The sequence below is a fragment of the Ramlibacter sp. genome (genome assembly GCA_019635435.1).
Taxonomy (GTDB): Bacteria; Pseudomonadota; Gammaproteobacteria; order Burkholderiales; family Burkholderiaceae_C; genus JAHBZM01.
In genome coordinates this window covers 2,872,630-3,773,520 of record JAHBZM010000001.1, presented here as the reverse complement: position 1 = coordinate 3,773,520, position 900,891 = coordinate 2,872,630, and the positions used below count along the sequence as shown (strand labels likewise).

General features: G+C 66.9%; 858 protein-coding genes, 17 tRNA genes, 1 other RNA gene, 4 pseudogenes and 3 riboswitches (1 of these 883 only partly in view). Of the genes and pseudogenes, 470 read left to right on the top strand and 410 right to left on the bottom strand.

Annotated elements, in window-relative coordinates:
* Window positions 1-261: 261 nt before the first annotated feature.
* Genes KF796_18240 through KF796_18200 form a run of 9 tightly spaced genes read right to left on the bottom strand, consistent with a single transcriptional unit; the run spans window position 262 to window position 8,584 of the window.
* Window positions 262-1,149 (bottom strand): UDP-3-O-(3-hydroxymyristoyl)glucosamine N-acyltransferase, encoded by an 888-nt coding sequence (locus tag KF796_18240; GenBank protein MBX3588573.1) that lies wholly within the window; start codon window positions 1,147-1,149, stop codon window positions 262-264.
* Window positions 1,134-1,766: a PIG-L family deacetylase gene (locus KF796_18235; protein ID MBX3588572.1), complete on the bottom strand. Its 633-nt coding sequence runs from the start codon at window positions 1,764-1,766 to the stop codon at window positions 1,134-1,136. Before KF796_18235 ends, KF796_18240 begins: the two co-directional genes overlap by 16 nt.
* Before the next feature lie 18 nt (window positions 1,767-1,784).
* Window positions 1,785-2,975, bottom strand: coding sequence for a glycosyltransferase family 4 protein (locus tag KF796_18230; GenBank protein ID MBX3588571.1), 1,191 nt, complete (start codon window positions 2,973-2,975; stop codon window positions 1,785-1,787).
* On the bottom strand, window positions 2,972-4,006 hold the full coding sequence (locus tag KF796_18225; GenBank protein MBX3588570.1) for a hypothetical protein: 1,035 nt from the start codon (window positions 4,004-4,006) through the stop codon (window positions 2,972-2,974). Before KF796_18225 ends, KF796_18230 begins: the two co-directional genes overlap by 4 nt.
* Window positions 4,007-4,055: 49 nt before the next feature.
* Window positions 4,056-5,159, bottom strand: a complete 1,104-nt coding sequence (locus KF796_18220) for a DegT/DnrJ/EryC1/StrS family aminotransferase (protein MBX3588569.1) — start codon at window positions 5,157-5,159, stop codon at window positions 4,056-4,058.
* 20 nt (window positions 5,160-5,179) lie between these two features.
* Complete coding sequence (locus tag KF796_18215) at window positions 5,180-5,785, bottom strand: N-acetyltransferase (protein MBX3588568.1); 606 nt, start codon at window positions 5,783-5,785, stop codon at window positions 5,180-5,182.
* 1 nt (window position 5,786) lies between these two features.
* Window positions 5,787-6,842, bottom strand: coding sequence for a Gfo/Idh/MocA family oxidoreductase (locus tag KF796_18210; GenBank protein MBX3588567.1), 1,056 nt, complete (start codon window positions 6,840-6,842; stop codon window positions 5,787-5,789).
* Between the two features lie 28 nt (window positions 6,843-6,870).
* Entirely contained in the window at window positions 6,871-8,175 is a 1,305-nt protein-coding gene (locus tag KF796_18205) for a nucleotide sugar dehydrogenase (GenBank protein ID MBX3588566.1), read from the bottom strand.
* Window positions 8,176-8,212: 37 nt separating this feature from the next.
* Window positions 8,213-8,584 (bottom strand): MarR family EPS-associated transcriptional regulator, encoded by a 372-nt coding sequence (locus KF796_18200; protein ID MBX3588565.1) that lies wholly within the window; start codon window positions 8,582-8,584, stop codon window positions 8,213-8,215.
* Window positions 8,585-8,711: 127 nt separating this feature from the next.
* Here KF796_18200 and KF796_18195 point away from each other — a divergent pair, with 127 nt between their 5' ends.
* The 6 genes from KF796_18195 to galE all read left to right on the top strand — a co-directional run bounded on the left by KF796_18195 (window position 8,712) and on the right by galE (window position 17,285).
* Window positions 8,712-11,084 carry an SLBB domain-containing protein gene (locus tag KF796_18195; protein ID MBX3588564.1) on the top strand — a complete coding sequence of 791 codons (2,373 nt, stop codon included), beginning with the start codon at window positions 8,712-8,714 and terminating at the stop codon, window positions 11,082-11,084.
* 9 nt (window positions 11,085-11,093) lie between these two features.
* Entirely contained in the window at window positions 11,094-12,284 is a 1,191-nt protein-coding gene (locus KF796_18190) for a lipopolysaccharide biosynthesis protein (GenBank protein MBX3588563.1), read from the top strand.
* 7 nt (window positions 12,285-12,291) lie between these two features.
* Window positions 12,292-13,383, top strand: coding sequence for a glycosyltransferase family 4 protein (locus KF796_18185; GenBank protein ID MBX3588562.1), 1,092 nt, complete (start codon window positions 12,292-12,294; stop codon window positions 13,381-13,383).
* Between the two features lie 4 nt (window positions 13,384-13,387).
* Window positions 13,388-15,481 (top strand): YjbH domain-containing protein, encoded by a 2,094-nt coding sequence (locus tag KF796_18180; protein MBX3588561.1) that lies wholly within the window; start codon window positions 13,388-13,390, stop codon window positions 15,479-15,481.
* A 108-nt stretch (window positions 15,482-15,589) separates the two neighbouring features.
* Window positions 15,590-16,210: a hypothetical protein gene (locus tag KF796_18175; protein MBX3588560.1), complete on the top strand. Its 621-nt coding sequence runs from the start codon at window positions 15,590-15,592 to the stop codon at window positions 16,208-16,210.
* A 73-nt stretch (window positions 16,211-16,283) separates the two neighbouring features.
* Window positions 16,284-17,285 carry a UDP-glucose 4-epimerase GalE gene (gene galE / locus KF796_18170; protein ID MBX3588559.1) on the top strand — a complete coding sequence of 334 codons (1,002 nt, stop codon included), beginning with the start codon at window positions 16,284-16,286 and terminating at the stop codon, window positions 17,283-17,285.
* Here galE and KF796_18165 read toward each other — a convergent pair.
* Together KF796_18165 and KF796_18160 are read right to left on the bottom strand one after the other, a co-directional pair.
* A complete protein-coding gene (locus KF796_18165) occupies window positions 17,279-18,745 on the bottom strand; it encodes a mannose-1-phosphate guanylyltransferase/mannose-6-phosphate isomerase (GenBank protein ID MBX3588558.1) in 1,467 nt (488 codons plus the stop codon). The genes galE and KF796_18165 overlap by 7 nt on opposite strands.
* Window positions 18,746-18,816: 71 nt before the next feature.
* Window positions 18,817-18,901, bottom strand: a tRNA-Leu gene (locus KF796_18160).
* Between the two features lie 41 nt (window positions 18,902-18,942).
* Here KF796_18160 and cysM point away from each other — a divergent pair.
* Genes cysM through KF796_18145 form a run of 3 tightly spaced genes read left to right on the top strand, consistent with a single transcriptional unit; the run spans window position 18,943 to window position 20,630 of the window.
* A complete protein-coding gene (gene cysM / locus KF796_18155) occupies window positions 18,943-19,845 on the top strand; it encodes a cysteine synthase CysM (protein MBX3588557.1) in 903 nt (300 codons plus the stop codon).
* On the top strand, window positions 19,842-20,372 hold the full coding sequence (locus KF796_18150) for an NUDIX domain-containing protein (GenBank protein MBX3588556.1): 531 nt from the start codon (window positions 19,842-19,844) through the stop codon (window positions 20,370-20,372). The genes cysM and KF796_18150 overlap by 4 nt, the downstream gene beginning before the upstream one ends.
* Before the next feature lie 30 nt (window positions 20,373-20,402).
* Window positions 20,403-20,630: a sulfurtransferase TusA family protein gene (locus KF796_18145; protein ID MBX3588555.1), complete on the top strand. Its 228-nt coding sequence runs from the start codon at window positions 20,403-20,405 to the stop codon at window positions 20,628-20,630.
* A gap of 33 nt (window positions 20,631-20,663) precedes the next feature.
* On the opposite strand, the gene galU is transcribed toward KF796_18145, so the two are convergent.
* On the bottom strand, window positions 20,664-21,557 hold the full coding sequence (gene galU / locus KF796_18140; protein MBX3588554.1) for a UTP--glucose-1-phosphate uridylyltransferase GalU: 894 nt from the start codon (window positions 21,555-21,557) through the stop codon (window positions 20,664-20,666).
* A gap of 111 nt (window positions 21,558-21,668) precedes the next feature.
* Between galU and KF796_18135 the strand changes: the two genes are divergently transcribed.
* Window positions 21,669-22,673, top strand: coding sequence for a hydroxyacid dehydrogenase (locus tag KF796_18135; protein ID MBX3588553.1), 1,005 nt, complete (start codon window positions 21,669-21,671; stop codon window positions 22,671-22,673).
* A gap of 77 nt (window positions 22,674-22,750) precedes the next feature.
* On the opposite strand, the gene KF796_18130 is transcribed toward KF796_18135, so the two are convergent.
* The 5 genes from KF796_18130 to KF796_18110 form a co-directional block, all read right to left on the bottom strand.
* Entirely contained in the window at window positions 22,751-25,699 is a 2,949-nt protein-coding gene (locus KF796_18130; protein MBX3588552.1) for a valine--tRNA ligase, read from the bottom strand.
* A 107-nt stretch (window positions 25,700-25,806) separates the two neighbouring features.
* Window positions 25,807-26,781, bottom strand: a complete 975-nt coding sequence (locus KF796_18125; GenBank protein MBX3588551.1) for an MBL fold metallo-hydrolase — start codon at window positions 26,779-26,781, stop codon at window positions 25,807-25,809.
* 413 nt (window positions 26,782-27,194) lie between these two features.
* Window positions 27,195-27,383 (bottom strand): DUF2783 domain-containing protein, encoded by a 189-nt coding sequence (locus tag KF796_18120; GenBank protein ID MBX3588550.1) that lies wholly within the window; start codon window positions 27,381-27,383, stop codon window positions 27,195-27,197.
* Window positions 27,380-29,092, bottom strand: a complete 1,713-nt coding sequence (locus KF796_18115) for an FAD-dependent monooxygenase (GenBank protein MBX3588549.1) — start codon at window positions 29,090-29,092, stop codon at window positions 27,380-27,382. The genes KF796_18120 and KF796_18115 overlap by 4 nt, the downstream gene beginning before the upstream one ends.
* A 6-nt stretch (window positions 29,093-29,098) precedes the next feature.
* A complete protein-coding gene (locus KF796_18110) occupies window positions 29,099-29,725 on the bottom strand; it encodes a VOC family protein (protein MBX3588548.1) in 627 nt (208 codons plus the stop codon).
* 259 nt (window positions 29,726-29,984) lie between these two features.
* Here KF796_18110 and KF796_18105 point away from each other — a divergent pair, with 259 nt between their 5' ends.
* From KF796_18105 to KF796_18090, 4 genes are all read left to right on the top strand, one after another.
* A complete protein-coding gene (locus KF796_18105; GenBank protein ID MBX3588547.1) occupies window positions 29,985-30,407 on the top strand; it encodes a rubrerythrin family protein in 423 nt (140 codons plus the stop codon).
* A 100-nt stretch (window positions 30,408-30,507) separates the two neighbouring features.
* Window positions 30,508-31,896 carry a Fe-S oxidoreductase gene (locus KF796_18100; GenBank protein ID MBX3588546.1) on the top strand — a complete coding sequence of 463 codons (1,389 nt, stop codon included), beginning with the start codon at window positions 30,508-30,510 and terminating at the stop codon, window positions 31,894-31,896.
* 2 nt (window positions 31,897-31,898) lie between these two features.
* The gene (locus tag KF796_18095) at window positions 31,899-32,489 is read left to right on the top strand and encodes a DUF3501 family protein (GenBank protein ID MBX3588545.1); all 591 of its coding nucleotides are present in this window, start codon (window positions 31,899-31,901) and stop codon (window positions 32,487-32,489) included.
* A gap of 415 nt (window positions 32,490-32,904) precedes the next feature.
* Window positions 32,905-33,711 carry a PhnD/SsuA/transferrin family substrate-binding protein gene (locus tag KF796_18090; GenBank protein MBX3588544.1) on the top strand — a complete coding sequence of 269 codons (807 nt, stop codon included), beginning with the start codon at window positions 32,905-32,907 and terminating at the stop codon, window positions 33,709-33,711.
* 73 nt (window positions 33,712-33,784) lie between these two features.
* On the opposite strand, the gene ugpQ is transcribed toward KF796_18090, so the two are convergent.
* The 5 genes from ugpQ to ugpB form a co-directional block, all read right to left on the bottom strand.
* On the bottom strand, window positions 33,785-34,522 hold the full coding sequence (gene ugpQ, locus KF796_18085; protein ID MBX3588543.1) for a glycerophosphodiester phosphodiesterase: 738 nt from the start codon (window positions 34,520-34,522) through the stop codon (window positions 33,785-33,787).
* Complete coding sequence (locus KF796_18080) at window positions 34,519-35,526, bottom strand: sn-glycerol-3-phosphate import ATP-binding protein UgpC (protein MBX3588542.1); 1,008 nt, start codon at window positions 35,524-35,526, stop codon at window positions 34,519-34,521. Before KF796_18080 ends, ugpQ begins: the two co-directional genes overlap by 4 nt.
* A 10-nt stretch (window positions 35,527-35,536) precedes the next feature.
* On the bottom strand, window positions 35,537-36,388 hold the full coding sequence (gene ugpE, locus KF796_18075; GenBank protein ID MBX3588541.1) for a sn-glycerol-3-phosphate ABC transporter permease UgpE: 852 nt from the start codon (window positions 36,386-36,388) through the stop codon (window positions 35,537-35,539).
* Window positions 36,389-36,466: 78 nt separating this feature from the next.
* Window positions 36,467-37,354 (bottom strand): sn-glycerol-3-phosphate ABC transporter permease UgpA, encoded by an 888-nt coding sequence (gene ugpA / locus KF796_18070; protein MBX3588540.1) that lies wholly within the window; start codon window positions 37,352-37,354, stop codon window positions 36,467-36,469.
* A 101-nt stretch (window positions 37,355-37,455) separates the two neighbouring features.
* Window positions 37,456-38,754, bottom strand: a complete 1,299-nt coding sequence (gene ugpB, locus KF796_18065; GenBank protein ID MBX3588539.1) for a sn-glycerol-3-phosphate ABC transporter substrate-binding protein UgpB — start codon at window positions 38,752-38,754, stop codon at window positions 37,456-37,458.
* Window positions 38,755-38,939: 185 nt separating this feature from the next.
* Between ugpB and KF796_18060 the strand changes: the two genes are divergently transcribed.
* The 24 genes from KF796_18060 (at window position 38,940) to KF796_17945 (ending at window position 64,629) form a co-directional block, all read left to right on the top strand.
* Window positions 38,940-42,848: an FAD/FMN-binding oxidoreductase gene (locus tag KF796_18060; protein ID MBX3588538.1), complete on the top strand. Its 3,909-nt coding sequence runs from the start codon at window positions 38,940-38,942 to the stop codon at window positions 42,846-42,848.
* 12 nt (window positions 42,849-42,860) lie between these two features.
* Entirely contained in the window at window positions 42,861-43,298 is a 438-nt protein-coding gene (locus KF796_18055) for an HIT family protein (protein MBX3588537.1), read from the top strand.
* 250 nt (window positions 43,299-43,548) lie between these two features.
* Window positions 43,549-44,868 carry a FecR domain-containing protein gene (locus KF796_18050; GenBank protein ID MBX3588536.1) on the top strand — a complete coding sequence of 440 codons (1,320 nt, stop codon included), beginning with the start codon at window positions 43,549-43,551 and terminating at the stop codon, window positions 44,866-44,868.
* A gap of 84 nt (window positions 44,869-44,952) precedes the next feature.
* The gene (locus KF796_18045) at window positions 44,953-46,560 is read left to right on the top strand and encodes a ShlB/FhaC/HecB family hemolysin secretion/activation protein (GenBank protein MBX3588535.1); all 1,608 of its coding nucleotides are present in this window, start codon (window positions 44,953-44,955) and stop codon (window positions 46,558-46,560) included.
* A gap of 14 nt (window positions 46,561-46,574) precedes the next feature.
* Window positions 46,575-46,988: a DUF971 domain-containing protein gene (locus KF796_18040; protein ID MBX3588534.1), complete on the top strand. Its 414-nt coding sequence runs from the start codon at window positions 46,575-46,577 to the stop codon at window positions 46,986-46,988.
* Window positions 46,989-47,166: 178 nt separating this feature from the next.
* On the top strand, window positions 47,167-47,898 hold the full coding sequence (gene ubiE, locus KF796_18035) for a bifunctional demethylmenaquinone methyltransferase/2-methoxy-6-polyprenyl-1,4-benzoquinol methylase UbiE (GenBank protein ID MBX3588533.1): 732 nt from the start codon (window positions 47,167-47,169) through the stop codon (window positions 47,896-47,898).
* Window positions 47,899-47,923: 25 nt separating this feature from the next.
* Window positions 47,924-48,913 carry a Tim44 domain-containing protein gene (locus KF796_18030; GenBank protein ID MBX3588532.1) on the top strand — a complete coding sequence of 330 codons (990 nt, stop codon included), beginning with the start codon at window positions 47,924-47,926 and terminating at the stop codon, window positions 48,911-48,913.
* Window positions 48,914-48,944: 31 nt separating this feature from the next.
* Complete coding sequence (locus KF796_18025; protein ID MBX3588531.1) at window positions 48,945-49,514, top strand: hypothetical protein; 570 nt, start codon at window positions 48,945-48,947, stop codon at window positions 49,512-49,514.
* Window positions 49,511-51,076, top strand: a complete 1,566-nt coding sequence (ubiB, locus tag KF796_18020) for a ubiquinone biosynthesis regulatory protein kinase UbiB (GenBank protein MBX3588530.1) — start codon at window positions 49,511-49,513, stop codon at window positions 51,074-51,076. The genes KF796_18025 and ubiB overlap by 4 nt, the downstream gene beginning before the upstream one ends.
* Window positions 51,077-51,148: 72 nt before the next feature.
* Entirely contained in the window at window positions 51,149-52,603 is a 1,455-nt protein-coding gene (locus tag KF796_18015; protein MBX3588529.1) for a sodium:solute symporter family protein, read from the top strand.
* A gap of 96 nt (window positions 52,604-52,699) precedes the next feature.
* On the top strand, window positions 52,700-53,008 hold the full coding sequence (locus tag KF796_18010) for a zinc ribbon domain-containing protein (GenBank protein ID MBX3588528.1): 309 nt from the start codon (window positions 52,700-52,702) through the stop codon (window positions 53,006-53,008).
* Between the two features lie 8 nt (window positions 53,009-53,016).
* Window positions 53,017-53,637 carry a DUF502 domain-containing protein gene (locus KF796_18005; GenBank protein MBX3588527.1) on the top strand — a complete coding sequence of 207 codons (621 nt, stop codon included), beginning with the start codon at window positions 53,017-53,019 and terminating at the stop codon, window positions 53,635-53,637.
* A 26-nt stretch (window positions 53,638-53,663) separates the two neighbouring features.
* Window positions 53,664-55,460 (top strand): aspartate--tRNA ligase, encoded by a 1,797-nt coding sequence (gene aspS, locus KF796_18000; GenBank protein MBX3588526.1) that lies wholly within the window; start codon window positions 53,664-53,666, stop codon window positions 55,458-55,460.
* Window positions 55,461-55,601: 141 nt separating this feature from the next.
* Window positions 55,602-55,871, top strand: a complete 270-nt coding sequence (locus KF796_17995; GenBank protein MBX3588525.1) for a type II toxin-antitoxin system prevent-host-death family antitoxin — start codon at window positions 55,602-55,604, stop codon at window positions 55,869-55,871.
* Window positions 55,872-55,877: 6 nt separating this feature from the next.
* Window positions 55,878-56,195, top strand: a complete 318-nt coding sequence (locus KF796_17990; protein ID MBX3588524.1) for a CcdB family protein — start codon at window positions 55,878-55,880, stop codon at window positions 56,193-56,195.
* Window positions 56,173-56,655, top strand: coding sequence for a dihydroneopterin triphosphate diphosphatase (gene nudB, locus KF796_17985; GenBank protein ID MBX3588523.1), 483 nt, complete (start codon window positions 56,173-56,175; stop codon window positions 56,653-56,655). Before KF796_17990 ends, nudB begins: the two co-directional genes overlap by 23 nt.
* A gap of 9 nt (window positions 56,656-56,664) precedes the next feature.
* Window positions 56,665-57,393, top strand: a complete 729-nt coding sequence (locus KF796_17980; GenBank protein ID MBX3588522.1) for an endonuclease/exonuclease/phosphatase family protein — start codon at window positions 56,665-56,667, stop codon at window positions 57,391-57,393.
* A 2-nt stretch (window positions 57,394-57,395) separates the two neighbouring features.
* A complete protein-coding gene (gene clsB, locus KF796_17975; GenBank protein ID MBX3588521.1) occupies window positions 57,396-58,610 on the top strand; it encodes a cardiolipin synthase ClsB in 1,215 nt (404 codons plus the stop codon).
* A complete protein-coding gene (locus KF796_17970) occupies window positions 58,610-59,644 on the top strand; it encodes a ligase-associated DNA damage response exonuclease (protein MBX3588520.1) in 1,035 nt (344 codons plus the stop codon). The genes clsB and KF796_17970 overlap by 1 nt, the downstream gene beginning before the upstream one ends.
* Window positions 59,641-61,383, top strand: a complete 1,743-nt coding sequence (locus KF796_17965) for an ATP-dependent DNA ligase (protein MBX3588519.1) — start codon at window positions 59,641-59,643, stop codon at window positions 61,381-61,383. Before KF796_17970 ends, KF796_17965 begins: the two co-directional genes overlap by 4 nt.
* Window positions 61,384-61,487: 104 nt before the next feature.
* A complete protein-coding gene (locus tag KF796_17960; GenBank protein ID MBX3588518.1) occupies window positions 61,488-62,213 on the top strand; it encodes a GTP cyclohydrolase I in 726 nt (241 codons plus the stop codon).
* 5 nt (window positions 62,214-62,218) lie between these two features.
* Entirely contained in the window at window positions 62,219-62,641 is a 423-nt protein-coding gene (locus KF796_17955) for a BLUF domain-containing protein (GenBank protein MBX3588517.1), read from the top strand.
* Window positions 62,642-62,722: 81 nt separating this feature from the next.
* Complete coding sequence (locus KF796_17950) at window positions 62,723-63,544, top strand: DUF429 domain-containing protein (protein ID MBX3588516.1); 822 nt, start codon at window positions 62,723-62,725, stop codon at window positions 63,542-63,544.
* A 107-nt stretch (window positions 63,545-63,651) separates the two neighbouring features.
* Window positions 63,652-64,629: a hypothetical protein gene (locus tag KF796_17945; GenBank protein ID MBX3588515.1), complete on the top strand. Its 978-nt coding sequence runs from the start codon at window positions 63,652-63,654 to the stop codon at window positions 64,627-64,629.
* 18 nt (window positions 64,630-64,647) lie between these two features.
* Here KF796_17945 and KF796_17940 read toward each other — a convergent pair whose 3' ends face one another.
* The 4 genes from KF796_17940 to KF796_17925 are packed head-to-tail and all read right to left on the bottom strand — an operon-like array spanning window position 64,648 to window position 69,663.
* The gene (locus KF796_17940; protein MBX3588514.1) at window positions 64,648-66,315 is read right to left on the bottom strand and encodes a SulP family inorganic anion transporter; all 1,668 of its coding nucleotides are present in this window, start codon (window positions 66,313-66,315) and stop codon (window positions 64,648-64,650) included.
* Between the two features lie 9 nt (window positions 66,316-66,324).
* Entirely contained in the window at window positions 66,325-67,638 is a 1,314-nt protein-coding gene (locus KF796_17935) for a sulfatase-like hydrolase/transferase (protein ID MBX3588513.1), read from the bottom strand.
* A 47-nt stretch (window positions 67,639-67,685) separates the two neighbouring features.
* Complete coding sequence (locus KF796_17930) at window positions 67,686-68,687, bottom strand: tripartite tricarboxylate transporter substrate binding protein (GenBank protein MBX3588512.1); 1,002 nt, start codon at window positions 68,685-68,687, stop codon at window positions 67,686-67,688.
* Window positions 68,688-68,703: 16 nt separating this feature from the next.
* Entirely contained in the window at window positions 68,704-69,663 is a 960-nt protein-coding gene (locus tag KF796_17925; protein ID MBX3588511.1) for a hypothetical protein, read from the bottom strand.
* A gap of 95 nt (window positions 69,664-69,758) precedes the next feature.
* Here KF796_17925 and KF796_17920 point away from each other — a divergent pair, with 95 nt between their 5' ends.
* The 4 genes from KF796_17920 to KF796_17905 all read left to right on the top strand — a co-directional run bounded on the left by KF796_17920 (window position 69,759) and on the right by KF796_17905 (window position 73,540).
* The gene (locus KF796_17920; GenBank protein ID MBX3588510.1) at window positions 69,759-70,286 is read left to right on the top strand and encodes a MarR family transcriptional regulator; all 528 of its coding nucleotides are present in this window, start codon (window positions 69,759-69,761) and stop codon (window positions 70,284-70,286) included.
* The gene (locus KF796_17915) at window positions 70,283-72,721 is read left to right on the top strand and encodes a ligase-associated DNA damage response DEXH box helicase (protein ID MBX3588509.1); all 2,439 of its coding nucleotides are present in this window, start codon (window positions 70,283-70,285) and stop codon (window positions 72,719-72,721) included. Before KF796_17920 ends, KF796_17915 begins: the two co-directional genes overlap by 4 nt.
* A gap of 126 nt (window positions 72,722-72,847) precedes the next feature.
* Window positions 72,848-73,045, top strand: a complete 198-nt coding sequence (locus KF796_17910) for a CsbD family protein (GenBank protein ID MBX3588508.1) — start codon at window positions 72,848-72,850, stop codon at window positions 73,043-73,045.
* A gap of 18 nt (window positions 73,046-73,063) precedes the next feature.
* Window positions 73,064-73,540, top strand: coding sequence for a BON domain-containing protein (locus KF796_17905; GenBank protein ID MBX3588507.1), 477 nt, complete (start codon window positions 73,064-73,066; stop codon window positions 73,538-73,540).
* A 48-nt stretch (window positions 73,541-73,588) separates the two neighbouring features.
* Here KF796_17905 and KF796_17900 read toward each other — a convergent pair whose 3' ends face one another.
* The 7 genes from KF796_17900 to KF796_17870 all read right to left on the bottom strand — a co-directional run bounded on the left by KF796_17900 (window position 73,589) and on the right by KF796_17870 (window position 78,169).
* Complete coding sequence (locus KF796_17900; GenBank protein MBX3588506.1) at window positions 73,589-74,692, bottom strand: putative zinc-binding peptidase; 1,104 nt, start codon at window positions 74,690-74,692, stop codon at window positions 73,589-73,591.
* A 9-nt stretch (window positions 74,693-74,701) separates the two neighbouring features.
* Entirely contained in the window at window positions 74,702-75,025 is a 324-nt protein-coding gene (locus tag KF796_17895) for a BON domain-containing protein (protein MBX3588505.1), read from the bottom strand.
* Window positions 75,026-75,151: 126 nt separating this feature from the next.
* Window positions 75,152-75,592, bottom strand: a complete 441-nt coding sequence (locus tag KF796_17890; GenBank protein MBX3588504.1) for a hypothetical protein — start codon at window positions 75,590-75,592, stop codon at window positions 75,152-75,154.
* Complete coding sequence (locus KF796_17885) at window positions 75,589-75,963, bottom strand: phage holin family protein (GenBank protein MBX3588503.1); 375 nt, start codon at window positions 75,961-75,963, stop codon at window positions 75,589-75,591. Before KF796_17885 ends, KF796_17890 begins: the two co-directional genes overlap by 4 nt.
* 31 nt (window positions 75,964-75,994) lie before the next feature.
* Window positions 75,995-76,327, bottom strand: coding sequence for a hypothetical protein (locus KF796_17880; GenBank protein MBX3588502.1), 333 nt, complete (start codon window positions 76,325-76,327; stop codon window positions 75,995-75,997).
* Window positions 76,328-76,471: 144 nt separating this feature from the next.
* Window positions 76,472-76,636 carry a DUF1328 domain-containing protein gene (locus KF796_17875; GenBank protein MBX3588501.1) on the bottom strand — a complete coding sequence of 55 codons (165 nt, stop codon included), beginning with the start codon at window positions 76,634-76,636 and terminating at the stop codon, window positions 76,472-76,474.
* Between the two features lie 189 nt (window positions 76,637-76,825).
* Window positions 76,826-78,169, bottom strand: a complete 1,344-nt coding sequence (locus KF796_17870; protein MBX3588500.1) for a CHASE3 domain-containing protein — start codon at window positions 78,167-78,169, stop codon at window positions 76,826-76,828.
* Window positions 78,170-78,329: 160 nt separating this feature from the next.
* Between KF796_17870 and KF796_17865 the strand changes: the two genes are divergently transcribed.
* Window positions 78,330-78,962 (top strand): response regulator transcription factor, encoded by a 633-nt coding sequence (locus KF796_17865; protein ID MBX3588499.1) that lies wholly within the window; start codon window positions 78,330-78,332, stop codon window positions 78,960-78,962.
* On the opposite strand, the gene KF796_17860 is transcribed toward KF796_17865, so the two are convergent.
* Complete coding sequence (locus KF796_17860; GenBank protein ID MBX3588498.1) at window positions 78,959-79,342, bottom strand: response regulator; 384 nt, start codon at window positions 79,340-79,342, stop codon at window positions 78,959-78,961. The two genes, KF796_17865 and KF796_17860, sit on opposite strands and share 4 nt — an antisense overlap.
* A gap of 300 nt (window positions 79,343-79,642) precedes the next feature.
* Here KF796_17860 and KF796_17855 point away from each other — a divergent pair, with 300 nt between their 5' ends.
* Both KF796_17855 and KF796_17850 read left to right on the top strand, forming a co-directional pair.
* Entirely contained in the window at window positions 79,643-79,825 is a 183-nt protein-coding gene (locus KF796_17855; GenBank protein MBX3588497.1) for a hypothetical protein, read from the top strand.
* A 74-nt stretch (window positions 79,826-79,899) separates the two neighbouring features.
* A pseudogene (locus KF796_17850) lies at window positions 79,900-81,834 on the top strand (AsmA family protein).
* Window positions 81,835-81,838: 4 nt separating this feature from the next.
* On the opposite strand, the gene moeB reads toward KF796_17850, so the two are convergent.
* From moeB to gpmA, 3 genes are all read right to left on the bottom strand, one after another.
* Window positions 81,839-82,594 (bottom strand): molybdopterin-synthase adenylyltransferase MoeB, encoded by a 756-nt coding sequence (moeB, locus tag KF796_17845; protein ID MBX3588496.1) that lies wholly within the window; start codon window positions 82,592-82,594, stop codon window positions 81,839-81,841.
* 73 nt (window positions 82,595-82,667) lie between these two features.
* The gene (locus tag KF796_17840; protein ID MBX3588495.1) at window positions 82,668-84,104 is read right to left on the bottom strand and encodes a PDZ domain-containing protein; all 1,437 of its coding nucleotides are present in this window, start codon (window positions 84,102-84,104) and stop codon (window positions 82,668-82,670) included.
* A gap of 170 nt (window positions 84,105-84,274) precedes the next feature.
* The gene (gpmA, locus tag KF796_17835; GenBank protein MBX3588494.1) at window positions 84,275-85,018 is read right to left on the bottom strand and encodes a 2,3-diphosphoglycerate-dependent phosphoglycerate mutase; all 744 of its coding nucleotides are present in this window, start codon (window positions 85,016-85,018) and stop codon (window positions 84,275-84,277) included.
* A gap of 103 nt (window positions 85,019-85,121) precedes the next feature.
* Between gpmA and KF796_17830 the strand changes: the two genes are divergently transcribed.
* The 4 genes from KF796_17830 to KF796_17815 all read left to right on the top strand — a co-directional run bounded on the left by KF796_17830 (window position 85,122) and on the right by KF796_17815 (window position 87,421).
* Window positions 85,122-85,532: a rhodanese-like domain-containing protein gene (locus tag KF796_17830; protein MBX3588493.1), complete on the top strand. Its 411-nt coding sequence runs from the start codon at window positions 85,122-85,124 to the stop codon at window positions 85,530-85,532.
* 18 nt (window positions 85,533-85,550) lie between these two features.
* On the top strand, window positions 85,551-85,808 hold the full coding sequence (gene grxC / locus KF796_17825; GenBank protein MBX3588492.1) for a glutaredoxin 3: 258 nt from the start codon (window positions 85,551-85,553) through the stop codon (window positions 85,806-85,808).
* An 86-nt stretch (window positions 85,809-85,894) separates the two neighbouring features.
* Window positions 85,895-86,365: a protein-export chaperone SecB gene (gene secB, locus KF796_17820; GenBank protein ID MBX3588491.1), complete on the top strand. Its 471-nt coding sequence runs from the start codon at window positions 85,895-85,897 to the stop codon at window positions 86,363-86,365.
* A 51-nt stretch (window positions 86,366-86,416) separates the two neighbouring features.
* The gene (locus KF796_17815; protein ID MBX3588490.1) at window positions 86,417-87,421 is read left to right on the top strand and encodes an NAD(P)-dependent glycerol-3-phosphate dehydrogenase; all 1,005 of its coding nucleotides are present in this window, start codon (window positions 86,417-86,419) and stop codon (window positions 87,419-87,421) included.
* A 9-nt stretch (window positions 87,422-87,430) separates the two neighbouring features.
* Here the strand turns inward: KF796_17815 and KF796_17810 are convergent, their stop codons facing one another.
* Window positions 87,431-91,726 (bottom strand): DUF11 domain-containing protein, encoded by a 4,296-nt coding sequence (locus KF796_17810; GenBank protein MBX3588489.1) that lies wholly within the window; start codon window positions 91,724-91,726, stop codon window positions 87,431-87,433.
* 208 nt (window positions 91,727-91,934) lie between these two features.
* Here KF796_17810 and KF796_17805 point away from each other — a divergent pair, with 208 nt between their 5' ends.
* From KF796_17805 to KF796_17795, 3 genes are all read left to right on the top strand, one after another.
* The gene (locus tag KF796_17805; GenBank protein MBX3588488.1) at window positions 91,935-92,801 is read left to right on the top strand and encodes a carboxylating nicotinate-nucleotide diphosphorylase; all 867 of its coding nucleotides are present in this window, start codon (window positions 91,935-91,937) and stop codon (window positions 92,799-92,801) included.
* Window positions 92,798-93,910, top strand: a complete 1,113-nt coding sequence (nadA, locus tag KF796_17800) for a quinolinate synthase NadA (protein MBX3588487.1) — start codon at window positions 92,798-92,800, stop codon at window positions 93,908-93,910. The genes KF796_17805 and nadA overlap by 4 nt, the downstream gene beginning before the upstream one ends.
* Before the next feature lie 149 nt (window positions 93,911-94,059).
* Window positions 94,060-94,677, top strand: coding sequence for a hypothetical protein (locus KF796_17795; GenBank protein ID MBX3588486.1), 618 nt, complete (start codon window positions 94,060-94,062; stop codon window positions 94,675-94,677).
* 5 nt (window positions 94,678-94,682) lie between these two features.
* Here the strand turns inward: KF796_17795 and panC are convergent, their stop codons facing one another.
* The 10 genes from panC to metG all read right to left on the bottom strand — a co-directional run bounded on the left by panC (window position 94,683) and on the right by metG (window position 105,630).
* A complete protein-coding gene (panC, locus tag KF796_17790; GenBank protein ID MBX3588485.1) occupies window positions 94,683-95,507 on the bottom strand; it encodes a pantoate--beta-alanine ligase in 825 nt (274 codons plus the stop codon).
* Between the two features lie 4 nt (window positions 95,508-95,511).
* Complete coding sequence (gene panB, locus KF796_17785) at window positions 95,512-96,330, bottom strand: 3-methyl-2-oxobutanoate hydroxymethyltransferase (GenBank protein MBX3588484.1); 819 nt, start codon at window positions 96,328-96,330, stop codon at window positions 95,512-95,514.
* The gene (gene bioB / locus KF796_17780) at window positions 96,327-97,328 is read right to left on the bottom strand and encodes a biotin synthase BioB (protein MBX3588483.1); all 1,002 of its coding nucleotides are present in this window, start codon (window positions 97,326-97,328) and stop codon (window positions 96,327-96,329) included. The genes panB and bioB overlap by 4 nt, the downstream gene beginning before the upstream one ends.
* 36 nt (window positions 97,329-97,364) lie before the next feature.
* The gene (locus KF796_17775) at window positions 97,365-97,745 is read right to left on the bottom strand and encodes an aspartate 1-decarboxylase (GenBank protein MBX3588482.1); all 381 of its coding nucleotides are present in this window, start codon (window positions 97,743-97,745) and stop codon (window positions 97,365-97,367) included.
* Between the two features lie 128 nt (window positions 97,746-97,873).
* A complete protein-coding gene (locus KF796_17770) occupies window positions 97,874-98,893 on the bottom strand; it encodes a hypothetical protein (GenBank protein ID MBX3588481.1) in 1,020 nt (339 codons plus the stop codon).
* A 129-nt stretch (window positions 98,894-99,022) separates the two neighbouring features.
* Window positions 99,023-100,612, bottom strand: a complete 1,590-nt coding sequence (gene nadB / locus KF796_17765; GenBank protein ID MBX3588480.1) for an L-aspartate oxidase — start codon at window positions 100,610-100,612, stop codon at window positions 99,023-99,025.
* Between the two features lie 2 nt (window positions 100,613-100,614).
* On the bottom strand, window positions 100,615-101,472 hold the full coding sequence (locus KF796_17760; protein MBX3588479.1) for a segregation/condensation protein A: 858 nt from the start codon (window positions 101,470-101,472) through the stop codon (window positions 100,615-100,617).
* A 65-nt stretch (window positions 101,473-101,537) separates the two neighbouring features.
* Window positions 101,538-101,753 carry a DUF3460 family protein gene (locus tag KF796_17755; protein ID MBX3588478.1) on the bottom strand — a complete coding sequence of 72 codons (216 nt, stop codon included), beginning with the start codon at window positions 101,751-101,753 and terminating at the stop codon, window positions 101,538-101,540.
* 49 nt (window positions 101,754-101,802) lie between these two features.
* Entirely contained in the window at window positions 101,803-103,488 is a 1,686-nt protein-coding gene (locus KF796_17750; protein MBX3588477.1) for an STAS domain-containing protein, read from the bottom strand.
* Between the two features lie 66 nt (window positions 103,489-103,554).
* On the bottom strand, window positions 103,555-105,630 hold the full coding sequence (gene metG / locus KF796_17745) for a methionine--tRNA ligase (protein ID MBX3588476.1): 2,076 nt from the start codon (window positions 105,628-105,630) through the stop codon (window positions 103,555-103,557).
* Between the two features lie 119 nt (window positions 105,631-105,749).
* Between metG and KF796_17740 the strand changes: the two genes are divergently transcribed.
* From KF796_17740 to KF796_17700, 9 genes and pseudogenes are all read left to right on the top strand, one after another.
* The gene (locus KF796_17740) at window positions 105,750-107,318 is read left to right on the top strand and encodes a hypothetical protein (GenBank protein MBX3588475.1); all 1,569 of its coding nucleotides are present in this window, start codon (window positions 105,750-105,752) and stop codon (window positions 107,316-107,318) included.
* Window positions 107,319-107,376: 58 nt separating this feature from the next.
* Entirely contained in the window at window positions 107,377-108,465 is a 1,089-nt protein-coding gene (gene apbC, locus KF796_17735; protein ID MBX3588474.1) for an iron-sulfur cluster carrier protein ApbC, read from the top strand.
* A gap of 3 nt (window positions 108,466-108,468) precedes the next feature.
* Complete coding sequence (locus tag KF796_17730; GenBank protein ID MBX3588473.1) at window positions 108,469-109,431, top strand: LysR family transcriptional regulator; 963 nt, start codon at window positions 108,469-108,471, stop codon at window positions 109,429-109,431.
* Between the two features lie 211 nt (window positions 109,432-109,642).
* Entirely contained in the window at window positions 109,643-111,271 is a 1,629-nt protein-coding gene (locus KF796_17725) for an OFA family MFS transporter (GenBank protein ID MBX3588472.1), read from the top strand.
* 51 nt (window positions 111,272-111,322) lie between these two features.
* Window positions 111,323-111,805, top strand: coding sequence for a formate dehydrogenase subunit gamma (locus KF796_17720; GenBank protein MBX3588471.1), 483 nt, complete (start codon window positions 111,323-111,325; stop codon window positions 111,803-111,805).
* Between the two features lie 89 nt (window positions 111,806-111,894).
* Window positions 111,895-113,430 (top strand): annotated as a pseudogene (locus KF796_17715) (formate dehydrogenase).
* A gap of 113 nt (window positions 113,431-113,543) precedes the next feature.
* Window positions 113,544-116,423 (top strand): formate dehydrogenase subunit alpha, encoded by a 2,880-nt coding sequence (gene fdhF / locus KF796_17710; GenBank protein ID MBX3588470.1) that lies wholly within the window; start codon window positions 113,544-113,546, stop codon window positions 116,421-116,423.
* A gap of 19 nt (window positions 116,424-116,442) precedes the next feature.
* Complete coding sequence (fdhD, locus tag KF796_17705; GenBank protein ID MBX3588469.1) at window positions 116,443-117,285, top strand: formate dehydrogenase accessory sulfurtransferase FdhD; 843 nt, start codon at window positions 116,443-116,445, stop codon at window positions 117,283-117,285.
* Entirely contained in the window at window positions 117,275-117,514 is a 240-nt protein-coding gene (locus KF796_17700; protein ID MBX3588468.1) for a formate dehydrogenase subunit delta, read from the top strand. The genes fdhD and KF796_17700 overlap by 11 nt, the downstream gene beginning before the upstream one ends.
* Window positions 117,515-117,609: 95 nt before the next feature.
* Here KF796_17700 and KF796_17695 read toward each other — a convergent pair whose 3' ends face one another.
* Window positions 117,610-124,173: a filamentous hemagglutinin N-terminal domain-containing protein gene (locus KF796_17695; GenBank protein ID MBX3588467.1), complete on the bottom strand. Its 6,564-nt coding sequence runs from the start codon at window positions 124,171-124,173 to the stop codon at window positions 117,610-117,612.
* 215 nt (window positions 124,174-124,388) lie between these two features.
* Between KF796_17695 and KF796_17690 the strand changes: the two genes are divergently transcribed.
* On the top strand, window positions 124,389-126,908 hold the full coding sequence (locus tag KF796_17690) for an FtsX-like permease family protein (protein ID MBX3588466.1): 2,520 nt from the start codon (window positions 124,389-124,391) through the stop codon (window positions 126,906-126,908).
* 72 nt (window positions 126,909-126,980) lie between these two features.
* A complete protein-coding gene (locus KF796_17685) occupies window positions 126,981-127,388 on the top strand; it encodes a group II truncated hemoglobin (GenBank protein MBX3588465.1) in 408 nt (135 codons plus the stop codon).
* Between the two features lie 11 nt (window positions 127,389-127,399).
* Here the strand turns inward: KF796_17685 and KF796_17680 are convergent, their stop codons facing one another.
* Complete coding sequence (locus KF796_17680; GenBank protein MBX3588464.1) at window positions 127,400-128,047, bottom strand: Smr/MutS family protein; 648 nt, start codon at window positions 128,045-128,047, stop codon at window positions 127,400-127,402.
* Complete coding sequence (radC, locus tag KF796_17675) at window positions 128,044-128,733, bottom strand: DNA repair protein RadC (protein MBX3588463.1); 690 nt, start codon at window positions 128,731-128,733, stop codon at window positions 128,044-128,046. The genes KF796_17680 and radC overlap by 4 nt, the downstream gene beginning before the upstream one ends.
* A 44-nt stretch (window positions 128,734-128,777) precedes the next feature.
* Here radC and KF796_17670 point away from each other — a divergent pair, with 44 nt between their 5' ends.
* Genes KF796_17670 through KF796_17660 form a run of 3 tightly spaced genes read left to right on the top strand, consistent with a single transcriptional unit; the run spans window position 128,778 to window position 131,184 of the window.
* Window positions 128,778-129,254: an FKBP-type peptidyl-prolyl cis-trans isomerase gene (locus KF796_17670; GenBank protein ID MBX3588462.1), complete on the top strand. Its 477-nt coding sequence runs from the start codon at window positions 128,778-128,780 to the stop codon at window positions 129,252-129,254.
* Window positions 129,251-130,240 carry a 4-hydroxy-3-methylbut-2-enyl diphosphate reductase gene (gene ispH / locus KF796_17665; GenBank protein ID MBX3588461.1) on the top strand — a complete coding sequence of 330 codons (990 nt, stop codon included), beginning with the start codon at window positions 129,251-129,253 and terminating at the stop codon, window positions 130,238-130,240. Before KF796_17670 ends, ispH begins: the two co-directional genes overlap by 4 nt.
* On the top strand, window positions 130,237-131,184 hold the full coding sequence (locus tag KF796_17660; GenBank protein MBX3588460.1) for a threonine/serine dehydratase: 948 nt from the start codon (window positions 130,237-130,239) through the stop codon (window positions 131,182-131,184). The genes ispH and KF796_17660 overlap by 4 nt, the downstream gene beginning before the upstream one ends.
* Window positions 131,185-131,188: 4 nt before the next feature.
* On the opposite strand, the gene KF796_17655 is transcribed toward KF796_17660, so the two are convergent.
* Window positions 131,189-131,605 (bottom strand): VOC family protein, encoded by a 417-nt coding sequence (locus tag KF796_17655; GenBank protein ID MBX3588459.1) that lies wholly within the window; start codon window positions 131,603-131,605, stop codon window positions 131,189-131,191.
* A gap of 94 nt (window positions 131,606-131,699) precedes the next feature.
* Between KF796_17655 and serS the strand changes: the two genes are divergently transcribed.
* Both serS and KF796_17645 read left to right on the top strand, forming a co-directional pair.
* Window positions 131,700-133,010, top strand: a complete 1,311-nt coding sequence (gene serS / locus KF796_17650) for a serine--tRNA ligase (protein ID MBX3588458.1) — start codon at window positions 131,700-131,702, stop codon at window positions 133,008-133,010.
* Window positions 133,011-133,049: 39 nt separating this feature from the next.
* Window positions 133,050-133,140 (top strand) — tRNA-Ser (locus KF796_17645).
* 45 nt (window positions 133,141-133,185) lie between these two features.
* On the opposite strand, the gene KF796_17640 is transcribed toward KF796_17645, so the two are convergent.
* Window positions 133,186-134,118, bottom strand: coding sequence for a transglutaminase family protein (locus KF796_17640; GenBank protein MBX3588457.1), 933 nt, complete (start codon window positions 134,116-134,118; stop codon window positions 133,186-133,188).
* Window positions 134,119-134,183: 65 nt separating this feature from the next.
* Here KF796_17640 and KF796_17635 point away from each other — a divergent pair, with 65 nt between their 5' ends.
* On the top strand, window positions 134,184-135,605 hold the full coding sequence (locus KF796_17635; protein MBX3588456.1) for a HAMP domain-containing histidine kinase: 1,422 nt from the start codon (window positions 134,184-134,186) through the stop codon (window positions 135,603-135,605).
* Here the strand turns inward: KF796_17635 and KF796_17630 are convergent.
* The 6 genes from KF796_17630 to KF796_17605 form a co-directional block, all read right to left on the bottom strand.
* Window positions 135,572-136,165 carry a response regulator transcription factor gene (locus tag KF796_17630; GenBank protein ID MBX3588455.1) on the bottom strand — a complete coding sequence of 198 codons (594 nt, stop codon included), beginning with the start codon at window positions 136,163-136,165 and terminating at the stop codon, window positions 135,572-135,574. The two genes, KF796_17635 and KF796_17630, sit on opposite strands and share 34 nt — an antisense overlap.
* Before the next feature lie 91 nt (window positions 136,166-136,256).
* Entirely contained in the window at window positions 136,257-137,549 is a 1,293-nt protein-coding gene (locus tag KF796_17625) for a tryptophan--tRNA ligase (protein MBX3588454.1), read from the bottom strand.
* Window positions 137,550-137,565: 16 nt separating this feature from the next.
* Window positions 137,566-138,234: a site-2 protease family protein gene (locus KF796_17620; GenBank protein ID MBX3588453.1), complete on the bottom strand. Its 669-nt coding sequence runs from the start codon at window positions 138,232-138,234 to the stop codon at window positions 137,566-137,568.
* Between the two features lie 38 nt (window positions 138,235-138,272).
* Complete coding sequence (locus KF796_17615; protein ID MBX3588452.1) at window positions 138,273-138,902, bottom strand: threonylcarbamoyl-AMP synthase; 630 nt, start codon at window positions 138,900-138,902, stop codon at window positions 138,273-138,275.
* Between the two features lie 9 nt (window positions 138,903-138,911).
* Window positions 138,912-139,811, bottom strand: coding sequence for a DMT family transporter (locus KF796_17610; GenBank protein MBX3588451.1), 900 nt, complete (start codon window positions 139,809-139,811; stop codon window positions 138,912-138,914).
* Window positions 139,808-140,659, bottom strand: coding sequence for a PHP domain-containing protein (locus tag KF796_17605; protein ID MBX3588450.1), 852 nt, complete (start codon window positions 140,657-140,659; stop codon window positions 139,808-139,810). Before KF796_17605 ends, KF796_17610 begins: the two co-directional genes overlap by 4 nt.
* A gap of 93 nt (window positions 140,660-140,752) precedes the next feature.
* On the opposite strand from KF796_17605, the gene KF796_17600 reads away from it, so the two are divergent.
* A complete protein-coding gene (locus KF796_17600) occupies window positions 140,753-141,424 on the top strand; it encodes a glutathione S-transferase (protein ID MBX3588449.1) in 672 nt (223 codons plus the stop codon).
* Window positions 141,425-141,439: 15 nt separating this feature from the next.
* Here KF796_17600 and pcp read toward each other — a convergent pair whose 3' ends face one another.
* Window positions 141,440-142,111 (bottom strand): pyroglutamyl-peptidase I, encoded by a 672-nt coding sequence (gene pcp, locus KF796_17595; protein ID MBX3588448.1) that lies wholly within the window; start codon window positions 142,109-142,111, stop codon window positions 141,440-141,442.
* Between the two features lie 28 nt (window positions 142,112-142,139).
* Here pcp and KF796_17590 point away from each other — a divergent pair, with 28 nt between their 5' ends.
* Window positions 142,140-143,021 carry a neutral zinc metallopeptidase gene (locus KF796_17590; GenBank protein MBX3588447.1) on the top strand — a complete coding sequence of 294 codons (882 nt, stop codon included), beginning with the start codon at window positions 142,140-142,142 and terminating at the stop codon, window positions 143,019-143,021.
* A 29-nt stretch (window positions 143,022-143,050) separates the two neighbouring features.
* On the opposite strand, the gene KF796_17585 is transcribed toward KF796_17590, so the two are convergent.
* On the bottom strand, window positions 143,051-144,199 hold the full coding sequence (locus KF796_17585) for a hypothetical protein (GenBank protein ID MBX3588446.1): 1,149 nt from the start codon (window positions 144,197-144,199) through the stop codon (window positions 143,051-143,053).
* Between the two features lie 154 nt (window positions 144,200-144,353).
* On the opposite strand from KF796_17585, the gene KF796_17580 reads away from it, so the two are divergent.
* A complete protein-coding gene (locus KF796_17580) occupies window positions 144,354-145,778 on the top strand; it encodes a DEAD/DEAH box helicase (protein ID MBX3588445.1) in 1,425 nt (474 codons plus the stop codon).
* Window positions 145,779-145,883: 105 nt separating this feature from the next.
* Here the strand turns inward: KF796_17580 and KF796_17575 are convergent, their stop codons facing one another.
* Entirely contained in the window at window positions 145,884-146,717 is an 834-nt protein-coding gene (locus tag KF796_17575) for a symmetrical bis(5'-nucleosyl)-tetraphosphatase (GenBank protein MBX3588444.1), read from the bottom strand.
* 23 nt (window positions 146,718-146,740) lie between these two features.
* Between KF796_17575 and KF796_17570 the strand changes: the two genes are divergently transcribed.
* Together KF796_17570 and KF796_17565 are read left to right on the top strand one after the other, a co-directional pair.
* Window positions 146,741-148,051, top strand: a complete 1,311-nt coding sequence (locus KF796_17570; GenBank protein ID MBX3588443.1) for an HlyC/CorC family transporter — start codon at window positions 146,741-146,743, stop codon at window positions 148,049-148,051.
* A 15-nt stretch (window positions 148,052-148,066) separates the two neighbouring features.
* Window positions 148,067-148,825 (top strand): SapC family protein, encoded by a 759-nt coding sequence (locus tag KF796_17565; protein MBX3588442.1) that lies wholly within the window; start codon window positions 148,067-148,069, stop codon window positions 148,823-148,825.
* Window positions 148,826-148,840: 15 nt separating this feature from the next.
* Here the strand turns inward: KF796_17565 and KF796_17560 are convergent, their stop codons facing one another.
* Window positions 148,841-149,182, bottom strand: coding sequence for a hypothetical protein (locus KF796_17560; GenBank protein ID MBX3588441.1), 342 nt, complete (start codon window positions 149,180-149,182; stop codon window positions 148,841-148,843).
* A gap of 188 nt (window positions 149,183-149,370) precedes the next feature.
* Here KF796_17560 and KF796_17555 point away from each other — a divergent pair, with 188 nt between their 5' ends.
* Entirely contained in the window at window positions 149,371-150,945 is a 1,575-nt protein-coding gene (locus KF796_17555) for a hypothetical protein (protein ID MBX3588440.1), read from the top strand.
* A gap of 41 nt (window positions 150,946-150,986) precedes the next feature.
* On the opposite strand, the gene KF796_17550 is transcribed toward KF796_17555, so the two are convergent.
* Both KF796_17550 and KF796_17545 read right to left on the bottom strand, forming a co-directional pair.
* On the bottom strand, window positions 150,987-151,925 hold the full coding sequence (locus KF796_17550) for a PHB depolymerase family esterase (GenBank protein MBX3588439.1): 939 nt from the start codon (window positions 151,923-151,925) through the stop codon (window positions 150,987-150,989).
* Between the two features lie 19 nt (window positions 151,926-151,944).
* Window positions 151,945-153,663, bottom strand: a complete 1,719-nt coding sequence (locus tag KF796_17545) for a tannase/feruloyl esterase family alpha/beta hydrolase (GenBank protein MBX3588438.1) — start codon at window positions 153,661-153,663, stop codon at window positions 151,945-151,947.
* A gap of 625 nt (window positions 153,664-154,288) precedes the next feature.
* On the opposite strand from KF796_17545, the gene KF796_17540 reads away from it, so the two are divergent.
* On the top strand, window positions 154,289-155,587 hold the full coding sequence (locus KF796_17540) for a hypothetical protein (GenBank protein MBX3588437.1): 1,299 nt from the start codon (window positions 154,289-154,291) through the stop codon (window positions 155,585-155,587).
* Window positions 155,588-155,876: 289 nt separating this feature from the next.
* On the opposite strand, the gene KF796_17535 is transcribed toward KF796_17540, so the two are convergent.
* The 7 genes from KF796_17535 to KF796_17505 form a co-directional block, all read right to left on the bottom strand.
* A tRNA-Thr gene (locus tag KF796_17535) sits at window positions 155,877-155,952 on the bottom strand.
* Between the two features lie 22 nt (window positions 155,953-155,974).
* Complete coding sequence (locus KF796_17530) at window positions 155,975-156,988, bottom strand: class 1 fructose-bisphosphatase (protein MBX3588436.1); 1,014 nt, start codon at window positions 156,986-156,988, stop codon at window positions 155,975-155,977.
* 4 nt (window positions 156,989-156,992) lie between these two features.
* Window positions 156,993-157,424 carry a hypothetical protein gene (locus tag KF796_17525; GenBank protein MBX3588435.1) on the bottom strand — a complete coding sequence of 144 codons (432 nt, stop codon included), beginning with the start codon at window positions 157,422-157,424 and terminating at the stop codon, window positions 156,993-156,995.
* On the bottom strand, window positions 157,424-158,590 hold the full coding sequence (locus KF796_17520) for an AAA family ATPase (protein ID MBX3588434.1): 1,167 nt from the start codon (window positions 158,588-158,590) through the stop codon (window positions 157,424-157,426). Before KF796_17520 ends, KF796_17525 begins: the two co-directional genes overlap by 1 nt.
* A gap of 36 nt (window positions 158,591-158,626) precedes the next feature.
* The gene (gene pepN, locus KF796_17515) at window positions 158,627-161,305 is read right to left on the bottom strand and encodes an aminopeptidase N (GenBank protein ID MBX3588433.1); all 2,679 of its coding nucleotides are present in this window, start codon (window positions 161,303-161,305) and stop codon (window positions 158,627-158,629) included.
* A gap of 10 nt (window positions 161,306-161,315) precedes the next feature.
* Window positions 161,316-162,420 (bottom strand): peptide chain release factor 2 gene (gene prfB, locus KF796_17510; GenBank protein ID MBX3588432.1). Its coding sequence is split into 2 segments (ribosomal slippage): window positions 161,316-162,338 and window positions 162,340-162,420, totalling 1,104 coding nucleotides; the frame shifts between segments, so codons are not numbered across the junction.
* A gap of 63 nt (window positions 162,421-162,483) precedes the next feature.
* Complete coding sequence (locus KF796_17505) at window positions 162,484-163,386, bottom strand: alpha/beta hydrolase (protein ID MBX3588431.1); 903 nt, start codon at window positions 163,384-163,386, stop codon at window positions 162,484-162,486.
* A 26-nt stretch (window positions 163,387-163,412) separates the two neighbouring features.
* Here KF796_17505 and KF796_17500 point away from each other — a divergent pair, with 26 nt between their 5' ends.
* The 5 genes from KF796_17500 to KF796_17480 are packed head-to-tail and all read left to right on the top strand — an operon-like array spanning window position 163,413 to window position 167,801.
* Window positions 163,413-165,197 carry an AMP-binding protein gene (locus KF796_17500; protein ID MBX3588430.1) on the top strand — a complete coding sequence of 595 codons (1,785 nt, stop codon included), beginning with the start codon at window positions 163,413-163,415 and terminating at the stop codon, window positions 165,195-165,197.
* Window positions 165,198-165,219: 22 nt separating this feature from the next.
* On the top strand, window positions 165,220-166,281 hold the full coding sequence (locus KF796_17495; GenBank protein MBX3588429.1) for an aldo/keto reductase: 1,062 nt from the start codon (window positions 165,220-165,222) through the stop codon (window positions 166,279-166,281).
* A 33-nt stretch (window positions 166,282-166,314) separates the two neighbouring features.
* A complete protein-coding gene (locus tag KF796_17490; protein ID MBX3588428.1) occupies window positions 166,315-166,806 on the top strand; it encodes an aminoacyl-tRNA deacylase in 492 nt (163 codons plus the stop codon).
* Between the two features lie 21 nt (window positions 166,807-166,827).
* The gene (gene plsY, locus KF796_17485) at window positions 166,828-167,454 is read left to right on the top strand and encodes a glycerol-3-phosphate 1-O-acyltransferase PlsY (GenBank protein MBX3588427.1); all 627 of its coding nucleotides are present in this window, start codon (window positions 166,828-166,830) and stop codon (window positions 167,452-167,454) included.
* Complete coding sequence (locus KF796_17480; GenBank protein ID MBX3588426.1) at window positions 167,451-167,801, top strand: RidA family protein; 351 nt, start codon at window positions 167,451-167,453, stop codon at window positions 167,799-167,801. Before plsY ends, KF796_17480 begins: the two co-directional genes overlap by 4 nt.
* A gap of 34 nt (window positions 167,802-167,835) precedes the next feature.
* Here KF796_17480 and KF796_17475 read toward each other — a convergent pair whose 3' ends face one another.
* From KF796_17475 to KF796_17460, 4 genes are all read right to left on the bottom strand, one after another.
* Window positions 167,836-168,336, bottom strand: a complete 501-nt coding sequence (locus KF796_17475; GenBank protein MBX3588425.1) for a low molecular weight phosphotyrosine protein phosphatase — start codon at window positions 168,334-168,336, stop codon at window positions 167,836-167,838.
* A complete protein-coding gene (locus KF796_17470) occupies window positions 168,333-169,856 on the bottom strand; it encodes an MFS transporter (GenBank protein MBX3588424.1) in 1,524 nt (507 codons plus the stop codon). Before KF796_17470 ends, KF796_17475 begins: the two co-directional genes overlap by 4 nt.
* 86 nt (window positions 169,857-169,942) lie before the next feature.
* Window positions 169,943-170,506 (bottom strand): TIGR02281 family clan AA aspartic protease, encoded by a 564-nt coding sequence (locus KF796_17465; protein MBX3588423.1) that lies wholly within the window; start codon window positions 170,504-170,506, stop codon window positions 169,943-169,945.
* Window positions 170,507-170,586: 80 nt separating this feature from the next.
* Window positions 170,587-171,072, bottom strand: a complete 486-nt coding sequence (locus KF796_17460) for a YajQ family cyclic di-GMP-binding protein (GenBank protein ID MBX3588422.1) — start codon at window positions 171,070-171,072, stop codon at window positions 170,587-170,589.
* 54 nt (window positions 171,073-171,126) lie between these two features.
* On the opposite strand from KF796_17460, the gene murB reads away from it, so the two are divergent.
* On the top strand, window positions 171,127-172,200 hold the full coding sequence (gene murB, locus KF796_17455) for a UDP-N-acetylmuramate dehydrogenase (protein MBX3588421.1): 1,074 nt from the start codon (window positions 171,127-171,129) through the stop codon (window positions 172,198-172,200).
* A gap of 23 nt (window positions 172,201-172,223) precedes the next feature.
* Here murB and KF796_17450 read toward each other — a convergent pair whose 3' ends face one another.
* Genes KF796_17450 through KF796_17435 form a run of 4 tightly spaced genes read right to left on the bottom strand, consistent with a single transcriptional unit; the run spans window position 172,224 to window position 173,359 of the window.
* Entirely contained in the window at window positions 172,224-172,622 is a 399-nt protein-coding gene (locus KF796_17450) for a RebB family R body protein (GenBank protein MBX3588420.1), read from the bottom strand.
* The gene (locus KF796_17445; protein MBX3588419.1) at window positions 172,619-172,849 is read right to left on the bottom strand and encodes a RebB family R body protein; all 231 of its coding nucleotides are present in this window, start codon (window positions 172,847-172,849) and stop codon (window positions 172,619-172,621) included. Before KF796_17445 ends, KF796_17450 begins: the two co-directional genes overlap by 4 nt.
* Before the next feature lie 4 nt (window positions 172,850-172,853).
* Window positions 172,854-173,093, bottom strand: a complete 240-nt coding sequence (locus tag KF796_17440; protein MBX3588418.1) for a RebB family R body protein — start codon at window positions 173,091-173,093, stop codon at window positions 172,854-172,856.
* Window positions 173,094-173,134: 41 nt separating this feature from the next.
* A complete protein-coding gene (locus KF796_17435; GenBank protein MBX3588417.1) occupies window positions 173,135-173,359 on the bottom strand; it encodes a hypothetical protein in 225 nt (74 codons plus the stop codon).
* 378 nt (window positions 173,360-173,737) lie between these two features.
* Here KF796_17435 and KF796_17430 point away from each other — a divergent pair, with 378 nt between their 5' ends.
* Window positions 173,738-174,859 (top strand): hypothetical protein, encoded by a 1,122-nt coding sequence (locus KF796_17430; protein ID MBX3588416.1) that lies wholly within the window; start codon window positions 173,738-173,740, stop codon window positions 174,857-174,859.
* A 33-nt stretch (window positions 174,860-174,892) separates the two neighbouring features.
* On the opposite strand, the gene argG is transcribed toward KF796_17430, so the two are convergent.
* Both argG and KF796_17420 read right to left on the bottom strand, forming a co-directional pair.
* The gene (gene argG, locus KF796_17425; protein ID MBX3588415.1) at window positions 174,893-176,233 is read right to left on the bottom strand and encodes an argininosuccinate synthase; all 1,341 of its coding nucleotides are present in this window, start codon (window positions 176,231-176,233) and stop codon (window positions 174,893-174,895) included.
* 14 nt (window positions 176,234-176,247) lie between these two features.
* Window positions 176,248-176,565 (bottom strand): pyrimidine/purine nucleoside phosphorylase, encoded by a 318-nt coding sequence (locus tag KF796_17420; protein MBX3588414.1) that lies wholly within the window; start codon window positions 176,563-176,565, stop codon window positions 176,248-176,250.
* A 174-nt stretch (window positions 176,566-176,739) separates the two neighbouring features.
* On the opposite strand from KF796_17420, the gene KF796_17415 reads away from it, so the two are divergent.
* Both KF796_17415 and KF796_17410 read left to right on the top strand, forming a co-directional pair.
* Complete coding sequence (locus tag KF796_17415) at window positions 176,740-177,348, top strand: sigma-70 family RNA polymerase sigma factor (GenBank protein ID MBX3588413.1); 609 nt, start codon at window positions 176,740-176,742, stop codon at window positions 177,346-177,348.
* Between the two features lie 11 nt (window positions 177,349-177,359).
* Complete coding sequence (locus KF796_17410; protein MBX3588412.1) at window positions 177,360-178,157, top strand: anti-sigma factor; 798 nt, start codon at window positions 177,360-177,362, stop codon at window positions 178,155-178,157.
* Window positions 178,158-178,184: 27 nt separating this feature from the next.
* Here KF796_17410 and KF796_17405 read toward each other — a convergent pair whose 3' ends face one another.
* Both KF796_17405 and KF796_17400 read right to left on the bottom strand, forming a co-directional pair.
* Complete coding sequence (locus KF796_17405) at window positions 178,185-178,886, bottom strand: glycine zipper 2TM domain-containing protein (protein ID MBX3588411.1); 702 nt, start codon at window positions 178,884-178,886, stop codon at window positions 178,185-178,187.
* 115 nt (window positions 178,887-179,001) lie between these two features.
* Window positions 179,002-179,367 carry an ArsC family reductase gene (locus KF796_17400; GenBank protein ID MBX3588410.1) on the bottom strand — a complete coding sequence of 122 codons (366 nt, stop codon included), beginning with the start codon at window positions 179,365-179,367 and terminating at the stop codon, window positions 179,002-179,004.
* Between the two features lie 59 nt (window positions 179,368-179,426).
* On the opposite strand from KF796_17400, the gene folC reads away from it, so the two are divergent.
* The 9 genes from folC to KF796_17355 all read left to right on the top strand — a co-directional run bounded on the left by folC (window position 179,427) and on the right by KF796_17355 (window position 186,594).
* Window positions 179,427-180,716 (top strand): bifunctional tetrahydrofolate synthase/dihydrofolate synthase, encoded by a 1,290-nt coding sequence (folC, locus tag KF796_17395; protein ID MBX3588409.1) that lies wholly within the window; start codon window positions 179,427-179,429, stop codon window positions 180,714-180,716.
* Window positions 180,717-180,739: 23 nt separating this feature from the next.
* A complete protein-coding gene (locus tag KF796_17390; protein ID MBX3588408.1) occupies window positions 180,740-181,552 on the top strand; it encodes an SPOR domain-containing protein in 813 nt (270 codons plus the stop codon).
* An 11-nt stretch (window positions 181,553-181,563) separates the two neighbouring features.
* A complete protein-coding gene (locus KF796_17385; protein ID MBX3588407.1) occupies window positions 181,564-182,052 on the top strand; it encodes a CvpA family protein in 489 nt (162 codons plus the stop codon).
* A 27-nt stretch (window positions 182,053-182,079) separates the two neighbouring features.
* Window positions 182,080-183,585, top strand: coding sequence for an amidophosphoribosyltransferase (gene purF, locus KF796_17380; protein ID MBX3588406.1), 1,506 nt, complete (start codon window positions 182,080-182,082; stop codon window positions 183,583-183,585).
* 4 nt (window positions 183,586-183,589) lie between these two features.
* Entirely contained in the window at window positions 183,590-184,801 is a 1,212-nt protein-coding gene (locus KF796_17375; GenBank protein MBX3588405.1) for an O-succinylhomoserine sulfhydrylase, read from the top strand.
* Window positions 184,802-184,806: 5 nt separating this feature from the next.
* On the top strand, window positions 184,807-186,204 hold the full coding sequence (locus tag KF796_17370) for a glutamate--tRNA ligase (protein MBX3588404.1): 1,398 nt from the start codon (window positions 184,807-184,809) through the stop codon (window positions 186,202-186,204).
* Between the two features lie 73 nt (window positions 186,205-186,277).
* A tRNA-Ala gene (locus tag KF796_17365) sits at window positions 186,278-186,353 on the top strand.
* An 18-nt stretch (window positions 186,354-186,371) separates the two neighbouring features.
* Window positions 186,372-186,447 (top strand) — tRNA-Glu (locus tag KF796_17360).
* A 70-nt stretch (window positions 186,448-186,517) separates the two neighbouring features.
* Window positions 186,518-186,594, top strand: a tRNA-Asp gene (locus KF796_17355).
* Between the two features lie 162 nt (window positions 186,595-186,756).
* Here the strand turns inward: KF796_17355 and KF796_17350 are convergent.
* The 7 genes from KF796_17350 to KF796_17320 form a co-directional block, all read right to left on the bottom strand.
* Entirely contained in the window at window positions 186,757-188,496 is a 1,740-nt protein-coding gene (locus tag KF796_17350; GenBank protein ID MBX3588403.1) for a carboxylesterase family protein, read from the bottom strand.
* A 223-nt stretch (window positions 188,497-188,719) separates the two neighbouring features.
* Complete coding sequence (locus KF796_17345; GenBank protein ID MBX3588402.1) at window positions 188,720-190,213, bottom strand: hypothetical protein; 1,494 nt, start codon at window positions 190,211-190,213, stop codon at window positions 188,720-188,722.
* Window positions 190,214-190,352: 139 nt separating this feature from the next.
* Window positions 190,353-190,535: a hypothetical protein gene (locus KF796_17340; GenBank protein MBX3588401.1), complete on the bottom strand. Its 183-nt coding sequence runs from the start codon at window positions 190,533-190,535 to the stop codon at window positions 190,353-190,355.
* Between the two features lie 114 nt (window positions 190,536-190,649).
* Complete coding sequence (locus KF796_17335; GenBank protein MBX3588400.1) at window positions 190,650-190,811, bottom strand: hypothetical protein; 162 nt, start codon at window positions 190,809-190,811, stop codon at window positions 190,650-190,652.
* The gene (locus tag KF796_17330) at window positions 190,808-191,689 is read right to left on the bottom strand and encodes a DMT family transporter (protein ID MBX3588399.1); all 882 of its coding nucleotides are present in this window, start codon (window positions 191,687-191,689) and stop codon (window positions 190,808-190,810) included. The genes KF796_17335 and KF796_17330 overlap by 4 nt, the downstream gene beginning before the upstream one ends.
* 126 nt (window positions 191,690-191,815) lie before the next feature.
* Window positions 191,816-192,313, bottom strand: coding sequence for a methylated-DNA--[protein]-cysteine S-methyltransferase (locus KF796_17325; protein ID MBX3588398.1), 498 nt, complete (start codon window positions 192,311-192,313; stop codon window positions 191,816-191,818).
* A 2-nt stretch (window positions 192,314-192,315) separates the two neighbouring features.
* The gene (locus KF796_17320) at window positions 192,316-193,827 is read right to left on the bottom strand and encodes a helix-turn-helix domain-containing protein (GenBank protein MBX3588397.1); all 1,512 of its coding nucleotides are present in this window, start codon (window positions 193,825-193,827) and stop codon (window positions 192,316-192,318) included.
* Window positions 193,828-193,875: 48 nt separating this feature from the next.
* Between KF796_17320 and KF796_17315 the strand changes: the two genes are divergently transcribed.
* The 3 genes from KF796_17315 to KF796_17305 are packed head-to-tail and all read left to right on the top strand — an operon-like array spanning window position 193,876 to window position 197,673.
* Window positions 193,876-195,357: a phosphomannomutase/phosphoglucomutase gene (locus tag KF796_17315; GenBank protein ID MBX3588396.1), complete on the top strand. Its 1,482-nt coding sequence runs from the start codon at window positions 193,876-193,878 to the stop codon at window positions 195,355-195,357.
* A gap of 13 nt (window positions 195,358-195,370) precedes the next feature.
* Complete coding sequence (gene waaC / locus KF796_17310) at window positions 195,371-196,369, top strand: lipopolysaccharide heptosyltransferase I (GenBank protein ID MBX3588395.1); 999 nt, start codon at window positions 195,371-195,373, stop codon at window positions 196,367-196,369.
* Window positions 196,369-197,673 carry a 3-deoxy-D-manno-octulosonic acid transferase gene (locus KF796_17305; GenBank protein MBX3588394.1) on the top strand — a complete coding sequence of 435 codons (1,305 nt, stop codon included), beginning with the start codon at window positions 196,369-196,371 and terminating at the stop codon, window positions 197,671-197,673. The genes waaC and KF796_17305 overlap by 1 nt, the downstream gene beginning before the upstream one ends.
* Window positions 197,674-197,706: 33 nt before the next feature.
* Here the strand turns inward: KF796_17305 and KF796_17300 are convergent, their stop codons facing one another.
* From KF796_17300 to KF796_17265, 8 genes are all read right to left on the bottom strand, one after another.
* Window positions 197,707-199,020 (bottom strand): TolC family outer membrane protein, encoded by a 1,314-nt coding sequence (locus tag KF796_17300; GenBank protein MBX3588393.1) that lies wholly within the window; start codon window positions 199,018-199,020, stop codon window positions 197,707-197,709.
* A gap of 33 nt (window positions 199,021-199,053) precedes the next feature.
* The gene (locus KF796_17295) at window positions 199,054-199,395 is read right to left on the bottom strand and encodes a sulfurtransferase (protein MBX3588392.1); all 342 of its coding nucleotides are present in this window, start codon (window positions 199,393-199,395) and stop codon (window positions 199,054-199,056) included.
* Window positions 199,396-199,412: 17 nt separating this feature from the next.
* Entirely contained in the window at window positions 199,413-200,102 is a 690-nt protein-coding gene (locus KF796_17290) for a protein-L-isoaspartate O-methyltransferase (GenBank protein MBX3588391.1), read from the bottom strand.
* A 22-nt stretch (window positions 200,103-200,124) separates the two neighbouring features.
* Window positions 200,125-203,373 (bottom strand): efflux RND transporter permease subunit, encoded by a 3,249-nt coding sequence (locus KF796_17285; GenBank protein MBX3588390.1) that lies wholly within the window; start codon window positions 203,371-203,373, stop codon window positions 200,125-200,127.
* Between the two features lie 7 nt (window positions 203,374-203,380).
* Window positions 203,381-204,517, bottom strand: coding sequence for an efflux RND transporter periplasmic adaptor subunit (locus tag KF796_17280; protein MBX3588389.1), 1,137 nt, complete (start codon window positions 204,515-204,517; stop codon window positions 203,381-203,383).
* A gap of 8 nt (window positions 204,518-204,525) precedes the next feature.
* Window positions 204,526-205,203 carry a TetR/AcrR family transcriptional regulator gene (locus KF796_17275; GenBank protein MBX3588388.1) on the bottom strand — a complete coding sequence of 226 codons (678 nt, stop codon included), beginning with the start codon at window positions 205,201-205,203 and terminating at the stop codon, window positions 204,526-204,528.
* Window positions 205,204-205,353: 150 nt separating this feature from the next.
* Window positions 205,354-206,118 carry a YdcF family protein gene (locus tag KF796_17270; protein MBX3588387.1) on the bottom strand — a complete coding sequence of 255 codons (765 nt, stop codon included), beginning with the start codon at window positions 206,116-206,118 and terminating at the stop codon, window positions 205,354-205,356.
* Between the two features lie 69 nt (window positions 206,119-206,187).
* On the bottom strand, window positions 206,188-207,384 hold the full coding sequence (locus KF796_17265) for an acyl-CoA dehydrogenase (GenBank protein MBX3588386.1): 1,197 nt from the start codon (window positions 207,382-207,384) through the stop codon (window positions 206,188-206,190).
* A 121-nt stretch (window positions 207,385-207,505) separates the two neighbouring features.
* Here KF796_17265 and KF796_17260 point away from each other — a divergent pair, with 121 nt between their 5' ends.
* The 5 genes from KF796_17260 (at window position 207,506) to KF796_17240 (ending at window position 211,795) form a co-directional block, all read left to right on the top strand.
* Entirely contained in the window at window positions 207,506-208,396 is an 891-nt protein-coding gene (locus tag KF796_17260) for a LysR family transcriptional regulator (GenBank protein MBX3588385.1), read from the top strand.
* Window positions 208,397-208,499: 103 nt separating this feature from the next.
* Window positions 208,500-208,781: a hypothetical protein gene (locus tag KF796_17255; protein ID MBX3588384.1), complete on the top strand. Its 282-nt coding sequence runs from the start codon at window positions 208,500-208,502 to the stop codon at window positions 208,779-208,781.
* Window positions 208,782-208,856: 75 nt separating this feature from the next.
* Complete coding sequence (gene msrA, locus KF796_17250) at window positions 208,857-209,399, top strand: peptide-methionine (S)-S-oxide reductase MsrA (protein MBX3588383.1); 543 nt, start codon at window positions 208,857-208,859, stop codon at window positions 209,397-209,399.
* A gap of 36 nt (window positions 209,400-209,435) precedes the next feature.
* Window positions 209,436-209,729 carry a hypothetical protein gene (locus KF796_17245; GenBank protein ID MBX3588382.1) on the top strand — a complete coding sequence of 98 codons (294 nt, stop codon included), beginning with the start codon at window positions 209,436-209,438 and terminating at the stop codon, window positions 209,727-209,729.
* Window positions 209,730-209,797: 68 nt separating this feature from the next.
* Complete coding sequence (locus KF796_17240; protein MBX3588381.1) at window positions 209,798-211,795, top strand: TonB-dependent receptor; 1,998 nt, start codon at window positions 209,798-209,800, stop codon at window positions 211,793-211,795.
* 77 nt (window positions 211,796-211,872) lie between these two features.
* Here the strand turns inward: KF796_17240 and KF796_17235 are convergent, their stop codons facing one another.
* Window positions 211,873-212,226: a hydroxyisourate hydrolase gene (locus KF796_17235; protein MBX3588380.1), complete on the bottom strand. Its 354-nt coding sequence runs from the start codon at window positions 212,224-212,226 to the stop codon at window positions 211,873-211,875.
* Between the two features lie 152 nt (window positions 212,227-212,378).
* Here KF796_17235 and KF796_17230 point away from each other — a divergent pair, with 152 nt between their 5' ends.
* The 5 genes from KF796_17230 to KF796_17210 all read left to right on the top strand — a co-directional run bounded on the left by KF796_17230 (window position 212,379) and on the right by KF796_17210 (window position 217,347).
* Window positions 212,379-213,326: an AEC family transporter gene (locus KF796_17230; GenBank protein ID MBX3588379.1), complete on the top strand. Its 948-nt coding sequence runs from the start codon at window positions 212,379-212,381 to the stop codon at window positions 213,324-213,326.
* Window positions 213,327-213,505: 179 nt separating this feature from the next.
* Window positions 213,506-213,763, top strand: a complete 258-nt coding sequence (locus KF796_17225) for a hypothetical protein (protein ID MBX3588378.1) — start codon at window positions 213,506-213,508, stop codon at window positions 213,761-213,763.
* Between the two features lie 77 nt (window positions 213,764-213,840).
* Window positions 213,841-214,695 (top strand): DUF692 domain-containing protein, encoded by an 855-nt coding sequence (locus KF796_17220; protein MBX3588377.1) that lies wholly within the window; start codon window positions 213,841-213,843, stop codon window positions 214,693-214,695.
* A complete protein-coding gene (locus KF796_17215) occupies window positions 214,692-215,510 on the top strand; it encodes a putative DNA-binding domain-containing protein (protein MBX3588376.1) in 819 nt (272 codons plus the stop codon). The genes KF796_17220 and KF796_17215 overlap by 4 nt, the downstream gene beginning before the upstream one ends.
* A 133-nt stretch (window positions 215,511-215,643) precedes the next feature.
* The gene (locus KF796_17210) at window positions 215,644-217,347 is read left to right on the top strand and encodes a hypothetical protein (GenBank protein ID MBX3588375.1); all 1,704 of its coding nucleotides are present in this window, start codon (window positions 215,644-215,646) and stop codon (window positions 217,345-217,347) included.
* Window positions 217,348-217,360: 13 nt separating this feature from the next.
* Here the strand turns inward: KF796_17210 and pdxH are convergent, their stop codons facing one another.
* A complete protein-coding gene (pdxH, locus tag KF796_17205; protein MBX3588374.1) occupies window positions 217,361-217,999 on the bottom strand; it encodes a pyridoxamine 5'-phosphate oxidase in 639 nt (212 codons plus the stop codon).
* 192 nt (window positions 218,000-218,191) lie between these two features.
* Between pdxH and KF796_17200 the strand changes: the two genes are divergently transcribed.
* Genes KF796_17200 through KF796_17190 form a run of 3 tightly spaced genes read left to right on the top strand, consistent with a single transcriptional unit; the run spans window position 218,192 to window position 221,345 of the window.
* Window positions 218,192-218,656, top strand: a complete 465-nt coding sequence (locus KF796_17200; GenBank protein ID MBX3588373.1) for a (2Fe-2S)-binding protein — start codon at window positions 218,192-218,194, stop codon at window positions 218,654-218,656.
* A gap of 11 nt (window positions 218,657-218,667) precedes the next feature.
* Window positions 218,668-220,812, top strand: coding sequence for a xanthine dehydrogenase family protein molybdopterin-binding subunit (locus KF796_17195; protein MBX3588372.1), 2,145 nt, complete (start codon window positions 218,668-218,670; stop codon window positions 220,810-220,812).
* On the top strand, window positions 220,812-221,345 hold the full coding sequence (locus KF796_17190; protein MBX3588371.1) for an NTP transferase domain-containing protein: 534 nt from the start codon (window positions 220,812-220,814) through the stop codon (window positions 221,343-221,345). The genes KF796_17195 and KF796_17190 overlap by 1 nt, the downstream gene beginning before the upstream one ends.
* Here the strand turns inward: KF796_17190 and KF796_17185 are convergent.
* Entirely contained in the window at window positions 221,334-221,882 is a 549-nt protein-coding gene (locus KF796_17185) for a gamma-glutamylcyclotransferase (protein MBX3588370.1), read from the bottom strand. The two genes, KF796_17190 and KF796_17185, sit on opposite strands and share 12 nt — an antisense overlap.
* A gap of 181 nt (window positions 221,883-222,063) precedes the next feature.
* Between KF796_17185 and edd the strand changes: the two genes are divergently transcribed.
* From edd to KF796_17170, 3 genes are all read left to right on the top strand, one after another.
* Window positions 222,064-223,881: a phosphogluconate dehydratase gene (edd, locus tag KF796_17180; GenBank protein ID MBX3588369.1), complete on the top strand. Its 1,818-nt coding sequence runs from the start codon at window positions 222,064-222,066 to the stop codon at window positions 223,879-223,881.
* A complete protein-coding gene (eda, locus tag KF796_17175; GenBank protein ID MBX3588368.1) occupies window positions 223,872-224,513 on the top strand; it encodes a bifunctional 4-hydroxy-2-oxoglutarate aldolase/2-dehydro-3-deoxy-phosphogluconate aldolase in 642 nt (213 codons plus the stop codon). The genes edd and eda overlap by 10 nt, the downstream gene beginning before the upstream one ends.
* Before the next feature lie 72 nt (window positions 224,514-224,585).
* A complete protein-coding gene (locus KF796_17170) occupies window positions 224,586-225,434 on the top strand; it encodes an alpha/beta hydrolase (protein MBX3588367.1) in 849 nt (282 codons plus the stop codon).
* A 9-nt stretch (window positions 225,435-225,443) separates the two neighbouring features.
* Here the strand turns inward: KF796_17170 and gloA are convergent, their stop codons facing one another.
* Window positions 225,444-225,854: a lactoylglutathione lyase gene (gene gloA / locus KF796_17165; protein ID MBX3588366.1), complete on the bottom strand. Its 411-nt coding sequence runs from the start codon at window positions 225,852-225,854 to the stop codon at window positions 225,444-225,446.
* Window positions 225,855-225,975: 121 nt separating this feature from the next.
* Between gloA and KF796_17160 the strand changes: the two genes are divergently transcribed.
* A complete protein-coding gene (locus KF796_17160; protein MBX3588365.1) occupies window positions 225,976-229,473 on the top strand; it encodes a hypothetical protein in 3,498 nt (1,165 codons plus the stop codon).
* A 13-nt stretch (window positions 229,474-229,486) separates the two neighbouring features.
* Here the strand turns inward: KF796_17160 and KF796_17155 are convergent, their stop codons facing one another.
* Window positions 229,487-230,056 (bottom strand): PaaI family thioesterase, encoded by a 570-nt coding sequence (locus KF796_17155; protein ID MBX3588364.1) that lies wholly within the window; start codon window positions 230,054-230,056, stop codon window positions 229,487-229,489.
* A gap of 39 nt (window positions 230,057-230,095) precedes the next feature.
* Between KF796_17155 and KF796_17150 the strand changes: the two genes are divergently transcribed.
* A complete protein-coding gene (locus tag KF796_17150; protein ID MBX3588363.1) occupies window positions 230,096-230,569 on the top strand; it encodes a winged helix-turn-helix transcriptional regulator in 474 nt (157 codons plus the stop codon).
* A complete protein-coding gene (locus KF796_17145; GenBank protein ID MBX3588362.1) occupies window positions 230,559-231,788 on the top strand; it encodes an MFS transporter in 1,230 nt (409 codons plus the stop codon). Before KF796_17150 ends, KF796_17145 begins: the two co-directional genes overlap by 11 nt.
* A 16-nt stretch (window positions 231,789-231,804) precedes the next feature.
* On the opposite strand, the gene KF796_17140 is transcribed toward KF796_17145, so the two are convergent.
* Window positions 231,805-232,356 (bottom strand): J domain-containing protein, encoded by a 552-nt coding sequence (locus tag KF796_17140; protein MBX3588361.1) that lies wholly within the window; start codon window positions 232,354-232,356, stop codon window positions 231,805-231,807.
* A 104-nt stretch (window positions 232,357-232,460) separates the two neighbouring features.
* Here KF796_17140 and KF796_17135 point away from each other — a divergent pair, with 104 nt between their 5' ends.
* Window positions 232,461-233,231 carry an SDR family oxidoreductase gene (locus tag KF796_17135; protein MBX3588360.1) on the top strand — a complete coding sequence of 257 codons (771 nt, stop codon included), beginning with the start codon at window positions 232,461-232,463 and terminating at the stop codon, window positions 233,229-233,231.
* A 47-nt stretch (window positions 233,232-233,278) separates the two neighbouring features.
* Here the strand turns inward: KF796_17135 and KF796_17130 are convergent, their stop codons facing one another.
* From KF796_17130 to KF796_17110, 5 genes are read right to left on the bottom strand one after another with little or no spacing between them, the layout of a single operon-like run.
* Window positions 233,279-234,112: an SDR family oxidoreductase gene (locus KF796_17130; protein MBX3588359.1), complete on the bottom strand. Its 834-nt coding sequence runs from the start codon at window positions 234,110-234,112 to the stop codon at window positions 233,279-233,281.
* A complete protein-coding gene (locus KF796_17125; GenBank protein ID MBX3588358.1) occupies window positions 234,109-234,747 on the bottom strand; it encodes a 2-dehydro-3-deoxy-6-phosphogalactonate aldolase in 639 nt (212 codons plus the stop codon). The genes KF796_17130 and KF796_17125 overlap by 4 nt, the downstream gene beginning before the upstream one ends.
* A complete protein-coding gene (locus KF796_17120) occupies window positions 234,744-235,655 on the bottom strand; it encodes a 2-dehydro-3-deoxygalactonokinase (GenBank protein MBX3588357.1) in 912 nt (303 codons plus the stop codon). The genes KF796_17125 and KF796_17120 overlap by 4 nt, the downstream gene beginning before the upstream one ends.
* Entirely contained in the window at window positions 235,652-236,590 is a 939-nt protein-coding gene (locus tag KF796_17115; protein ID MBX3588356.1) for a sugar kinase, read from the bottom strand. The genes KF796_17120 and KF796_17115 overlap by 4 nt, the downstream gene beginning before the upstream one ends.
* Window positions 236,591-238,333 (bottom strand): dihydroxy-acid dehydratase, encoded by a 1,743-nt coding sequence (locus KF796_17110; GenBank protein MBX3588355.1) that lies wholly within the window; start codon window positions 238,331-238,333, stop codon window positions 236,591-236,593. It abuts the gene before it with no gap.
* A 67-nt stretch (window positions 238,334-238,400) separates the two neighbouring features.
* On the opposite strand from KF796_17110, the gene KF796_17105 reads away from it, so the two are divergent.
* The 6 genes from KF796_17105 to KF796_17080 all read left to right on the top strand — a co-directional run bounded on the left by KF796_17105 (window position 238,401) and on the right by KF796_17080 (window position 244,231).
* Window positions 238,401-239,144 carry a FadR family transcriptional regulator gene (locus KF796_17105; protein ID MBX3588354.1) on the top strand — a complete coding sequence of 248 codons (744 nt, stop codon included), beginning with the start codon at window positions 238,401-238,403 and terminating at the stop codon, window positions 239,142-239,144.
* A gap of 22 nt (window positions 239,145-239,166) precedes the next feature.
* Window positions 239,167-239,715 (top strand): TRAP transporter small permease, encoded by a 549-nt coding sequence (locus tag KF796_17100; protein ID MBX3588353.1) that lies wholly within the window; start codon window positions 239,167-239,169, stop codon window positions 239,713-239,715.
* Window positions 239,712-241,010: a TRAP transporter large permease subunit gene (locus KF796_17095; protein MBX3588352.1), complete on the top strand. Its 1,299-nt coding sequence runs from the start codon at window positions 239,712-239,714 to the stop codon at window positions 241,008-241,010. The genes KF796_17100 and KF796_17095 overlap by 4 nt, the downstream gene beginning before the upstream one ends.
* A 45-nt stretch (window positions 241,011-241,055) precedes the next feature.
* Entirely contained in the window at window positions 241,056-242,066 is a 1,011-nt protein-coding gene (locus KF796_17090) for a TRAP transporter substrate-binding protein (GenBank protein MBX3588351.1), read from the top strand.
* Between the two features lie 147 nt (window positions 242,067-242,213).
* Window positions 242,214-242,999 (top strand): transglutaminase domain-containing protein, encoded by a 786-nt coding sequence (locus KF796_17085; protein MBX3588350.1) that lies wholly within the window; start codon window positions 242,214-242,216, stop codon window positions 242,997-242,999.
* Window positions 243,000-243,034: 35 nt separating this feature from the next.
* Complete coding sequence (locus tag KF796_17080; protein MBX3588349.1) at window positions 243,035-244,231, top strand: mandelate racemase/muconate lactonizing enzyme family protein; 1,197 nt, start codon at window positions 243,035-243,037, stop codon at window positions 244,229-244,231.
* Between the two features lies 1 nt (window position 244,232).
* On the opposite strand, the gene KF796_17075 is transcribed toward KF796_17080, so the two are convergent.
* Window positions 244,233-244,895 (bottom strand): NAD(P)H-binding protein, encoded by a 663-nt coding sequence (locus KF796_17075; protein MBX3588348.1) that lies wholly within the window; start codon window positions 244,893-244,895, stop codon window positions 244,233-244,235.
* Window positions 244,804-246,540 (bottom strand): DEAD/DEAH box helicase, encoded by a 1,737-nt coding sequence (locus KF796_17070; GenBank protein ID MBX3588347.1) that lies wholly within the window; start codon window positions 246,538-246,540, stop codon window positions 244,804-244,806. The genes KF796_17075 and KF796_17070 overlap by 92 nt, the downstream gene beginning before the upstream one ends.
* Before the next feature lie 283 nt (window positions 246,541-246,823).
* On the opposite strand from KF796_17070, the gene KF796_17065 reads away from it, so the two are divergent.
* From KF796_17065 to KF796_17055, 3 genes are read left to right on the top strand one after another with little or no spacing between them, the layout of a single operon-like run.
* Window positions 246,824-249,022, top strand: a complete 2,199-nt coding sequence (locus tag KF796_17065; GenBank protein MBX3588346.1) for a DUF1631 family protein — start codon at window positions 246,824-246,826, stop codon at window positions 249,020-249,022.
* 57 nt (window positions 249,023-249,079) lie between these two features.
* The gene (gene ettA, locus KF796_17060) at window positions 249,080-250,741 is read left to right on the top strand and encodes an energy-dependent translational throttle protein EttA (GenBank protein MBX3588345.1); all 1,662 of its coding nucleotides are present in this window, start codon (window positions 249,080-249,082) and stop codon (window positions 250,739-250,741) included.
* Window positions 250,742-250,753: 12 nt separating this feature from the next.
* The gene (locus KF796_17055; GenBank protein MBX3588344.1) at window positions 250,754-253,051 is read left to right on the top strand and encodes a DUF1631 family protein; all 2,298 of its coding nucleotides are present in this window, start codon (window positions 250,754-250,756) and stop codon (window positions 253,049-253,051) included.
* Here the strand turns inward: KF796_17055 and KF796_17050 are convergent.
* Both KF796_17050 and KF796_17045 read right to left on the bottom strand, forming a co-directional pair.
* Entirely contained in the window at window positions 253,041-254,396 is a 1,356-nt protein-coding gene (locus tag KF796_17050) for a C4-dicarboxylate ABC transporter substrate-binding protein (GenBank protein ID MBX3588343.1), read from the bottom strand. The genes KF796_17055 and KF796_17050 overlap by 11 nt on opposite strands.
* A gap of 46 nt (window positions 254,397-254,442) precedes the next feature.
* The gene (locus tag KF796_17045; GenBank protein ID MBX3588342.1) at window positions 254,443-255,459 is read right to left on the bottom strand and encodes a P1 family peptidase; all 1,017 of its coding nucleotides are present in this window, start codon (window positions 255,457-255,459) and stop codon (window positions 254,443-254,445) included.
* A gap of 176 nt (window positions 255,460-255,635) precedes the next feature.
* Between KF796_17045 and KF796_17040 the strand changes: the two genes are divergently transcribed.
* The gene (locus tag KF796_17040; GenBank protein ID MBX3588341.1) at window positions 255,636-256,193 is read left to right on the top strand and encodes a hypothetical protein; all 558 of its coding nucleotides are present in this window, start codon (window positions 255,636-255,638) and stop codon (window positions 256,191-256,193) included.
* 15 nt (window positions 256,194-256,208) lie between these two features.
* Entirely contained in the window at window positions 256,209-256,790 is a 582-nt protein-coding gene (locus KF796_17035; protein MBX3588340.1) for a hypothetical protein, read from the top strand.
* Between the two features lie 20 nt (window positions 256,791-256,810).
* Here KF796_17035 and KF796_17030 read toward each other — a convergent pair whose 3' ends face one another.
* From KF796_17030 to KF796_16990, 9 genes are all read right to left on the bottom strand, one after another.
* Complete coding sequence (locus tag KF796_17030) at window positions 256,811-257,104, bottom strand: copper-binding protein (GenBank protein MBX3588339.1); 294 nt, start codon at window positions 257,102-257,104, stop codon at window positions 256,811-256,813.
* A gap of 12 nt (window positions 257,105-257,116) precedes the next feature.
* On the bottom strand, window positions 257,117-257,566 hold the full coding sequence (locus tag KF796_17025) for a DUF411 domain-containing protein (protein MBX3588338.1): 450 nt from the start codon (window positions 257,564-257,566) through the stop codon (window positions 257,117-257,119).
* A 17-nt stretch (window positions 257,567-257,583) separates the two neighbouring features.
* A complete protein-coding gene (locus tag KF796_17020; protein MBX3588337.1) occupies window positions 257,584-258,078 on the bottom strand; it encodes a cupredoxin family protein in 495 nt (164 codons plus the stop codon).
* Between the two features lie 26 nt (window positions 258,079-258,104).
* Complete coding sequence (locus KF796_17015) at window positions 258,105-259,529, bottom strand: copper oxidase (protein MBX3588336.1); 1,425 nt, start codon at window positions 259,527-259,529, stop codon at window positions 258,105-258,107.
* A gap of 28 nt (window positions 259,530-259,557) precedes the next feature.
* On the bottom strand, window positions 259,558-260,979 hold the full coding sequence (locus tag KF796_17010) for a TolC family protein (protein MBX3588335.1): 1,422 nt from the start codon (window positions 260,977-260,979) through the stop codon (window positions 259,558-259,560).
* On the bottom strand, window positions 260,976-261,314 hold the full coding sequence (locus tag KF796_17005) for a hypothetical protein (protein MBX3588334.1): 339 nt from the start codon (window positions 261,312-261,314) through the stop codon (window positions 260,976-260,978). Before KF796_17005 ends, KF796_17010 begins: the two co-directional genes overlap by 4 nt.
* A gap of 123 nt (window positions 261,315-261,437) precedes the next feature.
* Window positions 261,438-261,842 carry a hypothetical protein gene (locus KF796_17000; protein MBX3588333.1) on the bottom strand — a complete coding sequence of 135 codons (405 nt, stop codon included), beginning with the start codon at window positions 261,840-261,842 and terminating at the stop codon, window positions 261,438-261,440.
* 37 nt (window positions 261,843-261,879) lie between these two features.
* Complete coding sequence (locus tag KF796_16995) at window positions 261,880-262,218, bottom strand: DUF3703 domain-containing protein (GenBank protein MBX3588332.1); 339 nt, start codon at window positions 262,216-262,218, stop codon at window positions 261,880-261,882.
* Between the two features lie 44 nt (window positions 262,219-262,262).
* Window positions 262,263-262,925 (bottom strand): cation transporter, encoded by a 663-nt coding sequence (locus tag KF796_16990; protein ID MBX3588331.1) that lies wholly within the window; start codon window positions 262,923-262,925, stop codon window positions 262,263-262,265.
* 35 nt (window positions 262,926-262,960) lie between these two features.
* On the opposite strand from KF796_16990, the gene KF796_16985 reads away from it, so the two are divergent.
* A complete protein-coding gene (locus KF796_16985; protein ID MBX3588330.1) occupies window positions 262,961-263,431 on the top strand; it encodes a Cd(II)/Pb(II)-responsive transcriptional regulator in 471 nt (156 codons plus the stop codon).
* 36 nt (window positions 263,432-263,467) lie between these two features.
* Here KF796_16985 and KF796_16980 read toward each other — a convergent pair whose 3' ends face one another.
* The 7 genes from KF796_16980 to KF796_16950 form a co-directional block, all read right to left on the bottom strand.
* The gene (locus KF796_16980; GenBank protein ID MBX3588329.1) at window positions 263,468-263,740 is read right to left on the bottom strand and encodes a hypothetical protein; all 273 of its coding nucleotides are present in this window, start codon (window positions 263,738-263,740) and stop codon (window positions 263,468-263,470) included.
* Window positions 263,741-263,753: 13 nt separating this feature from the next.
* On the bottom strand, window positions 263,754-264,698 hold the full coding sequence (locus tag KF796_16975) for a glycerophosphodiester phosphodiesterase (GenBank protein MBX3588328.1): 945 nt from the start codon (window positions 264,696-264,698) through the stop codon (window positions 263,754-263,756).
* 181 nt (window positions 264,699-264,879) lie between these two features.
* Window positions 264,880-265,608, bottom strand: coding sequence for an amino acid ABC transporter ATP-binding protein (locus KF796_16970; GenBank protein ID MBX3588327.1), 729 nt, complete (start codon window positions 265,606-265,608; stop codon window positions 264,880-264,882).
* A gap of 5 nt (window positions 265,609-265,613) precedes the next feature.
* Window positions 265,614-266,255 carry an amino acid ABC transporter permease gene (locus KF796_16965; protein ID MBX3588326.1) on the bottom strand — a complete coding sequence of 214 codons (642 nt, stop codon included), beginning with the start codon at window positions 266,253-266,255 and terminating at the stop codon, window positions 265,614-265,616.
* Window positions 266,256-266,267: 12 nt separating this feature from the next.
* Window positions 266,268-266,945 carry an amino acid ABC transporter permease gene (locus KF796_16960; GenBank protein MBX3588325.1) on the bottom strand — a complete coding sequence of 226 codons (678 nt, stop codon included), beginning with the start codon at window positions 266,943-266,945 and terminating at the stop codon, window positions 266,268-266,270.
* A 101-nt stretch (window positions 266,946-267,046) separates the two neighbouring features.
* Window positions 267,047-267,838, bottom strand: coding sequence for a transporter substrate-binding domain-containing protein (locus tag KF796_16955; GenBank protein MBX3588324.1), 792 nt, complete (start codon window positions 267,836-267,838; stop codon window positions 267,047-267,049).
* Complete coding sequence (locus tag KF796_16950) at window positions 267,835-268,632, bottom strand: GntR family transcriptional regulator (GenBank protein ID MBX3588323.1); 798 nt, start codon at window positions 268,630-268,632, stop codon at window positions 267,835-267,837. The genes KF796_16955 and KF796_16950 overlap by 4 nt, the downstream gene beginning before the upstream one ends.
* A gap of 210 nt (window positions 268,633-268,842) precedes the next feature.
* Between KF796_16950 and KF796_16945 the strand changes: the two genes are divergently transcribed.
* Both KF796_16945 and KF796_16940 read left to right on the top strand, forming a co-directional pair.
* Entirely contained in the window at window positions 268,843-270,537 is a 1,695-nt protein-coding gene (locus KF796_16945) for a long-chain fatty acid--CoA ligase (GenBank protein ID MBX3588322.1), read from the top strand.
* A complete protein-coding gene (locus KF796_16940) occupies window positions 270,534-271,529 on the top strand; it encodes a catalase (GenBank protein ID MBX3588321.1) in 996 nt (331 codons plus the stop codon). Before KF796_16945 ends, KF796_16940 begins: the two co-directional genes overlap by 4 nt.
* 11 nt (window positions 271,530-271,540) lie before the next feature.
* Here KF796_16940 and KF796_16935 read toward each other — a convergent pair whose 3' ends face one another.
* Entirely contained in the window at window positions 271,541-272,209 is a 669-nt protein-coding gene (locus KF796_16935; GenBank protein MBX3588320.1) for a DUF502 domain-containing protein, read from the bottom strand.
* A 62-nt stretch (window positions 272,210-272,271) separates the two neighbouring features.
* On the opposite strand from KF796_16935, the gene KF796_16930 reads away from it, so the two are divergent.
* From KF796_16930 to KF796_16915, 4 genes are all read left to right on the top strand, one after another.
* On the top strand, window positions 272,272-273,384 hold the full coding sequence (locus KF796_16930) for a mandelate racemase/muconate lactonizing enzyme family protein (protein MBX3588319.1): 1,113 nt from the start codon (window positions 272,272-272,274) through the stop codon (window positions 273,382-273,384).
* A 151-nt stretch (window positions 273,385-273,535) separates the two neighbouring features.
* The gene (locus KF796_16925; protein MBX3588318.1) at window positions 273,536-273,964 is read left to right on the top strand and encodes a hypothetical protein; all 429 of its coding nucleotides are present in this window, start codon (window positions 273,536-273,538) and stop codon (window positions 273,962-273,964) included.
* Between the two features lie 114 nt (window positions 273,965-274,078).
* On the top strand, window positions 274,079-274,327 hold the full coding sequence (locus tag KF796_16920; GenBank protein MBX3588317.1) for a hypothetical protein: 249 nt from the start codon (window positions 274,079-274,081) through the stop codon (window positions 274,325-274,327).
* 63 nt (window positions 274,328-274,390) lie between these two features.
* Complete coding sequence (locus KF796_16915; GenBank protein MBX3588316.1) at window positions 274,391-274,609, top strand: SlyX family protein; 219 nt, start codon at window positions 274,391-274,393, stop codon at window positions 274,607-274,609.
* Between the two features lie 7 nt (window positions 274,610-274,616).
* On the opposite strand, the gene KF796_16910 is transcribed toward KF796_16915, so the two are convergent.
* The gene (locus tag KF796_16910; protein MBX3588315.1) at window positions 274,617-275,981 is read right to left on the bottom strand and encodes an NAD(P)/FAD-dependent oxidoreductase; all 1,365 of its coding nucleotides are present in this window, start codon (window positions 275,979-275,981) and stop codon (window positions 274,617-274,619) included.
* A 151-nt stretch (window positions 275,982-276,132) separates the two neighbouring features.
* Here KF796_16910 and KF796_16905 point away from each other — a divergent pair, with 151 nt between their 5' ends.
* The gene (locus tag KF796_16905) at window positions 276,133-277,509 is read left to right on the top strand and encodes a hypothetical protein (protein ID MBX3588314.1); all 1,377 of its coding nucleotides are present in this window, start codon (window positions 276,133-276,135) and stop codon (window positions 277,507-277,509) included.
* A gap of 205 nt (window positions 277,510-277,714) precedes the next feature.
* Here KF796_16905 and KF796_16900 read toward each other — a convergent pair whose 3' ends face one another.
* On the bottom strand, window positions 277,715-279,082 hold the full coding sequence (locus KF796_16900) for a M20/M25/M40 family metallo-hydrolase (GenBank protein MBX3588313.1): 1,368 nt from the start codon (window positions 279,080-279,082) through the stop codon (window positions 277,715-277,717).
* 146 nt (window positions 279,083-279,228) lie between these two features.
* Between KF796_16900 and KF796_16895 the strand changes: the two genes are divergently transcribed.
* The 3 genes from KF796_16895 to KF796_16885 all read left to right on the top strand — a co-directional run bounded on the left by KF796_16895 (window position 279,229) and on the right by KF796_16885 (window position 282,499).
* Window positions 279,229-280,176 carry a LysR family transcriptional regulator gene (locus KF796_16895; protein MBX3588312.1) on the top strand — a complete coding sequence of 316 codons (948 nt, stop codon included), beginning with the start codon at window positions 279,229-279,231 and terminating at the stop codon, window positions 280,174-280,176.
* 104 nt (window positions 280,177-280,280) lie between these two features.
* The gene (locus tag KF796_16890) at window positions 280,281-281,303 is read left to right on the top strand and encodes a methionine synthase (GenBank protein ID MBX3588311.1); all 1,023 of its coding nucleotides are present in this window, start codon (window positions 280,281-280,283) and stop codon (window positions 281,301-281,303) included.
* Window positions 281,300-282,499 (top strand): serine hydrolase, encoded by a 1,200-nt coding sequence (locus KF796_16885; protein MBX3588310.1) that lies wholly within the window; start codon window positions 281,300-281,302, stop codon window positions 282,497-282,499. Before KF796_16890 ends, KF796_16885 begins: the two co-directional genes overlap by 4 nt.
* On the opposite strand, the gene KF796_16880 is transcribed toward KF796_16885, so the two are convergent.
* Complete coding sequence (locus KF796_16880) at window positions 282,475-283,146, bottom strand: TetR/AcrR family transcriptional regulator (GenBank protein MBX3588309.1); 672 nt, start codon at window positions 283,144-283,146, stop codon at window positions 282,475-282,477. The two genes, KF796_16885 and KF796_16880, sit on opposite strands and share 25 nt — an antisense overlap.
* An 84-nt stretch (window positions 283,147-283,230) precedes the next feature.
* On the opposite strand from KF796_16880, the gene KF796_16875 reads away from it, so the two are divergent.
* The 5 genes and pseudogenes from KF796_16875 to KF796_16855 all read left to right on the top strand — a co-directional run bounded on the left by KF796_16875 (window position 283,231) and on the right by KF796_16855 (window position 286,833).
* Window positions 283,231-284,325, top strand: a complete 1,095-nt coding sequence (locus KF796_16875) for a DUF2855 family protein (GenBank protein MBX3588308.1) — start codon at window positions 283,231-283,233, stop codon at window positions 284,323-284,325.
* Window positions 284,326-284,352: 27 nt separating this feature from the next.
* Window positions 284,353-284,889, top strand: a complete 537-nt coding sequence (locus KF796_16870) for a cupin domain-containing protein (protein MBX3588307.1) — start codon at window positions 284,353-284,355, stop codon at window positions 284,887-284,889.
* A 14-nt stretch (window positions 284,890-284,903) separates the two neighbouring features.
* Entirely contained in the window at window positions 284,904-285,668 is a 765-nt protein-coding gene (locus KF796_16865; protein ID MBX3588306.1) for an enoyl-CoA hydratase/isomerase family protein, read from the top strand.
* A gap of 202 nt (window positions 285,669-285,870) precedes the next feature.
* Complete coding sequence (locus tag KF796_16860) at window positions 285,871-286,518, top strand: glycine zipper 2TM domain-containing protein (protein MBX3588305.1); 648 nt, start codon at window positions 285,871-285,873, stop codon at window positions 286,516-286,518.
* A 72-nt stretch (window positions 286,519-286,590) separates the two neighbouring features.
* Window positions 286,591-286,833, top strand: a pseudogene (locus tag KF796_16855) (hypothetical protein).
* 65 nt (window positions 286,834-286,898) lie between these two features.
* Here KF796_16855 and KF796_16850 read toward each other — a convergent pair.
* Window positions 286,899-287,936 (bottom strand): NADP-dependent oxidoreductase, encoded by a 1,038-nt coding sequence (locus KF796_16850; GenBank protein ID MBX3588304.1) that lies wholly within the window; start codon window positions 287,934-287,936, stop codon window positions 286,899-286,901.
* A 140-nt stretch (window positions 287,937-288,076) separates the two neighbouring features.
* On the opposite strand from KF796_16850, the gene KF796_16845 reads away from it, so the two are divergent.
* The 6 genes from KF796_16845 (at window position 288,077) to KF796_16820 (ending at window position 293,008) form a co-directional block, all read left to right on the top strand.
* Window positions 288,077-288,877, top strand: coding sequence for an SDR family NAD(P)-dependent oxidoreductase (locus KF796_16845; protein ID MBX3588303.1), 801 nt, complete (start codon window positions 288,077-288,079; stop codon window positions 288,875-288,877).
* A 274-nt stretch (window positions 288,878-289,151) separates the two neighbouring features.
* Window positions 289,152-290,429 carry an ergothioneine biosynthesis protein EgtB gene (egtB, locus tag KF796_16840; GenBank protein MBX3588302.1) on the top strand — a complete coding sequence of 426 codons (1,278 nt, stop codon included), beginning with the start codon at window positions 289,152-289,154 and terminating at the stop codon, window positions 290,427-290,429.
* Window positions 290,423-291,415, top strand: a complete 993-nt coding sequence (gene egtD, locus KF796_16835) for an L-histidine N(alpha)-methyltransferase (GenBank protein MBX3588301.1) — start codon at window positions 290,423-290,425, stop codon at window positions 291,413-291,415. Before egtB ends, egtD begins: the two co-directional genes overlap by 7 nt.
* A 14-nt stretch (window positions 291,416-291,429) precedes the next feature.
* Window positions 291,430-291,711 (top strand): DUF427 domain-containing protein, encoded by a 282-nt coding sequence (locus KF796_16830; protein MBX3588300.1) that lies wholly within the window; start codon window positions 291,430-291,432, stop codon window positions 291,709-291,711.
* Window positions 291,712-291,736: 25 nt separating this feature from the next.
* On the top strand, window positions 291,737-292,465 hold the full coding sequence (locus KF796_16825; protein ID MBX3588299.1) for a 2OG-Fe dioxygenase family protein: 729 nt from the start codon (window positions 291,737-291,739) through the stop codon (window positions 292,463-292,465).
* Between the two features lie 105 nt (window positions 292,466-292,570).
* Window positions 292,571-293,008 carry a universal stress protein gene (locus KF796_16820; protein MBX3588298.1) on the top strand — a complete coding sequence of 146 codons (438 nt, stop codon included), beginning with the start codon at window positions 292,571-292,573 and terminating at the stop codon, window positions 293,006-293,008.
* Between the two features lie 12 nt (window positions 293,009-293,020).
* On the opposite strand, the gene KF796_16815 is transcribed toward KF796_16820, so the two are convergent.
* Window positions 293,021-294,232, bottom strand: coding sequence for a CoA transferase (locus KF796_16815; protein MBX3588297.1), 1,212 nt, complete (start codon window positions 294,230-294,232; stop codon window positions 293,021-293,023).
* A gap of 195 nt (window positions 294,233-294,427) precedes the next feature.
* Between KF796_16815 and ppk2 the strand changes: the two genes are divergently transcribed.
* Complete coding sequence (gene ppk2 / locus KF796_16810; GenBank protein MBX3588296.1) at window positions 294,428-295,336, top strand: polyphosphate kinase 2; 909 nt, start codon at window positions 294,428-294,430, stop codon at window positions 295,334-295,336.
* Here ppk2 and KF796_16805 read toward each other — a convergent pair.
* The 3 genes from KF796_16805 to KF796_16795 are packed head-to-tail and all read right to left on the bottom strand — an operon-like array spanning window position 295,330 to window position 297,459.
* A complete protein-coding gene (locus KF796_16805) occupies window positions 295,330-296,091 on the bottom strand; it encodes an SDR family NAD(P)-dependent oxidoreductase (protein MBX3588295.1) in 762 nt (253 codons plus the stop codon). The two genes, ppk2 and KF796_16805, sit on opposite strands and share 7 nt — an antisense overlap.
* 24 nt (window positions 296,092-296,115) lie before the next feature.
* Window positions 296,116-296,748 carry an intradiol ring-cleavage dioxygenase gene (locus tag KF796_16800; GenBank protein MBX3588294.1) on the bottom strand — a complete coding sequence of 211 codons (633 nt, stop codon included), beginning with the start codon at window positions 296,746-296,748 and terminating at the stop codon, window positions 296,116-296,118.
* 54 nt (window positions 296,749-296,802) lie between these two features.
* A complete protein-coding gene (locus KF796_16795; protein MBX3588293.1) occupies window positions 296,803-297,459 on the bottom strand; it encodes an RNA pseudouridine synthase in 657 nt (218 codons plus the stop codon).
* Here KF796_16795 and KF796_16790 point away from each other — a divergent pair.
* From KF796_16790 to KF796_16780, 3 genes are all read left to right on the top strand, one after another.
* Window positions 297,458-297,826, top strand: a complete 369-nt coding sequence (locus tag KF796_16790; protein ID MBX3588292.1) for a DMT family protein — start codon at window positions 297,458-297,460, stop codon at window positions 297,824-297,826. The genes KF796_16795 and KF796_16790 overlap by 2 nt on opposite strands.
* Window positions 297,827-297,931: 105 nt before the next feature.
* A complete protein-coding gene (locus tag KF796_16785) occupies window positions 297,932-298,579 on the top strand; it encodes a DUF47 domain-containing protein (GenBank protein MBX3588291.1) in 648 nt (215 codons plus the stop codon).
* Between the two features lie 18 nt (window positions 298,580-298,597).
* Complete coding sequence (locus tag KF796_16780; GenBank protein MBX3588290.1) at window positions 298,598-299,608, top strand: inorganic phosphate transporter; 1,011 nt, start codon at window positions 298,598-298,600, stop codon at window positions 299,606-299,608.
* Window positions 299,609-299,614: 6 nt separating this feature from the next.
* Here the strand turns inward: KF796_16780 and KF796_16775 are convergent, their stop codons facing one another.
* Both KF796_16775 and KF796_16770 read right to left on the bottom strand, forming a co-directional pair.
* On the bottom strand, window positions 299,615-300,061 hold the full coding sequence (locus tag KF796_16775) for a hypothetical protein (protein ID MBX3588289.1): 447 nt from the start codon (window positions 300,059-300,061) through the stop codon (window positions 299,615-299,617).
* Window positions 300,058-300,585, bottom strand: a complete 528-nt coding sequence (locus tag KF796_16770) for an N-acetyltransferase (GenBank protein ID MBX3588288.1) — start codon at window positions 300,583-300,585, stop codon at window positions 300,058-300,060. The genes KF796_16775 and KF796_16770 overlap by 4 nt, the downstream gene beginning before the upstream one ends.
* Before the next feature lie 122 nt (window positions 300,586-300,707).
* Here KF796_16770 and rpsP point away from each other — a divergent pair, with 122 nt between their 5' ends.
* The 7 genes from rpsP (at window position 300,708) to KF796_16735 (ending at window position 305,706) form a co-directional block, all read left to right on the top strand.
* On the top strand, window positions 300,708-300,959 hold the full coding sequence (gene rpsP / locus KF796_16765; protein MBX3588287.1) for a 30S ribosomal protein S16: 252 nt from the start codon (window positions 300,708-300,710) through the stop codon (window positions 300,957-300,959).
* Window positions 300,960-300,965: 6 nt separating this feature from the next.
* The gene (gene rimM, locus KF796_16760) at window positions 300,966-301,529 is read left to right on the top strand and encodes a ribosome maturation factor RimM (GenBank protein MBX3588286.1); all 564 of its coding nucleotides are present in this window, start codon (window positions 300,966-300,968) and stop codon (window positions 301,527-301,529) included.
* Between the two features lie 14 nt (window positions 301,530-301,543).
* Window positions 301,544-302,290 (top strand): tRNA (guanosine(37)-N1)-methyltransferase TrmD, encoded by a 747-nt coding sequence (gene trmD / locus KF796_16755; protein ID MBX3588285.1) that lies wholly within the window; start codon window positions 301,544-301,546, stop codon window positions 302,288-302,290.
* 111 nt (window positions 302,291-302,401) lie between these two features.
* A complete protein-coding gene (gene rplS, locus KF796_16750) occupies window positions 302,402-302,776 on the top strand; it encodes a 50S ribosomal protein L19 (GenBank protein ID MBX3588284.1) in 375 nt (124 codons plus the stop codon).
* Between the two features lie 72 nt (window positions 302,777-302,848).
* Complete coding sequence (locus tag KF796_16745; GenBank protein MBX3588283.1) at window positions 302,849-303,556, top strand: CoA pyrophosphatase; 708 nt, start codon at window positions 302,849-302,851, stop codon at window positions 303,554-303,556.
* 51 nt (window positions 303,557-303,607) lie between these two features.
* Window positions 303,608-304,603: a CobD/CbiB family protein gene (locus tag KF796_16740; GenBank protein ID MBX3588282.1), complete on the top strand. Its 996-nt coding sequence runs from the start codon at window positions 303,608-303,610 to the stop codon at window positions 304,601-304,603.
* A 5-nt stretch (window positions 304,604-304,608) separates the two neighbouring features.
* On the top strand, window positions 304,609-305,706 hold the full coding sequence (locus KF796_16735) for a histidinol-phosphate transaminase (protein ID MBX3588281.1): 1,098 nt from the start codon (window positions 304,609-304,611) through the stop codon (window positions 305,704-305,706).
* Here KF796_16735 and rsgA read toward each other — a convergent pair.
* The 3 genes from rsgA to KF796_16720 are packed head-to-tail and all read right to left on the bottom strand — an operon-like array spanning window position 305,700 to window position 308,230.
* Window positions 305,700-306,623, bottom strand: a complete 924-nt coding sequence (gene rsgA, locus KF796_16730; GenBank protein MBX3588280.1) for a ribosome small subunit-dependent GTPase A — start codon at window positions 306,621-306,623, stop codon at window positions 305,700-305,702. The genes KF796_16735 and rsgA overlap by 7 nt on opposite strands.
* An 18-nt stretch (window positions 306,624-306,641) precedes the next feature.
* A complete protein-coding gene (locus KF796_16725; protein MBX3588279.1) occupies window positions 306,642-306,977 on the bottom strand; it encodes a 4a-hydroxytetrahydrobiopterin dehydratase in 336 nt (111 codons plus the stop codon).
* A complete protein-coding gene (locus KF796_16720; GenBank protein ID MBX3588278.1) occupies window positions 306,974-308,230 on the bottom strand; it encodes a M48 family metallopeptidase in 1,257 nt (418 codons plus the stop codon). The genes KF796_16725 and KF796_16720 overlap by 4 nt, the downstream gene beginning before the upstream one ends.
* Before the next feature lie 37 nt (window positions 308,231-308,267).
* Here KF796_16720 and orn point away from each other — a divergent pair, with 37 nt between their 5' ends.
* The 3 genes from orn to KF796_16705 all read left to right on the top strand — a co-directional run bounded on the left by orn (window position 308,268) and on the right by KF796_16705 (window position 311,814).
* The gene (gene orn, locus KF796_16715) at window positions 308,268-308,864 is read left to right on the top strand and encodes an oligoribonuclease (GenBank protein ID MBX3588277.1); all 597 of its coding nucleotides are present in this window, start codon (window positions 308,268-308,270) and stop codon (window positions 308,862-308,864) included.
* 212 nt (window positions 308,865-309,076) lie between these two features.
* Window positions 309,077-310,915 carry a DEAD/DEAH box helicase gene (locus KF796_16710; protein MBX3588276.1) on the top strand — a complete coding sequence of 613 codons (1,839 nt, stop codon included), beginning with the start codon at window positions 309,077-309,079 and terminating at the stop codon, window positions 310,913-310,915.
* Between the two features lie 134 nt (window positions 310,916-311,049).
* On the top strand, window positions 311,050-311,814 hold the full coding sequence (locus tag KF796_16705) for a lipo-like protein (protein MBX3588275.1): 765 nt from the start codon (window positions 311,050-311,052) through the stop codon (window positions 311,812-311,814).
* 13 nt (window positions 311,815-311,827) lie between these two features.
* Here the strand turns inward: KF796_16705 and KF796_16700 are convergent, their stop codons facing one another.
* From KF796_16700 to KF796_16670, 7 genes are all read right to left on the bottom strand, one after another.
* Complete coding sequence (locus KF796_16700; protein ID MBX3588274.1) at window positions 311,828-313,057, bottom strand: multidrug effflux MFS transporter; 1,230 nt, start codon at window positions 313,055-313,057, stop codon at window positions 311,828-311,830.
* A gap of 53 nt (window positions 313,058-313,110) precedes the next feature.
* Window positions 313,111-313,186, bottom strand: a tRNA-Lys gene (locus KF796_16695).
* A 21-nt stretch (window positions 313,187-313,207) separates the two neighbouring features.
* Window positions 313,208-313,283: transfer RNA gene (locus tag KF796_16690), tRNA-Ala, on the bottom strand.
* A 77-nt stretch (window positions 313,284-313,360) separates the two neighbouring features.
* Complete coding sequence (locus tag KF796_16685; GenBank protein ID MBX3588273.1) at window positions 313,361-314,242, bottom strand: NAD(P)-dependent oxidoreductase; 882 nt, start codon at window positions 314,240-314,242, stop codon at window positions 313,361-313,363.
* A 56-nt stretch (window positions 314,243-314,298) separates the two neighbouring features.
* A complete protein-coding gene (locus KF796_16680; protein ID MBX3588272.1) occupies window positions 314,299-315,657 on the bottom strand; it encodes a Gfo/Idh/MocA family oxidoreductase in 1,359 nt (452 codons plus the stop codon).
* Entirely contained in the window at window positions 315,657-316,538 is an 882-nt protein-coding gene (locus KF796_16675) for a phytanoyl-CoA dioxygenase family protein (protein ID MBX3588271.1), read from the bottom strand. The genes KF796_16680 and KF796_16675 overlap by 1 nt, the downstream gene beginning before the upstream one ends.
* Window positions 316,535-317,218 (bottom strand): GntR family transcriptional regulator, encoded by a 684-nt coding sequence (locus KF796_16670; protein MBX3588270.1) that lies wholly within the window; start codon window positions 317,216-317,218, stop codon window positions 316,535-316,537. The genes KF796_16675 and KF796_16670 overlap by 4 nt, the downstream gene beginning before the upstream one ends.
* Before the next feature lie 124 nt (window positions 317,219-317,342).
* Here KF796_16670 and KF796_16665 point away from each other — a divergent pair, with 124 nt between their 5' ends.
* Window positions 317,343-318,218, top strand: a complete 876-nt coding sequence (locus tag KF796_16665; GenBank protein MBX3588269.1) for an alpha/beta hydrolase — start codon at window positions 317,343-317,345, stop codon at window positions 318,216-318,218.
* Between the two features lie 93 nt (window positions 318,219-318,311).
* On the opposite strand, the gene KF796_16660 is transcribed toward KF796_16665, so the two are convergent.
* Together KF796_16660 and KF796_16655 are read right to left on the bottom strand one after the other, a co-directional pair.
* Window positions 318,312-319,289, bottom strand: a complete 978-nt coding sequence (locus KF796_16660; GenBank protein MBX3588268.1) for a GMP reductase — start codon at window positions 319,287-319,289, stop codon at window positions 318,312-318,314.
* Window positions 319,290-319,418: 129 nt separating this feature from the next.
* Window positions 319,419-320,099 carry a hypothetical protein gene (locus KF796_16655; protein ID MBX3588267.1) on the bottom strand — a complete coding sequence of 227 codons (681 nt, stop codon included), beginning with the start codon at window positions 320,097-320,099 and terminating at the stop codon, window positions 319,419-319,421.
* A gap of 44 nt (window positions 320,100-320,143) precedes the next feature.
* Here KF796_16655 and KF796_16650 point away from each other — a divergent pair, with 44 nt between their 5' ends.
* Window positions 320,144-322,600, top strand: a complete 2,457-nt coding sequence (locus KF796_16650; protein ID MBX3588266.1) for a UvrD-helicase domain-containing protein — start codon at window positions 320,144-320,146, stop codon at window positions 322,598-322,600.
* Window positions 322,601-322,611: 11 nt separating this feature from the next.
* On the opposite strand, the gene KF796_16645 is transcribed toward KF796_16650, so the two are convergent.
* Window positions 322,612-322,980 (bottom strand): VOC family protein, encoded by a 369-nt coding sequence (locus KF796_16645; GenBank protein MBX3588265.1) that lies wholly within the window; start codon window positions 322,978-322,980, stop codon window positions 322,612-322,614.
* Between the two features lie 28 nt (window positions 322,981-323,008).
* Window positions 323,009-323,257, bottom strand: a complete 249-nt coding sequence (locus KF796_16640) for a DUF3297 family protein (protein ID MBX3588264.1) — start codon at window positions 323,255-323,257, stop codon at window positions 323,009-323,011.
* A 119-nt stretch (window positions 323,258-323,376) separates the two neighbouring features.
* Between KF796_16640 and KF796_16635 the strand changes: the two genes are divergently transcribed.
* Together KF796_16635 and KF796_16630 are read left to right on the top strand one after the other, a co-directional pair.
* Complete coding sequence (locus tag KF796_16635) at window positions 323,377-324,177, top strand: IclR family transcriptional regulator (GenBank protein MBX3588263.1); 801 nt, start codon at window positions 323,377-323,379, stop codon at window positions 324,175-324,177.
* A gap of 54 nt (window positions 324,178-324,231) precedes the next feature.
* Window positions 324,232-324,708, top strand: coding sequence for a tetratricopeptide repeat protein (locus KF796_16630; protein MBX3588262.1), 477 nt, complete (start codon window positions 324,232-324,234; stop codon window positions 324,706-324,708).
* Between the two features lie 68 nt (window positions 324,709-324,776).
* Here the strand turns inward: KF796_16630 and KF796_16625 are convergent, their stop codons facing one another.
* From KF796_16625 to KF796_16610, 4 genes are all read right to left on the bottom strand, one after another.
* Window positions 324,777-325,541: an iron dicitrate transport regulator FecR gene (locus KF796_16625; protein ID MBX3588261.1), complete on the bottom strand. Its 765-nt coding sequence runs from the start codon at window positions 325,539-325,541 to the stop codon at window positions 324,777-324,779.
* Window positions 325,538-326,332 (bottom strand): hypothetical protein, encoded by a 795-nt coding sequence (locus KF796_16620; GenBank protein ID MBX3588260.1) that lies wholly within the window; start codon window positions 326,330-326,332, stop codon window positions 325,538-325,540. Before KF796_16620 ends, KF796_16625 begins: the two co-directional genes overlap by 4 nt.
* Window positions 326,333-326,457: 125 nt before the next feature.
* Window positions 326,458-327,408 (bottom strand): homoserine kinase, encoded by a 951-nt coding sequence (locus KF796_16615; protein MBX3588259.1) that lies wholly within the window; start codon window positions 327,406-327,408, stop codon window positions 326,458-326,460.
* A gap of 14 nt (window positions 327,409-327,422) precedes the next feature.
* Complete coding sequence (locus KF796_16610; protein ID MBX3588258.1) at window positions 327,423-327,776, bottom strand: hypothetical protein; 354 nt, start codon at window positions 327,774-327,776, stop codon at window positions 327,423-327,425.
* A 167-nt stretch (window positions 327,777-327,943) separates the two neighbouring features.
* Between KF796_16610 and polA the strand changes: the two genes are divergently transcribed.
* On the top strand, window positions 327,944-330,739 hold the full coding sequence (gene polA, locus KF796_16605) for a DNA polymerase I (GenBank protein MBX3588257.1): 2,796 nt from the start codon (window positions 327,944-327,946) through the stop codon (window positions 330,737-330,739).
* 342 nt (window positions 330,740-331,081) lie between these two features.
* Here the strand turns inward: polA and KF796_16600 are convergent, their stop codons facing one another.
* The gene (locus KF796_16600; GenBank protein MBX3588256.1) at window positions 331,082-331,270 is read right to left on the bottom strand and encodes a 4-oxalocrotonate tautomerase; all 189 of its coding nucleotides are present in this window, start codon (window positions 331,268-331,270) and stop codon (window positions 331,082-331,084) included.
* A gap of 159 nt (window positions 331,271-331,429) precedes the next feature.
* Between KF796_16600 and KF796_16595 the strand changes: the two genes are divergently transcribed.
* Together KF796_16595 and KF796_16590 are read left to right on the top strand one after the other, a co-directional pair.
* Window positions 331,430-332,329 carry a dienelactone hydrolase family protein gene (locus KF796_16595; GenBank protein MBX3588255.1) on the top strand — a complete coding sequence of 300 codons (900 nt, stop codon included), beginning with the start codon at window positions 331,430-331,432 and terminating at the stop codon, window positions 332,327-332,329.
* Between the two features lie 122 nt (window positions 332,330-332,451).
* Entirely contained in the window at window positions 332,452-333,318 is an 867-nt protein-coding gene (locus KF796_16590) for a ZIP family metal transporter (protein ID MBX3588254.1), read from the top strand.
* Between the two features lie 24 nt (window positions 333,319-333,342).
* Here KF796_16590 and KF796_16585 read toward each other — a convergent pair whose 3' ends face one another.
* From KF796_16585 to KF796_16565, 5 genes are all read right to left on the bottom strand, one after another.
* A complete protein-coding gene (locus tag KF796_16585; protein ID MBX3588253.1) occupies window positions 333,343-333,876 on the bottom strand; it encodes a DUF4019 domain-containing protein in 534 nt (177 codons plus the stop codon).
* 70 nt (window positions 333,877-333,946) lie between these two features.
* A complete protein-coding gene (locus KF796_16580) occupies window positions 333,947-334,834 on the bottom strand; it encodes a sulfurtransferase (protein MBX3588252.1) in 888 nt (295 codons plus the stop codon).
* A gap of 10 nt (window positions 334,835-334,844) precedes the next feature.
* A complete protein-coding gene (locus tag KF796_16575; GenBank protein MBX3588251.1) occupies window positions 334,845-335,744 on the bottom strand; it encodes a DMT family transporter in 900 nt (299 codons plus the stop codon).
* Window positions 335,745-336,395, bottom strand: a complete 651-nt coding sequence (leuD, locus tag KF796_16570) for a 3-isopropylmalate dehydratase small subunit (protein MBX3588250.1) — start codon at window positions 336,393-336,395, stop codon at window positions 335,745-335,747.
* Window positions 336,395-337,540 (bottom strand): aromatic ring-hydroxylating dioxygenase subunit alpha, encoded by a 1,146-nt coding sequence (locus KF796_16565; GenBank protein MBX3588249.1) that lies wholly within the window; start codon window positions 337,538-337,540, stop codon window positions 336,395-336,397. The genes leuD and KF796_16565 overlap by 1 nt, the downstream gene beginning before the upstream one ends.
* A 256-nt stretch (window positions 337,541-337,796) precedes the next feature.
* Between KF796_16565 and xseB the strand changes: the two genes are divergently transcribed.
* The 5 genes from xseB (at window position 337,797) to KF796_16540 (ending at window position 343,388) form a co-directional block, all read left to right on the top strand.
* The gene (xseB, locus tag KF796_16560; GenBank protein MBX3588248.1) at window positions 337,797-338,039 is read left to right on the top strand and encodes an exodeoxyribonuclease VII small subunit; all 243 of its coding nucleotides are present in this window, start codon (window positions 337,797-337,799) and stop codon (window positions 338,037-338,039) included.
* An 8-nt stretch (window positions 338,040-338,047) separates the two neighbouring features.
* A complete protein-coding gene (locus tag KF796_16555) occupies window positions 338,048-338,932 on the top strand; it encodes a polyprenyl synthetase family protein (protein ID MBX3588247.1) in 885 nt (294 codons plus the stop codon).
* Between the two features lie 4 nt (window positions 338,933-338,936).
* Window positions 338,937-340,823: a 1-deoxy-D-xylulose-5-phosphate synthase gene (gene dxs, locus KF796_16550; protein ID MBX3588246.1), complete on the top strand. Its 1,887-nt coding sequence runs from the start codon at window positions 338,937-338,939 to the stop codon at window positions 340,821-340,823.
* 204 nt (window positions 340,824-341,027) lie between these two features.
* Window positions 341,028-342,107: a TRAP transporter substrate-binding protein DctP gene (dctP, locus tag KF796_16545; GenBank protein ID MBX3588245.1), complete on the top strand. Its 1,080-nt coding sequence runs from the start codon at window positions 341,028-341,030 to the stop codon at window positions 342,105-342,107.
* Between the two features lie 201 nt (window positions 342,108-342,308).
* The gene (locus KF796_16540; protein ID MBX3588244.1) at window positions 342,309-343,388 is read left to right on the top strand and encodes a TRAP transporter substrate-binding protein; all 1,080 of its coding nucleotides are present in this window, start codon (window positions 342,309-342,311) and stop codon (window positions 343,386-343,388) included.
* Window positions 343,389-343,516: 128 nt separating this feature from the next.
* Here KF796_16540 and KF796_16535 read toward each other — a convergent pair whose 3' ends face one another.
* Together KF796_16535 and KF796_16530 are read right to left on the bottom strand one after the other, a co-directional pair.
* Window positions 343,517-345,307, bottom strand: a complete 1,791-nt coding sequence (locus KF796_16535; GenBank protein MBX3588243.1) for a TRAP transporter large permease subunit — start codon at window positions 345,305-345,307, stop codon at window positions 343,517-343,519.
* Window positions 345,308-345,324: 17 nt separating this feature from the next.
* Window positions 345,325-345,924 carry a TRAP transporter small permease subunit gene (locus KF796_16530; GenBank protein ID MBX3588242.1) on the bottom strand — a complete coding sequence of 200 codons (600 nt, stop codon included), beginning with the start codon at window positions 345,922-345,924 and terminating at the stop codon, window positions 345,325-345,327.
* A gap of 288 nt (window positions 345,925-346,212) precedes the next feature.
* Between KF796_16530 and KF796_16525 the strand changes: the two genes are divergently transcribed.
* Window positions 346,213-347,427 (top strand): SUMF1/EgtB/PvdO family nonheme iron enzyme, encoded by a 1,215-nt coding sequence (locus KF796_16525; protein MBX3588241.1) that lies wholly within the window; start codon window positions 346,213-346,215, stop codon window positions 347,425-347,427.
* A 5-nt stretch (window positions 347,428-347,432) separates the two neighbouring features.
* On the opposite strand, the gene modC is transcribed toward KF796_16525, so the two are convergent.
* The 4 genes from modC to KF796_16505 all read right to left on the bottom strand — a co-directional run bounded on the left by modC (window position 347,433) and on the right by KF796_16505 (window position 350,915).
* Window positions 347,433-348,524: a molybdenum ABC transporter ATP-binding protein gene (gene modC / locus KF796_16520; GenBank protein MBX3588240.1), complete on the bottom strand. Its 1,092-nt coding sequence runs from the start codon at window positions 348,522-348,524 to the stop codon at window positions 347,433-347,435.
* Window positions 348,521-349,207, bottom strand: coding sequence for a molybdate ABC transporter permease subunit (gene modB, locus KF796_16515; protein MBX3588239.1), 687 nt, complete (start codon window positions 349,205-349,207; stop codon window positions 348,521-348,523). The genes modC and modB overlap by 4 nt, the downstream gene beginning before the upstream one ends.
* Before the next feature lie 2 nt (window positions 349,208-349,209).
* Window positions 349,210-349,962: a molybdate ABC transporter substrate-binding protein gene (gene modA, locus KF796_16510; GenBank protein MBX3588238.1), complete on the bottom strand. Its 753-nt coding sequence runs from the start codon at window positions 349,960-349,962 to the stop codon at window positions 349,210-349,212.
* A 149-nt stretch (window positions 349,963-350,111) separates the two neighbouring features.
* Window positions 350,112-350,915 carry a trypsin-like peptidase domain-containing protein gene (locus KF796_16505; protein ID MBX3588237.1) on the bottom strand — a complete coding sequence of 268 codons (804 nt, stop codon included), beginning with the start codon at window positions 350,913-350,915 and terminating at the stop codon, window positions 350,112-350,114.
* A 46-nt stretch (window positions 350,916-350,961) separates the two neighbouring features.
* Here KF796_16505 and KF796_16500 point away from each other — a divergent pair, with 46 nt between their 5' ends.
* The 3 genes from KF796_16500 to KF796_16490 all read left to right on the top strand — a co-directional run bounded on the left by KF796_16500 (window position 350,962) and on the right by KF796_16490 (window position 354,105).
* The gene (locus KF796_16500; GenBank protein ID MBX3588236.1) at window positions 350,962-351,756 is read left to right on the top strand and encodes a TOBE domain-containing protein; all 795 of its coding nucleotides are present in this window, start codon (window positions 350,962-350,964) and stop codon (window positions 351,754-351,756) included.
* A 173-nt stretch (window positions 351,757-351,929) separates the two neighbouring features.
* A complete protein-coding gene (locus KF796_16495; GenBank protein ID MBX3588235.1) occupies window positions 351,930-353,744 on the top strand; it encodes a hypothetical protein in 1,815 nt (604 codons plus the stop codon).
* Between the two features lie 25 nt (window positions 353,745-353,769).
* Entirely contained in the window at window positions 353,770-354,105 is a 336-nt protein-coding gene (locus KF796_16490; GenBank protein MBX3588234.1) for a hypothetical protein, read from the top strand.
* Here KF796_16490 and KF796_16485 read toward each other — a convergent pair.
* From KF796_16485 to KF796_16475, 3 genes are all read right to left on the bottom strand, one after another.
* A complete protein-coding gene (locus tag KF796_16485) occupies window positions 354,089-355,123 on the bottom strand; it encodes a helix-turn-helix domain-containing protein (protein ID MBX3588233.1) in 1,035 nt (344 codons plus the stop codon). The two genes, KF796_16490 and KF796_16485, sit on opposite strands and share 17 nt — an antisense overlap.
* An 81-nt stretch (window positions 355,124-355,204) precedes the next feature.
* Window positions 355,205-355,690 carry a hypothetical protein gene (locus KF796_16480; GenBank protein ID MBX3588232.1) on the bottom strand — a complete coding sequence of 162 codons (486 nt, stop codon included), beginning with the start codon at window positions 355,688-355,690 and terminating at the stop codon, window positions 355,205-355,207.
* Between the two features lie 187 nt (window positions 355,691-355,877).
* Window positions 355,878-357,011 (bottom strand): GAF domain-containing protein, encoded by a 1,134-nt coding sequence (locus KF796_16475; GenBank protein MBX3588231.1) that lies wholly within the window; start codon window positions 357,009-357,011, stop codon window positions 355,878-355,880.
* Between the two features lie 173 nt (window positions 357,012-357,184).
* Here KF796_16475 and KF796_16470 point away from each other — a divergent pair, with 173 nt between their 5' ends.
* The 7 genes from KF796_16470 to KF796_16440 all read left to right on the top strand — a co-directional run bounded on the left by KF796_16470 (window position 357,185) and on the right by KF796_16440 (window position 365,604).
* Window positions 357,185-357,655, top strand: a complete 471-nt coding sequence (locus KF796_16470; GenBank protein MBX3588230.1) for a (2Fe-2S)-binding protein — start codon at window positions 357,185-357,187, stop codon at window positions 357,653-357,655.
* Between the two features lie 18 nt (window positions 357,656-357,673).
* Window positions 357,674-360,046 carry a xanthine dehydrogenase family protein molybdopterin-binding subunit gene (locus KF796_16465; GenBank protein ID MBX3588229.1) on the top strand — a complete coding sequence of 791 codons (2,373 nt, stop codon included), beginning with the start codon at window positions 357,674-357,676 and terminating at the stop codon, window positions 360,044-360,046.
* A 12-nt stretch (window positions 360,047-360,058) separates the two neighbouring features.
* On the top strand, window positions 360,059-360,850 hold the full coding sequence (locus tag KF796_16460) for a xanthine dehydrogenase family protein subunit M (protein ID MBX3588228.1): 792 nt from the start codon (window positions 360,059-360,061) through the stop codon (window positions 360,848-360,850).
* A 142-nt stretch (window positions 360,851-360,992) separates the two neighbouring features.
* Complete coding sequence (locus tag KF796_16455; protein ID MBX3588227.1) at window positions 360,993-361,991, top strand: MoxR family ATPase; 999 nt, start codon at window positions 360,993-360,995, stop codon at window positions 361,989-361,991.
* A gap of 702 nt (window positions 361,992-362,693) precedes the next feature.
* Window positions 362,694-363,884, top strand: a complete 1,191-nt coding sequence (locus tag KF796_16450; protein ID MBX3588226.1) for a VWA domain-containing protein — start codon at window positions 362,694-362,696, stop codon at window positions 363,882-363,884.
* Window positions 363,885-363,914: 30 nt separating this feature from the next.
* Window positions 363,915-364,499, top strand: coding sequence for a carbon monoxide dehydrogenase subunit G (locus KF796_16445; protein MBX3588225.1), 585 nt, complete (start codon window positions 363,915-363,917; stop codon window positions 364,497-364,499).
* 34 nt (window positions 364,500-364,533) lie between these two features.
* Complete coding sequence (locus KF796_16440; GenBank protein MBX3588224.1) at window positions 364,534-365,604, top strand: XdhC family protein; 1,071 nt, start codon at window positions 364,534-364,536, stop codon at window positions 365,602-365,604.
* Window positions 365,605-365,717: 113 nt separating this feature from the next.
* On the opposite strand, the gene KF796_16435 is transcribed toward KF796_16440, so the two are convergent.
* The 5 genes from KF796_16435 to KF796_16415 form a co-directional block, all read right to left on the bottom strand.
* The gene (locus KF796_16435; protein ID MBX3588223.1) at window positions 365,718-366,131 is read right to left on the bottom strand and encodes a hypothetical protein; all 414 of its coding nucleotides are present in this window, start codon (window positions 366,129-366,131) and stop codon (window positions 365,718-365,720) included.
* 66 nt (window positions 366,132-366,197) lie between these two features.
* Window positions 366,198-366,584, bottom strand: a complete 387-nt coding sequence (gene crcB / locus KF796_16430) for a fluoride efflux transporter CrcB (GenBank protein MBX3588222.1) — start codon at window positions 366,582-366,584, stop codon at window positions 366,198-366,200.
* 21 nt (window positions 366,585-366,605) lie between these two features.
* On the bottom strand, window positions 366,606-367,907 hold the full coding sequence (locus KF796_16425; GenBank protein ID MBX3588221.1) for a TRAP transporter large permease subunit: 1,302 nt from the start codon (window positions 367,905-367,907) through the stop codon (window positions 366,606-366,608).
* Complete coding sequence (locus tag KF796_16420; GenBank protein ID MBX3588220.1) at window positions 367,900-368,409, bottom strand: TRAP transporter small permease; 510 nt, start codon at window positions 368,407-368,409, stop codon at window positions 367,900-367,902. Before KF796_16420 ends, KF796_16425 begins: the two co-directional genes overlap by 8 nt.
* Before the next feature lie 4 nt (window positions 368,410-368,413).
* Complete coding sequence (locus KF796_16415; protein MBX3588219.1) at window positions 368,414-369,379, bottom strand: TRAP transporter substrate-binding protein; 966 nt, start codon at window positions 369,377-369,379, stop codon at window positions 368,414-368,416.
* Window positions 369,380-369,403: 24 nt separating this feature from the next.
* Between KF796_16415 and KF796_16410 the strand changes: the two genes are divergently transcribed.
* From KF796_16410 to KF796_16360, 11 genes are all read left to right on the top strand, one after another.
* Window positions 369,404-370,192, top strand: coding sequence for an aspartate/glutamate racemase family protein (locus tag KF796_16410; GenBank protein MBX3588218.1), 789 nt, complete (start codon window positions 369,404-369,406; stop codon window positions 370,190-370,192).
* Complete coding sequence (locus tag KF796_16405) at window positions 370,189-371,145, top strand: LysR family transcriptional regulator (GenBank protein MBX3588217.1); 957 nt, start codon at window positions 370,189-370,191, stop codon at window positions 371,143-371,145. Before KF796_16410 ends, KF796_16405 begins: the two co-directional genes overlap by 4 nt.
* Window positions 371,146-371,284: 139 nt before the next feature.
* Complete coding sequence (locus KF796_16400) at window positions 371,285-372,061, top strand: putative hydro-lyase (protein MBX3588216.1); 777 nt, start codon at window positions 371,285-371,287, stop codon at window positions 372,059-372,061.
* A 15-nt stretch (window positions 372,062-372,076) separates the two neighbouring features.
* Window positions 372,077-373,042, top strand: coding sequence for a TRAP transporter substrate-binding protein (locus KF796_16395; GenBank protein MBX3588215.1), 966 nt, complete (start codon window positions 372,077-372,079; stop codon window positions 373,040-373,042).
* A gap of 46 nt (window positions 373,043-373,088) precedes the next feature.
* Entirely contained in the window at window positions 373,089-373,643 is a 555-nt protein-coding gene (locus KF796_16390) for a TRAP transporter small permease (protein ID MBX3588214.1), read from the top strand.
* A gap of 38 nt (window positions 373,644-373,681) precedes the next feature.
* On the top strand, window positions 373,682-374,974 hold the full coding sequence (locus KF796_16385) for a TRAP transporter large permease subunit (GenBank protein MBX3588213.1): 1,293 nt from the start codon (window positions 373,682-373,684) through the stop codon (window positions 374,972-374,974).
* Window positions 374,975-375,002: 28 nt separating this feature from the next.
* Entirely contained in the window at window positions 375,003-375,968 is a 966-nt protein-coding gene (locus KF796_16380) for a TRAP transporter substrate-binding protein (GenBank protein ID MBX3588212.1), read from the top strand.
* Window positions 375,969-376,037: 69 nt separating this feature from the next.
* Complete coding sequence (locus KF796_16375) at window positions 376,038-376,688, top strand: glutathione S-transferase family protein (protein ID MBX3588211.1); 651 nt, start codon at window positions 376,038-376,040, stop codon at window positions 376,686-376,688.
* A gap of 107 nt (window positions 376,689-376,795) precedes the next feature.
* A complete protein-coding gene (locus tag KF796_16370; GenBank protein ID MBX3588210.1) occupies window positions 376,796-380,404 on the top strand; it encodes a hydantoinase B/oxoprolinase family protein in 3,609 nt (1,202 codons plus the stop codon).
* A gap of 22 nt (window positions 380,405-380,426) precedes the next feature.
* The gene (locus tag KF796_16365) at window positions 380,427-380,801 is read left to right on the top strand and encodes a hypothetical protein (GenBank protein ID MBX3588209.1); all 375 of its coding nucleotides are present in this window, start codon (window positions 380,427-380,429) and stop codon (window positions 380,799-380,801) included.
* Window positions 380,782-381,315: a DinB family protein gene (locus tag KF796_16360; GenBank protein MBX3588208.1), complete on the top strand. Its 534-nt coding sequence runs from the start codon at window positions 380,782-380,784 to the stop codon at window positions 381,313-381,315. The genes KF796_16365 and KF796_16360 overlap by 20 nt, the downstream gene beginning before the upstream one ends.
* A gap of 120 nt (window positions 381,316-381,435) precedes the next feature.
* On the opposite strand, the gene KF796_16355 is transcribed toward KF796_16360, so the two are convergent.
* The 12 genes from KF796_16355 to gyrA form a co-directional block, all read right to left on the bottom strand.
* On the bottom strand, window positions 381,436-382,041 hold the full coding sequence (locus KF796_16355) for a helix-hairpin-helix domain-containing protein (protein MBX3588207.1): 606 nt from the start codon (window positions 382,039-382,041) through the stop codon (window positions 381,436-381,438).
* A 107-nt stretch (window positions 382,042-382,148) separates the two neighbouring features.
* Entirely contained in the window at window positions 382,149-383,159 is a 1,011-nt protein-coding gene (rfaD, locus tag KF796_16350; protein ID MBX3588206.1) for an ADP-glyceromanno-heptose 6-epimerase, read from the bottom strand.
* A complete protein-coding gene (gene rfaE1 / locus KF796_16345; GenBank protein MBX3588205.1) occupies window positions 383,156-384,085 on the bottom strand; it encodes a D-glycero-beta-D-manno-heptose-7-phosphate kinase in 930 nt (309 codons plus the stop codon). The genes rfaD and rfaE1 overlap by 4 nt, the downstream gene beginning before the upstream one ends.
* Window positions 384,082-385,215 carry a lipopolysaccharide assembly protein LapB gene (gene lapB, locus KF796_16340; protein MBX3588204.1) on the bottom strand — a complete coding sequence of 378 codons (1,134 nt, stop codon included), beginning with the start codon at window positions 385,213-385,215 and terminating at the stop codon, window positions 384,082-384,084. Before lapB ends, rfaE1 begins: the two co-directional genes overlap by 4 nt.
* Complete coding sequence (locus KF796_16335) at window positions 385,205-385,489, bottom strand: LapA family protein (GenBank protein ID MBX3588203.1); 285 nt, start codon at window positions 385,487-385,489, stop codon at window positions 385,205-385,207. Before KF796_16335 ends, lapB begins: the two co-directional genes overlap by 11 nt.
* Before the next feature lie 34 nt (window positions 385,490-385,523).
* The gene (locus KF796_16330; GenBank protein MBX3588202.1) at window positions 385,524-385,829 is read right to left on the bottom strand and encodes an integration host factor subunit beta; all 306 of its coding nucleotides are present in this window, start codon (window positions 385,827-385,829) and stop codon (window positions 385,524-385,526) included.
* Window positions 385,830-385,904: 75 nt separating this feature from the next.
* Window positions 385,905-387,593 carry a 30S ribosomal protein S1 gene (gene rpsA / locus KF796_16325; protein MBX3588201.1) on the bottom strand — a complete coding sequence of 563 codons (1,689 nt, stop codon included), beginning with the start codon at window positions 387,591-387,593 and terminating at the stop codon, window positions 385,905-385,907.
* 153 nt (window positions 387,594-387,746) lie between these two features.
* Window positions 387,747-389,777, bottom strand: coding sequence for a bifunctional 3-phosphoshikimate 1-carboxyvinyltransferase/cytidylate kinase (locus tag KF796_16320; protein ID MBX3588200.1), 2,031 nt, complete (start codon window positions 389,775-389,777; stop codon window positions 387,747-387,749).
* A 37-nt stretch (window positions 389,778-389,814) separates the two neighbouring features.
* Window positions 389,815-390,696: a prephenate dehydrogenase/arogenate dehydrogenase family protein gene (locus tag KF796_16315; protein ID MBX3588199.1), complete on the bottom strand. Its 882-nt coding sequence runs from the start codon at window positions 390,694-390,696 to the stop codon at window positions 389,815-389,817.
* 80 nt (window positions 390,697-390,776) lie between these two features.
* Window positions 390,777-391,859 carry a prephenate dehydratase gene (gene pheA / locus KF796_16310; GenBank protein ID MBX3588198.1) on the bottom strand — a complete coding sequence of 361 codons (1,083 nt, stop codon included), beginning with the start codon at window positions 391,857-391,859 and terminating at the stop codon, window positions 390,777-390,779.
* Between the two features lie 11 nt (window positions 391,860-391,870).
* Window positions 391,871-392,980, bottom strand: a complete 1,110-nt coding sequence (gene serC, locus KF796_16305) for a 3-phosphoserine/phosphohydroxythreonine transaminase (GenBank protein ID MBX3588197.1) — start codon at window positions 392,978-392,980, stop codon at window positions 391,871-391,873.
* Window positions 392,981-393,052: 72 nt separating this feature from the next.
* Window positions 393,053-395,692 (bottom strand): DNA gyrase subunit A, encoded by a 2,640-nt coding sequence (gene gyrA / locus KF796_16300; GenBank protein MBX3588196.1) that lies wholly within the window; start codon window positions 395,690-395,692, stop codon window positions 393,053-393,055.
* A gap of 223 nt (window positions 395,693-395,915) precedes the next feature.
* Between gyrA and KF796_16295 the strand changes: the two genes are divergently transcribed.
* From KF796_16295 to KF796_16270, 6 genes are all read left to right on the top strand, one after another.
* Window positions 395,916-396,584 (top strand): OmpA family protein, encoded by a 669-nt coding sequence (locus tag KF796_16295; protein MBX3588195.1) that lies wholly within the window; start codon window positions 395,916-395,918, stop codon window positions 396,582-396,584.
* Between the two features lie 69 nt (window positions 396,585-396,653).
* Window positions 396,654-397,367 carry a bifunctional 2-polyprenyl-6-hydroxyphenol methylase/3-demethylubiquinol 3-O-methyltransferase UbiG gene (gene ubiG, locus KF796_16290; protein MBX3588194.1) on the top strand — a complete coding sequence of 238 codons (714 nt, stop codon included), beginning with the start codon at window positions 396,654-396,656 and terminating at the stop codon, window positions 397,365-397,367.
* Entirely contained in the window at window positions 397,367-398,041 is a 675-nt protein-coding gene (locus KF796_16285) for an HAD-IA family hydrolase (GenBank protein MBX3588193.1), read from the top strand. Before ubiG ends, KF796_16285 begins: the two co-directional genes overlap by 1 nt.
* Window positions 398,042-398,054: 13 nt before the next feature.
* Window positions 398,055-398,440, top strand: a transfer-messenger RNA (tmRNA) gene (gene ssrA / locus KF796_16280).
* Window positions 398,441-398,515: 75 nt separating this feature from the next.
* Complete coding sequence (locus tag KF796_16275; protein MBX3588192.1) at window positions 398,516-399,241, top strand: ribonuclease activity regulator RraA; 726 nt, start codon at window positions 398,516-398,518, stop codon at window positions 399,239-399,241.
* A 4-nt stretch (window positions 399,242-399,245) separates the two neighbouring features.
* Complete coding sequence (locus tag KF796_16270) at window positions 399,246-399,968, top strand: 16S rRNA pseudouridine(516) synthase (protein ID MBX3588191.1); 723 nt, start codon at window positions 399,246-399,248, stop codon at window positions 399,966-399,968.
* On the opposite strand, the gene KF796_16265 is transcribed toward KF796_16270, so the two are convergent.
* Window positions 399,958-400,737 carry an alpha/beta hydrolase gene (locus tag KF796_16265; GenBank protein ID MBX3588190.1) on the bottom strand — a complete coding sequence of 260 codons (780 nt, stop codon included), beginning with the start codon at window positions 400,735-400,737 and terminating at the stop codon, window positions 399,958-399,960. The genes KF796_16270 and KF796_16265 overlap by 11 nt on opposite strands.
* 106 nt (window positions 400,738-400,843) lie before the next feature.
* Between KF796_16265 and KF796_16260 the strand changes: the two genes are divergently transcribed.
* From KF796_16260 to ntrC, 9 genes are all read left to right on the top strand, one after another.
* Window positions 400,844-401,800: a YncE family protein gene (locus tag KF796_16260; GenBank protein ID MBX3588189.1), complete on the top strand. Its 957-nt coding sequence runs from the start codon at window positions 400,844-400,846 to the stop codon at window positions 401,798-401,800.
* Window positions 401,766-402,608, top strand: coding sequence for a polysaccharide deacetylase family protein (locus KF796_16255; protein MBX3588188.1), 843 nt, complete (start codon window positions 401,766-401,768; stop codon window positions 402,606-402,608). The genes KF796_16260 and KF796_16255 overlap by 35 nt, the downstream gene beginning before the upstream one ends.
* Window positions 402,609-402,616: 8 nt before the next feature.
* Window positions 402,617-403,573, top strand: a complete 957-nt coding sequence (locus tag KF796_16250) for a sterol desaturase family protein (GenBank protein MBX3588187.1) — start codon at window positions 402,617-402,619, stop codon at window positions 403,571-403,573.
* Window positions 403,574-403,625: 52 nt separating this feature from the next.
* Window positions 403,626-404,522 (top strand): EI24 domain-containing protein, encoded by an 897-nt coding sequence (locus KF796_16245; GenBank protein ID MBX3588186.1) that lies wholly within the window; start codon window positions 403,626-403,628, stop codon window positions 404,520-404,522.
* A gap of 4 nt (window positions 404,523-404,526) precedes the next feature.
* Window positions 404,527-405,324 (top strand): competence/damage-inducible protein A, encoded by a 798-nt coding sequence (locus KF796_16240; protein ID MBX3588185.1) that lies wholly within the window; start codon window positions 404,527-404,529, stop codon window positions 405,322-405,324.
* 205 nt (window positions 405,325-405,529) lie between these two features.
* A complete protein-coding gene (glnA, locus tag KF796_16235; protein ID MBX3588184.1) occupies window positions 405,530-406,945 on the top strand; it encodes a type I glutamate--ammonia ligase in 1,416 nt (471 codons plus the stop codon).
* A 138-nt stretch (window positions 406,946-407,083) separates the two neighbouring features.
* Complete coding sequence (locus KF796_16230) at window positions 407,084-407,614, top strand: hypothetical protein (GenBank protein ID MBX3588183.1); 531 nt, start codon at window positions 407,084-407,086, stop codon at window positions 407,612-407,614.
* Window positions 407,615-407,619: 5 nt separating this feature from the next.
* A complete protein-coding gene (locus tag KF796_16225) occupies window positions 407,620-408,690 on the top strand; it encodes a PAS domain-containing sensor histidine kinase (GenBank protein MBX3588182.1) in 1,071 nt (356 codons plus the stop codon).
* A 38-nt stretch (window positions 408,691-408,728) separates the two neighbouring features.
* Window positions 408,729-410,240 (top strand): nitrogen regulation protein NR(I), encoded by a 1,512-nt coding sequence (ntrC, locus tag KF796_16220; protein MBX3588181.1) that lies wholly within the window; start codon window positions 408,729-408,731, stop codon window positions 410,238-410,240.
* 29 nt (window positions 410,241-410,269) lie between these two features.
* On the opposite strand, the gene xth is transcribed toward ntrC, so the two are convergent.
* The 8 genes from xth to KF796_16180 form a co-directional block, all read right to left on the bottom strand.
* Window positions 410,270-411,046, bottom strand: a complete 777-nt coding sequence (xth, locus tag KF796_16215; protein MBX3588180.1) for an exodeoxyribonuclease III — start codon at window positions 411,044-411,046, stop codon at window positions 410,270-410,272.
* 45 nt (window positions 411,047-411,091) lie between these two features.
* A complete protein-coding gene (locus KF796_16210; protein ID MBX3588179.1) occupies window positions 411,092-411,700 on the bottom strand; it encodes a DUF4337 domain-containing protein in 609 nt (202 codons plus the stop codon).
* A gap of 1 nt (window position 411,701) precedes the next feature.
* Window positions 411,702-412,202, bottom strand: coding sequence for a dihydrofolate reductase (locus KF796_16205; GenBank protein ID MBX3588178.1), 501 nt, complete (start codon window positions 412,200-412,202; stop codon window positions 411,702-411,704).
* Window positions 412,203-412,210: 8 nt separating this feature from the next.
* Window positions 412,211-413,044 (bottom strand): thymidylate synthase, encoded by an 834-nt coding sequence (locus KF796_16200; GenBank protein ID MBX3588177.1) that lies wholly within the window; start codon window positions 413,042-413,044, stop codon window positions 412,211-412,213.
* 16 nt (window positions 413,045-413,060) lie between these two features.
* Window positions 413,061-413,375 (bottom strand): CcdB family protein, encoded by a 315-nt coding sequence (locus KF796_16195; protein ID MBX3588176.1) that lies wholly within the window; start codon window positions 413,373-413,375, stop codon window positions 413,061-413,063.
* 2 nt (window positions 413,376-413,377) lie between these two features.
* Window positions 413,378-413,659 (bottom strand): type II toxin-antitoxin system CcdA family antitoxin, encoded by a 282-nt coding sequence (locus KF796_16190; GenBank protein MBX3588175.1) that lies wholly within the window; start codon window positions 413,657-413,659, stop codon window positions 413,378-413,380.
* 83 nt (window positions 413,660-413,742) lie between these two features.
* Window positions 413,743-415,194: an FAD-binding oxidoreductase gene (locus tag KF796_16185; GenBank protein MBX3588174.1), complete on the bottom strand. Its 1,452-nt coding sequence runs from the start codon at window positions 415,192-415,194 to the stop codon at window positions 413,743-413,745.
* The gene (locus KF796_16180) at window positions 415,191-415,592 is read right to left on the bottom strand and encodes a DUF2069 domain-containing protein (GenBank protein ID MBX3588173.1); all 402 of its coding nucleotides are present in this window, start codon (window positions 415,590-415,592) and stop codon (window positions 415,191-415,193) included. Before KF796_16180 ends, KF796_16185 begins: the two co-directional genes overlap by 4 nt.
* 21 nt (window positions 415,593-415,613) lie before the next feature.
* Between KF796_16180 and KF796_16175 the strand changes: the two genes are divergently transcribed.
* On the top strand, window positions 415,614-416,816 hold the full coding sequence (locus KF796_16175; protein MBX3588172.1) for a YihY family inner membrane protein: 1,203 nt from the start codon (window positions 415,614-415,616) through the stop codon (window positions 416,814-416,816).
* Between the two features lie 25 nt (window positions 416,817-416,841).
* Here KF796_16175 and KF796_16170 read toward each other — a convergent pair whose 3' ends face one another.
* Window positions 416,842-417,177 carry a DUF962 domain-containing protein gene (locus KF796_16170; protein ID MBX3588171.1) on the bottom strand — a complete coding sequence of 112 codons (336 nt, stop codon included), beginning with the start codon at window positions 417,175-417,177 and terminating at the stop codon, window positions 416,842-416,844.
* A gap of 25 nt (window positions 417,178-417,202) precedes the next feature.
* A complete protein-coding gene (locus KF796_16165; protein ID MBX3588170.1) occupies window positions 417,203-418,495 on the bottom strand; it encodes a cytochrome P450 in 1,293 nt (430 codons plus the stop codon).
* A gap of 482 nt (window positions 418,496-418,977) precedes the next feature.
* Here KF796_16165 and KF796_16160 point away from each other — a divergent pair, with 482 nt between their 5' ends.
* The 4 genes from KF796_16160 to KF796_16145 all read left to right on the top strand — a co-directional run bounded on the left by KF796_16160 (window position 418,978) and on the right by KF796_16145 (window position 421,553).
* A complete protein-coding gene (locus KF796_16160) occupies window positions 418,978-419,673 on the top strand; it encodes a hypothetical protein (GenBank protein MBX3588169.1) in 696 nt (231 codons plus the stop codon).
* Between the two features lie 495 nt (window positions 419,674-420,168).
* Complete coding sequence (locus KF796_16155) at window positions 420,169-420,429, top strand: hypothetical protein (protein MBX3588168.1); 261 nt, start codon at window positions 420,169-420,171, stop codon at window positions 420,427-420,429.
* Between the two features lie 177 nt (window positions 420,430-420,606).
* Window positions 420,607-420,768 (top strand): hypothetical protein, encoded by a 162-nt coding sequence (locus tag KF796_16150; GenBank protein MBX3588167.1) that lies wholly within the window; start codon window positions 420,607-420,609, stop codon window positions 420,766-420,768.
* An 80-nt stretch (window positions 420,769-420,848) separates the two neighbouring features.
* Window positions 420,849-421,553 carry a class I SAM-dependent methyltransferase gene (locus KF796_16145; GenBank protein MBX3588166.1) on the top strand — a complete coding sequence of 235 codons (705 nt, stop codon included), beginning with the start codon at window positions 420,849-420,851 and terminating at the stop codon, window positions 421,551-421,553.
* On the opposite strand, the gene KF796_16140 is transcribed toward KF796_16145, so the two are convergent.
* Window positions 421,539-423,674: an acetyl-CoA hydrolase gene (locus KF796_16140; GenBank protein MBX3588165.1), complete on the bottom strand. Its 2,136-nt coding sequence runs from the start codon at window positions 423,672-423,674 to the stop codon at window positions 421,539-421,541. The genes KF796_16145 and KF796_16140 overlap by 15 nt on opposite strands.
* Window positions 423,675-423,793: 119 nt before the next feature.
* Here KF796_16140 and KF796_16135 point away from each other — a divergent pair, with 119 nt between their 5' ends.
* Window positions 423,794-424,189 (top strand): nuclear transport factor 2 family protein, encoded by a 396-nt coding sequence (locus tag KF796_16135; GenBank protein MBX3588164.1) that lies wholly within the window; start codon window positions 423,794-423,796, stop codon window positions 424,187-424,189.
* A gap of 61 nt (window positions 424,190-424,250) precedes the next feature.
* Here KF796_16135 and KF796_16130 read toward each other — a convergent pair whose 3' ends face one another.
* A complete protein-coding gene (locus tag KF796_16130; GenBank protein ID MBX3588163.1) occupies window positions 424,251-425,075 on the bottom strand; it encodes an alpha/beta hydrolase in 825 nt (274 codons plus the stop codon).
* A gap of 75 nt (window positions 425,076-425,150) precedes the next feature.
* Entirely contained in the window at window positions 425,151-426,458 is a 1,308-nt protein-coding gene (locus KF796_16125) for an O-acetylhomoserine aminocarboxypropyltransferase (GenBank protein ID MBX3588162.1), read from the bottom strand.
* Between the two features lie 87 nt (window positions 426,459-426,545).
* On the opposite strand from KF796_16125, the gene KF796_16120 reads away from it, so the two are divergent.
* Complete coding sequence (locus tag KF796_16120) at window positions 426,546-427,001, top strand: CBS domain-containing protein (protein ID MBX3588161.1); 456 nt, start codon at window positions 426,546-426,548, stop codon at window positions 426,999-427,001.
* Window positions 427,002-427,009: 8 nt separating this feature from the next.
* Here the strand turns inward: KF796_16120 and KF796_16115 are convergent, their stop codons facing one another.
* Entirely contained in the window at window positions 427,010-427,225 is a 216-nt protein-coding gene (locus KF796_16115; protein MBX3588160.1) for a hypothetical protein, read from the bottom strand.
* A gap of 135 nt (window positions 427,226-427,360) precedes the next feature.
* The gene (phaZ, locus tag KF796_16110) at window positions 427,361-428,572 is read right to left on the bottom strand and encodes a polyhydroxyalkanoate depolymerase (GenBank protein MBX3588159.1); all 1,212 of its coding nucleotides are present in this window, start codon (window positions 428,570-428,572) and stop codon (window positions 427,361-427,363) included.
* A 166-nt stretch (window positions 428,573-428,738) separates the two neighbouring features.
* Between phaZ and KF796_16105 the strand changes: the two genes are divergently transcribed.
* Window positions 428,739-429,395 (top strand): glutathione S-transferase, encoded by a 657-nt coding sequence (locus tag KF796_16105; protein MBX3588158.1) that lies wholly within the window; start codon window positions 428,739-428,741, stop codon window positions 429,393-429,395.
* 96 nt (window positions 429,396-429,491) lie between these two features.
* Here KF796_16105 and KF796_16100 read toward each other — a convergent pair whose 3' ends face one another.
* Window positions 429,492-429,914 carry a cupin domain-containing protein gene (locus KF796_16100; protein MBX3588157.1) on the bottom strand — a complete coding sequence of 141 codons (423 nt, stop codon included), beginning with the start codon at window positions 429,912-429,914 and terminating at the stop codon, window positions 429,492-429,494.
* A 95-nt stretch (window positions 429,915-430,009) separates the two neighbouring features.
* Between KF796_16100 and KF796_16095 the strand changes: the two genes are divergently transcribed.
* The gene (locus KF796_16095) at window positions 430,010-430,612 is read left to right on the top strand and encodes a TetR/AcrR family transcriptional regulator (GenBank protein ID MBX3588156.1); all 603 of its coding nucleotides are present in this window, start codon (window positions 430,010-430,012) and stop codon (window positions 430,610-430,612) included.
* Window positions 430,613-430,621: 9 nt separating this feature from the next.
* On the opposite strand, the gene KF796_16090 is transcribed toward KF796_16095, so the two are convergent.
* Both KF796_16090 and KF796_16085 read right to left on the bottom strand, forming a co-directional pair.
* Window positions 430,622-431,011, bottom strand: a complete 390-nt coding sequence (locus tag KF796_16090) for a hypothetical protein (GenBank protein MBX3588155.1) — start codon at window positions 431,009-431,011, stop codon at window positions 430,622-430,624.
* Window positions 431,012-431,031: 20 nt separating this feature from the next.
* A complete protein-coding gene (locus KF796_16085) occupies window positions 431,032-432,183 on the bottom strand; it encodes an ABC transporter substrate-binding protein (protein MBX3588154.1) in 1,152 nt (383 codons plus the stop codon).
* 174 nt (window positions 432,184-432,357) lie between these two features.
* On the opposite strand from KF796_16085, the gene aroC reads away from it, so the two are divergent.
* Window positions 432,358-433,455 (top strand): chorismate synthase, encoded by a 1,098-nt coding sequence (gene aroC, locus KF796_16080; GenBank protein MBX3588153.1) that lies wholly within the window; start codon window positions 432,358-432,360, stop codon window positions 433,453-433,455.
* Between the two features lie 6 nt (window positions 433,456-433,461).
* On the top strand, window positions 433,462-434,640 hold the full coding sequence (locus KF796_16075) for an MFS transporter (protein ID MBX3588152.1): 1,179 nt from the start codon (window positions 433,462-433,464) through the stop codon (window positions 434,638-434,640).
* A gap of 22 nt (window positions 434,641-434,662) precedes the next feature.
* Here the strand turns inward: KF796_16075 and KF796_16070 are convergent, their stop codons facing one another.
* Complete coding sequence (locus KF796_16070; protein MBX3588151.1) at window positions 434,663-435,157, bottom strand: J domain-containing protein; 495 nt, start codon at window positions 435,155-435,157, stop codon at window positions 434,663-434,665.
* Window positions 435,158-435,247: 90 nt separating this feature from the next.
* Window positions 435,248-436,132, bottom strand: coding sequence for a DMT family transporter (locus KF796_16065; protein ID MBX3588150.1), 885 nt, complete (start codon window positions 436,130-436,132; stop codon window positions 435,248-435,250).
* Window positions 436,133-436,258: 126 nt separating this feature from the next.
* Here KF796_16065 and KF796_16060 point away from each other — a divergent pair, with 126 nt between their 5' ends.
* The 4 genes from KF796_16060 (at window position 436,259) to KF796_16045 (ending at window position 439,137) form a co-directional block, all read left to right on the top strand.
* On the top strand, window positions 436,259-437,035 hold the full coding sequence (locus KF796_16060; GenBank protein MBX3588149.1) for an alpha/beta fold hydrolase: 777 nt from the start codon (window positions 436,259-436,261) through the stop codon (window positions 437,033-437,035).
* Window positions 437,032-437,475 (top strand): 3-dehydroquinate dehydratase, encoded by a 444-nt coding sequence (locus tag KF796_16055; protein ID MBX3588148.1) that lies wholly within the window; start codon window positions 437,032-437,034, stop codon window positions 437,473-437,475. Before KF796_16060 ends, KF796_16055 begins: the two co-directional genes overlap by 4 nt.
* Before the next feature lie 146 nt (window positions 437,476-437,621).
* On the top strand, window positions 437,622-438,278 hold the full coding sequence (locus KF796_16050) for a DsbA family oxidoreductase (GenBank protein ID MBX3588147.1): 657 nt from the start codon (window positions 437,622-437,624) through the stop codon (window positions 438,276-438,278).
* A gap of 7 nt (window positions 438,279-438,285) precedes the next feature.
* Entirely contained in the window at window positions 438,286-439,137 is an 852-nt protein-coding gene (locus KF796_16045; protein ID MBX3588146.1) for an alpha/beta fold hydrolase, read from the top strand.
* Here the strand turns inward: KF796_16045 and gcvP are convergent.
* The 9 genes from gcvP to KF796_16000 form a co-directional block, all read right to left on the bottom strand.
* Entirely contained in the window at window positions 439,124-442,069 is a 2,946-nt protein-coding gene (gcvP, locus tag KF796_16040; protein ID MBX3588145.1) for an aminomethyl-transferring glycine dehydrogenase, read from the bottom strand. The two genes, KF796_16045 and gcvP, sit on opposite strands and share 14 nt — an antisense overlap.
* A 12-nt stretch (window positions 442,070-442,081) precedes the next feature.
* Window positions 442,082-442,459: a glycine cleavage system protein GcvH gene (gcvH, locus tag KF796_16035; protein ID MBX3588144.1), complete on the bottom strand. Its 378-nt coding sequence runs from the start codon at window positions 442,457-442,459 to the stop codon at window positions 442,082-442,084.
* 49 nt (window positions 442,460-442,508) lie between these two features.
* Window positions 442,509-443,648 (bottom strand): glycine cleavage system aminomethyltransferase GcvT, encoded by a 1,140-nt coding sequence (gene gcvT / locus KF796_16030; protein ID MBX3588143.1) that lies wholly within the window; start codon window positions 443,646-443,648, stop codon window positions 442,509-442,511.
* Between the two features lie 46 nt (window positions 443,649-443,694).
* Window positions 443,695-443,797, bottom strand: a riboswitch (glycine riboswitch).
* Between the two features lie 10 nt (window positions 443,798-443,807).
* Window positions 443,808-443,898, bottom strand: a riboswitch (glycine riboswitch).
* 20 nt (window positions 443,899-443,918) lie between these two features.
* Window positions 443,919-445,196, bottom strand: a complete 1,278-nt coding sequence (locus KF796_16025; GenBank protein ID MBX3588142.1) for a TRAP transporter large permease — start codon at window positions 445,194-445,196, stop codon at window positions 443,919-443,921.
* Window positions 445,193-445,687, bottom strand: a complete 495-nt coding sequence (locus tag KF796_16020; GenBank protein MBX3588141.1) for a TRAP transporter small permease — start codon at window positions 445,685-445,687, stop codon at window positions 445,193-445,195. The genes KF796_16025 and KF796_16020 overlap by 4 nt, the downstream gene beginning before the upstream one ends.
* Before the next feature lie 90 nt (window positions 445,688-445,777).
* A complete protein-coding gene (locus tag KF796_16015) occupies window positions 445,778-446,749 on the bottom strand; it encodes a TRAP transporter substrate-binding protein (protein ID MBX3588140.1) in 972 nt (323 codons plus the stop codon).
* 107 nt (window positions 446,750-446,856) lie between these two features.
* Window positions 446,857-448,167 (bottom strand): hypothetical protein, encoded by a 1,311-nt coding sequence (locus tag KF796_16010; GenBank protein MBX3588139.1) that lies wholly within the window; start codon window positions 448,165-448,167, stop codon window positions 446,857-446,859.
* The gene (locus tag KF796_16005; protein ID MBX3588138.1) at window positions 448,164-449,477 is read right to left on the bottom strand and encodes a hypothetical protein; all 1,314 of its coding nucleotides are present in this window, start codon (window positions 449,475-449,477) and stop codon (window positions 448,164-448,166) included. The genes KF796_16010 and KF796_16005 overlap by 4 nt, the downstream gene beginning before the upstream one ends.
* A gap of 94 nt (window positions 449,478-449,571) precedes the next feature.
* Complete coding sequence (locus KF796_16000) at window positions 449,572-451,263, bottom strand: electron transfer flavoprotein-ubiquinone oxidoreductase (GenBank protein ID MBX3588137.1); 1,692 nt, start codon at window positions 451,261-451,263, stop codon at window positions 449,572-449,574.
* Between the two features lie 133 nt (window positions 451,264-451,396).
* On the opposite strand from KF796_16000, the gene KF796_15995 reads away from it, so the two are divergent.
* From KF796_15995 to KF796_15985, 3 genes are read left to right on the top strand one after another with little or no spacing between them, the layout of a single operon-like run.
* Complete coding sequence (locus tag KF796_15995; protein MBX3588136.1) at window positions 451,397-452,179, top strand: SDR family oxidoreductase; 783 nt, start codon at window positions 451,397-451,399, stop codon at window positions 452,177-452,179.
* 57 nt (window positions 452,180-452,236) lie between these two features.
* Window positions 452,237-453,127, top strand: a complete 891-nt coding sequence (locus KF796_15990; protein ID MBX3588135.1) for a DMT family transporter — start codon at window positions 452,237-452,239, stop codon at window positions 453,125-453,127.
* A complete protein-coding gene (locus KF796_15985) occupies window positions 453,124-453,543 on the top strand; it encodes an acyl-CoA thioesterase (protein MBX3588134.1) in 420 nt (139 codons plus the stop codon). The genes KF796_15990 and KF796_15985 overlap by 4 nt, the downstream gene beginning before the upstream one ends.
* A 21-nt stretch (window positions 453,544-453,564) precedes the next feature.
* Here KF796_15985 and KF796_15980 read toward each other — a convergent pair whose 3' ends face one another.
* Both KF796_15980 and KF796_15975 read right to left on the bottom strand, forming a co-directional pair.
* On the bottom strand, window positions 453,565-454,455 hold the full coding sequence (locus KF796_15980; protein ID MBX3588133.1) for a transglutaminase domain-containing protein: 891 nt from the start codon (window positions 454,453-454,455) through the stop codon (window positions 453,565-453,567).
* A gap of 136 nt (window positions 454,456-454,591) precedes the next feature.
* On the bottom strand, window positions 454,592-455,176 hold the full coding sequence (locus KF796_15975; protein MBX3588132.1) for a peroxidase-related enzyme: 585 nt from the start codon (window positions 455,174-455,176) through the stop codon (window positions 454,592-454,594).
* 87 nt (window positions 455,177-455,263) lie between these two features.
* On the opposite strand from KF796_15975, the gene KF796_15970 reads away from it, so the two are divergent.
* Window positions 455,264-455,614 carry a carboxymuconolactone decarboxylase family protein gene (locus KF796_15970; GenBank protein ID MBX3588131.1) on the top strand — a complete coding sequence of 117 codons (351 nt, stop codon included), beginning with the start codon at window positions 455,264-455,266 and terminating at the stop codon, window positions 455,612-455,614.
* 82 nt (window positions 455,615-455,696) lie between these two features.
* Here the strand turns inward: KF796_15970 and KF796_15965 are convergent, their stop codons facing one another.
* Window positions 455,697-456,242, bottom strand: a complete 546-nt coding sequence (locus KF796_15965) for a PAS and helix-turn-helix domain-containing protein (GenBank protein ID MBX3588130.1) — start codon at window positions 456,240-456,242, stop codon at window positions 455,697-455,699.
* 77 nt (window positions 456,243-456,319) lie between these two features.
* On the opposite strand from KF796_15965, the gene KF796_15960 reads away from it, so the two are divergent.
* Both KF796_15960 and KF796_15955 read left to right on the top strand, forming a co-directional pair.
* Window positions 456,320-457,057, top strand: a complete 738-nt coding sequence (locus KF796_15960) for a CoA transferase subunit A (GenBank protein MBX3588129.1) — start codon at window positions 456,320-456,322, stop codon at window positions 457,055-457,057.
* A 1-nt stretch (window position 457,058) separates the two neighbouring features.
* A complete protein-coding gene (locus KF796_15955) occupies window positions 457,059-457,694 on the top strand; it encodes a CoA transferase subunit B (GenBank protein MBX3588128.1) in 636 nt (211 codons plus the stop codon).
* A gap of 51 nt (window positions 457,695-457,745) precedes the next feature.
* Here KF796_15955 and KF796_15950 read toward each other — a convergent pair whose 3' ends face one another.
* The gene (locus KF796_15950; GenBank protein ID MBX3588127.1) at window positions 457,746-458,489 is read right to left on the bottom strand and encodes a hypothetical protein; all 744 of its coding nucleotides are present in this window, start codon (window positions 458,487-458,489) and stop codon (window positions 457,746-457,748) included.
* 94 nt (window positions 458,490-458,583) lie between these two features.
* On the opposite strand from KF796_15950, the gene KF796_15945 reads away from it, so the two are divergent.
* Window positions 458,584-459,384, top strand: a complete 801-nt coding sequence (locus KF796_15945) for a 2OG-Fe(II) oxygenase (GenBank protein ID MBX3588126.1) — start codon at window positions 458,584-458,586, stop codon at window positions 459,382-459,384.
* Here KF796_15945 and KF796_15940 read toward each other — a convergent pair.
* The 4 genes from KF796_15940 to KF796_15925 form a co-directional block, all read right to left on the bottom strand.
* A complete protein-coding gene (locus KF796_15940) occupies window positions 459,381-460,850 on the bottom strand; it encodes an efflux transporter outer membrane subunit (GenBank protein ID MBX3588125.1) in 1,470 nt (489 codons plus the stop codon). The two genes, KF796_15945 and KF796_15940, sit on opposite strands and share 4 nt — an antisense overlap.
* A 26-nt stretch (window positions 460,851-460,876) precedes the next feature.
* Window positions 460,877-464,134 (bottom strand): efflux RND transporter permease subunit, encoded by a 3,258-nt coding sequence (locus tag KF796_15935; GenBank protein MBX3588124.1) that lies wholly within the window; start codon window positions 464,132-464,134, stop codon window positions 460,877-460,879.
* Between the two features lie 28 nt (window positions 464,135-464,162).
* A complete protein-coding gene (locus tag KF796_15930) occupies window positions 464,163-465,398 on the bottom strand; it encodes an efflux RND transporter periplasmic adaptor subunit (protein MBX3588123.1) in 1,236 nt (411 codons plus the stop codon).
* Window positions 465,399-465,480: 82 nt separating this feature from the next.
* Window positions 465,481-466,320: an alpha/beta hydrolase gene (locus KF796_15925; protein MBX3588122.1), complete on the bottom strand. Its 840-nt coding sequence runs from the start codon at window positions 466,318-466,320 to the stop codon at window positions 465,481-465,483.
* A 113-nt stretch (window positions 466,321-466,433) separates the two neighbouring features.
* On the opposite strand from KF796_15925, the gene KF796_15920 reads away from it, so the two are divergent.
* Window positions 466,434-467,348 carry a LysR family transcriptional regulator gene (locus KF796_15920; GenBank protein MBX3588121.1) on the top strand — a complete coding sequence of 305 codons (915 nt, stop codon included), beginning with the start codon at window positions 466,434-466,436 and terminating at the stop codon, window positions 467,346-467,348.
* 96 nt (window positions 467,349-467,444) lie between these two features.
* Here KF796_15920 and KF796_15915 read toward each other — a convergent pair whose 3' ends face one another.
* Window positions 467,445-469,289 (bottom strand): sulfatase-like hydrolase/transferase, encoded by a 1,845-nt coding sequence (locus tag KF796_15915; protein ID MBX3588120.1) that lies wholly within the window; start codon window positions 469,287-469,289, stop codon window positions 467,445-467,447.
* Between the two features lie 3 nt (window positions 469,290-469,292).
* Window positions 469,293-469,850, bottom strand: a complete 558-nt coding sequence (locus KF796_15910; GenBank protein ID MBX3588119.1) for a hypothetical protein — start codon at window positions 469,848-469,850, stop codon at window positions 469,293-469,295.
* Window positions 469,851-470,070: 220 nt separating this feature from the next.
* Here KF796_15910 and KF796_15905 point away from each other — a divergent pair.
* A pseudogene (locus KF796_15905) lies at window positions 470,071-470,253 on the top strand (hypothetical protein).
* Window positions 470,254-470,277: 24 nt separating this feature from the next.
* Here the strand turns inward: KF796_15905 and KF796_15900 are convergent.
* Window positions 470,278-471,204, bottom strand: a complete 927-nt coding sequence (locus KF796_15900; GenBank protein MBX3588118.1) for a LysR family transcriptional regulator — start codon at window positions 471,202-471,204, stop codon at window positions 470,278-470,280.
* A gap of 141 nt (window positions 471,205-471,345) precedes the next feature.
* Between KF796_15900 and KF796_15895 the strand changes: the two genes are divergently transcribed.
* Window positions 471,346-471,744 (top strand): RidA family protein, encoded by a 399-nt coding sequence (locus KF796_15895; GenBank protein MBX3588117.1) that lies wholly within the window; start codon window positions 471,346-471,348, stop codon window positions 471,742-471,744.
* A 159-nt stretch (window positions 471,745-471,903) separates the two neighbouring features.
* Here the strand turns inward: KF796_15895 and KF796_15890 are convergent, their stop codons facing one another.
* Entirely contained in the window at window positions 471,904-473,769 is a 1,866-nt protein-coding gene (locus tag KF796_15890; protein MBX3588116.1) for an ABC transporter ATP-binding protein, read from the bottom strand.
* Window positions 473,770-473,917: 148 nt separating this feature from the next.
* Here KF796_15890 and imuA point away from each other — a divergent pair, with 148 nt between their 5' ends.
* From imuA to KF796_15875, 3 genes are read left to right on the top strand one after another with little or no spacing between them, the layout of a single operon-like run.
* Window positions 473,918-474,697 carry a translesion DNA synthesis-associated protein ImuA gene (gene imuA, locus KF796_15885; GenBank protein MBX3588115.1) on the top strand — a complete coding sequence of 260 codons (780 nt, stop codon included), beginning with the start codon at window positions 473,918-473,920 and terminating at the stop codon, window positions 474,695-474,697.
* Window positions 474,669-475,982, top strand: coding sequence for a DNA polymerase Y family protein (locus tag KF796_15880; protein MBX3588114.1), 1,314 nt, complete (start codon window positions 474,669-474,671; stop codon window positions 475,980-475,982). The genes imuA and KF796_15880 overlap by 29 nt, the downstream gene beginning before the upstream one ends.
* On the top strand, window positions 475,975-479,298 hold the full coding sequence (locus tag KF796_15875; protein MBX3588113.1) for an error-prone DNA polymerase: 3,324 nt from the start codon (window positions 475,975-475,977) through the stop codon (window positions 479,296-479,298). Before KF796_15880 ends, KF796_15875 begins: the two co-directional genes overlap by 8 nt.
* 16 nt (window positions 479,299-479,314) lie before the next feature.
* On the opposite strand, the gene KF796_15870 is transcribed toward KF796_15875, so the two are convergent.
* The 3 genes from KF796_15870 to KF796_15860 form a co-directional block, all read right to left on the bottom strand.
* Window positions 479,315-482,065 (bottom strand): hypothetical protein, encoded by a 2,751-nt coding sequence (locus tag KF796_15870; GenBank protein MBX3588112.1) that lies wholly within the window; start codon window positions 482,063-482,065, stop codon window positions 479,315-479,317.
* Between the two features lie 121 nt (window positions 482,066-482,186).
* Complete coding sequence (locus KF796_15865; protein ID MBX3588111.1) at window positions 482,187-483,491, bottom strand: hypothetical protein; 1,305 nt, start codon at window positions 483,489-483,491, stop codon at window positions 482,187-482,189.
* Between the two features lie 105 nt (window positions 483,492-483,596).
* A complete protein-coding gene (locus tag KF796_15860; GenBank protein MBX3588110.1) occupies window positions 483,597-483,968 on the bottom strand; it encodes an STAS/SEC14 domain-containing protein in 372 nt (123 codons plus the stop codon).
* A 169-nt stretch (window positions 483,969-484,137) separates the two neighbouring features.
* On the opposite strand from KF796_15860, the gene KF796_15855 reads away from it, so the two are divergent.
* Complete coding sequence (locus KF796_15855; protein MBX3588109.1) at window positions 484,138-484,464, top strand: four-helix bundle copper-binding protein; 327 nt, start codon at window positions 484,138-484,140, stop codon at window positions 484,462-484,464.
* A gap of 19 nt (window positions 484,465-484,483) precedes the next feature.
* Here KF796_15855 and KF796_15850 read toward each other — a convergent pair whose 3' ends face one another.
* Window positions 484,484-484,858 carry an Hsp20/alpha crystallin family protein gene (locus KF796_15850; GenBank protein ID MBX3588108.1) on the bottom strand — a complete coding sequence of 125 codons (375 nt, stop codon included), beginning with the start codon at window positions 484,856-484,858 and terminating at the stop codon, window positions 484,484-484,486.
* Between the two features lie 26 nt (window positions 484,859-484,884).
* On the bottom strand, window positions 484,885-485,331 hold the full coding sequence (locus KF796_15845) for an Hsp20/alpha crystallin family protein (protein ID MBX3588107.1): 447 nt from the start codon (window positions 485,329-485,331) through the stop codon (window positions 484,885-484,887).
* A gap of 187 nt (window positions 485,332-485,518) precedes the next feature.
* Here KF796_15845 and KF796_15840 point away from each other — a divergent pair, with 187 nt between their 5' ends.
* Window positions 485,519-487,231 (top strand): hypothetical protein, encoded by a 1,713-nt coding sequence (locus KF796_15840; protein ID MBX3588106.1) that lies wholly within the window; start codon window positions 485,519-485,521, stop codon window positions 487,229-487,231.
* Between the two features lie 59 nt (window positions 487,232-487,290).
* Here KF796_15840 and KF796_15835 read toward each other — a convergent pair whose 3' ends face one another.
* Entirely contained in the window at window positions 487,291-488,052 is a 762-nt protein-coding gene (locus tag KF796_15835) for a hypothetical protein (protein MBX3588105.1), read from the bottom strand.
* A 288-nt stretch (window positions 488,053-488,340) separates the two neighbouring features.
* Here KF796_15835 and KF796_15830 point away from each other — a divergent pair.
* Window positions 488,341-488,414 (top strand) — tRNA-Gly (locus tag KF796_15830).
* 44 nt (window positions 488,415-488,458) lie between these two features.
* Here KF796_15830 and KF796_15825 read toward each other — a convergent pair.
* Genes KF796_15825 through KF796_15815 form a run of 3 tightly spaced genes read right to left on the bottom strand, consistent with a single transcriptional unit; the run spans window position 488,459 to window position 490,823 of the window.
* Window positions 488,459-488,902, bottom strand: a complete 444-nt coding sequence (locus KF796_15825; protein MBX3588104.1) for an SRPBCC family protein — start codon at window positions 488,900-488,902, stop codon at window positions 488,459-488,461.
* An 11-nt stretch (window positions 488,903-488,913) separates the two neighbouring features.
* Complete coding sequence (locus tag KF796_15820) at window positions 488,914-489,354, bottom strand: DsrE family protein (GenBank protein ID MBX3588103.1); 441 nt, start codon at window positions 489,352-489,354, stop codon at window positions 488,914-488,916.
* Window positions 489,351-490,823, bottom strand: a complete 1,473-nt coding sequence (locus tag KF796_15815) for an NAD-dependent succinate-semialdehyde dehydrogenase (GenBank protein ID MBX3588102.1) — start codon at window positions 490,821-490,823, stop codon at window positions 489,351-489,353. Before KF796_15815 ends, KF796_15820 begins: the two co-directional genes overlap by 4 nt.
* 183 nt (window positions 490,824-491,006) lie before the next feature.
* Between KF796_15815 and alaS the strand changes: the two genes are divergently transcribed.
* On the top strand, window positions 491,007-493,658 hold the full coding sequence (alaS, locus tag KF796_15810) for an alanine--tRNA ligase (protein MBX3588101.1): 2,652 nt from the start codon (window positions 491,007-491,009) through the stop codon (window positions 493,656-493,658).
* Between the two features lie 120 nt (window positions 493,659-493,778).
* A complete protein-coding gene (locus KF796_15805; GenBank protein MBX3588100.1) occupies window positions 493,779-494,585 on the top strand; it encodes a dienelactone hydrolase family protein in 807 nt (268 codons plus the stop codon).
* A gap of 93 nt (window positions 494,586-494,678) precedes the next feature.
* Here KF796_15805 and KF796_15800 read toward each other — a convergent pair whose 3' ends face one another.
* Window positions 494,679-495,353 (bottom strand): class I SAM-dependent methyltransferase, encoded by a 675-nt coding sequence (locus tag KF796_15800; GenBank protein ID MBX3588099.1) that lies wholly within the window; start codon window positions 495,351-495,353, stop codon window positions 494,679-494,681.
* Window positions 495,354-495,568: 215 nt separating this feature from the next.
* Here KF796_15800 and KF796_15795 point away from each other — a divergent pair, with 215 nt between their 5' ends.
* From KF796_15795 to KF796_15775, 5 genes are read left to right on the top strand one after another with little or no spacing between them, the layout of a single operon-like run.
* Entirely contained in the window at window positions 495,569-496,933 is a 1,365-nt protein-coding gene (locus KF796_15795; GenBank protein MBX3588098.1) for a tetratricopeptide repeat protein, read from the top strand.
* A gap of 10 nt (window positions 496,934-496,943) precedes the next feature.
* Window positions 496,944-497,753, top strand: coding sequence for a FecR domain-containing protein (locus KF796_15790; GenBank protein ID MBX3588097.1), 810 nt, complete (start codon window positions 496,944-496,946; stop codon window positions 497,751-497,753).
* Window positions 497,754-497,808: 55 nt separating this feature from the next.
* Window positions 497,809-498,834, top strand: a complete 1,026-nt coding sequence (locus KF796_15785; GenBank protein MBX3588096.1) for a glycosyltransferase — start codon at window positions 497,809-497,811, stop codon at window positions 498,832-498,834.
* An 8-nt stretch (window positions 498,835-498,842) separates the two neighbouring features.
* The gene (locus KF796_15780) at window positions 498,843-504,041 is read left to right on the top strand and encodes a tetratricopeptide repeat protein (GenBank protein ID MBX3588095.1); all 5,199 of its coding nucleotides are present in this window, start codon (window positions 498,843-498,845) and stop codon (window positions 504,039-504,041) included.
* On the top strand, window positions 504,038-504,892 hold the full coding sequence (locus tag KF796_15775; protein MBX3588094.1) for a class I SAM-dependent methyltransferase: 855 nt from the start codon (window positions 504,038-504,040) through the stop codon (window positions 504,890-504,892). Before KF796_15780 ends, KF796_15775 begins: the two co-directional genes overlap by 4 nt.
* On the opposite strand, the gene KF796_15770 is transcribed toward KF796_15775, so the two are convergent.
* Window positions 504,831-505,775: a class I SAM-dependent methyltransferase gene (locus KF796_15770; GenBank protein MBX3588093.1), complete on the bottom strand. Its 945-nt coding sequence runs from the start codon at window positions 505,773-505,775 to the stop codon at window positions 504,831-504,833. The genes KF796_15775 and KF796_15770 overlap by 62 nt on opposite strands.
* A 41-nt stretch (window positions 505,776-505,816) precedes the next feature.
* Between KF796_15770 and KF796_15765 the strand changes: the two genes are divergently transcribed.
* The gene (locus KF796_15765) at window positions 505,817-506,644 is read left to right on the top strand and encodes a class I SAM-dependent methyltransferase (protein ID MBX3588092.1); all 828 of its coding nucleotides are present in this window, start codon (window positions 505,817-505,819) and stop codon (window positions 506,642-506,644) included.
* Window positions 506,645-506,663: 19 nt separating this feature from the next.
* On the opposite strand, the gene KF796_15760 is transcribed toward KF796_15765, so the two are convergent.
* Both KF796_15760 and KF796_15755 read right to left on the bottom strand, forming a co-directional pair.
* Window positions 506,664-508,469, bottom strand: coding sequence for an HAD-IIIC family phosphatase (locus tag KF796_15760; protein ID MBX3588091.1), 1,806 nt, complete (start codon window positions 508,467-508,469; stop codon window positions 506,664-506,666).
* On the bottom strand, window positions 508,456-508,683 hold the full coding sequence (locus KF796_15755; GenBank protein ID MBX3588090.1) for an acyl carrier protein: 228 nt from the start codon (window positions 508,681-508,683) through the stop codon (window positions 508,456-508,458). The genes KF796_15760 and KF796_15755 overlap by 14 nt, the downstream gene beginning before the upstream one ends.
* 48 nt (window positions 508,684-508,731) lie before the next feature.
* On the opposite strand from KF796_15755, the gene KF796_15750 reads away from it, so the two are divergent.
* Entirely contained in the window at window positions 508,732-509,481 is a 750-nt protein-coding gene (locus tag KF796_15750) for a class I SAM-dependent methyltransferase (GenBank protein MBX3588089.1), read from the top strand.
* 10 nt (window positions 509,482-509,491) lie between these two features.
* On the opposite strand, the gene KF796_15745 is transcribed toward KF796_15750, so the two are convergent.
* Window positions 509,492-510,379, bottom strand: a complete 888-nt coding sequence (locus KF796_15745) for a hypothetical protein (GenBank protein MBX3588088.1) — start codon at window positions 510,377-510,379, stop codon at window positions 509,492-509,494.
* 67 nt (window positions 510,380-510,446) lie between these two features.
* On the opposite strand from KF796_15745, the gene KF796_15740 reads away from it, so the two are divergent.
* Complete coding sequence (locus tag KF796_15740) at window positions 510,447-511,133, top strand: methyltransferase domain-containing protein (protein ID MBX3588087.1); 687 nt, start codon at window positions 510,447-510,449, stop codon at window positions 511,131-511,133.
* 12 nt (window positions 511,134-511,145) lie between these two features.
* On the opposite strand, the gene KF796_15735 is transcribed toward KF796_15740, so the two are convergent.
* The 6 genes from KF796_15735 to KF796_15710 all read right to left on the bottom strand — a co-directional run bounded on the left by KF796_15735 (window position 511,146) and on the right by KF796_15710 (window position 519,378).
* Entirely contained in the window at window positions 511,146-512,294 is a 1,149-nt protein-coding gene (locus KF796_15735) for an ABC transporter substrate-binding protein (GenBank protein MBX3588086.1), read from the bottom strand.
* Between the two features lie 187 nt (window positions 512,295-512,481).
* The gene (gene trmB, locus KF796_15730) at window positions 512,482-513,177 is read right to left on the bottom strand and encodes a tRNA (guanosine(46)-N7)-methyltransferase TrmB (protein MBX3588085.1); all 696 of its coding nucleotides are present in this window, start codon (window positions 513,175-513,177) and stop codon (window positions 512,482-512,484) included.
* A 26-nt stretch (window positions 513,178-513,203) separates the two neighbouring features.
* Window positions 513,204-516,260: a DUF11 domain-containing protein gene (locus KF796_15725; GenBank protein MBX3588084.1), complete on the bottom strand. Its 3,057-nt coding sequence runs from the start codon at window positions 516,258-516,260 to the stop codon at window positions 513,204-513,206.
* Window positions 516,261-516,308: 48 nt separating this feature from the next.
* Window positions 516,309-517,268, bottom strand: coding sequence for a tRNA glutamyl-Q(34) synthetase GluQRS (gluQRS, locus tag KF796_15720; protein ID MBX3588083.1), 960 nt, complete (start codon window positions 517,266-517,268; stop codon window positions 516,309-516,311).
* Between the two features lie 10 nt (window positions 517,269-517,278).
* Complete coding sequence (locus KF796_15715) at window positions 517,279-518,334, bottom strand: FAD-dependent oxidoreductase (GenBank protein ID MBX3588082.1); 1,056 nt, start codon at window positions 518,332-518,334, stop codon at window positions 517,279-517,281.
* 87 nt (window positions 518,335-518,421) lie between these two features.
* On the bottom strand, window positions 518,422-519,378 hold the full coding sequence (locus KF796_15710) for a LysR family transcriptional regulator (GenBank protein MBX3588081.1): 957 nt from the start codon (window positions 519,376-519,378) through the stop codon (window positions 518,422-518,424).
* A 118-nt stretch (window positions 519,379-519,496) separates the two neighbouring features.
* On the opposite strand from KF796_15710, the gene KF796_15705 reads away from it, so the two are divergent.
* From KF796_15705 to KF796_15660, 10 genes are all read left to right on the top strand, one after another.
* Entirely contained in the window at window positions 519,497-520,198 is a 702-nt protein-coding gene (locus KF796_15705) for a pirin family protein (protein ID MBX3588080.1), read from the top strand.
* 35 nt (window positions 520,199-520,233) lie between these two features.
* Window positions 520,234-520,650, top strand: a complete 417-nt coding sequence (locus tag KF796_15700; protein MBX3588079.1) for a DoxX family protein — start codon at window positions 520,234-520,236, stop codon at window positions 520,648-520,650.
* Window positions 520,651-520,698: 48 nt separating this feature from the next.
* Window positions 520,699-521,253, top strand: a complete 555-nt coding sequence (locus KF796_15695; GenBank protein ID MBX3588078.1) for a flavodoxin family protein — start codon at window positions 520,699-520,701, stop codon at window positions 521,251-521,253.
* 31 nt (window positions 521,254-521,284) lie between these two features.
* Complete coding sequence (locus tag KF796_15690; GenBank protein ID MBX3588077.1) at window positions 521,285-521,692, top strand: OsmC family protein; 408 nt, start codon at window positions 521,285-521,287, stop codon at window positions 521,690-521,692.
* The gene (locus tag KF796_15685) at window positions 521,689-522,570 is read left to right on the top strand and encodes a pirin family protein (GenBank protein MBX3588076.1); all 882 of its coding nucleotides are present in this window, start codon (window positions 521,689-521,691) and stop codon (window positions 522,568-522,570) included. Before KF796_15690 ends, KF796_15685 begins: the two co-directional genes overlap by 4 nt.
* A 139-nt stretch (window positions 522,571-522,709) precedes the next feature.
* Window positions 522,710-524,449: a hypothetical protein gene (locus KF796_15680; GenBank protein MBX3588075.1), complete on the top strand. Its 1,740-nt coding sequence runs from the start codon at window positions 522,710-522,712 to the stop codon at window positions 524,447-524,449.
* Window positions 524,450-524,514: 65 nt separating this feature from the next.
* Window positions 524,515-527,985 carry a DNA polymerase III subunit alpha gene (gene dnaE, locus KF796_15675; protein ID MBX3588074.1) on the top strand — a complete coding sequence of 1,157 codons (3,471 nt, stop codon included), beginning with the start codon at window positions 524,515-524,517 and terminating at the stop codon, window positions 527,983-527,985.
* A gap of 62 nt (window positions 527,986-528,047) precedes the next feature.
* Window positions 528,048-529,109, top strand: a complete 1,062-nt coding sequence (locus KF796_15670; GenBank protein ID MBX3588073.1) for an aldo/keto reductase — start codon at window positions 528,048-528,050, stop codon at window positions 529,107-529,109.
* Window positions 529,110-529,377: 268 nt separating this feature from the next.
* Window positions 529,378-529,779, top strand: a complete 402-nt coding sequence (locus KF796_15665; protein ID MBX3588072.1) for a hypothetical protein — start codon at window positions 529,378-529,380, stop codon at window positions 529,777-529,779.
* Between the two features lie 509 nt (window positions 529,780-530,288).
* Complete coding sequence (locus KF796_15660) at window positions 530,289-530,846, top strand: dihydrofolate reductase family protein (GenBank protein ID MBX3588071.1); 558 nt, start codon at window positions 530,289-530,291, stop codon at window positions 530,844-530,846.
* Between the two features lie 171 nt (window positions 530,847-531,017).
* Here KF796_15660 and KF796_15655 read toward each other — a convergent pair whose 3' ends face one another.
* The 20 genes from KF796_15655 to KF796_15560 all read right to left on the bottom strand — a co-directional run bounded on the left by KF796_15655 (window position 531,018) and on the right by KF796_15560 (window position 550,171).
* On the bottom strand, window positions 531,018-531,635 hold the full coding sequence (locus KF796_15655; GenBank protein MBX3588070.1) for a class I SAM-dependent methyltransferase: 618 nt from the start codon (window positions 531,633-531,635) through the stop codon (window positions 531,018-531,020).
* 98 nt (window positions 531,636-531,733) lie between these two features.
* Window positions 531,734-532,606, bottom strand: coding sequence for a cell envelope integrity protein TolA (gene tolA / locus KF796_15650; protein ID MBX3588069.1), 873 nt, complete (start codon window positions 532,604-532,606; stop codon window positions 531,734-531,736).
* Window positions 532,607-532,614: 8 nt separating this feature from the next.
* Entirely contained in the window at window positions 532,615-533,040 is a 426-nt protein-coding gene (locus KF796_15645) for a biopolymer transporter ExbD (protein ID MBX3588068.1), read from the bottom strand.
* Between the two features lie 17 nt (window positions 533,041-533,057).
* Window positions 533,058-533,750, bottom strand: coding sequence for a protein TolQ (gene tolQ, locus KF796_15640; GenBank protein MBX3588067.1), 693 nt, complete (start codon window positions 533,748-533,750; stop codon window positions 533,058-533,060).
* The gene (ybgC, locus tag KF796_15635; GenBank protein MBX3588066.1) at window positions 533,747-534,151 is read right to left on the bottom strand and encodes a tol-pal system-associated acyl-CoA thioesterase; all 405 of its coding nucleotides are present in this window, start codon (window positions 534,149-534,151) and stop codon (window positions 533,747-533,749) included. Before ybgC ends, tolQ begins: the two co-directional genes overlap by 4 nt.
* Entirely contained in the window at window positions 534,148-535,332 is a 1,185-nt protein-coding gene (locus KF796_15630) for a pyridoxal phosphate-dependent aminotransferase (protein MBX3588065.1), read from the bottom strand. The genes ybgC and KF796_15630 overlap by 4 nt, the downstream gene beginning before the upstream one ends.
* On the bottom strand, window positions 535,329-535,865 hold the full coding sequence (nusB, locus tag KF796_15625; protein MBX3588064.1) for a transcription antitermination factor NusB: 537 nt from the start codon (window positions 535,863-535,865) through the stop codon (window positions 535,329-535,331). Before nusB ends, KF796_15630 begins: the two co-directional genes overlap by 4 nt.
* Entirely contained in the window at window positions 535,862-536,326 is a 465-nt protein-coding gene (locus tag KF796_15620) for a 6,7-dimethyl-8-ribityllumazine synthase (protein ID MBX3588063.1), read from the bottom strand. The genes nusB and KF796_15620 overlap by 4 nt, the downstream gene beginning before the upstream one ends.
* Window positions 536,327-536,358: 32 nt before the next feature.
* On the bottom strand, window positions 536,359-537,474 hold the full coding sequence (ribB, locus tag KF796_15615; protein MBX3588062.1) for a 3,4-dihydroxy-2-butanone-4-phosphate synthase: 1,116 nt from the start codon (window positions 537,472-537,474) through the stop codon (window positions 536,359-536,361).
* The gene (locus KF796_15610) at window positions 537,471-538,112 is read right to left on the bottom strand and encodes a riboflavin synthase (protein ID MBX3588061.1); all 642 of its coding nucleotides are present in this window, start codon (window positions 538,110-538,112) and stop codon (window positions 537,471-537,473) included. The genes ribB and KF796_15610 overlap by 4 nt, the downstream gene beginning before the upstream one ends.
* A gap of 45 nt (window positions 538,113-538,157) precedes the next feature.
* On the bottom strand, window positions 538,158-539,252 hold the full coding sequence (ribD, locus tag KF796_15605) for a bifunctional diaminohydroxyphosphoribosylaminopyrimidine deaminase/5-amino-6-(5-phosphoribosylamino)uracil reductase RibD (protein ID MBX3588060.1): 1,095 nt from the start codon (window positions 539,250-539,252) through the stop codon (window positions 538,158-538,160).
* A gap of 30 nt (window positions 539,253-539,282) precedes the next feature.
* Window positions 539,283-539,840, bottom strand: a complete 558-nt coding sequence (locus tag KF796_15600; protein ID MBX3588059.1) for a GspH/FimT family pseudopilin — start codon at window positions 539,838-539,840, stop codon at window positions 539,283-539,285.
* Complete coding sequence (locus KF796_15595; protein MBX3588058.1) at window positions 539,825-540,289, bottom strand: prepilin-type N-terminal cleavage/methylation domain-containing protein; 465 nt, start codon at window positions 540,287-540,289, stop codon at window positions 539,825-539,827. Before KF796_15595 ends, KF796_15600 begins: the two co-directional genes overlap by 16 nt.
* Window positions 540,290-540,293: 4 nt before the next feature.
* Window positions 540,294-545,042 (bottom strand): hypothetical protein, encoded by a 4,749-nt coding sequence (locus KF796_15590; protein MBX3588057.1) that lies wholly within the window; start codon window positions 545,040-545,042, stop codon window positions 540,294-540,296.
* Window positions 545,039-545,707, bottom strand: a complete 669-nt coding sequence (locus KF796_15585; protein ID MBX3588056.1) for a hypothetical protein — start codon at window positions 545,705-545,707, stop codon at window positions 545,039-545,041. Before KF796_15585 ends, KF796_15590 begins: the two co-directional genes overlap by 4 nt.
* 2 nt (window positions 545,708-545,709) lie before the next feature.
* Window positions 545,710-546,681, bottom strand: coding sequence for a PilW family protein (locus tag KF796_15580; protein MBX3588055.1), 972 nt, complete (start codon window positions 546,679-546,681; stop codon window positions 545,710-545,712).
* Entirely contained in the window at window positions 546,678-547,262 is a 585-nt protein-coding gene (gene pilV, locus KF796_15575) for a type IV pilus modification protein PilV (protein ID MBX3588054.1), read from the bottom strand. The genes KF796_15580 and pilV overlap by 4 nt, the downstream gene beginning before the upstream one ends.
* 140 nt (window positions 547,263-547,402) lie before the next feature.
* A complete protein-coding gene (gene nrdR, locus KF796_15570) occupies window positions 547,403-547,852 on the bottom strand; it encodes a transcriptional regulator NrdR (GenBank protein MBX3588053.1) in 450 nt (149 codons plus the stop codon).
* 7 nt (window positions 547,853-547,859) lie between these two features.
* Complete coding sequence (locus tag KF796_15565; GenBank protein ID MBX3588052.1) at window positions 547,860-549,104, bottom strand: serine hydroxymethyltransferase; 1,245 nt, start codon at window positions 549,102-549,104, stop codon at window positions 547,860-547,862.
* Between the two features lie 248 nt (window positions 549,105-549,352).
* A complete protein-coding gene (locus KF796_15560; protein MBX3588051.1) occupies window positions 549,353-550,171 on the bottom strand; it encodes a lytic transglycosylase domain-containing protein in 819 nt (272 codons plus the stop codon).
* An 881-nt stretch (window positions 550,172-551,052) separates the two neighbouring features.
* Between KF796_15560 and KF796_15555 the strand changes: the two genes are divergently transcribed.
* Window positions 551,053-553,833: a DUF349 domain-containing protein gene (locus KF796_15555; protein ID MBX3588050.1), complete on the top strand. Its 2,781-nt coding sequence runs from the start codon at window positions 551,053-551,055 to the stop codon at window positions 553,831-553,833.
* Window positions 553,834-553,854: 21 nt separating this feature from the next.
* Here KF796_15555 and KF796_15550 read toward each other — a convergent pair whose 3' ends face one another.
* From KF796_15550 to KF796_15525, 6 genes are all read right to left on the bottom strand, one after another.
* A complete protein-coding gene (locus KF796_15550; GenBank protein ID MBX3588049.1) occupies window positions 553,855-554,676 on the bottom strand; it encodes a zinc-dependent peptidase in 822 nt (273 codons plus the stop codon).
* On the bottom strand, window positions 554,676-555,458 hold the full coding sequence (locus tag KF796_15545; GenBank protein MBX3588048.1) for a UDP-2,3-diacylglucosamine diphosphatase: 783 nt from the start codon (window positions 555,456-555,458) through the stop codon (window positions 554,676-554,678). The genes KF796_15550 and KF796_15545 overlap by 1 nt, the downstream gene beginning before the upstream one ends.
* Window positions 555,459-555,466: 8 nt before the next feature.
* Window positions 555,467-555,973, bottom strand: a complete 507-nt coding sequence (locus tag KF796_15540; protein MBX3588047.1) for a peptidyl-prolyl cis-trans isomerase — start codon at window positions 555,971-555,973, stop codon at window positions 555,467-555,469.
* 18 nt (window positions 555,974-555,991) lie between these two features.
* Complete coding sequence (locus tag KF796_15535) at window positions 555,992-556,675, bottom strand: peptidylprolyl isomerase (GenBank protein MBX3588046.1); 684 nt, start codon at window positions 556,673-556,675, stop codon at window positions 555,992-555,994.
* Complete coding sequence (locus tag KF796_15530; protein MBX3588045.1) at window positions 556,672-557,964, bottom strand: L,D-transpeptidase family protein; 1,293 nt, start codon at window positions 557,962-557,964, stop codon at window positions 556,672-556,674. The genes KF796_15535 and KF796_15530 overlap by 4 nt, the downstream gene beginning before the upstream one ends.
* A 109-nt stretch (window positions 557,965-558,073) precedes the next feature.
* Window positions 558,074-559,117: a tetratricopeptide repeat protein gene (locus KF796_15525; protein MBX3588044.1), complete on the bottom strand. Its 1,044-nt coding sequence runs from the start codon at window positions 559,115-559,117 to the stop codon at window positions 558,074-558,076.
* 174 nt (window positions 559,118-559,291) lie between these two features.
* Here KF796_15525 and cysS point away from each other — a divergent pair, with 174 nt between their 5' ends.
* The 6 genes from cysS (at window position 559,292) to KF796_15495 (ending at window position 564,770) form a co-directional block, all read left to right on the top strand.
* Window positions 559,292-560,668 carry a cysteine--tRNA ligase gene (gene cysS, locus KF796_15520; protein ID MBX3588043.1) on the top strand — a complete coding sequence of 459 codons (1,377 nt, stop codon included), beginning with the start codon at window positions 559,292-559,294 and terminating at the stop codon, window positions 560,666-560,668.
* The gene (locus KF796_15515; protein ID MBX3588042.1) at window positions 560,665-561,327 is read left to right on the top strand and encodes a DNA-3-methyladenine glycosylase 2 family protein; all 663 of its coding nucleotides are present in this window, start codon (window positions 560,665-560,667) and stop codon (window positions 561,325-561,327) included. The genes cysS and KF796_15515 overlap by 4 nt, the downstream gene beginning before the upstream one ends.
* Before the next feature lie 49 nt (window positions 561,328-561,376).
* A complete protein-coding gene (locus KF796_15510; GenBank protein MBX3588041.1) occupies window positions 561,377-562,354 on the top strand; it encodes an acetyl-CoA carboxylase carboxyltransferase subunit alpha in 978 nt (325 codons plus the stop codon).
* Window positions 562,317-563,297 (top strand): tRNA lysidine(34) synthetase TilS, encoded by a 981-nt coding sequence (gene tilS / locus KF796_15505; protein MBX3588040.1) that lies wholly within the window; start codon window positions 562,317-562,319, stop codon window positions 563,295-563,297. The genes KF796_15510 and tilS overlap by 38 nt, the downstream gene beginning before the upstream one ends.
* A gap of 77 nt (window positions 563,298-563,374) precedes the next feature.
* Window positions 563,375-564,643: an aspartate kinase gene (locus KF796_15500; GenBank protein MBX3588039.1), complete on the top strand. Its 1,269-nt coding sequence runs from the start codon at window positions 563,375-563,377 to the stop codon at window positions 564,641-564,643.
* A 34-nt stretch (window positions 564,644-564,677) separates the two neighbouring features.
* Window positions 564,678-564,770: transfer RNA gene (locus KF796_15495), tRNA-Ser, on the top strand.
* 73 nt (window positions 564,771-564,843) lie between these two features.
* On the opposite strand, the gene KF796_15490 is transcribed toward KF796_15495, so the two are convergent.
* From KF796_15490 to KF796_15465, 6 genes are all read right to left on the bottom strand, one after another.
* Window positions 564,844-565,206 carry a hypothetical protein gene (locus tag KF796_15490; protein MBX3588038.1) on the bottom strand — a complete coding sequence of 121 codons (363 nt, stop codon included), beginning with the start codon at window positions 565,204-565,206 and terminating at the stop codon, window positions 564,844-564,846.
* A 165-nt stretch (window positions 565,207-565,371) separates the two neighbouring features.
* Window positions 565,372-565,530, bottom strand: coding sequence for a hypothetical protein (locus tag KF796_15485; GenBank protein ID MBX3588037.1), 159 nt, complete (start codon window positions 565,528-565,530; stop codon window positions 565,372-565,374).
* A gap of 36 nt (window positions 565,531-565,566) precedes the next feature.
* A complete protein-coding gene (locus KF796_15480) occupies window positions 565,567-566,898 on the bottom strand; it encodes an amidase (protein ID MBX3588036.1) in 1,332 nt (443 codons plus the stop codon).
* 42 nt (window positions 566,899-566,940) lie between these two features.
* Window positions 566,941-568,323: a TRAP transporter large permease subunit gene (locus KF796_15475; GenBank protein ID MBX3588035.1), complete on the bottom strand. Its 1,383-nt coding sequence runs from the start codon at window positions 568,321-568,323 to the stop codon at window positions 566,941-566,943.
* Window positions 568,324-568,346: 23 nt separating this feature from the next.
* Window positions 568,347-568,859, bottom strand: a complete 513-nt coding sequence (locus KF796_15470; GenBank protein ID MBX3588034.1) for a TRAP transporter small permease subunit — start codon at window positions 568,857-568,859, stop codon at window positions 568,347-568,349.
* A 127-nt stretch (window positions 568,860-568,986) separates the two neighbouring features.
* A complete protein-coding gene (locus tag KF796_15465; GenBank protein ID MBX3588033.1) occupies window positions 568,987-570,162 on the bottom strand; it encodes a TRAP transporter substrate-binding protein in 1,176 nt (391 codons plus the stop codon).
* 190 nt (window positions 570,163-570,352) lie between these two features.
* Between KF796_15465 and KF796_15460 the strand changes: the two genes are divergently transcribed.
* The 5 genes from KF796_15460 (at window position 570,353) to KF796_15440 (ending at window position 577,117) form a co-directional block, all read left to right on the top strand.
* The gene (locus KF796_15460) at window positions 570,353-571,276 is read left to right on the top strand and encodes a LysR family transcriptional regulator (protein ID MBX3588032.1); all 924 of its coding nucleotides are present in this window, start codon (window positions 570,353-570,355) and stop codon (window positions 571,274-571,276) included.
* A gap of 87 nt (window positions 571,277-571,363) precedes the next feature.
* Window positions 571,364-572,698: an aspartate aminotransferase family protein gene (locus KF796_15455; protein ID MBX3588031.1), complete on the top strand. Its 1,335-nt coding sequence runs from the start codon at window positions 571,364-571,366 to the stop codon at window positions 572,696-572,698.
* A gap of 32 nt (window positions 572,699-572,730) precedes the next feature.
* Window positions 572,731-573,708, top strand: coding sequence for a TAXI family TRAP transporter solute-binding subunit (locus KF796_15450; GenBank protein ID MBX3588030.1), 978 nt, complete (start codon window positions 572,731-572,733; stop codon window positions 573,706-573,708).
* Between the two features lie 126 nt (window positions 573,709-573,834).
* The gene (locus KF796_15445; GenBank protein MBX3588029.1) at window positions 573,835-576,438 is read left to right on the top strand and encodes a TRAP transporter permease; all 2,604 of its coding nucleotides are present in this window, start codon (window positions 573,835-573,837) and stop codon (window positions 576,436-576,438) included.
* Between the two features lie 19 nt (window positions 576,439-576,457).
* Entirely contained in the window at window positions 576,458-577,117 is a 660-nt protein-coding gene (locus KF796_15440; protein MBX3588028.1) for an arylsulfatase, read from the top strand.
* A 68-nt stretch (window positions 577,118-577,185) separates the two neighbouring features.
* Here the strand turns inward: KF796_15440 and KF796_15435 are convergent, their stop codons facing one another.
* From KF796_15435 to KF796_15425, 3 genes are read right to left on the bottom strand one after another with little or no spacing between them, the layout of a single operon-like run.
* Window positions 577,186-577,605, bottom strand: coding sequence for an RNA-binding S4 domain-containing protein (locus KF796_15435; GenBank protein MBX3588027.1), 420 nt, complete (start codon window positions 577,603-577,605; stop codon window positions 577,186-577,188).
* Window positions 577,605-579,035 carry a sensor histidine kinase gene (locus KF796_15430; protein MBX3588026.1) on the bottom strand — a complete coding sequence of 477 codons (1,431 nt, stop codon included), beginning with the start codon at window positions 579,033-579,035 and terminating at the stop codon, window positions 577,605-577,607. Before KF796_15430 ends, KF796_15435 begins: the two co-directional genes overlap by 1 nt.
* Entirely contained in the window at window positions 579,032-579,712 is a 681-nt protein-coding gene (locus KF796_15425; GenBank protein MBX3588025.1) for a response regulator transcription factor, read from the bottom strand. The genes KF796_15430 and KF796_15425 overlap by 4 nt, the downstream gene beginning before the upstream one ends.
* A gap of 145 nt (window positions 579,713-579,857) precedes the next feature.
* Here KF796_15425 and KF796_15420 point away from each other — a divergent pair, with 145 nt between their 5' ends.
* From KF796_15420 to KF796_15360, 13 genes are all read left to right on the top strand, one after another.
* Window positions 579,858-580,817 carry a tripartite tricarboxylate transporter substrate binding protein gene (locus KF796_15420; protein MBX3588024.1) on the top strand — a complete coding sequence of 320 codons (960 nt, stop codon included), beginning with the start codon at window positions 579,858-579,860 and terminating at the stop codon, window positions 580,815-580,817.
* A gap of 49 nt (window positions 580,818-580,866) precedes the next feature.
* Window positions 580,867-581,376 (top strand): tripartite tricarboxylate transporter TctB family protein, encoded by a 510-nt coding sequence (locus KF796_15415; protein ID MBX3588023.1) that lies wholly within the window; start codon window positions 580,867-580,869, stop codon window positions 581,374-581,376.
* Between the two features lies 1 nt (window position 581,377).
* Window positions 581,378-582,886, top strand: a complete 1,509-nt coding sequence (locus KF796_15410) for a tripartite tricarboxylate transporter permease (protein ID MBX3588022.1) — start codon at window positions 581,378-581,380, stop codon at window positions 582,884-582,886.
* A gap of 27 nt (window positions 582,887-582,913) precedes the next feature.
* Complete coding sequence (locus KF796_15405) at window positions 582,914-584,377, top strand: sigma 54-interacting transcriptional regulator (GenBank protein ID MBX3588021.1); 1,464 nt, start codon at window positions 582,914-582,916, stop codon at window positions 584,375-584,377.
* A 165-nt stretch (window positions 584,378-584,542) separates the two neighbouring features.
* Window positions 584,543-585,736, top strand: coding sequence for a substrate-binding domain-containing protein (locus KF796_15400; protein ID MBX3588020.1), 1,194 nt, complete (start codon window positions 584,543-584,545; stop codon window positions 585,734-585,736).
* Window positions 585,737-585,883: 147 nt separating this feature from the next.
* Window positions 585,884-587,404: a hypothetical protein gene (locus tag KF796_15395; protein ID MBX3588019.1), complete on the top strand. Its 1,521-nt coding sequence runs from the start codon at window positions 585,884-585,886 to the stop codon at window positions 587,402-587,404.
* A gap of 38 nt (window positions 587,405-587,442) precedes the next feature.
* Entirely contained in the window at window positions 587,443-588,213 is a 771-nt protein-coding gene (locus KF796_15390) for an ABC transporter ATP-binding protein (protein MBX3588018.1), read from the top strand.
* Window positions 588,210-588,935 (top strand): ABC transporter ATP-binding protein, encoded by a 726-nt coding sequence (locus KF796_15385; protein ID MBX3588017.1) that lies wholly within the window; start codon window positions 588,210-588,212, stop codon window positions 588,933-588,935. The genes KF796_15390 and KF796_15385 overlap by 4 nt, the downstream gene beginning before the upstream one ends.
* Window positions 588,932-589,909, top strand: coding sequence for a branched-chain amino acid ABC transporter permease (locus KF796_15380; protein ID MBX3588016.1), 978 nt, complete (start codon window positions 588,932-588,934; stop codon window positions 589,907-589,909). The genes KF796_15385 and KF796_15380 overlap by 4 nt, the downstream gene beginning before the upstream one ends.
* Window positions 589,910-589,918: 9 nt before the next feature.
* Window positions 589,919-590,992 (top strand): branched-chain amino acid ABC transporter permease, encoded by a 1,074-nt coding sequence (locus KF796_15375; protein MBX3588015.1) that lies wholly within the window; start codon window positions 589,919-589,921, stop codon window positions 590,990-590,992.
* Window positions 590,989-593,109 (top strand): D-(-)-3-hydroxybutyrate oligomer hydrolase, encoded by a 2,121-nt coding sequence (locus KF796_15370; GenBank protein MBX3588014.1) that lies wholly within the window; start codon window positions 590,989-590,991, stop codon window positions 593,107-593,109. Before KF796_15375 ends, KF796_15370 begins: the two co-directional genes overlap by 4 nt.
* Before the next feature lie 59 nt (window positions 593,110-593,168).
* The gene (locus tag KF796_15365) at window positions 593,169-594,314 is read left to right on the top strand and encodes an ABC transporter substrate-binding protein (GenBank protein MBX3588013.1); all 1,146 of its coding nucleotides are present in this window, start codon (window positions 593,169-593,171) and stop codon (window positions 594,312-594,314) included.
* Between the two features lie 41 nt (window positions 594,315-594,355).
* Window positions 594,356-595,246, top strand: a complete 891-nt coding sequence (locus tag KF796_15360; GenBank protein MBX3588012.1) for an alpha/beta hydrolase — start codon at window positions 594,356-594,358, stop codon at window positions 595,244-595,246.
* A gap of 67 nt (window positions 595,247-595,313) precedes the next feature.
* On the opposite strand, the gene KF796_15355 is transcribed toward KF796_15360, so the two are convergent.
* From KF796_15355 to hemH, 3 genes are all read right to left on the bottom strand, one after another.
* Entirely contained in the window at window positions 595,314-595,769 is a 456-nt protein-coding gene (locus tag KF796_15355; protein MBX3588011.1) for an SH3 domain-containing protein, read from the bottom strand.
* Window positions 595,770-595,843: 74 nt separating this feature from the next.
* Entirely contained in the window at window positions 595,844-596,638 is a 795-nt protein-coding gene (locus KF796_15350; GenBank protein ID MBX3588010.1) for a Fertility inhibition FinO, read from the bottom strand.
* An 80-nt stretch (window positions 596,639-596,718) separates the two neighbouring features.
* A complete protein-coding gene (gene hemH / locus KF796_15345) occupies window positions 596,719-597,810 on the bottom strand; it encodes a ferrochelatase (protein MBX3588009.1) in 1,092 nt (363 codons plus the stop codon).
* A gap of 18 nt (window positions 597,811-597,828) precedes the next feature.
* Between hemH and KF796_15340 the strand changes: the two genes are divergently transcribed.
* Complete coding sequence (locus tag KF796_15340; GenBank protein MBX3588008.1) at window positions 597,829-598,524, top strand: HAD-IA family hydrolase; 696 nt, start codon at window positions 597,829-597,831, stop codon at window positions 598,522-598,524.
* 27 nt (window positions 598,525-598,551) lie between these two features.
* Here the strand turns inward: KF796_15340 and hpnD are convergent, their stop codons facing one another.
* On the bottom strand, window positions 598,552-599,391 hold the full coding sequence (gene hpnD, locus KF796_15335; GenBank protein ID MBX3588007.1) for a presqualene diphosphate synthase HpnD: 840 nt from the start codon (window positions 599,389-599,391) through the stop codon (window positions 598,552-598,554).
* Window positions 599,388-600,443 carry a squalene/phytoene synthase family protein gene (locus KF796_15330; protein ID MBX3588006.1) on the bottom strand — a complete coding sequence of 352 codons (1,056 nt, stop codon included), beginning with the start codon at window positions 600,441-600,443 and terminating at the stop codon, window positions 599,388-599,390. Before KF796_15330 ends, hpnD begins: the two co-directional genes overlap by 4 nt.
* A 108-nt stretch (window positions 600,444-600,551) precedes the next feature.
* On the opposite strand from KF796_15330, the gene KF796_15325 reads away from it, so the two are divergent.
* The 12 genes from KF796_15325 (at window position 600,552) to KF796_15270 (ending at window position 613,598) form a co-directional block, all read left to right on the top strand.
* Window positions 600,552-601,736 (top strand): efflux RND transporter periplasmic adaptor subunit, encoded by a 1,185-nt coding sequence (locus tag KF796_15325; protein ID MBX3588005.1) that lies wholly within the window; start codon window positions 600,552-600,554, stop codon window positions 601,734-601,736.
* 7 nt (window positions 601,737-601,743) lie between these two features.
* Window positions 601,744-604,896, top strand: a complete 3,153-nt coding sequence (locus KF796_15320; protein ID MBX3588004.1) for an efflux RND transporter permease subunit — start codon at window positions 601,744-601,746, stop codon at window positions 604,894-604,896.
* Between the two features lie 78 nt (window positions 604,897-604,974).
* Window positions 604,975-605,061 (top strand) — tRNA-Leu (locus KF796_15315).
* An 82-nt stretch (window positions 605,062-605,143) separates the two neighbouring features.
* The gene (tig, locus tag KF796_15310; protein MBX3588003.1) at window positions 605,144-606,457 is read left to right on the top strand and encodes a trigger factor; all 1,314 of its coding nucleotides are present in this window, start codon (window positions 605,144-605,146) and stop codon (window positions 606,455-606,457) included.
* A 105-nt stretch (window positions 606,458-606,562) separates the two neighbouring features.
* On the top strand, window positions 606,563-607,171 hold the full coding sequence (gene clpP, locus KF796_15305; protein ID MBX3588002.1) for an ATP-dependent Clp endopeptidase proteolytic subunit ClpP: 609 nt from the start codon (window positions 606,563-606,565) through the stop codon (window positions 607,169-607,171).
* A 107-nt stretch (window positions 607,172-607,278) separates the two neighbouring features.
* Window positions 607,279-608,544, top strand: coding sequence for an ATP-dependent Clp protease ATP-binding subunit ClpX (clpX, locus tag KF796_15300; protein MBX3588001.1), 1,266 nt, complete (start codon window positions 607,279-607,281; stop codon window positions 608,542-608,544).
* A 130-nt stretch (window positions 608,545-608,674) separates the two neighbouring features.
* A complete protein-coding gene (gene lon, locus KF796_15295; protein MBX3588000.1) occupies window positions 608,675-611,092 on the top strand; it encodes an endopeptidase La in 2,418 nt (805 codons plus the stop codon).
* A 50-nt stretch (window positions 611,093-611,142) separates the two neighbouring features.
* Window positions 611,143-611,218: transfer RNA gene (locus KF796_15290), tRNA-Gly, on the top strand.
* Between the two features lie 89 nt (window positions 611,219-611,307).
* Window positions 611,308-611,381 (top strand) — tRNA-Cys (locus KF796_15285).
* Window positions 611,382-611,471: 90 nt separating this feature from the next.
* Window positions 611,472-611,563, top strand: a tRNA-Leu gene (locus KF796_15280).
* 14 nt (window positions 611,564-611,577) lie between these two features.
* On the top strand, window positions 611,578-612,210 hold the full coding sequence (locus KF796_15275; protein MBX3587999.1) for a hypothetical protein: 633 nt from the start codon (window positions 611,578-611,580) through the stop codon (window positions 612,208-612,210).
* A 77-nt stretch (window positions 612,211-612,287) separates the two neighbouring features.
* On the top strand, window positions 612,288-613,598 hold the full coding sequence (locus KF796_15270; protein ID MBX3587998.1) for an MFS transporter: 1,311 nt from the start codon (window positions 612,288-612,290) through the stop codon (window positions 613,596-613,598).
* On the opposite strand, the gene murI is transcribed toward KF796_15270, so the two are convergent.
* Window positions 613,595-614,380 carry a glutamate racemase gene (murI, locus tag KF796_15265; protein MBX3587997.1) on the bottom strand — a complete coding sequence of 262 codons (786 nt, stop codon included), beginning with the start codon at window positions 614,378-614,380 and terminating at the stop codon, window positions 613,595-613,597. The genes KF796_15270 and murI overlap by 4 nt on opposite strands.
* A gap of 21 nt (window positions 614,381-614,401) precedes the next feature.
* Window positions 614,402-615,967: a fumarate hydratase gene (locus KF796_15260; GenBank protein MBX3587996.1), complete on the bottom strand. Its 1,566-nt coding sequence runs from the start codon at window positions 615,965-615,967 to the stop codon at window positions 614,402-614,404.
* Window positions 615,968-616,086: 119 nt separating this feature from the next.
* On the opposite strand from KF796_15260, the gene fumC reads away from it, so the two are divergent.
* Together fumC and nhaA are read left to right on the top strand one after the other, a co-directional pair.
* A complete protein-coding gene (gene fumC / locus KF796_15255) occupies window positions 616,087-617,484 on the top strand; it encodes a class II fumarate hydratase (GenBank protein ID MBX3587995.1) in 1,398 nt (465 codons plus the stop codon).
* 12 nt (window positions 617,485-617,496) lie between these two features.
* Entirely contained in the window at window positions 617,497-618,675 is a 1,179-nt protein-coding gene (gene nhaA, locus KF796_15250; GenBank protein ID MBX3587994.1) for a Na+/H+ antiporter NhaA, read from the top strand.
* Window positions 618,676-618,700: 25 nt separating this feature from the next.
* On the opposite strand, the gene KF796_15245 is transcribed toward nhaA, so the two are convergent.
* The gene (locus tag KF796_15245) at window positions 618,701-619,300 is read right to left on the bottom strand and encodes a YqhA family protein (protein ID MBX3587993.1); all 600 of its coding nucleotides are present in this window, start codon (window positions 619,298-619,300) and stop codon (window positions 618,701-618,703) included.
* Between the two features lie 158 nt (window positions 619,301-619,458).
* Between KF796_15245 and acs the strand changes: the two genes are divergently transcribed.
* Entirely contained in the window at window positions 619,459-621,444 is a 1,986-nt protein-coding gene (gene acs, locus KF796_15240) for an acetate--CoA ligase (protein MBX3587992.1), read from the top strand.
* A 142-nt stretch (window positions 621,445-621,586) separates the two neighbouring features.
* Here acs and KF796_15235 read toward each other — a convergent pair whose 3' ends face one another.
* Window positions 621,587-621,892, bottom strand: coding sequence for a c-type cytochrome (locus KF796_15235; protein MBX3587991.1), 306 nt, complete (start codon window positions 621,890-621,892; stop codon window positions 621,587-621,589).
* A 115-nt stretch (window positions 621,893-622,007) separates the two neighbouring features.
* Between KF796_15235 and KF796_15230 the strand changes: the two genes are divergently transcribed.
* Window positions 622,008-622,250, top strand: a complete 243-nt coding sequence (locus KF796_15230) for a TIGR04438 family Trp-rich protein (GenBank protein MBX3587990.1) — start codon at window positions 622,008-622,010, stop codon at window positions 622,248-622,250.
* Between the two features lie 78 nt (window positions 622,251-622,328).
* On the opposite strand, the gene ilvD is transcribed toward KF796_15230, so the two are convergent.
* Window positions 622,329-624,023, bottom strand: a complete 1,695-nt coding sequence (ilvD, locus tag KF796_15225; GenBank protein MBX3587989.1) for a dihydroxy-acid dehydratase — start codon at window positions 624,021-624,023, stop codon at window positions 622,329-622,331.
* Between the two features lie 100 nt (window positions 624,024-624,123).
* On the opposite strand from ilvD, the gene KF796_15220 reads away from it, so the two are divergent.
* Both KF796_15220 and lgt read left to right on the top strand, forming a co-directional pair.
* Window positions 624,124-625,044, top strand: a complete 921-nt coding sequence (locus tag KF796_15220) for a LysR family transcriptional regulator (GenBank protein ID MBX3587988.1) — start codon at window positions 624,124-624,126, stop codon at window positions 625,042-625,044.
* Complete coding sequence (gene lgt / locus KF796_15215) at window positions 625,038-625,856, top strand: prolipoprotein diacylglyceryl transferase (protein ID MBX3587987.1); 819 nt, start codon at window positions 625,038-625,040, stop codon at window positions 625,854-625,856. Before KF796_15220 ends, lgt begins: the two co-directional genes overlap by 7 nt.
* 37 nt (window positions 625,857-625,893) lie before the next feature.
* Here lgt and KF796_15210 read toward each other — a convergent pair whose 3' ends face one another.
* A complete protein-coding gene (locus KF796_15210) occupies window positions 625,894-626,685 on the bottom strand; it encodes a ferritin-like domain-containing protein (protein MBX3587986.1) in 792 nt (263 codons plus the stop codon).
* 34 nt (window positions 626,686-626,719) lie between these two features.
* Between KF796_15210 and KF796_15205 the strand changes: the two genes are divergently transcribed.
* Window positions 626,720-627,244, top strand: coding sequence for a gamma carbonic anhydrase family protein (locus tag KF796_15205; GenBank protein MBX3587985.1), 525 nt, complete (start codon window positions 626,720-626,722; stop codon window positions 627,242-627,244).
* Window positions 627,245-627,269: 25 nt separating this feature from the next.
* Window positions 627,270-628,259 carry an Hsp33 family molecular chaperone HslO gene (locus KF796_15200; protein ID MBX3587984.1) on the top strand — a complete coding sequence of 330 codons (990 nt, stop codon included), beginning with the start codon at window positions 627,270-627,272 and terminating at the stop codon, window positions 628,257-628,259.
* Here KF796_15200 and KF796_15195 read toward each other — a convergent pair.
* From KF796_15195 to KF796_15165, 7 genes are all read right to left on the bottom strand, one after another.
* The gene (locus KF796_15195; GenBank protein MBX3587983.1) at window positions 628,213-628,875 is read right to left on the bottom strand and encodes an ATP-binding protein; all 663 of its coding nucleotides are present in this window, start codon (window positions 628,873-628,875) and stop codon (window positions 628,213-628,215) included. The two genes, KF796_15200 and KF796_15195, sit on opposite strands and share 47 nt — an antisense overlap.
* Before the next feature lie 16 nt (window positions 628,876-628,891).
* Complete coding sequence (pnuC, locus tag KF796_15190; protein MBX3587982.1) at window positions 628,892-629,509, bottom strand: nicotinamide riboside transporter PnuC; 618 nt, start codon at window positions 629,507-629,509, stop codon at window positions 628,892-628,894.
* A 24-nt stretch (window positions 629,510-629,533) separates the two neighbouring features.
* Window positions 629,534-629,809 carry a septum formation initiator family protein gene (locus KF796_15185; protein ID MBX3587981.1) on the bottom strand — a complete coding sequence of 92 codons (276 nt, stop codon included), beginning with the start codon at window positions 629,807-629,809 and terminating at the stop codon, window positions 629,534-629,536.
* Window positions 629,810-629,878: 69 nt separating this feature from the next.
* Window positions 629,879-631,162: a phosphopyruvate hydratase gene (gene eno, locus KF796_15180; GenBank protein ID MBX3587980.1), complete on the bottom strand. Its 1,284-nt coding sequence runs from the start codon at window positions 631,160-631,162 to the stop codon at window positions 629,879-629,881.
* A 33-nt stretch (window positions 631,163-631,195) separates the two neighbouring features.
* Window positions 631,196-631,486: a DUF1330 domain-containing protein gene (locus KF796_15175; GenBank protein MBX3587979.1), complete on the bottom strand. Its 291-nt coding sequence runs from the start codon at window positions 631,484-631,486 to the stop codon at window positions 631,196-631,198.
* Window positions 631,487-631,493: 7 nt separating this feature from the next.
* On the bottom strand, window positions 631,494-632,351 hold the full coding sequence (gene kdsA / locus KF796_15170; GenBank protein ID MBX3587978.1) for a 3-deoxy-8-phosphooctulonate synthase: 858 nt from the start codon (window positions 632,349-632,351) through the stop codon (window positions 631,494-631,496).
* Between the two features lie 19 nt (window positions 632,352-632,370).
* Window positions 632,371-634,041: a CTP synthase gene (locus KF796_15165; GenBank protein MBX3587977.1), complete on the bottom strand. Its 1,671-nt coding sequence runs from the start codon at window positions 634,039-634,041 to the stop codon at window positions 632,371-632,373.
* Window positions 634,042-634,146: 105 nt separating this feature from the next.
* Between KF796_15165 and coaBC the strand changes: the two genes are divergently transcribed.
* The 3 genes from coaBC to KF796_15150 all read left to right on the top strand — a co-directional run bounded on the left by coaBC (window position 634,147) and on the right by KF796_15150 (window position 636,468).
* Window positions 634,147-635,379 (top strand): bifunctional phosphopantothenoylcysteine decarboxylase/phosphopantothenate--cysteine ligase CoaBC, encoded by a 1,233-nt coding sequence (gene coaBC, locus KF796_15160; GenBank protein MBX3587976.1) that lies wholly within the window; start codon window positions 634,147-634,149, stop codon window positions 635,377-635,379.
* Window positions 635,380-635,395: 16 nt separating this feature from the next.
* Window positions 635,396-635,842: a dUTP diphosphatase gene (gene dut / locus KF796_15155; protein ID MBX3587975.1), complete on the top strand. Its 447-nt coding sequence runs from the start codon at window positions 635,396-635,398 to the stop codon at window positions 635,840-635,842.
* Between the two features lie 128 nt (window positions 635,843-635,970).
* Window positions 635,971-636,468: a glycine zipper 2TM domain-containing protein gene (locus KF796_15150; GenBank protein ID MBX3587974.1), complete on the top strand. Its 498-nt coding sequence runs from the start codon at window positions 635,971-635,973 to the stop codon at window positions 636,466-636,468.
* 40 nt (window positions 636,469-636,508) lie between these two features.
* Here the strand turns inward: KF796_15150 and KF796_15145 are convergent, their stop codons facing one another.
* Window positions 636,509-637,039, bottom strand: a complete 531-nt coding sequence (locus KF796_15145; protein ID MBX3587973.1) for a peptidylprolyl isomerase — start codon at window positions 637,037-637,039, stop codon at window positions 636,509-636,511.
* A 15-nt stretch (window positions 637,040-637,054) separates the two neighbouring features.
* Here KF796_15145 and KF796_15140 point away from each other — a divergent pair, with 15 nt between their 5' ends.
* Window positions 637,055-638,236 carry a cupin domain-containing protein gene (locus tag KF796_15140; protein ID MBX3587972.1) on the top strand — a complete coding sequence of 394 codons (1,182 nt, stop codon included), beginning with the start codon at window positions 637,055-637,057 and terminating at the stop codon, window positions 638,234-638,236.
* Window positions 638,237-638,242: 6 nt separating this feature from the next.
* Window positions 638,243-638,743, top strand: coding sequence for a hypothetical protein (locus KF796_15135; protein MBX3587971.1), 501 nt, complete (start codon window positions 638,243-638,245; stop codon window positions 638,741-638,743).
* 145 nt (window positions 638,744-638,888) lie between these two features.
* Here KF796_15135 and KF796_15130 read toward each other — a convergent pair whose 3' ends face one another.
* The 7 genes from KF796_15130 to KF796_15100 form a co-directional block, all read right to left on the bottom strand.
* Window positions 638,889-639,416, bottom strand: coding sequence for a hypothetical protein (locus KF796_15130; protein MBX3587970.1), 528 nt, complete (start codon window positions 639,414-639,416; stop codon window positions 638,889-638,891).
* A gap of 626 nt (window positions 639,417-640,042) precedes the next feature.
* Window positions 640,043-640,819 carry an MBL fold metallo-hydrolase gene (locus KF796_15125; GenBank protein MBX3587969.1) on the bottom strand — a complete coding sequence of 259 codons (777 nt, stop codon included), beginning with the start codon at window positions 640,817-640,819 and terminating at the stop codon, window positions 640,043-640,045.
* Window positions 640,820-640,841: 22 nt separating this feature from the next.
* The gene (gene bamC / locus KF796_15120) at window positions 640,842-641,921 is read right to left on the bottom strand and encodes an outer membrane protein assembly factor BamC (protein MBX3587968.1); all 1,080 of its coding nucleotides are present in this window, start codon (window positions 641,919-641,921) and stop codon (window positions 640,842-640,844) included.
* A 26-nt stretch (window positions 641,922-641,947) separates the two neighbouring features.
* Window positions 641,948-642,838, bottom strand: a complete 891-nt coding sequence (gene dapA, locus KF796_15115) for a 4-hydroxy-tetrahydrodipicolinate synthase (protein ID MBX3587967.1) — start codon at window positions 642,836-642,838, stop codon at window positions 641,948-641,950.
* A 34-nt stretch (window positions 642,839-642,872) separates the two neighbouring features.
* The gene (locus KF796_15110; GenBank protein MBX3587966.1) at window positions 642,873-643,409 is read right to left on the bottom strand and encodes a class I SAM-dependent methyltransferase; all 537 of its coding nucleotides are present in this window, start codon (window positions 643,407-643,409) and stop codon (window positions 642,873-642,875) included.
* Window positions 643,409-644,221 carry an SDR family oxidoreductase gene (locus tag KF796_15105; GenBank protein ID MBX3587965.1) on the bottom strand — a complete coding sequence of 271 codons (813 nt, stop codon included), beginning with the start codon at window positions 644,219-644,221 and terminating at the stop codon, window positions 643,409-643,411. The genes KF796_15110 and KF796_15105 overlap by 1 nt, the downstream gene beginning before the upstream one ends.
* A gap of 184 nt (window positions 644,222-644,405) precedes the next feature.
* Complete coding sequence (locus tag KF796_15100) at window positions 644,406-645,629, bottom strand: MFS transporter (GenBank protein MBX3587964.1); 1,224 nt, start codon at window positions 645,627-645,629, stop codon at window positions 644,406-644,408.
* Between the two features lie 150 nt (window positions 645,630-645,779).
* On the opposite strand from KF796_15100, the gene KF796_15095 reads away from it, so the two are divergent.
* Genes KF796_15095 through parC form a run of 5 tightly spaced genes read left to right on the top strand, consistent with a single transcriptional unit; the run spans window position 645,780 to window position 652,777 of the window.
* Complete coding sequence (locus KF796_15095; GenBank protein ID MBX3587963.1) at window positions 645,780-647,747, top strand: type IIA DNA topoisomerase subunit B; 1,968 nt, start codon at window positions 645,780-645,782, stop codon at window positions 647,745-647,747.
* 9 nt (window positions 647,748-647,756) lie between these two features.
* Entirely contained in the window at window positions 647,757-648,314 is a 558-nt protein-coding gene (locus tag KF796_15090; protein MBX3587962.1) for a GNAT family N-acetyltransferase, read from the top strand.
* Window positions 648,311-649,165: a lytic transglycosylase domain-containing protein gene (locus KF796_15085; GenBank protein MBX3587961.1), complete on the top strand. Its 855-nt coding sequence runs from the start codon at window positions 648,311-648,313 to the stop codon at window positions 649,163-649,165. The genes KF796_15090 and KF796_15085 overlap by 4 nt, the downstream gene beginning before the upstream one ends.
* Before the next feature lie 22 nt (window positions 649,166-649,187).
* On the top strand, window positions 649,188-650,384 hold the full coding sequence (locus KF796_15080) for a diguanylate cyclase (GenBank protein MBX3587960.1): 1,197 nt from the start codon (window positions 649,188-649,190) through the stop codon (window positions 650,382-650,384).
* Between the two features lie 44 nt (window positions 650,385-650,428).
* On the top strand, window positions 650,429-652,777 hold the full coding sequence (gene parC, locus KF796_15075; GenBank protein MBX3587959.1) for a DNA topoisomerase IV subunit A: 2,349 nt from the start codon (window positions 650,429-650,431) through the stop codon (window positions 652,775-652,777).
* A 71-nt stretch (window positions 652,778-652,848) separates the two neighbouring features.
* Here the strand turns inward: parC and KF796_15070 are convergent, their stop codons facing one another.
* The 8 genes from KF796_15070 to KF796_15035 all read right to left on the bottom strand — a co-directional run bounded on the left by KF796_15070 (window position 652,849) and on the right by KF796_15035 (window position 664,544).
* On the bottom strand, window positions 652,849-653,304 hold the full coding sequence (locus KF796_15070; GenBank protein MBX3587958.1) for a RidA family protein: 456 nt from the start codon (window positions 653,302-653,304) through the stop codon (window positions 652,849-652,851).
* Complete coding sequence (locus tag KF796_15065; protein MBX3587957.1) at window positions 653,301-654,212, bottom strand: transglutaminase family protein; 912 nt, start codon at window positions 654,210-654,212, stop codon at window positions 653,301-653,303. The genes KF796_15070 and KF796_15065 overlap by 4 nt, the downstream gene beginning before the upstream one ends.
* Before the next feature lie 17 nt (window positions 654,213-654,229).
* Entirely contained in the window at window positions 654,230-656,785 is a 2,556-nt protein-coding gene (locus KF796_15060) for a circularly permuted type 2 ATP-grasp protein (protein ID MBX3587956.1), read from the bottom strand.
* 205 nt (window positions 656,786-656,990) lie between these two features.
* A complete protein-coding gene (gene meaB, locus KF796_15055) occupies window positions 656,991-658,205 on the bottom strand; it encodes a methylmalonyl Co-A mutase-associated GTPase MeaB (protein MBX3587955.1) in 1,215 nt (404 codons plus the stop codon).
* A gap of 3 nt (window positions 658,206-658,208) precedes the next feature.
* Window positions 658,209-659,891: an acyl-CoA mutase large subunit family protein gene (locus tag KF796_15050; GenBank protein ID MBX3587954.1), complete on the bottom strand. Its 1,683-nt coding sequence runs from the start codon at window positions 659,889-659,891 to the stop codon at window positions 658,209-658,211.
* Entirely contained in the window at window positions 659,888-660,310 is a 423-nt protein-coding gene (locus tag KF796_15045; protein ID MBX3587953.1) for a cobalamin-dependent protein, read from the bottom strand. Before KF796_15045 ends, KF796_15050 begins: the two co-directional genes overlap by 4 nt.
* A complete protein-coding gene (locus KF796_15040; GenBank protein ID MBX3587952.1) occupies window positions 660,307-660,912 on the bottom strand; it encodes a TetR family transcriptional regulator in 606 nt (201 codons plus the stop codon). Before KF796_15040 ends, KF796_15045 begins: the two co-directional genes overlap by 4 nt.
* Before the next feature lie 113 nt (window positions 660,913-661,025).
* Window positions 661,026-664,544 (bottom strand): transglutaminase family protein, encoded by a 3,519-nt coding sequence (locus KF796_15035; protein MBX3587951.1) that lies wholly within the window; start codon window positions 664,542-664,544, stop codon window positions 661,026-661,028.
* 79 nt (window positions 664,545-664,623) lie between these two features.
* Between KF796_15035 and KF796_15030 the strand changes: the two genes are divergently transcribed.
* The 6 genes from KF796_15030 (at window position 664,624) to KF796_15005 (ending at window position 673,466) form a co-directional block, all read left to right on the top strand.
* Window positions 664,624-667,014 carry a DNA internalization-related competence protein ComEC/Rec2 gene (locus tag KF796_15030; GenBank protein ID MBX3587950.1) on the top strand — a complete coding sequence of 797 codons (2,391 nt, stop codon included), beginning with the start codon at window positions 664,624-664,626 and terminating at the stop codon, window positions 667,012-667,014.
* 60 nt (window positions 667,015-667,074) lie between these two features.
* Window positions 667,075-668,574: a circularly permuted type 2 ATP-grasp protein gene (locus KF796_15025; GenBank protein MBX3587949.1), complete on the top strand. Its 1,500-nt coding sequence runs from the start codon at window positions 667,075-667,077 to the stop codon at window positions 668,572-668,574.
* Between the two features lie 2 nt (window positions 668,575-668,576).
* A complete protein-coding gene (locus KF796_15020; protein ID MBX3587948.1) occupies window positions 668,577-669,536 on the top strand; it encodes an alpha-E domain-containing protein in 960 nt (319 codons plus the stop codon).
* Between the two features lie 14 nt (window positions 669,537-669,550).
* Window positions 669,551-671,155: a tetratricopeptide repeat protein gene (locus KF796_15015; GenBank protein MBX3587947.1), complete on the top strand. Its 1,605-nt coding sequence runs from the start codon at window positions 669,551-669,553 to the stop codon at window positions 671,153-671,155.
* Window positions 671,156-671,243: 88 nt separating this feature from the next.
* Window positions 671,244-672,608: a hypothetical protein gene (locus KF796_15010; protein MBX3587946.1), complete on the top strand. Its 1,365-nt coding sequence runs from the start codon at window positions 671,244-671,246 to the stop codon at window positions 672,606-672,608.
* Window positions 672,609-672,644: 36 nt separating this feature from the next.
* Window positions 672,645-673,466, top strand: coding sequence for a DUF4261 domain-containing protein (locus KF796_15005; GenBank protein ID MBX3587945.1), 822 nt, complete (start codon window positions 672,645-672,647; stop codon window positions 673,464-673,466).
* A 12-nt stretch (window positions 673,467-673,478) separates the two neighbouring features.
* On the opposite strand, the gene KF796_15000 is transcribed toward KF796_15005, so the two are convergent.
* The 5 genes from KF796_15000 to KF796_14980 all read right to left on the bottom strand — a co-directional run bounded on the left by KF796_15000 (window position 673,479) and on the right by KF796_14980 (window position 679,083).
* On the bottom strand, window positions 673,479-673,844 hold the full coding sequence (locus tag KF796_15000) for a nuclear transport factor 2 family protein (GenBank protein MBX3587944.1): 366 nt from the start codon (window positions 673,842-673,844) through the stop codon (window positions 673,479-673,481).
* A 95-nt stretch (window positions 673,845-673,939) separates the two neighbouring features.
* Window positions 673,940-675,061: a lytic murein transglycosylase B gene (mltB, locus tag KF796_14995; GenBank protein ID MBX3587943.1), complete on the bottom strand. Its 1,122-nt coding sequence runs from the start codon at window positions 675,059-675,061 to the stop codon at window positions 673,940-673,942.
* A complete protein-coding gene (locus KF796_14990; protein ID MBX3587942.1) occupies window positions 675,049-677,079 on the bottom strand; it encodes a DUF3488 domain-containing transglutaminase family protein in 2,031 nt (676 codons plus the stop codon). The genes mltB and KF796_14990 overlap by 13 nt, the downstream gene beginning before the upstream one ends.
* Window positions 677,073-678,071: a DUF58 domain-containing protein gene (locus KF796_14985; protein MBX3587941.1), complete on the bottom strand. Its 999-nt coding sequence runs from the start codon at window positions 678,069-678,071 to the stop codon at window positions 677,073-677,075. Before KF796_14985 ends, KF796_14990 begins: the two co-directional genes overlap by 7 nt.
* Before the next feature lie 91 nt (window positions 678,072-678,162).
* Complete coding sequence (locus tag KF796_14980) at window positions 678,163-679,083, bottom strand: MoxR family ATPase (protein MBX3587940.1); 921 nt, start codon at window positions 679,081-679,083, stop codon at window positions 678,163-678,165.
* 36 nt (window positions 679,084-679,119) lie between these two features.
* Between KF796_14980 and KF796_14975 the strand changes: the two genes are divergently transcribed.
* Genes KF796_14975 through KF796_14965 form a run of 3 tightly spaced genes read left to right on the top strand, consistent with a single transcriptional unit; the run spans window position 679,120 to window position 682,147 of the window.
* Window positions 679,120-680,082: a histone deacetylase family protein gene (locus KF796_14975; protein MBX3587939.1), complete on the top strand. Its 963-nt coding sequence runs from the start codon at window positions 679,120-679,122 to the stop codon at window positions 680,080-680,082.
* The gene (locus KF796_14970) at window positions 680,079-680,855 is read left to right on the top strand and encodes an enoyl-CoA hydratase (GenBank protein MBX3587938.1); all 777 of its coding nucleotides are present in this window, start codon (window positions 680,079-680,081) and stop codon (window positions 680,853-680,855) included. The genes KF796_14975 and KF796_14970 overlap by 4 nt, the downstream gene beginning before the upstream one ends.
* Window positions 680,856-680,860: 5 nt before the next feature.
* On the top strand, window positions 680,861-682,147 hold the full coding sequence (locus tag KF796_14965; protein ID MBX3587937.1) for a mechanosensitive ion channel: 1,287 nt from the start codon (window positions 680,861-680,863) through the stop codon (window positions 682,145-682,147).
* On the opposite strand, the gene KF796_14960 is transcribed toward KF796_14965, so the two are convergent.
* The 3 genes from KF796_14960 to KF796_14950 form a co-directional block, all read right to left on the bottom strand.
* Window positions 682,116-683,408 (bottom strand): TRAP transporter large permease, encoded by a 1,293-nt coding sequence (locus tag KF796_14960; protein ID MBX3587936.1) that lies wholly within the window; start codon window positions 683,406-683,408, stop codon window positions 682,116-682,118. The two genes, KF796_14965 and KF796_14960, sit on opposite strands and share 32 nt — an antisense overlap.
* The gene (locus tag KF796_14955; protein ID MBX3587935.1) at window positions 683,405-683,830 is read right to left on the bottom strand and encodes a TRAP transporter small permease; all 426 of its coding nucleotides are present in this window, start codon (window positions 683,828-683,830) and stop codon (window positions 683,405-683,407) included. The genes KF796_14960 and KF796_14955 overlap by 4 nt, the downstream gene beginning before the upstream one ends.
* A 139-nt stretch (window positions 683,831-683,969) precedes the next feature.
* Window positions 683,970-684,989 (bottom strand): TRAP transporter substrate-binding protein, encoded by a 1,020-nt coding sequence (locus KF796_14950; protein ID MBX3587934.1) that lies wholly within the window; start codon window positions 684,987-684,989, stop codon window positions 683,970-683,972.
* 301 nt (window positions 684,990-685,290) lie between these two features.
* Between KF796_14950 and KF796_14945 the strand changes: the two genes are divergently transcribed.
* The 4 genes from KF796_14945 (at window position 685,291) to KF796_14930 (ending at window position 689,982) form a co-directional block, all read left to right on the top strand.
* Window positions 685,291-686,040 (top strand): electron transfer flavoprotein subunit beta/FixA family protein, encoded by a 750-nt coding sequence (locus KF796_14945; protein MBX3587933.1) that lies wholly within the window; start codon window positions 685,291-685,293, stop codon window positions 686,038-686,040.
* A 2-nt stretch (window positions 686,041-686,042) separates the two neighbouring features.
* Window positions 686,043-686,975: an FAD-binding protein gene (locus tag KF796_14940; GenBank protein MBX3587932.1), complete on the top strand. Its 933-nt coding sequence runs from the start codon at window positions 686,043-686,045 to the stop codon at window positions 686,973-686,975.
* Window positions 686,976-687,115: 140 nt separating this feature from the next.
* Entirely contained in the window at window positions 687,116-688,906 is a 1,791-nt protein-coding gene (locus tag KF796_14935) for an acyl-CoA dehydrogenase (GenBank protein MBX3587931.1), read from the top strand.
* A 92-nt stretch (window positions 688,907-688,998) separates the two neighbouring features.
* The gene (locus KF796_14930; protein ID MBX3587930.1) at window positions 688,999-689,982 is read left to right on the top strand and encodes a nitronate monooxygenase; all 984 of its coding nucleotides are present in this window, start codon (window positions 688,999-689,001) and stop codon (window positions 689,980-689,982) included.
* Between the two features lie 45 nt (window positions 689,983-690,027).
* On the opposite strand, the gene KF796_14925 is transcribed toward KF796_14930, so the two are convergent.
* The 9 genes from KF796_14925 to KF796_14885 all read right to left on the bottom strand — a co-directional run bounded on the left by KF796_14925 (window position 690,028) and on the right by KF796_14885 (window position 696,511).
* Window positions 690,028-691,002, bottom strand: coding sequence for an amidohydrolase (locus KF796_14925; GenBank protein MBX3587929.1), 975 nt, complete (start codon window positions 691,000-691,002; stop codon window positions 690,028-690,030).
* Between the two features lie 11 nt (window positions 691,003-691,013).
* The gene (locus tag KF796_14920) at window positions 691,014-691,466 is read right to left on the bottom strand and encodes an SRPBCC family protein (GenBank protein MBX3587928.1); all 453 of its coding nucleotides are present in this window, start codon (window positions 691,464-691,466) and stop codon (window positions 691,014-691,016) included.
* 102 nt (window positions 691,467-691,568) lie between these two features.
* Window positions 691,569-691,907 (bottom strand): TfoX/Sxy family protein, encoded by a 339-nt coding sequence (locus KF796_14915; GenBank protein ID MBX3587927.1) that lies wholly within the window; start codon window positions 691,905-691,907, stop codon window positions 691,569-691,571.
* An 11-nt stretch (window positions 691,908-691,918) separates the two neighbouring features.
* Window positions 691,919-692,389, bottom strand: coding sequence for a group II truncated hemoglobin (locus KF796_14910; GenBank protein MBX3587926.1), 471 nt, complete (start codon window positions 692,387-692,389; stop codon window positions 691,919-691,921).
* Window positions 692,382-692,867 (bottom strand): ATP-binding protein, encoded by a 486-nt coding sequence (locus KF796_14905; GenBank protein ID MBX3587925.1) that lies wholly within the window; start codon window positions 692,865-692,867, stop codon window positions 692,382-692,384. The genes KF796_14910 and KF796_14905 overlap by 8 nt, the downstream gene beginning before the upstream one ends.
* A gap of 34 nt (window positions 692,868-692,901) precedes the next feature.
* Window positions 692,902-693,465, bottom strand: a complete 564-nt coding sequence (locus KF796_14900) for a DUF2867 domain-containing protein (GenBank protein ID MBX3587924.1) — start codon at window positions 693,463-693,465, stop codon at window positions 692,902-692,904.
* A 10-nt stretch (window positions 693,466-693,475) separates the two neighbouring features.
* The gene (locus tag KF796_14895; protein ID MBX3587923.1) at window positions 693,476-694,483 is read right to left on the bottom strand and encodes a cytochrome d ubiquinol oxidase subunit II; all 1,008 of its coding nucleotides are present in this window, start codon (window positions 694,481-694,483) and stop codon (window positions 693,476-693,478) included.
* A gap of 13 nt (window positions 694,484-694,496) precedes the next feature.
* Window positions 694,497-695,930, bottom strand: coding sequence for a cytochrome ubiquinol oxidase subunit I (locus KF796_14890; GenBank protein MBX3587922.1), 1,434 nt, complete (start codon window positions 695,928-695,930; stop codon window positions 694,497-694,499).
* Window positions 695,931-695,932: 2 nt separating this feature from the next.
* Window positions 695,933-696,511 carry a GbsR/MarR family transcriptional regulator gene (locus tag KF796_14885; protein ID MBX3587921.1) on the bottom strand — a complete coding sequence of 193 codons (579 nt, stop codon included), beginning with the start codon at window positions 696,509-696,511 and terminating at the stop codon, window positions 695,933-695,935.
* Window positions 696,512-696,787: 276 nt separating this feature from the next.
* Between KF796_14885 and KF796_14880 the strand changes: the two genes are divergently transcribed.
* Genes KF796_14880 through KF796_14870 form a run of 3 tightly spaced genes read left to right on the top strand, consistent with a single transcriptional unit; the run spans window position 696,788 to window position 700,510 of the window.
* Window positions 696,788-697,456: a GntR family transcriptional regulator gene (locus KF796_14880; GenBank protein MBX3587920.1), complete on the top strand. Its 669-nt coding sequence runs from the start codon at window positions 696,788-696,790 to the stop codon at window positions 697,454-697,456.
* Window positions 697,453-698,937: a malonyl-CoA decarboxylase gene (locus tag KF796_14875; GenBank protein MBX3587919.1), complete on the top strand. Its 1,485-nt coding sequence runs from the start codon at window positions 697,453-697,455 to the stop codon at window positions 698,935-698,937. Before KF796_14880 ends, KF796_14875 begins: the two co-directional genes overlap by 4 nt.
* A gap of 7 nt (window positions 698,938-698,944) precedes the next feature.
* Window positions 698,945-700,510 carry a malonyl-CoA synthase gene (locus tag KF796_14870; protein MBX3587918.1) on the top strand — a complete coding sequence of 522 codons (1,566 nt, stop codon included), beginning with the start codon at window positions 698,945-698,947 and terminating at the stop codon, window positions 700,508-700,510.
* 56 nt (window positions 700,511-700,566) lie between these two features.
* Here KF796_14870 and KF796_14865 read toward each other — a convergent pair whose 3' ends face one another.
* The 4 genes from KF796_14865 to KF796_14850 form a co-directional block, all read right to left on the bottom strand.
* The gene (locus KF796_14865) at window positions 700,567-703,515 is read right to left on the bottom strand and encodes a DUF11 domain-containing protein (GenBank protein ID MBX3587917.1); all 2,949 of its coding nucleotides are present in this window, start codon (window positions 703,513-703,515) and stop codon (window positions 700,567-700,569) included.
* A 78-nt stretch (window positions 703,516-703,593) separates the two neighbouring features.
* Complete coding sequence (locus KF796_14860; protein ID MBX3587916.1) at window positions 703,594-705,732, bottom strand: acyl-CoA dehydrogenase; 2,139 nt, start codon at window positions 705,730-705,732, stop codon at window positions 703,594-703,596.
* 103 nt (window positions 705,733-705,835) lie between these two features.
* Window positions 705,836-706,258 carry a universal stress protein gene (locus KF796_14855; GenBank protein MBX3587915.1) on the bottom strand — a complete coding sequence of 141 codons (423 nt, stop codon included), beginning with the start codon at window positions 706,256-706,258 and terminating at the stop codon, window positions 705,836-705,838.
* Window positions 706,259-706,281: 23 nt separating this feature from the next.
* Window positions 706,282-706,725, bottom strand: a complete 444-nt coding sequence (locus KF796_14850) for a universal stress protein (protein ID MBX3587914.1) — start codon at window positions 706,723-706,725, stop codon at window positions 706,282-706,284.
* Between the two features lie 102 nt (window positions 706,726-706,827).
* On the opposite strand from KF796_14850, the gene KF796_14845 reads away from it, so the two are divergent.
* The 8 genes from KF796_14845 to KF796_14810 all read left to right on the top strand — a co-directional run bounded on the left by KF796_14845 (window position 706,828) and on the right by KF796_14810 (window position 714,242).
* Entirely contained in the window at window positions 706,828-709,152 is a 2,325-nt protein-coding gene (locus tag KF796_14845) for a cation-translocating P-type ATPase (protein MBX3587913.1), read from the top strand.
* Window positions 709,153-709,166: 14 nt separating this feature from the next.
* Window positions 709,167-709,304, top strand: a complete 138-nt coding sequence (ccoS, locus tag KF796_14840; GenBank protein ID MBX3587912.1) for a cbb3-type cytochrome oxidase assembly protein CcoS — start codon at window positions 709,167-709,169, stop codon at window positions 709,302-709,304.
* 64 nt (window positions 709,305-709,368) lie between these two features.
* Complete coding sequence (gene ccoN, locus KF796_14835) at window positions 709,369-710,805, top strand: cytochrome-c oxidase, cbb3-type subunit I (protein ID MBX3587911.1); 1,437 nt, start codon at window positions 709,369-709,371, stop codon at window positions 710,803-710,805.
* A 13-nt stretch (window positions 710,806-710,818) separates the two neighbouring features.
* Window positions 710,819-711,442, top strand: coding sequence for a cytochrome-c oxidase, cbb3-type subunit II (gene ccoO / locus KF796_14830; GenBank protein ID MBX3587910.1), 624 nt, complete (start codon window positions 710,819-710,821; stop codon window positions 711,440-711,442).
* Between the two features lie 12 nt (window positions 711,443-711,454).
* Window positions 711,455-711,592, top strand: coding sequence for a cbb3-type cytochrome c oxidase subunit 3 (locus KF796_14825; GenBank protein MBX3587909.1), 138 nt, complete (start codon window positions 711,455-711,457; stop codon window positions 711,590-711,592).
* A 5-nt stretch (window positions 711,593-711,597) separates the two neighbouring features.
* A complete protein-coding gene (ccoP, locus tag KF796_14820; protein MBX3587908.1) occupies window positions 711,598-712,515 on the top strand; it encodes a cytochrome-c oxidase, cbb3-type subunit III in 918 nt (305 codons plus the stop codon).
* A gap of 10 nt (window positions 712,516-712,525) precedes the next feature.
* A complete protein-coding gene (ccoG, locus tag KF796_14815; GenBank protein MBX3587907.1) occupies window positions 712,526-713,944 on the top strand; it encodes a cytochrome c oxidase accessory protein CcoG in 1,419 nt (472 codons plus the stop codon).
* Between the two features lie 10 nt (window positions 713,945-713,954).
* Window positions 713,955-714,242 carry a FixH family protein gene (locus KF796_14810; GenBank protein MBX3587906.1) on the top strand — a complete coding sequence of 96 codons (288 nt, stop codon included), beginning with the start codon at window positions 713,955-713,957 and terminating at the stop codon, window positions 714,240-714,242.
* A gap of 177 nt (window positions 714,243-714,419) precedes the next feature.
* Here KF796_14810 and KF796_14805 read toward each other — a convergent pair whose 3' ends face one another.
* A complete protein-coding gene (locus KF796_14805) occupies window positions 714,420-715,769 on the bottom strand; it encodes a sodium:proton antiporter (GenBank protein ID MBX3587905.1) in 1,350 nt (449 codons plus the stop codon).
* A gap of 128 nt (window positions 715,770-715,897) precedes the next feature.
* Window positions 715,898-716,980, bottom strand: a complete 1,083-nt coding sequence (locus KF796_14800; protein ID MBX3587904.1) for a fatty acid desaturase — start codon at window positions 716,978-716,980, stop codon at window positions 715,898-715,900.
* A gap of 116 nt (window positions 716,981-717,096) precedes the next feature.
* Between KF796_14800 and KF796_14795 the strand changes: the two genes are divergently transcribed.
* From KF796_14795 to KF796_14775, 5 genes are all read left to right on the top strand, one after another.
* Window positions 717,097-718,170 carry a PAS domain S-box protein gene (locus KF796_14795; protein ID MBX3587903.1) on the top strand — a complete coding sequence of 358 codons (1,074 nt, stop codon included), beginning with the start codon at window positions 717,097-717,099 and terminating at the stop codon, window positions 718,168-718,170.
* Window positions 718,167-718,811, top strand: coding sequence for a response regulator transcription factor (locus KF796_14790; GenBank protein MBX3587902.1), 645 nt, complete (start codon window positions 718,167-718,169; stop codon window positions 718,809-718,811). The genes KF796_14795 and KF796_14790 overlap by 4 nt, the downstream gene beginning before the upstream one ends.
* Window positions 718,812-718,942: 131 nt before the next feature.
* Window positions 718,943-719,338, top strand: coding sequence for a response regulator transcription factor (locus tag KF796_14785; protein MBX3587901.1), 396 nt, complete (start codon window positions 718,943-718,945; stop codon window positions 719,336-719,338).
* The gene (locus KF796_14780; protein MBX3587900.1) at window positions 719,328-720,119 is read left to right on the top strand and encodes a helix-turn-helix domain-containing protein; all 792 of its coding nucleotides are present in this window, start codon (window positions 719,328-719,330) and stop codon (window positions 720,117-720,119) included. Before KF796_14785 ends, KF796_14780 begins: the two co-directional genes overlap by 11 nt.
* A gap of 9 nt (window positions 720,120-720,128) precedes the next feature.
* Window positions 720,129-722,804, top strand: coding sequence for a bifunctional acetate--CoA ligase family protein/GNAT family N-acetyltransferase (locus tag KF796_14775; GenBank protein ID MBX3587899.1), 2,676 nt, complete (start codon window positions 720,129-720,131; stop codon window positions 722,802-722,804).
* 48 nt (window positions 722,805-722,852) lie between these two features.
* Here KF796_14775 and KF796_14770 read toward each other — a convergent pair whose 3' ends face one another.
* The gene (locus tag KF796_14770) at window positions 722,853-723,629 is read right to left on the bottom strand and encodes a helix-turn-helix domain-containing protein (GenBank protein MBX3587898.1); all 777 of its coding nucleotides are present in this window, start codon (window positions 723,627-723,629) and stop codon (window positions 722,853-722,855) included.
* Window positions 723,630-723,732: 103 nt separating this feature from the next.
* On the opposite strand from KF796_14770, the gene hemN reads away from it, so the two are divergent.
* The 3 genes from hemN to KF796_14755 all read left to right on the top strand — a co-directional run bounded on the left by hemN (window position 723,733) and on the right by KF796_14755 (window position 726,342).
* Complete coding sequence (gene hemN / locus KF796_14765; GenBank protein MBX3587897.1) at window positions 723,733-725,115, top strand: oxygen-independent coproporphyrinogen III oxidase; 1,383 nt, start codon at window positions 723,733-723,735, stop codon at window positions 725,113-725,115.
* 11 nt (window positions 725,116-725,126) lie between these two features.
* Complete coding sequence (locus KF796_14760; GenBank protein ID MBX3587896.1) at window positions 725,127-725,855, top strand: sulfite exporter TauE/SafE family protein; 729 nt, start codon at window positions 725,127-725,129, stop codon at window positions 725,853-725,855.
* Between the two features lie 97 nt (window positions 725,856-725,952).
* A complete protein-coding gene (locus KF796_14755; protein ID MBX3587895.1) occupies window positions 725,953-726,342 on the top strand; it encodes a VOC family protein in 390 nt (129 codons plus the stop codon).
* A gap of 24 nt (window positions 726,343-726,366) precedes the next feature.
* Here the strand turns inward: KF796_14755 and KF796_14750 are convergent, their stop codons facing one another.
* Genes KF796_14750 through KF796_14740 form a run of 3 tightly spaced genes read right to left on the bottom strand, consistent with a single transcriptional unit; the run spans window position 726,367 to window position 730,590 of the window.
* Complete coding sequence (locus KF796_14750; protein ID MBX3587894.1) at window positions 726,367-726,810, bottom strand: GNAT family N-acetyltransferase; 444 nt, start codon at window positions 726,808-726,810, stop codon at window positions 726,367-726,369.
* Window positions 726,807-729,896, bottom strand: a complete 3,090-nt coding sequence (locus KF796_14745; GenBank protein ID MBX3587893.1) for an FAD-binding protein — start codon at window positions 729,894-729,896, stop codon at window positions 726,807-726,809. The genes KF796_14750 and KF796_14745 overlap by 4 nt, the downstream gene beginning before the upstream one ends.
* A gap of 1 nt (window position 729,897) precedes the next feature.
* Window positions 729,898-730,590 carry a GntR family transcriptional regulator gene (locus tag KF796_14740; GenBank protein ID MBX3587892.1) on the bottom strand — a complete coding sequence of 231 codons (693 nt, stop codon included), beginning with the start codon at window positions 730,588-730,590 and terminating at the stop codon, window positions 729,898-729,900.
* A gap of 158 nt (window positions 730,591-730,748) precedes the next feature.
* Between KF796_14740 and KF796_14735 the strand changes: the two genes are divergently transcribed.
* The 6 genes from KF796_14735 (at window position 730,749) to KF796_14710 (ending at window position 736,924) form a co-directional block, all read left to right on the top strand.
* On the top strand, window positions 730,749-731,990 hold the full coding sequence (locus tag KF796_14735; GenBank protein MBX3587891.1) for an aminotransferase class V-fold PLP-dependent enzyme: 1,242 nt from the start codon (window positions 730,749-730,751) through the stop codon (window positions 731,988-731,990).
* Between the two features lie 77 nt (window positions 731,991-732,067).
* Window positions 732,068-733,087: a TRAP transporter substrate-binding protein gene (locus tag KF796_14730; protein MBX3587890.1), complete on the top strand. Its 1,020-nt coding sequence runs from the start codon at window positions 732,068-732,070 to the stop codon at window positions 733,085-733,087.
* Between the two features lie 3 nt (window positions 733,088-733,090).
* Entirely contained in the window at window positions 733,091-733,597 is a 507-nt protein-coding gene (locus KF796_14725; GenBank protein ID MBX3587889.1) for a TRAP transporter small permease, read from the top strand.
* A 25-nt stretch (window positions 733,598-733,622) separates the two neighbouring features.
* On the top strand, window positions 733,623-734,900 hold the full coding sequence (locus tag KF796_14720) for a TRAP transporter large permease (GenBank protein ID MBX3587888.1): 1,278 nt from the start codon (window positions 733,623-733,625) through the stop codon (window positions 734,898-734,900).
* A 6-nt stretch (window positions 734,901-734,906) separates the two neighbouring features.
* Window positions 734,907-735,683, top strand: a complete 777-nt coding sequence (locus tag KF796_14715; protein MBX3587887.1) for an enoyl-CoA hydratase/isomerase family protein — start codon at window positions 734,907-734,909, stop codon at window positions 735,681-735,683.
* 56 nt (window positions 735,684-735,739) lie between these two features.
* The gene (locus tag KF796_14710) at window positions 735,740-736,924 is read left to right on the top strand and encodes a CoA transferase (GenBank protein MBX3587886.1); all 1,185 of its coding nucleotides are present in this window, start codon (window positions 735,740-735,742) and stop codon (window positions 736,922-736,924) included.
* 23 nt (window positions 736,925-736,947) lie between these two features.
* On the opposite strand, the gene KF796_14705 is transcribed toward KF796_14710, so the two are convergent.
* From KF796_14705 to zapB, 3 genes are all read right to left on the bottom strand, one after another.
* Window positions 736,948-737,763 (bottom strand): sulfite exporter TauE/SafE family protein, encoded by an 816-nt coding sequence (locus tag KF796_14705; protein ID MBX3587885.1) that lies wholly within the window; start codon window positions 737,761-737,763, stop codon window positions 736,948-736,950.
* Between the two features lie 281 nt (window positions 737,764-738,044).
* Window positions 738,045-738,392 carry a cell division protein ZapA gene (locus KF796_14700; protein MBX3587884.1) on the bottom strand — a complete coding sequence of 116 codons (348 nt, stop codon included), beginning with the start codon at window positions 738,390-738,392 and terminating at the stop codon, window positions 738,045-738,047.
* A complete protein-coding gene (gene zapB / locus KF796_14695; GenBank protein ID MBX3587883.1) occupies window positions 738,392-738,604 on the bottom strand; it encodes a cell division protein ZapB in 213 nt (70 codons plus the stop codon). Before zapB ends, KF796_14700 begins: the two co-directional genes overlap by 1 nt.
* Window positions 738,605-738,640: 36 nt before the next feature.
* A riboswitch (cobalamin riboswitch) is annotated at window positions 738,641-738,888 on the top strand.
* A 69-nt stretch (window positions 738,889-738,957) separates the two neighbouring features.
* Between zapB and KF796_14690 the strand changes: the two genes are divergently transcribed.
* From KF796_14690 to cobT, 11 genes are read left to right on the top strand one after another with little or no spacing between them, the layout of a single operon-like run.
* The gene (locus tag KF796_14690) at window positions 738,958-740,778 is read left to right on the top strand and encodes a TonB-dependent receptor (GenBank protein MBX3587882.1); all 1,821 of its coding nucleotides are present in this window, start codon (window positions 738,958-738,960) and stop codon (window positions 740,776-740,778) included.
* A 4-nt stretch (window positions 740,779-740,782) separates the two neighbouring features.
* Window positions 740,783-741,592, top strand: coding sequence for an ABC transporter substrate-binding protein (locus tag KF796_14685; GenBank protein MBX3587881.1), 810 nt, complete (start codon window positions 740,783-740,785; stop codon window positions 741,590-741,592).
* Window positions 741,585-742,169, top strand: coding sequence for a bifunctional adenosylcobinamide kinase/adenosylcobinamide-phosphate guanylyltransferase (gene cobU / locus KF796_14680; protein MBX3587880.1), 585 nt, complete (start codon window positions 741,585-741,587; stop codon window positions 742,167-742,169). Before KF796_14685 ends, cobU begins: the two co-directional genes overlap by 8 nt.
* Window positions 742,166-743,017: an ABC transporter substrate-binding protein gene (locus KF796_14675; GenBank protein ID MBX3587879.1), complete on the top strand. Its 852-nt coding sequence runs from the start codon at window positions 742,166-742,168 to the stop codon at window positions 743,015-743,017. The genes cobU and KF796_14675 overlap by 4 nt, the downstream gene beginning before the upstream one ends.
* A 14-nt stretch (window positions 743,018-743,031) precedes the next feature.
* Window positions 743,032-744,042: an iron ABC transporter permease gene (locus KF796_14670; protein MBX3587878.1), complete on the top strand. Its 1,011-nt coding sequence runs from the start codon at window positions 743,032-743,034 to the stop codon at window positions 744,040-744,042.
* Window positions 744,039-744,827 carry an ABC transporter ATP-binding protein gene (locus KF796_14665; GenBank protein ID MBX3587877.1) on the top strand — a complete coding sequence of 263 codons (789 nt, stop codon included), beginning with the start codon at window positions 744,039-744,041 and terminating at the stop codon, window positions 744,825-744,827. Before KF796_14670 ends, KF796_14665 begins: the two co-directional genes overlap by 4 nt.
* 21 nt (window positions 744,828-744,848) lie before the next feature.
* Window positions 744,849-745,418, top strand: coding sequence for a cob(I)yrinic acid a,c-diamide adenosyltransferase (gene cobO / locus KF796_14660; protein ID MBX3587876.1), 570 nt, complete (start codon window positions 744,849-744,851; stop codon window positions 745,416-745,418).
* A complete protein-coding gene (cobD, locus tag KF796_14655) occupies window positions 745,418-746,368 on the top strand; it encodes a cobalamin biosynthesis protein CobD (GenBank protein MBX3587875.1) in 951 nt (316 codons plus the stop codon). Before cobO ends, cobD begins: the two co-directional genes overlap by 1 nt.
* Window positions 746,368-747,360 carry an aminotransferase class I/II-fold pyridoxal phosphate-dependent enzyme gene (locus tag KF796_14650; GenBank protein MBX3587874.1) on the top strand — a complete coding sequence of 331 codons (993 nt, stop codon included), beginning with the start codon at window positions 746,368-746,370 and terminating at the stop codon, window positions 747,358-747,360. Before cobD ends, KF796_14650 begins: the two co-directional genes overlap by 1 nt.
* 25 nt (window positions 747,361-747,385) lie before the next feature.
* The gene (locus tag KF796_14645) at window positions 747,386-748,834 is read left to right on the top strand and encodes a cobyric acid synthase (protein MBX3587873.1); all 1,449 of its coding nucleotides are present in this window, start codon (window positions 747,386-747,388) and stop codon (window positions 748,832-748,834) included.
* Between the two features lie 14 nt (window positions 748,835-748,848).
* Window positions 748,849-749,898 carry a nicotinate-nucleotide--dimethylbenzimidazole phosphoribosyltransferase gene (cobT, locus tag KF796_14640; protein ID MBX3587872.1) on the top strand — a complete coding sequence of 350 codons (1,050 nt, stop codon included), beginning with the start codon at window positions 748,849-748,851 and terminating at the stop codon, window positions 749,896-749,898.
* A gap of 36 nt (window positions 749,899-749,934) precedes the next feature.
* Here cobT and KF796_14635 read toward each other — a convergent pair whose 3' ends face one another.
* Window positions 749,935-750,921, bottom strand: a complete 987-nt coding sequence (locus KF796_14635) for a tripartite tricarboxylate transporter substrate binding protein (GenBank protein MBX3587871.1) — start codon at window positions 750,919-750,921, stop codon at window positions 749,935-749,937.
* A 24-nt stretch (window positions 750,922-750,945) separates the two neighbouring features.
* A complete protein-coding gene (locus KF796_14630) occupies window positions 750,946-752,373 on the bottom strand; it encodes a M20 family metallopeptidase (protein MBX3587870.1) in 1,428 nt (475 codons plus the stop codon).
* Between the two features lie 87 nt (window positions 752,374-752,460).
* Between KF796_14630 and KF796_14625 the strand changes: the two genes are divergently transcribed.
* Complete coding sequence (locus tag KF796_14625; GenBank protein MBX3587869.1) at window positions 752,461-753,405, top strand: LysR family transcriptional regulator; 945 nt, start codon at window positions 752,461-752,463, stop codon at window positions 753,403-753,405.
* On the opposite strand, the gene KF796_14620 is transcribed toward KF796_14625, so the two are convergent.
* The gene (locus KF796_14620; GenBank protein ID MBX3587868.1) at window positions 753,305-754,312 is read right to left on the bottom strand and encodes a LysR family transcriptional regulator; all 1,008 of its coding nucleotides are present in this window, start codon (window positions 754,310-754,312) and stop codon (window positions 753,305-753,307) included. The genes KF796_14625 and KF796_14620 overlap by 101 nt on opposite strands.
* Window positions 754,313-754,404: 92 nt before the next feature.
* Between KF796_14620 and KF796_14615 the strand changes: the two genes are divergently transcribed.
* The 9 genes from KF796_14615 to KF796_14575 all read left to right on the top strand — a co-directional run bounded on the left by KF796_14615 (window position 754,405) and on the right by KF796_14575 (window position 770,144).
* A complete protein-coding gene (locus tag KF796_14615) occupies window positions 754,405-755,289 on the top strand; it encodes a MaoC family dehydratase N-terminal domain-containing protein (protein ID MBX3587867.1) in 885 nt (294 codons plus the stop codon).
* A 31-nt stretch (window positions 755,290-755,320) separates the two neighbouring features.
* Window positions 755,321-756,487: an acyl-CoA/acyl-ACP dehydrogenase gene (locus KF796_14610; GenBank protein ID MBX3587866.1), complete on the top strand. Its 1,167-nt coding sequence runs from the start codon at window positions 755,321-755,323 to the stop codon at window positions 756,485-756,487.
* Between the two features lie 558 nt (window positions 756,488-757,045).
* Window positions 757,046-758,227, top strand: a complete 1,182-nt coding sequence (locus KF796_14605; protein MBX3587865.1) for a CoA transferase — start codon at window positions 757,046-757,048, stop codon at window positions 758,225-758,227.
* Between the two features lie 38 nt (window positions 758,228-758,265).
* The gene (locus KF796_14600) at window positions 758,266-759,618 is read left to right on the top strand and encodes an MmgE/PrpD family protein (GenBank protein ID MBX3587864.1); all 1,353 of its coding nucleotides are present in this window, start codon (window positions 758,266-758,268) and stop codon (window positions 759,616-759,618) included.
* Entirely contained in the window at window positions 759,615-760,472 is an 858-nt protein-coding gene (locus KF796_14595) for a CoA ester lyase (GenBank protein MBX3587863.1), read from the top strand. The genes KF796_14600 and KF796_14595 overlap by 4 nt, the downstream gene beginning before the upstream one ends.
* 154 nt (window positions 760,473-760,626) lie before the next feature.
* Window positions 760,627-762,285: an efflux RND transporter periplasmic adaptor subunit gene (locus KF796_14590; GenBank protein ID MBX3587862.1), complete on the top strand. Its 1,659-nt coding sequence runs from the start codon at window positions 760,627-760,629 to the stop codon at window positions 762,283-762,285.
* 22 nt (window positions 762,286-762,307) lie between these two features.
* Window positions 762,308-765,457, top strand: coding sequence for an efflux RND transporter permease subunit (locus KF796_14585; GenBank protein ID MBX3587861.1), 3,150 nt, complete (start codon window positions 762,308-762,310; stop codon window positions 765,455-765,457).
* Window positions 765,454-768,666, top strand: coding sequence for an efflux RND transporter permease subunit (locus tag KF796_14580; protein ID MBX3587860.1), 3,213 nt, complete (start codon window positions 765,454-765,456; stop codon window positions 768,664-768,666). The genes KF796_14585 and KF796_14580 overlap by 4 nt, the downstream gene beginning before the upstream one ends.
* Before the next feature lie 5 nt (window positions 768,667-768,671).
* Window positions 768,672-770,144, top strand: a complete 1,473-nt coding sequence (locus KF796_14575; protein ID MBX3587859.1) for an efflux transporter outer membrane subunit — start codon at window positions 768,672-768,674, stop codon at window positions 770,142-770,144.
* A gap of 59 nt (window positions 770,145-770,203) precedes the next feature.
* Here KF796_14575 and KF796_14570 read toward each other — a convergent pair whose 3' ends face one another.
* A complete protein-coding gene (locus KF796_14570) occupies window positions 770,204-771,664 on the bottom strand; it encodes an MFS transporter (GenBank protein ID MBX3587858.1) in 1,461 nt (486 codons plus the stop codon).
* A 62-nt stretch (window positions 771,665-771,726) separates the two neighbouring features.
* Window positions 771,727-772,104 (bottom strand): nuclear transport factor 2 family protein, encoded by a 378-nt coding sequence (locus tag KF796_14565; GenBank protein MBX3587857.1) that lies wholly within the window; start codon window positions 772,102-772,104, stop codon window positions 771,727-771,729.
* A gap of 107 nt (window positions 772,105-772,211) precedes the next feature.
* On the opposite strand from KF796_14565, the gene KF796_14560 reads away from it, so the two are divergent.
* On the top strand, window positions 772,212-773,156 hold the full coding sequence (locus tag KF796_14560) for an AraC family transcriptional regulator (GenBank protein ID MBX3587856.1): 945 nt from the start codon (window positions 772,212-772,214) through the stop codon (window positions 773,154-773,156).
* Between the two features lie 56 nt (window positions 773,157-773,212).
* Here the strand turns inward: KF796_14560 and nth are convergent, their stop codons facing one another.
* On the bottom strand, window positions 773,213-773,851 hold the full coding sequence (gene nth, locus KF796_14555) for an endonuclease III (protein MBX3587855.1): 639 nt from the start codon (window positions 773,849-773,851) through the stop codon (window positions 773,213-773,215).
* Between the two features lie 89 nt (window positions 773,852-773,940).
* On the opposite strand from nth, the gene KF796_14550 reads away from it, so the two are divergent.
* Together KF796_14550 and KF796_14545 are read left to right on the top strand one after the other, a co-directional pair.
* Window positions 773,941-774,378, top strand: coding sequence for a universal stress protein (locus KF796_14550; GenBank protein MBX3587854.1), 438 nt, complete (start codon window positions 773,941-773,943; stop codon window positions 774,376-774,378).
* Window positions 774,379-774,585: 207 nt separating this feature from the next.
* Window positions 774,586-775,701, top strand: coding sequence for an ABC transporter substrate-binding protein (locus tag KF796_14545; protein ID MBX3587853.1), 1,116 nt, complete (start codon window positions 774,586-774,588; stop codon window positions 775,699-775,701).
* Between the two features lie 3 nt (window positions 775,702-775,704).
* Here KF796_14545 and KF796_14540 read toward each other — a convergent pair whose 3' ends face one another.
* Window positions 775,705-776,571, bottom strand: coding sequence for a LysR family transcriptional regulator (locus tag KF796_14540; protein MBX3587852.1), 867 nt, complete (start codon window positions 776,569-776,571; stop codon window positions 775,705-775,707).
* An 84-nt stretch (window positions 776,572-776,655) separates the two neighbouring features.
* Between KF796_14540 and KF796_14535 the strand changes: the two genes are divergently transcribed.
* Complete coding sequence (locus KF796_14535; GenBank protein ID MBX3587851.1) at window positions 776,656-778,278, top strand: gamma-glutamyltransferase family protein; 1,623 nt, start codon at window positions 776,656-776,658, stop codon at window positions 778,276-778,278.
* 10 nt (window positions 778,279-778,288) lie between these two features.
* On the opposite strand, the gene KF796_14530 is transcribed toward KF796_14535, so the two are convergent.
* From KF796_14530 to KF796_14515, 4 genes are all read right to left on the bottom strand, one after another.
* The gene (locus tag KF796_14530; GenBank protein MBX3587850.1) at window positions 778,289-779,314 is read right to left on the bottom strand and encodes a BLUF domain-containing protein; all 1,026 of its coding nucleotides are present in this window, start codon (window positions 779,312-779,314) and stop codon (window positions 778,289-778,291) included.
* A gap of 123 nt (window positions 779,315-779,437) precedes the next feature.
* Window positions 779,438-780,343, bottom strand: a complete 906-nt coding sequence (locus tag KF796_14525; GenBank protein MBX3587849.1) for an amino acid ABC transporter substrate-binding protein — start codon at window positions 780,341-780,343, stop codon at window positions 779,438-779,440.
* The gene (locus KF796_14520; GenBank protein MBX3587848.1) at window positions 780,340-781,614 is read right to left on the bottom strand and encodes a D-amino acid dehydrogenase; all 1,275 of its coding nucleotides are present in this window, start codon (window positions 781,612-781,614) and stop codon (window positions 780,340-780,342) included. The genes KF796_14525 and KF796_14520 overlap by 4 nt, the downstream gene beginning before the upstream one ends.
* A gap of 110 nt (window positions 781,615-781,724) precedes the next feature.
* The gene (locus tag KF796_14515) at window positions 781,725-782,624 is read right to left on the bottom strand and encodes a LysR family transcriptional regulator (protein MBX3587847.1); all 900 of its coding nucleotides are present in this window, start codon (window positions 782,622-782,624) and stop codon (window positions 781,725-781,727) included.
* Window positions 782,625-782,709: 85 nt separating this feature from the next.
* Between KF796_14515 and KF796_14510 the strand changes: the two genes are divergently transcribed.
* The 3 genes from KF796_14510 (at window position 782,710) to KF796_14500 (ending at window position 786,911) form a co-directional block, all read left to right on the top strand.
* The gene (locus tag KF796_14510; protein ID MBX3587846.1) at window positions 782,710-783,621 is read left to right on the top strand and encodes a prephenate dehydrogenase; all 912 of its coding nucleotides are present in this window, start codon (window positions 782,710-782,712) and stop codon (window positions 783,619-783,621) included.
* A gap of 52 nt (window positions 783,622-783,673) precedes the next feature.
* The gene (locus KF796_14505) at window positions 783,674-784,627 is read left to right on the top strand and encodes a TAXI family TRAP transporter solute-binding subunit (protein ID MBX3587845.1); all 954 of its coding nucleotides are present in this window, start codon (window positions 783,674-783,676) and stop codon (window positions 784,625-784,627) included.
* 67 nt (window positions 784,628-784,694) lie between these two features.
* Window positions 784,695-786,911 carry a TRAP transporter permease gene (locus tag KF796_14500; protein ID MBX3587844.1) on the top strand — a complete coding sequence of 739 codons (2,217 nt, stop codon included), beginning with the start codon at window positions 784,695-784,697 and terminating at the stop codon, window positions 786,909-786,911.
* 34 nt (window positions 786,912-786,945) lie between these two features.
* On the opposite strand, the gene KF796_14495 is transcribed toward KF796_14500, so the two are convergent.
* The 6 genes from KF796_14495 to KF796_14470 all read right to left on the bottom strand — a co-directional run bounded on the left by KF796_14495 (window position 786,946) and on the right by KF796_14470 (window position 790,989).
* Window positions 786,946-787,356 (bottom strand): PaaI family thioesterase, encoded by a 411-nt coding sequence (locus KF796_14495; protein ID MBX3587843.1) that lies wholly within the window; start codon window positions 787,354-787,356, stop codon window positions 786,946-786,948.
* Window positions 787,346-787,873, bottom strand: coding sequence for an SRPBCC family protein (locus tag KF796_14490; protein MBX3587842.1), 528 nt, complete (start codon window positions 787,871-787,873; stop codon window positions 787,346-787,348). Before KF796_14490 ends, KF796_14495 begins: the two co-directional genes overlap by 11 nt.
* Before the next feature lie 28 nt (window positions 787,874-787,901).
* A complete protein-coding gene (locus KF796_14485; GenBank protein ID MBX3587841.1) occupies window positions 787,902-788,465 on the bottom strand; it encodes a TetR/AcrR family transcriptional regulator in 564 nt (187 codons plus the stop codon).
* Window positions 788,466-788,529: 64 nt separating this feature from the next.
* On the bottom strand, window positions 788,530-789,846 hold the full coding sequence (locus KF796_14480; GenBank protein MBX3587840.1) for a type II toxin-antitoxin system HipA family toxin: 1,317 nt from the start codon (window positions 789,844-789,846) through the stop codon (window positions 788,530-788,532).
* A gap of 46 nt (window positions 789,847-789,892) precedes the next feature.
* The gene (locus KF796_14475; GenBank protein ID MBX3587839.1) at window positions 789,893-790,156 is read right to left on the bottom strand and encodes a helix-turn-helix transcriptional regulator; all 264 of its coding nucleotides are present in this window, start codon (window positions 790,154-790,156) and stop codon (window positions 789,893-789,895) included.
* Between the two features lie 101 nt (window positions 790,157-790,257).
* Complete coding sequence (locus KF796_14470) at window positions 790,258-790,989, bottom strand: dienelactone hydrolase family protein (protein MBX3587838.1); 732 nt, start codon at window positions 790,987-790,989, stop codon at window positions 790,258-790,260.
* A gap of 85 nt (window positions 790,990-791,074) precedes the next feature.
* Between KF796_14470 and KF796_14465 the strand changes: the two genes are divergently transcribed.
* The 8 genes from KF796_14465 to KF796_14430 all read left to right on the top strand — a co-directional run bounded on the left by KF796_14465 (window position 791,075) and on the right by KF796_14430 (window position 797,851).
* Window positions 791,075-791,575: a GFA family protein gene (locus KF796_14465; GenBank protein MBX3587837.1), complete on the top strand. Its 501-nt coding sequence runs from the start codon at window positions 791,075-791,077 to the stop codon at window positions 791,573-791,575.
* 93 nt (window positions 791,576-791,668) lie between these two features.
* Window positions 791,669-791,854 carry a hypothetical protein gene (locus KF796_14460; protein ID MBX3587836.1) on the top strand — a complete coding sequence of 62 codons (186 nt, stop codon included), beginning with the start codon at window positions 791,669-791,671 and terminating at the stop codon, window positions 791,852-791,854.
* Between the two features lie 73 nt (window positions 791,855-791,927).
* Window positions 791,928-793,124 carry a PLP-dependent aminotransferase family protein gene (locus tag KF796_14455; GenBank protein ID MBX3587835.1) on the top strand — a complete coding sequence of 399 codons (1,197 nt, stop codon included), beginning with the start codon at window positions 791,928-791,930 and terminating at the stop codon, window positions 793,122-793,124.
* The gene (locus KF796_14450) at window positions 793,121-794,068 is read left to right on the top strand and encodes a site-specific DNA-methyltransferase (GenBank protein ID MBX3587834.1); all 948 of its coding nucleotides are present in this window, start codon (window positions 793,121-793,123) and stop codon (window positions 794,066-794,068) included. The genes KF796_14455 and KF796_14450 overlap by 4 nt, the downstream gene beginning before the upstream one ends.
* Window positions 794,069-794,077: 9 nt before the next feature.
* Entirely contained in the window at window positions 794,078-795,952 is a 1,875-nt protein-coding gene (locus KF796_14445; protein ID MBX3587833.1) for an AAA family ATPase, read from the top strand.
* A gap of 140 nt (window positions 795,953-796,092) precedes the next feature.
* On the top strand, window positions 796,093-796,638 hold the full coding sequence (locus KF796_14440) for a hypothetical protein (protein MBX3587832.1): 546 nt from the start codon (window positions 796,093-796,095) through the stop codon (window positions 796,636-796,638).
* Between the two features lie 211 nt (window positions 796,639-796,849).
* The gene (locus tag KF796_14435; protein ID MBX3587831.1) at window positions 796,850-797,200 is read left to right on the top strand and encodes a DUF1428 domain-containing protein; all 351 of its coding nucleotides are present in this window, start codon (window positions 796,850-796,852) and stop codon (window positions 797,198-797,200) included.
* A 9-nt stretch (window positions 797,201-797,209) separates the two neighbouring features.
* Window positions 797,210-797,851 (top strand): glutathione S-transferase family protein, encoded by a 642-nt coding sequence (locus tag KF796_14430; protein ID MBX3587830.1) that lies wholly within the window; start codon window positions 797,210-797,212, stop codon window positions 797,849-797,851.
* 172 nt (window positions 797,852-798,023) lie between these two features.
* On the opposite strand, the gene KF796_14425 is transcribed toward KF796_14430, so the two are convergent.
* A complete protein-coding gene (locus tag KF796_14425; protein ID MBX3587829.1) occupies window positions 798,024-798,830 on the bottom strand; it encodes a hypothetical protein in 807 nt (268 codons plus the stop codon).
* Between the two features lie 71 nt (window positions 798,831-798,901).
* Window positions 798,902-799,180 (bottom strand): DUF4389 domain-containing protein, encoded by a 279-nt coding sequence (locus KF796_14420; protein MBX3587828.1) that lies wholly within the window; start codon window positions 799,178-799,180, stop codon window positions 798,902-798,904.
* 90 nt (window positions 799,181-799,270) lie between these two features.
* Here KF796_14420 and KF796_14415 point away from each other — a divergent pair, with 90 nt between their 5' ends.
* The 3 genes from KF796_14415 to KF796_14405 all read left to right on the top strand — a co-directional run bounded on the left by KF796_14415 (window position 799,271) and on the right by KF796_14405 (window position 800,465).
* The gene (locus KF796_14415) at window positions 799,271-799,525 is read left to right on the top strand and encodes a hypothetical protein (GenBank protein MBX3587827.1); all 255 of its coding nucleotides are present in this window, start codon (window positions 799,271-799,273) and stop codon (window positions 799,523-799,525) included.
* Between the two features lie 11 nt (window positions 799,526-799,536).
* Window positions 799,537-799,758 carry a DUF3820 family protein gene (locus KF796_14410; protein ID MBX3587826.1) on the top strand — a complete coding sequence of 74 codons (222 nt, stop codon included), beginning with the start codon at window positions 799,537-799,539 and terminating at the stop codon, window positions 799,756-799,758.
* Window positions 799,759-799,928: 170 nt separating this feature from the next.
* Window positions 799,929-800,465 (top strand): DUF1579 domain-containing protein, encoded by a 537-nt coding sequence (locus KF796_14405; GenBank protein MBX3587825.1) that lies wholly within the window; start codon window positions 799,929-799,931, stop codon window positions 800,463-800,465.
* Here the strand turns inward: KF796_14405 and KF796_14400 are convergent.
* Window positions 800,443-800,775: a hypothetical protein gene (locus tag KF796_14400; protein MBX3587824.1), complete on the bottom strand. Its 333-nt coding sequence runs from the start codon at window positions 800,773-800,775 to the stop codon at window positions 800,443-800,445. The two genes, KF796_14405 and KF796_14400, sit on opposite strands and share 23 nt — an antisense overlap.
* Window positions 800,776-800,972: 197 nt before the next feature.
* Between KF796_14400 and KF796_14395 the strand changes: the two genes are divergently transcribed.
* From KF796_14395 to KF796_14355, 9 genes are all read left to right on the top strand, one after another.
* Complete coding sequence (locus KF796_14395; protein ID MBX3587823.1) at window positions 800,973-801,644, top strand: response regulator transcription factor; 672 nt, start codon at window positions 800,973-800,975, stop codon at window positions 801,642-801,644.
* Between the two features lie 72 nt (window positions 801,645-801,716).
* Window positions 801,717-804,257 carry a hybrid sensor histidine kinase/response regulator gene (locus tag KF796_14390; protein MBX3587822.1) on the top strand — a complete coding sequence of 847 codons (2,541 nt, stop codon included), beginning with the start codon at window positions 801,717-801,719 and terminating at the stop codon, window positions 804,255-804,257.
* A 115-nt stretch (window positions 804,258-804,372) separates the two neighbouring features.
* Window positions 804,373-804,888, top strand: a complete 516-nt coding sequence (locus KF796_14385) for a glycine zipper 2TM domain-containing protein (GenBank protein ID MBX3587821.1) — start codon at window positions 804,373-804,375, stop codon at window positions 804,886-804,888.
* Between the two features lie 13 nt (window positions 804,889-804,901).
* On the top strand, window positions 804,902-805,177 hold the full coding sequence (locus KF796_14380; protein ID MBX3587820.1) for a PepSY domain-containing protein: 276 nt from the start codon (window positions 804,902-804,904) through the stop codon (window positions 805,175-805,177).
* 18 nt (window positions 805,178-805,195) lie between these two features.
* Window positions 805,196-805,867 carry a response regulator transcription factor gene (locus KF796_14375; GenBank protein MBX3587819.1) on the top strand — a complete coding sequence of 224 codons (672 nt, stop codon included), beginning with the start codon at window positions 805,196-805,198 and terminating at the stop codon, window positions 805,865-805,867.
* Window positions 805,864-807,201, top strand: a complete 1,338-nt coding sequence (locus KF796_14370) for a HAMP domain-containing protein (protein ID MBX3587818.1) — start codon at window positions 805,864-805,866, stop codon at window positions 807,199-807,201. The genes KF796_14375 and KF796_14370 overlap by 4 nt, the downstream gene beginning before the upstream one ends.
* Window positions 807,202-807,315: 114 nt before the next feature.
* Window positions 807,316-807,669, top strand: coding sequence for a hypothetical protein (locus KF796_14365; protein ID MBX3587817.1), 354 nt, complete (start codon window positions 807,316-807,318; stop codon window positions 807,667-807,669).
* A 48-nt stretch (window positions 807,670-807,717) separates the two neighbouring features.
* Window positions 807,718-808,575 carry a phytanoyl-CoA dioxygenase family protein gene (locus KF796_14360; protein ID MBX3587816.1) on the top strand — a complete coding sequence of 286 codons (858 nt, stop codon included), beginning with the start codon at window positions 807,718-807,720 and terminating at the stop codon, window positions 808,573-808,575.
* 78 nt (window positions 808,576-808,653) lie between these two features.
* Window positions 808,654-809,517 (top strand): SGNH/GDSL hydrolase family protein, encoded by an 864-nt coding sequence (locus tag KF796_14355; GenBank protein ID MBX3587815.1) that lies wholly within the window; start codon window positions 808,654-808,656, stop codon window positions 809,515-809,517.
* Between the two features lie 40 nt (window positions 809,518-809,557).
* Here the strand turns inward: KF796_14355 and KF796_14350 are convergent, their stop codons facing one another.
* A complete protein-coding gene (locus KF796_14350; GenBank protein MBX3587814.1) occupies window positions 809,558-810,019 on the bottom strand; it encodes a MarR family transcriptional regulator in 462 nt (153 codons plus the stop codon).
* Window positions 810,020-810,066: 47 nt separating this feature from the next.
* Between KF796_14350 and KF796_14345 the strand changes: the two genes are divergently transcribed.
* Window positions 810,067-810,807 (top strand): siderophore-interacting protein, encoded by a 741-nt coding sequence (locus tag KF796_14345; GenBank protein MBX3587813.1) that lies wholly within the window; start codon window positions 810,067-810,069, stop codon window positions 810,805-810,807.
* Between the two features lie 7 nt (window positions 810,808-810,814).
* Here the strand turns inward: KF796_14345 and KF796_14340 are convergent, their stop codons facing one another.
* Genes KF796_14340 through KF796_14325 form a run of 4 tightly spaced genes read right to left on the bottom strand, consistent with a single transcriptional unit; the run spans window position 810,815 to window position 813,283 of the window.
* Window positions 810,815-811,525: a Crp/Fnr family transcriptional regulator gene (locus KF796_14340; protein MBX3587812.1), complete on the bottom strand. Its 711-nt coding sequence runs from the start codon at window positions 811,523-811,525 to the stop codon at window positions 810,815-810,817.
* 29 nt (window positions 811,526-811,554) lie between these two features.
* On the bottom strand, window positions 811,555-812,241 hold the full coding sequence (locus KF796_14335) for a cupin domain-containing protein (protein ID MBX3587811.1): 687 nt from the start codon (window positions 812,239-812,241) through the stop codon (window positions 811,555-811,557).
* The gene (locus tag KF796_14330) at window positions 812,241-812,888 is read right to left on the bottom strand and encodes an SDR family NAD(P)-dependent oxidoreductase (protein ID MBX3587810.1); all 648 of its coding nucleotides are present in this window, start codon (window positions 812,886-812,888) and stop codon (window positions 812,241-812,243) included. The genes KF796_14335 and KF796_14330 overlap by 1 nt, the downstream gene beginning before the upstream one ends.
* Entirely contained in the window at window positions 812,885-813,283 is a 399-nt protein-coding gene (locus KF796_14325; GenBank protein ID MBX3587809.1) for an MAPEG family protein, read from the bottom strand. The genes KF796_14330 and KF796_14325 overlap by 4 nt, the downstream gene beginning before the upstream one ends.
* Before the next feature lie 184 nt (window positions 813,284-813,467).
* Between KF796_14325 and KF796_14320 the strand changes: the two genes are divergently transcribed.
* A complete protein-coding gene (locus KF796_14320; protein MBX3587808.1) occupies window positions 813,468-813,881 on the top strand; it encodes a nuclear transport factor 2 family protein in 414 nt (137 codons plus the stop codon).
* A gap of 10 nt (window positions 813,882-813,891) precedes the next feature.
* On the opposite strand, the gene KF796_14315 is transcribed toward KF796_14320, so the two are convergent.
* Window positions 813,892-814,305, bottom strand: a complete 414-nt coding sequence (locus KF796_14315; protein ID MBX3587807.1) for a MerR family transcriptional regulator — start codon at window positions 814,303-814,305, stop codon at window positions 813,892-813,894.
* Between the two features lie 74 nt (window positions 814,306-814,379).
* On the opposite strand from KF796_14315, the gene KF796_14310 reads away from it, so the two are divergent.
* The 3 genes from KF796_14310 (at window position 814,380) to KF796_14300 (ending at window position 816,229) form a co-directional block, all read left to right on the top strand.
* Window positions 814,380-814,745, top strand: a complete 366-nt coding sequence (locus tag KF796_14310; protein MBX3587806.1) for a translation initiation factor Sui1 — start codon at window positions 814,380-814,382, stop codon at window positions 814,743-814,745.
* Between the two features lie 77 nt (window positions 814,746-814,822).
* A complete protein-coding gene (locus tag KF796_14305; protein MBX3587805.1) occupies window positions 814,823-815,515 on the top strand; it encodes a glutathione S-transferase N-terminal domain-containing protein in 693 nt (230 codons plus the stop codon).
* A gap of 258 nt (window positions 815,516-815,773) precedes the next feature.
* Window positions 815,774-816,229, top strand: coding sequence for a helix-turn-helix domain-containing protein (locus KF796_14300; protein ID MBX3587804.1), 456 nt, complete (start codon window positions 815,774-815,776; stop codon window positions 816,227-816,229).
* A 58-nt stretch (window positions 816,230-816,287) separates the two neighbouring features.
* Here the strand turns inward: KF796_14300 and KF796_14295 are convergent, their stop codons facing one another.
* The gene (locus KF796_14295) at window positions 816,288-817,214 is read right to left on the bottom strand and encodes a LysR family transcriptional regulator (protein MBX3587803.1); all 927 of its coding nucleotides are present in this window, start codon (window positions 817,212-817,214) and stop codon (window positions 816,288-816,290) included.
* Between the two features lie 99 nt (window positions 817,215-817,313).
* Between KF796_14295 and KF796_14290 the strand changes: the two genes are divergently transcribed.
* Window positions 817,314-818,480, top strand: a complete 1,167-nt coding sequence (locus KF796_14290; protein MBX3587802.1) for a mandelate racemase/muconate lactonizing enzyme family protein — start codon at window positions 817,314-817,316, stop codon at window positions 818,478-818,480.
* 12 nt (window positions 818,481-818,492) lie between these two features.
* Here KF796_14290 and KF796_14285 read toward each other — a convergent pair whose 3' ends face one another.
* Window positions 818,493-818,978, bottom strand: coding sequence for a hypothetical protein (locus tag KF796_14285; protein MBX3587801.1), 486 nt, complete (start codon window positions 818,976-818,978; stop codon window positions 818,493-818,495).
* Between the two features lie 44 nt (window positions 818,979-819,022).
* Window positions 819,023-819,868 carry an aldo/keto reductase gene (locus KF796_14280; protein MBX3587800.1) on the bottom strand — a complete coding sequence of 282 codons (846 nt, stop codon included), beginning with the start codon at window positions 819,866-819,868 and terminating at the stop codon, window positions 819,023-819,025.
* A gap of 69 nt (window positions 819,869-819,937) precedes the next feature.
* On the opposite strand from KF796_14280, the gene KF796_14275 reads away from it, so the two are divergent.
* The 9 genes from KF796_14275 (at window position 819,938) to KF796_14235 (ending at window position 827,676) form a co-directional block, all read left to right on the top strand.
* Window positions 819,938-822,169 (top strand): transglycosylase domain-containing protein, encoded by a 2,232-nt coding sequence (locus KF796_14275; protein MBX3587799.1) that lies wholly within the window; start codon window positions 819,938-819,940, stop codon window positions 822,167-822,169.
* Window positions 822,170-822,284: 115 nt separating this feature from the next.
* On the top strand, window positions 822,285-822,845 hold the full coding sequence (locus KF796_14270) for a hypothetical protein (protein MBX3587798.1): 561 nt from the start codon (window positions 822,285-822,287) through the stop codon (window positions 822,843-822,845).
* A gap of 43 nt (window positions 822,846-822,888) precedes the next feature.
* A complete protein-coding gene (locus KF796_14265) occupies window positions 822,889-823,290 on the top strand; it encodes a hypothetical protein (GenBank protein MBX3587797.1) in 402 nt (133 codons plus the stop codon).
* A 96-nt stretch (window positions 823,291-823,386) separates the two neighbouring features.
* Window positions 823,387-824,283 carry a hypothetical protein gene (locus KF796_14260; GenBank protein MBX3587796.1) on the top strand — a complete coding sequence of 299 codons (897 nt, stop codon included), beginning with the start codon at window positions 823,387-823,389 and terminating at the stop codon, window positions 824,281-824,283.
* Between the two features lie 15 nt (window positions 824,284-824,298).
* Window positions 824,299-824,592: a hypothetical protein gene (locus KF796_14255; protein ID MBX3587795.1), complete on the top strand. Its 294-nt coding sequence runs from the start codon at window positions 824,299-824,301 to the stop codon at window positions 824,590-824,592.
* Between the two features lie 16 nt (window positions 824,593-824,608).
* Complete coding sequence (locus tag KF796_14250) at window positions 824,609-825,208, top strand: hypothetical protein (GenBank protein MBX3587794.1); 600 nt, start codon at window positions 824,609-824,611, stop codon at window positions 825,206-825,208.
* Between the two features lie 96 nt (window positions 825,209-825,304).
* Window positions 825,305-826,564 carry a sodium:proton antiporter gene (locus KF796_14245; GenBank protein ID MBX3587793.1) on the top strand — a complete coding sequence of 420 codons (1,260 nt, stop codon included), beginning with the start codon at window positions 825,305-825,307 and terminating at the stop codon, window positions 826,562-826,564.
* Window positions 826,565-826,589: 25 nt separating this feature from the next.
* Window positions 826,590-827,084, top strand: a complete 495-nt coding sequence (locus tag KF796_14240; protein ID MBX3587792.1) for an RDD family protein — start codon at window positions 826,590-826,592, stop codon at window positions 827,082-827,084.
* 82 nt (window positions 827,085-827,166) lie between these two features.
* Complete coding sequence (locus tag KF796_14235; GenBank protein ID MBX3587791.1) at window positions 827,167-827,676, top strand: DUF2721 domain-containing protein; 510 nt, start codon at window positions 827,167-827,169, stop codon at window positions 827,674-827,676.
* On the opposite strand, the gene msrA (KF796_14230) is transcribed toward KF796_14235, so the two are convergent.
* On the bottom strand, window positions 827,591-828,286 hold the full coding sequence (msrA, locus tag KF796_14230; GenBank protein MBX3587790.1) for a peptide-methionine (S)-S-oxide reductase MsrA: 696 nt from the start codon (window positions 828,284-828,286) through the stop codon (window positions 827,591-827,593). The two genes, KF796_14235 and msrA (KF796_14230), sit on opposite strands and share 86 nt — an antisense overlap.
* Window positions 828,287-828,473: 187 nt before the next feature.
* Here msrA (KF796_14230) and KF796_14225 point away from each other — a divergent pair, with 187 nt between their 5' ends.
* Window positions 828,474-828,854, top strand: a complete 381-nt coding sequence (locus tag KF796_14225; GenBank protein ID MBX3587789.1) for a glutaredoxin — start codon at window positions 828,474-828,476, stop codon at window positions 828,852-828,854.
* 93 nt (window positions 828,855-828,947) lie between these two features.
* Window positions 828,948-829,286: a hypothetical protein gene (locus KF796_14220; protein ID MBX3587788.1), complete on the top strand. Its 339-nt coding sequence runs from the start codon at window positions 828,948-828,950 to the stop codon at window positions 829,284-829,286.
* 6 nt (window positions 829,287-829,292) lie between these two features.
* On the opposite strand, the gene KF796_14215 is transcribed toward KF796_14220, so the two are convergent.
* Together KF796_14215 and KF796_14210 are read right to left on the bottom strand one after the other, a co-directional pair.
* Window positions 829,293-830,576 carry a DEAD/DEAH box helicase gene (locus tag KF796_14215; GenBank protein ID MBX3587787.1) on the bottom strand — a complete coding sequence of 428 codons (1,284 nt, stop codon included), beginning with the start codon at window positions 830,574-830,576 and terminating at the stop codon, window positions 829,293-829,295.
* A gap of 1 nt (window position 830,577) precedes the next feature.
* Window positions 830,578-830,805 carry a hypothetical protein gene (locus KF796_14210; GenBank protein ID MBX3587786.1) on the bottom strand — a complete coding sequence of 76 codons (228 nt, stop codon included), beginning with the start codon at window positions 830,803-830,805 and terminating at the stop codon, window positions 830,578-830,580.
* 123 nt (window positions 830,806-830,928) lie between these two features.
* Between KF796_14210 and KF796_14205 the strand changes: the two genes are divergently transcribed.
* From KF796_14205 to KF796_14190, 4 genes are all read left to right on the top strand, one after another.
* Complete coding sequence (locus tag KF796_14205; GenBank protein ID MBX3587785.1) at window positions 830,929-831,564, top strand: phosphatase PAP2 family protein; 636 nt, start codon at window positions 830,929-830,931, stop codon at window positions 831,562-831,564.
* Window positions 831,565-831,605: 41 nt separating this feature from the next.
* Entirely contained in the window at window positions 831,606-832,169 is a 564-nt protein-coding gene (locus KF796_14200; protein ID MBX3587784.1) for an NYN domain-containing protein, read from the top strand.
* A gap of 96 nt (window positions 832,170-832,265) precedes the next feature.
* Window positions 832,266-832,913 (top strand): glutathione S-transferase, encoded by a 648-nt coding sequence (locus KF796_14195; GenBank protein ID MBX3587783.1) that lies wholly within the window; start codon window positions 832,266-832,268, stop codon window positions 832,911-832,913.
* Complete coding sequence (locus KF796_14190; GenBank protein ID MBX3587782.1) at window positions 832,910-833,593, top strand: SDR family oxidoreductase; 684 nt, start codon at window positions 832,910-832,912, stop codon at window positions 833,591-833,593. The genes KF796_14195 and KF796_14190 overlap by 4 nt, the downstream gene beginning before the upstream one ends.
* Window positions 833,594-833,633: 40 nt before the next feature.
* Here KF796_14190 and KF796_14185 read toward each other — a convergent pair whose 3' ends face one another.
* Window positions 833,634-834,074, bottom strand: a complete 441-nt coding sequence (locus KF796_14185; protein MBX3587781.1) for a universal stress protein — start codon at window positions 834,072-834,074, stop codon at window positions 833,634-833,636.
* A gap of 136 nt (window positions 834,075-834,210) precedes the next feature.
* Here KF796_14185 and trxC point away from each other — a divergent pair, with 136 nt between their 5' ends.
* Window positions 834,211-834,660 (top strand): thioredoxin TrxC, encoded by a 450-nt coding sequence (gene trxC / locus KF796_14180; protein ID MBX3587780.1) that lies wholly within the window; start codon window positions 834,211-834,213, stop codon window positions 834,658-834,660.
* Complete coding sequence (locus tag KF796_14175) at window positions 834,657-835,010, top strand: DOPA 4,5-dioxygenase family protein (protein MBX3587779.1); 354 nt, start codon at window positions 834,657-834,659, stop codon at window positions 835,008-835,010. The genes trxC and KF796_14175 overlap by 4 nt, the downstream gene beginning before the upstream one ends.
* A 5-nt stretch (window positions 835,011-835,015) precedes the next feature.
* Here KF796_14175 and KF796_14170 read toward each other — a convergent pair whose 3' ends face one another.
* Together KF796_14170 and KF796_14165 are read right to left on the bottom strand one after the other, a co-directional pair.
* Window positions 835,016-835,621: a 3'-5' exonuclease domain-containing protein 2 gene (locus KF796_14170; protein ID MBX3587778.1), complete on the bottom strand. Its 606-nt coding sequence runs from the start codon at window positions 835,619-835,621 to the stop codon at window positions 835,016-835,018.
* The gene (locus KF796_14165) at window positions 835,621-836,865 is read right to left on the bottom strand and encodes a YbfB/YjiJ family MFS transporter (protein MBX3587777.1); all 1,245 of its coding nucleotides are present in this window, start codon (window positions 836,863-836,865) and stop codon (window positions 835,621-835,623) included. The genes KF796_14170 and KF796_14165 overlap by 1 nt, the downstream gene beginning before the upstream one ends.
* Window positions 836,866-836,957: 92 nt before the next feature.
* On the opposite strand from KF796_14165, the gene KF796_14160 reads away from it, so the two are divergent.
* The 3 genes from KF796_14160 to KF796_14150 all read left to right on the top strand — a co-directional run bounded on the left by KF796_14160 (window position 836,958) and on the right by KF796_14150 (window position 838,694).
* Window positions 836,958-837,587: an FHA domain-containing protein gene (locus KF796_14160; protein MBX3587776.1), complete on the top strand. Its 630-nt coding sequence runs from the start codon at window positions 836,958-836,960 to the stop codon at window positions 837,585-837,587.
* A 132-nt stretch (window positions 837,588-837,719) separates the two neighbouring features.
* Window positions 837,720-838,355 (top strand): hypothetical protein, encoded by a 636-nt coding sequence (locus KF796_14155; GenBank protein ID MBX3587775.1) that lies wholly within the window; start codon window positions 837,720-837,722, stop codon window positions 838,353-838,355.
* A gap of 6 nt (window positions 838,356-838,361) precedes the next feature.
* Window positions 838,362-838,694, top strand: coding sequence for a hypothetical protein (locus KF796_14150; protein ID MBX3587774.1), 333 nt, complete (start codon window positions 838,362-838,364; stop codon window positions 838,692-838,694).
* An 11-nt stretch (window positions 838,695-838,705) separates the two neighbouring features.
* On the opposite strand, the gene KF796_14145 is transcribed toward KF796_14150, so the two are convergent.
* Together KF796_14145 and KF796_14140 are read right to left on the bottom strand one after the other, a co-directional pair.
* Complete coding sequence (locus KF796_14145) at window positions 838,706-839,707, bottom strand: aldo/keto reductase (GenBank protein ID MBX3587773.1); 1,002 nt, start codon at window positions 839,705-839,707, stop codon at window positions 838,706-838,708.
* Between the two features lie 139 nt (window positions 839,708-839,846).
* Window positions 839,847-840,884 carry a hypothetical protein gene (locus KF796_14140; protein ID MBX3587772.1) on the bottom strand — a complete coding sequence of 346 codons (1,038 nt, stop codon included), beginning with the start codon at window positions 840,882-840,884 and terminating at the stop codon, window positions 839,847-839,849.
* A 71-nt stretch (window positions 840,885-840,955) separates the two neighbouring features.
* Here KF796_14140 and KF796_14135 point away from each other — a divergent pair, with 71 nt between their 5' ends.
* Entirely contained in the window at window positions 840,956-842,290 is a 1,335-nt protein-coding gene (locus tag KF796_14135; GenBank protein ID MBX3587771.1) for an SAM-dependent methyltransferase, read from the top strand.
* Here the strand turns inward: KF796_14135 and KF796_14130 are convergent.
* Genes KF796_14130 through KF796_14120 form a run of 3 tightly spaced genes read right to left on the bottom strand, consistent with a single transcriptional unit; the run spans window position 842,287 to window position 846,076 of the window.
* Window positions 842,287-843,369: a hypothetical protein gene (locus KF796_14130; protein ID MBX3587770.1), complete on the bottom strand. Its 1,083-nt coding sequence runs from the start codon at window positions 843,367-843,369 to the stop codon at window positions 842,287-842,289. The genes KF796_14135 and KF796_14130 overlap by 4 nt on opposite strands.
* A complete protein-coding gene (locus KF796_14125; GenBank protein ID MBX3587769.1) occupies window positions 843,366-844,016 on the bottom strand; it encodes a hypothetical protein in 651 nt (216 codons plus the stop codon). The genes KF796_14130 and KF796_14125 overlap by 4 nt, the downstream gene beginning before the upstream one ends.
* Entirely contained in the window at window positions 844,013-846,076 is a 2,064-nt protein-coding gene (locus KF796_14120; GenBank protein MBX3587768.1) for an AAA family ATPase, read from the bottom strand. Before KF796_14120 ends, KF796_14125 begins: the two co-directional genes overlap by 4 nt.
* A 345-nt stretch (window positions 846,077-846,421) precedes the next feature.
* On the opposite strand from KF796_14120, the gene KF796_14115 reads away from it, so the two are divergent.
* The 3 genes from KF796_14115 to KF796_14105 all read left to right on the top strand — a co-directional run bounded on the left by KF796_14115 (window position 846,422) and on the right by KF796_14105 (window position 847,892).
* Window positions 846,422-847,243: a hypothetical protein gene (locus tag KF796_14115; protein ID MBX3587767.1), complete on the top strand. Its 822-nt coding sequence runs from the start codon at window positions 846,422-846,424 to the stop codon at window positions 847,241-847,243.
* A 217-nt stretch (window positions 847,244-847,460) separates the two neighbouring features.
* Window positions 847,461-847,567, top strand: a tRNA-Ile gene (locus KF796_14110).
* A gap of 97 nt (window positions 847,568-847,664) precedes the next feature.
* Window positions 847,665-847,892, top strand: coding sequence for a hypothetical protein (locus tag KF796_14105; protein MBX3587766.1), 228 nt, complete (start codon window positions 847,665-847,667; stop codon window positions 847,890-847,892).
* Between the two features lie 72 nt (window positions 847,893-847,964).
* On the opposite strand, the gene KF796_14100 is transcribed toward KF796_14105, so the two are convergent.
* Window positions 847,965-848,597 (bottom strand): hypothetical protein, encoded by a 633-nt coding sequence (locus KF796_14100; GenBank protein ID MBX3587765.1) that lies wholly within the window; start codon window positions 848,595-848,597, stop codon window positions 847,965-847,967.
* A gap of 110 nt (window positions 848,598-848,707) precedes the next feature.
* Between KF796_14100 and KF796_14095 the strand changes: the two genes are divergently transcribed.
* Window positions 848,708-848,935: a helix-turn-helix transcriptional regulator gene (locus KF796_14095; protein MBX3587764.1), complete on the top strand. Its 228-nt coding sequence runs from the start codon at window positions 848,708-848,710 to the stop codon at window positions 848,933-848,935.
* 206 nt (window positions 848,936-849,141) lie between these two features.
* Here KF796_14095 and KF796_14090 read toward each other — a convergent pair whose 3' ends face one another.
* The gene (locus KF796_14090; protein ID MBX3587763.1) at window positions 849,142-849,888 is read right to left on the bottom strand and encodes a hypothetical protein; all 747 of its coding nucleotides are present in this window, start codon (window positions 849,886-849,888) and stop codon (window positions 849,142-849,144) included.
* Between the two features lie 636 nt (window positions 849,889-850,524).
* On the opposite strand from KF796_14090, the gene KF796_14085 reads away from it, so the two are divergent.
* Entirely contained in the window at window positions 850,525-851,619 is a 1,095-nt protein-coding gene (locus tag KF796_14085; protein ID MBX3587762.1) for an IS1595 family transposase, read from the top strand.
* Here the strand turns inward: KF796_14085 and KF796_14080 are convergent.
* From KF796_14080 to KF796_14060, 5 genes are all read right to left on the bottom strand, one after another.
* Complete coding sequence (locus tag KF796_14080; GenBank protein ID MBX3587761.1) at window positions 851,557-852,135, bottom strand: hypothetical protein; 579 nt, start codon at window positions 852,133-852,135, stop codon at window positions 851,557-851,559. The genes KF796_14085 and KF796_14080 overlap by 63 nt on opposite strands.
* A gap of 79 nt (window positions 852,136-852,214) precedes the next feature.
* On the bottom strand, window positions 852,215-852,502 hold the full coding sequence (locus KF796_14075; GenBank protein ID MBX3587760.1) for a hypothetical protein: 288 nt from the start codon (window positions 852,500-852,502) through the stop codon (window positions 852,215-852,217).
* A gap of 98 nt (window positions 852,503-852,600) precedes the next feature.
* Window positions 852,601-853,416 (bottom strand): helix-turn-helix transcriptional regulator, encoded by an 816-nt coding sequence (locus tag KF796_14070; GenBank protein ID MBX3587759.1) that lies wholly within the window; start codon window positions 853,414-853,416, stop codon window positions 852,601-852,603.
* A 50-nt stretch (window positions 853,417-853,466) separates the two neighbouring features.
* Window positions 853,467-854,369 carry an FYVE zinc finger domain-containing protein gene (locus KF796_14065; protein MBX3587758.1) on the bottom strand — a complete coding sequence of 301 codons (903 nt, stop codon included), beginning with the start codon at window positions 854,367-854,369 and terminating at the stop codon, window positions 853,467-853,469.
* A gap of 121 nt (window positions 854,370-854,490) precedes the next feature.
* Window positions 854,491-854,787, bottom strand: coding sequence for a DUF2917 domain-containing protein (locus KF796_14060; GenBank protein MBX3587757.1), 297 nt, complete (start codon window positions 854,785-854,787; stop codon window positions 854,491-854,493).
* A gap of 82 nt (window positions 854,788-854,869) precedes the next feature.
* Here KF796_14060 and KF796_14055 point away from each other — a divergent pair, with 82 nt between their 5' ends.
* The 3 genes from KF796_14055 (at window position 854,870) to KF796_14045 (ending at window position 860,227) form a co-directional block, all read left to right on the top strand.
* On the top strand, window positions 854,870-855,859 hold the full coding sequence (locus KF796_14055; protein MBX3587756.1) for a LysR family transcriptional regulator: 990 nt from the start codon (window positions 854,870-854,872) through the stop codon (window positions 855,857-855,859).
* A 92-nt stretch (window positions 855,860-855,951) separates the two neighbouring features.
* Window positions 855,952-857,496 (top strand): alkaline phosphatase D family protein, encoded by a 1,545-nt coding sequence (locus tag KF796_14050; GenBank protein MBX3587755.1) that lies wholly within the window; start codon window positions 855,952-855,954, stop codon window positions 857,494-857,496.
* A gap of 4 nt (window positions 857,497-857,500) precedes the next feature.
* The gene (locus tag KF796_14045; protein MBX3587754.1) at window positions 857,501-860,227 is read left to right on the top strand and encodes a PAS domain S-box protein; all 2,727 of its coding nucleotides are present in this window, start codon (window positions 857,501-857,503) and stop codon (window positions 860,225-860,227) included.
* A 6-nt stretch (window positions 860,228-860,233) separates the two neighbouring features.
* Here the strand turns inward: KF796_14045 and serB are convergent, their stop codons facing one another.
* The 4 genes from serB to mfd all read right to left on the bottom strand — a co-directional run bounded on the left by serB (window position 860,234) and on the right by mfd (window position 865,314).
* Window positions 860,234-860,965, bottom strand: coding sequence for a phosphoserine phosphatase SerB (gene serB, locus KF796_14040; protein MBX3587753.1), 732 nt, complete (start codon window positions 860,963-860,965; stop codon window positions 860,234-860,236).
* Window positions 860,966-861,006: 41 nt separating this feature from the next.
* The gene (locus tag KF796_14035; protein MBX3587752.1) at window positions 861,007-861,435 is read right to left on the bottom strand and encodes a type II toxin-antitoxin system VapC family toxin; all 429 of its coding nucleotides are present in this window, start codon (window positions 861,433-861,435) and stop codon (window positions 861,007-861,009) included.
* Window positions 861,435-861,764 carry an AbrB/MazE/SpoVT family DNA-binding domain-containing protein gene (locus tag KF796_14030; protein ID MBX3587751.1) on the bottom strand — a complete coding sequence of 110 codons (330 nt, stop codon included), beginning with the start codon at window positions 861,762-861,764 and terminating at the stop codon, window positions 861,435-861,437. Before KF796_14030 ends, KF796_14035 begins: the two co-directional genes overlap by 1 nt.
* A 79-nt stretch (window positions 861,765-861,843) precedes the next feature.
* Window positions 861,844-865,314 carry a transcription-repair coupling factor gene (gene mfd, locus KF796_14025; protein ID MBX3587750.1) on the bottom strand — a complete coding sequence of 1,157 codons (3,471 nt, stop codon included), beginning with the start codon at window positions 865,312-865,314 and terminating at the stop codon, window positions 861,844-861,846.
* A 73-nt stretch (window positions 865,315-865,387) separates the two neighbouring features.
* Here mfd and ispD point away from each other — a divergent pair, with 73 nt between their 5' ends.
* Both ispD and ispF read left to right on the top strand, forming a co-directional pair.
* Window positions 865,388-866,083 (top strand): 2-C-methyl-D-erythritol 4-phosphate cytidylyltransferase, encoded by a 696-nt coding sequence (gene ispD / locus KF796_14020; protein ID MBX3587749.1) that lies wholly within the window; start codon window positions 865,388-865,390, stop codon window positions 866,081-866,083.
* On the top strand, window positions 866,080-866,556 hold the full coding sequence (ispF, locus tag KF796_14015) for a 2-C-methyl-D-erythritol 2,4-cyclodiphosphate synthase (GenBank protein ID MBX3587748.1): 477 nt from the start codon (window positions 866,080-866,082) through the stop codon (window positions 866,554-866,556). Before ispD ends, ispF begins: the two co-directional genes overlap by 4 nt.
* 48 nt (window positions 866,557-866,604) lie before the next feature.
* On the opposite strand, the gene KF796_14010 is transcribed toward ispF, so the two are convergent.
* Both KF796_14010 and ompR read right to left on the bottom strand, forming a co-directional pair.
* A complete protein-coding gene (locus tag KF796_14010; protein MBX3587747.1) occupies window positions 866,605-867,942 on the bottom strand; it encodes a HAMP domain-containing protein in 1,338 nt (445 codons plus the stop codon).
* Window positions 867,943-868,075: 133 nt separating this feature from the next.
* Window positions 868,076-868,807, bottom strand: a complete 732-nt coding sequence (gene ompR, locus KF796_14005; protein MBX3587746.1) for a two-component system response regulator OmpR — start codon at window positions 868,805-868,807, stop codon at window positions 868,076-868,078.
* A 164-nt stretch (window positions 868,808-868,971) separates the two neighbouring features.
* Here ompR and KF796_14000 point away from each other — a divergent pair, with 164 nt between their 5' ends.
* Entirely contained in the window at window positions 868,972-869,247 is a 276-nt protein-coding gene (locus KF796_14000; GenBank protein MBX3587745.1) for a hypothetical protein, read from the top strand.
* Window positions 869,248-869,347: 100 nt separating this feature from the next.
* Window positions 869,348-870,055: an SIMPL domain-containing protein gene (locus KF796_13995; GenBank protein ID MBX3587744.1), complete on the top strand. Its 708-nt coding sequence runs from the start codon at window positions 869,348-869,350 to the stop codon at window positions 870,053-870,055.
* Window positions 870,056-870,067: 12 nt separating this feature from the next.
* Here the strand turns inward: KF796_13995 and KF796_13990 are convergent, their stop codons facing one another.
* On the bottom strand, window positions 870,068-870,838 hold the full coding sequence (locus tag KF796_13990) for a 3-hydroxybutyrate dehydrogenase (GenBank protein ID MBX3587743.1): 771 nt from the start codon (window positions 870,836-870,838) through the stop codon (window positions 870,068-870,070).
* Window positions 870,839-870,914: 76 nt separating this feature from the next.
* On the opposite strand from KF796_13990, the gene KF796_13985 reads away from it, so the two are divergent.
* From KF796_13985 to rimO, 5 genes are all read left to right on the top strand, one after another.
* Window positions 870,915-871,817: an alpha/beta hydrolase gene (locus KF796_13985; GenBank protein ID MBX3587742.1), complete on the top strand. Its 903-nt coding sequence runs from the start codon at window positions 870,915-870,917 to the stop codon at window positions 871,815-871,817.
* A gap of 18 nt (window positions 871,818-871,835) precedes the next feature.
* On the top strand, window positions 871,836-874,040 hold the full coding sequence (locus KF796_13980; protein ID MBX3587741.1) for a bifunctional (p)ppGpp synthetase/guanosine-3',5'-bis(diphosphate) 3'-pyrophosphohydrolase: 2,205 nt from the start codon (window positions 871,836-871,838) through the stop codon (window positions 874,038-874,040).
* A 44-nt stretch (window positions 874,041-874,084) separates the two neighbouring features.
* A tRNA-Val gene (locus KF796_13975) sits at window positions 874,085-874,161 on the top strand.
* Between the two features lie 133 nt (window positions 874,162-874,294).
* Window positions 874,295-874,828, top strand: a complete 534-nt coding sequence (phaR, locus tag KF796_13970; protein MBX3587740.1) for a polyhydroxyalkanoate synthesis repressor PhaR — start codon at window positions 874,295-874,297, stop codon at window positions 874,826-874,828.
* Between the two features lie 69 nt (window positions 874,829-874,897).
* The gene (gene rimO / locus KF796_13965; GenBank protein MBX3587739.1) at window positions 874,898-876,313 is read left to right on the top strand and encodes a 30S ribosomal protein S12 methylthiotransferase RimO; all 1,416 of its coding nucleotides are present in this window, start codon (window positions 874,898-874,900) and stop codon (window positions 876,311-876,313) included.
* A gap of 66 nt (window positions 876,314-876,379) precedes the next feature.
* Here rimO and KF796_13960 read toward each other — a convergent pair.
* Window positions 876,380-876,464, bottom strand: a tRNA-Leu gene (locus KF796_13960).
* Window positions 876,465-876,487: 23 nt separating this feature from the next.
* On the opposite strand from KF796_13960, the gene rnr reads away from it, so the two are divergent.
* Together rnr and KF796_13950 are read left to right on the top strand one after the other, a co-directional pair.
* Window positions 876,488-878,779, top strand: coding sequence for a ribonuclease R (gene rnr, locus KF796_13955; protein ID MBX3587738.1), 2,292 nt, complete (start codon window positions 876,488-876,490; stop codon window positions 878,777-878,779).
* 102 nt (window positions 878,780-878,881) lie between these two features.
* Window positions 878,882-879,637, top strand: coding sequence for an SDR family oxidoreductase (locus tag KF796_13950; GenBank protein MBX3587737.1), 756 nt, complete (start codon window positions 878,882-878,884; stop codon window positions 879,635-879,637).
* Window positions 879,638-879,741: 104 nt separating this feature from the next.
* Here KF796_13950 and KF796_13945 read toward each other — a convergent pair whose 3' ends face one another.
* The 3 genes from KF796_13945 to KF796_13935 are packed head-to-tail and all read right to left on the bottom strand — an operon-like array spanning window position 879,742 to window position 883,885.
* A complete protein-coding gene (locus KF796_13945; GenBank protein ID MBX3587736.1) occupies window positions 879,742-881,238 on the bottom strand; it encodes an NAD(P)H-hydrate dehydratase in 1,497 nt (498 codons plus the stop codon).
* 21 nt (window positions 881,239-881,259) lie between these two features.
* Window positions 881,260-882,522, bottom strand: coding sequence for a D-amino acid dehydrogenase (locus KF796_13940; protein MBX3587735.1), 1,263 nt, complete (start codon window positions 882,520-882,522; stop codon window positions 881,260-881,262).
* A gap of 13 nt (window positions 882,523-882,535) precedes the next feature.
* Entirely contained in the window at window positions 882,536-883,885 is a 1,350-nt protein-coding gene (locus tag KF796_13935) for an amidase (GenBank protein MBX3587734.1), read from the bottom strand.
* A gap of 206 nt (window positions 883,886-884,091) precedes the next feature.
* Between KF796_13935 and rpsB the strand changes: the two genes are divergently transcribed.
* From rpsB to carB, 18 genes are all read left to right on the top strand, one after another.
* Entirely contained in the window at window positions 884,092-884,847 is a 756-nt protein-coding gene (rpsB, locus tag KF796_13930; GenBank protein ID MBX3587733.1) for a 30S ribosomal protein S2, read from the top strand.
* A gap of 89 nt (window positions 884,848-884,936) precedes the next feature.
* The gene (locus tag KF796_13925) at window positions 884,937-885,860 is read left to right on the top strand and encodes an elongation factor Ts (GenBank protein MBX3587732.1); all 924 of its coding nucleotides are present in this window, start codon (window positions 884,937-884,939) and stop codon (window positions 885,858-885,860) included.
* A gap of 88 nt (window positions 885,861-885,948) precedes the next feature.
* Window positions 885,949-886,671: a UMP kinase gene (gene pyrH, locus KF796_13920; protein MBX3587731.1), complete on the top strand. Its 723-nt coding sequence runs from the start codon at window positions 885,949-885,951 to the stop codon at window positions 886,669-886,671.
* A gap of 36 nt (window positions 886,672-886,707) precedes the next feature.
* Complete coding sequence (frr, locus tag KF796_13915; protein ID MBX3587730.1) at window positions 886,708-887,268, top strand: ribosome recycling factor; 561 nt, start codon at window positions 886,708-886,710, stop codon at window positions 887,266-887,268.
* A gap of 34 nt (window positions 887,269-887,302) precedes the next feature.
* A complete protein-coding gene (gene uppS, locus KF796_13910; GenBank protein MBX3587729.1) occupies window positions 887,303-888,022 on the top strand; it encodes a di-trans,poly-cis-decaprenylcistransferase in 720 nt (239 codons plus the stop codon).
* A 2-nt stretch (window positions 888,023-888,024) separates the two neighbouring features.
* Window positions 888,025-888,879, top strand: a complete 855-nt coding sequence (locus tag KF796_13905; GenBank protein MBX3587728.1) for a phosphatidate cytidylyltransferase — start codon at window positions 888,025-888,027, stop codon at window positions 888,877-888,879.
* The gene (locus tag KF796_13900; protein MBX3587727.1) at window positions 888,879-890,066 is read left to right on the top strand and encodes a 1-deoxy-D-xylulose-5-phosphate reductoisomerase; all 1,188 of its coding nucleotides are present in this window, start codon (window positions 888,879-888,881) and stop codon (window positions 890,064-890,066) included. The genes KF796_13905 and KF796_13900 overlap by 1 nt, the downstream gene beginning before the upstream one ends.
* Before the next feature lie 20 nt (window positions 890,067-890,086).
* Window positions 890,087-891,460, top strand: a complete 1,374-nt coding sequence (rseP, locus tag KF796_13895) for an RIP metalloprotease RseP (protein ID MBX3587726.1) — start codon at window positions 890,087-890,089, stop codon at window positions 891,458-891,460.
* Window positions 891,461-891,514: 54 nt separating this feature from the next.
* A complete protein-coding gene (gene bamA, locus KF796_13890) occupies window positions 891,515-893,812 on the top strand; it encodes an outer membrane protein assembly factor BamA (protein MBX3587725.1) in 2,298 nt (765 codons plus the stop codon).
* On the top strand, window positions 893,812-894,327 hold the full coding sequence (locus KF796_13885; GenBank protein ID MBX3587724.1) for an OmpH family outer membrane protein: 516 nt from the start codon (window positions 893,812-893,814) through the stop codon (window positions 894,325-894,327). The genes bamA and KF796_13885 overlap by 1 nt, the downstream gene beginning before the upstream one ends.
* Before the next feature lie 21 nt (window positions 894,328-894,348).
* A complete protein-coding gene (gene lpxD, locus KF796_13880; GenBank protein MBX3587723.1) occupies window positions 894,349-895,323 on the top strand; it encodes a UDP-3-O-(3-hydroxymyristoyl)glucosamine N-acyltransferase in 975 nt (324 codons plus the stop codon).
* Entirely contained in the window at window positions 895,320-895,760 is a 441-nt protein-coding gene (gene fabZ / locus KF796_13875; protein ID MBX3587722.1) for a 3-hydroxyacyl-ACP dehydratase FabZ, read from the top strand. Before lpxD ends, fabZ begins: the two co-directional genes overlap by 4 nt.
* 22 nt (window positions 895,761-895,782) lie before the next feature.
* A complete protein-coding gene (lpxA, locus tag KF796_13870; protein ID MBX3587721.1) occupies window positions 895,783-896,577 on the top strand; it encodes an acyl-ACP--UDP-N-acetylglucosamine O-acyltransferase in 795 nt (264 codons plus the stop codon).
* 19 nt (window positions 896,578-896,596) lie between these two features.
* Window positions 896,597-897,715 carry a lipid-A-disaccharide synthase gene (gene lpxB / locus KF796_13865; GenBank protein ID MBX3587720.1) on the top strand — a complete coding sequence of 373 codons (1,119 nt, stop codon included), beginning with the start codon at window positions 896,597-896,599 and terminating at the stop codon, window positions 897,713-897,715.
* Complete coding sequence (gene rnhB / locus KF796_13860; GenBank protein ID MBX3587719.1) at window positions 897,687-898,304, top strand: ribonuclease HII; 618 nt, start codon at window positions 897,687-897,689, stop codon at window positions 898,302-898,304. Before lpxB ends, rnhB begins: the two co-directional genes overlap by 29 nt.
* A complete protein-coding gene (locus KF796_13855) occupies window positions 898,301-899,080 on the top strand; it encodes an RNA methyltransferase (protein MBX3587718.1) in 780 nt (259 codons plus the stop codon). Before rnhB ends, KF796_13855 begins: the two co-directional genes overlap by 4 nt.
* A gap of 188 nt (window positions 899,081-899,268) precedes the next feature.
* A complete protein-coding gene (gene carA / locus KF796_13850; protein MBX3587717.1) occupies window positions 899,269-900,432 on the top strand; it encodes a glutamine-hydrolyzing carbamoyl-phosphate synthase small subunit in 1,164 nt (387 codons plus the stop codon).
* 84 nt (window positions 900,433-900,516) lie between these two features.
* A protein-coding gene (gene carB, locus KF796_13845; protein ID MBX3587716.1) for a carbamoyl-phosphate synthase large subunit crosses the window boundary here: on the top strand, window positions 900,517-900,891 show its beginning. 2,874 nt of this gene lie beyond the right edge of the window; only the first 375 of its 3,249 coding nucleotides appear in the window; it begins with the start codon at window positions 900,517-900,519; its stop codon lies beyond the right edge, outside the window.

Below are 900,891 nucleotides of genomic sequence, written 5' to 3'. Positions count from 1 at the left end.
CTATTGACGGATACGTTTCACTATCTAGAGAATAGCCGAACCAGGGACGCTCCGTACAAGCACATCCAGTGCCCCGTGATGCGTTGACTTGATCAAAGGGGTCCAAGCGATCAGCCAGATCTGCATGACCGAGCCCCTCGCTCAGGCGCCCAAGGTAGTGATCAAAGCGTTTGGTCGCACTCGATGATCCTCCAACCCGAAGTCGAGAAGATCGCAGCATGTCATTTATGACACAGTAAGATTGACTTGAAGCGCCAGGTTCTAGTTTTTGCGTAGTGCCAATGGCTTGCCCGGATTCCCGACAATTGTCGAGTCGGGGTCGACGTCCTTGAGAACAACAGCGCCCAGGCCAATGACAGCGCGGTCCCCAATGCGCACCTGGTTCTTGACCGTGACGCAGGGTGCTATCCATGCGCCTTGCCCGATGATGACTCCGCCACTGATTTCGGCGCAGGCAATGACAAAAGCATCCGGGCCAACATCGACGTTGTGTGCAATGTGAACATGATCGTCGATCTTGGCGCCACGCCGAATCACGGTGTGTCCCAACGTGCCCCTGCAGACTGTCGTGAGCGATCCCACTTCCACGTCGTCCTCGATCAGTACGCCGCCAATGTGCGGCAGCCTGACCGCGGCCCCGTTGGCATCTCTTTCAAACCCAAAGCCTTCCTCCCCTATGATTGCCCCCGACTTGATCAGACAGCGCTCGCCTATGGCGACCTCGTCGCCGATCACGACGTTATGAAGCACCCGAGTGCCAGCGCCGATGTGAACACCTTTTCCCAGAACTACGTTGCAGCCTATCGTTGCTGTGGGGTGAATGGTTGGAGCGTCAACAGACCAAGTGAAGCCTGTGCAGCTCTCGAGATCGGCCAGCGCCCTCGCAAAATCGAGCCGAGGGGCGGGGCTGGGCACTGCGTGTGCACCTCGCGCTCGAACAGACTCCGCAAGTTGCTGAGGGCAGATAACGATGGCGCCTGGGGAGACATCGGCTACAAACTTCTCCGCCTTCACAAAGCAGAGCTGCCCAGCTTGTGACCCCGCAATTGCGCCGACATGCGTGACGTCGAGTGGAGAGCCCAATGGCTCCAACCCCAGGCGCCCCAAGGTGGCGTTGAGCGGCGCGGGGGATTTCAGTTGTCTTGCCATCTAAGGACCTCAAAGGCTTCAGCCAGGGGCACGCCGGCTTGGGCACCACGCACTGTGGCCAGCCCCTTCAGTAGTGCGCGTGTATCGGCAAGTCGCCAGCTCTGGGATTGGTAGCTCTCGAGTGCGGCGATCTTGGCGTCCATATTGGCTTCAGACACGGCCGAGAAGAACGCCGGGCTATAGCCCCTATTGTTGTGTGGGACTTCGTACCCCAGAATACTTTTCTTCTTGAAAGCCCGGAATGCTTCGCGGCTCAACGTTTCGTGGTCCTGATGGGTGTCTTCAGAACCATGAACCAGAATCAGGTCGGGGTTCAGCTCCCGGTTGAGGGCAACCAGTACCTCCAGAATTTCCTGGCGCATGGCAGGAAATTTGCGTACCGGAAAGTCAAGCACCCTTACGGCCGAAGCCTGAATGCCAATGAGTTTTGATGCAGCAAGGATTTCTTTGCGCAGAATGTCGCGAGGGAACTCGGGCTTCAATGATTCCTCTGCTGCTGAGAATGCGACATAGGTGACAGCCGCTCCCTCACTCGCCCACTTGTGGATACTCGCGCCGCAGCCCCATTCGCCATCATCAGTATGGGCTCCGAGAAGAAGAATTCTTTCTGGTGCGATTTTCATAGGTACGTGAGGTTAGTGATCAACAAGAGTGAGTTCTCCAATTCGGTCCCAGTCAAGCAGGTGATCGGCGGTGTACAGGGCGCCCTCCGACATAGCCTTGCGAAGGGCCGGGTCACCTGCCAATCGGTTGATCTCCGAAACGATCTGTGGCACCAGGGGTTGGCTACCATCGATCACATGAATATTCTCGCGCAGGTTAAGGTAGCTGACATCTTGCGCCCCCTTGCGCACGGCCGTTCTGTCGCCGATCAACGCGGGCAAACCCATGCTGATGGCTTGTTGCCAAAGAACGGACTGACTGGCGGGAAACACAGCGAAATCTGACATGGCCATGTGCTCCAAGAGTTGTTCTGCGCTTACCCACCCCGTAAAGAAGATATTTGGGATATCAATAGCCTGTTGGCGAAGTTGCACTCCGTACGATTTGTTGCCCGGCGGACTTTCGCCAACCACCACAAGAAACAGGTTCGGATGCTGACACTGCCGGAATGCCTCGATAAGTGCATCGGTTTGTTTGAGTGGGTCGAGTTTTCCGCCGGTAAAAATGACAATCCCTTCGGGCGGAATTCCCAACTGCAATCGAAGCCGATCGCGGGCATCGGATAGTCGAATCCGTCGTGCCATGTCCATGTCGACCCCAAGGGGTAGAAGTGTCATTTCTTCCGGTGTAACGCCATAGACTTCGGCAAGAAAATTTGCGCTGGCCGGGACAACGGGATAGATGCGATCCAGGCTAGGCCGGGCGCGATCAAGCACAGATTTTCGAATGACGCCGTGCAAAACCTTCAATGAAAGCCAGTTCTTGGCGGAGTTGCTGTAGTCAGCGTGATAGTCCATGACCAGACGCGTACCAGGATGTGCCAATTTATATTGCGTGGCCTCCGGCAGGTTCATGTGAATATCGTGCACGAAGATGAGATCTGGTTGAATCTCCTGCAGAAGCTCGGATATCGGCGGAAATATCCGCACACGATTCAGGATATTCCATCGGTAGGCTCGTTTGACGATTCTGATGCCATCGGCCACATAGTCGCGGTTGGGCCAGCTAGGGTCATATCGGTCGCTAACGAAATCAAACAGATTCTCAAATGTTGACGCCAGCACCGTAACTGCATGGCCATGTTTGACATAGAACCTTGCCAACATGTTTTCTTGGTAGGTCAGCGCTTCGTTGAAGAAGTTGCAAAGCATGACTATTTTCATAGTCGGTTCTCAGGGTGTGAATTCTTCAAAGAGCTAGGGGGGATTGCCAAAGGCTGTGATAAACATTGCGCCCCTTTTTTTCGCGCTGAATGCAATGAGACGATGATGCGAAGCCCACCTCCAGATTGAAGTGCAGTCGTCAATGGCGTATTCAAAAGCGCCATCCAGAAGCCAACCGACCACGGTGCAGTGAGTCTGGCCGGGTAGCCGGACGCGGCTCGATTGAATGCCAAAAGCACAGCCCCCAAAGCAAGAGTTACGATTGAAATGCCAAGCAGGCCCATAGCTGCAAAGCCGTCGCTGGCCCAAAAATTTGCATTGAAGTTGGCTTCTTCCGTGCCGGAGTAGTGCACTCCGATAGCCTGACCAAGCGACAGGTTGCCATATGGATATCCACCCACAATGGCCTTGACCGGCCCGATATGGAGGTAGTAGGTGTAGCCGTGCTCTGTGAAATAGTCGCTGTAGGTTGATAGAGTCCAGCCACCGACACCAAGTACGCGTACCAAGATCAAGAATTTTGCCCAGAGCGACACTCCTTCAGCAGGAAGGAACCAATGGACAATGCCGATGCACGCAATCAACGCAATCAGAAGTTGGATTTTTGCTGCGTATCGGTACTCCGCCGCACACGCGCGCAGTTGCAGAAAGCTTGAATACATCGCTGCGAATGCGATGCCCAGAGGTAGAAGAAAAAAGTGAGCACGTGGGGTTGTGCTTCTCCATAGGGCATAGGCGATCAGCACAAATATGACAAGCAGCGAGGAAAGCAGTGAAAGAGTGAGTGTTGCAAGTGTCAGATTGACAGCTCGGAGGTCTTGCTTGGGCAGCACAATGGCCGTGTCGTATTTGAGTGTTGATACACCAGCCACAAGCGCATTGGTGGCCATGAATATCGCCAGCGCACTGAATGCCCTTGGGGAGAACTGCCGCGCCAGCAGGGGCGTGGAGGCAATAAGCACCAACTGCCCTAACGCTGATCCGGTCGCAATACGGGCAATATTCCTTTCGAAGCGCGCGATAGGTTTCATAGGCGGAAGGCTTCGCGCGCCAAGCGAATTCGGACTGAATGCCGCATGCCTAGGAGCAGTTCCGCATCGCATTGGCAAATGCATCCACTACACGTTCAACATCCTCAAGTGCCAGGTCAGCACTCATGGGAAGGCTGAGGACTTGTGATGCTGCCTCGTCAGCGACGGGCGTGCACCCTGGGCAGCAATCGTGCTTGTAGGCAGGCTGTCGGTTCAACGGCGTGGGGTAATGCACTGCAGTGGGTATGTCCACTGCTTTCAGCGCGGCCTGCAATTCAGCCCGGTGGGCGCATTTCAGCGTGTACTGGGCAAAAACGGATGTGCGGTCCGGGCGCTGGGCAATCCGCGCGATGCCTGCCTCATCCAGCAACTGGTTGTAGCGCGTCCCGATGGCCATGCGTTGGGAAATTTCCCACTCAAAGCGGTCAAGCTTGCCCAGCACAACGGCGCATTGCAGTGTGTCCATTCTGCCGCCCACGCCCACTCTCGTGTGGGTATAGCGTTGGCTTTGCCCGTGCACACGGATCTCCCGGCAGGCCTGGGCCAGCGCGTCGTCGTTGGTAAAGATGGCCCCACCATCGCCATAGCAACCAAGGGGTTTGCTGGGGAAGAAGCTGGTGCAGCCAAAGGTGCTGAGGTTGCAGCTCTTGCGGCCTTTGTAGGTGGCGCCAAAGCTCTGGGCCGCGTCTTCAATCACTGGCAGGTTGCCATGCCGTGCCGCAATGGCGTTGATTTCGTCCATGTCGGCCACTTGCCCGTACAGGCTCACGGGCATGATGGCCCGGGTGCGGGGGGTGATGGCTGCTTCAATCTTGCGGGGGTCGATGTTGCAGGTGTCGGGCTCGATGTCCACAAACACGGGCTTACCGCCCAGCAGCACAATCATCTCTGCCGTGGCCGCAAATGTAAACGGCGTGGTGATCACTTCATCACCGGGCCGCATATCCAGCGCCATCAGCGTGATCAACAGTGCCTCGGTGCCGCTGGCCACGGTAATGCAGTGTTTGGCGCCGCAAAACTCTGCCAAGCGTTGTTCAAGTTCTTTGACTTCCGGCCCCATGATGTACTGTCCATGGTCCAGTACCGTTTGAATACGGGCGTTGATTTTGTCGCGCAGGGCAGCGTACTGCGCTTTGAGGTCGACAAACTCCATGGCGTGGCTTGTGTGCGTGGTTATCGGGGACTGGTCGGTTTGGGGTTGGCGGGCAGAAGGGTGACGCTACCGCCGACAAGTTGATAGTGGTCGCCGGTGTGGGGGCATTGCGCGGTGCCATGCCCCTCCAAGTCAAGCGCCAGGCGTTCGCCGTGCCGGCTCATCCACCCCAGCTGGCGCGCGGGCACACCCACCATAAGGGCGAAGTCAGGCACGTTGCGGTTAACCACGGCGCCAGCACCCACAAAGGCGTATTCACCAATGGTGGTGCCGCAAACAATGGTGCAGTTGGCGCCCAGCGTGGCCCCACGTTTGACAACTGTGCGGCGGTATTCCTCTTTGCGGGTCACCGCCGCGCGGGGGTTGTACACATTGGTGAAGACCATGCTGGGGCCGCAAAAAACATCGTCTTCCAGCGTCACAGCGTCATAGACCGAGACGTTATTCTGAATCTTCACGTTGTTCCCAATCCGCACGTCATTACCCACGTAGACGTTCTGGCCCAGGGAGCACCCGGCACCAATCACGGCGCCAGCGCTGACGTGCACAAAATGCCACACCCGTGTGCCTTCGCCCAGGGTGGCGCCGCTGTCAACAATGGCGCTGGGGTGGATGGTTGCAGGCATGTCAATGTTCAAGTGGCAGTGACACTGTTTTGCCATCGCGGGCCGAGAGGTAGGCCGCCACCAGCAGCTCTAGCGACTTCAGGCCTTCGCGGCCGTCCGTCTCCGGTTCCGCATCGCCGCGCATCACGTCCACCACGTTCTTGTAATACAGCGGGTGCCCCAGGCCATAGACCGATGTGGTCTGGTAGTTGGCCTGCTGGATGTTCTGGTCGTAATCCTTCTGGTCGGCAAACTGCCAGACCTGAATGTCGTTCACGGCCACCCCGCCAACACGGGCGGTCCCTTTTTCGCCAAGGATGGTGATGCTGCCTTCCAGGTTGTTGGGGTAGGTGAGCATGGTGACGCTCATGGACCCCAGGGCGCCATGGCGCCAGCGCACGTTCAACACGCCGGTGTCTTCGACTTCAATGTCTCTTGTGGTGCTCATCATGGCCTGCACTTTTTCAACCGGACCAATCAGCCAGTCAAGCAGGTCAACGTAGTGGCTGGCCTGGTTCATGAAAGCGCCGCCGTCAAACTCCCAGGTGCCGCGCCATTCGGCCTGGTCGTAATACGACTGCGGACGGGTCCAGAACACATTGAGGTGGACCATGTGGATCTTGCCAAAGCGCTTTTCTTCCACCGCACGCTTGAGCAATTGCAACGTGGTGTTGCGCCGGTTTTGTTTGACGACAAAAAGGCGCACACCCGCAGCGTCGCACGCCTTGACCATGCGCACGCCGTCTTGCCATCGGGTGGCCATGGGTTTCTCGGTCATCACATGCACGCCATGCCGGGCGGCCAGCACGGCCTGGTCTGCATGGGTGCCGCTGGGGGTGCACAGCACCACGATGTCGAGTTGCTCGTTGGCGAGCATGCCCTCCAGCTGAGGGTAGCCAGCGACCTTGTGCTTGTCGGCGTACAACTTGGCAGCTGCAGGGTCGATGTCGCATACCGCTACCATTTCCAGGTTGTCGGCATGCCTTTCGATGGATTCAAAATGATTTTTGGCAATGCGACCGCAACCGACCAGGCCGATCCGGATTTTTCTGCCCTTAATGGGGGTGTAACGATGCATGGGTTAGATTCCGTGTGGCGTAAGGCGCTCAGAGCCGAAAGACGGTGAAGCCAGCCGCCTTTGCGGCATGCTGGTCGTACAGTGATTTGATGTCTGCCAGCACTGGCTTGTCACCCCGGCAGAGTTTGCGCAGGCTAGGCAGCGCCAGCTCCCGGTAGGTTTTGTGCCCAACGGCGACCACCAATGCGTCGAGTGGCGCCTGATGGCTGGCAGGTGCCAGTTCCAGCCCGTATTCGTGCAACACCTCAGCAGGGTTGGCCCAGGGGTCGGTCACCACCACGTTGACGTTCCAGCTTTGCAGTTCCTTGATGAGGTCAACAACCTTGCTGTTTCGAATGTCAGGGCAGTTCTCTTTGAAGGTGATGCCCATCACACCCACGGTGCTTCGCGCTACATCAATGCCATTGCGCAGCATCAGCTTGATGACGTTGCGCGCCGCATAACGCGCCATGTTGTCGTTGATGCGCCGGCCGGCCAGGATGACCTGGGGGTGGTAGCCCACTTCTTCGGCCTTGTGGGTCAGGTAATAGGGGTCCACGCCAATGCAATGGCCCCCGACCATGCCGGGCCGGAAGGGCAAAAAATTCCATTTGCTGCCCGCCGCCTCCAGAACCTCCAGGGTGTCAATGCCCAGCCGGTTGAAGATGACAGACAGCTCATTGACCAGCGCAATGTTCAGGTCGCGTTGGGTGTTCTCGATCACCTTGGCGGCCTCGGCCACGCGTAGGCTGGTGGCCGGGAATGTGCCGGCGGTGATGATGCTGCCGTACAGCTGGTCAACCGCTTTTGCGGCTTGGGGTGTGGAGCCGCTGGTGATCTTCTTGATTTTGGTGAGCGTGTTGACCTTGTCCGCCGGCACGATGCGCTCGGGACTGTAGCCGCAAAAAAAGTCCTGGTTGAACTTCAATCCAGAGGCTCTCTCAAGGACCGGTACACAAACTTCTTCAGTGCAACCGGGGTAGACAGTCGACTCATAAATCACCAAGGCTCCGGCCTTCATGACCTTGCCAACGGTTTCGCTGGCCTTAAGCAGCAGGGTGAGGTCTGGTCGATTGACCCGATCAATCGGCGTGGGCACAGTGACGATAAATATGTCACATTCGTGTAGATCGGATGAGTCGCTACTGAAGCCGAGAAAAGCGGCGCTTGCCAGTTGGTCCGGGGTGACCTCCAACGTGTGGTCCTGGCCCGATTTAAGTTCGTCAATGCGGGCTGAGTTGATATCAAAGCCCAGAACAGGACGATGTTTTCCGAATTCAACGGCGAGCGGGAGCCCAACATAGCCCAGCCCCAGTATTGCGATACTCTTTTGGGTCTGATTTGGGTTGTTCATTCTTTCTCTCATAAACTTGGGCAGCGCTGTGTATTCATCATGAAATCCGATCAGACACATCACGCTTGCCCCGGGACTCAGACTCAGCCTTGAGTGCCTCAATTTCCGATCTCAGGGCGTCGTACTCTTCCATCTTCCTTTTGAGAAACCGATTCGTCAGAGCCGCCTTCTCGGCGATGCCGCTAGGGGTCAGCATATAAACGTAGCCGAACTTGTTTTTGCTGTGGCTGAAGTTCTGTATCTTCACCCATCCCTTCTGCACGAGAGCTTTCAGGCAATAGTTAAGTCCGCCGACGCTCACTCCCAACTGGTCTGCGAGTTCGCGTTGCGTGATGTCGGGGTTGTACTGCAGGATTCTCATGACGCGAAAATACGTGTCTTCCTGCAGCTTGCTTTGGCGGCTGTGCATGGCTCAAGTTTGTTCGAAGTCGAGCAGTCTAGCCAGAATCATGGATGTTGAAAAGCAGGGATGCGATGAGCCCTCATTCGCAGGGGCCAGCCGCTGTCCCGCAATGCGTATCGATTAACATCGTGCAATGGTCTGGGATTTTTTGCAGTTAAACAATGGAAATGGGTCGCTGGGCATGAAGACACCAAAGGGCACGGCGGTTTTTCGGTTTTTCGGCTTTCTCGCCTTCAGCGTGGGGCTCGCGATGGGCTCAACGGGGGTCTGGGCGCAGTCTTCGTCTGGCGGGGCTGCATCGGCTCCCTTGAGTCTGACGCCCTCGTTCGCATTGGGCTCTGGCGGCTCATTGGCCCCGGAGCGGCTCAATCAGCCCGGCAAGCAGGAGGTGGGTGGGGAGGGGCGCCTTGTAAGCAAACGGGAAACCGTTTCATTACCCAGGGAACGCGACGCCAGCCCCCCTTCGCTGGGCACCACCGAATACCAGCGGTTTGTGCAGGCAACCACTGGGCGCAGTCTTCCCCTGTTCGGCTACAACCTGTTCGCGACAGGTGCTTTTCCTGCATTGCAGAATGTACCGGTTCCAAGCGACTATGTCCTGGGGCCTGGAGACGAGGTTGATCTGAAGCTCTGGGGTGCGGTCGACGCCGATTTGCGTCTGGCGGTGGATCGTAATGGCCAGATCAGCATTCCGCGGGTGGGCACGGTCAATGTGGCGGGCGTCAAGGCCTCGCAACTCGAGCAAGCCTTGCGCGGCCAGATCAGCCGTGTCTACAACAACTTCCAGCTTAGCGCCACGCTGGGGCAGTTGCGTTCCATCCAGGTGTTCGTGGTGGGGCAGGCCCGCCGGCCGGGCGCCTACACCGTGTCCAGTCTCTCGACGCTCATCAGCGCGCTGTTCGAGAGCGGCGGCCCGTCAGCCACGGGCAGCATGCGCCACGTCCAGCTCAAGCGTGACGGCAAGACTGTCACGACCCTTGACCTCTACAAGTTCATCAACGAAGGCGACAAGTCTGCCGATGCCCGCCTGTTACCGGGTGATGTGATCGTATTGCCGCCGGCCGGCCCGCGCGTGGCGGTGACCGGCGCGTTGGACCAGCCCGCCATTTTTGAGTTGGCAACCGCAGAAGAGCCTCTTGGCAAGCTGTTGTCTTATGGGGGGCGCACGCAAGCCCTCACCACTCCGCACAAGGTTCTGGTGGAACGCATTGATGCGGGGCGTGCCAAGGCGCCGCGCAGCGTGGAAGAACGTGCCCTGGACGCCAAGGGTTTGCAGAGCACCGTACGCGATGGTGACGTGGTCACCCTGTTCCAGATCAGTCCCGAGTTTTCGAATGCAGTGACATTGCGGGGCAATGTAGCCGCGCCGTTGCGCTATGCCTATCAACCCGGCATGCGCGTGTCCGATCTCATCCCGGAGCGCGATGCACTGATCGTGCCGGACTACTACACCCGACGCAATCTGACGGTCCAGTATGAATCCGGACGACGCGTGAGCGATGGCCGTGTGGCGGACGAAATCAAGAACCTGCTTGAGGAAATCAACTGGGATTACGCCGTGGTCGAGCGACTGGATCCTAAGGAAATCCGCTCGCAGCTCATCCCGTTCAATCTGGGCAAGGCTGTCCGTGACAAGGACCCCACGGCGAACATCATCCTGCAGCCTGGTGACATCGTCACGGTCTTCGGCATAAACGACCTGCCCGTTCCCGTGAGCAAGCGCACACAGTATGTGCGCATCGGTGGCGAAGTGCAGGTGCCGGGCGTCTATCAGCTGTCGCCTGGAGAAACGCTTGACCAACTGATCCGGCGCGTGGGCGGCTTCACGGCCAATGCATACGCATATGGCACGGTATTTACCCGTGAAACCACACGCATCCAGCAACAGAAGAATCTGGATCAGGCCATACGCCGCATGGAGGCCGATATCAACGCCCAGGCCATCGCGTCTGTCCAGAGTGCCCGGCAAGGAGAAAAGGCAGACACTTTGCAAGCCAATCTAGCGGCACAGCGCAACATTGTGAGTCGTTTGCAGGGCTTGCGTGCCAGCGGCCGGATCGCGCTGGAGCTGGATCCGCGCAGCCAGAGCCTTCCCCATGTGGTGCTGGAGGACGGGGACGAGATCACCGTACCCACGACACCGAGCTTTGTCGGGATTTTTGGCGCGGTCACCGCAGAAACATCGTTTCTGCACCGCTTCAACTTCACCGCCCGGGATTACCTTGGCCGTGCTGGGCCCACGCGCGACGCGGACGACGATAATGTCGCCGTCATTCGCGCGGACGGCACAGTGGAGAGCAACTACCAGTTGACGGGAAGCGGCTTCATGGGGTTTCGTGAAAACGTGCTCGACAAGCGCCTGAATCCGGGCGACACGATTTTCGTGCCCGAGAAGTTCGACAAGCGCACGGCCTATACCCGCTTCATTGATGGTGCCAAGGACCTGACCACGATCTTCTATCAGTTTGGCCTCGGGGCGGCTGGCCTCAAGGTGCTGAAGAACTGAGGGCGCGAGATGAACGAGTTTGATGAACAAGCAGCGGCCGCTGAATCTGAGTTCGGTCTGATCGACGTCGTAACCGCTTTTGGGGAAGACAAGGTCCTGGTCGCTGGCTTGGCCGTGCTGGCCACGGTCGTAGGGCTGGCGGTCAGTCTCATGCTGACTCCCATCTTTACTGCCAGAACCACGTTATTGCCGCCTCAGCAGGGGCAAGGAGGGGCGTCTGCCGCCCTTGCTTCGCTTGGCGCCCTGGCAGCCACCACGGGTCTGGGGGCAGCTTTCAAGAATTCGGAGGAGCTGTATGTCGGGTTGCTGAAGACTGACTCAGTGGCCAATGCTGTCATCAAGCGTTTCAAGTTGCAGGACCGCTACGAACAGAAAACCTTGGTGAATACGCGCAAGGAATTGGCCGACAATGTTCGGGTTTCCGCAGATCGAAAATCCACGTTGATCTCAATTGAGGCCGATGACAAGGACCCTGACTTTGCTGCCCAGCTGGCCAATGCCTATGCTGAAGAGCTGCGCACATTGATGGGCCGTATTGCCGTCACCGAGGCGCAGCAGCGGCGCACCTTTTTTGAAGGGCAGATGGGCAAGGCCAAGGACGAATTCATCAAGGCGGAGCTGGCAGTCAAACAGGCGCAGGAAGCCGGTGGGCTGTTCAGTGTGGATGCTCAAACGCAGACCATGATTGGAGCCGCCGCCCAGATCAGGGCCCAGATCGTTGCGCGGGAGGTTCAGTTGCAGGCGATGCGGGCGTATGCCGGACCCGAGAACGCAGAGCTTCGCCGCTTGCTGGCCGAACTGGGCAGTTTGCGCACTCAGTTGACGAAAATGGAAGGTGGCCCGGTTGACGGCGCAGTCAAGTCGGTTGATAGCCGCGATGCGTTGGGCAATGTGCGCCTTTACCGCGAACTGAAATACCAGGAGGCCATTTACACGGCCATGCTGCAGCAGTTCCAGTTGGCCAAGGCTGATGAGGCGCGTGACGCGCCGCTGGTGCAGCAGATCGACGTGGCAATACCTCCTGATCGCAAGAGCAAGCCATCGCGCACCTTGATTGTTCTGGGCGCAGCTTTGCTTGGGCTGTCGTTGGGGTTGGCCCTGGCCTTTGTCCGGCGGGTGGCGCGCAAGGCTGCGAATGACCCGGCCACGGCGGATCAGTGGCGTGCATTGCGTGCTGCATGGTCCATGGGCCGGCGGTAGGGGCACCATGCAGTCGTTGTCCATGGCATTGATGGCTGGCGGTGCAACCAGCTTCCTGGTCAGCCTTGCCCTGGTGGTCACCAAATCAGCTCATGGTCATTTCAGTTTGGACAGCCCGATCGGGGTGCAAAAGGTGCACGGTGCACCCACACCGCGCATCGGCGGGGTCGCCATTGCGCTGGGCCTCATGGTTTGCGTTGCACTTGCGGCGCCGGGATCTCCGCTCTTGATGTTGATGTTGCTGGCCAGCGCGCCCGCCTTTGCCATGGGCCTGTGGGAGGACGTGACCAAGCGGGTGCCCGTTTATGTGCGCTTGCTGGCGACCATGGCGTCTGGTATTTTTGGCTGGTGGCTGACGGATACCAGCCTGAGCCGGGTTGATGTGCCGGGTCTCGATTGGCTGCTGAAGTTCGGTCCTGTGTCTGTCCTGTTCACGGCTTTTGCCGTTAGCGGAGCCGCCAATGCCGTCAATATCATCGACGGTTTCAATGGCTTGGCCGGTGGAGCGGTGCTGGTGGCGCTGGCAGCGCTGGGACTGATAGCCGCGCATGCCGGGGATACGGAACTGGTCCAGATCTGCCTGATACTCGGCGTGGTCATTGTCGGTTTCCTGGTCGTCAATTTCCCGTTTGGCAAGATTTTTCTGGGCGACGGTGGCGCCTATTTGCTCGGGTTCCTGATGGGCTGGATCGCAGTTCTGCTGCCCATGCGCAACCCGACTATTTCAGTCTGGGCGACCTTGCTGGCCTGTGCCTACCCCATTCTGGAAACCGTTTTCAGCATGGTGCGCCGCCGCCGCCACCGCCGAAGTCCGGGGGCGGCGGACAGGTTGCACCTGCACAGTCTGGTCAACCGCAGGCTGGTACGCGGCTGGATCCCACAGGCCAGCGGCCTGTGGGCCAATTCAGTGACTGGCGCATTGATGTGGAGTGGTGCTCTGATGCCAGCCTTGCTGGCCGTGCTTTGGCCGGAGAGCAGCTTGAAGCTCGCACTTTCATTTGTGCTGTGCGGGCTGGCGTATTCCGCCAGTTATGCCCGCCTGACCCAGTTTCGATGGTGCATCAGTCCTGCGACTCTCTCCGTAACCGAACTGGCGTGATGCAATGGCGATGATGGGCCGATCTCGATCATTGCAATTGATTGGGTTGTTGTTGGTTGTGGGAAAGGCCTTGTCCTGCGCTGCGGAGCCGATCGGTGTTTCGACCCAGGGGAACACGGGGGGCCTGGTCATCCCCTCCGCCCGCGTCTTGCCGGAAGGTGATGTGGCGCTCACGCGTGGCAATTACGCTGAACCACAACTGGGCGCCTTCAGTCAGCGGCGCAATTACAGCCTGGGTATTGGCCTTCTGCCCAACGTCGAGCTGTTTGGCCGGTTTGCCGACTTTCAAAATCCGTTGCCCGGTTCGACGATCAATGGGCCCAGGGATCTTTCGGCCAACATCAAGCTCAAACTCCCCTCATTCTGGCGCGGGCAACCGCACGTGGCACTGGGTTTGAATGACATCAGTGGCGGGGCGTCTTTCTTCAAGTCGAAATACGCGGTAGTCAGCGATGAGATAGGTCCTGTTCGCTGGTCTGCGGGCTACGCACGGGGTTCACATATTGTCGGCAATAGCGCCAATGGCTATGCATTCAATGGCGCGTTCGGCGGGGTGGAATGGTCGCTGGGGCAAAGCGGCGTTTCCCTGCTGGCTGAGTACGATGGGCAGCAGAAACACGCGGGGGTCCGGTACTCGTCGCCCGAGCTGGCTTTTCTGGGGCACGCCCGGCTGGTGGCGACGCTGCAGCGCTCCTCGGGGGCCAGTAGCAACGCCGGGCTCCCGGCCAACCGCACCAGCGCGGCGCTGAGTCTGGTGGTGCCATTGGAGGCCAATGCCAGGCGGCCTGCCAATTTCAACCCCGAGGTGGCCTTGGCACCGATGGAGATTGGGCCTGGCGCTGTGCCGGGCATGGTCCCCACGTCTGAAGACCGGCAAGAGTCCTTGCTGCGGGCCCTTGCGGCTGCGGGGTTCGAGCGGATCCGGGTGGGGGTGTGGGGCAGCAGCTTGTTGGTGGAGTACGAAAACCATCGCTACGAACAGACCGAGGCTGATGCGATTGGTCTGGTGCTGGGTCTGGCTGCCGAGAGCGCTCCATCCGGAGTGCGCCGGGTATCTGCGGTCACATTCAAGAGCGGACTTCGCCAATACGAGACGTCGGTCGATGTATCTGTTTATCGCGCTTTCCTGCGCGACGGCGACGCCAGCCAGGCGCGCACCAGCCTGGCAACAGACCGCTTCCCGGACTACCCCGAAGCGGAAGTCCGTTGGCTCAGCCCGCAACCCACGCGGCGTACGCCCGTGCGCGTGGAGATCAAGCCGGATATCAACTACACCGTGGGAACCGAGGTGGGGGCTTTTGACTATTCGCTGGCTGCCAATGTGCAGGGTATCGTGCCCTTGTGGCGCGGCGCCGAGCTGTATACAAGCTACATCCGCCGAGTATCGAACTCCGACAACTACGAGCCTGGATTTGCATTTTCCGGGTCTCGTCAGCGTAACGGCCTCAAGGTGGCCGCTGTCCAGCAGTCCTTCTGGCTGGGGCCGCAGGTGTTTGCCAATGTGGGGGCGGGCCGCTACAACTACGACGCCTATGGGGTGCAAGGTGAAGCGTCGCTCTTTGTGCCGGGGCGCGATGATGTGATTCGCGTCAGAGCCGGCGCCTACCAGCGCCAACCGGGCCAAACCAGCGCCCAGCGGTTGCAGGCTTCGGGCAGCTACCGCTGGGCTTATTCGCCAAGCACCTGGGTGGAAGCCGGCTTGCAACAATACAGCGATGGAACGCGAGGTCCTTCCTTCGTGCTGACCCGCTGGTTTGGCGACGTGGGCGCGCATTTGTTTTTCCGCAAGGGCGGCAACCGGCAGTTTGCCGGGCTGGAGATTTCGATTCCGCTGACGCCGCGCAGAGGAATGGAGCCGGGTCTTGTTCAGTTCACGGGCACACCGCAGTTCCAGCGTGGCATCCGGACCCGAATCACGGGCGGGAGCACGGCATCCAATAACGTTGAGCCCAATGCGGTGCGTGACATGCAGCTGGACTACAACGCTGAGCTGCGTCAGCTCAACGCTGGCCGCACCAGCCAGCGCTACTTCATCAGCCAACTGCACCGCATGCGTGAGGCTTTTTACCTGTACGGCCGTGATTTGTTGCCGCGGTGATACAAAACAATAGCGATCGGTGTGCCATGTTTAAAGGCAGAATTGCAAAAGGGTATTTACGAGCCACCGCCTTTCTTGTAACCTTTGGACACTATGGGCTGGTGAGCTTTGAAAAAGCTGTGGCTTCCTGAATCGATGAAAGGGTCAATCATGAAAAGCGTTAAGGTCATTTGGGCTTCGGTCTTGGGTTCTGTGGTGTTGGCGGCGGGCCTTGTGGCTTGCGGGGGGGGCAGCGACCCTGTGCTGGTGGCGACGTCCGACGTGAACGTCAAGCTTGCTTCCACCAACGGAGGCGCTTTCGTCGGCACCACCCTGAGCTTCCCAAGCGGTGTGCCGGACTTCGGTACGGCCGGCACCACAACGCTGAGCATCGGGGGCTCCACCACCAGCACCACCCAGACGGCCACCATTTCCGCGGACGGCAAGACGGCGTCTGGCGACATGGGTTACGGCTCCTGCTTCTTCGTTATCAAGACGTCCAATTTTGCTGACAACTCCGCGCTGGCTGTGGGCAAGACCGTGGTGGTGAATCCCTGCGAGATGAAGGTCACGACCGCTGGCCTGGTGGCCAATGGTGGCGAGCAGCTGACCCGGGTGTCCATGACGCTGGGCACACAGTTGGGCGCTGGGTCCATCAAAATCACCATCACGCCTGATGGCATTGTGAAATCCGGCAGCAGCCAGCTTGCCAACCTCAGTCTCACGCCTGCCACGGGTGCCGGTTCCTGATCCAGCCCCGGCTTTGTGCCAAACTCAAAACCCCGCTGGTTCCAGCGGGGTTTTTTGTTGATGGGGGTGTGTGGTGACGATTCTTTTGACGGGTGGGGCGGGCTACATCGGCACGCATGCGGCCGTGGTGCTGCTGGCCGCGGGGCACGAGGTGGTGTTGCTGGACAACCTGTGCAACAGCCACCGGGCTGTGCTGGAAAGGCTGCAACGCATCACCGGTCGGGCGATCCCGCTGGTGGAGGCCGATGTGCGCGACACCGCGCGTGTGGCACAGGTGCTGCGCGAGCATGCTTGCAGGGCTGTGGTTCACTTTGCAGGGCTCAAGGCCGTGGGCGAATCGGTGCGCAAGCCGGTGGACTACTACGCCAACAATGTGCAGGGCACGGTGAGCCTGCTGCAGGCCATGGGCGAGACAGGGGTGCGCGAACTGGTGTTCAGCTCCAGTGCCACGGTTTATGGGGCGCCGCAGTACCTGCCGCTGGACGAAAAGCACCCCACCTCGGCCACCAACCCTTACGGCCGCAGCAAGCTGCACATTGAAGAGATTCTGGCCGACTTGTGTGTGTCAGATCCCGCCTGGCGGGTGGCCTGCCTGCGCTACTTCAACCCGGTGGGTGCCCACGCGTCGGGCCTGATCGGCGAAGACCCGCAAGGCATCCCCAACAACCTCATGCCCTATGTGGCCAAGGTGGCCGCCGGCGAGCTGCCGCGCCTGGGTGTGTTTGGCAACGACTACGAAACGCCGGACGGCACCGGCGTGCGCGACTACATCCACGTGATGGATCTGGCTGAGGGCCACCTGGCGGCATTGCGTTTCCTGCAGGGTCATGCAGGCTGGCATGCATTCAACCTCGGGACCGGGCAGGGCTACAGCGTGCTGGACATGGTGCGGGCTTATGAACGGGCCAGCGGGCTGCCCGTGCCTTACGACATCAAGCCGCGCCGGGCAGGCGATGTGGCCAGTTGCTATGCCAATCCTGCCAAGGCAGCCCATCTGCTGGGCTGGCGCGCAACGCGCGGGCTCGAAGAGATGTGCGAAAGCACTTTCCGCTGGCAGTCGTCAGACCGCTACTGATGGGAGCCTCGACCATACTCGTCGCTGATTCGCACGATGTCATCCTCGCCCAGGTAGTCGCCTGATTGCACCTCGATGATTTCCAGGGGCTCATGGCCGGGGTTGCCCAGCCGGTGGGCTTCGCCGGGCGGAATGTAGGACGATTGATTCGCTGTCAAGGTGATCACATCGTCGTTGTGGGTGACCGTGGCGATGCCCTTGACCACGATCCAGTGTTCGGCGCGATGGTTGTGCTTCTGCAGGCTCAGGCTGGCGCCCGGCCGGACCCAAATCCGCTTGACCTTGAACCGGGGCCCGCTGTCGAGGATGTCGTACCAGCCCCAGGGCCGGTGGGTCTTGCGGTGGGACGCGGCCTCCTCGCGGTTCCGGTCAGCAAGCAGGTCAACGATGGACTTGATGCCTCCACATGACGACCGGTGTGCCACCATGACGGCATCGGCGGTCTCGACCACGATGAGGTCCTGAACACCCACGAGGCTGACCAGCCGGTTTGAGGCATGAACCAGTGTGTTCTCGCTGTCTGCCATCAGCACGTCGCCGTGGCTGGCATTGCCATGCTGGTCTTTGGGCAATTCCTGCCAGACGGCCTCCCAGGTTCCCAGGTCGCTCCAGCCCGCGTCAAGCGACGCCATCTTCAAGCTGAATTCGCTGCCAGCGCAATGCTCCATGACAGCGAAATCAATGGAGTCAGAGGGGACGGCGGCAAATTCTTCATGGCCGGGTCGTGTGAACTCGGCAGTGCCCGCGCGATCCGCATGACGGGCTGCCCATGCCGCGCGCGTGGCGTGGGCCATGTCCGGCCTGAAGCGTTCCAGCGCCGCCAGCCAGACCGACGCTTTCAGCACGAACACGCCTGCGTTCCAGAAATAGCCGCCTTCGGCGAGGTAGCGTTGCGCTGTTGGCAAGTCAGGTTTCTCGCGAAAAGCAATGACGTCTTCCACGGGGCTGTCGGGGGCGGAGGCGCGGCCTGTCTTGATGTACCCGAAGCCGGTTTCTGGCCGGCTGGGCGGGACGCCAAGAATCACGATGTTTCCCGAGCCAGCTTCCTGGATGGCATTTCGCGCTGCAGAAAGGAATCGGGGCAGGTCGGCAATCTCGTGGTCCGCCGGCGTGACTACCATGATGGGGTCGGCTCCCGCCGCTTGCGCTGCCAGTGCGGCCAGGGTGAGCGCGGGCGCTGTGTTGCGTGCCACCGGCTCCAGAAGCATGGGCCCGCACCCGATGCCGGTCTCCCTGAGTTGCTCGGTTACGAGGAAGCGGTGATCCTCGTTGGTCACGATCGCCGGCGGCGAGACCGAAAGGTCCTCGCTGCGCAGGGCCATCATTCTTCCCAGGGTTTTCTGGAACAGGCTTTGATGGCCGGTGAGGCAAAGAAACTGCTTGGGAAAACCCGACCGGGACAGTGGCCACAACCGGGTGCCGGAGCCCCCGCAAAGAATCACGGGAAGAATCGAAACCATGCGTTCGGGTTCCTTGATTTCCGCGGTGCGCGGGGCTGAATGCTGGGTGCCGCAGGGTCCTGCGAACCGCTTGGTGCCCGGGGCCGGAATCGAACCGGCACGGATTTCTCCGGGGGATTTTGAGTCCCCTGCGTCTACCAATTTCACCACCCGGGCAGGGAAGGAAGCAAGCCGGAAATTATGGCACAGTGATGCCCATGAACTACCCGACCATTGAAGACGCCATTGGCAAAACGCCATTGGTGGCGTTGCAGCGCATCGGCGCGGCGGACAATGCCAAACGCGGCAACGTGATCCTGGGCAAGCTGGAGGGCAACAACCCGGCCGGATCGGTCAAGGACCGGCCGGCGCTGTCGATGATCAAGCGCGCCGAGGAGCGCGGCGACATCAAGCCGGGCGACACCCTGATCGAGGCCACCTCGGGCAACACCGGCATTGCGCTGGCCATGGCGGCCGCCATCAAGGGCTACCGCATGGTGCTGATCATGCCGGAAGACCTGTCGGTGGAGCGGGCCCAGACCATGAAGGCGTTTGGCGCCGAGCTCATGCTCACGCCCAAGAGCGGCGGCATGGAATACGCGCGCGACCTGGCGGAAAACATGCAGCGCGAGGGCAAGGGCCGGGTGCTCGACCAGTTTGCCAATGCCGACAACCCGCGCATTCACTACGAAACCACGGGCCCCGAAATCTGGGCCGACACCAAGGGCAAGATCACGCATTTCGTGAGCGCCATGGGCACCACGGGCACCATCACGGGCGTCTCGCGCTACCTCAAGGAAAAGAACCCCGCCATCAGGATCATTGGCGCGCAGCCCAGCGAAGGCTCGCGCATTCCTGGCATCCGCAAGTGGCCCCAAGAATACCTGCCCAAGATCTACGACCCGCAGTACGTGGACGAGATGGTCTATGTGAGCCAGGACGAGGCCGAGGAAATGTGCCGCCGGCTGGCCCGCGAGGAGGGCATTTTTGCGGGCATCTCGGCGGCCGGCGCCTGCTGGGTGGCGCAGCAGATTGCCAGCCAGGTCGAGAAGGCCACGGTGGTGTTCATTGTGTGCGACCGGGGCGACCGCTACCTGTCCACGGGCGTGTTTCCAGCGTGAGCGCCGCCTACCAGTTCTGCCCCAGTTGCGCCACGCCGCTGCAACTGCTGGCCCAGATGGAAGATGGCGGCGAAAAGCAGCGCCTGCGCTGCCCGGCCTGTGGCTGGACCCACTGGAACAATCCCACGCCCGTGCTGGCAGCGGTGGTGCAGTACCGCGACCAGATTTTGCTGGCGCGCAATGCGGCCTGGCCGGGGCGCATGTTCGCGCTGATCACGGGTTTCATGGAAGCGGGCGAGACACCGCAAGAGGGCATTGCCCGCGAGATCAAGGAAGAAACCAACCTGGACGCGAGTGAGCTCAACCTGATCGGCGTTTACGATTTCCAGCGCATGAACCAGGTCATCATTGCCTACCACGCCGTGGCGGACGGCGAGGTCAACCTCTCGCCAGAACTGGTTGAGTACAAGCTGTACGACTATGACGCCGTCAAGTGCTGGCCTGCGGGCACGGGCTATGCGCTGGCCGACTGGCTGCGCTCCAGGGGGTATTCGCCCGAGTTTGTCGAGTTCCCCAAGCGGGGCTGATTAAAATCAGGGCAATCCCAAGGACTTCCGATGAACATCGACAAAGAACTCGATACCCGTGGCCTGAACTGCCCGTTGCCCATCCTCAAGGCCAAGAAGGCGCTGACCGACATGAGCACGGGCCAGTTGCTGCGGGTGGTGGCCACCGATGCGGGCTCGGTGCGCGATTTCCAGGCCTTTGCCAAGCAGACCGGCAATGAGCTGGTGGAGCAGCAGAACGCGGGCGCCGACTTCATCCACGTGCTGCGCCGGCGCTGAAGCGCCTCGGCGGCGCGGCCCCGGTTACTTGGGTTACTTGGGAAAGGGCAGGGCGTTGAGGTAAGCCCTGAAGTGCTCGCCCACCTCGGGATGCTTGAGCGCGAATTCCACCGTGGCTTCCAGAAACCCCTCCTTGCTGCCGCAGTCGTAGCGCTTGCCCTCGTAGAGCAGGGCGTGCACGCCTTCGGTTGCCATGAGTCCGGCAATCCCGTCGGTCAGTTGGATTTCGCCGCCTGCGCCGCGCGGCTGGTCACGGATCAGGTCAAACACCCCCGGTGTGAGGACGTAGCGGCCCGCCACGCCCATGCGCGAGGGCGCGGCCTCCGGTGCCGGCTTCTCCACCATCTGGCTCACCTTGATGAGGTTGGGGGCCACCTGCTCGCCGGCCACGATGCCGTAACGGCGCACCTGGTCCGCGGGCACTTCCTGCACAGCTAACAAAGATGTCCCCAGTTGTGCGAAGGCTGTGACCATTTGTGTCAGAACGCCGGGGCCATCCTCCACACCGGTCATCAGGTCATCGGCCAGCAGCACGGCAAAAGGGCTGTTGCCCACGAGATGCTCTGCGCACAGCACCGCATGACCCAGGCCCAGCGAACGCGGTTGCCGTACATAGGAACAGACCATGTCATCGGGGGAAAGCGTCTGCACAAGGTTCAGCAGTTCGTGCTTCTGGCTCGCTTCGAGCTCGGTCTCGAGCTCGTAGGCGGTGTCGAAATGGTCCTCAATGGCACGCTTATTGCGGCCCGTCACAAAGATCATGTGGCGAATTCCGGCGGCATACGCCTCTTCCACCGCATACTGAATCAAGGGCCGATCTACGATTGGTAACATTTCTTTCGGCTGGGCTTTGGTGGCCGGCAAAAAGCGGGTTCCGAGCCCTGCCACAGGGAAGACAGCCTTGTTGATTCTTGTGATTTTGTTCATGGACGGGGTTGGGGATTCTCGCTAAAGTGTGGCCTTATTGAAACAATCAGTAAGCAAACACTTCAGCTTCTGACAACACCAAGGGCCGAATGGAAAAAGGGACCGAACAGGGTGGACATCTTACTTCTTGAGCGACTGGTACCCGAAGCGCTGGCGTGGCTGGAGTCCCGCCACGCCGTCGAGTACCGTCCCGAGTTGGCCACCGACCCTTCGACGCTGCGCAAGATGGCTTACCGTGCCGAGGCGCTGGTCCTGCCGCGCAAGGTGGTGGTAACCAAGGAGTTCCTGGATTTCGCGCCGCGCCTGCGCGCCATCGCGCGCATGCACGTGAGCACCGACAACACCGACCTCGAGGCCTGCCGCGACCGCGGCGTCAAGGTCATCCAGGCCACCACGGCCAATGTCCGCTCCAATGCCGAGTACCTGCTGGCCAGCCTGCTGCTGCTGTACCGGCGCGGGATTGGTTCGGCGCTCATTGGCGACCGCCATGCCGACATCCGCCTGGGGCGCGAGCTCAACGGCAGTGTGGTCGGCATCTTTGGTCTGTCTTCCACCGCCCACGCGCTGGCGATGATGCTGCACTCGCTGGGCGCCAAGCTGATCGGCTACGACCCCGCGGTGCACCACACGGCACCGATCTGGCAGCGCCTGCAGGTCAAGCCGGTGAGCCTGTCCGACCTCATGGCGCAGGCCGATGCCATGGCCGTGCAGGTGATGTACGCGTCGCGCTACAAGGGCTTCATCAATGACAAGGTGCTGGCCCACTGCAAGCCGGGGCAGCTGTGGGTGGGCACCAGCCGCACCGCGCTGTTTGACGAAACCGCACTGGCCAATGCGCTGACCGATGGCCGGATCGAGGCCTGCGTGCTCGATGGGGCCGAGTCGGGCTTTGCCTCGCGCGGCACCCCGCTGCATGAGCTGGACAACCTGTTCCTCACCCCGCGCATCGGCTCCCACACCCGCGAGTCACGCCTGCGTGCCAGCTGGTATGTGGCGCACCGCATCCATGAAGCCCTGACCACGGTGCGGGGCAGCGGGCTCGACTCCCTGACCAGCGCACCCATGGCACTGGACTCCGCACCCGCGCCGATCGAGCCCGAATTCATCATTCGCTAGCCAAACAGGCCTGGAGTCCAGGCCGGGCGGCCACTACGCGCTATCAAACTCGTAGCAACCGGGTGTCTGGCGCCAGCTCAACCGAGTCGCTTCAGTTGCTCACGCAGTTTGGCCAGGGTGGCCGTGAAGTCCGCCACGCGTTTGCGCTCCTGCTCGATCACCGCGGGTGGTGCCTTGGCCACGAAGGCTTCGTTGCCGAGCTTGTTGTGGGCCTTGGCGATCTCGCCTTCCAGCCGGTCGGCTTCCTTGCCCAGGCGGGCCTTCTCGGCCGCCACGTCGATCTCCATGTGCAGGCACAGCCGGGCTTCGCCCACCACGGCAACCGGCGAGGCCTGCGCCGCCGTGGCCCAGGCGGCCTCGTCGTCAAACACCTTCACCTCATTGAGCTTGGCCAGCGCCTGCAGCACGGGGGCGGCAGCGCGCATGAAACCGGCGTCGCCCACCACATACAGCGGCAGGCGGGTGGCCGGTGACACGTTCATCTCGCCGCGCAGGTTGCGGCAGGCGTCCACCAGCGACTTGAGCCTGGCCACGTGGGCGATGGCCGCTTCGTCGATCTTCTGCGGCTGTGCCTCGGGGTAGCGCGCGATGCTGACCGATGCGCCCGGCAGGCCGGCCACCACCGACACCTTCTGCCAGAGTTCTTCGGTGATGAACGGGATGATGGGGTGCGCCAGCCGCAGGATGGCTTCCAGCGTGCGGATCAGCGTGCGGCGCGTGGCGCGCTGCTGGCTTTCAGTGCCGGTCTGGATCTGCACCTTGGCAATTTCCAGGTACCAGTCGCAGAACTCGTTCCAGACGAAGTCGTAAATGGCGTTGGCCACGTTGTCCAGGCGGTACTCGGCAAAGCCCCTGGCCACCTCGGCCTCCACCTTCTGCAGCACGGACGAGATCCAGCGGTCGGCCTGGCTGAACTGCATGTAGCCGTGGAACTCGCCGCCCGGCTGGCACTGCGCCTTGGTGTGCTCCGCCAGCCCGCAGTCCTGGCCCTCGCAGTTCATCAGCACAAAGCGCGTGGCGTTCCACAGCTTGTTGCAGAAGTTGCGGTAGCCCTCGCAGCGCTTGCTGTCGAAGTTGATGCTGCGGCCCAGCGAGGCCAGCGCCGCAAAGGTGAACCGCAGCGCATCGGCGCCATAGGCCGGGATGCCTTCGGGGAATTCCTTTTGCGTGTTCTTGCGCACCTGCGGCGCGGTCTCGGGCTTGCGCAGGCCGGTGGTGCGTTTTTCCAGCAGCGGGTCCAGCGCAATGCCGTCGATCAGGTCCACCGGGTCGAGCACATTGCCTTCGCTCTTGCTCATCTTCTTGCCCTGCGCGTCGCGCACCAGGCCGTGGATGTACACATGCCTGAACGGCACGCGGCCCGTGAAGTGCGTGGTCATCATGATCATCCGGGCCACCCAGAAGAAGATGATGTCGTAGCCCGTGACCAGCACCGATGAGGGCAGGTAAAGGTCATAGTCCGTCAACCCCGTGTCTCCCCGTTCGGGCTGAGCTTGTCGAAGCCCTTCGACAGGCTCAGGGCGAACGGAATTTTCTGCACCCACAGCACCCGGCCAACCCATGGTGCTGAACGGCACCAGGGCCGACGAGTACCAGGTGTCCAGCACGTCTTCGTCGCGGCGCAAGGTTTTGCCGGGTGCCCTGGCCTGGGCTTCGGCTTCGTTGCGGGCAACGATCACGTGGCCGTCTTCGTCGTACCAGGCCGGGATCTGGTGGCCCCACCACAACTGGCGCGAGATGCACCAGTCCTGGATGTTGTTCATCCACTGGTTGTAGGTGTTGACCCAGTTCTCGGGCACAAAGGTCACCTCGCCGCTGGCCACCGCGTCAATGGCCTTTTGCGCAATGCTTTTGCCGGTTGGGTCCTGCTCGCTCACCTTGCTCATGGCCACAAACCACTGGTCGGTCAACATGGGCTCGACCACCTGGCCGGTGCGGGTGCAGATGGGCACCATGAGCTTGTGCTTTTTGGTTTCGACCAGCGCGCCCGAAGCTTCCAGATCCGCCACGATGGCCTTGCGCGCCACGAAGCGGTCCATGCCCCGGTATTTTTCGGGCGCGTTGTCGTTGATGGCGGCCTGCAGCGTCAGCACCACGATCATCGGCAGCTGGTGGCGCTGGCCCACCGCGTAGTCATTGGGGTCGTGCGCGGGCGTGACCTTGACCACGCCGGTGCCAAAGGCCTTGTCCACATACTCGTCGGCAATCACCGGAATCTCGCGGCCCACCAGCGGCAGGGTCACGGTCTTGCCGATCAGGTGGGTGTAGCGCTCGTCCTCGGGGTGGACCATCAGCGCCACGTCGCCCAGCATGGTCTCGGGCCGGGTGGTGGCCACGGTGAGGCTGCCGCTGCCATCGGTCAAGGGGTAAGCGATGTGCCAGAGCGAGCCGTCTTTCTCTTCGCTCTCCACCTCGAGGTCCGACACGGCGGACTGCAGCTTCGGGTCCCAGTTGACCAGACGCTTGCCGCGGTAGATCAGGCCCTGCTCGTACAGCCGCACAAAGGTTTCGGTCACCACGGCGGACAGCTTCTCGTCCATGGTGAAGTACTCGTGGCCCCAGTCCACGCTGTCGCCCATGCGGCGCATCTGCGTGGTGATGGTGTTGCCCGACTTCTCCTTCCATTCCCACACGCGCGCCACAAAGTTCTTGCGGCCCAGGTCGTGCCGGTTCTGGCCCTGGTCCTGCAGCTGGCGCTCCACCACGATCTGGGTGGCGATGCCCGCGTGGTCGGTGCCGGGCACCCACAGGGTGTTGTGGCCGCGCATGCGGTGGTAGCGCGTCAGGCTGTCCATGATGGTCTGGTTGAACGCATGGCCCATGTGCAGCGTGCCCGTCACATTGGGCGGCGGCAGCTGGATCGAGAACGCGGGTTCTCCCGCCTTGGCCTGGCCCGTGCCGCGGTGGCCAGCGGCCGCATAGCCGCGCTTTTCCCATTCGGGGCCCCAGTGCGCCTCGATGGCGGCGGGCTCGAACGATTTGGACAGGCTTTCAAGGCCGGGCTGCTGGGGCGTGGGTGCGGTCATGTGGGTATCGGGATGAAAAACGGCACCCCGCAGGATGCCGTTTGGTCGTCAGGTGTGCTGGGCCGATTTTATTCGACGCCAGCCTGGCGGCGCGTGCGCCTGGCCGCTCAGGGCAGCGGCGCGTAGTTCACGGGCAGCCAGCGGTAGCCGCTGCCCTGCTTGCGCACATGGCCCAGGCCCGGGAACGACAGGTGGGCGCCCGCCACGAGGTAGCCGTGCTTGGCAGCTTCGGCGTAGGCCTTGGCGCGCTGTTTGGCGGCCTGCCTGGAGTCGGTGTCGAACTGGATGGTGACCGAGGGGTGCTCGAACTGCACGGCCGCCACATGCATCAGGTCGCCCCAGAGCACCAGCTTCTGGCCCTGGCTTTCGACCATGTACACGCTGTGGCCGGCCGTGTGGCCCGGCGTTGCGATGGACCGGATGCCGGGCACGAGTTCGGTGTTGCCCTCGAAAGGCTTGAACTTGCCGGCCTGCACATAGGGGTTGAGCGAGGCCATGGCGCCCTGGAAGAAGCCCTTGGCTTCCTTGGGTGCCTTGTCCATGTTCTCCTGGCTGAGCCAGAAGTCGGCGTCGTGCTTGTCGGCGCGCACCACGGCGTTGGGGAAGGCCGGCTTGTCGCCCGCCATGAGGCCGCCCACATGGTCGGGGTGCATGTGGGTGATGTAGACCTCGTCCACCTGCTCGGGCTGGTAGCCCGAGGCCTTGAGGTTGGCCAGCAGCTTGCCCAGCGTCGGACCGAACAGGCCGGCCGCGCCGGTGTCGATCAGCACCAGCTTGGCGCCGGTGTTGACCAGGTAGCCATTGACCGAGGTCTCCAGCGGCGTCTTGAGGTAGGAGCGCGCCAGGGCCTTTTCGACCTTGGCCGGGGTGGTGCGCGTGAGCAGCTTGTCCACCGGCAGGGCAACGGTGCCGTCCGACAGGGCCGTGACTTCAAATTCCCCGAGCATGACGCGGTAAAAGCCGGGCGCCGAGGTCTTGGCCATGGGCGCGGCGGCCTGGGCGGCGGGGCTGAACATCAGGCCGGCGGCGCCGCTGGTCAGCAGGGCCAGCGTGGTGGCGCGAAGCAGTCTTGAAACTTTCATGGCATCTCCTTGAAGGTGTCGGGTCCGGAAGAAGCCGCACTCTAAACCCATTCCTGAAAAGTTGCTTCTTGGGGCCATGAGACCTTGCGATGCTGGCATGGCTTCGGGATCAGGTGGGCCGGGCACTCTGCTCCGCGACTGTCCCCCGGGCCGGCTGCGCCGACCCTCCTCCTTGATGTCGCTGCGCAGAGCGCCCAACCCGCCTGATCCTGCTGACCATTTTGGAGTGCGACATCTTCAACGCGTCCGCGCTCCACGCGCAGCGGTTTGGCGGTGATGGGTACCCGCCGCAGCGAGGTCAAGGAGGAGGGCCGTGCGCAGCACGGACCGGGGGACACGAGCGGAGACGGGTACCCGTCGCCGCCAAACCGCGGACCGGAGACCAATGGCGGTCGCCGCCAACAGAGCCGAGACTAAGCCGCCCCGGACTTCGCTGCCGCAATGCAGTCAGACAGCACCCGCGCATCGCCTACCTGGTTGGCCAGCAACAGGATCAGCCGCGCATTGAGCAACTCGGACTGCTCACGCGTCAGGCCTTCATGGGCGTCCAGCAACTGCTCGTAGAACGTGTCGGCGTCCTGAAGATGAAGAGCGGTTCTCATGCGGCATCTCCTGTACCCAGGCATTGCGAAACGGCGTGCACCAGCGAGGCATCCATGCTCTCGCCCGTGGCGGCCACATAGCTGTCGGGCCGCACCAGGGCCCAGGCGTGGCCGAACACATGGCAGGCGCCCTGCAGGTGGCCTTGGGCGTCAATCACATGCTCCAGTGCGCCCGGTCGCCCGTCCTGGCCCACCACCTGGACGCAGCGCACGGGGGCCGTGCCCGCCAGCGCGCGCAGGCGCTGCAGGCCCTGCGCGTTGACGTCGCCGAACACCAGCACCAGTGGCCGGCCATGGGCCCAGCGCAGCAGGTCGTTGGTGGTGCCGGCGCTGCCATCGGCCCAGCGGAAGGCCACGTTCTGCACCGACAGGCCGCCATTGGCGCCGCAGGCACTGGAGGCGCTGTAGGGGTTGGCGATGGCCATGCGGCCGGTGTTGACGAACTGCCGGGCAAACGGGTATTGCTTGGCCAGGCCAATCGCGGCCGTGCGGAACAGGCGTTCCACGCCGTCGGCCGGGCGCAGGAAGCGCGCCGTGCGGTTGGTCACCTGCACGTTCTGGCGCGCGGCTTCGTGGCGCTCCTCGTGGTAGCTGTGCAGCAGGCCGGGCGCGGCGTGGCCGCGCATCACCGCGGCCAGCTTCCAGGCCAGGTTGTCGGCGTCGGCGATGCCGGTGTTGCCGCCGCGCGCGCCAAACGGGCTGACCACCTTGGCCGAATCGCCCATGAAAAAGACGCAGCCATGGCGCATGTGGTCAATGCATTCGCTGCGGTAGGCGTAGGGGCCGACCCAGACGATCTCGACCTCGCAGTCCGCCCCGAACTGGCGGGTCAGCCGCTCGCGCACCACGTCTTCGCGGCTCACGTAGTCGGGGTCGGCATGGGGCGCCATCTGGTAGTCGATGCGCCAGACGTTGTCACCCATCAGGTGCTGCCAGACCGCGCGGTTCTCGTTGAAGGGCGCCTCGATCCAGGTGTGGCGCTCGGTGGGCGGCTGCCTGGAAAAGCGCACGTCGGCAATGCACCAGCGGTCGTCGCCCTTTTTGGCGGTCACACTGGCACCACACCACTGGCGCAGCGGGCTGCGCGCGCCGGTGGCGTCGATCACGTGGTCGGCGCGCAGCTGGTAGTCGCCCGCCGGCGTGCTGACAGACAGTGTGGCGCCCTGGCCTTCTTGCCGGAAGGCGGTGACGCGGTTGCTCCAGCGCAGGTCCACATGGCCCAGCGCCTGGATCTGGTCGACCAGGTAGGCCTCGATGTAGAACTGCTGGATGTTGATGAACGGCGGCTGGGTCGAGAGGTTGTAGGCGCTTTGCTGGCGCAGGTCGAACGAATAGACCTCGTCATCGCCCGCGAAGGTGCGGCCCACGCTCCACTGGATGCCCTTGGCCGCGATGCGCTCGTAGATGCCCAGGCGCTGGAAGATTTCCAGCGACTTCTGCGTGTAGCAGATGCCGCGGGACGATGCGCCCTTGACGCCCACGGTGTTGTCCTCGTCCAGCAGCACCGCGGGCACGCCATAGTGCGCGAGCGCACAGGCCAGGGTGAGGCCGGTGATGCCGCCGCCCACGATCACGATGGGGTGGTGGCCGACCTGGCCGGATTGAATCTCCGGCGGTTCGACAAACGGGTATTCGGGCAGGACATAGCCCGAGCCCTGCGTGAATTCATAGCCGCCGGTGGCAGCCGTGGCGGTGTAGTTCGCGGGCATGGCGGGTCAGGACGGTGTTTTGGCGGTGAACTCCGGGCGGTCGTTCTGCTGGGGCTTGAGGGGCTCGGCGGCCTTGCCCTCGGCGCGGTCACGGCGCCACTGCTCCTTGCGCGCCGTCCATTCGTTCAGGCGCTGGTGCGCGGTCTTGCTCTCCTTGAGCATCTGGAACTCGTCAGCCAGCTGCGCGGTCAGCTCCAGACGTACCCCGTTGGGGTCGAAGAAATAGATGCTCTTGAAGATGTGGTGGTCGGTCACGCCGATCACATCCACGCCATGGGCCTGCAGCCGGGCCTTCATGTCTTCCAGGTGCCGCACCGAATCGACACGGAACGAGATGTGGTTGACCCAGGTCGGCGTGTTGGGCGAGGGCAGGGCCGCTTCGTCATTGCCCAGGTCAAAGAAGGCGATGAACGAGCCGTCCTGCAGGCGGAAGAAGAAGTGGGTGTAGGGGCAGTACTCGCCGGTGCTGGGCACCACGTCGCTCTGGATGATGTGGTACAGCGGCAGGCCCAGGATGTCTTCGTAGAAATGCCGGGTTTCCTCGGCGTCCTTGGCGCGGTAGGCGAAGTGGTGTAGCTGGTGGATGGGGGCGGGTGCCGGCAGAGCGGCAAGGTCTTTGAGGACGGCGGCCATGGGTGTCTCCTTGGGTCAAATGCAATTTACCATTGCGTAACGCGTTTACTATAACGTAATTGCTCCGGTCGGCCAATGGGGTTGGGCCGCGTTATTGAGAACTGTTATCAATACTATCGATCACATAGCCCTTTTCAATTCTGCGGATTGAGGCAGGCAATTAGACGCAGGCCTCTAACCGGGCTAATCTCTGTGGGTCTTTGACCCAACCTGAGCGCAGGCGGCCGAGTCATTTGTTCAACCCACGAAGGAGATTTCCATGGCAGCACTCAAAGGCTCCAAGACGGAAGAGAACCTGAAAGCCGCATTTGCGGGCGAGTCTCAGGCCAACCGCCGTTACCTGTATTTCGCAAACAAGGCCGACATCGAAGGCCAGAACGACGTGGCGGCCCTGTTCCGATCCACCGCGGAAGGCGAAACCGGCCATGCCCACGGTCACCTCGAGTGGCTGGAGCAGTGCGGCGACCCGGCCACCGGCCTGCCGATCGGCCCCACGCGCGACAACCTGAAGGCCGCCGTGGCCGGTGAAACGCATGAGTACACCGACATGTACCCGGGCATGGCCAAGACCGCGCGCGAGGAAGGCCACGACGAAGTGGCGGACTGGTTTGAAACGCTGGCCAAGGCCGAGCGCTCGCACGCCAACCGCTACCAGAAGGCCCTGAACGAGCTGGTGGATTAACTGACCCACCCCCGAGGCGCTGACGCGCCTCCCCCTCAAGGGGGCGCCACCTGTGGCCCGGCAAAGCCGGTTCCGCGGTGGCCCCCGCCAAAGGATTCCCATGACTGCGCGCGAAGGCAACCTCGAAGCCCCCACCCGACACCCCATCGCCTGGCAGGACGCCGAGTTCTGGAACGAGGACGCGGCGTTCAAGGAGATGGAACGCATCTTCGACATCTGCCATGGCTGCCGCCGCTGCGTGAGCCTGTGCGGCTCGTTCCCCACGCTGTTTGACCTGGTGGATGAGAGCGAGTCGATGGAGGTCGATGGCGTCAGGAAGGCCGACTACTGGAGGGTCGTCGACCAGTGCTACCTGTGCGACCTGTGCTACATGACCAAGTGCCCCTACGTGCCGCCGCACGAGTGGAACCTGGACTTCCCCCACACCATGCTGCGGGCCAAGGCCATCAAGTTCAAGAAGGGCGACGTGGGGCTGGGCGAGAAACTCCTGGCCTCCACCGATGTGCACGGCCAGTTTGCCGGCATCCCCATCGTGGTCCAGGCGGTCAATGCGGTCAACAAGACGGCCTTTGCGCGTGGCGCCATGGAAAACCTGCTGGGCGTCGACAAGGACGCCTGGCTGCCCGAACTGGCCACGCGCAAGTTCCGCTCGGGCGCCGCCGGCTCCACGCCCTTCCCCGTGAAAGACGGTGCCAGGACGCCCGGCAAGGTGGCCATCTATGCCACCTGCTACGTCAACTACAACGAACCCGGCATTGGCCACGACCTGCTCAAGGTGCTGGACCACAACGAGGTGCCGTATGTGCTGGTCAACAAGGAGCAGTGCTGCGGCATGCCCAAGCTCGAGCTGGGCGACCTGGACTCCGTCAACCGGGCCAAGGAAGCCAACATCCCCGTGCTGGCCCGGTACGCGAAAGAGGGCTACGCCATCCTGACCGCGGTCCCCAGCTGCACCCTGATGTTCAAGCAGGAGCTGCCGCTGATGTACCCGCAGGATGCCGATGTGCAGTTGGTCAAGGAAGCGATGTGGGACCCGTTCGAGTACCTGATGCAGCGCAAGCGCGACGGCCTGCTCAAGACCGAATTCACGCAGCCCCTTGGCAAGATCAGCTACCAGATCCCCTGCCACGGCCGGGTGCAGAACATCGGCAAGAAGACCGAGGAAATGCTCAAGATGATCCCCGACACCTGGGTGCAGACCAACGAGCGCTGCTCGGGGCACGCCGGCACCTTTGGCGTCAAGAAGGCCTACCACCAGCAGGCGCTGAAGATCGGCAAGCCGCTGTTCAAAAAGATGGCCGACCACCCCGGCTCGGGCAAGGCCGAAGACGGCTCGGTCAAGGCCGAGGGCGGCCTGCCCGACTACATCAGCTCCGACTGCCCGCTGGGCGGCCACCACATTGCGCAGGGCTTTGAGGTGAACAGCCTGGGCGCGCCCACCCTGCAGCACCCGCTCACGCTGGTACGCATGGCCTATGGATTGAAATAAACATGCAACTCACCGGAAAAATCACCCGCGACAGCCTCATGACGCTGGAGGCCTACGCCAGATTCCGCAAGGCGCACAAGGCCGAGATCATTGCCCACCGCAAGCTGCGCTCGGTGGCGCTGGGCGAGCACGTCACGCTGCAGTTCGAGAGCGAGACCAGCATCCGCTACCAGATCCAGGAGATGCTGCGCATCGAGAAGATCTTCGAGGAAGAGGGCATCGAGCAGGAGATCGAGGCCTACGTCCCGTTGATGCCCGACGGCGGCAACTGGAAGGCCACGATGATGATCGAGTACCCCGACGAGAACGAGCGCAAGCGCGAGCTGGCGCGCCTGATCGGGGTGGAAGACCGCATGTTCGTCGAGGTCGAGGGCCACGCCCGCGTGTATGCCATTGCCGACGAAGACCTGGACCGCGAGAACGACGAGAAGACTTCGGCCGTGCACTTTGTGCGCTTTGAGCTGACGCCGGCCATGCGGGCCGCCGTCAAGGCCGGCGCCAGCGTCAAGCTGGGCTGCGACCACACGCATTACCCGGCGCACACCCGCATTGCGCCGGAGACCCTGGCCTCGCTGGCCGGCGACCTGGCCTGAATTTGCTACACAAAAGATAGCGGCCAGTGGCCGCCCCGTCTGGACTCCAGGCCTTTTTGGCTTGAAAGTCGGGGGCGGCGATGCGGATGACCGTCCAACGCGGCTGTGCGTTGGGCACCACACGGCCCGCGCCATTTTGTATCCCCCTGTAAATCACAGGCCTGCCGCGGCCACGCCTTGCACGCGCTGATTTCTGGCGCGGCGCTGCCGTCTTTGAGAGAGGAAAGCGCGGGGCCTTGCGGGCCGTGGCGGCTGGCCCGCGTGCGATCGCATCGTCGCGCCGGTGACCGCGTTAAGCCTTTTGGGCGATCGATCGCAGCGCCCGTTTCTCCTATGCTTTTTGACGGGACGCAACACAAGCGCCCTGCAGTGTTGGAGCTGCAAACGAAGGTCAACAAGAGGGAGTTTCAATAGCATGAAAGCATTGATTGCAGGTTGGGTGCTCGCGGCCATGTCGGGGCTGTGCAGCGCAGAGGGATTGATTTTTGCCATCAGCGAGGGATCGTCCGGCGGCACCGACCACGCGCGTGTGATTGCCAAGTACAGCGGCCTGGCCGATGTGCTGGCCAAGACCATGAAGCAGAGCGTGCAGGTGGTGTTCATCCGCGAATTCAGCGCGCTGGAAAGCGGGCTCCAGGAGGGGCGTTTTGACTTTGCGATGGCCCGGCCCAGCGACTACCCGGCGCGCGGCATGCGCGACTACGGCTACAAGTACGTCGCCACGGCCCAGCCCGACGGGCAGTGCCTGATCGTGGTGCCCAAGGCGTCCACGCTCAAGACCGTGGCCGACATCAAGGGCCGCAAGGTGGTCACGCCCAACCCCGCGGCCTACATGACCAAGTTCTGCGAGGCCGAGCTGCGCCGCAACGGGGTGGACCTGTCGAAGGAGCAGGTGCAGCGCGTGCGCGAGCAGGGCGCGGTGATCTTTTATGTCAAGAGCGGGTTTGCGGAAGTCGGGGCCGTGGCCTCGTATTCCGGCGTGGCCAAGACGCTCGACGCCGACGGCATGCGCGTGCTGCACGCCAGCGTGAAGCAGCCCTATTTCCCGTTGATCGCGGGCAAGAAGGTCACGTCGCAGCAGGTGGCGTCGATCCAGAAGGACCTGGTCGGATTGGCCGGCAGCGATGCGGGTCAGGGCGTGCTCAAGCAGATTGGCGTCAAGGGCTTCGACACCACGACCGAGCCCAAGCTGCGCGAGCTGCTGGCCTGGCTGGGGCTCTAGTGGCCGGCCAGAATGCTACTGATTTGATAGCTGAAAGTGACCGCCGCTGCTGGACTCCAGCCACTTTTGATGCCTAAACCGGGCTGAAAAGGTCAACCCGGTCGGTGATGATGCCGTCGGTGCCCAGATCGATCAGGCGCTGCGCGGCCCATTCGTCGTTCACGGTGTAGCTCAGGGTGCGCAGGCCCGCGCTTTGGGCCTGGGTGACGCTGGAGCGGTCCCACAGCGCGTGGTTGCAGACGACGGCACTGCAGCCCAGCGTGAGCGCGGTTTCCAGCCAGCCTGTCCACAGCGTGTCCAGCAGCAGCCCGCGCGGCAGCTGCGGCGCGGTGGCCTGGGCGCCGGCCAGCGACTCGAGGCGAAACGAGGTCAGCAGCGGCGCCACGGCGGCCCCGGCCCACAGGCGCGCGGCCTCGCGCGCCACCACTTCACCGGTGAGCTGCTCCAGGCCCGGCGTGGGCTTGATTTCGATATTCAGGCAAAAGCCATTGGCCAGGCAGTAGCGCGCGGCGTTTTCCAGGGTGCACAGGGGCTCGCCCGCGTACGCGCGCGAATGCCAGCCGCCTGCGTCCAGCTGCGCCAGCGCCCCCCAGGGCTGTTCGCCGCCGATGCCGCGGCCGCTGGTGGTGCGCTCCAGCGTGGCGTCGTGCATGAGGAAGACCACGCCGTCGGCTGACAGCTTGGCGTCGCATTCGAACATGCGGTAGCCGTGCTGCGCGCCCAGGCGGAAGGCCGCCAGCGTGTTCTCGGGTGCGAGCCGGCCGGCGCCGCGATGGGCCACCCAGCGCGGGTAGGGCCAGGGCGCGCTCATGGCAGGCGCTTGCCGGTGGCGGCGTCGAACCAGTGGACCCGGTCCTCGCGCGGCGCCACGTGGATGGTGCTGTCGGGCTGCGGCGCGGGGTGCTGTTCGTCGGTGCGCACGATCAGCTGCTCGTCGCCCAGGCGGCAATACACCAGGCGCTCGGCGCCCAGCAGTTCGACGGTCTCGACCTTGATCTCCCAGCCCGCGCTGCCGATGTCCAGGTGCTCGGGGCGGATGCCCATGATGCTGCCTTCGCGCGCGCCGGGTGCGTGCTTGAGCAGGTTCATGGGCGGCGAGCCGATGAAGCTGGCCACGAAGGTGGAGGCCGGGCGGTGGTACACCTCTTCAGGCGTGCCGAACTGCTCCATCACGCCAGCGTTCATGACCATCATGCGCTGCGCCAGCGTCATGGCCTCGACCTGGTCGTGGGTCACGAACAGGCTGGTGATGCCCAGCTCGCGATGCAGCTTCTGGATCTCCAGCCGGGTCTGCGCGCGCAGCTTGGCGTCCAGGTTGCTCAGGGGCTCGTCAAACAAAAACACCTGGGGCTGGCGCACGATGGCGCGGCCCATGGCCACGCGCTGGCGCTGGCCGCCCGAGAGCTGGCGCGGCTTGCGGTCCAGCAGGTGGCCCAGCTCCAGGATCTTCGCGGCCTTGTCGACGCGGGTCTTGATCTCGTCCAGCGGCACCTTGGCGATCTTCAGGCCATAGGCCATGTTGTCGAACACGCTCATGTGCGGGTACAGCGCGTAGTTCTGGAACACCATGGCGATGTCGCGCTCGGCCGGCTCCAGGTCGTTGACCACGCGCCCGCCAATTGAAATTTCGCCGCCCGTGATCTCTTCCAGGCCGGCCACCATGCGCAGCAGCGTGGACTTGCCGCAGCCCGAGGGGCCGACGATGACGATGAATTCGCGGTCGGCGATGTCGGCGTTGACGCCGTGGATCACCTTGACCGTGTGCTTGCCGCTGCCGTAGTGCTTGACGACGTCTTTGAGTTGGATGGAAGCCATGATTTCTGATTTACTTTTCGGTGTCGACCAGGCCCTTGACGAACCAGCGCTGCATCAGCATGACCACCGCCGCGGGCGGGATCATGGCCAGCACGGCCGTGGCCATCACGATGTTCCAGTCGGTCGCGGCGTCGCCGCCGCTGATCATGCGCTTGATGCCGATGACCACCGGGTACATGGTCTCGTTGGTGGTCACCAGCAGCGGCCAGAGGTACTGGTTCCAGCCGTAGATGAACTGGATCACGAAGAGCGCGGCGATGCTGGTGGTCGATAGCGGCACCAGCACGTCCTTGAAGAAGCGCAGGGGCCCGGCACCGTCCATGCGCGCGGCCTCGACCAGTTCATCGGGCACGGTCAGGAAGAATTGCCGGAACAGGAAGGTGGCCGTGGCCGAGGCGATCAGCGGGATGGTCAGGCCGGCGTAGGTATTGAGCATGCCCAGGTCGGACACCACCTTGTAGGTCGGCCCGATGCGCACCTCCACCGGAAGCATGAGCGTGACGAAGATGGCCCAGAAAAAGAGCATGCGGAACGGAAAGCGGAAATAGACGATGGCAAACGCCGAGAGCAAGGAAATGGCGATCTTGCCAACCGCGATGACCAATGCGGTGATCAGGCTGACCATCATCATGCGACCGACCGGTGCGTTCGATGCCCCGCCCTTGCCCGTGCCACCGAGCGCGGCCGTGTAGTTCTCGATCAGGTGCGAACCGGGCACCATGGACATCGGCGCCTGCAGGATCTCATCGGCGGTTTGCGTGGAGGCGACGAAGGTCACGTAAAGCGGAAACGCCACGACGAACACGCCGGCGATCAGCACGAGGTGCGACAGGATGCGCAGGAAGGGGCTGCGTTCGACCATCAGCGGCCGCCCGGCCGCCCGAAGGACGCTGAGCGCCCCCTCGGGGGGCAGTGAACAAAGTGAACGTGGGGGCTCATGTCAGTATTGAACCTTCTTCTCGACAAACCGGAACTGGATGATGGTCAGGATGATGACGATGAACATCAGCACCACCGACTGGGCAGCCGAACCGCCCAGGTCCAGTGCCTTGAAACCGTCGTAGTAGACCTTGTAGACCAGAATGGCCGTGTCGCGCCCCGGGCCACCCTCGGTCGCCGCGTCAACAATCGCGAACGTGTCGAAGAAGGCGTAGACCATGTTGATCACGAAAAGGAAGAACGTGGTGGGCGACAGCAGCGGGAACTGGATCGACCAGAAGCGGCGCCACGGCCCGGCGCCGTCGATGGCGGCGGCCTCCACCAGCGACTTGGGGATGCTCTGCAGGCCGGCCAGGAAGAACAGGAAGTTGTAGGAAATCTGCTTCCAGACGGCGGCAATCACGATCAGCGTCATGGCGTGGTTGCTGTTGAGCAGGCTGTTCCATTCAAAGCCGAAGCGGCGCAGCGCATACGAGACGATGCCGATCGACGGCGCAAACATGAACAGCCACAGCACGCCGGCCACGGCGGGCGCCACGGCATAGGGCCAGATCAGCAGGGTGCGGTAGACCAGCGTGCCCTTGACCACGCGGTCGGCGAACACGGCCAGCACCAGCGAAAGGCCGATGCCGAGAAAGGCGACCAGCACCGAGAAGATGGCCGTGATCTTGAACGAGGCCAGGTAGGTGGCGTCGTGCATCAGGTTGGTGAAATTCTTGAACCCCACCCATTCGGTGGACAGCCCGAAGGCATCGGACTGCTGGAACGACTGCAGCAGGGCCTGGGCCGCAGGCCAGAAAAAGAAGATGGCAATGACGGCCACTTGCGGTGCCAGAAGCACCCAGGGCAGCCAGGCAGAACGGAAGACGACGCGTTTTTCAGAAGCCACAGTGTTTCAACCCGAAAGGGAGCCGCGCCCCGGTCGGGGCAGCGGCAGGCGGAGCCGGGAGTGTAGTGCGGGTGCGCACCTCCCCGGCCCGCGCGTCAGCCTCAGTTGGCTTTCTGGAAGCGTTCGAGTTGCTCGTTGCCGCGGCTCACGATGGCGTCCAGCGCTTCCTTGGCCGACTTCTTGCCAGCCCAGACCTGCTCGAGTTCCTCGTCCTCGATCGCGCGGATCTGGATGAAGTTGCCCAGACGGATGCCGCGTGACTTGTCGGTGGTCTTGCGGATCATCTGGTTGACCGCGACATCGGTACCAGGGTTGTTCTTGTAGAAGCCGGAATCTTCGGTGAGCTTGAACGAGGCCAGGGTGATCGGCAGGTAGCCGGTGCGCTGGTGGCTCTTGGACTGGATGTCGGCGTTGGTCAGGTAGTGGAAGAACTCGGCCACGCCCTTGTACTCGGCAGGCTTCTTGCCCCCCATCACCCACAGCGAGGCGCCGCCGATGATGGTGTTCTGTGGCGCGCCGGCCACGTCAGGGTAGTAGGGCAGGGGCGCAATGCCAAATTCGAACTTGGCGTTCTTCTTGATGCTGGCATAGGACGATGACGATGCCGTTTGCATCGCGCACTCACCCGCGTAGAAAGGGGCGTCGCCCTTGTTGCCACGTCCGCGGTAGACAAACAGGCCCTGCTTGGCCATGTTGGACAGGTTCTCGATGTGGCGCACGTGCAGCGGGCTGTTGGTGACCAGGCGGGCGCTGGTGCCGCCGAAGCCATTGTTTTGCGTGGCAAACAGCGTGTTGTGCCAGGTGGAGAAGCTCTCCAGCTGGGTCCAGCCCTGCCAGCTGGTGGTGAACGGGCAGCTCACGCCGGCGGCCTTGAGCTTGGCCGCGGCCAGCACCAGCTCAGGCCAGGTGGCCGGCGGGTGGTTGGGGTCCAGGCCGGCTTTCTTGAACAGGTCCTTGTTGTAGTTCAGCACGGTGGTCGAGCTGTTGAACGGGAAGCTCAGCATCTGGCCACTGGGCGCGGTGTAGTAGCCCACCACGGCCGGGATGTAGGCCTTGGGGTCGAACTTGTAACCGGCGTCGGTCAGCACCTTGCCCACCGGCACCACGGCGCCCTTGGCGGCCATCATGGTGGCGGTGCCCACTTCAAACACCTGCAGGATGTGCGGGGCGTTGCCGGCGCGGAAGGCCGCCACGGCGGCGGGCATGGTTTCGTCATACGTGCCCTTGTAGGTGGGCACGATCTTGTAGTCTTTCTGACTCTTGTTGAAGCCGTCGGCCAGGTCGGTGACCCAGTCGTTCAGGCCGCCGGTCATCGAATGCCACCACTGGATCTCAGTCTGGGCCTGGGCCGGAAAGGCGAGTACAGCCGCGAGTGCCGCGGCAGAAAGTTGCAGTTTCATGAAAACTCCTGAATTGGATGCTTCAGATTACGATGGAAATGTGACAGGCGATTTAACGCGCCGCGTCCCGCCCGCCACAAGCGGGATTTCCATGAGGCTGCCACCCCGGCGACAGGGGCATGCTGCGCTGCGGTAACATCCCTTTTCAGCCGGGTAGTCGCTTTGGCTGAGCACCCAACCACCCGATGAACGCCCCCACTACGCTCAATCACCTCATGGCCGCGGTCGATGACGCGCCGCGCTTGCGAGAGATACCTTATAACTACACCTCGTTCTCCGACCGCGAGATCGTGATCCGGCTGCTGGGCTCCCGGGCCTGGGATGTGCTCAGCCGCCTGCGCGACGAGCGCCGCACCGGCCGCTCGGCCCGCATGCTCTATGAAGTGCTCGGTGACATCTGGGTGGTGCAGCGCAACCCCTACCTGCAGGACGACCTGCTGGACAACCCCAGGCGCCGCCGGCTGCTGGTGGACGCGCTGCGGCACCGCCTGGGCGAGGTCGAAAAACGCCGCGAGCCCGACAAGGACCCCGAGCGCGATGCGCTGGTCGGCGAGCTGCTGATCGCCGCCAGCGCCGCCGTCCGGGCCTTTGATGACACCTTCGCGGCCACCGCCGACCTGCGCCGCAAGGCCCAGCGCGTGCTGGGGCGGCTCACGGCCAGGGACAACATCAAGTTTGACGGGCTGAGCCGCGTCTCGCACGTGACCGACGCGACCGACTGGCGCGTGGAGTACCCCTTTGTCGTGCTCACACCCGACACCGAGGCCGAGATGGCCGGCCTGGTCAAGGGTTGCATCGAACTGGGCCTGACCATCATTCCGCGCGGCGGCGGCACCGGCTACACCGGCGGCGCGATCCCGCTGACCTGGAACAGCGCGGTGATCAACACCGAAAAGCTCGAGGCCATGACCGAGGTCGAGATGATGGCCCTGCCCGGCCTGGACCAGCCGGTGCCCACCATCTGGTCCGAGGCCGGCGTGGTGACGCAGCGCGTGGCCGATGCGGCCGAGCGCGGCGGCTTTGTGTTCGCGGTGGACCCGACCTCGGCCGAGGCCTCGTGCATTGGCGGCAACATTGCCATGAATGCCGGTGGCAAGAAGGCCGTGCTCTGGGGCACGGCGCTGGACAACCTGGCTTCGTGGCGCATGGTCACGCCGCAGGCCCAGTGGCTGGAGGTCACGCGGCTGAACCACAACCTGGGCAAGATCCATGACGCCGAGATGGCCAGCTTCGAGCTCAAGACCTTCGAGGCCGACGGCAAGACGCTGGTGCGAACCGAGCGCCTGGACATTCCGGGCAGGACCTTCCGCAAGGAGGGCCTGGGCAAGGACGTGACCGACAAGTTCCTCAGCGGCCTGCCCGGCATCCAGAAAGAGGGCTGTGACGGCCTGATCACCAGCGGCCGCTGGATCGTGCACCGCATGCCGGCGCACACCCGCACGGTCTGCCTCGAGTTCTTCGGCAATGCCCGCGACGCGGTGCCCAGCATCGTGGAGATCAAGGACTTCATGTTCGCCGAGCAGAAGCGCTCGGGCGTGCTGCTGGCCGGGCTGGAGCACCTGGACGACCGCTACCTCAGGGCCGTGGGCTATGCCACCAAGAGCAAGCGCGGCGGCCTGCCCAAGATGGTGCTGGTGGGCGACATTGCGGGCGATGACGCCGACGCCGTGGCCCGGGCCACCTCCGAGGTGGTGCGCCTGGCCAATTCGCGCAGCGGCGAGGGCTTTGTGGCCATCAGCCCCGAGGCGCGCAAGAAGTTCTGGCTGGACCGCAAGCGCACCGCCGCCATCAGCAAGCACACCAACGCCTTCAAGATCAACGAGGACGTGGTGATCCCGCTGCCGCGCATGGCGGAGTACACCGACGGCATTGAACGCATCAACATCGAGCTGAGCCTGCGCAACAAGATTGCGCTGACCGACGCGCTCGAGGCCTTTTTCAGCCGCGGCAACCTGCCGCTGGGCAAGAGCGACGATGCCAGCGAGATTCCGTCGGCCGAGCTGCTCGAGGACCGGGTGGCCCAGGCCCTGGCGCTGCTTGGCGAGGTGCGGACCCTGTGGCAGGGCTGGCTGCGCGACGCCGATGCGCTGTTTGCGCAGTTGCAGGACCACTCGCTGCGCGCCAGCTGGAAAACCCAGATCCGCGCGCCGCTGGCCCACATCTTCGCCGGCGACGCCTTCCAGCCCATCCTGGACGAATGCAATGCCATCCACAAGCGCGTGCTCAAGGGCCGGGTCTGGGTGGCGCTGCACATGCACGCGGGCGACGGCAATGTGCACACCAACATTCCGGTCAACAGCGACAACTACGAAATGCTGCAGACGGCGCATGAGGCGGTCAAGCGCATCATGGTGCTGGCCCGCAGCCTGGACGGCGTGATCTCGGGCGAGCACGGCATTGGCATCACCAAGCTGGAGTTCCTGAGCGACGAGGAACTGCGTCCGTTCACCGAATACAAGCACCGGGTGGATCCGGAGGGGCGCTTCAACAAGGGCAAACTGCTACGAAATCAGGAGCACACTGTGCCCGACGGGCCTGGACTCCAGCCCGAAATGTCTTCAAAGGTGGGCCTGTTCGCCGATCTGACCAATGCCTACACGCCCAGCTTCGGCCTGATGGGGCATGAGTCGCTGATCATGCAGCAGTCCGACATCGGGGCCATTGCCAGCAGCGTGAAGGACTGCCTGCGCTGCGGCAAATGCAAACCGGTGTGCGCCACCCATGTGCCGCGCGCCAACCTGCTGTACAGCCCGCGCAACAAGATCCTGGCCACCTCGCTGCTGGTCGAGGCCTTCCTGTACGAGGAGCAGACCCGCCGCGGCGTGTCGATCAAGCACTGGGAAGAGTTCGAGGACGTGGCCGACCACTGCACCATCTGCCACAAGTGCCTGAGCCCGTGCCCGGTGGACATCGATTTTGGCGATGTCTCCATGAACATGCGCAACCTGCTGCGCAAGATGGGGCGCAAGAGCTTCCGGCCCGCGGCAGCGTTGCAGTCGGCCTTCATCGGCATCACCAGCCCGCGCGCGATCAACATCGGCCACACCCTGACCGACTGGAGCTTCAGGGCCCAGCGCCTGGCCAACGACCTGCTCAAGGCGGTGGCGCGCAAGCAGACCAAGGCGCCGCCAGCCACGGTGGGCACCGCGCCCATCAAGGAACAGGTCATCCATTTCATCAACAAGAAGATGCCGGGCGGCCTGCCCAAGAAGACCGCGCGCGCGCTGCTGGACATCGAGGACAAGGACTACGTCCCCATCATCCGCGACCCCAAGCTCACCACGGCCGAAACCGAGGCGGTGTTCTATTTCCCGGGCTGCGGCTCCGAGCGCCTGTTCAGCCAGGTGGGGCTCGCCACCCAGGCCATGCTCTGGCATGCCGGGGTGCAGACGGTGCTGCCGCCGGGCTACCTGTGCTGTGGCTACCCGCAGCGCGGCAGCGGCCAGTTCGACAAGGCCGAGAAAATCATCACCGACAACCGGGTGCTGTTCCACCGCGTCGCCAACACGCTGAACTACCTGGACATCAAGACGGTGGTGGTCAGCTGCGGCACCTGCTACGACCAGTTGCAGGGCTATGAATTCGAGAAGATTTTCCCTGGCTGCCGCATCGTGGACATCCACGAGTACCTGCTGGAGAAGAACATCACGCTGGACGACAGGAGCGGCGGCTACCTGTACCACGACCCCTGCCACAGCCCCATGAAGCTGCAGGACCCGATGAAGACCGTCAAGTCCCTGCTGGGCGACAACGTCCGCAAGAGCGACCGCTGCTGCGGCGAGAGCGGGGGGCTGGCCATGTCGCGCCCCGACGTGTCCTCGCAGGTGCGCTTTCGCAAGGAAGAAGAGATCCGCAAGGACGAAGCCGCCCTGCGCGCCACCGGCGCCGTCAGCGCCACCCAGAACATCAAGATGCTGACCTCCTGCCCCAGCTGCATGATGGGCCTGGGTCGCTACCAGGACGACCTGAAGAACGGCCTGCTCGAAGCCGACTACATCGTGGTCGAGATGGCCAACCAGATCCTGGGCGACGACTGGATGTCCCGCTATGTGGCCGCGGCCAACACCGGGGGCATCGAGCGCGTGCTGGTGTAAGGGCCAGATCGAGTGACCCACGAAGCCTGCAGCCTGTGTGAAGCCGATGGCGGCGAGGTGATCGTGCGCACCCCCCGCCTGCGCGTCATCCGGGCCGACGAGCCCGGCTTCCCGGCGTTCTACCGCGTGGTCTGGCAGGCCCATGTGGCCGAGTTTTCGCAGCTTGAACCCGCCGACCGGCAGCATTGCATGGAGGCGGTGGCGGCGGTGGAACAGGTGCTGCGCGAGCACCTGCGGCCCGTCAAGGTCAACCTGGCGGCGCTGGGCAACATGGTGCCCCATCTGCACTGGCACGTGATTGCGCGCTTCGAGTGGGACAGCCATTACCCCGCGCCCGTCTGGGCCGCCGCAAGGCGCGAGGTGTCGCCCGGCGACGTGGCCGGGGTGGTCTCGGCCCGGCGCGAGCTCGAAGCGGCCATGGTTCAGCGGCTGCTGGCGCTCGGCGTTTAAAACCACGGGATCGTGAAAATCGCACGCTTGGCAGGCTGTGCGGGCTTTTGCCGGTGAATTTTGTTGCTGGTCCTGAGAGCTAAAACCACCTACAGTTTGGGTATTAATTTGTAAGCGTGCGCGTACTGCCTTCGTCGGGAAGGGCCCGGACGCGATGGCGCGGACGGTCCGCACGGATTTTTTGGAGATTGCGATGCTTGCCCCACATGTTCACGCCAGGCCCCTGGCGCCCATTGCGATGGGTGTTTGCATGCTCCTGCTTTCTCTTGGCGCCCAGGCCCAGCAGGCCGGTGAGGTGGAGTTCTCGCGTGGCGTGGGGTTCGCCCAGTCGCCGGGGCAGTCGCCGCGCACGCTGGGCCGGGGCTTGCCGCTGCAGGAAGGCGACCGCCTGACCACGGCCGACGGGGCCTCGGCCATCATCAAGATGGCCGACGGCACCCGCATGACCGTCCGCCCCAATTCGGAGATCGTGGTCCAGCAGTACCGGTTCAAGGAAAACGCAAACGACAACAGCATGCTCATGCAACTGCTGCGGGGCGGCTTCCGGGCCGTCACGGGGCTGATTTCCAAGAGTTCGCCCAGCGCGGCCCGCGTGCAGACCAACACCGCCACCATCGGGATCCGCGGCACGGACTTCGACGCCCGCATCTGCGCCAAGGACTGCGGCGCCGAGTCGGCCAAGGTGCCCGAGAAGGCGCGGCCCAATGCCGTGCTGGCCAGCGCCAAGGTGGTCGCGGCCCAGGGCGTGATCAACGCGGTGGACAGCGAGGGCAAGCGCCGCCAGCTGGTCGACGGGGGCAGCGTCTATCCGGGGGACCTGGTCGAAACCGGCAGCGGCACCCGCGCGGTGCTGGCCTTCCGCGATGACAGCCGCATCACGCTGGGCGCCACCACCAAATTCCGCGTCGACAACTTTGTCTACGACGAAAAGAACGCGGGCGAGGGCCGCTTCCTGGTCTCGCTGCTGCGCGGCTCGGTGCGCGCGCTGACCGGCCTGATCGCCAAGGCCAACAACCGCAATGTGGGTTTCAGCACCGCCACGGCCACCATCGGCATCCGCGGTTCGGGGGGCGACATCAGCTGCACCGGGGCCTGCGCTGGCGAGCCCGGAGGCGACGACACCGGCCTCACCGTGTTCACCTGGCTGGGCTCCTTCACGGTCACGCAGTCGGGCCAGAGTGCCTTGCAGGTGCTCCAGGCCGGGCAGGGCCTGTTCATTTCGCCCTCGGGCATCCGGGCGATTGCGTCGCAGCCGCCGGCCGATGGCCCCCGGCCAGACCAGGTCACCGTTCCCGACAAGTTGTTTTCAAGCAACGATGTATCCGACAACGAGGAAGGCCTGTTCGTCTTCGTGCGCGACGGCCACATCGAGATCGCGACCAAGGACGAGGTCCTGCAACTGGGCCGCGGCGAGGCGGGCTTTGCCGGCAACGATGGCAACACCGCGCGACCCACCACCATCCCCAAGTTCCTGGACTTTGACAAGCTGCCCCTGCCCACCAGCAAGAACCCGTTGCTGGTCAGTGTGCTTGCCGACGCGGGCATCAAGCCCTCGAACCAGTGCAAATGACGCCGGTTACAGGGCGTGACAAAAGCGGCGCGGCGATGCGACAATCCCAGTCAGTGCTGACTGACTTGAGAGGGTGATAACAAGATGAACAAAGGCGCAAAGGTCCGTCAGACCCAGGTGGCGATGGCGGTGGTTCTCATGGGACTGGCCTCGGTCGCCCACTCGCAGGCCGCAACCCCCATGGCGCCCGCGCCTTCGCCGGTCTTTGCCATCAAGGGTTTCAAGATCACCGGGGACAACCCGCTGGGCGACGGCGACACCACCCGCATCCTGGCGCCGTTCCTGCGCACCGATGCCAGCATCGAGACGCTCCAGAAAGCCACCGCCGCGCTCGAGGCGGCCCTGCGCGACAAGGGCTTTGGCCTGCACCGGGTGGCGCTGCCGCCGCAGGAGGTGGGTGACACCGTCACGCTGGACATCGTCAAGTTCACCATCAGCAAGGTCACGGTCGACGGCAACAAGCTCAACGACGAAGTCAATGTGCGGCGCAGCGTGCCCGAACTGCGCGAGGGCCACACCCCCAACTTCAAGAAGATGGCCATCCAGACGGCCATTGCCAACGAGAATCCCAACAAGCAGATCCAGGTGGGCATCAAGGAGGGCGACGAACCCGACAAGATCGACGCCACCATCTCGGTCAAGGAAACGCGGCCCTGGACGTTCTCGCTGGGCCTGTCCAATGCGGGCTCGCAATCGTCCGGGCGTGACCGCTTCACGGTGGCCGGAGGCCATACCAACCTGTTCAACCGGGACCACCAGTTCACGGGCGCCTACACCACCTCGTTGCAGCGCACCAGCGATGTCAAGCAACTGGGCCTGTCCTACCGCATTCCCGTGTACGAGTGGGGCGGCGTCATTGGCGCCAGCTACACCCGCTCCGACGTGGTGGGTAATTTCGGCGCCTTCACCAGCACCGGCGCGGGCCACACGCTGGGTCTCAACTACACGGCCTACCTGCCGCCCAACGGGGGCCGCCGCAGCTACGTGACCCTGGGCTTTGACGACAAGGTCTTTGACCCCTCCAAGATCAACGACATTCCGGTGCCGGGCCAGCTCACGCGGCGCAGCCGCCCGGTCACGCTGGGCTACACCGCGCGCACCGAATCCGACAACGCCTTCTGGGGCTACAACGCCGAACTGGCGGTCAACACCAGCAGCGGGCGGGGCAACGACCTGGCTTCCTACCAGACCGAAGACCCGCGGATCACCACCACCCGCTGGAAAGCCCTGCGCGCCGGGCTCAACTATTCGGCCGGCTTTGCCGGCAACTGGATCTGGGGCGCTCGCGGCCAGTTCCAGTACAGCCCCGACGTGCTGATTTCGGGGGAGCAGTTCGGGATCGGCGGTGTTTCGTCGGTGCGCGGCTCGCGCAGCGAGCGCCCGGTCTCGGGCGACCGTGGCCTGTCGATGTCGGTCGAGGTCACCACGCCCGAACTCACGCCGGGCCTGCGCCTGGTGGGCTTTGTCGACGCGGGCTGGCTGGGCAACAACAACTCCAACGGCGCCAACAAGCCCTCGAGTGACCGGCTGGCCGGCATCGGGCTGGGGCTGCGCTATGGCAGCGGGCCGGTGTCCCTGACGGCCGATTACGGCCGCCTGGTGCGCGGCAGCGTCGTGCCCCTGAGCATCAACTCCGGCTCTCCGCAAAAGGGCGACGACAAGTTGTACGTCAACCTGTCGGTCCGCTTCTGAGCGGCGCCGCCCCCATGGCAGGTCTTCAGGCCGGGTCGCCGACCCCTGTATCACTGACCGTGCACCGCCAGTCGCGCGTGCTGGAGGTGGCTTTTTCTGACGGGGCGGCCTTCCGGATTCCGTTTGAACTGATGCGCGTGTACTCGCCCTCGGCCGAGGTCAAGGGGCATGGCCCGGGCCAGGAGACACTGCAGACCGGCAAGCGCGACGTGGACATCGTGGCACTCGAACCCGTGGGCCACTATGCGGTGCAGCCGACGTTCTCGGACGGGCACGACACGGGCATCTTTTCATGGGACTACCTGTACAGCCTGGGCCGGCAGGAGCGTGAACTCTGGGCCGACTATGAACGGCGCCTGGCGGCAGCTGGCGTGCAACGCGATGCGCCCATGCCCGTCAAGGGGGGTTCGGCCTGCGGCACGCACTGAGGCCGCTGGCTCGGCTCTTCACGGGTGCGCGGGATGCCCGATTGCTATGAATTTCAGAGCATCTGGAGTGGATTCCGGGCGGGCTGGCGGGCTTTTTTCGTCATAATCCCGACAGATTCCCCGCTTTGGTGCAGGGTTGTCGGCCGCTGCGAGCCCATTCACCCCTAGCATTTCACCCATGGCAACAACGCATTTTGGTTTCGAGTCCGTCGAGGAGCGCGACAAGGCGCGGCGTGTGCGCGGGGTTTTTGATTCGGTCGCCCCGCGTTATGACGTGATGAACGACCTGATGTCCATGGGCCTGCACCGCGCCTGGAAGGCCTACACCGTGATGGTGGCCAACCTGCGCGAAGGATCCCGCGTGCTGGACATTGCCGGTGGGACCGGAGACCTCGCCCTGGCCTTCGCGCGCAAGGTCGGGGCTTCGGGCCAGGTGGTGCACACCGACATCAACGAGGCCATGCTGCGCACCGGGCGCGACCGCCTGCTCGACGCGGGCGTGGCCCTGCCCACCCTGGTCTGCGATGCCGAGAAGCTGCCTTTTGACGAAGCGTCGTTCGATGTGGTCAGCGTGGCCTTTGGCCTGCGCAACATGACGGACAAGGACGCCGCGCTGGCCGAGATGAACCGCGTGCTCAAGCCCGGCGGCAAGCTGCTGGTGCTGGAGTTCTCGCGGGTGGCCAAGCCCCTGGAGAAAGCCTACGACTGGTATTCGTTCAACGTGCTGCCGCGTCTTGGCAAGCTGGTGGCCGGGGACGACGCCAGCTACCGCTACCTGGCCGAGTCCATCCGCATGCACCCCGGCCAGGCCGAGCTCAAGGCCATGATGAAGCGCGCCGGTTTCGGCCATGTGGACTGCCACAACCTCACGGCCGGCGTGGTGGCACTTCACGCGGGGATCAAATGTTGAAGCAGTGCATGACAAGGAAAGCGGGATGAAGCTGTTGACTCTCTTGCTGGCGGGCGCCCTGGTGCTGGCCAGTTTCCAGGTGGACGCCAAGCGGCTGGGCGGCGGCAAATCGATCGGGCGCCAGTCCGGCAACGTCACCCAGCGTGAGTCGGCGTCGCCGGCGCCGGGCGCGCCCACCCAGAACGCAGCCAACAGCGCCGCAAAGCCGGCGGCGGCCGGCGCCGCGCCGGCCGCGCCCCGCAAGCCCTGGGGCGGGCTGCTCGGAGGGCTGGCGGCGGGCCTGGGGCTGGCCTGGCTGGCCCACACGCTGGGCTTTGGCGAGGCATTCGGCCAGTTCATGCTGGTGGCCTTGCTCGGGCTGGCCGTGATGATGGTGGTGGGGCTGGTGATGCGTTCACGCCGGGCCGCGCCGCCCGTCGCTCGGCCGTATGCGTTCCAGGGAGCAAGCTCGGCCACGGAGGCGATCGCCCCGCCCCAGTACAGCCCGGACAAGGTGGGCAACGATGCCTCGGCCCGGCCCTGGGAGCGCAACAGCATGGCATTTGACGCCGGCAAGCATGGCGCGCCCGCGGGCGTCCCGGCGGGCGTGCGCATCGGCTCGGCGCTCATGGGTTCGCAGTCCTGGGGGGTGCCCGCGGGCTTTGATGCCGAGGGCTTTCTCGCGGCGGCCAAGCGCAACTTCGTGACCCTGCAGGATGCCTGGGACCGCGCCGACATGCCCACGCTGCGCTCGATGATGACCGATGCAATGGTTGGTGAAATCAGTGCCCAGCTCGCCGAACGTGAGAACCACATTGGCGCGCAGGTCAACAAGACCGATGTGGTCATGCTCGAGGCGCAGTTGCTCGGCATCGAGGACCTGGGTGATGACTACATGGCCAGCGTGGAGTTTTCCGGCATGATCCGAGAGGACCCGTCGGCCGGCCCGAGCCCGTTCCGCGAGGTCTGGAACATGACCAAGCCGCGCAGCGGCAGCTCCGGCTGGCTGGTGGGTGGCGTGCAGGCCCTGCAGTAGCGCGCACCATTCAGTGAATAATCGGGGGACTATGGCAACACAGTCCCCCTTTCCCTTTCTGGACGACCTGCTTGGCAAACTTCCGGCGGGCCTGCAACCGCCGGCCTGGGCCGTGGAGGAGATTCACCAGCGCGTGGTGCTGCTGATCAATCATGTGCTGCAGCAGGAGCCCGAGGCCCAGGCCCGGCTGGTGCGCCAGTCGGGGCGGGTGCTGCAGGCGCGCTGGCGCATGTTCACCATCCGGCTGGCCGCCACCCCTGCCGGCCTGCTCGAGGTGGCGCCCGAAGGCGGCCAGACCGACCTCAACCTGACCCTCACCGAGGAATCTCCCTGGCAACTGGCCCAGGCCGCGCTGCGCGGCGACAAGCCGCCCGTGCGCATCGAGGGTGACGTGCAGTTCGCCGCAGAGATCAACTGGCTGGCCGACCATGTGCGCTGGGACCTTGAAGAAGACCTGTCGCGCCTGATCGGCGACGCGCCCGCCCATGCCCTGGGCCAGGCCGCGCGTGGCATGGCCCAGGCGCTGCGCAGCTTCATTGGCACGCGCGGTCGCGGAACGGCCGTGGCGCCCGCGCCGGATGCCCCCCGGGCCGCTCCATGACCCGCATGTTCCGGGGCGCCTTCATCATCTGGGTGGCGCTGCGCTACGGCCTGGATGAGCTGGTGCTCACCAGCTTCCGCAAGCCCTGGTTGCGGGTGCTGGCGCGCGTGATGTCAGTGGGCCGCAACCTGCGGGCCCCGCGCGGCCAGCGCCTGCGCGAGGCGCTGGAGCGGCTGGGCCCCATCTTCGTGAAGTTTGGCCAGGTGCTGTCGACCCGGCGCGACCTGCTGCCGGCCGACATCGCGGACGAGCTCGCGCGCCTGCAGGACCGCGTGCCGCCGTTTGACTCGGCCGTGGCCATCGCCATCATCGAGCGGGCTTTCCGCCGCCCCGTGGGCGAGGTGTTCGTGAGCTTCGAGCGCGAGCCGGTGGCCAGCGCTTCCATTGCACAGGTCCACTTTGCCGTGGCCCGCGACCGCCATGGCCGCACGCGCGATGTGGCGGTCAAGGTGCTGCGACCGGGCATGCTGCCCGCGATCGAAAAAGACCTGAGCCTGATGCGCATGATGGCGGGCTGGGTCGGCAGCCTGTCGGCCGATGGCAAGCGCCTGAAGCCGCGCGAAGTGGTTGCCGAGTTCGACAAGTACCTGCACGACGAGCTCGACCTGGTGCGCGAGGCCGCCAACGCCGCGCAACTGCGCCGCAACATGTCCGGGCTGGACCTGGTGCTGATCCCCGAGATGCTCTGGGATTTCTGCCATCCCGAGGTCATGGTGATGGAGCGCATGACGGGCATCCCCATCAGCCAGATCGAGCGCCTGCGCGAGGCCGGCGTGGACATCCGCCAGCTCGCGCGCGATGGCGTGACCATCTTTTTCACCCAGGTGTTCCGCGACGGCTTTTTCCATGCCGACATGCACCCGGGCAACATCCAGGTGAGCGTGGCGCCGGCCACCTTCGGGCGCTATATCTCGCTGGACTTCGGCATCGTGGGCACGCTGACCGAGTTCGACAAGGAATACCTGGCGCAAAACTTCACGGCCTTTTTCCGGCGCGACTACAAGCGCGTGGCCGAGCTGCACATCGAGTCAGGCTGGGTGCCGCCCGGCACGCGGGTGGACGAGCTCGAGGCCGCGGTGCGCAGCGTCTGCGAGCCCTACTTTGACCGGCCACTCAAGGAAATCTCGCTGGGCATGGTGCTGATGCGCCTGTTCCAGACCTCGCGGCGCTTCCATGTGGAGATCCAGCCCCAGCTGGTGCTGCTGCAGAAGACCCTGCTGAACATCGAAGGCCTGGGCCGCCAGCTCGACCCCGATCTGGACCTGTGGAACACCGCCAAGCCGTTTCTTGAGAAGTGGATGCTCGAGCAGATCGGCCCGCAGAAGTTGCTGGATGAGCTCAAGGCCCAGGCGCCGCGCTACGCCAAGCTGTTGCCCGAGTTGCCGCGCCTGTTGCACCTGTACCTGCAGCAGCGGCCCGCCGACCAGCGCCATGCGCTGGAGGAACTGCTGACCGAGCAGCGGCGCACCAACAAGCTGCTTCAGGGCCTGATTTACGGCGGCATTGGTTTTGCATTGGGGTTGATCGCCATGCAAATCATCGTCCGGGTGCGGGTTTTCTAGGCATTTTTTTCCGATAATGCCCGGCAGTCCTTCCGGCCCTGCCGGGTTCATCAACCATTACGGAGCACTGTGATGCTGATCACCTTTGTCGTGTTGTACCTGCTGGGTTCTGTGGCCATCGGCCTGTATGCCGCCAAACGGGTCCATAACACCGCCGACTACGCGGTCGCCGGGCGTAGCCTGCCACTGGCCGTGGTCATTGCCACCACCTTTGCCACCTGGTTCGGCTCCGAGACCGTGCTGGGGGTGTCGGCGCGGTTCGTCTCCGGTGGCCTGGGTTCGGTGGTCGAGGACCCGTTCGGCGCCTCGATGTGCCTGATCCTCGTGGGCCTGTTTTTCGCTTTCAAGCTCTACCAGAAGAACCTGATCACCCTGGGCGACTACTACCGCCAGCGGTTTGGCCGCAGCATCGAGGTGATCTGCTCCGCCATCATCATCTTCAGCTACCTGGGCTGGGTGGCCGCCCAGATCACGGCGCTGGGCCTGGTGTTCAACCTGCTGTCGCAGGACAGCATCTCGGTGACCACGGGCATGCTCATCGGCATCAGCATCGTGCTGGTCTACACCCTGTACGGCGGCATGTGGTCGGTGGCGCTCACCGATTTCGTGCAGATGATCGTGATCGGCGTGGGCCTGATCGCCATTGCCTGGTTCGCGGCCGACCTGGCCGGCGGCGCCGACAAGGTCGTGGCCTATGCAGCCAGGGAGGGCAAGTTCCAGTTCTTTCCCACGGGCGACGGCAAGGAATGGCTGTTCTTCGGCGCCGCCGCAATCACCATGATGCTGGGCTCGATCCCGCAACAGGACGTGTTCCAGCGCGTGATGTCGTCAAAGAACGCCAAAACGGCGGTGCGCGGCCCGGTGATCGGTGGCTCGCTCTACTTCCTGTTCGCGCTGATCCCGATGTTCGTGGTCACCGCCGCGGTGCTGGTCATGCCCGAAACGGCGCAGGCGCTGCTCAAGGACGACCCGCAGAAGGTCCTGCCCACCCTGGTCATGCAGAAGATGCCCGTGATCCTGCAGGTGGCGTTTTTTGGCGCGCTGCTGTCGGCCATCATGTCCACCGCATCGGCCACGCTGCTGGCGCCCAGCACCACCTTTGTCGAGAACATCCTGCGCAACCTCAAGCCCGGCATGAGCGACGCCGCCACGCTCAAGGCCATGCGCATCAGCGTGCTGGTGTTCACCGCTTTCGTGCTGGTGTATGCCATCACCATGCAGGGCACGTCGATCTATGAGCTGGTTTCGGGCGCCTACCAGGTGCCGCTGGTGGGCGCGTTCGCGCCGCTGGCTTTCGGGCTGTACTGGAAGCGCGCCACCACGCAGGGGGCGCTGGTCTCGGTGGTCCTGGGCCTGGGAACCTGGCTGCTGTTCATCGCCATGCCGGGCTGGGCCGAGGCCTTTCCGCAGCAGCTCGCGGGCCTGCTCGCGGCCATTGCGGGCATGGTCGTGGGCTCGCTCGCGCCCCAGGTCCTGGCCGATCACAAGGGCCATGTGCACCATTTCGAGGGCAGCCCGCAGACCTGAGCCGGCGGGTGGCGCGCAGGCCGCGCCGGCGCGCAGGGTCTTGCAGCAGACCCTGCCGCCTATAATTGAGGGTTTTGCACTTTGGCCCTCCAATCCATGCCTATTTACGCCTACAAATGCGAATCCTGCGGGCACAGCAAGGATGTGCTGCAGAAAATCTCCGATGCGCCGCTCACCGAGTGCCCGGCCTGCGGCAAGGCCACCTTCACCAAGCAGGTGACGGCCGCTGGTTTCCAGCTCAAGGGCTCGGGCTGGTACGCCACGGATTTCCGTGGCGGCAATGCACCCGCGGCACCAGCCACCGGCGCCAAGACGGAGGGCAAGGCCGCTGACGCCAAGCCCGCCGAGTCCAAGGCAGAACCCGCCACGGCGGCGCCCGCGCCCGCCACCGGCAAGGCGGACTGAAGGACCCGATGGCTTCGTTGCGCAAATGGCTGTTCGCGGGCTTGCTGGTCATCGTGCCCGTGGGCATCACGGTGTGGGTGCTCCAGTGGATCATCGGCACGCTCGACCAGACGCTGCTGATCCTGCCGGCGTCATGGCGCCCCGACCAGCTGCTGGGGGTGCACATTCCCGGTTTTGGCGTGCTGCTGGCGCTGGGCATCCTGCTGGCCGTGGGCGCCGCGGCCAGCAACTTCTTCGGCCGCACGCTGCTCGAATGGTGGGACGCGCTGCTGGGCCGCATCCCCGTGGTGCGCTCGATCTACTCCAGCGTCAAGCAGGTGTCGGACACCCTGTTTTCCGAAAGCGGCAATGCCTTTCGCACCGCGGTGCTGGTGCAGTGGCCGCGCGAGAACATGTGGACCATCGGCTTCGTCACGGGCACGCCCGGCGGTGACGTGGCCAACTACCTCCAGGGCGACTACCTCAGCGTCTACGTGCCCACCACGCCCAACCCCACGGGCGGCTACTTCGTGATGCTGCGCAAGACCGACTGCATCGAACTCAGGATGAGCGTGGATGAAGCGCTCAAATACATCGTGTCGATGGGCGTCGTCGTTCCCGGCGGCCCCTTCAACCAGAACATCAAGTAACGCGCCCCTCCGGCGCCGGAAAAGCCATGTCTCAAATGCGTACGACCTATTGCGGTCTGGTCACCGAAGCCCTGATGGGGCAAACCGTCAGCCTGTGCGGCTGGGTCAACCGCCGCCGCGACCATGGCGGCGTGATCTTCGTCGACCTGCGTGACCGCGAGGGCTACGTGCAGGTGGTGTGCGACCCGGACCGCGCCGACATGTTCAAGGTGGCCGAGGGCCTGCGCAACGAATTCTGCGTCCAGGTCAAGGGCCTGGTGCGGGCCCGCCCCGAGGGCACCACCAACGACAACCTCAAGAGCGGCAAGATCGAAGTGCTGTGCCACGAACTGGTGGTGCTCAACCCGTCGGTCACGCCGCCGTTCCAGCTGGACGACGACAACCTCAGCGAGACCACCCGGCTCACGCACCGCGTGCTGGACCTGCGCCGCCCCTACATGCAGAACAACCTGATGCTGCGCTACCGCGTGGCCATGGAAGTGCGCAAGTTCCTCGACGCCCACGGCTTTGTCGACATCGAAACCCCGATGCTGGGCAAGTCCACGCCGGAAGGCGCGCGCGACTACCTGGTGCCCAGCCGCGTGCACGACGGCATGTTCTTCGCGCTGCCGCAGTCGCCGCAGCTGTTCAAGCAGCTGCTGATGGTGGCCGGCTACGACCGCTACTACCAGATCACCAAGTGCTTCCGCGACGAGGACCTGCGCGCTGACCGCCAGCCCGAGTTCACGCAGATCGACATCGAGACCTCGTTCCTGACCGAGGAGGAAATCCGCGACCTGTTCCAGGGCATGATCACCACGGTGTTCAGGAACACGCTGGGGGTGGACCTGGGCGAGTTCCCGGTGATGCCTTACTCCGAGGCCATGCACCGCTATGGCTCCGACAAGCCCGACCTGCGCGTGGCCATGGAGTTCACCGAACTCACCGACGTGATGGCCGACGTGGACTTCAAGGTGTTCTCGGCGCCCGCCACCATGAAGGGCGGCCGCGTGGTGGCCCTGCGCGTGCCCAAGGGTGGCGAGATGAGCCGCAGCGAGATCGACGCCTACACCGAGTTCGTCAAGATCTACGGTGCCAAGGGCCTGGCCTGGATCAAGGTCAACAAGCTCGCCGATGGCCGCGAAGGCCTGCAGTCCCCCATCGTCAAGAACCTGCACGACAAGGCCGTGGCCGAGATCCTCTCGCGCACCGGTGCGCAGGACGGCGACCTGATCTTCTTTGGCGCCGACAAGGCCAAGATCGTGAACGACGCGATTGGCGCGTTGCGCGTCAAGATCGGCCACAGCGAGCTCGGCAAGAAGGCGGGGCTGTTCGAGAAGGGCTGGCGCCCCATGTGGGTGGTGGACTTCCCGATGTTCGAGTTCGACGAGGACGAGCACCGCTACACCGCTGTTCACCATCCGTTCACCGCGCCCAAGGACGGGCATGAGGACTGGATGGCGACGGCACCCGAGAAATGCATCTCCAAGGGCTACGACATGGTGCTCAACGGCTGGGAGATGGGCGGCGGTTCCGTCCGTATCCACCGCGCCGACGTGCAGCAGAAGGTGTTTGACGCCCTCAAGATCACGCCCGAGGACGCCCAGCTCAAGTTCGGCTTCCTGCTGGATGCCCTGCAATATGGCGCGCCACCCCATGGCGGGCTGGCCTTTGGCCTGGACCGCATCGTGACCCTGATGACCGGCGCCGAGTCGATCCGCGACGTGATTGCCTTCCCCAAGACCCAGCGCGCCCAGGACCTGCTGACCCAGGCACCGGGCCCGGTCGACGAGAAGCAACTGCGCGAGCTGCACATCAGGCTGCGCAACGCCGAGCCGGCCTGACGCATTCCTGCGGCAGAACAAAATGGCGCCGGCACGGCGCCATTTTGTTTTGGGGAAGCGACGGCGGTTTCCGACTGCGGACGCAGTCGGGATAGCCTTGATTCATGGCTAAAATAGCCATCAACACATGAGGAGTCCTCGATGCAAATTTCCGCGACTGAAGCCAAAAACCGCTTCGGGCATTTTTGTGCCCAGGCAAAGATCGAGCCGGTCATCGTTGAAAAAGACGGGCGCCCCGATTCGGTGATTGTTTCCTATGAAAGCTACAGTGCGATGCGTGACGCATCGCAGGGCAGGACGCAGGCGCAACGCAAGCGACAGTTCTACGAGCAGCACAAGGAATGGTTCGATGAGCAGCACCGCATCGTCGAGGAGTTTGGTGTGTTTGGCGAAGAACATCGTCCCTGGTAGTCGCTCATGGCCCAATTCGACATTCACGAGAACCCATACGCTCACCAGCGCACCGTGTTTCCCTATGTGGTTGAGGTCCAGCATGATTTCTTTGACCAACTGCCCACGAGGCTGGTGATGCCGTTGCAGCGTGCGCGCATCAGCGTGGATGCATTTCCGCGCCGCCTCACGGAAACGATCCGGGTGCAGGGTGAGAATGTCTTCCCCGCCGCACACCTCATGGCACCGTTGCCGGCGAAGATTCTGCGAAAGGCTGTGGCCAGCGCCAAAGACCAGCAAAACCTGCTGCGTGATGCGATTGATGCATTGCAAAGCGGTGTCTGATTCCCGTCCTTACAAGATCCCCGAGTCCGTGCTGGTGGTGATCCACACCCCGGCGCTGGACGTGCTTCTGATCCGGCGCGCGGATGCGGGCACCTGGCAGTCGGTGACCGGCTCCAAGGATGCGGTGGACGAGCCCTTCAGGCTCACCGCCGTGCGCGAGGTGGCCGAGGAAACCGGCCTGGCCTGCGGGCCCGGCAGTGCCCTGCAACACGGCCTGCACGACTGGCAACTGGAGAATGTTTACGACATTTACCCGCGCTGGCTGCCGCGCTACGGGCCGGGCGTGACGCGCAACACCGAACATGTCTTTGGCCTGCAGGTGCCGGCCGGCACGGCCATCCGCCTCAATCCGCGCGAGCACACCGAGCTGCGCTGGCTGCCCTGGCGCGAGGCGGCCGACGCCTGTTTCTCGCCGTCCAACGCCGAGGCCATCCTGCTGCTGCCACGGTTTCTGCGGTAAGGTTTGCGCATGGACACATTGCGCATCGCCACCTACAACATCCACAAGGGCGTGCAGGGCATCGGGCCGGCGCGGCGGCTCGAGATCCACAACCTGGGCCACGCGGTGGAGCAGCTGGACGCCGATGTGGTCTGCCTGCAGGAGGTGCGCAAGCTGCACCGGCGCGAGGAGCGCTATTTCACCCGCTGGCCCGAGCTGCCCCAGGCCGAATTCCTGGCGCCCGAGGGCTACAAGGCCGTCTACCAGACCAACGCCGTGACCCGCCATGGCGAGCACGGCAATGCCCTGCTGTCGCGCTGGGAGGTGGTCTCGCACGGCCATGAAGACATGTCGGACCACCGCTTCGAGCAGCGCGGCCTGCTGCACGTGATCGTCCAGGCCCACGGGCACCCGGTGCATGTCGTGGTGCTGCACCTGGGCCTGATCGCATCGAGCCGGGTGCGCCAGGTGCAGCAGGTGCGCAATTTCATCGAGCGCGAGGTGCCGCGCGGCGAGCCCCTGGTGGTGGCCGGCGACTGCAACGACTGGGGCGCCAAGCTGCGTCCGGCCATGAACGCCATGGGCCTGTACGACATGGTGAGCGAGCGGCTGCGCACCTACCCGGCGCGCCTGCCGCTGGCCCAGCTCGACTATGTCTATGCGCGCGGCCTGCGCCCACTGTCGGCCGAGGTCCCCAAAGGCCGCATCTGGTGGCGCATGTCGGACCATCTGCCATTGATTGCCGAGTTCGCGCTCTAGCCATGTCGCGCAGCGCCTTGCCCCTGCTGGACGGCCACCAGGCCTGGCTGCTGGAAGGCACGCGCGCGCTGTACCCGGCGCTGATCGGGGCCATTGGCCAGGCGCGCGCCGAGATCCTGCTGGAAACCTACATCCTGGACTTCACCGGCAGCACCCAGGCCGTGGTGGAGGCGCTGATGGACGCGGCCCGCCGCGGCGTGCGCGTGCAGCTCACGGTCGACGGCGTGGGCACCGGGCCACTGCCCGATGAGTGGGCCCAGCGCCTGCTCGATGCCGGCGTGCAGTGGCATGTCTACTCGCCGCTGGGCGCGCTGGGCCTGCTGATTCCCAGCCGCTGGCGCCGCCTGCACCGCAAGCTGGTGGTGGTGGACCGCGAACTGGCGTTTTGTGGTGGCATCAACCTGCTGGATGATTTTCATGACCCCCACCACGGCGTGCTCACGGCGCCGCGGCTGGACTACGCCGTGCAGGTGACCGGCCCGCTGGTGGCGCAGGCGCATGACACCATGAGCCAGCTGTGGCAGCGCATGGAGGCGGTGCGCCAGATCCGCCAGCGCCAGCTCTCGGGCGCCATGGCCTCGTTGCGGGCGTCGCGCCGGCCGCCGCCACCGCCGCGGCCACCTCCGGCCGCGGCGCCGCAGCCCGTGCCCGCCGCGCTGCTGCTGCGCGACAACCTGCGCAACCGCAGCAGCATCGAGAAGGCCTACCGCAAGGCCATTGGCTCGGCGCGCCACGAGGTCATCATTGCCAACGCCTATTTCCTGCCCGGGCGCAAGCTGCGCAAGGCGCTGGTCACCGCGGCGCGGCGCGGTGTGAGCGTGCGCCTGCTGCTGCAGGGGCGCTACGAATACTTCATGCAGTACTACGCCTCACGCCCCGTGTACCTGGACCTGCTCAAGGCGGGCATCGAGGTCCATGAGTACGCCCCCAGCTTCCTGCACGCCAAGGTGGCGGTGGTGGACGGGCACTGGGCCACCGTGGGCTCGTCCAACCTCGACCCGCTGAGCCTGCTGCTGGCGCGCGAGGCCAACGTGGTGGTGGACGACCCCGCCTTCGCGGGCCAGCTGCGCGAGCGCCTGGTGCAGGCCATGCAGCAGCAGGGCCAGCGCATCGAGATGGACGGCTTCTCGCACCGCTCGCTGCGCGAGCGGGTGCGCGAGCGGCTGGCCCTGGGCCTGATGCGGCTGGCGCTGTTCGTGACGGGCAAGCACTACTGATGGCCGACCTGGTTGTCCAGCGCCCGCAGGGCCTGTACTGCCCGCCCGGGGACTTCTACATCGACCCCTGGCGGCCCGTGGACCGCGCCGTCATCACCCATGCCCACGCCGACCATGCGCGCGCCGGCCATGGGCACTACCTGGCGGCCGCGCCGGGCGAGGGCGTGCTGCGCGCGCGGCTGGGGCCGATCACGCTGCAGACCCTGGCCTATGGCCAGACGCTGACGCACCATGGCGTGACCGTTTCGCTGCACCCCGCGGGCCATGTGCTGGGCTCGGCCCAGGTGCGGCTGGCGCATGGCGGCCAGGTCTGGGTGGCCAGCGGCGACTACAAGGTGGCGCCCGACCGCACCTGCGCGCCGTTCGAGCCGGTGCGCTGCGATGTGTTCATCACCGAATCCACCTTTGGCCTGCCCATTTACCGCTGGCAGCCCGACGCCGCCGTGTTCGCCGAGGTCAACGCCTGGTGGCTGGGCAACGCGGCGGCGGGGCGCGCCAGCGTGCTGCTGTGCTACAGCTTTGGCAAGGCCCAGCGCCTGCTCAGTGGCCTGGATGCGTCCATCGGGCCGCTGGTGGTGCACGGCGCCGTGGAGCCGCTGAACCGCGCCTACCGCGAGGCCGGCGTGGTCCTGCCGCCCACCGTGGCCGCGGATCAACTGACCGACCCCGCCATGCTGGCGCGCGCGCTGGTGCTGTGCCCGCCGGGCGCGGCGGCCGGCCCGTGGCTCAGGCGCTTTGGTGATTACAGCGACGCTTTTGCGAGTGGCTGGATGCAGCTGCGCGGCGCGCGGCGGCGCGGTGGCTACGACCGGGGCTTCGTGCTCAGCGACCATGCCGACTGGCCGGGCCTGATGGGGGCCATTGACGCCACCGGCGCGCAGCGCGTCATCGTCACCCATGGCAGCGTGCCCGTGATGGTGCGCCACCTCGGTGAGCGCGGCCTGCAGGCCGGCTCGTTCGACACCGAATACGGCGATGAGGCCCTCGAGGCGCCAGCTGGCGCGCCACCCACCGCGGAGCCTGCCGCGCCATGAAGCGTTTTGCCCAGCTGTTTGCCGAGCTCGACGCCACCACCTCAACCAACGCCAAGGTGCAGGCGCTGCAGCGCTACTTTGCCCAGGTGCCCGCGCAGGACGCGGCCTGGGCCGTCTATTTTCTGGCCGGCGGCAAGCCGCGCCAGGTCGTGCCGACGGCGCAGCTGCGCGCGCTGGCGCAGCAGCTGGCCGGCATGCCGCCGTGGCTGTTCGAGGAGTGCTACCAGGTGGTGGGCGATCTGGCTGAAACCATCGCGCTGGTCCTGCCGCCGGGCGCCAGCACGTCGGACCGGGGGCTGGCGGAGTGGGTGGAGCAGCGGCTGCTGCCGCTGCGTGGGCTGGCCCAGGATGAGGTGGCGCAGCGCGTGGCCGGCTACTGGCAGGAGCTGGACCTCGCGGGCCGCTTTCTGTTCACCAAGCTGGTGGGCGGCGGCTTTCGCGTGGGCGTGAGCAAGCTGCTGGTGCAGCGCGCGCTGGCGGCGCACGCAGGCGTGGATGCCCGGCGCATCGCGCAGCGCATGATGGGCTACACCGACAGCCGCCAGGGCCCGACTGCTATCAAATTCGAAGCACTCATTGCCCGTGCGCAAAGGACTCCAGCCGGGTTTGATCCTGATCCGGGGCAACCGTACCCGTTTTTCCTCGCGCATGCGCTGCCGGGGCCGGCCGACACACTGGTGGCGCGGCTGGGCCCGCCCGCCGACTGGCAGGTGGAATGGAAGTACGACGGCATCCGCGGCCAGCTGGTCAGGCGCGCGGGGCAGGTCTGGCTCTGGTCGCGCGGCGAGGAACTGGTGACCGAGCGGTTTCCCGAGGTGCAGGCGCTGGGCCGGCAACTGCCCGACGGCACGGTGCTGGACGGTGAAATCCTCGCCTGGGACGCGGGCGCCGGCGATCCGGCCCCTGGCGATCCGGCCCCGAACGAGGAGGGCCGGCCCGCGCCGTTCGCGCTGCTGCAGCAGCGCATCGGGCGCAAGACGCTGGGCCGCCAGCTGCTGGCCAGCGCACCGGTGACCTTGATCGCCTATGACCTGCTGGAGCACGATGGCCAGGACATCCGTGCGCTGCCCCAGCAGGAACGGCGGCGCCGGCTGGAGGCCGTGCTGGCGCCCACGGGCTTCAGGCTCTCGCCGCTGGTGCGCGCCGCCACCTGGGACGCGTTCGCGCGGCTTCGCGCGCAGTCCCGCGCGCGCGGCGTCGAGGGGCTGATGCTCAAGCGGCTTGACGCCGCCTACGGCACCGGCCGCACCCGGGCCGAGGGCCTGTGGTGGAAGTGGAAGGTCGAGCCGATGACGGTGGACTGCGTGCTGATCTACGCGCAGGCCGGCCACGGACGCCGGGCCTCGGTCTATACCGACTACACCTTCGCCGTGTGGAGCCGCGCGCCCGCAAGCGCCGCCGAGGCCCAGGCCGTGCTCGACGCCATCGCGCGGCGCGAACCGGCGCAGCCCGGCGCGCTGCAGCTGGTGGCCTTTGCCAAGGCCTATTCGGGGCTGACCGATGACGAGTTCAAGCGCGTGGATGCCGTGATCCGCAAGACCACGCTCGAAAAATTCGGCCCGGTGCGCAGCGTGCGGCCCTCGCTGGTGTTTGAGCTGGGCTTCGAGGGCATCAGCCGCAGCCCGCGCCACAAGAGCGGCGTGGCCGTGCGCTTCCCGCGCATGCTGCGCATCCGCGACGACAAGCCGCTGGCCGAGGCCAACACCTTGCAGGACCTTGAATTGCTATTGAATTCGTAGCGCACAGTGGCCGCCAGGCAAGGACTCCAGCCTGATTGGTCTCGAACCGGGGGCCAGAAACCCCCGCGACGCGGTGGTGGGCACCCCGGTGTTAGCATGCCGGGATGTTGATGAAAGCTGAACCCTCCATGAACCCAGCCGACGACGAGGCTGGCACTCCGGTGTCGGTCAAGATCCGCGAGCGCATCCGGGCTGCCCGCAAGCGCTTCCATTCCAACGACAACATTGCGGATTTCATCGAACCCGGCGAGCTGGACAAGCTGCTGGACGAGGTGGAGTCCAAGATGAAGGGCGTGCTGGAAAGCATGGTCATCGACACCGAGAGTGACCACAACACCGGCGCCACGGCGCGGCGCGTGGCCAAGATGTACCTCAACGAGGTGTTCCGCGGCCGCTACGTCAAGGCGCCGGCCATCACCGAGTTCCCCAATGCCGAGCACCTGAACGAGCTCATGATCGTGGGCCCCATCACCGTGCGCTCGGCCTGCAGCCACCATTTCTGTCCGGTGATCGGCAAGGTCTGGATCGGCGTCATGCCCAACGAGCACACCAACGTGATCGGCCTGAGCAAGTACGCGCGGCTGGCCGAGTGGGTCATGGGCCGCCCGCAGATCCAGGAAGAGGCCGTGGTGCAACTGGCCGACCTGATCATGGAAAAGACCCAGCCCGACGGCCTGGCCATCGTCATGGAGGCCAGCCACTACTGCATGGCCTGGCGTGGCGTCAAGGACATGGACAGCAAGATGATCAACTCGGTCATGCGCGGCGTGTTCCTCAAGGACGCGGCGCTGCGCCGCGAGTTTCTCGCCCTCATTCCCCGTAAAGGTTGAACGCCATGCTCGTACGCCTTCTCTATGCCAGCCGCGCGGTGGACACCCGCCCCGAGGCCATTGAATCCATCCTCGCCCAGGCCCGCCAGCACAACCCGGTGTCGGGCATCACCGGCATTCTCTGCTATGGCGGGGGCATCTTCCTGCAGGCCATCGAGGGGGGCCGCATGGCGGTGAGCGACCTGTTCGGCCACATCCAGCGCGATGCGCGCCACAAGGACGTGGCCCTGCTGCACTACGAGGAAATCTCGGAGCGCCGCTTCGGCAGCTGGACCATGGGGCAGGTCAACCTGTCCAAGCTCAACCACTCCATCCTGCTCAAGTACTCCGAACGCGCGGAGCTCGACCCCTACTCGGTCTCGGGCAAGGTGTCGTTCGCGCTGCTCGAGGACCTGATGGCCACCGCCGCGATCTGCGGCAAGGTCTGACATGGCCCCCACGCTTGCCGCTGCGTGCGCTGCGCTGCCCCCCGGGGGGGCTTCAGCCGCCTTGGGGCGGCCCGGCGGCGTCTGAGCGCCTCCGTGCTCCTGCTGGGCTGCGATTTTTCCAGCGCGCCCACCCGCCGCAAACCCATTGTTCTTGCGCTTGGCCAGGCCACGGGCCCGCGCGTGCAGCTGCAGCGGCTGGAGCGCCTTGAGTCGCTGGCGGCCTTTGGCGAGTGGCTGGAGCGCCCCGGCCCCTGGGTCGGCGGGTTTGACCTGCCCTTCGGCCTGCCGCGCGAGCTGGTCGAGCACCTGGGCTGGCCCCTGCAATGGCGTGACTGCATGGCGCACTATGCGAGCCTGAGCCGCGCTGACATCCGCGACACCTTTGCCGCGTTCTGCGATGCACGGCCCGCGGGCGGCAAGTTTGCCCATCGCGCGACGGACCGGCCCGCGGGCTCCAGCCCGAGCATGAAGTGGGTCAACCCGCCGGTGGCCTGGATGCTGCATGCGGGCGTGCCCCTGCTGCTGGCCGCCGGTGTGCACCTGCCGGGCCTGCACGACGGTGACGCGACGCGCGTGGGCCTGGAGGCCTACCCCGGACTGCTCGCGCGCGAGCTGATCGGGGCGCGCAGCTACAAGAGTGATGACCGCGCCAGACAAACGCCCGAGCGCCTGATCGCGCGCAAGGACCTGATCACCGCGCTGGAACAGGGCCGCACGCGGCTGGGCCTGCGGCTCAAGCTCAGCCATGCGCAGCGCGACCTGCTGGCCGACGACGCGAGCGGTGATTCACTGGACGCGGTGCTGTGCCTCATGCAGGCCGCGTGGGCCCGGCAGCAAGGGGCGCCACGCTATGGCTTGCCAGAGGCGATGGACCCGCTGGAAGGCTGGATCGTCACGGCCTGAGTAAGAAAATTTCTTAGGAAATCCTCCTAGGCTCAACCGCCCAATTCACCTAATCGACCAAGCACTCGCTCAACCACACTGAATGCCATCACATTCAGGAGAGCGAGATGAGCCAGCACCACACACACCAGACCATTGCGCGTTGCGGTCATGCCGCATTGCTGGCCACTTGCCTTGCGGTTCTCGCGGCCTGTGGCGGCGGCGGAGGAGGCGGCACCAGCCCCGCGACCAGCGCACCGTCCGCGGTGCCGGCGCCGCTTGCCACGGCCGTGGTGGTGACGCCATCACCCGCCGCACCGGCCGGTGCCGAAGCGGATGCCGCCGCGGGCCATTTCGCGCAGCTCAATGCCATCCGTTCCCAGCTCGGCGTGCGCGCCCTGCGCTGGAATGGTTCACTCGCCGGCGCCGCCCAGGCCCATGCCGACTACCTCTTCATCAACCAGGCTTCGGGCCACGAAGAGCAGGCCGGACTCGCGGGCTTCACCGGCAGCTACATCGCGGACCGCGCCCGGGCCTTTGGCTACGGCGGCGCCCTGGTTCAGGAGGCCAAGACCGGCGGCCAGTCCTTCACCTTCGCGCAGGGCCAGGCCAAGATGCGCGAGCTGCTGCTGGCGCCTTTGCACCGCCTGCAGCTGATCGCGCCCGAGTTTGACGACGGCGGCGTGGGCATGGCATCGGCCGGCGGACCGCTGGTGACCAATGTGGGTTCCTCGGGGGGGCGCATCAATGTGTCGCAGCGCCGCTGGATGTTCCCGTTCGATGGCCAGGAGGGCATTGCGCCCTCGTTCATGCCGGGCTCCGAGGTGGGTCTGGCCGACGGGCTGCCGCAGACCACGGGCACCCCGCTGACCCTGAGCGGCTTCATGTTCTCGATGCTGGTGTATTCCGACGTCGGCCTGTTCGAGGCGCAAAGCGGTGAGCAGATTCCGCTGATCCCCATGGCCAAGGCCGGTGACGTCAGCGGCGCGCTGATCTTCTTTCCGGCCCGGCCGCTCAAGCCGCTGACCCGCTACACCTGGAAGATCACCGCGTCGGTGGACAAGCAGGCCGCGAGCAGCAGCGCCACGTTCACCACGGGCGCCTGACCCCCGGCCCCTTTCTGTTCATGTTTCGGGCGGCTGCGCGGTGGGCCGCCCGAAGGCTTGCAGGGCCTCGGCATCGGTGCGGTACAGCCGCAGCAACGGGTCTTCGTCCAGCGCCCCGGCCTTGCGCAGCACCCGCTCCACCGGCAGCTTGATGCCGCTGATGTGCAGCGTGATGCCGCGGTCCCGCAACGCGCTGCGCAACTGGCCGAACACCTCCACGCCGGTCGCGTCAATGCGGTTGATGGGCTGGGCAAACAGGCAGACCTCGCGGGTGTCCGGATGGGCCGCCAGATGCGCCAGCAGGTCGCGTTCCAGTGCGGTGGCCGAGGCAAAGTCCAGTTCCGCGTCCATGCGCAGCGCATACAGCCGTGGCGCCAGGGGAGCCAGTTGCCACAGGTGGCGGTCGCGCAGGCTGCCGTCGGGGTGCAGGCCCACTTCAATGATGCGCGGGTGCAGCCGCAGGTACAGGAAATGGGCCAGCCCCATCAGCACGCCCGTGAGCACCCCCCAGTAGATCCGCGGCGCCGTGAGCAGGGTCACGGCAAAGGTCACCAGTGCCGTGCTGGCCTCCACCCGGTCGATCTGCCACAGCCGCGCCAGCGAGCGCGGCTTGACCAGGCTGGCCACGGCGGCCACCACCACGGCCGCGAGCACCGCGCGTGGCACATGCGACAGCGCTGGCGTGAGAAACAGCAGCACCACCAGCACCACCACGGTGGCTGACACCGTGGCCCAGCCGGTGCGCGCGCCCGCGTACAGCGTGATGGCCGAGCGCGAGAACGAGGTGCTGGTTGGAAAACTGCCTGACAGGCCTGACACGATCTTGCCCAGGCCCTGGCCGATCAGGTCCTGGCTGGCGTCCCAGCGCCTGGCGTCGTGCTGGCTCTCGATCTTGGCGCTGGACGCCATTTCGAGCGAGCTCACCAGCGTGATCACGGCGGCGGGCACCACCAGCGTGCCCAGGGTCTCCCAGCCCGGCCAGCCCGGCCAGTAGGGAACCGGCAGGCCCACCGGCAAGGCGCCGATGACCGCGCCCGTGAGCGAGTAGCCGCTCCAATGGCTCAGCGCGGCCGCTGCAGCCACCACCACGAGCACGGTGGGCAGGCGCGGCGCCCAGCGCTTGCCGGCCACGAACAGCCCGAGGCTGCCCAGGCCAAAGGCCAGGGCCGCCAGGTCAAAGTGTGGCGCGCTCCACAGGCTGGCCAGCGGCCCCTGCAGGCCGATCAGGGCCGGCACCTGCGAGGCGATGATGAGCAGTGCCGCTGCCTGGCTGAAGCCCGTGAGCACCGGCGAGGTGACCAGGTTGAGCACCCACGACGCGCCGGTGGCGCCCAGCGCGAACTGGATGAACCCCGCCATCAGCGCCAGCCAGACCGCCAGCGACACCCACTGCGCGCTGGCCGGCGTGGCCAGCCCGATCAGCGAGGCGCCCACCAGCACGCTGGACAGCGCCGAGGGCCCGACCGACAGCCGCGTGGAGCTGCTGAACATCACGGCCACCAGCATCGGCAGGAAGGTGGCGTACAGCCCGGTGACCAGCGGCATGCCCGCAAGCGCGGCGTAGGCCACCGACTGCGGGATCATCACCACCGCCACGGTCAGGCTGGCGCCGACCTCGCCGCGCAGCAGCGCGGCGCCAGGGCGAGGCCACTTGAGAAAGGGGAACCAGCGGGAGAGGTCGCTCATCCGCCGAGCTTAACGCTGGGGCATGTCCTTGACCGAATAGCCCAGGCTGACCGTGGCATCGGCCGGTATCGCGGGCATGGTGTCGTTCCAGGCTTCCCAGTGCGCGCGCATCGCGTCCAGCCGCTCGGGCTGGTGGGCCGCCAGGTTGGCGCGCTCGCGCTCGTCGGCCGACAGGTCGAACAGGTAATCGTGGCCGTCCACGCGCAGGTACTTCCAGGGCCCCTCGCGCAGCGCGCGCTGGCCACGGTGGTTCATGCGCCAGTGCAGCGGGCGGTTGAACTGATGCGCCGGATCGCCGAGCACGGGCATCAGGGAAACCCCGTCCAGCGGGTAGTCGGGGTGGGGTGCCACGCCTGCGGCATCCAGCATCGTCGTAGACCAGTCCATGGTCATGCACAGTTGCGGGCTTTCACCGCCGGGCGCGATCGCGGCCGGCCAGTGCGCGATCCAGGGCACGCGGATGCCGCCTTCGGTCAGGTCCATCTTGCCGCCCACCAGAGGCCAGTTGTCGCTGAAGCGCTCGCCGCCGTTGTCACTGGTGAACACCACCAGCGTGTTGTCGGCCAGGCCGTGCTGCCTCAAGGCGTCCATCACCCAGCCAATGCCCTCGTCCATGTGCTGGATCATGCGGCGGTAGGTGTGGATGTTGCCGCCGTGCAGGTGGAACAGGTTGTTCTTCACCTCCTGCGCCAGGGCTTCGTCGTCGCGTGTCTCCCAGGGCCAGTGTGGCGCCGTGTAGTGCAGGCTCAGGAAGAAGGGCGTGCCCTCCCGGGCACCCGGCGCCACGCGGTTCACGTAGTCCACGGCGCGGTGCGAGAGCAGGTCGGTGAGGTAGCCTTGCTCCTGCTTTTCCTCTTCGCCAAACCACAGGTCATGGGCGCCGTTGGAGGAGCAGTGGGTGAAGTAGTCCACCCCGCCCGACATGGGGCCGAAGAACTCCTCATAGCCCGAGCGCAGCGGGCCAAAGCTGGGCGGGTAGCCCATGTGCCACTTGCCGACCAGCGCTGTGCGGTAGCCGCTGGCCTTGAGCAGCGAGGGCAGGGTGGGGTGCCCGGGCGGCAGGCCCAGCGTGGTGCTGCCGCGGCTTTTGCTGTTGATCGGCTCCTCGGCCGCGCCGCGCAGGCGGTACTGGTAGCGCGCGGTCATGAGCGCGAAGCGCGTGGGCGAACACACGGGCGAGTTGGCATAGCCTTGCGTGAACTTGATGCCGCGCGCCGCCAGCTGGTCCAGCACCGGCGACACCGGCACCCGGCCGCCGTAGCAGCCCAGGTCGGCGAAGCCGAGGTCGTCGGCCACGATGAAAACGATGTTGGGTCGGGTCATGGGGGGGTGAAGGATGGTCCGGTGGCGTCGCGGTGCCTGGGGTGGCGCTAGTTGGCTTTCAGGTCGAGCCGCTTGACCAGGGGCTCCCAGCGCGCCATCTCGGCCTGCAGGACCTGCTGGGCCTGGGCCATGCTACTGCCCTGGGCCGTCAGGTCGACGGCCAGCAGCCGGGTGCGCACGTCGGGGTCCCTCATGATGTCCATGATCGACTGCTCGATGGCGGCCAGCACGGGTGCGGGGGTGCCCCGGGCCACCTGCATGATGAGCCGGAAGCTCACGTCCAGGCCCGGCTGGTTCAGCGCCTTGGCCAGCGTGGGCACCTCGGGCGCCAGGGCCGACGGTGTGCCGGCCGACACGGCCAGCGCGCTGAGCTTGCCGGCCTTCACGTGCTGCACCACCGTGGGCGTGGCCAGGAAGCCGCAGTCCACCTCGCCCGACAGCACGGCGAGCGTCGCCGGCGCGGGGCCGCGGTAGGGCACATGCTCCATCCTGGCGCCCGTGCTCTGCAGGAACATCTCGGCGGCCAGGTGCCCGGGCACGCCCGGTCCGCCGGAGGCATAGGTGGCGCGGCTGGCCTTGGCCTTGGCGACCAGTTCGGCGGCCGTCTTCACGCCAAATGCCGGGTTGCACACCAGCATCTGGCTGAAGCTGTTCACGATGGACACCGTCACCAGGTCGGTGCGTCCGTCAAAGCCGCCCGAGGTGCCGTACACCAGCGGGTTCACGGTGAGCACGGTGTCGGGGCTGAGGACCAGCGTGTGGCCATCGGGCTCGGCCTTGGCCGCCAGGCCGGCCGCCAGGTTGTTGCCGGCACCGGGGCGGTTCTCGACCACGGCGGGCTTGCCGGTGCGCTTGGACAGCGCGTCGGCGAACAGCCGGGCCGTGATGTCGGAGGGGCCGCCCGGGGGCGAGCCCACCAGGATTTTGACGGGCTTGGTGGGCCAGACCGGGGAGGGCGTCTGGGCCAGGGCGGACAGGGCCGTGGTCTGCAGGGTGGTCAGGGCCAGGGTGGCGGCGAGCAGGCCGCGGCGGCGGGGCAGGAAGGGCATGTCGCGGTCTCCCGGGTCAGTCCAGGCTCACGCCCGTGGCCTTGATGGGCTTTTCCCAGCGCGCGAGGTCGGCGCGCTGCGCGGCGGCCAGCTCGGCCGAGGTCGAGCCGATGGGCTCGTAGCCCAGCTTGAGCAGGCGCTCCTTCATGCCCGGGGCCTGCACGGCGCGCTGCACGGCCTTCTGCAGGCGGGCGGTGACTTCAGGGCTCAGGCCGGCCGGGCCATACATGGCGAACCAGGCCACGGCCTCCATGTCGATGCCTGACTCCTTGAGCGTGGGCACCTCGGGCACCTGCGGGTCGCGCGCGGGGCCGGTCACGGCAATGATGCGGACCTTGCCGTTGCGGTGCAGTTCGGCCGTCTCGGACACCACATCGAACTTGTAGCCAATGTGCCCGCCCACCAGGGCCGTGTTGGCCGGCGCGCCGCCCTGAAAGGGGATGTGGGTGAACGGCACGCCGCTGCTTTGCTCCAGCAACACGCCCATGAAGTGAGGCAGCGTGCCCAGGCCCGGGGAGCCGTAGGTGTTGCTCTTGGGGTCGGCCTTGGCCTTGGCAATCATTTCGGCCACGGTCTTGACGTTGCTCGCGGGCCCCGACACCACGCCGAACTGGAAGCGCGCAATCTGCGAGATGGGCGTGAAGTCCTTGACCGGGTCGTAGTCCAGCTTCTTGTAGACATGCGGGAACAGCACCATCGGCCCGCTGGGCAGGATGATCACGCTCTGCCCGTCGGCCTTGGCGGCCTTGACCGCCGCCAGGGCGATGCGCCCGCCCGCGCCGGGCTTGTTCTCCACGATGACCTGGCTGAAATCGTTGTGCATGGCGTCGCCGATCAGGCGGGCCAGCACGTCGGCCGAGCCCCCGGGCGGGAAGCCCACGAAGATCTTGAGCGGTGGTTTGTCCTGCGCCTGAGCGGCCAGGGTCGCGAGCGCGGCAAACAGGGTGACGCCGAGGCGGCGCAGGGAGTGTGTCATGAGTGTCTCCGTTGTAGGGTGCAGCCAGATTGCCGGACAACTGTAGACGCCTGACAATTGATTGATCAAATCAACCATTGCCCTCGTTAACCCTGATGCCTGAGCCCAACCGCCTGAGCCAGCCTGAATCGCTGCACGACCTGCTGCTGTACCGGACCAACCGCATGGTGGGCCTGGCCGGCAGCCTGGTGATCCGGCTGTGCGAGGGCCGCTTCGGCATCACCCGCCGGGAATGGGCCCTGATGGCCCTGCTGGCCCCGGCCGAGGGGCAGCTGTCGTCCGAACTGGCCGGGCGTGCCCAGCTGGACCGGGCCCGCACTTCCAAGGCCGTGACCTCGCTGGTGGCCAAGGGGCTGGTCGCGCGCCAGTCCCGGCCCAGCGACCGGCGCCAGGCGCTGCTCACGCTGACCGCCGAAGGGCGCGGCCTGTATGAAGCCATGTTCCCGCTGGTGTGCGACCTCAACCGCGGCCTCATGCAGGACCTGTCGCCCGACGAGATCGCGCTGCTGGACCGCATGCTGGACACCATGCACCGGCGCGCCGAGGCCATGGTGTCGGGCGCGTCGGCCCTGCCCCGGGCGGACCGGCGGCGCGGTGGCCGTTTCCCCCGCAAGGCCGCATGAGCGCTGCGGCAGCCTGGCTGGCGGGCCGGGGCTGGCGAGCCTTCCCGTTCCAGCGCGAGGTCTGGCGGGCCATCGCCCAGGGCCGCAGCGGCTTGCTGCATGCCACCACCGGCGCGGGCAAGACCTACGCGGTGTGGCTGGGCATGCTGGACCCACTGTTGCAGCGCCACCCGCTGCGGGCCCGGGCCGAGCCGCTACGCCTGCTCTGGCTCACGCCCATGCGTGCGCTGGCGGCCGACACCACGCAGGCGTTGGCTGCGCCGCTGCGGGACCTGGCACCGGGCTGGACCGTGGGCGCGCGCACCGGCGACACCCCCACGGCTGAACGTGCTCGGCAGGACCGGCGCCTGCCCACCGTGCTGGTGACCACGCCCGAGTCGCTGAGCCTGCTGCTCAGCCGCGAATCGGCGCCCCAGGACCTGAGCGGCGTGGCCTATGTGGTCTGCGATGAATGGCATGAGTTGCTGGGCAGCAAGCGCGGGGTGCAGGTGCAGCTTGCGCTGGCCCGCCTGCGCCGTTTCAACCCCGCGCTGGTGACCTGGGGCCTGAGCGCCACGCTAGGAAATTCAGAGCAGGCCATGCACGCCCTGTGCGGACTCCAGCCCGATTCGCCACCAAAACTGGTGCGCGGGAAGATCGACAAGGCTCTGGTCATCGACACCCTGATCCCGGCGGACCCCGGCAGTTACTCCTGGGCCGGCCATCTGGGTTCGCGCATGCAGGATGCGGTAGTGGCCGAGATCGAGAAGTCCGGCACCACGCTGGTCTTCACCAACGTGCGCTCGCAGGCCGAGATCTGGTACCAGCTGCTGCTGGAGCGCCGGCCCGAATGGGCGGGCCAGATTGCCTTGCACCATGGCAGCCTGGACAGGTCGGTGCGCGAATGGGTGGAGCAGGGCCTGAAGGCCGGGACCCTGCGCGCGGTGGTGGCGACGTCGTCGCTGGACCTGGGCGTGGATTTCCTGCCGGTGGAGCGGGTGCTGCAGATCGGTTCGGCCAAGGGCGTGGCGCGCCTGTTGCAGCGCGCGGGGCGCAGTGGCCACGCGCCGGGCCGCGCCAGCCGCGTCACACTGGTGCCGACCCACACCATGGAGCTGGTCGAGGCCGCGGCGGCGCGCCGCGCGGCGCAGGCCGGGCAGATTGAAAAGCGCGAGTCGCCCGACAAGCCGCTGGACGTGCTGGTGCAGCACCTTGTCACGGTGGCGCTGGGCGGCGGCTTTGAGCCCGACGCGCTGTATGCCGAGGTGCGGGAGGCCTGGGCCTACCGGGCGCTCACGCGCGAGGAGTTCGACTGGGCGCTGGCGTTCTGTGAGCGCGGGGGCAGCAGCCTCACCGCCTACCCGGACTACCACCGCATCCAGCCCGACGGCGACGGGGTGTACCGGGTGCCTGACCGGGCCCTTGCGCGGCGCCACCGGCTGTCGATTGGCACCATCGTGAGCGATGCCTCGGTCCAGGTGAAATACCTCAACGGCGGCAGGATCGGGACCATGGAGGAGGGCTTTATCGCCCGCCTGCGCAAGGGCGACTGCTTTTTCTTCGCCGGACGGCTGCTGGAGTTCATCCGGGTCCAGGACATGGCGGCCTATGTCAGGCGCGCCACCCGGGCCCGGGGCATTGTCCCGGTCTGGAGCGGCAGCAGGATGCCCCTGTCCACCGAGATGGGCGAGGCGGTTCTGGCGCTGATGCAGCAGGTGGCGCAGGGCGACTTCAGCGAACCCGAGCTGGAGGCCGCGCGCCCCCTGCTGCAGACCCAGATGGCGATGTCGCGCCTGCCCACGCCCACCACCCTGCTCGTGGAGCATTTCGAATCACGCGAGGGCTGGCACCTCTTTTTCTACCCTTTTGCGGGGCGGCTGGTGCATATGGGCCTGGCCAGCCTGCTGGCCTGGCGCCTGTCGCGGGAGCAGCCCAACACCTTCAGCCTGTCGGTCAACGACTACGGCTTCGAACTGCTGGCCGCGGCGCCGCTGGATCCGGCGGACGTGCTCGACGCCCGCTTGCTGGACACCACTGACCTGCTGGCCGACGTGCTCGCGTCGCTCAACTCCTCGGAACTCGCGCAGCGCCGTTTCCGCGAGATCGCACGGATCGCCGGGCTGGTGTTTGGCGGCTTTCCGGGCGCGCCCAAAAGCCTGAGGCAGGTGCAGGCGTCCAGCAGCCTGTTCTTCGAAGTGTTCCGCAAGCACGATCCAGACAACCTGTTGCTCACGCAGGCGCAGCGGGAGGTGTTGAGCCAGGAGCTGGACATCACAAGGCTCACGGCAACGCTGCAGCGGATGGCGGCGCGGCGTCTTGATTTTGTCGGGATCAGGCACCCCAGCCCCATGAGCCTGCCGCTGATGGTGGAGCGCTTTCGCGAGAAGCTCAGCACCGAACAGCTGGCCGACCGGCTGGACCGCATCCTGCGGGATGCGGCGCGTGACCACAGGTAACTCCGCGCTGTCCTACAGCAGCATCGGCGCCGGCTGACGCCCTGGCCTGTCCAGGCAGCCTAGAGTGGAACCGTGACAGGCCGCTGCCGAGCGGTCCCTCCATCAACCAACCGGAAAGGGAACTGAATGAACAAGGATCAGATTGAAGGCCGCATCGACCAGGCCAAGGGTAAGGTCAAGGAAGTGGCCGGCAAGGTCGTGAAAAGTGACAGGCTGAAGGCCGAAGGCCAGGTCGATCAGGCCGCGGGCAAGGTGCAGGCGACCTATGGCGACGCCAAGCAGTCCGTCAAGGACACCGCTCAGCGCACCGTTGACCGGATTTGACTGAAGAAAGGAAACACCATGAAACCCCAATTGAGCAAACCCTTGCTGGCCGCCTCTGCCGTGGCCGTTGCCCTCGCGCTCGGCGCCTGCGGCAAGAAGGTGGACGATGAGACCGTGGGCCAGAAGCTCGACTCATCGGTGAACAAGACCGAACAGATGGCCCGGGACACCACGACGGATGTCAAGCAGGGCATGTCCTCCGCGGGCACGGCGATCAAGGATGCCGCCCAGGATGCCCAGGCCGCCGTGAAGGACACCGGCGACAAAATTGCCGAGAAGCTGGATGACGCGACCATCACGGCCGAAGTCAATGCCGGTCTGGCCAAGGACGCGACGCTCAGCGCCATCAAGATCAACGTGGACACCCGCGATGGCAAGGTGACGCTCAAGGGCCCTGCGCCCACCGCCAATGCGCGGGACCGCGCGACCGAGATTGCCAAGGCCGTCAAGGGCGTGCAGTCGGTGGACAACCAGCTCACGGTCCAGTCAAGCTGAGTCGGGCGCGCAGCCGAAGATCAGGCAGGCCTTGGGGCCTGCCTTTTTTCATGCCTGCGCAGGGCTGCTGCGCACCGTCCCGATCAGGTCATGGACAAATCGCAGCTTGTCCAGCGCGCCGGGGCTCAGCGCGAAGGGGTAGGCGTCGTTCTGCCCCAGGCTGCGGTTCAGGCTGTTGAGCAGCAAGGTCACCGGAATCCACTGCGACACCAGTTGGTCGAAGTCCGGCAGCCCCGCGCCGAAGGGGTTGCTCACGCAGGCAGGTGCATCATTGCCGGAACCGGGAACAGCGACCTGCACGCCGTAGGACGCCGCTGTTTCCAGCAGGTCCACCATGTGCAGGTAGTGGGCCCAGGTTTCGGCCCAGTCCTCCCAGGGGTGAGAGGTGGCATAGGCACTCACATGGTGATGCTGCCACTGCAGCGTCTGGCCGCCCGCATAGTGGTCACGCAGGGCCTGCGCGTAATCAAGCGACTCGTCGCCGAAGATATCCCGGAATGCGGGCACCTGGCCACCGGCCAGCACCAGCCGGTCCCAGTAGTAGTGACCGGACTCGTGGCGCAGGTGACCCAGCAGGGTGCGGTAGGGCTCGTGCAGCGCCACCCGTCGGCGCGCGCGCTCGTCATCGTCGGCCTCTGCCACATTGAGGGTGATCACGCCATGGTAGTGGCCGGTGAGCACCGGTGCGGCGCCGGGCTGGTCCGCTAGAAATTCGAAGACCGGGCCCTCCATGCCAGGTGAGTCGGCAGAGGGGGACACCAGCCCGAGCCGCGCCAGCGTGTAGTAGAGGCGTCGCTTGGCGACTTCGATGCGGTACCAGCGCTCATGGTTCGCCGGCACGGACAGGTCCGGCAACACGCGTGTGAGCCGACAGGACACGCACAGGCTGTTCGTGTCCGTGGCGTTGACGGCAAAGTTGCAGGCCTGCAGCGCGGCGTGGTTGTGGCACAGGCGGTAGCGGCTCCCGGTCGCGCCAGGAGCTGCGTCCTCGCCAGGTACCCGCCACAGACCTGGCTCCTCGCCGGCAGCCGGTTCAATGGCCGCGAGCGCCAGCCGGTCCGGCAGAAAGGCAAGCGCGCAGCCGCAATGCAGGCAGGCCACGTTTTCAAAGAAAACGGGCTGCCCGCAATGGTCACAAAGAAAGATCCTCACCCTGCAGGATCAGGGGCGCACTTCGATGTTGTTGCGCACTTCACGCACGCCCTTGGTGTTGCGCGCGATGTACTCGGCCTGCGACTTCTCGGCGGCGGACTTGGCGAAGCCCGAAAGAGCCACCGTGCCGTTGAGTGTTTCCACGCTGATGGAGGTGGCTGCGACCGTCTTGTCCTTGGCGAACTTGGCCTTCACCGCCGTGGTGATGGCCGCGTCATCGACGTAGGCGCCGGTGGTTTCCTGGCCACGGACCACGGCGCAGCCGGTTCCGACGATGGTGATGCCGGCAAGGGCTGCAAATGCCATGGCGCGAATGTATTGGCTGGATTTCATGTTCTTCTCCTTCGGGTTGATGGATGGTGCTGCTTCAATCAAGGCCAGGGCGCGGCACCGCGCGTCCTGGCCCGGGGATGGGTGAGTGGTCGGGCATGAGGGGGCCGCTGAATCGGGGCGCGTTGCTCATGGTGTGCGGTCAACCGCGGAAGGGGGGGCGTCCTGGGAAAACAGCGAGATCAGCAGGGTGCTGAGGTCGGATGTCTTGAGTGTGGCGGCCACCAGGGCACCCAGCGAGATCAGGCGCCAGGGCCGAAGGACCACGGCGGCTGCCCCGACACTGGCGGCGACGCCGATCAACTGCAGGGGCTTGTCCTGCGCATAGGCTTGCAGTGCAGGGCGTGCGACCTGTGCTGCGGCATGGGCCGGATGATGGCGCCACCAGATGGAGAGTGTGCGTCGGGCCAGTCGCCACCAGCCGCCACGTGACGGAGCGCCATGGGTGGACGCCTCCTCGTCGGGCACCTGACCGGCCTGCGAAGGCCGATGTGGTGGACCTGGACGCTCGCCGCGCAACTGGCGCGCGATGGCTTCGCGGCTGGCTGCCAGGCTCTGGGCGGGCGTCATGCCTGTCCTCCAGCCTGGCGCAGGGTCGCTGCGTCGGCGTCCAGCTGTGATTTGAGTTCATTGAAGTGGTCCGCCGAAAGCGGCCGCCGCGCCTGGCGCAGGGCCACCAGGGCCAGCGCGAGACTGACCACGGGCACGGCCAGCAGCACCCAGTGAAACTGGGACATCAGGGTGCCGAGCATGAGCGCCGTGCCAGCCAGTACGCCGAAGACCGAGAAGCACAGAGCCGTGATCCCCCAGGCGATGGCCCGGCGCGCAACCTCGGCGCCGGCCGTGGAAGCCTCCTGCCGGACCAGCGCGGCATAGGCCGCGGCATGCTCAACCACCAGGTCAGGACGGTTGATGAACAGGGAGAACAACGGGTGGATCATGAGGACGTTGAGCGGACGTGCGGCCAGGGAATCAGCAGCGGTTGTGGCGGTTGTTGCGCGCGGCCATGAGCAGCGCTGCCAGCGCGGCGCCGGCCGCAGCGGCGATCAGCACCGACTTGACGGGCTGATCCGCCACATAGCGGCCCGTGGCCTCTGCGTAGTGGTTGAGCTGCTTCTGGACCTTGGCGGAGGCATCGGACGCGGCGTTGGCGCCGCGGCTGGCCAATTGCTGGGCACGCGAAGCGATGTGCTCGATGGCCGGTTCGATGTGACTGCGCAGGTCGCGCACGCCTTCGGCGGCCTTGTCCATCTGGTGATTGGCGAAGGCGCGTGTGTTGCCGACGGCTTCTTCAGCGGTCTGCATTACCTCGCCTGACAGCCGGCGTGCATCGGCGGCCGTGTCGTGGTTTGTCTTGCTGGCGGTGGTGTTGGTGGAGGGCATGTCGGTTCCTTGCTGGGTTGGGGGAAAGCCATGGGCGGGGAGCCTTCTGGCCGTGTCGATGCCGGGCTATCCCCGTCGCACGAGACTGATGACGAAACTGACCACGGCCATGATGGCGAAGATGAAGAACAGGATCTTGGCGATCTCCACCGCGCCGGCGGCGATGCCGCCAAAGCCAAACACGGCGGCGATGAGGGCAATCACCAGGAACACAACGGAATAGTGCAGCATGTGAATCTCCTTGCGGGGCGGAACTCCCGGGGTTGTCTGGCGAAACGTCTGCCGATTCGCCTGCTGCTAGGTTAAGGAGTCGGGGCGGCGTTGTTGATCAGCAGGGGGCCTGTGCCCTTGTCGGCATGCACGAGGCCGCCCTGTAGGAAGAGGCCCACCCGCGCCGGGCAGGGCCGCATGCCGGAACGCTCAGGCGCCGCCGCTCCTGGCGAAGCTGGTGATGGGCAGCACGCCCGTGATGCGCGTGCCTCCGCCCGGAGCTGACTGGACGGACAGCCGGCCGCCCGCAGCCTCCACGCGATGGCGCATGCCGGCCAGCCCGTGGGTGGAGGCCTTGACCAGCTTGGGGTCGAAACCCTGGCCGTTGTCGCTGATGCTGATCTCGATGTGGCTTTCGTAGCGACGCAGGCTGATCTCGACCTGGTTCGCCTGCGCGTATTTGCCGATGTTGGTGAGCGATTCCTGCACCAGACGGTAGACAGTCAGCTGCGCCGATTCGTCCAGCGTCACCTCCTCGAGCGCGGTGGCCACTTCCATGCCCGAGCGCTCGGCAAATTCGCGTGAGAGGATTTCGAGCGAGGCGTGCAGGCCCAGATTGGTGAGCGACGATGGTCGCAGGTCCTCGATGATGCGGCGCTTCAGGGCGATCCCCCGGTTCAGCGTTTCAGTCAGATGCTGCAGGCGCTCCAGCAGGTCGGCCGAGCCGGTGCTGCTCGTCAGCTTGGACTTGATGCGCGCCACATCCAGCTTGGCGGCCGTGAGCAGCGCACCCAGTTCATCGTGCAATTCACGGGCCAGGTGGCCGCGTTCCTGTTCGCGCACCTGCTGCAGGTGGGTGGCGAGCTCCGCCAGACTCGCGGTGCGTTCGCGGACCTGCAACTCCAGCAGGTCGCGCTCCTTTTGCAGGGCTTCCTTGCTGTGCTCGTCCGCAAGTTTGAGCGCATTGGTCTGGCGCAGGTACAGGTAGAACGCGAGCAGGCCGGCCGCCGCCACCGCCGCGATGCCGATGCGTGACAGCTTCAACGACCGGATCACCTGCGCCTGGCCCACCTCCATGCGTTGCGCCGTCGAGTCGATCAGGTGGGTGGCTTCGCCGCGGATCGCGTCCATGTGCTCCTTGCCGACGTCGGTCATGAGCACGAACTTCCACGCGTCCTCATTGCCCTGCTTGCGCATGCGAACGCTCAGGTCCATCTCGGCGAGCTTGCGCTGCACATTGCGACCCAACTGGGCCATCCGGGCAAGTTCCTCGGGAACCGGTGTGTAGAACTCGCGCAATTCGTCCATGGTCTGGCCGATGTCGCCCAGCGCGACGTTGTAGGGCTCGAGGTACCGCGGATCACCGGTGAGCAGATAGCCGCGCTGCCCGGTCTCGGCGTCCAGCATGTGCTGCAGCAGCTTGTTGAGCGAGCTGCGCGCGTCCGAGGCCCTGGAGATCGCGTTCAGGGCCTGGGTTGACTGGTCATAGCCGGTCTCGTTGATGACGAGCAGGATGCAGGTGGCCAGCAGCGCCAGGGGCAGGCTGATGGCCATCTTGGGCAGCGTCAGGGGCCTCTTCAAGGAAAACCAGGACATGAGGCCCTCCGCAGGAACGGTACTGTGAATAGAATCATGGACAACTCGGGTTGGCCGGTCTCAGGGCCGCCGACATGCCGGCATCCCGCCGCGAAGCAAACCACGGAAACGAAAAGACATGATCAAAGTCGGAATTGTGGATGACCACGCCATTGTGCGGACCGGACTCAAGCAGTTTTTCTCCGAGCAGGTGGATCTGCGTGTCGTGGGCGAAGCCGCGAGCGGCCGTGAAGCGATCGACCTCGTCCGCACTACGGAGCTCGACGTGCTGGTCATGGACCTGTCCATGCCAGGGCAAAGCGGCATCGACGCACTGGGCATGATCCGGGCCAAGGCGCCGGACGTCGGCATCCTGATCCTCAGCGGTTATCCCGAGGAGCACTATGCAATGAACCTGATCCGTCAGGGCGCGAGCGGCTACCTCAACAAGGAATGCGATCCCATGGAAATCGTCAACGCGATCCGCACGATCTCGCTGGGTCGCCGCTACATCTCCCCATCGGTGGCCGAGCTGCTGGCCCAGCAGCTGAACCGCAAGGAGGGGGGGGCGCCTCACGAGCATCTGTCGGAGCGCGAGTTCCAGGTCTTCCTGAAGCTGGCCAAGGGAGAAACGGCTGGCGACATTGCCAAATCGCTTTCGTTGAGCGTCAAGACGGTCAGCACCTATCGCACGCGCCTGATGGAAAAAATGAGCCTGGCATCGAACAGTGACCTCACGTATTACGCGCTCAAGAACAAGCTGATCGATTAATCCGCGACGCGGCACTGGTCGATGCAGTAATCGACCAGCGCATCGATCTCGTTGGATTTGTCAAAGACCGCGTCGGCGCCAAGTTGCGCGCATCGCTTGCGCATGTCGGCAGTGGCGTAGTTGCTCAGCACCACCAGTTTCTGGCCCGGCTGGCGCGAGCGGCAGGCTTCCAGCACACCCAGCCCGCTGCCCTGCTTCAAGAAGAGGTCCACGATGGCCAGTTCCCAGGGCTGGCCACTGCGGGTCAGCCATTCGCGCCCCTCGTCTTCCGTTTCCGAGAAACCCACCGCCTTGATGCATGTCAGCTCTTCGAGCGTACCAATCAGGTTCTCGCGAATGGTCGCATTGTCCTCAACGATATAGGTTCTCAGTTGCGGCATGGGTTGTTGCTCGAGCCGCAGGACGAGGGGACATGTTGAAGGTGGGCGCAAGGCCGCACTGCTGCGTGGGGAAAAGCTGACATCTGTATCGCAATGTATCGTTTTTGCTTGCGAAATTGTGCCAGTCGGTTCGTCGCCTCCGCGTAGGACGTTGCCTACAGTTGCCCGGCTTTACGTCGTGGCTCGCCGTGCTGTAGGTGCAGGCTGACGGTGGCTGCCGTAGGCCGCTGATGGCCCGGACCGGGTCCCGGCGCGAGACTCAGTCTCGGAGGGCAAGTTCTTGTCCTCGGGGACATTGTGATGAAGCCGTTTCTCAATTCCATCCTGATGGTTGCCGCCACGCTGGCATCGGCGGCTGCGGTGGCGTTCGGCGAACCCGCGCGGGCTGACCTGTTGCTCGCCAGTGCGGCGACGCAGGTGGTGTCGGCGTCGGGTCTGTTGCTGCCCGAACCCACCCGCGGCGCTGAAGCGGCGGGCCGGTGACCGAAGGATCGCCCCCCGAACCGCTGCGCTCGCGCGGTGGGCCAGGCCGGTGGTGGGCACGGGGCCTGGGCATCGTGGCGGCTGGCCTGGCCTTGTTCGTCCTCGCGATCTGGCTGCTTCCCTGGGACTGGATGCGCGGCCCTCTCAATCATTTCGTCAGTGAGCGCACGGGCCGCCATTTCGAGATCGTGCGACGGCTTGAGGTGCGTCCGGGCTGGACAACCCATGTGAGGATGGATGGGGTGGTCTTTGCCAACCCTGCCTGGGCCAGCGACCGCTTCCTGATCCGTGCCGAATCGGCTGAATTCGAACTCAGGCTGCTGCCATTGCTGGCCGGGCGGCTGGAGTTGCCCTCGCTGGTGCTGCATCAACCCGAACTCGGGCTGCAGATCGAGGCCGACGGCCGGCGCACCTGGGCGCTGGGGCGAGAGACCTCTGACCCCGGCAACGTGCCCAGGATCGGCTCGCTCACCATCGACGGCGGCACCCTGCACTATGTGGCTGCCGAGCAGGGCGCCGACATCCGGGCCGCGTTCGAGGCGCAGGAGCCTGACTCGACACTGCCGTTTCACTTTCAGGCCAAGGGGCATTGGAAGGGCCAGGCGGTGGCGGCCACCGGGCGCACCGGCAGCGTTCTGGCGCTGGAGGCGCCGCTGAACCAGCCCTTCCCGGTGCAGGTCAACGCGACGGCCGGGTCCACCAGCCTGCGTGCGACGGGCACGATCGCCAGCCTGGTGAGCGCCGATGGCCTTGATGCCGCCTTTGAACTGCAGGGTGCCAGCCTGGCCGATCTGTACCGGCTCGTGGGCGTCGTGTTGCCCGAGACACCGCGCTACGCCGTGCGTGGCCGGCTGAGCCGGCAGGGCGATACCTGGAGCGTCGGGGACGTGCGCGGCAGTCTGGGCCGGTCGGACCTTTCGGGCGAGCTGAGCTACGACCTGTCGGCGACTGTGCCCTTGCTGACGGGCTCACTTCGCTCAGCCAGGCTGGACTTTGACGATCTCGCACCCTTGGTGGGCCTGCCTGTGCAGCCCCGCAGCGCGGCAGCGCCCCTGCCGGCGCCACCCCCCACCGAGGGCGCCACGCCTGACCGGTCGGCGCCCGCCCGTCCCCAGGGCCGGGTGCTGCCGGTGGCCACGCTGGACCTGGAGCGTTTGAAGGCGATGAACGCCGACGTCCGGTACCGGGCGCTTGACATCACCCACGCCCATGCGCTGCCGCTGCAACGCGCGGACCTTCATGTGCATCTTCGCGACGGTGTTCTGGAACTGGATCCGCTGCAGATCGGCATTGCGGGGGGCGGCGTCGCCGGGCGATTGCGGATCAACGGCGCCACCAGCCCGGCCAAGGTGGTGGTCAATCTGGAAATGGAGGGGCTGCACCTGAACCAGTTGTTTCCCGCGGTGGAATCCACCCGCAGCAGCCTGGGACAGTTCAATGGCCGGATTGACCTGGCGGGCGACGGCAACAACGTGGCGCGGATGCTGGCCACCTCGTCGGGCAACGTGGCGATGCTGATGGGTGAGGGCGAGATCAGCAACCTGCTGCTCGAATTCGTGGGGCTTGATGGTGGCGAGATCATCAAGTTCCTGGTGGGTGGTGACCGCAATGTCAGGTTGCGCTGTGCGGCGGCTGCATTCGATGTTCGCCAGGGCGTGATGAGCAGCCGCGCCCTGGTGCTCGACACGGTTGACACCGTGGTCCAGGGCACCGGACAGATCAGCTTCGCGGACGAAACCCTGAACCTCGTCCTGCGCCCCCAGCCCAAGGACGCGAGCATCCTGAGCCTGCGCTCTCCACTGAAAATCCAGGGGAGCTTCGCGGCGCCCACGGCAGGGCCGGACAAGGCCGCGCTCGCGGGACGTGCCGGCGCCGCGGTGGCACTGGCCGCCATCAATCCCCTGCTGGCGCTTGCCGCCACGCTGGAAACCGGGCCGGGCAAGGATGTCAATTGCCTGAATGTGCTCAACCGGGCGGCGACACCTGCCATCTCGCACCGCACGCGCTAGGGGCTCAGGCGCCGCCGTGGCCGCAGACCGGGCAGCCTGGCTGGCGCGGCACGCGCACTTCGCTGAATGCCATGCTGCGGCCGTCGAGCATGAGCAGGCGGCCTGCCAGCGGTTCCCCGGTGCCCACCAGCAGCTTGAGCGCCTCGGCGGCCTGGATCGCGCCCATGATGCCCACCAGTGGCGCGAACACGCCCAGGGTTGCGCAGCGGGTTTCCTCGAAAGAGGCATCCGCGGGAAAAACGCAGGCATAGCACGGAGAAAGCGGGTCGCGGGGGTCGTAGACCGACACCTGGCCGTCGAACCGGATGGCGGCACCCGACACCAGGGGCTTGCGGTGAGCCACGCAGGCCGCATTGACCCGTTGGCGGGTCAAAAAATTGTCGCTGCAGTCCAGCACCAGATCGACCCCGGGGAGCAGGTCATCCAGCAGTGCGGCGTCGGCACGCGCCACCACCGCGTCGACCACCACGTCGGGGTTGATGGCGGCAATCGCCGCCCTGGCCGAGCCGGCCTTGGGTTCACCGAGCCGGGACATGTCATGGGCGACCTGGCGCTGCAGGTTGGTGAGGTCCACCTCGTCATCGTCCACCAGCGTGATGTGGCCAACCCCGGCGCTGCCCAGGTACAGCGCCACGGGAGAGCCCAGCCCGCCGGCCCCGATCACCAGCACCCGCGCTTCCAGGATGCGCTGCTGGCCTTCGATTCCGATCTCGTCCAGCAGGATATGGCGCGAGTAGCGCAGCAGTTGGTCGTCGGTCATGGGGGTGATTGTGGCCGCAATGAAAAAGGCCGGATCCGCGCAGCGGATCCGGCCCTGGCCAGGGCGTGGAAGATCAGTTTTCCTTCTTTTCTTCCTTGCGCTCGACCATGGTCTTGCTGATCAGGACCGGACGGCCCTTGAGCTGGTTCAGCGCCTGGGCCAGCTGAAAGTCCTTGTCACCGCCGAACTCGGGAATCTTGCGCTCCTGGGGGGCCTTGCGGGCTTCTTCCTCGAGCTTCTTGCGGGCTTCCTCGCGCGCCTTTTCACGGGCCTCGTCCTTGACTTCGGCGCCCTGGCCGCTGTTGAGGTGCTTCTCGAGATCGGCCTCGCGGGTGCGCAACGCGGCGAAGAGGTTGCCCTCCTCGGTCTCATCAACCATCACGTCCGGCAGGATGCCCTTGGCCTGGATCGACTTGCCGCTGGGCGTGTAGTAACGGGCGGTGGTGAGCTTGAGGCCGGTGTCCGGGCCCAGCGGACGAACCGTCTGGACCGAGCCCTTGCCGAAGGTCTGGCTGCCCAGAATGGTCGCCCGCTTGTGGTCCTGAAGGGCCCCGGCCACGATCTCACTCGCCGATGCCGAGCCTTCATTGACCAGAACCACCAGGGGCACCGACTTGAGGGCCGCCGGCAGGCGCTTGAGCGGATCGACACCGTTGCCGCGCTGGTAGAACTCCGGCGAGGCCTTGTAGGTGAACTTGCTTTCGGCGAGCTGGCCGTTGGTGGAGACCACGGTCACGTTGTCAGGCAGGAACGCCGCGGACACCGCGACGGCGGCGTCCAGCAAGCCTCCGGGGTCGTTGCGCAGGTCCAGCACCAGGCCCTTGAGGTGGGGTTCCTTCTGGTAGATGTCGGTGAGCTTGCGCGCGAAATCCTCCACCGTGCGCTCCTGGAACTGGCTCAGGCGAATCCACGCATAGCCGGGTTCGATCACCTTGGCCTTGACGGATTGCGTCTTGATTTCCTCGCGGGTGATCGTGACCGGGAAGGTGCGGTTCTCGTCCTTGCGGTAGATGGTGAGGAGGACCTTGGTGTTGGCCTCGCCGCGCATGCGCTTGACCGCTTCGGTCAGCGAGAGGCCCTTGACCAGGGTCTCGTCAATCTTGGTGATCAGGTCATTGGGCTTGAGGCCGGCCCGGAAGGCAGGCGAGCCTTCGATCGGTGAAACCACCTTGACCAGGCCGTCTTCCTGCGAAATCTCGATGCCCACGCCCACGAAGCGGCCGGAGGTGCCCTCGCGGAATTCCTTGAAGGACTTTTTGTCGAAGTACTGAGAGTGCGGGTCCAGGCTCGACACCATGCCCGAAATGGCGTCCGAGATCAGCTTTTTCTCGTCCACGGGCTCGACGTAGTCGCTCTTGACCATGCCGAACACGGCGGCGAGTTGCTGAAGCTCTTCCAGCGGCAGTGGCGCCAGCGATCCGCGGGCGACCGTCTGCAGCGACACCGTGGTCAAGGCGCCCGCCAGCGCTCCGACCGTGATCCAACCCGCTATCTTGAGTTTGTGGCTCATAAAACTAAGTCCTCTTGACTTCAATATACACCGACCCAGACGGTGAGACGCCCAGGTTGGCCCGCAGTTCCAGAGGAGGGGGCGGAATTGAGGGAAAGTACCGGGATTTACCCGGCCTTTACGCCTTGATGCGCCGGTGGCTCAGGGCTTTTCCCTGGGCGTCCCGCGTCTCAGCCCCGGCCTTGGGAGGCCACGGCGGCGGCCGCCTTCGCCACGGCCTGTTCATCGCCCAGGTAGTCGTGGCGCAGGGGACGCAGATCGGCGTCGAGCTCATAGACCAGGGGCGTGCCGTTGGGAATGTTGAGCCCGACGATATCGTCATCCGAAATGCCGTCCAGGTACTTGACCAGCGCGCGGATGGAATTGCCATGCGCGGCAACCACCACGCGCTGGCCTGACCGGATGGCCGGCGCGATGGCTTCGTTCCAGAAAGGCAGCACGCGCGCCACGGTGTCTTTGAGGCATTCGGTCAGCGGGACCTGGCCGGGTGCCAGGTGCGCATAGCGGATGTCCGCGCGCTCGCAGCGTGGATCGGTGGGCTCGAGCGCGGGCGGCGGCGTGTCGTAGCTGCGGCGCCAGGCGAGCACCTGATCGTCACCGAATTTCTTTGCGGTTTCGGCCTTGTTCAACCCTTGCAGCGCCCCGTAGTGGCGCTCGTTGAGGCGCCAGCTGTTGACCACGGGCAGCCAGGTGCGGTCCATTTCGTCCAGGCAATGCCAGAGGGTGTGGGTGGCCCGCTTGAGCACGCTGGTGTAGGCCTGGTCGAACTCATACCCTTCGGCCCGCAGCAGCCGCCCCGCGCTTCTGGCCTGTTCGATGCCGGTGTCGGTCAGCGGCACATCGGTCCAGCCGGTAAAGCGGTTCTCGAGGTTCCAGGTGGATTCGCCGTGGCGGATGAGGACGAGTTTGTGCATGAAGGGTCGCAAAAACAGGGCGCAATGGCCGGTTGAAAGGAAGGGATGAGCCCTGCATTCTAAAATCCCTGCTTTTGCCGTTCGGTCACTGGAAAGGTTTGACGTGAAATTCATTGTGGACAACTGGACGCTGATTGCGGTGGCGCTGGCCTCCGGGACGATGCTGGCCTGGCCCCTGCTCGCGGGCGGGCTGGCTGGCGGCACCCTCACGGCCAATGGCGCCGTGCAGCTGATCAACCGTGAAAAGGCCGTGGTGGTCGACGTGAGCGAGGCCGAGGAATTTGCGGCGGGCCACGTGGGTGGCGCGAAGAACGTGCCGGTGGGGCAGTTCGAGCAGCGTCTGCCCGAGGTGGTCAAGAACAAGGGCCTGCCCGTGATCCTGGTCTGCGCGACGGGCGCGCGGGCCAACCGGGTGCTGGCCCAGGCCAGGAAGCTGGGCTATGAAAAAGCCCAGGTGCTGCAGGGCGGCCTCAAGACCTGGAAAGAGGCCAATCTCCCGCTCGAAAAAGCCTGAGGCCAACCGGACTCCACCATGCAGACTGTGAAGATGTACACCACGGCCGTTTGCCCCTACTGCATCCGCGCCAAGCAGATTCTCAAGGGCCGGGGGGTCGAGCAGATCGAGGAGATCCGTGTCGACATGCAGCCTGAAGAGCGCCTGAAGATGATGGAAATCACCGGGCGGCGCAGCGTGCCGCAGATTTTCGTGGGCGAGACCTATGTCGGGGGTTGCGACGATCTGATGGCCCTGGACAGCCGCGGCGCTCTGGTGCCGCTTTTGAACGGATAATCTCCGCATCGCGACAGGCCCGCGTGGGAGCATTTCCAGGCGGGCCTTGTCTTTCCGAATTTCGTTTTTTGAACTGAAAGAGTGCCATGGCCGAAGCGCAAGATCCCGTGTTCCAGATTCAACGTGTTTACCTCAAGGAAGCGTCGCTGGAGCAGCCCAATTCCCCGCAAATCCTGCTGGAGCAGGAAGCGCCCGTGGTCGACATCCAGCTGGGCGTGGACGCCGTGCCCGCCGCCGAAGGCATTTATGAAATTGCCGTGACGGCCACGGTGCAGGCCAAGATCAAGGACAAGACGGTGTTCCTGGTGGAGGTCAAGCAGGCTGGCATCTTCGAGATCCGCAACCTGCCCGAGGACCAGATGGGCCAGATCATCGGCATCGCCTGCCCGCAGATCGTTTACCCGTACCTGCGTGGCAATGTGTCCGACATCATCACCCGGGCTGGCTTTCCGCCCGTGCATCTGGCCGAAATCAACTTCCAGGCCATGCATGAACAACAGCAGGCGCAAGCCGCTGCCGCCGCCGAGGCCGATGCACCGCGCATCGTCACCCAGTAAGTTTTCAGACCCTTTGGGCCTGCAGTCCGCCAGCATCGGGCACTGCGTGCTATGAAAATCATAGTAATCGGCGCCGGTGCCTGGGGCACGGCGCTGGCCGTGAGTGCCGCTTCGCGGCACGCGGTCACGCTCTGGGCGCGTGATGCGGCGCAGGCGGCGGCCATGGCCGCGCAGCGCGAGAACGCGCGCTATCTCCCCGGTGTGCCCCTGCCCGCCGCGCTCGCGGTGACGGGTGAACCGGTCCAGGGGCTGTCTTCCCTGGTCCGCGAGCATGACCTGGTGGTCATTGCCACACCCATGTCCGGCCTGCGCGGCATGCTGGGCCTGTTGCGCGACTGCGGCCTGCCCGTGGCATGGCTGTGCAAGGGCTTTGAGAGTCCACAGGCCGGTCACGATGGGCTGCTGTCCCATGAAGTCCTGGCCCAGGTCGCGCCCGGGCTGGCGGCTGGCGCGCTCAGTGGACCCAGTTTTGCGCAGGAGGTGGCGCGCGGCCAGCCCTCCGCCCTGGTGGCGGCCAGCGAGCATGCGGCGGTTCGCCAGGCGCTGGTCGCGGCGTTTCACGGCCCTTCGTTGCGGGTGTATGCCAACGACGACCTGGTGGGCGTGGAAACGGGGGGCGCGGTCAAGAACGTGCTCGCCATCGCCACCGGACTGTGCGATGGCCTGGGGCTGGGGCTCAATGCCCGGGCCGCCCTGATTACGCGCGGACTGGCCGAAATGACACGGCTGGGTCTGGCCCTGGGAGCGCGCGCCGACACCTTCATGGGCCTGTCGGGCCTGGGCGACCTGGTGCTCACGGCCACCGGTGACCTGAGCCGCAACCGGCAGGTGGGTCTGCTGCTGGCCCGGGGCCAGACGCTGCAGCAGGCGGTGCAGTCGCTGGGCCATGTGGCTGAGGGTGTGTACTGCGCCCGCACCGTGGTGCAGCGGGCGCGGCATCTGGGCTTGCAGATGCCGATTGCGCAGTCGGTGGTGTCGCTGCTTGACGGCCAGCTGGACCCGCGCACGGCCGTGGCCGAATTGATGGGGCGTGACCCCGTCGCTGAATCCGCCTGAAGCCTCCCGCTACGAACCCGACGCCGACACATTGCAAACGACGGTGACGGTGACCTGCCCGCCCGCGGGCAGGGAGGGGATGGGGAAGCCGCTTTGCAGCGTGGCGACCGGGACCGTCGGACTTCCGCATGAGGCGCCACCGCTCGCCGTGCAACTGGCCGCGCTGGTACACGACAGGCCGGTCACGGCCGGGTCAGTGAGCACACTGTTGTCGGCCGGCGAAGGGCCCGCATTGCCCACCGTGATGGCGTAGGCCGTCGTGCTGCCCGAGGCCACCGTGGCCGTGCCATTGCTCTTGCCGATGGTCACATTGACCAGGCCCTTCACGTTGTCGATGTCCTGCGCGTTGTTGTTCGCGAGGTTGCTGTCGGTCAGCCCCGGGGGCAGCTGCAGCGCCACCGTGCTGGTCACCTGCCCCTGCAGCGCGGTGATGGAGGCGGTGATGGTGAAGGTCACCGTGGTGCCGGCCGGCAGCGCCGGGATGGTCAGGCCCGCGCCCTCGATGCCCCCCACGGTGGTGGACACCGGGCACAGCGCGCCCGTGCCCGTTGCCTGGCAGGCGATGTCCAGCTTGCTCAGTCCGGGCTCGACCGGGTCCTTGACGATCACGCCGTCGGCCGCGCCGGGGCCGTTGTTGGCCACGGTGAGGATGTAGCTGGTGGTCGAGAGCGTGACCACGGTGGTTGTGTTGTCGGTCTTGGTGACCACCGGGTCGGCATTGGGCGCGCACTCGCGCAGCGCGATCTGGGCGCTGGCAAAACTGTCGCCATTGGTGCCGGTGCGCGTGTCCCACAGGGCCAGCACCACCGAGGTCACGCTGGCGGTGAAGGTGCGCTGCTGCATGGACCACACATCGCCGCCACCCAGCGTTTCCAGCGGATAGCTGTCGGAACCTCCCAGGGTCTGGGTGGTCGGCCCCGATGTCAGCCGGAACTCGATGCGGGGCTGGGCCGTGGCCGTGGTGTTGCCCGGCACGATGGCGTTGGAGCCGTAGTACAGCCACGTGTAGGTGCGGCCCACGGTCAGGCCATTGACGGTCTGGGACCAGATCCGGTAGGCCGCGCCGGTGTTGTTGCCGTTGTTGTAGAGCCAGGTGGTGGCGCCCGCCACGCCGCGGCTCACGTCGCCGGGAAAGGGGTTCTGGACAATCAGGCCTCCGTAGTTGCGCGCGCCGGACTGGATGCCCACCCCCGTGTCGGGCACGTTGGTGTTCAGCGGGTACTGGCTCACCCCCGCGCCCAGGCCGGCTCCGGTGTCGGAGAAATCGCCGTTGGTCACCAGGTTGGCGGCCTGTTCGGTGGTGCCGGCCGGGCAGATGCCGGCGGCGGTCACCACCGTGGTGTTGGCCACGCCCACGGCGTCGCTGTCGCTGGCGCTGTTGTTGCCCGGGTTGGGGTCGGTCAGCCCGGCGGGCGGCGTGATCGTTGCCGTGTTGATCACCGACCCGCTGACGGCAGTCACCTGGGCGTTGAGGTCGAAGGTCACGGTGCTGCCGGCGGGCAGGGTGGGGATGGCGATGCCCGCTTCGAACGTGGCTGTGGTCAGGCCGCCGGGGCAGATGGCGCCGCCCGCGGCGAGGCAGCTCACGCCCAGCTTGGTCAGGCCTGCGGCCGCCGGGTCGGCGATGGTCGTGCCATCGGCCGCCGAGGGCCCCGGATTGGCGACCACGATCGCATAGCCGGTCACACCGCCCGAGGTCACGGTCGCCACACCGTTGGACTTGGTGACGGACACGTCGGCCACGGGCACCGAGATCACGGTGTCCGCCGTGGCCTGGTTGTTGGCCGGCGAGGGATCGGTGAAGCCGGGCGTGATCGTGGCCGTTGCGGTGTTGGTGACCGTGGCCGCGCTGGCGGCGGTGCCGTCAATCTGGATGCGCAGTTGCGCACCGCTGTCGATCTGGATGCGCGGCAGCGTGACGGTATTGCCGCTGCCCGCGGCGCCCGTGCCCGCACCCGCGGTGTCGCAGTCGGCGCTGCCGCTGGTCACGGTGCAGACCCAGGTCACGGTGCCGATTGCCGCGGGAACGAGGTCGCTCACGGTCACGCTGCCACCCAGGTTGGCGGGGCCTGCGCTGGTCAGCGTGAGCACATACTGCACGGCGTCACCCGTCTCAACCGCCGGCGGCCCGGTCTTGGTCAGCGCCAGGTCGGCCGAGGTCGCGGGGGCGCCGGCCACCACGATGTCCTCCTGCGTGCTCGACCCGGCCGCGTAGTTGCTGCCCCCCACCGTGTTGCCGGCAGCGTCGAGGCCGCCCGGGCTGACGCTGGCATTGATGCCGGCCAGCGCGGCCACGCCGCTGTTGCGCGTGGGGTCGGTGAATGCCACCGTGGCGGGGTTGTTGTAGGTGCCCGATGTTGCGCTGTTGAGGCTGACATTGAAGGTCAGCGTGAGGCTGCCGCCCGGGTCCAGCGTGAAGCCGTTGGCGGGATCTCCGGGCGAGCCCAGGGCGAGCGTGGAGGTGCCGCCGACCGCGAGCGGCGAGCCCGGCCCCGAGGCGCCTGCGCCGTAACTGACCACCGCCGTGGTGCCGCTGAGCGTGAAAGGCGGGGGCAGGGCGTCGGCCAGTGACACGCCATAGGCCGTGCCGGCCGTCGCGGCGTTGGACAGGCTGATGGCGTAGCTTGCGCTGGTGTCCGGCGGCACCGTTCGCGAGGGGGTGCTGGTGCGCTTGGCCACCGTCAGCAGAGGTTCGCATTCATAGCCGGGCCTGGCGCCATCGATGGCGGCCGACGATATCGAGGTCGCACTGTTGCCGGCATCCCCGGGCCGCGCCTGCATGTTGCCCGAAAAGCCCTGGGACAGGTCTTCGCGTGACTTTCCATTGGCGCCACCCGCCAGATCGAGCAGCCCCAGCGAGGCGTTGGAATACACCGCACCGCCGCCACCGCCGCCGCCTGGTCCTTCGCGCTCGCCGGTGCAGCAGCCGCCTGTCTGCACGCCATTGGGCGGTGCAAAGGGCAGGCTGTTGGTGTTGAGGTTGGAGTCCGCACCCTCGCCGCCGCGGGCCTGCACCGAGACACTGCCGTGGCCGCTCCCTGCGATCACCAGCACTGAGCCGCCGGCGCCGCCACCGCCGCCGGCGTCCTGCCCCACGTCGGAATCCCAGCCGCGCTGGCCGTCGCTGCGCAACAGGCCCGATCCGATGAAGCCGCCCGCGCGGACCACGATGATGCCGCCCCCGTTGCCGCCCGAGCCGCGCGGGCTGGTGCCATCGTTCAGGCTGCCGGAGCCACCGCCGCCGCCCATGAAGATGTGGGTGGGCAGCAGCACGCCATCCTGCGGCGAGCGGGCCCCGCCATAGCCGCCGGTGTCCAGCAGGCCGTCGCCATCGTAGGTCTGTCCGCCGTTGCCGCCTTGCCCGCCGTTGCCACCCCCGCCGCCGGCCGCGTTGTGGGAATTGCCGCCGCCGCCGGCATTGCCCGGCGCGCCGCGCAGGAAGTCTCCGTTGGGGTAGCCGCCCGCCGTGCCATTGTTGATGAAGGTGGGCGCGGCGTCGCTGAAGCGTGTGCCACTGTTGTAGCCGCCCGCGGTGGAGGTCTGCACGTACTGCGGCGTGCCGGCCATGCCCTCGCCCTTGCTGCCGCCGTCGGCCGTGTTGTTGCCGCGGTAGAGCAGGGTGCCTGACGGGAACGTGGAGTTGTTGTTGCCCTGCACGCCACCGCGGAACCCGCGGCTGGAGGCATCGATGTGGGGCCCGGCGCCGGTGAACGTCAGCTTGCCGGCCACGTCGATCGCGACCACACCGCCCACCAGCCCGTCCCACGGCAGGGGCACCACGGGGCTGGCTGCGTTGATGGTGGCGCTCGGGTACTGGGGCACGCGGATGACCTGGTAGGCCCGGCGGCGGGTGCTGCCCGTGTTTTGGGTGTAGTCGTTGGCAAGGGGCGGCGTGAAGGTGATGTTGTTGCCCGCCACCGCTGTCACCCGAAGGAACTGGTAGGCCCCGGCATTGTTGAGGTTGGTGTAGCCGTTGGCCTGCGACACCGAGCTGAATGGCCGGCTGTTGTTGGTGCCCACGCCGTCGCCGTAGCGCTCGTCGTTGCTGGTGTTGAGGCTGGCGCCCTGCATCTGGATGATCAGCAGCAGGTCGCCCACGGCCACGGCGCCGGCAGCTCCGGATGCGGCGCCGAGCGTGAGCGTGGTGTTGCCCGCGGCACGGTTGCCGTTGCCCTGGTGGTAACGGTTGACGATGCCCGAGAGCGTGCCGGGTGCGTCCTTGCCGGGGGCCGCACAGACCTGGGCCCGGGCCACCAGCGGAATTCCCAGGCCAAGCAGCCACAGGGCCAGCAGCAAGCGTTGCACGAGGCGGTGCGCCCGGTCTGGTCGCCGGGCTGACGCAAGGCCCCCACCGGCTGCACCGGTCACCTGCGGACCCGATGAAGAATCGGGGTAGTACATTCGGACAATAGTAACTGAATGAAACCGACTTGCCCACCTTCAAAGTCCTGTGCCGTGGGGACAAAGTTGACATCGGGGCGACCTGGTTGCCGATCTGGCTATGCTCGGGGCCATGACTTCTGTATTTGACTTTTCAGCCGCTGCCGTCAGGGAACTGGCCCGCGCCGATGCGGCGCGCGCGCTTGACGAGGACCTGGGCGGCGGGGACCTCACGGCGGGGCTGGTGGACCCTTCCCGCCGCGCCCGGGCCCGTGTGCTGGTGCGCGAGGCTGCCGTGATCTGTGGTGCGCCCTGGGCCGAAGCGGCGTTGCGGCAGCTTGCCCCCGATGCCCTTGTCACCTGGCATGTGGCAGAAGGCCAGCGCAGCCAGCCCGATCAGGTGGTGCTGGAGGTTGAGGCCCCGGCCCGGGCGCTGCTCAGCGCCGAGCGCACGGCACTCAATTTCATGCAGTTGCTCAGTGGCGTGGCCAGCAAGACCGCGGCTTACGTGGAAGCGGTCAAGGGAACGCGCGCGCAGATCGTGGACACCCGCAAGACGCTGCCCGGCCTGCGGCTGGCGCAGAAATACGCCGTCAAGACCGGCGGCGGCACCAACCACCGCATTGGCTTGTATGACGCGGTGCTGATCAAGGAGAACCACATTGCGGCAGCGGGTGGCGTCACGGCCGTGCTGGCGGCGGCCGAGAAGGTGGCGCAGCAGGCGCGCTTCGTCGAGATCGAGGTCGAAACCCTGGCCCAGCTCGAAGAGGCTCTGGGGTGTGGCGCCCGCATGGTGCTGCTCGACAACATGGACCTGCCCACGCTGCGCGAGGCGGTTCGCCTCAATGCCGGGCGCGCGGTGCTCGAGATTTCGGGCGGGGTGACCCTGGACGGCCTGCGCGCACTGGCCGAGACCGGGGTTGACCGCATCTCCATTGGCGCCCTCACCAAGGACGTGAAGGCCACCGACTTTTCCATGCGTTTGCAGGAGTTGCCATGAGCGCAGTGATTGATGTGGAATACGACCAGCCCGCCGGGGCAGGCTCGGTCTGCGATACCCGGCATGCCTGGGCCCGGGTGCCGGTGGAGCCGGGTCCGAAGCAGCGCGCCGAGCTGAAGGACAAAATCCGCCGGCTGCTCAAGGAGAAAAACGCGGTCATGGTGTCGCATTACTACGTGCACCCGGACCTGCAGGACCTGGCCGAAGAGACCGGCGGCATTGTCAGCGACTCGCTGGAGATGGCCCGCTTCGGCCGCGACCACGCGGCGCAGACCCTGGTGGTGTCGGGTGTGCGCTTCATGGGCGAAACCGCCAAGATCATCTCCCCCGAAAAGCGGGTGCTGATGCCCGACCTGGACGCCAACTGTTCGCTCGATCTGGGCTGCCCGATCGATGAGTTCAGCGCGTTCTGCGACCAGCATCCAGGCCGCACCGTGGTGGTCTATGCCAACACCAGCGCCGCCGTGAAAGCGCGCTCGGACTGGCTGGTCACTTCCAGCTGCGCACTGGACATCGTGCGCGCGCTCAAGGACAAGGGCCACAAGATCCTGTGGGCGCCCGACCGCCACCTGGGCGGCTACATCCAGCGCGAAACCGGCGCCGACATGGTGTTCTGGAACGGGGCCTGCATTGTGCACGACGAGTTCAAGGCCTTTGAGCTGGAGGCGCTCAAGAAGGAGCACCCCCTGGCCAAGGTGCTGGTGCACCCGGAGTCGCCTGCCGAAGTGGTGGCACTGGCCGATGCGGTGGGCTCCACCTCGGGCATCCTCAAGGCGGCCAGCGACATGGACGCCAGGGAGTTCATCGTTGCCACCGACAACGGCATGATGCACAAGCTGCGCGCGCTCAACCCCGGCAAGGTGTTTTACGAGGCTCCCACCGCCGGCAACAGTGCCACCTGCAAGAGCTGCGCCCATTGCCCCTGGATGGCCATGAACGGCCTGGCCGGCCTGGCGCATGTGCTGGAGACCGGTGCCAACGAGATTCAGGTCGATCCGGCGCTGGGCCTGCGCGCGCGCTTGCCCATCGACCGCATGCTGGCGTTCACCGCCGCGCTCAAGGGCGGGCAGAACGCCGGCGCGCTGGTGCCCGGCATTGGGGCGGCCTGACGCAACGCCACAGGCACGCCAGCTTCTCCTCTGATTGCAGGAGAAGGCCGGGCATCCGGGTACTTTGTCACCGGGGCTGGCGCGCTCCCGGCCCGACAATGCCTGCGAATCAGGGCATCGCATGTCGCGATGCACGAACCGGAGGACCCATGGACATCCAGCTGAACTTCATCAACGACTCGAACGACGCCAACAATTCCGAGATCGTGATCTTCCAGAAAAATGTCGCGACCGACTATGACGAGCTGGCGGTGGCCTGGCAGGTCATCCGGTACTGCGGCCAGGGCGACAACCATCCCTTCACCTACCCGAGTTCGATGACCGTCGGTGCCAGCGACAGCTATGGCAACTTCACGCCACAGCTCAATGCCCGGCATGGGGATTCATTCCAGATGGTCTTGACCCCCTCGGGCGACCAGCTGGTGGCCAATGGCAGCGCGACCAGCGCCAGTGAAGTTCAGGTGCTCAATGGCCTGTCCAAGGGCGCGATCAATGCGAATGTCTACAAGGACGGCAAGCTGCTGGCGACCAAGACCTCCGTCGCGCCCGGACAGAAGGCCGTGTTCCAGTTCAAGCCCACGCTGTGGATCGGCGTGGCCTCGCAGGTGGTCCAGGGCCAGGTGATGAACTCGGCCATCATCTCCAGCATCAACACAGAACTTTCGCTGCTGGGCATTGCCTCGGCCGACATTGTGATGACCGGCGGTGGCCCGGGAGCCGGTGCCGAGCCGTTCCGGTTCAACCTCCAGAACATCCAGATGGCCTGAATCCGTCAGACCTCGATGTTGTCGATCAGCCGCGTCTTGCGCATCCATGCCGCGCCCAGCACCACCAGGGGCTCGCCGCCCTGGGGCGGCAGCAGATCGCTGCGGCGGCGCACGGTCAGGTAGTCGGGCCGCCAGCCGCGCGTGGCCAGCGATGCCATGGCGTCGGCCTCGAGCGCCGCGAGGTCTGTTTCGCCGCCACGGGCCGCCTGCGCCATGCGCTTGAGGGTCAGCGACAGTTGCACCGCCTCGCTGCGCTCTGCGGGTGACAGGTAGCCGTTGCGCGACGACAGGGCCAGGCCGTCCTCGGCGCGTTCGGTTTCACCCGCCACGATCTCGATGGGCAGCGCGAACTGGCGCACCATGCGGCGAATCACCATCAGCTGCTGGTAGTCCTTCTTGCCGAACACCGCCACGCCGGGTTGCACGCAGGCAAACAGCTTCATCACCACGGTGCTCACGCCCGTGAAGAAACCGGGGCGGAAATGGCCTTCGAGGATGTCGGTCAGATCTCCCGGGGGCTGGACCTTGAACGTCTGTGGTTCGGGGTACAGCTCTTTCTCGGTCGGCGCGAAAAGCAGGTCACAACCCGTGGCCTGGAGCTTGGCGCAGTCGGACTCCCAGGTGCGTGGGTAGGTGTCAAAGTCCTCGTGCGGCAGAAACTGCAGGCGGTTCACGAAAATGCTGGCCACCGTGATGTCGCCCAGCGCCTTCGCCTGGCGCACCAGCGCCAGATGCCCCTCGTGCAGGTTGCCCATGGTGGGCACGAATGCCGGCCGGCGGCTGGAGGCCAGGAACTGGCGCAGGTCGTCAAGGGTGCGTGCAATGTGCATGGTGTCAGTAGGTATGCAGGGCGGGGTCAGGGAAGCTGCCGTCCTTCACCGCCGCCACGTAGCGAGCGACGGCGGCCTGGATGCTGGTGCTGCCTTCGAGGAAATTGCGCACGAAGCGCGGCGCCTTGCCAGGCGTGAGGCCCAGCAGGTCATGCAGCACCAGCACCTGGCCGCCGCAGTCCACGCCGGCACCGATGCCAATCACCGGAATGGGCAGTGCCTGGCTCACGGCGCGGGCCAGCGCCGAGGGCACGAGCTCCAGCACCAGCATGGCGGCGCCGGCCTGCGCCAGCTCGGTTGCCTGCCGCGCCAGGATGTCAGCGGCTTCGTCGGAGCGGCCCTGCACGCGCCAGCCGCCCAGCGCATGCACCGACTGCGGCGTGAGTCCGAGGTGGCCACACACCGGGATGCCGCGTTCCACCAGGAAGCGCACTGTGTCGGCGGTCCAGCCCCCGCCCTCGAGCTTGACCATCCGGGCGCCGGCCTGCATCAGGACGGTGGCGCTGTGCAGCGCCTGCTCGCGCGAGGCCTGGTAGCTGCCAAAGGGCAGGTCGCCGATGACCCAGGCCGTGCGCTGGCCCCGGGCCACGCAGCGTGTGTGGTAGGCCATGCTCTCGAGCGTGACCGGCACGGTGCTGGACTCGCCCTGCAGCACCATGCCCAGCGAGTCGCCCACGAGCAGGCAGTCCACGCCGGCGTCATCAAGCACCTGGGCGAACGTCGCGTCGTAGCAGGTCAGCATGGCGATCTTCTCGCCGGCCGCATGCATCTCGCGCAGCCGGTGCAGGGTCAGCGGCTTTCGGGGGGCGCTGCTCCCGCTCATGGCGCGCAGAGGGGGTCTGGCCGCCCCGCCTTCAGGCCCAGCCGGCCCAGCAGGGCCAGGTCGGCTTGCGTGTCGGGGTTGCCGGTGGTCAGCAGCTTGTCACCGTAGAAGATGGAATTGGCGCCGGCCAGGAAGCACAGGGCCTGCACCGCCTCGCCCATCTGCTGGCGGCCGGCTGACAGGCGCACGCGCGCGCGCGGCATCGTGATGCGCGCGACCGCGATGGTGCGCACGAACTCAAAGGGGTCCAGCGGTGCCTGGTCCGCCAGCGGCGTGCCCGGGACCCGCACCAGGTGGTTGACGGGCACCGATTCCGGATACGGATCGAGGTTGGCCAGCAGCGCCACCAGGCCGGCGCGCTGCAGCCGCGACTCGCCCATGCCCACGATGCCGCCGCAGCAGACCTTGACGCCGGCACTGCGCACGCGCTCCAGCGTGTCCAGCCGGTCCTGCAGGACGCGGGTGGTGATGATGTCGCCGTAGAAGTCCGGGGCGCTGTCCAGGTTGTGGTTGTAGTAGTCCAGGCCGGCATCGCGCAGCGCCTGCGCGTGGCCGTCTTCCAGCATGCCCAGCGTGGCGCAGGTCTCCAGGCCCAGCGCCTTCACGGTGGTGACCAGTTCGGCCACTTTTTCGATGTCGCGGTCCTTGGGGGCACGCCAGGCGGCGCCCATGCAGAAGCGGCTCGCGCCGGCGTCCCTGGCGCGCTGAGCGGCCCGCAGCACCTCGGCCGGCTCCATCAGCCTGGACGCCTCGACGCCCGTGTCGTAGCGCGCCGCCTGCGGGCAGTAACCGCAGTCCTCGGGGCAGCCCCCGGTCTTGATCGACAGCAGCGTGGCGAGCTCGACCAGGGTGGGGTCGAAATTCTCGCGATGCACGGTCTGCGCGCGATGCAGCAGTTCAGGCAGGGGCAGCTCGAACAGCGCCAGCACGTCGTCAACGCGCCAGCGATCCGTGCCAGCGGGCGCGGCCTGTGCGCGCGGCGCGCGATGCAGGGTCATGGGTTGCCCGGAACAGGAAGACATCGGGGGCTCCTGTCAGGCCTGCTGGGCCGGAACCTGCTGGCGCAGGTCCATCTGGCGGTTGGCCTCGTCCACAAACACCAGCCGCGGCCGGTGCGCCGCCACCTGCTCCTCGTGCACCTGGGCAAAGGCCGCAATGATGACCAGATCGCCCACAGCCGCGCGGCGGGCCGCCGAGCCATTGACTGAAATCATGCCGCTGCCGCGCTGCCCGCGGATGGCGTAGGTGGTGAACCGTTCGCCGTTGTTGATGTTCCACAGGTGGACCTGCTCGTTGTCGGCGATGCCGGCGGCATCCAGCAGGTCTTCGTCAATGGCACACGAGCCTTCATAGTGCAATTCGCAATGGGTCACGGCGACCCGGTGGATCTTGGATTTGAGCAGGGTGCGGAACATGGGTCTCCTGACGATCAAGGGCTACGAATGCTGCAGCGCAGCAGATTGTAGTTCTTGCGAGGGACATGTTCCTTGAAAATGGAACTTTGGTTTCTTTTTTTGTGACAATGACGAGATCGTGCCGGACGCTACAACGCGCCCTGGTAAAGCACCCGCATCACTTTGGCGCCGTTCTCGTATTTGCGGCAGACGGTCGCGGTCCGGGTGCCGGCGTCGTAGGTGTAGACGAACTTGCCGTATTTGGACACCATCCGGTTCGAGTCGGTCGTCAGGCGGGTCACGGTGGCCTTGACGGTGTTGTAGGCCTGAATGATGCGCTCGGGGTGGTTGCGTGGCTGCGCATGCGGCGTGTCCATGTGGCGGATCATCTCCCGCAGCTTGAGCCGGCCCTCCGGGCTCTGGCACATGAACTGCTGCAGCTGTTCAAAATCGCGCGCGGCCCGGGCCGTCTGCCCTGCGGCCTGAAGCTCGGCCAGATCGATCTCCGCGTTGACAGCCGCTTCCGTCTGCACCTCCGAGCGACCGGTATCCGAATTGAACCCCACGGAGCCGGTCCGCGCGGTCAGTGTCACGCTGACCCGGGCGCATAGCCGCTTGAAGAACTTGTAGGCAAAACTGCTCTTGATGTCGTCTTCGGACAGCACGCCATCGTGGTCCACCCGGTAGTTCTGCGAGCGGGCGCCGAAGCACACGATCAGTGCCACCTTGTAGTGCCTGCGAGGCAGAAGAAAGCTGGCAATCAGCTCGGCGAACTGGTTGACATTGCCCACCACACCGCTGCCACGTTCCCAGCCCAGGCCAGCAAAACCCTGGTCGGTGTCGTCGTAGCTGCCATGAACGCCCAGCATGATTTTGTCGGCCTGGGCGCATAGCAGCGAAATGGCAAACCGTTCGCGCGCGGTGTCTGGCAGGCACCACATGTGGGGCGTGAGCATGTTCATGGGAATGGGCGCTACACCGGATCGAGGGTTGGGGTCCCGATTCAGGAGCCCGAACAGGTCAATCTGGTGGCACTGATTCTGGCCCGCAAACAGCTCGTAGATAAAGCTGTAGCCCGGGTACTTGCGGCGAAGCGCCCGGACACTGGTGCGAGCCAGGCCGTTCTCGTGCATGTCCGCCAGGTTGAAAAACACGATGGTCTTGGCCATTCCCCCTCCTGGCCCTTGCGGGCCTCCATCCCTTGGTGCGGCGTTCCTGTTGCCGGGACGCCAGGGTGCAGCATAGTCCCTGCGCGGGAATCTTTCATCCCGATGCGCACCGACGCGGTGGGCGGACGATCAGCCGCCGGGGGTGAGTGTGGTGGGTCGTGTGTCCGCGGCCTGCTGCGGATAGTCCCGGCTGAAATGCAGGCCCCGGCTCTCATGCCGGGCCTGGGCCGAGCGCACGATCAGGCCGGCCACCTCGACGAGGTTGCGCAGCTCCAGCAGGTCGCGCGTGACGTGGAAGTTCGCGTAGAACTCCTGGATCTCGCTGCGCAGCAGGGCGATGCGGTGGGCCGCGCGCTCCAGCCGCTTGTTGGTGCGCACAATGCCCACGTAGTCCCACATGAAGCGGCGCAGCTCGTCCCAGTTGTGCGAGATCACCACGGCCTCGTCGGCGTCGGTCACGCGGCTGTCATCCCAGGGCGGCACCGCCGGCGGCTCGGGCAAGGCCGTGGCCCGGATGTCCTGGGCCGCGGCCCGCGCGAACACCATGCACTCCACCAGTGAATTGCTGGCCAGGCGGTTGGCGCCATGCAGGCCGGTGTAGGCGGTTTCGCCCACGGCATGCAGCCCGGCCAGGTCGGTGCGGCCGGACAGGTCGGTGTGGATGCCGCCGCAGGTGTAGTGGGCGGCGGGCACCACGGGAATGGGCTGCCGCGTGATGTCGATGCCCAGCTCCAGGCAGCGCGCGTGGATGTTGGGGAAGTGCTCGAGGATGAACTCGCGCGGCTGGTGCGAGATGTCCAGGTGCACGCAGTCCAGGCCGTGCTTCTTCATCTCGAAGTCGATGGCGCGGGCCACGATGTCGCGCGGCGCCAGTTCGGCGCGCGCATCGTGCTGCGGCATGAAGCGCGTGCCTCCGGCCGATTCCGGCAGCAGCAGCCGGCCGCCCTCGCCGCGCACGGCCTCGGTGATCAGGAAGCTCTTGGCATGCGGGTGGTACAGGCAGGTCGGGTGGAACTGGATGAACTCCATGTTGGTCACCCGGCAGCCCGCGCGCCAGGCCACCGCGATGCCGTCGCCCGTGGCGGTGTCGGGGTTGGTGGTGTACAGGTAGACCTTGCCGGCACCGCCGGTGGCCAGGATGGTGTGCGGCGCGCGGAAGGTCACCACGCGGTCGGTGGCCTCGTCCAGCGCATACAGGCCAAAGCAGCGGTTCAGCGGCAGGCCGCGCTTCTTGCCGGTGATCAGGTCCACCAGCGTGTGGTGCTCGAACAGCGTGATGTTGGGGGTCTGGCGGACCCGCTCGATCAGCGTTTTCTGCACGGCCGCGCCGGTGGCGTCGGTCACGTGGACGATGCGCCGGGCGCTGTGGCCGCCCTCGCGCGTCAGGTGCAGGTGGCCGTCTTCCAGCGAGAACGGCACGCCCAGCTCGCGCAGCCAGGCGATGCTCTCGGGCGCGTGCTCCACCACAAAGCGCGTGGCCGCAGGGTCCGACAGGCCGGCGCCGGCCACCAGGGTGTCGTCCACATGGGAATCAAAGGTGTCGCCCTCGGCCAGCACGGCGGCAATGCCGCCCTGGGCCCAGCCACTGGAGCCGTCGCTCATCGCGCGCTTGGTGAGGACCGCCACGCGGTGGGTGGGCGCCAGGTGCAGTGCCGCCGACAGGCCTGCCAGGCCGCTGCCGACGATCAGCACGTCAAAGTCGTGGGAGGTATCGTTCATGGTCAGGCCGGCGAGTAGGCCAGCCGCACGTAAATGGGAGCAAAAGCCTCGGCCTGCGTCACGTCGATCAGCAGTTCCTTGGCCAGCTCGAGCAGGGCGATGAAGGTGACGATCAGCACCGGGATGCCGCGCGAAACCTCGAACAGTTCTTCAAACTCGACGAACTTGCGCCCCTGCAGCCGGCGCAGCACGATGCTCATGTGCTCGCGCACCGACAGCTCCTCGCGCGTGATCCGGTGGTGCTGCACGAGCTTGGCGCGCTTGACGATGTCGCGCCAGGCCTCCTGCAGGTCCACCACGTTCACGTCTGGAAAGCGCGGCTGCAGCGACTGCTCGATGTAGACCTGGCCGCGCAGCACGTCGCGCCCGATCTGGGGCATTTCGTTCAGGCGCGCGGCCGCGAGCTTCATCTGCTCGTACTCCAGCAGGCGGCGGACCAGTTCGGCGCGCGGGTCCTCGGGCTCCTGGCCCTCGGCGGTCTTGCGCGGCGGCAGCAGCATGCGCGACTTGATCTCGATCAGCATGGCCGCCATCAGCAGGTACTCGGCCGCCAGTTCGAGGTTGCGGCTGCGAATCTCGTCCACGTACACCAGGTACTGGCGCGTGACGCCGGCCATCGGGATGTCCAGGATGTTGAAGTTCTGCTTGCGGATCAGGTACAGCAGCAGGTCCAGCGGGCCCTCGAAGGCCTCCAGGAACACCTCCAGCGCATCGGGCGGGATGTACAGGTCGGTGGGCATGGCGAAAAGCGGTTCGCCATACAGGCGCGCCAGCGCAACCTGGTCCACCACCTCGGGCATGCCGGGCACCGCCGGCAGGCCGGCCTCGGGCAGGCGCAGGGGTTGCGTCGGTTCGGTCATGAAATTGCTATGGATTCAATAGCGGCTGATGCACGCGCCATCTGGACTCCAGCCCTGTTTGACGCTTATTTGGCGTCGGTCTGGTAGACGTAGGGCTTCTGTGGCACTTCGGCCTCGCGGTACTCGCTCCAGGCGCTGCGGTCCACGTTCTTGTCCCACAGCAGGGCGCGGCCGGCACGTTGCTGGGCCTCCAGGTCGGGCCTGGCGGTCTTCATCTGCTCGATGAACTGGGTGACTTCCGACTGGTAGTCGGGGCGGCGGAAGAAATTGACGATGGGCATGGGTGGGACCTTTGGGGACTGATTTTACCGCCCGCCCCGCGGGCCGGGCTCAGCCCCCGACTTCGTCCGATGGGTGCCGGGCCGCCAGCTCGGCCGCGAAGCCGGTGCGCTCGATCAGGCCGCGCGGCTGCTCCTGCAGCCGGTCCAGCCGCATCGAGCCGCCGCGCATCAGCACGGCCTTGTGCAGCTGGCGCAGCGCGTCCAGGCCTGAGGTGTCCAGCGACACCAGCTGGTGCGCGTCCAGCACCACCCGCGGCGCCGGCGGGCCGGCTTCCACGGCCTGCACCACCAGGTCGATCTTGGCCACCGCGCCGAAGAACAGCGCGCCATACAGCTTGAAGGCCAGTTCGGGGCCCGTGCTGGCCACCGGCTCCACGCTGAACAGCGAGCTCATGCGCCGGATGAACAGCGCGCAGGCCAGCACCAGCCCCACCTGCACCGCCACCGTGAGGTCGAACACCACGGTCAGGAAGAAGGTGCCCAGCATCAGCAGCCGGTAGTGGTTGCTGTAGTGCTTGAGCCGCGCGAACTCGTGCCACTCGCCCATGTTCCAGGCCACGAACAGCAGGATGCCCGCCAGCACCGCGAGCGGCACGTGCAGCGCCAGCGGCGCCGCGATCAGCACCACGGCTGCCAGCGTCAGCGCATGCACCATGCCGGCCACCGGCGAGGTGGCCCCCGAGCGCACATTGGTCACGGTGCGGGCGATGGTGCCCGTGGCCGGCATGCCGCCAAAGAACGGCACCACGAAATTGGCCACGCCCTGGGCCATCAGCTCCTGGTTGGGGTCGTGCTTGGGCAGCGTGGTGAGCTGGTCGGACACGCGCGCGCACAGCAGCGACTCGATGGCACCAAGCAGCGCGATGGTCAGGGTGGGCGTGACCAGCAGCTTCACCGTTTCCCATGAAAAGTCGGGCAGCGCGAAGGCGGGAACGCCCTGCGGGATGCCGCCAAAGCGCTTGCCGATGGTTTCCACCGGCAGGCTGAACACCCAGGCGAACAGCGTGAGCGAGATCAGCGCCACGATGGGGCCGGGCACGCGCGCCGTGACCTTGGCCGCGCGCTTCATGCCGGGCAGCTCCAGCGCCGCGTGGATCGCATGGTGCACGGCCGATTGCTCGCTCCACAGCCGGGGCCACAGGAACAGGCCCAGCAGGCAGGCCAGGCCCAGGCCGAAGGCGTAGAAATTGAAGGTATGCAGATGCTGGCCAATGGTCTTGATCTGGGCGAAAAAGTCGGCCGGCATGTGGCCGATGTCCAGCCCCAGCCAGTCCTTGATCTGCGAGCTGGCAATCAGCACCGCGATGCCGTTGGTGAAGCCGATCACGATGCTCACCGGCACATAGCGCACCAGCGTGCCGAGCTTCAGCAGGCCCAGCAGGAACAGCAGCACGCCGGCGCAGGCCGTGGAGATCAGCAGGTTGGCCAGGCCGTAGCGCTCGACGATGCCGTAGACGATGACGATGAACGCCCCGGCTGGCCCGCCGATCTGCACGCTGGAGCCGCCCAGTGCCGAGATGATGAAGCCCGCGATGATGGCGGTCCACAGCCCGGCCTCGGGCTTCAGGCCCGAGGCAATGGCAAAGGCCATGGCCAGCGGCAGCGCCACGATGCCCACCGTCAGGCCGGCGCCAAGGTCGGTCAGGAACCGCTCGCGCCCGTAGCCTTTCAGCGCGTCCAGCAGGCGCGGTCGAAACCGGGCCAGCTGGATTCGGGAGACGCCTGGGACGTTCATGGGGGAGAAAGCATACACCTGCCTTCGCCGCCCACCGCCGCGGACCCGCCCGCCGCCGGGCGCCGCTCAGCGCACGCGCATGCCGGGCTGCGCGCCGGGCCAGGGGTTCATCACGTAGATGCCGGGGTGGGCCTTTTCATCGGCGTGGCTGGCGGCCAGCACCATGCCTTCGCTGACGCCAAACTTCATCTTGCGCGGCGCCAGGTTGGCCACCATCACCGTGAGCTTGCCCACGAGGTCGGCCGGCCGGTAGGCGCTGGCGATGCCGCTGAACACGTTGCGCGTCTTGCCCTCGCCCACATCGAGCGTGAGGCGCAGCAGCTTGGTCGAGCCCTCGACCGCTTCGCAGTTGACGATCAGCGCGATGCGCAGGTCGATCTTCACAAAATCATCAATGGAGATCACGGGCGCCAGATCCTCGCCACCCGGCGCTACTGTTTCCGTAGCGGATGGTGGCCGGTCTTCCTGGACTACAGGCTCAAAAAGTGCATCAAGCTGCTTGTCATCGACGCGCTGCATCAGGTGCTTGTAGCTGCCCACGCTGTGGCCCGCGCCCAGCGGTGTCGCGGCGTTGGCCCAGGTCAGCGGCGGGCACTGCAAAAAGGCCTCGGCCTGCGCGGCGAGCGCCGGCAGCACGGGCTTGAGGCAGGCCGTGAGCACCTTGAACATTTCAAGGCAATAACTGCCTACGTCGCCCGCTTCATCGGCCTTGCCCTCCTTGACGAGTTTCCAGGGCGCGGCGGCGTCGAAGGCGGTGTTCACCTGATCGGCCACTGCCATGATTTCGCGCAAGGCCCGCGCATAGTCGCGGCTTTCGTACAGCGACCGGACTTGCGCTGCCAGGGCCGCGCCGTCGAAACGGGCCCGGATGGCGTCCAGATCGCTTGTCAGTTTGCCGCCGGGCACGAACTTGACCGCCCGGCTCGCAATGTTCACGTACTTGCCGATCAGGTCGCTGTTGACCCGGGCCATGAAGTCCTCGGGGTTGAAGTCGATGTCCTCGTTGCGGCCATTGAGCTTGGCGGCCAGGTAGTAGCGCAGCCACTCGGGGTTCATGCCCAGGCTCAGGTACTTGAGCGGGTCCAGGCCGGTGCCGCGGCTCTTGCTCATCTTCTCGCCGTTGTTCACCGTGAGGAAGCCGTGCACAAACACCTTGTTGGGCACCTTGCGGCCGCTGAAGTGCAGCATGGCGGGCCAGAACAGCGTGTGGAAGGTGATGATGTCCTTGCCAATGAAGTGGTACTGCTCCACCCGCGGGTCAGCCATGAAGGCGTCATAGTCCACGCCGATCCTGCCCAGGTAGTTCTTGAGCGAGGCCAGGTAGCCCACGGGCGCGTCCAGCCACACATAGAAGTACTTGCCCGGCGCATCGGGGATCTCGATGCCGAAGTAGGGCGCATCGCGGCTGATGTCCCAGTCGCCCATGGCCGTCTTGCCGTTGTCGTCGGGCTTGAGCCATTCGCTGATCTTGTTGAGCACCTCGCTTTGCAGGCGCGGGTTGCCGTCGGCGTCGTTCTCCCGCGTCCACTGGTTGAGGAAGTCCAGGCAGCGCGGGTCCGACAGCTTGAAGAAAAAATGCTCCGAGCTCTTGAGCACGGGTGTGGCGCCCGACAAGGCCGAGTAGGGGTTGATCAGGTCGGTGGGGCTGTAGACCTTGCTGCAGACCTCGCAGTTGTCGCCGTACTGGTCCCTGGCGTGGCAGTTGGGGCACTCGCCCTTGATGAAGCGGTCGGGCAGGAACATGTTCTTCTCGGGGTCGAAGAACTGCTCGATCACCTTGCTGGAGATCAGTCCGTTGGCCTTGAGGTCGCGGTAGATCTGCCGGGCCAGCGCATGGTTCTCGGGCGCGTCGGTGCTGTGCCAGTTGTCAAAGCCGATGTGGAAGCCGTCCAGGTAGGGCTTGCGGCCCGCGGCGATCTCGGCCACGAACTGCTGGGGCGTCTTGCCGGCCTTCTCGGCCGCGATCATGATGGGCGCGCCGTGCGCATCGTCGGCGCAGACAAAGTGCACCTCGTGGCCCTGCATGCGCTGGAACCGCACCCAGATGTCGGCCTGGATGTACTCCATGATGTGGCCGATGTGGAACTTGCCGTTGGCGTAGGGCAGGGCGGTGGTGACGAAGAGTTGGCGCGGTACGGGCATGGGAGGGGATTCCGGGAGAGAACCGGCAATTTTAGGGGGCAGCCGCTGGTCGCGCTGCCTTGACCCTGCCGGGGTTTGAATCCATCATCGCCCGCCAGAGACGTGAGGGAGTGAAGCCAATGCCGAAATTGAGAGTGGTCGTGGGTCAGGGCACCGCCTCGGAAGTGTTCCAGGGCACCGTGGGCGCGGACGGGTACCACACCATTGCCATAGGCCCCACGGGGTTGTGGGCCGTGCTGCCCAACACCCATCGGATGGGGCAGCCCTCCCATCTGCTCACGCTGCCGGGCCAGCAGGTGCCCGCTTTCCAGGCCCCGACGGGCACATCCACCGTGGGGCTGTCGCGCTTCATGGATGTGCACAGCTACCAGTCCGGTCTGCAGGCGCTGGCACTCAAGACCAGCCAGGCGAGCGGACGGCTCCAGTTTCCGGGGGCCAAGGTGACCGATATCGAGCGTGACGAGGACACCGGCAATGTCCGGGTCCGTGTCACCGGTCTGCCCGAACCCACGGCAACGGGCTTTGTCGCCGAACAGGTCATCGTGGCCAGTGGCATCGGTCCGCAGAAGACGCCGGCCGACGCGGGCATCACCGTCACGGGGGTGCCCGACGATACGCTGGGCTTCAAGCAGATGGAAGAGGGCATCGACTACCTGACCCATCCGGACCAGCTGGGGCGCGTGACCATCGCCTATGGCGGGGGTGCCACCGGTGCCTGGGTTGCCCACGAACTCAGCGAGCGCTGGGATCAGGTGGACTGGTGCTGGATGGCGCGCATGGGGGGCGAGGGCTTTGCCCGGTCCACCCTGCCCGGTGACCGCAATGCACGCATCCTTTCCTTTACCGGCAAGCAGATCCGGCGCAACATCGTGGCCGCCGAGTATGTGGCGGCGGGCTCCGTCACACCAGCCACGCTGGACGCGCCGGCGGTGCCGCCGCGTTCGATGATCAAGCTGACCATCGAGCGCCAGGGCCAGCTCAGGGCCGATGTCTACGTGGACAAGCTGATCTACAGCATTGGCGGCCACCCCGGCGCGCGCGGCAGCGTGGCGTCCATGCTGGACGATGCGCTGGTCAGCGAGCTGGAGCCGGTGCGCGACCAGAACCGGATGGTCAGCGATGGCAGCGGCACCCTGGCCTGGGCCACGCCCAAGCGCGACCTGATCATCGTGGGCGCGTCCACCTACAACTTCACCGAGCCGTTCTTCAACAAGGCGAAGCAGCCGGCGCCCATGTCCACTCTGCCGACCAATGCCCAGGTGCCCGACGGCATTGCCGTGATCGTCTCGACCATCGAGGCGCTCAACCAGTACATGCCGGTCGAAGAGCGCCTGGAGGGTGGCCTGGACTGGACCATCAACTTCAATACCAGCAACCAGACCCAGATCGCGGCATTCCTGGCCTCCACCACCGATCTGGAGCCATACGCCGCCAATCTCGCGGTGGCGCTGATCATCCATTTCAGGAGCAACACCACCTTCGGCATCGAGGACCGGCATGTCCAATTCATCTGCCGTACCTGTGAGCGCGCCGTCGCGATGCTGCGCAGTACCGTGCCCAACTTCGAGACCTCGCGTCTGGCCGATGACAAGAGGCTGGGGGTCGAGGTCGCGCAGGCCGCGATGATTGCCAAGATGGTGAGCGAGCACTGGACGCCGGTGTGGCGGCGTGGGGGATTGCGGGCCTGAGCCCCGGCGTGGCGCGGTGGAAGGCTTAAACTGCGCCAGCTAAAAGGAACTCCGGCCCATGCCCACACAGGAACAGCTGCTCGCGGCGCTCAAGACCGTCACCGACCCCCACACCGGCCAGGACTTCGTGGCCACCCGGGCCCTGAAGAACCTCGTGATCGAGGATGGCAAGGTGTCCTTCGAGGTCGAACTGGGCTACCCCGCCCGCAGCGCCGAAGCCGGCCTGCGTGACGCGCTCGCGGCCGCCGCGCGCACCGTGGCCGGCGTGCAGGGGGTGGATGTCAGGGTGGTCACGCGCATCGCCGCCCACGCCGCGCAGCGCGGCGTGAGCCTGCTGCCCACGGTGCGCAACGTGATTGCGGTGGCCTCGGGCAAGGGCGGCGTGGGCAAGAGCACCACCGCCGTCAACCTGGCGCTGGCGCTGGTGGCCGAAGGCGCCTCGGTGGGCCTGCTGGATGCCGACATCTACGGCCCCAGCCAGCCCATGATGACCGGCACCAGCGGCAAGCCCGAGACGCTGGATGGCAAGACCATGGAGCCCAAGGTCAACCACGGGCTGCAGGTCAACTCCATCGGCTTTCTGGTCAGCGACGAGCAGGCCATGGTCTGGCGCGGCCCCATGGTCAGCCAGGCGCTGGAGCAGCTGATCACCCAGACCAACTGGAAAGACCTGGACTACCTGATCGTCGACATGCCACCGGGCACCGGCGACATCGCGCTCACGCTGTCGCAGAAGGTGCCGCTCACCGGCGCGGTGATCGTCACCACGCCGCAGGACATCGCGCTGATTGACGCCAAGAAGGGCATCCGCATGTTCGAGAAGGTCGGCGTGCCCATCCTGGGCCTTGTGGAGAACATGGCCGTGCACGTGTGCAGCCAGTGCGGCCACGCCGAGCACATCTTCGGCGAGGAGGGCGGCAAGAAGATGGCGGCCGAGCTGGGCATCGACTACCTGGGTGCGCTGCCGCTGTCCATGGACATCCGCGTGCAGGCCGACGGCGGCCGGCCCACGGTGGTGGCCGCGCCCGACAGCGAGGCGGCCCGCACCTACGGCGCCATTGCGCGCAAGGTGGCGGTCAAGGTCGCGCTCAAGGCCCGGGACTTTTCCTCCAAGTTCCCGACCATCACGATCTCCAAAGACACCTGAGCCATGAACCTGCTGGCCTCGCTGCGCTACCTGGTGGCCCTGCAGGAACACCGGCACTTTGGCCGCGCGGCGCAGTCCTGCCACATCACCCAGCCCGCGCTGTCCAACGCGCTGCGCGCGCTGGAGGAGGAGTTTGGCGCCGTCATCGTCAAGCGCGGGCGCACGTTCGCGGGCTTCACGCCCGAGGGCGACCGGGTGCTCGCGTCGGCGCGCGTCATGCTGCGCGAGCGCGAGCTGCTGCAGCAGGAGCTGGACAGCGAGGCCGGCCGCCCCCAGGGCAGCCTGTCGATCGGCGCGGTGCCCACGGCCGTGCCGCTGGCCGCGCGCTTCGCGGCCATGCTGCAGGCGCGGCACCCGGGCATCCTGCCGGTGGTCCGCTCCATGAGTTCGCCCGAGATCGAGGCCGGCCTGGACGAGATGACGCTGGACATGGGCCTGGGCTACACCGACCGGCTGGGCGAGCGCGGCATCAAGCTCAGCGTGGTGTCGCAGTACATCGAGCGCTATTTCCTCGTGCGCCGCGCGCCCAGGGCCGGCAAGGACGGCATCCAGCTGGGCGGCACCACCACCTGGAAGGACGCGGCGACCCAGCCGCTGTGCCTGCTCACGCCCGAAATGCACAACCGCACGATTGTGGACAGCGCCTTCGCCATGGCCGGCATGACGGTCAAGCCCGTGATCGAGACCAATTCCATCCTGACGCTCGCGCTCAGCGTGGTGGCCGGCGAGGTCAGCAGCATCCTGCCCGGGGCGCTGGTGTCGGCGGTGCGCGGCTATGGCGAGCTGGAGGCGATTGCGCTGATCCACCCCGAGCTGCAGACGCCCATCGGCTTCATGATGGCGCAGACCGAGCGCCCCTCGCGCACGCTGGACGCGGCCATGAGCCTGGCGCGCGACGCCATCTGGATCGAGCACGCGCGGCTGCACAGCGGCAGCCTGAGCGCGGCCGCCCCGGTGTCGGCCTGACGACCCGGCGGCGCGCGCCGTTGTGCGGCGCATCATTCAGGAACTGAATCGGTCCATAGCCGCCAGCGCGGCGCTGAATGGCCGCATGTCCATTTCCAATTTGACGTTCGCGCACCGTGCTCGCGACACTGCGCGGGCTGTTGCCGCTTCCGGGTGAGCTGCCCGCGGGGTGTCAAGGCCACGTGTGAAAACCAATACAACGGAGACAAACATGTCAGGAATCCTCGACAAGGAGCGCATCATCGCGGGCCCCGGTTTCAACCGGTGGCTGGTCCCCCCGGCGGCGCTGGCCATTCACCTGTGCATCGGCATGGCCTATGGCTTTTCGGTGTTCTGGCTGCCGCTGTCGCGGGCGCTGGGCATCAAGGAGCGCATGGCCTGCGGGCCCGATGTGGGCTTCTTCCAGCAGCTGTTCGTGACCGGCTGCGACTGGAACATCGCCACACTGGGCTGGATGTACACCCTGTTCTTCGTGTTCCTGGGGCTGGCGGCCGCCATCTGGGGCGGCTGGCTCGAGCATGCGGGCCCGCGCAAGGCCGGCTTCGTGGCCGCGCTGTGCTGGGGCGGCGGCATGCTGGTGTCGGCGCTGGGCATTTACCTGCACCAGTTCTGGCTCATGGTGCTGGGTTCGGGCGTGATCGGCGGCGTGGGCCTGGGGCTGGGTTACATCTCGCCGGTGTCCACGCTGATCAAGTGGTTCCCTGACCGGCGCGGCATGGCCACGGGCATGGCCATCATGGGTTTTGGCGGCGGCGCGATGATCGGCTCGCCGCTGGCGGCCGAGCTGATGAAGTATTTCTCGTCGCCCACCAGCGTGGGCGTGTGGCAGACCTTTGTGGTCATGGGCCTGCTCTACATGGTGGCCATGACGCTGGGCGCCTTTGGCTACCGCGTGCCCGCCACCGGCTGGAAGCCCGCGGGCTGGACGCCCCCCGCGCCCAACGCCGCCAAGAGCATGATCACCCAGCACCATGTGCATGTGAGCAAGGTCTGGGGCATTCCGCAGTTCTGGCTGGTGTGGATGGTGCTGACCATGAACGTGAGCGCGGGCATCGGCGTGATCGGCATGGCCAGCCCCATGCTGCAGGAGGTGTTTGGCGGCAACCTGATCGGCGTGGCCAGGAAGTTTGGCGAGCTCGACAAGACCCAGCTCACGGCCATCGCGGGCGTGGCCGCGGGCTTTGCAGCGCTGCTGAGCCTGTTCAACATCGTGGGCCGCTTCTTCTGGGCCAGCCTGTCGGACAAGCTGGGCCGCAAGCTCACCTACACCGTGTTCTTCATCCTGGGCGGCGTGCTGTATTTCAGCATTCCCGGCAGCGCGGCGGCCGGCTCCAAGCTGCTGTTCGTGGGCGCCTTCTGCATCATCCTGAGCATGTACGGTGGTGCCTTTGCCACGGTGCCGGCCTACCTGGCCGACCTGTTCGGCACGCAGATGGTGGGCGCCATCCACGGCCGGCTGCTCACGGCCTGGTCCACGGCCGGCATCATCGGGCCGGTGGTGGTGAACTACATGCGCGAGTACCAGCTGGGCCTTGGCATCCCGCGCGAGCAGGTCTATAACCAGACCATGTACATCCTGGTCGGCATGCTGGTGATCGGCCTGATCTGCAACCTGCTCATCAAGCCGCTGAACCCCAAGTGGTTCATGACCGAGGCCGAACTGGCGCACGAAAAGAAGCTGGCCCACGAGCGCGACCTGGCCAACCAGACCGGCGTGGCCGTGAACAACGGCGGCACCACCAGTTCCGCCACCGTGGCGCTGGCCTGGCTGGCCGTGGGCCTGCCGCTGGCCTGGGGCGTGTACCGCACGCTGGTCAGCGCGGCGAAGTTCTTCCAGTGAACTTCAGGGCCCTTTCACCTGTCCTACCTGAAGCATCCCGACCCTTGCACCATGACCGCTGCCCTTGACCCTGACTCCCTGGCCACCGTGAACCGGCTCGCCGACCAGCACCGTGACCAGCCCGGCGCGCTGCTGCCGTTGCTGCATGCGGTCCAGGAGGCGCTGGGCCATGTGCCGGGCGCGGCCGTGCCGGCCATTGCGCAGGCGCTGAACCTGTCGCGCGCCGAGGTCCATGGCGTCATCACCTACTACCACCACTTCCGCAGCCAGCCGCCGGGGCGGCAGGTGGTGCAGGTGTGCCAGGCCGAGTCGTGCAAGGCCATGGGCGCTGACGCGCTCATGGCCCATGCGCGGCAGGTGCTGGGGTGTGACGGGCATGGCACGCGCGCCGATGGCGCGGTGACGCTGGAGCCCGTGTACTGCCTGGGCCTGTGCGCCATGTCGCCGGCCATCATGGTGAACGACCGGTTGCATGCGCGCATGACGCCGCAAAAGTTTGACCGGCTCGCCGCCGTGCAGGAGGCTTCGGCATGAGCGCCGCGCCGGGCCGCCCCAAGCAAGCGAAGGCCCCCTCGGGGGGCAGCGCAGTACACGAAGTGACAAGCCTGGGGGTCAAGAACAACATGAATGCGGTGCGTGTTTTTGTGCCGCGTGATTCCGCGGCGCTGGCGGTGGGCGCCGACGAGGTGGCGCTGGCCCTGCAGGCCGAATGCGCGAAGCGTGGCGTGCAGATGGACCTGATTCGCAACGGTTCGCGCGGCCTGTTCTGGCTGGAGCCCATGGTCGAGGTGCAGACGCCGCAGGGCCGTGTGGCCTACGGGCCCGTCGCGCCCGACGACGTGGCGGGCCTGCTCGATGCGGGCCTGCTGAACGGCGCGCCGCATGCGCTGGGCCATGGCCTGACCGGGCAAATCCCTTTTCTGGCCAGGCAGGAGCGCCTGACCTTCGCGCGCATGGGCATCACCGACCCCTTGTCGCTGGCCGACTACGAGGCCCATGAGGGCTGGGCCGGCCTGCGCAAGGCCGCGGCCATGGACGGCGCGGCGGTGGTGGATGAAGTGCTGCAGTCGGGCCTGCGCGGGCGCGGCGGCGCGGCCTTTCCGGCCGGCATCAAATGGAAGACCGTGCGCGCGGCCCAGGCCGCGCAGAAATACGTGGTGTGCAACGCCGACGAGGGCGACTCGGGCACCTACTCCGACCGCATGACGCTGGAGGGCGACCCCTACATGCTGATCGAGGGCGTGGCGATCGCCGCGCTCGCGGTGGGAGCCACCCAGGGCTACATCTACATCCGCTCCGAATACCCGCACGCGGTGGCCACGATGCGCGAGGCGATCAGGCGCGCCACGGCCGCGGGCTTTCTGGGCGCCAATGTGTGTGGCAGCGGCAAGGCCTTGGCACTGGAGGTGCGCATGGCGGCCGGCTCCTATGTGTGCGGCGAAGAGACCGCGATGCTCGAAAGCATCGAGGGCAAGCGCGGCATCGTGCGCGCCAAGCCGCCACTGCCGGCCATCGAAGGCCTGTTTGGCCTGCCCACGGTGATCAACAACGTGATCACCCTGGCCAGCGTGCCGCTGATCCTGGCGCGCGGCGCCGCGTTCTACGCGGGCTATGGCATGGGCCGCTCCAAGGGCACGCTGCCGATCCAGCTGGCGGGCAACATCAAGCACGGCGGCCTGGTCGAGAAGGCCTTTGGCGTCACGCTGCGCGAACTGATGTTTGACTTTGGCGGCGGCACGGCGTCGGGCCGCCCGGTCAAGACGGCCCAGGTCGGCGGGCCGCTGGGCACCTACCTGCCCGAGTCGCAGTGGGACATTCCGCTGGACTACGAGGCCTACGCGGCCGTGGGCGCGGTCGTGGGGCATGGCGGCATCGTGGTGCATGACGACACCGCCAACCTCGCGGGCCTGGCGCGCTACGCCATGGAGTTCTGTGCGATTGAATCGTGCGGCAAATGCACGCCGTGCCGCATCGGCGCGGTGCGCGGCGTCGAGGTGATTGACCGCATCGTCGCCAATGAAGACCGGCCGCAGCAGATCAGCCTGCTGCGCGACCTGTGCGACACCATGGTCAACGGCTCCATGTGCGCCATGGGCGGCATGACGCCGTATCCCGTGCTGTCGGCCCTCAACCATTTTCCGCAGGACTTCGGGCAGGCCCAGACTGGCCCCCACGCTCCACCGCTTCGCGGGTCGCTGCCCCCTGAGGGGGCCGCAGTCGCCTTGGGGCGGCCCGGCGGCGACCGACCACTGCCACAACAGGAGGCATGACCATGCTGGAACATCTCAAGGAAACCGACTGGGGCACGCCCCGGCGGGAGTCGGCCGAAGAGGTCACGCTGGACATCGACGGCAAGCCCGTCACGGTGGCCAGGGGCACCTCGGTCATGCGCGCGGCCATGGAGGCGGGCGTCAAGGTGCCCAAGCTCTGCGCCACCGACAGCCTGGAGCCGTTTGGCTCGTGCCGCCTGTGCCTGGTGGAAGTGGAGGGCCGCAAGGGCTTCCCGGCCTCGTGCACCACGCCGGTCGAGGCCGGCATGAAGGTCGTGACCCAGTCGCCCCGCCTCGACCAGTTGCGCAAGGGCGTGATGGAGCTGTACCTGTCCGACATGCCGCCCAGCGTGCAGGTCAAGGTGGATGGTTTCCGCAATGAAATGCAGGACATGGTCGCCGAGATCGGCGTTGAGTCGGTGCGCTACGGCTTCAAGGGCGCCAACCACCTGGACGACGCCAAGGACGAGTCCAACCCCTACTTCACCTACGACCCGTCACAGTGCATCGTCTGCAACCGCTGCGTGCGCGCCTGCGAGGAAACCCAGGGCACGTTCGCGCTGACGATTGAGGGGCGCGGCTTTGAGTCGCGCGTGTCGGCCGGCCAGGGCGAGCCCTTCATGGCGTCCGACTGCGTGAGCTGCGGCGCCTGCGTGTCGGCCTGCCCGACCGATTCGCTCAAGGAAAAATCGCTGATCCAGCTCGGTGCCCCCGAGACCAGCACGGTCACCACCTGCGCCTACTGCGGCGTGGGCTGCGGCTTCAAGGCCGAAATGAAGGGCGAGCAGGTGGTCCGCATGGTGCCGTGGAAGGACGGCAAGGCCAACGAAGGCCATTCCTGCGTCAAGGGCCGCTTTGCCTGGGGCTATGCCACGCACCCGGACCGCATTACCACGCCGATGATCCGCAAGAAGATCACCGACCCGTGGCAGCCCGTGAGCTGGGACGAAGCCATCGGCTACGCCGCCAGCGAGTTCCGCCGCATCCAGGGCACGCATGGCACGGATTCGATCGGTGGCATCACGTCCAGCCGCTGCACCAACGAGGAAACCTACCTGGTGCAGAAGCTGGTGCGCGCCGCCTTTGGCAACAACAACGTGGACACCTGCGCCCGCGTCTGCCACTCGCCCACGGGCTACGGCCTGGGCCAGACCTATGGCACCTCGGCCGGCACGCAGACCTTCAAGTCCGTGGAAAAGTCTGACGTCATCATGGTGATTGGCGCCAACCCCAGCGCCGCGCACCCGGTGTTTGCCTCGCGCATGAAGCGCCGCCTGCGCCAGGGCGCCAAGCTGATCGTGGTGGACCCGCGCGAGATCGACCTGGTTGACTCGCCGCACGTCAAGGCCGACTACCACCTGCAGCTCAAGCCGGGCACCAACGTGGCCGTGATTACCGCGCTGGCGCACGTGGTGGTGACCGAGGGCCTGCTGGCCAGCGGCTACATCGGCGAGCGCTGCGACGAAAAGTCCTTCCTGCAGTGGAAGGAATTCGTGGCGCGTCCCGAGAACTCGCCCGAGGCCATGCAGGCCGTGAGCGGTGTGCCGGCCGAGCTGGTGCGCGGCGCGGCGCGCCTGTACGCCCGCAAGGGCAACTCGGCCATCTATTACGGCCTGGGTGTGACCGAGCATGCCCAGGGCTCCACCATGGTGATCGGCATTGCCAACCTGGCCATGGCCACGGGCAACGTGGGCCGCGAGGGCGTGGGCGTGAACCCGCTGCGCGGCCAGAACAATGTGCAGGGCAGCTGTGACATGGGCTCGTTCCCGCACGAGCTGCCGGGCTACCGCCACATTTCCGACAGCACGGTGCGCGGCCAGTTCGAGGGCGCCTGGGGCGTCACGCTCAATCCCGAGCCGGGCCTGCGCATCCCCAACATGTTTGACGCGGCGCTGTCGGGCAGCTTCAAGGGCCTGTACTGCGAGGGCGAGGACATCGTCCAGTCCGACCCCGACACCCAGCATGTGGCCAAGGCGCTGATGGCCATGGAATGCATCGTGGTGCAGGACATCTTCCTCAACGAGACGGCCAAGTACGCGCATGTGTTCCTGCCAGGCTCGTCGTTTCTTGAGAAGGACGGCACCTTCACCAATGCCGAGCGGCGCATCTCGCGCGTGCGCAAGGTCATGGCGCCGCTGGCGCAGTACGCCGACTGGGAGGTCACGCAACTGCTGTCCAATGCGCTGGGCTACCCCATGCACTACGGCCACCCCAGCGAAATCATGGCCGAGATTGCCGCGCTCACGCCCACCTTTGCCGGCGTGACCTACGACAAGATCGACCGGCTGGGCAGCGTGCAGTGGCCCTGCAACGACAGCACCGACGAGGCCGGCACGGCCATCATGCACGTGGACCACTTTGTGCGCGGCAAGGGCCGCTTCATCATCACGCAGTACGTGGCCAGCGACGAGAAGGTCACGCGCAAGTTCCCGCTGCTGCTCACCACGGGCCGCATCCTGAGCCAGTACAACGTGGGCGCGCAGACCCGGCGCACCCCCAACAGCCAGTGGCACAGCGAAGACCTGCTGGAGATCCACCCGCAGGACGCCGAGGACCGCGGCATCCACGATGGCGACTGGGTCGGCATCCAGAGCCGGGCTGGCGACACCGTGCTGCGCGCCACGGTGACCGAACGCATCCAGCCGGGCGTGGTCTACACCACCTTCCATTTCCCCGAATCGGGCGCCAACGTCATCACCACCGACAGCTCCGACTGGGCCACCAACTGCCCCGAGTACAAGGTGACCGCCGTGCAGGTGATGCCGGTGACGCAGCCCTCGGCCTGGCAGAAGTCGTACTCGCGCTTCAATGCCGCGCAGCAGCACCTGCTCGATGCGGCACGCCCGGCCGAGGCCGTGGCGACCACGGTTGCCGGAAAATAGCCGCGATCAGGCCTGTTCCATGCACCCCCACGACGCACCCCTGCAACCGCTGCCCGGCACGCGCAGCGTGCCCGTGCGCGGCCAGCGCGCGGGGCGGCGCTTTGATGCGCAGGATTGCGTGGCCGAGGAAGTGGCCGTGGCGCTGGAATACAACGGCGTCTCGCACGCCGTCATGCTGGCCTCGCCGGTGGACCTGGAAGACTTTGCCCTGGGCTTTTCGGTGACCGAGGGCCTGGTGCACAGCGCGGCCGAGGTGCATGACATGGAGGTCATCCCGTCCGCCCAGGGCATCACGGTGCAGCTCACGATTGCCTCGCAGTGCTTTGCCGCGCTGAAGGAGCGGCGCCGCACGCTGGCCGGGCGCACCGGTTGCGGCCTGTGTGGCACCGAGAGCCTGCCCGAGGCCGTGCGCCAGCCCGTGCCGCTCACCACGGGCCGGCAATTCGAGGTCAAGGCGGTGGTGGCGGCGCTGCAGGCCCTGCGCGCGCGCCAGGCGCTGCATGAAGCCACGGGCGCCACCCACGCGGCCGGCTGGGCCCGGCCCGATGGCGAACTGGTGCTGGTGCGCGAGGACGTGGGCCGGCACAACGCGCTGGACAAACTCGTGGGAGCGCTGCTGCGCGCGCGCCTGCCGGCGGGCGAAGGCTTCATCGTCATCACCAGCCGGGCCAGCTACGAGATGGTGGGCAAGACCGCGCGGGCCGGTGTGGCGCTGTTGGCGGCCGTCTCGGGCGTGACCGGCCTGGCCATTGACGTGGCGCAGCAGGCGGGCGTGGCGCTGGCCGGCTTTGCGCGCGGGCAAGACCTTTCGCTGTACGCACACCCCGAACGCATTCTCTGGAACCCCGACGATGGACAGTGACAACCTCATCCACATGGCCAACCGCATTGGCACCTTCTTTGAAGCCATGCCCGACCGGCCCGAGGCGCTCGAGGGCATTGCCATCCACCTCAAGAAGTTCTGGGACCCGCGCATGCGCCGGCAGTTCATCGCGTTGATTGATGCTGGCGGCAGCGGCGCCAGCGACATCGTGGTGCAGGCGGTGCAAAGCCACCGGCAGATGCTGATGCCGGCACCCGCGCCGGCCTGAGACCGGCCGCGCCGGCGAGCTGGCCTTGCCGGCCATTCGCTACCCTTTTGATAGCGAACAGTGGCCGCCAGTCCTGGACTACAGGCCTGAAAGACCTATTTGCACTGCTGGTCGGTGATCGCCGCGACGGTCTCGCCCTTGTCCTTCTTCTTGTCGGCGGCCTGCCGGTCCTCTTCGGTGATGAGCAGCTTCACGAAGCGGGTGACGGTGTTGTCCACTTCCTGGAGCACGTTCTGGATCTCCGCGCGTGAGGCGTCGTTGCGCAGGATGTCCGCGATGCGATCCACCACGGGTGTCGTGGAGGCAGGTGCCGGTGGCGGTGGCGGTGGCGGCGGGGGTGCCGGCTCGGGGGCCGGTGCAGGCGGCGGGGCCGAAGGGGGCGGTGGCGCAGGAGGGGGTTGCGGCGCGGGCGGTGGTGGTGGCGGTGGCGGTGGCGGTGGCGTGGGCGTCGGTGCAGGTGCCGGTGGTGGCGGAGGCGTGGGGACCGGCGTGGGCGCGGGTGCCGGCGCGGGCGCGGGGGGCGTGGGCGCCGCCACCGGCGTGCCATTGGCCGTGTACAGCACAGGCGTGCCCGTGCTGGTGGCCGAGGGGCCAAAGGTCACGGTGTTGCCCGCGGTGCCCGTGACGCCGGCGGGGCCGGACACCCCGGCGTTCTGCGTCAGGTCATTGGCGGCGTTCAGGACCACCGTGCCGGAGCTGGACGAGACATTGCCGTTCAGCGTCATGTTGCCGGTGCTGGTGAGGTTGGACGCGGTGAGCGTGATGTTGCCGGTGGCATTGATCCCCGCGGCGCCAACGGTCAACGGGCTGTTGGCGGTGATGCTCACATGGCCGCCGGCCGCGACGATCGCGCCCACGGTGTTGATGCCGCCGGTGTTGAGCACGGTGATGCCGCCGTTGGCCGTCGACACGCCCGCCAGGTCCAGCGCGCCGGTGTTGGTCAGGTCGATGTTGCCCGTGCTCGAGGTGCTGGCCAGGAAGGTGGCCACCTGGTTGCCGGCCAGGTTCAGTGCAATCCCCGACTGGGACTGGGCCGACAGCTGCCCGGGGGTGACCAGCGCGCCGCCCTGGGTGATGTCGCCGGCGGGGGCGGACAGGCTGATCGATGAGGCGCTGATGGGGCCCACCGCAAGGTTGCCGCTGGTTTGTGTGATGGTGACCGGGCCGCCCAGCGTGATGGCGCCGCTGGTCTGGCTGAAGCTGTTGCCGACATACAGGGAGCCCGCGCCGCTGAGCGCTCCGCCGCCCTGGCTGTAGTCCGCGGTGTTCAGGCTGCCCGCCATGATCAGGCTGCCGCTGTTCAGCGCCAGGCTGCCGTTGCTGGTCAGCGTCTGCAGGCTGGTGTTGCCCGGCAGGTCGTACACCACCGTGGCGCCAACCGGAATGCTCACCGCCTGCACGTTGGATGCGTCGGGCAGCGCGTCCCAGTTGCCGGCTGAACTCCAGAGCCCGTCTGATGCGGCGCCGCTCCAGGTGGACAGCGGGCGGACCAGGATGGTGCTGTTGGTGTTGGCAACGGGCGTGACCACGTAGTTGGCGCCGCCATTGCCGTCATTGACCGTGACGCTGGCCACGTTCACGGTCTTGCCCGTGCCCACGTTGCGGTCCGCGAAATTGAAGACACCGCCGGTCAGCGTGTCCGCGCCAAACAGGGTGCCGGCCGACACCACGGCGGTCCCGGCGGCGGCGGTGGTGCCGTCGTACACGCGCGAGACGTCGCTGGTGGTCACCGACAGCGGCGCCGGCGTGATGTTGCTGGTGGTGTTGGGCGCGTGGCTGACGGCGTAGTTGGCGCCGCCATTGCCGTCGTTGACGGTCACCCCGCCGACGTTGACGGTCAGGTTGCTGCCCGCGTTCCTGCTCACGAACGCAAAGCTGCCGCCGCTCAGGGTGTCGCCGCCAAACAGGGAGCCGCCGGTCACGGTGGCCGAACCCGCGGCGTTGGTCGTGCCGTCATACACGCGGTTGACATTGGTGGTGCTAACCGTGAGCGCCGCGGGGGTGATGGTGCCCGGGGCGGTGTTGGTGGTGACGGTGTAGTTGAGGCCCCCGTTGCCGTCGTTGAGCGTGTAGCCACCGTTGACCTGCAGGGTGCTGGCGTTGGCGCCCAGCACGTTCTTGCTGGTGAATGACTGGCTCAGGCCGGTGAGCGTGTCGCCACTGCCCAGGGTGCCAAAGGTGGGGATGGCCGCCGACGCGGTGCCGCCGTCAAAGGCACGGCTGTCGCCCACGGCCGAGATCGACAACGGCGCGGCCGTCACGCTCGCGTTGGCCGGCACATAGGTCAGGTTGTAGCCGCCGGGCGTCACCAGGGTGCCCAGGCCTATCGCATAGGTGCCCACATTGCGCCCGGGCGCGGTCACGGCGAGCGAACCGGTCAAGCCGTCCTGGGTGAAGACGTTGCCATAGGTTGCTGCGTTGACCAGGCCGCTGACCGAGTGGGTGGGCGAGGCGAAGCTGGCCGTTCCGTCATAGACCCGGCTCTGGGCGTTGGCGGTGACGGTCAGGCCGGGTTGCTGCGAGAAGACGTAGCGGTTGCCGGCCGCGATGGTGCCCGGCGCGTCGGTCGCGATGGTGGCGTTGTAGACCGCGTTGTTGCCCGAGAGCAGGCCACCAAAGGTGTTGCCCGCGGGCGATGTGGAGTACACCAGCCAGCGCCCGCCGCTGGCGGTCAATGCGGCGGCGCCGTTGGTGTTGATGTAGTTGCTCCCGGCGGCCAGCACGATGGCGTCGGCGCTGGCCGTGCTGCTGATGGCCTGGTTCTGCGTCAGCTGGCCGGCGGTGTGGACGAACACGCTGCCGCTGCCACCGGTGATCGCGCCGTCGATGTCCAGGTTGCCCGTGCTGTCGTACAGCGTGATGCCGCCCGACGCACTGGCCAGCGTGCCCACACTGTTGATCTGGTTGCCCGTGTTGGCCAGGTTGACGGCCCCGCCCAGGCTGTTGCCGCTGAGCTGCCCGACATTCAAGGATGTGGCGACTTGCTGCCCGATGGCGCCGCTGATGCTGGTGAGCGCCAGGGCGGTGCTGGCCGTGACATCGCCCAGGCTGGCCGATGTGGCGTTGGTCAGCGACACATTGGCACCCGCGACCGCGCCGTTGGCCAGTGCCAGGGCGCCGGTGCCCAGCGCATCCAGTGTCACCGTGGCCGAGCCCGAGGCGCTGGAGACTGTCTTGCCCGGTCCCAGGGTGATGCCATTGCCCTTGAGGGTGACGGGGCCGTTGACCGAGAACACGCTCTGGTTCACCGTCAGGGCGCCCGCACTCTCGATGTTGATCAGCCCGGTGGTGCTGCCCACCACGCCCGCGATGCCGTCGACCGTGCCGATCTGCAGGGCGCTGGTGCTCTTCATCTCGAACACCCCCGCATAGGCCCGGCCGCTGACCTGGCCGACCTGGTTGCCGGCGTTGTTGAGGCTGACGGTCACGGCATCGGCGTTCAGGTTGGCCACGGTGAGCGCCGCGCTCTGCGAGATGCCCGGGCCCGAGACGTTGCTGTTGATCAGGCTCAGTGCCGAGGTGCCCACCGGGTTGATGACGCCACCGGTGCTACCAATGGAGATGCCGCCGGTGTAGGTGCCCCCGCCCACCACCAGAACCGAGGCCGTGATGTTGTTCACCTCGGAAGCCGACAGGTTGAGCGCGGCGGTTTCGCTGCTGCCGCCCAGCGTGATGGACCGGTTGGTCGAGAAGGGCGTGATCACGGTGCGCCCGGCGCCCGAGTTGACGGTGCTCGCAATGGCAATGCGGTCGCCCACCAGCTTGATCTCGCCGCCCGCGGTGCTGAGCGTGGTGCCTGCCACGGACACGTCGTATGAGCTCGCCGGGGCCGGCGGCGGGGTGCCCGAGCCGGTCACGGTGAGGGTGGCGGCACCGCTGGCGCTCACGCTGCCCCCGGCCAGCTCGACCCCCTTGACGCCCGAAGCGCTGGGCGCCGACGCCGTGCCGTTGATGGCAATGTTGCCGCTGGAGGTCAAATTGCCTGCGATGGTGGTGGCCACGATCGCCGTGGCCGTGGTCGCGGAGGACACGCTGCCCGTGACCGTGAGCCCGCCCGGGCCGCCGATCAGTTGCCCCGTGGCCCCAATGTCCACGCCCGTGCCCGCGCTGCCGCCCACGGTGGCGCCGCCCGTGACCTGCAGCAGGCCGTTGGCCTGGACCTGGCCGTCGATCCGCACGGCGGCACCGTTGGCCGCCGAGGGGTTGTTGAAAGTGCCGTTCAGCGTGACGCTGCCGCCCGTGCTGACGATGGTGGAGCCGGTGTTGGACAGGATGCCCCGGCTGTTCACATAGGACGTCGATCCAGCGGTGCCGGTCACCGTGATGGGGCCGCTGCTGGAGACGACGGCGCCGCTGTCCAGCCGCACGCCCGCCGTGCCTTCCACATAGCCCGAGTTGCCGGTCACGCCGCTCAGCGTCAAGGCGCCGCCCGCCGAGGACACGGTGGCGTTGGCCAGCAGCAGGGCGCTGGGGGAGCCGAAGCTGGCCGTGTGGCTGGTGAGCTCGCCATCCAGGGCCACGGTGCCGGCACCGGTGTTCTGGATCAGGCTGGCCACGGCGCTGCTGTCCTTGATTGCCAGCGCGCTGGAGGTGGGCGCGGCGCCATCGCTGGTGCCCCGGCCCTTGACCAGCAGGTTGCCGCCCGAGGCCGTCAGGGTCGTGCCGGTCAGCAGCACGCGCGAGGTCAGGCTCTGCACCGTCAGGCCACTGGAGGCATTGACGGTGGCGCGGTCGATCAACACGCCCTGGGCCCCGGTGGCGGTGCTGCCGTCGATGGTGACCAGGCCCCCGGTGATCACGGGGGTCCCCGTGAACCTGAGGATCTGGGCGCCGATGCCGGCCGTGGACGTGCCCGCAATGTCCACCTGGCCGGCGCCTGCGTTCACCACGGCGTCGGTCAGGTCCACGCCGTTGCCGGCGTTGCCCCCCGTGCCCTTGAGGCTGATGCTGCCCCCGTTGGAGCCCAGCACGGCGCCGGTCATCAGCCTGACCGTGCCGCCGGTGCTCGAGGCCACGCTGCTGTCAAAGGAACGGCCCGACTGGAAGTCCAGGTTGAGCGCACCGGTGGAGGAGCTGAGGGTGACGCCGGAGTCAATCACCACATCGCCATGCGCCACGAGCTTGAGCGTGGCGGCGCTGCCGGCCGACTTGGTGATGTTTTCCGCCACGCGGATCTGCGATTCGTCGGGGGCGGGGGCCGTGGCCGGCCCGCTGGTCTTGATGGTGACGTTGCCGCCGGAATTCAGGGCGGTCTCGATGATGGAAGGGGCAATGTAGGACGACTGGGCCGTGCCCTCCCCGCCATAGGTGCCGGGGAAGGTGGGCGAGACAGCCGGCCCGCCCACGCTGGCGATCACGATTTCGTACGGGTCCAGCAGCCAGTTGCCGGCCAGGCCTGTGGCGGCCCGCGCGTTCACGGTGGCGGCCGACTGGACATCCAGCAGCGCCTTGCCCGAGGTTTCCACCTGCCCGCCATTGCCGCCATCCACGCCGCCACGGGCGCTGATGGCCGCGGCGGTGCGCGTGATGCCATCGCTCCACAGCACCACGGTCCCGCCATCGCCATGGTCCGTGGCGTCCGCGCGGAGGGTGCTGCCCGTCTCGGCCGTGGTCTGGCTCGCATTGGCCACGCGCGCATCCTGGCCCTGCCAGCCCCCGCCGATCAGCACCTCGCCGCCCCCGTGGGCGCCGCTGGCGTCGATCACCGCGCCGCTCCTGAGCATCACCTTGCTGGCGCTGGCCTGCACCTGCCCGCCCAGCGCGCCCTTGCTGGCCACGATCTGGCCGCTGATCTCGGCCTCCTGGCGGCCCTTGAGGATGACCTTGCCGCCCTCGGCGCTGACCGCGTTCGCGCTGATGTAGCCGCTGTGCTTCAGGGTGCCGGCGAACACGCCCACGGCGTCGCCCTTGAGGGTGCCCAGGTTCAGGGCCTGGTCTTCGGGGGCCTGCAACTCAAGCCGGATGCCTTCCAGCCCGCGCCCGGTGAGCTCGGCCTTCTGCCCGGCGGCCAGCACGGTGGCGCCGTTGGGCGATTCGACCAGGGCCTGGATGCCGGTGTTCACGCGCGGGGCGATCAGCACGATGTCGCCGCTGCGCGCCAGGATGCGGCCGTTGACGCTGAGCTCGCCGTTGGCGATGCCGTCGCCGCCAAAGACCAGTTGCCCGGCCAGCGCGTGGGCATCGCTCAGGCGCAGGGTGGAGGCGGTGAAGCCGGCGGTGTCCACGATGGCGCCGGCGCCCACGGCAATGCCCGCGGGGTTGACCAGCACCAGCTTGCCGTTGGAGCTGAGGGTGCCGAAGATGGCGCTGGGGTTGTTGCCCAGCACGCGGTTGATGCTGGTGCTGTCGGCGCCGGGCTGCAGGAAGCGGGTGGTGCTGCCCGCGGGGATGTTGAAGCTTTGCCAGTCCAGCGCGCTGTGGCTGGTGCCCGCGCCGTTGTGGGTGGTGATCAGGGTCTGGTGGCCCTGGGTGACCACGCTGGCGCTGCCGTGGATGGCTTGCAGGCCCACGGGCTGGGCCTGGGCCGCGCCGATGAAGGCCCCGGCAATCGCCAGGGCCGCCCCTGCCGGCCTGAAGCCCGCAACGGCAGGGCTGGCCACGCCCCGGGAGTGGCCGGGCAGCGGTCGCTGTCCGGCGGGGAGGAATCGTGTGGACAGCATGCTGGGCCCGGTTGTGTTGTTTACATTTTGCTACATCGACTTATAGCGGATCGCCTTGCCGGTGAACAGGGCTGGGCGTCTCATTCCCCCGGGAAGCGTGCAAAACCCCCCGAAATCACCGTCTGGCAACGGGCGGCGCGGGGCTTGGCCTTGACCGGGCTCATTCAGGGGTAAGCCAAATGCGTGAAACTCGGGCCCACAGGATTCACCCCGAGATGACCCCTTCCTTTCTTTCCCTGGGCTGGCGCACGCTGTGGCGCGATTTGCGCGCGGGCGAGCTGCGGCTGCTGATCGTGGCCGTGACGCTGGCGGTGGCGGCGCTGACGGCGGTCGGCTTTTTTGCCGACCGGCTGCAGGGGGGGCTGGCGCGTGACGCGCGTCAATTGCTGGGGGGCGATGCCATCGTGTCCAGCGACAACCCCACGCCGCCGGCCTTTGTGGACCGGGCCCGGGCGCTGGGCCTGCAGTCGGTCACCACACTGGGCTTTCCCACCATGGGCCGCGCCAGCGAGGCGCAAGGGGGCGCCAGCAAGCTGGTGGCGCTCAAGGTGGTCGGCGCAGGCTACCCGCTGCGCGGCAGCCTGCGCGTGGCGCCGGGGCCCGAGGCCGAGGGCGCGCCCACGCGCGAGGTGCCCGGCCCCGGCGAAGCCTGGATCGACGCGCCCCTGCTCGATGCGCTGGCGCTGAAGATGGGCGACGTGCTGTTGCTGGGCGACGCCAGCCTGCGCATTGCACGCGTCATCGTGACCGAGCCCGACCGGGGCGCCGGCTTCATGAGCTTTGCGCCGCGCGTCATGATCAACCAGGCCGACATTGGCGCGACCCGGCTGGTGCAGCCGGCCAGCCGCCTGACCTACCGCTTTGCCGTGGCCGGGCCCGACGCCGCCGTGCGCCAGTACCTCAACTGGGCCGAGGCCGAGGTCAAGAAGCCCGAGGTGCGCGGCCTGCGGCTGGAGTCGCTGGAGACCGGCCGCCCCGAGATGCGCCAGACGCTGGACCGCGCCAAGAAATTCCTCAACCTCGTGGCCCTGCTGTCGGCCCTGCTGTCGGCCGTGGCCGTGGCGCTGGCGGCGCGCGGCTTTGCCGCCAACCACCTGGACGACTGCGCCATGCTGCGCGTGCTCGGGCAGAGCCAGCGCACCATAGCGCTGGGCTATGCCGTGGAGTTCGCGCTGATCGGCGTGTTTGCCAGTGCGCTGGGCGTGGCGCTGGGCTACGGTGTGCACTACGTGTTTGTCTGGCTGCTGTCCGGGCTGATGGACGCGGCGCTGCCGGCGGCCAGCCTCTGGCCCGTGGTCTTTGGCCTGGGCATGGGGCTCACGCTGCTCGCGGCCTTCGGCCTGCCGCCCGTGCTGCAGCTGGCCCAGGTGCCGCCGCTGCGCGTGATCCGGCGTGACGTGGGCGGCCTCAAGCCGGCCTCGCTCGCGGTGCTGGGGCTGGGCGTGGCGGGCTTTGCCGCGCTGCTGCTGGCGGCCAGCTCCGACCTCAAGCTCGGCCTGATTGCCGTGGGCGGCTTTGCCGGCGCCGTGGCGGTGTTTGCCTCGCTGAGCTGGGTGGCCGTCAAGCTGCTGCGGCGCAGTGTGAATGAGGCCACGGCGCCGCGCTGGCTGGTGCTGGCCACGCGCCAGATCTCGGCGCGCCCGGCCTATGCGGTTGTGCAGGTCAGTGCGCTGGCCGTGGGCCTGCTGGCGCTCATCCTGCTGGTGCTGCTGCGCACCGACCTGATTGGCAGCTGGCGCAAGGCCACGCCGCCCGACGCCCCCAACCGCTTTGTGATCAATGTCATGCCCGAGCAGGGCGATGCCTTCCGGAAGGCGCTGCGCGACGCGGGCGTCAGCCAGTTTGACTGGTTTCCGATGATTCGCGGCCGCCTGGTGGCGGTCAACGGCAAGGCCGTGTCGCCGGACGACTACACCGACGAGCGGGCCAAGCGCCTGGTGGACCGCGAGTTCAACCTGTCGCACGCGAGCCGCAAGCCCGAGCACAACCAGATCGTGGCCGGCGCCTGGACCGAGGACGAGGCCGGCGCCATCAGCGTGGAAGAGGGCATTGCCCAGACCCTGGGCCTGAAGCTGGGCGACGAGCTGCGCTTTGACATTGGCGGCATTGACAGCAGCGCCCGCGTGACCTCGCTGCGCAAGGTGGACTGGGGCTCGATGCGCGCCAACTTCTTCGTGATGTACCCGGTGGCGCGCATGCCCGACCTGCCCGTGACCTACCTGAGCGCGTTCCGCGCGCCGGCCACCCGCGGCTTTGACAACGCGCTGGTGCGGGCCTTTCCCAACATCACCAACGTGGACATGACGGCCACGCTGAACCAGGTGCAGGGCGTGCTGGACAAGGTGATCCGCGCCATCGAGTTCCTGTTCGGCTTCACGCTGGCGGCCGGGCTGGTGGTGCTGTTCGCGGCCGTTACGGCCACCCGCGAGGAGCGCGCGCGAGAGTTCGCCATCATGCGGGCCGTGGGCGCGCGCGCCAGCCTGCTGCGCCACGTGCAGCGCGCCGAACTGGCCGGCGTGGGCCTGCTGGCCGGCTTTCTGGCCAGTGTGGTGGCGGCGGCCGTCGGCTGGGCGCTGGCGCGCTATGCGTTCGAGTTTGAGTGGACGGTGTCGCTGTGGGTGCCGCTGGTGGGCGCGCTGGCCGGCGCGGTGCTGGCGCTGGCGGCTGGCTGGTGGGGCCTGCGCGAGGTGCTGACCCGGCCGGTGGTGGACACGCTGCGGCGCGCGGCCGAATGAAGGGCCGCTGTTTTGCTACAAATTGGATAGCGCGCAGTGGCCGCCAGTCCTGGACTCCAAGCCTTTTTGACCATGAACATTGAAGAAAAACCCAAGTTTGCAACCCCGTTTGAATGGATTGGCGGCGAGGAGCGCATCCAGGCCATGGTCGAGCGCTTTTACGACCTGATGGACCTGGAACCCGGCTACGCCGCGCTGCGCGCCGCCCATGGCAGCGACCTGGCCAATGCGCGCCAGCGCCTGTTCTGGTTCCTGTGCGGCTGGATGGGCGGGCCCCAGCACTACACCGAGCGTTTTGGCCACCCCATGCTGCGCGCGCGCCACCTGCCGTTTCACATCGGCATCAAGGAGCGCGACCAGTGGCTGGCCTGCATGGACCAGGCCATGGGCGAGACCGGCGTGCCCGACGACCTGCGCGCGCGCCTGCGCAGCAGCTTTTTCCAGACGGCGGACTGGATGCGCAACGCGCCCGGCGGCTAGGCCCGCGTCGCTCAACCGGGCGACAGCAGCACCACCAGCGCACCCGCCCCGCCATCGGCCGGGCGGGCCTGCACAAAGGCCAGCACCTCGTTTTTCTGGATCAGCCAGCCCTGCACCTTGTTCTTGAGCACGGGCACCTTGCCGGGCGAGCCCAGGCCCTTGCCATGCACCACGCGCACGCAGCGGATGCCTTCGCGGTGGGCCGTGCGGATGAAGGCCGACAGGTCTTCGCGGGCTTCCTCGCGGCGCAGGCCGTGCAGGTCGATCTCGCGCTGGATGCTCCAGTCGCCCTTGCGCAGCTTGCGGGTCACGTCGGTGCCGATGCCCGGGCGGCGAAAGCTCAAGGCGTCATCCACGTCCAGCAGGGTGCTGGCGTCAAACTCGTCGCTCAGGCTCTCGTGCAGCACGCGCTGTTCGTCCAGTTGCTGCTGCACGGCAATCGGCGCGGGCGGCTCGGGCGCCAGCGGCACGCGCGGGGCCTGGCGGATCGGTTTGACCTCGCCGGCCGCGCGCTGGAACAGGTTCTGCTCGGCCTGCCGCCGGCGCTCGGCCGCCTCGCGCGCGGCCTGCCGCTGCGCATCGAGCTGGCGCTGTTCGTCCAGCTGCTTTTGCACCAGCTTGAGGTCCTGCAGCGAGCTGATCCGGTGGCCGGCCTTCACAGCAGCCCCCGTTCGGCCATCGACAGGGCCTCGCCCGTGCCGACGATGATGTGGTCGAGCACGCGCACATCCACCAGGGCCAGCGCGGCCTTGAGGCTTTGGGTGAGCGCCTCGTCGGCGCGGCTGGGCTGCACGCTGCCGCTGGGGTGGTTGTGGGCCAGCACCACACTCGCGGCCTGGTGGTGCAGGGCGCGCAGCACCACCTCGCGCGGGTAGACGCTGGTCTGCGTGAGCGTGCCGCGAAACAGCTCCTCCAGCGCCAGCAGGCGGTTCTGCGCATCCAGGAACAGCACGGCAAACACCTCATGCGCCTTGTGCGCCAGGTTCAGCTGCAGGTAGTGCTTGACGGCGCCCGGGGTGCTGAACACCTCGCGCTCCTTGAGGCGCTGGGCCACGGCGCGGCGCGCCAGCTCGAGCACGGCCACCAGCTGGGCCCGCTTGGCCGGCCCGCCCAGGCCCTTGATGCGCTTGAGGTCGTCGGCGCCGGCGTTGAGCAGGCCGGCCAGGCCGCCAAAGCCCGCGGGCGGCTCGCCCAGCAGCTCGTGCGCCAGGTGCAGCACGCTCTTGCCCGCAATGCCCGTGCGCAGGATCAGCGCCAGCAGTTCCGCGTCGCCCAGGGCGCCGGGGCCGCGTGCCAGCAGCTTTTCGCGCGGGCGCGCTTCGGCAGGAAGGTCTTTCAGGGCCATGGCGCTCGGGTTTCTACAATGGAGGCCAGTTTATCGAGAGTTTCATGACTTCCACGCTCCCCCGAATCCAGCCGGGTTCGTTCCTGACGCTGCACTACCGCCTGGCCGGGCCGGGCGGCGACATCATCAACACCTTCAACGACAAGGCCGCCACGCTGTCGCTGGGCACGGGTGAACTCTCGCCCGCCATGGAGCGCTGCCTGATCGGCCTGGAGGAGGGTGCGCGCGCCACCTTCGAGCTGGCCGCGGGCGAGGCCTTTGGCGAGCGCAACCCCGAGATGCAGCAGTGGGTCGCGCGCAAGCTGCTCAACCAGATGGGTGACCCCGACGAGCAATACCACGTGGGCGACGTGGTCCAGTTCCCCACGCCCGACGGCCTGGGCACCTACGCGGGCGCGGTGCAGAAGGTGGGCCAGGACGGCGATGGCGACGGCAAGGCCGACGCCGTGCTGTTCGACTTCAACCACCCGCTGGCTGGCCAGCCGGTGACGTTTGAAGTTCACGTGATTGGCGTGCTATGACTAGCGCCAAGGAAATCATCCTGGCCGAGCCGCGCGGCTTCTGCGCGGGCGTGGACCGCGCGATCGAGATCGTGGAACGCGCGCTGGCCAAGTTCGGCGCTCCCATCTATGTGCGCCACGAGATCGTGCACAACACCTACGTGGTGAATGACCTGAAAGCCAAGGGTGCGGTCTTCATCGAAGACCTGTCCGACGTGCCGCCCGGCGCCACGCTGGTGTTCAGCGCGCATGGCGTGAGCAAGGCCGTGCAGCAGGAGGCGCAAGCCCGCGGCTTCAGCATCTTCGACGCCACCTGCCCGTTGGTGACCAAGGTGCACGTCGAAGTGGCCAAGCTCGCGCGTGAAGGCTACGAGTTCATCATGATCGGCCACAAGGGCCACCCCGAGGTGGAGGGCACCATGGGCCAGCTCGACCACGGCATCCACCTGGTGGAAGACGTGGACGATGTGGCCCGGGTCCAGCCGGCGCAGACCGAGCGGCTGGCCGTGGTCACGCAGACCACGCTGAGCGTGGACGACGCGGCCGACATTGCCGCGGCCGTGCGCCGCCGCTTCCCCAAGGTGCGTGAGCCCAAGCAGCAGGACATCTGCTACGCCACGCAGAACCGGCAGGACGCCATCAAGATCATGTCGCCCCAGGTGGAGCTGATGATCGTGGTGGGCAGCCCCACCAGTTCCAACAGCAACCGCCTGGCCGAGCTGGCGCGCAAGCTCGGCGTTGAAAGCTACATGGTCGATTCCGCCGACGAGCTCCAGCCGGCCTGGCTGGAGGGCAAGGCCCGCGTGGGCCTGACCGCGGGCGCCTCGGCGCCTGAAATCCTGGTGTCCGAGGTGATTGACCGCATCAAGGCGCTCGGGGCCGTCGCGGTGCGCCGGATGGAAGGCATTGAAGAGACCATCAAGTTCCCGCTGCCCAAGGGGCTGCGCCTGGACGACTCGCAGGTCAACCCCGTGAGCCTGCTGCACGCGACCGGGCCACACGAATGAGCCGCTCTGAAATTGATAGCGCGTGGCGGCGGCTGCGCCTGGACTACAGCCACTTTTTGCTTGAAACCCCGCTGTGGAAGCTGCCCGCCGCGGCGCTCGGGCTGCCCGGCGCCGAGATCTGGCTCAAGCTGGAGCACCTGCAGGTGGGCGGCAGCTTCAAGGCCCGCGGCATGCTCAACCGCCTGCTCGCCAACCCGGTGCCGGCCAGCGGCGTGATCGTGGCCTCGGGCGGCAACGCCGGCATCGCCACGGCCGCCGCCGCGAAGGCCCTGGGCGTGAAATGCGAGGTGTTTGTGCCCACCGTGTCCAGCCAGGCCAAGCGCGAGCGCCTGCGCGAACTGGGCGCCGAGGTGGTGGTCACCGGCGCGGCCTATGCCGAGGCGTTGCAGGCCTGCCTGCAGCGCCAGCAGCAGACCGGCGCGCTGCTCACCCATGCCTATGACCAGCCCGAGGTGGTGGCCGGTGCCGGTACCCTGGCCCGGGAAATTGAAGCCGCGGGCGGCCTGCCCGACAGCGTGCTGGTGAGCGTGGGCGGCGGCGGGTTGATCGCGGGCGTGGCCAGCTGGTTTGGCCAGCGCGTGCGCGTGGTGGCGCTGGAGCCCGAACTGGCGCCCACGCTGTACCGGGCCCGCGAGGCCGGCCAGCCCGTGGATGTGACGGTGGGCGGCGTGGCCGCCGACTCCCTGGGCGCCAAGCGCATTGGCGCCATTGCCTGGGAGGTGACGCAGCGCGAAGTCAAGCATGCGCTGCTGCTGCCAGACGATGCGATCCGCGCGGCCCAGCTGCGGCTGTGGCGGCAACTGAAGCTTGCGGTGGAGCCGGCGGCGGCGCTGGGCCTCGCGGCGCTGCAGTCGGGGGCCTATGTGCCGCGCGCGGACGAAAAGGTCTGCCTGATCATCTGCGGCGCCAACGTGGACCCGGCGACGCTGGCGCAGGCCGCGTAGGCCATCAGGCTTCGGGCTGGGACTCGCAGTTGACCATCCAGCCCACGCCGAACTTGTCCACCAGCATGCCGAAATGCGCGCCCCAGAAGGTCTGCGCAAACGGCATGGTGATCATCCCGCCCGTGGCCAGGGCCTTGAACACGGCCTCGCCGCGGGTGGCATCCCCGGGCAGGTTGACCGACATCGAGAAGCCCGCATGCCCCGCGAACGGCTGGCCCGGCATGCGGTCGCTGGCCATGAAGCGGTGGCCGCCGGCCTCGAGCGTGGCGTGCATGACCTTGCTTTTCCAGTCGGCGGGCAACTGCTCTTCCATGGGCGAGCCCTCGTAGCGGTGCAGCGCGGTGATGTGGCCGCCCAGGCATTCGGCGTAGAAGCCCAGCGCGGTCTCGCAGTTGCCGTCGAAGAACAGGTAGGGTTCGATCCGCATCAGAAACTCCCGGTCGTGCTTTGGCAAATCCTACCGCCTAAATGACCGGGTGGGCAGAGGGAGTCCGCCCGCCCACTAAAATTCCGGCATGCTTGATATCACTCTGTTACGAAAAGACCTGCCTTCGGTCGTGGCCGCGCTCGAGACGCGCAAGACGCCGCAGGCCTTTCTCGACGTCGAGGCCTTCAAGGCCCTCGAAGCCGAACGCAAAACGATCCAGACCCGCACCGAGGAACTGCAGGCCAGCCGCAATGCGCTGTCCAGGCAGATCGGCCAGCTCAAGGCCAAGGGCGAGTCCGCCGACGCGGTCATGGCGCAGGTGAACGCGATCAAGGGTGAGCTGGACAGCTCGGCCGCGCGGCTGGAGCAGCTGCAGCCCGAGCTGCAGGCCTTGCTGCTGGCCGTGCCCAATCTGCCGCACGCCAGCGTGCCCGTGGGCGCCGACGAGCACGGCAATGTCGAGGTCCGGCGCTGGGGCACGCCGCGGGCTTTTGACTTTGCGGTACGCGACCATGTGGACATTGGCGAAACGCTGGGGCTGGACTTTGAAACCGGCGTCAAGCTCGCGGGCTCGCGCTTCACGGTGATGAAGGGCCCGGTGGCCCGGCTGCACCGCGCGCTGTCGCAGTTCATGCTCGACGTGCAGACCCAGCAGCACGGCTACACCGAGTGCTATGTGCCCTACATCGTCAATGCCGAAACCCTCCGTGGCACGGGCCAGTTGCCCAAGTTCGAGGGCGACCTGTTCGCCGCCAAGAAAGGCGGGCAGGACTGCGAGGCCGCGCCCGACAACGCCGCGCTGTACCTGATCCCCACCAGCGAGGTGCCGCTGACCAACTTTGTGCGCGACGAGATCGTGGCCGAGTCCGACCTGCCCATCAAGCTCACCGCCCACACGCCGTGCTTTCGCTCCGAGGCGGGCAGCGCCGGGCGCGACACGCGCGGCATGATCCGCCAGCACCAGTTCGACAAGGTGGAGATGGTGCAGATCACGCACCCCGACAAAAGCTACGAGGCGCTGGACGAGATGGTCGGGCATGCCGAGGCCGTGCTGCAGCAACTGGGCCTGCCCTACCGCGTGATGAGCCTGTGCACGGGTGACATGGGCTTTGGCGCGGCCAAGACCTTCGACCTGGAAGTCTGGCTGCCCGCGCAGGGCACCTACCGCGAGATCAGCTCGGTCTCCAACTGCGAGGCCTTCCAGGCCAGGCGCCTGCAGGCGCGCTTCAAGAATGCCGCGGGCAAGAACGAGCTGGTCCACACCCTCAATGGCTCGGGCCTGGCCGTGGGCCGCACGCTGGTGGCGGTGCTCGAGAATGGCCAGAATGCCGATGGCTCGGTGACCGTGCCGGCGGTGCTGCGGCCCTACCTGGGCGGGCTGGAAAGCCTGGTGCCTTGAGATAGAATAACGGGCTTCGCACCACGCGAAACCGAATCAGGAGCGGTGGCAGAGTGGTCGAATGCGCCGGACTCGAAATCCGGTGTACGGTTATGCCGTACCGTGGGTTCGAATCCCACCTGCTCCGCCACAGACCACGCCCGGTGGCCATCGATGAGATGGCCGCCGGGCGTTTTCATTGGTCCGCGCCCGCCGCGATCGCGGGCGCCAGGCCGTCGTCGGTGGACAGCGCTTCCATCGTGCGCTCGGGCTGCCGGCACAGGCCGTCGCGCCCGGGCAGGGCTTCGATAGCGAGCACGGGCTGGTGCATGCCCACGCCGCCAAAGATGGACGCAAACGCGCCATCGGCCGCGTCGCGGCCGGTGGCCAGCCGGATGAAGCCCATGGGAATGGCGGTGCCCGAGGGGTCAAACAGATACCAGCGGTGGCCGACATAGGCCTCCACATAGGCATGGAAGTCCTGCGGGCCCAGGGCCGGGTCGGCGCCGTAGTCGATGCCCGTGGTGAAGCGCGCGGGGATGTTCACCGCGCGGCACAGCGCGATCATCAGGTGGGCAAAGTCGCGGCACACACCCTGCTTGTCCATCAGGGTGTCGCAGGCCGTCGTGGTGCCGCCCGAGCTGTTGGAAAGAAAAACCACATGCTGGCCCACCCAGTCGCAGATCGCCTGCACCCGGCTGTAGCCCTGCCAGAGCACGCCGAACTGCGCCACCGCAAAGCGGTGCAGGCGGTCGGACTCGCAATACCGGCTCGGGTACAGGTAGGGCAGCACATGGCCCGGCAGGTTGGAGACCCAGACCTCGTCCAGGCTGGCGGGGCTGGCCCGGTGGTGGGTGATGTCAACCTGCGCGTCGTACTGCAGGCGCAGCGGGCCGGCCTGGGCGCGCAGCCGCAGGTAGCGCGCCCGCGTCACGGGATCGGTGTGGGACTGGGGCTGCACCGGCTGGCTCAGCGCCAGATGCTCCTGCAGCACCTCCTGGTTGCGGGTGCGTGCGGCCTGCACATTGAAGATGAAATCGGTGCCGTCGGTCAGCACGTCGTACTGAAGATCGACCGAGTACCGCAGCCGCAACGGGGCGGCCTGCTGGCTGGAGTGGGCTTGCTGCATCGGTCATGCTAGCACGCGTGCGCCCAGGGCGTGGGGGCGAGCCGGCGCGCGGCTAGACTCGTGCCATGAAGCCTGAACTGCCGCCGACCGTTGCAACCGCCGCCGAAAGCGAGTGGGTCAGCGGGGAACTGATCCGCAGCCTGATGCGCACCGCCCGCAGCACACGGCTGATCGGCCTGCTGCTCATCTTCCTGTTCGCCGGCGTGTTGTGGTCTGACGCCTCGGCGCTGGCGCTGGGCCTGTGGGGCGCGCTGGCCTTTGGCGTGGCCGCGCTGCGGCTGTGGATCATCCGGCTGTACGGGCAGCAGGTGCTGCACACCGGGGCCGCCGGACAGGCCGGGTTCTATGCGCGCTACGGCTGGATCTGGCCGCTCAGCGCGCTGGCCTGGGGGCTCTCGCCGGTGCTGCATTTCGACCGCGCGCCGCTGCAGGACCAGTTCATCTGCTGGCTCATCCTCGCGGGGCTGGGCATGTTCGCCATCAACAGCTTCTCGTTCCACCTGCGCACCATGCGGGCTTACCTGAATGTGCTGGCGCTGGTGCCGCTGGCGGTGATGCTCTGGCGCATTGGCGTGGACCTGCGCTTCCAGGGGCCGACCTACCACTACTGGCTGGTGGCCATGCTGGTGATGTTCTGGCTGCTGCTGCTGCAGGCCGGGCGCCGGCTGCACGTCACGCACCGCAAGAACTTCGAGCTGCAGTACCGCAACATGCAGCTGATCGAGTCGCTGACGCGGCAGACCCACGCCGCGCTGGACGCGGTCGAGATCAAGAACCGCTTCCTGGCCAGCGCCGCGCACGACCTGCGCCAGCCCGTGCATGCGCTGGGCCTGTACGCCGACTGGCTCAGCGGTGAGCCCGAACTGGTCAAGGAGATCGCGCCCAAGATCGTCGAGTCCACCAAGGCGGTCAATGCGCTGTTCGACTCGCTGTTTGACCTGGTGCGGCTGGACTCGGGCAAGATCAAGCTGACCATCGAGCCTGTGGACCTGGACAAGGTGCTGCACGACCTGGAGGTCCAGTACCGGCCGCTCGCGGAGGCCAAGGGCCTGCAGTTCCGCCTGCACGGCGTGCCGGGCTCCGTGATGTCGGACCCGATCCTGCTGCAGCGCGTGGTGGGCAACCTGGTGTCCAACGCCATCAAGTACACCGAACGTGGCGGCATCCTGGTGGCATCGCGCGTGACGCGGCGTGGCCGCCGCATTGAAGTCTGGGACACCGGAACCGGCATTGCGCCCGAGCACCAGCGCGAGATTTTCCGGGAGTTCTACAAGGTGCCGGCCCACGAAGGCACGCAGGACGGCTTCGGGCTCGGGCTGTACATCGTGGCGCGCCTGTCCAGCATCCTGGGGCACCCGCTGGACCTGGCCTCGCGGCCCGGGCGTGGCACCGTATTCCGGCTGGACCTGGACCCGACCGACCCGCGCCAGGCCGCGGAGCGGGCGGCTGCGGCTCAGCTGGTCAGCAGGCCGTGGGTGCGCGCGTAGTGGATGGTCTGGGTGCGGCTCTTGACGCCCAGGCGGCGGAACAGCCGCCACAGATGGACCTTGACCGTGTGCTCGCTGATGCCGAGTTCGTCGGCGATCTCGCGATTGGACAGGCCGCGGTCCAGCATCACGATGAGCTGCTTCTGGCGCTTGGACAGCTTGTTGTCAGCGGGCGTGAGTTCCTCGAAACCCCCGTCGGCGTTGAGCAGCGCGCGCAACGCAGCACCGATCTCGCTCGCGCCAGAGGATTTCTCGATGTAGATGTCGGCGCCGGCTTCAATGCATTGCTCCTCGGCGTCGGCCGCGGGCGAGGCTGACAGCACGGCCAGCGGCGTGGAAGGGTAGCGGCTCTTGAGCTCGTGGATGCCCGAGGTGCCCGTGGTGTCGGGCAGTTTCAGGTCCAGGCAGAACAGCTCGGGTTCGCCATGGGCCTTCACGGCTGCCTCGACGCCACCCAGGCGGTCCAGTTCCACCACATTGGCGCCGCCACGCAGGCGCCGCAGCAGCATGACCACGGCTTCACGCATCAGGGGATGGTCGTCGATGACAAAGAGGCTCATAAGCGGAAAGTATTTGGGTCTGAAGACAATTTAGTGATGAAGGATAACTCTTAATGCAGTTTTCTGCATACAGAATGCCAACAAAACCCGCTCAGGCGACGTCGGCGAACTGCTTCAACACGGTCAGCGGGTCTTCGCCGGATTGCCACCAGGCGCTGACCTGCTGCAACGCGTCAGGGTCCTGGCTCTTGAGCCGCGCAATCAGCTGGCCGGGTTCGCGGGGGCTGTCAAAGCCCGGGCTTTGCAGCATCAGCGCGCCACCGGCGTCCACCAGCTTGAAATAGAACTTGCCGTCGGCCTCGCGGTACTGCTTGAAGACCGGCAAGGCGGCCCTGGCGTTCTTGCTCGCTGCGCCGGCGGCCGCCTGGCTGCCCAGGTGGCGCAAGCCCACGGCCTGGCGCAGTTCGGCCATGAAGGGGCGCGACAGCGCGCGGGCCTTGTCGGCGCCGGCCAGCAGGATGCGCTCGACCTCGGCCGGGTTGGACACCATGGACTGGTACTTGTCGCGCATGGGCGCAATGTCGCGGTCAATGCGCTCGAACACCTGCTGCTTGGCGTCTCCCCAGGCAATGCCATCGGCATAGGCCTGGCGCAACGCGGCGGTTTCCTGGGGCGTGGCAAACGCCTGGTAGAGCTGGAACAGGGCCGAGCCCTCGGTGTCCTTGGGCTCGCCGGGCGCGCGGGAGTCGGTCACGATGCCCATGATGAGCTTGCGCATCTGCTCGCGCGGCACAAACAACGGGATGGTGTTGTCGTAGCTCTTGCTCATCTTGCGGCCGTCCAGGCCGGGCAAGGTGGCCACGGATTCATCAATCACCGCTTCGGGCGGCACCAGGTGCTCGCCATACAGGTGGTTGAAGCTGGCCGCCATGTCGCGGGCCATCTCGATGTGCTGGATCTGGTCGCGGCCGACGGGAATCTTGTGCGAGCGGAACATCAGGATGTCGGCCGCCATCAGCACCGGGTACATGAACAGGCCGGCCGTGACGTCGGCGTCGGCGTCGTTGCCGGCCGCGGTGTTCTTGTCCACCGAGGCCTTGTAGGCGTGGGCGCGGTTGAGCACGCCCTTGCCGGTCACGCAGGTCAGCAGCCAGGTCAGCTCGGGGATTTCAGGGATGTCGGACTGGCGGTAGAAAAACACCTTGTCTGGGTCCAGCCCGGCGGCCAGCCAGGTGGCGGCGATTTCCAGCGTGGAGCGCTGGATGCGCGCGGGCTCGTCGCACTTGATCAGCGCGTGGTAGTCGGCCAGGAAGTAGTAGCTCTCGATGCCGGGCGTCTTGCTGGCCGCCACGGCGGGGCGGATGGCGCCAACGAAATTGCCCAGGTGGGGCGTGCCGGTGGTGGTGATGCCGGTGAGGAAGCGGACGGGAGACGCGGAACTCATGGTGACGAACGGTGGTTTATCGGAACAGGGCCGTCAACGGCGTGAGCAGCAGGCCGATGGCGCCATAACCCAGGTCCATCAGCGGGCGCAACCAGTAGGTTCCCACCACACCCAGCAGCACCAGGCCCATGACGATGAAGAAGCCCCAGGGTTCGAGCCGGGACACGGCCTGCGCCTGCTTCCAGGGCAGGACCCCGACCAGGATGCGGCCACCGTCCAGCGGCGGCAGCGGGAACAGGTTGAAGGCCCACATCACCAGATTGACCAGCACGCCGGCGCGCGCCATCTCAAGGAAGAAGCGTTCCTGCACACCGCTGCCAGCCAGCAGCGTGAACACGACGGCCCAGGCAATGGCCTGGACGAAGTTGGAGGCGGGCCCGGCCAGGGCCACCCAGATCATGTCGCGCTTGGGGTTGCGCAACTGGCCGAAGTTGACCGGGACCGGCTTGGCGTAGCCAAACAGGAAGGCCCCCGAGGTGGCGAAGTACAGCATCAGCGGCATCAGGATCGTGCCCACCGGATCAATGTGCTTGACCGGATTGAGCGTGATGCGGCCCATCATCGCGGCGGTGTTGTCGCCGAAATGGCGCGCGGCATAGCCGTGCGCGGCTTCATGGATGGTGATGGCGAACAGCACGGGCAGTGCGTAGATCGCGATGGTTTGAATCAGGTTGGCTATGTCCACGGGGGGGATTGTCTCAGACGGCCCGCAGGCCACCCGTCTCAGAGTCCGAGCCGGGCGAGGTCGCCCCGGCCCTGGCGCACCACCACGGGTTCGCTGTCGCCGTCATGCATGTCGATCACGGTGGTGGGCTCGGACGGGCAGGCGCCCGCGTCGATGACGCCGGCGATCTGGTGTTCAAAGCGCTCGCGGATGTCATGGGCGTCGTTGAGCGGATCGGTTTCGCCCGGCGGGATGAGCGTGGTGGCCAGCAGCGGCGCGCCGTGCAGGGCCAGCAGTTCCTGCAACGCGCGGTGGTCGGGCACGCGCAGGCCAATGGTCTTGCGCTGCGGGTGGCTCAGGCGGCGCGGCACTTCGCGCGTGGCCTCCAGGATGAAGGTGTAGGCGCCCGGCGTGGCGGACTTGAGCAGGCGGTATTGCCTGTTGTCGACCCGCGCGTAGTTGGCCAGTTCACCGAGGTCGCGGCACAGCAGCGTGAGGTGGTGCTTGTCGTCCACCTGGCGGATCTGGCGCAGCCGGTCGGCCGCGGCCTTGTCGTCCAGGTGGCAGACCAGCGCGTAGCTGGAGTCGGTGGGAACGGCCACGATGCCGCCGCGTTCCAGCAGGCCCACGGCCTGCTTGAGCAGGCGGGTCTGCGGGTTCTCAGGATGGACTTCGAAATACTGGGCCATGATGGATTGTCATGATTCCACGGGTTCGACCACGATGCGGCTTTCCCGCACGGTCAGCCAGGCCCCCGCGGCACCGCACACCGCGACCAGCGCAATGCCCGCGAGCGAGGTGCGGTCGGGCACATGCTCGAACACCAGCCAGCCGCCCAGCATCGCAAAGCCGATCTGCGCATACAGGTAGGGCGTGAGCGTGGCGGCGGGCGCTTTCTTGTAGGCCAGGATCAGGAAGAAATGCCCCACAGTGCCCATGAACCCCATGAGGCACAGGCCGGCCCAGAGCGTCCACGAATCCAGCGACGCCCAGACAAAAGGCAAGGCCACCGAGGCCAGCAGCGTACCCACCCATCCGGTGTAGAAATGCATGGTGAGGGAGTCCTCGGTCTTGGCGAGCTTGCTGGTGAGCACCTGGAACCAGGCATTGGACGCCACCAGGCCCAGCGGCAGCAACAGCGTCCAGGTGAAGCTGCCGCCACCGGGGCGGATGATGATCATGGTGCCGGCAAAACCACCCGCCACCAGCACCCAGCGCAGCGACGAGACATGCTCCTTGAGCTGGGTGGCGGCCAGCAGGGTGATGACCAGCGGCGTGATCATCACGATGGCGGTGAACTCGCCCACCGGCATGTACTTGAGGCTGAAGAAGGCGAACAGGCTGGTGGTGAACAGCAGCGCGCCGCGCAGGCACTGGTAGCGGGGGTGGGCCGTGCGCAGCACCGACAGCCCGCGCAGGGGCAGCACGGCCACCGTGGTGGCCACGGCCTGGAACAGGTAGCGGAACCACAGCGCCATGAGCACCGGAACGCTCAGGCTCACGTACTTGGTGGTGGTGTCCAGCGTGGCAAAGCAGGCGACCGCGGCGGTTGCCAGCGCGATGCCGACCAGCGCGCGCTGCGAACGCGGGCCGCTCACTGGATGCGGTCCGCGAGCAATTCCCAGACCGGGGTGAGTTCACCAGGCAGGTAGGGCAGCTTGCCGAGGTCGGTGTGGCTTTCGTCGGGGCTGTGGAAGTCGCTGCCGCGCGAGGCGGCGAGGCCGAACTCGCGCGCCGTCTCGGCGTAGCGCACGGCCTCGGCGGCGGTGTGGCTGCCGGTCACCACCTCGACCGCCTGGCCGCCGTGGGCCTTGAACTCGGTGAACAGCGCGTATTCCTCGTTGGCGGTGAACTTGTAGCGCGCGGGGTGGGCAATCACGGCCGCGCCGCCGGCCTGCGTGATCCACTGCACCGCGTGCTGCAGCGAGGCCCAGCGGTGCGGCACATAGCCGGGCTTGCCTTCGGTCAGGTATTTGCGGAACACCTCGGCGGTTTCCTTGCAGACACCTGTTTCCACCAGGAAGCGCGCGAAATGGGTGCGGGAGATGAGCTCGGGGTTGCCCACGAATTTCAGGGCGCCTTCGTAGGCGCCGGGGATGCCGGCCTGGGCCAGCTGCTGCGCCATCTCGCGGGCCCGGCCCTCGCGTCCGCCGCGCGTGGCGGTCAGGCCTTGCCGCATGGCTGCGTTGTCGGGGTCAAAACCCAACCCCACGATGTGAACGGTTTCGCCGGCGAAGGTCACCGAGATTTCGGTGCCCGTGAGGTACTTCATGCCCTGCGCACGGGCCGCGGCTGCCGCCCGGTGCTGCCCGCCAATCTCGTCATGGTCGGTCAGGGCCCACAGTTCGACGCCATTGGCCGCCGCGCGCGCGGCCAGCTCTTCGGGCACGAGGGTGCCGTCGGAGACGACGGAGTGGCAGTGCAGGTCGGCGTTGAGAATGGACACGGACTGATTTTAGGCGCGATGGGCCTTGCAAGGTGTCAGCAGGGACATGGCGGTGGCTTAGGATGGACGCCAGTCAATCGAAAGGTTCCATCCATGATCGTCGTTCATCACCTCAACAACTCCCGTTCGCAGCGCGTGCTCTGGTTGCTCGAGGAGCTGGGTCTTGCCTATGAGATCAAGCGCTATGAGCGGGACCGCAAGACCATGCTCGCGCCGCCCGAGCTGCGCCAGGTCCATCCGCTGGGCAAATCCCCCGTGATCACCGACGGCGATTTCACGCTGGCCGAGTCGGGCGCCATCCTGGAATACCTGATCGACGGGCATGGGGCGGGCCGGCTGGCGCCGCTGCTGGGCACGCCCGAGCGCCTGCGCTACCGCTACTGGATGCATTACGCCGAAGGCTCGGCCATGCCGCCCCTGCTGCTCAAGCTGGTGTTTGACCAGATCGAGAAGGCGAAGATGCCGTTTTTCGCGAAGCCCATCGCCAGGGCCATCGCCGGCAAGGCCAAGAGCGGCTTCATCCTGCCCAACATCCGGCAGCACCTGGACTATCTGGAGGCCGAGCTGGGCAAGTCGCCCTGGTTTGCCGGCGCCGAATTCACTGGAGCCGACATCCAGATGAGCTTTCCGCTCGAGGCGGCCGCCGCGCGCGGCGGGCTTGACGCGAGCCGGCCGCGTCTCATGGACTTCCTGGCGCGCATCCACGCCCGCCCGGCCTACCAGCGCGCAGTGGAAAAGGGCGGGGCCTTCAGCATCATGGGCTGAGCCGCCGCGCCAGGCTTAGTGCAGCGCGCCGGCGCCCCTGGCAATGTCCACCGGGGTGAGCAGCGCCGCCCGCAGGGCGATGGCCAGGCCGCGCACCATGTCGTCCAGGGCCATGCCCGGTGTGCCCTGGCCGGGCAGCCAGGGCACGTGGATGAAACCGCCGCGCACCTTGCGCAGGCCGCGCCGCGTGGCCAGCACGTGCATCAGGCCGTAAAAGACATGGTTGCAGACAAAGGTACCCGCGGTTTGCGAGACCTCGCCCGCCACACCCTCGCGCTGCAGCGCCTGCCACATGGCCTTGACCGGCAGCCGCGTGAAATACGCCGCGGGGCCGCCCTCGATCACCGGCGTGTCCACGGGTTGGGCCTGGGCGTTGTCGGGGATGCGCGCGTCATTGACGTTGATGGCCACACGCTCCAGCGACAGCGCCGCGCGCCCGCCCGCCTGGCCCAGGCACACCACCAGCACCGGCCGGTGCTCGCGCAGCAGCGCGTCCAGCGCCTGAAGCGACTGGCCGAACACGGTGGGCAACTGTGCCCCCACCACGCGGTGGCCCGCGATGCGCCGGCCATGCAATGCCTGCGCGACGAGCCAGCTCGGGTTGAGCGCATCGCCGCCGAAAGGGTCAAAGCCCGTGACCAGCACAACGGGCAACGGGGTGCGGGCGGGGCGGGGGGCGGCTACCATTGGCTGACTTTAGCGCAGGAGACCGCTCGTGAAATGGGAAGGCAACCGTGAGTCGGACAACGTGGAAGACCGCCGGGGCGAATCGGGCGGCTCCGGGGGCGGTGGGTTGTTTGGCGGCCGCAGCATCGGCGTTGGCACCATCGTGATCGCGCTGGTGGGGGGCTGGATCTTTGGCATCAACCCGCTGACCCTCCTGAACCTGCTCAGCGGCGGCGGCGCGCCCACGGCCCAGGTGCAGCAGGCGCCGGCCCAGCGCCCGCCGGCCGACGACCGCCTGGCCAAATTTGTTTCCACCGTGCTGGCCGACACCGAAGACGTGTGGAAGCAGCAGTTCAGCCAGTCGGGCGCGACCTACCGCGAGCCGCGGCTGGTGCTGTTCCGCGGCGCCACTCGCACGGCCTGCGGCCAGGGCCACGCGGCCATGGGCCCGTTCTACTGCCCGGGTGACCAGAAGGTCTACATCGACCTGGGCTTCTATGAAACGCTCAAAAACCGCCTTGGCGCGCCGGGCGACTTTGCCCAGGCCTATGTGATCGCGCATGAAGTGGGCCACCATGTGCAGAACCTCATGGGCATCAGCCGCAAGATGGACGAGATGCGCGGCCGGCTCAGCCAGGTCGAATACAACGCGCTGAGCGTGCGGCTGGAGCTGCAGGCCGACTGTCTGGCCGGCGTCTGGGCCCACCATGCACAGAACGCGCGGCAGATCCTGGAGCAGGGCGATGTGGAAGAAGCCATGAATGCCGCCGCGAAGATTGGTGACGACGCCCTGCAGCGCGGCAGCGGCGGGGCCGTGGTGCCCGAGAGCTTTACCCACGGCACCAGCGCGCAGCGCCAGCGCTGGTTCTCGACCGGGCTGCGGACCGGGGCCGTCAAGGCCTGCGACACCTTCTCGGCGCGCAGCCTCTGAGCGCCTGAGCAGCCGGGCCGCCGGCGCCCTCAGTCGGTGGCGTTGGCGAGGTGGCTGAGCTCGAACACGATGGCCGCGAGCAGCTTGTCGCGCAGGCTGTTCGAGCTGACCCGGCCCACGCTGCGCGAGCCAAAGCCGCCCACGTCGAACACATTGGCAATGGGTGAAATTTCAATCACGGCCAGGCCGCGTCCGCGCACTTCATGGGCGGAGCGGCGCCAGTAGCGGAAGGCCTCGGTGTCCAGGAACTCGGGGACCGACACCAGGCAGTCGGGCACGGCGGTGGTGTCGGCCAGTGCCCGCAAGTCGCCCAGTGTGCGCAGGCGCTTCACATGCGGACGCAGCGTGTCGTAGGCCAGGGTGGCGAGGTTGCCGCGCGGCATGACGCACCACACCTCGGTCTGGTCGGGGTCAAACAGCGGTGCCCCGGACTCGCGGCCGGACTCGACCTCCAGCACCGCAAGGCCCGAGTGCTGGCTCATCACGCGGTCGAACTGAACCACCACGCGGATGCGGTCCGCCTCGATCTTGCGCTTGACCCGCACGCCCTTCAGGCGCGCCAGCTGCCAGAGCACGTACCAGTCCACCGAATTCAGGTGACGGTCCTGGTCGGCGTTGTGGTTGAGCTCGGTGATGCGGACCCAGACTTCGCCGCGCGGGCGGCCGGTTTCACGCGTGAGCTTGACGTTGATGTCCTGGCCCAGGTTGAGGCTCCAGCTCAGCAGCGAATCCATGGCGCTGGCCAGCGACTCGGGCTCGGCCAGCACATCCACCCGGGCCAGGTCGGCCACGATGCGGTGGCGCGGTGAGCGCTGCTGGTGGTGCGAGACCGCGTCGGCCACGACTTCATCAAGGGCGACGGCCTCGCCCGTGCGGGTGCTGGCCTGGTCGGCCAGGCGCGACAGGCGCTGGGCCGAAATGCCGGCCTGGTACAGGCGCTGCAGCGGCTCCTGCAGCCAGCGCGCCTCATGCGAGCCCAGCCGCCGCGAGCGCGTGAGTTCGGTCAGTCCGGCCAATGTCTGGCGGACCGATTCAGCCATGTCGGCGCCCATGCCGGCCACCAGCTCCTGCCACCGGCCGCCGGCCATGGCGTCCCCCAGCGACTGCTGGAAAACGGACTCGAACCCGGCGACGCTGTTCCTGAACACCGTGGTGCGCGGCGGCATGGTTGAACTCATGGATATCCTCCTTTGCGGGCCGGATAGGGCTTGTCGATATAGCGACTTATTATTACATTTTACGAATCGATTCGATGCGCCATCATGGCGCACCATGGCGCATGACGGGCCCTTCATGCGCGGGTCAAGCCAGCGTGCGACAATGGAAGGCTTGATGACCTCTTCCTTTTCCAATCTTTCGCTGGCCGAGCCGCTGGCGCGCGCCGTGGCCGACATGGGCTACGAGTCCATGACCCCGATACAGGCCCAGGCCATTCCCGTGGTGCTGACCGGCCAGGATGTGATGGGCGCGGCCCAGACGGGCACCGGAAAGACGGCGGCATTTTCGCTGCCGCTGCTGCAGCGCCTGCTCAAGCACGAGAACAGCTCCACCTCGCCCGCGCGCCACCCGGTGCGTGCGCTGGTGCTGCTGCCCACGCGCGAGCTGGCCGACCAGGTGGCGCAGCAGGTCAAGATGTACGCCAAGCACACCAACCTGCGCAGCGCGGTGGTGTTCGGCGGCATGGACATGAAGCCGCAGACGCTGGAACTGAAAAAAGGCGTTGAGGTGCTGGTGGCCACGCCAGGCCGCCTGCTGGACCACATCGAGGCCAAGAACGCCGTGCTCAACCAGGTGGAGTATGTGGTGCTCGACGAGGCCGACCGCATGCTGGACATCGGCTTCCTGCCGGACCTGCAGCGCATCCTGAGCTACCTGCCCAAGGAACGCACCACGCTGCTGTTCTCGGCCACCTTCTCGCCCGAGATCAAGCGGCTGGCCAACAGCTACCTCAAGGACCCCGTGACCATCGAGGTGGCGCGGCCCAACGAAACCGCCTCCACCGTCGAGCAGCATTTCTACAGCGTGGGCGACGATGACAAGCGCCGCGCCCTCAAGCAGATCGTGCGCCAGCGCGGCCTCACGCAGGCCTTTGTCTTCGTCAACAGCAAGCTCGGTTGTGCCCGCCTGGCGCGCTCGCTCGAGCGTGAAGGCCTCAAGACCACCGCGCTGCACGGCGACAAGAGCCAGGACGAGCGCCTCAAGGCGCTGGCCGCGTTCAAGGCCGGCGAGGTCGACCTGCTGGTGGCCACCGATGTGGCCGCGCGCGGCCTGGACATCAAGGACGTGCCGGCGGTGTTCAATTTCGACGTGCCCTTCAATGCCGAGGACTACGTCCACCGCATTGGCCGCACCGGCCGTGCCGGTGCCTCGGGCCTGGCCGTGACCTTTGTTTCCGGCAGCGATGGCCGGCTGGTGGCCGATCTCGAAAAGCTGCTCAAGAAGAAGCTCGAGCTCGAGGCCGTGGAATTTGAAGAAGACCGCCCGCGCGGACGCATTAACGATGGCCGCCGCCACTGGCGCGACGAAGGCGAAGTGGGCGACCCGCGCGACGCGCTGGACGCCCCGCGTGCCCCGCGCGTGCCCCGCGAGTCGCGGCCCGCCGCCGCGCCGCGTGACCCGTTCTTTGACCAGCCCTACCAGCCGCCGGCCAATGACGCCGCCCCGGCCTGGGAAGGTTCGGGCAAGCCGGCCGGTGGCCGCGTGTCGGCCAACATCAAGCCCAAGCGCAAGGTCGCGGCCCTGTTCAAGGCGGGCTGACCGCCCGGCGGGCCCGGTTTCAGGCCCATTTCAAGCTCAATTCAAGCCTGTTAGGGCTGGAGTCCATGCCGGGCGGGCACTTCGTGCTACAAAAAGGCTAGCAGTTCACTCGCCAGGCCGCTGCGCCTGCTCACACTTCACCTGGATCAGTTCGTGCTGCGCGGCGTCCGCGCCCAGGCGCAGCGCGCTCAGGCAACCGCCCCAGACACAACCCGTGTCCAGCGACATCACGTCAGGCCGCAACAGCAGGCCCAGCGTGGACCAGTGCCCGAATGCAATGGGGGTGCCCGCGGTCCGCCGCCCCGGCACGTCAAACCACGGCAGATAACCCGGCGGCGTGGCCTCCAGCCCACCGCTGGTCTTGAGGTCCATCACGCCCTGCGGGGTGCAAAAGCGCAGCCGGGTGAGCGCGTTGACGACCACGCGCAGCCGGTCCGCGCCCGTGAGGCCGTCGTCCCACTGCGCGGGCTGGTTACCATACATCTCGCGCAAAAAGTCGGGCAGGTCGGGCCCGCGCAGCACGGCCTCCAGCTCAGCCGCCAGCGCCAGCGTTTGCGCGAGCGTCCAGCCGGGCAACACGCCCCCGTGAACCATGAGCACGCCATGGGCGTGCAGCGCCATGGGCCGCTGCCGCAGCCAGTCGATCAGCGCTTCGCGGTCGGTTGCGAGCAGCACGCTGTCCATGGTGTCGTTGCGGTGCGGGGCGCGGGCGCCGTGGGCCACGGCCAGCAGGCTCAGGTCGTGGTTGCCCAGCAGGCAGTGGGCCGACGGGCCCAGCGCCATCAGGCGGCGCAGCACATCGGCCGAGGCTGGCCCGCGGTTCACGAGGTCGCCCAGCAGGTACAGCGTGTCGCGGCTCGGCGAGAAATCAAGGGTGCCCAGCAGCCGCCCCAGCGCCGCGTCGCAGCCCTGCACATCGCCGATCAGGTAAATTGCCATGGTTGTCTCTTCGTTTGCAATTCATGGATTTTCTGCTGATCGCGTTCCTGACCCTTCTCAACGGCGTGTTCGCCATGTCGGAACTGGCGCTGGCGTCCAGCCGCAAGGCCCGGCTCAACGCCATGGCGGAAGACGGCGACAAGGGCGCGCAGGCCTCGCTGGCGCTGCTGGACAACCCCACGCAGTTCCTCTCGTCGGTGCAGGTGGGCATCACCTCCATCGGCATGCTCAACGGCATCATTGGCGAGGCCGCGTTCAGCGCCGACCTGGCCGTGGAACTGATGACCCTGGGCATGCCGGACACGGCCGCTTCCATCACCGCCACCGCGCTGGTGGTCACGCTCATCACCTTCATCACCATCGTGTTTGGCGAACTGGTGCCCAAGCGCATTGGCCAGCTTTACCCCGAAACGGTGGCCCGCCTGGTGGCGCGACCCATGGTCTGGGTGGCGCGCGTGGCCAAGCCCTTTGTCTGGCTGCTGTCGTTCAGCACGCAGACCGTGCTCAAGCTGCTGCGCATCGACAATGCCGCGGGCCGCCTCATGACCGAGGAGGAGATCGTGGCCAGCCTGGAGGAGGGCGTGGACGCCGGCGTGATCGAGCGCCACGAGCGCCAGATGGTGCAGAACGTGTTCCACCTGGACGACCGGCCGCTGACCTCGCTGATGGTGCCGCGCTCCGACATCGAGTGGCTGGCCGCCGGCCTGAGCATTGCCGAGGGCCTGCGCCAGGCGGGCACGGGGGGCACCCACTCGTGGTACCCGGTGTGCCGCGGCTCGCTGGACGACGTGGTGGGCGTGGTCAGCGTGGCCATCCTGCTGCAGCTGGGGCCCGACCACCCGGGCACGGTGGAAGCCCATGCCCAGCCCGCGCTGTTCCTGCCCGAGACGCTGAGCGGGCTGGAGCTGCTGGAGCAGTTCCGCGCCAAGTCGGGCCGCATGGTGTTCGTGGTGGATGAATATGGCGTGGTGCAGGGCCTGATGACGCCGGGTGACCTGCTCGAGGCCATCACCGGCGAGCTGCAGCCCGATGCCCTGGCCGAGGCCTGGGCCACCCAGCGCGAGGATGGCTCCTGGCTGCTGGACGGCCTCATGCCCGTGGCCGAGCTGCGGGCCCGGCTTGACATCCGCGAGCTGCCCGATGAGGACCGCGGGCTGTACAACACCGTGGCCGGCCTGCTCATGGCCGTGTCGGGCCACCTGCCCGCCACGGGCGAGCGGATTGAATGCGCGGGCTGGATTTTTGAGGTGGTGGACCTTGACGGGCGGCGCATCGACAAGGTACTGGCCATGCCCGTGGCCCCGGGGGGGCCGCCCGCCGACGGATTCTCATGACACAGGAAACACAGCATGTCTGACGCGGTCTATTACGAAAAGCCGGTGCTGCTGCACCGCGACACGCACCGCCACCGCAAGGTCGCGCAGAGCACCAGTTTTGCGTTCGCGCGCAAGGCCAATTCGCTGTACCTCGCGGGCGTGGAGTTTGGCGAGGCCGGCAAGGAATACGCCATCGTGTTCACGCGCGCGGCGGGCCGCAAGGTGGTGCCGGTGGCCATGCTGGGCCTGCGCCCGCGCGAGAACCTGTATGTGGATGACGATGCGCGCTGGACAGCGGCCTACATCCCGGCCTTTGTGCGGCGCTACCCGTTTGTGCTGTCGGAGCTGGCGGACGGCCAGTTTGGCGTGTGCATTGACGAGGCCTACCCCGGCCTGGGCACCACGAAGGGCGAGGCCCTGTTCGACGCCGCGGGCGGCAACACGCCGTTCCTGCAGAACGCGCTGGACTTCCTCAACCGCTACCAGCAGGAATACCAGCGCACCGACGCCTTCTGCCAGCGCCTGGTCGAGATGGACCTGCTGATGGAAATGAACGCCAAGGCCGACCTGATCGATGGCCGCAGCTTCACCGTCAATGGCCTCATGGTGGTGGATGAGAAGAAGCTGCTGGCCCTGCCGGACGCGCGGGCACTGTCGCTGTTTCGCAGCGGCGAGCTGCACTGGATCTCCATGCACCTGAGCAGTTTGTCGAACATGCAGCGCCTGGTGGACCGCGTGGCCGCGCGCAAGGCGCAGATGGCGCCACCGCCCAAACCGGGCGGGGCGGGCTGAGCGGGCTGGGTGGGCTCAGGCGGCCGGGCGGCTGAACTGCGCGGGGTCGATGACTTCCAGGTCGCCTTCGTCAATCAGCGCCCGGATCAGTGCGTCGGCCTGCGCCTCGGGCAGCTCGGTGCTCATCAGGAACCAGCGCCGGTTGACCGGCCGCGCGCTCATGATCGACAGCGCGCGGTAGACGTTGGCCGTGCGGTGGTCCGAAGGCAGGGCCGGCCAGCGGCGCAGCCGGTAGATCAGCTCGCCGGCCACCGGGCCCGGGCCGGGCTCGTTGGCCGCCTCGCCGAGCACCCACAGGCCCGCGAAGGATGAAGACGTCTTCACGACCCAGTGGCGCAGGTTCTGGTAATTCAACATGGCCTGACCAGTGTCGCGCCTGGCCTTGCGCCGCCTCTAGGGCATTGCGGCGATCGCCTTAGGGATGTGGCTTAAGCCGGCCGCGTGCCCGCGGATTTCGTATCCATTTGTCACCTGAAACCCTATACTGGCGCGTGCGGCCACCAGAAGACCGCATGCAGGGGGCAACCGGAACCAGCTGGACCTGTATGGCCACCATCCCCTGGCACGAGACCTGGATGCGCGACACCTACTCGCGCTTCGACGCCCGCAGCGAGAAATTCAAGGCCATTGACCTGGCCATCTTCGTTTACGACAGCAACAAGTCCGAGGAATGCCGCCAGGCCATCAAGAAGGCGCTGGACGACTACATCTTCGAGCACAAGCGCCGGGGCAAGGACTGGACCCAGAGCGTGCGCAACAGGAAGGGCGCGGTCACCAACCTGTACCGAGCCGTCAACGACCTGGATGCGCGCGCGCTCACGCAGGCCGACCTGGACGCCATCGAGGCCGCCGTCGAATTGCAGCAGGCCGCGCTCAAGGCCATGTTCCAGGGCAAGAGCCTGAGCCTGCGCAGCTTCAACAAGAAGCGCCATGCCGATGGCGTGAAGAACCTGGTCAAGGGCGTGCAGGGCACGGCCGCCAACATCCGCGACCTGAGCCTGACCAAATCGAGCCAGCAGGCCACCACGGGCGTCAACGTGGTGGCGGGCACGGCGGTGACCGACAAGTTCAAGGAACTCGTCAAAACCGTGTGCGGCGCGCTGGAGCCCGAGATGGTGATGCGAGAACTGGGCCTGGGCAGCGTGACTGACTTTGCCAAGAGCATGGCGCCTGCGCTGGGAATCATTGCCTCGGCCAGCGACACGGCCGTGGGCCTGTGCAAGATCGCCTACCAGAGCTGGAGCGCCTCCAGCCTGCGCGAAGCCAGCACCTGGACGCTGGCCCCCGGCGACCCGCTGGCGGCCTTCCACGCGCTGGAGACGCTGCTGGACCGCGAGATCAACAGCACCATTGCCACCACCGCCATCTCGGGGGCGGCCTTCACGGCCAAGATGCTGTGCGGCGCGCTCGATCTGGGCGCAGCCAGCGGCCCGGCCATCGGCCTGGCCGAAACCATTGCCAAGGCCATCCAGAAGATCACCGAGTTCGTGCGCGACGCGCTGGAAGTGGAGAAGGGCAACGCCTTGCTGGCGCGCGGCGACTTCGGCATCGGCCTGTTCCAGACCTGCCCCATCCTGGGCTGCTACTTTCTGGTCGTGCAGGACCACAGCACCATCATCAACATGGCCGTGGCCGACTATGGCACCGCCAACTGGAAGATGGATGTGGAACGCATGATGGCCGCGGCGCGCCCGGTGCTGGCCAAGGCCGCCGAGTTTGTGCGCGCCTCGCCCTGGGAAATTGCGGGATTCGAAAACGCCAAGGGCATCAAGATGGCGGCCTGGGAGAAGATGACCACCACCGAGAAGGCCGCCAACCTGAAGCAGCATGTGATCGACGGCCTGGTGGACGCCGTGTCGTCCGACAAATCCACGCCCGCCCCGCAGGTGGACCGCTCGCGCATCGTGGGCTTTGGCAGCGAGAACCCGCCACCGCCCACGCTGCAGCGCTCGGGCGGGCGCATCGTGCCACCACCACTGCCGCCCCGGCCCATCCGCACCACGCCCACCGTGCAGCCGCCGCCGTTGCCGCCACCGCCTTCCCCCGCGCCGTCAGGCCCGATGTCGCTGGGCGACTTTGTGAATGCCAACAAGGGGGCGCTACCGACGCGGGTGGAATAAGCCCCCGGCGTGCGGGGCCATCGGGGATGCCGGGGGCAATGTCACTGGTCCAGCCCGAACCACTTGAAGATGTAATAGGACGAGCAGAGGTTGACATCCAGGATGTAGGCGGCCGCCGTGCCGCATTGCTGCGTCGCGCTGCCCGGATCGATGGCCGTGCCGTGGCCCATGCCGGTGATCATGACGGTCTCGACCTTGGCCACGCCGCTGGCATTCTTGTAGACCTTGTGGACCTGTCCGGCGATCGTGTCGGTCACGTCAGGCGTCTGGTCAATGCCGTGGACGTTGGTCCATTGCTTCATGATTTCAGCCAGGTAGCCAGGGTCCACGGTGGCATCCGAGCTCCCGTGCCAGATCGACACCCGGGGATAGGGGCCGGTGTAGCCGGCAGGCCCCGCGGCGCGCACCATGTCGCCCCACTGCTGGGGTGTCTTGACCTGGAGCGCCTGCGAGCAGCTCAGGTCGCACTTGGACGAGACTCCGGCAATCGGCGCGCCCGCCGCGAAGACATCCGGGTAGGTCGCCAGCATCATCGTGGTGAAGGCCGCGCCGGCGGACAGGCCCGTGATGTAGACGCGCGCCGGGTCGATCGAATGATCGGCCTTCATCTTGTCGATCATCTGTTTGGCCGACAGGGCCTCGCCCTGGCCGCGCGTGCTGTCCCCGGCGAGCCACCAGTTGAAGCACTTGCTCACCTGGTTCGGGACTTTCTGCTGCGGGAAGACGACGGCGAATTTCCACAGGTCCGCGTATTTGATGATGCCCGGCTCGGTGTCATAGGCCGCGGCCGACATCGTGCAGCCATGCACCGCCATCACCAGGGGCGCGTTGGCCGGAAGGTTGGCCGGAACGTACTTGTACATCGTCAGGTTGCCGGGATTCGAGCCGAAGTTCGAGACCAGGGTGAGCGCATGCGCGCCGGTGGCCATGAAGGCAAGGGCAAGAAAGAGGCCGACGAGTCTGCTTGAAAAGGTTTTCATCTGGATTCTCCTTGCGGGCTCAGGAACTGGCGCAGGTAAAGCTGGACGCGAGGTTGACATTCAGGCCACCCCCCTTGTATTTCGGGAAGGTCGGGTAGTCGCACAGCGGACGGGTGCGGCCCGGCACACCGGCGCCATCGGTGATGACCTGGTTGGCCGGGGCCGTGCCGTTTTCAACCCAGTTTTCCAGCGCCGTGACCGAATCCCAGCCAGGCTGGAATGCGGTGGAGACGGCATGCCCGAGGCCCGGAATCTCGTAGTACCTGGCGAAGTTGTCGACCTGCGCGGGGCCGAACTGCGACTGCAGCTTCTGGTAGTAGAACTCGGTCGCACGGGTGCTGACCAGCACGTCCTGCTTGCCGTGGGCCAGCAGCAGCTTGCCGCCGCGGGCGACGAAGGCCGAGATGTCGGTGCTGGTATCGAGCTGGGTGCTCAGGGCGCTCAGGCGGCCGGCCCAGGGGCCTGGATTCTCAGGGTCCACCAGCAGCGGGTTGGAGGAGGTGGTCGGGTTGCGCATCACCGCATAGTTCAGGAACTGGTCGAGAAACGGGGTGATGTAGGGCGTGCCCGCGGGCGTTGGCCACGAGGGCTGGACCGTTCCCAGGGCCAGGAAGTTGATGGTCGGCTGCAGCGGTGAGGCCGAGGCCATGCCCAGGTCGGCGCCCCAGACGTTGTAGCCAGGGTAGGACTGCAAGCCACTTGCCAGTGGGAAATTGAATGTGGCACCCCCGGTCAACGCGTCCCCGTTCATGACGTTCAGCGCCGTGATCTGCGCATCCGACAGGCAGGTGTCCCCGGTGTCCGCTCCGCCGGCGCAGCGCACGACGGCGGGGTTGAACGTGGCATTGCATGCGGTCTGGTTGCTGATCAGTCCGTCCACCACACCGTCCAGGCCGTCGCAGGCCGCCATGGCCGCGTCGTAGATCACCCGGCGCTTGGCCTGGTTGGGGTAGGCCCCCGGCGCCGCGAGGGCCCGGTTCACCTTGTGGCCGAAGAGGATGGCCCCCATGTCATTCCATGCCGGGTACAGCGCAATCGCGCCGTTCCAGTCATTGGGCCAGCGCTGGATGGCGGCCAGTGCCTCGCGCCCACCCGTCGATCCGCCCTGGAAATACGACCGGGTCGGCAGGGTGCCGTAGCGGGCATTGATGATCGCCATGGCCGCATCGCGCGTCTTCTTGATGGCGTCGCCACCGAAATTGCGCTCGGCTTCGTCGTTGAGGCCAAACTTGTGGTCCTGCGAGCCCAGCGTGCCGGCCTGGTGGCCGGAGTCGCTGCCGAAGACGGCATAGCCGCGCTGCAGGGGCGTCGGCTTGTCCGACGGGCCGATGCCCACGTTCCCGCCCACCGCGGGGATCGAGCCATCGAAGCCGCCGCCGCCGTACATCATTGCCTTGTTGTTCCAGGTTGCGGGCAGGTTGATCTGGAACTTGATGTTGGGTGCCGTGGGGTCCACCGGTTTGATGTCGGCGAGCACCTTGCAATACTCGCCAACCGCCGTCGCCCCGGTGCCGGTGGCCGTCACGACGGTCGAACTGGCGACGGTGGCGCCGGTCGTCGGCAAGCCGATCGACGTGGCCGGGATGGTCATTCCATTGAGTTCCGCGCAGGTCCTGGCCGCAATGGGGGCGGCCGCGTCGCCACCGCCACCTCCCCCGCCGCAGGCCGCCAGCCCCAGGCCCAGGATCGCCGCCGAGGCCAATGCCGCGGAGACGGACTTCTTGTTGAAGCTATTCATGTCTCACCTCTTTGTAGTCAAGTTTCAATCGGCCGAAATGCGCATGGCCGCCTGCGTTGCACCCAATGCCGGAATGACTGGCCGCACCCAGGCGTCGCGTCATGCGCAGGCCCTGCGGCCCGCGATGCTCATCATTCCCATGTGGTCTGTCTGGATGGCTTGGGGGCTCCCGGCAAATTCTGGGATTGCGGGATTGGGCGATCAATGGCGCGGCCGCACACTTGCGTCCGTTGGTTGATGTTCTCGATGGCCACCGTAGAAACCCCTAGGGGCGCCCAGGGGTTGGGGTCTTTCAGTCCGCTTTTACCGGCGTGATCGTCCGCCTCACTGAACAGACGGCGTTCAATGTCTACGGCGGGTTGTTCATTCGGCACTTCCTTGACGATCGACTACGGCCTAAAATCCAGCGCCGTTCAGATTTGCCGGGCCGCTTCTGTGCTGAACGACTCGATAACTCCTCTTGAACATGCCTTCGCTTCCCACTACCCCTGCCACTCCTGTCGCAATCTCCGCCGTCTTGCATGCCCGCCTCTTACGCGCTGCGCTCTGGTGTTCCACGCTATGCATTACGCTAACTGTGGTCGCCTGCGGTGGCGGGGGAGGCGATGGGACTGGGAACGCGCCCATGCCGGTACCCAATTCCCCTGTCAACGTTTCCTCGACAGGGTTTGCCATCATCAAGGTGCGCTCGGAGGCGCAGGGCTACGTCGTGCTGGAAGAACGTCTCTCCTCAATTTTCGAGCAGGGTCCGCAGCGACGTGTCAGTGTGGCACTCAACAACGGAACAGCCAGTGGCACCTTTGTCGCACCGACCGGCTGGTCGGTGATTGACTTCGCGCTGCATCCCTCCGGGGACATTACCGTTGCACTTGCGGAGCTGCGCAATTTGCGATTGGTGCGCCTGGATCGATTCGCCAAAATTCGTTACGAATTGGCTCTCACCGATCCCCAGGCGCCGCAGGACCCCTATTTCGATTACGACGGTGGCGTCAAGGACGACACCGCCATGGTGCCGGTGATCATGCGCGACGCGATACGCCTGGTGCCGCTGGGCGACGATCTGGGTGTGACGCTACGTACCGGGCGTAACGCCGTGGTGACCTACCGCTACAACAGCGGTGTTGACGGGTACACGCGGGCCTGGCGCACGCTGGTGGAACCAGGCACGTCCATGGCTCTTCGTGCGCTGCGTGACGGCAGCTTTGATACCTTCGGTCAGCTTGAGAGTCATTTCCGGGTCACCTTCGATGCGGACCCCAACGGCAACATGGCTGTTGGCGTGGTCGGTGCCACCAACCATTCGTCTCTCTTCGAAGCCCACGCGCATTATTTTGGCGAGCCCATCCATGCCGCTTATGGCATCTTGGTGACTCGCCTGTCCTCCTCGGGAACGCGCTTGGGTACTACCTTGGTAGACACTGGCCGTATCAGCGAAGTGCACAGCCTGCGGGCGGCTCACGGCAACTTTGCGATGGTGGGCCGCGTATTCAGCGAAAAAAGAGGTGACGGCAGTGGCTGGAATGCGTATGCAGCCATCGTTGACGGTGCCGGCGGCGCCTTGCGCTCGTACAAGGTACTCGACGTGGATCGCGGCGATGCGCTATTCGACATCGCACCGCTTGCGCTCAGGCGCTATGTCGTTGGTGGCACAACTGGTTATACGCAGAATCCGGACGGCACCAGTATTTCGGAAGACGGGCAACCGCTATTGGCCGTTTTGGAAGAAGATGGCAGCCTGCGCCAGCGCGTCACTTTCCCATCTGGTGCTCGTCAGAACCAGGTGCGCTCGCTATGGCTGCACACCAATGGCAACTGGCTCGTTGGAGGGCTTGTCAACGGACCCGGCACACATTCCGGTGACGCGGCGCGATCCCTTATCACTGCCGATGGTTTCGTGCGCGAAACGTCGGTGACTGTTCCGTGACCAAGCTCGAGTTTCGCCGACCGTTTACGTTGAACTGGTGAATGATTCCTCGCTGGCCCTCCACGGGGAGGCTGGCAATGGGGCATTGATGCCCCCTCAGGAGGCTTGGAGGACTTGTCCAGTCTTCGCATGGTGTTGCGGCAAACTGAAAGCTAACCGACTTGCCGCTGCGCGCTCGAGGCCTGCAAGAAGCGCAGCGTAATTGCCAAAAGTTGGCTGCGCAGTGGCTACGCGGCTCTAAAAGAACAAAGGCGCTAGCATTTTTTGCTAGCGCCTTTGCCTTTATCAATGGTGCCGGAGAGATGAATCGAACACCCGACCTTCTCATTACGAATGAGCTGCTCTACCGACTGAGCTACACCGGCTAAGCCTTCGATTATAGCCAAATCAGGCGGCGTTTTCGCCGTGGTAGGCGGTGACGCGTTCCACCTCGTTCTTCGAGCCCAGGATCACGCTCACGCGCTCGTGCAGCTTGCCGGGCTGGATGTCCAGGATGCGCTGCCGGCCATTGGTGGCGGCGCCGCCGGCCTGTTCGACCAGCCAGCCCATGGGGTTGGCCTCGTACATCAGGCGCAGCTTTCCGGGCTTGTCGGGCTCGCGCTTGTCCCAAGGGTACATGAAGACGCCGCCGCGCGTGAGGATGCGGTGCACGTCGGCCACCATGCTGGCGATCCAGCGCATGTTGAAGTCCTTGCCGCGCGGGCCTTCCTGGCCGGCCAGGCACTCGTCGATGTAGCGGCGCACCGGGGCATCCCAGTGGCGCATGTTGCTCATGTTGATGGCGAACTCCCTGGTGTCGGCCGGGATGCGCACGTTCTCCTGCACCAGCACGAACGAGCCCTGCTCGCGGTCCAGCGTGAACATGGCCACGCCGTCGCCCACGGTCAGCACCAGCGTGGTCTGCGGGCCGTAGATGCAGTAGCCCGCGGCCACCTGCTGGCTGCCGGCCTGCAGGAAGTCCTTCTCGGTCACGCCGGGGTGGTCGTCGGGCTTTTTCAGCACGCTGAAGATGGTGCCGATGCTCACGTTCACGTCGATGTTGCTGGAGCCGTCGAGCGGGTCGAACAGCAGCAGGTATTCGCCCTGCGGGTAGCGGTTGGGCACCACATAGATGCCCTCCATTTCCTCGCTGGCCATGGCGGCCAGGTGGCCGCCCCATTCGTTGGCCTCGATCAGCACTTCGTTGGCAATGATGTCCAGCTTTTTTTGGATCTCGCCCTGCACGTTCTCGCTCTCGGCCGTGCCCAGCACGCCGCCCAGCGCGCCCTTGTTCACGGCCTGGCTGATGCTCTTGCAGGCCCGGGCTACCACCTCCAGCAGCAGGCGCAGCTGAGAGGGGATGAGGCCATCGACGCGCTGCTGCTCGACAAGGTAGCGGGTGAGGGAAATTTTTTGCGCCATTTGATCAAATGTCCTCAATTTTCAGTTGCCGCCCAACGACGCGGATACCTGTTTGTGCGCTGAATCGCGCAGAAATATCGGCGCGTGGCATACGCCCCTCAATGGCGACAATCCATGTCCTGATAGTGCCGGCCTCGCCTGGACAACATTGCTCCAGAATTCTCAGGGTGTCCTTTTTCTTGGCGCGCAGATCGGACTCAACATACTGATGAAATTCGACAGCATGAGATACGTTGGGCTGTGTGCTAGCCTCAATGAAATAGTCCCAGCGCTTGTGATCAGGATACAGACCACTAATACAGGCTTCGAAGTTGAGGCTCCGCAGGCAACGCGCGCGGCGAGTATCCATCAAGCGTGGTCTGTGCTTGGCCTCTATGCCGCCTTTGCCCGGTTCGATCTCGGCTTGAAATTGCTCGCACTCGGAAAAGGGAAGCATCAGAGCACCTCCGCGGGCAGCCGTGTCACCGCTTCGGCGATGCGAACCGAGTAATCCAGCAGATGTCCCCAGGTGGATTCATCCGAATCCAAGGCCTCGGCACGCAGACCGGATATGTCCTTGGAGACTACTTTCGATCCGGAATAGCCCAAGTAGTATGTGCGAGCCGTCTTGCCCAATACAGAGCGGGCGAGGGGTGCGGACTCGTTGCCCATTCCAAAAGACTTCAGCAGAGCCGAAAACTCTTTGATCCCCTTGTCTCCACATTCGCGGAATCGATTCAATGCCCAGGCGAAATCGATCAGCACAGGCGAGTGCGTGGAGATCGCAACGCGGTAACCTCGACTCATGAGGAAGAGTACGGCAACGCACACGGCCACCAACGCCGCTGGATGCAGGCCAAGTTCAGGTTCCTCCAGCACCACAGTTTCTATTTGCCGTAGCCGCTGCGCTCCTCCCGCTGGCATCAGCTCATACAGTGCCAAAAGAAGCGGGACGAACTCGCGCTGGCCTGCGGTCCAGGACATGAAAGGAATGGCTGCAGCTCTTTGATTGGGGCGTAAAACCAACCGGGCCTGCGGCGTTTTCTTGTCTACTTGAACGGACGCGCCGTGAAAAATGCTTTCGTCGAAAAGTTGCTTCAAAGATGCGTGAAGGCGACGATCAATCGGATAGACGAAACCGCTTTCGTCACTGAGCCAACGCGCCAATCGCTCGCTTTGCAGCTTTGCTACGTATGGCGTTCCGATTCCATGCTGCTCGAATCGTTTGGGCCAACCGTCTCCAAGCAATAACGCTCGATGTGCTGGAATGAAGTAGGTTTTCTCGGCAGCGCCTGCAGTCGAACCTTTGGATCGGAACAGGTTTTTTAACGCCAGCTCGCGAGCACCTAGAAGAACATTGCTTCCTCTGCGCCACCCTGCACCAATGCCCTCGCCAAAGTATTGATGGAGCGGACGCAGATAGTCTGTGTCTGATCGCCAGTTCGTTCCATAGCGGACCCAATCTTCACGGATCGCCGCGGCATCCGTGGCTAGTTTCAGCCATTGCAGAACCAAACTCTTTCCTGTTGCTTGTTGCCCAACAAGAATGGTCAGATCGCCGGCCGAGCCGAAATCAATATCCGCTGCCCGTATCTGCGCAAAGTTCCGAACTTGTAGTTTCATTGCTGGATCAGAATGTTTGTGCTTCTGGGGTAGATACTAGTCTGCCAGGGCGCGCGTGACCACTTCGCGCACATCGTTGCTCAGGTCGGGCCGGGCGGCGACGCGGGCAATGGCCTCGCGGGCCGCGCTGCGGCAGGGCTCGGTGAGCTGGTTCCAGCGGTCCAGCGCGCGGGCCAGCCGGGCCGCCACCTGCGGGTTGATGGTGTCCAGCTCGATCACGCGCTCGCTCCAGAACACGTAGCCGGCGGCGTCGGTGCGGTGGAAGGCGCCGGGGTTGGCGCTGCAGTAGCTGAAGATCACGCTGCGCGCGCGGTTGGGGTTGCGGATGTTGAAGTCCGGGTGCTTGAGCAGCTGCTTCACGGCCGGCAGCACGTTGCCGCCGCGGTCGGGCGCGCCGGCCTGCAGCGCAAACCATTTGTCCAGCACCAGCGGCTCGTGGCGGAACATGCTATGGAAGCGCGCCAGCGCCTGCGCCGCCAGCGGGTGGCCGCTGGACACCAGGGCCGACAGCGCGTTGAAGCGGTCGGTCATGTTGCTGGCGTCCTTGAAGCGCTGGTAGGCCTTGCCGGGCCACACCTCATCGCGGCTGGCCATGGCCGCCAGGCACAGGTGCGTGAGCGCCATGCCGGCCAGCGCACGGCGGCCCGACGACACCGGGTCGGGCTGGTAGGCGCCGTTGTCGCGGTGGGCCTCATAGGCCCACTCCCAGTCGGCGGCCAGCGCGGTGGCCAGCTGGGCACGCATGCTTTCGCGCACCGCGTGGATGCGCTGCGGGTCCACGGCGTCGAGCTGCTCGGCGATGTAGGCTTCGGAGGGCAGGGTCAGCACCAGTTCCTTGAAGGCGGCGTCGAGCGTGGGGTGGCGCAGAATGCTGCGCAGCGCCTCGATGTACGGCAAATCAAGGTCAAATGAGGCTGGAGTCCCCGCCAGCTGGCCACTTGACGCTATGAAATGCATAGCGCGGCGGAGTGACAGGCGTTGCGCGGCCTCCCAGCGGTTGAACGGGTCGGCGTCATGGGCCAGCAGCGTGAGCAGCTGGGCGTCGGTGTAGTCAAACTCCAGGATCACCGGCGCGCTGAAGCCGCGCAGAAGGGACGGCACGGGCTCGGCGTCGAGGTCGCTGAAGCTCAGCGTCTCACTGGTTTCGGTCAGCACCTTCATGCCGGCGCTGAGCTCGCGGCCGTCCTGCGCCAGCAGGCCCCAGGCCACCGGAATCACAAATGGCTCCTTGGCGGCCTGGCCGGGCGTGGCCGGGCAGCGCTGGGTCAGGGTGAGGGTGTAGCTGCGCGCTTGCGCGTCATGGTGGCCGCTGGCCTTGACCCGGGGCGTGCCGGCCTGGCTGTACCAGCGCTTGAACTGCGGCAGCAGCTGCGCCAGCTGCGAGCCGGGGTTGGCATCGGCAATGGCCTGGGCAAAGTCATCGCAGGTCACGGCGTGGCCGTCGTGGCGCTCGAAATACAGGGTCATGCCTTTGGCAAAGCCCGCCTGGCCCACCAGGGTCTGCATCATGCGCACGACCTCGGCGCCTTTTTCGTAGATGGTGACGGTGTAGAAGTTGCTGATTTCCAGGTACTGGTCGGGCCGCACGGGGTGGGCCATGGGGCCGGCATCCTCGGGGAACTGCGCGGTGCGCAGCACGCGCACGTCCTCGATGCGCTTGACGGCGCGGGCGCTGGCCACGCCGGCCAGGTCCTGGCTGAACTCCTGGTCGCGGAACACCGTGAGGCCTTCCTTCAGGCTCAGCTGGAACCAGTCGCGGCAGGTCACGCGGTTGCCGGTCCAGTTGTGGAAGTACTCGTGGCCGACCACGCTCTCGATGTTGGCAAAGTCGGTGTCGGTGGCCGTGGCCTGGCTGGCCAGCACGTACTTGGTGTTGAAGACGTTCAGGCCCTTGTTCTCCATGGCACCCATGTTGAAGTCGCTGGTGGCGACGATCATGAAGCGCTCCAGGTCCAGGCTCAGGCCAAAGCGGGCCTCGTCCCAGGCCACGCTGGCCATGAGCGAGTTCATGGCGTGTTCGGTCTTGTCCAGGTCGCCGGGGCGCACGTAGACCTGTAGCAGGTGTTCGTTGCCCGCGCGCGAGGTGATGCGCTGCTCGCGGCACACCAGTTGCCCGGCCACCAGCGCGAACAGGTAGGCCGGCTTGCGGTGCGGGTCCACCCATTTGGCGAAGTGGCGCGCGCCATTGGGACCGTCGTCCAGCGGGCCCTGGTCGACCAGGTTGCCATTGCTCAGCAATACCGGGTAGCGGGCCTTGTCGGCGCGCAGGGTCACGGTGTAGCTGGCCATCACGTCAGGGCGGTCCAGGAAGTAAGTGATGCGCCGGAAGCCCTCGGCCTCGCACTGCGTGAAGAACGAGTCATTGCTCACGTACAGCCCCATGAGCTTGGTGTTCTTCGCGGGGTTGCAGGTGGTGAAGATCTCCAGGTCAAAGGGCTCGTGGCCCTCGGGCAGGTTCTCCAGGATGAGCTGGTCGCCCTCGAGCTTGAACGAGGTGCCCTGGCCGTTGACCAGCACCCGTGCGAGGTTGAGCTCCTCGCCGTCCAGCCGCAGCGGCTGGGCCGCCACGTCGGCATTGCGGCGCAGGCGCATCTTGTTGAGCACGCGGGTCTTGGCCGGGTCCAGGTCAAAGCAGAGCTCGACCGTGTCGATCCAGAACGCGGGCGGCTGGTAGTCGGCCCGCTGGATCACGGAGGATTGTCCTTCTCGCAGCATGTGTGTGTCCTTAAACGCCCTGTTTCAGGCTGGCCTCGATGAAGGCGTCGAGGTCGCCATCGAGCACCTTCTGGGTGGCGGAAATTTCAACGTTGGTGCGCAGGTCCTTGATGCGGCTGTTGTCCAGCACGTAGCTGCGGATCTGGTGGCCCCAGCCCACGTCGGTCTTGGTGTCCTCGAGCTTCTGCTGCTCTTCCTGGCGCTTGCGCATCTCGTGGTCGTACAGGCGCGAGCGCAGCCGCTTCCAGGCCACGTCGCGGTTGCTGTGCTGGCTGCGGCCGTCCTGGCACTGCACCACGATGCCCGTGGGCAGGTGGGTCAGGCGCACGGCCGAGTCGGTCTTGTTGATGTGCTGGCCGCCCGCGCCGCTGGCGCGGTAGGTGTCCACCCGCACGTCGGCCGGGTTGATCTCGATCTCGATCGAGTCGTCGATCTCGGGGTAGACGAACACGCTGGCAAAGCTGGTGTGGCGCCCGCCCGAGCTGTCGAACGGGCTCTTGCGCACCAGCCGGTGCACGCCGGTTTCGGTGCGCAGCAGGCCAAAGGCGTATTCGCCCTCGATCTTGATGGTGGCGCCCTTGATGCCGGCCGTGTCACCCGGGGATTCGTCCTCGACCGTGGTCTTGAAGCCCTTGCGCTCGGCGTACTTGAGGTACTGGCGCAGCAGCATGCTGGCCCAGTCGCAGGCCTCGGTGCCGCCGGCGCCGGCCTGGATGTCCAGGAAGGCGTTGAGCGGGTCGGCCGGGTTGTTGAACATGCGGCGGAATTCCAGGCCTTCCACCTCGGTGGCGAGCTTGGCGGCTTCGGCCTCGATGGTCTTCAGGCCGGCTTCATCGCCCTCATCCTTGCTCATCTCGTAGAGCTCGAGGTTGTCGGCGAGTTCGCGCGTGAGCTTGTCCAGCGTGAGCACCACGCCGTCCAGGGCCTTCTTTTCCTTGCCCAGTTCCTGGGCCTTGCGCGGGTCGTTCCAGACCGTGGGGTCTTCGAGCGATGCGTTGACGGTTCTCAGCCGCTCTGCCTTGGCATCGAAGTCAAAGATACCCCCGTAAGTCCTGGGTGCGCTCGCTCAGGTCGGTGAGGGCGGTGCCGATGGCATTGATGTGTTCTGCGTCCATGATCTTGTCCTGCTGTGCTGGGAGTAACCGGGCATTTTCTCATGCCCCACCGCCGCGCAGGGATCAGGCGAGAAAGTCCTCGATCAGCGCCGCGAGCTGCTCCGGCTGGTCATGGTGCAGCATGTGGGCCGCGTCGTCGATCACCGCCACCTTCACCTGGGGCACGGCCTTGAGCCGCTCGTGGTACTCGGCCAGCGTGAAGCGGCCCTGCCACCACTGCTCCAGGCTGTTGTGGCTGGCCTCCACGGCCAGCACCGGCGCGGTGATGGCCTGGTACAGCGCCAGCGCCTCCTCGACCCGTGACAGCTGGGCGTTGGTGATCTTGTGGGCCGGGTCGCCCAGGATGGCCCAGCGGCCCTGGGCATCGGGGCGGGCCCAGTGGCCGGCCAGCCACTGGGCCTTGTCCTGCGTGAGGCGGGGGTTGGTTTTCATGAGGCGGCGGGCCACGCCGTCCACGCTGTCATAGGTCTTGAGCGCGAGCTCGCCGCGGTGAAAGGCCTTGAGTTCGTCCATCCATTTGGCGTAGCGGCCCGGCGCCTGCGCGGGCCGGGTCTGCGGCATGCCAAAACCCTCGAGGTTGACCAGACGGCGGATGCGCGCGGGCCGGGCCCCGGCGTACATCATGGCCACGTTGCCGCCCATGCTGTGGCCCACCAGGTCCACCGCCGCATCGGGGCTGTAGTGGTCGATCAGGAAGTCCAGGTCCGCCAGGTAGTCGGGGAACCAGTAGTTGTCGGCGTCGGGTGACTGGGTTTCGCCATAGCCGCGCCAGTCGGGCGCGATCACCCAGCGGTCGGCCTCGAAGGCATCGACCACGAACTGGTAGGACGCCGCCACGTCCATCCAGCCATGCACCATGACCAGCGGCGGCGTGCCGGCTGCGGGTTCACCCCACAAACGAACGTGGTACTGCAGGCCGCGGATCGGGACATGCTCGCTGCGGGAGGCTCTTTTGACTTGGTACATTCAGCGCATTATTCAGGAGACAGCAGATGGCCGTCAGTCAAGTCCCGGACAACTACGCCGCGCTGCACGGCGGCTTTGGCTGGCAGGTGCCGCGCCACTTCAACATCGCGCAGGCCTGTTGCGGGCGCTGGGCGGAGCGCCCCGACGCTAGCAAAAGAATAGCAATACGTGTCCACGGGGCAAGGACTGGCAAGCGTTTTCATACCTATGCCGAGCTGCAGGCGGCGGCGCACCGGCTGTCGCGAATGCTGCGCGGCCTGGGCGTGGCGCGCGGCGACCGCGTGGCCATCGTCATGCCCCAGCGCTTCGAGACCGCGGTGGCCTACATGGCGGTGTTCCAGCTCGGCGCGGTGGCCATGCCGCTGTCCATGCTGTTCGGGCCCGAGGCGCTGGAGTACCGGCTGCAGGACAGCGAGGCCGTGGTGGCCCTGTGCGACGAAAGCTCCATCGACAACCTGCTGGCCGTGCGCGCCCAGTGCCCAGCACTGCGCACCGTGGTGGGCGTGGGCGCGGCCGGCGAGCAGGCCGACGTCGAATACGAAACGCAGCTGGCGCTGCACAAGCCGGCGTTCGCGCCCGTCAGGACCGGGGCCGACGAGGGCGCCGTGCTGATCTACACCAGCGGCACCACCGGGCCGCCCAAGGGCGCCTTGATTCCCCACCGCGCGCTGATCGGCAACCTCACGGGTTTTGTCTGCAGCCAGAACTGGTTTGGTTTTGACGGCAAGACCAACGCGGCGTCCAAAGCCGTGTTCTGGAGCCCGGCCGATTGGGCCTGGACCGGCGGCCTGATGGATGCGCTGCTGCCCACCCTGTACTTTGGCCGGCCCATCGTGGCCTTCAATGGCCGCTTCAGCCCGGAGCTGGCCTTCACGCTGATGCAGGAGCACGGGGTGACGCACAGCTTCCTGTTCCCCACCGCGCTCAAGGCCATGATGAAGGCCTGCCCCGAGCCCTCAAAACATTACCGCCTCAAGCTGCAGGCCCTGATGAGCGCGGGCGAGGCCGTGGGCGACGCGGTGTTTGCCTATTGCCAGGCGCAGCTGGGTGTGACCGTCAACGAGATGTTCGGCCAGACCGAGGTCAACTACATCGTGGGCAACTGCGCCATGGAGTGGGGCCCGCCCGGCCGCGGCCCCCGGGCCCACCGCGGCGGCGGGCTGGGCTGGCCCGCGCGCCCCGGCAGCATGGGCAAGGGCTACCCGGGCCACCGCGTGGCGGTGATCGATGACGACGGCAACGAATGCGCCGTGGGCGTGCCCGGTGACGTGGCGGTGAACCGCCTGGATGTGCATGGCCGGCCCGACCCGATCTTCTTCCTCGGCTACTGGAAAAACGAGGGCGCCACGCGCGGCAAATACACGGGCGACTGGTGCCGCACCGGCGACCTCGCCACGCGCGACGCCGACGGCTACCTCTGGTACCAGGGCCGCGCCGACGACGTGTTCAAGGCCGCGGGCTACCGCATCGGCCCCAGCGAGATCGAGAACTGCCTGGTCAAGCACGCCGCCGTGGCCAACGCCGCCGTGGTGCCCAAGCCCGACCGCGAGCGTGGCGCGCTGGTCAAGGCCTATGTCGTGCTTGCTCCTGATTTTGTAGCGCAACGTGCCCGCCAGCCGGGGACTCCAGGCCTTTTTGACCAGAAACTGATCGCTGAACTGCAGGCCCACGTCAAGGGCAAGCTCGCGCCATATGAATACCCCAAGGAAATCGAATTCATCGACAGCCTGCCCATGACCACCACCGGCAAGGTGCAGCGGCGGGTGCTGCGGCTGCAGGAAGAGGCGCGCGCCTCTAAACTCACAGGCTGACCCCCACTTTCCCCGCATGACCATGAAAACTGTCCAGCTCGGCCAGAGCGACCTGCACGTCACCCCCATCTGCCTGGGCACCATGACCTTTGGCGAGCAGGTGAACGAGGCCACGGCCCACACCCTCCTCAGCCGCTCCCTGGAGCGCGGCGTGAACTTCATCGACACGGCCGAGATGTACGCCGTGCCCGCCCGCGCCGAAACCTTTGGCGCCACCGAAACCATCATTGGCAACTGGTTTGCCAAGAACCCTGGCGCGCGCCAGAAGCTGGTGCTGGCCACCAAGGTCGCCGGCCCCTCGCGCGGCATGCCCTGGGTGCGCGAGGGCGCGGGCATGACGGCCGCCGACATCGTGGCCTCGTGCCATGCCTCGCTCAAGCGCCTGCAGACCGACGTGATCGACCTCTACCAGATCCACTGGCCCGAGCGCAACGTGCCGGCCTTTGGCATGGCCTATTACGACCCGGCCAAGGAGCGCTCGCAGACCTCCATCCACGAGCAGCTGGAGGCGCTGGCCGGCCTGGTCAAGGCCGGCAAGGTGCGCCACATCGGCCTGTCCAACGAAACGCCGTATGGCGTGCACGAGTTTGTGCGCCTGGCCGAGCAGCATGGCCTGCCGCGCGTGGCCACAGTGCAGAACGTCTACTGCCTGATCAGCCGCACGGTGGACAACGGGCTGGACGAAACCATGCACCGCCTGGGCGTGTCGCTGCTGGCCTATTCGCCATTGGGCTTTGGCCTGCTGACCGGCAAATACGACCAGGGCGGCACCGAGGGCCCTGACGCCCCCAAGGGCGCGCGCATCGCCAGCTATGAATCCGTGCGCAAGCAGCGCTGGGGCCGCCCCGAGGCCCTGGCCGCCGCGCGCCGCTACAACGCGCTGGCGCGCGACCACGGCCTCACGCCGGCGCAAATGGCGCTGGCCTTCTGCTACACCAACTGGCGCGTGGCCAGCACCATCATCGGCGTGACTTCGATGGCCCAGCTCGACGAAGACCTGGACGCCTGGGGCACCACGCTCCCGGCCGGCGTGCTGGCCGAGATCGACAAAATCCGCTGGGAACTGCGCGACCCCGCGCTGTGACCCGGCGGGCCCGCCCCGCCTGAGCGCTTGCCCATGGCCAGGAAAGACCACGTCAGCGAAACCCCCGCCACCGCGCTGCTGCGCCAGCACAAGGTGGCGTTCACCGAGCACCCGTACGAGTACCTGGAGCACGGCGGCGCGCAGCACAGCGCGCAGGTGCTGGGCCTGGACCCCTACACGGTGGTCAAGACCCTGGTCATGCAGGACCAGGACGCCAGGCCCCTGCTGGTCCTGATGCACGGCAACCGCAAGGTGTCCACCAAGAACCTGGCGCGCCAGATCGGCGCCAAGTCGGTCGAGCCCTGCCAGCCCGAGGTGGCCAACCGCCACAGCGGCTACCTGGTGGGCGGCACCTCGCCGTTCGGCACCCGCCGGGCCATGCCGGTCTACATCGAGCAGACCATCCTGGCGCTGCCGCGCATCGCCATCAACGGCGGGCGGCGCGGCTACCTGGTGGGCATCGACCCGCAAGTCTGCGTGCAACTGCTGGCGGCCCGGCCCGTGCAGTGCGCACTGGCAGAATGACGCTTCTTGCTGGAGACACGTTTGCAACCGATCTATCCTTTCCTCGCGGCGCTGGGGGCCTACCTGCTGGGCTCGTTGTCGTTCGCGGTCCTCGTGAGCCGGGCCATGGGCCTCAAAGACCCGCGCACCTTTGGCAGCGGCAACCCCGGCGCCACGAACGTGCTGCGCTCGGGCAGCAAGCCCGCGGCCATCGTCACGCTGCTGCTGGACGCCCTCAAGGGCTGGCTGCCGGTGGTGCTGGTGCAGATGTTCGGCAAGCCCCTGGGGCTGGAAGACGGCACCATCGCCATGGTGGGGCTGGCCGCGTTCCTGGGCCACCTGTGGCCGGTGTTCTTCCGCTTCAAGGGCGGCAAGGGCGTGGCCACCTTCATCGGCGTGGTGTTCGGCGTCCACCCGGTGCTGGGGCTGGCCACGGGCGCCACCTGGCTGATCATTGCCTTCTTTTTCCGCTACTCGTCGCTGGCCTCGCTGGTGGCGGCCGCGTTCGCGCCCATCTACTACCTGCTGGGTGACCGGGCGGCCTGGTACTCGGAAAAATCGATCCTGTTCGCTCTGTTCATGATGGGGCTGCTGCTGGCCTACCGGCACCGCGAAAACATCAACCGCCTGCTCGAAGGCAAGGAATCGAAACTCGGAGGCAAGAAATGAGCGACATCAAGCGCTTTCACGTGGGCAACCGGCTCAGCGAAATCGCCATCCACAACGGCACGGTGTACCTCGCGGGCCAGGTGCCCGACGACCCGACCGGCGACATCGCGGCCCAGATGACCGAGGTGCTGGCCAACATCGACCGCCTGCTGGCCGAGGCCGGCACCGACAAGTCGCGCATCCTCATGACGCAGATCTTCCTGGCCGACCTGGCCGATTTCCCCGGCATGAACGCCGTGTGGGACGCCTGGGTGGTGCCCGGCCAGACGCCGCCGCGCGCCACCGTGCAGGCCAAGCTGGCGCGGCCCGAGTGGCGGGTGGAGGCGGTGGTGACGGCGGCGGTTTAGGCTGTTGGGTCAACACCCCATTGAGGGTGCGCGGCTAGCCTTCCGGTGGCGCACCCAAGCGCCTGGCCACATGCCGCAGTAACCCGACCCCGGCGTCCTCCACCAGATCCAGCACCTGTTCAAAGCCCTGGGCGCCGCCGTAGTACGGGTCGGGCACCACGGGGCTGGTGTGGTGCTGGCAGAACTCGGTGAAGCGGCGCACCTTGTGCTGGTGCTGCGGCGGGCATTCTTCCTGCACCAGGGCCAGGTTGTCCCAGTCCATGACCAGGATCAGGTCGTGCGCTTCAAAATCTGAATCACGCAGCTGGCGCGCGCGCAGGTCTGACAGGTCATAGCCGCGCCGCGCGGCGTGGGCCTGCGAGCGTTCGTCGGGCGGCTCGCCGGGGTGGTAGTTGTGGGTGCCGGCGGAATCGACCCGCACCACCGCGGCCAGCCCTGCCTGCGCCACCTGGTGGCGGAACACACCGTGTGCCGTGGGGCTGCGGCAGATGTTGCCCATGCAGACAAACAGCACCGACACGGCCGGCCGCGTCATGGGGCCTCGATGACGCAGCGCGTGACCACCGGCGGTGCCGCGCCGATGTGGAAGGCCAGCTTGCGGTCGCGCAGCGACACGTCGTCGGCCGTCACGCGGTCAAAGCGGCGCAGGTGTTCGGTCCACGACTCGTCGACGATCTGCTCCACATAACGGCCCGGGTCGTACATGTCGTGCAGCAGTTCCCAGCCCAGCGCGCCCTGGCGCATTCGGCTGCGCCGGCTCTCCTGCATGAGCGCGCGGAATTCCGTAGCGCGCGCCGGGTCGATGCGGTACTCGATGTTGACCTGGATGCGCCCGGCCGCGGGCGGGGCCTCGGCCACCGGCGCCTTGAACACGCGCGAGGGCGTGAGGTCTTCCTCGATGTTGTGGGCCGGCATCAGGCGCTGCACCGCGTACATGGCGGCGGCGCCGGTGCAGGCGGCAATGCCCAGGCTCATGTGGATGGTGCTCAGCGTGGCGACCTGGCCCCACAGTGCCGCGCCCGCCGCGGTCGAGCCCATGATGGCCATCTGGTAGATCGACATGCCGCGCGCGCGCACCCAGTCGGGCAGGGCCATCTGGGCCGCCACGGTGAGGGTGTTGGCCACCGTGATCCAGGCCATGCCGGCAATCACCATGGCGGGCACGGCCACGTAGATGTTGGGCGCCCAGGCCACCACCAGCGTGCCGGCCGACTGCATGACCGCGCCGGTCAGCAGCAGGCGCTCGTGCGGGATCCACTGGCGCACCTGCTGCATCGACAGCGCGGCAATGATGGCGCCCACGCCCATCGAGGCCAGCAGCAGGGTGAAGGTGCCGGCGCCGCCACCCTTGAGCGCGCGCGCCACCAGCGGCAGCAGCGCCAGCAGGGCCGTGGAGTGCAGGAAGAACAGCGAGATGCGCACCAGCACGCCCTGCAGCCGGCTCGACTGCTTGACGAACTGCACACCCACGCGGATGGCGCTGGTCAGGCGCTCGCGGCCCAGCGGGCTCACGGTGTGCTCGCGGCGCCAGCGCATGATCACAAAGCCGGCCGCCAGCGAGAGCAGGGCGTTGAGGCCAAAGACATACTCGCTGCCGGCACTGGCGATCAGCGCGCCGGCCACCAGCGGCCCGATGATGCGCGAGGCATTCATGGCCACGCCGTTGAGCGCGAGCGCGGCGGGCAGCTGGATGCGCGGCACCAGCTCGGGCACGATGGCGGCAAACACCGGCCAGCGCATGGCCAGGCCAATGCCGTTGGCAAAGGTCAGGATGAGCAGCAGTGGTGCGTTGATCCAGCCCATGACGATGGTCACGCACAGCAGGATGGCGGTGCCGGCCACCCAGAACTGGGTCATCATGAAGTAGCGCCGCCGGTCCAGGATGTCGGCCAGGGCACCGCTGGGCAGGCCCAGCAGGAACACCGGCAGCGTGGAGGCCGACTGGACCAGTGCCACCCACAGTGGCGAGGGCGCCAGCGAGGTCATGAGCCAGGCCGCCGCCACATCGCTCATCCACATGCAGGTGTTGGCGGTGATCCAGGTGGCCCACAGCATGCGGAACACCGGCAGACGCAGTGGCGCGAAGGCCGATGGGGGGCTGGTGTCGGCCGGAGGGTGCTGGGGACTGTCGAGAGGCACTCTCAATACCGGCGCTCCAGGGTCAGCTGGTCGTTGTCGCGCTTCATCTGGAATCGCGTGAGGAAACTGTTGCCCAGCAATACAAAGGGCATGGACTCCTGGGCCACAAAGGCGTCCACGTCAAATACTTCCACGTCACCAATGCGCACGGAACCGAGCCTGATGCGCCACGCCGGGGCCACGCCATTGGCGGTGCTCACGCGCACCGGCTGGCCACTTTGGTAATTGAGCCCGATGCGCGTGGCGTCCGACACCCCCATGGCCACGGCGGTGGCGCCGGTATCGACCATGAACTGCACGGCCTTGCCGTTGATGGTGCCCTGCGTGAGGAAGTGGCCACCGCTGCCGGCCGTCAGCACGATCCGGTTGCCGCGGCTGCCGCCGCCGGCGTCGCCCACACTGGCTGGCGCGTCGCCCACGCGCAGGGTGTGGCGCTTGCCGTTGATTTCGACCACGGCCTGGTCGCCGGCCGTGGAGACCACCTTGACGCCCTTGTGGGTTTCGCCGGCGGCCACGCTGCGCGGCGGGCTGCCATCGACGATCAGCAGGGCCTTGCTGCCCAGCATGCCCTGCAGCGCCACTGACTGCGCGCCGGCAGTGCCCGCCAGTGCCAGCAGGCAGGCGCCGAGGAGGCGGCGAAGAGGCATCAATCGCGGAAGTTGTTGAAAGACAGCGGCATGTCCGCGATGTCCTTCTTGATCAGGGCCATGGCGGCCTGCAGGTCGTCGCGCTTGGCGCCCGTGACGCGCACCGCGTCCCCCTGGATCGCGGCCTGCACCTTGAGCTTGCTGTCCTTGATGACGCGGGTGATCTTCTTGGCCTGTTCGGTCTCGATGCCGTTGCGCACCTTGATCACCTGCTTGACCTTGTCGCCGCCGACCTTCTGCACGTCGCCCTTGTCAAGGTAGCGCACGTCCACGCTGCGCTTGGTGAGCTTGCTGGTCAGGATGTCCTCGACCTGGACGAGCTGGAACTCGGCGTCGCCGAACAGCGTGATTTCCTTGTCCTTGAGTTCAATGGCGGCGGAGGTGCCCTTGAAATCGAAACGCGTGCCGATTTCCTTGGCGGCGTTGTCCACGGCGTTGCGGACCTCGACCAGATTGGGTTCGCAGACGGTGTCAAAAGACGGCATGAAATCTCCCTCGGTTGCATGTCCCTGGATGCGGGCTGATGCGACAATTCTCCCATGATCGTGGCGCAAAACGTACCCCTGCAGCCGTATAACACCTTTGGCATCGTCGCCAAGGCCCGTGCACTGGTGCGCGTGAGCTCGGCGGCCGACGTTCAGGCGGTGCTGGCCGACCCGGTGCTCGCGCGCGAGCCCAAGTTCGTGCTGGGCGGTGGCAGCAACATCGTGCTCACGGGCGACGTCAAGCCCGTGGTCCTCAAGGTCGAGGTCATGGGCCGGCGGCTGGTGGCTGAAACGCCCCGGGCCTGGATCGTCGAAGCCGGCGCCGGCGAAAACTGGCATGACTTCGTCACCTGGACACTGGCGCAGGGCTACCCGGGCCTGGAAAACATGGCGCTGATCCCGGGCACCGTGGGCGCCTCGCCGGTGCAGAACGTGGGCGCCTACGGCGTGGAACTGCAGGACCGCTTTGACTCGCTCGACGCGGTGGACCTGGAGACCGGGCAGCCGTTCACGCTGGACGCGGCGCAATGCGCCTTTGGCTACCGCGACTCCGTGTTCAAGCACGTGGCCACGCCGGCTGCCCAGGCCGGGGGATCACCGCGTGGGTTGGGCCTGGCGGGGCGGGCGTTGATCACCCACGTGCGGTTTCGCCTGCCGCGGCCCTGGAAGCCGGTGCTGGGCTACATGGACCTGGAGCGCCGCATGCACGACAGTGGCGTCCGCGAACCCTCCGCGCAACAGATCTACGACTGGGTCTGTGCGATCCGCAGTGCCAAGCTGCCCGACCCGCGCGTGATCGGCAACGCCGGCAGCTTCTTCAAGAACCCCACCGTGACCCCCGAGCAGTGCAGCGACATCATCGCGCGCGAGCCCGGCATTGTTCACTACCCCATGCCCGACGGCAGCGTGAAGCTGGCCGCGGGCTGGCTGATCGACGCCTGCGGCTGGAAGGGCAAGTCGGTGGGCAATGCCGGCGTCTACGACAAGCAGGCGCTGGTGCTGGTCAACCGCGGGGGGGCGCAGCACCCGGCCACGGGCGGCGAGGTCATGACCCTGGCCAAGGCGATCCAGACCAGTGTCTATGAGCGCTTTGGCATCCGGCTCGAGCCCGAGCCCGTGGTGGTCTGATCGGGGCGCCCGCGGGCGCTGCCTCAGGACGTGGCCGTCTTGAGGACCTTGTCGATCTCTTCGCGCAGCTGCGCCACGGCAGACTGCAGTTGCCCCAGTTCCGTGCCGAGGCTGGGGTTGACCAGTGGCGACTCGGCCAGCTTGAGCACGGCCTCGGCCTGCTCGGTGCGGCCATCCAGCAGCGCGGTGGCCGCCGCGGTGGTCAGGGCGTTGCGCAGCATGTGGCTGTGCTGCTGGCGCGCCACGGCGTTGTGCAGGGCCAGTCCCAGCGCGTGGGCAATGGTCTGGTACGCCGCCGCCGCCGCAAACGGCGCCTGCATGCCGGCCAGCGTGGCCTGAACCTGCGTCACCGAGTCGGTGATCTGGTCATTGACGGCGCTGGCGTCGGCGGGCCCGGGGTCAGGCTTGGCGTCGTCACTCATGTCGCACTGCCCAGGAGCCTCGCGACCGACTGGTTGGTCGCTGTTTGCGCCACGACTTCGATGGCCTGCTGTTGGGCGACCGCGTTCTGCGCGGCCAGCCCCAGGGCCAGCCCTGCGGCCTGGTAGACCATGCCCATGGCCTGCGCCGGGGCCTCGCCGACCACCTTCACGTTGGACTGAGTGACGGCGTCGGTGATCTCGTCGTTGACGGAAGTCGGGAAGGCCATGGCGTCAGGCCTTGTCGCTGGCGCTGCCCAGCAGGGTCTGCACGCAGCGCGTGGTCACGGCCTGGGCCAGCACGCCGGCCTGTTGCTGGGCACTGGTGGCATTGTGGGCGGCGTTGGCCAGTGCCTGCGCCGTGGCCTGGTACAGGTTGCCCAGCGCCATGGCCGGCGCATCGCCAAGGACCTTGACATTGGCCTGGGTCACGGCATCGGTGATCTGACTGTTGACTGCGGTAGGAAAGGCCATGGGATGCTCCGTCTTTTGGGGTTGGTTTGGAAATTCGGGGTTCAGTTTTCGGGCAGGTCAGGGTCGGCCGGGCCCGCGTCGGCGCCATCGCTCATTCGCCGGACCGCCGCGCCGACGGCGTCCTCGGCGGCCTGCATGGCCGAGAGAAACGCGCTCAGGGTGGCCGGCTCCCCACCGAGGCGGCGGGTCGGCACGCCGTCGTTGGCGGAGGCGAGCTCCTCGGACGGGTTCGCGGGCGGGGTGTCGGTGGGGTCGGGTGTTTCCATAAGACGAGCAGTGTGCGCGCCGCGCCCGGGCCTTGCATCCCCAGAAGTGATGAGAAAAGGGGCCCAGACCAGTGAGCGGCGCTGGCTGTCACCCGGCATGGGTGCCTCCCTGGGGCCACCTGGGGAGCTGGTGAACCCGGACGCTGCCCGGCATCCAGTGCAGGGCCCTGGGAGGATGCGTCGACGCGTGGAGAAACCGGTACTGGATATCCGCCATGAAAGCTGCCTGGGGTGAACGGGTGCAATCTAGGCCATGCCCCGGCGCAGGGCAATCCTGTCAAGGTTGACAGGGTGGGCGGCCACTTCAGCCCCCTCAAAGCGGGGGTTGTGGACGTTGTCACAGCTTCTTACAGTGAAGTTTTTCAAGATCGGTGCCCCATGACCCCCCTGCCAAGTTTGCGAGTCCTTGTGCTGGCAGCGGCCATTGCCGGCTTCGCATTGCCGGCTTCGGCCCAGTTTCCGTCGTTTCTGGGCAAGGTTTTAGGGGGTGGCTCCACACCGGACGCCGCCACGCCCACGGTGGCGGGCACGGCGCCAGCGCCTGTGCCGCCAGCCACTGCGGCGCAGATCGAGGAAGCGCTGAAGACCCCGCTGGCGCTCCTGGACGCGAGCGGCTCGGCCAAGGGCACGGTCGAGAAGCTCAAGGGCCGGAGGTTCTACGTGTCCGAGTACCGCGTCATGTTTGAACAAAGCGGCAGCATCACGGCCAGCAGCCGCGCGGCGTACCTGGGCGGCACCAACTATGGCGGCACGCGCATGACGGTCAAGTACGCGGCCTCCAGCCCCGACCTGGCCGTGTTGCAGGCGGTCACTGACAAGGCCTATGCCGACTTCCTCGCGCGGCTGGAAGCGGCCGGGGCCAAGCCCGAGCCGGCCGAAGCCATCATCGGCGAGTACGGCGCTGTCTATGAGGCCACGGTGGACGCCAGCAAGCCCGGCGCGCCCGTGGTCGAGGAGATGAATTTTGGTTACGGCAAGCGCAGTTACCTGGTGCTGGCGCCCAGCGGCATGAAACTCAATCCGCGTGGCTTTGCGGGACTGGGAGCGGGCAACATCAGCAACCGCATCGCCTACGGCAAGGCCGGCGTGGACGCGATTTCCGTGGTGATGAGCATCAACATGGCGGCGCAGGAGAGCTCGGGCAGCGGTTCGTCGCTGTTCCGCCGGGGCTCCACGGCCAATGCCTCGGCGGCCATGGAGGTGGCGGCGGTGCCCACCATGGTGCTGCTGCAAAGCCATGCGGCCACCCACATGATGCGGCTCGAGTCGCCGCTGGCGGTGCCAGGCCAGTTCGCCAGTTTCCGGGAGACCGGCGGCTACGACACCCGCAAGGACGGCGTGATGCAGGGCCTGACCATGCTGGGCGCCATCACGGGCCACGCCGTGAACCAGAGCAAGTCGGTCGAGATGGCGGTGGACATCGACCCGCTCGCCATGGCGCCCCTGGCGCTGCAGGGGCTCATGAGCGTGAACCAGGCCATCGCCGCGGGCATCCGGTAGCGGGTGCCGCCGGGGTTGCCGGCGCCTGCGGGTCTACTTCTTTGATTCGCCGCCCAGTTGCGGCAGGGCCGAACCGGTGCCCAGCGACAGCAGGCCGCTGCGCGAGTAGATGCCCAGCTTGTCGCGGGTGTCCACGATGTCCAGGTTGCGCATGGTCAGCTGGCCAATGCGGTCGGCCGGGGAGAAGGGCGCGTCTTCCACCTTTTCCATGCTCAGGCGCTCGGGCTTGTAGGTGAGGTTGGGCGACTCGGTGTTGAGCAGCGAGTAGTCGTTGCCCCGACGCAGTTCCAGCGTCACCTCACCCGTGACGGCGCGTGCCACCCAGCGTTCGGCGGTCTCGCGCAGCATGATGGCCTGGGGGTCGAACCAGCGGCCCTGGTACAGCAGGCGGCCCAGGCGCAGGCCGTTCATGCGGTACTGCTCGATGGTGTCCTCGTTGTGGATGCCGGTCACCAGCCGCTCGTAGGCGATGTGCAGCAGCGCCAGGCCCGGCGCTTCGTAGATGCCACGGCTCTTGGCCTCGATGATGCGGTTCTCGATCTGGTCGCTCATGCCCAGGCCATGGCGGCCGCCGATGCGGTTGGCCTCCAGGATGAGCTCCACCGGGCTGTCAAAGGTCTTGCCGTTCAGCGCGACGGGCTGGCCTTCTTCAAAGCGCACCGTGACTTCCTCGGCCTTGACCGGCACGTCTTCCTTCCAGAAGGCCACGCCCATGATGGGGTTGACGATGCGGATGCCGCTGTTCAGGTGCTCCAGGTCCTTGGCTTCGTGGGTGGCGCCCAGCATGTTGCTGTCAGTGCTGTAGGCCTTCTCGGCGCTCATCTTGTAGCCGAAGCCGTGCTGTGTCATGAACGCCGACATTTCCGACCGGCCACCCAGTTCGTCAATGAACAGCTGGTCCAGCCAGGGCTTGTAGATCCTCAGGCTCGGGTTGGTCAGCAGGCCGTAGCGATAGAAGCGCTCGATGTCGTTGCCCTTGAAGGTGCTGCCGTCGCCCCAGATGTTGACGTCGTCCTCGCGCATGGCCGACACCAGCATGGTGCCCGTCACCGCGCGCCCCAGCGGCGTGGTGTTGAAGTAGGTGATGCCGCCCGTGGAAATGTGGAAGGCGCCGCACTGCAGGGCGGCAATGCCTTCATGCGCGAGTTGCAGGCGGCAGTCGATCAGGCGGGCTTTTTCCGCGCCGTATTCCATGGCCTTGCGCGGAATGGCGTCGTAATCGGGCTCGTCGGGCTGGCCCAGGTTGGCGGTGTAGGCATAGGGCACGGCGCCCTTGAGCTTCATCCAGAGCAGCGCGGCGCTGGTGTCCAGCCCGCCTGAAAACGCGATGCCGACCTTCTGGCCGATGGGGAGGTTCTGCAGAATGGTTGCCATGGTGGACTTTGCTTTCAGCCGAAATGGCAGATGTAGTGGTAGGCCTCGGCCACGCGGATGTCGAACTGCGACTTGCCCGGGACGCTGAAGCTTTGCCCCGCGGACGACTTGATCCAGGCATCGCTGCCGGCCAGCCGGTACTCGCAGGCACCGGCCACGCATTCCATGACCTCGGGCGCGCCGGTGTTGAAGGTCAACGTGGCCGGCAGGATCACGCCCACCGACTTTTTGGTGCCGTCGGCCAGGGTGATGCCGTGGCTGACACACTTGCCGTCAAAGTAAACATTGGCCTGGGTGGTGACGGATACGCCGTCGATTTTTTCGGTCGTCATGGGCATGCACGCGCGGGCGTGCCGGGTTGTTGGGCTAAACCCACAATTTTAACCGGCTGGTCGTCGCTCGCTGTGAGGTGCCGTGAGGGTGCGCCCTGAAGGGCAGGGGTGACAAAACCCTGAATCCGCGCGCCGGGGTTTTGCGTACTGGACATGAAGCCCGACAATCCCCTTATGGCCACTGAACCCCAAGACCTCCACCTGATCGCCCTGATCAACCGCATCGCTGCCCGCCATTCCGACGGCGGCGAAGCGCGGCAAGCCGACAGCGCGGCGGCCCTGCGGGCGCTCTACGACCTGACCAGCTCCAAGCTCTACGGCGTGGCGTTGCGCGTCGTGGGCAACCGTGACTGGGCCGAAGACGTGCTCCAGGAGGCCTACCTCAACATCTGGCGCATCTCGGGCGATTACAAGGCCGTGCTGAGCCCGCCGATGGCCTGGATGGGCGTGATCGTGCGCAGCCGCGCGCTTGATTTTCTTCGCCGCCGCGCCAGCGAACGGGCCGATGCCGCGCTGGAGCTAGACGACATGATGAGCGATACCCTGGCCAGCGATGCCGCCAACCCCATGGACACCACCCAGGCCAGCGAACAGGCCTGGGCCTTGCACGAGTGCCTGCGCAAGCTGGAAGCCAGGCAGCGCGAGGTCGTGAGCCTGGCCTACCTGCGCGACCTGAGCCATGGCGAGCTGTCCGAGCAACTCAAGCTGCCGCTGGGCACGGTCAAAACCTGGATCCGCCGCGGTCTGGAACAACTGCGTGGCTGCATGGCCCGATTTGCCTGAGCCGCATCACGATGAACATCATCAACAACCCCTCACTCCTTGACCAGCTGGCGGCGGGCTACGCCCTGGGCACGCTGCGCGGCGGGGCGCGCCGCCGTTTTGAAAGCCTGGCGCGCCAGAGCGCGACGGTGCGCACCCATGCCCTGATCTGGCAGGAGCGGTTCGCCTCCATGACCGAACTGCAGGCCATGGAAATGCCCAGCCCCAATGTCTGGAAGCGCATTGAAAACCTGCTGGCCACCAGCGACCAAGCGGCCACCCGGTCCGCGCAGGAGGCGCCCATGCTTGACAAACTCAGGCGCGCGCTCGGCCTCTGGCGCGGCGCGGCGCTGGCCGCGGGCCTGGCCAGCGTGGCGGCGGTCGTGGTGGGCGTGAACCTGAGCCGCCAGGTGGATCACCAGGGAGGCCAGATTGCCCGGAGCGAGCAGGACAAGGCCAGGCTGCTGGCCCAGCTGCAGGCGACACCGGCCATTGAATACGTGGCGGTGCTGGCCGACGGCAAGGCCGACCCCTCGATGCTGGTCACGTTCGACCCCAAAAGCCAGCGGCTGACGCTCAAGCGGGTGGGTGGCTACCAGGAGGCCGAGGACAAGTCCCTGCAGCTGTGGGCACTGCCACCGTCCGGAGGGCCCAAGTCACTGGGCGTTCTGGGTCACGACAAGGTGATTCGCCTGACGGCGGCTGAAGGCCAGGTGCGCGAGGTGCCCGCATTGGCCATCAGCCTGGAGCCCCGGGGCGGCGTGCCGGGAGAGGGTGGCCCCACCGGGCCGGTGCTGTTCAAGGGCGCGCTGCTGCAGACCGGGTCCTGAGCGCGGCGGCTGCCGCTGCAGCTTTTGTCAGCGCCAGTGGCCGCCGTGGCCGTGGTGGCCATAGCCGCGGTAATAGCCCAGGTCCAGCGACAGGCTCACTGGCGGGTAATAGGGCTGGTAATACGGACGGGCGTACACCACGGGCGCGGGCGCGACCACCACCCCTTGCTGGATCACCCCGTAGGGGGCGGCCGAAGCAACAACCGCTGGTGGCTCCACCTGGGGCGCCGCGCTGCTCACGGGGGTGATCTGCAGCTTGACGTAGGGGCCCGGGTCGTTCGGCATCTGCACGCTGTATTGCTTGCCTGCGTACTCATAGACCACGTTGTAGGCGACCGTGCGGTTTTCGTAGAAGGTCTGCGTGCTGCATTGCTGCACGTTCTGGACCTGGCCGGCAGGCGCGCCTTCGATCCGGTCGCCCAGGATGGCGCCGCCCACAACCCCGAGGATCGTGGCCGCGGCGCGGCCCGTGCCATTGCCAATGGCATTGCCCATGGCGCCACCGGCCAGGGCTCCCATGGCGGCGCCCGCGCCGGATTTCTGCTGCGGCACCACCACCTGCTGGTTGTTGCAGACCTGCCGCGGCACGGCGACCTGCTGGATCACGGGGGTGCTGGAAATGACGCGGCCCTCTTCCTGGGCCGGCTGGGCTTGCTGGGCCTGCGCGCCGCCGGCGACCAGCGCCAGGCCGGCAAGAATGGAACTGCTGGGAATGGTTTTGTGAAACATGACGAACCTCGCCTTTCTGACTGGCATGCTGAAATTTTAAGCAGTTGGAGTGCAAATTCCAGCCGCAGTTCAGTAAATCATCGGTAAAAGTTGGCGCGGGCGTGGCCTTTGCGGCTCAGACGGCGGCGGCCAGTTCCGCCCAGCGGACGGGGTCAAAGCCGACGGTGAGGGCGGTGGGCCATTCCACCACCGGCCGCTTGATGACGCTGGCCTGCGCCAGCATCAGGGCCTGGGCCGTGTCTGCATCCTGCACGCCGGCCTGGGTGGCGGGCTCGAGCTTGCGCCAGGTGGTGCCCTTGCGGTTGAGCACGGTCTCCCAGCCGGCCTCACGGGTCCAGCGTGCCAGCCGATCGGCCGGCACGCCCTGCTTCTTGAAGTCATGGAACTGGTAGGCCACGGCGTGCTGGTCAAGCCAGGCGCGCGCCTTCTTGACGGTGTCGCAATTGGGGATGCCGTAGACGGTGATGACAGGGGATTTCATGCCCGGAATCATCCCACCAAACACCTCCGCCCCCGCGCGTGGGCGACAATTCCCGCCATATGGACACGCTAGAAGAATGGCTCGCGCACTGCGAGCGCCTGCACCCGAAAACCATCGAGCTTGGCCTGGACCGCGTCCGGGCGGTGGCTGCCCGCATGGGGCTGCGCTTCGACTGCCCGGTGATCACCGTGGCCGGCACCAATGGCAAGGGCTCGACCTGCGCCATGCTGGAAGCCATTGCCCTGCAGGCGGGCTGGCGCACGGGGGTCTATACGTCGCCGCACCTGGTGGATTTCGAGGAGCGTTGCCGCGTGCATGGCGAGATCGTGGCGGCTGCCGCGCTGGTGCCGCATTTCGCGCGGGTCGAGCAGGCTCGCGAGGGCGTGTCGCTCACCTATTTCGAGTTCACCACGCTGGCCATTCTGGGCCTGATGGCCAAGGCCCGGCTTGACGTGGCGATTCTCGAGGTGGGCCTGGGCGGGCGTCTGGATGCCGTCAACATCGTGGACCCGGATTGCGCGGTCATCACCAGCATCGACCTGGACCACATGGACTTTCTGGGCAACGATCGCGAGAGCATCGGCTTCGAGAAGGCCGGCATCCTGCGCGCCGGGCGGCCCGCGATCGTGAGCGACCCCATGCCGCCGCAAAGCGTGCTGGACCGCGCCCGCGAACTGGGCGCCGACCTGTGGCGTTTCGGGCACGACTTCAATTTTTCGGGTGACAAATTGCAATGGGCCTGGGCCGGCCGCGGCCGGCGTTATGCGGGCCTGGCCTACCCGGCGCTGCGGGGCGCCAACCAGCTGGTCAATGCCTCGGGCGCCCTGGCCGCGCTGGAGGCGCTGCGCGGGCGCATCCCGGTCACGGCGCAGGCGGTGCGCAACGGCCTGGCCATGGTCGAGTTGCCGGGCCGTTTCCAGATCGTGCCCGGGCAGCCGGTGCTGGTGCTCGACGTGGCCCACAACCCGCATTCGGTGGCCGCGCTGGCGGCCAACCTGGACGCCATGGGCTTTTACCCCACCACGCACGCTGTTTTCGGCGCCATGGGGGACAAGGACCTGGCCCCCATGCTGGCGCGCCTGGGCCCGCTGGTGGACCGTTGGTATTTCACCGATCTGCCCACGCCGCGCGCCGCGCCGGCCACCGGCCTGATGGCGCAATGGCAGGCGGGCGAAAGCCGCAAGGATGTGCAGGGCAGCACCCATGCCGACCCTCTGGCGGCGCTGCAGGCGGCCATCGCCGCGGCAGACCCCGCTGATAGAATCGTGGTCTTTGGATCGTTCTACACCGTGGGGGGCGTTCTGAAGCACGGGATACCCCGGCTTCACGCCACACATCTCGCGAACTGAGCCCAACCCAGGCGACACTTTTCATGGCCTTTTTCAAGTTCCGCAAGGCTGATGGCGACGCAGCGCCCAGTGCCGCCCAGACCGAAAGCGTCGAGGTGCTGCGCAAGCGCGCCAGGCACCGGCTGATCGGCGCCGCGGTGCTGGTTCTGGTGGGGGTGATTGGCTTTCCCCTGCTCTTTGACACCCAACCGCGGCCCGTGGCCGTGGACATCCCGATCGACATTCCCGACCGCAACAAGGTCAAACCCCTGGCCCTGCCGGCCCCGCCCGCGTCGTCGGCCGTGGCGTCAGGGCAGGTGAGTGCGCCCGCGCCCGCCGCCGCGCCGGCACCCAGTGCGGCCAAGCCCGCCGTGGCCGAAAGCCTGGGCCCGCGTGAAGAGGTGGTGCCCTCGGCCTCCGGCCAGGTTTCTGAGAAGAAAGTGGCTGTAGTCCCCGCCCCGTCGGCACCTCCTGCTATCAAAAACGAAGCAAAAAGCGAGCCCCCGGCAGCGCCGAAAGTCGAGCCCAAGCACGAGTCCAAGACGGCGGTGAAGGCCGACGATGGCGCTCGCGCCAAGGCCTTGCTTGAAGGCAAGACCCCGGTGGCGGCCAGCGCCGCCGCCGACTCGGGCCGTTATGTGGTGCAGGTGGGCGCTTTTGCCGACAACGCCAAGGCCCGTGAAACCCGGCTCAAGGTCGAGCGCGCGGGCCTGAAGACCTACACCCAGGTGGTGGACACCAAGGACGGCAAGCGCATCCGGGTCCGGGTCGGGCCTTTTGGCAGCAAGTCCGAAGCCGACCGCGCGGCCAGCAAGATCAAGGGACTGGATTTGCCGGCGGCCATCCTCACCTTGTAGGTGGCGCTCTGATGGCGGCGCTTGACTGGGTTTTTCTGGCGATTCTGGTGGCGTCCCTGGCGCTGGGCGCATGGCGCGGGCTGATTTACGAGGTGCTGTCGGTGCTGGGCTGGATCGCGGCCTTTGTGCTGGCCCAGTGGCTGGCGCCCGAGGCCGCGGCCCGCCTGCCCATGGGATCGGCGTCGGAGCCGGTGCGCTATGCGGCTGGGTTTCTGGTGGTGTTCATCGCTGGCGCATTTGCCGCGGGCCTTCTGGCCTGGCTCATGAAGAAGCTGGTGGAAGCCATTGGCCTGCGGCCGGTGGACCGCACCCTGGGCGCGGCTTTCGGGCTGGCGCGCGGTGTGGTGCTGCTGCTGGCGGCGGCGGTGGTGGTCAACCTCACGCCATTGCGTGGGGGTGCCTGGTGGCAGGAGTCCACCGGGGCGGAAGTTTTGACGGTGGCGCTCAGGGGCATGAAGCCTGTGTTGCCGCAGGAGTTTGGGCAGTATCTGCCGGGGTGACCGGCATAACGGGGCGCGTGGAAATCTATGTGTGGAATCGTCGGCGTTGTCAGCAACGCACCTGTCAACCAGCTCATCTATGACGGCTTGCTGCTCCTGCAGCACCGCGGCCAGGATGCGGCGGGCATCGTCACGCAGCTGGACCGCAAGTTCTTCATGCACAAGGCCAAGGGCATGGTGCGTGATGTGTTCCGCACCCGCAACATGCGGGCGCTGCCCGGCAATTGCGGCCTGGGCCAGGTGCGCTACCCCACGGCGGGCAATGCCTACAGCGAGGAAGAGGCCCAGCCCTTCTACGTGAACGCGCCGTTTGGCATCGTGCTGGTGCACAACGGCAACCTCACCAATGCACAGGCGCTCAAGAGCGAACTGTTCCTCACCGACCATCGGCACATCAACACCGAGAGTGACTCCGAGGTCCTGCTCAACGTGCTGGCGCACGAACTTGAAAAGGCCTCGCGCGGCCTGCCGCTCAAGCCTGAGGATGTGTTCACCGCCGTGCACCACGTGCACCGCCGTGTCAAGGGCTCGTATGCCGTGGTGGCGCTGATTGCAGGGCATGGCCTGCTGGCGTTCCGCGACCCTTACGGCATCCGCCCGCTGTGCATGGGCCGGGGCAAGGGCGGCGAGATCATGGTGGCCAGCGAGTCCGTGGCGCTCGAGGGCACGGGCCACGAGATGGAGCGCAACCTGCTACCCGGCGAGGCCGTGTTCGTGGACCTGCAGGGCAACGTGCATGCGCGCCAGTGTTCCGACACGCCGGCGCTGCACCCCTGCATTTTCGAGTTTGTGTACCTGGCGCGGCCCGACTCGGTGCTGGACGGCATCTCGGTTTACCAGGCCCGGCTGAATCTGGGCGAGTCGCTGGCCAAGCGCGTGGTCTCCACCGTGCCGCCCAGTGAAATCGACGTGATCATTCCCATCCCCGAATCGAGCCGGCCCAGCGCCACGCAGCTCGCGCACCTGCTGGGCATTCCGTACCGCGAAGGCTTTGTGAAGAACCGCTATGTGGGCCGCACCTTCATCATGCCGGGGCAGGGCGTGCGCAAGAAGTCGGTGCGCCAGAAGCTCAACGTGATCGCCAGCGAGTTCAGGGGCCGCAACGTGCTGCTGGTGGACGACTCCATCGTGCGCGGCACCACCAGCCGCGAGATCGTGCAGATGGCGCGCGACGCCGGCGCCCGCAAGGTCTACCTGGCCAGCGCCGCGCCGCCGGTACGCTACCCCAATGTGTATGGCATCGACATGCCCACCAGCAGCGAGCTGGTGGCGCACGACCGCACGCTGGAGGAAATCCGCGACGTCATCGGCTGCGACGCGCTGATCTACCAGGACGTGGACGCGATGAAAAAAGCCGTCGGCTCGCTCAATGCCAGCATTGCCGGCTTTGATGCCTCGTGCTTTGACGGCGTGTACGTGACGGGCGACATCAACGCCGACGACATCGCCCGCCTCAACCAGAACCGCGTGGGCGCCGAGGAGGGCGAGGAAGACACCTCCCGCCTGGCGCTGCCCAACGCCCAGGACGCCTGACGCCGTGAAGAAGAAACCGCTCCCCGCCGGCCTGCACCGCAACACCCTGGCGGTGCATGCCGCGCTCGCGCCCAGCCAGCACGGCGAAAACTCCGAGGCCCTGTACCTGACCAGCGGTTTTGTGCAGACCGACGCCGAAGCCGCGGCCCACCGCTTTGCGCACCCGCAAGAGGGCTACACCTACGGCCGAACTTCCAACCCCACGGTCACCAGCTTTGAGCAACGCCTCGCTGCCATGGAGGGCACCGAGGCCGCCATCGCCGCCTCCACCGGCATGGGCGCGATCCTCATGCTGTGCATGGGCCTGCTCAAGACGGGTGACCACGTGATCTGCTCGCGCTCGGTGTTTGGCTCGACCATGGCGCTGTTTGGCAAGGAGTTTGCCAAGTTCGGCGTCGAGACCACCTTTGTCTCGCAGACCGACGTGGCCCAGTGGCGCGCGGCCCTGCGGCCCACCACGCGGCTGCTGTTTGCCGAAACACCCACCAACCCGCTGACCGACGTGTGCGACATCCAGGCCCTGGCCGACGTGGCCCATGGCGCTGGTGCGCTGCTGGTGGTGGACAACTGCTTCTGCTCGCCGGCGCTGCAGCGGCCCGTGGAGCTTGGGGCCGACCTCATCATCCATTCGGGCACCAAGTACCTCGACGGCCAGGGCCGGGTCATGGCCGGCGCCATCTGCGGCCCGTCCAGGCTCATCGTCGACGTGTTCGCCCCCATCGTTCGCGTGGCCGGCATGACGCTGGCACCCTTCAACGCCTGGGTGGTGCTCAAGGGGCTGGAGACGCTGGACATCCGCATGCAGGCCCAGTGCGCCAATGCCCTGGCCGTGGCGCAGTGGCTGCAGGCGCACCCCGCCGTGGCGCGTGTCTACTACCCCGGCCTGGCCTCTCACCCGCAGCACGAACTGGCCATGCGCCAGCAGTCGGGCATGGGCGGCGCCGTGGTGTCGTTTGACGTCAAGGGCGCTGGCGCCGGCGCGGCGCGGGCCAACGCCTTTGGCGTGATCAACAGCGCCCAGGTCATGAGCATTGCCACCAACCTGGGCGACACCAAGACCATCATCACCCACCCCGCCACCACCTCGCATGGCCGCCTGACCGAAGAGCAGCGCCAGGACGCGGGCATTGGCCAGGGCCTGATCCGCCTCGCGGTGGGCCTTGAACACATTGACGACATCAAAGCCGACCTTGCGCGCGGCCTGGACTCCCTTTGAACCCCATGACCACACCGGGCGCACGCGTGCGCACCCGCTTTGCCCCGTCACCCACGGGCTTCATCCACCTGGGCAACATCCGCTCGGCGCTGTACCCCTGGGCGTTTGCCCGCTCCACGGGGGGCGACTTCATCCTGCGCATTGAAGACACCGATGTGGAGCGCTCCTCGCAGGCCGCCGTGGACGTGATCCTCGAGGGCATGGCCTGGCTCGGCCTGGACCACGACGAGGGCCCGTACTACCAGATGCAGCGCATGGCGCGCTACAAGGAAGTGCTGGCTGAGCTCAAGGCCGCCGGCCATGTCTACCCCTGCTACATGAGCATGGCTGAACTTGACGCGCTGCGCGAAAAGCAGATGGCCGCCAGGGAAAAGCCGCGCTATGACGGCACCTGGCGCCCCGCGCCCGGCAAGACCCTGCCGCCCGTGCCCGAAGGCGTGCAGCCCGTGCTGCGCTTCATGAACCCGCAGGGCGGCTCGGTGGCGTGGGACGACAAGGTCAAGGGCCGCATCGAGATCAGCAATGATGAGCTGGACGACCTCGTGATTGCCCGCCCCGACGGCACACCCACCTACAACTTCTGCGTGGTGGTCGATGACATCGACATGGCCATCACCCATGTGATCCGCGGCGACGACCACGTGAACAACACGCCGCGCCAGATCAATATTTTTGAAGCGCTGGGCAAGACGCCGCCCGTGTACGCGCACCTGCCCACCGTGCTCAACGAGCAGGGCGAGAAGATGAGCAAGCGCAATGGCGCCAAGGCCGTCACGCAGTACGCCAAGGAGGGCTACCTGCCCGATGCCATGGTCAACTACCTCGCGCGGCTGGGCTGGAGCCATGGCGACGACGAGATATTCAGCCGCGCGCAGTTTCTGGAGTGGTTCAACCTTGACCACCTGGGCCGCAGCGCCGCGCAGTTTGACGAAGCCAAGCTGCGCTGGGTCAATGCCCAGCACATGAAGGCCATGGCCGACGACGCGCTGGCGCCGCTGGTGGCGCAGCAACTGGCGTTGCGCGACATTGCGGCCGACGAGCGCCTGCCGCGCCTGTGCGGCCTGCTCAAGGACCGCTGCGACACCACGGTGGCGCTGGCCGACTGGGTCGCGCGCTTCTACGCCGGCGTGAGCCCCACGCCCGAAGACCGGGCCCAGCACATCACCGACGCCATCCGGCCCGCGCTGGCCACGCTGGCCGACAAGCTCGCCGCCTGCGCCTGGGACAAGGCCGCCATTGGCGCCGCCATCAAGGAAGTGCTGGCCGCCCATGGCCTCAAGATGCCGCAACTGGCCATGCCCGTGCGTGTGCTGGTCATGGGCACGGCGCAAACGCCCTCGCTGGACGCGGTGCTGGAACTGCTTTCACGCGAAACCGCGCTGGAGCGATTGAAAGCCGTTTAAATTTCGGGCTATAATTCAAGGCTCGGAAATTGACGAGGCTGTGAGGAGCAATCCAAAGCGGCAGCGGCAAAATGGGGGTATAGCTCAGCTGGGAGAGCGCTTGCATGGCATGCAAGAGGTCATCGGTTCGATCCCGTTTACCTCCACCACCGAACAGTCCAGGTTTTGACCCTATCGTCTAGAGGCCTAGGACATCACCCTTTCACGGTGAGTACCGGGGTTCGAATCCCCGTAGGGTCGCCAGAATTCATCGCACGATGAGCAAGGCACAAGCCGCCAGCACTTGGCCCGCAAGGGCGAACGCAGGCTACCAGGAGTGGTAGTTCAGTTGGTTAGAATACCGGCCTGTCACGCCGGGGGTCGCGGGTTCGAGTCCCGTCCACTCCGCCAAGATTCGTTTTTCACCGTCCAGTACGGTCCGAAAAACACCCCTGAAAGCCCCTAACCACGGGGCTTTTTTGTTTTCTCACCTTCAGGCAAGCCCAAAGGCGGCTTCGACTCGCGCGAAGCCATCGAGCCCGCAGCCGGCTTTGCCCCGTGAACGCTGGCCGTTTACCGGTCCTGCTCGCCAATGCGGGTCGCTGTGGCGTCCGCGTCGAAAACAATGCGGGCGGGCCAGGGCTTCCAGTTCACGCCGAGTTGCGCCTGGTTGGGGTCACCACGGCGTGCAAATTCGCCCAGGCTCCGCATCATGGCGACGGACAGGGCTTGCCGCCCGGGCGCGTTTCTCTTCGTGAACAGGATGTTCGAGTAAAGCGAAGGGCTGAAATTGCCGAAGATGAATGGCAGGTCGAAGGTATGGGCTGCGCCGTAGATGCTGTCGAAGGGCGGGGGCAACTGGTCCCATGAAAAGTCATAAGCCCAGACACTGGATTGCCGAGTGCGCAAGGCGCCAAGCACGTCGTTTCGCATGGCGCCGAACCAGATGCGGTCCAGCTCCGCCGTCCGGGCATCAAACCCGGTCTGCGGCTGCGTCACAGGCAGGTAGGCAGCGGGGATCCATTGCTCTGCGGTGGAGGCCGCAGGCGCCTCCGGGTCGTAACCCGAAACAAGCTTGAATACGGCTGCGTCATCGAGCAGCCGCCCGCTGGTTCCGCCCAGGCTGGGCCGTATGGCGAGCAGTTGCGGGAACAGTTTGGTTTCATCGCGCGTCTTGCCTGCCATCACGGGGACCTTCAGGTAGCGGCCCTCGCGGATCGATGTGATCGGGTCGCGCGCGACGACCCAGCCATCAGGGATGGGATTGGATGCGGACATTCCACGCGGGGCCAGTCGTGTCCGCACGGTGCCCAGCAGCGTGTCGGCCGGGAGTTGGCGCAGATAGTCTGCCATCGCACGCGTTCCGCTTGCGTCCTTGATGCGTGCCCGGGCGTCGGCCTCGTCAACCGCCACCTTGTCGGCGATCAGCGACTGAACCACCAGGGCCTCACCCCGGGTGGCCCACAGCGACTCGGGCTGAATGGCCGCAATGGAGCCTGCGGGCAATGTGGCGGGCGTGGAGATTCCGCCGCTCAAGGCCACCAGCCGGTGGAACAGGGGCGTCGGGCGGGCGACCACCATTGGCGACGTGAGCAGCGCATACACGTTGACGGCACCGGCGGATTGACCCATCAGGGTCACACGGGTCGGGTCCCCGCCAAAGCCCGATATTTCGTTTCTGACAAAGTCGAGGGCCTTGACGATATCGAGCAGCGCGAAGTTGCCAGAGTCTTCCTCGGCCTTTCCGGTCTTGAGCGGCTGTGCGTTGAGGAATCCGAACACCCCGAGCCTGTAGTTGACCGACACCACCACCGCATCCTGGCTTTTTGCCAGGGCAGCCCCGTCGTAGACAGGGTCTGCCGTGTAGCCAGTGATGTTGCTGCCGCCGTGGACGAAAACAATCACGGGGCGTGCCGAGCGCGTGGCCGTCGCGGGGGCCCAGATGTTGAGATACAGGCAGTCCTCTGACCCAAGTGTTTTCCCAAGCGTGGTCCCGATGGTGGCGTCATAGCGGTTGTTCAGCCCGGGGCCATACAGGCGTCCGGTCTGCACGCAGGCGGGCGCGAACTGTGTTGCGGGCCGCGTGGCCGACCATGCCAGGGGTTCCTGCGGGGCTCTCCAGCGAAGCTCGCCCACGGGGGGGCGTGCAAACGGAACACCCTTCCAGCTGTAGGTGCCAGCGCCATCGTTGCTGCCCAGAACCGGGCCGTAGGAGGTTCGGCGAAGCGTCCCGTCAGGGGCCGGCGTGACGCTGGCGCACCCCTGAAGCAGGCAGAGCAACGCAACGGCACAGGTGAGGGCCAGGCGGATCATGAAAGTCTCCAGTTATCAGTTATGGAACACGGGCTGTCGGCGCCGACAATAGCGTGGCCTGCCATGCCTGAAAATTCAAATATCTTGATATCCTGATTACTGGCGGTGATTGCCAGGATCCCGCCGGGCCATCAGTTTTCCGGTGGGGGACGGCGCACAGAAGCTGCTGGCGCAGCATGGGTGGCTGCGCAGTGCCGGGTCGCAGATGGGCCCGGCGTTCGGGCTACAGGCACCCCATTCGCCGGGCCTCGTTGATCAGGCTTTGCACGATCGAATAACCACTCTGCCCGGCGCGCTGGTACTGAACCACCGTGGCCCGCTCCCGGGCGATGATGTCAGCATAGGCATTGCACTGCGGTGTGCGCTTGAATGAAGCAATCGCCTGGTTCAGGCGCACCAGCTGGTTGGCGGACTGCTCGCTCTTGTTGCGCTCGCGTTCCTCGTCCCAGGATTTCATCGCGGCCTCGGTCCGCTGGCGGATCAGGGCGGTCTCGGCCTGATTCTTCTCGGTGGCGGCCTGGGCTTCGGCGGCCGACGCGGCCTTGGTGCTCAGCACGCGGCACTTGATGACCTGGGCGTCCGTGCCCCATTTCGACAGGTCCCAGGGCACGGCCACATAAGGCAGCGACAGGGTGCGGGACTTGGGCGCGATGCCTGCGCGGATGGTGTGGTTGAACTCGGGCTCGACCGATTTCTCGTCACCCCAGGTTTCATAGAGCCCGCAGGCCACGGCGATCTCGCTGTAGGCGTTGCTGGTCTGGTTGGTCACCGACAGGTGGGTGAAGTAACCCCCGGAACTGCCGGGCTTGTTGCCGCCACCGCCGTTGGTGATCACCAGGGGCAGGGTGTCCTTTTGCTGGAAGTAGCGGTCGTCAGCGGCCTTTTGCAGTGGCAGCCATTGCGCTTCCAGCGCGGTGGCTATCTGCTCGGCCTTGCGGGTGGCCTCCTCGGTCGCTTGGCGCAGGCAGTCGGCGTCGAGCGCAGGGCAGGCCGCTTCGGGCTTGCTCCACAAGGCCAGGGCGGGCGCGACCACCTTGTCGGTGCCGGCCCGCCTGGCGCTGGCCTTGAGTTTCTCAAGGTGACGCAGCGACGTGCCCAGCTTCTGGTCAAGCTCCTTGAACAATCGGGCGACGGCCGGCGCTTCGCAAATCTGGAATTGCGCCGTGGAAAGGTCGGCCCGCGTGCAGTGGGCCCAGTCCGAAGGATTCCTGGGCACGCGCCCGGGCGCCGCGGCCTGGGCCTGGGCCGGTGCAGGTGCAGGTGCAGGTGCAGTGCCACGCGGCTCAGGCTGCGGCTCGGCCCTGGAGGGGGCCGGCGCCACCGGTGCGGGCTTGCGCTCCCGCGCCAGCATCTGCTCGGCTGCCAGCGCATTGGGGGCCACCTCGGCAATGTCGGACACCTTGACGCGCGTGCGCTCCAGCGTGGTTCGCAGCATGCCGCTGCGCTGCGAAATCTCGCGCGCCACGCACTCCGCCGTGGTGCACCGGTTGCGCTCGTTCTTCAGCCACTCGCGCTGGCTGGCGCGGTACGAGTCCCGCTCTGCGCCCGCCGTTGATTCGATGAGCCGCGCATAGAGCTTTGCCGATTCTTCATCGAGCGCGTTGAGGGTGGGGGATTCGCAGATCAGCTTTTCGACGGCAGTGGAGGCCTTGGTGCAGTCGAAGCTGGCCGCCAGCGCGGTAGAGGACAGGCCTGCGACGGATAGCGCAGCCAACATGGGCCCGAGGGTTGATCTGAAGGCCATGCGCATGAGGAATCCTCTGGAAGTCCGCCGGAATTTCCTCAGGATAACCCACCCACACAGCCCACCCGCCGTTGCCCGGCGGGCCCTTGGCGTGGCCCCAGCGGGGCCCGTTTCAGCTCTTGTAAGAAGCCACCGCCATGACCGCGTGGGCCTTGCGTTGCCGCGCCAGCGGCGTGGCGGCCAGGAAGGGCCAGGCCAGTTGGGGCTTGGCCCAGGCAGGGGCAGGGTCGTTGGCGGTGCGTGGCGCCGGCGCAGGGCGGTCCATCGGGACGGTGAGGGCGGCAACTATGGGCATGGCGGCTTCCTTGCGGCGGCAGGTGGTGGGTGCCCCTGATTTTCCAGACCGGGGTGGCGCCCACCAGCGGCGGGTTGCCCGTGCGGCTGTAGGACGGCGCCTGCGTGGCGCGGGTCACGGCCCGATGTCTTTGCGCAGCCTGACCTTGTCGGCGGCGCGCCGGGCCTTTTCGCTCTTGCGGTGCTCGCCGGCCTTGCGCGTGCGCGCGGCGGCCACCAGCGGGTTGCGCGGCCTGGGGGCCTTGAGCTGCAGCTTGAACTTGCGGGCCGAGGTCATTTGCCGAATTTGAGCAGGCCCGTGGACAGCGCCGTGCCCAGCACGATCACCGCGCCGCAGCCGACCATCCAGGGGCTGATGGTTTCGCCCAGCAGCACGGCGCCATAACCCAGCGCAAACACCGGCACCACAAAGGTCACGGCCAGCGCCCTGGCCGGGCCGGCGGTCTCGATCAGGCGGAAATACAGGATGTAGGCCAGCCCCGTGCAGGCCACGCCCAGCGCCACCAGCGCCAGCCAGGCATGCAGGCTGGGGTTGTGCTGGGGCCACCACCACAGCGCGGGCAGCAGCAGCGCCAGCGAGGCGCCCACCTGGCTGCCGGTGGCCGTGGCCAGTGGCGGCACGCCGCTGAGGTAGCGCTTGGCAAAGCTGGCCGAGATGCCGTAGCACAGCGTGGCCACCAGGCAGGCCAGCACGGCCCAGGCCGGCGCGATGCCGGCCGCGCCGGGCTTGAAGCTGGCCTTGTCCCAGGTCAGCAGGGCCACGCCCGCAAAGCCGATCACCAGGCCCAGCACGCGCGAGCCCGCGGGCCGGTCCTTGAGCCAGAGCCAGGCCACCACCGCGCCAAACAGCGGCACCGTGGCGTTGAGGATGGCGGCCAGCCCGGTGGTGATGACCAGCAGCGCAAAGGTGTAGCAGGCAAACGGCACGCCCGAGTTCAGCACGCCCACCAGCAGGGCCTTCTTCCAGTGCCGGCGCAGTTCAGGCACCAGGCCACGCAGCCACAGCAGCGGCAGCAGGAACAGCGCCGCCACCATCACGCGGCCGGCCGCCGCGGGCAGCGCGCCAAACTCCACGGCCGCCACGCGCATGAACAGGAACGAGGCGCCCCACAGGGCGGAGAGTACAAAGAAGTCGAGCAGGGCGGCAGGCGTCATAAATGTGAAGAGTTCAGGCCCTGGCTGGTTACAGGCAACAACCAGCCAGCCGGGCAGTGTGCGCCATGAAAACACGCGCAGGCCTTCATGCTTTGATGATGTTTTTGGCGGGTTTTGATGCCGCAATCAGATCAATGCGCCTTCCAGCTGCAGCAGCGCGGTCTTGCGTTCCAGCCCGCCGGCATAGCCGGTGAGGGAACCATCAGTGCCCAGCACGCGATGGCAGGGCACGATCACGCTCACCGGGTTGCGGCCCACGGCCGCGCCCACGGCGCGCACGGCGGCCGGCTTGCCGATGCCCTGGCTCAGCTGGCCGTAGCTCGTGGTCTCGCCTGGCGGGATGGCCAGCAGCGCTTGCCACACCGACTGCTGGAACGGCGTGCCGCCCTGCAGGTCCAGCGGCAGCTCAAAGCGGCTGCGCCGGCCGGCGTAGTACTCGTGCAGCTGCTGCACCGCCTGCGCCAGCACCGGGTGGTCGGGCTGGTGGGGCCAGTGCGCGTGGTCGGGCAGATGGCGCTGGCCCTCGAACCAGACGCCGGCCAGGCCGCGCGCCGTGGCCGCGACGATCATGGGGCCCAGCGGGCTCTCGAAACGGGTTTGAACGATGGTGGGGTCGAATTTCATGGTCAGTCCTTGACAGAGTTCATGGCGCTCCAGGCGCGGATCACGGCGTAGCTGCGCCAGGGCTTCCAGGCCTGGGAGGCGGCTTCGGCGGCGCGGGCCGGCTGCTTGCCGCCCTGCACGCCCAGCGCCTTGTGCAGCGCCACATCGCCGGCCGGAAAGGCGTCGGGCCAGCGCAGCGCGCGCATGGCGATGTACTGCGCGGTCCAGTCGCCGATGCCCGGCAGTTCCTTGAGCGCGGCGATGGTGGCCTGCACATCGGCACCGCCATGCAGGCTGATGCGCTGGTCGGCCACGGCGCGGGCAATGCCCACGATGGCCGCCTGCCGCTGCTTGACGATGCCCAGTTGCCCGAGCGCATCGCCTTCGGCCCGGGCCAGCACGGCGGGCGCGGGAAACAGCCGCGTGAGCTCGGCAACCGGCGTCTCGATGGGTTCGCCAAAGCGGTCGAGCAGGCGCTGGGCCAGCGTGCGCGCGGCGGCCACGGTGATCTGCTGGCCCAGCACGGCGCGCACGGCCAGCTCGTAGCCGTCGAGCGTGCCGGGCACGCGCAGCCCGTCGCCCTGTGGAAAGTCGGCGTGCAGCGCGGCGTTGATGGCCTGCGGGTCGGCGTCCAGGTCGAACGCGGCGCGCACGCGGCGGATCACCAGCGGCAGCACCGCGCGCAGCGACTCGCTCACCTGCAGCACCACCTGGCAGCGCGCCTCGTCAAACTCGCTGCGCAACCAGCCGGCGTGGGTCCGGCCCGCGATTTCCACGCGAAAAGTGCGTGCAGTCCAGAGCCCGTGGCCCTCGGGTGCTACCAATTCAATAGCGTTGATGGCCCGCTTGCGCAGAAAGGCCAGCATGGCGGCGACGTCGTAGGGCGGGCGGTAGCCCAGCCGCACGCGGGTGCCCTGGCCGGCGCCGGCCGGGCCGCGCCCCGCGCCTTCGCGGCGCAGCTGCGTGGGGTTGAGGTGGTAGTGCGCGACAAAGGCCGCGTTGAAGCGGCGCACGCTGGCGTAGCCGCTGATCAGCGCAACCTGGGTGATGGGCAGGTCGGTGTCGGCCAGCAGCTGTTTGGCGGTGAGCAGGCGGCGCGTCTGCAGGTACTGCATGGGCGAGACGCCAAACTGCGCTTCAAAGATGCGGCGCACATGGCGGTCGCTCACGCCCAGCCGGCTCGCGAGCCTGTCCACGCTGGGCGCGTCGCCGCCCCAGACCTCGGGCTCGTCCAGCAGGCGCGCGGCCTGGTGGGCCAGGATGGCGCTGGCGTCCTGGATCGACCAGTGCAGCTGGCCCGGCGCCAGTTCGGGCCGGCAGCGCAGGCAGGGCCGGAAGCCCGCCTGCTCGGCCTGCGCCGCATGGTGGAAAAAGCGGCAGTTCTCGCGCTTGGGCGCCCGCACGCTGCACACCGGCCGGCAGTAGATGCCGGTGGAGGTCACGCCGGTGAAAAAGCTGCCGTCAAAGCGCGCGTCCCGGGCCTTGAGTGCCAGGTAGCAGGCGTCGGCTTGCAGGGGGGCGGTGGCGGTGGACATGAAGGGGATGATACGCAGGGGTTCGCATTGGGCTAGCCGTTTCCGGACATGTGCCCGAAGGGGCAAAAGCAGCCCGTGCGAGAGGGGTGCGGCCTACAATCCGTCGGTTCCAGGTTCAATCGTTCGGGAGGCTTCTCAGTGCACGTGTCCGCAACCATTTTCAAGGCCTATGACATCCGGGGCATCGTGCCTTCCACGCTCACGGCGCAGGTGGCCGAGGCGCTGGGCCGGGCCTTTGGCATGGCCGCGCGGCGCGAGGGCGAGACCACGGTGGCGGTGGGCCGCGACGGCCGGCTCAGCGGGCCCGAGCTCAGCGCCGCGCTGACCCGCGGCCTGCAGGCCGTGGGCGTGAACGTGATCGACATTGGCCCGGTCACCACCCCCCTGCTGTACTTTGCCGCGAGCACGCTGTGCGCCAGCGGCATCCAGGTCACGGGCAGCCACAACCCCCGGGACTACAACGGTTTCAAGATGGTGCTGGCGGGCCGCGCGATCTACGGCGACGAGATCCAGGCCCTGCGCGAGGCCATCGAGAAGGACGACTGGACGCTGGCCGGCCACGGCCAGCAGGGCACGGTGCGCAACATCAACCTGCTGGGCCCCTACCGCGACCGCATCGTGGGCGACGCCAGGCTCGCGCGGCCCATGAAGATCGTGGCCGATTGCGGCAACGGCATTGCCGGGGCCTCGGCGCCGGGCATCTTGCGCGCGCTGGGCTGCGAGGTGATCGAGCTGTTCAGCGAGGTGGACGGCAACTTCCCCAACCACCACCCCGACCCGAGCAAGCCCGAGAACCTGCGCGACCTGGTGGCCAAACTGCAAGCCACCGACGCCGAGCTGGGCCTGGCCTTTGACGGCGACGGCGACCGCCTGGGCATCGTCACCAGGGACGGCCAGACCATCTACCCCGACCGCCAGATGATGCTGTTCGCGCGCGACGTGCTCAGCCGCGTGCCCGGCGGGCAGATCGTGTTTGACGTCAAGTGCACGCAGCGCCTGGCGCCCGCGATCCGCGAGGCCGGCGGCCAGCCGCTGATGTACAAGACCGGCCACTCGCTGATCAAGGCGAAGATGAAGGAGATCGATTCACCTCTGGGCGGCGAGATGAGCGGCCACATCTTCTTCAAGGAGCGCTGGTTCGGTTTTGACGACGGCACCTATGCCGCCGCGCGCCTGCTCGAGATCCTGTCGCGCCACGCCGACCCGAGCGCCGTGCTCAACGCGCTGCCCACGAGTTTTTCCACGCCCGAGCTCAACGTCAGGTGCGCCGAGGGCGAACCCCATGTGCTGGTGGCGCGGCTGGTGGCGCAGGCGCGCTTTGACGAGCCGGCCGAGGTCTCGACCATCGACGGCGTGCGGGTGGACTGGCCCGACGGCTTTGGCCTGATCCGCGCGTCCAACACCACGCCGGTGCTGGTGCTGCGCTTTGAGGGCCACACGAGCGAGGCGCTGGCGCGCATCGAGGCCGCCATGCTCGCGCTGCTGCGCAGCGTCAAGCCCGACGCGGCCATTGAAAAGGCCGCGCATTGAGCGGCGCGCGCCCTTGAAGATCCTGCTGGTCAAGCTGTCGTCACTGGGCGACGTGGTGCACGCCATGCCCGCGGTGCAGGACATCCGCGCGGCCCTGCCCGGCGCGCAGATCGACTGGGTGGTGGAGCGCGGCTTTGCGCCCCTGGTGGCGCGCTGCGAGGGCGTGCGCCGCGTCATCCCGTGTGAACTGCGGCGCTGGCGCAAGTCACCGTTCGCGGCCGACACCCGCGCGCAGTGGCGCGCTTTCAAGGCCGAACTGCAGGCCGAGGCCTATGACGCCATCATTGACCTGCAGGGCCTGAGCAAGTCGGCGCTGGTGAGCTGGCTGGCGCGGCGCGCGACCGGCGGCCAGCGCTATGCCCTGGCCAACCAGACCGAGGGCTCGGGCTACGAGGCGCCCACGCGCTGGGTGGCCGATGTGGCCGTGCACATCGCGCCGCACATCCATGCGGTGGCGCGCTCGCGCGAGCTGTGTGCCCGCGCGCTGGGCTATGCAGAGCCCGATTCCATGCATTTCGGGCTGCTAGCCCGCGCCAGCCGGCCACTGGGTGCTATGGAAAGTGAAGCAGACGCGGCCTCGCCGCAAGGCTGCGTGGCGCTGGTGCATGGCACCTCGCGCGACGACAAATGCTGGCCCGAGGACCACTGGCTGGCGCTGGGCCGGCGCCTGGTCCAGGCCGGCTGGGCGCTGGGCCTGCCGCATGGCAGCGCGGCCGAGCACCAGCGCAGCGAGCGGCTGGCCGCGCAGCTGGGGCCGCAGGCCCGCGTGTGGCCCGCCATGGACCTGGGCGCGCTGACCGACCGGCTCGCGGCCTGCGCCGGCGTGATCGGCGTGGACAGCGGCCTGAGCCACATCGCGGTGGCGCTGGACCTGCCGCATGTGCAGCTGTACAACTTCGACACCGCCTGGCGCACCGGGCCGCAGGGCCGGGCGCGCCAGCGCAGCCTGTTCGACCAGCCCGTGCCCCTGGTGGACGCGGTGTGGCAGGCCTGGTGCGAGGTGGCGGCCTGATGGTGCGCGCCCTGTACTCGCTGCTGATGCGCCTGGCGCTGCCGTTTTTGCGGCGCAAGCTGGCGCGCCGCGGCGTGGCCGAGCCGGGCTATTTGCACGCCGTGGACGAGCGCTTTGGCCGCTATGCCCTGCCAGCGGACAGCGGCCGCCTGTGGATCCATGCGGTCTCGCTGGGCGAGACCCGCGCCGCGGCCGTGCTGCTGGCGCGGCTGCGGGTGCAGCAGCCAGGCCTGCGTCTGCTGCTGACCCATGGCACGGCCACGGGCCGCGCCGAGGGCCAGCGCCTGCTGCACGAAGGCGATCTGCAGGCCTGGCTGCCCTGGGACACGCCGGGCGCGGTGCAGCGCTTTCTGGACCAGTTCCGGCCGCGCATCGGCATCCTCATGGAAACCGAGGTCTGGCCCAACCTCGCGGCGGCCTGCCGGGCGCGCGGCCTGCCGCTGGTGCTGGCCAACGCGCGGCTGGGCGACAAGTCGCTGCGCAATGCGCTGGCGCTGGCGCCCCTGTCACGGCCCGCCTACACGGCGCTGGCCGCGGCCTGGGCCCAGACCGAGGCCGATGCGCAGCGCCTGCGGCAACTGGGCGCGCCGGTGCAGGGCGTGTTTGGCAACCTCAAGTTCGACGCCACGCCCGACGCCGCGCAGCTCGCGCAGGGCCGGGCCTGGCGCGGCGCGGCTGGCCGGCCGGTGGTGGTGTTTGCCAGCTCGCGCGAGGGCGAAGAGGCAGCTTTTTTCCAGCTTCTCAAGCAAAAAATGGCTGGAGTCCAGGCTGGGCGGCCTTCAGGCGCTATCGAAACAGGAACAAATGCCGTGCAGTGGCTGGTGGTGCCCAGGCACCCCCAGCGCTTTGATGAGGTGGCGGCGCTGGCCCAGCAGCACGGCCTGAGCGTGTCGCGCCGCAGCAGCTGGGCCGCGGGCCCGCCGGCGGCCGGCGAGGCCGGTCAGGCCGATGTCTGGCTCGGGGACTCGCTGGGCGAGATGGCGCTGTACTACGGCCTGAGCGATGTGGCCCTGCTGGGCGGCAGCTTTGAGCCGCTGGGCGGGCAGAACCTGATCGAGGCCGCGGCCTGCGGCTGCCCGGTGATCACCGGGCCCCACACCTTCAACTTTGCCGAGGCGGCCGAGCTGGCCGAGGACGCGGGGGCCGCGCTGCGCGTGCAGGGCATGGCCCAGGCGCTGGATCTGGCCCTGCAACTCGCGTCGGGTGAAGGCCATGCCCGGGCGGTGCAGGCCGCCGCGGACTTTGCCCAGGCCCACCGCGGCGCCGCGCGGCAGACCGCGGCGGCGATTGCCGCCTTGCTGTGAAGCGGCGCGCCCCGCCGGCCGGGCCAGTGGCCCTCAGGGCACCAGCAGCGCGTTGATGGCCTGCAGATCCTCGGCCTTCAGCGTGCCGTTGGCCTGGCGCAGCTTGAGGCTGCCCAGCAGCACGTTGTAGCGCGCTTGCGCCAGGTCGCGCTTGGTCTGGAACAGCTGGCTCTGGCTGTTGAGCACGTCGATGTTGATGCGCACGCCCACCTGGTAGCCCAGCTTGTTGGCGTCCAGCGCGAGCTGGCTCGATTGCTCCGACGCCTCCAGCGCCTTGACCTGGCCCAGGCCCGAGACCACGCCAAAGAAGGCGCTGCGCGTGCCCTGCGCCACGGCGCGGCGCGCGGCCTCGAGGTCGGCCTGGGCCTTTTCCTCGAGCGACAGGGTTTCCTTGATGCGGTTCTGCGTGGCAAAGCCCGCGAACAGCGGCAGGTTGAACTGCAGGCCCACCACGGTGTTGTCGGTGCGGGTCTGGACGCCGCTGAGGCTGTTGGGCGCGCGCGAGGTGCCGTAGCTGGCCGTGAGGTCCAGCGTGGGCTTGTTGCCGGCCCTGGCCTTTTCGGTTTCAAGCCGCGCCACGTCCAGCGCGGTGCGGGCCTGCTGCACGGCGGGGCTGGCGTCCTCGGCCTGCGCCACCCAGGGGGCCACGCTGTCGGGCTGCAGCGGTGGCAGTGCCACGGGCAGGGCCAGGGGCCGGGGTTCGGCGCCGGCCTTGCCCACCACGTTGTCCAGCGCGAGCTTCTTCACGCGCAGGTCGTTCTCGGCGGCGATCTCCTGGGCCACCACGAGGTCGTAGCGGGCCTGGGCCTCGCGCGAGTCGGTGATGGTGGAGGTGCCGACCTCGAAGTTGCGCTTGGCCGAGGCGAGCTGCTCGGACACCGCGGTTTTCTGGGCCTGCACGAAGGCCAGCGTGTCGCGCGCGGCCAGCACGTCAAAGTAGGCCTGGCTCACCCGGATGATCAGGTCCTGGCTGGCGGCCGTGAGCTGGGCCTGGGCCAGCGCCACCTGCTTCTTGCCCTGTTCATAGGTGGCCACGTTGGCGGGCCGGTACAGCGGCTGCGAGGCGTTCAGCGTCACGCTCTGGGCGCTGTAGTCGCGGCTGGGCGCGGGCGGCGAGCGGACCTCGGCGTGCGTGCGCGAGGCGCCGGCCGACAGGCCGGCCGACGGCAGGACGCCGGCGCGCGCCTGCTCGGCGCGAAACAGGTTGGCGTCGTACTGGGCCTTGGCCGACTGGTAGGTGGCGTCATAGGCCCGGGCCGATTCGTACAGGGCCTGCAGGCTCTGCGCCTGGGCCGGGAACGCGGCCCCGATGGCGACGGTCAGGGGGAGTAGCCGCAACATGTTCATGAATGATCCTTGTGAGAAGCTGCAGAAGAAGGGTCAGTAGCGGGGCACGGAAGCGTCGCGCTCCTGGGCCCAGGCGTCGATGCCGCCGGCGATGTTGGCCACCCTGGCAAAGCCGTTGCCGGCCAGGAAGTTCGCCACGCGCTGGCTGCGCGCGCCGTGGTGGCACAGGCAGGCCACCGGCACATCGGGGTCGAGTTCGGCCACGCGCGCGGCGATCTCGCCCATCGGAATCGTCACCAGTGCAAAGCCGTCGGCCCGCACGCTGGCTGTCTGCAGTTCCCAGGGTTCGCGCACGTCCAGCACCACGGCCGGCGCACCGCCGGTTTGCGCCTGCATCCAGGCGGCGAGGTCTTGTGGGCGAACTTGGTCAATCATGGGCAGGGGCTTTCGGGTCAGAAGCTGAAGCGCGAGGGTTCAGGGAAGTTCACCAGCCGCGGGGCCACGGTGTCCCAGGGCTGCACGGTGCTGAAGGCGGCCTCGCCGGTGCGGGTGATCAGGGTGGCGCGCATCACGGGCTCCTGGCCCACGATGGCGGCGAGCCGGCCGCCGGTCTTGAGCTGGGCCAGCAGGGCGGGCGGCACCTCGGCCACCGAGCCGCTGAGCAGGATCACGTCAAACGGGCCGTCAATGGCCAGGTTGCTGGCGCCGTCGCCCTCGCGCACCTCGACGTTGTGCACGCCGGCCTTCTGCAGGTTGGCGCGGGCCGTCTGCGCGAGGCCGGGGTGGATTTCGAGCGAGATCACGCGCTGGGCGCGGTGCGCCAGCAGCGCGGCCATGAAGCCCGAGCCGGTGCCGATTTCAAGCACCTTCTCGTGCTTTTGCACATGCAGGTCCTGCAGCAGCCGGGCCTCGACCTTGGGCGCCAGCATGCAGTGGCCCTGGCGCATGGCTTCCTCGCTGCTGCCCAGCAGCGGGATTTCGAGGTCCATGAAGGCCAGGGACTTGTGGGCCAGCGGCACGAAGTCCTCGCGTTTGATGACGGACAGAAGCTCCAGCACGGCCGGGTCCAGCACGTCCCAGGGACGGATCTGCTGCTCGATCATGTTGAAGCGGGCTTGTTCAAGGGAGGCGGTCGAGGTCATGGGGTGTACTCCGGGAGGGCGATCAGGACAAACCCTTGATTTTAGAGGCCGGCACCGCGGCCGCCGTGGCGCCACCGCCCGCGCGGGGCGTGCCCGCGAACTTGCGCCGGATCCAGTGGGACAGGTCGTCCATGTAGCAGTACACGACCGGCACCACCACCAGGGTGAGCAGCGACGAGGTGATCACCCCGCCGATCACGGCCTGGCCCATGGGGGCGCGCTGCTCGGAGCCTTCGGTCAGCGCAAAGGCCAGCGGCACCATGCCGAAGATCATGGCCAGCGTGGTCATCAAAATGGGCCGCAGCCGCACCCTGGCGGCCAGCAGCAGGGCCTCGGCGCGCGGCAGGCCGGGCACCAGGCGGCCCTGTTCGTCGGTGTGGTCCTCGCGCGAGCGGATCGCAAAGTCCACCAGCAAGATGGCGTTCTTGGTCACCAGGCCCATCAGCATGACCACGCCAATGACCGAGAACATCGACAGCGTGGAGCGGAACATCATGAGCGCCAGCACCACGCCGATCAGCGTGAGCGGCAGCGAGGTCATGAGCGCCAGCGGCTGCAGGAAGCTCTTGAACTGGCTGGCCAGGATCATGTAGATGAAGATGATGGCCATGGCCAGCGCCGAGATCGCGTAGCCGAACGACTCGGCCATGTTCTTGGTCGAGCCGCCAAACTGGTAGCGGTAGCCCGGCGGGAAGCTCACGCTGTCCAGCGCCTTGCGGATGTCGCTGGACACCTCTCCGGCCGAGCGCTTGTAGACGTTGCCGTTGATCGCCACCTCGCGCGTGAGGTCGCGCCGGTTGATCTGGTTGGCGCCGGTGCTCTCGCGGATGTCGGCGACCTGGTTGAGCCGCACGATGCGCGCGCTGCCATCGGCGTTGGTGCCGGTGGCAAAGGGCAGGCGGTCCAGGTCCTGCGGGGCATTGCGCGCGTCGGGCGACAGGCGCACGTTCACGTCGTAGGTCTGGTCGTCGCTGGCGCGCCAGTTGCCCACGGTCTGGCCGGCCACCAGGGTGCGCAGCGAGCTGGCGATCTGCGCCACCGACAGGCCCAGGTCGGAGGCCGCGTCGCGCTTGACCGAGATCTCGATCACGGGCTTGTTGGGCTTGATGCTGGAGTCCAGGTCGACAAAGCCCGGGATGTCGCGGATCTTCGCGGTCACCAGCCGGGTCAGGCGCTCAAGCTCCTGCAGGTCGGGGCCCTGCAGCGAGAACTCCACCTGCTTGTTGCCCCCCACCGAGTCCAGCAGGCCCACGTGCGTGACCGTGATGCCCGGCACCTGCGCCAGCCGCTCGCGCAGCACGCCCGACATCTGGTCCACATTGCGGCTGCGGGCCTTGCGGTCCACCAGGCGCACGTAGATGTTCGCGTAGATCTTGCCCTGGGCGTTGCCGGTGTTGATGGTGGCCAGCGTGTACTTGACCTCGGGGAACTCGCGCACGATGGCTTCGACCTGCCTGGCCTTGGCCTCGGTGGCCTCCAGCGCCGAGCCCACGGGCGTGTAGAAGGTGATGGAGGTCTCCGAAAAGTCGGCCTTGGGCACGAACTCGGTGCCCAGCAGCGGCACCATGACGAGGCTGGTGATGAACACCCCCACGGCCAGCGCCACCGTGGCCAGCTTGTGGCCCAGCGACCAGCGCAGGATGCCCTGGTAGGCCTCTGACAGGCGCTCGGTGGCCGTGTCGAACCAGCCCGTGACGCGGCCGATGGTCCTGTCATACAGCGTGGCGGACGAGCCGTGTTTCCGATCGTCCTGAGCTTGTCGAAGGATCTCGGGGTCGTGCCAGATGCTGGACAGCATGGGGTCCAGCGTGAAGCTCACGAACATCGAGATCAGCACGGCGGCCACGATGGTCACGCCGAACTCGTGGAAGAACTTGCCGATGATGCCGCCCATGAAGCCGATGGGCAGGAACACCGCCACGATCGAGAAGGTGGTGGCCAGCACGGCCAGGCCGATTTCCTGCGTGCCGTCCAGCGCGGCCTGGTAGGGCGCCTTGCCCATCTGCACATGGCGCACGATGTTCTCGCGCACCACGATGGCGTCGTCGATCAGCAGGCCCACGCACAGGCTCAGCGCCATCAGCGTGATCATGTTGATGGTGAAGCCGAACATGTTCATGAACAGGAAGGTGCCGATCAGCGCGATCGGCAGCGTCAGGCCGGTGATGACCGTGGAGCGCCACGAATTGAGGAACAGGAACACGATCAGCACCGTGAGCAGCGCGCCCTCGATCAGCGTGCGGCGCACGTTCTCCACCGCCACGCGGATCGGCCGCGAGCCATCGGCAATGGGCTCCAGCCGCACGCCCGCGGGCAGCTGGGCCTGCATCTCGTCAATGGTTTTCTTGAGCCCGTCAATCACCTCGATGGTGTTTTCGTCCTGCGACTTCTGCACCGTGAGCAGCAGCGTGCGCCCGCCGTTGTACAGCGCCAGGCTGTCGATTTCCTGGGCGCCGTCCCGCACCGAGGCCACCTGCCCGACGCGGATGGCCGAGGCCGCGCCGGCCTGGCCCTTGCGCGTGATGATGATGCTGGCAAAGTCCTCGGGCCGCCGCATGCGCGCGTCGATCTGCACCACGCGCTCCTGCTTGAGCGAGCGGATCGCGCCCACGGGCAGGTCCTGGTTCTCGTTGCGCACGGCCGCCACCACCTGGTCGGCCGTGATGCCCAGCGACTCCATGGCCTGCGGGTTCAGGTAGATGTTGATCTCGCGCTTGGTGCCCCCCACCAGTGACACCGAGCCCACGCCGCGCACGTTCTCCAGCCGCTTCTTGAGCACCTGGTCGGCCCAGTTGGTGAGCTCGATGGCGGACATGGCCTTGCCCTTGCTGGCGTCGGGCAAGACGGCCAGTGACCAGATCGCGCGGCTTGCGGGGTCAAAGCGCAGCACGCGCGGCTCCTTGACCTCGGTGCGGAAGCTGGGGCGGATCGAGGCCACCTTCTCGCGCACGTCCTCGGCCGCCTTGCGCCCGTCCACCTGCAGCTGGAACTCGATGATCACCACCGCCTGGCCTTCGTAGCTGCGCGAGGTCAGCGCGTTGATGCCGGCAATGGAGTTGACGCCTTCCTCGATCTTCTTGGTGACTTCGCTCTCCACGATCTCGGGCGAGGCGCCGGGGTATTCGGCCGTGACCACCACCACCGGGAAATCAATGTTGGGGAACTGGTCGACCTTCAGGCGCTGGTACGAGAACAGGCCCAGCACCACGATGGCGAGCATCACCATGGTGGCGAACACCGGGTTCTTGAGGCTGACGCGGGTGAACCACATGGGGCGCTTACTTCGCGGGCTGGGTGAACTTGACGGCCGTGCCCTCGCGCAGGCTGCCCACGCCGCCCTGGATCACCACGGTGCCGGACGCCAGGCCCTGCACCGCCACCAGGGTCTCGCGGTTGGCATCACCGGTGCCGGTGCCGCGCAGGCCGGTCTGCACCGGCACATGCGCCACCTTGTTGTCGCGCACCACCTGCACATAGGGCGAGGGCTTGTCGGTGCGCACGGCCGACAGCGGCACGGTGAGCACCGAGGTCTGCGCCGTGCCCAGCGTGCCCTGGGCGAACAGGCCCTGGCGCAGGCCGTCGGTCTGGCCGATGGCAAGGTAGACCAGCACGCTGCGGCTGCCCGCCATGGCACTGGGGTTGATGCGGCTCACGCGCGCCGTCACGGGCTGGGCGCTGCCTTCGATCTGCAGGGTGGCCGACTGGCCCACGCGCACCGAGACCGAGTCGGCCGCGCTCAGCGTGGCCTCCAGCTCGAGCCGGCTCAGGTCGACGATCTCGATCACCTTGGCGTCAATGCCCACGCGCTCGCCGGGCTGGGCCAGGCGCTGCGACACCAGGCCCGAGATGGGCGCGCGCAGCACGGTGTCATCCAGCGACTTGCGCGCCACGTCCACCGTGGCCAGGGCCGCCTTGTGGTTGGCTTGCGCCGCGGCCAGGTTGTTGGCCGAGGTGTCGAGCGCGGTTTTGGAAATGAAGCCCTGGTCCACCAGCGCCTTGTTGTTGTCCCACTGGCGCTGGGCAATGTCGATCTGGGCGCGGGCCGAGTCGGCCTGTTCCTGGGCCTGGCGCACGCGCGACTGGTATTCGGTGGCGTCCACCCGGGCCACCACCTGGCCGGCCTTGACGGCGTCGCCCTCGCGCAGGCTCAAGCCCTGCAGCTCGCCCGCCACGCGGGCCTTGACCACGGCCGAGTTGACCGCCTTGAGCGAGCCCGAGATCGGCAGGCCCTGGGCCAGCTCGCGCACCTGCGCCTGCACCACGTCGCTGGCGGCCAGCTCGATCAGGGTCTGGGCCTTGGGGGCATTGGCCTCGGCCGCCTGCTGGGCCTTGCGCGCCGACAGCGCACGCAGGCCGCCGCCCACCAGAACGGCCAGCACCAGGCCGACCAACAGCCATTTGAGGGTTTTCTTCATGGAAGGCGTCATGAGGCTTGGGGCGGGCGGGCCAGCAGCCCGTTGAGGAGGATGTCGGCCTGGGAGGCGATGTAGCGTTGCGGGTCCAGCACGCCGCCCGCGGGCACGCAGGCGCCCAGCGAATGCTTGGACATGACGAGGAACACCATGGGCGCGATCACACAGTAGATGGCGTGGTCCATGTCGGCCACCACGAACTCCTTGCGCGCCACGCCGCGCTGCAGGATGCGGCGGATCAGCGACTGCCCGGGCTCGATCACTTCCTGCTGGTAGAAGGCCGCGATCTCGGGGAAATTGCCGGCCTCGCTGATCATGAGCTTGGTGATGCCCGAGGCGCGGGTGGCGCCCACGCGCTCCCACCAGACGTTCATGCAGTAGCGCAGCATGTCGGCCGTGCTGCCCTCAAAGGCCGCGAACTCGTCATTCCACTCGCTGAAGCGGCCCGAGATGTTTTCGCGCACCACGGCCTTGAGCAGCTCTTCCTTGCTCGGAAAGTACAGGAACAGCGTGCCCTTGGAGACGCCAGCGCGCGCGGCCACTTCCTCGGCGCGCGTGGCGGCAAAGCCTTTTTCCACAAACAGGTCGAGCGCGGCGTCCAGCAGCTCGCCCGGGCGCGCCTCCTTGCGGCGCTCGCGCTTGGGCGTCGCGTCGGCCTTGCGGGCGCTGATGAATTTGGACAGGGACATGAAGTTAATGACTGACTGGTTAGTAATGTAGCTTTTGGGCGCTGGGGCGTCAAGCCGCGGGGCCGGGAGAACCCGCGCGGCCGCCCGCGCTGGCGGGTAAAGCTGTGTAAAGGACGGCGGTTGCCGGAGTGGGGTGGGCGGGGCGGGCGCTCAGCGGGCCACGAGCCGTGCCAGGCACTCGCGCAGCACGTTGCGCGACAGGCTCAGCCCGTTGGCCGACGGCAGCCATTCGAGCAGCGGCGTTTCCTCGGGAGATGCCAACCCGGTCGGGGCGGGCGTGACGCTGAAGCCGCCCGCCTCAAAAGCCAGCGCCGCGCGGGGCAGGTGCCAGGCATCGGTCACCAGTGCGATGCGCTGGACGCCGTCGCGGCGCAACAACGCGCCCAGCAGGCGGGCGTTCTCGGCGGTGTCGCGCGACTGGTCATCGACCCAGCGCAGGGTGGCGCCAAAGTCCTGCTGGGCGGCGCGGCGCACCACCTCACCCTCGGGCGCGGCGCCGGTGCCGGCGGCCGCCCAGCCCACGCCGCCCGCAAAGCCCACGGGCAGGCCGGTGCGGCGGGCCAGCCAGAGGCCGTAGCGCAGGCGGGCCAGGGTGTGGGCGGCGGGCTGGGCCGCGCCATATTCAGGGGCCCGGGGCAGCACGCCGCCGCCCAGCACCACAATGGCCTGCACCCGCTGGGCCTGGAGCTGGGCTGGGGTGACCGGCGCAACGGCCGGCAGCAGGGACTGGGCCAGCCAGATGGCCACCGCATGGCAGGACAGCAGCCACAGGCCCGCCAGCGAGGCGGCGGCCAGCGTCATGCCGGCCACACGCGCGCGGCGCCAGACGAGCAGGCCGATGGCCGCCAGCAGCAGCGGGCCGGCCGGTGGCAGCACCAGCGCGGCGAGCACGGGCTTGAGCGGGCTGAGGTCGATCACGCTATGAGTTTAATAGCGCGCAGTGGCCGCCCCGCCTGGACTCCAGGCCTTTTTGACCCCCAAACCTCAATAAAACGCCTGCAAACCGGTTTGCGCCCGGCCCAGGATCAGCGCATGCACGTCGTGCGTGCCTTCGTAGGTGTTGACCGTCTCGAGGTTGATCATGTGGCGGATCACGTGGTACTCGTCGTGGATGCCGTTGCCGCCGTGCATGTCGCGCGCCATGCGGGCGATGTCCAGCGCCTTGCCGCAGCTGTTGCGCTTGATCAGGCTCACCATCTCGGGCACGGCCAGGTCCTGGTCCATCAGGCGGCCCACGCGCAGGCAGCCCTGCAGGCCCAGCGCGATCTCGGTCTGCATGTCGGCCAGCTTCTTTTGAATGAGCTGGTTCTGCGCCAGCGGCCGGCCAAACTGCACGCGATCCAGCGTGTACTGGCGGGCGCGGTGCCAGCAGTCTTCTGCCGCGCCCAAGGCGCCCCAGGCGATGCCGTAGCGCGCCTTGTTGAGGCAGCCAAACGGGCCCTTGAGGCCGGCCACGTTGGGCAGCAGGTTGGCTTCGGGCACGAACACGTCGTCCATCACGATTTCGCCGGTGATGCTGGCGCGCAGGCTCATCTTGCCTTCGATCTTGGGGGCGGACAGGCCCTTCATGCCCTTTTCGAGGATGAAGCCGCGGATGCATTCCTGGCCGCCCACCTTGCCGTCGGGATCGGCCAGCTTGGCCCAGACCACAAACACGTCGGCGATGGGGCTGTTGGTGATCCACATCTTGGCGCCCTTGAGCTGGTAGCCGCCGTCCACGGGCTTGGCGCGGGTCAGCATGCTGGCCGGGTCGGAGCCATGGTTGGGCTCGGTCAGGCCAAAGCAGCCCACCCACTCGCCGCTGGCCAGCTTGGGCAGGTACTTCTGCTTCTGCGCTTCGCTGCCGTAGGCGTTGATGGGGTGCATGACCAGCGACGACTGCACGCTGATGGCGCTGCGGTAGCCGCTGTCCACGCGTTCCACTTCGCGCGCGATCAGGCCGTAGGCCACATAGCTCAGGCCGGCGCAGCCATAGCCTTCAATGGTGGAGCCGAGGAAGCCCATGGCGCCGGCGTCGTTCATGATCTCGCGGTCAAACTTTTCGTGGCGCGCGGCCATCAGCACGCGGGTCTGCAGCTTGTCCTGGCAGAAGGTGTGGGCGGCCTCGACGATGGCGCGCTCTTCCTCGCTCAGTTGTTCGGACAGCAGGAACGGGTCTTCCCAGTTGAATTTGGCTTTCACGGTGTCTCCAGGTGCGGGCCGTCCAGTAGCAGAGGGCCCAGTGGCGGGTCGCCTATTGTTGGCGATTCAACAATAGCTGTCTAATATCAATTCCCTATCCGACGATATGAATTAGAGATTCATGGAATTCCGCCACCTGCGTTACTTCCTGGTGCTGGCCGAGGAACTGCACTTTGGCCGCGCCGCCCAGCGACTGGCCATTTCGCAGCCGCCGCTGTCCACCAACATCCAGCAGCTTGAAGCCTCGGTGGGCGCCCGGCTGTTCACCCGCAACAGCAAGGCCGTGCAGCTCACCGAAGCCGGCCGCGCCTTTGTGCCGCAGGCGCGCGCGCTGCTGGAGCAGGCCCAGCAGGCGGCCCGCCATGCGCGCGATGTGGCGCAGGGCCTGGCCGGTAGCCTGCAGGTGGGCTTTGTGGGCACCATGCTGTACCGCGGGCTGCCGGGGCTGCTCAAGCGCTTTCAGGTGCAGCACCCGCGGCTGCGGCTCACGCTCAAGGAGCTGAGTTCGAGCGACCAGCTGATCGAGCTGGCCCACGAGCGGCTGGACCTGGGCTTTGTGCACACCACGCGCGTGCCGCCCGGGCTGTCGCAGATCCTGGTGGCCAGCCAGCCCTTTGTGGCCTGCCTGCCGGCCGGCCATGCGCTGGCGCGCAAGCGGGCCCTGTCGCTGGCGGCCCTGCAGGGTGAGCCCTTCGCCTGCATCTCGCGCGGTGTGTCCGCCGACTACCACGAGCGCATCGTGGCGCTGTGCACCCAGGCGGGCTTCACCCCCGAGATCCGCTATGAGCTGCGCCACTGGCTCAGCGTGGTCTCGCTGGTGTCGCAGGGCCTGGGCGTGGCCCTGGTGCCGCAGGCGCTGCGCCAGTCGGCGCTGCCGGGCACGGCCTTTGTGCCGCTGGACAGCGCCAGCGCGCCCTATGACACCTATTGCCTCTGGAAGACCGCGCGCGACCACCAGGCGCTGGCCGCGTTTCTGGAGGCCGTGCGCGCCGGCGCCGGCAAGGTGGGCTGAAGGGTCAAAAATAAAGTTGGGTGGGCAACCGCCAAAGCTGTCACCATGGGTCGATCTTTGTTGGCTTCAGGAGAACGGCATCAACCCGTACATCTGGTGTTTTGTGGGGGGTGCCGTGGGCCTGCTGGCCGGTCTGGTCTCGGGGCATGGCGAGAAGACCATCGTGGTCGAGAACATGCTGGTGGGCGTGTTTGGCGCCTTCATTGGCGGTGATTTCATCGTGTCCATGCTCAACAGCGGCAAGGTGGACGACAAGGTCTTTCACCTGAGCTCGCTGCTGATCGCCATTGCGTCGGCGGTGGCCTTCCTGGTGGTGCTGCGGCTGATGCGCAAGGCCGTGGGGCCCATGCGCGCCAGCAAAGGCCCCGCGCGGCGCCGGGATTGAGCGGCCTGGGGCGCAGCGGGGCCGTCGTAAGATGGCGCCCTTTTCTGCGACTGACGGGTTTGACTGGAGATCCCCATGCCTTCGACCCCCCAAACCATTGTTCTTGGCGGCGGCTGCTTCTGGTGCACCGAGGCGGTGTTCGTCAAGGTGCGCGGCGTGACCGACGTGGAGTCGGGCTATAGCAATGGCCAGACCGAGCGGCCGAGCTACGAGCAGGTGTGCACCGGTACCACCGGCCACAACGAGGTGGTCAAGCTCGAATACAACCCCGACGAGATCAGCCTGCGCGAAATCCTTGAAATCTTCTACCTGATCCACGACCCGACCACGCTGAACCGCCAGGGCAATGACAGCGGCACGCAGTACCGCAGCGGCATCTACTTCACCACGCCCGAGCAGCAGCAGGTGGCCGACGAGATGATCCGCCAGATGAGCCAGGACAAGCTGTTTGGCCGGCCCATCGTGACCGAGGTGCTGCCGCTGGCCAACTACTGGCCGGCCGAGGACTACCACCAGGACTTCTTCGAGAAGAACCCCACGCAGGGCTACTGCATGGCGGTGGCCGCGCCCAAGGTGGAGAAATTCCGCAAGACCTTTCGCGACCGCGTGAAGGCCTGACCCATGGTGTGGCGGCGCGGCAGTCTGTGGCTGGTCATGGTGGCGCTGGTCGCCGCGCAGACGCTCGGCCTGCTGCACAGCCTCGTGCATCCGCCGGCGGCCACGGGCGGGCATCTGCACGGCTGGGTGGAGAAGTTTTTCGCGGACCATGCCGATGACGCGGACTGCCGCCTGTACGACCAGCTGAGCCATTCCGACGGCGCGCCAGGCGTGCCGCTGCTCGCCCTGCCGGCGCTGCCGCCGGCCTTCATCTTCCAGTTTTTCCAGGGCGAAGCCGTCGCCCGCTGGGCTGCGCTGTTTGACGCGCGCGGCCCGCCTTCCGTTCGTTGAAATCCCCGTGTTGACGGTTCCCGCCGCGCGCTGCCCGGTGGGCGTTTTCCTTTTTCAACGAACGCACCATGAAATCCATTTTTCGCTGCAGCGCCGTGGGCGCTGCCATCTTCTCGCTGGGCCACGCGCTGGCCCAGACCCCCGCACCCGCATCCAGCCTCAAGGAGGTCACCGTGACCGGCAATCCGCTGGGTGCGACCGACCTGATCGCGCCCGCGGCCAGCTATTCGGGCACCGGCTTGCTGCTGCGCCAGGGCACCACCCTGGGCGACACGCTGGACGGCACGCCCGGCGTGAGCAGCACCTACTTTGGCCCCAACGCCAACCGGCCCGTGATCCGCGGGCTGGACGGCGACCGCATCCGCATCCTGGCCAATGGCGGCGCCAGCGTGGACGCCTCGGGCCTGAGCTATGACCACGCCGTGCCCATGGACCCGATCAGCATCGAGCGCATCGAGGTGCTGCGCGGCCCGGGGGCGCTGCTGTATGGCGGCAGCGCCGTGGGCGGCGTGGTCAATGTGATCGACAACCGCATTCCGCGCGAGCCCCTTGGGGGTGTGGTGGGCAAGGTGGACCTGGGCCTGTCCAGCGGCAACGCGGGCCAGGGCGCGGGGGTGCTGGTGGAAGGCGGCAACGACCGCATCGGGCTGCATGCCGACGTGTTCAACCGCCGCACCGGTGATGTCCGGGTGCCGGTGGCGCTGGCCTGCACCAGGGGCGGGGGAGCGTCGTTTTCAAGGCGCATCTGCAATTCAGACAGTGATGTGCGTGGCGGCGCGGTGGGTGGGTCGGTGTTCTTTGACCACGGCTACCTGGGCGCCTCGGCCAGCACGTATCGCAATGACTACGGCACGGTGGCCGAGGACGATGTGACCATTGGCATGCGGTCGCAGCGCTACGCGCTGGAAGGCGAGCTGCGCAACCTGGGCGGCTGGCTCGCGTCCCTCAAGGCGCAGGCCGGCCACACCGATTACCGCCACACCGAATTCGAGGCTGGCGCGCCGGGCACGGTGTTCAGCAACAACGGCAATGACTTTCGCCTCGAGGCGCGGCACGCGAAGTGGGGCGCGCTGGAGGGGGTGTGGGGAGTGCAGGGCGAGAACACGCGCTTTGCCGCGGTGGGCGAGGAGGCATTCGCTCCCTTCAGCCGCACGCGGCAAAGTGCGGTGTTCGTGCACGAAGAGCTCGGCACGGGCTGGGGCCGCCTGAGTTTCGGGGCGCGCTCGGAACGGGTTCGCGTGGCCTCGCTGGGCAATCCGGACGTGGCGCGGTTTGCCCCGGCAAGCTTGGGCTTCAACCCCTCAAGCCTGGCGCTCGGCGCCTTGTGGCGGCTGGCACCGGCCTGGCAGGTCACGGCCAACCTTGCGCGCAGTGAACGCGCGCCCAAAGACTATGAACTGTTCGCCGACGGCCCCCATGTGGCCACGGGCGCCTGGGAGCGGGGCGACGCCACGCTGGCCAAGGAGCGCTCCCGCAACGTCGACCTGGGCCTGCAGTGGAAGCACGGCCCTCACCAGGCCAGGCTCAACGTCTACAGCACGCGCTTCGCCAACTACATCGGCCTGGAGGCCACCGGCGCCACCGAGGATGGACTGCCCGTGTTTGCCTACCGCCAGATGCCGGCGCGTTTCACCGGGCTGGAGGCCAGCGGCACGCTGCGGCTGCTCGAGGGGGGCTCAACGCTGGACCTTGAATGGCGGGCCGACCGGGTTCGCGCCACCAACCTCGCCACGGGCCAGCCCCTGCCGCGCGTGGCACCGGCGCGCGTCGGCGGCACGCTGGTCTGGGCGCGCGGCGACTGGGGCGCGCGCCTGGGCCTGGACCATGTGGCGGGGCAAAGCCGGGTGCCGGTGGGTGAGCTGGCCACCGGGGCCTACACGCTGTGGAACGCGGCGCTGACCTGGCGCACCAAGGCCGGGCCGTCCCACCTGCTGTGGTACGCCCGGCTGGACAACGCGGGCGACCGGCTGGCCTACAGCGCCACCTCCATCCTCACGCAGACGGCGCCCGGCAAATCGCCGCTGCCAGGGCGCAGTTTCAAACTGGGACTGCAGGCGACCTTCTAGCCCCCAACGCTCCCCCGCTTCGCGTGGGTCGCTGCCCCCCCGAGGGGGCCTTCGCGCCTTGGGGCGGCCCGGCGGCGCTAGGCACCGCGGAAGCACGACAGCCCCCAGGGCGTGAGCTTGACCGGCAGGTGGTAGTGCTGCGACACGTCAGACAGGCCGAAGCGGAAGACCTGGACCTCCATGAAGGCGGGCTGCGGCAGCGGCGTCTTGAGCGCACGGTAGTAGTCGCCTACATGCAGGCGCAGCTCATACACCCCCACGTCGAACAGGGTGTGGTGCCCGTTCAGGCCGTCCACCACGCCGTTGTTGCCCACGGTGCCGGTGACCACATGGGCCGCGGCGTTGGCCTCGAGGCGGAACACCTCGACCTTCATGCCCCGGGCCACCCGGCCATGGGCAATGTCGACGACGTGAATGGATACGGCTTGCATGGGACGGGTCTCCTCGGGTGGGGGATGGTCAGGGGCTGGTGCGCTGAAGCGGATGGTAAACGCCCCGCCGCGGGCCGGGAGCAGGCGGGCCGTTATATCCCCGGGCGTATCCTTGGGCGTATTCCCGGCCACTCCCCCTTGCGGACCCTGTCTTGAATCATCCCGTCGTTTCCGCGCTGTTTCCCGTGGTTCTGCTGATCGCCATCGGGGTGCTGGCGGGCCGCCTGCGCTGGGTCAGCGCGACGGCGGTCAAGGACCTGTCCAACCTGGTGTTCATGGTGCTGGCGCCGGCGCTGCTGTTTCGCACCATGGCCACGGCCCACGGTGGCCAGCTGGAGATCCGGCCGCTGGCCGTGTACTTTGGCGTGGCGCTGGCGGTGTATTTCGCGATGCTGGCCTGGCTGGGTTTCACGCGGCGCTCGGCGGTGCTGGCGCTGGCCTCGATGTTCAGCAACACGGTGATGATCGGGGTCCCGCTGGTCGGCCTGGCCTATGGTGAGCGCGGGCTGTTCACGCTGTTCACCCTGGTCTCGGTGCATGCGCTGGTGCTGCTCACGGTCGCCACGCTGGTGCTGGAGTTCGCGGTGGCGCGGGAGCGGGGCGCGCAGGGGCAGGCGTCGCCGCGGCACATCGGTGTCACCGTCTTTCTTGCGGTGCGCAATGCGGTGATCCACCCCGTCCCGCTGCCCATCCTCGCGGGACTGGCCTTTGCACAGACTGGCTGGGGCATCCCCGTGATGATCGACAAACCCCTGCAACTGCTGGGGCAGGCCTTTGGCCCGATCGCGCTGGTGATGGTGGGGGTGACCCTGGCCGCCAATCCGGTGGGAACGCACCTGCGCGAGGCGCTGGTCATCTCGCTGGCCAAGAACCTGCTGCACCCCGCGTTGATGGCAGCGGCCGGCTGGGCGCTGGGCCTGCAGGGTGTCACGCTCGCGGTGATGGTGATCGCGGCCTCGCTGCCCGTTGGCGCCAACGTGTTCCTGTTCTCCCAGCGCTACGAGGTGGCGCGCGAGGCGGTGACGGCCACCGTGGCGGTGTCCACCGCGCTGGCGCTGCTGTCGGTGTCGGCCGTGATGCTGCTTTTGGGCTTGCGTTGACTGCGGGTAAACCCGCCACGTTTTCGGCGGCGATGCAATTTGTGACGAAGACGGCGTGTAAGAACATCGTTCTTGAATCCGACACCAGAACTGCCGCGTAAAAGTGGCAGCAGGGGACAGGGGCAGATGCCCGGACCACTGCTTCTCTTTAACCGTTCGTCAATTCAATGGAGCGCAACATGAATGCAAAACTCATCAAGGGCATGACCCTCGCCACCGCCGCCGCCGGCCTGTTCGCCATGAGCGCCGGTGTGACCACCGTCGCCGCCCAGGATGCCAAGATCGCCTGCGCCGGTGCCAACGCCTGCAAGGGCCACAGCGACTGCAAGACGGCCAAGAGCTCTTGCAAGGGCCAGAACGCCTGCAAGGGCCAGGGCATGTCGCTCATGACCAAGGCCGAGTGCGACAAGGCCACGATGGAAATGAAGAAGAAGTAAGCTCACGCCGCGTCGCGCACTGCTGTTGCCGGCCCTGGCGGCGGCAGTGCGGTTTCTTTATGACTCACGGGTTTTCAATGACGGCTTCATCTGGCCAGCCCCACGGCCAGGCACTGGGTTTTGGCCTGGGCCTGCGGACCGTGCACTACGACGAGATCCTGAGCGGCAACCCGCCGGTGGACTGGTTTGAGGCCGTCACTGAAAACTACCTGGTCCCGGGCGGCAAGCCGCTGCGCATGCTCGAGCGCATCCGTGAGCGCTACCCCGTGGTGCTGCATGGCGTGTCCATGTCGATCGGCGGCACCGATCCGCTGGACATGGACTACCTGCGCCAGCACAAGGCCCTCACGCAGCGCATCGAGCCCGCCTGGGTCTCCGACCACCTGTGCTGGACCGGCGTGGCCGGCAAGAACCTGCACGACTTGATGCCCCTGCCCTACACCGCCGAAGCCGTGCGCCATGTGGCGCACCGTGTGGCGCGGGTGCAGGACTTTCTGGGCCGGCGCATCCTGCTGGAAAACGTGTCGAGCTACATGACCTATGCGTCGTCCGAAATGGACGAGTGGGAGTTCCTGGCGGCCATTGCTACCGAGGCGGACTGCGAGATCCTGCTGGACATCAACAACATCTACGTCAGTGCCTTCAACCATGGCTTTGATGCGGCGACTTATCTGGAACGCATTCCCGCGCACCGGGTGCGGCAGTTCCATCTGGCCGGGCACGACAATTGCGGGGACGTCATCATCGACACCCACGATGCCCCGGTGATCCGCGAGGTGTGGGACCTGTACGCCGCCGCCGTGCGCCGCTTTGGTCCGGTGGCCACGATGATCGAGCGCGACGCCAACATCCCGCCGCTGGCCGAACTGGTCACCGAGCTCGATGAGGCCCGCCGCATCGGCGCCGCCAACCTGCTGCGGGCGGCCGCATGACGGCGAGCAGCCTGCAGACCCTGCAGCGCGACATCCTGCGCCATGTCTATGAGCCTGCGGCGCCACGTGCGACCCGCTGGCGGCGCCATGTGCTGGATGCTGGCAAGCTGGATGCAGTGCGGCGCCTCTCGATTTATGCCGACGGCTACCGGCTGCGCCTGATCGAGGCGCTGGAGACCGACTACGCCGCCGTCAAGGCCGCTGCGGGGCACAAGCGCTTTGAGCAGTTGGCGCGCGGCTTCATTGCAGCCCATCCGTCGCGCCACCCCAACCTGCGCTGGTATGGCGCCGGCTTTGCCGCTTTCTTGCGCAAGGCCCTGCCGCGCCGCCCGGTGCTGGCCGAGTTGGCCGAATTTGAATGGGCCATCGGCCTGGCATTTGACGCCGCCGACGCACCGGTGGTCACCATGGAAGACCTTGCCCGCGTCTCGCCCGGGCTCTGGCCGATGTTGTCGTTCACCCTGCATCCGGCCGTGCAGCGACTGACATTGGAGACCAATGCCCCCGCGATCTGGGCGGCCGTGGACCAGGGCCGCACCCTGCGCGCCCGCCGCGCGGGGACTGCCCGCACCTGGGCGGTGTGGCGGCGCGAGCTCATGCCGCGCTACCGCATGCTGCCCGCCGATGAAGCCTGGGCGCTGGCCGCCGTGGCGCGGGGTCGCAACTTTGCGCAACTGTGCGCCGGCTTGTGCCGCTGGGTGCCCGAAGAACAGGCCCCGATGCGCGCCGCCAGCCTGCTCAAGACCTGGGTGGTCGAGGGCATGGTCCGTGCCGCGTCTGCGTTGCCGACGGCGTCAACCCCCAAAGTGATCTGATGGGTCTGGTTTCGGCATAATCCCCGGCGGCTCTCGGATCTTCTACCGATGCAACTTCGGCAAGCGTCGGCGCGTCACCTGGGCGGCTTCCATTTCTTTCAATGTTTCCAACACTTGGTAGCAAGGTGTGTAGATGCCAAATTTCATTCAGGCTGTGAATGCCATCAAGATGGCTGGACGCATGTGCCCTTCAGGCAGCTTTTCCGTTGTGCGTCGAGCTTTCCAGGCTGCACATCTTGTGTTGCTCGGGATAATTCTTGCCGCTTGTGGTGGCGGTGAGGGCGCAATGCCGTCACAAGCCCGGCAGGGCGAAAGCCGCGAAGCCATTCAGGCCGCGCCAGTGATGGACATTGCGACCGGATTCACGGGCAACGGTTGGTACTGGAATCCCGATGAAGGCGGCACGGGCTTCTTCATTGAGGCGCAGGGCAAGTCTGCATACCTGGGTGTCTATGTGTATGACGATGTCGGTCGTCCCACCTGGGTGGCGGCGTTGGGTGAGATGCAGTCCGACAGCGCGGGGTACTTTTTTTCGGGGACCCTCAAGCGCTATACGGGTGGGCAGGCGGCGAAGTCACTGGTGAACTCGGCGCCAGTGTCGACAGATGTGGGAACCGTGACCATTGCCTTCCGCGGCGATGGCATTCAGTCCAAGGCCACGATGCAACTCCCGGGTGGACGGACCATGGTGGCGCAGCGCTTTTCGTTTGACGCCGCGGGACCACAAACCTACGGCGTTGTTGGCCGCCCAGAGACGGGCTGGTATTGGGACCCTGCCAGTGCGGGCCAGGGATGGGGGATGGAAGTTCAGGGCAACACGCTGTTCATGGTCATGTACCACTATCGCGCAGATGGAGCCCCCACCTGGAATATTGTGCAGGGCAGTGTCATCACCGGGACGGTGGCTGCGACTTTTGACGCCTACGTCGGAGGGCAGACACTCACCGGCTCCCATAGGACGGCCTTTCCGGCACTGACCGAGGCGGCCTATACCGTGGGGCTGGCGACTTGCAGCCCCCGGGTGGCCTATGCCAGCCAGCCGGCGCGTGCGTTGCAAAGGTTCAGTTTTGGCCGCATCCCGACCGGCGCCGAATGCCGATCGACGTACGAGGCCTCGCTGACTTCGCCAGAAGAAGGATCGGTCGCCGCAATGCCGTTCGATGCCACCAATCTGGAAGGGTACTGGTCCAAAGGGGCCGAGTTTGGCGTCGTCGATTCTGATGGGCGGTTCTATGCTCAGACCACCTCGCTATGGAACATCTCCGGCAGGGGATTGACCTCGGTCACCACATGGACGCGCGGCCAGGGATACACGCTCGGGGGGACTGTCTGGTGGGGAACTCAGGGCGACGGCGCCACGTGGTCTCCCGCTTTCTCGGACGTCATGTATGGTGGCTCTGGAGGGGGTGACTACCTGGCGCGTAAGAGATTGGCGAGCCTTTACTTCAGCTTCAGCTACGCCAATGCCAACGCCCGTGCTGCAGATGTTGCGTCATTGCAAGGCCGATGGTCGGCAGACGACATTACGCTGAACGTGTCATGGGACGGGGGAGTGACCGGGCAGACGACTGGCGACGTGCGAGGCTACTGCAGCATCACCGGGAAGCTGACGCAAACCACGCCGGGCAGTCGCAAGAACCTGTTTGTGATTGAACTGGTGTCGTCCAATGCGGCGGTGGGCACGCAAAAGGCCTGCACCCTGGAATCTGCTTCGCGCGGCATGGGCGCAGTTGACCGCGTGATCCTGCCTGACTCAACCAACATCAAAATGGACAGATTCCGGTTTCACGCGATGTCCGCCAAGGCCGCTTGGACGGTTGACGTCATTCGGCAGTAGCATTCGCCACTTCTTAAGGCGCCAGCCGCTCGCGCAGCCAGCCACCCTCGCCCTGAAGCGTGTAGCGCAGCCGGTCGTGCAGCCGGCTCTTGCGGCCCTGCCAGAACTGCCAGGTGTCCGGCACCAGGCGGTAGCCGCCCCAGTGTGGCGGGCGCGGCGGGTTGAGCAGAAACTGCGCGCTGTACTTTGCGGCGTTGGTCACCAGCACGGTGCGGCTCGCAATGACCTGGCTTTGCGGGCTGGCCCAGGCGCCGATGCGCGAGTCCAGCGGCCGGCTTGAGAAATAGGCATCGCTTTCTTCAGCGCTGACTTTTTCCACCCGGCCTTCAATGCGCACCGTGCGTTCCAGTTCCACCCAATGGAACTGCAGCGCGGCAAACGGGTTGCCGGCCAGTTCCTGGCCCTTGCGGCTGTCGTAATTGGTGTACCAGACGATGCCGCGCTCGTCATAACCCTTGATCAGGATCACGCGGGTGCTGGGCCGCAGGTTGCTGGCCACCGTGGCCAGCGTCATGGCGTTGGGTTCGGGCACCTGCGCGGCGATGGCTTCGGTCAGCCACTGGCCAAACTGGTTCAGGGGCTCGGCGTGGGAGGCTTCTTCGTTGAGTTCAGCGCGCTCGTAGCTCTTGCGCAGGTCGGCGATGGAGGTCATGGCGCGAGTATAGGCAGCGCGACCGCCTACCGCGATCGACGCGTCCTGACTGTCTCGTTTTGCAACTTTATGTCACGTGCTAGGGCTTACCCGCATGCCACTCCCGAGGGGCTTGGCCTAACGTCCTGAGCGGAAAGTCAACAGGGCTGCGTGCTTCACGCCATGGCGCAGCCCCACACCAGGAGACCCACGATGAGCGTCAACTTCCAAGTCAATGGCAAGGCGGTCAGCGCCAATGCCGAACCCGACACCCCGCTGTTGTGGGTGATCCGCGACGAGCTGGGCATGACCGGCACCAAGTTCGGCTGTGGCATGGCGCTGTGCGGCGCCTGCACCGTGCATCTGGACGGCCAGCCCGTGCGCTCCTGCCAGACGCCGCTGTCCTCGGTGGCCGGCAAGAAGGTGGCCACCATCGAGAGCCTGGGTGTGGACAACCAGCACCCCCTGCAGAAGGCCTGGATCAAGCACGATGTGCCGCAGTGCGGCTACTGCCAGTCGGGCCAGCTCATGAGTGCGGCCGCGCTGCTCAGCGCCAACCGCAACCCGAGCGATGCCGACATCGATGCGGCCATGAGCGGCAACATCTGCCGCTGCGGCACCTACCCCCGGATCAAGGCCGCCATCAAGGATGCGGCCACCATGATGCGCAAGGCCTGAGGAGAACCACCATGACCATCGCTACTTCATCGCGCCGCGATTTCCTCAAGACCTCGGCCATTGCCTCGGGCGGGCTGTTGCTGGGCGTGGCCCTGCCCGGCCTGCGCAGCACGGCCGACGCCGCCGGCACGCTCTACACGCCCAATGCCTGGGTCCACATTGCCGACGACAACACCATCACGCTGATCTCCGCGCGCTCGGAAATGGGGCAGGGGGTCTACACCTCCATGCCCATGCTGATTGCCGAAGAACTCAACGTGGACATCCGCCAGGTCAAGGTGGCCTTTGCGCCGCCGGATGCCAAGCTGTATGGCAACGCGCTGCTGGGCGGGCCGCAGCTGACGGGCGGTTCGACCTCGGTGCGCGACGGCTGGGAGAAGCTGCGCGTGGCTGGCGCGCAGGTGCGCGAGATGCTGATCACCGCGGGCGCCACGACCTGGGACGTGGACCGCGACCTCGTGTCGGCAAAAAACGGCATGGTGATTGGCCCCAAGGGCCTGAAAGCCACCTATGGCGACATGGCGCAAGCGGCGTCGCGCATGCCGGTGCCGGAGAAGCCGCCGCTCAAGGACCCCAAGGACTTCCGCATCGTGGGCAAGCGCACGCCGCGCCTGGACACGCCGGCCAAGACCAATGGCACGGCCGAGTTCGGCATTGATGTCAAGCTGCCCGGCATGGTCTATGCCGCGCTGGAGCAGTGCCCGGTGATTGGCGGCACGGTCAAGAGCTTTGATGCCACCAGGGCCAGGGCCATGCCCGGTGTGATCGACGTGGTGCAGATTCCGGATGGCGTGGCCGTGGTGGCCGACAGCTGGTGGCGCGCCAACAAGGCGCGCCGTGAACTGGCCATCGTCTGGGACGAGGGCGCCGGAGCCAGTCTGAGCAACGCCAGCATGCTGGCGGGCACGCGCGCGGCCAGCACCACCGGCACGCCGCTGCCGCTGAAGGCCGTTGGCGATGCCGACGCGGTGATCGCCAAGGCCGACAAGGTGGTCCGTGCCGAGTACGTGAGCCAGCTGCTGAGCCACTCGCCGCTGGAGCCCATGAACTTCACGGCCTGGTATGACAAGGGCAAGGTGCAGCTCATTGGCCCGACCCAGTGGCAGGACGCGGCCCAGGGCACGGTGGCCAAGGTGCTGGGCGTGAAACCCGAGGATGTGTCGTTGCGCACCACCTTCCTTGGGGGCGGCTTTGGCCGGCGCATTGACATCGACTTCATCATCCAGGCGGCCCAGATTTCCAGGGCGGTGAACAAGCCGGTCAAGCTGGTGTGGTCGCGTGAAGACGACATGACGCATGACTTCTACCGTCCCCAGGGCGTCAATACGCTGGCGGCGGCCATCGGGCCCGACGGCAAGCCCACGGCCATGACCTTCCGCCTGACGTCGCAGTCCATCACGGGCCGCGTGTTCGGCCTGCCCGCGCCGGTGCAGGACCCCTTGATGATCGAGGCGGCCGTGGCGGGCTACGACATCCCGGCCACCCGGCATGACATCGTCAAGCACGATGCCGGCCTGCGCGTGGGCTACTGGCGTTCGGTCAGCCACATCATCAATGCCTTTGCCAACGAGAGCTTCATTGACGAGCTCGCCAAAAGCGCCGGCAAGGACCCGTATGAGTACCGGCTGTCGCTGCTGGGCAAGCAGCCGCGCTATGCGAATGTGCTCAGGCTGGCGGCCGAAAAGTCAGGCTGGGGCAAACCGTTGCCAGCGGGGCGCGCACGGGGCATTGCGCTGATGGAAGGCTATGACACCTACATGGCCCAGGTGGCCGAGGTCAGCCTGAACAGTGATGGCTCGGTCAAGGTGCACCGCGTGACCGTGGCCGCCGACCTGGGCCACATGGTCAACCCCGACACGGTGGAGGCGCAGATCCAGTCCAGCGTGGTGTTCGGCATGGGCGCCGCGCTGATGCAGGAAATCACGCTGGAAAAAGGCCGCGTGCAGCAGACCAACTTCCACCAGTTCCTGCTGGTGCGCATGAACGAGGCGCCGCAGATTGACATCACGCTGGTCAACAGCACCGAGAAGCCCGGCGGCATTGGCGAGCCGGCCACGGCGGTCGTGGTGCCAGCCATTGCCAATGCGGTGGCGGCGCTCACCGGCAAGCGGGTGCGCCAGCTGCCGATCACCGCCGAAGCGCTCAAGACGGCCTGATGCCGCAACCGGTGGTGCTGGTCCTGGCCTCGGGGCGCGGCGAGCGTTTCCGGGCCTCGGGCGGTACCACCCACAAGCTGCAGGCCCTGCTGGCGGGCAAGCCGGTGTTGCAGCACACACTGGACGCCGTGCGCGCCAGTGGCCTGCCCTGGCATCTTGAGGACGCGGGCCATCCCGGCATGGGCGACAGCATTGCGGCGGCCGTGCGGGCCACGGCGGGCGCGCCGGGCTGGCTGGTGCTGCCCGGGGACCTGCCGCTGGTCCAGCCCGGTACGCTGCGCGCCGTGGCGGCGGCGCTGGCCACCCATGACGCGGTGGTGCCCGTGCATGAAGGGACACGGGGGCACCCGGTCGGCTTTGCCCAGCCCTGCCTCGCGCAACTGCTGGCTTTGCACGGAGATCGGGGCGCAGTCCAGGTCCTGCGGGCACATCGTGCTATTGAATTGATAGTAGATGACCTGGGGGCGGTGACCGACGTGGACACCGTGCAGGGGCTGGCGCTGGCGGCGCAGCGCCTGGCGTCAGCCCGGTAGCAGCCTGAGCAGGCGCTCCAGCGCCTTGTCGTGGATGTTGTGGCGGCGCAGTTCCTCGTGCGTGAGCCGCGCGTAGTCGCGCGTGGTGCCGTAGCGGCCGCAGGCGTCCGCGAAAATCTGCCGGTACTGCGCTTCGGTCAGCACACCCGTGTGGTTGGGGCTGCGGCGCGACAGCGTGAACGCCAGCGCCGTGACCGGTCCGTGCGGGGTGTGGCAGGTGAGCCAGCGCGGGTCGTACACCGCCGTGATCATTTCGCGCTGCCAGAGCTTGTCCAGCGCGTCGCGCGCCTGCGCCTGGGGCACACGGAACACCATGCCCTTGCAGGTGCCGCCCGACAGCATGCCAAACACCAGGCCGGGGCACTCGGGCGTGCCGCGGTTGATGCGGCTCCACATCTTGAGCGCGCGGTGCCAGCCATGGACCCGGGCCGCACGCCGCTCGGCGTACTCAAAGTCGGGCTTCCAGATCAGCGAGCCATAGCCAAACACCCACAGGTCCGAATGACCACCCCATTCGCGCAACACCTGCGCCAGCATGGGGGCCGGGTCGCGCAGGGGTTTCAGTGCATCGCTCATGAACCGCGACTTTAGCGCTGCCACCGCAACTTTTCAGGGAGTGGGATTTGGCGGCATTTCGTAACCGCTTGGTAACCCCGATCCACCCTCGGCGGGCCCATCGGGAGTACGATGGTGGCCGTAATTTAGTTACTTGTCCGAGATGAAACTCCACCCTTCCGTGACCAACGTGACGCGCCGCGTCCGTGAGCGCAGCGCAGCCTCCCGCACCGCCTACCTGCACCGGCTGGACGAGGCCGCGGGCCGCGACCGGGGCGCCGACCGCATGGGTTGCGCCAACGTGGCCCACGCCTTTGCCGGCCTGCCGGCCAGCGACAAGTTCAAGGTGGTGGCGGAAAAAGCGCCCAACATCGCCATCGTCAATGCCTACAACGACATGCTGTCGGCCCATGTTCCGCTGGCCCGCTTCCCTGATCTGGTCAAGGATGAGGCGCGCAAGCACGGCGCCACCGCCCAGGTGGCCGGCGGGGTGCCCGCGATGTGCGACGGCGTGACCCAGGGCACGCCCGGCATGGAGCTCAGCCTGTTCAGCCGCGACGTGATTGCCATGGCCACCGCCGTGAGCCTGAGTCACGACATGTTTGACGCCGCGCTGATGCTGGGCGTGTGCGACAAGATCGTGCCGGGCCTGTTGATTGGCGCCCTGCACTTTGGCCACCTGCCCACGGTTTTCGTGCCCGCCGGCCCCATGCCCAGCGGGCTGAGCAACAGCGCCAAGGCCAAGGTGCGCGAACAGGCCGCCCAGGGCCTGGTGGGGCGGGCCGAGCTGCTGCAGGCCGAGTCGGCGGCCTACCATGCGCCCGGCACCTGCACCTTTTACGGCACGGCCAACAGCAACCAGATGCTGCTGGAGGCCATGGGCCTGCACGTGCCCGGCACGGCCTTTGTCAACCCGGGGGGAGACCTGCGTGACGAGCTCACCCGGGAAGCCGCGCGCGCGGTGCTGGCCATCACCCGGCGCGCCCGCTTTGCGCCGATTGGCCGGATCGTGGACGAGCGCGCCATCGTCAATGCCATGGTCGCGCTGCTGGCCACCGGCGGGTCGACCAATCACCTCATCCACTGGGTGGCCGTGGCACGCAGCGCGGGCATTTCGATTGACTGGGACGACTTTGCCGAGCTGTCGGCCGCGGTGCCGCTGCTGTCGCGCGTGTACCCCAATGGCAGCGCCGATGTGAACCAGTTCCAGGCGGCGGGCGGCACGGGCTACGTCATCCGCGAGCTGCTCGACGCGGGCTTCCTGCATGAAGATGTCCTCACGGTGCGCGAAGCCGGCCTGCGCGACTACACCCGGGAGCCGCGTCTGGTTGACGGCGCGCTCCAGTGGGCCGACGGCGGCCCGTCGAAGGACGAGGGGATTGTGCGGCCCGCGTCGGCGCCTTTCAGCCCCACGGGCGGCCTGAAGCTGCTGACGGGCAACCTGGGGCGCAGCGTGATCAAGGTCTCGGCCGTGCCGGACGACCGCCACGTGGTGGAGGCACCGGCCTGCGTCTTTGATTCTCAGGAAGCGATGCTGGCGGCGTTCAATGCCGGTGAACTGGAGCGCGACGTGGTGTGCGTGGTGCGCTGGCAGGGCCCGCAGGCCAATGGCATGCCCGAACTGCACAAGCTCACGCCCCCTCTGGCGGTGCTGCAGGGCAAGGGCTTCAAGGTGGCGCTGGTGACCGATGGGCGCATGAGCGGCGCCTCGGGAAAAGTGCCCGCCGCCATCCATGTCTCGCCCGAAGCCGCGGCTGGCGGCCCGCTGGCCAAGGTGCATGACGGCGACATCCTGCGCCTGGATGCGCAGGCTGGCACGCTGCAGGCGCTGGTGCCGGCGGACGAGTGGGCCGAGCGGGCCACTACCGCCATGCCGCAGGCCCAGCGCAGCGCCAACGGCCTGGGGCTGGGCCGCGAGCTGTTCGCCAGTGCACGCCGCAACGCGGTCACCGCCGAGGAAGGGGCCTGTTCATGGCTGTGAACCTGACCGCGCTGCAGGTGATGCAGGACGCACCGGTGATTCCCGTGATCGTGCTGCAGGACGTGGCGCACGCCGCGCCGCTGGCGCGTGCGCTGGTGGCTGGGGGCATCCGCATGCTGGAGGTGACCCTGCGCACGCCCGTGGCGCTGGCCTGCATCGAAGCCATCGCGCGCGATGTGCCAGAAGCCGTGGTCGGTGCCGGCACGGTGCGCAGCGCCGCGGATGCGCAGGCGGCCGCGCTGGCGGGCGCCCGATTTGCCGTGAGCCCCGGCTACACCCCTGCCGTGGGCCGGGCTTGCCACGATCTGGGTCTGCCCTTGCTGCCGGGCGTGGCGACGGGCAGCGAGATCATGATGGCGCAGGAAGACGGCTACACCGAACTCAAGTTTTTCCCTGCGCTGCAGGCTGGGGGGCTTGCCATGCTCAAGGCCTGGCAAGGGCCGTTTGGCGACGTGAGGTTCTGTCCCACGGGCGGCATCAGCCCGGCCAATGCGCCCGATTTTCTTGCGCTGGCCAACGTGGCCTGTGTCGGTGGTTCGTGGTTGACCCCGGCGGACGCCGTGGCCCGGGGCGACTGGGCGCGTCTTGCCGAACTGGCGCGCGAAGCGGTTGGTCTGGCCAAAACGCGGTGAGGCCCTTCTAGAATAAGGGCCATGCGCTACCAAAAAAATAGCAAACCTTATCTGTTTCAACAGGGCGGCTGGATGATCGCCGCGGTTTTTTTGATGCTGGGCCTCGCGGCCCCCGCCGCCCTGGCGGGTGATGCGGCGCCGGCGCCTGCGGACAAGCAGGCAACTGCCGTGCGCGTCCTGCGCGACGTGGCCTATGGCGCTGATGCGCGGCAGCGCTTTGACGTGTATCTGCCGGCCAAGCCCGCCGGCCCGGTGCTCTTCATGGTCCACGGCGGGGCCTGGGTGGTCGGTGACAAGGCGGCGGCGGGGGTGGTCAGGAACAAGGTGGACCACTGGGTCAAGCAAGCCGGCTATGTGCTGGTGTCGACCAACTACCGCGTGCTGCCCAGGGCGGCGCCGCTGGAACAGGCCCGCGATGTGGCCCGCGCGTTGGCGTTGGCGCAGAAGAAGGCGGCTTCATGGGGCGCGGACCCCGGGCGCTTCGTGCTCATGGGGCATTCGGCGGGTGCGCATCTGGTGACCCTGCTGAACGCGTCTCCCTCGCTGGCCACCGAGCTGGGTGCCCGCCCCTGGCGCGTAGCGGTCAGCCTGGACAGCGCGGCACTGGATGTCGAGCAACTCATGCAGGCGCCCCACCCGCGGCTGTACGACCGGGCCTTTGGAAAGAATCCCGAGGACTGGCGCGCTGCCTCGCCTTACCGCCAGCTCACGGCTGCGGCCCCACCGCTGCTGATGGTGTGCTCGAGCCGCCGTCGCGAAGCCTGCCCGGAAGCGCATCACCTGGAGCGCAAGGCGTCCACGCTGCATTTGCGGATCACCATCTGGGAGCAGGACCTGTCGCATGGCGACATCAGCAGCACGCTGGGCGCGCCGGGCGAGTACACGCGGTCGGTTGCCCTGTGGATCAGGTCGAACCTGTGAAGCGGGCGCTCAGCGCAGCCCCGCTCCCGACGCGAACTCGGCGCGCTGGATCAGCTCGATCTTGTAGCCGTCGGGATCGGTGACAAAGGCGATCACCGTGGTGCCGCCCTTGACCGGACCGGCCTCGCGGGTGACGTTGCCACCGGCGGCCTTGATTCTTTCGCAGGCCGCCTGCGCGTCGGGAACACCCAGCGCGATATGGCCATAGGCCGTGCCCATCTCGTAGCTGTCAACACCGTGGTTGTAGGTCAGTTCGATCTCGGCATGGTCGGGGTTGTTGCCATAGCCCACAAACGCCAGTGAGTATTTGTATTCGGGGTTCTCTGAAGTGCGCAGCAGCTTCATGCCGAGCACCTGGGTGTAGAAGTCGATGGAGCGCTGGAGATTGCCAACGCGCAGCATGGTGTGGAGGAGTCGCATGGCGCGATTATGGTGCTGGGGCCATCAACCCCATGAGGGAAGAGGAATCGCCAGGAGCGGATAAATTCAGTTACATAATACGGTCTTAAATAAATACATTCTTCTGCATTCAGGGCGCGATATGACGGGCATCCAGGCGATCAGAGCCGCATTGCGGACGGCGACGGACTTGGCTTGGATGGCATGGCGGCGACGAACTGACGAAGCACGCGGCGTTCTGGGTCGTACACTCCTGGTTTCGCTGGTCGGCATCGTTGCCGCTTGTGGTGGGGCTTCACAGGACACTTCGCAGGTAGCCAAGGAAGTCAGCACGGCAGCGCCCATCGCCGCTACACCGCAAAGCGATGTGGACGCGTGGAATGCGGCACGCAAGCCTGACGCAGTCGCGTCCTACATGCCGCCGCCAGAGACTGTTCCCCAGGAGTCCACGCAGCGTTTGCGGGGCGCGCGTCCATCGGTGCGCCAGCCAGCCAGGGTGGCATTGCCTGCCCTGCCCTCCGAGCGGCGCCATGCCGTGCTGTCCATGCCACGGGAACCGGGCGTTCCGCGCCTGGTGGCGCAAGGGCGTGCCAGTTCGACCACCCACGAAGCAGCAGATGTCGCGCAAAAGCTGATCTGGGAGATGCGTCCCGGCGGCGTCCAGGTGGCGGCCCTGCAAATGTCCAGTCCCGGGGCCTCCGGCTTGCGCATGGGCGTACGGGTTGACCAGTTGCCTGATCAGGCCCAGTTGCGATTTGTGGGAGCCGACGGTGTTCTGGAGCATGTCTTCACGGCGATCGAAGTCAAGGAAGTGCTCAAGCGGAACCGGGATGCGGGTGATCTGCGGGACTTTGCCCGTGTCTTCTGGTCGCCCTACATGGACGGCGACACCCTGACCGTCGAGTTCGAATTGCCGGCAGGCGCCGAGCCCAGCCAGATATCGGTGGCCGTGCCGCTGCTGTCTCACTTTTTTGAATCCCCGTCGGCCTCGCCTGATATCAACGAGCCGCGGATCGGTGAGTCGGCAAGCTGTCATGCCGATGTCTCGTGCTACGCCGAGTCGGGGCTGAGCAACGCCACGGCCAAGATGGTGTTCACAGCAGACGGCGGCGGTTCTTACCTTTGCTCCGGGACGCTTCTCAATGACCGGGCGAGCAGCGGGACACCCTATTTCCTGTCGGCCAACCATTGCATCTCCAAGCAATCGGTGGCCTCCACGTTGCAGACGTTCTGGTTTTACCGTTCAACGTCCTGCAACAGTGGACGGCTTTCCGCGTCATCGGTTTCGCGCAGTGGTGGCGCCACCCTTTTGTACTCCAGCGCAAGGACCGACACCTCGTTCATGAGGCTGGGCTCAACGCCGCCACCCGGCGTGATCTACGCCGGGTGGTCAGCGTCAGGTCCTTCCGTGGGCACAGGCATCACGGGGGTGCATCATCCCGCCGGGGACTTGCAGAAAGTCAGTTACGGTTCTCTCAGCGGCTACAAGACCTGCTTGGTGACCAATCCCACCACGGGAGGGTTTACCTGCCAGAACTCCAACCTTGCGGCCAGCACGTTCTTCGATGTCCTTCTCACCACGGGGACCACCGAGGGGGGTAGCAGTGGTTCGGGTCTGTTTGCCAATGTAGGAGGCTTGGGCAAGGTGCTGGTGGGCCAGCTCTACGGTGGCAGTTCAAGCTGCAGCAATCGCAGCGGGACCAACATCTATGGGCGATTTGATGTGGCCTACAACGCCGCACTGAATCTATGGCTGGATGCCGCCGGCAATCCCACGACCTATGTGCTGTCCGTGGCCAAGCAGGGCACGGGCGACGGCACAGTGGCCTCGGTGCCCGGTGGCATCAGCTGTGGCGGCGCTTGCTCCGCGTCGTTTGGTGCGGGGACCCAGGTCGTTTTGACGGCGTCGCCCGCCGCAGGGTCGACTTTCGGAGGCTGGAGTGGCGCCTGCACCGGCACGCAGTCGAGTTGCGTGGTTTCGATGGCGTCAGCCAAAAATGTGGTTGCCAGTTTTGTCGGGCCATCCATCTCGCTGGCCACGGCGCTGGACAACAGTGCCCTGACCTGGAGCACCGGTGGCAACGCGGCTTTTTTTGCACAGACCGCCGCCTACACGACTGGCGGTTCGGCAGTTCGTTCAGGCGGCCTCGCAGACCTGCAAAGCTCCAGCCTGTCGACCGTGGTTGCCGGTCCGGGCCAGTTGTCGTTCGACTGGAAGGTCTCATCCGAGGCCGACTACGACTTTCTCACGGTGTCGATTGACGGCGTCGCGCAGTACCGGATCAGCGGTGAATCCACATGGATCACCACAGTGCTCAACATACCCGCTGGGTCGCATGCCGTGAAATGGGAATATGCCAAGGATGCCTTCGTGGCAGACGGCGAGGACGCGGGGTGGGTTGATCATGTGGTCTATGCCCAGACGGCAGCGGCGGTCAGCGCGCTGCGCAATGGTGATTTCGAGGCGGGTGGCCAGGGGTGGGTGGCCTCGTCTTCACTCATTGTGTTGCAGCCTCCCTCGCGCATCCCGCCCGTGTCCACAGGCAGCACCCGGGTGGCCTGGTTCTGCGGTTACAGCGGTTGCCTGGACACGCTGTATCAGGACATCTCCATTGCGTCCGGCGCCAGCAGTGCCCTGCTGTCGTTTTCCTACTATGTGGAGACCCTGGAATCAACGCTCAGCCGTGTGTACGACTACCTGACCGTGGAGATTCGAAGCGTTGCCAGCTCAGCCCGCCTGGCATTGCTCACCACGATCTCCAACTTGTCAACGAAGAATCGGTGGCAAACCTTCTCGGCCGATCTCTCGGCCTACGCCGGGCAGACCGTGAGGCTTCTATTCACGGGCATCTCGGATCTTTCCTTGACGTCATCCTTCTATGTTGACAATGTGTCGCTGAATGTCGTCTCAGGAGCGCCGGTAACAGGCGTGGAGCCGCAAAACGGCTGGTGGTGGAATGCCTCCGAGGGAGGTCGCGGCTTTGCGATCGAGCGCCAGGGCACCAAAATCTTCATCGGTGGTTTCATGTACGAGACGAACGGCGTCGCCACCTGGTACGTGTCGACGTTGACGCGCCAGGCCAACGGCAGCTACACCGGTGAATTCACGCGTTATGCCGGGGGGCAGACCCTGACGGGAAGCTTCCGCTCTCCGTCGTCCACATCGAAGGTCGCAGACCTTGTCCTGAACTTCAGCGCCTCCACGTCGGGTACCTTGGTTGTGACTCCCGTGGGAGGAACGGCAAGCACCATCAGCCTCCAGAGATTCCCGATCTCCACGCCCACATCGTTCGCAACGTCGAATGCCGCGTTTGAAAGCGGGTGGTGGTGGAACGCGGAGGAACCAGGCCGTGGCTATTTCATTGAAGTCCAGGGCAACCAGGCTTTTTTGGTGGTCTTCACCTATGAGGCTTCTGGCCAGCCCACCTGGTATGTCGCCAATGGCAGTCTGGCGGGCAGTCAGGGGCTCTCGGGCGTCTTGCAGCAGTACGGGAATGGGCAGTCCCTTCAGGGGTCCTACCGGACTCCCAGTCTCGCGGCCAATCCCGGGAGCCTCTTCTTCGTTTTCAGTTCAGCCAAGGCTGGCTCACTGGTGCTGCCGGATGGCCGCTTGATCAACCTGAACCGCTTTACCTTCTGAGCCCTGTAGGCAGTCAGCGTTTTAATTCGGCCGGCAATTCAAACACTAGGCAGGTCGTGGTGGCATGCGCGTACAGCGTGCCATCGGGCCCGGTGATGCGGGCTTCTGCCGTGGCCAGCTGGCGGCCGCAATGCAGCACCTTGCCTTCGGCGCGAACGCGCGGGGTTTTCTGCGGGTTGATGGCACGCACGAGGTTCACACCGAGTTCGGCCGTGGTGTACCCGCGGCCCACGGGCATCATGGTATGCACGGCGCAGCCCAGGGCCGAGTCGAGCAGGGTGGCGTACCAGCCCCCGTGAATGCCACCCATGGGGTTGAGGTGGGCGGGGCCGGGCGTGCCCTGGAACAACGCACGGCCTTCGTCGACTTCCATGAGCTGGAAATCCAGCGTGCGGGCAATGGGGGGCCATGGCACTTCCCCGCGCAGCATGGCCTGCATGACCTGCAGGCCGGTCTTGCCGGCGATCTGCGCCGGGGTGGCCACGCCGGGACCCACGCCGCCGTCAAGCCGGGCCACCACTTCACGTTCCTGGGCCAGCCAGGATTCAAGCTGATTCATTGTCGTCACGGGCTTTTTCTCCATAAACTTGCATATGCAACAGTTGCAGGTACAATAATTTACATGAACACCGCTGTCAAGTCCGAGGCCGACAGGCCCCAGGGTTGCACCAACATCAAGCTGCGCCAGCTGATGCGCCGCGTGGCGCGGCATTACGACGCGGAGGTCGGCAAGACCGGGCTGAAGGGGACGCAATATTCGCTGCTGTCCTATGTGTACAAGCTGGGGCCCCTGCGCCCGGTTGATCTCGCGCGCGAAATGAAGATCGACGCTTCCACGCTTAGCCGCAACCTCCGGCCGATGATCGCCGCCGGCTGGCTGGCCCAGGACGAGGGCGCCGACGGACGCAGCCATCTCGTGAGTATCACGCCCGCCGGTCGCGAAAAGCGTCAGGAGGCGCAGCGCCGCTGGCGCGTGGCACAGGAGGGCCTGAACGACCTGCTCGGTGCGGCCAACGTGGTGGCGCTGCACGCGCTGATTGACCTCAGCCTGGCGCGGCTTGCGCCGATCGAAGATGGAGAAACCCATGACGAATGATTCACGGCGCGGCGCCCATGCCGGGCTCTGGCTGGTGCTGCTGGCGGCTGCCGGCACCTTTGCCCTGACCATGGGCACCCGCCAGACCATGGGGCTGTTTCTCAGCCCGCTGAACACGGCCACCGGCCTCGGGCTGGGCAGCATCAGCCTGGCGTTCGCGTTCGGCCAGCTCTGGTGGGGCCTGACGCAGCCTTTTGCAGGCGCCATGGCCGACAAGATCGGGGCCGGACGGGTGCTGTTTGCCGGCGCGCTGCTGGTGGCCCTGGGCACCTTCATCACGCCTTACATGACCACCACCTGGGGCCTGATCCTGGCCATCGGGGTGCTGTCGGCCGGCGGTGCGGGCATGGCGGGCCCCGCGGTGCTGATGGCGGCCACCACGCGCCTGGTGCCGCCCGAGCGGCGCGGCCTGGCCACCGGCGTGGTCAATGCGGGGGGCTCGTTTGGCCAGTTCGTCATGGCGCCCATCGCGGCCGCGCTGATGGTGGGGCTGGGCTGGGCCAATGCCATGCAGGTGCTGGGGCTGCTGGTGTTGCTCTGCCTGCCGGCGGCCTTTCTGCTCAAGGGCAATTCAATGCAGGCCGCGCCGGCCGGGCAAAAGGTGGTGGGCACGCGCGAGGCCATTGGCACGGCGCTGCGCCATCGCAGCTACGTGCTGCTGGGCCTGGGCTTTTTTGTCTGTGGCTTTCACGTGGCCTTCCTGGCCACGCACCTGCCGGGCGTGATTGCCTCGTGCGGCCTGCCCACGCAATGGGCCGGCTGGTCGCTGGCCATGATCGGCCTGTTCAACATCATCGGCAGCGTGGCCATGGGCTGGGCCGTGGGGCGCTGGCGGATGAAGTCGCTGCTGTCGCTGGTGTATGCGTCGCGTGCGGTGGCCGTGATCGTGTTCCTGCTGGCGCCCAAGACCGGGCCGGTGATGCTGGTCTTTGCGGCGGTGATGGGCCTGACGTTCCTGTCCACCGTGCCGCCCACGGCCGGGCTGGTGGCCAAGTTCTTCGGTCCCGCGAACATGGCCACGCTGTTCGGCATTGTCATGCTCACGCACCAGATCGGCGGCTTCCTGGGTGCCTGGCTGGGAGGGCGGGTGTTTGAGGCGACCGGCAGCTACAACCTGGTCTGGTACGTCGACGTGGTGCTGGCCGTGGGGGCGGCGCTGATTCACCTGCCCATTCGTGAGGCGCGGTTGCCGGCGCGCGGTGCGATGGCTGCAGCCTGAACGCGTTCGACCCGCGTCATCGCTGGGGCGTGGCGCGCTGCGCCGGTGCCAGCACCCCGTCGCGGACCAGCCGGGAAACGGGGTCGTCGGCCAGGGGCACGGCGCGCGCCTCGGGGGCCTGCCAGGGCTTGATTTCAGGGGCGGCGACGGCGTTGACCGGCTCCACGGGCAGTGTGGCGGCGGCTGCAGGGCCCGGCACGTAGGTGGCGCGTTGCGGCGCCAGGGTGCGAAGTGCGATGAAGCCCAGGGCCAGCAGGATCACGCACAGCGTCGCGCACAGCACATACCAGGGCCATCCGCCAATGCCCAGCGGCGCAATGGGCACCACGCGGCTGCCCTGGACCGCGGCGTCCATGTCGCTGTCGTAGGCGGTGCGCCGGCTGGCATCGGACAGCACTTCATACGCCCGGTTGATCTGGGCCATGATGGCGGCCGCATCGCCCTTGCCACGGTACTTGTCGGGGTGGAACTTTTGCGCGCGGCGGCGGTATCCGGTGCGGATGTCGTCCGCCGTGGCCTCGCGGCCCACGCCCAGCAGCTCATAGAAAGTGGCGGCACGTCGCGTCATGCGCCGCAGTGTAGCGCTGCCCGCGCATGGGCGACAACATGTCGCCTGCGCGGCAAACATCACGGCAGCCTGCGCCGATACTGGTGCCCTGAAGGAGACTGACCATGGAATTCAAGGGCAAGGTAGCCATCGTGACCGGTGGCGCCAGCGGCATCGGGCGGGGCCTGGCGCTGCGGCTCGCGCAGGACGGTGCGCGAGGCGTGGTGGTGGCCGACGTGAACCTGGAGCGCGCCCAGGGCGTGGCGGCCGAGATGGGGGGCGTGGCGGTGCGCTGCGACGTGAGCCAGGAAGCCGACATCCAGGCGCTGGTGGCCATCACGCGGGAGCGCTTCGGGCAGGTCGATGCGTATTTTTCCAACGCCGGGATTCTGGGCCGCCCCGGTGGCATCGACCTGGAAGACCCGCTGTGGGACAAGATGTGGCAGATCCATGGCATGGCCCATGTCTGGGCGGCCCGCGCGGTGATGCCCGAGATGGTGGCGCGAGGCGAGGGGGCGTTCCTGGTCACCGCGTCGGCGGCCGGGTTGCTGAACATCGTGGAGTCCGCGCCCTACGGCGTGACCAAGCATGCGGCGCTCGCCATCGCGGAGTGGCTGCGCATTGCCTACGGCCGCAAGGGCGTGCGCGTGGCCTGCCTGTGCCCGCAGTCGGTGCAGACCGACATGGTGACCGGCGATGGCGGCTCGGCCGGGCAGGACGGCATCCTCACGCCCGCGCAGGTGGCCGAAGCAGTCATGACCACCCTGAGGGACGAAAAATTCCTCGTGCTGCCGCACCCCGAGGTGCTGGATTATTTCCGCGGCAAGTCGCAGGACTACGACCGCTGGATCGGCGGCATGCAGAAGCTGTACGCCCGCCACATGCAGGGCAACTGAGCGGGGCCGGCGGCGCCGCAATGAGACGGGCTCGCCTTCAGGGGCGGCTAGTGGCCCGGAACGGGCATGGTGTAGTTCAGCGTCATGCGCCCGCCGTCCACCACCACGATCTCGCCGGTGATGTAGCTGGCGGCATCGCTCGCAAGGTACGCCACGGCGTCGGCAATCTCGAAGGGTTCGCCCAGCCGGCCCATGGGAGTGCGGCTCATGATGCGGGCCTTGGCCTCGTCGCTGGTCAGCACGGCTTTGGCGGCCAGTTCGGTGGCGATGGTGCCGGGTGCCACGGCATTGACCCGGATGCCCTTGTCGGCCAGTGCCAGCGCCATCACGCGGGTGAGCTGGTTGATGCCGCCCTTGCTCACGTTGTAGCTGGAAATGGTGGGAATGGTGAGCGTGCCGTTCACCGAGCTCATGTTGACGATGGCGCCCCGCACCGCGGCGCCGCCCGGGCCGGGCTGCCCTGGCGCGGCCGCCATGGCACGCGCGACGGCCTGCCCGACCAGAAACGAGCCCTTGAGATTGACGCGCAGCACGGCGTCGAAGTCGGCCTCGGTGACGTCCAGAAACTCGGCGGCCCGGAAGATGCCGGCATTGTTGACCAGTACATCAATGCGGCCATGCCGGGCGAGGGTCTGGGCCACGAGTGCATCGACCTGCGCCTTGTCGCCCACGTCGCAATGGATGTAGTCGGCGCCCAGTTCAGCGGCCAGCGCCTGGCCGGGGGCGTCGGCCATGTCCACGATCATGACCTGCGCGCCCTCGGTGGCGAAGCGGCGCACGCAGGCTTCGCCGATGCCCTGCGCGCCGCCCGTGACCAGGGCCACGCGGCCCTTGAGTCCAAACGAAACGGCGCTCGGGTTGATGGATGAAAGAGTGCTCATGTCCTGATGATACCGGCACAGCTTGCTACGAAATTCATAGCGTTCTCGTGCACCTGGGCGGCGCTCATGCCAGGCTTGAACAGGGCCGAGCCGATGCCGAAGCCGGCCGCGCCGGCGGCCAGGTAAGCCGGCAGGCTGGCGGGCGAGACGCCGCCCACGGGCAACATCCGCGTGCCGGCCGGCAGCACGGCGGCAAGTGCCTTGACCGCGGCCGGCGGGATCATCTCCGCGGGAAACAGCTTGAGGCCGCTGGCGCCGGCGTCGAGCGCGGCGAAGGCCTCGGTGGCGGTCATGACCCCGGGCAGGCAGACCATGCCCAGCCGCGCGGCCTCGCGCACCAAGTCGGCATTGAAATGGGGCGAGACGATGAGTTGCCCACCGGCGTCGCGCACCTCGCGCACCTGCTGGACCGACACCACCGTGCCCGCGCCCACCAGGGCCTGCGGAAACCGGGTGGCCAGCGTCGCAATGCTTTGCAGCGGCGAGGGCGAGTTCAGCGGCACCTCGATCGTGGGCCAGCCCGCGTCGACCAGGGCGGTGCCAATGGCTTCGGCTTCCAGGGGCTGCAGGCCACGCAGGATGGCGATCAGCGGCAGCCGGGCCAGGGCGGAATGAAGGCGGTCGTTGGCGGTCATGGGGTGTCTTCCAGTTGCTGTGCCACGGCGTGCAGGCCTTGCCAGGTGGCTTGCGGGCCCATGCAGTGGGCCTTCATGCCGCAACGCTCCAGTGCGCGCGCGTAGCGCTGCGTCAGCGCGGGCGCTCCCACCACCAGGACGGTGTCGCCTGGCGCGGCCTGGGACCGCAGCTCTTCGCCGATGACCAGGCCGGACAGGTAGCTGGGCAGGGCGGTTGCGCTCATCTTCCCGAACAGCGCCAGGGTGCGCGCGCTGAACGCCGTGGCCAGCAAACTGGTGCCGTTCAGCGCCCGGTCCACGCCCTGGTCGAACGCGGGCAGGTCAAGCGGCCCGTCCTCGGCCGCCATGGTGCGCGACAGGATCGAGTGCTGGCGTAGCAGCGCGAAGAACTCGCCCGTCATGAAGGTGCGAAAGCGCTCGATGCGCTGCCCGCGCACCGTGACCCACTTGCTGTGCGTGCCCGGCAGCACCACGGTGGCGTCGGCCAGACCCGCGATGCGCAGCGCGCCGAACACCTGGACTTCCTCGCCGCGCATCACGTCGGGGACGCCGTCGTGCTCGCAGCTCAGCCCCGGCACGAAGGCGATGCGCACATCGCCCGCCGGCCCGGGCAACGCCGGCAACCAGGCCAGCGACCTGGCGATGTCGTCAAATCCCGCGGGGCAGGGGCAGTAGGGGGTTTCCATCCAGCCCTGGCGGCTGCCCGCCATCCCCGATATCAGGCAAAAAGTGCCTGTAGTCCTTAGCCAGCGGCCACAGGTTGCTATGAATACCGTAGCAAACTGGCCGGGCGCCACGTTCAGGATGCCGTCCCCCGAGGTGCGCTCCTCCAGCACCTGGCCCTGGGCATCCAGGTGCGCGGCGCGCAGGGAACTGGTGCCCCAGTCCAGCGCCACCAGCGAATTCACAACAGGCTCTCCACCTGGTCGGGCCGGGGCAGGGGCGCCACCGCGCCAAAGCCCTGCACGGCCAGCGCCGCCGCCGCGTTGGCATAGCCGGCGGCGGTGAACACGCCATCACCCCGGGCCATGCGCGCCAGCAGGTTGCCGCAGAAGCAGTCGCCGGCCCCCGTGGCGTCCACCATGCGGGCGGCCTTGCCGGGAACCTGCTGGCGCTGCGTGCCGTTGCTGACCAGGGCGCCGCGTTCTCCGAGCTTGAGCACCACTGTTTCCGCGCCCAGTGCATGGCCCCAGGACACGACGGCGCCCGGGTCGGTCAGGCCGGTCAGTGCCGTGACGTCATCCAGGCTGGGCAGGAAGATGTCGCACAGCGCGATGGCTTCCTCGATGCTTGCGCGGGCCTTGTCGATGGGCCACAGCTTGAGCCGCAGGTTGGCATCGAACGACACCAGCGTGCCGGCCTCGCGGGCGGACTGCATGGCCGCGAGGACCGTCGCGGCCGCGCTGTCGGACAAGGCCAGGGAGATGCCCGACACATGCAGCACGCGCGACTGCGCCACCACCTGCCGCGGGCGGCCCTCAAACCAGGCCGGGGTCATGCGCGAGGCCGCCGAGCCCTTGCGCTGGTAGCCGAACTCATGGCCATGGCCCTGGGGGCCGTGGCCGTGCGTCACGAAGTACAGGCCCGTGGGCGCATCGTCAGCCACTTCAATCGCCTCGCAGTCCACGCCCTCGTGCCGCCACAGTTCCAGCAGGCGCTGGCCCGACCAGTCGTCGCCCACGCGGCTCAGGTAAGCCGTGCGCGCCCCTGCGCGCGCGGCGGCGATCACCGCGTTGCTGGTGTCGCCGCCAAAACCCTGCAAGTAGGTGGGCTCGCCGGCCCGTGTCTGGTTGAACTCCACCATGCCCTCACCCAGGGCCACCACATCAAAGTGCTTGTGCATTCAATGATTGTCCTTGGGCACAAAGGCGCCGCGCTGGCCCACGAGAAAGTCCAGGTCGGCGCCCTGGTCGGCCTGCAGCACGTGGTCAATGTAGAGCTTCCAGTAGCCGGACGTCAGCGCGGGTGGCGGCGCCGTCCATTGGGCCAGGCGCTTTTGCAGCTCCTCATCGCTGATCAGCAGCTGGAGTTTGCGCTGCGGTACGTTGAGCTCGATCAGGTCGCCATTGAGGACGATGGCCAGCGGTCCGCCGGCCGCCGCCTCGGGCGTGGTGTGCAGCACCACCGTGCCGTAAGCCGTGCCGCTCATGCGCGCGTCGCTGATGCGGACCATGTCGGTGATGCCTTTTTTCAGGACCTTGGGTGGCAGCGGCATGTTGCCGACCTCGGCCATACCGGGGTAGCCCTTGGGCCCGCAGTTCTTGAGCACCAGGATGCAGGTCTCGTCCACGTCCAGGTTCTCGTCGTCAATGCGCTTGTGGAAGTCGTCGCTGTCTTCAAACACCACGGCGCGGCCGGTGTGGACCATGAGCGCGGGCGTGGCGGCGCTGGGCTTGATGACGGCGCCGCGCGGCGCCAGGTTGCCGCGCAGGATGGCAATGCCGGCCTTCTCCTTGAAAGGTGCGTCGAATTTCTTGATCACGCGCGGGTCGTGGTTCTGCGCATCGGCAATGTTCTCGCCCACGGTCTTGCCGCTCACGGTGACGATGTCGCGGTGCAGCAGGTGCTGGATTTCCTTCATCACCACGGGCAGGCCGCCGGCGTAGCAGAAGTCTTCCATCAGGTGCTCGCCGCTGGGCTGCAGGTTCAGCAAACAGGGCAGTTCGCTGCCCAGCTTTTCAAAGTCGTCCACGGTGAGCTTCAAGCCCAGGCGGCCGGCGATGGCGATCAGGTGGATGACCGCATTGGTGCTGCCGCCAATCGCCGCCAGCGTGCGGATGGCGTTCTCGAAAGCCTCGCGCGTGAGGACCTGGCTGATGGTCTGGTCGGTGTGCACCATCTCGACAATGCGGCGGCCCGCGTTGCGCGCCAGCACGTTGCGCCGGCCATCCACGGCGGGATAGGCGGCGTTGCCCGGCAGGCCGATGCCCAGTGCTTCGACCATGCTGGCCATGGTGCTGGCCGTGCCCATGGTCATGCAGTGGCCGTGGCTGCGGTGCATGCAGCTTTCGGCCTCGAAGAAGTCGGCCAGCTTGAGGGTGCCGGCGCGCACCTGTTCGCTCATGCTCCACACGCCGGTGCCGCTGCCCAGCTCTTGCCCGCGCCATTTGCCGTTGAGCATGGGCCCGCCGCTCACGCCAATCGTCGGCAGCCCGGCGCTGGAGGCACCCATGAGGAGGGACGGCGTGGTCTTGTCGCAGCCCATGAGCAGCACCACGCCGTCGATCGGGTTGCCGCGAATGGACTCTTCCACATCCATGCTGGCGAGGTTGCGGTACAGCATGGCCGTGGGGCGCAGCAGGGTCTCGCCCAGGCTCATCACCGGGAACTCCAGCGGAAAGCCACCGGCCTCGTACACGCCGATCTTGACCTGCTCGGCCAGGGTGCGGAAGTGGCTGTTGCAGGGCGTGAGTTCGCTGAAGGTGTTGCAGATGCCAATGACCGGGCGGCCATCGAACTGGTCATGCGGCACCCCCTTGCCCTTGACCCAGCTGCGGTAGGCAAAGCCGTCGCGGTCCTGGCGGCCGAACCATTGCTGGGAGCGGAGTTCTTGGGGTTTCTTGCGTGGTTTGACGCTGTCAGTCATAAGGGTTAGTCCTGAATTGCATTTCATATTATCGTCATACCATTGCCGGCGACCGTCAGTACAAACCATGATCAAGAACGTCCACGGCAACACGGTAGACCACCTCGGCGAAGCCATCGTCGCGGGTCGCTATGGACCGGGCCTGCCCATCCCGCCCGAGCCCCTGCTGTGCGAGGAACTGGGGGTGAGCCGCACCGTCGTGCGCGAGGCGGTCAAGTCGCTGATCGCCAAGGGGCTGGTGACCTCCGGCCCCAAGGTGGGCACCCGGGTGTTGACCGAGGAGCACTGGAACTGGTTCGACCCCGACGTGATCATCTGGCAGTCCAAGGCCGGACTCACGCCCGAATTCCTGCGCGACCTGCAGGATCTGCGCCGCGTGATGGAGCCAGCGGCCGTGCGGCTGGCGGCCGAGCGCGCCACGGCCCAGGACATTGCTGAGATCGAGGCCGCCTTCGCCGGCATGAAGAAGGCGGTGGAGGAGGGCGGCGACTATGTCACGCATGACCTGCGCTTTCACCAGGGGCTGCTGCGCGCCTGCCGCAACCGCATGATCGTGCAGATGAGCAAGGCCCTGGGCGCGCTGCTGCGCACCAGCTTCGAGATTTCCACCACGCGCAAGGATGGGCCGAAGAACTCCCTGCCGTTGCACCGCGCCGTGCTCGATGCCGTGATCGCGCATCAGCCAGCCAAGGCCGAGAAGGCCATTCTGGTGCTCATTGATGGCGCCCGCGAGGACATCGAGACCGTGCTGGCCTCGCGTCGCAAGCTGCCACGCCTGAACATTCCCGCGCCGCTGCTCAAGGCAGGCTGATCGCATTCGTCCGGAGACTCCGTTGCGCCGACTCATTGACTATTTTTTCAAGCTGCTGGAACTGCTGGTGGTGCTGAACCTGCTGGCCATGGTGGTCATGGTGTTCGGCAATGTGGTGCTGCGCTATGGCTTCAATTCCGGCATCACCACATCGGACGAAATGTCCCGCTACTGCTTCATCTGGCTGACCTACATCGGCGCCATGATCGCCATGCGCGAGAAGGGGCATCTGGGCGTGGACACCCTGGTCAAGCACCTGCCCGTGATGGGCAAGAAGGCCTGCCTGCTGGTCAGCGAATCGTTGATGCTTTTCTGCAATGTGCTGTTCTTCATCGGCACCTGGAAGATGCATGAACTGCAGGTGACCAATGTCTCGCCCGTGGTGGGCATTTCCATGATCTGGATCTATGGCATCGGTTACCTGGTGTCGGTGGTCATGGGGCTGTTCAACCTGGACGTGCTGTACCGCCTGTTCACCGGGAAGCTGCGGGACGACGAACTGGTCCAGGTGGTGGACTCCGAAGACGTTCCCCACACCGCCGTCGCTGGAAGCACCGGGGGACGGCCATGACCATTGCCGTCTTTGTGTTCAGCCTGCTGGGGGCCATGGCCATTGGCATGCCCATTGCCTATTCGCTGCTGGTCTGCGGCCTGGCCTTGATGGCCTACATGGCCGGCACGGGCGCGCTGCCGGCCTTCGACAGCCAGATCCTGGCCCAGCGCTTTGTTGACGGGGCCGACAATTTCCCGCTGCTGGCGGTTCCGTTTTTCCTGATGGCCGGTGAGTTCATGAACGCTGGAGGCCTGAGCCGGCGCATCGTCAACCTGGCCATGGCCTGGGTCGGCCACTTCCGCGGCGGACTCGGCTACGTGGCGGTCCTGGCGGCCGTGATCATGGCGTCGCTGTCCGGCTCCGCGGTGGCCGACACGGCAGCCCTGTCGGCGCTGCTGATTCCGATGATGAAGCGGGCCGGCTACGGCTTGAACCGCTCGGCGGGCCTGATCGCCGCGGGCGGCATCATCGCGCCCGTGATCCCGCCCTCCATTGGCCTGATCATCTTCGGCGTGGCGGGCAATGTGTCCATCACCAAGCTTTTTCTCGCGGGCATCGTGCCGGGCATTCTCATGGGCGCGGCGATCGGCGTGACCTGGTGGTGGCTGGCGCGGCGGGAGGATGTGCAGCCCGCGCCGCGCATGGGCATGACCGAGCGGCTGAAGATCACCGCCGACGGCGGCCTGGCGCTCGCGCTGCCCGTGGTGATCCTGGGCGGCATGAAGGCCGGCATCTTCACGCCGACCGAGGCGGCCGTGGTGGCCGCGGTCTACAGCTTCGCGGTGGGCATGTTCATCTACCGGGAACTCAAGTGGTCCACGCTGTACGGCCTGATCCTGGCGGCGGGCACGACCACCGCCGTGGTGATGTTCCTGGTGGCGGCGGCCATGGTCAGCGCCTGGCTGATCACGGTGGCCAACATTCCGACCGAAGTGGCGAACCTGCTGGCGCCGTTTTCCGGCAACAAGACGATGCTGATGTTCGTGATGATGGTGATCATCGTGGTGGTCGGCACGGCGCTCGACTTCACGCCCACGGTGCTGATCCTTACGCCGGTGTTGATGCCGGTGGTCTTGCAGGCCGGCATTGATCCGGTGTATTTCGGCGTGCTGTTCATCATCAACAACGCCATCGGCCTGATCACGCCGCCCGTGGGCACCGTGCTCAACGTGGTGTGCGGCGTGGCGAAGATCAGCATGGACGATGCCTTCAAGGGCGTCATGCCGTTCTTCCTTGCCGAACTGGCCGTGCTGTTCCTGCTCGTGTTTTTCCCCGACCTCGTTCTTGTTCCACTGAAATGGTGGATGCATTGACGGGTTTTTCAATCCACTGACCTTATGACTCCAGGAGACAAAACCATGTTCAAACGCAGAACCCTCGTATCCCTGCTGGCCGGCGCTTCGCTGCTGGTGGCCAGTTCGGTCTTCGCACAGTTTGCGGAGCGCACCATCAAGTTCACCAACGGTGTGAACGAAGACCATCCCGTGGGCCTGGGCGTGAAGAAGATGCAGGAAGTGCTCGCGGCCAAGACGGGTGGCAAGATGAAGATCAATGCCTTCTGGGGTGGTTCGGCCGGGGGCGACCTGCAGGCCACGCAGGCCTTGCGCGCCGGCACCCAGGAGATGGTGTGCACCTCGTCCAGCCCGCTGGTGGGCATCGTCAAGGAACTGGGGGTGTTTGACCTGCCCTTCCTGTTCGCCAACGAGAAGGAAGCCGATGCGGTGCTCGACGGACCGGCCGGCCTGTACTTCAACAAGAAGCTCGAAGAAGCGGGCGTCGTGAACCTGGCGTACTGGGAGAACGGCTTTCGCAACCTGACCAACAGCAAGCACCCGGTGAACAAGGTGGAGGACTTTGAAGGCGTCAAGGTCCGTGTGATGCAGAACAACATCTTCCTGGACACCTTCAAGACCCTGGGCACCAATGCCGTGCCCATGTCGTTTGGCGAGGTGTTCACCGCGCTGGAGACCAAGACCATCGACGGGCAGGAGAATCCTTTCGTCACGATCGAGACCTCCAAGTTCAATGAAGTACAAAAGTACCTGTCCGTCACGCGGCATGCCTACACGCCTTTCCTGATCCTCTACAGCAAGAAGCTGTGGGACCAGCTGAGCCCGCAGGAGCAGGCCGTGCTGCGTGAAGCCGCCATCGAAGGCCAGAAGGTGGAGCGCGCGGCCAACCGCACGCTCAATGAAAAGTCGCTGGCCAGCCTCAAGACCAAGGGCATGCAGGTCAACGAGGTCTCGCCCGCGGAGCAAAAGCGCATGTTTGACCGTGTCAAGCCGGTGTACGACAAGAACGTGCCCACGATTGGTGCGGAAGCCGTGACCACCGTGCTCGATGCGCTCAAGAAGGCACGGGGCGGTTGACGCACATAAACCACAGACGAAACGGGCATGCTCGGTACAATTGTCTATACAACATTCGCAGTTCCGGGGGCATGCCGCCGCCGGGCAAGCGGACATGTCCTTGGTGGCACTTGCCGCGCCGGGATTCGCCGTTGGAGAGTCGTACCGTTGACCGTTCCGTTTATCCCGCCCGTGCCACCACCGGCGGCTGAATTGGAGGACCCGGGCCGCTGGCTGGGGTCCACCAAGCTGCTGGACTTGGAGGACCCCAAGCTTCGTCTTCGGGCCCGGGCGCTGACGCAGCTTTGCAAGAACGAACGCGAAAAGGCTCTGGCGATCTACGGCTTCGTCAAGCGCATCCCCTTTGGCAAACCCTTCAAGCTGCGGCTGCGCAGCCCGCGCGAGGTGATCGACGCGGGTCGCGGCGATGCGCCTGACAAGATCGTGGTGCTGGTGGCGTTGCTGCGCCTGGCGCGCATCCCGGCGCGCATCCGCTACCTTGAACTGCAGGGCGACATCCTGCGCGGGCTCACGTCCAACGTCACCAGCGCGGCCCGGCCCGTGGCCGAAATCTGGCTCAAGGGCCACTGGGTGCGCACCGACACCTACATCTTCGACGCGACCTACATGGCCGCGGCGCGCCAGCGCCTCAAGGACAACGACTGGGAGTGGGGTTTTGGCATTCACCGCCGGGCCCAGACCCTCTGGAATGGCGTGGACTCCGCGTACCTGGGCGGCATGCCCACCGAGCAGGACCCGATGGTGATCGCTGACCTGGGGGTGTTCCACGATCCACTCGAGTACGTGTCGTCCGAGGTGTACCGGGGCAACCATCCGCGCATCGCCCGGGCCGTGCAATGGAACATGCTCGCGCCCATGATGGACCGCGTGGTGCGGGACCTGCGCGAGGACATCGAGCGTCCGATCGCCGTGAGCGTCAAGAAACCCTCCTGACCCGCCCCTGCGAGGCGGCTTTCAAGGCAAGTCTCATGAAAATCACGCAGCTGGAAACCGTCCGCCTGGGCGAATTTCCCAACATCGTCTGGGTGCGTCTGCATACCGACGAAGGGCTGGTGGGCCTGGGGGAAACCTTCATGGGCGCCGCCGCCGTGGAGGCCTACCTGCACGAATGGGTGGCGCCGCGCATCAACGGCAAGGACCCCCTGGCGATCGAGGCGCGCAACAAGGACATCACCGGTTACCTCGGCTGGCGCGGCTCGGGTGTGGAGACGCGCGGCAATTCCGCCGTGGACATCGCGCTGTGGGATATTTTTGGCAAGGCCGCCAACATGCCGGTGCACACCGCGCTGGGGGGCAAGAGCCGTGACAGCATCCGCATCTACAACACCTGTGCGGGCTACCAGTACATCCGCAGCAACACCAACCAGACCTCATCCAACTGGGGGCTGAAAAACGACGGCGGACCCTACGAGGACCTGCAGGGCTTCCTGCACCATGCCGACGAGCTGGCCGAGTCGCTTTTGTCGGAAGGCATCACGGCCATGAAGATCTGGCCATTCGACCCGGCGGCCGAACGCAGCGATGGCCAGTACATCAGCCCTGCCGATCTGGACCAGGCGCTGGAACCCTTCCGCAAGATCCGCCGCGCGGCAGGCAGCAGGATGGACATCATGGTGGAGTTCCACAGCCTGTGGCGCCTGCCCATGGCGCAGAAGATCGCGCGTGCGCTGAAGGAGTTCAACACCTTCTGGCACGAGGACGCGATCCGCATGGACAGCCTGGACCTGCTCAAGCAGTACGCGAAGGACTGCGACGCCCTGATCTGCGCCAGCGAAACGCTGAGCTACAAGTGGGGGTTCAAGGACTACCTGCAGACAGGCGTGGCCGGCGTGGCCATGCTCGACCTGAGCTGGTGTGGCGGCCTGACCGAGGCGCGCAAGATCGCTGCCATGGCCGACGCCTGGCAGTTGCCCGTGGCGCCGCACGACTGCACCGGGCCGGTGGTCTGGGCGGCCTCGACGCACCTGTCACTGCACGCGCCCAACGCCCTGATCCAGGAAAGCGTGCGCGCGTTCTACACGGGCTGGTACCGGGAACTGGTGACCGAGCTGCCACGCGTGGAAGGCGGCATGGTCAGCCTCAACAGCAAGCCCGGGCTGGGGCTGGAACTGCTGCCCGACCTGCACCAGCGCGCCGACGCCATCGTGCGCGTGAGCCGGGCCTGAATCAGTAGTTCTGCAGTTCGCCCGACAGCACGGTGTGCACGCCAGCTGGCCCGTCACGCATGCCCAGCAGCAAGGCGCTGGCCACCTTGCGCACGTCGATGGAGCGGTAGTTGGCGGGAATCAGCGGCTTGAGCCAGGTGGACACCTGCAGCGCCAGCGTTTCGCCCGGGCGCAAGGGCTGGCCCAGATTGCTGCGGTCACCTGCCAGAAAGGAAGGGCGTGCAATGACCAGGGTCGCAAAGCCCATGGCGCGCAGTGCGTCCTCGGTTTCGCCCTTGACCCGGTTGTAGAAGATGCCCGAGCTCGCGTCGGCGCCCATGGCGCTCACCACTCCCAATTTTGTAGCGCCATGTGCCCGTGCAGCCTGGGCTACAGCCAAAACTGCCTCAAAATCCAGAGCGCGGAACGCTTGCTGGCTGCCCGCCACCTTGATGGTGGTGCCCAGAGCGACAAAGGCCTCGTCCACGCGTGGTAGCGCGGGCAAGGCCTTGAAATCCACCCGATGCTGGGTGAGCTTGGGGTGTTGAAGTGGCAGTTCCCGGCGGCCCAGGCTGTGGACCGCCGCGACAGTGTTATCGGCTAAAAGACCGGCCAGGATTTCCCGGCCCACGAGACCCGTAGCCCCCGCCACCAGAACGGTTCGAGCGGCCCCCGCCGCCGCCACGGCGTCCGCTGCCGGCCATGCTGTCGATGCTGGTGCGCATGGGATCGGGCTGGCCTCCGTTGCCGTTGGCGGGTGCGCGGTTTTCATTGCGCCGATTGTGCAGGTTTGTCCGCAGCGGGTCCACATTGCGCGGAATGCCTTCGTCACGTCCGTCGAAGTCATCGTCGCGCGGTGCGGCGTGGCGCGGTTGCTGGTGCTGAGGCGCGCGTGCCTGCTGGGCCGGGCGCTGCGGTGGACGCGGGCCGTTGTTGCGGCCGCCGCCCCCGCCCCCGCCATTGCCGCCGCCATGGCCCTGGGCCCCGGCGCTGCGCGGCTTGGCCTGCTGGCCGCCGCGGCCGCCGCCTGCGTTGCCGCCGTTTGCCTTGTTGTCGCGGATGCGTTGCATCATTTCGGAGCGGGCGGCCTTGGCGGCCGCCGCCATCACTTCACGGCTGGGGGGCTTGCCGGCTCCGCCCCAGATGGTCTGGCGGCCCATCGCAATCGGCTCGGCGCGTTCGCCGGGTTCGGGGCCAAAGCCCTCGATCACCTTGACCTCGATGTTCTGCTTGGTAAAGCGCTCGATGTCCTGCATGAAGCCTTCCTCGTCCAGGCAGACCAGGCTCACGGCTTCACCGCTGGCGCCAGCGCGGCCCGTGCGGCCGATCCGGTGCACGTAGTCTTCGCTGATGTTGGGGATTTCGTAGTTCACCACGTGGGGCAGTTCGTCGATGTCGATGCCCCGGGCGGCGATGTCGGTGGCCACCAGGGCCCGGATCTCGCCGCTCTTGAAGCCGGACAGGGCCTGGGTGCGGGCGGCCTGGCTCTTGTTGCCATGCAGCGCCATGGCCTCGATGCCATTCTTGGTCAGGAACTCGGCCACGTTGTTGGCGCCGAACTTGGTGCGCGTGAACACCAGCACCTGGCTCCAGTTGTGTTCCTGGATGATGTGGGCGAGCAATGCCTTCTTCTTGCCGCGGCCCACGGGGTGCACCGTCTGCGTGATGCGCTGCACCGTGGTGTTGCGCGGCGTGACCTGGATGCTTTGCGGGTTGCGCAGCAGGTTGTTGGCCAGGTCCCGGATTTCGTCGCTGAAGGTGGCGGAAAACAGCAGGCTCTGCTTTTCCTTGGGAACCAGCGCGAGGATTTTCTTCACGTCATGGATGAAGCCCATGTCCAGCATGCGGTCGGCTTCGTCCAGCACCAGGATCTGCACGGTGGACAGGTCCAGCATGCCCTGCTGCTGCAGGTCCAGCAGGCGGCCTGGGGTGGCCACCAGGATGTCAACGCCCTTCTTGAGCTTGCTGATCTGCGGGTTCATGCCCACGCCACCGAAGATGACCGTGGACGACAGCTGCAGGTACTTGCCGTACTCGCGCACGGACTCTTCCACCTGGGCGGCCAGTTCACGCGTGGGCGTGAGCACCAGCATGCGGATGCCGGTGCCGCCAAACTTGTTCTGGGCGCTGCGGCTCATGCTGAGGCGGTGCAGGGCGGGCAGCACGAAGGCTGCGGTCTTGCCCGTTCCGGTCTGGGCGCCGCCCAGCAGGTCGTGGCCTTCGAGCACGGCGGGGATGGCCTGGGCCTGGATGGGGGTGGGGGTTTCGTAGCCCTGCTCGCGCACGGCTTTGAGAATGGCGGGTGCCAGTTTCAGTTCGTCAAAATTCATGATGAGGTGCCCGTTCCGGGGCACTGGGAATCAGCCTGTTTCAGCGTGTAACCGCTGAGCCAGTCATAGGCAGATGGGATTCAGGGGTGACCAGGAATCGCAAGATCCGGGTCCCAGCAGGTTGCTGGTGTTGCCCGCAACTGGTGGCGTTCAACAGGCCCTATTGTCGCACGTCTGCCGCGGCTGCGTTGACACCTTCACAACATCGCACCATTCAGGGACGCCAATTTGGCGATGCCACGGTGCGCCCGGACCATAATTGCAGTCCACGCCCGCATTGAACATGGCCAAGTTCCTGAAGCTCAGACTCGGGGTTTCCGATGACCCCACCGCATTGCAGCCGTCGTTGAGCGACTGCATGGAAGCGGTGATTCTCCACGCCGAAGCCCTGATGGCCGACGTCCTCAAGGGGCTGGAAGCGGCCGTGTTGCAAAACGGCCCGAGGCGCAGTGCCGCCCTGCAGTCACCGGCAATCCGGGTTGCCGTGCAGGCCCTGATCGGCCGCGCTCCCGAAGTCACCGCGCAGTTTCGTGCCGAGCTCAGCCGCGAGGTCTATCACAGCGGTGGCAAGGACGACAACAGTGGCGAGGTGCTGCGCTTTGAAGACCTGAAGCTTTTCGAGGACGCCGACCTCGACCAGAGCATTGAAGTGGCGCGTGCCCAGCAGGAGGTGTCGCTGGCCGTGGACGACGTGCTGCCGGGGCTGGACTCGTTGATCAGCACGCTGCTGGGGTGGCGGACCATCCAGCCGGGCCTCAATCCGCTGCGGCCCGAGGTGTTTGTGCGCGCCCTGCAGTCCTGCCTGGCCCAGCAGGTCACCGAAGCCACGGTGCGGGAGTCGCTGATCACGCCCGCCGCGGGCCTGCTGGGTGTTCATCTGCAGAAGATTTACCGCGAGATCACCGACTGGCTCAAGTCCAGCGGCGTGGAGCCCGCGGTGCCGCTGGGGGGCAAGGTCAACAAGGGCCAGGCGGGAACCTCGGTGGTGTCGGACACCATGGCCAAGACGCTGCTCACGCTCGACAAGCTGCGCAAGCTGCTGTCGGGCGACTTTGATCCGCAGGCACCCAAACGCGATTTCCTGCACACCGTGCCCGCTTCAATGGTGGCGCTTCAGGACCTCAAGCAGGTGGACGTTCTGGTCAAGCGCCTTGAGCAGCGTGCCAAGGAGGAGCCTCCCGCGACCGAGGCCGCGCCGTCCGCCAGTCCGCTGCAAAGCGACGAGCCGCCCCGCATGGGCCACCAACTGGGCGCCGAGGTGGTTCGCCTGATGTTCGACAACCTGGACCATGACGCGAGGCTGTTGCCACCGCTCAAGCGCCAGTTGCGTGCGATGGAACCCGCCGTGTTGCGGCTGGCCCGCGAAGACTCCCGGTTTTTCAGCGACCGCACCCATCCCGGGCGCCAGTTGCTCGATGTGGTGGCCCAGCGCAGCCTGGCCTTTTCTTCCGAATCGCATGAGGGCTGGCGCCGGTTCATGGAGTCGGTCGACGATGCCGTGCACTGGCTCTCCGGCAAGGTGGTGGACGCCGACGTGGTGGGCGAGCTGATTGATCACCTGCAGGCCGAATGGAACCGCCAGGACCAGAACATTCATGCGCGCAACGCGGAGGCAGCCCGTGCGCTGGCCCATGCCGAGCAGCGCAACCTGTTGGCGCAGAAGCTCGCGGGTGATTTCGAGCAGGCCATGGAAGGCCTGGAGATTGCCGACTTCGTGCGTGATTTCCTGCGCGGCTCCTGGTCGCAGGTGGTCGCTGACGCCCGGCTGTCCAGCCCCGATGGTCCGGATGATCCGTTTGGCTACCGCGCGCTCGTGGACGACCTGATCTGGAGTGTGCAAAGGAGCACGGCGCGGCGCGGTCGCACCAAGCGGCTGGCGCAGATGATTCCGGGCCTGCTGGCCAAGCTGCGTGAGGGCCTGGAGCGCATCAGTTACCCGCCGGAACTCAGCAGCCGGGTGTTTGACGGGCTGGGCGCGCTGCACCATGCTGCCTTGCAGGAAGGGCGTGACGAGGAAGATCAGGCCATTGCCCAGGCGGCGGCGGACGCGGCCGAGGCAACCCCCAGCCAGTTCACGGACAGTGGCCTGGAAGGCGTGGAACCCTGGCTGGCCGGCCACGAAGCCCAGGATTCGGGCTACGTGGGCAGCGACTCGGTGATGCCCGAGGATGTCGGTGCGGCCGAGCCCCTGCCCGAGGCCTTGCCCCTGGCCTCCGCGGCGGAATTGCGCACGGGGACCTGGGTCGAGCTCATGGTCAACGGGCAGTGGCTGCGGGTGCAGCTCACCTGGGCCAGCCCGCATGCCACGCTGTTCATGTTCACCTCGCCTGCCGGCACGGCGCACTCCATGTCGCGGCGCACGCTGGAGCGTTTGCGCGGCCAGGGCCTGATCCGCGTGGTGGCGGATCGCCATGTGGTGGACGAGGCGCTGGACCAGGTGGCCAAGGCCGCATTGCGCAACAGCATGTCCAGCAAGCCCTGATTCCGGGGCATGGCCTGATAATCAAGGGTTTGCACAACCGCAACCCCAGAAAACCCAATGGCCCAGTACGTTTACACCATGAACCGCGTCGGCAAGATCGTGCCGCCGAAGCGGCAGATCCTCAAAGACATTTCCCTCAGCTTTTTCCCCGGCGCCAAGATCGGCGTGCTCGGCCTGAACGGTTCGGGCAAATCCACACTGCTCAAGATCATGGCCGGCGTGGACACCGAGATCGAGGGCGAGGCCACGCCCATGCCTGGCCTGAACATCGGCTACCTGCCGCAGGAGCCGCAGCTCAACCCCGAGCACACGGTGCGCGAGAGTGTCGAAGAGGCCATGGGCGAGGTCTTCGCCGCCAAGGCCAAGCTCGAGGAGGTCTACACCGCCTATGCCGAGCCGGACGCCGACTTCGACGCGCTGGCGGCTGAACAGGCGCGGCTGGAGGCCATCATCGCCACGGCCGGCACCGATTCCGAGCACCAGCTCGAAATTGCCGCCGACGCGCTTCGCCTGCCGGCCTGGGACGCAAAGATCGGCGTGCTGTCGGGCGGTGAAAAGCGCCGCGTGGCGCTGTGCCGGCTGCTGCTGTCCAAGCCCGACATGCTGCTGCTCGATGAACCCACCAACCACCTGGACGCTGAATCGGTGGATTGGCTCGAGGTGTTCCTCAAGCGCTTTTCAGGCACCGTGGTGGCCATCACCCACGACCGGTATTTCCTGGACAACGCCGCCGAATGGATCCTGGAACTGGACCGTGGCGCGGGCATCCCCTGGAAGGGCAACTACAGCACCTGGCTGGAGCAGAAGGGCGATCGCCTGGCCAAGGAGCAAAAGAGCGAAGAGGCCCACGCCAAGGCGCTGAAGAAGGAACTGGAGTGGTCCCGCCAGAACCCCAAGGCACGCCAGGCCAAGAGCAAGTCCCGGCTGGCGCGGTTTGAGGAACTGAGCGACATCGAATACCAGAAACGCAACGAGACCCAGGAAATCTTCATCCCCGTGGCCGAGCGCCTGGGCCAGCAGGTGATCGAGTTTCACAATGTTTCCAAATCGTTTGGCGACCGGGTCCTGATCGACAACCTGAGCTTTTCCGTTCCTCCGGGCGCCATTGTGGGCATCATCGGCCCCAACGGCGCCGGTAAATCCACGCTGTTCAAGCTGATCAGCGGCAAGGAAAAGCCGGACAGTGGTGAAGTGGTGATCGGCTCCACCGTCAAGATGGCTTTTGTGGACCAGCACCGCGATGACCTGGAGAACCAGAAAACCGTCTGGGAAGATGTGTCCGGCGGGCTGGACATCCTGACCGTGGGCAAGTTCCAGATGGCCAGCCGGGCCTACTGTGGGCGCTTCAATTTCAACGGAGGCGACCAGCAGAAGCGGGTGGGCACGCTGTCGGGTGGCGAGCGCGGCCGGCTGCACCTGGCCAAGACGCTGATTGCGGGCGGCAATGTGCTGATGCTCGACGAGCCATCAAACGACCTGGATGTCGAGACCCTGCGTGCGCTGGAAGACGCCCTGCTCGAATTCGCGGGCTCCATCCTCGTCATCAGCCACGACCGCTGGTTCCTCGACCGCATTGCCACCCACATCCTGGCCGCCGAGGGTGACAGCCAGTGGACCTTCTTTGACGGCAACTACCAGGAATACGAGGCCGACAAGAAGCGCCGCCTGGGCGAGGAAGGTGCCAAACCGAAGCGGGTACGCTATAAAGCGCTGAAGTAGGGGGATACCAACATGCCAGCGCCCGCCAACCAGTACGAAGCCCCGTTCAAGGCCTGTATCGGGGAGGCAGCCCGGCGTGGCAAGCATTTGATGGAGCGCCTGGTGGACCAGGCGCTGCAGTCTTCACCCCAGCACGCCTCGCTCGCTGGCGACACCGACGAGCGAACGGCCCAGCATGAGGCCGCGCGGCTGCTGCTGCAATACCGCCCGGTTCTTTGCGGGGAGTTCCCTCAGGCCCTGCTGGCCGAGTTCGCGCAGGCCATTGCGGGCGCTGGTGACAAGGCCGCGGCCAAGGGCCTGAGTTTTGATGCCCTGGAACTCATGGGCGATGACCAGGTTCAGGAGCGGGTGGAGCAGGTGCGGGCCCAGCAGGCGGCCTCGCAGGCCGTCGAGGCCGAGCTGGGCGAACTCAACGCCCTGGTCTGCGCCGCCCAGGGCCTGAAGACGGTTCAGGCTGACCGCAACCCCTTGCGTCCCGAGATTTTTGTGCGCGCGCTTGGCACCGTGATTGCGGCAACCGGGGTCGCCGCCAGCGTCCGGCTGCGCTGGATGCAGTATCTGGGAGAGGCGTTGGGCCCCGAGCTGGCCCGTGTCTATGCCGACTTGTCGCTGTTGCTGCGTGGTCAGGGTGTCGAAGCCGCGGGCTTCAACGTGATTCATGCGCCTGAGTCGGTGGCGGCGCCCCGCCAGGGCGCAGGCGTGACCGGCCCGGCCAGCGAGCCCGCGCGCCATCCCGCCGATACCCTGTTGACCGTCACGCAGTTGCGACGCCTCTTGTCCGGCGGCTATGACGCGGGGCGCGAATCGTTCGATGCGCGCTTCACGCGTGAATTCGAGGCCGGCGGACAAAGCATCGCACGCCCCGAGTTCTCGCCCACGGTGCCGGCGGCCTTCGAAGCCTTGCAGGAAATGAAGCAGGTCGACCAGGTCATGCAGCGCCTGGCCGATCGGCGGGCCGCGCAGCCCGGGAGGGCCATGCCCGCGGACGGCACGGACCTGCGCGCGCAGTTGCGGCAACAAGCCAGGGGCACCGGACAGGCGCTCGGGCTGGAGGTGGTGGGCTTGATGGTGGACAACATCGCGTCCGATCCCCGGCTGTTGCGCGAGGTGCAGCAGACCGTGCGCGACCTGGAGCCCGCGCTGCTGCGCCTGGCCTTGATCGACCCCCGTTTTTTCAGCGACAAACGCCATCCCGCCCGGCGGCTGCTGGACCAGTTCACCGGCAAGAGCATGGCCTGGCCAACCGCGGATGCAGCCGGCTTTGCCGCCTTTCTGGAGCCGGCCCGGCAGGCGGTCCAGGCCCTGCTGACCACCGGGAAAGAAGGGGCCGAGCCCTTCGCGTTTGCCCTGCAGTCGCTGGAGGAAGTGTGGGACGAGCAGTCCCGTCATGAGCGCCGCAAGCGCGAGAAGGCCGTGCAGGCCTTGCTGCAGGCGGAGCAGCGCAACTTGCTGGCCGAGAAAATAGCGCGCGATCTGCGCCGTCGCGCCGAGACCGCCGGGGCACCGCGCGGCATCGTTTATTTCGTCGCGGGGCCGTGGGCGCAGGCGATTGCGCAGGCACGCCTCACCGATCCGCAGGGTCGGGCGGATCCTGAAGGCTACGAAGATCTGGTCACCGACCTGCTCTGGAGCGCCATGCCCGAAGTGGCGTCGAGCAATCCGGCCCGTCTGGCCCGCCTGATCCCCGGCCTGCTGGCCAAGTTGCGCGAAGGACTGGAGCGGATTGGCTATTCACGCTCCAAGTCGAACCGCTTTTTTGACGAGCTCATGGCCTTGCATGCCCGAGCCGGCAGGGCGGCCGCTGCCCCGGTGTCTGCGCCGCTGGATGCACGGGCCCGACTGGAAGCCCAGTTCCGCGAGGCGGACGAGGCCGGCCTCTGGCTGGCGCCATCGGAGGCCCAGGACTCCGGGTTCCTCGAAACCCAGCCTCCTGCCTCCGTCGTGCCCCGCCCCTTGTTCGAGGCCACGCAACCCGGCTTTGACGACACGCGGATTGAGACGGAACCTCGGGCTGAAGAAGCCACCGCTGCTGCGCCCACCGTGGTGGGCCAGATCGAACCCGGCGCCTGGGTGGAACTGCGCATGGACGAAGGCTGGGTGCGCACCCAGCTGACCTGGGCCAGCCCGCACGGCACGCTGTTCATGTTCAGCAATGCCGAAGGCGTGAACCATTCCATGACGCGCCAGTCCATGGACCGGCTGGCGGCCAGCGGCAACCTCAGGGTGTTGTCAAATCAGGCGGTGGTGGAGGGGGCGCTGGACGCGGTGGCCCAGGCGGCCCTGCGCAACAGCGTGGACTTCACGCTCTGAGCAGCTTCTTGCGCACCAGGTGGATGTTGCTGCGAAGCGCATAGAGCTCGTCGGTATAAGACAGCGGCACACTGATCCGGCCGGCCTTGCTGTCCATCGCATCAAGTTCCTCCAGCAGCTGGGGAGCGAGCGACGGCTCGGCCTCCCAGCGGCCCTCGATCTCGCGCAACTGCCCATACCAGCGGAACACGCGCGAGCGGATCCGGAACTCGTACAGCGGCGGTACGATGCGCGACAGCGGCAACAGGATCGCGATGATGATGCCCAGTGCCAGCCACATGCGTTCCACCAGGTTGGCCATCCAGAATGACAGCCAGCGTTGCAGCAGCGGCGGCCCGCCCTTGATGGCGCGTTCGGCTTCCTGGGCCAGCGGAAACTCGGTGTGCTGGGTGGTCGGGAAGGCGCCGGCCCGGTTGAACCACCCTGCCGATCCGTGCAGGTCACGCGCGGCCAGCGCGAACAGCTGCAACAGCGCGGGGTGCGTGCCGTCGCGCGCCAGCAAGGCGGTGGTGGATGCCACCAGACGGACGTTTTTCGGCGGCTGGTCCTGAGCCAGATCCACCACGCCGCGTGGCAACACGGCGGGCGTGAGGAAAGGGAAGCGGCGGGAATAGGCTTCACTCTGTGCGAAGTCCATGAGCTTGATGCCGGGCGTCTGCAGCAGCATCTGCACCATCAGCGACTCCGGGGCCGAGGCAAAGACGATCGCGTCCAGTTCTCCGCCGAGAAACGCCACCGTGGCTGGCGTCTGCCCGAGCTCCGACAGGTGCACGGCCTGGGGGTCCATGTGGTTGGCCTCGAACAGCCTGGCCATCAAGGTCGGCACACCGCTGCCTGCGGTGCCCACGTTCAGGCGCAGGCCCTGGAGCTGGGTCAGCGAGGTGAGGGTGCCGGCCTCGCCCGCTACCGGGCCTTTGGCCCCCTTCTCTTTGGGCATCTTCTTCGCGGCGTCCTCGCGGTAGAACAGCCAGACCGGTTCCATGAACAGGCTGCCCAGGGACTCGATGCCGCTTTCCGCCTCCTGCGCGGGGTCGACGCTGCCCCCCTGCACAAAGCCCAGATCGGCCTTGCCGGCGCGAAGCAGCGCCAGGTTGGCGGATGAGCCCTCGCTGGGCAGCAACACCACGTCAATGCCATTGGCCGCCAGCGCCTTCTTGTAGCGCTTGCCGAATTCGTCGTAGGCACTCTGGGCCGGTCCGGTGGCCAGTGTGACCCGCCGGGGCGGTGTCGGGTCCAGCCAGAAATAGGCCAGGACAAGCAGGCCCACCGCGAGCAGGGCCAGAGGCCCCGCGGAGATCAGCAGGTCGCGCAGCGAGAGCAGGGTGTGGCGGATGGCTTGTGGCATGGACCCCTGATTCTGCGTGATGGCGCGACTCGCGGGTTGGTGCGGCTCACAGGTCGCGCGCGGAAGGCAGGTGCAGCGCACCCACCCTGAGGCCCCGCGCCGCGAGCACGGCGCGCACCACGGCGCGTGCCGTGGCCTCGGCCGCCAGGGCGCCCAGCACCATCATGCCGGGGTGCTGGGCGACACGCCCGGTGCCCAGGGCAAACAGCGTGTCGCCATCGCTCATGGTGTGGACCGGGTTGATGCTGCGTGCCAGGCCATCGTGGGCCATCTGCGCCAGTTTGGTGGCCTGTATCTTGGTGATGACCGCGTCGGTGGCAATCACCCCGATGGTGGTGTTGGTGCCGGCCAGCAGGGGCTTGGGTGTGTCGCCCCGTAGCAGCGCGCGGCGGGTGTCCAGCAGCCGGCGGCCGTTGGCCGTCCGGGCGCCCGCCACCACCTGCGCGGTGTCAGGGTCGATCACGTCGCCGAGGGCATTGCAGGCAATCAGCGCTCCCACCGTCACACCGCCGGCCGACACCGACGCGGTGCCGATCCCGCCTTTCATGGCACGGTCGATGCCGAAAATCTTGCCCACGGCGGCGCCAGCGCCAGCCCCCACATTGCCCTCGGCGGGGCGGCGGGTGGAGGCTGCCTCGCAGGCGGCATACCCCGCATCGGCGTCGGGCCGGATGCGGGCATCGCCCACCAGCAGGTCGAACAGCACGGCCGCGGGCACGATGGGCAGGCGCCCCACGCGCACGTCAAAGCCCACGCCGCGCTCTTCCAGCCAGCGCATCGCGCCGCTGGCGGCGTCCAGGCCCCAGGCGCTGCCGCCGGCCAGCATGATGGCGTGCACCTGGTCGACCAGGTTGACCGGTGACAGCAGGTCGGTTTCACGCGTGCCGGGAGCGGCGCCGCGCACGTCCACCCCGGCCACCGCGCCTTCGCGGGCCATGACCACGGTGCAGCCCGTGGGCCGGCGCGGGTCGGTGAAGTGACCGGCTTCAATGCCGGCTACATCGGTGATGGCGCCCGCCTTGGCGCGGCGGGCAGGGGCAGTCGGGGTCGGGGACAGGGGCATGAATGGATTATCCGTTCGTGTTTCAAAACTGACGAAGGCAAGAAGGCGTAACAGCCTCGCCGCCAAGCGGCTTTGTCCTTCAATCGGGGGATGCCAGGCGGGCGGGACATCCCTACACTGCGACGGAAACAGGCCGTGCGCTGGATTCGCGCACGGCGATTTTCGGGGAAGGTGACATGTTGACCGATGAACAGTTCAAGCGCGGCGTCGAAAACTGCGATGGCCAGGTCAAGCCCTGGTGCCAGAACCAGCTCGTGGATGGCCGTGTCTACATGCACAAGGGCGCCTGCGCCCAGCTCGCGGCCGCGTGGATGCGCAATGAGAAGTTCATGGCTTTGGGCCAGCAGGTGCCCGGACGCCAGGACACCACCGAGGAAGTGAGCTGGATGTGCGAGCAGAAAAACAAGGGCAAGGACGTGATTGATGAGTTCCTGCGGGCCAACGGGCTCAGGAAGGACTCTGGCCAGATCCTGTTCAGCCGTCATTTCAACCTCACGGCCGTCATGCACTTCATTCGTGCCCAGAAGGCCTACTACTTCATGGGGTCGGTGGGCGGTGACTCCGGACACGGGATCGCATTCAACACCTGCAAGCCGATTCCCAGCATGTTCGACCCCAACTACGGGGAAGCCCGCTTCCGTTCGCTGGACGGGCTGGAGCGGCTGTTCCTGGCGTTCTGGCCCCGGGCCTACCCGGACCTGCAGTCGCAGGGCCTGGTGCAGCGCTACCGTTGAGCAAGGAGCCGCGCGATGCCGGTCAAAGACCTCCCGACCCCTGACAAGGCCTATCTGCGGCTGATCTGGAAAAACACATTGGAGAACCTTGTGTTCTCATCCCACGGCATCTGGCGCCCGGGCAAGGAAGGGATGACGCGCGTCAACTACACCTACCACTGGTATACCCAGCCGAACACGGTGCTGTCCGGCAGCGCCTACAAGAGCCAGCTGGCCAGCATGGGCGCGGCGGCGCCGGTCGACAGCTTTGGCCCCGGCAGCGGCGAGGTGGCCAACATGCTGCTGGTGCCTCTGGAAGCGGGCCTGTTCAAGTGGACCAACGAAACCTTTGCCGATGAAAAGATTCATGGCGAGAACCCCACCAACCTCTCCTTGCTGACCTTCTTCAAGAACACCGTGGGCGTGCAGGCCATGACGCTCAAGATGCTGGACAGCCAGCTCCTGCCGTGGCTCAAGTACCCCTTGGGCCGGCCCGTGCACATGGTGGTCTGCCGGTCCCTTGAGATGAACCACGTGGTGCCCGTGGTGACCCACAACGTGGTGGTGATGGCGAGTTTGCCAAGCCCTTTCGACAGCATCACCAACGACATGCTTTGAATGCCGCGAACCGCGGGCGTTCAGTTCCCGGCCTTCTCCAGGCGGGTCACGACCATGGCGCCCTTGTCCTGCTCCACATGGACGCGAATCCTGTCACCCACCGCCATCTTGTCGAGCATGGCTGGGTCTTTCACCTTGAACACCATGGTCATGCCAGGCATGTCGAGGTTCCTGATGGGGCCGTGCCTGAGGGTGACCTTGCCGTTGTCCTTGTCGATCTTGCGAACCTCGGCGTCGGTCATGTCATTGGCGGTCTGGGCCGTTGCCAGTGCTGATGTGAATGTCAACAGCAATGCAGGAATGAGTTTTTTCATGGGGTGCTTCTTTCAGGGGTAGGTTTGATAGACCGTGGTGCGGCCGTCCGAGGCGACCAGCAACACGTCAAAACGATCCTTGCGTCCGCCATAGGCGGGGCCGTCCATGCCGGGCGAGCCGACGGGCATGCCGGGAACGGCCAGGCCCAGCGCCCGGGGCTTGTCACGCAGCAGGCGCCGGATCTCGCGGGCCGGCACATGGCCTTCGATCACGTAGCCGCTCACCCGCGCGGTGTGGCAGCCGCCCAGGGGCTCGGGCATGCCGAGGCGTTTGCGCATTTCGGTGTTGCCGCCGCCGTGAACCTTCACCCGGAAGCCGTGACTTTCCAGGTGAGCGACCCAGTCGTTGCAGCAACCGCATTGGGCGTCTTTCCAGACCTCCACAGCGACTGGGGCGCTGGCATGGATCCCGCGGGTGAGCGGCGTGGCCATCGCAGCGATGAGAAGTGTTCTTCTGAGCATGGGGTTTCCTTTCGGGTTCAACGGCCGGCGACAGTGATCTTGCCCACCATGCCGGCCTGGTAGTGGCCCGCGATCAGGCAGGCAAAGTCAAACTGGCCGGCCCTGTTGAAGGTCCAGACGATCTCGCCGGTCTTGCCCGGCGGCACATGGGCCATGTAGGGTTCGTCGTGCTCCATGCCCGGGAACCTGACCATCAGTGCGGCGTGTTCGTCCAGGTCCTTCCTGTTGCCGATGACCAGTTCATGCAGCAGCCGGCCCTTGTTCTGGATGACCAGCCTGACGGTCTCGCCCTGCTTCACCTCGACCTTGTCGGGCGTGAGGCGCATGTTGTCGCCCATGCTGAGCCGGATGGTCCGCCTGACGGCTTTTGCGTCGCCGGCAATGCCCCATTCCTTTTGTTCCTTCCTGACGGGGCCGGCCCTGGCGGCGTGAGGCTCGTCGCCGTGCGCCACGGCAAATGGGCTGGCGCCCGCCACCAGCGTGGCAAGCAGAAGAGGGGTGAGTTTTTTCATGGTGATGTCCCGGGGTTGTGATGGGGTTAGTGCTGCATGCCGGCCATGCCCTTCATGACGGGCTTGCGGACCTGCACTTCCACTTCTTTCATCGGCATGTTCTGCGCCTTCATGGTCTGCCCGCCCTCGGCCGCGAAGCGCTTCGGGTCGGGCAGGGCGCCCGTCCATTCGTAGGCCTGCGTGCCGGGGGGCTGGGCGTACCAGCCCGGGTCCTTGTAGTCACCCGGCTTCTGGTCCTTGCGGACCTTGAGCATGGAGAACATGCCGCCCATTTCCACCGAACCGAACGGGCCCTCGCCGGTCATCATCTTCGCGGTGTTGTCGGGCAGGGGCATGTCCATGTCGGCCATGTCGGCCATGCCGCGCTCGCCCATCACCATGTAGTCGGGAATGACATTGGTGATGTCGCGCACGATCTGGCGGTGGTCCACCCCGATCAGCGTGGCCACATCGTGGCCCATGGCGTTCATGGTGTGGTGGCTCTTGTGGCAGTGAAAGGCCCAGTCGCCCTCCTCGTTGGCCACAAACTCCACCTGCCGCATCTGGCCCACCGCCACGTCGGTGGTCACCTCGGGCCAGCGGCTGGCTTTTGGCGTGGGCCCGCCATCGGTGCCCGTCACCGTGAACTCGTGGCCATGCAGGTGCATGGGGTGGTTGGTCATGGTGAGGTTGCCAAAGCGGATCCGCACCTTGTCGTTCTGGCGCACCACCAGCGGATCAATGCCGGGGAACACCCGGCTGTTCCAGCTCCACAGGTTGAAGTCCAGCATGGTCATGATCCTGGGCGTGTAGGCGCCGGGGTCGATGTCGTAGGCGTTGAGCATGAACACAAAGTCCCGGTCCACCTCGTCGATCAGCGGGTGCTTGCCCCTGGGGTGGGTGACCCAGAAGCCCATCATGCCCATGGCCATCTGCGTCATCTCGTCGGCATGCGGGTGGTACATGAAGGTGCCCGGGCGTCGCGCCACAAATTCATAGACAAAGGTTTTGCCCACGGCAATGGCCGGCTGGTTCAGGCCGGCCACACCGTCCATCCCGTTGGGCAGGCGCTGGCCATGCCAGTGCACGCTGGTGTGCTCGGGCAGCTTGTTGGTCACGAAGATGCGCACCCGGTCACCCTCCACCACTTCGATGGTGGGGCCGGGTGACTGGCCGTTGTAACCCCACAGGTGGGCCTTGAAGCCGGGCGCCATTTCGCGCACCACCGGCTCGGCCACCAGGTGGAACTCCTTGACGCCGTTGTTCATGCGCCAGGGCAGGGTCCAGCCATTGAGCGTGACCACGGGGTTGTAGGGCCGCCCGGTGGCGGGCATCAGCGGGGCCATGGTGTCGGGTTTCGTCTGGATCACGGGCTCGGGCAGGGCCGCCAGGGCGACGCGGCTGACCGCCGCCGCCGCCACGGCCGTGGTGATGGCCCCGGCACCCGTGAGAAAGTTTCTTCGGTTGTTCATGGGAGTTCCGTTGTTGGGGGGGAAGGGCTCAGTGGCCGGCACCGGCTGCGCCGCTGCTGTTGCGGGTCATGCCCATGAGGTCCATCGTGGTGGGCTTGCCGGTCATGGACGCGGCCAGCGCCGCGTCGGCCAGCCAGAACTGCTGTGTGGCGTTGATGGCCGCACTCACGCTGGCGATCTGCTCGTGCGTGTCGGCCAGCAAGGCGAACACGTCGATCAGCATGCCGTTGTAGCGCAGCACGTTCTCCTCCGCCATGCGCTGGCGCAGCGGCACGATCTCGTCGCGGTAATGGCGGGCCACGTCCCAGGCCGTGCGGTAGGCCGAGTAGCTTTCGCGCAATTGCGAGGAGGCGCTGCGCACCGTGGCTTCGTAGCGGTTGGCGGCAGCCAGCGACTGCGCGGTCATGGCGTCGCGCCGGGCCGACCCCCAGTCGAACACCGGCAGGCGGATGCCCAGCTCATAGCCGCGACGTGGCGTGCGGGTGCCGGTGGCGTTGTCAAACACGGTGTCGCGGCGGATGCCCAGCTCCACGTCAACGAGGCTGTTCAGCAGGTTCAGCCCTTGCGACTTGCCCGCCGCATCGAGCTGCACGCGCGCCATCTGAACGTCCAGGCGTTGGCTGGCCGCGGTGGCGCTGACGCGTTCGGGAGCCAGCGGCGCCTTGGGCAGGTCAGGCAGGCGCCCGGGCAGTTGCAGCCGCGCGGTCTGCTCGTCGGTCAGGCCCAGCAGGCGCACCAGTTCCTCGCGCGCGGTGGTCGCGGCATGCTGGCTGGACGCGAGCTGCGCCGCCGCATCGGCGTAAAACGCCTGCTGGCGCAGGCGCTGCAGCTTGTTGAAGTTGCCCACCTGCTGCATGCGCCGGGCCAGTTCGGCGCCGGCCCTGGCCGCGTTGTTGGTCTGGCCCGCGTAGTCCAGCGCCTGCTGCGCCGCCACGGCCCGTACCCAGCCCTGGCGCACCTGGGTGACCTGATCGACCACGGTGGCGCTGAGCTGCACTTGGGCCTCAGCCGCCTGGCTGCGGGCCAGTTCAAGCCGCCGCGGCAGGGTCAGGAGGTCGAGCAGGCCAAACGACAGCAGGCGCCCCAGCTCGAGTTCATCGCCCGTGCGCACGCGTTCGAAGGTGAACACCGGGTTGGCGATGCGCCCCGTCTGGCTGGCCGCTGCCAGATCCGCCCAGCCCTGCGCCAGCAGGGCCTGCAGGGCCGGGCCGTTGGCCAGCGCCAGCTGCACGGCGTCGTCCTGGCTGAGCGGCCTGGCCAGCAGGTCGTTGGCAAGTTTCTGGCGCGCCAGGGCCTGTTCATGCGTGCGGCTCAGTTCCAGCTTGCCCTGGGCGAACGTGCTGGTCCGGGCATTGGTGTCCTGCAGCGCCTGGTCGAAGTTGACCGAGGCACAACCCGTCAGGATCAGGGCTGCGGCGGCCACCGCGCCAAGGCGGATGCGGGGGCTCATGGCCTGTCCTTTTCCGGCATGTGGTGCCCGGCATGGGGGTCAGGTGCCACGGGGCTGCCGGGCGCGGCGGGCTGCTGCGCTTCCCGGGCGTAGGCGCGCCAGCCGCCGATGCGCGCGGTCAGGTCGTTGGCTTCTTTCCAGTTGACGGTTTTTTCGTCCGTGTAGGGCTGGTAATCCTCCAGCGCCGAGCGGAAGGCGGGTGGCGCGGCAGGGTGCAGGGCGGCCTGGGCAGTGGCTGGCGGCGTGGGCGTCTGTGCCCGGGCCAGGCCCAGGCCAGCGGCCACGGCGAACCCGGCCAGCCAGAGAGGGGGGCGCGAAAGTGAATGGGATGTCACGGAAATCTCCTGAACGGCATGCAAGGCGACGGCTGGCGTCGCGGAATCCGGGCGTGGCAGCAGGGCTGCGGGGCGGCTCAGGCCGCGCCGGACGCAAGTACAGGCCCACTACGGGCCTGAGAGTCAGGAAATGGGCGGCTTGATGCCCAGCGCGAGGACGGCGCTGGCAAAAGGCTCGACGCGCATGACCGGCGCGCCGGGGTGGGCGGCCGACGCGGTCTGTGCCAGGGTCGGCACCATCAGCGCCACCGAATGACAGACCTGGCAGGCGACGCAGGTGCCGCAATCCACGCCGGTCAAGGCCTCGTGGGCCTGATCCGGATCCGCGGTCATGCCCAGGCAGTCCGCATGCGCCATGCCAACGGTTTCAGTGCCCATATGGGCTGGAGTCCAGGACTGGTGGCCACTGTGTGCTACGGTTTTTGTAGCGCCCAGCTGCTGCGTCAGCATCTGCGCGGCCATGACATCACCGGCCCAGACCCGCAGGGGCAGCAGGGCGATCATGACGATGAGGAGCCAGCGGCGCATGGCGGAATGATACGCCCGCAGTGCCTGAAGTTCCCCATCAGCCGCCGATGGCCTCGCTCGCCGCCCGGATGCAGCGGGCGGTGCCGGCATCGATGGCCATGGGCGTGAACGCGCTGACCCGCGCGCGCCCGGTGTTGCCCATGGGCAGGCGGCCCAGCAGGTGGCCCGGTGCGACCAGGGCGAGCCGCGCCAGCTGGCCCGCCACTTCGCGTGCATCACGGGTCTGCCAGGCCAGGACCAGCATGGCGGCATGGGCGCGCAGGTGCAGCGCCAGATCCCTTTGGCCCACGATGTGGGCGGCTTCCAGTTGCTGCCAGCGCTGTGGTGTGCCGGCATCTCCATCCCTGCTGGCCCGGACCAGCGCGTCGAACACCATGGCCCGCCGCCGCGGGTCAGCCGGCATCGGGAGGTCAGCCACCTTCATGCCGCTTCGCCTCGGGCCTGCCGCAGCTCGCCTCGCGCCTGAAGGAGCACGGACCCACCACCCCAGACCGCCAGCGCAGCCATCGCGCCGGCCACCGCCAGGTCGGGCCAGGCCGAGCCCGTGCCAAACACGCCGAGCGCAGCGCCCATCACCGCGATGTTGCCAATGGCGTCGTTGCGCGAGCACAGCCACACACTGCGCATGTTGGCATCGCCCTCACGGTAGGCATACAGCAGCGCGGCCACGCCGACGTTGGCCAGCAGGGCCACCACGCCGACCAGGCCCATGGTGAGAGCCTCGGGGGGCTGGCCGGACTGCAGCGCCCAGAGCGAACGGCCCGCCACCAGCAGGCCAAACACCAGCATGCTGGCGCCCTTGAGCAAGGCGGCGCGGGCGCGCCAGAGCATGCCCATGGACAGCACGGCCAGTGTCACGCCATAGTTGGCCGAATCGCCAAAAAAGTCGATGGCGTCCGCCAGCAGCGACACCGAGCCCGAGCGCAGGCCGCTGGCGATCTCGACGAAGAACATGGCGGCATTGACGATCAGCGCGATCCACAGGATGCGCCGGTAGCGCGGGTCGGCCGCCGCCGCGGGCGGGGCGTCGTGATGGTGGTGGCAGTGGGCAGACAAGCGGTTTCCTTTCGTTCTCGATGGCATCATTGGAAACCTTACAGTCACTTCAAGGTCAAGCCATGCCTGCTCCAAGTCCCTTGCCGTCGAATGGTTACCGCATCGGAGAGGCCGCGCGTGGCAGTGGCGTGAGCAGCGCCAACATCCGCTACTACGAAAAGCAGGGCCTGCTGGCGCCGCAGGCCCGGGGCGACAACGACTACCGGCTCTACAGCGACCAGGACGTGCACCAGCTGCGCTTCATCCGCCTGTGCCGGGCCATGGACATGTCACTGGACGAAGTCCGCACCCTGCTGGGGCTGGACCTGCGGCGCAAGGCCGACTGCGCCCGGGCGAGCCAGGCGCTGGACGAACACCTGGGCCATGTGCGCGAGCGGCTGGCCGAGCTGCGTGCGCTGGAAAAAGACCTGCAGGCGCTGCGCAACCGCTGCGACGGCAGCGATGCACGCTGTCACATCATCGAGGCGCTGCACGAGCGGGCCGATGCCTTCCGGCCGCCGCGCCGCGCTGCGCGGGTCACGCGGCACGTGTAGCAGAGGCTGGGTGTGCCTGTCAGGGGCAGGGGTGCATCAGGCGCGGGCGAGCTGGTCGCGCGCCTTGTCGATCCACAGCTGCAGGTTGTCCAGCAGGCCGCTCTGGCTGAACGAGCAGCTTTCCTCGCTGAACAGCGCGCTGGACTCGAGGCGGTCCAGCAGGTCGGCCAGCACCAGGCCGTAGCGGGGCGGCAGGCTGTCGAGCAAGGCCTGTTGCCCGCGTGCGCGGGCGCTGAAGGGCTGCACGCCCAGGCTGCCGGCGCGCAGCGCGGTCAGGGCGGTCTGGATGTCGTCAAGCGCCTGCGTCATGCCGGCACGGCCTTCAGTTCTTCAGCGCCCGGGGCAGGGGCAGGCCGCGCTTTTGCATCAGTTCGCGCAGGCGGTCGGGGTAGTCGGTGATGAGGCCGTCCACGCCCCATCCCATGAGGCGCTCCATGTCGGCGGGGTTGTTGATGGTCCAGGGGATGACCTTCAGGCCCAGGCCCTGGGCCTCCTTGACCAGTGCCTCGGTCACGGCGCCGCCATTGGGCGACCACACGGCCCCGCCCGCGGCCTTGACCATGCGCGGCACGCTGCCATGGTCGGCGATGCGAAAGCCCGCGGTCCAGGCGCCATCGCGGATGTTGTCGGTGTTGGCGGTCTGGATGCTCAGGTACACCGTGGGGATGCCGGGCTCGAAGCCCTGCACGATCTGCAGCGTGCGCCAGTCAAAGCTCTGGATGGTCACGCGCTTGAGCATGCCCGCTTCGCGCACCACGTTGAGCAGCGCGCGGGCCATGCGCTCGGGATTGACGGTTTCCTCGGGCTGGGCCGGCGAAATCTTGGTTTCGATGTTGAAGTGCACGTCGGTGCCCCCCAGCGCCTTGACCCGCTCGAACAGCGCCGCCAGCGTGGGAATGCGGGTGCCGTCAACCGGTTGCTGCGTCGCAAAGGTCCTCGCATAGGCGCTGTCGGGGTTGATGCGTCCCACGTCGTAGGTCTGCAACTGGGCCAGCGTGAGCGAGCGGATGCTGGGGCCCTTGGCGCTGAGCCAGTGGCCCGAGGCATCGCGCGTGAGCGCCGGGTCCAGCGAGGGGTTGTGCGAAATCACCACCACGTTGTCGGCCGTCACCCCGATGTCCAGTTCCAGTGTGGTCACGCCGATTTCCAGCGCGCGCTCGAACGCGGGCAGGGTGTTTTCGGGCGCCAGTCCGCGCGCGCCGCGGTGGCCTTGCAGGTCCAGTGCCTGTGCCGGCACGGCCGCCAAAGCCATCAGTGAAAAAGCCATCCAGCCCGCGGCTCGCTTGCACAGGGCGCTATTGAAAAAAGAGCAATTTCGCCAGGGGGCGGAAGTTTCGGGCTGTGCGGTCATGGCGTGATTCTGCCGGACGCGGCGGGGATGGGCCAGGGTACGACGCGCCAGCCTTGCACCCGCCGGGGTTGCCGGTCATGCCCTGGCTGCGGCGCCCTCAATCGTTGAGCGAGGACAGGAACTGCTGCAGTTCGGGCGTCTGCGGGCTGCCGAAGATCTCGGCGGGCGGTCCCATTTCATGCACGCGGCCCTGGTGCATGAAGATCACGCGGTCGCTGACCTTGCGGGCAAAACTCATCTCGTGGGTCACCATGAGCAGGGTCATGCCCTCGTCGGCCAGGCTCTCCACCACGCGCAACACTTCGCCCACCAGTTCCGGGTCCAGCGCGCTGGTGATCTCGTCACACAGCAGCACGGCGGGCTCCATGGCCAGGGCGCGCGCAATCGCCACGCGCTGCTGCTGGCCGCCCGACAACTGGTCGGGTGTGGCGTCAAATTTTTCACCCAGGCCCACGCGGGCCAGCAGCTTGCGGGCCTGCTCGGCCGCCGCCGCCGGGTCCTTCTTTTTGACCAGGGTTGGCGCCAGCATGATGTTGCGGCCCACCGTGAGGTGGGGGAACAGGTTGAAACTCTGGAAGATCATGCCCACGCGCTGGCGCAGCTCGCGCATGGCGGCGGGGTTGTCATACAGCAGCTTCTTGCCGTCCACCGAGAGCGCGCCGTCCTGGAACTCTTCCAGTCCGTTGATGCAGCGCAGCAGCGTGCTCTTGCCCGAGCCGCTCTTGCCGATGATGGCGATGACCTCGCCGGGGGTCACTTTCAGGTCGATGCCCTTGAGCACTTCATTGGCGCCATACGACTTGCGCAGCGCGGTGATTTCCACGATGGGGTTCATCGCATCTTCCTCTCGAGGGTTTTGGCGTACAGGCTGATCGGAAAGCACAGCGCAAAGTACAGCAGGGCCACGCAGCTGTAGACCAGAAAGGGCTTGAAGGTGGCGTTGGTGATCATGGTGCCGGCCTTGGTGAGTTCGATGAAGCCGATGACCGAGGCCAGCGCCGTGCCCTTGATCACCTGCACCAGGAAGCCGACTGTCGGCGGGATGGCAATGCGCGTGGCCTGGGGCAGCACCACGTAGCGCAGCTGTTCGCCAAAATTCAGCGCCAGGCTTTGCGCGGCCTCCCACTGGCCCTTGGGGATGGCCGCCACGCAGCCACGCCAGATTTCGGTGAGGAAGGCACTGGTGTACAGCGTCAGCGCCACCGAGGCCGCCACCCAGGCCGATGTCTTGACGCCAAACAGCGCGATGCCGAAATAGGCCAGAAACAGCTGCATCAGCAGCGGCGTGCCCTGGAAGAGCTGCACATACCCGCCCACCAGCCGGTCGGCCCAGGGCGATCGGGTCAGCCGGGCCACCAGCAGGGCCAGACCCACCAGCCCGCCGCCGATGAAGGCGATCAGTGACAGCACCACCGTCCAGCGCGCGGCCAGCAGCAGGTTGCGGAAGATGTCCCAGACAGAAAAATCAACCATGCGGGACTCCGTTCACCGTGAACCTGTCGAACGGCCGAACAGGAAGCGCGGGCCCAGCCAGTTCAGCAGATGGCGCACGCCCACCGACAGCGCCAGGTAGATCGCCGTGGCAATGATGAAGGCTTCAAACGCGCGGAAGTTGCGGCTCTGGATCAGGTTGGCGGCGTAGCTCAGTTCCTGCGTCGAGATCTGGCCGCAGACCGCCGAGCCCAGCATCACGATGATGATCTGGCTCACCAGCGAAGGCCATACCTTCTTCAGCGCCGGTGGCAGCACCACGCGCATGAACACCTGGGCCCGCGTCAGCGCGAGGCTGAGCGCCGCCTCGATCTGCCCGCGCGGCGTGGCCTCGATGCCGGCGCGGATGATCTCGGCCGCATAGGCCCCCAGGTTGATCACCATGGCGATGATGGACGCCGCCTCGGGCGAGAGCTTGACGCCCGCCGCCGGCAGGCCAAAGAACACGAAGAACAGCTGCACGATGAAGGGCGTGTTGCGGATCAGCTCCACATAGGCGCCGGCCAGCCACTTGAGCCAAGTGGCGCCATGCACCCGCGCCCAGGCGCAGGCAATGCCCAGCGCCACGCCGATCACCGCCGAAATGGCCGTGAGCCCCACCGTCCAGGCCACGCCCTTGACCAGCAGCGGCCACTGGGCCAGCACGGCACCGAAGTCGAGTGTGATGTTCATGGGAAGCCCCGTTCGCCCTGGAAACCCCGTTCGTCTTGGAAACTCCGTTCGCCCTGAGCCCGTCGAAGGGCTTCGACAGGCTCAGCCCGAACGGATATTTTTCAGTTCGGCAGATCGCCGGCGGGGCGGCCCAGCCACTTCATGGCCATCTTGTCGATGTCACCGCTCTTCTTCCCCTCGGCAATGATCTCGTTGACCTTCAGGCGCAGCTTGTCCTCGCCCTTGGCCACGCCAATGAAGTTGGGGCTGTCCTTGAGCAGCAGCTTGTACTCGGCGCCCAGTTGCGGGTTCTTGCCCATCATGTTGCCGGCCACCGAGGCGCCGGTGGCGATCAGCTGCGTCTGGCCCGACACGAAGGCCGACACCGTGGCGTTGTTGTCTTCGAAGCGCTTGATGTCGGCGCTGGCGGGGGCCAGCTTGGTGAGCTCCTGGTCTTCAATGGCGCCGCGCGTGACGCCCACCGACTTGCCGGCCAGGTCGGCAAAGCTCTTGATGGGCAGGGTCTTGGCGGCAAACACGGCCTGGAAGAACGGCGAGTAGGCGGCGGTGAAGTCAATCACCTTCTCGCGCTCGGCGTTCTTGCCCAGGGTGGAGATCACCAGGTCAGCCTTCTTGGTCTGCAGGTAGGGGATGCGGTTGGCGCTGGTGACGGGGGCCAGTTCAATGGCCACGCCCAGCTTGGCGGCAATGTAGTTGGCCATGTCCACGTCCAGGCCCTGGGGCTTGAGGTCGGTGCCCACAAAGCCATACGGCGGGAAGTCGGTGGGAATGGCGATGGTGATCTTCCTGGCCTTCATCACGTCGTCCAGCGCGGTTTGCGCGTGCACGCCGGCGCTGGCCAGCAGGGCGGCGGTGGCCAGGCCCAGGGTGAGTTGACGTTTGCTGAGTTTCATAACAGGGCTCCTAGGTAGGTGGAAGGTTCGTCAGGGGGATCGGCCTTCTTGCGGCGGCCGGGGCCCGAGGGCTTGCGGGAACTTGTATGCAAGTCTTGTGCCGCACCTGCCAGCGGCTTGCCAGGGCGGGCCATCGGGGCCAATGCCTCGCGCAGATGGGCCAGCGGGTCGGTGGTGGTCTGCAGGCGCAGCGCGGCCTGCACGGTGCCAATGTGGCGCGACATCAGCTTTTCGGCCAGGGCGAGGTCGTTTTTTTCGAGCGCAGCCACAATCTGCACGTGTTCCTCGCACGACTGCGCCGCGTCGTGCGAGCTCTGGTAGAGCATGGCAATGAGGGTGGTGCGCGCGGTGAAGTCGCGCAGCGTGTCGGCCAGCAGGCTGTTGCCCAGGCACTCGGCCAGGCACACATGAAAGTCGCCCAGCAGGTAGCTGCGCGCGCCCACGTCGGTGCCCTTGACCGCCGCCTTCTCGCGCGCCAGGTGGGCCTTGAGCTGCTTGATGGCGGCCTTGTCCACGCTCTTCATGCTGCGGATCAGGCCCAGCTCGATCACGCGCCGGGCCTCGAAGGCCTCGCGCGCCTCGTCCTGCGACGGTTCGATCACGTACCAGCCACGGCGCGCGCTCACGGTGACGATGCCGCGCACCGCGAGCCGGGTGAGTGCCTCCCGCACGATGGTGCGGCTGCAGTCAAACAGCATGGCCAGCTGCTGCTCGCCCAGCCGGGAGCCAGGCGGCAGCTTCTGGGCCATCACGGCTTCGATGATGCGGTCGCTGATGTCTGCGGAGGTGGCCATGGCCTCAATGTATAGCAGTTGTCGTGCCACTGGTATACAAGATTTGCGCACCAATCTGGGTGATTTCCCGTAGCCGGGCGGGCCGGATGCACCACGAAGGAGGCTCAGGCTGGTGCATCCCCGGGGGTCGCCAAGGTGACGCCCTGCGGGGCTTCCCTGATGCGGTGCAACAAAGGGGCGCGTTAGGCTGGCGCCCACCCAGGAGACCCCATGTCGCGCCCCCATCACAAGTTCTGGCCCAAGCGCCTTCCCCACAGCATTTCACCGCCCCGCACGCCCTTGTGGGACAACATGGCCATCAGCGCGCGGCGCTATCCGGACAAGCCGGCCGTGATCTTTTTTGGCCGCGAGTTCCACTATGCAGAAGTGGCGCGGCAGGCCGAGCGGCTTGCCGCGCATCTGCAGGCGCTGGGCGTGGGCAAGGGCGACCGTGTGATCCTCAACATGCAGAACTGCCCGCAGCTGGTGATCGCGCACTTTGCGATCCTGCGCGCCAACGCCGTGGTGGTCCCGGTCAACCCGATGAACCGCGCCGAGGAGCTCAAGCACTACGTCACCGACCCCGATGCCAAAGTTGCCATCACCACCGGCGACCTCGCGGCCGAGCTGGTCAAGGCCAGCGACGCGCTGGCACCGGCCGAGCGGCTGGCCCACCTGATCGTCACGCAGTTCACCGACTGCATGCCGGGCGGCGATGAAGCGCCGGCGGACATGCCGCCGGCCTGGAGTGACTGGTTGCTCACGCGCCACCCCTTGCCGGCTTTGGCTGGGGGCCAGGTGCATGCCTGGACCGATGCGATTGCCAGCGAGGCCCCGGCGCCGCAGCCCGTGGTGGGCCCGCAGGACCTGGCCATCCTGCCCTACACCAGCGGCACCACCGGGTTGCCCAAGGGCTGCATGCACACGCACGCCAGCATCATGCACAACGCCATGGCCAGCAGCCTGTGGGGCAATGCCTCGCCCGAGAACATCACGCTGATGGTGGTGCCGATGTTCCACATCACGGGCATGGTGAGCCTGATGCATGCCAACGTCTACACCGGCAGCACGCTGGTGATGATGCCGCGCTGGGACCGTGACCTCGCGGGCAAGCTGATCTCGCGCTACCGCGTCACCACCTGGACCAACATCCCCACCATGGTGATTGACCTGCTGGGCAGCCCGAACTTTGACCAGTACGACCTGAGCAGCCTGGTCCATATCGGCGGTGGCGGCGCGGCCATGCCGCAGGCCGTGGCCCAGCGCCTCTTCGATAACTACGGCCTGCGCTACATCGAAGGCTATGGCCTGACCGAAACCGCGGCGCCCAGCCACAGCAACCCGCCCGACCACCCCAAGCAGCAATGCCTGGGTATTCCGTTCATGAGCACCGACGCGCGTGTGGTCGATCCCGAGACGCTGCAGGAAATGCCCGCGGGTGAGCAGGGCGAAATCATCATGCATGGGCCCGAAATCTTCCAGGGCTACTGGAAGCGGCCCGATGCCACCGCCGCCGCCTTCATCGAGCTGGAAGGCAAGCGCTTCTTCCGCTCGGGTGACCTGGGGCGCGTGGACGAAGACGGCTACTTCTTCATCACCGACCGGCTCAAGCGCATGATCAACGCGAGCGGCTTCAAGGTCTGGCCGGCCGAGGTGGAGGCGCTGATGTTCCGCCACCCCGCCATCCAGGAGGCCTGCGTCATTTCGACCCGGGACAGCTACCGCGGCGAGAGCGTCAAGGCTGTGGTGGTGCTGCGACAAAGCCACAAGGGCCAGGTCAGCGAGGAAGACATCGTGGCCTGGTGCCGCGAGAATATGGCGGTGTACAAGGTGCCGCGCATCGTGCAGTTTGTGGACGCCCTGCCCAAGAGCGGCAGCGGCAAGGTGATGTGGCGCACCCTGCAGGAAGAAGAGCAGAAAGGCTGATCATGAGCGACGCACCCGGCACCGGCTGGCAGGAAACCATTGCGCCCGACGAGGCGCAGCGCCATGCCGAGGCGGGGCGGCGGTTCGCGGCCATCCAGCAGCGCAAGTCCGAGCGCTATGGCCCCGGGCGCACATTGCACCGCAAGCAGCTCACGGCGGCCCAGGGCACGCTGCAGGTGCTGGGCGACTTGCCGGCCTGGGCGGCGCAGGGCCTGTTCAGCGAGCCGGGAACCCATGAGGTGTGGGTCCGGTTGTCCAATGGGGGGCTGGACAAGGCCCGCGACAGCATGCCCGACATCCGGGGCTTTGCCTTCCGCGTGCTGGGCGTGCAGGGCGACTCGGCGCTGGGCAACGGCCCCGCCAAGAGCCAGGACTTCACCCTGATCAACCAGGAAGCGTTCGCCTTCAAGGGCAGCGCCGAGTTTGTGGACTTTGTCGAGGCCGCGTCCTGGGGCAACGGGTCGCTGCTCAAGCACGTCGTCAAGCGCTACGGCGTGTTCGGCCTGCCGGCGCAACTGGCCAAGCTGGCCCGGATGGCCGGCAAACCGTTCACCGGCTTTGCCACCGAGAAAATGTTCAGCGCCGTGCCCATGGCCAACGGCCCCTACGCGGCGCGCGTGCGGCTGGTGCCCCACGAGGCCAATGGCTCGCCCACGCCGGGCGCCAACAAGGACTGGAACGCTGACTTCAGCGCCCGCCTGGCCCGGCAGGCATTGAACTGGGACCTGCAACTGCAGCCCTGGGTCAGCGAGGCCGTGACCCCGATCGAGGACGCGTCCGTCAACTGGCCCACCCCGTATGTGACCGTGGCGCGCCTGACGCTGCCTACCCAGGACACGGCCGGGGTCGATGGCCAGTCGCTGGCCCAGCGTGTCGAGGCCACGGTGATTGACCCGTGGCAGGCGCTGGCCGCCCACCGGCCGCTGGGCGACGTGCAGCGCGCCCGCAAGGTGGTTTATTTTGAAAGCCAGAAGGGCCGCGGCGCCGCCTGAAGCCGCTGGGCTCAGACCGGCCCGGAATCAGCCTTGTCCAGGTATTGGCCCGAGGTGACCCCCATCGACACATAGATGCTGGTCAGGCCCTCCATGCCCACCTGGGCCGGCTCGACCCACTCAGGCGGCACATACAGCAGGCCGCCGCCCACGGGCACTGGCGCGGTGGGTACCAGCACCCCCACATAGGGCTTGCCGCCCAGCATCACGGGCTGGGCGGTGGACAGCAGCCCCAGCACCGCTGTGGACTGCCCCGAGTCCTTGCCGCCAAAGTGCAGCCAGACCGGGCTCATGGACCGCGCCGCGCCCTCGTCCTTGTGGGCCAGCAGGGCCACCAGTTTCTGGATCACGTCGTAGATGGTGCGCACCACGGGGATGCGCCTGACCAGCGCGTCAAGCAGCCGGGCCATGCCGCGCTGCAGCCCGGCCTCGACCAGCAGGCCAAAGACATAGACACAGGCCACCAGCAGCACGACGCCCAGCAGGTAACCCACCGCCTCGGACTGCGTGACGCCCAGGCCCACAAAGGTCAGAAACCGGCCGAACACGCTCTCAGGCCCGAGCCAGGCGCTGAGAAACCGGAAGATCCAGGCCAGCACCAGCGCGGTGGCCGCCAGGGGCAGAAGCGCCAGGGCGCCGGTCAACAGGGTGCGTACAGGGTGCTGGAGCGTGATTTTCATGGGCGCAGCTTAGCGCGGCTGCGGCGTTCGCGGCACAATCAATTCACAACAAGGAGACCGCTTTGAACATCACCTCCGTGGCGCCCTTCATCCTGCATGTGCCGGTGACGGGCAGCCAGATCGCCGACAGCACCCACACCATCAGCCACTGGGGCGTGGTGGGCGCCAGGATCGACACCGACAACGGCCTGAGCGGCTACGGCTTCACCGGCACCCACTCCCATTTGCCCAGCGACCAGCTCATCACCCGCTGCATCGAAACCTGCCATGCGCCCTTGTTGATCGGCGAAGACGCGCATGACGTCAACCGCCTGTGGCTCAAGCTCGCGCGCAACCCGGCGCTGCAGTGGGTGGGCCGCGCGGGCATCACCACGCTGGCCCAGGCCGCCATTGACGTCGCGCTGTGGGACCTCAAGGCCAAGGCCGCGGGCATGCCGCTGTGGAAGCTGCTGGGCGGCCAGGTGCGCGACAAGGTGCGGGCCTACAACACCGATATTGGCTGGCTCAGCATTGCCGACGACAAGCTGGTGGAGGGCGCAAAGCGCGCCGTGGACGACGGCTACACCGGCATCAAGGTCAAGGTGGGCAGCACCGTGGAGCGCGACCTGCGCCGCCTGGCCGCCGTGCGCCACGCCATCGGCCCCGACGTGACCCTGGCGGTTGACGGCAACGGCAAATGGGATCTGCCCACCTGCCTGCGCTTTTGCCGCGGCGCCGAGCCGCTGGACCTGTACTGGTTTGAAGAGCCGCTGTGGTACGACGATGTGAAGGGCCATGCCGAGCTGGCGCGCGCCACACGCATCCCGGTGGCGCTGGGCGAGCAGCTGTACACGCAGGACGCCTTTGCCGAGTTCTTCCACCAGAACGCCATCCACTGGGTGCAGCCCGACGTGACGCGCATGGGCGGCCTGACCGAGGTGCTGCGCGTCTGCGAAACCGCGCACAGCCACCGCCTGCCCGTGGCGCCGCATGCCGGCGACATGAGCCAGGTGCACGTGCACCTGAGCTATGCCCACCCGGCGGTGCAGGTGCTGGAATACATCCCCTGGATCAAGGACTGCTTCACCGATCCGGCCACCGTGGTGGACGGGCACTTCAGGCTGCCGCAGTTGCCGGGGGCGGGCACCACGCCAACAGAGGCTGCGTGGGCGAGTTTCCGTCAGCCTGTGGGCTGAGTGGAAGGCGCCAACGGGCAGGTGCTCCAGTAACCGTGATTTGAAATGAGTGGGCTTCTGCCCTAAGGTCAATGTTTCTGGCGAGCTGTCTTTGCTGCAACATGGTGAACAGTTGCCAGCCTCTCTTGAACTCTTCTGAAAGGAGAACAGCATGGGATTCCTGGACAAGATTTTTGGCGGCAAGGTTGACTATCCGCCGCTGCCGGCCGGGGGCGAGACGATGGTCAAACTCGATGAAGTCAAAGCGCCGCTTGAGGAACTGGCGCACAAGGTATCCGGCCACCTGGAAGTGGTTCCCGCCGAGCATGAGGCCTTTGTTTTCCTCGGCAAGCCGCCGGGCAACTTCGGCATCGCGTGGCTTCATGATGGCGAAGTGACCAGCCTCAAGGACTTTGCTGGCGAACACAATCTGTCGCAGATCGAGGTCGGGAAACTGATTGTCCGGCTCGGCGAGGCCTATCAGCACGCCAGCGAGGCGTCACGCTACTCGGCAGAAATTGGTGGCAAGCAGATGGTGATCATTCCATCGAAGGACCTGGGGGAGCAAGTGCACCAGATCATGGAAAACACGCTGCACTGAATTCGGCATGGGGCATCGACTGCGTTTCTTTGCCTTGCGGCGTGACGTGGGCGTGACCTGGGCGTGTGTTTGCGCTAAATTGGGGCCCTTCCCTCAATTGGATTGGAGACTGCCATGCGCACACTGATTTCTGTTGTGGCTTCCATCGCCCTGTTTGCTGCCAGCGGTGTGGCGCTGGCGCACAACTGCCCCAATGAAATGAAGGCCATCGATGCCAAGCTCGCCACCAAGCCAGCCCTGTCCAAGGACGTGTCGGCCAAGGTCACCAAGCTGCGTGCCGACGGCGAAGCCTTTCACAAGGCGGGCAAGCATGACGACTCCATGAAGGCGCTGGGCGAAGCCAAGAAGCTGCTCGGCATCTGAGGCCTGTCCACGGGCCTTCAGGCCCCGCGGCGCACGGGCGCCGCTTTCGTGTCCAATAGCGCCATGACCGCGCAGACCGACACCGACCGCCGCCTGACCGAGCTGGAAATCAAGGCCAGCTTCACCGAAGACCTGGTGGACGAGCTCAACCAGGTGATTGTTCGCCAGCAGGAGCAGATCGACCTGCTGGTGCAGCAGCTGGGCCAGCTCAAGGCCCAGCAGCAGGGTTCTGGGGCGAGTGAGTTCCGTAGCCTGCTGGACGAACGCCCGCCGCACTACTGACTACTGGCTACTGAACAGGCGCGGCCGGCTCCTTCGGGGTCGCCATGCCCGTGACCACGCGCGCGTAGCGCGCAAAGCTCCAGTAGGCCCAGGCCCAGTCCATCAGCACCACCAGCCGGTTGCGAAAGCCGATCAGGAAATACACGTGGGCAAACAGCCAGAACAGCCAGGCCGGGTAGCCGCTGAAGCGCACCGGGCCCACGGGTGAGCTGAGGTCCACCACGGCGGAGTTGCGGCCGATGGTCGCCAGGTTGCCGTAGTCGGCATAGTGGAATGCCCGCGCCTCTTCGCCGCGCAGCCGGCGCAGGATGTTGGCGGCGGCGGCCCGCCCCATCTGCTTGGCGGCCGGTGACACGCCTGGCACCGGGGTGGGCGCCTTGCCCGGTGCGTGGCTGCTGGCGCTGGCCAGGTCGCCGATCACGCTGATGCCCGGGTGACCGGCCAGGCTCAGGTCGGGCGCCACCCGCACCCGGCCCGCGCGGTCGGTCTCGCAGCCGGTGGCCTGCGCCAGCTCGCGGCCCAGCGGCGAGGCCGCCACGCCGGCCGCCCAGACCATGCATTTGCTACTGATTTGATAGCTGTCAGTGGCCGCCAGTCCTGGACTCCCGGCCGATTCGACCCTCAACCCCGCTTCGTCGATGGCTGTGACCCGTGCATTGAGCCGCACCTCGACCCCCAGCTTCTCCAGTTGCTCCAGCGCGCGCTGGCTCAGGGCTGGCGGCATGGCCTGCAGCACGCGCGAGCCGCCTTCCAGCAGGATCACCTTGGCGCTGGCCGGGTCGATGCGGCGGAACTCGCCGGGCAGCGTGTGGCGTGCGATTTCGGCCAGGGTCCCGGCCATCTCCACGCCGGTGGGCCCGGCGCCGACCACCACAAAGTTCAGCCAGGCAGCGCGCCGGTCGGGGTCGTCTTCCTTCTCGGCGGCTTCAAAGGCCAGCAGGATGCGGCGGCGGATCTCAAAGGCATCGTCCAGCGTCTTGAGGCCGGGCGCGAAGGGCGCCCAGTCGTCGCGGCCAAAGTAGCTGTGCGTGGCCCCCGCGGCCACGATCAGGTGGTCCCAGGGCAGGGAGCTGCCGTCACGCAGCGTCACCGACCTGGAAACCGCGTCGATGGCGGTGACTTCGCCCAGCAACGTGGTCAGGTTGGACTGCCGCCGAAACAGGTGGCGAATGGGCGCCGCGATGGCCGGGGCCGACAGTCCGGCCGTGGCCACCTGGTAGAGCAGGGGCTGGAACAGGTGGTGGTTGGTCCTGTCGATCAGGGTCACGTCAACGGCTGCGCCGCGCAGTGCACGGGCGGCTTCCAGGCCGCCAAAGCCGCAGCCGACGATGAGGACCCGGGGCCTGTTTGTGGTGGGGGTTGGAGGGGGCATGGCGTGATTATGGGTGGGGTGCTGACAGCGGCCACCCTGTCAAGGTTGACAGGGTGGGGCTGGGATATCGCCGGTCTTTCTCCTATGCTGGATTCGTGGTGCGGGCGGGCGCCCGTGATCACGGACCCTTCATAAAGCAGAGAGGAAAACCATGATGAAACATCTCATCTTTCACGAGGGCATGCGTCATGCCCGTCGCGCCTGGCTCACGCTGGGCCTGCTGGCCGGCCTGGGCCTGGCCGCCCCGGCGATGGCTGCAGGCACCACCACCGTCCCCAGCTTCGCCTGCGGCGGCTTTGGCCCGATGATGATCAAGCTGCAGCCTGTTCCCATGCTCAGCAATGCCGAGTTCACCAACCCCGGCGCCGATTGCGCGATGTGGCAGACGTTTTTCTACCTCAACTGGCCCGCCAAGAAGGGAGTGCGCGGCGTGCCCGACACCAGCGCCCAGTTTGGCGCCCCGGGCGCCACGGTGTGGGAAACCTTCAAGACCGAAGAGCAGGTGTTTCTGCCCAACGGCGCGACCCCAAGCCCGTGGAGCCAGGGGGTGATGCGCTCAGCCATGCCCAAGGCACTGGCAACCCAGGCCGCGGCAGGGCGCCTGCGCGTTCTCACGCGCACTTCCAAGGTCTCCAAGCGGGTCGCCTCGCTGCTGCAGGCCGGCCATGGCCTGCGCAACGCGCCGGTGCCGCTGGACCAGATCGAGCAGGCCGATGGCTATGTGCTCTACGACCAGCAGGGCAACCCGGTGTATTACGACGTGGCGATGAACAAGGCGCAGTTCGACTACATCGTGAAGAACAAGCTCTACAACGCCAGCAGCCAGGTGGCTTACGCCGCGAAGAAGAACATCGTGCTGCCCATGGGGGCGATCGAGGTCAAGGCGGCCTGGAAGGTGCTGACCTCCACGGAGGCATCTTCGGGCCGCTTCCACACCGCGCCGGGTTACCTGCCGTCCACCTCGGGCGCGGGCAGCACGGTGACCGTGGGGCTGGTGGGCCTGCATGTGTTTGCGGCCGGCGGCCCCAACAGCGCGGGCATGTGGGCCACCTTCTACCAGGTGGACAACGCACCCCTGGCGGGCACCACGGCCCCGGGCACCCACACCTTCTACAACCCGGCAAGCAGCACGCCGGCCAATACCTCGGGCACCAACCCGACGCAGGTGACCCAGGTGTTCCCTGACGACCCGCAGGCCGCCAGCGTCAACGTCAAGGCGCAGAAAATCATGGTCGAGGGCAACCCCAGCGGGCCCTGGCAGTACTACGCCATGGTGGACACCCAGTGGTCGCCCACGGCGCTCACGCTCACCAGCCCGGTGCCGGCCACCACGCCGCTGTCGGCCGGCACGGTGAGCACGGCCACGCTGGTCAACCCGGTACTGGAGACCTTCATGCAAACCCAGGGCAACAGTTGCCTGGGCTGCCACTCCTTTGCCACCACGGCCCAAAGCCAGAGCACCACGGCCTCGGGTTTCAGCTTCATGTTTGGCAACGCCCAGGCGGCCAAGAAGAAGCCCAAGCGCTGATCTGCCAGCGGGCCGGGCGCCGCCCGGCCCCGCTGCGGCTGCACCATGGGCATCCGCAACAACCGCTACGACGCGCAGGTGCCCCAGGTGGTGGCGCCGCTCAGGCTCAAGGGCCGGGTGCATGCGTTCGAGGCGCGGGGAGATGGTGAGGTCTTGGCGCGATCCAGCCGCGGCGCGGGCCCATGCGGCTTGACCTGGTGGCCGTCTATTTCGCGCGTGGCGCGCGCTTGTCCAGCAGCGGTGCGCTCACGCCCTGCACGCCCACCAGCCCGAGCACCGTGATCAGCGAGGACTGAGCTCCCTTCCAGCCATCTGTCAGGTCGATCCATTCGGACAACGCGTGAAAGCCGCCTGTCCTGCCCCCGCCGCCGATCACGATCGCGGGGATGCCCAGCGACATGGGCACATTGGCATCGGTGCTGGCGCCGCCCAGCACGGTTTTGCGGCCAAATGCGGTATTGGCGCGCACGGCGGCTTCCACAATGACCGAATCCGCTGGCGTGCGACCACCGGGGCGGTCGCCAATCAGCTTGGTCGATGCACTCAGTGTGTTCACGCCCCAGCGTGCATTTTCTTCGGCCACCGCGCTGTCCACGGCGCTGAGCACCTGTTTTTCGGTGGCCAGCATCGGGGCCATTTCGTCGGAGCGGATGTCCACGGCCATGCGGGCATCGGGCGCGATGGTGTTGACCGATGTTCCACCACCCACGGTACCGACCGTGAAGGTGGTCTTGGGGCTCACGGGTGTGCGGATCTCGGCGATCCTGGCAATGGCGCGGCCCATGCCATGGATGGCGCTGGGCACCTGACCAAACGCCGCGTAGCTGTGTCCACCGGGGCCCTTGAAGGTGACCTCATGACGGTGACTGCCCGTGCCCAGCACCAGCACCGTGCCGTCGGGCGCGGGCTCCAGCGCCACCAGACCGTCGATGTCCAGGTGCTCCCTGAAAAGGTGCTTCATGCCGCGCAGGTTCCCCAACTCTTCTTCGCCCACGTTGCCCACGAACACCAGGTCGCCCACGGTGGCAATCTTCTGGTCGTTGAGTACCTTGAGCCAGGACAGCAGCACGGCCAGACCCCGCGTGTTGTCCGAGATGCCGGGGGCATGCAGCTTGCCATCCCGCTCTTTCACCTTCACGTCGGTGCCTGCGGGAAACACGGTGTCCAGGTGAGCCGATATCACCAGCTTGGGCCCGCTGCCCGTGCCCTTGCGCACGCCCACCACATTGCCTTCGGCGTCAATGGCCGCGTTGCTCAGCCCCAGCGCCTTCAGGCGCGCCAGAAAGGCTTCCGCGCGCTTTTGCTCCTTGAACGGCGGGGCTTCGATCTCGGTCAGCATCGTCAGGTCTTGTATTGTCCGTTCATGGTCGGCTTTCACGGCCTCCAGCAATTGCTGGATCTGTGGTGCCGCCATGAGTTGCGAGTACGCCTGCTCCACTGCGGGGCGCAGCGTGGTGGGGGTGGGAGCGACGGCGCCCTGGGCATGCGTGGTGTTGCCCAGCAGGGTGGCTGCAGCTAGTGCCGCGGCTATGGCAAGGGGTGTGAGGCGGAGGGTGAAAGCAGGATTTTTCATGGGAAAAAAGGGAAAGGTGAGAAAGCGGCAAAGCCTGACCATCGTTCTGCGCGGCGCGGCCAATTGCGCGATGCGCGACGCCATTCTTGATTCGTTTGCCACCCGCCGGGTTTGCTTTAATCTACCAAGCCAACAGTTTTTCTTACATGCGCCGACATATTCCCAGCACCCGCGCCCTGCTTGTTTTTGACGCCGTTGCACGCCATCACGGTGTGGGCAAGGCCGCCGAAGAACTGTGCATCACCCACAGCGCGGTCAGCCAGCAACTGCGACAGCTGGAGAGCCAGCTGGGCCTGCAACTGGTACGGCGCGGAGCACGCGGCTCCACGCTCACCGAGGTGGGGCGCCGCTACCATGCGCAGGTCGTGGGCGATCTGCTGCGCCTGCAGAACCACACACTCGAAGCCATGGCCCAGCGGCCAGACGGCATGCGGTTGCTGGTGGGTTGCGTGCCTGTGTTTGCCGAGCGCTGGCTGCTGCCTCGTCTGCCCGCGTTTCTTGCCATGAACAAGGGCTTTAGCCTGCACCTGCAGGTGTACCCCACGCAGAGCTACATGGCGGAGGTTCCGTTTGATGTGGCCGTGCAGTACGACGATGCCGCCTGGCCTGGCGTGACGCCCTCGCCGTTGATGCCCGAGGTGTGTGTCGCCGTGTGCGCGCCGCAGTCTCTTTATCGGCGCGCCATGCAGCGCGGCGATTTCCGTGCCGTGCCGCTGCTGCAGCTCAGTTCGCGCCTGGGCGCGTGGGACGAGTGGCTCAGTCGCGCGGGCATCGCCCGCACTCCAGGCCACCCCCTGGGTGGGCATCGCTTTGACCTGTTTTCGATGCTGGTCGAAGCGGTCCGAGCGGACCTGGGTATTGGCCTGGTGCCGCATTACTTTGTGGAACGAGAACTGCGGTCCGGCGAGCTGGCGCTGGCCCACCCGTTCCAGGACAGCGGGGCGCGGGGCTACAGCCTGTTTGTGGCCCCAGGGCGCTTGGAGGAACCTGTGGTGCAGAGCTTCGCACGGTGGCTGCGCACTACCGTGGCGGCGGAAGGTGCCGCGGCTGCGCCGTCAGATGCCGGGGCAGACCCGTCGGCGCTGCAGACCTGACCGTGACGATGCAACGGGTTCTTGCCTGATTCCAGGCTCCACCGCCGCCACACGGCCCGCGAGTTCGCGTTATCCTGAGTGACCCAAAAAAGGAGACGTCATTCATGTTCGAGACCGCGATGGCAGGCAGTCTGCCCAAACCCGCCTGGCTGGCCGAAACGCAAAAGCTCTGGCCCCAGTGGAAAGCCCAGGGCGACGAGCTGCGCCAGGCCAAGGCCGATGCCACGCTGTTGTGGATCAAGGCTCAGGAAGATGCGGGCCTGGACGTGGTGGGTGACGGCGAGCAGGCGCGCCAGCATTTCGTGCACGGCTTTCTCGAGCAGGTCGAAGGCATCGACTTCGAGAACAAGGTCACCATGGGCATCCGCAACAACCGCTACGACGCGCAGGTGCCGCAGGTGGTGGCGCCGCTCAGGCTCAAGGGCCGGGTGCATGCGTTCGAGGCGCAGCTGGCGCGCGCCCACACGAAGAAGAAGCTCAAGTTCACCCTGCCGGGCCCGATGACCATCGTGGACACCGTGGCCGACCGCTTCTACGGCGACAAGGTCAAGATGGCCATGGCCTTTGCCGAGCTGCTCAACCAGGAGGCGCTGGCGCTGCAGGCCGATGGGGTGGACATCGTCCAGTTCGACGAGCCGGCCTTCAACGTCTACATGAAGGAAGCGGCCGACTGGGGCGTGCAGGCGCTGGAGTGCGCCGCCCGGGGCCTGACCTGCACCACGGCGGTTCACATCTGCTACGGCTATGGCATCAAGGCCAATGTGGACTGGAAGAACACGCTGGGCGAACAGTGGCGCCAGTATGAAGACGTGTTCCCCGCGCTGGCCAAAAGCAGCATCCAGCAGGTCAGCCTGGAATGCTTTCACTCCCATGTGCCGCCCGAACTCATGAAGCTGCTCGAGGGCAAGGACGTGATGGTGGGCGTGATCGACGTGGCCAGCGACGAGATCGAAACGCCTGAGCAGATCGCCGACACCATTGGCACGGCGCTGCAGTTTGTGCCCAGACACCGGCTGATTCCCTGCACCAACTGCGGCCTCGCGCCCATGAGCCGCGAGGTGGCCGTGGCCAAGCTGCAGGCCCTGGCGGCGGGGGCGGCGCTGGCGCGCCAGAGGTACGGCGCATGAGCGGGGGGACCACTGACCGCGCAAGCCCGCCGCAAGGCCTGGGCGCAGACCGGCTGGACCGCCTGGCCCAGGCCTTCCAGGCCGAGGTGGACCGCCAGCGCCTGCCCGGCGCCACGCTGCTCGTGGGCCGCGGCGGGCAGCCCGACTGGGTGACCAGCCTGGGCGTGCAGAACCCTGAAACCGGCGTGCCGATGGCGCCTGACAGCATCTTCCGCATCTACTCCATGACCAAGCCGCTGGTCTCGGTGGCGGTGCTGATGCTCATGGAGCAGGGGCGGGTGCTGCTGCGCGAACCGGTGTCGCGCTACCTGCCGGAGTTTGCCAACCAGCAGGTCAGCGTGGACGGCCCTGATGGCATGACCCTGGTGCCCGTGCGCCGCGCCGCCACGGTGCAGGACCTGCTGCGCCACACCGCCGGCCTGACCTATGAGTTCCTGGGCGCCTCGCCCCTGCATCAGCAGCTGGGCAAGGTGGCGGCCGCGTCGCGCAAGCAGACCAATGCCGAATTCATCCCTGAACTGGCGGCCGTGCCCCTGCTGCTGCAGCCGGGCAGTGCCTGGGAGTACAGCCGCGCGACCGACGTGCTGGGCCGCCTGGTGGAGGTCGTGACGGGCCAGACCCTGGGCGACTGGCTGCAGCAGAACATCTTTGGGCCGCTGGGCATGACCGACACCGCGTTTCGCCTGCCGGCCGGCAAGCTTGACCGCGTGGCCGAGCCCTTTGCGCACGACCCGGACGGCGGCGTGGCGATGCGCGTCTTCTCGGCCAGTTCGCCGTCGCCGCTGGACATGGGCGGGGGCGGCCTGTTTTCGACCGCGCCGGATTACGCGCGCTTCCTGCGCTGCCTGCTCGGGCGCGGCAGTGTGGGCGATGTGCGGCTGCTGGCGCCACACACCGTGGATTTCATGACGGCTGACCACCTGGGTCCCATTCCCGTGAACCCGGGCGCCAGCCGCGACCTGCTGGGCCCGGGCTTTGGCTTTGGCCTGGGGGTGGCGGTGCGCACCCACCTGGGGCAATCCGCCGAGCCGGGCCCGGTGGGCTTGTACTACTGGGGCGGGCTGGCCGGCACCGCATTCTTTGTGGACCCGGCCAACGGTCTGTACGCCGTGCTGATGGTGCAGGCGCCCAACCAGCGCGAGGAGTACCGGGCGCTGTTCCGGCAGATGGTCTACGCGTCGGTGCTGGACGCCTGAATCGGCTGCGTGGGTGCCAGCGCCGACAGGCACAGGTTTTCCATGGCCGCGGCCCATTCGCGCGCGGCGGTGTCTTCAAGGCCCAGCAGCAGCGCATAGCGGCGGCCACCCCACACGGCGACCACCAGCGGCGAGATCACGCTCAAGGTCGGCGGGCCGCGCAGATCGGTGCAGGCCGCCAGCACCCGGCCCCAGGCCGCGCACAGTTCCTCGAACGCGCGCCGGTGGTGCTTGGGCTCGGCGATGCCGGCCTCCAGCGCCAGCATGCCGGCGTCAAACCACGGCAGTTCCGGCGCGTTGACGCCGCAGGTCAGGCGCACCAGGGTCCGCACCCGCGCCTGCCAGTCCAGGCCCGCGGCTTGCGCGGCCTGCTCGTCAATCGCCTGCACCAGCGCTTCGAGGCTGTGGCGCACGTAGCCCGACAGCAGCGCCGCCTTGTTGGGGAAATAGTCATACAGCGTGCCCACCGCAATGCCGGTTTCCAGGGCCACGGCGCGCGTGGTCAGCGCGTCCCAGCCATCGCGCTGCCAAATCCGAACAAAGGCGTCGTAGATGGCCTGCACGGTGAATCGGGCGCGGGCCTGGGAGGGGCGCTTCAACGGCTTGGCCGCTGGCGCGGGCGCGGCCTTGCGGGGCCCCGGGCTCATGGGGCAGCCTTTCCGAACCCGGCCGCGGCGGCCTCGCCGTACATTCGATTCATGGCCATCCGGCCCTTTGACTGGAGACGTTTCATGACCTCGCTGACCCGCCTGTTGACCGACAAATCCGCATTGAATCACACACGCATCGATCGCTCGCCGCTTGCGCGGCTGGCGCCCGGCGAAGCGCTGCTGCGGATCAGCCGCGCGGCCGTGACCACCAACAACATCACCTACGCGGCGTTTGGCGACGCCATGCAGTACTGGGACTTCTTCCCCACAGGGGTTGAGGGCTGGGGCCACATGCCGGTCTGGGGTTTTGCCGACGTGGTGGCTTCCACCGTGGACGGCGTGGCCGTGGGCGAGCGCTTCTATGGCTACTTTCCGCTGGCCAGCCACCTGCGCATGCAGCCGGTGCGCGTGAGCGACCGCGGCTTTTACGATGGCGCCCAGCACCGGCTGGCGCTGACCTCGGCCTACAACCAGTACACGCGCGTCACGGCCGACCCGGCCTACCGCCAGGCCGACGAGGCGTACCAGATGCTGCTGCGCCCGCTGTTCATCACCTCGTTCATGCTTGCCGATTTTCTGCAGGACAACGCCTTCTTCGGCGCCCGGCGGCTGGTGGTGTCCAGCGCCTCCAGCAAGACCGCCTATGGCACGGCGTTCTGCCTGCAGGGGCAGGAAGGTATCGAGCTGGTCGCGCTGACCTCGGCGCGCAACAAGGCGTTCGTTGAAAGCCTGGGCTGCTACCAGCGCACGCTGGCCTATGACGAACTCGCCACGCTGGATGCCACGGTGCCCACGCTGTACGTGGACTTCTCGGGCGACGAGGATCTGCGCCTGGCGGTGCACCGGTACTTTGGCGACGCGCTGGTGTACGACTGCTACGCGGGCTCGGCGCAGAACACGCAGTTCCTGCGCAAGAAGGCCCTGCCCGGACCCGAGCCGAAGTTCTACTTTGCGCCCGTGCAGATCCGCAAGCGCAATGCCGACTGGGGCCATGCCGAGGTCAACCGCCGGTTCAACGAGGCGCAGCTCGCCTTCATCCGCCGCGTGGGCGACGGGCCGCAGCCCTGGATGGCGCTGCGCGAACACCGGGGCCTGGAGGCCGCGCAGGCCCTGATCGCCGACCTGCACGCCGGGCGCATCGACCCGCAGGCCGGCCATGTGGTGGTGCTTGACTGAGAGGCTCCGTGGTGTAGGCTTGGCTGCATGAACAGCCCCTCGCACGAGCCCGCGCACCCCCACGACCCCCCTCACGACCACGACCACGATGGTGCCCACGGGCACGACCGCTGGAAGCACGACGGCGTGCGGGTCATCCCCGGCAACCAGCTGGACGGCAACACCGCGCAAACCCCGGGCATGGACCGCAAGGCGGCCATCAACTTCGCGCGTGTGGGCGCGCAAAAGCTGTGGGCCGGCACCGTCACCATCCATGCCAATGCCAAGACCGGCGCGCATCACCATGGGCACCTGGAAAGCGTGATCTACGTGGTCAGGGGCCGCGCGCGCATGCGCTGGGGCGAGCACCTGGAATTCACGGCCGAGGCCGGCCCCGGCGACTTCATCTATGTGCCGCCCTATGTGCCGCACCAGGAGATCAATGCCAGCGCCACGGAAATGCTGGAGTGCGTGCTGTGCCGAAGCGACGGCGAGGCCGTGGCGGTCAACCTGGCCATCGAGCCCGTGGAAAAGCCCGAGTCGGTGCTGTGGATTGACCCGACCCATCCGCAGGGTGGGGTTTGAGCGCTGCCGCGCCCATGAACTACGTCACCGTCGCTGCGGATGGGGAGGTCGGCGTGGTCACGCTGAACCGGCCCGAGCGCCTCAATGCCATTGGCCTGGACCTGCTGGCCCAACTGCATGCCGCGCTGGCGGAGGCCCAGGCCGACCCGGCCACCCGCGTGCTGGTGCTGGCCGGCGCCGGGCGCGCCTTCTGCGCGGGCGATGACCTCAAGGAATTTGATGCGCAGGCCAGCAGCGCCGAATCGATGGCGCAGATGGGTGAGCGCATCCAGCAGATCACGCGCGACATCATGCTGGGCCCCAAGCCGGTGATTGGCGCCGCCCAGGGCTATGCTGTGGGCGGCGGGCTGGAATGGCTGCTCAACTGCGACCTGGTGGTGGCGTCGGACACGCTGGTGGGCTTCTTCCCCGAGATGTCGCTGGGCCACTTTGTGACCGGGGGCGTGACCCATCTGCTGCCGCTCGCGGTGGGCCGGCAGCGGGCCATGGAGATGCTCCTGCTGGGCGAGCGGCACGATGCCCAGGCGCTGTGGCAACTGGGGCTGGTCAACCGGGTGGTCGCGCCCGAGGCGCTGATGCCCACGGCGCTGGCGCTGGCACGCCAGGTGGCGCAGCGCTCCGCCGGGGCCATGGCGCGCCTGAAGCGGGTGCTGGCCGCGCAGGCCGGCGCCGCGCTGGAACAGGCGCTGATACTGGAGCAGGACGCCGCGCTGGCGTGCTTTGCCGACCCCGACACCGCGCGCCGCGTCAGGGGCGCTTCGCCGGCCCGCGCCCGCTGACGGGTTGATCTGCGGGCTGATCAGGGCCCGGCGCCGGGGGGGCCGTGGGCCGGACCGTGCCTTATGTCACACCACGGCCCGGGTGTGCGTTTCCTCCTACTTACGCATGTCACAAGACCCTACGCCGTGTATCCGGCTGGCGGCCCAACAATGCCTGCACATGACAAGGAGAACCACCATGGACTCAACGACACACACCACCATGACGCCCCCCGGCCAGCAGCCGGGCTGGGGTGAGCGCCTGCGCCACAGCAAGGCACTGATCCCCACCGTGGCCGTGCTGGGCGTGACCACGCTGGCGCTCGCGGCCACGCTGGTCAGCAACCGCATCGGGGCGCAGGATGGGGCACCCCAGGACACCATGACCCTGAGCCAGTCCGCGCCCGCCAAGCCAGGCAGCCAGACCCCCGCGAAGGCGGCCGTGCCGGCGCCCCAGCGCCATGTGGCCGCCGCACCCGTGTGCAGCACCTGCGGCGTGGTGGAATCGGTGACCGCCGTGCAGCACCAGGGCCAGGTCAATGGCATTGCCAATTCGGGCGTGGGCCTGGGCGCCGTGGCCGGTGGCCTGGTTGGCGGCCTGCTGGGCAACCAGGTGGGCGGTGGCAACGGCAAGACGGCGGCGACCGTGCTGGGCGCCGCGGGCGGTGCCTATGCGGGCCACGCCATCGAGAAAAATTCCAAGAAGTACACCAGCTACCAGATGCGGGTGCGCATGGCCGATGGCTCCTACCGGACCATCGAGCAGTCGGGGGCCATCGCGGCCGGCACCAGCGTCAGGGTCGAGGGCAACAGCCTGCGGGTGGCGCCTGCCAGCACCTCGGCGCTGACCCTGGCGCCCAGCGCCGCCTGATCGCCCGCCATGAAAAACCTTCGCAAGGCCCTGTTGCTGGCCCTGGGCGCGTGGAGCCTGTCAGCCCTGGCCGCCGAGCCCTACATGAACGTGACCGTGGGCGGCGTGCTCACCCCGGGCGTCTATGGCCGAATCGACATCGGCAATGCCCCGCCGCCGCCCGTGATCTATGCGCAGCCGGTCTGGGTGCAGCGGCCGCAGGTGGTTGTGCCCGTGCAGCCGCTGTACCTGTACGTTCCGCCGGGCCACGCGAAGAAATGGGCCAAGCACTGCCATCAGTACAACGCTTGCGGCCAGCCCGTGTACTTCGTGAAGATGAACGGCAAGCCCCAGAAGCACAAGCACCACAAGCACGACCACTGACCGGCCGGGCCTGGCGCTCAGGCCTCGGCGACCTTGAGCACCAGCTTGCCGAAGTTGGCGCCCGTGAACAGCTTGATCAGCGCCTCGGGGAAGGTCTCCAGGCCTTCCACGATGTCTTCCTTGCTCTTCATGCGGCCGTCCTTGAGGTAGCCGGCCATCTCGGCCACCGCAAGGTGGTAGCGGTCGGCGTAGTCGAACACCACAATGCCTTCCATGCGCGCGCGGTTGACCAGCAGGCTCAGGTAGTTCTTGGGGCCCTGCACGGGCGTGGTGTTGTTGTACTGGCTGATGGCGCCGCAGATGATGATGCGCGCGCCGCGGCCAATGCGGGCCAGCACGTCGTCCAGGATGTCGCCGCCCACGTTGTCAAAGTAGATGTCCACGCCCTTGGGGCAGTGTTCCTTGAGGCCGGCCTTCACGTTGCCGGCCTTGTAGTCGATGCAGGCGTCAAAGCCCAGCTCGTTCACCACCCAGTCGCACTTGGCGCGCCCGCCGGCAATGCCCACCACGCGGCAGCCCTTGATCTTGGCGAGCTGGCCCACGGTCTGGCCGACGGCGCCCGCCGCGCCCGAGACCACCACGGTCTCGCCCGGCTTGGGCATGCCCACATCCATCAGGCCGAAGTAGCCGGTCATGCCGGGCATGCCCAGCACGTTCATCCACTGCGTCATGGTGCCGGCGCGCAGGTCGATCTTGAACATGCCGCTGCGCTTGACCTGGTCTTCGGGCACCAGGCAGTATTCCTGCACGCCCAGGCTGGCCGAGACCATGTCGCCCACGGCGAACTTCGGGTTGGCCGAAGCCACCACCTTGCCAATGCCACCGGCGCGCATGACTTCACCAATGCCCACGGGCGGGATGTAGCTCTTGCCCTCATTCATCCAGCCGCGCATGGCCGGGTCCAGCGACAGCGCCAGGGTCTTGACCAGCACGCCGCCGGCGGCCGGCTCGGCCACGGGTTCTTCGGTGAAGCTCCAGCATTCACGCCCGGGCGTGCCCGTGGGGCGCTGGGCCAGACGGACCTGGTGGTTGGTGAGGGTGGTGGTTGCGGACATGGGGGTCTCCTGGATTCGGCGTTGCTCAAAGAAGATCGATGTTAGCGGCGGCCGTTGCCCCGCGGGGTAGCGCACGTGACAACTTTCCAGAGAGCCCGGTCTATGCTTGAATGAAGCTCCCACGCGCTCACGGAGCTTCCATGGCTGCCATCGCTTCCCCCGTTGCCCTGATCACGGGCGCCTCGTCCGGCATTGGCGAGGCGCTGGCCCGCTGCTTTGCCCAGGCCGGTCACGACCTGGTGCTGGTGGCGCGCAGCGCCGACAAGCTCGCCGCGCTCGCGCAGGCCCTGTCGGCCGAACAGGGGGTCAGGGCCTGGGTCGAGCCGGCCGACCTGTCGCAACCCGACGCCGCCGCGCGGCTCGCGGCCGCGCTCAGGCGCAAGCGCCGCCGCATCGATGTGCTGGTCAACTGCGCGGGCGTGCTGTCGCAAGGCAGCTTTGCCGCGATGAAGCCGGCCGTGCATGCGCAGATGATCGACCTGAACATGGCCGGGCTCACCGCGATGCTCGCGCATCTGTTGCCGCCCATGGTGGCGCGCGGCAGTGGCCGGGTGCTCAACGTGGCGTCGATCGCCGCCTTCCAGCCCGTGCCCACGCTGGCCACCTACGCGGCCAGCAAGGCCTATGTGCTGTCGCTCACCGAGTCGCTGGCCGAGGAGCTGCGCGGCACGGGCGTGACCGTGACCGCGCTGTGCCCGGGCATCACCGCCACCCACATGCTCAGCAGCGCCACCCAGGCCAACGCGCGGCTGGGCCAACTGCCGGGCTTCCTGATCGGCGATGTGGACGACGTGGCCCGCCAGGGCTTCGAGGCCTGCCTCAAGGGCGAGGTGATCTGCGTGCCCGGCGTGGTCAACCGCGCGGCCATGCTGGCCTCGCGCGGCAGCCCCAAGTGGCTGGTGCGCCGGCTGGGCGGTTTGATGGGCCGCAAGGCGCTTTGAGCCCGAGATTTTGATCAAACAGGGCTGGAGTCCAGACGGGGCGGCCACTGTGTGCTACTGAAACCATAGCAAACGGGCTGGGCGATCCGGCAGGAAGTGCGGCGGGAACGCGGCAAGAAGCCCGCGAGAAATGTCAGTAGGGTTCTGATCCGACACACGCGCACCGCGTGCCTGTGCTGTAATGAATTTGATCGGAACACGACCAACTCCCTGGAGGCGCGGGTGCCCAGGAACCCGTGGCCCTCAGGCACAAAAAAGCAGGAGGCTTTCCGGCATGTCCATGTCGCTCTCGTCCCTTTCCCCATCCCGGCCCTCACCGGCACACCCCGTCCCGCCCCAGCGCGCCGCGCAGATGCAGCGGTTTGCCCAGGTGCGGGCCCACAGCCTGGCCCTGGCGGCGCCGCTGTCGGCCGAAGACCAGTGCGTGCAGTCCATGCCCGACGCCAGCCCCATCAAGTGGCACCTGGCCCACACCACCTGGTTTTTCGAGACCGTGGTGCTGCAGGCCCACGCCGCGGGCTACCAGCCGTTTGACGCGGCCTATGCCTACCTTTTCAACTCGTACTACGAGTCGCTGGGCCCGCGCCACGCGCGGCCGCAGCGCGGCCTGCTGACGCGGCCGTCGCAGGCCGAGGTGCTGGCCTACCGCGCCCATGTCGATGACGCGGTGGCGCGCTTCATGGCCGGGGCCGACGAAGCCGCCTGGCAGGCCGCGCTGCCGCTGCTCACCCTGGGCCTGCACCATGAGCAGCAGCACCAGGAACTGATGCTCACCGACATCCTGCATGCGTTCTCGTGCAACCCGCTGCTGCCCGCCTGCCGCGCCGACGAAAGCCCCGCCTTGCGCCTGGCCAGCAGCACGCCCGCGCTGCGCTGGCTGGCCCGGCCCGGCGGCACCGTGAACGTGGGGCATGCGGGAGACGGTTTTGCCTTTGACAACGAAACCCCCAGGCACCCCGTGCTGCTGCAGCCCTACGAAATCGCCGACCGGCTCGTGACCTGCGGCGAGTACGCGCAGTTTGTGGCCGATGGCGGCTACCAGCAACCGCAGTGGTGGCTGTCGGACGGCTGGGCCATGGTGCAGGCCCGGCACTGGACGGCGCCGGCTTACTGGCTGGCGCCGCATGACCCGCGCGCCGATGCACCGCACTGGCAGGTGTTCGGGCTGCACGGTGTCCGCGCGCTCGACGACAACGAACCGGTCAGCCAGCTCAGCTTCTATGAAGCCGCGGCCTATGCGCAGTGGGCCGGCGCGCGCCTGCCCACCGAATTTGAATGGGAGGCTGCTGTGGATGCGCCGGGCATCACGCAGATGACCGGCCATGTCTGGCAATGGACGCGCTCCTCGTACGACCCGTACCCGGGCTTTCGCCCGCTGTCGGGCGCGGTCAGCGAGTACAACGGCAAGTTCATGGTGGGGCAGGTGGTGCTGCGCGGTGGCAGCCTGGCCACGCCCGCGGGCCACGAGCGGCCCACCTACCGCAACTTCTTTCCACCGGGGGCGCGCTGGCAGTTCAGCGGCCTGCGGCTGGCACGGGAGGCCACATGCTGAGCCGTGCCCTGCGACCGCGCGAAGCCCGCAACCCCGCCGTGGCCGACCAGCCCGGCGCGGCGGATACCGCCTTTGCCCATGACCTCAAGGTGGCGCTGGCCTCGCAGCCGCGCCGCATCTCGCCCAAGTACTTTTACGACGCGCGTGGTTCGGCCCTGTTTGACCGGATCTGCGAACTGCCCGAGTACTACCCCACGCGCACCGAGTCGGCCATCCTGCAGGCGCAGGCGCGCGACATCGCCGCGCACATGGGGCCGCGCGCCGAGATCGTCGAGTTTGGCGCCGGCTCCTGTACCAAGGTGCGGGTGCTGCTGGACGCCATGGAAGCGCCCGCGCGCTACCTGCCCATCGACATCTCGGGCGAACACCTGGATGCCGCAGCCGCCGGCCTGCGCCGCGACTACCCCGGCCTGGATGTGCAGCCCGTGGTGGCCGACTACACCCAGCGCCTGCTGCTGCCCGCGCCGGTGCGCGGGGCGGGCCAGCGCGTGGGCTTTTTCCCGGGTTCGACCATCGGCAACTTCACGCCCGCCGAGGCCCTGCATTTCCTGCACACCGCGGCCCAGGTGCTGCGCGGCGGTGCCTTGCTGCTGGGGGCCGACCTGGTCAAGGACCCGGCCGTGCTGCATGCGGCCTACAACGACGCGCAGGGCGTCACGGCCGCGTTCAACCTCAACCTGCTGGAGCGGGCCAACCAGGAGCTGGGCTGCGACTTCGATCTGGCGCAGTTTGCCCACCACGCGTTCTACAACGCGCCGCTGCAACGCATCGAGATGCACCTGATCAGCCGCCGCCGGCAGCAGGTGCGCGTGGGCGGCGAGGCCTTTGAATTCGCCGAGGGCGAAACCCTGCACACCGAGAACTCGCACAAGTTCACCATCGATGGCCTGCGCGCGCTCGCGTCGCAGGCAGGTTTCGCGCCCGGACCGGTCTGGACCGACCCCGGGCGCCTCTTCAGCGTGCACTGGCTGCACGCGCCACAGTAGAAAAAGGAAAGCCCATGAAAGCCGTCTGGAACGATACCGTGATCGCCGAGAGCGACGACACCGTGGTGGTCGAGGGCAACCACTACTTTCCCGAAAGCGCGCTGAACCGCGACTACGTGACCTTCAGCAACCACAAGACCATGTGCGCCTGGAAAGGACAGGCCAGCTACTACTCGCTGATCGTCAACGGCGAGCTCAATGCCGACGCCGTCTGGTACTACCCCGACCCCAAGCCCGACGCCGAAATGGTCCGCGGCCGCGTGGCATTCTGGAAGGGCGTGAAGGTCGGCGCCTGAGCGGCGCATCCGCTAAGCTTGCGGGATGCTGCTGACGCCCGCCTACACCTACCCGTCCCAACTCGTCACCTTCCTGCGCCAGCAGGGCTATGCCGTGCTGAGCCCGGCCGGTGTGTGCGAACTGGCCGGATGCCGGCCCGAAGAACTGCAGGCGCTGACGCCGGGCTGGGACGACCTGCCCCCGGACGAATACCTCAAGGACGGCGGCCGCTACCGGCGGCGTCGCCATTCCTGCTTCAGCCTGGCACAGGGCCAACTGCTGCCCGTGCCGCACCGCGCGCACTGGCAGCCGGTGGAATACAACGCGCTGCATGGCGGCATGCAGCGCTGGTTTGAACCCATGGCGGCGCAGACCGTGGCGCAGCCTGGCTGGAGCAAGCTGCTGCGCGCCATTGGCCGTGTCTGCAGCGAATTCAAGGGCGAGCGGCCCTGGTCGGTGGAGGCGCACCAGTTCCGCATTGACACCGCCGACGGCATTGGCCGGCCCACGCCCGAGGGCGCCCACCGCGACGGCGTGGACCTGGTGGCGGTGCTGCTGGTGGGGCGTCACGGCATCAAGGGCGGCGAGACCCGCGTGTTCGAGACCCAGGGCCCCAACGGCCAGCGCTTCACCCTGACCGAACCGTGGACGCTGCTGCTGCTGGACGACGAGCGCGTGATCCACGAGTCCACGCCGATCCAGCCCGAGGACGGGCATGGCCACCGCGACACGCTGGTGCTGACCTACCGCGCGGGCGGCTTCCAGGGCGACTGAGGCCGCAGCACCTCTTCCTACAGACAGCGGCCGCACACGGGTGTAGATTGGCCTTGCTGGCATGCCGCACCGGCGTGCCGCGCAACCGGGAAAGCGAGGCACATCATGTTCAAGCACATACTGGTTCCGGTCGACGGATCGGGCACCGCGCTGATCGCGGCCGACAAGGCCGTGACGCTGGCCAAGGCCTTTGGCAGCCGCATCACCCTCATCAACGTGATCGATTACTACCCCTTTGTCGGCGTCGGCGCCGACTACGCCTTCGGCCAGAACGAATACATGGCCGCGGCCACGGCCAGCGCGACCAAGGCGCTGGCCGTGGCGAGCGATGCGGTCAAGGCCCAGGGCCTGTCCTGCGAGCAGAAAACCGTGGAGGGCCACGTGGTGCATGAGGGCATCCTGGAGGCCGCGACCTCGCTGGGCGCCGACCTGATCATCATGGGATCGCACGGGCGCCACGGCATCGAGAAGCTGCTGCTGGGCAGCGTCACGCAGCGCGTGCTGTCGCACACCACGCTGCCGGTGCTGGTGGTGCGCGGCTGAACGCGCGCCGGGTCAGACCACGCCGCGCTCGCGCAGGCCGCGGATGGCCGCGGCGCTGTGGCCCAGCGCCGCCAGAATCTCGTCGGTATGTTCGCCCAGCTGTGGCGCGGGGCGGTGGAACCCGGCCGGCGTGGCCGACAGATCCACCGGATGCGGCGCCAGCGGGTAGGTGCCCGCCATGCCGCCAAAGGGCCGCTGAGGCAACAGGCCCGTGGCCTGCACGTGCGGGTCGTCCAGCGCCTCCTGCGGGCTGTAGACCGGCCCGGCCGGGATTCTGGCGCGGGCCAGCGCGGCCAGCACCTCGTCGCGCGTTCGGCTGGCGCACCATGCGCCCATGATGGCGCTGATCTCGGCGCTGTGCCGGCCGCGCAGCGCGTCGCTCGCGTAGCGCGCTTCGGTGGCCAGCTCGGGCCGGCCCACCATCGCGCACCAGCGGTCAAACATGGCCTGCCCGACCGACTGCACCACCAGCCAGCCCGTGGTGGTGCGAAACAGGTCGCCGGGCGCGCCGAGGTAGCCGCGGTTGCCCTGGGGCACGCGGTTGGGCGCGCGCACGGCCTGCTCGATCAGCACCGAATTGCCGTGGATCAGCGCCGAGCGCAGCAGCGAGCCTTCCACCTGCTGGCCCAGCCCCGTGCGCTCGCGGGCCCACAGCGCGGCCAGCGTGCCCATGGCGCAGGCCTGCGCGGTGGCGATGTCTACATAGTTGACGTTGGCGCGCACCGGCGCATCGGGCAGTCCCGACATGTACATGGCGCCGCTCATGGCCTGGCCCACCGAATCAAAGCCCGGCTGCTGGGCCAGCGGCCCGGTGCTGCCGTACGCCGTGGCCAGGGTCAGCACGACGCGGGGGTTGAGTGCGTGGATGCTGTCCCAGTCCAGCCCGAGCTTGGCCAGCGTGGCCGGCGGCAGGTTGGCCACCACCACGTCGGCGGTCTGCACCAGCTCGCGCACGATGGTGCGGCCTTCGTCGCTGGCCAGGTCCAGCGTGAGGCAACGCTTGTTGCGGTTCATCTGCAGGTACAGGCCGCCCTCGCCGCTGTCGGCCACCGGCGGCACATAGCGGTCTTCGCCGCCTTCCACGCGCTCGATGCGGATCACGTCGGCGCCATGGTCGCCCAGCAGCGCGGCGCAGTAGGGGCCGGCGATGAAGCGGCCGAAGTCCAGCACGCGCATGCCGGCCAGCAGGCCGTTGGAGGAGGCGGGGGTGGTGGGGTCTGTCATGGCCCCCACTGTAGCGGCAGGCCCGCCGCGGGGCCAGTTTCAAGTCAAAACAGGCTGGAGTCCAGGAGGGGCGGCCACTGTCAGCTATCAATTCAGGAGCGAACCACCTGGCGGCGGGCAAGCGTGTCACACCACTGCCACACAGCACCGCTAGCGTGGGAAGGTTTGATGGCACCCCACTGAAAGGCTTTCCCCGTGACCGCACGCGACGACGAACTGCTGGCCCGCATCCACCGCGACCTGATCGACAGCTTTGACGAAGAGCTGGAAATGGAGCGCGAGGACCGCACCGCCGACGAGCTGGCCGGCGGCTCGCTGGAGGCCGGTCACCGCGCCGAGCGCCAGCGCTATTTCCGCGAGCTGTTCCGCCTGCAGGCCGAGCTGGTCAAGCTGCAGGACTGGGTGGTGCACACCGGCCACAAGGTGGTGATTGTGTTCGAGGGACGCGACGCCGCGGGCAAGGGCGGCGTGATCAAGCGCATCACCCAGCGGCTGAACCCGCGCGTGGCCCGGGTGGCCGCGCTGCCCGCGCCCAATGACCGTGAGCGCACGCAGTGGTACTTCCAGCGCTATGTGTCGCACCTGCCGGCGGCCGGCGAGATGGTGCTGTTTGACCGCAGCTGGTACAACCGCGCCGGCGTGGAGCGGGTGATGGGCTTTTGCACCGACGAGCAGTACGAGGAGTTCTTCCGCAGCGTGCCCGAATTCGAGAAGATGCTGGTGCGCTCGGGCATCCAGCTCATCAAGTACTGGTTCTCCATCTCGGACGAAGAGCAGCACCTGCGCTTCCTGGGCCGCATCCATGACCCGCTCAAGCAGTGGAAGCTCAGCCCCATGGACCTGGAGTCACGCCGGCGCTGGGAGGAATACACCCGCGCCAAGGAAGTGATGCTGGAGCGCACCCACACCCCCGACGCGCCCTGGTGGGTGGTGCAGGCGGACGACAAGAAGAAGGCCCGGCTGAACTGCATCCACCACCTGCTGCAGCAGATGCCCTACAGCGAAACCGAGCGCCCGGCGGTGGTGCTGCCCGAGCGCGAGCGCCACGATGACTACGCCCGCCGGCCCGTGCCGCAGGAGCTGGTGGTGCCCGAGGTCTACTGATCGCGCACGTCGGCCACCGGGTTGGCGCCGAAATCGGGCCGGGCCAGCCAGCCCAGCACCTTGGCCGCGGCGTCCTCGGGTGAGCTCAGCAGGCCCTTGTCCTTCAGGCCGATGAAGTTGCCGATGTCGGGGAAGCTGGCGGTGCTCGCGCCACGCAGCTGCACCTGCATGTCGGTGTCGATCACGCCGGGCGCCAGCGAGCAGATGCGCGCGCCGTTGGCGCGGCTGGCCTCTTCCAGCGCCACGCAGCGGCTGAAATGGTCCATGCCGGCCTTGGCCGCGCAGTAGGCGGCCTGGGCGGCCATGGCGCGCCGGCCCAGCCCCGAAGAGATGTTCAGCACCTTGCGCGGGCAGGCCCAGTCGGCCGTGGCGCCCAGGAAGGCGCCGGTCAGCAGCATTGGGGCCTCCAGGTCCACGCGCATGGCTTCCACGAGGTCGGCGGTGCTGATCTCGGGCAGCGGCGCAATGCGCGGCAGCAGGCCGGCGTTGTTGATCAGCGTGACCGAGGCCAGCGTGCCCGGGTCCTGGGTCTTGAGCCAGGTCGTCAGCAGCGCGGCGGCGGACTCGGCGCGGGCCAGGTCCTGCGGCCACTGCTCGCAGGGCAGCCCGGCCGCGCGCGCCTTCGCGTCCAGCGCCTCGCTGGTCTTGCGCGAGATGCACAGCAGGTGGTGGCCAGCGTCCAGCAGCTGGCCGGCCATGGCCAGGCCCATGCCGCGCGAGGCGCCGGTGAGGATGGTGAGGTGGTGTGGGGTCATGCCCGCATCGTAGCGGGCACGGGCTCAGGCCGTGACGATGAGTGGAAAGTTCACGTGCAAGCCGTCGGGGCCGGGCTGGAACGCGCGGGTCAGCGCGGCGCGGTCCTGGGGCGGCAGCTGGCGCCAGAGAAAGTCGCGCTCGTTGCCGGGCTCACCGGCCACATAGAGCTGGGTCGTCAGCAGCTCGCGGCGCGCGAGCCGCACCTTCACATGGATGTGCGGGGTCCGCCCGGTGTAGGGCACGGGCTTGATGGTGCGAAAGCGGTAGCTGCCGTCCGGGCCCACGGCAACCCGGCCAAAGCCCTGGAAGGCCGGGTCGGCGCGGTTGCCGTCGCCCGGGTGGTGGTAGTGGCCGGCCTCGTCGCATTGCCAGATTTCAACCTGCGCGCCGCGCACGGGCTGGCCCTGCAGGTCGGACACCGTGCCCTCCAGCCAGATCGGCTGGCCGGCGCCGTAGGCTGGCAGCGCGCCGTTGCGCAGCAGGTCGGGGTCTGAGTCGGGCGGCACCGTGACCGGGTAGTACGGGCCTTCCGTTTGCGCGGGGGTGGCGCGGCGCCCGTTGATGGCCTGGGCACGGGCGCCGGTCCAGACCGCGGGCAGGGCCACCAGCGCCGCCGTCACGGTGCGCCGGGTCGGCAAGGCAGGATGCGGGGGCATGGCGGACTCCTTGGGGGCTGGAGGTGAGATGCCGGCGCCGCGCCGGAGTTCCGCTCAGAACGGCGCGGGGCTGCGGAACGAAACGGGCTGGCCACTGTGCGGGTCGGGCAGGGTGATGGCGCTGGCGTGCAGCAGCAGGCGCGGCGCCAGGGCCTGCACGGCCGCGGGTGCATACAGGGTATCGCCCAGGATGGGGTGGCCCGTGGCCTGCAGGTGCAGGCGCAGCTGGTGGCTGCGGCCGGTCACGGGTTCGAGCTCCAGCCGGGTGGTGCCGGCCGCCGCGTCATGCGCCAGCACGCGCCAACGGGTGACGCTGGGTTTGCCATGGACCGGGTCGACCTTGCTCAGCGGGCGGTTGGGCCAGTCGGCGATCAGTGGCAGGTCGATGGTGCCCCAGCCGTCAGCGGTGGGTGGCGCCGCCAGCTGGCCGTGGACCACGGCAACGTAGCGCTTGCTCACTTCACGCTGGGCAAACGCCATGCTCAGGCGGCGCTGGGCCGCCGCGCCGCGCGCCATCACGCACAGGCCCGAGGTGGCCATGTCGAGCCGGTGCACCACCAGGGCGTCGGGGAAGCGGGCCTGCACCCGTGCCGACAGGCAGTCCTGCTTGTCGGCGCCGCGCCCGGGCACGCACAGCAGGCCGGCGGGCTTGTCCGCCACCACCAGCCCGTCGTCCGCATGAATGATCCCGTCCGCTGATAATTTCGCCATGACTGCGCTTCAATCCATCCCGTTGCCATTGCAGGCGATTGTGCTGCTGGTGGCCTCCAACGTTTTCATGACGTTCGCCTGGTACGGCCACCTGCGCAGCCTGGCCACCGCGCCCTGGTACGCGGCGGCGCTGGTCAGCTGGGGCATTGCCCTGTTTGAATACCTGCTGCAGGTGCCGGCCAACCGCATCGGCTTCCAGCAGGCCGGCCTGAGCGTGGGCCAGCTCAAGATCATGCAGGAGGTGATCACGCTGACCGTGTTCGTGCCGTTCACGCTGTTCTACCTGAAGGAGCCGCTCAAGCTGGACTACCTCTGGGCTGGCCTGTGCATGGTGGGCGCCGTGTATTTCATCTTCCGCAGCGCCTGAACGGCGGCTGAAAGGCTGCGGAGGGGCCGGCCAGGCCGGCGGTTAAACTCGTGGGCTGTCACAAGAACGTCATATTTCTGACATGTCTCCCCCCTGGAGTGAGCGATGCTGTTTGGCAAGCTGATGCCCCGCGAAGGCAATTTTTTCGAGATGTTCAACCAGCATGCGGACCGCATCGTGGAGGCGGCGCGCGCCTTTTCGCAACTGGTGGCCAACTACAACGACCCGCATCTGCGCGAGCAGTACAACCGTGACGTGGACAACGCCGAACGTGCCGCCGACCGTGTGACGCATGACGTCAACAAGATGCTGCACAAGACGTTCATCACCCCGATCGACCGCGACCAGATCCACAAGCTGATCAACACCATGGACGATGTGGCCGACCTGATCCAGGATTCGGCAGAGACCATGGCGCTGTATGACGTGCGGCACATGACCGAGGAAATCACGCGCCTGACCGACCTGAGCGTGAAGTGCTGTGAGCGCGTGGCCGACGCCGTCAAGCTGCTGGACAAGATCGCCGACCCGAGCACAGCCGAAGCCGCCCTGAAGACCTGCGAGGAGATCGACAAGCTCGAATCCGATGCCGACCGCGTGATGCGCAGCGCCATGAGCAAGCTGTTTCGCGAGGAGCCCGACGTGCGCGAGGTCATCAAGCTCAAGGCCATCTACGAGCTGCTGGAGACCATCACCGACAAGTGCGAGGACGTGGCCAACCTGATCGAGGGCATCGTCCTCGAGAACTCCTGACCGCGCAGAAGGCACGGCATGGCAACGGTACAAGTGGCCCTGTGGGTCATCCTCCTGCTGGTGGCGCTGGCTCTGGCGTTCGACTTCATGAACGGCTTCCACGATGCAGCCAACTCCATCGCCACGGTGGTGTCCACGGGCGTGCTGAAGCCCGCGCACGCGGTGCTGTTCGCGGCGTTCTTCAACCTGATCGCCATCTTTGTCTTCCACCTGAGCGTGGCGGCCACCGTGGGCAAGGGCATCGTGCACCCGGGCGTGGTGGATGTGCACGTGGTGTTTGGCGCGCTGGTGGGCGCCATCACCTGGAACCTGCTGACCTGGTATTACGGCATTCCCAGCAGCTCGTCGCATGCGCTGATCGGCGGCATCGTGGGCGCGGTGATGGCCAAGGCCGGGTCGGGCGCGCTGGTGTCGGCGGGCATTCTCAAGACGGTGGCCTTCATCTTTGTCTCGCCGCTGCTGGGCTTTCTGCTGGGTTCGCTGATGATGGTGCTGGTGGCCTGGGGTTTCCGGCGCGCCACGCCGTCGCGGGTCGATGGCTGGTTCCGGCGGCTGCAGCTGGTTTCGGCTGGCGCCTACAGCCTGGGCCATGGCGGCAATGACGCGCAGAAGACCATCGGCATCATCTGGATGCTGCTGATTGCCACGGGCTACACCGCGGCCGGCGACAAATCACCGCCGGCCTGGGTCATCGTGAGCTGCTACACCGCGATTGCGGCCGGCACCATGTTTGGCGGCTGGCGCATCGTCAAGACCATGGGGCAGAAGATCACCAAGCTCAAGCCGGTGGGCGGCTTCTGCGCCGAGACGGGCGGCGCCATCACGCTGTTCCTCGCGACCGGGCTGGGCATTCCGGTGTCCACCACCCACACCATCACCGGCGCCATCGTGGGCGTGGGCTCGGCCCAGCGGGCCTCGGCCGTGCGCTGGGGCGTGGCGGGCAACATCGTCTGGGCCTGGATCTTCACGATCCCGGCCGCCGCCTTCGTGGCGGCCATTTCCTACTGGGTCAGCCTGCAGATTTTCTGACCGAGGTCACTGGCTGATCTTGCGGGCCTCGTCGACCTGGTATTCAAAGTAGCGCTGGAAGCTGAAGGCAATGCTGGCCATCAGCACCGTGGTGCCCACCAGCAGGGCCAGCACGATGGCACCGATGGTCAGCCAGTGGGTGTGGCCGGGCGCGGCGTCGGCGGGGGCCGACGGGTTGAATCGGGCGTTCCATTTCTCGGGCGTCATCAGGCCATAGATGATGGCGTTGAGCGCGCAGCCCGCGATGGTGAAGCCCAAAAGCGGAATCAGCACCCAGCTCCAGGGGTCGTCCAGCCCGTACTGCTGCACCCGCTCCATGCCATAGATGCCCAGCGCCGTCGGGATGGGCAGGGCCCAGCCCAGCAGGTCGCCCCAACCCTTCAGGTAGAAGCGGTGCAGCCCGATCGGGCCGCCCACAAAGGTCAGCCAGGCTGCGAGGGTCTTGTTTTTCATGAGGGCTCCGCCGGTGTGGCGTCGCCGGCGCCAATGAATTTGTCCATCAGCACCACGTCCAGCCAGCGGCCGAATTTCCAGCCGCAGGACTTGAGCACGCCCACTTCGCTGAAGCCCAGCGCGCGGTGAACGCCCACCGAGCCGGCGTTGGCGGAGTCGCCAATCACGGCGATCAGCTTGCGCACCCCGGCCGCGGTGGCCTGCTCGACCAGCGCGGCGAGCAGGGCGCGGCCCAGCCCCCGGCCGCCAGCGTCCGGGGCCAGGTAAATCGAGTCCTCGGCCGAGAAACGGTAGGCGGGCCGGGGCTTGAACCACTGGCAATAGGCAAAGCCCAGCACCTGGCCTGCGTCCTCGATGACGAGCCAGGGCAGCCCCTTGGCCAGCACGTCGGCGCGCCGGCCGGTCATCTCGGTTTCGGTGGGCGGGGTGGTCTCGAAAGTGCCCGTGCCATGCAGCACATGGTGGGCGTAAATCGCGGTGATGGCGGGCAGGTCGGCATCGGTGCTGGCGCGGATATTAGGCATAAAACCCGAAGTTGATATAATGGAAAGCTTTTCAGCGTGTCGCTGGCCGGGTGGCCATGTCGCGTGTCTCAACGCTGGGAGATTACCGGAAGTCACATTCCAGTCCACCCAAAGGATAAATCATGGTCGTCATTCGACTTTCCCGCGGCGGTGCCAAGGCCCGTCCTTTCTTCAACATCGTTGTGGCTGACAAGCGCGTGCGCCGTGACGGCCGCTTCATCGAGCGCATCGGTTTCTACAACCCCGGCGCCAAGGAAAACGAGGAAGGCATCCGCATTGCCCAGGACCGCCTGACCTACTGGCGCGGCGTGGGCGCCCAGGCGTCTCCCACCGTGGAGCGCCTGATCAAGCAGGCTGCCGCCAAGGCGGCCTGATTCCCGATGTTGCCCGGGCTGGAGCCCGCCGAACTGCCGGCGGACGCTGTCGAAGTCGGGCGCATCCTGGATGCCTGGGGCATCAAGGGCTGGTTCAAGGTCCTGCCCCACAGCGCCTCGCCCGAGGCGCTTTTTTCATCCCGCCGCTGGTACCTGCAGCCGTCTGAACGTGGCGCCAGGACGTTCACCGGCACGGCCCTGTTGCGGGTGCGTGAGGCCAAGGACCATTCCGACACCGTGGTGGCCAGCGCGCACGAGGTCGATGACCGCACGGCGGCCGAGGCGCTCAGGGGCGCGCGCATTTTTGTGCCGCGCTCCAGCTTTCCCACCGCCAGCCCCGACGAGTACTACTGGGTGGACCTGATCGGGCTGGACGTGGTCAACCGCGAGGGTGTGCCGCTTGGCGTGGTCAAGGACCTGATGTCCACCGGCCCTCAGACGGTGCTGGTGCTCGAGCAGGAGGCCGATGGCAAGACGCTGGAGCGCATGATTCCCTTCGTGGCCGCCTTTGTGGACGGCGTGGACCTGCCAGCGCGGCGCATCACGGTCGACTGGCAGCCGGACTACTGAGCCGCGGACGCGCCATGCGCTTCGATGTCGTCACCCTTTTTCCTGAACTGTTCGCGCCCTTCGTGGCCAGCGGGGTGACCCGCCGCGCCTACGAGTCGGGCCAGGTGGACCTGCGCCTGTGGAACCCCCGCGATCACGCCGAGGGCAACTACCGCCGGGTCGACGACCGGCCGTTTGGCGGGGGCCCGGGCATGGTCATGATGGCGGAACCTCTGGCGCGTTGCCTGCAGGCCATCCGCGCGGACCGCGCCGGTCCGGCGCCCGTGCTGCTGTTTTCGCCTGTGGGCCCGCGGCTGGACCATGCGGGCGTGCAGCACTGGTCGGACAGCCAGGGTGCGATCCTGATCTGTGGCCGCTACGAAGGCATTGACCAGCGCTTCATTGACACCCATGTGGATGTGCAGCTCAGCCTGGGGGATTTTGTGCTGTCGGGGGGCGAAATCGCGGCCATGGCGCTGCTGGACGCGGTGGCCCGGCTGCAGCCTGGCGTGCTCAATGACGAAGGCAGCCACCAGCTCGACAGCTTCAACCCCGCGCTGGATGGCCTGCTGGATTGCCCCCACTACACGCGGCCCGAGGAATGGCAGGGCAGCAGGGCCCCCGAGGCCCTGCTGTCGGGCCACCATGCGCAGATCGAGCGCTGGCGGCGCGACCGGCGCCTCGAAATCTCGGCCCGCCAGCGGCCCGACCTGATCGCTGCCGCCCGGGCCGCGGGGCGCCTGACGCCGGCCGATGAAGCCTTCTTGTCAAAGCTGGCATAAATCCTTTATAATCAAAGGCTTTTCGATCCTCTGCCCGGCCGCCCGCCGCCTTGCGCCAACGCGCAAGACCAGGGCCCTTAGCGTAGCGCGGGCATGATCATTGAGGTAACCATGAATCTGATCCAGACCCTCGAGCAGGAAGAAATCGCCAAGCTCGGCAAAACCATCCCTCCGTTCGCCCCCGGCGACACCGTGATCGTCAGCGTCAAGGTGGTTGAAGGCAACCGCAAGCGCCTGCAGGCCTATGAAGGCGTCGTGATTGCCAAGCGCAACCGCGGCCTGAACAGCGGCTTCACGGTCCGCAAGATTTCCAGCGGCGAAGGCGTGGAGCGCACCTTCCAGACCTACAGCCCGCTGATCGCCGGCATTGAAGTCAAGCGCCGTGGCGATGTGCGCCGCGCCAAGCTGTACTACCTGCGTGATCGCAGCGGCAAGTCGGCCCGGATCAAGGAAAAGCTGCCCAGCAAGGTGTCGGTGCCGAAGTAAGCCACCCGCCTTGCCACAAGCCGCCGCCAGCCCTGTGCTCGTGGCGGTTTTTTCATTCTGACGCGCCTGCCCATGCCCATTGACCCGGTTCCCGCCGAGACGCCGCTGTCCAAGTTGCCGAATTTCGATCCGCGTACCGTGCCGGTGATCGGCATTGACGGGCATTTGCCGGCGGTGGGAGCGCAGGCGCTCACGCCCGCGGCGCTGCGCCTGCGTTTCGTCCAGCCGCCGCGCTGGGAGCCCGAGGTCTGGCTCGAGCCCAAATTCGCGCAGCGGCTCCCGGCGCGGGCCTCGGTGCTGGTGCCCATCGTCATGCGCGAACGCCCCACGGTGCTGCTGACCGAACGCACCACCCACCTGTCCACCCATTCGGGCCAGGTGGCGTTCCCGGGCGGCAAGGCCGACCCGACCGACACCGACGCCGCCCACACCGCGCTGCGCGAGGCCGATGAAGAGATCGGGCTGCGCCACGACGCCATCGAAGTCATCGGAACCCTCCCCACCTACACCACGGGCACCCAGTTCATCATCACGCCCGTGGTGGGCCTGGTGCAGCCCGGGCACCGGCTGGAAATCAACGCCTTCGAGGTGGCCGATGCCTTCGAGGTGCCGCTGGACTTCCTCATGAACCCGGCGCACCACCACCGCCATGCGCTGGAATGGGCCGGGACGCGCCGCGAGTGGTTTTCCATGCCCTACATGGACGGCGCCACCGAGCGCTTCATCTGGGGCGCCACGGCCGGCATGCTGCGCAACTTCTACCGCTTCCTGATCGCCTGATTTGCAGGGCCCGGCGGGGACAGGGCCGGCATCGCCCGTATCATTGATGGCATGAGTTTTTTCGCCATCCTGTTCGCCTTGCTGCTCGAACAGGTGCGCCCGCTGGCGCGCCACAACCCGATCCATGCGACGCTGCGCGGCTGGGCCCGCTCGGTCAGCCGCAACTTTGACGCGGGCAAGGCGCACCACGGCTGGGTGGCCTGGGTGCTGGCCGTGGCCGTCCCCGCGCTGGCGGCGACCGGTGTTTACTGGTTGCTGACCTGGGCCGTGGGCTGGCCGTTCGCGGTGCTCTGGAACGTGGCCGTCCTGTACGTGACGCTGGGCTTTCGCCAGTTCAGCCACCATTTCACCGACATCCGTGATGCGCTTGAAGCCGGTGACGAGGCCCGCGCGCGCGAGCTGCTGGCGCACTGGCAGCAGGTGGACGCCAGCGAACTGCCCCGCAGCGAGATCGTGCGCCATGTCATCGAGTATTCGGTGCTGGCCGCGCACCGCCATGTCTATGGCGTGCTCGGCTGGTTTGCCGTGCTGGCCGCGCTGGGGCTCGGTCCGGCCGGGGCTGTGCTGTACCGCATGAGCGAATTCGTGGCCCGCTACTGGAAGTACCGCAGCAAGGCACAGAACCATCCGGCCAGCGCGGCGCTGCAGGGCGCGGCGGCACGGGCCTGGGGCGTGATTGACTGGCTGCCGGCCCGCATCACCGCCCTGGGCTTTGCGGTGGTGGGCAGCTTCGAGGAGGCCATTGACTGCTGGCGCAACCATGCGCAGCGCTTTCCCGAGGACAACGATGGCGTGATCCTGGCGGCCACCTCGGGCGCCGTGGGCGTGCGGCTGGGGGGCGAGGCACTGAAGACGGTTTTTTCGCCCAACAGCTCGCAGGGCTTTCAGTCTCCGGGTGCACCGGACCCGACGGCCACGGCCGAGGCCACGCCGGGCCGTGAGCCCGAGGTCGGCCACCTGCGCAGCATCGTGGGACTGGTCTGGCGCTCGGTGGTGCTGTGGATGGTGCTGCTGGCCCTGCTCACCATGGCGCGCCTGCTCGGCTGAAAGCCATGGCGCAGCACAGCTACTGGAGCCCGGTGGTCGAAGGGCTGCAGCCCTATGTGCCCGGCGAGCAACCCCGCATTGCGGGCCTGGTGAAGCTCAATACCAACGAGAACCCCTATCCCCCGTCACCACGGGTGGTGGAAGCTGTCCGGGCGGCCGCGGGGCAGGGCCTGCAGCTGTATCCTGACCCGGAGTCCGGCCAGTTGCGGCACACCCTGGCGGCCCACCACGGCCTTGCCGCGGACCAGGTGTTCGTGGGCAACGGGTCGGACGAAATCCTGGCGCACGCGTTCTTTGCCTTCTTCCAGCAGGACCGGCCGGTGCTGCTGCCCGATGTGACCTACAGCTTCTACCAGGTGTATGGCGCGCTGTACGGGATTGCGCTGGAGGCGGTGCCGCTGGGCCCGGACATGCAGATCCGGGTCGAGGACTATGCGCGGCGCCCCGGGGCGGGTGGCGTGGTCATCGCCAACCCGAACGCGCCCACCGGCTGCGCCTTGCCCCTTGAAGACATCGAGCGTCTGCTGAGAAGCCAGCCCGACCAGGTGGTGCTGGTGGATGAGGCCTATGTGGACTTTGGCGCCCAGAGTGCCCTGGGCCTGATCGCGCGCCACGCCAACCTGCTGGTGGTCCAGACGCTGTCCAAGAGCCGTTCGCTCGCGGGCTTGCGTGTGGGATTTGCCGCTGGGCAGCGGCATCTGATCGAGGCCCTGGAGCGCGTGAAGAACAGCTTCAACTCCTACCCGCTGGACCGGCTGGCGCAGGCCGGCGCGGTGGCGGCCTATGAGGACGGGGACTATTTCGAGCAGACCCGCCAGGCGGTGATGGACAGCCGTGAGTCGCTGCGCCGCTCGCTGCAGGCGCTTGGCTTTGAAGTGCTGCCTTCCCAGGCCAATTTTGTCTTTGCACGCCACCCCGCTCATGACGCCGCGCAACTGGCCGCCGGCCTGCGGGCCCGCGCGGTGCTGGTGCGGCATTTCCGGCTGCCGCGCATCGAACAGTACCTGCGCATCAGCGTCGGCACACCGGCCCAGTGTGACGCGTTGATCAGGGGGCTGGGCGAGCTGCTGGGCGCCGCAGGCGCCGCACCGCCGCCTCAGTAACGCGGCGGCTGCGACAGCTCGGCGAACAGTGTGCTATATATTTTGTAGCGCCTGGCGCAGATGTCGCCTGGACCCGGGGCCGTTTTGACCGCTGAAATCACGCCGCAGCCCGGCTCGTGCAGGTGCGTGCAGTTGTAGAAGCGGCAATCGGACGCATGGGCCTTGATGTCGGGCATGCAGGCGGCCAGCTGCATCGGGGGGATGTGGTTGAGGCCGAACTCCTGGAAACCCGGCGAGTCGATCAGTGCCGTGGTGCGTGCCTCGTCCACCCAGTACCAGGTGGTGCTGGTGGTGGTGTGCTTGCCCGAGTTCAGGGCCTGCGAAATCTCGTTGGTTTCGGCCAGCGCGCCGGGCACCAGCAGGTTGATCAGGGTGCTTTTGCCGGCCCCTGACGGGCCCAGCACCAGGGTGGTCTTGCCCTGCAGGTGCTTGAGCAGCAGCTCGCGGTCCACCTCGCCGGACAGCCGCAGCGACAGCGGCAGCACGCCGTAGCCCATGTGCTGGTAGGGCAGCAGCCGACCCCAGGCCAGCTCAAAGGGTTCCACCAGGTCGCTCTTGTTGAGGGCCACGATCGGCGTGATGCGCTCGGCCTCGGCCGCGATCAGCGCGCGCGACAGCTGGCTCTCTGAAAACTCCGGCTCCGCCGCAATCAGGATCAGCACCTGGTCCAGGTTGGCGGCGAACGATTTGGTGCGGATTTCGTCCTGCCGGTAGAACAGATTGCGCCGCTCGGTCACTTTTTCGATGGTGCCTTCGTCCTGCGACGCCTGCCATTGCACGCGGTCGCCCACGACCACCTGGCTTTTCTTGCCGCGCGGATGGCAGATCACGCGCTGGCCCGTGGGCGTTTCCACCAGGCAATGGCGGCCGAAGCTGCCCACCACCAGGCCGGGCTGCAGCTTCGGGCCGTCAGTCAAGCGGCTGCTCCCGGCGCGTCATGCAAGCAGCGCGTCGATCTGCGCGGCACATTCAAAGTCGGTTTCTGAAATGCCCTTGACGTCATGGGTGTTGAAGCGGACCACGCAGCGGCTGTAGTGCACCGACAGGTCGGGGTGGTGGTCCTGCGCGTTGGCAATGAAGGCCAGCGCGTTCACGAACGAGAGGGTCTCGTAGTAGTTGGCAAAGGTGTAGGTCTTTTCGATGGCCAGGTCAGCCCCGTCGCCGCTCAGCTTCCAGCCCGGCACGGCCGCAAGGCGGGTCACCAGTTCGGTCGGGGTCAGGGCGCGGCGGGCGTGTTGCGACCAGTCCTTTTTTTTCAGCATGCTGCTCATGACGACATCCTTGCGAGCCGCTCGGTGGCGGGCGGGTGTGAGTAATAGAACCTGGCGAAGACCGGGTCCGGCGTGAGCGTGGAGGCGTTGTCCTCGTACAGCTTGAGCAATGCGGTGCGCAGGTCCTCGCCGCGGGTTTGCGCCACGGCGTAGGCATCGGCCTCAAACTCGTGGCGGCGCGAGATCTGCGCGAACAGCGGCGAGATGAAGAAGCTGAACACCGGCACCGCCAGCAGGAACAGCAGCAGCGCCAGCGCGTCGTTGGCGCCCGCCATGTTGGGCCGCACGCCCAGTCCGGCATAGAACCAGGCCTGGGCCGACAGCCAGCCCAGCAGGGCGAAACCCGCCAGGCTCAGGGCAAACAGGCTGACCATGCGCTTGATGATGTGGCGATGCTTGAAATGACCCAGTTCGTGGGCCAGCACGGCGTCCACTTCGTCGGCCGACAGCCGCGCCAGCAGGGTGTCATAGAACACCACCCGCTTGGCCGCGCCAAAGCCGGTGAAATAGGCGTTGGCATGGGCGCTGCGCTTGCTGCCGTCCATCACGAACAGGCCCTTGGCCGAGAAGCCGCAGCGCTGCATCAGGGCGGTCACGCGGGCCTTGAGGGCCTCGTCGTCCAGCGGCTTGAACTGGTTGAACAGCGGCGCGATGAAGGTCGGATACACCAGCAGCAGCAGCAGGTTGAAGCCCATCCAGACGCCCCAGGCCCACAACCACCACAGCCCGCCCGCCGCGCCCATGAGCCAGAGGATCAGCGCCGCAATCGGCAGGCCGATCAGGGCGCCAATCAGGGTGGACTTGGCCAGATCGGCCAGCCAGAGCCGGGGCGTCATCTTGTTGAACCCGAAGCGTTCTTCGATCACGAAGGTCTGGTACAGGGTGAAGGGCAGGTCGATCAGGCCACCGATCACGGCGAAGGCGCCCAGCAGGGCCAGCTGCTGGGTCCTGCCGGCGCCGAGCCAGGCCAGCAGCGCCTGGTTCAGCTGGTCCAGGCCTCCCAGCAGTGTCCAGCCCAGCAGCACGGCGGCACCAAAGGCCAGTTCCAGCAGGCCGACACGGGCCTTGGCCAGGGTGTAGTCGGCGGCCTTCTGGTGGGCGGCCAGGGGCACTGCCGAGGCAAAGGCGGCGGGCACGGCATCGCGGTGGCGCGCCACATGGCGGATCTGCCGGGTGGTCAGCCAGAACTTGACCAGCAGGCCCGCGAGCAGGGCTGCCGCAAAGGCAAGGGTCAGCAGGAGGGAAGAGGGCATAGCCATCGAGTTTAGGTCATCGGCGACAATCGCAACGATGTCTGAAGCCAATTCCTCCCCCATCGCCACCCCCATCGACAGCCTTGCCAAATCCGACCAGAACCTGATCTGGCTGGACTGCGAAATGACGGGGCTGGACCCCGAAACCGACCGCCTGATCGAGATCGCCGTGATCGTCACCGGCGCCGACCTGACGCCGCGCATCGAGGGACCGGTGCTGGTGATCCACCAGAGCGACGAGCAGCTCGACAAGATGGATGCCTGGAACAAGGGCACCCATGGCCGCAGCGGACTGATCGACAAGGTCAAGGCCTCCACGGTCACCGAGGCCCAGGCCGAACAGGAAATCCTGGACTTTCTGGGCAAGTACGCGCCCAAGGGCGCCACGCCGATGTGCGGCAACACCATCAGCCAGGACCGCCGCTTCCTGGTGCGCTACATGCCCAGGCTCGAGGCGTTCTTCCATTACCGCAACCTTGACGTCAGCACCCTCAAGGAACTGGCCAAGCGCTGGCGGCCCGAGGTCTACAACGCGTTCAAGAAGCAGCAGAAGCACACGGCACTGGCTGACGTGCACGAGTCGATCGATGAGCTGGCGCACTACCGTGACCACTTCCTGCGAATGGTTGATTAGGTAAAAACCCGAGTTCATGCCATAATCGATGGCTTGGCTGTGACTGACAGCCCTCGTGCATCTCCCTTCACACACAGGCTCAGAATGAGCCAACAGCGCCCGCAAGAAAAGAGTCACCCGTGGCTTGGGCACTGAACGTCGTTTGATGGTTGATGTTTTTCAACCATGAACGACAGCCGTCCCCAGCGGGGCCGGTTGCGTGTGAGTGACCAATGACTGACTCCTTTGAAGTACAGGGCGACTTTTCGCCTGCCGAAATCTTTTCCGAAACCGTTGCCGAGACCACCCTGGGTGTGAATGACGCTGTTCAGGCCGACGCCGCTGTGGAAACAGCCGCCGCCGAACCCAATGGCTTCATCAAGCTGCAGCTCGCCGCCGAGTTGCTGCGCGCCGTGGAAGACCTGGGCTACACCCAGCCCACGCTGGTGCAGGAAAAGGTGATTCCCCTGGCCCTGCCGAGCGACGACGCGACGGGCAAGGCCAGCACCTACATCGACCTGATGGTCTCCAGCCAGACCGGCAGCGGCAAGACCGCGGCCTTCCTGCTGCCCGTGCTGCACACGCTGCTGACGCAAAAGGCCCAGGCCGAGGCCGAAGAACGCGCCGAGTTCGAGCGTGCCGTGGCCGAAGCCGCCGCCAAGGGCGAACCCGCCCCCAAGCGCCCCAAGCGCAAGGACCCGACCAACACCCGCAACTTCAAGGCCGCCGTTCCCGGCGCCCTGATCGTCTGCCCGACGCGCGAACTCGCCCAGCAGGTGGCGCATGACGCCATCGGCCTGGTGCAGCACTGCCGCGGCCTGCGCATCGCCAATATCGTGGGCGGCATGCCCTACCAGCTGCAGATCGCCAAGCTGCAGAACGCCGACCTCGTGGTGGCCACGCCCGGCCGCCTGCTGGACCTGCAGCGCTCGATGCAGATCAAGCTGGACAAGGTGCAGTTCCTCGTGGTCGACGAAGCCGACCGCATGCTTGACCTGGGCTTCTCCGACGACCTGGCCGAGATCAACCAGCTCACCATCGAGCGCAAGCAGACCATGATGTTCAGCGCCACCTTCGCGCCGCGCATCCAGCAGCTCGCCGCGCGCGTGATGCGCCAGCCGCAGAAGGTGCAGATCGACAATCCGCAGGAAAAGCACGTCAACATCAAGCAGGTGCTGTTCTGGGCCGACAACGCCCAGCACAAGCGCAAGATGCTCGACCACTGGCTGCGCGACACCACCATCAACCAGGCCATCGTGTTCGCGAGCACGCAGGTCGAGTGCGACGGCCTGGCCAATGATCTGCAGCAGGACGGCTTTGACGCCGTGGCGCTGCATGGTGCCCTGAGCCAGGGCCTGCGCAACCGCCGCCTGATGGCCTTGCGCAATGGCCAGGTCCAGGTGCTGGTGGCCACCGACGTGGCCGCGCGCGGCATCGACGTGCCCACCATCACCCACGTTTTCAACTACGGCCTGCCCATGAAGGCTGAGGACTACACCCACCGCATTGGCCGCACCGGCCGCGCCGGCCGTGACGGCCTGGCCGTCACCTTTGCCGAGTTCCGTGACCGCCGCAAGATTTTCGACATCGAGGGCTACAGCAAGCAGCCGTTCAAGGCCGAAGTGATTCCGGGCCTGGAGCCGCAGCAGCGCTTCCCGCAAGGCGGCCGCCCCGGTGGTGATTTTGGTGGCCGGGGCCGCGACGGTGGCTCGCGCGACCGCAAGTTTGGCGGCAACCGTGGCGGCGGCTTCGGTGGTGGCTTTGCTCCGCGTGACGACCGTGGCTTCCAGCCGCGCGAGAACAATGGCTACGCCAACAAGACCGGCTTCAACAAGGGCGGTGGCCGCGGCGAGGGATTTGCTCCCCGCCAAGAAGGTTTTGCACCCCGCAACGAGGGCTTTGCCGCCCGTGGCGACTTTGCGCCGCGTGGCGACCACCATGCCCCGCGCGGCGGCGAATTTGTGGACCGCAAGCCCGCGTTCGCGCGCCCCGGCTTTGCCAAGCCCGCGCGGCCGGCCAAGGCCTACGTGCCGCGTGATGGCGCCCGTCGCCCGGCCAAGCCCGCACGCTGAACCTCAGGGCAGCGCCTGCGCTGCCTCGGCCCCGGAAAGCCCGCGAACCGAAAGGTCCGCGGGCTTTTCTGCTGGCGGGCGCGGGTCGCCGGCTGTTGTAACCTTCGCGGTCTGGTTGTCCCGGGGGTATCACGATGTTGCGTCTTTCCCGATCGATGGGAGAGTGGCTGGCCCGCTACCTGTCCGCGCCCCGCGAGGGTGTCCAGGTGGGCTTGCCCTCCGACCCCGCGCGGCTGCTGCGCTGCCTGCAGCCGGGCGATGTGCTGCTGGTGGAGGGCTCCAGCCGCATCGCCACGGCCATCAAATACCTGACCCAGTCCACCTGGTCGCACGCGGCGCTTTATGTGGGCCCGCAGCTGGGAGGCACCGACGCGTCGGGCGAGCCGTTCCTGTTCGTTGAGGCGGACGTGGTGCAGGGCGTCTGCAAGAGGCCGCTCGCGCAGTACCGCAGCCTGCACACGCGCATCTGCCGGGCGCGCGACCTCGCGCCCGCGGACCGCGACCGCATCCTTGCCGAGGTGACCGGCAAGCTGGGCAACCGCTACGACCTCAAGAACGTGTTAGACTTGGCGCGCTACCTGCTGCCCGCCCCGCCGGTTCCGGGCCACCTGCGCCGCAAGATGATCGCGCTGGGCAGTGGCGACCCGACCCGCGCCATCTGCTCCTCGTTGATTGCCGAGGCCTTCCAGAACGTGGGCTATCCGATCCTGCCGCTGATCACCCACGAGCAAAAGCGAAGCGGGGCGAGCCGGCACGCGCGGCGCGAGATCTGGCACATCCGCCACCACAGCCTGTATGCCCCGCGCGATTTCGACGTGTCGCCGTATTTCGGCATCATCAAGCCGACGCTGGAAGCGGGCTTTGACTACCGCAGCATCCACTGGCAGGCGCAGGCATGAGCCGCGCGGGTTCTCAGCCCTGCACGGCCCGTCCGATTTCAGGCCAGTAACGGTGCAGCACCACCCAGGCCACCAGGCCCACGCACATCATCACCAGCGAGGCGGCGGCGAGGCCGACCGAGGAATGCATCACCAGCGGCGCGATCACACCCGCCACCAGGCCGTTGGCCGTGGACCCGATGCAGGCTTGCAATGAAGACGCCAGGCCCCGGCGCATCGGGTACAGGTCGAGCACCAGCAAAGTCACCACCGGCACCATCAGCGCCCAGCCAAAGGCGAACACCGCAATCGGCAGCAGCGACCAGCCCACATGTGGCGGCAGCAGCAGGTTGGCGACCAGATTGATCACCGAGATGCCCAGCATGATGATGAAGCCGTGGCGGATCTGCCGCTTGGGTGCGATCTGGCCCGCCAGCCGGCCACTGAACCATGAGCCCGCCATGATGCCGCCGATGGTCAGCACAAAGAACCAGAAGAACTGCGTGGGCGCCAGCTGCAGGTGGTCACCCAGGAAGGCCGGCGCCGACAGCACATACAGGAACATGCCGTTGAACGGCACGCCGCTGGCCAGCGCCAGCAGCAGGAAGCGCGGGTCCAGCCCGAGCTGCCAGTAGCCTTGCATCAGGTTGCGCACCTTGAAGGGCTGGCGCTGGGTGACGTGCAGGGTTTCGGGCAGCAGCCTGAAGTTGGCCAGCCACAGGGTCACGCCCACGCCCGTGAGAAACCAGAAGATGCTGTGCCAGCCCGTGTGCACGAACAGCCAGCCGCCCACGATGGGCGCAATGGCCGGGGCCACGCCGAAGTAGATCGTGACCTGGCTCATGACCTTCTGCGCATCGGCGGGCGGAAACATGTCGCGGATCACCGCGCGCGATACCACGATGCCCGCGCCCGTGGACAGCCCCTGCAGGCCGCGGAAGAACACCAGCTGGCCAATGCTCTGCGACAGCGCGCAACCGGCCGAGGCCAGCGTGAAGATGGCAATGCCCCACAGCACCACGGGCCGGCGGCCAAAGCTGTCGGCCATGGCGCCGTGGAACAGGTTCATGAAGGCAAAGCCAAACAGGTAGGCCGACAGCGTCTGCTGCATTTCCACCGGCGTGGCGCCCAGTGAAAGCGCGATGCCCGAGAACGCGGGGATGTAGGTGTCGATCGAGAAGGGGCCCAGCATGCCGAGCACGGCCAGCAGGACCGCAAGGGCCCAGCGTGGCGCTTTCCACAACTGGCTGGCATCGGGATTCATGGCGACCCCATAGAAAAAGGGACCCGGTCGGATGGACCGGGTCCCGTCAGAAGTGGTGGGCCCTGAGTGACTCGAACACTCGACCTACGGATTAAGAGTCCGCTGCTCTACCAACTGAGCTAAGAGCCCACTTCGAAAAAATGTTTGCTGTGGTGGAGAGGAGGAGGATCGAACTCCCGACCTTCGCATTGCGAACGCGACGCTCTCCCAGCTGAGCTACCCCCCCACAACAGCCAATATTCTAGCAACAAGGCGATGTGTTTTGAGGCAGCCCTAGATTATGCCAAAAAAATTTCACGCAGTTCAGGCCATGCCGTTGCGGCTGGCCAGTTCCACGAAAAGCCCGGCGTGGTCCAGGTCGGTCAGGCCATGGTCGATGCCATCGGCATACAGCTTTTCGAACAGGCGGGTGATGGGCGCCTCGAAGCCGATTTCCTCGGCGGTGGCCAGCGCGTTGCGCAGGTCCTTGAGCTGCACCGACATGCGCGCGCGCGGCGCGAAGTCGCGCTCGACCATGCGCTGGCCGTGGATCTGCAGGATGCGGCTGTCGGCAAAGCCGCCGGTGATCGCCTCCTTGACCTTGCCCATGTGGGCGCCGCCCTTCTCGCACAGCAGCAGCGCCTCGGCCACGGCGCCGATGGTGATGCCCACGATCATCTGGTTGGCCAGCTTGGTCAGCTGGCCCGAGCCGTGCGGGCCCACATGGGTGGCGCGGCCAAACACCGCGAACACGGCTTGCGCGCGCTCGAAATCCGCCACGCGGCCGCCGACCATGATCACCAGCTGGCCCGTCTCGGCGCCCCCCGTGCCGCCGGACACGGGCGCATCCAGGTGCGCCACATCAAGCGCCGCCAGGCGCGCGGCATGGTCGCGCGCTTCACGCGGCTTGATCGAGGCCATGTCGATGAACAGCGTGCCGGGCCGCATGGCCTGCGACACGCCTTGGCTGAACAGCACGTCATCGACCACGGCGCCGTTCTCCAGCATGCTGACCACCACATCGCACGAGGCCACGGCGCTGGCGGCGCTGTCGTGCACCGTGGCGCCAAAGGCCTGCAGCCGTTCGGCCTTCTCGCGCGAGCGGTTCCAGGCATGGACCTCATGGCCGGCCTCGCACAGGCGGCGGGCCATGGGGAAACCCATGAACCCGATGCCCAGCACTGCAATCCTGATTGAGTCACCCATGGCTGCCTCCTTTGTTGGTTGCAGACATGATGGAACCAACGGCGCGCCGCAGGCTGTCAGGCGGCTTTCAGCAGGGGCGCGGCGAACAGGTTTTCCATCTCGCGGCGTAACTTGTAAGCATGTGTTGTGGTGTCGATGGCCACGTCGGCCCAGCTCAGCGACTGGCCCTTGCGCACCGGCCGGATCACCTTGATGCCATGGGCCAGGCCCAGCGGCAAGCCGCCCATCTGCGTGGATTTTTCGGCCGGCAGCAGCTTGCCCCACACCGTGTAGCCGCCTTCACCGTCCAGCAGGTCGCCGGGTTGCAGGTCGCGCTTGGCGGTGGCCACCACGTCGGCGTTCCAGCCCGTGGCCACGCCCGTGGGCTCGCCGCGCAGCGCCACGCTGGCCACGCTCACGCCCACCTCCAGGCCAATCAGGTGCCAGCGCTTGTACAGCGTGAAGTAGCGCCCGCTCGGGTCGGTGTGGGCGTTGTATTCCTCAAAGCAGTTCTTGATGTACTCGGTCTCGGCTTCCACCGTGACCCAGACGCCCATGCGGATGTCATAGGGAATCTTGCGGCCGTCGGCCTCCAGCGACGAGATCACCTCGACCATGCCCTTGCGCTCCAGCACGCCGCCTTCGCTGAGGGGGCGCGTGACATACGGGATGTCTTCGACGCTTGCGGGGGGGTAGAGCAGGCCATTGGACGGCACACCCAGCCCGGTGGCGTTGGACACGGCCGTGCTTTCGATCGACGGCTTGGAGCCGTCGAGAAAGCTGTTGAACATCTTGGGATTGAGCCCGCCGCGCGCGGCCTGCTCGGGGGTCAGGCCATAGTTGCCCCAGACCGTGTCGGGGGTCGACTCTGAAAAATGCGGCAGCCATTTGTGGCCACGCCCCGCAGCCACCACGGGGAAGCCGCAGGTACGGGCCCAGTCCACCAGGTCGCAGATCAGCGCGGGCTGGTCACCAAAGGCCAGCGAATACACCACGCCGGCTTCGGCCGCCTTGCGGGCCAGCAAGGGGCCGCAAAACGCATCAGCCTCCACCGTGACGTTGACCACATGCTTGCCGTGCGCAAAGGCCTCCAGGCAATGGTCCACGGCGGCAATCGGGTGGCCCGTGCATTCGACGATCACGTCAATCGCCGGGTGGCGCACCAGGGCCTGCCAGTCGTCACTGATGTGGGTTGCTCCTGTTTTGATAGCGGCATCCAGCGACGGAGCCTGGACTGCAGCCTCATTCCATCCCACACGGGCGAGGTTGGCGCGGGCCCCGTCGGGCGACAGGTCCGCAATGCCGGCAAGGTGCACGCCCGGCGTGCGCGGCACCTGCGCGAGGTACATGGAGCCGAACTTGCCGGCGCCGATCAGCCCGATGCGGATGGGTTTGCCATCGGCCGCGCGCTGCTGGAGTTTGCGGTACAAATTCATCAGGCTGCCTTCTTCATCTCGTCAAAGGGCACCGAAGAAGTCTGCATGGCGCTGGCCGGCAGGCCGTCCTTCCAGGGCAGGTCCACGGGGTAGTCCTTGAGCAGGCAGTCGTCGGGCAGGGTGGTGATGGGCGTGAAGTCGCGGTGGGCGATGTACTCGGGCCGCTTGGGGCGGCGGATGTGGTTGCTCACGGCGCACAGGCTCAGGTACACGCTCACGCGGTTCCAGGGCGACAGGTTGCTGCCCGAGGCATGGACCAGGCAGCTGTGGAACAGGATCATGGAGCCGGCCGGGCCGGTCGGCGAGACGATGCCGCCGTCCTTGCCGCCCGCGCGCTCCACCAGCTTGCCGATCAGTTCGTTGTCCACCGTCCACAGCGGGTAGCTGGTGGTGGTGAGGTCGTGTTTGGCCTCGACCACGCCCTTCTTGTGGCTGCCGGGGATGAACATCAGCGGGCCGTTGTGGGCGTTCACGTCGTCCAGGAAGATGGCCACGTTCATCGCGCGCTCGGTGGGCATCATGTCGTCGTTCAGCCAGGTGCCGTAGTCCTGGTGCCACTGCCACACGTCGCCCTCAAAGGCCATCTTGCCGTTGATCTTGAACTGGTGCATGTACAGCTCTTCGCCGAACAGCTCCTGCACCGGCCCGATCATGCGCGGGTGGCGCGCCAGCTTCGCAAAGGGCTTGCTGTACATGTGGGCGGCAAAGTTGGTGCGCACCGCGTCCTTGCCCTTTTCACGCACGTTGTAGGCCTCGCGCCGGCTGTAGAGCTCGGGCACGGCGTCGTTCAGGGTCTGCGTCTCTTCAGGGGTGAAGAGGCCGGGGAAGAACAGGTAGCCATCACGGTCGAACTGTTCGAGTTGCTGTGGGGTCAGTTTCATGCTTTGTCTCCTTGGCGGGTTTGAAGGACCTGGGTGAGTTGCCGGGCCAGGTTGTCGCTGGCCTGGCGGCTGTGGTGATCAATGAGGCGGGCGGCGCTGTCGGCATCGCCCGCGGCAATGGCGGCGGCAATGGCTTCGTGCTCGTCCCAGACGGTCTCGCGCTGGCGCGAGGACTGCAGCACCGCGCCCATCACGCGGCGCAGGTGGCGCCAGTGCTGCTGCGCGATCTGCTCGATCAGCGGGTTGCCCGAGGCCTGGTAGATCGCGTCGTGGAACGCCATGTCGGCGTCGATCATGGCCTTGACGTTCTTGCCGCGGGCGGCCTTGCGCCCTTGCTCGATCAGCCGCGCGTCCATGCGAAAGCGCTGCGCGGCGGCCAGCCGCGCGGCCAGCATGTCGATGGCGCCGCGCACTTCATAGACCTTGCCCATCCACTGCGCGTCCAGCGGCGCCACCAGCACGCCGCGGCCCGGCGCGTCGTGCACGAAGCCGTCTTTCTTGAGCTGGCGCAGGGCCTGCAGCACGGGCTGGCGCGACACGGCCAGCTTCTCGGCAATGTCTTCCTGGGTGATGCGCTCGCCGGGCGCCAGCGAGCCTTCGCTGATGGCGTCGAGCAGGGCCCGGTAGACCTGGTCCACGAGGTCGGGGGCGGCTTCAATCTTCACGAGCTGGGCGGCCATGCATTCTCCAAAGTCTGTATACAGAATACACGAATGGAGCCGCGCTGTCAGTCGGGGTGATCCCCAAGGCCGGGCTGTGCCAAGATGCGGCGCTGTTCCCGCCGCTGCTTTCCAGGAGTTCTGAATGGCCCGTTACGACCCCGCATGGCTTGACCGCATGTACAACAACCGCGCGCTGGTGCCCGACCACGCGCAGTATTTCAGCCGCTGGGCCGCCGAATCGGCCGCCGTGCGCCAGCAGGGGCCGTGCACGCTGGACCTGCCCTACGGCGACGGGCCGGGCGAGACGCTGGACGTCTTTCCCGCGGGCCGCTCCGACAACCAGCCCGCGGCCTCCGCCGGCGCGCCGGTGCTGGTGTTCATCCACGGCGGCTACTGGCGCTCGCTCGACAAATCCGACCATTCCTTCGTGGCCCCTGCCTTCACACGGCAGGGGGCCTGCGTGGTCATTCCCAATTACGCGCTGTGCCCGGCCGTGACCATTCCCGACATTGCGCTGCAGATGGTGCGGGCGCTGGCCTGGACCCACCGCCACATTGCGCGTTTTGGCGGCGACGCCAGCCGCATCACCGTGGCCGGGCATTCGGCCGGCGGCCACCTGGCCGCCATGCTCATGGCCTGCCGCTGGCGCAGCCATGCGCGTGACCTGCCGGCCCACCTGGTGGCCCGGGGCCTGTCGATCTCGGGCCTGTTTGAGCTGGAGCCGCTGCGCTTCACGCCATTCCTGCAGGACTCGTTGCGCCTGACGGCCGACGACGCGCGCCGCGCCAGCCCGGCCAGGATGCCGGCGCCGCGCAACGGCCGGCTCTTCACCGTGGCCGGGGCTGACGAAAGCGCCGAGTTCCTGCGCCACAACCAGCTGATCCGCCAGGCCTGGGGCGAGCACGCCGTGCCGGTGTGCGAGGCGCTGCCGGGCCTGAACCACTTCAGCGTGCTCGAGGCGCTGGTCGATCCGGCCCACCGGTTGCACCGGCTGGCCTGCGATTTGCTATTTATTTGATAGCTGAAAGTGGCCGCCAATCCTGGACTCCAGCCCTGAAAGGCTTGAAACCCGGCTGGCACCGCGGTGCCAGGCGCGTGACCGGGCGCGCGCTCACATCAGCAGGTGCTCGCCCGCGTTGTCACCGCCCAGAATCACGTAGTTGACCTTGCGGATGTCCATCAGCCGGGTGCCGCCCGCGTAGCTGATCGAGCTTTGCACGTCCTGCTCCATCTCGGTCAGGGTCTCGGCCAGCTTGCCCTTGATGGGCTCCAGGATGCGCTTGCCCTCCACGTGCCGGTACTCGCCCTTGTTGAAGTCGCTGGCGCTGCCGTAGTACTCCTTGTAGCGCGCGCCGTCCAGCTCCACCGTCTGGCCCGGGGACTCTTCATGGCCCGCGAACAGCGAGCCGATCATCACCATGCTCGCGCCAAAGCGGATGCTCTTGGCAATGTCGCCGTGGCTGCGGATGCCGCCGTCGGCAATGATGGGTTTGGTGGCCACGCGGGCGCACCACTTGAGCGCGCTCAGCTGCCAGCCGCCGGTGCCAAAGCCGGTCTTGAGCTTGGTGATGCAGACCTTGCCCGGGCCCACGCCGACCTTGGTGGCGTCGGCGCCCCAGTTCTCCAGGTCGATCACGGCCTCGGGCGTGGCCACGTTGCCCGCGATCACGAAGCTGCCGGGCAGCTTGTCCTTGAGGCAGGCAATCATGTTCTTCACGCTGTCGGCGTGGCCGTGTGCGATGTCGATGGTGATGTACTCGGGCGTGATGCCGGCCGCCACGAGCTGGTCCACCGTGTCGTAGTCGGGCTTTTTCACGCCCAGCGAGATCGAGGCGTAGCAACCCCGCGCGTGCATGGCCTTGACGAACTGGACGTTGTCCAGGTCAAAGCGGTGCATCACGTAGAAGTAGCCGTTCTGCGCCAGCCAGGTGCAGATCGGCTCGTCCACCACCGTCTTCATGTTGGACGGCACCACCGGCAGGCGGAACTGGCGGCCGCCCAGCGTCACGCTGGCGTCGCACTCGGAGCGGCTGTCCACGCGGCACTTGCGCGGCAGCAGCAATACGTTGTCGTAGTCGAAAATTTCCATTTGAAAACCAGGCTCCAGAAGACTGTTGAATGAACAGGGAGAGCGCTTGGCTTGGCCGGCCTTGTTGCCGATGCGGGCAAAAAGAAACCGGGCGCAAGAAACTTGGGCCCGGTGGCTGAGTTTACCCGCTCAGGGTGTCTGCACACATGCGGATTGCGCTATACCCTGTATGCGGCCTTGGGCATCTTCCACCCAGCCGATCACGCGCAGGCGCTGCGGGTTGGTGCCCTCGGGCAACTGCATGGGGCGCGACTCCATCCAGCGCTTGTGCTCTGATTTTGAGAGCGGCAAAGGGCCGTCCCACGTGGACTGCAGCGTGTTTCGCACCAGATTGCGCTCCACGGGCGTGCCCTCGGTGCCGGCGGGCACGTTTTCCACCAGCGCCAGCCAGGCCGTCCAGGGGCCGCGGCTGCGCGGGCGCATCTCGATCGAGGCGGCCAGATAGCCGTTGAACGCCATGCCATGCGCCACGCGCAGGGGCTTCTGGCGGCGGGGGGCGGCCTGCGTGGCCACATCGGACTGCAGCGGCGTGGCCCGCTGCAGCGCCTGCAGCCGGTACAGCCCGTCGCGCCGGCTGGCGGCCGACAGCGGCGCGTCGTCCCCGCGCAGGCCCGGCACGATCCAGTCCAGCGCGACCTGCCGGCCTTGGGGCACCGGGGTCTGCGCATCGGTCCAGCAACTGGCGCAATCGGCGTTGATGAAGCGCTCGACCAGGCCCACGGGCCGCGGCTGGCCGTCACTGGAGCAGAAGGACTGGGCCAGGGCCGCCCAGGGCGAAGCGAGCGCGGCCAGGGCGAGCACCAGCGTCATGGGTTTCAACTTGGGATGCATTTGCGACTTCCTACAATGCCTGTATGTTCTCAGAAGTCGCCGCGCAGTCCCCACTCTTACAAAATCTCAACCCCGAGCAGCGCGCGGCGGTGACTTTGCCCGCCGAGCACGCGCTCATCCTTGCGGGCGCGGGCTCGGGCAAGACGCGGGTGCTGACCACCCGCATCGCCTGGCTGCTGCAGACCGGCCAGATCTCGCCCGGCGGGGTCATGGCCGTGACCTTTACCAACAAGGCCGCCAAGGAGATGATGACCCGGCTGGGCGCGATGCTGCCCGTGAACGTGCGCGGCATGTGGATCGGCACCTTCCACGGCCTGTGCAACCGCTTCCTGCGCGCCCACTACAAGCTGGCCAACCTGCCCCAGGGCTTCCAGATCCTGGACACCCAGGACCAGCTGAGCGCCATCAAGCGGCTGATGAAGCAGCATGGCGTGGACGACGAGCGCTTTCCGGCCAAGCAGACGCAGTGGTTCATCAGCGGCTGCAAGGAAGACGGCCTGCGGCCCAACATGGTCGAGGTGCGCGACGAGGAAGGCCGCAAGAAGGTCGAGATCTACCAGCTCTATGAAGAGCAGTGCCAGCGCGAGGGCGTGGTGGACTTTGGCGAGCTCATGCTGCGCAGCTACGAACTGCTGCGCGACAACGACCCGATCCGCGAGCACTACCAGCGGCGCTTTCGCCACATCCTGATCGACGAGTTCCAGGACACCAACAAGCTGCAGTACGCGTGGATCAAGATGCTCAGCACCCCGGCCAGCGTGGACGCCGCGACCCAGGGTGGGGCGGTGCTGGCCGTGGGCGACGACGACCAGAGCATCTACGCCTTTCGCGGCGCGCGCGTGGGCAACATGGCCGACTTCGTGCGCGAGTTTGGCGTGCAGCACCAGATCAAGCTCGAGCAGAACTACCGCAGCTACAGCAACATTCTGGATTCGGCCAACCAGCTCATCAGCCACAACAAGACGCGGCTGGGCAAGAACCTGCGCACTGACCAGGGCCCCGGCGAGCCGGTGCGCGTGTATGAAGCCACCAGTGACTTTGCCGAGGCGCAGTGGATGGTCGAGGAAATGCGCCACCTGGTGCGCGACAACGGCACCGAGCCCGGCTTCTCGCGCAAGGAGATCGCCGTGCTCTACCGCAGCAATGCGCAAAGCCGGGTGATCGAGACCGCGCTGTTCAACGCGGCCGTGCCGTACCGCGTGTATGGCGGCCTGCGTTTTTTCGAGCGCGCCGAAATCAAGCACGCGCTGGCCTACCTGCGCCTGCTGGAGAACCCCAACGACGACACCAGCTTCTTGCGGGTGGTGAATTTCCCGCCACGCGGCATTGGCGCGCGCAGCATCGAGCAGCTGCAGGATGGCGCGCGCAGCGCGGGCTGCTCGCTGCATGACGCGGTGAGCACGCTGCCGGGCAAGGCCGGCGCCAACCTGGGCGCCTTTGTGGCCAAGGTTGACGTGCTGCGCGAGCAGACCCAGGCCATGACCCTGCGCGACATCATCGAGCTGGTGCTGGACCACAGCGGCCTGATCGAGCACTACAAGGCCGAGCGCGAGGGCGCCGACCGCGTCGAGAACCTGGGTGAACTGGTCAACGCCGCCGAGAGCTTTGTGATGCAGGAGGGCTTTGGCCGCGATGCCGTGGCCCTGCCCGTGGACGAACTGGGCGGCGCGGCGCCACTGAGCCAGTCGCCAGTGAGCCAGGGGCTGGACCCGAACCTGCCTGCCGTTCGCCGGGAGCCCGTCGAAGGGCCCGCCGGGTCTTCGACAGGCTCAGGCCGAACGGATTTTGTGGAGCCCGAGACCGGCGAAACCCTGAGCCCTCTGGCCGCCTTCCTCACGCACGCGGCGCTGGAGGCCGGCGACAACCAGGCCAAGGCGGGCCAGGACGCGATCCAGCTCATGACCGTGCATTCGGCCAAGGGGCTGGAGTTTGACTGCGTGTTCATCACCGGCATGGAGGAGGGGCTGTTCCCGCACGAAAACTCCATGAACGACTACGAGGGCCTGGAGGAAGAACGCCGGCTCATGTACGTGGCCATCACGCGGGCGCGCAAGCGCCTGTACCTGAGCCATTCGCAGACGCGCATGCTGCATGGCCAGACCCGCTACAACATCAAGAGCCGTTTCTTTGACGAACTGCCCGAGGCCGCGCTCAGATGGATCACGCCCAGGAACCAGGGCTTTGGCTCGGGCTTCGGCTTTGCGCCCCAGTCAGGCGGGGGTTATGGCGGCCAGCCGCGCAGTGGCGGCGCCTGGGGCCGGCCGGCGGAGTCGTTCGCCAGCCCGCCGGTGCCGCCGCAGAAGGCCGCGCCCGCCCATGGGCTGCGTTCGGGGATGCAGGTGTTCCACACCAAGTTCGGTGAGGGCACGGTGCTCACGCTGGAAGGCACGGGCGACGACGCGCGCGCGCAGATCAAGTTTTCGCGCCACGGCGTGAAGTGGCTCGCGCTCAGCGTGGCCAAGCTCACGCCCGTGACCTGAGCCAGCGGGCCTCAGGCGCTGATCGCGCTGGTGAAGGTCAGGCGGTTGCCGAACGGGTCGGCGATCGACATGTCCCGCGTGCCCCAAGGCATGTCCTGAACCGACGGGCGCGAATAGGGGTAGGCCTTGGCCAGCAATTGGGCCTGCAGGGCGTCGATGTCGTCGGTCTCGATCCGCAGCGCGGCGCCCGGGCTGCCGTCGCCGTGGTGTTCGGACAGATGCAGCACGCAGCCGTCGCGCGAGACTTGCAGGTACAGCGGCAGGCCGGGCTCGAAGCGGTGTTCCCAGTCCACGCGAAAACCCAGGAAGCCGATGTAGAACTCGCGCGCCCGGGCCTCGTCAAAGATCCGCAGGATGGGCGTGGTCTTGCTCAAGCGCATGCCGTGCGTTCCGGGCTGCGGTGTCCGCTCAGCGGTAGAACGCCTCGACCTTGCCCTTGAGCTTGATCAGCAGCGGGTTGCCCTTGCGGTCCAGCGTCTTGCCGGCCGGCACCTTGACCCAGCCTTCGCTGATGCAGTACTCCTCCACGTTGGTGAGTTCCTTGTCATTGAGGCGGATGCCCACGTCGTGCTCGAACACCGCGGCCACATGGTGCGGGCTGCGCGGGTCGACGGACAGGTGGTCGGGCAGGGGAGGGCGTGAAGTGACGTCGTTCATGGGGCGCTATTGTCCCGATTTTGCGCGGGCCAACCCTGCCGTCCTCTTGTTCTGCAATGCAAGATCAATCCCTCATTGGGGCAATTGACTTTTAAGGTGAATATGTTCCACTTGACGGAATGCCGAAAATGCCCGCCGCCGCCAAGGAAGACCGCCACTTTGTCACCGCGCTCGCGCGTGGGCTGGATGTGCTCAGCGCTTTCCGCTCACGCGACCGCATGCTGGGCAACCAGGAGCTGGCGCGCCGCTGCGGCCTGCCCAAGTCCACCATCTCGCGGCTGACCTACACCCTGGTCAAGCACGGCTACCTCGAGCACACCGAGGACGCCAGCGGCGCCCCGGGCTACAAGCTGGGCAGCGCCGTGCTCGCGCTGGGCAGCGCGATGATCGCGCGCATGGACATGCGCCAGCTCGCGCGGCCCTACATGCAGGAGCTGGCCGACTGCAGCGGCGCCCTGGTGGCGCTGGGGATGCGTGACCGGCTGCGCATGATCTATGTGGAGACCTGCCGTGGCGACGCCGCCCTCACGCTCAGCCTCACGGTGGGCGCGCGCCTGCCGCTGGCCTCGTCGGCCATTGGCCGGGCCTACCTCGCGGTGTGCAGCGAGGACCAGCGCGCCGCGCTCATGGAGCGCATCCGCGCCCACGACCCGCTGCTGTGGCCGCAGGCCCAGGCGCGCATCCAGAGCGCCCTGGCCGAGTACCGCGAGAAGGGCTGCTGCACCTCGTTTGGCGAATGGCAGAAGGACGTGAGCGCGATTGCCGTGGCCTTCCACCCACCGGGCGGTGGCGACGTGATGGCCATCAACTGCGGGGGGCCGGGCTCGGGCCTGTCGCGCGACTTCCTGATGGGTGAAGTCCGTGACAAACTTATCGCCATGGCCGCGCGGCTGCAGGGCATGGGCGGCGGGCCGCTGTAGCCTGCATCCGTTTGCGGGTCTGGCGCGTTTATCCGTTTTACCCAGGAGATCCCGATGAAGCTCAAGTACCTCATGGTGGCGCTGGCCGCCGCAGCCACCTTCGCACAGGCCGCCGACACCCCCGGCAGCAACCCCAGCATGCCCGCGCCGCCCTCGGTGGCCGAGCGCCTGGCCGCGGCCCGCAAGGCCATCGAGGCCAAGGACTGGAACCGCGCCATGTCCGAACTCAACACCGCCGAGCGGATCGAGCCGCGCAATGCCGACGTGCACAACCTGCTGGGCTACAGCTGGCGCAAGCGCGCCACGCCCAACCTGGCCAAGGCCTTCGAGCACTACAACACGGCGCTCAAGCTCGACCCCAAACACCGTGGCGCCCACGAATACATTGGCGAGGCCTACCTGATGGACAAGAAGCCCGCCGAGGCCGAAAAGCACCTGGCCCAGCTCGAAACCATCTGTGGCAACAAGACCTGCGAGGAGTACGAAGACCTCGCCAAGGCCATCGCCGACTACAAGGCCAAAAACAAGTAAGCCGCCGGCCGCGCAAACAAAAGCCCCGCGTTGCGGGGCTTTTTTGCTGGCCGCGGGCCGGGGCAGCTTCAGCGGGTCTCGGGCATGTTCATGGCCGGGTGGGTGTGGGAGGCTCCACTGTCCATGTAGCCCATGCCGTCCTTCACGCCCTTCTTGCCGGCGATCTGCCAGGCGGTTTTCTGGTTCACCAGCCGGGCCAGGAATTCCATTTCCTCGTCGGTGTGGTTGATGGCCTTGGCCGGCGTCAGCAGGTGGCCGTTCTTGGGTTCGGCCTCGCCCCAGAACGACTGGTGGTAGTCGGCCTGGCTCACGACGCGGTCGGCTCCGGCGCCCATGTCCACCGTGCCGTAGCAGTTGCAGAAGTAGCTGCGGTAGTTCTGCGCCGGGAACACCTCGGTGTACACCCCGGTGCCGCGGATGCCCGCGGTGATGGTGGGCGTGACGATCTGGCGGCTCAGGCCCTTGCCCCAGACACTGGCCACCGCGCCGGTGATCATGCGCAGCAGGCTCACGGCATTGAGCGTGGGGCCGCGCTCCACGGTCATGCGCGAATTCTGGCGCACCAGGAACGAGGCATTGCCGATCACGAACACGAGGTTGGAGCCCGGCCCGGTTTCCAGCGAGTCACCGGTCTGGATGACCTGCTGCGGGCGCAGCCTGTCGCCGTTGATCAGCGCGTCGCCACGCAGCTCGACGATGTTGCTGCGCTGCTGGGCCTGGGCCGTCGCAAAGCCGCCCATGGCGGTCCAGGCGGCGGCGGCCTGAATGAAGCTGCGGCGCTGGAACCAGAGGACTTCTTCTTCGGTGCGGCCTTGGAGGATGTGCTGTGTCATGGGGTTTCTCCGGGATTGAGGGGGTCATTGTCCGCAACGAAGCTGTCGCAGAAGGTGAAATACACCGAGGTGAAGAACATGGCGGCCATGATCAGTGCCGTGGGCACCATGGCCACGCCCGCGAACTGGGGGCTGCCCGTGAGCGCGGCGATGCTGGTGATGACAATGCCGCCGCCAATGAACACCGCCACCCACATCAGGCCGTACAGCGTGAACGCCTTGAAGTTGCGCAGGCAGGCCACCAGGCTGAAGAACAGGCTTTTCACGGGCGACACGCCATGCCAGTGCACCAGCGCCGGCGCATGCCAGAACAGCAGCGACAGTGGCAGGTACAGCGCCATGGCCAGCCACATCGCGCGCTGGAAATCGTCGGCCGTGACCAGCTCGCGCGTCATCTGCCCGCCCACCAGGTACAGCCGCGCGAACTTGCCGCCGTCCATCAGCGCCGAAATGCCCATGACCGCGAGAAAGCCCATGGCATAGAGCGCGCCCAGCACCAGCATGGCCTGCAGGCGCTGCTGCCCCGCGCGAAAGGCGGTCATGAGGATGGACGGCATCGGGAACTTGCCGCGGCTGGCTTCGCGCGTGGCGGCCATCAGGCCCAGCGTGGCGGCCGGCAGCAGGGCCAGCGCCAGCGCGCTGCCCACCAGCGGCACCATGGTGGCGATCGACATCACGGCCATGAACATGAAGAACAGGCCCGACAGCGCCAGCGGCTGGCGCAGGAAGGTTTGGATGCCAAGTTTGACCCATGAGATGCCGGTGCGTGCGGGAACAATGTTGAGTTTCATTCGATATACGTGAGGAAAGTCGGTTTGGAGGCAGGTTTCCTTACCGCGCAGTATCGGGGCAGTATCGCCTGAGGCCCGGCGCGTGACAAATTTAACGCGGGCCAGCGCGCCGGGGCGGGCCCCGGTCAGGCCTGCACCGGCTGGGCGATGCGCTGGCGCAGCACGCGCTCAAAATGCGTGGGGTCGTGCGGCGTGAGCATCGAGGCTTCGCGCGGCAGGTGGTAGTCCCACAGGCGGGAAATCCAGAAGCGCAGGGCGCCCGCGCGCAGCAGGGCCGGCAGCAGCTGGCGTTCGGCGCGGGCCAGCGGGCGCACGGCCGCATAAGCCTGCAGGAAGGCACTGGCGCGCGCCGGGGCGTGGGCGCCGCTGGCCAGGTCCACGCACCAGTCGTTCAGGCATACGGCCATGTCAAACAGCCAGCTGTCCACGCCCGCGAAATAGAAATCAAAAAAACCCGTGAGCTCGCCGGCCTCGAACATCACGTTGTCGCGGAACAGGTCGGCATGCACCGGCCCGCGCGGCAGCGCGGCATAGGCCGAGCTGGCCGCCACATGGTTCTGGAAGGCCACCTCGGCCTGCAGCAAGGCGGCCTGCGGCGCGTCCAGGTGGGGCAGCACCACGGGCGCCGTTTCGTTCCACCAGGGCAGGCCACGCAGGTTGGGCTGGCTGCGGTTGAAGTCACGGCCCGCCAGGTGCATGCGCGCGAGCATGGTGCCCACGGCCGCGCAATGGGCCTCGGTGGGAGCCAGTTCGCTCCTGCCGCGCAGCCGGTTGACCACGGCCGCGGGCTTGCCGCACACGGTGTGCAGGATGTCGCCGTCGCGGTTGGCGGCCGGGTCGGGCACGGGGATGCCGCGCTGCGCCAGGTGCTTCATCAGGTGCAGGTAGAACGGCAGCTGCTCAAAGGTCAGGCGCTCGAACAGCGTGAGCACATACTCGCCCTCGCTGGTGAAGGCGAAGTAGTTGGTGTTCTCGATGCCGCCTTCGATGCCGCGCAGCTCGCGCAGTTCGCCCAGATTGAGCTGGCTCAGCAGGGCCTGGGCCTGGTCGGCCGACACGTCGGTGAATACAGCCATGGGTCAGTCGCGGCTCAGAATTTGAAAACGTTCCAGACGCGCTGGCCCTGGGCGCCGCTCAGGCCGTCGCGCGCGAACACGCGCGCGCGGGCGCCGTCGGTGGGCTGCATTTCGTACTCGGGCAGGCCATTCTTGGGCTGCACGGTGATGCTCTGCGTCTCACCGCCCACCCGCAGTTCGTCCACGCGGGCGCCCGCGTCCTCGACGCGGATGCGCTCGATCTGCTGGTTGCGGCGGCCTTCCAGTTGCTCCTGTTTTTGTAGCGCGTCAGGGCCGCCCGTCCTGGACTCCAGGGCTTTTGGGTCTGCAGCCAGGGCGGGCAGGGCGGCGCAAGCCAGGATCGGGGCGAAAAAAAGGAGGGCACGCATGGCGCTCATTGTAGGAAATCGCGGCGGCAGCCGGTTCGCGCCCGGCACGGCAACCGCCACGGTAACCTCCACGGCGATGGCCCGGGCCGCAAGCGCGCGCCGGAGCCCGGATTAAACTGGCAGGCACCCCTCACACGCCCCACCTGACCGCAAACGAACGCCCCCACATGTCAGACACCGCCTCCCGCACGCTGCTCCTGGTCGACGGTTCCAGCTACCTGTACCGCGCCTTCCACGCCATGCCCGACCTGCGCGCGGTGCCGGGGGACCCCACGAGCCCGGCCACCGGTGCCATCCGCGGCATGATCAACATGATGCAGAAGCTGCGCAAGGACGTGCGGGCCGACTACGCGGCCTGCGTGTTCGACGCCAAGGGCCCGACCTTCCGCGACGCGCTGTACCCCGAGTACAAGGCCAACCGCTCGCCCATGCCCGACGACCTGCGCAGCCAGATCCCGCCCATCCACGAGGTGGTGAAGCTGCTGGGCTGGAAGGTGCTGGACGTGCCCGGCGTGGAGGCCGACGACGTGATCGGCACGCTGGCCCATGTGGCGGCGCAACAGGGCATCGAGGTCATCATCTCCAGCGGCGACAAGGACCTGAGCCAGCTGGTCAACGAACACATCACGGTGATCGACACCATGAACGACCGGCGCCGCGACATCGCCGGCGTGCAGGCCGAGTTCGGCGTGCCGCCCAGCCTGATGCTGGACTACCAGACCCTGGTGGGCGATGCGGTGGACAACGTGCCGGGCGTGCCCAAGGTCGGCCCCAAGACGGCGGTGAAGTGGCTGCTCGAATATGGCTCGCTCGACGCGCTGGTGGCGCGCGCCGACGAGATCAAGGGCGTGGCGGGCCAGAACCTGCGCGACGCGCTGGGCTGGTTGCCCAGGGGCCGCGAGCTGCTCACGATCAAGACCGACTGCGACCTGGCCGGGCACGTGGCGGGCCTGCCGGCGCTGGACGCGATCTCGATTGGCGGGCAGGACAGCGAGGCCCTCATGGCCTTCAGCGAGCGTTATGGCTTCAAGGGCCTGGTCAAGACGCTGCTGGCCCACGAGGTGCCGCCCGAGCAGATCGAAGCGCACAAGCACAGTGGCGCGGGCAGCGCGCCCGGCCTGTTCGACGAGCCGCTGCCCACCAGCGCCTCGCCCGCCAGCAACCTGAAGTACGACACCATCCTGAGCTGGGAGCTGCTGGACACCTGGCTGGCGCGCCTGCAGGCCGCCGGGCTGGCGGCCGTGGACACCGAAACCACCTCGCTGGACGAAATGCGCGCCGAGATCGTGGGCATCAGCTTCAGCGTGACCCCGGGCGAGGCGGCCTACATTCCGCTGCGCCACGCAGGCCCGGACGCGCCGCAGCAACTGCCGTTCGACGAGGTGCTGGCCAGGCTCAAGCCCTGGCTGGAAGACGGCAGCAAGAAAAAGCTGGGCCAGCACATCAAGTACGACCGCCATGTGTTCGCCAACCATGGCATCGAGGTGCGGGGCTACGCCCACGACACCATGCTGCAAAGCTATGTGCTCGAGGTCCACAAGCCGCACGGCCTGGCCAGCCTGGCCGAGCGCCACCTGGGGCGCAGCGGCATCAGCTATGAAGACCTGTGCGGCAAGGGCGCGCACCAGATCCCGTTCAGCCAGGTCGATGTGGCCAAGGCGGCCGAATACTCGTGCGAAGACTCCGACCAGACACTGGACGTGCATCGGGCCCTGTGGCCGCAGCTGCAGAAGGACGAGAAGCTGCGCTATGTCTACGAGCTGGAGATGCACAGCAGCGAGACGCTGTACCGCATCGAACGCAACGGCGTGCTGATCGACGCGCCCACGCTGGCCGCGCAAAGCCATGAACTGGGCCAGCGCATCCTGGCGCTGGAGACCGAGGCGCACGAGCTGGCCGGCCAGCCCTTCAACCTGGGCAGCCCCAAGCAGATCGGCGAGATTTTCTTCACCAAGCTGGGCCTGCCCGTGGTCAAGAAAACCCCGAGCGGCGCGCCCAGCACCGACGAGGAAGTGCTGGAGAAGCTGGCCGAGGACTACCCGCTGCCCGCCAAGATCCTGGAGCACCGCGGCCTGTCCAAGCTCAAGGGCACCTACACCGACAAGCTGGGCCAGCTGGCCAACCCGCGCACCGGGCGCGTGCACACGCACTACGCGCAGGCCGTGGCCGTGACGGGCCGGCTGTCCAGCAACGACCCCAACCTGCAGAACATCCCGATCCGCACGCCCGAAGGCCGGCGCGTGCGCGAGGCCTTTGTGGCGCCAGCGGGCAGCGTGATTGCCAGCGCCGACTACAGCCAGATCGAACTGCGCATCATGGCCCATATCAGCGGCGACGAGGCGCTGGTCAAGGCGTTCCATGAGGGTATGGACGTGCACCGCGCCACGGCCGCCGAGGTGTTTGGCGTGCCGCCCGACCAGGTCAGCAGCGAGCAGCGGCGCTATGCCAAGGTGATCAACTTCGGCCTCATCTACGGCATGAGCGCTTTCGGGCTGGCGCGCAACCTGGGCATCGACAACACGGCGGCCAAGAACTACATCGAGCGCTACTTCCAGCGCTTTGCCGGCGTCAAGACCTACATGGACGAGACCCGCCTGTCGGCCAAGAGCAAGGGCTACGTGGAGACGGTGTTTGGCCGTCGCCTGTACCTGCCCGAGATCAACTCACCCAACGGCCCGCGCCGAGGCGGTGCCGAGCGCGCCGCCATCAACGCGCCCATGCAGGGCACGGCCGCCGACCTGATCAAGCTCAGCATGAACAAGGTGCAGCAGGTGCTGGACGACGAGAAGCGCGGGACCCGGATGATCATGCAGGTGCATGACGAACTGGTGTTCGAGGTGCCCGATGCCGAGGTGGACTGGCTCAAGACCGAGATCCCGCGCCTGATGGCCGGTGTGGCCGAGCTCAAGGTGCCGCTGCTGGCCGAGGTGGGCGTGGGGCCTAACTGGGAAAAGGCGCACTGACACTCTCTTGTTGCGCTTTTGGCGCCTGCTTGGTCTCGGGATCAGGCGGACAGGGCACTCTGCTCCGCGACTGTCCCCCGGGCCGGCTGCGCCGGCCCCCCTCCTTTATGTCGCTGCGCAGAGCGCCCTGTCCGCCTGATCCTGCCAACGGCTTTGCGCGCCCGGTTCCCGGCGTCCGTGCCATGCACGCAGCGGTTTGGCGGTGATGGGTACCCGCCGCAGCGAGGTCAAGGAGGAGGGATGGGCGAAGCCCAGCCCGGGGGACACGAGCGGAGGCGGGTACCCGTCGCCGACAAACCGCGGTCCGGAGCGGGGCACCGGACGCGAAAACTGCCCGAGAAACTAGCTCTTCTCCGACCACAACTCCCCACCGGTCGCCCAGTCGCTCTTCTTGACCTCGTAAAGGATCACATCCACCGCCGTGGGCTTGAGCCCCAGGCTTTCAACGGCCGCCTGGGTCAGGGCGCGAACGAGGTGCTTCTTCTGCTCGGGCGTGCGGCCTTCGAACATTTCGACACGGATGGTGGGCATGGGCTCTCCTTTTGAGTGTTTGGACGAATGCACATGGTGGCCGTAGCCCTGTCGGGGCGGGGGTTTTCCATGGCGGCCCACAATTCTGCGGCCTGGCTGAAAACTTTTCCCGCGCAGCGGGAATCAGACCGGGCTGTCCATCAACTACCGGAGACCTCCATGCTGCGTGACGATCTCAAAGCCGAATTCGACTCCCTGCTGCCCGGCGAATCCAGCGCCTCGGGCGCCACACGCCGCACCGCGCTCAAGGCCGCGCTGGGGGTGGGCTATGCGGCGGCCGCCGCGCCCATCATGGCGCAGTCCGCCATCAAGACGCCGGTGGACGGACTGACCGCGGGCGAGATCACCATCGACGTCAACGGGTTCAAGATGCCGGCCTACCGCAGCGCGCCCGCGGGCAAGACGGGCCTGCCCGTGGTGCTGGTGATCCAGGAAATCTTTGGCGTGCACGAGCACATTGCCGATGTGACGCGGCGTTTCGCCAGGGCCGGCTACATGGCCATCGCGCCCGAACTGTATGCACGCCAGGGCGACCCGGGCAGCTACAACGAGATCGGCAAGCTGATGTCCGAGGTGGTGGCCAAGGTGCCTGACGAACAGGTCATGGGCGACCTGGACGCCACCGTGAAATGGGCCGCCGCCAATGGCGGCGATGCGGGCCACTTGGGCATCACGGGCTTTTGCTGGGGCGGGCGCATCACCTGGCTGTACACGGCGCACAACCCGCAGGTCAAGGCCGGCGTGGCCTGGTATGGACGCCTGGTGGGCAACAACACGCCGCTCACGCCCAGGCACCCGGTGGACATCGCGGCCGGCCTCCATGGCCCGGTGCTGGGCCTGTATGGCGGTGCCGACCCCGGCATTCCCCTTGACACGGTTGATAAGATGAAAGCGGCTCTGGCCACCGGCAACGCGGCGGCCAAGGCCTCTGAGTTTGTGGTGTACCCTGACACCCCCCATGCCTTCAACGCCGACTACCGCGCCAGCTACCGCCAGGGACCGGCGCAAGATGGCTGGAAGCGGGCCCTGGACTGGTTCAAGGCCCATGGCGTGGCTTGACAGGGGCATGCCGTCCGGCCCTGGGGGCCGGGCCATCAACGCAGGGCCGCGCAAGCGGCCTTTTTTTGTGAGTTTCAGAACAAAATAGGGCTGTAGTCCAAGCTGGACGGCCACTGAGCGCTATGACATTGATAGCAATTGTGATTGCCACGCTGGCTGCCGGCATCGGCAGCGTCTGGCTGGCCGCGGGCCTGATGTCGCTGGGGGCGCTGGCCCGTCCGGCCACCGCTGGCGAGGGCGGCGCGGCCCAGCACCTGCTGAGCCTGGCGGCGGGCGCCCTGTTGGCCACGGCCTTCATGCACCTGCTGCCCGAGGCGTTCGAGTCGCCCGCCGGTGCCCAGGTGCTGTTTGCCACCCTGCTCGTGGGCCTGGTGTTCTTTTTCCTGCTCGACAAGGCCGAGCTGTGGCACCACGGCCATGAACACCACCATGGGCCGGCGGACCCGTCGGGCCATGCGGCCCACCCGCATCACGGGCATGACCATGGCCACAGCCACAGCCACAGCCACAGCCACGACCACGGCCATGCCACGCCGGGGGGGGGCAGCTGGGCGGTGCTGACGGGCGACAGCGTGCACTGCTTTGGCGACGGCATCCTGATCGCTTCGGCTTTCATCGCCGACCTGCGGCTGGGGCTGGTGGCGGCGCTGGCCGTGCTGGCCCACGAGGTGCCGCACCACATGGGCGATCTGGTGGTGCTGCGCCAGTCCAGCCGCAACCGGCGCATGGCACTGGTCAAGGTGTCACTGGCGGGTGCCGTGACCACGCTGGGGGGCGTGACCGGCTATTTCCTGGTGGAGCAGCTGCACGACCAGCTGCCGTACTTCCTGGTGGTGGCCAGCAGCAGCTTCATCTATGTGGCGCTGGCCGACCTGATTCCCCAGTTGCAGCGGCGCCTGAGCGCGCGCGAGACCGCGGGCCAGGTGGCCTGGCTGCTGGTGGGCATCGCACTGGTCACCGGTGTGAGCACGCTGGCCCACAGCCACTGACGGGGCGCGGACCCGTGCGCAGGCTCAGCGCGGGCTGTAGCCCGTCACGCGCCACTTGCCGTCAGGCCCCTGCACCGTGGTGACCACTTCCTGCACGTCGGGCTTGTTGGCGAACTGGCTCACGAACAGCACGGTCACATAGTGGCCGTCGGGGCGGCCCGGCATGGTGGTCTTGTAGATGGCTTCCTGCGGTGCGCGCTCGACCAGAGCACCCAGCGGGTCGCGAACCTGGGGGATCGCGTCCATCCAGGTGCCAATCGGCACCTGGGTGCGGAACACCTGGGTGGCGGCTTCCCAGGCCGTGCCCCAGTCGCGCCGGTCCAGCAGCAGCAGCCAGCCCAGCGCGGCGGTCTCGGCGGCGGTCTTGTCGGCCGCATGGTCATCGGCCGGCGCGGCGGGCGCGGTGGCGGCTTCGGCCGTGGCCCCGGCGGGCGCCGGCGCGGCCAGGGTCGCGGCGGAAGAGGGCGCGCCGGTGCGCGGTACCTTGAGCTGGGCGCTGGCGGTGGCCGACACAAGGGCCAGTGCCACCAGGGGCAGGGCGAAACGGGTTGAGTTCATGGGCGCCAGTCTAGCCTGACTGCACCCCCTGGAAGGTAGGCCCGGTCCTGCGGGGGCCGGCCGGGCCGGCTCAGCCCTTTTCGACCGGGCGAGCGGGGTCGGCGCACCACTCGCTCCAGCTGCCCGCAAACAGCGCGGCCTGCCCCAGCCCGGCCAGTTCCATGGCGATCACGTTGGGCACGGCGCTGACGCCGCTGCCGCAATGGTGGACCACGGTGGACGGGTCGCGGCCCGCGAGCAGTTGTTCAAATTCGGCACGCAGCTGGTCGGCGGGCTTGAAGCGGCCGTCGGGGCCGATGTTGCTCTGGAAGGGCCGGTTCAGCGCGCCCGGAACATGACCCGCCACCGGGTCCAGGGGCTCGACCTCACCGCGAAAGCGCGGCCCGGGGCGCGCGTCGATCACGGTCTGGCGGCCGCCGCCCAGATGGTCGAGCACGGTGGCGGCGGTGGCCAGTTGCCGCAGCGCGGGCCCGAGCGCGAAGTTGGACTGGAAATGCGCGGGTTCGGCACGGTCGGTGACCTCGCCGCCCGCGGCCTGCCAGGCCTGCAGCCCGCCGTCGAGCACCGCCACGGCGTCATGGCCGGCCCACTTGAGCATCCACCACAGCCGGCCGCAGTAATTGGCGCCCTGGCGGTCGTAGACCACGGCCTGCATGGTGTTGTCAAAGCCCACGCTGGACAGCCAGATCGCGAACTTCTCGCGGCTGGGCAGGGGATGGCGCCCGCCCGAGGCGGTACCGGGCGGCGGCACGACCTTGCCGCTGGCGTCGGGCGTGCCCTTGTCGCTGAGCGCGGTGTCCAGGTGGGCGTAGACCGCGCCGGGAATGTGGGCCTGGTGGTATTGCGCCTCGCCGGCCGCCGGGTTCATGAGGTCGAAGCTGCAGTCAAAGACCATCAGCGGCGCGCCGCTGGCGCGTAGCGCCTGCAACTGTTCAGCAGAAATGAGCGTGGTGTACATGGTGCTTCCTTCAATGTTCCTCGGCCGGGGCATTGGGCGCGGCCCGCGCGCGCAGCACGGTGGCGGCCACGCCGCTGGCCACGATCAGGCCCATGCCGGCCCAGCCCAGCGGGGCGATCACGTCATCGAACAGCAGCACGCTGTAGACCACCCCGAACACAATGCCCGAGTATTGCAAATTGGCGACGACCAGTGTGGCGCCATGGCTGTAGGCGCGGGTCATGCACAGCTGCCCGAGCGAGGCCAGCAGGCCCACCGGCAACAGCCACAAGGCGTGCTGCCAGTTCCAGGCCGAGGTGCCGCCGGCCACCATGCCAAGCCCGCCCGCCACGGCCGAGCCCACGGCGAAATAGAAGACCGTGCGGGTCTCGGGCTCGCCCAGCTTGCCCAGCGCCATGACCTGCATGTAGGCAAAGGCCGCGGCGAAGCCCGAGAGCAGGCCCACCAGGCCCGCGAAGATCTGGTGCTGTCCGATGGTGGGGCGCAGCAGCATGACCACGCCGGCAAAGCCGGCCAGCACGGTCAGCACCAGCGGCCCCTGGCGCAGCGGCGTGGCCGCGCCGCTGCGCGGGTTCCAGTTGAGCAAGGCGCCACCGACCAGGAAGGCCGCGACCCACACGCTGCTCATGTAGTTGAGCGTCATGGCCGTGGCCAGCGGCAGCCAGGCAATGGCGTAGAACCAGGCGCCCAGCGACAGCACGCCGACCAGGCTGCGCCAGGCATGCATGCCCGGAAATTTCGTGCCCAGCCCCACGCCCTGGCTGCGTGCCAGCAGCCACATGCAGAACATGCCGATCAGGCCGCGGTAGAACACCAGCTCCGCGCTGTTGAACCAGGCCGAGGCGTACTTGACGCAGACCGCCATGGTGGCGAAGAAAAAGGCGCCGAGCACCATCCACAAAGCTTGCATTCAGGCGTCCAGTGTCTTGTTGAGCCAGGGCTGCGCGGCCAGCCGGGCCGTTTCGAAGTGGGCAATGCGCTCACGCTGCGCCAGCGTGGCCGAGATCCAGTCGGCGTCGCGGGTCAGCAGTTGCTGTTCGCGCCCGGTGAGCCGGAACGGCATGGGGCCCAGGCCACCCGAGAGCTGCAGGGCCAGCACGTCGATCTCGAAGTGCAGCGTCTGGCGCTGCGCGAGGACGAACAGCGCATCGACCTGCGCGGCGGCGAGCTGGATCGCCGCCACCCCGTTGAGCGGGCAGTTCTGGCGGAAGATGTCGCCGAAACCCGGGGCCACGACGGCCCTGAATCCGTGGTCGCGCAGGGCCCACACGGCGTGCTCGCGGCTGGAGCCGCAGCCAAAATTGTCGCGCGCCATCAGCACCGTGGCACCCCGCAGCTCGGGGCGGTTCAGCACGAAATCCGGGTTGGGGCGGCGCCGGCTGTGGTCGCTGTCGAGGTCCCCGGGGTCCAGGTAGCGCCAGTGGTCAAACAGCACCGGGGCAAAGCCGCTGCGGGCCGTGGAGCGCCCGTACTGCTTGGGGAAGATGGCGTCGGTATCGACGTTGGCCCGGTCCAGGGGCACCACGGTGCCGCTGTGCCGGCCCTCGGGGAAAGCGGGCATCAGCGCTGCAGGTGGCGCGCGCCGATGGCGTTGCGGTACCACTCGTGGAAGTGCTGCATGCCGTCTTCCATGGGGCTCTGGTAGGGGCCGATCTCGTTGTCGCCGCGCGCCAGCAGCGCCTGGCGGCCCGCGTCCATGCGCTCGGCGATCTCGTCGTCCTCGACACAGGTTTCCATGTAGGCCGCCTGCTGCGACTCGATGAACTCGCGCTCGAAGGCCGCAATCTCCTCGGGGTAGTAGAACTCCACCATGTTCAGCGTCTTCTGGGGGCTGACCGGGTGCAGCGTGGACACGGTGAGCACGTGCGGGTACCACTCCACCATGATGTGCGGGTAGTAGGTCAGCCAGATCGCGCCGTATTTGGGGGTCTTGCCACCGCGGTACTGCAGCAGCGCCTGCTGCCATCGCTCGTAGGCGGGGCTGCCGGCCTTGCCCAGGCGGTTGGCCACGCCCACGGTCTGCACCGAGTAGTGCTGCTTGAACTCCCAGCGCAGGTCGTCGCAGGTCACGAAGCTGCCCAGCCCCGGATGGAACGGACCCACGTGGTAGTCCTCCAGGTAGACCTCGATGAAGGTCTTCCAGTTGTAGTTGCACTCGTGCATTTCCACGCGGTCCAGCACCATGCCGGTGAAGTCGAGGTCGGCGCGCGGGCCCATGCCCGCCAGGTCGGCCGCGATGTCACGGCCGTTGTCCTCGAACAGCAGGCCATTCCAGTCCCGCAGTCCGTAGTTGCGCAGGTTCAGGCAAGGGTCCTGGGCGAAGTGCGGCGCGCCCAGCAGCGTGCCGGCGGGCGCCTGCTGGCCCGCGCTGTAGGTCCAGCGGTGCAGGGGGCAGACGATGTTGCCGCCCGAGGCCGCATTGGCGTGAACGGAGCCGCGGCCCTTGAGGATCACGGCCTGGCGATGGCGGCACACGTTGGAGACCAGCTCGACCCCTTGCGGCGTGCGCAGCAGGGCCCGGCCTTCGCCTTCCTGGGGCAGGGCATGGAAGTCGCCCACTTCGGGCACGGAAAGCTGGTGCCCCACATAGCGGGGCCCGTGCTGGAAGACGGTGTCCAGCTCGCGCCGGAACAGCGCCTCGTCAAAGTAACTCGAAACTGGTAGTTGGCTTGCGGCCTGCTGCAGTTGAAGACTTAAATCAGACATGGGGGACCTGACCTAGAGACTCCCCCTATGAAGGGGCAGGTTGCGCTTAATCCGGGGACTGGCGCGAGAAAAGAACGGGAGTCCGGCGGTGCCGGAAGGAGGGAAGGCGATTGTACCCCCCATGCGCCGCGCGGGGGCGCGATGCGTGAACGAATGGACCGATCCCGATCAAACTGGTGCCCCGCTGGGGCCGCCACGGCCTGCAGCGCGCGTGCACGGCCTAAAATCACCCCTTTGCCCACCATCTTTCTGCTCCATGCCCAAGGCATCCTCCCCCCCACCCGCCACGCCCGTGGCCGCCAGCTATGAAGCCGCGCTTGAAGAGCTGGAGCAACTGGTGGGGCGCATCGAGTCCGGCCAGATGCCGCTGGACCAGCTGCTCTCGGGCTACCAGCGTGGCGCGGAACTGCTCAAGTTCTGCCGCGACCGGCTGGAAGCCGTGGAAGACCAGATCAAGGTGCTTGATGAAGGCACCCTCAAGCCGTGGACACAAGAGTGAAAGCCGCCGTGTTTGAGCTGGGCGACTGGAGCGCGAGCCGGCTGGCGCGTGTGGAGCAGGCCCTGTCGCGCTGGGTGGTGGCCGACGCGCCGGCCGGGCTGGGCGATGCGATGCGCTACGCCGTGCTGGACGGCGGCAAGCGCCTGCGCCCGCTGCTGGTGCTGGCTGCCTGCGAGGCCGTGCAGGGCAATGAGGAAGCGGCGTTGCGGGCCGCCTGCGCGAGCGAACTGATTCACGCCTATTCACTGGTTCATGACGACATGCCGTGCATGGACAACGACGTGCTGCGCCGGGGCAAACCCACGGTGCATGTGCAGTTTGGCGAGGCCACGGCGCTGCTGGCCGGTGACGCCCTGCAGGCCCTGGCATTCGAGCTGCTGGTGCCGGAGGGCCCGGCCGTGCCGCCCGCGATCCAGGCGGCGTTGTGCCGTTTGCTGGCGCATGCGGCCGGCCATGCCGGCATGGCCGGCGGGCAGGCCATCGACCTGGCGAGCGTGGGCTGCGCCCTGACCGAGGAACAGTTGCGGGCCATGCACCGGCTCAAGACAGGCGCGCTGCTGCAGGGCAGCGTGATGATGGGGGCGGCCTGTGGCGGGCCTTCCGCCCCCGCGCAGGCGGCCCTGCGCGACTACGGCGCGGCCCTGGGCCTGGCCTTCCAGGTGGTGGATGACATCCTGGATGTCACGGCCGACTCGGCCACGCTGGGCAAGACCGCGGGCAAGGACGCCGCGCAGGACAAGCCCACCTATGTCTCGCTGCTGGGCCTGCAACGGTCGCAGGCCTATGCCCAGACCCTGTTCGGTCAGGCCATGGCCGCGCTTGACGCCAGTGGACTGGAGAACACGCAGGCCCTGCGTGCACTCGCGGACATGGTGGTGAACAGGAACAATTGACACGATGGCATCACTTCTTGAATCGATCAACCAGCCTGCGGATCTGCGCAAGCTCCCGCGGACCCAGCTCAAGCCGCTGGCGGATGAACTGCGTGCCTTCGTGCTGGACAGTGTCTCGCGCACCGGCGGGCACCTGAGCTCGAACCTGGGCACGGTTGAACTCACCGTGGCGCTGCACTACGTCTTCAACACGCCGCATGACCGGCTGGTCTGGGACGTGGGCCATCAGACTTACCCGCACAAGATCCTCACGGGGCGGCGCGAGCGCATGGGCAGCCTGCGCCAGCTCGGCGGCCTGTCGGGCTTTCCGCAGCGCGCCGAGAGCGAATACGACACCTTTGGCACGGCCCATTCGTCCACCAGCATTTCGGCGGCGCTGGGCATGGCGCTGGCGGCCCGGCAAAAGGGCGAAGACCGCCATGCGGTGGCCATCATCGGCGACGGCGCCATGAGCGCGGGCATGGCCTTCGAGGCACTGAACAATGCCGGCGTGGCCGACTGCAACCTGCTGGTCGTGCTCAACGACAACGACATGTCCATCAGCCCGCCCGTGGGCGCGCTCAACCGCTACCTGGCCCAGCTCATGAGCGGCCAGTTCTATGCAGCGGCCAAGAACGTGGGCAAGACCGTGCTCAAGCCCGTGCCACCGCTGTTCGAGCTGGCCAAGCGCTTCGAGCAGCAGGCCAAGGGCATGGTGGTGCCGGCCACGCTGTTCGAGAAGTTCGGCTTCAACTACATCGGACCCATTGACGGCCATGACCTCGAGTCCCTGGTGCCCACGCTGGAGAACATCAGGCAGCTCAAGGGGCCGCAGTTCCTGCATGTGGTGACCCGCAAGGGCCAGGGCTACAAGCTGGCCGAGGCCGACCCCGTGGCCTACCATGGCCCGGGCAAGTTCGATCCGGCCGTGGGCCTGCAAAAGCCCGCCACACCGCCCAAGCCCACCTTCACCCAGGTGTTTGGCCAGTGGCTGTGTGACATGGCCGCGCAGGACCCTCGCCTGGTGGGCATCACGCCCGCGATGCGCGAGGGCTCGGGCCTGGTCGAGTTCCAGAAGCGCTTTCCCGACCGCTACCACGACGTGGGCATTGCCGAGCAGCACGCGGTCACGTTCGCGGCGGGCCTGGCCTGCGAGGGGCTCAAGCCGGTGGTGGCGATCTATTCCACCTTCCTGCAGCGCGGCTACGACCAGCTCATTCATGACGTGGCCCTGCAGAACCTGCCCGTGGTCTTTGCACTGGATCGCGCGGGCCTGGTGGGGGCCGATGGCGCGACCCATGCGGGTGCCTATGACATCCCGTACCTGCGCTGCATTCCCAACATCAGCCTCGCCTGCCCCTCCGACGAGAATGAGTGCCGGCGCCTGCTGACCAGCGCGTTCGAGCAGGACCACCCGGTGGCGGTGCGCTACCCGCGCGGCGCGGGCGCCGGCGCTGCCATGGAACCGGGCCTGAAGGCCCTGCCTTTTGGTCGCGGCGAGATTCGCCGCGAGGGCCAGGGCCTGGCGATTCTTGCCTTCGGCACGCTGCTGCACCCCGCGCTCGAAGCGGCTGGCAGGCTCAATGCGACCGTGGTGGACATGCGCTGGGTCAAGCCGCTGGATGTCTCTCTGCTGCTGCAGGTGGCGGCCCGCCATGAAGCCCTGGTCACGGTGGAAGAGGGCGCGATCATGGGGGGCGCGGGCAGCGCGGTGAGCGAGGCCCTGCAGGCCGCGGGCGTGATCAAGCCCCTGTTGCAACTGGGCCTGCGCGATGAGTTCATCGAACACGGTGATCCCGCGAAGTTGCTGGCCCTGCAGGGGCTCGACGCGGCCGGGATCGACGCCGCCATCCGCCAGCGCTTCACGGCGCTGACCGAGCATGCGCGTCCCTCGCTCAAGGTGGTGGGCTGACGCTTCGCGCGAGGGCACGCGCGGGGGCGGCCCTCTTTGCTGACACCTGGCTGAATACCAAAGGTTTCGGGGTATTTCTCAAGGGAAAACCCCCGAAACCTTAAGTGTTCGCGTTCCTAGAATGGCGACTGGTTTGACAACACTTAAGTTGTCTCAAATCAGCTTCTTCCCAAGCCATTTTCTGACCCATTCGAGGAGAAACACATGGATCGTCGTTCCCTAATCAAAAACGCCGGCATCGCTGGCGTGCTGGCAGCGGGTGTCGCACCCGCTGTCCACGCGCAGGCTGCCATTCGCTGGCGTCTTGCTTCGAGCTTCCCCAAGGCGCTGGACACCATTTTTGGTGCTGCGGAAACCTTCGCCGCCAAGGTCAAGGCCATGTCGGGCGGCAAGTTCGAAATCTCCGTGCACCAGGGCGGCGAACTGATGCCCGCTTTCGGCGTGGTGGACGGCGTGCAGAACGGCACCGTTGAAATGGCGCACACCGCGCCTTACTACTTCTTCGGCAAGGACGAGTGCTTCGCTCTGGGCTGCGCCATCCCCTTCGGCCTGAACAGCCGCCAGATGACGGCCTGGATGTACGAAGGCAACGGTCTGAAGCTGATGCGCGAGTTCTACGCCAAGTACAACATCGTCAACTTCCCTGGCGGCAACACGGGTGCCCAGATGGGCGGCTGGTTCCGCAAGGAAATCAAGTCGGTGGCCGACATCAAGGGCCTGAAGTTCCGCATCGGGGGCTTCGGCGGCAAGGTGCTCACGCCCCTGGGCGCTGTGCCCCAGAGCATCCCTGGCGGCGAAATCTACCAGGCCCTCGAAAAGGGCACGATCGATGCCGCCGAGTGGGTGGGTCCTTACGACGACCAGAAACTGGGCTTCAACAAGGTGGCGCCTTACTACTACTACCCCGGCTGGTGGGAAGGTGGCCCGCAGCTCGACTTCTTCGTCAACAACAAGGCGCTGGCCGGTCTGTCGCCAGAGAACCAGGCCATCATTGAATCGGCAGCGGCTTTCGCCCACACCGAAATGCAGGCCAAGTACGATGCCAAGAACCCCGCCGCGCTCAAGCAGCTCGTGGGCTCGGGCACCAAGCTGCGCCCCTTCCCCAACGACGTGATGGCCGCGGCCTTCAAGTCGGCCATGTCCATCTACGAAGAGCTGAACGCCAAGAACGAAAGCTGGAAGAAGATCTACGCCGACTACTCCAAGTTCCGCGCCGACCAGAACCTGTGGTTCCGCTTCACCGAAGCCACCTTCGACCGCTTCATGCAGTCGCAAAAGCTGTAAGCGCATCGCTTCTGCAGAATCAACCGCGCTTCGGCGCGGTTTTTTCATGCCTGTTGCAAACCTAGGCGTTAGCACTTGGTGTTGAAGCCCGAACTTCTTAGGCTCAAATCCCTAGGCCCGCTGCAAGCCTGCTGACAGCCCGCCCGGGCGGACGAACACGATGATCCACGGGTTTCAACACCCCGTCAGGAGCAATCGTTCATGGACCGTCGTTCACTCATCAAACATGCCGGCATCGCCGGCGTACTGGCCGCGGGCGTCGCGCCCGCCGTGCAGGCGCAGGCCGCCGTTCGCTGGCGGATTGCGTCCAGCTTTCCCAAATCGCTTGACACCATCTATGGCGCGGCCGAGGTGTTTGCGGCCAAGGTCAAGGCGATGTCGGGTGGCAAGTTTGAAATCTCCGTGCACTCGGCCGGCGAATTGATGCCGGCCTTTGGTGTCGTCGATGGTGTGCAGAACGGAACGGTGGAGGCCTGCCACACCGTGCCTTATTACTTCTTCGGCAAGGACGAGACCTTTGCGATTGGCGGCGCCATTCCTTTCGGGCTGAACAGCCGGCAGATGAGTGCCTGGACCTATGAGGGCAATGGCCTCAAGCTGATGCGCGAGTTCTACGGCAAGTACAACATGATCAGTTTTCCTTGCGGCAACACCGGCGCCCAGATGGGCGGCTGGTTCCGCAAGGAAATCAGGTCGGTGGCCGACATCAAGGGCCTGAAGTTCCGCATCGGCGGCTTTGCCGGCAAGGTGCTCGAGCGCATGGGCGGCGTGCCGCAGAACATTCCGGGCGGCGAGATTTACCAGTCCCTGGAAAAGGGCACGATCGACGCGGCCGAGTGGGTGGGGCCTTACGATGACCAGAAGCTGGGCTTCAACAAGGTCGCGCCGTATTACTACTACCCTGGCTGGTGGGAGGGCGGCCCCCAGGTGGACCTGTTCATCAACCAGAAGGCCTATGACGCCCTTTCCGCCGAGAACAAGGCCATTGTCGAAGCCGCATCGGCCTATGCCCACGTCGACATGCAGGCCAAGTACGACGTGAAGAACCCGACCGCGCTCAAGCAGCTGGTGGGCGCTGGCGCCAAGCTGCGCCCCTTCCCCAACGATGTGCTGGCGGCGTCGTTCAAGATGTCCATGGCCCTGTATGACGAGCTCTCGACCCGCAACGAGAACTGGAAGAAGGTGTACACCGATTACGCCAAATTCCGGGCCGACCAGAACCTCTGGTTCCGCTTCACCGAAGCCACGTTTGACCGCTTCATGCAGTCGCAAAGGCTCTGAGCCGCTGCGCGCGGGCTTTCTCCTTCACCGCGCTGTGGCGCGGTTTTTTTTCGCCCATGAAAAAGGCCGCGCAAGTGCGCGGCCCGGGCGTGGACGGCAGGCACGGTGGCACGTGCCGCCATGGTGCCCTATTTCTTGAACAGGTCGTCCAGTTCCTTTTGCTGCTGTTCGGGCGACTTGTTGGCATCGGGCTCGGTCGCGGGGGCGGCCGGGGCGATCTTGAACAGGTCGGTCATGGACGGTGGAGGCTGGCCGCCGCCCGGCATGGCATCGGGCGACATCTGCTGCAATTCCATGGTGGCCTTCTTCATGTCGACCTTCTGGACCTTGTCGAGCCCGCCGGTGACAAGACCAGGGAACGCGATGATCATGCCAACCATGATGATCTGGATGCACACGAAGGGCACGGCACCCCAGTAGATCTGCATGGTGGTCACCGGCTGGATGTTCTTGCCGGTGATCCGGTCGGTGTATTCCTCGGTGGGCGCCACGCTGCGCAGGTAGAACAGCGCGAATCCAAAGGGCGGGTGCATGAACGAGGTCTGCATGTTGACCGCCAGCAGCACCCCGAACCAGATCAGGTCGATGCCGAGCTTGTCGGCCACGGGCGCCAGCAGGGGCACCACGATGAATGACAGCTCAAAGAAGTCGAGGAAGAAGGCCAGGAAGAAGATCAGCGCGTTCACCACGATCAGGAAGCCCAGCTGCCCGCCTGGCAGGCCGGTCAGCAGGTGTTCCACCCAGCGCGGGCCATCCACGCCCTGGAAGGTCAGGCTGAACATCGTGGAGCCGATCAGGATGAACACCACGAAGCACGACAGCTTGGTGGTCGTGTTCAGGGCCTGCTTGAGCAGCGAGAAGCTCAGCCGGCCGCGCGCCACGGCCATGGCAAACGCGCCCAGGGCACCCATGGCGCCGCCTTCGGTGGGCGTGGCCACACCGAGGAAAATCGTGCCCAGCACCAGGAAAATCAGCAGCAGTGGCGGGATCAGGACAAAGGTCACGCGCTCGGCCATGCGCGACAGCAGGCCCAGCCGGGTGATCTTGTTGATGACGGCAATGACGAAGGCCAGCACGACGCCGGCTGCCATGGACACCACGATGGTTTCGTCGGTGGCCACGGTGTCGATGGTGCGGCCTTCGAGCCAGGACAGCACCTGGGCATAGTGGCGGCCCAGCATCACGGCGGCCGTGGTCGAGATGATGGTCAGCACCAGCAGCGAGGGCAGGCCGGCGGAGCCGTTGTCCTCGCGGATGGTCCGTGCCTCGGGGGGCAGGGCGGGCGCCCACTTGGGCTTGAACAGCGCGATCAGCATCACGTAGGCCACATAGAAACCCGTGAGCACGAAACCTGGGATGAAGGCACCCTTGTACATGTCGCCCACGCTGCGGCCCAGCTGGTCGGCCAGAATGATCAGCACCAGCGAAGGGGGAATGATCTGGGCCAGCGTGCCGGAGGCCGCGATGGCGCCCGCGGCGAGCCGCCGGTCATAGCCGTAGCGCAGCATGATGGGCAGCGAGATCAGGCCCATGGAGATCACCGAGGCGGCGACCACGCCGGTGGTGGCCGCCAGCAGGGCGCCCACCAGGATCACGGCCAGCGCGAGGCCGCCGCGGATCGGGCCAAACAGCTGGCCAATGGTTTCGAGCAGGTCTTCGGCCATGCCGCTGCGTTCAAGAATCAGCCCCATCAAGGTGAAGAACGGAATGGCCAGCAGCGTGTCGTTCTGCATGATGCCGACGATGCGCAGCGGCAGCGCCTGCAGCAGCGCCTCGGGCAGGACGCCCAGTTCCACGCCGATGAAGCCGAAGAACAGGCCGCAGGCGCCGAGGCTGAACGCCACCGGGAATCCCAGCAGCAGAAAGAAGATCAGGCCGATGAACATGATCGGCGCGAGGTTGGCGATGATGAATTCCATGATGATGGTTCCTTGGCTCAGCTTGCTTTGCCCTGGGCTTCGGCAAGCCGGCGAATGGATTCGGCCAGCTCTTCTTCAGCGGTTTTCTCGGTTTTCCTGACCGTGGGGTCGTCGATCAGCCCCTGCAGGAAGGCCAGCCGCTTGATCAGCTCGGACAGGCCCTGCAGCGTGAGCAGCGCAAAGCCCAGCGGCATCATCGCGAAGACCGGCCAGCGGATCAGGCCGCCCGCGTTGGACGACATCTCGCCGGAGTAAAAGCCCTTGAGCGCGAACGGAATGCCGAACCACAGCACCGCAAAGCACAGAGGCATCAGGAAGCAGGTGAAGCCGAACACGTCGATCCAGGTCTGCGCGCGCTTGGACAGGCGGCCGTAGATCACGTCAATCTTCACGTGTTCGCCGTTGAGCAGTGTGTAGCCCGCGGCCAGCATGAAGGCCGCCGCGAACAGGTACCACTGGACCTCGAGGTAGGCGTTCGAACTCATGTCGAATGCCTTGCGGACCATGGCATTGACGCCGCTGATCACGGTGGAGGCCAGGATCAGCCAGATCACGTACTTGCCGACCTGGCCGTTCAACCAGTCCACGGCCTTTGAAAACTTCAATAAAGCGCGCATGTTGTCTCCGGGAAATGTATGCAGCCATCAGCACTGCACCCGGATAAACCGATGACGGGAGAAATCGGTTCGCCGGGTGCGGTAAGTGAGAAGGCTGTAAGACGTAAATTCTAGAAGTGACTGTAAAAGACAAGCTGACAGGTTTGTGACGGGGGATTCCCCGAGGCGTCGGGGTTTGTACTAGCTTGCCCCTGCACCGGTCCTGCGCTGCGCATCCCGATCCGATAATGGGGCACCATGTCCGCGCCCGCCCCTGCCATCACCCCTGATGCCATCGATTCGCCCGGGATGCGGCACGCGGGCCACGAGCTGTTGTCGCTGGCGCTGATGGACGCGCGCAACCACACGCTGAACCTGCTGGCGCACTACGAGCAGGCCCTGGGCGGGCAAGGCATGCAGGTGCCGCAACAGGATGACCTGGAGCCGCCCCTGTGGCTGGTGGGCCACCTGGGCTGGTTCGCGGAGTTCTGGATCGGACGCAACACCCAACGTGGCCTTGGCCCGGGCTGTCCGGCGGAGCCGGTGCGGCTTGCCTCGATCGAGCCGCATGCCGACCGCTGGTGGAGCCCGATGCTGGTGCCCCACGAGGCACGCTGGCTGCAGCAGCTGCCCGACGTGCCGGCCACCCGTGCCTGGTTGCTTGACACGCTGGAAACCACGCTGGAACTGCTCGACAAGACACCCGACGAGGACGATGCCCTGTATTTCTACCGCCTCGCCCTGTTCCATGAAGACCTGCGTGGCGAGCAGCTCATCAGCATGGCGCAGGTGCTGGGCCTGCCCCTGCGCCTGGACCTTCCGGGCGGTGTCCATCAGCGCGAGCCGCTGGTGATTCCGGCCACCCCGTGGCTGCTGGGCCTGCCGCCGGGCGGCTTTGTGTTTGACACCGAGAAGTGGGGCTATGAGGTGGCGGTGCCCGAATTCGAGATCGATGCCCAGCCGGTGAGCTGGGCGCAGTTTGTCGAATTCGTCGATGACGGTGGTTATGACCGCCCCGAGCTGTGGCTGCCCGAGGGCTGGGACTGGCTGCAGAAGCTGGCCGAGGGCGAGGGCCGGCGCGGCCCGCGCTATGTGGAGCAGATCGGCGTGGCCAGCGGTGCGGTGATGCAGATGCACTTCGGCCGCTCGGCCCGCATGGCGGGCAGTCAGAGCACCATGCATGTGAGCTGGTGGGAAGCCGATGCATGGTGCCGCTGGGCCGGCCGGCGCCTGCCGGCCGAGGTCGAGTGGGAAGTGGCGGCCCATGCCGCAGCGCGGCGGGGCTTTCGCTGGGGTGATGTGCGTGAGTGGACAGCCACCACGCTGCGGCCCTGGCCCGGCTTCTCCCCTGATCCCTGGACCCATGGGGCTGACTGGTCGGCCCAGCCCTGGTGGGGCCGTGCCAAGGTCCAGCGCGGTGCCTCGTTCGCCACACGCGCGCGCATGAAGCATCCCAAGGTCCGCAGCTTCGCGCTGCCCGGGCGCGACGACGGTTTTGTGGGCTTTCGTTCCTGCGCGCTGTAGGCGCGTCAATCGACCAGCGCGATGCCCTTGACCTGGGCGTGCACCGCCAGGCCGGGCTGCAGCCCCAGCTGGGCGGCTGACTTGCCGGTGATGCGGGCCAGCAGCGGCGTGCCGCCGGCATCCAGCGTCACCATCACTTGCCCCGCCCCATCGTCCCGCAGGTGCGCCACGCGGGACGGCACGATGTTCAGGATGCTCGAGTCCACCGGCGGACTCAGGCACAGGCTCACGTCGCGGGCCTGAATGCGCAGCCGCACCGGCAGGCCCGCGCGGCGTGGCTGCGGGCTGGCCAACTGGAGCCAGCCACCCGAAAAAGCCACGCGCGTGAGTTGCCAGACCGGGTCGTGGCTTTCCACGGTGCCGGTGATCAGGGCGCCCGCGGCGTCACCCTGGCCCAGTGGCAGGTCGGTTCGCGCCAGCATGGCTTGCATCGGGCCGCTGGCGACCACGCGCCCGGCCTCCATCAGCACCAGATGGTCGGCAAGCCGGACCACTTCTTCGACGGCATGGCTCACATAAACCACCGGGATGTCCAGCGCGCGGTGCAGCCCTTCGAGCCAGGGCAACACCTCGGCCTTGCGCTGCGCATCCAGAGCTGCCAGCGGCTCGTCCAGCAGCAGCAGGGACGGGCTGGTTGCCAGCGCGCGGGCAATGGCCACGCGCTGGCGCTCTCCGCCCGACAGTCCGGCTGGCCGGCGGTCCATCAGCGCGGCAATGCCCAGCAACTCCACGGCCTGCGCCAGCGCAACCCGGCGCTGCGCCGGCGCCACGCGGCGCATGCCGAACTCCACGTTGGCGCGCACCGTGAGGTGCGCAAACAGCTGTGTGTCCTGAAACACAAAGCCCAGCGCGCGCTGGTGCGGCGGCATGAACAGGCCCTGCGCGTCGTCCTGCCAGACCTCCTGGTTGACCTGGAGCAGGCCACTGCATGTGCGTTCCAGGCCCGCAAGCGCGCGCAGCGCGGTGGTCTTGCCGCAGCCTGAAGGGCCGAACAGCGCGCTCACGCCCCGGCCCGGAAGATCCAGCGCCAGGTCCAGTGCAAAGCCCGGCCGCGCGAGCCGCAGCTGCGCGGTCACGCGGCCGGTGGCCGGGTTCAACGGCGCCCCCCGGTGGGATTCAGCATGTACAACGCGAGCAGCACGGTGAATGAAAACAGCAGCATGCCCCCGGCCAGCCAGTGCGCCTGCGCATACTCCAGGGCTTCCACATGGTCGTAGATCTGGACCGACACCACGCGGGTGCTGCCGGCGATGTTGCCGCCCATCATCAGCACCACGCCAAATTCACCCACGGTGTGTGCGAAACCCATGACCGTGGCCGTCAGGTAGCCGGGCCGTGACAGCGGCAACACGACACTGAAGAAGGTGTCCAGCGGCGACGCCCGCAGGGTGGCGGCGGCCTCCAGCGGCCCGTCGCCCAGCGCCTCGAAGGCGTTTTGCAGCGGCTGCACCACAAAGGGCAGCGAATACAGCACCGAGCCCACCACGAGGCCCGCAAAGGTGAATGGCAACAGCCCCAGCCCCAGCGCCTGCGTGAGCTGGCCGCCCGGACCCTCGGGCCCCAGGCTCACCAGCAGGTAAAAGCCCAGCACGCTGGGCGGCAACACCAGTGGCAAGGCCACCAGCGCGCTCACCGGGCCCTTGGCGCCTGAGCGGGTGCGCGCCAGCCACCAGGCCAGTGGGGTGCCGGCGGCCAGCAGGATGAGCGTGGTCAGCCCGGCCAGCTGCAGGGACAGCACGACGGCGGACCAGGCTGCGGCGCCGGCGGCTTCAGCAGGCATGCCTAGTCGCCATAGCCGTGGGCACGGATGATCGCGCGTGCCTTGTCGGTTTTCAGGTAGTCCATCAGCGCCGCGGCGGCGGGGTTGGCCTGGCCGCGAACCAGTTGCACGGCATCCTGGCGCAGCGGCTCATGCCACCGGGCAGGCACCACCCAGCCCGAGCCGGTCTTGATGCGGCCGTCTTCATACACCTGCGACAGTGCCACCAAACCCAGCTGCGCATTGCCGCTGGCGACGAAACTGAACGCCTGGCCGATGCTTTCACCCAGCACCAGCTTGGGCGCCACGCGTTGCATCAGGCCGAGGCGGTTGAGTGTTTCAACGGCTGCCGCGCCGTAGGGTGCGAGCTTGGGCGCGGCGATGGCCAGGTGCCGGAACTCGTTGCGGCGCAGGACTTCACCCTGGCTGTCAACCACACCGGCCCGGGGCGACCACAGAACGAGCTGGCCGGTGGCATAGGTGAAGCGGCTGCCAGCCACCGCCGCTGCGTCCTTCTCAAGCCGCGCCGGCGTTTCCTGGTCGGCCGCCAGAAACACCTCGAAGGGCGCGCCGTTGCGGATCTGCGCATAGAGCTTGCCCGTGGACCCGAACGCGAGCCGGGCCTGGTGACCGGTGTCGCGCGCAAAGCTGGCTGCAATGGCATTCATGGGCGCCGTGAAGTTGGCGGCGACCGCTACCTGCACGGTTTCGGCCCGCAGGCCGGTCACCGCGGCGAGCAGGGCCAGGGCTGGCAACAGGCGGGTGAATGGTGTCATGGCGGCGGCATTTTCGCTATTACCAAGATGAATAGCGAAAGTGTAGCGCAGTTCATGTGTGCTCAAGCGGAACCTGGTGGTCCAGGAAGCCACGAGGCCGGGCATGGGGCGCTGCGGGTCACTTCCGCGCCCGGTCAGGGCACGTTGATTCAGGTGACCTTGCCGGAAGCGCCACCGGGCGCCGCGCCCGAGGCCGGTCTGGCCTGAGCCGCGGGCGCCGCGACGGCCGGAGCGGCCAGCGGCGCGGTCAGGGTCAGCAGGATGTCGGCATACCAGGCGCAGTTCAGGCCCAGGGACTCGTCCAGCTCAAAGTCACGCGTCCGCATGTCCATGCGTGACGAATGAACCCCCAGCAGCTTCCATGGCAGGTCGCCGCTGTCGCTGCGCATCACCACGGGCGCACCACTGGTGCCGCGGTGGGTGCGGGCATCGGTCAGAAAATAGCCCTGGCCCTGGAACCGGATGCCGAACGAGGAAGCAATGGCCGCCTGCCGCACCACGGGCAGGTGGTGCAACGTGTCATGAAAGCCCAGTGGAAAGCCCACGATCAGCAGGGGCGCACCGACCTCCACCTCGTCCAGCGTGCGTTGCAGGTGCGCCGGAGAGAAGCTCCAGAGCACTGCCGTGGGCGGCAGGGCTGCGCGTTCCAGTTCAACCACCGCCACGTCAATGTCGCCGGCCGGGTCCTTGCCCTGCCGCCAGATGCTCTTGCCGTCGCGGTACAGCAGGACTGACAGGCTGGCTGCCCGGGTGAGGTTGGTGCCGTCGGTGTGAAGCTCGATCTCGATGCGGTTGGGGTGGTGCTTGCTCGGTGCATCGATGAACACATGGCGGCTGGTGACAAAGAACAGCCGCGTGTCGCGCTCGAAGAAAAAACCGCTGGCGCCGGTCAGCAGGCGATCGCCATCGAACGTGGTGACGCGGGCAGTGGTGAGCAGCAGGGTTTCGATCATGGGCCCGACTCTACGCTGTGCCGGCCGCCTCCCTCAGAATGCGGGGATGCCCCGTCTTCCCCGGCCCCAGGTTTCCTTCACTTCGGCGCTCAGCCATGCTTCGGCGGACAAGCGCGTCGACATCCTGCGCGGCGTGGGTGCGAGCGGCTCGATTTCGCAGGCGGCGCGCGACGCGGGGGTGAGCTACAAGGCGGCCTGGCAGGCCATCGACACGCTCACCAATCTTGCGGGCGTGACCCTGGTGGAGCGCGTGGTGGGCGGGGCTGGCGGTGGCGGCGCGCGCCTCACCTCTGCGGGGCAGCAATTGTTGGCCGCTGCGGGCGAAATGGCACGCGCGCGCCACCAGGTGCTGGGGCGCCTGCAGCACGCGCGCCCGGGCGGCAGCGCGCCAGCGGCGTTTCCCCACCTGGCGATCCGCACCAGCATGCGCAACCAGATGCCCTGCGCGGTGGCGTCGGTTCAGGGGCCGGGCCCCGTGGTCCGCGTCCACCTGCGGCTGGTTGACGGGACGCCCCTGGTGGCCCGCATCACACGCGAAAGCGCGCAGCTGCTGGCGCTGCGACCGGGCCAGGGGGTGCTGGCGCTGTGCAAGGCCACGGCGGTGGCAGTGAGCAGCGCCACGCCGGGTGCGCCTGGAGCTTCCGGCGCGCCGGGCCAGAACCTGCTGCAGGCCCGGGCCAGTCGGGTTTCGCGCAGCGACGAGGGCGATGAGATATCGGCGGTGCTGCCAGCGGGCCTCGCGCTGGTGGGTTTCGCCCCCGCTGGCAGCGGGCTGCGGGCACGCAGCCGGGTGTCGCTCGCCGTTGATGAAGCGGCACTGGTCCTGGCCCTGCCGGACTGAAAGTTGCTGCGAAATTCATAGCGGCTTGTGCCGATTCAGCGCGGGCCAGGGCGGCTTTTGGGCTTTTCCAGCGGCTTTGAGACGGCCAGTCAAGCGGGGCCCCGGCTTTGCGACACCAGGCCTAACGCTGCCATGGGGTGCGTGACGACAATTCGTTACATCAGGAGAACCTCATGGGCGCCAAAGGACCAAAAGCCATCGTTTCGTACACCGAATGGTTGAGACGCACCTCCCTCACCCTCAAGAAGCGCAGCGCCGACACCCAGAAGGTGGACGCGGCCTACCGCAACTGGAGCGTCACGCCCAACAGCTACCCCGCCGCCTGGGAGCTGTACCAGTCACTGGCCGAGTATCTGGCTGCCAAGGGCGGGAACTGGAGCCGGGTTGAGCGCGACAAGGTCAGTGGCGGCCTGATCGAATGGGTGTTCCAGCAGGTCCAGAAGGTCCCCGGCGTGCTGCCACCGCCGCCCAGCAAGGCCCAGGCCGCACTACAGAACACCGACATTCCGCACTCGCGCTACGGTGTGCTGTACCTGCTGGGCAATATCAGCATCGACATGAGCATGATGGCCATCAGCCTGGAGGGCGTGGCGGCGCTGGGCAATGCGGTGGGCTCGGGCCTGTCGACCCATTTCGACCACCTGGACAACGCCAAGCTGGCGTCGCGCACGGTCAATGTGATGGGCCAAAGCGTGGACACCCGGCACATTTCCAGCGCCGGTGCGCTGGCCGTCAAGACCGCTGGAAACAAGCTGGGCGGCACAACCGACCCCGCCACCCGGCCCCGTCAGCATCTGGTGGCGCCGGTGGCCAGGCGGGCAGAGCCGGGGTTTCCGCTCACGCTGGCGATGTACGAGATCGTCAAGGAAGACCCGATCCTCATGCTCAACCCCTTCATGCTGGGAGGCACGCTGGTGGCCACGGCAGGTGCCGCGGTGATCGACGCGCTCAACAGCCTGCGCATCGTGCTGCAGAACGCCGTGTCCGACCTTGCGCATTACATCCTTCAGCAGGTCGCCAACCCCTCGGCCAAGAGCCTGGCCACGCTGGGCGCCACGATCAAGGGCATGGTGAAGTTCGTGGTGGCCAAATGCATGGTCAGCGCGGCGCCGCTGGTGGGCGGTGTGCTGGACCTGGCGGGGGGGCTGGTCAAGACCATCCGCGCCGCGAAGGAGCGGATCGGCGTGTGGCTGCTGCGCCGCCAGATCGTCATCAATCCCGGCCACCCGGAACTGCTGGCCAACAGCATCGAGTCGCAGTTGACCCAGGGCGTCTTTGCGGGACTGTGGACCATCCTCAAGGGCGTGGCCAATACCGCGCTGACGGTGTTCCTGCCTGGCGCGAGCTCGCTGGTGTCGGCGCTGGTCACGGGCATTGAGTGGCTGGTGAAGTTCGCCTGGCGCCTGATCGAGCAGTTCCAGATCAACAAGTTTCTTGAGGAGGCGCGCAAGCGCTTCCTCGAGGTTCGCGCCAGGGCGACCCGGGTCGAGACCACCGGCGTGCGCAACTACACCGACTCGATGGGCCGGGCCCAGCGCATCAGCGAGCAGTACGTGCGCTACGAGCCGGACCTGGACCGCAGCAAGGGCGGGCTGATCCACGACCTGGAGGACTTCACGCGGTTCTTCCAGAAGGGCTGCGATGCCTCGCCGCTGATCCCGATGCTGGTGCTCAACAGCGGCATCTGCGGCAGCCTGATGGTGCTGCTCAAGATGTTCGACGACCTGAACCGGCCCCTCACCACGCAGAAGGTCTACGATGCGGGCAACGAGTATTTCCGCCGGCTCAAGGAATTCAGCCGCAACTACCTTGCGGGTTCGGGCTTTGAGATCAAGGTCCGCCCCTCCGATGACGGCACCTCGTACGAGCCCAGCTCCGCGCAGAACCGCGAGCGCCGGTTCCTGCAGGGCCTGCTCAACCACTCGCTGCGCGACCACTTCAAGGCAGAGACCAAGGCCGACAAGGCCGTGGCGTTCTTTGCCGCCTGACAGAAACGAAAAGGAGCTCCCCGCCATGAACACATCCATCGCCGCGGGCGCCGTGGTGCCGCCTGAGGACCCGGAAATCGTGCAGGCCATGGTGGTGGCCGACCAGGCCAGCGGCACGTCGGCCCGGGCCACGGGCGTGCAGCAGCTGGTGGGCGTGCGCAACGATGCCACGGGCCTGGTGTACCGCCACACGCTGTTCAAGACCCGCACGCAGGTGCTGCGCCTGGGCCAGCGGCTGGCCCGCCTGGGCTACGCCAACGAACTGGCGGGCTGCCGCGAACGCCGTGACGGCTATGACGCGATCTTCAGCCGGGCCGCCGCGCAGATGGCGGCGCCAGGCGAGGTCAGCCGGCGGGTTTGACGGGCGCCCGGCCCGCGCGTGCCTCGCCGGGCGTGAGGCCATAGTGGCGCTTGAACATGCGGCTGAAGCTGGCCTGTTCCAGAAACCCGCTGTGGAACGCGATGTCCGCGAGCGTCAGGTGGGCAAACGGGGCGGCATGGATCATGTGGCGGGCCCGTTCCAGCCGCGCGCGCCAGATCAGCGCAGCCACGCTCTGGCCGTGCCGCGCGAACAGCCGGTACAGCGTGGCGCGTGAACAGCCCAGGGCAGCCGCCACCCTGGCCGGATCAAGTTGCGGGTCGCCGCAGTCACGCTCGATCAGGCGCCGCGCGCCGTCATAAAAGCCGTTGGCGAACCGGTCGGCGTCGGCCGCGCCCTCGCGCGCCGTCTGCACCGCCGCCAGCGCCATGTCGACACAGGCCGAGATCACCACCACGCGTTGCTCGGGCGTCATGAATTCGGCCTGGGTGGCGATCATGCGCATGTGCGACTGCAGGACCGCACCGATCCCGTTGCGCGCCTCCAGCGCCCGTGGCAACAGCTTGAGGTCGGTGCCAAAGGCCTCCTGCACCTTGTGCCGCGGGATGAAGATCGACACGCTGTGATGCCGGGGCAACCGGAAGGTGACCGGTTGGGCCGAATCGATGAAATAGACCGAGCCTGAGCCAACCTTGTGCTCTCCCTCATGGTCGATCAGCCCGCCGGCGCAGTCCAGCATGAGGTTGATGCTCACGTAGTCCACGCCGTCGCGCCGGCATTGGGCGGCGCTGCGCTCGGCCGCGAGGGCATCGGAGGCGTGTGTCATCAGGTGCGACTCCGTGCCCAGCACGCGGCGCACCTGGCCTTCAAACGGGCGTTCGTCGCTGGAAGCCATGCCTGACAGCGTCATGCGGCCCAGATGAACCTCATGCCAGAAGTCGGGCCGCTCGGCCGCGGCAATGCCCTCGGTCTTGAGGTCAACCAGGCTGCCCGGCAGACCCGTGTGCGTGCTCGGCGCGGGCGCGCCGGGGAGGACGGGAACCGGAGGGCGTGATTGCATCGCGAGGATTTTCAGCGCACAGGCTGTCACGGGCAAAGGGCGCCCATTGTCGCGCAAAAACAGGGCCTGGCGGCCGGCGGGTCAGCCCGAAGCGCGCGCCGTCTCGTCGGGCAGGCTCTGGTTGGCCGTGTCAGCCCCGCCCTGGTATGCCGGGTGGCCGGACGGGGCGAGTGGCGCCAGGTTACCCAGCAGCTCCCGCAGCTCATCGGGCAATTGCAGCTGTTCGGACGCATGCAGCCACAGGCCCGTGAAATGGCTGTAGTCGGCCAGCCAGGTGGCGCGGATGGTCTTGCGGATCTTGGCCTCCAGCAGGGGCAGGCCCAGCAGCACGCGCAGGCCCGAGGTGCGTTCCCACCGCACCAGGCGCACCATGCCGACGAACACATCGTAGCCATCGGGGGCCTGGCCCATCTTTTTGACCTCGATGGTCACGCACTCGTTGGTGATGCCCCAGCGACGGAAATGCGAGGCGATGATGGCCTGGTAGTCGGTTTCGAGCCCTTCGCCCCCGCCGTTGGCGGGCAGGTAGTCGGTGTCGGCCGCATCATCCAGGTTGCCCCCGGTCACGGGATCACCGCTGCGCGCGAATATTCTCCGGATATCAAACTTCAAAAGGGGTCTCCGGCACGGCAGGTGCCCGGGTTGTCTCTCTGTGGGGAAGCGTCTCGCCGCGCAGGCGAGGCCGGGCGCGAACTTTTGCCCTAATTCTACCGTCACCGGGGCGACAAGCCTTAACCGGAACTGACAAAAAGATTCAGTTCAGCGCGGGCCGCTTGCCCAGCTTGCGGTAGACCGTGGCGCGGCTGATGCCCAGCGCGCGCGCGGCCTGCATCACATTGCCGCGGGCCTCGTGCACCGCCTTGCGGATCAGCTCGGCCTCCAGGTCCTTGAGCGGCAGGGGGCCCGGCGTCGTGCGCGGGGCCACCACCTGGCCCGCGCGCCCTGGGGCTTGCGGCAGGGCGCTCAGGCGCAGGCCGGACCACAGCGGGACTTCGAGCGGAGCGTTCCGCGCATGGCCGTCGAACAGCGACTCCCAGGGCATGGCGAACAGCTCGCTGCAGTGGGGCGCGGCATGGCCGTTGCCGCCGAGCTGCGAAACCATCTGGCGCGCGGTCTGGTTGGCCGCGGTGACCCAGCCATCGGCGTCCAGGCAAAGCAGGCCGTCGGTCTCGTCGCCCAGGGTGCGGCCCGGCCAGTTCAGCCGCACCACGAGGCTGTGGGGCTGCGCCAGCGCCAGCGCGTTCTCGATGCTGCGCGCCGACTGCGCCACCAGGTGCTTGAGTTCGGGCCGCTCGACGGTCTCGATGCCCGTCAGGTCCAGCATGCCCACGCAGCGGCCATCGGGGCCGAACAGGGGCGCGCCGGCGCAGCTGTAGACACTGGTGTCGTCAAAGAAATGCTCGCCGCGGTGCAGCCACAGGGGCTGCCGTTCGGCCAGCACCGCGCCAATGGCCGTGGTGCCCACGCTGCGCTCTGACAGGTCAACGCCGATGCGCGTGATGAGCTGGGCCCGGCGGTCGCTGCGGTCCACCGGGCCGTTGGTGTCGATCACCACGCCATCGGCATTGGTGAGGATCGCAAAGTAACGGGTGTTGGCAATGGCCCGGCCCAGCCGTTCCAGCACGGGCTTGGCGGCGGTAACGAGGTCGTGGCTGGCTTCCTCGGTGCGGCGGCGGGCCTCGGCCGGCAGCACGTCAAAGGCCACGCGCTGGTCGGGCCGCTGGCCACGGGCCAGGCAGCGCTGCCAGGAACGTTCGATCCAGGCCCGCTCAAACCACGAGTCCACCATCAGGTCGGTGATCGAGCGGCCCTCGACCATCACGGCCTGGCGGGCCTGGCGGATTTGCAGCAGGCGCAGTTCGGAGGGGGAGGACGGATCAGCGTTCATGGGCGGGTGTTGGCGCGCAGTGTGACAAGCCGGGTGAGGCCCCCCATTGTTCCATTTTGAGAATTTCGTGTCATGTGCCGCGGAAACTAGGGTTTAGCCTAGGGAGGCGGTGGGGTCACGGTTCAACAATGATCCGCGCCAACCCTCATCCCCCACAGAAGGAGACACCCCCCATGCAGGTACAACTCAAGGTCAACGGCAAGGCTGCCAGTGTTGACGTCGCCCCCAACACCCTTCTGGTCCAGGTCATCCGCGAGAACCTCCAGCTCACCGGCACCCATGTGGGCTGCGACACCGCCCAGTGCGGCGCCTGCACGGTGCTGGTCAATGGCCGGGCCATCAAGTCATGCAACACGCTGGCCGTGCAGCACAACGGCGCTGACGTGACCACCATCGAAGGCATGGCCGAAGCCGACGGCACCATGCACCCGATGCAGGCTGCGTTCAAGGAGTGCCATGGCCTGCAGTGCGGCTTCTGCACGCCCGGCATGGTCATGAGCGCGGTGGACCTGTGCAAGAACCACCCCCAGGCCAGTGAAGGCGAAATCCGCGAGCTGCTCGAAGGCAACCTGTGCCGCTGCACGGGCTACCAGAACATCGTCAAGGCCGTGCAGCAGGGTCAAGCTGCCATGGCCAAGGCCTGAACCCCAAGGAGACACAACATGGGTGCATCTGATTTCTCCAGCCTCCCGCACATCGGCGAGGCCGTCAAGCGCAAGGAGGACTACCGCTTCCTCACGGGCGCGGGCAACTACACCGACGACATCAACCTGGCCAACCAGCGCGTGGCCGTGTTTGTGCGCTCTCCGCACGCGCACGCCGTCATCAAGAGCGTGGATGTGAGCAAGGCCGAGGCCATGCCCGGCGTCACCAAGGTCTTCACCGGCAAGGACGTGGAAGGCAAGATGGGCGGGCTGCCCTGCGGCTGGCTCATCACCAGCACCAATGGCGAGCCCATGAAGGAGCCGCCGCACCCCATCCTGGCCCAGGGCAAGGTGCGCTACGTGGGCGACCACGTGGCCATGGTGGTGGCCGACACGCTGGAGCAGGCCAAAAATGCCGCCGAGGCGGTAGAGGTCGATTACGACGTGCTGCCCGCCGTGGTGAGCGTGTCTGACGCCGCCAAGGCCACGGCCCTGCACGAGGCCGCGCCCGACAACCATTGCTACAAGTGGGCCATTGGCGACAAGGGCGCGGCGGACGAGGTGTTTGCCAAGGCCGCGCACGTGACCCGGCTGGACCTGACCAACAACCGCCTGGTGCCCAACGCCATGGAGCCGCGCGCGGCCATTGGCGCCTACAACCGCGCCAATGACGAGTACACGCTGTACGTGTCCAACCAGAATCCGCACGTCGAGCGCCTGCTCATGACGGCCTTTGTGCTGGGCCTGCCCGAGCACAAGGTGCGGGTGATCGCCCCCGACGTGGGCGGCGGCTTCGGCTCCAAGATCTACCTGTACGCCGAGGATGTGTGCCTGACCTGGGCGGCCAAGCAGCTGAACTGCAGCATCAAGTGGACGGCCGACCGCAGCGAGGCCTTCCTGAGCGACGCCCATGGCCGCGACCATGTGAGCCATGCCGAAATGGCCATGGACAAGGACGGCAAGTTTCTGGCCATGCGCGTTCACACCGACGCCAACCTGGGCGCCTACCTGTCCACCTTCTCCACGGCGGTGCCCACCATCCTGTACGCCACCTTGCTGGCCGGCCAGTACACCTGCCCGCAGATCTATGTGGAAGTGGACGCCTGGTTCACCAACACCGCGCCGGTTGATGCCTACCGCGGCGCTGGCCGGCCTGAAGCCACGTACCTGCTCGAGCGCCTGGTCAGCCGCTGCGGCTGGGAGCTGGGCCTGGGCCAGGACGAGATCCGCAAGCGCAACTTCATCACCAGCTGGCCCTATCAGACCCCGGTGGCGCTGCAGTACGACGTGGGCGACTACATGGCCTGCATGACCAAGGCGCAGAAGCTCGCCGAGGTGGAGGGCTTTGAGGCGCGCAAGAAGGCCAGCGCGGCCAAGGGCCTGAAGCGCGGCATTGGCTACAGCAGCTACATCGAGGCCTGCGGCATCGCGCCGTCCAACATCGCGGGGGCGCTGGGCGCGCGCGCCGGCCTGTTTGAATGTGGCGAAATCCGCGTCCATCCCACGGGCAGCGTGACGGTGTTCACCGGCTCGCACAGCCATGGCCAGGGCCACGAGACCACGTTTGCCCAGGTGGTGGCGGCGCGGCTGGGCATTCCGGTGGAGAACGTGGACGTGGTCCACGGCGACACCGGGCGCGTGCCCTTCGGCATGGGCACCTACGGCTCGCGCTCCATCTCGGTGGGCGGTGCGGCCATCATGAAGGCGCTGGACAAGATCGAGACCAAGGCCAAGAAGATCGCGGCCCACCTCATGGAGGCCAGCGATGCCGACATTGAATTTGCCAATGGCGAGTTCACCGTCAAGGGCACCGACAAGAAGGTGCCGTTTGGCAGCGTCTCGCTGGCCGCCTACGTGCCGCACAACTATCCGCTGGACAAGCTGGAGCCGGGCCTGAACGAAACCGCGTTCTACGACCCGACCAACTTCACCTTCCCGGCCGGCACCTACATCTGCGAGGTCGAGATCGACCCGGCCACGGGTGTGACCCGCGTCGACCGCTTCACCGCGGTCGACGACTTCGGCACCATCATCAACCCGATGATTGTGGAAGGCCAGGTGCATGGCGGACTGGTGCAGGGCATTGGCCAGGCGCTGATGGAAAACTGCGTGTACGACAAGGAAACCGGCCAGCTGCTCACCGGCAGCTTCATGGACTACACCATGCCGCGCGCCGACGATTTCCCGCAGTTCAAGCTCGACACCGTGTGCACCCCGTGCAGCCACAACCCGCTGGGCACCAAGGGCTGCGGCGAGGCCGGCGCCATTGGCTCGCCGCCCGCGGTCATCAACGCCGTGCTCGACGCCCTGAAAGACCTGGGCGTCAAAGAGTTCGACATGCCAGCATCGCCCAGCCGTGTGTGGGAAGCCATTCAATCCGCCCAAGCCTGAGGAGACAAGAACATGTACGCATTTACCTTTGAACGCCCGGCCTCCACGGCCGATGCCGCCAAGCTTGCCGCTGCCGGCGGCAAGGTCCTGGCCGGGGGACAGACCCTGCTGGCCTCGATGAAGCTGCGCCTGGCCAGCCCCGAGCAACTGGTGGACCTGGGCGGCATCAAAGACCTGTCCGGGGTCAAGAAGGATGGCAACCACCTCATCATTGGCGCCATGACGCGGCACGCCGATGTGGCCACCAGCCCCGAGGTCCTGGCCGGCATTCCCGCGCTGGCCGACCTGGCTTCGCACATCGGTGACCGCCAAGTGCGTGCCATGGGCACGATCGGCGGCTCGGTGGCCAACAACGACCCCTCGGCCTGCTACCCCAGCGCCGTGCTGGGCCTGGGCGCCACGGTGATCACCAACCAGCGCAAGATCGCGGCCGACGACTTTTTCCAGGGCATGTTCACCACCGCGCTGGAAGAGGGCGAGCTGATCACCGGCATCAACTTCCCCATCCCCAAGCGCGCGGCCTATCTCAAGTTCAAGCAGCCGGCCTCGCGCTTCGCGCTGATCGGCGTGTTCGTGGCCCAGTTCGAAGGCGCGGTTCGCGTGGCCGTGACCGGGGGCGGCAACGGGGTGTTCCGCCATGCGGGGCTGGAGGCGGCGCTGGGCAAGAGCTTCACGCCCGAGGCCGCTGCGGCGGTCAAGATCGATGCCAGTGAGCTGTCCAGCGACCTGCACGCCACGGCGGCTTACCGCGCCAACCTCATCAGCGTGATGACACAGCGCGCCGTGGCCAAGGCCAACGGCTGAGCACGACGCGCCAGGCCCGCGGTGTGGCGGGGCCCCGCATCGCAAGGGCGGGGCTCCAGGCCGTGTTTTCGGGTGTGATTTGGGTCAAACAGGGCTGGAGTCCAGACGGGGCGGTCACTTTCAGCTATAAAAGTAGTAGCAAATGAACTCTCCGGCTTCTTCCGTTCCCTTCGCGTCGATTGACGCGCTGACCGACGCCTTGCGCGCGGTCGGCTACTTTGCCGACCGGCGGCTGGCCACGGCCGTGTTCCTCGCGCTCAAGCTGCAGCGCCCGCTGCTGCTCGAGGGCGAGCCCGGCGTGGGCAAGACCGAACTGGCCAAGGCGCTGTCGGCGGCCTTGCCGCGCGCGCTGTTGCGGCTGCAGTGCTACGACGGCCTGGAGCAGCGCGAGGCGCTGTATGAATGGAATTACGCCGCGCAGCTGCTGCACATGCGTGCCGCCGAAATTGGCGCCGCCACGCCCGGCACTGGCGTGTCCTCGCTGCCCCCCGAGGGGGCGCTCGCGCCTTCGGGCGGCCGTGCGGCGCCCGGGGCCGCCCGCGACGTGGAGCGCGAGGTCTACCAGGACCGCTACCTGATCCGCCGCCCCCTGTTGCAGGCCCTGCAGGCGCCCGAGCCTGGCGCCGTGCTGCTGATCGACGAGGTGGACCGTGCCGACGAGCCGTTCGAGGCCTTTTTGCTCGAGTACCTGGGCGAGTACCAGGTGAGCATCCCCGAGATCGGCACCATCCGCGCGGTGGCCACGCCCGTGACCATCCTCACCAGCAACCGCACGCGCGACCTGAACGACGCCGTCAAGCGCCGCTGCCTGTACCACTGGCTGGACTACCCCGAGCGCGAGCGCGAGCTGGCCATCGTGCAGGCCCAGGTGCCGGGCGCCAGCGCCGCGCTGGCGCAGCAGGTGGCGCAGTTCGTGGGGCGCTTGCGCAGCCAGCCCTTTGCCAACGCGTTCCAGCGCGCGCCCGGCATCGCCGAGAGCGTGGAATGGGCCAAGGCGCTGGTGGCGCTGGACACCCTGGTGGTGGACCCCGAGGTGGTCAGCGACACGGCGGGCATCCTGTTCAAGCAGCGCGAGGACGTGGCGGCGTTGACGCGGGACTTTGCGGCTGAGCTGTTGAAGCCGGAAGAAGAGGCCGCGTGATGTGGAGAGGGTGTGCGTCCCGCGTGTGTGTTGCGACCGCGTCCGCGCGGCCAAGCGACGCGCGCGGGCACAGCGGCCGGGGCGCTTCACTGGAGCGGTCGGCTGAGAGCCCCCACGCTCCACCGCTGCGCGGGTCGCTGCCCCCCGAGGGGGCCATCGTCGCCTTGGGGCGGCCCGGCGGCTCTGAGGCGACTTCCCTGCGCTGCTCGGGGGGCGGTCGCGCTGCGGAACTCGCTGCGTTGCGCTTCGCTTCACTTCGCTCAAACAGCCGCAGCGAGTCAGTTCACAAAGCGCGCTGGCGCGCGCCGACACGCCCCCCTGCGCTGCTCGGCGCGCCAGAGGCGCACCCCGGCCGCTGTGCCCGCGCGCGTCGCTTTGCACAGGCATTTGTGGCGCGCCACTGTCGGCGTGCCACCATGTGCATCGGCTCGTGCCGGGCGCTGTGGGGCAGGGGCGATCTCTGTGGCGGCGAGAAGCGCAGGGCCGGGGGAGGCACGCGCAGCGTGCTTCGTCCACATGCTCGCCGCAGCTGTTTGAGCGCAGGGCGCGCAGCGCACGTAGCGAGTTCTGCGGCGCTCCCCCGGCCCGAGCATCGCAGCGAAGTGGGCGCACAGCGCCCACCGCCGCAGTGTGAGCCACTGACCCACAGCGCCCGGCACGAGCCCGCGAGCAACTTCCCGAGCCAACCCGAGGCAGGACGCCATGCAACTAGGTGACGCCCGCACCGGCAAGCTGGCCCACAACATCACCGGCTTTGGCCGCGCCCTGCGCCGCGCCGGGGTGCGCATGGACAGCGCGCGCATCGCACTGGCCCAGCAGGCCGCCATGCTGGTGGGCGTGGCCAGCAAGCCCGACCTGAGCGCCGCGATGGAAGCCGTGATGGTCAGCCGCGAGCAGGACCGCATGGTGTTTCGCGAGCTGTTCGACATCTACTTCCGCAACCCCGAAATGGCCAACAAGCTGCTGGCCCAGTTGCTGCCCAGCGCCGAAGGCAAGGCCGAGCCGAGCCGGCGCCGGCCGCGGGTGCGCGAGGCGCTGGCGCCGGCCCGGGCCGCGGGTCCGCAGGGCCTGCCCAAAAAGGAAGACGACAAGATCGACTTTGACGCCGCCATGACGGCCAGTGACCTGCAGCGCCTCAAGCACGCCGACTTCAGCGCGCTGAGCGCCACCGAATACCACCTGGTGGCGCAGCTGGCACGCGACGTGGCCCTGCCCATTCCGCAAATGGCAACACGCCGCACCCGACCGGGTGTGCGCGGCGGCCGCCTGCACTGGAGCGGCGCCCTGCACGAGGCGGCGCGGACCGGCGGCGAGATCATGCAGCTGCCCCGCCTGCAGCGCCGCTCGCAGCCATTGCCGCTGCTGGTGCTGGTGGACGTGTCGGGCTCGATGGAGCGCTACGCGCGCCTGCTGCTGGCCTTCCTGCACGCCGCCACGCGCGATGTGCCGGGCCTGCGCCGCGACGTGTTTGCCTTTGGCACCCACCTGAGCGACCTGACCCCGGCGTTCCGCCTGGGCGACACCGACGCCATGCTGGGCGCGGCCAGCGCGCTGATTGACGACTTTGCCGGCGGCACGCGGCTGGGCGACTCGCTGGCCACGCTGCGCCAGGTCCATGCGCGACGGCTGATCGGCCGGCGCACGCTGGTGCTGGTCATCAGCGACGGGCTGGACACGGGCGAGCCCGGGGCGTTGGACAGCGAACTGCGCTGGCTGCGCCAGCACAGCCGGCGCCTGCTCTGGCTCAACCCGCTGCTGCGCTTTGACGGCTACCAGCCGCTGGCGCGCGGCGCCGCCGTGCTGCACCGCCACGCGCACGGCATGCTCGCGGTGCACAACATCAGCAAGCTCGGGGAACTGGCCGCCAGTCTCGCGGCTCTGATGAAACAGTAGACCCACACAACTCAGAAAGAGGGAAACCCAATGGACATGCAAGGCAACCGCGCACTCGCGGTCACCCAACAACAGGCCTGGGATGCGCTGAACAACCCCGAGGTGCTCAAGATCTGCATCCCCGGCTGCGACAAGGTCGAGGCCACCGGCGAGAACCAGTACGCCGTGGGCGTGGCGGTCAAGATCGGCCCCGTGGCCGCCAAGTTCAACGGCAAGATCACGCTCAGCGAGATCAACCCGCCCAACAGTTACACCATCACCTTTGACGGGCAGGGCGGCGCGGCCGGCTTTGGCAAGGGCAACTCGGCCGTCACGCTCAAGCCCGCGGCCGAAGGCAGCGGCTGCGAGCTCAGCTACACCGTGCATGCATCGGTGGGCGGCAAGATCGCGCAGCTGGGCCAGCGCCTGATCGACGGTGTGGCCAAGTCCATGGCCGAAGATTTTTTCAAGCGCTTTGACGACGAGATGCAGCGCCAGCATCCGCAGGCGTATGCCGCCGCGGCCGCACTGGCCGCGCCAGCACCGGCGCCATCGGCCCCGGCTGGCAAGGTGCCGGCCTGGGTCTGGGTGGCGGGCGCCGTGGTGGTGCTGGCCGCCATCTGGCTGCTGCGCTGAGGCGCGGGGGCGCCACCGGCAAAGGAGGCTGTTCATGGAAAACCTGGATGTGATGGTGCTGCGCACGCTGCGCGACTGGCGCGCGGCCGGCCGGCGTGCGTTGCTGGCCACGGTGGTGCGGACCTGGGGCAGCTCGCCCCGGCCCATCGGCTCCATCATGGCGCTGTGCGAGGACGGCGCGGTGGTGGGCTCGGTGTCGGGCGGTTGCATTGAGGACGACCTGATTTACCGCTTCACCCAGGCCTATTCCGGCAAGGGCGACGACAAGCAGATTCCCTCGGGTGCGCCGGGCTTTGTGAAGTACGGCATCACGGCCGACGAGGCTCACCAGTTTGGTCTGCCTTGTGGTGGCACGCTGGAACTGCTGCTCGAATACGACCCCGACGCGGCCAGCCTGGCCGAACTGGTGACCCGCCTGGAGGCCGGCACCCTGATGCGGCGCAGCGTGCGGCTCAGCGACGGCCTGGCCACGCTGGACGAAGCCACGGCGCCCGAGGAGCTGAGCCTGACCGATGCCCAACTGGTCAACACCTTTGGCCCCGAATACCGCATGCTGCTGATCGGCGCGGGCCAGCTCACCGAATACCTCGCCACCATGGCCCTGTTCAGCGGCTTTGCGGTGACGGTGTGCGACCCGCGCGAGGAATACCGCGGCGCCTGGAGCGTGGCCGGCGCCACGGTGGTGGCCGACATGCCCGACGACGTGGTCACCGCCTTCAGGCCCGACCGGCGCAGCTGCGTGGTGGCCCTCACGCACGACCCCAAGCTCGACGACCTCGCGCTGCTGGAGGCGCTGAAGACCGACGCCTTCTACGTCGGCGCCATCGGCAGCCGCCGCAACAACGACCTGCGCCACCAGCGCATGATCGAGCACTTCGAGCAGACCGATGACAGCCTCAAGCGCCTGCGCGGGCCCATTGGCATCTACATCGGCAGCAAGACGCCGCCCGAGATCGCCGTCAGCGTGATGGCCGAGATCCTCGCCGTGAAGAACGGCGTGACCCTGCCGCGCGACATGGACGTGGGCCAGGCCAAGAACGACCGCGCGGTGCCGGCCAATGATCCGGGGGTGCTGGTGTGCGGGGTGCCGCGCACCCGTTCATGAGGCGAATATGCGGCAAATCGGGCTGGAGTCCAGGCTCCACGGCCACTTGCTGCTATTGAAAACATAGCAACTGCCATGCGCGGCAGCCGGCGGGCAAACCGGCTCAGACTGGCTTACTGGCAGGCCGCGCGGATGATGCGCTCGGTCGGGTTGGGCACCACGTCCTTGAACAGCATGGGGCGGACCTTGTCCGGGGTGAAGACCGAGGTCTGGTGCGAGGGCCCCTGCCAGGCCGGCTGCAGGTAGAACACCAGCGAGAGGTACTGTGCCTTTTTCTGGAGGCAGTCAAACAGCACGGTGGACTCATAAGAGCGGTAGGGGATGCCGTCCCAGCTCTTGCGCAGGGTGGAGCGGCTCACCCGCACCCGCATGGTCCGCATCAGGCCATCACCGTCCAGGGGAACGGGGTTGACCTCGATGGTGTTGACGGCGGGGTTGGCCTTGTCGCCCATGACGGTGAACCAGTACTCCTCGGCGTGGCCGAAACGGCAGGCGAACAGCAGCAGGGCCAGCAGCAGGTGTTTCATGGTGTGGCGGAATTCTGCCAGAGCCTGCCCACTCTCCGAATAGCCGGAAAGTTAACCTTCGGTGCCTCAGGCCACCCGGGCCGCGATTAGCCACAGGGTGGTTTTGAGGCCCAGCAGCGTGAGCGCGAGCGAGCCAGCCAGGTGCAGCAGCGCGGTCAGCCCGGCCAGTGCGTAGCGCTGCTGCATCAGCATGCCCACGACTTCGGCGCTGAACGATGAAAAGGTGGTCAGCGCACCCAGCAGGCCGGTCACCAGCGCCAGCCGCCAGGCGGGGTCGAGGTGGGGCAGGGCCTGGAACACGGCCACGCACACGCCGATCAGGTAGGCCCCCAGCAGGTTGGCCGCGAGCGTGCCCCAGGGCAGCAGGGCGCCGGGGTTGAGCCACAGGCCCAGGCCCCAGCGGCCCAGCGCGCCGACGCTCGCGCCGACGCAGATGGCAAGGACGTTGAGCATGGCGGACGGCCTCCCTGCGCGCTAGTTCATCATCTGCTGCGGCAGCCAGGTCACGATGCCCGGAAAGGCATAGATCAGCGCAATGGCCACGCACATCAGCAGGAACATCGGGATGGTGACCTTGGCGATCCAGGTCAGCTCGCGGCCCGTCATGCCCTGCAGCACGAACAGGTTGAAGCCCACGGGCGGCGTGATCTGCGCCATCTCGACCACCAGCACCACGAAGATCCCGAACCAGATCGGGTCGATGCCGGCCTTCTGCACCGTGGGCATGATCACGCCCATGGTCAGCACTACCATCGAGATGCCGTCCAGAAAGCAGCCCAGCACGATGAAGAACACCGCGAGCGCGGCGATCAGCTGGGCCTGGCTCAGGCCCAGCGTGGCGATCCACTCGGCCAGGTGCCGGGGCAGCCCGATGTAGCCCATGCTGAGCGTGAGGAAGGCCGCGCCCGACAGGATCAGCGCGATCATGCAGTACAGCCGCGTGGCGCCCATGAGCGAGTCCTTGAAGGTCTGCCAGTTCATCGAGCCCTGCACGCCGGAGATGATGAGCGAGCCCACCACGCCCACGGCCGCGGCCTCGGTGGCCGTGGCCACGCCGGTGTAGATGGAGCCCAGCACGGCCGCGATCAGCGTCACCACCGGGATCAGGCTGCGCGACTCGGCGAGCTTTTGCATGAAGCTCATGCGCGTGTCGGCCGCCGGGATGCGCCCGGGGTTGGCCAGTGCCCACAGCGCGATGTAGCCCGAGAACAGCGTGGCCAGCAGCACCCCCGGCAGCACGCCGGCAATGAACAGCCGCGCGATCGAGACCTCGGCGCTCACGCCGTAGACGATCATGATGATGGACGGAGGGATCAGCAGGCCCAGCGTGCTGGCGCCGGCCAGGGTGCCCACGATCATGTGCTCGGGGTAGCCGCGCTTGGTGAGCTCGGGCAGCGACATCTTGCCGATGGTGGCGCAGGTGGCGGCGCTGGAGCCGGACACCGCGGCAAAGATGGTGCAGCCCACCACGTTGGTGTGCAGCAGGCGGCCCGGCAGGCTCTGCATCCATGGCGCGAGGCCCTTGAACATGTCCTGGCTCAGCCGGGTGCGAAACAGGATCTCGCCCATCCACACGAACAGCGGCAGGGCCGTGAGCGTCCAGCTCGAGGCGCTGCCCCAGATGGTGACGGCCATGGCGTCACCGGCGGGCCGCGACGAGAACAGCTGCATGCCGATCCAGGCCACGCCCGACAGCGTGAGCCCGATCCACACGCCGCTGCCCAGGATCAGGAACAGGCTGAGCACCAGCAGGCCGGTGATGGCGAAGTCACTCATTGCGCAGGGCCTCGTCAGGGGCGCTGGCCTGGCGCTGGCCGCGCAGTTCCAGCACCAGTTCGTCGACAAAGGCAATCGCAAGGATCACCGTGCCCACGGCCATGGCCACCTGGGGCATCCACAGGGGGGTGGCGTCGCTCGCGGTGGAGATGTCGTGAAAGGTGTAGGACTGCCAGGACAGCCGGCAGCTGTAGAAGGCAAACAGGCACGACAGCAGCGTGGCCGCCGCCAGGGCCCAGAGTTCCGAGGCCTTTTTGAAAGGGCCCTTGAGCGCGTTGATCACCAGCGTGACGCGGATGTGCTCACCGCGCTTGAGCGTGTGCGCGAGCGCCAGGAAGCCGCTGGCCGCCATGAGGTAACCCGCATAGGCGTCGGTGCCCGGCACATGGAACTGCAGTTGCCGGCTGGCAATGGACAGCAGCACCATCACCAGCAAACCCACCAGAAAAAGCGCCGCCAGGGCGGCGGCGCTGGTGTAAAGCGCGTCAAGGGCCTTGCGCATCAGCTTACTTGCGGTAAGCGTCCACCAGGGCCTGGCCTTCGGGGCCGGCCTTGTCCAGCCATTCCTTGAGCATCACGTCGCCGACCTTTTTCATGTCGGCCTTGAGCTGGGCCGAGGGCGGCAGGATCTGCATGCCGTTGGCCTTGAGCTTGTCGAGCACTTCGCCGTTGACCTTCTTGCTGGAGGCCCAGCCGCGGGTCTCGGCCTCGGCGGCGGCCTTGAGCAGCGCGTCCTGCGTGGGCTTGTCGAGCGCGTCAAACGATTTCTTGTTGACGATCACGGCGTTCTTGGGCAGCCAGGCCTGGGTGTCGTACCAGTACTTCAGGTGCTCGTAGGTCTTGGTGTCAAAGCCCGTGGAGCCGGAAGACATGTAGCTCTCGACCACGCCCGTGGCCATGGCCTGGGAGAGTTCGGCGGCCTGCACGGTCACGGGCTGGGCGCCCACCAGTTCGGCGATGCGCGCGGTGGCCGGGCTGTAGGCGCGCCATTTCACGCCCTTCAGGTCGGCGGCGCTGTTGATCGGCTTCTTGACGTAGATACCCTGCGGGGGCCAGGGCACGGCGTACAGCAGGGCCATGCCGTCGGCCGCCAGTTTTTTCTCGAGCATGGGCCTCTGGGCCTTGTACAGCTTCATGGCGGCGTCATAGCTGTCAGCCAGGAAGGGCATGCCGTCGGCGGCATAGATGGGCCATTCGTTGGCAAAGTTGGCCAGCAGGATTTCGCCGGCCTGGGCCTGGCCGCCCTGCACGGCGCGCTTGATTTCCGGTGCCTTGAACAGCGAGGCGCCCGGGTGCACGGTGATCTTGAGCTTGCCGCCCGTGGCCTTGTCCACGTCGCTGGCGAACTGGGCCAGGTTTTCGCTGTGGAAGTTGGTGGCGGGGTAGGCAGCGGGCAGGTCCCACTTGGTCTGCGCGAAGGCCGAGGCACCCAGGGTCAGGGCGGCGGCCATCAATCCGAGTTTGAGTTTCATGTTCTCTCCGGGACAATGGTATGGATGAATGAGAGCCCGAGCATAAATGCAAATAGCGCGCCACCCCCTCCGGTGTTTCCCCCGGGCCATGCCCAGCCCGTGGTGGGCGTGGTCATGCTGGACACCCGCTTTCCCCGCCCGCCGGGCGATGTCGGCCACCCGGACAGCTGGGCCGCGCCCGTGAACTTTCGTATCGTGCGCGGGGTCTGGCCCGACAAGGTGGTGCAGTCGGCGCGCGGCCTGCGGGCGGGGCGCGTGGTGCCGGCCTTTGTGGCCGTGGTGCGCGGGCTGGAGCAGCTGGGGGTGTCGGTCATCACCACCAGTTGCGGCTTCCTGGTGCTGCTGCAAAAGGAATTGCAGGCTGCGGTCAAGGTGCCGGTCGTTACCTCGAGCCTGCTGCAGCTGCCCCGGCTGCTCAGGGAAGAGCGCCAGGTGGGCGTGCTCACCATCAGCGCGGGCAAGCTGGGCAGCGAGCACATCCGCAGTGCCGGCGTGCCGCGCGAGCGCGTGGCCGACGTGCTGGTGCAGGGGGTGAACCCCGCGGGCGAATTCGCCTCGGCCATCCTGGGCAACCGCGAGCAGATGGACCTGCAGGCCGCGCAGGCCGACGTGGTGGCCGCGGCGCTGGCCCTGAAGGCGCGGGCGCCCCAGCTGCAGACGCTGCTGCTGGAGTGCACGAACATGCCGCCCTATGCGGTGCAGATCCGCGAGGCCACCGGCTGGCGGGTGCTGTCGCTGCTGGACGCGCCGGCCTTGCGCCCCCATGCGGCCCCCTGCGTCCTGGCCACCGGCCGCACCGGGGTCTCACCATGAACCTGCGATTCGTCGAGGCGTTTTACTGGGTGGCCTCGCTCAAGAGCGTGACGCGCGCCGCCGAGAAGCTGTACCTCACGCAATCGGCCATGTCCAGCCGCATCGCCGCGCTCGAGGAAGAGCTTGGCGTGCTGCTGCTGGACCGGCGCGACAAGCACTTTCGCCTCACCATCGCGGGCACCCGGTTCTTCACCTATTCGCAGCGGCTGCTGGAACTGCAGCGCGAGGTCAAGGCCGAGATGGGCTCGGGAGCGCCGCTGGCGGTGTCCATGCGCATCGGCGCGATCGAATCGGTGCTGCACTCGTGGCTGATTCCGTGGATCGAAAAACTGCGCGTGGACCAGCCCGCGCTGGAGCTGGAACTCACGGTGGAAACCACGCCGATCCTGGTCGAGCAGATCCGCCGGGGCACGCAGGACCTGGTGTTCGCGGCGCTGCCCGCGTCGGGCGACGGCGTGCGCAGCCGCTCGCTGCCGCCGATGGAGATGGTGTTCATGGGCAATGCCCAGAAACACCGCAGGCGCAGCTACACGCTGGAGGACCTTGGCGAGCAGGAAATCCTCACCTTCCAGCGCGGTTCGCAGCCGCATGTCACGCTGGTGGACCTGTTTCGCCAGGCCGAGGTCGAGCCGCGGCGCGTGCACACCATTTCATCGATTTCGGCGATGGTCCAGCTGGTCCAGGGCGGCTTTGGCGTGGCCACCCTGCCGCGCCGGGCGGTCGAGCGTCTTCTGGTTTTCCCCAATTTGAAGCAGCTCAAGTGCGATGCGGCGCTGGCGCCGCTGCCCATCCATGCGAGCTTTCGGACCGACCCTTCCACGAGGACGGTCGAGACAGTCGTCAAGTCGGCCCTGGCCTTCATTGACACCCAGCCCGAGGGGAAATCAGCGGACGCGCGCACCCGATTGAAGCGCCCGCCCCAAACTGGAGCATCGAAAAAATCGATGATGTAAGCGAAATATTTTGAATTTGCAGTAGCACCCACCGGCAACCACAATCCGCCCAACGTCATGCAATTGACACAATTCGCAACAAGGAGTCGTGGTGGGATCAGTTTCCGATTTGGCGCAGGAGGTGTTTGGCCCTGAGGGCATGCAGGACGCGGCGCATGTGCGCGGGCTGATCCGCCAGGGTCTGTGGACCTCGCATACAAGCGGCCTCGCCGATGACCATGTGCAGGGCAACGTGGTGATCCTGCCCCGGGCGCAGGCCGACGATTTCCTGCGCTATTGCCAGCGCAACCCCAAGCCCTGTCCGCTGCTGGCGGTGTCCGAGCCCGGCCACGCGATGCTGCCCTCGCTGGGGTCCGACATCAACATCTGCACCGACGTGCCGCGCTACCGCGTGTGGCGTGATGGCGAGCTGGTGGAAGAGCCCTGCGACATCACGCCCCTGTGGCGCAATGACCTGGTCACCTTCGTGATCGGCTGCTCCTTCAGTTTCGAGCAGGCCCTGATGGCGGCAGGCCTGAGGTTGCGCCACGTCGAACAGGGGCGCAACGTGGCCATGTACCGCACCAATGTCCAGACGCAGGCGGCCGGCCCGTTCAGCGGGCCGCTGGTGGTCTCGATGCGGCCCCTGCGCGCCGCCTCGGTGATCCGCGCGGTGCAGGTGACCTCCCGTTTCCCCGACGTGCATGGCGCGCCGGTCCACATTGGCGATCCGTCGCTGATCGGCATTGCCGACCTGTCGCAACCCGATTACGGGGACGCGGTGGAGGTGATGCCAGATGAACTGCCCGTGTTCTGGGCCTGTGGCGTCACGCCGCAGGCCGCGATCCGGCAGGCCCGCCCCGAGTTCTGCATCACCCACGCCCCTGGCGCGATGCTGATCACAGACCTTCTCAACAACCAGCTTGCCAGTTTCTAAACAAGGAGCAACCCGATGAAAAAATTCATGTTCTGCCTGTCCGCCGTGGCCTGCGCCACGCTCGCCCAGGCCCAGACCAAGTGGGACCTGCCCACCGGCTACGGTGCCAACACCTTCCAGACGCAAAACGTGCAGCAGTTCGCTGATGACGTGGACAAGCTCAGCGGCGGCAAGCTCAAGATCACGGTGCACGCGGGCGGCTCGCTGTTCAAGCAGCCCGAGATCAAGCGCGCGATCCAGGGCGGGCTGGCCCCCGCGGGTGAATTCATCATCTCGGGCCTGGCCAACGAGAACCCGCTGTATGGCGTGGACTCGATCCCCTTCCTGGCCACCAGCTACGCCGACGCGAAGCGCCTGTACGAGGCCGCCAAGCCGGTGCAGGCCAAGGTGCTGGCCGCGCAGGGCGTGAAGCCCCTGTTCTCGGTGCCCTGGCCAGGCCAGTCGCTGTACTCGGTCAAGCCCATCAACAGCGCCGATGACTTCAAGGGCACCAAGATGCGCGCCTACAACCCGGCCACCACCAAGATCGCGCAGATGCTGGGCGCCTCGCCCGTCACCATCCAGCTGCCGGAACTGGGCCAGGCGCTGGCCACCGGCGCGGCCAACAACTTCCTGACCTCCAGCGCCAGCGGCGCCGACGGCAAGCTGTACGAGCAGACCAAGTTCTTCTACCCGGTCAACGGCTGGCTTCCGCGCAATGTCACGGCGGTCAACCAGAAAGCCTTCGACGCGCTTGACAAGGCCACCCAGGAAGCGGTGCTCAAGGCTGCGGCGGCAGCCGAGCAGCGCGGCTGGCAGGCCAGCGAGAAGGTGGATGCCGATTCCATCAAGGTCCTGAGCAGCAATGGCATGACCATTGCCCAGCCCTCCGAGAGCGTGCGCAAGGCGCTGCTCGCGATTGGCGAGACGATGACCGCCGAATGGCTGGCCTCGGCGGGTCCTGATGGCAAGGCCATCATCGACGCGTACCGCAAGCACTAAGCCGCGTTCCCCCCCCTGGCATGACCCCGGCGCCTGACGCCGGGGCATGACCCCCCAAGAGATCAACCTGTCGTTGGAGTTGACTGTGGACAAGCTCGCCCGGAATTTCTACAAGACCCTGCTGGCGCTGGCCTGCGTGTCCATGCTGGCAGCCCTGCTGTCAATCACCCTGAACATTGCCACGCGACTGGTCGATGGCTGGAGCATTCCCGGCCTCGACGGGTATGCGGGCTACTCGATTGCCGCAGCGCTCTTCCTGGCGCTGCCCTCGGCCTTTCGCCAGGGCGACCACATCCGCGTGACATTGCTGCTGCAGAACTCGCCGCCGCGCATGCGTGCCGCGCTCGAGTACTGGAGCCTCGGCGCTGGCGCGCTGCTGTCGCTGTACATCGCCTGGTTTGCCTGCCGCATGGTGTGGCTGTCTTACACGCTGCATGACGTGGCGCCCACCGGAGACGCCACCCCGATGTGGATTCCCCAGCTGACGATGGCCGTGGGCTGCATTGGCTTCGCCGTGTCCATGGTCCATGCGCTGGTCGCCCGCCTCAGTGGCGGCACGTTCTTCGAGGTGGCGTCGGGCGAGGCCGCCCGCTCCGAATAAGCGCAGTCATTCATCCAGAAAAAGATCAGGAGCACATCATGGAAGTTCTATTGGCCCTGGGACTCGTCGTCCTGCTGTTCATCATCCTGGGCTCCGGCGTCTGGATTGGCATGTCCCTGCTGGGCGTTGGCCTGATCGCCATGCAGTTCGTGAGTCCGCGGCCCGTGGGGGACAGCATGATGCTCACCATCTGGGGCTCCACGTCCAGCTGGACGCTGACGGCGCTCCCGCTGTTCCTCTGGATGGGGGAAATCCTGTTCCGCACCAAGCTGTCGGAGGACATGTTCAAGGGCCTGGCGCCCTGGTTCAACCGCCTGCCGGGCCGCCTGCTGCATGTCAACGTGATCGGCAGCACCATCTTCGCGGCGGTGTCGGGATCGTCGGCGGCGACCTGCGCCACCATCGGCAAGATCTCGCTGCCCGAGCTCAAGCGCCGCGGCTACCCCGAGGCCATGGCCGTGGGCACGCTGGCCGGTGCTGCCACGCTGGGCCTGCTGATCCCGCCGTCCATCATCATGATCGTCTATGGCGTGGCGGCCGATGTGTCGATCGCCAAGCTGTTCATCGGTGGCGTGTTGCCGGGCCTGCTGCTGGCCACGCTGTTCATGGGCTACATCATCGTCTGGGCGCTGTTCAACAAGGACAAGATCCCGGCCGCTGACGCGTCCATGAGCCTGCTGCAGAAGATCCATGCGGCGCGCCACCTGATCCCCGTGGTGCTGCTGATCGGTGCGGTGCTCGGGTCCATCTATTCGGGCGTTGCCACCGCCACCGAGGCCGCGGCCATTGGCGTGCTGGGCTCGTTCACGCTGGCGGCCATCGAAGGCAGCCTGAGCTGGAAGCGCGTGACCGAGGGCCTGGCGGCGGCCTGCCGCGTCTACTGCATGATCGGGCTGATCCTGGCCGGCGCGGCGTTCCTCACGCTGGCCATGGGCTTCGTCGGCCTGCCGCGCCACCTCGCCGAGTTTGTGGGCGCGCTGCACCTGTCGCCGCTGATGCTGGTGCTGGCGCTCACGGTGTTCTTCCTGATCCTGGGCTGCTTCCTGGACGGCATCTCGATGGTGGTCCTGACCATTGGCGTGCTGATGCCCACGGTGCAGGCCGCGGGGCTGGACCTGATCTGGTTCGGCATCTTCGTCGTGCTGGTTGTCGAGATCGCCCAGATCACGCCGCCGGTAGGCCTGAACCTGTTCGTGCTGCAGGGCCTGACCCGACACGAGATCACCTACATCGCCCGCACCGTGATCCCGATGTTCCTGCTGATGCTCGCGGCGATTCTCCTGATCTATTTCTTCCCCGATGTGGTTCTGTGGCTGCCACGTCGGATGTAAGGCTTGTCAGCCACTTCTGGAGTACCTCATGAAGACCTATCTGATTGCTGCCTTGACCGTTGCCGCCACCATGGCGAATGCCCAGACCCAGTGGAAGCTGGCCACCGGCTACCGCGCGGAATCCTTCCACACGCAGAACATTGCCCAGTTTGCCAAGGACGTGGAGCAGGCCAGCGCCGGCGCGTTGCGCATTGAGGTCCACCCGAACAACGAGCTGTTCAAGCTCAACGACATCCGCCAGGCCGTGCAGGACGGCAAGGTGCAGGCCGGCGAGACCATCATGACCAGCATGGTCAAGGAGATTCCCATCGCCGGGGCCGACGCCATTCCCTTCGTGGTGGGCAGCTACGAGGACGCGCGCCGCATGTGGGACCTGCAGCGCCCGCTGATCGACAGGCATTTCGCCGAGCGCGGCCTGAAGGCCCTGTACGCCGTGCCGTGGCCGCCCCAGGGCCTGTATGCCGGCGCGCCCGTGAAGTCGTCCGCGGACTTCAAGGGCACGCGCATGCGCACCTACAACACCTCCACGGTGCGCATTGCCCAGATGCTGGGCGCCACGCCGGTGGACGTGCCCATGGTGGACGTCAACAAGGCCCTGGCCAGTGGCCGGATGGACAACATGATCACCTCGGCCGTGACGGGCGTGGAGAACCAGGTCTGGGGCCAGATCAAGAACTACTACGAGATCAACGCCTGGTTCCCCAAGAACATCGTGTTCGTGAACCTCAAGGCCTTTGACAGCCTGAACCCGCCGGTCAGGCAGGCCGTGCTCAAGGCCGCGCAGGAAGCCGAGACCCGGGGCTGGACCATGAGCCGGGCGGTGGCCACGGAATCGACGCAGGAGCTCAAGGCCAAGGGCATGAAGGTGGAGCGGATCCCCGCCGACTTTGAAGCCGAGCTCAAGCGCATGGGCGAGAAATTCTCGCGCGAGTGGGTGCGCACCGTGGGCAACGAGGCCAACAACATCTTCGTGCCTTACTACATCCAGCGCTGAGCGGCATTGCCCCGCCAACATGGACCCCACAGCCGCCGCCCCATCCCACCCCTGGAGGCCCCGCCGATCATGCAAACCCTGCCCCACAGAACCGCGGCCCCGGTTGCCGGTGACAGGCTGGTCCTGCATGACCGCGAGACCTCCGGCAACTGCTACAAGGTGCGGCTGTTCCTGTCCTTTCTCGCGCTGCCCTACCAGCGAGTGCCGGTCCGGCTGCAGGCCGGGCGCAACGTGGTGGACGCGGCCTACCTCGCGCTCAATCCGCGTGGCCAGGTGCCCACGCTGGCCGACGGTGGCGTGGTGCTATGGGGATCGACTGCCATCCTTTGCTACCTGGCCCGCCGCTACGACGAGTCGCGCGAGTGGCTGCCCATTGATGCCGCCGCGATGGCCCGGGTCTGCCAGTGGCTGGAACTGGCCCAGAACGAGATCGCCTCGGGGCTGTTCATGGACCGCGCGATCCAGCGCTTTGGCTACACCGGCGATCTGGTGGCGTCCCGGGCGGCTGGCGAGCAGGCCCTGCGGGTGCTGGAAGGCCAGTTGCAACGCGACGACTGGCTGGCTGGCGAGCGGGCCACCCTGGCCGACGTGGCCTGCTTCCCCCACGTGGCGCTGGCCGGGCAGGGCGGTTTCCAGCTGGCGGGCTACCCGGCGGTCGGGCGCTGGCTGGCCCGGTTCCGCAAGCTCGAGCGGTTCATCCCCATGCCCGGGGTGGCGTAACCTCTCGCCCTGAGCCATGGAATCCGCCGTTATTTTTTCACCTGAAACCGCATCGCCTGGCCTGGCCGGGCGCGGCGGATTCCCTTTACCCTGAAAACCGAAGCAACATGCAAGACACATCTTCCTCCCCGGGTACCAGCCGCTGGCAATTCTGGATCGACCGCGGCGGCACATTCACCGACATCGTGGCCAAGCGGCCCGACGGCTCGCTGACCACGCACAAGCTGCTGTCGGAAAACCCCGAGCAGTACAAGGACGCGGCGGTGGCGGGCATCCGCCACCTGCTGGGCCTGAAGCGCGGCGAGCCGGTCACCCCGCAGCTGGTGGAGTGCGTGAAGATGGGCACCACGGTGGCCACCAATGCGCTGCTCGAGCGCAAGGGCGAGCCCACGCTGCTGGTCACCAGCCGGGGCTTTCGCGACGGGCTGCGCATCGCCTACCAGAACCGGCCGCGCCTGTTCGACCGCAACGTGGTGCTGCCCGAGCTGCTCTACACCGAGGTGATCGAGGCCGACGAGCGCATCGGCGCCCATGGCGATGTGGTGCGCGCCCTGGACGAGGCCAGCCTGCGCGGCGACCTGCTGGCCGCCTATGGGCGCGGGTTGCGCAGCGTGGCCATCGTGTTCATGCACGGCTACCGCTATACCGAGCACGAGCAGCAGGCCGCCGCCATCGCGCGCAAGGTGGGCTTCACGCAGGTCAGCACCTCGCATGAAACCAGCCCGATGATGAAGTTCGTGAGCCGTGGCGACACCACCGTGGTCGACGCCTACCTGTCGCCCATCCTGCGCCGCTATGTGGAGCAGGTCGCGGGCGAGATGCCCGGCGTCAAGCTGTTCTTCATGCAATCGTCCGGCGGCCTGACCGACGCCCATGCCTTCCAGGGCAAGGATGCCATCCTGTCCGGCCCGGCCGGCGGCATCGTGGGCATGGCCCGCACCGCGGCGCTGGCTGGCCATGACAAGGTGATCGGCTTTGACATGGGCGGCACCTCGACCGATGTGTCGCACTACGCTGGCGAGTTCGAGCGCGAATTTGAAACCCAGGTGGCCGGCGTGCGCATGCGCGCGCCCATGATGAGCATCCACACCGTGGCCGCCGGCGGCGGCTCGATCCTCGAGTTTGACGGGTCTCGCTTTCGCGTGGGCCCCGAGAGCGCGGGCGCCAACCCCGGCCCCGCGAGCTACCGTCGCGGTGGCCCGCTGGCCGTGACCGACGCCAACGTGATGACCGGCAAGATCCAGCCGCGCTACTTCCCCAAGGTGTTTGGCACGCACGCCGACGAGGCGCTGAGCTACGAGGCGGTCGAGGCCAGGTTCAACGAGCTGGCCGGCCGCACCGGCCGCAGCGCCGAGGTGGTGGCCGAGGGCTTCATCAACATCGCGGTGCAGCAGATGGCCAATGCCATCAAGAAAATTTCGGTGGCGCGCGGCTACGACGTCACGCGCTACACGCTGCAATGCTTTGGCGGCGCGGGCGGCCAGCACGCCTGCCTGGTGGCCGATGCGCTGGGCATGACACGGGTGTTCGTGCACCCGCTGGCCGGTGTGCTCAGCGCCTATGGCATGGGCCTGGCCGACCAGAACGTGATCCGCGAACAGGCGGTGGAAATGCCGCTGGCCGCGGAGTCGCTGCCGCTGGTGGCCGAAAGGCTGGAGACGCTGGGCGCCACCGCCCAGGCCGAGCTGGAGCGCCAGCAGGTCAATGCCGGTGCCGTGACGGTGCACCATCGGGTGCATGTGCGCTACGAGGGCAGTGACTCTGCGCTGGTGGTGCCGTTTGGTGATCTTGCCAGCATCAAGACGGCATTCGAGGCGGCCTACCGCCAGCGCTTTGCCTTCCTCATGCAGGGCAAGCGGCTGATGGTGGAGGCCGTGTCGGTCGAGGCCGTGGTCGCGGGCGACGCGCCGGCCGAGCCGCGCAGCGACACCTTCGAACCGCGTGAAGTGCCGCGCCGTGAAACCGTTCGCATGTACTCGGGCGGCCAGTGGCACGACGCCGCACTGGTGGTGCGCGAGGACCTGCGCCCTGGCGACGTGGTGCCCGGCCCGGCCATCATTGCCGAGAAGAACGCCACCACCGTGGTCGAACCCGGCTGGGAAGCCGAGCTGACCGCGCTGGACCACCTGGTGCTGGACCGGCGCATCCCGCGCGCGGCGCGGTTCGCCGTGGGCACCACGGTGGACCCGGTGCTGCTGGAGGTGTTCAACAACCTGTTCATGAACATCGCCGAGCAGATGGGCCTGCAACTGCAGAACACGGCCTACTCGGTCAACATCAAGGAGCGGCTGGACTTCAGCTGCGCGCTGTTCGACGCCGACGGCAACCTGATCGCCAACGCCCCGCACATGCCGGTGCACCTGGGCTCCATGGGCGAGAGCATCAAGACCGTGATCCGCGAGAACGCGGGCAAGATGCAGCCGGGCGATGTGTATGTGCTCAATGACCCATACCACGGCGGCACCCACCTGCCCGACGTGACGGTGATCACGCCGGTCTACCTGGGCGCCGCGGCGCACGACAAGCCGCTGTTCTACGTGGGCAGCCGGGGCCACCATGCCGACATTGGCGGCACCACGCCCGGATCCATGCCCCCGTTCTCGACCCTGATCGAGGAAGAGGGCGTGCAGATCAACAACGTCAAGCTGGTGGACCGTGGCGTGCTGCGCGAGGCCGAGATGGTGGCGCTGCTGCAAAGCGGCAAGTACCCCAGCCGCAACCCCCAGCAGAACATGGCCGACCTCAAGGCCCAGATTGCCGCCAACGAGAAGGGCGTGCAGGAGCTGCGCAAGATGGTCGAGCAGTTCGGCCTGGACGTGGTGCAGGCCTACATGGGCCACGTGCAGGACAACGCCGAGGAGTCGGTGCGGCGCGTGATCACGCGGCTGAAGGACGGGGCCTTCACCCTGCCACTGGACAACGGTGCGCAGATCCAGGTCGCGATCCGGGTGAACGCGAAAAGCCGCAGTGCCGAGATCGACTTCACCGGCACCTCGGCCCAGCAGCTCAACAACTTCAACGCGCCCACGGCCGTGTGCATGGCCGCGGTGCTGTACGTGTTCCGCACCCTGGTGGACGACGACATTCCGCTCAACGCGGGTTGCCTGAAGCCGCTCAAGGTCATCATTCCGCCGGGCTCCATGCTCAACCCCAACCCGCCGGCCTCGGTGGTGGCCGGCAACGTGGAAACCTCGACCTGCATCACCAATGCGCTGTATGGCGCGCTGGGCGTGATGGCGGCGAGCCAGTGCACGATGAACAACTTCACCTTTGGCAACGCCTCGCACCAGTACTACGAGACCATCTCGGGGGGCAGCGGTGCTGGCGAGGGCTTCAACGGCACCAGCGTGGTCCAGACCCACATGACCAACTCCCGGCTGACCGACCCCGAGGTACTGGAGTTCCGCTTCCCGGTGCGTCTTGACAGCTATGAGATCCGCGAGGGCTCGGGCGGCGCGGGGCGCTGGACGGGCGGCAACGGTGGCGTGCGCCGCGTGCGCTTTCTCGAAGACATGACGGCCAGCATCCTGTCGAACGGCCGCAAGCATGGCGCTTTCGGCCTGGCAGGGGGCCAGGCCGGACAGGTGGGCGTGAACCGGGTGGTGCGCGCCGACGGACAAGTGGAGGAACTGGGTCACATCGGCCAGGCGGAAATGCAGCCGGGTGATGTGTTTGAAATCCTGACGCCCGGAGGTGGCGGTTACGGCGCGGCCTGATGCGGCGCCTGGAGGTGGTTCCATGGACATGACACAACGCGTTCAACGATGGCTCGCATCGACCTGGGGCTCGCGCGGCCACGAACTGGCGGCCACGCAGCCCGCCGAGCCGGCGGCGGACCTTGAAGCGATCCGCCAGGCCATGCGCATGGCGACAGGCCCCTGCAGCCACGAGCACCGCGCACGCGCCTGCGGCCAGATTGCGCGCGCGGGCAGCCTGATCGAGCTGTGGCTGCTGCGCTCCACGCTGTACCAGTACCTCGCGCAGGATCTGGGCGAAGCCGCGGCCGTCAGCCGGGTCGAGGGGCTGCTGCCCCTGTTCGGGCACGCGGTGCCGGGCGCTGCGGCGCGGCGCGAAAGCCCCGACAATGCGGGGCATGGACAGCCCCTTCATTGAGAACTACCAGTTCCTGGCCCGCTACAACCGCTGGTTCAACCAGCGCCTCTACGCGGCCTGCGAGCCGCTTGGAGAGGCGGGGCGCAAGCGCGATGGCGGCGCCTTTTTTGGCTCCATCCACGGCACGCTGAACCACCTCGTGTGGGCCGACTCGATGTGGCTGCAGCGTTTTGCCAGCCAGGGGGTGGTGTTCGAGGCGCTGGGCGGTGACCTGCTGGCGCTGCCCGCCGGCGCCTCGTTTGCCACCGAACTCGAAGCCGATTGGGATGCCCTCAAGGCCCGGCGTGACCGGCTGGACGCCGCGGTGGAAGACTGGCTGGCCGACATGCCGGCCAGCTTCCCCCTGAGCACCATGCGCTATGCCAACAGCAAGGGCGTGCCACGCGAGCACCCCGCCTGGAAGGCGCTGACGCACTTCTTCAACCACCAGGCGCACCACCGCGGGCAGGCCACCACCTTGCTGATGCAGGCGGGGGTGGATGTCGGCACCACCGACCTGATCGCGCTGGTTTGAGGTGACCGCCGGTTGCTACGCTATTGATAGCAGACAGTGGCCGCCAGGCCTGGACTCCAGCCTGATTTGACCAACAAAAAGCCCGCCGGAGCGGGCTGATGGCGTGAGCCGGGTGCCGGCTTACTTCTTGGCGGCGCTGGCGGCGGCCTTGGGCGCTTCAGCCTTCTTGTCGTCTTTCTTCGCGGCCTTGGCCTTCTTGGCTTCTTCCTTGGCCTTCATGTCAGCCTCTTTCTTGGCTTTGGCTTCCTCGGCCTTTTTGGCTTTTTCTTCTGCCTTGGCTTTCTTGTCGGCTTCCTTCTTGGCCTTGGCTTCGTCGGCCTTCATCTTGGCTTCGGCCTTGGGGTCCTTCTTTTCCTCCTTGGCGGCGGGCGCCGCAGCGGCTGCAGGGGCGGCGGCGGGCTTGGCTTCTGCCTTCTTGTCGGCGGCCTTTTCTTCCTTGGCGGCAGCCGGCGCGGCCGCGCCCTTGAAGCCGGCGCCGTTGACGGTCAGGCCTTCGGTGGAGAACTTGGCGGCGTTGCCTTCGCCCACGCCCTTGACGCGGCTGATGAAGTCGCTCCAGTCCTTGAAGCTGCCCTTCTTGCGCTCGTCAATGATCCGGCCGGAAATGGCCGGGCCAATGCCCTTGATGCCATCGAGCTCGGCGGCGCTGGCCTTGTTCACGTCAACGGCAGCGAAGCAGGCGGCGGCGTACAGCATGGCCACGAAGGCCAGGATTTTCTTCAACATGGGGATCTCCTCAGGGGATGGACAAACCGGCACCCTCCGCGCCGGGCTGCTCCTATAACGGCGCTGCCGTGTCCCCGTTGACCGCCAGCCGCGGCGGCGATCAGGACTTACCCTTGGGCACCGCCCAGGGTGTCGATGTACCTCGCCACGCCGGTCTGCACGTCGCAGAACGCGTGATCGCAGCCCGCGGCGCGCAGGCGGCCCAGGTCAGCCTGGGTGTAGCACTGGTACTTGCCGCGCAGCGCATCGGGGAAGGCCACGTACTCGATCAGCTGTGCCTGGGTGGCGCCCGTCAGGTCCAGCGCCGGCTGATGCTTGCGCGTGCGCATGCCGTTGACCACGGCCAGCGCCACGTCGTTGAACGGCTGGGCGCGGCCGGTGCCGAGGTTGAAGATGCCGCTGCGGTCCGGATGGTCGAGGAACCACAGGTTGACGGCTACCACGTCGTCGATGAAGACGAAATCGCGCATCTGCTCGCCCGGCGCGTAGCCGCCGTATTCGCCGAACAGCTTGACGCGGCCCTCCGCCTGGAACTGGTTGAACTGGTGGAAGGCCACGCTGGCCATGCGGCCCTTGTGCTGCTCGCGCGGGCCATACACGTTGAAGTAACGGAAGCCCGCGACTTGTGTTGTCGCCGCCGAGAAATCGGTTCCGAGTTCTCTCCGCATTCTCTGGTCGAACAGCAGCTTGGAGTAGCCGTAGACGTTGAGCGGCTTTTCAAACTCCGGCGTCTCGCGGAAGGTGTCGGAGCCGCCGTACGTGGCCGCCGACGACGCGTACAGCAGGCGCGTGCCGCGCTTCTGGCAGGCCGCGAACAGGTTGCACGACAGCGAGTAGTTGTTCTCCATCATGTAGCGGCCATTGGTCTCCATGGTGTCGCTGCACGCGCCCTCATGGAAGACGGCCTCGACCCGGCCAAACGCGCCGTCGGCAAAGCGGTCATAGAACACGCTGGCGTCCAGGTAGTCGGCGATCCGCAGGTCAGCCAGGTTGCGGAACTTGTCGCCCTGGGTCAGGTCGTCGACGGCAATGATGTCGTCGATGCCACGGGCATTCAGCCCCTTGACGAGGTTGCTGCCGATGAAGCCGGCCGCGCCGGTCACAACGATTCGGGTCATGAAAACAGTTCCTCATGGGAGACGGTGGCAGTGCCGAATTTGCCCACCACGATGCCGCCAGCCTTGTTGGCCAGGGGCAGGGCGTCGCGCAGGCTCATCCCGGCGGCCACCAGGGCGGCCAGGGTGGCGATCACGGTGTCGCCGGCGCCGGTCACGTCGAAGACTTCGCGGGCCTGGGCCGTCACATGGACTTCGCCCTGCGCATCGAACAGGCTCATGCCTTCCTCGCTGCGCGTGACCAGCAGGGCGCCCAGCTGCAGCGATTCGCGCAGGCCCTGGGCCTTGGCGCGCAGCTCGGCCTCGCTGTGCCAGGTGCCCACCACCTGCTGCAGCTCGGCCCGGTTGGGGGTGATGACGGTGGCCCCCGCGTAGCGCGAATAGTCGCTGCCCTTGGGGTCCACCAGCACCGGCTTGCCGGCGGCGCGCGCGGCGCTGATCATGGTGCCCACATGGGCCAGGCCGCCCTTGCCATAGTCCGAGAACAGCACCGCGCCGTGCTTCGGCACCAGCCGGGCGAAGGCCTCGGTCTGCGAGGCCAGCGCCTCGTGGTCGGGCTCGTTCTCGAAGTCCATGCGCAGCAGTTGCTGCTGGCGGCCAATGACCCGCAGTTTCACGGTGGTCTGCAGGCCCGGGTCGCGCGCCAGGTGGGTCTGGATGCCGGTGTCGCGCATCAGCGCTTCGAGCTTGCGGCCGGGTTCGTCGTCGCCCATCACACCGATGAAGCTGGCCTGGGCCCCCAGCGTGGTCACGTTGAAGGCCACGTTGCCGGCGCCGCCAATGGTCTCGACCTCGCGCGTGACCCGCACCACGGGCACCGGCGCCTCGGGCGAGATGCGGTCCACCGCGCCATGCCAGTAGCGGTCGAGCATGGCGTCGCCCACCACGAGCACGCGGGCTTTGGAAAGCTGGTCTTTGGTCGGGTTCATAGCTCTTCCACCCGGCGGGCCGGGTAGCTGTCCCAAGCCTGGCAGCCCGGGCATTGCCAGAAATGCTGCTTGGCCTCGAAGCCGCAGGCCGCGCAGCGGTAGCGCGTGAGGGGCTTGGCGGCGTGTTCAAGCGCGTTCTGCACGTGGACATGGATGTCCTCGTCGGCGAGCTTTTCGCCGGCCAGCCATTTGGTGGCGGCCACCAGCGAGGGTTCGCGCTTGAGGTGTTCGCCGTACCAGCCGCGTGCCACGGCCGGGTCGGGCTCCAGCGCGGCAATGGCGTCCAGCACATCCAGCGAGGGGTACAGCTCGTAGCTGGTCTGCAGCACCTGCAGGGCCTGCGCCTGCTGGCCGCTGGCCACGCCTGCCTCAGCCAGCCGCTTCGCGGTGAGCGCGATCGCGGCGGGCGCGGTGTGGGCCAGTGACAGCAGGGTCTTCATGGCGGCGGCGGCATCGCCGCGGCGGCTTTGCAGCGCCGCCAGGTCCATGCGGGCGCGTGGCGCGTCGGGGGCAGCCGCCAGTGCCTGGCGCAGCAGCGGTTCGGCCTGGTCGTCGGGCACGCGGGCGGCCTGTTCGCACAGGTAGTGGGCCCTGCGGGTGCCGAAGCTGCCTTCGCCCGAGGCCTCGAGCCGGGTGGCGACTTCGGTGGCCTGGGCCCAGTCGCGCGAGCGCTCGTAGATGGCCAGCAGTGCGAGGCGGGCCTGCGCCTCGAAGGCCGTGCCTTCAAGCCGGCGCAGTGCGTCCTCGGCGCGGTCCAGCAGCCCGGCCTTGAGGAAGTCCAGGGCCAGCGCATGCTGGGCCCGGTCGCGGTCGGTGCGGGCCAGGTCGCCGCGTGACAGCAGGTGCTCGTGCACGCGCACCGCGCGCTCGTACTCGCCCCGGCGGCGAAACAGGTTGCCCAGCGCGAAGTGAAGCTCGGAGGTGTCGGGGTCGTTCTGAACGGCCTCGATGAAGGCGTCGATGGCCTGGTCCTGCTGCTCGTTGAGCAGGTAGTTGAGGCCACGAAAGTAGGCCTTGGGCGCCTGCCGGTTCTCGATGCGCAGCTGGCGCAGGTCCAGCCGCGAGGCCACCCAGCCCAGCACGAACACCAGCGGCAGGCCCAGCAGCAGCCAGCTCAGGTCAAAGTCCATGGTGCAGGGTCGAGCTGGCGTCTTCCGGGGCCACCGTCTGGGGCTCGCGGGCGGCCTTGCGGGCCGCGCTGCGGTGCTTCCACCAGCGCGGCACCATGCCCAGCACGCCCACGGCCAGGCCCATCGCGAACGCCACCAGCACCACCAGCACCTGCGGCGCGCGCCACTGGGTGCCGAAGAAGAAATGCACGGTGGCGTCCTGCTGGTTATTCAGCGCAAAGGCAAACAGGGTAAAAAAAATGGCTGCCTTGAGCAGCCACATGAGGTATTTCATCCATCTCCTCAGTGACGAAGAGATTCTATCGGTCTCAGCCCTTGGCTTCGAGTTCGGCCGTGCGCTTGTCCACCGCTTCGCGCAGGGCCTTGCCCGGCTTGAAGTGGGGAACGCGCTTTTCAGGGATGTGCACGCTTTCACCGCTGCGCGGGTTGCGCCCCATGCGGGGCGGCCTGCGGTTGATCGAGAAGCTGCCGAAGCCGCGGATCTCGATGCGGTGTCCGCGCACCAAGGCGTCGCTCATGGCATCAAGAATGGTCTTGACGGCATATTCGGCGTCGCGGTGCGTGAGCTGGCTGAAGCGGGCTGCCAGTTCTTCGACGAGGTCGGATCGGGTCATGAAATCGAAGACATTGCGGGACAGACCGGCCAACGCGTGATGCGCAGGGCCGCCCTGTCCTCAACGGTTCAAACCTTATTTCGATTCGTTGTTGTCCAGCTTGGCGCGCAGCAGGGCGCCCAGGCTGGTCGTGCCGGCGTTTTCGCGCGAGGACTGCTGGCTCAGGTTGGCCATCGCGCCCTGTTCGTCAGCCATGTCCTTGGCCTTGATCGAGAGCTGGATGTTGCGGGTCTTGCGGTCGATGTTGACGACCACGGTCGACACTTCGTCGCCTTCCTTGAGCACGTTGCGGGCATCTTCCACGCGGTCGCGGGAGATTTCCGAGGCGCGCAGGTAACCGATGATGTCTTCGCCCAGGTCGATCTCGGCGCCCTTGGCGTCGACGGTCTTGACCTTGCCCGACACCACGGAGCCCTTGTCGTGCACCGACACGAAGGTGGCAAACGGGTCGCCGTCCAGCTGCTTGATGCCCAGGCTGATGCGCTCGCGGTCCACGTCCACGGCCAGCACGATGGCGTCCACTTCCTGGCCCTTCTTGTAGTTGCGCACGGCGGCTTCGCCGGGCTCGTTCCACGAGAGGTCGGACAGGTGGACCAGGCCGTCGATGCCGGCGGCCAGGCCGACGAACACGCCGAAGTCGGTGATCGACTTGATCGGGCCCTTGACGCGGTCGCCGCGCTTGGTGTTCTGCGCGAATTCCTGCCAGGGGTTGGCCTTGCACTGCTTCATGCCCAGGCTGATGCGGCGCTTGTCCTCGTCGATTTCCAGGACCATGACTTCGACTTCGTCACCCAACGAGACGATCTTGCTGGGGGCGACGTTCTTGTTGGTCCAGTCCATTTCGGAGACGTGCACCAGGCCTTCGATGCCGGGCTCGAGTTCCACGAACGCGCCGTAGTCGGCGATGTTGGTGATCTTGCCGAACATGCGCGTGCCTTGCGGGTAGCGGCGGTTGACGCCCATCCAGGGGTCGTCGCCCATCTGCTTGAGACCCAGCGAGACACGGTTCTTCTCGGTGTCGAACTTGAGGATCTTGGCGGTGATTTCCTGGCCGGCCTGAACGACTTCGCTCGGGTGGCGGACACGGCGCCAGGCCATGTCGGTGATGTGCAGCAGGCCGTCGATGCCGCCCAGGTCCACGAACGCACCGTATTCGGTGATGTTCTTGACCACGCCACGCACCACGGAACCCTCTTTCAGGGTTTCCATCAGCTTGGCGCGCTCTTCGCCCATGGAGGCTTCGACCACGGCGCGGCGGCTCAGCACCACGTTGTTGCGCTTGCGGTCCAGCTTGATGACCTTGAATTCCAGGGTCTTGTTCTCGAACGGGGTCAGGTCCTTGATGGGACGGGTGTCGATCAGCGAGCCCGGCAGGAAGGCGCGGATGCCGTTGACCAGAACGGTCAGGCCGCCCTTGACCTTGCCGCTGGTGGTGCCGGTGACGAATTCGCCGGATTCCAGGGCCTTTTCGAGGCTCATCCACGAGGCCAGGCGCTTGGCCTTGTCGCGCGACAGGATGGTGTCGCCATAGCCGTTTTCGATGGCGTCGATGGCCACCGAGACGAAATCGCCCACCTGGACTTCGATTTCGCCCTTGTCATTCTTGAACTCGTCGATCGGCACGTAGGCTTCGGACTTGAGGCCGGCGTTCACGACGACGAAACTGTGTTCGATACGGACCACTTCGGAGGTGATCACTTCGCCGGTGCGCATTTCAGAGCGCTGCAGCGATTCTTCGAACATCGAGGCAAATGATTCAGACATTGAATTTCCTTGCACGTCACGCAGGTTTCCAGCGGCACCATTGCTGCTGTTTCTAGGACTGATGACGGCGGTTTTGTGCGGAAGGGTCCGCGGTTGGAGTTGATGAACCGCACCGCCTGGGCGCTGACGCGCGAGAGGGGCTGTGCGGGCCTTTCAGCTGTTCGGGGAGGCCCCGAACGGCTGCCTGTCCTGCCACCACGACAGCACCTGAGCAACCGATTCTTCAACCGTCTGCTCCGAGTTGTCGAGCAACAAGGCATCTGCGGCAGGCTTCAAAGGGGCCACGCTGCGGGACGAATCCCTCGCGTCGCGCGCTTCCAAGTCTTGCCGAAGACTGTCGAGTGTAGCTGAAAAACCCTTTGAAATCAACTGCTTATGGCGCCGTTCGGCACGCTTGGCGGCGCTGGCCGTCAAATACAGCTTGAGCGGGGCCGCCGGAAAGATCACGGTGCCCATGTCGCGGCCATCGGCCACCAGCCCCGGCAGGCGCCGAAAGCCGTGCTGCAGGGCGACCAGGGCCGTGCGCACGGCGGGCAGGGCGGAGACCCGCGAGGCGTTCATGCCGGCTTCCTCGGTGCGGATGGCGTCGCTCACGTCCTGCCCGTCCAGCAGCACATGGCCGCCGGCAAACCGCACCGGCAGCCGCCGGGCCAGATCGGCAATGGCGGCCTCGTGGGCGGGTTCCAGGGCCAGGCCGGCGCGCAGTGCGGCCAGCGCCGTCACGCGGTAAAGGGCGCCCGAATCCAGGTAGTGGTAGCCCAGCTGCTGCGCCAGGGTGGCGGCCAGCGTGCCCTTGCCGGAGGCCGTGGGGCCGTCCACGCAGATCACAGGCACCCGGCCCGCCACGGGCTCGACCACCGAGAACAGGGTCTCGAAATAGTCGGGGAAGGTCTTGGCCACGCACTTGGGGTCTTCAATGCGAACGGGCACGGCGTCGGCATTGAACGCCGCCAGCGAGAAGCACATCGCCACCCGGTGGTCATCGTAGGTGTGGATGCTGGCGGCCTTCCACTGGGCCGGCGGGGTGATGCTCAGCCAGTCCGGGCCTTCGGCCACCGTCGCACCGAGCTTGGTGCATTCAACGGCCATGGCGGTGAGGCGGTCGGTTTCCTTGACGCGCCAGCTCGCGATGTTGCGCAGCGTGGTGGTTCCGTCGGCAAACAGGGCCATGACCGCCAGGGTCATGGCGGCGTCGGGGATGTGGTTGCAGTCAAGGTCGATGGCCTTGAGTGGCCAGCCCGCGCCGGGCTCGCCGCGTGAAATTTCGAGCCAGTTGGGGCCGCTGCGCACCACGGCCCCCATGGCCTGGGCGGCCTCGATGAAGCGGATGTCGCCCTGGATCGAGTCGGCCCCCACGCCCTGGATCTTCAGGCCGATCTGGCCGGCCACTGGCGCCGCGATGGCCCCGAGCGCGATGAAATAGCTGGCGGACGAGGCGTCGGCCTCCACGTGGACGACGCCCGGTGAACGGTAGCGGCTGCCGGCCGGGATGGTGAAGCGCTGCCAGCGGTCCGCGCCCCCGGGGCGCTGCACGGCGATGCCGAAGCGCTCCAGCAGGTTGAGGGTGATCTCGATGTACGGCCGCGAGATCAGCTCGCCCACCACCTCGATCACCACGTCGCCCTGCGCCACCAGGGGCAGCGCCATGAGCAGGGCGGTCAGGAACTGGCTGGACACGTCACCGCGCACCTGGATGGGCGCCTGCAGCGCCAGCGCCGGCCGGTCAATGCGCAGCGGCGGGAAGCCGTCCTGTCCCAGGTAATCGAGCTGGCAGCCCAGTTGGCGCAAGGCGTCCACCAGGTCGCCAATGGGCCGCTCGTGCATGCGCGGCACGCCGCTGAGCTCGAACTCGCCGCCCAGCACCGCCAGCGCGGCGGTGAGCGGGCGCATGGCGGTGCCGGCATTGCCCATGAAAAGCCTGGCCGGCGAGGCCGGTGCCCGCCCGCCAAGCCCGGTGATGCGGACCAGCGCGCCTTCGTGGGCCACGCCACAGCCCAGCTGGCGCAGCGCGGCCAGCATCACGCGGGTGTCGTCGGAGTCCAGCAGGTCATGGATCTCGGTGGTGCCCTCGCACAGCGCCGCGAGCAGCAGCACGCGGTTGGAGATGCTCTTGGAGCCGGGCAGGGTGACGGTGCCGCCCGCGCGGGCCAGGGGAGGGAGGTCGAGGAACTCGGTGGCGTACATCAGCGGCGGCGCGGCAGCCCAGCCGCCGGCATGACTTTCATGTTGATTTCTTGGCGGGGGCGCCCATGCGCCAGTGGGCCCGGGTGTCGCTGGCCTGCCGGACCAGGCCTTCCAGCGCATCGGAGTTGCCGCTCTGGATCATGATTTCCAGCGAGTGCAGCGCGTCGCGGAACTTCTTGGACTGGCTCAGCAGCTCTTCGCGGTTGGCCAGCAGCACGTCGCGCCACATCTTGGGGTCGCTCGCGGCAATGCGCGTGAAGTCGCGGAAGCCCGGGCCGGCCAGCGACAGGTAGTCGCGCCCGTGCGGCTGGTTGGTGATGCCGTTTATGAGCGCGAAAGCCACGAGGTGGGGCAGGTGGCTGACGGCGGCAAAGGCCGCGTCATGCGATTCCGGCGACATCTGGATCACCTTGCTGCCCAGGGCCGTCCACACGTCCACCGCCTGCTGGAGCTTGGCGGTCATGGTGCGCTCGATCGGCGTGAGGATGACCTGCTTGCCGTTGTAAAGGTCGGGGTCGGCGTGGTCGACGCCGGACACTTCCTTGCCGGTCACCGGATGGGCCGGCACAAAGGTCGCCACGTGGACGCCGAGCACGCGGCGCGCCGCATCGACCACGTCGCGCTTGGTCGAGCCCACGTCCATGATCAGGGTGTTGGCAGTGATCAGGTGCTTGATGGCCTTGAGCGTGGCCTCGGTGGCGGACACCGGCACGGCGAGCAGCACGATGTCGGCCCCCGACACGGCCAGCAGCGCCGAGGGCGCCTCCACATCGATCACGCCCATCTGGCGCGCGCGCTCGGTGGTGGACGGGGACTTGCTGTAGCCGACCACGCGCTTGACCAGCCCGGCGCGCTTGAGCGCCAGCGCGAACGAGCCGCCCATCAGGCCACAGCCGATCAGTCCCAGTTGTTCAAACATCAGTCAGCACTCCCGAAGGGCCGCCCCGAGGGAGGCTGGGCCCCTGGAGGCCGGAAAGAAGGGGGATGGCGGGCACCATGTCATTCACCCACGGGGTAGGTGCCCAGCACCTTGTAGAAGGCGCACAGGCCCTGCAGGTCGCGCAGCGCGGCCGCCACATGCGGCTCGGTGGGGTGGCCCTGCACGTCAATGTAGAAATAGTATTCCCACTGGCCGGAGCGCGCGGGGCGCGACTCGAAGCGCGTCATCGAGACCCCGTGGGCCTTGAGCGGCACCAGGATGTCGTGCACCGCCCCGGGCTTGTTGGGCACCGACACGATCAGGCTCACGCAGTCGCGGCCCGAGGCCTGCGGCGCGGCCAGGGTTTGCGGCAGGCAGATCACGGCGAAGCGGGTGCGGTTGAAGGCGTCATCCTGCACCGCGTGCGCCGCAATGTGCAGGCCGAACTCGCTGCCGGCGCGCTCGCTCGCAATGGCGGCCCAGGTCGGGTTGCCGGCGGCCTGACGGGCCCCCTCGGCATTGCTGGACACGGCCCGGCGCTCCGCCTGGGGCAGGTGCTTGGTGAGCCAGCCCTGGCACTGCGCCAGGGCCTGGGGGTGGGCCAGCACGACCTCCACGCCATCCAGTGACTTGGACAGGCGCAGCAGGTGGTGACGCACCAGCAGGCTGATCTCGCCCACGATGTGCAGCGGCGACTGCAGCAGCAGGTCGAGCGAGCGGGTGACCACGCCCTCGGTGTTGTTCTCCACCGGAACCACGCCGAAGTCGGCCGTGCCCGCCGTGGCGGCATGGAACACCTCGTCAAAGTTCACGCAGGGCACATGCTCGATGCTGGAGCCAAAGAACTGCACCGCGGCCTGCTCGCTGAAGGTGCCGGCCGGGCCCAGGTAGGCCACGCGCTGCGGCGCCTCCAGGGCACGGCAGGCCGACATGACTTCGCGCCAGATGGTGGCCACGTTGGCGGCCTTGAGCGGGCCGGGGTTGGCGGCCTGCAGGCCATTGATGACCTGCGCTTCGCGCTCGGGCCGGAACACGGCCGAACCCTCCGCGCGCTTGATCTCTCCGACTTCATTGGCCAGTGCCGCCCGGCGGTTCAGCAGCGTGAGCAGCTCGCCGTCGACGGCGTCGATCTGCGTGCGGAGGTCGGCAAGGGATTGGGGCATGTCGCGAAAATTCAGGTGTTCTTTTGCTCAAATTCTCGCATGTAGTCCACCAGCGCCTGCACACCGGCCAGCGGCATGGCGTTGTAGATGCTGGCGCGCATGCCGCCCACCGACTTGTGGCCCTTGAGCTGCAACAGCCCGCGCGCCTTCGCGCCGGCCAGGAAGTCATCATTGCGCGATTCGTCGGCCAGGAAGAAGGGCACGTTCATGCGCGAGCGGCAGTTTTTGGCAACCTTGTTGGCGTAAAACGCCGAACCATCGATGAAGTCGTACAGCAGGGCCGCCTTGGCCATGTTGCGCCGCTCCATGGCCGCCACGCCGCTTGCGCCGCCCTCGGTTTGCCGCTTGAGCCACTGGAAGGTCAGGCCGGCGATGTAGATGGCCCAGGTGGGCGGCGTGTTGTACATGGACTGGTGCTCGGCCACGACCTTGTAGTCGAAGGCGCTGGGGCAGATCGGCAGGGCGTGGCCCAGCAGGTCGTCGCGCACCACCACCAGGGTGACGCCGGCCGGGCCCAGGTTTTTCTGGGCGCCGCCGAAGGCCAGGCCCACGCGCGACCAGTCCACGGGCCGCGAAGCCACGTGCGAGGAAAAGTCGATCACCAGCGGCGCATCGCAGCCCAGGGCCTTCAGGTCGGGCAGCTCGTGGAACTCCACGCCGTGGATGGTCTCGTTGGTGCAGACCTGCACATAGCGGGTGCCCGTGCTCAGGTCCCAGCCCGCCGGCGCGGGCAGGCTGGTGTGGCCATCGGCCTCGTTGCTGGCGGCGATGTGCACCTGGCTGCAGTACTTGCGGGCCTCTTTCTGCGACTTCTGGCTCCAGCTGCCGGTGACCACGTAGTCGGCCGTGGCCGCGTGCGAGAGGTTCAGCGGCACGATGGCGTTTTCGGCCAGGCCGCCGCCCTGCATGAACAGGATGCGGAAGTTCGAGGGCACGGCCAGCAACTCGCGCAGGTCGGCCTCGGCCTGCTCGTAGATCGAGATGAACTCGCGCCCGCGGTGGCTCATTTCCATCACGCCCATGCCGCTGCCATGCCAGTCGAGCATTTCGGCGGCTGCCTGCTGCAGCACCTCAGGCGGAATGGCGGCGGGGCCGGCGGCGAAGTTGTAAGGGCGGTTCATTCGACAATTTCAAGGAGAAAAGGCCTGGAGTCCAGACCGGGCGGGCATGGAGTGCTACTGAAAATATAGCAATCAACTCTCGCTGGCGTCGCCGTCCGGGGCCGCGTCGCCTTCGTCGTCGGCCGGGTTGGCGTCGTTTTCGACGATGCGCTGCAGGCCGCTGAGCTTGGAGCCCTCGTCCAGGCCGATCAGCGTGACGCCCTGGGTGGCGCGGCCGAGTTCGCGGATCTCGCTGACGCGGGTGCGCACCAGCACGCCCTTGTCGGTGATCAGCATGATCTCGTCGTCGGCATGGACCAGCGTGGCCGCCACGACCTTGCCGTTGCGCTCGCTCTGCTGGATCGCGATCATGCCCTTGGTGCCGCGGCCGTGGCGCGTGTATTCCCCAATCGGCGTGCGCTTGCCGTAGCCGTTGACCGTGGCGGTGAGCACGGACTGCTGCTCGTCCTCGGCCACCAGCATGGCGATCACGCTCTGGCCGTCCTCCAGCATCATGCCGCGCACGCCGCGGGCGTTGCGGCCCAGCGGGCGAACGTCGTCCTCGTCGAAGCGCACGGCCTTGCCGCCGTCGGAGAACAGCATCACGTCGTGCTGGCCATCGGTCAGCGCGGCGCCAATGAGGTAGTCGCCGTCGTCAAGGTTGACGGCAATGATGCCGCCCTTGCGCGGGTTGTTGAACTCGTCCAGCGCGGTCTTCTTGACCGTGCCCATGGAGGTGGCCATGAAGACGTAGTGGTCGGCCGGGAAGCTGCGGAACTCGCCCGTCAGCGGCAGCACCACGTTGATCTTCTCGCCCTCCTGCAGGGGGAACATGTTGACGATGGGCCGGCCGCGCGAGCCGCGCGAACCCGCCGGCACTTCCCAGACCTTGAGCCAGTAGAGCCGGCCGCGGTTGGAAAAGCACAGGATCCAGTCGTGCGTGTTGGCGATGAACAGCTGGTCGACCCAGTCGTCTTCCTTGGTGGCGGTGGCCTGCTTGCCGCGGCCGCCGCGCTTCTGGGCGCGGTACTCGGACAGCGGCTGGCTCTTGATGTAGCCGGTGTGGCTGAGCGTGACCACCATGTCGGTGGGCGTGATCAGGTCCTCGGTGGCCAGGTCCTGGGCGTTGTGCTCGACCACGCTGCGGCGTGCGCCCAGCTTGGTCTGGCCGAATTCCTGGCGTACCGTGGCCAGCTCGTCGCCAATGATGGTGGACACGCGTTCGGGCTTGGCCAGGATGTCGAGCAGGTCCTCGATCTCGGCCATCACTTCCTTGTATTCCGCGACGATCTTGTCCTGCTCCAGGCCGGTCAGGCGCTGCAGGCGCATCTGCAGGATTTCCTGGGCCTGGGTCTCGGACAGGCGGTACAGGCCGTCGCTGCCCATGCCGAAGGCGCGCTCCAGCCCGTCGGGGCGGTAGTCATCGGCGTTGATCACGCCGCCGTCCGCGCGGGTGCGGGTGAGCATCTCGCGCACCAGCTTGCTGTCCCAGGGGCGGGCCATCAGCTCGGTCTTGGCGACCGGCGGCGTGGGCGATTCGCGGATGATGCGGATGAACTCGTCGATGTTGGCCAGCGCCACGGCCAGGCCCTCGAGCACGTGGCCGCGCTCGCGTGCCTTGCGCAGCGCGAACACGGTGCGCCGCGTCACCACCTCGCGGCGATGCTGCAGGAAGACCTTGATCAGGTCCTTGAGGTTGCACAGGCGCGGCTGGCCGTCGATCAGCGCCACCATGTTGATGCCGAAGGTGTCCTGCAGCTGCGTCTGCTTGTACAGGTTGTTGAGCACCACCTCGGGCACCTCGCCGCGCTTGAGCTCGATCACCAGGCGCATGCCCGACTTGTCGGACTCGTCCTGGATGTGGCTGATGCCCTCGATCTTCTTCTCGTTGACCAGTTCGGCCATGCGCTCCTGCAGCGTCTTCTTGTTGACCTGGTAGGGCAGCTCGTCGACGATGATGGCCTGGCGCGCGCCCTTGTCGATGTCCTCGAAATGGCACCTGGCGCGCATCACGACGCGGCCGCGTCCGGTGCGGTAGCCATCGCGCACGCCATTGATGCCGTAGATGATGCCGGCCGTGGGGAAGTCCGGGGCCGGGATGATCTCCATCAGCTCGTCGATGGTGGCCTCGGGGTGGCGCAGCAGGTGCAGGCAGCCGTCCACCACCTCATTGAGGTTGTGGGGCGGGATGTTGGTGGCCATGCCCACGGCAATGCCGCCCGAGCCATTGACCAGCAGGTTGGGCAGCCTGCTGGGCAGGACCAGTGGTTCCTTCTCGCTGCCATCGTAGTTGGGGCCGAAGTCGACGGTCTCCTTGTCGATGTCGGCCAGCATCTCGTGGGCGATCTTGGCCAGGCGGATCTCGGTGTAGCGCATCGCCGCCGCGTTGTCGCCGTCCACCGAGCCGAAATTGCCCTGGCCATCGACCAGCATGTGACGCATGGAAAAGTCCTGCGCCAGCCGCACGATGGTGTCGTAGACCGACTGGTCGCCATGGGGATGGTATTTACCGATCACGTCGCCCACGATGCGGGCCGACTTCTTGTAGGGCCGGTTCCAGTCGTTGTTCAGCTCGTGCATGGCGTACAGCACGCGCCGGTGCACCGGCTTGAGGCCGTCGCGCGCATCCGGCAGCGCCCGGCCCACGATCACGCTCATCGCGTAGTCGAGGTAGCTGCGCCGCATTTCCTCTTCAAGACTGATGGGCAGGGTTTCTTTGGCGAACTGGGTCATGAAGGGCGATGTGGCGGCGAAAAGAGCGCAATTTTACGGGTAACAGGCTGTAGCGATACAGCAACATATGGCAGCGAAGCGGTTTTGTCCTACGTGGACCTGAGCCGATAACCGTTGCGTGTGTAAGGACGTGTGGCACAATTGTCCCAACGCTTTTGGTGATGGTCACCTTAATCGTCTTGTATCGCAGCGCGGCTGCGGCTTTTTCCCCAAGAGGAGAACCATGAAGAAACTGAACAAAGTGGCGATGTTGTTTGCCTCCGCTGCGCTCGCAACCGCCGCTGGCGCCCAGTCGATCGATAACTGGCGCAACGGCACCTCCGAACTCGTCTGGAAGAACGGCACCAACGAACTGTGCTGGCGCGATGCCAACTGGACGCCTGCTACCGCAGCTGCCAGCTGCGATGGCGCCATCAAGGCTGCCATGGCTCCGGCACCTGCTCCGGCTGCCGCTCCGGCACCGGCTCCCGCCGCCGCGGCGCCGGCACCTGCTGCCGCTGCGCCGGCGCCCGCGCCAGCTGCTCCCGCTGCGGCCACCAAGGTGACCTACGCCGCCGACGCCTTCTTCGACTTCGACAAGTCGGTCCTGAAGCCCGAAGGCAAGGCCAAGCTGGACGACCTGACCGACAAGGTCAAGGGCATCAACCTGGAAGTCATCATTGCCGTGGGTCACACCGACTCCGTGGGCTCCGATGCCTACAACCAGAAGCTGTCGGTCCGCCGCGCTGAAGCCGTCAAGGCCTACCTCGTGTCCAAGGGCATCGAGAAGAACCGCGTGTACACCGAAGGCAAGGGCGAAAAGCAGCCCGTGGCCGACAACAAGACCGCCGAAGGCCGTGCGAAGAACCGTCGCGTGGAAATCGAAGTGGTCGGTACCCGCTCCAACAAGTAATCCTTCCCGGATTGCTTCAAAAAGCCCCGGCAACGGGGCTTTTTTCATGGCCTGAAGGAAAATGGTCGCATGAGTGACACTGTGAACGTCGACCCAGCGGAAATCGCCAAGTTCTCGGAGCTGGCGCATCGCTGGTGGGACCCGGACAGCGAATTCCGGCCCCTGCACCAGATCAACCCGCTGCGGCTGGGCTGGATCGAGGGGCTGGCGCCATTGGCGGGCCGCCGTGTGCTGGACGTGGGCTGCGGCGGCGGCATTCTGGCCGATGCCATGGCGCGTCGCGGTGCCGAGGTGCTGGGCATCGACCTGGCCGCTCGCGCGCTCAAGGTGGCGCAGCTGCATGCGCTGGAGGCACAAACCCCTGGCGTTGCCTACCGCGAGGTCAGCGTGGAGGCGCTGGCCGCCGAGATGCCGGCCAGCTTCGACGTGGTGACCTGCATGGAAATGCTCGAACACGTGCCCGACCCGGCCTCGGTCGTGCGGGCTTGTTCAGCCCTGGTCCAACCCGGGGGCTGGGTGTTTTTTTCCACCATCAACCGCAATGCGAAGGCCTTTCTTCTGGCCATCGTGGGCGCGGAATATGTGCTCAACCTGCTGCCGCGCGGCACGCATGAATACGAAAAGCTGATCCGGCCCAGCGAACTGGCGGGCTGGATCCGGGCCAGTGGCCTGGATCTTCGCGCCACCCGCGGTCTGGAGCACAACCCGCTGACCCGCAGGTACTGGCTGTCGGGCGACACCAGCGTCAATTACCTGGTGGCCACCCACAAGGCGGGCGCGTGATGTTCGCGGGGGTTGAGGCAGTCCTGTTTGACCTGGATGGCACCCTGATTGACAGCGCGCCAGACCTGGGCGCCGCCGCTGACCAGATGCGCGTGGCGCGGGGCCTGGCCTCATTGCCGCTGGAGCGCTACCGGCCCATGGCCGGCGCCGGGGCGCGTGGCATGCTGGGCATCGCTTTTGACATGACGCCTGCCCACCCGGACTATGACGCGATGCGCGAGGAGTTCTTCGTCAACTACGAGCGCCGCATGACCGAGCTCACGCGGGCCTTTGACGGTGTGCCTGAACTGCTCGGTCAACTGCATGGCATGGGCCTGGCCTGGGGTGTCGTGACCAACAAGTCCATGCGCTTCGCCGGGCCGCTCACGCGCGGCATGCCGCTGTTTGCCACGGCCGGCACGGTGGTGGGGGGTGACTCCACGCCCCATGCCAAGCCGCACCCCGCGCCACTGCTGGAGGCTGCCCGCCAGCTGGGGTTGGCCCCGGCGGCCTGCCTCTATGTGGGGGACGATGAACGCGACGTGGTGGCCGGGCTGGCCGCGGGCATGGGCACGGTGGCCGCCACCTACGGCTACCTCGGCCGCAACGGCGACACCCGGCAATGGGGGGCCCATGCCCACATTCACAGCCCGCTTGAATTGCTGTCGCTCTTGCAATCGGGCCCGAGGGCCTAAAATACCTTTTCCCGGGGCTGCACTGGTTTCGACGTGGGTTCGGACGCGTGGCAGGGCATGTCGAGCTGAATGTGCTCGTAAATCAGATTCAAACAAACTAACTGCAAACGACGAACGTTTCGCACTCGCCGCTTAATTGCCGGTGAGCTTTGCAACAGCAGGCCTATGGGCTGGGCAAGGGGTCTTGGCGCAAGCCACAGGCTCCCGGCTGCAAAGATAATTTCATAGGCTGGTTCCGTGTCGGGTAACTTGGCATGGAACGAGAAAATAGGTTGCTGGCGTCCTGTGCAGCGTGCCGCTGCGCGGCACAGGAAGCGAGATCCAAACCAGACGGCTAAACATGTAGAACTGTGCGAAGAAGGCTTGCGGACGGGGGTTCAATTCCCCCCAGCTCCACCATATCCGGGTCAAGCCGCCAGCGTGCCATCGCTGGCGGCTTTTTCCTTGTGTCCTCTTGTTGTTTCAGGAGCCGTCATGTCATCCACAGCTGTCCTTGCGCTGGACCCCGCCGTCGTCGAAACGCTCAAGGGCGTGACGACCGCCACCCTGACCACCGTGCTGCTGAAAAAAGGGCTGCGCAACGTCTGGATGCGCGGGACGCGTCCCCTTCGCGCGGATCAGCCGCGCCTGGTTGGGCGGGCATTCACCCTGCGTTTCGTCCCGGCGCGCGAGGACCTGGCAACACCCGCCTCCTGGGGCGCGCCCATCTCCACCCGCGCCGCCATCGAGGCCATGCCCGAGGGCGTGATCGCCGTGGTGGATGCCATGGGCGTGACCGACGCCGGCATCTTCGGTGACATCCTGTGCGCCCGCATGGCCAAACGCGGGGTGGCGGGACTCGTGACCGATGGCGTGGTGCGTGACCTGGCGGGTGTCCTGGGCACCGGCCTGCCGGTCTGGTGCCAGGGCACGGCGGCCCCGGCTTCGGTGGCGGGCCTGACTTTTGTCAACTGGCAGGATCCGGTGGGTTGCGGTGGCGTGGCGGTTTTCCCCAACGATGTGGTGGTGGTGGACACCGATGGCGCCGTGCTCATTCCGGCGGCCCTGCTCGACGAGGTCATGGCCGCCGCCGTTGAGCAGGAGCGTCTGGAGGGCTGGATCATGGCGCAGGTCGACCAGGGCGTGGCGCTGCCGGGCCTGTACCCGCCCAACGAAGACAACAAGGCCAAATACGAAGCCTGGAAGCGCGAGGCCGGCTGAACCGATGAAGCTGGAGGACGCGCTCTATTCGCAGGGCTTTGGCACCCGCCGCATCTGCGCGGGCCTGATCCAGCAGGGGCTGGTCAGCGTGGAGGGCGTCTCCTGCACCGACGCGGGCATGGAAGTTGAGCCTTCGGGCCTGCGCTTCAGCGTGCGTGGGGAAGCCTGGGAATTTCATGCCCCGGCCTACGTGATGCTGCACAAGCCGGCCGGCACCGAATGCTCCCAGAAGCCGTCGGCCTGGCCCAGCATCTACACCCTGCTGCCCGCCCCGTTGCGGCAGCGGCCGCAAAAGGGGGCCGTGCAGGGCGTGCAGGCCGTGGGCCGGCTGGACCAGGACACCACCGGGCTGCTGCTGCTGACCGACGATGGCAAATTCATCCACCGCATGAGCTCGCCGCGCCACCATGTCCCCAAGGTGTACGAGGTGGTCACCAAGCACCCCGTGGATGATGTCCAGGTGCAGCGCCTTCTGGGTGGTGTGGTGCTCGACGACGACCCCCGGCCGGTGGCCGCGGCGGCCTGCGAGGCGGTGTCGCCACTGCACCTGCGCCTGACCCTGACCGAGGGCAAATACCATCAAGTCAAGCGCATGCTGGCGGCGGTCGGCAACCGGGTGGAGGGCTTGCACCGATCGCGCATTGGAGGCCTGGCGCTTCCCGAAGACCTGGCGCCGGGGCAATGGCGCTGGCTGACTCCGGCGGACCTGGCCCTGGTCAGCGGCTGAGCCCGGCCAGGAATTGCGCCACCAGCCGGGTGGTCAGCGCCGGCTGGTCACGGTGCGGCGAATGCCCGCAGGCCGCGATGACTTCCATGCGGAAGGGGCCGCTGGTGGGGGCGATCTCTTCGATCTGCCGCAGCGTGCCGTAGACATCGTCCTCGCCCTGCAGTGCCAGCACGGGCGCGCTGATGCGCCGGCAGTCTTCACGGATGTCAAATGACCGGAAGGCCGGGCTGAGCCAGATGTCGTTCCATTGCCAGAAGGCCCCGTCTACATCGGCGTGGTAGCGCGCCAGCCGCTCGCGCAGGCCGCCTGATTCGAATGCGTCCCGCGCCTGCTCGATGGAGCGCACCGACACGTCCTCGACGATCACGTGCGGTGCCATGACGATGCAGGCCTCGACGGGGTGGCGGCTGGCGTGCAGCAAGGCGATGCTGCCGCCGTCGGAATGGCCCAGCAGCACGGGCCGGACGATGCCCAATTGCGCCAGCAAGGCCGGCAAGACCTCCCAGGCCTCGCGGTGCATGTAGTCGGGCTGGAGGCGGCCCGCGCCCCGCACATCGGGAACCGGGTCGGACTGGCCGTAGCCACGGCGTGACCAGACCAGGCCGGGGCGGCCGGTGGCCGCGCACACCGCCTCGGGCCAGAAACCGTCGCGACCCTGCCACAAGGCCACGCTGCCCAGGCCTTCGTGCAGGAAAACCAGGGGAGGGAGCGGGCCGCCCGGAATCTGCCGCACTTCGAGCCTCACGCCGTTGATGTCCACGCTTTGCATGGCGCCATGTTACGGGAAGGGGCTGCGGCGGGCAGGGGCCCGGCTACACTCTCGGGTTGGCCCTTGAACTGGTTTGTCCGTGACGTTTTCTTCCCGTTTTGCCGCGTTGGTGGCGCTTGTGCTGCTGACGGCGGCTCCCCTGTTTGCGCAGGCCCAGACGTCGCCGATCTTCGTGCTGAATTCGCTGGATGCGAGTGTCAGCGTGATCGACCCCCAGACCTGGAAGGAAACCCGGCGCATCGCGACCGGCAAGGAGCCGCACCACCTGTACCTGACGCCCGATGAAAGATCGCTGATCATCGCCAATGCGCTGGGCGATTCGCTGACTTTCGTCGACCCCCGCACGGCCGAGGTCCAGCGCACGGTGCGCGGCATTCTGGACCCGTACCAGCTGCGCTTTTCCCCCGACATGAAATGGTTCCTGACGGCGGCCAACCGGCTCAACCACGTCGACATCTATCGCTGGGACGGCAAGGACATGACGCTGGCCCGGCGCGTCTCCACCGCCAAGACGCCCAGCCACATCTGGATCGACAGCCGCAGCACCACGGCGTTTGTGACCATGCAGGACAGCGACGAGCTGGTGGCCATCGACCTGGCGAGCCAGAACCTCAAGTGGCGCACCCGCACCGGCACCATGCCCGCCGACCTGTACGGCACGGCCGATGACAGCAAGCTGCTGGTCGGCCTGACCGGCAGCGACAGCGTGGAGGTGTACGACGTGACCGGCAAGGCGCCGCGGCTGCTGAAAAAAATCCGGACCGGCGACGGTGCGCACGCGTTTCGCGCCACCGGCGACCGGCGCCATGTCTACCTGAGCAACCGCGTGGCCAACACCATCAGCAAGATCGATCTGCAGACGCTGGAGGTGGTGGCCAGCTACCCCGCGCCGGGCGGGCCCGACTGCATGGAGGTCATGACTGGCGGCAAGCTGCTGCTGGTCACCTCGCGCTGGGCCCGCAAGCTCACCGTGATCGACACCGAGCAGCAGAAGGTGGTGCGCCAGGTGAATGTTGGAAAATCTCCCCATGGTGTCTGGACGCTTGACCACATGCCCCGCTGAACGTCTCGGGCGATGGCGGGCGGGGGCTTTGCTTGCTATCTTTCTGGTAGCAGGAAGTGCCCACGCAGCAAGGACTGGCGCCCCAAATGCCTGCAAAAAGCCGCTCTATCTGACCTTTGACACCGGCCACATGGCCGTGGCGCCGCTGGTGGCGGACGTGTTGCAGCGCCAGCAGGTGCATGTCACATTCTTTGCCGCCAACGAGCGCACCCAGGCGGGCGACGGCAGCCTCGGCGAGCACTGGGCGTCCTGGTGGAAAGCCCGCGCCGCCGAAGGCCATGAGTTTGCCTCCCACACCTGGGACCACGTGTACTGGCGGGCCGACCTGCCCGGCGCCGTGCCGCGGTTCCGGATGCGGCCCTCGGCCGGCCCCCAGGAGGGCCGCGATCTGGAGTGGACCGCGGCCGAGTACTGCGCCGAGATCGACCGTTCCTCGCAGCGGCTGCTGGCCCTCACGGGCAGGAAGCCGCTGCCGCTGTTCCGGGCGCCCGGTGGCAAGACCTCGCCGGCCCTGCTGGCTGCGGCCCGCGCCTGTGGCTACGCCCATGTGGGCTGGGCGCCCGCCGGCTTTCTCGGGGACGAATTGCCCAGCGAAAAATTCAGCAATCAGGCTTTGCTGCAAAAGGCGCTGCGCGACATCCGCGGCGGCGACATCCTGCTGGCCCATCTGGGCATCTGGTCACGCAAGGACGCCTGGGCACCCGCCGTTCTGGAGCCGCTGATCGTCGGGCTCAAGGCCCGAGGCTTCTGTTTTGAAACGCTGCGCGAGCATCCGGCCTACCGGGCCTGGATTGCCGCGCACGGGTGAGGCCGCACATGGACTGGCTTGGCGATGCCTTCCTCGCGGCCCAGCAATGGCTGTTTGAAAGCGCGGTGCAGCCGCTGGTGTACGCGCTCGGGCTGGGGGGCCTGCTCGAGGATGCCTACGTGGGCACGGGCTGGATGCTGGTGGGGCTGGTGCAGATCGCGGTGCTGGTGGTGGTCATTGGCGCGCTGCAGCGCTGGCGCCCGGTCGAGCCCGTGACCGACCGCGCCACCATCCGCACCGACATCCTGTACACGCTGATCCACCGGCTGGGTGTGTTTCGCGTGGCGCTCTTCTTCACCGTGGACCCGCTGTTTGACGACTTCTTCGGCATGCTGCGCGTCGCCGGCCTGCCCACGCTGCATCTGGGGGAACTCTGGCCGGGCGTGACCGATGTGCCCTGGCTGAATTTCGCGCTGTACCTGGTGGTGTTTGACTTTGCTGACTACTGGATCCACCGCGGGCAGCACGCGTTCAACTGGTGGTGGAGCCTGCATTCACTGCACCATGCGCAGCGCCAGATGACCATGTGGAGCGACAACCGCAACCACCTGCTCGACGACCTGCTGCGTGACACGCTGATCGTGGTGCTGGCGCAGCTCATCGGCGTCCCGCCGGGCCAGTTCGTGGCCGTGGTGGCCTTCACCCAGCTCAGTGAAAGCCTGCAGCACGCCAACCTGCGGCTGTGGTTTGGCCGGGTGGGAGAACGGCTGTGGATCAGTCCGCGTTTTCACCGGCTGCACCACAGCATCGGCATCGGCCATGAGACCGCTGGCCGCGGCACGCTGGGAGGGCATAACTTTGGCGTGCTGCTACCGTGGTGGGACATGCTGTTTGGCACCGCCAACTTTGAGCACCGCTACGACGCCACCGGCGTGCGCGACCAGGTCGAGCAGGGGCGTGACTATGGCCGCGGTTTCTGGGCCCAGCAGTGGCTGGGACTGAAGCGGCTCGTGGGGCGGGGCTGAGGCGTCAGGATGGAGCGCGGTGGCGGGCGGGGCAACGCGCTATGCTCGCGCCATGAGCCTGTTTCTCGACTCCTTCTGGCGTGCGGCGGCCTATTGCCTGTTCCCCCGCGTCATTGCGCTGTCGTTCCTGCCGCTGGTGCTGATGGTGGCCCTGGCGCTGGGACTGGGCTACTTCTACTGGCAACCGGCGATTGACTGGGTCTTCGAGCTGCTGGGCTCGTCGGACCTGATGGGCAGCTTCTGGTCCTGGCTGCAGGGCATGGGCGCGGGCGACCTCAAGACCGTGGCCGCGCCATTGATCGTGATCTTTGCCGTCACCCCGATGATCGTGCTGCTGTCCCTGGTGGTGGTGGCCGTCTCCATGACCCCGGCACTGGTGGCCATGGTGGCCGAGCGGCGCTTTCCACTGCTGGAGCGCAAGAAGGGCGGCTCCCTGTGGCTCAGCCTGGCGTGGTCCTTCGGCTCGACGCTGCTGGCCGCCGTGGCGCTGGTCGTGTCCATCCCCCTGTGGCTGGTTCCGCCGCTGATCCTGGTGTTGCCGCCCCTGATCTGGGGCTGGCTGACCTACCGCGTGATGACCTTTGATGCGCTGGCCGAACATGCCAGCAAGGACGAGCGGCGCGAGATTTTCCGCCGCCACCGTGGTGCGCTGCTGGGCATTGGCATCCTCACGGGGTACCTGGGCGCGGCGCCCAGCGTGGTGTGGGCTTCGGGGGCGCTGTTTGCCGCGGCCTTTGTGGTGCTGGTCCCGGTGGCCATCTGGATCTACACCCTGGTCTTCGCGTTCTCATCCCTGTGGTTCTCGCATTACTGCCTGGCTGCGCTCGAGCGCCTGCGCGCCGACCCACCCCCCACAGGGGGCTTTGCCGCTCCTGCCACCCCTCTTCCAGGATGGTCGAATGAACCTGCCTCTCCCGCCCAGCCCGCCATCCATCCCCCAGCCGTCTGATGCCATGGCCCGCGTGGGGCTGGTGATCGTGGGCGATGAAATCCTCTCGGGCAAGCGCGCCGACAAGCACATGCCCAAGGTCATCGAACTGCTCGCCGCGCGCGGCCTGAGCCTGGACTGGGCCGAATACGTGGGCGATGCGCCAGACCGCATCACCGCCACGCTCAAGCGTGCCTTTGAATCGGGCGATGTGGTGTTTTCCTGCGGGGGCATAGGCGCCACGCCAGACGACCACACCCGCCAGTGCGCGGCGCGGGCGCTGGCGGTGCCCCTGGCGTTGCACCCCGAGGCCGAGGCGCTGATCCGTGAGCGCATGCGCGACACGGCGCGCGAGCAGGGCATCGCCTACGAGCCCGACCGGCCCGACAACATCCACCGGCTCAACATGGGGGTGTTTCCGCAGGGCGCGCGCATCATCCCCAACCCGTACAACAAGATTCCCGGCTTCAGCCTGGGCGCCGTCCACTTCGTGCCGGGCTTTCCGGTCATGGCCTGGCCCATGATCGAATGGGTGCTGGACCACCATTACCCGCACCTGTTCCGCCAGGCGGCCTGGGCCGAGCGATCGGTGATCGTGTTTGGCGCCATGGAGGCCACGCTGACCCCGCTCATGGAGGACATCGAACGCAACCACCAGGGGGTCAAGGTCTTCAGCCTGCCCAGCGTGGACCACCCCGAATACGGGCGCCATATCGAACTGGGCGTCAAGGGCGCGCCGGCACAGGTGGCCGATGCGTATCCGGCGCTGCTCACCGGGCTGGTCGGCTTCGGCGCGCGGCTTGGCCCTGAATTGGTGCGTTAGCAAGAATGACCCAAAACGGTGCAAAACAGCTTTGCACCAAAATAGAGCGACCTCTGAAAATTGCAGATTCCCTGCGGGGAAACGCCTTCAAGTCAGGGCACAATGACCCCCGTTCGCACACAGCCGGATGCACCAGCTTTGGCACAAAAACTGCATTCGTTGCTCGTCCTCTTTTTTTAACAACCATCCAACCCAGGAGATCCTGATGGCAAAGACCGTCGCAGACGTGATGAAGATGGTGAAGGAAAACGAAGTCAAGTTTGTTGACTTCCGCTTCACCGACACCCGTGGCAAGGAGCAGCACGTCACCGTGCCCGTTTCGCACTTTGACGAAGACAAGTTTGCGTCGGGCCATGCGTTTGACGGTTCTTCCGTTGCGGGCTGGAAGGGCATTGAAGCCTCCGACATGCTGCTCATGCCGGACGCGAACACCGCCAACATCGATCCGTTCTACGAAGAAACGACGCTGTTCATGAGCTGCGACGTGCTCGACCCCACCGACGGCAAGGCCTATGACCGCGACCCGCGCTCCATCGCCAAGCGCGCCGAGGCCTACCTCAAGTCCACGGGCCTGGGCGACACCGCCTTCTTCGGCCCGGAACCCGAGTTCTTCATTTTTGACGACGTGCGCTGGAACAGCGACATGTCGGGCACCTTCTACAAGATCGACGAGTACGAGGCTCCGTGGAACACCGGCAAGAAGCTCGAAGGCGGCAACAAGGGCCATCGCCCCGCCGTCAAGGGCGGCTACTTCCCCGTGCCCCCGGTTGACAGCACGCAGGACATGCGCGCCGAGATGTCCCTGATCCTCGAATCGCTGGGCGTGCCGGTCGAAGTGTTCCACCACGAAGTGGCTGGCGCCGGCCAGAACGAACTCGGCACCAAGTTCAGCACGCTGGTCCAGCGCGCCGACTGGACGCTGCTGCTCAAGTACGTGGTGCAGAACGTGGCCAACGCCTATGGCAAGACCGCCACCTTCATGCCCAAGCCCATCGTGGGCGACAACGGTTCCGGCATGCACGTGCACCAGTCCATCTGGAAGGACGGCAAGAACCTGTTCGCCGGTGACGGCTACGCCGGCCTGAGCGATTTCGCGCTGTACTACATCGGCGGCATCATCAAGCACGCCCGTGCCCTGAACGCCATCACCAACCCCGGCACCAACAGCTACAAGCGCCTGGTGCCCGGCTTCGAAGCCCCGGTGAAGCTGGCCTACTCGGCCAAGAACCGCTCGGCCTCGATTCGCATCCCGTTCGTGGCCAACCCCAAGGGCCGCCGCATCGAGGCGCGCTTCCCCGATCCGCTGTGCAACCCCTACCTCGGCTTCTCGGCCCTGATGATGGCCGGCCTGGACGGCGTGGAAAACAAGATCCACCCCGGCGAAGCCGCCACCAAGGACCTGTACCACCTGCCGCCCGAGGAAGACGCGAAGATCCCGACCGTGTGCCACAGCCTCGACCAGGCGCTGGAGTACCTCGACAAGGGCCGTTCGTTCCTGACCAAGGGTGGCGTGTTCACCGACACCATGATCGACGCCTACATCGAGCTCAAGATGCAGGAAGTCACGCGCTTCCGCATGGCGACGCACCCGGTCGAATTCGACATGTACTACTCACTGTAAATTTTTACAGTCTGTGGCAAAAAAAGGACGGCGAAAGCCGTCCTTTTTCTTTGGGGACATTTCCCGGATTTTGCTTTCTCGCCTGATTGGACGATACTGGCAGACCGTCCCTGCATTTTTTGGATGCGAGGAGAAAGCATGAAGTACCCTGTATTGATCACGTTGGCTGCTACGCTTTTGGTAGCGAACAGCCATGCCCAGAACGTTCCGAACGCCCAGAGCGGCCAGAGCAGCCAGAGCAGCCAGAACCGCATCTTCCGGTGCGGCAACGAATACACCAACAATGCCGCCATGGCGCAAAGCCGTGGCTGCCGGCTTGTCGAAGGCGGCAATGTGACCGTGGTGGAAGGCACTCGCGTGGCCGCGCCGGCCACGGTGCGCGTGGCCACCAATGCGCCTGCCGGCAACCAGCGCGTGGACAGCGGCGAGCAGCGCGCCCGTGACAACGATGCCCGCGCCATCCTGGAAGCCGAACTCAAGAAAGCCGAGGCGCGCCAGGCCGAGCTGTCCAAGGAATACAACAACGGCGAGCCCGACAAGCTGGGTCCCGAAACCAAGAACTACCAGAAGTACCTGGACCGCGTGGCCGAGCTCAAGGCCAGCATCGCCCGCAACGAGAGCGATATCGCCGGCATCCGCCGCGAATTGAGCCGCGCCGGGGCAAAATAGGCGGCTTGGAACAAGCCCGCCCCCCCACCTTCCCCCGTTTTCAGTCGTTCGACCTGCTGGCCACCCTGGTGGCCGTGGTTCGTGGCGACGGCACCGTCCTCTTTGCCAATGCCGCGCTCGAGGATGCCCTGGGCACCTCGCGCCGCATGATCGAGGGTTCTCCGTTGCCCGACTGCTTCACCGAACCGCACATCCTGCAGAACGCGCTGGAAGGCGCGGGCAGCAACGAGTTTGCGGCGCTGCGCTACGACGCCTGGCTGCGGCGGCTGAATCACGAGCCATTGCCCGTGCATGTCATCGTGGCCCAGACCGAGCGACCCGGCGAGATCATCGTCGAGCTGCTGCCGCTGGAGGCCCAGGCCAAGCAGGACCGCGAGGAGCGCCTGATCGACCAGGCCCAGGCCAACAAGGAGCTGATCCGCAACCTGGCCCATGAGATCAAGAACCCGCTGGGTGGCATCCGCGGCGCGGCGCAGCTGCTGCAGCTGGAGATCGATCCCGGCCTCACCGAATACACCCAGGTCATCATCCACGAGGCCGACCGGCTGCAGACGCTGGTGGACCGCCTGCTGGCGCCGCACCGTCGCCCGCATGTGGTGGGGGACGTGAACATCCACGAGGTCTGTGAGCGCGTGCGCTCGCTGATCCTGGCGGAGTTCCCGCGCGGGCTCAGGGTCAGCCGCGAATACGACACCTCGATCCCCGAGTTCCGCGGCGACCGCGAGCAACTGATCCAGGCCGTGCTGAACATCGCGCACAACGCCTGCCAGGCCCTGGCCGAGCGCATCCATGCAGGCGACGCGCAGTTGGTATTCCGTACCCGCATCGCCAGACAAGTGACATTTGGAAAGCAACGCTATCGACTGGCACTGGAATTGCATGTCATGGATAACGGGCCCGGTGTACCGGACTCGATCAAGGACCGCATCTTCTATCCGCTGGTGTCAGGGCGCGAGGGCGGTTCGGGGCTGGGGCTGACATTGGCGCAAACCTTTGTGCAGCAGCATCATGGTCTGATCGAGTGCGACAGCGTGCCCGGCCGGACGGACTTCAAGATCTTGATTCCGTTGCCATGACATAGCGACAGCCGTTTGACCTGAGGTGACAAAAATACATGAAGCCGATCTGGATAGTTGACGATGACCAATCGATCCGCTTCGTGCTGGAGAAGGCGCTGTTGCGCGAAGACCTGCCCACGCGCAGCTTCACCAACCCGCGCGAAGTGCTGGCGGCGCTGGAGGGCGCGAGCGACGAGGACGGCCCGCAAATCCTGGTGAGTGACATCCGCATGCCGGGCGGCTCGGGCCTGGACCTGCTGGCCAAGGTCAAGGAGAAACACCCCGGCCTGCCGGTCATCATCATGACCGCGTTCTCCGACCTGGACAGCGCCGTGAGCGCCTTCCAGGGCGGCGCGTTTGAATACCTGCCCAAGCCCTTTGACCTGCCCAAGGCGGTTGAACTGATCCGCCGCGCCGTGGAGGAAAGCCAGCGCGAGGAAGTGGCCGAGGAGCGCATGAGCGCGGCCCCCGAGATGCTCGGGCAGGCACCGGCCATGCAGGACGTGTTTCGCGCCATTGGCCGGCTCAGCCAGAGCAATGTCACGGTGATGATCACCGGCGAATCGGGCTCGGGCAAGGAGCTGGTGGCGCGCGCGCTGCACAAGCATTCGCCGCGCGCCAACGGCCCCTTTGTGGCCATCAACACCGCGGCCATTCCCAAGGACCTGCTCGAGAGCGAGCTGTTTGGCCATGAGCGCGGTGCCTTCACCGGCGCCCAGACCATGCGGCGCGGGCGCTTCGAGCAGGCCGAGGGCGGCACGCTGTTCCTCGACGAAATCGGCGACATGCCGTTTGACCTGCAGACCCGCCTGCTGCGCGTGTTGTCTGACGGGCACTTTTACCGCGTGGGCGGCCACAGCTCGGTCAAGGCCAATGTGCGCGTGATCGCGGCCACCCACCAGGACCTGGAGCTGCGCGTCAAGGAAGGCGTGTTCCGCGAAGACCTGTTTCACCGCCTCAACGTGATCCGCCTGCGCCTGCCGCGCCTGAGCGACCGGCGCGAAGACGTGCCCATGCTCACGCGCCATTTCCTGCAGCAAAGCGCCAAGCAGCTGGGCGTGGAACCCAAGCGCATTTCCGACGCCGCGCTGGCGCGGTTGAGCAGCTTCAGCTTCCCTGGCAATGTGCGCCAGCTCGAGAACATCTGCCACTGGCTCACCGTCATGGCGCCGGCCCAGGTGATCGAGGCCAAGGACCTGCCGCCCGAGGTCGCGGCCCTGCCCGAAGCGGCGCCGGCCGAGCCTGCGGGGCGGGCCGATGCCCCCGCCCGCGCCATGCCGCTGCCGGCGTTGGAGGATGGAACCGATTCACATGCCGATGCGCCGCTGCCGCACCTGGGCGGGCCGCTCAACGGCACCGCGTGGGAATCGGGCCTGGAAGTGGAAGCGCAGGAGTTGCTCGCCTCGGGGCGGCATGACGTGTGGGATGAACTCACCAAGCGCTTTGAGTCCAAGCTCATCCTCACGGCGCTGGCCAACACGCGTGGCCGCCGCATTGAAGCGGCGCAGAAGCTGGGCATCGGCCGCAACACCATCACCCGCAAGATCCAGGAACTCGGCCTGGAGTAGGGTGATGTGAGGCGCTGGCGGGCGAAGAACTAGGCGATCTCGGCGATCACCGGTGCGTGATCGCTGGGCTTGTCCCACTTGCGCGGCACCCGGTCCACCACGCAGCCCTGCACGCGGGGCTTGAGCGCCTCGCTCACCAGGATGTGGTCAATGCGCAGGCCACGGTTCTTGGGGTAGCCCAGCATGCGGTAGTCCCACCATGAGTAGCTCTTTTCGGGCTGCTCGAACAGCCGGAAGCTGTCGGTCAGGCCCAGCGCCAGCAGGCGCTTGAACTGGTCGCGCTCCTCGGTGGTGTGGTGGATGGTTTCGCGCAGGCCGTCGGGGTCGTAGCTGTCGCGGTCCTCGGGCGTGATGTTGAAGTCGCCCAGCAGCGCCAGCTGCGGATGCCCGGCCAGCTCCTCGCGCAGCCAGCCGTGCAGTGCGTCCAGCCACTTCATCTTGTAGGCAAACTTCTCGCTGCCGGGCTCCTGCCCGTTGACGAAGTAGCCATTGACCAGGCGCAGCGGGCCGGCCGCGGTGTCCAGCGTCGCGGCAATCACGCGCGACTGCTCGTCGGCAAAGCCGGCGATGTTGCGCACCACGTCGCGCACCGGCGTGCGGCTCAGGATGGCGACGCCGTTGTAGGTCTTCTGGCCAAAGGCCGCCGCGTGGTAGCCCGCGGCCTGCAGCGCGTCGAACGGAAACTTGTCATCCGTCATCTTGAGCTCCTGCAGGCACAGCGCATCCACGGGGTTGGCGGCCAGCCAGTCCAGCACATGCTGCAGGCGCGCGGTCAGCGAGTTGACGTTCCAGGTGGCGATCTTCAGGGTCATTCAGGGCTCCAGTCCATGGCTGGCGGGCACATGGTGCTATCAAATGTGCAGCAAGGCGAGGGTGCCGATGACGGCGCCCACGCCCGCCACGCCAAACATGCCGTACTCCAGCCATTTCTTTTTGGTGAGCAGCGCAATGGCCGCCAGCGCGATGGACACCTGCAAGGCCGTGGTGGCCTGGGCCCAGCGGTGGTGCTGGTGCATCTGCGCGTCTGACTTTTTGTCCCAGACGGTCGCCTCGGCTTCCAGCCGGTCGGCGGCGGCCTTGATCTCGTTCTTCTCTTTTTCGTAGCGCTCGATCTTGACCTGGTACTTGGCCTTTTCGCTCTCAGCCGCCGTCAGGTCGCGTGACAGCTCGGCCAGCGATTGCTTGGTGCTCTTGGACTGGAAGTAATTCCACTGGTTGGAGGCTTCGGTCTTCTTGATGGCCGCGTTGTTCTTGTACAGGCCGGCGTTGGCCTGGGTGGCGCCGCCCATGTAGGCAAAGATGGCGCCCACCGTGGCCACGATGGCCGTGAACACGGCAATCTGGTTGGTCAGGCTGCCGCCGCCAATGCCGTGGTGCGCCGTTGTGCCGTGTTCGCCCTGGGCCGCGTGTTCCAGCTCATGGTCGTGCGGGCCGTGCACATGAAATCCGCCTGCGGACATGTCAGCTTCCTTGTTGCTGTGTGTTGATGTGGTCGACGAAGCTGAAGACCAGCCCGTTGGACGAGGTGTGGCGCTCGCGGGCCACCTCCCGCCAATGGGCGCCCAGCTCGGGCGCATGGGCATCGCCGGCAAAATCGGCATCGATTTCCGTGATGGCCGCGCGCCGCGCCAGCGGCAGGGCCTGCGCGTAAATCTGGGCACCGCCAATCACCCAGACTTCCGGCGCCTGCTCGCAAAGTTGTAGCGCCATGTCCAGGCTGGGAGCGGACTCGGCGCCATTTTCTTTCCAGTCAGGGGACCGCGTGACCACCACATTGCGGCGCCCGGGCAAGGGCCTGAACCGGGGTGGCAGCGAGTCCCAGGTCTTGCGGCCCATGATCACGGGGCAGCCCATGGTGAGCGCCTTGAAGCGCGCCATGTCCTCGGGCAGGCGCCAGGGGATGGCGTTGTTCAGCCCAATCACGCGCTGGTGGGCCTGGGCCCAGATCACGTTGATCTTCACGGCCGCCCTCAAACCGCCACGGGCGCCTTGATGGCCCCGTGGCATTGGTAGTCCAGCACTTCAAAGTCCTCGTACTCGTAGCCAAACATCGAGTCGGGCCTGCGCTTGATGTTCAGCAGCGGGTAAGGGTAGGGCGTGCGGCTCAATTGCAGTTCCACCTGCTCGTGGTGGTTGCTGTAGATGTGGCAGTCGCCGCCGGTCCAGATGAAGTCGCCCACCGCCAGGTCGCATTGCTGGGCCACCATGTGGGTCAGCAGCGCGTAGCTCGCGATGTTGAACGGCACGCCGAGGAAAATGTCGGCGCTGCGCTGGTAGAGTTGGCAGCTCAGTCTGGCGGGCTCGCCAGCCACCTGCGATGGCGCCACGTAGAACTGGAAGAACGCGTGGCAGGGCATCAGCGCCATCTTGCTGAGCTCGGCCACGTTCCACGCGCTCACGATGATGCGGCGCGAATCGGGGTTGGTTTTGAGGGTCTTGATGACATCGGCAATCTGGTCGATGTGGCCGCCATCGGGCGTGGGCCAGCTGCGCCATTGCACGCCATAGACCGGGCCCAGGTCGCCGTCCTCGCGCGCCCATTCGTCCCAGATCGTCACGCCGCGCTCCTTGAGCCAGTTGTTGTTGGACGAGCCGGTCAGGAACCACAGCAGTTCCTGGATGATGGACTTGAGGTGCACCTTCTTGGTGGTGACCAGCGGAAAGCCTTCATTGAGATCAAACCGCATCTGGTAGCCAAACACGCTGCGCGTGCCCGTGCCGGTGCGGTCGGTCTTGGGCGCGCCCGTGGTGTACACGTGGCGCATGAAGTCTTCGTACTGGGAGCGGACGGGGCGGTTTTTCATCATCAAAAGCAGGGCTTCAGTGCCCGCCGAAAAGGGTGTCGAGGGCTGTCTGGATGTCCGCCTGGGACGGGCCCAGATGAGCCACGGGCGCGCGCAGCAGCCGCGTCGGGATGGCGCCAATTTCAGCGGTGTTCAGTATGACCTGCCTGCCCTTGACCGACAGGGCCGGGTTCAGGTCCCGGGCGCGCAAGGGCATGGCGTCGGCGCTGCAAAGCGGCACCACCACGGTGGTCTCGATCAGGTCCAAATAGTTGTTCTGCACGTCGAGCAAGTACGGCGTATGCCTGCGCTCGGACGCGGCGGGGTTGGGATAGACGTCAAAACGCGCCATGCTTATTTCGGCTGGTCGGCCTCTGCGCCTTTGGCCCAGGTCCTGTAGGGGGCAAGGGTCAGGCCGCGCTGGCGGATCTGAGCGTTGTACGCGTCAAACGCTTCCCGGTTGTCCTCGCGCCATTGTTGCCAGTAACGCTGGTTGACTTCTTTGGCCAGCAGCGCATCCACTGTTTGCGACAAATTCATGCCCAGCGAGCGCGCTTTCTCAACCGTCTGGGCGTCCAGGCTCAGATTGACGGGCTTTTTGGCGCCGGCTGGCACGGGGGCAGCGTTGGCTGTCATGGGGGCTCCCAAAGTCGGGTGTGAATGCGCATAAATTATACGCATCAAGGAGGCGCACGAGTGGCCCCGACCTCCACATCCCATCACCCGGCCCGGGACACGGCGCCGGGGGTGGCCGTGAGCACCCGCCCCGGGTTCATGATGCCCTGCGGGTCCAGCGCCTGCTTGATCGCCGCCATCATCTGCAGCGCCACGGGCGACTTGTAGTGGGGCAGCTTGCCGGCCTTGAGTTCGCCCACGCCATGCTCGGCCGAGATCGAGCCGCCAAAGGCGCGCACCTGGTCATAGACCAGCGTGTTGACCCGTTCCTCGTGGTCGCGCAGGAAGGCCGCGGCATCACCACCGGCCGGCGCCTGCACGTTGTAGTGCAGGTTGCCGTCGCCCAGGTGGCCGAAGTTGACCAGGCGCACGCCCGGGATGTCACGCTGCAGCAGGGCATCGGTCTCGGCGCAGAACGCGGGAATGCGCGACACGGCAATCGAGATGTCGTGCTTGATGTTCAGGCCTTCTTCGGCCTGCGCCAGCGGAATGCTCTCGCGCACATGCCATAGCTGGTGGGCCTGCGTGAGGTTTTCGGCCACCACGGCATCGGTGACGCAGCCTTGTTCCAGCGCGGTCTCCAGCAGGGCCTCGAAGCGCTCGCGCGCATGGGCTTCGCTCTCGCTGTCGGAATTTTCCAGCAGCACGCAGTACGGCGTGCTGTCATGGAAGGGCACGCGCACCTGCGGGTAGTGCCGCGCCACCAGGCCCAGCGCAAACTGGCCCATCACTTCAAAACCCGTGAGGCCTGCGCCCAGCTGCTGGTGGGCCAGGCCCAGCAGCGCCACGGCCTGCTCCAGCGAAGGCACAGCGGCCCAGGCTGTGAGGGTGGCGGCCGGCAGCGGATGCAGCTTGAGCGTGGCGGCGGTAATGACGCCCAGCGTGCCCTCGCTGCCAATGAACAGGTCGCGCAGGTCGTAGCCGGTGTTGTCCTTGCGCAGGCCGCTCAGGCCGTCCCAGACCTCGCCCTGCGCCGTGACCACCTCCAGTCCCAGGCACAGCTCGCGCGCATTGCCGTAGCGCACCACCTGCGTGCCGCCGGCATTGGTGCCCAGGTTGCCGCCGATGGTGCAGCTGCCTTCGGCCGCCAGGCTCAGCGGGAACAGGAAGCCGGCCTTCCTGGCCGTCTCCTGCAGCGTCTGCAGGATGCAGCCGGCCTCCACGGTCATGGTCAGGTTGGCGCCGTCGATGGCGCGCACGCGGTTCATGCGCGTGAGGCTGAGCACGACCTGCGTGCCCGAGCCGTCAGGCGTGGAGCCCACCACCAGGCCGGTGTTGCCGCCTTGCGGCACGATGCTGGCGCCCGCGGCGGCGCAGGCCTTGACCACGGCCGCCACCTCGACGGTGTTGCCCGGGCGCACCACGGCCAGCGCCTTGCCGCGCACGCGCTTGCGCCAGTCCTGCTCCCAGGCGCTCAGGTCGGCTGTGGGGTCGTCGTGGGTGAGCACGTGGGCGGCGCCGACGATGGCGCGCAGCTGGTCATTCAGCAAGTTCATCCGACGGCCCTCTTTTGCCGCAGCCGCACATGCAGCACACAGGCGGCAAACAGGCTCAGGCACAGCGCCACTTCCACCAGCGCCAGGTAGGAGCTGGGCGCGCGGTCGCCGCTGGCGCGCACCACGCCTTCAATGAAATACAGCCACACCACCAGGCTGACCCACCGGTAGGTGTACATGCGGTTGCGCAGCAGCCCCGCCAGCGGGAAGCACAGCGGCAGCACCTTCAGCGCCAGCCAGGAGCCGCCCGGACGCACCGGCGCCAGAAAAAGCTCCCAGGCCAGGCCCAGGGCGATCAGCCCCAGCACGCTGCCCACGGCCAGCCAGCGCGTGAGCCGCACATGGCGGTCGTTCGGGGAGGCGGGCTCGGGCGGGGCGTGGGGGTCTTGCAGGGACATGGCGATGGCATCATAGCGGCGATGAACTTCCAGCAACTCCTGCAGGACCTTTCCAACTTCCCCTGGAAATCCACGGCGCTGACCCTGCGCGAGCGCTTCCGCGAGGACCGCCTGGGCCTGACGGCCAGCAGCCTGACCTTCACCACCACCATTGCGCTGGTGCCGTTCTTCACCGTGGTGCTGGCCGTGTTCACCGCCTTCCCGATGTTCAGCAAGTTGCAGGGCACGCTGCAGACCTGGCTGGTGCAAAGCCTGGTGCCCGACACCATTGCGCGCCAGGTGCTGGGCTACCTGACCCAGTTCGCGGGCAAGGCCAGCCGGCTGGGCACGGTGGGCGTGGCGGCGCTGTTTGTGACGGCGCTGGCGCTGATCCTGACCATTGACCGCACCCTCAACAACATCTGGCGGGTGCGCCGGCCGCGGCCGTTCACGCAGCGCGTGCTGGTGTACTGGGCCACCATGACGCTCGGGCCGCTGGTGCTGGCGGCCAGCCTGGCCACCACCTCGTATGTGATCTCGGCCTCGCGCGGGCTGGTGGGCGGCATGCCGGGCGGCGTGCGCTACCTGCTGGACGCGCTGGAGTTTGTGCTGCTCTCGGGCGGGCTGGCCGCGCTGTACCGCTACGTGCCGCACACCCATGTCAAGCGCGGCCACGCCTGGGCCGGTGGCCTGTTCGCGGCGCTGGGCATCGAGGTGGCCAAGAACCTGCTGGCGTTGTACATCAGCGTGGTGCCCACTTACTCGGCGGTGTACGGCGCCTTTGCCACGCTGCCCATCTTGCTCGTGTGGATCTATGTGGCCTGGGTGATCGTGCTGCTGGGTGCCGTGGTGGCGGCCTACCTGCCCAGCCTGCTGCAGGGCGTGGCACGGCGCGGTGGCGGGCACGGCTGGCAGTTCCAGCTCGCGCTGGAGGTGCTTCAGCAGCTCAACCGCTCGCGCCCCACGGCACGGCGCGGGCTGAGCGCGGCGGAACTGGAGCGCGCGCTGCAGGTCGACACCCTGCAGCTGGAGCCGGTGTTCGAGACGCTGACGGCGCTGGACTGGGTGGGCCGGCTCAACGAGGTCGATGACGAGGCCGAGACCCGCTACATCCTGCTGGCCGACCCCGACTCGACGGTGATGGAGCCGCTGGTGCGCCACCTGCTGCTGGCGCACACGCCGGGCACCGAGAATTTGTGGAAAAACATCCGCCTGCCCGCGCTGCTGCTGCGCGACGCGCTATGAAAAGCGCAGCAGGCCGGGCGTGACCTCAAAACGGGATCTTGCCCGTGAGGATGTCCTTGTACATCACCCAGTCGCCCATGAAGCTGAACAGCGGGCGCTTGAAGCTCGCGGGCTTGTTCTTCTCGAAGCCGAAGTGGCCCACCCAGGCAAATCCATAGCCGCACAGCAGGCCGGCCAGGATGAACAGCGGCTGGCCCGTGGTGGCGAACAGCAGCAGGCATGACAGCGCCAGGCTGCTGCCCACAAAGTGCAGTCGGCGGCAGGTGCGGTTGCTGTGCTCGGTGAGGTAGAACGGGTAGAACTCGGCAAAGGTCCTGAAGCTGCGCGGGTCAACGGCGGCGGTGCTGGCGGTGCTGTCCATGGCTTGTCTCCTTGTGGGAGCCAGTTTAGGCCACGCTGAACGGGGCATGCAAGAAGCCCCTGAAGCGCGCGCGGCCGCCGCGCTGCGGCGCCGCCGTGAGGCGGTAGCCCGGAAAGCGCTGCAAAAAGCGGCCGATGGCCACGCGGCCTTCGAGCCGCGCCAGGCTCAGGCCCGCGCACTGGTGGATGCCAAAGCCGAACGCCAGGTGGCGGTTGTTCTCGCGCGCCAGGTCCAGCTGGTCGGGGTGGGCAAACTGGGCCGGGTCGCGGTTGGCGGCGCCTATGCACAGGGTGACCAGCGCGCCTTCTTCCAGCAGCACACCGCCAATTTCGCAGGCCCGCAGGGCGCGGCGGTTGCCCAGCTGGTTGGACGACTCAAACCGCAGGAATTCGTCCACGGCAAGGGTCAAAAGTGCTTCAAGTCCAGAAGGGGCGGCCACTGCGTGCTGCATTTTTGATAGCAAATCGGCCTTGGCCTGCGGCCATTCCTGCAGTGTGACAAGGGCGTTGCCGATCAGGTTGGTGGTGGTCTCGTGGCCCGCGTTGAGGATGAACACGCAGTTCTGCAGCAGCTCCACCTCGCTGAGCCGGTCACCCGCCGACTCGCCCTGGATCAGCCGCGTGAGCACGTCGTGCTCGGGGTCGCCGGGGTGGGCGCGCCGGTGCTTGACCAGCTCGCGCAGGTAGGCCACAAACTCGCTCACGCTGCGGTTGCCCAGCGCGTCCTGCTCCGGCGTCAGCCGGGGCTCCAGCGCACCGAGGATGGCCAGCGACCAGTCGCGCAGCGGGCCGCGGTCGGCATGCGGAACGCCCAGCAGGTTGCCGATGATTTCCACCGGGATGGCCGATGCAAAGTCCTCGATCAGGTCGCCGCCACCGCGCGCCTCGATGGCGTCCAGCAGCCGGTCCACCAGCTCGACCAGGCCGGGCTCCATGTCGGCAATGGCGCGGCGCGTGAGCGCGCCCATGATGAGCTTGCGCACGCGCGTGTGCAGCGGCGGGTCGTTGAACACCAGGCTGGTGGTGTGGTGCTCGAACAGCGAGGAACCGGCGCCGTACTTGGGCGCGAACTCCACCTTCTTGTCGGAGCTGAAGGTCTGCGCGTCGCGGTACACCGCCACCAGGTCGGCATGGCGCGTGAGGAAATACGAGCCGTCGGGCATGCGCTTGACCGGCTCGGTCTGGCGCAGCAGCGCGTACACGGGGTAGGGGTTGGCGTAGAAGTCGGCCGGCAGGTCGCGCAGGTCAAGGCTGGCGGCAAGGGCCTGCGCGCGGTCGGGGGACAGCGCGGGGGTGATGGTCGAGGCGGCAAAAGACATGCGGCGTTATACCGCGTCGGACTGCGTGGCGTTCAACTGCCCCTGGCCAGGGGAATCGATGCCGAATCCGTTGCCGCGCGTTGGGTGTGCGAGCGGAAGAAAGCCGGATTTGGTCAGGCAGGTTTTCCTGGTGTCGAGGCTATAGTTCTGAGACCACGTACGCGCGCGCTGACCTTTTGATCGGGTCGAGCAGGCGGACAGGCCGCAAAGGTCGGCGCTGGATTTTTGCCGTTCGTTTAGGCCTGCTTATTTGTGTAATAGTCTTCGAAAAAAGGAAATTGCAAAGGCCAATTTCAGGAGGATTTTGTGTCCAGAAAATCGAGCACGCTCCAGCTTATCGAGCATTTATTGCGCTACAAGTTGGGTTAGGTCTTGTATGGGTATCGAAGTAAAGCCAACCGATCCCTTGGGCGTCGGTTACATGTACGTAGACGCCACATAGAGCGGGCGTACTTCGAGAATCAGTTAAAGGAGGACGGTAAATGGGAATATTCGACATTCTTCGGATGGGAAAAGTCATCGCAGGTACTGTTAAAGGTGTGCGGGAACAGCGCTCACTCGCCCAAGACCTCGTAGCATTGCCAATGTCAGAGTTCGTATCGGAGTGCCTTCGCAATTTGAATCAGTCAGCTGGGAATTGGGAGGGGTATTCACGATCACCCAACCCAGCTGCGGCGGTCCTCTCAAAGGAAAAGCAGCTTCCTGGCGAACTCGTTGAGTTCTATCAGGAGTGCGACGGATTCGCGCCTGTACACGGAGAATTCCCAGCGACCATACTGCCTATAACCGAGCTACGTCTAGGTGCAGACTACAAGCCGTCTCTGTCTGCTCGGCTCACAGCGTTCTGGAACGAGTACGGGAATGATTCGGAGAAGCCTGGCATGCTGTCCATTCTTCCGCCTGACAATCTTGCGGCACTTGCTACACATTCAGCAGACGCCTATATTCGTCCGTCGTTGTTGGACTTCGCCTTGCCGTTGTGTGAGCCGGCGGGAGATGACTTTGTGGTGCTGCTATTGACAGGTGTCGGAGAAAACCTGCCAATGGGTACCGTCTTGGAGGTCGAAGGCGGGTCAGGTACCCGCTATCCTGGATTCAAGTCTTGGCTAGGCACAAAAGCTTCCCTGTTCGGATCAATGGCGAGTCGCTTTGGTACTGCGATGGGATCACCCTCTTGAGGTCTAACATTGCGTGCATCGGCTCCTCTGCAAAGGCAAGAAAATGACCGCCGGCCCTTTCCGACGTCATGCTGCACGATGACGCCGCAGCAGAAGAAGCGCCTTAGCTACCTTAGGGATCGCCGGAATATTTACGGCGAGCACGACAAAGGCTCGCGGAAGTCCATCCGAAGGAACAAGTTGAAGGAAGTCCGCAGGCGGCGGCGCGCTGAGGAGCGCGGGTTGACCTCAACTCGAGGCGAAACCGATCAGGACTTTTTGATTGCAGCGGAAAACGCGGTGAAAGCAACTCCGCCTCGGCGCTGGAAGAAGTCCCCCGATGCTCCGCTGGGCGAAGTCGTCCCGAGGAAACTTGAACGTAGAACAATGGATGTCGGTGCGAAGATTGCGCGAAGGAGGACACGGGATGCGGCATGACCTCTCGGTCAATACGAATCCCCAAGTGCGTCCGCGCGCAGCTGGTCCTGGTCGCCGGTTTCTTTCACGTTAAACGGTATGAGAAAAGATCGCGCACTACTGCTGAAGCTCTCGCCAGCAATCGCTAGCTTAGTCTTCAATGTAGCGGTGCTCATCTTCTTTTTTCGCCATTTTGGGAGCATGCAAGGCTTTTTTGAGGCGTCTCGGGGTGTCGATGGAAACTTCGCGATATTGACGCTGATGCTTCTGGCCGCGGTTTCGGGCTCAACGCTGTTTTGCACTCTTAGCATCGTTCTGGTCAGCGCCAAGAAGCTGCGTTCGAAGCAAAGGCCCCAATGATTCCCTCCAACGTCAAGCCGTTTAACAGGTCAATCGACGCGGACATGGAGCTTGCCTCAGTTTCGTTGACACTCCTACCTAACGGAGAGAGTGCTCATGGCAAAGAGAATTGGGCCGGCGAAGATCACGTTACGTAGCTTCACGAACCTTCCAGTGTCCAGGCCTATATCGGAGTTGGTGAACGCCGAAGTCACTTCGATTGACCTGGAACCCGAGAAATCGCTTCGCCTTGGACTCGGCGAGGTTGGCGAAATTGTCATCTCTCTTGCCGTTGAAGACCATGACGGTCCGGAAGCGTTCGCCGCGCACCTCAGCGATGGCTCAATTGTCGTCGGGTAGTGAAACGCCCCTCCTCTTGAATAGGCTCCAACCTCTGAGACGATGGAGCCATCCAAAACCCAAACGAGTTGTCACCCGATATGCATACCGACGAAATCAAGGCCATCTTCGACCAGCAGGCGGCCAGCTACGACCAGCAGTGGGCCAAGACAGCGCCCATCCGCGAAGGGCTGCTGTTCCTTGTGGAGGCGGTGTTTGCGGGGCTGGCGCCCGATGCACGCATTCTTTGTGTGGGGGTCGGCACGGGCGAGGAGATGGCCTATCTGGCGCGGCGTCATCCCGCATGGCGTTTTGTGGCGGTGGAGCCTTCTGGTGCCATGCTGCAGGTGTGCCGCGACAAGGCCGTGGCCCAGGGCTTTGCCTCGCGCTGCGAGTTCCATGAGGGCTACCTGGACTCGCTGGCGGACACGGACGGGTTTGACGCCGCCACCTGCTTTCTGGTGTCCCAGTTCATTCTGGACCGGGCGGCGCGTTCGGCGTTCTTCCGCGGCATCGCCACGCGCCTGCGGCCGGGCGGCGTGCTCGCGAGTTCCGATCTGGCCTCGCAGACCGGCACCGCCAGCTACGAGGCGCTTCTGCAGGTCTGGATGACGATGATGGCGTCGGCCGACGTGACGCCCGAGATGCTGGAGCGCGTGCGCAAGGCCTACGCGAGCGATGTGGCGGTGCTGCCGCCAGACACCGTGGCGTCGATCATTGCGTCGGGGGGCTTTGAGCCGCCGGTGCGGTTCTATCAGGCGGGGCTGATCCACGCCTGGTTTGCCAGGCGCTCAGAGGTTGCCTGAAAACAGCTTGCGCAGGAACAGCTTCTTGAAGCTGCCCGCTTCGTCCAGGCCCAGGCGCTGCAGGTAGGCGGGCGGGGCCTCGCGGTCGGTCCACAGGCTTTTGAGCACCATGCTGACCAGCTCGCCCGGGTGGCTGGTGGCGCGCTGCATGCGCTTGAGCGCGCGCACGATGTGCAGCTCGTCGGCCGTCAGGTCGGTGCCGAACGGAAAGTCGGGCAGCAGGCCGGCTTCGCTCCAGGGGTGCAGTTGCGCGTCAAGCCGCTCAGGCAGGTTGTGGCGGTAGCGCTCGGGCACGGTGTAGCTGGCGGCCAGCTTGCCCGCGGCCTGGGCCTGTTGCACCAGCGCCTGCTGGAAGCGCGAGTCGGCAATGGCGATCAGCCGCTCGATCACCTCGCCGTCGGGCTGGGCGCGCAGGTCGGCCACGCCGTATTCGGTGACCACGATGTCGCGCAGGTGGCGCGGGATGGTCGTGTGGGCGTAGTTCCAGACGATGTTGCTGCGCAGGCCGTGCTTGTGTTCGTGCGTGGCGCGCAGCATGAGCACCGAGCGCGCGTCGGGCAGCGCATGGCCCATGGCCACAAAGTTGTACTGCCCGCCCACGCCCGACACCACCTGCCCGTCGTCCAGCCCGTCGGAGATGGCCGCGCCCAGCAGCGTGACCATCATGGCGGTGTTCATGAAGCGCGCGCCGGTGCGCTGCGCGGCCTTGAGCTCGCTATCGCCATACAGCTGGTTGATGAATTCCACGCGCGTCATGTCAATCTGCGCCAGTGCCTCGGGTGCCATGGTGCGCAGGCGTTCATAAAAGTCGGTGGGGCCCAGGAAGAAGCCGCCATGCAGCACCACGCCGCCGGCCAGCTGGGTGCCCAGGCCCCCCGCATCGTGCAAGGCCTTGACGTTGGCTGCGTCGTCGAGCTGGTTGGGCAGGGCCGCGTTGCCCACCGTCAACACCGCGCCGTTGTCCGAGAGGTCAACGCCAGGTTGCAGCACGCCAGCGCGCTGCAGGAAGCGCAGGTCCTGCGCGCGCAGCCGGGCCGGAATGCGCCCGGCCTCCAGCAGCGCCGTGATGCCGCCGGGGCTGACCGCGCCGCCCGGGAAGGCGCCCGCATTCACCAGCCGCTGCAGGCCCAGGTCGTCAAACACCTGGCGGCGGATGATGCCGGCGTCGATCAGCCGCAGCAGCGCGTTGGCAAACATTTCGGAGCAGCCGTACAGCCCCTGCGCAAAGCCGCCCAGCTCGCGCCCGGCCAGGCCATCGGGGCACAGCCCTTCGAGCATGCGCCGGTACTCGGCACCGTGGCGCCCGCGCACGATCAGCGCCTGGGCAATGGCGTCGCCGAGCGCGCCAATGCCGATTTGCAGCGTGCCGCCATCGGGCACCAGGCTGCTGGCGTGCAGGCCGATCGCGTAGTCGGCCGTGCTGACCTTGCCATTGGGCGGCGCAAACACCGTGTGGGTGGCGGCCGGGTCGGTCACCACCAGGCTGAAGAAGCCCTCGGGCGTCACGGCGCTGCCGGGCATGAAGGGCAGCTGCCGGTTGATCACGCCCACCGTGAACAGGGGCTGCGACTGTTCGGCGCAGCGCTGCACCAGCTCCAGCGTCACGTCGGGGTTGCCCGACAGGGACAGCACCAACCCATCCGATTGTTCGCGCGCCGCCACGGCCTGGGCGATCACGTTCACGCCCAGGTGCACCATGTCGCGTGCCACGAAGGTGTAGTTGGTGGAGATGTAGGCCTGCTGCGCGCGGGCGTTGCCCAGGTAGTCGCCGGTCTTGAAGAAGAATTCGCTGACCTCGATGTGCGGCGGCAACGTGCCGGCGCGCAGGTCTTTCACGTAGTCCAGGTCGGGGTAGTCCCTGAACACGCGCGCCACCAGCGGGTCGAGAAAGTGCTGCTCCAGCTCGCTGTGGCCCACGGGCTTTTCCAGCGACAGCGCGGTGATGATCTTGAGCCGCCGGGGCCGGGCCGTGTCACCCGTGGCCTTGATGCGCTGGTACAGCAGGTTCACGAACGGGTTGGGCTTGCCGATGCCCAGCGGCAGGCCCAGCACGATGTCGCCTTCAACTTCACTGAGCAGCAGCTCGACGGCGGCCGCCATGCTGTCGAGAACGAGGGTCATGGCAACGGGCCCGCAAGTTCGCGCGCGGGCAGCGGCAGCGGCAGTGGAGGGTGCAAACGCATCGGCCGGTTATACACCGTGGCCGGTGCAAGAATAGAGGCTCATTTACGGAGCCCGTCATGACCCACGCTACCCTGGCCGCCTGGCACCAGATCCTCAAGAACCGCGACCTCAAAGGCCTGTCTGCATTGCTGGCCGACAACGTGGTGTTTCACTCGCCGGTGGTCCACACGCCGCAGGCCGGCAAGGCCGTGACCCTGCAGTACCTGGGCGCCGCGTTCAAGGTGTTTGGCGATCCGTCGTTCCGCTATGTGCGTGAACTCGAAGGGCCGAACGACGCGGTGCTGGAGTTCCAGCTGGAGCTTGCGGGCATCACCGTGAACGGCGTGGACATGATCCGCTGGGGCGACGACGGCAAGATCACCGACTTCAAGGTCATGGTGCGGCCGCTCAAGGCCATCCAGCTCATTCACCAGAACATGGGCGCGATGTTGCAGTCCCAGCAGCAGCAATAAGAGCCTTTTAGGCCTGGAGTCCAGGCTGGGCGGGCACTTTCAGCTATCCTTTGTATAGCAGTCAGGCCGCGTCCCGCAGGAAGTCGCGGATCGCAAACAGCGTGTCGTCGGGCGTTTCGCTCATCTGGTGGTGGCCCACGGGCAGCGTCGCGATCCTGAGGGTCTTGCCACTGGCCTGCGCCTGCTTGATCAGCGGCTGCGCGGCCCTGGCCTGGGTCATCTGGTCTTGCGCGCCCAGCACAAACAGCACGGGGCAGGTGAGCTGGGCCATGGCGGCTTCGCCGTTGGCGTAGTCGTTGCAGGCCTTGAAACCGCGGTGGAACACATTGGCCTGGGTGTTGCTGGCCAGCACGCGCCGGCCCAGCGCCATGCTAGCGCCATACACCCAGGTGCCCGGGCCCAGCGCCGAGGGCGGCGCGGCCAGCGTGCTGCGGCTGAACACATTGATCATGGTCAGCGCTTTCATGGGCTCGTTCAGCGAGGCCTCGAGCAGCGCGGGCGACACCTTCATGGGAAAGGCCGTGCCCACCAGCACCAGGTGGCTCACGCGCTGCTTCAGCCGGCCCGCGGCTTCCAGCGCAATCAGCGAGCCCCAGCTGTGGCCCACCAGCGCGGCCTGGGCCACGCCCGCGGCGTCGAGCAGGGCGGCGATGAAATCGGCGGCGGCTTCGACCGTGGCGGGGGCTTCGCCCGCACTGCGGCAGTGGCCCGGCAGGTCCACGGCGAGCACGTTCCAGCCATGGTGGGCGAGGTAGCGGGTCTGCAGAATCCAGACGCTGTGGTCGTTGAGCACGCCGTGGATGAAGACCACGGTGGGCTTGGCCGCATCAAAGGGCTTGCCGCCGGTGTAGCAGTAGGTGGTATGACCGTTGACTTGAATTTCCATGGCAGATCTCCTGGCCGTTCGCGCTGAGCTTGTCGAAGGGCTCGCGAGGCTTCGACAAGCTCGGCCCGAACGGAATTAGTGGGTTTTCTCGGCGGCCTTGAGCGCGCGCTTGAGGTCGTCGATCAGGTCGTCGGGGTCTTCCAGCCCGATCGACAGGCGGATCGTGCCCTGGCTGATGCCGCCGGCGGCCAGCGCTTCGTCGCTCATGCGGAAATGCGTGGTGCTGGCGGGGTGGATCACCAGCGAGCGGCAGTCGCCCACATTGGCCAGGTGGCTGAAGACCTTGAGGGTTTCAATGAAGGTCTTGCCCTGCTCGCGGTTGCCCTTGATGTCAAAGCTGAACACAGAGCCCGCGCCCTTGGGCAGCAGCTTGTGCGCCAGCGCATGGCTGGGGTGGCTCTGGAGCATGGGGTGGCCCACGCGCGCCACAAAGGGCTGGCTGGCGAGGAACTCCACCACGCGGCGGGTGTTGCTCATGTGGCGTTCCATGCGCAGGGGCAGGGTCTCGATGCCCTGCAGGATCAGCCAGGCCGTGTGCGGGCTCATGCAGGCGCCAAAGTCGCGCAGGCCTTCGCGCCTCGCGCGCAGCAGGAAGGCCCCCACGGTGGACTCCTCGCTGAACACCATGTTGTGAAAGCCGTCGTAGGGCGCGGTGAGTTCGGCAAAGCGGCCGGCGGCCTTGGGCCCGTCCCAGTCAAAGCTGCCGCCGTCCACCACGATGCCGCCAATCACCGTGCCGTGGCCGCTCAGGAACTTGGTGGCCGAGTGGTAGACCAGATCGGCGCCCAGTTCGAGCGGCTTCATGAGGTAAGGGGAGGTGAGGGTTGAATCCACCAGCAACGGCACGCCGGCCTCGTGGGCGATGGCGCTCACGGTGGGAATGTCCAGCACGTCCAGGCCGGGGTTGCCCACGGTCTCGCCAAACAGCAGCCTGGTGTTGGGCCGGATGGCGGCGCGCCAGCCGTCGATGTCGCCGGGTTTGACGAAGGTGGTCTCAATGCCGAAGCGGCGCATGGTGTAGTGCAGCAGGTTCTGGCTGCCGCCATACAGCGCGGTGCTGGCCACGATGTGCGAGCCCGCGCCCATGAGCGTGGCCACGCTCAGGTGCAGCGCGGCCTGGCCACTGGCAGTGGCGATGGCGCCAATGCCGCCTTCGAGCGCGGCCACGCGCTGCTCCAGCACCGCGTTGGTCGGGTTGCTGATGCGGCTGTAGACATGGCCCGCGCGCTCCAGGTTGAACAGCGCGGCCGCATGGTCGCTGGACTCGAACACGAACGAGGTGGTCAGGTGGATGGGCACCGCGCGGGCGCCGGTGACGGGGTCGGGCGCGGCACCGGCATGCAGCGCCAGGGTGTCAAAGCCGGGGTCGGAATAGCCGGGCATGGTTGTCTCTCCGGGTAACTCTGTTATGGAATAGCCCGGCATTGTGGGCTATATTCGTTTGAAGCTCAGCAGCCAGAGGAGAACACCATGAAAGTCAGCGACATCCTGCGCGTCAAGGGCAACACCCTGTACACCGCCACGCCCGACGAGCCCCTGTCCCGCGCCGTGGAGCTCATGGCCGAAAAAGACATTGGCTCCCTGGTGGTCATGGAGCATGGCGACCTGGTGGGCATGCTCACCTTCCGCGAGGTGATCCAGATGGTGGTGAAGAACGGCGGTGCCGTGGGCAGCACGCTGGTGCGCAAGGCCATGGACGACGCGCCCCTGACCTGCACCGCCGAAACCGAGCTCGACGAGGTGCGCCGCATGATGCTGGACCGCCACGCGCGCTACATGCCCGTGATGGACAAGAAAATGCTGATGGGCGTGATCAGCTTCTACGACGTGGCCAAGGCCGTGGTGGACAGCCAGAACTTCGAGAACAAGATGCTCAAGGCCTACATCCGCGACTGGCCGGGCGAGGAAGAGGCCAGCCAGGGATAGGCTGGCGCCTATTCCTCGATCGGGCTTTGCAGCAATGCGCGCCCGTGGTCGCTGAGCGCGAGCCCGCCGTCCAGGCCGACGGTGACGAAGCCGTTCTCATACAACCGGTCTGAAAAATCCCGCTTGATGTCTTCGGGGAAGGGCATGGGCTCGCCTGCGGCGAGCCGGCGCAGCAAGGCCAGCTCGGCCGCGGTGGGGATGAAGGCGGGGGTGGCATCCGACATGGTGTTCTCCTGACGATCGCTGTGTTTCAGCTGTCCATTTTGCGCATGCATGCCGAAAAAAGCGCCGGTCCATACGCCGAATGTCTGTCAGCGAAAGTAACAGGGTCGGCAACAGAGTCGGCAACAGGGCCGGCCTCAGCCCATGCTGGCGTGGATCACCTCGCGCACCCGCGGGTAGATCTGCTGGTTCCATCGGCGGCCGCTGAACACGCCGTAGTGGCCCACGCCCACTTGGATGTGGTGGGTTTTCATGTAGGGCCGGATGCCGGTGCACAGGTCCTGGGCGGCCACGGTCTGGCCCACCGAGCAGATGTCGTCGCGCTCGCCCTCCACCGTGAGCAGGGCCGTGCGGCGGATGGCCGCGGGGTTGACGATGCGGTCCCGGTAGCTGAGCTTGCCCAGGGGCAGGTCATAGGTCTGGAACACCTTTTCAACGGTCTCGAGGTAGAACTCGGCGGGCAGGTCATTGACGGCCAGGTACTCGTCATAGAACACCCGGATGACGTTGGCCTGCTCTTCCTCGCCCTGCACCAGGTGGTGGTACAGGTTGCGGAACTGCTGCTTGTGGCGCTCCAGGTTCATGCTCAGGAAGGCACTGAGCTGCACAAAGCCCGGGTACACGCGGCGCATGTAGCCCGCGTGCGGCAGGGGCACGTGGCTGATCAGGTTCTGCTCGAACCACTCAATGGGCTTGCTGGTGGCCAGCGTGTTGACGCCCGTGGGGTTGACGCGGCAGTCCACCGGGCCGGCCATGAGGGTGAGGCTGCGCGGCTGGGCCGGGTGGTTGTCCTCGGCCATGATCGCGGTGGCGGCGAGCGCCGCCACGCAGGGCTGGCAGACCGCCACCACGTGGACGCCGGGGCCGATCGCGGCCATCGACTGCATCATGTAGTCGATGTAGTCGTCCAGCCCGAAAGCGCCGTGGCGCAGGCTCACGTCGCGGGCGTTGTGCCAGTCGGTGATGTAGACGTCGTGGTCCTGCAGCAGGGTACGCGCGGTTTCGCGCAGCAAGGTGGCGAAATGGCCTGACAGCGGCGCCACCAGCAGCACCGGCGGCTGGCCGGTGATGCCTTCCTTCTTGAAGTGCAGCAGCGTGCCAAAGGGCAGGGCCAGTGTCTTTTCCTCGGTCACGGGCACTTCGTCCGTGCCCACCATGACGCTGCCGATGCCGAAGGCGGGGCGGGAATGCGTCAGCCGCATCCGCGAGAACACCTCGCTGGCGGCCGAGAGTTTGCGCATGACCGACCCTTCGGTCTGGCGCAGCCAGAGGCCGGCGCTGGTGGTCTGGGCCAGCAGGCGAAAAGGCGACATCAGGTCGGACTGGGTTTGATAGGCCTGATACAGCATGGGCTTCCTGACGTGGTGCGTTTGCTCGGACGGGCTTGTGACCCGCTGTTCACGTGCAGGCAAGTTGCGGGCCAGCATGGGCCCTGAATGCTTCCAATGCACCGAACTGGCACAGCCCTTGCTCAAAACTGAGGCGTTTCCCGCTGTCCCACCACCCGGAGCTCCCATGGCCAAAGCCGTTCTCACCATCAGCAGCAAGAATTACGGCGCCTGGGCCCTGCGTGGCTGGCTGATGGCCCGATTCGCGGGGCTGGACTTCACCGAAAAGGTCATCCCGCCCGATGACCCGGCCATGAAGGCCGAGATGCTGCTGCTGGCGCCGTCCATGCTGGTGCCTTCATTGCTGCACAACGGCATCAAGGTCTGGGACACGCTGGCCATTGGCGAATACCTGCACGAGGTCAAGCCCAAGGCCGGCCTGTTGCCGGCCGATGCCAAGGCGCGCGCGCATTGCCGCGCCATCTGCGGCGAGATGCATTCGGGCTTTTCGTCGCTGCGCGGCGCGTTGCCGATGAACCTCAAGGCCCATTTCCCGAACTTCAAGGTGTGGTCGCGCGCGCAGGGCGACATCGACCGCGTGCTGGCCATCTGGAAAGAATGCCTGGCGGCCTATGGCGGGCCCTTCCTGTTTGGCAAGACCCCGGGCGTGGCCGATGCCATGTATGCGCCCGTGGTGACGCGTTTTCTCACCTACGACGTGCCGCTGGACAAGACCAGCGTGGCCTACTGCAAGCGCGTGATGGAACTGCCCGCCATGAAGGAGTGGGTGGCCGCCGCCAAAAAAGAACCCGACGAGATTGACGAGCTCGATGCGGAGTTTTGACGCCCCCCGAAGCGGCCTTTGGCCGCCTCCCCCCACTGGGGGGCGACACCAGCGGCCCGGCGGAGCCGGTTCCGCGGTGTCACTGGAACTTGGGGGCTATTTCCAGGGGGTGGGGGCGGGGATGTCGCAGACCGGGTCCACGTCAATGCTCTTGAAGTCCGCGGGCGAGACGATCTCCAGGTACTCCATGTCGGGCGAGTAGTCGAACAGGTAGTGGCGGATGCCGGGACGCTGGTGCACCACATCGCCGGCCTCCACCAGGGTTTCCTTGTCTTCGTACATGAACCTGGCCCAGCCCTTGACCATGATCACGATCTGGAAGTCCGCTTCATGTCGGTGCCAGCCCGTGCCTGTTTCTGGTGCCATGTTGGCCTTGACAAGGTGCGCGATGACCTTGCCGTTGGTGGCCTCGGCGACCCCGAGGTCGCGGTACAGGAAGAAGTCACGCAACCCGCCTGAGACAAAGGGTGTGTCAGTGGGTTTGACGTGTGAGAACTTGGTTTGCGTGCGGTCAAGCATGGGGATTCTCCATCAGCAAATCGTGGTTGCTGCACCGCAACATCAAGCATGAAGCGTTCCATCGGAAATGTGGACGCGCGCACTAAAATCCGGCCATGGAAGCCAAGACTCGCAAGAGTGAAATGACGCGCGCCGCCATCATCGAGGCCGCGCTTGGCATTGCCCGGGAGCGCGGGATTGGTGCCATTTCCATGCGCGGGGTCGCTGATCTGCTGCAGATCTCCAAGAGCGGGGTGTTTGCGCGGTCGGGCTCGTCCGAGGCGCTGCAGCTGGCTGTGGTGGAGGAGTACGGCCGCCGCTTTCTGGCGGGCATCTTCCTGCCGGCCATGCAAAAGCCGCGGGGCCTGCCCCGGCTGGACGCCATCATGCTGCGCTGGTTCGAACTGGTGGCCAGCTATGCCAGCGTGGGGGCCTCCATTCACGAGGCGGCGGCCTTCAGCCTGGAGCCGGTGGACGAGGAGCTGCGCCAGGCCCTGGTCGAGGGCGTCTTTGGCTGGCGGTCCATGATGCGCCGTACCATCGTGCAGGCCATGGACGAGGGGCATCTGCGCGCGGGCCTGGACATCGACCTGCTGATGTACGAGCTGCACAGCCTGGTGCTCGGCGCGCTGTATGACTCGGCCTTCCTCGGGGACCGCAAGATGTCCAGCCGGGGTGCGCAGGCCTATGGCCGGCTGATCGGGTCCTACCAGCCCTGAGCCAGCGGGTCAGGTCCGCAGCAGGTCCAGCGCAGAAGGGGCGGTGCGTTGCCAGGCGTCCTGGCGCTGCGGTTGCGCGGCCCCATCGCCGCCGACCTGAACAGGGGGCAGCAGTGCGTTGAAGCGGGCCCGCAGCTGGGGCGCGAGCCAGCGGTGCACGAGCCTGCGCACGGTGCTTTCCGCCACGCTGGATTGCATCTGGCGCGCGAAGCCAGGGTCCTTCATCGAGTGGCGAATCAGGCTTCGCACATGCAGCGTGGCCTCCAGCCCGATCCAGTCCAGGAACTCACACGGCACCCTGGGGCCGTGCGCCCGGATCAGCTGGGCCGCGATGTCGTCCAGGGCGTCGACCGCCAGGACTTCCGCGCGATCCGTGCTGCTGTCCTGAGCCAGGGTCATGGCATGCCGCGCGCTGCGGGTCAGCTCTTGAGCCTGCCGTCGGATGACAGCACGCCCAGGTCCACGAATTTCGAGCCCACATGGGGGTTGGCCGAGCCGTAGTCCACATTGAAGCCGCCCACGTCGAAATTGCGCAGCGAGGCCAGGGCCTGGCGCACCTTGTCACGGGTTGGCGCGCGGCCTGCGCGGCTCAGCGCCTCAGCCATGATGCGGGTGTTGATGTAGCCCTCCAGGCTGCCACCGGAGAACACCTGCAGGTCCATCGCGCGCATGGCGGCCTGGTACTCGCGCACCACCAGGTGCTTGGTGTGGTTGGCGTCCGGAAACACCGTGGTGATGGCAATGCCCTGGGCTGCGGGGCCGAGCTTGCGGATGCCGTCCTGGGTCAGGGCCGCGCTGATGCCGGCAATGGGGATCATGGGCGAGGCCTGCTTGAGGCTGGCCACCAGCCCGGTGGTGGCCGCGCCGGCCGTGCCCAGCAGCACCGCCGAGGGCTTGGCCGCGAGCACACTGGCGACCACGCTGTCCAGGTTCTTGCCGTCGGTGGCCAGGGCCACCATGGCCACGGCCTTGATGCCGGCGCTGGTCAGCGCGCGCGTGGCATCGCCCGCCACTTCCTTGCCGTAGGCGTTGTCCAGGTACACCATGGCCAGGTCCTTGATGCCCATGGACACCAGGTTTTCCACCAACCGGTTCATTTCGTCGGTGTAGCTGGCGCGCACGTGGTACACGTGGCGCAGGTCACCCTTGCGCAGGCTGGAAGCGCCGGTCAGCGGCGCCAGGTGCGGCGTGCCCGCCGCCTCGATCAGCGGCGAAATCGCGGCATTGTTGGGCGTGCCCAGGCAGCCCATGAGCGCGACGATGTTGCTGTCGGCCAGCAGTTTCCTGGCGTTCTCCACGCTGCGCGCGGGCACATAGGCATCGTCCAGCACTTCAAAGCTCAGGGGCCGGCCCTGAACGCCGCCTCGGGCGTTGATCTGGCGCAGGGCGGCGTCCACCCCCTGCTTCATGTTCTGGCCAAACCCGCCCAGCGGGCCGGTCATGGCGGCGGTGCAGCCGATGACAAGGGGAGTGCCCGAGGCTGTTTGTGCACTCGCGTGCGAAATGTAGGTTGAAAAAGCGGCGCTGGCGGCCCATGCGGGCGACGAAAGTAGCAGTTGGCGTCTTTTCATGGGAGTCCTGAGGTGAAAGCGTGAAGCAGCTGTGGGAATGGGAGGCAGTCTAGAAGCGGCCTTGAGGCTTGGCTATCACATAGTGGACATTAGTCCACAAAATAGCTCTGTGAAAAATCACAGGGTTGGCGCCGTCACGCAGGCCGTGGCTTGCCCTGCCCGATAATGCGGGCCATGAGCGGCAACACTTTTGGAACACTTTTCGCGGTCACCAATTTCGGTGAATCGCATGGCCCGGCCATTGGCTGCGTGATTGACGGCTGCCCGCCAGGCATGGTGCTGTCCGAAGCCGATATCCAGGGTGACCTCGACCGCCGGCGTCCGGGCACCAGCCGCCATGTGACCCAGCGCAACGAACCCGACACCGTGGAAATCCTCAGCGGCGTCTACGAGGGCAAGACCACGGGCACGCCCATCTGCCTGCTGATCCGCAACACCGACCAGCGCAGCAAGGACTACAGCGAGATCGCGCAGACCTTCCGGCCCGGCCATGCCGACTTCACCTACCTGCGCAAATACGGCTTGCGTGACCCGCGCGGCGGCGGGCGTTCATCGGCCCGCCTCACCGCGCCCATGGTGGCCGCCGGCGCGGTGGCCAAGAAGTGGCTGAAGGAAAAATACGGCACCACGTTCCGCGGCTGCATGGCCCAGGTGGGCGAGATCGTCGTGCCCTTCGAAAGCTGGGACCATGTGCCGAACAACCCGTTCTTTGCGCCGGTGGAGGATGTGAGCCACCTGGAGGCCTACATGGACAGCCTGCGCAAGGCCGGAGATTCCTGCGGCGCGCGCATCCGGGTCACGGCCAGCGGCATGCCCGTGGGGCTGGGCGAGCCCCTGTTTGACAAGCTCGACGCCGACATCGCCTGGGCCATGATGGGCATCAATGCCGTCAAGGGCGTGGAAATCGGAGCCGGCTTTGCCAGCGTGACCCAGCGTGGCACCACCCACGGCGACTCGCTGTCACCCGAAGGCTTCAAGACCAACAACGCCGGCGGGGTGCTCGGTGGCATCAGCTCGGGGCAGGACCTGGACGTGGCCATCGCCATCAAACCGACCAGCTCCATCATCAGCCCGCGCGACACCATCAACACCCGCGGCGAGGCCACGCAGGTCATCACCAAGGGCCGCCACGACCCGTGCGTGGGGATCCGGGCCACGCCCATTGCCGAGGCCATGCTGGCCCTGGTGGTGATGGAGCATGCGCTGCGCCACCGCGCCCAGAACAGCGACGTGGCCACCGAGCCGCCCCAGTTGCAATCCTCGTTTCTTTAGGACCAGGTGGCTTACGCCGCGGCACCGCGCCGTCCGCTGCTGCCGTTTGCCGCGCTGTCGGCCACTTATTTCGCGCACATCGGGTTCTTCAACCCCTATCTGCCGCTGTGGCTCAAGAGCCTGGGCCTGCCCATCGTGGTGATCAGCTTGCTTACCTCGGTGCAGAGCCTGACCCGTGTTTTTGCCCCGTATGCCTGGGGGGCGCTGAGTGACCACAGCGGTGAACGGGTGCGGCTGCTGCGCCTGAGCGCGACCGTGGCGCTGGTCGCGTCTGCCGGCTTGTGGGTCGAGGGCAGCGCCTGGTGGGTGGGGCTGGTGCTGCTGGTGCTGTTCACGCATACCAGTTCGATGATGTCGCTGACCGAGGCGGCAATGGCTCATCTCGTGGCGGGCGACTGGGGCCGCTACGGGCGTATCCGCCTGTGGGGCTCGGCGGGCTTCATGCTCACGGTCTTCCTGGCCGGCGCGTGGTTCGAGGGCCGGGGCATGAAGGACTTCCCGGCCTGGACCGCGATCACGCTGGGCGCCGTGCTGCTGTGCACCTGGTGGCTGCCCGATGTGCGCGAGAAGCCGGCGCAGGGCAGCGACGTCCGGGCACCGATCGGCCCCGTGCTGCGGCGGCCCGCGGTGCGCTGGTTCTTTGCGTCGCTGTTTTTTCACGTCATGGCGCATTTCTCGATCTATGGTTTCCTGTCGCTCTACCTCGATGCCCGCGGCTACAGCAAGGCGATGATCGGGACGCTCTGGTCGGTGTCGGTGTTGATGGAGATTGGCTGGTTTTTCGCACAGGGGCGCTGGATCCACCGCCTTCCCATGACGCGCTGGCTGCTGGTTTGCGGCCTCGCCATGGTGGTGCGCATGGCGCTGACGGCCGGGCTTGGCGGCTGGCTGGTGGCCCTTTTGCTGGCCCAGGCGCTGCATGCGCTCACCTTTGCCACCCATCACACAGCCTGCATTGCCTTGCTCAGCCAGCACTTTCCCGGCCGCCTGCGTGGCCGCGGCCAGGCGCTGTTCACCGTCATTGGCTACGGCTGTGGCGGCGTGCTGGGGGTGCTGTCGGGTGGCGCGCTGGTGGCCTGGTTGGGGTACGAGATGATGTACCTGGTGGCGGCCGGGGTGGCTGTGCTGGCCACGGCCTGCGCGCACCAGGCCGATGCGCTGCAGCGGGCGTCGGCGCCTGGCTGACCGGAGCTGCCCAGCTCGGCCCTCAGCGGGTGGAGACCTGCAGCGACATGGCCCGTTTCAGGGTCAGCCCTTCCTTGCCGGACTCCTGGGAGTCCTGAACGATCATGCTCATGCCCGTGCGGGCGGGCAGCACGGTTTTGTAGGCCACGGTGCCGACCGCGGCCACGGCGCAACTGATGGTGGCGAACAGCAGGTACCAGGGCCAGCGTGTCACACGTTGTTGCAAATCAGGCAGGGGTGCGGGGCGGCTCAAGCGGGTGCGCAGGCCGGTTCGCGGGCGGTCTGCATGGGATTCACGCGCAATCCAGCGGTCATGTTCCTCGCGTTGCACCGGGTCGGACAGCACCTCATAGGCCTTGTTGAGGTTGGCCATCACGCGGGGCGCGTAGCTGTTGTCAGGAGACTTGTCCGGGTGGTAGCGCTGGGCCATGCGCCGGTAAGCGGCGCGCACGTCATCGGCCGGCGCATCGGGCGCGACTTTGAGAATGTCGTAATAGCTGGGGACGGACGCTCGCACGGTATGAAGGGTCGGTATGGCCTGTAGCCCGCGCGGATTCTATGAGAGCCGCTATGAAAATGAAAGCGGTGGTGTTGCGCTTTTGCCGCGTCAGGGTTCGGGCGGGGCGCCCCGGAAAGGGTTGAATCCGGTGATCAGGGCCGTGGCGAGCAGCACCAGCAGACAACCGGGCAGCATGCCCAGGGTCACGGGCTCTCCCAGAAACAGGCCGCCCCAGGTCACGCCAAACAAGGGGATCATGAAAGCGGCCGAGGTGGCGGCAGTCGCCGGAATCACGCGCATGAGCCGCATGCTGATCCAGTACACCAGGCCCGAGGTGATCACCCCCAGGGTGCCTGCCGCGATCAGTGCCCCCGGCGTGAACTGCATGGCGGGCACCGATGCACCCAGAGGCAGCACCAGCAGCACCGCCGCCGCCACATGGACCGTGGCCGAAGCGGGCAGGGGCTCGTGGGAGAGCGTGGCGCGTTTCATCAGGATGGCGCCGACGCCATAGGCCGCAGCGGCCACGGTGCAGGCCAGCGCGGCCAGCACCACGGGCAGCGTGACCGCCACCGGCCCCAGCTGGACCAGCAGCGCCACCCCCGCAAAGCCCACGGCGCAGCCCGTGAGCCGGCGGTGTGTCAGTCTTTCCTCGCCCATGGCGGCCGCGCCCAGCACGCCAAACAAGGGAGTCGTTGCGTTGAGAACGGCCGAATAGCCCGCGGGCAACACCAGCCCCGCCAGATTGAACAGCACGAACGGCGACACCACGGTGAGCAGGGCCACCACCGTGAGGCGCCCCCAGGCGCCGCGCGCGGGCCATCGGTGGCGCAGCAGGCGCATCAGCAGGCCCAGCACGGCGGCGGCCAGCAGGCAGCGGATGCCAGCCAGCCCGAAAGGCCCCAGCGCCGGACTGGCAATGCGGATCATGGGGAACGATGCGCCCCAGAGGGCCGACAGGGCAATCAACTGGGCGAAGTGGCGTGTTTTCATGAGGCGGGCGCACCATTGTGCGGCAGGCAGACCACAGCTGCAGCGCCATTCGCACAAACCTCATCGGCAGGGCCCGCATCTGGCGGCACAATGCGCGAGGGGCAACAAAGTCAGGGAAAAGAATTCATGCCGCAACTGAACTTCGTCAAGCAGGGCAAGGGACCGACCATCGTGCTGAGCCATGCGCTGGGCTGTGACCTGACGATGTGGGACGACGTGGCCAGCCTGCTTCAAAAGCGCTACACCGTGCTGCGTTACGACCACCGCGGCCATGGACGCTCGGAGCAACTGCGCGGGCCCTATTCCATGGAGGTTTTCGCCGACGACGCCGCCGCCCTGATCGAGGAGCACTCGGAAGGCCCGGTCACCTTTGTCGGGCTGGTGATGGGCGGCATGACCGGGCAGCAACTGGCGGTGCGCTACCCGCACCTGGTGAGCTGCATCGTGATGGCCAATTCCGCCAGTTATTTTGATGACAGCATCCGTGCCCGCCTGACGGCGCGGGCCCAGGTGGCCCTGGAACAGGGAATGGAGGCCGTGGCCGACGAAGCCATGAAGCACTGGTTCTCACCGGCCTTCATCGCCACCCCGGACGGCGCCGCCAAGGCAGCCCGCCTGCGCGCCGCTCTGGTGGCGACCCATCCCAGCGTCTACGTGGCCAGTTGCGAGGCCATGCTGGAAGTGGATTTCGGCAGCAGCAACCCCCTGATCGGATGCCCCACCCTGGTGGTGGCCGGAACGCAGGACGACAGCATCTCGGTGCAGACCGCCGAGGCGCTGTGCCGCAGCATCTCCGGCGCCGACCTGCGCACGCTGGACACCGGGCGCATGAGCGCGGTCGAGCGGCCGGTTGAATTTGCTACGCTCGTGCACGAATTCCTCAAAGAGCTCAAATCCCGATGAAAACCGCCTTCGTCCTCAACGGGCCCAACCTGAACCTGCTGGGCACGCGCGAGCCCGCTGTCTATGGCGCGCAAACGCTGGCCGACGTCCAGCGGCTGTGCGCCGATGCCTGCGCCGTGCATGGCTTCAGGCTCGACTTTCGCCAGACCAACCATGAAGGGGTGCTGGTGGACTGGATCCAGGAGGCCGGTCAGGCCCAGGCAGGCGGAACCGCGGTGGGCGTGATTCTCAACGCCGGGGCCTACACCCACACCAGCGTGGCGCTGCACGACGCCATCAAGGGTACCGGCGTGACCCTGATCGAACTGCACATCAGCAACGTGCATGCGCGCGAGGCGTTTCGCCATCACAGCTACATCTCGCCGGCAGCCCGGGCCGTGATGGCCGGCTTTGGGGTACAGGGCTACCCGCTGGCCATTGCCGCGCTGGCGGCGCTCTGAGCCCCGGCAACCGGCGCCGCTGAGCCGGGCCCTGGGGGCGGGCCAGGCCCGGCGTGGCTTGTGCAAGGTCATCGGAAGGCCGTTAGCATAGGATGTTCCCTTTGGCCGGCGAGTGATCCGCCGGCGCTGCTCAGCGAGGCCCGCGCATGACCACTCCCCTGAAAATCGATTTTGTTTCCGATGTCTCCTGCCCATGGTGCGCCATTGGCCTGAGCGCGCTCGAACAGGCACTCGACCGCGTCCAGGGCGAGGTCAAGGCCGAGTTGCACTTCCAGCCCTTCGAGCTCAACCCCGGCATGGCCCCAGGCGGCCAGGACATCACCGAGCACCTGACCCAGAAATACGGCTCCACGCCGGCCCAGCAGGAGCAGATCCGTGAAAACATCCGCCTGCGGGGCGAAGCGCTGGGCTTCACCTTCCGCAAGGAGGGGCGCGGCCGCGTCTACAACACCTTTGACGCCCACCGCCTGCTGCATTGGGCCGAAGGCCAGGGAGAAGGCCGCCAGCACGCGCTGAAGAAGAACCTGCTGAAGGCCTATTTCACCGATGGCGAGGCGCCCGAGTCGCACGAGGTGCTGGTGCGCGCGGCCGAGGCCGCCGGCCTGGACGGCGCGCGCGCCCGCGAGATCCTGGCCAGCGACGAGTTCGCGGCCGACGTCCGGGCCCAGGAGCAGCACTACCTGAGCGCCGGCATCCATTCGGTGCCCGCCATCATCTTCAACAACAAGCACCTGATCTCGGGCGGGCAACCGGTCGAGGTGTTTGAACAGGCCATCCGCCAGATCGCCGCGGGTGAGGTCTGACGGCCGCATGACCGCCAGCGCCCCGGCGTTGTTCCCCGGCATCCAGCGCGTGCTCGCCGCGGCGACACGCCTGACCACCCCCTGTGGGGACGGCGAACTGGTCTGGCACAGCTGGGGCCATGGCGAGCCGCTGGTCCTGCTGCATGGCGGCAGCGGCAGCTGGACCCACTGGATCCGCAACGTGGAAGCCCTGGCGGCAACGGGGCGCCGCGTGCTGGCGCCGGACCTGCCAGGCTTTGGCGACTCAGCCCAGCCACCGGGGGGCAGCGATGCCGATGTGCTGCCGCAGCCGCTGGAAGCGGGCCTGCAGGCGCTGATTGGCAACGACCCCTGCGACATGGCGGGCTTCTCGTTTGGCGGCATGACTGCCGGCCTGCTGGCCGCGCGCTACCCGCAACGCGTGCGGCGGCTGGTGGTGATCGGGGCGCCCGGCCTGGGGCTGGCGAGCCGGCGCATGGTGTCCCTGACCCCGTGGCGGCACATTGAAGACGAGGCCCAGCGCGATGCCATTCATCGCAGCAATCTGGCTGCCCTGATGCTGTTCTGGCCCGAATCCATCGACACGCTGGCGCTTGAAGTGCACAAGGCCAATGTGGTGCGCGACCGCATGAAGGGCCGCAGCCTGGCTTTTACCGATGCGCTGGTGCGCGCGCTGGCCCATGTGCCGTGCCCGGTCTGGGCGATCTATGGTGCCGAAGACGCGCTCTATCAGGGCCGTATGTCCGAAGTGGAGCCGGCCTTGCGCGCCGCGCCTGATTTCCGCGGCCTGACCCTGCTGCCCGGCGCGGGCCACTGGGTCCAGTTCGAACAGCCTGAGCTGTTCGACGCGGCGCTGATTGCGGCCCTCAGTGCTCGCTGACCAGATCGCTGACCGGCACGCAGCTGCAGAACAGGTTGCGGTCACCGTAGACGTTGTCCACGCGGCCCACGGGGGGCCAGTATTTGGCATGGCGCGTGGCATCCAGCACGGCGGCCCCGACTTCACGTGAATAGGCGTGGGGCCAATCCCCCTTGAGCAGGGCAGTCGCGGTGTGCGGCGCATGCTTGAGCGGATTGTCTTCACGCGGCCACTCGCCGCGCTCCACGCGGCGGATCTCCTCGCGGATCGCGATCATCGCGTCGATGAAGCGGTCGAGCTCGTCCAGCGTCTCGCTTTCGGTGGGCTCCACCATCAGTGTGCCGGCCACAGGGAAGCTCAGCGTGGGGGCATGAAAGCCATGGTCGATCAGGCGCTTGGCCACATCTTCGGCGGTGACGCCGCTGGTCTCCTTGAGCGGGCGCAGGTCCAGGATGCACTCGTGGGCCACGTGGCCGTTCGCGCTGGCGTAGAGCGTGGGATAGTGGTCCTTGAGCCGCGCGCTGATGTAGTTGGCGCTGAGGATCGCGACTTCGGTGGCCTGCTTCAGGCCCTCGGCGCCCATCATGCGGCAGTACATCCAGCTGATCGGCAGCACCGCGGCGTTGCCCAGCGGGGCCGCCGAGATGGCGCCCACGCCCGCCCGTTCGGGCTGAGCCTGTCGAAGGGCTTCGACAGGCTCAGCCTGAACGGAATGAATGTGCCCCGGCAAAAACGGCACGAGGTCCGCCACCACGCAGACCGGGCCCACGCCGGGGCCGCCGCCGCCGTGCGGGATGCAGAAGGTCTTGTGCAGGTTCAGGTGGCTCACGTCGCCGCCGAACTCGCCGGGCGCGGCCACGCCCACCAGCGCGTTCATGTTGGCACCGTCCACGTAGACGCGGCCGCCGTGCTGGTGCACCAGCGCGCACAGCTCCTTGACCTGCATCTCGAACACGCCGTGGGTGCTGGGGTAGGTGATCATCACGCAGGCCAGGTTGGCGCTGTGCTGTTCGCACTTCGCCTTCAGGTCCGCCATGTCCACGTTGCCGTTGTCGTCGCACCGGGTCACGACCACCTGCATGCCCACCATCTGCGCGCTGGCCGGGTTGGTGCCGTGGGCCGACGAGGGAATCAGGCAGATGTTGCGGTGCGCCTGGCCCTGGCTCTCGTGGAAGGCCTTGATCGCCAGCAGGCCTGCGTATTCGCCCTGGCTGCCCGCGTTGGGCTGCAGGCTGATGCCGGCGTAGCCCGTGGCCTGGCACAGCCAGGCGCGCAGTTGCTCGTCGAGCTCGGCATAGCCCTGCAGCTGGTCGGCTGGCGCGAACGGGTGGATGTGGGCGAACTCCGGCCAGGTGATGGGGATCATCTCGCTGGTGGCGTTGAGCTTCATGGTGCAGCTGCCCAGGGGGATCATGCTGCGGTCCAGCGCCAGGTCCTTGTCGCTGAGCGCCCGGATGTAGCGCAGCATGCCGGTTTCGCTGTGGTGGGTGTTGAACACCGGATGCGTGAGGAAGCTGCTGGTGCGGCGCAGTTCGGTGGGGATCAGCGGCTCGATGCCTTTCTCGTACGCGGCGAAGCTGGGCTGCGGCTGGCCTTCCTTGGCGAAAATCTTCCAGATCAGCTCCACGTCCTCGCGGCGGGTGGTTTCGTCCAGCGAGATGCAGGTGTATTCGTCCCAGGCTTTTCGCAGGTTGGTCCGCATGGAGTGGGCACGTGCTGCTATCGAATCAGTAGCATCGCCGGTTTTGTAGGCCAGCGTGTCGAAGGCCGTCTGGTGGTGCATCTGCGTGCGCGACCAGCCCAACTGCTCCAGGCCCGCGGCCAGGATGGCCGTGTAGCTGGCCACGCGCTGCGCGATGCGCTTGAGGCCTTGCGGGCCATGGTAGACGGCGTACATGCTGGCCACCACGGCAGGCAGCACCTGCGCCGTGCAGATGTTGGACGTGGCTTTCTCGCGGCGGATGTGCTGCTCGCGGGTCTGCAGTGCCAGCCGGTAGGCCGGGTTGCCATGCGCATCCACGCTCACGCCCACCAGCCGGCCGGGCAGCGAGCGCTTGAACTCGTCGCGGCAGGCCATGTAGGCCGCGTGCGGGCCGCCGGCGCCCATGGGCATGCCGAAACGCTGGGTGGTGCCCACCACGATGTCGGCGCCCATCTCGCCGGGCGGCACCAGCAAGGTGAGGGCCAGCAGATCAGCCGCGAAGATGGCGGCGGCCTGCCTGGCGTGGATGCGCTCGACCTCGGGTCTCCAGTCGTGGAGCCAGCCGCTGCTGGCGGGGTACTGGATGAGCGCGGCGAAGAAGTCGCCCGCCATCGCGTCTTCCCATTCCTTCGCCGAATTGGCAACCACCACTTCAATGCCCAGAGGTGCCGCGCGCGTGCGCACCACCTCGATGGTCTGCGGGTGCGCATCGCCACCCACCACGAAGCGGTTGCTCCTGCTCTTCACGCTGCGCTTGGCCAGCGTCATCGCCTCGGCAGCGGCGGTGGCTTCGTCGAGCATGGACGCGTTGGCGATGGGCATGCCCGTCAGATCGCAGACCATGGTCTGGAAATTGACCAGCGCCTCCATGCGGCCCTGGGAAATCTCCGCCTGGTAGGGCGTGTAGGCCGTGTACCAGGCCGGGTTCTCCAGGATGTTGCGCAGGATGACCCCCGGCGTGTGGGTGCCGTGGTAGCCCTGGCCGATGAAGCTCTTGAAGACCTGGTTCTTGCCCGCCATGGTCCGCAGCTCGTCAAGCGCTGCGGCCTCGGTGATGGCCGCCGGAATCTTCATGGCCTGGCTGCGTGCGATCGAGCGCGGCACGATGCCATCGATCAGCGCGCGGCGCGAGACCTCGCCGATGACCGAGAGCATGTGCGCTTCATCGGCTTGGCCAATGCCGATGTGGCGGGCAACAAATTCGGACGGGTTCTCCAGCTCGCCCAGCGGGCGCGCAGATGACATCAGCATGGTGGCGCTTTCTCAGGAGTTCTCTTGGGTGAACTTGATGTAGCCGGGCTCGTCCATCAGGGCGTCAAACTCGGCCATGTCCTTGATCAGGATGGTGAAGAACCAGCCATTGCCCAGCGGGTCGGTGTTGGCCAGAGAGGGGTCGGCGCGCAGGGCTTCGTTGACTTCGGTCACTTCGCCGGCGATGGGCATGTAGACGTCGGCGGCGGCCTTGACCGACTCGACCACGCCCGCAACCTCACCCTTGGCATAGACGCGACCGACTTCGGGCAGTTCGACAAACACCACATCGCCCAGCGCGTCCTGCGCGTGCAGCGTGATGCCCACCGTGGCGGCCTCGTGGTCTTCCAGCTGGATCCATTCGTGGTCCTGCGTGTATTTCATGGTCATGGCGTGCTCCTGATTGAAGAATTGAACTGGGAATTTAACCGCGGCGAACTCAACCGCGGTAGTAGCGTGTCGGTACAAAGGGCATGGCGCTGACTTCCATGGGCACGGCCTTGCCGCGCACCATGGCATTCACCCGTGTGCCGGTCGCCGCCTGGGCGGCGTCCACGTAGCCCATGGCCACCGGCTTGTCGAGGGTGGGCCCCAGCAGGCCGCTGGTGACTTCGCCGATGCGCTGGCCGCTGGCGTCCTGCAGCTCGGTGTGGTCACGCACCGGGATGCGCTCCAGCGCCACCAGGCCGACCCGCTTGCGCGCGAGGCCTTCGCCCTGCAGCTGCGCCAGCACGCGCGCCGCGCCCGGGAAGCCCCCTTCACGCGCGCCGCCGCTGCGCCGCACCTTCTGGATGGCCCAGGTCAGGCCGGCTTCCACGGGGGTGGTGGTGGTGTCGATGTCGTTGCCGTACAGGCACAGGCCGGCCTCCAGCCGCAGCGAGTTGCGCGCGCCCAGGCCCACGGGCTTGACCTCGGGTTGGGCCAGCAGCGCGCGCGCCAGCGCCTCGGCATGGCTGGCGGGGACCGATATTTCAAACCCGTCTTCGCCGGTGTAGCCGCTGCGGGTGATGAACAGGTCCGCGCCTTCCCAGATGAAATGCCCGCCAGTCATGAAGACCAGCTTGTCCACGCCGGTCAGCAGCCGCGACAGCGCGCTGACGGCCTGCGGACCCTGCAGCGCCAGCAGCGCGCGGTCGGGCAGGGGCAGCACGGTGCAGCGGCTGCCGATGCGGGCCTGGATGTGGGCGATGTCACCGGCCTTGCAGGCGCCATTGACGATCACGAAAATGTCCTCGCCCCGGTTGACGAACATCAGGTCGTCGATGATGGTGCCCTCTTCGGTCAGCAACAGGCCGTAGCGCTGCCTGCAGACGCCGTTGTCGTAGCCCAGGCCCTGCACGTCCACGGGCATCAGGGTTTCGAAGGCGGCGGCGGCGTCGGGCCCCAGCAGCTTGAGCTGTCCCATGTGCGAGACGTCAAACAGGCCGGCGGCCTGGCGCGTGTGGTGGTGCTCGGCCATCAGGCCGGCCGGGTACTGCACCGGCATGCTGTAGCCGGCAAAGGGCACCATGCGGGCGCCAAGTTCCACATGCAGGGCGTGCAGCGGGGTTTTGAGAAGATCCTGGGCAGTGGCAGACAAGCGGCAGTCTCCGGGGCAAAGAGGGAATCCACGGCTGGCGCCATGGGCTGCCCCTGCTGTCCGCTTTACCTGAGAGATTCGCGCCAGCGATGTGGCGTTTGCTCCTTCGGTGGGCCACCCTGGGGCGGCCTCTCTCCAGCAAGGAAACGCCTCTTGCGAGGCGCTTCGTCAGTCCTTTTGCCTGAGCGTTCGGGGGGACCCTGCGCCTTCGGCGGCCTCCCCTGGGGAGGCTCTCTCCTGACTGGGTGGATTCTACCGCGCGGTTGGGCTCTACCGGGCGTAAACCAGGTCGCGCAGCGTGAGCGACAGTGACGGCACGTAGGTGATGACCATCAGGCAGGCCAGGATCACCAGCACGAACGGGATCAGGTGCCCCACGATGCGGTCCAGCGACACCTTGGCCACGGTGCAGGCGGCGAACAGGTTGACGCCAAAGGGCGGGGTGATCATGCCCAGCGCGAGGTTGACCACCATGATCAGGCCAAAGTGCACCGGGTCCACCCCAAAGTGCTGGGCCACCGGCGCCAGGATGGGCGCCAGCACGATGATGGCGGCGCTGGTCTCGATGAACATGCCAATGAAGAACAGCGCGGCGTTCACGCCCAGCAGGAACAGCGCCGGGCTTTGCAGCACGGCCTCCAGCCAGCGGCCGATCGCGTCGGGCACGCCGGCGCGCGTGATCAAAAAGGCAAACAGCCCGGCATTGGCAATGATGAACATGATCACGGCCGACGACAGCACCGATTTGCGCAGGATGGGGTACAGGTCCTTGAGGCGGATTTCGCGATAGATCACCACGCCCACGATCAGCGCATAGAACACCGCCACGGCCGATGCCTCGGTGGGCGTGAACACGCCGCCATAAATGCCGCCCAGAATGATCAACGGCATCAGCAGGGCCCAGCCGGCCTGCAGCGTGGCACGGCCCAGGCCCAGGCGGCCATCGCCGTCGGCCTTGCCCCAGCCCTTCCACTTGCAGTACAGGTAGACAAACAGCATCAGCGCACCGCCGATCAGCAGGCCGGGCCCAAAGCCCGCAATGAACAGTTCACCGATCGACACCTCGGCGCTCACGCCGTACAGGATCAGCGGGATGGACGGCGGGATGATCACGCCCAGTTCGGCGCTGGTGGCCTGCAGCGCGGCGGCGTAGGTGACAGGGTAGCCGTGCTTGATGAGCGCGGGGATCAGGATGGCGCCAATTGCGAAGGTGGTGGCCACCGACGAGCCCGACACCGCTGCAAAGATCATGCAGGTGAGCACGCAGGTCATGGGCAGGCCGCCCTGCACGCCGCCCACCACGCTCTTGGCAAATTCGACCAGGCGGCGCGAGATGCCGCCGGTTTCCATGAGGTTGCCGGCCAGGATGAAGAAGGGAATGGCGGCCAGCGGAAACTTGTTGATGGAGTTGAACATCTCCTTGACGGAGATCAGCATGTGGGCATTGGCCACCTGGATGCCCAGCACCGCGGACAGTCCAATGGACACGGCCACCGACACGGTGAGTGCAAAGCACAGCACCATGGTGGAAATCATCACGGCCGTCATTGGGCGGTCTCCAGTTCCATGCGCTGCGGGTCCAGCAGGTTGCCCACGATGCCCAGCGCGCTGAACACGGCCCCCACGGGCATGGCCAGGTAGGCCCAGAACATCGAGACGCTTTCGAGCCCGATCATGGTCTGCACCCGCCCGCGCACGGCGTAGTCCCAGCCCCACCAGAAGATCACGCCGATCAGCGCCAGCGCGGCCAGGCAGACCACGAAATCAAGCACGCGCCGCATGCCCGGCGGGCTCCAGCGGTACAGCACGTCCACGCTGACCATCGCCCCCTGGCGAAAGGCCGTTGGGATGCCCATGAACACCATCCAGATCAGGCTGAAGCGGATCAGCACTTCGGTCCATTCGGCCGGCTGCTCCAGCACGAACCGCATGATGATCTGGAACATGCCCAGTCCCGCGGCCAGCACCAGCATTGCGCACGCGGCCAGCATGGTGAACAGGGTGGCCCCGTGTTCCAGCCTCAAGAAGGCCTGTTTCATTGCTTTGCTCCGGTTCTATCCACCACTGTAGAGGAAAAACGCCCGCAGCCCGCAAGCTGCGGGCGCTGCCCGCTATCAAAAAAGTAGCGATTACTTGTAGTTGCGGATCTTGTCGAGGTTGGCCTTGCCAAACTGCTTCTCGAACTCGGCGTTCACCGGGGCCAGCGCGGCAACGAATTTGGCCTTGTCGACGTTGTCGATCACGGTCATGCCCTTGGCGCGCAGGTCGGCCACGCCCTTGGCATCGTCCTCGTCCACGCGGGCGCGGTTGGCCTTGGCGCCTTCCTTGGCGGCGTCAATGAAGCTTTGCTTGTCGGCGGCGCTGAGCTTGTCAAACTCGGCCTTGTTCATCAGGAAGATGGCGGGGGAGTACACATGGCCGGTCAGCGACAGGTGCTTTTGCACCTGGTCGAACTTGGCGGCGATGATCACCGACAGCGGATTCTCCTGGCCGTCCACCGTGCCCTGCTGCAGGGCCGTGAACACTTCGGGGAACGCCATGGGCGTGGTCACGATGCCAAAGCCCTTGTAGGCGGCAATGTGCACGGGGTTCTCCATGGTGCGCATCTTCAGGCCCTTGAGGTCTTCGGGGGCCTTGACGTCGCGCTTGCTGTTGGTCATGTGGCGGAAGCCGTTCTCGGCCCAGGCCAGCGCCTTGAAGCCCTTGGCATCGAACTTGGCCAGCAGGTCCTGGCCGATGGGGCCGTCGAGCACGGCGCGGGCATGGGCCTTGTCACGGAACAGGAAGGGCACGTCCAGGATCTTGGTCTCGGGCACGAAGTTGGGCACCGGGCCCGTGGAGCTGAACGCCAGGGCCTGGGTGCCCAGCTGAACGGCCTCGATCGATTCGCGCTCTCCGCCCAGCGAGCCGCTGTAGAAGGTCTGGATCTTGTAGCGTCCGCCGGTGCGCTTCTCCACCTCTTTGGCAAAGGTGTCGATGGCCACGCCCTGGTGGGAATTCTGGGCCACCGAGATGCTGATGCGCATGGTGGTCTGGGCAGCGGCGCTGGCGACAAAGCCGGCGGCGAGCGTCAGGGCGAAAACCAGTCTGGAAAGTTTCATGAATTTGTCTCCGGGTGTGTTGTGAAATCCGCGAGCCCGGATTTTGCCAGATCGCCGTAAAGTTGTCATACAACTTTCGGGCTACGGCTGCGCCGGCACGCGGCGCTTCAGCGGGCGCGCAGCTTGAGCAGGCGCTCGCGGGCCGCGCCCAGATGCTCGCGCAGGGTGTACCAGCGGTCGGCAAAGCGGTCTGGCAGGTCCAGCGAGGCCACCTCCTGTTCCATGGTGTCGAGCTGGTTCAGCAGGTCGCGCAGGGCCATGGGGTTGTCGGTCGCCAGGGTGGCCATGTCGTTTTCCAGGAACTTGAGTTCGCCGTAGTAGTGCGAGAGCACCGCATTCACGCGCAGGCTGAAGAGCTGGGGAATCCACAGCAGCGCCGCCGCGGTCAGCAGCAGCACGGGCAGCACCACGTACAGCAGCAGTTCGGCCAGCTGGGCCCACCAGTAGGGTAGGGCGGCTTCGAGCCAGGGCTGGTAGCCATGTGCATGGCGCTGCGCATGGGGCGACAGCGGGAAATCGCTGCCCTGGAACTCGGGGTATTCAGACTGGCGCTGGAGAAAGCCGGGGCTGGCGTGGATGACGCCGGCCGCGTCCAGCAAGGCACGCTGCAGCGCCGGGTGCAGCGTGTGGCGCACCAGCAGGTGGGTGTTGGTGTACAGCAGCGTCAGGTCGCGTGGCGGCACGTCACCGCGCAGCTCGATGGTGCCCTGTGGCAGCACGAAGGCGCGCAGCCGGGGCTCACGCGCCGCAAGGGCGTTGGCGCGCTCCACCCCCAGCATGAACACACCCGGCGACCGGGTGAGCACGCGCACCGCGGGGGCGTCGCTGCTGCCGATCAGGAACATCGCGTCGACCCGGTTCTCCAGCAGCTCGTTCGCCATGGCCAGCGGCGGGCGGTCGGGCTCCCAGCTCACCTCGCCCTCCTTGACCTGGGCCTGCGCCAGCAGCAGCGTCGCCACCTGGCGCACCGGGCTGCCGGGCCGGCCGGCGGCCACCCGCATGCCGCGCAACGAAGCCACGCCGGGCAGGCCGGCCACGTGGGTAAAGACCCAAAGCGGCTGCTTGCCCACCACCGCCAGGGCCTGCACAGGCACCTCGGGTCCGCGGTCGGCCAGCAGGCCCGAGGCAAAGCCGGCCTGCACCGGGTCGCGCGGATCGGCCAGCCGCATGAGGGGCGAAGGCCCGCCATCGGGGCTGTAGACCACGTCCACGGCGATGCCGCGGCGCCCGAGTTCGTCGCGGTAGCGTTCCGCCAGCCGGGCGTGGCTGCCCTGGGGTTCACCGGCGGCCAGGGTGAGCGCGCGCGGCGGCAGCGGGAACCACCAGCGCGACGCGAGCATCACCACGGCGACCGCGGCAGCCAGCACCGGCACGTAGAACAGGCCCCAGCGACGCCGGTACAGCAGGACCACCCTCATCGGCCCCGCCTGCGGAAGATGCCCATGCGCACAAAATCAATGTGCTGGCGCAGCGTGAACCAGCGGGGCATGAGGTAGGCCGGCGTGACAAAGTCCGCCATGCGCCGCTCGATGCTGTTGAGCCGGTCGAGGTACTTGGTCAGGTCCAGACCGGAAAGGCTGTCGCGCGTGAGGTCGTACTCGATGTACTTGAGCTCGCCATACCAGCGCGTCACGCGGCTTTCGAGCAGCCAGCGCAGGTAGGCCGGCAGCATGCGCGCCAGCCAGTACGCCAGCAGCGCGACCGGCAGGCAGACCACCAGCAGGCGCATCACGATCTGCGCCCACCAGAACGGCAACCGCTCCTCCAGCCAGGGCAGCCCGTGGATCAGCGTGCGGCGGGCCTCCTCCGAGGCCGGAAACTCGACGCGCTTGAGCGAGGGAAACTCGCCGGGCTCATGGAACACGCCGCCGCGCGCATGAATCTCGCCGGCCACATGGGTGGCCAGGCGCTGCAGTGCGGGGTGCAGGTCGGCCCGCGCCACCAGGCTGGCCGAGGTGGTGAGCACCGACACATCGCGCGCCGGCTGGTGTGCCCCGTCCAGGGTTCCCTGGGGCAGCAACCGCGTCTGCAGGTACGGCAGGCGCTCGGTCAGCGCCGCGGTGCGGCGCAGCTGCACCAGGTGGATGCCCGGCGTGGAAAGCAGGGTCCTGACCACCCGCGACTCGGGGGCCGACACCATCAGCATCACGTCCAGCGTTCCCTGCCGCAGGGCGTCCACCGCGGCCATGCCGGACAGTTCGGAGTCGGTGATGTCACGTGGCAGCAGGCGCACCTGGTCCAGCAGCGCCAGGGCCAGCTGCCGCGTGCCGCTGCCGGCCGGCCCCAGCGAGACCCTCAATCCCTGGAACTGCTGGATGCCGTCAACATAGGCGAGCCGCGAAAAAATCCACAGCGGCTCGATATCCACCCTGGACAGGGTGAGGATGCGGACTCCCGTGTCGCGTTCGGCGGGCGGGTAGCCGATGCCGCCCTGCATGAAGGCCAGGTCCGCCTGGGGCGAGGCCTGGCCGCGCAGGCGCTGCAGGTTCTGCAGCGAACCCTCGGATTCCAGCACCTTCAGCGTCACGCCTTGCCGCGCAAAGGCCTCGGCGTAGCGGCGCGCATAGGCGTGGTAGACGCCGTCCGCGCGTCCCGCGGACAGCGTGATCGTGGACGGCGGCAGCGGCAGCCAGGTGGTCCACAGCCAGGCCATGACGGCGACCGCCGCCACCGCAATCGGCAGTTTGATCAGGACCCATTTGCGCTGGTAGAGCCGCGCTGCTGCCAAACAAACCTCCCAAGGGTGTCAAGCTCAGGAGGCTTTTATAGCGCAAAGGCCTCGCGGGCGATACCGCGCCGGGGCCTGTGGCGCCAACGCAAGGCTACATGCCGACGTAGTTGGGGCCGCCGCCGCCCTCGGGCGTGACCCAGACGATGTTCTGCGTCGGGTCCTTGATGTCGCAGGTCTTGCAGTGCACGCAGTTCTGGGCGTTGATCTGCAGCCGGTCGGTGTTGTCGTCGCTTTTGACGAATTCGTACACGCCGGCGGGGCAGTAGCGCGCCTCGGGACCTGCGTACTTCGAGAGATTGATGTTCACGGGCACCGACGCATCCTTGAGCGTCAGGTGGGCCGGCTGGTTCTCTTCGTGGTTGGTGTTGGAGATGAACACCGACGAGAGCTTGTCAAAGGTCAGCTTGCCATCGGGCTTGGGGTAGGCAATGGGCTGGCATTCGGCCGCCGGCTTGAGGTAGGCGTGGTCGGGCTTGTCGCGCCGCAGCGTCCAGGGAATGTGGCCGCGCAGCACGAACTGCTCAAAGCCGTTCATCAGCGTGGCGGTGGTCAGGCCGTACTTGAACCAGTTCTTGAAATTGCGGTCCTTCTGCAGTTCGGCGTGCAGCCAGCTCTTCTCGAAGGCTGCGGGGTAGGCGGCCAGTTCGTCGTTCTGGCGGCCCGCGACGACGGCGTCGTAGGCGGCTTCGGCCGCCAGCATCCCGCTCTTGATGGCGGCATGGCTGCCCTTGATGCGGCCCACGTTGAGGTAACCCGCGTTGCAGCCGACCAGCGCACCGCCCGGGAACACCGTTTTGGGCAGGGCGTTGATGCCGCTGGCATTGATGGCGCGGGCGCCATACGACAGGCGCTTGGCCGTGACCTCGCCCTTGTCGTTCTCGAAGTAGTAGCGCACCCGGGGGTGGGTCTTCCAGCGCTGGAACTCTTCAAAGGGGCTGAGGTAGGGGTTGGTGTAGCCCAGGCCCACCACAAAACCGAGCGCGACCTTGTTGTCCTCCAGGTGGTACAGAAAGGCGCCACCGTAGGTGTCGGACGCCATGGGCCAGCCGGCGGTGTGCATCACGAAGCCCGGGGTGTGGCGGCTCGGGTCGATCTCCCACAGTTCCTTGATGCCAATGCCAAAGCTTTGCGGGTCGCGCCCTTCGTCGAGCTTGAACCTGGCGATCAGTTGCTTGCCCAGGTGGCCGCGCGCGCCTTCGGCAAACACGGTGTACTTGGCGTGCAGCTCCATGCCCAGCTGGAAGTTTTCGGTGGGCTCGCCGTCCTTGCCCACGCCCAGGTTGCCGGTGGCCACGCCCTTGACCGACCCGTCGTCGTTGTAGAGCACCTCGGCGGCGGGAAAGCCGGGGAAGATTTCCACGCCCAGTGCCTCGGCCTGCTCGCCCAGCCACTTGGTGACGTTGCCCAGGCTCACGATGTAGTTGCCGTGATTCTGCGCAAAGGGCGGCAGAAAGACGTTGGGTACGCGAAAGCCTGAGGTTTCGCCCAGGAAGACGTAGGCGTCATCGGTCACCGGCTGGTTCAGCGGGGCGCCGAGTTCCTTCCAGTTGGGGATCAGTTCGTACAGCGCGCGCGGGTCCATGATGGCGCCTGACAGGATGTGGGCGCCGGGCTCGGAGCCCTTTTCAAGCACCACCACGGAAATGTCGGTGCCCTTTTCGGCGGCCAGTTGCTTGAGGCGGATCGCGGTGGACAGGCCGCCCGGGCCGCCACCGACCACCACCACGTCGTATTCCATGGCTTCGCGGGGGCCGAACTGTGCCAGTATCTCGTCGTGGGTCATGAGGGTCTCGCTGATAATGAATTTTGGTTGGGGCCGGGCCGCTGCGCGCTGGCCCCACGGTCCACTGCATTTTATGCGGCATGGCCGCACAATCGAACGATCGTACTAATTGGTTTAGACAGGAGACTCTGACGTGGCATACAGCATCGACCTCTCGGGCCGCGTGGCTTTCATTACCGGTGCCTCGAGTGGCCTGGGTGCGCAGTTCGCCCTCACCCTGTCGCGTGCGGGTGCCGCCGTGGTGCTGGCCAGCCGCCGCGTGGAAAAACTCAAGGACCTGCGCGCCCGGATCGAGGCCGAGGGCGGTGACGCCCATGTGACAGAACTCGATGTGACCGACCGCAACAGCATCAAGTCGGCGGTGGCCCATGCCGAGACCGAGGTGGGCTCGATCGACATCCTGGTGAACAACTCGGGCGTGAGCACCACCCAGCGCATCCAGGACGTGGAGGAGGACGACTACGACTTCATCTTCGACACCAACGTCAAGGGCGCGTTCTTCGTGGCGCAGGAGGTCGGCAAGCGCATGCTGGCGCGCGCGCGGGGCGCCGCGCCCGGCACCTACACGGGCGGGCGCATCATCAACATCGCGAGCATGGCGGGGCTCAAGGTGCTGCCCCAGATCGGCGTGTACTGCATGAGCAAGGCGGCCGTGGTGCAGATGACCAGGGCCCTGGCGCTGGAGTGGGGCCGTTTTGGCATCAACGTCAATGCCATCTGCCCCGGCTACATCGACACCGAGATCAACCACCACCACTGGCAGACCGAGCAGGGCCAGAAGCTGGTCCAGATGCTGCCGCGCAAGCGTGTGGGCCAGCCCCAGGACCTGGATGCACTGATCGTGCTGCTGGCCAGCGGGCAGAGCCACTTCATCAACGGCGCGGTGATCGCGGCCGACGACGGCTTTGGCGTCTAGGGGCGGCGCGGGCGCTTCGTGCGCCTCGTGCACGGCTCCCGCGGTGGGGCGGCAGCCATGCTGACGGGCATTCTTGCCGGCCTGGCGGCCGGCGCGCTGTGGGGACTGGTGTTCGTGGCGCCACGCATGGTCACGGGCTATTCGTCGGTGGACCTCACGGCCGGGCGCTTTGCCGCCTATGGCCTGGTGGCCCTGCTGGTCATGCTCGCGGGCTGGCGCAGCCGCCGCCGGCCCACGGCGCGGCAGGCGCTGGCGGCGCTGGGCATGAGCCTGCTGGGCTTCAGCGGCTATTACCTGCTGCTGGTGCTGGCCATCCGCGATGCGGGCACCGAGGTGCCCTCGCTGATCATCGGCACCATTCCGGTCTGGGTGATGCTGCTGGGCAAGCCCGGGCACCTGCGCTGGGCGGCCCTTGTGCCGGGACTGCTGCTCACGCTGGTGGCGCTGGCGCTGATGATGGGGGCGCAGCAGGGTGGCGATGCCGCGCAGCCCGGGCACTTCTGGCGCGGCGTGGCGCTGGCGGCGGCCTCGCTGGCCAGCTGGACGGCGTTTGCGATTCTCAATTCCGCCTGGCTCAAGCGCCACCCCGAGGTCAACGCGACCGACTGGGCCAACTGGCTGGGCGTGGCCACGGGGCTGGGGGCCCTGGGGCTCTGGCTGGCCGCCGGTTCAGAGGCAAACGTGCTTGTAGTCCAGGCCCAGTGGCCACTGTTTGCTATTCTTTGCATAGCAACCGGGGTGGGCTCGGCCTGGCTCGCGACCATCCTGTGGAACATCGCGAGCCAGCGCCTGCCAGCCAGCCTGTGCGGACAGCTCATCGTCAGCGAAACCCTGTTTGCGCTGTTTTACTCGTTTGCCTGGGACGGCCGCTGGCCCACGCTGGCGCAGGCCGCAGCCTGCGTGCTGTTCACGCTGGGCATCCTCGCTTCCATCAAGGCGCACCAATGAAGATTGAAATTCCGCAGCAGAAGAAGCTGGTCCACGAAATGCTCATCCCCATCCGCTGGGGCGACATGGACGCGATGAACCATGTCAACAACGCGAGCTACTTCCGTTACCTGGAGACCATCCGCATCGAGTGGATGCGCTCGATTGGCTGCCCGCCGAACCCGACGGGCGAGGGCCCGGTCATCGTCAATGCCTTCTGCAACTTCTACAAGCAGCTGGAGTACCCGGGCGAGGTGATCATGAAGATGTATGCGAGCGACCCGGGGCGCAGCACCTTCGAGACCTGGGGCACGATGGAGCGCAGCGACGACCCGGGCGTGATTTACGCCGCGGGCGGCGCCACCACGATCTGGGTCAATTTCCCTGCGCAGAAGTCGGCGCCGCTGCCCGACTGGCTGCGCGCCCACATCAGCTGAGCTGCGCAGGCGCTTGCCGCCTCAGACCGGCTTGCGGGCGCGCTGGGCCGTGCGTGCGGCCACGTCGGCCCGGGAGGTGCCGGGGAGGCCCGGGTTGTCGCGCAACTGGTTGACCCGGCGGTTGACCACGCCGGCGCCCACCAGCCATTTCAGGCGGGTGGACCAGTTGAGGCGGCTTTTCACGTACGGCACCGATGAATAGAACTGGTAAGGGTCGTCAAACGCGCCCCAGTCGTGCAGCGGCATGCTGTCGGGGTCGTTCACCGTGAACTGGCCAAAGGAGTGGCCATGGCCGTCCCAGGTGATGGCGCCGTCCACATGCATGCCGTAGCCGAGCTTGCGGCCTTCCATGGCCAGGCGCGACTTGGCGGCCACCGCGAGACGCACATCGACCACATAGCTGTCCACGGCCTGCCAGGTGCCGTCAAGCAGCACTTCGGTGTAGGCGTGTTCCAGCGGCTGGCCGCCGGTGTCGATGATGCCGTAGAGGAAGTCGGGCTTCAGGGTCACAAAACGCATGCGCGAGGGAATCCGCACGGCGCGCAGCAGGGCGAGCAACAGCGTGCTCTTGGAGTGGCAGTCGCCCTTGCCATGGCGCAGCACGGCCATGGCCGAGGTGCCCGTGCTGTCCGCAATGCAGCCGAACGGCAGCGACCGGATGTAGCTGAAGCAGGCCAGTGCCTTGTCGCGCGGCGTGGTCTTGAGCTGGGTCAGGCGGGTGGCCAGCAGGCGGATCTTGGGCAGGTCAAATTGCAGCAGCGGCGTGTTGGCAAGCCAGCGGCCCGGGTCATCGGCTTCCAGCGTGCCGAGGTAGCTCACTCCGAGCCCGGACGAGCCAAAACCACTGTCGGGTCGGGTGGCCGCTGATTTGCGGGGTGAAAAATCCAGCGACATGGGTTCCTTCTTTTGCAAGCGCTCCAAAGGAGCGTTTACGCAAGAGGCTGGCCAGCGGATTCAGTCCTGGACGGAAATGGCCGAAAAATCCGCAAGCCCTGCGCCATGGCGGCGAAGGATTAACTGATAAGTATGCAAATGACCTGCCGGGAGCCTACTTCTGCTTGGGCACGCGACCCATCAGGTAGAACTCCGGGTTGGGCAGCATGCCCGAGAAGCTGGCCATCCGGTTGGACAGCCCGAAGAAGGCCGTGATGGCGCCGATGTCCCAGGCGTCCTCGTCGCTGAAGCCATGGGCGTGCAGCGCGGCAAAGTCGGCGTCGTCGATCTCGTCGGACTTCTCGCAGACCTTCATGGCAAACGCGAGCATCGCGCGCTGGCGCGGCGTGATGTCGGCCTTGCGCCAGTTCACGGCCACCTGGTCGGCCACGAGGGGCTTCTTTTCGTAGATGCGCAGGATGGCGCCATGCGCGACGACACAGTACAGGCAGTTGTTGGCGGCGCTGGTGGTGGTGACGATCATCTCGCGGTCGCCCTTGGTCAGGCCGCTCTCGCGGCCCACGGTCTCGGGCGTCATCAGCGCGTCGTGGTAGGCAAAGAAGGCGCGCCACTCGGCGGGCCGGCGCGCCAGCGCCAGGAACACATTGGGCACGAAGCCGGCCTTTTCCTGGACCTCCAGCACCTTGGCCTTGATGTCCTCGGGCAGGTCGTTGATGTCGGGGGCTGGGTAGCGGCTCATGGTGTCTCCTGGATGTGGTGAAGGGATTATCCTTGTCGCCTACCAAGAAGGAGCTTCCCCGTGAACGACCCGATTTTCGACAAGGGCATGGCCACGCGCCGCGCCGTACTGGGCGACGCCTATGTGCAGGGCGCGCTGGACCGTGCCACCGATTTCACGCGCCCGCTGCAGGACCTGGTGACCCGCCACGCCTGGGGCAACACCTGGCAGCGCGACGGCATCGACCTGAAGACCCGCAGCATCGTCACGGTGTCCATGCTGGTGGCGCTGGGCAGGATGCATGAGCTCAAGATCCACGTGCGCGGCGCGCTGAACAACGGCGTGACACCGCAGGAACTGCAGGAGATCTTCCTGCACGCCAGCGTGTACTGCGGCTTCCCGGCCGCGGTGGATGCCTTCCGCACCGCATCGGAAGTGATCGACGCGCCGAAAGGTTGATTGAGCGCCGCCGGGCCGCCCCAAGGCGCGAAGGCCCCCTCGGGGGGCAGCGACCCACGCGAAGCGGGGGAGCGTGGGGGCATTAACTCCCCGCCATGAGCTTGTGCACCAGGTCGGCCGTGGTGCTGGCCTTGTACTTGCGCATGAGCCGTGCGCGGTAGATCTCCACCGTGCGGTGGCTGATGGCCAGGGCCTTGCCGATTTCCTTGCTGGTCATGCCTTCCAGCAGGCGCGCCGCCACTTCGCGCTCGCGCGCGGTGAGTTCGGCGCGCACCGGCCGCTGCGAGCTCAGGTCTTCAAAGGCCCAGATGCCTGCCTCGTGCGGCGCCGACCGGTTGAGCGCGCGGCCGGTCACATGGCACCAGAACACCTCGCCGTTGGCCCGCTTCATGATGCGGTCGTCGGCGTAGTGCCCCTTGGCGTTGAGGATGGGCGCCATGCGCGCGCCCAGCCGCTCGTACTCGTCGGCGCTGGGGTACAGCACCTGGAAGGACTGGCCGATCAGCAATTCGCGCGAGGCCCCGAACATCTCGCACAGCTGCTGGTTGCAGTCCACCATCGTGCGGTTGCGCGACAGCACCAGGCCCACCGGGGCGAGGTTGAAGGCCAGGCTGTAGTCAACGTCCATGGTGCTTTCCTTTACGGGGAACTACGTAACTCTTTAAGTAGTATGGTAGCGGACTGACCTTCCAGAAGGAGACCTTCGTGAACAAAATCTACCCTTCCGCCGCCGAAGCACTCAAAGGCATCGTCCAGGACGGCCAGCTCATGGCGGTCGGCGGTTTCGGCCTGTGCGGCATCCCCGAGGCGCTGATCGACGCGCTGCGTGATTCGGCCGTCAAGAACCTCACCGTGATCTCCAACAACGCCGGCGTGGATGGTTTCGGCCTTGGCAAGCTGCTGGAGACGCGCCAGATCAAGCGCATGATCTCCAGCTACGTGGGCGAGAACAAGGAGTTCGAGCGCCAGTACCTGGCCGGCGAACTCGAGCTGGAATTCACCCCCCAGGGCACGCTGGCCGAGAAGCTGCGCGCCGGGGGCGCCGGCATTCCGGCCTTCTTCACCAAGACCGGCGTGGGCACCATCGTGGCCGAGGGCAAGGAACTGCGCGAGTTCGATGGCGAGACCTATGTGATGGAGCGCTCGCTGGTGCCCGAGGTGTCGCTGGTCAAGGCGCAGCGCGCCGACAAGTCCGGCAACCTGCAGTTCAATCTGACCGCCCGCAACTTCAACCCGGCCGCGGCCATGGCCGGCAAGATCTGTGTGGTCGAGGTGGAAGAGATCGTCGAGACCGGCGACATGGTGCCCGACCAGGTGCACCTGCCCGGCATCTACGTGCACCGCATCGTGCTGAACGCCAACCCCGAGAAGCGCATCGAAAAGCGCACGATTACCGAAACGACACGCGAGCGCGCGTCGTCCACCGAAAAAGCAGGAGCCTGACATGCCTTGGACCCAAGACCAGATGGCGGCACGTGCCGCGCAAGAGCTCGAAGACGGTTTCTACGTCAACCTGGGCATCGGCATCCCGACGCTGGTGGCCAACTTCACCGGCGACAAGGAGGTGTGGCTGCAGTCCGAGAACGGCATGCTGGGCATTGGCCCGTTCCCGACCGAGGACCAGGTCGATGCCGACCTGATCAACGCGGGCAAGCAGACCGTGACCACCATCAAGGGCAGCAGCATCTTTGGCAGCCACGACAGCTTTGCCATGATCCGCGGCGGCAAGATCAACCTGTCCATCCTGGGCGCCATGCAGGTCAGCGAGAAGGGCGACCTGGCCAACTGGATGATCCCGGGCAAGATGGTCAAGGGCATGGGCGGCGCGATGGACCTGGTGGCTGGCGTCAAGCGCGTGATCATCCTCATGGAGCATGTGGCGAAGAAGAAGGACGGCACCGAGGACATGAAGATCCTGCCCCAGTGCACCCTGCCGCTGACCGGCGTGGGCGTGGTGGACCGCATCATCACCGACCTGGCCGTGATGGACGTGACGCCCGAGGGGCTGAAAGTGATCGAACTGGCGCCTGGCGTGACCCTGGAGCAGGTGCAGGCCAAGACCGGCGTCAAGCTGCACTGAGCGCTTGCCACGGCTTGCCGCACAGGCCGCCTTCGGGCGGCTTTTTTTGCGTCAGCCGCCCGCGTCGCGGCGCAGCCGACGGATGGAAATGTTCATGCGGATCGACAGCAAGCGGTTGCGCACCAGCGTGAACCACCAGCGGAAAAACGACCGGCGCCGCATCTGCGCCGCAAAGGCCTGCGGATCGTCGTAGACCCCCAGGTACTGGGCGGGGCGGTCGCTGCGCGAGCGGTCGGGGATGATCATGACCAGGGCGTCATCGACCCCGTTCCAGTCGGACTGGCCATTGCGATGGATGCCATAGCCCATGGGCCAGTCCTTCTCGGTCAGGGCCTCGCGCGCCGTGGCCAGATACGACGGGTCATAGAGGTAGCTGTCCGTGACCACCCAGCGGTGCTGGCTCCAGACCTCGACCACCGGCAGCTCGACGCGAAAGCGCGTATTGACCAACCCGCGGAACAACTCGGGCGGTACCCGGATCATGCGCACCCGGGCCGGCACGCTGGCCACGCGCAGCATGGCCATGAACAGCGCGGCCTTGCTGTACCAGCCCACGGCACGGCGCTGCCTCAGCGTCTTGCGGGTGCGCTTCATGCCCGCGAAGGCCGGCACGTTGAAGGGAATGGCCGCCACATAGCGGGCGATGCACTGCAGGCGTTCGGGGTCGGTCCGGCTGAACTGGATCACGGTCTTGACCCGCAGGCGCAGCTTGTCATCCCCCAGGTTCAGCATGGCAGTGTTGCCCAGCCAGTGGGTCGGGTCGGACTCGTTGTAGGCGATCGGTGGCGGCGACATAGAAAACTCAGGCGTGATGGTAGTCCCGTGGCGCGCCGGGCAACATCGGCCTTCATGCCATGTTTGCATCGTGGCAGGCCCGGGCGGGAATGGCATGTCCGGTTCCGGCGCGCCGGAACCACCGCGCCCGCCTACGCTACCGGTCCAACCTGAAAGCACCACCTTGCACCCAGACCCCCTTGTTCCGCCGCCGGACGCGCCCCTGGCCGCGGCGGATGCCCTGGCCGACTTGCCCGGCGACCTGGACGCGCGGGGCTGCGCCTTGCTCCCCGGCCTGCTGGCCGCCCAGGATTGCGTGGCCCTGGCCGCCCTGTATGCCGAACCCCGGCACTTTCGCAGCCGCGTGGTGATGGCACGGCACGGCTTTGGCCGCGGCGAGTACCAGTACTTTGGCTACCCGCTGCCGCCGCTGGTGCAGGCCCTGCGGGCCCGGCTGTATGACGCGCTGGTGGACCTGGCCAATGCCTGGCACGCGCGGATGGGCCTGCCCGTGCGCTTTCCGCCGACCCACGACGCCTTTCTGGCGCGCTGCCATGCGGCCGGGCAGACCCGGCCCACGCCGCTGCTGCTGCAGTACGGCGAGGGTGACTACAACTGCCTGCACCAGGACCTGTATGGCGAGCATGTGTTCCCGATCCAGGCCACGGTGCTGCTGTCGCGTCCCCGTGAGGACTTCACCGGCGGCGAATTCGTGCTGACCGAGCAGCGCCCGCGCATGCAGTCGCGCGCCGAGGTGGTGCCGCTGGCGCAGGGCGATGCCGTGGTGTTCGCGGTGCACCAGCGGCCCGTGCCTGGGCAGCGCGGCAGTTACCGCGTCAACCTGCGCCACGGCGTGAGCCGCGTGCGCTCAGGCCGGCGCCAGACGCTGGGGCTGATCCTGCACGACGCGCTTTAGCGCGCCGCCAGCTGCCGCGGCGACGAAGGGCCTGAATCACCGGCCGCCTGCGGCGTGTCCCAGCCCCCGCCCAGGGCGCGGATCAGGTCCACCGTCGACTGGTATTGCGCGGCCCGCACCTGCAGGGCTTCGCGGCGGTTTTGCAGCTCGCTGCGGCGCGCGTCCAGCAATTCGAGCTGGCTGACCATGCCATTGCGGTAGCGCGAGTCCGACAGCAGCGTGGCGCGTCCCGCGGAGGCCACCGCGCGGTCCTGGGCCTCGCCCTGTTCGTGCAGCCAGCGCAGCGCGGCGAGCTGGTCTTCCACGTCGCGAAAGGCCGTCAGCACCTGGCCGCGGTAGGTGGCCAGGGCTTCGTCGAGCCGCGCCTGGGCGCCCTGCACGCCGGCTTCGCGCCGGCCCCCGTCAAACAGCGGCAGGGCCAGCAGCGCGTTCACGCTCCAGGCGCGGGCCGACCACTTGAACAGGTCGCCGAGTTCGGGCGAGGCGTAGCCGCCCGCCGCCGTGAGCGACACGCTGGGAAACCACGCGGTGCGGGCCACGCCCAGCCGGGCCTGGGCGGCCAGCAGGGCGCTCTGGGCGGCGGACACATCCGGGCGGCGCGCCAGCACGGTGCCCGGCACGCCCGGGGGGATGACGGGCAGGGTGGTGGTCCACTCGGCCACGGGCAGCGAGAAATCGGACGCGGCCGCGCCCAGCAGCAAGGCCAGCGCATGTTCCAGCGTGGCCCGGCGGCGGTCCAGCGCCAGGCCCTGCGACTCGGTGGACGCCAGCTCGGTTTGCACCCGGGCCACATCCAGCTCGGCCACGTCGCCGGCCTGGTAGCGGCGTTCGGTCAGCCGCAGCGTGTCACGGTAGGCCTGCACGGTCTGGCGCATCAGCGCGCGCTCGGTATCGGTGGCGCGCAGCGCCAGGTAGGTGCGCGCCACATCGGCCTGCACCAGCAGGCGCGTGCTTTGCAGCAGGGCCTCGCGGGCCTGTGCGTCCAGCCCGGCCGCGTTGCTGGCACCGGCCAGCCGGCCAAACAGGTCCACTTCATACGACAGCGTGGCACCGGCCTGGGTCAATGTGGTGGGCTGTGCGCCACCGGCCGTGCCCGCGCCGGCCTGACGCGAGGCGCCGGCGCCCAGGCCGATCTGCGGCAGGCGGTCGGCGTCGGCGCTGCGCAGCAGCGAGCGGGCCTGGGCCAGTTGCGCGGCCGCCTGGCCGATGCGGGTGTTGTCCAGGCTGGCGCGTTCGACCAGCCCATCGAGCACCGGGTCGGCAAAGGCCTTCCACCAGGTGCCGCGGTCGCGGCTCTCGGCGGGCGCGGCGATGGTCCAGCGCTTCTGGTTCTCCTTGAAGTTCAGGGGCGTGGGTGCTGCCTTGGGGGCTTCGGGGGCGGGCGCGGTGGCGCAGCCGGCCATCACCAGCGCCGCCATCAGGGGCAGCAGCAGGCGGCGGCGTGACAAGGTGCTTGAAAAAGTCATCGTGGCATCTCCTGGATGAACGCAAGTCATTCGTGGTGGCCCAGTGGCGCGGCGGGCAGGGGGCGGGCCGTCGGGCCGCCGCCGGCCAGCGCAGCGGGCACCATCGGCGCCGCAAAGTCATGGGCATCGGGCACGGTGCCGTGCAGGCGCAGCGGGCGATTGCCCGCGAGCCGGCGCAGCACCACGTAGAACACGGGGGTGAGGAACAGGCCAAAGGCGGTCACGCCAATCATCCCGGCGAACACCGCCACGCCCATGGCCTGGCGCATCTCGGCACCGGCGCCGGTGCTCAGCACCAGCGGCAGCACGCCCATCACAAAGGCCAGCGAGGTCATGAGGATGGGGCGCAGCCGCAGGCGGCTGGCCTCGATGGCCGCCTGCACGGGGGTGCGCCCGGCAAACTCCAGCTCGCGCGCGAACTCCACGATCAGGATGGCGTTCTTGGCCGACAGCCCGACCAGCACCATGAGCCCGATCTGGGTGAACACGTTGTTGTCGCCGTGGCTGAGCCAGACACCGGTCATGGCCGCGAGCAGGCCCATGGGCACGATGAGGATGATGGCAATGGGCAGCGTCAGGCTTTCATACTGCGCGGCCAGCACCAGGAACACCAGCAGGATGGCCAGCGGGAACACCCACACGGCCGAGTTGCCGGCCAGGATTTCCTGGTAGGTCAGCTCGGTCCACTCGTAGCTGATGCCCACCGGCAGGGTTTCGGCGGCAATGCGGGCCACGGCCGCCTGCGCCTGGCCGGACGAATAGCCCGGCGCCGGCCCGCCATTGATGTCGGCCGACAGGTAGCCGTTGTAGCGCATGGCACGCTCCGGCCCGAAGCTGGGCTTGATGTTCATCAGCGCCGACAGCGGCACCATTTCGCCGGTGGCCGAGCGCACCTTGAGCAGGCCCACATCCTCGGCGCGGGCGCGGTAGGGTGCGTCTGCCTGGACGCGGACCGAGTAGGTGCGGCCAAACTTGTTGAAGTCGTTGGCGTACAGGCTGCCCAGGTAGATCTGCATGGTGTCGAACACGTCGGTCACCGACACGCCGAGCTGGCGCGCCTTGGTGCGGTCGATGTCGGCATACAGCTGCGGCACGTTGACCTGGTAGCTGGAGAACAGGCCGGCCAGCTCGGGCGTCTGGTAGGCCTTGGCCATGAAGGCCTTGAGCGCGCCGTCCAGCGCCTCGTAGCCCAGCGAGCCGCGGTCTTCCAGCTGCAGCTTGAAGCCGCCCGTGGTGCCCAGGCCCTGCACGGGCGGCGGCGGGAACATCATGACGAAGGCGTCCTGCAACTGCGCGAACTGCGCGTTCAGCTGGCCGGCAATGGCGCCCGCGCTCTGGTCCGCGCCGCGGCGCTGGTCAAACGGTTTGAGCGTGGCGAACACGATGCCCGCGTTGGAGCTGTTGGTGAAGCCGTTGATCGACAGGCCGGGGAAGGACACCGCATGCTCCACGCCGGGCTGCTTGAGCGTGATCTCGCTCATGCGGCGGATCACGTCCTCGGTGCGGTCCAGCGTGGCGCCGTCGGGCAGCTGGGCAAAGCCGATCAGGTACTGCTTGTCCTGCGCCGGCACGAAGCCGCCGGGCACCAGCTTGAACAGGCCCACCGTGGCGCCGGCCAGTACCAGGTACATGGCCAGCATCAGGGTCTTGCGCGAGATCGCGCCTTTGACCCCCGTGCTGTAGGCGGCCGCGCCGCGGCCGAACAGCCGGTTGAAGCCCGCGAAGAAGCGGCCCAGCACCCGGTCCATGCCGCGCGTGAGCGCGTCACGCGGTGCGTCGTGGCTCTTGAGCAGCAGCGCGGCCAGGGCCGGCGACAGCGTGAGCGAGTTGATGGCCGAGATCACCGTGGAGATGGCGATGGTCAGCGCGAACTGCCGGTAGAACTGTCCCGTGAGCCCGCTGATGAAGGCCAGCGGCACGAACACCGCAATCAGCACCAGCGCAATCGCAATGATCGGCCCCGACACCTCGCGCATGGCGCGGTAGGTGGCCTCGCGCGGCGACAGGCCCGACTCGATATTGCGCTCCACGTTCTCCACCACCACGATGGCGTCGTCCACCACGATGCCGATGGCCAGCACCAGCCCGAACAGGCTCAGCGCGTTGATCGAGAAGCCGAACAGGTGCATCACCGCGAAGGTGCCCACCACCGAGATCGGCACGGCCAGCAGCGGAATGATGGAGGCGCGCCAGGTCTGCAGGAACAGGATCACCACCAGCACCACCAGCGCGATGGCTTCCAGCAGGGTGTGAATCACCGATTCGATGGAGGCGCGCACGAACTGCGTGGGGTCGTAGACGATCTCGTAGTCCACGCCCTGCGGCATGGTCTTCTTGAGCTCGGCCATGGTGGCGCGCACGTTGTCGGAAATCTGGATCGCGTTGGAGCCCGGGGCGGCGAAGATCGGCACGGCCACGGCGTCCTGGTTGTCCAGCAGCGAGCGCAGCGAGTAGCCCGAGGCGCCCAGCTCCAGCCGCGCCACGTCGCGCAGGCGGGTCACGGCGCCATCGGCGCCGGCCTTGACGATGATGTCGCCAAACTCTTCCTCGCTCTTGAGCCGGCCCTGGGCGTTGATGGACAGCTGCAGGTCCACGCCCTTGAGCCCGGGCGAGGCGCCCACCACACCGGCGGCGGCCTGCACGTTCTGCTCGCGGATGGCGCGCACCACGTCACTGGCCGAGAGGCCGCGCTGGGCCACCTTCTGCGGGTCCAGCCAGACGCGCATGGAATAGTCACCCGAGCCGAACAGCTGCACATCACCCACGCCGGGCACGCGGGCCAGCCGGTCCTTGACGTTGAGCAGCGCGTAGTTGCGCAGGTAGGTCATGTCGTAGCGGTGGTTGGGCGACAGCAGGTGCACCACCATCGTGAGGTCGGGCGAGCTCTTGATGGTGCTCACGCCCAGGCGCCGCACCTCCTCGGGCAGGCGTGCCTCGGCCTGGGCCACGCGGTTTTGCACCAGCTGCTGGGCCTTGTCGGGGTCGGTGCCCAGCTTGAAGGTGACGTTGAGCGTCATCAGGCCGTCGGTGGTGGCCTGGCTGCCCATGTAGAGCATGCCTTCCACGCCGTTGATGGCTTCTTCCAGCGGCATGGCCACGGTCTCGGCGATGACCTTGGGGTTGGCGCCGGGGTAGTTGGCGCGCACCACGATCGACGGCGGCACCACCTCCGGGTACTCCGACACCGGCAGGCCGCGCAGGGCGATCAGGCCGGCAATGAAGATCAGGAACGAGAGCACGCCGGCAAAGATCGGCCGGTCGATGAAAAATTTGGACAGATTCATGTGGTTTTCCTCCTCATGCCCCATGGGCTCAGGACTTGGCCGCCTCCGCGGCGCTGGCCTGCATTTCAGGCTTGGTCTCCATGCTCACCGGCTGCGGCTGCACCAGCGCGCCGGGGCGGATGTGCTGCAGGCCGTTGACCACGATGCGCTCACCGGCCTTCAGGCCGCTGGTGACCACGCGCAGGCCGCCCGAGGGCGCGCCCAGCGTGACCTCGCGGTACTCGGCCTTGTTGTCGGCGCCCACCACCAGCACGAATTTCTTGCTCTGGTCTGTGCCCACGGCGCGTTCATTGACCAGCAGGGCATGCGCCGTCTGGGCCTGGCCCATGCGGATGCGGGCAAACTGGCCGGGCATCAGCGCGCCGTCCTTGTTGTCGAAGGCCGCGCGCACGCGGATGGTGCCGCTCTTTGCATCCACCTGGTTGTCGATCAGCTGCAGCTTGCCGTGGTAGGGCGTGCCCGCCATGGCGGCCGTGCCGATCTGCACCGGAATGCGCTCGAGCAGCGCGCGCGCGCTGACGCCGCTGCCCTGCAGGCCCTTGAGCGCGCGGGCCACGACCTGCTCGTCGGCATCAAAGCTCGCGTAGATCGGGCTCACCGAGACCAGCGTGGTCAGCACGGGCGCCCCGGGGCCGGCGGCCACCAGGTTGCCCACGGTGATTTCAAGCCGGCCCACGCGGCCCGACACCGGGGCGCGCACCTGGGTGTAGCCCAGATTCAGCCGCGTGGACTGCAGCGCAGCCTGGGCCGCGCGCAGGTTGGCGTCGGCCTCGCGCTGGGCATTGAGCCGCTCGTCGTATTCGCGCTGGGCAATGGCGTGCTCGGCCAGCAGCCGCTGCGAACGCTCCTGCTCGCTGTGGGTGTGGGTGACGCGGGCCTGCGCGGCGGCCACCTGGGCTTCGGCGCGCTCCACCTCGGCGGCATAGGGCGCCGGGTCGATGGTGATCAGCAGGTCGCCCTGGCGCACCAGCGCGCCTTCGCGGAAATGCACGGCCTGCACGGCGCCGGCCACGCGCGAGCGCACATCCACCCGCTCCACGGCCTCCAGCCGGCCCGAGAACTCGTCCCAGGCCGCGACTTCGCGCTCGGCGACGGTGGCCACCGACACCGGGGTGGCCTGGGGCTCGGCCGGGCCGGCGCTGGCCTGGGCGGTTTCGCCGTGCAGGGTGATGACGCCCGCGGCCAGCGTGCTCAGAGTCGCCACGGCGGCGGCGAGGGTCCAGAGCTTGCGGCGCGGAGTGAAGGAGTGGCTAGGCTGTTTCATGGTTTTTTCCTTTGTGAGGGATGAGCAGGGCCGCCCCGGCGTGTTGCACCGGGTTGGCGGGAGAGTGGGGGAACGGGTGGGCCTAGGAAGGCGGCGGGGGCGGCCGCGACGCGCCGAAGAAGGCGCGCAGGTGCTGCTGCACGGCCGCGCTGCAGGCGCATTCGTCGCTGGGGGGCTCACCCAGGGTGTCGGGCCAGCCCGTGCGGTCGTCGAGCACGCCACTGGTCACGGCAATGCCGGCCTTGCGCAGCCGTTCGGCATAGGCAAGGGCCTCGTCGCGCATGGCGTCGTCGGCGCCGGTCAGGACCAGCGCGGGCGGCAGGTCAGCCAGGCGCTGGGCATGGGCGGGCACCGCATAGGGGTGCTCGGCGTCCATGGGCCCGCGCAGGTAGTGCTGCCAGCCGTCGGCCCACTTGCAGCCGGTGGCCTCGCCCATGGCTTCGCGCTGCGAGGGCATGGCCGTGCAGGGGTCGAGCATGGGCGCGACCAGGATCTGCCCGGCCAGCGGCGGGTGGGCGCGGTCGCGCGCCACCATGGCCACCGCGGCCGCCAGGTTGCCACCGGCTTCCTCGCCGGCCACATACACGGGGGCATCCTTGCCTGCGAGCTTGTGGCGGTGCTTGTAGACCCACTCAACGCCCGCATACGCCGCTTCCACCGCCTGGGGGAACGGGTGGGCCGGCGCCAGCGGGTAGGCCAGCGACACCACCACGGCCCCCGCGCCCGCCACCAGCTGGGCCAGGCAGGCGCCGCAGTCCAGGCTGCCGGCCACGAACGCGCCGCCATGCAGGTGCAGCACCAGCGGCACCGCCGCGCCGGCGGGCTTCTTGCCGTAGATGCGCACGGCCAGCGGCGCGCGCCCCGGCAGCACGAGGGTGCTGTCGGTGACGCGCAGTGCGGGCAGGGGCGGCTTGGGAGTCATGGTGTGGACTATAGGCACACCTGGCGTGCGGATAAACACCCCTCCTGCCAGTTCTATGTTTCTTCTGCGGGAACAATCCGCCACTTGAAACCCGGAAAACAAGGACAGAGGGAATGGACCAGCTCCAGTCAATGAGGGTATTTGTGCGGGTGGTGGAGGCCGGCACCTTCACGCGCGCGGCGGAGTCACTGGATTTGCCCAAGGGCACGGTGACCAAGCTGGTGCAGCACCTGGAGGCGCGGCTCAAGGTGCGCCTGCTCAACCGCACCACGCGCCGCGTCACCGTCACGCCCGACGGCGCCGCCTATTACGAGCGCACCCTGCGCGTGCTGAACGACCTCGACGACATCGAGGCCAGCATGAGCAATGCCCAGGCCAACCCCAGCGGACGCCTGCGCGTGGACGTGGGCACCTCGGTGGCGCGGCTGGTGATCATTCCGGCGCTGCCGGGCTTTTACCAGCGCTACCCCGACATCCAGCTTGACCTGGGCGCGAGCGACCGGCCCGTGGACCTGATCAGCGACAACGTGGACTGCGTGATCCGCGGCGGTGACCTGGTGGAGCAGTCCCTGGTGGCGCGGCGCATCGGCAACATGGAACTGGTCACCGTGGCCACGCCCGCCTACCTGGAAAAGCACGGCGTGCCCGGGCACCCCAGGGAGCTGGAACAGGGCCACGCCACCATCAATTTCTTTTCGGCCCGCACGGGGCGGATGTACCCGCAGGAGTTTGAAAAGGATGGCGAACTGATCGAGATCACCGGCCGCTACAGGCTGGCGCTGAACGACAGCAACGCCCATCTGGCGGCGGTGCTCACGGGCCTGGGCATCACCCAGACCGTGCGCTTCGCGGCGGCCCCGCACATCGCCAATGGCGAGCTGGTGGAACTGCTCACCGACTGGCCCCGCGCGCCCATTCCCATCCACGTGGTGTACCCACCCAACCGACACCTGAGCGCCAAGGTGCGGGCCTTTGTGGACTGGGCGGCCGACCTGTTTGCCAAGCACCCGCATTTGCAGCGCGGTTGAGGCATTTGAGGGCCAAAAAGGCCTGGAGTCCATGGCTGGCGGGCACTGTGTGCTACTGAAAATGTAGCAATCAAGTCCCTGCCTGGCGATGCGGCACTACCGGAATGCGTGCAGATCGTCAAAAAGGTACGAGAGATAGGCGCTTCGGGTTGAAGCGTCGGCGCACTCAATCAGCAAGCCTGCGCACCGCTCGCGCACCAGCACGTTGGCGGCAAGCCAGTCATCGAGCGGTACGCCCGCCCTCTGAGCCAGCAAGCCCGGCAGGAAAGCAATGTCGATCCGATGGCGTTTCCCGGCGGTTGGGGCAGGGGACCGGTTGGTCGAGATGTTGTACCAGGTGACGTAGCGGTCCGGGACGGCCGGCTTCGTGACGGAAGCCCTGATGCGATCCCGCAGGCCCGGAGCACTTCCAAAAGGAGGTTGATGGTCTCCGAACCACGCCAGAACAGCGGGCCTGGAAGACCCAAGCACGGCGTCCCGGGTTTGGTTGTAGGCCGCTTCAAACTCCCTTGTCCTCCAGACATAGTCCGCAAGATTGGCCTTCTCGCTGTCTGGTCCCGCCGTGGCCTGTGCTGCATCCCTGATCGGCGCCGGAACCCGCTGCATTTCCACGCCATGCTCACCATGATTGAAGATCGTCACCGCCATCAGGAAGACGGGCTTTCCGTGTTGCCGCGCGGCGTGAAGCGCCTTGACCGCGGCCTCGTGAATCACCGCATCAGGCGTGTCGTACGTGCCGGGGATGCCAAGGTCGCTGGCGTCCAGAAACTCGTCGAAACCGTACCCTTCATAGGCCTTGCGGGCATTCATCATCCCGCCGCGGACCGGGTAGATGGCAACGGTGTGATACCCGGCCGACTTGAGTGACCGGACAAACGACCGGTTGACATCTGGCGCGATATTGAAGGGCGCAAATTCTCCTGCACGACCAAAGATTGAATGAGGGAGTCCTGTTTCAAGCGCGAATTCCGACAGCCAGGTTCCGCCTCCCTGGATGTGCACACGCAATTCGCCGTCATCGGTTGTTTCGGCCCGCGCTTCGAACAATCCAGACTGGCAAAGAGCCGGCGGGCAGCCGCTGATGGCCGCCGGATTGAACTGACTCTCCTGGAGGAACAGGACAATATCGGCGGGTGTTGGGGACGCGCCAGGTCCCGGTGAAAGCGCCCGGACCTCCTGCGCGAACTGCCGGGTGTCGACCTTGTGATACGCCGCCTTGGGCTGAATGTGAAGCGTGGACAGGAATGTCGAAACCGGCGTGTGCGTCACCGATGCCGAAAAATGCCAGGGGTTGGTCAGGCTTTCGACCCGGGACGCCTCCTCCAGTTCGTAGCCGCACCACAGCGCAATGCCACATGCCAGCCCGCGCGCCAGGGCGCGGTGATGGCGTGGGGTGTGGGAGTGCCCTGCAATGGCGGGGCGATCCATCCGCCACACACCGACGGCGACACCCGTGGACACCAGCAGCGCGATACCCGCGTACATCAGGAGCGTGGGCTGGCTGGTAAACACCCCCACGTTGTCGCTGAACTGCAAAAAGAAGTAGCGCACGTCCTGCCAGGTCAGGACAGATCCGGCAAAGCGCTGCTTCAACTCGACGCTCTGCAGGAACAACCCGAACAGGGCACCGCCGGCAAGTACGGAAAAGAGCGGTCTGCCTGACACGGCAAGCAGGCCGAGGACGAGAACCGCCAGCGCCAGCGGCCCGACTGCGGGCTCCCCGAAGAATGCCGCGCCAACGTGGGCGCCGAGAAAAAGAGCCGCGTCAAGAAAGCGGCGGCGGACAAAATAGCCCATGGCGCCAACAGCCAGAAGCAGCCATGCTGGCATCATCTTGAGCAGATAGAGCTGGGGCGCGATCAACAGGACCAGCAGGAGCAGCGCAACCCCTGCCAGGACAAGGCCCCACCGGGGTCTGGCTCGAACCGGGAATTGCCGCATGGCCTACCGATAAGTCCACACCGATGCGGGCGGGAGGCTCATGGCAACAAAGCTGCTGCGAAAACCGACCCGAAAGCCGACCTCCTTGAGGGGGTCGGTCCATCCGTAGGTATAGAGAACGCAAAACCTGATCAGGCCGTCTGCATATTTACGGGCCAGCAAGCGCTTGATCTCCATGCCATGGGGGTTGTTCAGCAGAGGAATGGAGGTCACGATCCCGACCGGCTCCGTCAGTCCGAGCAAGGTGTTTGTGGCGCATTGGGTGCGCACTTCGAGATTGGGAAATTGCTGCCTCAGGCCGGCCGCCCATTCTTCATCCTGCTCCACAAGAATGGGATTCAAAACGCTGATGGTTCGGGTCAGGGCGCCCGTACCCGCGCCGAGTTCAAGGAGCTTGAACGGAAGGCCGTGATCGCCGACAAAGGCCGGTTGGTGCCGATAGGCCTGCTGCGTGGCTCTCGAAATTTTCTGTGCGAGTTGGCGAGTTGCAGGTGCCAATGCCCCGATCCGTTCGGGATCGCGCAGGAACTTCTGGAAAAAGGCATATCGATTTTTTAACACTTAGCCATTCCTGCTCCCAACCATGTACCTGAAAATTCTATCGGCTGATTGTGTCCTGTTTGCCAAACACCCGCATTTGCAGCGCGGGTGAGGCATTTGAGGGCCAAAAAGGCCTGGAGTCCAGGGTTGGCGGGCACTGTGTGCTACTGAAAATGTAGCAAACCAGGCGTTCCAGCTTGGCCCCGCCCCGTCCAGTTCCCCCAGAAACCCACCGGCTGTCACCATCGCCGCCATGGACCGCCTGATCGTGCTGGACGCCGGGCGCATCGTGGAGGAAGGCGACCACCGCAGCCTGCTGGCGCAGGGCGGGCTGTATGCGCGGCTGTGGGCGCATCAGAGCGGCGGGTTTCTGGGGGAGACGGATGAGGAAGACGCTGCACTTGAGTTGGAAGTGAGGGGGTAGTCCCGCCTTCTCCGGTGCAATGGCTCACGCGGAATGCCGCTTCACCACAGGTGCATGTTGCGCCATCAGCGCAGCCACCCAGTCGATGAACACGCGCAGCTTGGCGCTGACACGCCGGTTTGGCGGGTAAGCCACATAAAGCGGCATGGGGTCGCAATGCCAGTCTTCAAACAAGGACATCAGTTCACCACGGGCCAGGTACTCCTTGCACATGTACTCGGGCAACCACAGTATGCCCAGGCCCGCCAGCCCAGCCGCAAGGTAGGCATTGCCATCGTCCACAGCAAGCATGTAGCGGCCCCGTACCTCGACGCGCTCCTCACCGCGGTACATGACTTGGGGCGCGGTCTTGCCCCCGCGCGACCACAGGAAGCCCACGATGCGATGGTCCGCGTCGTGCAAGGCCTGCGGGTGCGACGGTGTTCCCGCGCGCGCCAGATAGCCCGGTGCAGCGCAGGCCCGAAGTTGCAGGTCGCCCACTTGGCGCGCCCTGAGGGACTGGCTGGCGACGTGGCCCCCACGCACGACGCAATCCACGCTCTCGTCAATCAGGTCCACCCTGCGGTCACTCACCCCCATGTCGATCTGAATGTCGGGGTAGCGCGTGTGGAATGACGGCAGCGCCGGAATCAGGATCATGCGGGCCAAGGGGCTGGGTACATCCACGCGCAGCCGGCCACCAGGGACTGCGGTGGCGCTTGAAAGGCTGGTCTCGGCGTCGTCCATGTCGGCCAGCAGGCGCTGCACACGCTCGTAATAGGCCGCGCCATCGGCGGTGACGTTGACTTTGCGCGTGGTGCGGTTGAGCAGCTTGACGCGCAAGCGGGCCTCCAGTTGCTGCACCAATTGGGTCACGCTGGTCTTGCTCATGTGGAGCGTGTCGGCGGCCTTGGTGAAGCTGCCGGTCTCCACCACGCGGGCAAAGGCCTGCATGGCGTCAAAACGGTCCATCTTTGCTCCAGGTGCTGGCTGATTGTTTGGATTTTACAAACAGTGCTGCTCAACCTTGCCTGTTTATCCCGGCCACACACTTTTCTACAGTGCATTCAGCGTCGGCACACCGTCGATAGCAAACACCTCAAGGAACCCTTCATGAACTCACGCGATGTTGTTTTTCCCCCTGGGCGCCAGGCACTGTATGACAGGAACCGCTATTCCCCGGCCATCCGCTCCAACGGCCTTCTGTTTGTTTCGGGGCAAGTCGGCAGCCGTGAAGATGGCTCGCCCGAACCCGACCTGGCCGCGCAGGCGCGGCTTGCGTTCGACAACCTCAATGCCGTGCTGGCAGCGGCAGGCTGCACTTTTGACGATGTGATTGATGTCACCGTCTTCATCGTTGACCCTCAGGCCAACTTCGACACCATCTGGAATGTGATTCCAGCCTACTGGGGCGACGCGCCCCACCCCACTCTGACGGGCGTGGGCGTGACGTGGCTCTACGGCTTCCAGTTTGAAATCAAGGTGATTGCCAAGCTGCCAAAGGGGCAGTGACGCCGCTTCCAGGAGCCGATGGGGTTTGAAGCCCGGCAGGCCCATGGCGCCCATGCGCTGCATGGCCGGGCGCGAACCTCGCGCAGTTCGCCCCTCCATGCGCGAAAACGATTGGTGACGCGGCATTCCGCGTGAGCCATTGCACCGGAGAAGGCGGGACTACCCCCTCACTTCCAACTCAAGTGCAGCGTCTTCCTCATCCGTCTCCCCCAGAAACCCACCGCTCTGATGCGCCCACAGCCGCGCATACAGCCCGCCCTGGGCCAGCAGGCTGCGGTGGTCGCCTTCCTCCACGATGCGCCCGGCGTCCAGCACGATCAGGCGGTCCATGGCGGCGATGGTGGACAGGCGGTGGGCAATCGCGATCACGGTCTTGCCCTGCATCAGGGTGTTCAGGCTGGTCTGGATCGCGGCTTCCACCTCGGAGTCCAGCGCGCTGGTGGCTTCGTCCAGCAGCAGGATGGGCGCGTCCTTCAGCATCACGCGTGCAATGGCGATGCGCTGGCGCTGCCCGCCCGAGAGCTTGACACCGCGCTCGCCCACATGGGCGTCATAGCCGTTGCGGCCCTGCAGGTCGGTCAGCCCGCCGATGAAGTCGTGCGCCTCGGCGCGCCGCGCGGCGGCCACCATGGCATCGTCGCCCGCGTCGGGGCGGCCATAGAGGATGTTGTCGCGCATCGAGCGGTGCAGCAGCGAGGTGTCCTGCGTCACCATGCCGATGTGGCTGCGCAGGCTGTCCTGCGTGACGTGGGCAATGTCCTGCCCGTCAATCAGGATGCGCCCGCCCTCCAGGTCATGAAAGCGCAGCAGCAGGTTGACCAGCGTGGACTTGCCCGCGCCGGATCGGCCGATCAGGCCGATTTTTTCGCCGGGGCGCACGGTGAGCGACAGGCCGTCGATCACCGGGCGCTTCTTGCCGTAGCTGAATCGCGCCTGCTCGAACCGCACCTCGCCGCGCGGCACCTGCAGCGCGGTGGCGTCCGGCGCATCAACCACCACGCGCGGGCGGGTCAGCGTGCTGATGCCGTCCTGCACGGTGCCGATGTTCTCGAACAGCGAGGTCATCTCCCACATGATCCAGTGCGACATGCCGCTGATGCGCAGCGCCATGGCCGTCACCGCCGCCACCGCGCCCACGCCGATCTGCCCCAGCGACCACAGCCACAACGCCGTGGCCGTCACGGCAATGATCAGGCCCACCACCAGTGCGTGGTTGACGATCTCGAACGCGCTGACCAGCCGCATCTGGCTGTAGCCCGTGGCCATGAACTCCTGCATGGCCGCGCGCGCAAAGTGCGCCTCGCGCTGGGTGTGCGAGAACAGCTTGACGGTGGAGATGTTGGTGTAGGCATCGGTGATGCGCCCGGTCATCATCGAGCGCGCATCGGCCTGGGCCTTGCCGATGCGGCCCAGCCGCGGCACAAAGTAAACCACCGAGGCCGCGTACAGCACCAGCCAGGCCATCAGCGGCCACAGCAGCCGCGCATCAAAGCCCGCGGCCAGCACGGCAATGGTGATGAAGTACACGCCAATGCCCACCATCACGTCGGTGGTGGTGAAGATCATCTCGCGCACCGACAGCGCCGTCTGCATCACCTTGGTGGTGATGCGCCCGGCGAACTCGTCGGAGTAAAAGGCCATGCTCTGGCCCAGCATCAGCCGGTGGAAGTTCCAGCGCAGGCGCAGCGGGAAGTTGATGGCCAGCGTCTGGTGCTTGACGATGGTCTGCAGCGCAATCACGCCGGTGCTGGCCACCAGCACGGCGGCCAGCAGGCGCAGCGTGTTGCCCTGCTCGGCCCAGAGCTGGCCCGGCTGCACATGGCCCAGCCAGTCCACCACGTGGCCCAGCATGGCAAACAGCATGGCCTCATAGGCGGCAATGGCCGCGCCCAGCAGCGCCAGCGTGGCGATGTAGCCGCGCAGCCCGGCCGTGCAGGCCCAGACGAAGGCAAGGAACCCCTTGGGCGGCAGGGTGGGTTCGGCCTCGGGGTAGGGGTGAAGGAGTTTTTCGAAAAGGCGAAACAAACAGGCTCCGGTGGGGCAGTCAGGCAGGAGGGGCAGGGCGTTATTTGAGCAGGAATGGCAAGACCCCGTCTCCAGCCCGTCTTGCCCAAAAAAGAGCCCGGCGACCGCATAAATACTGTATAAATAAACAGTTATCTGGTGTTTCCACATGCCTGCCCTTGCCCTCGTTCCTCCGGTTGAACCGGCCGACCTGCCTCACGTCTGGCGGGTGGACGAGCTCGCCATGGGGGAAGAGCGCGTGCTGTCCTCGGGCCATGCGGCACTGGACGCGCAACTGCCCGGCGGCGGCTGGCCGCTGGGGGGCATGGTGGAACTGCTGCAGGCGCAGCCCGCCTCGCCGGTGTGGCCACTGCTGTTGCCCGCGCTGGCCCAGGTGGTGCAGCAGCAGCCGGGGCCGGTGGTGCTGGTGGCCGCACCTTTTGAGCCCTTTGGCCCCGGCCTGTCGGCGCAGGGCCTGCCGGGCGAGCGGCTGCTCTGCGTGCGGGCCGACAAGCCTGGCGCGCGGCTGTGGGCCGCCGAGCAGGCCCTGCGCTGCGCCGAGGTGGCGGCCGTGCTGGCCTGGCTGCCGCAGGCGCGCAGCGCTGATCTGCGGCGCCTGCACCTGGCGGCCCAGCAGCAGGGGCGGCTGCTGTTTGTGATGCGTACGCTGGCGGCGCAGCATGAGTCGTCCCCCGCGCGGCTGCGGCTGTGGCTGCAGGGCACCGACAGCCTGCAGGTGCACTTGCTCAAGCGGCGTGGCCCGCCGCTGCTGGCGCCGCTGGTGCTGCCGTTGCATGCGCCGCTGCTGGCCGCCTTGCTGGCTGCGCGGCGCGGCCGCCGTGCGGGGCAGGACGTGGCACCGGCGCCGGCCACAGTTGCGGCATCGGCGCCGGCGCTGGACCGCATTCCCCGGAGGGCCCATGCACTGGCTCGCATTGCAGCCGCCTGAGGGCGAGCAGGCGGCCTGGGGCTGGCGCGCGCTGCAGTTCACGCCCCGCGTGGCCTGGATGGACGAGGCGCTGGTGCTGGAGATCTCGGGCTCGCAGCGGCTGTGGGGCGGCCATGAACGCCTGCTGCGCCGGCTTTTCAAGCCAAAAGTGGCTGGAGTCCATATCCCGTGGGCACAGGGCGCTACATCTTTCATAGCAGTTGCCTTGTTGCGCCTTGCGCTGCGCGAGCAGGCCGCCCCTGCGGCCGTGCCCGGCCAGCTGCCGCTGGCCACCCTGACCGCGGCGCTGGCGCACCTGGACACGCTGGAGCGCACGGGCTGCCGCACCTGGGGCCAGCTGCGCGCGTTGCCACGCGGTGGTGTGGCTCGCCGCTTTGGCGCCCCGTTGCTCGAAGCGCTGGACGCGGCCTGGGGCGAGCGCCCCGAGCGCCATGCCTGGCTGACCCTGCCCGAGGTGTTTGACCTGCGGCTGGAACTGCCCGCGCTGGCCACCGGCGGGCCCGAGCTGATGTGGGCGGCCCAGCGGCTGCTGGGGGCCTTGCAGGTGTGGCTGCGGCTGCGCCAGCAGGGCGTGCTGGCGCTGGAGCTGGAATGGACGCACGACCTGCGCCGCCTGGACGGCGTTGACCTGCCGCGCCATGGGCAGTTGCCCATCCGCACGGCCCAGCCCACGCAGGACATGGCCCACCTGCGCCGGCTCATGGGCGAGCACCTGTCACGCACCACATTGCGCGCCCCGGTCAACCACCTGCGCCTGCGCACGCTGCAGTCCGCCCCCTGGGCCGGCGCCAGCACCAGCCTGCTGCCCGAAGACCAGGTCAAGGGCGAACGCCTGCACGAGCTGGTCGAGCGCCTGAGCGTGCGCCTGGGCGAGCACAACGTCACGGTGCCGCAGGCCCGGGCCGACCACCGGCCCGAGCGCATGCAGCGCTGGGTGCCGGCGCGCGGGCAGGTGGGGCAGGGCAGGCCGGCGCCGGCCGCAACCGCCATCTCCGGCGCAGCTGCCGCAACCAACACCCTGGCCGCCCTGTACCCGCCCTGGCTGCTGCCCACGCCGCTGCCCCTGCGGGTGCAGCACGACCAGCCGCATTACCAGGGGCCGCTGCAAATGCTCACGCGCGCCCAGCGGCTGGAGGCTGGCTGGTGGGATGGCGCGGCCCCGGCGGCGCTGCGCGACTACTACATCGCGCGCAGCCCGCAGGCCGGCCTGGTGTGGGTGTACTGCGAGCGGCCGCTGGCCGGCAACAGCGCCGCCCGCTGGTTTTTGCAGGGCCTGTATGGCTGAAGCGTCCACCCCCGCCGCTGCGCAACTGCCCGGTTACGCCGAGCTGCACTGCATCAGCAACTTCAGCTTCCAGCGCGGTGCCTCGCACCCCGAGGAACTGGTGGCGCGTGCCTGCGAGCTGGGCTACGAGGCGCTGGCCATCACCGACGAATGCTCGGTGGCCGGCGTGGTGCGCGCCTGGGCCGGCCTGCGCGACCACCTGGCCGCGCAAGAAGAGGCCGCGGCGCGGCGGCGCCCCTTCAAGCTGCTTTATGGCAGCGAGTTTGTGCTCCAGCCGGGGCTGGCGCGCCTCGTGGTCATTGCGCGCAACCTGCACGGCTGGGGCAACCTGTGCGAGTTCATCAGCACCGCGCGGCGCAGCGCGCCCAAGGGCGAATACCTGGTGCAGTGGCCCGGCAGCAACTGGGCCAGCCTGACCGGCTGCGAAGTGATCTACCTGCCGGCCCACACCGATGCTGCTATTGATTCCGTAGCAGTCAGTGCCGATCTGGCGTGCGCTCTGGCCACTTTTGAACCTGGCTCGCTGAGCCTGGGCGTGGAACTGCTGTATGGGCTGGACGACGAGCTGCGCCTGGCCACCCTGCAGCAGCTGGGGGCGCAGGCTGGCGTGCCGCTGGTGGCCGCGGGCGACGTGCACATGCACGTGCGCTCGCGCAAGGCCCTGCAGGACGTGCTCACCGCCGTGCGCCTGGGCCGGCCCGTGGCCGACTGCGGCCTGGCCCTGCAGCGCAATGCCGAGCGGCACCTGCGCCTGCGCTCGCGCCTGGCGCGCATCTACCCGCCCGGGCTGCTGGCTCACACGCTGGCGGTGGCGCAGCGCTGCACCTTCACGCTGGACGAGGTGCGCTACAACTACCCGCAAGAAACCGTGCCGGCGGGCCTCACGCCCGCGCAGGCACTGCGCCAGCTCGCGCTGGCCGGCGCGCGGCAGCGCTACCCGCAGGGCGTGCCGCCGCAGGTGAGCGCCTGGCTGGAGAAAGAGCTGGCCCTGATTGCCGAATGCCGCTACGAGATGTTCTTTCTCACCGTGGAAGACATCGTGCGCGAAGCGCGCAGCCGGCACATCCTTTGCCAGGGGCGCGGCTCGGCCGCCAACTCGGTGGTCTGCTACTGCCTGGGCATCACCGCGGCCGACCCCATGTATTCGCACCCGCTGCTGGAGCGCTTCATCAGCCTGGACCGGCGCAACGAGCCGCCCGACATTGATGTGGACTTTGAACACGAGCGGCGCGAGGAAGTCATCCAGTACATCTACGACAAATACGGCCGCGAGCGCGCCGCGCTGGCCGCCACCGTCATCACCTGGCGCACCCGCAGCGCCGTGCGCGACAGCGGCAAGGCGCTGGGCATGGCGCCGGAACTGATCGAGGCCTTTGCCAGGGAGCACTACTGGTTTGACGACGCGCTGGCCGCGCAGCGCCTGGACGAACTTGCGCAGCAACAGGGCCTGGCGCTGGCGCCGCGGCAGGCGCAACTGTGGCTCGACATGGCGCAGGGGCTGATGGGTTTCCCGCGCCACCTGAGCCAGCACGTGGGCGGCTTTGTGCTCACGCAAGACAAGCTCACGCGGCTGGTGCCCGTGGAGAACGCCAGCATGCCGCAGCGCAGCGTCATCCAGTGGGAAAAAGACGACCTGGAGGCCCTGGGGCTGCTCAAGGTCGATGTGCTGGCCCTGGGCATGCTCACCGCCATCCGCCGCTGCATCGACTTTGTGGCGCAGCGCCGGGGTGCGCCTTTCAGCATTTACGACATCACGCCCGAAGACCCCGTCACCTACGAGATGATCCGCCGCGCCGACACCGTGGGCGTGTTCCAGATCGAAAGCCGGGCGCAGATGTCCATGCTGCCGCGCCTCAAGCCCGCCACGTTCTATGACCTGGTGGTGGAGGTGGCCATCGTGCGGCCCGGCCCGATCTCGGGCGGCATGGTGCACCCCTATCTCAAGGCCCGGGCCCGGCGCGACCAGGGCCTGGCCATTGCCTATGAGCGCGCGTCCAGCGATGTGCCGGGCCAGCCGCCACGCCTGCAAAAGGCGCTGGAGCGCACCCTGGGCGTGCCCATCTTCCAGGAACAGGTCATGGAAATCTCCATGATCGCCGCCGGCTTCAGCGCCACCAAGGCCGACGCGCTGCGCCGCGCCATGGCCGCCTGGAAGCGCAAGGGCGGGGTGGAAAAGTTCAGGGGCGAGCTCATCAACGGCATGCTCGGCAATGGCTACACGCCGGAATTTGGCGAGCGCATCTTCAAGCAGATCCTGGGCTTTGGTGAATATGGCTTTCCTGAAAGCCATGCCTACAGCTTTGCCCTGCTGGCCTACAGCAGCAGCTGGCTCAAATGCCATGAGCCCGAATGCTTTCTGGCCGCCATGCTCAACTCGCAACCCATGGGCTTTTACCCGCCCTCGCAGCTCATCCAGGACGCGCAACGCCATGGCGTGCAGGTGCTGCCCGCCGACGTATCGCACAGCGACTGGGACTGCACGCTGGAACAAGCCCAACCCGTTCGCCCTGAGCCCCAACCGGTTCGCGCCGAGCCACACCCCGTTCGCCCTGAGCTTGTCGAAGGGCCCTCAGCCGCCCAGCTGAAACCTGTCGCCGTGCGCCTGGGCCTGCGCCTGGTCGGCAGCCTGGGCGAGGAGGGCGCGCATCGCCTCGTGGCAGCGCGCCGCGAGGCGCCTTTCAGCAGCGCCGAAGACCTGTCCTTGCGCGCCCAGCTCGATGTCAAGGACCTCAACGCCCTGGCCGCCGCCGACGCGCTGCAGTCCCTGGCCGGCCACCGGCGCCAGCAGGTCTGGGAGGCCGCGGCACGCCTTCGGGCCCCCGGGCTTTTGCGGGGTGCGCCGGTGAACGAAGAAGCTCTCGCATTGCCCCCCGCACCCGAGGGCGAAGAAATCGTGTTCGACTACGCTGCCATGGGCCTCACGCTGCGCCGTCACCCGCTGGCGCTGCTGCGCCCGCGCCTGGCGCGCATGAAGATCCTCAACGCCGATGAGCTGCGCGACCTGCCCCATGGCCAGCGCGTGCGCGCCTGTGGCCTGGTCACCGTGCGCCAGCAGCCGCAGACCGCCAAGGGCACCATCTTCGTCACGCTGGAAGACGAGACCGGCCCGGTCAACGTCATCGTCTGGAAGCATGTGCGCGAGGCCCAGCGCGAAGCCCTGCTGCGCTCACGCCTGCTGGCCGTTCAGGGCGTGTGGCAGCGCGACGTGGACAGCGGCGGCGAGGTCCGCCACCTGATAGCCGCGCGGCTGGTGGACCTGACCCCGCTGCTGGGCCGGCTGGCGCAGCAGGGCAACAAGAGCCGGGACTTTCATTGAGCGCGCGGTTGGCCCATCAGGATTTCCCGTCGCTCGAAGCCACGTACACCCGCGTGCCTGCCAGTTGCACGCTGGTCAGTGCCGTGCCGGCCGTGATCTGGAATTGACCTGATGCACCGCTTACAGGCGCGATGGTGGAAACCGGTTGTGCAAAGCCGGCAGTCTGAAGAGGAAGCTCCAGAGCGGTGACCAGTGATGCCGTGAGCGGGCTCCGACAAGCCGGCGCCTGCAGCGTCAGGGCCGCCGAGGTATTGCCGGGGTTGTAGACCCGCAGCACGGTGCTGAAAAGCGACTGCTGGCTGATGCTGTTGGTCGGCGCAGGCTGGCCCGCGCTGCCAGCCTGCGGCCTGGCGGCGCGCAGGATGCCCGGCCCACTGGTGATGCCGGCCAGAGACAGGCTTTCGGGCAAGGTCTGGCGCCGCGTGGGGCTGTCGCCCACGGCGCGCGTTTCCATCGGGTGCACCGCCAGCGGTGTGGCGAAACTGGTGCCGTTTTTCAGGGGAATGCCGGTGGCCGGGTCCAGCCCAGCCGTGCCCGGCACGCCCACCGCAAACTCCTGCGTGTGCACGTCACCGTCGGTGCCTGCCGCACCGCGCTGCGTGCCATTGGCGCTGCGAAACAGCGTGCCCAGAATGGTGTTGACTGGCGGCTGCGTCACGCCAGGCGCGCCTTGGTCCCGGCACCAGGCAGTCATGCCGCCGTGATAGAAGCCCGCAAACGGATGGCCCTGGAAGGTGGGCAACACAAAGTCATGCGTGGCCTGGAAGGTGGGGCCCTGCCAGTAGCGCACGGGTTCCACATCGTCCCAATGCGTGGGGGTGCCATGCGCCAGGCCATCGGGCTGGTTGCCTGTGGGATCCACCATGGGGAACAGCACCACCACCGCGCTGCTGTTGTCGGGCGCACGCCCGCTGACCGACACCCGCAAAAAGCTCTCACCCGCCACCAGCGTGTAGACCACGCCATAGCTGAAGCCCGTGAGGGTGTCCGACAACTGAACCGCAAAGCGCCATCGCACCGGACCGTATTCAACGACCTCGGCCGACAGCACGTTGGTGATCGTGCGCTGCAATGAAAAAGTGCCTTCGGAGCCGCCGTTGTAGCCCACCGGTTCGTTGCCAAACTGGTAAAGATTGCCGTTGTCTTTGTATACAGCGAGTTGGCAGGCGTTGGACGTGGGAGACACCAGATCGTTCGTTGCACCGCCGTCAAAAATCTGGCTGATCTGGTAGCCGGTGGACCGGGCGCTGAACACGACCTTGATCAACCCGTTGCTGAACACCAGGCCGTCTGGCGTTGAAGGGAGCGGGTTGTTGGTGGGCGTGCCGCTGCCCAGATACGCGGTGGTGTAACCAAAGCTGGGCGTGCCTGGTGCCACAAACAGCAAATGGCCATCAGCACCTTGCTGGGTGGTGACATTGCCCACACCATCGGCCAGGGCGGCGCTGCCGAACTGGCCTCCCGGGTTGGCCACGCTCACCAGACCGGCGCGACCAAACCCCAGCGGGTTGAACACCAGGTAGGGCGTTTGGCCCGGCGCGGGGTTGGGGGCAACGGAGTCGGCCAGCAACTCCAGTGCGCGTTCGTGCGCCGACCGGGCCTGCCTGCGGGTTTGCCGGGACAGCGGCAACTGCTCCAGGTAATAGGTCTGGTCAGGTGAAGTGCCGTTGATGAAGTCGTGGTGCGTGGTGGCCGACAGGTTCCACCAGATGGCTTCCAGCGTGCGGTTGAGCGCATCGGGCACCGACCGCGACAGCGTGGAAGCCGCCGTGACGAGCGACACCGCCACCTCGGCCGCCAGCAGATCGCGCACGGCGGCGAAATGGTCGGTCTTGAGCTGCGGCCGGCTGGCGAAGTGGCCGCACCAGTAATTGGAGGCCCGAAGTGTGATCGGCGCCTGCAGGCCGCTGGTGTCGGCAAATACCGCGTTGACGAAGTCCGCAAAGGTTTTGATCTGCGCGGTGACGCCGTGCACGGGAGCGCTGTTGTAGGCGTTGACCTGATTGATGATGTCCTGCGTGGGGGTTGCAAAGTCGTTGGCAGGCACGGGCACGAACATGTAGGCACTGCCCCATACCGAGCTGTAGTAGCTGTTGACGAAAGTGGCGATTCCGCCGTTGTCAACGCTGACCGAATAGGTGTCTGGCATGAAGTGGCCCAGCACCTTGGAGCCATCTGCCGCCACCCATGGAAAAGCGAGGCCATTGGTCTGGTTGAGCTGCTGGTCTACCGTGGCCCCGCCGTCCAGCGGTTTCACGTCGGGCGAGCCCTGCACCGAGCCCGGCACGCGGGACAAGGCGACGGCTGTCATGCCCATGGCCGCAAGCGTGACTGGCAACTGCGGGTCGTGGCCAAAATCGTCCGGCAGCCACGCCATTGGCGCACGCGCGCTGGACAGCCCGAGCGACGCCAGCCACTGCGTCCCCAGCAGGTAGTTGCGGATGAAGGCCTCGCCGTGCGAGAGCAGGTTGTCGGGCGAGGTGATGCCGCCCCCCATCAACGCCAGTGCGCAGCCCGCTGACAGCACCTTGCCAGCGGCCGCCGGATTGTCGGTGAAGTAGCGGCGGAAGTACCCCATCTCGGCCAGATTGAAGGTGAACGCTCCAGGGTTGTCCGCCAGCATCTGGAACATCTGGTCGAATGTGTAATGAACGGCGTTGTTGTTGCCGTAGCGGCCAATGGCGTAGTACTGCTCGAAGTCGGTCAACCAGTCCCAGTCGATGTGGGTGGTGGGGCAGACATAGAGGGTGCTGGGCGTGACGCTCATGAGTGGTTTCTCCCTTGTGCGGCATGACATACACCGCCTGCCCCGGTTGTACCAAGCGCGCCCTGCGCGCGCATCCCCAAGGTGAGGGAGAAGGCGGGCGGGCCTCATGGCCCGCGCAGGGCTACAGCATGACCTTGAGGTCGAAGTTGGCGCGGGACAGCCACTGCGCCAGTTCGCGGCGCATGGGTCGTGGCAGCCTGGCGCCGTCTTGCGCCAGGTATCGCCGGCCCAGGTCCTCCAGGCGCGGGCCATCGGCCTGTCCCCGGCTCAGCAAGTCGCGCAGCTCGTTCAGAAAACGCAGCGCCGCCGAGCGCAGCGCGGCGTCGGCGAGGCATCTGAGCGCCAACCCCGGCGCATGGCGGTAATAGATGCCGATCAGCTCGCGCCCGCTGGGCACACGGGCCAGCACCTGATCACGGAACTGGCGCAGCAGGGGCAGCGTCAACCCCGGCAGCAGCGGGGCCAGCGCCACCACCGCGCAGTTCAACCGGGGACTGGGTGTGGCGGGGAAAAAGACCCCACGCAAGCTGCCAAAGGTGTGCAAGGACCCCCACAGCGTGAGGTCTGCTGGCGTGGCGGTGACCCGTTCCACCGACAGGCCCACAGCGGCGGGCAGCCCGCCGCCGGCCGGCAGCGTGGCGCCCGCGGTGCCCAGCGCCGTGACTGCCCGCGCCACAGCGGCGGCGCTGATGGCGGCGTTGATGCGCGCCATGATCGGCTCCAGTGCGTTCTGCAAGATGAAGGGCGCCAGCGCATTCAGCACCACCGACAGGATGGAGTTGCCCAGCCCTGAGCCGGTGAAGGTTATGGCGCCCTCAGACCCCGGCACGGCAATCACCGCCACATCGGGCGCGTGAAGCAGGGCCGGTTCGATGGCCACAGAAAGCCGGTAGGTGAATGTGTCAGTGGCGGGGGATGACACCGGCGTGGCCGGGCCCACGCTGACCACGCCGCCAGCCACCAGGTCGAGCCCGCCCGCTGCCGGCGTGGCCAGCAGGGAGGTGATGGTGATGATGGAGTCCACCACCATGGGCAGCGCCGGCAACCCCGCCGACAGATCCGCCGGCGCGAGCGTGATGGGCCCGGTCCGCCAGATGTCGACCTGGTCGATTGCCGCCACCCCCGGGTTGGGCAGGCTGGCCACCCGCAATGAACGGAACAGATACCCCGGCTCGCCCGGGGTCTGTACCGACAGCGTGATGAAGTCGGAGCTGGACTGGGCTGCTGGTACCAGCTGCGCCGGCCCGATGCTGAAAGGAACCGATTGGCCCGTGGCCACCATGGTGCTGCCCATCAGGGCCTGGTGGTCCGTGGCGCCGCCAGTTGAGTTGATGGTGGTCCAGGTACGCCACAGCTCGATGTTGACGCCGGGAGGCGTTTCTTCCTCGCCCAGCGTGATCACGCCCAGGGTATTGGTGTAAGCCATGCAGCACCTCCTTGCAGGCCCCGGTCATCCGGGCGGAGAGCGGCCGGGGGGACGGGGCTGGCGCATTGTGCTGCCGGGAGGCGGAAAACCACAACCAGACAAAATTCACAGAAATTCGGTTACCAGCCAGGCCCGGGCAAACTCCTCCTGCCCGGGCTTGAAGTACTCGATCTGGAACTTGGACACGGCATTCATGAAGAACAGCAGCGCGCTGTCGCGCCAGCGCAGGTCGCCCACCAGCGCGAGGCGGATCACATGTTGCTGGATGTAGTGGTCCACATCGATGTCGTCCCAGCTCACGAAGGCCTCCAGGTTGGCAAAGCCTTCCTCGATCAGCACCAGCACGAGCTGCTTGCCATGCACCTGCATGTGGTCGTGCACCTGGCGCTTGGCGGCGTCCACTTCGGCGCGCAGCAGCACCCCGCGGGTGCGGATCACGGTCAGTTGCTTGTCTTCAAATGAAACGCTGAGGGTCATGGGAAAGGGCCTGCAAAAAACAGGCCATTCGCGCCCTGCGGATGGCCCGGCGCAGATGCTACCAAGCTGCGGCATGTAACAGCGCCGATGGTCGGCCTTGTCTGACAGCGCGAGCCCGGTGACAGGCCTATACCTGAGGCTTGTTCCACCCTCACAGGAGATAACCCCCATGAAAACCGAAGCCTACAAAGCCTGCATCGACGCCTGCAACGCCTGCGCCCTGGCCTGCGACCAGTGCGCTGTGGCCTGCCTGCACGAGGCTGATCCCAAGCCCATGGTGCGCTGCATTGCCAACGACATGGACTGTGCCGACCTGTGCCGCATGGCCGCCGCGCTCATGGCGCGCCAGAGCGCGCACGCCAAGGCCCTGTGCAGCCTGTGCGCCAAGGCCTGCGACGCCTGCGCCGAGGAATGCGGCAAGCACGCCATGGACCACTGCAAGCGCTGCGCCGAGGCCTGCCGCCGCTGCGCGGACGCCTGCCGCGCCATGGCCTGAGCCCCGACGCGGAGCGCCGTCAGCCCGCCTGCACCGCGATGCGGCGCGGCTGGGCGTGGGCCTGCTTGGGAATGCGCAGCTTCAGCACGCCGTCCTTCAGGTTGGCGTCGATCCGCGCGCTGTCCAGTTCGCGGCTCAGGGTGAAGGCGCGGCGGTAGCGGGGCACCTGGATCTCGGCATAGGTCGCCTCCAGGCCTTCGGGCGTGGCGGCCTGCACGGCGCCTTCGAGCAGCAGGGTGTCGCCCTCCACCTTCAGCTCCAGCTTGTCCTTGGGAACACCCGGCAGGTCGGCCAGCAGGGTGATGCCGGTCTCGTCTTCCAGCACATCGACACGGGGCAGCAGGGCCCGGGTGTCCGTGCCGTTGCGGGTTTGCACTTGGTTCTTGGCTTCCATGATGGTTCTCCTTTCAGGCGATGGCGTCACTGGATGGCAATGCGCTGGGGCTGGGCCGCCGCGGTGCGCGGCAGGCTCACGCGCAAGACGCCGTCGGTGTATTTGGCCGACACGCGCTGGGCGTCGGCGTCGTCAGGCAGCGCCACCGCGCGCTCAAAGCGGCCCGTGGGCCGTTCGCGGCTGTAGACCGTGGCTTTTTCGTCCACCGGCTCAGGCACCCGCTCACCGCTGATGCGCAGGATGCCGCGGTCGATCGTCACGTCGATCCGGCTGGCGTCCAGGCCTGGAGCGAAGGCGTAGATCTCGACCGTGTCGGACGTATGCCCCACGTTCAGGGGCGGGAACGATCCGGCGGCGACCGAGCGGATGCTGCTGGGCATGCCGCCGCCGTTGAAAAGGGCATCCAGGTCACGGTGCAGGCGCTCGAATTCGCCAAACAGGTTCCCCGGAAAACTCAGTGTCGATGCATACATGGCAAATCCTCCATTGGGTTGACAACACACAGGTGGATGACGCCATGGCGGCGGTCGAAGCCGTCAAAGGCGTCTGCCCCGAAACTGGCGATCACGGCCGGATTTTTCAAGAGACCGGGCCCTGAGGCGGGGGCCTTGGCCGGGCCTTGCGCACGAGGCAGGCGAGCCCTTGGGCCACAATGGGCCGATGGGAAGATTGCTCAGAGCCGCCTTCGGCTGGATCACGCGGCATCTGTTGCTGTTTGGGCTGATCGTGGCCCTGCTGGTGGCGGTGCCGCTGCTGGTGGGGCAGTGGCACGGGCTGGCCGACGCGGGCCAGCGCCTTGAATCACTGGCACGCAACGCGGCCGCCATCGCGCAGGCGGGCGCCGCCTTGCGCCAGCAGCTGGACGCGCAGATTCCCCAGAGCCAGCAACCCGCCGATTGGCAGCAGTTTGCCGCCGCGCTCGACCAGCGCATTGCGGCCCGCAAGCAGGCCCGCGACCAGCTGCAGCAGCAGTACCCGCTGCAAAGCCGCGTGCTCACCAGCGAGGCCTATCGCCAGCTCAAGACGCTGGAGCTGGAAATCCGCCTGCTCGAGCAGGGCCGCGCCTATGCGGCCTCGGTGCTCACCGTGCTGGGCGGCCTGGTGGCGGGCGAGCAGGCCGCGCAGGCGCAGCTGTCCCTGTGCCTGCGCCACGTGGCCGCGGCCGAAGCCCGCCTCTATGACAACCGGCGCGCGCAGTGGCAGCTTTCCAGGGACTTTCCGCTGGCCTGGCAAGTGCCCGGGCTGGCCACCTACCAGCAGATGAAGGCGCTGGAAGCGCAGCAGCGCGAGCTCACCGAAGCCGCGCGCGAGGCGCACCAGCGCTGCGACACCCTGACCCTGGTGATGAACGAGAAGGCCCGCGTGGCGGCCTACATCGCACCGTTCGACCCCGCCAGCAGCCCCGCCGACCAGGCCCTGCGTGAGCTGGGCGACGAGCAGGCCCGGCTGCAGGCCTACGCCCAAGGCCACTGGCTGCGCCAGGCCGTGGACACCGCGCAGCAGGTGCTGCCCGTGGCCCTGTGGGTGCTGGCGGCCATCATCGTCACGCCCATCGCCATCAAGCTGGTTTTCTACTTTGTGCTGGCACCGCTGGCGGCGCGGCGCCCGCCGCTGTGCCTGCTGCCCGGCAGCGGGGGCGGCGTGCGGGTGCCGCCCGGTGGGCGCGTCTCGGCCGTGTCGCAATCCATTGTGCTGGGACCGGGCGAAGAAATGCTGGTCCATCCCCAGTACCTGCAGAGCGCCGCGCTGGGCGCGCCCAAGTCCACGCGCTGGCTGCTCAGCTGGGCCATGCCATTCACCAGCATGGCGTCGGGCCTGTTCGCGCTCACGCGCGTGCTGCCGCACGAGGCCGAGCCGGTGGTGGTGTCGTCCACGCGTGACCCGCTGAGCGAGGTGGGGCTGATCGAGCTGCCCGCCGATTCAGCCCTGGCCCTGCAGCCGCGCAACCTCATTGGCCTGGTGCAGCGGCAGGCCGGGCCGCCGCGCATCACGCGCCACTGGCGCCTGGGGCATTTGCACAGCTGGCTGACGCTGCAGCTGCGCTATGTGGTTTTCCATGGCCCGGCCATCCTGCTGGTCAAGGGCTGCCGCGGCGTGCGCGTGGAGGCGCCCCAGGCCGGGCGCGCCATCAACCAGGCGCTGACCATGGGCTTCAGCGCCAATTTGCGCTACGCCACCACGCGCTGCGAGACCTTTGCCGCCTACTGGATGGGCCAGCAGGAGCTGTTCAACGACCGCTTTGCGCAGCCGCAAGACGGCGGCAGCGGGTTTTATGTGTATGAAGAAATGATCCACCCCCAGCGCAAGACCGGTGTGACCGGGCGCGGGCTGGAGGGGCTGACGGATGCGCTGCTGAAGGCATTTGGGGTGTGAGGGCTGACGGGCGCGGTGCTGGGGCTTGTAGGGGGCGTGCCCCAGGTCGGGTCGTTCAGTCAGCGGAGGTACTCAACCGACAGGATTTCGCTGGCCGTATTGAAGTTCGCGACCTTCGGGTCGGTCTGGGTGAGCATGAGATAGAGATGGCTCGCCTCCAGGTAGGCATATTCGCGCGATTTGGACTCGCCGTTGACCAGGAGCTGGCAACTCACGGGCAAATAGGTCCCTTTCAGCCCTGCGTAGAGGGCCGCAGCTGATTTGCTTGCGCCCACTGTGCAATTCATGTCGGTTTGTCGTTTCAATTGCAAGGTCGAAGGCTTGCGCCCAGAACCGGTCGTGATGCCATGTATGTCCATGGCAGTTTGCACAGCGAAGGGAACTCCCTCTTTGGGTTCCAGCATCTCGGACAGATTGCCAGCCATCTGCTGCGTTACCGCCTCCTGGTTATGAACTGTGGCATCGCCTTGCACAAGCAGCGAAAGAGCGCCCGCTGCGCGAGCTGGTGCGAACACCATTCGTCTTGCCTCGACCAAGGCAACCAATCCACGTGCGGTCAGCATTCGGTCCGAGGTCGTGACGGCACTGGTAGGGGACTGTTTGAACACGTCCCACAGGCCGTTCGCCCTGCGCTCGTAGATCAGCGCCTCTGTAAGTTTTACGGCTCCCACCTCGGTTCGCAGTGTGATCCTCCTGATGGGCGCACTTGGCGCAGGCACGGAAGCTTCCGAGGCGAACTGGCTGGCGACATCGACGATCGGCGGGGGCAGGACGATCGATTCAGGCAGTTCTTGCTGTGCAAAAGCAGATGAGGCGCACATTGCGAGAACTGAACACAGCCGTTGTGCGATGCGGCTACAGGACCTGGAATTTGACGAGTCGCTGATTTGCGCGACCGGGAGCGGTGCTTGAAGACTCAACTCGCCAGACAGACCACCACCCATACATCCTCCTGGAAATTTATTACTCGTACCCCGTGGGACGCACAGGGCTGGCTTCTTGCTGACGGGATTGTAGAAGCGCATTAAGCGGGCCTCGTGAATGCCTGGGCACTGGCAGCCTCTGTAAGGCTCGGCGTCCTCGGCTGCTGTAAACTGCGCGCCTGAACTGCGGGCGTCGTTCAATGGCAGGACCTGAGCTTCCCAAGCTCAAGACGTGGGTTCGATTCCCATCGCCCGCTCCATCACCAGCCGCCTCGCCGGCGCAATCCCAACAATCCCGCCCCCCTCAGGGCAAGCAGCCCGCCACCGCTTCGGCCCAGCCGTCAATCATGCGGGTGAAGGTCTCGCCCTCATAAGCTTGCAGCGCCTGTTCGCCTTCGGGGGTAAGGGCGGTCATGTCGTAGGTCACGGTGACTTCGCAGGCCTGGCCGCCTGGCTGGGGCTGGCAGCTGATTTCCACAAAGCCCGCGTGCAGCGCAGGGGTCACGCGGGCGTAGCGTGCGGTGCGGGCGGCGGCGTCAAAGTCGGCCACCTGCCAGATCGTGGTGTGGCCGCCGCCGGTGGTGGTGAAGACCAGGCCGCGCACGGTGTCGCCGCTGGCCGGGTGGATGTAATGCGGCTCCCAGCCGGGCACCCAGCGTTCCTCACCCTTGGGGGTGAAGAACGGGAAGGCCACGTCGGCCGGGGCAGGGAGGCTGATGCGGTGCTGGTTGCGCACATGCAGCGGCATCGGCAGGCACCTCAGGGACGCACGTAAGACCAGCCTTCAGACTGCTTGACCATGATCTCGGTCACGCCGGCCGGCACATAGCCGATGGCGGCGTTCATGTCGTCCTTGGTGAGCTTCTGGCCGTGCATGGTGTTCTCGCAGGCCAGCATTTTCACGCCGGCGTGGCTGGCTTCGGTCACGCGCGACGCCACCGTGGAGTCGAGCTTGAGCATGCCGATGCCGGGGCCATAGGCGACGATTTCCACATCCACATTGGCGGCGCCCAGGTCTTTCTGCACATTCCTGGCGTTGTTGAGCGCCAGGTTCCACTTGCCCGGGTCGGCATCACTCACCTGCAGCACGAGTTTGTGGCGTTTTGGGGCTGGAGTCCCCGGCTGCTGGGCACTTGCTGCTACCAAAAATGTAGCGGTGGCTGCGGCGGCGACGCTCTGGAGGATGAGTCTGCGGTTCATTTGAGGATGTCTCCGAGGCAAAGGTATTTCATTTCAACATACTCTTCCATGCCGTGGCTGGAGCCTTCGCGCCCCAGGCCGCTTTGCTTCACGCCGCCAAACGGCACATGCTCGGTGGCGATGATGCCCACGTTGATGCCCACCATGCCGTACTCCAGCGCCTCGCTCACGCGGAAGATGCGGCCCACGTCGCGGCTGTAGAAGTAGCTGGCCAGGCCAAACTCGGTGTTGTTGGCCGCGTCAATGGCTTCCTGCTCGGTCTTGAAGCGGAACACGGGGGCAAACGGGCCAAAGGTTTCCTCCCTGGCGCACAGCATGTCGGCCGTGGCTTCGGAGATCACCGTGGGCTCGAAGAACTGGCCCTTGAGCTTGTGGCCCCCGGCAACCACCTTGCCGCCCTTGGCCACGGCATCGGCCACGTGGCGCGCCACCTTGTCCACGGCGGCGTCCTCGATCAGCGGGCCTTGCACCACGCCGTCTTCAAAGCCATTGCCCACCTTGAGCGCCTTCACTTTGGCGGCAAACTTCTGCACGAACTGGTCGTACACGCCGTCCTGCACATACAGGCGGTTGGCGCACACGCAGGTCTGGCCCGCATTGCGGTACTTGCTCGCCATGGCGCCTTCCACGGCGGAGTCGATGTCGGCGTCGTCAAACACGATGAAGGGGGCGTTGCCGCCCAGCTCCAGTGCCAGCTTTTTCACGGTGGGGGCGCTTTGCGCCATCAGGATGCGGCCGACCTCGGTGCTGCCGGTGAAGCTGATGTGGCGCACCACGTCGCTGGCGCAGAACACCTTGCCCACTGCAATGCTGTTGGCGCCGTCGGCCGTGAGCAGGTTGAGCACGCCGGGCGGGATGCCCGCGCGCATGGCCAGCTCGGCGGCGGCCAGCGCCGTCAGCGGGGTCAGCTCGGCCGGCTTGATGACCACCGGGCAGCCCGCGGCCAGGGCCGGCGCCACCTTGCGCGTGATCATGGCCAGCGGGAAGTTCCAGGGTGTGATGGCGGCGCACACGCCAATGGGCTGGCGGATCACCATCAGGCGGCGGTTGTTGTCAAACTGGGGCAGGGTCTCGCCGTTGACGCGCTTGGCTTCCTCGGCATACCACTCCACAAAGCTGGCGCCGTAGGCCACTTCGCCCTTGGCCTCGGCAAAGGGCTTGCCCTGCTCGGCGGTCATGATGCGGCCCAAGTCCTCCTGGTTGGCCATGAGCAGGTCAAACCATTTGCGCAGGATGGCGCTGCGTTCCTTGGCGGTCCTGGCGCGCCAGGCGGGCCATGCGGCGTTGGCGGCGGCAATGGCGGCCTCGGCATCGGCCGGGCCGAGGTTGGCCACGTCGGCCAGCTTGGTGCCGTTGCTGGGGTCGTTCACGTCAAAGCGGCTGGCGCCCTTGAGCCATTGGCCGTTGATCAGGGCGTCGGTCTTGAGCAGGCTCGGGTCCTTGAGCAGGGCCAGGGGGGAAGTCTTCATGTCCATGGGCGGGTCTCCGGGGATTGGTTATTTAACCTGTTAACTAATTTTGCCAGCTTTCAAGCATAGCGCTGTCTCAAGACCTTGTGCGGTGTGAGGAGGGCCTCAAACTTATAATCGAATGTTGAGCTGAATCAAGCATTGACGCGCTGCCAGCGCGGGCTTCAGGCCCACAGAACCACCATGAGCACACCCACTTTCACCGTTGCTGACATCCGCAAGACCTTTCTGGACTTCTTTGCCTCCAAGGGCCACACCGTGGTGGCCTCCAGCCCGCTGGTGCCGGGCAACGACCCCACGCTGATGTTCACCAACTCGGGCATGGTGCAGTTCAAGGACGTGTTCCTGGGCGAAGACAAGCGCAGCTATGTGCGCGCGGCCTCGGTGCAGGCCTGCCTGCGCGCGGGCGGCAAGCACAACGACCTGGAGAACGTGGGCTACACCGCGCGCCACCACACCTTCTTCGAGATGCTGGGCAACTGGAGCTTTGGCGACTACTTCAAGCGCGAGAGCCTGCTGTGGGGCTGGGAGCTGCTGACGCAGGTCTACAAGCTGCCGCCCGAGCGCCTGATGGCCACCGTCTACATCGACGACGACGAGGCCTTCGACATCTGGACCCAGGAGATCGGCCTGCCGCCCGAGCGCGTGGTGCGCATTGGCGACAACAAGGGCGGCAAGTACAAGTCCGACAACTTCTGGATGATGGCCGACACCGGCCCCTGCGGCCCCTGCAGCGAGATCTTTTACGACCACGGCGAGCACATCCCCGGCGGCCCGCCCGGCAGCCCCGGTGAAGACGGCGACCGCTTCATCGAGATCTGGAACCACGTGTTCATGCAGTTCGACATGCAGCCCGACGGCTCGGTCAAAAAGCTGCCCGCCCCCTGCGTGGACACCGGCATGGGCCTGGAGCGCCTCGCCGCCATCCTGCAGCACGTGCACAGCAATTACGAGATCGATATTTTCGAGGCGCTGATCAAGGCAGCCGCGCGCGAAACCGGCGAGAAAGACCTGGGCAACAAGAGCCTGCGCGTGATCGCCGACCACATCCGCGCCACGTCCTTCCTGGTGAGCGATGGCGTCATCCCAAGCAACGAGGGCCGCGGCTACGTGCAGCGGCGCATCATCCGCCGCGCCATCCGCCATGGCTACAAGCTGGGCCGCAAGACGCCGTTTTTCCACAAGCTGGTGCCCGACCTGGTGGCGCTCATGGGCGCCGCCTACCCCAATCTGGCCGCGCAAAAAGACCGCATCATGGACGTGCTGCGCGTGGAAGAAGAGCGCTTCTTCGAGACGCTGGAAAACGGCATGGAGATTCTGGACGCCGCGCTGTCTGGCGGTCAGAAGGTGCTGCCCGGTGACGTGGCCTTCAAGCTGCATGACACCTATGGCTTCCCGCTCGACCTGTCGGCCGACGTGTGCCGCGAGCGCGGCCTGAGCGTGGACGAAGCCGGCTTCAACGCCGCCATGGAAAAGCAGAAGGCCGCGGGCCGCGCGGCCGGCAAGTTCAAGATGGACCGCGCGCTCGAATACACCGGGGCCGGCAACACCTTCACCGGCTACGACAAGCTCGAAGAACCGGCCAAGGTGGTGGCGCTGTACCTGGATGGCACGCCGGTCAATGAACTCCAGGCCGGCCAGAGCGGCACCGTGGTGCTGGACACCACGCCGTTCTACGCCGAGTCGGGAGGGCAGGTCGGCGACCAGGGCCAGATCACCGTTCGCCCTGAGCCCACCAAAGGACTCACCGGAACGGGATTGTTTGAAGTTGCCGACACCCAGAAAATCAAGGCCGACGTGTTTGGCCACCACGGCACGCTGGCGCAAGGCTCGCTCAAGGTGGGCGACGCGGTCATGGCGCAGGTCAACACCACGCTGCGCGCTGCCACGGTGCGCAACCACAGCGTGACCCACCTGATGCACAAGGCCCTGCGCGAGGTGCTGGGCGACCATGTGCAGCAAAAGGGCAGCCTGGTCGATGCCGACAAGACGCGCTTTGACTTCACCCACAACGCGCCGGTGACCGACGAGCAGATCCGCGAGATCGAGCAGCGCGTCAACGCCGAGATCCTGGCCAACGCGCCCACCCAGGCCCGCGTCATGCCGATTGAAGCGGCGCAGAAGACCGGCGCCGTCATGCTGTTTGGCGAAAAGTATGGCGACGAGGTGCGCGTGCTCGACATCGGCACGAGCCGCGAGCTGTGCGGCGGCACGCACGTACAGCGCACGGGTGACATCGGCTTCTTCACCATCACGGCCGAAGGCGGCGTGGCCGCGGGCGTGCGCCGGGTCGAGGCCGTGACGGGCCTGAACGCGCTGGCCTATGTGCAGGGCATGGAAACCACGCTGGGCGGTGTCGCCGGCACGCTCAAGGTGGTGCCTGGCGAGGTGCCGGCCCGCGTGGGCGCCATGATGGAACAGATGCGCGAGCTCGAGAAAGAGCTGGCCGGCCTCAAGGGCAAGCTGGCATCGGCCCAGGGCGACGAGCTGGTGAACCAGGCGGTGGACGTCAAGGGCATCAAGGTGCTGGCCGCGCAGCTCAACGGCGCCGATGCCAAGGCCCTGCGCGACACCATGGACAAGCTCAAGGACAAGCTCAAGACCGCCGCCATCGTGCTGGCCGCCGTGGACGGCGGCAAGGTGCAGCTGGCCGCGGGCGTGACGGCCGACAGCGTGGGCAAGGTCAAGGCCGGCGAGCTGGTCAACTTTGTGGCCCAGCAGGTGGGCGGCAAGGGCGGCGGCAAGGCCGACATGGCCATGGCCGGCGGCACCGATGCGAGCCAGCTGGGCGCGGCCCTCCAATCGGTTCAGGCCTGGGTGGCGGAACGCGCCTGAGGCGTGCTGCCGGGGTCAGGCGCTGAATCACTCCTTTTTTGATAGCGCACAATGGCCGCCCAGCCTGGACTCCAAGCCTTTTTGATCATTTTTCTGGGGCTGGGGGGCGTTGGGGGCCCTTTGCCGGCGCTGGCTGCGCCGCCGCAGGCCATCACCTTGCCCAGCCGCGATGGCACCGCGCTCAATGGCTGGCTGTTCCAGCCTGAAGGCCCCGCGGCTGCGCCGCGCGGCACGGTGATTGCGCTGCATGGCTGCGGCGGCCTTTACGCCACCACGGGCGCGCGCAAGGGCCAGCTCAATGCACGTCACCAGGCCATGGCCGACCTGCTGGTGGGCGAGGGCTACAACGTGCTGTTTCCCGACAGCCTGACGCCGCGCGGCGAGACCAGCCTGTGCACCCAGAAGATCGGCCAGCGCCGCATCGACCAGACCGAGCGCCGCGCCGATGCATTGGGCGCCCTGGCCTGGGTAGCCGCCCAGCCCTGGGCCGATGCGCGGCGCGTGGCCCTGCTGGGCTGGTCGCACGGCGGCAGCGCGGTGCTGTCGGCCACCGACGCCACCCGCGCTGACGTGCAAGCCCTGGCCAGCCCACCGGCCGTGGCCGTGGCGTTCTACCCGGGTTGCAGTGCGCCGCTCAAGTCGGGTTACCGGTCGTCAACGCGGCTGGCGCTGATGCTCGGCGCGCTGGACGACTGGACGCCGCCGGGGCCTTGCATTGAACTCGGCCAGGCGGCGGGCGCCGAGGTCAATGTCTACCCCGACAGCTACCACGACTTCGACAGCCCGGTGGGTCAAGTGCGTGTGCGCGCCGACGTGCCCAACGGCGTCAACCCGGGGCAGGGCGTGCATGTGGGCCCCAACCCGGCGGCCCGCGACAAGGCCTATGCCCGGCTGAGGGAACTGCTGGTCGCTGCGCTGAAGCGTTGAGCTGGCCAGATCTCAGAGCCCCCACGCTCCCCCGCTTTGCGTGGGTCACTGCCCCCCGAGGGGCCTTCGCGCCTTGGGGCGGCCCGGCGGCGCTCAGGCCAGCGGCTTGGCGCTGCCGCTCAATTGCCTCAGGGTGGCCAGGTCTTCCGTCTCGCGTTGCGGGTTGAGCAAGCCATCGGCGCCATGCCGGCGCCCGTTGCTGAAGTGGGTGAGGCGGTCCAGCATGCGCTGCGGGTGCGCGCCCAGGCACGACTCGTCCTTGAGGTAGACCGACACAAAGTCGTTCCAGATGTCCAGCCGCTGGGGGGTGGTGAACGATTCCAGCAACACCGGCCTGTAGCCCGAGCGCCGGGCCCAGTGGACCAGCGCCGCGCCGGCATCGGGGTAAAAGCGCCAGCAGTCCACCGGGTAGCGGTGGAACTCGCCGTTGGACGGGGCATTCAGGTAGAACAGCCCGTCGGGCTTGAGCACCCGCAGCACCTCGTTGAACATGAGCCAGAAGAATTCGATGTGCTCGAAACACGAGCTGCTGACCACGGCGTCAACCGAGCCGGCCTCCAGCGGCAGGCGGTAGGGGTCGTCCAGCACCTGGTCCACGCCGGGGCCGGCCGCAAAGTCCAGCCCGGTGTAGCGGCAGCCGGGTGGGGCCAGCGGGCGCAGCGAGCCGTTGACGTCCTGCGAGCCAATCTCGATCACCGTGGCACCGGGGCGCGTGGCCAGGTAGCACTCGAAAAACAGGCGGCCGTTGTCCAGGGCGGTGGGGTGCATGCGGGTCCAGCGGTGGAGTTCGGGCAAATTGTAGGGGCCGGCTGGCGGGCCCCCTTTGTGTGGAAAAACTCACGCGCCAGTGGATTTCTTCGCCCGGGCCCGGCATGGATCGGACGGGGCAGGCGCGCCGTCAGGGGGGCAAAGACCCTGCTGCGTTTATAGTTGAGGTTGTTTCCAAACCACGATGAGGGGCTGCAAAAATGCTGCATCTGCCCATGAGCAAGACACGCCGCCTGGGGCTGGGCGGTGTCGCCGGGCTGGTCATCTGTGCCGGTGCCGCGGCGCAGACCGATGGCGCCACGCCGCTGGAACGCCAGACTGACGAGGCTTTCCGCCAGGTTCTCCAGCAGCCGCAGGACCTGTCGCTGTGGTCCAAGTACGCGCAGTTCCTGGTGCAGGCCGGCAACTACGAAGGCGGCATTGCGGCCCTTGAGCGCCTGCTGCTCAACCCCGACGCCAGCCCCGAGCTGCGGGTGGACATCGCCAGCCTGTATTTCCGGCTGGGCTCGTATGCCATGTCCGAAGCCATGCTGGGCCAGGCCCTGGCCGACAGCCGCTTGCAGGGCGAGAAGCTGGGCTTTGCCCAGGCCCTGCTGGCCGAAGTGAAAAAGCGCAACCAGCGTTCCCAGTGGAGCGGTGCGCTGGTGTTGGGCCTGCGCCACCAGACCAACTCCATGTACCGGACCGACAGCGCCCAGGTGCTGTCCGGTGGGGTGCTGGGCCCCGTGCCCGCCAACCAGGCGCCGCGGTCCGACAACGACATCAATGTGGGCCTGCGCTTTCAGCACGCCTACGACCTGGAGCGCCAGAACTCGGCCACCATCGTGACTGGCTTTGGCGCCTACCTGGCGGACTACCGTTCGTCGTCGGGCAGCCAGCTCACGGCAACGCCCACCACGCCCTATGACCTGCTGGTGCTGGACCTGAACACCGGCGTGCGCTTCAAGCCCGCGCCGGACACCCTGTCGGGGCTCACGATCCGCCCCCATGTGATCTTTTCCAACGTGACGGCCCAGGGCCACCAGTACCTGCGCAACCAGGGCCTGGGTCTGGACCTGACTTGGCGCCAGAGCGAAAAGACCCTGTACACCTTCACGCTGGACGGCCAGGACCGCACCTTTGCCAACCGCATTGACGTGCCCGCGGCCAACCAGCTCAATGGGCGCCTCTACAGCCTGCGCGGCCGGGTGAGCCATGAGGTGCGCCCGGGCCAGGTGCTGATCGCGGAGGGGGGCTTGAGCAGCAACCGCGCGGGGCAGGGCATTTACGACTTCGACTCCCGGGAATTCCGCGTGACCTATTCCATGTCCTACGCGAGCCCGGTGAGCAAGGGCCAGTACTGGACGACTTCCGTGTGGCTGGGCGGGCTGAACCGCACCTATGGCGCGGCGGACCCGTCCGTCAGCCCCACCCAGACCCACAAGGACCGCGAGTGGCGCCTGGGTGTCGGCCATTCCATGCCGCTGGCGCCGTCGTGGTCGCTGCTGCTGTCGCTTGAACACACGCGCAACCAGGCCAACCTGCCGAACTTCCGGTACAAGAACACGACGCTGTCCGGCGCCGTGGTGCGCAGCTTCTGAGGAGTAAACGATGAGCCCGCCCATTCACAAAGACTGGTGGCTGGCAGCGGCGCTGACCAGCGCCACGCTGCCCACGGCCCTGGCCCAGCCGGCGACCCCTGTCAACGGCCGCCAGACCGGCGTCCTGACCACCGTGACGCAGGGCGCGTCACCCAGTTCATCGAGCACCGCCATCTACGTCGATGGAACGCGGGGGCAGCGCCTGACCACCGGCCCCAACCAGTCGATGCATGTGCTGTTCTCGGACCAGTCGGCCATGACCCTGGGGCCCAACTCCGAGGTGGTGATCGCCGAGTACCGGTTTGACAAGAAGACCCAGGACGGCAACCTGCTGGTCGACATGACCAAGGGCCTGCTGCGCGTGGTGGGGGGCTTCCTGAGCAAGAGCCGCGACACCGTGGTGCGCACCAACACGGCCACGGTGGGCATCCGCGGTGGCATCAGCGCGATCGAGAACAATGGCCAGACGACCAGTGGCACCTTCCTGTTCGGCAACCACATGACGATGTCGGGCAACTCCGGCGACACCCAGACCATCACCCGGCCGGGCTTTGGCCTGACCGGAGGGAGCAACGGCGTCTCGGGACCCCAGCGGATTTCCTCCAGCCAGCTGACCAGCCTGCTGAACCGGTTCGAGCAGCAGAACAACCCGCCACCGCCACCGCCGCCCTCTTCGGGGCCGCCACCCGCGCCCAGCCCGGGCGTCCAGAACATCGACCCCGACCGGGTGAGTGCGCCACCGCCTGGTTCTGGCGGCAACAACTTCCAGCCGACGTTCAAGGACCTTCTGGGCAGCTTGCCGCCACCGCCTGTGTCCTGAGCGTGCGGTTCGCAACAATGCCGCGGCGGCCGGCGAAATGAGGCGCTGAGTCCGCATGCGCGTCCTTTTCGTTTCTGACTATCCCCACCTGCCTGACGTCAAGGGCGGGCTGCAGACCACCACCCATGACCTGTGCCTGGCCATTGGCATGGCGGGCGCCGAGGCCGCCGTGCTGTGCGGGCTGGCGGGCGAAGAACCCGGGGGGCAGGATGCCCTTGCGCGCAGCGACAGCGCACTGGGCTATCTCTGCATGCGCGCCGCCTCGCCGCAGCGTGTCCTTCCCCTGGTGGCCGCCGCGTGGGATGCCACGGCGATCGTGGTCCAGAGCGGGACCGCGCTGGCCCCCATGGTGCTGGCCAGCCTGGAAACCGGCCGGCCCACCGCGGTCTACCTGCACAACGTGGAAGTGCACCAGTTACGCGGCATGCTGATGGCCGACCCCTCGCTGCTGTATTTCGCCAATTCGGATTTCACCGCGGCGCGCTGGCGTGCGTTGTGCGGCCTGGCCTGCGAAGTGATCCCGCCGGTGGTCCGGCCCGAAGGCTACATGGCGGCCGGCAGCGGCTCCAAGGTGCTGTTTGTGAACCCGACGCCGATCAAGGGCGTCGAGATCATGTTTGCGCTGGCCGCGCAGTGCCCCGATGTGCAGTTCCTGGTGGTCGAGAGCTGGCATCTGGAGCCCAACTGGCGCCAGATGTGCCGCAACCGCGCCCAGGCCCTGGGCAATGTGGAATGGCAGGGGCCGACCGACGACATGCGGCCCCTGTTCGCCCAGTCGCGCCTGTTGCTCATGCCTTCGGTGTGGGAAGAGTCGTTTGGCCGCACCGTGATCGAGGCCCAGCTCAACGGTCTGCCCGTGCTGGCCAGCCAGCGTGGTGCCTTGCCCCAGACCGTGGGGGCGGGCGGCCTGCTGGTGGACCCGCATGCGCCGATCTGGGCCTGGGCCTCGGCGCTGCGCCGGCTGATGGCCGGGCATGACGCTTACAGTGCCGCGGCCCGCTCGCATGCATTGGGGCACGCGGCGGCCACGCCGCTGATCGTGGCCCGGTTGCTGGGCTTGCTGGCCGGCCACACGGCGTGACCGGCATCATGAGTGCCGGGCCCTCCGCGCTGGAACGCGTCAGACAGGGGTGGCAGCTTTTTGCCGCGGGCGATCTGGAGGCGGCGATCCTTGAGGCCAGACAGGCATGTGCCGGCGGCCGCCCGCCGAGCCAGGCCAGCGCCGCCCTGGGTTTTTTCCTGATCCAGGCCGGCCGTGGCGACGAAGCCGCCGCCGTTCTGCTGCCCGCGCTTGATGAGGCGCCTGGTCATGCCCCCTTGCACTGGTATGCCGGCTACCTTCACCAGCAGCGTGGCGACACGGCCGCCGCGGCCGATGCCTTTCGCCGCGCCTGCGAACTGGACGACTCGCTCGACGAGGCCGCCCATGCCCTGGCCTGGGCCCTGCACGACCTGGGTCGGCTGGACGAGGCGGTTGCCTGGGCGGCCCACGCCATGGCCCACCAGAAGCTGCCCCAGCGCTGGATGCAGATGGGCTGGCTGCAGCAGCAAAGAGGGTTCCATGCTCCCGCCATCCAGGCCTACCGCGAGGCGATCCAGGCGTTTCATTCGGCGGCGCCCGAGCAGGCCCGGCTGCACCTGCACCTGTCGCAGTGCCTGCTCGAACTGCAGGAGAGGGATGAGGCCGATTCGGTCTTGCAGCGGGCGCTGGACCAGTGGCCGCTCGATGCGGAGCTGCTCACTGAACTGATCCGTCGCTGCCGCAGCCGAGGCGATCTGGAGGGCGCCAGGCGAAATGCCCGTGACCTCGTCCAGGCCCATCCGCAGCGGGCCGCGGCCTGGGCTCTGCTGGGTGGCGTGCTTCACGACTTGCGTGACCTGGAGGAGGCGGATGAAGCACTGGCCCGGGCCCAAGCCGTGGCGCCGGCCATGGCCGACGTGCTGCTTCGGCGGGCGCGGGTCCAGCGCGAGCTGGGCCGGTTTGCCGGAGCCCGGTGGCTGCTGGACCTGCTGCTGGACCAGGACCCCGGCCACCTGGCTGCCCAGGACCTGATGGCGCAGGTGCTGCTGGACCTGGGCGAACTGCAGGCCGCGCGTGCTGTCTTGCTCAGGCGCCTGCGGCGGCAGCCAGGGGCTGTGGAGCTGCGGCGCCTGCTGGCCGTGGCCCAGTGGCGGCGGAGCCGTCTGCAGATGGCGCAGCGCACGCTGCGGCATGTGTTTGCCATGGCCCCGGGCCACATTGAAGCCTTGCGCATGCAGGGCTGGCTGGCGCTGGATCTGGGCAACGTCGCGCATGCTGTCGAAGCCGTGCGTGCGCTGGTGAGGCGCCTGCCCGGCGACAGCGCGGCCCAGGTCCAGGCGGCTTTCGTGTTCGCCCATGCGAACCAGATTGCCGAGGCACAGGGCTGGGCCGAGCGCGCGGTGGCGCACGCACCGGATTCGGCGGAAGCCTGGCGCGCGCTGTGCGAGGTGCGCTTGCGCCAGCGGCGGCTGGCCGACGCTGAACTCGCGGTGACGCACGCCCTGCGGCTGGCACCAGACCGCGTCGACGGGCTGCGGCAACTGGGCTGGGTGATGCTGAACGCAGCCCGGCCGGCTCAGGCCCAGCTGGCCTTTCTGCGCGCCACCGAAATCCAGCCCGAGAACCCCGTGCCTCAACTGGAGCTGGCCGAGGCGCAGCGGCGCAGTGGCCAGTTCGGTGCCGCGCTGGCCGGCGTGCAGGCCCTGCTCACAAAACGAGCCGACTGGCCGCCCGCGTTGCTGCTCAAGGCGCGCCTGATGGTCGAGGCGGGTGAGGCGGGGGCGGCCGAGGCCTGTGCCCACCTGCTGCGGCGGGACCGGCATGCGGCGGACGCCATCAAGGTCACCTTGCGCCTGGCCGGGCTGGGCAGCCGTGAAGCGCGCGCACTCTTGCCGCTGGTGCCCGCCGAGTTGCTGCGCGGCAGCCTGCGCGAGGCCCTGCTCGAAGCAAACTACATGCAGGGGCAGTCCAGCCTGGTGAATCTCTCGCAGATCGCTACGGACGACCTTGACGAAGACCCGTGGACCGGGCTGTCCACGCTGTATGCGGCGTCGCTCAGCGCGGGGTCCGACATCGCGGGGCTGGCCCTGCAGGCCCGTCACTGGTACCGCAGCCTCAAGGTGCGCAGCGGCCTTGCCCGCTTGCCGCAGCCCCAGCGCCCGCTGGTGTTTGATCGGCGGCCACGCATCGCCTATGTGGCGGGCCAGTTGCACCAGAGCCTGTTGCGCCGCGTGCTCGCGGCCCATTCCGGGGATCGCGCCCAGGTGTTTCTCTACACCAACCAGCCATGCCCCGACTTGCCGGCGCACATTCACCTGCAGCCCCTGGTGCCCGAGACCCTGGCTGAATCGTGCGCGGCCAACCGGATCGACGTGGTGATCGATGCCGGCGGGCTTCATCCGTTCGAAGGCCAGTTCGCGCTGTTGCACGCCTATGCGCGGCGCCTGGCACCGGTGCAGATGGGCTGGCTCGGTTGCTGGGGCCCGGCGGGCGGCCTGTTCGACGCGCTGCTGGCCGACGCGGTCTCGGTGCCCGAACACCAGGAAGCCTGCTACGACGAAGAGGTGTGCCGCATCCAGGGCGGCCAGTGGTGCTGGGACCCTCCCGCGAGCGCGCCCGCGGTTGGCGCCCCGCCCGTGCTGGGCCGGGGCTCGGTGACCTTTGGCGTCACGGCCCGCAGCCTCAAGCTGGGAGCGGCCTGCCTCGATGCCTATGCGTGCATCGTGGCCGGCAGCCCTGAATCATCGATCCGCTTCATGGGCGAGGTGGCGGGCGACTGGCCCCTGCGCCGCGAGATCCTGTCGCGCATGCAGGCCCACGGGGTCAGCGAGGGGCGGGTCTTCTTCCATCCGTTCATGCCCCACGCCGGTTATCTGGAATGGTTGGGCCGCATTGACCTGGTGCTGGACAGCTTCCCGGGCAACGGCGGGCTGAGCCTGCTCGATCCCCTGTGGATGGGCGTGCCCGTGGTCACGCTGGCGGGGGGCTGGGCAGGCGCGCGCCAGGGGGCGTCGGTGCTGCATGCGCTGGGCATGCCAGGGTGGGTGGCGGACACGGTCGATGACTTTTGCGCCCTCGCGCTGAAGCTGGCGGCTGATGTGCCGGGCCTGGCGGCCCACCGCCGGGGCCTGCGTGCCCGCATCCTTGATTCGGCGCTGGTGGACGGACGCCGCGTGGCTTCGCAGATCGAGGCGATCTGCGCGCAACTGAAGGAACGGCGTTGCGGTGATGGCGTGGTGGACAGCCTCAAGGCACACACCCGCTTGCAGGCGCAAAAGGCGCTGGACGCCTGGCTGCGGCTGCCGCGCACCGTCGATCTGCCCGGTCTCGGGGTGCAGGGAGTGCCGGACCTGTCGGTGATTGTCGTGCTGTTCAATCAGGCGGGGCTGTCCCGCCGCACGCTGCAGGCCCTGGCGGACCAGAGCGGCGTGAACTTCGAAACGCTGATTGTCGACAACGCCTCGGCGGATCGCACGCCCGAACTCCTGGCCTGCCTGAAGGGCGCGCGCGTGATCCGCAATGAACAGAACACGGGCTTCCTGCTCGCGGCGCGGCAGGGGGCCGAGGCGGCCCGCGGGCGCCATCTGGTGTTCCTGAACAGCGACGCCATCCTGCTCGAGGGCGCGCTGGCCCATGCCTGCGAGGCTCTGGACAGCGACCCCGGCATCGGCGCGCTGGGGGGCCGCGTGGTGCTGACGGATGGCGGCTTGCAGGAGGCGGGCAACGTGGTCTTCGCGAACGGGCTGGCTGGCGGCATAGGCCGCGGCGAAGACCCCTTTGGCCATGCCGCGCTGGCCTCGCGGGCCACCGACTATGTCTCAGGTGTCTTCCTCGTCACGCCGGCCGCGGTGTGGCGCATGCTGGGCGGCTTCGACGAGGTGTATGCGCCGGCCTACTACGAAGACACCGACTATTGTCTGCGGGTCTGGCGGGCCGGCCTGCGGGTGGTGTATGAGCCCACGGTGCTGCTGGAACATCTGGAGTGGGGCAGCGCGACCGGCGACAGCGCCACCCGGCTCATGGACCGCAACCGCGAGGTGTTCCGCCAGCGCCATGCCGCCCAGCTCAAGGGCCAGCCCCGGCCACAGGCACTGCCACTGGATGGCGACCGCTGGCGCTCGCCCGAGGACCAGGTTCGCCGCCCGCGCGTGCTCTTCCTGGAGAACGAGGTACCGCACATGTTCAAGGGGGGCGGCCTGCCCCGCGCCCGGCTGATGTTGCAGGCGCTCGCCGACTGGCCGGTGACGCTGTTTCCGCTGTGGACGCTGCATGACGACTGGCGCGCGGTCTACCGCTCCATTCCGCGCAGCGTGGAAGTCGCGCTGGGTCATGGCCTGGCGGGCCTGGAGGCGTTTCTGGAGCGGCGCCGCGGGGTGTACGACGTGTTGCTGGTCAGCCGGCCGCCCAACCTGCAGGCGATCGAGCCCCTGCGCCAGCGGCGGCCCGAGCTTTTTGCTGGCATGCGCCTGGTCTATGACGCCGAGGCGCTTTTCGCGCTGCGCGAGATTGCCATGGCCGGGGTGCAGCGACGACCCCTGACGCGCCAGGCAGCCCAGGCCCGGATCGACGCCGAAATGGCGCTGGCCGCCGGCGCCAGCGATGTGCTCGTGGTCTCGCAGCGGGACGCCCGCTATTTTGAAGCGGCGGGCCACCGCGTCGAGATTCTCAGCCACAGCATCGCGGTGCGGCGCCACGCGCCTGGTCTGGCGGGCCGGCGCGGCCTGCTGTTTGTGGGCGCCCTGCATCCTGGCACACCCAACGAGGACGGTTTGCTGTGGTTCATCCGTGAGGTGATGCCCCTGCTGCGGGAGCGCCTGAATGAGCCCCCGGTGCTCTCGGTGGTGGGCGTGTGCCTGTCCGATGCCGTGATGGCGCAGTCAGGGTCCCATGTCAGGGTGCTTGGGCCGCAGGAGGCGCTGGAGCCGCACTACGACGCGGCCCGTGTGTTCATCGCACCGGTGCGCTTTGCCGGTGGCGTGCCCGCCAAGGTGATCGAAGCCGCGGCCAGCGGCATTCCCGCGGTGGCCTCGGCCTTGCTGGTGCGCCAGCTGGGCTGGCGCGATGGTCTGGACGTGGTGGGGGCGCGGGATGCCAGGGCTTTTGCCGCCGCCGTGGCCCGTTTGCTGGAGGACGACGCAGCCTGGCAGCGCCAGCAGGCCGCCGCCTGGGAGCAATGTGCGCTGCGCTATTCCCCCGAGCTGTTCGCGCAGGCCCTGCACCGGGTGCTGGGCCGGGCTGCCGGGGGATCGGTGCAGGAGGTCCCATGACGGCCCACCCGCTGGAGCGCCCCGCGCTTGCCCGATTTGCCCTGCTGCAGGCCCAGGGGCAGGCGGCGCGCGCGCAAGCCGTGCTCTGGCAGGCACTGGCCCAGGAGCCCAATCTGCCTCGGGTGCATCTGGCGCTGGCCCGGCTGCGCTGGCCCGGGCCGGACTACCGCCACTGGCTGGCCTGGCTGCACCGTGAACTGCAGCCACGGCTTTACGTGGAGATCGGTGTTGAAAAAGGCGAATCGCTCAAGCTGGCCCTGCCGCCGACGCAGGCCCTCGGAATCGACCCGGTGCCGGCCGGTGACCCGCTGGCGGCGTGCACCGCACCGACCCGCCTGTACCGCCAGGCCAGCGCGGAATTCCTTCGCTCGCCCCCCGAGGGCTGCGGGCTGTCGGAGCAGGGGTTTGACCTGGCCTTTGTCGACGGCGATCACCGGTTCAGCAGCGTGCTCGAGGACTTCATCGGTCTGGAGCGATGGGCCGCGCCGGGCGCCGTCATGGTGCTTCACGACACGCTGCCGCTGACCGCCAGGACCGCCACAGAGGAGCGGCAGTCAGGCTTCTACACCGGGGACGGATGGAAGATCCTTTCCTGCCTGCGGGCCTTGCGCCCCGAGCTGCGGGTGGTGACCCTGCCCATCGCGCCGACCGGCTTCACGCTGGTGGCCGGGCTGGACCCGCGTTCACAGGTGCTGCGCGAGCGCAAGAATGACATTCTTCAGGCCTATGCAGGGGTCGGTGCCCAGCGCATCGTCGAGCGGCCCGCCATGGTCGCCGGGCCCCTGGGGGTCAGCGAGGCCGGCTGGGTGCGCCGCTGGCTGCGTGACGCTGGCGTGCCACCACGCAACTGAAGTGCTGCTCCAGCGCGCCGAGCCGGTCAAGCTCCTCTTCGGCGTCGATCAGTGCCTGCAGCCAGGGCCTGGCCTCGGGCGGCTGGAAATTCTGGGCCACGTCGGCCAGCAACAGATGCAGCAGTGAGCCGCCATAGGGCCGTTGCGCCACGACCTCGAACTGCTCGCCCAGCAGCGGCAGGATCTGCGATGAACAGACCGCCTCGCTCGGGTCCACGGCAATGACTTCGTCCACCGTCGGTGCCCTGAAGCCCCGCTTGACCTCGCCGCCGCGCGTGGTGAGCAGCCGGTCGGGCAGCAGGTCGGCCAGAGCGCAGACCTGGGCCATGTGGGTGGGGGAGTACTGGAACCGGTCTGGCCCGACATATTCGTCCAGGAAAAACCAGCCGCCGGGCACCAGCAGGCGCGAGACGGCGCTGAACAGCGCGTGCAAGCGCGAACAATGGTGCACGCTGGCAATGCCCAGCACGGCGTCAAAACTGCCGGGCATGAACGGCGGCTCGCCCAGGGGCAGCTCGTCCATGTTGGCCTGGACGTATTCAATCGCGGCGATGCCGGCGGCGCTCGCGCGCGCCACGGCGAGTACCTTGGGGGACAGGTCGAATGCCACGATCTCCCGTGCCCAACCCCGCTCGTGCAGTTCACGCTCGACCCGCCCGGCACCGCAGCCCAGCACCAGCACGCGGCCCAGGGGCAGGGCGCCGCTGGTGGCCAGATGGCGGGCGAACCAGGCCAGTGGCCCGATGGCCGCGTCACCGCTGACCCGGCGGTTGATCAGGGCGCGAACTTCTTCCAGATGGGTCCATTGCAGGCCATTGGCTACCCAGGAGTCAGGATTGCCCCAGGCGGCATCCAGCTGGGCGGAGAGGTGGGCATCAAGCATGCGTGCGAATCCTACAATAGGCCTGCTCCAAAGGACATTGCGTGGGCTTTCCCCCCGGCCATTTCTACTCCGCCATCCCCGATCCTGCTGACCTGCTGCGCCGTGAGGGCCAGGTCTGGGCGCTGCGGGACAAGCTGTCGGGCGTGGACATTCGCGAACCGGCGCAACTCGCGCTGCTGGAGCGCCTGCGGCCCCATGTGGGCGGCATCGACTACCCCGTCGACGCACCGGCCGAGCCTGGCCGTTACTACTACATGAATGGCATGTTCCCGGTGCTCGACGCCGAGTTTCTGTACGGGGCGCTGGGCCTGTTGAAACCCCGGCGCATCGTGGAGGTGGGCTCGGGCTTCTCGTCCCTGGTGATGGCGGACGCCAACCGCGAGCTGTTTGGCGGCGCGCTGGACATCACCTGCATCGAACCCTATCCGCGCGACTTTTTGCGCGCGGGGGTGCCGGGGATCACCCGCCTGCTCCCCACACGGGTCGAAGAAACCGACCCGGCCGTGTTTGAACAACTGGAGGCCGGCGACCTGCTGTTCATCGATTCGTCCCATGTGTCCAAGGCCGGCAGTGACGTGAATCACCTTTTCTTCGAGGTGCTGCCGCGCCTGAAGCCGGGCGTGTATGTGCACCTGCACGACATCTTCCTGCCCGATGAATACCCGCGGCCCTGGATCATCGACGAGCAGCGCAGCTGGACCGAGCAATACCTGCTGCATGCCTTCCTGATGTTCAACCACGACTGGCAGGTGGTGTGGATGGCGCATTACATGCTCAGCCGCCAGCGCGACGCGGTGACCTCGGTGTTTCCGCGGTGTCCCGCGCTGGGCGCGGGCGGCAGCTTCTGGATGCAGCGTTGCCAGCGCTGAGATCCCGGCGCAAGCAGCGCTAGGACGCCGCGCGGATGGGCGAGGCGAGGTCGTCCAGCGGCGCGGCCAGCTCGCGTTGCCAGAACCGCCCCTGCGTGCAGGCAGGCGCAAAGCCCAGCCGGGGGTAGAGGTCGGCCACGACGCCGTTGCGCGGTGTGGGGAGGTACTCGCCGCGCAGAACGGTGGCCCCTTGTTCGCGGGCCAAGGCTGCAAGCGCACCCAGAATGAACTGTTCGGCCGAGCGCGCGAACACGCGGCAACTCATGAGCCAGCTGTCGATGGTCAATGCATCCCCTTCGCGCACCACCACAAGGGAGGCGACCAGCCCGTGGTCGCCAAACCGGTCCTTGAGCTGGAAGGTGAGAAGCTGGCGGCCGGCCTGTCCCAGCGCGCCTGCCAGTTCCACCTGTGAATAGCGCCGCGTGGTCAGGTTGAACTGGTTGGTCTTGAGCTCCATCTGCGCCAGCCGTGGCAGATCGGTGGTTTGCGCAGGGCCCAGCTGCCCGACCATGTCGAGATCGGCCAGGTAGGACGCAAGGTCGCTTGCCGTGGACTGCGCGGCGCGCGCTTCGCGGCGCGCAGCGTAGGTTGCCGTGCGCTGCAGGTCGGCTGCGGTATGGCCCTGCGAGTCGAACCAGTGCCCGGCTTCCAGGCGGTCGATGAAGCGGACCGGGTCCGTGCCCAGGTCCACCACCGTGACCTCGGGCAGCAGCCGCTGCACCAGGGCCCGTTCGGCGGGGTTGTCGTCCACGAAGACCATGGCATCGAGCCCGAGGTTGAGTTCGGCAGCGATTTGGCGCAGGCCCGTGGCCTTGTCTTCCCAGCTGCAGACGAAGGCGGCAAAGTCGTCGCGGCGCAGCGCGCTGAAGCGGTGGTCGAATCCGCTGGCCGCCAGCTCGGGTGCGTTCTTGCTGCACACGGCCAGCATGACGCCCCGCTGGCCCATCTGGGCAATGTAGTGTTGCCATGCGGCAAATGCCTCGCCCCGGGCGCCGCGGTCCGGGCCCAGCGCAATTCCCTCCAGGCCATCGTCGCCAATGGTCCCGCCCCAGAGGGTGTCGTCCAGGTCCAGCACCAGCAGCTTCCTGGCGCGGCCGGTCGCGGCGCGCCAGGCGCCGCGAAACCAGGGCAGGTAGTCGGGCAGGAATCTGGGGTCGAAGCCGATTTTCCCGGCGTAATGGAACCGCGCTGGCGACCAGGCCGCGAGCCCCACCTGGGCCGCCAGCCGGTCGGCCTCCAGCCAGCTGACCCGCCCCGCGCCAGCTTCCAGCAGGGCGCGGTTGAGCGCATCAATCCGGTTGCAGAGGCCGGCTGCGCTGCGGCGTTCGGCGATGCCCTGCCATTGCAGCGGTGGCGGCACCAGGGTGTGCTGGATGAGGGTGCGGCCCCGTGCTTCCAGCGCTGCCCACAGGTGCTCGAAGCGGCTCACCTGCTGCTGGGTGTCTGCATCGACCGCCGCGGCGGGCGTGTCGGGGGGCAAGGGCTGCACCGCCTCGCGCCAGTCAGGGACCAGTACCACGAGGTCGGGACCAAACGCGTGCAGGGCAGAGGCCGGGTTCAGGCATTCCTGCTGCATCACGCCGAAGGGGGCCACATGCAGCAGGGGCACATCGCCTTCCTGTGCCATGGCGCAGGCGATGGCCCGGGCCAGCAGGTCGCACGTGAAGTCGCCAGCCACGGCGACCCGCACGACGCCCGCGCCGCTGCCCGCCGCTTCCTGCGCAAAGCGCTGCAGGGCGTCGGCGCAGGCAAACAGGTCAGCGGGCGTCCATGGGGGTTGCGACAGGCGCGCGCGCAGCGCGCCGGGCAGTTCACTGGCGGCCATGTCGGGCCAGCACCTCCCGGACACCCGGGATCGAGGTGAGCTGTTCAATGTCGTGGTTGTCCAGCGTGATGCCGTAGGTGATCTCGATCATGCTGGCCAGCAGGATGGTTTTCAGGCTGTCCCAGGCCGGGACAGTCTCTGTACCATCGTCTTCCCGAAGGTCCGCGGGTTGAATTTGCAGGACCGATGCCACCAGGGCCAGTACGTCTGACATGTGTTCTCATCCACCAAAAACCACAGGGGATTCTGCCTCATGCTGCCCATGAGTCCTGATCTGGACTGGCTCAAGAAGAGCCTTACCGCCACCCTGGACGCACCCGAGCCCGATGCCCAGGCGGGTGGCGCGCGCTATCTCGTTGACTTTCTGGGGCACTACGTGAACGGCAGCGCGGTCACCATGGTGCCGATGGCGCGCATGGACCAGCTCCAGGCCTGCATCGAGGACGTGCTGCGGCGCGGCGTGCCCGGTGACCTGATGGAGTGTGGCGTCTGGCGTGGTGGCCTGCCCATCTTCATGCGCGCGATGCTGAAGGCCCACGGCGTTACCGATCGCTGCGTGTGGGCGGCCGACTCGTTCGAGGGCTTGCCCGAACCCGACGCAAAGCGATTCCCCAAGGAGGCCAAGGCCCACCACGGTGCCTTGATGCGCGACGGCTTCAGGCACTTCGCGGCGGGGCTTGACGTGGTCAGGGCGAACTTTGAACGCTATGGCCTGCTGGACGGTCAGGTGCGCTTCCTGCCCGGCTGGTTCAAGGACACCCTGCCCGATGCGCCCATCGAGCGGCTGGCGGTCCTCCGGCTGGATGGCGACTACCACGAGTCCACGCGCGACTGCCTCGTGCATCTGTACGACAGGCTCTCGGTCGGGGGCTATCTGATCGTTGACGACTACGGCGAGGACGAATGGACCGATTGCCGCGCGGCCGTGGACGCATTCAGGGCCGGGCGCGGCATCGACGAGCCGATGGTGCAGGTGGACCGCCGCTGCTGGTACTGGCGGCGCGAGCGCTAGCTGGGGCGTTCTACCAGCCGGTGTCGAGCGGGATATAGCGCGCCATGTAGTCGTAGAACGTCCAGTGCTGGGTGTACCACTGGTAGGTCATGTCGGGCGCGCAAAAGCGCAACCCCAGCCGGTCCATGACCAGCGGATGAATCGGCATCTGCAGTTCGCCCATGCCGGGCAGCTCCACCGCGGCAAGGCAAGTCTCCATCCTGCAGGCCTGGCCGCCCAGGTAGGGACGGGCCGCGGCGGCGACGCGCCGCGCCAGTTCGCTGACCGCGCCGCCGGACATGTGCCCGCTGGTCCAGAACAGGTGCTGGTCGCGGAAATTCGCCTCGACGAAGTCGGCAAGCTGGACGTCGCACTGGGCGTCGTAGCGGCGCATGCGGTCGATGTCTCGTTGCAGGCGGACCTCCAAGTCCGGCATTTTCTGTTGGGACAGGTCAAGGTAGGCCGCCACGGCGAGCGGGCCGCTGAGCCCCGTGGCCCTGATCTGCAAGCCGATCATGTCGCCCAGGGGGTAGCGCCCCCAGGGGTACGCCGGGTCCACGGCGCTGCGCGGTTCGGGGCATTCGAAGGGCCACAGGCTTGCCATCACGAAGCTGGGGTAGGTGACGACCGGGCAGTGGGCCGGCAGCCGGGCCCGGACCGCCAGTGCCGCGGGATTGGTGGCGTACTCCTCGAACTGCCACAGCGCCAGCGCCACATTCTCGAAGCAGTGGTCAGGAGGCTCGGGGGCCTTCTGTTCGCCCGGGAGCGCGTGGTTGGGGGCATAGACGAAACGGTAGTCGTCGTTCAGGTCGTCCAGCGCGGCCAGCATTTGCGCCAGGAAAGGGGCCTGGCAGTTGCCGTAGACCAGGACGTTTCGCGGTTGCGCCGTCCGGCCCCCATACATCAGAACCTGCGACAACGGACGTTCCCCCGGCTGGCAAACTGAATGCTGCGCAATGAGGCGATCGGCCACAATGCGGGGCTGGATGAAGGGTGGCAAACCGGTGACATTTGAACGGTATTACGACAGTGAGTGGCTTGAGCGTGGAGCATACTTTGTTCACCACCGGCGCCGCTTTGTGCAGACCTGGAACGCCGTTACCGGGCTCGGGCTTGGCGGCGGGCTGGTGCTGGACGCCGGTGGGGTGGGGCCCGTGGCTGCGTGCCTGGCCCAAAGCGGCTGGGAGGCCCACGGCACCGATGTCGACCTGCGGGGCCCGTTGCCGTTCCCGGACCACTGCTTTCACCTGAGCCTGTGCACCGAGGTCATCGAGCACATCAAGGACGTTGACAGCCAGGACGTGAAGGACCTGGAGGCCTTCAACTACTCGGGCGTCAGGAATATGTTGCGCGAACTGCGGCGCACGCTGCGGCCTGATGGCCTGCTGCTGGTGACCACGCCCAACGCGTCGTCGCTGCACATGCTGGGCAAATGGATCCATGGCGAGTTGTTGCTGGCCGATCCCCATCACGTTCGTGAGTTCACGCCCGCGGAACTGAATCGCGTGGCGCGGGACTGCGGCCTCAGGCCGGTCTGGTCCCGAACCATCGACAGCTGGGACCAGGGGCGCAGCGAGGCCGTGGACCGCGTCGCGGGGCTGTTGCAAGGCATGCCGTCGCTGCCGGCGATCGACCGGGGTGACAACATCCTTGCGCTGTTTGCGCCCGCCTGAGATGTACGTTGGCTAGCGGATGATCTTGCCGTCAGGGGTGATCGAAATCAGGTCGATGGCGCGCACCGAGTCCCGCACGCCCGCGCGCAGGTTGATGCGGAAGCCGCCGATGTCGTAGTCGGTCATGCTGGCCATGGTGGCTTGGAGCTTGGCCTTGTCGAACCCCTTGCCGGCGCGGCGCACCGCCTCGGACAGTGTCTTGGCAGCAATGAAGCCCTCCAGGCTTTCATAGGAGGGCGCCTGCTCCGAGTTGTCGATGGCGGCCAGGTATTCCTTGACGATGGGCGTGGCTGAACTGCGGGGGGACGGCACCACCTGCGACACCACCACGCCGCCGATGTCCTTGCCCAGCGCGGTGAACAGCGGGTCAATGCCCACCACGGAAAAGTTCATGAACGAGCCCGCGTAGCCAGCCTTGCGCATCTTGCGGATGAAGGAGGCGGTGGACCGGAACAGCGAGACCTGGATGACGGCCTGGGGCTCGGCCTTGAACAGCGCGGCCACGGCAGCGTCCACCTTTTCGCTGTTGACCGGCACGAAGGCCGAGGCGGCGAGCGGCGGCAGCTTGAGGTCGGCAATGGCCTTGTTGATGGCGGCCAGGCCGGCCCGGCCCATGGCGTCGTCCTCGGCGAACACGGCGATGCGGTTCTGGCCCAGCGTGGCGCAATGCCGCACCATCTTGTAGGCCTCGTCGGCCAGGCTGGGCCGGACATGGAAGACCCCGGTGTGGGAGGCATCGCGCAGCGCGTCCGAGGCGGCAAACGGGGCGAAGAAAATGGCGTTGTCAGCCTTGGCGACCGCAGCCGCGGCGTCGGCGCTGGCGGTGCCGACAAAGCCGAACAGCAGGTCGGCACCATCGTCGAGCATCTTCTTGGCGTTGACGGCGGCCTTGGCGGGGTCGTAGCCATCATCGAGCTGGCGCAGCTCGAAAGTCCAGCCCGGGTTGTTCTTGCGTTCGTTGAACGCATCAACATAGAGCTTGGCGCCGGCCGAAAAAGCCAGCCCGATTTCGGCCGCCGCGCCGGTCAGGGGCACCGACTGGCCGAGCACGATCTTGCGCGGGCCGCTGCCCTTGGGCTGCGCCCAGGCTGCGTTGGCACCCCATAGGGCCCATGTCATGGCCAGGCCCGATCCCAGGACGTTCCTTCGATTGGTGTTCATAGCTGAACTCCTTGTGGTTATGGAAATGCCATGCAAACTTGATGCCAGCAAAGATACTCCAGGCCCAGATGGGCGACAAGGTGGTCGCGCGGCCAATCGTGAATAAGGCCATGCGGCTTGGACATGCCCAGCCAATTCGAAGCCATTTTGGCCCCTTTCTGGCACCAGGCCGGCCGCCGGCAGCGGATCAGACCCGGGTGAACACCAGGTCCCAGACGCCGTGGCCGAGCCTGAGCCCCCGGTTCTCGAACTTGGTCAGGGGGCGGTAGTCGGGCTTGGGGGCAAATTCCGGTGCCGTGTTGCGCAGCAGCGGCTCGGCCGAGAGCACCTGCAGCATCTGCCGGGCATAGGGCTCCCAGTCGGTGGCGCAGTGCAGGTAACCGCCAGGGCGCAGGCGTTGCGCCAGCCGGTGGACCAGCGGGGGCTGGATCAGGCGGCGCTTGTTGTGCTTTTTCTTGTGCCAGGGATCAGGGAAAAAGATGTGCACGCCGTCCAGGCTGGCCAGTGGCAGCATCTGGTCGATCACTTCCACCGCGTCGTGGGCCACGATGCGCACATTGGTCAGCCCGCGCTCGCCCAGGCGCTTGAGCAGCGCGCCCACGCCGGGTTCATGGACCTCGCAACACAGGAAGTTCTTTTCCGGCAGCAGCGCCGCGATGTGGGCCGTGGCCTCGCCCATGCCAAAGCCGATTTCAAGCACGGTGGGCGCGGCGCGGCCAAAGGCACTGGCGCCATCCAGCGGGCTGGCCTGGTAGGGCAGCAGGAAGCGCGGGCCGAGGGCCTCGAAGGCCTTGGCCTGGGCGATGGTGGTCCGGCCGGCGCGGCGCACAAAGCTGCGGATGGTGCGCAGGTGGGGCACCGGGGTCTCTGGGGATTCGCTCATGGCGCTATTGTCGGCGAGGGCGGCCGCTAGAAGCCGGTGGCGGTGACCCCGCAGGTCACCACGAAGGTGGCGGTCGAGCCCGACGGGAAGGTGGCGATCTGCACGCCCGTGGTCAGGCTGCCAAACGGCATCGAGGCCGCCGGACAGACGGCGCCACCGGCGGCCGCGCAGGTGGCGCTGGTGCAGTTCAGCCCCGTGCCCGCACTGTCGGTGAGCGTCATGTCGGCCGCGCTGCCCGGGCCGAGGTTGCTCACGGTGACGGTGTAGCTGGTGGTGCTGCCCGAGGCCACCGAGCCCGTGCCATTGGTCTTGGTGACCTGCACGTTGGCGGTGGTGCAGGTGGGGGTGGTGACGGCGGTGGCGGTGTTGTCCGCGGTCAGGGTTTCGCCCGCGGCAATCGAGATCGCCACGCTGTTGGTCTGCGGTGTGGCGCCCGAGCAGGCCTGCGTGAGGGTGGCGGTGCCGGTGAGCGATGCAAAGTTGGTCGATGCGGCAATGGGGTAGGCGCTGGCATTGGCCAGGGTGCACACCATGGGGCTGGTGCCGGTGCAGGTCCAGCCGGTGCCGGTGAACACCGCGCCCACCGTCACGCCGGCCGGCAGGGTGTCGGTCACCGTGACCGGGTTGGAGCCCAGCGTGGCGGGCACGTTGGCGGTGGTCACGTCGCTGGCCTGGTTGACGCTGTAGGTCAGGCTGCCAATGGCGCGGCCGTTGTTGCGCGGGGTGATGGTGTAGCTGATGGTGCGCCCCGGCGTGGCCGATGCCGGGGCGGTCTTGGTGATGCTGAAGTCGGGCAGCAACTGCACGTCTTCCGTGGTGGGCCCGCCGGCCAGGCCGCTGTAGTTGCTGCCCAGCACGCTGCTGGTGGCGCCGCTGGCATAGGTGGTGTTGGCGCTGTAGTTGGTGCCCGAGCGGTTGGCGTTGGCCTGGCTGGCCGGCGTCACCATGCGCACCGCGGTGCTGCTGCGGGTGGGGTCCAGAAACACCACGCCCGCGGGGTTGTGGTAGGTGCCCACCGTGGCCGTGTTGGGGATGGTGGCCACAAAGCTCACCGTGATGCTGCCGTTTTGCGGCAGGTAGAAGCTGCCGAAATTGGGGTTGTTGCTGCCCGTGGTGGGCGTCACGCCCGGGGCCGAGCCCGAGGCGCGCAGCGACACGGCGGTGGCCGAGTTGGCGGTGGCCACGGTACTCACGGGCAGCGCCCCCGGTGTTCCGGCGGAAGTGGTTTCGGCGCCGGCCGCGGGCGAGTTGCCCGCGGGCGGTGGCGCCGGGCTGTAGGTGAAGGTGGCCGCCGGCGTGCTGGTGTAGGCCCAGCCCGGGGGCAGCGTGGCGTCGAGCAGGAACACGTTGGACGCGGCGCCGCCGCTGTTGCTCAGGTTGATGCTGTAGACCGCGGTGGCACCCGTGGCGGTGGTGATGGTGGGCGTCAGCGTGGTCTTGGTGACATTGATGACGGGCAGGCAGGCGTAGCTGCTCTGCACGCCGGTGGCCGATCCGCCGCCGGTGGAGCTCACGCCATTGCTGCCGGCGGTGGCGTTCCAGGCCTTGGGGCTGCCGTTGCCCCCGGTGCCGCCGCAGCAGGCATCCAGGCCGTTGAGCCCGCCCGTCACGTCCAGTGTGGCACCGGCAAAGTTGGTCAGCACGTAGCCGCCGCCCGCGCCCCCGCCCGGGCCGTGGTTGAAATAGTCGGAGCGGCCGCCATAGCCGCCACGGGCGCGGATGGTCAGGCCGGCGCCCGTGCCGCTGCCCGCGACCACGACCACGGAGCCGCCGGCGCCGCCGCCGCCGGCCGAGTCGGTGTTGCTGGTGGGCGATTTGTTGTGCGCGTTGTAGCCGCTGGCGTCGATCACGCCGGCCGTGGCGCTCAGCGAGCCGGCCCGCACCAGCACAATGCCGCCGCCGCTGGCGCCCGACGAGGAAATGGGCCCGTCGGCGCCATTGGCCACGGTCGAGGTGGTGGGTGGCCAGGTGGTGACGCTGTTGGCCGGTGTGGTGCCGTTGTTGGCGGTGCCCGCGCCGCCGCCGCCCCCCATGACCAGGCGCGTGGCGCTGTTGGTCATGGCATTGCCGCCCAGGCCACCGGCTTCGTTGCCAGTGTTGCCGCCCAGCGGCTGGTTGAGCGCGCCGCCGGAGCCGTTGCTGTTCCAGGCATTGCCGCCCCGGCCGCCGGCGCCGCCGTTGCCGCCGCCACCACCGCCGGAGTTGTACTGGTTGCCGCTGGCCACGGGCTCGCCATCGTTGCCGCCGCCCGCGGCGTTGCTGCGCGGCCCCCGGCCCGCGGCGCCCGCGGCATAGCCCTGCCCCAGCAGGGTGAAGTAGTTGACCGGCGTGGCCGTGCCGTCAAACACCATGAAAGGCGTGCCTTCAATGCCCTCGCCCTTGGGCGCGCCGTTCATGCTGGCCACCGTGGTGGTGAAGTTGTAGTCGGTGTCGGTGTAGGCGCCGCCGGCCCGGTTGCCCGTGCCGTGAAAGCCGGCCCCGCCCCGAAAGCCCGAGCCTGCCGCGGTGATGGTGCCGTTGATGGCGAGCGAGCCGGCCACATCCATGGCCACCACGCCTCCTGTGGCCACGCCCGTCGAGGTGTTGATGGTCCAGCGGTCGGCGCTCACGGTGCCGCTGATGGTGGCGGCCGAATACTGGGGCACCCACACCACCTGCCAGTTGCGCACATTGCTGGTGTTCATGCTCTGCGCGTACGAGTTGGCCAGCGGCGCGTTCAGGGACAGCGTGGTCCCGCTGATGGCCACGATCTGCGCGTACTCGTATTGCCCGGCGTTGGACGGGCTGGACGAGTCCTGCATCTGGATGACGAGAATCAGGTCGCCCGCGCGCAGGGCGCGGGTGTTGGTGCGCTGACCGGTGGCCGATGCCACCGAGATCGACGAGGCCCCGGCCGAGGGGCTGCCGCTGCCGCCGTGGTAGGAGTTGATGACCCCGCTGGCGGTGACCGGGCCGTCCCAGCCCGGCACCGCGCAGGTCTGCGCCCAGGCCGCGCCGAAGACGCTGGCCAGCGCGAGCAACGCCAGCGCGCAGCTTGCCCGCGCGTGCCGCAGGCAGTGGATCAGGAGGGCTCCGAACGACATGGTGTGTTTTGGACCAAGTCTAACCCTTTGGTTTGCCGGCGATGCCCCTCAAACCGACCGCTTGTCCCAGTGCATCACGGCCGCGGACAGCCAGCCGGGTACCGAGTCAGCCGCCACCTGCAGGCCCAGCACGGCACCGGCCTGGCGGAGGGCCTGCAGCGGCTGCGTGAGATCGAGCGCCTGCGCGCCGTTCTGCTTGGACAGCTTCTCGCCGTTGGCACCCAGCACCAGCGGCGTGTGCAGGTAGGCCGGCGTGGGCAGCCCGAGTGCGCGTTGCAGCGCGATCTGGCGCGCCGTGTTGTCGGCCAGGTCCTCGCCACGCACCACATGGGTCACGCCCTGTGCGGCATCGTCCACCACCACGGCCAACTGGTAGGCCCACAGGCCATCGGCGCGCCGCAGCACGAAGTCGCCCACCTCGGCAGCCACGTCCTGCTGTTGCGCGCCCAGCCGCCGGTCGTGCCAGTGAATCACCGGGTTTGCTATGGTTTTCGTAGCAGGAGGTGGCCGCCCGTCCTGGACTCCAGCCCTGTTTGGCTCAGAAGTGACGGTCAGGAAGCGCCAGGCGCGGGCCGGGCGGCCCTGCAGCCCCTGGCGGCAGGTGCCCGGGTAGATCAGCTCGGCATGGCGCTCGCGCGGCCGGCCCAGCGCGGCCCAGGCGTCGGCGATGTCCTTGCGCGAGCAGGCGCAGGGGTAGGCCTGGCCCTGGCGCAGCAACTGGTCCAGCGCCGCTTGGTAGAGCGCTGCGCGGCGCGATTGCCACGCGGGCGGCTCGTCCGCGACCAGGCCGCAGATGGCGAGCTGCTGCAGGATGAACTCGGCGGCCCCGGGGACGCAGCGCGGTGTGTCAACGTCTTCGATGCGGACCAGCCAGCGGCCCCCGTGGGCGCGGGCATCAAGCCAGCTGGCCAGCGCGGCCACCAGCGAGCCGGCGTGCAGCGGCCCGGTGGGCGAGGGCGCAAAGCGCCCGGTGTAGCCCGGGGCCGCAGACGCAGGACTTGCGCTCACGGCCACGGCCTTACAAGGCTTTCAGTGCCAGCTCCAGACCCGACACAAACGCGTTCTCGACCCGGTGGCCCAGGCACCAGTCGCCGCACAGGCCGATCCGGGCCTTGCCGTCCCACAGAAAACTCTTGCCCAGCGGGGTTTCGGTCTTGGCATGGCGCCAGCGGTGCATCTCGGCATGGGCCGGCTCGGCGCGGATGCCCGTGATCTCGGCAAAGGCCTTGAGCAGCTTGGCCTGCACCCGGGGAGCGTCGTCCTCCAGGTGCTCGCGCGACCAGGCCGCGCTGGCCTGCACGGTCCAGCGTTCCATGGTTTCGCGGGCCGGCTTGGACGACTCGCGCGCCAGCCAGGCAATGCGGTGGTGGGTGCTCAGCGCCGCGTTCCATTGCGGCCCCAGGTGCGTCATGTTGAGCTGCACCGCCTGCGGGAAGGCGAGCATCAGCGTCCAGCAGGGCGCCACCTGCACGGCATCGAGCCGCTGCGCCAGGTCGGGCACCAATGCCGACAGGCGCAGCAGGTTCTGCGCCTGCGCGGCCGGGATGGCCAGCAGCACGCTGTCAAAACCCGAGAACACATGCACCGTGTCACCCGCGCCCGTGGTGCGCAGCTGCCAGCGCCTGGGATGCAACTTGTCGCGCTCGATCCGGGTGACCTGGGTTTCCAGCTCGACCGCGCCATCGGTGGCCAGCGGATGGGCCCATTCACGCACCAGCGCGTTCATGCCGGGCGTGCCCACGAAATGCGCCTCGCGGGTGGGCAGCGCGGCCTCGGCCACGCGGCCCAGCGGGTCGAGCACGCGCACGGCGGTGGCGCTCCAGGGCTTGACGCGGGCCGGCGAGGTTTCGAGCGCGCGGGCAAAGCGCGCGTCGCGCACCGTGAAGTACTGGGCGCCATGGTCGAAGGTGCCAAACGGCGTCTTGCGCGTGGCCATGCGTCCGCCAAAACCCCGGCTCTTCTCGAACACCGTGACATGGTGGCCGGCCTGCACCAGGGTGCGGGCGCAGGCGATGCCGGCCATGCCGGCGCCAATGACTGCGATGTGTTGGGGTGCGGCGGGCTTGAGGGGCATGGTTGTCTCTGCGTGATTCTGTGATTGGGGCTAACTCTACACGGTGGCTGCGCGGTGCCCGCTTCGGGGCTTGCTTCAGTGTTCGCTTCAAGGCCCCTGGTGGCGCTCCAGCAGCGCGGTGCGCGTGGCCGGGCTCTCCAGCTGCTGCAGCCACCAGGCCAGCGCACGGCCCTGGCTTGGCGTGGCGCCGCTGCGCCAGGCGTAGCCCACGCGCACCAGCCGGCTGGCGCGTTCGACCTGGCGCACCACGAGGCGGCCGGTCTCGATGTAGGGCCGGGCCATGGGCTCGGGCAGAAAGCCGCAGCCCAGGCCGCGCAGCTGCGCGTCGAGCTTGCTCAGCATGGTGGGCACGGTGAGCACGTCCTGGCCGCCCAGCAGGCCCAGCGTCACGCCCTGCCCGCGCTGCACCGAGTCCGCCACGGCCACCGCGCGGTGGCGTTGCAGCAGCGCGTCGCGCAGCGGCTCCGGGGCCGTGGCCAGCGGATGGTGGGGCGCGACCGCGTAGACAAAGGCCAGGCTGCCCAGCGGCTTGCCCGCGATGCCCGCCACATTGCCCGGCTCCAGCACCACGCCCAGCGCCAGGTCGGCCTGGCCCTGGGTCAGCGCCTGCAGGGTGCCGGTGAGGGTCTCGTCGCGGATGCGCAGGCGCGTGGGCGGGTTCAGCGCGAAGAAGGCCTCGGCCAGTTCCATGAGCACGGGGCGCGAGACCACGCTGTCGGCCGCAATGGTGAACTGCGGCTCCCAGCCGGTGGCCACGCGGCGCACCCGGTTGGCCACGGCGTCAATCTCGTCCAGCAGCCGGGCCCCCTCGCGCAGCAGTTCGGCACCGGCTTCGGTGAGCCGGGCCTGGCGCGTGCTGCGGTCGAACAGCAGCACATCCAGCGCGTCTTCCACCTGGCGCACCCGGTAGGTCACGGCGCTGGGCACCAGGCCCAGCTCGCGCGCGGCGGCCGCAAAACTGCCCGTGCGCTGCACCGTCTGCAGCAGCGACAAGGTGTCGGGCGTCAGCACGTCGCGTGCGGTGGGTGTTGCCTTGATTTGCATGATTTACCGATGGTAATTCAAATTATTTGAATGCAGGCGTCAAATCGGGGCGCTCTATGGCAGGGCGCCGCGCCCCTACATTGCAGGCATGGGCAACGCAATCTGAAAGGACGCCACCATGCTGACCGTACGCAAATCACAGGACCGGGGCTTCGCCGACCATGGCTGGCTCAAGTCGTATCACAGCTTTTCGTTTGCCGGCTACTTTGACCCGCAGCACATGGGTTTTGGCAACCTGCGCGTGATCAACGAAGACCGCATCGCGCCCGGCATGGGCTTTGGCACCCATGGCCACCGCGACATGGAAATCATCAGCTATGTGCTCAGCGGCAACCTTGCGCACAAGGACACGCTGGGCAACGTGAAGGGCATTCCGCCCGGCGACGTGCAGCGCATGAGCGCGGGCACCGGGGTGCAGCACAGCGAGTTCAACCATGCGGCCGACCAGACCACGCATTTCCTGCAGATCTGGATCGAGCCCAATGTGACCGGCATCCCGGCCAGCTACGAGCAGAAAACCTTTGCCGAGAGCGACAAGCGCGGCAAGCTGCGGCTGGTGGCGTCGCCCGATGGCGCCGAGGGTTCGGTCACGGTGCATGCCGATGCTTCATTGCGCGCCGGCCTGTTTGATGGAACCGAATCGGCCCAGCTGGCTCTGAACCCTGCGCGCAAGGCCTATGTGCACCTGGTGCAGGGCGCGCTCGACGTCAACGGCCGCAAGCTCATGGCGGGCGATGCGGCCCTGATCGAGAACGAAAGCCAGCTGTCTCTGGCCAACGGCCAGCAGGCCGAAGTGCTGGTGTTCGACCTGGCTGCCTGATTTTCCGTTTTTCTTTTTTCAACCAAGGACTTTTCATGAACCCTTCCGTTTCCACCCAGAACACCCTGTCGCTGATCGGGCGCGCGCTGATCGCGCTGCTGTTCGTGCCCGCGGGCTTCAGCAAGATCGCCGGCTTTGCGGGCACTGCCGGCTACATCGCCTCCAAGGGCGTGCCGCTGCCCGAGCTGGCCGCCGCCGCGGCCATTGCCATCGAACTGGGCCTGGGCCTGCTGGTGCTGATTGGCTGGCAGACCCGCTGGGCGGCGCTGGGCATGGCGCTGTTCACCGTGGTCATCACCTTCATCTTCCACAACTTCTGGGCCATCCCGGCCCCGCAGGCCACCATGCAGATGCAGGCCTTCTACAAGAACATTGCCGTGGTGGGCGGGCTGCTGGCCCTGGTGGCCTGGGGCCCCGGTGGCTTCAGCCTCGACGCCCGGCGCAAGGGCTGATGGCTTTCATTTTTTTCGACGCATCTTTCATCACACCAGGACATTCACATGACACAAACCGTTGTCGTTTACCACTCCGGCTACGGCCATACCCAGCGCATGGCCCAGGCCGTGGCCGATGGCGCGGGCGCCACGCTGCTGGCCATTGATGCCGAGGGCAACCTGCCCGAAGGCGGGTGGGAAACGCTGGCCGCGGCCGATGCCATCATCTTTGGCTCGCCGACCTACATGGGCAGCGTGAGCTGGCAGTTCAAGAAATTTGCCGACGCCTCGTCCAAGGTCTGGTTCGCCCAGGGCTGGAAGGACAAGGTGGCCGCGGGCTTCACCAACAGCGCGGGCATGAACGGCGACAAGCAGGGCACGCTGACCACGCTGTTCACGCTGGCCATGCAGCACGCCATGGTCTGGGTCAGCCAGGGCCTGATGCCCTCCAACACCAAGGGCGCCCAGCGCAACGACCTGAACTACCTGGTGTCGTACAGCGGCGCCATCGCGCAGTCGCCGTCCGACGGCGGCGCCAATGACATGGCGGCCGGCGACCTGGAGACGGCGCGCCTGTTTGGCCAGCGCGTGACCGAGGTTGCGGCACGCATGAAGCGCTGATAGTCTGCCCCTTTCATTGCAGGAGACTCCCATGACCGTAGAGCTTGCGCGTGTTCGTGGTGCGCCCATGGCCCAGACGCTGACCATCCGGTCGCATCGGCTGGTGGCCGACGGCGGCGAGGCCGAGGGCGGCACCGACGCCGGTCCCGACCCGCATGACCTGTACGACGCGGCCCTGGGCGCCTGCAAGGCCCTGACCCTGCTGTGGTACGCGCGCCGCAAGGGCTGGGCCGTGGACGATGTGCGCACCCTGGTCGAGCGCGATGCCTCGCAGGAGCGCCAGGGCACCTACCGCCTGGCGGCCCGCCTGCAGGTCAGCGGCGAGTTGACCGACGCGCAGTTGCAGGAACTGCAGACGGTGGCGCACAAGTGCCCGGTGCACAAGCTCATGACGGCCGTGACCACCGAGATCAGCACCGCCGTGGAGCGGCTGCCATGAGCGCGGCGACCCGGCTCACGGGCCACACCAAGGACCTGGGTGGCGGCTTCACGGTGCGGCGCTTGCTGCCCGCGGCGCAGCGCCGCTCGGTGGGGCCCTTCATTTTTTTCGATCACTTTGGCCCGGTGAGCGAAGTGCCGCAGGCCAACCATGATGTGCGGCCCCATCCGCACATCGGGCTGGCCACCGTGACCTACCTGTTCGAGGGCGCGATGATGCACCGCGACAGCCTGGGCACGGTGCAGCAGATCGAGCCCGGCGCGATCAACTGGATGACGGCGGGCCGCGGCATCGTGCACTCCGAGCGGCGGCCCGACTCGCTCGCAAACCAGACCTATGTGAATCACGGCCTTCAGCTGTGGGTGGCCCTGCCACGGGCGTTTGAAGAAGTGCCGCCCGCGTTTGCGCACACGCCCGCCGCGGCCATTCCTGAAATGGCCGTGGGCGCCGCCACCGTGCGCGTGCTGATTGGCGAGGCCTTCGGGGCAAGCTCGCCCGTGGCCACGCTGGCGCCCACGCTGTACCTGGACATCAGGCTGCCGGCCAACGCCCGCTTCACGCTGCCCGCGCTGGCGCCTGAAATGGCGCTGTACGCCGTGTCGGGTGATGGGCAGGTCGACGGTGAACCGCTGGCGCCGCACACCCTGCTGGTGCTGGCCGAGGGCGAAGGCGCACAGATCCTGGCGGGCGACGGGCCGGTGCGGCTGGTGGTGGTCGGCGGTGCCCCGCTGGACGGGCCGCGCCACATGTGGTGGAACTTTGTGTCCAGCCGCAAGGAGCGCATCGTGCAGGCGGCCGACGACTGGGAAGCCGGCCGCTTCGAGGCGGTGCCGGGCGAGACCGAATTCATCCCCTTGCCGGAGCGCCATTTCACCTGACCTGACGGGCCGCCGCCCCCTGGCGGGCGGCCGGCGCGGGCGTCGGGCGCACGGAGCCATCCCCTGATACAGGCAGAATCGGGGCCAGGCGCGCGCCGCGTGCCGCCGTCATGTGGGTTCAGGTGAGGGAATCACTCCTTTGAAGCAAAGTCGTTTTGCCGCGTTCTGCCGGGTGGGCTGGGGCGGCCGGGTTGCGGCGCTGGCTGCCAGGGCCGTTCTGGTGCTGGGGTGCTGCCTTGCCTTGCCCCTGGCCTGGTCGGCCGAGGTCAGCGTTCTGCCGCTGCCGGCGCTGGACGCGCGGGTGGAACTGCCCGCGCACATGGTGACCCAGGGCCTGCCTGTGGCGCAGCCGGTCGATCCGGATCTTTTCTGGGACAGCGCGCCGGGTGAGCCGGTGGCGCCCTCGGCCCAGTGGCGTACCCGCGCCGGCGAACGGCTGGTCGGGCGCATATCGCTGGCGCCATCGCCCACGCCGCAGACCTACGTGGTCCAGGTCCCGGCCGCCTGGCTGGACGAGGTGCAGCTGTGGTTCCGCGAGCCCGGCGGTGCCTGGCAGGGCGCCATTGCCGGCGACCTGGTGGCCATGTCGCGCTGGCCGTTTGCGGGGCAGTCGCCGGCGTTCTCGCTGCCCGTGGGGCCGCATCAGGTGGACTTGATGGTCATGGTGGCCAACAACGCCCGCTCACGGGTGCCCGTGTGGCTGATGGCCGACGCGACGTTCCGCGAGAACCAGCTGCGCCAGGCCAACCTGTCGGGCGTGATCATGGGCCTGGGGCTGATGGTGCTGGTGGTGACCGTCATGGGCGCGGTCCTGCTGGGGCGGCGGGCCAACTGGCTGCTGGCGGGCGTGGCGGCGTGGCTGCTGCTCACGGTGCTGTGCCTCAATGGCTACATGGCGGTCTGGTTCACCCCGCAGTGGCCGGTGTTCAACGACGCGAGCAAGCACTTTTCGGGGGTGATGCTGGTGACCCTGATCGTGGCGCTCACGGCCGAGGCGCTGGACCAGCGCTACCTCTCACGCTGGGAGCGCGCGCTCAAGCTGGGCGTTCCGCTGGCGGGCCTGGCTTATGTCAGTGCCCAGGTGCTGTGGCTGCCGGGGGCCTGGCGGCCACCGGGCGCGCTGCTGTGCACCGTGCTGGTCTTTGGCATCTGCATGACCATGTGCGCCCTCAGCGCGCTGCGGGGCGGGCGCTACGTGCGCATGATTGCCGCGGCGGTGGCCTGCTTTGGCGCCGGCGTGGTGCTGGTGTACACACCTTTTGATTTTGTGGGCGGGCTGGACCTGCGCGCGGCCATTGTCGGCGTGCTGCTGTTCTCGAGCATGCTGCTGTACTACCAGGCCCTGTTCGCGCGTGAGCGCTACGGGCGCGACGTGCTGGGCCGCGCGGCCGTGGCGGCCAGCCGCGACCCGCTGACCGCGCTGTTGTCGTACCAGGGTTTTGAGCAGGCCTACGACCGGGCCCTGCTGCGCCAGGGCGCGGGCCGGGGCCAGACGGCGGTCCTGCTGTTCCTGTTGCCGGGCCTGGAGCAGGCCGGCGTGGACCACGGCTTTGTGGTGACCGAACGGCTGATCGTGCGCTTTGCGGCCTGCTTGCAAAGCGTGCTGGGCGACGCCTGGTCGATTGCGCGGCTCAACAAGACACGGTTTGCCTGTATCGGCACGGGCGCGGGCGGTGAGGACGACTTGCTGGCGCTGGCCACCCAGGTGCTGGCCAGCTTCACGCGGGTGTCGGACCCGGTGGTGCCCGTGGCCGGGCTGGACCTGCGGATTGCCTGCACCCAGCGCCTGCTGGGCACCGCGGGCCTCAAGGCCTTGCTGGTGGAGCTGGACGACGCGGCCTCGGCGATCCGCCGCCCCAAGCGCATCGTGATGGTCTGACCGGCGGGCGTTCGCGCATTTTTTGCGGCGCTGTCAAGGGGCAGGGGTTTCCTACAATGACAGACATGTTTGTTCACCTGCGCCTGCACACCGAATTTTCCGTCGTCGACGGGACCAACCGCGTTGACGACATCGTCAAGGCCGCCGCGGCGGATGGCCAGCCCGCGCTGGCCATCACCGACCTCAACAACCTGTTTGGCGCCATCAAGTTCTACAAGGCCGCGCGCTCGGCCGGCGTCAAGCCCGTGATGGGGGCCGAGGTCATGGTGCAGGGGCTGGCCAAGGACCCGCAACAGATCTCGCGCCTGGTGCTGCTGGTGCAAAGCCACCATGGCTACCTGAACCTGTGCGAGCTGCTGGCCCGCGGCTGGACGCAGAACGTGGTCAAGGCCCAGGCCGTGTGCCGGCCCGAGTGGTTGCAGGAGCTGGGCGAGGGCCTGATCGTGCTGGCTGGGGCCCAGGCCGGCCCGGTAGGCCAGGCGCTGGTGCAGGGCGACGAGGCCCAGGCGGGCGAGGCCGCGCTCAGGCTGGCGTCCATGTTCCCGCACCGCTTCTACATCGAGCTGCAGCGCGCGGGCCGCGCGGACGACGAGGCCCATGTGAGCGCCGCCGTGCAGCTGGCCGCGCGGCTCAAGCTGCCCGTGGTGGCCACGCACCCCGTGCAGTTCACGCTGGAAGACGACTACGAGGCGCACGAGGCGCGCGTGTGCATCTCTGAAGGCGAGATCCTGGGCAACCAGCGCCGCGTGCGCAAGTTCACGCGCGAGCAGTACTTCAAGTCGGCGGCGCAGATGCAGGCGCTGTTTGCCGATGTGCCCTCGGCCCTGGCCAACACGGTGGAGATTGCCCGGCGCTGCAACCTCACGCTGGCGCTGGGCAAGCCGCGGCTGCCCGACTACCCCACGCCCAATGGCATGCCCATCGAGGAGTACTTCCGGTTTTCGTCGCACGAGGGGCTGAAGGAGCGCATGCTGCGCCTGTACCCCGACGCGGCGGAGCGCGAGAAGCAGACGCCCCGCTACGTGGAGCGCCTGGAGTTCGAGATCAACACCATCCTGAAGATGGGCTTTCCCGGTTACTTCCTGATCGTGGGCGACTTCATCAACTGGGCCAAGACCCATGGCTGCCCCGTGGGGCCGGGTCGCGGCTCGGGCGCGGGTTCGCTGGTGGCCTATTCGCTCAAGATCACCGACCTGGACCCGCTGGAATACAACCTGCTGTTCGAGCGATTTCTCAACCCCGAGCGGGTGTCGATGCCCGACTTTGACATCGACTTCTGCCAGACCAACCGCAACCTGGTGATTGACTACGTCAAGTCCAAGTACGGCAAGGACGCGGTGAGCCAGATCGCCACCTTTGGCACCATGGCCGCGCGCGCCGCCATCCGTGACGTGGGCCGCGTGCTGGACATGAGCTACACCTTTTGCGACGGCATCAGCAAGCTCATTCCCAACAAGCCGGGCACGCACATCACCATCGACGGCGCGATCAAGGCCGAACCCCTCCTGGCCGAGCGGCTGGAGAAGGAAGACGACGTCAAGACCCTGATCGCGCTGGCGCAGAAGCTCGAAGGCATGACGCGCAACGTGGGCATGCACGCGGGCGGTGTGCTGATTGCGCCGGGCAAGCTCACCGACTTCACGCCGCTGTACCAGCAACCCGGCAGCGAATCGGCCGTGAGCCAGTACGACAAGGACGACGTGGAGGCCGCGGGCCTGGTCAAGTTCGACTTTCTGGGCCTGGCCACGCTGACCATCCTGGAGATCGCGCGCGAGTTCATCGTGCAGCGCCACAAGGGCCAGGAGAACTTTGCCTTTGAAGACATCCCGCTGGACGACGCGGCCACCTACCGGCTGTTCACCGACGGCAAGACCGAGGCCGTGTTCCAGTTTGAAAGCCGCGGCATGCAGGGCATGCTGCGCGACGCGCGGCCCACGCGGCTGGAGGACCTGATTGCGCTGAACGCGCTGTACCGCCCGGGCCCGATGGACCTGATCCCCAGCTTTGTGGCGCGCAAGCACGGGCGCGAAGAGGTGGAGTACCCGCACCCGGCGGTGGCCGGGATGCTCAGCGAGACCTACGGCATCATGGTCTACCAGGAGCAGGTGATGCAGACCGCGCAGATCCTGGGCGGCTACTCGCTGGGCGGCGCCGACCTGCTGCGCCGCGCCATGGGCAAGAAGAAGGCCGAGGAGATGGCCGAGCACCGCGAGAAATTCCGGGCCGGTGCCAAGGCCACGCACAACATCCCCCAGGCCAAGGCCGACGAAATCTTCGACCTGATGGAGAAGTTCGCGGGCTACGGCTTCAACAAGTCGCACGCCGCCGCCTACTCGCTGCTGGCCTACCACACGGGCTGGCTCAAGGTGCACTACACCGCCGAGTTCTTCTGCGCCAACATGACGGTGGAAATGGACAACACCGACAAGCTCAAGGTGCTGTTCGAGGACGCGCAGAAAAACTTTGGCCTGAGCTTTGAGCCGCCCGACGTGAACCGCGGCCGCCACCGCTTCGAGCCCATCTCCGACAAGGTGATCCGCTACGGCCTGGGCGCCGTCAAGGGCACGGGGCAGCAGGCCATCGAGGCCATCGTCAAGGCGCGCGAAGAGGGGAGGCCGTTCACCAGCCTGTATGACTTCTGCTGCCGCGTGGACCGCACGCGGCTGAACAAGCGCACGGTGGAGGCGTTGATCAAGGCCGGCGCGTTCGACTCCCTGCAGCTCAACCGCGCCTCGCTGGTGGCCTCCATCGACCGGGCCTTCGAGTTTGCCAACACCACCGAAGCCAATGCGCTGCAGACCGGCCTGTTCGACATGGGCGACTCGCATGCGGCCAGCACGCAGGAGCCGGATCTGGTCGAGGCCACGCCCTGGGGCGTGAAGGAGCGGCTGACCTATGAAAAAACGGCCGTGGGCTTTTACCTCTCGGGCCACCTGTTTGACGAGGTGGTGCTGGAAGTGCGGCGCTTTGCCAAACGCCAGATCGACGAGCTGATCGACACGCGCGAGCCGCAACTGCTGGCCGGCATCATCAGCGACTTTCGCGTCATCAACGGCCAGCGCGGCAAGCTGGCGCTGTTCAAGCTCGACGACAAATCGGCCACCATGGAAGCCACGGCCGACGAGGCCGTGATCAACGCCCACCGCCACCTGCTCAAGGATGACGAGCTGGTGATCGTCATGGCCAAGATGCAGCCGGACCGCTTTTCGGGAGGCTTTCGCCTCAACGTCAACCAGGTCTGGGACCTGGCCACCGCGCGCTGCCGTTTTGGCAAGTACCTCAAGGTGGCGGTCAACGGCAAGGCACCCGACATCGAGCGCCTGGTGCGCGAGTTTCCGCCGCGGCGCGAAATGAGCGAGCAGGGCGAGCTGGTGCGCGGCCTGCCGGTGCGGCTGGCCCTGCGCCGCGCCGAAGCCACGGCCGAACTGCAACTGGGCGAGGACGCCCGCTTCTTCCCCAGCGACGCCGCGCTGGCCAGCTGGATGGCGCAGGCCGACGCGGGGCAGGCGCAGATCGTCTACGAGGCGCCGCTCTAGCAGCCCAGCCCTGCGAAAGTCACGCGCCGCGCGTATGCTGGACTCTTCAAGGAGATCACCGCATGCGCTACACCGCTTTGGGCCAGACCGGCCTTTTTGTTTCTGAACTGTGCCTGGGCACCATGACCTTCGGCGGCGCCGAAGGCATGTGGGGCAAGATCGGCACGCTGCAGCAGGCCGAGGCCGAAACCCTGGTGGGCCAGGCGCTGGACGCGGGCCTGAACTTCATCGACACGGCCGACGTGTATGCCGGCGGCGCCTCGGAGCAGATCACCGGCCAGGCCCTGAAAAACCTCAAGGTGCCGCGCGACAGCGTGGTGCTGGCCACCAAGGTCTTTGGCGAAACCACCGGCGGGCCCAATGGCCGGGGCCTGTCGCGCAGCCACATCGTGGATGGCGTCAAGGCCAGCCTGAAACGCCTGCAGCTGGACCACATCGACCTGTACCAGCTGCACGGCTTTGACCCGGCCACGCCCATGCAGGAGACGCTGGAGGCGCTGGACCTGCTGGTGCGCCACGGCCACGTGCGCTACGTGGGCGTGTCCAACTGGGCGGCCTGGCAGATTGCCAAGGCACTGGGCCTGCAGCAGCGGCTGAACCTGGCGCGGTTTGCGTCGCTGCAGGCCTACTACACCGTGGCCAGCCGCGAGCTGGAGCGCGAGATCGTGCCCATGCTGCGCAGCGAAGGCGTGGGCCTGATGGTCTGGAGCCCGCTGGCCGGCGGCCTGCTCAGCGGCAAATACAGCCGCGAGATGGAAGCCGAAGCCGGCAGCCGGCGCGTGGCGTTTGACTTCCCGCCCGTGGACAAGGACCGCGCCTGGAAGTGCATCGACGTCATGCGCCCCATCGCCGAGGCCAAAGGCGCCAGCGTGGCGCAGGTGTCACTGGCCTGGCTGTTGCACCAGCCCTGCGTGAGCAGCGTCATCATCGGCGCCAAGCGGCCCGACCAGCTGGCCGACAACATTGCGGCGACGAAGTTGTCGTTGACGGCAGACGAGATGGCGCAGATCGACCAGGTCAGCCAGTTCCCGGCGGAGTACCCGGGCTGGATGTTTGAGCGCCAGGGCGAATACCGGCGCAACCAGATGGCGCAGGCGGTGAAGCAGCTTGGTGCAGTGGGCTGAGAGCCGCTACGCCCTCACTTTTGAATGAAAAGTGCCTGGAGTCCAGGAAGGGCGGTACTTTTCAGCTATCAAAAAGAGAGCGATTGGCCGGCAAAGCGTGCCGCGCGGTGTATGTGGCTGCGGGGTTTGACCGGCTTTTTATTTTGCTGAGGCGATGCAAGAATGTGCCAAACTTTCAATCGGGACAACTACTTGGCGCGGATTTGTATGACCAGTTTATCGAGCAGGGGTGGTTGTATAGAGCAGGTTTTGCTCTATACATTAAGTTATGCCTCTTAGAACCGTCGCTATCGCTCCAGCGCTGGCCGTCCCAAGTGAATCGGATATTGCATCGGTGCGCTTCGATGGCCGGAAGCTTTCAATAGAGATCGCCCGGGAGCCATTCGATGGCGATCGTTTTCGTGGCCTGCTGGTGACATTTCAGGAGGTCCAGGGTTTCCGCCTTCTCGATGAATCGGACTTGGCACGTTACTGGGCTTCTCCAGACTTTGTGCGCGGTCACCATGTGGTGCGTGTCGTGTCTGGCGGCTGGAGTGCCGAGGAGGATCAGCGGCAGGGTTATGAAGTTCGTCGCCGCGAATGGTTGGTCGTAACCGGGAATCGATGCCTGAATGTCTTCGCAAGCGAGGATCCTGACATTGAGGAAGGTACCTACGATGCCGAGGCATAACCTTTCATTCCGGCGGACGCCATGCGGCGCCGCTAAATGCAGACGTTAGGTTGCATGTGAAACGTAGATCACTCCTACTCAGCCTCGCCACTCTGCCATCGGCAGCGGTCGCCAGTGACTACGTCGAGGGAGATGTGTGGTCGTTCAAAGCGAGAGCCAACGAACCCAAGGCGAAGGTAGCCATCGCGCACATCGAACGGAACACGCCTGAAGGCGACGTTTACTTCCTTGACGTGAAGCTTCAACTTAAAGGTCCGCCAGGCCCTGCACTAGCCTACGGCTCAGTAGCGGTCACCAAGGGGTGTCTCGACGCGAGCGTCCTACAGAAGGTTGGAGCAGGAACAAGGTATCCATACCAGTCGGGCCGCGCTACGTGGACGGAGTCTTTGGAGAGGTACAAGGTTGGCGCCTACCGCAAGTCGCTTGCGGAGCTCGAGGAGCAATTGGAACGAACCGTCTTCCTCACCAAGTGGTAGCGAGCGGAAGCACCCTCTCAAACTGCGGACACCATGGGACTCTTGACCTTCAGCATCAACGTCACCCTGGACGGCTGCATCGACCACCAGGAAGGAATCGCCGACGACGAGACGCACGCCTTCTTCACCCGCCTCATGGACGAGGGCGGGGCGATGCTGTGGGGCCGCGTCACCTACGAGATGATGGAGAGCTACTGGCCAGCGGTCGCCCGCGGCGATGTGGAGGCGCCGCCAGCGATTCGCGAATGGGCGGTCAAGCTGGAGGCCAAGCCGAAATACGTGGTGTCCTCGATGCGCAAGGACTTCCCGTGGACCAACAGCCACCACATTGCAGGCGATCTGCGCTCGGGCATACAGAAGCTCAAGGACGCGACCCCCAACGGCGTTCTCCTGGGCAGCGGCAAGCTGGCGGCCGAACTGGACCGGCTCGATCTGATCGACGAGTATCAGTTGCTCGTCCACCCCAGGATCGCCGGCCACGGCCCGACCCTGTACGAGCGCGGGCTGCCCGGCACTCGGCGGCTCGAGTTGATCTCGGCAAAGCCGCTTCGCAACGGCGCGGTCGCCATGCACTACCGGCGCGCGCGCTGACCCCGGGATCAAACCTGGGCGCACACCTGGAGCATAGGTGCGGGAGAAGACAAACCGCAAGCTGGTCTCGATTCAGGATGTTCTGGCGTGTCCCATTGGACCGATCCCAAATCGCCGCACCAGCCTCATTGATGAATGAAAAGTGCCTGGAGTCCAGGCCCGGCGGCACTTCTACGCTATCAAAACAGGAGCGGCCTGCAGCACCATGCGGGTCCATGACACGTCTGTCCGCCCGAACAGGCCCGTGGTGCTGACCGAGCACAGCGGCACGAGGCCGTAGGGCCTGGCCGATTCGGCCAGCTCGGCGCCACTGACGTCGAACATGCGCCGGCCCTCGGGGATGGGGCCGTGGCGCAGGCTGAACGACAGGCGCCCGCCGGGTTTGACCATGGCAGCCAGAGCCGCCATGCCAATGCGGCGCTCATCGGCATCCAGGTGCATCCACACGGCGGTCAGCAGGATCAGGTCGTAGCGCTGGGGCCGGGCGATGGCCACAGGCAGAGCGGGCAGGCTGTCGTCGAGCCACTCGATGCCCAGCCCCGCGTGGGCCTGCTCACCGTAGGTCCGCAGCTCGGGCGTGGGCTCCAGGGCCGTGACGCGGTGCCCCTGGCGTGCCAGCGCAGCCGCGTCGCGGCCCGTGCCGGCCCCCACGTCCAGCACGTCCGATGGGGCCTGGGGGTACAGGTGCATCACCTCCGCGTGGACCTGCTCGAAGCTCAGGCTCTCATACTGCGTGATGAGGGCCGGTGCGGTTTCGCTGTAACCGGCGGTGGAGGGCATTGAAGGCATGCTGGGCGGCCCTGCAGGGGCAGTTTTAGATCAAAAGTGGCTGGAGTCCATAGCCGGCGGCCATTGTCTGCTATCAAAACAGAAGCAAACCAATGGTTTCAATCCTTGGGCCGGAACTCGAACTTGATGATCGGCGGCACCCGGCCGTCAATGTCGCGCGGCAGGGTTTCGGTCTTGTGAAGGGCCTTGACCACGGCGTCGTCCCAGGACTTCACGCCGCTGGACTTGATGATCTTGACGCCGACGATGGTGCCATCGGGCGCGGTGCGAACCTCGACCTCGGCCATGGGGTTGGTCGTGATGTCGTCGGTGAACACGATGTTGGGTTTGACCCGGGCGCGGACGCGGCCGCCATAGCTGCTGGACGGGCCGGAGGAATGCTGGGCGTTGCCCGTGGCATTGGGTGCGCCGGTGGCACCAGCCAAGCCGGCCATGCGCTTGAGGTTTTCCTGGCGCAGCACCTCGCGCTGTTTGGCTTCTTCCTGGGCCTGCCTGGCCTTGGCGGCGGCTTCCTGCTTTTTCTTTTCCTCGGCGGCTTTCTGGGCCAGTGCCTGCTTCTTGAGCTCTTCCTGGCGCTTCAGTTCTTCCTGCTTCTTGCGCGCCTCCAGCTGCTTCTGGCGCTCCAGTTCTTCCTGGCGCTTCTTGGCTTCGGCCAGCTGCTTCTGCTTTTCGCGCTCCAGCGCAATGTCGGCCTGGCTGGGCAGGGGCGCGGGCGGTGGGGGCGGGGCCTTGACCACCGGTGCCGGCGGGGGCGGCGCCGGCACCGGGGCGGGCCGCGGCGCGGCCTCCTTGGGCACGGCGGACCAGAGCTCGGCGTCCACCGACAGTTCCTGTGTGCTGCGCTTCCAGTTCACGCCCCAGGTCAGGGCCAGCAGCAGCAGCAGGTGCGCCACCACGGCCAGCACCACCGCGCGCAGAAAGCCCGGCGGCGGCGGCGGGGCAAACTCGAGGCGGTCGGCGGCGGCGTGCATGGGTCGGGTTACTTCGCCAGCTGGACCGACAGGCCCACGCGCTGCACGCCGGCCTGCTGCAGTTCGTCCATGACCTTGACCACGGCTTCGTACTTGACGTTGCGGTCGGCGCTGATGACCACGGCCGTGCTGCCGGCCTCGGTGCCGGTCTGCGCAAACTTGATGGCGGCCGCCATTTCCTTCAGGCCCATGCGCAGGGTCTTGTCCTTGATCTTGAGCTCCAGCGACTCGTCCTTGCCAATGACGATCTGCACCACCTGGTCGGGCTGGCGGGCCGCCTTGCCGATGCTGGGCAGGTTGATCATGCTGGGCGTGATCAGCGGCGCGGTGACCATGAAGATGATCAGCAGCACCAGCATCACGTCAATGAACGGGACCATGTTGATCTCGTTGATGGTGCGGCGGCCTCGGCCCCGGGAAGCAACGGCAGGCATGGGCGGCTCCTCTGGCGTCAGTGGCCGGACGGCGAGTGCGCGCCCAGGTTGCGTTGCAGGATGTTGGAGAACTCCTCGATGAAGGTCTCCAGCTTGATGGCCACGCGGTCAATGTCGCGGGCAAAGCGGTTGTAGGCCACCACGGCCGGGATGGCGGCAAACAGGCCAATGGCCGTGGCCACCAGCGCCTCGGCAATGCCGGGGGCCACCGTGGCCAGCGTGACCTGCTGCAGCGCGCCCAGCCCGATGAAGGCATGCATGATGCCCCACACGGTGCCAAACAGGCCAACGTAAGGCGAGACCGAGCCCACCGAGGCCAGGAACGACAGGTTGGTCTCCACCGCGTCCAGCTCGCGCTGGTAGCTCGCGCGCATGGCGCGGCGGGCCGCGTCCATGAGCGTATTGGCGTCGTTGACGCGGCGCTCGCGCAGCTTCTGGTATTCACGCATGCCGCTGGCAAAGATGCGTTCCATCGGGCCCGAGTTCTTGGCGTTCTGCGCGGCCGAGGCAAACAGGTCGTTGAGGCTGGTGCCGGACCAGAACTCGCGCTCGAACTCGTCGTTGAGCGACTTGACGCGCTTGAGCGCGAACAGCTTGCGGAAGATTGCCGCCCAGCTGGTGACCGAGACGGCCACCAGCAGCAGCATGACGAGTTGCACCACCAGGCTGGCGTTGAGCACAAGCTGGAGGATGGACAGGTCTTGGTTCATGTGAGCTTTTCCAGAATGTTGGCGGGAATTCTCGCAGGCCGCAGGGTGGCGGCGTCGACCCAGCCGATGCGGATCGTGCCCTCGCAGAGCAGCGCGTCACCGCGCAGGGCCCGCTGGGCAATTGTCAACGACGCGCGGCCTGATTCTGTGAGCGCGGCCGTAACAAGAAGTTCATCATCGAGCCGGGCGCTCAGGTGGTAGCGCAGCTGCGTCTCGCTGACCACGAACATGCCGCCGCTGGCCTCGCGCAGGGCCTGCTGGCCGATGCCCAGGGAGCGCAGCCACTCGGTGCGCGCGCGCTCGAAGAACTTGAGGTAGTTGGCGTAGAAGACGATGCCGCCGGCGTCGGTGTCTTCCCAATAGACCCGCACGGGCCATTGAAAGGCGGTGCCCGCCGTCATGCGAGCAGGGCCTTGAGCCGCGCCACGGATTCCTGCAGGTGGGCCATGGAGCTGGCGGTGGAGAAGCGCACGTAGCGCTCCATGTCGTTCTGGCCAAAATCGCGGCCCGGCGTGATGGCCACGTGGGCGCGGCGCATCACCTCGAATGAAAAGTCCCACGAGTCCTTGATGCCCAGCCGCGCGCAGGCCTGCGAGCAGTCGGCCCAGGCGTAGAAGGCGCCGTCGGGCATGACGGGCACCGTGAGGCCCAGCGCGTTGAGCTGGGGAATGAACCAGTCGCGCCGGGCCTTGAACTCGGCGCGGCGGCGCTCGTACTCGGCGATGCTCTCGGGCTCAAAGCAGGCCAGCGCGGCGTGCTGCGACACGGTGCTGGGGCAGATGAACAGGTTCTGCGCCAGCCGCTCGACCACGGGCACAAGCTCATCGGGCACCACCAGCCAGCCCAGGCGCCAGCCCGTCATGTTGAAGTACTTGGAAAAGCTGTTGATGCTGATGACCTGGTCGTCAATGCCCAGCGCCGTGTGGCCAAACGCGTCGTCGTGGCTCAGGCCGAGGTAGATCTCGTCCAGCAGGGTGACGCCGCCGCGGCTGCTCACCAGCTGGTGGATGCGGCGCAGCTCGTCCGGGTGGATCGAGGTGCCCGTGGGGTTGGAGGGCGAGGCCAGCAGCACCCCGCGCGTGGCCGGGCCCCAGGCCGCCTCCACCTTGGCGGCGCTGAGCTGGAAGCGCTCCTGCGCGGTGGTGGGGACCAGCACGGCCTGGCCATCAGCGGCACTCACAAAATGCCGGTTGCAGGGGTAGCTCGGGTCGGGCATGAGGATTTCGTCGCCCGCCTCGATCAGGGCCAGGCAGGCCAGCTGCAGCGCGGCCGATGCGCCCGCAGTGACCACGATGCGCCGCGCCGGCACCGTGACCCCAAAGCGGGTTTGGTACCAGGCGCTGATGCGCTCGCGCAGCGGCTCCAGGCCCGTGGCCTGGGTGTACTGCGTGGTGCCGTCGCGCACGGCGCGGGCCGCGGCCTCCTGGACCCGCGGGGGCGCGGTGAAATCGGGCTCGCCGATGTTCAGGAAGATCATGGGCCGGTCGCTGTGCGCGACCTCGCGCGCCAGCACCCCGGCGGCCTTGGCCACTTCCATGACGTAGAACGGTTCAATGCGCTGCGCGCGGCGTGACACTCTCATCCGCGGGCTTTTCCCGAGGCCTTGTCGGCGCTGACTTCGGTGGTGCGCAGCGAGGGCGCCAGGCCATTGAGCACGGCGTTGACGTACTTGTGGCCATCGGTGCCGCCAAACTCCTTGGCCAGCTCGATGCATTCGTTGATCACCACGCGCCAGGGCACGTCGGGGCAGTGGCGGAACTCGTAGGCCCCGATCCACATCACGCTGTGCTCGATGGGGGAAATCTCGGCCATCTTGCGGTCCAGCAGCGGCACGATCAGCGCGTCAAGGTCGGCAGCTTCCTGGATGCAGCCGTGCAGCAGCGCGTCGTAGTGGGCCGAGTCGGCCTTGTGGAAGCCGGCCAGGTCGCGCGTGAACGCGTCAATGGCGGTGGCCTCGTTGCCGCCCACCAGGTGCTGGTAGAGCGCCTGCAGCGCGAACTCGCGGGCCCGGCTGCGGTTGGATTTGGCGGCGGCCTTGCGCGCGCCCGTGGCGGTGAGGCCGGTGCGCGACTGGCGGGCCGGGCGCGCGTCGGCGGGCTTGGAGTCTTCGGTCATGAGAGGTCGTCCAGCAGGCGGGCCATTTCGACCGCCACGCGGGCTGCGTCGCGGCCCTTGTCGGTCTGGCGGGCCACGGCTTGCTCAAGGTTTTCGGTGGTGAGGATGGCGTTGGCCACGGGCAGCTGGTAGTCCAGGCCGATGCGGGTCACGCCCGCGCCCGACTCATTGGCCACCAGCTCGAAGTGGTAGGTCTCGCCGCGGATGATGCAGCCCAGCGCGATCAGGGCGTCGTATTTGTCTTTTTCGGCCATGGCCTGCAGGGCCAGGGGCACCTCCAGCGCGCCGGGCACGCGCACATGGGTGATGTTTTTTTCTTCCACGCCCAGCGCCGCGAGTTCGGCCAGGCAGGCCCGGGCCAGTGCGTCGGTGATGCCTTCGTTGAAGCGGGCCTGCACGATGCCAATGCGCAGCCGCTTGCCGTCAAGCCGGTCTGCCGTTCCCTTGTCTGCGCCGAACATGAATGGTCCTTGGTGTTGTATGGGGTGGATGTTCAGGGGGCGACGTGGGCGATGATTTCAAGCCCGTAGCCGGCCATGCTGGGCATGCGGCGCGGGTTGCCCAGCAGGTTCATCTTGTGGACCCCGCATTCGCGCAGGATCTGCGCGCCGATGCCGTAGGTGCGCAGGTCCATGCGGCCACGCTCGGGCGCCTGGGCCGCGCGGGCCGTGCCTTCAAACTGCGCGAGCAGCTGGGCGGCGCTTTCGCCGCAGTTCAGGAACACCGCCACGCCCTTGCCCTCGGTGGCAATGTGCCGCAGGCTGGCGTCCAGGCCCCAGGAGTGCATGGCGCGGTTGACTTCAAGCGCGTCCAGCACCGACAGGGGTTCGTGCACGCGCACGGGCACCGTGTCGCCGGCCTGCCACTGGCCCCGCACCAGCGCCAGGTGCAGGCCCTGGCTGGGCTTGTCCTTGAAGGCATGGGCCGTGAACGGGCCGAACGCGGTTTCGATGACCCGCTCGCCAATCTTCTCGACCAGCGATTCATGGCGGCTGCGGTGCTCGATGAGGTCGGCAATGGTGCCGATCTTCAGGCCATGTTCGGCCGCGAACAGCTGCAGGTCGGGCAGGCGGGCCATGGTGCCATCGTCCTTCATGATCTCGCAGATCACGGCAGCGGGCGAGCAGCCCGCCATGGCCGAGAGGTCGCAGCCGGCCTCGGTATGACCTGCGCGCATCAGCACCCCGCCATCGACCGCCTGCAACGGGAAGATGTGGCCGGGTTGCACCAGGTCGTCGGCCACGGCGTTGCGGGCCACGGCGGCCTGCACGGTGCGCGCCCGGTCGGCCGCGGAAATGCCGGTGGTCACGCCTTCGGCGGCTTCAATCGACACCGTGAACGCGGTGGCGTGCTTGGTGCCGTTGCGCGTGGCCATGGGCGGCAGGCGCAGGCGCTCGCAGCGCTCGCGCGTGAGCGTGAGGCAGATCAGGCCGCGGCCGTAGCGGGCCATGAAGTTGATGGCGTCGGCCGTGACGTGGTCAGCGGCCAGAACGAGGTCGCCTTCGTTCTCGCGGTCTTCCTCGTCCACAAGGATCACCATGCGGCCGGCGCGCATGTCGGCAACGATGTCCTCCACGGGGGAGATGGCAACGGGGGAGGGGGCGGTCATGGCTTGGCTTTCGGCAGGGGAGGGTCGGCGCTGAGCATGCGCTCGACGTAGCGCGCGATCAGGTCGATTTCGAGGTTGACGGCGCTGCCCGTGCGCAGCGCGCCCAGCGCCGTGTGGTGCACGGTGTGGGGGATCAGGTTGATGCTGGCTTCGGTGCCATCGGCTTGGTCGGCAATGCGGTTGACGGTCAGGCTCACGCCGTTGATGGTGATGGAGCCCTTGTAGGCCAGGAACTTGCCCAGGGCCTTGGGCGCCAGCACCCGCAGTTCCCAGCTCTCGCCGGCCTGCGCAAAATGCGTGACGGTGCCGGTGCCATCGACATGGCCCGAAACGATGTGCCCGCCCAGGCGGTCGTGCGCGCGCAAGGCTTTTTCAAGGTTGATGGGGCCGGTCTGCGTGAGGCCGGCGGTTTTGTCCAGCGACTCGGCCGAAATGTCGATGGTGAAACTGCGGCTGGCGGGTTCCAGGGTGGTGACGGTCATGCAGGCGCCGTTGAGCGCAATGCTGTCACCGAGGCCGACGTCGTCGAGGTAGCCGGCCGGCGCTTCAATGGTGAGGCGCTTGCCATGCTGTAAAGAGCTTCCCAGGTCGTGGATGGCGGCGATGCGCCCCACGCCGGTGATGATTCCGGTGAACATCCCGCCATTTTCGCAGGGATTGACCGCAAAGGCTGGGGCAAACCCTTAAAAGCTGTCGCGCCCGGGTATTCGGGCCACGATGCGCAGGTCGGGCCCGACCGGTTCGCAGGACCGGAATGCCAGCGGCACGGCCTGATCCAGCGCCCGCAGCGGGCCAAAACTGGCCATGTCGCGGCCCTGGCCGATCAGCATGGGGGCGAGGTAGACCAGGAACTCGTCCACCAGCCCCTCGCGCACCAGGGAGCCGTTGAGCTTGTGGCCCGCCTCCACGTGCAGTTCATTGATTTCCCGGGCCGCCAGGTCGGCCAGCATGGCCTTGAGGTCCACCTTGCCGCCAGCGCCGGGCAGCACCACCACGGTGGCCCCGCGCGCCTGCAGCGCGGCCTGGCGAGCAGCGTCTGGCTGCGCGGCGTAAATGATCACCGCGCGGCCAGGCGTGAACAGTCGGGCGTCTGGCGGGGTCTCAAGCCGGCTGTCCACCACCACAACCCGGGGCTGCCGCGGCGTGTCCACCAGGCGCACGTCGAGTTGGGGGTTGTCATCCCGCACGGTGCCAATGCCGGTAAGCACGGCGCACGACCGCGCGCGCCAGGCGTGGCCGTCGGCGCGGGCCGCTGGCGAAGTGATCCACTGGCTGCTGCCGTTGTCCAGCGCAGTCTTGCCATCCAGCGACGCCGCCACCTTCATGCGCACCCACGGTGTCTTGCGGATCATGCGGCTGAAAAAACCGATGTTGAGTTCACGCGACTCGGCGGCGCCGGGCCCCACCTCCACCTCAATGCCCGCGGCCCGCAGCCGCGCAAAGCCCTGGCCCGAGACCAGCGGGTTGGGGTCGGCAATGGACGCCACCACCTTCTTGATGCCCGCGGCAATCAGCGCGTCGCAGCAGGGGCCGGTGCGGCCATGGTGCGAGCAGGGCTCCAGCGTCACATGGGCCGTGGCGCCCCGAACGTCATGGCCGCGCGCCGCGGCATCGCGCAGCGCCATGATTTCGGCATGCGGGCCGCCGGCTTGCTGGGTGTGACCCTGGCCAATGCAGACGCCCTGGGCATCCAGGAGGATGCAGCCGACGCGGGGGTTGGGACTGGAGGAGCGAAGGGCTTGGGCGGCCAGTTGCCTCAAGGCCGGAAGGCAATTCATCGCAATGCCGAGGCTAGATCGGCCGTCCAATCACAGTTCACAGCCGGGGTTGCTGATCGGATCGCAAATAACTGCACGCCCAACAAGTGAAATCCTGATGTATTTCTTGCGGCCAGTTAACGTTGATTGAAATACTACAGATCCTGAACTGCTACTGCCGATGGTTGCGGTAAACCCATTTGGGTTGTAGCCAATTTGTGATTTGCTTGATCCTTCACCAGTGCCAGTCAAAGTGACAATTGCAATATCTTCAGCGAGAGGTTCGCGGACAGAAATCAATGTGTCGGACGCCGAGTCGAAGGTGCCGTTCCCATTCAGGTCGATGAAGACACGCCATCCCGTGCGCCAGTCGCTGGACGACATGGGTTCCACCACCGTCTGCCGATTTGTTTTGAGTGCGGTAGACCGGGCCTGCAAGGTGGATGCCATGAGGTCGGAGGCAGCATTGCTAACGGCCTGATTCGCAGCGATGGTCCGCATGGATGGCATGGCCACAGAAGCCAGCACGGCGACGATGGCCAGCGTCACCAGCAACTCGATCAGTGTGAAGCCTTGTGAACGCGATGAGTGGCTCATGATGGCCAGCATGTGGTGTTGGTGGTCGTTCGGGTGGTGGACACCGAACAGCCCTTGCGCCCATCGCTGTCAAGAAAGAAGTAGTCGATCGACGAATCGGGCTTGACCGGCGTGGCTCGAAGTTCGATGCATTGATCGGTGTCAGTGCTTCCTGGCGCGGTGCAGGCGCGCGCCTCCATCTTGCAAGCACTGTTGGCCAATGAGTCACCGGAATAAGCTTTTGTTTTCGCGGTCGCGGCACCAATTGTGAATGGTGCATATTTGTTGTACTGCGTTGCGTAGCGCTCCTGCTGCTGCATCGATTGGAACAATCCACTGCGGCACTCCGCCCTGCGGCCTTTGGCGATCTGGCTCGCATAGAGCGGATACGCGACTGCCGCCAGGATGCCGACGATGGCCACCGTGATCATCAGTTCAATCAGGCTGAATCCTCGTTCCCGGAAATCATGGCGGTGGGTCATTTGGTTACTCCCTGAAATTACGGATTTCTCGCCAGCTCATGCGCCCAGAAGGAATTGCCGGACCGTTGATGGCGGTGGTCGAGCTTGACACATTGCCCGCATCGGTAATTTTAGTTCCTGTAGATAGCGCGGCCGACTTGATGGAAGTCAGTCGCCTGCCTGTGGCGTTTCGGGGCTTGTAGGAGTCATACGAACTGGTGTCTTCGATCAACACCACATTGGGGCGGCTCAGCAAGCCGGCAGTCGATGTTTCAAAGTCACAGGCCTGAAGGCCATACAGGCTGGTCACACAGAGCTGGCGACCTGAACCGTCGCCCGAGCAACCACCATCTGGAATGGTGGTGTTGATCAAGGCGACGTCGCCAAACTTGGCGCCTTCCACGGCGACTCTTTCACGGCTGGCAGGAAGATCCACGAACCAGCCTCGGTATGTGCTCGAACTGCCGTCACCAAAAGCAAAGGTGTCACTGCCTGAGAGTGTGGTTGTTGCTGTACCCACAGTCATGGTTCTTTGGAAAAGCTTGCTACGGCCAATTTGATAGTCAGCATCAGCCGTTGCCAGTCGATCCCAGACACCGTAGACCGACTGCACGTCTACATTGTCAGCATCTGAGGGTTCAATAAACTTCCCGGTTCCGAACACGACCATTTTCCCTTTGATGTAGCCGGCGAATATCTGTGGAGAGGTTGTGACAGGCTGGCGCTTTCCGAGGCCGTCTTTGGCAACGAACATGGGAACAGGGGATCCACCCGAGACTTTGACAGCACTGGCGGCATTGGTGGAGTCCAGGCCGTTGTCAAACGAGAAGCGCCACATATTCCCCTGGAGATCGCCGGAATAGAAGAGCACACCTTCCCCGAGCGCACCAGACGAGATTCCCGGATTGGAAAGCCCCGTCGGGGTCGTGAGCTCAGTAGGGGCGGCAAGCACGACTTTGAAGTAGTTGGTGCCATTTGCCCATGCGGCATTCGGGGCTTTGTCTAGACTCAGGAAGAACAGAGCCTGCTTGCCGGTGAGGCTGTAGTAGCCATCGTTCACGTAGTTGTTGTAGCCACTGCCGACCACCACAAACCACTTGTAGGTTGGGGTTCCGCTCCCGGCCATCCGCATTTTTACAATCTTGGGTTGGCTGAGGATGTTACCCATGTCGGGATCATCACGGTCCGTGAACTCGAACATCACGTTGCTCTCGTTGAAAGTCGTGGGGGTTGTCACGTCCAACACAAAGATGCCCTGTGCTCCACCGCCCATACCCGACGCGAGCACGGTTTTCCAGCTGCTCCCAATCTGGGCCTCTGAAACCGTAGGCACCCCATCCACATAAGGACGATGCGAGTAATTCGGGTCGGTCAGCTTGTTCAGGTTCTCGGCCACCGCACGGGGAATGTAGGCGAACATCTCCTTGCCATCGGTGGCCTGGAAGCCGTGCAACATCCCGTCATTGGCTCCAACATAAATCATCGCAGCCCGTGAAGTAACACTGGAGGCAAATGCGCTGTAGCCTGAGCCGCTGATATCCGGGTCAGCCCCTTGTTTGAAGATGGGCCCCGAATTGATGACGTCGCCCATGATGTTCAGACGGCGACGCAGGAAGCCACCAGTGGAATTCTGCTCGTTGTCCCGAACGCCTCGAATCCAGTTGATCCGCGCATCGGCATTGGAGTCAGTGGCATTGGTGGTGGCATTCTTGTTGAGCGCCGCCAGAACAGCGGCATCCAAACTTCCCTTGTTGGCCACGGTAAATGCCTGACCCGTGGTCACGGAAACGCCTCTGGACAGGGTGAATATCTTCCGATCCGCTGGTTTGACCTGGGGGCCGGCGGCCGCCGTGGCCGTTCCCAGCACTGAAGAGTCCGTCAAGATTTTCCCTGCATCCCATTTGACGCCGGCCAAGGCTTCAATCTTCCCGGTTGCCGTATTGAATTTGAGGCCCGACCGTTGAACTGTCCCTGACCAATCCCTGCTGTCAAACCGAGGGGAAAAGAGGTCGCCATTGGGTTCCTGGGTCGTGAACCGCTGGGAACTCAGCGAAGACACGGATACCGCGCCTTTCTCGGAGGTGGCAGCCCGGAAGAATTTCTTGATGCCATCGAGCAGCTTTTGAGCCTGGCTGGCAATCACGTAGCCGCCGGGGGTGTTGGGCGCGCTTTCATCTTCCCATTCGGCGTTCGTTGGAGTCCCCCCCCCGGAGGTCTTGAACGGGTTGCCATCCAGGTTTGCGTCATTGAACCATCCGTACTTGCCCGCCAGATAGAAGGTGCTGTTGCGTGGCTTGATGCCGCGCGGGTTGGTGTCCTCGATATCGCCATTGCCTCCTTCGTCCACGTCGATGGTGAAAGTCTTGACACGCACGTCGCGCATGCTCTTCCCGGCTTTGGTGTCCAGGCGAATCGGCTGGGTATTGGCCCAATAGGCAGCACCCGCCCAGTAGTAGGCGCCTTCACAGCAGCCGCCGTTTTTGCCTTCGAGGTTGCTATTGGCGGATCGGGGATTCGGGTTGCCCAATGTATTCTGAGCCCGGCCCAGGGCGTCAGTGTAGGACCTGCTTACGCCGGTTTCGAAACCTGTGATCAGTGCCGTCCAATCGACGGCATTGAAATTCTTGGTCGCGTCACCCAGCAGAGGCTCCACGGCGCGAGCCGGCTGGCCGGCAGTCACCAACGCACTGCTGGCGCCTGTGCCATGGCCAGGCAGGTTTCTGTCCTGGTGGGTGTTGACGTCGCCAATGGTCAGGATGAAGTTGCGGCGTTGACAGGAGTTTTGAACCGGGTCAACCCAACCCGCGAGGGTTTTGGGGGACGCCGCTGCAGTCCCGTAGATCGGGAATCCGTCGTAGAACGTGGTGGTCATGTTCGCCAGGGAAGAGGGCGTTGGCCCCAAGCCCTGGAAGTACCGCAGCGTTTCGTAATACAACTCGCCAACCGGGTCGTTCTCTTTGTATTTGCCCAGCACGCCGGTCGTCCCGAACTTGTTGAGGTAGTTGATCACACCGCTGATCGCAAAAGTTGGCGACACACCCATTGGATCCGTGAGGAAAACACCGTTGTTGACGTTCCACTCGGGTTGGGTATTGGTCTGCATGATGCCTGCGCTATCACGGTACTCCGGGCCTGTGAAGTGCATGGGTGCCCGCAAGACGCCGCCATTGCGACCATTGCCATCCTCGGCCACATAGCCAAAGGCAGCCACCCGGGCACTCTCGGCATTGAGCTGGATTTGCCCCACGGGTTTGTAGTTGCCGTCAGGATAACGGCGGCAAACATCGGGACGTTGCGTGGCGGACGCACCGTCGCACACTCTGACCCGCGCATACATGATGCCGGGCTTGGAGCCCGTTACCGTGTACTGATCCTTGTCAAGATTGAAGACGTAGTAGGCCGTTTCAGTCGTGTATGACTTGTAGACTTTTTGTTGGCTATGGACGGCGTAGATCGTCACCACCTGGAGTTGCTCGTAAACCGTCCGCGAACCGGAGATTTTCCCGCGGTAGTCGAATGCCGCAAAGGGTCCGCTGTTGCAGTCGCTGCTGGATACGCTCTGCAGATTGCCGGAACTGTCCAACTCGCCACCGAAGTTGGCCGCACTGGTGGAATTCGTGCTCCGGCAGACATTGATGGAACTGGAACTGTAGGTGAAAGTTCGGTAAGGGGCCGAGGGGGCGATGGTCGAAAAGGTTCTTTGCCCGGATAGCGGTACGGTTGAAGTACCCAGGATCACCGTGGGTTCCGGAGAGGTTGGCGCCACAGTCGTTGTGTTGCCAGTTGGGAGATACGCCGTGTACAGGTAAGTCGTCGCTGTGGAGTAGTCGGGCGGCACGACAGTGCTGGTTCCGGAGCCCAGCAAGGTGTAGTTGTAAGTCTGAATGGGACCGCTAGATGGGGCAACCGAAGTGGTGTTGCTGGAAATACTCCAGGTGGTCGTGACGAACACAACAGTACCGCCAGGGGGGGCCGTTGGTGCTGGGCCACCGGCAGTGACCACGACGGTGGAGGTCGCCGACGGGTCGGCCACGCGCGCGTTCAGGTTGCCATGGTCGGACGGATTGGTGCAACTGGTGGACGAAATGCCGCTGCCGAACCACACCCTGTCCAGACACGAGCCGCCCCAGACGTCGCCTGTCCCTGCAAAAACAGGCGTCACCTTTCCACGGTAGGTAGCGGGAATGACGCGTGAGCGGAACTGGGCGTTGTTCAGGTTCCAGTCATTGCGAAGATAGGCTCGCTCAAGCACCGTGTAGTCGATCGTTGCAGTTCCGCTCCCAGTACTCACGGTGTACCCGCCGTCTACCACCCGATTGCCGCCTGTCAGCGCCAGCCGCAACAGGTCAATTGATGATGTAGCGACGTAATTCAGTGCATTGCCGCTCCAGCCGCTGCCGGCACCTGCGGTGTTGCAGTAGCCGGTGGCGTCTACGGGGCCGGTGCGATAGAAGTACTCGCCGCTGATGGGAGCGCCGGGGGTGGTATCCCTGTACTCGTAACACGCCTTGTGGTCCCAGTAACCCACATATTCCTTGCTATGGTTGTAGGTGTAGCTGGTATCGCGGTAGGCCGAGCCTACCGTTGGCCATTCCACCGACAGGGCGAGTGCGATATTGACGGCCTGGGCATTGACCGCGACAGGGCCAATACTCAGATCCACCGCAGGCATGGGGGGCGATATCTGGGCCGTCCCGCTAAGGACCAGCGCAGCCGCCGTGATGACAATTCCGCGATAAAGCCAGCGCGGACGAGGCAGAAAATTGAGATTCATCCCAGCGCTCCTGTGGCACACCTGTTGGAAAGTAGCGGCTTGACAAAGACGCCCTCGAGCATGACTTGTGTTTCTTTTGACGCTCCATACCCGATTGCGTAAACACGGTAGGCATTTCGGGTTTCGAATTGACGCTTGCCGCCGTCGTAAGGCACAACCGCTGGCAGCGCAGACTGCACAATGATGTATTTGGGCTTCAGCGCCGGGGCGCCAAAGGTGCCGGTTTGCAACGAGTCGGCTCGGTCAGTGAATTCCCCGTAGTTGACATAGGCCCGGGAAGCGGAGGTGTCGTTCCAGTTCACCGCTTTGTACATGGGGGTGGTTGCCGGGAGAGCGGGATTGGGGCCGCAGAACCCACGCGAATCGGCGTTTGAACTGCATCCGGCATCCGCCGCGATTTGCGGCGTCCCAAATTTGCAACCTCGTGCAGTCATCGGGTCCATGATGTCCAGTTCGGCGTCGTTGAGCGCGAGCTCGGCGGCCTGAAAGGCGATCTGCCTGTCACGGTCATTCCGTGAAATGCGCTCGCCCAACAGAGTCGTTCGGGCGGAAATGATGGCGACGGCCGTCGCAATCGACAGCATGATCAGTACGAAAACGATGGCGATGCCCTTTTGGGCTGCCTTGCGTCGAATGACATAATGAGGCTTGTGAATAGGCGTCATGGCTAGAAGCTGTTACGCAGCATGAAGGTGGTGGCATAAGCGCGCCGCAGGCGGCCATCGGCCGGGGGAGTGAATGACAGTCCGGTTTCGGGACTGGTGCCAACAAATTCCTGGCCCAACGGATAGAGAATGTTGTCTGCTGCGGTGACCGCAGTTCCTTGCGAACTGCCAGGAGGGCCACGCAATACAAAGCCAACACGTACGGCCCTAACGGCCATCCAATTGGTAACGTTTTGCGCACTCACCCATCGGTTGGGTAGTGAGTCCCCATTGGTGTCCACGCCATACATGACCTGGAAGGTTTCAACCCCCCTGATGACCGTCTGGGAGTTCCGGACGGGGCCCCCAGGCGCAGTAACACTGCCCCTGGACACGCATGCCAGCTCCGGCTCATTGTTCGTTGTGGTCACCCAGAACAAACTGACACCCAAATCGGTAGTGCTTTGCGAACTGGGTTGCGCGACGCCCTGGCAGTCGATAACGGATCCATCGGGTTGGAGAGGGTCGTTAGCAAGACTTGATCCGGAATAGGTCACTCCGAGCGTGTCACTCAGATTCACCCCCCCATTGTTTGTGGCCCCAAAGCTGTCCACGTTGGTCACTGAGGTAACCTTCGAATTGTTGAACCCGATGATGGGACAGGGGGGGCTAGAACCAAGGCAGTTGGCCGGATAAATGCGGCCCCCTGGCGCGGAGGCATCTGTTCCGCTAGGCAGGTACTCCTGGTATCCCGCAATGCGAAGCGCCTGTCCGATCGTCTCAAATGCGTAGCGAGCGTTGTCATTCATCTGTTGACCGGCGTCAACAGTTTTATAGCTGGAGTTGATCACGCCATACAGCGACACGGTGGCCAATGTCACCAAGCTCATCAACACAATGGAAACAAGCAACTCCACCAAGGTCAAGCCCTGCTGAAGCAGAGCAATTCCTCGCTTAGAACGATTGAATTGGGAAGGGGTTTGGTTTGAATTCATGGCACAGCAAAGTCCCGGAGGTTCCCCATGACGGGCACAACGATGCGCGGCTTGTCGTCGGTAAACAGCGTTTCGCCCTTGTCATTCTTGGCGCGCCAGCCGATCTTCACGACCACAAGGTCCCCAGTGTTGTCGCAGCCACCCCATTCGAGTTCGCCGCTGGCGTCACGGGGCTCGGCATCCCGGCAAACCTCGGCGCGGCCGGACGGAAGTGCTACCTTGACACGCGCACGCCAATCTTCTTTGAGTGCCTGGGACAATTGAACGGGGGTGCATGTCACCGTCGAGCCATTGCAGGCCGACGGGTTGGGGCTGGCAATGGGGTTGGCGGTGTCCAGGAAAAAAGTGCTTGTGCCTTCGGACGTGGTTTCAATCGCGCTGGGAAATGACTGCATCATTTCGCCGTATTCGCGGGCCAGTGCCACTGCCGTCGCCGAAGAGCTCGCGAACTGGTTGGAGCGCAGGGTCGCCATCTGAAGGCCCGCAGCCCCCAACAACCCGAAGGCGAAGATGACCAGGGAGACCAAGACTTCAATCAGGGACAAGCCACGCTGGTAGCCGGGGTTGCTGAAATTTCGCATATCCGGACTGTAATGGGGCAGAAAGGCGCCACCAGCCCTCGACGATAGGCGGCCGGACTGGCTTGACGAGCGGTGGCCGATGAGGGGCCGGTGGAGGTTGCCCCGCGACAGGCAAGGCGACCCCCGCCCATGAAAGAACCCTACCGCCTCACCTCATCCACCAGCGTCTTGAACTCGTCAATATCCTCAAAACTGCGGTAAACGCTGGCAAACCGCACATAGGCGACCTTGTCGAGCTTCTTGAGTTCGCGCATGACCAGTTCGCCGATCCGGTTCGATGCCAGTTCGCGCACACCCAGGTTGAGCAGCTTTTCCTCGATGCGCTCGATCGCGCTGTCGATCTGCTCGGTGCTCACGGGGCGCTTGCGCAGCGCCAGGTTCATCGAGGCGACCAGCTTGGTGCGGTCAAATTCGATGCGCCGGCCGTCCTTCTTGACGACGGCCGGGAAGTTGACCTCAGGGTGCTCATAGGTCGTGAAGCGCTTCTCGCAGGCACCGCACTGGCGCCGGCGGCGGATGAAGTCGCCGTCCTCGGACACGCGTGTCTCGACCACCTGGGTCTCCGCATGTCCGCAGAACGGGCATTTCATCGGGGCGTCACTTGTAGACCGGGAAGCGGGCCGTCAGGGCGTTGACCTTGGCACGCACGGCCTCGATGTTGGCCGCGTCGCGGGGGTTGTCCAGCACGTCGGCAATCAGGTTGGCCGTGAGCCGCGCTTCTTCTTCCTTGAAGCCGCGGGTGGTCATGGCCGGGGTGCCAATGCGCACGCCGCTGGTCACCATGGGCTTTTCCGGGTCGTTGGGGATGGCGTTCTTGTTGATGGTCATGTGGGCGCTGCCCAGCACGGCCTCGGCTTCCTTGCCGGTGATGCCCTTGGCCCGCAGGTCCACCAGCATCACATGGCTTTCGGTGCGGCCGCTGACAATGCGCAGGCCGCGCTGCACCAATGTTTCAGCCACCACAATCGCGTTCCTGGCCACCTGCTGCTGGTAGGCCTTGAACTCGGGCATCAGAGCTTCCTTGAAAGCCACGGCCTTGGCGGCGATCACGTGCATCAGCGGGCCGCCCTGCAGGCCGGGGAAGATGGCGCTGTTGATGGCCTTTTCGTGCTCGGCCTTCATGAGGATGATGCCGCCGCGCGGGCCGCGCAGGCTCTTGTGGGTGGTGGAGGTCACCACGTCGGCGTGGGGCACCGGGTTGGGGTATTCGCCAGCCGCAATCAGGCCGGCATAGTGCGCCATGTCCACCATGAAGATGGCGCCCACGTCCCGGGCAACCTTGGCAAAACGCTCAAAGTCGATTCGCAGGCTGTAGGCGGAGGCGCCCGCAATGATGAGCTTGGGCTTCGTCTCGTGCGCCTTGCGCTCCATGGCGTCGTAGTCGATCTCTTCCTTGTGGTTCAGGCCGTAGCTCACCACGTTGAACCACTTGCCGCTCATGTTGAGTGCCATGCCGTGGGTCAGGTGGCCGCCCTCGGCCAGGCTCATGCCCATGATGGTGTCGCCGGGCTTGAGGAAGGCCAGGAACACGGCCTCATTGGCCGACGCGCCGCAGTGCGCCTGCACGTTGGCGGCCTGCGCGCCAAAGATCTGCTTGACGCGGTCGATCGCCAGTTGTTCGGCCACGTCCACGTGCTCGCAGCCGCCGTAGTAGCGCTTGCCGGGATAGCCCTCGGCGTATTTGTTGGTGAGCTGGGTGCCCTGCGCGGCCATCACGGCCGGCGAGGCGTAGTTCTCGCTGGCGATCAGCTCGATGTGGTGTTCCTGGCGCGCGTTCTCGGCCTGGATGGCGGCCCAAAGCTCGGGGTCGGTCTGTTCAACAAGAATGTGGCGGTCGTACATGGCAGTCCTTCAAGACGTGGTCCCGGTGCAAGGCACGGGCTGCCCAGGCGAACGGCTGAAACGCCACGGGCCTGCTCAATGATCTTGATCAAACCGGGCGGTGCGCTTCCCAGTGGTTGTCCGCAGGGGCTGCGGTGGTCCACGTCAGCACGGGCTGCCCGCTGGGGGCGCCGCGCCTATCGCCAGTCGCGCACCCCGCAAGTGTAGCTGACCGGTGCGGGCGTGTCCGCCCGACCTCGCCAAAATGCTCAGGAACTGGCCAGGGCTGCGACCTTGTCGCCAGCGGGCGGAGCCATCCGGGGCGCCATGACCGGAATGGACTGGACCGGCGGCGGAACAAAGGTCGGCACGGCCTTGCCGGTGGCCACCAGGTGCAGGCGCTGGTGCTCGGCCAGTACCTTGCCCGCGTAGCCGCCGTCGTCTTCCAGGTTGGCCGCACCCACATAGAATTTCAGCCCACCTTCCAGGGAGCCGGCCCGTGCAATGCATTCCTGGAGCACCTTGACGCCCACGCGCAGATTGGTCACGGGGTCGAAGGCGGCCAGCTTGCCGCCAAAGCTCTCGTACTTGTCGCTGTGGATGCCGGTCATGACCTGCATCAGGCCCTGGGCGCCCACGGGACTCTGGGCAAACGGGTTGAAGCCCGATTCGATGGCCATGACGGCCAGAATCAGCGTCGGGTCGAGCTTGGTGCGCGCCCCGATGTCATAGGCCTCGGCCACCAGCGCGCCCAGCGGTTCGGGCGCCACGCGGTACTTGCGGCTCAGCCAGTAGGCCACGGCCGCCTGCTGTTTGGGCAGCGACTTGGGGTTGGTGGCCGTGGCACGTTCAATGGCGCCGCTCTCGACTTCGATGCCGAGCGTGGCGATCTGGCGGGCCTGCAGCCAGCCAATCAGTTTCACTTCGCCGGTCTGACGCAAGTCAGGCCGGGCGGTCAGGGTGATCGCAGCAAAAACAACGGCCAAGCCCACGAGGGCAAAACCGTTGTGCGTGATCTCAAAAAAGCCTTGGGCGACGTCGGATGCAAAGGTTCGCACGCCCTGGGCGATTTGGCCTAACGCTGTCATAGCACTTCCTTTCTACGCGCGGGCCCGGTCGGTCATGCTGGCTTGCCAGCATCACAACTCAGGCTCCTCGTTTGGATTGGTACGCCATCAATATCCTGAAATGTCCTCTGACATCTTGCAGCGATTTGACTTAGCCGGGGTCGGCAGCGGGTTCGGGTTGTCCCTAGGTTTCTCGGGACTGGGCGGATTCTGATGGAATCAAAATACCGAGTCAATCATATTAAATAGACTCTTTATTCAAATATTAAATTTAGAAAACTGTTTAAACGTCCAGCTTTTCGGCTCCGAATTCAGGGCTTCCTGTGTGGGGGCGAGACTTGCGCGGGGTTGGGCACGCCAAAAATGGCCGGGCGGCGTTTCAGTTTGTGAGGCCTGTTTCTGGAGTCGATCCCCTATCTGTTGCCCTCTGTGGCCCTCTGAAAAGGCCAGCCTGCGCCAGGTCATCCTGTCAAGGCAAATGAGGCAATCATGCGCGGCGGCGTCATTGAAAATCCGATTTGCATTCGGCAGGGGGCTCGTCTAAGTTAGGGGGGCTTGTTGATTCAAGCATCAAGCCGGTAGGAGCCAATCCACGTTGCAAGACGGAGTGAGGCAGCAGCCCCGGCCATTCATGGAAGCAATCCGTTGCTCCCTACGCAGTCCGGGACTCGACTCTCCTGGCTGCGCACCCAGACGGCAAGGACATTACGTCAGCCGTCAAGCCCGGCGGGCAGGCTTCAGGCCAACCGACCGGGCTTTCTCTTTTGGCGGTTGAAGATATGCTCGGGCGCTCCGTGCTGACCTGCTTCATGAGTCATGCCGGGATTTCCAGCGGATAAACGGCGAAAATAGCCGTTTCGCCGACTGTCGGCGTTTCTTTCCAGTCAACCTAGATTCCTGCAGTGACCCCTACCAGCCCCAAAACCAACGACACCCAAGCGCTCGACACCCTGACCGGCGGTGCTTTCTCTGCACCCACCTCGGGCGAGCGCGCCGCGCGCGTGCGCGACTGGCTGGCCACCCAACCTGCGCTGGAGCACATGCAGGAAGTCTTCAAGGAACTCAGCGGGCGCGACAAGGGCGCCGCCAAGCTGCTGCGCGAGAAGCTTGACGAGATCAAGCGCAGCAAGGGCCAGGAAGCCATTGCCTCGGAATGGGCCGAAAAGGGCCAGGCCCTGCTGGCCCTGTCGCGCCTGAACATGGCCGACGCCATGGCCTGGCAGCGCGACGCCGCCAAGGCCGGCGCCCCGCTGTCGCGCGAGCCGCTGGCCGGCCTCAAGGCCCAGCTGGCCGAACGGGTCAAGGGCATCGAGGACCTGCAGCACCGGGTGCAGGTGCAGCGGGAGGCGGCCGTGCTGCTGGCCCAGCGCATTGAAATCCTTTCCACCAAATCCTGGCGTGACGCTCAGGCCGCAGCCGAGGCGCTGATGCGCGACGTGCCCTCGTGGCAGGTGCAGGCGGACGCACTGCTGTCCGATCCCAACTGGCCCAGCCTGGATGGCAAGTTCCCGCCGTTGCTGGAGGCCTCGCGCGCCCAGTTGCAGATGGTGTGGGATGCCTTCCAGAGCGCCGTGGCGCTGGCCGTGGCCGCCGATGCCGACGCGGCGGCGCCGCTGCCGCCCGTGCCGGTGTGGGCCGACGAGCTGCGCGTGGCGCGCGGCCAGCCCGCTGAAGCCGCACCGCCCCGGCCGGCCCGCCCCAAGGTGGACCCCGAGGTTCGGGCCCGCGCGACCCAGGCCGTGCGCGAGGTGCTGGGGACGCTCGAGAAGGAAATTGCCGAAGGCCATGGCAAGGCCAGTGCCGGTGCCGCCGCGGCCCTGCGCAATGCGCTGAAGGAGCATGGCAAGCTGGTGGACGACAAGCTTGAAAACCAGGCCCACGCGGCGCTGGCGGCGGCTGGCGAGCTGGAGGGCTGGCAGCGCTGGCGCGCCGACCAGTTGCGCGAGGAACTGGTGGCCAAGGCCGAGGGCCTGTTCGAGAAGGCTGCACCGGTGGAGGGCCAGGAGCCCGCGCCGCCCAAGCCGCGGTTCGGCGGCCGCAAGATGCAGGAGGCCCTGCGCGGCCTGCGCGACCAATGGAAGCAGACCGACCAGGGCGGCGTGCCCAACCATGCCTTGTGGAAGCGCTTTGACGAGGCCTGCAATGAAGCCTACAAGGTGGTGGAAGCGTGGCTGGAGAAGGTCAAGGCTGACGCCGCCGAGCACCGGGCCCAGCGGCTGGCGCTGATTGGCGAGCTCAAGGCCTGGGCCGCCGACAATGCCACCGCCAAGGGTGGCGACTGGAAGGGCTTCAACCGCATTCTTCATCAGTTCAGCGACCGCTGGCGCGAAGCCGGCCATCTGAGTGAAAAGGCGTTTGCCGAAATGCAGCCGATGTGGAAGGAAGCCTTTCACGCCGCCGCCGCGCCACTCGACGCGGTGCAAAAGCAGAGCCTGGAACGCCGCCACGCCATGATTGACGAGGCCCGCGCGCTGGGCGCCGCACCCATGCTGCGGGTTGATGCCGTCAAGGCGCTGCAGCAGCGCTGGCAGGCCGAGGCTCAGACGGTGCCGCTGGACCGCAAGCAGGAGCAAAAGCTCTGGGACACGTTCCGCAAGCCGATTGATGAAGCCTTCCAGCGCAAGGACGAGGAGCGGGGCAAGGCTGCTGCGGCGCTCAGCGACCGCGACCGCGTGGTGCTCGATGCGTCCAAGGCGCTCGAAGCCGCCAATGCCACGGGCGACGCGCAGAAGATCCGCGCCGCCATGGCCGCGCTGGACGCCGCGTTGCGCGGCCAGGCTCAGGCCGCCGCCGCGGTCGCCCGCCAGAATGAAGAGCCGAATCAGGCGCCAGCGCCCGTCCCGCCTGCACCTGCTGCTACTGAATCTGTAGCGACGGACGGGCCGGCCGATGCGCCAGCCGCGGCAGAGGCCGCGCCGGCTGACCCGGCGGCGTCCACCGATGCAGCCGCCGAAGGGGAAGTGGCGGCCGCGCCCGCACCGGCACCGGCGCCCAAGCCAGCACCCAAGCCCGTGATCGCGATGCGCGGCGACGACCGTCCCGGCATGAAGAAGGCCGAGCCCGCGCAGGCGGGCCGGGGCGGCAAGTTTGGCGACCGCAAGGGCGCGCCCGGCGGCCGGCCTGATTCACGGGGCCCGCGCGGCGGCGGCATGGACAACAAGTTCGAGCCCCGGCGCGATGACCGCGGCGGGCGCTTTGGCGACCGTGACCGCGAGGACCGTGGCCCCCGGCTGGGCGACGCCGCTTTCCGCGCGCAACGCGAGGCACTGGAGCATGCCCAGCTGGCCTTGAAGAAGCTGGCGGCGCAGGCCCATGGCGAAGCGCTGACCCAGCTGCTGTCGGCCTGGGAGCAGCGCGCCGCCGACCAAGTGCCGGGCCAGCAGGAGCTGGGCCGGTCGGTGCCGCCCGCCGTGCGGGGCGCCTGGGTCCAGGCCGTGGGCGCGGCGCCGTCGGGCGATGCCTCCGAGGCCTTGTTGCGGCTCGAAATGGCCGCCGAAGTGCCCACGCCGGCCGAGCACCTGAACGCCCGCCGCCAGATGCAACTGCAGTTGCTCACGCGGCGCAACGACCCGGCGCCCGCTGAAACCTGGGGGCAGGATGCCGGCAAGGTGCTGGCCGCGGCGCACGATGCGGCCGCCGCGCGGCGCCTGCAGAACGCCCTCAAGGCGCTGCTGCGCAAGTAGCCGCCAGCCCCGATCCGCTATCTATTTGATAGCGATTGGTGGCCGGCTGGCCTGGACTCCAGCCTGATTTGGCTTGAAAAACCCGTCAAACAGCGGGACCAGCGTGGCAAACGCCCCGGCAAACCGCGGGCGGTTCACAAAATAGGCCTCGCAGGCCACCGCGAAGAACTCGTCGATGGACTGCGCGCCATACGGGTCCAGCCAGGGGGGCTCACCGCCAAAGCGCTCGGCCATGATCACCTGCTCGCGGAAGGCGTCGTAGGCGGTCTCCAGCGTGGCCAGCCAGGCCCGGCGCGCCGAGGGGCCCGGCAGGGGCGGGCAGCCATCGGCCGCGCCGTCGCGCATGTCGATCTTGTGGATGAATTCGTGGATCACCACGTTGTAACCCTGTAGCGCGGTGTCACCGGCCTCGCGCACGTCCTGCCAGCTCAGCATCACCGGCCCGCCGGCCATGGCCTCTCCGGCCAGCACCTCGCTGTAGTGATGGACCACGCCGGCCTCGTCCATCACCTCGCGCCGCGCCATCACTTCGCCGGGATGGACCACGACGCCCACAAAGTCGTCGTACCAGCGCAGCGCGGACGCCGCTGGCGCGTCCGGCGCCAGGTGCAGCAGGGGCAGCACGGCCTGGGCCGCGATGTCCAGCGCCATCCCGTCGGTGACGCTGAAGCCGTGGGCCCCGTGAAACTCCTTCTGCGCGAGAAAGCCCGCTGCCAGTGCCCGCAGCCGCTGTTGTTCGGCGGGTGAAAGGGCCGCCAGAAAGGGGTAGCGGTCCAGCGTGCCCTGCCAGGCTGCTTCGGGGATCGCCGGCGGCGAGCGCCACCTGCGAAGCCAGCCCCACATCAGGCCAGGGGCAGGCGTTGCAGCCCGCCCGGCGTGAGGCGCAGGACTTCCAGCCGTGGCGGCTGCGCCGCGGCCTCCCAGTCGCTCAGAACCACGCGCGACAGGCCGTCACCCAGCGCATGGGCGCCGGGCCGGTGGGTATGGCCGTGGACCATGACCCGCGCATCGGCGGCCTGCAGCCAGGCGCGCGCGGCGGCGGCATCCACGTCGGCGTACGCGGTGCCGGCGCGCTTGCGCTGCTCGCTGGCGTCGCGCAGGCTGCGGGCCACGGCCTGGCGCTCGGCCAGCGGCCGGGCCAGAAAGGCCTGTTGCCAGCCGGGGCTGCGGACCTCGGCCCGGAACGCCAGGTAGTCGTGGTCGTCCAGGCACAGGGCGTCGCCGTGGGTCAGCAGCCAGCGCTGGCCGCCAAAGTCCAGCACACAGGGGTCGTCCAGCAAGGTGGCGCCGCAATGGGCCATCAGCGCCTGGCCCACCAGAAAGTCGCGGTTGCCGGGCATGAAGAAGACCGGGCGCGCGGCGCTGGCGGCGCGCAGCACGCCGGCGCAGCGGGCCTCGAAGCCGGCGTCGCCACCGGCGCCCAGCACGTCATCGCCGACCCAGACTTCAAAGAGGTCACCCAGGATGAACACCGCATCGGCCGGTGTGTTGCGCATGAAGCGCTGCCAGGCGTCAAAGGTGGCCGGCTCGGCGGCCTGCAGGTGCAGGTCCGAAATGAAATCGACCGTGCGCCAGTTCGCGGGCGCTTGAAGCTCGGCGAACCGGGGTACGGTCGGGGGGCTCACGCGAGGGGTCAGACCACGACGGCCTTCTCGATCACCACGTCTTCGTTGGGCACGTCGTCGTGAAAGCCCTTGCGGCCGGTTTTGACGGCCTTGATCTTGTCCACCACGTCGGTGCCGCCAACCACCTTGCCGAACACCGCATAGCCCCAGCCCTGCATGCTGGGCGCGGTGTGGTTCAGGAAGCCGTTGTCGGCCACGTTGATGAAGAACTGGGCCGAGGCGGAGTGGGGCGCCTGGGTGCGCGCCATGGCCACGGTGTAGTTGTCGTTCTTCAGGCCGTTGTTGGCCTCGTTCTCGATCGGCGCGTCGGTCGGCTTCTGGTTCATGCCCGGCTCGAAGCCGCCGCCCTGGACCATGAAGCCCGGGATCACGCGGTGAAAGACGGTGTTGTTGTAGTGGCCCTTGGTCACGTAGCTGATGAAATTGGCGACCGACTTGGGTGCCTTGTCGGCGTCGAGTTCCAGCGTGATCACGCCGTACTTGGCAATGTGCAGTTCGACTTTGGGGTTGCTCATGGTGGGGTTCCTTCCTGACTACTTCAGCAGTGTGGCGCTGTTGATGATGATGGGGGTTTTGGGCACGTCGCTGCCGAACGGGCCGCCGGGGCCGGTGGGCACGGCCTTGATCTTGTTGACCACGTCCATGCCGCTGACCACCTTGCCGAACACGGTGTAGCCATACAGCTGGGGCGAGTTCAGCAGGTTGGCGCGCGGGACGTTTTCATAGGTCCGGCCACCGTACTCGAACTTGGGCACCGGGTCGCCGGGCGGGATGATGGTGGGGTCGAGGAAAGCGTTGTCCTTGACGTTGATGAAGAATTGCGCCGACGCCGAATTCGGGTCGTTGGTGCGGGCCATGGCCAGCGTGCCGACCACGTTGCGCGGGCCGCCCTTGGCCAGGGCCTCGCGGCCTTCGTGCGCCACGGGCGGGCGGGTGGGCTTTTGTACGTACTTGGCATCGAAGCCGCCGCCCTGGACCATGAAGTTGTCGATCACGCGGTGGAAGATGGTGCCGTCGTAGTGCTTGTCCTTGACGTACTGCAGGAAGTTCTCGACCGTTTTGGGGGCCTTGTCGGGATAGACCTCGACGACGATGTCACCGGCGCTGGTGGCAAATTTCACCCGGGGCGCGTCTTCGGCCAGGGCAGGGCCCGCGACCAGGCCACAGGCCAGCAGGGCGGCCGCGGCGCGGCGGGTGATCGTGATGGATGGTTTCATCCAATGACTCCTTCAAAGAAAATTTTCCACTGCTGGCCCTGGCGGACCCAGTACTGGCGCTTGGTCTGGCCGCTGCGCTCGCCTTCGGCCACCTCGCCAAAGGTTACCACCATGGTGTCGGCTGAATCGGTCCAGCGCAGGTAGGACAGGTCCTTGAGCTGGATGCCGCGGCCGCCGCTGCGGTCCAGCTCGCTGCGCAGTGTGGGGGTCCATTGCGCCAGGGTCTTGCCATAGCTGTTGAAGTCGGCCGTGTAGAAGCTGAGCGTGCGGGCGAGGTCGCCGCTGGATTTGGCGCTGCGCCAGGCCTGCAGTGTGTCCTCGAAGCGGAAACTGCCGGCCGCGGCGGTTTGCGGCGCCACCCACTGCAGCTGCGGGGCAATGACCACGGGCGTGGTGCGCACCTCCACCGTGCCGATGATGCGTTCCAGGTCGGGGTTGGCCAGCACCACGCAGCCATCGGTGGCCTTGGGCGCGCGCGAAAACTGCCCCGGCGGCGTGCCGTGCAGCCAGATGCCGCTGCCGGTCTTGCCGCGCCGCGCGTCATAGGGGTTGGGGTAGTTGATGGGCAGCGCACCCACCCCGTAGAAGTCCTTGAGCGACTTCGGGTCGAGGTTGCTGGTGATGAAGTACACCCCCAGCGGGGTCCGCTGGTCGCCTTCCGTGGTTTTCTCGATGCCCAGCTTGCCCACGGAAATGTAGTAGTCCGCGACCAGCCGCAGCCCGGTGGTGGAATTCTCGAACAGGTACAGGCGCGAGCGCGAGGCATCCACCGCGATGGCATGCCGCGTGCGCGGTGACAGCGCCAGGAACTGCGACGGAATGGTGCCTGGCGGGGGCCGCTCGCGCAGCGCGCGCATGCGCACCTGGGATTCCTCCCGCAGTTCGGCCAGCATCGCGGCCCCCGCCTGCGCCGTGCCGGGCGGAACATCGCCGAGCGCGCGCACGGGCCGGGTCTGGGCGGCCAGCAGGTCGCCATAGACCAATTGCGCCAGCTGGAAGTTCGGGTGGTCGTGCACCAGGGCTTCGGCGCGGGCCAGGGCCTCGCGGCCGCGCGCCTGGCCAATCAGCCGGTAGACCTCGATCAGGCGGGCCTCGGTCTCACCGTCACGCACGGCGGGTCGGGCTGGCGGGCGCGCGGGGCCGGCCGGCTGGCGCGCGCGTGTCTTCTTGATCTGGGCGGTGGAAGGGGCTTTTTTCTTGCGCTTGGACTTTTCCGAGGCGCCAGCCAGCCCGGGCTGCACCAGCAGCGCCGCGGCGAGAAGAAAGACAACGAGATACGTCCGCTTCATGAGGACTCTTGCAAACACTGCTCTTGCAATCACTGGCACCGGTACCTTCCGGTGGAGCCGAGGGCGCAAGAAGCGGGCCTGCGCCAGGCCGGCACCGGGAAACCTGACATCAGCCGCCCGTCGATTCCTTGACGATCAGCCAGTTGTTGCCGGACTTGACCATCTCCAGGGTCTTGCGGCTGGAGATGTTCAGGGTGTCGGCGCTGTAGGCCTGGCGGAACCGGGCCGTGGCCTTGTTGCCGTTGACCGATACGCTCATGTCCGTGAGGCGGATGGTGATGTGGGACTTGCCGACAATGCGCGAACGTCGCTCTTCTTCCCAGTCCTTGCGGCTCTGGTTGCCCGTGGGGTCGAAGTCCTTGCCGTAGGCGGCCAGGTAAGCGGTCATGTCCTTGGCCGCCCAGGCGGCGGCCCAGGCCTTGACGGCGGTCTCGACGTCCCTGGCGGCAGCGTCCGCCGAAGCAGGGGCGGGCGCCGGCGCGGGGGCGGCCGGGGCCGGGGTGACCGGACCCGCCGCGGACGGGGCAGGCGACGGCGCCTTGGCCACGACCGCAGGCGGTGCCACGGGGGCGGCGGCGGCCGCAACCGGGGCCGGAGCCGGGGCGGCGGGCTTTTGCCCCTTGGCGCCTGGCGCGAACAGGTCGCGGATCAGCGCCAGCTTGGGCTGCACGCCGGTGTTGCTGCTGTCCAGCTGCAGCGCCTTGCTGTAGGCCTGGCTGGCCAGCTTGGCATAGACGTCGCCAAGGTTCTCGTGCGCGGTGGCGTAGCTGGGATTGGTGCGGATCGCCATCTCCAGGGCGGCCCGCGCCTTGTCGAACTGGCTCTGGCCGGCATACAGCACGGCAAGGTTGTTGTAGGGCTCGGGCAGTTCGGGGTAGTCCTCGGTCAGCTTGGTGAAGGTGGTGATCGCGTCGCCGGGTTTGCCGGCCTCGGTCTGGATCACGCCCTTGAGGAAACGCATCTGCGGGTCGCGCGGCTTGCCCGCCAGATACTGGTCGGCCTTGGTGAGGGCCTCGGCGAGCTTTCCGGAACGCAGCAGCTGGTTCACGTCCCCGTAGTCGTCGGCACGGGCCGCCGAAACATTCAGGCTGAACAGGGCTGCCAGGGCAACAAGGCGCAAGGCTTTCGGGACCGGCGAACGGGCGTGCGTCATAAAACCTCTTGTGTCGTACGCATGTGACAAGCCCCGGCACGGGGGCTATATACTGCGCTGGATTGTAGCCGAGGGGGTATCGTTCCCGCCCCTGAAGCCTACCCTGACCCAACCCACCAGAGCCGATTTCCGCTCACGTCCATGTTTGCCATGGACGCGGGCCCGACCCCATCCATGAGCCTGCGCATCTACAACACGCTGTCGCGTGAACTGGAGGACTTTTCACCACTGGAACCCGGCCATGTCCGCATGTACGTCTGCGGCATCACGGTCTATGACCTGTGCCACATCGGCCATGCGCGCGCGAATGTCGCGTTCGACCTGGTCCAGCGCTGGCTCAAGGCCTCGGGCCTGGCGGTGACCTTTGTGCGCAACATCACCGACATCGAGGACAAGATCATCCGCCGTGCTGTCGAGAACGGCGAGAGCATCCGCGCCCTGACCGCGCGCATGATCGACGAGATGTACCGCGACTTTGATGCCCTGGGGATCGAGCGGCCCACGCAAGACCCGCGCGCCACCGATTACGTGCCCCAGATGCTGTCCATCGTGCGGACGCTCGAAGGCAAGGGCCTGGCCTACCAGGCCGAGTCGGGCGATGTGAACTTCGCGGTGCGCAAGTTCCCGGGCTACGGCAAGCTCTCGGGCAAATCACTGGACGAATTGCATGCGGGCGAGCGCGTGGCCGTGCTCGACGGCAAGGACGATCCGCTGGATTTCGTGCTTTGGAAATCATCCAAGCCGACGGAGCCGGACGACGCCCGTTGGGACAGCCCCTGGGGTCCCGGCCGGCCTGGCTGGCACATCGAATGCTCGGCCATGGCCTGCGCGACCCTGGGGCAGACCTTCGACATTCACGGCGGGGGGGCCGACCTGCAGTTTCCGCACCACGAAAACGAAATTGCCCAGAGCGAGGGAGCCCATGGCGTGCCGCTGGCGCGCTACTGGATGCACAACGGCTTTGTGAACATCGACAACGAGAAGATGTCCAAGAGCCTGGGCAATTTCTTCACCATTCGCGAGGTCCTGCAGAGGTTCGATGCCGAGACCATCCGTTTCTTCATCGTGCGCGCGCATTACCGCAGCCCGCTCAACTACAGCGACGTGCATCTGGACGACGCGCGCGGTGCCCTGAAGCGCCTTTACACGGCCCTCGAAACGGTGACGCCCGACGAGGTGACCGTCGACTGGACGAACCCCTTCGCGAGCCGGTTCAAGACGGCGATGGACACGGACTTTGGCACCCCTGAGGCCGTGGCCGTGCTGTTCGAGCTGGCCGCCGAGGTCAACCGGACCCGTTCGGGCGCGGCAAGCGGCCTGCTCAAGGCGCTGGGCGGCGTGCTGGGCCTGCTGCAGGGAGACCCCAGGGCCTTTCTGCAGGCCGGCGCGGGCCTGGACGAGGCGGCCATCCAGCAACGGATCGAGGCCCGAGCGGCAGCCAAGAAGGCCCGGGATTTTGCCGAGGCGGACCGCATTCGCGATGAACTGCTGTCCAAGGGCATTGTGCTCAAGGATTCGGCCTCCGGGACCACCTGGGAGGCCGCTGCGTGAGCACCGCGCGCAAGCCGCCGCCGGCTGCGGTGGTGCAGGTCACGACGCCGGTCTATTGGGAGGAAGCTTGCCGCCATCTGGCCAGAAAGGACCGGGTGATGAAGCGCCTGATCCCGCAGTTTGGAGATGCCTGCCTGCAGTCGCGCGGTGACGCCTTCACCACGCTGGCGCGCAGCATCGTCGGTCAGCAGATTTCCGTGAAGGCTGCGCAGACGGTGTGGGACCGCTTCACCCAACTGTCGCGCACGCTGGCGCCCGCGAGTGTGCTCAAGCTCAAGGTTGATGACATGCGGGCGGCCGGCCTGAGCGCGCGCAAGATCGAATACCTGGTGGACCTGGCGCTGCATTTCGACTCGGGCGCCATCGATGCCGCTTCCTGGGCCGCCATGGATGACGAGGCCATCATTACGGAACTGGTCGGCATCCGCGGCATTGGCCGCTGGACCGCGGAGATGTTCCTGATCTTCCACCTGATGCGGCCCAATGTCCTGCCGCTGGACGATGTGGGCCTGATCGCCGGCATCAGCCAGAGCTATTTCTCCGGCGATCCCGTGAGCCGAAGCGATGCCCGTGAGGTGGCCGATGCCTGGGCACCGTATCGCAGTGTCGCAACTTGGTATATTTGGCGCTCGCTGGATCCGCTGCCCGTGGCGTACTGAAACCGGCAACGTGGGGCAGGGCACAGGCCAACCAACAAGGAGTCCAACCTTGGCAAAGAAGACATTTCTGGATTTCGAGCAACCGATCGCGGAACTCGAAACCAAGATCGAGGAGCTGCGATATGTGCAAACCGAATCGGCGGTGGACATCTCTGAAGAAATCGACCAGCTCAGCAAGAAGAGCCAGCAACTCACCAAGGACATCTACAGCGACCTGACGCCGTGGCAGATCACCAAGATCGCGCGCCACCCCGAGCGGCCCTACACGCTGGACTACGTCAACGAAATCTTCACGGATTTTGTCGAGCTTCATGGCGACCGCCATTTTGCCGATGACCTGAGCATCGTCGGGGGCTTGGCACGGTTCAACGGCACGGCCTGCATGGTGGTCGGACACCAGAAGGGGCGCGACACCCGGGAACGCGGCCTGCGCAACTTTGGCATGAGCAAGCCCGAGGGCTACCGCAAGGCGCTTCGGCTCATGAAGACCGCCGAGAAGTTCAAGCTGCCGGTGTTCACCTTTGTCGACACGCCGGGCGCCTACCCCGGCATCGAGGCCGAGGAGCGCGGCCAGTCCGAGGCCATCGGCCGCAACATTTTCGAGATGGCGCAGCTCGAGGTGCCGATCATCACCACCATCATTGGCGAGGGCGGCTCGGGCGGCGCGCTGGCAATCTCGGTGGGCGACCAGGTGGTGATGCTGCAGTACTCCATCTACTCGGTGATCAGCCCCGAAGGCTGCGCGTCCATCCTGTGGAAGACGTCGGACCGGGCGCAGGACGCGGCCGAGGCGCTGGGCATCACGGCGCACCGTCTCAAGGCGCTGGGGCTTGTCGACAAGATCGTCAACGAACCCGTGGGCGGCGCCCACCGCGACCATCGCCAGATGTCGGCGTTCCTCAAGCGGGCCCTCAATGATGCCTTCCGCCAGGTCGGTGACCTGAAGGTTCGCGAACTGCTCGACCGGCGCTACGAGCGGCTGCAAGGCTATGGCCGGTTCAACGACACCAAGGCCGACAGCCGCTGAGTCCCTCGATCCGGTGACGCAGGCCCTGGCCGCATGGCCTGCCAGCCTGCCCATGGCCGTGGCGTTCAGCGGCGGCGCCGATTCCACTGCACTGCTGCTGGCCTGCGCCGAGCGCTGGCCCGGGCACATCAGCGCCATCCATGTTCACCACGGCCTGCAACCGGCCGCGGACCTTTTCGCCAGCCATTGCGAATCGGTGTGCGCCGGCCTGGCGGTGCCGCTGGAACTTGTTCACGTGGACGCGCGCCCTGCGCCGGGCGAGAGCCCGGAAAGCGCGGCCCGCGTGGCCCGCTATGAGGCGCTCGCCATCGCCGCCCTGCGTCGAAACGCCCGCTGCGTGCTGCTGGCGCAGCATGCGGACGATCAGGTGGAAACCGTGCTGCTGGCGCTCAGCCGTGGCGCCGGCTTGCCCGGCCTGTCGGCCATGCCCGCGGCATTTGAACGCCATGGCATGTGCTTCGGGCGGCCCTTGCTGGCGGTCAGCGGCCCCGACATCCGGCGCTGGCTGGCCCACCGCGAGGCCGCCTGGGTCGAAGACCCGACCAATCAGGACACGGCGCTGACCCGAAACCGGATCCGCCATGGGCTGTTGCCAGCGCTGCAAAAAGTGTTTCCCGGGTTTCGCGCCACTTTCAACCGTTCCGCGCGCCATGCGGCGCAGGCCCAGCAGTTGCTGGATGAGCTCGCCGTGGCCGACCTCGCCCTGGCCGGGCAGCCGCCTTCCATCAAGGCGCTGCAGGCCCTGAGCCAGCCCCGCCAGGCCAATGCGCTGCGGTACTGGTTGCGCCAGACGCATGCGACGGCGCCGTCAGCGGTCCAGCTGGAGGAACTGTTGAGCCAGATCCAGGCCTGCAGCACCCGCGGGCACCAGATCCGGATCAAGGTCGGCTCGGGTTTCGTGGTGAGGGACGGGGCACGGCTGCGGTTTGTCGCCCCGTTATAATTCAAGGCTTTGCGCCGCGCGGGCCCTGGTCCGGTGGTGGTCACCCAGCTCCTCGCTTTTTGCAGGTTCCCATTCCAATGGCATTGATTGTTCACAAATACGGCGGCACGTCGATGGGCTCGACCGAGCGCATCCGCAATGTGGCCAGGCGCGTGGCGAAGTGGGCCCGCGCAGGGCACCAGATGGTGGTCGTTCCCAGCGCCATGAGCGGCGAAACCAACCGGCTCCTTGGCCTGGCCAAGGAACTCGCGCCGGCCAGGCACACCGATGCGATGGCGCGCGAACTGGACATGCTGGCCGCCACGGGTGAACAGGCGTCCAGCGCATTGCTGGCCATCGCGCTGCAGGCCGAGGGCATGCCGTCGGTCAGCTACGCGGGCTGGCAGGTGCCCATCAGGACCAACAACGCCTACACCAAGGCCCGCATCGAATCGATCGATGACCGCAAGGTGCGCGCCGACCTGGCCAGCGGCAAGGTGGTCATCGTCACGGGCTTCCAGGGCATGGACGACGCGGGCAACATCACCACGCTGGGCCGTGGCGGCAGCGATACGTCCGCCGTGGCCGTGGCGGCGGCCATGAAGGCCGACGAATGCCTGATCTTCACCGACGTGGATGGCGTGTACACCACCGACCCGCGGGTGGTGCCCGAGGCCCGGCGCCTGCATACCGTGAGCTTCGAGGAGATGCTGGAGATGGCCTCCATGGGCTCCAAGGTCCTGCAGATCCGGTCGGTTGAGTTTGCCGGCAAGTACAAGGTGAAGCTGCGCGTGCTGTCCAGCTTCACGCCTTGGGACATCGACATCAACGAAGAGGCCGGCTCCGGCACCTTGATCACTTTTGAGGAAGACGAACAAATGGAACAAGCTGTCGTATCCGGCATCGCGTTCAACCGCGACGAGGCCAAGGTGTCCATCCTGGGCGTGCCCGACAAGCCGGGCATTGCCTACAACATCCTGGGCGCCGTGGCCGATGCCAACATCGAGGTTGATGTCATCATCCAGAACATCTCCAAGGACGGCAAGACCGACTTCAGCTTCACGGTCCACCGCAACGACTACGCGCGCACCATCGACCTGCTCAAGAGCACCGTCCTGCCGACGCTGGGCACCGACATCCTGGAAGGCGATACCAAGATCTGCAAGGTCAGCATCGTGGGCATCGGCATGCGCAGCCACGTCGGCATTGCGAGCAAGATGTTCCGCGCGCTGAGCGAGGAGGGCATCAACATCCAGATGATCTCCACCAGCGAAATCAAGACCTCGGTGGTGATCGATGAGAAGTACATGGAACTCGCGGTGCGGGCGCTGCACAAGGCCTTTGACCTTGATCAGCCCGCGGGGTGATTTTGCCGCGCAGTCGTGAGATAATGCGCCCACTGGAAACGTGACCGAGTGGCCGAAGGTGCTCCCCTGCTAAGGGAGTATGGGGTGTAGAGCCTCATCGAGGGTTCGAATCCCTCCGTTTCCGCCAGTAGCAATGCAAAACGCCCCTCACGGGGCGTTTTGCTTTTCCGGGCAGGCCCGGGTTCACGGGCTCTTCAGCTTTATTGCTGCTTCACCGCGGCTTGTGCGGCGGCCTCGGCCTTCACCTGGGTGTTGGCATCCGTGCCGGGGATTTTCTCGGCGATTTTCTCGCCCGTTTGCCGGGTCACCTTGGCGGCCTTCTTGCCTGTGTTGGCCACGGCATGGCCCGCATCCTTGGTCAGCTCGACGGTCTTCTTGCCGACCCGCTTGGTGGCATCAATGCCCTTGTCGATTTTTTCGCCGACGGTGGACGTGGTGTTCCCCGAGACACTGGCTTCGGCGTTGACGGAGGCGGTGGCCGCGTGGGCCGGCAGGCCATAGGCCGCGGCCGTCACGGCGAGGATCATGGACAGGCGTTGCAGGACGCTGGAGGTCTTGTTCATTCTGGCTCCTTGAGTAAATGAAATCGAGAAGCCGAGTATTGCGGTTCCCAAACGCGCCGTGGGGTGATTGCGCGGCTTTCGCGCCAAAAAGGATGGCCGCCTACGGGCCGCGTCAGCGCCGGCTGACACCGGTGTAGGCGCTGGCGGATGACGTCACGGGGGCGTTCAGTCCTCGTTGCCCGAAGTGAGGAAATCGCAGGCAGGCAGCGCAAGGCCGGCGATCAGCAGAACGATCAGGTCCCATTGCTGGACCTTGAGGACGTACGGGACAAAAAACAGGACCAGCAACAGCAGGGCAAACAGTTTGATGATGCGCTTTTTCATGGTCGCTCCTGGTCGGCTGGCGGGTGAATCGGGCAGTCAGTTGAATCGCTGTGCAAGCCAGCGCGCGGTGCGCAGCAACCGCGCATCGCCACGGCTGGCGCCCACCAGTTGCACGCCAATGGGCAGGCCATCCTCGGTCTGCAACAGGGGCAGGGAGATGCAGGGCAGGCCGGCAAAGGTCCACAGCGTGCTCATGAGGGGGTCGCCGGTGCTGGCCAGGCCGCTGGGGGGTGGCCCCAGGGTGGCCGGCGTGACGATGGCGTCAAAGTGATCGAAGTACTCGCCGAACCCCGCAGCCGCTGCGTGCATGCGTTCCAGCGCGCGCAGATAGTCGCCCGCCAGGATGCGGTTGCCGCGGTCGATCACGGCCCGTGAAACTTCGCTGGCATTGGCATCTGATTCAACCAGCGGCTTGAGATGAAGTGCCATCTCGGCCTCCATCACGGTTTTGAGCCATGGCACGGCCTGGGCCACGGAGGCGGGCAGGTCGTTGTCGACCATGCAGTCCTTGAGTTCGTCCAGCAGGGCATCAAACGCCACCTGCGATCGCGGGTCAAGGCGCTCCCAGAAGGGGGTGCGCGCGAACATCAGGCGCGGTGGCAGGGGCGGCTCTTCCTCGCAGACCTCGCGCAGGTTCATGGGAAAGACCAGTTGCCCGGACTCGAGCTGGTGCCCGCCAACCAGGACTTCGGCCACGGCCGCCAGGTCCGGCACGCAGCGCGCGAACACCCCGACCTGGTCGAGCGAGGGCGCGCATTTGAGAATGCCGCCGTTGAAGATCAGGCCACGCGAGGGCTTGTAGCCGTAGACGCCACAGAACGATGCCGGCCGGATCACGGACCCGTTGGTCTGTGTTCCCACGGCCGCGGGCACGAGGCCACTGGCCACCGCCGCCGCCGAGCCGCTGGACGAACCGCCGGGGGTGTGCCCGGGGGCGCGCGGGTTCTCGGTCACCGTGGGGTGCATGTAGGCCAGTTCGGTGGTGCGTGACTTGGCCCAGATCACGGCGCCCGCCTGCCTCAGCTTGTGGACCAGCAGGGCATCCACGCTCGGTGTGCGCCCGCGGCTGCCGCGATGGCCGTATTCGGTCGGGTAGTCCGCCGTGTCGATGTTGTCCTTGATCGCCACGGGAAGGCCAAACAGGCGCGGCAATGCCACGCCCGCATGTCTGGCCGCGTCCAGCCGTTCGACCTGCAGGTCCACGGTCTGCCGGTCGTAATGGGCAAATGCCTTGACCGCGGGTTCCACCGACTCGGTGTGCTGGTGCATGCCGTTGATGTAGTCACGCAGGCCCAGCCGTCCCGTCTGCAAGTGGTCAACGACTTGCGTGGCGCCGATCTCGCTGACCTGCTCGCCGGCTTGCGCCAAAGGAACTCCTGTCGATGTCATTGAATGCCTGTGCGGTTCATGCTACTTGAGGAAGGCCGGGTCCATGACCGTGGTGCTGTCACTGGGCGCCTCGGGGGCAGAGGTGTTGTCATTGTTGTACATCAGGTCGGGCAGCCAGTTCACGAGCTGCGGCTGCAGGTAGATCAGCGCGATCGTGAGAAAGACCATGCCCAGGAACGGAAAGCAGCCCTTGAAGATGGTCCACAGCTGCACCTCCGGCGGCGCGATGCCCTTGAGGTAGTAGGCTGACATCGCCATGGGCGGGGTCAGGAACGAGGTCTGCAGGTTGACGGCGATCAGGATGCCAAACAGCATCGGGTCCACTTGGAAATGTTCGAGCAGCGGCAGGAAGATCGGCACGAAGATGATGATGATCTCGCTCCACTCGAGCGGCCAGCCCAGGATGAAGATGATGGTCTGCGCCACCAGCAGGAACTGCAGGGTGGACAGGTCCATCGACAGCATGAACTCCTTGATCACGCTCTCGCCACCCAGGTACGAGAACACGCTGGAAAAGGTCCAGGAGCCGACAAACAGGTAGCAGACCATGGCCGAGGTCTTGGCCGTGAGGAACACCGCCTCGCGCAGCCGTTGCCAGGTGAAGGCGCGGTACACGACCGCCAGCACCACACCGCCGAGCGAGCCCATGGCGGCCGCCTCGCTGGGGGTCGCCAGCCCGAACAGGATCGAGCCCAGCACGGTCAGGATCAGCAGCGCCAGTGGCAGGAAGGCCGTGACCAGCATGTAGGTGGCCTTGAGAAATCCGATGTGGTCCACGTCCCTGGGCTTGGGCGCCAGCGACGGGTTCAGCACCACCCGCACAACGACGTAGATCAGGTACAGGCCAGCCAGCACGATGCCCGGCAGCATGGCCGCGGCGTAGAGCTTGACCACCGAGACGCCCGCCGTGGCGGCGTAGACGATCAGCATGATGGAAGGCGGGATCAGGATGCCCAGCGTGCCACCGGCGGCGATGACCCCGGTCGCGAGCTTCTGGTCGTAGCCGGCCTTGAGCATTGCGGGCAGGGCCAGCAGCCCCATCAGCGTGACCACGGCGCCCACGATGCCGGTGGCCGTGGCAAACAGTGTGCAGGTGATCAGCGCCGCCACGGCCATGGACCCCGGCACATGGCGCAGGGCCACCTGCAGGCTCAGGAACAGCCGGTCCAGGATGTTGGCCCGCTCGATGATGTAGCCCATGAACAGGAACAGCGGCACCGAGATCAGCACATCGTTGTTCATGATGCTGAAGGTGTTCTGCGTGAACAGGTAGAAGATGTTGTTCTCGAAGAACGGCTGGGCCGGGTTGTAGTACGCGTAGAAGCCGAACATGATGCCCATGCCCATCAGCGTGAAGGCAATCGGGAAGCCCAGGAAGATGAAGACGATGAACAGGCCCAGCATGAACAGGGCAATGACGGGCCCGCTCATGCTGCGCCTCCCGTGCCACCCGAATGGCGCTGCTGCAGGGCCACCTCCAGCTCCACCACGTCCTCGTCGCGGCTGGGCCAGCGGTTGTCGCGGATGGCGATCACGCACCGGCACATTTCGGCCAGGCCCTGGACCAGCAGCGTCAGGCCGGCCACGAAGATGATCATCTTCAGCGGCCACACGGGCACGCCGATGGGGCTGTTGACGCTGACCTCCTGGATCCGCATGGCATCGCGGCCGTAGAAGAATCCCGAGAAGACCAGCGCCAGCACACCGGGCATGTAGAAGATGAAGTACAGCGCCAGATCCACCTTGCCCTGCGTCGCGGGCGTCCACTTGCGGTAGATGAAGTCGCCCCGCACGTGGGCGTTCTTGGACAGCGTGTAGGCGCCCGACATCAGGAACAGCACACCGTAAAGGATGTAGCTCATGTCGAACGCCCAGGCCGTGGGGTCATTGAGCACATAGCGCCTGAACACCTCGTAGCAGGTGCCGGCGGTCAGAACCAGCACCGTCCACGCGAAGCAGTGCCCGATGGACTTCGACAGGTAGTCGACGGTTCGGATGAATTTTTCCATGGCAGCTCAAAAAAAAGGCCGCTGCCACGGGAGCAGCGACCAGAACGCGGTGGGGGGATCAGGCCGGCAGCTTGGTCTTGAAGACATGCTCGAAAGCCGTCTTGTAGTCCGCCTCGTTGAAGAAGCCGTAGTACGCCACGCGGCGCGCCCAGTCCTTCTGCGACTTGAGCACTTCCTTGAAGAAGGGGTCCTCGGCCTCGAGCTTGGCCACCACCGTGTCCCAGGCCTTGATCTGCGCCTGGAACACCGCCTTGTTGGTGCGTGAGACCTGCACCTTGTCCTTGGTGATGAGCTCCTGCAGGTCGCGCGAATAGTTGTCCTGGGCGGTCCAGGTGTTGGCCGACGAGGTGGCTTCGGCCGCGTACTGGAGGATGGCCTTCAGGTCCGGCGACAAGGCCTCGTACTTGGTCCGGTTGAAGATGATCTCGAAGAACTCCATGGCCTGGTGGTAGGAGCCCATCGCGTAGTACTTGGCCACGTCCTGCGCGCCAAAGCGCCGGTCGGACGTCGGGTTGTTGAACTCGAAGGCATCAATGACGCCGCGCTCCATGGCCGGCACGATTTCGCCGCCCGGCAGCTGGGTCACCTTCATGCCGAGCTCCTGCATCAGGTCGGCCGCCAGCCCCACGGTGCGGTACTTGAAGCCCTTGAGCTCAGCGGCGCTCTTGGGCGGCGACTTCTTGAACCAGCCCAGGGGCTGGGTCGGCATCGGGAAGGCGAAGAAGCCCTTGAGGTTCAGGCCCAGCTTTTTCTGCAACTGCTCGTAGTAGGCGTAGCCGCCGCCGCGCATCATCCAACCGAGGGTCTGCTCGGCATTGGCGCCAGTGACAGGCCCGGAGCCGAACAGCGAGGCCACCTTGGACTTGCCATACCAATAGACGGCCACCGTGTGGCCGGCGTCGAGCACGCCCTTGCTCACGGCGTCGGTCACCTCGAAGGGTTTCACCACGGAGCCGGCCGTCAGGTACTCGATGCGCAGGCGGCCACCGGCCATTTCATTGACGCGCTTGACGTAGTCCTCGGCCATTTCGTTGAAGATGTCCTTGGCGCCCCAGGCACCCTGCATCTTCAGGACGACGGTCGAAGGTTTGACCGCCACGCCCGGCGCCTGGGCCCGGGCCGCCGTGAGCGGCACCGCGGTGGCGGCCGTGGCCGCGGCGGTGACGAAGAATTTTCGTCGTGAGGTGCTGGCCGCTTCCGCGGAGGGGAGGACGGGGGTCTGGTCGACGGGCATCGCGCTTCCTTTACTTGACTGAGTACATCAAAAGAGGGGGATGGGCAGGTCGCGGGGCGCCTGCAAAAATCAGTATGAGTGCGATGCATTCATGAGTTGTGAGGAATTACCCTTGCAATTGCCACATGGTGCGGCGCATCAAAATCATGAGCCGCGCGCGAACGCGGCGTTTGTCAGAAAAAGGACTTGCATGCGATTGCGTCACATCGAAGTTTTCAATGCGGTCATGCTCACGGGCAGCGTGAGCGCGGCCGCGCGTCTGATCAACGTGACCCAGCCCGCGGTCAGCCGCACGCTGCAGCATGCCGAGATCCAGCTGGGCTTCGCGCTGTTCCAGCGGGTGCGCGGGCGGCTCACGCCCACGGCCGAGGCACAGACCCTGTACCCGCACATCGAGCGGCTGTTCGCGCAGCTCGACGAGGTCCAGCGGCTGGCGGGCAGCCTGCGCGCCGGTGAAGGCCGGCGCGGCGAGTTGCGCGTGCTGACGGTGCTGGCCCTGAGCTACGAGGTCTTCCCGCGCGCGATGCGCATGTTCCGCGAGAAGTACCCCGAGGTCTCGGTGGTCCACGAAGCGCTGCACTCACCGCAGATCGTGTCGTCTCTGGTGCTGCAGGAGGCCGACGTCGGTTATGTGTTCAGCGCCATCAGCCATCCCGCGCTGGCCCACGAAAGCATAGGCGAGCGCCGCGTCATGTGTGTGGTGCCCAAGGGCCTGCTGAGCCAGCGCCAGGTGCGCATCGGCACCCTGACCCTGACGCAGCTGGCCCACCTGCCGGTGATCGCGCTGGACAAGCGCGACCCGCTGGGCGTCACCCTGGGCCATGTGCTGCGGGAAAACGAAGCCGGCCTCAAGCCCGTGATGACGGTGCAGACCTACCACGTCGCGCTGGCGCTGGCCCACCACGGGGTGGGCGTGGCGCTGGTGGACGGGTGCACCACGGCCTCGGCGGATCGCTCGCGCGTCGATGTGCTGGCCCTGGTGCCCGCGATTCCCGTGACCGTGAAGGCGCTGAGGCCGACCGCGCGCCCCAACTCACTGGTCAGCCGCGCGTTCACGCGCTGCATGGCCCAGGCGCTGACGCAGCTGGAGGCCGCAGCGACGCCGGGGCCATGAGTTTTTGTTATGGGCGGCGCACAAATCGGCATCACCGGTCGCCCCGTGCCTGCCTACACTGCCGTTGATCGCATCAATGGATACCGAATGACTTCGACACAGGTTTTTCACCGGCATCTGCAACGCACGCCGCCCGTCGCCCTGAAGGGGCAGGGCATGGTGCTGACGGATGCACAGGGCAAGGACTATCTGGACGCCTGCGGCGGCGCGGCCGTGTCCTGCCTGGGGCACGGGCACCCGGAGGTGCTCGCGGCCATGCATGCGCAGATTGACCAACTGGCCTACGCGCACACCAGCTTCTTCACCACGCAGGTGGCCGAAGAACTGGCCACGCACCTGGTGCGCACCGCGCCCGCGGACCTGAGCCATGTGTACTTCGTCAGCGGTGGCTCCGAGGCCATGGAGGCCGCCATGAAGATGGCGCGCCAGTACTTCGTTGAAACCGGTCAACCGCAGCGCCGGCATTTCATTGCGCGGCGCCAGAGCTATCACGGCAACACGCTGGGCGCGCTGGCCGTGGGTGGTAACCAGTGGCGGCGCGAGCCCTTCGCGCCCATCCTGATCCCCGCCACCCATGTCTCGCCCTGCTATCCCTACCGCGAACAGCGCGGTGATGAAACGCCAGAGCAATACGGGCAGCGGCTCGCGCAGGAGCTTGAGGACACGATCCAGCAACTGGGCCCCGACCAGGTCATTGCCTTCGTGGCGGAGACCATTGGTGGCGCGACGGCCGGTGTGCTGGTCCCGGTGCCCGGTTACTTCAAGGCGGTGCGCGAGGTCTGTGACCGCCATGGCGTGCTGCTGATCCTGGACGAGGTGATGTGCGGCATGGGCCGCAGCGGCACCTTGCATGCCTGCGAGGCCGAAGGCGTGGCCCCTGACCTGCTGGCCATTGCCAAGGGCCTGGGCGGTGGCTACCAGCCCATTGGCGCGGTGCTGGCCCACCGCAAGATCGTGCAGGCCATGTCGTCGGGCAGCGGCTTCTTCCAGCATGGCCACACCTACCTAGGTCACGCCGTAGCCTGCGCGGCCGCGCTCGCGGTGCAGCGCATCATCGAGCGCGACGGCCTGCTCCAGCGCGTGCGGGCCGCGGGCACACATCTTGAAACATTGCTGCGCGATGCGCTGGGCACGCATGCCCATGTCGGGGACATCCGCGGACGCGGCCTGTTCTGGGGCGTGGAGCTGGTGCAGGACCGCGCCAGCAAGCGGCCCTTCGAGCCCGCGCTGCAACTGCATGCCCGCGTCAAGAAAGAGGCTTTCTCGCGCGGATTGATGGTTTACCCGATGGGCGGTACCGTCGATGGTCGCTATGGTGACCATGTGCTGCTGGCGCCGCCGTTCATCGCCGGCGATGCCGATCTGGCCCTGATCGTCGAACGCCTTGACGCCGCGATCAACGCCGCAGTCTCATCCATCTGACCCACCCGATTTTTCACTGAGGAGTAGTCGACATGTCTGCAAAATTTGTACTCAAGGCCCTGGTCGCGGCAGCGGCATTTTCCGCGGCGCTGGGAAGCGCCCCCGTGATGGCACAGCAGAAGTTCATCACCATCGGCACCGGTGGCGTCACGGGCGTGTACTACGCCGCGGGCGGCGCGATCTGCCGCCTGATGAACAAGGACCGTGCCCGCCATGGCATCCGCTGCTCGGTGGAATCCACGGGCGGCTCGGTGTTCAACATCAACACCATCCGCGCCGGTGAACTGGACTTCGGCGTCGCCCAGTCCGACTGGCAATACCACGCCACCAAGGGCACCAAGGTGTTCGAGAAAGATGGCGCCTTCAAGGACCTGCGCGCCGTGTTCTCTGTGCACCCCGAGCCCTTCACCGTGCTGGCCCGCAAGGAAGCCAACATCAGCAAGTTTGAGGACTTCAAGGGCAAGCGCTTCAACATCGGCAACCCCGGCTCCGGCACCCGCGCCTCCATGGAAGAACTGCTCAGCGCCATGGGCTGGACCACGGCCAGCTTTGGCCTGGCATCGGAGCTCAAGGCCGACGAGCATGGCGCTGCGCTGTGCGACAACAAGATCGACGGCTTCTTCTACGGTGTGGGCCACCCCTCGGCCAACATCCAGGACCCGATCACCACCTGCGGCGCCAAGCTGGTGCCGCTGACCGGAGCGGCGGTGGACAAGCTGGTCAAGGAAAATCCGTACTACGCCAAGGTCAACATCCCGGGCGGCATTTACGCCGGCAACCCGAACCCGACGCCAACCTACGGCGTGCTGGCCACCTTTGTGACCACGGCCAAGGTACCTGACGCCACGGTGTACGAGCTGGTGAAGGCCGTGTTCGAGAACTTCGACGAGTTCAAGAAGCTGCACCCCGCGTTTGCCAATCTGGACCCCAAGCACATGATCCATGACGGCCTGTCGGCACCGCTGCACCCGGGCGCCGTGAAGTACTACAAGGAAAAGGGCTGGATGTAATCCGGGGACCTGACCTGCAAGGCCCGTGAAGGGCCTCGGGGGCTCCCTTGAGGGGAGCCCCTGCTGTTTGTGATCGCATGACCCGTCAACGCGGTCGGTGAAGGAATCAACCGAGAGGAGATGCCCATGTTCGGCAAGAAAAAGGACAAGGCCGTCGAGGTCGAGGCGCTGGACGTCAACCAGCTGGTGGCTGACAACGATGCGGGTGGGCGCAGCCCCGGCCCGGCCGTCAGCCGCCTGATCCTGGGCGTGGCGCTCGCGTGGTCGCTGTTCCAGCTGTGGATCGCCTCGCCGCTGCCGTTCTCCACGGGCGTGCTGGTGTTCAACGACACGCAATCGCGTTCGATCCACCTGGCGTTCTCGATCTTCCTGGCGTTTCTCGCGTACCCGGCCTTCAGCCGCTCACCGCGCGACCGGGTGCCCGTCACCGACTGGATCTTTGCCCTGGTGGGCGCCTTCTGCGCGGCCTACCTGTTCATCTTCTACCGCGAGCTGTCCACGCGCCCGGGCCAACCCATCACCCAGGACCTGGTGGTGGCGGTGATCGGCATCGTGCTGCTGCTGGAGGCCACGCGCCGCGCGCTGGGCCTGCCCATGGTGATCGTGGCGCTGGTGTTCCTGGGCTACACCTTTGGCGGGCGCTACATGCCCGACATGATCGCCCACAAGGGCGCATCGATCTCGCGCGTGATGTCGCACCAGTGGCTGACCACCGAGGGCGTGTTTGGCGTCGCGCTGGGTGTGTCCAATGGCTTCATCTTCCTGTTCGTGCTGTTTGGCTCGTTGCTGGACAAGGCCGGCGCTGGCAACTATTTCATCAAGTCGGCCTTCGCGCTGCTGGGCCACCTGCGCGGCGGGCCGGCCAAGGCGGCGGTGGTGTCCTCGGCGGCCACCGGCATCATTTCGGGCTCGTCCATCGCCAATGTGGTGACCACGGGCACCTTCACCATCCCGCTGATGAAGCGCGTGGGCTACCGGCCCGACCAGGCCGGCGCCGTCGAAGTGTCGAGTTCGGTCAATGGCCAGCTCATGCCGCCGGTCATGGGCGCCGCGGCCTTCCTGATGGTGGAGTACGTGGGCATTCCGTACACGCAGGTGATCAAGCATGCCTTCCTGCCGGCCATCATCTCGTACATCGCGCTGTTCTACATCGTGCACCTGGAGGCGCTCAAGGCCAACCTGCAGGGGCTGCCCCGGCGCGGCAACAGCACGGCCATGCAGCGCCTGCTGTCGTTCGCCTCCACCGTGGCGGGCTTCATCGTGCTGTCGGGTGTGGTCTATTACGGCGTGGGCTGGATCAAGACGGCGTTGCCCGGCGGGGCCGTCTACCTCATCGGGATCGGTCTGCTCGCGGCCTATGTGGGCCTGCTCTGGCTGGGTTCACGCCAGCCTGAACTCGAACTGGACGACCCCAATGCCCCGGTGTTCGAACTGCCCGAGACCGCGCCCACGCTCAAGAGTGGCCTGCACTACCTGCTGTCGGTGGTGGTGCTGATCTGGTGCCTGATGATCGAGCAGCTGTCGCCCGCGCTGTCGGCCTTCTGGGCCACGCTGTTCATGATCTTCGTGATGCTCACGCAGCGCCCGCTGATGGCCGCGATGCGCGGGCGCGGCGGCTATGCCGATGCGCTCAAGCTCGGGGTGATGGACCTGGTCGGCGGGCTGGAGGCTGGCGCGCGCAACATGATCGGCATCGGCGTGGCCACGGCCGCGGCCGGCATCATCGTGGGCACCGTGTCGCTGACCGGCATCGGCCTCGTGATGACGGAGCTGGTCGAACTGCTGTCGGGCGGCAACCTCATGATCATGCTGCTGCTGGTGGCCTTCATCAGCCTGATCCTGGGCATGGGCCTGCCGACCACGGCCAACTACATCGTGGTGTCCACGCTGATGGCGCCGGTGGTGGTGGAGCTGGGCGCGCAAAGCGGCCTGCTGGTGCCGCTGATCGCGGTCCACCTGTTCGTCTTCTATTTCGGGCTGATGGCCGACGTGACGCCACCTGTGGGGCTGGCGTCGTTCGCAGCCGCGGCGATCGCGCGCAGCGACCCGATCAAGACCGGCGTGACCGCGTTTTTCTACAGCATGCGCACGGCCATCCTGCCATTCCTGTTCATCTTCAACACGCAGCTGCTGATGATCGGCATCGACGGGGTCTGGCACCTGGCCATCACCATCGTGAGCGCCACCGTGGCCATGCTGGTGTTCGCCGCGGCCACGCAGGGTTATTTCATCGTCCGTTCGCGCCTGTGGGAAACGGCGGCGCTGCTGCTGGTGACCTTCACGCTGTTCCGGCCCGGCTTCTGGTGGGACATGGTGTACCCGCCGTACCAGACCGTGCCGGCGTCGCAGCTGATGCCGCTGGTGGACAAGGCCGAGGCCGGCACCCGCAAGCGGGTCTGGGTGGAGGGCACCAACATCGACGGCAAGGAGGTGCGCAAGGGCGTGCTGCTGCCGCTGGGCGATGTGGCGCCCGCGCCCCAGCGGCTGGGCAGGATCGGCCTGAGCGTGATGGCGCAGGGCGATGCGGTGCAGGTGATGTCGGTCAAGTTCGGCTCGACCGCCGAGAAGCTGGGGATCGAGCAGGGCTTCCGCATCACCTCCATCGAAGTCCCGGCCGACCGCCCCGACAAGGAATGGCTGTTCCTGCCGGCCTTTGCCTTGCTGCTGGTGGTGTTTGGCCTGCAGCGCAAGCGTGCGCGGCGCGAGGCCCCCGCCGCCGCGCCGGCCTGAGCCCGGGAGCCACGCCTTCATGCCCCGCATCGCCCTGATCCACGCCCTGAGCCACTCGGTGGCGCCCATCAATGAAGCCTTCGCGCGCGACTGGCCCGAGGCCACGCGCATGAACCTGCTGGACGACAGCCTCTCGGCCGACCTGGCCGCCAGCGGGCGGGGCCTGGATGCCTTCATGCACGAGCGCTTTGCCCGCCTGGCCCAGTACGCGGCGGACTGCGGCAGCGATGCCATCCTGTTCACCTGCTCGGCCTTTGGCCCGTGCATCGAGGCCGTGGCACGCCAGCATGCCCACCTGCCGGTGCTCAAACCCAATGAAGCCATGGTGGCCGACGCCGCGAAGTCGGGCGGGGGCGTGGGCCTGATCGCCAGCTTTGCCCCCACGCTGGCGTCCATGCCGGCGGAGTTTCCCGCGGGCGTGCTGCAGGCCAGCGTGCTGGCGGCTGGCGCGCTGGACGCGCTCAATTCGGGCGATGGCCAGCGTCACGACGAGCAGGTCGTGCAGGCCGCGCTGCAGCTGAAGGCGCAGGGCGTCTCGGTGATCGCGCTGGCCCAGTTCAGCATGGCCCGGGCCCGCGCGCCGGTCATGCAGCGTACCGGCCTGCCGGTGCTCACCACGGTGGACAGCGCGGTGGCCGAACTGCGCCGGCGCCTGTCCATCGCCCCTGTTTTGCGCTGATTTCTGGTCAAAAGTGCCTGGAGTCCAGGACTGGCGGCCACTTTGCGCTACCAAAAAAGTAGCAAATCCTATTTGGAGTCGGGCTCCAGCGACGCGCTCCAGCGGTCGCCCCAGCCGCGTGTGGCATCCAGTTCGCGGCGCTCGCGCTTGGTGGGCCGCCCGTGTTCAATGCTCAGCGCCGGCTCGCGCGACAGCGCTCGCTGCCGGGCCGCCTGTTCGCGCGCCGCGCAGCTTTCTGGTGTTTCCTCGTAGAGCGCCTGGGCCACCGGCGCCGGGCCGCGCGCGCCGCTCAGGCCGCGCACGACCACGGTACGCAGCACCGACCCCTGGCGCACGGCCACCGTATCACCGGCCTTGACCTCGCGCGCGGGCTTGGCGTCCTGGCCGTTGACCTGGACCCGGCCCTTGTTGATCTCGTCCGTGGCCAGCGAGCGCGTCTTGTAAAAGCGCGCGGCCCAGAGCCACTTGTCGATTCGCAGTCGGTCCATCAGTCGGGATTGTGCGCCAGCGCGAGCCGCACCGTGGCGTCCAGGCCGGCCACCTGGCCGTGGTTTTCGCGGTTGTCCAGCGTGATGCTGCCGTCCAGCGCGGCCACGATCTCGTGGCAGATGGCCAGCCCCAGGCCCGAGCCGCTGCGCACATCGCCGGCCGAGAACGGCTGGAACAGCCGCTTGCGCAGCTCGCCCGCGATGCCCGGGCCGCTGTCGGCCACGGTCAGCGCGGCGTGGTGCGCGTCGGTCACCACCCGCACCGACACCGCGCCGCCGTCGGGCGTGTGCTTGATCGCGTTGTGCAGCAGGTTGCGCGACAGCTCGCGCAGGCTCCATTCATGGGCCCGCACGGGCGCCGGCACGGTGCTGATCTCGAAGTCGATGTTCTTCGCCGCGAGCAGGGGAGACAGGTCGATGGCCACGGCCCGCATGATGTCGGCTAGGTCCACGGTGCTGGCGTCGGCCTGCTGGCGCAACTGCTCGACCTTGGCCAGCGCCAGCATCTGGTTGGCCAGGGCGGTGGCGCGGTCCACCGTGAGGTTGATTTCCTGCAGCGCCTGCTGGGGCTCGATGTCACCGCGCAGCGCCGACTGCACCTGGGTCTTGAGCACCGCCAGCGGGGTGCGCAGCTGGTGCGAGGTGTCGCGCACGAAGCGCTTCTGGTGGTCCAGCAGGTGCTGCAGCCGCTCCATGACCTGGTTGGTGGCGTCCACCAGCGGCAGCAGCTCGCGCGGCGCATCGGGCGCGGCAATCAGGCTCAGGTCGCCCTCGGGGCGGGCCTGCAGCTCGGCGCTGAGGCGGCGCACGGGCCGCGTGGCGCGCTGCACCACCACCACCGCCACCAGCGCAATCACGGCCACCAGCACGGCCTGGGCCCAGAGCGTGTCCACGAGCACCTTGCGCGCCAGCGCCTGGCGCAGCTCCAGCGTCTCGGCCACCTGGATCACGGCCATGCCGCGGCCCTGGGAACTGACCACGGGCTGCAGCAGCACCGCCACCCGCACCTCCTCGCCGTTGTAACGGTCGTCATAGAAGTCCACCAGCGCCGCATAGGGGCTGCGCTCGGGCAGCTGGCCGTGCCAGGGCCGCAGGTCGGCAAAGCCCGACACCATCTCGCCCTGCGGCGTCGAGATGCGGTAGAACATCCGGCTCTGGTTGTCGGCCTCGAACGCCTCCAGCGCCGCATAGGGCACGGTCACCCGCAGTTTCGCGGCCGCATCGTAGCCGTCCACATCCAGCAGCTCGCCGATGGATTTGGCCGAGGCCAGCAGCGTGCGGTCGTAGGCGATGTTGACGGCGCCCAGGGCCTGCCGGTACAGGCTCACCGTGTTGATGAACACGAACAGGCCGATCGGCAGCAGGATGCCCATCAGCAGGTAACGCCGCAGTGACAGCGGCCGGGGCCGGGGCGCCACCGCCGCCGTCATTCGCCGGCCTTGAGCAGGTAACCCAGCCCGCGCAGCGTCATCAGCGTGACGCCGGTGTGGGCCAGCTTCTTGCGCAGCCGGTACACCACCACCTCGATGGCCTCGTACTGCACGTCGTCCTCGCCGGGGAACACCAGTTCGAACAGCTTTTCCTTGGACACCGCATGGTCGGGCTTGACCATCAGCGCGCGCATCAACGCGAGTTCACGCGGGGTCAGCTCCATGACCTGGTCGCGGTGGTAGATGGCGCCGCTCTCGCGCTCCAGGCGCAGGGCGCCGACGGTCTGGGCGCCGGCTGCGGCGGGCGCGGGGGCGTCGCCGCGGCGGCGCGCCAGCGCGCGCAGCCGGGCCTCCAGTTCGTCCAGGTCAAAGGGCTTGGGCAGGTAGTCGTCAGCCCCGGTGTTCAGGCCGATGATGCGGTCACCCACGGTGCCGCGGGCCGTGAGGATCAGCACCGGCGTGGTCAGGCCCGCGCGGCGGGCCTGCTCCAGCACCTGCAGGCCGTCCAGGCCGGGCAGGGTCAGGTCCAGCATCACCACGTCGGGGTCGCAGTCCCGCCAGCTGTCCAGTGCCAGCCGGCCGTCGGTGCAACTGGTGACCTCCATGCCCCGGCGGCTGAGCGTGCGCCGCAGCGTGGCCTGCATGGAGGGGTCGTCTTCGACGATGAGGAGCTGGATGGACACAGACGCCGAGGTTAACGCGCCTGCCTCGCGGCCAGCCCGCGGGACCGACCTAGTGATTTCCCCTAGGCCCGGGACAGCCGATTGACAGGCACGCGCCGCATCATCACCCGGCCTTCCACAAACTCAGGAGACAAGCACCATGCGTCGCGATACCTTTCTCAAATCCCTGGCCGCGCTGGCCGCTGCCGGCGCGCTGCCGCTGTCGGCCCGTGCCGCCGCCAACATCAAGATGATGATCCCCGCCAACCCGGGTGGTGGCTGGGACACCACGGGCCGCGCCCTCGGCAAGGCCCTGACCGAGGCCGCTGCGGCCGATAGCGTGACCTATGAAAACAAGGGCGGCGCGGCCGGCGCGCTGGGCCTGGCGCAGTTCGTCAACAGCGCCAAGGGCGACCCCAACGCGCTGATGATGATGGGCGCCGTGATGATCGGCGGCATCATCACGGGCAAGCCGCCCGTGAATCTCACGCAGGCCACGCCGATCGCGCGCCTGACCAGTGAATACAACGTGTTCGTGCTGCCGGCCAATTCGCCGTTCAAGACCATGGCCGACGTGGTCAAGCAGCTCAAGAAGGACCCGGGCAGCGTCAAGTGGGGCGGTGGCTCGCGCGGCTCGACCGAGCACATCGCCGCCAGCATGCTGGCGCGCCAGGTGGGCGTGGACCCGAAGAAGGTCAACTACGTGGCCTTCCGCGGCGGTGGCGAGGCCACGGCGGCCATCCTGGGCGGCAACGTCACGGTGGGCGGCAGCGGCTACAGCGAGTTTTCCGAGTACATCGAAGTGGGCAAGATGAAGCCGATCGGCGTGACCTCGCAAAAGCGCCTGCCGGGCATCAACGTGCCCACGCTGAAGGAGCAGGGCTACGACGTGGTGCTGGGCAACTGGCGCGGCGTCTATGGCGCGCCGGGCATCACGGCCGACCAGCGCGCCGCGCTGACCGACCTGGTGGTCAAGGCCACCAAGACCAAGTTCTGGGCCGAGGCCCTGAAGAAGAACGCCTGGACCCCGGCCCTCATGACCGGCAAGGAGTTTGATGAATTCGTGGAGTACGAATTCTCTTCCCTGCGCGCCATCATGTACCTCTCCGGCATGGCCTGAAGTCACAACAAAGCCGCGGCGGGTGCCGCGGCACCTGTCTGGAGAAACCATGAATCACGCGAATTCGTCCTCGCTGATACAGACGCTCGTGGGCGGCGGTGTGCTGCTCACGGGCTTGGCGCTGGGCGCCGGGGCTGTGTCCATCTCGTCCGACGCCGGCTACGGCGGCGTCGGTCCCAATTTCCTGCCCTGGCTGGTGGCCGGGGTGCTCGCGGTCTGCGGGGCCTGGATGATCTGGGAGGCCCGCACCGGCGGCTTTCGCCAGATGGAGGAGCCCACCGGCGGCGAGGCCCACTGGCCGGCTTTTGTCTGGGTCTCGGCCGGGCTGCTGGCCAATGCCGCGCTGATCACCACGCTGGGCTTCATCCTGAGCTGCACGCTGTGCTATGTCCTTGCGGTGCAGGGCCTGCGCCGCGCGGCGGGGCAGGCGGCGGGCCTGCCCAAGGTCTGGGCCGTGGACACGGTGACCGGGCTTGCCATTTCAGCGCCCGTGTTCTGGACGTTCACACAGTTCCTGGCGATCAACCTGCCAGGCCTGACTTCAACCGGCTGGATCTGACATGGACATCTTCAATGCCCTGATGAGTGGCTTCGCGTCGGCGCTGACCCTCTCCAACCTGCTCTGGTGTTTCGTGGGCTGCGCCCTGGGCACGGCCATTGGCGTGCTGCCCGGCATCGGCCCGGCGGTGGCGGTGGCCATGCTGCTGCCCATCACCGCCAAGGTCGACATCACCGCCTCGATGATCTTCTTTGCGGGCATCTACTACGGGGCCATGTACGGCGGCTCGACCACCTCGATCCTGCTGAACACGCCGGGCGAGACCGCCAGCATGGTGACGGCCATGGAGGGCAACAAGATGGCCAAGAGCGGGCGCGCGGGCGCCGCGCTGGCCACCTCGGCCATTGGCTCGTTCGTGGCCGGCACCATTGCCACCGTCATCGTCACGCTGTTTGCGCCGTTTGTGGCCGAGTTCGCGGTCAAGCTCGGGCCGCCCGAGTACTTCATGCTGATGCTGCTGGCCTTCACCACGGTCAGTGCCGTGCTGGGCAAGAGCACGCTGCGCGGCATGACGGCCCTGTTCGTCGGGCTGGCGGCGGGGCTGGTCGGCCTCGACCAGATCTCCGGGCAGGCCCGCTACACCGGTGGCGTGCCCGAACTGCTGGACGGCATCGAGATCGTGCTGGTCGCGGTGGGGCTGTTCGCCGTGGCCGAGGTGCTCTACGCGGCCATCTACGAAGGCCGCACCTCCGAGACCCAGAACGCGATGAGCCGGGTTCACATGACGGCGCGCGACTGGAAGCGTTCCGTGCCGGCCTGGCTGCGCGGCACGGCCATCGGCGCGCCATTTGGCTGCATCCCGGCCGGTGGCACCGAGATTCCCACCTTCCTGAGCTACGCCGTCGAGAAGAAGCTGGTCAAGAACCCCGAGGACAAGGCCGAGTTCGGCACCACGGGCGCGATCGAGGGCGTGGCCGGCCCCGAGGCCGCCAACAACGCCACGGTCACGGCCGCGCTGATCCCGCTGCTCACGCTGGGCATCCCGACCTCCAACACCACGGCCATCCTGCTGGGCGCGTTCCAGAATTACGGCATCCAGCCCGGCCCCCAGCTGTTCACCACCTCGGCCGCGCTGGTCTGGGCGCTGATCGCCTCGCTGTACATCGGCAACGTGATGCTGCTGATCCTGAACCTGCCCATGGTGGGCCTGTGGGTCAAGCTGCTCAAGATTCCCAAGCCGCAGCTGTACGCGGGCATCCTGATCTTTGCCACGGTCGGCGCCTACGGCATGCGCCAGAGTGCGTTCGACCTGTACCTGCTGTATGGCATCGGCCTGCTGGGCGTGCTGATGCGCCGCTTCGATTTCCCCACGGCCCCCGTGGTGGTGGGCATGATCCTGGGTCCTCTGGCCGAGGCGCAGATGCGCAACGCGCTGTCGATTGGCGAGGGCCACTGGTCGGTGTTCCTGCAGCGGCCCATGTCGCTGGCCATGCTCGTGATCATCATCGCGGTGCTGGTGGCGCCGCGTGTGCTCAGGCGCATGCAGCGCGCGCAGACTGCCGCCTTGTAGCCTGACCATGCGCGGTAACATCCGCGCATGGAAGACAACGACATCCTCCCGCGCGACGCCCAGAGCATTCTGGAGCTCGCGGCGCGGTCGATGTTCCACCTGTTCTCCAGCGTCAGCCAGGGCATGTTCCTGGTCAACCGCGCCGGCCGCATCGTCTGGGTTAACGAAGGCTACAAGCGCTTCCTGCCCGACCTGGGCTTCTCGTCGGTGGACCAGTTCGTCGGCCACATGGTGGAAGACGTGGTGCCCAACACCCAGATGCGGCGCGTGCTGGAAACCGGCCAGGCGGTGCTGATCGACCTGCTGACCAACAAGGCCGGCACCTTCGTGGTCAGCCGCATCCCGCTGCGCGACGAGGGCGGCGAGCTGATCGGCGCCATCGGCATCGTGCTGTTTGACCACCCCGAGACCACGCTGCAGCCGCTGATCAGCAAGTTCGCGCACCTGCAGCGCGACCTGGACGATGCGCGGCGCGAACTGGCGAGCCAGCGCCGCCACAAGTACACCTTTGCCAGCTTTGTGGGCGGCAGCCCGGCCGCGGTCGAGGTCAAGCGCCAGGCCCGGCGCGCCGCGCAGTCGTCCAGCCCGGTGCTGCTGCTCGGCGAGACCGGCACCGGCAAGGAGTTGCTGGCCCACGCGATCCATGCGGCCTCGCCGCGCGCGCGCGGGCCGCTGATCAGCGTCAACATCGCGGCCGTGCCCGACACCCTGCTGGAGGCCGAGTTCTTTGGCGTGGCGCCGGGGGCCTACACCGGGGCCGAGCGCAAGGGGCGCGACGGCAAGTTCAAGCTGGCCGACGGCGGCACGCTGTTCCTGGACGAAATCGGCGACATGCCGCAGGCCCTGCAGGCCAAGCTGCTGCGCGCGCTGCAGGAGGGCGAGATCGAACCGCTGGGCTCCAACAAGCTGGTGCCGTTCGATGCACGCCTGATCGCGGCCACCTCGCGCGACCTGGGGGCGCTGGTGCGCGAGGGGCTGTTCCGCGAGGACCTGTTCTACCGGCTCAACGTGCTGCCCATCCGCGTGCCGCCCTTGCGCGAGCGGCGCGCCGACATCGCGGCCCTGGTCGAGGTGCTGGGCGAGGACATGGCGCTGCGCAGCGGCTCGGCCGCGCCGGAGCTCAGCGCCGATGCGCTGGCCCTGTTGTCGGCGCAGACCTGGCGCGGCAACATCCGCGAGCTGCGCAATGTGCTGGAGCAGGCCGCCATGCGCAGCGACTCCCAGCACATCGAGACCTCCGAACTCGAGCAGGTGCTGCGGGAATCCGGTGTCAAGCAGATTGCCGCCGTTCCCCGCGAAAGCCCGGGCGCCCCCCTGGTGGCCGAAGCCCCGCCCGAGGTGCTGCGGCCGCTGGCGGAGCAGGTGGCCGAGGTGGAGCAGCGCGCCATCGAAGCCGCGATGGCGGCGACCCGTGGCAACAAGGTTGCGGCGGCGCGCCTGCTAGGCATTTCACGCGCCAAGCTCTATGAACGGCTTCCGGGCATTGTCTGATTTTCAGACAATGACTTGAAACCAGACATTTGAAACTGTCTGATTTTCAGACAATCCTCAGAATTGGTGTGAAAATATCGTTATGAATCAATGACATGCGGGTTGGCATGGCCTGTGCAATAGTGGTGCGACAGTTTTGCAATTCCACTAGAACAGGAGACTTCCATGCACCGTCGATCATGGGTGGCGCTCGCCGCACTGGCAGCCACCGCCTTCACCTCCCCCTTCGCGCTCGCTCAATCCAAGGAGATCCGGATCGCGCACGTGCACAGCATCACCGGCCCGCTGGAGGCCTACGGCAAGCAGACCACCACCGGCTTCATGATGGGCCTGGAGTACGCCACCGGTGGCACCATGACGGTCAATGGCCGCAAGCTCGTCGTGATCGAGAAGGACGACCAGGGCAAGCCCGACCTGGGCAAGTCGCTGCTGGCCACGGCCTACTCCGACGACAAGGCCGACATCGCGGTCGGTCCCACGTCCTCGGGCGTGGCGCTGGCCATGCTGCCCGTGGCCGAGGAATACAAGAAGATCCTCGTGATCGAGCCCGCCGTGGCCGACTCGATCACCGGCGAGAAGTGGAACAAGTACATCTTCCGCACCGGCCGCAACAGCTCGCAGGACGCGATCTCCAACGCCGTGGCGCTGGACAAGCCGGGCGTGACCATTGCCACGCTGGCGCAGGACTATGCCTTTGGCCGTGACGGCGTGAAGGCCTTCAAGGAGGCCGTCAAGACCGCCAAGATCGTGCACGAGGAATACCTGCCCGCCAACACCACCGACTTCACCGCGGGCGCGCAGCGCCTGATCGACAAGCTCAAGGACCAGCCGGGCCGCAAGGTCATCTGGATCGTCTGGGCTGGCGCCGGCAACCCGTTCAAGATCGCCGACCTGGACCTCAAGCGCTACGGCATCGAGATTGCCACGGGCGGCAACATCCTGCCCGCCATGGTGGCCTACAACCAGTTCCCGGGCATGGAGGGCGCGAGCTACTACTACTTCGCGTTTTCCAAGAACCAGCCCAATCTCTGGCTCGTGACCAACCACTACACGCGCTACAAGTCGCCGCCTGACTTCTTCACGGCCGGCGGTTTCTCGGCCGCGATGGCCGTGGTCACCGCGCTGAAGAAGACCAATGGCGACACCGCCACCAACAAGCTCATCACCGCCATGGAAGGCATGAGCTTCGACACGCCCAAGGGCACCATGACCTTCCGCAAGGAAGACCACCAGGCCATGCAGTCGATGTACCACTTCCGCGTGGCGCCCGGTGCCCGCCAGGGTGCGATGGCTGACTTGCATCTCGTGAAGGAGATCAAGCCCAGCGAAATGAACGTGCCGATCCGCAACAAGCGGTAGCCCGGTTTGAGGTGGCCCCGGCCCTTGCGGTGCGGGGCCGGCCTCACAGGGGCGGCCGCCCCTCTTTTTGTGATCCGTTGAATGAGGTACCCCCGGCAACACGGGGGCAGGTGAAGTTTTTTCAAAACTCTCCAGGAGACAACCCAAATGACGTTCAGATTGCTTCGTACCCTTGCCGCGGTTGCGGCCTTCGGCTGCGGCGCCGCTTCAGCGGCGGTCAACCTTGGCCAGTACAACGTGGACACCTCCAAGATATCGGTGTCCGGCCTGTCCGCGGGCGGCTTCATGGCCAACCAGCTGGGCTATGCGTACTCGTCCACCTTCATGGGGGTGGGCGTGTTCGCGGGCGGCCCCTTCATGTGCGCCGGCCACAGCAACTACACGGCCTGCATGTACAACGCCAGCATCAGCAGCAGCATGCTCAGCACCATGCAGTCGGACATCAACAGCTGGAGCGGCTCGCAGATCGACAACAAGTCGAACGTGGCCAGCCAGAAGATCTACATGTTCGTTGGCACCAGCGACTACACGGTGGGCCCCAACCCCATGAACGCCGTGCAGACGCAGTACACCAACAACGGCGTGCCCTCGGGCAACCTGGAATACGTCCAGCGCGCCAGCACGGCCCACGTGTTCCCCACCGACTTTGACAGCACGGGCAACAACTCGTGCAGCAGCAGCGCCTCGCCCTACATCAGCAACTGCGGCTACGACGGCGCCAAGGCCGCGCTGACCAAGTTCTATGGCACCCTGGCCGCGCGCAACAACTCGCCGGCTGCCGCCAACTACATCGAGTTCAACCAGACCCAGTTCACCAGCAACCCCGGCATGGCCGCCACGGGCTGGATCTACGTGCCCGCGAGCTGCGCCAGCGGCACGCAGTGCAAGCTGCACGTCGCGCTGCACGGCTGCCAGCAGAGCACCGACAAGATCGGCGACAAGTACGTGAAGAACACCGGCTACACCCGCTGGGCCGACACCAACAACATCATCGTCCTGTTCCCGCAGACCAAGGTGGACAACACCAGCCGCAGCACGGCGGCCAGCGGCTCGCTGGCCAACCCCAACGCCTGCTGGGACTGGATCGGCTGGTACGGCTCCAACTTCGCGCAGAAGGCCGGCACCCAGATGGCCGCCATCAAGGCCATGGTGGACCGCGTGGCCTCGGGCACCGGCAGCGGTGGTGGCGGCGGCGGTGGTGGTGGCGGCACGACCACGCTGGCCGCGCCCACCGGCGTGGCCACGTCCAACGCCACCACGACCACGATGAAGATCACCTGGAACGCCGTGACCGGCGCCGCCAGCTACAACGTGTACCGCGGCGGCAACAAGTCCAATGCGCTGCCGGTGACCGCGACCAACTTCACCGACACCGGCCTGGCCGCCGCCACGCAGTACAGCTGGACCGTGAAGGCCGCCGACAGCAATGGCACCGAAGGCGCGGCCTCGGCCGCCGCCACCGGCACCACCACCGGCTCGGCGCCGCCGCCCGCGACCTGCTACACCGCGAGCAACTATGCCCACACCACGGCCGGCCGTGCCTACCAGTCCGGCGGCTACACCTATGCCAATGGCTCGGGCCAGAACATGGGCCTGTGGAACACGTTTGTCACCACCACCCTCAAGATGACGGGCACCAATTACTACGTGATTGGCACCTGCCCCTGAGCCACGCCACCTGACCCTTCACCAGACCATTGGAGACCATGAGCTTGCTAGCCACCCGGGATCTCACCATCCGTTTCGGCGGCCACGTGGCGGTCAACGGTGTGACCTGCTCCTTCGAGCCGGGCACACTGACCGCCATCGTCGGCCCCAACGGAGCGGGCAAGACCACCTACTTCAACCTGATCTCGGGCCAGCTCAAGGCGTCCAGTGGAACGGTGTCGCTGGACGGGCGTGACCTGTCGGGCCTGCCGGCTTCGGCGCGCACCCGCGCCGGGCTGGGCCGGGCCTTCCAGCTCACCAACCTGTTCCCCAACCTGAGCGTGCTGGAGAACGTGCGGCTGGCGGTGCAGGCCGCGCGCGAAGGCGCCCACCGGCGCGGGCTGAACCTGTGGAGCATCTGGAGCGACCACGGCGCGCTGACGCAGCGCGCCATGGACATCCTGGAGGCGGTGGCCATGGACGACCGGCGCGACCTGGTCGTGGCCAGCCTGCCGCATGGTGACCAGCGCAAGCTGGAGGTGGCGCTGCTGATGGCGCTCGAATCGAAGGTGTTCATGTTCGACGAACCCACGGCCGGCATGAACGCGGCCGAGGCCCCCGTGATCCTGAACCTGATCCGCAAGCTCAAGGAAGACAAGAGCAAGACCATTTTGCTGGTCGAGCACAAGATGGACGTGGTGCGCGAGCTGGCCGACCGCATCATCGTTCTGCACAACGGCTCGCTGGTGGCCGATGGCGACCCCGCCGCGGTGATCGCGTCGCCGGTGGTGCAGGAAGCCTACCTGGGCATTGCACGGGAGGCCGCATGAGCAAGAACCTGCTCGAACTCTCGGGCGTGCACACCCACATTGGCGCGTACCACATCCTGCACGGGGTGGACCTCGCGGTGCCGCGGGGCCAGCTCACCATGCTGCTGGGGCGCAACGGCGCTGGCAAGACCACCACGCTGCGCACCATCATGGGCCTGTGGCGGGCCTCGCATGGCAGCGTGCGCTTCAATGACGACGACATCACCCATATGAGCACGCCGCAGATCGCGGGGCTCAACATCGCCTACGTGCCCGAGAACATGGGCATCTTCTCCGACCTCACGGTCAAGGAAAACATGCTGCTGGCCGCGCGCCAGGCCCGCAGCGCCAGCCAGATGGACGAGGAGCGCCTGGCGTGGATCTTCTCGCTGTTCCCGGCCGTTGAAAAATTCTGGAACCACCCCGCGGGCAAGCTGTCCGGCGGGCAAAAGCAGATGCTGGCCGTTTCGCGGGCCATTGTGGAGCCGCGCGAACTGCTGATCGTGGACGAGCCCAGCAAGGGCCTGGCGCCCGCGATCATCAACAACATGATCGACGCCTTCGCCCAGCTCAAGGCGGCGGGCGTGACCATCCTGCTCGTCGAGCAGAACTTCAATTTTGCAAAGCGACTGGGCGACAGCGTGGCCGTCATGGACAACGGCGTGGTCGTCCATGCCGGCTCCATGCAGGCGCTGGCCGAGGACGAGGCCCTGCAGACCTCCTTGCTGGGACTGGCGCTATGAAAGACCTTGACTGGAAGCCGCTGGCCCTGGTGCCGGTGCTGGCCCTGCTGGTGCTGCCGCTGATCGGCTCCGCCTCCACCTGGCTCACGCTGACCGTGGCCGGGCTGGCCATGGGCATGATCATCTTCATCATCGCCTCGGGCCTGACGCTGGTGTTCGGGCTGATGGACGTCCTCAATTTCGGCCACGGCGTGTTCATCGCGCTGGGCGCCTTTGTGGCCACCAGCGTGCTGGGCGCCATGGGCGACTGGACCGGCTCGGCCGAGCTCTGGCGCAACCTGGTGGCCGTGCTGCCGGCCATGCTGATCGCCATGCTGGTGGCCGGGGCCGTGGGGCTGGCCTTCGAGCGCTTCATCGTGCGGCCGGTGTACGGCGCCCACCTCAAGCAGATCCTGATCACCATGGGCGGCATGATCATCGGCGAGGAGCTGATCAAGGTCATCTGGGGGCCGCTGCAGATTCCGCTGCCGCTGCCCGAGGGCATGCGCGGCGCCATCCTGATTGGCGACGCCGCGGTGGAGAAGTACCGCCTGATTGCCGTGATCGTGGGCCTGCTGGTGTTCGGCGCGCTGGCCTGGACGCTGTCGCGCACCAAGCTCGGCCTGCTGATCCGCGCCGGGGTGCAGGACCGCGAGATGGTCGAGGCCCTGGGCTACCGCATCCGCCGCATGTTCATTGGCGTGTTCGTCGCGGGCAGCGCGCTGGCCGGGCTCGGTGGCGTGATGTGGGGCCTTTACCAGCAGAACGTGACGCCGCAGATCGGCGCCCAGGTCAATGTGCTGATCTTCATCGTGATCATCATTGGCGGGCTGGGCTCGACCGCAGGCGCGCTGATCGGCGCGCTGCTGGTCGGGCTGATGGCCAACTACACCGGCTTCCTGGCCCCCAAGGTCGCGCTGTTCTCCAACATCGCGCTGATGGTCGCCATCCTGCTGTGGCGCCCCCAGGGGGTCTACCCCGTGACCAACCGCTGAGGACAGGGCATGCTGAACCGACTGCTTTCCGCAGACCTGCCGCGCAGCCGCGTGCTGGCGGTGTTGCTGATGGGCCTGGTGCTGGCGCTCGCGCTGGCGCCCTTCATCTTTCCGGGCGTCAAGGCGCTGAACATCGCGGCCAAGGTGCTGATCTTCGTGGTGCTGGTGGCCAGCTTTGACCTGCTGCTGGGCTACACCGGCATCGTGAGCTTTGCCCACACCATGTTCTTCGGCATTGGTGCCTATGGCGTGGCCATTGCCTCCACCCGCATGGGGGCGGACTGGCTGGCGCTGTTCACCGGCGTGGGCGCGGCCCTGCTGGTGTCGCTGGTGCTGTCGCTGGCGGTGGGGCTGTTCTCGCTGCGCGTGCGGGCGATCTTCTTCGCCATGATTACGCTGGCGGTGGCCTCGGCGTTCCAGACGCTGGCGTCGCAGCTCTCGCAGATCACGGGCGGCGAGGACGGGCTGAGCTTCAAGGTGCCCGAGCTGCTGCGCCCGGGCACGGAGTTCCTGGAGTCGCCGTTCCTGGGCGTGGACGTGGACGGGCGCCTGCTGACCTACTACCTGCTGTTCGCGGTGGCGGTGCTCGCGGTGCTGGCGCTGCTGCGCATCGTCAACTCGCCCTTTGGCCGCGTGCTGCAGGCCATCCGCGAGAACGAGTTCCGCGCCGAGGCCATCGGCTACCGCGTGGTGGTCTACCGCACCACCTCCAGCATCCTCTCGGCGCTGTTCGCCACGCTGGCCGGGGCCATGCTCGCGGTCTGGCTGCGCTACAACGGGCCCGACACCTCGCTGTCGTTCGAAATCATGCTGGACGTGCTGCTGATCGTGGTGATCGGTGGCATGGGCACGGTCTATGGCGCGGTCATCGGCTCGGTGCTGTTCGTGGTGGCCCAGGGCTACCTGCAGGACCTGCTGCGCCTGGCCAGCCAGGCCGCCGCCGGGGCGCCGTGGCTGGCCAACCTGCTGTCGCCGGACCGCTGGCTGCTGTGGCTGGGCCTGCTGTTCGTGCTCTCGGTCTATTACTTCCCAACGGGCGTGGTCGGACGGCTGCGCGCCCGCAACACAAGGACTCTCCCATGACGCATTCCCTCCGGCTGCTGCCCTCACTGCTGGCGCTGGCCGCGCTCGCGAGCTGCGGCGGCTCCACCAACCTGTCGCCCAATGTCAAGCCGGCCTACCTGGGCGACATCCGCCAGGCCACCTATGACGGCAACAGCGACGACCTGCTCACCGCGGGCCTGGGCAAGACCGGCCTGGCCGCGGCCGTGGCCCCCAGCTTCGCCGACCCGCTCAAGCCCACGGCGGCGGAACTGCGCCGCCTGGCCATCTACACCAACTACCGCGCCATCCTGGACATGACCACGGCCGGCGGCTACGGCACGCTGTACGGGCCCAACGTGGACGCGGCCGGCAACGTCACCGCTGGCGAGGGCAAGGTGGCCGGCACCGAATTCATCGCGTTCGCCGACGATGGCACGGGCCAGAAGAATGTGACCCTGATGGTCCAGGTGCCCGCGGGCTTTGACAAGTCGCGGCCCTGCATCATCACCGCCACGGCGTCCGGTTCACGGGGCGTGTACGGCGGCATCTCCACCGGCGAGTGGGGGCTCAAGCGCGGCTGCGCCGTGGCCTATGCCGACAAGGGCACGGGCGGTGCGCCGCACGACCTGCAGAACAACACCGTGCCGCTGATCGACGGCACGCGCGCCGGCGCCACCGCGGCGGGCAAGTCGGCGGCCTTCAACGCCGGCCTGTCAGCGGCCGACCTGGCGGCCTTCAACACCGCCACGCCGAACCGCTTTGCCTTCAAGCATGCGCATTCGGGCCAGAACCCCGAGAAGGACTGGGGCCGCCACACGCTGCAGGCGGTGGAGTTTGCCTACTACGTGCTCAACGAGCAGTTTGGCGAGAAGGACGGCACGGGCCAGCGCTATGTGTTGCTCAAGCCGTCCAACACCATCGTGATCGCCTCGAGCATCTCCAATGGCGGAGGTGCGGCCCTTGCCGCGGCCGAGCTCGACACCCAGGGCCTGATCAACGGCGTCGCCGTGTCCGAGCCAGCGGTGGAACTGCCGGCCAACCCGGGCGTCAGCGTGCGCCGGGGCAGCGCCACGGTGGCGGTCATTGGCAAGACGCTGATCGACTTCACCACCCAGGCCAACCTGTTCCAGTCCTGCGCCTCGCTGGCGCCCTCGCTGGCGGCCACGCCCTATGCCGCGGCCTACGCGGCCGGCTTTGCCGGCGCGGCCTTCCCGGTCGCGCCCAACCGCTGCGCCTCGCTCAAGGCCCAGGGCCTGCTGACCGCCACCACCACGGCGACCCAGGCCGAGGAGGCACTGCAAAAGCTGCTGGCCTACGGCTGGGAGCCCGAGTCGTCGGACCTGCACGCCTCGCTGTCTGCCTTTGAAGTGGCGCCCGCCGTGGCCGTCACCTTCGCCAACGCGCTCTCGCGCGCCAGCGTCAAGGACAGCCTGTGCGGCTTCAGCTTCGCGGCCACGGCCGCCACCGGCGGCGTGGTTCCGCTGGCCGATGCCGCGGTGGCCCCGCTGTTTGCCACGGGCAACGGCGTGCCGCCCACCGGCGGCATCAACCTGGTCAACAACAAGGGCCTGTTCGGCGCGGCGCGCGACTTCCTGTCGTTCAACGCAGCCGGCGTGGCCGACTGGAACCTGGCCGGCGCGCTGTGCTTGCGCAACCTCGTGACCGGCACCGATGCGGCCGCGCTCAAGCTGCAGGCGGGCGTGGACGAGACCCGGCGCAACGGCAACCTGCGCGGCAAGCCCGCGCTGATCGTGCATGGCCGCTCCGACGCGCTGCTGCCGGTCAACCACACCTCGCGGCCCTACACCGCGCTCAACAAGGTCGTTGAAGGCAGCGCCAGCCGGCTCAGCTACATCGAGGTCACCAATGCGCAGCACTTTGACAGCTTCATTGGCCTGCCCACCGTGCTGCCGGGCTATGACACGCGCTACGTGCCGCTGCATGTCTACCTGAACCGCGCGCTGGACGCGATGTACGACCACCTGAGCGCCGGCAAGGCCCTGCCGCCAAGCCAGGTGGTGCGCACCACGCCGCGTGGCGGCACACCGGGCGCCGCGCCGGCGATTGCGGCCGCCAACGTGCCGGCCATTGCCGCCACGCCGGCCGCGGCCAACGCCATCGGATTCTCGGGCACCACGCTCAGCGTGCCGGACTGAGGAACGGGCTGAGGAACATCAGGGAGCTGGTCGGATTCAGGACAACTGAGGAGACAAGCATGACATCGTTCAAGTCGTTGGGACAACGCGCCGCACTGGCGCTGGCATTGTGGGCCGGGGGGCAGGCCGCGGTCGCGGCGCCGGCCGACATCACCATTGGGCAGGTGGCGCCGCTGTCGGGCGTGCTGGCCAGCACGGGCCGCCAGATGGTGGTGGGGGGCAGGATCTACTTCGACTGGGTCAACGCGCAGGGCGGCGTTCATGGCGCCAGGATCCGCCAGCTCGTCGAGGACGATGGCTACAAGGTCGACGAAACGGTGCGCCTGGCGCGCGACATGCTGGCGCGCCCCGACGTGGTGGCGCTGTACGGCTTTGCCGGCACCGCCAATGTGGGCAAGCTGCTGACCGACGGCGTGCTGGAAGACGGCGGAGCGCCGCTGGTTGCGCCCTACACCGGTGGCGAGACGCTGCGCTCGCCGTTCAACCCCTGGATCTTCCATGTGCGGGCCGGCTATGCCGACGAGGCCGAGCACATGGTGCAGCAGGTCACCACGCTGGGCATGAAGCGGGTGGCCGTGATGTACCAGGACGACGGCTTCGGCAAGGCCGGCCTGATTGGCGTGGAGGCCGCCCTGGCCAAGCGCGGACTCAAGCTCGCGGCGGCGGCGGGCTACGAGCGCAACACCGACAAGGTGGACGAGGCGGTGGCGAAGATCAAGGCCTCGGACGCGCAGGCCATCATCATGATCTCGATCAACAAGCCGACGGCGGCCTTCATCAAGCGCTACCGCGAGTCGGGTGGCGGCGCGCAGCTGTACAACATCTCGGTGGTCGACCCGGCCGAACTGGTCCGCCTGGCGGGCCTGAGGAACGCGCACGGCCTGGGCATCAGCCAGGTGGTGCCGTACCCGTACATGCCCAACCTGCCGGTGATCCGTGAATACCAGAAGCTGCTGGCCAAATATGCGCCGCAGGAGCATGTGAACTACACCAGCTTCGAGCAGTTCCTGGGGGCCAAGGTGCTGGTCGAGGCGCTGCGCCGGGCCGGACCCAGGCCCACGCGCGCCAGGGTGGCCCGGGCCCTGGAGTCCATGGGCGCGTTCGACCTGGGCGGCATCACGGTCAGCTACTCTCCCGAGAACCGCATCGGCTCGCACTACGTCGAGGTCACGGTGATCGGCAGCACGGGCAAGCTTCTGAAATAGACCCGGCGGCAGGCAGTAACAAGAACATCAGGGGGCATGACATGCCATTCACTTCGAACTACATCACTTGCGCGGGGCGCGAGATCCACTACACCGAGTGGGGCGCGCAGCACACGCAGACCGTGATCGCCTGGCATGGCCTGGCGCGCACGGGCCGCGACATGGACGAGCTGGCCGCGCATCTGAGCGAGCGCGGCTGGCGCGTGATCTGCCCCGACACGCTGGGGCGCGGCCTGAGCCAGTGGGCGGTCGATCCGCACAACGAATACCGGCTGGCCTTCTACGCGCGCATCGCCGCCGACCTGTTCGAGCGGCTGCGCATCGACGAGGCGCACTGGGTGGGCACCTCGATGGGCGGCGCCATTGGCACCGTGTGCGCGGCCGGCCTGCTGCAGCCGCAGCTGCGCGAGCGCATCCGCAGCCTGGTGCTCAACGACAACGCGCCGCAGCTTGCGGCGCCCGCGGTCGAGCGCATCAAGGCCTATGCGGGCAACCCGCCGGCCTTTGACACGATGGCCGAGCTCGAAACCTTCTTTCGCCAGGTCTACAAGCCCTATGGCTGGCTCAGCGACGCGCAGTGGCGCCGCCTGACGGAAACCTCGGCGCGCCGCCTGCCCGACGGCCGCGTGACACCGCACTACGACCCGGCCATGGTGCGCCAGTTCATTGACCACCCGACCGACTACGACCTGTGGGACCACTACGACGCGCTGCGCGTGCCGGTGCTGTGCCTGCGCGGCGAGGACTCCGACCTGGTGCTCAGCGAGACCACGCAGGCCATGCGCCACCGCGGCCCGGGCGCGCGCGGGCTGGCCCATGTGATCGAGGTGCCGGGCTGCGGCCATGCGCCCGCGCTCAATGTGCCGTCCCAACTGGACGCCGTGAGCAACTTCATCGAGTCGGTGAAAGAGCGCGACCTGCTATCACATTGATAGCTGAAAGTGGCCGCCAGTCCTGGACTCCAGGCCTTTTTGACCTGAAAACCCGCCAGAAACCGGCTTACCAGCCCCACAGCAGCCGGCGGGCCACCCAGCCGGTCTTGCCGCTGGCGCGCTCAACGTGGACCCAGCCTGCCTGCTTGCCGCGCGTGCGCAGCAGCTCGTAGCGTTCGACCTGGCCGATGATCTTGTATTGGGTGCCCGGCCCCTTGCGCACATTGGCGATGGGAGCCTTGACGATGTGGTGCGGCGTGCGGCCGGTCTGCGAACGGGCGACCCAGCCCTGGTCGTTCTCGAAATCGCGGACCTTGAGCCAGCGGCCCTGGCGCTTGAGCACCTGCAGGGGGTAGCCGCGGTCCAGTTGCCACAGCACGTCCTTGCTGAGGCCGGGGCCGGCGCGCATGTTGACGACCGAGCCCTTGATGCTGACCATGTCGCGGGCCAGCGCGGGTGTGAGGGAAAGCAGGCAGATGCTTGCGGTGGTGATGATCCTTCTCGAAAGGCTTGCAAAGTGCATTCAGGGGTTCTCCTTGGCCCCTTACTTTAAACCCGTCGATTTGCGCGTGGGGCCCTGGCGGCCCCGCGGGGCGCTCAGGCGGCGGCCGGCGCGCGCCGCTGGCGCGCCTGTTCGAGCATGCGGGCGGCCGCGCGCGGCTCCAGGCCATACATGCCCGCGAAGGCCTCCACGGGCTCGCCACTGGCCTCGAAGGCGCGCAGCAAGGCCTCTTCACGGGCCGCCCTGGCGGCCACCTCGGCCAGGGCTTCGTCCAGCAGCGTGTTGGCGGCCTCGTCGCGCCCGCGCACCCGCTGCGCGTAGTCCTCGCGGGCCAGGCCTGAGGCCTCGAAGGCCTGTGCGATGCGCGCGCGCAGCTTGGGGCGCAGGTCGTCGGGCGTGCGCCCCTGGCGGCGGCGGAACACTTCCAGCAGCGCGTGGTGCACATGCTCGGGGGCCATGGCTTCCACCGGCTGGCCCTGCAGGTCATGGCGCTGCAGGCCTGCCGCCACGGCGGTCAGGTAGCGCGTGGAGCGGGTGTGAAAGGCCAGCGCGTCCTTGAGCGTCTCGGCCGCCAGCACACCGGGCTGGGCGTCCAGCAGGTCCTGGAAGATGCCGCGCTTGAGTGGCAGGAAGGTTTCGCCGAAGAGGGCGGGGTACAGCGCCGCAAGCTGCTCCAGCACCGGCAGGCTGCGCGCGGCGCGTGCCTTGGCCGGGTGGGAGGCCTGCGCCTGGTCGTTGCCCGCGGGGGCGCCGGAGGCCTGCGCGGTGTTGCCCGCAGCGGCCTTGCCGCCCTTGCCGCGCGAACTGCGGCGGCGGTCGCGCCGGGGCTCCGTGGCCTCGGCGGTAGGGGCGGCGGCGGGAGTGGGGGCGAGGGGCAAATCTTCAGTCATGGCGTGCAGCGGTTCGGGCGGGGAAACCCACGATCATGCCATTGCCGCAACGCGGCGGCTCTGGCGTGCTCCCGGGGGTGTTACTGGGTTGCGCCGGCGGCCAGCGCGGCGGTGCGCTGCGCCGCCAGCGCCTGCGGGTCGGGCGCGGCCTGGGTGGGCCAGCCGGCCAGGTGCTGCTGGGTGAGGTCGGCCAGGGCCGCGAGCCAGGGGGCGTCGTCGTTCAGGCAGGGAATGTAGTGGAAGGTCTGGCCCCCCGCGTGCAGGAAGGCTTCACGCACTTCCATGTTGATTTCTTCCAGCGTCTCCAGGCAGTCGCTGGTGAAGCCGGGGCAGACCACGTCGACGCGCTGGGTGCCGGCCCGGGCCAGCGCCACCAGCGTGGGCTCGGTGTAGGGCTCCAGCCATTTGGCCTTGCCAAAGCGGGACTGGAAGGTGAGCGTGTACTGGCCGGGCGTGAGGCCCAGCGCGCTGGCCAGCAGCCGCGCGGTCTTGTGGCATTCGCAGTGGTAGGGGTCGCCCAGCAGCAGGGTGCGTTCGGGCACGCCATGAAAGCTCATCACCAGCTGGTCGGGCCGGCCATGCTGCTGCCAGTGCGCGCTGATGCGGCTGGCCAGGGCCGCGATGTAGCCCGGGTGGTCGTGGTAACGGTTGACAAAGCGCAGCTCGGGCACATGGCGCAGCCGCGCGGCCCACGCATACACGGCGTCGAGCACGCTGGCGGTGGTGGTGCCGCTGTACTGAGGGTAGGCCGGCAGGATCAGGATCCGCGTGGCGCCTTCGGCCTTGAGCCGGTCCAGCTCGCTGGCCATGGCCGGGCTGCCGTAGCGCATGGCGTAGCGCACCGTCACCTCGTGGCCGCGTTGCGTGAGCGCGGCCTGCAGCATTTCGGCCTGGCGCTGCGTCCAGACCTTGAGCGGCGAGCCCTCGGCGGTCCAGATGCTGGCGTACTTGCGCGCCGATTTGGCCGGCCGCACGCGCAGGATGATGCCGTGCAGGATCAGCAGCCACAGCGCGCGCGGGATTTCCACGACCCGCGGGTCGCCCAGGAATTCGGCAAGGTAGCGGCGCACGGCCGGCGCGGTGGGCGCGTCGGGCGTGCCCAGGTTGCACAGCAGCACGGCGGTGCGCGCGGGCTGCCCGTGGGCAAATTCAGGTTCGGTGCGAAAGGGCATGAGGTATTCTCCCTGACCATGCTGGACATCTCCAAAATCAAGGCCATTTCCCTCGACCTCGACGACACGCTCTGGCCCATCCTGCCCACCATCGAGCGCGCCGAAAAGGCCTTGCATGACTGGCTCTCTGAAAATGCCCCGATGTCGGCCGCGCTGTTTTCCAGCCCGGTGGCGCTGCGCGAAATCCGCGACTACATGGGCGCCAACCGGCCCGACCTCAAGCACGACCTCAGCGCGGTGCGGCGCGAGTCCATCCGCCTTGCGCTGTACCGCGCCGGCGAGAACCCGCTGCTGGCCGACCAGGCCTTCGAGGTGTTCTTTGCCGAGCGCCAGCGCGTGGACCTGTTTGACGACGTGCTGCCCGCGCTGGAATTTCTGGCGGCGCGCTACCCGCTGGTGAGCCTGTCCAACGGCAATGCCGATGTGCACCGCGTGGGGCTGGGCGCCTATTTCCGCGCGGCGATCACGGCGCGCGAGTTTGGCGTGGGCAAGCCCGACCCGCGCATCTTCCACGCCGCCGCGGGGGCCGTGGACCTGACCCCGCAGGATGTGCTGCATGTGGGCGACGACGTCACGCTCGATGCGCTGGGCGCGCTGAACGCGGGCATGCAGGCGGCCTGGGTCAACCGCTCGGACCACCTCTGGCCGCACGAGACCCAGCCGCAGCTCACACTGACCAACCTGACCGAGCTGTGTGAGCTGATCCGGCGCTAGCCCCGCGCTGATCCGCCGGGCCCGGCCTCAGAGCCGGCCCAGCGCCTGCACGCGCCAGGCCAGCCACAGCTTGCGCAGCGGCGTCAGGCTCACGCGCTGGTGCAGCACCCGGAAGTCGTCGTTCTCGATCTCGCGCAGCAGCGTGCGGTAGATGCTGGCCATCATCAGGCCGGCTTTCTGGGCGTGGCGGTCGGCCGCGGGCAGCAGGGCCAGCGCCTCTTCGTAATACAGGTGGGCCCGGCGCGCCTGGAAGGCCATCAGCGCGGTGAAGCGCTCGGAGTAGAAGCGGTTGAGGATCTCGTGCGCCTTCACGTCGAACTGCTGCAGCTCGCTGATGGGCAGGTAGATGCGCCCGCGCATCGCGTCCTCGCCCACGTCGCGGATGATGTTGGTGAGCTGGAACGCCAGCCCGAGCTTGTGGGCATACGCGGTGGTCTGCTCGTCGGTCTGCCCGAAGATGCGGGCCGAGACCTCGCCCACGATGCCGGCCACCAGGTGGCAGTAGCGCTGCAGGCCGGCAAAGTCCAGGTAGCGCGTCTGCTCCAGGTCCATCTGGCAGCCCTCGATCACGGCCTGCAGTTGCCGCGCCTCGATGCCATAGGTGGGGGCCAGCGGCATCAGCGCCTTCATGACCGGGTGGCTGGGTTCGCCGGCATAGGCCTTGGCCACCTCGGCCTGCCACCAGGCGAGCTTGGTGGCGGCCACGCCCGGGTCCTGCACCTCGTCGACCACATCGTCGATCTCGCGGCAGAACGCGTAAAAGGCCGTGATGGCGGCGCGCCGGGGCTTGGGCAGGAACAGGAAGGCGTAGTAGAAGCTGCTGCCCGAGGCGGCGGCTTTTTCCTGAACATACTGTTGCGGTGTCATGGCCGGGATTGTCCCATTGGCGGCGGGTCCGCCGGCCGCCCCAGCTGCCTGAAATGCCGGGCCAGCGCGCTGCGCCCCGCCAGCCCCAGCGCCAGCCGCAGCAGCAGCATGCGCATTTCATGGCGCGGCAGCTTGACGCGCTGCGTCAGGGCGGCCGGGCCGGCGGCGCGCAGCAGCGCCAGGGTGCGCGCGCCCACCAGCGCGGGCAGGGCGCTGGCCGCGCGCACGCGCCGGCTGCCCAGGGCGTCGGCGTAGGCCATGCCTTCGGCCAGGCGGCGCTGCGCGGCATCCAGCCAATGGCGGTAGACCGGCTCGAACAGCTCCGGCCGTGCCGTGATGTCCTGGGGCGCCAGGCCCGCCGCCGCCAGTGCGTCGGCCGGGAAGTAGCAGCGCCCGGCGGCCAGGTCGGCCCCCGCGTCGCGCAGGATGTTGATGAGCTGCAGGCCCATGCCGTAGCCGCGCCCCAGTTCGCGCATCCGCGCCTCGGGCAGGCTGGCAAAGCCCGGCAGGTGGCGAAAGCCCAGCGCGGTCCAGAACTCGCCCACGCAGCCGGCCACCCGCCAGGTGTAGTCGTCGAGCTCCGCGGCGCTGGCCAGCGCGCGCACCGCCGTGCCATCGCCAAACCGGGCCACGTCCAGCGTCTGGCCGTGCGTGATGTGGGCCAGCACGGTGCGCACGTCGGCGCGGTCGTCTGGCGCCAGCCGCGCCAGCCAGTCCAGGCATTCGGGCAGCGCGAGGATCAACTGGCGCTCCTGCGCATCGTTCTGCAGCGGCGCAAACGAGGCCATGAGCGCGCGGATGCCGTCGGGTGAAGGGGGTGAACCGGGTGAACCGGCAATGGCCGCCGCCAGCGTGGTCAGCTTGTCAAGCCGCTCGCTGGCGGGCAGGGTGGCGGTGTCGGCCAGGGTGTCGGTGGCGCGCGCCAGCAGGTAGGCCACGGCCACGGGCTCGCGCAGCGGCGCGGGCAGCAGCCGGATCGACAGGTAGAACGAGCGCGAGACACCTCGCAGCAACGCCAGTTTGTCAGCAGGGAAGGGGACGGGCTCGGCCATGGACATGGGGTCCCGGATTGTCGCTTGACAGAGATTCGTATTTACCCTAGATTACTAACCAGTCAGTCATTAAACGACTTTTCCGCGTACTTTCCCATCAGGTCTGTCATGCCAAATCCTCAGATTCAGTCGCCGCTGCGTGCGGGCATTGTCATTGTGGGCGCTGCCCTGGCCCTGGTCGCGTGCTCCAAGCCCGCGCCCCCCGAGGAGCCGGTGCGGGCCGTGCGGCTGCTGACCGTGGGGGTGGACGATTTCCAGTCCTCGTATGAATTCGCCGGCGAGGTGCGGGCCCGCGTGGAGTCGCGCCTGGGCTTCCGGGTGGCGGGCAAGATGGTGCGCCGCCAGGCCGAGCTGGGCCAGCGCGTCAAGGCCGGCCAGGTGCTGGCCCAGCTGGACGCGCAGGACTACAAGCTGGCCGCCGACGCGGCCCGGGCCCAGGTGGCGGCGGCGCAGACCAACCGCGACCTGGCCGCGGCCGACTTCAAGCGCTTTGCCGCGCTCAAGGACCAGAACTTCATCAGCGGCGCCGAACTCGAGCGCCGCGAGACCACGCTCAAGGCCGCCCAGGCGCAGCTGGAACAAGCCCAGGCCCAGCTGGCCTCGCAAGGCAACCAGGCCGGCTATGCCACGCTGGTGGCCGATGTGTCGGGCGTGATCACGGCCGTGGAGGCCGAGCCCGGCCAGGTGGTCAGCGCCGGCACGCCGGTGGTGCGCATCGCGCAGGACGGCCCGCGCGACGTGGTGTTCTCGGTGCCCGAGGACAAGGTGGTGGCCATCAAGCCCGGCTCCGAGGTGGGCATCCGGGTCTGGGCCGCGGCTACGCAACTGACGGGCAAGGTGCGCGAGGTGGCGGCCAGCGCCGACCCGGTGACGCGCACCTACCCGGTCAAGGTGGCGCTGGAGGGCACCGACACGCCGCCCCTGGGCGCCACGGTGTACGTGACGCCCCGGGCCCTGAGCCATGCGGGCACCCAGGTCATCAAGCTGCCCACCAGTGCCTTGCGCCAGGAAGGCCAGGCCACCGCGGTCTGGGTGCTGGACAAGGCCACCATGACGGTCCGCTCGCAGCCGGTGCAGATCGCCACGGCCGATGGCAACCAGGCCGTGATCGCGGGCGGCCTGCAGCCGGGCATGCAGGTGGTGTCGGCCGGGGTGCATGTGCTGCAGCCGGGCCAGAAAGTCACCATTTACCAGGAAAAAGTGGCTGGAGTCCAGGAGGGGCGGCCACAACCTGCTAGCAAAACAATAGCAAACACGGCCCAGGCCGAGACCACCCCCACCGTCGCGAAGTGAGCCCGTCATGACGCAGACGCAACCGAAAGAGGGTTTCAACCTCTCCAAATGGGCGCTCGACCATCCGGCGCTCACGCGCTACCTGATGATCGTGCTGATGCTGCTGGGCTTTGCGGCGTACTTCCAGCTCGGCCAGGACGAGGACCCGCCGTTCACCTTCCGTGCCATGGTGGTGCGCACCTACTGGCCCGGCGCCACGGCCCAGCAGGTGGCCGAGCAGGTGACCGACAAGCTCGAGCGCACGCTGCAGGAAGTGCCCTACGCCGACAAGATCCGCAGCTACTCGAAGCCGGGCGAGTCGCAGATCATCTTCCAGATCAAGGACTCGTCGCGCGCCGCCGAGGTGCCCAACGTCTGGTACCAGGTGCGCAAGAAGATCGGCGACATGCGCTACACGCTGCCCGGCGGCATCCAGGGCCCGTTCTTCAACGACGAGTTCGGCGACGTGTACGGCGTGATCTATTCGCTGGAGGCCGACGGCTTCAACTACGCCGAGCTCAAGACCTTTGCCGACGACGTGCGCCAGCAGCTGCTGCGCGTGCCCGACGTGGCCAAGGTGGAGCTGTTTGGCGCGCAGGACGAGAAGCTGTTCGTCGAGATTTCGCAGAAGCGCCTGGCCCAGCTCGGGCTGGACCTGAACCAGGTGCTGGCGCAGCTGGGCCAGCAGAACGCCGTGGAGCCCGCGGGCGCGGTGCAGACCCCGCTGGACGTGGTGCAGGTGCGCGTGGGCGGCCAGTTCAATGCGGTGGAGGACCTGCGCGCCATGCCGATCCGCGGCAGCTCGGGCAACCAGCTGCGGCTGGGCGACATTGCCGAGATCAAGCGCGGCTATGTGGACCCGCCCACGGTCAAGGTGCGCCACCAGGGCAAGGAAGTGATTGCGCTGGGCGTGTCCATGGCCAAGGGCGGCGACATCATCCGCCTGGGCAAGTCGCTCAAGACCGCGTTCGCCAAGATCGAGAAGAACCTGCCGGCCGGCATCACGCTGGCCCAGCTCCAGGACCAGCCCAAGGCCGTGGCCACCTCGGTGGGCGAGTTCGTGCGCGTGCTGATCGAGGCCGTGGTGATCGTGCTGGCCGTGAGCTTCATCGCGCTGGGCTTCCACCGCCGCCCGGGCGAGCACCCGCTGTGGAAGCGCTATTACATCGACATGCGGCCGGGCCTGGTGGTGGGCATCACCATCCCGCTGGTGCTGGCCGTGACCTTCCTGGCCATGGACTATTGGGGCATCGGGCTGCACAAGATCTCGCTGGGCTCGCTGATCATCGCGCTGGGCCTGCTGGTGGACGACGCGATCATCGCGGTCGAGATGATGGTGCGCAAGATGGAAGAGGGCTACGACAAGGTCCGTGCCGCCACCTTCGCCTACGAGATCACCGCCATGCCCATGCTGACGGGCACGCTGATCACGGCGGCCGGCTTCCTGCCCATTGGCATTGCGCGCTCGGTCACGGGCGAATACACCTTCGCGATCTTCGCGGTCACGGTGATCGCGCTGGTGCTGAGCTGGTTTGTCTCGGTGTATTTCGTGCCCTACCTGGGCACGCTGCTGCTCAAGGCCAAGCCGCATCACGCGGCCGCGCCCTCGGCCCCCGGCGACGGCCCGCATGAACTGTTCGACAGCCCCTTCTACAGCCGCTTTCGCAAGACCGTGAACTGGTGCGTGGAGCACCGCTGGATGACCATTGGCGCCACGCTGCTGGTGTTCGCGCTGGGCATCGTGGGCATGGGCAAGGTCCAGCAGCAGTTCTTCCCCGATTCAAGCCGGCCCGAGATCCTGGTGGACATCTGGTTCCCCGAGGGCACCTCGTTCGCCGCCAACGAGTCCACCACCAGGCGCGTCGAGCAGCGCCTGCGCCAGGAAGCGGGCGTCACCTCGGTGAGCACCTGGGTGGGCTCGGGCGTGCCGCGCTTTTACCTGCCGCTGGACCAGGTGTTCCCGCAGACCAATGTGTCGCAGTTCATCATCATTCCCACCGACCTGAAAGTGCGGGAGTCGCTGCGCATCAAGCTGCCGGCCCTGCTGGCCCAGGAGTTTCCCGAGGTGCGCGGGCGCGTCAAGCTGCTGCCCAACGGGCCGCCCGTGCCTTACCCCGTGCAGTTCCGGGTGGTGGGCACCGACCCGGTGGTGCTGCGCACCCGGGCCGACGAGGTCAAGGCCGCGATGCGCGCCAGCCCCAACACGCGCGGCACCAACGACAACTGGAACGAGTCGGTCAAGGTGCTGCGGCTGGAGGTGGACCAGTCCAAGGCCCGCGCCCTGGGCGTGACCAGCCAGTCGATCGCGCAGGCCTCCAAGACCATCCTGTCGGGCACCACCGTGGGCCAGTACCGCGAGGGCGACAAGCTGATCGACATCGTGCTGCGCCAGCCGCTGGACGAGCGCAACGCCATCACCGATATCGGCAACGCCTACCTGCCCACGGCCTCGGGCCGCTCGATCCCGCTGACCCAGATCGCCAAGCCGGTGTTCACCTGGGAACCCGGCGTGATGTGGCGCGAGAACCGCGACTACGCCATCACCGTGCAAAGCGACATCACCGAGGGCCTGCAGGGCGCGACGGTGACCAACGAACTGCTGCCCCAGCTCAAGGCCCTGGAAGCCAAATGGCCGCCGGGCTACCGGATCGAGGTGGCGGGCGCGGTGGAGGAGAGCTCCAAGGGCTCGGCGTCGATCGTGGCCGGCGTGCCCATCATGCTGTTCATCACCTTCACGCTGCTGATGCTGCAGTTGCACAGCTTCAGCCGGGCCATGCTGGTGTTCCTGACCGGGCCGTTGGGCATTGCCGGGGTGGCCGGGGCGCTGCTGCTGCTGGGCCGGCCCTTCGGCTTCGTGGCCCTGCTGGGCGTGATTGCGCTGATGGGCATGATCCAGCGCAACTCGGTGATCCTGATCGACCAGATCGAGCAGGACCGGGCCCGCGGCGTGCCCACCTGGGACGCCATCGTCGAATCCGCGGTGCGGCGCCTGCGCCCCATCGTGCTGACGGCCGCGGCCGCCGTGCTGGCCATGATTCCGCTCAGCCGCAGCGTGTTCTGGGGCCCGATGGCCGTGGCCATCATGGGCGGCCTGATCGTGGCCACCGTGCTGACCCTGCTGGCCCTGCCGGCCATGTACGCGGCATGGTTCCGCGTCAAAAGGGAGCCAGTTCGCGGTTAAAATCGCGGGTTGACCGAATTCATGCGGGCGAGTCCGGGGGCTTTGGGGCAACCGGTTCGCCCGCTGCGTTTTCATACTGCGCGGGTGGCGAAATTGGTAGACGCACCAGGTTTAGGTCCTGACGCCAGCAATGGTGTGGGGGTTCGAGTCCCCCCCCGCGCACCACCAGAGACAGGGCGGAACCGTGTTTGCGGCTGCTTGGCAGCCCGCCCGTCCGCCACATTTTGAGACTGAAGAGAGAAAGATCATGGCCGTGAACGTAGAAACCCTCGAGAAGCTGGAACGCAAGATCACCCTGACGCTCCCCGTCACCGTGATCCAGTCGGAAGTCGATTCGCGCCTGAAGCGCCTGGCGCGCACCGTCAAGATGGACGGCTTCCGTCCCGGCAAGGTGCCCATGACCGTCGTGGCCCAGCGCTATGGCTATTCCGTGCACTATGAAGTCATGAACGACAAGGTGGGCGAGGCCTTTGCCACGGCCGCCAACGAAGCCAAGCTGCGCGTGGCCGGCCAGCCCCGCATCACCGAAAAGGAAGGCGCGCCCGAGGGCGAGGTGGCGTTTGACGCCGTCTTTGAAGTCTTCCCCGAAGTCAAGATCGCCGATCTGGCCACGGCCGAGGTCGAAAAGCTCAACACCGAGGTCACCGACGCCGCCATCGACCGCACCATCGACATCCTGCGCAAGCAGCGCCGCACCTTTGCCCAGCGTGCCCACGACGCCGCCGCCCAGGACGGCGACCGCGTGACCGTGGACTTCGAAGGCAAGATCGACGGCGAGCCGTTCGAGGGCGGCAAGGCCGAGGCCTTCCAGTTCCTGGTGGGCGAGGGCCAGATGCTCAAGGAATTCGAAGACGCCGTGCGCGGCATGAAGTCCGGCGAGAGCAAGACCTTCCCGCTGGCCTTCCCCGCCGACTACCACGGCAAGGACGTGGCCGGCAAGCAGGCCGATTTCATGGTCACGCTGAAAAAGCTCGAAGCCGCCCACATGCCCGAGGTGAACGAGGCCCTGGCCAAGTCGCTGGGCATTGCCGACGCCACGGTCGAAGGCCTGCGCGCCGACATCAAGAAGAACCTGGAGCGCGAAGTCAAGTTCCGCCTGCTGGCGCGCAACAAGACCGCCGTGATGGACGCGCTGGTGAGCAAGGCCGAACTTGATCTGCCCAAGTCCAGCGTGCAGGCCGAGGTGGACCGCATGATCGAAAGCGCCCGCGGCGAGCTCAAGCAGCGCGGCATCAAGGACGCCGACAAGGCACCGATCCCCGATGACGTGTTCCGCCCGCAGGCCGAGCGCCGCGTGCGCCTGGGCCTGGTGGTGGCTGAACTGGTCCGCACCCACGAGCTGCAGGCCAAGCCCGAGCAGATCAAGGCCCATGTCGAGGAACTGGCCGCCAGCTACGAGAAGCCGGCCGACGTGACGCGCTGGTACTACAGCGACAACCGCCGCCTGGCCGAGGTTGAAGCCATCGTGATCGAGAACAATGTGACCGAATTCGTGCTGTCCAAGGCCAGGATCACCGAAAAATCCATCGCGTTCGACGATCTCATGGGCCAGCAGGGCTGATCCTTTTCCCGTCACGCCAGAAGGGGCTTGTGCGGGCTTGCAGTCCGGCGCACAAGCCCCATCTGCTTTTTGGATACAGTCAACGCTGAACGGAGCAAAACACACATGAGCGCACTCGACACCCAGGCCCTCGGCATGATCCCGATGGTGATTGAACAGTCCGGCCGCGGCGAGCGGTCGTACGACATTTATTCGCGCCTGCTCAAGGAGCGCGTGATCTTCCTGGTGGGCGAGGTCAATGACCAGACCGCCAACCTCGTGGTGGCCCAGCTGCTGTTCCTGGAGAGCGAGAACCCTGACAAGGACATCTCGTTCTACATCAACTCCCCGGGCGGCAGCGTCAGCGCCGGCATGGCGATCTTCGACACCATGAACTTCATCAAGCCCGATGTGTCGACGCTGTGCTGCGGCTTTGCCGCCAGCATGGGCGCCTTCCTGCTGGCCGCCGGCACCAAGGGCAAGCGGTTTTCGCTGCCCAACTCCAAGATCATGATTCACCAGGTGCTGGGCGGCGCCCGTGGCCAGGCCACCGACATCGAAATCCATGCGCGCGACATCCTGCGCACCAAGGACCAGATGAACAAGATCCTGGCCGAGCGCACCGGCCAACCGCTGGAAAAGGTCAAGGCCGACACCGAGCGCGATTACTTCCTCACGGCCGATGAAGCCAAGGACTACGGGCTGGTCGACCAGGTGATTGCCAAGCGGCCCTGAGCCGTTTTCGCCTCAAGTTGCATCACAGCAACGGCGTTTTCTGTTACAGAAAACGCCGTTTTTATTTGGTTATCATTCAGAAACCGTCGTTACAAGGCACCGAACACATGGCCGAGAAAAAAGGCTCATCCAGCGAAAAGACTCTTTACTGCTCCTTCTGCGGCAAGAGCCAGCACGAGGTGAAGAAGCTGATCGCTGGCCCCTCGGTGTTCATCTGCGACGAGTGCATTGACCTGTGCAACGAAATCATCCGCGACGAACTGCCCGCGGGTGACGAGGCCCGCGAGGCCCGGGGCGACCTGCCCACGCCGGCCGAGATCAAGGCCAACCTCGACAACTACGTGATCGGCCAGGAGGTCGCCAAGCGCGCACTGTCGGTGGCGGTGTACAACCACTACAAGCGGCTGCGCCACAAGGAAAAGGCCAAGAAGGACGAGGTGGAGCTCACCAAGAGCAACATCCTGCTGATCGGCCCCACCGGCTCCGGCAAGACCCTGCTGGCCCAGACCCTGGCGCGCATGCTCGATGTGCCCTTCGTCATGGCCGACGCCACCACACTGACCGAAGCCGGCTATGTCGGTGAAGACGTCGAGAACATCATCCAGAAGCTGCTGCAAAGCTGCAACTACGAGGTCGAGCGCGCCCAGCGCGGCATTGTCTACATCGACGAGATCGACAAGATCTCGCGCAAGTCCGACAACCCCTCGATCACCCGCGACGTGTCGGGCGAGGGCGTGCAGCAGGCCCTGCTCAAGGTCATTGAAGGCACCATGGCCAGCGTGCCGCCGCAAGGCGGGCGCAAGCACCCGAATCAGGATTTCCTGCAGATCGATACCACCAACATCCTGTTCATCTGCGGCGGCGCGTTCGCGGGCCTGGAAAAGGTCATCGAGAACCGCACCGAGGCCTCGGGCATCGGCTTTGGCGCCATGGTCAAGAGCAAGCAGCAGCGCAGCCTGACCGAGGTGTTCCGCGAGGTCGAGCCCGAAGACCTGATCAAGTTCGGCCTGATTCCCGAGCTGGTGGGCCGCATGCCCGTGGTGGCCACGCTGGCCGAGCTCAGTGAAGACGCGCTCGTGCAGATCCTCACCGAGCCCAAGAACGCGCTGATCAAGCAATACGGCAAGCTGCTGGCCATGGAAGGCGTGGACCTCGAGATTCGCCCCAGCGCGCTCAAGGCCATTGCGCGCAAGGCACTGGCGCGCAAGACCGGCGCGCGCGGCCTGCGCTCCATCCTCGAGAAGTCGCTGATCGACACCATGTTCGACCTGCCCAACACCTCCAACGTGGACAAGGTGGTGGTGGACGAGTCGACCATCGACGAAAACAAGCCCCCGCTGCTGGTCTACCGCGAAGCCGCCAAGAAGGCCTGAACCGGTTGCGCGACGCCCCCTGCGCAGTGATTTTTTGCACACCATCAACCCTGTTGGCCCCCATGCGGCGCCCAAGGGTTGAAAATCCCCATTTGCGGCCGATATTCAACAGGTAACAAAAAGGATCCCCATGTCCGGACACATTCCCCTGCCTGCCGACCCGATTGACCTGCCGCTGCTGCCCCTGCGCGACGTGGTGGTCTTTCCCCACATGGTCATTCCGCTGTTCGTGGGCCGCCCCAAGAGCATCAAGGCCCTTGAGGCTGCCATGGAAGCCGAGCGCCGCATCATGCTGGTGGCCCAGAAGGCCGCGGCCAAGGACGAACCGTCGGTGGCCGACATGTTCGACGTGGGCTGCGTCTCCACCATTTTGCAGATGCTCAAGCTGCCCGACGGCACCGTCAAGGTGCTGGTCGAGGGGCAGCAGCGCGCGCTGGTCAACCGCATCGACGACGGCGAGGAGCATTTCTCGGCCAACGTGACGCCGGTGGCGCCCGCGGGTGCCGAGCAGAAGACCAGCGAGGTCGAGGCCCTGCGCCGCGCGGTGATGCAGCAGTTCGACCAGTACGTCAAGCTCAACAAGAAGATCCCGCCCGAGATCCTCACCTCGATCTCCAGCATCGACGATCCCGGCCGCCTGGCCGACACCATTGCCGCGCACCTGCCACTCAAGCTGGACAACAAGCAGGTCGTGCTCGACCTGGCCGATGTGAAGCCGCGGCTCGAGAACCTGTTCGAGCAGATCGAGCGCGAAGTCGACATCCTCAATGTCGACAAGAAAATCCGTGGCCGCGTGAAGCGCCAGATGGAAAAGAACCAGCGCGACTTCTACCTCAACGAGCAGGTCAAGGCCATCCAGAAGGAACTGGGCGAGGGCGAAGAGGGCGCGGACATCGAAGAGATCGAGAAAAAGATCAAGGCCGCCAAGATGCCCAAGGAGGCGCTGAAGAAGGCCGAAGGCGAGCTCAAGAAGCTCAAGCTGATGTCGCCCATGTCGGCCGAGGCCACCGTGGTGCGCAACTACATCGACGTGCTCACGGGTCTGCCCTGGAGCAAGCGGACCAAGATCAAGCACGACCTGGCCCATGCCGAGCAGGTGCTCAACGAGGACCACTACGGCCTGGAGAAGGTCAAGGACCGCATTCTTGAATATCTTGCGGTGCAGCAGCGCGTCGACAAGGTCAAGGCACCCATCCTGTGCCTGGTCGGGCCGCCGGGCGTGGGCAAGACCTCGCTGGGCCAGTCGGTGGCCAAGGCGACGGGCCGCAAGTACGTGCGCATGGCGCTGGGCGGCATGCGTGACGAAGCCGAGATCCGCGGCCACCGCCGCACCTACATCGGCGCGATGCCGGGCAAGGTGCTGCAAAGCCTGAACAAGGTGGGCACGCGCAATCCGCTGTTCCTGCTCGACGAGATCGACAAGCTGGGCACCGACTTCCGGGGCGACCCGTCGAGTGCGCTGCTCGAGGTGCTGGACCCCGAGCAGAACCACACCTTTGGCGACCACTACGTCGAGGTCGACTTCGACCTGAGTGATGTGATGTTCGTGGCCACGTCCAACTCGATGAACATTCCCTCGGCCCTGCTGGACCGCATGGAAGTGATCCGCCTGTCGGGCTACACCGAGGACGAGAAAACCAACATCGCCCTCAAATACCTTGCGCCCAAGCAGCTGAAGAACAACGGCGTGAAGGACGAGGAACTGCTGATCACCGAGGAAGCGATCCGCGACATCGTGCGCTACTACACGCGCGAGGCGGGCGTGCGCTCGCTCGAGCGCGACCTGGGCAAGATCTGCCGCAAGGTGGTCAAGGGCCTGCTGCTCAAGAAATACGAGTCGCGCGTCGTGGTCACTCCCGACAACCTCAACGATTTCCTGGGCGTGCGCAAGTACACCTATGGCCGTGCCGAGCAGCAGAACCAGGTGGGCCAGGTCGTGGGCCTGGCCTGGACCGAGGTGGGCGGCGACCTGCTGACCATCGAGGCCGCGCTCATGAACGGCAAGGGCGTGATCACCACCACCGGTTCGCTGGGTGACGTGATGAAGGAATCCGTGGCGGCCGCGCGCACCGTGGTGCGCAGCCGCGCGCGGCGCCTGGGCATTGCCGAGGACGTGTTCGAGAAGAAGGACATGCACATCCACGTGCCCGACGGCGCCACGCCCAAGGACGGCCCGAGCGCGGGCGCGGCCATGACCACGGCCATGGTGTCGGCGCTCACGGGCATTCCGGTGCGCGGCGACGTGGCCATGACGGGCGAGATCACGCTGCGTGGCGAGGTCACGGCCATTGGCGGCCTCAAGGAAAAGCTGCTGGCCGCGCTGCGTGGCGGCATCAAGACGGTGCTGATTCCTGAAGAGAACGCCAAGGACCTGCAGGAGATCCCCGAGAACGTGAAGAACGGCCTGGAGATCGTGCCGGTCAAGTGGATCGACAAGGTGCTGGAAGTGGCGCTCGAGCGCATGCCCACCCCCTTGCCCGACGAGGAACCGGTGGCGGCCGCGCCGCTGGCGCAGGCGGCGCAAGCCCCGGCGTCGATCAAACATTGAGAACGCTTGCGCAAGTCCAAAAAACTACGCTATAATTCGAGGCTCGAAATGCGGGAATAGCTCAGTTGGTAGAGCGCAACCTTGCCAAGGTTGAGGTCGAGAGTTCGAGACTCTTTTCCCGCTCCATATTTTGAAAAAGGGAAGCTCAGGCTTCCCTTTTTTGTCGGGTGGTGGCCTTGCGGGGCCCCTCCCTGGGATTCACAAAAAATCATTCTGGCGCGATAGCAAAGCGGTTATGCCCCGGATTGCAAATCCGGTTAGACCAGTTCGACTCTGGTTCGCGCCTCCAGATTCACAGCCCCGCCAACCGAGTTGCCGGGGCTGTTTTGTTTGCTCTTTTTTGTTTGACAATAGGCTGGAAACAAAAAACACGCTCCCCGCCCGGATGGTGAAATTGGTAGACACAGCGGACTTAAAATCCGCCGCTTGCTGAAAGGCGGCGTACCGGTTCAAGCCCGGTTCCGGGCACCAGATGAAAGCTCGCCATGCCACGCTACAACGCCCCCTTTGAAATCCATGTCCACGGCGAGGTGCGGTTGCGCGCCGACGTGGCCTTTCCCGCGTTGCAGGATGCGCTCAAGCCGCTGTGGAAATATGCCGGTGCCAAGTCGCTCACCGATGGCGCCCAGAGCGCCTACGAGGAGGAGCCCGGCATCAAGTTCGATGCACCGGAGCACCTGCTGCAACTGTGCTGGACGGTGCCCGGCGATGAAGACTTCCGCCAGGCCATCGACGAGATGTGCATGAGCCTCAATGAACTGGCCGAGGAGGGCGCGGCCCTCGAGGTCACGTTCTACGACGTCGAGTTCGACGAGGAGGAAGAAGCCCCCGACGCCGAATCGCGCGACGATTTCGTGATGGTCTTTGTGGGCCCCACGCCCGCGGCCATCATGCAGGTGCAGCGCGACCTGCTGGTGCAGGACGTGGTCAACATGATGGAGCGCCATTTCGACGGCTCCGAGCTGTCCGGCGTGGTGGCAGAGATCGACAAGCTGTTTGGCCAGCGCTTTGACGCGCTGGTGAACTCGCTGGAACTGGGCCGCCCGCCGCGCGGCTCGGGTGGCATGGGCGGCTCGGGCCATGGCGGCGGTGGCCGCCGGCCGCGCCACCTGCACTGATGGTTTCCCCTCGAAGCGCCTTCGGCACTTCGCCCCACGACCCGGCCCACGGATAGGCCCACGACGAGGCACAGCGCATGGCCCTTTTTTCACAGGATGCCCTCAACCCCGGCGTGCGAAGGCGCGAGGTGTTTGGCTGGGCCATGTACGACTTTGCCAACTCGGGCTACACCACCGTGGTCATCACGGCGGTCTTTGCGGCCTACTTCGTGGGCGGCATCGCGCGGGGGGCCGACTGGGCCACCTTTGCCTGGACGGCCGCGCTCAGCATCTCGTCAGCCATCATCATGCTCACCATGCCCAGCATCGGCGCCTATGCCGACTTGCGGGCCGCCAAGAAGCGCCTGCTGGTGCTGGTCACCGCGGGCTGCGTGCTGTCCACGGCGGCCCTGGCCTGGGCCGGGCCGGGCAGCGTGGCGCTGGCCATGGTGCTGGTCATCGTGTCCAACACCTTCTACGGTTATGGCGAGTCGTTGACGGCGGCCTTCCTGCCCGAGCTTGCCAGGCCCCAGGGCATGGGCAAGGTCAGCGGCTGGGGCTGGAGCTTTGGCTACTTTGGCGGCATGCTGGCGCTGGGCCTGTGCCTGGGCTATGTGATCTGGGCGCAGGGGCAGGGCATCAAGGCCGACAGCTTCGTGCCGGTGACCCTGCTGATCACGGCCGTGATTTACGGGGCCGCGGCGCTGGTCACCTTCAGGCTGCTGGGCGAGCGCGCCGTGCCCAACCCTGCCGCCCTGCGCCAGGGCGGCCTGCGGGCCTCGCTGGCCCGGCTGGCGCAGACCTTCCACGAGGCGCGGCGCTACACCGACTTCATGTGGCTGCTGGCCTGTTCGGTGGCCTACCAGGGCGGCGTGGCGGTGGCCATCGCGCTGGCGGCCATTTATGCCGAGCAGGTGATCGGCTTCCAGCAGCAGGAAACCATGGTGCTGATCTTTGTGCTGAACCTGGCCGCCGCGGGCGGTGCATTCGTGTGGGGCTACCTGCAGGACCGCATTGGCCACAAGCTGGCGCTGGGCCTCACGCTGGTGGGCTGGATCGCCACCTGCGTGATCGCGGCCCTCACCACCACCAAGGGCGGCTTCTGGTACGCGGCCAGCATTGCCGGCCTGTGCATGGGCTCCAGCCAGTCGGCCGGGCGTGCCATGGCCGGCATGTTCGCGCCGCATCGGCAGCTGGCCGAGTTCTTCGGGCTGTGGACCTTTGCGGTGCGCCTGGCCAGCATCATCGGCCCCCTGAGCTATGGCGCCATCACCTGGATGACCGGCGGCAACCAGCGCACCGCCATCCTGTCCACGACGCTGCTGTTCATCGTGGGGCTGGTGCTGCTCACCCGGGTCAATGTGCAGCGCGGGCGCGAGGCCGCGCTGGCGGCCGACGAGCGGGCCTAAATCCCCAGCCAGCGCTGCGCCGCCGCCGCCAGGGGCGCGCTGTCGCCGCTGGCCAGCAGGGTCACCTGCCCGCGGTGGCGGCCGGCGGGCTTGAGCAGGCCAGCGGTGGCCAGCACATGGTGCGTGTGCCGCGCCACGGGCTCGCCGGTCTCGATCAGGCGCACTTCGGGCCCCAGCAGTGCGCGCAGCTCGTCTTGCGCGAACGGGTAGTGGGTGCAACCCAGCACCAGCGTGTCGATGCAGCCTGTTTCAGTGCCAAAAAGGCCTGCAGTCCTTGTGTAGCGGGCACATAGCGCTCTTGTTTTGATAGCGTCCGCCTGCTCGATGGCTTCGGCCAGGCCATCGCAGGGCTGCAGCACAAACTCGGCGCGAGCGGCCAGCGAGGCCTGCAGCGCGCGAAAGCGCGCACTGCCCAGCGTGCCGCGCGTGGCCAGCACGCCCACGCGCCCGGTGCGGGTCAGGGCCGCGGCGGGCTTGAGCGCGGGCTCCACGCCCACCATGGGCAGCCCCGGGTGTTCGGCGCGCAGCAGCTCGATGGCGGCGGCCGTGGCGGTGTTGCAGGCCACCACCAGCGCCTTGATGCCGTGCTGCACGCGCAACTGGTGGGCGATGTGCCGCGAGCGCGCGGCCACGAAGGCGTCGCCGCGCTCGCCATAGGGCGCGTGGGCGTTGTCGGCCAGGTAGACAAAGTCCTCGCCGGGCAGGGCGGCCCGCAAGGCCCTGAGCACGCTCAGGCCGCCTACGCCGCTGTCAAACACCCCGATCGGGGCTTGGGGGTTCACACGCTGCGCGCGCCCGGTGGTTCAGGCGGCGGTGACCGCGATGTTCTTGAACTCGCCCGTGGCAATCTTCTTTTGCCATTCGGCCGGGCCGGTGATGTGGGCGCTGGTGCCGCCGGCGTCCACAGCCACGGTCACGGGCATGTCGACCACGTCGAATTCATAGATGGCTTCCATGCCCAGGTCTTCAAAGCCCACCACCTTCGCGGTCTTGATGGCCTTGCTCACCAGGTAGGCGGCGCCGCCCACGGCCATCAGGTAGGCGCTCTGGTGCTTCTTGATGGCCTCGATGGCCACGGGGCCGCGCTCGGCCTTGCCGATCATGGCAATCAGGCCGGTCTCGGCCAGCATCATCTCGGTGAAGCCGTCCATGCGCGTGGAGGTGGTCGGGCCGGCCGGGCCCACGGCCTCGCCCTTGACGGGATCGACCGGACCCACGTAGTAGATGACGCGGTTGGCAAAGCTCACCGGCAGCTTCTCGCCCTTGGCCAGCATGCCCTGGATGCGCTTGTGCGCGGCGTCGCGGCCGGTCAGCATCTTGCCGTTGAGCAGCAGGGTGTCGCCGGGCTTCCAGCTGGCCACCTCGGCCTTGGTGAGGGTGTCGAGGTTGACCTTCTTGCTCTTGTTGTAGTCGGGTGCCCAGTTGACGTTGGGCCACAGGTCCAGGCTGGGCGGGTCGAGGTAGACCGGGCCCGAGCCGTCCATCACGAAATGCGCGTGGCGCGTGGCGGCGCAGTTGGGGATCATGGCAATCGGCTTGCTGGCCGCGTGCGTGGGGTACATCTTGATCTTGACGTCCAGCACCGTGGTCAGGCCGCCCAGGCCCTGCGCGCCGATGCCCAGCGCGTTGACCTTCTCGAACAGTTCCAGGCGCAGCGCCTCGACCTTGTCCAGGGCAGGGCCGCCGGTCTTCGCCGCCTCGGCCTTGGCCTGCAGCTCGTACATGTCCAGGTCGTCCATCAGGCTTTCCTTGGCCATGAGCACGGCCTTCTCGGCCGTGCCGCCAATGCCGATGCCCAGCATGCCCGGCGGGCACCAGCCCGCGCCCATGGTGGGCACGGTCTTGAGCACCCAGTCCACCACGTTGTCGCTGGGGTTGAGCATGTACATCTTGCTCTTGTTCTCGGAGCCGCCGCCCTTGGCCGCCACGGTGATGTCCAGCTTGTCGCCCGGCACCAGTTCGGTGACGATCACCGCGGGCGTGTTGTCCCTGGTGTTCTTGCGGTCGAACTGCGGGTCGGCCACCACGCTGGCGCGCAGCGTGTTGTCGGGGTGGTTGTAGCCGCGCCGCACGCCTTCGTTGATGGCGTCGTCCAGGCTGCCGGTGAATCCTTCAAAGCGCACGTCCATGCCCACCTTGAGGAACACGTTGACGATGCCGGTGTCCTGGCAGATCGGACGGTGGCCGGTCGCGCTCATCTTGCTGTTGGTCAGGATCTGCGCGATCGCGTCCTTGGCCGCCGGGCTCTGCTCGCGCTCGTAGGCGCGCGCCAGGTGGGCAATGTAGTCGGCGGGGTGGTAATAGCTGATGTACTGCAGCGCGGCGGAGATCGATTCAATCAGGTCGGCTGCTTTGATGGTCGTCGTCATGGCGTTTCGTGAGGTGAAGCAAGACCCGTAGCGTGGGCATTGCTTTTATTAAAGGCTATGCTGATGGTGGCTGGGCAAGCCTGCCGCCAGCCCTCCATTTTGACAGGTCGAGCCGCACCATGACTTCCACGCCCCCCACCCGCACCGAACGCGACACCTTTGGCCCCATCGAGGTCCCGGCCGACCGGCTCTGGGGCGCGCAGACCCAGCGCTCGCTGCAGAACTTCGACATTTCGGGCGAGCGCCAGCCGCTGGAAATCATCCGCGCGCTGGCACAGACCAAGCGGGCCTCGGCCGTGGTCAACCATGCGCTGGGCCTGCAGGACGACAAGAAGACCCGGGCCATCGTGGCGGCGGCCGACGAGGTGATTGCCGGGCAGCACGCGGCTGAATTCCCGCTGGTGGTGTGGCAGACCGGCTCGGGCACGCAAACCAACATGAACGTCAACGAGGTGCTGGCCAACCGGGCCAGCGAGCTGCTGGGCGGCGAGCGCGGCGAGGGGCGGCTGGTGCACCCCAACGACGATGTGAACCGCAGCCAGTCGAGCAACGACGTGTTTCCCACGGCCATGCACGTGGCCGCGGTGGACGCGATCACGCACAGGCTGCTGCCTGCCATTGCGAAACTGCGCGCCACGCTGGAAAGGAAATCCGAAGACTTCATGGACATCGTGAAGATCGGCCGCACCCACCTGCAGGACGCGACGCCGCTCACGCTGGGCCAGGAGTTTTCAGGCTATGTGGCGCAGCTGGCCCATGGCGAGGCCCATGTGCGGGCCGCGCTGCCGCACCTGTGCGAGCTGGCGCTGGGCGGCACGGCCGTGGGCACCGGCCTGAACGCGCCCAAGGGATACGCCGAGCAGGTCGCGGCCGAACTGGCGCGGCTGACCGGCCTGCCGCTGGTCACCGCGCCCAGCAAGTTCGAGGCGCTGGCCAGCGTGGACGCCCTGGTGCATGCCCATGGCGCGCTCAAGACGCTGGCGGCCAGCCTCAACAAGATCGCCAACGATGTCCGCTGGCTGGCCAGCGGGCCGCGCAGCGGCATTGGCGAGCTGAGCATCCCCGAGAACGAGCCGGGCTCGTCCATCATGCCGGGCAAGGTCAACCCCACGCAGAGCGAGGCGCTGACCATGCTGTGCGCCCAGGTCATGGGCAACGACGTGGCCATCAACATCGGCGGCATGTCGGGCAATTTCGAGCTCAATGTGTTCCGGCCCATGGTGGCGCACAACTTTCTGCAGAGCGTGCGCCTGCTGGCCGACGGCATGCGCAGCTTCAACGACCACTGCGCAGCGGGCATAGCACCCAACCGCGAGCGCATTGATGAGCTGGTGCAGCGCTCGCTGATGCTGGTCACGGCGCTCAACACCCACATTGGCTACGACAAGGCGGCCTTCATCGCCAAGAAGGCACACAAGGAGGGCAGCAGCCTGCGCGACGCGGCCATCGCCTCGGGCCATGTCACCGCGCAGCAGTTTGACCAGTGGGTGGTGCCCAGGAACATGACCGGAAGATAAAGGACTCGCCCCATGATCAAAACCCTCAGGCAGGCCGCCAACCAGTTCATCCACTCGCAGTCGCTGGGCGGCGTGGTGCTGGCGCTGGCCGCCATCGTGGCGCTGATCGTCAGCAATTCGCCGTGGAGCGCGGCCTACGAGCGGTTTCTGGGCCTGCCGGGCGAGGTGCGTGTGGGCACCGACCTGCTGGTGCTGGCCAAGCCCCTGCTGGTGTGGGTGAACGACCTGTGGATGGCGGTGTTCTTCTTCCTGGTGGGGCTGGAGATCAAGCGCGAAATGATCGAGGGCGACCTGGCCTCGCGCAGCCAGGCGCTGCTGCCCGCCGGTGCGGCCGTGGGCGGCATGATGGTGCCGGCGCTGGTGTACACGGCCATCAACTGGGGCGACGCCGTGGCCTTGCGCGGCTGGGCGATTCCGGCGGCCACCGACATTGCCTTTGCGCTGGGCATCCTGGTGCTGCTGGGCAGCCGCGTGCCGGCTTCGCTCAAGGTGTTCCTGACCGCGGTGGCCATCATTGATGACCTGGGCGCGATCCTGATCATTGCGTTTTTCTACACGGCCGACCTGTCGCCGCTGATGCTGGGGGTGGGGGGCGTGGGCGTGCTGGTGTTGCTGGCGCTGAACCGCCTGCGCGTGATGGCGGTGGGCCCCTACGTGGTGGTGGGCCTGATCATCTGGCTGTGCGTGCTCAAGTCGGGCATCCACGCCACGCTCGCGGGTGTGATCACGGCGCTGGCGATTCCGCTGACCGATGGCAAGGGCGGCTCGCCACTCAAGCGGGCCGAGCACGCGCTGCACCCCTGGGTGGCGTTTGCGGTGCTGCCCATGTTTGCCTTTGTCAACGCCGGGGTCTCGCTGGACGGTGTCTCGTGGCGCACGCTGGGCCAGTCGGTGCCGCTGGGCATTGCGGCGGGCCTGGTGCTGGGCAAGGCCGTGGGGGTGTTCGGCGCGTCGTGGGCGCTGATCCGCTGGGGTGGCGCGAGCCGGCCCGCGGGCGCCGACTGGCGGCAGTTCCTTGGCGTCTGTGTGCTGTGCGGCGTGGGCTTCACCATGAGCCTGTTCATTGGCGCCCTGGCCTTTGAAACGCAGGGCCCGGCCTATGCCACGCAGGTCAAGCTGGGTGTGCTGCTGGGCTCGTTGGTGGCCGGCGCGCTGGGCAGCGCGCTGCTGCTGTGGCGGCCCCGGGCCTGAACAACGCCGCGCCGGTCGGCCCGCTTCAGTGGCGCGGTCCGCTGCCGGACATCAGCTTGTCGGTGTAGGCAATGGCCATGGCCGACAGCAGGAAGGCGATGTGGATGGCCGTCTGCGCGATCAGCACGCGGTCGGTGTAGTTGTCGGCGTTGATGAAGGTCTTGAGCAGGTGGATGGAGCTGATGCCGATGATGGACATCGCCAGCTTCACCTTCAGCACCGAGGCATTCACATGGCTCAGCCATTCGGGCTGGTCGCGGTGGCCTTCCAGGTTCATGCGGCTCACAAAGGTCTCGTAGCCGCCCACGATCACCATGATCAGCAGGTTGGAGATCATCACCACGTCGATCAGCGCGAGCACCACCAGCATGATCACGGTCTCGTTGAGCGTGGTGATGGGCGCGTTGGTCTTGTAGCCGATGCTGGTCACCAGCGCCTGCAGCGCGGTCTGGCTGCCAAAGGCCGCTTCCACCAGGTGCAGCAGTTCCACGAGGAAGTGCACCACGTACACGGCCTGCGCCACGATCAGGCCCAGGTACAGCGGCAGTTGCAGCCAGCGGCTCGCAAAAATCAGGTTGGGCAGCGGGCGCAGCGGAGAGGCCGTTTTGAGAATGGGGTCGGACATGCGGGAGGGGAGGGGTAATATGGCGAGGGGCATTGTAGGGCGCCCGCATGACAGCTCCCGCACGCAAGCGGATTTGTAAGCTTGGCGCCAGTCAGTGGCCTGTAAGTGCAAACACTGACATTACGGCGAAATTCCCGTCAACTTGAGGAGACAAGCTCATGAGTGCCATCGAGTCGGTACTGGTCGAAAACCGAGTGTTCCCGCCCAGCGACGCCATCGTCAAGAGCGCCCGCATTTCGGGCATGGACGCCTACAACGCGCTGTGCGCGGAGGCCGACAAGGACTTTGAGGGCTTCTGGGCCCGCCTGGCGCGCGAGAACCTGGTGTGGAACAAGCCCTTCACGCGCACGCTCGACGAATCGAAGGCCCCGTTCTACCAGTGGTTCGATGATGGCGAGCTCAACGCCTCGGCCAACTGCCTGGACAAGCACATGGGCACGCCGGTCGAGAACAAGACTGCCATCATTTTTGAAGCCGACGACGGCGCCGTCACCAAGGTCAGCTACAAGGAACTGCTGGCCCGCGTGAGCCAGTTCGCCAACGCGCTCAAGGCCCAGGGCATCAAGAAGGGTGACCGCGTCATCATCTACATGCCCATGACGGTGGAAGGCGTGATCGCGATGCAGGCCTGTGCCCGCATCGGCGCCACCCACAGCGTGGTGTTTGGCGGCTTCAGTGCCAAGGCGCTGCAGGAGCGCATCATCGACGCGGGCGCGGTGGCCGTGATCACGGCCAACTTCCAGATGCGCGGCGGCAAGGAACTGCCGCTCAAGGCCATCGTGGACGACGGCATTGCACTGGGCGGCTGCACCACGCTCAAGACCGTGCTGGTCTACATGCGCACGCCCACGGCCTGCAACATGGTGGCCGGGCGCGACATCACCTTCACTGACGCACTCAAGGGCCAGCCCGGCGACTGCCCGGCCCAGCCCGTGGGCGCCGAGCACCCGCTGTTCATCCTCTACACCTCGGGCTCCACCGGCAAGCCCAAGGGCGTGCAGCACTCCACCGGCGGCTACCTGCTGTGGGCCAAGCTCACCATGGACTGGACCTTTGACATCCGCCCCGAGGACGTGTTCTGGTGCACGGCCGACATTGGCTGGATCACGGGCCACACCTATGTGGCCTATGGCCCGCTGGCGGCCGGTGCCACGCAGGTGATTTTTGAAGGCATCCCCACCTACCCGAACGCCGGGCGCTTCTGGCAGATGATCGAGAAGCACAAGGTCTCGGTGTTCTACACCGCGCCCACGGCGATCCGCTCGCTGATCAAGGCCGCCGAGGGCGACGAGAAGGTCCACCCCGACCGGTCCGACCTGTCGAGCCTGCGCATCCTGGGCAGCGTGGGCGAGCCCATCAACCCTGAAGCCTGGATGTGGTACCACCGCCATGTGGGCCGCGAGAAATGCCCGATCGTGGACACCTTCTGGCAGACCGAAACAGGCGGCCACGTGATCACGCCGCTGCCGGGTGCCACGCCGCTGGTGCCGGGTTCGTGCACGCTGCCGCTGCCTGGCATTGCCGCCGCCATCGTGGACGAGGTCGGCAAGGACCTGCCCCATGGCTCGGGTGGCATGCTGGTGATCAAGCGCCCCTGGCCCTCGATGATCCGCACCATCTGGAACGACCCCGAGCGCTTCAAGAAGAGCTATTTCCCCGAGGAAATGGGCGGCACCATCTACCTGGCCGGCGACGGCGCGGTGCGCAGCGCCGACCGCGGCTACTTCCGCATCACGGGCCGCATTGACGACGTGCTCAACGTGTCGGGCCACCGCCTGGGCACCATGGAGATCGAATCGGCCCTGGTGTCCAAGACCGACCTTGTGGCCGAAGCCGCGGTGGTGGGCCGGCCCGACGATGTGACCGGCGAGGCCGTGTGTGCCTTTGTGGTGCTCAAGCGCTCACGGCCCACGGGTGAAGAGGCCAGGCAGATCGCCAACGAACTGCGCAACTGGGTGGCCAAGGAGATCGGCCCCATCGCCAAGCCCAAGGACATCCGCTTTGGCGACAACCTCCCCAAGACCCGCAGCGGCAAGATCATGCGCCGCCTGCTGCGCAGCATCGCCAAGGGCGAGGCGATCACGCAGGACACCAGCACGCTGGAGAATCCGGCCATCCTCGAGCAATTGGCCGAAAAGCTGTGATGCTATAAAACTTGTAGCTGGAAGTGCCCGCCACGCCTGGACTCCAGCCCCATTTGATCAAAAAAGCCCGCATATGCGGGCTTTTTTTGTGGTTGGCCACCGCGGAACCGGCTCTGCCGGGCCGCAGGCCGCTTCGAGGGGGTTATTTCAACGTCAGGACCCAGGCGGCCAGCTTCTTGGCTTCGGCTTCATTCACCTGCGCGTTGGCGGGCATGGGCACCGGGCCCCAGACGCCCGAGCCACCCTTGAGGATCTTGGCGGCGAGCTTGTCCACCGCGCCCTTGTCGCCGGCGTACTTGGCGGCCACGTCCTTGTAGGCGGGGCCCACCAGCTTCTTGTCCACGGCATGGCAGGCCATGCAGTTCTTCGACGTGGCGAGCGCCAGGTCGGCGAAGGCGGGTGCGGCGGCGGTCAAAGTGACAGCAATCGCAATCAGGGCACGTTTCATCTTGATCCTCGTGGGTTGGGTTACAGTCGTTGAACGTTATTGTAGTGATGCCGGTTGACCGCGCTGTAACGCCCGGGTAAACCTCGTGAAGGCCGCGGGCCTTGGAGAATTCGACATGTACTTTCTGGGAATCGGGATTGTGATGCTGGCGCTCAAATACCTGGAGATCGGGCCCGTGGCCACGCTCTCGTGGTGGCTGGTGCTGTCGCCGTTTGCACTGGCGGTGGCGTGGTGGGCCTACGCCGACGCCACGGGCTACACCAAGCGCAAGGCCGTCGAGAAGGAAAACGCCAAGAAGCAGGCCCGCATCGACAAGCAGCGCGAGAACCTGGGCATCGCGAGCAAGAAGCGGCGCTGAGTCAGGCCGCGGTGCATGCACCGCAGGGCCTCCACAAAAAAGCCCCGCCTGGCGGGGCTTTTTGCTGGGTTGTTCGGCTCAGTAGTTGTCCAGCACCGCGCCCTTGCTGGCGCTTGCGGCATTGAACGCAAACTTGGCCTGCACACCGCGGGTGTAGCGCGGGGCCGGCGCGGTCCACGCGGCACGGCGCTTGGCGATCTCGGCCTCGGGCACGTTCAGTTCCAGGATCAGCTTGTGCGCGTCGATGGTGATGGAGTCGCCCTCGTTCACAAACGCAATCGTGCCGCCCGCGGCCGCTTCGGGCGCCACGTGGCCCACCACCATGCCCCAGGTGCCGCCCGAGAAGCGGCCGTCGGTGATCAGGCCCACGCTCTCGCCCAGGCCGGCGCCGATCAGCGCGCCCGTGGGGGCCAGCATCTCGGGCATGCCCGGGCCGCCCTTGGGGCCGAGGTAGCGCAGCACCATCACGTCGCCCGCGACGATCCTGCCGTCCAGAATGGCCTTGAGGGCCGACTGCTCGTCGTCAAACACGCGGGCCGGGCCGGTGATGACCGGGTTCTTGAGCCCGGTGATCTTGGCCACGGCGCCCTCGGGCGACAGGTTGCCCTTGAGGATGGCCAGGTGGCCCTGCGCGTACATGGGCTTGTCGATCGGGCGGATCACGTCCTGGTCGGCGCGCGGGGTGTCGGGCACGTCTTTCAGCACCTCGGCAATGGTCTGGCCGGTGATGGTGAGGCAGTCGCCGTGCAACAGGCCGGCCTTGAGCAAAATCTTCATGACCTGCGGAATGCCGCCGGCCTGGTGCAGGTCCACGGCCAGGTACTTGCCGCTGGGCTTGAGGTCGCACAGCACGGGCGTCTTGACGCGCACGCGCTCGAAGTCGTCAATGGTCCACTCCACGCCGGCCGCATGGGCAATGGCCAGGAAGTGCAGCACCGCGTTGGTCGAGCCGCCGGTGGCCATGATCACCGCCACGGCGTTCTCGATGGCTTTCTTGGTCACGATGTCGCGCGGCTTGATGTCCTTCCTGATGGCCTCGATCAGCACCTTGGCCGACTCCTTGGCCGAGTTGGCCTTCTCGTCGTGCGGGTTGGCCATGGTGGACGAGTAGGGCAGCGAGATGCCCAGGGCCTCGAAGGCGCTGGACATGGTGTTGGCCGTGTACATGCCGCCGCAGGAGCCGGTGCCCGGGATGGCGCGCTTTTCGATCTCCAGCAGGTCCTCGTCGCTCAGGTTGCCCGCGGCGTTCTGGCCCACGGCCTCGAACACGCTCACGATGTTGAGGTCCTGCCCCTTGTAGCGGCCCGGCAGGATGGTGCCGCCGTACACGTAGATGGCCGGCACATTGGCGCGCAGCATGCCCATCAGGCCGCCGGGCATGTTCTTGTCGCAGCCGCCGACCACCAGCACGCCGTCCATCCACTGGCCCTGCACGCAGGTCTCGATGCAGTCGCTGATGACCTCGCGGCTGACCAGGCTGTACTTCATGCCCTCGGTGCCCATGGCCATGCCGTCGGAGATGGTGGGCGTGCCAAACACCTGGGCATTGCCGCCGGCCTCTTCAATGCCGGCAATGGCCGCGTCGGCCAGCTTCTGCAGGCCCGAGTTGCAGGGCGTGATGGTGCTGTGGCCGTTGGCCACGCCGACCATGGGCTTCTTGAAGTCGCCCTGCTCGTAACCCATGGCGTAGTACATCGAGCGGTTGGGCGCGCGCGACTTGCCTTCGGTGATGTTCTTGCTGCGGGGGTTGATGTGGATGGTCTTGGTGTCCATGGCTGTGTCTCTTCGGGTTGACGGAATGTGGCGCAAAGTATGCGCCGGCCGGCTTGGGTGGTCCAATATATTTGTATGGCTCTATTAATATGTGGTGGATATGAGTGACACCCCTGTCGAGTTGCGCCTGTGGCGCCAGTTTGTGGCCGTGGCCGAGGAGCTGCATTTTGGCCGCGCCGCCGCGCGCCTGCACATGACGCAGCCGCCCCTGACCCAGGCCATTGCCGCGCTGGAGGGGCTGCTGCAGGTGCGCCTGTTTGACCGCACCAAGCGCAGCGTGCAGCTCACGCCCGCTGGCGCGGCCCTGCTGCCCGAGGCGCGCGACCTGCTGGCCCGTGCCCAGGCCCTGCCGGCCCATGCGCGCGCCGCGGCGGCGGGCGAGGTCGGGCGGCTGCGGCTGGGCTTTGTGTCCACGGTGGGGTTTGCGCTGCTCCCGCAATGGGTGCGCGGCTTTCGCGAGCAGTACCCCCGGGTGCAGCTGGAGCTGATCGAGGCCACGGGCGACGTGCAGTTGCAGGCCTTGCAGCGCGGCGAGATCGACGCGGGCTTCATGCTGCACTCGCCGGCCTTTGCGCCCGCGGGCCTGCAGCGGCTGCGCGTGGCGCAGGAGCCGCTGGTGCTGGCGCTGTCCGACCCGCACCCGCTTGCCGCGGATGCGGCGCCGGCCCTGGCCCGGGTGCTGGCCGAGCCGCTGGTGATCTTTCCGCGGCGCATCGTGCCTTCGCTGTATGACGCGATCTTTGGCCTGTACCACGCCGCCGGCTGCTCGCCCCAGGTGGCGCAGGAGGCGATCCAGATGCAGACCATCGTGAACCTGGTGTCGGCCGGGCTGGGCGTGGCCTGGGTGCCTGACAGCGTGCGGCAGTTCCAGCGCTCCGGCGTGGCTTACCGCAGCGTGGCGGGCACGCGCGCCCGGCCCGTGCCGGTCTGCGAAACCAGCCTGGTGTGGCCGGCCGGCGCGTCCAGTCCGTCGCTGGCGTGTTTTGTCAAATTTGTGCAGGCACAATACGCCGCATGCTGACCTACACCCCCATCAACCCCGTGGCCCTGCAGCTCGGCCCGGTGGCCATTCACTGGTACGGGCTGACCTACCTGGCCGCGTTCGGCCTGTTCCTGTTCCTGGGCCTCAAGCGCCTGCGGCACGAACCGTTTGCCTCGGTCACGGGCGCCGGTGCCTGGAGCCGCAAGGATGTGGAAGACATGCTGTTCCTGGGCGTGCTGGGCGTGGTGCTGGGCGGCCGGCTGGGTTACTGCCTGTTCTACAAGCCCGGCTACTACCTGTCGCACCCGCTGGACATCCTGGCAGTCTGGCAGGGCGGCATGAGCTTTCATGGCGGGCTGCTGGGCGTGATCCTGTCGCAGTGGTGGTTTGCCCGCTCGCGCAGCAAGCCGTTCCTGCAGGTGATGGACTTCCTGGCGCCCTGCGTGCCCACCGGCCTGGCCGCAGGGCGCGTGGGCAACTTCATCAACGGCGAGCTGTGGGGCCGCTTCTCGGCGCCCGACCTGCCCTGGGGCATGGTGTTTCCGCAAAGCGGCTCCATGCTGCCGCGCCACCCGTCACAGGTCTACCAGTTCCTGCTCGAAGGCCTGCTGCTGTTCGTGCTGCTGTGGCTGTATGCGCGCAAGCCGCGCCCTCAGGGGCAGGTGGCCGCGGCCTTCCTCGTGGGCTATGGCGTCCTGCGCTTTGTGGCGGAGTTCTTCCGCGAGCCCGACAACTTCCTGGGCCTGCTGGCCATGGGCATGAGCATGGGCCAGTGGCTGTGCGTGCCGATGATCCTGGGCGGCGTGGGCCTGTGGGTCTGGGCCGCGCGCCGGCCGACCACGGCGGCCTGAGCCCCCAGAGGTGCGGCGGGTGGGCCAGGCCCGCCCACTACCCCGCCAGCCAGGCCAGTTCCTCGTCACTGAAGCCCGCCTTGCGGCGCGCGGACTCGTTGAACGGGGGGTACAGCCGGGGCGCGTCATGGCGCGCCACCAGCACGCTGTAATGCGCCACCGGGTCCAGGCCCTCGCGCTCGCAGAGCCAGCGGTACCAGTGGTTGCCGATGGCCACGTGGCCGATCTCGTCACGCAGGATCACGTCCAGGATGTCCACCGCACGCAGTGCCGCGGGCGTGCCCACCTTGCGCAGCCTGTCCTGGATCAGCGGCGAAGCATCGAGCCCGCGGGCCTCGAGCGTGCGCGGCACCAGGGCCATGCGGGCCACGATGTCGTTCCGGGTCTTCTCGCACATCTGCCACAGGTTGTCGTGGGCCGTGAAGTCGCCATAGTCGTGCCCCAGTGAGCGCAGGTGCTCGCGCAGCAGGCTGAAGTGGTGGGCTTCCTCCGCTGCGACGCGCAGCCAGTCGAGGTGAAACTCGCGCGGCATGCCGCCAAAGCGCCAAGCCGCGTCCAGCGCGAGGTTGATGGCGTTGAACTCGATGTGCGCAATCGCGTGCAGCAGCGCGGCCAGGCCCTCGGGCTTGAAGGGCGAGCGGCGCGGCACGGTGGCGGGGTGCACCAGCGCGGGCCGGGGTGGCCGGCCCGGCAGGCCGGCGGGCTCGTCCGGGGGCTGGTCTGCTATGGAAAGCATAGCTGCCCGTGCTTGCAACGTGCGGGCTGCAGCCACTTTTTGCTCTGGATCGGGCAGGCACAAGGCCTCGAGCGCGCGTTGACGAAGCTCCATCCCTACAATTCTAGTTTTACCGGAGGCAGCAACGATGGCGATTTATGAACTCGATGGCAAGGCGCCGGTGCTGGGGCAGGGTGCCTGGGTGGCCGACAGCGGCCAGGTCATGGGTGCCGTGGAGATGGCCGACAACGCCAGCGTCTGGTTTGGCGCCGTGGTGCGCGGCGACACCGAAACCATCCGCATCGGGCGCAACAGCAACATCCAGGACGGCTCGGTGCTGCATGCCGACCTTGGCATGCCCTTGACCATTGGCGACAACGTGACCGTGGGCCACCAGGTCATGCTGCATGGCTGCACCATTGGCGATGGCTCGCTGATCGGCATCCAGGCCGTGGTGCTGAACGGCGCCAGGATCGGGCGCAACAGCATCGTGGGGGCGGGCAGTGTGGTGACCGAGGGCAAGGAATTCCCCGACAACTCGCTGATCATCGGCGCGCCGGCCAAGGTGGTGCGCACGCTGGACGACGAGGCCGCGGCCAAACTGGCGCAAAGCGCTGAGCACTATGTGGAGAATGCCCGGCGGTTCGCCAAAGGGCTGAAGAAGATTGGCTGAGCAGGTACGGTGAGGACGGCGCGTTTTGAGTGAATTGCACAAGTTTCTGTTTGATGGCATGCCGGTGCGCGGCATGATCGTGCGCCTGACCGACGCCTGGACCGAGGTTCTGGCGCGGCGCGCGGCCAACAAGACCACGGGCGCCTGGCCGCCCCCGGTGGCCGAACTGCTGGGCGAGATGGCCGCGGCCGGCGTGCTGATGCAGTCCAACATCAAGTTCAATGGCGCGCTGGTGCTGCAGATCTTCGGCGATGGTCCGGTCAAGGTGGCGGTGGCCGAGGTGCAGGCCGACCTGGGCTTGCGTGTGACCGCCAAGGTGGTGGGCGACGTGGGCGTGAACGACCGCCTGCCCGAGATGGTGAACGTGAGCAACCTGGGGCGCTGTGCCATCACGCTGGACCCCAAGGACAAGTTCCCGGGCCAGCAGCCTTACCAGGGCGTGGTGCCGCTGTTTGGCGACCAGCACGAGAAACTGCGCAACCTCAGCGAGGTGCTGGAGCACTACATGCTGCAGTCCGAACAGCTCGACACCACGCTGGTGCTGGCCGCCGACGACAAGGTGGCCGCGGGCCTGCTGATCCAGCGTCTGCCCATGGAAGGCGAGGGCAACCTGGCTGGCAGCCTGGTGAGCAAGGCCAATGAAGACGAAATTGGCGTCAACGAGGACTACAACCGCATTTCCATCCTGGCGCGCAGCCTGACGCGTGCGGAACTGCTGGGGCTGGACGTGGACACCATCCTGCACCGCCTGTTCTGGGAGGAAAAGGTGCTTCGCTTCGAGCCGGCGTCAGGCCCCAAGGGCCCGCGCTTTGCCTGCACCTGCAGCCGCGAGCGCGTGGCCAGCATGATCCGCAGCCTGGGCCGCGACGAGGCCGAGAGCATCCTGGCCGAGCGCGGCGACATTGAGGTGGGCTGCGATTTCTGCGGACAGCAGTACCGGTTCGACCCGGTGGACGCGGCCCAGATCTTCACGGCGCCCGGCGCCCAGCCTCCGGTGAATCCCACAGTCCAGTGAACAGCCGGTGCTCGCAGTCCGGGTCGGCGCAGCGCTCACAGGTCCAGGGCCTTGATTGCAGGCCCGATCGGGCGCTGGTCCTTTCTGCGTGGGCACCAGGCGCTATTGAATCAATAGCAAACAGGGCCTGCCTGAGGCGCTCGTCACCCGCGCCGTAAATCACCCGGTACGGCACCCCCGCACGCGCCAGCGCGGCGCGCAGCAGGGTATCGACAGGTTCGCGCACATGGGGCCCGTCACGCTGCAGGCCGTCGGCAACCCAGGGCAGGTCCAGCCCGGTCACCAGCGTGATGTCGTACTGGCGCTGGTGCGCAAAGGCCATCCCGTACAGCGACCGGTCATCAAACAGCAGCTCGCTGTACAGGGCCACCATGATGGGGGTGGTGTCGGCGATCAGCCAGTCGTGGGGTGGGGCTTGCGCCACGCGCGCCGCCTGTTCACTGGCAATTCCCGCCTGTTCCTCGGGCCGCGGCGTGCGGCCCATGCGGTCACACCACTCGCGCAGCACTTCGGGGACCAGCACCACCGCGCGGCCCAGGCGGCGCCAGTGGTCGGCCAGCGCGAGTGCCAGATGGGTCTTGCCGGTGCTCTCGGCGCCGAGCAGGGCGACTTTCATGCAGCCGGCCCTCGCCTCAAGCGGTTGCCGCGGCCAGCCGCGACTGCCAGGCCCGCCAACCCACGACGCTCAGCGCGATGAACACCGCATAAAGCAGCACGGTGAGCCACAGGCCCTTCCAGGCGAACAGGCCCACGCTCACCACGTTCACGACGATCCACACGGCCCAGTTCTCGATGAACTTGCGGCCCAGCAGGAACTGGCCCACCAGGCTCACGGCCGTGGGGAAGGCGTCCCACCAGGGCACGTCGGTGTCGGTGAAGGTTTTCAGGAACAGGCCCATGGCGGGCCAGAGCACCGCACAGCTCGCCACGGTGAGGGCCAGCCCGCGCGGCGTGAGCCGGGCCACGTGCAGCTCTGAGCCGTCGGCGCGCACACCGCGCAGCCACTGGAACCAGCCCCACAGGGCGACCACCGCGAAGAAGATCTGCAGCCCGGCATCACCGTAGAGCTTGCTGCGCCAGAACAGCGCGAAGTACATCAATGAACTGACCATGGCCAGCGGCCAGCCCCAGTGGATCTCGCGGATGTTGCAGCCCACCATGGCCAGCGCGATCACCACGGCCACGATCTCCAGCCAGGTGGTGGGCGAACCCCACAGCGTGAAGGCCTCGGCAAAAAGGATGTCAGGCATGCGGGCCGGTGTCGGGGGGCAGGCTCATTTGCCGACCTGCACGTAGATCTCGTTGGGCTTGACCATGCCGAGTTCAGAGCGGGCCTTTTCCTCGACCATTTCCAGCCCGTCCTTGAGGTCGCGCACCTCGGCCGAAACGCGCTCATTGTCCTGGCGCAATTGCTCGTTGCTGGCCTTCTGCGCGGCAAGCCTGGCCTGCATCTGGGCCACATTGCCCAGGCTGCCCCGGCCAAACCACAGCTGCGCGTGAACGATCACCAGCAGCGCGATCAGCAGGGCCGGAACAACGCGGTTAGCCACGATCAGGCAAAACGCGGCCCCCTCGGGGGGCAGGGAGCCACGCGCAGTGGGCGACCGTGGGGGCCATTTCTAGCGCAGGTTGTAGAACGCCGCGCGGCCGGGGTAGCTGGCGATGTCGCCCAGGTCTTCCTCGATGCGCAGCAGCTGGTTGTACTTGGCCATGCGGTCGGAGCGGCTCAACGAGCCGGTCTTGATCTGGCCCGCGTTGGTGCCCACGGCGATGTCGGCGATGGTGCTGTCCTCGGTCTCGCCCGAACGGTGGCTGATGACCGCGGTGTAGCCCGCGCGCTTGGCCATCTCGATCGCGGCAAAGGTTTCGGTCAGCGTGCCGATCTGGTTGATCTTGATCAGGATGGAGTTGGCGATCTTCTTGTCGATGCCTTCCTTGAGGATCTTGGTGTTGGTCACGAAAAGGTCGTCACCCACCAGCTGCACCTTGCTGCCCAGCCGCTCGGTGAGCGTCTTCCAGCCGTCCCAGTCGCCTTCGGCCATGCCGTCCTCGATGCTGATGATGGGGTACTTGTCGACCCAGGTGGCCAGCATGTCAGTCCACTGCGTGGCGTCCAGGCTCAGGCCTTCGGCGTCGAGCACGTACTTGCCATCCTTGTAGAACTCGCTGGCCGCGCAGTCCAGGCCCAGCGCGATCTGCTCACCCGCGGTGTAGCCGGCCGCCGAGATCGCTTCCAGGATCATCTGGATCGCGGCCTCGTGGTTGGCCACGTTGGGCGCAAAGCCGCCTTCATCGCCCACAGCCACGCTCATGCCCTTGTCATGGATGATTTTCTTGAGCGCGTGGAACACCTCGGCGCCGTAGCGCACCGCCTCGCGGAAGCTCGGGGCGCCCACGGGGATGATCATCAGTTCCTGCAGGTCCAAATTGTTGTTGGCGTGCGCGCCGCCATTGACCACGTTCATCATGGGCACGGGCATCTGCATGCCGCCCATGCCGCCAAAGTAGCGGTACAGCGGCAGGCCCGATTCCTCGGCGGCGGCGCGGGCCACGGCCATGCTCACGGCCAGCATGGCGTTGGCGCCCAGCCGGCTCTTGTTGTCGGTGCCGTCCAGGTCGATCAGGGTCTTGTCCAGGAAGGCCTGCTCGGAAGCGTCCAGACCCAGCACGGCCTCGGAAATCTCGGTGTTGATGTGTTCCACGGCCTTGAGCACGCCCTTGCCCAGGTAGCGGCTCTTGTCACCGTCGCGCAGCTCAATGGCCTCGCGCGAGCCGGTGGAGGCGCCCGAGGGCACGGCCGCGCGGCCCATGGTGCCGGACTCCAGCAGCACGTCGCATTCCACGGTGGGGTTGCCGCGGCTGTCCAGAATCTCGCGGCCGACGATGTCAACGATTGCACTCATTTCGGTTTTCTTTTCAAAAAGTGGGTAAGCGGTTCAAACACCCTCGACCAGCACCATGCGCATCACGGCGATGCCCTGGCGTGCCTTGCGCGCGGCGCTGTATTCGACGGAGTCGTTGAAGGCCCGGGCGGCCTCGGTGGACGGGAACTTCAGCAGCACGATGCGGCTGGGCTCCCAGTCGCCCTCGAGCACGTCCACCTTGCCGCCGCGGATGCAGACCTCGGCGCCATGGGCCTTCATGGCAATGGTAGAGAGCTTTTTGTACTCTTCGTATTGTTCCGGGTCCGTAACATCGACGTTGGCAATGATGTAGGCGCTGGCCATGGTGCTCCTAGGCGTTGAAATGGTTCTCGAGGTAGCCGTTGCGCTTGGTCACCTGGTCGAGCACGAGCAGGGTTTCAAGCAGGGCCTTCATGTGCTTGAGCGGCACGGCGTTGGGGCCGTCGCTCAGGGCCCTGGCCGGGTCGGGGTGGGTTTCCATGAACAGGCCGGCCACGCCCACGGCCACGGCCGCGCGCGCCAGCACCGGCACCATCTCGCGCTGGCCGCCCGAGCTCGTGCCCTGGCCGCCGGGCAGCTGCACCGAGTGCGTGGCGTCGAACACCACGGGGGCCGCGGTCTCGCGCATGATGGCCAGCGAGCGCATGTCGCTCACGAGGTTGTTGTAGCCAAAGCTGGCGCCGCGTTCGCAGGCCATGAAGTTGTCCTCGGGCAGGCCGGCCTCCCTGGCGGCGGCGCGTGCCTTGTCGATCACGTTCTTCATGTCGTGCGGCGCGAGGAACTGGCCCTTCTTGATGTTGACCGGCTTGCCCGACTGCGCCACGGCGCGGATGAAGTCGGTCTGGCGGCACAGGAAGGCCGGCGTCTGCAACACGTCCACCACCTTGGCGGCCTCGGCGATGTCGTCTTCGGTGTGCACGTCGGTCAGCGTGGGCAGGCCCAGCTCCTTTTTGACCTTGGCCATGATGGCCAGGCCCTTTTCGCGTCCCGGCCCGCGAAAGCTGGTGCCCGAGGAGCGGTTGGCCTTGTCAAAGCTGCTCTTGAAGATGAACGGGATGCCCAGTGACGCGGTGATCTCCTTGAGCGTGCCCGCGGTGTCCATCTGCAGCTGCTCGGACTCCACCACACAGGGGCCGGCGATCAGGAAGAAGGGCTGGTCCAGCCCGATGTCAAAGCCGCAAAGATTCATGATGCCCCTCCGGTAGCGGTCATGCCACTGCCTTCAGCGACTTGTTGCCGGCGGCCTGGTGGTCCAGCGCGGCCTTGATGAACGAGTTGAACAGCGGGTGGCCATCCCAGGGAGTGGACTTGAACTCGGGGTGGAACTGCACACCCATGAACCAGGGGTGAACGTCCTGAGGCAGCTCGACGATTTCGGTGAGCTGTTCGCGCTGGGTCAGCGCCGAGATCACCAGGCCGGCCTGGCGCAGGGGCTCGAGATAGTTCACGTTGGCTTCGTAGCGGTGGCGGTGCCGCTCGGTCACCACATCGCCATAGATCTTGTGGGCCAGCGTGCCCCGCGCCACATCGGAGCTCTGCGCGCCCAGCCGCATGGTGCCGCCCAGGTCGGAGTTCTCGTCGCGCGTCTTGATGGTGCCGTCGGCGTCCTTCCACTCGGTGATCAGCGCAATCACCGGGTGCGGGCTGTCGGGCTCGAACTCGGTGCTGTTGGCGTCCTTGAGGCCGGCCACATGGCGCGCGAATTCGATGGTGGCCACCTGCATGCCCAGGCAGATGCCCAGGTAGGGCAGCTTGTTCTCGCGCGCGAACCGCGCCGCGCAGATCTTGCCCTCGATGCCGCGCTTGCCAAAGCCGCCGGGCACCAGCAGGGCGTCGTACTTGGCCAGGCGAGACACGGTGTCGGGCGTGATGGTTTCGGAGTCGACGTAGTCGATCTTCACGCGAGCATGGTTCTTCATGCCGGCGTGGCGCAGCGCCTCGTTGAGCGATTTGTAGCTGTCGGACAGGTCCACGTACTTGCCGACCATGGCAATCGAGACCTCTTCCTTCGGGTGCTCGGTTTCGTAGACCAGGTCGTCCCAGCGCTTGAGGTTGGCCGGCGGCGTGTTCAGGCGCAGCTTGTCGCAGATCAGCCCGTCCAGGCCCTGCTCGTGCAGCATGCGCGGCACCTTGTAGATGGTATTGACGTCCCACATGCTGATCACGCCCCATTCGGCGACGTTGGTGAACAGCGAGATCTTGGCGCGCTCGTCCTCGGGGATGGCGCGGTCGGCGCGGCACAGCAGGGCGTCGGCCTGGATGCCGATCTCGCGCAGCTTCTGCACCGTGTGCTGGGTCGGCTTGGTCTTGAGCTCGCCGGCCGCGGCGATCCAGGGCACATAGGTCAGGTGCACGAAGGCCGCGTTGTTGGGCCCCATCTTGAGGCTCATCTGGCGCACCGCCTCCAGGAAGGGCAGGGATTCGATGTCGCCCACCGTGCCGCCAATCTCGACGATGGCCACGTCGGCCGCGCCGGGTTCGCCATAGCGCGCGCCGCGCTTGACGTATTCCTGGATCTCGTTGGTGATGTGGGGGATGACCTGCACGGTCTTGCCCAGGTAGTCGCCGCGGCGCTCCTTTTCGAGCACGGACTGGTAGATGCGGCCGGTGGTGAAGTTGTTGACCTTGCCCATGCGCGTCGTGATGAAGCGCTCGTAGTGGCCCAGGTCCAGGTCGGTCTCGGCGCCGTCGTCGGTCACGAATACCTCGCCGTGCTGGAAGGGCGACATGGTCCCCGGGTCGACGTTGATGTAGGGGTCGAGCTTGATCAGGGTGACTTTGAGGCCCCGCGATTCGAGGATCGCAGCGAGGGAGGCTGAGGCGATTCCCTTGCCAAGGGAGGACACCACACCGCCGGTGACGAAGACAAATTTGGTCATGTCAGGGTCGAACGCGGGGTTCGAGGGAGGTGGTAAAGCGAGATTATAGAGGTCGGGCGGGATCCCCCGAACGGTCGGAGGTATCCCTCTGCTACATTCCGGCCCATGAATGATCTGGCCGGAAAACACATCGTCCTGGGACTCTCGGGCGGCATCGCGTGCTACAAGTCGGCCGAACTGTGCCGCGGCCTGATCAAGGCCGGCGCCACGGTACAGGTGGTGATGACCGAGGCCGCTGGCCAGTTCATCACGCCGGTGACCCTGCAGGCGCTGAGCAACCGCCCGGTGTACGGCTCGCACGACGTTTCCGGTTTCGATGCGCGCGAGCCCAACGGAATGCCGCACATCAACCTCAGCCGCGAGGCCGATGCGATCCTGATTGCCCCGTGCAGCGCCGACTTCATGGTCAAGCTGGTGCATGGCGCAGCCGATGACCTGCTGAGCCTGATGTGCCTGGCCCGGCCAATCGACCAGGTGCCGCTGCTGCTGGCGCCCGCGATGAACCGCGAGATGTGGGCCCACCCGGCCACCCAGCGCAACATGGCGCAGCTGGCGGCCGACGGCGCCACCATCCTGGGCGTGGGCAGCGGCTTCCAGGCCTGCGGCGAGACCGGTGACGGCCGCATGCTCGAGCCCGCCGAACTGCTGGAGGATGTGATTGCCTTCTTCCAGCCCAAGCTGCTGGCGGGCCAGCAGGTGCTGGTCACGGCCGGCCCCACCTTTGAGGCCATGGACCCGATCCGCGGCATCACCAACCACTCGTCGGGCAAGATGGGCTTTGCGATTGCCCGCGCCGCGCGCGAGGCCGGGGCACAGGTCACGCTGGTGGCCGGCCCGGTGAGCCTGCCCACGCCGCGCGGGGTGCGCCGCGTGGACGTGCAGTCGGCCCGGCAGATGCTGGACGCGGTGGCGGCCCAGGCGCCGTCGGCCACGGTGTTCGTGGCCACGGCCGCGGTGGCCGACTGGCGGCCCGCGACCATGAGCGAGCAGAAAATCAAGAAGGACGGCTCGGGCCAGCCCCCGGTGCTGAGCTTTGTCGAGAACCCCGACATCCTGCACACCATCGCGCAGGGTGAACGGGCCCAAAGCGGCAAGCTGTTCTGCGTGGGTTTTGCGGCCGAGAGCCAGGACCTGGTGAACAATGCCCAGGCCAAGCGCGAGCGCAAGGGCGTGCCCCTGCTGGTGGGCAACATCGGCCCGCTCGCATTCGGCCAGGACGACAACGAGATGCTGCTGGTCGATGCCCAGGGCGTGCAGCCGCTGCCGCGCGGGCCCAAGCTCGTGCTTGCTCGCAAATTAATAGCAGAGATAGCCCGCCGGCTCTGGACTCCAGCCTGATTTGATTCAAATTCCCATGAAAATCGACGTCAAGATCCTTGATCCGCGCATGGCGGACCAGTTGCCCGCCTATGCCACGCCGGGCAGTGCCGGGCTGGACCTGCGGGCCTGCCTGGACGCGCCGCTCACGCTGGCGCCCAACGCCTGGCAGCTGGTGCCCACGGGCATCGCCATCTGGCTCAAGGACCCGGGCCATGCGGCGCTGATCCTGCCGCGCTCGGGGCTGGGCCACAAGCATGGCATCGTGCTGGGCAACCTGGTGGGCCTGATCGACAGCGACTACCAGGGCCAGCTCATGGTCAGCGCCTGGAACCGCAGCGACGTGGCCTTCACGCTCGAGCCCATGGAGCGGCTGGCCCAGCTGGTGATCGTGCCGGTGCTGCAGGCGCAGTTCAACGTGGTGCAGGAGTTCCCGCCCAGCCAGCGCGGCGAGGGCGGCTACGGTTCCACGGGCAAGGCCTGAGCCGCGGCGCTGTCGGCCCAGTCCCACAAGGGGCAGGGCTGCGCGCGCACAGCGGCTGGGGCGCCTGCCTGATGCGGGCCGCCCGCCTGGGGATTTCTAATGAAGCATCAGCTTTTCAGGAGAACCCCATGGCCCTGCCTTCCAGAACCCGATTCATTTCCGCCACCTCGCTGCTCGCCCTGACCGCGGCGCTGGCGGCCTGCGGCACGCCCCAACCCCCGGCCGAGCAGGTGGTGACCTACCCGTCAAGCCCGGTGGCCTACCCCAACCAGCCCGCCAACTATGTGGAATACGGCCGGGTCTCGAACATCGAGGTCATCCGCACCGAGGAAAAGGGCAAGGGCAGTGGCGCCGGCGCGGTGATTGGCGGCATTGCGGGTGCGGTGATCGGCCACCAGATCGGCGGCGGCACCGGGCGTGACCTCGCCACGGCCGCGGGCGCCATTGGCGGCGCCGTGGTGGGCAACAACGTGGAAAAGCGCAACAAGACCGAGACCCATGAAACCTGGCGCGTCTCGATCCAGGTGGACCGCGGCGGTTACCGCGCCTATGACGTGGACAGCGCGGCCAACCTGCGCGTGGGCGACCGCGTGCGCATTGAGAACGGCCAGATCTACCGGCTGTAAGCCCCGGGGCCTGTGAGCCGCTGCGCGGCCCGGGCCTGGCTCAATGCAGGTAGGGGCTGCCCGGTGCCTGCGGCTGGACCTTGAAAAAGCCGGTGCCCGCCGAGCCACGGCCGATTTCTTCTTCAGTGGCTTCGCGGATGGCCTCCACTTTCAGGCTCAGCCGGATGGCAATGCCCGCCAGCGGGTGGTTGCCGTCCAGCACCACATGCTCGGGGTAGATTTCGGTCACCGTGTACAGCACATCGGCGGGTGCCTCGGGGTTGCTGCCGGGCGGCAGGCCCTCGAAGGTCATGCCTTCTTCAAGTTCCGCGGGGAAGCGCGAGCGCGGCTCCAGGAACACCAGCTGCTCCCGGTAGTCGCCAAACGCGTCCTCGGGCTCCAGGTGCAGGTCCAGCCGCGCGCCCGGGCCGTGGCCCTGCAGCGCTTCCTCGATCTTGGCGAGCAGGTCGCTGCCACCCACGAGGAACTCCACGGGTTCGTCCAGCACGTCCAGTTCTTCGCCCAGCGTGTCCTTCAGGGTCCAGGTCAGCGCCACCACGCATTGGGGGGTAATTTCGGGGATCGGATTCATTGGCAGAATTGTCCCATGGACATCGATACCCCCTTGCCGCTACTGGGCGGCCTCACCCCAGCGCGTTTCATGCAGCGCCACTGGCAGAAAAAACCCCTGCTGGTGCGCCAGGCCGTCCCGGGCATGGCGCCCTTGCTGGACCGCGCCGCGCTGTTCGCCATGGCCGCGCGGGATGAGGTGGAGTCCAGGCTGGTCTTGCAGCAGCAGGCGCCGGCCACATCCGCAAAATCTGCCAGGGGCAAACCCGCCGGCGCGGCCGCGCGCTGGCAGATGCGCCAGGGCCCGTTCGCGCGGCGTGCGCTGCCGGCGCTGCACACACCGGGCTGGACGCTGCTGGTGCAAGGCATGGACCTGCACGAGGACCGCATCCACGGCCTGCTGCAGCAGTTCCGCTTTGTGCCCGATGCTCGGCTGGACGACCTGATGATCAGCTACGCGAGCGACCAGGGCGGCGTGGGCCCTCATTTCGACAGCTACGACGTGTTCCTGCTGCAGGCCCAGGGCCGGCGGCGCTGGCGCATTGGCCGCCAGAAGGACCTCACGCTGCAGGACAACGTGCCGCTGAAAATCCTGGCCCATTTCGAGCCCGAGCAGGAGTTTGTGCTCGAGCCCGGCGACATGCTCTACCTGCCGCCACGCTATGCGCACGATGGCATGGCCGAAGGCGAGTGCCAGACCTACTCCATCGGTTTTCGCTCGCCGGCGCGTGGTGAACTCGCGCGCGAACTGCTGCAGCGGGCCGCCGACGATGCGGCCGATGTTGCGGGCGAGCGGCTCTACCGCGACCCGGCGCAGCCCGCCGTGGCCTCCCCGGGTGCGATTCCGCCCGCGCTGCTGGGCTTTGCGCGCGAGGCGCTGCAGGCCGTGCTGGATGAGCCGCTGGCGCTGGAACGCGCGCTGGGCGAGTACCTGACCGAGCCCAAGGCCAGTGTCTGGTTTGATTCAGAGGCCGCGGCAGCGCCCCGTGGCACGGGCCGCATTGACCTGGACCGCCGCACGCGCATGATGCATGACGCGCACCATGTGTTCATCAACGGCGAGAGCTACCGCGCCTCGGGCCGTGACGCCACGCTGATGCGGCGCCTGGCCGACCAGAGGCATCTTGACGCCGGCAGCCTGGCCCGCGCCAGCGAGGGCGCCCGCGCGCTGCTGCGGGCCTGGTGCGAGGCCGGCTGGGCCCATGCCACGCAGGAGTAAGACATCATGAATCAGGACAACCCCGCGCCCCTGGCTTCCGGCCGCTTTGAAGGCCGCACCGACTTCCAGCAACTGGTGCGGGACGCGCTGGCCGCGGCCGCGCGCGAGGGCTGGCGTGAACTCGTGCTGAGCGACGCCGACTTTGCCGACTGGCCTCTGGGTGAGCGGGTGGTGGCTGAGTCGCTGCAGGCCTGGTCCGCCACGGGCCGGCGCGTGACGCTGCTGGCCCGCCGCTATGACGAGGTGATTCGCCAGCACGCCCGGTTTGTGGCCTGGCGCAAGACCTGGAGCCACATCATCGAATGCCGCGCCTGCACGGCCGCGGACCCACTGGAGCTGCCCAGCGCAATCTGGAGCCCGGCCTGGGCCATGCAGCGACTCGACCCGGTGCGCTGCGCCGGCTTCAGCGGCGCCGAGCCCGAGCGCCGTCTCCAGTTGCGCGAGTCACTGAACGAATGGCTGGCGCGCAGCAGCCCGGCTTTTCCGGCCTCCACGCTGGGTTTGTAATAAAGAGACAAACCAGGCCGTCCTTCATGGTCTACAACTTCGTGAAGATTCACAAGACCATTCGCACCACGCCAGCCATGGAAGCCGGTATGACTGACTTCCTGTGGAGCATGGAAGACATCGTGATGATGACAGAGACGAACGCTTAACCCCCATTTATTGGCTCAATATGATTTGATGGGTCCAAATCAAGCAGATCCAGACCGGGCTTCACCGCTCCCAATCCAACCAGCAGAAGCCACGCACCACAAACCGCCGGGTTGTCGGATGAAAAAATCATTTTCCCCATGAAATGACATCCTTGCAGCTGAATTGCAGTCGTCCCGTTGTACTTGAAAGTGCAATTCTCAAATGTGCACTTGACATATTTGCGGCCGTCTATTTCGACCTCGCTGTTCACGAATCGTTTATCGTGAATGATGGGTGGCCCATATGGCTTGGGCCATGCAATAAACGGAGTGCCTTTTTTTGAGACATCTCCGAAAAAAGCACGCCATATCAACAGACTCGTCGCCACTATCAAAAGAATGAGTGGAAAAAATGCAACCCATGATGAGGATACGAATTCTGGAGGGCTTGCCATTTTCTTAAGCCCTTCTACCGCAGCCGAAAATACTACTGTGACCCACAAAGCGGAGTAGCCAATCCAATCCCATGCTGTCCAAGTTCGCATATGCCCCCCCTCCAGAGTAAGGAGGGCCAGTTTGACACCCTAGAATTCATTTGTAACCGCCAGTGTTGAAAATGAACCACGACCGGGTCGTCAGGGTTTGCAAGGCTTGCGCTCTTTCGACATATAATTTAAGGCTGAACATGGTGCACTCGAGTCAACCGCGTTCAGTCAAAGCAACCGCAGCGTTGCAGTGACAATTTTCGGAAATTGTTCCATCTCGCAAAACCAAGGAAACCTGAAATGAATAAATCGCTTGTCCTGGCGGCTCTGATTGCTGCTGCCGCGCTGGCTGCCTGCGGCAAAAAGGAAGAACCGGCTCCCGCCCCCGCACCGGCTCCCGCCGCTGCTCCGGCACCGGCTCCCGCTCCGGCTGCTCCCGCTCCTGAGGCTGCTGCTTCTGGCGCCGCTCCTGCTGCTGCCGCTGCTTCCGCGCCGGCCGCCATGCCTTCGGCCACTGCTGCCGTTGACGCTGCTGCGGACGCCGCCAAGAAGGCTGCTGAAGCTGCTGCCCCCAAGAAGTAAATCGCCCGCCGGTTTATTGGAAAAGCCACCTTCGGGTGGCTTTTTTGCGTCCGGGCCCCGCGGGCTTGCCGGCTGTACCCATCCGGCAGGCCGTTGCCGCGAATTCAGGCGCTGAACCAGCCCCCGCTGCCGGCGGCATCCGCCACGGCCACGTCGCCCGGGCCGCACCCCAGGCCCGCGGCCAGGCTGCGCTGAGCGAGTTCGGGGCGGTTGTTCTGCTCGCTCAGGTGCGCAGCCACCACCTGCCGCAGGCCCGCATGGTTGACCGCGTGCGCGATGTCGGCCGCCGCCTGGTTGGCCAGGTGGCCCCATAACCCGCCAACGCGGCGCTTGAGGAAGGGCGGGTAGCTGCCCGCGGCCAGCAAGTCGGGGTCGTGGTTGCACTCCAGCAGCAGGGCCTGGCAGCCCGCCAGCCGCTGCAGCACATAGGCCGTGGCATGGCCCAGGTCGGTCAGCACGCCCAGGGTGGCCGCGCCGTCGGAGCAAGTCAGCTGCAGCGGCTCGCGCGCATCGTGGGGCACCGTGAAGGGCATCAGCCGCAGCTCGCCGATCTCGATCGGGCTGGAGTCGCGCGCCGTGCGCAGCAGGCCGTCGAAGTCGGGCTCGCCAAGCGCCATGTGGGTGCCGTGGCTCATCCAGACCGGCTTGCGCCAGCGCCGGGCGAAGGCTGCCGCGCAGCCCACGTGGTCGCTGTGCTCGTGGGTGATGAACAGGGCGTCAATATCGCTGGCCGCGAGGCCGGCGCGTGCCAGCCGCGCATCCAGTTGCCGGATGCCCAGGCCGCAGTCGATCAGCAGGCGTGAGGTGGTGGTGCCGCTGCCGGCCTCCACCAGGGTGGCGTTGCCGGTGCTGCCGCTGCCCAGGCTCCTGAATCTCAGCATGGGTGGCGGCGCCGGGCGCGCGCTAGCGCAGGTCGTCGGCAATGACCTTGACGATGCGCTGGGCGTTGGCCGACACCTCAGGCGCGCCATTGGCGTTGAGCACCGACACGGTGGTGGACTCACCCTGGCTCTTGAGGTTGATGCGCAGCTTGAGCGGCGGCTTGACCGGGCCCGACGAGCTGAACAGCTTGCCGAAGAATCCGGGTTCCTTCTTGTCGGGGTTGGGCTCGACGTAGCGCACGAAGTAGGTGCCCTGGCTGCGGTCCCGGTCTTCCACGGTGAAGCCGGTGCGGTCCAGCGTCAGGCCGACGCGGCGCCAGGCGCGGTCAAAGCCTTCGTCGACCACGACCACGGGCTGGTCGCCCACTGTGGCCACGCGCGAGGTGGGCTTGGTGGCGCCGGTGGCGATCAGGGCCTTGGACTGCTCTTGCGGCACGCCGAGCTTGACCATCAGGCGGCGCAGGAATTCGGCTTCGAGTTCCGGGTCGGATGGCCGCGGCTGCCAGACGGTCTGGTCCTTCTGGGTGTTGCTGTACACCTCCATCATGCCGCGGTGGCTGATGTAGATTTCGGTGCCGCCACTGGCGGTGCGCTCCAGGCGGGTGCGGAAGCGGTCACGCTCGCTGGTGGAGTAGAGCGAATCAAACACCTTGCCCAGCGCATTGCGGATGAAATCCTGCGGCAGCTTGGCGCGGTTTTCGGCCCAGTCGGTCTCCATGATGCCGAGGCTGGCCTGGTCCAGCGTGAGCAGGAAGCCATTCTCTTGCCAGAAGTCGCGGATCGGCCCCCAGAGCTGGTCGGCCGGACGGCTCACCACGAGCCAGCGCTGGTTGCCCGCGCGTTCGATGCGCACATCGCCCAGGGTGGATGCCGCTGTGGGCGCTCCGGGTACGGCCTGGCCTGCCTGGTAGCTGTTGGCCGTGACCGCGCCGCCGGGCACCACATAGCGCGAGTCGCGCGACAGCTGCGTCAGGTCGGGCGGCACCTCGAGCGAGGTACCGCGGCTGGCGCTCTTGTAGTCGATCTTGTCGCTCTCGAAGGTGCTGCAGGCCGCCAGCGAGAGGGACAGGGCCAGCAGCCCGAATCTTGCGATGTTCTTCACGTAGGGATCCTCTTGATGATTCGGGTTCAGGACGCGAGCAGGCCGCTGGCGCGCAGCGCGCCTTCCACCACCGCCTCGTTGGCGGGGGACAGCGGGGTCATGGGCAGGCGCATGGTGCCGCCGCACAGGCCCATGCGGGCCATGGCCCACTTGAGCGGGATCGGGTTGGCCTCGACGAACAGCTGCTTGTGCACCGGCATGAGCTTGAACTGGATGTCCATGGCGCGCTTCGCGTCGCCAGCCGTGGCGGCCACGCACAGCTCGTGCATCAGCCGCGGCGCGATGTTGGCGGTGACGCTGACATTGCCCTGGCCGCCGCACAGCATGAGCGCGACCGCGGTGGGGTCGTCGCCCGAGTAGATGGCGAAGCCCTTGGGCACTTCGCGGATCAGCCATTGCGCGCGCTCGATGTTGCCGGTGGCTTCCTTGATGCCCACGATGCCGGGCACCTGGGCCAGCCGCAGCACGGTGTCATGCTGCATGTCGGCCACCGTGCGGCCGGGCACGTTGTACAGCACGGTGGGCAGGTCGCCCACGGCTTCGGCGATGGCCTTGAAGTGCTGGTACTGGCCCTCCTGCGTGGGCTTGTTGTAGTAGGGCACGACCTGCAGCTGGCAGTCGGCGCCGACCTTTTTGGCAAACCGGGCCAGCTCAATCGCCTCGGCGGTGGAGTTGGCGCCGCAGCCGGCCATGATGGGCACGCGCCTGTTGGCCTGCTCCACCGAGACGCGGATGATCTCCTGGTGCTCCTCGACATTCACCGTGGGCGACTCGCCCGTGGTGCCGACCACGCCAATGCAATCGGTGCCTTCGGCAATGTGCCAGTCAATGAGTTTGCGCAGGGTGGGGTAATCCACGCTGCCGTCTTCGTGCATCGGGGTGACGAGCGCCACGATGCTGCCTGTAATCGGTGTCATGTCCGCAGTTCTGAACGGGAAAGGAGCATTCTAACTAGAGCGGATGGCGCGCCCGGGGTTCCCCGGGCAGCTCCCGCACCGCGGCAATGCGCTGGATAAAGCGCTGCGGCGCGTCCAGAAAGCCGTCTTCGTAGGCCACCACCCGCAGGCCCTCGCAGGCGCGCAGCAGTTCCCCGTGTTGCAGCAGGAAGTCGGGGCGCGAGGGCTTGCCCACGGTTTCATTGCCGGCGGCGAAGGTTTCGTAGATCAGCACGCCGCCCGGTGCCACGCTGGCCACGATCGAGGGCAGCAGGGGCCGCCACAGGTAATGTGTCACCACCACGCCGGCAAAAGCCCGGCCCGTGAACGGCCAGGGCCCGCCCTCGATGTCCGCGAGCACGGCCTCACCCAGGCCTGCTATGGATTCAATAGCAGCAGGTGCCCGGTCCACGCCGACGACCGGATGATTTCGCTCATGAAACCAGCGCAGGTGGCGGCCCATGCCACAGGCCACGTCCAGCACCGTGCCGCCCGCGGGCACCAGGTGCGACCAGCGGCGGACCCAGGCGGAAGGGACTTCGCTTGCGTGCATCAGCCGGGCTTGACCTCGTCCTTGAGTGCCGCCAGGGCCATCTTCTCGACCAGGCCCGGAGCGATCAGCTTTATGAAGCGCCCCAGCTTGCCCCTGGCCGTCATCACCACTTCGCGGTCACGCCGGGCCATGCCGCGCAGGATCAGGCCGGCGCATTCCTCCACGCTCATGGCGTCGTCTTCCTTGAGGCCGCTGGCGCCTGCGGCCACGCCGGCCGCGTTGTAGCCGCGGTAGCGGATCTGGGTGGCCACCACACCGGGGTAGGCGGTGGTGACGCTCACGCCCGCAACCCCGAGCTCGGCCCGCAAGGCCTCGAAAAAGCCGGTCATCGCGAACTTGGTGGCGCTGTAGGCCGTGCGCCCCGGCACGCCGACCAGCCCGGCCAGCGACGACACCGCCACGATCTGGCCGCGCGAAGCCTTCAGGTGTGGCAGGGCCGCGTGGGTGCACCACACGCTGCCCCAGAGGTTGACCCGCATGAGCTGCTCGTACCAGCCCAGGTCCTCGGCCTTGACATCGGCAAACAGGGCCTGGGCCGAAACGCCGGCGTTGTTGATCAGGGCATCCACACCGCCGAAGCGCGCCACGGCCGCGGCCACCAGCGCGCGGCATTGCGCCTCGTGGGCCACATCGGTCCGCACGACCAGGGCCTGCGCGCCCAGGGCGCTGCATTGCGCGGCCACGGCCTGCAGGGCCTGTTCATTGCGGGCAGCCAGCACCAGGGCAACGCCGGCGCCATGGGCCTGCGCGAGCTGGCGCGCCATCTCGGCGCCAATGCCGTCGGAGGCGCCGGTAATTACGATTGTTTTCATAGCAGCCTGTACAGAAGGGGCGTGGACTGGCGCCCGTTTTGGCTTGAAAACGCCTCAGAAACAGGCCCAGAGCTGGTCCGCCAGTGTCACCAGAAAGTCCGGCCTTGTGTACAGGGCAAACACCGCCAGCAGCACGGCCAGCGCCACGCCCCAGGCCAGCAGGTGGCGGGCCCGCTGCCGCACCTCAGGCCCCGGCGGCCTGCGGCAGGCCGCGCTGGATCGCGCTTTCCTTGACCGGCAGGTTGATCAGCGCGGCAAAGATACCCAGCGCGATGGCGATGTACCAGACGATGTCGTAGCTGCCGGTGCGGTCATAGAGGTAGCCGCCCAGCCACACGCCCATGAACGAGCCGATCTGGTGGCTGAAGAACACAAAGCCGCCCAGCATGGAGAGGTGGGCCACGCCGAAAATCTGCGCCACCGTGGCATTGGTCGGCGGCACCGTGGACAGCCACAGCAGGCCCATGACGCTGGAGAACACATAGACACTGGCCGGCGACAGCGGCACCACCAGGAAAACGCTGATGGCCACCGCGCGCGCCAGGTAGATGAAGGCGAGGATCTTGCGCCGTGCCAGCCGCTGGCCCAGCGTGCCCGCGATGTAGGTGCCAAACACATTGAACAGGCCGATCAGCGCCAGCGCGTAGCTCGCGACCTGGGGCGACAGGCCCTTGTCCTTGAGGTAGCTGGGCATGTGCACGCCAATGAAGACCACCTGGAAGCCGCAGACGAAGTAGCCCGCCATGAGCAGCTGGAAGCTGGGGTACTTGAAGGCCTCGCGCAGCGCCTGGCCGATGGTCTGCTCGCGCGCCGGCGCCGCGCCGCCGCCAAAGCCCGGCTCGCGCAGGCCCAGCGCCAGCGGCACGATCAAGAGCACGGCCATGCCCAGTGCCAGCAGCGCCTGCTGCCAGCCAATGCCCGAAATGAGGAAGCCTTCCACCGGCACCATGAGGAACTGGCCAAAGGAGCCCGCGGCAGCGGCCACCCCCATGGCCCAGGAGCGCCGCTCGGCCGCAATCTGCCGGCCGATCACGCCGTACACCACGGCGTAGGTGGTGCCGGCCTGCGCCGCGCCGATCAGCACCCCCGCGGTGAGCGTGAAGCTGAAGGCATTGGGCGACAGCGCCATGCCCGCAAGGCCGGCGGCATAGAACACGGCGCCGCCCATCAGCACGCGGAAGGCGCCAAACCGGTCGGCCAGCATGCCGGCAAAGATGCCGAACACGCCCCAGGACAGGTTCTGGATCGCGATGGCAAAGGCAAAGGTTTCGCGGGTCCAGCCCTGGGCCTGGGTGATGGGTTGCAGCCACAGGCCGAAACCGTGGCGGATGCCCATGGACAGGGTCACGATGGCGGCGCCGCAGGCCAGCACCTGCACCATGGAGAGCGGTTTGTTGTGCGTTGTCATGGGCAAGGAATGTAGCGAAAGACGGGAGATCTGGCTCTTGAAAGCTTTTCAGGGGATTGATGCCTGCCGTGCATGAATGGGGAGGGCGGGGCTGGATACTGGATGTTTGTACAGATGAAAGCCGCCGGGGATACTACAATCGCTCCTCCCATGGCCACCAAACTACCCACCGACTATTCCGAGGGCTCGATCCGCGTGCTCAAGGGGCTGGAGCCCGTCAAGCAGCGCCCGGGCATGTACACGCGCACCGACAACCCGCTGCACGTGATCCAGGAAGTGCTGGACAACTCGGCTGACGAGGCGCTTGCCGGGCACGGCAAGAAGATCAAGGTCACGCTGCACGCCGACGGCTCGGTCAGCGTCGACGACGACGGCCGCGGCATCCCGTTTGGCCTGCACCCCGAAGAGAAGGCCCCCGTGATCGAGCTGGTGTTCACCCGCCTGCACGCGGGCGGCAAGTTCGACAAGGGCAAGGGCGGCGCCTACAGTTTTTCGGGCGGCCTGCATGGCGTGGGCGTGAGCGTGACCAATGCGCTGGCCAAACGGCTCGAGGCCACCAGCTACCGCGACGGCCAGGCCGCGCGGCTGGTGTTTGAAGCCGGCGATGTCACCGAGCCGCTGGTGACGAGGCCGATCGCCGAGGGCGACCGCAAGCAGGGCACCAGCGTGCGCGTCTGGCCTGACGGCAAGTACTTCGAGTCCTCGGCCCTGCCCATGGCCGAGCTGACCCACCTGCTGCGCAGCAAGGCCGTGCTGATGCCCGGCGTGAGCGTGACCCTGGTCAACGAGAAAACCAGGGACACCCAGACCTGGCTTTACAAGGGCGGCCTGCGCGACTACCTGATGCAGACGCTGAATGGCGACCCGGTGATCCCGCTGTTCGAGGGCGAGGGCTTTGCCGACAGCAACGAGAACTTTGCCGAAGGCGAGGGCGCCTCGTGGTGCGTGGCCTTCACCGAAGACGGCCAGCCGGTGCGCGAGAGCTATGTCAACCTGATCCCCACCAGCGCCGGCGGCACGCACGAAAGCGGCCTGCGCGACGGCCTGTTCAACGCCGTCAAGAGCTTCATTGAACTGCACAGCCTGCTGCCCAAGGGCGTCAAGCTGCTGCCCGAGGACGTGTTTGCGCGCGCCAGCTATGTGCTCTCGGCCAAGGTGCTGGACCCCCAGTTCCAGGGCCAGATCAAGGAGCGGCTCAATTCGCGCGATGCGGTGCGGCTGGTGTCCAGCTTTGTGCGCCCGGCGCTGGAGCTGTGGCTCAACCAGCATGTGGAATACGGCAAAAAGCTCGCCGAACTCGCCATCAAGGCCGCCCAGACCCGGCAAAAGGCGGGCCAGAAGGTCGAGAAGCGCAAGGGCTCGGGCGTGGCTGTGCTGCCCGGCAAGCTGACCGACTGCGAGAGCAAGGACATCAGCCACAACGAGGTCTTCCTGGTCGAGGGCGACTCGGCTGGCGGCAGCGCCAAGATGGGCCGCGACAAGGAATGCCAGGCCATCCTGCCGTTGCGCGGCAAGGTGCTCAACACCTGGGAGGTCGAGCGCGACCGGCTGTTTGCCAACAACGAGATTCATGACATTGCCGTGGCCATCGGCGTGGACCCGCATGGGCCCAACGACACGCCGGACCTGTCCGGCCTGCGCTACGGCAAGGTCTGCATCCTGAGCGACGCCGATGTGGACGGCTCGCACATCCAGGTCTTGCTGCTCACGCTGTTCTTCCGCCATTTCCCCAAGCTGATCGAGGCCGGCCACCTCTACGTGGCACGCCCGCCGCTGTTCCGGGTGGACGCGCCGGCCCGTGGCAAGAAGCCCGCGTCCAAGGTGTATGCGCTGGATGAAGGTGAGTTGACTGCCATTCTTGACAAGTTGCGCAAGGAAGGTGTGCGTGAGGGGGCCTGGACCATCAGCCGCTTCAAGGGCCTGGGCGAGATGAGTGCGGAACAATTGTGGGAAACCACGCTCAATCCCGATACCCGCCGCCTGTTGCCGGTGCAGCTGGGCGCGCTTGATTTCCTGCAAACTGAAAGCCTGATCACCAAACTCATGGGCAAGGGCGAAGCCGCTGCCCGGCGCGAGCTCATGGAACTGCACGGCGATGCGGTCGAGATCGACATCTGAACACTGCCCATGACCGCCATTGCGCCCACCGTCACGACCGACCGCACACCGGCCCGGGTGCGCCTGCGCCCCACGATGCAAAGCGACCTGGATTTCGTGCTTTCGCTCGAGCAGGACGAGGCCAACCTGCCTTTCATCACGCCCTGGGAGCGCACGCAGCATGAGGCGGCCATCCGCTTCCCGGACTTCCGCCATTTCATCATCGAGGGCGGCGCGGGCCTGGACGCCGCGGGCTTCGTGATCCTGATTGGCTGCCGCAGCCCGCACCAGTCCATCGAGCTCAAGCGCATGGTGGTCCGGGACAAGGGCCTGGGCTACGGCCGCGCGGCCTTGCGGGTGGCCAAGAAGGTGGCTTTTGACGACCTGGGCGCGCACCGCTTCTGGCTTGACGTGAAGGAGCGCAATGCCCGGGCGCAGGCCCTGTATGCGCACGAGGGCTTTGTGCTCGAGGGCCGCCTGCGCGACGCGGTGCGGGTGGCCGGCGGCCATGACTCGCTGATTGTGATGTCCATGCTGGCGGCCGAATTTGCGGCCCGGCGCGGCCAGGGACTGGAGATGTTTTCATGAAATGCTGGTCTGGCTGGCGCGTCCTGGCTGCCTGTCTGTTCGGGGCCCTGGGGGCCACGCCCGCGCTGGCGGACGTCTGGGGCTATGTCGATGGCAAGGGCGTGGCCCACTTCGCGGCCACCCGGCTGGACGAGCGCTATGAGCTCTTTTTCCGTGGCGGCGAGAGCTTCGACACCGCCGCCGGCCTGCAGAACGTGGTGCACATGCCCCGGGCCGTGGCCGTGCCCACCGCGCCGCCCAAGCTGATTGCGTTCTTCGAGGTGTCGCCCAGCTACAAGCAGGTCAAGCACCACCTGCGCGAGGCCTCGAGCAAGCACCACATCGACTACGAACTGCTGCAGGCGCTGATTGCCACCGAATCGGGGTTTGATGCCCGTGCCGTGTCGCCGCGCGGGGCCGTGGGGCTGATGCAGATCATTCCGGCCACGGCCGAGCGCTATGGCGTCAAGGGCGACGCCAAGACCCCGGTCGAGAAGAAGCTGACCGATCCGCGCACCAATGTGCGTGCCGGCAGCCGCTACCTCAGCGACCTGATCAAGATGTTCCCGGGCCAGCTGGAACTGGCGCTGGCGGCCTACAACGCGGGCGAGGGCGCGGTGCAGCGCGCAGGCAACCGCATCCCCAACTACCGCGAAACGCAGAACTACGTGAAGACCGTGATGCAGCTGTACACCATGCTCAAGCCCCCTGAGGCACTGGCCGAGCGCCGGGCGCCCCACCGGGTGCGCATCGAGCTGCCCGCAGGGCGCGCCAACATGATGGGTGGCCGCGGCAACATGGTCCCGCCGCTGGCGCTGGCGCCCGTGGCCGCCGCGCCCGCCGAGGCGGAATTCCGGATCGAACGCGACTGAACATGGCGTGCCGGCAAACTTCATGGCCCTTGCGCCGGGCCCGGCGCGGCTGATGGAGGCCGCCCTGTCCTTGTCGGCGTTTGAAAGCCAGGACCTGCTGTTGCTGGGGGGCTTTGCCGGTGCCCAGCTGCTGGTGGCCTTCTTTTCCGTGTTGATCGCCAGCGCCTACCGTGAGCGCGCCTTGCTGTTGCACGCGGTGGCCGTTCTGCTCGGGCTGGTCGTGTTGCTGTCGGTGCTGGTGCCCTTGCCCGCCAGGGTCGGGCAGTGGCTGCCCGAGACCGCGATGCTGATGGCGCTGGCGCTCACGGGCCTGGTGCTGCGCGAACTGGTCAACCACGCCGGCGCCATGCGCAACCTGCGCGTGGCCCTGGTGGTTGCCAGCGCGGTGCTTCCGCTGTTCGCGCTGGCCAGCTGGGCCGGTGGCTGGATCCTGCTGCTGCCGGGCACGGCGCTGTTCGCGGCGGTGGTGCTGCTGGTGATCCTGCGGGCCTGGCCGCAAAGCCAGCCCTGGGTCTGGTGGCTCACGGCCGGCTTGCTGGCCCTGCTGCTGGCGGCCGCGGGCCTGGGGGGCGAGCTGCTGGGCCTGCTGCCGCGCGCGCCCTACCTGCTGGCTTCGGCGCTCACGCTGTGGGCTTCGGGCGTGTACCTGGCCACCGTGTGGCGCAGCCGGGTGTTTGCCGAAACCCGGGTGCGGGTGGATGCGCGCAAGGTCACCGACCCGCTGACCGGCCTGAGCACGCCGCTGATCTTTGCCGACCGGGTCGAGGCCGCGCGCGCCATCCTGCGCCGCTATGGCCACCCCAGCGTGCTGCTGCTGGTGGAAATCGAGAACCTGGGCGCGCTCACGCGCGAGTTCGGCCCCGAGGTGGGCGAGTCGGCCGTCATTGAAGCGGCCAGCCGCATCCGCCGCTCGCTGGGCGAGGCCGACGTGGCGGCGCGCATCTCGCACGCGCGCATTGCCGTGCTGGCCGAAGGCGTGGCACTGGCCGAGGGCGCCGCCAACCTGGGCACGCGGATTCTCGTGGCCGGGCTCAAGGAGCCGCTGCCCAAGGCGCCGGCGGAATTCCTGCAGTTCCGCATGGTGGCGGCCGCCGTGCCGCTGAGCGGCCTGACCGCCAAGGCCATCCTGAGCCGGCTGGCGCACCGGCTGGACGACCAGATGGCCCAGGCCTCGGAGCGGCGCATCGTGAGCGTGACGGCCGACGAACTTCAGGCCTGAGCGCCTGCGTATTTTTTTCTGAGTGCATAGACCTGACCTGATTCATGGAGCAAGACCTGATTTCCCTCGACAGCGGCGATGACGCGCAGCTCAACCTGGCTACCTACGCGCAACGCGCCTACCTGGAATACGCGCTGAGCGTGGTCAAGGGCCGCGCGCTGCCCGATGTCTGCGATGGGCAAAAGCCTGTGCAGCGGCGCATCCTCTACAGCATGTCGCGCATGGGGCTGGGTTTTTCGGGCAACAGCGGCGCCAAGCCCGTCAAGAGCGCGCGTGTGGTGGGCGATGTGCTGGGCCGTTTCCATCCGCACGGCGACCAGGCCGCCTACGACGCGCTGGTGCGCATGGCCCAGGACTTCAGCCAGCGCTACCCGCTGATTGACGGCCAGGGCAACTTTGGCAGCCGCGACGGCGATGGCGCCGCCGCCATGCGCTACACCGAGGCGCGCCTGTCGCGCATCACCAGCCTGCTGCTGGACGAGATCGACGAGGGCACGGTGGACTTCGTGCCCAACTACGATGGCTCCACCGAGGAGCCGCGCCAGTTGCCCGCGCGCCTGCCGTTCACGCTGCTCAACGGCGCCAGCGGCATTGCCGTGGGCCTGGCCACTGAAATCCCGAGCCACAACCTGGGCGAGATTGCCCAGGCCTGCGTGGCGCTGATCAAGTCCCCCAAACTCACCGACGAGGAGTTGCTGGCCCTGGTGCCGGGCCCCGACTACCCGGGCGGCGGCCAGATCATCAGCAGCGCCACCGACATTGCCGAGGCCTACCGCACGGGGCGCGGCTCGCTCAAGGTCCGCGCGCGCTGGAAGATCGAGGACCTCGCGCGTGGCCAGTGGCAGCTGGTGGTGACCGAACTGCCGCCGGGCGTCAGCACCCAGAAGGTGCTCGAGGAGATCGAGGAGCTCACCAACCCCAAGGTCAAGGCCGGCAAGAAGGCCCTGAGCCAGGAGCAGACCCTGCTCAAGGCCTCGGTGCTGGCCGTGCTCGACGCGGTGCGCGACGAGTCGAGCAAGGACGCCGCGGTGCGCCTGGTGTTCGAGCCCAAGACCAGCCGCATCAGCCAGCAGGAGCTGATCACCGCGCTGCTGGCCCACACCAGCCTGGAGACCTCGGCGCCGGTCAACCTCACCATGGTCGGCCTCGACGGCAAGCCGGTGCAGAAGTCGCTGCGCCAGATGCTGCAGGAATGGATCGACTTTCGCCAGCAGACCGTGCAGCGCCGCTCGCAGCACCGGCTGGACAAGGTGCTGGCGCGCATCCACATCCTCGAGGGCCGGCAACTGGTGCTGCTCAACATCGACGAGGTGATTGCCATCATCCGCCAGAGCGACGAGCCCAAGGCCGCGCTGATCGCGCGGTTCCGTCTGAGCGACCGGCAGGCCGAGGACATTCTTGAAATCCGGCTGCGCCAGCTCGCGCGGCTCGAAGCCATCAAGATCGAGCAGGAGCTGGCCTCGCTGCGCGACGAGCAGAAGAAGCTCGAGGACATCCTGGGCAGCGCCGCGGCCCTGCGCCGCCTGCTGATCAAGGAAATCGAGGCCGACGCGAAGCAGTTCGCCGATGCGCGCCGCACGCTGATCCAGGCCGAGAAGCGGGCCGTGGCCGAAGTGAAAATCGTCGACGAGCCGGTGACCGTGGTGGTCTCGCAAAAAGGCTGGGTGCGCGCGCGCAACGGCCATGGGCACGAGGCCGCGAGCTTTGCCTTCAAGTCCGGCGACGGGCTCTACGGGACGTTTGAATGCCGCACCGTCGACACCCTGCTGGCCTTTGGCAGCAATGGCCGGGTCTATTCCGTGCCGGTGGCCACGCTGCCCGGCGCGCGCGGCGACGGCCAGCCCGTCACCACGCTGATCGAGCTTGAAGCCGGCACCCAGCTGCTGCATTACTTTGCCGGGGCCGCCGGCGCCTTTTTGCTGCTGAGCAATTCGGGCGGCTATGGCTTCCTGGCAACGGTTGAAAACATGATCTCCCGGCAGAAGGCCGGCAAGGCCTTCATGAGCCTGGGCGAGGGTGAAACGGTGTGCCGGCCTTCGCCGGCCAACGTGCCGCCGCCGGCGGGCGCCACCGCCTCGGCGCTGCAGGTGCCCGCCACGCACGTGGCCTGTGTTTCCACCAGCCGCCGTGTGTTGACGTTCGAGATCAGCGAGCTCAAAACCATGGCCAGCGGCGGGCGCGGCCTGATGCTGATGGACCTGGACAAGAAAGACAGTCTTGCGGGGGCTGCTGCCTACACGCGCAGCGTGCGCATCACCGGCGTGTTCCGCGACAAGGAGCGCGAGGAGGTGCTGGAAATCCGCTCGCTCAACAATGCCCGGGCCGCCCGCGGCCGCAAGGGCAGGGACGGCAGCTTCACGTTCAGGCCGGTGACCGTTGAACGCGTGGAATAGGGGTCGAAAGTGGCTGGAGTCCAGAGCCCGCGGCCACTTCGTGCTACATAGTTTGTAGCAACCCCAGCGGGTTACTCCAGCTCGGCGATCAGCTCGATTTCAACGCAGGCGCCCAGCGGGATCTGCGCCACGCCAAACGCGCTGCGCGCGTGGGCGCCCTTGTCGCCAAAGACCTGGCCGAACAGCTCGCTGGCGCCGTTGGTCACCAGGTGCTGCTCCGTGAAGCTGGGGGTGGAGTTGACCAGGCTCATGAGCTTGACGATGCGCCTGACCTTGTTGAGGTCGCCCACGGCGGCGTGCAGCGTGCCCATCAGGTCGATCGCCACGGCGCGCGCGGCGGCCTTGCCTTGCTCGGTGGCCAGTTCCTTGCCCAGCTGGCCCACCCAGGGCTTGCCGTCCTGGCGCGCGATGTGGCCGCTCAGGAAGACCAGCTTGCCGGTCTGCACGAACGGCACGTAGGCGGCGGCGGGTACCGACACGGGGGGAAGGGTGATGTTGAGTTCTTTCAGCTTGTCGTAAACGCTCATGCGACGGGCTCCTTGGCTTGGGGTTCTTCATCGACGGGGTGAACCGTCACGGCGACCTTGAGTGTATGGCCCTCGCCCCCATGAATCACGCCGCGGATCGGTGAAACATCTGAATAGTCGCGCCCCACGGCCAGCGTCACGTAGTCCTCGCCGGGCGCACGGTTGTTGGTGGGGTCCAGGTCGCACCAGGCCCCGCCACCATCGCGCCCTGGGGACCAGACCGAGACCCAGGCATGCGAGGCGTCGCTGCCCACCAGGCGCGGCTGGCCGGGCGGCGGCTCGGTCAGCAGGTAACCGCTGACGTAGCGCGCGGGCAGGCCCATGCCGCGCAGGCAGGCCACCATGATGTGGGCGAAGTCCTGGCACACGCCCTTGCGCAGGGCCAGCGCCTCCAGGGCCGGGGTGCTGACCTCGGTCACTTCCGACTCATAGACAAAGTCGTGGTGGATGCGCTCCATCAGGTCGCGCGCGGCCTCCACCAGGGGCCGGTCGGCCGAGAAGCTGGGCCGCGCGTAGGCCACGAAGTCTTCGTGGCGCGGCACGTAGGGCGACGGAAAGGTGAACTCGGTGGCCGCGTCGTAGGCCGCGCCGCGGTGGTAGCGCATGCGCTCGCGCACCTGTTCCCAGGGCAGTCCCGGCTCGGGCAAGGGCGGCGCCAGCGTGGCCACGAGGCTGTCGGCGACCACGCGCAGTTCCTCGTGCGCGGCCTGCAGGCTGAAGAACGAGCGGGTGTTGCCGAACACGTCCAGTGCCTCGCTCTGCTGGGCCGGCTCGGGGCTCACGGTGAGCGAATGGCTGAGCAACTGCTGGCAGTCGCTGGCGCGCGGCTTGAGGTGCGCCATGTGCTGGGCGTACTTGACCGGCGGGGTGTAGTCATACACCGTTTCGTGGATCAGGCGCAGTTGCATGGTGGGGTTGCGCTCAGTCAGGCGCCCAGGCTTTGCCGCGCGTCGTCCGAATGCGTGAAATAGCGCGCGCTCAGGGCGTCGGAGAGGCGCCAGGCCGCGTCGGTGCAATGCTGCAGGTGCGCGATCAGGCGGGTGTAGTGGCCGCTGGCGTCACGCTCGCACAGCTGTTCGAGCGAGAGCGCCTGCGGGTCGGGCACGGACTGCGCCACCTCGGGGATTTCGCCAGCCGCCAGCCCCTCGAGCTTGGCCAGCCGGCCGCGCAGGGTCTGCGCGACCCAGCCCAGCGAGCGCGGGCTGTCGCGGTCCAGCACCAGCAGGTCCAGCAGCGCGGGCACGTCGTGGCGCCGCTGGTACTGGTCGTGGAAGGTGATGGTGCTGTCGAACAGTGCCACGATGGCCTCGAAGCCGCCATCGTCGAACACCGTGCCGGTCTCGAAGCCCGAGGCCAGCGCCGAGGCCAGGAACCCCAGGCGCTCGATGTGGCGGCCGGTGGACAGCAGGCGCCAGCCGTCGTCACGCATCATGCGGTCGGTCTGGGCCCCGGTCATGGCCGCCATGGCGCCATTGGCGCTGTCCAGGATGCGCATGGCCTCCACGGGTGAATAGTCGCCGTCATCCGTGCAGATGGCGCACTGGCGGAAGAACTCGGCCTCGGCCCGCACGATCACGTTCCACTGGTCCTGCGACAGGCGCTCGCGCACCGCCGAGGCCGCGCGCTTGAGCGCGCGCAGGTTGTAGCCCACGCTGGTGGCGTGCTCGGTGTCGCTCAGCATGGCAATCAGCGAGCGCTCGAACACGCGCCTGCCCTGCGTGGCGGGGGGCACGGTGGGCAGCACCAGCCCGTGGTCGATCGCGAGATCGCTGAGCCAGCCCAGCAGCGCGGGCGAGGACTGGTCCTCGCCGTTCAGGCACTCCAGCGTCAGGCGGGCCAGCCGGATGATGTTCTCGGCGCGCTCGGTGTAGCGGCCCAGCCAGAACAGGTTCTCGGCGGCGCGGCTGGTCACCAGCCGGCTGCGGTGGGCGACGGCGGGGCCCAGGTGCTCCTGCGGCAGCAGTGTGGTGGCGTCCACCTCGCCATCGGTCAGGACCCACACATCGGTGCTGCTGCCGCCGCGCTGCATCGAGGCGATCTCCAGGTTGGCGCTGGCGATGCGGGCCATGCCGCCGGGCAGCACGCGCCAGGACTGCGGGCCGTCCGACACCGCAAACACCCGCAGCATGACCGAGCGCAGCGCGATGTGGTCGCCGCTGGCGTCGGTTTTCCAGGTGGGCATCTGTGACAGCGGCAGGTAGCCCTGCACGGTGTGCTCGTCGCCGCGCCGCATGATGCGCCCGGCCCATTCGTCGAGCTGGGCGCGCGACAGGCCGCGGCCCAGTTCGGCGCCGCTGGCGGACTGGGGCCAGGTGGGTTTGATCACGCTGTCGCCCAGCATCGGCAGCACGGCCTCCATGGCGGCGCGCTCGCCGCACCACCATGTGGCCAGCGACGGCAGGCTCAGCTCCTCGCCCAGCAGGTGGCGCGACAGCGCCGGCAGGAAGCCCAGGAAGGCCGGCGACTCCAGGAAGGCCGACCCCGGGGCGTTGGCCATCATCACGTTGCCTGCGCGGATGACCTGCAGCAGCCCCGGCACGCCCAGCCGCGAGTCGCTGCGCAGTTCCAGCGGGTCAAGGAATTCGTCGTCCAGCCGCTTGAGGATGCCATGGACCGGTTCGAGCCCCTGCAGCGTCTTGAGGTACAGGTGCTGGCCGCGCACCGTGAGGTCGCTGCCTTCGACCAAGGTCAGGCCGAGGTAGCGCGCGAGGTAGGCGTGCTCGAAGTAGGTTTCGTTGTAGGGCCCCGGGGTCAGCAGCACGATGCGGGCGTCGCCCCCGGCGTGGCTCATGGCGCGCATGCCGTCCACCAGGGCACGGTAGCTGGCGGCCAGGCGCTGCACGTGCATGTCGCTGAACGCCTCGGGGAACAGCCGCGAGATGATCAGCCGGTTTTCCAGCAGGTAGCCCAGCCCCGAGGGCGCCTGGGTGCGCTGCGAAACCACCCACCAGTTGCCCTGCGGGTCGCGCGCCATGTCAAAGGCCGCGATGTGCAGGTGATTGCCTCCCGCGGGCCGTGTGCCGTGCATGGCGCGCAGGTAGCCGGGGTGTCCCTGCACCAGCGCACTGGGCAGCAGGCCATCGGCCAGCAGGCGCTGCGGGCCATACACATCGGCCATGATGCGGTCCAGCAGCTTGACGCGCTGCAGGACGCCGGTTTCGATCTGCTGCCAGCTCTGGTGCGAAATGATCAGCGGAAACAGGTCCAGTGACCACGGCCGCTGCGGGCCGTTGGCGTCGGCATAGACGTTGTAGGTGATGCCGTTGTCGCGGACCTGGCGTTCCAGGTTCACGGTGCGCCGGTTCAGGTCGTTGAAGCCGTCGCGCCCCAGGTTTTCAAAGAAGCGGGCCCAAGGCGGCGCCAGCGGCGTGCCAGGGGCTGCAAAACGGGGGGCCGCGGAAGCGTCCGGTGAGGGGTTGGCCGTGCCGCGCAGCTCGTCAAAGTGGCCGGCGGAGGCCAGCGGTGCCAGGGCCGCGGCCAGGGCCGCGGGGGCTTCCTGGGCATCAGCGTCGAAAAGCGAGCTGGCTGAATCTGTATGTTTGTCCACTGTGTCCTATTGTCACATTGCCGTCACGTGGCGGTCCATGCACATGTTGCATGACGACGACGTCCAGGCCGGATAAGCGGCGGCTTGCAGGAATGATGCCGCAACCCGGTGTCCCGGGTGTGAGCCGGCGCACCGCCCGTCAGGTGGCTGGCAAGGGTTTGCCCGTGAGGTAGACCGTGCCCGTGAGGCTGGCCACCAGGGTGGCGTCCTGGCGCGTGATGTCGATCCGGTAGACCGCGAGCTTGCGTGACGACGAGGTCTGCACGGCCCGGGCGGTCAGCACATCGCCCAGCCTGACGCCGACGCTGAGCGTCAGGTGCGCGTCGACCAGCGCCGCGATGCTGCCCTGGGAGTTGCAGGCCAGGCCCAGCGCGGTGTCGGCCAGCGAGAAGATGGCCCCGCCGTGGCAGCTGCCAAAGAAATTGAGGTGCTCGGCGCGCACGGCCAGCTTGACCGTGGCATGGTGGTCGCCGCCTTCGACAAACTCCAGGCCCAGGTGGGCACGGTAGGCATCGCGCCCGGCCAGGTGCTGCAACAACGAGGCCGGGTCTTGCGGGGCGGTGGGGTGGGCGTCTGCCGGGGGCGCCGGGGCGGGGCGGGCGCCCCGGCGGGGGGCCCCGGCCGACAGGCGCAGCAGCTCGTCGGCCAGGGGCGCAATGCCCTGGCCGCTGGTGGCCACGGTCTGCAGCACTTTGGGGCGGCGCTGCGGCGGCCGCAGGGCCAGCATGGTGCGCAGTTCGCCCTCGGTGCGCGCGGCGTCGGGAAGGTCGGCCTTGTTGACCACGAAGACGTCGGCAATCTCCAGCACGCCGGCCTTGAGCGCCTGCACGTCATCGCCCAGGCCGGGTGGACAGACCACGGTTTTGACCGGGGCCACGCTGGTGATCTGCACCTCGGACTGGCCGGTGCCGACGGTTTCCACGATGACCACGTCGAAGCCCGCGGCGTCCAGCACGGCCACGATGTCCTGGGTGCCACGGGTCAGGCCGCCCAGGTGGCCGCGCGTGGCCAGCGAGCGGATGAAGACGCGCTCCTGCGCATGGACCTCGCCCATTCGGATGCGGTCTCCCAGCACGGCGCCGCCACTGACCGGGCTGGAAGGGTCCACCGCGAGCACGCCCACGCTGTGGCCGCGGGCCGCGAACTCCTTGACCAGCGCATTGACCAGGGTGGACTTGCCCGCACCGGGCGGGCCCGTGATGCCCAGCACATGGGCATGGCCCGGGTGGCCGGCGAGCTCGGCCAGCAGCTGGCGCCCCTGGGCGCTGTCGTTCTCCACGGCGCTGATGGCGCGCGCGACGGCACGCCGGTCGCCGCTGCGCACGCGGGTGGCAAGGCTGGTGGCCGCGTCCATGGCTCAGACCACTGCGAGCGGCTGGCCAAAGCCCAGCTCGCGGCGCAGGCAGGCGCAGATTTCCCCGTGCGTCGCACCGGCCCCGGCCGCGTCGACCACGCCGGCGAACACGTTGTCGGTGGCCGACTGGGCCGCGCGCGCCAGCGCGTCCAGCGCCTGGGTGGCGGCGCGCTGCGAGCGCCCGGCCTTGAAGGCCTTGAGGCGGGCGATCTGGGCATCGATGCGGCTGCGTTCGGGATAGGCCTGGCCCGGGTAGTCGTCGGCGTTTTCCTCGACCTGGAAGGCGTTGACGCCCACGATGGTCTGCTCGCCGCTTTCCACGCGCTGCTGGAAGGCGAAGGCCGACTCGCCAATCATGCGCTGCACCAGGCCGGCCTCGACCGCCTTGCCCATGCCGCCGGCCGCGTCCACCCTGGCGATGATGGCCTCGATCTGCTGCTGCATCTGGTCGGTCAGGGCCTCGACGTAGTACGAACCGCCCAGCGGGTCGATCACGTCGGTCAGCCGGCCTTCCTCGCGCAGGATGTTCTGCGTGGCCACGGCAATGCGCGCGCCTTCGGCGGTCGGGACCGACAGCACTTCGTCGAAGCTGTCGGTGTGCAGCGACTGCAGCCCGCCCAGGATGCCGGCGATGGCCTGCGTGGTGACCCGCGCAATGTTGTTCAGTGGCTGCTGGCGCGTCAGGTCCACGCCCGAGGTCTGGCCATGGAACTTGAAGCGCCAGGAGCGCGGGTCCTTGGCGCCAAAGCGTTCGCGGGCGATCTTCGCCCACAGGCGCCGCCCGGCGCGGAACTTGGCCACTTCCTCGAACAGGCTCATCGAGATGTCAAAGAAGAAGGTGAAGCGCGGCAGGAAGGTGTCGGGGTCCATGCCGCGTGCCACGCAGTCGTCGGCGTACTGGATGGCAGAGCACAGGGTGAAGGCCATGGCTTCGGCGGGCGTGGCGCCGGCCTGCTGCATGTGCTGGCCCACCACCGAGACCGGGTTCCAGTGCGGCACCTGTTCGCCGCAGTAGGCCACGTGGTCCACGAAGATGCGGCGCGCGCCCGGCAGCGCGATGCGGAAGAACATGTGGTTGGCCACGAAGTGCGAGAGGCAGTCGGACTGGTTGGACGTGCCCGTGATGCGGTCCCAGGGCACGCCGCGCCGCCTGGCCACACCCAGCATGAAGGCCAGCAGCGTGAACGGCGAGGGATCGTTCATGGCGCACGACACGCGCTCCAGTGGCACGTTGGCCAGCGCCCGGTCCATGTCGTCCACCGAGTTGATCACGGTGCCGCAGGTGCCCAGCAGTTCGGGTGGCACCTCATCGGCGTCGTAGCCGCGGTAGACCGAGTTGCAGGGGATCAGCGAGACCGCCGTGGCGCCCTGCGCCAGGATTTCCTGCAAGCGGCTGTTGTAGTCCTCGGGCACGCCCAGGCCGATGAGCTGGCGCTGCGTCCAGCTGCGGCCCCGGTGCATGGACGCGTAAATGCCCCGCGTGTAGGGGTACTCGCCCGGAAAACCCTGCTGCGCGAGGTAGTCGGCGCCGGCGCCGGCGGGGGCGTAAAGCGGCTGGACCTCGATGCCCGAGCGGTTGACGACGCGCTTGCCCGCGCCGGGGCTGGCGTCAAACGCCTGTTGCCAGCGGCGCTGGCTGGCCTCGAATTCGGCTTGCGGAATTTCCGGGCGGGCGGGCTGGTTCATTCGGAGGCCTCCAGCTGGGCGCGGCGGGCTGCGGCCAGCGCGCGCACTTCAACGGCAATGGTCTCGAGCCCGGCGCCGGGGTGGAATACCCGGGCGACGCCGGCCTCGAGCAGGGCCTTCTCGTCGCGCGCCGGGACGATGCCGCCCACGATCACCGCCACGTCCGCCATGTCGGCCTCGCGCAGGGCGGCCATCAGCTGGGGCACCAGCAGGTGGTCGGTGGCGAGCGACGAAATGCCGATCACGTCGGCGTCTTCTTCCAGCGCAAGCTTGACCACGGTGGCAATGTCCTGCCACGGCGGTGTGTAAACCACTTCCATGCCGGCGTCACGCAGGTAGGCCGCCACCACGCGGCTGCCGCGGTCGTGGCCGTCGAAACCGATCTTGGTCACGACCACCTTGGGGGGTCTTTCGCTCATGGGGCGTCTCCTTGGGGTTGTTGCGCATCGCGCAGCAGGTGCACAAAGCGTTTGGCGATCTGGCGCGGCGAGTCGCGCCCGTCCTCGCGGTACCAGAAGCGCGACCAGTTGAGCGCGCCGATCAGCATCAGGCGCAGCGCACGGCGGTCGGTGCCGGCTGGCAGGGGCAGGGCCGCGACCAGGTCGCGGAACAGGGCTTCGTATTCGGCGCGCAGCGTGCCCAGGCGGGCCGCGACCGAGGGCACGTCTTCGGGCAGCACGCGGATCAGGACCTGCGCGTAGTCGCTGCTTTCCAGCACGGTCTGCAGATGCGCCACGCAGGCGGCCTCAAGCCGGGCCCAGGGCGCGGTCTCGCGCGCGATGGCGTTGTGCGCGGCGTCCACGATGCCGCGCACCCCGGCTTCGTAGACCGCGGCCAGCAGCGCCTCCTTGGCCGGGAAGTGGTAGTACAGCGAGCCCGGCAGCATGCCCGCGGCTTCGGCGATGTCGCGCATGGAAGTGGCGGAGTAGCCACGCCCAGCAAACAGGCGGGCCGCGGCGTCGAGCACGGCCTGCAGGCGGTTGTCGGCCCTTTGGGCATCGGGGGGAGGTGTCTGGCGCATAAGATAACAAACGATCGTTTGGTTTATACCGCTGAATCCGCAGCCTTGCAAGCGCCGCCCCCAGAACGAAAAAGGCCCGCGCAGCGGGCCTTTCGAGAGAGGGGGCGACGCCATCAGCCCGGCGGTGGCGACCGCAGGTCGAGCGTGAACGGAAACTCGCGGCTGCCCGCCACATGGATGGTGGCCGGCGGGACCTGCAAGGCACCCGGGGTGTGGCCCATGCGGAAGAAGCGCGACAGCCGGCGGCTTTCGGCCTCGTACGAGTTGACCGGGAAGGTGTCGTAGTTGCGCCCGCCCGGGTGGGCCACGTGGTACTGGCAGCCACCCAGCGAGCGGTTCATCCAGGTGTCGACAATGTCAAAGGTCAGCGGCGCGTGGGTGGCGATGCTGGGGTGCAGCGACGACGGCGGGTTCCAGGCCTTGTAGCGCACGCCGGCCACGTACTCGCCCATGGTGCCGGTCGGCTGCAGCGGCAGCGCATGGCCATTGACGGTGACCACATAGCGGCTTTCATTGAGGCCGGTGACGCGCACCTCGATGCGTTCCAGCGACGAATCCACATAGCGCGCCGTGCCGCCGGGCGCGCCTTCCTCGCCCATCACATGCCAGGGCTCGAGCGCGTTGCGCAGCGTGAGCTCCATGCCGCGCGACTGCACCTCGCCCACCAGCGGGAAGCGGAACTCGAAATGGGGCGCGAACCATGCGGTGTCGAAGGCATAGCCGGCCTCGCGCATCTCGGCCAGCACGTCGTTCAGGTCCATCTTCACAAAGGTCGGCAGCAGGAACTGGTCGTGCAGGGCCGTGCCCCAGCGTGTGGCCGGTGCCCGGTAAGGGGTCTTCCAGAAGCGGGCCACGAGGGCGCGGATCAGCAGCTGCTGGGCAATGCTCATGCGCGCATGCGGTGGCATTTCAAAGGCGCGCAGCTCCAGCAGGCCCAGCCGGCCGGTGGCCGAGTCGGGCGAGTACATCTTGTCGATGCAGAACTCGCTGCGGTGGGTGTTGCCCGTGACGTCGATCAGGATGTTGCGCAGCGTGCGGTCCACCAGCCAGGGCGGCATGTCCTGGCCGTGGATCTCGCGGTTCTTTTCGATCTGGCGCAGCGCGATTTCCAGCTCGTAGAGCTGGTCGTTGCGGGCTTCGTCCACGCGCGGGGCCTGGCTGGTCGGGCCGATGAACATGCCGCTGAACAGGTAGCTCAGGCTGGGGTGGTTGTGCCAGTACAGCACCAGGCTGGCGAGCAGTTCGGGCTTGCGCAGGAACGGGCTGTCGGCCGGCGTGGCGCCGCCCATCACAAAATGGTTGCCGCCACCGGTGCCGGTGTGGCGCCCGTCGGTCATGAACTTTTCGGCGCTCAGGCGGCTTTCAAACGCGGCCTGGTACAGGAATTCGGTGTGCTGGACCAGTTCGCCCCAGTTGTGCGCCGGGTGGATGTTGACCTCGATCACGCCCGGGTCGGGCGTGACCTGCAGCAGCTTCAGGCGCGGGTCGCGCGGCGGCGGGTAGCCCTCGATGACGATCTTCACGCCCAGTTCCGCGGCCGTGGCCTCGACGGCGGCCAGCAGGTCCAGGTAGTCCTCGAGCCGCTCCAGCGGCGGCATGAAGACGTAGAGCATGGACGAGGGGCTGCCCTGGCGCTCGGCCTTGGGGCCGTTGGCGCGGCGCGGGTCGCGCGCCTCCACGCACAGCGCGGTGCGGGTGTAGCCATGGGCCGACTCGAAGCGGGTGGGCGGCTGCATGAAGCCTTCGGGCTCGGGCTGGCCGGGTGCGCTGGCGTTGCCCGGGGCGTCGTGGCGGCCCAGGCCGTCCTGGCGCAGGCGCTGGGCCTCGCCGGGCTGGCTGGCGCCTGCAAGGTAGGGCAGGTCCCGGCCGCCGCTGACGGCCGGTGTGGTGGCATAACGGGCCTGCAGCGAGGCGGCCGCGGGCAGGGCGCTGCGCGGCGCGCTCGGGTCCTGCTCGACGAGGTACGGGTAGTCGGCCTTGCTGACCCAGGGCAGCGCATCAAGCGGCAGGCGCAGGCCCATGGGCGAATCACCCGGGATCAGGTACATGCGGTCGTCGCGGAAGAACCAGGGCCCGGTGCTCCAGACATGGCCCTGCAGTTTGGGGTTGTCGCGCCCGGCGGCCGAGCCGGGTTGCAGGGGCAGCACATAGCCCACCACGGTGTCCAGCTTCTGCTCGAACACGCGCCGCAGGCGGGCCCGCTCCATCTCGTCATCCAGCCGCGAGTCGAACGGATCGACGTTCACAGGCAGCCGGCGCTCGCGCCAGAGGTAGTAGAAAACGTCTTCGTAGCCGGGCTGGATGAAGCGTGGGCTGAGATGGAGTTTGCTGGCCAGCAGGTGGGTGAAGCGTTTGGCGTCTTCACTGGTGTAGTGCGATGGCACACGCTCATCGGCAAACAGCGTGGGGTCTTTCCAAGCTGGCTGGCCGTCGGCGCGCCAGCAGATCGACAGGGCCCAGCGCGGCAATTGCTCGCCGGGGTACCACTTGCCCTGGCCAAAGTGCAAGAAGCCGCCTTCGCCGTATTCGGCGCGCAGCTTCTGCACCAGTTCCGTTGCAAAGCCGCGCTTGGTGGGGCCCAGGGCGTCGGTGTTCCACTCGGGTGCATCGCGGTCATTGACCGCCACGAAGGTGGGTTCACCGCCCATGGTCAGGCGCACGTCGCCGCTCACCAGCTCGGCATCGACGGCCTCGCCCAGCGCCAGCACCTTGGCCCATTGTTCCTCGGTGTAGGGCTTGGTCACGCGCGGGGATTCGTGGATGCGCGTGACCACCATGGCGTGGCCGAACTCGACCTCGGCCTTGTCCACGCCGCCCTCGATGGGCGCGGCGCTGGAGGGCTGCGGCGTGCAGGCCAGCGGGATGTGGCCTTCGCCCGCGAGCAGGCCCGAGGTGGCGTCCAGTCCGATCCAGCCAGCGCCGGGCAGGTAGACCTCGCACCAGGCGTGCAGGTCGGTGAAATCCACCGTGGTGCCGCTGGGGCCGTCCAGCGCCTTGACGTCGGGGGTGAGCTGGATCAGGTAGCCCGACACGAAGCGCGCCGCCAACCCGCAGTGGCGCAGCAGCTGCACCAGCAGCCAGCCCGAGTCGCGGCAGGAGCCGCTGGCGTTGGCGAGCGTTTCCTCAGGCGTCTGCACGCCGGGCTCCATGCGGATCAGGTAGCGGATGTCCTGCGCCACCTGCTGGTTCAGGGCCACCAGGAAGTCAATGGTGCGGCGCTCGGTGCGGTCGATCTTGTCGAGGTAGGCCTCGACCAGTGGCGTGACCGGGTCGGCCACGAGATAAGGCGCGAGTTCGGCGGCCAGGGCCTTGCTGTAGCTGAACGGGAAATTTTCGGCCGCGGGCTCGAGGAAAAAATCGAACGGGTTGTAGACCGCCATTTCGACCACGAGGTCGACCGTGACCTTGAACTCGGTGACCTTGGCGGGAAACACCACGCGCGCCTGGTAGTTGGCGAACGGGTCCTGCTGCCAGTTGACGAAGTGGCCCTCGGGCTCGATGCGCAGCGAGTACGAGATGACATTGCTGCGGCAGTGGGGCGCCGGCCTGAGCCGGATGACCTGGGGCCCGAGCGTGACGGGCCGGTCGTACCGGTAGTGGGTGACGTGGTTCAGGGCGGCATGGATGGACATGCAATGGATACTAGCAAGTCCCGAGCCAGTCGGCGTGAGCATCGCATGGCGCGTTGAGCATGACGTCATGCCGAACACGATGCATCCCGGGGAGGGCGGGCCAGGACGCCTTCCGCCCTTGCTCGCGGGGGTGGTGGTGGGCACGGCCGCGCAATTACAGCAGGCGCAGCTGTGGCCGGCTGGAACTTACGCCGCGCTGGCGGCTGTAGCCCTTGCCCTGCTTGTACATGGCGCTATCAAAAGAGTAGCTGGCTGGCGCCAGGTTGCCGTGGTTTTCGCGGCCGCGTCGGTCCTGGTGGCGGCGCTTTGCGGGCTGCGCGCCGGGGCGCTGGAGCGCCAGGCCCTGGCGCCCGCACTGGAGGGGCGCGACCTGCGGGTCGAAGGCGTTGTCGCTGCGATGCCACAGCGCAGCGAGACGGGCCTGCGCTTCAGGCTGGCGGTGCAGGCCGCGTGGCTGGACGGCGCGACGGTGACTGTCCCGCCGCAACTGCTGCTGGGCTGGTACTCCGGGCAGGCACCAGGCGAGCCGGCACGCCCGCCCGCCGAGCTGCGCGCCGGTGAGCGCTGGCAGTTCACGGTGCGGCCCAAGGCGCCACACGGCAACCTCAACCCGCATGGGTTCGACTACGAGCTGTGGCTGTGGGAGCAGGGCCTGCGCGCCACCGGCTATGTGCGCGACGGCGCCAGGGACGCGGCCCCGCAGCGGCTGGCCGCCACCTGGCAGTACCCGGTGGAGCAGGCCCGCCAGGCCACGCGCGACGCCATCTTTGCGCGGCTGGCCGACCGGCCCCAGGCCGGCATCGTGGCGGCGCTGGTCACGGGCGACCAGGCCGCCATCGAGCGCGCCGACTGGGACGTGTTCCGCGCCACGGGCGTGGCCCACTTGATGAGCATCTCCGGCCTGCACATCACCATGTTCGCCTGGGCGGCGGGCGCGCTGGTGGGGGCCCTGTGGCGGCGCAGCCCCCGGCTGTGCCTGGGGTGGCCGGCGCCGCACGCCGCGCTGCTGGGCGGGATCGCGCTGGCCGGGGCCTACGCGCTGTTCAGCGGCTGGGGCGTGCCGTCGCAGCGCACGGTCACCATGCTCGCGACTGTGGGCCTGCTGCGCCTGTCGGGGCGCCGCTGGCCCTGGCCCATGGTCTGGCTGCTGGCCTGCGCGGCGGTGCTGCTGCTGGACCCGTGGGCCCTGACGCAGGCCGGCTTCTGGCTCAGCTTCGTCGCGGTGGGCGTGCTGTTTGCTACAGATTCAGGAGCAGACCATGGCCGTCCGGCAAGGACTACAGCCCGATTTCGTGCTCTTTTGCGGGAACAGGGGGTGGTCACCGTGGCCTTGACGCCCCTGACCCTGCTGCTGTTTGGCCAGGTCTCGGTCGTGGGCCTGTTGGCCAACCTGCTGGCCATTCCCTGGGTCACGCTGGTGGTGACCCCGCTGGCACTGGCGGGCGTGGCATGGCGCCCGCTGTGGGACGCGGCCGCGCTGGCCGTGCAGGTGCTTGGCACCGGGCTGCAGTGGCTGGCGGCACTGCCGTTTGCCACCGTGTCGGTGGCGGCCGCGCCGCTGTGGGCCGGGGCGGCGGGCGTGCTGGGCGGGCTGCTGCTGGCCATGCGCCTGCCGGGGCCCCTGCGTGCGCTGGGCGCCCCGTTGCTGCTGCCGGTGTTCCTGTGGCAGGCGCCGCGGCCGGCGCCGGGCGAGTTCGAACTGCTGGCCGCCGACATCGGGCAGGGCAATGCGGTGATCGTGCGCACCGCCGCCCACACCCTGGTCTACGACGCCGGGCCGCGCTACAGCCGTGACAGCGATGCCGGGCACCGGGTGCTGGTGCCGCTGCTGCGCGCGCTGGGCGAGCGGGTGGACACCTTGCTGCTGAGCCACCGCGACAGCGACCACACGGGCGGAGCCCCCGCGGTGTTGGCCATGCAGCCACAGGCCGCGCTGCTCAGCTCGATCGAGGCCGGCCACGAACTTCAGATGCTGCGTGCCGCCACGCGCTGCGTGGCGGGCCAGCACTGGGAGTGGGACGGCGTGCGGTTCGACATCGTGCACCCGCCGGCCACTGACTACGCCGCGCCGCGCAAGCCCAATGCCATGAGCTGTGTGCTGCGCGTGGCCAACGGCCGGCAGGCGGCGCTGCTGGCGGGCGACATCGAGCAGCCCCAGGAGGCGGCACTGGTGGCCGCCGGCGCGGCGCTGCCGGCCGATGTGCTGCTCATGCCGCACCATGGCAGCAAGACCTCGTCGAGCGATGAGTTCCTGGACGCGGTGCAGCCGCGCGTCGCGCTGGCGCAGGCGGGCTATCGCAACCGCTTTGGCCATCCGGCGCCCGTGGTGCTGGCCCGCTACGCCGCGCGCGGCGTTCGCGTGATCGATTCACCGCACTGTGGCGCGGCGCGCTGGCGCTCGGCCGAACCGCAAGCCGTGGACTGCCAGCGCGACATGGCGCGGCGCTACTGGAACCATCGCATACCCTAGTCAAGTAATGCGTGGACGAAGGCCCGGAACTTGCTATGCTGGGAACAGGAGATAGCCTTTATGCAGAAATTCGACGAGATGTATGCCCGGCTGCCGGGCACCGGTCAAACCCAGAAACAAGGCCAATCTCAGGGCTCCCTACCGGGCCCAGGCCAGGACGCTGATGTCCGCGCGCACTACCAGGCGTATGCGCGATGGCTCGCGCGCCAGCCCGAGGACGTGATGCGCGACCGCCGCGAGGAGGCCGAGATGATCTTCCGGCGGGTCGGCATCACCTTTGCGGTGTATGGCGCCAAGGACGAGGACGGCTCGGGCACCGAGCGGCTGATTCCTTTTGACCTGATTCCGCGCATCATCCCGGCCCACGAATGGGCCAGCATGGAGCAGGGGCTGGTCCAGCGCGTCACGGCCCTCAACCGCTTCCTGCACGACGTCTACCACGAGCAGGACATCATCAAGGCCGGCATCATCCCGGCCGAGCAGATCCTGAACAACGCCCAGTACCGCAAGGAGATGGCGGGGGTCTACGTGCCGCACCATGTGTACTCGCACATCGCGGGCGTGGACATCGTGCGCGCCCCCAACGCCAAGGGCGAGGGCGAGTACTACGTGCTCGAGGACAACCTGCGCGTGCCCAGTGGCGTGAGCTACATGCTGGAAGACCGCAAGATGATGATGCGGCTGTTTCCCGACCTGTTCTCCAGCCACCGCGTGGCACCGGTCATGCACTACCCCGACCTGCTGCTGGAGACGCTGAGGGCCTCGGCCCAGCCCGGCGTGGCCGACCCGACCGTGGTGGTGCTGACCCCGGGCATGTACAACAGCGCGTATTTCGAGCACGCGTTCCTGGCCCAGCAGATGGGCATTGAGCTGGTCGAGGGCCAGGACCTGATCGTCAAGGACCGCTTTGTCTACATGCGCACCACGCGCGGCCCGGTGCGGGTGGACGTGATCTACCGCCGCGTCGACGACGACTTCCTGGACCCCTCGGTGTTCCGGCCCACCAGCACGCTGGGCTGCGCCGGCCTGCTTGATGCCTACCAGGCGGGCAACGTGAGCATCTGCAATGCCATTGGGACGGGCGTGGCCGACGACAAGTCGATCTACCCCTATGTGCCCAAGATGATCGAGTTCTACCTGGGCGAGAAGCCCATCCTGAACAACGTGCCCACCTACATGTGCCGCAACCCGGACGACCTGAAGTACACGCTGGCCAACCTCAAGGACCTCGTGGTCAAGGAGGTCCACGGCGCGGGTGGCTACGGCATGCTGGTCGGTCCGGCCTCGACCCAGGCCGAGATCGAGGATTTCCGCAAGGCGATCCTGGCCAACCCGGGCGGCTACATCGCCCAGCCCACGCTCAGCCTGTCCAGCTGCCCCACCTTCGTGGAAAGCGGCGTGGCGCCGCGTCACATCGACCTGCGCCCGTTTGTGCTCAGTGGCCGCGAGGTGCAGATGGTCCCCGGTGGCCTGACGCGCGTGGCCCTCAAGGAAGGTTCGCTGGTTGTCAATTCGTCCCAGGGTGGTGGCACCAAGGACACCTGGATCCTGGAGGTCTGAACATGCTTTCCCGTACGGCCGACCACCTCTTCTGGATGTCCCGCTACACCGAGCGCGCCGAAAACACCGCGCGCATGCTCGACGTCAACTACCAGACCTCGCTGCTGCCGCAGTCCACCGCCGTGGCCCAGGTGGGCTGGCAGGGCCTGCTGTCCATCAGCGAACTGCTGCCGTCGTACACCGCCAAGCACGGCGAGGTGGACGCCGCGCGCGTGATGGAGTTCATGGTCAAGGATGACGACAACCCTTCGTCCATCGTCTCGTGCCTGAAGGCCGCGCGCGAGAACGCGCGCGCCGTGCGCGGCACGCTCACCACCGAGGCCTGGGAGACGCAGAACCAGACCTGGCTGGAGGTCAACCGCATGCTGCGCACCGGCCAGTTCGAGCGCGACCCGGGCCAGTTCTTTGAATGGGTGAAGTTCCGGTCGCACCTGTCGCGTGGCGTGACCGTGGGCACCATGCTCATGGACGAGGCGCTGCACTTCATGCGTCTGGGCACCTTTCTGGAGCGGGCTGACAACACGGCCCGGCTGGTGGACGTGAAATTCCACGCCGTGCAAAGCGACTTCTTTGGCACGGCCACCGAGCAGGACCAGGAGTACGACTTCTACCACTGGAGCTCGATCCTGCGCAGCGTCAGCGGCTTCGAGATCTACCGCAAGGTCTATCGTGACGTGATCAAGCCCGAGCGCGTGGCTGAACTGCTGATCCTGCGCCAGGACATGCCGCGCTCCCTGCATGCCAGTCTCAACGAGGTGGTGGCCAACCTCGAAATGCTGGCCAACGACCAGTCGGCCGAAACCATCCGCCGCGCCGGCAAGCTGCGGGCCGACCTCAAGTGGGGCCACATTGACGAGATCCTGGCCACCGGCCTGCATGCTTTCCTCACGCAGTTCCTGGACCGGGTGAACGAACTGGGCGGACGCATCAGCCGCGACTTCCTGGTGCCCGTCAGCGCTTGAAAGATGGCGGGGCCATGACGCCGCTGGCGCAGGGCGCTGCGCTGCTGGGGTCGGGCCGCTTTCACGAAGCGCTGGCCGCGTTCGGCCAGGCCCTGGCGCAGGACCCTGTCTCGCTCGAAGCCCGGCTGGGCCTGGCCCGTGCCAGCGCCGGCACGGGGGATGTCTGGGCGGCGGTGGCCTGGCTCAATGATGCCTGCCGCGTGGCGCCCGAGGCGCCCGCCCCGGCGCATGACCTGGCCAACCTGCTGCTGGCCCAGCGGCAGTACGCCCAGGCGCTGCCGGTCTACCAGCGCCTGTATGGCGATCTCCAGGCGCGCGACCGGGCCACGCTGCTGCACCATGGCTTCTGCCTGGAACAGGCGGGCCGGCTGGACGAGGCCGCCACCCAGTACCGTGAGGCCCTGGCGCGGGAGCCCGGCTTCATGGAGGCGCATGTCAACCTCGCCGGCGTGCTGTGGCGCCTGGAGGACCATGAGGGCACGCTGACCCATGCCCGCCAGGCGGTCGCGCTGGCGCCCGACCATCCCTATGCGGTGCGCATTCTGGGTACCGCGCTGCTCCACCTGAACCGGCTCGACGAGGCCGAAGCCGCGCTGCGCCGGGCCTTGCAGTTGCAGCCCGGGTTTGCGCTGGCCCAGGTGGACCTGGCGCTGGCGCTGCTGCTGGCGGGCCGGCTGGAAGAGGGCTGGGCCCTCTACCAGTCCCGCTGGAACGACACGGATCGCATGGTGCGCCCGCGCTTCTTCCAGCCGGCGCTGGAGTGGCAGGGCCCGGCCCGGCAGCCGCTGCGGGGCAAGCGCCTGCTGGTGTACGCCGAGCAGGGCCTGGGCGATGTGATCCAGTTCATCCGCTATGCCGCGCAGCTGCAGGCCGATGGCGCCACCGTGCAGGCCGTGGTGCAGCCCGAACTCATTGCCTTGGTGGAAGGCATGCCGGGCGTGGTCTGCTTCAAGCCCGGCACGGACCTCGTGGCCGATGGCCATGTGGCACTGCTGGACCTGCCACTGCATTACGGCACCACGCTGGCCACGGTGCCTGCCACCGTGCCCTACCTGCGGGCGCCCGATGCACGGCGCGCGCAGTGGCGGGAGCGGCTTCGCCCCTGGGCTGGCCAGTTCAAGGTCGGGCTGGCCTGGGCCGGCGCGCCGGTGCAGGTCAACAACCGCAACCGCAGCATGCCCTTGAGCGACTTGCTTGCGCTGACCGGCCTGGATGGCGTGCAGTGCTTCAGCCTGCAAAAGTCGGACGGCGGCGGCTTCACCGACGTGGCGCCTGACGACCCGCGTCTGGCCGGCGGGCGGCTGGTGGACCTCACGGCCGACTGGCATGATTTTGCCGACAGCGCCGCGATGATCGAAGGCCTCGATCTGGTCATCACCATTGACAGTGCCGTGGCCCATCTGGCCGGCGCGCTCGCCCGACCCGTGTGGGTGATGCTGCCGCCCAACCCCGACTGGCGCTGGCTGCTGGAGCGCGACGATTCGCCCTGGTACCCGAGCATGCGGCTGTTCCGGCGTGGGTTCGGGGAGGCAAGGGCGGCCCAGGTGGCCCGTGTTGACTCCGCCTTGCGTCATTGGCTCCTACACATGGAGGATGCGGTCCCTGGGGCCACAGCCTAGACTGGAATGGAACCCTTGGGTTCACCAAAGCGCCGAGGGCGCGGCAGGCGCCCCGGCATATTCCAATGATGTGGGAAGGGGGTGGATTGTGAGCAAGATCAGGAATCTCATGATGTTCGGGGCCTTGTGGGCCTGTTCGCTGCATGTGAGTGCCGCGGCGCTGCTGGCCCGACCAGCTTTTGACAGCAACGTCGTGCAGGCAACCGGCAGCCATTGCACCAAGGGTCAGCCCAATATCAATGCGGCCACGCTGGCCTTCTTCGCGGGTGCTGGGGCCACGGGCAATTTGCGGCCGTTCTTCTGCGTGGAGGCTTCCAGTCCGGTCCATGCCCCCCAGTACACAGGTGACAGCCTGACCGCGTTCACGTGGCTGAGCAACCAGCTCTACCCCGGCAGCAACGGCAACATCCGATCACTCTACGGCGCCGCCAATATCGACTGGGGAACGCTGCCGTGGCCGTCATTCAGCGCGGCCTGCGGATGCACGGCGGCAGACTTCGAGGCCGTCAAGACGCAGCTCAAGCATGAGATCCAGTCCGTGGGCGATGTCGGCGCGCTTTTCAACTCGATCGCCACTTATTACACCAATCCGCTGTTCATCCAGAATGACGCGATCGTCTCCGCGGCCGTGCTCGAGCTGTCCCTGCCGAATCAGCCTGTGACGGTGAACACGGGGGCCGTGATCGAGAAATCCATTTCAGACGTGCTCCAGGACGTCTTCAATACCGGCCTGGGCGACATCAGTCCCTGGGGCCCGGTGGCCATCACCGCGCTGATGAATCTTTCGAGTGCGTCAAACGGAGGATCGGTCCCCAATACGGTAAGCGCAGCCGCATCGAGTCTTGAGAACCGTCTGCCAGCGGCATTTGCTGGAATCGCGACGCAAATGGCCAGCCTGCAGGCGACGATCATTGCGGATTATTCGCTGTACACCCAGATTGGGATGTATTCATCCGGAATCTCGTCGCAGCAACTGACCACGCTGAGCACCACGGGTGCCCTGGCCTACAGGAAGCAGCTCTACAGGGATTTGCTGCCTTACGTGGCGACAGTGGTTTTCTACGCGCCCACGGACACCCATCTGGGGGGCGGTGGCCACGCATACAGCCAGGCCGATGCCGCGACCTACAGTGCCGCATCCGCTCCGGCGAACCGGATCACATACCTTCACTACGCTGGCTGGTTCTGGAACAGCAAAACCTACTATGACACCACGACCCAATTGCTGACCTCCAGCGCGACGTTCAATGACGGAGACTTTGCGACGGGGCGGCTGTGCGCCAATAACCTCCTGAATTCAGCCATCTACAAAACGGTGTTCACCACGCTGGGCTTTACCTACCAGGAGTTGCTGTCACTGCCCGGCATGGCAACCCGGCAGCAATGCTCGCTGTGCCAGTCCAGCGAGCATTGCAATGCGGGACAGTGCCGGCCCAACCAATCCTGCTCGTGAATTGGCCCGGCAGGTTTGTCGCGGATACTCGGAGCGATGAAATCTGTCATCGCGCTGTGCGTCTTTCTTGCCCTGGCCACCGGAGCCCATGCCGCCGATCCGGCCCCGGCCTCGATCCAGGCCCTGGCGTTCGTGGTGCTTGCCGAACCGGCGCTGCCGTCAGCGGAAAAGGTCGCCGCCAGCTTGCGCACCCGGCTGGGGGATGCGCAGCCGGTCACCGCCGTGCCGGCGCAGGACCCGCAGGCCTTTGTGATGCGCGTCAGCGGCGGGACGGTGGCCGTGATGCTGGTGGACCGCCCGATTCCCAACCAGGAGCTGGACCCCATTTGCCGCCAGGCCTGGTATTGGAAAACGGCCTGCGAGGCGGTCACCCCCCACAAGGCCCATCTGGTCGTGACGTTGATGGGAACCACCCTGGGCAAGGTGGATGCCGCGCTGCTGCTGACCCAGGCCATGGCCTCGCTCATGGATGCGAATGCCATCGCCAGCTACTGGGGCGAAAGCCTGCAGTCGCGCGATGACTTCCTCAGGCAGGGCGCCAGCGCAAGCCGCGAACGGTTGCCCATCATGCTGTGGGTTCACTTCCGGCTGAGCCATGATCCGCTGGCTGGCTGGGCGATTTCGACCAGCGGCATGCAGGGGTTTGACCTGCTTGAGATCGAGTGCAGGAACGCGCCGGTGGACGGGCGGTCGCTGTTTGCGCTGGCGGCCGGCATGGTGAACTACCTGCTGACCAAGGGCCCTGTCATTCAGGACGGCGACACCATCGGCGAATCGGCATCGCAGTCCATCGTGGTGCGCAAGGCGCCGTCGTACTGGAATCCGGGGCAGACCGTGTACCGCATCGCCTATCCCTAGGCAGCCGCCGGCTCAGAGGGCCGCTGGCGCCTGGTCGATGAAGCCGATCACCTGGCTGATCCGCCCGCCCTGCAGCACGATGAGGTCGCTGCCCCTGACAGGGGGCTCGGCGCCTGCCGGACCGAGCGACCAGCTCAGGCGCACGTAGTTGCCATGGCCATCGGGCGTGCCGGTCAGCGTGAAGCGAAAGCCCGGGAACCGCTGGTGCACGGCACTGACCAAACCTGAAATGCCCCTGGCGTCGCTGGCACTCATCAGCGGATCGACATAGCTCGCGTTGGCGGTCCAGTGGCTGGCAAGCGCGGCCTCGCGCTGGGGGGTGTCGGTGGCGTTCCAGGTGGTGATGTAGGCGTTGGCAATGGCAACGGGGTCTGACATGGCAATTTCTCCAGAAAGGGAGCCGGGGGATTCCGGCTTTCTGGAAGTTATTCGCCCGTGAGCTTGCCGTCGATGACCCCGCAGGTCATCGGCGCTCAGCGGCCCAGCGCCGCCTTGATCTCATCGCCCAGCTCGATCACTGCCATGGCGTAGTAGCTGCTCCAGTTGTAGCGGGTGATGGCATAGAAGTTGTCGGTGCCGGCGACGTACTGCGGGGCGTCGTCGCCGTTCTGCAATTCCACCAGGGCCAGCGGGCCGGTGTGGCGCAGCGCCTGGCCCTCCAGCACCGCGCCCCTGGCGGTAAAGCTGGCCACGCTGAACGTGGGCAGGATGTCAGGCGCCATGAGCGCGTCCATGTCCAGCGTGGCCGGGTCGAACCGCACGGGGTAGTGCGTGGGCATGCCGGGCTGCCAGTTGAAGGCCTTGAAATAGCTGGCCACCGAACCGATCACATCCGCCGGGCTGTGGCTCAGGTCGATGCTGCCGTCGCCATCAAAGTCGACCGCGTATTTCAGGCGGCTGCTGGGCATGAACTGCGGCATGCCCATGGCGCCGGCATAGCTGCCCAAAGGCAGCAGCGGGTCGGCGTTGAGGCGGCTTTGCAGCGTCAGGAACTGTTCGAGTTCATTGCGGAAGAACTCGCTGCGCTCGGCCGCGCGCGGGTGGCTGGACGGGAAATCGAAGGCCAGCGTGGCCAGCGCGTCGATCACGCGAAAGGTGCCCATCTGCTGGCCGTAGAGGGTCTCCACGCCAATGATGCCCACAATGATTTCGGGCGGCACGCCGTACTCGCGCTCGGCCCGCTCCAGGGCCTCGCGGTTCGCGTTCCAGAAGCGCACGCCGGCATGGATGCGTGTGGCATCGATGAAGCGGCTGCGGTAGACGCGCCAGTTCTTGGCCACGCCCCGGGGCGCGGGCTGCATGAGCCTGATCACCACCGGCAGCTTCTGCGCCTGGCCCAGTGCGCGGCGCACCCAGCCGGGGTCGAGGTCGCGGCGCTGGGCTAGGTCGTCAGCGTAGCGCATCACCTCCTCGCGCTGGGCATAGGGTGTGCCGCTGCGCACCGGCGCGCTGGCCGCCCTTTTTGCATGCCCGTTTCCGTGGGGGGGCGGGTTTTTGGAACGTTTTGCGGCCGAAGTCCCCGTGCACAGGGCACTGGCTGCTATGAAAAGTGTAGCGATAACGAGGGAACGGGGAAAAGGAGTCACTTGGGCCATGCCATTTGTTTGAATTCGCGCTGCAGCGTCGCCAGGCTGCCCTGCGGGTCGCGCGCGTAGCGCAGGTTCTCCAGCCGCAGCAGCCAGTCGGCCAGCGCGCCAGCGCCGCCGCCAAAGTGCTGGCGCACGGCCGCCGCCACCTGGCGCGGCGGTGCGGTGGCCGGCACCTCGAGGCCGGCCTTGCGCAACTGTTCGCGCGTGCGCTGCAGCAGCCGCAGCCAGGGGTCGTGCCGGCTGCGCTCCCAGAGGGTCCACAGCGCGCCCAGCACGGCCACGATCACCACGATGCCGATCAGCACGTAGCTCAGGTCTTCCCAGCTTGGGGACTCAAAGCCGATGTTCTTGAGCAGGTCGAGCTGCTTGCTCTGGGTGTAGTTGAGCACCCACTGGTTCCAGCGGTTGTTCACGGCCTCCCAGGCGGCGCGCAGGCTGGCCGACAGCGTGGGGCTCATGGCCCCGATGGCGGTGGCCATCACGCCTTGCGGCGGGCGCAGCCGCAGGAAGGCCCCGGTGCGCCCCGGCGCCACGGCCGATGTCGGGTCCACCCGCACCCAGCTGCCCGCGCCGCTGGCGTTCGCCATCCAGACCTCGGCCCAGGCGTGGGCGTCGCTCTGGCGCAGTGTCCAGTAACCGTCGACATTGTTGCGCTCGCCGCCCTGGTAGCCGGTGACGATGCGCGCGGGCACGTCCAGCGCGCGCATCAGCACCACGAAGGCCGAGGCAATGTGCTCGCAAAACCCTTCCTTGCGGTCAAACCAGAATTCGTCGGCGGTCTCGCGGCCATAGACGCCCGGGTCCAGCGTGTAGCTGTAGCCCTGGGTGCGCAGGCGGTCCATCACGGCCTGCACCAGCACGCGGGCGTCGGCGCTGGCGTAGCGCGGATCGCGCCGCATGTCCTGCGCGAGCTGCAGGGTGCGGGGGTTGAAGCCGGCGGGCAGCTCGCGGTAGTCGGGCAGCAGGGCCGCGGCGGTTGACGGACCAAAGCTGAAATCGGGGTAGCTCTCGGCCTTGTAGCGCACGATGTCGGTGACCGGCCGGTTGGCCACCCATTGCAGCTCCGGGGTCATGAGGGTGCTGAAGCCCGGCAGCTCGGGTGGTCCTGGCGCGGCGTCCATCAGCATCAGCCAGGGCCGGTTGCTCGGCTCCATGGTGACTTCATAGCGCACCGGCGAGCCTTGCACCCGCAGGTTGGGCGGGCCCAGCAGGCGTGGCAGGAAGCGCGCGCTGGTGGACGGATCGAGCCGGCTGATCAGTGGTTGCCATTCGCGGCCGTCAAAGCGCGTGAGCACCGGCCCGCGGAAGTACAGGTCGGACTGCGGCGGCGGCGGGCCCTCGAACTTGATGCGCAGGGCGATGGTCTCGTCCAGCGCCAGGCTGGCGATGTTGCCGATCTGCATGGTGGATGAGAGCCCGCTGCGCCCGCTCATGGCGTCGCTGGGGATGCCCCACAGCGGCGCCAGCCGCGGGAACAGCAGGAACAGCACCACCATGATCGGGGCGCCCACCAGGGCCATCCAGCCCGCGGTGCGGGCGGCCTCGGCCAGCGGCGGCTTGCCCACCGGCATGTGGGCATTGACCAGCGCCGTGAGCAGCCCCAGCAGCGCCAGCAGCATGGCTGCGGCCGTGAGCAGCGACTGCGAGAAGAAGAAGTTGGTGAGCATCGTGAAGAAGCCCAGGAAGAAGATCACGAAGGCGTCACGCCGCGCGCGCAGCTCCAGTGTCTTGAGCGCCAGCAGCACCACGATCAGGGTCACCCCGGCATCACGCCCCAGCAGGGTGCGGTGGGACAGCAGCGTGGCGCCGATGGTCAGGCCCAGCAGGCCCAGCAGCCACCACTTGCCGGGCAGCGGCCGCGAGACGAAGGCCAGCCAGCCGCGCCACAGCAGCACCCCGGCCGTCAGCGCGGTGCACCACCACGGCAGGTTCTGCACCTGCGGCAGCACGACCCAGCCAATCACCACCAGCAGGAACAGGGTGTCACGTCCCTCGCGGGGCAGGGCGTTCAGGACCTTCAGCACAGCGCCAGTGCCTCCAGGCAGCGACGGCGGTGGGCCTCGCCGCTGGCCGGCGGGATTTCCACGCCGGGCAGCCGCAGGCCATAGTCCACGCCAAGTTTGTCGGCCTGCAGAACCCAGGCGCACAGGCGTGACAGCTTGCCTTCGGTGTCCAGGAGCCCGGCCTGCGCGAAGTCCAGCCACAGCTCGTAGCGCTGGGCCTGCTGGCTGTCGCGGCTGACCAGTTCATCGGTGCCGCTGGCCATGGCCTTGGCGGCCTTTTTCCAGACCACCAGCTTGAGCGGGTCGCCGCGCCGGTAGGCGCGCACGCCGTCAAACTCGCCGGTGGGCTGCGAGCGGGCCGCGGCCGCGCCGCCCGAGCGGGGCTCACCCGGCGGCAAGGGGGGCGGGAACAGCTCGGGTGCCGGGTACACCAGCACCTCGGCGGCTGGCCGCCAGACCGTCCAGACCCGGAATGTGCCCAGCGGAAAGCGCGTCTCGGCCGTGAGCGGGGGCACGCGCTGCAGGCCGCGGGCGCGCGGCAGAAAGGCCACCTGCACGGTGCTCGTGCCTTGCGCCGGCACGTCGGTCCAGGCCCAGTGGTCTTCATGCGTCTCGTCGAGCACGGCCAGGCCAATGCCGTGGCGCACCGATCGCCTTTCGTTCACCAGCGTGATGCCGAAGGTGGCGCCCGTCCCCATGAACTGGGCGTCTGGCGGGATCAAATTCATGGTCAGGCCGCGCAGCGTGGCATGGCAGACATGCATGCCCACCACGGCGCTGCCGGCCAGGAGAAAGGTCAGCAGATAGCCCAGGTTGAGCTGGTAGTTGATGGAAGCCACCAGCAGCACCAGCAGCGTAGCGCCCAGCATGAACCCCGGCCGCGTGGGCAGGATGTAGACATTGCGCTGCGTCAACGTGGTGGTGTCCGACAGCGGCAGCCGGGTCTGCCACCACTGGCGAAACCGCGCGCGGACAAACCCCAGCGGGTGGATCCAGCGGACTGCCGACGTCATGTTCATGAGCCGGCGCCGGGCCGCCCCAAGACGGCGAAGGCCCCCTCGGGGGGCAGCGAGCATACGCAGTGGCGAGCGTGGGGGCGCATGTTCATGGAAGCGGCACGGCCTCGATCAGCGCGCGCACCTGCTCCACCGGGCCGCGCCCCGCGTCGCCCACGGGCACCAGCCGGTGGGCGATGGACTGGGGCAGGATGGCCTGCACGTCATCGGGGGCCACATAATCGCGCCCCGCCAGCAGGGCCTGCGCCTTGGCCGCGCGCACCACGGCAATGCCGGCGCGCGGGCTCAGCCCCTGCAGGAACCAGCGGCCCGAGCGCGTGGCCGCGATCAGGTCCTGCACATAGTTGAGCAGCGGCTCGGCCGCGTGGACCTGCAACACCTGTTGCTGCAGATGGTGCAAATCCACCGGCGTGAGCATGGCCGGCAGGGACTCGACCATGTCGCGCCGGTCGCCGCCGTTGAGCAGTTCGCGCTCGGCGGCGCGGTCAGGGTAGCCCAGCGAGATCCGCATCAGGAAGCGGTCCAGCTGGCTTTCGGGCAGCGCGAAAGTGCCCAGCTGGTCATGCGGGTTCTGCGTGGCGATCACAAAAAACGGCGAGGGCAGGGCCCTGGTTTCACCCTCGACCGTGACCTGTTTCTCTTCCATGGCCTCCAGCAGCGCGCTCTGGGTCTTGGGGCTGGCGCGGTTGATCTCGTCGGCCAGCAGCACCTGGGCAAACACCGGGCCCGGGTGGAAGACAAAGGCTTCCTTGCCGCGCTCGTAGATGGAGACGCCCGACAGGTCGCTGGGCATCAGGTCGGCGGTGAACTGGACCCGCGAGAATTCCAGGCCAAAGGCGCGGGCCAGCGCGTGGGCCAGGGTGGTTTTGCCCACCCCGGGAACATCCTCGATCAGCAGGTGCCCCCCCGCCAGCAGGCAGGCCACGCAGTCCTGCACCTGGGCCGGTTTGCCAACGATCACCGTGTTAAGCTGGTCGAGAAGACCCTTGAGTTTTTGTTGTGCATCCATGGCATGACGTTATCCGAAAATTGGCAGGCATGGACGATGACTGTGAACAAGACCGGTTATTTCACTCACCGCGATTGCTGGAAGCACGAGATGGGTGCGGGGCACCCCGAATGCCCCGAAAGACTCGACGCCATTGAAGACCGCTTGCTGGTCTCGGGTGTGGGCGATGCGCTTGACCGGCGTGAGGCGCCCGAGGCGTCACTGACCGACATCGAACTGGCGCACGCCCGCCTGCATGTGGCCGCGATGCGGGGCACCAGTGCCATGCTGGCCGAGGAGATCGCCGCGGGCGGTCCGACCCACGCGCAGATTGATCCCGACACCGCCATGAACGTGCACACCTGGAGCGCCTCGCTGCGGGCCGCGGGGGCCGCGCTGGCGGCCACCGACGCGGTGCTCGCCGGCGAGCTGGAAAACGCTTTCTGCGCGGTGCGCCCGCCGGGCCACCACGCGTGCCACGACAAGGCCATGGGCTTCTGCTTTTTCAACAACGTGGCCATTGCGGCGCGCTACGCCCTGGAGCGCCACCGGCTCAAGCGGGTCGCGGTGGTGGACTTTGACGTGCACCACGGCAACGGCACCGAGGACATCCTGAGCAACGACCCGCGCGTGCTGATGGTGGGCATCTTCCAGCACCCGTTCTACCCTTACACGGGCACCGACCACCCGGCCTCCAACATGCTCAACCTGCCGGTGCCGGCCTATACCCGGGGCATGGACATCCGCGAGATGATCGAAGCGTCGTGGATGCCGCGGCTGGAGGCGTTCCGGCCTGAAATGATTTTTGTGAGTGCGGGCTTTGACGCCCACCGCGAGGACGACCTGGGGCAGCTGGGCATGGTCGAGGCGGATTACGCCTGGATCACCTCGCGCATCAAGGATGTGGCCCGGCGCCATGCGAAGGGCCGCATCGTCTCCTGCCTTGAAGGCGGCTACCACCTGGACGCCCTGGCGCGCAGCGTGGAAGCCCATGTGCGTGAACTGGCGGACCTGTCATGAGTGATGCATTGATCGAGCGCCGCGACGACCGCGGTGTGTGGACCCTGACCATGAACCGCCCCGCGAGCTTCAACGCGCTCAGCGAGGAGATGCTGGGCGCGCTGCAGGCGGCGCTGGACCGCGTGGCGCAGGACGACCAGGCGCGGGCCGTGGTGCTGGGCGCCGAAGGCAAGGCCTTCTGTCCCGGCCACAACCTCAAGGAAATGATCGCCACGCCGCAGCTGGCCTACTACCAGAAGCTGTTTGCCCAGTGCAGCCGCATGATGCTCAGCCTCCAGAAGCTGCCGGTGCCGGTGATCGCGCGGGTGCAGGGGCTGGCCACGGCGGCCGGTTGCCAGCTGGTGGCGCAGTGCGACCTGGCCGTGGCGTCCACCGAGGCCCGCTTTGCCGTCAGCGGCGTGAACTTCGGCCTGTTCTGCTCCACGCCCAGCGTCCCGCTGGTGCGCAACATGGCGCCCAAGCAGGCCATGGAAATGCTCGTCACGGGCGAGTTCATCGACGCCGCGCAGGCCCTGTCGCGCGGGCTGGTGAACCGCGTGGTGGCGCCTGACCAGCTTGACGGGGAGATTGGCCGCCTGCTGGCCAGCATCCTGGGCAAGCCGCGGCTGGCCATTGCCATGGGCAAGGAGCTGTTCTACCGCCAGCGCGAGATGGGCGTTGAAGCGGCCTACCAGCTGGCCGGGCAGACCATGGCTGTCAACATGATGGACGCCACCGCCCAGGAGGGCGTGAGCGCCTTCACCGAGAAGCGCACACCCTCATGGAAAGCCTGACGCGCATGACCGAACTCGAGAAACTGCTGCGCGATCTCTCGCAGGCCGGCCTGGGGTTGGAGCTCTCGGCGCTGGCGGGCTGCCTGGCGCTGGCCTTTGCCCTGTGCTGGCTGGCGGGGCACAAGCAGGCCAAGGACTCCATCTGGTTTGGGCGTGGCATTGTGGACGGCCTGCTGTTCCCGCTGGTCTCGCTGGCGCTGGTGGTGGTGGCCCGCAACGTGGTGCTGCACTACGAGCAGGTGGCGCCGGTGCTGCGCATAGCCGTGCCCGTGCTGGTGTCGCTCGCCGGCATCCGCTTCCTGGCGCGTGTGCTCACGGTGGTGTTTCCCTCCTCGGGGCTGGCCCGGCTGATCGAGCGGCTGTTCTCGTGGCTGGCCTGGATGGCGGCCATGCTCTGGATTGCCGGTGTGCTGCCCGATGTGATGGACGAGATGGATGCCATCCAGTTTGTCTTTGGCAAAAGCAAGATCAGCGTCCTGAGCCTGGTGGAGGGCTTGCTGTCGTCCGGTGTGGTGCTGGTGCTGGCGCTGTGGGTCTCGGCCGCGCTGGAGCGCCGCATCCTGGTCGAAACCGTGAGCGACCTGTCGCTGCGCAAGGTCGCGGGCAATGCCATCCGGGCCGTGCTGTTGCTCGTGGGGTTGCTGTTCGCGCTGTCGGCGGTGGGGGTGGACCTCACGGCGCTGTCGGTGCTGGGCGGGGCGCTGGGCGTGGGCCTGGGCTTTGGCCTGCAAAAGCTCGCGGCCAACTATGTCAGCGGGTTTGTGATCCTCTTTGAGCGCAGCCTGCGCATTGGCGACACGGTGCGGGTCGAGAATTTTGAAGGCGTGGTGATGGACATCAAGACCCGCTACACCCTGATCCGGTCGCTGGCGGGGCGTGAGTCCATCGTGCCCAACGAGAAGCTGATCACCGAGCGCATTGAAAACCTTTCGCTGGCCGACCCGCGGGTGCTGTTGAGCACCTCGGTCACCGTGGGCTACGACAGCGACCCGGACCGCGTGAGCGCCTTGCTCGAATCCTGCGCGTTGTCCTGTGAACGGGTGCTGGAGGATCCGGGGCCGGGGGCGCGGCTGGCCAAGCTGGGGGCTGACGGGCTGGACTATGAGCTGCTGTTCTGGATCGCCGATCCGCAGAACGGGCAGCTGAACGTGCGATCCGACGTCAACACCGCCATCCTCAAGGCCCTGCGAGCCGAGAACATCGAGATTCCCTACCCGCAGCGGGTGGTCCACCTGAAGGCCCCCCCCGGGGCGCCGGCGGTCAGCGCACCATCGACGGCAGCCACAGACTGAGCTGCGGAAACGCGATCAGCAGGCCCAGCGTGATCACCATCACGAACACAAACGGCCAGCAACCCCTGAAAATCTGGAGCAGGCCCACCTCGGGCAGCAGCGCGTTGAGCACGAACAGGTTCATGCCCACGGGCGGCGAGATCAGGCCGATCTGCACGATCATCACGATCAGCACGCCAAACCACACCGGGTCAAAGCCCAGCGAGGTGACGATGGGGAAGAACAGCGGAATGGTCAGCAGCACCATGGTGAGTTCTTCCATCACCGTGCCCAGCAGCACATAGATGCCCATCATGGCCGCGATGATCAGGATCGGCGACAGGCCCAGGTGCAGGATCCAGTCCTTCAGGTCGCCGGGCATGGTGGTGAAGTTCACGAAGTTGGCGAAGATGGTCGCGCCAATCAGCAGCGTGAACAGCATGGCCGTGGTGCGGGCCGACTCCACCAGCACCTGGAACAGGATGGCCCAGGTCAGGCGCCGGCGCGCCAGCGCGAACAGGAAGGCGCCCGAGGCCCCGATGCCCGCGCCCTCGGTGGCCGTGAACACGCCGCCATAGATGCCGCCCAGCACCACGATGACCAGCACCACCACGCCCCAGATGCCGCGCAGCGCGCGCCAGCGGTCGGGCCAGGCGGTGCGCTCGCCCGGCGGTGCATGCTCGGGGTCGCGCCGCGTGACGATCGACACCGTGAGCATCAGCAGTGCCGCCGAGATCAGCCCGGGGATCACCCCGGCCGCGAACAGCTTGCCGATGTTGGTCTCGGTCACGATGCCGTAGATCACCAGGATGGTGGAGGGCGGGATCATGATGCCCAGCGTGCCGCCGGCCGCCATGACGCCCGTGGACAGCGCATCGCTGTAGCCCAGCTTCTTCATCGACGGGTAGGCCACCTTGCTCATGGTGGCGGCCGTGGCGATGGACGAGCCGCAGATGGCGCCAAAGCCCGCGCAGGCGGCAATGGTGGCGTGGGCCAGCCCGCCGCGCAGGTGGCCGATGAAGGCGTAGGCCGCCTGGAACAGCTCGTGGGCCAGGCCCGCGCGGGCCACGAAGTTGCCCATCAGGATGAACAGCGGGATCACTGACAGCGTGTAGGCAAAGCCGGTGTCGTACACCACGTTGGCCATGCTGGCGAAGGCGGGCGTCCAGCCGCGCGTGAGGCCGATGCCCACCACACCCACCACGCCCATGCCAAAGGCCAGGGGGAAGCGCAGCAGGGCCAGCGCGAAGATGGCGGCGAATCCGATCAGGGCTTCGGTCACAGCGCGGCTCCCTGGATCTCGTGGATTGACGGAACGGGGCTGACCATCAGCGCCACATGCACCAGCCCGGTGGCTCCGCACAGCACGCTCATGCCATAGATGAACGGCGCCTTGAGGATCAGCAGCTGGGCCGTGGTCTCGCCGCTGGCCAGGAACTGGTTGCCGGTGTTCCACATCAGCACGGCCAGCGCGAGCAGGGCGGCCGCGCAGATGCCGTCCACCAGCAGCTTCTGCACGCGCAGCAGCCAGGGCGGCAGGTGGCTGTCGAGCGAATCGAACAGCACATGCTCGCCGCGCAGCGACACCAGGGGCAGCGCGCCAAAGATCACCACCACCATGAGCAGCTCGGTCATCTCGAGCGAGCCGGTGATGGAGTGCGACATGAGCTTGCGGCCGCCCACGTCGAGAAACGTGAGCACCATGATGGCGAACAGGGCAATGCCCGAGAGCAGCCCGCAAAGGACTTCAAGGATTTTTTTCAAGGGGCTGTTTCCGTGAGGCCAATAAAAACGCGGCCCTCATTGTGAATGAGGCCGCGTCGGTGCAGGCTGCGGGTGCTACTTACTTGGACGCCTTGGCGATCTCTGCGCGGAACTCGGCCAGCACCTTGGCGGCGTTCTTCAGGCCCTTGGCCTCGGCCTCGCCAACCCACTTCTGTTCCAGCGGGGCGGTCTTGGCCTTCACGTCGGCCACGAACTTGGCATCAGCCTTGACGATGGCCACATTGTTGGCCTGCATCAGTGCCGTGGCGCGGCGGTCCACCTTGTCCCAGCCACGGCCAAAGATGTGGGCCGCGGTTTCGCCGGAAATGGCGTCCACGGCCTTCTTTTCCTCGGCGCTGAGCTTGTCGTACTTGGCCTGGTTCATCATGAACACAAAGCTGGTGTTGTACAGGCCGCCCGGGAAGGTGGTGGCGTACTTGATGATCTTGTCGATCTTGAACGACTCGGTCGATTCGGCCGGGAACAGCGTGCCGTCCATCACGCCGCCGGACAGCAGCTCATACGACTCGGGCGCGGGCTTGAGCGTGACGTTCATGTCCAGCTTCTTGGAGATCTCGTTGACCATGCCACCACCCACGCGGAACTTCAGGCCCTGCAGGTCGGCCACCTTGGTGATCGGGTGCTTGGTGTTGAAGACGATGCCGGGGCCGTGGGTGAAATAGGAGATGACCTTGACGCCCGCGTGCTCCTGGTCGAACTGCGGGTACTTGCTGGCGATCTTGTTGAACGCCACCGAGATCGGCTCCGACTGGTCGCCCAGGAACGGGAACTCGGCCATCTGCGTGTACAGGAAGCGGCCGGGCGTGTAGCCGTGCACGGTGTAGGAGATGTCGGCCAGGCCGTTCTTGACGGCGTCGAAGGTGCCGGGGGCGCCGGTCACGCCACGCGGCAGGATGTTGCACTTCATCTTGCCCGTGGTGTTTTTCTCCAGCAGGTCGCACCACTCCTTCTGCGCCATGCTCAGCGTGTGGCTGGGCGGCAGCCAGCTGGAAACGGTGAACACGGTGTCGGCACTGGCCGCACCGGCGGTGAGGGAGAGCAGGGCGGTGGCGAGCAGGGAGAGGCGGGGGCGTGTCATGAAGGAGGCTCCTTTATTTGTTGCAGCGCACACTTTAAGGGTCAAAGCGGGCCCGGCGAGTCCTGAATTACCCGAATTAACCAACCGTTTGGTCGGTAAATTGTCCGATGCCTGACATTGATTTCGGGGCATTTCCCTAAATCCCGCCGGACCCGCCTCTATAATTCCAAAAAAGAACGGTCGTTCGATTTTGTGGATTCGACCGACCTGTCGTCGGGACGATAGGTCGTTGATGCACCGCCGCATAGAATCGACAGGTTTACGTTTACGTCAATTCAACAACTCTGTGGAGCCAGTCAGCATGAAGGTCCTTGTCCCTGTCAAACGCGTGGTGGACTACAACGTGAAAGTCCGCGTCAAGTCGGATAACACGGGTGTGGACATTGCCAACGTCAAAATGAGCATGAACCCCTTCGACGAAATCGCCGTCGAAGAGGCCGTGCGCCTGAAGGAAAAGGGCGTGGCCACCGAGGTCATTGCCGTCTCGTGCGGCGACGCCAAGTGCCAGGAGACCCTGCGCACCGCCATGGCCATCGGCGCCGACCGCGCCATCCTGGTCGAAACCACCGAAGAACTGCAGCCGCTGGCCGTGGCCAAGCTGCTCAAGGCCCTGGTGGACAAGGAGCAGCCCCAGCTCATCATCCTGGGCAAGCAGGCCATCGACGATGACTGCAACCAGACCGGCCAGATGCTGGCCGCGCTGGCCGACCTGCCGCAAGCCACCTTTGCCTCCAAGGTCGAAGTGGCCGACGGCAAGGCCAAGGTCACGCGCGAGGTTGACGGCGGCCTGGAAACGCTGTCCATCAGCCTGCCCGCCGTCATCACCACCGACCTGCGCCTGAACGAGCCGCGCTACGTGACGCTGCCCAACATCATGAAGGCCAAGAAGAAGCAGCTCGACACCTTCAAGCCCGAAGACCTGGGCGTGGACGTCAAGCCGCGCCTGAAGACCCTGAAAGTGGTCGAGCCGCCCAAGCGTAGCGCCGGCATCAAGGTGCCTGACGTGGCCACGCTGGTCGAGAAACTCAAGAACGAAGCGAAGGTGATCTGAACATGACCGCACTTGTTATTGCCGAACACGACAACGCCTCCATCAAGGGCGCCACCCTCAACACCGTGACCGCGGCCGCTGCCTGCGGGGGCGACGTGCATGTGCTGGTGGCCGGCCACAACGCGGGCGAGGTCGCCAAGGCCGCCGCCGCGATTGCCGGCGTGAGCAAGGTCATCCACGCCGAAGGCGAGCACTTTGCCCACGGCCTGGCCGAGAACATTGCCGCCCAGGTGCTGGCCATCGCTGGCAACTACAGCCACATTGTGTTTCCCGCCACCGCCAGCGGCAAGAACATTGCCCCGCGCGTGGCCGCCAAGCTCGACGTGGCCCAGATCAGCGACATCACCAAGGTCGACAGCCCAGACACCTTCGAGCGCCCCATCTACGCCGGCAACGCCATTGCCACCGTGCAGAGCGCCGATGCCACCAAGGTCATCACCGTGCGCACCACAGGCTTTGACCCGGCGGCCGCCAGCGGTGGCAGCGCCGCGGTGGAGTCCGCCACGGCCGCGGCCGACAGCGGCAAGAGCACGTTCGAGGGCAACGAGATCGCCAAGAGCGAGCGGCCCGAACTGACGGCAGCCAAGATCATCGTCTCCGGCGGCCGGGCCCTGGGCAGCTCCGAGAAGTTCACCGAGGTCATGACCCCGCTGGCCGACAAGCTGGGCGCCGCGCTGGGCGCCAGCCGCGCCGCGGTGGATGCGGGCTACGCCCCCAACGACTGGCAGGTGGGCCAGACCGGCAAGATCGTCGCGCCGCAGCTGTACATCGCGGCCGGCATCTCGGGCGCGATCCAGCACCTGGCCGGCATGAAGGACTCCAAGGTGATCGTGGCGATCAACAAGGACCCCGAAGCCCCGATCTTCAGCGTGGCCGACTACGGCCTGGAAGCCGACCTGTTCACCGCGATCCCCGAACTGGTCGCCGCTCTGTAAAAGAAAAAGCGAACGCAGAGGGCGCGAAGATTGCGCAGAGAGCGCAAAAGGAAAACCAGTCTTTTGGATTTCTTTTCTGCGTCCTTCGCGGTTCCTTTGCGCCCTCTGCGTTCGGGACCCGTACTCCAGGAGACAAAACCATGAGCTATACCGCCCCCGTCAAGGACATGCTGTTCGACATCCGGCACCTGGCGCACATCGACCAGGTGGCGCAGATCCCGGGCTTTGAAGAAGCCGGCTACGACACCGCCCAGGCCGTGCTCGAAGAGTGCGCCAAGTTCAACGAGGGCGTGCTCGCGCCGCTGAACCGCGAGGGGGACATCAACCCCAGCAGCTGGAAGGACGGCAAGGTCACCACCACGCCGGGCTTCAAGGACGCGTTCCGGCAATACGCCGAGGGCGGCTGGCAGGGTCTGCAGCACCCGGTGGACTTTGGCGGCCAGGGCCTGCCCAAGACCATCGGCGCGGCCTGCGGCGAGATGCTCAACTCCGCCAACATGAGCTTTGCGCTGTGCCCGCTGCTGACTGACGGCGCGATCGAGGCCTTGCTCACGGCCGGCTCCGACGAGCTCAAGGCCATCTACCTCGAAAAACTGGTCAGCGGCCAGTGGACCGGCACCATGAACCTGACCGAGCCGCAGGCCGGCAGTGACCTGGCGCTGGTGCGCACCCGCGCCGAGCCGCAGCCCGACGGCAGCTACAAGATTTTTGGCACCAAGATCTTCATCACCTACGGTGAGCACGACATGGCCGAGAACATCGTCCATCTGGTGCTGGCCCGCGTGGTGGGCGCGCCCGAGGGCGTCAAGGGCATCAGCCTGTTCGTTGTGCCCAAGTTCATGGTCGGCAAGGACGGCGCGCTGGGCGCGCGCAATGACGCGCACTGCGTGAGCATCGAGCACAAGCTGGGCATCAAGGCATCGCCCACCGCCGTGCTGCAGTTTGGCGACCATGGGGGGGCTGTGGGCTACCTCGTGGGCCAGGAGAACCGCGGCCTGGAATACATGTTCATCATGATGAACGCCGCGCGCTACGCCGTGGGCGTGCAGGGCATTGCGATTGCCGAGCGCGCTTACCAGAAGGCCGTGGCCTACGCCAGGGACCGCGTGCAAAGCCGTCCGGTGGACGGCAGCATCAACGCCAGCGCGCCCATCATTCACCACCCCGACGTCAAGCGCATGCTGATGACCATGCGGGCCTACACCGAGGGCTGCCGCGCCATGGCCACGGTGGCCGCTGCCGCGTATGACGCCGCGCACCACCACCCGGATGCCGACGTGCGCAAGCAGAACGCGGCCTTTTACGAGTTCATGGTGCCGCTGGTCAAGGGCTACAGCACCGAGATGAGCCTGGAAGTCACCAGCCTGGGCGTGCAGGTGCATGGCGGCATGGGCTTCATCGAGGAAACCGGCGCGGCACAGTACTACCGCGACGCCAAGATCCTGACCATCTACGAAGGCACCACCGCCATCCAGGCCAACGACCTCGTGGGCCGCAAGACCGCGCGCGACGGCGGGCAGACGGCCAAGGCCATTGCCGCGCAGATCGAGAAGACCGAGGCCGAGCTGGGCCGCAGCGGCACGGACGCCGCCAGGGCCATGGCGCGCCGCCTCAAGGCCGCGCGTGAAGCCTTTGTGGATGTGGTGGACTTTGTGGCCGGCAACACCAAGGCCAGCCCCAACGCCGTGTTTGCCGGCAGCGTGCCCTACCTGATGCTGGCGGGCAACCTGGTGGCCGGCTGGCAGATGGCCCGCGCGCTGCTCGTGGCGCAAGAGCTGTCCGCCAAGGGGGAAGACAAGGCCTTCATGGACGCCAAGGTCACGACCGCGCGCTTTTACGCCGACCACATCCTCAGCAAGGTGCCCGGCATCCGCGACAGCATCGTCGAAGGCGCTGACAGCGTGACCGAACTGGCGCTCGACGCCTTCTGATCTGCTACTGAAAATATAGCGAAGAGTGGCCGCCAGTCCTGGACTCCAGCCACTTTTCGCCTGAAAACACCGACAAAACCGACGGAGACCCCATGTCCAAGCTTCCCCAGTCACTGCAGAACCTGCGCCTGCCCGTCATTGGCTCGCCGCTGTTCATCATCAGCAATCCCAAGCTCGTGATCGAGCAGTGCAAGGCCGGCATCATCGGCGCCATGCCCGCGCTCAATGCGCGCCCGGCCGCGCAGTTGGAAGACTGGCTGGCTGAAATCACCGAGACCCTGGCCGCCTACAACAAGGCCCACCCTGACAGGCCCGCCGCGCCCTTTGCCATCAACCAGATCGTGCACAAGAGCAATGACCGGCTTGAGCACGACATGGAAATGGTCGTCAAGTACAAGGTGCCCGTCATCATCACCAGCCTGGGCGCGCGCACCGACGTGAACGACGCCATCCACAGCTATGGCGGCGTGGTGCTGCACGACATCATCAACAACATGTTTGCCCGCAAGGCCATCGAGAAGGGCGCCGACGGCCTGATCGCCGTGGCGGCCGGTGCCGGCGGCCATGCGGGCGTGAAGAGCCCGTTCGCGCTGATCCAGGAAATCCGCCAGTGGTTTGACGGCCCGCTGGCGCTCAGCGGCTCCATTTCCACGGGCGGCGCGGTGCTGGCGGCCCAGGCCATGGGCGCTGACTTTGCCTACATCGGCTCGGCCTTCATCGCCACCGAGGAGGCCCGCGCCAGCGACGCCTACAAGCAGGCCATCGTGGACGGCAACAGCGACGACATCGTCTACAGCAGCCTGTTCACGGGCGTGCATGGCAACTACCTCAAGCCCAGCATCATCGCGGCCGGCATGGACCCCGACAACCTGCCCGAGGGCGATGTCAAGACCATGAACTTTGCCGGCGGCGAAGGCAGCAAGAGCAAGGCCTGGAAAGACATCTGGGGCTGCGGCCAGGGCATTGGCGCCGTGACCGAGGTGCTGCCCGCCGGCAAGCTGGTGGACCGGCTCGCCCGCGAGTACGACCAGGCCCGCGCCCGCCTGATGCCGCAGGCCGAGGCCGCGCTGGCCTGACCGGTTAGCCCTCGCCGCCCGCTGCTGCCACCGGCGCCCCGCGTGTCATGGCCGCGTTTGAATCAGCTTGAGGATGTTGCCCCGGGCCACGCGCTCCTGCGCGGCCGGGCTGAGCTGGCGCAGAAACGACTGCACGCTCTCAAGCTTGGCGGCGTCGCTGCCCAGCGAGCGGTGGCTGGCATCGCTGCCCACAAGGAAGCGGTCGGGCTGGGCCTCGATCAGGGCCAGCCACTGCGGCCAGACATGCTGGCCGTCATGCAGCAGGGTGTAGTCGGGTGAGCGGGGGTGCACGGGCCAGGTTCTTGCGCTCAGCTCGTAATACAGGTTGGGGTGCTGCGCCAGCATGCGCTGCGCGATGAACAGCGGCGTGTAGCCACCGTGCGCCCAGATGACCGGCACATCGGCAAATTCGTCCAGCAGCGCCGACAACTCGCGCAGCCGCGTCAGCTCGACATGCAGCATCACGGGCAGGCGGTGCTTGCGGCCCAGCGCCAGGATGCCGCGCGTCATGAACCCCGACGGGTTGTAGTCCGCCTCGGGGAAGCCGGGCGAGGGAAAGTGCGTGACCGAAATCTCGCCAATGCCGCGGAACCGGCCCGAGGCCAGCAGCTCGTCCAGCTGCTTGAGCAGCGTGGCGTCGTCGGCGTCCCAGGCCTTCCGGTAACTGGCGCGCTCCGGCGAGACCGAGGCAAATGCAATGAAGCGGTCCGGGTGTTGCCTGGCCATGGCGGCCACCGAGTCGTTGTCGCTGTTGCGGCCCCAGAACACCACCGCGCGCTCCACGCCAAACCGCTGCATCAGCTCAAGCTGCATCGGCGCGTCGTTCAGGTGCACATGCACATCGACAAACGCCACGGTCGCCGTGTTGTGCGCGGCCGGGCTGACCGGGGCCGCGGGTGCTGGCGCGCGAATCACCCGCAGCTGCCTGGCCGCCGCGCGTTCGGCGGGTGCGGGCGGCGGCGCGGCCGCGCAGGCCGCGAGCAGCAGGGTGAGAAGGGCAGTTGCGAGGGTACGAACCATGGGCGCCTGGCTCAGCCCGGAATTTCTGGTTCCACCAGCCGGGCCAGTTGCTCCAGTGACTCCTGCCAGCCCAGGTAGCACATCTCGGTGGGAATGACCGCGGGGATGCCCTCCTGCACGATGCTGATGTCGGTGCCGCACATCACCGGGCGCAGCACGATGGTGGTGACCATCTGCCCGGGCAGGTTGGGGTCGTCAAAACTCGCGGTGTAGCTGATCTTTTCATGGGGCACCAGTTCGCGGTATTCGCCACCGAACGAATTGCCGCTGCCCTGGCCCGCCGAGAAGTTGGTGAACGACATCTTGTAGCTGCCGCCCACGCGCGCGTCCATGCTGTGCACCTGGCAGGTGAAGCCATAGGGCGGCAGCCACTTGGCCATCGCGTCGGGCGTGAGAAAGGCGCGGTAAACGCGCTCGGGCGGGGCTTTGAGGACGCGGTGCAGACGAACGGTGCCGGTGGTCATGGTGAGATCCTTTCAGGGGGTTGAACCGTGGCGCGCCAAGGGCGCGCCTGATTCAACGACGAACGGGCCGCCGCGTTTTCGACAGCAACGCGCGTGCCCCGATTATTTCGGCTTTTTGGCTGGCAGGGCAGCGACATGGCTGGCGCACCAGGTCACCCAGGCGGCCAGGGCGTCGTCTTCCACCAGACCCGGCGGGTCAATGTAGACATAGCCCTTGAGCGGCCGGCCCGTGAACGTCATTTCGCGGACATGGGGCAGGGCCAGGGCATCGGCATAATGCTGCGCCCCCACGCGGGCCATCAGCTTCTCGCCCGAGATGCCCACGAACATCTTGCCGTCCAGCAGAAATGCCAGGCCGCCGAACATCCTGCGCTCGGTGATGCCGGATTGAGGGCCCAGTGCTTCGCGCACGCGCTGGGCCAGACCTTCGTCGAATGCCATGGGTGACCCTTTCAGCCCTGGTACGGGCCCTTGACTTCGCCCCAGCCCCAACGCGGCATGGGCGCATGCTCATCCACGGTGGCGCCCGCCTGCGAATTGATCACGGCCAGCCGGGAGCCCCATTCGAGATAGCCCACCAGCGCCGAGCGGAACTCGGGATCGTCGGGCAGGCCCAGCTCATCCGCCGTTGCCAGCAGCAAGCCCACCCAGCGGCGCCTCATGCCCTGCGTGAGGTGGCGGTTGAGATGCTGGCGGATCATGTGGGGATGGCCGCCGTGCGCGGCCGAGTAAGCCGCCGGGCCGCCCAGCACCTCACCCAGAAAGGCCGCCACATGCCCCGGATGATCGGCCGCCATGTGCGCAAAGACCGGCTGGAGCAATTCGTCCTGATGGACATGCTCGTAGAAGCGCGTGGTCAGGCGATTCAGCGCGTCGATGCCGCCGAGCCATTCGTAGAGGGTGGGTATGTTGGTGTCAGGCATCGTACGCCCTGACATGGAATCCCTCTGCCTCTTCAGGCGGCTCGAAGAACGACGAGATGAATTCAAAGTCTTCCTCGCTGAGGTGATGCGACCCTTCGGGGCGCTCCACATTGCGCTTGCCAATGCGTTCAAGGCACACGGTGTCCGGCGTCTGCACCAGGTGCAGGACATGGGCGGCGCCTGCGGGTTCGAACACCGTGCGGAACCAGGCGCGTGTGGCCCGGGTGTTGGCCGGAAAGTCCAGCACCACGGACTGCCCGGACTTCAGCAGGTCCACCACCAGCGGGCCAACGACTGACTTGAGCTTGAGCGCAAACTTGCGGTAGTCGTCCAGGGTCTTCATCTGGTCGCCAAACAGGCGGGCGAGCCAGACGTCTTCGCTGATCAGCAGTGCGTTCTGCTCGCTGGCCACCTGCCTGGCGATGGTGCTCTTGCCGGCGCCGGCCTTGCCGCAGAAGAAGTGGAGGGTGGAGCTCATGGGAACGGATTCTCGCGCGATTGACGCGAATCCGTCACCGTCGGCCAAGGCCCTCAGTGTCGCTGGCCGCAGGCCAGCCGGCCCGTGCCGCGCGTTCCAGCATGGACCGGACCACCTGCCGGTGAAACGGCGCGATCAGCAGGATGTAGCTGCGCCCCAGCGCGTTGTGGCAATGGACGACGGTGGACACGGTGAGCTGGCGGGGCCCGCCAGGTGCCGCAGCGTCAGAGCAGTGCACCGACACGCGGAAGTCCAGGTGCCTGTCGTCCTCGCCCAGCAGGATTTCATCGGCCGCCTTGCTGTAGATCCTGAAAATGCCGACCCTCGGGCTGGCCGCCCCCTCGGGCTGGGCCGTCAATTGCTTCGCGGTCTTCAGGCCGAAGGGCGACACCAGCGCATCGCGCATTTTCATGAGCCCACTGACCCACGGCGCCTGCTGGGCAAAGATGAAGCGGGCAAGCCGTTCGGGGTCGGCCGTGGTGCCGGGCGGCAATTGAATCGAGAACGCATCCGCGAGGTGGGTCGATGGGTAGATGCGCGCAATGCTGGCGCCGGCGGGGATGGCGACGGGTGTGGCGCCGGCAAACGGGGTGGACATGCGTGGTTCCTCAGTGGCCCGGGCCATAGCTCAGCGTGCTGGCCCGGCCCCAGAACACGCGGTACATGAAGATGGTGTACGCAATGATCGCGGGCAGGGTGATGGCCACACCGATGAAGATCACCACCAGCGACTCGTGCGCGCTGGCGGCCTGCCACACGGTGAGCTTGTTGATGACGATGTACGGGTAGATGCTGTAGGCCAGCCCCAGAAAGGCCAGCATGAAGATCAGCACCGTGCTGGCAAACACCACCCAGCCGTAGCCGGCGGCCACCACCCGGGGCTTGGTCAGCGTGTGCAGCGCCGCATAAAACGCGGCGGCGCAGGCCAGCGGGATGGGCAGCAGACCAATGAACTCGGGCATGCTGAACCATTTGTCAAACACCGTGGTGCTGACCAGCGGCGTGGCCATGGAGATGCCCACCAGCGCCAGGCCCATGGGCCAGAGCACGGCGCGGGCCCAGCCCACGGCCCTGAGCTGCAGTTCGTCCCAGGTCTTCATGATGAGCCAGCCCGCGCCCAGCATGGCGTAGGCGGTGGGCAGGGTCAGCGCAATGCCGGCGCTGAACAGCAGCGACCAGCGGTCGTGGTCAAAGCCCGTGAGGTAGCTGCCCAGCATCCAGCCCTGGGCCATGGCGGCCAGCAGCGAGCCCAGTGCAAACAGGCGGTTCCAGGTGGTCTTGTGCGAGTCGCGCGCCTTGACCCGGAAGTCAAACGCCACGCCGCGCAGGATCAGCCCGATCAGCATCACCGCCACCGGCAGGTACAGCGCCGACAGCACCAGCCCGTGCGCCTGTGGAAACGCCACCAGCAGCACGCCCACGCCCAGCACCAGCCAGGTTTCGTTGGCGTCCCAGAACGGACCGATGCTGGAGACCATGATGTCTTTCTCGGCGTCGGTGGCAAAGGGCAGCAGGATGCCCACGCCCAGGTCATAGCCATCCAGCACCACATAGGCCAGCAGCGACAGGCCCATCACGGCCATGAAGATCAGCGGAAGGATTTCGTTCCAGCTCATGGTGTTCTCCGGTTCAGGCGGGGCCGCCAATGGGAGCGCCGGCCTTGGCGCTTTGCGGGGTTTCAGCGGTGACCTGCGCCGGGTGTTGCGCCATGTACATCAGCACCATCACGTACGACACCAGCAGAAAGGCATAGACCAGCAGGTAGGCGATGAGGGTGGACAGCACCATCTGCGGCGGGTGTTCGGCCACCAGGTCGGCGGTGCGGAACACGCCATACACCAGGAAGGGCTGGCGGCCAATCTCGGTCACGAACCAGCCGGCCAATGTGGCCACCCAGCCCGAGAAGGTCATGGCGGCGAGCACGCGCAGTTGCCAGATGGAGAAGCCAGAAACTCCCGTTCGGGCTGAGTCTGTCGAAGCACCTGCGGGCCCTTCGACAGGCTCAGGGCGAGCGGATCTTTGGCGCCACAGCGTCCACGCGCACCACCAGGCCACGGCCAGCATCAGCATGCCCATGCCCACCATCACGCGAAAGCTCCAGAACACCGGGGCCACGGGCGGGTGTGCGTTGGGGAATTCGTTCAGGCCCTGGATTTCGGCGTTGATGTCGTGCGCCAGGATCAGGCTGGCCAGCTTGGGCACCTGGATGGCGTAGTCGGTGCGGCCCTCCTTCTCGTTGGGCCAGCCAAACAGGGTGAGCGGGGCGCTCTTTTCGGTGTGCCAGATGCCCTCGATCGCGGCAATCTTGGCGGGCTGGTGCTCCAGTGTGTTCAGGCCGTGCGCGTCGCCCGCGATGATCTGCAGCGGGATGGCCACCGCCACGGCCACCACGGCGGCGCGCAGGGCATGGTGGGTGCCGGCATTGCTGGTCTTGCGCAGCAGCTGGAAGGCCGACAGCCCGGCTATCAGGAAGCCCGCGGTCAGCGTGGAGGCCAGCAGCTTGTGCGTGAGCCGGTAGGGGAACGAGGGGTTGAACACAATCGCCAGCCAGCTTTCGGCGTGCATCCTGCCGTCGATCAGGGTGAAGCCCGCGGGCGTCTGCATCCACGAGTTGAGGCTCAAAATCCAGAACGCCGACAGCGTGGTGCCACCGGCCACCATCAGCGTGGCCACCAGGTGCACGCGGTCCGACACGCGGCCCCGGCCAAACAGCATGATGCCCAGGAAGGTGGCCTCCAGGAAGAACGCGGTGAGCACTTCATAGCCCAAAAGCGGCCCGGCGATGTTGCCGGCCCGCTCCATGTAGCCCGGCCAGTTGGTGCCGAACTGGAAGCTCATGGTCACGCCCGACACCACGCCCAGCGCAAAGGTCAGCGCAAAGATCTTGGTCCAGAAGTAGTAGGCCTCTTCCCAGCCCTGGGCCTGGGCCGTGCCGCGCGCCGCCGTGTGGCGGAAGCGGAAGTAAACCAGGAACCAGCACAGCGCGATGTTGATGGTGGGGAACAGGATGTGAAAGCTGATGTTCGCGGCGAACTGGATGCGCGAGAGCACAAGGGCGTCCATGGTCATTGCTCCCTGGGGCGGTTGGGGGACCGGCCCGTGACGCGGTCCTTGAATTCGAGCACCTTGGTCACGGTGGCGCCCATGCCCATGAGCTGCATGGCGGTCTCGGGCGCCAGCTTCTGCACGTCGTCAAACCAGGTCATGAGCCGGTCGATCAGCTCGTGCATCTGGCGCATGCGCTCCTGGGCGTGGCGCTCTTCGTCGTTGGTGGGTTCCTCCAGCAGCGCCATGCGCAGCATCGACAGCGTGGGTTCGATCTCGCGGCGGCGCCGCTCCTCGGCCAGCACGCGGAAGATTTCCCAGACATCGCCCGGCGCCTCGAAGTACTCGCGCCGGTCGCCGCTCTGGTGGCGCAGCCGCACCAGCCGCCAGGCCTGCAGCTCCTTCAGGCCCATGCTCACGTTGGAGCGCGAGAACTCCAGCATCTCGGCAATCTCGTCGGCATTGAGCGCGCGCTGCGAGATGAAGATCAGTGCATAGATCTGGCCCACGGTACGGTTGATGCCCCACTTGCTGCCCATTTCGCCAAAGTGCGCGACGAACTGGCGGTTCAGGGGAGGGAGGTGGTCTTGCAGTGGCATGGCTGGATTTTGTACGGAAATTCCTGAGTTTTCAAGAAATACTGAAAATTCACCTTGACTTTCAAGGGATTGGGAGTCAAAAGTGGCTGGAGTCCAGACGGGGCAGCCCTGTGGCGCTATGAAAACAGGAGCGCAGGCCGGTGAGGCTGGCGCCACAGCCACAAGCCGCAGCCGCCAGGTCAACTTTGGCTTGTGGCATCCGGGATCAGGCTCGATAATTACGCGTAATTACAGAAAATTACCACCCAACTTCTCCCATACCCGTCCATGCCCACCATGCGCCTCATCCAGAACTCCCTGCACGACGAAGTCGCCGCCACCCTGCGTGACCGGATTTTTGCGGGCGAGCTGCTGCCCGGGGCCTTCATTGACGAGGTGACGCTGGCCGAGGAGATGGCCATCTCGCGAACGCCGCTGCGCGAGGCGCTCAAGGTGCTCACGGCCGAAGGCCTGCTGCGCCATGAACCCAGGCGCGGCTGCTTCGTCAACGAGGTGACCGAACAGGACCTGGACGAGATCTTCCCGGTGATCGCGCTGCTCGAGGGGCGCTGCGCCTTCGAGGCGGCGCGCAACGCCAGCGACGCCGACCTGGCCGCGCTGGAGACGCTGCACGAGCGGCTGCAGCGCCATGCGCGGGCCAAGCGCATCAACGACTACTACGAAGCCAACTTCGCGATCCATGAGGCCATCATCACGCTGGCCAACAACCGCTGGCTGGCGCAGGTGATTGGCGACCTGCGCAAGATCGTCAAGCTGGCGCGGCTGCAGCAGCTGCATGCCCCGGGCCGGCTCGAGCAGAGCCTGTCCGAGCACATGGCGGTGTTTGCCGCGCTCAAGGCGCGCGACGCCGAGGGCGCCGAGGTCGCCATGCGCACCCACCTGACGCGCCAGCGCGTGGCGCTGCGCGAACTGGCCCGCAACCAGAAATCAAGGCTGACCGCATGAACACTCCCGAATGGATGGCCCGCAGTGTTTCGATCCTGCGCCCGCGTTCCGCATCAAAAGAGGCTGGAGTCCCCGCCAGTCCGCCGCCTTCAGCTACAAAAAAAGTAGCAGATCAGGGCGGCCACGGCGGTGGCGCGGGCGGCCGCTCCACGCGCGAGCGCCTGAACGCCACGCTGCGCAAGAAGGAAGAGGCGCTGTCACCGCGCGTGCTGCGGCGCACGCTGGAAGAGCTGCAGTCCATCGTGGACCCGCGCGTGAGCGAGGTCGAGGGCGGGCGCCGCGCCGAGGGCGTGGCCCAGTGGTATGCCCGCGCCACGCCGGCCCAGCGCCGCGACATGTGGCTGCTCATGAGCGAGCAGTTCGTGGCCGACCCGCAGAAGGTGCGCGCCGCGCAGGCCAAATTCGCCGAAACCGTGGGCACGCCCGACGAGCCCGCGGCCGAGGTGCTGTACCGCCGCGCCACGGTGTCGCCGCGCCGGCGCCTGCTGCAGCGCTTCAGCGCCAACCCCAACGGCGTGCGCTTTCTGGTGGACCTGCGCGCCGAGATGCAGCCGCACCTGAAGACCGACAAGCGCCTGTACGCGCTGGACGTGGAGATGGAGTACATGTTCTCCACCTGGTTTGACGTGGGTTTCCTGGACCTTCGGCGCATCAGCTGGGACTCGCCCGCGTCGCTGATTGAAAAGCTGATCCGCTACGAGGCGGTGCACGACATCCGCAGCTGGTCCGACGTCAAGAACCGGCTCGACTCCGACCGCCGTTGCTACGGCTTTTTCCACCCGCGCCTGCCCGACGAGCCGCTGATCTTTGTCGAGGTGGCGTTGATCGACGAGATCGCCGGCAGCATCACGCCGCTGCTGGACGAAACGGCCGCGCCGGCCGACCTGGGCAAGGCCACCACGGCCATCTTCTATTCCATCAGCAACACCCAGGGCGGCCTGCGCGGCGTGAGTTTTGGCGATTCATTGATCAAGCGCGTGGTGGACACGCTCAAGGAAGAGTTCCCGCGGCTCAAGACCTTTGCCACGCTGTCGCCGATCCCGGGCTTCAGGAGCTGGCTCGCCAAAAACGCGGCCGCCTTGCTAGAGCAGCTTGACGACAAGCACCGCACCGAGCTGGGCCGCGCTGTCGGGTTTGAGCCGCCCGGGGCGGAGCATTTTCTGGGCGCGCTCGACAAGGTGCTGGAGCTGGACGCCAAGTCACCCGTGCGCCAGATGCTGCTGCGCTGCGCGGCGCAGTACCTGGGGCGCGCCCTGCAGGGCGACAAGCCCGTGGACCCGGTGGCGCGCTTCCACCTGGGCAACGGGGCGCGGGTGGAGCGGCTCAACTGGGCCGGAGACCCGTCGCCCAAGGGCGTGCGGCAGTCGTATGGCCTGATGGTCAATTACCTTTACGATCTCAAGCGGCTGGACAAGCACCGCGCGATGCTGGCGCAGGGCAAAGTCCCGGTAGCATCGGCCATTGAAGACCTGTATTTCTAAACACAACATGACCCAGTCCGCTTCCAATCCCAACCTGTTTGCCGCGCTGCGCGCCGCGTTTCCCAAAGACCTGGACACCATCGCCGTGGAAACCGCGGGCGGGGGTGCCCAGGCCCTGCACTACACCTGGCGCGACCTGGACCGCGCCACGGCCATGATGGCCAACCTGCTGGGGTCGCTGAAGCTGCCCAAGGGCTCGCGCGTGGCGGTGCAGGTCGAGAAGTCGGTCGAAGCCATGGTGCTGTACCTGGCCACGCTGCGCTCGGGCTATGTGTTCCTGCCGCTGAACACGGCCTACCAGAGCGCCGAGATCGAGTACTTTGTGGGCAACGCCGAGCCGGCCGTCATGGTCTGCACGCGCGCCAACTTTGGCTGGATCAGCAAGATCGCGTTCAAGGCCGGCACCCGCCATGTGTTCACGCTGGACGATGACCGCACGGGCAGCCTGCTGGAGCGCGCCGCGCATTGCAGCGACCGGCACGAGGTGGCCCGCGTGGCCGCCGACGACCTCGCCGCCATCCTCTACACCAGTGGCACCACGGGGCGCAGCAAGGGCGCCATGCTCAGCCATGACAACCTGCTGAGCAATGCCCGCATGCTCAAGGACTACTGGGGCTGGACGCCCGGCGACGTGCTGATCCACGCGCTGCCCATCTTCCATGTGCACGGCCTGTTCGTGGCCCTGCATGGCGCGCTGCTCAACGGCAGCAAGATGATCTGGCTGGGCAAGTTCGACCCCAAGGTGGTGGTGCAGAAGATGCCCGAGGCCACGGTGTTCATGGGCGTGCCCACGCTGTACGTCCGCATGCTGGCCGAGCCCGGGCTCACGCGCGCGGCGGTGCGCAACATGCGGCTGTTCCTGGCGGGCTCGGCGCCGCTGCTGATCGAGACCTTCAACGAATGGAAGGAGCGCACCGGCCACACCATCGTCGAGCGCTACGGCATGAGCGAAACCGCCATGCTCACCTCCAACCCCTATGCAGCCGATGCCCGCTACGGCGGCCAGGACGAGCGCCGGGGCGGCACCGTGGGCTTTCCGCTGCCCGGGGTGCAGCTGCGCGTGCAGGGCGATGACGGCGCGCCGCTGGCCGTGGGCGAGATCGGCAACATCCAGGTCACCGGCCCCAATGTGTTCAAGGGCTACTGGCGCATGCCCGAGAAAACCCGCGAGGAATTCACGCCCGACGGCTTCTTCAAGACCGGTGACGTGGGCAGGATCGACGAGCGCGGCTACGTGACCATCGTGGGCCGCAGCAAGGACCTGATCATCAGCGGCGGCTACAACGTGTACCCGGCCGAGATCGAGGGCTACATCAACGAGCTGCCCGGTGTGGCCGAGAGCGCGCTGGTGGGCGTGCCGCACCCGGACTTTGGCGAGGTGGGGGTGGCGGTGGTCATCGCCAAGCCCGGCGCCACGCTGGATGCCGGCGCCATCATCGCCGAGCTCAAGTCCAGACTGGCCAATTTCAAGATTCCCAAGCGCTGCTTTGTGGTGGCAGAACTGCCGCGCAACACCATGGGCAAGGTGCAGAAGAACCTGTTGCGCGAGCAACACAAGGCGCTGTTCGCCTGAGCCTGTCCGGCGCAGCCCCGGCGGCCCCTGCAGCCGTCGTGAGGGTTGTACCCGCGCTACTCGCCGGTGGCGTTGATGTCGCAGACCAGCGAGAAGGTCACGGTGCTGCTCGCTGGCAGGGTGTTCAGCACCACCCCCGTGCCCGGGGGCACGAGGTTGCCGATCGACAACAGGCCCACGCCCGCACCCACGGTGGGGCACACCGCCCCGCCCGCCGTGCCCGTGCAACTCACGCTGGTGCAGCTGAGGCCGGTGCCCGGGGAGTCGGTCAGCACCGCGCCGTTGGCGGCGTTGGGTCCGCCGTTGGTGATGGTGAGCTGGTAGGTGGTGGTGGCGCCCGCGCTCACGCTGCTCAGCGCATTGCTCTTGGCGACCGCCACGTTGACCAGCGGCGCGCACAGGCGCAGCGTCGGCTGCGCCAGCGCAAACATGCCACGGCGCTCACCGCCGCCCGCTGACACAGTGTTGTTGATGGCGAGGGTCGCCGTCGTCTGGGTGGCCAGAAACGTGGCCTCGTACAACGTCCAGACGTCTGCCGCCGCCGTGTCATTCAACACGACCCCCAGGCCAAAGTTCTGGACCGCCCCCTGGGTTACCTGCAAGCGCAAATTGGGGCGCTGCGCATTGCCACCATTCTGGTTGCCTGACACCGGGCTGGAGGCATGGACGATGAAGGTGTAGGTCAGCCCCGGCGTCAGGCCCGAGACGGTCTGGCTCCACCAGATGCCCGCGGCGCCAATGGAGTTGCCGTTGGCAAACATCCAGTTGTTGCTGCCGGCAATGTCGCGCGCCGGGTTGCCGGGGAAGGGGCTCTGGTACAGGTCGGGTGCCCCGGCGGTGTCGGATTGCAGGCCGATCTGGTAGGCCACATTGTTGTTGGCCGGCTGGGTGTTGAGCGCCGCGGAACCGACGCCCCCGCCGTTGCCCAGCGAGGCGCCGGTGTCGGTGAAGTCGCTGTTGCTGATGTAGTTGGTGGTGGTGATTTCGCGCGTGGTCGCGGGGCACAGCGTGGCTGACGACGAGACCGAGGACAGCGCGCCCGACACCGTCACGTCCTCGCCGGTGCCGGAGGCCGAGTCATAGTTGCTGCCACCCACCGTGCCGCCGGCCGTGTAGGTGTCGCCGGGCGACACCGTGGTGGCCGCGGCCGAGCGCGTGGGGTCGCTGAACAGGGTGGTGGCCGGGTTCTGGTAGGTGCCCGGAATGGCGCCTTCCAGCGTGACGTTGAAGGTCAGGGTGACCACGCCGCCGGGCAGCAGGACGTAGCTGTTGGCGGTGGTGCCGCCCGGCGTGCCGATCTGCACGGTGGAGGTGCCGCTGGCCGCCGGCGTGGCAGGGCCGGCCGCCAGCGAGGTGCTGGCCGCGGCCGTGGTGCCGCTGAGCAGGAACGGGTCGGGCAGGTCGTCGCTCGCGGCCACGCCGCTGGCGCCCCCCGAGGTGGCCGCCGCCTCGATGCGGATCACATACTGCGCCGTGGTATCGGCCGGCTGGGTCACGGCCGGGCTGGTGGTTGACTTGGTCACGGTGAGGTTGGGCAGGCAGACCGCCCCTGGCAGGACGCCATTGCCGCCCGTGAAGGATTGCGCCGTGTTGCTCACGCCATTGGCGCCCGCCGTGGAGTTCCAGGTGGCCGCGCCGCGCGCGCCACCCGCCACCGAGGAGCCCCCACCCACCGCGCCGGTGCTCAGGATGACGCCGCCGCCGCCGCCGCCGCCAGGCCCGTGGTCGACAGAGCCGGTGGGCGTGGGGCTGCCGTTGCCGCCCCGCGCGTTGACTGTGATCCCGGTCAGGCCGGCGCTGTTGGATGCCAGCAGCACGGCCGAGCCGCCGCCACCGCCGCCCGTGCCACCGTCGTCGCAGCAGGTGGCGGTGGGCGTCTGGCCGTTGGCGCCGGCCACGTTGATGGTGCCGGCACCCGCCACGGCCGCCGAGCGCAGCAGCACGATGCCGCCGCCCGACGCCCCCGAAAACGTGGAATGGTTGGTGCCACCGTTGTTGCTGGTGCCCGCGCCGCCGCCGCCGCCCATGATGATGCGGTTGGCTGCCGGGGTGTAGGCCAGGCCGCCGCGCCCGCCAATATCGAGGTTGCTGCTCCAGGTGTTGCCGCCATGGCCGCCCACGCCGCCGTTGCCGCCGCCACCGCCGCCGGAGTTCTCGGTGTTGCCGCCGACATTGCCATCGTTGCCGCCGCCGCCCGCGTTGCCGGGCGCGCCATAGCCGTTGTCGCCATTGGGGTAGAAGTCGCCGCCGGTGCCAGCCCAGGTGTAGACCCCGCCCACGCTGGCGTAGGTGCTGCGCGGCGAGCCCGCCGCGCCTTCGCCCTTCATGGCGCCGTTGTTCTGGGCACTGGAAAAGCGCACGTCGGTGTTGGCATTGGTGCCACCGCCGCCATAGACCCGGCCCGCGCCGCCGCGGAAGCCATAGCCGCTGGCGTTGATGGTGCCGCTGAGCGTCAGCGTGCCGGCCACGTCGAACGCCACGATGCCGCCTGAGGTGCCGTCCCAGATCAGGGGGGTGACGGTGTTGGCGCCCGGGATGGTGGCCACCGAGTACTGCGGCACGCGCACCACCTGGAAGGTCTGGCGCGCATTGCCGGCGGTCTGGGCGTTGCGGTAGCTGTTGACCAGCGGGTTGCGCAGCGTGACCACGCCGCCCCCAAAGGCCTGGACCAGGCCGTATTCATAGGTGCCCGCCGTGCCCACGCTGGTGGCGTAGGTGGTGGTGGTGTTGGCAAAGCTCGCGTTGCTGACGCCATCCTGCATCTGGATGATCAGCACCATGTCGCCGGTTTGCAGGCCCGTGCCGCCGCGCGCCGTGCCCACCGAAATGGTGGTGGCGCCCGCGAGCGCGTTGGCGGTGCCGGGGTAGTAGGTGTTGACCACACCATTGAGCGTGGTGCTGGGGCCGTCCTTGCCGGGCACGGCGCACACCTGCGCGGCCACGGGCAGGCTCAGCAGCGGCAGCAGTGCGATGAGAAAAGCGAATAACCGGCCCAACGACTTCATTTGCAGACCCGTGCCATCCCACAAGTATTTGTGCAAATTCTAACTGGGGAGGGCCGCCCGAACCGGGGCGCCTGCCGTTCAGGCAGGGAAGTCGTCGACCTGGATCACCTTGTCCGCGGCCTGCAGGTAGGCCAGCGCCAGCGCGGGGTTGGCGGCGCCGCGCGCCGCGTCTTCGAGCGAGCGGGTGCGTCGCACCTGCTTGTTGAGGGCCGCGGTGTCGTCATCGCCCAGCTGCAGGGCCAGTTCCAGCGCCTGCATCAGGTCGAGCATGCCGCCGCGCGCCGGGGTGCTGATGTCGGGGCACAGCCGGGCCACGATGTCGCGCTGCGTGCGCAGCAACCGGGCCAGCTCCAGCATCTGCACATCGCGCAGCGGCGCGAGGTGGGCGGTGCGGCTGAGCACCAGGCTGCCGATGAGGCGCCGCGCGGGCGTGGGAAAGTTGGCGTACAGGTCGCTCAGCACCTCTTCGGCCGCGTCAAGCTGCACGCGCAGCGCGGCGCGGGCAAAGGGGAGCATGTCGTCATGGCCCTCGACGTGGAAGCGCCAGAAGCAGGCACTGGCCATGTACAGGTGCGACAGGCAATCGCCCAGCCGCGCCGACAACAGTTCCATGCGCTTGAGCCGGCCGCCCAGCAGGCCCATGGCAATGTCCGCGGTCAGCGCGTATTTGGCGCTGAGGCGGGCCAGCATGCGGGCCTCGGCGTGCAGCGCAGCAGGCGGTGTTCCGATCACCGGTGCGCCGAACAGGCTGTGCCAGAGGTTGCGCAGCGCATGGCCTGCATGGCCCAGCAGGGCGCTGCCCAGGGCCGCTTCGTCCTTGTGTTGCACCGCCTGCATCTCCTGCATCACGTATGGATGGCAGCGCACCGCGCCCTGTCCAAAGATGATGAGCGAGCGCGTGAGGATGTTGGCGCCCTCCACGGTGATCGCGATCGGCATGTGCCGGTAGGCCACCGACAGCAGGTTGGACGGCCCGTTGATGATGCCCTTGCCACCCAGGATGTCCATGGCATGGTTGACCGAGCGGCGGCCGGCCTCGGTCAGGTGCACTTTGAGGATTGCGCTGGCCACGCTGGGCTGTTCGCCCAGGTCAAGGGCGGCCGCGGTGAAGCGGCGTGCGGCGTCGGTGGCATACAGGTCGGCTGCCATTTCGGCGAGCAGGCCGGCCACGGCGTCGAATCTGCCGATGGGCAGGCCAAACTGCTCGCGCACCTGGCCATAGCCGTTGGCCACGAACAGCGAAGCCTGCTGGGTGGCCGCGCCGAGCGCGGGCAGCGAGATTGCGCGGCCCGCGGCCAGGCACTCCATGAGCATGCGCCAGCCCTGGCCGACGCGCGGCTCGCCACCGATGACCCAGTCCATGGGAACGAAGACGTCCTCGCCCTCGATGGGGCCGTTCATGAAGGCACTGTCCATGGGGCGGTGGCGCCGGCCAATGCGCATGCCGGCCTGTGGCACCGGCAGCAGCGCGCAGGTGATGCCCAGGTCGCGCTGGCCCTCGGGCCGGCTCTCGTCCACCGCGTGGAAGGCCAGGCCCACCACGGTGGCCACCGGGGCCAGCGTGATGTAGCGCTTGGAAAAATTGACGCTGAAGCCGCGCACGCGCACGCCGTCAATCTCGCGCTCGGTCAGCACCCCACGGTCGGGAATGGAAGCCGCATCGGAGCCGGCATAAGGGGAGGTCAGGCCAAAGCAGGGGAGGTCGCGCCCGTCGGCCAGGCGCGGCAGGTAGTGCTGCTTTTGTGCCTCGGTGCCGTAGCGCAGCAGAAGCTCGGCCGGCCCCAGCGAATTGGGCACCATCACCGTCACCGCGGTCGAGACGTTGACGGTGGCGATCCGCGTGACCACGGTGGCGTGCGCGTGGTGGCCGAACCCCAGGCCTCCCCACTCGCGCGGAATGATCATGCCGAAAAAGCGGTGCTCGCGCAGGTAGGCCCAGACCGCCGGCGGCAGGTCGCGTGCCTCGTCAATCTCGAATTCGTCGAGCATGCCGCACAGGGTGCGCACCTCGTTGTCCAGGAACGCCTCTTCCTGCGCGGTCAGCTGGTTCGCTCCGGTGGCCAGCAGGGCGTCGAAGTCGGGGCGCCCCGCGAACACCTGGCCCTCAAAGCCCACGGTGCCGGCTTCGAGCGCGGCGCGCTCGGTATCGCCCATGACGGGCAATGCCTTTGAAAAGGGCGCCATTGCAGCGCGCCCGACCCATTGTGAAAATGCCATGGCTGCCTCCCGCAATCGTGAAGCACCAGTTTAGGCACGAAACCGCGGTGCCGGCGTAGGACGCAAACCCCTATGCGGCGTCACTGACGCCTCCGGCGCCGGGTCAACGAACCAGCAGAACCGGCACGGTGCTATCGGCGAGCACGTTTTGCGCGACCGGGCCCATCAGGACCCGGCCCATCAGGCCGCGCCCATGCGTGCCCATGACAATCAGGTGGGCTTTTTCGCGCGCTGCCAGCCGCAGGATTTCCTCGGAGGGCGAGCCCACCACCCAGCGCACGCGCCAGGTCAGCGCATGCCGTTTCAGGAAGCGCTCGATCGGCGTGAGGACCTTGGTGGCCTCTTCCTCGTAGTAGGCCTTGACCACTTCACCGCTGACGGCGGCGCGCACGCGCGGCGGCATCGGTGACTGCACGTTGAGCACGACGAGTTCGTCGTCTTCGCCGTCGAAATTCCGGTTGGCCATGAGCCAGCCGAGAGCCTTCTTGGTGAATTTGCTGCCGTCTGCGGCGAGAAGTACTTTCATGGGTTCCTTTCCTCGGTGGATGCCTAGCGTAGCACCAGCACGGGTGTCGTGGAATGCGTGAGAACGTGCTGGGTTTCGCTGCCCAGCAGCAGGCGCTTGATGCCCTTGCGCCCGTGCGAGGCCATCACGATCAGGTCGCAGCGGTGCTTCCTGGCGGCTGCCATGATGGCTTCCGCCACCAGATCCGAGCGCACGGTCACGGCCCTGGCCTTGACGCCTTTTGCGGCGGCGGCGTCTTTGGCGGCATCGACGATGGCCTGGCCTTCCTGCGCCCACAGCTTCTCGATGCGGCCCACCTCCTGCGCGGTGATCGCCAGAGCGCCTTCAAAGTAGCTGACCGGGTAGCGTGGCACCACCTTGAGGGCCACGAGTTCGGCGCCCGCGAGGGCGGCCAGTTCGATGGCCGACGCCACGGCCTTGCGGGACAGCGGCGAACCGTCAGTGGCAACCAGAATGCGCTTGTACATGGTGTGTTCCTCTTGATCTGGAGCCCAGCTTAGACGGGCGGCTCGCGGTCCGTGTTGATCCAGGTCAACTGGGCTTGCGGTGTGCGCCGCTAGGCTTGCCGCATGTTGACCGCTTCCCTGTCTGGCCCCGCTTCCGCCGACGCGACGCTGGCCGCCGTGCTGGACGACCACAGCGACTGGGCGGCATTCAGCCGGCCCTGCGCGGGCCCTGGCGCCGCGCCTGGCGCCCAGGAGTCGCTGGTCGCCGTGCAGGGCATGCACTGTGCGGCCTGCTCGCTCACGGTGGAGCAGGCGCTGAAGGCGGTGCCCGGCGTCCTGGACGCCGGGGTCAACGCCGCCAGCCACATGGCGCGGGTGGTCTGGTCGCCGGCTCGCACGCGCCCGTCCGCATGGTTCGCCGCGCTCGCGCAGGCTGGCTACCGGGCACTGCCCGTGGGCGATCTGGCACAGGTGCAGGAGCGTCAGCAGGCTTCCCGCATGGCGCTGTGGCGCTGGCTGGTGGCGGGCTTTTGCATGATGCAGGTGATGATGTACGCGCTGCCGGCGTATGTGGCCGGGCCGGGAGACATCACGCCGGACATGGTGCAGCTTCTGCGCTGGGCCTCGTGGGTGCTGACCCTGCCCGTGGTGCTTTTTTCGGGCTGGCCGTTCCTGGCAAGCGCCTGGGAGGACCTGCGCCGGCGCCGTCTGGGCATGGATGTGCCCGTGGCGCTCGGGATCCTCATCGCTTTCGGGGCCAGTACCGCCGCCACCTTTGATGCCTCGGGGCCCTGGGGCCGTGAGGTCTGGTACGACTCCGTCACCATGTTCGTTTTCTTCCTGCTCAGCGGGCGCATGCTGGAGCAGCGCCTGCGCGACCGCACGGCGGGTGCGCTCGAGGCACTGGCCCGGCGCCTGCCCGACAGTGTGGAGCGCCGGGCACTCGATGGCCGGTTCGAGCGGGTGGCCGTGCACCGGCTGGTTCCTGGCGATGTGATCCGGGTCCTGCCAGGCGAGGCGTTTCCGGCCGATGGCACGGTGATTGAAGGCAGGACCCAGGTGGATGAGGCGCTGCTGACGGGCGAATCGCACCCGCTCTCTCGCAGCGCTGACACGCCGGCGCAATCGACGGTGATTGCCGGCAGCCACAACCTGTCGGGTGTGGTGCAGGTGCGTGTGGAGCGGACCGGCACACAGACGCGCTATGCGGGCATTGTGGCGCTGATGCACGAGGCGGCCCTGAGCAAGCCCCGGCTGGCCCGGATTGCCGACCAGGTGGCCCGGCCCTTTTTGCTGCTGGTGCTGCTGGCCAGCGCCGTGGCCGCCGCCTGGTGGTGGCCAAGCGACCCCAGCCATGCGGTGAGCGTGGCCATCGCGGTATTGATCGTCACCTGTCCCTGCGCGCTGTCGTTGGCCACGCCGGCGGCCAGTCTGGCGGCGGCCGGGGCACTGGCGCGCCGCGGTGTGCTGGTGCGCCACCTGCAGGCGCTGGAGTCCTGCACCCGGATTGACACGATGGTGTTTGACAAGACCGGGACCTTGACCCTCGATGCAATGGCTGTGACCCGGGTGGACACCCGTGCCGGGCTGGCGCGCGCACAAGCGCTGGAATGGGCTGCGGCGCTGGCGCAGCGATCTCGCCACCCGGTGTCCCGCGCGCTGGTACGGGCGCTGGACGACCCGCGGTTTGGCGCCGAAGTCGACCGCCTGCCGGTGGTGACGGACGTTGTCGAAACCGCGGGGCAGGGGCTGCAGGGCCTGCTGGGGCAGGGGCCGGACAACCAGCCCCTGGGTCTGCTGCGGCTGGGCTCGGCGGCGTTTTGCGGCGAGTCGCCGGCCGTGGACACCGATGGCGGGCCCCGGGTGCACCTGTCGGGCCCGGGGGGCTGGCTGGCCAGTTTTGAGCTGGATGAGTCGCTGCGCGAGGACGCGACAGCGGCCGTGCGCGATGTGCAGTCGGCAGGCCTGCAGGTCCAACTGCTTTCTGGCGACCACGAGGCGGCAGTGGCCCGTCTGGGAAGGCGGGCCGGGATCGATCTGTTCCAGGGCGGGCAGAGCCCGCAGGACAAGCTGGCCCACGTGCGTGGATTGCAGCAAGGCGGGCACCCTGTGGCCATGGTGGGCGACGGCATCAACGACGCACCCGTGCTCGCCGCGGCCGACCTGTCCATTGCACTCGGACCGGCGGCCGCCCTGGCGCAATCGCGGGCCGATGTGGTGATTCCCGGTGGGCAGCTTGCCGCGGTGCCTGCGCTGCTGCGCCACGCGCGGCGCACCCACGCCGTGGTGCGCCAGAACCTGATCTGGGCTGCGGCGTACAACGCGGTCTGCGTGCCCCTGGCCATCATGGGCTGGCTGTCGCCCTGGCTGGCCGGACTGGGCATGGCCGCGAGCTCGCTGGGCGTGGTGCTCAATTCCGCCCGCCTGTCGCGCCTGCCCGCCTTCTGAAAGTAACCGCAACCATGGACATTCTTTTCCTGCTGATCCCGCTGTCGGTGGCGCTGGCGCTGCTGATCCTGGGCGCGCTGTGCTGGGCCGTCTGGCGTGGCCAGTTCGAGGGTGTCGAGGCCGAGGGCGAGCGGATTTTCCAGTCCGATTGATTTGGGTCAAGGCGCCAACCGGCGGCACGGCCGACACTGGCCACGTCACAAAAAAGGTGCCTCGATGAATTCAGAAAATTCGCCCGCCGCCCACTACAGCGATGCCGTGGTCCGGCAGTTTTCCCTGATGTCCGTGGTCTGGGGAGTGGTCGGCATGCTGGTGGGCGTGGTGATCGCTTCGCAACTGGCCTGGCCGGAACTCAATTTCGGCATTCCCTGGCTCAGCTATGGCCGGCTGCGGCCGCTGCACACCAACGCCGTGATCTTCGCGTTTGGTGGCTGTGCCCTGATCGGCTCGAGCTACTACGTGGTGCAGCGGACCTGCCAGGTGGGCCTGTTCGCGCCGCGCCTGGCCTCCTTTACCTTCTGGGGCTGGCAGGCCGTGATCGTCGCGGCGGCCATCAGCCTGCCGCTGGGCTATACCACGGGCAAGGAATACGCTGAGCTGGAATGGCCCATCGACATCCTGATCACGCTGGTCTGGGTGGCCTATGCGATCGTCTTCTTCGGCACCATCGGCAAGCGCAAGGTGCGCCACATCTATGTGGCCAACTGGTTTTACGGCGCCTTCATTCTCGCGGTGGCCGTGCTGCACCTGGTCAACAGCGCCGAAGTGCCTGCTGGCTGGATGAAGAGCTACTCGGCCTACGCCGGGGTGCAGGACGCGATGGTGCAGTGGTGGTACGGGCACAACGCGGTGGGCTTCTTCCTGACCGCGGGCTTCCTCGGCATGATGTATTACTTCATCCCCAAGCAGGCCGGGCGGCCGGTGTACAGCTACCGCCTGTCCATCGTGCACTTCTGGGCGCTGATCTTCACCTACATGTGGGCGGGGCCGCACCACCTGCACTACACCGCGCTGCCCGACTGGACCCAGTCCGTGGGCATGGTCTTCTCGCTGATCCTGCTGGCGCCCAGCTGGGGCGGCATGATCAACGGCGTGATGACGCTGTCGGGCGCCTGGCACAAGCTGCGCGATGACCCCATCCTGCGTTTCCTGATCGTCTCGCTCTCGTTCTATGGCATGAGCACCTTCGAGGGCCCGATGATGTCCATCAAGACGGTCAATGCCCTGAGCCACTACACCGACTGGACCGTCGGCCACGTGCACTCCGGCGCGCTGGGCTGGGTCGGCCTGATCACGATGGGCTCGCTCTATTACCTGGTGCCGCGCCTGTATGGCCGCAAGGAGATGCACTCCATCAAGGCGATCGAGCTGCACTTCTGGATCTCCACCATCGGCATCGTGCTGTACATCGCCGCCATGTGGATCGCCGGGGTGATGCAGGGCCTGATGTGGCGCGCCATCAATGCGGACGGCACCCTGACCTACACCTTCGTCGAGTCGGTCAAGAGCACCTATCCGTTTTATGTGATCCGCGTTGCCGGCGGCCTTCTGTACCTGGGCGGCATGCTGGTGATGGCCTGGAATGTGTGGATGACTGTCGCCTCCGGCCGCTCCACCCGGGTGTCGATTCCTTCCAATGTGGCCCACGCCTGAGATCGGGGAAACCATGTCTGACAACAATGCAACCGGCTTCAGTCACGAGAAGATTGAAACCAACAACTTCCTGATGATCGTTCTGATCCTGCTGGTGGTCGCCGTGGGCGGCCTGGTGGAGATCGTGCCCCTGTTCTTCCAGAAATCCACCACGCAGGCGGTCACGGGCCTGAAGCCCTATACCGCGGTCCAGCTGATTGGGCGCGACATCTACCTGCGCGAGGGTTGCTACAACTGCCACTCCCAGATGATCCGGCCCTTCCGTGCCGAGACCCTTCGCTACGGCCATTACTCGGTGGCCGGTGAGTTTGTCTATGACCACCCGTTCCAGTGGGGCAGCAAGCGCACCGGGCCCGACCTGCACCGCGTGGGCGGAAAGTACAGCGACGAGTGGCATCGCATTCACCTGAACAACCCGCGCGACCTGGTGCCCGAGTCCAACATGCCCGCCTACGCCTGGCTGGAAAAGACGGCGGTGGATCCCGCGGTGGTGGCACCCCGCATGACAGCCATGCGCCGGGTCGGGGTTCCCTACACCGACGAAGAGATTGCCAGGGGCGGCAGCGAGCTGGCCGGAAAAACCGAGATGGACGCGCTGGTGGCCTACCTGCAGGTGCTCGGCCGCACGCTGAAATAAGGAGAGAACACCATGGACATCAACACCTTGAGGATTGCGGCCACGCTGGCCTGCTTCGTCACCTTCATCGGCATCGTGGTCTGGGCCTGGTCTCGCAGCAATGCGGCCCGCTTCGAGGAAGCCGCGCGTTTGCCTTTTGAACAGGACTGAACCCCATGAGTGACTTTGACAGCAGCTTCTGGTCGGTGTACGTCGCCGCCTTGACCCTGGTCAGCATCCTGGCCTGCCTGCTCCTGTTGTGGCTGACCTCCCGCAAGAAGGTCCCGGCCACTTCGGACAACACCACCGGTCACGTCTGGGACGAAGACCTGAGGGAAATGAACAATCCGCTGCCGCGCTGGTGGATGTGGCTGTTCGTTCTCACAATCATCTTCGGCTTTCTCTACCTGGCGGCCTACCCGGGGCTGGGCAGTTACGGGGGACAGTTGCACTGGACATCGGCGACAGAGCATTCCGAGGAGATGGCCAAGGCCAGCCGCGAGCTGCAGCCGCTGTACGCCCGTTTCAGCGGCATGAAGCCTGAAGACGTTGCGGCTGATGGTCAGGCCATGGCCATTGGCGAGCGCCTGTTCCTCAACAACTGTGCCCAGTGCCATGGCTCGGATGCCCGGGGCAGCAAGGGCTTTCCCAACCTGACCGACGCGGACTGGCTGCATGGCGGCAGCCCCGAGAAAATCATCGAAACCATCACCCAGGGCCGCACCGGGCAGATGCCGCCCATGGCTGCGGCCGTGGGAAGCCCGGACGACGTGAAGAACGTGGCCAACTATGTGCTCAGCCTGTCCGGCAGCCCCAACGACTCGTTGCGCGCTGCATTGGGCAAGTCGAAGTTCGGCGCCTGCGCCGCCTGCCACGGCATTGACGGCAAGGGCAACCAGGCCATCGGGGCCCCCAACCTGACCGACGGCATCTGGCTGCACGGCTGGGGTGAAAACGCCATTGTGGACATGATCAACAACGGCAAGGTCAACCAGATGCCGGCCCAGGCCGGCAAGCTGACCGAGTCCCAGATCCACGTGCTGGCCTCGTATGTGTGGGGGCTGTCCAACCGGCCCACCGCCGCGCGGCCCTGACCCCGGAGACATGGTGGCGCCCACTCCTGCCCGCAAGATCATCCCCATCGCGCCCGCGCAGGTGTCGCTGTACGAGTCGCAGCAGAAGATCTATCCGCGCTCGGTATCGGGGCTGTACGCACGCTGGCGCTGGGCGCTGGTGGCCGTGACCCAGCTGGTGTTCTATGGCTTGCCCTGGCTGGAATGGGGGCAGCGGCAGGCGGTGCTGTTTGATCTGGCCTCGCGCCGCTTCTATATCTTCGGCCTGGTGCTTTACCCGCAGGACTTCATCTACCTGACGGGCCTGCTTGTCATCTCGGCGCTGTCACTGTTCCTGTTCACGGCGGTGGCGGGGCGGTTGTGGTGCGGCTTTGCCTGCCCCCAGACGGTTTACACCGAAATCTTCCTGTGGATAGAGCGGCAGGTCGAAGGCGACCGCAGCGCCCGGATGCGGCTGGATGCTGCTCCTGCGTCCGCGCGCAAGATTGCGCGCAAGACCACCAAGCATGCGCTGTGGATCGGGCTGGCGCTGTGGACGGGCTTCACGTTCGTGGGCTACTTCACACCGATACGCCTGCTCTGGGGCGAGGCCTTCACGCTGTCGTTTGGTCCCTGGGAGTGGTTCTGGGTGAACTTCTATGCGTTGGCGACCTATGGCAACGCCGGCTTCATGCGCGAGCAGGTCTGCAAGTACATGTGCCCGTATGCGCGCTTCCAGAGCGCGATGTTCGACAAGGACACGCTGATCGTGAGCTATGACGAGGGGCGCGGCGAGCCACGCGGCGCCCGCTCCCGGCAGGCCGACCCGGGCGCGCTCGGCCTGGGCAGCTGCGTGGACTGCACGCTGTGCGTCCAGGTGTGCCCCACCGGCATCGACATCCGCCAGGGCCTGCAGTACGAATGCATCGGGTGCGCCGCCTGCGTGGACGTCTGCGATACCGTGATGGACAAGATGAACTATCCGCGCGGGCTGATCCGCTTCACCACCCAGAACGCCGTCCGGCAGGGCTGGAGCGGCCGCCAGATCGTGCGCCGGGTGCTCAGGCCCCGGGTGCTGGTCTATGGCGCGGTGCTGGCGGCATTGTCGGCCGTGGTCCTGGGCAGCCTGGTGATGCGCACGCCGCTGAAGGTGGACGTGGTGCGCGACCGTGCCTCGCTCTCCCGGATTGTCGAGGGCGGCAGGCTCGAGAATGTCTATCGCCTGCAGATCATGAACGCCACCGAGAAGCCGGTGGTCTACCGCATTGGGGCCACTGGCCTCGAGGGGCTGGCGGTGGCGAGCGAACCCGAAGTGGCCGTGGGCCCGGCCGAGTCGCGCTGGGTGGCGGTGCGATTGCAGATTCCGTACGGGTCCGCGACGCCAGGTTCCCACCCCATCCACTTCGGAGTGGGCGCGCTGCAGGGGAGTGACCACGTGAGTGAAAAATCCGTCTTTCTTGTACCCCGTTAGGAGAGTCACCATGACAACCGTGCCGGATTCCCATGCTGTTCCTGAGGCGCCCTGGTGGCGCCATGGCTACGTCTGGCTGGTGATCTCCGGTCCGGCGCTGGTGGTGGTGGCCGCGCTGGCCACGGCCTTCATTGCCGTGACCCACCCGGATGCCCTGGTGGCCGAGGACTACTACCGCCAGGGCATCGAGATCAACAAGACCCTCGCCGAACAGCGCCGCCTGGCAGACGGGCGCGCCATGCTGCCCGCGCTGCAGGGACGAAACCACGCAGTGACCCCGGCACCTGCCAGCCCATAGATCCGTGGCGAATCAAGACCCGGAGGAGACAAACATGCCCCTGCACAAACAACTCATGCTGGTCGTCTGGCCCGCGTTCCTCGCGGCGTGCGTTCTGGAGCTTCTGGTGTTTGCGCTGGTCGACCCGCTGGAACTGCGCTGGGCTGGCCAGGCGCTGGAGCTGTCGCGCCAGGCCGCCTATACCTTCGCCTTTTTTGCTTTCTGGGCGGTCAGCGCGGGCTCGTGCGCGCTCACGGTGATACTGGGCTGGCCGATGGCACCGGATCCCGCATCGCCGGGATCGGCCGGCGGCTGAGGCGAGGCCTGGACCTTGCGAAAGTGGCCCATCAGGGGCTTGACACTGATGCCGTGCAGCAGGATGGACAAGGTCACCACAATCAGCGTCATCTGGACCAACTGGAGCGACAGGGGTTCGGGCAAGCCGTGCTGGATCGCGTACATCACGTAATAGAGCGAACCGATGCCACGCACCCCGAACCAGCCGGTCATGGCCTTGATGTGCCGCGCCTGCCGGGACCGGGCCAGTGCCGCGAACACACTGAGCGGGCGAGCCACCAGAAACAGGAACAGCGCCAGCGCCACGGCCTTCCAGCTCCATGAATTGAGGAAGAGGGAGCCCCCCAGCAATAGCACCAGCACCAGCTCGGACAGACGCTCCAGGTGCTCCTTGAACACCAGCGCCCCTTCGCTGACCGTGGCGGCCTGGGCCTTGCGGGTGTACTTCAGCTCGGTCTGGCGCAGAGCCACGGCGGAAAAGAACACGGCCAGAAAGCCCCAGGCATGGGCCATGACGGCCGCCCCGTAGACCAGCGCAATCAGGCCGAGGCCCAGAAAGTCGTCCATGAGGCGATGGTGAAAGGGCGCCCTTCGCAACCAGGTTCCCAGGCGGGCCAGCGCGGTGCCGCCGGCCACGCCAATGGCGATGCCCGCTGCGGAGGCCCACAACACGTCCACTGCGGCCCAGCGCAGGCCAAAGTCGCCCAGCTCGTGCAGGCCCAGAAGCCCCAGCCCCAGCATCACGAAGGGGAAGGCCGCGCCGTCGTTCATGCCTGCCTCGCAGGTCAGATCGAAGCGCAACTGGTCGCGGTCATTGGGGTTGCGGATCTGCACATCGGTGGCAAGCACCGGATCGGTGGGGGCGACGATGGCGCCCAGCAACACGCCGGCGCCCAGGGGCAATCCCAGCACCCACCAGGCAAACAGGGCAATCGTGGCCACGGTGAGCGCCATGGAAGCGGTCGCCAGCAGCAGCGGCGTGCCCCAACGCGCCAGGCTGAACGGAGCGGGCATCTTCACGCCGGCAGAGAACAGCGAAATCAGCACGGCCACCTCCGTCATGGTTTCGAGCAGGGCGGATTGCTTCAGGGGATTGAAGTGGAACAGGTCCAGGCCGGTGGGGCCCACGAGCAAGCCCACGACCAGGTAGATGATGGCCGAGGTGACTGGCGAACGCTTGAGCAGGGAGGTGGTCAGGCCCATGGCGAGCAACAGGCTGCCGATGAGCATGAACCACTGGGCATGGGTCATCAAATTCATCCGGTGGTACGGACGGCAATGCAGTCGCCGCACGGCAAGCCGGAACGCGCGTCATCCCGTCTGCGTGGTGACAAACCCCAAGCGTAGCGGCACCCGGGTGCTTTCAGTGTAGGACGCGGTCAACAGGCATCGTGGGGCGCGCTGGCAGCGCGGCCGGCATAGTCGGTCCAGCAGGCCCGCTCAAAGTCGTACAGCTTGCATTGGCGGGCCGTGCGGAAGTACCAGCGCCAGGAAAAGGGCTGGACGATGATGCGGCCGGGCAGCAAGGTTTCAAGCCGCGCCTGCGCGCGCTTGAGCCGGTACAGGGGGATGCTCATGTCCACGTGATGGGCCGTGTGTTCCATGATGTGGTGCAGCAGCGCGCCCATGCCCCTGCGAAAGGTCAGGTGCACGGTGGTCGAGACAAACGGCTGGGCGCGGGACCAGGCGGTTCGCTCGCGGTGCCAGGCCACATCGGTGTGGGTGTGGTGAACGTAGACCACGAAGCCGATCAGCGCGAACCAGACCGCCAATGGCACGATCAGACCCGCCAGAAGGACCTGCCACACCGGTTGCTGCCGCGCGTGTGCCGCTGTCACCAGCATCGCCACCCAGAACAGGGCAAAGGCGCACACCAGCAGGTTGTCCAGGATGAAGACCGGCCGGCGGGTGGGGGCGTGGCGGCGTGCAGGAAAGAACATGCGCTTCCACCAGATTTCCACCATGTAGTACAGCCCTGGCGCCCAGCCGCTGCGGTAGACCCGGTCCAGCAGGCGCTGCAACGGACTCAGGCTGCGGAACTCCTGCAACGTGCAGGGCGCCCAGACGAAGTCAAACCCCTTGAGGTTGGTGTAGCCATGGTGCACCACGTTGTGGCCCACATCCCACAGGCTGTAGGGGGTCAGTGAGGGAAGGAAGGCCACGCGCCCCAGCCACTTGTTGAGGCGGCGATGCGGCGTGAGGCTCTGGTGGCAGGCGTCATGGCCGATGATGAACAGCCGGGCAATCAGGACGCCGGCAGCCAGGCCGCACAGCAGCTTGGCCCACAGCGGTATGGCCTGCGTGGTTCCGGCCAGGCTCAGCAGCAGCAGTGCGCCATCCAGCAGCAGCAACAGCACCGGCCATGCCGTCTTGCGGTGCGCCAGGGGCACCAGCCATTGGCGGATGATTTTGCGGTGGGGAAGGGGTTGGCCGGGCGCGAGGGGGGAAACGTTCTGGGGCATGGCGAAGCGGTGGATGAGCCCGCGAGTGTGGGGTGTTCGGGCCGCTCGAAACTTGATGCGGGTCAAACCAGGGTGCCTTGTGCTGTAAATTCAGGGCGATCCATTTCCGGCAAACCATGTCCGAGCCCTATTCACCCCTGCATCACGCCGATCAGGCCGACGTCCGTCTGAGGGGATTGCTCGACTCGGCCATGGACGCCATCATCACCGTCGATGCCCGGCAGCGCATCGTTCTCTACAACCGCGCCGCCGAGAAAATTTTCGGCTGGCCCAGCGAGCAAACGCTGGGCCAGCCGCTCGAAATGCTGATGCCCCAGCGTTTCCGGGCCGGTCATGCGGCCGATGTGCGGCGCTTTGCCGCGACGGGCACCACCTCCCGTCGCATGGGTGACGGCACGGTGCTTTATGCACAGCGCGCCAGCGGAGAGGACTTTCCGGTGGAGGCGTCAATTTCCCAGATCGATACCCCCGAGGGGAAGCTCTTTACCGTGATCCTGCGCGATGTGTCCGAGCGCGTGCGTGCGCAGGAGGAGCTGAGTGCCTTTGCCACCGCCGCCCAGGCGCTGCGCGAGGAGGAAAAGACCCGCGTTGCCCGCGAATTGCATGATGAACTGGCCCAGTCGCTCACGGCACTCAAGATGGACACGATCTGGTTGCGGGAGCATCTGCGGCATGACGCGCAGGCCGTGGCGGCCAAATTGGATGACATGCTCGCCATGCTGGACAGCACCGTGGCAGCAACCCGGCGCATCGCGGCTGACCTTCGGCCCCTCTTGCTGGACGACCTGGGCCTGGTGCCGGCCATCGAGTGGCTGGCGCAGAATTTTTCCCAGCGCACCGGCGTGCCATGCGAACTGGCGGTCGACGAGGACGTCGATCTGCCCGAGCCTTATGCCACGGCGGTGTTCCGCATCGTGCAGGAGTCGCTGGCCAACGTGGCCAAGCATGCTGGCGCTTCGAGTGTGACGGTGCGGATTGACCGGACGCCCGTGGCCGTGCAGCTTGAGGTCAACGATAACGGATGTGGCTTTGCCGTGGCCGCGCCGCGCAAGCCCCAGTCGCTGGGCCTCATGGGCCTGCGTGAACGGGCCCATTTGCTCAAGGGCCACATTGAGATCATCAGCCAGCCGGGGCAGGGCACCCGCATTCAGGTGAGCATTCCCGTCCATCTGGCGGAGGTTTCACCATGATCCGGATTGTGGTGGCCGACGACCACGCGATCGTGCGCGAGGGCCTGAAGCGCATCGTTTCATCGGTGTCTGGCATGGAAGTGGTGGGTGAAGCGGCCGACGGGACGCAGGTGATGCAGCGGGTGCGCGAACTCAGCTTTGATGTCCTGATGCTGGACCTGTCCATGCCGGGGCGCAGCGGCATGGAACTGATCAGGCTGGTTCACGCGGAAAAGCCCAAGCTTCGCATTCTTGTGCTGAGCATGCACCAGGAATTGCAGTACGCGGTGCGCTCCATCAAGTCCGGGGCCAGCGGGTATCTGACCAAGGAAAGCGCGCCTGACCAGCTCGAGCAGGCGATCCGGAAAATTGCAGCCGGAGGCGCCTATGTCACGGCCGAGGTGGCACAGCAGCTGGCGCTGGGAGCCATGCCTGGCAACGATGCCGCGCCCCACGAGGCCTTGTCAGCACGCGAATTCGAAGTGTTTCGACTGCTCGTGGCGGGCGTGTCGCCGACCGATGCGGCGCAGCGGATGAATCTTTCGGTCAAGACCATCAGCACCCACAAGGCCAACCTGATGCAGAAGCTGGGGCTGAACAACACCAGTGACCTGGTCCGCTATGCCCTCAAGCATGGGCTGGCCGAGCAGCTGGATCCCTGAAGCGGCGTCGCGGCGCTCGGAATTGTCCTAGGCCAGGCCGGTCCCGGCCTAGCCGTCAACCGGACGCCGCCTAGGTCCGATTTCATCCGGCGCCGATGGTCCGGAAGCGACAGAACGACGACAGTTGTTCCATGCCGCACAACAGCCTTTCCCCCACGTTTTTCCTGGTGGATGACGCGTTGCCGATTCGCCAGCGCGTGGCTTCCATGCTGACCGCTTGTGGAATGGGACTGGTCGGCGAAGCCGAGACCCCCGAGGCCGCCATTGACGGGATTCTTCAGGCCCAGCCCGACGTGGTGTTGCTGGACATCCAGCTCCGGGGAGGAACCGGGCTGGAGGTCCTGCGTGCCGTTCACCGCGCCGCGCCCGGGATCGCCTTTGTCGTGTTCAGCAACAGCGCCGGGCCCGCCTACCGCAAGCGTTACCTGGCCGCGGGTGCCGCAGCCTTTCTTGACAAGAGCAACGAGCTGGACCGGCTCGCGCAAACCGTTTCGAGCGTTACCCAAGGGAATCACCATGTCCACTGAAACCATTGAATCCTTTCCTGTCCATGCCCTGCGATGGGTAGCACCCGCCTCGCTGTCGCCGCGGCCGTCCGTGACACCTCTGACCACCCAGTGCTCCAGTTGTCATTTGCGCGAGCTTTGCCTGCCCTGCGGGATGAATGGGGGTGATGTCCAGTTGCTGGATGCACTGGGTTTTGCCCGGCGCCGGATCCAGGCCGGCCGCAGCCTGTACCACGAAGGGGATCGATTCAGCTTCATTTACGCGGTGCGCAGTGGCACGTTCAAGTCCAGCCTGGCGCTGGCCGACGGGCGCGAGCAGGTCAGCGGCTTCTACATGGCGGGAGAACTGCTGGGGCTGGACGGCGTGGCCCACGGCACGCACGCCAGCACGGCCATTGCGCTGGAAGACACCGAGGTCTGTGCCATTCCCTACAGCAACCTGATGGATCTTTCCAGCGGCAGCCCCGGCCTGCAGCATGTGGTGAGCCGCCTGATGAGCCGCGAGATCGTGCGCGAGCACAGCCTCATGATGCTGCTGGGCAGCATGAACGCAGAGGAGCGGCTGGCCGCCTTCCTGCTCAACCTCTCGCAGCGCCTGAAAGCGCGCGGCTATTCCGCCAACGAATTTCACCTGCGCATGTCGCGCGCCGAGATCGGCAGCTACCTCGGGATGAAGCTCGAAACCGTGAGCCGCACCTTCTCGGCCTTTCAGCAGCAGCGCCTGCTGGAGGTGGACAAGCGACACATCCGCATCACCGACCTGGAGGGCCTGACCCGGGCCTTTGAGACGCGGGTGCATTGAGCGCTTCGAATGACCGTCCGGAATCTTGAGTTTCTCTTTCGTCCGGCCTCGGTGGCACTGATTGGTGCCTCCGGGCGGCTTGGCAGCGTGGGGGCGGTCGTGCTGGCCAATCTGCGCGCGGGAGGTTTCAAGGGCCCGATCTGGCCCGTGAACCACCGGCATGCCCTCGTGAACGGAGAGCCCGCGTGGCCCGACGTGGCTTCGTTGCCGCAGGCGCCCGACCTGGCCGTGATCTGCACCCCACCGCACAGCGTGCCCGGGCTCATAGCCGATCTGGGGCGCCGGGGAACCCGGGCGGCCATCGTCCTCACGGCGGGCCTTTCGGCATCGACGGCGGACGGATCTTCCCCGCTGGTGCAGCAGGCGCTTGACGCCGCGCGCCCCCACCTGTTGCGCGTGCTGGGCCCCAATTGCCTCGGCCTGCTGGTTCCGGCGCTGGGGCTGAACGCCAGCTTTGCGCCAGGAGGCGCCCGCCCAGGTCCCCTGGCCTTCGTGACGCAGTCGGGGGCGCTGGCGACCGCCATGCTGGACTGGGCGGGCGGTCAGAACATCGGCTTCTCGCACTTCGTTTCCATGGGGGACTGCGCGGATGTGGACTTTGGCGATGTGCTGGACTACCTGGGCAGCGACAGTGGGACACGGGCGATCCTGCTGTACATCGAATCAGTCCAGTCAGGGCGCAAGTTCATGTCGGCAGCCCGTGCCGCGGCCCGCAACAAGCCGGTGATCGTGGTCAAGGCGGGCCGGATGCCGGCGGGGGCCCGCGCGGCGGCCTCGCACACGGGCGCAATTGCCGGCTCCGACAGCATTTTTGATGCAGCCATCCGGCGGGCCGGCATGTTGCGCGTGGACACGCTGGAGGCCCTGTTCGACGCGGCTAAAACCCTGGCATATGCCAGGCCCCAGCGGGGCGAACGGTTGGCCATTCTCACCAATGGCGGCGGTGCGGGCGTCCTGGCGGCCGATTCCCTGGCCATGGCCGGTGGCACGCTCGCTGACCTTTGCCCGGCCACGCGTGCCAGCCTGGACGCCTGCCTGCCGGCGACCTGGTCCCAAGGCAATCCGGTGGACATCATTGGCGATGCACCGGCCGAACGCTACGCGGCCGCGCTGGGGGTGCTGTTGCAGGCGCCCGAGGTGGATGCGGTGCTGTTCATCCATGCCCCGACCGCCGTTGTTTCCGCCAACGACATCGCGGCCCTGTGTGTGCCCCTTTTCATCAAGGCCGACAAGCCCGTGCTGACCTGCTGGCTGGGCGGCCCGGCCGTGGCGGCCGCCCGCCGGGCGTGCGCCGCAGCGGGAATTTCAACATTTCCTTCGCCCGAACGCGCCACGGCGGCCTGGATGCAGCGGGTCCTTCATGCCCGCAACCAGGAGGCCCTGCAGCAGATCGCTCCGGCCGCGTCAGCGGATTTCCGCCCCGATCTCGCTGCGGCCCGGCATCTGATGGCACCGGCCCGGGAGCAAGGCCAGGCGTGGCTGGATGAAATGCGCGCCAAGCGGCTGCTGCAGGCCTATGGCATCCCCGTGGTTCAGACCCGCACTGCGGTTGATGCCGACGAAGCCGCGGCCGTGGCCGGGGACATCGGGTTTCCGGTGGCGCTGAAGATCCTGTCGCCACAGGTGCTGCACAAATCCGACGTGGGGGGTGTGGCCCTCGGGCTGGACTCGGCGGAGGCCGTGCGCAGCGCGGCGCACGCCATGCTGCAGCGGGTGCGGCAGATGCGGCCGGACGCCAGCCTTCAGGGCTTCACCGTGCAGGCCATGGCGCAACGGGACGGGGCACGCGAACTGATTCTGGGCGTGACCACGGACCCGGTGTTTGGCCCGGTGATCTTGCTGGGTGCCGGTGGCACCGACGTGGAACTGCACCGCGACCACGCGGTGGGGCTACCGCCGCTGAATGCCCGGCTGGCCGCGGACCTGATTGATCGCAGCGGCCTGGCCCCCTTCCTTGCGGGCCACCGGGGCCGGCCGGCGGCGGACCGGGGGGCCCTGATCGACACGCTGCTGAAGCTGTCCCGCATGGTTTGCGATCTGGCGCCGCTGGTCGAACTGGATATCAATCCGCTGTTGATTGATGCGTCGGGGGTGATGGCCCTGGATGCGCGGGTGCGCATGTTGCCCCCTGGCGCCGACCCCCGCACGCCGCTGGCCATCCTGCCCTACCCGGTGCAGCTCGAAGAATCGCTGGAACTGGGCGGGCAGGCACTGGAACTCAGGCCCATCCGTCCCGACGACGGGGAGCGCCTTCGGGCCTTCTACGCGGCGGCGACACCCGCCGACATGCGTCTGCGCTTCTTCATGTCGCGCCGCGAGGTGCCATTGGCCGAAGTGGCGCGGTTCACCCAGATCGACTATGACCGCGAGATGGCCCTGGTGGCCTTGTTGCCGGGTGCCCTGGACGCAAGGCGCCTGGTGGGGCAGGTGCGCGCGGTGTGCGACCCGGACAACCAGCAGGCGGAATTCGCCATCCAGATCGCCACCGACTGGCAGGGGCGGGGGCTGGGGCGCCTGTTGCTGGGCCGGATGGTGGACTGGCTGCGCTCGCGCGGCACGGCCGAAATGGTGGGTGAGTGCCTCCCGGAAAATCGCGGCATGCTGGAACTGGCGCGCAAGGCCGGCTTTGAAACCGGGCAGGGCGCCGACGGTGGCACGGTGAGATTGCGTCTGCCGCTGCGGTGAACGACGGGCCACTGCGTGCAGTTGCCGGCCACCGGTCATGCCGCTTCTTCAGCGGTTGCAGTCCGGGTGGTTGACGATGTCTTTCAGGCCCTGGCCGCTCAGGATGCGGATGTGGCGATACCGGACCTCCAGCAAGCCGTCGTCGACAAAACGGGAGAAAGTGCGGCTCACGGTTTCGAGCTTGAGGCCCAGGTAGCTTCCGATTTCCTCGCGCGTCATGCGCAGGACCAGCTCGGTGCTTGAAAATCCCCGCGCGTGCAGGCGTTGCGCGAGGTTCAGCAGGAATGCGGCGAGCCGCTCCTCGGCCCGCATGCTGCCCAGAAGCAGCATCACGCCGTGTTCCCGGACGATCTCGCGGCTCATCACGCGGTGCACATGGTGCTGCAGCGCGTCAATGTCGCGCGAGAGTTCCCCCATGTGTTCAAAGGGCATCACGCAGACTTCGGCGTCCTCCAGTGCCACGGCGTCGCAGGTGTGGCGGTCATGGACAATGCCGTCCAGACCAAGGATCTCGCCCGCCATCTGGAAGCCGGTCACCTGGTTGCGGCCATCCTCCGCGCTCACGCAGGTCTTGAAAAACCCGGTGCGAATGGCGTACAGCGCGCTGAAGGCGTCGCCTTGGCGAAACAGCGCGCCACCGCGCCGGACCTTTCGCCGTGTGGTGACCACCGCGTCAATGCGCCGCAGTTCCTCGGGGCTCAGTCCGACCGGCATGCACAGTTCGCGCAAATTGCAGCTCGAGCACGCCACCCGGATCGCGTCAGCCGCTTGATGGGGTGCGCCGTGCAGGGGAACGACGTTGGCAACGGGCGTGGAATCGGGCATTGCGGGGGGCTTTCTGATCCTGGTCAAATTGTCCCGCGGGATGCCGGCGCTGGCTTGATCCAGGTCAAGTGCACGGGCCGGTTGCGGCGGCACAGTCGGGCTCATGAATCCAGTCACGCCCGAGCTGCTGCGCCGGTTTGATATTGCCGGCCCCAGGTACACCTCCTACCCGACCGCGGACCGCTTTGTGGAAGCGTTTTGCGCTCCCGACTACCGCCAGGCGCTGGCCCAGCGCGGCGAGGGCCCGGCCGCGCTCGCCATGCCGCTGTCGATCTATGTGCACATCCCGTTCTGCGAGTCACTGTGCTACTACTGCGCCTGCAACAAGATCATCACCCGTCATCACAGCCGCGGGGCAGAGTACCTGCGTTACCTAGGCCGCGAAGTGGACCTGCATGTGGCCGAACTCGGCCTGGGCCAGCCGGTGTCGCAGCTCCATCTGGGAGGCGGCACGCCCACCTTCCTGTCAGACGGGGAACTGGGCGAACTGATGGCCATGCTGCGCCGCAGCTTCTCGCTCGCGCCGGGAGGCGAGTACTCCATCGAGGTGGACCCGCGCACCGTGGACGCCAAGCGGCTGCAGGCACTGGCCGACATGGGTTTCAACCGGGTGAGTTTTGGCGTGCAGGACTTTGACCCTGAAGTGCAGAAGGCGGTGCATCGTGTCCAGCCGGCCGAGCAGGTGTTTGCGCTGATGGCGCAGGCCCGGACCATTGGCTTTGAGTCGGTCAACATTGACCTGATCTATGGCCTGCCCAGGCAGACCCCGGAATCGTTTGCGCGCACGCTCAGGCAGGTGCAGCAATTGCGGCCTGACCGGATCGCCCTGTATGCCTACGCCCATCTTCCCGAGCGCTTCAAGCCACAGAGGCGGATCGTGCCGGCCGAGCTGCCGGGTGGCGCTGCCAAGGTGGACATGCTGTCCCAGTCCCTGTCGGCCTTCATCAGCGCCGGCTACGTTTACGTGGGCATGGACCACTTCGCATTGCCTGGCGACGCACTGGCCGTGGCCAAGCGCCAGGGCCGGCTGCACCGGAATTTTCAGGGCTACAGCACCCAGCCGGACTGTGACCTGATTGGCCTGGGCGTGTCGGCCATCGGCCGCATCGGCGCCACCTACAGCCAGAACGCCAAGACCATGGAGGAGTACTGCGACCATCTGGACCAGGGCCGCCTGCCCGTGGTTCGCGGCCTGGCGTTGAGCCGCGACGACCTGGCGCGCCGCGCGGTCATCATGGCGCTCATGTGCCAGGGGCAGGTGTTGTTCGAGTCGATCGACATGGCCTGGCTGATCGACTTTCGAAGCTACTTCGCCGCGGAGCTGGAGCAATTGCGTTCACTGGCCGGTCAGGGCCTGGTGACCGTGGATGACGCAGGCATCCAGGTGACCGCCAGCGGCTGGTTCTTTGTGCGTGCGGTGGCCATGGTGTTTGACCGCTACCTGCAGGCCGACCGCAACCGCGCAAAGTTCTCGCGGATTCTCTGAGCGGTGCGACCATGTCCATCCCCCTTGCGCTGACCGGGCTGGCCATGGGCCTGGCCGGCGGTGTGCACTGCGCCGCCATGTGCGGTGCGGCCTGTGCGGGCGTTGTGCGGCTGTCATCCGGGCCGGCGGCGCTGCAGCCTGCGGGGCCTCTTGCCGCGCGTGCGGTGGCCACCCGGTCGGCCGCCAGCGCCACCTTCACCCTGCAGGCCGGCCGCCTGCTCGGCTACGGCGCCGCAGGCGCGCTGGCGGCCACCGCCATGCAGAGCCTGGCCTGGATCACCAGCCAGGCCACGGTGCTGCGTCCGGTGTGGACCCTGTTCCATGCGGGGCTGCTGGCCTGGGGCCTGATGCTGCTGGTGCTGGCGCGCCAGCCTGCCTGGGCTGACGGCGCGGGCCGCGCCCTGTGGGCGCGCGTGCAGCCGTTGACGCAGGCCCCCGGCGGCCTGCTGGCCACCGGAGCGCTGTGGGCGCTGATGCCCTGTGGCCTGCTGTACTCGGCCCTTCTGGTGGCCGCACTCAGTGGTGGCGCCCTGCAAGGGGCGCTGACCATGGCGATGTTTGCCGCAGGCAGCAGCCTGTCCATCGTGGCTGCGCCCTGGCTGCTGCTGAAGGTGCATCAGCGGGCCAATCACTGGCGCCAGGACTGGGGTACGCGCCTGGCCGGCCTGGCCCTGGTGGGCATTGCAGGCTGGGCGATCTGGATGGATTTGCTGCAGCGCGTGGGCGTCTGGTGCGAGTAGCGGATTGACCAGGGCGGCGCGGCACGCCACAGTCCCCGCAGACGCCTGATTCCATGCAGAATTCCCGTGGGTCCCGCCCGGGACCGGGAGAGTGGCGATGTCGATAGAGCTTGACCATGTGATCGTGTCCGCGCGGGACCAGCGTGCCTCGGCCCGGCTGCTGGCTGAACTGCTGGGGGTCCGCTGGGCGCAGAGCGGCGCAGGCCCTTTTTCGCCGGTGTATGTGAACCAGGGCCTGACACTGGATTTCATTGACGATGCGACGGAATTCCCCGTGGCGCATTTCTGCTTTCGCGTGAGCCCCGAAGCATTTGACGGCATCCTTGCGCGCATCCGCGCCCGGGGCATCCCGTTTCGCAGTTCGGTGCGCGGCCCGGTGGACATGGCCGTCAACACTGACCATGGCGGGCGCTTGATCTACTGGAACGAGCCCGATGGCCACCAGTGGGAAATTCTCACCGTGAGTTACGCGCGCGAGCCTTCGTGAACGCGGGGCCTGGCTCCGCAGCGCTCAGCTTTTCAGCACATACCGCACAAAGCCGTCGGCTGGCGTGAACTGGTCGTACAGCTCGCGGGCAATGGCGTTGTCCTGGTGGGTCACCCAGTAGATCCGGGCCCAGCCTTCGGCGCGCATGGCGTTGCGCAGCCATTCGATCATGGCCTTGCCCGCCCCCTGACCGCGGGCCTCGGGCGCCACGTAAAGGTCTTCGAGGTAACACACGGCCTGCAGCTCCCAGGTGTTCTGGTGCACCACGCAGTTGGCGAAGCCGACCACCGTGCCGCGCAGCTCGGCCACGATGCACATCACCGAGGCGTCCGGGTCCAGGATGCGCGTCCAGGTGTGCTGGGTGACGGCGTCGCTCACGCTGGCGTTGTAGAAGTCGCAGTAGCCGCGCCAGTGTTGGCGCCAGGCGGCTTCGTCGGAAGGCAGGGCAGGGCGGATCAGCGGGCTCATGCGCCCAATTGTGCCGCGAGCAATTGCGCCACGTGAATGGCATCGCGCCCGGCGCCGTCGCGGATCTGGTGGCGGCAGCTGGTGCCGTCGGCCACCACCACGGCGTCTGGCTGCTTGCGAACGGCTGGCAGCAGGCTGAGCTCGGCCATCTGCATGGACACCTCATGGTGGCTGGCTTCGTAGCCAAAGCTGCCGGCCATGCCGCAGCAACTGCTTTCGATCAGTTCCGGCTCGGCGCCCGGTATCAGCCTGAGCACTTCCAGAATGGGGCTGACTGCGCCAAAGGCCTTCTGGTGGCAATGGCCATGCACCAGCAGCGGTTGGGTCATGGGCCGCAGGCTGGCCTTGAGGGGATCGAGTCGGCCCGCGAGGGCTTCGCGGGCCAGGAACTCTTCCAGCATCAGGGCCTGGCCAGCCACGGTCTGCGCTGCCGCACCCAGGCCCATGGCCAGCGTTTCGTCGCGCAGCGTCAGCAGGCAGGATGGCTCAAGCCCGACGATGGCGATGCCGCGCTCGGCGAAGGGCAGCAGCGCGTTGACCAGCTCAGCGGCTTTGGCGCGGGCCTGGGCCACCATGCCGGTGGCCAGATAGGTCCGGCCACAGCACAGGTGGCCGCCGTCGTCTGCTCCTGATTTTGTAGCAAGGTGTGCAGTGTAGCCGGCCGCTCCAAGCACTTTCAGCGCTGAACTGACGTTGTCGGACTCGAAGTGGCCATTGAAGGTGTCCACGAACAGCACGACCGGCCTGGCTGCCGCCAGCACCTGCTCGCGCGTGGCCCCGGGCGCGCTGGCGTTGAAGGCATGGCGACGTTGCCATTGCGGCAGGCTGCGCCGGGCCGAGAATCCCAGCACCTGCTCCCCCAGGCTGGCCAGCCAGCCCCAGCGGTTGCGCAGGTTGAGCAGGGGCGCAAACCGGCTGGCCCAGCGCGCGTACTCGGGCAGGTAGGCCACCGCCTTGTCCCGCAGCGTGTGGCCGTGGCGTGCCTTGTAGTGGTGCAGGAACTCCACCTTCATCTTCGCCATGTCCACGCCGGTGGGGCAGTCGCGCTTGCAGCCCTTGCAGCCCACGCACAGGTCCATGGCCTCGCGCACGGCCTCGCTGGTCAGGCCGTCCTGCGCGCCAATGCCTTCCAGCTGGCCGGACAGGGCCAGCCGCAAGGTGTTGGCGCGGCCGCGGGTCAGGTGCTTCTCGTCGCGTGTCACGCGGTAGCTGGGGCACATGGTGCCGGTGTCGAATTTGCGGCAGTGCCCGTTGTTGTTGCACATCTCCACGGCCTTGGCAAAGCCCTGGGCCGGATCGCCACCGGTGCCCGGGGCGGTGGTGCGCTCGGTCACGGGGTCGTTCTGCACGTTCCAGGCGCTCCAGTCGAGCGCGGGTGTGAGCGGAATCACCCGGTAGCTCGGCGGGAAGCGCATCAGCCGCGTGTCGTCCATGCGTGGCGGGTCGATGATGCGCTGGGGGCTGAACAGGTTGATCGGGTCGAAGAAGGTCTTGATCTCGCTGAAGGCCTCATTGATTTTTGGCCCGAACTGCCAGCCGATCCATTCGCCGCGGCACAGGCCGTCGCCGTGCTCACCGCTGTACGCGCCCTTGTACTTGCGCACCAGGGCCGCGGCTTCCTCGGCGATCGCGCGCATCTTGCTGGCGCCGCCCTGGGGGCCGTCCTGGCGCATGTCCAGGATCGGCCGCACATGCAGCGTGCCGACGGACGCATGGGCGTACCAGGTGCCCTTGCTGCCGTGACGGCGGAACACCTGGGTCAGCGCGTCGGTGTATTCGGCCAGGTGCTGAAGCGGCACCGCGCAATCCTCGATGAAGCTCACGGGCTTGCCGTCGCCCTTGAGGCTCATCATGATGTTGAGCCCGGCCTTTCGGACTTCCCAGAGGTTTTTCTGCGGCACCTCGTCGGTCATGCGCACCACCGAGCCGGGCAGGCCGAGGTCGCCCATCAGCTCGACCAGCCGGTCCAGCTGGCGCACCAGCGCGGCCCTGTCGGCGCCGGAAAACTCCACCAGCAGAACCGCATCGGGCTGGCCGATCACGGCGGTGCGGATGATGGGCGCGAAGGCGGGGTTCTGCAATGACAGCTCGATCATCGTGCGGTCGACCAGCTCCACCGCGGTCAGTGTGCCGTCACCCAGCCTGACGATGTGCTGCGCCGAGTCCATGGCCTGGTAGAAGGTGGGAAAGTTCACCACCCCGAGCACCTTGGCCTTGGGCAACTCGGCCAGCTGAAGCGTGAGCGAGCGCGTGACGGCCAGCGTGCCCTCGCTGCCCACCAGCAGGTGGGCCAGATTGACGGAGCCATCGCGGGTGTAGGGCTTCTCGCTCTGGTTGTGGAAGATGTCCAGGTTGTAGCCGGCCACCCGGCGCAGCACCTTGGGCCATTGGCGCTCGATCTCGGGGCGCAGGTTCATCGCCAGGTCGCGCACCCAGCGGCCCAGGTCACGTGCATGCCCGGTGCAGTCCTCGTAGCGTTCGAACCGGTGCAGCGCGCCGTCGGAGGTCCAGGCCTGTGCGCCGAGCACGTTGTGCACCATGTTGCCCCAGGCGATGCTGCGGCTGCCACACGAGTTGTTGCCGGCCATGCCCCCCAGCGTGGCCTGCGCGCTGGTGGACACGTCAACGGGGAACCAGAGGCCCAGCTTCTTCAGGGCGGCGTTGAGATGGTCCAGCACCATGCCAGGCTCCACCACGGCCGTGCGCGCCGCGGCGTCAAAGCTCAGGATGTTGCGCACGTGCCTGGAGCAGTCGATCACCAGCCCGGCCCCCACGGTCTGGCCGCACTGGCTGGTGCCGCCGCCGCGCGGCACCACCGGCACCTTGAGGTCGCGGCAGATGTCGATGGCGAGCTGGACGTCGTCGGCACTTTTGGGCACGAACACCCCGACCGGCATGACCTGGTAGATCGAGGCATCGGTGGCGTAGCGCCCGCGGTCCGCGGGCGAGAACAACACCTCGCCCTGTGTTTCGCTGCCCAGGCGGGCCGCCAGCCGGCCCGCGACTTCGTTGCTCGCATGCGAGACCGCGTCGTAGGCTGCGCCGGCGTTGTCGCGTGTGACGGCCAGGGGGAGCGGGGCGTTCATCTCAGGCGCCCTCGCGCAGCGCCGCGGGTGCTTCGCGGCGCAGTTGCTCCACCACCACGTCACGCTTGTGCTCCAGGTGCGCCACCAGCACCTGGCGCATGCCGGCGGCGTCGCGCGCCGCCAGGGCTTCGACCATCTGTTCATGCTCCTTGACGGCACGCCGCCACTTGTCCTCGTCCTGGTTGGAGCGAAAGCGCAGGGCCTGCAGGCGGGCATTGACCTGCCGGTAGGTGGCGGTCAGCACCGGGTTCTTGGCGGCGGCGTTGATCGCGCTGTGGATCTGCGCGTTGAGCCGGTAGTAGTTGGACAGGTCGCGCCGGGTCCAGGCGGCCATCATCTCGAACTGCATGGCCTTGATCTCGGCCAGTTCGGCGTCGGTGATGCGTTGCGCCGCCAGTTCACCGGACTGGCCTTCCAGCCCGGCCATGACCTCGAAGGTGTTGAGAACGTCGCTCTCGGTGAGCTCCACGGCAATGGCGCCCCGGTTGGGCAGCAGTTCCACCAGGCCTTCGGCGGCCAGCATCTTGATGGCTTCACGCAGGGGCGTGCGGGACACACTGAGCACCTCGCTGAGTTCACGCTCGTTGAGTTTGGCACCCGGGGCAATGCGGCTTTCCACCAGCATCTGGCGCAGCCGATTGGCCACCTGTTCATGCAGCGCGGTGCGCGGGATCGAGATGATGTCTGCGGTCATATGGCAATTTTGTATGCAAATTGTTTAGCTGTCAAAACCGTACCGGAAGGATTTTCTGGAATTTACATTGATGAATGAGCTGCGAGCCTGGGTAATCCGGGTTGACAAATGAATTTTGTATGCAAAAAATGATGCTCGTTGATCTGAAAGCCTTTGACATGTTGACGCTTGACTACCATCCCACGGGGCGGCACTTTCTCCAGATTCCTGGCCCTTCGCCCGTGCCGGACCGCATCCTGCGGGCCATGAGCCTGCCGACCATCGATCACCGCGGCCCCGAGTTCGGCGCGCTCGGACTCAAGGTGCTGGCCGACATCCAGAAAATCTTCCAGACGCGGCACCCGGTGGTGATCTATCCGGCGTCGGGCACCGGTGCCTGGGAAGCGGCGCTGAGCAATGTGCTGAGCCCGGGCGATGCCGTCCTGATGTACGAGACCGGACACTTTGCGTCGCTGTGGCACAAGATGGCGACCCGCCTGGGTGTCAAGCCCGAGTTCCTGGCGCTGCCTGGCGCGGAGCACGGCGTGCCCGCCAGCTGGCGCCGTGGGGTGCAGCCGGAGTTGATCGAGGCGCGGCTCAAGGCCGACGGCCAGCAGCAGATCAAGGCGGTGTGCGTGGTCCACAACGAGACCTCCACCGGCGTGACCAGCGACATTGCCGCGGTGCGCCGCGCCATCGACGCGGCCGGCCACCCGGCGCTGCTGCTGGTGGACAGCATTTCGGGCCTGGCCAGCGCCGACTACCGCCATGACGAATGGGGCGTGGACGTGACGGTGAGCGGGTCGCAGAAAGGCCTGATGCTGCCGCCGGGCATGAGCTTCAATGCGCTGTCGCCCAGGGCCATCGAGGCCAGCAAGGCGGCGACCCTGCCCAAGGCCTTCTGGGCCTGGGACGAAATTGTCGAGATGAACAAGGGCGGCTACTGGCCCTACACGCCCAATACCAACCTGTTGTACGGCCTGAGCGAGGCCTGCGACATGCTGTTGGGCCAGCCCGGTGGTCTTGAAGCGGTGTTCGCGCGGCACCGGCGCTGGGGTGAGGGCGTGCGCGCCGGCGTCCGGGCCTGGGGGCTTGAGATCCAGTGCGCTGATGCGGCTGTTTATTCCCCCGTGCTCACCGGTGTGATCATGCCCGAGGGGGTGGACGCCGATGCCGTGCGCAAGCTCATCTACGAGCGCTTTGACTGCTCGCTGGGCACCGGCCTGGGGCGGGTCAGGGGCCGCATGTTCCGCATTGGCCACCTGGGCGACTGCAATGACCTGACCCTGCTCGCGGCGCTCGCGGGCTGCGAGATGGGGCTCAAGCTCTCGGGCGTGCGGCTCGCGGGCTCGGCGGTGCAGGCAGCCATGGATTATTTTGCAGCCCACCCTGTGGCGCTGCCGTTGCTCAAGGCAGCCTGAAACCCGGAAATCACGCCACGCGCTGTCCGGTCGTGTGGCCTGTCGCCAACCACGGACACAACCTATAAGGAGACATCATGAAAGCTCACTTCATTTCCGCCGCCACAGGCGCACGGTTGCGCTCGCTGGCCGGCATTTCTGTGGCTGCCTTCGGGCTCGCACTGGCCAGCCAGGGCGTGGCGCTGGCGCAGACCGAACTCAAGCTGGGGCATGTCGGCGAACCAGGCTCGCTGTTCCAGGCCAGCGCCGACGAGTACGCCAAACGCGTCAACGCCAAACTGGCCGGCAAGGTGAAGATCGTGACCTACGGCTCCAGCCAGCTGGGCGGCGACAAGGAGATGATCCAGAAGCTCAAGCTGGGCACCATCGACATGGCTCTTCCTTCGACCGTGATGACCTCCGAGGTGGACCTGTTCGGCATTTTCGAGATGCCCTACATCGTCAAGGACCGGGCCCACATGGCGAAGATCGAGAAAGAGGTGTTCTGGCCCAGCATCGCGCCCGAGACCGAAAAGAAGGGCCTCAAGGTGCTGGCTGTCTGGGAAAACGGCTACCGCCACATCACCAACAACAAGAAACCCATCAAGGTGCCGGCCGACCTGGGCGGCATCAAGCTGCGGGTGCCCGAAGGCAAGTGGCGCGTGAAGATGTTCCAGACCTACGGCGCCAACCCGAGCCCGATGAAGTTCTCCGAACTGTTCACCGCGCTGCAGACCGGGGTGATGGACGGCCAGGAAAACCCGTTCACACAGATCTACTCGGCCAAGCTGCAGGAAGTGCAGAAGTACCTCTCGCTGTCGGGCCACGTCTACACGCCGGCCTACCTGGTGGTGGGCTCGCGCCGCTACGGCACGCTGCCCGCCGATGTGCGCAAGGTGCTGGAAGACACGGCGCGCGAGACGCAGGCCTATGTCTATGCCACGGCTGTGCAGCAGGAAACCGAACTGCTGGCCAAGCTCAAGCAAAGCGGCATGCAGGTCAATGAGGTGGACAAGGACGCGTTCATCGCCGCCAGCAAGCCCATCTATGACGAGTTTGGCCAGGACGTCGCCGGCGCCAAGCCGCTGATCGACAAGGCCGTGGCCCTGGGCAAGTAAGCCATGCAGCGATTTCGCGAACGGTACGGACTTTTCCTGGAGTGGGTGGTCATGGCGCTCATGGCCATCCTGTTCCTGGAGGTCACCCTGGGCATCGTGTTTCGCACGCTGGGACACTCCCTGGTCTGGTATGACGAAGTGGCTTCGGTGCTGCTGGCCTGGCTCACGTTCTACGGCTCGGCGCTGGCCTCGGTCAAGCGCGCGCACATCGGGTGCCCCGAGCTGGTCGACCAGTTGCCGCCCGGCGGGCGCCGCCTTGCCGGTTTGCTGGGCCAGGTGCTGGTGATCGGCTTCTTTGCGCTGCTGGGCTGGGTGGGCGTGACCATCATGCCGGTCCTGTCCGGCGACTCGATGGTCAGCCTGCCCTGGGTGCCCATGAACGTCGTGCAATCGGTGATTCCGATTTCCTCCGCCTTGATCCTGCTCGCTGAAGTGATGTACTTCATCGACCTGCTCAGTCCCCAGCCTGCGGCCGGTGGCGCCACTGCGCTGTCTGACGGCCTGCACTGAAATTCCAGGAACCCCCATGGCCACCATGCTGATCCTGTTCGGCGCCGTCCTGGCGCTGGTGCTTGTGAACATTCCGATTGCCGTTTCGCTGGGCATCGTGGCCGTGGCGGCCATGCTGGCCAGCCATGGCCTGGACTCCCTGCCCAACGTGGCGCTGGTGGTCTACAACGGCGCCACCAACTTTCCGCTGCTGGCCATTCCGCTGTTCATCCTGGCCGGCGCCATCATGAATGCCTCGGGCATCTCGCGGCGGCTGGTGGCGTTTGCGTCCTCGCTGTTTGGCTGGGTGCGTGGCGGGCTGGCCCATGTGTCGATCGGCTCGTCGCTGTTCTTCGCCGAAATCTCGGGCTCGGCCGTTGCTGATGTAGCGGCGCTGGGCTCGATCCTGATCCCGGGCATGAAGGCCAAGGGCTATCCGGGCCCATTCGCGGCCGCCGTGATGTCGTCGTCGGCCACGCTGGCCGTGATCATCCCGCCCTCGATCCCGATGATTCTTTACGCCGTGATGGCCGAGACCTCGGTGGTGCAGATGTTCGTGGCCGGCATCGTGCCCGGCATTCTGGGCGCCATCGGTCTCATGGCCGTGGCCAGCTTCCTGGCGCGCCGCTACAACCTGCCGCGCGACGAGGCCTTCTCGATCCGGCGCGTGGGCAAGACCGGGCGCGAGGCGCTGTGGGCCTTTGCGCTGCCCATCATCATCCTGGGTGGCATCTTCGGCGGCGTGGTCACGGCCACCGAAGGCGCCGCACTGGCCGTGCTGGCGGCGCTTTTCATCGGCCTGGTGGTGTACCGGGAGCTGGACCTCAAGCATCTGCGTGCGGCGGTCATGGAAGGCGGCGTGCAGACGGCCGTGGTCATGTTGCTGGTGGCCACCAGCGCGTTGCTGGGCACCTACCTGACCGAGGTGCAGGCGCCGCAGGCACTGGCCAAGGCAGTGTCGGATTTCACCTCCAACAAGTGGGTGGTGCTGGCGCTGCTCAATGTGCTGTTCCTGTTCCTGGGCATGTTCCTGCACTCGGCGGCGGCCATCATCCTGGTGATTCCCATCGTGATGCCGCTGGTGCGCTCCGTGGGCATCGACCCGGTGCACTTTGGCCTGATCGTCACCATCAACCTGGGCATTGGCCAGCAGACGCCGCCCGTGGCCAGTGTGCTGATGGTGGCCAGCTCGATTGCCAAAGCCTCGGTGTGGGACGTGAGCAAGGTCAACATTTGGTTCATCGGCGTGCTGGTCGCTGTGTTGCTGCTCGTGACGTATGTGCCGGTCACCGGGATGGGCCTGGTGCAGCTGTTCTACCGGTAGCGCACGATGAGCGAAGGCACAGTCCATCTGCGGATCGAGGGCCCGATTGCTTCGGTGGTCTTTGACCGGCCCGAGGCGCGCAATGCCATGACCTGGGCCATGTACGAGCGCCTGTTGGCCATCTGCGCGCAGCTGCAGGCGGATGCCAGCGTGCGCGTGGTGACTTTTCGCGGCGCCGGCGGCGAGGCTTTTGTGGCGGGCACCGACATTGCGCAGTTCCAGAGCTTCGCCAGCGGTGACGATGGCGTGGCCTACGAGCGCCAGATCGACCACTGCATGGCGCTGCTTGAAGCCCTGCCCATGCCCACGGTCGCGCTGGTCGAAGGCTGGGCCATTGGGGGCGGGCTGGCCATCGCCACGGCCTGTGATTTCCGCGTTGCCACGGCGGGCGCGCGCTTTGGTGTGCCCATTGCCAAAACCCTGGGCAACTGCCTGTCGGTCGGCAACTTGGCCCGGCTGGTTGGCGCATTCGGCGCGCCCCGGGTCAAGCGCATGCTGTTGCTGGCCGAACTGCTGCCAGCCGATGAGCTGCTGGCCAGCGGCTACCTCACCGCGGTGTGCGCCGCAGCCGACCTGGAAGCCACCGCCGCGCGCCTGTGCGAGCGGCTTGCCTCGCTGGCGCCCGTGACACAGGCCGTTTCCAAGGAGGGGCTGCGGCGGCTTGCCACCCATGCGTTGCCCGAGGGCGAAGACCTGATCCGTCGCTGCTATGGCAGCGCTGATTTTCGCGAAGGGGTGTCGGCCTTCGTGGCCAAGCGGCCTGCGGCCTGGAAAGGCATCTGAAATTCATGACCACGCCGACGAAAAATCCGCCAACCCACACCGGCCCCCTGGCCGGCATGCGTGTGCTTGACCTGACGCAGATCATGGCAGGCCCGACCTGCACCATGATGCTCGCCGACATGGGCGCCGACGTGGTCAAGATCGAGAAGCTGCCCGGCGGCGACGACTCCCGCGGCTACCGGGACCCGCGCGTCAATGGCGTGTCGGCGCCGTTCATGATCATGAACCGCAACAAGCGCGGCCTGGCCCTCAACCTCAAGCTGGCGCAAGGCCGTGAGGTGTTGCTGCGCATGGCGCGGCAGGCCGACGTCATCGTTGAAAATTTCCGTGGCGGTACGCTGGAAAAGCTGGGTCTGGGCTTTGACGCCCTGCTGGCGGCCAACCCCGGCCTGATCTGCTGCAGCATCTCGGGCTACGGCCGCACCGGGCCTTATGCCGACAAGGGCGGCTTCGACCTGATCGCGCAGGGCTTCTCGGGGCTGATGTCGGTCACCGGCGAGCCCGATGGCCCGCCGGTGAAGACCGGCAACCCGGTGTCCGACATGAACGCCGGTGTGCTCGCCGCCACGGGCGTGATTGCAGCGTATGTGCACAAGCTCAAGACCGGGCAGGGGCAGATCGTTGACACCTCGCTGATGGACGCGGCGCTGCAGCAGACCTGCTGGCATGCGGCGGTGTTCTTTGCGACGGGCAACTCACCCCGGCCCACGGGGTCGGCCCATTTGCTCACGGCGCCTTATCAGGCCTTCAAGGCCAGTGACGGCTGGATCAACATTGGCGGCGCCAACCAGGCCAACTGGGAACGCATTGCCGAGGTGCTCGGCCATCCGGAATGGCGGGACGACCCGCGCTACGCCACCAACAGCGACCGCATGGCCCACCTGGCGCCGCTGGTGGAGGCGATGAACGCCGTGCTGGTCACACGCACCCGCGCCGAATGGACAGCCGCGTTTGACGCGGCCGGTGTGCCGGTGGGGCCGGTGCACAGCATTGGCGAGGCGCTCACGCATCCGCAGACGCTGGCTCGGGGCATGGTCGTGGACCTGGTGCACCCGCAGGCGGGGCCCACGCGTGCCGTGGGCTGCCCGGTGCACTTCTCGGCCACGCCGACGCAGGTTACCCGGCCAGCGCCCCTGCTGGGCGAGCACACGCGCGAGCTGTTGAAAGAATACGGCTGCAGCGATGCCGAGATCGATGCACTGCTCGAGGCCGGCGTGATCGGGCAAGCCGGCCCGCTGTAGCGCGCCAGCGCCACGGCCGCGGCCTACCCGCGCAGGCCCTTCCACAGCATGTAGGCCGCCAGCAGGTACAGGATGCTGGCGAAGATGCGCTTGAGCTTGCTGACCGGCAGCGCGTGCGCGGCCCTTGCGCCCAGCGGTGCCGTGAGGAAGCTGGCCACGGCAATCACGGCCAGCGCCGGCAGCCAGATGTAGCCAAAGGAGTGCGGCGGCAGGTTCTGCACGTTGTGGCCGCTGATCACATAGCCCACCACATTGGTCACCGCAATCGGGAAACCCAGTGCGGCCGACGTGGCCACCGCGTTGTGCATGGCCACGTTGCACCAGCTCATGAAGGGCACGCTGATGAAGCCGCCGCCCGCGCCGACCAGGCCCGACAGAAAACCGATGGCGCCGCCCGCGCCCAGCTGGCCGGCCGTGCCAGGCAGCTGGCGCGTGGCCGCCGGCTTCTTGTTCAGGAACATCTGCGTGGCCGAGAAGCCCACGAACAGGCCGAACACGATGGCCAGGTAGCTGCCCTTGAGCAGCGCGAACACGCCCAGGCTGCTGACCAGGCTGCCGATCACGATGCCCGGCGACAGGTTGCGCACGATGTCCCAGCGCACCGCGCCGCGCTTGTGGTGGGCGCGCACGCTGGACAGCGAAGTGAACATGATGGTGGCCATGGAGGTGGCAATGGCCATCTTGACCGCCAGATCCGGCCCCACGCCGCGTGACGACATGATGATGGTGATGAAGGGCACCATCATCATCCCGCCGCCGATGCCCAGCAGGCCCGCGAGAAAGCCGGTGCCAACGCCCAGCAGGGCGAGTTCGAGGATCAGAAGCGGTTCAAGCGTCATGGGGAGGGGTGCCGGGTGGGGGGAAGAAAAGGTGTCTGCAAGTGCCACCGGACCGGCATCCTGAACCGGGGTTCAGGTGGGCTAGGTCAACCTGGCGTTGGGTTCATCTGACGCGAGATGATCACGCTCACCAGGGGATGTTCCAGGCCCGGGCTCTATGAGCATTGGTTCAAGGAAATATAAAGCCCAGCATGCACTGCAGACGCTTTGCATTGTAGGCGCTTCGGTCCCCACACGCACTGCAAAACCATGTTGCAGCGTGCAGCGCACGCCACACCAAGTCAGAGCAGGCGGCCGTCAGTTCCCAGGGCCTGGTCCAGCCGCTGCAGCAGGCTGGCCAGTCGGGCATCAGGCGAGGCATCGGACTCGTGGCCATTGCCGGGGAATTCGGAGTTGGCAAAGCCCGAGGCCTGGAACGCGGGCTGGGCGGGCCGCTCGGCCACGTCAAACGCCAGGTTCAGCGCGGCCAGTACGGCAATGCGGTCGCGGGCCTTGACCTTGCCCGCGTCGCGGATCTTGCACATGGCAGTGTCGACCTTCTCGACCGCTTCCAGCAAGCGGCTGTCGCCGCCCTCGGGGCAACCCAGCAGGTAGCTCTGGCCCATGATCTGCACTTCAAGCTGCTTCATCAGGCGGCGTTCCGGATTTCGGGCAGGCGTTCAAGCAGGGCATCGACACGCGCGCGGGCGGCCGAAAGACGCGACTTGAGTGAATCGCGCTCATGGGTGAGCGCTTCGACCTGTTCGGTCAGCAGCGCGTTGGTGCGCTGGAGTTCTTCATAGCGCACCAGCAGCCGCTCCACGCGTTCCGCGATCTGGTCGATTTGGGCAGTGCTGGCCATACAGCGACTGATTGTAGGGTTTGTGACAGATTTCAACCCTAAAATGTCGCTGTTGGTGCTCGCGGTGTGGTTCACATGCCGCAGTTCAACGGGAAGCAGGAGGGTCGGTCATCACATGCGTGCGGTGGTCAGCCTAACCTGCGCTGCCCCCGCAACGGTAAGCAGACGGGCCTTCGGGCCCTGCCTCCATCTCTCAAGCCACTGGGCGCGTCGAACAGGCGTCTGGGAAGGCGATGGCGGTTGTTCTGTCAGCCCGGATACCGGCCAACAAGGTGGCTGCGCGCCTGCGCGCGGCTGTGACGCTCATGCACCGGCGGGGAAGCCGGTGAGAGCTTTTGCCTGTTTGAACTCTCATGAACTTTCGCACCCGTTGCGCGCCTTTGGCCCTGCTGCCTCTGGCCGCCGCATCTTCTTCATTGGCCCAAACCCGGCCCGCGGCCCCGCCCGCGCTCCATGAAACGGTGATCACCGCCACCCGCACGCCCACACGGGCCGACAGCCTGGTGAGCGAGGTCGTTGTGATCGAGCGCGCCGACATCGAAAAACTCGCCGGCCGCACCTTGCCGGAAGTGCTGACGCGCGCCGCGGGCCTGCAGTTCAGCTCCAACGGCGGCCGCGGCAAGGTGAGCAGCGTCTACACCCGCGGCACCGAGGCGCGCCACACCATCCTGCTGATTGACGGCGTGCGCTACGGCTCGGCCACCTCCGGCACACCGGTGTGGGAGAACCTGCCGCTGGACGCGATCGAGCGCATCGAGGTGCTCAAGGGCCCGGGCTCGTCGCTGTACGGCAGTGACGGCGTGGGCGGTGTCATCCAGATCTTCACCCGCAAGGGCCGCGAAGGCTTTCACCCCTATGCCCAGGTGGCGCTGGGCTCCGATTCCTACAAGCAGGCGGGCGCCGGCTTTTCGGGCGGGCAGGGCGCCGTCAGCTACTCGCTGGGCGTGCAGGCACTGGACGACAAGAGCTTTTCCAGCACCAACCCGTCGGTGCCGTTCAACAACTACAACCCTGACCGCGACCCTTTCAAGCAGCAATCGATCAACGCTGGCGCCGCCTGGCAGCTCACACCCGACTGGAAGCTGGACGGCGGCCTGCTGTACTCCGACGGCGTGTCGCATTACGACGATGGCCCGGGCCGCGACACCCAGAACAACGTGCGGGCCCAGACCCTGCGCGCCGCGCTGATCGGCAAGTTCGCGCCCGGCTGGAAGACGCAGTTGCAGGCCTCGCAGAGCCGGGACATCTCCAACGCCACCGTGGCCAGCTTTCTGCCCAGCGACTTCATCAGCACGCAGAACCAGCTGTTCTGGCAAAACGATGTGGACACGCCGCTGGGCGTGGCGCTGTTTGGCGTCGAGCGGCTGGCTCAGAAAGTGGAGGGCTCCACCGCCTACGCGGTGACCGACCGCAGCATCACCTCGGCCTTTGCCGGCCTGAATGGCGAGGCCGGCCCGCACAGCTGGCAGGTCAACCTGCGGCGCGACCGCAACTCGCAGTTCGGCAACGCCACGACCGGTTTCGCCGGCTACGGCTACCAGATTACACCGCAGTGGCGCGTGCATGCCTCGCACGGCACCAGCTTTGTGGCGCCCTCATTCAACCAGCTGTACTACCCCGGTTTTGGCACGCCGACGCTGCAGCCCGAGAAGGGCAAGAACACCGACCTGGGCGTGACCTGGAGCGCCAATGGCCACACCGTCAAGCTGGTGCGCTATGACAACAGGATCCGTGGTTTCATCCCCAGCGGCCCGTTGCCGGCCAACGTGCCCCAGGCACGCATCAAGGGCTGGACGCTGGGCTACGACGGCAGCGTGGGCGCGCTGGGCGTGCGGGCGTCTGTGGATTCGCTTTCGCCGCGCAACGAGGTCACCGGACGCAAGCTGCCGCGCCGCAGCGACCAACAGGTCACGCTGTCGCTGGACTACGCCACCGGCCCCTGGAAGTTCGGCACCTCGGTGGTTCATGCCGGCGAGCGCTTTGACGACGCGGCCAACACCTTCCGGATCGCGGGCTACACCACGGTGGACCTGTATGCCGACTACGCCATCGCCAAGGACTGGTCGCTCGCGGCCAGCCTGCGCAACGTGGGCGACCGCGACTACCAGACGGTGCGCGGCTACAACCAGCCGGGGCGGGGTGTGTTCGTCACTCTTCGCTGGCAGCCAAAATAGGAACATGAGCTTCCTGATTCAGGGCCCCCAACGCATCGTCTGCCTGACCGAGGAGACGACGGAGTGGCTGTACCTGCTGGGCGAAGAGGCGCGCATCGTGGGCATCTCGGGCTACACGGTGCGGCCGCGCCGCGCGCGTGAAGAGAAACCCAGGGTCAGCGCCTTCCTCAGCGCGAAGATCGACAAGATCCTCGCGCTGCGGCCCGACTGCGTGTTCGGCTTCTCCGACCTGCAGGCCGACATCGCGGCCGAGCTGATCCGCCACGGTGTGCAGGTCACGGTGTTCAACCAGCGCGGCGTGGACGAGATTTTTTCCATGCTGTACCAGGTGGCGGCCATGGTGGGGCAGGCCGACCGGGGCCTGGCCCTGCTTCAGGACATGCGCGCGCGCCTGGGCGAGATGCAGGCCGCGGCCCGTGCGCTGCCGCGCCGCCCGAAGGTGTTTTTCGAAGAGTGGGACGAGCCGCACATCAGCGCCATCCAGTGGGTGTCGCAGCTCACGGGCATCGCGGGCGGCGACGACATCTTTCCCGAGCTGGCCACGCAGAGCCTGGGCAAGAACCGCATCATTGCCGACGGCGCCGAGATTGTGCGGCGCAACCCCGACATCATCATCGGCTCGTGGTGCGGCAAGAAGTTCCGGCCCGAGAAGGTGGCGGCGCGCGCGGGCTGGCAGGACGTGAGCGCGGTCAAGAACGGCCAGCTTTTCGAGATCAAGTCCGCCGACATCCTGCAACCCGGTCCCGCCGCGTTGACCGATGGCGTGGCGCAGTTGCATCGCATCGTCACCCAATGGGCGCAGCAGCATGCGTGAACTGATCCTGGGCGGCCAGCGCAGCGGCAAGTCGGCACGCGCGGAAACGCTGGCGGCCCAGTGGCTCGCGCGGTCGCCGGCGCACGGCGCGGTGTTCATCGCCACCGCCCAGGCCTGGGACGACGAGATGCGCGAACGCATTGCGCGCCACCAGCGTGACCGCGCGCAGCGCCTGCCCGGCATGCAGACGGTGGAAGAACCGCTGGCCCTGGCCGAGGCGCTGGCGCGGCACAGCCGGCCGCAGACGCTGGTGGTGGTCGATTGCCTCACGCTATGGCTGACCCACCAGCTGATGCCGGCTGCTGGCGTGCCCGATTCCGGCGTTTTGGAGTCAAACAGGGCTGGAGTCCAGGACGGGCGGCCACTTTCAGCTAGCTTTTTGATAGCACTTCAACAGTCCACCGGCCCCGTGGTGCTGGTCAGCAACGAGATCGGCCTGGGCGTGATCCCCATGGGGCGCGAGGTGCGGGCCTTTGTGGACGCGCTGGGCCGGCTCAACCAGCAGGTGGCAGCGGTGTGCGACCGCGTCACGCTGATGGCGGCGGGCCTGCCACTCACCCTCAAGAGTCCTGAATGAAATTGTTCTGGCTGACCCTGCTGCTGTGGACGACCGTGAGCGCGCAGGCGCTGCAGGTCACCGACGACCGCGGCGTGACCGTCACGCTCGCGCGCACGCCGCAACGCGTGGTCACGCTGCTGCCCTCGCTGACCGAGACCGTGTGCGAGCTCGGCCAGTGCCAGCGGCTGGTGGGCGTGGACCGCTACTCCAACTTTCCGGCCGAGGTGCGCAAGCTGCCCCAGGTGGGCGGCGGCATCGACCCCAATGTGGAGGCCATCGTGGCGCTCAGGCCCGATGTGGTGCTGGCGGCCATTTCGTCGCGCGGCATCGAGCGGCTGGAAGCCCTGGGGCTCAAGGTGGTGGCGCTGGAGCCCAAGACGGCCGCCGACATTCAGCGCGTGCTTGGAAAGATTGGCCAGGTGCTTGAGGTGCCCGATGCGCAGCGCATCTGGCGCACCATCGACGCCGGCGTGTCGGCGGCCGCGCAGTCGCTACCGCCTTCGGCGCGCGGCGTGCGGGTGTACTTTGAGGCCAGCCGGGGGCCGTATGCCGCGGGGCAAAGTTCGTTCATCGGCGAACTGCTCACGCGCCTGGGCGCGGGCAACATCATCGCGCGCGAGCTGGGCCCGTTCCCCAAGATCAACCCCGAGTACGTGGTGCGCGCCAACCCCGATGTGATCATGATCAGCGAGCGCAATTCGGCCGACCTGGCGCTGCGACCGGGCTGGGCGGGCATCCGTGCCATCCGCGAGAAGCGGCTGTGCGTGTTCACGGCCGAGCAGGCCGATGTGCTGGTGCGCCCCGGCCCGCGCATGGCCGAGGCCGCGCGGCTCATGGCCCGTTGCCTGACCTCGGCCACGCGGTGAAAGGCAAGCACGGCATGCCCCACATCCACCGCAAGGCGATGCTGCTGGCCCTGGCGCTGCTGCTGGCCAGTGGCGCGGCGCTGCTGGTCGGCGCGGGCGTGGGCAGCACCGGGTTTGACAGCGTGCTGCGGGCCCGCCAGGACCCCGTGGCCTGGCAGATCATCTGGGACATCCGCGTGCCGCGCACCCTGGGCGCCTGGCTGGCCGGCGCGCTGCTCGGGCTGGCGGGCGCGGTGGCGCAGGGCTTGTTCCGCAACCCGCTGGCCGACCCGTTCTTGCTGGGCAGCGCCTCGGGCGCCTCGCTGGGCGTGGCGCTGGCGCTGGCGCTGTTTGGCGGCTCGCCGTTCACCACGCAGTGGCTGGCCAGGCTGGGCTTGACGGGCGCCGCGTTTGCCGGCGCGGTGGCCGGCGTGATGCTCACACTGGCGCTGGCGCGCGGTGTGCAGCACACGCTGCGCCTGCTGCTGGCCGGCGTGATCGTGGGCGTGGTGCTCAGCGCCGCCAAGGACCTGATCACCATTGCCGTGCCCGACATCCTGCAGGCCATGCAGGCCTTCATGCTGGGCAGCACCGGCTTTGTGGGCTGGACGGCCTGCGCCATCATGGCCGGCATGCTGCTGCCCGCGCTGGCCGTGGCCTGGGCACTGAGCCAGGTGCTGGACGGCCTCACGCTGGGCGAGGCCACCGCCCACAGCCTGGGCCTGCCGCTGGCGCCGCTGCGCGCCGCGCTGGTGGCGGTGCTGGCGCTGGCCACCGGCACGGCGGTGGCGCAGGCCGGGTTGATTGCCTTTGTGGGGCTGGCCGCGCCGCACCTGGTGCGTTCCATCGTCAAGACCACCCACGGCCGGCTGATCGTGCTCAGCGCGCTGATGGGCGGCCTGCTGCTGATGGCGGCCGATGTGCTGGCCCGCTGGCTCATCGCACCACAGGAGCTGCCCGTGGGCGTGCTCACGGCCGTGCTGGGCGGCAGCTACCTGCTCTGGCTGATGCACAGGCGCACCGGCGGCCGCGGAGGCTTGCTGTGAACACCGGGCCGGCGCTTGCTCCACATTCCATAGCACTGGGTGCCCGCGGGGTGCGGGCCAGCCTCGGAAATACCGAGGTATTGCACGGCATCGACCTGGCGCTGGGTGCCGGCTGCTGGACCAGCATCGTCGGCCCCAATGGCGCGGGCAAGTCCACTTTGCTCAAGGTGCTGGCCGGGCTGTTGCCCTTCACCGGCGAGGTTCAACTGATGGGGCAGGCGCTGGCCACGCTGCGTGGCCGCGAGCGGGCCCAGCAGATGTCCTGGCTGGGGCAGAACGAAGGCGGCTCGGACGACCTGACGGTGTGGGACGTGGCCATGCTGGGCCGCCTGCCGCACCAGCCCTGGCTGGCCACGCCATCGGCCGCCGACCGCGCCGCGGTGGAGCAGGCGCTGCGCGCCTGCCAGGCCTGGGACTGGCGGGAGCGCCCGCTGGGCCAGCTGTCGGGCGGTGAGCGCCAGCGCGTGCTGCTGGCCCGGGCGCTGGCGGTGCAGGCCCGGGTGCTGCTGATGGACGAGCCGCTGGCCAACCTGGACCCGCCGCACCAGGCCGACTGGCTGCTGCTGGTGCGCGCGCTGGTGGCCGCGGGGCAGACCGTGATCAGCGTGCTGCACGAAACCTCGATCGCGCTGCAGGCCGACGACATGGTCGTCATGGCCGCCGGCCGGGTGGTGCACCACGGCAACTGCAACGACCCCGCCACCCAGGAGGCCCTGGCCCGCGTGTTTGACCACCGCATCACCATCCACCGGCTCGACGACCAATGGGTCGCCGTGCCCCGCTGAGCCTTTTCATGAGAACGCCCCATGCAGATTGAAACCCCGCCCTCCGCCAAGCCCTATGACAAGCCCGAAGGCGAACGCCGCGGCATCGTGATCGTCAACACCGGCGACGGCAAGGGCAAGAGCACCGCCGCTTTTGGCCTGGCCTTGCGCGCCCATGGCCGCGGCAAGGCCGTGAAGATCTACCAGTTCATGAAGGTGCCCACTGCGCGTTTTGGCGAGCACCGGATGTTCGAGCAGATCGGCATCCCGATCGAGGGGCTGGGTGACGGCTTCAGCTGGAAGAGCCAGGACCTGGCGCATTCGGCGCAGCTCGCGCGCGACGGCTGGCAGAAGGCCAGCGCCACCATCATGGCGGGCGGGCATTTTCTGGTGGTGCTGGACGAAATCACCTACCCTTTGATCTACGGCTGGCTGCCGCTGGACGAGGTGCTGGCAACCCTGCGCAACCGGCCGAAGGAGGTGCATGTCTGCCTGACTGGCCGGCGTTGCCCGCCCGAGATCATTGAGCTCGCCGACACCGTGACCGAGATGACCAAGATCAAGCACGCTTTCAACGCAGGGGTGCCCGCGCAACGGGGCATCGAGGACTGATGGGCCTGTGGACCGCGCTGGGGGCCCTGTGGCTGGCGCTGGCCATTGACCACCTGTGGGGTGAGCCGCGGGCGAGGTGGCACCCCGTGGTGTGGATGGGGCATTACCTGGTGGCTGCCGGGCGCCGCATCGCGCCGGGCACGCCTTCGAACGGCCCGGACTGGCGGGCCTTCTGGGCCGGCGGCCTGGCCTGGAGCCTGGGGCTGCTCGTGGTGCTGTTGCTGGCCAATCTCGCGGTGGCGTTGCTGATGCAGCTGCCCTGGTGGGGCACGGCGCTCGGCCTGGGCCTGTTGCTCAAGCCCATGCTGGCCTGGCGCATGCTGGCCGGCGAAGCAGCCGCAGTGGAGGCGGCGCTGCACCAGTCGCTCGATGCGGGGCGGGCCCGCCTGGCGCACCTGGTCAGCCGCGATGTCTCGCAGCTCACCGAATCCGAAGTGCGCGAAAGCGCCATCGAGTCGCTGGCCGAGAACCTGAGCGACTCCGTGGTGGCCCCCATTTTCTGGTTCGTGCTGCTGGGCCTGCCGGGCGCCGCGGCCTACCGCTTTGCCAACACCGCCGATGCCATGTGGGGCTACCTGGGCCTGCACGGCGGGCGCTACTGGACCTGGGCCGGCAAATGGGCGGCGCGCGCCGACGACCTGCTGTCCTGGCTGCCCGCGCGCCTCACGGCCCTGTTGCTGGGCCTGGCCGCCGGTGGCCTGCCTCCCGGCAAGCTGTGGCGCGAAGCGGCGCGCACGCCGTCGCCCAACAGTGGCTGGCCCATGGCGGCCATGGCGCTGGCCCTGGGCGTGTGCCTGCGCAAGCCGGGCGTCTATGCGCTCAATGCCGGCCAGCGCCTGCCGGTGGCTGCCGACATGCGCCGGGCCTGCGCGCTGGCGGCCAAAGCGGTGCTGGGCTGCCTGCTGATCGCCTGTGCCTTTCTTTTCCTGACGACATCGACCACGACCTGATGCGCCCACCCGACGATTTTTCTGCCCGCATCCATGGTGGCCCCGACGCGCTGGGGGTGCCGCTACATGACTTCTCGACCAACGGCAACGCCTGCGGCCCCTGCCCGGGGGCCCAGGTGGCCATGGCACAGGCCGATGCCTCGCGCTACCCCGACGCCAGCTACGCTGCCTTGCGCCAGTCGCTGGCCGAGTTCCACGGGGTGGACCCGGCCCGGCTGGTGCTGGCGGGCAGCGCCAGCGAATTCATCTTCCGCTTCACGGCCTGGGCCGCGCGCGCGGGTGCGCGCCGGGTGACCGTGCCCGTGCTGGCCTATGGCGACTACGCCCAGGCAGCAGCAGCCCATGGGCTGCAAGTGGTGCGCACCGCCGGGGCCGCTGACCTGCACTGGGCCTGCGACCCGGGCAGCCCGCTGGGCGCGGCCCAGCAGGGGCTGGCGGCCCTGGTGGAAGCGGCCGCCCCGGGCAGCGTGGTGCTGGACCGGGCCTATGAGCCGCTGCGCCTGTCGGGTGACCTCGCGCTGGATGTGGAGGCCCTGGCCAGGGTCTGGCAGCTGTGGACGCCCAACAAGGCGCTCGGGCTCACGGGCGTGCGCGCGGCTTACGCCATTGCACCGGTGGCGGCCGGCGACGCCGTGCGGGCCCTGGACGCGCTGTGCCCGTCCTGGCCCCTGGGTGTGCACGGGGTGGCGCTGCTGGAAGCCTGGTGCACGCGCGCCGTGCAGCAGTGGCTGGCCGGCAGCCGCCAGACCCTGCGGTCCTGGAAGTCGCGGCAGCTGGCGGTGTGCGAAGCGCTGGGCTGGCACGGCCTGGCCAGCGACGCCAACTTTTTCTGCGCGCGACCGGGTGAGGGGCTGTCGCTGCAGGGCCTGCGCAGCCGTGGCATCAAGTTGCGCGACACCCATTCCTTTGGCCTGGCCAACCACGTGCGCCTGAGCGTGCAGCCGCCCGGCGCGCAGGATGCCCTGGCCGCTGCGGTGAGGGCGCTGGCATGAGCGCCCGCTGGTCGGAGCTCGCCCCATGACCGCCCGTTGCGTGATGGTGCTGGGCACCACCAGCGGCGCCGGCAAGAGCTGGCTCACCACGGCGCTGTGCCGCCACTACGCGCGCATGGGCCTGAAGGTGGCGCCGTTCAAGGCGCAGAACATGAGCAACAACGCAAGGGTGGTGCAAGGCGGCGAGATCGGAAGTGCGCAGTACTTTCAATCGCTCGCGGCCAGGGCCGAGCCCGAGGTGCGCATGAACCCGCTGCTGCTCAAGCCCGAGGCCGACACGCGCAGCCAGGTGGTGCTCATGGGCCAGGTCAACGCCGAACTGTCGCGCATGGCCTGGCGTGGGCGCAGCGCCAGCGTGTGGCCGGTGATCGCGCAGGCGCTGGACGCGCTGCGCGCTGAAAACGACGTGGTGGTGATCGAAGGCGCGGGCTCGCCTGCCGAGATCAACCTGCATGACAGCGACATCGTCAACATGCGCGTGGCCCTGCACGCGCAGGCGCGCTGCCTGCTGGTGACCGACATCGACCGCGGCGGCGCCTTTGCCCACCTTTATGGCACCTGGGCGCTGCTGCCCGAGGCCGAACGCGCGCTGATCCACGGCTTTGTGCTCAACAAGTTTCGCGGCGATGCGGCGTTGCTGGCGCCTGCGCCCCAGCTGCTGCAGGACAAGACCGGCACCCCCACCGTGGCCACGTTGCCCATGTGGTGGCAGCACGGCCTGCCCGAGGAGGACGGTGTGTTTGACGACAAGACCCGCGCGGCCGGCGCCGTCACGCGTACCGTGGCCGTCATCGCCTGGCCGCGCATCAGCAATCTCGATGAATTCCAGCCGCTCAAGAACGTGCCCGGCGTGCGCCTGGTCTGGGCGCGTACACCGGCCGACTGCGCGGGTGCCGACTGGGTCATCCTGCCCGGCAGCAAGCACACCAGCAGCGACCTGGCCTGGTTGCGCGCGCAGGGGCTGGACCGCGCGGTCACCGAACACGCCGCGCGGGGTGGGGCGGTGCTGGGCGTGTGCGGCGGCCTGCAGATGCTGGGCGAGGCATTGATCGACACCCATGGCATCGACGGCAATGCGCCCGGTTTGGGTCTGCTGCCCCTGGTCACGGTGTTTGACGCCGACAAGACGGTACGCCGCACGCAGGCCCGGTTTGACGCGCTGCGGGGCTCGTGGGCCGGCTTGTCGGGCGTCGCCGTATCGGGCTACGAAATCCACCACGGCCAGACCGCGCAGCACCCGGCCATGGCGGCCGCGGGTGACGTGGCGCAACCCGTTATGCCCCATGGCCTGGCCTGGCAGAACGCCGCCGGCAATGTGCTGGGCTGCTATTTGCACGGCCTGTTTGAAGACCCCGCCGTGCTGCAGGCCCTGTTTGGCGCAACCGCGCCCACCCTGGACAGCGTGTTTGACGGCCTGGCCGATTTCATCGAGGCGCATTTCACCCCTGGCGTGCTTCGCTCCCTCATCCATTGACAACCCAAGGCACCATGCATCTTCCTGATCTGCCAGACCTCGCCCAACCCGAACTGGCCCAACGCCTGCGGCACAAGCTCGACCAGAAGACCAAGCCGCTTGGCTCGCTCGGGCGACTCGAAGCATTGGCCCTGCAGCTGGGCCTGATCCTGGGCACTGAAACGCCGCAACTGGCGCAGCCGCAGATGGTGGTGTTTGCGGGCGACCATGGTCTGGCGGCCCGTGGTGTGTCGGCTTATCCCAGCGACGTGACCTGGCAGATGGTCGAGAACTTTCTGGCGGGCGGGGCGGCCGTCAGCGTGCTGGCGCGCCAGCATGGCCTGAGCCTCACCGTGGTGGACTGCGGCGTGCGCCACGAGTTTGCGCCACGGCCCGGGCTGCAGGTGCGCAAGATCGCACCCGGGACGGCGGATTCTCTGGAAGGCCCGGCCATGACCGCCGCCCAGTGCGATCAGGCCCTGCGCCATGGCATGGAACTGGCCAAGGGCTTGCCCGGCAACGCGGTGCTGCTGGGTGAGATGGGCATAGGCAACACCTCGGCTGCGTCCCTGCTGCTGGCGCGGCTGGGGGGCCACGACGTGGCCGAATGCACGGGCGCCGGCACCGGGCTGGATGGGCCTGCCGTGCAGCGCAAGATCGGGGTGCTGCGCCAGGTGCTGGCACGCCATGCGGGCGCAACAACGCCGCTTGAAGCACTGTCGGCATTCGGCGGGTTCGAGATCGCCACCATGGTGGGCACCGTGTTGCAGGCAGCCGCCGAGCGCCGGGTGATTGTGGTGGACGGGTTCATCGCCTCGTCCGCCGTTTTGGTGGCCTGTGCCTTGCAGCCGCGGGTGTTGCAGCGCTGCGTGTTTTCACACCGCTCGGGTGAAGCGGGTCACGGCCTGATGCTGCGGCATCTGGGGCCGTCCGCGGGCGAACCAGCCGTGGCGCTGCTCGATCTGGGCCTGCGGTTGGGCGAGGGCTCGGGCGCCGCGCTGGCCTGGCCGTTGCTGCAGTCGGCCTGTGCCATCCTGCGCGAGATGGCGAGCTTCGAGTCAGCGGGGGTGTCGGGCAAGAGCTGAGATCCGTCTGAACCCCTGCCAGATGCCTCGGCCGGTTCAGTCGAGTTGAATACCGGAACGCGCCACCGCGGCACGGTATCGGGTGATCTCTGAATCCATGACTTCCCGCAGCGCCAGCGGCCCGAGCAAGACGGCTTCCATGGACTGCAATGCGAGCTTCTTGCGCACCTCGGGCTCTGCCATGACAGCGGTCAACGCCTTGAGCAGGGCGTCCCGGATGGGCAGTGGCAGCCCGGCTGGGGCGGCGACCGCGTACCAGGCATCGAGCACAGCCGAACCCAGTTGCAGTTCACCCAGCGAGGGCACGGCGGGCATGAGCGGCGAGCGCTTGTCGCTGATGACAGCGAGCGCGCGCAGCTTGCCCGACTGGATGTGCGGACGGGCCGATGCCATGGTGTCTATACCCATGCTGATGTCGCCGCGAATGGTGCCAATCGAGGCCTCCGAACTGCCCTTGTAGGGGATGGGTGCGAGTTTCACGCCCGCTGCATTTCCCAGCAGTTCACCTGCCAGGTGAGGCGCCGAACCTGCACCAAAGGTGCCATAGGTCACTACGCCAGGATTGGCGGCAGCCTTGGAAAGCACGTCTTTCAGGGTCTTGTAAGGACCACTCCCCGAGGTCACCAGCACCAGCGGCGCTCGCGCCACCATGGCCACGGGCGTGAGCTGTTTGAAAGGGTCATAACTCAGTCTCCGGCGAACTGCCGGGTTGACGGTGTAGCTGCTGGAGCCCGAGAACAGCAGGGTGTAGCCGTCGGCATCGGCGGCGCTCACCGACACCACGCCAATCGCGGTCGAGGCGCCCGGCTTGTTCTCCACCACCACGGGCTGCCCGAGTCGCACGGCCAGCCGTTCGGCCACGATGCGTGCTGCCAGATCGGTGCCACCGGCAGGCGGAAACGGCACCACCAGTTTGACGGGTCTGGCCGGCCAGGTCTGTGCCAGCGACAACGCGGGGAAACTCAGGGAGCCAACGGCGCTGGCAAGGGCGCCCAGCGCGAGGCGGCGCGAAGTGAAAGGCATGGATATCTCCGGTGGGGTTGGAAATCAGGGGGTGATCGGGCTGTGGCGCCAGGGCGGGCCGCCGGGTTCGCCCAGATCCCAGTACAGGCCGCCCATGATTTGCAAGCCCTCGCGGGCCACGGGGGCCAGCAGGTGCTCATTGGGCGCGTGCTGGGCGCATGCGGGGTAGGAGTGGGGAACCCACAAGGTGGGCAGGCCCAGTAGCCCGGCGAAGACGTCGTTGGGCAGCGAGCCCGCGAGATTCGGCAGAACGCAGACCGGTTTGCCGGCACTTTTCTCCATGGAACGGCAGGCCCAGTCGATCCATGGGCTGGACAGGTCCAGGCGGGTGGCGGACGAGCGTGCCGTGACCTCGATCTCCACCATCGGAAAACCCGCGGCGTCCAGGTGGCTGCGCAGGACGTCCCTGGCATTTTCCCAAGGCGTGTCCACCACAAAACGCAACTGGCAATGGGCCACGGCCGAAGGTGGAATGGCATTGACAGGGCGCCGCGGTGAGCCCGCCTCCATGGCCAGCACTTCCAGCGTGTTCCAGCCCACCAGCTTTTCGATGGGCGTCAGTCCGGGCTCGCCCCAGGAGGGATCAATGGCGGGGTCGTCCGGGCCGCCGCCTGCGGGGACGCCCCGCAGAAGTTCACGCACCTTGAGGGGCAGGGCATCGGGTCGCCAGGCTGCGACCTTGATGCGCCCCTTTTCATCGACAAGGCTGGCCATGGCGTGGGCCAGTACGATGGCCGGATTGGCGAGCACGCCCCCCCAGTTGCCGGAGTGATAGCCCTGCTCGCGGCATTGAACCCGCAGGCTGAAATTGAGTGCCCCGCGGGCCCCCAGGAACAAGGTGGGCCGGTCTGCGGCGACGCGGGGGCCGTCGCAAGCGATCAGCAGGTCCGCGCCCAGGGTGTTGCGATGCCGTTCGCAGAATGGACGCAGGCCAGGCGAGCCGGCCTCTTCACCCATTTCAATCAGCACAGTCACGTTGTAGCCAAGCGCGCCGCCACGCGCGGCCAGGGTGTGCTCCAGTGCGGCGAGATTGATGGTGTGCTGGCCCTTGTTGTCCGCGGTTCCGCGGCCATACCAGCGAGGTCCCTCCGTCTCCAGGCGCCACGGATTCAGGCCTTCGCGCCAGCGGTCCGCCTGACCGTTGACCACGTCTCCGTGTCCGTAGGTCAGCACCGTGGGCAGCGCAGGGTCTTCAATCCGCCTGGCGATCAGCAAGGAGCCGCCACGGCTGTCCGGGTTGGTGGCCACCAGGCAGTCGAAGCCCATTCGTTCCAGTGCGGGCGTGAGCTCGCGCGTGAGGTAAGCCTCTAGCTCCGGGGTGGGTGAACCCGTGTCGCTTTCGGTTTGCCATGCCACTCGCCGGGCCAGGTCCGATTCAAAACCATGGCCGTCGAAGTAGTCCGCAAGGGAGGCGGACAGTTGTTGCCGGGCAGAGGCGCTTGGAGAGTTCATTCGAAAAATTCTATGAATCAACTATTGGATTCACAATATTAGAATTTGCAACGCTGACATGCCTTTTCGGCAACCGGAGTCCGCTGAATGTCCTCTCCCCTGTTGTCCACGGCCACCCGCTACTTTCTCGAGGTGGCGCGAACGGGTTCCATCACTGAGGCGGCGGGACGTGTCCATGTGGCGCCATCGGCCGTGAGTCGTCAGGTGGCCAAACTCGAGGACAACCTGGGCTGTGCGCTGTTCGAACGCCAGCCGCGCGGCATGGTCCTGACCGATGCCGGCGAGCGCCTGGCAGCCTGGGTGCGCAGCACCATGCAGGAGACAGACCGGGTGGCCGAAGACCTCCTGGGTCTGGCGAGCCAACAGGCCGGCCGTATCCACATGGCCTGTACCGAAGGGTTGACTGCGGGCTTCATGCCCGACTTCATGGCAGCGTTTCGCGCGGAGCACCCCGGCTCTGGCATGCACCTCAAGGTGGGCGCGCCCGATGAAATCGGCCGCTGGCTTCTGCGCGGCGAGGCTGACATCGGGGTCAAGTTTGCCGTCGCACCGGAGAAAGGCTTGCGCATCGAGCACAACCGCAGGGCCCCGATCATGGCGCTGGTGTCGCCTTCGCACCCGCTGGCACGGTTGCGGCGCGTGACGGTGGCCGAACTGGTGCGCCACCCCCTGGCGTTGCCAGATTCAGGCACGACGGTGCGCCAGGTTCTTGACCTGTGCTGCAGCCTGCAGGGGCTGCACTATGACGTGATTTACTCTGGAAATTTTCCGGCCCTGCTGGCCCTGGCCATCAAAGGGGAGGCGCCCACCCTGTCCAGCTACCTGAGCGCTGCCCATGCGGTGCGGGCCGGTTCGTTGCTGGCATTGCCCATCGTGCAGCCGCAGTTCGAGCAGCGTCGTGTTCAGGTGCTGTCACTGCAGGGGAGGGTGCTCAGCCCGCTTCTGCAGGCTTGTGTGGCCGCACTGGCCCATGCGCTGGCGGCGCAGGCGCAACCTGCCCGGCGCGGGAAGCTGCAGCCGCGAAAGTCCTAGGCTGCGCGACGTCTTGCGGCCGATAGTGCGCGCACAGCGTCTCGATCAGTGACTGGCTGTAGGCTGGCAGGGCCTCGCGCTCGCGCACCAAGATGTAGCGCTCGCGCACGCTCCAGGCGTCGGTAAGCTCAATGGCGGCCAGATTCAGCGGCGCCAGGTTGCGCAGTGCCGCGCTTTCAGGCACCACGCCCACGCCCACGCCGGCGCCAATCATGCGGCACATGGCATCAAAGCTGCTGAGCTGGATGCGCAGCTTCAGCGGCTTGCCCAGCTTGTCGGTCACCTGCGCCAGAAAGGCCTGCAGGGTGCTGCCCTCGTTCATGCCGATGGCATCTTCGTCCAGCGTCTCGGCAAAGGCCATGCGCTTGCGCCGGGCGAAGCGGTGGCTGCGCGGCACCACCAGCACCAGGCGGTCGGTGCTGAAGTGGATGGCGCGCAGCCCCAGCGTGTCCACCTGGCCCGCCACGATGCCCAGGTCGGCCCGGCCGTCGAGCACGCCCCGGGCAATGTCAGCGTTCGGTTTTTCCTGAAGGTCTACATTGACCTTGGGGTTGGCCTTGAGGAACGCCGGGAGGATCTCGGGCAGGAAGTCGGTCACCGCCGTGGTGTTGGCAAACAGCCTCACGTGGCCGCGCAGACCGCCGCTGTAGTCCTGCAGGTCCACCCGCAGCTGCTCGGCCTGGCGCAGCACGCCGCGGGCATGGTGCAGAAAGGCCTCGCCCGCCGGTGTGAGCCGCACACCGCGCGCCTCGCGGTAGAGCAGGGCCAGGCCGGCCTGTTGCTCCAGCGCCTTGATGCGGGCGCTGGCCGCGGCCAGCGACAGGTGGCGGCCCGCGGCGGCGCGGGTCAGGTTGCTTTCGTCAGCCGTCAGCACAAAGAGGCGCAGGTCGGTGAGGTCAAATTCCATGACGGCATGGTAGCCGAGGCTTCTGATTTTCAGAAGGCTTGGTTCCGAAATGGCGCATTGCGCCCCGGCGCCCGACGCGCGACCATGGCGCCATGACCGATGAAAATGCCGTGCGCACCGTGGACGCCGCCTTGCTGGCCCACCTTCAAGGCTGGCAAGGCCGCAGCGAAACCCTGCACGACGAGCTGACCGCCGCCCCCGTGCGGGCCCTGTCGGCCACGCTGGACCGCGATGACCCCGCGCCCGTGCCCGGCGCGGAGCTTGCGCCCCTGTGGCACTGGCTGTACTTTTTGCCCCATGCGCGGCAAAGCGAGCTGGGCCCCGATGGCCACGCCAAACGCGGGGGCTTCCTGCCTCCGGTGCCGCTGCCGCGCCGCATGTGGGCCGGTGGCCGCCTGCAATGGCACCAGCCGCTGCGGGTGGGGGAGGCGGTGCGGCGCGTGTCCACCATCCGGTCCGTCACGCACAAGGCTGGCCGCACCGGCGACCTGGTGTTTGTGCTGGTGCAGCACGAGGTTCACAACGCAGCCGGCCTGGCGCTGACCGAAGAACACGACATCGTCTACCGCGCCGCCGCCCAGCCAGGCGACCCGGCGCCGCCGCCCACACCGGCCCGCGGCGACGCAGCCTGGACGCGCGACATCACGCCTGACGATGTGCTGCTGTTCCGCTATTCGGCGCTCACGTTCAATGGCCACCGCATCCACTACGACCGCCAGTACGTGACCCAGGTCGAGGGCTACCCGGGCCTGATCGTGCATGGCCCGCTGATTGCCACGCTGCTGGTGGACCTGGTGCGCCGGCAAATGCCCGGCGCGGTGCTCACGACGTTCAATTTCAAAGCGGTGCGCCCCACTTTTGACCTGCATCCGTTCCGCGTGAGCGGCAAGCCGTCGGCCGATGGCAAGACGGTGGAGCTGTGGGCACAGGACCATGAAGGCTGGCTCACCATGCAGGCCACGGCCACGCTGGCCTGACGCTGCCGCGATTCATTTCTGGAAGCAATTCATGATCAAGACCCAGTTCGATGGCGACCACGCCGACATCCGTGACGCCGTGCGCGCCCTGTGCGCCGAGTTCCCTGATGAATACCACCGCAAGGTGGACGAGCACCGCGCCTACCCCGAGGCCTTTGTCGATGCCCTGACCAAGGCCGGCTGGATGGCGGCGCTGATCCCGCAGGACTACGGCGGCTCGGGCCTGGGTCTGACCGAGGCTTCGGTCATCATGGAAGAGATCAACCGCAGCGGCGGCAACTCCGGCGCCTGCCACGGCCAGATGTACAACATGGGCACGCTGCTGCGCCACGGCTCCGAGGCGCAGAAGGCGCTGTATCTGCCCAAGATCGCCTCTGGCGAATGGCGCCTGCAGTCCATGGGCGTGACCGAGCCGACCACCGGCACTGACACCACCAAGATCAAGACCACGGCCGTGAAAAAGGGTGACCGCTACGTCATCAACGGCCAGAAGGTCTGGATCAGCCGGGTGCAGCACTCCGACTGGATGATCCTGCTGGCCCGCACCACGCCGCTGGCCGAGGTGAAGAAAAAGTCAGAAGGCATGTCCATCTTCATGGTGGATCTGCGCCAGGCCGAGAAGACCGGCATGACCGTGCGGCCCATCGCCAACATGGTGAACCACGAGACCAACGAGCTGTTCTTCGAAAACCTCGAGATTCCGGCCGAGAACCTGATCGGGCAGGAAGGGCAGGGCTTCAAGTACATCCTGGACGGCCTGAACGCCGAGCGCACCCTGATCGCCGCCGAATGCATTGGCGACGGCTACTGGTTCCTGGACCGCGTGACCCAGTACGTGAGCGAGCGCGTGGTGTTCGGCCGCCCCATCGGGCAGAACCAGGGCGTGCAGTTCCCGATTGCGGACGCCTACATTGAAGTGGAAGCCGCCAACCTCATGCGCTACAAGGCCTGTGAGTTGTTTGACGCCCACCAGCCCTGCGGTGCCCAGGCCAACATGGCCAAGTACCTGGCGGCCAAAGCCAGCTGGGAGGCGGCCAATGCCTGCATCCAGTACCACGGCGGCTTTGGCTTTGCCTGCGAATACGACGTGGAGCGCAAGTTCCGCGAAACGCGGCTGTACCAGGTGGCGCCGATCTCGACCAACCTGATCTATTCGTATGTTGCCGAGCATATTCTTGGCATGCCGCGGTCGTTTTGAGATGAGGCGGAGTGTTGTGCGGCAAAGGCGTGTGCGCATGCCCGGCAACGCTTCACTGAAGCGGTCGCCTGCGGCGACTTCCCTGCGCTGCTCGGTCGTGCGGCCCACCGCAGAACTCGCTACGCGCTGCGCGCTGCGCTCAGACAGCTGCGGTGAGTCAGTCAACGAACGCGCTGCGCGCGTGGCCGCAAGCCCCGCGCTGCTCGGCGCTTCAGAGGCGCGCTGCCGGGCATGCGCTCACGCCTTTGCAGCAGCATGGTTGGCGTGCCAACAGGTGGCGCGCCAATCCTTCGCTTTGCGGCAGGCCTTGTGCGGCGGGGGCGATCTCTGGGGCGGCGAGGAGCGCAGATTCGGGGTCGGCGCGCGAAGCGCGCTTCGTCATCTGGCTCGCCGCAGTTGTCTGAGCGGAGTGCGCAAAGCGCACGCAGCGAGTTCTGCGGCGCGACCCCGAATCGAGCACCACAGCGCAGTCGAAGCGAAGCGTAGACCGCCACAGTGTGAGCCCCCGCCGCACAAGGCCTGCCGCGAAGCGCGCAAGAAATAAAAGGACCCATAGCCATGACCCGCCCCCTGGACGGAATCACCGTCGTCTCGCTGGAACACGCCATCGCCGCGCCGTTCTGTACCCGACAGCTGGCCGACCTCGGCGCACGCGTCATCAAGGTCGAACGGCCTGGCGTGGGTGACTTTGCGCGCGACTACGACCAGCGCACCAAGGGCCTGGCCTCGCATTTTGTCTGGGTCAACCGCTCCAAGGAAAGCCTCACGCTGGACCTCAAGCAGCCAGACGCCCTGGCGGCGCTCAAGGAACTGATTGCGGGTGCCGATGTGCTGGTGCAAAACCTGGCGCCTGGTGCCGCGGCGCGCATGGGCCTGAGCTATGAGGCCTTGAGCGCAGACAACCCCGGCCTGATCGTCTGCGACATCTCGGGTTATGGCGCCGATGGCCCGTACCGCGACAAGAAGGCCTACGACCTCCTGATCCAGAGCGAGGCGGGTTTCCTGTCGGTGACCGGAACGCCCGACGAACCCTGCAAGTCCGGCAACTCGATTGCCGACATCGCCGCCGGCATGTACGGCTACACCAGCGTGCTGGCCGCGCTGCTGCAGCGGGGCAAGACCGGCAAGGGTTCGCACATCGACGTGTCCATGCTCGAATCGCTGGGGGAGTGGATGGGCTTCCCCATGTACTACGCCTACGAGGGCGCGCCGCCGCCGCCGCGCAGCGCCGCATCGCACGCCACCATCTACCCCTATGGCCCGTTTGCGGCGGGCGATGGCGGCACGGTCATGCTGGGTTTGCAGAATGAGCGCGAATGGAAGATCTTCTGCGACAAGGTGCTCCTGCAGCCCTCGCTGGCCACAGACCCGCGCTTTGACGCCAATGCCAAACGCAACACCCACCGCGCCGAGCTCAAGGCCATCATCCTGCAGGCTTTCGGCGCGATGACGGCGGCGGAGGTGGTGCAGCGGCTGGACGACGCGGGCATTGCCAACGCCCGCATGAACAGCATGGCCGAGATGTGGGCCCACCCGCAGCTGCAGGCGCGCGGGCGGCTGCAAGCCGTGGGTTCGCCGGCCGGCGAGTTGACGGCGCTGCTGCCGCCAGGCGTCAACAGCAGCTTTGACTACCGCATGGACCCGGTGCCTGCCATTGGCGAGCACACCGAGGCCATCCTGCGCGAACTGGGCCGCAGTGAGGCCGACATTGCGGCCCTGCGCGAAGCCAAGGCCATCTGATGGACGTTTTAATTGGAATCTGACCCCCAAAGAAAATCATGACCACTGCACGACTTGCGGCGTTTGCCGCTGACCTGAGGTTTGAATCGATTCCCGCCCCCGTGGTGCGCAAGGCCGAAGACCTGCTGGTGGACTGGTTTGGCTCGGCGCTCGCGGGCAAGGGGGCCAGGGCGGTGGAGAGCATTGCGCGCTTTGGGGCGGCCATGGGGCCTGCGTCTGGCCCGTCGGAAGTGCTGATCCACCGCACCACCACCAGCCCCTATGTCGCGGCCATGGTCAACGCCGCAGCCTCGCATGTGGCCGAGCAAGACGACGTGCACAACGGCTCGGTGTTCCACCCGGCCACCATCGTCTTCCCGGTGGCGCTGGCGGTGGCGCAGGCCCTGGGCGCCAGCGGGCAGCGCCTGCTCACGGCGTCGGTGGCGGGTTACGAGGTGGGCATCCGCGTGGGTGAATTTCTGGGCCGCTCGCACTACAAGGTGTTCCACACCACGGGCACCGCGGGCACGCTGGCGGCGGCCGCCACGGCCGGCCACCTGCTGGGCCTGAACGCCGCGCAGATGCAGCATGCCTTTGGCTCGGCCGGCACGCAGTCGTCGGGCCTGTGGGAGTTCCTGCGCACCGCGGCCGACTCCAAGCAACTGCACACGGCCCATTCAGCCGCCGCCGGCCTGATGGCGGCCTACCTCGCGCAGGACGGCTTCACCGGCGCGGCCCAGATTCTGGAAGGCCCGCAGGGCATGGCCGCTGGCATGTCGACCGACGCCGACCCGAGCCGGCTGGTCGATGGCCTGGGCACGCGCTGGGCCACGGCCGAGACCTCGTTCAAGTACCACGCCTCGTGCCGCCACACCCACCCGGCGGCCGACGCATTGCTGCAGGTCATGCAGGCCCACCACCTCAAGCCGGCCGACATCGCGCAGGTGGTCACCCATGTGCACCAGGGCGCCATCGACGTGCTGGGCCCCGTGGTGAACCCGGCCACGGTGCACCAGAGCAAATTCTCCATGGGCACGGTGCTGGCCCTGGCCGCGCAGCACGGCTACGCAGGCCTGACGGAGTTCGACGCGCACTTTTCGGCCGACGCCACCAAAGCCTTGCGCGACAAGGTGCGCATGGAACTGGACCCCGAAGTGGACGCCGCCTACCCGCGCCGCTGGATCGGCAAGGTCACGGTGCACACCACCGATGGCCGCGTGCTGGCGGGCCGGGTCGACGAACCCAAGGGCGACCCCGGCAACACCCTGAGCCGCGATGAGATCACGGCCAAGGCGCTGCGGCTGGCGGCTTACGGCGGTGCCGCCGGCACCACCGAGGCCCAGGCGGCGATCGACCGGCTCTGGCAGATTGCGCAGGCCCCCGCGGTCGGGCGCTTGCTGGCGGGCGCATGACCGCGCCGCCCGGCACCGCGCAGGCCGCGCTGGCCCATGCCAGCACCCTGCTGTTCGTGCCGGCCACGCGGCCCGAGCGCCTGGCCAAGGCGCTGGCCAGTGGCGCGGGCGCGGTGATCGTGGATCTGGAGGACGCGGTCGCCAGTGCAGACAAGGCCGCCGCGCGCGATGCATTTGCCCAGGCTTTCGAAGCGTTGGCAGCCGCGGAACGCGGCCGCGTGCTGCTGCGCATCAACGCCGCCGCAACGCCCTGGCATGCCGACGACATCGCCCTGGCCGCGCGGTGCGTCGCCCAGGGCCTGGTGGGCGTGGTGCTGCCCAAGGCCGAATCGGCCCGGGTGCTGGCCGACCTGGCCGGGGCACTGGGGCCGCAGGCGGCGCTGTTGCCGCTGGTGGAATCCGGGGCCGGGCTGGATGCGCTGGACGCCCTGGCCACCGCGCCCCAGGTGCTGCGGCTGGTGTTTGGCCACCTGGACTTCCAGCTGGACCTGGGCATGGCCTGCGCCGACGACGAGGCCGAACTGTTGCCGGTGCGCCTGGCGCTGGTGCGCGCATCGCGCCGCGCCGGCCTGGCCGCGCCCGTGGACGGCGTGACCGTGGCCACCGGCGACGCGCCGCGGCTGGCGGCCGATGCCGCGCGGGCCCGGCGCATGGGCTTTGGCGGCAAGCTGTGCATCCACCCGGCGCAGGTGGCCGGCGTGCGCGCCGCCTTTGCGCCCTCGCAGGCCGAGCTCGACTGGGCCCGCCGCGTGATGGCGGGGGTTGAGACCCACGGCGATGCCGCCTTCAGCCTCGACGGGCGCATGGTCGATGCGCCGGTGGTTACCCTGGCACGGCGCACCCTGGGCCGGTAGGGCCCCCGGGCGCTTTGCGCCCACGCAACCCAAGTTAACCAGACAGATACAGTAATCGCGGATGATCCAGCCTGTGCGGCCCGGTGCCGCGCGCTGGCGCCCGGTTTTCTCCCAGACGCGCCGGTGACCCGACCCTCAAGAAAACAGGACACCGATGGACCCGATCAAGCCTGAGTCGCCCGCTCACCCAGCCACCGGCACCGCTTCCCCACCGCGTCGCGTCAGCCGCCGGGCGACCCTCATCGGAACCGTGATCGCGCTGCTGGTGGTGGGTGGGGTCGGCTGGTTGGCCTGGCACCTGACGCACCGTGACACGGCCTCAGCGCCCGGCATGTTCGGGGCCGGCGGGGCCCGTCCGCCCGGGGCGCGGGGCGGCACCACGGTGGGCGTGGCCACGGCAGCGCAATCCGACATTCCGGTCACGCTGGAGGCCCTGGGCACGGTCACGCCCCAGGCCACGGTCAGGGTGCGGGCCCAGGTGTCCGGCATCCTGCAGCAGGTGCTGTTCAAGGAAGGGCAGACGGTGGCCAAGGGGCAATTGCTGGCGATCATCGACCCGCGGCCCTTTGAACTCGCGTTGCAGCAGGCTACCGGCCAGCGCCTGCGCGACGAAGCCCAGCTGGAGGCGGCCCGCGTCACGCTGCAGCGCTACACCACCTTGCTGGCCCAGGATTCGATTGCCCGCCAGGACGTGGACACCCAGACCGCGCTGGTCAAGCAGCTGGGCGCCACCGCGCAGATTTCCCGCGCCAACCAAGGCACGGCACGCCTGAACCTGGACTACACCCGGATCACCGCGCCGATCGCGGGGCGCGTGGGCCTGCGCACCGTGGACGTGGGCAACCTGATCAGCGCGGGCGATGCCAATGGCGTGGCGCTGATCACCCAGGTCTCGCCGATCGACGTGGCCTTTGCCGTGCCCCAGGACATGGCGGCCACGCTGCAGCACAGCATGGGCGCGGCCTTGCCGGTCAAGGTGCTGGACCGTACCCGCAGCATCGTGCTGGGCACGGGCACCTTTGCCGCGCTGGACAACCAGATCGACGTGCAGACCGGCACCGTCAAGGCCAAGGCGCGGTTTGCCAATGCCAACCTCGCGCTGTTCCCCAGCCAGTTTGTCAATGTGCAGATCCAGCTCAAGACGGTGGAGGGCGCCGTGGTGGTTCCGGTGGCGGCGGTGCGCACCGGCTCCAACGGCGACTACGTGTTCGTCCTCAAGGACGACCGGACCGTGACGATCCGCCCCGTGACCCGTGGCCAGGCCACGGTGGACAAGGTGCAGGTCACCAGCGGCCTGAGCATGGGCGAGCGCGTCATCACCGAGGGCGCCGACCGCCTGCGCGAAGGCTCGCGGGTGATGTTGCCGGGCGATGCGCCGGGCACCGGGGGCGGCCGGCCAGGCGCAAGGCGCCAGGGCGGTGCCGCCGGTGGTGCGGGGGGTGCGGGTGGCGCTGGTGCGCCGGCCCTGCAGCCGGGCGCTTCGTCACCCGCAGGCCCCATGACGCGCGAACCCGGCGGTGGCCCGGCGCCCAGATCTGGCGGCGCCGCGGCCGGTCAAGCCAGGCCGCCAGGCGCGGGTGCGGCAGCGGCCAAGGAGGGCGGTGCAGCGGCCGGCGCATCGGGCGGCGTGCCCTTGCCCACGGCCGAGCAGCGCAAGCGCATGCTGGACGCGGTGCGCGACGACCCCGAGCAGCTGGAGCGGCGCCGTCGCTTCCTTGAGGCCCTCGACCGCGGCGACCCGGCGGCGCTGGACCGCTGGCAACAGACGGTGGAGCGCCGGCGCGCGGCCGGTGGGCAGGGCGCCGCCCAATGAGCGGCCGCAGAGCAGCACGCCCATGAGTCCGTCGCGTCCCTTCATCCAGCGGCCCGTTGCCACCTCGCTGCTGATGCTGGCCATCGTGCTGGCGGGGCTGGTGGGCCTGCGGTTTTTGCCGCTGTCGGCGCTGCCGCAGGTGGATTACCCGACCATCCAGGTCCAGACGCTGTACCCCGGCGCCAGCCCCGAGGTGATGGCGCAGACCGTCACGGCGCCGCTGGAGCGCCAGTTCGGCCAGATGGCCGGCCTGGCACGCATGGGGTCCACCAGCGCGGCGGGCGTGTCGATTGTCACTCTCCAATTCGGTTTGGGCCTGGCACTGGACGTGGCGGAGCAGCAGGTGCAGGCCGCCATCAATGCTGGCGGGTCCTTGCTGCCGGCCGACCTGCCGGCGCCACCGGTGTATGCCAAGGTCAACCCCGCCGATGCGCCCGTGCTCACGCTGGCCATCACCTCCGAGGCGCTGCCCCTCACCGAGGTGCAGAACCTCGTCAACACCCGGCTGGCGCTCAAGATCAGCCAGGTGGCGGGCGTGGGGCTGGTCACCTTGTCGGGCGGGCAGCGGCCGGCCGTGCGCATCCAGGCCGACACCCGGGCGCTCGCGTCCTACGGCCTCACGCTGGACAACCTGCGCACCGCCATCGGGGCCGCCAATGCCAATGGCGCCAAGGGCAGCATTGATGGCCCCACGCGGGCCTACACCATCAATTCCAACGACCAGCTGCTGACCGCCGCCGACTACAGCAACCTGGTGCTGACCTACCGCAACAGCGCGCCCGTGCGCCTGCGCGACGTGGCCCAGGTGGTGGAAAGCGCCGAGAACATCAAGCTGGGTGCCTGGTCGGTGGCGTCGGGCCAGCTGCGCCCGGCCATCATCCTCAACGTGCAGCGCCAGCCCGGCGCCAATGTGATCGCCACGGTGGACGCCATCAAGCAGCGCCTGCCCGAGCTCACGGCCGGCCTGCCGCCGGCGCTCAAGGTCGATGTGCTGTCGGACCGCACCACGGGCATCCGGGCCTCGGTGCACCATGTGCAGATCGAGTTGCTGATCGCGGTGGTGCTGGTGGTGCTGGTGATCTTTGCCTTCCTGCACAGCCTTCGCGCCACCGTGATTGCCAGCCTGGCCGTGCCGATCTCGCTGATCGGCACCTGCGGCGCCATGTACCTGCTGGGCTACAGCCTGAACAATCTGTCGCTGATGGCGCTGACCATTGCCACCGGCTTTGTGGTGGACGACGCGATCGTGATGATCGAGAACATCTCGCGCCACATCGAGGACGGCGAGCCGCCCATGCAGGCGGCGCTCAAGGGCGCCACCGAGATCGGCTTCACCATCATCTCGCTCACCGTGTCACTCATCGCGGTTCTGATCCCGCTACTGTTCATGGGCGACGTGGTGGGGAGGCTGTTCCGCGAGTTCGCGGTGACGCTGGCCATCACCATCCTGATCTCGGCCCTGGTGTCGCTGACGCTGGTGCCCATGATGTCGGCGCGGTGGTTGCGGGCTTCCACCCTTCGGCAAGCTCAGGACAGGCCAGGCTCAGCCCGAACGGAAGATGGCTCCGTTCGCCCTGAGCCTGTCGAAGGGCAGCGAGGCTGGAACGACCGCATCATCGCGCGCTACGACGCCATGCTCGGCTGGGTGCTGGCGCGCCAGGGCCTGACGCTGCTGGTGGCGCTGGCCACGCTGGCGCTCACGGTGCTGCTGTACATCTGGATGCCCAAAGGCCTGTTCCCGACCCAGAACACCGGGCAGTTGCAGGCGCGCGTGGAGGCCTCGCAGTCGGTGTCGTACCCGCAGATGGCGCAGATGCAGCAACGCGTGGCGCGGCTGATCATGGACGACCCCGAGGTGGCCACGCTCAGCAGCTTTGTCGGCGTGGACGCGGCCAACAACACCATGCTGCACACCGGCCGCATGCTGATCAACCTCAAAAGCGCGCGCGGCAGTCAGGAGGCGGTGATGCAGCGCCTGCGCGAACGCGCGCAGGCCGTGCCCGGCATCACGCTGTATTTGCAGCCCGTGCAGGACCTGACCATTGACTCGGAATCGGGGCCCACGCAGTTCCGCTTTTCCATGGAATCGGCCGACAACGCCACCGTGATCGAATGGGCCGGCAAGCTTGCCGCGCGGCTGCACGATGTGGCGCAGGTGCGCAATGTGGTCTCAGACGCCGACTCGCAGGGCGCGGCCGTCTATGTGGACATCGACCGCGACACGGCCTCGCGGCTGAACATCACCGCGTCCAGCATCGACGAGGCGCTGTACAGTGCCTTTGGCCAGCGCATCGTGTCCACCATCTTCACCGAGACAAACCAGTACCGCGTGATCCTCGAGGCGCGGCCTGAATCGCAGGCCTCGCCGGCCTCGCTGGGCATGGTGCAGCTGCGCACCGCCTCGGGCGACGCCACGCCGCTGTCGGCGGTGGCCAGGATCAGCGAGCGCCGGGCCCCGCTGCAGATCACCCACGTGGCGCAGTACCCGGCCACCACCGTGGGCTTTGACACCGCACCCGGCGTCTCGCTGGGCCACGCCGTGGACGCGATCCGCCAGGCCGCCAGGGACATCAACTTGCCGCCCAGCGTGACGCTGACCTTCTTGGGTGCCTCGGGCGCCTACGAGGCCTCGCTGGCCAACCAGCTGTGGCTGATCCTGGCGGCCATCATCTGCGTCTACATCGTGCTGGGCGTGCTGTACGAGAGCTACATCCACCCGCTGACCATTCTGTCCACGCTGCCGTCGGCCGGGGTGGGCGCATTGTTGATGCTGATGATCACCGGCAGCGACCTGGGCGTGATCGGCATCATCGGCATCATCCTGCTGATCGGCATCGTCAAGAAGAACGCGATCATGATGATCGACTTCGCGATCGACGCGGAGCGCAGCGAGGGCAAGACCCCACTGGAGGCGATCCGCCAGGCGGCGCGGCTGCGCTTCCGGCCCATTCTGATGACCACGCTGGCCGCGCTGTTCGCGGCGGTGCCGCTGATGCTGGGCTGGGGCGAGGGCGCCGAGCTGCGCCGCCCGCTGGGCCTGGCCATCTTCGGCGGGCTGATCGTGAGCCAACTGCTCACGCTGTTCACCACCCCGGTGATCTACCTCGCGTTTGACCGGCTGGGGCGCCGCCTGCGGCCGGCGGCCCGGCGCGCCGAGGGGGCCGGCGCATGAACCTGTCCGAGCCCTTTGTCCGGCGGCCGGTGGCCACCGTGCTGCTGACCATCGGCATTGCGCTCGCGGGCATTGGCGCCTTTTTCTTCCTGCCCGTGGCCTCCCTGCCGCAGGTGGACTTTCCGGTGATCTCGGTCAGCGCGAGCCTGCCCGGCGCCAGCCCCGAGACCATGGCCACCAGCGTGGCCACGCCGCTGGAGCGGCGCCTGGGCGTGATCGCCGGCGTCAATGAAATGACGTCCAACAGCGGCAACGGCTCGTCGCGCGTCACGCTGCAGTTCAACCTGAACCGCAACATCGACGCCGCCGCGCGCGAGGTGCAGGCCGCCATCAACGCCTCGCGCGCCGACCTGCCGTCCACGCTGCGCAGCAACCCGACCTACCGCAAGGCCAACCCGTCGGCTTCGCCGGTGATCATCCTGGCGCTGACCTCGCCCAAGCGCTCGCCGGGGCAGATCTACGACGCGGTGTCCAACGTGGTGCAGCAAAAGGTGTCGCAGGTGGCCGGCGTGGGCGACGTGGAACTGGGCGGCGGCTCGCAGCCCGCGGTGCGCGTCGACCTGCTGCCGTTTGCGCTCAACAAGTACGGCATCAGCACCGAGGACGTGCGCGCCGCGCTGCAGGCCGGCAGCGTCAACCGGCCCAAGGGCGACATCGAGGTCTCGGGCCAGCGCCTGCAGATCTACACCGGCACCGGGCCCAATGGCTCGGGCCGCACTGCGGCCGACTACAAGGGCCTGGTCGTGGCCTGGCGCAATGGCGCGGCCGTGCGCCTGTCTGACATATCCGAGGTGACCGACAGCGTGGAGAACATCAACACGCTGGGCCTGTTCAACGGCGAGCGCGCGGTGATCGTGCTGGTCACGCTGCAACCCGGCGCCAACGTGATCGCCACGGTGGACGGGGTGCGCGCGCTGCTGCCCGAGCTGCAGGCCCAGCTGCCGTCCGACATCAGGATTGCCGTGGCGTCGGATCGCACCAACTCCATCCGCGCGGCGCTGCACGAGGTCGAGGTCACGCTGGCCATTGCGATCGCACTGGTGGTGCTGGTGGTCAGTGCCTTCCTGCGCAGCGTGCGCGCCACCTTCATCCCGGCCATTGCCACCATCGTGTCGCTGCTGGGCACCTTTGGCGTCATGTATTTCCTGGGCTTTTCGCTCAACAACCTGAGCCTGATGGCGCTCACCGTGGCCACGGGCTTTGTGGTGGACGACGCCATCGTGGTGCTGGAGAACACCAGCCGCCACATCGAGGCCGGCATGGACCGCTTCAAGGCCGCGTTGCTGGGCGCGCGCGAGGTGGGCTTCACGGTGCTGTCCATCAGCCTGTCGCTGGTGGCGGTGTTCATCCCGCTGCTGTTCATGGGCGGGCAGGTGGGGCGGCTGTTCCGCGAGTTTGCGGTCACGCTGTCGGCCGCGGTGATGATCTCGCTGGTGCTCTCGCTCACCACCACGCCCATGCTGTGCGCCTGGCTGCTCAAGCCCGGTGGCGGGGAGGGAGCCAGGCCGCCCGGGCGCCTGGCGCGCGGGCTGGAGCGCGGCTTTGGCTGGCTGCACCGGGGCTACGAGCACAGCCTGGACTGGGCGCTGCATGCGCGCTGGCTGGTGATGGCCATCCTGGTGGCGGTGGTGGGGCTCAACGTCTACCTGTTCACGCGGGTGCCCAAGGGCTTCTTCCCGCAGCAGGACACGGGGCAGATCTCGGGCGGCATGCGGGCCGACCAGAGCATCTCGTTCCAGGCCATGCAGGACAAGCTGCGCCAGCTCATCGACATCATCCGCGCCGACCCGGCCGTGGACACCGTGGTGGGTTTCACCGGCGGCAGCCGGCCCGGCGGAGGCTTCATGTTCATCAACCTCAAGCCGGCCTCGCAGCGCACCGACAAGGGCCAGGCCGTGATCGCGCGGCTGCGCCCACAGCTTGCCGCGGTCACGGGCATCAGCCTGTTCCTCAACCCGGTGCAGGACCTGCGCATGGGCGGGCGCTCCAGCAACTCCACCTACCAGTACACGCTCAAGAGCGACAACGTGGCCGACCTGCGCCTGTGGGCCACGAAGCTGGCCGAGGCCATGAAGCAGCAGGACGCGCTGGTCGATGTGGACACCGACCAGCAGGAAAACGGCGTGGAAACCTATGTCGAGGTCGACAAGGACAGCGCCGCGCGCCTGGGCATCAGCTCGCGCGACATTGACAACGCGCTGTACAACGGCTTTGGCCAGCGCCAGGTGGCCACCATCTATGGCGAGCAGAACCAGTACCGCGTGATCATGGGCGTGGCGCCGCGCTACACGCGCAGCCCCGAATCGCTCAAGGACATCTACGTGCCGGCGCGGCTGGCCGCCAGCAACTCGGCGTCCTTGACGTCAACCAGCAGCCCGATCAACCCCTCGCTGCGCAACCAGTCCACCGGCCAGGCCTTGAGCACCTCGGCGCGCAACATGGTGCCGCTGTCGGCCATTGCGCGCTTCTCGGAGCGGCCCACGGCCAGCTCCGTCTCCCACCAGGACGCCGAGCTGGCCACCACCATTTCCTACAACCTGGCCGATGGCGCCAACCTGGCCGACGGCCAGCAAGCCGTGCGCGACGCCGAGGCCAGCATTGCCATGCCGCGCAACGTGCGCGGCAGCTTCCAGGGCACGGCGCGCGCGGCGCAGGACTCGCAGGGCGAGCAGCCGCTGCTGATCCTGGCGGCCATCGTGGTGATCTACATCGTGCTGGGCGTGCTGTATGAAAGCCTGATCCACCCGGTCACGGTGCTGTCCACACTGCCGTCGGCCGGGGTGGGCGCGGTGCTGGCCCTGATGCTGTTCGGGATGGACTTTTCCATCATGGCGCTGATCGGCCTGTTCCTGCTCATTGGCATCGTCAAGAAAAACGCCATCCTGATCATCGACTTTGCGCTGGACGCCGAGCGTTCGCGCGGGCTCACGCCCCTGGCCGCCGTGCGCGAGGCCTGCCTGCTGCGCTTTCGGCCCATCCTCATGACCACGCTGGCCGCCGCGCTGGGCGCGCTGCCGCTGGCCATCGGCTTTGGCGAAGGTGCCGAGCTGCGCCAGCCGCTGGGCATTGCCATCATTGGCGGCCTGATCGCCAGCCAGGTGCTGACGCTGCTGACCACGCCCGTGGTCTACCTGCTGATGGACAAGCTGCGCCGGCGCGGCCCGCTGGAGCGTGAGCTGGGCCGCCACAACAACCCCCAACCTGCGTGACCGCCATGCGACTGCCCCTGCCTTTTCTGCCCGCCCACACTGTGCCTTCGCAGTGGCCCACCGGAGCATCGCGCTCAACGCTGTCTGCGGTGGCGGTTGCGGCGCTGCTGGCGCTGGGCGGCTGTGCCGTGGGCCCGGCTTACCAGCGCCCCGAGGCGCCCGTGCCCGCGGCCTTCAAGGAGCAGGGCCCGTGGGTGACCGCCGCGCCGGCCGATGCGCTGGACCGCGGGCCGTGGTGGACGCTGTTCAACGACCCCGAACTCAACGCGCTGGCCGCGCAGGTCGAGGTGTCCAACCAGAACGTGGCGGCGGCCGTGGCCTCGTATGCGCAGGCCCGCGCGCTGCTGGCGCAGCAGCGCGCCGCCATGTTCCCCACCGTGGGGCTGAACCTGGGCGCCAACCGCAGCGGCGGCGAGGGCAGCAGCGCCGGTACCCGCAGCAGCTACCAGCTCAGCATCGGGGCCAGCTGGGAGCCCGACGTCTGGGGCCGGCTGGGCCAGGCCGCCCAGGGCGCGCAAGCGGCGGCGGCGGCCAGCGCGGCCGATCTGGCCTCGGCCCGGCTGTCGGCGCAGGGGGAACTGGTGGCGGCCTATGTGGCCCTGCGCCAGACCGATGTGCAGCGCGCGCTGCTGGCGCAGACCATCGAGGGCTACGAGCGCTCGCGCCAGATCGCCCAGAACCGCTACGACGCAGGCATCGCACCGCGCACCGATGTGCTGCAGGCCGAAACCCAGCTGGCCAACACCCGCGCCGATGACCTGACCCTGAGCCGCCAGCGCGCCCAGTCCGAGCATGCGATTGCCGTGCTCACGGGGCGCGCGCCGGCCGCGCTCAGCCTGCCCGCGCAGGCGCAGTGGCGGCCCACCGTGCCCGCGGTGCCGGTGCTGCTGCCATCCGACCTGCTGCAGCGCCGGCCCGACATTGCGGCGCGTGAGCGCCGTGTCGCCGTGGCCAATGCGCAGGTTGGCGTGGCGCAGGCGGCCTACTACCCCAGCATCGGGCTGAGTGCCTCGGTGGGCACCAGCGGCCCGCGCATCGAGGATTTGCTGAGCCCCTCGCACCTGGTGTGGGCGCTGGGCGCCTCGCTGGCGCAGTCGCTGTTCAATGCGGGCGCCACCACGGCGCGCGTGGACGCGGCGCGCGCGGCGCTGGACCTGGCCGCCGCGCAGTACCGCCAGACCGTGCTGGCAGCGTTCCAGGACGTGGAGAACCAGCTGGTGGCCGCGCGCGTGCTGCAGGCCCAGCAGGTGCTGCGCGAGCAGGCCTCGCGCGCCGCCGACGAGGTGGAGCAGCAGCAGCTGAACCGCTACAAGGCCGGGCAGGTGAGCTTCACCGAAGTGATCACCGCGCAGGCCGCGGCACGCAGCGCGCGCCGGGCGCTGGTGCAGCTGCAGGCCGACCGCCAGACGGCGGCCGTGGCGCTGATCCAGGCGCTGGGCGGCGGCTGGCAAGTGCCTACGGCCCCCGTTTCACCATGAAAAGTGCCTGGAGTCCAATAGCGGCGGCCACTGCGCGCTATGAAAACAGGAGCAAGTGGCTATGCGGCGGGTCTGACCAGGCGGTTGGCACAGGCCTGCAAGCCGGCCACCAGCAGCGCTGACGCGCACAGGTACAGCAGCGCCACGCCCAGGGCCGCGCCCCAGGCCTGCGCATCGGCCGCGCCCTGCAGCTGGCCGTAAAACAGGATGCCGACCAGGGCCACGCCCAGCGCATTGCCCGCCTGCTGCACGGTGGCAATCGTGCCCGACGCCACGCCCGCATGCTGGGGCGGCAGGCCCGCCAGCACCGCGGACACCAGCGGCGCCATCACCAGCCCCAGCCCCGCGCCCTGCAGCAACAGCAGCGGCACCATCCAGAACAGGGTGGACGGCCCGGCCCACAGCGTCACGTTCAGGCATTGCAGCGCGTGGCCCAGCGCCAGCAGCAATGCGCCACGCGCGATCGGCGCGCCGCCCAGCCACCGCGCCAGCCGCGGTGCGGCCAGCGAGGTGGCAAAAAAGCCCGCGGCCAGCGCCGTGAAGATCAGCCCCGAGGGCAGCGGCGCCAGGCCCAGCCCCTGCTGCATGTACAGCGCCAGCACGAAATACAGCGAGGCATTGCCCGCGTAGAACGCCAGCGTCGTGGCCAGGCCCAGCACAAAGCTGCGGTGCGCGAGCAGGGCCGGGGCCAGCAGGGGCGCGCCGCCGCGCCGGGCCAGCTGCCGTTGCTGCAGCGCGAAGGCCGCAGCCAGCGGCAGGGCCAGCGCCAGGCTCAGCACGCTCCACAGCGGCCAGCCCTGCTCGCGCCCCTCCACCAGCGGCAGCACCACCGCCGTGCAGACGGCCGCGGCCAGCGCCGCGCCCGCCAGATCCAGCCGCGCGCCGGCCTTGTTGGCCAGCGGTGGCAGCAGCCGCGGCGCCAGCGCCAACGCGGCCAGGCCCACCGGGACGTTGATGAGGAAGCAACTGCGCCAGCCCAGCCCGGCCAGGTTGGCGTGGATGAGCAGGCCACCCAGCAGCTGGCCCAGCGTGGCGCCCAGGCCCAGCGTGAGCCCGTAGGCGGCAAACGCGCGGGCGCGCCGCTCGCCGGTGTAGACCAGGCCCATCATGGCCAGCACCTGCGGCTGAAGCAGGGCGCCAGCCAGGCCTTGCAGCACCCGCGCTGCCACCAGCGTGGCGGCGTCAGGGGCGAGCCCGCAGGCGGCCGAAGCCAGCGTGAACAGCGCCAGCCCGGTCATGAACATGCGGCGGCGGCCCAAGATGTCGCCCAGCCGGCCGCCCGTGATCAGCCCGGCGGCCGTGGCCAGTCCGTAACCGGCCACCACCATTTGCAGCGTCGCGGCGCTGCTGTGCAGTTCGCCTTGCATGGAGGGCAGGGCGACGTTGACGATGAAAAAATCGAGCACCACCATGAAGGTGCCGCATAGCATGATGAGCAGCGCCGGCCAGCCGGGGGCGGCGTGCTGGGACGCGGAGGGAGCGGCTGCCGGCGGCAACGGTGTGAGTCGGGTGGAGGTCATGGTGTTGAGTGTGGGAAGGGTCACGGCCGCAGGGCAATGACCTGGGGGGTCATGGCGGGGTTTCAGGCAGCGGCCGGCGTGGGGAGGATGAACTGGTAGTCGGTCTCAATGCGGCCATCGGCGGACAGCCGCAAAAACTCCAGGCCCAATGCCTCCACCTGCGGTTGGCCGGGGCGGACCATGTGCCAATGGAACATCAGGCTGTCGTGCAGCGCCTGCACCGCGCCCGCGCGCTGGAAGCGAAAGCCCAGGTCGCGGACGTTTTTCTCGTAGGCACCGGTCACGCGGCGGGCCAGCGCCTCATGCCCCCGGGCCTGCTGGGTGCGCACGTGGTGGCTGCCGTCTGGCGCCCACAGGGCGGCAATGGCGGCCTCACGTTGCGCGGGGTCGGGTTCGTTCCACAGGGCAATGTAGCGGTCGGCGAATGCTTCGGGGTTCATGGCGGTCCTTTGGGGTATTGGGTTGGGCCATGATCCCGTGAGCCAGATGGACAATGAATGCCTGAAAGCGGCAAAATCATGTCTGTTCATCCATTTTGGAGAGAGCCATGGACCCGCTTGATGATGTGTTTGCCACCATGCAGGTGCGCAGCGCGCTGTACGCGCGGCTGGAGGCGCGCGCCCCCTGGGGCGTGAGCCTGGCCGGCGGCGAGGCGGCCCGTTTTGGCATGGTGGTGCGCGGCAGCTGCCTGCTGGAGGTGCCAGGCCATCCGCCGGTGTCGCTTGCCGCGGGCGACTGTTATGTGCTGGTGCATGGCACGCCCCATGTGCTGCGCGACCACCCGCAAACGCCCACGGTGAGCTGCGCCTCGGTGGTGCGCGACCGCATTGGCGGCGTGGTCGAGCTGGGTGGCAGCGGCGCGGCGGCCACCCTGCTGTGCGGCTGGTTCCATTTCGACCCCGAGGCCGCGCGGCCGCTGCAGGATTTGCTGCCGGTGTTGCTGCATGTGCGCATGGACGAGGTGCGGGCCCAGGCGCTGCAGGGCACGCTGCAACTGCTGGCCATGGAAACCGGCGAGCCCGGCCTGGGTTCGGGCCTGGTGGTGAGCCGCCTGGCCGACATCCTGTTTGTGCAGGCGGTGCGCGCCCATGTGGCCGCCGCCGGCAGCGACACCGGCTGGCTTGGCGCGCTGACCGACCCGCGCATCGGCCCCGCGCTGCGCGCCATGCACAAGGACCTGGCCCATGGCTGGACGGTGGACTCGCTGGCCGAGGCAGCCCGGCTCTCGCGCTCGGCCTTTGCGCTGCGCTTTCGCCAGCGCGTGGGGCAGGCGCCGCTGGACTACCTGACGCGCTGGCGCATGCGCAAGGCCGGGCTCCTGCTGCGTGAAGGCGCGCGCGGCCTGGGCGAGGTGGCCGGTGCCGTGGGCTACGAGTCGGAGGCGGCGTTCAGCAAGGCCTTCAAGCGCGCCACCGGCGTGGCGCCAGGCGCCTGGCGTTCACGCGGGCGTGAAGCCGCCGCGGCAGGCTCCATTGCGGCCACTTCAGAGTGAAAAGTGCCTGGAGTCCAATAGCGGCGGCCACTGTGTGCTATTAAAACAGGAGCAAATCAGGGCACCGGTGTTTTCGGCTTGAAGTCGCAATACGCCGCCACCTGGCATTTGAAGCACAGCGGCTTGCGCGCCAGGCACACATAGCGCCCGTGCAGGATCAGCCAGTGGTGCGCGTCCACCAGGTACTCGGGCGGCACGCGCTTCATCAGCGCCATTTCCACCGCATAGGGGTTCTTGCCCGGCGCCAGGCCGGTGCGGTTGCTCACGCGGAAGATGTGCGTGTCCACCGCCATGGCGGGCTCGCCAAAGGCCACGTTGAGCACCACGTTGGCGGTCTTGCGGCCCACGCCGGGCAGGGCCTCGAGTGCCTCGCGGGTGCGCGGCACTTCGCCGCCGTGGAGCTGAACCAGCATGCGGCAGGCCTGCATCAGGTGTTTGGCCTTGCTGCGGTACAGGCCGATGGTCTTGATGTAGCCCTCCAGTCCATCGATCCCCAGGTCCAGGATGGCCTGCGGCGTGTTGGCCACGGGAAACAGCTTGCGCGTGGCCTTGTTCACGCCCACGTCGGTGGCCTGCGCGCTCAGCAGCACGGCCGCCATCAGCTCGAACACGCTGGTGAATTCCAGCTCGGTGCTGGGCTGCGGGTTGGCCGCCTTCAGCGTGGCAAAGAAGGGGGCGATCTGCTCTTTTTTCATGCGGCAGAGTGTAGGGCGGCCGCGCCGGCCGGGTTGTGCGGGGGCGCCGCTGGCCCTATGCTTGGGATGTCGAACTTTGGGGGTACACCATGTACAAAAGAATCCTGTTGGCCTATGACGGATCGGATGCGGGGCAAAAAGCCCTGCTGGACTGCCAGGACCTCGCGAACTGGGGCCAGGCCGAGTTGTTTCTGGTGGCGGTCATGCCGCTGACCATGGCTTACGTGGGCTTGGAGGGGGGCGTCTACGACGTTGAACTCGAGCGGCGCGAAAAGGACAAGTACCAGGCCGTGCTCGATGACGGCATCAAGCGCCTGTCCAGCGCCGGCTACGCCGCCCAGGGCGAAGTGGTGATGGGCGACCCGATTGGCGAGATTGCCAAGTTTGCCACCAAGGTGGAGGCCGACCTCGTGGTGGTGGGCCACAAGCACCTGGACAGCTGGGCCGCGCGCTGGTGGCGCGGCTCGATCTCCAGCGCGTTCATCGAACACTCCCCGTGCAGCGTGCTGGTGGTCATCACGCACTAGGCAATTGAAAGGCCGACCGGGCGGCGCCACGCCCGGCGTTGCACTCCGTTGACTGCTCAAAGTGAGCAGAAATTCACCATTTAGGGCCTCTTCGCGCAGGAGCTGTCTCGAAGGCGACAAGTCGTTACAAAGTGTAATGTAACCATCTGGTTAATAAGACCACATATGAATGAGGTCTTTTGGTTTCAACCTTTGACGAGTCGCCTCATGAACGCCTTTTCCCGCGTCGCCGCCGCTGTGGCACTGACCTGCCTGCTCCCCCTTTCCCATGCAGCCGACAAGTGGGTCGTCGGCCAGTCGGCCCCGCTCACGGGCAGCAACGGCGAGTTTGGCACCGCCACCCGTGACGGCGCCAACGCCTGGTTTGCCGCGCTCAATGCCAAGGGCGGCGTGGCCGGGCGCCAGATCGAGTTGCTCACGCTGGACGACAAGAACAGCCGCAAGACGGCCGGCGAAAACACCAAAACCCTGCTGCAGAACGTCAACCTGGTGGCGTTGTTTGGCTACGGCTCGGCCACGCTGAGCCTGGACAGCCTGCCGCAGGCCGAAGCGGCCGGCGTGGCATTTGTGGCGCCGTTCTCGGGCGCCGAGCCGGTGCGCAAGAACACCCCTTCGCTGTTCACCATCCGCGCCTCCTACGGTGAAGAGATGGAGAAGATGCTCAACTTCTGGACCAGCCTGGGCCTCAAGCGCGTCAGCGTGGTTCATTACGACGACGAGGTGGGCAAGCAGAACCTGGACGTGGTTGCCGCCTACCTGAAGAAGGCCGGGCTGGTGCCGCAGGGGTTGTCCCTCAAGCGCAATGCCCCCGTGGGCAAGGCCGAGGCGCAGGCGCTGATCGCGCAGCAGCCCGAAGTGATCCTGAACACCGTGTTGTCCGGTGCCGCGGCGCAGATCCAGAAGGAAATGGTGGCCGCAGGCCGCCTGGTGCCCACGTCCAGCCTGTCGTTCGTGGGGGCTGACCAGTTCATCGCCGCGGCCGGGCCGGCCAGCGCCGGGGTGTCCATCTCGCAGGTGGTTCCCAACACCCGCTCGCCCATGCCCGCCGTGCGCGAGTGCGCCAAGGCCCTGGAAGCGGCCGGCATCAAGGAGCCCATGAACTCCACCCACCTGGAAGCCTGCTTTGGCGCCCGCGTGGTGGCCGAGGCGATCCGCCGCGCCAGAAAGCCGGTGTCGGCGCAGACCGTGCGTGACGCGCTGGCCAACCTGGGCACGCTTGACCTGGGCGGCTACCAGATCACCTTTGCCCCCGGCGCGCACCACGGCAGCAAGTATGTCGAGCTGGCCATGGTGACCCGCGACGGCAAGCTGACCGGCCGCTGATCCTCACAGGGCCCTGATTTCGCGCACCAGCGCGGCCACCACGGCGGCGCTGCGCGATTCGCGCTGCTGCACCAGCCCAATCTGGCGCGATTCCGCCTGCGGCAGCTCGACCACGCGCAGCCGCGGGTCGGTGGCCCAGCGGCCGTCACGCAGCCGCGGCAGCACCGACAGGCCCAGGCCCGAGCGCACCAGTTCGACGATGCTCTCGATGGTGTTGAGTTCCAGGATTTCAGGGGGCGTGACCCGCAGCCTGCGCAGGGTGCGCTCCACCATCTGGCCCGTGTGCTGGCTGCGGTCGAACCGGATGAAGGGCTGGCTGCGCAGCAGGGCGCGCGGCGGCGCCTCGGGCATGTTGCGCCCCACCAGCAGCACCATGGGCTCCGCGTAAAGCGGCGTCCAGGCCAGCGTGGCGGTGGGGGTGCCGCGCTCTTTCACGGAGATGGCCGCGTCCAGCGCGCCCGACGTGACCTGCGCCAGCAACTCCATGGACTTGGCCGCCGACACATGCAGTTCCAGCCCGGGGTGGCGCGACTTGAGGGCCAGCGTGGCCTGGATCAGCGGCCGCACCGCCGACACCACCGCCCCCAGGTTCAGCGTGCCCGACATCGGCCCCGCGGCCGGCGCGCTGGCCTGCATCTGGTCATACAGCGCCACCATCTGGCGGGCCTGGGGCAGCAGCTCGCGGCCCGCGTCATTGAGCACCACGGCCTTGCCCTGGCGCTCGAACAGCGGCCGGCGCATGTCGGCCTCCAGCGCGCGCATCTGCTGGCCCACGGCCGCCTGTGTGAGCGACACGCGCTGCGCGGCCGCGGCGAACGAGCCCTCGTGGGCGGCGGCCAGAAAGGTGCGCAGGAGGCGGATGCTGCTCATGGCCCGTCATGCTAAAGCAATTGTTTAGGGTGGCTAAAGCATTATTCGCTTTGGCTTTTTTGTCAGGCTTTCGATAATCGGGCCATGGCTTTCAACTACACCAACCCCTACACGACCACCCGGTTGCCGGTTTTTGCGCGCAACGTGGTGTCCACCTCCCACCCGCTGGCGGCCCAGGCCGGCCTGCGCATGATGTACAAGGGCGGCAACGCGGTGGACGCGGCCATTGCCGCCGCCGCCGCCATCACCCTGACCGAGCCCGTGAGCAACGGGCTGGGCAGCGATGCCTTTGCCATCCTCTGGGACGGGCAGGAACTGCATGGCCTCAATGCCTCGGGCCGCGCGCCCGCCACCTGGACGCCCGACTACTTCAAGCGCAAGTACGGCGCCGACGCGGTGGCCCCGCCCAAGCGGGGGTTTGACTCGGTCACGGTGCCGGGCGCCGTGGCCAGCTGGGTGGCCCTGAGCGAGCGCTTTGGCAAGCTGCCGTTTGCCGACCTGCTGGAGCCGGCCATCGAGATTGCCGAGCGCGGCTACCTCATGCCCACCGTGGTCCAGCAGAAATGGGCGGCGGCCACGCCCGAGCTGCAGGGCCTGCCGGGCTTTGCGCAGAACTTCCTGCCCTGGGGCCGCGCGCCCGAGGTGGGCGAGCTGTTCCAGTTCAAGGCGGCGGCCCGCGGCCTGCGCGCGATTGCCCGGAGCAAGGGCGCGGCCTTCTATGGTGGCGAAATCGCCGAGGCCATCGAGAAGTTCGCAGCCGCCAACGGCGGCAGCATCACGGCCAAAGACTTTGCGGCCTACCAGCCCGAATGGGTCAAGCCCATTGGCAAGAACTACCGGGGCTACACGCTGCACGAGATCCCGCCCAATGGCCAGGGCATTGCCGCGCTGATTGCGCTGGGCATTCTGGACCAGTTTGACGTGGCGGGCCTGGCGGTGGACGGCGTTGATTCCCAGCACCTGCAGATCGAGGCCATGAAGCTGGCTTTTGCCGACGTGTACCGCTATGTGGCCGAACCCGCCAGCATGGAGGTCACGGCCGAACAGATGCTTGACGATGCCTACCTGGCCAGCCGCGCCAGGCTCATTGACATGAAGAAGGCGCAGGACTTTGGCGCGGGCAACCCGGTCAAGGGCGGCACCATCTACCTCACCGCAGCCGATGAAAACGGCATGATGATCAGCTTCATCCAGAGCAATTACATGGGCTTTGGTTCGGGCTGCGTGGAGCCCGGCTTTGGCATCAGCCTGCAGAACCGGGGCCATGCGTTCAGCGTGCAGGCCAGCGCCCACAACCCGGCCAATCTCGTGGCACCGGGCAAGCGGCCGTTTCACACCATCATCCCGGCCTTTCTCACCAGGGATGGGCATCCCGTGATGAGCTATGGCGTGATGGGCGCCAACATGCAGCCGCAAGGCCACATGCAGACCCTGGTGCGCATGCTCGACTACGGGCAGAACCCGCAGGCCGCCTGCGACGCACCGCGCTGGCGCTACAACGAAGGCCTGGAGATCAATGTCGAGCAGCAGATGAACCTGGCCACCGTGCAGGGCCTGGCCCAGCGCGGCCATGTGATGGAGGTCATCAGCGACAACTACCAGGACTTCGGCGCCGGCCAGTTCATCTGGCGCGCCGGCGACCCCAAGGTTGAGGGCTATGTGGCCGCCAGCGACGCGCGGCGCGACGGCCTGGTGGCCGGCTTCTGAGGCACCAGCCTCAGGCAGCGAGCCGCGGCGCAGGCAGGGCCCAGACCGAGCTGGGCGGTGGGCCGCTGCGGCGCAGGTGCTCGCCCACCATGGCCCAGACGGCGCCGCAGTCCTGCGGCGACACCGGGTCGGTCGCCAGGTAGTCCAGCCCCAGACCGGCGGCCTGCCGCGCCATGCTGCCGTGCGTGGCTTCATCGGGCGCCACGCCCAGCAGGGTGGGCGTGCAGGGCAGGCCGTTGCAGGCCTCACCCACCCGGGCCATGAGGGCCGCGTCGTGCCGCGGCTGGCCCGTGAACAACATCAGCAGGTGCGGCCAGTCGGGCAGGAAGGCGCGGCGCAACCCGTGCAGCAGGCCGGGCCGCGAGACGGCAATCACCCGGCAAGGCTGCCCGCTCTCCATGAACTCGACATAATCGCTGCCGCTGTCCATGTCGGCTTCGCCCGCAAAGCGGCGGCTCGCTATGGCTTCGTCGTGGTGGTGTGCCAGCCATTTCACCAGGTCGAACGCGCCATGGGGGCTGGCCGAACACACGCCCACGCGGTGGAACGCCTCGGGGTCGTCGGCGCCCTCGGGCAACGGCAGTTGCAGCGGCGCCGAAAGCCGGCGGATCACCGAGGTGGGCGCGAACTGGCGGCCCCGGTCCATCATGTAGCGCAGGTCCATGACCCGGCGGCCGAACTCCACGCCAGGTTCACTGGACGGCGCCAGCATCATCGACCAGGAGGTCTGCAGAAAGCGCTTGCCGCGGCTTTGGTGCACCACGCGCTGGGAGTGGTGCCGGCTGTCGTCGTGCACGCGGGTCATCAGCTCGCTGGCGGCGCGGCCCGGCCCTTCGGCCCAGTGAATGAACCAGCCGGCCTGGCACAGTAGCACGGCGTTCAAGCCGAGCGGCGGGTTGTGGCGCAGCGACGAGGCGCGGATGGCCTCCATCTGCGAGAAAAGACTTTCCTGGGTGGTGGCCATGCTGGCGCAGATGATCCGCTCGACTTCTTCGTCGCCCGGCGCGGCAGCGTAAGGTGGAAGGGCACGGCTCATGGCGATCCATCCTGTGCTGTTCAGCAGAGTGGGTCAACCCGCCACCAGCCTGTGGGCCCCGAAACACTGGTTTCAGTTTGTACCGTTGGGGAATGCCGTGAATTTGGTCACGGCCTGCGGCGCTCAATAGGCCAGGTCGCCCACCTTGTCGCTCGGGAACTTGAACGACTCGCGCAGCATGAACGACATGGGCAGTTCCAGGTTGATGCCGCGCGGCGGGATGGGGTTCATGAACCATGTCTGGTAGAGCTGCTGCAGCTCCCCGGTGAAGATCAGCCGCCGCATTTCATCATCAATGATCTTCTTGAATTCGGGCTGGCCCTTGGGCAGCATGACCGCATAGGGCTCGATGGTCATGGGCTTGCCGATCACGCTGAAGTCCTGCGGCTTCGCGGCGTTGGCCCGCAGGCCGAACAGCAGCACGTCGTCCATGGCAAAGGCATCGGCCTTGCCGCTGCCAACCATGGCGAAGGCCTCCGCGTGGTCGCCAGCCTCGACGATGGCCAGCTTCAGCAGCCGCTCGTCACTGATGCGCTGCATGGTCTTGATGTTGGTGGTGCCGCGGGTCGAGACCACGGTCTTGCCGGTCAGGTCCTCCAGTGACTGGACGCCGGACCCCGTGCGCACCACCAGCCGGGCCGCCGAGATGAAGTGCGCAATGGTGTAGTCCACCTGCTTGCGCCGGTCGGCATTGTTGGTGGTGGAGCCGCACTCCAGCGAGGCCTTGCCGCCCGCAATGGCCGGAATGCGCGTGGCCGAGGTCACCGGCAGGTACTTCACCGCCAGATCGGGCAGCTTGAGTTCGCGGCGCAGCGCCGCCACCAGCCGGGCGCACACGTCCATCGAGTAGCCAATGGGTTGCTTTTGGGCATCCAGGTAAGAGAACGGGATGGACGCATCACGGTGCGCGACCACGATCTCGCGTGTGGACCGCAGCTTGTCGGTCTCTGCATCTGCATGCGCAGCCGCGGGCTGCAGGGCGGGGCACAGGGCCAGAACGAGAGCGGTCCAACAGGGGCGTGATGTCATGCGGTGAACTCCTGGTGCGGTGAAACCATGCGGCGGTCCGTGGCAGCCCGGGCGGCCGCGCTTTCCTGCAACTGCGCCGATATCCGCCTGGCACTGCCAAACGCTAGCGTGAAACCAAGCGCGCCATGCCCGGTGTTGAACAGCAGGTTGGACGGCGACCCCGCCAGGCGGCCGGTCAGCGGCTCACCCGTGGGTGTGGCGGGCCGCAGGCCGCTCCAGGCCGTGGCGTCCTCGTAGGGGCTGGCCTTGGGGAACACGTCGCGCGCCGTGGCCATCAGCGACTGGATGCGCGCGGCCGGAATGCTCGTGCTTTCACCCACCAGTTCGGCCATGCCGGCCACCCGCAGCCGGTGGCCGATGCGAGCAAACACCACCTTGCGCGCGGCGTCGGTCACGCTGACCCGGGGCGCGCTGCCCGGCGTGTCATGGGCCTCCACGGTCAGGCTGTAGCCCTTGAGCGGGTACACCGGCACGTCCAGGCCCAGGGCCGAGCCCAAGCGGTGCGAGGCCGTGCCCAGGGCCACCACAAAAGCGTCGGCTTGCAGCGCGCCCGCGGCCGACTCCGCCGCCACCACGCGTCCGCCCTTGGGCACCAGGCGCGTGACGGCCGTGCCAAACACAAACCGCACGCCGCGCGGGCGCAGCAGGCGCAGCAGTTCCTGGCACACCTTGAAGCAGTCGGCCGCGCATTCGCCCGGGGTGTGGATGCCCCCCGCGAACCGCATGCGCGAGTGGGCCAGTGCGGGCTCCACCGCCACGCATTGCGCGGGCGTGAGCGCGGCCTGCATGCTGCCCATGGCTTGCTGCAGGTTCATCTGCCGCACGGCGGCGCCGAGCGAGGCTGCGTCGGGGTACAGCACCAGCTTGCCGCTGGCGGCAAAGTCGCAGTCGATCGGTTGCTCGGCCAGCAGCTGGCCGAAGCCCTCACGGCTTTCGGCGGCCAGCGCCAGCAGGCGCGCGGTGGTGCGCGCCGACACGCTGGCGCGGCAGGCCGCGAGAAAGCGCAGGCCCCAGCGCCACTGGTGCAGGTCAAGCTGCGGGCGCAGTTTCAGCGGCGAGTCGGTGGCCAGCAGCAGCCGGGGCAACTGGCGCCAGATCGCCGGGTCGGCCAGCGGCTGCACGTACGAGTAGCTCAGCTGGGCGCCGTTGGCGCCACTGGCGCCAGCCCCCGCGTGGGCCCGGTCCACCACCGTGACGCGAAAGCCGTCGCGCTGCAATTGCCAGGCCGTGGCCAGCCCCACAATGCCCGCGCCCAACACACACACATGCATCTTCATTTCCAGAACGTTGTTGACGTGGCTGGAATCTAGAAGAGACGGGGCTCGGTGTGAAATGCCGTTGCCCGCATGGCCCATGCCTGAAACTCATGGGTGGCCGGGCGTCATGCCCGTTGTCTTGAGCGCTCCCAGTGGGCCTTGAGCAGGGTCACCATGGCGCGGCCGGCGGCCGAGAGCGGGCGCTCGGCGCTGCCCATGGCGCAGGCCTCGTAGCGCACCGGCCGCGCCAGGGGGCGCAGCGCCAGGCCCGACGCGCTGAACCGGCTGGCGCTGAGGTCGTCCACCAGCGCCACGCCCCAGCCGCTGGCCGCAATGCTGCAGGCCACATAGGCGTAGCGCACGTCCACGGTGGGGTTCATGGGCGTGCCGGTGTTGCCCAGCAGCTTGCCGACCACCTTGCCGTGCGGCGTTTCGGGGCCGAACGAGATCACGTCGTGCTGGCGGATCTGCGTGAGCGTCACCTTGCGCAGCCTGGCCAGCGCATGGCCGGGCGCCATGGCGCACAGCACGTCGCCCTCGCCAATGGTCTCGGCCGTCACGGCCGGGTGCTGCGCCTTGACGAAGGCCGCCACGCCCAGGTCGCATTCGCCCGCGAGCAGCTGGTCGGTGATCTGTGCGTGGGTGCCGATCTCCACCGAGATGTGCAGGCGCGGCATGCGCGCCTTGAGTTCGGCCACCGCACGCGGCACCAGTTCCAGCGCGGGGCTCAGGTTGGTCGAGATGCGCAGGGTGTCGGCCACGCCGTGGTGCAGCTGCTCGGCATAGGCGCGCACGCGGTCAATGCCCCGGTAGGCGCTGTTGATCTCGCGCAGCAGCGCGCGCGCCTCGGGCGTGGGGTGCAGGCGCCCGCCGGTGCGGTCAAACAAGGCCACGCGCAGCTTGACCTCCAGGTAGCGGATCAGGCGGCTGACGGCGGGCTGCGATACATGCAGCGCCGCCGCCGCGCCCGAGATGCTGCCGGCCTGCATGACCGCGCGGAACACTTCAATCTGGCGCAGATTCATCGCAAGTGGACGATTAACGTCATGTTATGGGATAGCCACATTCTGGCATTTGCTGTGATGCCCCGGGGGATTCACACTGCGCCCCATGCCCGCCACTCCCGCCCATCCTTTCCTGCAGCTCGACCGCATTGCGGTCTGTGGCCTGGGCTTGATCGGCGGTTCGATGGTGCAGGCGCTGCACGCCGCGGGCTACCGGGGGAGGGTGACCGGCTACGACATCCGGGCCAACACCGTGCAGGCGGCGCTGGAGGGCGGCTGGATCCACCAGGCCTGTTCCCGCACCGAAGATCTGTTTGCCGACCACGACGTGGTGCTGCTGTGCCAGCCCGTGAGCGCACTGCTGGGGCTGCTGACCAGCCATCTGGATGCGATTGACCAGGGCCGTGCCGTGGTGATGGACGTGGCCAGCGTCAAGCTGCCCGTGCTCCAGGCGCTGGGCGGGGAGCGGGCCGCGGCCTGCTTTGTGCCTTGCCACCCAATTGCCGGGCGGGCCGAGGCCGGATGGGCCGCCGCGCGAGCCGACCTGTTCCAGGGCCGGGCCTGCATCATGACGCCCACGGCCGGCACCGACCCGAAGGCGGTGGCTCTGGCGAGCGATTTCTGGGCCCTGCTGGGAGCCCGGGTGGCCTTGATGCCCGCCGACGAGCACGACCGTGCCTATGCGGCCATGAGCCACCTGCCCCAGGTGCTCAGCTATGCCTACCTGCATGGCCTGGCCGGGCGGCCGGCCGCCGGTGAATGGCTGCAGTACCGCGGCACGGGTTTCCAGGGCTTTTCGCGCCTGGGCTCATCCGACGCCAGCCTGTGGGCCGACATTGCGGTGCACAACGCCGACCCGCTGATCGAGGAAATCGACAGCGTGCAGGACTCCCTGGCGCTGTTTCGCGACCTGCTGGTGCGACGGCGCACGGGCGAGCTGACCCAGGAGTTCGCGATGGCCCGGGATTTTCATGCGCGCACGCTTCCCGGCGCTCCCGAAACCGGGGATCATCGCTAGACTGCGCTTGCCCCAATACCTGTTTTCAACAACCCTCCCGAAGGAGCTTTCCATGACCCTCAAGCAACTCGTTGGCGCCGTGGTGGCCGCCGTGGCCCTGACCGGTGGCGCCCACGCCCAGCAGTTCTTCCGCATCGGCACGGGCGGCACGGCCGGCACCTACTACCCCGTGGGCGGCATGATTGCCAACGCGGTGTCGCAGCCGGGCAAGATCGTGGTCACGGCGCAGGCCGCCAACGGCTCGCTGGCCAACGTGAACGGCATTGCCGGCGGCGCCATTGAATCGGGTTTCTCGCAGTCTGACGTGGCCACCTGGGCCTACACCGGCACCGGCCCCTACGTGGGCAAGCCCAAGGTGGACGACCTGCGCATGATCGCCAACCTGTACCCCGAGAGCATCCACCTCGTGGTCAAGAAGGGCTCGGGCATCAAGTCCGTGGCCGACCTCAAGGGCAAGCGCGTGGCGCTGGACGAGCCCGGCTCCGGCACGCTGATCAACGCCCGCATGGTGCTGGCGGCCTATGGTGTGCAGGAAAGCGACATCAAGCCCGAATACATCAAGCCCAACCAGGCCGGCGACAAGCTCAAGGACGGCGCGCTTGACGCCTTCTTCTTCGTGGGCGGCGCGCCTGCCGGTGCCATTGCCGAGCTGGCTTCCAGCGGCGCCGGCATCGAGCTGGTGGCCCTGGGTGGCCCGCAAGCCGAAGGCCTGCGCAAGGCCAACCCGTACTTTGCCGTGGACACCATTGCCGCCAACACCTACAAGGACGTGCCCGCCGTGCAGACGCTGGCCGTGGGCGCCCAGTGGGTGACCAGCGCCAAGGCTGACACCGAAACGGTCTACCAGATCACCAAGGCCCTGTTCAGCGACGCCACGCAAAAGACGCTGGCCGCCGGCCATGCCAAGGGCAAGTACATCACCAAGGAGCATGCGGTCCAGGGCGTGGGCATTCCGTTCCACCCCGGTGCCGAGAAGTTCTACAAGGAAGCCGGCGTCCTGAAGTAAGCCCACAACCGCCGCAAGGCATGATGCGGGCGAGCATGACTCGCCCGTTTTTTTTGAAGAGCCCGCCATGACCCAAGCCGCCGACGCGACCGCCTTGCCCGACGACAAGACCCTGCAGGAGCTGGAGGAAAAGTTCGACCCCGAGATGCGCTTTCGCCCCTCGGTGCCTCCCGCCACGCAGATCATCAAGTGGCTGCTCATTGCGCTGTCGTGCTTTCACTACTACACGGCCGGCTTCGGGTTGCTGCAAGAGGTGACGCACCGCGGCGTGCACCTGGCCTTTGTGCTCGGGTTGATCTTTCTGGTGTTTGCCGCGAGCAAGAAAACGCAGGTGGCACCGGTGCGCAACAGCTGGGCCTCGCCCGGTGGCGTGCCGCTGGCGGACTGGGTGCTGGGCATGGCCTGCGCCGCCAGCGTGATCTACATCCCCATCGTATTCTCGGACCTCGCGTTCCGCGTTGGCAACCCCAGCCTGATGGACGTGGTGTTTGGCACCGTGCTCATCATCACCCTGCTCGAGGCCACGCGCCGCAGCATGGGCTGGCCGCTGCCTCTGATCGCCATTGGCTTCAGCATCTACGCGCTGGCCGGGCCCTATTTCCCCGGTCTTCTTCGCCATGCGGGCGCGAGCTGGACGCAGCTGGTCAACCACCAGTACCTCACCAGCCAGGGCATCTACGGCGTGGCCGTGGGCGTGGTGGCCACCTATGTTTTCCACTTTGTGCTGTTTGGCGTGATGGCCACGCGCATTGGCCTGGGGCAGCTGTTCCTGGACATTGCCTCCAGCATTGCCGGGCGCTACGCGGGCGGGCCGGCCAAGGTCAGCGTGTTTGGCTCGGCCATGTTCGGCATGCTCAGCGGCTCGTCGGTGGCCAATGCGGTCACCGTGGGCTCGCTCACCATTCCGGCCATGATCAAGGTGGGCTACCGGCGCGAGTTTGCCGGGGCGGTGGAGGCGGCTTCGTCCACCGGCGGGCAGATCACGCCCCCGGTGCTGGGCGCGGCGGCTTTCCTGATGATCGAGTTTTTGAATGTGTCTTACCAGACCATCATTGCCGCCGCCATGGTGCCAGCGTTCATGCACTTCTTTGGCGTGTTCATGCAGGTGCACTTTGAAGCCAAGCGTTACGGCCTGCGCGGCCTGACCGAAGAAGAAATGCCCAAACTGCGCGAGTCACTGCGCCAGCGCTGGCCCACGCTGATCCCGCTGGTGCTGCTGATCTGGATTCTGGTCACCGGGCGCACACCTTACCTGGCCGCGTTTGTGGGCATCACCTCGTGCGCCATCGTGGGCCTGACCACCCAGCTCAAGGGCAACACCTTGCGCAACTGGGTGCTGCTCGCGGTGCTGCAGGGGCTGCTGGTGGCCATGGCGTTTGTGGACTGGGGCGTCAAGGCTGAAATGATCCGCCTGGGCCTGTTTGCCGTGGGCGCCGTGGTCATGGCGCTGGGCTCGCGCTTTGCCCAGGTGCGCGGCCGCATTGGCTACCCGGTGCTGATGGAGGCACTGGAAACCGGCGCCAAATACGCGCTGGCCGTGGGCGCTGCCGCGGCCACGGTGGGCCTGGTGATTGGCGTGGTCACGCTCACGGGCGTGGGCTTCAAGGTGAGCTACATCATCACCGGCGTGGCGCAAAGCCTGGCGCAGGGTTTGGCCACTGTGGTGCCCACCTGGCTGGCCGGCGTGCAGGGCATGACGCTGTTTGCCGCGCTGTTCATGACCGGCATTGTCTGCATCCTCATGGGCTGCGGCATTCCCACCACGGCCAACTACATCATCATGGTGACCGTGGCCGCGCCCACGCTGGTGCAGCTGGGTGTGGAGCCGCTGGTGGCGCACTTCTTCGTGTTCTATTACGGCGTGCTGGCCGACATCACCCCCCCCGTGGCGCTGGCGGCCTACGCTGCCGCGGGCATGGCGGGCGGCGACCCGTTCAAGACCGGCAACACCGCCTTCCGCCTGGGGCTGGCCAAAGCGCTGGTGCCGTTTGTGTTTGTGTTCTCGCCCAGCCTGTTGCTGGTGGCCAAGGGCTTTACCTGGTATGACTTTGCCGTCACGTTCACCGGCTGCGTGCTGGGCATCACGCTGCTGGCGGCGGCGCTGAGCAAGTTCTTTCTGGTGGAAATGAGCCGCTGGCAACAGCTGTTGTGCCTGGCGGCCGCGCTGCTGCTCATTGCGCCGGGCCTCACGGCCACGCTGCTGGGTGCTGCGCTGTGCGTGCCGGTGCTGCTGGGCCAGCTCACGGGCTGGCGCGCGGGCAGGGCGGCTGCGGCGCCGGCCTGAGGGTGGCCTGAAGGCGGCCTGACGCAGCCCGGCGCTACTCCACCTTGCGGATGGTGCCTTGCGCGGCGGCGCACAGCTTGCGTTCGCCACCGCTGTGCAGGTAAATGTCGCAGCGGCACACCGCCTGGGTCTTGCCGCTGCCCACCACGGTGGCCACGGCCACCAGGCGCTCGGCGTCCTTCGCGGGGCGCAGGTAGTTGATCTTGAACTCCGATGTGAGCACCCCGCCCAGCACCGAACCGCCCGCGTAGGTGAGGGCGTTGTCGGCCAGGTAGGCCAGCACACCGCCATGCACAAAGCCGTGCTGTTGCAGCAGGGGCTCGGCCAGGGGCACTGAAAGCTCAGCCAGCCCGGGCGCAAAGGCATCCAGCTGCGCGCCCAGCAGCACGCTGAAGGGTTGCCGGGCCAGCACGGCGCGGCCTTGTGCCAGCATGTCAGTGTGCATCAGCTGGCTCCTTGAAATGCACCTGCGGGCGCGGCTTGCGGGTCAGCAGCCGGCGCAGCAGGCGCACCCAGGGCGACCACGGCACCACATGCGGTGTGTTGCCCAGGGCCGCCTGCGCGGCGGCCAGGCCGTCTTCAATCAGCGCGTCATGCAGCGGGCGGTACACCAGGGGCCAGCTCAGGCGCGCGGCGCCGTGCAGCGTCATTTCCACGCGGTGCTCCAGCACGCAGTGCGCGGCGGTGGCGTCCAGAATGTCCAGCCCGTGCCAGCCGTTCAAGCCCCTGGGTGCGGTGAAGCCGAAGCGGATGGACTGGCCCGGCGTGTAGTCAATGACGGTGTAGCGGATCGGGCCGTGGCCCCCCACTGCGCCCACGCCCAGCGGCCGGTCAAACGCCATTCGCGGCCAGGCGTTGCCGCGCCACAGCTGGTCGGCCGGGGAGGCCAGTGCATCAATCAGTGCGCCTGCCTGCCCGGGCTGGGCATGGAGCAGGCGCTGGTGAACGTTCACAACTCTCATGGTCAACTCCTCAAGAATGCGATGGGGCTCAGGCGGCCACGGCCATCCAGGCGCCGTGTTCCAGCGCGGCACGCACCTTGGCTGGCACGGCGGGCACCGGCTGCGTGACCCAGTGGCGGGTGAGTGACATGGCTGGTGAGAACACCAGCGCCAGCCACACGGGGAAGGGCATGCTGCGCATGTCGCCGGCCTCCACGCGCCGGGCAATCCACGCGGCCAGCGCGCCAAAGCCCTCGGCGTTGGCGGCCTCGCGCTCGCTGCCGCCCGCCTGGCGCAACTGGTCGAGCAGGCGGGCGCGCTCGGGGTTGTGCTCCACCCAGTCGATGTAGGCGCGGATCAGGCCCTTGACGCCGCTTTGCGCCGTGGCGCGCGGGGTGATGGGCACCAGCAGCGTGGCGTGAAAGTCGCGCAGCGTGTGGGCGTACAGCGCATCGGCCAGCTGCGCCTTGGTGGGAAAGTGGTGGTACAGGCTGCCGTTGCTCACGCCGGCTTGCTGGCGCACCTGGTCCATGGAGGCTTCGGCAAGGCCCTGGGCCAGAAACACCTGGGCGGCGGCATCGAGCAGGCGCAGGCGGGTGGGAATGGGTTCCATGACTAGAGTATTACTCCAGAGCAATGCTCTAGTCAAGCGCCCGAGAGCGCAAGCCCCGAAAGCGTCAGGCCAGCTCGTCCACAAACAGGCTGGCCTGCGCCCGCATCCCCTGGTCAATGGCCTCAAACACCGGCAGGGGAAAGCCCGCAGGCAGCAGGGCGCGCGCCTCGGCCAGCGCCTGCGGCACCTGCAGCACCAGCCCCACCATGCGGTCAAACGCATCGGGCACGCCGCTTTGCAGCGCCAGTGCCTGCCAGTGGCGGGTGTGGATCTCGTGCAGGTGGTAGTGGGCATTTTTGCCGCGCAGGGCCATGGCCAGCTTGGCGCGGCGCGGGCTGACCATGTTGGGCTCGTTGCCGATGATGGGCCAGGCCGACAGCACGTCATACAGCGGCGTCATGCGGTAACCGCCGCCGCGCTCCAGGAAGATGGAGAAGTTCTTGGCGTGGCCGTCCGTTGCCGCCATCAGCCAGAAGGCCAGCAGCGTCTGCACGAAGGTGAGTTTGTCGTTGGGGGCAGAGTTGCTGTTGTCCAGAATGCGCAGCACGTCTCTCACGCCGGGGCCGCCGTCTGACTCGTACTTGCGCGAGCCCGCCACTCCCAGCGCCTGGCAGAAGTCTTCCTGGGGCAACCGGGCCAGCCAGGGCGCCTTGCCGGGGGGCTCCTGCAAGGTGCGGTCAAACCGCTCGACCACCAGCACCTTGCGTTGGCCAAACCGGGCGATTTCGCACGGGGCAACCGGCATCCCCAGCAGGGCCAGCAGCTGGGCGCACAGCCATTCGTTTTCAACAGAGTCGTGCATGTCGGCGCGCACGTTGCCCACCAGACCCAGCGGGAGCTTGAAGATATGGGTGGTGGGCGTGGCGTTGAGCGGCTTGCACCACTGGTTGCCATGCCAGAGCAAGGCGGTTTTTTCCTGGGCGCCAGCGATGGAGATGCGAAAGTCGTCGTCAGACGGCTGGCCCAGAACACGCGCGCCGCCCACGGCGTTGTTGATCATCTGCTCGACCCCGGCGTCGTCCAGCGGCGTGGCGTCGATGCTCTCCAGGCCCTGGGGGACCTGGCCGTGTGGCAGCAACTGCACGGCCCCCACGCAATCGCGGCCCAGTGCGGCGAGCAGGGCGAAGGTGTCGGTGGCGCCGTGCGTGAATTTTTCGGCCATGCGCCGGCGGATGGCGTCGCTGTCTGGCAGCAGGTTGTCGAACCAGTTGCGCACCACGTCGCCACGGTGCGGCACGTTGTCTGGCGTGAAGGGCAGCGAAAGCGACAGCCATCGCCCGGCGGGAGACGCAAGCCATTCCGCGTCGTATTGAAAACGGTGCTCTGCGTCAGCAACCGACCAGACCCCCACGCGCTGGCCATTGATCCACACGCCCAGCATGTTGCTGCGCGGGTCGGTGCGAGGGCGGCGAAACGTCACCATGCGCCTACCAGGTGGGTGTGTAGGGTGCAGCGGCTGGCTCTGCCACGCGGTGTGCCGGGGGCTCTTCAATCACCAGCCGGCAACCCATGGCCGACACCATGCGGGATATCTGGTCAAACGCCGTGACCTCTGGCGTGGCCTCGATGCGGGCAATGCGCTTCTGGCTGACGCCCAGCATCTGCCCCAGCTGGGTTTGCGTGAGCCCGCGCGACTGGCGCAGCGTGCGAAGAATGGTGCGGAGCTGTTGGGGCGTGTCGACGGGGTACATGACTTACTACCTTAATGGAGTTAAGTGATATTACTCCTTAAAAATAGTTAAATCAAATAACTCCTCAAGAGTAGTTTTTGCAACTTATCCCCCATCAGCGATCAAGCCAGCGTCCGCCCGAACAGGCTGAACAACCTCTCCCAGTGCCGCTCGGCCGCTGCCTGGTTGTAGATGCCTTCGCGCCTGGGGAACACAAAGCCGTGCTCCACGCCCGGGTACCACTCGATGCGGTGGGGCGTGCCGGCGGCCAGCAGCGCGTCTTGCAGCGTCTGCACCACCTCGGGCGGGGCCCACTTGTCGGTCTCGGCGCAGGCAAAGTAGCTCTCGCACTTGACCAGCGGCGCCATCAGGTGAGGGGAGTCGGGCTTGTCAGTCACCATCTGCGCGGGGTGAATGGCGGCAATGCTCCTGATGCGCTCGGGGAAAGCCGCCGCGGCCGCCATCACAAAAGGCCCGCTCATGCAGTAGCCCACCGCGCCCACCCGCGTGGCGTCGGCCGCGGGCTGGGTCTGGGCGTAGCGCAGCATGGCATCGGTGTCGCGCACCATGAGCGCGCTGGTGAGCGACGCCATGTGCTCATACATCTGCGTGGCTTCGGGCTCCTTGCGCTCGCGCAGCCAGAAGTCGCGCGAGCGGCGGTAATACAGGTTGGGCAGCACCACAAAATAGCCCACGCTGGCCAGGCGGCGCGCCATGTCGTGCAGCTCTTCGCGCTTGCCCAGCGCGTCCATGTAAAACAGCACCACGGGGAAGGCGCCGCCCTCTTCGGGGTGGACCACAAAGGTGTTCATCGCGCCGTCGGCGGTGGGGATATCGATGTGATGTTCAATCATGCTCAGGCTCGTCAATGTGTCAGCGCGACAGGCTAGCACGGCCGCGCTAAAGTGCGCAGGAAACATCCCGCCACGCCCCCAACCCATGCCTGACACCCAAGCCCCCGAAGGCGGCTGCGACTGCCGTTACCTGCGCTACCGCCTGGCCAGCCAGCCCCTGTTTGTGCACTGCTGCCATTGCCGCTGGTGCCAGCGCGAAAGCGGCGCCGCCTTTGCGCTCAACGCCATGATCGAGACCGACCGCCTGCAGCTCACGGCCGGCCAGCCCGAGATGGTCAACACGCCCTCGGCCAGCGGCAAGGGCCAGCAGATTGCGCGCTGCCCGCAGTGCCGCGTGGCCGTGTGGAGCCACTACGCCGGCTCGGGCCCCGTCATGGCCTTTGTGCGCGTGGGCACGCTGGACGAGCCCGACGCCTTTCCGCCCGACGTGCACATCTTCACCGCCACCAAGCAGCCCTGGGTGGTGTTGCCCCCCGGCACGCCCGCCGTGGCCGAGTTTTATGACCGCGAGGCCCTCTGGCCCGCCGACAGCCTGGCGCGCCGCGCGGCCAAGCTGCCGGAGATTGAGGCCTGGCAGGCGCGGTAGTCAAACATCCGCGCCATCGCATGTGACGGCGTTGCGGAAGAATCAGGGGTTTGGCTATTCTGTGCAAATTCGCAATCTAGTACGGGACTTTCCATGACCACCGTCACATCCGCTAAAGCACAAAACCCTCCCGGCTCGCAGCCTGATGCCGATCAGTGCGAGCCGATGGCCTTGAGTGCCTTTGAGGCTTGGAGCCAGCGCGCCAAGCAGGCGGCTACCCCTGCGGCCGAAGCGTTGACCGAGCAGGACATCGTTCAGCTCGTACGTGAGTCGCGATGAGCGTGTTGCGCCAAGTCTGCGCGAGAATGCCAGCTGTCACCCCTGAACCCTGAACTCTCTGAATACCATGCCCATCCCCTTCGCCAAGCGCCTAGACAACGTAGAAACCTCCGCCATCCGCGAACTCTTCAAGCTGCTGGGCAAGCCCGGCATCATCAGCTTTGCGGGGGGCTTTCCAGACAGCGCCATGTTTGACGTGGAAGGCCTCAAAGAGGCCGCCAACAAGGCCCTGACCGAAGAGCCCGGCGGCGCGCTGCAATACGGCGCCACCGAGGGCTACAACCCCCTGCGCGAGCAGCTGGCCGCCTTCATGGGCACCAAGGGCGTGGGCGTCAACCCCGACGGCCTCATCGTCACCACCGGCAGCCAGCAGGCGCTGGATCTGCTGGGCAAAACCATGATCGACCCCGGCGACAAGGTCATTGTGGAAGGCCCCACCTTTCTCGCCACCATCCAGTGCTTTCGGCTGTATGGCGCCAACCTGATCAGCGCCCCGGTGGACGCCAACGGCGTGGACACCGACGCGCTTGAAAAACTCATCGCCGAGCACAAGCCAAAATTCGTTTACTTGATCCCCACCTTTGGCAACCCCAGCGGTGCCATGCTCAGCCTGGCGCGCCGCAAGCGCGTGCTGGAGCTGGCCGTGAAGTACCAGACCCTGGTGGTGGAAGACGACCCGTATGGCGACCTGTACTTCAACCCCGACGCACCGCCCCCCCCAAGCATCCTGAGCCTGTCGAAGGACGTAGCAGGAAGCAGGGACTGGATCGCCCATTGCGGGTCCTTGAGCAAAGTCCTCAGCCCCGGCCTGCGCGTAGGCTGGATGATTGCCCCGCCCGAGCTGCTGGCCAAAGCCACCATGTGCAAGCAGTTCAGCGACGCGCACACCAGCACCTTTGCCCAGGCCACCGCCGCGCAATACCTGAAAGCCGGCCGCATGCCCGCCACCCTGGCCAACGTGCGCAAGGTGTACGGCGAGCGGGCGCGGGTGATGGGCGAAAGCCTGAAGCGCGAGCTGGGCGACGCCATTGAATTCACCCAACCGCAAGGCGGCCTGTTCTTCTGGGCCCGCCTGACGGGCGCCGGCGGCAAGCTGAAAGATGCCGCCGAACTGGCCAAGCGCGCCATCGAGCTGGGCGTGGCCTTTGTGCCCGGCGCGCCGTTTTACGCAAGCAACCCGGACATGAGCACGCTGCGGCTCAGCTTTGCGACGGCGGATGTGGAGAAGATTGAGGAGGGGGTGGGGAGGCTGGGGGCGGCAGCTAAATGACTATTGATGAACACAAAGCTAGCGCGAAACGACCGATGAAGAAAGCCAGACAGGGGCACGAGCTCGCTTCCCAGCCAACAGATGAAGAAACTTCGCATCACCGAAATGGCCGCACGATTACTGAGTGGCAAGGTGTTGCGAATATGCCTTGGCGGCTTATCAATGGACCGGCTAAGGACTCTTTAGATCTGCTCGAGGACGAGTCGGTCGACTGCATTGTGACTTCGCCACCGTACTTCTGGTTACGTGATTACAAGGTGGACGGTCAAATCGGACTCGAAGACAGTGTCGAGGCGTATGTCGCGGCAATCAAGGAAGTGATGGAAAAAGCAAGGCATAAGTTGAAGGCAGAAGGCGTTCTGTTTCTTAACTTAGGCGACACATACTATTCCGGGAAGGGCCAGCCACACGGTGATGATAAGAAGAGCTCAAAGCGCCGTTTTGGGTTGCGGGCTGTTGATAAAAGCGGTGGTCTTGGGATTGGGCTTCAAAGAAAATCGACTATTGGCATCCCTTGGCGGGTTGCACTCGCAATGTGTCTAGATAACTGGGTATTGCGATCCCCGATTATTTGGCATCGAGAAAATTGTCTTGTTGAGCCGACAGCTAAAGACAGGCCAAGTCGGAGCTACGAGTTCGTGTTTATGTTCGTTAAGTCTCGCAAGTACTTCTTTAACAAAAGTCAGCTCCCCGACGACAAGTGGGCGGAAGACGTTTGGAGTATTGCTGCGAGGCCGAACATAAGAGGCAGCTTGGAAACGGCTCCTTATCCAGATGAACTAGTGGAGCGTTGCCTAACAGTGGGTTGCCCGCCTGGAGGCACCGTCCTTGATCCGTTCTGTGGGAGTGGGACGACGCTCCGCGTTGCGTTAAAACATGGACACCCTGCGATCGGCATCGATCTAAACAGAGACTTTTGCGACTATGTTCGAAAAAACCTGTAGAGATTCAACATGACCAAGTATTTGTCGGCCGGGCGCGTCAGAGAATGCATTAATCATCTGAGTGCGTTCCATATTTTTTTTGGTACTACCTTTCTTGTGATGACAAAGAGTAGAGTGCCGGTAGGAACGGTGGGTCGCCTATCCCTAGACGCTGAGAATCGTCTGCACCTTCAAAAATACTTTAGGGTGCATCCAAAATCGGACTGTTTTTTTACCCCGTTCCAAGTCAAAAAAAGTGAGGGTAGATGGAGGGCTCCGAAGTACGCATCCACGTCGCTTCAGGCAATCAATACTCAAGGCTTCTCAGAAGCGATTCTTCACAAGAAGAATGAAAATCTGTGGGGGTGGGCACCGAAGTATCACGAAGTTCTCGTCGAGAAATTGCCTCGCGACGGACGGAAGATCTCTCTGCTAGATATGGCCATTTGGTTTGCGCGTGAAGAGCCCTTTTCAGACAGTGTTACTACCACTGACTTAATCGATTGGTTCGTAAAGCTATTTAATCTACGCAATGTCGATATTGACAAGCTTTTTACCTGGCCGTCGAAGCATGACTTGCAAACAAGCATTTGGGACACTACTCCGCCGCGTTGGGATGACTTAGTTGAGGAGTTTGGACTTCCGGGCGACGTGGCCCCGCAAGGCGGAGCAATCTTGCAGTCGTTGGAGTTTTCGAATATTGGACCGCCAAAGAAGCTTAGTGCTAGTTTGGCTCCGCGCTTAAATGTTCTGACCGGCGACAACGGACTGGGAAAGACCTTTTTCCTTGATGTGGCATGGTGGGCCCTAACCAGAACTTGGGCTGAGCACATGCTTGTTCCATTGGAGCCTGTTGCCACACCTCCGCAAATCAGATTCTCAGTCTCGAACGGCGCAAATCAGAAGCCGGTCGAAGCCGAGTTTGATGCGAACAAAGGCGTTTGGAAGGTTGCTGCTCCTTCCGCTATATCGGGACTTGTGGTGTATGGACGAGTCGACGGGTCCTTTGCTGTTTGGGACCCTGCGAATCCAGCCATCGGTGGCAGAGACAGCCGAAGCGCCCCTTCGGTCGCTAGCTTTACCCGAGAAAGCGTTTGGACAGGCGATGACAAGGTCGAAGGGCTTTTGCGCGATTGGGTTAGGTGGCAAACGCGGGCAGACGAATTCCCGGCGTTTGAAACGTTCAAAAAGGTCGTGCAGCGGCTAAAGCCGCCCGAGCTGGGCGAGTTCGAAATAGGGCGTCCGCAAAGGGTGCAGGGGTGGTCAATGGAGATTCCGAGCCTTGTACATTCGTACGGCACGGTTCCTGTCATTTACGAATCTGCAGGCATTAGGCGCATCCTGACCCTCACTTATCTGATCGTATGGGCTTGGGAAGAACACAAGATTCAAGCGCGGGCGGCCGGGCGCAGAGAGGAGCGGCAGATGATCATTCTGTTGGACGAAGCAGAAGCACATCTTCATCCTCGTTGGCAGCGCGTACTCTTGCAAGCCCTGTTAGGTATCAGCAAAGACTTGCATGAGGAACTCTCTATTCAGTTCATTCTGGCGTCCCATTCACCCCTGCTTCTGGCCTCAGCAGAATCGGTTTGGAACGTAGAAGAGGACAAGCTATTCCACCTACAAATAGACAAGGATGGGGAAATTCGGTTTGATTCGATAGAGTTCGAGATATTGGGAAGCGTGGATTCATGGTTGCGTTCCCCGTCATTCGACAACTTGCACCCCGGTTCTGAGTCCGCCGAGCAGTCCTTGGCAGAAGCGAAGGCGCTGATTGCCGAGAAGAATCCTTCCCGCCAGCGGATTCGAGAGGTGTCGCGAAGTCTCGCGAACAACGTCGCTGCCGATGATCCATTTTGGATGCGTTGGATGATTTTCGCGACTCAAAACGAAGTTGACTTGTGATAAATGTGCCCCTCCCCATCGCTCCGGCTCATTACGTGCCACGCGTGAGGACTCGCGGAGCAGCTTTTCTTGCGCGAACACCCATACCAACTAAGGCGCAATGGCGGCGACATCGGTACTGGCGAGAAATCCATCAAGATTTGTACGCCTCGCTTGGTGGAATTTGCTCCTTCTGCGCAACGTTTACGCCATTTCGATCGGGCTCTTCAGGCGTCGACCACACTTCAATTGATCACTTCGTACCGAAGGCGCTGAACCCGGCACTTGCCTATGAGTGGACAAATTTCAGGCTTTGCCGGGCGCGACTCAACAATCGAAAAGACCAGTTCCAAGACGTTGTGGATCCTTACGTGGTGACTACCGGAGAATTCCAGATAGATTTCACAAACTTTTTTATCGTGCCGAAAGCGACTTTGAGTGCTCAGAGGAAGGCGGAGATACTGCAGTGCTTGGTTAGGCTCGAGCTGAACACTGATGACGCCTACGTAAATGAGCGTGCGAGAGCCATTTTCAGTTATGCCGAAGGAAAGTTACCGGCCGCTAAGATTGCACAGTACTTTCCATTCATAGCAGGCGAGCTGATTTCGCAGAACTTTGACGTCAATTTTCTGCCTACTTATCGCCGCGTACTTGCTTCCCCGGGGGCCAGAGCTGCTCTGGTCGCGCAAGGAGTCATCGATCCTTGAGGCGACCTGACGAAATGCACTTGGTCCGCTTCTGACCGTGGCGGTAATTCTCTTCAAGTTGGGAGGGAGCAGGTCAGCACAATGCGCACAGTTTGCGCTCCTTCCTGCTACTAATTTCATAGCTGCTAGTGCCCGCCCGTCTTGGACTCCAGGCCGATTTCATGCTTAATCTGCTCTGAACCGTTCACTTTCGAGGAGATTTCTCATGGCCCTGCATTACGTCGATGGGTTCGTCACGCCCGTCCCCACCGCCAGGCGCGACGAGTACCTGCGCCATGCGCAGGAGGTGTCGGTGATGTTCAAGGAGCATGGCGCGTTGCAGGTGGTTGAGTGCTGGGCCAACGACGTGCCCGAGGGCAAGCTCACCTCGTTCTCCCTGGCCGTGCAGCGCAAGAGCGATGAGTCGGTGGTCTTCTCCTGGGTGGCCTGGCCCTCCAAGGCCGTGCGTGATGAGGGCTGGGCCAAGGTGATGGCCGACCCGCGCATGCAGACTGGCTCGACCCCGCCGTTTGACGGCAAGCGGCTGATCTACGGCGGCTTTGAAATGATCCTCAACGCCTGAGCTCACCCCATGCTCACCATCCACCACCTGGGCGTTTCCCAGTCTGAACGCGTCGTCTGGCTCTGCGAAGAGCTGGGCATCCCTTACCAGCTCAAGCACTACACGCGCGACCCGGTCACGCGGCTGGCGCCGCCCGATCTGCGGGCCCTGCACCCGGCGGGCACTGCGCCGGTGATGGACGATGGCGATGTGCGCATTGCCGAGTCGGGCGCCATCGTGCAATACATCATCGCCAAATATGGCGATGGGCGTTTGGCGCTGCCGCCCGGTCACCCGGACTTTGCGCAGTACCTCTACTGGTTCCACTTTGCCAACGGCAACCTGCAGCCGCATCTGGGCCGCAACCTGGTGCTCAACCGCATTGAGGCGGCCAGGGGCCACCCGGCGCTGGCCTCGGCGCAGGAGCGGGTGCAGCGCGCCCTGGCCATGGTTGAAACGCGCCTGGCCCAGGTGCCCTGGTTTGCGGGCAGCGAGTTCACGGCGGCCGACATCATGAACGTGTTCACCCTCACCACCATGCGCTACTTCCAGCCCTGGGACTTGAGCGGCTACCCCCATCTGCTGGCCTACCTGGCCCGCGTGGCGCAGCGCCCCGCCTACGTGGCCGCCATGGCCAAGGGCGACCCGGGCATGAAGCTGCTGCTGACTTGAGGCGGGCGGGCACCTTTGCTACTAAATTGCTAGCTGGAAGTGGCTGCCGGTATTGGACTCCAGGGTGATTGGGTTAAAAACCTTGTCGGAAATGCCCCTTGGTGGCATTGCGCGCGCGGCAGCAGGCCGCCCCGTCCTAACCCATGGCAGAGCCCGCAATCCCGCTCGCACCCTACACCCAGTTCTTCTTGACGCTGTTGCAGGAGCTGCAAACCGGCGCCAGGTTCAGCACGCTGTTCATGCACGCATCAAAAAGATGCAGCTTGGCCGCGTAGTGGGCCAGGCTGTAGAACAGCGCGCCCTGGTCATTCAGGGTGTACCGTTCCTTGCGGAAGGAGTCAGAGATCTTGAAGTCCTTGTCGGCGGCTGAAAATGCCACGCCGTGCGTTTTCGCCCACTGCAGTTGGCCGTGTTTGGCGAAGACACCTTTGGTTCCATGGGCGTCCTTCAGGGTCAAGGAGTAACCGGGGCATCCGCCCAGCACCTTGGACACAGCGGCAAATGTGCCTCCTGACTGCGGCATCTTGTGGTCCACCGTCAGCAGATGCCGGGGAACCACATAGCCGCAATAGTGGCAGGGCCCGCCGAGGGTGGTTTCCTTGCCATAGTCCCAGCCCACAACCTTGGGGAAATCATAGGTGTCGATCCGGTAGACCTTGCGCCAGGCGTCATGGTTGAACGCGTCCGTGTAGGCATTCAGGGCAAAGCTCTGGATGAAGTCGGAGATGGCCTTGACGTCCGAAAGCTTCAGTTTGGCGGTGACAAACATCCCCTTGTTGAGCGTGAATTCAGCGTCAACGATGGACGTCGGGTCGAACAGCTTGGTCTGAAAGCTGTACTTGATCGAGTACTCAGAAGAAATGTCCCTGTGACCCGTCCCCTCGATCCTCAAGACCTTCACGGACTGCCAGCGCATGTTTCGTGCAATGGTGTTGGTGTCGAGGAGCAAAAGCTTGATTTGATCGTGGATGTAGCTCATGAGGTATCTGTGACAGGCGATACACAAGCCGCGAGTTTAAGTTGCGGCCCGGCATGCCGCCAGCGGCTCCCTCAATCCCCCGCCGGCCAATCCGCAAACGGAAACGGCGCCTCTTCGCTCGCAAAGGTCAGGAAGCCCGTGACCTGGGCCAGGTAGCGCCCCAGGCTCTGACCAAAGCGGCGCAGCCGCGCATTGGGGCCGCCGGCAAAGGCGGCCAGCACCAGCTGCAGCAATGCGATGGCGCCCAGCACCCACGCGCTGAGCTGGAAAGCAATGGCCATCAGCAGCATCATCAGGGTGCGCATCCACAGGCTGCGCGGCACGGTCATGGGGTAGGTGGGTTCGGTCATGGGGGCCTCCGTTTCAGTGGCAAAACGCCATGGTGCACCTTTTGCATGTCGCCGGGTTTGACCAGGCTCAGAGGCCCCTAAGATGGCGCCATGCCAGAAGCCACCATCACCACCCGCACCTACAAGCTCTTTCCCTCGCCGCGCAACCAGCACCGCGAGATTTTTGAGCACGAGGTGTTTGTGCCGCACCCCTACGCGCTGATCGACCTGCCCAGCTTTTATCTCAAGGGCAAGTACAGCCTGTTTGCGGCGCACCGGCTGGCCGACGGCAAGAACGGCCAGCTCGTGACGTTTGAGCTGGCAGCCGATGCTGCCACGTTCAACGCGAAGTTTGTGCCGGACTGAGTGCCGTGGACCTGAACCCCGACGCCCTGCAACTGCTGGTCACGCGCGAGATGCCCTTTGGCAAGCACAAGGGCACGCTGCTGGCCGACCTGCCGGGCAACTACCTCAACTGGTTTGCGCGCGAGGGTTTCCCGCCAGGCGAGATCGGCCGCCTGCTGGCGCTGATGCACGAGATCGACCACAACGGGCTCAAGGACCTGCTGCGGCCCTTGCGGCAAGGCAGGCCCCGATAGTTTTTGCTACCAGATTGCTAGCGCAAAGTGACCGCCAGTCCTGGACTCCAGGCCTGTTTGGTTCAAATCTGTCAGCAGGGTTGGCGTTGGGGCGTCTTGGTCCACCCATGGACCACCTGCTCGCCCTAGGATCGGGCCATCTTTCATTCACGCCAGATGGCCAGCAGCCCATGAACACTTCAACCCAGCACAACGGCGCCCAGGACTTTGACTTTTTCATCGGCCAGTGGCGCGTGGCGCACCGCCGTCTGCGGCAGCGGCTGGCGGGCTGCACGGACTGGGACGAATTCGCCGGCACCACCTCGGTTCGCAAGGTGCTGGGCGGGCAGGGCAATGTGGACGACAACTTTCTGGACCTGCCCGGCGACCCGTACCACGCGGTCACGCTGCGCACCTGGGACGCCGCGGCGCAGCAGTGGAGCATCTGGTGGCTCGACGGCCGCGCGCCGGGCGGGCTGGACGTGCCCATGCGTGGCCGCTTTGAAGGCGGCGTGGGCACCTTTCTGGCCGCCGACCAGCACGCGGGCCAGCCCGTCACGGTGCGGTTCCTGTGGACGCAGCCCGCGCCCGATGCCCCGCGCTGGGAGCAGGCGTTTTCCACCGATGGCGGCGCCACCTGGGAAACCAACTGGGTGATGGATTTCAGCCGCCTGGCCCAGGGTCCAGGCGATCAGCCCGGGCCCGTCAGCACTTGCCGGCTGCCTTGAGCAGGGCGTTGCAGGCGCCCGTGGGCTTGCCTTGCTCGCCGGCCGCTGCGCCCCGGCCCATGGGCGAACAGATGGCGTCCGAGTTGGGCGTCTGCCCAAAGGTCATGGCCTTGACGAAGGTGGTGGGCGAATAGAGGTAGCAGTGGTAGACGGCGCCGCTGCGCGTCTTCACGGTGTAGTTGATGCGTCCACCCGATTCCTCGGTCCTTTCGGAAATGGTGAATGTCCCCACCGGTTGGCCGACGGCATTTGCAGTGCGCTGGTCCAGGGTGCTCTGGTCGATCGTGGTGGCGCAACCGCCCAGGCCCATGGTGGCGATGCCCGCGCAGAGCAGGGCGGCACTGGCCCGCAGGCTCGCGTTCAAGAGGTTCTTGCTGTTCATTGGCAGTATTCCTTGGTTGTCAACAAAGTAGTCTCTGCGATCGGCAAGGCCCAGTGAACCCGACCAAGGTAGGGTGCAGGGCACCCGCCACCGGGGCCAAATGGCCATACGATCCATGCATGGCCATGAATCTCCATCCGCCCGCATCGGCCGGCGCCGTCGTCCTGGATGACCACCCTCTGGTGGGGCGCGGCATTGCCCAATACCTGCAATCGGCTCACCCGGAACTGGCCGTGACCGTGGTCGCGCAGTGGCGCGAGGTGCTGGAGCTGCTTCAGACCCAGGGCTGCCCGCGCATCCTGGTGGCCGACGTCTGGCTGGCCCAGGGCCACTGCCTGCAGGACCTGCAGCGCTGGTGCGTGGAGTGTCCCGCCTCGCCCTGGCTCGCGCTCAGTGGCGATGACGACCCATCGCTTCAGGAGCGCGTGCGCGCCGCCGGCGCCAGGGGCTTCGTGCACAAGCAGGCGCCGCCCGAGTTTTTCGGCGCGGCGTTCTCCGCCGTGCTGGAGGGCGGGCAGTGGTTTGCTGAGCAAGACCCACCACTGCCGGCCTCTTCTTCGCCCAGGGAGTGGGCGGTTTCCCCGGCGGAACTGGGGCTCACGCCCCGGCAGGGCGAGATCCTCTGGCTGGTCATGCGCGGCCTTCCCAACAAGCACATTGCGTCCAGGCTGGGCATTTCCGAGAGCACGGTCAAGGAGCACGTGACCGGCATTCTGGACAGAATGGGTGTGCGCAGCCGCGTGGAAGCCATCACCCGGCTTCGCGGCCGGCGGATGCTGTTGCCCAACGGCCAGTGAGAGCCCGTGAGAAAGTCGCCTTCGCAGCATGACCGCATTCACCCTGGTTCCGTTGAACTCAAAATCACAGCGATGAAAATTGCCCGCTACTGGCTGGCCTGGTGTTGCGCCTGCTGTCTGGGCGTGCCCGGCATGGCGTTGGCACAGGAAGTCGAGCTCAAGGCCCTGGACGCGTTGCAAACCCTGTCGTACAAGGACAATGCCCGCACGCTCAAAGAGCTTGAGGCCAAGGCGCAGGCCTTTGAGTCGTCCCCGTTCCCTGAAGTGCGGCGGACCTACCTCAACACCCTGATCGGCGCCGAGTTCGACGCCGGGCATACCGATCAGATCCGGGTGGCGATCGACAAGCTGCTGGCGCTCTCAAAGGCACAGCACGATGACATCGGCATGGTGCTGGCCAACACCGCGAGCGCGCATCTTCTGGGCTCCGCGGGCAAGACCGAAGAGGCCTTTGCCCTGCTCAAGGAGGTGGAGCCCATGGCCTTGCGCACCGGCGACCCCGAGGCGCTCTGGATTTTCCATCTGGTGCAGGCCGGTCTTCAGGCCAGGGCCGGCAGGTTCGAGCCGGCGCTGGGCAATGTGCTGAAGAGCATGGAGTTTGCCAGGCGCCGGCCCACGCAGGCCCAGGCGTCCGTGCTGCGCGCCCAGGTCCATCTGGGGCTGATCTACCTGTACATGAAGAATCCCAAGGAGGCGCTGAAGGCCATTGATGAGGCGCAGTTGATCGCCCAGAACCTGGGCGCCTCGCAGATCCTGGGCACCTTGCATCTCAACCGTGGCTTCGTGGCGTCTTCAATGGGTCAGCAGGATGCAGCGCTGCAGGCCTATCAGGCCGCCCTGAAAGTGGGCAATGAATCGGCGCTGGCCGGCCTGCAGGCCGCGGCGCTGAACAACACGGGGGACATCTACCTCATCCGCAAGGACTATGTCAGCGCCGAGCCCATCGAGCGACGCGCCCTTGCCAAATACCAGGAGGCGGGTGACTTTGCCGGCGCCGCCCTGTCCCGGGCCAACATGGGCTTTGCCATGATGGGGCAAGGGCGCATTGCCGAAGGCGTGGCCGAAGTGAAAGCGGGGCTGAAGTTCCTGGAGGCGTCGGGTGCGAAGACCATGGAGGAGATCATTCTCGAAGAGCTCTCCCGCATGTATGAGCAGGCCGGCATGTTCCGAGAGGCGGTCGAGACGGTCAGGGCCCAGCAGGCGTTGTCCAGGGACCTGTTCCGGGCGGACCGTGAAAAAACGGTGGCCGCCTTGCAGGCGCAATACGACTCGGTGCAACGCGAGAGGCAGATCGAGGCCCTGGCGCACGAGAACAGCCTGAAGGATGCCGAGATCAACAACCGCCGCCTGCTCCAGACGGCCACCATCATCGGCGCCACGCTGACGGTGATGGCCGGCGGCTTCATCTTCGCGCTCTACCGACGGGCGCGCCTGGCCAACCGCGGGCTGCATCACGCCAATTTCCTGACCGGGGAGGCTCTCAGGGAGAAGAACCTCTTCCTGGCCACCGCCAGCCACGACCTGCGCCAACCGGTTCACGCCATGTCGATGATGGTCGAGGCCCTGAGCCTGCGCAACCATGACCCGGCCCTGGCGCCCCTTTTTGTGGATCTCAAAAGCAGCATGGGCACGATGAGCGAGCTGCTCAACTCATTGCTCGACCTGTCCAGGCTGGAGGCTGGCAGCGTCAAGGCGCGTTCAGTCCCGGTGGCGCTGGCGCCGCTGGTGCGAGGCGTGGCGACGATGTTCCGCGAGCAGGCCAGCATGGGGGGGCTGAAGATCCGGCTGCGCGTCCCCGAGCGCCCTGCGGTGGTCATGGCCGACCCCGTACTGCTGCGCCAGGCCCTGGTCAATCTTGTGCACAACGCCATTCGCTACACCGAGCGTGGACAGGTCATGATCAGCATCCGCCAGCGTGGCGGCCACTGGCTGGTGGAAGTGTGGGACACCGGCATCGGCATTGCGGCCGGAGAGGACCAGAAGGTGTTCAGCCCCTATTACCGCAGTGAAGGTGCCTGGCGTGCCGACAGCGCCGGCCATGGCCTGGGTCTTGCCGTGGTGGAGCGGTGCGCCAGGCTCATGGGCGCCAGCTACGGGTTCAAGTCGCGCCTGGGCAAAGGCTCCCGCTTCTGGCTGCAGATGGCCGCCACCGATGCGCTCCCTGACGTGGCCACGGCTGCCACCGAGCGTTTGCCAAGGCCGGATGCCGGCGCTTTGGAGCCGCTGGCGGGCCGCTGCCTGGTGCTGGACGATGACTTTCACGTCATCGCTGCCTGGAAGGCGATGCTGGAAAGCCAGGGTATTGACGCCCGCTTTGCCACCGATGGCGCCGAAGCGGTGCGTCATGTCGAGCAGGGCTTCATCCCCGATGCCATTTTTTGTGACCAGCGGCTGCGCTTTGGCGAAAGTGGTTTTGACGTCTTGCGCGAGCTGCTCTCGCGGTGCCCGGGTGCCAGCGGCGCGATGGTGAGCGGGGAGCTGCATTCAGATGAGCTGGAACAGGCGGAGGCTGAAGGCTACCTGGTCTTGCGCAAGCCCCTGGACCTGGTGGCGCTGCAGGCCTTGCTGCAAAGCTGGCTGGTCCGCAGGGCGCCGGCCCCGCTTGACGCCTAGAGGCGGCAGGAGCCAGCCCTGAGGGCAGGGCGCGCCGCTATTTTGGTTTCGTTCAGCCAGCGTTCACGCAGCCGCCGGCAAGATGCCTCCCATACCAACCGAAAGGGGCATCCCCATGAAACGTCTTGCCATCGCTCTTGTCTGCACCGCCGGCGCGTTTGCCGCCCAGGCCAACACCTTTTTTGACACCGCGCGCGTGCGCAGTGTCGAGCCGCAGTACGAAAACGTCACCGTGCCACACGAGCAGTGCCGTGCCGACTGGGTCACCGAGCCGCGCCGCGTGAGCAGTGGCGGCCCCAACATGGGCGGCGTCATCGTGGGCGCGCTGGCCGGCGGCGTGCTGGGCAACCAGGTGGGCAAGGGCACGGGCCGCGCCGCCGCCACGGCGGTGGGCGCGGTGGTCGGGGCCATGGCCGGCGACCGCATTGCCGGGCGCGACCGCTATGAAGACGTGCCGCCCGCCGCCCGCCAGGTCACGCGCTGCGAGACGGTGAACGAGGTGCAGTCGCGCCTCACGGGCTACCGCGTGTCCTACGACTACCGCGGCCAGACCTACAGCACGGTGATGCAGGAAAACCCCGGCCCCAACCTGCAGGTGCGCGTGTCGGTGGACCCGGTCATCCGGCGCTGAGACCGGTAGTAGGATGGCGCCTGTGCCGACCTCTTCGCCTTCCCGCCTGATCCGCAGCGCCTGCGCCGCCGTCTGCGCCACCTTGCTGCTGGCGTCGGCGCCTGCGTGGGCCGACGTGGGCCGTGACGAGGCCGCGGCCGCGGCCCGCCAGGCCAGTGGCGGTGGCCGGGTGCTGTCGGTGGACCGGGCGCGCGGCGGCGATCGCGCAGTCTGGCGCGTCAAGCTGGTCACGGCCGGCGGCGAGGTGCGGGTGGTGCTGATCGACGCCGCCACCGGCCGGCCGCTCTAGCCGGGCCGTTCATTCACGATGCGCCTGCTGCTGATCGAGGACGACGCGCCGCTGCGGCTGTCGCTGGCGCTGCGGCTGGAGGGCGACGGCTACCGGGTGGACCAGGCGGCCGATGGCGAGGACGGCCTGTTCCAGGCCCGCGAATACCCGGTGGACCTGGCCATCGTCGACCTGGGCCTGCCCAAGCTCAACGGCCTGACCGTGGTGCAGCGGCTGCGCGAGGACGGCAAGACCATTCCCATCCTCATCCTCACGGCGCGCGGCAGCTGGCAGGACAAGGTCACGGGCCTGGAGTCGGGCGCCGACGACTACCTGGTCAAGCCCTTTGAATACCCCGAGCTGGCCGCCCGGGTCAAGGCGCTGCTGCGCCGCTCCATGAAGGCCGCCAGCGATGTGCTCAGCGTGGGCCCGCTGAGCCTGGACATTCCGGCCCAGGCCGCGCGGCTGAACGGTGCGCCCATGGACCTCACGGCATTTGAATACCGCGTGCTCGAGTTCCTGGTGCGCGAGCGCGCCCGCGTGGTCAGCAAGCAGGAGCTGGCCGACTACCTTTACCCCCACGACGAAGACCGCGACAGCAACGTGCTCGAGGTGCTGGTGGGCCGCCTGCGCCGCAAGCTCGACCCGCAAGGCACGCTGGCCCCGATCGAAACGCTGCGCGGGCGCGGCTACCGCTTCACCCTCGAATGAGGTGGGACACCTCGTCCATCCGCACGCGGCTGGTCCTGGGGGCCGCGGTGGTGCTGGTGGCCTTCATGGCCGTGGCCGGCGTGGCGCTGCAAAAAGCCCATGCCGACAGCGTGCGCGCCGCCCATTACGCGCGGTTGCAAGGCACGGTGTACCTGCTGCTGGCCGGCGCCGAGCTGGACCCGGCGGGTGCCCTGGTGATGCCGGCCGAACTGGCCGAGCCGCGCCTGTCGCTGCCGGGCTCGGGCCTGTATGCCAGCATCTTCAACGTGGCGCGCGGCGAAGCCTGGGAGTCGGCCTCGGCCGTGGGGCTGACGCCCCCGTATGAACGCGACGTGCCGGTGGGCGAGTGGCGCTACGACACGGTGCCGGGCCCTGGCGGCGCCTATTTGTCGGCCAGCTATGGGGTGCGCTGGGCCGGGCAGGGCCGGGCCGCGACGCGGCTGGTGCTGTCGGTGGTGGAGGGCAGTGCGGCCTTTGACCGCGAGACGCGGGTGTTCCAGCGCACGCTGTGGGCCTGGCTGGGCGGCGCCGGCCTGCTGCTGCTGCTGTCACAGACCTTGCTGCTGCGCTGGGGCCTGCGCCCGCTGCGCCAGGTGGCGCAGGAGATCGAGCGCATCGAGCATGGCGAGCAGGCCGAAGTGCAGGGCCGCTACCCCAGCGAGATTGCCGCGCTCACAGGCAACCTCAACACCCTGATCAAGCAGGAGCGGGTGCGCCAGACCCGCTACAAGGAGGCGCTGAGCTACCTGGCCCACAGCCTCAAGACACCGCTGGCCGTGCTGCGCAGCAGCCTGGCCCAGCCCGCGCAGCTGGCCACCACGGTGGCCGAGCAGGTCAGCCGCATGGACCACATCGTGGCGCACCAGTTGGGCCGTGCCGGGGCCAGTGGGGTAGCGCGCTTTGCGCCCTACCTGGCGCTGGCGCCGGTGGTGCAGCGCATTGCCGGTTCGCTGGCCAAGGTCTATGCCGACAGGCAACTGGCCTTCACGGTGGATTGCCCCCCCGATGTGAACTGGCGCATTGACGAGGGCGACGCCTTCGAGATGCTGGGCAACCTGCTGGACAACGCCGCCAAATGGGCCCGCCAGCGCGTGGCCGTGCGGCTGTGGCGCGAGGCCGGGGCGCTGCACATCCGCGTGCAGGACGATGGCCCCGGTTTCACCGACACCCAGGCTATCCTGCAGCTGCACGTGCGCATGGATGAAAAGGTGCCGGGCCACGGCGTGGGCCTGGCCGTGGTCAACGATCTGGTGGCCAGCCACGAGGGCACGCTGGCGCTGGGGGCCTCGCCCTGGGGCGGGGCGCAGGTGGACATCGCGCTGCCCGCGGCCTGAAACACGGCGTTACGCCTGCCAGGCCCCCGTGGCCGGACTTTCTTGCATTGGTTCAGTTTGCGTTCATGCACCGGGGCGCACCATGGGAACCATACCAACCCAAGGAGCGTTTGAATGAACCGCCTGATCTCCCTCAAGTCCATTGCCGCCGCGGCCGTTGTGCTGGGCGCCTTCGGTGCCGCCACCGCCGCGCATGCGCGCAGCGACGTGCAGTTCTCGATCAGCCTGGGCACGCCCGGCGTCTATGTGCAGCCCGCGCCGGTCTACGTGCAACCCCGCCCGGTGTACGTTCAGCCCCGGCCCGTGTATGTGCAGCCGGCCCCGGTCTATGTGCAGCCGTATTACGGCCATGGCTGGCGCTACCCCCATGGCCACCACGCGCGCGCCCGTGGCCCCTGGGGTGACGCCGACCGCGACGGCACGCCCAACCGCTACGACCGCTTCCCGACCAATCCGTACCGCCATTGATCAGCGGCGGGTTCAGCCGTCAAAATAGCCTCCACACAGGAGACAAGCATGGCTGAACCGACCGCGGGCTTCGATGCCGCCGCGCACCTGCAGGCGCTGGACGCGCAGGGCTACACCATCATCGCGGACTTCTTGTCCGCGAAGCGCCTGCAGCAGGTGCGCGAGGGCCTGGCCCCGCACTTGAGCAGCCATGCCGGGCGCAACAACTTCGAGGGGTTCCAGACCGAGCGGGTCTACACCCTGGTGGGCCGCGGCAAGGTGTTCGAGGCCATCGCCGAGGACGCCCGCGTGCTGGCCCTGCTGGACGCGCACCTGCAACCGGGCTACCTGCTCACGGCCAGCCAGGCCATCTGCATCTACCCGGGCGAGACGCCACAGCCCATTCACTTTGACGACGTGTTCTACCCGCTGGCGCGCCCCCGCGCTTCGGTGAGCTTCAGCACCATCGTGGCGGTGGACGCCTTCACGGCCGACAACGGCTGCACCGAGGTGATCCCGGGCAGCCACCGCTGGAGCGACGCCGATATTGCCGGTGCCTACGACGGCCGCGACGCCAACGCGCCCATGCCGCCCGCGCTGGCGAGCCAGCTGGTGCCCGTGGTGATGCCGGCGGGCGCCTGCATCGTCTTTCACGGCACGCTGCTGCACCGCGGCGGTGCCAACCGCAGCCAGGCGCCGCGGCTGGCGTTCTCCAACCAGTACTGCCAGCCCTGGGCCCGCACGCAGGAGAACTTCTTTCTTGGCGTGCCGCCCGCGCTGGTGCGGGGCATGTCGCCGCGCCTGCAGACCCTGCTGGGCTACGAGATCCTGCCGCCCTTCATGGGCCACGTGACCGCCTCGCACCCCACCAAGGTGCTGCGCGAGGATTACCGCAACGTGGTGGCCGCGCAGCCGCGGGTGGGGTAGGGCGCTGCGCCTCCTGCAACTGGAGGATGCGCGCCGGGCGGGCCAGCCCTACCATCCGGCTTTTTCAAGGGGCTTGGCATGGCATCAGAAGTGGTCAGGGGCATCGACTTTCCGGCGGCGCTGGACGCGGGGCTGGCCCCCGAGCAGTTCCACCGCCGCTTTCTGGTCGAGGGCGATTCGTGGATGGACCGCAGCAGCCTCTGGCAGCCCTCGCTGCCCGACAGCCTGGCGGCGCACTACAACCTGCATCCGGGCCAGGGCAATGTGCTGCTGGTGAGCATTGCGCGGTTCGGCGACACCATCGACAACATGGGCCGCACCGAAAGCGGCGAGTTTGGCCTGTGGCTGCAGACCAGCTTCAACCAGTGGAAGTTTGACGGCGTGTTGCTCAGTGGCGGCGGCAACGACATCATCGACGCCGCGCGCGACCCGCAGCCGGGCGAGGGCATCCTGCGCAGCTTTGCCACGGGCCCCGCACCCGCCAGCGCGCAGGACTGCATCAACCTCGACGCGCTGGGCGACCTGGTGGCCCAGCGCATGGATCCGGGTTTTCTCAAGCTCTATGACGCGGTGCAGGACAGCCCGTGCAAGAACATCCCCATCTTTCTGAACGACTACGACTTTCCCACGCCGCGCAACGCGCCGGCCACCCAGGGCGGCAAGAGCTGGCTCTATGAAGCCTTTGTCAAGAACAGCATCCCGCCCGCCATGTGGCAGGAGCTGACCGATTTGATCTTCATCCATCTGCAGATGACGATTGCCTCCTGGACCCAGGGCCGCCCCACGGTGCGGCTGGTGCCCACCTCGGGCACGCTGGTTCCCGCGGAGCCGGGCACCACGGGCAGCAGCAACGACTGGCTCAACGAGATTCACCCCAACACCTCGGGCTGGGTCAAGCTGGCGCGGGTCTGGCACAAGGCGATCCGCGAGGTGTTGCCCTGAGGCGGTGAACGCCCCGGTCCTCTGCGCGCCCTCCGCGCATTCAGGCCAGATTGGCCTTGACCTGACGCAGCAGCACGGCCAGTTGTTCGCGCTCAGCCGGGCTCATGCCGGCCACGGCCTGGGCGCTGAGCCGACGGGCCTGCAGCGCCAGCGCGCGCTGCACGGCGCGGCCCTCGGCCGTGAGTGACAGCCGCAGGTTGCGCTTGTCGTCTTCATCGGCCTGCGCCTGCAGCAGGTTCTTCTCGCGCAGGCCCTTGATCAGGCGGGCCAGCTGGGCCTTGTCGCGCCCGCTGTGCTGGGCCAGGTCGCTCTGCGTGGCACCGGGCCAGCGGCCAAAAAACGCCAGCACCTTGCCGTCCATGTGGGTGATGTCATGCGGCCCGTCGCGCAGGAACTGGTACTGCCGCGAGCGGTAGTCGTGCATGACGGCGTGCACCAGCTCCAGCACGTCGGTTTCAGGCGTGCCGGTTTGATGGTTGACATTATCAACTGATTGGATCATGATAGATGACATTATCAATCATTCAGATCCACTGGACCCTTCAAGCCATGACCCCAGAACTGTCCCCCAGCCGCGTGCAGCGCGTGCGCCATGAACTCAAGCGGCGCGAGCTCACGGTGGCGCGCGTGAGCGCGCCGAGCCCGCATTTCCGCAGCATCACCTTCAGCGGCGACTCGCTGGCCGACTTTGTGAGCGCGTCGTTCGACGACCACGTCAAGTTCATCCTCAACCCCGGCAGCGACGCCATGGTGGCGCGCGACTACACGCCGCGCCGCTTTGACGCCGCCGCGCGCGAGCTGACGCTCGAGTTCGCGCTGCACGGCGATGGCCCCGTGGCCGACTGGGCCGCGCAGGCGGCGCCGGGCCAGCAGGTCATGGTGGGCGGCCCGCGCGGCTCGTTCATCATCCCCACGGACTACGACTGGCATTTGCTGGCCGGTGACGAAACGGCGCTGCCCGCCATCAGCCGCCGGCTCGAAGAGCTGCCCGCAGGCGTGCGGGCGCTGGTGCTGGTGCAGCTGGGCGACGCGGCTGACCGGCGGGCCCTGGCCAGCGCGGCCGATGTCCAGGTGCAGTGGCTGGATGCCAGCCAGAGCCTGGCCGCCGCCGTGCGCGCGCTGGCCCTGCCCGGGGGCGAGGGCTATGCGTGGTGCGCGGGCGAGGCCGCCACCATGGCCGAACTGCGCCGGGTGCTGGTGGAAGAAAAAGGCCACAGCCGCCACGCCATTCGCGCCGCGGCCTACTGGAAGCGCGGCGCTGTCGCGCACCATGAAAACCTGGAAGGCTGAGGCCTTGTTATCGGGGGCGCTGGGGTGACGCTGCCACTGCCTGGGTGTGCGCGAGCAGACTGCCCTGCTGGCGCCGCAGTCCGAACAGGTCCTTGATCGTGAGTTGCCCGCGCTGGCTCTTGATGAAACCGTCGGCGACCAGGCCCTGGATCAGGCGCGCCACCACTTCCCGGGTGGTGCCCAGGTGCCCCGCCAGTGTTTGCTGCGTGGTCTTGAGAACCCCTTCTGACGAGGCGTGCAGCAGGATGTGGTGCACCAGCCGCTGGCGGTGGTTGCAGGAGTGAATGGCGTCCAGCTCGGCCATGAGCCGGAACACCAGTGACGACAGCGCGTGCACGGTCAGGTCCTGGATGGCGGTCTCATGGGCAAACAGCTGGCGGTACAGCGGGCCCGGAATGATGGCCACGCGGGTGGCGCCTTCGGCCTGCACCCAGGCCGGGTAGAGCAGGTCGTTGAACAGGCAGTTCAGGGCCAGCACGCAGGTCTCGCCGGGGTTGACGGTGTACAGCGTGGCCTCGGTCCCGGTGGGCGTGACGGTGTACACGCGCAGCCGCCCCGCCAGCACCACATAGGCGCCCGATGCCGGCTGGCCCTTGTGCATGATGCTCGCGCCCGCCGGCGCATTCTGGCGCAGGGCGCCCTGGTTCAGCAGGCTGCGCGCGCCGGCGCTCAACCTGCTGAAGGGCTCAAACAACGCGAGTTCACCCAAGGCCTGCATGCTGCTCCCCACGCGGACGACTTGCCGCATCATGGCCCCGGCAGGTGGCCACGCTTGACCCACAGCAGGGCGCCGCCAGGGCTGGAGATGGCCGGATGCCAGTTGCCCGGATGGCGCAGCCAGCTCCAGCGCTGCAGCGTCTGCTCCCCGGCGCCCAGGGTGATGCTGCCATCGATCACCAGCAGCTCTTCGCCACCCGCTGCGTGCCGCGCGGGAATGGTACACCCCGCGGGCAGCCGCTCCAGGTGGACGGCTTCGCCCTCGCGCTGGTACAGCGGGGCCTTTGCAATGCTCGTGGCTGCGTGGTCGGTCGTCAGGTCCGTCCAGTGCTGCTGGTGGGGCAGCAGCACCACGCGCTGCCGGTCGGTGGCCTGCATCTGCCGCAGTTTCACGAAGATGATGCAACCGGTGTCGCTGAACGGCTCGTGGCTGGAGCCCGGCGGGTTGCGCACATAGCTGCCGCAGGGGTAGTCGCCATGTTCATCGCGGAACACGCCTTGCAGCACCAGGAACTCCTCACCGAGCGCATGCACATGCGGGGTGAACCGGCTGCCCGCCGCGTAGCGCACGATGCTGGTGGCCAGGGCCACCTCGCCACCCATTCGCTCCAGCAGGCGCCGCTGGACCTCGGGCTGGGGCGAAGCCTGCCAGGGCTGGCTGCCGGCGTGCACCAGGGCCATGGTTGCCCGGTCAGCGTTGATGAGGGAGGTGGGCATCAAAATTTCTCCGTCGCCGTGCGCAGGTCGACCTCGTGCGTCCACGTGGTGGCGGGCTGCTGCGCGAGCCAGCGGTAGTTGGCCGCCACGTCGCGCGGTGCCATGGCCTGGGCTTCGCTTGCGCCAAAGCGCTGCACGGAGGCCGCACCGCGCAACAGGCCGTCAATCACCACATGCGCCACGTGAATGCCCAGCGGCTGGAACTCGCGGGCCAGCGCCTGGGCCAGCCCGCGCAGGCCGAACTTGCCCGCCGCCATGGCAGCAAACCGCGCCGAGCCACGCAGCGATGCTGTGGCGCCGGTAAAGACCATGCGGCCCTGACCACGTTCGAGCATGCCCGGCAGCACGGCGCGTGCGCAGTTGGCGGCGCCCCCCGGGCCGGCTTGCCAGCAGGCCTCAAAGTCGCCGGGGCTGAGCTGCATGAATGGCGCCACGGTCAGGTGCCCTGCGTTGTAGAGCAACACGTCCACCGGCCCGTGCTGGCGCACGAGCGCGGCCACAGCCTGGCCAGTGGCTGCGGCGTCGGCCAGGTTGCAGTCGGTGCGGCGCAGGCCAGCGACTGCATAGCCGGCTTCGGCAAATTCCTGGACCAATGCCTCGCCAAGCACGCCGCCACTGCCCGCGATCAGTGCAAATGGCCGCGTCACAGCAGCCCCAGCACACGGCCGATGAGCGCCAGGGTGGCCAGCCAGCCCGCCGTCCAGGCCAGTGTGCGTGCGCCGGGAATGCCCAGCGTGTAGACGACGTAGTGCGCAATGCGCGCGAAGAAGTAAATGGCGCAGGCACTGGCGGTCAGCGCGTCGGCGCGCCCGGTCAATTGCACGGCCATCACGGCGGGCGCAAACACCACGAGGTTTTCAGTGGCGTTGGCATGCGCCTTTTGCGCCCGTTGGGCCCAGGCGGCCAGCGGCTTTTCGTCGGGCGACGGGTTGGCCAGGGTCCCCATGAGGCCGCGCACCGCCACGCGGTTGAGCACATAGGGCAGGCAGAACAGCGCGGTGGCTGCCAGGGTCAGGGTGAGCCAGTAGATTTCTCGGGACATGGTGGGTTTCTCCGTTGCGTGCCTCAACGTGGGCACGGACGGGACGATAGGCAGCCTGTGGCGGCGGGTCTGTAGCAATTGCTACACAGGTTCCCGGGGCGGAGCCGGGCGTGGTTGACTTCGAGTGCACTCGAGCTTTTCCAATGCGGGTCTTTTCTTCTTTCACATGCCAAGGACCCCGACGATGACAACCCCAACCCTGAACAACAAGCAGCTCATGCAGGCCGTTTTTGCCGAACTGGCCCAGGGCAATGGCCAGCCTTTCCTGGACGCCATGGCCGACGACTTCTGCTGGATCATGCCCGGCAGCAACGCCTGGTGCGGCACCTACCAGGGCAAGCAGGCGGTGCGCCAGCAGCTGTTTCGCCCGCTGTTTGCGCAGTTCGCCACGCCCTACACCAACACCGCAAGCCGCTTCATCGCCGAGGGCGACATGGTGGTGGTGGAGTGCCGCGGCAATGTGACCACGGTGAAGGGCAAGGCCTACAACAACACCTACTGCTATGTGTGCCGTTTTGCCGGCGGCCTGCTGCGCGAGCTGGTGGAGTACATGGACACGCAACTCGTTGAAGTCGCGCTGGAGCCGCCGGTGCGCTGAGCGTCCGGCCTCAAGCGGGCGCCGCGCGGGCGATCCAGCGGTCGTACATGGCGATCTTGCTGTCCACCAGGGTCAGGGCCTCGCGCAACTCGTCGCAGCGCTGCTGCACGCGCGCGCGGTGCTCCTGCAACAGCACGCGGCAGTCGGCCAGCGCGGGCTTGCCCTGGCGCACCAGCCGGGCGTAAGCCTGCATGTCGCGCACGCTCATGCCCGAGGCCCGCAGCCGGTCCAGCAGGCCCAGCCATTGCACATGCGACTGGCTGAACAACCGGCGCCCCGCGGCGTCGCGCGCGGCACCGGGCATCAGCCGCTGCGCCTCGTACCAGCGGATGGTGTGCACGCTGCGGCCCGACAGCCGCGCGAGTTCGCCAATGCGCAGGGTGGGCGTGGCATCGGATGAGAAGGGGGCGGCGGTTTCGCTCACGGGCATCTCCTGGCGTCGGCATCGGGGCGGCCGCCAATATAGCGCCGCCCGCCCGGGCTTGCCACAATGGCGGCATGAAAGGTCTTTCTTCTCTTGGCGCGCTGGTCTATTCCACCGACGCGGGCCGCATGTGTCCCGATTGCCGCCAGCCGGTGGCGCAATGCGTCTGCAAGCAGCTGGCCCGGGCCGTGCCCGCGGGCGACGGCGTGGTGCGCGTGCAGCGCGAAACCAGGGGGCGCGGCGGCAAGGCCGTCACGCTGGTGCGCGGCGTGGCGCTGGACGTCACCGCGCTTGCGGCGCTGGGCAAGCAGCTCAAGGCCGCCTGTGGCTCGGGTGGCACGGTCAAGGATGGCGTGATCGAGGTGCAGGGCGACCATGTGGATCGCGTGATGGCCCTGCTGCGCGAGCAGGGCCACACGGTCAAGCGCTCGGGCGGTTGAGGCCCATGGCGCGCGCGCCTGCAGGTTCGCGCGCCCGTCCCTAGAATGTTCCGCAGTTCATTCACCAGGAGCAGACCATGATCACGCTGTACTACCATCCGTCGCCCAACCCGCTCAAGGTGGCGCTGTACCTCGAAGAGGCCGGCCTGCCGTATGAACTGGTGGCCATCGACACGCGCAAGGGTGAGCAGCACTCGCCCGCGTTCCGCGCCATCAACCCCAATGGCAAGACGCCGGCACTGACCGATGGGGAGGTGAAGGTGTTCGACAGCAACGCCATCCTGCTGTACCTGGCCGAGAAGACGGGGAAGTTCCTGCCGCCCAACACACCGGCAGACCGCGCGGCGTTGCACTCGTGGCTGATGTTTGTGGCCACCGGCATTGGCCCTTACTGCGGCCAGGCGGTGCATTTCAAGCACTTTGCGCCCGAGCCCAAGGACTACGCGGTGAACCGCTACACCTTCGAGGCCGAGCGCCACTGGGACCTGGTCAATGACCAGCTGGCCGACAGGCCCTGGATGCTGGGTGACAGCTACACCCTGGTGGACATGGCGGTGTGGGGCTGGGCGCGCATGATCCCGCGCTATCTGGGCCCCGAGGGCTTTGCCACGCTGCCCCATGTGAAGCGTCATCTGGATGCCATCAATGCCCGGCCGGCCGCGCAGCGCGCCGAGGCACTGAAGGACAGATTCAGCTTTAAACAGGAAATCGACGACGACGCCCGCAAGCAGTTGTTTCCGCAAAATGAGCGTCTCGCAGCCGCGGGCTGAGGGCTGATTGCTACAGAATTTGTAGCTGAAAGTGGCCGCCGGCTCTGGACTCCAGGCCGGTTTGCCTGAAATTCTTCCTCGCGGGACTGTATCGCAGCGTGATGCCGGGGTGGTATCCAAATCCTTGTGCCATGTCCAGCTTTTACACATAGCCGCATACCTCCGTTAAGATGCAGCACAGGGCGAGCCCAACCACCAGCAGGACATCCGGCGCAGAAACCGGAGTCGCAGCGGTTATCCAAAGCAGAACAAGCATTCATGTCCAACATCGGAACGGTTCTTAAAAGCGAAATGTCTCGCGTGGCGCGCAAGGAATTGCGCGGCGAAACGCAGGCGCTCAAGAAATCCATCTCCCAGTACCGCACCCAGATCGCCGACCTCAAGCGCCGCATGCAGGCCCTGGAGCAGCAGATCAAGCGGGTGGGCAAGGTCGCAGGCAAGGCGGCCCCGGCCGCAGCCGCCGGCAAGGCCGACGGCGCCAGCAATCTGCGCTTCAGCGCCAAGGGCTTTGGCGCCCAGCGCAAGCGGCTGGGTTTGTCGGCTGCGGCGCTGGCCAAGATCCTTGGCGTGTCGCAACTGTCGGTCTACAAATGGGAAAGCGGCAAGGCCCGCCCGCGCGCCAAGCAGCTTGAAAGCATTGCCTCGCTGCGTGGCATGGGCAAGCGCGAGGCCGCGGCGCGGCTGAGCGCCGAAGAGCCCGCTGCCAGCGAATAAGCCTCAAGCGGCGCTGTCAGGCGCCGATCAGCCTCCCGGCAAGACGTTCAGATGGCGGTCAAAGGGCAGCCTGCGCGGCCCGCCAGAAGGCCTCGCCCGCGCTGTTCAGGCGCGCCGGGTCGCGGTACACGCAGATGTCCAGCGGCACCTGCCATGGCGTGCCACCCGCCGCTACCAGCCGCCCCGCGTCGATGTCTTCCTCCACCAGGCTGGCGGGCAGCCAGGCCACGCCCCGGCCTTGCAGGGCCATGGTCCTGAGCACCGAGGCCAGGTGCGCGGTGAACACGGTCTGTGCCCCCAGTTTCTCCAGCAGCGCGCCATGGACCGCATGGACGATGCGGCCAATGCCCGACTCCGCGCTGTAGCCCAGCAGGGGCACGCGCGTGGGGCCCTGGCCGGCCGTCAGGCGGTGCAGGGCTTGCAGCTGCCTTGATGGCGGGCCCTTGCCCGTTGCGGGTGCCGAGACCGGCAGCAGGCGGTCGGCGCCAATGGTCAGGCGCGGATAGCCCGCCGCGTCCAGCGCACCGGGTGCGCCGCCATGCGCATGGCACAGCGCAAACTGCACCTGCCCCTGCAGCAGCAGGGCCTCGCAGCGTTGCAGCACATCCGACATCAGCCGCACCGGCCCGACCGGCGTGTGCGCCTCCAGACCACGCAACCAGCCAGGCAAAAACGTGAAGCTCAGCGCATGCGTGGCCGCAAGCCGCAGCGTGGCCGAGCCCAGGTCGGCCACGGCGCGGGCCTCGTCCGGGATGCGGGCCACGCGCGCCAGCAGTTCTTCGGCCGTGGCGCGAAACCACAGGCCCGCCTCGGTCAGGCGGGCCGGCTGGCTGCTGCGGTCAAACAGTTCCACGCCCAGCCAGGCCTCCAGCGCGCGGATGCGGCGGCTGAAGGCCGGCTGCGTCATGTGGCGCTCGTCGGCCGCGCGCGAGAAGTTGCCGCTGGCGGCCAGCGCCATGAAGTCGTGAAGCCAGGTGAAATTCAAGGCCGGTGCTTTCAGGGCATGGAAGGCGAAAAAAAGGGCATTGGTCAGATGCGCAGTCCCAACCGATGATATCGACACCTGCCATCCACCGAGCCCCCCATGAAGATTCTTGAAGTCCGCGAAAAAACCTGCGCCATCAGCTCCCCCATCCGCAATGCCTACATCGACTTCAGCAAGATGACGCTGAGCCTGGTGGCCGTGGTGACCGACCAGGTGCGCAACGGCCGGCCCGTGATTGGCTATGGCTTCAACTCCAATGGCCGCTACGGCCAGGGCATGCTGATGCGCGAGCGCTTCATCCCGCGCATCCTGGAAGCCCCGCCCGCATCGCTGATGGACGAGGCCGGCACCAACCTGGACCCGCACAAAATCTGGGCCACGATGTTCACCAATGAAAAGCCCGGTGGCCATGGCGAGCGCTCGGTGGCCATCGGCACGATTGACATGGCCGTGTGGGATGCCGTGGCCAAGATCGCCGACAAGCCGCTGTTCCAGCTGCTGGCCGAGCGCCATGGCAACGGCCAGGTCAACCGCAAGGTGTTTGTCTATGCGGCCGGCGGCTACTACTACCCGGGCAAGGACGACAGCCAGCTCAAGGACGAGATGCGCAGCTACCTGGACCGCGGCTACTCGGTGGTGAAGATGAAGATTGGCGGCGCCTCGCTGGACGACGACCTGCGCCGCATCGACTCGGTGCTGAGCATCCTGCAGGACGGCCAGCGCCTGGCGGTGGACGCCAACGGCCGCTTTGACCTGGACACGGCCATCGCCTATGCCAAGGCGCTGTCACGCTACAACCTGTTCTGGTACGAGGAGGCGGGCGACCCGCTGGACTTTGAGCTGCAGGCCACGCTGCGCAACTACTACGCCAACCCCATGGCCACGGGGGAGAATCTTTTCTCCATGCAGGACGCGCGCAATCTGATCCGCCACGGCGGCATGCGCCCCGACCGCGACTGGCTGCAGTTTGACTGCGCGCTGAGCTATGGCCTGGTGGAGTACCTGCGCACGCTGGACATGCTCAAGCAGCACGGCTGGTCGCCCAGCCGCTGCATCCCGCACGGCGGGCACCAGATGTCGCTGAACATCGCGGCCGGTCTGGGCCTGGGTGGCAACGAGTCCTACCCCGACCTGTTCCAGCCCTATGGCGGCTTTCCGGATGGCGTGAAAGTGGACAACAGTTACGTGGTGTTGCCCGAACTGCCCGGCATCGGCTTTGAGGGCAAGGCCGACCTGATCCGCGAGATGCGGGCGCTCGCCGAATAGTCGCCGCGCCGCCTACGGCTTGCGCAGCTCGGCCTGCCAGGCCGCGTCGGCCTGCTGCTGGAAGGTTTTCCAGTCGCCCGTGAGCCAGCGCTTGCGGCCGTTTTCGCCGTAGAACAGGTAGAGCTTGTTGCCAAAAAACTCCCAGATGCTGCCGTCGGTGCGGACCAGGCCTTCGCCCGAGGCCAGCGCGTTGGCGCAAAAGCCGTTGTACCGGGGTGCATAGGCCGCCGGGTTGGCCGCAAACCTGTCGGCACTGGCCCGGGACGCAAAGTGCCAGTCGGCGCCCAGGTATTTCACCGTGAACTGCGCGCTGCCTTCGGCCACGCGGTGGGCCTGCCGGACCTCGGGCGTGTGGTACGAGACGGCATCCTTCCCGCCAATGGCGGTGTGGCCGAAGAAGCTGGTGCTGACGGGCTCGGCGGCCTGGGCCGCCAGGCCCGCGGCCAGGGTCACACAGGCGAAGAAAGCGCGAAGAGCAGAAAGGGCACGGATTGTCATGGCCTCATTGTCCTTTGGTTGGGTTCACTCACCTGTTGCCGCGCTCAGTCCACGCCGCAGTCGCGCAGCCGAGCGGCGGTCCAGAAAGCGGGCTCGGGCAGCGTGCCCATGCCAGCCTGCGCGTTGTCCTGCATGTGGCTGGCGCTGGAGGTGCCGGGAATGGCGCAGGTCACCGCCGGGTGCGACAGCACAAATTTGAGCATCAGCTGGTTCCAGCTGGTGCAGCCGATCTCGCCGGCCCAGCCGGGCAGCGGCTGCGCGCGCAGGCGTTGCAAGGCCTTGCCGCCGCCCAGCGGCAGGTTGACCAGCACCGCCACCCCCCGGTCGGCCGCCAGCGGCAGCAGGCGCCGGGCAGCGGCGCGGTTGGTCATGGCGTAGTTGAGCTGCACAAAGTCCAGCGGTTCAGCGCGCAGCACGGCCTCAAGCTCGTCGTGGGCCGAGTCGGTGTAGTGCGTGATGCCGATGTAGCGCACGCGGCGCTGGGCCTTCCAGCCGCGCAGCGTGAGCAGCTGGGTGCGCCAGTCCACGAGGTTGTGGATTTGCATCAGGTCGATCGGGTCGGTGCCCAGCAGCGCCAGCGAGCGCTCCATCTGCGCGATGCCGGCGCGCTGCCCGGTGGTCCAGACCTTGGTGGCCACGAAAGCGCGGCCGCGATCGCCGCTGGCGGCCAGCAGTTCGCCCACCACCTGCTCGGACGAGCCGTACATGGGTGAGCTGTCCACCACGCTGCCGCCGCTGTCAAACAGCGCCGCCAGCACGCCGGCGCGGCTGGCCCGCAGCTCGGGCTGGCCCGCAATGTCAAAGCCGCGCCAGGTACCACAGCCAATGACGGGGAGCGGGGCGCCGGAGGAGGGGATGGGGCGGGTCAGCATCGGGCGACGATAAACCATGGGGCCCGGGCCGCGCAAATGCCCGTGTCCTACAGCCGGGGGCGCGGGTCTTGGCGTACATTGCGCAGGATGAAATTGTTCCTGGACCGAGCCGCCGCCTGGCTCCTCCCGCGTTTGCAGCTGCTCTGGGGGTGGCTGCGGCGCCACCCGCTGCGTGCCCTGCTGGCGCTGCCGGCCCTGCTGGGGGTCTATGTGCTGGTGCTGCTGCTGTTCACGCCCGGCATTGGCGACATCCGCAAGGCCAAGGCCGAGCAGCCCGCGGTGCTGATGTCGACCGACGGCAAGGTGCTGGCCGAGTTCCGCCGCGCCAACCGGCAATGGGTCAAGCTGGCCGATATTTCGCCGGCCGTGGTGGCGGCGCTGATCTCGACCGAGGACCACCGCTTCTACGAGCACCATGGCATTGACTTCCGGCGCACCGGCGCGGCCGTGCTGCTCACGCTGACCGGTGACCGCCAGGGCGGCTCCACCATCACCCAGCAGCTCGCGCGCAACCTGTACCCCGACGACATCGGCCGCGCGGTGAGCATCACGCGCAAGATCAAGGAAGCCATCACCGCGCTCAAGATCGAGGCCGTGTACAGCAAGGACGAGATCCTCGAGACCTACCTGAACACCGTGCCCTTTCTGTACAACGCCTACGGCATCGAGATGGCAGCCCACACCTATTTCGACAAGCCCGCCGGCAAGCTCGATGTGCTGGAGTCGGCCACGCTGGTGGGCATGCTCAAGGGCACGAGCTACTACAACCCCGTGACCAACCCCGAGCGCGCCCGGCAGCGTCGCAACGTGGTGCTGGCACAGATGGTCAAGCATGACAAGCTGGACGCGGCGCGGCTGCCCGCGCTGCAAAAGCGCCCGCTCAAGGTGGACTTCGAGCGCCAGGGCGAGCCGCTGGGCGAGGCGCCCCACCTGGCGCGCCAGCTGCGCCGCTGGCTGATCGACTGGGCCGACCGCAATGGCTACGACATCCACGCCGACGGGCTGGTGGTGCGCACCACCATCGACTCGCGCCTGCAGGCGCTGGCCAACCAGGCCGTGGCGCGCCAGATGGACGCGCTGCAAAAGCAGGCCGACGCGCGCTGGAGCCCGCGCGGCGGCTTTGCGCCCAGCCAGCCGCTGGTGCAGGACCTGGTGCGCGAGTCGGCGCCTTACCGTTCGGCGCGGGCCTCGGGGCTGACCGACACCCAGGCCCTCAAGCCGCTGCTCGCCGATGCCCAGTTCATGAAAAGCCTGCGCGAGGACAAGGCCCGCCTGGCCGCGGGCTTCATGGCGCTGGACCCGCACAGCGGCCAGGTGCGCGCCTGGGTGGGCAGCCGCGACTTCGTGCGCGACCAGTTTGACCATGTGCAGCAGGCGCGGCGCCAGCCAGGCTCCACCTTCAAGCCCTTCGTCTATGGCGCGGCGTTCGAGCAGGGCATCAGCCCGCTGGAGGTGCTGATGGACGAGCCGGTGGACATCGACATCGGCGGCGGCCAGTTCTGGCGGCCCACCGATGGCGGCGAGCCCAGCTACATGCCCATGACCCTGCGTGACGGCCTGGCGTATTCCAAGAACGTGATCACCGCGCAGCTCATGCAGCGCGTGGGCCCGCAGCGCGTGGCCGCGCTGGCCCGTGCCATGGGCGTGCGCAGCAGCAAGCTCGACGAGGTGTATTCGCTCGCGCTGGGCACCAGCCCGGTCACGCTCAAGGAGATGGTCACGGCCTACGGCACGCTGGCCAATGGCGGCAACTACCTCGAGCCGGTGCTGGTGCTGCGGGTCGAGAACCGCAGCGGCAAGGTGCTGGAGACCTTCGCGCCGCCGGTGGCCGAAACCGCGCTGCCGCAAGCCAGTGACGACACCCTGCTGGACACCCTGCGCGGCGTGATCGACCGCGGCACGGGCACGGCGATCCGCTCGCGCTTTGGCATCCAGGGCGATGTGGCCGGCAAGACCGGCACCACGCAGGACAACACCGACGGCTGGTTCATGCTGATGCACCCGCAGCTGGTGGCGGGCGCGTGGGTGGGCTTCAACGACAGCCGCCTGACCATGGCCAACAGCTGGGGGCAGGGCGCGCGCAGCGCGTTGCCCATCGTGGGGGACTTCTTCCAGGCGTCGTTCAAGGCCCGCGTGCTCGACCCCAAGGCCACGTTCGCCGCGGCCCGGCTGGTGCTGCCGGCCGAATCCACCGAGCCGCTGTCGCCGCTGGTGCCGGCCGAGGTCAAGGCGCCCGAGCCGCCCGCGGGCTGGTCCCGCGGTTTTGGCGGTTCGGTGCCGGCCGAGGCCTGGGGCGGCGGGGCGCCGCCATCGCGTTAGGGCTGGCGCGGGCTTGACAGCGGCCGGCGCTGCGAAGACAGTCTGGGCCTCGGTGCGTCAAAAACAGCAGGCCCGCCACCGGTGACATGCAGCAGGGCCTCAAGGAGGATGAGGTATGACGGCGATCTTTCAGGTCTTCGAAGCCAACGCCACGGGCGCCTGGCTGTTGCTGGCCTACCTGGCGGCGGGCGTGGCGGTGGTGCAGTGGCTGGCCTGGGTTTTCGGGCTGGGCCGCTTCAAGAGTTCGCTGCAGGCGCCGCGCCAGGCCCCCACCCAGAACCTGCGCTACCTCGTGACCGAGGCGCTCACCAAGATCATCAATGACTTCCGCCACCTGCTGGCGCTGCTGATCGTGCTGATCTTCGGCCTGGCGCTGGCCTACGCGCTGTACCAGGCCTCGGGCAGCATTGACGAGATCAAGGAAGCGCTGCAGGCCGTGGCCGCCACGCTGGGTGGCCTGGTGGGCTCGATCATCGGCTACTACTTTGGCGAGTCCAAGGCCATCAACGATGCCGCGGCCTCGGCGGCGCAGCCCCCGGTCGCACCGCCGGCGGCGGTGGTCGCGCCGCCGGTCGAGCCGGACCTGCCCGATGACGGCATCCGCGCGGTGGCCCGTCCGCCCGACGAGGCCAGCGCGCTGGTCGACGGGCCGCCAGCGCCCGCACCGGCTGGTTAACATTGGCCTTCTGTCCATGACCTGTGCCACTTGAGGTTCCCGTTTGCAAAGCTCCGCCCCGATCTCCAACTTCACGGTCCTTGACTCGGCCGTTGACCCGGCGCTGGTCTACCCGGCCGGCGCGAAGCGGCCCGTGCACTACCGCTCCGACGGCAAGCGCGACCACTACAAGGTCTGGATTTACCTGGCCGGCGGCCGCGTGCCCTTTGTTGAATCGGTGACCTACCGCCTGCACCCGAGTTTTGGCGAGCCGGTCCACCGCGTGGCACGCACGCCGGCCAACCCCAACTGCAGCCTGATGATCTGGACCTGGGGGGTGTTCGAGGTTCACGCCACCATCCGGGAAAAATCCGGCCAGGTGACCGAGCAGACCCACCTGCTCAGCTACGACCGCGAGTTCAAGCAGCCCGGCATCGTCTTCGTGCGCGACGAGTCGTCGGCCTGAGGTCCGGCCGCCTCCCCAATTTAGGGGATGCGCGGCGCCATCTTCCCCCGTACATTGCGGCCATCGCGCCCGCCGGGGCGGGGAGGGGGAGGGAAGATGCAAATCGTCAAACGATGGATGGTCTGGGCCTTGCTGGGCGCGGCCGCACTGCTCACGGGCTGCTCCAGCCTGCGCCATGGCGGCTCGCCCGACCCGGCGTACAGCGTCGAGGCCGACATGACCGCGCTGCGCGCCTCGTTGAGCACCACGGCCTCGGTCACGTCCTACTACGCGGGCACGCCCACCATGGCGCGGCGCAACGCCTTTGTCGATGCGCGCGTGGCCATGGCCAATCTGGCCTACATCCAGTTCATCAGCGACCTGACCGCCGACAAGCAGCAGATCGACACCGCCTCGGAGATGCTGGTGCTGGGCCTGAACCTGCTGGGCACCACGGCCCTGGGCGCGCGGGCCAAGACCAACCTCGCGGCCATGGCGGCGGGCGTTTCGGGCTCGCGGGCCGTGGTGGACAAGAACTATTTTTACGAAAAGACCACCTCGGCCCTGGTGGCCACCATGAACGCGCAGCGCAAGGAGGTGCTGCTGCAGATCCTGGAGGGCGTGAAGAAGCCGCTGGAAGACTACAGCTTCACGCAGGCGGTGGCCGACACCCATGCCTACTACGCCGCCGGCACGCTCAACGCGGCCGTGGCGGCCGTGCATGCGAGTGCCTCGGCGCGCGAGGCCCGCGCCGATCAGGCGCTGACATCGCTGGGCGAGGCGCCCGCGCTGACCGATGCCCAGATCGACGACCGCGCCGCGGTGACCAACGCCGTTCTTGCCGCCATCAAGAGCGGCGACCTCGCGCAGAACCAGAAGCTGCTCAAGCTGCTGGGGCTGGAGGGTCTGCCACAGGGCACGGTCGAGCAGGCCAGGGCCTCGCTGGGCGACAACTTCAGGCGCGTGCTGCGCGCCCGGCCCGATCTGGCCAAGGAAATCAGAAGCAAGCTGTGACCCAGGAGGCCTTTCATGTCCACATACCACATGACCGTCAGCGGCAGCAACACGCTGGCCAAGATCCAGAACGCCCTGCGCGGCGAGGAGGCGCTGGCCAGCGAGTTCCAGCGCAGCCAGCTCACCGCGGTCGATGGCACCATCACCAACCTGGTGACCTTTGAAGAGGCTGGCGCCATTCCGGCGGCGCTCAAGCTGCAGGCGGGTGGCACGGCGGCACCGGCGGGCGGCACCCTGGTCTGGTCGGGCGTGATGCTGGTCAGTGGCTCCAATGCCATGGTCGATGTGTACCGGATGGCGGCCCCCTGAGCACGAGGCCGGCACCATGTATTTCGACCACCAGGCCTTCGCGGCCCGCTACGAGTCCGCCATCGCGCCGCTCACGGCCTCGCAGTACCAGGGGCTGGACGCGCTGCTGGCCAGCGTCCAGCTCGACCCCGACATCACCGACCTGCGCTGGGTGGCCTACATGCTGGCCACGGTCAAGCATGAATGCGCCAACACCTTCCACCCGGTGACCGAGTACGGCGCCGACTCGTACTTCGCCAAATATGAACGGCCCACTGCGCTCAGCGTGCGGCTGGGCAACACCCAGACGGGCGACGGCCTGCGCTTCAAGGGACGCGGCTACGTGCAGATCACGGGCCGCGCCAATTACACCCGCCTGAGCGCCGCGCTGGGCCTGGGCACGGCCTTTGTGACCCAGCCCGCGCTGGTGCTGGAGCCGCTCAACGCCTACCGCATCATGTCGCTGGGCATGCGCGCGGGCATGTTCACGGGCCGCAAGCTGGCCGGCTACATCAACGCCACCACCTGCGACTACCTGGGCGCGCGGCGCATCATCAACGGGCAGGACAAGGCCCAGGAGATCGCCGCCGTGGCCGTGACGCTGCAGTCCGCGCTCGAGGCCTCCCTGCTCGACTGAGGCCGCCGCCGGCTTTGGCCGCCGGCGCCCTTGCCCCGCGCGTCATGCAGGTGCGTTACCCTTGGCGTCCGAGCCACCCGAGACTGCCCGCGCCCCATGCTTGACATTGTTGCCACCTGCCTGGTTGTCACCGCCGTCCTGGCCTACCTGAACCACCGCTTCGTGGGCCTGCCCACCACCATCGGGGTCATGGCCGCGGCGCTGCTGATGTCGCTGGCCCTGATCGGGCTGGATCTGGCGGGCATTGATTTCGGGCTGCGCCAGTACGAAGAGTCGCTGCTGCGCTCCATCGATTTTTCCGACGTGCTGATGCAGGGCATGCTGTCGCTCCTGCTGTTCGCCGGCGCGCTGCATGTGGATTTGAGCGAGCTGCGCGCCTGGCGCTGGCAGGTGGGCACGCTTGCCGTGCTGGCCACCACGGTCTCCACGCTGGTGGTGGGGCTGGGCACCTGGCTGCTGCTGCCCCTGACCGGGTTGCAGCTGCCGCTGATCTACTGCCTGCTGTTCGGCGCGCTGATTTCACCCACCGACCCGATCGCGGTGATGGGCATCCTCAAGACCGCGGGTGCGCCGCGCGACCTGGAGCTGGTGATCGCCGGCGAATCGCTGTTCAACGACGGCGTGGGCGTCGTCATCTTCTCGCTGCTGCTGGGCATGCTGGCCACGGGCGAGACACCCACCTGGGGCCACGGCGCGCAGCTGCTGGCGCACGAGGCCGGTGGCGGCCTGCTGTACGGGCTGGTGCTGGGCTACATCACCTTCCGGCTGCTGCGCAGCGTGGACAACTACCAGGTCGAGGTGCTGATCACGCTGGCCGCCGTGATGGGCGGTTACGCGCTGGCCACCCGGCTGCATGTGTCGGGTCCGCTGGCCATGGTGGTGGCCGGGCTGATGATCGGCAACCACGGCCGGGCGCTGGCCATGTCCGACACCACGCGCCGCTACATCGACATGTTCTGGGAGCTGCTGGACGAAATCCTCAACGCCGTGCTGTTCGTGCTGATCGGCATGGAGGTGCTGGTAGTGGCGTTCTCGGCCAGCGTGCTGGCCGCGGCCGGCCTGGCCCTGGTCATCACGCTGCTGGCGCGCGGGCTCACCGTGGGCCTGCCGGTCACGCTGCTGAAGAAGTTCTTTCACCTGCCCAAGGGCGCGGCGCGGGTGCTGACCTGGGGCGGCCTGCGCGGCGGCATCTCGGTGGCGCTGGCATTGTCGCTGCCGGCCGGGCCGGCGCGCGACCTGATCGTGGCACTGACCTACTGCATCGTGGTGTTCTCCATCCTGGGCCAGGGCCTGACCATTGGCGGCGTGGTGCGGCGGGCCGTGGGCGGCGGGGCCGCGGCGCGGGCCGGCCACTGATCATCAGACACCGAAGGCCCACACCATGCAGGATTCCCACCTCGAATACGTCGGCTTCTGGCCCCGGCTGGGCGCGTCGCTGATCGACATCGTCCTGCAGTTGCTGGTGACGCTGCCGCTGACCTGGCTGATCTACGGCCGGCTGTCGTCGCCCACGGGCGTGGGTTTCCAGGGCACGGCCGACCTGCTGATCAACCTGGTGCTGCCGGCGGTGCTGGTGATCGGCTTCTGGGTCTACCTGGGGGCCACGCCCGGCAAGATGGCGATTTCGGCGCGCATCGTCGACGCCGACACCGGCGCGCCGCTGACCCCCACGCAATCGTGCATCCGCTATGTGGGCTACATCGTGTCGTTCCTGGCGCTGGGCCTGGGCTATCTGTGGATCGCGTTTGACCGGCGCAAGCAGGGCTGGCACGACAAGATGGCCAATTCGGTGGTGGTGCGGCCCGTGGGCAAGGAGCCCGTGGTGTTTCAGCCGCCAGCCAGAGGCCCGGGCGCCGGTTCAGGCCCAATTCGATGACAAAAGTGCCTGAAGTCCAGACGGGGCGGCCACTGTGCGCTATTGAAAATGTAGCAAAATCCGGACTTTGATCCGCTTGACCATGGCTTTTCCGCTCGACTCCGACACCATCACCCACGGCATCCAGCTGGCCGTCGCGCCCGTGTTCCTGCTCACCGCGGTGTCGGGCATGATCGGCGCGGTCGCCGGACGGCTGGCCCGCATCATCGACCGCGCGCGCCTGGTGGAAGACCGGGCCCGCGCCGCCGCCGACCCCGGGCAGCTGGCGCGCGCCGCCGTGGAGCTGGGCGAACTGCGACTGCGCGGCCGGCTGGCCAACGGCTGCATCGCGCTGCTGACCACCTGCGCCTTCCTGATCGGGCTGACCATCATCCTGCTGTTTCTGGGCGAGACCACGGCCTTCCAGAGCAGCCGCTGGGCCATCGGCGGCTTCCTCTCGGGCGTGGCGTGTTTCCTGTTGGCGCTGCTGTGCTTCCTGACCGAAACCGTGATCGCCACGCGGCTGCTCAACTTCCCGCTGCTGGACCAGCCCGGGCCACCAGCACCGGCGTCTCGCGGTACAGCGCCGGAAACGCCTGCTTCAGGTGATTGATCTTGGGCCGGTCGAAGGTGGCGATGTAGGGCACCGAGGGGAAGTTGGTCGCGTAGTCCTGGTGGTGCGCTTCGGCCGGGTAGAAGCCCTTGAGCGCCGCCAGTTCCGTGGCAATGCCGCTGCCAAACACCCTGGCCTGGTCCAGCTGGGCGATGTAGCGCTGGGCGACTTCCAGCTGGCGCGCATCGCCGTAGAAAATGGCCGAGCGGTACTGGCTGCCGATGTCGGGGCCCTGGCGGTCGCGCTGCGTCGGGTCATGCGCGACCGAGAAATACACCTGCAGCAACTGCCCCAGTGACACCTGTCTGGGGTCGTAGGTGATCTGCACCGCCTCGGCGTGGCCGCTGCGCCCGCTGCTGACCTCCTCGTAATTGGCGCTGGCCTGCGTGCCACCGGCGTAACCCGACACCGCATTGAGCACGCCGCGCGTGTGCTGGAACACGGCCTGCACGCCCCAGAAGCAGCCACCGGCCAGCACCAGGGTCTGGGGGCTTGTGCTTTCGCTGGCGGCGATGTCCAGGGCCGGCGGGGGCAGCAGCACGGCGGGCTCGGGCCCCGAGCGCACGCCCCGCACGGCCAGCACGGCAATGGCCAGCACCACCAGCGCCATTAGCCATTTCTCCAGGCGCGGGGTGCGCGGCCGGTCGGCGGGGGAGGGGGTGGGGGTGGTGGGGTCTGCTGGGTCAGGCATCGCCAAAGTATCGGCCCGATGCGATGGCCCTGCAACGGGGTCGGTCGCCGCCGGCCCCGCGCCGGGCCTGTGCTACCGTGAGCGCTCCCGAGCCTGAGGAGCCCCCATGCCACGCCCGATTCTTGACGAAGCCCAGATCCACCCCGCCATCCGCAGCAAGATCGCGGGCCACCAGCAGGCCATCGTGCAGGAGGTGATGGACGCCGTGGGCAGCACCGACGTGGTGGTGGTGGGCATGGGCATCAACCCGTTTCCGCGCCAGGCCCGCAAGGCGCTGGACGACGCCGGCGTGCCTTACCGCTATCTGGAATATGGCAACTACCTGAACACCTGGCGCGAGCGCAACGCCCTGAAGATGTGGACTGGCTGGCCGACCTTTCCCATGGTGTTCGTCAAGGGCACCCTGGTGGGCGGCGCGACCGACCTCAAGGCGCTGATCGCCAGCGGCGAACTGCAGCGCCTGCTGGGCGGCCCGACGGGTTCCTAGAGCCCCCACGCTCCCCCGCTTCGCGTGGGTCGCTGCCCCCGGGGGGCTTTCGCGCCTTGGGGCGGCGCAGGGATCGGCGCGGTACCATCGCCCATGAGAAAAACTTTCCCGCTTCGCCCCGAGGGCAAGAACCCTGACCGCGTCCTGGACGCCGTCAAGCACGAGATCCGCAAATACCTCAAGCGCGAGCGCCGTCGCGCCTTGCCCGAAGGCATGGACTATTGGGACTTTGACTGCCGGTTTGGCGCCACGGCGGACGATGCCGTTCCCGCGCACCTGGCCACGCTCATTGGCCTGCTCGATGGCGCGGCGCGTGAAGGCGCCGCCACGGCCTACGTTGAAATCCTGGCCCGCGCGGCGAAGCGCAAGGCCCGTGCGCCCGGCGAAGCTGCTGCTGAAGGCGCGGCTGGCGATCTCACCACGCAGGACTGAGCGAACTCAGCCGCCCTGGTCCTTACCTGCCGCTGCCGCTGCGGCCGCCGCGCGCAGCTTGTCCTTCTTGCTCGGGCGCTTGCCCTTGATGCCGCCATTGCCGGGCGCGGCCGGGTGGGTCGTCTCGCCTGCCGCTTCGGTCACGGGCAGCTCAGCCGGCTCAAAACCCGGCACCTGTTCACGCGGCAGGCTCAGGCCCTGGCGTTTTTCGATCAACCGGAAGTGGGCCTCGGTGCCGGCGCTGACAAAGCTGACCGCCAGGCCGGTCTCGCCCGCGCGGCCCGTGCGGCCGATGCGGTGCACATAGTCCACGGCCGAGCGGGGCAGGTCGTAGTTGACCACCACCGGCAGTTGCGCGATGTCGATGCCGCGGGCCGCGAGGTCGGTGGTCACCACCACCTCCCAGCGCTCGGCCTTGAACTCGTCCAGCACCTGCTTTCGCGCGCCCTGGCTCAGGTCGCCATGAAAGGCGGTGGCATAAACGCCGGCCTTGTAGAGTTTTTCCGCAACGATGTTGGCCGCGTGCTTGGTGGCCACGAACACCAGCGCGCGCTGCCAGCCCTGCTGCTTGACCAGGTGCCGCAGCAGCTGGGTGCGGCGGCTCGCGTCCACCGCAATGGCTTGCTGGGCGATGGCCGGCTCATGGCCGGGCCCGGCCGCCACTTCCACGCGCACCGGTTCACGCAGCAGCGCGCTTGCCAGCGCCTGGACCGCGGGCGGAAAGGTGGCAGAAAAGAACAGGTTCTGGCGCCGCGCGGGCAGCAGGGCCAGCACCCGCCCCAGTTCGTCGGCAAAGCCGAGGTCCAGCAAGCGGTCGGCCTCGTCCAGCACCAGCAGGCCCACGCTGCCCAGCCTGAGTGCGTTGTGGTCCACCAGATCGAGCAGGCGGCCCGGCGTGGCCACCACTACCTCGGCGCCGCCGCGCAGGCCCATCATCTGCGGGTTGATGGACACGCCGCCGAACAGCACGGCCACCTTGGGCCGGTGCGCCAGATGAACGGCCAGGCTGCGCACGACTTCGCCCACCTGGGCCGCCAGCTCGCGCGTGGGCACCAGCACCAGCGCGGCCGTGCGGCGGGGCTGCTGGGGCGGCGTCTGCTGCAGCCATTGCAGCAGGGGCAGCGCAAAGGCCGCCGTCTTGCCCGAGCCGGTCTGGGCCTGGCCCTGCAGGTCGGCGCCGCGCAGGATGGCCGGGATGGCCTGGGCCTGGATGGGGGTGGGGGTGTGCAGGCCCAGGTCGGCCGCCGCGCGCGCGAGGGCGGGCTGCAGGCCCAGCGATTCAAAACTCATGTCAGGGGGACCGGTGCAGGCGCGGAGCCGACAGCAGCGCCAGGTTGTCTTCAATGGCCGCGTCCACGTCGCGCCAGCGGCCGCCCAGCTTCGCGGCGGCCATGGCCGCGTGCAGCGCCTGGAGGTCCTTGACGCTGGGGGCGACCTTGATCTGCGCGATGGCGGCCGCGGCGTTGCCGCCCTGGATGAGCGCCAGCACCTTGCCGGCCCATACGTTCGGTCGCGCCATGGCGTCGCCTGTGTGTTGTGGAGAGTGCCCGACTGTACCAAGCCTGCACCAAGCCTCTACCAAGCCTGTACCCGGCCGCGGCGCGATAAGGCTCTCTTAAGCCCGGCGGGCGAGGCTCGGGCGATGACTTTCACCCCTTCACGCACGCTGGCCCGCGGCCTGCTGGCCCTCGCGCTGGGCAGCACGGGCGGCCTGGCGCTGGCCGGCGGGCCGCTGGGCCTGGACCACCGGCTGAACCGCGACGACAGCGGCATCTGGTCGCCGGGCAAGCAGAACACGCTCAAGTACGGATCGGCACTGGTGGTGCTGGGCGGCGCCCTCTGGGAGGGCAGCGACACCCGGCTGGGGCGCACTTTTTTCAAGGCCACTGACGCCATGGTCATGGCCGATGCCGTGGCCCTGCTGGGCAAGTCCACGCTGCGCCGCCAGCGCCCCCGGGACGGGAACGACCCCAATGCCTGGGGCGGTTCCCCGGGCGGGCACAGCTTCCCCAGTGGCGAGGTGACCCACATCACGGCCATCGTCACGCCGTTCATTGCCGAGTACCACGACGACCACCCGGCCGTCTGGGCCCTGGCGGCGCTGCCGCTGTACAGCGGCGTGGCGCGGCTCAAGAACCAGGCGCACTGGCAGACCGATGTGCTGGCTGGCATGGCGCTGGGGGTGGCCACGGGCCTGTACGCCCAGGGCCGCGACGAGGCCTGGAGCGTGAAGCTGCTGCCGCATGGCTTCAGCGTGGGGCTGAGCCGGCGCTTCTGAGCGGTGGCGGGCGCCGGGTCAAGTAGCATCCGGGCTATCCCATGACCACCAACACCTCGCCACCCCTGCCGGACCGCCCCGCGGTTGCCCTGTACTGGGACTTCGAGAACCTGCACGCCAGCCTGTGCGAGGCGCGCCAGGAAGGCGCCTACAAGCAGCCCGACAACCGTTTCCGCGTGCAGGAGCCGCTGGTGGACGTGGCGGCCGTGGTGGCCCTGGCCCTGGGCTATGGCCCGCTGGCCATTCACCGCGCGTATTGCAACTGGCAGTACTTTGGCCGCTACCGCGAGGTGCTGCTGCAGCACGCGATCGACCTCGTTCAGATGTTTCCGCCGGGTGGCACCGCCAAGAATGGCGCTGATATCCGCCTGTGCCTCGATGCCATGGAAGACACTGGCCGGCAGGCCCACATCGGCACGGTGGTGGTGGTGGGCGGTGACAGCGACTTCATGCCGCTCGCGCAGAAGATGCGGGCCGCGGGCCGCCGCCTGGTGGGCGTGGGCACGCGCCAGGCCACCAACGTCCACTGGGCGGGGAGCTGCCACGCCTTTCACTATTACGACGACCTGCCCGCGTCGGCGCCGGGCGCGCCGCGCGGCCCGTGAAGCGGCCCACAGCCTGACCCTGGGGAACGCTGTCCCCCGCGTGGCTGCGCCGGCGCGGACGGCCCCCTAAACTGCACGGGTTCACAGGAGACATCGATGACCCTTACCCTCTGCGGCTCGCCCATTTCCAACTACTACAACAAGGTCAAGCTGGCCCTGCTCGAGAAGGGCCTGCCTTTCACCGAAGAGAAGGTGGAGACCTACCGCACCGACGAAGAGGTGCTGCGCGACTCGCCGCTGGCCAAGATCCCATTCCTGCGCACCCCGCACGGCGGGCTGTGCGAAAGCCAGGCCATGCTCGAATACGTGGAGGCCCTGCAGCCCGCGCCGGCCCTGCTGCCGGCCGACCCGTTCGCCGCCGCCAAGGTGCGTGAGCTCACGATCTTCATAGACCTGCACCTCGAGCTGGTCGCGCGCGAGTTGTACCCGCAGGCCTTCTTTGGCGGCTCGATCAGCGATGGCAGCAAGGCCCGCGTGCACAAGCAGCTGCAGAAGAACATCGCGGCGTTCAAGCGGCTGGCGCGCTTTGCCCCCTATGTGGCCGGCGACAGCCTGAGCCAGGCCGACTGCTCGGCCTTCGCCCATCTGCCGCTGGTGGGCATGGCCACCAAGGCCGTGTATGGCGAAGACCTGCTGCTGGCCGCGGGGGTGGACTACAAGCCCTATATCAAGCTCGTGGGCGAGCGCGCCTCGGCCCAGAAGGTGGTGGCCGACCGCAAGGCCGCGACCGTCAAGCCCGCATGAGCCAGCCCCTGCTGGCCGGCCTTCGGGTGCTGGTGACCCAGGCCGATGCCTTCATGGGCGCCACCCTGTGCGACACGCTGGCGGCCGAGGGCGCCGAGGTGATCGCCGACCTGCGGCCGCTGGCCGACCCGGCGTTGCCCGAGGAGCTGGTGCGGCAGGCCGGGCGCGTGGACGTGCTGATTGCCAACCTCGCGGTGCCGGCGCCCTCGACCCGGGCGACCGAGGTGGGCGATGACGAATGGCGGCACACCTTTGCCCATCTGGTGGACCCGTTGCCGCGGCTGGCGCGCGCGGTGCTGCCGCAGATGATCGGGCGCCGCTCGGGCAAGATCCTCGTGATGGGCAGCGCCTCGGCCCTGCGCGGCATGAAACGCACCTCGACCTACAGCGCCGCGCGCGGCGCGCAACTGGCCTGGACCCAGGCCGTGGGCGTGGAGATGGCACCGCACCAGGTGCAGGTCAATGCCATTGCGCAGAACTTTGTGGACAACCCCACCTACTTCCCGGCCGAGGTCCAGGCCAACCCGGCCTTCCAGGAGCGCCTGCGGCGCGAGGTGCCGCTGGGCCGGCTGGTGGCGCCCGAGGAAGACGCGCGCTTTGCGGCCTACCTGTGCAGCGCGGCCGCCAACTGCTTTGTGGGCCAGGTGTTCCCGGTCTGCGGCGGCTGGGTCGGGCGCTAACAGGGCGCTAACAGGGAAGGGAGCTGGGCCGGCGCGTCGCTCAGCGCGCGATCAGCACCGGCACTGGCGACTCCGCCACCACCCGGGCGGCCACGCTGCCCAGCATCAGCCGCGCGATGCCGGTGCGGCCATGGGAGCCCACCACCACAAGGTCGGCCTTTTGCTCGCTGGCGGTCTGCACGATGCCGGCCGCGGCGCCCACGTCCTGGGCCACGCGCACCTCGAGCTTGACTGGCGGGTTGCTCTTTTCACAGCGCGCGGCGATGGCTGCATGGGCCTGCGAGGCGTGTTCCATCGCGGCTGCGGTGTAAGCCTGGAACCCGACCGGGTTGGCTTCGCCAATGCCCAGGTAAGGGTAGGGGTCAATCACGTACAGGGCGGTCAGCCGCGCGCCGTGCACGCTGGCCAGTTCCACCGCCAGCCCCGCAGCGTGCTCGGATGCCGGCGAGCCATCGGTGGCCAGAAGAATGTGCTTGAACATGGTGTTACCTCCTGAGAATGTCAGGCCCCATGATGCGCCCGATCGCCGGCGCTGTGGTTGATGTGTATCAAGCCGGTCCCGCTGCGCGGCAGCGCCCCCGCTTGCAAAACCGCCTCGTGGCCTCAAGATGCAGGTCATGAGTGAATCGCTGCACATCATCTGCCCGCACTGCCACACCACCAACCGGGTCCGCGCCGACCAGCTGGGCGCCGCGCCCGACTGTGGCCAGTGCAAGAAGCCGCTGTTTGACGGCCACCCGGTGGCGCTCAACGAGGCGGCATTCGAGCGCCACCTCACGCGCAGCCAGATCCCCTTGCTGGTGGACTTCTGGGCGCCCTGGTGCGGACCCTGCCGCATGATGGCGCCGGCCTACGAGCAGGCGGCGGCCCAGCTGGAGCCGCGGGTGCGGGTGGCCAAGGTCAACACCGAAGAGGCCACGGCGCTGGGGGCCCGCTTCAGCATCCGCAGCATTCCCACGCTGGCGCTGTTCTCGGGCGGGCGCGAAGTTGCACGCCAGGCCGGTGCCATGGGGCAGACCGACATCGTGCGCTGGGTGCGGGCGCATTTGCCACAATCTGCGCCATGAGCAACCTGAACCCCGCCCTGATCGCCAGCTGGCACGCCCATGTGTACTTTGACGCCGCCTCGCGCGATGCCGCCTGGACCCTGCGCGAAGTCATCCAGGCCGAGCTCGGTGAGCGCATCCAGATGGGGCGCTTTCACGAAAAGCCCGTGGGCCCGCACCCCATGTGGAGCTATCAGCTGGCGTTTGAGGCCGCCCAGTTTGCGCCGGTGGCGGGCTGGCTCGCGCTGAACCACGGGGCGCTGGACGTGTTCCTGCACCCCAACACCGGCGACGAGCTGCGCGACCACCGCGACTGCGCGCTGTGGCTGGGCCATTCGCACACGCTCGACCTGAAGGCCGTGGGCGGCTGAGCCGCTCAGGCTGGCGCCGGCCGGCCCAGGCCCAGCGCGTCGTACACGCGCAGCGCTGCATAGGCGTCGTTGGCGGCGTAGACCAGTTGCGCCTCGGTCAGCCGGGGGTTGGCCCAGTTGGAGGTGCCGGCCTTCTTGGACTTGATGAAGCGCTGGTTGAACAGCACGGCCACCGCGCCCTTCACGCCCATGTCCTTGCGCCAGCCGTCCTGGCGAAACACGGTGTTGAGGTCCAGCACGTCCACGGCCGCCACGCCGAGCTTGCCGAGAATGCGCTTGTTGTCATCGCCCAGCCCGAAGCCGGCCTTGACGATGCCCGGGGTGGCGAGCAGCGCGGCCACCACGCGGCGGCAGGGCAGGTCATGCAGCTGGAACACCCAGGCCCGCTCGCGCGTGGCCAGTTGCACCACATGCGGGCCCTCGGACACCTCGTCCTTGCGGAAGGTGGGCTTGGACTCGGTGTCGAAACCCCAGGCGCTGGCGCGCAGCAGTTCGGCGCGGGCCTGCTCGGCCTGGGCCTCGGTGCTGGCGAGCCGGATCTGCGCCAGGCCCAGCCGGTCGAAAGCGGGTAGCAGGGCGATGTCCTCGCGGGACGGCACGGTACGTTGCATCAACGCATGGTACCGGCTGCCCCGCCGGTCACGGGATACAGCCGCGTCATGGCGCCGAACAGCAGGGCCCCGGCCACCAGCGTCGCCGCCGCGATCTCCAGCGACAGCGTGAAGCCCTGGCCCGGCGAGGCACTGCGCGCCAGCAGCGCGGCGGCCAGCGGTGGCCCGACGATCTGGCCCACGCCGTACATGGCGGTCAAAAGGCCCATGAGGCTGGAAGGCGCCTCGGGCCGCAGGCGCCGCACTTCCTGCATGGCAAAGAAGGTGATGGCCGTGAACGGCAGGCCCAGCAGCAGGCTGCCCAGCGCGAAGCCGGCCAGGCTGGGGCTCCACACGCCCACCGCGATGCCCAGCGCCTGGACCAGGTAGCAGCCCACCAGCATCCACCGCAGGTCGCCGCTGCGCCGGATGCGCGAGGCGATGACCGCGCCCGCCACCACGCCGGCGCCAAAGATCGGCCAGAACAGGTCGAGCCAGGGCGAGCCGGGCAGGGCCTGGCGCGCGATCACGGGCAGGAAGGTGGCGGTGATGATGTAGCCGAAGCCCGCCAGGCCATAGGCCAGCGTGAGCAGGGCAATTTCAGCGCCGTCACGCCGGGGCCCGGTGCTGCCGGTGCCGGCGGCGGCGGGGGGCGCGGCGGGAAGGTCCCGGTCGGGCCGGAACACCGGCCAGATCACGGCGGTGAGCGCGGCCGCCAGCGCGCCGAAGATCAGCCAGCCGGTGGCCGCCGAACCGCCCAGCGCCACCATGCCGCTGGCGGCCAGGCCGCTGAGCACGATGCCGCCGCCCGGGCCGGTGTAGATCATGGCGCCCATGGCCGGCAGGCCCAGGCGCGAAAGCTGGCCCAGGCACCAGCCCGAGGTGTAGACGAATACCAGCGCGCTGGCCACGCCGGCCGCAAAGCGCAGCAGCGGCCACGCGGGCGCCCAGGGTGAGGCCATGCCCAGCGTGAGCAGCGTGGTGGCGGCCAGGCCGGCGCGCACCATGGCTGGCCCGTTGACGGCGGGCAGCGGGCCGAGCCGGCGCCACAGCCAGGGCTGGAAGGTGCACAACAGCGCGCCCACGAGGTAGCCCAGGTAATTGGCGCTGGCCAGCCAGCTGGCCGCGGGCAGGGTGATGACGCCATCGGCCAGCATCATGGGCAGCAGCGGGGTGAAGGCAAAGCGGCCGATGCCCATGGCCACGGCCAGTGACAGCAGGCCGGCCACGGCGATGCGCCAGGGGCTCAGGGAAGAGGTGTTCATGGGAGCCCGGATTCTGTCAGCGCCCGCGTGTCCTTGCCGGGCACGGGTCATCGGGCTACCATGGCCTGAAGTCACCACAGCCGGGAAATCCCATGCCACAGCTCATTGCATCGGTGGAAGGCGTCGAGATCAAGCACGTCTACCTGACCAAGGACCGCACCACGCTCGGCCGCCGTCCGGGCAACGACATCGTGCTGGACAACCTGGCGGTCAGCGGCGAGCACTGTGCCTTTGAACTGCATGGCCTGGCCGACGTGAGCGTCCAGGACCTGCACAGCACCAACGGCACCTTCGTCAACAACCGCAAGGTGGTGGGCCCCCACAAGCTGGCCGATGGTGACGTGATTGCCATCGGCAAATTCCGCATCCTGTACCTCACGGCATCGGAGCAGCCGAGCAACTTCTCGGCGACGTCCGCGATGAAGCTCGACCCGGCGGGCGGGCCCGGCGACGGCGTCAAGCATGCCAGCCTGCAGGTGCTGTCGGGCTCGTCGGCCGGCATCGAGGTGCCGGTGGTCAAGGCCGTGACCACCTTCGGCAAGCCCGGGGTCTCGGTGGTGGCGATCTCGCACCGGCGCAATGGCTACTATGTGGCCCACATGGATGGCGACTCCCGGCCCCTGCTCAACGATGTGCCCATCGGTGCCGACCCGGTGCTGCTGTCCAACCATGACGTGCTGGAGCTGGCTGGCACCAAACTGCTGTTTCTCTGGAAGGAATGACCCGGATTTGGGTCAAATAGCGCTGTAGTCCATGCCACGCGGGCATGATGCGCTATCAAATCCGTAGCATTCCGTTTTTTCTTGCGGCACAATCGGCCGCCATCACTCCAACCCTGTGTGCTGACTGCCTCCATGAACATCATCAAGCGCCTGTTTGCCAAGCCCGCCACACCCTCGGCCCCCGCCGCGCTGGAGCCCGCATCGCAGCCCGACGGCCACGAGGACTCCCGCGTCACCGAACTCGGGCCGCAGGCCGCCACGCGCCGCGAACTGGTGCGTGTGCTGGTGCGCGACACGCTGCGCTACTGCGGCATTCCGGAGGGCTGGGTGGAGTGCCAGGTGCTGGTGGTCAACACCAGCCGCGGCGAGACCCACCTGCATGCGCGGCTGGTGGTGCGGCACTGGGACGAGCAGTTGCTGAAGTACGCCATGGCCTTCGAGCGCCGCCTGATGGGCGAGATCGAGCACTTTGAACCACAGGCCTCTGACTGGCTGCACAGCATCACCTGGCAGTTCAAGGCCAGCGACTGCCCCTATCCCGACATGCCGCCGGCGGAGTCATGGACGGGGGTGGCCCCTGCCGCAGCGGTGGCGGTCCCCGAACCCGAACCGGTGCCCGAGCCGGAGCCGGAGCCTGAACCCGAGCCGGTCGATGAAGTCCAGGAGGACCTGGCCCGGCTGTTTGCCGTGCGCGATTCGGCGCTGGCCGACCTCAAGTCGGGCGAGGACGAGATCCGTCCCGATTTCCGCCCGACCCAGTCGGGCTGAGCCGGGGTGCCGCGCGCCCGTCGCAGCCATTACCACGTGTACGTGGTCGAGCTGTCTGACGAAGTCTGGAACCACGCGCGTTTTCGCCACGCCAACCCGGACTACGTGCTGGGTCAGCCCTTTGTCTATGTGGGCATGACGGGGCTGGACCCCGACCTGCGCTTTGACAAGCACAAGGCCGGGATCCAGGCCAACCGCTATGTGCAGCTTTTTGGCCTGCGGTTGCTGCCGCAGCTCTACGAGCGCTACAACCCCATGAGCTACAAGGACGCGCAGGCCATGGAGGTGGAACTGGGTATTGCGCTGCGCGCGCGCGGCTATGGGGTCTGGCAGGCCTGATCAGGCGCGGCTCAGGCGCGCCGCGGGTACAGCGGGTAGGCCGGGTCGCTGTAGCCTGGCGTGGACGGGTGGCCCGGGGCCACCAGCGTGTTGACCAGGGCTTCGTCCTCGTCGGTCAGCACATAGTCCAGCGCGGGCAGGTAGTCCTGCCACTGCGCCAGCGTGCGCGGCCCGGCGATCACGCTGCTCACCGCGCGGTGTGCCAGCACCCAGGCCACGGCCAGTTGCGCCACGGTGGCGCCCTTGGCCTGCGCATGCTGCTGCAGTGTCTGGGCAATGCGCAGCGATTCATCGCGCAGCTCGGTTTCGGTGATGCGCTTGTCGCCGCGCGCCGCCCTTGAGCCGGCCACGGGCGCCACGCCGGGCTGGTACTTGCCGGTGAGCACGCCGCGCGCAATGGGGCTGTAGGGCACCACGCCGATGCCGTGGTGCTCGCAGGCCGGCAGGATCTCCACCTCCGGCATGCGGTTGAGCAGGTTGTAGTAGGGCTGGCAGACCACGGGGCCGGGCAGGCCGATCTCGCGCGCCAATCGCACCATCTCGGCAATGCGCCAGCCGCGGAAGTTGGACAGGCCCCAGGAGCGGATCTTGCCGGCCGCCAGCAGCGCCTGTAGTGCGTACAGCGGCTCCTGCAGGTCCATGTCGTTGTAGTCGCGGTGCAGGTAGAGCACGTCCACAAAATCGGTCTGCAGCCGCTGCAGGCTGGCCTCGACCTCGCGCAGCATCCAGGCGCGCGAGTAGTGCCCCTCATTCACCGTGCCCGACATCGGGTTGCCCAGCTTGGTGGCCAGCACCCAGCGGTGGCGCTGGCCGGCCAGCAGGCCGCCGAGCATGCTTTCAGAGGCGCCCTTGGTGTAGACGTCGGCGGTGTCGATGAAATTGACGCCATGCTCGCCCGCATGCGCGACGATGCGGGCGGCCTCGGCGGCGTCGGTCTGGTCACCAAACATCATCGTGCCCAGGCACAGGGTGGATACTTTGAGATTGCTTTTGCCAAGGCGGCGGTAGTGCATGGTGGGGCTCCTTTTGGGGGGAGACCTTAACGCCAAATGCGCGCGCGTGTGTGATGCAGAAAAAAAGGGCCCGCGCGGGCCCTTTTGACGTGCGCGCGCTATTAGGTAGCAGTTGCCCATGGCTATGCCGGATTAATTGTTAAGGGTTAATTTCATCTTCCGGTGAGGCGTTCATAGCGCTGCTCACCGGATGTTGGCTGCTCCCCCCACTGAATTCGGCTTCTAGCAACTCGGCTTCTAGCAACTGGCTTACCTTCTCAGCGATAGCCTGCGGGCGGATAGGATTCTCATTTCCCGGATGAAGAATGATCCGCCGGCTGCCGGCTTGACGCCGAATCGCGGCGACACTGGCGGCTGCGTCATCCCCTCCAAGCACGACAAAACACTCCCGGATGCGCTTTGCACCGATGGAAATGGGCGTAGGCCCGCCAAGGGACGGCAAAGTCCTCAGGAGCTGCCAAACTGCGCTTGCGCCAAGAGGCATGTAGGTGCCTAGACGCGAAATCAAAGGCGCGCCGTCGGGCATCGGCCCAACACGTTCGGCTCGCAATGCGTGGTAGTGGCGCATCTGCGCAACGAGTTGATCGGGTAGGTGCGCCTCGTGCTCCCGACCTGCGATCGCTATGGAGCACACTCCGGCAGGCAATGTCCGCAAGTTCGATACAGTCGCTGTCGAAAGCTCTCGCGGCTTCATGCCAACCCAAAACGCCAGTGCCGCTGCGCATACCTGTCTAGCCTCCGCTTCGCCATCGGGGCGTCCATCAGCCAAGAGAATGTGCGCCAACTCTTTCGGGACGGACACCGGCAAACGTGCAACTGCGGCTCCGCACCTGCGGCTACCCAAATCAGGCACCCAACCAAGCCAACCACTTGCCCAACAAAATCGAAGGAACGAACGCGTGATTCGTGCAGCCTGCAACGCGCTAGTGGACTTGAGTGCATCCGTGCGGCGTGAAGGCACAGTGCTGCGCTTTTCCATCAATAGCTGAAGGTAGTTCTCCCAAGCGGCGTGTCCTACGCTACGGACACGTAGAACACCTTTGCTCGCGAGGTGCTCTGCAAAGCGGTTTATCTCGCCAAGATAGGCATTCACCGTGGCTTCGGAAAGACCACCACGACTGGAAATCCACTTGATGGCGGCTTGAGTTAGCGAAGGGTCAGCAGTTTCGATTGCCATAAATTCAAATTATGAACATAATTTCAAAAGCCGGCGAATGTTACGCTGCCTCACGACAAAGGCTGATTGCGATGAGAAATCCCCCGGAGCGCTACCTTCAAACGTTGCACGACCATTTCGCGCATGCTCCTCAGTGGTTCGCACCGGAACCTCGCCAGCACCAAACAGCGAGGCCCGCTGCAGCGCCGATAACCACAAATCAGGACGGCAAGGGAACTGCATTTCAACGGTGGTTTCACTTCAAAGAGGCGTTCTCCCCGGCGTTCGTATCTGCCGCCATCAGTTCCTTGGGATATCGCCCCAAGCACGTAACAGATCCTTTTGGGGGTTCAGGAACGACTGCGATCACGGCCCAGCTGCTGGCACTCGATGCCACCACGATCGAAGTCAACCCCTTTCTCGCGGACATCATCAAGGCCAAGGTAAGTTCCCTGTCTGCGGAAGCGCTGCGTAGGAACGCCGCAGACTTCCAGGCCCGCCTGGCACGGAGCCGGCCGAGCCTGTCCCGCTTGAGCCACCTTCCGGCGACTTTCATCGAGGCCGAAGACAAAGAGCGTTGGATATTCCCGTTGGCCGTTGCGAAGCGCTTGTCACAGTACTTGACATGCATCGACGCCATCGAAGAGCCGGACGTCCAACGATTTTTCCGGGTGGTGCTGGGCGCTGTCCTCGTGGATTGCAGTAACGTGTATGTCAATGGCAAAGGGCGACGTTACCGTGCGGGGTGGCAGGAGCACGAACCCGCGCCGGCCATGTTGGACCAACTGTTCGGGGCGCAGTTCAACACTGCTTTTGAGGATGTGCTCCGGTTCGAGGGTCGGCCGCGGTCTCGTATCGACGTCATTCACGGTGACGCTCGACAGGCGCTCGCTGCTGTAACCGATACCACCGATTTGGTAGTTTTTTCGCCACCGTACCCAAACTCATTTGACTATACGGACATCTACAACGTGGAGCTGTGGGCCTTGGGCTACCTAGCCAACAAGACAGACAACGTGCGGCTCCGGAACGAGACTCTGCGATCCCACGTGCAAATCCATAGGAAGTACGAGCTGCCCCAGCACGCCTCGCCGCTGCTCGACTCAACGTTGACGAAGTTGGAGTTGCAACGCGAGCAGCTTTGGGACGGGGATATCCCAAACATGGTCGGCGCCTATTTCCGCGACATTGAAACGATTCTGGTGCAATGCCAACGCATCCTCGCGGAGAGTGGCAAGGTAATGATGGTTGTGGGGGACTCGCGCTACGCCAGCGTGCGCATCGAAGTAGCTGCGATCATCGCCCAGCTGGCGAAATCCATGGGCTACAGTTCGGTCAAAACGCGCGAGGTGCGACAAATGCGATCGAGTGCTCAGCAAGGCGGACGACTCCAACTCGCCGAGAGCATCGTGGAGCTTCGACCCTAGTTTTTTTGGGTTTCAGGTAAGGGGTAGCGTTCCTTACGATGCTCTTCGTGCGACGCGGTGATCCAGTAGCGTCGCGCGCGCACATTGAGCGCATCAGCCGCCGGACTGACCACTTTCATTACCTCGGTGCCTGCGGTGGCGCAGAAATCGTATAAGCACAGGAATGCGACGTCCATTTTGTTGTCGTCCCGATACGCCGCCGTTTGTTGAAGCCCGGATGCAGCCCACTCGATGTTGCTCTTCTGCGAAATCTTCCCAAGCTTGGTGCCGGCCTGCGTGGGCGTTTGGACGTCTCTAAGCGTCTTCAACTCAAGCACCGCACTTTGGTTTCCGCAGGTGGTGTCAAGAGGAACGACAGTGATGTCCGAGCGACCATTGCCGATTTTCTCTTCCTGTTTGATGCGTGCGACGTGCGAGTATTTCGCCATCAGAAAAACCCAAAGATCGTATTGAACGGTGCCCTCGGGCGAGTTCACGACTATCCGTGAACTGGCGGTGTGCCACCATTTTTTTGTCTGCCTGGCGACATCCTCATAGAACTGCGTCAATGCTTGGTCAATAGCATCAAGGTCAATCACTATCGCCGGGCCTGACAGGTCACGCTCGAAGGGTTTTTCGGCGCTGTCGATGCCGTCAGGCCACACAAATAGCTTGTTCTGTGGCATCAGCGCGATAGTTGGAGCAGCTTGTAGTCCCGCCGCGCGGATCGCAGTTTCTATCGCCCCTGTGTCCGTAAAGCGCTGCGGATGCACGCATCCCCCGCTTTCGGAGGTGCCGGCGGCGAGGACCCCTGAAAGCTCGTCCTGGAAGTTGACACCAAGCATGCGACGAATGATCCAGTCATGGGTCTTTGTGAACGCGCCCGTGTCGGGTACATAGGCTAGGACAATGGGCGCTGCCAACATCTTGCCAGCGCTGCGGAGATAGCTCGCATGATCGCTAAGTTTGCCGGCCCACGAATCCAGAAATGCCTCGCGCGTCCCAGCGTCGGCGACTGAAATATCAGAACCTGCCGTCGAGACCACCTTTTCGAGTATTCCCTCGACGGCTCCACCAAAGCGCTGCATCGGCTTCTTCATGTCGCTGCCATCGCTTGGTCGAGATAGTCGCAGTACAGCCTCACCCCATCGCGTTCGACGTGGGGTTGCAATGCCTTTAGCTGCGCCATCAGATACCTGGCCACTTCCATATTCTTGTTTTCGTCTTGCCACTCCGAAAAATCAACCACCTCGTTCTCGACGATATCCGTGTTTCCATAGTTCGCGTCCACCGGCCCGATGGCAGATTGGGACGCCAAGAACTTGCCGAAACATGCGGCCACCAGTTCGCTGAACAGCCGCGAAGTTCGACGGGCCTCTGCGGAAGCCGCCAGAAGCCGATGTTGAAGCTCGCGAGCCGACGGCGCCAAGTCATAGTGCGCCGCCAAGTGACCTTTGGGACCAAAGTCAACGCGCTCAATCTTTAGAACCCCTGAGAACGCTAAGCGGTCGATCTCGCGCTGCACATCCGGGTAAAAGGGGAAAGGCCCCCTCTTAAGGACGCGACCACGCACTCGCGTCACGTTGAACAACGGAGCCAGTGTGTTGGCAAGGTAAAGCAGAACGTGCAGCTGGGCGCTCGCGAGCGGAGAGAGTCCGAGGCGCGCAGCCTCAGCGACGCAAAGCAGCGTCCAGGTCTTCCAGATGCCCGCGTCACTCAAGACGGCCTCGTTGGGAGTCGTGCTCACGGCGTTTGAGCAAAACGCTCGGGGTAGATCGCGCGATCGCGCTCTTCCTCGTAAGGCTCACGGAACCGCTCCAGTGCACGCGTTGGCGCGGCGATGGAAAGGAGGTCCAACACATGCTTCTCACGCAGTTCTTGTGGCACTGCGGGCGCGGGTGGGCCTGAATCATCTACTACCTGCTCGTGAAAGCGAGCATCAGGATATGCGCCGAACAAGGCGGGAATCATCTGTTCGCGATTCACGTTCGAAGATGCGATCAGTCGGGTCGCGGCTCCGCCGCCAGCGCGTACAGCAAAGCGCCGCAGCAAGTCGGCGGCGCGCGGCACGAATACGGAATCCAGGCTCGCTTCTGGTGTTTCCAAAATCAGCATGCTCGGCGCATCAGGAGCAGCAATCTCCAGCAAAGCCATCCGAAACGCCAAGTCTATAAACTCCTTCTGGGACTCAGAAACGGACTGGCCTTGTTCACGAGGGGTCGCGCTTGCTCGGTGAACGCCGGACGTGAGTGCGGGGACAAACTGCGGGAACGAGAAGCTCTCAGTCGTCGTACGCTGACCAATTCGGCTTTTTCGTGCTGTATAGGTGATGTGGCAGTTCTCCGCTAGAAAGCCGCTTATAAAGTGTGCGAACGAACTTTCAATTCGCGCTGAAACCGAGCGTACATCGTTGTCAATCGCAGTGGCGAGTTCACCGAATTCCGAAGCCAGGCCAGCACGCTCAACTTCGATCTGATTGAGCGCGGCTTTGAAGGTTAGCAAGTGCTGCTTCAACTTATCGCGTCGCTCTACTGCATCTGGTAGGGAATGTCCAAGCGCCTCCAGTTGCGCTTCAAGGGAGGCGATATCCGACGTTGTGGCTACGAGGCGTCCGGCTACCTCAGCATATTCGAGTTCAGCGCTTTGTAGCGGGGCCGCCATATCCTGTACGTATGCTTCCAGCTCAGCAATTTCCTGCCGCCTGGCTTCCATTTCCTCGCCGGCATGAGGATCGTGTGCGGGCTTACTGCCTTCTTCGATAGGGCTTTCGCAAACTGGGCACGTATTCATGTGCAGTTTTGCATTGACGCGAGCAACCGCTTCTGGCGTTCGGGTGCCACAGACAAGACAGCCAGACTCCGCTTCAAAGTGTGAGAGCAGATAGCGCCCGGCTTCGCCGACCTGAGGGAAGAATGATTCGTAGAAGCGATTCAAATCGACGGCCAAGGACGCCCGCTTGTCATGGATATCCCGACGTCGGTTCTCGATTTGATCCCGCAGCGAGTCTCGTTCCGTCGCAAGCTCCGCCTTCCGATCACTTAATGTCTCAACCTGGTCGCGCAGCTCATCGAGCTGCTTGGTTAGCATGTCGATCTGCCCGCCTTCGATGCTGCTTGCCTGCTTTCTCAGCTCCTTCTCCCGCTTGTTCACGACAGAGAGCATGTTTCGATATTCGCTGTCCTTGCTCAACAGGTCGTTGAAAACCTCCACATAGCGCTGGCGGTTGCCATCTTGCTCTCCAAAGAGCATGCCCAGAATCTCCCCTTGAGCAGCTGGGTCCCACACCAAACTCCGCCGGTCTTCCAAGAAAAAAACGACGTACCTCAACAAGAATACGAAGTCGTCGAACGAGCTCAAACCCGCAGCCGTACTAACGCGCTGTTGGTATGCGGCCTCAAGCTCCACAGGTTTGTCGAGTTCAACCTTTCGCTGGTCGATCCAAAGCGTGAGGAGATCCAGATTGGCCAGCGAACGCTCCACCTGGAAGACCTGTTCGCCCACTTGAAATTCTATGGTGACGCGCGCGTCCACCGCATCATTTGGGACGCGGCGGCGGAACCAGTGTCGATCAGCAGGAACGAGGCGACGCTTCTTCTCGCCTAGCTCATCGCCCGGCGGGGAATCAAACGGGCCGGTCAACGCTCGGAGAAGAATGTTCAGCAGTGTTGTCTTTCCGAGCCCGTTGATTCCAACAATGACGTTGACGCCTGGCTGGAAGACGTGGTGCAAGCCAGGCGCCTCGGGACGCCCGACATAGAGCGCGTAGTTCACCACGCTCACACGGTCCAAAACCGGAAAGTGAATCATTAAGCTCCCCTGCTTGTCCGTGACCCTTTTCCCTGTCACGGGCTCCACATGTACAACCGCCCCAACACTGGACTGGCTGGATGGGCGAGTGCCTCCGTCGCGCAGTGTATCTTGAAGTTACGCGAAGGGAACCGCCCCACTAGAATTTCAAGTCGATTCTTCAAGCATCTCGTTATCTGCCTCTCGCCGCGAGCCCGCCGTACGCGCAAGGTTACTTTAAGCGCTTCATTGACACATCCTCCAATTGATGGAGAAATTCCTTGGTTAGGCTGGCTCGGTCGAATCGACCTCGACGCGCATCGCGTGCTGGGGAGGAGTCGCGATGTAACGGCCTTACCCTAAAGCATGTTCTTCAAAAAATTTCTCATAGCGCCTGGGGAAACCGATTTGCTGGTTATCAGGAGCACCATCAAGCGCCTACGGATAGTCGCGGGCATTTCCGTTGCCGCTGCAGTGCTTTCCGTACTCGGCCTTGTGGTTGTGCTGCTAACGAAGCCACACGTTCCGGAACTACTATCTGCCGCCCAGCTGCCTGCAGGGCGGCACCGCATCGACGTAGTGCTGATCGACATGCCCAAGGTCACGAATTTCGACATTGACGTTATGGTTCAGCCGATGTTGATGGTGGTGGTCAGGCGGCTTCCTGGCCAAAGCCAGCATCTCCGCTTGCTCGTGAACGCCAGGGGGTTGCCCTGGCCGTACGTCGGCAGTGGAACTGGCGCTGCGGGGTATGTCGCTGAAGAGAACCTCTTTCTTGTCGATGTGCAGGCTGTCAATGAAAATTGGCCAGGACTCAGACTCAACAAGTTTCAACGATGGGCGTTCGCAATGGCCCACGAAGCCACACATCTGTGGCAAAGAAAACGAGGAGCCCTGCCGGACGGCTCCAGTCGCTTGTTTGACCAGAATGCGTATAAACGCGATCCGAACGAAATCGAGGCCTACAGGGAGGGGTTGGCTGTGGCAAACGCTTTTCCCGGGCAGCCCTTCTCATATCGGTTTGGCGAAGAGCAGATCGACGCGCCAAACCCCAACCCCTATGACCCGTTACTGCTCTTGGACGTCAGGAGCCGAGCGGATGTCCATGTTCATTCGCAGACAACCCCTCTCGGAATGCTGCGGTCCTTGATAGACCCTCTCCCAAGTGGTCAAGCGGCTATTCGTTGAGTTGGACGTCTTTCTGCCCGAAGAATCTCTTCAAGTGCAATGGTTTTCTGGTCAATGGCTTGCCCTTTGCCACGTCCTTCACCAGGGCTTTTGAGCAATTGCTTCTGGAGCAATCGGTGCCCATAGACAACTTCACGTTGATCTACTAAGCTCTGCGAATGTGCTGTTTTCAAACGCGCCATTTCCGAATACCTTGCTGCACTCCAGTTGCAATGAGGGTGGCGTAGCTCAGCTAGGTAGAGCAGCGGCCTTATAAGCCGTGTCCGAAAGGACTCTCGGTAGATAACCGGCAGGTCGCGGGTTCGATTCCCGCCGCCATCACCATCACATATTCGCCTCCCATAGTCTACGTGCGCGCTTCCTCGCCTCTTTCTCCGCGCGCGAGACTTCTCATCGGGACAAAGCAATCGGAAAGCTTGAAATGACGCAGCAGCAACGCTCATATGCACGTACTTTCGAGAAGTTTGCAGACATCCCCAGCGGAACAATCGTCGAGCCAACTCTGACTCAGATGCTCGCCGCGTTCAGCTTGAAAAGGCACGGTGCAGAGGTCATGGCCGACCGCCCCGTTGGCTCCGAAGCTTTTGCATCATGTTTGCGCGACGATGTGGCCGAAGCAAATCGAAGTCGGCGCAATAAGCGCGTCTAGCAGAAGGGCGTGCATCAGATTTGCATTGAGGCAGTTGCCAGTAGCTCGGGGCGGTTGACGTGATGGTCCTGCCTAGGCAATCAGTACTGTGGCGTCAGATGGAATGGACGCGCCCAAGACCGTACTTGAAAAAAGTGCCGCAACTAGTCTGTTTTCAACGTGGTCCCTTGACCGTCGTCTCCCTCGCGCGCCGCGCACCTCCCCGGCGACTATCAGCGCTGTAGGTACGGCGAAGCTGATCAGCGCCGCTTCCGAGCGATGACTTGGAAAAGCTCCAATGGAAAAGATGGGAAGAACCACTGCGCTCAACGCCAAGAAGAATCCTGCACACCCACTGTACTGCCCGGCAACCAGGGCTGGGAACTGCTTAGTGATGTGGTCTGCGCTTTTTCGGATTAGCTGCCGGGTGGTCACGTTGTAAATGGCGACGGGAATTTTGGCTCCGTTCATTCCGGCGGACGTTAGAACGATTTCATGGCCATCCCTAATTGGCAGCTGGGCGTCGAAAACAACCTGGTGTTCCTGACCAAGTGCGTCTCTTAGCCAGAAGCGACACTCCTCGCGCAATTCGCTGGTAGCAACCGTGTCCCGCGCGAGTACCGAGTACCTCTTACCGTAGACCGTCTCCGAGCTTTGGTCCAGTCCGCACACCACGCCTTTGACTTGTGTGAAGTGCAGTTCCTCCTGGTTGGGCTGTTGGCTCATCGTTCCCTCCTCTCAGTCTCCAAGCTTTGCCGTGGCTAAGGACCACGCTAAATAGTCGAATTTCGACTATTTTGCCCGAGCTTGGACATTTGGCCGATTTCGTGGGCCAAATGTTCAAAACTCGATACTCTCGACGCTATAAGCAGTTCCTGCTCGCCCTCCGAGCGGCGCGGGAAGCTAAAGGGATAACCCAAGTCGAGGTGGCCAACAAGCTGCGAATGGACCAGTCTTGGGTTAGCAAGGTCGAGCGCGGCGAACGCCGCTTGGACGTCGTCGAGCTCGAACTTTGGTGCCACGCCATTGGTATCGACGTGCGTGAATTCATCGCGTCCTACTGACACCCATAAGGCAATCAGCGCCGGCCGAATCTGATTGCGCCCTACGATGTCGCAGCGGCAGCAATTTAAGGGGCACACGCGCTAATGATTTGCTAGCTGCCGATCAAGGCATCGCATGGAAGCACGTCAAGTTTCTGCTTGTCGCAGAAGGCAACCTATCCAGCTCGCATTGAACGTCTTGGCCCAGACGTTTCTTTGGGCACCTTCTACCGAGGAGTGGTGTGAAGCCCTGTAGGCAGGATGATCGCTGGCAACTCATAGAACGCCTGAGCACGGACTCGGGAGTCTGCAGGATGTGGCTTGTGCGATGGAAAGCAACAGGCTTCGTATAGGAGTTCCGGGACTTCGAGCGCCTCATCAGAAATCAGGCTCCCGATGTAGTCACCAAGTTCCGCATGCAACAGGTCTTGAAATGAGTTGGCCTGAGGCTCGCGCACGAGAAGTGCTGCCTCTCGTGCAAGCAGGGTGTACAGGAGAAGAAGATCCAAGGGGAGCAACTTCGCCTTGCACTGTTTGAAGCCATAAGCGTAGAGCATGGGCTCATCAATCAGTTCAGGCTTGATGTTTTTCGCCAGCATCAAGCGAAGCTGACTGCAATTCCAGCGCTGAAGATTTTGGGCAATCAGGAACTCTTCTAGGCTCTCTCGAACACACCACAAGCTCACGCTTTCCATCATCACGGCTGCCCAGAACGGCGACGTGTAGAACGCCTGCATCTCCGGTAAGCGCCTGTGCACACGCTCAAATACTTGGTCCGGCGGCTGCTTCCCCTCACGGCGAATACGCGAGAACGTCTCCCTCCTCGTTTCGGGAGCCTGCTCAGGTCCGAATAGATGATCAAGTGCATAGTCACTTGTTCCGGGCAACCTCTGCTTCAGAGTGGCGTACCACAGCCTGAGGCGAATGACCTCAACCTGATTCTTCAGTGGCCGGCCACGGCCTTGCTCCTTCATTTCCGCATGTCACCCATAAAGTCTCCAATTATTGGGTGGCTGGCGCGTTGAAACGCCAATGGGCACGATTCACGCTCAGTTCCGCTAAGTGACGCAATTTTCAATGTCAATGCAGCTGCGCGATGAGATGCTCAGACTCTACGGCCCCCTTTTGGGTGGGACAGAGCTTGCGCGTGTGCTCGGCTTTAGAACGCCGGCAGCCTATCGCAAGGCCAAACGGGCAGGTCACATCGGGGTACGTCTGTTCTCGATGCCTGGTCGGCGTGGCGACTTCGCCATGACCTCAGAAATAGCGATTTGGCTCGAAGGGCTTGCCTCAAATGAAAAGTCAGTCAGCCGTCCTAGCTTGGCTGGCCAAGCTGAAGAGGGGGCGATATGACATAGCCAAATCTGGGGTTCCGTGGCGAAAAGCACAAGGGCCAGTTGCTTCTGACAAAGCAGCTGGCCCCTTGACTGTGCATCAACCTAGCGGGAGGTGCAAACAGTATGTGTTCAGGGATTCGGATTGTCAAGGTCCGAGGGCGGTGCTCACCCCAACCTAGCCCATTCCCTCGCCCACAGCGCGGTTGCGCGCTAGTGGGCAGAGGTCGCGGCGTGCCGCGCCCTGCCTGGTTTTCCTTCTTATCGGATCCAGAAATGGCAGAACACTTTCTTTTAACTACCGCTTGCCGGAATTTTTCGCAACACCATATCTCGCAAATGACAGACGAGCAGGTCATTCGTTTCTTTTCCCAAGCCCGTTGGGGCAGTGAGGACATGCAAGCATGTCCTGCATGCGGCGAGATCGCCAATCACTATTGGCGGCGGAGCCGTGCGCAGTGGAGATGTCGTGGATGCTGTAGAGACTTCAGCGTAACTTCAGGTACTGCTTTTAGCCACCGCAAGATATCACTACGGCGAATACTGGAGATGATTTTCAACTTTGCTGTTAGCGCCAAGGGCGTCCCAGCGGCGCAGCTTGCTCGCAGCCACGGACACCGCTGGCGCACATGCTGGCTTCTGACGGCCAAACTGCGTGAAGTCCTGCTTAAAAATCGGGAAACCACTTTGCTGAGTGGCGTTGTCCAGATGGACGGCGGCTATTTCGGGGGAAAACGTAGGGACGCAAATCAGCATGGCTTACGGACGCAAGCGTACCGAGATGCTGTTGCTGCAAAAGTCGAGAGCGCGCCAACGCCGCGTAGTAGGCGGCGCAAGCAGTTACTCCCTGGTGGAGTAGAAAATGCGCGCCGGCGCAAGAATAGGCGCGTAATCATGGTTCTGCGCGAGCTATTCCCAGAGGCCGGCTCAGGCGCAAGACGCACCATCGTCAGCGTCGCGCGCAGTGAGAACGACAAAGATGCCATGGCCCTGGCTCAAAGGTTCATCACTCCAGGAGCGGTGGTAATGACGGACGAGAGCGGTGCTTTCACGCAATTGAGTCATTGGTTCGACCACAAGACCGTCCAGCACTCAATTGAGTACTCCACCAAAGACGGGGTGAACGACAATCAAGCGGAGAGCTACTTTTCCCGAATTCGACGTGCCGAATACGGGGTCTTCCATCGCTTTACGCCGCTTTATCTGATGGATTACGCTCAGGAATTCGTATGGCGTGAAGACTCTCGCAGACAGTCGATGCGAGACAAAGTGGAGGTCCTGCTGAGGCTTTCTCTACGTTCGGGTCGGTCAGCCGGCTTTGGCGCCTACTACCAAGGCAATCGACGCGCTTTGGAGATTCTGAATGCATAGTAACGGGTAGCGCCACCGCCCGTCTTTTGCGGTTTTGGCCGCATGAAGCCGCTCGACCTTTCCGTTTCTACGGAGCCCCTGTAAGCGATGGCGGACCCGCCAATGCAGATCAGCAGCCTCATCAAGCGAGAGGTCGAGCTTCATAGCCACTTTGACGTATGCAGTGATCTCGTGTGTTGAGATCGCCGATGGATGGCGTTGGGTCAGCGCCCCGTATATGTGTCGCGTCAACTCTCCGTAAGAGGTTCGCCGGGGTTTGTCTTGCACTTGCAACGTGCGGATTTTTTTGGGATCGACTGGAATGTCGTGGAGCCGTATCGTTGCGTCTACCGATGCCAGGTCCCGTCGTAGAAGTTCTAGGTGCGCTTCATGCGCACGTTCGAGCTTTTCACGTTGAACAGCAAGGCCTGCAAGCGCTTTCTTGTGAATCTTGTCTGCAAGGTCGATCTGACCTGCCAGCTCTGCGCGTTTACGTGCCAGCCATTTGAGCGATGGAGGGGTAACGATGCGTGTCATGCACTAAAGTTACTCCCTCCAGATATCTCAGGCTATGGGCATATGCTGCCTAATAGCGCGTGCGCGAAGGCGCCGGGACTCAGCCGCCGGCCTTCAGGTACATCAGGATTTCCTTGAACTGGTCGGCGGTCATCTTGTCGCCCTTGACGGCCATCTTCTTCGCGTTCATGTCCCAGGCCATGGCCATCATGTCCATGAATTCCTTTTTGGACACCATGCCGTCCTTGTTCTTGTCCATCATCTTCATGGACATGATTTCCGAGAACGGGAAGTATTCGGCATTGGCCGGGGCCTGCGCGAAGGCGCTGCCGGCACCGAGGACCGAGGCGGCGAGCACGAACGTGCCGGTGAGTTGTTTGAGGTTCATTTCAGGATCTCCATTGATCGGGTTGAGGGAAAACTTGGGAACCCGTACTTTGCCGGCAGGCTGCAAACCAAAGTTGCCGTTTCGTCCCGATGAATTGACTATTTGGCCCAGGCGCCTGGCGACACCCCCACCACCTCCTTGAACTTGCGCACAAAGGCCGACGTGGTCCCGTAGCCCACGCGCTCGGCCACGGTCTTGACCGGCAGCCGGCTGGAGAGCATCTGCTGGGCCATGCCCATGCGGTAGGTCAGCAGGTAGTGGTGCGGGCTGGTCCCCATCAGGTCGCGGAAGCGTTCGACAAAGCGCGAGCGTGACATGCCCGCGCCCTCGGCCAGGGTCTGCAGGTCCAGCGCGGTCTGGAAACGGGTGTGGATGGCCTTGATCGCCGCGGCGATGCGCTTGTCGCTGGCCGCGGCCAGCAGGCCGGGGCTCAGGCTGCCCTTGTCCACCAGATAGCGCGTCAGGTAGCCGAGCACCACTTCGCACAGGCGGTCGGCCAGCTGCTTGCTGCCAGGCTGCGGCGAGGCCGCCTCGGCAAAAAAAGCTTCGAGCGTGTAGCGGATCGCTGAAAGCTCTTCCAGGGGCAGCACGATGACGTGGGGAAACGACAGGGTGACGGCGCGGCTGAAGACCTCGCTGAAATTGGTGATGGCGCAGACCATGTCAAAGCCCGCGTCATCCACGGCCCGCACCCAGTGCGCCCGGCTGCTGGGGAAAAACACCAGTGACGGCCGGTCAACCTGGAAAGGCGCCTGGTCCTGGGCCAGCACCTGCGCCGCGCCCGAGCGGATGAAATGCAGGGTGCCGCTGCGGTAGTTGCGCAGCAGGTTGTCCTGCGCACAGCGCGTGCCGGAGAAAATCACCTCGGCATTCAGGGTGCTGCTGTCAAAAATCAGTTCGTAGGCGATGTTCATGGCCCGTCAGTCGGGCCGGGTGCCGGGGTCTTACAGCCGGGTCCCGGGGATCAGGGCGGCACCGGGCAGCAGCGCTGGCACACGCGAACGCGGCCGGCGCTGCGGGCCAGCGGCACGGTGTTGGGCCGGGTTGCGGGCAGCGTGACGAAGCGCGTCAGCGAGGAGTGGTCGTCGCAGAAGATGTCGCCGCAGCAGCGGCAGTGGTGGCGCCGCTTGAAGACGCCAAACTGCACATTGCACTGGGCGCAGCCCGCGCGGGTGTTGTCGGCGCGCCAGGCCTGGCGCCCCGCGGGGTGGCGGACCACGAGCGAGTCACGGCGGTTGCGCAGGATGGCCTGGATGTAGTCCTTGTGCTCCTGGTGGACCCCGGTGATGTTGATCCGGTCCACGGCCAGCCCGTTCAGGGCGTGGCCGCCGGAGTAGCCACCGTTGTAGATGCGCACGTCGGGCTGGTTCGGGAAATGCTCGATGGTCGCGCCTTCGATTTCCAGCCACCAGTGGGTCCAGTTGGGGTACGGTGTGTTGAGCGTTCCATACACCACCAATTGGTACTGGCCCGCGCCGCCCCTTTGAAGACCGTTGGCCTCGATGGCCAGGTGGATCAGCTCCACGCGACAGGCGTTGGCGTTCCCCGTGTCGGCGAACCGGTCCCGGATCGCTCGCAGCTTGCGCATGTTGCTGCGGGTCTGGAACCATTCGTTGCCCAGTTGGGGCGGGCAGCCAGCCTGCGGGTCCGCGGCCACGGCCGAGCAGTAGTCGAACATGCGGGTGGGGTCCACGCAGATGTGGCGGTAGCCGCTCAGTGCCCAGTTCCAGCAGGCCAGATTGAGCTTGCCGCCCGGACCACTCAGGGCATTGACGGCGGGCCAGGGTGGCGCAAGGAGCGCGAGGTCCTGCCAGCGGTTGCCCATGTTTTGCAACACCGTGATCGCCCACGCATCGAGAACTGCCATGACCGCCCCTTCACACCGGCCCACCAGGGCCTGCGCTGGCGATTCTGGAGCGCCGGCGCCGGTGGCCTCTGTGAACTTTGACCAGCGCGCCCTGTGCGGTATGGGCGCGCCCCGGGGCCCGTCAGGCCGCCAGTTGCCTGGGCCGTGCGAAAGCGGGCCGCGTGACTTGCGGCAGCGCCGCGGCCTGCGTGCTGCGCACGGTCACGCGCGCGGGTTGCAGCGCATAGACGATGGCGCGGCGGTGGTCGGGCGTGACAAAACTCGCGTCGCGCTCGAGCACGATGTCGCGCGGGTCGTCGTCCAGCGTGATCCAGATGGCGCCCTCGCGGCAGGTGATCTGCACGCCCGAGGCGTCGGCCACGCTGAACAGCGCGCGCCGGTCCAGGTTCATGTCGTATGAGGTTGTGAGGCTGGGCATGGTGGGCTCCTTAACATTCTTGATGGGAATGAATATACTGAGCAGCAACCACGCTTTCAAACGGTGAATTGGAATCTGATGCATGCGTAACGGGAATGTGAAATCAATCGCCAGCACCATCGGCACCGGCACCGGTGCCGGTACCGGGCCAGGCAGCGGGCGCTCCGCGCTGCCACCGCTGGACCTGTTGCGCAGCTTTGAGGCGGCCGCCCGGCATCTGAGCTTCACGCTGGCGGGGCGCGAACTGTTCCTGACCCAGTCGGCCGTGAGCCGGCAGATCCAGCAGGTCGAGGCCAGCCTGGGCGTGCCGCTGTTCGAGCGCCGCCACCGTGCGCTGGTGCTGACCGAGGCCGGCCTGGTGATGCAGCGCGCGGTGGTGGACTGCCTGGAGCGCCTGCGCGATGCCACCGCGCGCGTGCGGTCAGCCAGCGCGTCGCGCCAGGTCGCCATGACCTGCACGCCCGGATTTGCCTCGCTCTGGCTGATTCCGCGGCTGGCCCGGTTCACGGCGAGCCACCCGGCCGTGGACGTGCGCATCTCGGCCACGCTGGACCTGCTGGACCTGCAGCGCAGCCAGGTGGACGTGGCCGTGCGCTTTTGCCCCATTGCCGACGGCGCGGGCGCCGGCCCGCCGCTGTTCGAAGAGACGGTGGTGCCGGTCTGCGCGCCCGGCCTTGCCCAGGGCCCCACGCCGCTGCGGCAGCCCGCCGACCTGGCCCACCACACGCTGCTGGCCGTGGACATGCCCCAGGGCATGGCGCTCACGGTGGACTGGGAGCCCTGGCTGAACGTGATGGGGCTGCCCGGCTTGCGGATGAAGAACACCATGCGCTTCACCCAGTACGCCGACGCGGTGGCCGCTGCCGTGGCCGGGCAGGGCGTGGCCATCGGCCGCTTGCCGCTGCTGGCCGAACTGCTGCGCGACGGGCGGCTGGTCGCGCCCTTTGGCGGCGGGGCGGTGTCGCGGCGCGGCTACTTCGTGATGCTGAGCCCGCGCGCCGAGGCCAATGCCGACGCGCAGGACCTGGTGCGCTGGCTGCGCGCCGAAGCCGAGGCCGCCGGGGGCCCCTGAGGCGCGGCCCGGCCGCCGTTTTCCACTATAGTGATTCGCACCCGGGCCACGCCCGCTCCCAGGGCCAGACATTGACCGACCGACGCGCTCTCCTGACACTGGCCGCTGCCGCCGCCGGCACGCTCTGGCTGCCGCGAAGCGCCTGGAGCCAGCCACGGCTGGCCGCCGACCCGTTCACCCTGGGCGTGGCCAGTGGTTCGCCGCTGCCGGACGGCGTGGTGCTCTGGACCCGGCTGGCCGCGCCCGCGCTGGGCGCGGGGCGCCGCGCTCCAGTCACCGTGCACTGGGAACTGGCCCATGACGAAGCGTTCACACGCATCGAGCAGCGCGGCCAGGCCCAGGCCCTGCCGGCCCTGGCCCATGCGGTGCACGTGGAGGTGGCGGGCCTGGCGCCCGACCGGGCCTATTTCTACCGTTTCCGCCTGGGCGACGCCACCAGCGCCACGGGCCGCACGCGCACCTTGCCCGCGCCCGATGCCGCGGTGCGCCGCCTGCGCCTGGCCTATGCCTCGTGCCAGCGCTGGGAGCATGGCTACTACAGCGCCTGGCGCCATCTGCGCGCCGACGAACCCGACTACGTCCTGTTCCTGGGCGACTACATCTACGAATACCCCCAAGCCAAAGGCGCCGTGCGCGAGCCCACGGGCGGATGGGTGGCCACGCTGGACGAGTACCGCCAGCGCTATGCATTGCACAAGAGCGATGCCGACCTGCAGGCCATGCATGCGGCCTGCCCCTGGCTGGTGACCTGGGACGACCACGAGGTGCAAAACGACTATGCGGGCCTGTCGCCCGGCAGCAGCGGCCCCGATGTGCCGGCCTTCGCGGCGCGGCGCGCGGCCGCCTACCAGGCCTATTACGAACACATGCCGCTGCGCGCCGGGGTGCTTACACGGGCGCTGCAAGGCCTGCAGGAGGGCGCGGAGATGCGCATCTACACCCAGGCACGGTTCGGCCAGCTGGCCAGCCTGTACCTGCTGGATGCGCGGCAGTACAAGGATGCGCAGGTCTGCAACCGCGAGGGGGGCCCGGGCTCCAGCTACCTGGACCCGGCCACCTGCGCGGCCTGGGAGGACCCCAAACGCACCCTGCTGGGCCATGCCCAGGAGGCCTGGCTTGGCGACGCGCTGGGCCGCGCCAGCAAGGGCTGGAACATCGTGGGCCAGCAGACCGTGTTTGGCCAGCGCAATGCGCGCACCGGCGGCGGGCGCTACCTGTGGAACGATGGCTGGGACGGCTACCCGGCCGCGCGCAACCGCCTGACCGACGCGCTGCGCCGCAACGCGGTGGCCAACCCCGTGATGCTGGGTGGCGACGTGCACGAGAACTGGGTGGGTCACCTCAAGGCGGACTATACCGACCCTGCGGCCCGCTCGCTGGGCGTGGAGTTTTGCGGGACCAGCATCACCTCGCGCGCCTCGGGCAGCAACCGCAAGCTGCCCGAGCGGCTGGCCGCCAACCCGCATTTTGTGTTTGCCGAGTCCGAGCACCGGGGCTATGGCCTGGCCGACTTCACGCCCGGGGCGCTCACCACCACCTTGCGGGTGGTGGACGACGTGACCCGGCCCGACGCCCGGGTCAGCACCCTCGCGCAGTTCACCGTGGCGGCGGGCCGGCCCGTGGTGGAAAGGGCCTGAACCGATGCGCCTGCGCTGGCTTGTGTTTTGCCTGCTGGCCTGCCTGTGGCAGGGCGCGGCCTGGGGCCAGGCCTCGGTGGTGCTGGGCAACGAGGGCAGCTATGGCCTGTCGCGCGTGTTTGACCACCTGGAGGACCCGGGCGGGGCCCTGACGCTTGACGAGGTCCGCCAGCCCGCGGCGCAGGCCCGCTTTGTGGCCGTCTCGCGCGATGCCACGGCGACCTACACCAACTTCGGGCTGACCTCGTCAGCGATCTGGTTGCGAGCGGACCTGCGCACCCCGCCCGGTGCCCCGCATGAATGGCTGCTGGAGGTGGCCTATCCGCCGCTGGACCGCATCGACCTGTACGTACCCGATGCCCACGGTGGCTACACGCACACCCAGGCGGGCGACACCGTGGACCCGCGCGACCGCGTGCCCCACCGCAACCACGTGCTGAGGGTGTCGTTGCCGCCCGGCGAAGGCCACATGGTCTACATGCGGATCGCCTCGCAAGGCCCGGTGTCGGCGCCCACGCGGCTGTGGCAGCCGGCCGCCATGGCCACCAACGACCAGGCCACGTTTGCCGCGCTGAGCCTGTACTTCGGGTTGCTGCTGGGCCTGCTGTTCTACAACCTGCTGCTGTACTTCTCGGTGCGCGACGGGGCCTTCCTGCTGTATGTGGCGTTTGCCGCGGGCATGGGCGTGGCGCAGGCGTCGCTGACGGGGTTCGGGCCGCGCTTCATCTGGTCCGGCTGGTCCTGGTGGATTGCTGTGTCGCCCAACGTGGGCAACTCGATGGCCGCGGTGTTCGGCATGCTGTTTGCCCGAAATTTCCTGGCCAGTGCCACGCGCATGCCCTGGATCGACCGGCTGGCCCTGGGCCTGGTGGCGGGCTGGTTCGTGAACTTCGTGGCGGCGCTGACCCTGCCTTACACCGTGTCGGCATGGCTGTCCACGTTTCTTGCGCCGGTGAGCGTGGTGGTGCTGGTGGCCGCCGGCATCCAGGGGGTGCGGCTGCGTCACCCGGGCGCGGGGTATTTCCTGGGCGCGTGGATGATGCTGTTGCTGGGCGTGGCCGCGCTCACGCTGCACAACACGGGGCTGCTGCCCTCCAACCTGGTGACCGCCAATTCGCTGCTGATCGGTTCGGCGCTGGAGATGGTGCTGCTGTCGTTCGCGCTGGGCGACCGCATCAACGGCGTGCGGCGCGAGAAGGAGCAGGTCCAGGCCCGCATCGAGGCCGAGCACGCACTGGTGGAGGCGCTGCGCGAGTCGCAGGAGCGCTACAAGACCCTGCTCGAGGAGCGCGAGATCATCCTGGAAAGCTCGATCGTCGGCATCGCCTTCCTCACGCCCGAGGGGCGTTTCCGCTGGGCCAACCAGGCCATGCTGCAGATCTTCGCCGCCCAGGGCCAGCCCGTGACCAGCATGGAGCCGTTCTACCTCAGCCGCGAGCAGTACCTGCGCGTGGGCGGCGAGGTGGCCGACGCGATCCGCCGTGGCGAGGTCTACGAGCAGGAACTGGAGGTGCAGCAGGCCACGGGCAAGCGGATCTGGATCTCGCTGTCGGGCAAGGCCGTGAGCCACCGCGACCTCACGCAGGGCACGGTCTGGGTGATCATGGACATCACGCGGCGCAAGGTGCTGGAGGCCGAACTCAAGCGCACGTCGTCGGAGCGCGAGGCCATCCTCAACAGCGCCACGGTGGGCATCGTGCTGTCGGTGGCGCGCCGCCACGAGTGGGTCAACGAGAAATTCGCCAGCATGCTGGGCTACCCGCGGCAGGTGCTGATCGGGCAGGGCTCGGAATACATCCATGCCGACCTGGACGCCTGGAGCCAGTTTGGCGTGGAGGCCCGCGCCGCCCTGATTGAAACCGGCACCTACATCTGCGAGCGCCAGCTGCGCCGGCGCGACGGCAGCCTGCTGTGGGTGGAAATGGGCGGCAGCTGCATCCGTCCCAATGAGCCCGACTCGGGCGTGATCTGGACCTTTCTGGACATCACCGGGCGCAAGCGCTCGGAGCAGGAAACCCGCGAGGCGCTGGAGCAGCAAAGGGCCCTGAACGAACTGCGCACGCGCTTCGTGGCCATGACCAGCCATGAGTTCCGCACCCCGCTGGCGGCCATCCTGTCGGCCGGCGAGCTGCTGCGCGACTACGGTGACCGCCTGCCGCCCGAGGAGCGCGCCGAACTGCTGGACAGCATCGCCGCGGCGGTTCAGCGCATGTCACGCATGATGGACCGCGTGCTCCTGCTGGGCAAGGCCGATGCTCAGATGCTGGAGTTTGCGCCGCAGCCGCTGGACCTGACGCCGCTGTGCCGGCAGTTCGTGGACGAGGCCAAGGCCCAGCACCCCGACTCCAGGAGCGAGGTGCTCACGGCGTTTGCGCCGGACCTGCGCCGCGGCCTGTACGACGAGAAGCTGCTGCGCCACATCTTTGGCAACCTGCTGTCCAACGCGCTCAAGTACTCGCCGGGCGGCGGCACCGTGCGCTTCAGCGTGCGCCATGACGAAAAGGGCAGCACGGTGTTCGAGGTGGCGGACCAGGGCATTGGCATTCCGCCCGACGAAATCACCCACCTGTTCGAGTCGTTCCATCGCGCCAGCAACGTGGGCAGCATCCAGGGCACGGGCCTGGGGCTGGCCATTGTCAAGACGGCGGTGGACAAGCATGGCGGGCGCATCGAGGTGGACAGCGTGCCCGGCGAGGGCACGCGCTTCGCGGTCTGGCTGCCGCCGGCCTGAACGGGGTCAGGCGGCGGGTCGCACCACTTCCAGCAGCCGGTCCAGCCCGCCGCTGTTGATGGCCACCATGGCCTGTTCGCGCACCCTGGGCTTGGCATGGTAGGCCACGGACAGGCCGGCCACGCCCATCATGGGCAGGTCGTTGGCGCCGTCGCCCATGGCGATGGCCTGTTTCGGGCTGATGCCCAGCGCGGCGCAGGTTTCCAGCAGCATCTTGCGTTTTTCGTCGCCGTCGCAGATGTCGCCCCAGGGCTGGTCGACCATGCGGCCGGTCAGCTGGCCGCAATTGGGGCCGGACTCCACCTCGAGCATGTTGGAGCGCGTGAAGTCGATGCCCAGCGTGTCACGCACCCGGTCGGTGAAGAACGTGAAGCCCCCCGACACCAGCAGCACCTTCAGGCCCGCCGCCTTGCAAGCGGCCACCAGCTCGGCCGCGCCGGGGTTGATCCGCAGGCGCGTGGTGTAGACCAGTTCCATGTCGGCCACCGTCACGCCGCGCAGCAGCGCCACGCGGCGGCGCAGGCTGTCCTTGTAGTCGGTGATCTCGCCGCGCATCGCGGCTTCGGTGATGGCGGCCACTTCTTCCTTGCGGCCGGCCGCGTCGGCGATCTCGTCCACGCACTCGATGTTGATGAGCGTGGAGTCCATGTCAAAGGCGATCAGCCTGAAGTCCGCCAGCTGCAGCGGCGGGGTGAAGTTCTGGATGACGAGGCCGGGAGAAATTTCAGAAGCGGGCATGGTGGGGATTGCTATGGGGTTTGTAGCGGTGTGCGCGGAATTCACAGGGGCTGCAGCCAGTTTTCGAGCTTGAGGCCGGGCACGCGGGAAAATTCTGCATCGGCGGTGACCAGCGTGGCACCCAGCGCCAGGGCGTGGGCGGCGATCAGGGTGTCGTTGGCACCCATGGGGGTGCCGGCTTGCTCCAACAGGGTGCGCATCGGGGCGTAATGTGCGGCGACTTCGGGCTCAAGTGGCATGACGGTCACCGAACCCAAAAGCAGCTGGTAGTGCGTTTGCCAGCGTGGGTGGGTGCGCCGTCTCAACCCGAAAAGAAGCTCGCATTGAACAATCACACTGGTGCACAGGGTGCCTGGGTCATCTTTGGTCAGTACTTTGCGGAAACGTTGTGCGGCCATGCCCTCGGGATTGCGCATCATGTCCGACATGATGTTGGTGTCCAGCAGGTACAGGCGCGCGTCTGCCACCATCAGTCTTCACCCAAATCAATGTCGTCCAGGGGCAACAGGCCCGCGTCCACATCGGGGAACTCTTCGTCGATAGGGCCCAGTTTGGCCATTTCGTCCAACGCATGCGCCAGCGCCGCCGGCGTGCCCCGCTTGGGCTTGTCGGGCACCAACTCCAGGATCAGGCGGTTGCCTTCGCGGTGCATCAGCGCCTGCGTGCCCGGCAGCTCGAATTCCTTGGGGATGCGCACCGCCTGATTGGCGCCGTTGCGAAACAGCTTGACGGCCCTGACCCCCGACACGTCTGTGTAGGGGGCTATGGTTTCTGAAGCAATGTGGCGAGGTTGGGTCATGGCAAACCTCCTGTTTCCGGGAGGATTCAGTTTAGCATATGCCAAGGCATATGCTGGCCATTTCAGGGCGGGTTCTGTCTCAGGCCAGCGCCTGTACTTTGGGTTGCCCCAGGCTGCGCAGCACATCGCGCACCATCTGGGCCCGGTCCTTGGGTTCCTTCAGTTCACGCTCGATGCGCAGCTTCTCGTTGCCGGCCAGCTTGATGTGCTTGTTCTTCTGGATCAGCTCGATGATGCGCATCGAGTCGATCGGCGGGTTGGGCCGGAAGGTGATGGTGATCACGCCGGGCGCGGCATCGACCTTGACCACGCCATAGGGCTTGGCCAGCACGCGCAGGCGGTGCACGTCGATCAGGGTCTGCGCCTGCGGCGGCAGCTTGCCGAAGCGGTCCACGATTTCCTCGAGCAGGGCATCGATCTGGTCGGTGGTTTTGGCGGTGGCCAGCTTCTTGTAGAAGCTCAGGCGCAGGTGCACGTCGCCGCAGTAGTCGTCGGGCAGCAGGGCCGGGGCGTGCAGGTTGATGTCGGTGGTGACGCTGAGCGGGCTCAGCAGGTCCGGCTCCTGGCCGGCCTTGAGGCTGCGCACGGCCTCGCTGAGCATCTCGTTGTACAGCTGGAAGCCGATCTCCAGCATGTTGCCGCTCTGGTTCTCGCCCAGCACCTCGCCGGCGCCGCGGATTTCCAGGTCGTGCATGGCGAGGTAAAAGCCGCTGCCCAGTTCCTCCATCTGCTGGATGGCCTCCAGGCGTTGGGCCGCCTGCTTGGTCAGGCTTTCGGTGTCGGGCACCATGAGGTAGGCGTAGGCCTGGTGGTGGCTGCGGCCCACGCGCCCGCGCAGCTGGTGCAGCTGGGCCAGGCCAAAGCGGTCGGCCCGGCTCATCACGATGGTGTTGGCCGTGGGCACGTCAATGCCGGTCTCGATGATGGTGGAGCACAGCAGCAGGTTGTAGCGCTGGGCCACGAAGTCGCGCATGACCTTTTCCAGCTCGCGCTCGGGCATCTGGCCGTGGGCCACGGCAATGCGGGCCTCGGGCAGGATTTCCTCGAGCTTGAGGCGCCGGTTCTCGATGGTCTCGACCTCGTTGTGCAGAAAATAAACCTGGCCGCCGCGCTTGAGCTCGCGCAGCACGGCCTCGCGGATCACGCCGTTGCCCTCGTTGCGCACAAAGGTCTTGATGGCCAGCCGGCGCTGCGGCGCGGTGGCGATCACGCTCAGGTCGCGCAGGCCCTCCAGCGCCATGCCCAGCGTGCGCGGGATGGGGGTGGCGGTGAGCGTGAGCACATCGACCTCGGCGCGCAGGGCCTTCATGGCCTCCTTGTGGCGCACGCCAAAGCGGTGTTCCTCGTCGATGATCAGCAGGCCCAGGTTCTTGAACCTGGTGGACTCGCTGAGCAGCTTGTGCGTGCCCACCACGATGTCCACGCTGCCGTCGGCGATGCCCTTGATGGATGCGCTGATCTCCTTGCCCGAGCGAAAGCGCGAAACCTCGGCCACCTTGACCGGCCACTTGCTGAAGCGGTCCACCAGCGTCTGGTAATGCTGCTCGGCAAGCAGGGTGGTGGGCGCGAGGAAGGCCACCTGCTTGCCACCGGTCACGGCAATGAAGGCCGCGCGCAGGGCCACCTCGGTCTTGCCAAAGCCCACGTCGCCGCAGACCAGCCGGTCCATGGGCTGGGGGCTGATCATGTCCTGAATGACGGCATGGATGGCGCCGCGCTGGTCGGCGGTTTCTTCAAAGCCGAAGTCGTTGGCAAAGGTCTCGTAGTCCTGCGGGCTGTAGCGGAAGGCGTGGCCCTCGCGCGCGGCGCGCCGGGCATAGATGTTGAGCAGCTCGGCGGCCGAATCGCGCACCTGCTGGGCAGCCTTGCGCCTGGCTTTCTCCCACTGGCCACTGCCCAGCTTGTGCAGCGGCGCCTCGTCGGCACTGACGCCGGTGTAGCGGCTGATCTGGTGCAGCTGGCTCACCGGCACGTAGAGCGTGGCCTTGTCGGCGTATTCCAGGTGCAGGAACTCCTGCGCCGTGCTGGCGCCGCCGGCGCTGGTGCCAGGGCCCAGGTCCATGTTGATCAGGCCCTTGTAGCGGCCAATGCCGTGCTGGGCATGGACCACCGGGTCGCCCACATTGAGTTCGCTCAGGTCCTTGATCAGCGCCTCGACGTCGCTGACCTGCTCCTGCTTGCGCCGCCGGCGCGTCGTGGGGCCGGCCGCGAACAGCTCGGTTTCGGTGACGAAGTCCAGGCCCTCTTCGAGCCAGCAGAAGCCCGCGCTCAGCGCGGCGGTGGCGATGCCCAGCTTTTCATCGCTGGCCTGGAACTCGGCCAGCGAGTCAAAGGCCGGCGGCACCACATGGCTGGCGCGCAGAAAATCCAGCAGGCTTTCGCGCCGGCCGTCGCTCTCGGCCAGCAGCAGCACGCGGTGCGCGGTGTTGCGCAGGTGGTCCTTGAGGCGGCCCAGCGGCTCTTCGGCGCCGCGCACCACCGACAGTTCGCCAAGTTTCTGGAAATGCGCGTTGTCAGCCACGTCCTCGATGGCCGGGCGGATGGCCAGCTGGGCGTGCCCGTTGGCCAGCGCGTAGAACTGCTCGGTGCCCAGGAACAGCGCGGGCGGCGGCAGCACCGGGCGTTCGGGGTCGCCCTGGACCAGCCGGTAGCGGTCCTTGGTGTCCTGCCAGAAGTGCTGGAAGGCGGGTTCCAGGTCGCCATGCAGCACCACCGTGGCGTCGGCGCCCAGGTAGTCGAAGACCGTAGCCGTGTCCTCAAAGAACAGCGGCAGGTAGTACTCGATGCCGGCCGTGGCAATGCCCTGGCCGATGTCCTTGTAGATGCGGCTCTTGGTCGGGTCGCCTTCAAGCAGCTCGCGCCAGCGGCTGCGAAAGCGCGCGCGGGCCGGTTCGTCCATCGGGAACTCGCGGCCCGGCAGCAGGCGCACTTCGGGCACGGGGTACAGGCTGCGCTGGGTGTCGGGGTCAAAGGTGCGGATGCTGTCGATCTCGTCGTCAAACAGGTCCACGCGGTAGGGCACGGGCGAGCCCATGGGGAACAGGTCGATCAGGCCGCCGCGCACCGCGTACTCGCCGGGGCTGACCACCTGCGTGACATGGCTGTAGCCCGCCAGCGTGAGCTGGGCCTTCAGGCGTGCCTCGTCCAGCTTCTGCCGGGCCTTGAACTGGAAGGTGTAGCCCGCCAGAAAGGCCGGCGGTGCCAGCCGGTACAGCGCGGTGGTGGCCGGAACGACCACCACATCGGCCGCGCCCTGCGAGATGCGCCACAGCGTGGCCAGACGCTCGCTGATCAGGTCCTGGTGCGGTGAGAAGCTGTCGTAGGGCAGAGTTTCCCAGTCCGGGAACAGCGCGGTGCGCAGGTCCGGCGCGAAGAACGCGATTTCATCGATCAGGCGCTGCGCGTCGGTGGCGTCGGCGGTGACGATGGCGGTGAGCGTCTTCGCGGCCGTCTGGCGCTGCGCCAGGCGCGCGAGCAGCAGGGCGTCGGCCGAGCCGGCGGGGCGGGGCAGCGTGAAGCGCTTGCCGGGGGTGAGCTTGGGTAATTCCATAAAAATACAAAACACCCCTCGCCTGAAAAAGGGAGGGGTGTGAGGCCCCGATTCTAGAATGGGGGCCTTGCACATGACTGTCAGCAGCCCCGCGCCCACCTTCTTCGCCCTGATTCCCTGCGCCGGGACCGGCAGCCGTGCGGGCACCGGGGGCCCCAAGCAATACCAGCCGGTGGCGGGCCGGCCCATGGTGCTGCACACGCTGGCCGCGTTCGCGGCGGTGCCGCGGATCGCGCGCTGCCTGGTCGCCGTGGCGCCGGGCGACACCTTCCTGCAGCCGCCATCCGCTTCTTTTTTGATAGCGCCCTGTGGCGGCCCCACAAGGGCTGCCACCGTATTGAATGGCCTGAAGGCGCTTGCCGCGGCGGGCGGGCAGCCCCACGACTGGGTACTGGTGCATGACGCGGCGCGCTGCCTCGTGACGCCGCAACAGATCGAGGCCCTGATGGCGGCCTGCGAGCACGACGCTGTGGGCGGCCTGCTGGCCCACAAGCTGCCCGACACCCTCAAGCGCGAAGTCGCAGGCCGCGTGGTCGCCACCGTCGAGCGGGCCGACAAATGGCTGGCCCAGACGCCGCAGATGTTCCGCCTGGGGGCGCTGACCGGCGCGCTGGCCGCGGCCGGCGACGCGGTGACCGACGAGGCCAGCGCCATGGAGGCGGCGGGCCACCGGCCGCTGCTGGTGCCCGGCGGCGCGCAGAATTTCAAGGTGACCTACCCCGATGATTTCGCACTGGCCGACGCCGTGCTCAGGAGCCGTGCCCCATGAACATCCGTGTTGGCGAAGGTTGGGACGTGCATGCGCTGGTGCCGGGGCGGCGCCTGGTCATTGGCGGCGTGGCCATTCCGTTCGAGCGCGGGCTGCTGGGCCATTCCGACGCCGACGTGCTGTTGCACGCCATCACCGATGCGCTGCTGGGCGCGGCCGGGCTGGGCGACATCGGCACCCTGTTCCCCGACACCGACGCGCAGTTCCAGGGCGCCGACTCGGCCGTGCTGCTGGCCGAGTCCGCGCGCCGCGTGCGTGCGCTGGGCTGGCAGATCGGCAATGTGGACAGCACCGTGGTGGCCCAGGCGCCGCGGCTGGCGCCGCACCGCGCGGCCATGGTGGCCGCGATTGCGCAGGCGCTGGGCGTGGCTGCGGACCAGGTCAACGTGAAGGCCAAGACGGCCGAGAAGCTGGGCCCGGTGGGGCAGGGCCAGAGCATCGAGGCACGTGCCGTGGTGCTATTGTTTAAATAGCACGAAGTGGCCGCCAGTCCTGGACTCCAGACCGTTTGGGCCTGAAACTCACTCGGGTTTGGGCTTTTGCAGCTTGATGTGGGCCGCCAGCCCGCCCGAGGTGGTGTTGGCCAGCGCAAAAATGCCGCCCATGCGCTGCACCGTCTTGTCCACGATCGCCAGGCCCAGGCCGGCCCCGGTGGCCGCCGTGCGCGCTGCATCGCCGCGGAAGAAGGGCTTGATCAGGTTGGGAAGCGCCTCGGGCGCCACGCCCATGCCGTGGTCGCGCACCTTGAGCAGCACCCATTCACCGCGTGACTTGGCCGCCACGTCCACCACGGCAATGCCCGTTTCAGGCGTCTTGCCGTAGCGCCGCGCGTTCTCCAGCAGGTTGGACAGCACGCGCGCCAGCTCGACCTCGTCGGCCAGCACATACAGGCCCTTGGACACGTCCAGGTTGATGCGCATGTCGCCATGGTCCTGCACGGCATAGAGGCAGGCCTCGATCACGTCGTTGAGCAGCACCGGCTTGAGCTCGGCATGGTCGGGGCGCGCGTAGTCCAGGAACTTGTCGATGATGGCGTCAAGCTGGTCAATGTCGGCCGCCATGTGCTCGCGCGCGTCGGCGTCGGCCACGCTCATCTCGGTCTCCAGCCGCAGCCGGGCCAGCGGCGTGCGCAGGTCATGTGAGATGCCGGCCAGCATGACGGCGCGGTCCTGCTCGATCTTGGCCAGCTGCTGGGCCATGCGGTTGAAGCCGATGTTGACCTCGCGGATCTCGCTGGTCACGGCCTTCTCGTCGAGCCGGCTGGCGTCAAAGTCGCCGTCGCGCACGCGGCTGGCCGCGAACGACAGCTGCTTGAGAGGGCGGTTGATCAGCCGCGCGATCAGCGCCGAGCCCGCCAGCGAGAGCGCCGCCGCCACCATCAGCCAGATCAGCCAGGTGCGCCCGCCCAGCGGCGAGAAGCGGTTGCGGTCCATCAGCAGCCAGTAGGCGTCGCTGTCGATCTTGAAGCCCACCCACAGGCCGACCTCGCCATTGACGCTGCTGGCCACCACCGTGCCCGCGCCCAGGCGCGACGAGAGTTCCTCGACCACGCGCTCGTCCAGCGTGTCGGGATCGAAAATCGCAAAGCGGTCATTCGGCTCGCGCGGCAGGATGCGCACATGCTCCTGGTCGGCCAGGGTCTTGATCAGCGAGACGCGCGCGATCGAGTCCGAATGCACCAGCGCGGCGCGGCTGAGATTGACCAGCGAGGCGATCTGCTGCGCGGTCTGCACCGCGCGCGGCTCGAACTCCAGCGCGCGGAAGGTCTGCAGCCAGGCCACGATACTGCCGATCAGCAGCAGCGACAGCAAAAAGAAGGTGCGCCAGAACAGGCTCAGCGCCACCCGCCGCGGCCGCATTTCAAGCGGCGCCGGCGCGGTCTCCAGCGGGGCGGGCCCCGTGGCGTCAATGCTGGTGGTTACGGCTCGGATCAATTCGTCTCACCCCTGCCTTGTTTGAATGGATCAGCAGGCACGGGGCCAGACGGTCGTGTCAACCCGCGCCGTCCGGAACGAACACGTAGCCCACGCCCCAGACGGTCTGAATATAGCGCGGCGCGGCGGCGTCGACCTCGACCAGCTTGCGCAGGCGCGAGACCTGCACGTCCAGGCTGCGGTCGAAAGGTTCAAACTCGCGGCCGCGCGCCAGTTGCGCGAGCTTTTCGCGCGACAGCGGCTGGCGCGGGTGGCGCACCAGCGCCTTGAGCATGGCGAATTCGCCGGTGGTCAGCGGCAGTTCCTCGCCGTTCTTGTGCAGGGTGCGGGCGCCCAGGTCGAACGCGAACGGGCCGAAGTTCACCACCTCGTTGTCGCTGGACGGCGCGCCCGGCGCTTCCTGCGCGGGGCGGCGGCGCAGCACCGCGTGCACGCGGGCCAGCAGCTCGCGCGGGTTGAACGGCTTGCCCAGGTAGTCGTCGGCGCCGACCTCGAGGCCGACGATGCGGTCCACATCCTCGCCCTTGGCGGTCAGCATGATGATGGGGGTGCGGTCATTGGCGGCGCGCAGGCGGCGGCAGATCGACAGGCCGTCCTCGCCGGGCATCATGAGGTCCAGCACGATCAGATCGGCGGTCTCGCGCAGCATCAGTCGGTTCAGGGCCTTGCCGTCTTCGGCCAGGATCACTTCAAAGCCCTCCTGGGTCAGATAGCGGCGAAGCAGGTCGCGGATGCGGGCGTCGTCATCGACCACCAGGATCTTGTCGGTACGGGCTGCGGCTTGGGTCATGTTGCTCCAACGAAATATGTAACAGAGCCAATTCTGAGGGGCTTGACGCGAGCTGTGCGGGATTTCCCCGACGGCCTGACACAGTGTTACAAATGTTGCCCCGCCGCGCAACCGCTTCACCTCAGCGATGTGAACCGGGGTCAGGCTGTCGCGTTGGAGTGCACATGAGACATTGTCTGGCCGTCATCCTCGCGTGTTCAGCCGCTGCGGCGCTGGCGCAATCGCCGCTGCCTGCCGAACCCTCCGCCGCGGCTGCGGCCGCCGAAACCGGGCCCCACAGCCTGCGGCAGTGGCTGGGCAAAGCGACCGCTGGCGCCGCCGACGGCCCGGCGCGCCGCCTCTCGGCCGACGAGCGGGCCGCGCTGCGCGAGCAGCTGCGCCAGCTTGCCGTGCGCCGCGGCAAGCCTGCCAGGGCAGGGCAGCCGCTGCAGCCGCCCTGAACAGTGGCAAGCCCCTGCAACAGCTGTTGCGGGTTGAAAACCGCCCCATGTGGGCTAACCTGTGCCACTAAGATGGCCCAGAACTTTACCGGGAGATTCCTTGAACGCTACCAAATTGATAGCTGCATGTGCCCTTGCAGCCTGCACTACCAGCCTTTTCGCCCAGAATTTGCCGTATCCGCCGCCGCAGAATGTGCTGCAGCTGTCCGCCAGCGGCACCGTGGAAGTCCAGCAGGACCTGCTGGTGATGAGCCTGAACACCACCCGCGAAGGCGCTGACGCCGCCACCGTGCAGAACCAGCTCAAGGTGGTGCTCGACGGCGCGCTGGCCGAAGCCAGAAAAACCGCGCAGCCGGGCCAGATGGACGTGCGCACCGGCAATTTCAGCCTGTACCCGCGCTATGGCCGCGACGGCAAGATCAGCGGCTGGCAGGGTTCGGCCGAACTGGTGCTTGAAGGGCGCGACTTTGCGCGCATCAGCACCGCCGCGGCGCGCATCCAGGGCCTGACGCTGGGCCAGGTGAGCTTTGGCCTGAGCCGCGAGCAGCGCGCCCGCGTCGAGGGCGATGCCCAGTCGCAGGCCATTGCCAGCTTCAAGGCCAAGGCCACCGAGCTGGCCAAGGGCTTTGGCTTTGCCGGCTACACGCTGCGCGAGGTGGCCGTGAACGCCAACGACCAGGGCTTCACGCCCCGCCCGCGCATGATGGCCATGGAGGCCAAGGCCGCGGCGTCCGACATGCCGGTGCCGGTGGAAGCCGGCAAGAGCACCGTGATGGTCACGGTGTCGGGGTCGGTGCAGCTCCGATAAGGCTTCTGCGGGCTACTGCGCCGCCCACCCGCCGTCCATGTTCCAGGCCACGCCGCGGATGTTGTTGCCGGCGGCGGAGCAGAAGAACACGGCCAGCTCGCCCAGCTCCTCGGGCGTGGTGAACTGCATCGAGGGTTCCTTCTCGCCCAGCAACTGGCGGGTGGCTTCCTCGTTGCTCCAGCCATTCGCGGCCGCCTTGGCGTCCACCTGCTTTTGCACCAGTGGCGTCAGCACCCAGCCGGGGCAAATGGCGTTGCAGGTGACCCCCGTGGTGGCGTTCTCGAGCGCGGTGACCTTGGTCAGCCCCACGATGCCATGCTTGGCCGCCACATAGGCCGACTTCTGCGCCGAACCCACCAGGCCGTGCACCGAGGCCACGTTGATGATGCGGCCCCAGTTGGCGGCCTTCATCGCGGGCAGGGCCAGCCGTGAGGCGTGGAACGCGCTGGACAGGTTGATCGCGATGATCGCGTCCCATTTCTCGACCGGGAAGTCCTCCACGTTGGCCACATGCTGGATGCCGGCGTTGTTGACCAGGATGTCCACGCGGCCGAACTGCGTGGCGGCGAATTTCATCATGTCCTCGATGTCGGCGGGCTTGCTCATGTCGGCGCCGTGGTAGGCCACCTGCACGCCGAGCGCGGCCACTTCGGCCTTGGGGCCGTCCACGTCACCAAAGCCGTTGAGCACGATGTTGGCGCCCTGGCGGGCCAGGGCCTTGGCAATGCCCAGGCCAATGCCGCTGGTGGAGCCGGTGACGAGGGCGGTTTTTCCTTTGAGCATGAGGGGTCTCCAGATGATTTACGATGCCTTGCAAGACTGAGAAACGCCTTGCAATTATCAAGCCGGCCATTGCACCATGACTGAACCTAAGCTGAACTACGTACCCTGTCCGGATACGGCCGGGGGGCACCGGATGGCCTACTGGCAGTGGGGCGCGGCCGATGCCGCCCATGTGGTGGTCTGCGTCCACGGCCTGTCACGCCAGGGCCGTGATTTCGACGTGCTGGCCCAGGCCCTAGTGGCGCGCGCGGGCGGTGCCTTGCGCGTGGTCTGCCCCGACGTGGCCGGACGCGGGCGCAGCGACTGGCTCAAGGACCCGGCCGGCTACCAGATTCCCACCTACGCGGCTGACATGCTGGCGCTGCTGGCCCAGCTGGACCAGGCGGCGCCGGTGCAGACGCTGGACTGGGTGGGCACCAGCATGGGCGGGCTGATCGGGCTGGCGGTCTGCGGCACGCCCAAGCTGCCGCTGCCCGCGCCGGTGCGCCGGCTGGTGCTCAACGACGTGGGGCCGGCCATCCAGTGGCAGGCGCTGCAGCGCATTGGCACCTACCTGGGCAACACCGGGCGGTTTGACTCGGTCCAGCAGGCGGCCGATGCCATGTGGGCCATCTCGACCAGCTTCGGCCCGCACACGCCGGCCCAGTGGCTGGCGCTGTCGCAGGCCATGGTCAAGCCGCTGCCCGGGGGCGGCGTGACGCTGCACTACGACCCGGCCATCGCGCTGCCGTTCCGCTCGATCACGCAGGAAGCCGCGGAGCAGGGCGAGGCCGCGCTCTGGCATCTTTACGACGCGGTGCAGGCGCAGACCCTGCTCACGCGCGGCGCCCAGTCCGACCTGCTGGCACGCGACACCGCGCTGGCCATGACGCAGCGCGGCCCGCATGCGCGGCTGGTTGAATTTGACGGGGTGGGCCATGCGCCGACCTTTGTGGACCCCGGGCAGGTGGAGGTTGTGGCCTCGTTCCTGCTCGACTGAGATGGAACAACGTCCAGGATGAAAAGCCTTACCGCGGAACAGCCCGACACGGCCGCCGTTCCCGAACTGATTGCCGCCACCGAGCACAGCCTGCCCGCGCAGGCCGATGCGCTGGCGCGCGCGCGCGCCTTTGCCGAGCCGCTGATTGCCGGCGAGACGCTGGACACCGGCGAGAACACGCTGGCCCATGCCGACGCAGTGGCTGCCATCCTCAAGGTCATGGGCGGCTCCGAGGCCATGCAGGCCGCGAGCTACCTGGTCTATGCCTGCGCCCACCTGAACCGGCCGCAGGAGGTCATCTCCAAGGCCTTTGGCGAGAGTTTCGCGGCGCTGGCCGTGGAGACCACCAAGCTGGTGCGGGTCCAGCAGCAGGCCAGGGCGGCCGAGTCGTCGGCGCAGCTGGTGGACGACCCCAAGGCCCAGACCGAGAACGTGCGCAAGATGCTGCTGGCGTTCTCGCGCGACCTGCGCGTGGTGATGCTGCGGCTCGCGTCGCGGCTGCAGACCCTGCGCCACCACGCGGCCTGCAAGACGCTGGCGCCGCCCAGCGTGGCGCGCGAGTCGCTGCAGGTGTTCGCGCCCCTGGCCAACCGGCTGGGCATCTGGCAGGTCAAGTGGGAAATGGAAGACTTGGCCTTCCGCTTCCTGGAGCCCGACACCTACCGCAAGGTGGCCGGCCTGCTCGATGAAAAGCGGGCTGAGCGCGAGGCCTATGTCGAGCAGCTGCGCGAGCGCCTGGAGCTTGAACTGCGCAGCCAGAACATCCAGGCCGCGGTGCAGGGGCGGCCCAAGCACATCTACAGCATCGTGCGCAAGATGCGCGGCAAGTCGCTGGACTTTGACCAGGTGTTCGACGTGCGCGCGCTGCGCGTGGTGGTGCCGGCCGTGACCGACTGCTACGCCGCGCTGAGCTGGGTGCACAGCCAGTTCGCGCCCATCACCGAGGAGTTTGACGACTACATCGCGCGGCCCAAGGCCAACGGCTACCAGTCGCTGCACACCGTGGTGCGCGACGGCGCGGGCCAGCCCATCGAGATCCAGATCCGCACCCAGGCCATGCACGAGCATGCAGAAAACGGCGTGGCCGCGCACTGGGCCTACAAGGAGGCCGGTGCCAAGGGCTATTCGGGCGTGTCGGCCAGCGGTGATTACGACGCCAAGATCGCCGTGCTGCGCCAGCTGCTGGCCTGGGAGCGCGATCTGGCCGGCTCCAGCCAGGGCCTGTTCGACGACCGCATCTACGTGCTCACGCCCGAGGCCGCCGTGGTGGAACTGCCGCAGGGCGCGACGCCGGTGGACTTTGCCTACAGCGTGCACACCAGCCTGGGCCACCGCTGCCGCGGCGCGCGCGTGGACGACGTCATGGTGCCGCTGAACACGCCGCTGCAGAACGGGCAGACGGTGGCCATCACCGCAGCCAAGGAGGGCGGCCCCTCGCGCGACTGGCTCAACGCCGAGCTCGGCTTCCTGGCCAGCCACCGCGCGCGCGCCAAGGTGCGCGCCTGGTTCAACGAGCAGGCCCGCCATGAGACCGTGGCGCGCGGCCGCGAGGCGGTGGAAAAACTGCTGCAGCGCGAAGGCCGCACGGCCTTCAAGCTCGACGACCTGGCTTCGCAGCTGGGCTTCAAGGCCGCGGACGACCTGTTCGAGGTGGTGGGCAAGGACGAGTTTTCGCTGCGCAACATCGAGGTGCTGCTGCGTCCCCCCGAGCCGCAGCCCACCCCCGATGACTTGCTGCTGCTGCGCAAGCCGCGCCAGCCCGACAAGGGTTCGCGTGGCGGTGTGCTGGTGGTCGGCATCGATTCATTGATGACGCAGCTGGCCCGCTGCTGCAAACCCGCGCCGCCTGACGCCATTGGCGGCTTTGTCACGCGCGGCAAGGGCGTGAGCGTGCACCGCGCCGACTGCAGCAATTTCCGCGAGATGGCCGCGCGCGACGAGGGCCGGGTGATCGAGGTCGAGTGGGGGCTGCCCAAGTCTGACGCGCCCGCCACCTACCCCGTGGATGTGTCGGTCCAGGCCGCCGACCGCCAGGGCCTGCTGCGCGACATCTCCGAGGTGTTCACCAAGGAAAAGATGAACGTGACCGGCGTGCAGACGCAGTCGGTCAAGGGCACGGCATGGATGACGTTCACCGTGGAAGTGGCCGATTCGGGGCGCCTGTCCAAGGTGCTGGGCGTGGTGTCGGAGGTTCCCGGCGTGCGATCGGCGCGGCGGCGCTGAAACGGTCTTTTGCTCTGCTACAATCCCGTTTCTCGAACATCCTTAGGCGCGTAGCTCAGCTGGTTAGAGCACCACCTTGACATGGTGGGGGTCGTTGGTTCGAGTCCAATCGCGCCTACCAATTTCCCGGCAAACACTTGTGACACATCCTCAGGGTAAACCTTGGGGATGTGGCGGGGCCTGCTCCCTAGAATGGGTTGCACCGCACCAGCCATGGCCTGTGTCGCGCCGAGAAAGTCCGAGGAGTTCCCCAAGTGCAAAGCAAGAAAGCCGGCGCTGCCAAGCCTGCGCAGCGCGTGATCAAGAAGTACCCGAACCGGCGGCTCTACGACACCGATACCTCCACCTACATTACGCTGACCGAGGTCAAGCAACTGGTCATGGACAGCGAGGTCTTTGTCGTGCGCGACGCCAAGTCCGGCGAAGACCTCACACGCAGCATCCTGCTGCAGATCATTCTTGAAGAAGAAGCCGGCGGCGCACCGATGTTCACCGAAGCCGTGCTGGCCAACATCATCCGTTTCTATGGCCATGCGATGCAGGGGTTCATGGGCTCCTACCTTGAAAAGAACGTGCAGGCCTTCACCGACATCCAGACCAAGCTCACCGAGCAGTCGCGCAGTGTGTCGCCCGAGATGTGGTCGCAGTTCATGGCCCTGCAGAACCCGATGATGCAGGGGCTCATGGGCAACTATGTGGAGCAGTCCAAGACCGCGTTCGAGAAGATGCAGGAGCAGATGCAGAAGCAGACCGAGCAGATGCTGGGCGCGTTTGGCCTCAAGCGCTAGCGGCCCGCCGGTTGCGGGGGACTGGGCGGCGTTGCCATCGGCCGGCGCCTTTGCTGGGACAATACGCGCATGAGCGAAGTTTTGTCCCCCCCGAATGCCATTCCCAAAGTCGGTTTTGTGAGCCTGGGCTGCCCCAAGGCCCTGACCGATTCCGAGTTGATCCTCACCCAGCTGAGCGCCGAGGGCTACCAGACCTCCAAGACCTTTGAGGGGGCTGACCTCGTCATCGTCAACACCTGCGGCTTCATCGACGACGCGGTCAAGGAAAGCCTGGACACCATCGGCGAGGCGCTGGCGGCCAACGGCAAGGTGATCGTCACCGGCTGCCTGGGCGCCAAGACCATCAGCGGCGAGGCCGGCGACGGCAACCTGGTCAAGCAGATGCACCCGTCGGTGCTGGCCGTGACCGGCCCGCACGCCACCCAGGAGGTGATGGACGCGGTGCACGCCAACCTGCCCAAGCCGCATGACCCGTTCGTGGACCTGGTGCCCGACCCGCAGGCCGGCTCGTTCGGCGTGGCGGGCATCAAGCTCACGCCGCGCCACTATGCCTACCTGAAGATCAGCGAGGGCTGCAACCACCGCTGTACCTTCTGCATCATCCCGTCCATGCGCGGCGACCTCGTGAGCCGGCCCGTGGGTGACGTGCTCAAGGAGGCGCAGGCCCTGCTCGAAGGCGGCGTGAAGGAGCTGCTGGTGATCAGCCAGGACACCTCGGCCTACGGCGTCGACGTCAAGTACCGCACCGGCTTCTGGGACGGCAAGCCCGTGAAGACGCGCATGCTCGAGCTGGTGCAGGCGCTGGGCGCCATGGCCGAGCCTTTTGGCGCCTGGGTGCGGTTGCACTATGTGTACCCGTACCCGTCGGTGGACGAGGTGATTCCGCTGATGGCCACGGGCAAGGTGCTGCCCTACCTGGATGTGCCGTTCCAGCACAGCCACCCGGATGTGCTCAAGCGCATGAAGCGGCCCGCCAGCGGCGAAAAGAACCTGGACCGCATCCTGCGCTGGCGCGAGGCCTGCCCCGAGCTGGTGATCCGCAGCACCTTCATTGCCGGCTTTCCCGGCGAGACCGAGGACGAGTTCAACCACCTGCTCGACTTCATGCGCGAGGCCAGGATCGACCGCGCGGGCTGCTTTGCCTACAGCCCGGTGAAAGGGGCCGTGGCCAACGAGATTCCCGGCATGCTGCCGCAGGAAGTGCGCGAGGAGCGCCGCGCGCGCTTCATGGCGGTGGCCGAGGAAGTCTCGGCTGCCAGGCTGCGCCGGCGGGTCGGCGCGACCATGCAGGTGCTGGTGGATTCAGCGCCGGCCATGGGGCGCAAGGGCGGCGTCGGCCGTTCGTACGCCGATGCGCCGGAGATTGATGGAACAGTGAAGCTGCTGCCGCCCGAGAAGATCAGCAAGACGCTGAAAGTGGGTGACTTCACGCAGGCACGGATCGTGGGCACGCAAGGCCATGACCTCGTGGCGCTGCCGGTCTGAAGGCCGGTGGGCAAGCGCGGCGCAAAAGCAAAAGCCGCCTGTGAAAGGCGGCTTTTAATTTATATTTGGTGCCCAGGAGAGGACTCGAACCTCCACGATGTTACTCGCTAGTACCTGAAACTAGTGCGTCTACCAATTCCGCCACCTGGGCTTTCAGGAAAACAAGGATTCTATATCAAAAATATCGGACACACCAACAGCCTTCTTGAAGAAATTGAAGGCGTGATCCAGGGCCATCGCGATGGGCACGGTTTTGTCGTGCGTGACGACGGTGAAGCCGACATCTACCTCCCCCCCAACGAGATGCGCGCTGTGCTGCACAAGGACCGCGTCAAAGCGCGCATCGTGCGCCACGACCGGCGTGGCCGCTCCGAGGGCCGCGTGGTCGAGATCGTCGAGCGCCCCCCACACCCCATCATTGGCCGGCTGCTGCATGAAAGCGGCGTCTGGCTGGTTGCGCCCGAAGACAAGCGCTACGGCCAGGACGTGCTGGTGCCCAAGGGCGCCACGGGCACGGCCAAGGCCGGGCAGGTCGTGGTGGTCGAGCTCACCGAGCCGCCCAGCCTGTACGGCCAGCCCGTGGGCAGCGTCAAGGAGGTGCTGGGCGAGATCGACGACCCGGGCATGGAGATTGAAATCGCGGTGCGCAAATACGGTGTGCCGCATGAATTTTCAGACGCCTGCATCGCGCTGGCGCGCACGCTGCCCGACAAGGTGCGGCCGCAGGACAAGAAGCACCGGGTCGACCTGACCGACGTGCCGCTGGTCACCATCGACGGCGAGGACGCCCGCGACTTCGACGACGCCGTCTACTGCGAGCCCGCCAAGGTGGGCCGCGCCAAGGGCTGGCGCCTGCTGGTGGCCATTGCCGACGTGAGCCACTATGTGGAGACCGGCAGCGCCATCGACATCGACGCCTACGACCGCGCCACTAGCGTGTATTTCCCGCGGCGGGTGATCCCGATGCTGCCCGAGAAGCTGTCCAACGGCCTGTGCTCGCTGAACCCCGAGGTGGAGCGCCTGTGCATGGTCTGCGACATGCTGGTCACGGCGGCCGGCGATGTCCACGCCTACCAGTTCTACCCCGCGGTGATGTGGAGCCACGCGCGCTTCACCTACACCGAGGTGGCGGCCATCCTGGCCAACACGCGCGGCCCCGAGGCCCAGCGCCGCAAGGCCCTGGTGCCCGACCTGGAGAACCTGCATGACGTGTACCGGGCGCTGCTCAAGTCGCGCCACCAGCGCGGCGCGGTTGATTTCGAGACCACCGAAACCCAGATCGTCTGCGACGAGAACGGCCGCATCGAGAAGATCGTGCCGCGCACCCGCAATGAGGCGCACCGACTGATCGAGGAGGCCATGCTGGCGGCCAACGTCTGCAGCGCCGACTACATCGCCCAGAGCAAGCACCCGGGCCTGTTCCGCGTCCATGAGGGGCCGACGCCCGAGAAGCAGGACCTGCTGCGCAACTACCTCAAGGCCGTGGGCGTGGGCCTGACGATCAGCGACGACCCCAAGCCGGGCGAGTTCCAGCGCATCGCCGAGGCCACCAAGGAGCGGCCCGACGCCCAGCAGGTGCACGCCATGCTGCTGCGCTCGATGCAGCAGGCCATCTACACGCCCATCAACAGCGGGCATTTCGGCCTGGCCTACGACGCCTACACCCACTTCACCAGCCCGATCCGGCGCTACCCCGACCTGCTGGTGCACCGGGTCATCAAGTCGGTGCTGTCCAATACGCGCTACCAGCTGCCCGTGCTGCCCACGCCCGGCGAGGCGCACGAGAAGCTGGCGCGCCGGCTGGCCGCGCGCGTCAGGGCGCCGAACCAGAAGCTGAAAAAACCGGCGCCCCCGCCGCCCACGCGCGAGACCCAGGCCTGGGAGGCCGCGGGCCTGCACTGCAGCGCCAACGAGCGCCGGGCCGACGAGGCCAGCCGCGACGTCGAGGCCTGGCTCAAGTGCAAGTACATGCGCGAGCACCTGGGCGAGGAATATGGCGGCGTGGTCACCGCGGCCACGAGCTTCGGCATCTTCGTCACGCTGGACGCCATGTATGTCGAGGGGCTGGTGCACATCACCGAGCTGGGCGGCGAGTACTTCAAGTTCGACGAAGCCCGCCAGGAGCTGCGCGGCGAGCGCACCGGCATCCGCTACGCCATTGGCACGCGCGTGCGGGTGCAGGTCAGCCGGGTGGACCTGGACGGCCGCAAGATCGACTTCCGCCTGGTGCGCGAGGGCGAGGAGCTCACCACCCGTGCCATGAAGGACAAGGGCGTGACGACGGCCGGTGCCTCGCGCGGCAATGGCGGTGGCGTGCCGGCCAAGGCCTCGACCAAGCGGGCCGCCAAAAAAGCCGGCAAGAGCGGCGGCGTTCCCAGTGCCGAGCACGCACCGCGTTCACCGATCCAGGCGCTCAAGGCCGCGGTCAAGAAGGTGGCTGCCAAGGGCCGCAAGTCGCGCCGCTGATCACCGCGGCGCCAATCACGGCGGCGATCACCGCGCCGATCCCGGCGCTGAATGTTCAACCCGGCCGGGGCGCCAGCCCCGGCCCCTGCAGGAGACACCCCCATGAGTTCAGAAGGAAAAATTGCCATCGTGACCGGTGCCGGCACCGGGATTGGCCGGGCCGCGGCGCTCGCGCTGCTCAAGGACGGCTGGCGCGTGGCGCTGGCCGGGCGCCGGCGCGAGCCGCTGGATGAAGTGATCGCGGCCTCGGGCGCCGCAGGGCAGGCGCTGGCCGTGCCCACCGACGTGGCCGACCCCGAAGGCGTCCGCGCGCTGTTTGATGGTGTGGTCAAGGCCTTTGGCCGGGTGGACCTGCTGTTCAACAACGCGGGCGTCAATGCGCCGGGCGTGCCGCTGGACGAACTCACGGTCGAGCAGTGGAAGAACGTGGTCGACATCAACCTCAGCGGCATGTTCTATTGCATCCAGCACGCTTTCCGCGTGATGAAGGCGCAAAGCCCCAAGGGCGGCCGCATCATCAACAACGGCTCGATCTCGGCCCACACGCCGCGGCCCAACTCGATTGCCTACACCGCCACCAAGCATGCCGTGATGGGCCTGACCAAGACCGCCTCGCTGGACGGGCGCAAGCACGACATTGCCGTGGGCCAGATCGACGTGGGCAACGCCGGCACCGAGATGGCCATGAAGATGGCCAAGGGCGTGCCCCAGGCCAATGGCGAGATCGCGGTGGAGCCGCTGATGAGCGTGGACATCGTGGGCCAGTCGGTGCTGTACATGGCCAATCTGCCACTGGAAGCCAACGTGATGTTCCACACCGTCATGGCCACCAAGATGCCGTTTGCCGGACGGGGCTGATTGCTATCGTTTCGGTAGCAAGCAATGGCCGCCAGTCCTGGACTCCAGCCTGATTTGATGCCTGAACCGCGGTCAATCGGCGCTGGCGGGCCCCGCCAGTCTGGTCAGCCGCCCCAGTTGCCCAGGGCCCGCGCAAGGGCCGAGGCGCTCAGGCCCGCGCCTTCGGGCCAGGTGTCGGCCACCCGTCCATGACGCCAGACCGCGGCGCAGGCCGCCGCCGGGGCGCCGTGCCCTTGGGCCATGAGCGCCCCCGTGAGGCCGGCCAGCACATCGCCCGTGCCCGCGGTCGCCAGACGGGCATTGCCCGTGGGGTTGATGGCGGGCAGTTCACCCGGTGAGGCCACCACGCTGCCCGAGCCCTTGAGCACGGCGGTGCAGCCAAAACGCGCCGTCAGCGCCTGCGCGGCCTGAAGCCGGTCGGCCTGCACCTCGCGGGTGCCGCAGCCCAGCAGGCGCGCCGCCTCCAGCGGGTGCGGGGTGATCACGGTGGTGCCGGCCTTGCGCCGCGCGCGTGCCTGCAGCAGGGCCTGCAGGGCGGTGTCGGCGGCGATGGCGTTGAGCGCGTCGGCGTCCAGCACCAGCCCGGCCGCGCCATGCAGCACGGCGGGCAGTGCGTCGCGCACGGCCTCGCCGCCGCCACAGCCGCAGACCACGCTCAGGGCGCCGAGCGGCAGGCTGTCCCAGCGCCGCAGCATCAGCTCCGGCTGGCCCGGGTCCACCGGCAGGGGAGCCGGGTCCAGCAGGCCCACCAACACGCGGCCGGCCCCGCCATGCAGGGCGGCCTGGCCCGCGAGCAGGGCGGCGCCGGCCATGCCCGCCGCGCCGCCAATCACGGCCACATCGCCAAAACTGCCCTTGTGCGTGGCGTGGTCACGCGGCATGGGGGCCGGCGGGCCCAGCAGGCGCGCCAGCGGCAAGCTGGCCGCGGGGGCGATGCCCAGGTCGTCGAGCCAGACCTGGCCCGCGGCGTCGCGGCCGTGGGCGGTGAACAGGCCGGGTTTGAGCGTGAGCAGGCACAGCGTGTGGCGGGCCAGCACCTGGCCACCGCTGCGGGCAGCAGCCGTGGCGTCGCCGGTGGCGGCAAATGTGCCGCGGTCGGCGTCCAGCCCCGAGGGCAGGTCCACCGCGAGCACGGGGGCCGGGCCCGCGTTGAGCGCGGCAATCCATTGCGCCATGCGGCCTTCGGGCGCGCGCCGGCTGCCAATGCCCAGCAGCGCGTCGATGGCGAGGTCGCTGGCGGTCAGCCCTTGGGGCGGGGCGTCGGCAAAGCGCACGCCAGCCGCCCGGGCGCGCGCCAGTGACGCGGCGGCGTCTTCGGGGGGCGCGGTCTCGCTGGCCAGCCAGGTCACCACCACGGCCTTGCCCATGGCGGTCAGCTGGGCGGCGGCCTCCAGGCCATCGCCGCCGTTGTTGCCGGGGCCGCAGGCGATCCACACGGTGCGCGCATGCGGCGCCACGGCCAGCGCCAGCCGCGCCACGGCCAGCCCGGCGCGCTGCATCAGCGTGTGGGGCGGGAGCGTGGCTTGCGCCGCGGCTTCTATGGCGCGGGTGGCCGCCACGCCATGCAGGGGCCAGGGCCGGCAGTTGGTGATGCGGTGCATGGCCGCATTGTGCGGCAGCCGCTACAGGCGCAGCCGCTCGATGCCCAGGCCTTCGACATCGACCTCGGGCGAGCGGCCCGCCATCTGGTCGGCCAGCACGCGCGCGCTGCCACAGCTCAGCGCCCAGCCGCTGGAGCCATGGCCCAGGTTGAGCCACAGGCCCGGGATGCCGCTGGCGCCCAGCACCGGCGGGCCGTCGGGCAGCATGGGTCGCGCCCCCTTCCATTCCTGGACGCCGGCCCCTGTGTTGGAGATCTGCGCCGCGCCCGGGAACCAGTCGTGCAGCACCTTGTACAGGGTCTGGATCGAGGCCGCCCGCTTGGCGCCGGGCGCCCCGCCAATTTCGGCGCTGCCGGCCACGCGCACGCGGTTGCCCAGCCGCGAGATTGCAACCTTGTAGCGCTCGTCCATCAGCGCGCTGCGCGGTGCGTTGAGGGGCTCGCGGATGGGGGCGCTGATCGAGTAGCCGTGCACGGCGACGACAGGCAGCTTCAGCCCCAGCGGCCGCAGCAGGGCCGCGCTGGCCACGCCGGCGCACAGCACCAGCGCGTCAAACTGGCGCGGGCTGGCTTCGTTTGCTATCAAAAGCGTAGCGGGATGTGCCCGGTCCACCTGGACTACCGCCGTATTGAACGCAAATCTGACGCCCCGGGCCTCGGCTTCGCGCTTGAGCAGCAGGGCAAACTGGCGGCAGTTGCCCACCTCGTCGTGCGGCAGGTGGATCGCGCCGGCAAACGGGGTGTCGGGGTTCAGCGCGGGCTCCACCAGCCGCGTCTCATCGGCGCTGATCTCGTGGAAGGCCACGCCCGCATCGCGCAGCACCTGCAGGCCGGGCTGCACCATCTGCTGGTCGCGCTCGGTGCGCAGCAGCACCATGTAGCCGGGGCTGCGGTCGTAGTCCAGCTGGAGGCCGTCGGTCAGGTGGTGCAGGCGGGCGCGGCTGTAAAACGCCAGGCGCTGCAGGCGCGCGCGGTTGGCCAGGTAGGTCTCGAGCCGGCAGGCGCGCCACCACTTCCACATCCAGGCCAGTTCGCTGCCCGACAGCGGCAGCGCGAGCTTGACCGGCGCGTGCTGGCTGAACAGGTAGCGCAGGACCTTGCCGGGCATGCCGGGGGCGGCCCAAGGGGTCACGTACCCCGGCGCGACCACGCCGGCGTTGGCGAAGCTGGTTTCCTCGGCCGCCGCGCCGCGCCGCTCGAACACGGTGACGTCGTGGCCGTCCGCGGCCAGCTCGTAGGCGGTGGTGACGCCGATGATGCCGGCGCCAATGACTGCAACTTTCATGGAATCCCTGGTTTTATTGCAGCGCCGCTTCGGCCTGCAGAGCGATGTTGAGCACGCTGTCGTCGTGCAGCGCGCCGTGCCAGATCATGAGGCCCGCGGGCCATTCGCCGGGCGCCTGGCAGGGGATGGAGATGGCGCAGCCATCGAGCATGTTGACCACGCTGGTGTTGCGCAGCAGCAGGGCGTTCACGCGGAAGAACTCGGCGTCGCGCGCGGCGTCGGCGGCGGCGTCCACGCCATCGGCCGGGGCCACCGAGGCAATCGGCGGCGCCACGATGGGCACGGTGGGCGAGAGCACGGCGTCGTAGCCGCGCAGCGCCAGGGCAACGCGCGCGATCCAGTCGCGGCGGGCAGCCACGAGGTCCAGGTAGTCACAGGCCGTCATGGTGGCTCCGCGCTCGATCCGGGCCCGCACGCGCGGGTCGTAGGCGCTGGCGGCGCGGGCCAGCAGCGGCCGGTGCCAGGCGTAGCTCTCGGCGGCCGAGAAGCCGCCGGTGGACTGGATCGCGCCCAGGTCGCGGATCTCGGCCAGCGGCAGTTCGTCGATCCGTGCCCCGGCGTCGCGCAGCCGCCCCAGCGCGCGCTCAAAAGCCCGCGCCACGCCATCGTCCAGGCCGTCGAGCATGGTGGTCCGGGCCACCGCGAAGCGGTAGGCCGACAGCGGCGCCTGGCTGCGGGTGACCATGCGCGCGGCCAGCACCTCGTGCGCCACGATGGCGTCGCGCACGCTGCGCGTCATGGCGCAGACGGTGTCCAGCGTGCTGGACAGCGGCACGGCGCCCTCGGTGGGGACCAGCCGCGCGGTGTTCTTGAAGCCCACGATGCCGTTGAGCGCGGCCGGGATGCGGATCGAGCCGCCGGTGTCCGAGCCCAGCCCGATGAAGGCCGCGCCCGAGGCCACCGAGACGGCTGCGCCCGACGACGAGCCGCCCGGAATGCGCGGCGTGACGGGATCGCAGACATTCGCTGGCGTGGGGTGGTGCGGGTTGGTGCCCACGCCGGAAAAGGCGAACTCGACCATGTGGGTGCGCCCGATCACGGCACCGCCCGCGGCCTTGAGGCGGGCCACGACCGGGCAATCCTGCAGTGCCGGCGCCTGGCCGGCCAGCGCGGTGGAGCCCGCTGCCGTGACCTGGCCGGCCACGTCGAACAGGTCCTTGACCGACACCGCGAGCCCGGCCAGGGGCCGGTCCAGGTTGGCTGGCGCGAGCGCGGCTGCGCGGGCCGCGTCGAACGTGGGCTGGACCAGCGCAAAGCGGCAGGCGGGCGACTGGGCCGCGGCCAGGGACCGCTCCAGTTCCAGGGCCGGGCTGGATGGGCCGGTGCGCAGGGCTTCGCGGGTCGTGTGGAGGTCAGGCAGCATGGGCTCGGGGAGGGCAGCAGGGTGGGTCACTACAGAGGGGAACTGTGCTATACTCTTTGGGTTTCGCTGGAAGGTCAGGTGCAGTTCATCTGCATGGGCCGCCCGGAGTGAAACAAATCGCAAACCAGTCCAACAAGGTGTTGCAGCCGGATTGAAATTCCGTTGCAAAACGGGCTGGATTTTAGACCTAACCTTCAGGAAAATTTATGTCCGCAACCATGCGTCAGATGCTGGAAGCCGGTGTCCACTTCGGTCACCAAACGCGCTTCTGGAACCCCAAGATGGCCCCGTACATCTTCGGCCATCGCAACAAGATCCACATCATCAACCTGGAAAAATCGCTTCCGATGTTCCAGGACGCGATGAAGTTCGTGAAGCAGCTGGCTGCCAACCGCGGCACCATCCTCATGGTCGGCACCAAGCGCCAGGCCCGTGAGACCGTGGCTGCCGAGGCCCGCCGCGCCGGCGTGCCCTTTGTCGACCAGCGCTGGCTGGGTGGCATGCTGACCAACTTCAAGACGGTCAAGACCTCGATCAAGCGCCTCAAGGACATGAAGGCCCAGCAGGAAGCCGGCCTCGACGCCATGAGCAAGAAAGAGCAGCTCATGTTCGCCCGCGAGATGGAAAAGCTCGAAAAGGACATCGGCGGCATCCAGGACATGAATGCACTGCCCGACGCGATCTTCATCATCGACGTGGGCTTCCACAAGATTGCCGTGTCCGAAGCCAAGAAGCTGGGCATTCCGCTGGTGGGCGTGGTGGACTCCAACCACTCGCCCGAAGGCATTGATTACGTGATTCCCGGCAACGACGACTCCTCCAAGGCCGTGACGCTGTACGCGCGCGGCATCGCCGACGCCATCCTCGAAGGCCGCGCCAATGCGGTCAACGACGTGGTCAAGGCCGTTGCCGAAGGCGGCAGCGACGAGTTTGTCGAAGTCGAAGAGGGCTCGGCCGCCTGAAGCGCCTGCCGAGCTGCCAAAAGGGGCTCTGGTAGCCCCTTTTTTTCAACTGAACCGATTGTTTGAACTGAAGATTACGGAGTAAAGAAATGGCTGCAATCACCGCAAGCATGGTCGCCGAACTGCGCGCCAAGACCGACGCCCCCATGATGGAATGCAAGAAGGCCCTGACCGAAGCTGAAGGCAGCATGGACAAGGCTGAAGAGCTGCTGCGCGTCAAGCTGGGCAACAAGGCCGGCAAGGCTGCCAGCCGCATCACCGCCGAAGGCGTGGTGACGGCCTCGATCAACGGCACCACGGGTGCGCTGCTCGAAACCAACTGCGAAACCGACTTCGTCACCAAGAACGACAGCTTCCTGGCGCTGGCCCAGGCCGCCGCCGACCTGGTGGCCAAGAGCAACCCGGGCGACGTGGCCGCGCTGGGCGCGCTGCCCTACAGCCAGGACGGCTTCGGCCCCACCCTGGAAGACGTGCGCAAGGGCCTGATCGGCAAGATCGGCGAGAACATGTCCTTCCGCCGTTTCAAGCGCTTTGAAGGGGGCAGCAAGCTGGCCGCCTACCTGCACGGCACGCGCATCGGCGTGGTGGTCGAGTTCGACGGCGACGAAGTGGCCGCCAAGGACGTTGCGATGCACGTGGCTGCCATGAAGCCCGTGGCGCTGACCAGCGCCGACGTGCCGGCCGACCTGATCGAAAAAGAGCGCTCCGTCGCCGCGGCCAAGGCCGAGGAAGACCGCAAGGCCGCCGAGGCCGCCGGCAAGCCGGCCCAGTCGGCCGAGATCGTGGCCAAGCGCATCGATGGCGGCGTGCAGAAGTACCTCAAGGAAGTCTCGCTGTTCAACCAGTCCTTCGTGAAGAACGACAAGCAGACCGTGGAGCAGATGCTCAAGGCCGCCGGCACCACCGTGAAGGCTTTCACGCTGTACGTGGTCGGCGAAGGCATCGAGAAGAAGGTGGACGACTTCGCCGCCGAAGTGGCTGCCCAGGTGGCCGCCGCCAAGGCCACGGCCTGATCAGCCAGGCAGCAAGGGCGGCCCGCGCCGCCTCTGCTTTCCGCCACGTTACCGCTCAGTACACTCAATAAAACCAAGGAGCCCGTCCATGCCCGAAGCCAAGCCAGCCCACAAGCGCATCCTGCTCAAGCTGTCCGGCGAGGCGCTGATGGGCGATGACGCCTTCGGCATCAACCGCGCCACCATCATCCGGATGGTGGAGGAGGTCGCCGAGATCGTGAACATGGGCGTGGAAGTCGCCGTGGTCATCGGGGGAGGCAACATCTTCCGCGGGGTGGCGGGCGGCTCGGTCGGCATGGACCGGGCCACGGCCGACTACATGGGCATGCTGGCCACCGTGATGAATGCGCTGGCGCTGGCTGACGCCATGAACAAGCAGGGCCTGACGGCCCGGGTCATGTCGGCGATTGCCATCGAGCAGGTGGTCGAGCCCTATGTGCGGCCCAAGGCGCTGCAGTACCTTGAGGAAGGCAAGGTCGTGATCTTCGCGGCCGGCACCGGCAACCCGTTCTTCACCACCGACACGGCGGCCGCGCTGCGCGGGGCCGAGATCGGCGCCGAGCTGGTGCTCAAGGCCACCAAGGTGGACGGTGTGTACACCGCGGACCCCAAGAAGGACCCCAGCGCCACCCGTTACGGCAAAATCACCTTTGACGAAGCCATGGCGCAGAATCTCGGCATCATGGACGCCACGGCCTTCGCGCTGTGCCGCGACCAGAAGTTGCCGATCAAGGTGTTTTCGATCTTCAAGCATGGCGCGCTGCGGCGCGTTGTGCTGGGCGAAGACGAAGGTACCCTGGTCCACGCCTGACGGGACACGGGCGGCGAACGCTCCAGGAGAACACAATTGACGATTGCTGACATCAAGAAGAGCACCGAAGGCAAGATGGACCTGTCCATCACCGCCTTCAAGAACAACCTCACCAAGATCCGTACCGGGCGCGCCAACCCGGCGATTCTGGACACCGTCCAGGTCGACTACTACGGCTCCAGCGTGCCCATCAGCCAGGTGGCCAATGTGGCCCTGCTGGACGCGCGCACCATCAGCGTCCAACCCTGGGAAAAGGGCATGGGCGCCAAGATTGAAAAGGCCATCCGCGAAAGCGACCTGGGGCTGAACCCCGCGTCCATGGGTGACCTGATCCGCGTGCCGATGCCTCCCATGAGCGAGGAACGCCGCAAGGAAATGACCAAGCTGGTCCGCACCGAGGGCGAGAACGCCAAGATCGCCGTTCGCAACCTGCGGCGCGACGCCAATGAAGCCGTGAAGAAGCTGGTCAAGGACAAGCTGGCGTCCGAGGACGACCAGAAGCGCTCCGAGGCCGACATCCAGAAAGTCACCGACCGGCATGTGGCCGAAATTGACAGCCTGGTGGCCGGCAAGGAGCAGGAGATCATGGCGGTTTGACGGTGGTGGCCACACCCCGTCCGGTGCCCCGCGCATGAGCCAGGTTCCCCACCACATCGCGATCGTCATGGACGGCAACGGCCGCTGGGCCACGCGGCGGTTCCTGCCGCGCGTGGCGGGGCACAAGAAGGGCGTGGATGCCTTGCGCGCCTGTGTCCGGCATTGCGGTGAACGCGGCGTGAAGGTGCTCACGGTGTTCGCGTTTTCCTCCGAGAACTGGAACCGTCCGCCCGAGGAGGTCTCGGGCCTGATGGACCTGCTGGCCGTGGCGCTGGCCCGTGAAGTCCCCCACCTGCATGCCGATGGCGTGCGGCTGCATTTCATCGGTGAACGGGCCGGTCTGTCCGACAAGGTGCGCGCGGGCCTCGATCAGGCCGAGGCGGCCACGGCCCAGAACACACGCCTGCAATTCAACGTTTGCTTCAACTATGGCGGGCGCTGGGACATTGCCCAGGCCGCGGCCAGCCTGGCCGCCCGGGGTGAACCCATCACCGAGGGCAGCCTGGACCGGGCCATGGCCCTGGCCCATGTGCCCGACCCGGACCTGCTGATCCGCACCGGCGGTGAGGAGCGGCTCAGCAACTTCCTGCTCTGGCAGGCGGCCTATGCCGAGCTGTACTTCAGCGACAAGCTCTGGCCCGAATTTGACGAGGCTGCGCTGGACGCGGCCATCGCGGACTACAGCGCGCGTGAGCGGCGCTTTGGCAAGACTTCCGAACAACTCCCGTCGCGTGCGAGCCAGCGGGCGGCCTGAACATGCTCAAGCAACGCGTCATCACCGCCCTGGTCCTGCTGGCGATCCTGCTGCCGGCCCTGTTTTACCCGGCGCCAGAGCCTTTTGTCGCCGTGGTCCTGGTGCTGATCGCCGCGGGAGGCTGGGAATGGGGTCGCCTCAACGGCTGTGGGCCGCGCGGGGCCATCTTCTGCGGGCTGATCTGCCTTGCCGGATGCGGGTTGTCCTGGTGGGGCGGGCTGCTGCGCCAGCCCCTGCCGGCACTGTGGATTGCAGCGGGCGTGGCCTGGGTGCTGGGGGGCGCCTGGCTGTTGCGCGCCGGCGTGGCTGGCTGGCCCCAAATTCCGGTTTCCGTGCGACGGGTGGGTGGTTTGCTGGCGCTCTGGCTGGCCTGGCTGGCCGTGGCCCAGGCGCGCGTGATGGGCATCAATTTCCTGCTGTCGGTGCTGCTGCTGGTCTGGGTGGCCGACATCTTTGCCTACTTCGCCGGCCGCGCTTTCGGGCTCAGGTTCACGCGCAACAAGCTGGCCCCGACCATCAGCCCCGGCAAGAGCTGGGAAGGGGTGTGGGGCGGCATGGCCGGCGTGGTGGTACTGGCGCTGGCCTGGGTGGCCGCGGACCAAGCCTGGCAGGCTTCGGTGCCCAGCCTGTACAGCCGGCTGGCGGGCCATGGCAGCTGGCTGCTGCTGATTGCCGTGGTGTTTCTGGCCGCCATGAGCGTGTTGGGCGACCTGGCTGAATCGCTGATCAAGCGCAGCCAGGGCGTCAAGGACTCGAGCGGATTGCTGCCTGGCCATGGCGGCGTGCTCGATCGCGTGGATGCCCTGCTGCCCACCCTGCCTCTGGCGATGATGCTGGCCTCGTGGGTCTCGCCGTGATGCAGCGCCTGGCTGTTCTGGGGTCCACCGGCTCCGTGGGGGCCAACACGCTGGACGTGGTGGCCCGCCACCCCGGACTTTTTGAGGTCTTTGCCTTGAGCGCGGCCACACGGGTGGACCTGATGCTGGCGCAGTGTGCGCAGTTCCGGCCGCAATTTGCCGTGATGGCCAGCGAGCCCCATGGCCGCGAGCTGGCACAGAAGCTGGCGCAGAGCGGGCTTCCCACACGGGTGCTGACCGGGCCCGATGCGCTGGAATCCATTGCAAGCCATGAACAGGTGGACACGGTCATGGCCGCCATTGTGGGCGCGGCGGGTCTGGCCTCGTGCCTGGCCGCAGCGCGTGCGGGCAAGCGGTTGCTGCTGGCCAACAAGGAAGCCCTGGTGGTGGGCGGCGAGGTGTTCCTGCGCGCGGTCCGTGAAGGTGGCGCCCGGTTGCTGCCCATCGACAGCGAGCACTCGGCCATTTTCCAGTCGCTGCCCGAGGATCCGGCAAGCTGGGAGGCACGGGTCGAGAAAATCATCCTCACCGCGTCCGGCGGCCCGTTTCGCACGCGGACGCCGGCCTCGCTGCGCGACGTGACCCCCGAAGAAGCCTGCGCACACCCCAACTGGGTCATGGGCCGCAAGATCTCGGTGGACTCAGCAACCATGATGAACAAGGCACTCGAGGTTATCGAGGCGCGCTACCTTTTTGGGCTGCCGCCGCACCGGCTGGAGGTGGTGATCCACCCGCAGAGCGTGATCCACTCGATGGTGCAGTATCGCGACACCTCGGTCGTGGCCCAGCTGGGCACGCCGGACATGCGGGTGCCGATTGCCTACGGCCTGGGCTGGCCGCAGCGGATCGAGTCCGGCGCCCAGGCACTGGACTTCAGCCGCCTGGCCGACATGAGCTTCGAGGCCATCGACAGTGCCGGCCATCCGGAGCGCTTCCCCGGCTTGCGCCTGGCCTGGGACACCCTGAACGCGGCACCCGGCACCACGGCCATCCTGAACGCGGCCAACGAGGTGGCGGTGGAGGCCTTCCTGGTACGCCGCATCCGCTTCGACCAGATCCACCAGACCAACCTTGAAACTTTGGATGCCGTGACCAGCTCCAATCCGGACACGCTGGCCGGGCTGCTGGCGCTCGACGACATCGCCAGGCAAGCCGCTGGCCAGGTCATCGGGCGCCTGACCCGCTGAAAGCGAACCAGGAGAAATCCATGCTGACCATAGTTGCCTTCGTCGTCGCGCTGGGCCTGCTGATCGCGGTTCACGAATACGGACATTACCGCGTGGCCGTGGCCTGCGGTGTCAAGGTACTGCGCTTCTCGGTGGGCTTTGGCAAGACGCTGTACCGCTGGCAGCCGCGCAACCAGAAGCATGGCCAATCCACAGAATTCGTTCTTGGCGCCTTCCCCCTGGGCGGGTACGTCAAGATGCTCGATGAGCGCGAGGGGCCTGTGCCCGAGTCCGAGCGCCACCTGGCATTCAACACCCAGCCCTTGCGCTCGCGTGCCGCCATCGTGGCTGCCGGGCCCATTGCGAATCTGCTGCTCGCGGTGCTGCTGTATGCGCTGGTCAACTGGATCGGCGTGCAGGAGCCCGAACCGGTGCTGGCCAGCCCGGTCGCCGGATCGGTGGCCGAGGTCGCGGGCCTGCGTGGCGGCGAGCGCGTGGAGCGGGCGGGCTTTGATGGGGAGCCGGCACAGCCACTGCGCTCCTTCGAGGAATTGCGCTGGCTGCTGACGCGTGGCGCGCTCGATGGCCATGACGTGCGGCTGGTGCTCTCGCGCGCCAGGGGCGCTGGCACCGAGGAACTGCTGCTGCCCCTCAGTCAGCTCGACGCTTCGCAGGCGGATGCCAGCCTGTTCCGCAAGGTTGGCATCCTCGGTCCCTGGACGCCGCCGGTGATGGGCGAAGTCGTCGCCGGTGGCGCGGCCGCCCGCGCCGGCTTGCGCAAGGGCGACGTCGTCAGCCGCGTGGGAGATGACATCGTGGTGGATGGCGCCCAGCTGCGCGAACTGATCCGGGCCTCGGTCCAGGGGGGCCGGGCCAGCCCGAAGGTGTGGCGGGTGGAGCGCGACGGGGCGCAGGTCAAACTGACGGTGACTCCCGATGTGCGCGAAGACGCGGGCGTGATGGTCGGTCGCATCGGCGCCTATGTGGGAGGGCCGCCAGCGTTCGTGACGGTGCAGCGCGGACCGGTCGAAGGCCTGTGGAATGGCGCGGTGCGCACCTGGGAGGTGTCACTGCTCACTCTGCGCATGATGGGCCGGATGGTGGTGGGCGAAGCCTCGCTCAAAAACCTCAGCGGCCCGCTGACCATTGCCGACTATGCAGGCAAGTCCGCCAGCCTGGGATTCACCCAGTACCTGGTCTTTCTGGCCCTGATCAGCGTGAGCCTGGGCGTGCTGAATCTGCTGCCGCTGCCGGTCCTGGATGGGGGGCACCTGATGTATTATCTTTGGGAGGGCGTCACGGGGAAAAGCGTCTCCGATGCGTGGATGGAGCGGCTGCAGCGCGGTGGCGTGGCATTGCTCATGGTCATGATGTCGATCGCGCTGTTCAACGACGTCACCCGTCTCTTTGGTTAACCAACTGGCTGCTGTCGCACCGGCCCCGTGGGCGGGTCGGGCAACCCCTGATTCATGAAAAAACAACTCAACGGCTTTCGCCTGCGTACCGTTTCGGCCCTGGTGATCCTGGCGTTCGCGGCCCATTCGGCCTGGGCCGTGGACCCCTTCACGGTACGCGACATCCGCGTCGAAGGCCTGCAGCGCGTGGAGCCGGGCACGATCTTCGCATCGCTGCCGTTCCGCGTGGGCGACCAGTACAGCGACGACAAGGGCTCGGCGGCGATCCGTGCGCTGTTTGCGCTGGGCCTGTTCAAGGACGTGCGGCTGGATGTGAGCGGCGACGTGCTCGTGGTGATCGTCGAGGAGCGGCCCACGGTGGCGGACGTAGACTTCGTGGGCTCCAAGGAGTTTGACAAGGACGCGCTCAAGAAAGCGCTGCGCGACGTGGGCCTGACCGAGGGCCGACCCTATGACCAGGCGCTGGCCGACCGGGCCGAGCAGGAGCTCAAGCGCCAGTACATCAACCGCAGCCTCTATGGCGCCGAAGTGGTGACCACGGTGACTCCGATCGAGCGCAACCGGGTCAACCTGACCTTCACCGTGACCGAGGGCGAGCCCGCGCGCATCAAGGACATCCACGTGGTGGGCAACACGGCGTTCAGCGAGTCCACGCTCAAGGGGCTGTTCGACCTGGACACCGGCGGCTGGCTGAGCTGGTACACCAAGTCGGACCGCTATGCGCGGGCCAAGCTCAATGCCGATCTCGAAACACTGAAGTCCTACTACCTCACGCGCGGCTACCTGGAATTCCGGATCGACTCGACCCAGGTGGCGATCTCGCCCAACAAGCAGGACATCTCGATCACCATCAACGTGACCGAGGGCGCCCGCTATGTGGTGTCGGGGGTCAAGCTTGAAGGCAATTACCTGGACAAGGACGACGAGTTCAAGTCGCTGGTGACCATCAAGCCCGGCCAGCCCTACAACGCTGACCAGGTGGCTGAAACGACCAGGGCGTTCACCGATTACTTTGGCAACTTCGGCTTTGCCTTCGCACGGGTCGAGGCGCACCCTGAAATTGACCGGGTCAACAACCGCGTGGCCTTTGTGCTGCAGGCCGAGCCTTCAAGGCGTGCCTATGTGCGACGCATCAACATCAGCGGCAACAACCGCACCCGCGATGAGGTGGTGCGGCGCGAGTTCCGCCAGTTCGAGTCATCCTGGTACGACGCTGAGCGCATCAAGCTGTCGCGCGACCGCGTGGACCGGCTGGGCTACTTCAAGGACGTCAATGTCGAAACCTCGGACGTGCCGGGTGCACCCGACCAGATCGACCTGAACATCAACGTGGTCGAGAAGCCCACGGGCAGTCTGCAGCTGGGGGCCGGCTTCTCCAGCGCCGAGCGGCTGGCGCTGTCATTCAGCATCAAGCAGGAGAATGCCTTCGGTTCGGGGCAGTACCTGGGCGTTGAAGTCAACACCAGCAAATACAACCGGGCCATCGTCTTCAACACGGTGGACCCGTATTTCACCCCGGACGGCATTTCGCGCGCGATCGATGTGTACCACCGCAGCTCCAAGCCCTACGAGGACCAGGGGGGCAACTATGAACTGGTGACCACCGGTGCCAGCCTGCGGTTTGGCGTGCCGTTCAGCGAGGTGGACACGATCTACTTTGGCACCGGGCTCGAGCGCACCACCATCAAGCCCGGCACCAACATCCCGGCGGCGTACCTGGCGTACGCCAACCGCTTCGGCTACACGAGCAATGTGATCCCGCTGACGCTGGGCTGGTCGCGCGACGACCGTGACAGCGCCCTGGTGCCCACCAACGGGCGTTACCAGCGCCTGTCGTCCGAATGGGGCGTGGGGGGCGATGCGCGTTACCTTCGGGCCAACTACCAGTACCAGCAATACATTCCGCTGAACAAGCAGTTCACCGTGGCGTTCAACGGCGAGGCTGGCTGGGGCAAGGGCCTGGGCGGGCGGGCCTTCCCGGTGTTCAAGAACTTCTATTCGGGGGGGCTCGGCTCGGTCCGCGGCTTTGAGCAGGGGACGCTGGGCCCGCGCGACGTCACGGGCGCCAGCATCGGCGGACCCAAGAAGATTTCGCTCAACGCCGAAATCATTGCGCCGTTCCCGGGGGCCGGCAATGACCGCACGCTGCGGCTGTTCGGTTTTGTGGACGCCGGCAACGTGTTTGGCGAGAACGAAAAAATGAGTTTCGGGCAGTTCCGCTCCTCCGTGGGCATGGGGCTGAGCTGGATTTCGCCGATTGGCCCCCTGCGGCTGGCCTTTGCGCGCCCCGTCAAGAAGTTCGCAGGCGATAGAATCCAGAAATTGCAATTCCAGATCGGAACGTCGTTCTAATGAAGTATTTTTCCCGTCAATGCTGGCTGGCCGTGGTCTTCGGTCTGTTCGCCTTCGCCAGCCAGGCCCAGGCTCAGGATTTCCGCGTGGGCTTCGTCAACACGGACCGCATCTTCCGGGAGGCCAACACGGCCAAGGCGGCCCAGACCAAGCTGGAGCAGGAATTCTCGCGGCGCGAAAAGGAGCTGGACAGCCTGGGCAACGCCCTCAAGGACGCTTCTGACAAGTTCGAGCGCGAAGCGCCGACCTTGCCCGAGAGCCAGCGGCTGGCGCGCCAGAAACAGCTGGTCGACCAGGACCGTGACTTCCAGCGCAAGCGCCGCGAATTCCAGGAAGACCTGAACGCCCGCAAGAACGAGGAGCTTCAGCAGGTGCTGGAACGCGCCAATCGCGTGGTGCGCCAGGTGGCCGAGGCTGAAAAGTATGACCTCGTGCTGCAGGAAGCGGTCTACATCAATCCCAAGCACGACATCACCGACAAGGTGATCAAGGCGCTCAACGCCGGCGCCAAGTAGGCCTGGCGGGAGCGGCACGGCGTGGCGCTGCGACTGGGCTCCATCGTCGAAGCGCTTGGAGGGGAGCTCCATGGTGACCCCACCCTCATGGTCCAGCGACTGGCGCCCCTGGAGTCGGCCGACGCCACGGCGCTGAGCTTCCTCAGTCACCCCAAGTACCAGGCCCAGTTGGGCCTTTCGGCTGCTGCGTGCGTGATCGTGGCGCCCGCCATGGCGGGCTTGGCCCGCGCTCGTGGCGCCTGCATCGTCACTGACGACCCCTACCTGTACTTTGCCCGCGTGACCCGGCTGTGGAAGCGCGAGCATGCGGCCCCGCAGGGCGGCGGCATCCACCCGAGCGCCGTGGTCGATGCCGCGGCCCTGGTTGATCCCACGGCCCGGGTGGGTCCGCTGTGCGTGGTGGAGCGGGGCGCCCGCATTGGTGCAGGGACGGTGCTCAAGTCGCGCGTCACCGTGGGCGAGGATTGCATCGTGGGTGAACGTTGCCTGATCCATGCGGGCGCCGTGATCGGCGCCGATGGCTTCGGCTTTGCGCCGCACGAAGGCGCCTGGGAAAAAATCGAGCAGCTGGGCGCCGTGCACATTGGCAATGACGTGGAGATCGGTGCCAACACCTGCATCGACCGCGGCGCCTTGCAGGACACAGTGATCGAGGACGGTGTGAAGATCGACAACCTGGTGCAGATCGGGCACAACGTGCGCGTGGGGCGGCACACGGCCATGGCGGGCTGCGTGGGCGTTGCGGGCAGCGCCACCATCGGGGCGTACTGCACCCTGGGGGGCGGCGCCATCGTGCTGGGGCATCTGGAGCTGGCCGACCATGTCCATGTTTCCGCTGCGTCGGTGGTCACGCGCTCCCTGGCCAGGCCGGGGCACTACACCGGCATGTTTCCCATCGACGACAATGCTGTCTGGGAAAAAAACGCCGCATCGCTCAAGCAGCTCAATCGTCTGCGCGAACGGGTCAAGGCCCTCGAAAAGACACCAAAACCATGATGGACATCCACCAGATACTCAAGCAGTTGCCGCACCGTTACCCCATCCTGCTGGTGGACCGCGTACTGGAACTCGACAAGGGCAAGCGCATCAAGGCCCTGAAAAACGTCACGATCAACGAGCCCTTTTTCATGGGCCACTTCCCGCACCGTCCGGTGATGCCGGGCGTGCTGATGCTCGAAGCCATGGCGCAGGCCGCGGCGCTGCTGTGCTTTGACTCGCTGGGCGTGACGCCCGACGACAAGACGGTGTATTACTTCGCAGGCATTGATGGCGCGCGCTTCAAGCGCCCGGTGGAGCCCGGCGACCAGCTCGTGATGGATGTCTCGCTCGAGCGCGCCAAGGCGGGCATCTTCAAGTTCAAGGGGACCACGCGCGTGGGTGACGAGGTCGCCTGCGAGGCCGAACTCATGTGCACCATGCGCACCATTGCCTGATTCGCGGGAGCACGGCCTGACCATGGCGCAGATTCATCCCACGGCCGTCGTCGACCCAGCGGCTCGCCTCGACAGTTCGGTCAGCATCGGACCCTATGCCGTGATTGGCCCCCATGTGGCCATCGGCGCCGGCACCACGGTGGGGGCTCATTGCGTGATCGAGGGCCACACCACGATTGGCCGCGACAACCGGATCTTCCAGTTCAGTTCGCTGGGCGCGATCCCGCAGGACAAGAAATACGCGGGCGAGCCCTGCGAGCTGGTCATTGGCGACCGCAACACCATCCGGGAGTTCTGCACCTTCAACATCGGCTCGCCCGGTGGTGGAGGTCTCACGCGCGTGGGCAACGACAACTGGATCATGGCCTACGTGCATCTGGCGCATGACTGCCTCGTGGGCGACCACACCACCTTTGCCAACAACTCGCAGCTGGCCGGCCACGTGGAAGTGGGCGACTGGGTGATCCTGGGGGGATTCACCGTGGTGCATCAGTTCGTGCGCATCGGTGCCCATGGCATGACGGCCATGTGCGCGCTGCTGTTTGCCGACCAGCCACCGTTTGTGATGAGCCAGGGCCAGCCCGCGGAGGCGCGTTCCATGAATTTCGAGGGCCTGCGCCGGCGCGGCTTCTCGGCTGAACGCATCGCGGCCGTGAAGGCCATGCACAAGGCGCTGTACCGCGACGGTCTCACGCTGGCGCAGGCGATGGCGCGCATCGCGCAGCTGCCGCAATCGGCCCCGGAGGCCGAGGGCGACGTGCAGATGATGCTGTCGTTTCTTGAAAAAGCCTCGCCGCAACGCGGCATCGTGAGGTAAGCCCGTGGTCCAGGTCGGCATGGTCGCTGGCGAAGCTTCCGGCGATCTGCTGGCGGGGCTGCTGCTCGATGGCATGCGGGCGCGCTGGCCAGAACTCGGCGCCGCCGGCATTGGCGGGCCCCAGATGGCGCGCCGCGGCTTCGATGCCTGGTGGCCGCACGACAAGCTCGCCGTACGGGGCTATGTGGAGGTGCTGCGGCACTACCGCGAGATCGTGGGCATCCGGGACCAGCTGCGCGAGCGCCTGGTGCGCGAGCGTCCGGACGCATTCATCGGCGTTGACGCGCCCGATTTCAATCTTGATCTTGAAGTGGCGCTCAAGACCCGGGGCGTGCGGACCGTGCATTTTGTATGCCCCTCGGTCTGGGCCTGGCGCGCCGATCGCCTGGACAAAATCAGGCGCGCTGCCGATCACGTGCTGTGCATCTTTCCCTTTGAGCCGGCCCTGCTGGCCCGGCATGGCATTGCCGCCACCTATGTCGGTCACCCGCTGGCCAATGTGGTTCCGCTGGTGCCCGACCGGGATGCTGCGCGCCGCGCGCTGGGACTGGCAAGCAGCGACAGCGTGGTGGCGGTGCTGCCCGGTAGCCGGCGGTCCGAGGTCCAATACCTCGCTTCCAGGTTCTTTGAGGCTGCAGCCCGTGTCCGTGCTGCACAGCCTGCTATCAAGTTTGTAGTGCCCGCCATGCCTGCGCTGCAGGCAGCGATCGAAGACGCGGCGCGCCAGGCGGGCCTGCAGCAGGGCTTGCAGATCGTGGCGGGCCAGTCGCACACGGTGCTCGCCGCCTGTGACGTGGCCCTGATCGCCAGTGGCACAGCCACGCTGGAGGCCGCGCTGTTCAAGCGGCCCATGGTCATTGGCTACAACATGAACTGGCTGTCCTGGCAGATCATGCGGCGCAAGCAATTGCAGCCCTGGGTGGGCCTGCCCAACATCCTGTGCGAGGACTTTGTGGTGCCCGAACTGCTGCAGGACGCCGCCACGCCCGCGGCGCTGGCCGCCGCCGTGCTGGACTGGCTGGCCGCACCTGCGAAAATCGCGGCACTTGAACAACGATTCACCGCGCTGCATCACGAACTGCGGCGTGACACCGCCACACTGGCCACCGATGCGATCCAACAAGTTCTTGAAAGCTGAGCAGATCACCCTGGTCTGGGACAGTCCGGGCCTGCTGGCCGGGGTTGACGAGGCCGGGCGCGGCCCGCTGGCCGGGCCCGTGGTGGCGGCTGCCGTGATCCTGGACGAACTGAACCCGATCAAGGGGCTGGCCGACTCGAAGGCACTGACCGCCCTGCGGCGCGAGAAGCTGTACGACGAGATTCGCGCACGCGCCTTGTGCTGCTCGATCGCCGAAGCCAGCGTGGCGGAAATCGACGAGCTCAACATCCTGCAGGCCACCCTGCTGGCCATGCGCCGCGCGGTCGAGGGCCTGCGCCTCAAGCCGGCGAAGGTGCTGGTGGATGGCAACCGCCTGCCGCGGCTGAGCGTGCTGGCCGAGGCCATCGTCAAGGGCGACAGCAAGGTGCCGGCCATTTCAGCGGCGTCTATCCTCGCCAAGGTGCACCGGGACCGCTGGTGCCAGGCCTTTCACCAGGAGTACCCGCAGTACGGGTTTGACGGCCACAAGGGCTATGGCACGGCGCAGCACATGGAGGCCCTGCGCCTGCATGGGGCCTGCCCGCAGCACCGCAGGTCGTTCGCACCCGTGGCACAGGTGCTGCGATGAGCGACGGGGCGGTGACCCGGATCACTTCGCGCGCCAACGCGCTGCTCAAGGACCTTCGCAAACTCACCCAGGATCCTGGCGCCTACCGCAAGCAGGGCCGTGTCTGGCTTGAAGGCGATCACCTGTGCCGCGCCGCCGTGGCCCGTGGCTGGCCACCGGCGCAGGCCGTGTTTTCGGAGTCGTTCTGGCCGCAGGCCCCCGCGGAGCTTGCACGGGCTGCTACAAAAAACATAGTGATCGCCGATGCCTTGTGGAGCGGCATCAGCGCCCTTGATTCGCCAGCGCGCATGGGCTTTGTGGTGACGCTGCCCGAGCCCCCGGAGATTCAGCCGCAGGCGCCCACGGTGGTGCTCGACCGCCTGCAGGACGCGGGCAATGTGGGCTCCATCCTGCGCAGCGCGGCGGCCTTCGGTTTCCGCCAGGTGATCTCGCTCAAGGGCTCGGCGGCCCTGTGGGCGCCCAAGGTGCTGCGCGCCGGCATGGGCGCGCATTTTGCGCTGCGGCTGGTGGAGGGCGCGGACCTGAGTGCCTTGGACGCGCTGGCGGTTCCGGTGCTGGTGACCAGTTCGCACCAGGGCGAGCTGCTGCAGCGCCAGACGCTGCCCTGGCCCTGTGCCTGGGCGCTGGGGCACGAGGGGCAGGGCGTCAGCCGCGAACTGGCCGCCCGGGCCAGCCTGTCGGTGCGCATTGGCCAGCCCGGCGGCGAGGAGTCGCTCAACGTGGCGGCGGCGGCGGCCATCTGCCTGCATGCCAGCGCGCTCTCCGGGCGCCCTTGATTCACGGGTCATGCGTTTCCTGCATGGCAGGGCAAGCCCTGCACCGGCTATAATCAAGGGCTTTCCCGCAAACCCCGTACGCCTAGCGCAATCAAGCCACCCTCCCTGACAAAACAGCACCCAAGAGCCATTCTTGCGCGCCGTTCTTGATCGCAACTGGGCGTACCCGTCACCATCCGGAGAACCCAGTGCTTTTGTCCCTCAAGGGAACCGCCCCCCACGCCATCCTGGCGCTCGCAGACGGCACGGTCTTTCTCGGCAATTCGATTGGAGCCACCGGCTCCACCACCGGCGAGGTGGTGTTCAACACCGCCATCACCGGTTACCAGGAAATCCTCACCGACCCGAGCTACTGCCAGCAGATCGTGACGCTCACGTATCCGCATATCGGCAACTACGGCGTCAACACGGAAGACATCGAAGCCGACAAGGTCCATGCCGCGGGCCTGATCATCAAGGACCTGCCGCTGCTGGCCAGCAACTTCCGCGCTTCCATGACCCTGTCGCAGTACCTGGTCAAGGAGGGCACGGTCGCCATCGCCAACATCGACACCCGCAAGCTGACCCGCTTGCTGCGCACCCATGGCGCACAGAACGGCTGCATCGTGGGCCTGGCCGCCGGCGAGGCGGTGACCCAGGCGCACATGGACCAGGCCCTGGCCGCCGCCAAGGCCGCCCCCAACATGGCGGGCCTGGATCTGGCCAAGGTGGTCAGCGTGGTCAAGCCCTATGAATGGACCCAGACCGAGTGGCAGCTGGGCAGCGGTTACGGCGAGCAGGGCGCGCCCCGGTTTCATGTGGTCGCCTACGACTTTGGCGTCAAGAAGAACATCCTGCGCATGCTGGCCGAGCGCGGCTGCAAGGTCACCGTGGTGCCCGCCCAGACGCCCGCGAAGGACGTGCTGGCGCTCAAGCCCGACGGCATCTTCCTGTCCAACGGTCCGGGCGACCCCGAGCCTTGTGACTATGCGATTGCCGCCACGCGCGAGCTGATTGAGACCGGCACGCCCACCTTCGGCATCTGCCTGGGCCACCAGATCATGGCGTTGGCCAGTGGCGCCAAAACCTTCAAGATGAAATTCGGCCACCATGGCGCCAACCACCCGGTCAAGGACCTGGACAACGGCCGTGTGAGCATCACCAGCCAGAACCACGGTTTCGCGGTGGACGAAAAGACCTTGCCAGCCAACCTGCGGCCGACCCACATCAGCCTGTTCGACAACACGCTGCAAGGCCTGGCCCGCACCGACAAGCCGGCCTTCTGCTTCCAGGGCCACCCAGAGGCATCGCCCGGACCCCACGACATCAGCTACCTCTTCGATCGCTTCATCCAACTGATGGAGGCGAAATGATCAACCCCCACGTTCACGGCTGCGCCGTTTCACTGCCCCCCGAGGGGGCCTTCGCTCCCTTGGAGCGGTCCTGCGAGAGCGAACATGCCTAAGCGCACAGACATCAAAAGCATCCTCATCATCGGCGCGGGCCCCATCATCATTGGCCAGGCCTGTGAGTTCGACTACTCGGGCGTGCAGGCCTGCAAGGCGCTGCGCGAGGAGGGCTACAAGGTCATCCTGATCAACAGCAACCCGGCCACGATCATGACCGACCCGGCCACGGCCGACGTCACCTACATCGAGCCCATCACCTGGCAGACGGTCGAAAAGATCATCGCCAAGGAGCGGCCCGATGCCATCCTGCCCACCATGGGCGGACAGACCGCGCTCAACTGCGCGCTGGACCTCTGGCGCAACGGGGTGCTCAACAAGTACAAGGTCGAGCTGATCGGCGCCACGCCCGAAGCCATCGACAAG

Bases quoted from the DNA above. Each gene is read 5' to 3' on its own strand.
- glnA (MBX3588184.1), top strand. From the start codon at position 405,530: ATGGCAAAGACCGTCGCAGACGTGATGAAGATGGTGAAGGAAAACGAA.
- KF796_17885 (MBX3588503.1), bottom strand. From the start codon at position 75,963: ATGATCCACCCGTTGTTCTCCCTGTTCATCAACCGTCCTGACCTGGTG.
- KF796_17670 (MBX3588462.1), top strand. From the start codon at position 128,778: ATGACTTCCACGCTCCCCCGAATCCAGCCGGGTTCGTTCCTGACGCTG.
- KF796_17095 (MBX3588352.1), top strand. From the start codon at position 239,712: ATGACCATTGCCGTCTTTGTGTTCAGCCTGCTGGGGGCCATGGCCATT.
- KF796_17995 (MBX3588525.1), top strand. From the start codon at position 55,602: ATGCAAATTTCCGCGACTGAAGCCAAAAACCGCTTCGGGCATTTTTGT.
- KF796_16165 (MBX3588170.1), bottom strand. From the start codon at position 418,495: ATGTCTTTTGCCGCCTCGACCATCACCCCCGCGCTGTCCCCCGACCGC.
- nadA (MBX3588487.1), top strand. From the start codon at position 92,798: ATGAGCGCAGTGATTGATGTGGAATACGACCAGCCCGCCGGGGCAGGC.
- KF796_14565 (MBX3587857.1), bottom strand. From the start codon at position 772,104: ATGAACCCCGAAGCATTCGCCGACCGCTACATTGCCCTGTGGAACGAA.
- KF796_15740 (MBX3588087.1), top strand. From the start codon at position 510,447: ATGAAGGGTGGCAAACCGGTGACATTTGAACGGTATTACGACAGTGAG.
- KF796_14650 (MBX3587874.1), top strand. From the start codon at position 746,368: ATGCGCCCACCCGACGATTTTTCTGCCCGCATCCATGGTGGCCCCGAC.
- KF796_16365 (MBX3588209.1), top strand. From the start codon at position 380,427: ATGGACATGACACAACGCGTTCAACGATGGCTCGCATCGACCTGGGGC.
- apbC (MBX3588474.1), top strand. From the start codon at position 107,377: ATGCCCACACAGGAACAGCTGCTCGCGGCGCTCAAGACCGTCACCGAC.
- ugpB (MBX3588539.1), bottom strand. From the start codon at position 38,754: ATGAAACTGCAACTTTCTGCCGCGGCACTCGCGGCTGTACTCGCCTTT.
- KF796_14000 (MBX3587745.1), top strand. From the start codon at position 868,972: ATGAGACATTGTCTGGCCGTCATCCTCGCGTGTTCAGCCGCTGCGGCG.
- KF796_14430 (MBX3587830.1), top strand. From the start codon at position 797,210: ATGCTCACCATCCACCACCTGGGCGTTTCCCAGTCTGAACGCGTCGTC.
- KF796_15325 (MBX3588005.1), top strand. From the start codon at position 600,552: ATGCCAAATCCTCAGATTCAGTCGCCGCTGCGTGCGGGCATTGTCATT.
- KF796_17560 (MBX3588441.1), bottom strand. From the start codon at position 149,182: ATGTTGAATTACCAGAACCTGCGCCACTGGGTCGTGAAGACGTCTTCA.
- KF796_15815 (MBX3588102.1), bottom strand. From the start codon at position 490,823: ATGAAGACTTCCCCCCTGGCCCTGCTCAAGGACCCGAGCCTGCTCAAG.
- KF796_16680 (MBX3588272.1), bottom strand. From the start codon at position 315,657: ATGAATTTGTACCGCAAACTCCAGCAGCGCGCGGCCGATGGCAAACCC.
- KF796_17465 (MBX3588423.1), bottom strand. From the start codon at position 170,506: ATGCTGGGCAGCAAGGCCCTGCTGATCGTCGATGGCAGCCCGCCGCGC.
- KF796_16820 (MBX3588298.1), top strand. From the start codon at position 292,571: ATGTTCAAGCACATACTGGTTCCGGTCGACGGATCGGGCACCGCGCTG.
- KF796_14415 (MBX3587827.1), top strand. From the start codon at position 799,271: ATGCCAGAAGCCACCATCACCACCCGCACCTACAAGCTCTTTCCCTCG.
- KF796_17755 (MBX3588478.1), bottom strand. From the start codon at position 101,753: ATGCCCATCGTCAATTTCTTCCGCCGCCCCGACTACCAGTCGGAAGTC.
- KF796_17025 (MBX3588338.1), bottom strand. From the start codon at position 257,566: ATGCTCAGAAGAACACTTCTCATCGCTGCGATGGCCACGCCGCTCACC.
- KF796_14760 (MBX3587896.1), top strand. From the start codon at position 725,127: ATGTCCATCCCCCTTGCGCTGACCGGGCTGGCCATGGGCCTGGCCGGC.
- xseB (MBX3588248.1), top strand. From the start codon at position 337,797: ATGCCCAAGGCATCCTCCCCCCCACCCGCCACGCCCGTGGCCGCCAGC.
- KF796_14130 (MBX3587770.1), bottom strand. From the start codon at position 843,369: ATGAAGAAGCCGATGCAGCGCTTTGGTGGAGCCGTCGAGGGAATACTC.
- KF796_18095 (MBX3588545.1), top strand. From the start codon at position 31,899: ATGCAACTCACCGGAAAAATCACCCGCGACAGCCTCATGACGCTGGAG.
- mfd (MBX3587750.1), bottom strand. From the start codon at position 865,314: ATGGAATTACCCAAGCTCACCCCCGGCAAGCGCTTCACGCTGCCCCGC.
- rimO (MBX3587739.1), top strand. From the start codon at position 874,898: ATGAGCGAAGTTTTGTCCCCCCCGAATGCCATTCCCAAAGTCGGTTTT.
- KF796_17125 (MBX3588358.1), bottom strand. From the start codon at position 234,747: ATGACCGCCAACGACCGCCTTCATTCCGCCCTGGCCCGGCTGCCGCTG.
- meaB (MBX3587955.1), bottom strand. From the start codon at position 658,205: ATGGACGCGGCCACCAGCCTTGCCACCCGCGTGCGCAGCGGCGACCGG.
- KF796_15000 (MBX3587944.1), bottom strand. From the start codon at position 673,844: ATGTCAGACCCCGTTGCCATTGCCAACGCCTACATCACCACCTGGAAC.
- KF796_14100 (MBX3587765.1), bottom strand. From the start codon at position 848,597: ATGAGCCAACAGCCCAACCAGGAGGAACTGCACTTCACACAAGTCAAA.
- KF796_17240 (MBX3588381.1), top strand. From the start codon at position 209,798: ATGAAATCCATTTTTCGCTGCAGCGCCGTGGGCGCTGCCATCTTCTCG.
- KF796_14890 (MBX3587922.1), bottom strand. From the start codon at position 695,930: ATGGACGCCCTTGTGCTCTCGCGCATCCAGTTCGCCGCGAACATCAGC.
- KF796_17930 (MBX3588512.1), bottom strand. From the start codon at position 68,687: ATGCCCTTCCTGCCCCGCCGCCGCGGCCTGCTCGCCGCCACCCTGGCC.
- KF796_16100 (MBX3588157.1), bottom strand. From the start codon at position 429,914: ATGCTTGACCGCACGCAAACCAAGTTCTCACACGTCAAACCCACTGAC.
- KF796_16200 (MBX3588177.1), bottom strand. From the start codon at position 413,044: ATGAAAAACCGCCCCGTCCGCTCCCAGTACGAAGACTTCATGCGCCAC.
- KF796_16230 (MBX3588183.1), top strand. From the start codon at position 407,084: ATGAAGTACCCTGTATTGATCACGTTGGCTGCTACGCTTTTGGTAGCG.
- KF796_16185 (MBX3588174.1), bottom strand. From the start codon at position 415,194: ATGAACTTGCTGAATGACCAGCTGCGCGCCATCGTCGGCGCCGCCCAC.
- pnuC (MBX3587982.1), bottom strand. From the start codon at position 629,509: ATGCCTGACATCCTTTTTGCCGAGGCCTTCACGCTGTGGGGTTCGCCC.
- KF796_13885 (MBX3587724.1), top strand. From the start codon at position 893,812: ATGAAGTATTTTTCCCGTCAATGCTGGCTGGCCGTGGTCTTCGGTCTG.
- KF796_14360 (MBX3587816.1), top strand. From the start codon at position 807,718: ATGGCTGAACCGACCGCGGGCTTCGATGCCGCCGCGCACCTGCAGGCG.
- KF796_16180 (MBX3588173.1), bottom strand. From the start codon at position 415,592: ATGTCCCTGCAAGACCCCCACGCCCCGCCCGAGCCCGCCTCCCCGAAC.
- KF796_17185 (MBX3588370.1), bottom strand. From the start codon at position 221,882: ATGCTGGCGCAGGTGTTGCGCGAATGGGGTGGTCATTCGGACCTGTGG.
- KF796_15750 (MBX3588089.1), top strand. From the start codon at position 508,732: ATGAGTCCTGATCTGGACTGGCTCAAGAAGAGCCTTACCGCCACCCTG.
- KF796_15795 (MBX3588098.1), top strand. From the start codon at position 495,569: ATGAGCAAGACACGCCGCCTGGGGCTGGGCGGTGTCGCCGGGCTGGTC.
- KF796_14085 (MBX3587762.1), top strand. From the start codon at position 850,525: ATGGCAGAACACTTTCTTTTAACTACCGCTTGCCGGAATTTTTCGCAA.
- KF796_15780 (MBX3588095.1), top strand. From the start codon at position 498,843: ATGAGTGCCGGGCCCTCCGCGCTGGAACGCGTCAGACAGGGGTGGCAG.
- KF796_14570 (MBX3587858.1), bottom strand. From the start codon at position 771,664: ATGACCTCCACCCGACTCACACCGTTGCCGCCGGCAGCCGCTCCCTCC.
- KF796_15195 (MBX3587983.1), bottom strand. From the start codon at position 628,875: ATGAAAGTCGCCCTGCTCGGCGCCGAGAGCACCGGCAAGACCCATCTG.
- KF796_15700 (MBX3588079.1), top strand. From the start codon at position 520,234: ATGAACCCTTCCGTTTCCACCCAGAACACCCTGTCGCTGATCGGGCGC.
- KF796_16860 (MBX3588305.1), top strand. From the start codon at position 285,871: ATGACGCCCCCCGGCCAGCAGCCGGGCTGGGGTGAGCGCCTGCGCCAC.
- KF796_15430 (MBX3588026.1), bottom strand. From the start codon at position 579,035: ATGACGGCGGCGGTGGCGCCCCGGCCCCGGCCGCTGTCACTGCGGCGT.
- KF796_14190 (MBX3587782.1), top strand. From the start codon at position 832,910: ATGAGCCAGCCCCTGCTGGCCGGCCTTCGGGTGCTGGTGACCCAGGCC.
- KF796_17540 (MBX3588437.1), top strand. From the start codon at position 154,289: ATGCCGGTACCCAATTCCCCTGTCAACGTTTCCTCGACAGGGTTTGCC.
- KF796_14505 (MBX3587845.1), top strand. From the start codon at position 783,674: ATGACCCTCAAGCAACTCGTTGGCGCCGTGGTGGCCGCCGTGGCCCTG.
- KF796_15100 (MBX3587964.1), bottom strand. From the start codon at position 645,629: ATGACAACGCACAACAAACCGCTCTCCATGGTGCAGGTGCTGGCCTGC.
- KF796_17235 (MBX3588380.1), bottom strand. From the start codon at position 212,226: ATGCAAGCCGTATCCATTCACGTCGTCGACATTGCCCATGGCCGGGTG.
- KF796_17105 (MBX3588354.1), top strand. From the start codon at position 238,401: ATGATCAAGAACGTCCACGGCAACACGGTAGACCACCTCGGCGAAGCC.
- lpxA (MBX3587721.1), top strand. From the start codon at position 895,783: ATGGCGCAGATTCATCCCACGGCCGTCGTCGACCCAGCGGCTCGCCTC.
- KF796_14630 (MBX3587870.1), bottom strand. From the start codon at position 752,373: ATGAACTCTCCAAGCGCCTCTGCCCGGCAACAACTGTCCGCCTCCCTT.
- KF796_16445 (MBX3588225.1), top strand. From the start codon at position 363,915: ATGGACATGCAAGGCAACCGCGCACTCGCGGTCACCCAACAACAGGCC.
- KF796_17685 (MBX3588465.1), top strand. From the start codon at position 126,981: ATGAACATTGAAGAAAAACCCAAGTTTGCAACCCCGTTTGAATGGATT.
- KF796_15340 (MBX3588008.1), top strand. From the start codon at position 597,829: ATGCTGGACATCTCCAAAATCAAGGCCATTTCCCTCGACCTCGACGAC.
- KF796_15460 (MBX3588032.1), top strand. From the start codon at position 570,353: ATGCGATTGCGTCACATCGAAGTTTTCAATGCGGTCATGCTCACGGGC.
- KF796_14525 (MBX3587849.1), bottom strand. From the start codon at position 780,343: ATGACATCACGCCCCTGTTGGACCGCTCTCGTTCTGGCCCTGTGCCCC.
- grxC (MBX3588492.1), top strand. From the start codon at position 85,551: ATGCAGACTGTGAAGATGTACACCACGGCCGTTTGCCCCTACTGCATC.
- KF796_15400 (MBX3588020.1), top strand. From the start codon at position 584,543: ATGCACCGTCGATCATGGGTGGCGCTCGCCGCACTGGCAGCCACCGCC.
- KF796_14220 (MBX3587788.1), top strand. From the start codon at position 828,948: ATGAGAAAAACTTTCCCGCTTCGCCCCGAGGGCAAGAACCCTGACCGC.
- edd (MBX3588369.1), top strand. From the start codon at position 222,064: ATGAAACTCCACCCTTCCGTGACCAACGTGACGCGCCGCGTCCGTGAG.
- KF796_16950 (MBX3588323.1), bottom strand. From the start codon at position 268,632: ATGGCCACCTCCGCAGACATCAGCGACCGCATCATCGAAGCCGTGATG.
- fdhD (MBX3588469.1), top strand. From the start codon at position 116,443: ATGCACCCCCACGACGCACCCCTGCAACCGCTGCCCGGCACGCGCAGC.
- KF796_17330 (MBX3588399.1), bottom strand. From the start codon at position 191,689: ATGACGCCTGCCGCCCTGCTCGACTTCTTTGTACTCTCCGCCCTGTGG.
- KF796_16815 (MBX3588297.1), bottom strand. From the start codon at position 294,232: ATGACAGACCCCACCACCCCCGCCTCCTCCAACGGCCTGCTGGCCGGC.
- gpmA (MBX3588494.1), bottom strand. From the start codon at position 85,018: ATGCACAAACTCGTCCTCATCCGCCACGGCGAATCCACCTGGAACCTC.
- hpnD (MBX3588007.1), bottom strand. From the start codon at position 599,391: ATGACACCGCAACAGTATGTTCAGGAAAAAGCCGCCGCCTCGGGCAGC.
- KF796_17400 (MBX3588410.1), bottom strand. From the start codon at position 179,367: ATGAAATCCCCTGTCATCACCGTCTACGGCATCCCCAATTGCGACACC.
- KF796_17050 (MBX3588343.1), bottom strand. From the start codon at position 254,396: ATGCCACAAGCCATCCGCCACACCCTGCTCTCGCTGCGCGACCTGCTG.
- KF796_14310 (MBX3587806.1), top strand. From the start codon at position 814,380: ATGAAAGGTCTTTCTTCTCTTGGCGCGCTGGTCTATTCCACCGACGCG.
- KF796_14850 (MBX3587914.1), bottom strand. From the start codon at position 706,725: ATGTACAAGCGCATTCTGGTTGCCACTGACGGTTCGCCGCTGTCCCGC.
- KF796_14380 (MBX3587820.1), top strand. From the start codon at position 804,902: ATGGCGCCTGTGCCGACCTCTTCGCCTTCCCGCCTGATCCGCAGCGCC.
- KF796_17260 (MBX3588385.1), top strand. From the start codon at position 207,506: ATGGAATTCCGCCACCTGCGTTACTTCCTGGTGCTGGCCGAGGAACTG.
- KF796_15865 (MBX3588111.1), bottom strand. From the start codon at position 483,491: ATGGCTTACACCAATACCCTGGGCGTGATCACGCTGGGCGAGGAAGAA.
- KF796_17980 (MBX3588522.1), top strand. From the start codon at position 56,665: ATGGACACATTGCGCATCGCCACCTACAACATCCACAAGGGCGTGCAG.
- KF796_16955 (MBX3588324.1), bottom strand. From the start codon at position 267,838: ATGAAACTCAGCAAACGTCAACTCACCCTGGGCCTGGCCACCGCCGCC.
- KF796_16170 (MBX3588171.1), bottom strand. From the start codon at position 417,177: ATGGACAGCACCGCCAGCACCGCCGCCGTTGACCCGCGCAGCTTCAGG.
- KF796_14675 (MBX3587879.1), top strand. From the start codon at position 742,166: ATGAAATTGTTCTGGCTGACCCTGCTGCTGTGGACGACCGTGAGCGCG.
- KF796_17470 (MBX3588424.1), bottom strand. From the start codon at position 169,856: ATGCTGTGGGCCACCTGGATCACCGCCAACACCTGCATGTGGATGAGC.
- purF (MBX3588406.1), top strand. From the start codon at position 182,080: ATGTGTGGAATCGTCGGCGTTGTCAGCAACGCACCTGTCAACCAGCTC.
- KF796_15040 (MBX3587952.1), bottom strand. From the start codon at position 660,912: ATGCGCCAGACACCTCCCCCCGATGCCCAAAGGGCCGACAACCGCCTG.
- KF796_16485 (MBX3588233.1), bottom strand. From the start codon at position 355,123: ATGCAATCACGCCCTCCGGTTCCCGTCCTCCCCGGCGCGCCCGCGCCG.
- KF796_14030 (MBX3587751.1), bottom strand. From the start codon at position 861,764: ATGACCCAACCTCGCCACATTGCTTCAGAAACCATAGCCCCCTACACA.
- eno (MBX3587980.1), bottom strand. From the start codon at position 631,162: ATGAGTGCAATCGTTGACATCGTCGGCCGCGAGATTCTGGACAGCCGC.
- KF796_14845 (MBX3587913.1), top strand. From the start codon at position 706,828: ATGTTGACCGCTTCCCTGTCTGGCCCCGCTTCCGCCGACGCGACGCTG.
- KF796_14205 (MBX3587785.1), top strand. From the start codon at position 830,929: ATGACTTTCACCCCTTCACGCACGCTGGCCCGCGGCCTGCTGGCCCTC.
- KF796_17840 (MBX3588495.1), bottom strand. From the start codon at position 84,104: ATGAGCCACAAACTCAAGATAGCGGGTTGGATCACGGTCGGAGCGCTG.
- KF796_17115 (MBX3588356.1), bottom strand. From the start codon at position 236,590: ATGCACAAGCACTTTGATGTGGTGGCCCTGGGTGAGGGCATGGTGGAG.
- nadB (MBX3588480.1), bottom strand. From the start codon at position 100,612: ATGAACGATACCTCCCACGACTTTGACGTGCTGATCGTCGGCAGCGGC.
- KF796_15690 (MBX3588077.1), top strand. From the start codon at position 521,285: ATGACCGTAGAGCTTGCGCGTGTTCGTGGTGCGCCCATGGCCCAGACG.
- KF796_15490 (MBX3588038.1), bottom strand. From the start codon at position 565,206: ATGAACAAGACCTCCAGCGTCCTGCAACGCCTGTCCATGATCCTCGCC.
- KF796_17430 (MBX3588416.1), top strand. From the start codon at position 173,738: ATGACCCCCCTGCCAAGTTTGCGAGTCCTTGTGCTGGCAGCGGCCATT.
- KF796_15150 (MBX3587974.1), top strand. From the start codon at position 635,971: ATGGCCCTGCCTTCCAGAACCCGATTCATTTCCGCCACCTCGCTGCTC.
- KF796_14055 (MBX3587756.1), top strand. From the start codon at position 854,870: ATGCGTAACGGGAATGTGAAATCAATCGCCAGCACCATCGGCACCGGC.
- tolA (MBX3588069.1), bottom strand. From the start codon at position 532,606: ATGCACGCCGCCGCCGACCGCCTCGAGTTTGCCCCGCCGCCGCCGCCG.
- KF796_16010 (MBX3588139.1), bottom strand. From the start codon at position 448,167: ATGAGGGTGGTCCTGCTGTACCGGCGTCGCTGGGGCCTGTTCTACGTG.
- KF796_15015 (MBX3587947.1), top strand. From the start codon at position 669,551: ATGACGCCGCTGGCGCAGGGCGCTGCGCTGCTGGGGTCGGGCCGCTTT.
- pilV (MBX3588054.1), bottom strand. From the start codon at position 547,262: ATGCGAAATTTCAGCAACCCCGGCTACCAGCGTGGCTTGTCCCTGATT.
- leuD (MBX3588250.1), bottom strand. From the start codon at position 336,395: ATGCCCGCTTTCCCCGAGGGCCGGCACAGCGGCACCGTGGTGCCCCTG.
- KF796_15965 (MBX3588130.1), bottom strand. From the start codon at position 456,242: ATGGACGTTGACTACAGCCTGGCCTTCAACCTCGCCCCGGTGGGCCTG.
- KF796_14280 (MBX3587800.1), bottom strand. From the start codon at position 819,868: ATGGTTTATCGTCGCCCGATGCTGACCCGCCCCATCCCCTCCTCCGGC.
- KF796_17635 (MBX3588456.1), top strand. From the start codon at position 134,184: ATGAAGCCTGAACTGCCGCCGACCGTTGCAACCGCCGCCGAAAGCGAG.
- KF796_14595 (MBX3587863.1), top strand. From the start codon at position 759,615: ATGACCGCGCCGCCCGGCACCGCGCAGGCCGCGCTGGCCCATGCCAGC.
- KF796_15455 (MBX3588031.1), top strand. From the start codon at position 571,364: ATGACTTCGACACAGGTTTTTCACCGGCATCTGCAACGCACGCCGCCC.
- KF796_16945 (MBX3588322.1), top strand. From the start codon at position 268,843: ATGTCGCGCCCCCATCACAAGTTCTGGCCCAAGCGCCTTCCCCACAGC.
- KF796_17080 (MBX3588349.1), top strand. From the start codon at position 243,035: ATGAAAATCACGCAGCTGGAAACCGTCCGCCTGGGCGAATTTCCCAAC.
- gcvH (MBX3588144.1), bottom strand. From the start codon at position 442,459: ATGACCATGAAATACACGCAGGACCACGAATGGATCCAGCTGGAAGAC.
- ubiB (MBX3588530.1), top strand. From the start codon at position 49,511: ATGACCCGCATGTTCCGGGGCGCCTTCATCATCTGGGTGGCGCTGCGC.
- KF796_17890 (MBX3588504.1), bottom strand. From the start codon at position 75,592: ATGACGCCCGCCCAGAGCCTGGCAGCCAGCCGCGAAGCCATCGCGCGC.
- ccoO (MBX3587910.1), top strand. From the start codon at position 710,819: ATGTCTGACAACAATGCAACCGGCTTCAGTCACGAGAAGATTGAAACC.
- KF796_17030 (MBX3588339.1), bottom strand. From the start codon at position 257,104: ATGAAAAAACTCATTCCTGCATTGCTGTTGACATTCACATCAGCACTG.
- KF796_16475 (MBX3588231.1), bottom strand. From the start codon at position 357,011: ATGAACGCTGATCCGTCCTCCCCCTCCGAACTGCGCCTGCTGCAAATC.
- KF796_14940 (MBX3587932.1), top strand. From the start codon at position 686,043: ATGACCGCACTTGTTATTGCCGAACACGACAACGCCTCCATCAAGGGC.
- KF796_14390 (MBX3587822.1), top strand. From the start codon at position 801,717: ATGAAAATTGCCCGCTACTGGCTGGCCTGGTGTTGCGCCTGCTGTCTG.
- KF796_14225 (MBX3587789.1), top strand. From the start codon at position 828,474: ATGCCACGCCCGATTCTTGACGAAGCCCAGATCCACCCCGCCATCCGC.
- KF796_17795 (MBX3588486.1), top strand. From the start codon at position 94,060: ATGGACATCCAGCTGAACTTCATCAACGACTCGAACGACGCCAACAAT.
- KF796_14930 (MBX3587930.1), top strand. From the start codon at position 688,999: ATGTCCAAGCTTCCCCAGTCACTGCAGAACCTGCGCCTGCCCGTCATT.
- KF796_14420 (MBX3587828.1), bottom strand. From the start codon at position 799,180: ATGACCGAACCCACCTACCCCATGACCGTGCCGCGCAGCCTGTGGATG.
- KF796_14745 (MBX3587893.1), bottom strand. From the start codon at position 729,896: ATGAACGCCCCGCTCCCCCTGGCCGTCACACGCGACAACGCCGGCGCA.
- KF796_17415 (MBX3588413.1), top strand. From the start codon at position 176,740: ATGGCCACTGAACCCCAAGACCTCCACCTGATCGCCCTGATCAACCGC.
- KF796_14905 (MBX3587925.1), bottom strand. From the start codon at position 692,867: ATGAGCTCCACCCTCCACTTCTTCTGCGGCAAGGCCGGCGCCGGCAAG.
- KF796_15820 (MBX3588103.1), bottom strand. From the start codon at position 489,354: ATGAACCGCAGACTCATCCTCCAGAGCGTCGCCGCCGCAGCCACCGCT.
- KF796_17345 (MBX3588402.1), bottom strand. From the start codon at position 190,213: ATGTTGGCTGCGCTATCCGTCGCAGGCCTGTCCTCTACCGCGCTGGCG.
- KF796_17660 (MBX3588460.1), top strand. From the start codon at position 130,237: ATGAGCCGCTCTGAAATTGATAGCGCGTGGCGGCGGCTGCGCCTGGAC.
- coaBC (MBX3587976.1), top strand. From the start codon at position 634,147: ATGAATGATCTGGCCGGAAAACACATCGTCCTGGGACTCTCGGGCGGC.
- KF796_14970 (MBX3587938.1), top strand. From the start codon at position 680,079: ATGAGTGATGCATTGATCGAGCGCCGCGACGACCGCGGTGTGTGGACC.
- ccoS (MBX3587912.1), top strand. From the start codon at position 709,167: ATGGACATTCTTTTCCTGCTGATCCCGCTGTCGGTGGCGCTGGCGCTG.
- KF796_17565 (MBX3588442.1), top strand. From the start codon at position 148,067: ATGTCTGACGCGGTCTATTACGAAAAGCCGGTGCTGCTGCACCGCGAC.
- KF796_14300 (MBX3587804.1), top strand. From the start codon at position 815,774: ATGTCCAACATCGGAACGGTTCTTAAAAGCGAAATGTCTCGCGTGGCG.
- KF796_16990 (MBX3588331.1), bottom strand. From the start codon at position 262,925: ATGCCATCGAGAACGAAAGGAAACCGCTTGTCTGCCCACTGCCACCAC.
- KF796_15920 (MBX3588121.1), top strand. From the start codon at position 466,434: ATGGACCAGCTCCAGTCAATGAGGGTATTTGTGCGGGTGGTGGAGGCC.
- KF796_14235 (MBX3587791.1), top strand. From the start codon at position 827,167: ATGGCTTTTCCGCTCGACTCCGACACCATCACCCACGGCATCCAGCTG.
- modA (MBX3588238.1), bottom strand. From the start codon at position 349,962: ATGACACCATTCACCCGCCTGTTGCCAGCCCTGGCCCTGCTCGCCGCG.
- crcB (MBX3588222.1), bottom strand. From the start codon at position 366,584: ATGCTCAACGTCCTTGCCATCTGCGTCGGCGCGAGCGTCGGCGCGCTG.
- KF796_16320 (MBX3588200.1), bottom strand. From the start codon at position 389,777: ATGTACGCCACCGAGTTCCTCGACCTCCCTCCCCTGGCCCGCGCGGGC.
- KF796_15735 (MBX3588086.1), bottom strand. From the start codon at position 512,294: ATGAACACCAATCGAAGGAACGTCCTGGGATCGGGCCTGGCCATGACA.
- KF796_16105 (MBX3588158.1), top strand. From the start codon at position 428,739: ATGGCCAAAGCCGTTCTCACCATCAGCAGCAAGAATTACGGCGCCTGG.
- KF796_16135 (MBX3588164.1), top strand. From the start codon at position 423,794: ATGACCCACGCTACCCTGGCCGCCTGGCACCAGATCCTCAAGAACCGC.
- KF796_14605 (MBX3587865.1), top strand. From the start codon at position 757,046: ATGACCCGCCCCCTGGACGGAATCACCGTCGTCTCGCTGGAACACGCC.
- KF796_16025 (MBX3588142.1), bottom strand. From the start codon at position 445,196: ATGACGGCCGTGATGATTTCCACCATGGTGCTGTGCTTTGCACTCACC.
- KF796_14855 (MBX3587915.1), bottom strand. From the start codon at position 706,258: ATGAAAGTACTTCTCGCCGCAGACGGCAGCAAATTCACCAAGAAGGCT.
- KF796_18105 (MBX3588547.1), top strand. From the start codon at position 29,985: ATGGCAGCACTCAAAGGCTCCAAGACGGAAGAGAACCTGAAAGCCGCA.
- KF796_14810 (MBX3587906.1), top strand. From the start codon at position 713,955: ATGACAACCGTGCCGGATTCCCATGCTGTTCCTGAGGCGCCCTGGTGG.
- KF796_18115 (MBX3588549.1), bottom strand. From the start codon at position 29,092: ATGCCCGCGAACTACACCGCCACGGCTGCCACCGGCGGCTATGAATTC.
- KF796_18100 (MBX3588546.1), top strand. From the start codon at position 30,508: ATGACTGCGCGCGAAGGCAACCTCGAAGCCCCCACCCGACACCCCATC.
- KF796_17700 (MBX3588468.1), top strand. From the start codon at position 117,275: ATGGACAGTGACAACCTCATCCACATGGCCAACCGCATTGGCACCTTC.
- KF796_13985 (MBX3587742.1), top strand. From the start codon at position 870,915: ATGACTGAACCTAAGCTGAACTACGTACCCTGTCCGGATACGGCCGGG.
- parC (MBX3587959.1), top strand. From the start codon at position 650,429: ATGGAGCAAGACCTGATTTCCCTCGACAGCGGCGATGACGCGCAGCTC.
- KF796_16675 (MBX3588271.1), bottom strand. From the start codon at position 316,538: ATGAAACTGACCCCACAGCAACTCGAACAGTTCGACCGTGATGGCTAC.
- KF796_17385 (MBX3588407.1), top strand. From the start codon at position 181,564: ATGGCGGCGCTTGACTGGGTTTTTCTGGCGATTCTGGTGGCGTCCCTG.
- KF796_17405 (MBX3588411.1), bottom strand. From the start codon at position 178,886: ATGTTTCACAAAACCATTCCCAGCAGTTCCATTCTTGCCGGCCTGGCG.
- KF796_15900 (MBX3588118.1), bottom strand. From the start codon at position 471,204: ATGGACCGTTTTGACGCCATGCAGGCCTTTGCCCGCGTGGTGGAGACC.
- clpP (MBX3588002.1), top strand. From the start codon at position 606,563: ATGAGCGCACTCGACACCCAGGCCCTCGGCATGATCCCGATGGTGATT.
- KF796_16380 (MBX3588212.1), top strand. From the start codon at position 375,003: ATGAAGACCTATCTGATTGCTGCCTTGACCGTTGCCGCCACCATGGCG.
- KF796_17520 (MBX3588434.1), bottom strand. From the start codon at position 158,590: ATGAAACTACAAGTTCGGAACTTTGCGCAGATACGGGCAGCGGATATT.
- KF796_15370 (MBX3588014.1), top strand. From the start codon at position 590,989: ATGACGCATTCCCTCCGGCTGCTGCCCTCACTGCTGGCGCTGGCCGCG.
- KF796_17750 (MBX3588477.1), bottom strand. From the start codon at position 103,488: ATGAACGTCCCAGGCGTCTCCCGAATCCAGCTGGCCCGGTTTCGACCG.
- KF796_17065 (MBX3588346.1), top strand. From the start codon at position 246,824: ATGGCCAAGTTCCTGAAGCTCAGACTCGGGGTTTCCGATGACCCCACC.
- KF796_14070 (MBX3587759.1), bottom strand. From the start codon at position 853,416: ATGAACATCGCCTACGAACTGATTTTTGACAGCAGCACCCTGAATGCC.
- KF796_14540 (MBX3587852.1), bottom strand. From the start codon at position 776,571: ATGAGCAGCATCCGCCTCCTGCGCACCTTTCTGGCCGCCGCCCACGAG.
- KF796_17955 (MBX3588517.1), top strand. From the start codon at position 62,219: ATGCTCGTACGCCTTCTCTATGCCAGCCGCGCGGTGGACACCCGCCCC.
- KF796_14340 (MBX3587812.1), bottom strand. From the start codon at position 811,525: ATGCAGGCCTTGGGTGAACTCGCGTTGTTTGAGCCCTTCAGCAGGTTG.
- KF796_15950 (MBX3588127.1), bottom strand. From the start codon at position 458,489: ATGTCGCCGCCACCGATCGCCTACAACGAGTCCGACCCGACCCACTGG.
- KF796_15930 (MBX3588123.1), bottom strand. From the start codon at position 465,398: ATGAAACAGCCTAGCCACTCCTTCACTCCGCGCCGCAAGCTCTGGACC.
- KF796_15360 (MBX3588012.1), top strand. From the start codon at position 594,356: ATGCCATTCACTTCGAACTACATCACTTGCGCGGGGCGCGAGATCCAC.
- KF796_14195 (MBX3587783.1), top strand. From the start codon at position 832,266: ATGACCCTTACCCTCTGCGGCTCGCCCATTTCCAACTACTACAACAAG.
- KF796_17225 (MBX3588378.1), top strand. From the start codon at position 213,506: ATGAATGCAAAACTCATCAAGGGCATGACCCTCGCCACCGCCGCCGCC.
- KF796_15435 (MBX3588027.1), bottom strand. From the start codon at position 577,605: ATGGACCGACTGCGAATCGACAAGTGGCTCTGGGCCGCGCGCTTTTAC.
- KF796_17350 (MBX3588403.1), bottom strand. From the start codon at position 188,496: ATGATCCGCCTGGCCCTCACCTGTGCCGTTGCGTTGCTCTGCCTGCTT.
- KF796_14255 (MBX3587795.1), top strand. From the start codon at position 824,299: ATGTCCACATACCACATGACCGTCAGCGGCAGCAACACGCTGGCCAAG.
- radC (MBX3588463.1), bottom strand. From the start codon at position 128,733: ATGGCCCTGAAAGACCTTCCTGCCGAAGCGCGCCCGCGCGAAAAGCTG.
- KF796_17290 (MBX3588391.1), bottom strand. From the start codon at position 200,102: ATGACCTCGACCGCCTCCCTTGAACAAGCCCGCTTCAACATGATCGAG.
- KF796_16795 (MBX3588293.1), bottom strand. From the start codon at position 297,459: ATGGCGAAATTATCAGCGGACGGGATCATTCATGCGGACGACGGGCTG.
- KF796_14740 (MBX3587892.1), bottom strand. From the start codon at position 730,590: ATGACCGCAGACATCATCTCGATCCCGCGCACCGCGCTGCATGAACAG.
- nusB (MBX3588064.1), bottom strand. From the start codon at position 535,865: ATGACCGAAGACTCCAAGCCCGCCGACGCGCGCCCGGCCCGCCAGTCG.
- gyrA (MBX3588196.1), bottom strand. From the start codon at position 395,692: ATGACCCAGTTCGCCAAAGAAACCCTGCCCATCAGTCTTGAAGAGGAA.
- KF796_15385 (MBX3588017.1), top strand. From the start codon at position 588,210: ATGAGCAAGAACCTGCTCGAACTCTCGGGCGTGCACACCCACATTGGC.
- KF796_16355 (MBX3588207.1), bottom strand. From the start codon at position 382,041: ATGTTGAAGAAAATCCTGGCCTTCGTGGCCATGCTGTACGCCGCCGCC.
- KF796_14580 (MBX3587860.1), top strand. From the start codon at position 765,454: ATGAACCTGTCCGAGCCCTTTGTCCGGCGGCCGGTGGCCACCGTGCTG.
- KF796_16665 (MBX3588269.1), top strand. From the start codon at position 317,343: ATGGCCCGTTACGACCCCGCATGGCTTGACCGCATGTACAACAACCGC.
- KF796_15550 (MBX3588049.1), bottom strand. From the start codon at position 554,676: ATGTGGGGCTGGCTTCGCAGGTGGCGCTCGCCGCCGGCGATCCCCGAA.
- KF796_15525 (MBX3588044.1), bottom strand. From the start codon at position 559,117: ATGACGCACGCCCGTTCGCCGGTCCCGAAAGCCTTGCGCCTTGTTGCC.
- KF796_14560 (MBX3587856.1), top strand. From the start codon at position 772,212: ATGGACCCGCTTGATGATGTGTTTGCCACCATGCAGGTGCGCAGCGCG.
- KF796_16525 (MBX3588241.1), top strand. From the start codon at position 346,213: ATGCGGCACGCGGGCCACGAGCTGTTGTCGCTGGCGCTGATGGACGCG.
- KF796_17770 (MBX3588481.1), bottom strand. From the start codon at position 98,893: ATGGCCAAGACCATCGTGTTTTTCAACCTGGCGGACATGCACGAGAAC.
- KF796_16125 (MBX3588162.1), bottom strand. From the start codon at position 426,458: ATGCCCGGCTATTCCGACCCCGGCTTTGACACCCTGGCGCTGCATGCC.
- metG (MBX3588476.1), bottom strand. From the start codon at position 105,630: ATGCCCGTACCGCGCCAACTCTTCGTCACCACCGCCCTGCCCTACGCC.
- KF796_13990 (MBX3587743.1), bottom strand. From the start codon at position 870,838: ATGCTCAAAGGAAAAACCGCCCTCGTCACCGGCTCCACCAGCGGCATT.
- KF796_14550 (MBX3587854.1), top strand. From the start codon at position 773,941: ATGTACAAAAGAATCCTGTTGGCCTATGACGGATCGGATGCGGGGCAA.
- KF796_14615 (MBX3587867.1), top strand. From the start codon at position 754,405: ATGACCGATGAAAATGCCGTGCGCACCGTGGACGCCGCCTTGCTGGCC.
- KF796_15725 (MBX3588084.1), bottom strand. From the start codon at position 516,260: ATGTCGTTCGGAGCCCTCCTGATCCACTGCCTGCGGCACGCGCGGGCA.
- KF796_14685 (MBX3587881.1), top strand. From the start codon at position 740,783: ATGAGCTTCCTGATTCAGGGCCCCCAACGCATCGTCTGCCTGACCGAG.
- KF796_17275 (MBX3588388.1), bottom strand. From the start codon at position 205,203: ATGTCCCTGTCCAAATTCATCAGCGCCCGCAAGGCCGACGCGACGCCC.
- KF796_13905 (MBX3587728.1), top strand. From the start codon at position 888,025: ATGCTCAAGCAACGCGTCATCACCGCCCTGGTCCTGCTGGCGATCCTG.
- KF796_16285 (MBX3588193.1), top strand. From the start codon at position 397,367: ATGTTCGCGGGGGTTGAGGCAGTCCTGTTTGACCTGGATGGCACCCTG.
- KF796_18220 (MBX3588569.1), bottom strand. From the start codon at position 5,159: ATGGAGTTTGTCGACCTCAAAGCGCAGTACGCTGCCCTGCGCGACAAA.
- KF796_14735 (MBX3587891.1), top strand. From the start codon at position 730,749: ATGTTGACGCTTGACTACCATCCCACGGGGCGGCACTTTCTCCAGATT.
- tig (MBX3588003.1), top strand. From the start codon at position 605,144: ATGGCCGTGAACGTAGAAACCCTCGAGAAGCTGGAACGCAAGATCACC.
- KF796_14935 (MBX3587931.1), top strand. From the start codon at position 687,116: ATGAGCTATACCGCCCCCGTCAAGGACATGCTGTTCGACATCCGGCAC.
- KF796_16700 (MBX3588274.1), bottom strand. From the start codon at position 313,057: ATGAATCCCGATGCCAGCCAGTTGTGGAAAGCGCCACGCTGGGCCCTT.
- egtD (MBX3588301.1), top strand. From the start codon at position 290,423: ATGCTGAGCCGTGCCCTGCGACCGCGCGAAGCCCGCAACCCCGCCGTG.
- KF796_16140 (MBX3588165.1), bottom strand. From the start codon at position 423,674: ATGACCCTCGTTCTCGACAGCATGGCGGCCGCCGTCGAGCTGCTGCTC.
- KF796_14245 (MBX3587793.1), top strand. From the start codon at position 825,305: ATGCTTGACATTGTTGCCACCTGCCTGGTTGTCACCGCCGTCCTGGCC.
- KF796_15440 (MBX3588028.1), top strand. From the start codon at position 576,458: ATGCCCCGCATCGCCCTGATCCACGCCCTGAGCCACTCGGTGGCGCCC.
- KF796_16710 (MBX3588276.1), top strand. From the start codon at position 309,077: ATGACTGACTCCTTTGAAGTACAGGGCGACTTTTCGCCTGCCGAAATC.
- KF796_15110 (MBX3587966.1), bottom strand. From the start codon at position 643,409: ATGCACGCAAGCGAAGTCCCTTCCGCCTGGGTCCGCCGCTGGTCGCAC.
- KF796_18230 (MBX3588571.1), bottom strand. From the start codon at position 2,975: ATGAAAATAGTCATGCTTTGCAACTTCTTCAACGAAGCGCTGACCTAC.
- dctP (MBX3588245.1), top strand. From the start codon at position 341,028: ATGGATCGTCGTTCCCTAATCAAAAACGCCGGCATCGCTGGCGTGCTG.
- KF796_16890 (MBX3588311.1), top strand. From the start codon at position 280,281: ATGTTCGAGACCGCGATGGCAGGCAGTCTGCCCAAACCCGCCTGGCTG.
- KF796_16725 (MBX3588279.1), bottom strand. From the start codon at position 306,977: ATGAGCAGCATGCTGAAAAAAAAGGACTGGTCGCAACACGCCCGCCGC.
- KF796_15880 (MBX3588114.1), top strand. From the start codon at position 474,669: ATGCACTGGCTCGCATTGCAGCCGCCTGAGGGCGAGCAGGCGGCCTGG.
- KF796_17600 (MBX3588449.1), top strand. From the start codon at position 140,753: ATGATCGTCGTTCATCACCTCAACAACTCCCGTTCGCAGCGCGTGCTC.
- moeB (MBX3588496.1), bottom strand. From the start codon at position 82,594: ATGACCGACGACCAACTGCTGCGCTACTCGCGCCATATCCTGCTGGAC.
- KF796_15655 (MBX3588070.1), bottom strand. From the start codon at position 531,635: ATGCCTTCAATGCCCTCCACCGCCGGTTACAGCGAAACCGCACCGGCC.
- KF796_17870 (MBX3588500.1), bottom strand. From the start codon at position 78,169: ATGGCCATCAGCCTGCCCCTGGCGCTGCTGGCCACCTGCATCCTGCTC.
- KF796_16370 (MBX3588210.1), top strand. From the start codon at position 376,796: ATGCAAGACACATCTTCCTCCCCGGGTACCAGCCGCTGGCAATTCTGG.
- KF796_16720 (MBX3588278.1), bottom strand. From the start codon at position 308,230: ATGCCCTCTTCCCTCCTGCTGACCCTTGCCTTTGCGGCAGCCCTGCTC.
- KF796_17090 (MBX3588351.1), top strand. From the start codon at position 241,056: ATGTTCAAACGCAGAACCCTCGTATCCCTGCTGGCCGGCGCTTCGCTG.
- KF796_17815 (MBX3588490.1), top strand. From the start codon at position 86,417: ATGAAAATCATAGTAATCGGCGCCGGTGCCTGGGGCACGGCGCTGGCC.
- ubiE (MBX3588533.1), top strand. From the start codon at position 47,167: ATGGCAACAACGCATTTTGGTTTCGAGTCCGTCGAGGAGCGCGACAAG.
- panC (MBX3588485.1), bottom strand. From the start codon at position 95,507: ATGCACATTGCACGCACCCTTGACGACCTGCGCCAGTTCCTGGCCTCC.
- KF796_16500 (MBX3588236.1), top strand. From the start codon at position 350,962: ATGCCCCGTCTTCCCCGGCCCCAGGTTTCCTTCACTTCGGCGCTCAGC.
- KF796_18185 (MBX3588562.1), top strand. From the start codon at position 12,292: ATGCAGTCGTTGTCCATGGCATTGATGGCTGGCGGTGCAACCAGCTTC.
- KF796_17625 (MBX3588454.1), bottom strand. From the start codon at position 137,549: ATGAGTTCCGCGTCTCCCGTCCGCTTCCTCACCGGCATCACCACCACC.
- KF796_14470 (MBX3587838.1), bottom strand. From the start codon at position 790,989: ATGATTGAACATCACATCGATATCCCCACCGCCGACGGCGCGATGAAC.
- KF796_16980 (MBX3588329.1), bottom strand. From the start codon at position 263,740: ATGACGCAGGCGCTTGACGACATCCAGACCGCCCTGACCGCGCTGCGC.
- KF796_14700 (MBX3587884.1), bottom strand. From the start codon at position 738,392: ATGAAGCAGCTTGAAGTGCAGATCATGGGCCAGAGCTACCTGCTGGGT.
- KF796_15135 (MBX3587971.1), top strand. From the start codon at position 638,243: ATGAATCAGGACAACCCCGCGCCCCTGGCTTCCGGCCGCTTTGAAGGC.
- KF796_17305 (MBX3588394.1), top strand. From the start codon at position 196,369: ATGGTGCGCGCCCTGTACTCGCTGCTGATGCGCCTGGCGCTGCCGTTT.
- KF796_16020 (MBX3588141.1), bottom strand. From the start codon at position 445,687: ATGAAACAGGCCTTCTTGAGGCTGGAACACGGGGCCACCCTGTTCACC.
- KF796_16935 (MBX3588320.1), bottom strand. From the start codon at position 272,209: ATGAAAATCACGCTCCAGCACCCTGTACGCACCCTGTTGACCGGCGCC.
- KF796_15375 (MBX3588015.1), top strand. From the start codon at position 589,919: ATGCTGAACCGACTGCTTTCCGCAGACCTGCCGCGCAGCCGCGTGCTG.
- KF796_15660 (MBX3588071.1), top strand. From the start codon at position 530,289: ATGGGACTCTTGACCTTCAGCATCAACGTCACCCTGGACGGCTGCATC.
- KF796_18040 (MBX3588534.1), top strand. From the start codon at position 46,575: ATGGCAGGTCTTCAGGCCGGGTCGCCGACCCCTGTATCACTGACCGTG.
- KF796_14730 (MBX3587890.1), top strand. From the start codon at position 732,068: ATGAAAGCTCACTTCATTTCCGCCGCCACAGGCGCACGGTTGCGCTCG.
- gloA (MBX3588366.1), bottom strand. From the start codon at position 225,854: ATGCGACTCCTCCACACCATGCTGCGCGTTGGCAATCTCCAGCGCTCC.
- KF796_17860 (MBX3588498.1), bottom strand. From the start codon at position 79,342: ATGCCGCAACTGAGAACCTATATCGTTGAGGACAATGCGACCATTCGC.
- KF796_15610 (MBX3588061.1), bottom strand. From the start codon at position 538,112: ATGTTCACCGGAATCATCACCGGCGTGGGGCGCATCGCCGCCATCCAC.
- ntrC (MBX3588181.1), top strand. From the start codon at position 408,729: ATGAAGCCGATCTGGATAGTTGACGATGACCAATCGATCCGCTTCGTG.
- ccoN (MBX3587911.1), top strand. From the start codon at position 709,369: ATGAATTCAGAAAATTCGCCCGCCGCCCACTACAGCGATGCCGTGGTC.
- KF796_15125 (MBX3587969.1), bottom strand. From the start codon at position 640,819: ATGCTGAGATTCAGGAGCCTGGGCAGCGGCAGCACCGGCAACGCCACC.
- ispH (MBX3588461.1), top strand. From the start codon at position 129,251: ATGACTAGCGCCAAGGAAATCATCCTGGCCGAGCCGCGCGGCTTCTGC.
- KF796_17555 (MBX3588440.1), top strand. From the start codon at position 149,371: ATGGCCACCATCCCCTGGCACGAGACCTGGATGCGCGACACCTACTCG.
- KF796_18130 (MBX3588552.1), bottom strand. From the start codon at position 25,699: ATGACCGCACCCACGCCCCAGCAGCCCGGCCTTGAAAGCCTGTCCAAA.
- KF796_17390 (MBX3588408.1), top strand. From the start codon at position 180,740: ATGGCCTTTTTCAAGTTCCGCAAGGCTGATGGCGACGCAGCGCCCAGT.
- KF796_16975 (MBX3588328.1), bottom strand. From the start codon at position 264,698: ATGGCTTTTTCACTGATGGCTTTGGCGGCCGTGCCGGCACAGGCACTG.
- ugpE (MBX3588541.1), bottom strand. From the start codon at position 36,388: ATGGTCGAACGCAGCCCCTTCCTGCGCATCCTGTCGCACCTCGTGCTG.
- KF796_17335 (MBX3588400.1), bottom strand. From the start codon at position 190,811: ATGACCTCGGCCCGCAAGTTCAAGCTGCAGCTCAAGGCCCCCAGGCCG.
- KF796_15005 (MBX3587945.1), top strand. From the start codon at position 672,645: ATGAAATCTGTCATCGCGCTGTGCGTCTTTCTTGCCCTGGCCACCGGA.
- KF796_16670 (MBX3588270.1), bottom strand. From the start codon at position 317,218: ATGGCCGCCCAGCTCGTGAAGATTGAAGCCGCCCCCGACCTCGTGGAC.
- KF796_15975 (MBX3588132.1), bottom strand. From the start codon at position 455,176: ATGAGCCGCTACCCAGCCCCCGACATCAACGACCTGCCCGAGGACATC.
- KF796_14610 (MBX3587866.1), top strand. From the start codon at position 755,321: ATGATCAAGACCCAGTTCGATGGCGACCACGCCGACATCCGTGACGCC.
- KF796_17160 (MBX3588365.1), top strand. From the start codon at position 225,976: ATGACGGGCATCCAGGCGATCAGAGCCGCATTGCGGACGGCGACGGAC.
- KF796_17505 (MBX3588431.1), bottom strand. From the start codon at position 163,386: ATGTACCAAGTCAAAAGAGCCTCCCGCAGCGAGCATGTCCCGATCCGC.
- KF796_15245 (MBX3587993.1), bottom strand. From the start codon at position 619,300: ATGTCCGACCCCATTCTCAAAACGGCCTCTCCGCTGCGCCCGCTGCCC.
- KF796_15065 (MBX3587957.1), bottom strand. From the start codon at position 654,212: ATGCAACTGCGCCTGATCCACGAAACGGTGTATGACTACACCCCGCCG.
- KF796_15390 (MBX3588018.1), top strand. From the start codon at position 587,443: ATGAGCTTGCTAGCCACCCGGGATCTCACCATCCGTTTCGGCGGCCAC.
- KF796_14135 (MBX3587771.1), top strand. From the start codon at position 840,956: ATGAGAAATCCCCCGGAGCGCTACCTTCAAACGTTGCACGACCATTTC.
- KF796_17155 (MBX3588364.1), bottom strand. From the start codon at position 230,056: ATGGAGAAAAAGCCCGTGACGACAATGAATCAGCTTGAATCCTGGCTG.
- KF796_17920 (MBX3588510.1), top strand. From the start codon at position 69,759: ATGCCTGAGCCCAACCGCCTGAGCCAGCCTGAATCGCTGCACGACCTG.
- KF796_15665 (MBX3588072.1), top strand. From the start codon at position 529,378: ATGCCTCTTAGAACCGTCGCTATCGCTCCAGCGCTGGCCGTCCCAAGT.
- KF796_16925 (MBX3588318.1), top strand. From the start codon at position 273,536: ATGGGATTCCTGGACAAGATTTTTGGCGGCAAGGTTGACTATCCGCCG.
- KF796_17640 (MBX3588457.1), bottom strand. From the start codon at position 134,118: ATGCAGCAAGCCCACTCCAGCCAGCAGGCCGCCCCGTTGCGGCTGCGG.
- KF796_15220 (MBX3587988.1), top strand. From the start codon at position 624,124: ATGAGTGACACCCCTGTCGAGTTGCGCCTGTGGCGCCAGTTTGTGGCC.
- KF796_15715 (MBX3588082.1), bottom strand. From the start codon at position 518,334: ATGCCCCTCAAGCCCGCCGCACCCCAACACATCGCAGTCATTGGCGCC.
- KF796_16985 (MBX3588330.1), top strand. From the start codon at position 262,961: ATGCCTGCTCCAAGTCCCTTGCCGTCGAATGGTTACCGCATCGGAGAG.
- KF796_15970 (MBX3588131.1), top strand. From the start codon at position 455,264: ATGGCCACGCGCCGCGCCGTACTGGGCGACGCCTATGTGCAGGGCGCG.
- KF796_17895 (MBX3588505.1), bottom strand. From the start codon at position 75,025: ATGAAATCCAGCCAATACATTCGCGCCATGGCATTTGCAGCCCTTGCC.
- KF796_16530 (MBX3588242.1), bottom strand. From the start codon at position 345,924: ATGCGCGCTTTATTGAAGTTTTCAAAGGCCGTGGACTGGTTGAACGGC.
- KF796_14720 (MBX3587888.1), top strand. From the start codon at position 733,623: ATGCTGATCCTGTTCGGCGCCGTCCTGGCGCTGGTGCTTGTGAACATT.
- KF796_14270 (MBX3587798.1), top strand. From the start codon at position 822,285: ATGACGGCGATCTTTCAGGTCTTCGAAGCCAACGCCACGGGCGCCTGG.
- KF796_18060 (MBX3588538.1), top strand. From the start codon at position 38,940: ATGAACGCCCCCACTACGCTCAATCACCTCATGGCCGCGGTCGATGAC.
- lgt (MBX3587987.1), top strand. From the start codon at position 625,038: ATGCTGACCTACACCCCCATCAACCCCGTGGCCCTGCAGCTCGGCCCG.
- KF796_15030 (MBX3587950.1), top strand. From the start codon at position 664,624: ATGCATCCCGGGGAGGGCGGGCCAGGACGCCTTCCGCCCTTGCTCGCG.
- KF796_17110 (MBX3588355.1), bottom strand. From the start codon at position 238,333: ATGACTGACAGCGTCAAACCACGCAAGAAACCCCAAGAACTCCGCTCC.
- KF796_14060 (MBX3587757.1), bottom strand. From the start codon at position 854,787: ATGCCCAGCCTCACAACCTCATACGACATGAACCTGGACCGGCGCGCG.
- KF796_14425 (MBX3587829.1), bottom strand. From the start codon at position 798,830: ATGAGCTACATCCACGATCAAATCAAGCTTTTGCTCCTCGACACCAAC.
- KF796_16905 (MBX3588314.1), top strand. From the start codon at position 276,133: ATGATGAAACATCTCATCTTTCACGAGGGCATGCGTCATGCCCGTCGC.
- KF796_15955 (MBX3588128.1), top strand. From the start codon at position 457,059: ATGCCTTGGACCCAAGACCAGATGGCGGCACGTGCCGCGCAAGAGCTC.
- KF796_14945 (MBX3587933.1), top strand. From the start codon at position 685,291: ATGAAGGTCCTTGTCCCTGTCAAACGCGTGGTGGACTACAACGTGAAA.
- KF796_14260 (MBX3587796.1), top strand. From the start codon at position 823,387: ATGCAAATCGTCAAACGATGGATGGTCTGGGCCTTGCTGGGCGCGGCC.
- KF796_16405 (MBX3588217.1), top strand. From the start codon at position 370,189: ATGAACCTGCGATTCGTCGAGGCGTTTTACTGGGTGGCCTCGCTCAAG.
- KF796_14690 (MBX3587882.1), top strand. From the start codon at position 738,958: ATGAACTTTCGCACCCGTTGCGCGCCTTTGGCCCTGCTGCCTCTGGCC.
- KF796_15260 (MBX3587996.1), bottom strand. From the start codon at position 615,967: ATGACGACGACCATCAAAGCAGCCGACCTGATTGAATCGATCTCCGCC.
- KF796_16735 (MBX3588281.1), top strand. From the start codon at position 304,609: ATGGCGCAGCACAGCTACTGGAGCCCGGTGGTCGAAGGGCTGCAGCCC.
- KF796_17440 (MBX3588418.1), bottom strand. From the start codon at position 173,093: ATGGCCTTTCCTACCGCAGTCAACAGTCAGATCACCGATGCCGTGACC.
- KF796_15145 (MBX3587973.1), bottom strand. From the start codon at position 637,039: ATGAATCCGATCCCCGAAATTACCCCCCAATGCGTGGTGGCGCTGACC.
- ccoG (MBX3587907.1), top strand. From the start codon at position 712,526: ATGGTGGCGCCCACTCCTGCCCGCAAGATCATCCCCATCGCGCCCGCG.
- KF796_17420 (MBX3588414.1), bottom strand. From the start codon at position 176,565: ATGACGACCGAAAAAATCGACGGCGTATCCGTCACCACCCAGGCCAAT.
- ybgC (MBX3588066.1), bottom strand. From the start codon at position 534,151: ATGACGGCGGGCACCGCCTTTCAATGGCCCGTGCGGGTCTATTGGGAA.
- KF796_15500 (MBX3588039.1), top strand. From the start codon at position 563,375: ATGGCATTGATTGTTCACAAATACGGCGGCACGTCGATGGGCTCGACC.
- KF796_14445 (MBX3587833.1), top strand. From the start codon at position 794,078: ATGACCAAGTATTTGTCGGCCGGGCGCGTCAGAGAATGCATTAATCAT.
- KF796_16385 (MBX3588213.1), top strand. From the start codon at position 373,682: ATGGAAGTTCTATTGGCCCTGGGACTCGTCGTCCTGCTGTTCATCATC.
- KF796_16740 (MBX3588282.1), top strand. From the start codon at position 303,608: ATGAGTTTTTTCGCCATCCTGTTCGCCTTGCTGCTCGAACAGGTGCGC.
- KF796_14530 (MBX3587850.1), bottom strand. From the start codon at position 779,314: ATGAGCCGTGCCCTTCCACCTTACGCTGCCGCGCCGGGCGACGAAGAA.
- KF796_15620 (MBX3588063.1), bottom strand. From the start codon at position 536,326: ATGTTCGGCGCAGACAAGGGAACGGCAGACCGGCTTGACGGCAAGCGG.
- KF796_14335 (MBX3587811.1), bottom strand. From the start codon at position 812,241: ATGCCCACCTCCCTCATCAACGCTGACCGGGCAACCATGGCCCTGGTG.
- KF796_14775 (MBX3587899.1), top strand. From the start codon at position 720,129: ATGACCGTCCGGAATCTTGAGTTTCTCTTTCGTCCGGCCTCGGTGGCA.
- KF796_17475 (MBX3588425.1), bottom strand. From the start codon at position 168,336: ATGACGCGGCCGGCCGTGTCGGTGCTGTTTGTCTGCATGGGCAACATC.
- KF796_17055 (MBX3588344.1), top strand. From the start codon at position 250,754: ATGCCAGCGCCCGCCAACCAGTACGAAGCCCCGTTCAAGGCCTGTATC.
- KF796_14950 (MBX3587934.1), bottom strand. From the start codon at position 684,989: ATGACACGCCCCCGCCTCTCCCTGCTCGCCACCGCCCTGCTCTCCCTC.
- KF796_17585 (MBX3588446.1), bottom strand. From the start codon at position 144,199: ATGAGTTCAACCATGCCGCCGCGCACCACGGTGTTCAGGAACAGCGTC.
- KF796_15355 (MBX3588011.1), bottom strand. From the start codon at position 595,769: ATGCACTTTGCAAGCCTTTCGAGAAGGATCATCACCACCGCAAGCATC.
- KF796_14645 (MBX3587873.1), top strand. From the start codon at position 747,386: ATGACCGCCCGTTGCGTGATGGTGCTGGGCACCACCAGCGGCGCCGGC.
- KF796_16375 (MBX3588211.1), top strand. From the start codon at position 376,038: ATGCAAACCCTGCCCCACAGAACCGCGGCCCCGGTTGCCGGTGACAGG.
- ettA (MBX3588345.1), top strand. From the start codon at position 249,080: ATGGCCCAGTACGTTTACACCATGAACCGCGTCGGCAAGATCGTGCCG.
- KF796_14355 (MBX3587815.1), top strand. From the start codon at position 808,654: ATGGCATCAGAAGTGGTCAGGGGCATCGACTTTCCGGCGGCGCTGGAC.
- KF796_14710 (MBX3587886.1), top strand. From the start codon at position 735,740: ATGCGTGTGCTTGACCTGACGCAGATCATGGCAGGCCCGACCTGCACC.
- KF796_17570 (MBX3588443.1), top strand. From the start codon at position 146,741: ATGGATTTTCTGCTGATCGCGTTCCTGACCCTTCTCAACGGCGTGTTC.
- KF796_14900 (MBX3587924.1), bottom strand. From the start codon at position 693,465: ATGTCCACCCCGTTTGCCGGCGCCACACCCGTCGCCATCCCCGCCGGC.
- KF796_16155 (MBX3588168.1), top strand. From the start codon at position 420,169: ATGAGAAAAGATCGCGCACTACTGCTGAAGCTCTCGCCAGCAATCGCT.
- KF796_15925 (MBX3588122.1), bottom strand. From the start codon at position 466,320: ATGACTCCCAAGCCGCCCCTGCCCGCACTGCGCGTCACCGACAGCACC.
- KF796_16335 (MBX3588203.1), bottom strand. From the start codon at position 385,489: ATGAAATACCTCATGTGGCTGCTCAAGGCAGCCATTTTTTTTACCCTG.
- KF796_14585 (MBX3587861.1), top strand. From the start codon at position 762,308: ATGAGTCCGTCGCGTCCCTTCATCCAGCGGCCCGTTGCCACCTCGCTG.
- KF796_15850 (MBX3588108.1), bottom strand. From the start codon at position 484,858: ATGGAAGCCAAGAACCAAGTGCAAACCCGCAACGGCACGGACACCCGG.
- KF796_17015 (MBX3588336.1), bottom strand. From the start codon at position 259,529: ATGAACAACCGAAGAAACTTTCTCACGGGTGCCGGGGCCATCACCACG.
- KF796_16460 (MBX3588228.1), top strand. From the start codon at position 360,059: ATGTACGCATTTACCTTTGAACGCCCGGCCTCCACGGCCGATGCCGCC.
- msrA (MBX3588383.1), top strand. From the start codon at position 208,857: ATGCCTTCGACCCCCCAAACCATTGTTCTTGGCGGCGGCTGCTTCTGG.
- KF796_15705 (MBX3588080.1), top strand. From the start codon at position 519,497: ATGCTGACCGTACGCAAATCACAGGACCGGGGCTTCGCCGACCATGGC.
- KF796_14405 (MBX3587825.1), top strand. From the start codon at position 799,929: ATGAACACTTCAACCCAGCACAACGGCGCCCAGGACTTTGACTTTTTC.
- KF796_16425 (MBX3588221.1), bottom strand. From the start codon at position 367,907: ATGAGTGACTTCGCCATCACCGGCCTGCTGGTGCTCAGCCTGTTCCTG.
- KF796_15530 (MBX3588045.1), bottom strand. From the start codon at position 557,964: ATGAAGCGGACGTATCTCGTTGTCTTTCTTCTCGCCGCGGCGCTGCTG.
- KF796_17140 (MBX3588361.1), bottom strand. From the start codon at position 232,356: ATGACGCGACGTGCCGCCACTTTCTATGAGCTGCTGGGCGTGGGCCGC.
- KF796_15580 (MBX3588055.1), bottom strand. From the start codon at position 546,681: ATGAATTCAAACCAAACCCCTTCCCAATTCAATCGTTCTAAGCGAGGA.
- KF796_14885 (MBX3587921.1), bottom strand. From the start codon at position 696,511: ATGCCACTGCAAGACCACCTCCCTCCCCTGAACCGCCAGTTCGTCGCG.
- KF796_14185 (MBX3587781.1), bottom strand. From the start codon at position 834,074: ATGTTCAAGCACATTCTTCTGGCCACCGATGGCTCGCCGGCATCCGAG.
- KF796_17480 (MBX3588426.1), top strand. From the start codon at position 167,451: ATGAGCGACATCAAGCGCTTTCACGTGGGCAACCGGCTCAGCGAAATC.
- KF796_18195 (MBX3588564.1), top strand. From the start codon at position 8,712: ATGGTCTGGGATTTTTTGCAGTTAAACAATGGAAATGGGTCGCTGGGC.
- KF796_14170 (MBX3587778.1), bottom strand. From the start codon at position 835,621: ATGCAACGTACCGTGCCGTCCCGCGAGGACATCGCCCTGCTACCCGCT.
- KF796_15395 (MBX3588019.1), top strand. From the start codon at position 585,884: ATGACGTTCAGATTGCTTCGTACCCTTGCCGCGGTTGCGGCCTTCGGC.
- KF796_17725 (MBX3588472.1), top strand. From the start codon at position 109,643: ATGTCAGGAATCCTCGACAAGGAGCGCATCATCGCGGGCCCCGGTTTC.
- murB (MBX3588421.1), top strand. From the start codon at position 171,127: ATGATCGTGGCGCAAAACGTACCCCTGCAGCCGTATAACACCTTTGGC.
- KF796_14875 (MBX3587919.1), top strand. From the start codon at position 697,453: ATGAACACTCCCGAATGGATGGCCCGCAGTGTTTCGATCCTGCGCCCG.
- KF796_16865 (MBX3588306.1), top strand. From the start codon at position 284,904: ATGAACTACGTCACCGTCGCTGCGGATGGGGAGGTCGGCGTGGTCACG.
- KF796_14215 (MBX3587787.1), bottom strand. From the start codon at position 830,576: ATGAGTTTTGAATCGCTGGGCCTGCAGCCCGCCCTCGCGCGCGCGGCG.
- KF796_17300 (MBX3588393.1), bottom strand. From the start codon at position 199,020: ATGAACATGTTGCGGCTACTCCCCCTGACCGTCGCCATCGGGGCCGCG.
- KF796_17970 (MBX3588520.1), top strand. From the start codon at position 58,610: ATGGCCGACCTGGTTGTCCAGCGCCCGCAGGGCCTGTACTGCCCGCCC.
- KF796_18080 (MBX3588542.1), bottom strand. From the start codon at position 35,526: ATGGCTTCCATCCAACTCAAAGACGTCGTCAAGCACTACGGCAGCGGC.
- KF796_17775 (MBX3588482.1), bottom strand. From the start codon at position 97,745: ATGTTCCGCACCCTGCTCAAATCCAAGATCCACCGGGTCGCCGTGACC.
- KF796_18125 (MBX3588551.1), bottom strand. From the start codon at position 26,781: ATGAAAGTTTCAAGACTGCTTCGCGCCACCACGCTGGCCCTGCTGACC.
- KF796_15050 (MBX3587954.1), bottom strand. From the start codon at position 659,891: ATGAACCAGCCCGCCCGCCCGGAAATTCCGCAAGCCGAATTCGAGGCC.
- KF796_16120 (MBX3588161.1), top strand. From the start codon at position 426,546: ATGAAAGTCAGCGACATCCTGCGCGTCAAGGGCAACACCCTGTACACC.
- KF796_14460 (MBX3587836.1), top strand. From the start codon at position 791,669: ATGACCACCGTCACATCCGCTAAAGCACAAAACCCTCCCGGCTCGCAG.
- folC (MBX3588409.1), top strand. From the start codon at position 179,427: ATGGACACGCTAGAAGAATGGCTCGCGCACTGCGAGCGCCTGCACCCG.
- rpsB (MBX3587733.1), top strand. From the start codon at position 884,092: ATGTCCGCAACCATGCGTCAGATGCTGGAAGCCGGTGTCCACTTCGGT.
- KF796_17295 (MBX3588392.1), bottom strand. From the start codon at position 199,395: ATGATTGACCAAGTTCGCCCACAAGACCTCGCCGCCTGGATGCAGGCG.
- KF796_14480 (MBX3587840.1), bottom strand. From the start codon at position 789,846: ATGCTGGGCGTGTGGATCAATGGCCAGCGCGTGGGGGTCTGGTCGGTT.
- KF796_15835 (MBX3588105.1), bottom strand. From the start codon at position 488,052: ATGTGCGCCTCATCTGCTTTTGCACAGCAAGAACTGCCTGAATCGATC.
- KF796_14825 (MBX3587909.1), top strand. From the start codon at position 711,455: ATGGACATCAACACCTTGAGGATTGCGGCCACGCTGGCCTGCTTCGTC.
- KF796_15785 (MBX3588096.1), top strand. From the start codon at position 497,809: ATGCGCGTCCTTTTCGTTTCTGACTATCCCCACCTGCCTGACGTCAAG.
- KF796_17905 (MBX3588507.1), top strand. From the start codon at position 73,064: ATGAAACCCCAATTGAGCAAACCCTTGCTGGCCGCCTCTGCCGTGGCC.
- KF796_15710 (MBX3588081.1), bottom strand. From the start codon at position 519,378: ATGCAAATCAAGGCAACACCCACCGCACGCGACGTGCTGACGCCCGAC.
- KF796_17990 (MBX3588524.1), top strand. From the start codon at position 55,878: ATGGCCCAATTCGACATTCACGAGAACCCATACGCTCACCAGCGCACC.
- KF796_17410 (MBX3588412.1), top strand. From the start codon at position 177,360: ATGAACATCATCAACAACCCCTCACTCCTTGACCAGCTGGCGGCGGGC.
- KF796_15590 (MBX3588057.1), bottom strand. From the start codon at position 545,042: ATGAATCTCAATTTTCTGCCTCGTCCGCGCTGGCTTTATCGCGGAATT.
- KF796_14910 (MBX3587926.1), bottom strand. From the start codon at position 692,389: ATGCCTGACACCAACATACCCACCCTCTACGAATGGCTCGGCGGCATC.
- KF796_15695 (MBX3588078.1), top strand. From the start codon at position 520,699: ATGACACAAACCGTTGTCGTTTACCACTCCGGCTACGGCCATACCCAG.
- KF796_15405 (MBX3588021.1), top strand. From the start codon at position 582,914: ATGGAAGACAACGACATCCTCCCGCGCGACGCCCAGAGCATTCTGGAG.
- KF796_17730 (MBX3588473.1), top strand. From the start codon at position 108,469: ATGAACCTGCTGGCCTCGCTGCGCTACCTGGTGGCCCTGCAGGAACAC.
- KF796_17545 (MBX3588438.1), bottom strand. From the start codon at position 153,663: ATGAATAGCTTCAACAAGAAGTCCGTCTCCGCGGCATTGGCCTCGGCG.
- KF796_14920 (MBX3587928.1), bottom strand. From the start codon at position 691,466: ATGACCACCGGCACCGTTCGTCTGCACCGCGTCCTCAAAGCCCCGCCC.
- ilvD (MBX3587989.1), bottom strand. From the start codon at position 624,023: ATGGACACCAAGACCATCCACATCAACCCCCGCAGCAAGAACATCACC.
- KF796_16295 (MBX3588195.1), top strand. From the start codon at position 395,916: ATGAAGAAACTGAACAAAGTGGCGATGTTGTTTGCCTCCGCTGCGCTC.
- KF796_16805 (MBX3588295.1), bottom strand. From the start codon at position 296,091: ATGACCCCACACCACCTCACCATCCTCACCGGCGCCTCGCGCGGCATG.
- pcp (MBX3588448.1), bottom strand. From the start codon at position 142,111: ATGGTAGCCGCCCCCCGCCCCGCCCGCACCCCGTTGCCCGTTGTGCTG.
- KF796_15445 (MBX3588029.1), top strand. From the start codon at position 573,835: ATGTTCGGCAAGAAAAAGGACAAGGCCGTCGAGGTCGAGGCGCTGGAC.
- KF796_14790 (MBX3587902.1), top strand. From the start codon at position 718,167: ATGATCCGGATTGTGGTGGCCGACGACCACGCGATCGTGCGCGAGGGC.
- KF796_17530 (MBX3588436.1), bottom strand. From the start codon at position 156,988: ATGGCGCAAAAAATTTCCCTCACCCGCTACCTTGTCGAGCAGCAGCGC.
- argG (MBX3588415.1), bottom strand. From the start codon at position 176,233: ATGGCAACCATTCTGCAGAACCTCCCCATCGGCCAGAAGGTCGGCATC.
- KF796_14240 (MBX3587792.1), top strand. From the start codon at position 826,590: ATGCAGGATTCCCACCTCGAATACGTCGGCTTCTGGCCCCGGCTGGGC.
- KF796_15895 (MBX3588117.1), top strand. From the start codon at position 471,346: ATGAACTCACGCGATGTTGTTTTTCCCCCTGGGCGCCAGGCACTGTAT.
- KF796_14975 (MBX3587939.1), top strand. From the start codon at position 679,120: ATGACTGTGAACAAGACCGGTTATTTCACTCACCGCGATTGCTGGAAG.
- KF796_14600 (MBX3587864.1), top strand. From the start codon at position 758,266: ATGACCACTGCACGACTTGCGGCGTTTGCCGCTGACCTGAGGTTTGAA.
- mltB (MBX3587943.1), bottom strand. From the start codon at position 675,061: ATGGCCCAAGTGACTCCTTTTCCCCGTTCCCTCGTTATCGCTACACTT.
- KF796_14520 (MBX3587848.1), bottom strand. From the start codon at position 781,614: ATGCATGTGTGTGTGTTGGGCGCGGGCATTGTGGGGCTGGCCACGGCC.
- KF796_16535 (MBX3588243.1), bottom strand. From the start codon at position 345,307: ATGGAATTCATCATCGCCAACCTCGCGCCGATCATGTTCATCGGCCTG.
- KF796_17500 (MBX3588430.1), top strand. From the start codon at position 163,413: ATGGCCGTCAGTCAAGTCCCGGACAACTACGCCGCGCTGCACGGCGGC.
- KF796_16360 (MBX3588208.1), top strand. From the start codon at position 380,782: ATGGACAGCCCCTTCATTGAGAACTACCAGTTCCTGGCCCGCTACAAC.
- KF796_17200 (MBX3588373.1), top strand. From the start codon at position 218,192: ATGAGCGTCAACTTCCAAGTCAATGGCAAGGCGGTCAGCGCCAATGCC.
- KF796_14715 (MBX3587887.1), top strand. From the start codon at position 734,907: ATGAGCGAAGGCACAGTCCATCTGCGGATCGAGGGCCCGATTGCTTCG.
- KF796_14795 (MBX3587903.1), top strand. From the start codon at position 717,097: ATGTCCGAGCCCTATTCACCCCTGCATCACGCCGATCAGGCCGACGTC.
- KF796_16450 (MBX3588226.1), top strand. From the start codon at position 362,694: ATGCAACTAGGTGACGCCCGCACCGGCAAGCTGGCCCACAACATCACC.
- KF796_15760 (MBX3588091.1), bottom strand. From the start codon at position 508,469: ATGGCCGCCAGTGAACTGCCCGGCGCGCTGCGCGCGCGCCTGTCGCAA.
- KF796_14075 (MBX3587760.1), bottom strand. From the start codon at position 852,502: ATGAACCTCAAACAACTCACCGGCACGTTCGTGCTCGCCGCCTCGGTC.
- KF796_17285 (MBX3588390.1), bottom strand. From the start codon at position 203,373: ATGTGGTTCACCCGCGTCAGCCTCAAGAACCCGGTGTTCGCCACCATG.
- KF796_16960 (MBX3588325.1), bottom strand. From the start codon at position 266,945: ATGAACATCACACTCGACTTCGGTGCCGTGCTGGCCCAGTGGCCGCTG.
- KF796_16880 (MBX3588309.1), bottom strand. From the start codon at position 283,146: ATGAGCCCGGGGCCCCGCAAGGCCGCGCCCGCGCCAGCGGCCAAGCCG.
- KF796_14755 (MBX3587895.1), top strand. From the start codon at position 725,953: ATGTCGATAGAGCTTGACCATGTGATCGTGTCCGCGCGGGACCAGCGT.
- ribD (MBX3588060.1), bottom strand. From the start codon at position 539,252: ATGAATTGCCTTCCGGCCTTGAGGCAACTGGCCGCCCAAGCCCTTCGC.
- KF796_14095 (MBX3587764.1), top strand. From the start codon at position 848,708: ATGTTCAAAACTCGATACTCTCGACGCTATAAGCAGTTCCTGCTCGCC.
- KF796_15350 (MBX3588010.1), bottom strand. From the start codon at position 596,638: ATGACTGAAGATTTGCCCCTCGCCCCCACTCCCGCCGCCGCCCCTACC.
- clsB (MBX3588521.1), top strand. From the start codon at position 57,396: ATGTCGCGCAGCGCCTTGCCCCTGCTGGACGGCCACCAGGCCTGGCTG.
- KF796_15945 (MBX3588126.1), top strand. From the start codon at position 458,584: ATGTCCGGTTCCGGCGCGCCGGAACCACCGCGCCCGCCTACGCTACCG.
- rfaD (MBX3588206.1), bottom strand. From the start codon at position 383,159: ATGACCCGAATCGTTGTGACCGGCGCGGCCGGCTTCATCGGCAGCAAC.
- rfaE1 (MBX3588205.1), bottom strand. From the start codon at position 384,085: ATGAACCCGACCAAAGACCAGCTTTCCAAAGCCCGCGTGCTCGTGGTG.
- KF796_14785 (MBX3587901.1), top strand. From the start codon at position 718,943: ATGCCGCACAACAGCCTTTCCCCCACGTTTTTCCTGGTGGATGACGCG.
- KF796_14305 (MBX3587805.1), top strand. From the start codon at position 814,823: ATGATCACGCTGTACTACCATCCGTCGCCCAACCCGCTCAAGGTGGCG.
- lapB (MBX3588204.1), bottom strand. From the start codon at position 385,215: ATGGACTTTGACCTGAGCTGGCTGCTGCTGGGCCTGCCGCTGGTGTTC.
- uppS (MBX3587729.1), top strand. From the start codon at position 887,303: ATGAGCCAGGTTCCCCACCACATCGCGATCGTCATGGACGGCAACGGC.
- KF796_14090 (MBX3587763.1), bottom strand. From the start codon at position 849,888: ATGAAGGAGCAAGGCCGTGGCCGGCCACTGAAGAATCAGGTTGAGGTC.
- KF796_16900 (MBX3588313.1), bottom strand. From the start codon at position 279,082: ATGAAAAATCCTGCTTTCACCCTCCGCCTCACACCCCTTGCCATAGCC.
- KF796_18110 (MBX3588548.1), bottom strand. From the start codon at position 29,725: ATGGCCGCCGTCCTCAAAGACCTTGCCGCTCTGCCGGCACCCGCCCCC.
- KF796_17170 (MBX3588367.1), top strand. From the start codon at position 224,586: ATGATCGCCGCGGTTTTTTTGATGCTGGGCCTCGCGGCCCCCGCCGCC.
- KF796_18030 (MBX3588532.1), top strand. From the start codon at position 47,924: ATGAAGCTGTTGACTCTCTTGCTGGCGGGCGCCCTGGTGCTGGCCAGT.
- KF796_15210 (MBX3587986.1), bottom strand. From the start codon at position 626,685: ATGGAGCTTCGTCAACGCGCGCTCGAGGCCTTGTGCCTGCCCGATCCA.
- KF796_13925 (MBX3587732.1), top strand. From the start codon at position 884,937: ATGGCTGCAATCACCGCAAGCATGGTCGCCGAACTGCGCGCCAAGACC.
- KF796_16705 (MBX3588275.1), top strand. From the start codon at position 311,050: ATGTTGCGTCTTTCCCGATCGATGGGAGAGTGGCTGGCCCGCTACCTG.
- KF796_17875 (MBX3588501.1), bottom strand. From the start codon at position 76,636: ATGCTGCACTATTCCGTTGTGTTCCTGGTGATTGCCCTCATCGCCGCC.
- KF796_14385 (MBX3587821.1), top strand. From the start codon at position 804,373: ATGAAACGTCTTGCCATCGCTCTTGTCTGCACCGCCGGCGCGTTTGCC.
- KF796_15990 (MBX3588135.1), top strand. From the start codon at position 452,237: ATGCTGACGGGCATTCTTGCCGGCCTGGCGGCCGGCGCGCTGTGGGGA.
- KF796_16390 (MBX3588214.1), top strand. From the start codon at position 373,089: ATGACCCCCCAAGAGATCAACCTGTCGTTGGAGTTGACTGTGGACAAG.
- KF796_17215 (MBX3588376.1), top strand. From the start codon at position 214,692: ATGACGGCGAGCAGCCTGCAGACCCTGCAGCGCGACATCCTGCGCCAT.
- KF796_17490 (MBX3588428.1), top strand. From the start codon at position 166,315: ATGGCCAGGAAAGACCACGTCAGCGAAACCCCCGCCACCGCGCTGCTG.
- gcvP (MBX3588145.1), bottom strand. From the start codon at position 442,069: ATGCTGATGTCATCTGCGCGCCCGCTGGGCGAGCTGGAGAACCCGTCC.
- KF796_14515 (MBX3587847.1), bottom strand. From the start codon at position 782,624: ATGAATCTGCGCCAGATTGAAGTGTTCCGCGCGGTCATGCAGGCCGGC.
- KF796_17035 (MBX3588340.1), top strand. From the start codon at position 256,209: ATGCCGGTCAAAGACCTCCCGACCCCTGACAAGGCCTATCTGCGGCTG.
- KF796_15485 (MBX3588037.1), bottom strand. From the start codon at position 565,530: ATGAAAAAGCGCATCATCAAACTGTTTGCCCTGCTGTTGCTGGTCCTG.
- KF796_16780 (MBX3588290.1), top strand. From the start codon at position 298,598: ATGGCAACGGTACAAGTGGCCCTGTGGGTCATCCTCCTGCTGGTGGCG.
- KF796_14160 (MBX3587776.1), top strand. From the start codon at position 836,958: ATGCCACAGCTCATTGCATCGGTGGAAGGCGTCGAGATCAAGCACGTC.
- KF796_14200 (MBX3587784.1), top strand. From the start codon at position 831,606: ATGACCACCAACACCTCGCCACCCCTGCCGGACCGCCCCGCGGTTGCC.
- KF796_14155 (MBX3587775.1), top strand. From the start codon at position 837,720: ATGAACATCATCAAGCGCCTGTTTGCCAAGCCCGCCACACCCTCGGCC.
- KF796_17340 (MBX3588401.1), bottom strand. From the start codon at position 190,535: ATGCCCATAGTTGCCGCCCTCACCGTCCCGATGGACCGCCCTGCGCCG.
- KF796_18200 (MBX3588565.1), bottom strand. From the start codon at position 8,584: ATGCACAGCCGCCAAAGCAAGCTGCAGGAAGACACGTATTTTCGCGTC.
- dapA (MBX3587967.1), bottom strand. From the start codon at position 642,838: ATGACACCGATTACAGGCAGCATCGTGGCGCTCGTCACCCCGATGCAC.
- KF796_17460 (MBX3588422.1), bottom strand. From the start codon at position 171,072: ATGCCGTCTTTTGACACCGTCTGCGAACCCAATCTGGTCGAGGTCCGC.
- KF796_16090 (MBX3588155.1), bottom strand. From the start codon at position 431,011: ATGACCCTGGCTCAGGACAGCAGCACGGATCGCGCGGAAGTCCTGGCG.
- KF796_17935 (MBX3588513.1), bottom strand. From the start codon at position 67,638: ATGACCCGACCCAACATCGTTTTCATCGTGGCCGACGACCTCGGCTTC.
- KF796_16830 (MBX3588300.1), top strand. From the start codon at position 291,430: ATGAAAGCCGTCTGGAACGATACCGTGATCGCCGAGAGCGACGACACC.
- KF796_13900 (MBX3587727.1), top strand. From the start codon at position 888,879: ATGCAGCGCCTGGCTGTTCTGGGGTCCACCGGCTCCGTGGGGGCCAAC.
- KF796_18210 (MBX3588567.1), bottom strand. From the start codon at position 6,842: ATGCATCGTTACACCCCCATTAAGGGCAGAAAAATCCGGATCGGCCTG.
- KF796_17550 (MBX3588439.1), bottom strand. From the start codon at position 151,925: ATGAAAACCTTTTCAAGCAGACTCGTCGGCCTCTTTCTTGCCCTTGCC.
- serS (MBX3588458.1), top strand. From the start codon at position 131,700: ATGCTTGATATCACTCTGTTACGAAAAGACCTGCCTTCGGTCGTGGCC.
- KF796_16635 (MBX3588263.1), top strand. From the start codon at position 323,377: ATGCCGAAAATGCCCGCCGCCGCCAAGGAAGACCGCCACTTTGTCACC.
- KF796_16085 (MBX3588154.1), bottom strand. From the start codon at position 432,183: ATGAAAAGACGCCAACTGCTACTTTCGTCGCCCGCATGGGCCGCCAGC.
- KF796_15070 (MBX3587958.1), bottom strand. From the start codon at position 653,304: ATGAGCGTTTACGACAAGCTGAAAGAACTCAACATCACCCTTCCCCCC.
- KF796_18025 (MBX3588531.1), top strand. From the start codon at position 48,945: ATGGCAACACAGTCCCCCTTTCCCTTTCTGGACGACCTGCTTGGCAAA.
- KF796_16785 (MBX3588291.1), top strand. From the start codon at position 297,932: ATGCTGTTTGGCAAGCTGATGCCCCGCGAAGGCAATTTTTTCGAGATG.
- KF796_16330 (MBX3588202.1), bottom strand. From the start codon at position 385,829: ATGACCCGATCCGACCTCGTCGAAGAACTGGCAGCCCGCTTCAGCCAG.
- KF796_14750 (MBX3587894.1), bottom strand. From the start codon at position 726,810: ATGAGCCCGCTGATCCGCCCTGCCCTGCCTTCCGACGAAGCCGCCTGG.
- KF796_16055 (MBX3588148.1), top strand. From the start codon at position 437,032: ATGAAAACCGCCTTCGTCCTCAACGGGCCCAACCTGAACCTGCTGGGC.
- KF796_14450 (MBX3587834.1), top strand. From the start codon at position 793,121: ATGACTATTGATGAACACAAAGCTAGCGCGAAACGACCGATGAAGAAA.
- KF796_15870 (MBX3588112.1), bottom strand. From the start codon at position 482,065: ATGAGCGTCACGCCCAGCACCCTCTATGTCTGCCCCACCACCCACATC.
- bioB (MBX3588483.1), bottom strand. From the start codon at position 97,328: ATGACCCTGCATCGCGCGCCGCGCGCACAGGCCGCGCCCGCTGGCACG.
- KF796_14325 (MBX3587809.1), bottom strand. From the start codon at position 813,283: ATGTCCCGAGAAATCTACTGGCTCACCCTGACCCTGGCAGCCACCGCG.
- KF796_16875 (MBX3588308.1), top strand. From the start codon at position 283,231: ATGACCTCGCTGACCCGCCTGTTGACCGACAAATCCGCATTGAATCAC.
- KF796_15825 (MBX3588104.1), bottom strand. From the start codon at position 488,902: ATGCCGCTGCATGTGCGCAACCAGCACCGCATCAGCCTCCCTGCCCCG.
- KF796_14120 (MBX3587768.1), bottom strand. From the start codon at position 846,076: ATGATTCACTTTCCGGTTTTGGACCGTGTGAGCGTGGTGAACTACGCG.
- fdhF (MBX3588470.1), top strand. From the start codon at position 113,544: ATGCTGGAACATCTCAAGGAAACCGACTGGGGCACGCCCCGGCGGGAG.
- KF796_17805 (MBX3588488.1), top strand. From the start codon at position 91,935: ATGACTTCTGTATTTGACTTTTCAGCCGCTGCCGTCAGGGAACTGGCC.
- KF796_14400 (MBX3587824.1), bottom strand. From the start codon at position 800,775: ATGGGCCTGGGCGGTTGCGCCACCACGATCGACCAGAGCACCCTGGAC.
- trxC (MBX3587780.1), top strand. From the start codon at position 834,211: ATGAGTGAATCGCTGCACATCATCTGCCCGCACTGCCACACCACCAAC.
- clpX (MBX3588001.1), top strand. From the start codon at position 607,279: ATGGCCGAGAAAAAAGGCTCATCCAGCGAAAAGACTCTTTACTGCTCC.
- KF796_18050 (MBX3588536.1), top strand. From the start codon at position 43,549: ATGCTCCTGCTTTCTCTTGGCGCCCAGGCCCAGCAGGCCGGTGAGGTG.
- KF796_17020 (MBX3588337.1), bottom strand. From the start codon at position 258,078: ATGAAAAAACTCACCCCTCTTCTGCTTGCCACGCTGGTGGCGGGCGCC.
- KF796_16470 (MBX3588230.1), top strand. From the start codon at position 357,185: ATGCAGGTACAACTCAAGGTCAACGGCAAGGCTGCCAGTGTTGACGTC.
- KF796_16580 (MBX3588252.1), bottom strand. From the start codon at position 334,834: ATGTACACCACGCTCATTTCTGCTGAACAGTTGCAGGCGCTACGCGCC.
- KF796_16630 (MBX3588262.1), top strand. From the start codon at position 324,232: ATGAAGCTCAAGTACCTCATGGTGGCGCTGGCCGCCGCAGCCACCTTC.
- KF796_16440 (MBX3588224.1), top strand. From the start codon at position 364,534: ATGGAAAACCTGGATGTGATGGTGCTGCGCACGCTGCGCGACTGGCGC.
- cobT (MBX3587872.1), top strand. From the start codon at position 748,849: ATGCATCTTCCTGATCTGCCAGACCTCGCCCAACCCGAACTGGCCCAA.
- KF796_15045 (MBX3587953.1), bottom strand. From the start codon at position 660,310: ATGAGCGAAAGACCCCCCAAGGTGGTCGTGACCAAGATCGGTTTCGAC.
- hemN (MBX3587897.1), top strand. From the start codon at position 723,733: ATGAATCCAGTCACGCCCGAGCTGCTGCGCCGGTTTGATATTGCCGGC.
- aroC (MBX3588153.1), top strand. From the start codon at position 432,358: ATGAGCGGCAACACTTTTGGAACACTTTTCGCGGTCACCAATTTCGGT.
- KF796_17315 (MBX3588396.1), top strand. From the start codon at position 193,876: ATGTGCCCGAAGGGGCAAAAGCAGCCCGTGCGAGAGGGGTGCGGCCTA.
- KF796_16585 (MBX3588253.1), bottom strand. From the start codon at position 333,876: ATGAACTCAACCCGTTTCGCCCTGCCCCTGGTGGCACTGGCCCTTGTG.
- KF796_18010 (MBX3588528.1), top strand. From the start codon at position 52,700: ATGCCTATTTACGCCTACAAATGCGAATCCTGCGGGCACAGCAAGGAT.
- pdxH (MBX3588374.1), bottom strand. From the start codon at position 217,999: ATGACCTCCATCGCCGACCTGCGCAAGAGCTACGAGCGCGCTGAACTC.
- KF796_14800 (MBX3587904.1), bottom strand. From the start codon at position 716,980: ATGCCCCAGAACGTTTCCCCCCTCGCGCCCGGCCAACCCCTTCCCCAC.
- KF796_15790 (MBX3588097.1), top strand. From the start codon at position 496,944: ATGAGCCCGCCCATTCACAAAGACTGGTGGCTGGCAGCGGCGCTGACC.
- lon (MBX3588000.1), top strand. From the start codon at position 608,675: ATGTCCGGACACATTCCCCTGCCTGCCGACCCGATTGACCTGCCGCTG.
- cobO (MBX3587876.1), top strand. From the start codon at position 744,849: ATGCAGATTGAAACCCCGCCCTCCGCCAAGCCCTATGACAAGCCCGAA.
- KF796_17945 (MBX3588515.1), top strand. From the start codon at position 63,652: ATGAGCCAGCACCACACACACCAGACCATTGCGCGTTGCGGTCATGCC.
- KF796_15380 (MBX3588016.1), top strand. From the start codon at position 588,932: ATGAAAGACCTTGACTGGAAGCCGCTGGCCCTGGTGCCGGTGCTGGCC.
- KF796_14925 (MBX3587929.1), bottom strand. From the start codon at position 691,002: ATGGTTCGTACCCTCGCAACTGCCCTTCTCACCCTGCTGCTCGCGGCC.
- KF796_15800 (MBX3588099.1), bottom strand. From the start codon at position 495,353: ATGCACCCCACCGCCCTGGACAACGGCCGCCTGTTTTTCGAGTGCTAC.
- KF796_15365 (MBX3588013.1), top strand. From the start codon at position 593,169: ATGACATCGTTCAAGTCGTTGGGACAACGCGCCGCACTGGCGCTGGCA.
- KF796_15090 (MBX3587962.1), top strand. From the start codon at position 647,757: ATGACCGCCATTGCGCCCACCGTCACGACCGACCGCACACCGGCCCGG.
- ribB (MBX3588062.1), bottom strand. From the start codon at position 537,474: ATGACCGCCCCCTCCCCCGTTGCCATCTCCCCCGTGGAGGACATCGTT.
- KF796_17865 (MBX3588499.1), top strand. From the start codon at position 78,330: ATGATCAAAGTCGGAATTGTGGATGACCACGCCATTGTGCGGACCGGA.
- KF796_16850 (MBX3588304.1), bottom strand. From the start codon at position 287,936: ATGTCCGCAACCACCACCCTCACCAACCACCAGGTCCGTCTGGCCCAG.
- KF796_15585 (MBX3588056.1), bottom strand. From the start codon at position 545,707: ATGACGCCTATTCACAAGCCTCATTATGTCATTCGACGCAAGGCAGCC.
- KF796_17010 (MBX3588335.1), bottom strand. From the start codon at position 260,979: ATGAGCCCCCGCATCCGCCTTGGCGCGGTGGCCGCCGCAGCCCTGATC.
- KF796_16045 (MBX3588146.1), top strand. From the start codon at position 438,286: ATGACCGCCAGCGCCCCGGCGTTGTTCCCCGGCATCCAGCGCGTGCTC.
- tolQ (MBX3588067.1), bottom strand. From the start codon at position 533,750: ATGAACCAAGACCTGTCCATCCTCCAGCTTGTGCTCAACGCCAGCCTG.
- KF796_16395 (MBX3588215.1), top strand. From the start codon at position 372,077: ATGAAAAAATTCATGTTCTGCCTGTCCGCCGTGGCCTGCGCCACGCTC.
- KF796_16870 (MBX3588307.1), top strand. From the start codon at position 284,353: ATGAACAGCCCCTCGCACGAGCCCGCGCACCCCCACGACCCCCCTCAC.
- KF796_16415 (MBX3588219.1), bottom strand. From the start codon at position 369,379: ATGAAACTCAAACTCGGATTGATGGCCGCCGCCCTGACCCTGGGTGCC.
- KF796_15420 (MBX3588024.1), top strand. From the start codon at position 579,858: ATGCGTCGCGATACCTTTCTCAAATCCCTGGCCGCGCTGGCCGCTGCC.
- KF796_17525 (MBX3588435.1), bottom strand. From the start codon at position 157,424: ATGCTTCCCTTTTCCGAGTGCGAGCAATTTCAAGCCGAGATCGAACCG.
- nhaA (MBX3587994.1), top strand. From the start codon at position 617,497: ATGATCAAAACCCTCAGGCAGGCCGCCAACCAGTTCATCCACTCGCAG.
- KF796_14860 (MBX3587916.1), bottom strand. From the start codon at position 705,732: ATGGCATTTTCACAATGGGTCGGGCGCGCTGCAATGGCGCCCTTTTCA.
- KF796_14770 (MBX3587898.1), bottom strand. From the start codon at position 723,629: ATGCCCGATTCCACGCCCGTTGCCAACGTCGTTCCCCTGCACGGCGCA.
- trmD (MBX3588285.1), top strand. From the start codon at position 301,544: ATGCGCTTCGATGTCGTCACCCTTTTTCCTGAACTGTTCGCGCCCTTC.
- KF796_15630 (MBX3588065.1), bottom strand. From the start codon at position 535,332: ATGAGAGTGTCACGCCGCGCGCAGCGCATTGAACCGTTCTACGTCATG.
- KF796_16595 (MBX3588255.1), top strand. From the start codon at position 331,430: ATGCTGCGTGACGATCTCAAAGCCGAATTCGACTCCCTGCTGCCCGGC.
- KF796_15940 (MBX3588125.1), bottom strand. From the start codon at position 460,850: ATGACTTTTTCAAGCACCTTGTCACGCCGCCGCCTGCTGCTGCCCCTG.
- nrdR (MBX3588053.1), bottom strand. From the start codon at position 547,852: ATGAAATGCCCGTTCTGCGGACATGCGGAGACCCAGGTGGTCGAGACA.
- KF796_16495 (MBX3588235.1), top strand. From the start codon at position 351,930: ATGGGCGCCAAAGGACCAAAAGCCATCGTTTCGTACACCGAATGGTTG.
- KF796_17495 (MBX3588429.1), top strand. From the start codon at position 165,220: ATGAAAACTGTCCAGCTCGGCCAGAGCGACCTGCACGTCACCCCCATC.
- KF796_17580 (MBX3588445.1), top strand. From the start codon at position 144,354: ATGACCTCTTCCTTTTCCAATCTTTCGCTGGCCGAGCCGCTGGCGCGC.
- KF796_17325 (MBX3588398.1), bottom strand. From the start codon at position 192,313: ATGAAATTCGACCCCACCATCGTTCAAACCCGTTTCGAGAGCCCGCTG.
- KF796_17370 (MBX3588404.1), top strand. From the start codon at position 184,807: ATGACCACACCGGGCGCACGCGTGCGCACCCGCTTTGCCCCGTCACCC.
- KF796_13935 (MBX3587734.1), bottom strand. From the start codon at position 883,885: ATGCTGCCTGACCTCCACACGACCCGCGAAGCCCTGCGCACCGGCCCA.
- KF796_16240 (MBX3588185.1), top strand. From the start codon at position 404,527: ATGGCCCGCGTGGGGCTGGTGATCGTGGGCGATGAAATCCTCTCGGGC.
- KF796_17040 (MBX3588341.1), top strand. From the start codon at position 255,636: ATGTTGACCGATGAACAGTTCAAGCGCGGCGTCGAAAACTGCGATGGC.
- bamA (MBX3587725.1), top strand. From the start codon at position 891,515: ATGAAAAAACAACTCAACGGCTTTCGCCTGCGTACCGTTTCGGCCCTG.
- KF796_16790 (MBX3588292.1), top strand. From the start codon at position 297,458: ATGACTGCGCTTCAATCCATCCCGTTGCCATTGCAGGCGATTGTGCTG.
- KF796_16590 (MBX3588254.1), top strand. From the start codon at position 332,452: ATGACATTGATAGCAATTGTGATTGCCACGCTGGCTGCCGGCATCGGC.
- KF796_14115 (MBX3587767.1), top strand. From the start codon at position 846,422: ATGTTCTTCAAAAAATTTCTCATAGCGCCTGGGGAAACCGATTTGCTG.
- KF796_17245 (MBX3588382.1), top strand. From the start codon at position 209,436: ATGGTGGCGCTGGTCGCCGCGCAGACGCTCGGCCTGCTGCACAGCCTC.
- fumC (MBX3587995.1), top strand. From the start codon at position 616,087: ATGACTTCCACGCCCCCCACCCGCACCGAACGCGACACCTTTGGCCCC.
- KF796_16625 (MBX3588261.1), bottom strand. From the start codon at position 325,541: ATGACACAGCACATCCTCCAAGGCCGCACCGAAGAAGAAGTCCTCTGG.
- KF796_16745 (MBX3588283.1), top strand. From the start codon at position 302,849: ATGCCCATTGACCCGGTTCCCGCCGAGACGCCGCTGTCCAAGTTGCCG.
- KF796_15320 (MBX3588004.1), top strand. From the start codon at position 601,744: ATGACGCAGACGCAACCGAAAGAGGGTTTCAACCTCTCCAAATGGGCG.
- KF796_18215 (MBX3588568.1), bottom strand. From the start codon at position 5,785: ATGCCTGCAACCATCCACCCCAGCGCCATTGTTGACAGCGGCGCCACC.
- KF796_15080 (MBX3587960.1), top strand. From the start codon at position 649,188: ATGGCCCTTGCGCCGGGCCCGGCGCGGCTGATGGAGGCCGCCCTGTCC.
- KF796_17190 (MBX3588371.1), top strand. From the start codon at position 220,812: ATGCCGCAACCGGTGGTGCTGGTCCTGGCCTCGGGGCGCGGCGAGCGT.
- KF796_16775 (MBX3588289.1), bottom strand. From the start codon at position 300,061: ATGAAAAACAAGACCCTCGCAGCCTGGCTGACCTTTGTGGGCGGCCCG.
- KF796_15165 (MBX3587977.1), bottom strand. From the start codon at position 634,041: ATGACCAAATTTGTCTTCGTCACCGGCGGTGTGGTGTCCTCCCTTGGC.
- KF796_16620 (MBX3588260.1), bottom strand. From the start codon at position 326,332: ATGAAACTCAACATTGTTCCCGCACGCACCGGCATCTCATGGGTCAAA.
- KF796_16540 (MBX3588244.1), top strand. From the start codon at position 342,309: ATGGACCGTCGTTCACTCATCAAACATGCCGGCATCGCCGGCGTACTG.
- KF796_14175 (MBX3587779.1), top strand. From the start codon at position 834,657: ATGAGCAACCTGAACCCCGCCCTGATCGCCAGCTGGCACGCCCATGTG.
- KF796_14865 (MBX3587917.1), bottom strand. From the start codon at position 703,515: ATGAAGTCGTTGGGCCGGTTATTCGCTTTTCTCATCGCACTGCTGCCG.
- KF796_14320 (MBX3587808.1), top strand. From the start codon at position 813,468: ATGACAACCCCAACCCTGAACAACAAGCAGCTCATGCAGGCCGTTTTT.
- phaZ (MBX3588159.1), bottom strand. From the start codon at position 428,572: ATGCTGTATCAGGCCTATCAAACCCAGTCCGACCTGATGTCGCCTTTT.
- KF796_16195 (MBX3588176.1), bottom strand. From the start codon at position 413,375: ATGGCGCGTTTTGACGTCTATCCCAACCCCGCCGCGTCCGAGCGCAGG.
- KF796_17450 (MBX3588420.1), bottom strand. From the start codon at position 172,622: ATGAGTGACGACGCCAAGCCTGACCCCGGGCCCGCCGACGCCAGCGCC.
- modB (MBX3588239.1), bottom strand. From the start codon at position 349,207: ATGCCTGCTGAAGCCGCCGGCGCCGCAGCCTGGTCCGCCGTCGTGCTG.
- KF796_14510 (MBX3587846.1), top strand. From the start codon at position 782,710: ATGCCCGCCACTCCCGCCCATCCTTTCCTGCAGCTCGACCGCATTGCG.
- KF796_16910 (MBX3588315.1), bottom strand. From the start codon at position 275,981: ATGCCCCCTCCAACCCCCACCACAAACAGGCCCCGGGTCCTCATCGTC.
- tilS (MBX3588040.1), top strand. From the start codon at position 562,317: ATGGCCGGTTCAACGACACCAAGGCCGACAGCCGCTGAGTCCCTCGAT.
- KF796_16245 (MBX3588186.1), top strand. From the start codon at position 403,626: ATGAGCCTGTTTCTCGACTCCTTCTGGCGTGCGGCGGCCTATTGCCTG.
- ispF (MBX3587748.1), top strand. From the start codon at position 866,080: ATGAACATCCGTGTTGGCGAAGGTTGGGACGTGCATGCGCTGGTGCCG.
- cysS (MBX3588043.1), top strand. From the start codon at position 559,292: ATGAGCCTGCGCATCTACAACACGCTGTCGCGTGAACTGGAGGACTTT.
- kdsA (MBX3587978.1), bottom strand. From the start codon at position 632,351: ATGAATCTTTGCGGCTTTGACATCGGGCTGGACCAGCCCTTCTTCCTG.
- KF796_16565 (MBX3588249.1), bottom strand. From the start codon at position 337,540: ATGTCTGATTTAAGTCTTCAACTGCAGCAGGCCGCAAGCCAACTACCA.
- ompR (MBX3587746.1), bottom strand. From the start codon at position 868,807: ATGACCCAAGCCGCAGCCCGTACCGACAAGATCCTGGTGGTCGATGAC.
- KF796_16175 (MBX3588172.1), top strand. From the start codon at position 415,614: ATGAACTTCCAGCAACTCCTGCAGGACCTTTCCAACTTCCCCTGGAAA.
- KF796_16065 (MBX3588150.1), bottom strand. From the start codon at position 436,132: ATGAAAACACGCCACTTCGCCCAGTTGATTGCCCTGTCGGCCCTCTGG.
- eda (MBX3588368.1), top strand. From the start codon at position 223,872: ATGGCTGTGAACCTGACCGCGCTGCAGGTGATGCAGGACGCACCGGTG.
- KF796_17690 (MBX3588466.1), top strand. From the start codon at position 124,389: ATGACCCCTTCCTTTCTTTCCCTGGGCTGGCGCACGCTGTGGCGCGAT.
- KF796_15540 (MBX3588047.1), bottom strand. From the start codon at position 555,973: ATGAGCAACCCCAAAGTCGAACTGCACATTGCCAAGTACGGCGTGATC.
- KF796_16885 (MBX3588310.1), top strand. From the start codon at position 281,300: ATGAGCGGGGGGACCACTGACCGCGCAAGCCCGCCGCAAGGCCTGGGC.
- KF796_15935 (MBX3588124.1), bottom strand. From the start codon at position 464,134: ATGAATCTGTCCAAATTTTTCATCGACCGGCCGATCTTTGCCGGCGTG.
- KF796_16965 (MBX3588326.1), bottom strand. From the start codon at position 266,255: ATGGTTGATTTTTCTGTCTGGGACATCTTCCGCAACCTGCTGCTGGCC.
- KF796_16655 (MBX3588267.1), bottom strand. From the start codon at position 320,099: ATGACGCTGGTGCTCGCCCTGGCCGCGCTCGCTTCGCCCTGGGCGGCC.
- KF796_17760 (MBX3588479.1), bottom strand. From the start codon at position 101,472: ATGACCGAACCGACGCAACCCCTGCGCCTGCCCGAGGCCGGCCTGCCG.
- KF796_18120 (MBX3588550.1), bottom strand. From the start codon at position 27,383: ATGAGAACCGCTCTTCATCTTCAGGACGCCGACACGTTCTACGAGCAG.
- KF796_18165 (MBX3588558.1), bottom strand. From the start codon at position 18,745: ATGGTTTCGATTCTTCCCGTGATTCTTTGCGGGGGCTCCGGCACCCGG.
- KF796_17445 (MBX3588419.1), bottom strand. From the start codon at position 172,849: ATGGCCTTCCCGACTTCCGTCAACGACGAGATCACCGACGCCGTCACT.
- ccoP (MBX3587908.1), top strand. From the start codon at position 711,598: ATGAGTGACTTTGACAGCAGCTTCTGGTCGGTGTACGTCGCCGCCTTG.
- zapB (MBX3587883.1), bottom strand. From the start codon at position 738,604: ATGGCCAGCACTGCCCAAATCGACCAGATCGCGGAACGCGTGGAGCGG.
- KF796_14725 (MBX3587889.1), top strand. From the start codon at position 733,091: ATGCAGCGATTTCGCGAACGGTACGGACTTTTCCTGGAGTGGGTGGTC.
- KF796_14980 (MBX3587940.1), bottom strand. From the start codon at position 679,083: ATGGATGCACAACAAAAACTCAAGGGTCTTCTCGACCAGCTTAACACG.
- KF796_16190 (MBX3588175.1), bottom strand. From the start codon at position 413,659: ATGACAGCCAACGCTGCCCCCGTGCCAGCCGGCGCCAAAAAGCCCGTC.
- KF796_17940 (MBX3588514.1), bottom strand. From the start codon at position 66,315: ATGAGCGACCTCTCCCGCTGGTTCCCCTTTCTCAAGTGGCCTCGCCCT.
- KF796_13940 (MBX3587735.1), bottom strand. From the start codon at position 882,522: ATGAAAGTTGCAGTCATTGGCGCCGGCATCATCGGCGTCACCACCGCC.
- KF796_17740 (MBX3588475.1), top strand. From the start codon at position 105,750: ATGCCGAAATTGAGAGTGGTCGTGGGTCAGGGCACCGCCTCGGAAGTG.
- KF796_14955 (MBX3587935.1), bottom strand. From the start codon at position 683,830: ATGGTGCTCACGTTTCTCGACGTGGGCGGCCGCAAGCTCATGTCGCAC.
- KF796_17280 (MBX3588389.1), bottom strand. From the start codon at position 204,517: ATGAAGAAAACCCTCAAATGGCTGTTGGTCGGCCTGGTGCTGGCCGTT.
- KF796_15140 (MBX3587972.1), top strand. From the start codon at position 637,055: ATGGACATCGATACCCCCTTGCCGCTACTGGGCGGCCTCACCCCAGCG.
- orn (MBX3588277.1), top strand. From the start codon at position 308,268: ATGTCTGAAGCCAATTCCTCCCCCATCGCCACCCCCATCGACAGCCTT.
- KF796_14465 (MBX3587837.1), top strand. From the start codon at position 791,075: ATGCCTGACACCCAAGCCCCCGAAGGCGGCTGCGACTGCCGTTACCTG.
- KF796_15645 (MBX3588068.1), bottom strand. From the start codon at position 533,040: ATGCCTGCCGTTGCTTCCCGGGGCCGAGGCCGCCGCACCATCAACGAG.
- KF796_15275 (MBX3587999.1), top strand. From the start codon at position 611,578: ATGCCACGCTACAACGCCCCCTTTGAAATCCATGTCCACGGCGAGGTG.
- KF796_17925 (MBX3588511.1), bottom strand. From the start codon at position 69,663: ATGACACACTCCCTGCGCCGCCTCGGCGTCACCCTGTTTGCCGCGCTC.
- KF796_14535 (MBX3587851.1), top strand. From the start codon at position 776,656: ATGGCTTTCAACTACACCAACCCCTACACGACCACCCGGTTGCCGGTT.
- KF796_17145 (MBX3588362.1), top strand. From the start codon at position 230,559: ATGACGAATGATTCACGGCGCGGCGCCCATGCCGGGCTCTGGCTGGTG.
- KF796_16060 (MBX3588149.1), top strand. From the start codon at position 436,259: ATGCCGCAACTGAACTTCGTCAAGCAGGGCAAGGGACCGACCATCGTG.
- polA (MBX3588257.1), top strand. From the start codon at position 327,944: ATGTCAGACACCGCCTCCCGCACGCTGCTCCTGGTCGACGGTTCCAGC.
- KF796_15755 (MBX3588090.1), bottom strand. From the start codon at position 508,683: ATGTCAGACGTACTGGCCCTGGTGGCATCGGTCCTGCAAATTCAACCC.
- rpsA (MBX3588201.1), bottom strand. From the start codon at position 387,593: ATGTCTGAATCATTTGCCTCGATGTTCGAAGAATCGCTGCAGCGCTCT.
- pheA (MBX3588198.1), bottom strand. From the start codon at position 391,859: ATGCCCCAATCCCTTGCCGACCTCCGCACGCAGATCGACGCCGTCGAC.
- KF796_16610 (MBX3588258.1), bottom strand. From the start codon at position 327,776: ATGCGTGCCCTCCTTTTTTTCGCCCCGATCCTGGCTTGCGCCGCCCTG.
- KF796_15270 (MBX3587998.1), top strand. From the start codon at position 612,288: ATGGCCCTTTTTTCACAGGATGCCCTCAACCCCGGCGTGCGAAGGCGC.
- KF796_17150 (MBX3588363.1), top strand. From the start codon at position 230,096: ATGAACACCGCTGTCAAGTCCGAGGCCGACAGGCCCCAGGGTTGCACC.
- KF796_14705 (MBX3587885.1), bottom strand. From the start codon at position 737,763: ATGACGCTTGAACCGCTTCTGATCCTCGAACTCGCCCTGCTGGGCGTT.
- KF796_14620 (MBX3587868.1), bottom strand. From the start codon at position 754,312: ATGGAATTTGACCTCACCGACCTGCGCCTCTTTGTGCTGACGGCTGAC.
- KF796_14035 (MBX3587752.1), bottom strand. From the start codon at position 861,435: ATGGTGGCAGACGCGCGCCTGTACCTGCTGGACACCAACATCATGTCG.
- KF796_17195 (MBX3588372.1), top strand. From the start codon at position 218,668: ATGACCATCGCTACTTCATCGCGCCGCGATTTCCTCAAGACCTCGGCC.
- KF796_14915 (MBX3587927.1), bottom strand. From the start codon at position 691,907: ATGGCATTCGACGAAGGTCTGGCCCAGCGCGTGCGCGAAGCACTGGGC.
- KF796_14625 (MBX3587869.1), top strand. From the start codon at position 752,461: ATGTCCTCTCCCCTGTTGTCCACGGCCACCCGCTACTTTCTCGAGGTG.
- rseP (MBX3587726.1), top strand. From the start codon at position 890,087: ATGCTGACCATAGTTGCCTTCGTCGTCGCGCTGGGCCTGCTGATCGCG.
- KF796_17220 (MBX3588377.1), top strand. From the start codon at position 213,841: ATGACGGCTTCATCTGGCCAGCCCCACGGCCAGGCACTGGGTTTTGGC.
- imuA (MBX3588115.1), top strand. From the start codon at position 473,918: ATGCCTGCCCTTGCCCTCGTTCCTCCGGTTGAACCGGCCGACCTGCCT.
- KF796_16270 (MBX3588191.1), top strand. From the start codon at position 399,246: ATGAAGCTGGAGGACGCGCTCTATTCGCAGGGCTTTGGCACCCGCCGC.
- KF796_16255 (MBX3588188.1), top strand. From the start codon at position 401,766: ATGGTGTCTGGACGCTTGACCACATGCCCCGCTGAACGTCTCGGGCGA.
- KF796_14345 (MBX3587813.1), top strand. From the start codon at position 810,067: ATGACCCCAGAACTGTCCCCCAGCCGCGTGCAGCGCGTGCGCCATGAA.
- panB (MBX3588484.1), bottom strand. From the start codon at position 96,330: ATGAGCGGGAGCAGCGCCCCCCGAAAGCCGCTGACCCTGCACCGGCTG.
- ubiG (MBX3588194.1), top strand. From the start codon at position 396,654: ATGAGTGACACTGTGAACGTCGACCCAGCGGAAATCGCCAAGTTCTCG.
- msrA (MBX3587790.1), bottom strand. From the start codon at position 828,286: ATGGCGCTGGTGGTGCTGGCCATTGCCGTGCTGGCCGTGCGGGGCGTG.
- KF796_18005 (MBX3588527.1), top strand. From the start codon at position 53,017: ATGGCTTCGTTGCGCAAATGGCTGTTCGCGGGCTTGCTGGTCATCGTG.
- KF796_16095 (MBX3588156.1), top strand. From the start codon at position 430,010: ATGGAAGCCAAGACTCGCAAGAGTGAAATGACGCGCGCCGCCATCATC.
- KF796_16465 (MBX3588229.1), top strand. From the start codon at position 357,674: ATGGGTGCATCTGATTTCTCCAGCCTCCCGCACATCGGCGAGGCCGTC.
- KF796_15875 (MBX3588113.1), top strand. From the start codon at position 475,975: ATGGCTGAAGCGTCCACCCCCGCCGCTGCGCAACTGCCCGGTTACGCC.
- KF796_17695 (MBX3588467.1), bottom strand. From the start codon at position 124,173: ATGCTGTCCACACGATTCCTCCCCGCCGGACAGCGACCGCTGCCCGGC.
- KF796_17000 (MBX3588333.1), bottom strand. From the start codon at position 261,842: ATGCGCCGCTGGCTCCTCATCGTCATGATCGCCCTGCTGCCCCTGCGG.
- KF796_16660 (MBX3588268.1), bottom strand. From the start codon at position 319,289: ATGGAAATTTTCGACTACGACAACGTATTGCTGCTGCCGCGCAAGTGC.
- KF796_17880 (MBX3588502.1), bottom strand. From the start codon at position 76,327: ATGCAGACCGCTGAAGAAGCCGTCGGCAACACACGCGCCTTCGCCAAT.
- KF796_16800 (MBX3588294.1), bottom strand. From the start codon at position 296,748: ATGCCCCCGCATCCTGCCTTGCCGACCCGGCGCACCGTGACGGCGGCG.
- KF796_15860 (MBX3588110.1), bottom strand. From the start codon at position 483,968: ATGACCCTCAGCGTTTCATTTGAAGACAAGCAACTGACCGTGATCCGC.
- KF796_16000 (MBX3588137.1), bottom strand. From the start codon at position 451,263: ATGACCCACGACGAGATACTGGCACAGTTCGGCCCCCGCGAAGCCATG.
- KF796_14985 (MBX3587941.1), bottom strand. From the start codon at position 678,071: ATGACGTCGGCAGTCCGCTGGATCCACCCGCTGGGGTTTGTCCGCGCG.
- KF796_16615 (MBX3588259.1), bottom strand. From the start codon at position 327,408: ATGGCTGTATTCACCGACGTGTCGGCCGACCAGGCCCAGGCCCTGCTG.
- KF796_16685 (MBX3588273.1), bottom strand. From the start codon at position 314,242: ATGGGTGACTCAATCAGGATTGCAGTGCTGGGCATCGGGTTCATGGGT.
- trmB (MBX3588085.1), bottom strand. From the start codon at position 513,177: ATGAGCGAATCCCCAGAGACCCCGGTGCCCCACCTGCGCACCATCCGC.
- KF796_17910 (MBX3588508.1), top strand. From the start codon at position 72,848: ATGAACAAGGATCAGATTGAAGGCCGCATCGACCAGGCCAAGGGTAAG.
- KF796_15595 (MBX3588058.1), bottom strand. From the start codon at position 540,289: ATGACCCACCGCCATGATTTCCGGGAACGAGGATTCAGCCTGATTGAA.
- KF796_16645 (MBX3588265.1), bottom strand. From the start codon at position 322,980: ATGCGCTTGAGCAAGACCACGCCCATCCTGCGGATCTTTGACGAGGCC.
- KF796_14290 (MBX3587802.1), top strand. From the start codon at position 817,314: ATGAAGATTCTTGAAGTCCGCGAAAAAACCTGCGCCATCAGCTCCCCC.
- KF796_16315 (MBX3588199.1), bottom strand. From the start codon at position 390,696: ATGTTTGAACAACTGGGACTGATCGGCTGTGGCCTGATGGGCGGCTCG.
- KF796_14475 (MBX3587839.1), bottom strand. From the start codon at position 790,156: ATGTACCCCGTCGACACGCCCCAACAGCTCCGCACCATTCTTCGCACG.
- KF796_17615 (MBX3588452.1), bottom strand. From the start codon at position 138,902: ATGGCCCAGTATTTCGAAGTCCATCCTGAGAACCCGCAGACCCGCCTG.
- KF796_15025 (MBX3587949.1), top strand. From the start codon at position 667,075: ATGCAGAAATTCGACGAGATGTATGCCCGGCTGCCGGGCACCGGTCAA.
- KF796_14080 (MBX3587761.1), bottom strand. From the start codon at position 852,135: ATGACACGCATCGTTACCCCTCCATCGCTCAAATGGCTGGCACGTAAA.
- KF796_16640 (MBX3588264.1), bottom strand. From the start codon at position 323,257: ATGAACGACGTCACTTCACGCCCTCCCCTGCCCGACCACCTGTCCGTC.
- KF796_14635 (MBX3587871.1), bottom strand. From the start codon at position 750,921: ATGCCTTTCACTTCGCGCCGCCTCGCGCTGGGCGCCCTTGCCAGCGCC.
- KF796_16650 (MBX3588266.1), top strand. From the start codon at position 320,144: ATGTTCTCAGAAGTCGCCGCGCAGTCCCCACTCTTACAAAATCTCAAC.
- KF796_17130 (MBX3588359.1), bottom strand. From the start codon at position 234,112: ATGAGCACTCTTTCATCCATCAACCCGAGCGCCGTTTCGTTTGGACTC.
- KF796_15475 (MBX3588035.1), bottom strand. From the start codon at position 568,323: ATGCTGGGCCTGTTCATCGTCTTCATCTTCCTGGGCTTCCCGATTGCC.
- KF796_15535 (MBX3588046.1), bottom strand. From the start codon at position 556,675: ATGAAACCATCCATCACGATCACCCGCCGCGCCGCGGCCGCCCTGCTG.
- KF796_16575 (MBX3588251.1), bottom strand. From the start codon at position 335,744: ATGCAAGCTTTGTGGATGGTGCTCGGCGCCTTTTTCTTCGCCACCATG.
- KF796_15085 (MBX3587961.1), top strand. From the start codon at position 648,311: ATGAAATGCTGGTCTGGCTGGCGCGTCCTGGCTGCCTGTCTGTTCGGG.
- KF796_15670 (MBX3588073.1), top strand. From the start codon at position 528,048: ATGCGCTACACCGCTTTGGGCCAGACCGGCCTTTTTGTTTCTGAACTG.
- rimM (MBX3588286.1), top strand. From the start codon at position 300,966: ATGTTGCCCGGGCTGGAGCCCGCCGAACTGCCGGCGGACGCTGTCGAA.
- KF796_15465 (MBX3588033.1), bottom strand. From the start codon at position 570,162: ATGCCCGTCGACCAGACCCCCGTCCTCCCCTCCGCGGAAGCGGCCAGC.
- rpsP (MBX3588287.1), top strand. From the start codon at position 300,708: ATGGTCGTCATTCGACTTTCCCGCGGCGGTGCCAAGGCCCGTCCTTTC.
- KF796_16490 (MBX3588234.1), top strand. From the start codon at position 353,770: ATGAACACATCCATCGCCGCGGGCGCCGTGGTGCCGCCTGAGGACCCG.
- KF796_14575 (MBX3587859.1), top strand. From the start codon at position 768,672: ATGCGACTGCCCCTGCCTTTTCTGCCCGCCCACACTGTGCCTTCGCAG.
- cobD (MBX3587875.1), top strand. From the start codon at position 745,418: ATGGGCCTGTGGACCGCGCTGGGGGCCCTGTGGCTGGCGCTGGCCATT.
- KF796_13980 (MBX3587741.1), top strand. From the start codon at position 871,836: ATGAAAAGCCTTACCGCGGAACAGCCCGACACGGCCGCCGTTCCCGAA.
- KF796_17855 (MBX3588497.1), top strand. From the start codon at position 79,643: ATGAAGCCGTTTCTCAATTCCATCCTGATGGTTGCCGCCACGCTGGCA.
- KF796_15095 (MBX3587963.1), top strand. From the start codon at position 645,780: ATGGCCACCAAACTACCCACCGACTATTCCGAGGGCTCGATCCGCGTG.
- KF796_15685 (MBX3588076.1), top strand. From the start codon at position 521,689: ATGAGCGCGGCGACCCGGCTCACGGGCCACACCAAGGACCTGGGTGGC.
- KF796_15205 (MBX3587985.1), top strand. From the start codon at position 626,720: ATGGCGATTTATGAACTCGATGGCAAGGCGCCGGTGCTGGGGCAGGGT.
- ispD (MBX3587749.1), top strand. From the start codon at position 865,388: ATGACTGTCAGCAGCCCCGCGCCCACCTTCTTCGCCCTGATTCCCTGC.
- KF796_14895 (MBX3587923.1), bottom strand. From the start codon at position 694,483: ATGAGCTGGAACGAAATCCTTCCGCTGATCTTCATGGCCGTGATGGGC.
- KF796_18190 (MBX3588563.1), top strand. From the start codon at position 11,094: ATGAACGAGTTTGATGAACAAGCAGCGGCCGCTGAATCTGAGTTCGGT.
- KF796_15330 (MBX3588006.1), bottom strand. From the start codon at position 600,443: ATGGCCGAGCCCGTCCCCTTCCCTGCTGACAAACTGGCGTTGCTGCGA.
- KF796_16115 (MBX3588160.1), bottom strand. From the start codon at position 427,225: ATGTCGGATGCCACCCCCGCCTTCATCCCCACCGCGGCCGAGCTGGCC.
- KF796_14375 (MBX3587819.1), top strand. From the start codon at position 805,196: ATGCGCCTGCTGCTGATCGAGGACGACGCGCCGCTGCGGCTGTCGCTG.
- KF796_14145 (MBX3587773.1), bottom strand. From the start codon at position 839,707: ATGCACTACCGCCGCCTTGGCAAAAGCAATCTCAAAGTATCCACCCTG.
- KF796_14870 (MBX3587918.1), top strand. From the start codon at position 698,945: ATGACCCAGTCCGCTTCCAATCCCAACCTGTTTGCCGCGCTGCGCGCC.
- KF796_16435 (MBX3588223.1), bottom strand. From the start codon at position 366,131: ATGAAACACCTGCTGCTGGCCCTGCTGCTGTTCGCCTGCCGTTTCGGC.
- KF796_13855 (MBX3587718.1), top strand. From the start codon at position 898,301: ATGAGCGACGGGGCGGTGACCCGGATCACTTCGCGCGCCAACGCGCTG.
- KF796_16895 (MBX3588312.1), top strand. From the start codon at position 279,229: ATGCGCCGACATATTCCCAGCACCCGCGCCCTGCTTGTTTTTGACGCC.
- KF796_15410 (MBX3588022.1), top strand. From the start codon at position 581,378: ATGGACATCTTCAATGCCCTGATGAGTGGCTTCGCGTCGGCGCTGACC.
- KF796_14545 (MBX3587853.1), top strand. From the start codon at position 774,586: ATGAACGCCTTTTCCCGCGTCGCCGCCGCTGTGGCACTGACCTGCCTG.
- serC (MBX3588197.1), bottom strand. From the start codon at position 392,980: ATGAACCGCCCTTACAACTTCGCCGCCGGCCCCGCCGCCATTCCGCCT.
- KF796_17960 (MBX3588518.1), top strand. From the start codon at position 61,488: ATGTTGATGAAAGCTGAACCCTCCATGAACCCAGCCGACGACGAGGCT.
- KF796_15415 (MBX3588023.1), top strand. From the start codon at position 580,867: ATGAATCACGCGAATTCGTCCTCGCTGATACAGACGCTCGTGGGCGGC.
- KF796_15035 (MBX3587951.1), bottom strand. From the start codon at position 664,544: ATGTCCATCCATGCCGCCCTGAACCACGTCACCCACTACCGGTACGAC.
- KF796_16250 (MBX3588187.1), top strand. From the start codon at position 402,617: ATGGACTGGCTTGGCGATGCCTTCCTCGCGGCCCAGCAATGGCTGTTT.
- KF796_18145 (MBX3588555.1), top strand. From the start codon at position 20,403: ATGAACATCGACAAAGAACTCGATACCCGTGGCCTGAACTGCCCGTTG.
- pyrH (MBX3587731.1), top strand. From the start codon at position 885,949: ATGCCCGAAGCCAAGCCAGCCCACAAGCGCATCCTGCTCAAGCTGTCC.
- KF796_14010 (MBX3587747.1), bottom strand. From the start codon at position 867,942: ATGCGGCCGCGGCGGGTGGCGCTGAGCCTGTTCTGGCGCACCTTCTTT.
- dut (MBX3587975.1), top strand. From the start codon at position 635,396: ATGAAAATCGACGTCAAGATCCTTGATCCGCGCATGGCGGACCAGTTG.
- KF796_14880 (MBX3587920.1), top strand. From the start codon at position 696,788: ATGCGCCTCATCCAGAACTCCCTGCACGACGAAGTCGCCGCCACCCTG.
- KF796_15020 (MBX3587948.1), top strand. From the start codon at position 668,577: ATGCTTTCCCGTACGGCCGACCACCTCTTCTGGATGTCCCGCTACACC.
- secB (MBX3588491.1), top strand. From the start codon at position 85,895: ATGGCCGAAGCGCAAGATCCCGTGTTCCAGATTCAACGTGTTTACCTC.
- KF796_14965 (MBX3587937.1), top strand. From the start codon at position 680,861: ATGACCGAACTCGAGAAACTGCTGCGCGATCTCTCGCAGGCCGGCCTG.
- KF796_17045 (MBX3588342.1), bottom strand. From the start codon at position 255,459: ATGCCCCTGTCCCCGACCCCGACTGCCCCTGCCCGCCGCGCCAAGGCG.
- KF796_14065 (MBX3587758.1), bottom strand. From the start codon at position 854,369: ATGGCAGTTCTCGATGCGTGGGCGATCACGGTGTTGCAAAACATGGGC.
- KF796_18225 (MBX3588570.1), bottom strand. From the start codon at position 4,006: ATGAAACCTATCGCGCGCTTCGAAAGGAATATTGCCCGTATTGCGACC.
- serB (MBX3587753.1), bottom strand. From the start codon at position 860,965: ATGCCCGCTTCTGAAATTTCTCCCGGCCTCGTCATCCAGAACTTCACC.
- KF796_13945 (MBX3587736.1), bottom strand. From the start codon at position 881,238: ATGCACCGCATCACCAACTGCCGGCCCTGGCCCCTGCATGGCGTGGCG.
- nth (MBX3587855.1), bottom strand. From the start codon at position 773,851: ATGAAAAAAGAGCAGATCGCCCCCTTCTTTGCCACGCTGAAGGCGGCC.
- pepN (MBX3588433.1), bottom strand. From the start codon at position 161,305: ATGCTGCGAGAAGGACAATCCTCCGTGATCCAGCGGGCCGACTACCAG.
- KF796_15770 (MBX3588093.1), bottom strand. From the start codon at position 505,775: ATGCTTGATGCCCACCTCTCCGCCCAGCTGGATGCCGCCTGGGGCAAT.
- KF796_14495 (MBX3587843.1), bottom strand. From the start codon at position 787,356: ATGCACACTGACATGCTGGCACAAGGCCGCGCCGTGCTGGCCCGGCAA.
- KF796_16400 (MBX3588216.1), top strand. From the start codon at position 371,285: ATGCAGGACGCGGCGCATGTGCGCGGGCTGATCCGCCAGGGTCTGTGG.
- KF796_14780 (MBX3587900.1), top strand. From the start codon at position 719,328: ATGTCCACTGAAACCATTGAATCCTTTCCTGTCCATGCCCTGCGATGG.
- KF796_15105 (MBX3587965.1), bottom strand. From the start codon at position 644,221: ATGAAAACAATCGTAATTACCGGCGCCTCCGACGGCATTGGCGCCGAG.
- KF796_17070 (MBX3588347.1), bottom strand. From the start codon at position 246,540: ATGAATTTTGACGAACTGAAACTGGCACCCGCCATTCTCAAAGCCGTG.
- dnaE (MBX3588074.1), top strand. From the start codon at position 524,515: ATGTTTGTTCACCTGCGCCTGCACACCGAATTTTCCGTCGTCGACGGG.
- KF796_14165 (MBX3587777.1), bottom strand. From the start codon at position 836,865: ATGAACACCTCTTCCCTGAGCCCCTGGCGCATCGCCGTGGCCGGCCTG.
- cysM (MBX3588557.1), top strand. From the start codon at position 18,943: ATGAACTACCCGACCATTGAAGACGCCATTGGCAAAACGCCATTGGTG.
- nudB (MBX3588523.1), top strand. From the start codon at position 56,173: ATGCATTGCAAAGCGGTGTCTGATTCCCGTCCTTACAAGATCCCCGAG.
- KF796_18205 (MBX3588566.1), bottom strand. From the start codon at position 8,175: ATGAACAACCCAAATCAGACCCAAAAGAGTATCGCAATACTGGGGCTG.
- KF796_16145 (MBX3588166.1), top strand. From the start codon at position 420,849: ATGCATACCGACGAAATCAAGGCCATCTTCGACCAGCAGGCGGCCAGC.
- fabZ (MBX3587722.1), top strand. From the start codon at position 895,320: ATGATGGACATCCACCAGATACTCAAGCAGTTGCCGCACCGTTACCCC.
- KF796_14365 (MBX3587817.1), top strand. From the start codon at position 807,316: ATGAACCGCCTGATCTCCCTCAAGTCCATTGCCGCCGCGGCCGTTGTG.
- KF796_17435 (MBX3588417.1), bottom strand. From the start codon at position 173,359: ATGGAAACACCCGACCCCACCGACACCCCGCCCGCGAACCCGTCCGAG.
- KF796_14275 (MBX3587799.1), top strand. From the start codon at position 819,938: ATGAAATTGTTCCTGGACCGAGCCGCCGCCTGGCTCCTCCCGCGTTTG.
- KF796_15775 (MBX3588094.1), top strand. From the start codon at position 504,038: ATGACGGCCCACCCGCTGGAGCGCCCCGCGCTTGCCCGATTTGCCCTG.
- KF796_17210 (MBX3588375.1), top strand. From the start codon at position 215,644: ATGCCAAATTTCATTCAGGCTGTGAATGCCATCAAGATGGCTGGACGC.
- KF796_15235 (MBX3587991.1), bottom strand. From the start codon at position 621,892: ATGAAACGTGCCCTGATTGCGATTGCTGTCACTTTGACCGCCGCCGCA.
- acs (MBX3587992.1), top strand. From the start codon at position 619,459: ATGAGTGCCATCGAGTCGGTACTGGTCGAAAACCGAGTGTTCCCGCCC.
- KF796_17630 (MBX3588455.1), bottom strand. From the start codon at position 136,165: ATGAGCCTCTTTGTCATCGACGACCATCCCCTGATGCGTGAAGCCGTG.
- cobU (MBX3587880.1), top strand. From the start codon at position 741,585: ATGCGTGAACTGATCCTGGGCGGCCAGCGCAGCGGCAAGTCGGCACGC.
- KF796_17965 (MBX3588519.1), top strand. From the start codon at position 59,641: ATGAAGCGTTTTGCCCAGCTGTTTGCCGAGCTCGACGCCACCACCTCA.
- KF796_14670 (MBX3587878.1), top strand. From the start codon at position 743,032: ATGCCCCACATCCACCGCAAGGCGATGCTGCTGGCCCTGGCGCTGCTG.
- KF796_16130 (MBX3588163.1), bottom strand. From the start codon at position 425,075: ATGGAAATTCAAGTCAACGGTCATACCACCTACTGCTACACCGGCGGC.
- alaS (MBX3588101.1), top strand. From the start codon at position 491,007: ATGAGCACACCCACTTTCACCGTTGCTGACATCCGCAAGACCTTTCTG.
- KF796_16915 (MBX3588316.1), top strand. From the start codon at position 274,391: ATGACCGCGCAGACCGACACCGACCGCCGCCTGACCGAGCTGGAAATC.
- KF796_16015 (MBX3588140.1), bottom strand. From the start codon at position 446,749: ATGAAACTTTCCAGACTGGTTTTCGCCCTGACGCTCGCCGCCGGCTTT.
- KF796_15600 (MBX3588059.1), bottom strand. From the start codon at position 539,840: ATGCTGGCCATCATGAGCCACTCATCGCGTTCACAAGGCTTCACACTG.
- KF796_13950 (MBX3587737.1), top strand. From the start codon at position 878,882: ATGAGTTCAGAAGGAAAAATTGCCATCGTGACCGGTGCCGGCACCGGG.
- KF796_15840 (MBX3588106.1), top strand. From the start codon at position 485,519: ATGGGAAGATTGCTCAGAGCCGCCTTCGGCTGGATCACGCGGCATCTG.
- KF796_14490 (MBX3587842.1), bottom strand. From the start codon at position 787,873: ATGAGAGTTGTGAACGTTCACCAGCGCCTGCTCCATGCCCAGCCCGGG.
- KF796_14590 (MBX3587862.1), top strand. From the start codon at position 760,627: ATGGACCCGATCAAGCCTGAGTCGCCCGCTCACCCAGCCACCGGCACC.
- KF796_14045 (MBX3587754.1), top strand. From the start codon at position 857,501: ATGCGCCTGCGCTGGCTTGTGTTTTGCCTGCTGGCCTGCCTGTGGCAG.
- KF796_18015 (MBX3588529.1), top strand. From the start codon at position 51,149: ATGCTGATCACCTTTGTCGTGTTGTACCTGCTGGGTTCTGTGGCCATC.
- galU (MBX3588554.1), bottom strand. From the start codon at position 21,557: ATGAACAAAATCACAAGAATCAACAAGGCTGTCTTCCCTGTGGCAGGG.
- KF796_16770 (MBX3588288.1), bottom strand. From the start codon at position 300,585: ATGCCTAATATCCGCGCCAGCACCGATGCCGACCTGCCCGCCATCACC.
- KF796_17135 (MBX3588360.1), top strand. From the start codon at position 232,461: ATGGAATTCAAGGGCAAGGTAGCCATCGTGACCGGTGGCGCCAGCGGC.
- dxs (MBX3588246.1), top strand. From the start codon at position 338,937: ATGGCATCACTTCTTGAATCGATCAACCAGCCTGCGGATCTGCGCAAG.
- lpxB (MBX3587720.1), top strand. From the start codon at position 896,597: ATGGTCGCTGGCGAAGCTTCCGGCGATCTGCTGGCGGGGCTGCTGCTC.
- KF796_16420 (MBX3588220.1), bottom strand. From the start codon at position 368,409: ATGCGCAAGGCCCTTGACGCGCTTTACACCAGCGCCGCCGCCCTGGCG.
- aspS (MBX3588526.1), top strand. From the start codon at position 53,664: ATGTCTCAAATGCGTACGACCTATTGCGGTCTGGTCACCGAAGCCCTG.
- KF796_14350 (MBX3587814.1), bottom strand. From the start codon at position 810,019: ATGATCCAATCAGTTGATAATGTCAACCATCAAACCGGCACGCCTGAA.
- KF796_14805 (MBX3587905.1), bottom strand. From the start codon at position 715,769: ATGACCCATGCCCAGTGGTTCATGCTCATCGGCAGCCTGTTGCTCGCC.
- KF796_16160 (MBX3588169.1), top strand. From the start codon at position 418,978: ATGGGAATATTCGACATTCTTCGGATGGGAAAAGTCATCGCAGGTACT.
- ugpQ (MBX3588543.1), bottom strand. From the start codon at position 34,522: ATGAGCGCGCCCTGGCCCTACCCGCGCTGGGTGGCCCATCGCGGCGCC.
- KF796_18240 (MBX3588573.1), bottom strand. From the start codon at position 1,149: ATGGCAAGACAACTGAAATCCCCCGCGCCGCTCAACGCCACCTTGGGG.
- egtB (MBX3588302.1), top strand. From the start codon at position 289,152: ATGTCCATGTCGCTCTCGTCCCTTTCCCCATCCCGGCCCTCACCGGCA.
- KF796_16210 (MBX3588179.1), bottom strand. From the start codon at position 411,700: ATGTCCGCAGGCGGATTTCATGTGCACGGCCCGCACGACCATGAGCTG.
- KF796_16455 (MBX3588227.1), top strand. From the start codon at position 360,993: ATGAACTCTCCGGCTTCTTCCGTTCCCTTCGCGTCGATTGACGCGCTG.
- KF796_14210 (MBX3587786.1), bottom strand. From the start codon at position 830,805: ATGGCGCGACCGAACGTATGGGCCGGCAAGGTGCTGGCGCTCATCCAG.
- KF796_15560 (MBX3588051.1), bottom strand. From the start codon at position 550,171: ATGACAGCGTTAGGCCAAATCGCCCAGGGCGTGCGAACCTTTGCATCC.
- KF796_15130 (MBX3587970.1), bottom strand. From the start codon at position 639,416: ATGCGAACTTGGACAGCATGGGATTGGATTGGCTACTCCGCTTTGTGG.
- KF796_15450 (MBX3588030.1), top strand. From the start codon at position 572,731: ATGTCTGCAAAATTTGTACTCAAGGCCCTGGTCGCGGCAGCGGCATTT.
- KF796_16275 (MBX3588192.1), top strand. From the start codon at position 398,516: ATGTCATCCACAGCTGTCCTTGCGCTGGACCCCGCCGTCGTCGAAACG.
- KF796_18180 (MBX3588561.1), top strand. From the start codon at position 13,388: ATGGCGATGATGGGCCGATCTCGATCATTGCAATTGATTGGGTTGTTG.
- KF796_15985 (MBX3588134.1), top strand. From the start codon at position 453,124: ATGAAGATTGAAATTCCGCAGCAGAAGAAGCTGGTCCACGAAATGCTC.
- KF796_14370 (MBX3587818.1), top strand. From the start codon at position 805,864: ATGAGGTGGGACACCTCGTCCATCCGCACGCGGCTGGTCCTGGGGGCC.
- KF796_16050 (MBX3588147.1), top strand. From the start codon at position 437,622: ATGACCACTCCCCTGAAAATCGATTTTGTTTCCGATGTCTCCTGCCCA.
- rnhB (MBX3587719.1), top strand. From the start codon at position 897,687: ATGCGATCCAACAAGTTCTTGAAAGCTGAGCAGATCACCCTGGTCTGG.
- KF796_15175 (MBX3587979.1), bottom strand. From the start codon at position 631,486: ATGGCCAGCGCCTACATCATTGCCAACGTCGATGTTACGGACCCGGAA.
- KF796_14285 (MBX3587801.1), bottom strand. From the start codon at position 818,978: ATGACAATCCGTGCCCTTTCTGCTCTTCGCGCTTTCTTCGCCTGTGTG.
- KF796_18045 (MBX3588535.1), top strand. From the start codon at position 44,953: ATGAACAAAGGCGCAAAGGTCCGTCAGACCCAGGTGGCGATGGCGGTG.
- KF796_16920 (MBX3588317.1), top strand. From the start codon at position 274,079: ATGCGCACACTGATTTCTGTTGTGGCTTCCATCGCCCTGTTTGCTGCC.
- KF796_15915 (MBX3588120.1), bottom strand. From the start codon at position 469,289: ATGCGGCAATTCCCGGTTCGAGCCAGACCCCGGTGGGGCCTTGTCCTG.
- KF796_17915 (MBX3588509.1), top strand. From the start codon at position 70,283: ATGAGCGCTGCGGCAGCCTGGCTGGCGGGCCGGGGCTGGCGAGCCTTC.
- KF796_17720 (MBX3588471.1), top strand. From the start codon at position 111,323: ATGACCGCTGCCCTTGACCCTGACTCCCTGGCCACCGTGAACCGGCTC.
- KF796_16845 (MBX3588303.1), top strand. From the start codon at position 288,077: ATGGCTGCCATCGCTTCCCCCGTTGCCCTGATCACGGGCGCCTCGTCC.
- KF796_15845 (MBX3588107.1), bottom strand. From the start codon at position 485,331: ATGTATGCATCGACACTGAGTTTTCCGGGGAACCTGTTTGGCGAATTC.
- KF796_17575 (MBX3588444.1), bottom strand. From the start codon at position 146,717: ATGGCAATTTACCTGATCGGCGATGTGCAGGGCTGCGACGCGGCGCTG.
- KF796_14485 (MBX3587841.1), bottom strand. From the start codon at position 788,465: ATGGAACCCATTCCCACCCGCCTGCGCCTGCTCGATGCCGCCGCCCAG.
- rplS (MBX3588284.1), top strand. From the start codon at position 302,402: ATGAATCTGATCCAGACCCTCGAGCAGGAAGAAATCGCCAAGCTCGGC.
- KF796_14140 (MBX3587772.1), bottom strand. From the start codon at position 840,884: ATGGCAATCGAAACTGCTGACCCTTCGCTAACTCAAGCCGCCATCAAG.
- KF796_15855 (MBX3588109.1), top strand. From the start codon at position 484,138: ATGAAAACCGAAGCCTACAAAGCCTGCATCGACGCCTGCAACGCCTGC.
- KF796_16825 (MBX3588299.1), top strand. From the start codon at position 291,737: ATGCTGCTGACGCCCGCCTACACCTACCCGTCCCAACTCGTCACCTTC.
- KF796_16410 (MBX3588218.1), top strand. From the start codon at position 369,404: ATGAATGAGAGCCCGAGCATAAATGCAAATAGCGCGCCACCCCCTCCG.
- KF796_15230 (MBX3587990.1), top strand. From the start codon at position 622,008: ATGTACTTTCTGGGAATCGGGATTGTGATGCTGGCGCTCAAATACCTG.
- KF796_14500 (MBX3587844.1), top strand. From the start codon at position 784,695: ATGACCCAAGCCGCCGACGCGACCGCCTTGCCCGACGACAAGACCCTG.
- KF796_16505 (MBX3588237.1), bottom strand. From the start codon at position 350,915: ATGATCGAAACCCTGCTGCTCACCACTGCCCGCGTCACCACGTTCGAT.
- KF796_14250 (MBX3587794.1), top strand. From the start codon at position 824,609: ATGTATTTCGACCACCAGGCCTTCGCGGCCCGCTACGAGTCCGCCATC.
- KF796_16600 (MBX3588256.1), bottom strand. From the start codon at position 331,270: ATGCCCACCATCCGTGTCGAAATGTTCGAAGGCCGCACGCCCGAGCAG.
- KF796_14105 (MBX3587766.1), top strand. From the start codon at position 847,665: ATGACGCAGCAGCAACGCTCATATGCACGTACTTTCGAGAAGTTTGCA.
- KF796_15565 (MBX3588052.1), bottom strand. From the start codon at position 549,104: ATGTACGACCGCCACATTCTTGTTGAACAGACCGACCCCGAGCTTTGG.
- KF796_14395 (MBX3587823.1), top strand. From the start codon at position 800,973: ATGAATCTCCATCCGCCCGCATCGGCCGGCGCCGTCGTCCTGGATGAC.
- KF796_16265 (MBX3588190.1), bottom strand. From the start codon at position 400,737: ATGCAAAGCGTGGACATCAACGGCGTGAGGCTCGAAGTGCGGCAGATT.
- KF796_17320 (MBX3588397.1), bottom strand. From the start codon at position 193,827: ATGTCCACCGCCACCGCCCCCCTGCAAGCCGACGCCTGCTACCTGGCA.
- hemH (MBX3588009.1), bottom strand. From the start codon at position 597,810: ATGCCCTTTCGCACCGAACCTGAATTTGCCCACGGGCAGCCCGCGCGC.
- KF796_18090 (MBX3588544.1), top strand. From the start codon at position 32,905: ATGAAAGCATTGATTGCAGGTTGGGTGCTCGCGGCCATGTCGGGGCTG.
- KF796_16995 (MBX3588332.1), bottom strand. From the start codon at position 262,218: ATGGTGTTCGACGCGCTGGTCCGGGCCAGCAGGGATGGAGATGCCGGC.